The 922746-nt window shown below is 43.9% G+C and carries 776 protein-coding genes, 21 tRNA genes, 3 rRNA genes, 2 other RNA genes, 6 pseudogenes and 1 CRISPR repeat array (2 of these 809 only partly in view); of the genes and pseudogenes, 395 read left to right on the top strand and 413 right to left on the bottom strand.

All coding sequences use genetic code 11. The annotated features are described in order from the left end of the window. Together HRQ91_RS08370 and HRQ91_RS08365 are read right to left on the bottom strand one after the other, a co-directional pair. Positions 1-2048, bottom strand: the 5' portion of a protein-coding gene (locus HRQ91_RS08370) for a hydantoinase/oxoprolinase family protein (protein ID WP_210119120.1). Its footprint begins 109 nt before the window's first position; the window shows 2048 of its 2157 coding nt (coding positions 1-2048); the start codon lies at positions 2046-2048; the stop codon falls past the left edge of the window. 171 nt (positions 2049-2219) lie between these two features. Continuing rightward, positions 2220-3530, bottom strand: coding sequence for a C4-dicarboxylate ABC transporter (locus tag HRQ91_RS08365; RefSeq protein ID WP_210119119.1), 1311 nt, complete (start codon positions 3528-3530; stop codon positions 2220-2222). Between the two features lie 418 nt (positions 3531-3948). Between HRQ91_RS08365 and HRQ91_RS08360 the strand changes: the two genes are divergently transcribed. The 7 genes from HRQ91_RS08360 to HRQ91_RS08330 all read left to right on the top strand — a co-directional run bounded on the left by HRQ91_RS08360 (position 3949) and on the right by HRQ91_RS08330 (position 11766). Continuing rightward, on the top strand, positions 3949-5076 hold the full coding sequence (locus tag HRQ91_RS08360; RefSeq protein WP_210119118.1) for an ROK family transcriptional regulator: 1128 nt from the start codon (positions 3949-3951) through the stop codon (positions 5074-5076). A 231-nt stretch (positions 5077-5307) separates the two neighbouring features. Beyond that, on the top strand, positions 5308-5802 hold the full coding sequence (locus HRQ91_RS08355) for a universal stress protein (RefSeq protein WP_210119117.1): 495 nt from the start codon (positions 5308-5310) through the stop codon (positions 5800-5802). A 25-nt stretch (positions 5803-5827) separates the two neighbouring features. Beyond that, positions 5828-6577 (top strand): J domain-containing protein, encoded by a 750-nt coding sequence (locus tag HRQ91_RS08350; protein ID WP_210119116.1) that lies wholly within the window; start codon positions 5828-5830, stop codon positions 6575-6577. A gap of 127 nt (positions 6578-6704) precedes the next feature. Continuing rightward, on the top strand, positions 6705-7460 hold the full coding sequence (gene map / locus HRQ91_RS08345; RefSeq protein WP_210119115.1) for a type I methionyl aminopeptidase: 756 nt from the start codon (positions 6705-6707) through the stop codon (positions 7458-7460). A 173-nt stretch (positions 7461-7633) separates the two neighbouring features. Further along, positions 7634-8995, top strand: a complete 1362-nt coding sequence (locus tag HRQ91_RS08340) for a citrate/2-methylcitrate synthase (RefSeq protein WP_476718537.1) — start codon at positions 7634-7636, stop codon at positions 8993-8995. 28 nt (positions 8996-9023) lie between these two features. Further along, a complete protein-coding gene (locus HRQ91_RS08335) occupies positions 9024-9860 on the top strand; it encodes a pseudouridine synthase (protein WP_210119113.1) in 837 nt (278 codons plus the stop codon). Positions 9861-9999: 139 nt separating this feature from the next. Then, positions 10000-11766, top strand: coding sequence for a formate--tetrahydrofolate ligase (locus HRQ91_RS08330; RefSeq protein WP_210119112.1), 1767 nt, complete (start codon positions 10000-10002; stop codon positions 11764-11766). Between the two features lie 64 nt (positions 11767-11830). On the opposite strand, the gene thrH is transcribed toward HRQ91_RS08330, so the two are convergent. Continuing rightward, the gene (gene thrH / locus HRQ91_RS08325) at positions 11831-12436 is read right to left on the bottom strand and encodes a bifunctional phosphoserine phosphatase/homoserine phosphotransferase ThrH (protein ID WP_210119111.1); all 606 of its coding nucleotides are present in this window, start codon (positions 12434-12436) and stop codon (positions 11831-11833) included. A 344-nt stretch (positions 12437-12780) separates the two neighbouring features. Here thrH and HRQ91_RS08320 point away from each other — a divergent pair, with 344 nt between their 5' ends. The 25 genes from HRQ91_RS08320 (at position 12781) to HRQ91_RS08210 (ending at position 37866) form a co-directional block, all read left to right on the top strand. Further along, on the top strand, positions 12781-13827 hold the full coding sequence (locus HRQ91_RS08320; RefSeq protein ID WP_210119110.1) for a KamA family radical SAM protein: 1047 nt from the start codon (positions 12781-12783) through the stop codon (positions 13825-13827). Between the two features lie 152 nt (positions 13828-13979). Next, positions 13980-15245, top strand: a complete 1266-nt coding sequence (locus HRQ91_RS08315) for a divergent polysaccharide deacetylase family protein (RefSeq protein WP_210119109.1) — start codon at positions 13980-13982, stop codon at positions 15243-15245. Positions 15246-15427: 182 nt separating this feature from the next. Beyond that, a complete protein-coding gene (locus HRQ91_RS11760; protein WP_246473198.1) occupies positions 15428-15730 on the top strand; it encodes a Fic family protein in 303 nt (100 codons plus the stop codon). Then, complete coding sequence (locus tag HRQ91_RS08310) at positions 15681-16481, top strand: Fic family protein (protein ID WP_246473197.1); 801 nt, start codon at positions 15681-15683, stop codon at positions 16479-16481. The genes HRQ91_RS11760 and HRQ91_RS08310 overlap by 50 nt, the downstream gene beginning before the upstream one ends. A gap of 142 nt (positions 16482-16623) precedes the next feature. After that, positions 16624-16884, top strand: a complete 261-nt coding sequence (locus tag HRQ91_RS08305) for a type II toxin-antitoxin system RelB/DinJ family antitoxin (RefSeq protein WP_210118163.1) — start codon at positions 16624-16626, stop codon at positions 16882-16884. After that, positions 16884-17150, top strand: coding sequence for a Txe/YoeB family addiction module toxin (locus HRQ91_RS08300; RefSeq protein WP_210119108.1), 267 nt, complete (start codon positions 16884-16886; stop codon positions 17148-17150). The genes HRQ91_RS08305 and HRQ91_RS08300 overlap by 1 nt, the downstream gene beginning before the upstream one ends. Before the next feature lie 231 nt (positions 17151-17381). Continuing rightward, a complete protein-coding gene (gene tsaD / locus HRQ91_RS08295; protein ID WP_210119107.1) occupies positions 17382-18398 on the top strand; it encodes a tRNA (adenosine(37)-N6)-threonylcarbamoyltransferase complex transferase subunit TsaD in 1017 nt (338 codons plus the stop codon). A 106-nt stretch (positions 18399-18504) separates the two neighbouring features. Beyond that, positions 18505-18870: a metal-dependent transcriptional regulator gene (locus HRQ91_RS08290; protein ID WP_210119106.1), complete on the top strand. Its 366-nt coding sequence runs from the start codon at positions 18505-18507 to the stop codon at positions 18868-18870. 286 nt (positions 18871-19156) lie between these two features. Further along, positions 19157-19726, top strand: coding sequence for a DUF3793 family protein (locus tag HRQ91_RS08285; RefSeq protein WP_210119105.1), 570 nt, complete (start codon positions 19157-19159; stop codon positions 19724-19726). 31 nt (positions 19727-19757) lie between these two features. After that, positions 19758-20171, top strand: coding sequence for a flavodoxin (locus HRQ91_RS08280; RefSeq protein WP_210119104.1), 414 nt, complete (start codon positions 19758-19760; stop codon positions 20169-20171). A gap of 678 nt (positions 20172-20849) precedes the next feature. Next, positions 20850-22940: a methyl-accepting chemotaxis protein gene (locus tag HRQ91_RS08275; RefSeq protein WP_210119103.1), complete on the top strand. Its 2091-nt coding sequence runs from the start codon at positions 20850-20852 to the stop codon at positions 22938-22940. A 239-nt stretch (positions 22941-23179) separates the two neighbouring features. Beyond that, positions 23180-24175, top strand: a complete 996-nt coding sequence (locus tag HRQ91_RS08270; RefSeq protein WP_210119102.1) for an extracellular solute-binding protein — start codon at positions 23180-23182, stop codon at positions 24173-24175. Positions 24176-24273: 98 nt separating this feature from the next. Next, positions 24274-25386: an ABC transporter ATP-binding protein gene (locus HRQ91_RS08265; RefSeq protein WP_210119101.1), complete on the top strand. Its 1113-nt coding sequence runs from the start codon at positions 24274-24276 to the stop codon at positions 25384-25386. Continuing rightward, entirely contained in the window at positions 25383-27080 is a 1698-nt protein-coding gene (locus tag HRQ91_RS08260; RefSeq protein WP_210119100.1) for an ABC transporter permease, read from the top strand. Before HRQ91_RS08265 ends, HRQ91_RS08260 begins: the two co-directional genes overlap by 4 nt. Before the next feature lie 203 nt (positions 27081-27283). Further along, positions 27284-27496, top strand: a complete 213-nt coding sequence (locus HRQ91_RS08255) for a FeoA family protein (protein ID WP_210118173.1) — start codon at positions 27284-27286, stop codon at positions 27494-27496. 164 nt (positions 27497-27660) lie between these two features. Then, on the top strand, positions 27661-27882 hold the full coding sequence (locus HRQ91_RS08250; RefSeq protein WP_210118174.1) for a FeoA family protein: 222 nt from the start codon (positions 27661-27663) through the stop codon (positions 27880-27882). Positions 27883-27891: 9 nt separating this feature from the next. Further along, positions 27892-30057 carry a ferrous iron transport protein B gene (feoB, locus tag HRQ91_RS08245; protein WP_246473196.1) on the top strand — a complete coding sequence of 722 codons (2166 nt, stop codon included), beginning with the start codon at positions 27892-27894 and terminating at the stop codon, positions 30055-30057. Between the two features lie 8 nt (positions 30058-30065). Further along, on the top strand, positions 30066-30194 hold the full coding sequence (locus HRQ91_RS11795; RefSeq protein ID WP_275946229.1) for a hypothetical protein: 129 nt from the start codon (positions 30066-30068) through the stop codon (positions 30192-30194). 73 nt (positions 30195-30267) lie between these two features. Further along, the gene (locus tag HRQ91_RS08240) at positions 30268-30453 is read left to right on the top strand and encodes a hypothetical protein (protein WP_210119099.1); all 186 of its coding nucleotides are present in this window, start codon (positions 30268-30270) and stop codon (positions 30451-30453) included. Then, complete coding sequence (locus HRQ91_RS08235) at positions 30450-30818, top strand: heavy-metal-associated domain-containing protein (protein WP_210119098.1); 369 nt, start codon at positions 30450-30452, stop codon at positions 30816-30818. Before HRQ91_RS08240 ends, HRQ91_RS08235 begins: the two co-directional genes overlap by 4 nt. A gap of 309 nt (positions 30819-31127) precedes the next feature. Next, the gene (locus tag HRQ91_RS08230; protein WP_210119097.1) at positions 31128-32099 is read left to right on the top strand and encodes a tripartite tricarboxylate transporter substrate binding protein; all 972 of its coding nucleotides are present in this window, start codon (positions 31128-31130) and stop codon (positions 32097-32099) included. Between the two features lie 117 nt (positions 32100-32216). After that, the gene (locus tag HRQ91_RS08225) at positions 32217-32675 is read left to right on the top strand and encodes a tripartite tricarboxylate transporter TctB family protein (protein WP_210119096.1); all 459 of its coding nucleotides are present in this window, start codon (positions 32217-32219) and stop codon (positions 32673-32675) included. Between the two features lie 9 nt (positions 32676-32684). Next, the gene (locus HRQ91_RS08220; protein ID WP_210119095.1) at positions 32685-34190 is read left to right on the top strand and encodes a tripartite tricarboxylate transporter permease; all 1506 of its coding nucleotides are present in this window, start codon (positions 32685-32687) and stop codon (positions 34188-34190) included. A 251-nt stretch (positions 34191-34441) separates the two neighbouring features. Next, positions 34442-37186, top strand: a complete 2745-nt coding sequence (locus tag HRQ91_RS08215; RefSeq protein WP_210119094.1) for a valine--tRNA ligase — start codon at positions 34442-34444, stop codon at positions 37184-37186. A gap of 89 nt (positions 37187-37275) precedes the next feature. Continuing rightward, entirely contained in the window at positions 37276-37866 is a 591-nt protein-coding gene (locus HRQ91_RS08210) for a hypothetical protein (protein ID WP_210120772.1), read from the top strand. A gap of 16 nt (positions 37867-37882) precedes the next feature. Here HRQ91_RS08210 and fumC read toward each other — a convergent pair whose 3' ends face one another. Then, entirely contained in the window at positions 37883-39271 is a 1389-nt protein-coding gene (gene fumC / locus HRQ91_RS08205; protein WP_210119093.1) for a class II fumarate hydratase, read from the bottom strand. 181 nt (positions 39272-39452) lie between these two features. Between fumC and HRQ91_RS08200 the strand changes: the two genes are divergently transcribed. After that, positions 39453-40769, top strand: a complete 1317-nt coding sequence (locus HRQ91_RS08200) for a solute carrier family 23 protein (RefSeq protein ID WP_210119092.1) — start codon at positions 39453-39455, stop codon at positions 40767-40769. 220 nt (positions 40770-40989) lie between these two features. Next, a tRNA-Pro gene (locus HRQ91_RS08195) sits at positions 40990-41062 on the top strand. 111 nt (positions 41063-41173) lie between these two features. Here HRQ91_RS08195 and HRQ91_RS08190 read toward each other — a convergent pair. The 4 genes from HRQ91_RS08190 to HRQ91_RS08175 form a co-directional block, all read right to left on the bottom strand. Further along, positions 41174-41533, bottom strand: coding sequence for a CoA-binding protein (locus HRQ91_RS08190; RefSeq protein WP_210119091.1), 360 nt, complete (start codon positions 41531-41533; stop codon positions 41174-41176). Positions 41534-41580: 47 nt separating this feature from the next. Then, a tRNA-Val gene (locus tag HRQ91_RS08185) sits at positions 41581-41654 on the bottom strand. 91 nt (positions 41655-41745) lie between these two features. Next, complete coding sequence (locus HRQ91_RS08180; RefSeq protein WP_210119090.1) at positions 41746-42456, bottom strand: late competence development ComFB family protein; 711 nt, start codon at positions 42454-42456, stop codon at positions 41746-41748. 373 nt (positions 42457-42829) lie between these two features. Beyond that, positions 42830-44083: an ATP-binding protein gene (locus HRQ91_RS08175; protein ID WP_210119089.1), complete on the bottom strand. Its 1254-nt coding sequence runs from the start codon at positions 44081-44083 to the stop codon at positions 42830-42832. A gap of 176 nt (positions 44084-44259) precedes the next feature. Between HRQ91_RS08175 and HRQ91_RS08170 the strand changes: the two genes are divergently transcribed. Then, the gene (locus HRQ91_RS08170) at positions 44260-44892 is read left to right on the top strand and encodes a hypothetical protein (RefSeq protein WP_210119088.1); all 633 of its coding nucleotides are present in this window, start codon (positions 44260-44262) and stop codon (positions 44890-44892) included. Then, a complete protein-coding gene (locus HRQ91_RS08165) occupies positions 44882-45799 on the top strand; it encodes a hypothetical protein (protein ID WP_210119087.1) in 918 nt (305 codons plus the stop codon). Before HRQ91_RS08170 ends, HRQ91_RS08165 begins: the two co-directional genes overlap by 11 nt. 183 nt (positions 45800-45982) lie before the next feature. On the opposite strand, the gene HRQ91_RS08160 is transcribed toward HRQ91_RS08165, so the two are convergent. From HRQ91_RS08160 to HRQ91_RS08110, 12 genes and pseudogenes are all read right to left on the bottom strand, one after another. Next, positions 45983-47113: an AI-2E family transporter gene (locus tag HRQ91_RS08160; protein WP_210119086.1), complete on the bottom strand. Its 1131-nt coding sequence runs from the start codon at positions 47111-47113 to the stop codon at positions 45983-45985. An 18-nt stretch (positions 47114-47131) separates the two neighbouring features. Continuing rightward, complete coding sequence (gene serS, locus HRQ91_RS08155) at positions 47132-48436, bottom strand: serine--tRNA ligase (protein ID WP_210119085.1); 1305 nt, start codon at positions 48434-48436, stop codon at positions 47132-47134. 27 nt (positions 48437-48463) lie between these two features. Then, on the bottom strand, positions 48464-49186 hold the full coding sequence (locus tag HRQ91_RS08150) for an SIMPL domain-containing protein (protein WP_210119084.1): 723 nt from the start codon (positions 49184-49186) through the stop codon (positions 48464-48466). A 52-nt stretch (positions 49187-49238) separates the two neighbouring features. Further along, positions 49239-51047, bottom strand: a complete 1809-nt coding sequence (locus HRQ91_RS08145; RefSeq protein ID WP_210119083.1) for a hypothetical protein — start codon at positions 51045-51047, stop codon at positions 49239-49241. After that, complete coding sequence (locus HRQ91_RS08140) at positions 51044-51427, bottom strand: hypothetical protein (RefSeq protein WP_210119082.1); 384 nt, start codon at positions 51425-51427, stop codon at positions 51044-51046. Before HRQ91_RS08140 ends, HRQ91_RS08145 begins: the two co-directional genes overlap by 4 nt. Further along, complete coding sequence (locus HRQ91_RS08135; protein WP_210119081.1) at positions 51420-54554, bottom strand: chromosome segregation SMC family protein; 3135 nt, start codon at positions 54552-54554, stop codon at positions 51420-51422. Before HRQ91_RS08135 ends, HRQ91_RS08140 begins: the two co-directional genes overlap by 8 nt. 171 nt (positions 54555-54725) lie before the next feature. After that, positions 54726-56507, bottom strand: a complete 1782-nt coding sequence (locus tag HRQ91_RS08130; protein WP_210119080.1) for a flavocytochrome c — start codon at positions 56505-56507, stop codon at positions 54726-54728. Between the two features lie 122 nt (positions 56508-56629). Then, a complete protein-coding gene (locus HRQ91_RS08125) occupies positions 56630-57151 on the bottom strand; it encodes a DUF1697 domain-containing protein (protein WP_210119079.1) in 522 nt (173 codons plus the stop codon). Positions 57152-57391: 240 nt separating this feature from the next. After that, positions 57392-58270, bottom strand: coding sequence for a GIY-YIG nuclease family protein (locus HRQ91_RS08120; protein ID WP_210119078.1), 879 nt, complete (start codon positions 58268-58270; stop codon positions 57392-57394). A 96-nt stretch (positions 58271-58366) separates the two neighbouring features. Then, positions 58367-58555: pseudogene (locus tag HRQ91_RS11800) on the bottom strand (PIN domain nuclease); the annotation flags it as partial. 19 nt (positions 58556-58574) lie between these two features. Then, positions 58575-58718: pseudogene (locus HRQ91_RS08115) on the bottom strand (AbrB/MazE/SpoVT family DNA-binding domain-containing protein); the annotation flags it as partial. Positions 58719-58749: 31 nt separating this feature from the next. After that, positions 58750-60078 (bottom strand): DEAD/DEAH box helicase, encoded by a 1329-nt coding sequence (locus tag HRQ91_RS08110; protein WP_210119077.1) that lies wholly within the window; start codon positions 60076-60078, stop codon positions 58750-58752. 48 nt (positions 60079-60126) lie between these two features. On the opposite strand from HRQ91_RS08110, the gene HRQ91_RS08105 reads away from it, so the two are divergent. Next, positions 60127-61230: a glycosyltransferase family 4 protein gene (locus HRQ91_RS08105; RefSeq protein WP_210119076.1), complete on the top strand. Its 1104-nt coding sequence runs from the start codon at positions 60127-60129 to the stop codon at positions 61228-61230. Positions 61231-61379: 149 nt separating this feature from the next. On the opposite strand, the gene HRQ91_RS08100 is transcribed toward HRQ91_RS08105, so the two are convergent. Then, on the bottom strand, positions 61380-63698 hold the full coding sequence (locus tag HRQ91_RS08100; protein ID WP_210119075.1) for a hydratase: 2319 nt from the start codon (positions 63696-63698) through the stop codon (positions 61380-61382). A 389-nt stretch (positions 63699-64087) separates the two neighbouring features. Between HRQ91_RS08100 and HRQ91_RS08095 the strand changes: the two genes are divergently transcribed. Further along, positions 64088-65281 carry an NADP-dependent isocitrate dehydrogenase gene (locus HRQ91_RS08095; protein ID WP_210119074.1) on the top strand — a complete coding sequence of 398 codons (1194 nt, stop codon included), beginning with the start codon at positions 64088-64090 and terminating at the stop codon, positions 65279-65281. A 111-nt stretch (positions 65282-65392) separates the two neighbouring features. On the opposite strand, the gene HRQ91_RS08090 is transcribed toward HRQ91_RS08095, so the two are convergent. Then, positions 65393-67462, bottom strand: a complete 2070-nt coding sequence (locus HRQ91_RS08090) for a fructose PTS transporter subunit IIA (RefSeq protein WP_210119073.1) — start codon at positions 67460-67462, stop codon at positions 65393-65395. 186 nt (positions 67463-67648) lie between these two features. Between HRQ91_RS08090 and pyrE the strand changes: the two genes are divergently transcribed. Beyond that, complete coding sequence (pyrE, locus tag HRQ91_RS08085) at positions 67649-68404, top strand: orotate phosphoribosyltransferase (protein WP_246473194.1); 756 nt, start codon at positions 67649-67651, stop codon at positions 68402-68404. An 89-nt stretch (positions 68405-68493) separates the two neighbouring features. On the opposite strand, the gene HRQ91_RS08080 is transcribed toward pyrE, so the two are convergent. Then, a complete protein-coding gene (locus HRQ91_RS08080) occupies positions 68494-69069 on the bottom strand; it encodes a hypothetical protein (protein ID WP_210119072.1) in 576 nt (191 codons plus the stop codon). A gap of 47 nt (positions 69070-69116) precedes the next feature. On the opposite strand from HRQ91_RS08080, the gene HRQ91_RS08075 reads away from it, so the two are divergent. Next, entirely contained in the window at positions 69117-71261 is a 2145-nt protein-coding gene (locus HRQ91_RS08075; RefSeq protein WP_210119071.1) for a hypothetical protein, read from the top strand. Between the two features lie 3 nt (positions 71262-71264). Here HRQ91_RS08075 and HRQ91_RS08070 read toward each other — a convergent pair whose 3' ends face one another. Both HRQ91_RS08070 and HRQ91_RS08065 read right to left on the bottom strand, forming a co-directional pair. Then, positions 71265-71828, bottom strand: coding sequence for an MBL fold metallo-hydrolase (locus tag HRQ91_RS08070; RefSeq protein WP_210119070.1), 564 nt, complete (start codon positions 71826-71828; stop codon positions 71265-71267). 6 nt (positions 71829-71834) lie between these two features. After that, positions 71835-72485 carry a pentapeptide repeat-containing protein gene (locus HRQ91_RS08065; protein WP_210119069.1) on the bottom strand — a complete coding sequence of 217 codons (651 nt, stop codon included), beginning with the start codon at positions 72483-72485 and terminating at the stop codon, positions 71835-71837. Here HRQ91_RS08065 and HRQ91_RS08060 point away from each other — a divergent pair. The 4 genes from HRQ91_RS08060 to HRQ91_RS08045 are packed head-to-tail and all read left to right on the top strand — an operon-like array spanning position 72467 to position 76110. Continuing rightward, entirely contained in the window at positions 72467-72859 is a 393-nt protein-coding gene (locus tag HRQ91_RS08060; RefSeq protein ID WP_246473193.1) for a hypothetical protein, read from the top strand. The genes HRQ91_RS08065 and HRQ91_RS08060 overlap by 19 nt on opposite strands. Further along, positions 72850-73686: a glutamate racemase gene (gene murI / locus HRQ91_RS08055; RefSeq protein ID WP_210119068.1), complete on the top strand. Its 837-nt coding sequence runs from the start codon at positions 72850-72852 to the stop codon at positions 73684-73686. The genes HRQ91_RS08060 and murI overlap by 10 nt, the downstream gene beginning before the upstream one ends. Before the next feature lie 48 nt (positions 73687-73734). Continuing rightward, complete coding sequence (locus HRQ91_RS08050) at positions 73735-74964, top strand: LL-diaminopimelate aminotransferase (protein ID WP_210119067.1); 1230 nt, start codon at positions 73735-73737, stop codon at positions 74962-74964. Between the two features lie 24 nt (positions 74965-74988). Beyond that, positions 74989-76110 (top strand): acyltransferase family protein, encoded by a 1122-nt coding sequence (locus HRQ91_RS08045; RefSeq protein WP_210119066.1) that lies wholly within the window; start codon positions 74989-74991, stop codon positions 76108-76110. Here HRQ91_RS08045 and HRQ91_RS08040 read toward each other — a convergent pair. Continuing rightward, the gene (locus HRQ91_RS08040) at positions 76107-77363 is read right to left on the bottom strand and encodes a hypothetical protein (protein ID WP_210119065.1); all 1257 of its coding nucleotides are present in this window, start codon (positions 77361-77363) and stop codon (positions 76107-76109) included. The genes HRQ91_RS08045 and HRQ91_RS08040 overlap by 4 nt on opposite strands. 179 nt (positions 77364-77542) lie before the next feature. Between HRQ91_RS08040 and HRQ91_RS08035 the strand changes: the two genes are divergently transcribed. From HRQ91_RS08035 to HRQ91_RS08020, 4 genes are read left to right on the top strand one after another with little or no spacing between them, the layout of a single operon-like run. After that, the gene (locus HRQ91_RS08035; protein WP_210119064.1) at positions 77543-80011 is read left to right on the top strand and encodes a chemotaxis protein CheA; all 2469 of its coding nucleotides are present in this window, start codon (positions 77543-77545) and stop codon (positions 80009-80011) included. Positions 80012-80017: 6 nt separating this feature from the next. Further along, positions 80018-81424, top strand: coding sequence for a CheR family methyltransferase (locus HRQ91_RS08030; protein WP_210119063.1), 1407 nt, complete (start codon positions 80018-80020; stop codon positions 81422-81424). Positions 81425-81447: 23 nt separating this feature from the next. Further along, a complete protein-coding gene (locus tag HRQ91_RS08025) occupies positions 81448-81933 on the top strand; it encodes a chemotaxis protein CheX (protein ID WP_210118210.1) in 486 nt (161 codons plus the stop codon). A gap of 18 nt (positions 81934-81951) precedes the next feature. Continuing rightward, positions 81952-82389: a response regulator gene (locus HRQ91_RS08020; RefSeq protein WP_210118211.1), complete on the top strand. Its 438-nt coding sequence runs from the start codon at positions 81952-81954 to the stop codon at positions 82387-82389. Between the two features lie 132 nt (positions 82390-82521). On the opposite strand, the gene HRQ91_RS08015 is transcribed toward HRQ91_RS08020, so the two are convergent. The 3 genes from HRQ91_RS08015 to HRQ91_RS08005 are packed head-to-tail and all read right to left on the bottom strand — an operon-like array spanning position 82522 to position 84903. After that, positions 82522-83250: a hypothetical protein gene (locus HRQ91_RS08015; RefSeq protein WP_210118212.1), complete on the bottom strand. Its 729-nt coding sequence runs from the start codon at positions 83248-83250 to the stop codon at positions 82522-82524. 46 nt (positions 83251-83296) lie between these two features. Beyond that, on the bottom strand, positions 83297-83863 hold the full coding sequence (efp, locus tag HRQ91_RS08010; protein ID WP_210118213.1) for an elongation factor P: 567 nt from the start codon (positions 83861-83863) through the stop codon (positions 83297-83299). Between the two features lie 41 nt (positions 83864-83904). Beyond that, the gene (locus tag HRQ91_RS08005) at positions 83905-84903 is read right to left on the bottom strand and encodes an amino acid--tRNA ligase-related protein (protein ID WP_210119062.1); all 999 of its coding nucleotides are present in this window, start codon (positions 84901-84903) and stop codon (positions 83905-83907) included. A 45-nt stretch (positions 84904-84948) separates the two neighbouring features. Here HRQ91_RS08005 and HRQ91_RS08000 point away from each other — a divergent pair, with 45 nt between their 5' ends. After that, a complete protein-coding gene (locus tag HRQ91_RS08000; RefSeq protein WP_210119061.1) occupies positions 84949-85656 on the top strand; it encodes a tRNA 2-thiocytidine biosynthesis TtcA family protein in 708 nt (235 codons plus the stop codon). A gap of 2 nt (positions 85657-85658) precedes the next feature. On the opposite strand, the gene HRQ91_RS07995 is transcribed toward HRQ91_RS08000, so the two are convergent. Continuing rightward, positions 85659-86489, bottom strand: a complete 831-nt coding sequence (locus HRQ91_RS07995; protein ID WP_210119060.1) for an SDR family NAD(P)-dependent oxidoreductase — start codon at positions 86487-86489, stop codon at positions 85659-85661. A gap of 354 nt (positions 86490-86843) precedes the next feature. Between HRQ91_RS07995 and HRQ91_RS07990 the strand changes: the two genes are divergently transcribed. The 10 genes from HRQ91_RS07990 (at position 86844) to HRQ91_RS07945 (ending at position 100392) form a co-directional block, all read left to right on the top strand. Then, positions 86844-88031, top strand: a complete 1188-nt coding sequence (locus HRQ91_RS07990) for an oxygen-binding di-iron domain-containing protein (protein WP_210119059.1) — start codon at positions 86844-86846, stop codon at positions 88029-88031. A gap of 41 nt (positions 88032-88072) precedes the next feature. Continuing rightward, entirely contained in the window at positions 88073-88231 is a 159-nt protein-coding gene (gene rd, locus HRQ91_RS07985) for a rubredoxin (RefSeq protein WP_210118218.1), read from the top strand. A 6-nt stretch (positions 88232-88237) separates the two neighbouring features. Next, positions 88238-88924, top strand: a complete 687-nt coding sequence (locus HRQ91_RS07980) for a Crp/Fnr family transcriptional regulator (RefSeq protein WP_210118219.1) — start codon at positions 88238-88240, stop codon at positions 88922-88924. Between the two features lie 100 nt (positions 88925-89024). Then, the gene (gene nifJ / locus HRQ91_RS07975; protein WP_210119058.1) at positions 89025-92573 is read left to right on the top strand and encodes a pyruvate:ferredoxin (flavodoxin) oxidoreductase; all 3549 of its coding nucleotides are present in this window, start codon (positions 89025-89027) and stop codon (positions 92571-92573) included. 148 nt (positions 92574-92721) lie between these two features. Further along, the gene (locus HRQ91_RS07970) at positions 92722-93699 is read left to right on the top strand and encodes a TRAP transporter TatT component family protein (protein WP_210119057.1); all 978 of its coding nucleotides are present in this window, start codon (positions 92722-92724) and stop codon (positions 93697-93699) included. Positions 93700-93729: 30 nt separating this feature from the next. After that, entirely contained in the window at positions 93730-94764 is a 1035-nt protein-coding gene (gene dctP / locus HRQ91_RS07965) for a TRAP transporter substrate-binding protein DctP (protein ID WP_210119056.1), read from the top strand. Beyond that, positions 94765-96597 carry a TRAP transporter large permease subunit gene (locus HRQ91_RS07960; protein ID WP_210119055.1) on the top strand — a complete coding sequence of 611 codons (1833 nt, stop codon included), beginning with the start codon at positions 94765-94767 and terminating at the stop codon, positions 96595-96597. A 57-nt stretch (positions 96598-96654) separates the two neighbouring features. Continuing rightward, positions 96655-98067 carry a glycoside hydrolase family 3 N-terminal domain-containing protein gene (locus HRQ91_RS07955; RefSeq protein ID WP_210119054.1) on the top strand — a complete coding sequence of 471 codons (1413 nt, stop codon included), beginning with the start codon at positions 96655-96657 and terminating at the stop codon, positions 98065-98067. Beyond that, entirely contained in the window at positions 98064-98918 is an 855-nt protein-coding gene (locus HRQ91_RS07950) for an RsmB/NOP family class I SAM-dependent RNA methyltransferase (protein ID WP_210119053.1), read from the top strand. Before HRQ91_RS07955 ends, HRQ91_RS07950 begins: the two co-directional genes overlap by 4 nt. Before the next feature lie 238 nt (positions 98919-99156). Then, complete coding sequence (locus HRQ91_RS07945; protein WP_210119052.1) at positions 99157-100392, top strand: HD domain-containing phosphohydrolase; 1236 nt, start codon at positions 99157-99159, stop codon at positions 100390-100392. 63 nt (positions 100393-100455) lie between these two features. Here HRQ91_RS07945 and HRQ91_RS07940 read toward each other — a convergent pair whose 3' ends face one another. The 6 genes from HRQ91_RS07940 to infC are packed head-to-tail and all read right to left on the bottom strand — an operon-like array spanning position 100456 to position 102904. Then, on the bottom strand, positions 100456-100947 hold the full coding sequence (locus HRQ91_RS07940) for a YaiI/YqxD family protein (RefSeq protein WP_210119051.1): 492 nt from the start codon (positions 100945-100947) through the stop codon (positions 100456-100458). Then, positions 100944-101246 (bottom strand): cell division protein ZapA, encoded by a 303-nt coding sequence (locus tag HRQ91_RS07935; RefSeq protein ID WP_210118227.1) that lies wholly within the window; start codon positions 101244-101246, stop codon positions 100944-100946. The genes HRQ91_RS07940 and HRQ91_RS07935 overlap by 4 nt, the downstream gene beginning before the upstream one ends. 21 nt (positions 101247-101267) lie before the next feature. Further along, positions 101268-101789: a cell division protein ZapB gene (locus HRQ91_RS07930; RefSeq protein ID WP_210119050.1), complete on the bottom strand. Its 522-nt coding sequence runs from the start codon at positions 101787-101789 to the stop codon at positions 101268-101270. 5 nt (positions 101790-101794) lie between these two features. Continuing rightward, positions 101795-102154, bottom strand: coding sequence for a 50S ribosomal protein L20 (rplT, locus tag HRQ91_RS07925; RefSeq protein ID WP_210118229.1), 360 nt, complete (start codon positions 102152-102154; stop codon positions 101795-101797). A gap of 13 nt (positions 102155-102167) precedes the next feature. Continuing rightward, entirely contained in the window at positions 102168-102368 is a 201-nt protein-coding gene (rpmI, locus tag HRQ91_RS07920) for a 50S ribosomal protein L35 (protein ID WP_210118230.1), read from the bottom strand. Positions 102369-102382: 14 nt separating this feature from the next. Continuing rightward, entirely contained in the window at positions 102383-102904 is a 522-nt protein-coding gene (gene infC, locus HRQ91_RS07915) for a translation initiation factor IF-3 (RefSeq protein ID WP_210118231.1), read from the bottom strand. Between the two features lie 409 nt (positions 102905-103313). On the opposite strand from infC, the gene HRQ91_RS07910 reads away from it, so the two are divergent. The 6 genes from HRQ91_RS07910 to ilvB all read left to right on the top strand — a co-directional run bounded on the left by HRQ91_RS07910 (position 103314) and on the right by ilvB (position 108763). Beyond that, positions 103314-103508 (top strand): type II toxin-antitoxin system VapB family antitoxin, encoded by a 195-nt coding sequence (locus HRQ91_RS07910; RefSeq protein ID WP_210119049.1) that lies wholly within the window; start codon positions 103314-103316, stop codon positions 103506-103508. After that, entirely contained in the window at positions 103505-103897 is a 393-nt protein-coding gene (vapC, locus tag HRQ91_RS07905) for a type II toxin-antitoxin system VapC family toxin (protein ID WP_210119048.1), read from the top strand. Before HRQ91_RS07910 ends, vapC begins: the two co-directional genes overlap by 4 nt. Positions 103898-104096: 199 nt before the next feature. Then, positions 104097-104345, top strand: a complete 249-nt coding sequence (locus tag HRQ91_RS07900) for a BrnA antitoxin family protein (RefSeq protein WP_210119047.1) — start codon at positions 104097-104099, stop codon at positions 104343-104345. Between the two features lie 146 nt (positions 104346-104491). Continuing rightward, complete coding sequence (locus HRQ91_RS07895) at positions 104492-105205, top strand: hypothetical protein (protein ID WP_210119046.1); 714 nt, start codon at positions 104492-104494, stop codon at positions 105203-105205. A 175-nt stretch (positions 105206-105380) separates the two neighbouring features. Then, on the top strand, positions 105381-107066 hold the full coding sequence (ilvD, locus tag HRQ91_RS07890) for a dihydroxy-acid dehydratase (protein ID WP_210119045.1): 1686 nt from the start codon (positions 105381-105383) through the stop codon (positions 107064-107066). Then, a complete protein-coding gene (ilvB, locus tag HRQ91_RS07885) occupies positions 107066-108763 on the top strand; it encodes a biosynthetic-type acetolactate synthase large subunit (RefSeq protein WP_210119044.1) in 1698 nt (565 codons plus the stop codon). The genes ilvD and ilvB overlap by 1 nt, the downstream gene beginning before the upstream one ends. A 131-nt stretch (positions 108764-108894) precedes the next feature. Here ilvB and HRQ91_RS07880 read toward each other — a convergent pair whose 3' ends face one another. Next, positions 108895-109482: a mobile mystery protein B gene (locus HRQ91_RS07880; protein WP_210119043.1), complete on the bottom strand. Its 588-nt coding sequence runs from the start codon at positions 109480-109482 to the stop codon at positions 108895-108897. A gap of 3 nt (positions 109483-109485) precedes the next feature. Further along, positions 109486-109926 carry a mobile mystery protein A gene (locus HRQ91_RS07875; RefSeq protein ID WP_210119042.1) on the bottom strand — a complete coding sequence of 147 codons (441 nt, stop codon included), beginning with the start codon at positions 109924-109926 and terminating at the stop codon, positions 109486-109488. 228 nt (positions 109927-110154) lie between these two features. Here HRQ91_RS07875 and argH point away from each other — a divergent pair, with 228 nt between their 5' ends. From argH to HRQ91_RS07830, 9 genes are all read left to right on the top strand, one after another. Beyond that, positions 110155-111570, top strand: a complete 1416-nt coding sequence (gene argH / locus HRQ91_RS07870) for an argininosuccinate lyase (protein WP_210119041.1) — start codon at positions 110155-110157, stop codon at positions 111568-111570. A gap of 12 nt (positions 111571-111582) precedes the next feature. Further along, positions 111583-112800, top strand: a complete 1218-nt coding sequence (locus tag HRQ91_RS07865; RefSeq protein ID WP_210119040.1) for an adenylate/guanylate cyclase domain-containing protein — start codon at positions 111583-111585, stop codon at positions 112798-112800. Positions 112801-112875: 75 nt separating this feature from the next. Continuing rightward, a complete protein-coding gene (locus HRQ91_RS07860) occupies positions 112876-113694 on the top strand; it encodes an amino acid ABC transporter substrate-binding protein (RefSeq protein WP_210119039.1) in 819 nt (272 codons plus the stop codon). 143 nt (positions 113695-113837) lie between these two features. After that, positions 113838-115193: an MATE family efflux transporter gene (locus HRQ91_RS07855; protein ID WP_210119038.1), complete on the top strand. Its 1356-nt coding sequence runs from the start codon at positions 113838-113840 to the stop codon at positions 115191-115193. 262 nt (positions 115194-115455) lie between these two features. After that, on the top strand, positions 115456-117360 hold the full coding sequence (locus HRQ91_RS07850) for an adenylate/guanylate cyclase domain-containing protein (RefSeq protein WP_210119037.1): 1905 nt from the start codon (positions 115456-115458) through the stop codon (positions 117358-117360). Further along, positions 117326-120226: a FecR family protein gene (locus HRQ91_RS07845; protein WP_210119036.1), complete on the top strand. Its 2901-nt coding sequence runs from the start codon at positions 117326-117328 to the stop codon at positions 120224-120226. Before HRQ91_RS07850 ends, HRQ91_RS07845 begins: the two co-directional genes overlap by 35 nt. Continuing rightward, entirely contained in the window at positions 120216-121403 is a 1188-nt protein-coding gene (locus HRQ91_RS07840; protein ID WP_210119035.1) for a hypothetical protein, read from the top strand. The genes HRQ91_RS07845 and HRQ91_RS07840 overlap by 11 nt, the downstream gene beginning before the upstream one ends. Before the next feature lie 87 nt (positions 121404-121490). Then, positions 121491-122273: an Rpn family recombination-promoting nuclease/putative transposase gene (locus HRQ91_RS07835; RefSeq protein ID WP_210119034.1), complete on the top strand. Its 783-nt coding sequence runs from the start codon at positions 121491-121493 to the stop codon at positions 122271-122273. Between the two features lie 33 nt (positions 122274-122306). Continuing rightward, positions 122307-126149 (top strand): InlB B-repeat-containing protein, encoded by a 3843-nt coding sequence (locus HRQ91_RS07830; RefSeq protein WP_210119033.1) that lies wholly within the window; start codon positions 122307-122309, stop codon positions 126147-126149. 581 nt (positions 126150-126730) lie between these two features. Here HRQ91_RS07830 and HRQ91_RS07825 read toward each other — a convergent pair. Then, positions 126731-127015: pseudogene (locus HRQ91_RS07825) on the bottom strand (hypothetical protein); the annotation flags it as partial. A gap of 81 nt (positions 127016-127096) precedes the next feature. On the opposite strand from HRQ91_RS07825, the gene HRQ91_RS07820 reads away from it, so the two are divergent. Beyond that, a complete protein-coding gene (locus HRQ91_RS07820; RefSeq protein WP_210119032.1) occupies positions 127097-128023 on the top strand; it encodes an Rpn family recombination-promoting nuclease/putative transposase in 927 nt (308 codons plus the stop codon). A 25-nt stretch (positions 128024-128048) separates the two neighbouring features. Here the strand turns inward: HRQ91_RS07820 and HRQ91_RS07815 are convergent, their stop codons facing one another. Beyond that, positions 128049-128312: a hypothetical protein gene (locus HRQ91_RS07815; RefSeq protein WP_210119031.1), complete on the bottom strand. Its 264-nt coding sequence runs from the start codon at positions 128310-128312 to the stop codon at positions 128049-128051. After that, positions 128281-128592, bottom strand: coding sequence for a BrnT family toxin (locus HRQ91_RS07810; protein WP_210119030.1), 312 nt, complete (start codon positions 128590-128592; stop codon positions 128281-128283). Before HRQ91_RS07810 ends, HRQ91_RS07815 begins: the two co-directional genes overlap by 32 nt. 213 nt (positions 128593-128805) lie before the next feature. Here HRQ91_RS07810 and HRQ91_RS07805 point away from each other — a divergent pair, with 213 nt between their 5' ends. The 14 genes from HRQ91_RS07805 (at position 128806) to HRQ91_RS07740 (ending at position 139636) form a co-directional block, all read left to right on the top strand. Beyond that, positions 128806-131673 (top strand): right-handed parallel beta-helix repeat-containing protein, encoded by a 2868-nt coding sequence (locus tag HRQ91_RS07805; RefSeq protein ID WP_210119029.1) that lies wholly within the window; start codon positions 128806-128808, stop codon positions 131671-131673. Positions 131674-131916: 243 nt separating this feature from the next. After that, entirely contained in the window at positions 131917-133278 is a 1362-nt protein-coding gene (locus tag HRQ91_RS07800; RefSeq protein WP_210119028.1) for a leucine-rich repeat domain-containing protein, read from the top strand. Between the two features lie 188 nt (positions 133279-133466). Further along, the gene (locus HRQ91_RS07795; protein WP_210119027.1) at positions 133467-134291 is read left to right on the top strand and encodes an Rpn family recombination-promoting nuclease/putative transposase; all 825 of its coding nucleotides are present in this window, start codon (positions 133467-133469) and stop codon (positions 134289-134291) included. A 210-nt stretch (positions 134292-134501) separates the two neighbouring features. After that, positions 134502-134741 (top strand): 30S ribosomal protein S16, encoded by a 240-nt coding sequence (gene rpsP / locus HRQ91_RS07790; RefSeq protein WP_210119026.1) that lies wholly within the window; start codon positions 134502-134504, stop codon positions 134739-134741. Between the two features lie 18 nt (positions 134742-134759). Next, complete coding sequence (locus HRQ91_RS07785) at positions 134760-134993, top strand: KH domain-containing protein (protein ID WP_210118253.1); 234 nt, start codon at positions 134760-134762, stop codon at positions 134991-134993. Between the two features lie 9 nt (positions 134994-135002). Continuing rightward, on the top strand, positions 135003-135593 hold the full coding sequence (gene rimM, locus HRQ91_RS07780) for a ribosome maturation factor RimM (protein ID WP_246473191.1): 591 nt from the start codon (positions 135003-135005) through the stop codon (positions 135591-135593). Positions 135594-135597: 4 nt separating this feature from the next. Continuing rightward, entirely contained in the window at positions 135598-136383 is a 786-nt protein-coding gene (gene trmD / locus HRQ91_RS07775; RefSeq protein ID WP_210119025.1) for a tRNA (guanosine(37)-N1)-methyltransferase TrmD, read from the top strand. Positions 136384-136410: 27 nt separating this feature from the next. After that, the gene (gene rplS, locus HRQ91_RS07770) at positions 136411-136857 is read left to right on the top strand and encodes a 50S ribosomal protein L19 (protein WP_420832847.1); all 447 of its coding nucleotides are present in this window, start codon (positions 136411-136413) and stop codon (positions 136855-136857) included. 18 nt (positions 136858-136875) lie between these two features. Beyond that, positions 136876-138000: a hypothetical protein gene (locus HRQ91_RS07765; protein WP_210119024.1), complete on the top strand. Its 1125-nt coding sequence runs from the start codon at positions 136876-136878 to the stop codon at positions 137998-138000. Further along, on the top strand, positions 137997-138257 hold the full coding sequence (locus tag HRQ91_RS07760) for an EscU/YscU/HrcU family type III secretion system export apparatus switch protein (RefSeq protein WP_210119023.1): 261 nt from the start codon (positions 137997-137999) through the stop codon (positions 138255-138257). Before HRQ91_RS07765 ends, HRQ91_RS07760 begins: the two co-directional genes overlap by 4 nt. After that, positions 138250-138543: a phosphohydrolase gene (locus HRQ91_RS07755; protein WP_210119022.1), complete on the top strand. Its 294-nt coding sequence runs from the start codon at positions 138250-138252 to the stop codon at positions 138541-138543. Before HRQ91_RS07760 ends, HRQ91_RS07755 begins: the two co-directional genes overlap by 8 nt. A gap of 26 nt (positions 138544-138569) precedes the next feature. Further along, a complete protein-coding gene (locus tag HRQ91_RS07750; RefSeq protein ID WP_210119021.1) occupies positions 138570-138932 on the top strand; it encodes a YraN family protein in 363 nt (120 codons plus the stop codon). After that, complete coding sequence (locus tag HRQ91_RS07745; RefSeq protein WP_210118261.1) at positions 138929-139117, top strand: hypothetical protein; 189 nt, start codon at positions 138929-138931, stop codon at positions 139115-139117. The genes HRQ91_RS07750 and HRQ91_RS07745 overlap by 4 nt, the downstream gene beginning before the upstream one ends. A gap of 54 nt (positions 139118-139171) precedes the next feature. Then, positions 139172-139636: a hypothetical protein gene (locus HRQ91_RS07740; protein ID WP_210119020.1), complete on the top strand. Its 465-nt coding sequence runs from the start codon at positions 139172-139174 to the stop codon at positions 139634-139636. A 56-nt stretch (positions 139637-139692) separates the two neighbouring features. On the opposite strand, the gene HRQ91_RS07735 is transcribed toward HRQ91_RS07740, so the two are convergent. Then, positions 139693-140523: a pyridoxamine kinase gene (locus HRQ91_RS07735; protein ID WP_210119019.1), complete on the bottom strand. Its 831-nt coding sequence runs from the start codon at positions 140521-140523 to the stop codon at positions 139693-139695. An 89-nt stretch (positions 140524-140612) separates the two neighbouring features. Here HRQ91_RS07735 and yiaK point away from each other — a divergent pair, with 89 nt between their 5' ends. The 3 genes from yiaK (at position 140613) to HRQ91_RS07720 (ending at position 144512) form a co-directional block, all read left to right on the top strand. Further along, positions 140613-141662, top strand: a complete 1050-nt coding sequence (gene yiaK / locus HRQ91_RS07730; protein WP_210119018.1) for a 3-dehydro-L-gulonate 2-dehydrogenase — start codon at positions 140613-140615, stop codon at positions 141660-141662. An 88-nt stretch (positions 141663-141750) separates the two neighbouring features. Then, positions 141751-143445 (top strand): DUF5312 family protein, encoded by a 1695-nt coding sequence (locus tag HRQ91_RS07725; RefSeq protein WP_210119017.1) that lies wholly within the window; start codon positions 141751-141753, stop codon positions 143443-143445. Then, positions 143442-144512: a purine nucleoside phosphorylase YfiH/LACC1 family protein gene (locus HRQ91_RS07720; RefSeq protein ID WP_210119016.1), complete on the top strand. Its 1071-nt coding sequence runs from the start codon at positions 143442-143444 to the stop codon at positions 144510-144512. Before HRQ91_RS07725 ends, HRQ91_RS07720 begins: the two co-directional genes overlap by 4 nt. Here HRQ91_RS07720 and HRQ91_RS07715 read toward each other — a convergent pair. Beyond that, positions 144475-145782, bottom strand: coding sequence for a glycoside hydrolase family 88/105 protein (locus tag HRQ91_RS07715; protein WP_246473190.1), 1308 nt, complete (start codon positions 145780-145782; stop codon positions 144475-144477). The two genes, HRQ91_RS07720 and HRQ91_RS07715, sit on opposite strands and share 38 nt — an antisense overlap. Before the next feature lie 222 nt (positions 145783-146004). On the opposite strand from HRQ91_RS07715, the gene argS reads away from it, so the two are divergent. Continuing rightward, positions 146005-147813, top strand: coding sequence for an arginine--tRNA ligase (argS, locus tag HRQ91_RS07710; protein WP_210119015.1), 1809 nt, complete (start codon positions 146005-146007; stop codon positions 147811-147813). A gap of 101 nt (positions 147814-147914) precedes the next feature. Here argS and HRQ91_RS07705 read toward each other — a convergent pair whose 3' ends face one another. Then, positions 147915-148964 (bottom strand): M15 family metallopeptidase, encoded by a 1050-nt coding sequence (locus HRQ91_RS07705; protein ID WP_210119014.1) that lies wholly within the window; start codon positions 148962-148964, stop codon positions 147915-147917. Positions 148965-149001: 37 nt separating this feature from the next. Further along, positions 149002-150255, bottom strand: a complete 1254-nt coding sequence (locus tag HRQ91_RS07700; RefSeq protein ID WP_210119013.1) for an OmpP1/FadL family transporter — start codon at positions 150253-150255, stop codon at positions 149002-149004. A gap of 296 nt (positions 150256-150551) precedes the next feature. On the opposite strand from HRQ91_RS07700, the gene HRQ91_RS07695 reads away from it, so the two are divergent. The 5 genes from HRQ91_RS07695 to HRQ91_RS07675 are packed head-to-tail and all read left to right on the top strand — an operon-like array spanning position 150552 to position 156875. Further along, the gene (locus HRQ91_RS07695; RefSeq protein WP_210119012.1) at positions 150552-152384 is read left to right on the top strand and encodes an ABC transporter substrate-binding protein; all 1833 of its coding nucleotides are present in this window, start codon (positions 150552-150554) and stop codon (positions 152382-152384) included. A gap of 25 nt (positions 152385-152409) precedes the next feature. After that, positions 152410-153576 carry an ABC transporter permease gene (locus HRQ91_RS07690; protein ID WP_210118271.1) on the top strand — a complete coding sequence of 389 codons (1167 nt, stop codon included), beginning with the start codon at positions 152410-152412 and terminating at the stop codon, positions 153574-153576. After that, a complete protein-coding gene (locus tag HRQ91_RS07685; RefSeq protein WP_210119011.1) occupies positions 153573-155672 on the top strand; it encodes a dipeptide/oligopeptide/nickel ABC transporter permease/ATP-binding protein in 2100 nt (699 codons plus the stop codon). The genes HRQ91_RS07690 and HRQ91_RS07685 overlap by 4 nt, the downstream gene beginning before the upstream one ends. Beyond that, complete coding sequence (locus HRQ91_RS07680) at positions 155665-156510, top strand: ATP-binding cassette domain-containing protein (protein WP_210119010.1); 846 nt, start codon at positions 155665-155667, stop codon at positions 156508-156510. The genes HRQ91_RS07685 and HRQ91_RS07680 overlap by 8 nt, the downstream gene beginning before the upstream one ends. Before the next feature lie 41 nt (positions 156511-156551). Beyond that, complete coding sequence (locus tag HRQ91_RS07675) at positions 156552-156875, top strand: Trp family transcriptional regulator (RefSeq protein ID WP_210119009.1); 324 nt, start codon at positions 156552-156554, stop codon at positions 156873-156875. Between the two features lie 19 nt (positions 156876-156894). On the opposite strand, the gene HRQ91_RS07670 is transcribed toward HRQ91_RS07675, so the two are convergent. From HRQ91_RS07670 to rplU, 6 genes are all read right to left on the bottom strand, one after another. Continuing rightward, positions 156895-159666 (bottom strand): ankyrin repeat domain-containing protein, encoded by a 2772-nt coding sequence (locus HRQ91_RS07670; protein ID WP_210119008.1) that lies wholly within the window; start codon positions 159664-159666, stop codon positions 156895-156897. A gap of 103 nt (positions 159667-159769) precedes the next feature. Further along, complete coding sequence (locus HRQ91_RS07665) at positions 159770-160198, bottom strand: Fur family transcriptional regulator (RefSeq protein ID WP_210119007.1); 429 nt, start codon at positions 160196-160198, stop codon at positions 159770-159772. Between the two features lie 420 nt (positions 160199-160618). After that, positions 160619-161161 (bottom strand): NADH peroxidase, encoded by a 543-nt coding sequence (locus tag HRQ91_RS07660; RefSeq protein WP_210119006.1) that lies wholly within the window; start codon positions 161159-161161, stop codon positions 160619-160621. Between the two features lie 411 nt (positions 161162-161572). Continuing rightward, a complete protein-coding gene (gene rpmA / locus HRQ91_RS07655) occupies positions 161573-161830 on the bottom strand; it encodes a 50S ribosomal protein L27 (RefSeq protein ID WP_210118278.1) in 258 nt (85 codons plus the stop codon). A 280-nt stretch (positions 161831-162110) separates the two neighbouring features. Further along, positions 162111-162440: a ribosomal-processing cysteine protease Prp gene (locus HRQ91_RS07650; RefSeq protein WP_210119005.1), complete on the bottom strand. Its 330-nt coding sequence runs from the start codon at positions 162438-162440 to the stop codon at positions 162111-162113. Positions 162441-162443: 3 nt separating this feature from the next. Further along, the gene (gene rplU / locus HRQ91_RS07645) at positions 162444-162758 is read right to left on the bottom strand and encodes a 50S ribosomal protein L21 (RefSeq protein ID WP_210119004.1); all 315 of its coding nucleotides are present in this window, start codon (positions 162756-162758) and stop codon (positions 162444-162446) included. 304 nt (positions 162759-163062) lie between these two features. Between rplU and HRQ91_RS07640 the strand changes: the two genes are divergently transcribed. Beyond that, positions 163063-164970: a flavocytochrome c gene (locus tag HRQ91_RS07640; protein ID WP_210119003.1), complete on the top strand. Its 1908-nt coding sequence runs from the start codon at positions 163063-163065 to the stop codon at positions 164968-164970. A gap of 204 nt (positions 164971-165174) precedes the next feature. Here HRQ91_RS07640 and HRQ91_RS07635 read toward each other — a convergent pair whose 3' ends face one another. Then, positions 165175-166671, bottom strand: a complete 1497-nt coding sequence (locus HRQ91_RS07635) for a Do family serine endopeptidase (RefSeq protein ID WP_210119002.1) — start codon at positions 166669-166671, stop codon at positions 165175-165177. 251 nt (positions 166672-166922) lie between these two features. Between HRQ91_RS07635 and HRQ91_RS07630 the strand changes: the two genes are divergently transcribed. From HRQ91_RS07630 to rsfS, 6 genes are all read left to right on the top strand, one after another. Next, on the top strand, positions 166923-168110 hold the full coding sequence (locus tag HRQ91_RS07630; RefSeq protein WP_210119001.1) for an iron-containing alcohol dehydrogenase: 1188 nt from the start codon (positions 166923-166925) through the stop codon (positions 168108-168110). 57 nt (positions 168111-168167) lie between these two features. Then, a complete protein-coding gene (gene obgE / locus HRQ91_RS07625) occupies positions 168168-169292 on the top strand; it encodes a GTPase ObgE (RefSeq protein ID WP_210119000.1) in 1125 nt (374 codons plus the stop codon). Then, positions 169289-170005: a nicotinate (nicotinamide) nucleotide adenylyltransferase gene (nadD, locus tag HRQ91_RS07620; protein ID WP_210118999.1), complete on the top strand. Its 717-nt coding sequence runs from the start codon at positions 169289-169291 to the stop codon at positions 170003-170005. The genes obgE and nadD overlap by 4 nt, the downstream gene beginning before the upstream one ends. After that, a complete protein-coding gene (gene yqeK, locus HRQ91_RS07615; RefSeq protein ID WP_210118998.1) occupies positions 169989-170708 on the top strand; it encodes a bis(5'-nucleosyl)-tetraphosphatase (symmetrical) YqeK in 720 nt (239 codons plus the stop codon). The genes nadD and yqeK overlap by 17 nt, the downstream gene beginning before the upstream one ends. Before the next feature lie 27 nt (positions 170709-170735). Continuing rightward, positions 170736-171929, top strand: a complete 1194-nt coding sequence (locus HRQ91_RS07610; protein WP_210118997.1) for an LCP family protein — start codon at positions 170736-170738, stop codon at positions 171927-171929. 128 nt (positions 171930-172057) lie between these two features. Continuing rightward, complete coding sequence (gene rsfS / locus HRQ91_RS07605; RefSeq protein ID WP_210118996.1) at positions 172058-172414, top strand: ribosome silencing factor; 357 nt, start codon at positions 172058-172060, stop codon at positions 172412-172414. Between the two features lie 11 nt (positions 172415-172425). On the opposite strand, the gene HRQ91_RS07600 is transcribed toward rsfS, so the two are convergent. Continuing rightward, the gene (locus HRQ91_RS07600) at positions 172426-172665 is read right to left on the bottom strand and encodes a hypothetical protein (protein WP_210118995.1); all 240 of its coding nucleotides are present in this window, start codon (positions 172663-172665) and stop codon (positions 172426-172428) included. A 292-nt stretch (positions 172666-172957) separates the two neighbouring features. On the opposite strand from HRQ91_RS07600, the gene ispE reads away from it, so the two are divergent. The 8 genes from ispE to lepA all read left to right on the top strand — a co-directional run bounded on the left by ispE (position 172958) and on the right by lepA (position 182492). Then, positions 172958-173815: a 4-(cytidine 5'-diphospho)-2-C-methyl-D-erythritol kinase gene (gene ispE, locus HRQ91_RS07595; RefSeq protein ID WP_210118994.1), complete on the top strand. Its 858-nt coding sequence runs from the start codon at positions 172958-172960 to the stop codon at positions 173813-173815. 55 nt (positions 173816-173870) lie between these two features. After that, positions 173871-174158, top strand: coding sequence for a septation regulator SpoVG (gene spoVG, locus HRQ91_RS07590; RefSeq protein WP_210118993.1), 288 nt, complete (start codon positions 173871-173873; stop codon positions 174156-174158). A gap of 10 nt (positions 174159-174168) precedes the next feature. After that, positions 174169-174241: transfer RNA gene (locus HRQ91_RS07585), tRNA-Gln, on the top strand. Positions 174242-174278: 37 nt separating this feature from the next. Beyond that, positions 174279-174833: a 50S ribosomal protein L25 gene (locus HRQ91_RS07580; protein WP_210118992.1), complete on the top strand. Its 555-nt coding sequence runs from the start codon at positions 174279-174281 to the stop codon at positions 174831-174833. A 105-nt stretch (positions 174834-174938) separates the two neighbouring features. Then, complete coding sequence (gene tilS / locus HRQ91_RS07575) at positions 174939-176501, top strand: tRNA lysidine(34) synthetase TilS (RefSeq protein ID WP_210118991.1); 1563 nt, start codon at positions 174939-174941, stop codon at positions 176499-176501. A 101-nt stretch (positions 176502-176602) separates the two neighbouring features. Continuing rightward, positions 176603-178777 carry a tetratricopeptide repeat protein gene (locus tag HRQ91_RS07570; protein WP_210118990.1) on the top strand — a complete coding sequence of 725 codons (2175 nt, stop codon included), beginning with the start codon at positions 176603-176605 and terminating at the stop codon, positions 178775-178777. A 44-nt stretch (positions 178778-178821) separates the two neighbouring features. Continuing rightward, positions 178822-180495, top strand: coding sequence for a S1C family serine protease (locus HRQ91_RS07565; RefSeq protein WP_210118989.1), 1674 nt, complete (start codon positions 178822-178824; stop codon positions 180493-180495). 194 nt (positions 180496-180689) lie between these two features. Next, positions 180690-182492, top strand: a complete 1803-nt coding sequence (gene lepA, locus HRQ91_RS07560) for a translation elongation factor 4 (protein WP_210118988.1) — start codon at positions 180690-180692, stop codon at positions 182490-182492. Positions 182493-182661: 169 nt separating this feature from the next. Here the strand turns inward: lepA and HRQ91_RS07555 are convergent, their stop codons facing one another. From HRQ91_RS07555 to HRQ91_RS11790, 3 genes are all read right to left on the bottom strand, one after another. Then, positions 182662-184620 (bottom strand): 6-hydroxymethylpterin diphosphokinase MptE-like protein, encoded by a 1959-nt coding sequence (locus HRQ91_RS07555; protein ID WP_210118987.1) that lies wholly within the window; start codon positions 184618-184620, stop codon positions 182662-182664. A gap of 12 nt (positions 184621-184632) precedes the next feature. Beyond that, a complete protein-coding gene (locus tag HRQ91_RS07550) occupies positions 184633-186111 on the bottom strand; it encodes a peptidylprolyl isomerase (RefSeq protein WP_210118986.1) in 1479 nt (492 codons plus the stop codon). Between the two features lie 256 nt (positions 186112-186367). Further along, positions 186368-186496 carry a hypothetical protein gene (locus tag HRQ91_RS11790; RefSeq protein WP_275946227.1) on the bottom strand — a complete coding sequence of 43 codons (129 nt, stop codon included), beginning with the start codon at positions 186494-186496 and terminating at the stop codon, positions 186368-186370. Positions 186497-186676: 180 nt separating this feature from the next. Between HRQ91_RS11790 and HRQ91_RS07545 the strand changes: the two genes are divergently transcribed. Together HRQ91_RS07545 and HRQ91_RS07540 are read left to right on the top strand one after the other, a co-directional pair. After that, positions 186677-187747 carry a PD40 domain-containing protein gene (locus tag HRQ91_RS07545; protein WP_210118985.1) on the top strand — a complete coding sequence of 357 codons (1071 nt, stop codon included), beginning with the start codon at positions 186677-186679 and terminating at the stop codon, positions 187745-187747. A 155-nt stretch (positions 187748-187902) separates the two neighbouring features. Next, positions 187903-188814 (top strand): M23 family metallopeptidase, encoded by a 912-nt coding sequence (locus tag HRQ91_RS07540; protein WP_210118984.1) that lies wholly within the window; start codon positions 187903-187905, stop codon positions 188812-188814. A 137-nt stretch (positions 188815-188951) separates the two neighbouring features. Here the strand turns inward: HRQ91_RS07540 and hisS are convergent, their stop codons facing one another. From hisS to HRQ91_RS07515, 5 genes are all read right to left on the bottom strand, one after another. After that, complete coding sequence (hisS, locus tag HRQ91_RS07535) at positions 188952-190265, bottom strand: histidine--tRNA ligase (RefSeq protein ID WP_210118983.1); 1314 nt, start codon at positions 190263-190265, stop codon at positions 188952-188954. A gap of 54 nt (positions 190266-190319) precedes the next feature. Continuing rightward, complete coding sequence (locus HRQ91_RS07530) at positions 190320-191435, bottom strand: N-acetylneuraminate synthase family protein (protein WP_210120768.1); 1116 nt, start codon at positions 191433-191435, stop codon at positions 190320-190322. Between the two features lie 160 nt (positions 191436-191595). Continuing rightward, positions 191596-193212: an N-acyl-D-amino-acid deacylase family protein gene (locus HRQ91_RS07525; RefSeq protein ID WP_210118982.1), complete on the bottom strand. Its 1617-nt coding sequence runs from the start codon at positions 193210-193212 to the stop codon at positions 191596-191598. Further along, positions 193175-193873 carry a helix-turn-helix transcriptional regulator gene (locus HRQ91_RS07520; RefSeq protein WP_210118981.1) on the bottom strand — a complete coding sequence of 233 codons (699 nt, stop codon included), beginning with the start codon at positions 193871-193873 and terminating at the stop codon, positions 193175-193177. Before HRQ91_RS07520 ends, HRQ91_RS07525 begins: the two co-directional genes overlap by 38 nt. Positions 193874-193934: 61 nt before the next feature. Then, positions 193935-195431, bottom strand: a complete 1497-nt coding sequence (locus HRQ91_RS07515; RefSeq protein ID WP_210118980.1) for a sodium:solute symporter family protein — start codon at positions 195429-195431, stop codon at positions 193935-193937. 748 nt (positions 195432-196179) lie between these two features. On the opposite strand from HRQ91_RS07515, the gene HRQ91_RS07510 reads away from it, so the two are divergent. Next, complete coding sequence (locus HRQ91_RS07510) at positions 196180-196647, top strand: RidA family protein (RefSeq protein ID WP_210118979.1); 468 nt, start codon at positions 196180-196182, stop codon at positions 196645-196647. Positions 196648-196724: 77 nt separating this feature from the next. Here the strand turns inward: HRQ91_RS07510 and HRQ91_RS07505 are convergent, their stop codons facing one another. Continuing rightward, positions 196725-196916: a hypothetical protein gene (locus HRQ91_RS07505; protein ID WP_210118978.1), complete on the bottom strand. Its 192-nt coding sequence runs from the start codon at positions 196914-196916 to the stop codon at positions 196725-196727. Continuing rightward, positions 196903-197238, bottom strand: coding sequence for a hypothetical protein (locus tag HRQ91_RS07500; RefSeq protein ID WP_210118977.1), 336 nt, complete (start codon positions 197236-197238; stop codon positions 196903-196905). The genes HRQ91_RS07505 and HRQ91_RS07500 overlap by 14 nt, the downstream gene beginning before the upstream one ends. Positions 197239-197879: 641 nt before the next feature. On the opposite strand from HRQ91_RS07500, the gene cas9 reads away from it, so the two are divergent. From cas9 to cas2, 3 genes are all read left to right on the top strand, one after another. Continuing rightward, positions 197880-201656: a type II CRISPR RNA-guided endonuclease Cas9 gene (gene cas9, locus HRQ91_RS07495; RefSeq protein ID WP_210118976.1), complete on the top strand. Its 3777-nt coding sequence runs from the start codon at positions 197880-197882 to the stop codon at positions 201654-201656. A 177-nt stretch (positions 201657-201833) separates the two neighbouring features. Continuing rightward, positions 201834-202724, top strand: coding sequence for a type II CRISPR-associated endonuclease Cas1 (gene cas1 / locus HRQ91_RS07490; RefSeq protein WP_210118975.1), 891 nt, complete (start codon positions 201834-201836; stop codon positions 202722-202724). A gap of 2 nt (positions 202725-202726) precedes the next feature. Continuing rightward, positions 202727-203065, top strand: a complete 339-nt coding sequence (gene cas2 / locus HRQ91_RS07485; RefSeq protein WP_210118310.1) for a CRISPR-associated endonuclease Cas2 — start codon at positions 202727-202729, stop codon at positions 203063-203065. Positions 203066-203163: 98 nt separating this feature from the next. Beyond that, a CRISPR array of direct repeats spans positions 203164-205571; the repeat unit is 36 nt; unit sequence GCTATTTTACATCAGAATTTGAAATCAAACCACAAC. 295 nt (positions 205572-205866) lie between these two features. Here cas2 and HRQ91_RS07480 read toward each other — a convergent pair. From HRQ91_RS07480 to HRQ91_RS07450, 7 genes are all read right to left on the bottom strand, one after another. After that, positions 205867-206469: an alpha/beta hydrolase family protein gene (locus tag HRQ91_RS07480; RefSeq protein WP_210118974.1), complete on the bottom strand. Its 603-nt coding sequence runs from the start codon at positions 206467-206469 to the stop codon at positions 205867-205869. Positions 206470-206838: 369 nt separating this feature from the next. Further along, complete coding sequence (locus HRQ91_RS07475; protein ID WP_210118973.1) at positions 206839-207915, bottom strand: ABC transporter ATP-binding protein; 1077 nt, start codon at positions 207913-207915, stop codon at positions 206839-206841. 126 nt (positions 207916-208041) lie between these two features. Beyond that, positions 208042-209778, bottom strand: coding sequence for an ABC transporter permease (locus HRQ91_RS07470; protein ID WP_210118972.1), 1737 nt, complete (start codon positions 209776-209778; stop codon positions 208042-208044). A gap of 70 nt (positions 209779-209848) precedes the next feature. After that, a complete protein-coding gene (locus HRQ91_RS07465; protein WP_210118971.1) occupies positions 209849-210889 on the bottom strand; it encodes an ABC transporter substrate-binding protein in 1041 nt (346 codons plus the stop codon). A 156-nt stretch (positions 210890-211045) separates the two neighbouring features. Then, the gene (locus tag HRQ91_RS07460) at positions 211046-211831 is read right to left on the bottom strand and encodes a response regulator (protein ID WP_210118970.1); all 786 of its coding nucleotides are present in this window, start codon (positions 211829-211831) and stop codon (positions 211046-211048) included. Beyond that, positions 211828-213513, bottom strand: coding sequence for a sensor histidine kinase (locus HRQ91_RS07455; RefSeq protein WP_210118969.1), 1686 nt, complete (start codon positions 213511-213513; stop codon positions 211828-211830). The genes HRQ91_RS07460 and HRQ91_RS07455 overlap by 4 nt, the downstream gene beginning before the upstream one ends. Continuing rightward, positions 213506-214534 (bottom strand): extracellular solute-binding protein, encoded by a 1029-nt coding sequence (locus HRQ91_RS07450; RefSeq protein WP_210118968.1) that lies wholly within the window; start codon positions 214532-214534, stop codon positions 213506-213508. Before HRQ91_RS07450 ends, HRQ91_RS07455 begins: the two co-directional genes overlap by 8 nt. Positions 214535-214902: 368 nt before the next feature. Between HRQ91_RS07450 and HRQ91_RS07445 the strand changes: the two genes are divergently transcribed. The 3 genes from HRQ91_RS07445 to HRQ91_RS07435 are packed head-to-tail and all read left to right on the top strand — an operon-like array spanning position 214903 to position 217917. Then, positions 214903-216408: a DUF1538 domain-containing protein gene (locus HRQ91_RS07445; RefSeq protein ID WP_210118967.1), complete on the top strand. Its 1506-nt coding sequence runs from the start codon at positions 214903-214905 to the stop codon at positions 216406-216408. Further along, positions 216405-217049, top strand: coding sequence for a P-II family nitrogen regulator (locus HRQ91_RS07440; RefSeq protein WP_210118966.1), 645 nt, complete (start codon positions 216405-216407; stop codon positions 217047-217049). The genes HRQ91_RS07445 and HRQ91_RS07440 overlap by 4 nt, the downstream gene beginning before the upstream one ends. Position 217050: 1 nt before the next feature. Next, complete coding sequence (locus HRQ91_RS07435; protein ID WP_210118965.1) at positions 217051-217917, top strand: SIR2 family NAD-dependent protein deacylase; 867 nt, start codon at positions 217051-217053, stop codon at positions 217915-217917. Positions 217918-218014: 97 nt separating this feature from the next. Here the strand turns inward: HRQ91_RS07435 and HRQ91_RS07430 are convergent, their stop codons facing one another. Further along, positions 218015-219055: an AraC family transcriptional regulator gene (locus HRQ91_RS07430; RefSeq protein ID WP_246473189.1), complete on the bottom strand. Its 1041-nt coding sequence runs from the start codon at positions 219053-219055 to the stop codon at positions 218015-218017. 139 nt (positions 219056-219194) lie between these two features. Here HRQ91_RS07430 and HRQ91_RS07425 point away from each other — a divergent pair, with 139 nt between their 5' ends. From HRQ91_RS07425 to HRQ91_RS07405, 5 genes are all read left to right on the top strand, one after another. After that, positions 219195-220241, top strand: a complete 1047-nt coding sequence (locus tag HRQ91_RS07425; RefSeq protein ID WP_210118964.1) for a class I SAM-dependent methyltransferase — start codon at positions 219195-219197, stop codon at positions 220239-220241. Beyond that, positions 220231-220680 carry a MarR family winged helix-turn-helix transcriptional regulator gene (locus HRQ91_RS07420; protein ID WP_246473188.1) on the top strand — a complete coding sequence of 150 codons (450 nt, stop codon included), beginning with the start codon at positions 220231-220233 and terminating at the stop codon, positions 220678-220680. The genes HRQ91_RS07425 and HRQ91_RS07420 overlap by 11 nt, the downstream gene beginning before the upstream one ends. A gap of 101 nt (positions 220681-220781) precedes the next feature. Then, positions 220782-221849 carry an ABC transporter substrate-binding protein gene (locus HRQ91_RS07415; protein ID WP_210118963.1) on the top strand — a complete coding sequence of 356 codons (1068 nt, stop codon included), beginning with the start codon at positions 220782-220784 and terminating at the stop codon, positions 221847-221849. Continuing rightward, a complete protein-coding gene (locus tag HRQ91_RS07410) occupies positions 221850-222866 on the top strand; it encodes a FecCD family ABC transporter permease (protein WP_210118962.1) in 1017 nt (338 codons plus the stop codon). Further along, positions 222859-223617: an ABC transporter ATP-binding protein gene (locus HRQ91_RS07405; protein WP_246473186.1), complete on the top strand. Its 759-nt coding sequence runs from the start codon at positions 222859-222861 to the stop codon at positions 223615-223617. Before HRQ91_RS07410 ends, HRQ91_RS07405 begins: the two co-directional genes overlap by 8 nt. 186 nt (positions 223618-223803) lie before the next feature. On the opposite strand, the gene HRQ91_RS11850 is transcribed toward HRQ91_RS07405, so the two are convergent. From HRQ91_RS11850 to HRQ91_RS07390, 3 genes are all read right to left on the bottom strand, one after another. After that, positions 223804-224079: a DUF4160 domain-containing protein gene (locus tag HRQ91_RS11850; protein ID WP_210118961.1), complete on the bottom strand. Its 276-nt coding sequence runs from the start codon at positions 224077-224079 to the stop codon at positions 223804-223806. Then, on the bottom strand, positions 224079-224309 hold the full coding sequence (locus tag HRQ91_RS07395) for a hypothetical protein (RefSeq protein ID WP_210118332.1): 231 nt from the start codon (positions 224307-224309) through the stop codon (positions 224079-224081). The genes HRQ91_RS11850 and HRQ91_RS07395 overlap by 1 nt, the downstream gene beginning before the upstream one ends. A gap of 425 nt (positions 224310-224734) precedes the next feature. After that, positions 224735-225172, bottom strand: a complete 438-nt coding sequence (locus tag HRQ91_RS07390) for a phospholipase D-like domain-containing protein (RefSeq protein WP_210118960.1) — start codon at positions 225170-225172, stop codon at positions 224735-224737. 72 nt (positions 225173-225244) lie between these two features. Here HRQ91_RS07390 and HRQ91_RS07385 point away from each other — a divergent pair, with 72 nt between their 5' ends. The 9 genes from HRQ91_RS07385 to HRQ91_RS07345 all read left to right on the top strand — a co-directional run bounded on the left by HRQ91_RS07385 (position 225245) and on the right by HRQ91_RS07345 (position 240425). Beyond that, positions 225245-226189, top strand: coding sequence for a ketopantoate reductase family protein (locus HRQ91_RS07385; protein WP_210118959.1), 945 nt, complete (start codon positions 225245-225247; stop codon positions 226187-226189). Beyond that, positions 226168-226854 carry a cyclase family protein gene (locus tag HRQ91_RS07380; protein WP_210118958.1) on the top strand — a complete coding sequence of 229 codons (687 nt, stop codon included), beginning with the start codon at positions 226168-226170 and terminating at the stop codon, positions 226852-226854. Before HRQ91_RS07385 ends, HRQ91_RS07380 begins: the two co-directional genes overlap by 22 nt. Continuing rightward, positions 226854-227309, top strand: coding sequence for a NanQ anomerase/TabA/YiaL family protein (locus tag HRQ91_RS07375; RefSeq protein ID WP_210118957.1), 456 nt, complete (start codon positions 226854-226856; stop codon positions 227307-227309). Before HRQ91_RS07380 ends, HRQ91_RS07375 begins: the two co-directional genes overlap by 1 nt. A 198-nt stretch (positions 227310-227507) precedes the next feature. Next, positions 227508-228518: a TRAP transporter substrate-binding protein gene (locus tag HRQ91_RS07370; RefSeq protein ID WP_210118956.1), complete on the top strand. Its 1011-nt coding sequence runs from the start codon at positions 227508-227510 to the stop codon at positions 228516-228518. A gap of 76 nt (positions 228519-228594) precedes the next feature. Continuing rightward, complete coding sequence (locus HRQ91_RS07365; protein WP_210118955.1) at positions 228595-229224, top strand: TRAP transporter small permease; 630 nt, start codon at positions 228595-228597, stop codon at positions 229222-229224. Then, positions 229215-230639 (top strand): TRAP transporter large permease, encoded by a 1425-nt coding sequence (locus HRQ91_RS07360; RefSeq protein ID WP_210118954.1) that lies wholly within the window; start codon positions 229215-229217, stop codon positions 230637-230639. Before HRQ91_RS07365 ends, HRQ91_RS07360 begins: the two co-directional genes overlap by 10 nt. Before the next feature lie 61 nt (positions 230640-230700). Continuing rightward, entirely contained in the window at positions 230701-231573 is an 873-nt protein-coding gene (locus HRQ91_RS07355) for a dihydrodipicolinate synthase family protein (protein ID WP_210118953.1), read from the top strand. Between the two features lie 459 nt (positions 231574-232032). After that, the gene (locus tag HRQ91_RS07350) at positions 232033-238035 is read left to right on the top strand and encodes an alpha-2-macroglobulin family protein (RefSeq protein WP_210118952.1); all 6003 of its coding nucleotides are present in this window, start codon (positions 232033-232035) and stop codon (positions 238033-238035) included. Continuing rightward, on the top strand, positions 238035-240425 hold the full coding sequence (locus HRQ91_RS07345) for a transglycosylase domain-containing protein (protein ID WP_210118951.1): 2391 nt from the start codon (positions 238035-238037) through the stop codon (positions 240423-240425). The genes HRQ91_RS07350 and HRQ91_RS07345 overlap by 1 nt, the downstream gene beginning before the upstream one ends. Before the next feature lie 124 nt (positions 240426-240549). Here HRQ91_RS07345 and HRQ91_RS07340 read toward each other — a convergent pair whose 3' ends face one another. From HRQ91_RS07340 to HRQ91_RS07330, 3 genes are all read right to left on the bottom strand, one after another. Then, on the bottom strand, positions 240550-242073 hold the full coding sequence (locus HRQ91_RS07340; RefSeq protein ID WP_210118950.1) for an FGGY-family carbohydrate kinase: 1524 nt from the start codon (positions 242071-242073) through the stop codon (positions 240550-240552). Positions 242074-242147: 74 nt separating this feature from the next. After that, a complete protein-coding gene (locus HRQ91_RS07335) occupies positions 242148-242885 on the bottom strand; it encodes a phosphatase (RefSeq protein ID WP_210118949.1) in 738 nt (245 codons plus the stop codon). After that, positions 242854-243762: a sugar phosphate isomerase/epimerase family protein gene (locus HRQ91_RS07330; protein ID WP_210118948.1), complete on the bottom strand. Its 909-nt coding sequence runs from the start codon at positions 243760-243762 to the stop codon at positions 242854-242856. Before HRQ91_RS07330 ends, HRQ91_RS07335 begins: the two co-directional genes overlap by 32 nt. Positions 243763-244095: 333 nt before the next feature. On the opposite strand from HRQ91_RS07330, the gene HRQ91_RS07325 reads away from it, so the two are divergent. Both HRQ91_RS07325 and HRQ91_RS07320 read left to right on the top strand, forming a co-directional pair. Beyond that, positions 244096-244881 (top strand): protein-ADP-ribose hydrolase, encoded by a 786-nt coding sequence (locus HRQ91_RS07325; RefSeq protein WP_210118947.1) that lies wholly within the window; start codon positions 244096-244098, stop codon positions 244879-244881. 81 nt (positions 244882-244962) lie between these two features. Next, positions 244963-246336, top strand: coding sequence for a sodium-dependent transporter (locus tag HRQ91_RS07320; protein WP_210118946.1), 1374 nt, complete (start codon positions 244963-244965; stop codon positions 246334-246336). Between the two features lie 3 nt (positions 246337-246339). Here HRQ91_RS07320 and HRQ91_RS07315 read toward each other — a convergent pair whose 3' ends face one another. The 3 genes from HRQ91_RS07315 to HRQ91_RS07305 are packed head-to-tail and all read right to left on the bottom strand — an operon-like array spanning position 246340 to position 248709. After that, entirely contained in the window at positions 246340-247020 is a 681-nt protein-coding gene (locus HRQ91_RS07315; protein WP_210118945.1) for an ABC transporter ATP-binding protein, read from the bottom strand. 2 nt (positions 247021-247022) lie between these two features. Continuing rightward, positions 247023-247757: an ABC transporter permease gene (locus HRQ91_RS07310; RefSeq protein WP_210118944.1), complete on the bottom strand. Its 735-nt coding sequence runs from the start codon at positions 247755-247757 to the stop codon at positions 247023-247025. Then, on the bottom strand, positions 247732-248709 hold the full coding sequence (locus tag HRQ91_RS07305; RefSeq protein WP_246473185.1) for an ABC transporter substrate-binding protein: 978 nt from the start codon (positions 248707-248709) through the stop codon (positions 247732-247734). The genes HRQ91_RS07310 and HRQ91_RS07305 overlap by 26 nt, the downstream gene beginning before the upstream one ends. A gap of 84 nt (positions 248710-248793) precedes the next feature. Between HRQ91_RS07305 and HRQ91_RS07300 the strand changes: the two genes are divergently transcribed. The 5 genes from HRQ91_RS07300 to gpmA all read left to right on the top strand — a co-directional run bounded on the left by HRQ91_RS07300 (position 248794) and on the right by gpmA (position 253063). Further along, the gene (locus HRQ91_RS07300) at positions 248794-249456 is read left to right on the top strand and encodes a Crp/Fnr family transcriptional regulator (RefSeq protein WP_210118943.1); all 663 of its coding nucleotides are present in this window, start codon (positions 248794-248796) and stop codon (positions 249454-249456) included. A gap of 248 nt (positions 249457-249704) precedes the next feature. Further along, the gene (locus tag HRQ91_RS07295; protein ID WP_210118942.1) at positions 249705-250547 is read left to right on the top strand and encodes a Rossmann-like domain-containing protein; all 843 of its coding nucleotides are present in this window, start codon (positions 249705-249707) and stop codon (positions 250545-250547) included. Between the two features lie 181 nt (positions 250548-250728). Beyond that, positions 250729-251382, top strand: coding sequence for a cupin domain-containing protein (locus tag HRQ91_RS07290; RefSeq protein WP_210118941.1), 654 nt, complete (start codon positions 250729-250731; stop codon positions 251380-251382). A 47-nt stretch (positions 251383-251429) separates the two neighbouring features. Beyond that, positions 251430-252215: a class I SAM-dependent methyltransferase gene (locus HRQ91_RS07285; protein ID WP_210118940.1), complete on the top strand. Its 786-nt coding sequence runs from the start codon at positions 251430-251432 to the stop codon at positions 252213-252215. 101 nt (positions 252216-252316) lie between these two features. Continuing rightward, entirely contained in the window at positions 252317-253063 is a 747-nt protein-coding gene (gene gpmA / locus HRQ91_RS07280; protein ID WP_210118939.1) for a 2,3-diphosphoglycerate-dependent phosphoglycerate mutase, read from the top strand. 263 nt (positions 253064-253326) lie between these two features. Here the strand turns inward: gpmA and HRQ91_RS07275 are convergent, their stop codons facing one another. Further along, on the bottom strand, positions 253327-254289 hold the full coding sequence (locus tag HRQ91_RS07275) for a formylglycine-generating enzyme family protein (RefSeq protein ID WP_210118938.1): 963 nt from the start codon (positions 254287-254289) through the stop codon (positions 253327-253329). 407 nt (positions 254290-254696) lie between these two features. Here HRQ91_RS07275 and HRQ91_RS07270 point away from each other — a divergent pair, with 407 nt between their 5' ends. The 3 genes from HRQ91_RS07270 (at position 254697) to HRQ91_RS07260 (ending at position 259353) form a co-directional block, all read left to right on the top strand. Beyond that, positions 254697-257081 carry an efflux RND transporter permease subunit gene (locus HRQ91_RS07270; protein ID WP_210118937.1) on the top strand — a complete coding sequence of 795 codons (2385 nt, stop codon included), beginning with the start codon at positions 254697-254699 and terminating at the stop codon, positions 257079-257081. Continuing rightward, positions 257078-257866: an outer membrane lipoprotein-sorting protein gene (locus HRQ91_RS07265; protein ID WP_210118936.1), complete on the top strand. Its 789-nt coding sequence runs from the start codon at positions 257078-257080 to the stop codon at positions 257864-257866. The genes HRQ91_RS07270 and HRQ91_RS07265 overlap by 4 nt, the downstream gene beginning before the upstream one ends. Positions 257867-257934: 68 nt before the next feature. Next, a complete protein-coding gene (locus HRQ91_RS07260; RefSeq protein ID WP_210118935.1) occupies positions 257935-259353 on the top strand; it encodes a DUF1302 family protein in 1419 nt (472 codons plus the stop codon). Between the two features lie 242 nt (positions 259354-259595). Here the strand turns inward: HRQ91_RS07260 and HRQ91_RS07255 are convergent, their stop codons facing one another. Continuing rightward, the gene (locus HRQ91_RS07255) at positions 259596-261527 is read right to left on the bottom strand and encodes a ribonuclease catalytic domain-containing protein (protein ID WP_210118934.1); all 1932 of its coding nucleotides are present in this window, start codon (positions 261525-261527) and stop codon (positions 259596-259598) included. A 171-nt stretch (positions 261528-261698) separates the two neighbouring features. Between HRQ91_RS07255 and HRQ91_RS07250 the strand changes: the two genes are divergently transcribed. The 3 genes from HRQ91_RS07250 to HRQ91_RS07240 are packed head-to-tail and all read left to right on the top strand — an operon-like array spanning position 261699 to position 265482. Next, positions 261699-261938: an OadG family protein gene (locus tag HRQ91_RS07250; protein WP_210118353.1), complete on the top strand. Its 240-nt coding sequence runs from the start codon at positions 261699-261701 to the stop codon at positions 261936-261938. A gap of 21 nt (positions 261939-261959) precedes the next feature. Continuing rightward, complete coding sequence (oadA, locus tag HRQ91_RS07245; protein WP_210118933.1) at positions 261960-264044, top strand: sodium-extruding oxaloacetate decarboxylase subunit alpha; 2085 nt, start codon at positions 261960-261962, stop codon at positions 264042-264044. Between the two features lie 13 nt (positions 264045-264057). Further along, positions 264058-265482 (top strand): sodium ion-translocating decarboxylase subunit beta, encoded by a 1425-nt coding sequence (locus HRQ91_RS07240; protein WP_210118932.1) that lies wholly within the window; start codon positions 264058-264060, stop codon positions 265480-265482. 122 nt (positions 265483-265604) lie between these two features. Here the strand turns inward: HRQ91_RS07240 and clpB are convergent, their stop codons facing one another. The 6 genes from clpB to HRQ91_RS07210 all read right to left on the bottom strand — a co-directional run bounded on the left by clpB (position 265605) and on the right by HRQ91_RS07210 (position 274382). Continuing rightward, a complete protein-coding gene (clpB, locus tag HRQ91_RS07235; protein WP_210118931.1) occupies positions 265605-268196 on the bottom strand; it encodes an ATP-dependent chaperone ClpB in 2592 nt (863 codons plus the stop codon). Positions 268197-268304: 108 nt separating this feature from the next. After that, the gene (locus HRQ91_RS07230; RefSeq protein ID WP_210118930.1) at positions 268305-269447 is read right to left on the bottom strand and encodes a hypothetical protein; all 1143 of its coding nucleotides are present in this window, start codon (positions 269445-269447) and stop codon (positions 268305-268307) included. Positions 269448-269474: 27 nt separating this feature from the next. Beyond that, positions 269475-272570, bottom strand: a complete 3096-nt coding sequence (locus tag HRQ91_RS07225) for an insulinase family protein (protein ID WP_210118929.1) — start codon at positions 272568-272570, stop codon at positions 269475-269477. Then, the gene (locus HRQ91_RS07220) at positions 272554-273696 is read right to left on the bottom strand and encodes a flagellar motor switch protein FliG (RefSeq protein ID WP_210118928.1); all 1143 of its coding nucleotides are present in this window, start codon (positions 273694-273696) and stop codon (positions 272554-272556) included. The genes HRQ91_RS07225 and HRQ91_RS07220 overlap by 17 nt, the downstream gene beginning before the upstream one ends. A gap of 132 nt (positions 273697-273828) precedes the next feature. Beyond that, positions 273829-274173 carry a PIN domain-containing protein gene (locus HRQ91_RS07215; RefSeq protein WP_210118927.1) on the bottom strand — a complete coding sequence of 115 codons (345 nt, stop codon included), beginning with the start codon at positions 274171-274173 and terminating at the stop codon, positions 273829-273831. Beyond that, positions 274170-274382 carry a hypothetical protein gene (locus tag HRQ91_RS07210; protein WP_210118926.1) on the bottom strand — a complete coding sequence of 71 codons (213 nt, stop codon included), beginning with the start codon at positions 274380-274382 and terminating at the stop codon, positions 274170-274172. Before HRQ91_RS07210 ends, HRQ91_RS07215 begins: the two co-directional genes overlap by 4 nt. A 156-nt stretch (positions 274383-274538) precedes the next feature. On the opposite strand from HRQ91_RS07210, the gene HRQ91_RS07205 reads away from it, so the two are divergent. Then, positions 274539-275816, top strand: coding sequence for an exonuclease SbcCD subunit D (locus HRQ91_RS07205; RefSeq protein WP_210118925.1), 1278 nt, complete (start codon positions 274539-274541; stop codon positions 275814-275816). Next, positions 275813-278992 carry an AAA family ATPase gene (locus tag HRQ91_RS07200; RefSeq protein WP_210118924.1) on the top strand — a complete coding sequence of 1060 codons (3180 nt, stop codon included), beginning with the start codon at positions 275813-275815 and terminating at the stop codon, positions 278990-278992. The genes HRQ91_RS07205 and HRQ91_RS07200 overlap by 4 nt, the downstream gene beginning before the upstream one ends. Before the next feature lie 26 nt (positions 278993-279018). Here the strand turns inward: HRQ91_RS07200 and HRQ91_RS07195 are convergent, their stop codons facing one another. Both HRQ91_RS07195 and HRQ91_RS07190 read right to left on the bottom strand, forming a co-directional pair. Next, positions 279019-279993, bottom strand: a complete 975-nt coding sequence (locus tag HRQ91_RS07195; RefSeq protein ID WP_210118923.1) for a 23S rRNA (adenine(2030)-N(6))-methyltransferase RlmJ — start codon at positions 279991-279993, stop codon at positions 279019-279021. A gap of 2 nt (positions 279994-279995) precedes the next feature. Next, the gene (locus tag HRQ91_RS07190; RefSeq protein WP_210118922.1) at positions 279996-282032 is read right to left on the bottom strand and encodes an NAD(+) synthase; all 2037 of its coding nucleotides are present in this window, start codon (positions 282030-282032) and stop codon (positions 279996-279998) included. A gap of 538 nt (positions 282033-282570) precedes the next feature. Between HRQ91_RS07190 and HRQ91_RS07185 the strand changes: the two genes are divergently transcribed. The 3 genes from HRQ91_RS07185 (at position 282571) to HRQ91_RS07175 (ending at position 286763) form a co-directional block, all read left to right on the top strand. Beyond that, positions 282571-283140 (top strand): TetR/AcrR family transcriptional regulator, encoded by a 570-nt coding sequence (locus tag HRQ91_RS07185; RefSeq protein ID WP_210118921.1) that lies wholly within the window; start codon positions 282571-282573, stop codon positions 283138-283140. Positions 283141-283233: 93 nt separating this feature from the next. After that, a complete protein-coding gene (locus tag HRQ91_RS07180) occupies positions 283234-285042 on the top strand; it encodes an ABC transporter ATP-binding protein (RefSeq protein ID WP_210120763.1) in 1809 nt (602 codons plus the stop codon). Next, positions 285039-286763, top strand: coding sequence for an ABC transporter ATP-binding protein (locus tag HRQ91_RS07175; RefSeq protein WP_210118920.1), 1725 nt, complete (start codon positions 285039-285041; stop codon positions 286761-286763). Before HRQ91_RS07180 ends, HRQ91_RS07175 begins: the two co-directional genes overlap by 4 nt. 180 nt (positions 286764-286943) lie before the next feature. Here HRQ91_RS07175 and HRQ91_RS07170 read toward each other — a convergent pair whose 3' ends face one another. Next, positions 286944-287720, bottom strand: a complete 777-nt coding sequence (locus HRQ91_RS07170) for a DeoR/GlpR family DNA-binding transcription regulator (protein WP_210118919.1) — start codon at positions 287718-287720, stop codon at positions 286944-286946. A gap of 243 nt (positions 287721-287963) precedes the next feature. Between HRQ91_RS07170 and HRQ91_RS07165 the strand changes: the two genes are divergently transcribed. From HRQ91_RS07165 to tyrS, 7 genes are all read left to right on the top strand, one after another. Continuing rightward, positions 287964-288626, top strand: a complete 663-nt coding sequence (locus HRQ91_RS07165) for a class II aldolase/adducin family protein (RefSeq protein ID WP_210118918.1) — start codon at positions 287964-287966, stop codon at positions 288624-288626. A 48-nt stretch (positions 288627-288674) separates the two neighbouring features. Beyond that, the gene (locus HRQ91_RS07160) at positions 288675-289670 is read left to right on the top strand and encodes an autoinducer 2 ABC transporter substrate-binding protein (protein WP_210118917.1); all 996 of its coding nucleotides are present in this window, start codon (positions 288675-288677) and stop codon (positions 289668-289670) included. Between the two features lie 93 nt (positions 289671-289763). Continuing rightward, positions 289764-291287, top strand: a complete 1524-nt coding sequence (locus HRQ91_RS07155; protein WP_210118916.1) for a sugar ABC transporter ATP-binding protein — start codon at positions 289764-289766, stop codon at positions 291285-291287. Further along, on the top strand, positions 291284-292300 hold the full coding sequence (locus HRQ91_RS07150; protein ID WP_210118915.1) for an ABC transporter permease: 1017 nt from the start codon (positions 291284-291286) through the stop codon (positions 292298-292300). The genes HRQ91_RS07155 and HRQ91_RS07150 overlap by 4 nt, the downstream gene beginning before the upstream one ends. After that, complete coding sequence (locus HRQ91_RS07145) at positions 292297-293259, top strand: ABC transporter permease (protein WP_246473183.1); 963 nt, start codon at positions 292297-292299, stop codon at positions 293257-293259. Before HRQ91_RS07150 ends, HRQ91_RS07145 begins: the two co-directional genes overlap by 4 nt. Before the next feature lie 4 nt (positions 293260-293263). Then, complete coding sequence (locus tag HRQ91_RS07140) at positions 293264-294682, top strand: rhamnulokinase (protein WP_210118914.1); 1419 nt, start codon at positions 293264-293266, stop codon at positions 294680-294682. Positions 294683-294791: 109 nt separating this feature from the next. After that, entirely contained in the window at positions 294792-296036 is a 1245-nt protein-coding gene (tyrS, locus tag HRQ91_RS07135) for a tyrosine--tRNA ligase (RefSeq protein ID WP_210118913.1), read from the top strand. 55 nt (positions 296037-296091) lie between these two features. On the opposite strand, the gene HRQ91_RS07130 is transcribed toward tyrS, so the two are convergent. The 6 genes from HRQ91_RS07130 to HRQ91_RS07105 form a co-directional block, all read right to left on the bottom strand. Continuing rightward, the gene (locus HRQ91_RS07130) at positions 296092-296508 is read right to left on the bottom strand and encodes a ParB N-terminal domain-containing protein (RefSeq protein WP_210118912.1); all 417 of its coding nucleotides are present in this window, start codon (positions 296506-296508) and stop codon (positions 296092-296094) included. 26 nt (positions 296509-296534) lie between these two features. Next, positions 296535-299117 (bottom strand): penicillin-binding protein 1A, encoded by a 2583-nt coding sequence (locus HRQ91_RS07125; RefSeq protein ID WP_210118911.1) that lies wholly within the window; start codon positions 299115-299117, stop codon positions 296535-296537. Between the two features lie 278 nt (positions 299118-299395). Beyond that, positions 299396-300328: a hypothetical protein gene (locus HRQ91_RS07120; RefSeq protein ID WP_210118910.1), complete on the bottom strand. Its 933-nt coding sequence runs from the start codon at positions 300326-300328 to the stop codon at positions 299396-299398. Positions 300329-300437: 109 nt separating this feature from the next. Beyond that, positions 300438-301409, bottom strand: coding sequence for a M23 family metallopeptidase (locus tag HRQ91_RS07115; RefSeq protein WP_210118909.1), 972 nt, complete (start codon positions 301407-301409; stop codon positions 300438-300440). Between the two features lie 4 nt (positions 301410-301413). After that, a complete protein-coding gene (locus tag HRQ91_RS07110; protein ID WP_210118908.1) occupies positions 301414-301794 on the bottom strand; it encodes a hypothetical protein in 381 nt (126 codons plus the stop codon). Between the two features lie 75 nt (positions 301795-301869). After that, complete coding sequence (locus HRQ91_RS07105; protein WP_210118372.1) at positions 301870-302040, bottom strand: DUF362 domain-containing protein; 171 nt, start codon at positions 302038-302040, stop codon at positions 301870-301872. A 179-nt stretch (positions 302041-302219) separates the two neighbouring features. Here HRQ91_RS07105 and HRQ91_RS07100 point away from each other — a divergent pair, with 179 nt between their 5' ends. Beyond that, positions 302220-303188 (top strand): MBL fold metallo-hydrolase, encoded by a 969-nt coding sequence (locus tag HRQ91_RS07100; protein WP_210118907.1) that lies wholly within the window; start codon positions 302220-302222, stop codon positions 303186-303188. Positions 303189-303196: 8 nt separating this feature from the next. Here HRQ91_RS07100 and deoC read toward each other — a convergent pair whose 3' ends face one another. After that, positions 303197-303916, bottom strand: a complete 720-nt coding sequence (deoC, locus tag HRQ91_RS07095; protein ID WP_210118906.1) for a deoxyribose-phosphate aldolase — start codon at positions 303914-303916, stop codon at positions 303197-303199. 63 nt (positions 303917-303979) lie between these two features. Then, on the bottom strand, positions 303980-306595 hold the full coding sequence (locus HRQ91_RS07090; RefSeq protein ID WP_210118905.1) for a hypothetical protein: 2616 nt from the start codon (positions 306593-306595) through the stop codon (positions 303980-303982). A 204-nt stretch (positions 306596-306799) separates the two neighbouring features. On the opposite strand from HRQ91_RS07090, the gene thrA reads away from it, so the two are divergent. From thrA to ilvN, 3 genes are read left to right on the top strand one after another with little or no spacing between them, the layout of a single operon-like run. Continuing rightward, positions 306800-309304 (top strand): bifunctional aspartate kinase/homoserine dehydrogenase I, encoded by a 2505-nt coding sequence (gene thrA / locus HRQ91_RS07085; protein ID WP_210118904.1) that lies wholly within the window; start codon positions 306800-306802, stop codon positions 309302-309304. Between the two features lie 13 nt (positions 309305-309317). Then, positions 309318-311318: a 3-deoxy-7-phosphoheptulonate synthase gene (gene aroF, locus HRQ91_RS07080; protein ID WP_210118903.1), complete on the top strand. Its 2001-nt coding sequence runs from the start codon at positions 309318-309320 to the stop codon at positions 311316-311318. Between the two features lie 11 nt (positions 311319-311329). Further along, positions 311330-311842 carry an acetolactate synthase small subunit gene (ilvN, locus tag HRQ91_RS07075; protein ID WP_210118377.1) on the top strand — a complete coding sequence of 171 codons (513 nt, stop codon included), beginning with the start codon at positions 311330-311332 and terminating at the stop codon, positions 311840-311842. A gap of 119 nt (positions 311843-311961) precedes the next feature. Here the strand turns inward: ilvN and HRQ91_RS07070 are convergent, their stop codons facing one another. The 3 genes from HRQ91_RS07070 to HRQ91_RS07060 form a co-directional block, all read right to left on the bottom strand. Continuing rightward, a complete protein-coding gene (locus HRQ91_RS07070) occupies positions 311962-313323 on the bottom strand; it encodes an MATE family efflux transporter (RefSeq protein ID WP_246473182.1) in 1362 nt (453 codons plus the stop codon). 218 nt (positions 313324-313541) lie between these two features. Then, on the bottom strand, positions 313542-315053 hold the full coding sequence (locus tag HRQ91_RS07065) for a CoA-acylating methylmalonate-semialdehyde dehydrogenase (RefSeq protein ID WP_210118902.1): 1512 nt from the start codon (positions 315051-315053) through the stop codon (positions 313542-313544). A 123-nt stretch (positions 315054-315176) separates the two neighbouring features. Continuing rightward, complete coding sequence (locus HRQ91_RS07060; RefSeq protein ID WP_210118901.1) at positions 315177-315941, bottom strand: DeoR/GlpR family DNA-binding transcription regulator; 765 nt, start codon at positions 315939-315941, stop codon at positions 315177-315179. Positions 315942-316293: 352 nt separating this feature from the next. Between HRQ91_RS07060 and HRQ91_RS07055 the strand changes: the two genes are divergently transcribed. The 4 genes from HRQ91_RS07055 to HRQ91_RS07040 all read left to right on the top strand — a co-directional run bounded on the left by HRQ91_RS07055 (position 316294) and on the right by HRQ91_RS07040 (position 321802). Beyond that, positions 316294-317304, top strand: coding sequence for a TAXI family TRAP transporter solute-binding subunit (locus HRQ91_RS07055; protein WP_210118900.1), 1011 nt, complete (start codon positions 316294-316296; stop codon positions 317302-317304). Positions 317305-317369: 65 nt separating this feature from the next. Then, positions 317370-319274 (top strand): TRAP transporter permease, encoded by a 1905-nt coding sequence (locus HRQ91_RS07050; protein WP_210118899.1) that lies wholly within the window; start codon positions 317370-317372, stop codon positions 319272-319274. A gap of 80 nt (positions 319275-319354) precedes the next feature. Then, positions 319355-320356, top strand: a complete 1002-nt coding sequence (locus tag HRQ91_RS07045; protein ID WP_210118898.1) for a uroporphyrinogen decarboxylase family protein — start codon at positions 319355-319357, stop codon at positions 320354-320356. 150 nt (positions 320357-320506) lie between these two features. Then, entirely contained in the window at positions 320507-321802 is a 1296-nt protein-coding gene (locus HRQ91_RS07040; protein WP_210118897.1) for an L-cysteine desulfidase family protein, read from the top strand. A 455-nt stretch (positions 321803-322257) separates the two neighbouring features. Here the strand turns inward: HRQ91_RS07040 and HRQ91_RS07035 are convergent, their stop codons facing one another. The 8 genes from HRQ91_RS07035 to HRQ91_RS07000 all read right to left on the bottom strand — a co-directional run bounded on the left by HRQ91_RS07035 (position 322258) and on the right by HRQ91_RS07000 (position 329261). Beyond that, a complete protein-coding gene (locus tag HRQ91_RS07035) occupies positions 322258-322515 on the bottom strand; it encodes a type II toxin-antitoxin system VapC family toxin (protein WP_246473181.1) in 258 nt (85 codons plus the stop codon). Positions 322516-322543: 28 nt separating this feature from the next. Further along, a complete protein-coding gene (locus HRQ91_RS07030; RefSeq protein WP_210118896.1) occupies positions 322544-322765 on the bottom strand; it encodes a DUF2281 domain-containing protein in 222 nt (73 codons plus the stop codon). A 419-nt stretch (positions 322766-323184) separates the two neighbouring features. Then, on the bottom strand, positions 323185-323565 hold the full coding sequence (locus HRQ91_RS07025; RefSeq protein WP_210118895.1) for a DUF1667 domain-containing protein: 381 nt from the start codon (positions 323563-323565) through the stop codon (positions 323185-323187). After that, positions 323562-324809 carry an NAD(P)/FAD-dependent oxidoreductase gene (locus tag HRQ91_RS07020; RefSeq protein ID WP_210118894.1) on the bottom strand — a complete coding sequence of 416 codons (1248 nt, stop codon included), beginning with the start codon at positions 324807-324809 and terminating at the stop codon, positions 323562-323564. Before HRQ91_RS07020 ends, HRQ91_RS07025 begins: the two co-directional genes overlap by 4 nt. 6 nt (positions 324810-324815) lie before the next feature. Next, positions 324816-326264, bottom strand: coding sequence for an NAD(P)/FAD-dependent oxidoreductase (locus tag HRQ91_RS07015; protein ID WP_210118893.1), 1449 nt, complete (start codon positions 326262-326264; stop codon positions 324816-324818). 81 nt (positions 326265-326345) lie between these two features. Continuing rightward, positions 326346-327626, bottom strand: a complete 1281-nt coding sequence (locus HRQ91_RS07010) for a TRAP transporter large permease (RefSeq protein WP_210118892.1) — start codon at positions 327624-327626, stop codon at positions 326346-326348. A 2-nt stretch (positions 327627-327628) separates the two neighbouring features. After that, positions 327629-328111 (bottom strand): TRAP transporter small permease, encoded by a 483-nt coding sequence (locus HRQ91_RS07005; protein WP_210118891.1) that lies wholly within the window; start codon positions 328109-328111, stop codon positions 327629-327631. Positions 328112-328253: 142 nt separating this feature from the next. Continuing rightward, positions 328254-329261 (bottom strand): C4-dicarboxylate TRAP transporter substrate-binding protein, encoded by a 1008-nt coding sequence (locus HRQ91_RS07000; RefSeq protein ID WP_210118392.1) that lies wholly within the window; start codon positions 329259-329261, stop codon positions 328254-328256. Positions 329262-329647: 386 nt separating this feature from the next. On the opposite strand from HRQ91_RS07000, the gene HRQ91_RS06995 reads away from it, so the two are divergent. Then, complete coding sequence (locus tag HRQ91_RS06995; RefSeq protein WP_210118393.1) at positions 329648-330307, top strand: GntR family transcriptional regulator; 660 nt, start codon at positions 329648-329650, stop codon at positions 330305-330307. Between the two features lie 314 nt (positions 330308-330621). Further along, positions 330622-331026 carry an HIT family protein gene (locus tag HRQ91_RS06990; protein WP_210118890.1) on the top strand — a complete coding sequence of 135 codons (405 nt, stop codon included), beginning with the start codon at positions 330622-330624 and terminating at the stop codon, positions 331024-331026. 65 nt (positions 331027-331091) lie between these two features. Here HRQ91_RS06990 and cysK read toward each other — a convergent pair whose 3' ends face one another. The 4 genes from cysK to sufC all read right to left on the bottom strand — a co-directional run bounded on the left by cysK (position 331092) and on the right by sufC (position 335639). After that, positions 331092-332024, bottom strand: coding sequence for a cysteine synthase A (gene cysK / locus HRQ91_RS06985; RefSeq protein WP_210118889.1), 933 nt, complete (start codon positions 332022-332024; stop codon positions 331092-331094). A 181-nt stretch (positions 332025-332205) separates the two neighbouring features. Continuing rightward, positions 332206-333414: a SufB/SufD family protein gene (locus tag HRQ91_RS06980; RefSeq protein WP_210118888.1), complete on the bottom strand. Its 1209-nt coding sequence runs from the start codon at positions 333412-333414 to the stop codon at positions 332206-332208. Then, positions 333414-334820 carry a Fe-S cluster assembly protein SufB gene (sufB, locus tag HRQ91_RS06975; protein WP_210118887.1) on the bottom strand — a complete coding sequence of 469 codons (1407 nt, stop codon included), beginning with the start codon at positions 334818-334820 and terminating at the stop codon, positions 333414-333416. The genes HRQ91_RS06980 and sufB overlap by 1 nt, the downstream gene beginning before the upstream one ends. A gap of 15 nt (positions 334821-334835) precedes the next feature. Next, positions 334836-335639 (bottom strand): Fe-S cluster assembly ATPase SufC, encoded by an 804-nt coding sequence (sufC, locus tag HRQ91_RS06970; RefSeq protein WP_210118886.1) that lies wholly within the window; start codon positions 335637-335639, stop codon positions 334836-334838. 320 nt (positions 335640-335959) lie between these two features. Between sufC and pncB the strand changes: the two genes are divergently transcribed. From pncB to rhaD, 4 genes are all read left to right on the top strand, one after another. After that, positions 335960-337177 (top strand): nicotinate phosphoribosyltransferase, encoded by a 1218-nt coding sequence (gene pncB, locus HRQ91_RS06965; protein ID WP_210118885.1) that lies wholly within the window; start codon positions 335960-335962, stop codon positions 337175-337177. A gap of 47 nt (positions 337178-337224) precedes the next feature. After that, positions 337225-338403: a pyridoxal phosphate-dependent aminotransferase gene (locus HRQ91_RS06960; RefSeq protein WP_210118884.1), complete on the top strand. Its 1179-nt coding sequence runs from the start codon at positions 337225-337227 to the stop codon at positions 338401-338403. A 143-nt stretch (positions 338404-338546) separates the two neighbouring features. Then, positions 338547-339794 carry an L-rhamnose isomerase gene (locus HRQ91_RS06955; protein WP_210118883.1) on the top strand — a complete coding sequence of 416 codons (1248 nt, stop codon included), beginning with the start codon at positions 338547-338549 and terminating at the stop codon, positions 339792-339794. 47 nt (positions 339795-339841) lie between these two features. Then, entirely contained in the window at positions 339842-340672 is an 831-nt protein-coding gene (gene rhaD, locus HRQ91_RS06950; protein WP_210118882.1) for a rhamnulose-1-phosphate aldolase, read from the top strand. Positions 340673-340759: 87 nt separating this feature from the next. Here the strand turns inward: rhaD and HRQ91_RS06945 are convergent, their stop codons facing one another. The 4 genes from HRQ91_RS06945 to HRQ91_RS06930 all read right to left on the bottom strand — a co-directional run bounded on the left by HRQ91_RS06945 (position 340760) and on the right by HRQ91_RS06930 (position 346128). After that, positions 340760-342031, bottom strand: coding sequence for a BamA/TamA family outer membrane protein (locus HRQ91_RS06945; protein WP_210118881.1), 1272 nt, complete (start codon positions 342029-342031; stop codon positions 340760-340762). Positions 342032-342206: 175 nt separating this feature from the next. Then, positions 342207-343283: an ABC transporter ATP-binding protein gene (locus tag HRQ91_RS06940; protein WP_210118880.1), complete on the bottom strand. Its 1077-nt coding sequence runs from the start codon at positions 343281-343283 to the stop codon at positions 342207-342209. 30 nt (positions 343284-343313) lie between these two features. After that, positions 343314-345011 carry an ABC transporter permease gene (locus HRQ91_RS06935; RefSeq protein WP_210118879.1) on the bottom strand — a complete coding sequence of 566 codons (1698 nt, stop codon included), beginning with the start codon at positions 345009-345011 and terminating at the stop codon, positions 343314-343316. 70 nt (positions 345012-345081) lie between these two features. Further along, positions 345082-346128, bottom strand: coding sequence for an ABC transporter substrate-binding protein (locus HRQ91_RS06930; protein WP_210118878.1), 1047 nt, complete (start codon positions 346126-346128; stop codon positions 345082-345084). 73 nt (positions 346129-346201) lie between these two features. On the opposite strand from HRQ91_RS06930, the gene HRQ91_RS06925 reads away from it, so the two are divergent. Both HRQ91_RS06925 and HRQ91_RS06920 read left to right on the top strand, forming a co-directional pair. Further along, the gene (locus HRQ91_RS06925; RefSeq protein WP_210118877.1) at positions 346202-347908 is read left to right on the top strand and encodes a sensor histidine kinase; all 1707 of its coding nucleotides are present in this window, start codon (positions 346202-346204) and stop codon (positions 347906-347908) included. Beyond that, positions 347905-348594 (top strand): response regulator, encoded by a 690-nt coding sequence (locus HRQ91_RS06920; RefSeq protein WP_210118407.1) that lies wholly within the window; start codon positions 347905-347907, stop codon positions 348592-348594. Before HRQ91_RS06925 ends, HRQ91_RS06920 begins: the two co-directional genes overlap by 4 nt. A 31-nt stretch (positions 348595-348625) precedes the next feature. Here HRQ91_RS06920 and glpK read toward each other — a convergent pair whose 3' ends face one another. Next, positions 348626-350122, bottom strand: a complete 1497-nt coding sequence (gene glpK, locus HRQ91_RS06915; RefSeq protein WP_210118876.1) for a glycerol kinase GlpK — start codon at positions 350120-350122, stop codon at positions 348626-348628. A gap of 145 nt (positions 350123-350267) precedes the next feature. Here glpK and HRQ91_RS06910 point away from each other — a divergent pair, with 145 nt between their 5' ends. After that, positions 350268-350816, top strand: a complete 549-nt coding sequence (locus tag HRQ91_RS06910; protein WP_210118875.1) for a glycerol-3-phosphate responsive antiterminator — start codon at positions 350268-350270, stop codon at positions 350814-350816. A 4-nt stretch (positions 350817-350820) separates the two neighbouring features. Here HRQ91_RS06910 and clpX read toward each other — a convergent pair whose 3' ends face one another. The 9 genes from clpX to HRQ91_RS06865 form a co-directional block, all read right to left on the bottom strand. Next, entirely contained in the window at positions 350821-352092 is a 1272-nt protein-coding gene (clpX, locus tag HRQ91_RS06905; RefSeq protein ID WP_210118874.1) for an ATP-dependent Clp protease ATP-binding subunit ClpX, read from the bottom strand. Continuing rightward, on the bottom strand, positions 352076-352693 hold the full coding sequence (locus tag HRQ91_RS06900) for an ATP-dependent Clp protease proteolytic subunit (RefSeq protein WP_210120759.1): 618 nt from the start codon (positions 352691-352693) through the stop codon (positions 352076-352078). Before HRQ91_RS06900 ends, clpX begins: the two co-directional genes overlap by 17 nt. A 212-nt stretch (positions 352694-352905) precedes the next feature. Next, the gene (tig, locus tag HRQ91_RS06895; RefSeq protein WP_210118873.1) at positions 352906-354264 is read right to left on the bottom strand and encodes a trigger factor; all 1359 of its coding nucleotides are present in this window, start codon (positions 354262-354264) and stop codon (positions 352906-352908) included. A gap of 80 nt (positions 354265-354344) precedes the next feature. After that, a tRNA-Gly gene (locus tag HRQ91_RS06890) sits at positions 354345-354416 on the bottom strand. 210 nt (positions 354417-354626) lie between these two features. Beyond that, positions 354627-354698, bottom strand: a tRNA-Gly gene (locus HRQ91_RS06885). A 32-nt stretch (positions 354699-354730) separates the two neighbouring features. Further along, positions 354731-354810, bottom strand: a tRNA-Leu gene (locus HRQ91_RS06880). 46 nt (positions 354811-354856) lie between these two features. After that, positions 354857-354929 (bottom strand) — tRNA-Lys (locus tag HRQ91_RS06875). Positions 354930-354955: 26 nt separating this feature from the next. Beyond that, positions 354956-355029: transfer RNA gene (locus HRQ91_RS06870), tRNA-Arg, on the bottom strand. A 38-nt stretch (positions 355030-355067) separates the two neighbouring features. Further along, positions 355068-355141 (bottom strand) — tRNA-His (locus tag HRQ91_RS06865). A gap of 258 nt (positions 355142-355399) precedes the next feature. On the opposite strand from HRQ91_RS06865, the gene HRQ91_RS06860 reads away from it, so the two are divergent. From HRQ91_RS06860 to csrA, 5 genes are all read left to right on the top strand, one after another. After that, complete coding sequence (locus tag HRQ91_RS06860) at positions 355400-355843, top strand: hypothetical protein (RefSeq protein WP_210118424.1); 444 nt, start codon at positions 355400-355402, stop codon at positions 355841-355843. An 11-nt stretch (positions 355844-355854) separates the two neighbouring features. After that, entirely contained in the window at positions 355855-357726 is a 1872-nt protein-coding gene (flgK, locus tag HRQ91_RS06855; RefSeq protein ID WP_210118872.1) for a flagellar hook-associated protein FlgK, read from the top strand. A 97-nt stretch (positions 357727-357823) separates the two neighbouring features. Further along, entirely contained in the window at positions 357824-359068 is a 1245-nt protein-coding gene (locus HRQ91_RS06850; protein WP_210118871.1) for a flagellar hook-associated protein 3, read from the top strand. 34 nt (positions 359069-359102) lie between these two features. Beyond that, positions 359103-359552 carry a flagellar assembly protein FliW gene (fliW, locus tag HRQ91_RS06845; protein ID WP_210118870.1) on the top strand — a complete coding sequence of 150 codons (450 nt, stop codon included), beginning with the start codon at positions 359103-359105 and terminating at the stop codon, positions 359550-359552. Beyond that, the gene (gene csrA / locus HRQ91_RS06840) at positions 359546-359773 is read left to right on the top strand and encodes a carbon storage regulator CsrA (protein WP_210118428.1); all 228 of its coding nucleotides are present in this window, start codon (positions 359546-359548) and stop codon (positions 359771-359773) included. Before fliW ends, csrA begins: the two co-directional genes overlap by 7 nt. Before the next feature lie 137 nt (positions 359774-359910). Here the strand turns inward: csrA and tsaB are convergent, their stop codons facing one another. The 11 genes from tsaB to HRQ91_RS06785 form a co-directional block, all read right to left on the bottom strand. Continuing rightward, complete coding sequence (tsaB, locus tag HRQ91_RS06835; RefSeq protein ID WP_246473180.1) at positions 359911-360633, bottom strand: tRNA (adenosine(37)-N6)-threonylcarbamoyltransferase complex dimerization subunit type 1 TsaB; 723 nt, start codon at positions 360631-360633, stop codon at positions 359911-359913. After that, complete coding sequence (gene tsaE, locus HRQ91_RS06830; protein ID WP_210120757.1) at positions 360596-361027, bottom strand: tRNA (adenosine(37)-N6)-threonylcarbamoyltransferase complex ATPase subunit type 1 TsaE; 432 nt, start codon at positions 361025-361027, stop codon at positions 360596-360598. The genes tsaB and tsaE overlap by 38 nt, the downstream gene beginning before the upstream one ends. Continuing rightward, positions 361027-361287 carry a hypothetical protein gene (locus HRQ91_RS06825; RefSeq protein ID WP_210118869.1) on the bottom strand — a complete coding sequence of 87 codons (261 nt, stop codon included), beginning with the start codon at positions 361285-361287 and terminating at the stop codon, positions 361027-361029. The genes tsaE and HRQ91_RS06825 overlap by 1 nt, the downstream gene beginning before the upstream one ends. A 67-nt stretch (positions 361288-361354) precedes the next feature. Next, positions 361355-362461 (bottom strand): PilZ domain-containing protein, encoded by a 1107-nt coding sequence (locus HRQ91_RS06820; protein WP_210118868.1) that lies wholly within the window; start codon positions 362459-362461, stop codon positions 361355-361357. 7 nt (positions 362462-362468) lie between these two features. Continuing rightward, a complete protein-coding gene (locus HRQ91_RS06815) occupies positions 362469-363062 on the bottom strand; it encodes a hypothetical protein (RefSeq protein ID WP_210118867.1) in 594 nt (197 codons plus the stop codon). Between the two features lie 20 nt (positions 363063-363082). Continuing rightward, the gene (gene fliD, locus HRQ91_RS06810) at positions 363083-365155 is read right to left on the bottom strand and encodes a flagellar filament capping protein FliD (protein ID WP_210118866.1); all 2073 of its coding nucleotides are present in this window, start codon (positions 365153-365155) and stop codon (positions 363083-363085) included. A gap of 31 nt (positions 365156-365186) precedes the next feature. After that, positions 365187-365552: a flagellar protein FlaG gene (locus HRQ91_RS06805; protein ID WP_210118865.1), complete on the bottom strand. Its 366-nt coding sequence runs from the start codon at positions 365550-365552 to the stop codon at positions 365187-365189. A gap of 106 nt (positions 365553-365658) precedes the next feature. Further along, positions 365659-366513 (bottom strand): flagellin N-terminal helical domain-containing protein, encoded by an 855-nt coding sequence (locus tag HRQ91_RS06800; RefSeq protein WP_210118864.1) that lies wholly within the window; start codon positions 366511-366513, stop codon positions 365659-365661. Between the two features lie 308 nt (positions 366514-366821). Then, a complete protein-coding gene (locus HRQ91_RS06795; protein WP_210118436.1) occupies positions 366822-367682 on the bottom strand; it encodes a flagellin N-terminal helical domain-containing protein in 861 nt (286 codons plus the stop codon). 192 nt (positions 367683-367874) lie between these two features. Further along, on the bottom strand, positions 367875-368546 hold the full coding sequence (locus HRQ91_RS06790) for a non-canonical purine NTP pyrophosphatase (protein ID WP_210118863.1): 672 nt from the start codon (positions 368544-368546) through the stop codon (positions 367875-367877). 244 nt (positions 368547-368790) lie between these two features. Next, positions 368791-369852, bottom strand: a complete 1062-nt coding sequence (locus tag HRQ91_RS06785; protein ID WP_210118862.1) for a helix-turn-helix domain-containing protein — start codon at positions 369850-369852, stop codon at positions 368791-368793. 417 nt (positions 369853-370269) lie between these two features. Here HRQ91_RS06785 and HRQ91_RS06780 point away from each other — a divergent pair, with 417 nt between their 5' ends. The 7 genes from HRQ91_RS06780 to HRQ91_RS06750 all read left to right on the top strand — a co-directional run bounded on the left by HRQ91_RS06780 (position 370270) and on the right by HRQ91_RS06750 (position 378140). After that, positions 370270-370686: a hypothetical protein gene (locus HRQ91_RS06780; RefSeq protein WP_210118861.1), complete on the top strand. Its 417-nt coding sequence runs from the start codon at positions 370270-370272 to the stop codon at positions 370684-370686. Between the two features lie 66 nt (positions 370687-370752). Next, positions 370753-371820, top strand: a complete 1068-nt coding sequence (locus HRQ91_RS06775) for a LacI family DNA-binding transcriptional regulator (RefSeq protein ID WP_210118860.1) — start codon at positions 370753-370755, stop codon at positions 371818-371820. Between the two features lie 142 nt (positions 371821-371962). Next, positions 371963-373465, top strand: coding sequence for a sodium:solute symporter family protein (locus tag HRQ91_RS06770; RefSeq protein ID WP_210118859.1), 1503 nt, complete (start codon positions 371963-371965; stop codon positions 373463-373465). Between the two features lie 240 nt (positions 373466-373705). After that, entirely contained in the window at positions 373706-374944 is a 1239-nt protein-coding gene (locus HRQ91_RS06765; protein WP_210118858.1) for an AGE family epimerase/isomerase, read from the top strand. Further along, positions 374941-376194, top strand: a complete 1254-nt coding sequence (locus HRQ91_RS06760; protein WP_210118857.1) for a hypothetical protein — start codon at positions 374941-374943, stop codon at positions 376192-376194. Before HRQ91_RS06765 ends, HRQ91_RS06760 begins: the two co-directional genes overlap by 4 nt. Positions 376195-376214: 20 nt before the next feature. Then, a complete protein-coding gene (locus HRQ91_RS06755; RefSeq protein WP_210118856.1) occupies positions 376215-376976 on the top strand; it encodes a sugar isomerase domain-containing protein in 762 nt (253 codons plus the stop codon). 12 nt (positions 376977-376988) lie between these two features. Beyond that, positions 376989-378140 (top strand): N-acetylglucosamine-6-phosphate deacetylase, encoded by a 1152-nt coding sequence (locus tag HRQ91_RS06750; RefSeq protein WP_210118855.1) that lies wholly within the window; start codon positions 376989-376991, stop codon positions 378138-378140. A gap of 14 nt (positions 378141-378154) precedes the next feature. Here the strand turns inward: HRQ91_RS06750 and HRQ91_RS06745 are convergent, their stop codons facing one another. From HRQ91_RS06745 to nrdR, 8 genes are all read right to left on the bottom strand, one after another. After that, positions 378155-379141 carry a DHH family phosphoesterase gene (locus HRQ91_RS06745; protein WP_210118854.1) on the bottom strand — a complete coding sequence of 329 codons (987 nt, stop codon included), beginning with the start codon at positions 379139-379141 and terminating at the stop codon, positions 378155-378157. 159 nt (positions 379142-379300) lie between these two features. Beyond that, a complete protein-coding gene (locus HRQ91_RS06740) occupies positions 379301-379705 on the bottom strand; it encodes a hypothetical protein (RefSeq protein ID WP_210118853.1) in 405 nt (134 codons plus the stop codon). 105 nt (positions 379706-379810) lie between these two features. Next, the gene (argF, locus tag HRQ91_RS06735; protein ID WP_210118852.1) at positions 379811-380755 is read right to left on the bottom strand and encodes an ornithine carbamoyltransferase; all 945 of its coding nucleotides are present in this window, start codon (positions 380753-380755) and stop codon (positions 379811-379813) included. Between the two features lie 109 nt (positions 380756-380864). Continuing rightward, positions 380865-380937, bottom strand: a tRNA-Met gene (locus tag HRQ91_RS06730). A 338-nt stretch (positions 380938-381275) separates the two neighbouring features. Next, on the bottom strand, positions 381276-382022 hold the full coding sequence (locus tag HRQ91_RS06725; RefSeq protein ID WP_246473179.1) for an anaerobic ribonucleoside-triphosphate reductase activating protein: 747 nt from the start codon (positions 382020-382022) through the stop codon (positions 381276-381278). A gap of 84 nt (positions 382023-382106) precedes the next feature. Next, the gene (gene nrdD, locus HRQ91_RS06720; RefSeq protein ID WP_246473178.1) at positions 382107-382619 is read right to left on the bottom strand and encodes an anaerobic ribonucleoside-triphosphate reductase; all 513 of its coding nucleotides are present in this window, start codon (positions 382617-382619) and stop codon (positions 382107-382109) included. 128 nt (positions 382620-382747) lie between these two features. Beyond that, positions 382748-384889 carry a ribonucleoside triphosphate reductase gene (locus HRQ91_RS06715; RefSeq protein WP_210118850.1) on the bottom strand — a complete coding sequence of 714 codons (2142 nt, stop codon included), beginning with the start codon at positions 384887-384889 and terminating at the stop codon, positions 382748-382750. Then, a complete protein-coding gene (gene nrdR, locus HRQ91_RS06710; protein ID WP_210118849.1) occupies positions 384886-385350 on the bottom strand; it encodes a transcriptional regulator NrdR in 465 nt (154 codons plus the stop codon). Before nrdR ends, HRQ91_RS06715 begins: the two co-directional genes overlap by 4 nt. 353 nt (positions 385351-385703) lie before the next feature. Here nrdR and HRQ91_RS06705 point away from each other — a divergent pair, with 353 nt between their 5' ends. Together HRQ91_RS06705 and HRQ91_RS06700 are read left to right on the top strand one after the other, a co-directional pair. Continuing rightward, positions 385704-386693, top strand: coding sequence for a Gfo/Idh/MocA family protein (locus HRQ91_RS06705; RefSeq protein ID WP_246473177.1), 990 nt, complete (start codon positions 385704-385706; stop codon positions 386691-386693). A 179-nt stretch (positions 386694-386872) separates the two neighbouring features. Next, positions 386873-386946 (top strand) — tRNA-Val (locus HRQ91_RS06700). Between the two features lie 4 nt (positions 386947-386950). Here the strand turns inward: HRQ91_RS06700 and HRQ91_RS06695 are convergent. From HRQ91_RS06695 to lnt, 4 genes are all read right to left on the bottom strand, one after another. Beyond that, the gene (locus HRQ91_RS06695) at positions 386951-387601 is read right to left on the bottom strand and encodes an energy-coupling factor transporter transmembrane component T family protein (RefSeq protein ID WP_210118848.1); all 651 of its coding nucleotides are present in this window, start codon (positions 387599-387601) and stop codon (positions 386951-386953) included. Next, entirely contained in the window at positions 387592-388392 is an 801-nt protein-coding gene (locus tag HRQ91_RS06690; RefSeq protein ID WP_210118847.1) for an energy-coupling factor ABC transporter ATP-binding protein, read from the bottom strand. Before HRQ91_RS06690 ends, HRQ91_RS06695 begins: the two co-directional genes overlap by 10 nt. Before the next feature lie 5 nt (positions 388393-388397). Continuing rightward, positions 388398-388976: a biotin transporter BioY gene (locus HRQ91_RS06685; protein ID WP_210118846.1), complete on the bottom strand. Its 579-nt coding sequence runs from the start codon at positions 388974-388976 to the stop codon at positions 388398-388400. A gap of 167 nt (positions 388977-389143) precedes the next feature. Next, on the bottom strand, positions 389144-390895 hold the full coding sequence (gene lnt / locus HRQ91_RS06680; RefSeq protein ID WP_210118845.1) for an apolipoprotein N-acyltransferase: 1752 nt from the start codon (positions 390893-390895) through the stop codon (positions 389144-389146). A 65-nt stretch (positions 390896-390960) separates the two neighbouring features. Between lnt and HRQ91_RS06675 the strand changes: the two genes are divergently transcribed. From HRQ91_RS06675 to HRQ91_RS06660, 4 genes are read left to right on the top strand one after another with little or no spacing between them, the layout of a single operon-like run. Next, on the top strand, positions 390961-392142 hold the full coding sequence (locus HRQ91_RS06675) for a galactokinase (protein ID WP_210118844.1): 1182 nt from the start codon (positions 390961-390963) through the stop codon (positions 392140-392142). A 19-nt stretch (positions 392143-392161) separates the two neighbouring features. After that, entirely contained in the window at positions 392162-392935 is a 774-nt protein-coding gene (gene surE, locus HRQ91_RS06670; RefSeq protein ID WP_210118843.1) for a 5'/3'-nucleotidase SurE, read from the top strand. A gap of 20 nt (positions 392936-392955) precedes the next feature. Then, on the top strand, positions 392956-393639 hold the full coding sequence (locus tag HRQ91_RS06665) for a tetratricopeptide repeat protein (RefSeq protein ID WP_210118463.1): 684 nt from the start codon (positions 392956-392958) through the stop codon (positions 393637-393639). Then, positions 393632-395734 carry an NHL repeat-containing protein gene (locus tag HRQ91_RS06660; RefSeq protein ID WP_246473176.1) on the top strand — a complete coding sequence of 701 codons (2103 nt, stop codon included), beginning with the start codon at positions 393632-393634 and terminating at the stop codon, positions 395732-395734. The genes HRQ91_RS06665 and HRQ91_RS06660 overlap by 8 nt, the downstream gene beginning before the upstream one ends. Positions 395735-395920: 186 nt before the next feature. Here the strand turns inward: HRQ91_RS06660 and dinB are convergent, their stop codons facing one another. After that, on the bottom strand, positions 395921-402070 hold the full coding sequence (gene dinB, locus HRQ91_RS06655) for a DNA polymerase IV (RefSeq protein WP_210118842.1): 6150 nt from the start codon (positions 402068-402070) through the stop codon (positions 395921-395923). Continuing rightward, positions 402067-404346 carry a hypothetical protein gene (locus HRQ91_RS06650; RefSeq protein ID WP_210118841.1) on the bottom strand — a complete coding sequence of 760 codons (2280 nt, stop codon included), beginning with the start codon at positions 404344-404346 and terminating at the stop codon, positions 402067-402069. Before HRQ91_RS06650 ends, dinB begins: the two co-directional genes overlap by 4 nt. Positions 404347-404430: 84 nt before the next feature. On the opposite strand from HRQ91_RS06650, the gene HRQ91_RS06645 reads away from it, so the two are divergent. From HRQ91_RS06645 to HRQ91_RS06630, 4 genes are all read left to right on the top strand, one after another. Further along, a complete protein-coding gene (locus HRQ91_RS06645; RefSeq protein WP_210118840.1) occupies positions 404431-405087 on the top strand; it encodes a hypothetical protein in 657 nt (218 codons plus the stop codon). A 227-nt stretch (positions 405088-405314) separates the two neighbouring features. Then, positions 405315-406019, top strand: a complete 705-nt coding sequence (gene trmB, locus HRQ91_RS06640; RefSeq protein WP_210118839.1) for a tRNA (guanosine(46)-N7)-methyltransferase TrmB — start codon at positions 405315-405317, stop codon at positions 406017-406019. An 18-nt stretch (positions 406020-406037) separates the two neighbouring features. Further along, the gene (gene ligA, locus HRQ91_RS06635; RefSeq protein ID WP_210118838.1) at positions 406038-407993 is read left to right on the top strand and encodes an NAD-dependent DNA ligase LigA; all 1956 of its coding nucleotides are present in this window, start codon (positions 406038-406040) and stop codon (positions 407991-407993) included. Position 407994: 1 nt separating this feature from the next. After that, positions 407995-408630 (top strand): hypothetical protein, encoded by a 636-nt coding sequence (locus tag HRQ91_RS06630; RefSeq protein WP_210118837.1) that lies wholly within the window; start codon positions 407995-407997, stop codon positions 408628-408630. A 114-nt stretch (positions 408631-408744) separates the two neighbouring features. Here HRQ91_RS06630 and HRQ91_RS06625 read toward each other — a convergent pair whose 3' ends face one another. The 5 genes from HRQ91_RS06625 to HRQ91_RS06605 form a co-directional block, all read right to left on the bottom strand. Further along, on the bottom strand, positions 408745-409758 hold the full coding sequence (locus HRQ91_RS06625) for a M23 family metallopeptidase (RefSeq protein ID WP_246473175.1): 1014 nt from the start codon (positions 409756-409758) through the stop codon (positions 408745-408747). Between the two features lie 61 nt (positions 409759-409819). Then, positions 409820-411964: a single-stranded-DNA-specific exonuclease RecJ gene (gene recJ / locus HRQ91_RS06620; RefSeq protein ID WP_210118836.1), complete on the bottom strand. Its 2145-nt coding sequence runs from the start codon at positions 411962-411964 to the stop codon at positions 409820-409822. Next, on the bottom strand, positions 411964-413322 hold the full coding sequence (locus tag HRQ91_RS06615) for a thymidine phosphorylase (RefSeq protein ID WP_210118835.1): 1359 nt from the start codon (positions 413320-413322) through the stop codon (positions 411964-411966). Before HRQ91_RS06615 ends, recJ begins: the two co-directional genes overlap by 1 nt. Continuing rightward, positions 413319-414170: a DNA repair protein RecO gene (gene recO / locus HRQ91_RS06610; protein WP_210118834.1), complete on the bottom strand. Its 852-nt coding sequence runs from the start codon at positions 414168-414170 to the stop codon at positions 413319-413321. The genes HRQ91_RS06615 and recO overlap by 4 nt, the downstream gene beginning before the upstream one ends. Positions 414171-414526: 356 nt before the next feature. Beyond that, positions 414527-416782: an FAD-dependent oxidoreductase gene (locus HRQ91_RS06605; RefSeq protein ID WP_210118833.1), complete on the bottom strand. Its 2256-nt coding sequence runs from the start codon at positions 416780-416782 to the stop codon at positions 414527-414529. A 160-nt stretch (positions 416783-416942) separates the two neighbouring features. Between HRQ91_RS06605 and HRQ91_RS06600 the strand changes: the two genes are divergently transcribed. From HRQ91_RS06600 to truA, 9 genes are all read left to right on the top strand, one after another. Next, positions 416943-417140 carry a DNA-directed RNA polymerase subunit omega gene (locus HRQ91_RS06600; protein WP_210118832.1) on the top strand — a complete coding sequence of 66 codons (198 nt, stop codon included), beginning with the start codon at positions 416943-416945 and terminating at the stop codon, positions 417138-417140. After that, positions 417124-418134, top strand: a complete 1011-nt coding sequence (gene miaA / locus HRQ91_RS06595; protein WP_210118831.1) for a tRNA (adenosine(37)-N6)-dimethylallyltransferase MiaA — start codon at positions 417124-417126, stop codon at positions 418132-418134. The genes HRQ91_RS06600 and miaA overlap by 17 nt, the downstream gene beginning before the upstream one ends. 286 nt (positions 418135-418420) lie before the next feature. Beyond that, on the top strand, positions 418421-420331 hold the full coding sequence (gene dxs, locus HRQ91_RS06590) for a 1-deoxy-D-xylulose-5-phosphate synthase (RefSeq protein WP_210120752.1): 1911 nt from the start codon (positions 418421-418423) through the stop codon (positions 420329-420331). Further along, positions 420328-421158, top strand: coding sequence for a dihydropteroate synthase (gene folP / locus HRQ91_RS06585; RefSeq protein WP_210118830.1), 831 nt, complete (start codon positions 420328-420330; stop codon positions 421156-421158). The genes dxs and folP overlap by 4 nt, the downstream gene beginning before the upstream one ends. Before the next feature lie 10 nt (positions 421159-421168). Then, positions 421169-421987: a diadenylate cyclase CdaA gene (cdaA, locus tag HRQ91_RS06580; protein WP_210118480.1), complete on the top strand. Its 819-nt coding sequence runs from the start codon at positions 421169-421171 to the stop codon at positions 421985-421987. Then, complete coding sequence (locus tag HRQ91_RS06575; protein ID WP_210118829.1) at positions 421962-422927, top strand: CdaR family protein; 966 nt, start codon at positions 421962-421964, stop codon at positions 422925-422927. The genes cdaA and HRQ91_RS06575 overlap by 26 nt, the downstream gene beginning before the upstream one ends. A gap of 21 nt (positions 422928-422948) precedes the next feature. Further along, on the top strand, positions 422949-423461 hold the full coding sequence (gene acpS, locus HRQ91_RS06570; protein ID WP_210118482.1) for a holo-ACP synthase: 513 nt from the start codon (positions 422949-422951) through the stop codon (positions 423459-423461). Further along, positions 423433-424335: a DUF2225 domain-containing protein gene (locus HRQ91_RS06565; RefSeq protein WP_338064297.1), complete on the top strand. Its 903-nt coding sequence runs from the start codon at positions 423433-423435 to the stop codon at positions 424333-424335. The genes acpS and HRQ91_RS06565 overlap by 29 nt, the downstream gene beginning before the upstream one ends. Positions 424336-424338: 3 nt before the next feature. Further along, the gene (gene truA, locus HRQ91_RS06560; RefSeq protein WP_210118828.1) at positions 424339-425133 is read left to right on the top strand and encodes a tRNA pseudouridine(38-40) synthase TruA; all 795 of its coding nucleotides are present in this window, start codon (positions 424339-424341) and stop codon (positions 425131-425133) included. 55 nt (positions 425134-425188) lie between these two features. Here truA and priA read toward each other — a convergent pair whose 3' ends face one another. Beyond that, on the bottom strand, positions 425189-427165 hold the full coding sequence (gene priA, locus HRQ91_RS06555; protein WP_476718536.1) for a replication restart helicase PriA: 1977 nt from the start codon (positions 427163-427165) through the stop codon (positions 425189-425191). Between the two features lie 172 nt (positions 427166-427337). Beyond that, the gene (locus tag HRQ91_RS06550) at positions 427338-428108 is read right to left on the bottom strand and encodes a uracil-DNA glycosylase (protein WP_210118826.1); all 771 of its coding nucleotides are present in this window, start codon (positions 428106-428108) and stop codon (positions 427338-427340) included. Positions 428109-428172: 64 nt separating this feature from the next. Here HRQ91_RS06550 and HRQ91_RS06545 point away from each other — a divergent pair, with 64 nt between their 5' ends. The 4 genes from HRQ91_RS06545 to HRQ91_RS06530 are packed head-to-tail and all read left to right on the top strand — an operon-like array spanning position 428173 to position 434275. Then, positions 428173-429393: a glycosyltransferase gene (locus HRQ91_RS06545; RefSeq protein WP_210118825.1), complete on the top strand. Its 1221-nt coding sequence runs from the start codon at positions 428173-428175 to the stop codon at positions 429391-429393. Positions 429394-429397: 4 nt separating this feature from the next. After that, on the top strand, positions 429398-431227 hold the full coding sequence (locus HRQ91_RS06540; protein ID WP_210118824.1) for a hypothetical protein: 1830 nt from the start codon (positions 429398-429400) through the stop codon (positions 431225-431227). 29 nt (positions 431228-431256) lie between these two features. Further along, positions 431257-433107, top strand: coding sequence for a hypothetical protein (locus HRQ91_RS06535; protein ID WP_210118823.1), 1851 nt, complete (start codon positions 431257-431259; stop codon positions 433105-433107). 10 nt (positions 433108-433117) lie between these two features. After that, entirely contained in the window at positions 433118-434275 is a 1158-nt protein-coding gene (locus HRQ91_RS06530) for an MGDG synthase family glycosyltransferase (RefSeq protein ID WP_210118822.1), read from the top strand. Here HRQ91_RS06530 and thiI read toward each other — a convergent pair. Beyond that, positions 434272-435447, bottom strand: a complete 1176-nt coding sequence (gene thiI / locus HRQ91_RS06525; RefSeq protein WP_420832837.1) for a tRNA uracil 4-sulfurtransferase ThiI — start codon at positions 435445-435447, stop codon at positions 434272-434274. The genes HRQ91_RS06530 and thiI overlap by 4 nt on opposite strands. A gap of 298 nt (positions 435448-435745) precedes the next feature. On the opposite strand from thiI, the gene HRQ91_RS06520 reads away from it, so the two are divergent. The 13 genes and pseudogenes from HRQ91_RS06520 (at position 435746) to HRQ91_RS06460 (ending at position 447681) form a co-directional block, all read left to right on the top strand. Beyond that, a complete protein-coding gene (locus HRQ91_RS06520; protein WP_246473174.1) occupies positions 435746-437683 on the top strand; it encodes an AMP-dependent synthetase/ligase in 1938 nt (645 codons plus the stop codon). 15 nt (positions 437684-437698) lie between these two features. Beyond that, positions 437699-439660, top strand: a complete 1962-nt coding sequence (locus HRQ91_RS06515; RefSeq protein ID WP_210118820.1) for an AMP-dependent synthetase/ligase — start codon at positions 437699-437701, stop codon at positions 439658-439660. A 129-nt stretch (positions 439661-439789) separates the two neighbouring features. Beyond that, entirely contained in the window at positions 439790-440032 is a 243-nt protein-coding gene (locus HRQ91_RS06510) for a hypothetical protein (protein ID WP_210118819.1), read from the top strand. A 24-nt stretch (positions 440033-440056) separates the two neighbouring features. Further along, entirely contained in the window at positions 440057-440965 is a 909-nt protein-coding gene (locus HRQ91_RS06505) for an RHS repeat-associated core domain-containing protein (RefSeq protein WP_338064296.1), read from the top strand. A 300-nt stretch (positions 440966-441265) separates the two neighbouring features. Further along, a pseudogene (locus tag HRQ91_RS11845) lies at positions 441266-441493 on the top strand (RHS repeat-associated core domain-containing protein); the annotation flags it as partial. A gap of 1574 nt (positions 441494-443067) precedes the next feature. Continuing rightward, positions 443068-443301, top strand: coding sequence for a type II toxin-antitoxin system RelB family antitoxin (gene relB / locus HRQ91_RS06495; RefSeq protein ID WP_210116961.1), 234 nt, complete (start codon positions 443068-443070; stop codon positions 443299-443301). Further along, positions 443298-443558, top strand: a complete 261-nt coding sequence (locus tag HRQ91_RS06490) for a type II toxin-antitoxin system RelE family toxin (protein ID WP_210118817.1) — start codon at positions 443298-443300, stop codon at positions 443556-443558. The genes relB and HRQ91_RS06490 overlap by 4 nt, the downstream gene beginning before the upstream one ends. Before the next feature lie 79 nt (positions 443559-443637). Beyond that, a pseudogene (locus HRQ91_RS11840) lies at positions 443638-444202 on the top strand (RHS repeat domain-containing protein); the annotation flags it as partial. Positions 444203-444776: 574 nt separating this feature from the next. Then, positions 444777-445259 (top strand): hypothetical protein, encoded by a 483-nt coding sequence (locus HRQ91_RS06480; RefSeq protein ID WP_210118816.1) that lies wholly within the window; start codon positions 444777-444779, stop codon positions 445257-445259. 45 nt (positions 445260-445304) lie between these two features. Next, a complete protein-coding gene (locus tag HRQ91_RS06475; RefSeq protein ID WP_210118815.1) occupies positions 445305-445868 on the top strand; it encodes a DUF4474 domain-containing protein in 564 nt (187 codons plus the stop codon). 1 nt (position 445869) lies between these two features. Next, a complete protein-coding gene (locus tag HRQ91_RS06470) occupies positions 445870-446628 on the top strand; it encodes a hypothetical protein (protein WP_210118814.1) in 759 nt (252 codons plus the stop codon). Positions 446629-447079: 451 nt separating this feature from the next. Continuing rightward, entirely contained in the window at positions 447080-447292 is a 213-nt protein-coding gene (locus HRQ91_RS06465; RefSeq protein WP_210118509.1) for a DUF2281 domain-containing protein, read from the top strand. Further along, a complete protein-coding gene (locus tag HRQ91_RS06460; RefSeq protein WP_210118813.1) occupies positions 447292-447681 on the top strand; it encodes a type II toxin-antitoxin system VapC family toxin in 390 nt (129 codons plus the stop codon). Before HRQ91_RS06465 ends, HRQ91_RS06460 begins: the two co-directional genes overlap by 1 nt. Before the next feature lie 153 nt (positions 447682-447834). Here the strand turns inward: HRQ91_RS06460 and HRQ91_RS06455 are convergent, their stop codons facing one another. Next, on the bottom strand, positions 447835-447999 hold the full coding sequence (locus HRQ91_RS06455; RefSeq protein ID WP_246473171.1) for a type II toxin-antitoxin system RelE/ParE family toxin: 165 nt from the start codon (positions 447997-447999) through the stop codon (positions 447835-447837). 179 nt (positions 448000-448178) lie between these two features. Between HRQ91_RS06455 and HRQ91_RS06450 the strand changes: the two genes are divergently transcribed. The 5 genes from HRQ91_RS06450 to HRQ91_RS06430 all read left to right on the top strand — a co-directional run bounded on the left by HRQ91_RS06450 (position 448179) and on the right by HRQ91_RS06430 (position 455369). After that, positions 448179-449402 carry a hypothetical protein gene (locus tag HRQ91_RS06450; protein ID WP_210118812.1) on the top strand — a complete coding sequence of 408 codons (1224 nt, stop codon included), beginning with the start codon at positions 448179-448181 and terminating at the stop codon, positions 449400-449402. Between the two features lie 99 nt (positions 449403-449501). Beyond that, the gene (gene ileS, locus HRQ91_RS06445) at positions 449502-452678 is read left to right on the top strand and encodes an isoleucine--tRNA ligase (protein ID WP_210118811.1); all 3177 of its coding nucleotides are present in this window, start codon (positions 449502-449504) and stop codon (positions 452676-452678) included. Then, a complete protein-coding gene (locus HRQ91_RS06440; RefSeq protein WP_210118810.1) occupies positions 452665-453615 on the top strand; it encodes a hypothetical protein in 951 nt (316 codons plus the stop codon). Before ileS ends, HRQ91_RS06440 begins: the two co-directional genes overlap by 14 nt. A 12-nt stretch (positions 453616-453627) precedes the next feature. Beyond that, a complete protein-coding gene (locus HRQ91_RS06435) occupies positions 453628-454665 on the top strand; it encodes a uracil phosphoribosyltransferase (protein ID WP_210118809.1) in 1038 nt (345 codons plus the stop codon). A gap of 86 nt (positions 454666-454751) precedes the next feature. Further along, on the top strand, positions 454752-455369 hold the full coding sequence (locus tag HRQ91_RS06430) for a tetratricopeptide repeat protein (protein ID WP_210118808.1): 618 nt from the start codon (positions 454752-454754) through the stop codon (positions 455367-455369). Positions 455370-455483: 114 nt separating this feature from the next. Here HRQ91_RS06430 and HRQ91_RS06425 read toward each other — a convergent pair whose 3' ends face one another. From HRQ91_RS06425 to HRQ91_RS06405, 5 genes are read right to left on the bottom strand one after another with little or no spacing between them, the layout of a single operon-like run. Next, entirely contained in the window at positions 455484-456872 is a 1389-nt protein-coding gene (locus HRQ91_RS06425; RefSeq protein WP_210118807.1) for a nucleotidyl cyclase domain-containing protein, read from the bottom strand. Continuing rightward, entirely contained in the window at positions 456869-458368 is a 1500-nt protein-coding gene (locus HRQ91_RS06420; RefSeq protein WP_210118806.1) for a 6-hydroxymethylpterin diphosphokinase MptE-like protein, read from the bottom strand. The genes HRQ91_RS06425 and HRQ91_RS06420 overlap by 4 nt, the downstream gene beginning before the upstream one ends. Then, a complete protein-coding gene (locus HRQ91_RS06415; RefSeq protein WP_210118805.1) occupies positions 458352-459854 on the bottom strand; it encodes a 6-hydroxymethylpterin diphosphokinase MptE-like protein in 1503 nt (500 codons plus the stop codon). The genes HRQ91_RS06420 and HRQ91_RS06415 overlap by 17 nt, the downstream gene beginning before the upstream one ends. 16 nt (positions 459855-459870) lie before the next feature. Continuing rightward, positions 459871-460734, bottom strand: coding sequence for a hypothetical protein (locus tag HRQ91_RS06410; RefSeq protein WP_210118804.1), 864 nt, complete (start codon positions 460732-460734; stop codon positions 459871-459873). After that, positions 460735-462834 (bottom strand): midas domain-containing protein, encoded by a 2100-nt coding sequence (locus tag HRQ91_RS06405; RefSeq protein WP_210118803.1) that lies wholly within the window; start codon positions 462832-462834, stop codon positions 460735-460737. 236 nt (positions 462835-463070) lie between these two features. On the opposite strand from HRQ91_RS06405, the gene HRQ91_RS06400 reads away from it, so the two are divergent. Then, positions 463071-463568: an FtsB family cell division protein gene (locus HRQ91_RS06400; protein ID WP_210118802.1), complete on the top strand. Its 498-nt coding sequence runs from the start codon at positions 463071-463073 to the stop codon at positions 463566-463568. Continuing rightward, entirely contained in the window at positions 463549-464130 is a 582-nt protein-coding gene (locus HRQ91_RS06395; protein ID WP_210118801.1) for an L-threonylcarbamoyladenylate synthase, read from the top strand. The genes HRQ91_RS06400 and HRQ91_RS06395 overlap by 20 nt, the downstream gene beginning before the upstream one ends. A gap of 93 nt (positions 464131-464223) precedes the next feature. On the opposite strand, the gene HRQ91_RS06390 is transcribed toward HRQ91_RS06395, so the two are convergent. Further along, entirely contained in the window at positions 464224-465144 is a 921-nt protein-coding gene (locus HRQ91_RS06390) for a TP0183 family DNA metabolism protein (protein WP_210118800.1), read from the bottom strand. Next, entirely contained in the window at positions 465141-465602 is a 462-nt protein-coding gene (gene smpB, locus HRQ91_RS06385; protein ID WP_210118799.1) for an SsrA-binding protein SmpB, read from the bottom strand. The genes HRQ91_RS06390 and smpB overlap by 4 nt, the downstream gene beginning before the upstream one ends. Before the next feature lie 78 nt (positions 465603-465680). Between smpB and lepB the strand changes: the two genes are divergently transcribed. Then, on the top strand, positions 465681-466379 hold the full coding sequence (gene lepB / locus HRQ91_RS06380; protein ID WP_210118798.1) for a signal peptidase I: 699 nt from the start codon (positions 465681-465683) through the stop codon (positions 466377-466379). A gap of 9 nt (positions 466380-466388) precedes the next feature. Next, positions 466389-467615, top strand: a complete 1227-nt coding sequence (gene hemW / locus HRQ91_RS06375) for a radical SAM family heme chaperone HemW (RefSeq protein ID WP_210118797.1) — start codon at positions 466389-466391, stop codon at positions 467613-467615. Here hemW and HRQ91_RS06370 read toward each other — a convergent pair. Continuing rightward, positions 467563-468951: a HAMP domain-containing sensor histidine kinase gene (locus HRQ91_RS06370; RefSeq protein WP_210118796.1), complete on the bottom strand. Its 1389-nt coding sequence runs from the start codon at positions 468949-468951 to the stop codon at positions 467563-467565. The two genes, hemW and HRQ91_RS06370, sit on opposite strands and share 53 nt — an antisense overlap. Then, positions 468948-469643: a response regulator transcription factor gene (locus HRQ91_RS06365; protein ID WP_210118530.1), complete on the bottom strand. Its 696-nt coding sequence runs from the start codon at positions 469641-469643 to the stop codon at positions 468948-468950. The genes HRQ91_RS06370 and HRQ91_RS06365 overlap by 4 nt, the downstream gene beginning before the upstream one ends. 349 nt (positions 469644-469992) lie before the next feature. Here HRQ91_RS06365 and HRQ91_RS06360 point away from each other — a divergent pair, with 349 nt between their 5' ends. The 29 genes and pseudogenes from HRQ91_RS06360 (at position 469993) to HRQ91_RS06220 (ending at position 498399) form a co-directional block, all read left to right on the top strand. After that, positions 469993-470190, top strand: a complete 198-nt coding sequence (locus HRQ91_RS06360) for a flagellar FlbD family protein (RefSeq protein WP_210118531.1) — start codon at positions 469993-469995, stop codon at positions 470188-470190. 1 nt (position 470191) lies between these two features. Then, positions 470192-470961 (top strand): annotated as a pseudogene (locus HRQ91_RS06355) (motility protein A). A 4-nt stretch (positions 470962-470965) separates the two neighbouring features. Then, positions 470966-471688, top strand: a complete 723-nt coding sequence (gene motB, locus HRQ91_RS06350; protein ID WP_210118533.1) for a flagellar motor protein MotB — start codon at positions 470966-470968, stop codon at positions 471686-471688. 45 nt (positions 471689-471733) lie between these two features. Continuing rightward, positions 471734-472288 (top strand): flagellar basal body-associated FliL family protein, encoded by a 555-nt coding sequence (locus HRQ91_RS06345; RefSeq protein ID WP_338064295.1) that lies wholly within the window; start codon positions 471734-471736, stop codon positions 472286-472288. A gap of 33 nt (positions 472289-472321) precedes the next feature. Then, entirely contained in the window at positions 472322-473356 is a 1035-nt protein-coding gene (gene fliM, locus HRQ91_RS06340) for a flagellar motor switch protein FliM (RefSeq protein ID WP_210118534.1), read from the top strand. Next, on the top strand, positions 473353-474426 hold the full coding sequence (fliN, locus tag HRQ91_RS06335; protein ID WP_210118535.1) for a flagellar motor switch protein FliN: 1074 nt from the start codon (positions 473353-473355) through the stop codon (positions 474424-474426). Before fliM ends, fliN begins: the two co-directional genes overlap by 4 nt. Positions 474427-474490: 64 nt before the next feature. Then, the gene (locus HRQ91_RS06330; protein WP_210118795.1) at positions 474491-475153 is read left to right on the top strand and encodes a FliO/MopB family protein; all 663 of its coding nucleotides are present in this window, start codon (positions 474491-474493) and stop codon (positions 475151-475153) included. Beyond that, a complete protein-coding gene (gene fliP / locus HRQ91_RS06325) occupies positions 475150-476100 on the top strand; it encodes a flagellar type III secretion system pore protein FliP (RefSeq protein ID WP_246473170.1) in 951 nt (316 codons plus the stop codon). The genes HRQ91_RS06330 and fliP overlap by 4 nt, the downstream gene beginning before the upstream one ends. A gap of 45 nt (positions 476101-476145) precedes the next feature. Continuing rightward, positions 476146-476415: a flagellar biosynthesis protein FliQ gene (gene fliQ / locus HRQ91_RS06320; RefSeq protein WP_210118537.1), complete on the top strand. Its 270-nt coding sequence runs from the start codon at positions 476146-476148 to the stop codon at positions 476413-476415. Positions 476416-476434: 19 nt separating this feature from the next. Continuing rightward, positions 476435-477259 (top strand): flagellar biosynthetic protein FliR, encoded by an 825-nt coding sequence (gene fliR / locus HRQ91_RS06315; RefSeq protein ID WP_246473169.1) that lies wholly within the window; start codon positions 476435-476437, stop codon positions 477257-477259. Further along, entirely contained in the window at positions 477256-478428 is a 1173-nt protein-coding gene (locus HRQ91_RS06310; protein ID WP_210118794.1) for an EscU/YscU/HrcU family type III secretion system export apparatus switch protein, read from the top strand. Before fliR ends, HRQ91_RS06310 begins: the two co-directional genes overlap by 4 nt. Before the next feature lie 20 nt (positions 478429-478448). Continuing rightward, on the top strand, positions 478449-480590 hold the full coding sequence (flhA, locus tag HRQ91_RS06305; RefSeq protein ID WP_210118793.1) for a flagellar biosynthesis protein FlhA: 2142 nt from the start codon (positions 478449-478451) through the stop codon (positions 480588-480590). Continuing rightward, positions 480580-481896, top strand: coding sequence for a GTPase (locus HRQ91_RS06300; protein ID WP_210118792.1), 1317 nt, complete (start codon positions 480580-480582; stop codon positions 481894-481896). The genes flhA and HRQ91_RS06300 overlap by 11 nt, the downstream gene beginning before the upstream one ends. 3 nt (positions 481897-481899) lie before the next feature. After that, on the top strand, positions 481900-482784 hold the full coding sequence (locus HRQ91_RS06295; RefSeq protein WP_210118791.1) for a MinD/ParA family protein: 885 nt from the start codon (positions 481900-481902) through the stop codon (positions 482782-482784). Positions 482785-482935: 151 nt separating this feature from the next. Then, positions 482936-483880 carry a hypothetical protein gene (locus tag HRQ91_RS06290; RefSeq protein ID WP_210118790.1) on the top strand — a complete coding sequence of 315 codons (945 nt, stop codon included), beginning with the start codon at positions 482936-482938 and terminating at the stop codon, positions 483878-483880. 13 nt (positions 483881-483893) lie between these two features. Then, positions 483894-484682: an RNA polymerase sigma factor WhiG gene (whiG, locus tag HRQ91_RS06285; RefSeq protein ID WP_210118789.1), complete on the top strand. Its 789-nt coding sequence runs from the start codon at positions 483894-483896 to the stop codon at positions 484680-484682. After that, on the top strand, positions 484682-486649 hold the full coding sequence (locus HRQ91_RS06280; protein WP_210118788.1) for a FapA family protein: 1968 nt from the start codon (positions 484682-484684) through the stop codon (positions 486647-486649). Before whiG ends, HRQ91_RS06280 begins: the two co-directional genes overlap by 1 nt. Then, entirely contained in the window at positions 486630-486959 is a 330-nt protein-coding gene (locus HRQ91_RS06275) for a hypothetical protein (RefSeq protein WP_210118787.1), read from the top strand. Before HRQ91_RS06280 ends, HRQ91_RS06275 begins: the two co-directional genes overlap by 20 nt. A gap of 3 nt (positions 486960-486962) precedes the next feature. Beyond that, entirely contained in the window at positions 486963-487763 is an 801-nt protein-coding gene (locus HRQ91_RS06270) for a hypothetical protein (protein WP_210118786.1), read from the top strand. A 23-nt stretch (positions 487764-487786) separates the two neighbouring features. Continuing rightward, a complete protein-coding gene (locus HRQ91_RS06265) occupies positions 487787-488839 on the top strand; it encodes an aldose epimerase family protein (protein WP_210118785.1) in 1053 nt (350 codons plus the stop codon). 135 nt (positions 488840-488974) lie between these two features. Further along, positions 488975-489595, top strand: coding sequence for a V-type ATP synthase subunit E (locus HRQ91_RS06260; RefSeq protein ID WP_210118784.1), 621 nt, complete (start codon positions 488975-488977; stop codon positions 489593-489595). A gap of 17 nt (positions 489596-489612) precedes the next feature. Continuing rightward, positions 489613-490158: a DUF2764 family protein gene (locus HRQ91_RS06255; protein ID WP_210118548.1), complete on the top strand. Its 546-nt coding sequence runs from the start codon at positions 489613-489615 to the stop codon at positions 490156-490158. Next, complete coding sequence (locus HRQ91_RS06250; RefSeq protein ID WP_210118783.1) at positions 490155-491927, top strand: V-type ATP synthase subunit A; 1773 nt, start codon at positions 490155-490157, stop codon at positions 491925-491927. Before HRQ91_RS06255 ends, HRQ91_RS06250 begins: the two co-directional genes overlap by 4 nt. Further along, the gene (locus tag HRQ91_RS06245; RefSeq protein WP_210118782.1) at positions 491924-493219 is read left to right on the top strand and encodes a V-type ATP synthase subunit B; all 1296 of its coding nucleotides are present in this window, start codon (positions 491924-491926) and stop codon (positions 493217-493219) included. Before HRQ91_RS06250 ends, HRQ91_RS06245 begins: the two co-directional genes overlap by 4 nt. 11 nt (positions 493220-493230) lie before the next feature. Continuing rightward, on the top strand, positions 493231-493842 hold the full coding sequence (locus HRQ91_RS06240; RefSeq protein WP_210118781.1) for a V-type ATP synthase subunit D: 612 nt from the start codon (positions 493231-493233) through the stop codon (positions 493840-493842). Beyond that, on the top strand, positions 493839-495755 hold the full coding sequence (locus HRQ91_RS06235) for a V-type ATP synthase subunit I (protein ID WP_210118780.1): 1917 nt from the start codon (positions 493839-493841) through the stop codon (positions 495753-495755). The genes HRQ91_RS06240 and HRQ91_RS06235 overlap by 4 nt, the downstream gene beginning before the upstream one ends. A gap of 26 nt (positions 495756-495781) precedes the next feature. Further along, entirely contained in the window at positions 495782-496204 is a 423-nt protein-coding gene (locus HRQ91_RS06230; RefSeq protein ID WP_210118779.1) for a V-type ATP synthase subunit K, read from the top strand. 3 nt (positions 496205-496207) lie between these two features. Further along, positions 496208-497302, top strand: coding sequence for a (E)-4-hydroxy-3-methylbut-2-enyl-diphosphate synthase (ispG, locus tag HRQ91_RS06225; RefSeq protein WP_210118778.1), 1095 nt, complete (start codon positions 496208-496210; stop codon positions 497300-497302). Then, entirely contained in the window at positions 497299-498399 is a 1101-nt protein-coding gene (locus HRQ91_RS06220) for a tetratricopeptide repeat protein (protein WP_210118777.1), read from the top strand. The genes ispG and HRQ91_RS06220 overlap by 4 nt, the downstream gene beginning before the upstream one ends. A gap of 93 nt (positions 498400-498492) precedes the next feature. Here HRQ91_RS06220 and HRQ91_RS06215 read toward each other — a convergent pair whose 3' ends face one another. From HRQ91_RS06215 to HRQ91_RS06120, 20 genes are all read right to left on the bottom strand, one after another. After that, the gene (locus HRQ91_RS06215) at positions 498493-500079 is read right to left on the bottom strand and encodes a hypothetical protein (RefSeq protein WP_210118776.1); all 1587 of its coding nucleotides are present in this window, start codon (positions 500077-500079) and stop codon (positions 498493-498495) included. Beyond that, positions 500079-501497 (bottom strand): undecaprenyl-phosphate galactose phosphotransferase WbaP, encoded by a 1419-nt coding sequence (gene wbaP, locus HRQ91_RS06210; RefSeq protein ID WP_210118775.1) that lies wholly within the window; start codon positions 501495-501497, stop codon positions 500079-500081. The genes HRQ91_RS06215 and wbaP overlap by 1 nt, the downstream gene beginning before the upstream one ends. A 316-nt stretch (positions 501498-501813) precedes the next feature. Then, positions 501814-502923 carry a glycosyltransferase family 4 protein gene (locus HRQ91_RS06205; RefSeq protein ID WP_210118774.1) on the bottom strand — a complete coding sequence of 370 codons (1110 nt, stop codon included), beginning with the start codon at positions 502921-502923 and terminating at the stop codon, positions 501814-501816. Continuing rightward, on the bottom strand, positions 502920-504056 hold the full coding sequence (locus tag HRQ91_RS06200; protein WP_210118773.1) for a glycosyltransferase: 1137 nt from the start codon (positions 504054-504056) through the stop codon (positions 502920-502922). Before HRQ91_RS06200 ends, HRQ91_RS06205 begins: the two co-directional genes overlap by 4 nt. 35 nt (positions 504057-504091) lie before the next feature. Further along, positions 504092-505927 (bottom strand): 2-aminoethylphosphonate aminotransferase, encoded by a 1836-nt coding sequence (locus HRQ91_RS06195; protein ID WP_210118772.1) that lies wholly within the window; start codon positions 505925-505927, stop codon positions 504092-504094. Further along, positions 505920-507047, bottom strand: coding sequence for a phosphonopyruvate decarboxylase (aepY, locus tag HRQ91_RS06190; RefSeq protein WP_210120747.1), 1128 nt, complete (start codon positions 507045-507047; stop codon positions 505920-505922). The genes HRQ91_RS06195 and aepY overlap by 8 nt, the downstream gene beginning before the upstream one ends. A 58-nt stretch (positions 507048-507105) precedes the next feature. Beyond that, entirely contained in the window at positions 507106-508407 is a 1302-nt protein-coding gene (gene aepX / locus HRQ91_RS06185; protein WP_210118771.1) for a phosphoenolpyruvate mutase, read from the bottom strand. Between the two features lie 87 nt (positions 508408-508494). Next, positions 508495-509763, bottom strand: coding sequence for a CDP-glycerol glycerophosphotransferase family protein (locus HRQ91_RS06180; RefSeq protein ID WP_210118770.1), 1269 nt, complete (start codon positions 509761-509763; stop codon positions 508495-508497). Beyond that, on the bottom strand, positions 509760-512468 hold the full coding sequence (gene yidC, locus HRQ91_RS06175; protein ID WP_210118769.1) for a membrane protein insertase YidC: 2709 nt from the start codon (positions 512466-512468) through the stop codon (positions 509760-509762). The genes HRQ91_RS06180 and yidC overlap by 4 nt, the downstream gene beginning before the upstream one ends. Positions 512469-512551: 83 nt before the next feature. Beyond that, positions 512552-513610: a glycosyltransferase family 4 protein gene (locus HRQ91_RS06170; protein ID WP_210118768.1), complete on the bottom strand. Its 1059-nt coding sequence runs from the start codon at positions 513608-513610 to the stop codon at positions 512552-512554. 38 nt (positions 513611-513648) lie between these two features. Continuing rightward, positions 513649-515397, bottom strand: coding sequence for a glucosyltransferase domain-containing protein (locus tag HRQ91_RS06165; protein WP_210118767.1), 1749 nt, complete (start codon positions 515395-515397; stop codon positions 513649-513651). 82 nt (positions 515398-515479) lie between these two features. Continuing rightward, a complete protein-coding gene (locus HRQ91_RS06160; protein ID WP_210118766.1) occupies positions 515480-517102 on the bottom strand; it encodes a glucosyltransferase domain-containing protein in 1623 nt (540 codons plus the stop codon). A 126-nt stretch (positions 517103-517228) separates the two neighbouring features. Beyond that, complete coding sequence (locus HRQ91_RS06155; protein WP_210118765.1) at positions 517229-518116, bottom strand: ChbG/HpnK family deacetylase; 888 nt, start codon at positions 518114-518116, stop codon at positions 517229-517231. Beyond that, positions 518109-519026 carry a glycosyltransferase family 2 protein gene (locus tag HRQ91_RS06150; RefSeq protein ID WP_210116482.1) on the bottom strand — a complete coding sequence of 306 codons (918 nt, stop codon included), beginning with the start codon at positions 519024-519026 and terminating at the stop codon, positions 518109-518111. The genes HRQ91_RS06155 and HRQ91_RS06150 overlap by 8 nt, the downstream gene beginning before the upstream one ends. A gap of 33 nt (positions 519027-519059) precedes the next feature. Beyond that, complete coding sequence (locus HRQ91_RS06145; protein WP_210118764.1) at positions 519060-519473, bottom strand: GtrA family protein; 414 nt, start codon at positions 519471-519473, stop codon at positions 519060-519062. After that, entirely contained in the window at positions 519460-520719 is a 1260-nt protein-coding gene (locus HRQ91_RS06140; protein ID WP_210118763.1) for a GumK N-terminal domain-containing glycosyltransferase, read from the bottom strand. Before HRQ91_RS06140 ends, HRQ91_RS06145 begins: the two co-directional genes overlap by 14 nt. Before the next feature lie 22 nt (positions 520720-520741). Next, entirely contained in the window at positions 520742-521926 is a 1185-nt protein-coding gene (locus HRQ91_RS06135; protein ID WP_210118762.1) for a nucleotide sugar dehydrogenase, read from the bottom strand. Positions 521927-522188: 262 nt separating this feature from the next. After that, on the bottom strand, positions 522189-522983 hold the full coding sequence (locus HRQ91_RS06130; protein ID WP_210118761.1) for a glycosyltransferase: 795 nt from the start codon (positions 522981-522983) through the stop codon (positions 522189-522191). A gap of 148 nt (positions 522984-523131) precedes the next feature. After that, a complete protein-coding gene (locus tag HRQ91_RS06125; protein ID WP_210118760.1) occupies positions 523132-524586 on the bottom strand; it encodes a flippase in 1455 nt (484 codons plus the stop codon). Positions 524587-524595: 9 nt separating this feature from the next. Continuing rightward, on the bottom strand, positions 524596-526254 hold the full coding sequence (locus HRQ91_RS06120) for a capsule assembly Wzi family protein (protein ID WP_210118759.1): 1659 nt from the start codon (positions 526252-526254) through the stop codon (positions 524596-524598). Between the two features lie 291 nt (positions 526255-526545). Here HRQ91_RS06120 and HRQ91_RS06115 point away from each other — a divergent pair, with 291 nt between their 5' ends. After that, positions 526546-527688 (top strand): hypothetical protein, encoded by a 1143-nt coding sequence (locus HRQ91_RS06115; protein WP_210118758.1) that lies wholly within the window; start codon positions 526546-526548, stop codon positions 527686-527688. Positions 527689-527771: 83 nt separating this feature from the next. Here HRQ91_RS06115 and HRQ91_RS06110 read toward each other — a convergent pair whose 3' ends face one another. Then, the gene (locus HRQ91_RS06110; RefSeq protein WP_210118757.1) at positions 527772-529010 is read right to left on the bottom strand and encodes an FprA family A-type flavoprotein; all 1239 of its coding nucleotides are present in this window, start codon (positions 529008-529010) and stop codon (positions 527772-527774) included. A gap of 308 nt (positions 529011-529318) precedes the next feature. Here HRQ91_RS06110 and cmk point away from each other — a divergent pair, with 308 nt between their 5' ends. Then, positions 529319-529885: a (d)CMP kinase gene (gene cmk / locus HRQ91_RS06105; protein ID WP_210118756.1), complete on the top strand. Its 567-nt coding sequence runs from the start codon at positions 529319-529321 to the stop codon at positions 529883-529885. Here the strand turns inward: cmk and HRQ91_RS06100 are convergent. The 7 genes from HRQ91_RS06100 to HRQ91_RS06070 all read right to left on the bottom strand — a co-directional run bounded on the left by HRQ91_RS06100 (position 529882) and on the right by HRQ91_RS06070 (position 537008). Next, entirely contained in the window at positions 529882-530415 is a 534-nt protein-coding gene (locus HRQ91_RS06100) for a 3-isopropylmalate dehydratase small subunit (protein WP_210118755.1), read from the bottom strand. The two genes, cmk and HRQ91_RS06100, sit on opposite strands and share 4 nt — an antisense overlap. 22 nt (positions 530416-530437) lie before the next feature. After that, positions 530438-531721 (bottom strand): 3-isopropylmalate dehydratase large subunit, encoded by a 1284-nt coding sequence (locus HRQ91_RS06095; protein WP_210118754.1) that lies wholly within the window; start codon positions 531719-531721, stop codon positions 530438-530440. Positions 531722-532009: 288 nt separating this feature from the next. Then, positions 532010-533044, bottom strand: coding sequence for a dual-specificity RNA methyltransferase RlmN (gene rlmN, locus HRQ91_RS06090; protein ID WP_210118753.1), 1035 nt, complete (start codon positions 533042-533044; stop codon positions 532010-532012). Between the two features lie 15 nt (positions 533045-533059). Then, positions 533060-534211, bottom strand: a complete 1152-nt coding sequence (locus HRQ91_RS06085) for a tetratricopeptide repeat protein (protein ID WP_210118752.1) — start codon at positions 534209-534211, stop codon at positions 533060-533062. 133 nt (positions 534212-534344) lie between these two features. After that, positions 534345-534683 carry a hypothetical protein gene (locus HRQ91_RS06080; RefSeq protein ID WP_210118751.1) on the bottom strand — a complete coding sequence of 113 codons (339 nt, stop codon included), beginning with the start codon at positions 534681-534683 and terminating at the stop codon, positions 534345-534347. Between the two features lie 151 nt (positions 534684-534834). Then, positions 534835-535416: a 16S rRNA (guanine(966)-N(2))-methyltransferase RsmD gene (rsmD, locus tag HRQ91_RS06075; RefSeq protein WP_210118750.1), complete on the bottom strand. Its 582-nt coding sequence runs from the start codon at positions 535414-535416 to the stop codon at positions 534835-534837. Next, entirely contained in the window at positions 535416-537008 is a 1593-nt protein-coding gene (locus HRQ91_RS06070) for an ankyrin repeat domain-containing protein (RefSeq protein ID WP_210118749.1), read from the bottom strand. The genes rsmD and HRQ91_RS06070 overlap by 1 nt, the downstream gene beginning before the upstream one ends. A 247-nt stretch (positions 537009-537255) precedes the next feature. Between HRQ91_RS06070 and rpsF the strand changes: the two genes are divergently transcribed. The 5 genes from rpsF to dnaB all read left to right on the top strand — a co-directional run bounded on the left by rpsF (position 537256) and on the right by dnaB (position 540769). Next, on the top strand, positions 537256-537549 hold the full coding sequence (gene rpsF, locus HRQ91_RS06065; RefSeq protein WP_210116498.1) for a 30S ribosomal protein S6: 294 nt from the start codon (positions 537256-537258) through the stop codon (positions 537547-537549). A 50-nt stretch (positions 537550-537599) separates the two neighbouring features. Then, positions 537600-538067 (top strand): single-stranded DNA-binding protein, encoded by a 468-nt coding sequence (locus tag HRQ91_RS06060; protein ID WP_210116499.1) that lies wholly within the window; start codon positions 537600-537602, stop codon positions 538065-538067. A 41-nt stretch (positions 538068-538108) separates the two neighbouring features. Continuing rightward, entirely contained in the window at positions 538109-538438 is a 330-nt protein-coding gene (gene rpsR, locus HRQ91_RS06055) for a 30S ribosomal protein S18 (RefSeq protein WP_210118748.1), read from the top strand. A 67-nt stretch (positions 538439-538505) separates the two neighbouring features. Continuing rightward, the gene (rplI, locus tag HRQ91_RS06050) at positions 538506-539132 is read left to right on the top strand and encodes a 50S ribosomal protein L9 (RefSeq protein WP_210118747.1); all 627 of its coding nucleotides are present in this window, start codon (positions 538506-538508) and stop codon (positions 539130-539132) included. Between the two features lie 311 nt (positions 539133-539443). Beyond that, entirely contained in the window at positions 539444-540769 is a 1326-nt protein-coding gene (gene dnaB / locus HRQ91_RS06045; RefSeq protein ID WP_210118746.1) for a replicative DNA helicase, read from the top strand. A gap of 12 nt (positions 540770-540781) precedes the next feature. Here dnaB and HRQ91_RS06040 read toward each other — a convergent pair whose 3' ends face one another. Beyond that, positions 540782-542341 carry a P83/100 family protein gene (locus tag HRQ91_RS06040; RefSeq protein WP_210118745.1) on the bottom strand — a complete coding sequence of 520 codons (1560 nt, stop codon included), beginning with the start codon at positions 542339-542341 and terminating at the stop codon, positions 540782-540784. Between the two features lie 381 nt (positions 542342-542722). Here HRQ91_RS06040 and HRQ91_RS06035 point away from each other — a divergent pair, with 381 nt between their 5' ends. From HRQ91_RS06035 to HRQ91_RS05970, 14 genes are all read left to right on the top strand, one after another. Next, positions 542723-542998: a DUF4258 domain-containing protein gene (locus tag HRQ91_RS06035; RefSeq protein WP_210118744.1), complete on the top strand. Its 276-nt coding sequence runs from the start codon at positions 542723-542725 to the stop codon at positions 542996-542998. Between the two features lies 1 nt (position 542999). Next, the gene (locus tag HRQ91_RS06030; RefSeq protein WP_210118743.1) at positions 543000-543236 is read left to right on the top strand and encodes a type II toxin-antitoxin system MqsA family antitoxin; all 237 of its coding nucleotides are present in this window, start codon (positions 543000-543002) and stop codon (positions 543234-543236) included. Positions 543237-543395: 159 nt separating this feature from the next. Beyond that, positions 543396-543809: a hypothetical protein gene (locus tag HRQ91_RS06025; protein WP_210118742.1), complete on the top strand. Its 414-nt coding sequence runs from the start codon at positions 543396-543398 to the stop codon at positions 543807-543809. 61 nt (positions 543810-543870) lie between these two features. Beyond that, positions 543871-544041 carry a hypothetical protein gene (locus HRQ91_RS06020; protein WP_210118741.1) on the top strand — a complete coding sequence of 57 codons (171 nt, stop codon included), beginning with the start codon at positions 543871-543873 and terminating at the stop codon, positions 544039-544041. Between the two features lie 259 nt (positions 544042-544300). Then, positions 544301-544546, top strand: a complete 246-nt coding sequence (locus HRQ91_RS06015; protein WP_210120746.1) for a type II toxin-antitoxin system prevent-host-death family antitoxin — start codon at positions 544301-544303, stop codon at positions 544544-544546. Continuing rightward, complete coding sequence (locus tag HRQ91_RS06010) at positions 544546-544872, top strand: type II toxin-antitoxin system RelE/ParE family toxin (protein WP_210118740.1); 327 nt, start codon at positions 544546-544548, stop codon at positions 544870-544872. Before HRQ91_RS06015 ends, HRQ91_RS06010 begins: the two co-directional genes overlap by 1 nt. Positions 544873-545072: 200 nt before the next feature. After that, entirely contained in the window at positions 545073-546608 is a 1536-nt protein-coding gene (locus HRQ91_RS06005) for a BglG family transcription antiterminator (protein WP_210118739.1), read from the top strand. A gap of 43 nt (positions 546609-546651) precedes the next feature. Next, positions 546652-547116 (top strand): PTS sugar transporter subunit IIA, encoded by a 465-nt coding sequence (locus tag HRQ91_RS06000; RefSeq protein ID WP_210118738.1) that lies wholly within the window; start codon positions 546652-546654, stop codon positions 547114-547116. Further along, positions 547113-547373, top strand: coding sequence for an HPr family phosphocarrier protein (locus HRQ91_RS05995; protein ID WP_210118737.1), 261 nt, complete (start codon positions 547113-547115; stop codon positions 547371-547373). Before HRQ91_RS06000 ends, HRQ91_RS05995 begins: the two co-directional genes overlap by 4 nt. A 6-nt stretch (positions 547374-547379) precedes the next feature. Beyond that, positions 547380-549077, top strand: a complete 1698-nt coding sequence (gene ptsP, locus HRQ91_RS05990; RefSeq protein ID WP_210118736.1) for a phosphoenolpyruvate--protein phosphotransferase — start codon at positions 547380-547382, stop codon at positions 549075-549077. Continuing rightward, positions 549077-549358: a PTS sugar transporter subunit IIB gene (locus tag HRQ91_RS05985; RefSeq protein WP_210118735.1), complete on the top strand. Its 282-nt coding sequence runs from the start codon at positions 549077-549079 to the stop codon at positions 549356-549358. The genes ptsP and HRQ91_RS05985 overlap by 1 nt, the downstream gene beginning before the upstream one ends. 47 nt (positions 549359-549405) lie before the next feature. Continuing rightward, positions 549406-550689 carry a PTS ascorbate transporter subunit IIC gene (locus HRQ91_RS05980; protein WP_210118734.1) on the top strand — a complete coding sequence of 428 codons (1284 nt, stop codon included), beginning with the start codon at positions 549406-549408 and terminating at the stop codon, positions 550687-550689. Positions 550690-550797: 108 nt separating this feature from the next. Beyond that, positions 550798-551604 carry a transketolase gene (locus tag HRQ91_RS05975; protein ID WP_210118733.1) on the top strand — a complete coding sequence of 269 codons (807 nt, stop codon included), beginning with the start codon at positions 550798-550800 and terminating at the stop codon, positions 551602-551604. Further along, a complete protein-coding gene (locus tag HRQ91_RS05970) occupies positions 551601-552563 on the top strand; it encodes a transketolase family protein (RefSeq protein ID WP_210118732.1) in 963 nt (320 codons plus the stop codon). The genes HRQ91_RS05975 and HRQ91_RS05970 overlap by 4 nt, the downstream gene beginning before the upstream one ends. A gap of 125 nt (positions 552564-552688) precedes the next feature. Here the strand turns inward: HRQ91_RS05970 and HRQ91_RS05965 are convergent, their stop codons facing one another. The 11 genes from HRQ91_RS05965 to HRQ91_RS05915 all read right to left on the bottom strand — a co-directional run bounded on the left by HRQ91_RS05965 (position 552689) and on the right by HRQ91_RS05915 (position 562089). Next, the gene (locus HRQ91_RS05965) at positions 552689-553552 is read right to left on the bottom strand and encodes an SMP-30/gluconolactonase/LRE family protein (RefSeq protein WP_210118731.1); all 864 of its coding nucleotides are present in this window, start codon (positions 553550-553552) and stop codon (positions 552689-552691) included. 198 nt (positions 553553-553750) lie between these two features. Next, the gene (locus HRQ91_RS05960; RefSeq protein ID WP_210118730.1) at positions 553751-555394 is read right to left on the bottom strand and encodes a hypothetical protein; all 1644 of its coding nucleotides are present in this window, start codon (positions 555392-555394) and stop codon (positions 553751-553753) included. An 81-nt stretch (positions 555395-555475) separates the two neighbouring features. Then, positions 555476-556237 carry a tetratricopeptide repeat protein gene (locus tag HRQ91_RS05955; RefSeq protein ID WP_210118729.1) on the bottom strand — a complete coding sequence of 254 codons (762 nt, stop codon included), beginning with the start codon at positions 556235-556237 and terminating at the stop codon, positions 555476-555478. 2 nt (positions 556238-556239) lie between these two features. Next, positions 556240-557478, bottom strand: a complete 1239-nt coding sequence (larC, locus tag HRQ91_RS05950) for a nickel pincer cofactor biosynthesis protein LarC (protein WP_210118728.1) — start codon at positions 557476-557478, stop codon at positions 556240-556242. A 1-nt stretch (position 557479) separates the two neighbouring features. Beyond that, complete coding sequence (gene larB, locus HRQ91_RS05945; protein WP_210118727.1) at positions 557480-558232, bottom strand: nickel pincer cofactor biosynthesis protein LarB; 753 nt, start codon at positions 558230-558232, stop codon at positions 557480-557482. Continuing rightward, positions 558229-558975, bottom strand: a complete 747-nt coding sequence (gene larE, locus HRQ91_RS05940; RefSeq protein ID WP_210118726.1) for an ATP-dependent sacrificial sulfur transferase LarE — start codon at positions 558973-558975, stop codon at positions 558229-558231. Before larE ends, larB begins: the two co-directional genes overlap by 4 nt. A gap of 89 nt (positions 558976-559064) precedes the next feature. Next, positions 559065-559376, bottom strand: coding sequence for a hypothetical protein (locus tag HRQ91_RS05935; protein ID WP_210118725.1), 312 nt, complete (start codon positions 559374-559376; stop codon positions 559065-559067). Between the two features lie 3 nt (positions 559377-559379). Further along, positions 559380-559793 carry a hypothetical protein gene (locus tag HRQ91_RS05930; RefSeq protein WP_210118724.1) on the bottom strand — a complete coding sequence of 138 codons (414 nt, stop codon included), beginning with the start codon at positions 559791-559793 and terminating at the stop codon, positions 559380-559382. A 230-nt stretch (positions 559794-560023) separates the two neighbouring features. Further along, complete coding sequence (locus tag HRQ91_RS05925) at positions 560024-560419, bottom strand: DUF3842 family protein (protein ID WP_210118723.1); 396 nt, start codon at positions 560417-560419, stop codon at positions 560024-560026. A gap of 17 nt (positions 560420-560436) precedes the next feature. Continuing rightward, complete coding sequence (locus tag HRQ91_RS11715) at positions 560437-560733, bottom strand: hypothetical protein (RefSeq protein ID WP_215905385.1); 297 nt, start codon at positions 560731-560733, stop codon at positions 560437-560439. A 6-nt stretch (positions 560734-560739) separates the two neighbouring features. After that, entirely contained in the window at positions 560740-562089 is a 1350-nt protein-coding gene (locus HRQ91_RS05915) for a class I SAM-dependent RNA methyltransferase (protein WP_246473167.1), read from the bottom strand. A 37-nt stretch (positions 562090-562126) separates the two neighbouring features. On the opposite strand from HRQ91_RS05915, the gene HRQ91_RS05910 reads away from it, so the two are divergent. Further along, positions 562127-563080, top strand: a complete 954-nt coding sequence (locus HRQ91_RS05910) for an alpha/beta hydrolase (protein ID WP_210118722.1) — start codon at positions 562127-562129, stop codon at positions 563078-563080. Positions 563081-563122: 42 nt separating this feature from the next. Next, positions 563123-564241 carry a polynucleotide adenylyltransferase PcnB gene (gene pcnB, locus HRQ91_RS05905; RefSeq protein ID WP_210118721.1) on the top strand — a complete coding sequence of 373 codons (1119 nt, stop codon included), beginning with the start codon at positions 563123-563125 and terminating at the stop codon, positions 564239-564241. Between the two features lie 31 nt (positions 564242-564272). Here pcnB and HRQ91_RS05900 read toward each other — a convergent pair whose 3' ends face one another. Both HRQ91_RS05900 and HRQ91_RS05895 read right to left on the bottom strand, forming a co-directional pair. Further along, the gene (locus HRQ91_RS05900; protein WP_210118720.1) at positions 564273-565154 is read right to left on the bottom strand and encodes a hypothetical protein; all 882 of its coding nucleotides are present in this window, start codon (positions 565152-565154) and stop codon (positions 564273-564275) included. A 6-nt stretch (positions 565155-565160) separates the two neighbouring features. After that, entirely contained in the window at positions 565161-566159 is a 999-nt protein-coding gene (locus tag HRQ91_RS05895; RefSeq protein ID WP_210118719.1) for an RluA family pseudouridine synthase, read from the bottom strand. A gap of 75 nt (positions 566160-566234) precedes the next feature. On the opposite strand from HRQ91_RS05895, the gene HRQ91_RS05890 reads away from it, so the two are divergent. The 9 genes from HRQ91_RS05890 to HRQ91_RS05850 all read left to right on the top strand — a co-directional run bounded on the left by HRQ91_RS05890 (position 566235) and on the right by HRQ91_RS05850 (position 575799). Next, positions 566235-566708, top strand: coding sequence for a divergent PAP2 family protein (locus HRQ91_RS05890; RefSeq protein ID WP_210118718.1), 474 nt, complete (start codon positions 566235-566237; stop codon positions 566706-566708). Between the two features lie 9 nt (positions 566709-566717). After that, positions 566718-568091: a hypothetical protein gene (locus tag HRQ91_RS05885; RefSeq protein WP_210118717.1), complete on the top strand. Its 1374-nt coding sequence runs from the start codon at positions 566718-566720 to the stop codon at positions 568089-568091. A 42-nt stretch (positions 568092-568133) separates the two neighbouring features. After that, on the top strand, positions 568134-569450 hold the full coding sequence (locus tag HRQ91_RS05880; RefSeq protein ID WP_210118716.1) for a 4Fe-4S dicluster domain-containing protein: 1317 nt from the start codon (positions 568134-568136) through the stop codon (positions 569448-569450). Continuing rightward, on the top strand, positions 569447-570595 hold the full coding sequence (locus HRQ91_RS05875) for an RnfABCDGE type electron transport complex subunit D (protein ID WP_210118715.1): 1149 nt from the start codon (positions 569447-569449) through the stop codon (positions 570593-570595). Before HRQ91_RS05880 ends, HRQ91_RS05875 begins: the two co-directional genes overlap by 4 nt. Beyond that, positions 570573-571046, top strand: coding sequence for a hypothetical protein (locus tag HRQ91_RS05870; protein WP_210118714.1), 474 nt, complete (start codon positions 570573-570575; stop codon positions 571044-571046). The genes HRQ91_RS05875 and HRQ91_RS05870 overlap by 23 nt, the downstream gene beginning before the upstream one ends. Continuing rightward, complete coding sequence (locus HRQ91_RS05865; protein ID WP_210118713.1) at positions 571043-571672, top strand: hypothetical protein; 630 nt, start codon at positions 571043-571045, stop codon at positions 571670-571672. Before HRQ91_RS05870 ends, HRQ91_RS05865 begins: the two co-directional genes overlap by 4 nt. Further along, a complete protein-coding gene (locus HRQ91_RS05860; protein ID WP_210118712.1) occupies positions 571669-572223 on the top strand; it encodes a hypothetical protein in 555 nt (184 codons plus the stop codon). The genes HRQ91_RS05865 and HRQ91_RS05860 overlap by 4 nt, the downstream gene beginning before the upstream one ends. Before the next feature lie 161 nt (positions 572224-572384). Beyond that, complete coding sequence (locus HRQ91_RS05855; RefSeq protein WP_210120683.1) at positions 572385-574367, top strand: alpha-amylase/4-alpha-glucanotransferase domain-containing protein; 1983 nt, start codon at positions 572385-572387, stop codon at positions 574365-574367. Positions 574368-574584: 217 nt separating this feature from the next. Continuing rightward, a complete protein-coding gene (locus tag HRQ91_RS05850; protein WP_210120682.1) occupies positions 574585-575799 on the top strand; it encodes an iron-containing alcohol dehydrogenase in 1215 nt (404 codons plus the stop codon). 71 nt (positions 575800-575870) lie between these two features. Here HRQ91_RS05850 and HRQ91_RS05845 read toward each other — a convergent pair whose 3' ends face one another. Together HRQ91_RS05845 and HRQ91_RS05840 are read right to left on the bottom strand one after the other, a co-directional pair. Then, positions 575871-577109, bottom strand: coding sequence for an MFS transporter (locus HRQ91_RS05845; RefSeq protein ID WP_210120681.1), 1239 nt, complete (start codon positions 577107-577109; stop codon positions 575871-575873). A gap of 68 nt (positions 577110-577177) precedes the next feature. Then, positions 577178-577259, bottom strand: a tRNA-Leu gene (locus tag HRQ91_RS05840). A 141-nt stretch (positions 577260-577400) separates the two neighbouring features. Between HRQ91_RS05840 and HRQ91_RS05835 the strand changes: the two genes are divergently transcribed. Then, on the top strand, positions 577401-578051 hold the full coding sequence (locus tag HRQ91_RS05835) for an HAD family hydrolase (protein WP_210120680.1): 651 nt from the start codon (positions 577401-577403) through the stop codon (positions 578049-578051). A 152-nt stretch (positions 578052-578203) separates the two neighbouring features. Here HRQ91_RS05835 and HRQ91_RS05830 read toward each other — a convergent pair whose 3' ends face one another. The 4 genes from HRQ91_RS05830 to HRQ91_RS05815 form a co-directional block, all read right to left on the bottom strand. Beyond that, the gene (locus HRQ91_RS05830) at positions 578204-579598 is read right to left on the bottom strand and encodes a family 4 glycosyl hydrolase (RefSeq protein ID WP_210120679.1); all 1395 of its coding nucleotides are present in this window, start codon (positions 579596-579598) and stop codon (positions 578204-578206) included. A 54-nt stretch (positions 579599-579652) separates the two neighbouring features. Beyond that, positions 579653-580501, bottom strand: a complete 849-nt coding sequence (locus HRQ91_RS05825; RefSeq protein ID WP_210116523.1) for a carbohydrate ABC transporter permease — start codon at positions 580499-580501, stop codon at positions 579653-579655. After that, positions 580498-581412: a carbohydrate ABC transporter permease gene (locus tag HRQ91_RS05820; protein ID WP_210120678.1), complete on the bottom strand. Its 915-nt coding sequence runs from the start codon at positions 581410-581412 to the stop codon at positions 580498-580500. Before HRQ91_RS05820 ends, HRQ91_RS05825 begins: the two co-directional genes overlap by 4 nt. A 161-nt stretch (positions 581413-581573) precedes the next feature. Next, entirely contained in the window at positions 581574-582875 is a 1302-nt protein-coding gene (locus tag HRQ91_RS05815; RefSeq protein ID WP_210120677.1) for an ABC transporter substrate-binding protein, read from the bottom strand. Positions 582876-583205: 330 nt separating this feature from the next. On the opposite strand from HRQ91_RS05815, the gene HRQ91_RS05810 reads away from it, so the two are divergent. The 5 genes from HRQ91_RS05810 to HRQ91_RS05790 all read left to right on the top strand — a co-directional run bounded on the left by HRQ91_RS05810 (position 583206) and on the right by HRQ91_RS05790 (position 591681). Continuing rightward, entirely contained in the window at positions 583206-584993 is a 1788-nt protein-coding gene (locus tag HRQ91_RS05810) for a sensor histidine kinase (protein ID WP_210120676.1), read from the top strand. Further along, the gene (locus tag HRQ91_RS05805) at positions 584990-586093 is read left to right on the top strand and encodes a response regulator transcription factor (RefSeq protein WP_210120675.1); all 1104 of its coding nucleotides are present in this window, start codon (positions 584990-584992) and stop codon (positions 586091-586093) included. The genes HRQ91_RS05810 and HRQ91_RS05805 overlap by 4 nt, the downstream gene beginning before the upstream one ends. A gap of 268 nt (positions 586094-586361) precedes the next feature. Beyond that, entirely contained in the window at positions 586362-588245 is a 1884-nt protein-coding gene (locus HRQ91_RS05800) for an ADP-ribosylglycohydrolase family protein (RefSeq protein ID WP_210120674.1), read from the top strand. 153 nt (positions 588246-588398) lie between these two features. Further along, a complete protein-coding gene (fusA, locus tag HRQ91_RS05795; RefSeq protein WP_210120673.1) occupies positions 588399-590450 on the top strand; it encodes an elongation factor G in 2052 nt (683 codons plus the stop codon). A 106-nt stretch (positions 590451-590556) separates the two neighbouring features. Beyond that, entirely contained in the window at positions 590557-591681 is a 1125-nt protein-coding gene (locus HRQ91_RS05790) for an ABC transporter ATP-binding protein (RefSeq protein WP_210116529.1), read from the top strand. Between the two features lie 74 nt (positions 591682-591755). Here HRQ91_RS05790 and dapB read toward each other — a convergent pair whose 3' ends face one another. Both dapB and HRQ91_RS05780 read right to left on the bottom strand, forming a co-directional pair. Then, positions 591756-592535: a 4-hydroxy-tetrahydrodipicolinate reductase gene (gene dapB / locus HRQ91_RS05785; RefSeq protein WP_210120672.1), complete on the bottom strand. Its 780-nt coding sequence runs from the start codon at positions 592533-592535 to the stop codon at positions 591756-591758. Next, positions 592532-593866 (bottom strand): aspartate kinase, encoded by a 1335-nt coding sequence (locus HRQ91_RS05780; RefSeq protein WP_210120671.1) that lies wholly within the window; start codon positions 593864-593866, stop codon positions 592532-592534. The genes dapB and HRQ91_RS05780 overlap by 4 nt, the downstream gene beginning before the upstream one ends. Positions 593867-594008: 142 nt before the next feature. On the opposite strand from HRQ91_RS05780, the gene HRQ91_RS05775 reads away from it, so the two are divergent. The 7 genes from HRQ91_RS05775 to HRQ91_RS05745 all read left to right on the top strand — a co-directional run bounded on the left by HRQ91_RS05775 (position 594009) and on the right by HRQ91_RS05745 (position 600479). Further along, positions 594009-594707: a queuosine precursor transporter gene (locus HRQ91_RS05775; RefSeq protein WP_210120670.1), complete on the top strand. Its 699-nt coding sequence runs from the start codon at positions 594009-594011 to the stop codon at positions 594705-594707. Positions 594708-594852: 145 nt separating this feature from the next. Further along, positions 594853-595995, top strand: coding sequence for an enolase C-terminal domain-like protein (locus HRQ91_RS05770; protein WP_210120669.1), 1143 nt, complete (start codon positions 594853-594855; stop codon positions 595993-595995). Between the two features lie 13 nt (positions 595996-596008). Further along, entirely contained in the window at positions 596009-597274 is a 1266-nt protein-coding gene (locus HRQ91_RS05765; RefSeq protein WP_210120668.1) for an ABC transporter substrate-binding protein, read from the top strand. Positions 597275-597328: 54 nt separating this feature from the next. Continuing rightward, entirely contained in the window at positions 597329-598228 is a 900-nt protein-coding gene (locus HRQ91_RS05760; RefSeq protein ID WP_210120667.1) for a carbohydrate ABC transporter permease, read from the top strand. Further along, a complete protein-coding gene (locus HRQ91_RS05755) occupies positions 598229-599062 on the top strand; it encodes a carbohydrate ABC transporter permease (protein ID WP_210120666.1) in 834 nt (277 codons plus the stop codon). Positions 599063-599257: 195 nt separating this feature from the next. Beyond that, positions 599258-599599 (top strand): type II toxin-antitoxin system HicB family antitoxin, encoded by a 342-nt coding sequence (locus HRQ91_RS05750; protein WP_210120665.1) that lies wholly within the window; start codon positions 599258-599260, stop codon positions 599597-599599. A 232-nt stretch (positions 599600-599831) separates the two neighbouring features. After that, entirely contained in the window at positions 599832-600479 is a 648-nt protein-coding gene (locus HRQ91_RS05745; RefSeq protein WP_210120664.1) for a Vat family streptogramin A O-acetyltransferase, read from the top strand. A 259-nt stretch (positions 600480-600738) separates the two neighbouring features. Here HRQ91_RS05745 and hcp read toward each other — a convergent pair whose 3' ends face one another. The 6 genes from hcp to mfd form a co-directional block, all read right to left on the bottom strand. Beyond that, positions 600739-602373 (bottom strand): hydroxylamine reductase, encoded by a 1635-nt coding sequence (hcp, locus tag HRQ91_RS05740; protein WP_210120663.1) that lies wholly within the window; start codon positions 602371-602373, stop codon positions 600739-600741. Positions 602374-602501: 128 nt separating this feature from the next. Continuing rightward, positions 602502-603182, bottom strand: coding sequence for a Crp/Fnr family transcriptional regulator (locus HRQ91_RS05735; protein WP_210120662.1), 681 nt, complete (start codon positions 603180-603182; stop codon positions 602502-602504). Positions 603183-603198: 16 nt separating this feature from the next. Further along, the gene (locus tag HRQ91_RS05730) at positions 603199-604266 is read right to left on the bottom strand and encodes an ATP-binding cassette domain-containing protein (protein WP_210120661.1); all 1068 of its coding nucleotides are present in this window, start codon (positions 604264-604266) and stop codon (positions 603199-603201) included. Then, on the bottom strand, positions 604263-604964 hold the full coding sequence (locus tag HRQ91_RS05725) for a GTP-binding protein (protein ID WP_210120660.1): 702 nt from the start codon (positions 604962-604964) through the stop codon (positions 604263-604265). Before HRQ91_RS05725 ends, HRQ91_RS05730 begins: the two co-directional genes overlap by 4 nt. 2 nt (positions 604965-604966) lie before the next feature. Next, the gene (locus HRQ91_RS05720) at positions 604967-606199 is read right to left on the bottom strand and encodes an ABC transporter substrate-binding protein (protein ID WP_210120659.1); all 1233 of its coding nucleotides are present in this window, start codon (positions 606197-606199) and stop codon (positions 604967-604969) included. A gap of 173 nt (positions 606200-606372) precedes the next feature. Next, the gene (gene mfd, locus HRQ91_RS05715; RefSeq protein WP_210120658.1) at positions 606373-610047 is read right to left on the bottom strand and encodes a transcription-repair coupling factor; all 3675 of its coding nucleotides are present in this window, start codon (positions 610045-610047) and stop codon (positions 606373-606375) included. Positions 610048-610079: 32 nt separating this feature from the next. Between mfd and HRQ91_RS05710 the strand changes: the two genes are divergently transcribed. Genes HRQ91_RS05710 through HRQ91_RS05700 form a run of 3 tightly spaced genes read left to right on the top strand, consistent with a single transcriptional unit; the run spans position 610080 to position 612102 of the window. Then, positions 610080-611081, top strand: coding sequence for a hypothetical protein (locus HRQ91_RS05710; protein ID WP_246473295.1), 1002 nt, complete (start codon positions 610080-610082; stop codon positions 611079-611081). Beyond that, positions 611078-611782: a response regulator gene (locus tag HRQ91_RS05705; protein ID WP_210120657.1), complete on the top strand. Its 705-nt coding sequence runs from the start codon at positions 611078-611080 to the stop codon at positions 611780-611782. Before HRQ91_RS05710 ends, HRQ91_RS05705 begins: the two co-directional genes overlap by 4 nt. Beyond that, entirely contained in the window at positions 611782-612102 is a 321-nt protein-coding gene (locus HRQ91_RS05700; RefSeq protein ID WP_210120656.1) for a zinc ribbon domain-containing protein, read from the top strand. Before HRQ91_RS05705 ends, HRQ91_RS05700 begins: the two co-directional genes overlap by 1 nt. An 8-nt stretch (positions 612103-612110) precedes the next feature. Here HRQ91_RS05700 and HRQ91_RS05695 read toward each other — a convergent pair. The 8 genes from HRQ91_RS05695 to HRQ91_RS05660 form a co-directional block, all read right to left on the bottom strand. Further along, a tRNA-Leu gene (locus HRQ91_RS05695) sits at positions 612111-612194 on the bottom strand. A gap of 207 nt (positions 612195-612401) precedes the next feature. Further along, entirely contained in the window at positions 612402-613049 is a 648-nt protein-coding gene (locus HRQ91_RS05690) for a class II aldolase/adducin family protein (protein WP_210120655.1), read from the bottom strand. Positions 613050-613076: 27 nt separating this feature from the next. Then, positions 613077-614066: a sugar ABC transporter substrate-binding protein gene (locus tag HRQ91_RS05685; protein WP_210120654.1), complete on the bottom strand. Its 990-nt coding sequence runs from the start codon at positions 614064-614066 to the stop codon at positions 613077-613079. Positions 614067-614108: 42 nt separating this feature from the next. Beyond that, positions 614109-615071, bottom strand: coding sequence for an ABC transporter permease (locus HRQ91_RS05680; RefSeq protein WP_210120653.1), 963 nt, complete (start codon positions 615069-615071; stop codon positions 614109-614111). Positions 615072-615085: 14 nt separating this feature from the next. Next, positions 615086-616567, bottom strand: coding sequence for a sugar ABC transporter ATP-binding protein (locus HRQ91_RS05675; protein ID WP_210120652.1), 1482 nt, complete (start codon positions 616565-616567; stop codon positions 615086-615088). Between the two features lie 2 nt (positions 616568-616569). Further along, complete coding sequence (locus HRQ91_RS05670) at positions 616570-618057, bottom strand: rhamnulokinase (RefSeq protein WP_210120651.1); 1488 nt, start codon at positions 618055-618057, stop codon at positions 616570-616572. Between the two features lie 11 nt (positions 618058-618068). Then, complete coding sequence (locus HRQ91_RS05665) at positions 618069-618989, bottom strand: glycyl-radical enzyme activating protein (RefSeq protein WP_210120650.1); 921 nt, start codon at positions 618987-618989, stop codon at positions 618069-618071. A 9-nt stretch (positions 618990-618998) separates the two neighbouring features. Beyond that, positions 618999-621416, bottom strand: coding sequence for a glycyl radical protein (locus HRQ91_RS05660; RefSeq protein ID WP_210120649.1), 2418 nt, complete (start codon positions 621414-621416; stop codon positions 618999-619001). Between the two features lie 354 nt (positions 621417-621770). Here HRQ91_RS05660 and HRQ91_RS05655 point away from each other — a divergent pair, with 354 nt between their 5' ends. Next, complete coding sequence (locus HRQ91_RS05655) at positions 621771-622781, top strand: LacI family DNA-binding transcriptional regulator (protein ID WP_210120648.1); 1011 nt, start codon at positions 621771-621773, stop codon at positions 622779-622781. A 78-nt stretch (positions 622782-622859) separates the two neighbouring features. Here the strand turns inward: HRQ91_RS05655 and HRQ91_RS05650 are convergent, their stop codons facing one another. From HRQ91_RS05650 to HRQ91_RS05615, 8 genes are all read right to left on the bottom strand, one after another. Continuing rightward, positions 622860-623729, bottom strand: coding sequence for a pseudouridine synthase (locus HRQ91_RS05650; protein WP_210120647.1), 870 nt, complete (start codon positions 623727-623729; stop codon positions 622860-622862). Continuing rightward, complete coding sequence (locus HRQ91_RS05645; protein ID WP_246473294.1) at positions 623726-624691, bottom strand: RluA family pseudouridine synthase; 966 nt, start codon at positions 624689-624691, stop codon at positions 623726-623728. Before HRQ91_RS05645 ends, HRQ91_RS05650 begins: the two co-directional genes overlap by 4 nt. Continuing rightward, positions 624663-625166 carry a hypothetical protein gene (locus tag HRQ91_RS05640; protein ID WP_210120646.1) on the bottom strand — a complete coding sequence of 168 codons (504 nt, stop codon included), beginning with the start codon at positions 625164-625166 and terminating at the stop codon, positions 624663-624665. The genes HRQ91_RS05645 and HRQ91_RS05640 overlap by 29 nt, the downstream gene beginning before the upstream one ends. 5 nt (positions 625167-625171) lie before the next feature. Further along, positions 625172-625885, bottom strand: coding sequence for a YggS family pyridoxal phosphate-dependent enzyme (locus tag HRQ91_RS05635; RefSeq protein WP_210120645.1), 714 nt, complete (start codon positions 625883-625885; stop codon positions 625172-625174). Between the two features lie 73 nt (positions 625886-625958). Continuing rightward, positions 625959-626840: a 16S rRNA (adenine(1518)-N(6)/adenine(1519)-N(6))-dimethyltransferase RsmA gene (gene rsmA / locus HRQ91_RS05630; protein WP_210120644.1), complete on the bottom strand. Its 882-nt coding sequence runs from the start codon at positions 626838-626840 to the stop codon at positions 625959-625961. 6 nt (positions 626841-626846) lie between these two features. Then, positions 626847-628130, bottom strand: coding sequence for a ComEC/Rec2 family competence protein (locus tag HRQ91_RS05625; RefSeq protein WP_210120643.1), 1284 nt, complete (start codon positions 628128-628130; stop codon positions 626847-626849). Beyond that, positions 628124-629290, bottom strand: coding sequence for a hypothetical protein (locus tag HRQ91_RS05620; RefSeq protein WP_210120642.1), 1167 nt, complete (start codon positions 629288-629290; stop codon positions 628124-628126). The genes HRQ91_RS05625 and HRQ91_RS05620 overlap by 7 nt, the downstream gene beginning before the upstream one ends. 39 nt (positions 629291-629329) lie before the next feature. Beyond that, positions 629330-630376, bottom strand: coding sequence for a flagellar brake protein (locus tag HRQ91_RS05615; protein WP_210120641.1), 1047 nt, complete (start codon positions 630374-630376; stop codon positions 629330-629332). Between the two features lie 31 nt (positions 630377-630407). Between HRQ91_RS05615 and HRQ91_RS05610 the strand changes: the two genes are divergently transcribed. Next, a complete protein-coding gene (locus HRQ91_RS05610) occupies positions 630408-631130 on the top strand; it encodes a CPBP family intramembrane glutamic endopeptidase (RefSeq protein WP_210120640.1) in 723 nt (240 codons plus the stop codon). A gap of 174 nt (positions 631131-631304) precedes the next feature. On the opposite strand, the gene HRQ91_RS05605 is transcribed toward HRQ91_RS05610, so the two are convergent. Then, entirely contained in the window at positions 631305-633146 is a 1842-nt protein-coding gene (locus HRQ91_RS05605; RefSeq protein ID WP_210120639.1) for an alpha/beta hydrolase, read from the bottom strand. Between the two features lie 310 nt (positions 633147-633456). Beyond that, positions 633457-634383 (bottom strand): ribonuclease Z, encoded by a 927-nt coding sequence (locus HRQ91_RS05600; RefSeq protein WP_210120638.1) that lies wholly within the window; start codon positions 634381-634383, stop codon positions 633457-633459. Between the two features lie 178 nt (positions 634384-634561). On the opposite strand from HRQ91_RS05600, the gene HRQ91_RS05595 reads away from it, so the two are divergent. After that, on the top strand, positions 634562-635557 hold the full coding sequence (locus tag HRQ91_RS05595) for a hypothetical protein (protein ID WP_210120637.1): 996 nt from the start codon (positions 634562-634564) through the stop codon (positions 635555-635557). 150 nt (positions 635558-635707) lie between these two features. Here HRQ91_RS05595 and HRQ91_RS05590 read toward each other — a convergent pair whose 3' ends face one another. The 6 genes from HRQ91_RS05590 to coaD form a co-directional block, all read right to left on the bottom strand. Next, complete coding sequence (locus HRQ91_RS05590; protein ID WP_210120636.1) at positions 635708-636190, bottom strand: YkgJ family cysteine cluster protein; 483 nt, start codon at positions 636188-636190, stop codon at positions 635708-635710. 111 nt (positions 636191-636301) lie between these two features. Continuing rightward, positions 636302-636374 (bottom strand) — tRNA-Gly (locus HRQ91_RS05585). 53 nt (positions 636375-636427) lie between these two features. After that, the gene (gene rnc / locus HRQ91_RS05580; protein WP_210120635.1) at positions 636428-637183 is read right to left on the bottom strand and encodes a ribonuclease III; all 756 of its coding nucleotides are present in this window, start codon (positions 637181-637183) and stop codon (positions 636428-636430) included. Between the two features lie 80 nt (positions 637184-637263). Continuing rightward, positions 637264-637512 carry an acyl carrier protein gene (gene acpP, locus HRQ91_RS05575; RefSeq protein ID WP_210116557.1) on the bottom strand — a complete coding sequence of 83 codons (249 nt, stop codon included), beginning with the start codon at positions 637510-637512 and terminating at the stop codon, positions 637264-637266. A gap of 19 nt (positions 637513-637531) precedes the next feature. Further along, a complete protein-coding gene (rpmF, locus tag HRQ91_RS05570; RefSeq protein ID WP_210120634.1) occupies positions 637532-637720 on the bottom strand; it encodes a 50S ribosomal protein L32 in 189 nt (62 codons plus the stop codon). A 256-nt stretch (positions 637721-637976) separates the two neighbouring features. Next, complete coding sequence (gene coaD, locus HRQ91_RS05565; RefSeq protein ID WP_210120633.1) at positions 637977-638456, bottom strand: pantetheine-phosphate adenylyltransferase; 480 nt, start codon at positions 638454-638456, stop codon at positions 637977-637979. A 54-nt stretch (positions 638457-638510) separates the two neighbouring features. On the opposite strand from coaD, the gene HRQ91_RS05560 reads away from it, so the two are divergent. Together HRQ91_RS05560 and HRQ91_RS05555 are read left to right on the top strand one after the other, a co-directional pair. After that, positions 638511-639095: a hypothetical protein gene (locus tag HRQ91_RS05560; RefSeq protein ID WP_210120632.1), complete on the top strand. Its 585-nt coding sequence runs from the start codon at positions 638511-638513 to the stop codon at positions 639093-639095. Between the two features lie 160 nt (positions 639096-639255). Next, on the top strand, positions 639256-639957 hold the full coding sequence (locus HRQ91_RS05555; RefSeq protein ID WP_210120631.1) for a HEAT repeat domain-containing protein: 702 nt from the start codon (positions 639256-639258) through the stop codon (positions 639955-639957). A 136-nt stretch (positions 639958-640093) separates the two neighbouring features. Here HRQ91_RS05555 and HRQ91_RS05550 read toward each other — a convergent pair. Next, positions 640094-640167: transfer RNA gene (locus HRQ91_RS05550), tRNA-Arg, on the bottom strand. A 52-nt stretch (positions 640168-640219) separates the two neighbouring features. Between HRQ91_RS05550 and HRQ91_RS05545 the strand changes: the two genes are divergently transcribed. The 9 genes from HRQ91_RS05545 (at position 640220) to HRQ91_RS05505 (ending at position 648997) form a co-directional block, all read left to right on the top strand. Further along, positions 640220-640810: a Maf family protein gene (locus tag HRQ91_RS05545; RefSeq protein WP_210120630.1), complete on the top strand. Its 591-nt coding sequence runs from the start codon at positions 640220-640222 to the stop codon at positions 640808-640810. Between the two features lie 126 nt (positions 640811-640936). Then, positions 640937-641809 (top strand): 30S ribosomal protein S2, encoded by an 873-nt coding sequence (gene rpsB, locus HRQ91_RS05540; protein ID WP_210116563.1) that lies wholly within the window; start codon positions 640937-640939, stop codon positions 641807-641809. A gap of 18 nt (positions 641810-641827) precedes the next feature. After that, the gene (tsf, locus tag HRQ91_RS05535; RefSeq protein WP_210120629.1) at positions 641828-642661 is read left to right on the top strand and encodes a translation elongation factor Ts; all 834 of its coding nucleotides are present in this window, start codon (positions 641828-641830) and stop codon (positions 642659-642661) included. Between the two features lie 56 nt (positions 642662-642717). Continuing rightward, a complete protein-coding gene (frr, locus tag HRQ91_RS05530; RefSeq protein WP_210116565.1) occupies positions 642718-643266 on the top strand; it encodes a ribosome recycling factor in 549 nt (182 codons plus the stop codon). Then, positions 643266-643985, top strand: a complete 720-nt coding sequence (uppS, locus tag HRQ91_RS05525) for a polyprenyl diphosphate synthase (protein WP_210120628.1) — start codon at positions 643266-643268, stop codon at positions 643983-643985. Before frr ends, uppS begins: the two co-directional genes overlap by 1 nt. A gap of 8 nt (positions 643986-643993) precedes the next feature. Next, a complete protein-coding gene (locus HRQ91_RS05520) occupies positions 643994-644848 on the top strand; it encodes a phosphatidate cytidylyltransferase (protein ID WP_210120627.1) in 855 nt (284 codons plus the stop codon). An 11-nt stretch (positions 644849-644859) separates the two neighbouring features. Further along, positions 644860-645945 (top strand): 1-deoxy-D-xylulose-5-phosphate reductoisomerase, encoded by a 1086-nt coding sequence (gene dxr / locus HRQ91_RS05515; RefSeq protein ID WP_210120626.1) that lies wholly within the window; start codon positions 644860-644862, stop codon positions 645943-645945. Next, positions 645942-647063, top strand: coding sequence for a M50 family metallopeptidase (locus tag HRQ91_RS05510; RefSeq protein WP_210120625.1), 1122 nt, complete (start codon positions 645942-645944; stop codon positions 647061-647063). The genes dxr and HRQ91_RS05510 overlap by 4 nt, the downstream gene beginning before the upstream one ends. Next, positions 647060-648997: a WD40 repeat domain-containing protein gene (locus tag HRQ91_RS05505; protein ID WP_210120624.1), complete on the top strand. Its 1938-nt coding sequence runs from the start codon at positions 647060-647062 to the stop codon at positions 648995-648997. Before HRQ91_RS05510 ends, HRQ91_RS05505 begins: the two co-directional genes overlap by 4 nt. A 110-nt stretch (positions 648998-649107) precedes the next feature. Here HRQ91_RS05505 and glgA read toward each other — a convergent pair whose 3' ends face one another. After that, positions 649108-650586, bottom strand: coding sequence for a glycogen synthase GlgA (gene glgA, locus HRQ91_RS05500; RefSeq protein WP_210120623.1), 1479 nt, complete (start codon positions 650584-650586; stop codon positions 649108-649110). A 156-nt stretch (positions 650587-650742) separates the two neighbouring features. On the opposite strand from glgA, the gene HRQ91_RS05495 reads away from it, so the two are divergent. The 3 genes from HRQ91_RS05495 to HRQ91_RS05485 all read left to right on the top strand — a co-directional run bounded on the left by HRQ91_RS05495 (position 650743) and on the right by HRQ91_RS05485 (position 653005). Then, positions 650743-651000: a SemiSWEET family transporter gene (locus tag HRQ91_RS05495; RefSeq protein WP_210120622.1), complete on the top strand. Its 258-nt coding sequence runs from the start codon at positions 650743-650745 to the stop codon at positions 650998-651000. 143 nt (positions 651001-651143) lie between these two features. After that, positions 651144-651872 carry a DUF6675 family protein gene (locus tag HRQ91_RS05490; protein WP_210120621.1) on the top strand — a complete coding sequence of 243 codons (729 nt, stop codon included), beginning with the start codon at positions 651144-651146 and terminating at the stop codon, positions 651870-651872. Between the two features lie 20 nt (positions 651873-651892). Further along, positions 651893-653005, top strand: a complete 1113-nt coding sequence (locus tag HRQ91_RS05485) for a mannose-1-phosphate guanylyltransferase (RefSeq protein WP_210120620.1) — start codon at positions 651893-651895, stop codon at positions 653003-653005. Here HRQ91_RS05485 and ruvC read toward each other — a convergent pair. Next, positions 652965-653480 carry a crossover junction endodeoxyribonuclease RuvC gene (gene ruvC / locus HRQ91_RS05480; RefSeq protein WP_210120619.1) on the bottom strand — a complete coding sequence of 172 codons (516 nt, stop codon included), beginning with the start codon at positions 653478-653480 and terminating at the stop codon, positions 652965-652967. The genes HRQ91_RS05485 and ruvC overlap by 41 nt on opposite strands. 47 nt (positions 653481-653527) lie before the next feature. Continuing rightward, a complete protein-coding gene (locus HRQ91_RS05475; protein WP_210120618.1) occupies positions 653528-654271 on the bottom strand; it encodes a YebC/PmpR family DNA-binding transcriptional regulator in 744 nt (247 codons plus the stop codon). Positions 654272-654657: 386 nt separating this feature from the next. Here HRQ91_RS05475 and HRQ91_RS05470 point away from each other — a divergent pair, with 386 nt between their 5' ends. Further along, positions 654658-656751 (top strand): elongation factor G, encoded by a 2094-nt coding sequence (locus HRQ91_RS05470; protein ID WP_210120617.1) that lies wholly within the window; start codon positions 654658-654660, stop codon positions 656749-656751. A gap of 63 nt (positions 656752-656814) precedes the next feature. Here the strand turns inward: HRQ91_RS05470 and HRQ91_RS05465 are convergent, their stop codons facing one another. The 9 genes from HRQ91_RS05465 to HRQ91_RS05425 all read right to left on the bottom strand — a co-directional run bounded on the left by HRQ91_RS05465 (position 656815) and on the right by HRQ91_RS05425 (position 664543). After that, positions 656815-657654, bottom strand: a complete 840-nt coding sequence (locus HRQ91_RS05465; protein ID WP_246473293.1) for a type I phosphomannose isomerase catalytic subunit — start codon at positions 657652-657654, stop codon at positions 656815-656817. Next, on the bottom strand, positions 657639-658550 hold the full coding sequence (locus HRQ91_RS05460; protein WP_210116578.1) for a nucleotidyltransferase family protein: 912 nt from the start codon (positions 658548-658550) through the stop codon (positions 657639-657641). Before HRQ91_RS05460 ends, HRQ91_RS05465 begins: the two co-directional genes overlap by 16 nt. A gap of 116 nt (positions 658551-658666) precedes the next feature. Continuing rightward, positions 658667-659368, bottom strand: coding sequence for a purine-nucleoside phosphorylase (deoD, locus tag HRQ91_RS05455; RefSeq protein ID WP_210120616.1), 702 nt, complete (start codon positions 659366-659368; stop codon positions 658667-658669). An 18-nt stretch (positions 659369-659386) separates the two neighbouring features. Then, on the bottom strand, positions 659387-659968 hold the full coding sequence (locus HRQ91_RS05450; protein ID WP_210120615.1) for a chromate transporter: 582 nt from the start codon (positions 659966-659968) through the stop codon (positions 659387-659389). A gap of 1 nt (position 659969) precedes the next feature. Next, the gene (locus HRQ91_RS05445) at positions 659970-660542 is read right to left on the bottom strand and encodes a chromate transporter (RefSeq protein WP_210120614.1); all 573 of its coding nucleotides are present in this window, start codon (positions 660540-660542) and stop codon (positions 659970-659972) included. An 86-nt stretch (positions 660543-660628) separates the two neighbouring features. Then, entirely contained in the window at positions 660629-661702 is a 1074-nt protein-coding gene (locus tag HRQ91_RS05440) for a YkvI family membrane protein (RefSeq protein WP_210116582.1), read from the bottom strand. A 96-nt stretch (positions 661703-661798) separates the two neighbouring features. Beyond that, positions 661799-662794, bottom strand: coding sequence for an ornithine cyclodeaminase family protein (locus tag HRQ91_RS05435; RefSeq protein ID WP_210120613.1), 996 nt, complete (start codon positions 662792-662794; stop codon positions 661799-661801). A 6-nt stretch (positions 662795-662800) separates the two neighbouring features. After that, entirely contained in the window at positions 662801-663670 is an 870-nt protein-coding gene (locus tag HRQ91_RS05430) for a hypothetical protein (protein WP_210116584.1), read from the bottom strand. 57 nt (positions 663671-663727) lie between these two features. Further along, positions 663728-664543, bottom strand: a complete 816-nt coding sequence (locus HRQ91_RS05425) for a TrmB family transcriptional regulator (protein ID WP_210120612.1) — start codon at positions 664541-664543, stop codon at positions 663728-663730. Between the two features lie 374 nt (positions 664544-664917). On the opposite strand from HRQ91_RS05425, the gene HRQ91_RS05420 reads away from it, so the two are divergent. Together HRQ91_RS05420 and sufU are read left to right on the top strand one after the other, a co-directional pair. After that, entirely contained in the window at positions 664918-666144 is a 1227-nt protein-coding gene (locus HRQ91_RS05420) for an aminotransferase class V-fold PLP-dependent enzyme (protein ID WP_210120611.1), read from the top strand. After that, a complete protein-coding gene (gene sufU, locus HRQ91_RS05415) occupies positions 666134-666604 on the top strand; it encodes a Fe-S cluster assembly sulfur transfer protein SufU (RefSeq protein ID WP_210120610.1) in 471 nt (156 codons plus the stop codon). The genes HRQ91_RS05420 and sufU overlap by 11 nt, the downstream gene beginning before the upstream one ends. Before the next feature lies 1 nt (position 666605). On the opposite strand, the gene rodA is transcribed toward sufU, so the two are convergent. The 16 genes from rodA to HRQ91_RS05335 form a co-directional block, all read right to left on the bottom strand. Continuing rightward, on the bottom strand, positions 666606-667925 hold the full coding sequence (gene rodA / locus HRQ91_RS05410; RefSeq protein ID WP_210120609.1) for a rod shape-determining protein RodA: 1320 nt from the start codon (positions 667923-667925) through the stop codon (positions 666606-666608). Positions 667926-667942: 17 nt separating this feature from the next. Next, the gene (mrdA, locus tag HRQ91_RS05405) at positions 667943-669802 is read right to left on the bottom strand and encodes a penicillin-binding protein 2 (protein ID WP_210120608.1); all 1860 of its coding nucleotides are present in this window, start codon (positions 669800-669802) and stop codon (positions 667943-667945) included. After that, the gene (mreD, locus tag HRQ91_RS05400; protein ID WP_210116590.1) at positions 669799-670305 is read right to left on the bottom strand and encodes a rod shape-determining protein MreD; all 507 of its coding nucleotides are present in this window, start codon (positions 670303-670305) and stop codon (positions 669799-669801) included. The genes mrdA and mreD overlap by 4 nt, the downstream gene beginning before the upstream one ends. Positions 670306-670307: 2 nt before the next feature. After that, positions 670308-671174 (bottom strand): rod shape-determining protein MreC, encoded by an 867-nt coding sequence (gene mreC / locus HRQ91_RS05395; protein ID WP_210120607.1) that lies wholly within the window; start codon positions 671172-671174, stop codon positions 670308-670310. 11 nt (positions 671175-671185) lie between these two features. After that, a complete protein-coding gene (locus tag HRQ91_RS05390; RefSeq protein ID WP_210120606.1) occupies positions 671186-672220 on the bottom strand; it encodes a rod shape-determining protein in 1035 nt (344 codons plus the stop codon). An 11-nt stretch (positions 672221-672231) separates the two neighbouring features. Further along, positions 672232-673191: a tetratricopeptide repeat protein gene (locus HRQ91_RS05385; protein ID WP_210120605.1), complete on the bottom strand. Its 960-nt coding sequence runs from the start codon at positions 673189-673191 to the stop codon at positions 672232-672234. A 23-nt stretch (positions 673192-673214) separates the two neighbouring features. Then, an RNA gene (gene rnpB, locus HRQ91_RS05380) (RNase P RNA component class A) lies at positions 673215-673602 on the bottom strand. Positions 673603-673648: 46 nt separating this feature from the next. After that, the gene (locus HRQ91_RS05375; RefSeq protein WP_210120604.1) at positions 673649-674578 is read right to left on the bottom strand and encodes a zinc ribbon domain-containing protein; all 930 of its coding nucleotides are present in this window, start codon (positions 674576-674578) and stop codon (positions 673649-673651) included. A 131-nt stretch (positions 674579-674709) separates the two neighbouring features. Beyond that, positions 674710-676482: an RNA polymerase sigma factor RpoD gene (gene rpoD / locus HRQ91_RS05370; RefSeq protein ID WP_210120603.1), complete on the bottom strand. Its 1773-nt coding sequence runs from the start codon at positions 676480-676482 to the stop codon at positions 674710-674712. A 13-nt stretch (positions 676483-676495) separates the two neighbouring features. Beyond that, entirely contained in the window at positions 676496-678271 is a 1776-nt protein-coding gene (gene dnaG, locus HRQ91_RS05365; RefSeq protein WP_210120602.1) for a DNA primase, read from the bottom strand. After that, on the bottom strand, positions 678271-679344 hold the full coding sequence (gene mltG, locus HRQ91_RS05360; RefSeq protein WP_210120601.1) for an endolytic transglycosylase MltG: 1074 nt from the start codon (positions 679342-679344) through the stop codon (positions 678271-678273). The genes dnaG and mltG overlap by 1 nt, the downstream gene beginning before the upstream one ends. Positions 679345-679356: 12 nt before the next feature. Then, positions 679357-680295 carry an MBL fold metallo-hydrolase gene (locus HRQ91_RS05355; protein ID WP_210120600.1) on the bottom strand — a complete coding sequence of 313 codons (939 nt, stop codon included), beginning with the start codon at positions 680293-680295 and terminating at the stop codon, positions 679357-679359. A 315-nt stretch (positions 680296-680610) separates the two neighbouring features. Then, positions 680611-680692: transfer RNA gene (locus HRQ91_RS05350), tRNA-Tyr, on the bottom strand. 11 nt (positions 680693-680703) lie between these two features. Further along, positions 680704-680778: transfer RNA gene (locus HRQ91_RS05345), tRNA-Thr, on the bottom strand. A gap of 170 nt (positions 680779-680948) precedes the next feature. Continuing rightward, a complete protein-coding gene (gene aroH / locus HRQ91_RS05340; RefSeq protein ID WP_210120599.1) occupies positions 680949-681332 on the bottom strand; it encodes a chorismate mutase in 384 nt (127 codons plus the stop codon). 23 nt (positions 681333-681355) lie between these two features. Continuing rightward, positions 681356-682177 carry a hypothetical protein gene (locus tag HRQ91_RS05335; RefSeq protein ID WP_210120598.1) on the bottom strand — a complete coding sequence of 274 codons (822 nt, stop codon included), beginning with the start codon at positions 682175-682177 and terminating at the stop codon, positions 681356-681358. 146 nt (positions 682178-682323) lie between these two features. Here HRQ91_RS05335 and HRQ91_RS05330 point away from each other — a divergent pair, with 146 nt between their 5' ends. Then, a complete protein-coding gene (locus tag HRQ91_RS05330) occupies positions 682324-682677 on the top strand; it encodes a hypothetical protein (RefSeq protein WP_210120597.1) in 354 nt (117 codons plus the stop codon). A 76-nt stretch (positions 682678-682753) separates the two neighbouring features. On the opposite strand, the gene HRQ91_RS05325 is transcribed toward HRQ91_RS05330, so the two are convergent. Continuing rightward, positions 682754-683491 (bottom strand): thiamine diphosphokinase, encoded by a 738-nt coding sequence (locus tag HRQ91_RS05325; protein WP_210120596.1) that lies wholly within the window; start codon positions 683489-683491, stop codon positions 682754-682756. 38 nt (positions 683492-683529) lie between these two features. On the opposite strand from HRQ91_RS05325, the gene HRQ91_RS05320 reads away from it, so the two are divergent. Continuing rightward, positions 683530-684945: a CCA tRNA nucleotidyltransferase gene (locus HRQ91_RS05320; RefSeq protein ID WP_210120595.1), complete on the top strand. Its 1416-nt coding sequence runs from the start codon at positions 683530-683532 to the stop codon at positions 684943-684945. A 6-nt stretch (positions 684946-684951) separates the two neighbouring features. On the opposite strand, the gene trpS is transcribed toward HRQ91_RS05320, so the two are convergent. Beyond that, entirely contained in the window at positions 684952-686037 is a 1086-nt protein-coding gene (gene trpS / locus HRQ91_RS05315; RefSeq protein ID WP_210120594.1) for a tryptophan--tRNA ligase, read from the bottom strand. A 160-nt stretch (positions 686038-686197) separates the two neighbouring features. Here trpS and HRQ91_RS05310 point away from each other — a divergent pair, with 160 nt between their 5' ends. Further along, the gene (locus HRQ91_RS05310) at positions 686198-687727 is read left to right on the top strand and encodes a bifunctional folylpolyglutamate synthase/dihydrofolate synthase (RefSeq protein WP_246473292.1); all 1530 of its coding nucleotides are present in this window, start codon (positions 686198-686200) and stop codon (positions 687725-687727) included. A 27-nt stretch (positions 687728-687754) separates the two neighbouring features. Here the strand turns inward: HRQ91_RS05310 and alr are convergent, their stop codons facing one another. Further along, positions 687755-688906, bottom strand: a complete 1152-nt coding sequence (alr, locus tag HRQ91_RS05305) for an alanine racemase (RefSeq protein ID WP_210120592.1) — start codon at positions 688904-688906, stop codon at positions 687755-687757. A 111-nt stretch (positions 688907-689017) separates the two neighbouring features. Here alr and HRQ91_RS05300 point away from each other — a divergent pair, with 111 nt between their 5' ends. Then, positions 689018-689986 carry a hypothetical protein gene (locus tag HRQ91_RS05300; protein ID WP_210120591.1) on the top strand — a complete coding sequence of 323 codons (969 nt, stop codon included), beginning with the start codon at positions 689018-689020 and terminating at the stop codon, positions 689984-689986. Between the two features lie 10 nt (positions 689987-689996). Beyond that, positions 689997-691409, top strand: a complete 1413-nt coding sequence (gene thrC, locus HRQ91_RS05295) for a threonine synthase (RefSeq protein ID WP_210120590.1) — start codon at positions 689997-689999, stop codon at positions 691407-691409. 9 nt (positions 691410-691418) lie between these two features. Here the strand turns inward: thrC and HRQ91_RS05290 are convergent, their stop codons facing one another. From HRQ91_RS05290 to HRQ91_RS05265, 6 genes are all read right to left on the bottom strand, one after another. Further along, on the bottom strand, positions 691419-691919 hold the full coding sequence (locus HRQ91_RS05290) for a deoxycytidylate deaminase (RefSeq protein ID WP_210120589.1): 501 nt from the start codon (positions 691917-691919) through the stop codon (positions 691419-691421). Positions 691920-691988: 69 nt separating this feature from the next. After that, positions 691989-692768 carry an ABC transporter ATP-binding protein gene (locus HRQ91_RS05285; RefSeq protein WP_210120588.1) on the bottom strand — a complete coding sequence of 260 codons (780 nt, stop codon included), beginning with the start codon at positions 692766-692768 and terminating at the stop codon, positions 691989-691991. Beyond that, positions 692765-693775: an ABC transporter ATP-binding protein gene (locus HRQ91_RS05280; protein WP_210120587.1), complete on the bottom strand. Its 1011-nt coding sequence runs from the start codon at positions 693773-693775 to the stop codon at positions 692765-692767. The genes HRQ91_RS05285 and HRQ91_RS05280 overlap by 4 nt, the downstream gene beginning before the upstream one ends. Beyond that, on the bottom strand, positions 693772-694584 hold the full coding sequence (locus tag HRQ91_RS05275; RefSeq protein ID WP_210120586.1) for an ABC transporter permease: 813 nt from the start codon (positions 694582-694584) through the stop codon (positions 693772-693774). The genes HRQ91_RS05280 and HRQ91_RS05275 overlap by 4 nt, the downstream gene beginning before the upstream one ends. Then, on the bottom strand, positions 694581-695534 hold the full coding sequence (locus HRQ91_RS05270) for an ABC transporter permease (RefSeq protein ID WP_210120585.1): 954 nt from the start codon (positions 695532-695534) through the stop codon (positions 694581-694583). Before HRQ91_RS05270 ends, HRQ91_RS05275 begins: the two co-directional genes overlap by 4 nt. A 13-nt stretch (positions 695535-695547) precedes the next feature. Next, on the bottom strand, positions 695548-697068 hold the full coding sequence (locus HRQ91_RS05265) for an ABC transporter substrate-binding protein (protein WP_210120584.1): 1521 nt from the start codon (positions 697066-697068) through the stop codon (positions 695548-695550). Positions 697069-697432: 364 nt separating this feature from the next. Here HRQ91_RS05265 and HRQ91_RS05260 point away from each other — a divergent pair, with 364 nt between their 5' ends. Next, the gene (locus HRQ91_RS05260) at positions 697433-699025 is read left to right on the top strand and encodes a hypothetical protein (RefSeq protein ID WP_210120583.1); all 1593 of its coding nucleotides are present in this window, start codon (positions 697433-697435) and stop codon (positions 699023-699025) included. 191 nt (positions 699026-699216) lie between these two features. On the opposite strand, the gene HRQ91_RS05255 is transcribed toward HRQ91_RS05260, so the two are convergent. Both HRQ91_RS05255 and HRQ91_RS05250 read right to left on the bottom strand, forming a co-directional pair. After that, positions 699217-699474, bottom strand: a complete 258-nt coding sequence (locus HRQ91_RS05255; protein WP_210120582.1) for a BrnA antitoxin family protein — start codon at positions 699472-699474, stop codon at positions 699217-699219. Further along, a complete protein-coding gene (locus tag HRQ91_RS05250; protein ID WP_210120581.1) occupies positions 699446-699751 on the bottom strand; it encodes a BrnT family toxin in 306 nt (101 codons plus the stop codon). The genes HRQ91_RS05255 and HRQ91_RS05250 overlap by 29 nt, the downstream gene beginning before the upstream one ends. 410 nt (positions 699752-700161) lie before the next feature. Between HRQ91_RS05250 and HRQ91_RS05245 the strand changes: the two genes are divergently transcribed. Continuing rightward, positions 700162-701862 carry a hypothetical protein gene (locus HRQ91_RS05245; RefSeq protein WP_210120580.1) on the top strand — a complete coding sequence of 567 codons (1701 nt, stop codon included), beginning with the start codon at positions 700162-700164 and terminating at the stop codon, positions 701860-701862. A 234-nt stretch (positions 701863-702096) separates the two neighbouring features. Here HRQ91_RS05245 and HRQ91_RS05240 read toward each other — a convergent pair whose 3' ends face one another. The 3 genes from HRQ91_RS05240 to HRQ91_RS05230 form a co-directional block, all read right to left on the bottom strand. Then, positions 702097-702357 carry a BrnA antitoxin family protein gene (locus HRQ91_RS05240; RefSeq protein WP_246473291.1) on the bottom strand — a complete coding sequence of 87 codons (261 nt, stop codon included), beginning with the start codon at positions 702355-702357 and terminating at the stop codon, positions 702097-702099. Next, positions 702329-702637, bottom strand: a complete 309-nt coding sequence (locus tag HRQ91_RS05235) for a BrnT family toxin (RefSeq protein WP_210120579.1) — start codon at positions 702635-702637, stop codon at positions 702329-702331. Before HRQ91_RS05235 ends, HRQ91_RS05240 begins: the two co-directional genes overlap by 29 nt. Positions 702638-702980: 343 nt before the next feature. Next, positions 702981-703664, bottom strand: a complete 684-nt coding sequence (locus HRQ91_RS05230; protein ID WP_210120578.1) for a hypothetical protein — start codon at positions 703662-703664, stop codon at positions 702981-702983. A 212-nt stretch (positions 703665-703876) separates the two neighbouring features. Here HRQ91_RS05230 and HRQ91_RS05225 point away from each other — a divergent pair, with 212 nt between their 5' ends. Next, a complete protein-coding gene (locus HRQ91_RS05225; protein WP_210120577.1) occupies positions 703877-704662 on the top strand; it encodes a cysteine hydrolase family protein in 786 nt (261 codons plus the stop codon). 47 nt (positions 704663-704709) lie between these two features. Here HRQ91_RS05225 and HRQ91_RS11750 read toward each other — a convergent pair whose 3' ends face one another. Continuing rightward, the gene (locus HRQ91_RS11750; RefSeq protein WP_246473290.1) at positions 704710-706083 is read right to left on the bottom strand and encodes a lipid II:glycine glycyltransferase FemX; all 1374 of its coding nucleotides are present in this window, start codon (positions 706081-706083) and stop codon (positions 704710-704712) included. A 14-nt stretch (positions 706084-706097) separates the two neighbouring features. Beyond that, entirely contained in the window at positions 706098-708551 is a 2454-nt protein-coding gene (metG, locus tag HRQ91_RS05215; RefSeq protein ID WP_246473289.1) for a methionine--tRNA ligase, read from the bottom strand. A 275-nt stretch (positions 708552-708826) separates the two neighbouring features. On the opposite strand from metG, the gene HRQ91_RS05210 reads away from it, so the two are divergent. Then, entirely contained in the window at positions 708827-709915 is a 1089-nt protein-coding gene (locus HRQ91_RS05210; RefSeq protein ID WP_210120576.1) for a GGDEF domain-containing protein, read from the top strand. 85 nt (positions 709916-710000) lie between these two features. Here HRQ91_RS05210 and HRQ91_RS05205 read toward each other — a convergent pair whose 3' ends face one another. Continuing rightward, the gene (locus HRQ91_RS05205) at positions 710001-710915 is read right to left on the bottom strand and encodes a YicC family protein (protein ID WP_210120575.1); all 915 of its coding nucleotides are present in this window, start codon (positions 710913-710915) and stop codon (positions 710001-710003) included. Positions 710916-710976: 61 nt separating this feature from the next. Beyond that, positions 710977-712599 carry a UDP-N-acetylmuramate--L-alanine ligase gene (locus HRQ91_RS05200; protein WP_210120574.1) on the bottom strand — a complete coding sequence of 541 codons (1623 nt, stop codon included), beginning with the start codon at positions 712597-712599 and terminating at the stop codon, positions 710977-710979. Between the two features lie 48 nt (positions 712600-712647). Between HRQ91_RS05200 and HRQ91_RS05195 the strand changes: the two genes are divergently transcribed. From HRQ91_RS05195 to HRQ91_RS05185, 3 genes are read left to right on the top strand one after another with little or no spacing between them, the layout of a single operon-like run. After that, the gene (locus HRQ91_RS05195; RefSeq protein WP_210120573.1) at positions 712648-715734 is read left to right on the top strand and encodes a PD-(D/E)XK nuclease family protein; all 3087 of its coding nucleotides are present in this window, start codon (positions 712648-712650) and stop codon (positions 715732-715734) included. After that, positions 715734-719402 carry a UvrD-helicase domain-containing protein gene (locus HRQ91_RS05190; protein ID WP_210120572.1) on the top strand — a complete coding sequence of 1223 codons (3669 nt, stop codon included), beginning with the start codon at positions 715734-715736 and terminating at the stop codon, positions 719400-719402. Before HRQ91_RS05195 ends, HRQ91_RS05190 begins: the two co-directional genes overlap by 1 nt. 55 nt (positions 719403-719457) lie before the next feature. Then, positions 719458-719859, top strand: coding sequence for a hypothetical protein (locus HRQ91_RS05185; RefSeq protein WP_210120571.1), 402 nt, complete (start codon positions 719458-719460; stop codon positions 719857-719859). Between the two features lie 86 nt (positions 719860-719945). Here the strand turns inward: HRQ91_RS05185 and HRQ91_RS05180 are convergent, their stop codons facing one another. The 3 genes from HRQ91_RS05180 to flgF are packed head-to-tail and all read right to left on the bottom strand — an operon-like array spanning position 719946 to position 722172. Then, positions 719946-720521, bottom strand: a complete 576-nt coding sequence (locus HRQ91_RS05180; RefSeq protein ID WP_210120570.1) for a rod-binding protein — start codon at positions 720519-720521, stop codon at positions 719946-719948. Positions 720522-720546: 25 nt separating this feature from the next. Continuing rightward, positions 720547-721341 (bottom strand): flagellar basal-body rod protein FlgG, encoded by a 795-nt coding sequence (gene flgG, locus HRQ91_RS05175; RefSeq protein WP_210120569.1) that lies wholly within the window; start codon positions 721339-721341, stop codon positions 720547-720549. Positions 721342-721374: 33 nt separating this feature from the next. Then, positions 721375-722172 carry a flagellar basal-body rod protein FlgF gene (gene flgF, locus HRQ91_RS05170; RefSeq protein ID WP_210120568.1) on the bottom strand — a complete coding sequence of 266 codons (798 nt, stop codon included), beginning with the start codon at positions 722170-722172 and terminating at the stop codon, positions 721375-721377. A gap of 253 nt (positions 722173-722425) precedes the next feature. On the opposite strand from flgF, the gene HRQ91_RS05165 reads away from it, so the two are divergent. Next, on the top strand, positions 722426-723715 hold the full coding sequence (locus HRQ91_RS05165; RefSeq protein WP_210120567.1) for a glucose-1-phosphate adenylyltransferase: 1290 nt from the start codon (positions 722426-722428) through the stop codon (positions 723713-723715). An 83-nt stretch (positions 723716-723798) separates the two neighbouring features. Here HRQ91_RS05165 and HRQ91_RS05160 read toward each other — a convergent pair whose 3' ends face one another. Genes HRQ91_RS05160 through HRQ91_RS05135 form a run of 6 tightly spaced genes read right to left on the bottom strand, consistent with a single transcriptional unit; the run spans position 723799 to position 730451 of the window. Further along, positions 723799-725220 (bottom strand): sigma-54-dependent transcriptional regulator, encoded by a 1422-nt coding sequence (locus HRQ91_RS05160; protein ID WP_210120566.1) that lies wholly within the window; start codon positions 725218-725220, stop codon positions 723799-723801. Then, positions 725217-726473, bottom strand: a complete 1257-nt coding sequence (locus tag HRQ91_RS05155) for a two-component system sensor histidine kinase NtrB (protein WP_210120565.1) — start codon at positions 726471-726473, stop codon at positions 725217-725219. The genes HRQ91_RS05160 and HRQ91_RS05155 overlap by 4 nt, the downstream gene beginning before the upstream one ends. Next, positions 726458-727819, bottom strand: a complete 1362-nt coding sequence (locus HRQ91_RS05150) for a DNA polymerase III (protein ID WP_210120564.1) — start codon at positions 727817-727819, stop codon at positions 726458-726460. The genes HRQ91_RS05155 and HRQ91_RS05150 overlap by 16 nt, the downstream gene beginning before the upstream one ends. After that, entirely contained in the window at positions 727819-728298 is a 480-nt protein-coding gene (locus HRQ91_RS05145; RefSeq protein ID WP_210120563.1) for a CvpA family protein, read from the bottom strand. The genes HRQ91_RS05150 and HRQ91_RS05145 overlap by 1 nt, the downstream gene beginning before the upstream one ends. Continuing rightward, positions 728291-729517, bottom strand: a complete 1227-nt coding sequence (locus HRQ91_RS05140) for a UDP-N-acetylglucosamine--N-acetylmuramyl-(pentapeptide) pyrophosphoryl-undecaprenol N-acetylglucosamine transferase (protein WP_210120562.1) — start codon at positions 729515-729517, stop codon at positions 728291-728293. Before HRQ91_RS05140 ends, HRQ91_RS05145 begins: the two co-directional genes overlap by 8 nt. A gap of 4 nt (positions 729518-729521) precedes the next feature. Continuing rightward, positions 729522-730451 (bottom strand): ankyrin repeat domain-containing protein, encoded by a 930-nt coding sequence (locus HRQ91_RS05135; RefSeq protein ID WP_210120561.1) that lies wholly within the window; start codon positions 730449-730451, stop codon positions 729522-729524. A 224-nt stretch (positions 730452-730675) separates the two neighbouring features. On the opposite strand from HRQ91_RS05135, the gene HRQ91_RS05130 reads away from it, so the two are divergent. Then, positions 730676-730885, top strand: a complete 210-nt coding sequence (locus tag HRQ91_RS05130; RefSeq protein ID WP_210120560.1) for a hypothetical protein — start codon at positions 730676-730678, stop codon at positions 730883-730885. A gap of 364 nt (positions 730886-731249) precedes the next feature. On the opposite strand, the gene HRQ91_RS05125 is transcribed toward HRQ91_RS05130, so the two are convergent. The 4 genes from HRQ91_RS05125 to HRQ91_RS05110 form a co-directional block, all read right to left on the bottom strand. Next, complete coding sequence (locus HRQ91_RS05125; protein ID WP_210120559.1) at positions 731250-733169, bottom strand: FAD-dependent oxidoreductase; 1920 nt, start codon at positions 733167-733169, stop codon at positions 731250-731252. Between the two features lie 155 nt (positions 733170-733324). After that, complete coding sequence (locus HRQ91_RS05120; RefSeq protein ID WP_210120558.1) at positions 733325-734107, bottom strand: sulfite exporter TauE/SafE family protein; 783 nt, start codon at positions 734105-734107, stop codon at positions 733325-733327. Between the two features lie 50 nt (positions 734108-734157). Next, positions 734158-734230: transfer RNA gene (locus HRQ91_RS05115), tRNA-Phe, on the bottom strand. 172 nt (positions 734231-734402) lie between these two features. Next, positions 734403-740612, bottom strand: coding sequence for a FlgD immunoglobulin-like domain containing protein (locus HRQ91_RS05110; RefSeq protein ID WP_210120557.1), 6210 nt, complete (start codon positions 740610-740612; stop codon positions 734403-734405). A 265-nt stretch (positions 740613-740877) separates the two neighbouring features. Here HRQ91_RS05110 and HRQ91_RS05105 point away from each other — a divergent pair, with 265 nt between their 5' ends. Together HRQ91_RS05105 and HRQ91_RS05100 are read left to right on the top strand one after the other, a co-directional pair. Next, positions 740878-741153, top strand: a complete 276-nt coding sequence (locus tag HRQ91_RS05105; protein WP_210120556.1) for an HU family DNA-binding protein — start codon at positions 740878-740880, stop codon at positions 741151-741153. Next, entirely contained in the window at positions 741146-742231 is a 1086-nt protein-coding gene (locus HRQ91_RS05100) for an HU family DNA-binding protein (protein ID WP_210120555.1), read from the top strand. The genes HRQ91_RS05105 and HRQ91_RS05100 overlap by 8 nt, the downstream gene beginning before the upstream one ends. A 112-nt stretch (positions 742232-742343) precedes the next feature. On the opposite strand, the gene HRQ91_RS05095 is transcribed toward HRQ91_RS05100, so the two are convergent. The 5 genes from HRQ91_RS05095 to HRQ91_RS05075 form a co-directional block, all read right to left on the bottom strand. Further along, positions 742344-744080 (bottom strand): metallophosphoesterase family protein, encoded by a 1737-nt coding sequence (locus HRQ91_RS05095; RefSeq protein ID WP_210120554.1) that lies wholly within the window; start codon positions 744078-744080, stop codon positions 742344-742346. Further along, positions 744077-744946, bottom strand: coding sequence for a carbohydrate ABC transporter permease (locus HRQ91_RS05090; protein WP_210120553.1), 870 nt, complete (start codon positions 744944-744946; stop codon positions 744077-744079). The genes HRQ91_RS05095 and HRQ91_RS05090 overlap by 4 nt, the downstream gene beginning before the upstream one ends. Before the next feature lie 9 nt (positions 744947-744955). After that, complete coding sequence (locus HRQ91_RS05085) at positions 744956-745750, bottom strand: ABC transporter permease (protein WP_210120552.1); 795 nt, start codon at positions 745748-745750, stop codon at positions 744956-744958. Positions 745751-745955: 205 nt separating this feature from the next. Then, complete coding sequence (locus HRQ91_RS05080) at positions 745956-747479, bottom strand: extracellular solute-binding protein (protein WP_210120551.1); 1524 nt, start codon at positions 747477-747479, stop codon at positions 745956-745958. 153 nt (positions 747480-747632) lie between these two features. Beyond that, complete coding sequence (locus tag HRQ91_RS05075) at positions 747633-748655, bottom strand: LacI family DNA-binding transcriptional regulator (RefSeq protein WP_210120550.1); 1023 nt, start codon at positions 748653-748655, stop codon at positions 747633-747635. A 153-nt stretch (positions 748656-748808) separates the two neighbouring features. Here HRQ91_RS05075 and HRQ91_RS05070 point away from each other — a divergent pair, with 153 nt between their 5' ends. Further along, the gene (locus HRQ91_RS05070; RefSeq protein WP_210120549.1) at positions 748809-749684 is read left to right on the top strand and encodes a sugar phosphate isomerase/epimerase family protein; all 876 of its coding nucleotides are present in this window, start codon (positions 748809-748811) and stop codon (positions 749682-749684) included. Positions 749685-749862: 178 nt separating this feature from the next. On the opposite strand, the gene HRQ91_RS05065 is transcribed toward HRQ91_RS05070, so the two are convergent. Continuing rightward, positions 749863-751299, bottom strand: a complete 1437-nt coding sequence (locus HRQ91_RS05065; protein ID WP_210120548.1) for a dipeptidase — start codon at positions 751297-751299, stop codon at positions 749863-749865. A gap of 125 nt (positions 751300-751424) precedes the next feature. Then, positions 751425-752813, bottom strand: coding sequence for a purine-cytosine permease family protein (locus HRQ91_RS05060; RefSeq protein ID WP_210120547.1), 1389 nt, complete (start codon positions 752811-752813; stop codon positions 751425-751427). Positions 752814-753731: 918 nt separating this feature from the next. Between HRQ91_RS05060 and HRQ91_RS05055 the strand changes: the two genes are divergently transcribed. Next, positions 753732-755258 carry a sodium:solute symporter family protein gene (locus tag HRQ91_RS05055; RefSeq protein WP_210120546.1) on the top strand — a complete coding sequence of 509 codons (1527 nt, stop codon included), beginning with the start codon at positions 753732-753734 and terminating at the stop codon, positions 755256-755258. 406 nt (positions 755259-755664) lie between these two features. On the opposite strand, the gene rrf is transcribed toward HRQ91_RS05055, so the two are convergent. The 7 genes from rrf to HRQ91_RS05020 form a co-directional block, all read right to left on the bottom strand. After that, positions 755665-755775: ribosomal RNA gene (gene rrf / locus HRQ91_RS05050) — 5S ribosomal RNA — on the bottom strand. Positions 755776-755871: 96 nt separating this feature from the next. Next, positions 755872-758820, bottom strand: a 23S ribosomal RNA gene (locus tag HRQ91_RS05045). 215 nt (positions 758821-759035) lie between these two features. Further along, a tRNA-Ala gene (locus HRQ91_RS05040) sits at positions 759036-759109 on the bottom strand. Positions 759110-759239: 130 nt separating this feature from the next. Next, a 16S ribosomal RNA gene (locus HRQ91_RS05035) occupies positions 759240-760784 on the bottom strand. Together the 16S, 23S and 5S rRNA genes with 1 tRNA gene alongside form the textbook arrangement of a ribosomal RNA operon. A gap of 387 nt (positions 760785-761171) precedes the next feature. After that, positions 761172-761504 (bottom strand): hypothetical protein, encoded by a 333-nt coding sequence (locus tag HRQ91_RS05030; protein ID WP_210120545.1) that lies wholly within the window; start codon positions 761502-761504, stop codon positions 761172-761174. A gap of 57 nt (positions 761505-761561) precedes the next feature. After that, complete coding sequence (locus tag HRQ91_RS05025) at positions 761562-766217, bottom strand: SpoIIE family protein phosphatase (protein ID WP_210120544.1); 4656 nt, start codon at positions 766215-766217, stop codon at positions 761562-761564. Next, positions 766214-769291: a hypothetical protein gene (locus HRQ91_RS05020; RefSeq protein ID WP_210120543.1), complete on the bottom strand. Its 3078-nt coding sequence runs from the start codon at positions 769289-769291 to the stop codon at positions 766214-766216. Before HRQ91_RS05020 ends, HRQ91_RS05025 begins: the two co-directional genes overlap by 4 nt. 95 nt (positions 769292-769386) lie before the next feature. Between HRQ91_RS05020 and HRQ91_RS05015 the strand changes: the two genes are divergently transcribed. Next, positions 769387-770688: a UPF0164 family protein gene (locus HRQ91_RS05015; protein WP_210120542.1), complete on the top strand. Its 1302-nt coding sequence runs from the start codon at positions 769387-769389 to the stop codon at positions 770686-770688. Between the two features lie 79 nt (positions 770689-770767). Here the strand turns inward: HRQ91_RS05015 and HRQ91_RS05010 are convergent, their stop codons facing one another. The 7 genes from HRQ91_RS05010 to HRQ91_RS04980 all read right to left on the bottom strand — a co-directional run bounded on the left by HRQ91_RS05010 (position 770768) and on the right by HRQ91_RS04980 (position 780026). Next, the gene (locus HRQ91_RS05010) at positions 770768-772372 is read right to left on the bottom strand and encodes a 1,4-alpha-glucan branching protein domain-containing protein (protein ID WP_210120541.1); all 1605 of its coding nucleotides are present in this window, start codon (positions 772370-772372) and stop codon (positions 770768-770770) included. A gap of 13 nt (positions 772373-772385) precedes the next feature. Beyond that, on the bottom strand, positions 772386-773060 hold the full coding sequence (locus tag HRQ91_RS05005) for a DUF4912 domain-containing protein (protein WP_210120540.1): 675 nt from the start codon (positions 773058-773060) through the stop codon (positions 772386-772388). Positions 773061-773229: 169 nt separating this feature from the next. Continuing rightward, on the bottom strand, positions 773230-774690 hold the full coding sequence (locus HRQ91_RS05000) for a M81 family metallopeptidase (protein ID WP_210120539.1): 1461 nt from the start codon (positions 774688-774690) through the stop codon (positions 773230-773232). A 21-nt stretch (positions 774691-774711) separates the two neighbouring features. Beyond that, positions 774712-775860: a sugar ABC transporter permease gene (locus HRQ91_RS04995; protein ID WP_210120538.1), complete on the bottom strand. Its 1149-nt coding sequence runs from the start codon at positions 775858-775860 to the stop codon at positions 774712-774714. 1 nt (position 775861) lies between these two features. After that, the gene (locus HRQ91_RS04990) at positions 775862-777388 is read right to left on the bottom strand and encodes a sugar ABC transporter ATP-binding protein (RefSeq protein WP_210120537.1); all 1527 of its coding nucleotides are present in this window, start codon (positions 777386-777388) and stop codon (positions 775862-775864) included. A gap of 56 nt (positions 777389-777444) precedes the next feature. Beyond that, positions 777445-778464: a sugar ABC transporter substrate-binding protein gene (locus HRQ91_RS04985; protein WP_210120536.1), complete on the bottom strand. Its 1020-nt coding sequence runs from the start codon at positions 778462-778464 to the stop codon at positions 777445-777447. Positions 778465-778637: 173 nt separating this feature from the next. Beyond that, positions 778638-780026 carry a hypothetical protein gene (locus HRQ91_RS04980; RefSeq protein ID WP_210120535.1) on the bottom strand — a complete coding sequence of 463 codons (1389 nt, stop codon included), beginning with the start codon at positions 780024-780026 and terminating at the stop codon, positions 778638-778640. Between the two features lie 233 nt (positions 780027-780259). Here HRQ91_RS04980 and HRQ91_RS04975 point away from each other — a divergent pair, with 233 nt between their 5' ends. Next, positions 780260-781459, top strand: coding sequence for an ROK family protein (locus HRQ91_RS04975; RefSeq protein ID WP_210120534.1), 1200 nt, complete (start codon positions 780260-780262; stop codon positions 781457-781459). Between the two features lie 47 nt (positions 781460-781506). On the opposite strand, the gene HRQ91_RS04970 is transcribed toward HRQ91_RS04975, so the two are convergent. Then, positions 781507-782358 (bottom strand): helix-turn-helix domain-containing protein, encoded by an 852-nt coding sequence (locus HRQ91_RS04970; protein ID WP_210120533.1) that lies wholly within the window; start codon positions 782356-782358, stop codon positions 781507-781509. A gap of 84 nt (positions 782359-782442) precedes the next feature. Here HRQ91_RS04970 and HRQ91_RS04965 point away from each other — a divergent pair, with 84 nt between their 5' ends. The 7 genes from HRQ91_RS04965 (at position 782443) to uxaC (HRQ91_RS04935) (ending at position 789654) form a co-directional block, all read left to right on the top strand. After that, on the top strand, positions 782443-783513 hold the full coding sequence (locus tag HRQ91_RS04965) for a mannonate dehydratase (RefSeq protein WP_210120532.1): 1071 nt from the start codon (positions 782443-782445) through the stop codon (positions 783511-783513). A 142-nt stretch (positions 783514-783655) separates the two neighbouring features. Then, positions 783656-784318: an RraA family protein gene (locus HRQ91_RS04960; RefSeq protein WP_210120531.1), complete on the top strand. Its 663-nt coding sequence runs from the start codon at positions 783656-783658 to the stop codon at positions 784316-784318. A gap of 11 nt (positions 784319-784329) precedes the next feature. Continuing rightward, positions 784330-785103, top strand: coding sequence for an SDR family NAD(P)-dependent oxidoreductase (locus HRQ91_RS04955; protein ID WP_210120530.1), 774 nt, complete (start codon positions 784330-784332; stop codon positions 785101-785103). Between the two features lie 22 nt (positions 785104-785125). Beyond that, positions 785126-786112 carry a C4-dicarboxylate TRAP transporter substrate-binding protein gene (locus HRQ91_RS04950; RefSeq protein ID WP_210120529.1) on the top strand — a complete coding sequence of 329 codons (987 nt, stop codon included), beginning with the start codon at positions 785126-785128 and terminating at the stop codon, positions 786110-786112. A gap of 227 nt (positions 786113-786339) precedes the next feature. Continuing rightward, the gene (locus tag HRQ91_RS04945; protein ID WP_210120528.1) at positions 786340-786858 is read left to right on the top strand and encodes a TRAP transporter small permease; all 519 of its coding nucleotides are present in this window, start codon (positions 786340-786342) and stop codon (positions 786856-786858) included. Then, positions 786843-788129, top strand: coding sequence for a TRAP transporter large permease (locus tag HRQ91_RS04940; protein WP_210120527.1), 1287 nt, complete (start codon positions 786843-786845; stop codon positions 788127-788129). Before HRQ91_RS04945 ends, HRQ91_RS04940 begins: the two co-directional genes overlap by 16 nt. A gap of 133 nt (positions 788130-788262) precedes the next feature. Then, positions 788263-789654, top strand: a complete 1392-nt coding sequence (uxaC, locus tag HRQ91_RS04935) for a glucuronate isomerase (protein WP_210120526.1) — start codon at positions 788263-788265, stop codon at positions 789652-789654. A 144-nt stretch (positions 789655-789798) separates the two neighbouring features. On the opposite strand, the gene HRQ91_RS04930 is transcribed toward uxaC (HRQ91_RS04935), so the two are convergent. The 10 genes from HRQ91_RS04930 to HRQ91_RS04885 form a co-directional block, all read right to left on the bottom strand. Continuing rightward, a tRNA-Glu gene (locus tag HRQ91_RS04930) sits at positions 789799-789870 on the bottom strand. A gap of 39 nt (positions 789871-789909) precedes the next feature. Then, positions 789910-789982 (bottom strand) — tRNA-Lys (locus HRQ91_RS04925). 127 nt (positions 789983-790109) lie between these two features. Beyond that, positions 790110-791510, bottom strand: a complete 1401-nt coding sequence (locus tag HRQ91_RS04920; protein WP_246473288.1) for a (p)ppGpp synthetase — start codon at positions 791508-791510, stop codon at positions 790110-790112. 231 nt (positions 791511-791741) lie between these two features. Then, the gene (locus tag HRQ91_RS04915) at positions 791742-792866 is read right to left on the bottom strand and encodes a flagellar filament outer layer protein FlaA (protein WP_210120525.1); all 1125 of its coding nucleotides are present in this window, start codon (positions 792864-792866) and stop codon (positions 791742-791744) included. A 110-nt stretch (positions 792867-792976) separates the two neighbouring features. Then, positions 792977-793417, bottom strand: coding sequence for a GerMN domain-containing protein (locus HRQ91_RS04910; protein WP_210120524.1), 441 nt, complete (start codon positions 793415-793417; stop codon positions 792977-792979). Then, the gene (locus HRQ91_RS04905) at positions 793410-794444 is read right to left on the bottom strand and encodes an N-acetylmuramoyl-L-alanine amidase (RefSeq protein WP_210120523.1); all 1035 of its coding nucleotides are present in this window, start codon (positions 794442-794444) and stop codon (positions 793410-793412) included. The genes HRQ91_RS04910 and HRQ91_RS04905 overlap by 8 nt, the downstream gene beginning before the upstream one ends. Before the next feature lie 4 nt (positions 794445-794448). Then, a complete protein-coding gene (locus tag HRQ91_RS04900; protein ID WP_210120522.1) occupies positions 794449-796065 on the bottom strand; it encodes an ATP-grasp domain-containing protein in 1617 nt (538 codons plus the stop codon). Between the two features lie 13 nt (positions 796066-796078). Further along, complete coding sequence (locus HRQ91_RS04895) at positions 796079-798727, bottom strand: cytidylyltransferase domain-containing protein (RefSeq protein ID WP_246473287.1); 2649 nt, start codon at positions 798725-798727, stop codon at positions 796079-796081. Continuing rightward, positions 798709-799674, bottom strand: a complete 966-nt coding sequence (locus tag HRQ91_RS04890; RefSeq protein WP_246473286.1) for a glycosyltransferase family protein — start codon at positions 799672-799674, stop codon at positions 798709-798711. Before HRQ91_RS04890 ends, HRQ91_RS04895 begins: the two co-directional genes overlap by 19 nt. Further along, positions 799646-801289, bottom strand: a complete 1644-nt coding sequence (locus HRQ91_RS04885; RefSeq protein WP_210120521.1) for a spiro-SPASM protein — start codon at positions 801287-801289, stop codon at positions 799646-799648. Before HRQ91_RS04885 ends, HRQ91_RS04890 begins: the two co-directional genes overlap by 29 nt. Positions 801290-801349: 60 nt before the next feature. Between HRQ91_RS04885 and xseA the strand changes: the two genes are divergently transcribed. The 3 genes from xseA to mutL are packed head-to-tail and all read left to right on the top strand — an operon-like array spanning position 801350 to position 804783. Then, positions 801350-802594 (top strand): exodeoxyribonuclease VII large subunit, encoded by a 1245-nt coding sequence (xseA, locus tag HRQ91_RS04880; RefSeq protein WP_210120520.1) that lies wholly within the window; start codon positions 801350-801352, stop codon positions 802592-802594. A gap of 3 nt (positions 802595-802597) precedes the next feature. Then, positions 802598-802870 carry an exodeoxyribonuclease VII small subunit gene (gene xseB / locus HRQ91_RS04875; RefSeq protein ID WP_210120519.1) on the top strand — a complete coding sequence of 91 codons (273 nt, stop codon included), beginning with the start codon at positions 802598-802600 and terminating at the stop codon, positions 802868-802870. Next, positions 802867-804783, top strand: a complete 1917-nt coding sequence (gene mutL, locus HRQ91_RS04870) for a DNA mismatch repair endonuclease MutL (protein WP_210120518.1) — start codon at positions 802867-802869, stop codon at positions 804781-804783. The genes xseB and mutL overlap by 4 nt, the downstream gene beginning before the upstream one ends. A 259-nt stretch (positions 804784-805042) precedes the next feature. On the opposite strand, the gene HRQ91_RS04865 is transcribed toward mutL, so the two are convergent. The 7 genes from HRQ91_RS04865 to HRQ91_RS04835 all read right to left on the bottom strand — a co-directional run bounded on the left by HRQ91_RS04865 (position 805043) and on the right by HRQ91_RS04835 (position 814595). Beyond that, positions 805043-806653 carry a glycoside hydrolase family 3 protein gene (locus HRQ91_RS04865; protein WP_210120517.1) on the bottom strand — a complete coding sequence of 537 codons (1611 nt, stop codon included), beginning with the start codon at positions 806651-806653 and terminating at the stop codon, positions 805043-805045. 4 nt (positions 806654-806657) lie between these two features. Beyond that, on the bottom strand, positions 806658-807509 hold the full coding sequence (locus HRQ91_RS04860) for a carbohydrate ABC transporter permease (RefSeq protein WP_210116674.1): 852 nt from the start codon (positions 807507-807509) through the stop codon (positions 806658-806660). Positions 807510-807518: 9 nt separating this feature from the next. After that, positions 807519-808445, bottom strand: coding sequence for a carbohydrate ABC transporter permease (locus HRQ91_RS04855; protein ID WP_210120516.1), 927 nt, complete (start codon positions 808443-808445; stop codon positions 807519-807521). A gap of 176 nt (positions 808446-808621) precedes the next feature. Next, the gene (locus HRQ91_RS04850) at positions 808622-809983 is read right to left on the bottom strand and encodes an ABC transporter substrate-binding protein (RefSeq protein WP_210120515.1); all 1362 of its coding nucleotides are present in this window, start codon (positions 809981-809983) and stop codon (positions 808622-808624) included. A gap of 82 nt (positions 809984-810065) precedes the next feature. Then, positions 810066-811253: a response regulator transcription factor gene (locus HRQ91_RS04845; protein WP_210120514.1), complete on the bottom strand. Its 1188-nt coding sequence runs from the start codon at positions 811251-811253 to the stop codon at positions 810066-810068. 5 nt (positions 811254-811258) lie between these two features. Continuing rightward, positions 811259-813037 (bottom strand): sensor histidine kinase, encoded by a 1779-nt coding sequence (locus tag HRQ91_RS04840; protein WP_210120513.1) that lies wholly within the window; start codon positions 813035-813037, stop codon positions 811259-811261. 49 nt (positions 813038-813086) lie between these two features. Further along, on the bottom strand, positions 813087-814595 hold the full coding sequence (locus HRQ91_RS04835) for a tetratricopeptide repeat protein (RefSeq protein WP_210120512.1): 1509 nt from the start codon (positions 814593-814595) through the stop codon (positions 813087-813089). A gap of 131 nt (positions 814596-814726) precedes the next feature. On the opposite strand from HRQ91_RS04835, the gene HRQ91_RS04830 reads away from it, so the two are divergent. The 5 genes from HRQ91_RS04830 to HRQ91_RS04810 are packed head-to-tail and all read left to right on the top strand — an operon-like array spanning position 814727 to position 818647. Continuing rightward, positions 814727-816094, top strand: a complete 1368-nt coding sequence (locus HRQ91_RS04830) for a tetratricopeptide repeat protein (protein ID WP_210120511.1) — start codon at positions 814727-814729, stop codon at positions 816092-816094. An 18-nt stretch (positions 816095-816112) separates the two neighbouring features. Then, the gene (locus HRQ91_RS04825; RefSeq protein ID WP_210120510.1) at positions 816113-816844 is read left to right on the top strand and encodes a metallophosphoesterase; all 732 of its coding nucleotides are present in this window, start codon (positions 816113-816115) and stop codon (positions 816842-816844) included. 15 nt (positions 816845-816859) lie between these two features. Then, positions 816860-817759, top strand: coding sequence for a transcriptional regulator (locus HRQ91_RS04820; protein WP_210120509.1), 900 nt, complete (start codon positions 816860-816862; stop codon positions 817757-817759). A 23-nt stretch (positions 817760-817782) separates the two neighbouring features. Next, positions 817783-818139 (top strand): STAS domain-containing protein, encoded by a 357-nt coding sequence (locus HRQ91_RS04815; RefSeq protein WP_210120508.1) that lies wholly within the window; start codon positions 817783-817785, stop codon positions 818137-818139. Further along, entirely contained in the window at positions 818123-818647 is a 525-nt protein-coding gene (locus HRQ91_RS04810; protein ID WP_210118650.1) for an ATP-binding protein, read from the top strand. Before HRQ91_RS04815 ends, HRQ91_RS04810 begins: the two co-directional genes overlap by 17 nt. A 147-nt stretch (positions 818648-818794) precedes the next feature. Here the strand turns inward: HRQ91_RS04810 and ssrA are convergent. The 3 genes from ssrA to HRQ91_RS04795 all read right to left on the bottom strand — a co-directional run bounded on the left by ssrA (position 818795) and on the right by HRQ91_RS04795 (position 821258). Then, positions 818795-819150, bottom strand: a transfer-messenger RNA (tmRNA) gene (gene ssrA / locus HRQ91_RS04805). 156 nt (positions 819151-819306) lie between these two features. Beyond that, positions 819307-820731, bottom strand: coding sequence for an SPOR domain-containing protein (locus HRQ91_RS04800; RefSeq protein WP_210120507.1), 1425 nt, complete (start codon positions 820729-820731; stop codon positions 819307-819309). 8 nt (positions 820732-820739) lie between these two features. Then, the gene (locus HRQ91_RS04795; protein ID WP_210120506.1) at positions 820740-821258 is read right to left on the bottom strand and encodes a hypothetical protein; all 519 of its coding nucleotides are present in this window, start codon (positions 821256-821258) and stop codon (positions 820740-820742) included. Between the two features lie 166 nt (positions 821259-821424). Between HRQ91_RS04795 and HRQ91_RS04790 the strand changes: the two genes are divergently transcribed. From HRQ91_RS04790 to HRQ91_RS04770, 5 genes are read left to right on the top strand one after another with little or no spacing between them, the layout of a single operon-like run. Continuing rightward, entirely contained in the window at positions 821425-822903 is a 1479-nt protein-coding gene (locus HRQ91_RS04790) for a polysaccharide biosynthesis protein (protein ID WP_210120505.1), read from the top strand. Beyond that, positions 822903-824114 carry a DegT/DnrJ/EryC1/StrS family aminotransferase gene (locus tag HRQ91_RS04785; RefSeq protein WP_210120736.1) on the top strand — a complete coding sequence of 404 codons (1212 nt, stop codon included), beginning with the start codon at positions 822903-822905 and terminating at the stop codon, positions 824112-824114. The genes HRQ91_RS04790 and HRQ91_RS04785 overlap by 1 nt, the downstream gene beginning before the upstream one ends. Further along, positions 824107-826248, top strand: a complete 2142-nt coding sequence (locus HRQ91_RS04780) for a xanthine dehydrogenase family protein (protein WP_210120504.1) — start codon at positions 824107-824109, stop codon at positions 826246-826248. The genes HRQ91_RS04785 and HRQ91_RS04780 overlap by 8 nt, the downstream gene beginning before the upstream one ends. Further along, a complete protein-coding gene (locus tag HRQ91_RS04775) occupies positions 826245-826736 on the top strand; it encodes a (2Fe-2S)-binding protein (RefSeq protein ID WP_210120503.1) in 492 nt (163 codons plus the stop codon). The genes HRQ91_RS04780 and HRQ91_RS04775 overlap by 4 nt, the downstream gene beginning before the upstream one ends. Further along, positions 826723-827529 (top strand): FAD binding domain-containing protein, encoded by an 807-nt coding sequence (locus HRQ91_RS04770; RefSeq protein ID WP_210120502.1) that lies wholly within the window; start codon positions 826723-826725, stop codon positions 827527-827529. Before HRQ91_RS04775 ends, HRQ91_RS04770 begins: the two co-directional genes overlap by 14 nt. A gap of 41 nt (positions 827530-827570) precedes the next feature. Here the strand turns inward: HRQ91_RS04770 and queA are convergent, their stop codons facing one another. From queA to HRQ91_RS04750, 4 genes are read right to left on the bottom strand one after another with little or no spacing between them, the layout of a single operon-like run. Further along, complete coding sequence (queA, locus tag HRQ91_RS04765; protein WP_210120501.1) at positions 827571-828611, bottom strand: tRNA preQ1(34) S-adenosylmethionine ribosyltransferase-isomerase QueA; 1041 nt, start codon at positions 828609-828611, stop codon at positions 827571-827573. Between the two features lies 1 nt (position 828612). Further along, entirely contained in the window at positions 828613-829659 is a 1047-nt protein-coding gene (ruvB, locus tag HRQ91_RS04760) for a Holliday junction branch migration DNA helicase RuvB (protein WP_210120500.1), read from the bottom strand. A gap of 21 nt (positions 829660-829680) precedes the next feature. Next, positions 829681-830295: a Holliday junction branch migration protein RuvA gene (gene ruvA, locus HRQ91_RS04755; RefSeq protein ID WP_210116698.1), complete on the bottom strand. Its 615-nt coding sequence runs from the start codon at positions 830293-830295 to the stop codon at positions 829681-829683. 31 nt (positions 830296-830326) lie between these two features. Beyond that, entirely contained in the window at positions 830327-831199 is an 873-nt protein-coding gene (locus HRQ91_RS04750; protein ID WP_210120499.1) for a phosphodiester glycosidase family protein, read from the bottom strand. Between the two features lie 169 nt (positions 831200-831368). On the opposite strand from HRQ91_RS04750, the gene HRQ91_RS04745 reads away from it, so the two are divergent. Further along, positions 831369-832091 carry an ABC transporter ATP-binding protein gene (locus HRQ91_RS04745; protein WP_210120498.1) on the top strand — a complete coding sequence of 241 codons (723 nt, stop codon included), beginning with the start codon at positions 831369-831371 and terminating at the stop codon, positions 832089-832091. A 7-nt stretch (positions 832092-832098) separates the two neighbouring features. On the opposite strand, the gene HRQ91_RS04740 is transcribed toward HRQ91_RS04745, so the two are convergent. The 11 genes from HRQ91_RS04740 to HRQ91_RS04690 form a co-directional block, all read right to left on the bottom strand. Then, the gene (locus HRQ91_RS04740; protein WP_210120497.1) at positions 832099-833436 is read right to left on the bottom strand and encodes a porin family protein; all 1338 of its coding nucleotides are present in this window, start codon (positions 833434-833436) and stop codon (positions 832099-832101) included. Between the two features lie 79 nt (positions 833437-833515). Further along, a complete protein-coding gene (locus HRQ91_RS04735) occupies positions 833516-834328 on the bottom strand; it encodes an outer membrane lipoprotein-sorting protein (protein ID WP_210120496.1) in 813 nt (270 codons plus the stop codon). Positions 834329-834359: 31 nt separating this feature from the next. After that, a complete protein-coding gene (locus tag HRQ91_RS04730) occupies positions 834360-835646 on the bottom strand; it encodes an FtsX-like permease family protein (RefSeq protein WP_210120495.1) in 1287 nt (428 codons plus the stop codon). After that, positions 835646-837124: an ABC transporter permease gene (locus HRQ91_RS04725; RefSeq protein WP_210120494.1), complete on the bottom strand. Its 1479-nt coding sequence runs from the start codon at positions 837122-837124 to the stop codon at positions 835646-835648. The genes HRQ91_RS04730 and HRQ91_RS04725 overlap by 1 nt, the downstream gene beginning before the upstream one ends. Before the next feature lie 12 nt (positions 837125-837136). After that, positions 837137-838207: an MraY family glycosyltransferase gene (locus HRQ91_RS04720; protein ID WP_210120493.1), complete on the bottom strand. Its 1071-nt coding sequence runs from the start codon at positions 838205-838207 to the stop codon at positions 837137-837139. 120 nt (positions 838208-838327) lie between these two features. Beyond that, the gene (locus HRQ91_RS04715) at positions 838328-838570 is read right to left on the bottom strand and encodes a hypothetical protein (RefSeq protein ID WP_210120492.1); all 243 of its coding nucleotides are present in this window, start codon (positions 838568-838570) and stop codon (positions 838328-838330) included. Positions 838571-838589: 19 nt separating this feature from the next. Then, positions 838590-839348, bottom strand: coding sequence for an MBL fold metallo-hydrolase (locus HRQ91_RS04710; RefSeq protein ID WP_210120491.1), 759 nt, complete (start codon positions 839346-839348; stop codon positions 838590-838592). Further along, entirely contained in the window at positions 839345-840862 is a 1518-nt protein-coding gene (locus HRQ91_RS04705) for a tripartite tricarboxylate transporter permease (protein ID WP_210120490.1), read from the bottom strand. The genes HRQ91_RS04710 and HRQ91_RS04705 overlap by 4 nt, the downstream gene beginning before the upstream one ends. A gap of 16 nt (positions 840863-840878) precedes the next feature. After that, positions 840879-841601 (bottom strand): tripartite tricarboxylate transporter TctB family protein, encoded by a 723-nt coding sequence (locus tag HRQ91_RS04700; RefSeq protein ID WP_210120489.1) that lies wholly within the window; start codon positions 841599-841601, stop codon positions 840879-840881. Positions 841602-841620: 19 nt separating this feature from the next. Further along, entirely contained in the window at positions 841621-842598 is a 978-nt protein-coding gene (locus tag HRQ91_RS04695; protein WP_210120488.1) for a Bug family tripartite tricarboxylate transporter substrate binding protein, read from the bottom strand. A gap of 40 nt (positions 842599-842638) precedes the next feature. Next, positions 842639-843445 carry a hypothetical protein gene (locus HRQ91_RS04690; protein WP_210120487.1) on the bottom strand — a complete coding sequence of 269 codons (807 nt, stop codon included), beginning with the start codon at positions 843443-843445 and terminating at the stop codon, positions 842639-842641. A 165-nt stretch (positions 843446-843610) separates the two neighbouring features. Here HRQ91_RS04690 and dctP (HRQ91_RS04685) point away from each other — a divergent pair, with 165 nt between their 5' ends. From dctP (HRQ91_RS04685) to HRQ91_RS04660, 6 genes are all read left to right on the top strand, one after another. Continuing rightward, positions 843611-844627, top strand: a complete 1017-nt coding sequence (dctP, locus tag HRQ91_RS04685; protein WP_210120486.1) for a TRAP transporter substrate-binding protein DctP — start codon at positions 843611-843613, stop codon at positions 844625-844627. 221 nt (positions 844628-844848) lie between these two features. Further along, on the top strand, positions 844849-845352 hold the full coding sequence (locus HRQ91_RS04680; protein WP_210120485.1) for a TRAP transporter small permease: 504 nt from the start codon (positions 844849-844851) through the stop codon (positions 845350-845352). Continuing rightward, on the top strand, positions 845352-846629 hold the full coding sequence (locus HRQ91_RS04675; RefSeq protein WP_210120484.1) for a TRAP transporter large permease: 1278 nt from the start codon (positions 845352-845354) through the stop codon (positions 846627-846629). The genes HRQ91_RS04680 and HRQ91_RS04675 overlap by 1 nt, the downstream gene beginning before the upstream one ends. Positions 846630-846718: 89 nt before the next feature. Then, complete coding sequence (locus tag HRQ91_RS04670) at positions 846719-847483, top strand: SDR family NAD(P)-dependent oxidoreductase (RefSeq protein ID WP_246473285.1); 765 nt, start codon at positions 846719-846721, stop codon at positions 847481-847483. 359 nt (positions 847484-847842) lie between these two features. After that, positions 847843-848625 carry an outer membrane lipoprotein-sorting protein gene (locus HRQ91_RS04665; RefSeq protein WP_210120483.1) on the top strand — a complete coding sequence of 261 codons (783 nt, stop codon included), beginning with the start codon at positions 847843-847845 and terminating at the stop codon, positions 848623-848625. Between the two features lie 165 nt (positions 848626-848790). Beyond that, positions 848791-850308, top strand: coding sequence for a hypothetical protein (locus HRQ91_RS04660; RefSeq protein WP_210120482.1), 1518 nt, complete (start codon positions 848791-848793; stop codon positions 850306-850308). Between the two features lie 98 nt (positions 850309-850406). Here HRQ91_RS04660 and HRQ91_RS04655 read toward each other — a convergent pair whose 3' ends face one another. From HRQ91_RS04655 to HRQ91_RS04640, 4 genes are all read right to left on the bottom strand, one after another. Continuing rightward, positions 850407-853112, bottom strand: a complete 2706-nt coding sequence (locus HRQ91_RS04655; protein WP_210120481.1) for an efflux RND transporter permease subunit — start codon at positions 853110-853112, stop codon at positions 850407-850409. A gap of 142 nt (positions 853113-853254) precedes the next feature. Beyond that, entirely contained in the window at positions 853255-853629 is a 375-nt protein-coding gene (locus tag HRQ91_RS04650; RefSeq protein ID WP_210116717.1) for an ArsR/SmtB family transcription factor, read from the bottom strand. A gap of 142 nt (positions 853630-853771) precedes the next feature. After that, entirely contained in the window at positions 853772-856474 is a 2703-nt protein-coding gene (gene lon / locus HRQ91_RS04645) for an endopeptidase La (protein ID WP_210120734.1), read from the bottom strand. A 356-nt stretch (positions 856475-856830) separates the two neighbouring features. Continuing rightward, positions 856831-857688, bottom strand: coding sequence for a phosphatase PAP2 family protein (locus HRQ91_RS04640; protein WP_210120480.1), 858 nt, complete (start codon positions 857686-857688; stop codon positions 856831-856833). 440 nt (positions 857689-858128) lie between these two features. On the opposite strand from HRQ91_RS04640, the gene HRQ91_RS04635 reads away from it, so the two are divergent. From HRQ91_RS04635 to HRQ91_RS04625, 3 genes are read left to right on the top strand one after another with little or no spacing between them, the layout of a single operon-like run. After that, a complete protein-coding gene (locus tag HRQ91_RS04635; RefSeq protein WP_210120479.1) occupies positions 858129-858713 on the top strand; it encodes an LPP20 family lipoprotein in 585 nt (194 codons plus the stop codon). 60 nt (positions 858714-858773) lie between these two features. Beyond that, complete coding sequence (locus tag HRQ91_RS04630) at positions 858774-859439, top strand: penicillin-binding protein activator LpoB (protein WP_210120478.1); 666 nt, start codon at positions 858774-858776, stop codon at positions 859437-859439. A 16-nt stretch (positions 859440-859455) separates the two neighbouring features. Next, positions 859456-860517, top strand: a complete 1062-nt coding sequence (locus tag HRQ91_RS04625) for an LPP20 family lipoprotein (protein WP_210120477.1) — start codon at positions 859456-859458, stop codon at positions 860515-860517. 99 nt (positions 860518-860616) lie between these two features. Here the strand turns inward: HRQ91_RS04625 and HRQ91_RS04620 are convergent, their stop codons facing one another. Beyond that, a complete protein-coding gene (locus HRQ91_RS04620; RefSeq protein WP_210120476.1) occupies positions 860617-861189 on the bottom strand; it encodes a nitroreductase family protein in 573 nt (190 codons plus the stop codon). Between the two features lie 220 nt (positions 861190-861409). After that, the gene (locus HRQ91_RS04615) at positions 861410-861802 is read right to left on the bottom strand and encodes a S24 family peptidase (protein WP_210120475.1); all 393 of its coding nucleotides are present in this window, start codon (positions 861800-861802) and stop codon (positions 861410-861412) included. A gap of 303 nt (positions 861803-862105) precedes the next feature. Between HRQ91_RS04615 and HRQ91_RS04610 the strand changes: the two genes are divergently transcribed. Beyond that, positions 862106-862441, top strand: coding sequence for a hypothetical protein (locus HRQ91_RS04610; protein ID WP_210120474.1), 336 nt, complete (start codon positions 862106-862108; stop codon positions 862439-862441). Positions 862442-862992: 551 nt separating this feature from the next. Here the strand turns inward: HRQ91_RS04610 and HRQ91_RS04605 are convergent. From HRQ91_RS04605 to HRQ91_RS04575, 7 genes are all read right to left on the bottom strand, one after another. After that, positions 862993-863655, bottom strand: a complete 663-nt coding sequence (locus tag HRQ91_RS04605; protein WP_210120473.1) for a hypothetical protein — start codon at positions 863653-863655, stop codon at positions 862993-862995. 321 nt (positions 863656-863976) lie between these two features. Then, positions 863977-864951, bottom strand: coding sequence for a calycin-like domain-containing protein (locus HRQ91_RS04600; protein ID WP_210120472.1), 975 nt, complete (start codon positions 864949-864951; stop codon positions 863977-863979). A gap of 49 nt (positions 864952-865000) precedes the next feature. Then, on the bottom strand, positions 865001-867010 hold the full coding sequence (locus HRQ91_RS04595; RefSeq protein WP_246473284.1) for a TonB-dependent receptor plug domain-containing protein: 2010 nt from the start codon (positions 867008-867010) through the stop codon (positions 865001-865003). 150 nt (positions 867011-867160) lie between these two features. Further along, entirely contained in the window at positions 867161-867844 is a 684-nt protein-coding gene (locus tag HRQ91_RS04590) for an energy transducer TonB (protein WP_210120470.1), read from the bottom strand. Further along, positions 867828-868235 carry an ExbD/TolR family protein gene (locus HRQ91_RS04585; protein WP_246473283.1) on the bottom strand — a complete coding sequence of 136 codons (408 nt, stop codon included), beginning with the start codon at positions 868233-868235 and terminating at the stop codon, positions 867828-867830. The genes HRQ91_RS04590 and HRQ91_RS04585 overlap by 17 nt, the downstream gene beginning before the upstream one ends. Positions 868236-868248: 13 nt before the next feature. Continuing rightward, a complete protein-coding gene (locus tag HRQ91_RS04580) occupies positions 868249-868788 on the bottom strand; it encodes a MotA/TolQ/ExbB proton channel family protein (protein WP_210120469.1) in 540 nt (179 codons plus the stop codon). Between the two features lie 44 nt (positions 868789-868832). After that, a complete protein-coding gene (locus tag HRQ91_RS04575) occupies positions 868833-869069 on the bottom strand; it encodes a transcriptional repressor (protein WP_246473304.1) in 237 nt (78 codons plus the stop codon). A gap of 281 nt (positions 869070-869350) precedes the next feature. Between HRQ91_RS04575 and HRQ91_RS04570 the strand changes: the two genes are divergently transcribed. Genes HRQ91_RS04570 through HRQ91_RS04555 form a run of 4 tightly spaced genes read left to right on the top strand, consistent with a single transcriptional unit; the run spans position 869351 to position 873561 of the window. Beyond that, positions 869351-869686, top strand: a complete 336-nt coding sequence (locus HRQ91_RS04570; RefSeq protein WP_210120467.1) for a nitrous oxide-stimulated promoter family protein — start codon at positions 869351-869353, stop codon at positions 869684-869686. Continuing rightward, entirely contained in the window at positions 869679-871415 is a 1737-nt protein-coding gene (locus HRQ91_RS04565; protein ID WP_210120466.1) for an ABC transporter ATP-binding protein/permease, read from the top strand. The genes HRQ91_RS04570 and HRQ91_RS04565 overlap by 8 nt, the downstream gene beginning before the upstream one ends. Beyond that, a complete protein-coding gene (locus HRQ91_RS04560; RefSeq protein WP_210120465.1) occupies positions 871412-873115 on the top strand; it encodes an amino acid ABC transporter ATP-binding/permease protein in 1704 nt (567 codons plus the stop codon). Before HRQ91_RS04565 ends, HRQ91_RS04560 begins: the two co-directional genes overlap by 4 nt. After that, entirely contained in the window at positions 873112-873561 is a 450-nt protein-coding gene (locus HRQ91_RS04555) for a YbaN family protein (RefSeq protein WP_210120464.1), read from the top strand. Before HRQ91_RS04560 ends, HRQ91_RS04555 begins: the two co-directional genes overlap by 4 nt. Before the next feature lie 142 nt (positions 873562-873703). Here HRQ91_RS04555 and HRQ91_RS04550 read toward each other — a convergent pair whose 3' ends face one another. The 6 genes from HRQ91_RS04550 to HRQ91_RS04525 form a co-directional block, all read right to left on the bottom strand. Then, positions 873704-874843, bottom strand: coding sequence for an aminotransferase class I/II-fold pyridoxal phosphate-dependent enzyme (locus HRQ91_RS04550; protein ID WP_210120463.1), 1140 nt, complete (start codon positions 874841-874843; stop codon positions 873704-873706). 146 nt (positions 874844-874989) lie between these two features. Beyond that, positions 874990-875715: a FadR/GntR family transcriptional regulator gene (locus tag HRQ91_RS04545; protein ID WP_210116726.1), complete on the bottom strand. Its 726-nt coding sequence runs from the start codon at positions 875713-875715 to the stop codon at positions 874990-874992. A 63-nt stretch (positions 875716-875778) separates the two neighbouring features. Then, positions 875779-876582, bottom strand: a complete 804-nt coding sequence (locus HRQ91_RS04540) for a PHP-associated domain-containing protein (protein WP_210120462.1) — start codon at positions 876580-876582, stop codon at positions 875779-875781. 101 nt (positions 876583-876683) lie between these two features. Further along, positions 876684-877283 carry a carbohydrate ABC transporter permease gene (locus HRQ91_RS04535; RefSeq protein ID WP_210116728.1) on the bottom strand — a complete coding sequence of 200 codons (600 nt, stop codon included), beginning with the start codon at positions 877281-877283 and terminating at the stop codon, positions 876684-876686. A gap of 224 nt (positions 877284-877507) precedes the next feature. After that, positions 877508-878269, bottom strand: coding sequence for a carbohydrate ABC transporter permease (locus HRQ91_RS04530; RefSeq protein ID WP_210120461.1), 762 nt, complete (start codon positions 878267-878269; stop codon positions 877508-877510). Between the two features lie 161 nt (positions 878270-878430). Then, complete coding sequence (locus HRQ91_RS04525) at positions 878431-879747, bottom strand: ABC transporter substrate-binding protein (protein ID WP_210120460.1); 1317 nt, start codon at positions 879745-879747, stop codon at positions 878431-878433. 317 nt (positions 879748-880064) lie between these two features. On the opposite strand from HRQ91_RS04525, the gene HRQ91_RS04520 reads away from it, so the two are divergent. Together HRQ91_RS04520 and HRQ91_RS04515 are read left to right on the top strand one after the other, a co-directional pair. After that, a complete protein-coding gene (locus HRQ91_RS04520) occupies positions 880065-881264 on the top strand; it encodes an ATP-binding protein (protein WP_210120459.1) in 1200 nt (399 codons plus the stop codon). A gap of 57 nt (positions 881265-881321) precedes the next feature. Next, positions 881322-882257, top strand: a complete 936-nt coding sequence (locus HRQ91_RS04515) for a PfkB family carbohydrate kinase (protein ID WP_210120458.1) — start codon at positions 881322-881324, stop codon at positions 882255-882257. 14 nt (positions 882258-882271) lie between these two features. Here the strand turns inward: HRQ91_RS04515 and HRQ91_RS04510 are convergent, their stop codons facing one another. From HRQ91_RS04510 to HRQ91_RS04500, 3 genes are all read right to left on the bottom strand, one after another. After that, a complete protein-coding gene (locus HRQ91_RS04510; protein WP_210120457.1) occupies positions 882272-883783 on the bottom strand; it encodes a carbon starvation CstA family protein in 1512 nt (503 codons plus the stop codon). A 376-nt stretch (positions 883784-884159) separates the two neighbouring features. Beyond that, positions 884160-885287 (bottom strand): Mbeg1-like protein, encoded by a 1128-nt coding sequence (locus HRQ91_RS04505; protein WP_210120456.1) that lies wholly within the window; start codon positions 885285-885287, stop codon positions 884160-884162. A gap of 89 nt (positions 885288-885376) precedes the next feature. Further along, positions 885377-886468: a M24 family metallopeptidase gene (locus tag HRQ91_RS04500; protein ID WP_210120455.1), complete on the bottom strand. Its 1092-nt coding sequence runs from the start codon at positions 886466-886468 to the stop codon at positions 885377-885379. A 248-nt stretch (positions 886469-886716) separates the two neighbouring features. On the opposite strand from HRQ91_RS04500, the gene HRQ91_RS04495 reads away from it, so the two are divergent. The 3 genes from HRQ91_RS04495 (at position 886717) to HRQ91_RS04485 (ending at position 889531) form a co-directional block, all read left to right on the top strand. Beyond that, complete coding sequence (locus HRQ91_RS04495; RefSeq protein WP_210116737.1) at positions 886717-887409, top strand: Bax inhibitor-1/YccA family protein; 693 nt, start codon at positions 886717-886719, stop codon at positions 887407-887409. A gap of 137 nt (positions 887410-887546) precedes the next feature. Next, entirely contained in the window at positions 887547-888983 is a 1437-nt protein-coding gene (gene uxaC / locus HRQ91_RS04490) for a glucuronate isomerase (protein WP_210120454.1), read from the top strand. 125 nt (positions 888984-889108) lie between these two features. Further along, positions 889109-889531 (top strand): DUF3276 family protein, encoded by a 423-nt coding sequence (locus HRQ91_RS04485; protein WP_210120453.1) that lies wholly within the window; start codon positions 889109-889111, stop codon positions 889529-889531. Between the two features lie 247 nt (positions 889532-889778). Here the strand turns inward: HRQ91_RS04485 and HRQ91_RS04480 are convergent, their stop codons facing one another. The 15 genes from HRQ91_RS04480 to HRQ91_RS04410 all read right to left on the bottom strand — a co-directional run bounded on the left by HRQ91_RS04480 (position 889779) and on the right by HRQ91_RS04410 (position 907390). After that, the gene (locus tag HRQ91_RS04480) at positions 889779-890369 is read right to left on the bottom strand and encodes a ribonuclease HII (protein ID WP_210120452.1); all 591 of its coding nucleotides are present in this window, start codon (positions 890367-890369) and stop codon (positions 889779-889781) included. Next, positions 890369-892489 carry a chitobiase/beta-hexosaminidase C-terminal domain-containing protein gene (locus HRQ91_RS04475; RefSeq protein ID WP_210120451.1) on the bottom strand — a complete coding sequence of 707 codons (2121 nt, stop codon included), beginning with the start codon at positions 892487-892489 and terminating at the stop codon, positions 890369-890371. The genes HRQ91_RS04480 and HRQ91_RS04475 overlap by 1 nt, the downstream gene beginning before the upstream one ends. A 2-nt stretch (positions 892490-892491) precedes the next feature. Next, positions 892492-893094 carry a phosphoribosyltransferase gene (locus HRQ91_RS04470; RefSeq protein WP_210120450.1) on the bottom strand — a complete coding sequence of 201 codons (603 nt, stop codon included), beginning with the start codon at positions 893092-893094 and terminating at the stop codon, positions 892492-892494. Positions 893095-893165: 71 nt separating this feature from the next. Beyond that, positions 893166-894467: a valine--pyruvate transaminase gene (locus HRQ91_RS04465; protein ID WP_210120449.1), complete on the bottom strand. Its 1302-nt coding sequence runs from the start codon at positions 894465-894467 to the stop codon at positions 893166-893168. Between the two features lie 12 nt (positions 894468-894479). Continuing rightward, positions 894480-897068, bottom strand: coding sequence for an ATP-dependent Clp protease ATP-binding subunit (locus HRQ91_RS04460; RefSeq protein ID WP_210120448.1), 2589 nt, complete (start codon positions 897066-897068; stop codon positions 894480-894482). Positions 897069-897183: 115 nt separating this feature from the next. Beyond that, a complete protein-coding gene (locus HRQ91_RS04455) occupies positions 897184-898278 on the bottom strand; it encodes a hypothetical protein (RefSeq protein WP_210120447.1) in 1095 nt (364 codons plus the stop codon). Then, complete coding sequence (locus tag HRQ91_RS04450) at positions 898265-898813, bottom strand: UvrB/UvrC motif-containing protein (RefSeq protein WP_210120446.1); 549 nt, start codon at positions 898811-898813, stop codon at positions 898265-898267. Before HRQ91_RS04450 ends, HRQ91_RS04455 begins: the two co-directional genes overlap by 14 nt. Before the next feature lie 15 nt (positions 898814-898828). Next, positions 898829-900154, bottom strand: a complete 1326-nt coding sequence (locus tag HRQ91_RS04445; protein ID WP_210120445.1) for an ABC transporter permease — start codon at positions 900152-900154, stop codon at positions 898829-898831. Between the two features lie 155 nt (positions 900155-900309). Next, entirely contained in the window at positions 900310-901080 is a 771-nt protein-coding gene (locus HRQ91_RS04440) for an ABC transporter ATP-binding protein (protein WP_210120444.1), read from the bottom strand. Further along, a complete protein-coding gene (locus tag HRQ91_RS04435) occupies positions 901073-902401 on the bottom strand; it encodes an ABC transporter permease (protein ID WP_210120443.1) in 1329 nt (442 codons plus the stop codon). The genes HRQ91_RS04440 and HRQ91_RS04435 overlap by 8 nt, the downstream gene beginning before the upstream one ends. Then, positions 902388-903323 carry a hypothetical protein gene (locus tag HRQ91_RS04430; protein WP_210120442.1) on the bottom strand — a complete coding sequence of 312 codons (936 nt, stop codon included), beginning with the start codon at positions 903321-903323 and terminating at the stop codon, positions 902388-902390. The genes HRQ91_RS04435 and HRQ91_RS04430 overlap by 14 nt, the downstream gene beginning before the upstream one ends. Before the next feature lie 3 nt (positions 903324-903326). Then, positions 903327-904202: a signal recognition particle-docking protein FtsY gene (gene ftsY, locus HRQ91_RS04425; RefSeq protein WP_210120441.1), complete on the bottom strand. Its 876-nt coding sequence runs from the start codon at positions 904200-904202 to the stop codon at positions 903327-903329. Between the two features lie 29 nt (positions 904203-904231). Next, complete coding sequence (locus HRQ91_RS04420; protein ID WP_210120440.1) at positions 904232-905884, bottom strand: hypothetical protein; 1653 nt, start codon at positions 905882-905884, stop codon at positions 904232-904234. 6 nt (positions 905885-905890) lie between these two features. Further along, a protein-coding gene (prfB, locus tag HRQ91_RS04415; protein WP_210120439.1) for a peptide chain release factor 2 occupies positions 905891-907028 on the bottom strand; the annotation gives its coding sequence in 2 pieces (ribosomal slippage) (positions 905891-906958 and positions 906960-907028; 1137 coding nt in all). Positions 907029-907117: 89 nt separating this feature from the next. After that, positions 907118-907390 (bottom strand): CRISPR-associated protein Cas2, encoded by a 273-nt coding sequence (locus tag HRQ91_RS04410; RefSeq protein ID WP_210116753.1) that lies wholly within the window; start codon positions 907388-907390, stop codon positions 907118-907120. A 168-nt stretch (positions 907391-907558) separates the two neighbouring features. On the opposite strand from HRQ91_RS04410, the gene HRQ91_RS04405 reads away from it, so the two are divergent. Next, positions 907559-908476: a tetratricopeptide repeat protein gene (locus HRQ91_RS04405; protein ID WP_210120438.1), complete on the top strand. Its 918-nt coding sequence runs from the start codon at positions 907559-907561 to the stop codon at positions 908474-908476. On the opposite strand, the gene HRQ91_RS04400 is transcribed toward HRQ91_RS04405, so the two are convergent. The 7 genes from HRQ91_RS04400 to uvrA all read right to left on the bottom strand — a co-directional run bounded on the left by HRQ91_RS04400 (position 908438) and on the right by uvrA (position 921256). Next, a complete protein-coding gene (locus tag HRQ91_RS04400) occupies positions 908438-910771 on the bottom strand; it encodes a tetratricopeptide repeat protein (RefSeq protein WP_210120437.1) in 2334 nt (777 codons plus the stop codon). The two genes, HRQ91_RS04405 and HRQ91_RS04400, sit on opposite strands and share 39 nt — an antisense overlap. Then, positions 910755-911561, bottom strand: a complete 807-nt coding sequence (locus tag HRQ91_RS04395; RefSeq protein WP_210120436.1) for a hemolysin family protein — start codon at positions 911559-911561, stop codon at positions 910755-910757. The genes HRQ91_RS04400 and HRQ91_RS04395 overlap by 17 nt, the downstream gene beginning before the upstream one ends. A gap of 10 nt (positions 911562-911571) precedes the next feature. Next, positions 911572-912057, bottom strand: coding sequence for an rRNA maturation RNase YbeY (gene ybeY / locus HRQ91_RS04390; protein ID WP_210120435.1), 486 nt, complete (start codon positions 912055-912057; stop codon positions 911572-911574). Then, positions 912050-913786 (bottom strand): HD family phosphohydrolase, encoded by a 1737-nt coding sequence (locus HRQ91_RS04385; protein WP_210120434.1) that lies wholly within the window; start codon positions 913784-913786, stop codon positions 912050-912052. Before HRQ91_RS04385 ends, ybeY begins: the two co-directional genes overlap by 8 nt. Continuing rightward, positions 913758-914705 (bottom strand): PhoH family protein, encoded by a 948-nt coding sequence (locus HRQ91_RS04380; protein ID WP_210120433.1) that lies wholly within the window; start codon positions 914703-914705, stop codon positions 913758-913760. The genes HRQ91_RS04385 and HRQ91_RS04380 overlap by 29 nt, the downstream gene beginning before the upstream one ends. A gap of 224 nt (positions 914706-914929) precedes the next feature. After that, entirely contained in the window at positions 914930-918304 is a 3375-nt protein-coding gene (locus HRQ91_RS04375) for an LPS-assembly protein LptD (RefSeq protein WP_210120432.1), read from the bottom strand. Between the two features lie 9 nt (positions 918305-918313). Further along, positions 918314-921256 carry an excinuclease ABC subunit UvrA gene (gene uvrA, locus HRQ91_RS04370; protein WP_246473282.1) on the bottom strand — a complete coding sequence of 981 codons (2943 nt, stop codon included), beginning with the start codon at positions 921254-921256 and terminating at the stop codon, positions 918314-918316. Positions 921257-921408: 152 nt separating this feature from the next. Here uvrA and HRQ91_RS04365 point away from each other — a divergent pair, with 152 nt between their 5' ends. After that, positions 921409-922380 (top strand): integrase catalytic domain-containing protein, encoded by a 972-nt coding sequence (locus HRQ91_RS04365; protein ID WP_246473243.1) that lies wholly within the window; start codon positions 921409-921411, stop codon positions 922378-922380. After that, positions 922377-922598, top strand: coding sequence for a hypothetical protein (locus HRQ91_RS11745; protein ID WP_246473242.1), 222 nt, complete (start codon positions 922377-922379; stop codon positions 922596-922598). The genes HRQ91_RS04365 and HRQ91_RS11745 overlap by 4 nt, the downstream gene beginning before the upstream one ends. 144 nt (positions 922599-922742) lie before the next feature. On the opposite strand, the gene HRQ91_RS04360 is transcribed toward HRQ91_RS11745, so the two are convergent. Next, positions 922743-922746 carry the 3' end of a metal ABC transporter substrate-binding protein gene (locus HRQ91_RS04360; RefSeq protein WP_210120430.1) on the bottom strand. The gene runs 1025 nt beyond the window's last position, so 4 of the gene's 1029 nt are visible here — the last part of the coding sequence; its start codon lies off the right edge, out of view; its stop codon occupies positions 922743-922745.

The raw sequence follows: 922746 nt of genomic DNA, 5'->3' as shown, positions 1-922746 counted from the left end.
TGCATACCTGAAAGATCGATTATCCGGCTTTCCGTCGCTATGAATATGTTCGGTGTTTCGTCTCCGCCGTCTCCTGTAATCGTGTATTCGTCGACAATGTTGTTTAAAAACCGAACGGCGTCTTTTGCCTTACATGAATGTATAAAGCCGTCTTTTCTCTGTATGCGAATTATGCCGTCGGTATCTACCAATCGCACCGAATTTATATTTTTTTTGAAAAATATAAAACTTTTTATTTTGCGGCTAAACTGCATTGCATAATATTTGCCGTTATTTGCAACCGTTTTAACGCTTTCCGGTTCGACTTTTGCATTGTCCGCTACTATCGAAATCAGTTGGGCTTCCGTCTTTTTTGTTCCGGAAATATCCTTTGTCCTGAGTTCAGTAGCGCCTATGGCCACAGCTCTCAGTTTATTCTCTCTGGCGTTTATTTCTATTTTAACTTCTACACTGTCCGGAGCGGCTCCCGAACGCACCGCTTTAGTAAACGCTTCTTCCCTTATTGAAATGACGTCCTGTTCCGTCGGTTTTGCTACGGTTCGCTCTACCATATCTCTGACAAGCGCCATCGCAACTCCTATTGGAGAGATAACCTGTGCGTTTTTTGCAATGCGGAATTTACAGCCGAGTTTTTTGCTTAAAAAAGGAACGACGGAAGAAGCGCCTCCTCCTCCGCCTACCAAAACTACGCTTTGCATATCAAGTCCGTAATTTTTTACTAATTCATCTACGATTTTTGCATTTTTTTCCGCTGCAAATTCCAAAACTTTTACTGCGCATTCTTTTACCGTTAAATTCATGTTCTTCGCAAGTGGTTCCCACGCTTTTACGGCTGCCGCAACGTTGCCCCGCGCATAATCGTTTTCTTCCACGTATCCGGCTATGTTTGCCGCTCCCGACAAGGTAAGCGCAAAACTTTTTCCGTCGGCACATTTGATATAGGCGTATTCTGGATCGTCCGGGCGCGGTCTTATTGTCCGTAACTGCGGGTCAATTATTTCATCTTCGGAAGCATAAACTTCATATTTTAAATCGGCGATATGAGCGCTTCTGGGGCCGCATCCTATCGCGACGTCCTTTTTAAGGAGTACCATACTTCCGCCGCCTATGCCGACCGTCCTAACGTCAAGCGAATTGATGTATGTTTTATGCCCCCCGATTTCTGCGTACCGTATCATAACGCTGCCGTCGCGTACGCAGGAAATGTCGGTGCTGGTACCTCCCACTTCCAAAAATATTCCGTCCGTAAGCTTTTCATACATCAGCGCGCCCGCTACTCCCGCGGCAGGCCCCGACAGGATTGTCAAAATAGGCCTTTTGCGGACTTCTTCCATTGACATAACTCCGCCGTCACATCTCATTATCATCAGCGGCGACGAGATATTGGTCTTTGCGATACTTGATTCTGTCATATTGGCGGTAGAAAGCATTTTTGGAAGGATGCTTCCGTTTATTACGGCGGTTCTTGTTCTTGTTTTTAGACCGTAAAGTTTGGAAACGTCGTTCCCGGCCGTGGCGGGGATCCCCAGTGACGAAGCTATCGTTACGGCTAAATTCTCATTTTCCGGATTGTCTACGCTGAATGCTTCCGTTGCTACAATAACCTCCGATTTCTCCGCTACAAGAGAATCGATTCCGTCTTTAACGGTATCGTTCATGTTTTTGGAAGCGTTTGAAATGAATTTATGACTTGTGTTTAGATATTTTCCGTCTGCGAGCTCGATCTTTCCTACCTTTGAATCCGCTCTGACCTTGTATCCTTCTACGCCTGAGCCCATAGCAAGAATTCCTACGCGGGCGACGTCACCTTCAAGCAATGCGTTTGTGGCCTGCGTTGTTCCGTGTGCGATAAACACGACGTCTTCCGGAGAAATGGAATATTTTTCCAATATTTCTTTAAGAACTAAAATAATTCCGGCGGCGACGCCTTCTTTGGCAGTATGTGTCGTCGGCATTTTTACTGCTCCGATGAGTTCATAGGTGGAATTGTCTATTGCAATGGCATCGGTAAAAGTTCCTCCCACATCAATGCCTATTCTGACTTTCATACTTTGTTTTTCCCTTATAAAACGGCATGCGAGGAAATTTTGATTTCCAAGAATGCCGCTTTTGTGCGCTCTTTGGCACAGTTTAAGATTAAATTGAACAGCGCTATCTTAGACGTTCAATTCCTTAAGTTAACGTCGCCGCCGACCGATAAACGGTTTTATGATTCCCGATCACTTACCCGCGTAGAGTAATGCCATCATCACAATGGTGATTGCGGTGAAAATCCAATTCGGCAATTGTATTTTATTTGTCGTAGTTATGGGGTCATATCCTACAAAAGAAGACGACCATACGACTTGAGTGGCCGTAGGACCTGCCTGAGCGGGCCATCTGGAACAGGCATAAAAGACTGTGGCGATGAGTATTGTCGGCAACGTTCCGAGTCCGATAATGGAAGCCGCAAGTCCGGATCCCAAACCGAAAATGTTAAACGGTCCCCTGTAAAGCGAAAGCGGGCAAAGGATTATAGCAAAGATTATAAAGCCTATTACCGTTTTGGGAGTAACTGCAATCATAAAGGGATTAAGGGCCGTCTGTGTTATTGAAGCGGTAACGGCCTTAAGCAGCATACCTATACCTACAAACAGTATGGCTGCGGGGGCGCCGTCTTTAAACCCGTCGTAACAACTGGAAGTAATCATGCTCATATATTTTGACCAATTTTTATCTACGGTAAAAATGATTATCCAAAGAATACCTATAAAGAAACATACGATAGCGTCTATTTTAAATATCAGAGCAAGGACTACTATTATAAGAGGAGTAAGACAGGCCATAACGCCTCTAAATCCTTTTACGGTTTTTTCATTCGGGCTTACTCCCGTTCCGTCCTCAACTGTCGGCGCTGAAAATGCAAATTTTTTTCCTTGCTTTTTCATTACGATGGCGAGCAAGGTAATAAAAAATATGATTTCTCCGCCGGCTACAATGATTGCGCAAGTTGTCAGCTGTGAAGAAGAAATACCTGTAATATTTATCAGCCCGGACATGTTTGCCGGATTTAATATATAGCCGCCCGATACCCCGCATAAAAATATGTTGCTGGCGGTTACCGGCGGAATACCTACCGAAAGTAAGATCGGAAGTACGATTGTGCCGACCATTACTACGGCTCCCGTTCCGAAAAGTACCGTAAATAAGAAGACCGTTACCAAACACATAAGGATTGCGACGACCATGGGTCTGTCTCCGCCCAATTCGGCAGCTTTTTTTATGATCGTATTTGTAACTCCCGTCTTGTATAAAATTTGCGACAGCCAGCAGGCTATGAGAATTGCAATATACGTGCCAGAAAGCCGTGTAGCGCCGCCTGCAATGATGGTACTGAAAATGTTTTCTTTTCCCTTCATTAAAGGCATCCCCGCTATAAGACCTATCAGGATCGCCATGACAGGCAGCGCCAATAAAGTCGGCATTTTTTTTGTGATCATCAAAATTGCCATGATCGCAAAAACGATACAAATTAAAATACCTGCAAACATAGAGTTATACCTCCTACTCTTTATTATTTTGCCGTAAATTCCCCGTGTATTACGACCTTTGCAGCAGATTCTTCCCGCACTGACGGGTTACCGATGTCATAAAAAAGCACGTTTGGGTTTATAATTTAATTTCATTTTTATAAACGGATTTGCAAAACAGTTTTGTATAATTTTATTGTCAGTTATTTTATTTGTCAACTTTAAATTTTAAAAAATGATCGGAGAAGAGAGAAATGCACCGGCTTGCCGTAAGAAACGCGCCTTGTGAGCATATATTGTTGTATTACATGGTTTTGTGTTTACACGGGAATCCGCTTCAAAAATACAAAAATTGATTTTACTTGTCACGGCACGGTAAAACAAGTATCATATACGTAATCGTATATGGATGACGGATCCGTATTAAAAAATATTGATTATGGAACAAAGAAAACCTTTAAATATTGAAATTCAGGAAATAAACAGATCCAGAATATATAAATTGCTGCTGGACGGCGAAAATTTCGCAAAAAAAGACATAGTACAGCAGCTCCGCTTATGTTTACCCACTGTTACGAAAAACATTGAAAGGCTTATAAAGGACGGTCTTATAAGAAAAGCGGGTTCCAAAGGGTATACGGGAGGAAGACGGGCCGTCACATACGCGATCGCAGGCGATGCAAGGATCGCTTTCGGTGTCGATATAACAAGAAATCATGTGACTATAGTTGCGGTAAACTTATACGGAAAGATCATGTCATCGGTGCGGCACAGGATCGCTTTTGAGCCTTCGAAGGCTTATTATAAAAAAATTGCCGATGAAATAAAATCGGAAATTAAAAAGTCGAAATTCAAAACAAATAAAATTTTAGGAGTGGGTATAGGAATACCTGCCCTTGTTGATAAAAATAAAAAAAATATTCTGTACAGTAAGATAATTGATCTTGCGCCCAACACTCATGAATTATTTGCCGGGTATTTGCCTTATGATATTCAGCTTTTCAATGATGCAAATGCCGCCGCCTTTGCCGAAAGCCGCATTTGCAAAAATATGAAAAATGTGCTCTACCTTATGCTGAGCAACAATATAGGCGGGGCGATGATAATAAATGATGAAGTTTATTCAGGAGATACGCAGAAAAGCAGCGAAGTAGGGCATATTCCACTCTTCCCCAAAGGAAAAAAATGTTACTGCGGACAGCGCGGATGTGTGGACGCCTACCTTGCCGCCTCAATACTGTCCGACTTGACCGACGGCAATCTTAAACTTTTTTTTGCGGGGCTTGCGGAAGGAAATAAAGTTTTAGAAAAAAAATGGGACGAATATTTGGACAACCTTGCCTCGACGGTAAATATTATTAATGTCATATTGGACTGCAATGTTATTTTGGGAGGATACATAGGAGAATATCTTGAACCGTATCTGAGCGAATTGAAAAAACGTGCAGCAAAGCTCAGTACGTTTAGGGACGATGCCGATTATCTGCAAATTTGTTCCTATAAAAAAGAATCCATTGCAGCTGGCGCAGCGCTCAGTTTTATTACGGGGTTCATAGGATCCATTTGATAAATGAGGCTTTAACGAGTATGTTTTTACTTGCTTTTACAGCTATTTAGCCATGTTTTCCCCATATTTTTGAATTGCTTTTTCGGCGTTTTTTTCACGTTTTTGCAACGATTATTTTACAATTATTATAAAATCTGTTACAATCAGGGTACTTTGAAAAAGTACGAATGTGAAAACGTTTTGCTTTTAAGTTACTCAAGCGTTGATAAGGAATAGAACGGAAGGTTTCAAATGCTAAACCCGCTTTTAAAAAATGTGCTTGTTGCCGTAAACGGATCTGAAGCTTCCATGCATGCGTCGATGTACGGAATTCTGCTTGCAAAGCAGCTTCATGTAAATTTAAAGGCCGTTTTTGTAGTCGACACGGCGACTTTAAAGCAGCTCACCATGACTAAACTTTTTGTTGCCGATGAAAGCGAAAGCTATGAGACAAACCTTGTTGCCGACGGAGAACATTATCTTCAATATATAATCGATTTGGCAAAACAAAAAGGAGTTCAGATAGAGACCGAATTGCGTAAAGGCGCGGTCTGGTCCGAAATAATAGCCTGCGCCGATGAGTTCAACGCGGATCTCATCCTCATAGGCGGAAGGAAAATAAACGCTTATGATTCCATGCGGCGTAATGTTATCTCCGCTTCCAGAGGCGAAATAATTTCCGGCGCGCACTGTTCGGTTATGGTCGTAAGAAAGTCCGGATTGGAACAGATTTTCAAACAGGCTTAAGCTTTTTCTTTTACGGAATGCGACTTTGGAAAATTTTTACGAAATACTCGGTGTCCGGCCTGATGCTTCTGCTGCCGAAATCAGAAAGGCTTACAGAAAAAAGGCTAAGGCTCTTCATCCGGATATGTCCCGAAAACGCGAGAGCGGCGAATTTCAAAAAGTCGTTCAAGCGTACAGGATTCTTTCCGATGTGCGCGGCAGAAAGATCTTTGACGATACGCTTTTTACGCGGCGGCACAGGACTGAAAAGACAAGGGAATTCGACTATCGGGAATGGCTTTTAGCGCGCGACGACGAAGAAAGCCGTGCAAAGTTGATTTTTTTTGATCTTATGCATGAGCGCGAAGATGAAGCCGTAAAGGAATTCAAATACATGTCCATGACGCACGCGGGTTTTTCGCTGAAAAAGTGGTTTACCCGTGAAGATTTTATGGATTTCGGCTATATTTTATCCGAAGAGTTGGTCTTCAGGTCGGAATATTACGATGCGGCGCTCCTTCTCGAGCAGATAATCCGCATGGAATATTCTTTTCCGTATTTCAGGCTGTTTTTTCCTGAAGTGCTCGACTTAATGCGTTCCATTTTAAGGCGCAACATTGAAGGATATATGAGCGACGAATTGGCTCTGGATATATGGGAGAGAGCTCTCGATCTTCGGCTCGGTAAGGCCGATGATGTGTTTTTTTTAAATAAAATGGCTGAAGCTTATGAGCGCTTGGGCGACCGCAAAACGGCAGAAATTTGCCGCTCGGAAGCTTTAAAACTTTCCGTTTAATGAGGCCGCAGTATTTTGGCTTTGCCAAAATTCGCCATAAGCCGATGCACACGGAGATACGTCGGCTTATATTATTTCATCGGGCGAAATTAAACTTTTTAACGGCGATGCGAATTTCGGAGGTATTGTGATCCGTTTAAAAAATGATAAGGAAATCGAAGGCATACGTAAATCCTGCCGTCTGCTTGCAGACATGTTCAAAGTTGTCATACCTGAAGTTAAAGAAGGAATTTCAACGAAGAGGATCGACGATCTGTGCAAACATTTTATCCTTGACAATGGGGGAAAACCTGCATGGTATCAGGAAAATTTTCCCGGGGCTGCATGTGTAAGCGTAAATGAGGAAGTTATTCACGGAGTGCCGTCGCATAAAAAGATTGTTCGCGACGGCGACATTGTTTCAATAGACGTGGGTATAAATTTAAACGGCTTTATAAGCGATTCGTCGCATACCGTTATGGTGGGAAACGTAAGGCCGCAGGTAAAAAAACTTGTGGAAGTTACGAGAGAATGCCTTGCCGCAGGAATCGCCGCCTGTATCGCAGGCAACAGAATCCATGACATCTCAAAAGCCGTATACGATATTGCGCAGAGACACGGCTACGGAGTAGTTTACGAATACTGCGGTCACGGCGTCGGACTTGACGTTCACGAAGATCCGAACATTCCGAACGTTCCGGGAGGAGGGGCGAACCCGCGCATTCAGCCGGGAATGGTGCTTGCAATTGAACCCATGATAAATCTTGGGACTGCTGACGTTATTCTTGATGAAAAAACCGGCTGGACGGTCGCCACGGCTGACGGCCTTCCGTCTGCGCATGAAGAACATACTGTCGCAGTTTTTTCCGATCACACTGAAATTTTGTCGGACTTGGGATTATAAGCTCAGGCTTTAAAAAAAATCGAGAATTTGTGCGGCCACGCCCGGCGGAATTGTCAGTATACTTGCATTTTCGATATTAAAAATTGTATAATTATAATAGTTTGTTAAAATGTCTGCATAAATATACATAGACTTGTGAATTTTAGACACGGCCTTGGCCTGTGCCGATGGAGTTGCTTTTGAAAAAGAAAAATGCCGAATTGTTGAAAAAATTTTCCGTTCTGTCCGAAAAAAATTCTCCTATAAATCCCGATCTTTATGAAAAATACGACGTAAAAAGGGGCCTCCGTTATGCGAACGGAACCGGCGTGTGCGTAGGTCTTACACGCATAGGAGACGTAGTGGGATATGAGATCGTAAACGGAAAAAAAGTCGCAGTTCCCGGAAAACTCTTATACCGCGGATACGATGTGATCGACATTATTAAAGATGCTGAAAAACATAAACAGTTCGGCTATGCGCAGTGCGTGTATCTTTTACTCTTCGGCGAACTTCCGACTCAAAAGCAGCTTGACGAATTTAGCGGTCTTTTAGGTTCTATAAGAAATCTGCCGTCGAATTTTACCGAAGACATGATAATGAAGGCTCCGTCAAGCGACATAATGAATAAGATGGCGCGCGGAGTGCTCGCAAGCTATTCCTACGATCCCGATCCTGAAAACCGTTCGTTGGAAAACGTTTTACGCCAGTGCCTCGAACTCATATCGCGTTTTTCATCGCTTGCGGCCTATGCTTATCAGGCTAAGAGACGTTTTTATGACGGAAAAAGCATGTACATACATAACACAAAGGCCGGACTTTCCACTGCGGAAAATTTTCTGCGGCTCATAAGAAACGACAAGGAATACACTCCGCTTGAAGCCCATATGCTTGATCTTTCGCTCATAGTCCATGCGGAGCACGGCGGTGGCAATAATTCGAGTTTAACGGTACACGTAGTGTCTTCTACGGACACGGATACATATTCGGCCATTGCCGCCGCCGTGGGTTCTCTAAAAGGAAGACGCCACGGCGGAGCCAACATCCGCGTTATGGAAATGATGGACGATATTAAGGCGAACGTAAAAGATTGGGGCGATGAAAAAGCCGTCCGCGAATATCTTTATAAAATTGCGACAAAAAAAGCCTTTGACATGACCGGCTTGATCTACGGCATGGGGCACGCCGTGTACACAATAAGCGATCCGCGCGCCGTTATAATGCGCGACAAGGCGAAGTTTTTGGCGGAGGAAAAAGGAATGCTCGACGAGTATAATCTTTACCTACTTATCGAAAAGCTTGCGCCCGATATTCTTTATGAAATTCACAGCGACGAAAAACGGATCTGCACTAACGTTGATTTTTTCAGCGGTTTTATATACGAAATGTTGAATATTCCGAGGGAATTATTTACGCCGATTTTCGCCGTTTCCCGCATTGCAGGCTGGTCTGCGCATCGTATTGAAGAGATGATCGCCTGCGGAAGAATTTACCGTCCTGCGTATCAGAGCGTATGCGAAGTTAGAAAATTTATTCCTATGGAAGACCGCAAATAAGGCGATCGATGTAACCGGCGGCAAAATAATGGCGTCAAACGTTGAACGGCTGGACAGGTTTTTAGCTAATAATTTTTTCGGCACCCGTAAAGACGTAAAAAAAATTATCCGTTCCGGCGCAGTCGAAATAAACTGTAAGGTCGTTACGGATTGTTCTTTTCATCTGGATCCTTTAAAAGACAAAGTCTGTGTTGAAAACGAGCCTGTTTTTGCAAGAGAATTCGTTTATCTTATGATGAATAAGACAGCTGGTTACGTAAGCGCTAAAAGCGATAAAAGATACAAGACCGTATTCGATCTGCTTGACGAAAGATTCCGCAGCGCTAAAGAATTTGACGCCCTTCACACCGTCGGGCGGCTGGACCTGGACACGGAAGGTCTTTTACTCTTTACGACCGACGGAAGTCTCACTCATTTTCTTATTTCACCCAAATCGCATATAGACAAAACTTATTTGGTTTTTCTCAAAGAAAAAATGACGACCGCAGAAAAATCGGAGTGTATAAATCGTTTTGCAGACGGCATACACATCGAAGGCGAAGACAATGAAGACGAGGCTGATTGCGCTCCGGCAAAGGCGGAATTTATTGAAAAAGAAAAAGCTCTCATGCTTGCCGACAGCGAAGCGGCTTTAGCTTCGGATGCTCATGAATTTTCTTTGCTTACGATCCACGAAGGAAAATATCACCAGGTAAAACGTATGTTTTGTGCGCTTTCCAACAAGGTTGTCTATCTTAAGCGCCTTTCAATAGGCAATCTTAATCTTGATCCTTTTCTTAAACCGGGCGAATATCGAGAGTTGACCGCGGAAGAAGCGGAGTTCTTAAAGTCTTGCAGCATAAAAAAATCGTGCGGCACGGAATAAAATCTATGAGGCAATGCCGGTGTATACAAGACTTTTCAAAGTTTTTACAATAAGATTTATAATTGTGCGCAAAGAGCGCACGAAATGCGGCGTTTTCGAAAATTGACATTTTCTGCAACGCCGCATTTATGGAGAATGTATGCTGTCGGATATTGAAATTGCGCACAAGGCTAAAATAAAACCTATTACTGAAATTGCAAAAAAGATAGGTATCGATGAGTCTTCTTTGGATTTATACGGCCCTTACAAGGCAAAAATTTCTATGGCGGAACTGATCGCGCTCCAGTCTAAGATTGGCGCGACAGGTTTTGCTTCGTCTTTCGAAGCCGGCGGTAAAGCCTGTAAAACTTCACAAAAAGATCTTGCTTCGCACGCTCCTACGTCTTCTTCCGGATGCGGGAAACTCATTCTTGTGACGGCTATTACGCCTACCCCTGCCGGGGAAGGAAAATCCACGGTCTCTATAGGACTCGGCGACGGGCTTTCCAGAATCGGAAAGCGTTCCGTGATCGCCATTCGCGAACCTTCGCTGGGCCCGTGCTTCGGCGTAAAGGGCGGCGCGTGCGGCGGGGGATACGCTCAGATCGTGCCGATGGAAGATATAAACCTGCATTTTACAGGCGACATCCACGCTATAACTTCGGCGAATAATCTTATAGCCGCCTTGATCGACAATCACATTCATCAGGGAAATGAATTAAGGATAGATCCTGCAACGATTTCTTGGAAACGCTGTATGGACTTGAATGACCGCTCGCTGAGAAACATCGTTATAGGTTTGGGCGGAAAGGTAAACGGGATTCCGCGGGAAGATCATTTTTTAATTTCCGTAGCAAGCGAAATAATGGCAATAATCTGCCTTTCACGCAGCATCTCCGAACTCAAAACGCGGTTGGGCAATATAGTCATAGGACGCAATTATGACGGTAAACCCGTTACGTTCGGGCAGCTTAAGTGCGTAGGCGCCGCGGCGGCCTTGCTTAAAGACGCCGTCAGGCCGAACCTTGTGCAGACCCTTGAAGGAACTCCTGTTTTTGCACACGGCGGACCTTTTGCAAATATCGCGCACGGCTGCAACAGCATAAATGCAACGCTTTGCGCTCTTACTTCAAGCGATTATACGGTTACGGAAGCGGGATTCGGTGCCGACCTTGGCGCCGAAAAATTCTTTGACATAAAATGCAGGATCGCAGGCCTTAAACCCTCCGCCGCCGTAATAGTGGCAACGATACGTGCTCTTAAGATGCACGGCGGCGTCGATAAAAGCGAGCTTTCAAAACCCAATACGGCCGCTCTTTCTTGCGGATTTGAAAATCTTCTTACTCATATAAAAAATGTTGAAAAATACGGAGTTCCTTCCGTGGTCGCCATAAATAAATTTGCCGCCGACACGGAAGAAGAAATTTCTTTGCTTAAAGAACTGTGCGAAAGAAACGGCGTATCCGCAGTCCTGTGCGAAAGCTGGGAAAAAGGCGGCGCCGGAGCCGAAGATCTTGCTCGGGCGGTAGTCAAACTGTGCGACGAAAAATCTGATTTTCATTGTTTATACGAATCCTGCCTCCCCCTTGAGAACAAGATCGAATGCATAGCGACACGGATCTATCGTGCAGGGAAGGTAGACATCGCTCCTTCGGCCGCAAAAAAGTTAAAACAGTTTACGGAAGACGGTTTCGGAAATCTTCCCGTATGCATAGCCAAAACTCAGAATTCCATAAGCCACGACCCGTCTCTCATATGTGCGCCTAAAGGATTTACTTTTCCGATCAGAGACGTTCAGCTTTGCGCCGGCGCGGGGTTTGTAGTTGCTCTTGCGGGCGACATAATGACCATGCCGGGATTGCCTAAAATGCCCGCGGCTTTAAACATCGACGTCGACGACAACGGCGTAATATCCGGTTTATTTTAGCGTGATCTTAGGATGTCTAAAAACGCGACAGGGCAAACTTTAAAAATGTTTTATGCAAAAATCGTCATTCTTTTATCGTATTTTTTATAGCTTTAAGAAGGTCGCCGTATTGCGTAAATGCGGGAATTTCGGGATTTTCGGCAATGATCTTTTCCGTAGAGCGGAATAAAAAGCCCGCCTTGGAGGCCTTGATCATAGCGAGGTCGTTAAAAGAATCCCCTGCGGCGATCGTGTCAAAACCGGCAGTCTGCAGCGCTCTCACTGTTTCATATTTACCGTTCGCTTTTCTAAGTTTATAGCCGGTTATTTCGCCGTCGGGAGCAACCGTAAGAGTGTTGCAGAAGATCGTCGGGTATCCCAGTTTTTTCATCAGCGGCCATGCGAACTGTGTAAAAGTGTCGCTCAATATTATCACTTGTGCGAAACTTCTGAGTTCGTCCATAAATTCAACTGCGCCTTTTAAAGGATCTATTTTTTGAATCGTCGCCTGAATTTCTTTCAGTCCCAAACCTTTTTCTTTTAAAATTGTAAGACGGAACTTCATTAATTTATCGTAATCCGGCTCGTCGCGGGTAGTTCGCTTGAGTTCGGGAATTCCCGTTTCTTCCGAAAAAGCTATCCAAATTTCCGGCACCAAAACGCCTTCGAGGTCAAGACAAGTTACAAACATATTATTCTCCGTAAATGCGGCGTTGCAGAAAATATCAATTTTCGAAAACGCCGCATTCGTGCGCATGCTCCGCAACAAGCGCGTAAGCGCGAAGTTTCGAGCGGCGCACAGTTTAAATAAATGAGTTTTCGAAGAAAACTCAAAGTTAAAAACCGCTGCGCCTGCGCAGCAGTGGCTTTTAAACATTCTCCGTGAAATATTGCTAATTATAACCTGTCGGCGATATTTATTCAATTTGGCGCATTTGGATTCAGATTTTTACATGAGCCAATACGTTTGGCGTTTCGAGCGCCGCGTTTGCCGCTTATTTGCTAAAATGCCGTATTCTTACTATACTCGTTTTAATGACCAACTCCCCGACTGAAAACAAAATGCCTCTTCTTGTTTCATCGCATTATAAACTCATTTTAAAGCGGTTATCCGATGCGGAAGAAGAAGAATACCTTAAGGCTATGCGGCGGCAGATTTTTCCTTCGGATAAAGAAGACTCTGTCTTGCCTTATGAAATTTCAGATCCGCTCGGCGCATGCAAATTTCAAGTGACAAAACGTGCTGTGCATCAATATAAAAATCGAATACTTTTGCTTACCACAGGAAAATGTTTTTCAAATTGCCGTTATTGTTTTCGCAGGGATTCTTCGATAAGGGGCGAAGGTTTTATTCCCACCGAAGAAATCGAAAATGTGTGCGCCTATGTCAAAAATCATCCTGAAGTGCAGGAAATTCTGCTTTCAGGCGGCGATTGTCTTACCGCTAGTGACAATGAACTTTTTGATCTCATCGGTTCGCTGCGCTCGACGAGGGCTTCGCCGACTAATACTTGCTGTCCCGACGAACTTCTTATCCGCATATGCACCCGCGCCCCCGTTTTTGCGCCGGAACGTTTTACTTCTTCTTTGATCTCCATGCTTCAAAGTTTAAGACCTCTGTGGCTCATTCCTCACATAAATCACCCAGCTGAAATAGATCCCAAATACTCGCCTGAAACCGTCCTTGTACTGAAAAGGCTTATAGATTCGGGAATTCCGGTACAGTCTCAAACGGTTTTACTACGCGGTGTAAACGACAGTGTGGAAATTCTTTCAAAACTTTTTCACGGACTTACTCTGCTTGGCGTCCGTCCCGGCTATTTGTTTCAGGGCGACTTGGTTCCCGGAACGGCGCATTTCCGTGTGCCGATAGAAAAAGGAATCTCATTGTATGAAAAACTTCGTAAAGAGTTGTCAGGACTTTCTACTCCCGTCTATGCCGTTGATTTACCGGGCGGCGGCGGCAAGATAAATTTGCTCCGTTTTGCTTCCGATCTTACGCATTTTCAGATTATAAAGGGCAAAAAAGATTATAAAATAAAAGATGAGGACGGCAATGTCTGGTCTTATCCTATAGAATGAAATTTATATTCACCCTAGTGCAGCTGCGGCGAGCTGCAGAGTGCTGCCCGGAGCGTAGTCTTATATTCATCTTAGGGCGGACTGTGCCGAAACTGTTTCATAATGGACATGAAAGTATAAAAATCATAAAATGTTTTACATAAACGCGCCGCATGCTTGACGGCTGCGTCGTTACGGCGCCTCTAAAAACTATGGCAAAAAAAAGATCGTTTTTAAAAAAGACTAAGGTTAAATTGTCCGCTTCAAAGATAATACTCCTTACGGCGATAATAACGGCCGTCTGTGTCGCAATGCTGGTTTTCAGCGTCTTGTTTCCTACTGGGGCCGCAAGATTTTCCAAGTCCGCCGCCGGCAGCCGCTCTGAAGTTTCATCTGCGTTCGAAGGGCCGCCGTCCGACGCCGCGCCGCCTGAAAAAAACAATGGGAAACCCGACATGCCGCCCCAGTCTTCCCGCGGTCCTGCCGCTTCCTTATCCGGCGATTCCAAGTCAGACAGTGTAAAACCTGCATCGAAAGTTTTAAAAAATGAGGCGGATAAACTTTCTCACGGCACGGCGCCCGTACCCGCGACAAATAAGTCGCCCGGTACGCCGCCTGTTTCCGCACCGAACAAGTCTTCCGGCACACAGGCTGATTCTATGTCAAGTAAGTCTCAAAACACCGCCGTGCTCGCTTCCGGCCGTAAAGATCGCGCCGTCGCCGATTCGGTTAAAGAAAAAGAATTTGACATTCCTTCCGCCGTTGGGAATCCCGTTCTGGTTTTTGTATTTGACGACGGCGGACAAAACCTTTCTCAGCTTGAAAAATGTCTTTCGATTCCTTTTCCGATCACTGTTGCGGTTTTGCCTAGCCTCGTTCATTCCGTCGAAAGCGCTCGCCGCGTACGTGACTCAGGTCATGAACTGATCTTACATCAGCCTATGCAGGCCTTGGATCTTTCGGTAAATCCCGGGCCCGGCGCAATTCTTCCTCAAATGGGCACGGACGACGTTATGGACATAATTTTTAAAAACATCGCTCAGATCGGACCTGTGGCCGGTTTTAACAACCACGAAGGTTCTCTCATAATGGAAAATAAGATTTTGGTCGTCGCCGTCCTTGAAGCCGCTGTCCAAGCGGACGTGTTTTTTCTCGATTCCAGGACAACTGCTTCTTCTCAAGCATCTCAGGCTGCGCTTGAATTGGGCGTGAGCATTTACAGCCGTGATATTTTTTTGGATAATATACGCACCAGAGAAAATATTATCGCTGAGCTTTTGAAAGGTCTTGCGATTGCCAATAAAAAGGGTAATTGCATTATGATAGGTCACGTGTGGGCTGCCGAACTTCTTCCCGATATTTTAAAAGAATTATATCCCTTGCTTGTAAAAAAAGGGTACCGTTTTTCGGTTGTGTCGAAGTCCGGCGCCGAACGATGACAGACATATTACGGCGGCGGCAGATTTTCACGCCGTTTTTTTGTCCTAAGGCCGCAGATTCAAGTCCTATTTCTGTTAAACTGTAAATCTTCTATGTCATTAACTTGTTCTCTATGTCATTTTATGCTATTATGACATAAAGAGCGCGTTTTTGGACAGAGATACAAAATAAGTAAATTACTATGCATAATTTTGAATACGAAGAAAATGCTAAAAGATTGCTGACACCTGAAATCGTCCAACTTTTAAGTTCAATTTATGAACACAAAGGCAGGCAACAATTATTTGTGGAAGCTAAAAAGGACGAATTACATACTTTAATGGAAATTGCGAAAATTCAAAGTACGAAATCTTCAAACAGAATTGAAGGTATTTATACAACCGATAAAAGACTTGAAGAATTAATGTCTAAGAAGTCACAACCGCAAAATAGAAATGAACAGGAAATTTCCGGTTATAGAGAATGTGCTTGCTACAATCCATGAAAATTATGATTATATTTTTCCTACATCAAATATTATTCAGCAGCTGCACAGAGATTTATATTCATACAACAAGAACGGAGTTGGAGGAAAATTTAAATCAAGTGACAATATAATTGCCGAAACGGATAATAAAGATATTCAAAAAGTCAGATTTGCACCGGTTCCCGCTTATGAGACGGAGGAAGCTATGCGTCAAATGACAGAAAATTTCTTAAAAGCCTGGAGCGGTAATAAAACGGATAAATTACTTTTAATTCCTCTGTTTATTCTGGATTTTTTATGTATTCATCCTTTTGACGACGGAAACGGACGAATGAGCAGACTGCTTACACTTCTTTTGTTTTATAGAGCGGGATTTATTGCGGGGAAATACATAAGTATCGAAATGCTCATTGAAAATTCTAAAGAAACATATTATGAAGCTTTACAGGATTGTTCTTTGGGCTGGCATGAAAATACCAATTCTTATGAAGCTTTTGTAAGATATTATTTTGGAATTTTAATAAAAGCTTACAATGAATTTGAAAATCGTGTCGAATATCTTTCTTCCTCTAAAATTTCAAAGCAGGAACGAGTAAAAAATCTTATTCAAAATACGGTTGGTAAAATAAATAAGAGGGAAATTCTCGAAAAATGTCCGGACATAAGTAAAAAGACCGTTGAGCGCGCTTTAGCGGATTTGGTAAAGCAGGATTTAATTGAAAAGGTCGGCGCAAGTTCTGCAACAGCTTACGTTTGGATTCAAAAATAGGTTTTGTACAAAAACTTTATTTATTTTGAGAATTAGTTTTTGACTGAAAGCGATATTAAAAATAATAAATTAAATTTTTAACAGGCAGGATAGGTTGTTTTTTAGTAGTTTGTGTAGTATAATGTAGTAAGAGGTATTAAAAATGACTACAATATCAGCAAAAATTACATATGATGATAAAATAAGTTTTGAGCGGATATGTGATTCTATGGGAATCAATATTTCTTCGGCTATAAATTCTTTTGTAAAGGCAACAATTCGGGAAAATGGTCTGCCCTTTGCACTGAAAGCATCCGAAGATCCATATATTTATTCGGAAGAAAATATGAAATATTTGCGTAAAAGTATAAATCAGATTGAAAACGGAATAGGTCAAATTCATGAATTGAAGGAAATTGATTGATGGTAAAAGTTTGGTCTGATATTGCATGGAAAGATTATTGTGAACTTTTTAATAAGCATCAACAAAAATTGATAAAAACTACGCATGATTTAATTAAAGATATTGAAAGAAATGGCATTGATAAAGGGAAAGGCGAACCTGAGCCGTTAAAGCATGAATTATCAGGGTATTGGAGCAGAAGAATGGATACGGCAAACCGGCTTGTATATAAAGTTGAAGATAATAAATTATATATTGTTCAGTGCGGTACCCATTATCATAAATAAGAAAAATAGCCTGACCCCCGCTTCAAACTGACATTCGGTTTGTAAGTTAAATTGAACGGCGCTATTTTAGACGTTGAATTTAAACCTTCATTAAAAACTATACTAAATCTATCCTTTGAAATTGCCGGATAAAAGGTAAGATTTTCACAAACTATCTGTTGACTGCTGAAGTTTAAGTCTTTATGATACAAATACTTATAATTTTGTTAGAATATTAGGAATGGAACATATATGAAAATTTTAGGAATAGAATCGTCCTGTGACGAAACGGCGGCCGCCGTTGTCGAAGACGGGCAAAAAATACTGAGCAATGTGGTAGCTACGCAGATACCCTTCCATGAGGTTTATAACGGCGTTGTGCCCGAAATTGCGAGCCGTAAACACGCCGAGTGGATTCTTCCCGTGGTGCGGCAGGCCTTAAAAGAAGCCGACCTTTGCTTAGCGGATATTGACGCCGTTGCGGCGACGAATCGTCCCGGCCTTATGGGCTCCCTGCTCGTAGGACTTACCTTCGGAAAAACCCTTGCATGGGCGAGCGGCAAACCGTTTATCGCCGTAAATCACATGCTGGGGCACCTGTACGCGGCTCATCTTGTGCAGCAAATAGACTATCCGTATTTGGGACTTTTGGTTTCCGGCGGGCATACGATTATATGTAAGGTTTTAAATTTTGACGAACTTGAAATTCTCGGAACGACGATTGACGATTCCGTGGGCGAAGCATTCGACAAGGTGGCGAAATTTTACGGGCTTGGGTACCCCGGCGGCGTTATCATAGACAAACTTGCAAAAAACGGCTCTCCGGAGGCCGCGCATTTTCCCGTTCCTAAAATCGACAAGGGCGAACACCGCTACGATGTTTCCTTTAGCGGACTCAAGACCGCCGTAATTCACCAGCGCGATATGTTTTGGAACGATTCTTATGAAAAAACGGCGGAAAACATGTGTGCGGCTTTTCAAGAGACGGCCTGCAGAACAATAACGAGCCGCCTTTTCCGCGCTGTCGAAGACACGGGAATTTCTACCGTGGTCGCCGGCGGCGGCGTTGCCGCAAATTCGCGTTTGCGCGCTTTGCTTGCGGAAAAAAAAGAGCTGAACTGTATATTTCCGCCTTTGAAACTTTGCGGCGATAACGGCGCGATGATCGCAGGCGTTGCGTATCACTTTCTTAAACGTGGCGACAGGAGCGGTTGGAATACGACAGCCAGCGCCCGCATTCCTCAGTTTAAACGCGGACTAAAGCGGTAAGCTCGTTTTATCGGTTGTCCCGAGCTTCCCAAATGCGTCTGTAAAATTGCAGTTTTCAAAAATTGTGATATAATTAATGAGAATAAAACGAATATTGGAGTTTTGAATGTATGAATCCCGAGAAGATTATCTTGAGACAGTATTGATGCTTCAGCAGCAGAACGGCTTTGTCCGTTCCGTAGATATCGCAAATCATTTAAAAGTCTCAAAACCCAGCGTGAGCCGTGCGATGGATATACTTTCCGAAGGTGGATACATCACGTTTGGACTCGGAAATATGATAAAGCTTACGGAAGAAGGCGAAAAAAAAGCCCGCTCGGTTTACGGCCGGCATATCATGCTCACGGATTTTTTTGTAAAAATAACGGGCGTATCCCGAGAGCAGGCGGAAGAAAATGCCTGCCGCGTAGAACACGCTATCGACCGTGATATTGAAAACGGCATTCGTAAATGGCTTGAAGAGAATAAGTGACGCGCGGCTGTTCGGCCAAGTGCCGGTTGTTTTTCCGCGTACGGATTGCCGGCTGTTCGGCAATTAATGTCCGATTTTTTAAATTCCATCGGACGATCAAAAGCTGTGCGGCTGAAAATCGGCGAAAACTGAAAATCACAAAAGATTTAATTCAATGCTCAAATTTTATCATCTCAAAATTGAACCGAAATATTAAAAAAATATCAAAAAAGTATTGACATCTAACTAAAGTTTGTGTATGCTAACTCTAGTAGCTTGAATGTTTTTCAGCGCCGATGGGGTTGGGATGTCTTTAGAGCAGGTAGTCATATGTCATTGCGGCCCCGTCTTAACGGGAATAAAGGTTGCAAATCTTATAAGCTGTTCTTTAAAAGATTTTCCCGATTTGGAAAACGACATAGCCGCCCTTAAAAACAGGTGCGCATCCTTCGGTTTGGAATGCAGAATCATATGCAGATATTCGGGTTTTTTCCTTGTATTTGTATACAACCGATGTGAGTTGGAAACCGTTTTTAAAGATACGGATGTTTTTGAGTACATGGAGAGATTGGGATATAAGATGGACGGCGTTGAGTCCCTTATAGATCAATTATCCTTGTGTTTGAAAATACGGAAAACCTTTCCGCATGAGATCGGCGTGTTCTTAGGCTATCCTTTAGAGGATGTCGAAGGTTTTGTTGAAAACTGCGGTAAGAATTTTAAGATTTCAGGCTATTGGAAGGTCTACGGCGATATGGAAAGGGCTATGGCCGTTTTTAAGCAATACGATTGTTGCCGTAAAAAATGCCTGATGATGGCCGTAAAAGGTTTTTGTATAGAAGACGTTATCCGCTCGGCGGATTTAAAATTTGCTTAATAGTTGAATTTGTGGTTTAAGGAGAAATGGAATGAGTAAGGTTGCTATCGTTTATGCAAGTACTACGGGGAATACCGAAGCTATGGCAAACGCCATAAAAGAAGGCGCAGGCGTAGTTGATATTTTTACGGCGGCTGACACGAGCGCCGACGCTCTCGCCGGATACGATGTTTTGATTCTCGGAAGCCCCGCTATGGGCGCCGAAGTGCTTGAAGATTCCATGGAGGCTCTCTTCAGCGACCTTGAAGGAAAGATCGCCGGTAAAAAAGTCGCCTTGTTCGGTTCTTACGATTGGGGCGACGGACAGTGGCTCAGAGACTGGGCGGATCGCGTAAAAGCTGCGGGTGCGGTTTTAATAGGCGAGCCTTTGCAGATCCAACTGACTCCGGACGACAGCGGACTTGAATCTTGCCGTGCTTTCGGCAAGGCTGCCGCATCTGCATGATAATTTTTGGGATAAGTTTCTTGTATACAGTTTTCAGATACGGTCTTCGTTGAAGATCGTGTCGACAGCAAGTGCTCCTACTTGCAAGTCATGTCAAAATGTTTCCCGCGTTTTGAGGGAGATCTGCTATTACCGTCGCAGGTCTCCCTTTTTTTTATGCTTCGCCGCTTTATTTGAAAATTGCCGCAAAAAAAATCCGTGTTGCTGCTGAGGCGAAGAAATCTCTAATTTATGACATAAACGAAAAAAAATCTTTCCATAATCATATATTATGTGGTATACTATTGTGAGATTAGGAGAATACAATTGAAATTTTCCAAATTGCTTGGTAATATATTTACCCCCCCCCCGAAAAAAACGAGTCCGGTAACAGTTCTAAAACTAACTATGATGATTTAATTTACTCTTGCACCCATTTATTAAAAAATTATAAATCCTTAATTTATAAATACAACGATCTTCTAACAAAATATCAAGAGCTTTTATTAAAAAACAAGGATCTTATCAATTCCTGCCTTTCTATCTACAAACGGCAATTTTTTACCGTAAACACCATAAATACAAAAGAAAAACCCATCCAATATCGTCACTTATCAGATGATCAAACTGAAATATGCATATGCAAATTTAAATGATAATTACTTACAAATATAGGAATTTTCGTTTTGGAGGCTTTATATGAAAAAGAGATTTTCCTTGCGTTACAAACTCATCATTATCTTCGGTCTTTTAATCGCTCTGGCATCGGCATTTGAAATTTTGCTTGCAGTCCTTTCGGCTCGAAAAGCGGTCATTGAAAAGGTGGAAACGCACTTGGTAGACAAGTCAACCGATGTTTCTAGAATAATAGACGGTCGCATTATCGCATTTTGGCAATTCCTTGAAGGCATAGCGCGTATGTCTATGTTCACCGACGCTTCCGTTTCGAATGCGGAAAAAATCAGGCTGCTGCAGAACGAGGTTGCATTTAATGCGGCTATACAGGAATTGGATTTCAGCGAGCTTGACGGCACGCTCCATAGTATCGGCGGAAGTGCCCAGGTCGGCGATCGGGAGTGGTTCCAATCGGCGCGGAGCGGAAAACCGTTTCTTTCAGAACCGCTTTTTTCGAAGACGACACAAAAACTTATCCAAGTTATTTCCGTTCCAATATACAACAATAATCATCAAGTTATCGGTGTTCTGAGCGCCGACATTGACGGATTCTGGCTTTCAGAACAGATTAAAGATCTCGTTGTCGGTAAAACGGGCAATTGTTACATAATGGGTAACAGCGGTATCATTATTGCTGACAAAGATGCCGAGCTGATTAAAAATCAAGCGAATATTATCGAACAGGCGAGAACTAACGAAACACTTACTTCAACTGCCGCTTTTTTGGAACACGTTTTGGACACCGATGAAAGCGAAATAGGCTATTACACATACGAAGGCGAGTCTTACATAGCTTCTTTTGCGACTATGCAGACGACCGACTGGTCGATTATTATCCGCGCGCCGGTTGACGAATTTATGGGAACGGTGAACACGCTGCGTCTTTCAATGATAGGAATCGGTGCAATTGTTTTATTTATCGCCCTCGCCGTCATATATTTCGTTGCGCGCGCTATCATCAAACCGATCTCTGTCGCCGTAGGCGCCTTAAAAGATATTGCACAGGGCGAAGGCGATTTAACGGTTCGCCTGGCCGTAACCGGTAATGATGAAATCACCGATATGGCCGAGTATTTTAATCAGACTATATCCAAGATCGCTTCATCAATTAAAGCGGTAGGCCAAAACAGTAGCGTTATGGAAGAGATCGGAAACGAGCTTGCCAGCAACATGACCGAAACTGCAAGCGCAGTTCACCAAATAAACGCTAATATTGACGGCGTAAAACAGCAGGCTCTGACACAGTCCGCAAGCGTTACGGAAACCGCCGCTACGATCGAAGAAATAGTCCACACGATAAATCAATTGAACTCGAGCATAGAAAATCAGTCTGCGAGCGTGACGGAATCTTCTTCGGCAATCGAGCAGATGGTGGGCAACATTGCGTCCATAGGGCAGACGCTTGAAAAAACCGACAGCGTGATTAAAACTCTTGCAGACGCAACGGCCGATGGAAAAAGTACGGTCATTAATTCAAACAGCATAACTCAAAAAATTGCCGAAGAATCGGGCAGCTTAATTGAAGCGAGCACGGTTATTCAGAACATAGCTTCGCAGACAAATTTGCTTGCGATGAACGCCGCGATCGAAGCCGCTCATGCGGGCGAAGCGGGTAAGGGCTTTGCCGTCGTCGCGGACGAAATAAGAAAGCTCGCGGAAGATTCTGCAGAACACGGTAAAACGATAACCAACACTCTTAAAATTCTTTCAAATGAAATAGAAGCTCTGTCCGATTCATCCAAAACTGCAGAAGAAAAGTTCAACACTATTTTCAACTTAGCAGAACAGGTAAAAACAATGAGCGACCGCGTAACGGAAGCCATGCAAGAGCAGGAAAACGGCAGCAAAGAAATACTTGCCGCAATCCGAAACATAAATACCGTAACGATAGAAGTAAAAGAGGGCTCTGAGGAGATGCTTAAAGGAGGGGAAGGGGTTGCTCAAGAGATGAGAAAACTGGAAGAGCTGACAAGGGTTATCACGGAGAGCATGAACGAGATGGCTGCAGGGGCCATTCAGATAAACAACGCTGTACAGGAAGTAAACGAGATCTCTCAAAAAAATAAGACTAGCATTCAAAGTTTGGCGACAGAAGTCGGAAAGTTTAGGGTGTAAACTCTGTATTCATACTAGTTGGGGCGTTTTCGAGTTTTGTTAAACTCGAAATTCGACCTGTCGGTCAAAGATACTCCATATTTTAACTCATTAAAATTCAACAGTCGAACAAAATATCGGTTTCGGAGACTGTTGAATTTGTGCATTGTAAAAAGTATACGGGTATACTAAAATTTGCACTTTGGGAAATTCTGGTTTATAATTACGCTAATATTTTCACAAATTATTTTGGAGGATTTATGAAAAAAATTTTATTTGCGGTACTTGCCTGTACGCTTTTATCGGGCGCAGTATTTTCGAAAGGCGGAAACGACAAAGCTGATGAACCGCCTAAAGAACTTGTAGTGTGGAGCGCCGCTTCCGAAGACGAAGCGCAGGCTCTTGTAGCAGCGTTTACGAAATTGCATCCGGAAATTTCAACAAGCATTATACGGGCAGGTTCCGGGGAATTGCTTACAAGGCTGAACGCCGAACAGCCGCGTCCGAGCGGAGACGTTTTGATGGGTATTGCAAGAGAATCGTTCGATATGGCATATGAATTGTTCCGTCCGTATAAAACGGCAAATCATGCGAATATCGGCGAGAACGTTCGGGATCCGGTCGCTGTGCCGAAGTATTACGGGTTTTCAATGCCGTTGCAAGCTTTAATGGTAAATACCAATTTGTTAAAACCGGAAGACTATCCCAAAACATGGAAAGATCTCATAAATCCGAAATATAAAGGCGAAATAGTACTTGCAAATCCTACGCTTTCCGGTTCGGCATACGCACAGCTTTATATGTGGTACAAGTTCTACGGCGAAGATTTCGTAAGAACAATAGCGCAAACGGTAGTGTTCAATACGAGTTCTACGGCAGGTCCTGAAGCTGTTGCACGCGGCGAATATGCTATCACCGCCACAGGGGAAGCAAATATTGCAAAATATATGGAAAAAGGCAACCCTGTAACTTTCGTATATCCGTCCGACGGAACGGGCGCTCGTTTCGATGCGTCCGGCATCATCGATCACGGTCCGAACCCCAAAGCCGCCGAGCTTTTTATGGATTTTCTCACGTCAAAAGAAGCGTATCAAATCATCTACGATACGCGCGGACGACGAGTTGTTATTGATGGTATTCCCGGTCCGAAACATTTACCGTCGCTGGATAAAATCAAGCTTGTCGAATATAACGCGAAAGAAGCCGCCGACATGCGTGAAGAATTGACAAGTAAATTTTCCGACATGATGAAATAACAGCGTAAAAGAAAATACTTTCCATTTAATAAACTCGCACAGCCGTTATATCTTAGGATTTAAAGGCTGTGCATACACCTTTTTTGGAGAATCCAGATATGAGTCTCAGTCTCAGTTACGATAAAATTAATAAAATATTCGATAAAGGTTCGCCCAATGAAGTTCACGCCTTAAAAGATGTAAGCTTTACTGTAGAACCCGGCGAGCTTTTTTGCCTGCTCGGACCTTCAGGCTGCGGTAAGACAACCCTTCTGCGGAGTACGGCGGGCCTTGAATCCATAACCGGCGGACATATTTTATACGGCGGTAATGATATGACTTCCATTCCTCCGTTCAAGCGGAATATCGGAATGGTGTTTCAAAGCTTTGCGCTGTATCCGCACATGAGCATATTCGAAAATGTTGCGTACGGTTTGCGCGTTCGAAAAATTCCGAACGATGAAATAAAGCGCAAAGTCACCGAAGTTATGGAACTCGTCGGTTTGCAGGATGAATTAAAACGAAACCCCAGTCCGACGGCGCTTTCGGGAGGCCAGCAACAGCGGGTTGCAATCGCGCGCGCTCTCGTATACGATCCCGACTTACTTCTCCTCGATGAACCCTTGGCAAACCTCGATGCGAAACTGCGCCGCTATATGCGCGCTGAGATACGCCGTATCCAAAAAGCGACTAATATAACTACGCTTTTTGTAACTCACGATCAGGAAGAAGCAATGGCCATAGGAGACCGTCTGGCTGTTTTCAAAAAAGGCGTCGTCGAGCAGATAGGTACGTCGGATGAATTATATACAAAGCCGCAAAATGCCTTTGTCGCAAATTTTATAGGAAAAATGAATTTTTTCCACGGCAAACTTACGCCGAACGGAGCGGTTCTGGACTACGGCGGCATAAAGGTTGACGTACAAAAAGCAAGGCGGTATGTTTCTTCATCCGTATCCGACGGAGCCGATGTTGTTGTCGGAGCGCGTCCTGAGCAGCTTTCGGTGTCTTCTAAAAAAACTGCCGACAGTATTCCCGGTGAAGTTAAAATTATTCAGCATCTCGGTCAATTTGTGCGTTATGAAGTCGAACTGCCGAAGGAAATTTCAAAAGTACCCGTTGAAGTCGATATGCCGCACATGGAATCTGCAATCCGTGAACTTGATACGGCATATGTTTCCATAAAATCGGATCTGGCATACCTCTACCTGCATGACGGAGAAGACGAATGAAGCAACAAAAAGATCTGTTTCAAAAAGATTACACACAACTGTTGGTGTTTTTTCTTCCGATGGCATTTTTGTGCGTGTTTTTATTTTGGCCGCTTGCGAATACGTTTTTACGCGCGTTTATGAAAACGGGCAATAAATTTAATCTTGACAGCTTGAGCCTAGCGGGGTTTACGAAATTTTTTACAAGCGCTTTATATAAGCGGAGTTTAAAAAATTCGTTTATTGTCGGTTTTTCGGTAACATTGTTGTCGCTGCTGGTAGGTTTGCCGATGGGGTATTTTGTCGCGCGCGTGAAAATGCCCGCAAAAAAACTCATGCTTTCTTTGGGCGTTCTGCCGATAATCATGCCGTCGTTTGTCGGCGCATTTTCATGGATCATCTTACTTGGGCGTCAAGGCATCGTACGCCATTTTTTTAATTTGATTCTTGCTCCTTTAGGTATAACGCTGCCGCCTGTCTACGGGCTGTTCGGTATGATTTTCTGCATGACGATGACTTACTATCCATTCGTTTTTATGCTGTGTGAAGGGGCTTTCGCATCGGCAAACGCGCTGCTTGAAGATTCCGCAATGCTCATGGGCGCTTCCCGCGCATATATTTTTCGTACGATCACATTTCCGCTCATCCTTCCAAGCTTGGGAGCTGCAGCTCTGCTCGTATTCGTGCGTTCGATCGGAAACTTCGGTATACCAGCCGTCATCGGCGGCGACGAATACGTGCTGCCGACGCTTATCTATTTCCGCGTAAACGGTTTTTGGGATATCAACGGCGCGGCATCCATCGCGGTTGTAAATGTCGTCATTACCGGCATCGTTTTATTCTTGCAAAAGTATGTCGTTTCAAGGCGAAAATATGAAACGATAAGCGCAACTCATGCGAAGATCAAAACTCATACGCATCCGGTTATCCGCGTCATCGCGATGATATATTGTCTTATCATATTGTTGATTTCGCTTGCGCCGCAATTTACGATTATCATAATGTCGTTTTTTGAAAAATGGTCGGGCTTGCTTCCTGAAAAATTTACTTTCACGAATTACACAATCATTCCTCAAAAATCGCATAATGAATTATTTAATTCGTTCTATCTTTCGGTTTGTGCAACGCTGTTCACCGCTATACTGGGAAGCATAATTGCCTATATAACCGAGCGGAAAAAACCGAAAGGCGGCGCAATACTTGATATGGCGATAATGGCCCCATTTATTTTGCCTGGTACGGTAGTTTCGGTTGCGCTCATTTCGGCGTTCAGCGGACGCGCCGTTATTTCACTTGGCGGTACATATACGATTATAATAATTTCATACATGATTCGGCGAACTCCTTATGTGTATCGTTCCGTTTCCGCAAATTTAACGCAGCTAAATCCTGCGCTTGAAGAAGCGTCAACCATTGCCGGCGCGCATTGGATTTACACTTTTTTAAAAGTAAGCGTTCCGCTGATCCTGCCCGGTATTGTAAGCGGCTCGATTTTGACTTTTTCAACGCTGCTGCAGGAATTGAGTACGACAATTTTACTGTATGGCGCAAAGACGCGTACCGTTCCCGTACAGATTTACGGCGCGGTTGCCGACGGCGCGCTCGGTGAAGCAAGCGCATTATCGGTCATCTTGCTTATCATAGTATTTTTAATCGTATACTCTGCAAATAAACTGCAAAAAAGCAATTTGTCATCGGGATTTAAACTCGGTTGATGTCGAAAAAACGGCGGTAAATGTATAAATCTGCAAATTTATAGATCTGCCGCCGAACATCCTTTTGTTCAGACCTCTCTTGCCGCTTTCGTCCTCCACACGCTCTCGCACGGATAGACTCTACATGATTGTTGACAGATAATATAAGTTAGTGTATCCTAATGTCAGATGGATATTGCTTTTTTCTGTCAGTGGAGGGATGTATGCCTTTAACGGTCGTGTCGCAAGGTAGTTTGGTAAAAGTTAAAAGAATCGGCGGCAGTGCGGCCGTAAAGCAGCATCTGAATGAATTGGGATTTAACGTGGGAACGGAAGTTACGGTCGTATCCGTTTTAGACGGAAGTTTGATCGTAAAAGTTAAGGAATCCCGCATTGCGCTGGACTCTAATTTGGCGGGAAAGATATTTTGTGCATAAGAGTATTCCGGCCGTACGTCGACAAATATCCATTTTTTAAAGTTTAAACGCTTATTTTTTTAATCAGATAATCATTCCAGTTTCTCGTGTATGAAGGTACGGATCTTAGAATGACGGTTTTGTGTATAGTTTAATTTGTATTTTTTATTAGGAGATATAAGGGTATGAAAACTTTACGCGACATTCCTGTCGGTTCGACTGCTAAAGTAAAGCAGTTGCATGGCGGCGGCGCTCTGAAGCGGCGTCTTATGGATATGGGGATAACAAACGGCAGCGAGCTGTTTGTCAGAAAAGTGGCTCCACTGGGAGATCCTGTAGAGATCACTATACGCGGGTATGAATTGTCCGTACGAAAAGATGATGCGGACTGTGTTGAAATGGTTTGACGGGGTAAAATGATGAGTATAAGAATTGCATTAGCGGGTAACCCGAACAGCGGAAAAACGACTTTGTTTAACTCTTTGACCGGTGCCAGTCAGTATGTAGGAAACTGGCCGGGAGTTACTGTTGAAAAGAAGGAAGGAAAGATAAAGGGAAGCGATACGATCGTAACGGATCTTCCCGGTATTTATTCTCTTTCTCCGTATACATTGGAAGAAGTGGTGAGCCGTGATTATCTTATTAAAGACGATCCGGATGCGGTTTTGAACATTGTGGATTCGACGAATATAGAACGCAACCTGTATTTGACGACACAGATTCTTGAATTGGGTAAGCCTGTGGTTATAGCGTTGAACATGATCGACGCTTTGAAAAAATCAGGTGGCAAAATCGATACTGCAAAACTTTCATCCGAACTGGGATGTAAAATTGTTGAAACTTCGGCCCTTCACGGAACGGGAGTAAAAGAGGCTGCTAAGGCCGCCGCACAGAAATCTTCCGCACCGTCAGCCTGTTTCAGCGCCGACGTGGAAGCCGCCATTAAAGAGATGACAGCCGTTCTTCCTTCTTCGATCGATGATGTTCTTAAAAGATGGTATGCCATTAAATTGCTTGAACGCGACAAGGTTGTACTCGACCAGTTGAAGCTCGGCAAGAACGAACTTGAAAAAGCGGAAGCCATTTCTAAAAAACTTGAAGACTTAAAAAACGATGATATCGAGTCGATCATTACGAACGAGCGCTATAACTATATCACCGGCATCGTGAGCCGATGTGTAAAAAAATCCGGCAAAAAACTCACGCGATCCGACAGAATCGACCAGATAGTAACGAACCGATGGTTGGGTATTCCCATATTCCTGCTTGTAATGTGGGGCGTTTACTATGTTTCGGTTACTACGATAGGCACATGGCTTACCGACTGGACTAACGATTCTTTCGTGGCGGGGCTGCAGGAAATCGTTCAGGGCTGGATGGAAGGCGCCGGCGTAAATGAAATTCTTATTGACTGTATCGTAAACGGAATTATGGGCGGACTCGGCGCTATCTTAGGCTTTGTGCCTCAAATGGCCATTCTGTTCCTTTTGCTTTCTATAATTGAAGACTGCGGCTACATGGTTCGCATAGCCTTCGTTATGGACCGTATATTCAGAAGATTCGGTCTGTCGGGCAAAAGTTTTATTCCGCTTTTGATCTCTTCAGGCTGCGGCGTTCCGGGCATCATGGCTTCAAAGACCATCGAAAACGACAACGATCGCCGTCTTACCATAATCACTACGACGTGGATTCCCTGCGGTGCAAAATTGCCTGTAATAGCCCTTATGGCGGGAGTTTTGGCCGGCGCTCTTACGGATCTTAACGAAGGAAATGTTGCCGCTCTGATGTACGCAACCGGACTTTGTTCCGTTCTTGTTTCCGCAGTTATCCTTAAAAAGACGAAACCGTTCCATGGCGAAGCCGCTCCGTTTGTAATGGAATTGCCCCAGTATCATCTTCCGCAAGCTAAGACGGTTCTTTTGCACACTTGGGAACGCTTACGCGGCTTTATGATAAAAGCGGGAACCATATTGTTCCTTGCCTGTATCGTAATTTGGTTCTTGTCCAGCTACGGCTTCGGTGAAGAAGGATTCGGGCTTGTTGATTCTCCTGATTCGCTGATGGCGGTTTTGGGCAATGCTATTCGCCGCATCTTCATACCGCTGGGCTTCGGCGGAGCTGACGGCGGTTGGCAGGCTGCCGCTTCTTCTATTGCAGGATTTTCCGCTAAAGAAGCGATAGTAAGCACTATGGGCGTTCTTGCCAACGTGGATGAAGAGCTTGTAGAAGAAGCCGGCGAAGTTGCCGTCGCTATAGCTTCATGGTTCCCGACCGCTGCAGCCGCGATGAGCTTCCTCGTGTTTAACCTTCTTGATTCTCCGTGTGTGGCAGCTATAGGTGTAATGGCGAGCGAACTTAAAGACCGCAAATGGTTCTGGTTTGCCATTTTGTTCCAGAATATTTGGGCTTATGTGATTGCGCTTTGTGTGTACAACTATATGATGCTTGCGGCAGGCGTGTTTACCGCAGGAACTGTAGCGGCGATCATCTTTACGGTTATAATCTTGTACATGCTTTTCCGAAAGGATCCGTATAAGGGAATGTCTTTTGAAGTGAAGCGTTCCGTAGCCGCTGCGGTTTAAAAGCGTCTATGGGAGGAACTGCTTCGGCGCTTTCAATGGGGTATGCCATTGCCCTGTTGATAATTGCGTATTTGACTTTAACGGCAGTTTCCGTTCTTATCAGATTTTTGAAAAAAAAGTTCGGTAAGAAAAAATAACATCGAGCGGTGTTTTGCAAAGGATGTACGCTTTTGTCACCTTGCAAAACACCCGTTTTGTAACGGAGTGTTTATGGTTGTAAATCTTGTTGCAGGCGGACTTTTGCTTTGCTGTATTGCAGGCGCCGTATTTTATATTCTGCGCCAGAGAAAGATCGCTATTGAAAATAACAATCCCATATGCATAGGTTGTCCCGGCGCGGCTTCATGTAGAAATCATTGCCACGGTACAACTTCAAGGGAGAAAAAGAAAAAATGATAAATATTATTATTGTTGCGCTTCTTGCCGTCATTATTTTTGTAGCCGTTAAAGTGAGCGCGAAACATCTTCGCGGAGAAGGTTCTTGTTGCACGGGCGGCGGTTCTTCCGTAATCCGTGAGCACAAAAAACTTGATGATCCCGTTATCGCTAAAAAGACAGTGAAAATAGGCGGCATGAGCTGTGAAAATTGTGCGGCACGCGTAGAACACGCAGTGAATAAGATTGAAGGCGCCGCTTGCGAAGTAAATTTAAATGCAAATACCGCGGAAATATCTCTCAGCCGCAAAATTCCCGACGAAGAATTAAAGGCTGCGATTGAAAAAGCAGGCTATGAAGTAAAGTCTTTTGAAGGTTCAAATTGAAGGCTCGGTATAGCCTGGTATTACCGGGCGTAGGTTGACGCGCGGCAGAAATTTTCCGGCGCGAAAGCCGGAAAGTGCAGCCATCCGTTCGTCGTGTGGTTATGATTTAATTCAAACAAAATTTTTTATTGCTTTCATATTTCCTCACGTAAAAATCTAACCCAACTGCAGCTTTTTGCATTTCCCGCACAAATCATGTATAATATCTTAAAATACTCTAAAACGATCGCCGCCAGCTTAAAAAATTGAATTTTTATCGGCTGATCGGTTTTCGGTAATTTTTTGTAATAGTTTTAGTGGAGGAATAAAATGAAAAAACTAATCGGTGTTGTTCTTGCTTTCGCTCTGGCTTTTTGCGCTTTTGCAGGCGGTGATAAGGATTCGGCAGGCAAAGCAAAGTATCCTGTAAAAGGTATAACGGTTATCTGCCCGTGGGGCGCAGGCGGAGGAACGGATGCGGTTCTTCGCGGTATTTGTGCTGCTGCGGAAAAGCAGCTTGGGGTTACGCTTACTGTTGAAAATAAAACCGGCGGCAGCGGTGCTATTGGGCATGCGGCAATAAAAAATGCCAAACCCGACGGATATACGGTCGGTATGATCACGTTTGAACTAAACTCCTTGCCGCAGCAGGGGCTTATAGATTTTACCTATGCGGATTACGATCCGATTATACGTGTAAATGCGGATGCGGCTACACTGACAGTGAAAGCGGACGCTCCGTACAATACGGTAAAAGAGTTTGTAGAGTATTGTAAAAATAATCCCGGAAAAGTTTCTATCGGCAATTCCGCACCCGGTTCGGTGTGGCACATAGGAGCGGGGCTTTTGGCGGATAAAACGGGCATCAATGTAAAACATATTCCTTTTGAAGGAGCTGCAGGTGCCGTAACCGCTCTTGCAGGCGGACACATCGAAGCGGTTTCAGTTTCTTTGGCTGAAGTAAAATCACAGCTTGATGCCGGAAACTTAAAAGTTCTTGGAATTATGGATGAAAAACGTCCTGTTTCTTATCCCAATATCAAAACATTTAAAGAACAGGGATTTGATATTACTTATTACACTTGGCGAGGCCTTGCGCTTCCGAAGGGAGTTGATCCTGCAATAAAACAGATTCTTGTCGATGCATTTACGAAGGCGGAACAGGATCCTGATTTTGTAAAAATGGCCGGTAATATGAATTTGAATCTTGCATATATGAATTCCGCCGATTTTGGAGCTTTTTTGAAAACAAATTATGAAGCGGTAACCGCTACAATGAAATCATTAGGTCTTATTGACTGACGGGATTTTAAAACTTTATTTTAAAAGAAGGCCGCTTCCGGATAAATTTTCGGTGCGGCCTTGCCGTCATAAAATCTATGCTAATTGGAATTTGCATCAAAAAACATAGGAGGAAATGTGCGGATAGCTAATATCATTGCCGCCGTTATAGGAATGTTTTTATCGGCGACCGCTTTTATTATTACCCTTTCATTTAAACATTTTAAAAACGTTCCTATCGGACCTGAATTTTTCCCGCGCTGGCTTTCTACAGGGCTTTTTATCTGCTGTGCGGTTCTTTTGATACAAAATATTGTCGATAAAAATAATAAAACTCCTGCAATGACCTTAAGCCTAAAAGACAAAGGCATGCGGCGTATGTTAATCGGTCTTGCGATAATTGTTATTGCGGCCGCTTTATGGTATGTTACGGGCTTTATAATTACAACGCCCTTTGTTTTGTTTGCGTTTATGGTTCTTTTGGGAAAACGTGAATGGAAGACGATGGTTGTTTTTTCGATAGTTTCTACCGCCGTTATTTTCCTTGCTTTTAGATTCCTTTTAGGAATAGATATGCCGATGGGGCTGCTGGAATAGGGGGGCGATATGGATTTTGGTCTTTTAGTTTCAAGTTTCGGTTCTGTTTTTGCCCCGCTGAATATGCTTTATATCTTTATCGGTGCGGCAGGCGGGGTTTTGATCGGTTGTATTCCCGGCCTAACGTCTACTATGGGGATTGCGCTTTTGATACCGTTTACTTACGGGCTTGATCTGTTGCCGTCCGTAGGTATGTTGCTTGGAATTTTCTGCGGCGCTATGTACGGCGGTTCTATTTCCGCAATACTTATCCACACTCCAGGAACCCCTGCCGCCGCGGCAACCGTTATGGACGGCTATCCTATGTCAAAACGCGGCGAACCGGGGCGAGCCCTATCGATAGCGCTGTTTTCTTCCTTTATGGGGGGAATGATTGGCGCCCTGTGTATGACTTTTTTGTCCCCGTATATTTCAAAAATGGCACTGAAATTCGGACCTGCCGAATTTTTTTCACTTGCAGCTTTCGGCCTTTCCGTTATAATTTCAATCTCAGGAAAATCTTTGATAAAGGGGCTCATAACGGCGTTTTTCGGTTTATTGATTTCTACTGTGGGTATGGATAAGACTTGTGCCTACCTGCGTTTTTTTAAGTTTCAGGGATTGTATGACGGAATTCCTTTTATTCCGGCTCTGATAGGTTTGTTTGCGATTTCCGAAGTTCTTGCAGGAATAGAATCCAATTTAGATACGCAAAAGAATAAAGTAAAAATTTCAGGCGTGCTTCCCAGTATTTCGGATATTAAAACAATACTGCGTAATATTGTAACCGGCGGATTTATAGGAAGCTTTATAGGCTCCATTCCCGGAGCTGGAGGCGATATTGCAGCGTTTGTTTCTTACAGTGAAGCAAAACGTTCAAGTAAGCATCCGGAAAAATTCGGAACAGGCATTCCCGAAGGTATCGCCGCATCGGAATCCGCTAATAACGGGTGTTCAGGCGGCGCTATGATTCCCATGCTCAGTTTAGGTGTTCCCGGCGATTCAAATACGGCAGTCCTCATGGGAGCCTTCATTATGAAGGGATTTCAACCCGGTCCTATGATGTATGTGGAACACCTTGATATTGTATATGCCGTGTTTGCTTCTTTAATCGTTGCCAATTTGGCCATGCTTGTAGTGGGGATGTGCGGTATAAAAGGTTTTGCAAAAATTATTTCCGTAGAGCGCAAAATGCTTTTACCTGTCATTTTGATGCTTTCCTTAGTCGGCGCCTATGCGATAAACCAGAACATGTTCGACGTGTTTTTTGCGATTATCATGGGCGTAATAGGATATTTGCTGCAAAAATATGAATTTCCTCTGTCGCCGATTCTCCTTGCTTTGATTTTAGGGCCGATGAGCGAGAGCAATCTTCGCAGGTTTATGCAAATTTCTGACGGTCAATTCTTTAAAATCTTTACAAAACCAATTTGCTGCGTGTTTTTAGCGCTCGCCGTTATTTCTATGATAACATCGGTTATCAATCAAAGACGAATAAACAAAAAGCTCTCGGTGGAAGAAGACAAAAATTTTTAGGCCATAAATGCGGTTCTTGCACTTGATCGATTATGTTCGGAGCAAGATGCCGCAGTATGGTTGTCCCTATGTTCGGCGACGCAATGTCGCGGTATGTTTAACCACGTCGCGTTTGAGCCGTTTTCGTGCACATTTTGCGCAATATTGTCAGTGATTTAGCATTTCATTATAATAATACAATCTTTATGTCTCCGGCCGAAGCCTGAGTTTTTATAGGTTTACACATATCGCAGTTTTAAGGAATAGATTTTATGAATGCCATTGAGCTGGAAAAAGCTTACAATCCTAAAGATTTTGAAAATAGAATTTACAAGGAATGGGAGACAAAAGGATATTTTAAACCTCTTTCCGATCCCGATTCTCCGATTCACGATCGGTATGACGAATCGAAAAGATCCGTGTATTCGGTAGTTATTCCTCCGCCGAACGTCACCGGCGTTCTTCACGTGGGACACGGGCTTAACAATGTTTTGCAGGATATAGTAGTCCGTTATCATCGCATGAAAGGCGACGACACGCTCTGGCTTACGGGAACCGATCACGCAGGGATCGCAACCCAAAATGTGGTTGAAAGAGCTCTAAAAAAAGAAGGAATATCCAGAAAGGATATCGGGCGAGAAAAATTTCTTGAGCGCACTTGGGCGGTAAAAGACGATCACCATGCGGCTATTGTGACGCAGCAGAGGAGACTCGGAAATTCTACGGACTGGGCGCGAGAGCGTTTTACGATGGACGACGGACTTTCAAAAGCCGTCCGCGACGTTTTTGTAACGCTGTATGAGCGCGGATTGATATATAAAGGACAGTACCTAGTAAATTGGTGCCCCCGCTGCGGAACCGCGCTTGCCGACGACGAAGTCGAGCATACGGATACAGCGGGTGCGATGTATCACATATGGTATGAATATGCGGACGGGCCCGCCCCTGACGGTTCAAGCCGCATTGAAATCGCTACGACAAGGCCCGAAACTCTTTTAGGCGATACTGCCGTAGCCGTAAATCCTTCGGACGAGCGCTATAGCCGCATAATAGGCAAAAAGCTAAAGCTTCCGCTTACGGACCGCGTTATTCCTGTCATAGCCGATGCATATGTAGATAAGGATTTCGGAACGGGGATGGTAAAAATTACGCCGGCTCATGATCCGAACGACTGGCAGGTCGGCAAAAGAAACGGCCTTGACGTTATAAATATTCTTAATTCCGACGGAACTTTAAATGAAAATTGTCCTCAAAAATACAGGGGAATGACATGCCAAAAGGCGAGAGCGCTCATAATTGAGGATCTTAAGGATCTCGGACTTTTTAAAGGCGAAGAGAAGATAACTCATTCCGTCGGGCATTGTTACCGCTGTTCTACGGTTGTAGAACCTTATTTAAGCGAGCAGTGGTTTGTAAAAATGCAGCCGCTTGCAAAACAGGCTTTAAAAGCATGGGAAAACGGGCAGATCGTATTCTTTCCTCGCAAATGGGAAAATACTTACCGCCGATGGCTTGAAAATATACGCGACTGGTGCATAAGCAGACAACTTTGGTGGGGGCACCGGATACCGGTATGGTATTGTAACAAGTGCTCAAAGATGACCGTTTCGCGCGAAGCGCCTGAAAAATGCTTTGAATGCGGAGCCGACGCTTCCGAACTCGTTCAGGATCCGGACGTGCTTGACACTTGGTTTTCTTCATGGCTTTGGCCGTTCAGCACTTTGGGATGGCCCGAAAAAACGCAGGATCTTAAAAGATTTTATCCTACGACGGCTCTTGTTACGGCTTATGACATTATTTTCTTTTGGGTAAGCCGCATGATTATGGCCGGTTTGGAATTTACCGGCAATGTTCCGTTCCGCGACATTTATATCCACGGGCTTGTGCGCGACAAACAGGGACGTAAGATGAGTAAGTCTTTGGGTAACGGAATCGATCCTATCGAAATAATCGATACTTTCGGTTCGGATGCGCTTAAATTTACGCTGAGTTTTATGTGCGCACAGGGGCAAGACGTTCTTGTGGACAAGGATTCTTTTAAACTCGGAAGCCGTTTTGCAAATAAGATATGGAACGCCGGGCGCTATATACTCGGGAATCTGGAAGGAAGAACCCTTGTTCCCGTAAAGGACGAGGATCTTACGGAATTGGACATATGGATATTTTCATGCCTTGATAAGGCCGCCCGTATTGAGCGAAACTCACTGGACGGTTATCGCTACAACGACGCCGCAAATGCCGTTTTTGAATATTTTTGGAACGAATTTTGCGATTGGTATGTGGAAGCTACCAAACTTTCATTTAAAAACGGCGACGATAAAGAAAAAAACAGGGCGGTTTCCGTATTGTTAAATGTTTTGGAAGAAAATCTTCGTCTCTTACACCCTTTTCTTCCTTTCGTTACGGAAGAAATTTATTCAAAACTGCCGCTTTCCGAAATTACGGAAAACCGCAAAAAGGCCGGGAATAATTTTGTCCTTTCAAATTCCTTTTATAAAGGAATGCTTATAGCCGCTCCGTTTCCTGAAGAAAACGACCGCCGCGTAAACGAAAAAGTTTCAAAGAGGTTTTCGGTTCTACAGGAATTGATCCGGTCGGTGAGGGCTCTCAGAGCGGAATGTTCCCTTGATCCTGCGGCTAAACTTCATTTGGCCTTGCTTATAACCAAGGGAAGCGATGCGGAAGTGTGTAAGGAAAAGACGGACATGATAGAGCTTCTTGCCGGAATTGAAAAGATTGACTTTGTAAACGAAAAACCTTCCATGTCGGTGGGAACGGTAGGGCAGGGCTTTGAAGCTTTTATAATCGTCGACGGTTCCATAAACAAGGATCAGCTTATCGCCAGATTTAAAAAATCGATAGAAACCGAAAGCGGGTACGTAAGAAACTATGAAGCGAAGCTCAGCGGAAAATTTGCCGAACATGCGCCGGCGGAACTTGTCGCCATGGAGCGTGAAAAACTTGAAGAAAGCCGCCGGCGCATAGAAAAGCTTAATTCGTACATTGCCGGCCTTTAAGATTTTATAATAATGCCGCAATTAGGCTTTTAATCGGCTTTTAAAAAAGGCTTTTGGATTTTGGAGGGCTGTATATGGGCAAATATGAAATGCACACGGAAAAACCCGACAGGATGGACAATGAATCCATGCTTCAGCTCAAGGGAATTTATCTTGCTCCGTACATGCAGATTGCGACTGCCCTCATAGGAAAGGAACGCTATGCCGGCGGAAATATGTTCCGTCATCAGATCGATACCATGGGCATCCTTATTGATTACGGGTACATTGACAGCGTGCTTTTAAAGGCGTCGTGCATACACGATGTGATCGAAGATATCCCCGGCTTTGATCAAAAAATTATTACGGATGTTGATGACGAAGGGAAAAAGGTATGCGAGCTTGTGCTTGAAGTTACAAAAAAAAACGGACAGACCAAGCCCGATTATCTGCGCGGTATAATCGAGCACGGCAGCTGGCGGGCAAAGATCTTAAAATGCGCGGATCGCATAAGCAATATGATAAGTTTGGGTTTTGTCACCGATCCGGTCTTTATTGAACGTTACTGCGACGAAACCGAATATTTTATTTTCCCGATAGCGTTGGAAGTCGACTATACCATGTATCACGAATTGATAAGTCTCGTCATCACTCGTCGTAAATACCTGGAAGATTCCGGGTACATATTAAAAAATCGCTGATGAAGATTGTGCCGAATCAGCTTTCCAAAGCCATCCGTTCGGGTTTGAACGCTTCGTCGAATTTTTCAGGCGTTAAAAATCCCAAAGCGACGCAGGCTTCTTTTAAAGAAATATTTTCTTCGTATGCTTTTTTTGCAGTCTTTGCCGAATTCTCATAGCCGATGTACGGATTTAGCGCCGTTACGAGCATTAGGGAATTATGCAGATTAAAGCGCATTTTTTCTTTGTCGGCCTTAATACCTGAAACACAGTTGTCATTAAATGAACTTATGACATCCGAAAGAAGCCGTACGGACTGTAAAAAATTATACGCTATCACGGGCATAAAGACATTCAATTCAAAATTACCTTGACTTGCGCCTATCCCGACGGCACAGTCGTTCCCCATAACTTGTACTGCAACCATTGTTACGGCCTCGCACTGCGTAGGATTTACCTTGCCCGGCATTATGGAGGATCCGGGTTCATTTTCAGGAATTTTGATTTCCCCGAGCCCGCACCTCGGGCCTGAAGAAAGCCATCTTATATCGTTTGCGATTTTCATAAGATCGCATGCCAAGGCTTTTAAAGCTCCGTGTGCAAAAACTATTTCATCTTTGCTGGTAAGAGCGTGGTATTTATTGGCTGCGGTGGAAAAATCCTTCTTCGTCAATTTTGAAATTATTTGGGCGACCTGTACATCGAATCCTTTAGGCGCATTTAAGCCGGTACCTACGGCCGTCCCTCCGAGCGCAAGTTCTTTTAAAACCGGAAGAGAAGAAGATATAATCTGCATGTCACGTTCAAGGCTGGATCTCCAGCCGCTTATTTCCTGACTGAAGGAAATGGGAACGGCATCTTGAAGGTGAGTTCGGCCGCTTTTTACAATTCCTTCATTTTCTTTTTCAAGTTTTTTGAGCGTTTCGATAAGTTTTTTTAGCGAAGGGAATAATTTGTCTTCTATCCGGCATACGGCTGCGATATGCATCGCTGTGGGAAAAGTATCGTTGCTTGACTGGCTCATGTTTACGTCGTCGTTAGGGTGAAGTAAATTTTCACCTATGATTTCATTGCCGCGGTTCGCTATCACTTCGTTTGCGTTCATATTTGACTGCGTTCCGCTTCCCGTTTGCCATACCACCAGCGGAAAATGTTCGTCGAGGCGGCCTGAAATCACCTCGTCGCAGGCTGCGCTTACGGCCCTAAGTTTTTTTTCGGTCATTTTTTTCGGGACGAGAATACCGTTGGCAAGAGCCGCAGCTTTTTTAAGATACCCGAAAGCGCATATTATTTCTTTGGGCATTAGCTCGATTCCTTCTCCGATCTTAAAATTTCTTCGACTTCGCTCCGTCTGAGCCGCCCAATACTTGTCCCTTGGAACTTCTATTTGTCCCATGGAATCATGTTCGATCCTGTATTTTTCCATAATGTTATTACTTGTTTACCCCTGTTGCCGACAAGGCGGCGATATTTCAGCGGTCATTATAACCGCCTTTCGCTCGTAAAAGACTATAACTTTTTTTTAATAAATTGTGAACTCAGATACTTTAAAGAGAATACTGCGTTATGATATACTGCTCATAAATTATAAATCGGAGATAATAAAAATGGCAACACATGAGATTTTAGGTCCTTCCGACCGTCCTCCTCTAATCCGCTGGATTCCGTTGAGTTTTCAGCACGTATTTGCAATGTTCGGAGCGACCATACTCGTTCCCCTTTTGACAGGCTTGAGTTCTTCGACGGCATTGTTTACCGCGGGAACCGGAACGCTGCTTTATATTTTAATCACTAAAGCGAAAGTTCCGGCTTTTTTGGGATCTTCGTTTGCATTTATACCGGCGCTGATTGCGATCGGCGATCAGTACGGGGTTCCTTACGCTATGGGCGGCGCGATATGCGCCGGTCTTTTTTATTGCGTGATCGCTTTTATAATAAAATTTACCGGAAAAAACTGGCTCGATAAGGCTTTGCCGCCCGTCGTCATCGGTTCGGTCATAATAGTTATAGGGCTGAATCTCGCTCCAACGGCGATAAAGGAGGCCATGTACGTGGGATCGTCCGGAGCTCCCAACGATTATTCCCTTGTGTACCTAAGCATAGCTATGGTTACCCTTGCGGTTGCCGTCATCGCTACGATCTTTCTTAAGGGATTTTTCAATACCATTTCAATACTTATCGGTCTCATAGGCGGATATGTATTTACATTCATAATGGGACAGATTTTCCCCGCTTACCATCTCATAAATTTTGATATGGTGTTGGATGCAAGGTGGTTTGCTTTGCCGTTTTTGCAGCTTAACAGCGCGGGTTCATATGTTTGGGTTGCTCCGCGGTTCGCCCTTGTTCCGATCGTAACCTTTGTGATCGTTTCTCTTGCGACTATTTGTGAGCATTTAGGTGATACCCTTGTGACGTCAAAGGTGGTAGGCATTGATTTTTACAAAAACCCGGGACTTCACCGTACGCTTATCGGGGACGGCCTTGCGACGGCATGGGCTGCAGTTTGGGGAGGGCCGCCGAATACGACTTACGGCGAAAATATAGGCGTTATGGCGATCACTAAGGTATACAGCGTTTGGGTCATAGGCGGAGCCGCCGTCATCGCGGTTATCCTTTCGTTTTGCCAAAAATTCGGCGCTTTTATTCAGACGATTCCCGGCCCGGTTCTCGGCGGAATTTCAATGCTTTTGTACGGTCTTATCGCTTCCAGTGGGCTTCGCACCATCGTTGAAAGCGGCGTCGACTATAAAGATAAAAGAAATCTCACGATTTCCTCCGTTATTATGGTGATCGGTATCGGCGGCGGAATTTTGCAATTCCATGTTGGAAAAGAATTCGTGTTCAGTTTGGGAGGAGTCGCTCTTGCAACTGTAATAGGAATATTTCTTAACCTTCTTATTCCGCGGTCGAGGGTTGAATGAAGTTTTGATTTAGTTAAATTTCGATTTTTATTGTGTGCCGGATCCGTCTCGCATTTTAATAGCGGCGAATCTGCGCGCACTTAGGGCAGCGGACTTGTGCGGCATTTGAACTGCCGCTGCCAACTCATGACAGCGCTTCCCACGGTACTGTACTATAATGAGTGCGCGGTTTTTATACGCTTGCCTAAAGTCAAATGATTTTATATATTGTAAACGTGTTCGGAATGTAGCGCAGTTGGTAGCGCGTCTGGTTTGGGACCAGAATGTCGCAGGTTCAAATCCTGTCATTCCGATATATTTTTTAGCTTGGTCGTAATAAAAAATTATCGGCCGAGAGTTTTTTGTAGAATTTCCTGCCCATTTTTATCCCAGAAAAGAATTTTACAGACGCGCGGAAAGCATTGTTATTGCTTGGGATAAAGGCTCATTCCCACCAGAACGCAGCCTTCAATAAAATCGATATTGGAATTTTTTAAATACTGAAGAAGATCTTCGCTTTCGGCTCCGGGCTGAATAACGGCGTATTTAAACTGTTTTTTGCATTCTTTAATGAGTTTGAGTCCTAAAACCGCATTTATACAAAAGACGATGACATCTATGTCGCCGGATATTTCATTTATTGAAGAAAATTCTTTGCTTACTCCGTAAGCGGTATAACCTTTTTCAAGAAGTCCGTGTTTTATTTTATATGCGTATTTTTCAGGGTTGACAGTGTTTCCCAGAACGACGAAATTTTGCTGTTGCATGATCGTTTTTAAGTCCATGGCGGCTCCATATAAAAAAAACTTCTTTCATGAGAAAGAAGTTTTAATGGACGATGACGGGATCGAACCGCCGACATTCTGGGTGTAAACCAGACGCTCGTACCAGCTGAGCTAATCGTCCGTGTGTTAATGTATCTATAATATAGAAATCGGCTAAACGTGTCAATTACGGCGCTTAAGATTTTTGTTGCCGGCGGTTCGGAATGCTGCGTTTATTCCATAGGATTTTCAGTTCCTGTTCTGAACATAAAAAGATCCTGTATCTTATAGGAATACGTCGAATTTAAAGTCTGTTTTTCGGAATCTTCGCTCGTTACCTGTAACGTAAATCCGTAATTGATGCTTTCATATCCGTCTGCGGAAATTTCAAGCGAAAAATCGAATTGCTCCGTTACGCCCGCCGCATCCGTAGGCTCCGGTTTTAACCAAAAAGAAAAAACGCCCTTTGTCGTATGATATGTTTTGCACGGGTTTGCCCATGAAGAATCCTTCATTATTACGGTCGTGCCGTTGCGCATAAGCTTAATGGAAGCTCCGTTTAACGGTTCAAACGTCGTTCCGTCAAGGACGCAGCCTGTAAAAATAGGAAAGTTAAAAAGAGGGCTGTCATGGTGCTTTGCGGTTTTTCTTGTATGAATGTGATCGGGTCTTTGTATGGAATTGACGGTTCTGATTCCCTCTATACCTATTGCGTCTATGTCCGCCAATAGCTGTCCGTCTTTAAATACTTCAGCGGAATGAACTACTCCTCTTCCCGATACGACGTACTTCGGCGGAATCCTGTTCAGAACATAACTGACGGCGTCCATGCGGCAATTTTCACAGCTGCAGCGGAACCAAGGAGGATTTATTTCTTTGATACGATCATTCAGCCGATTGATCCGCTCGATCACAATTTCTTCCATCATGTTGTGTATATGCATCGTCGTACTCCTGCTTTATAGGTATACATTCATAAAAAATCTTAAATAATTCCTACGATATCCTGTTTTGTCGAACACGATAACCGGAACCCGTCTAATATTATACAAGAAGGATTTATAAAATCCAATAAAATTTTATTAATACTTGTTATTTAATTATAAGAGGTTTATTCAATCAAATCAAGATTTCGCATTTAAATCACGGAAATCAATTTTCAAGCACTCTAAATTATTATCCTAAAACTGCAGTTTTTAGAGGTTCCCTGTAATTTTCAAAAGTTGATTTCCGTGCCAGAATGCAAGACTGCATAGATTTTTACACCTTAAACCTGTAAAAATACTGCTTACGCGCCCCTGCAATCCATAACCGAATTTATAACTCCAGCGAATTCTCATCAAGCAAAAAATTCCATAGCCCGATTGTAACAATTCCGTTTTCATCTCGGCGGGGTTTTATATCATCCTTTATGACTATGATTTTTTTGAATGAATCTTTTATTTCCAACAGCGGGCGTTTTTCCTGATTTTCTTTTTCTGATGAAGAAAGCGAAAGGGCAGACTGTATATAGTATTTTCTACTTCCTCGATTTGCTATAAAATCAACTTCATAAATGCTTTTTGTCGTCTTTAAGTTTTTATCTTTTCCGTATTTTTCAACAACCCCGATATCGACTTTGAATCCACGGATTTTCAGCTCGTTGTAAATGATATTTTCCATTATGTGAGTTTCTTCTGTCTGACGAAAATTAAGCCTTGCGTTTCTAAGCCCTGTATCCTCAAAATAGTATTTTACAGGAGTGTTGATGTATTTCTTCCCTTTTATATCGTATCGCTGTGCATCTGAAAGAATATATGCGTCTTTGAGATAACTGATATAAGTGTTGATTGTCTGACGGCTGAATTCTATTTTCTTTTCGCTTTTGAATGTATTTTCAAGCTTTGTCGGATTCGTAAGGGAACCGATGCTTGAAGCAAGAATATTTACAAGCTCGTCAAGTTCATCTTTACTGCGAATTTTCCGCCGCTCGATTATGTCGGAAAGATACGTTTTTTCAAAAAGGCGGATAAGATAATCTTCTTTGTCCTCCGCATTTTTATATGAAATGACCAGTGGAAGTCCGCCATACATAAAATATTCGTCCCATCCTTCTGATTTAGAGCCTTCATACACAGTTATGAATTCGCTGAAAGAAAGAGGGTGCATTCTGATTTCATCACCGCGGTCTTTAAAAATAGTGGAAATCTCCGATGAAAGAAGTGTCGAATTGCTGCCGGTTACATAAACGTCGACATTCGGCATTTTAAGAAATCCGTTTAGAACCCGCTCAAAGCCGTCAACTTCCTGAATCTCGTCAAGAAGAACATAATACATTTTATCGTCTTTGATTTTACCGCGTACATACTCTCCGAGCGCATGCCTGTCCAAAAGTTCCTCATGCTCCTCGTCGTCAAGGGAAGCCTCAATAATGTGATCGGTAGGAATGTTTTCTGATAAAAGATGCTTCTTAAATAGAGTAAAAAGAAGGAATGATTTTCCGCAGCGTCGTGAACCTGTAATCACCTTTATGAGACCGTTGCCCTTCCTTGCTATGAGTTTATCCAGATATTTCTGCCGTTTTATAGTCATTCTATGCCTCTTGTAACTTATTTACATAATATTTGTAAATACAATGTTTTAGTAAATAAAGTATACTAAAATCCCCAAAAAAGGAAATACCTAAAAAGCCTGAATCTGAAGATTTGCTCGCTATGCAATTTAACAGACAGCTTTTTTATTTCAGAAGGCTGTGGTATATTTTTTATATGTGGAAATGTGTTTTAATCTGTATTTCTGCTGTAAGTCCCGTCTTTTTTGCCTGTTCTAATATAGGCTCTCCTGTCGAATCGGGCGGCAAAGATAAAACTCTCATGACTTTGATGTCGGAGCGCAGGATTGACTGGGAAAACGAACTTGAGCCCTTTGCTCTTAAACGCAATACAGAAAAGCTCGGCGGAATGGAAAGCGACGTGGATCTTACCCCGCAGACTTATGCGCTTTCCGCTTTGAAAAGGGGCGACCCCGTATATCCGTTTATTGAAGGATTCGGCAGTTTAGACACTTCATCTCTCACACAGGACGCCAAAGCCGTTCTCGACGGGTTTTGTAACGCTTTTCTGGATGGCAGCAGCGCGGAATCTTATATCGACGCTGAAAAAAAATACGCTCTGGTATTCTTTCTTTCGGATATAAAGCTGTTTTTTAAAGCCGAAAAAAATATCTTTAACGGCAGAATATACGGAACTCCTTTTATAAAAGATGAAACCTTCGGCGTTCCCGTTCGTTTTACCGGTAAAGATGTCTTGCTTGACGTCTTTGTATATTTAAATCGGAATTCCGATTGGAAGATAAATCAAATACAAATAAAAAACATACGGACGGCTGAAAATGCAGAATAAACTTACAGGAATTGAACGTGAATTGGTTCTGAAATATTTGCAGGATGGAAATGTCCCGGTAACGGTAACCTTGCTTGAAGATCTTCCTTTGTCTTCCGTTCATTCGGCGTCCAGTGCGGTTTTCCCCGTTGCTCTCCAGCCTGAAAAAATGACTGTTTTGGATCAGGGAATAATTTTGCTTAAAAATCCTCCGCAGGCGGCGTCTTCCTTTGAGGGGAAGGATGTCCGCGTTGAATTTTATTTTAACAGGCTGGGACTCTGTTTTATTACAAAGATGACGCACGTTTCTTCCGGGCTTGCTCTTGCAATTCCTTCGGAAATAAACAGGATCACGGAAGTGCCCGTAGACAAGATCAGCACGTTTAAAGCCGATATTCACTATCTTACGGACAATAAAAAAGACGTTCACATATTTTGCAGTTCGGCCGACGGCTATAAACTTTTTTCAAAACCGATTTGGAGCGATATTCCTTCCGACCGGAGCGGAGATGCAAAAAAATATCTTGAATCCTTTGTAGGCGATGCAAAAAAACAAAAAGAAGTGGGGAACGGGGTTTATCTGATACCCGTATGCCGCTATCTTGTAGAAAGACGGGAAGGTTTTAAGCCTATCCAGAGCCGGAGAGAAAGTCTTAAAGCCCTGTATGTTGACCATGAGTGCATAGTCATAGGCGGGGATACTAAAGAATTTCCGCTTAAAAAAGATATTGAATATTCTGCGATACTGTCATTCCCTGTGGATATAAGGCCTGCTGCAGCGCGGGAAGTGGAAACGCTTTTTGTTGTCCGCACCGTGTATTCGGCGGATGACGGCGTAAGAAAGTGCGCTGTGTGCCGTTTTACGTCGATGAAGGAAGAAGATATCCGTTTTGTCTATGAAATGACTACGAAAAATCTGTTCGTTTAAATTCAACAGTCGAACAAAATATCAATTTTGGAGACTGTTGAATTTATGCGCTCTTTGCGCACAGTTAATAAACGACGTTTGTCTAAATCAAGTATCGCCATGGATGGCGGCAAAATATGTAAAAGCGATATTTTGGCTTTGCCAAAATTCGCCATAAACCGATGTACATGGAGGTACGCCGGTTTATAACTTATTCTCGCTTTCGGTTTCAGGTGATGTTTGTTCGCTTTCGTCTACGGCGGACAATTGCTTTTTAGTTTCTTCCGGATGATTGCCTAAAAAAATCGCTATGGGATGCAAAAAAGAAATGTTTTCACATATTATTTTTAATATGACCGTTACCGGAACTGCTAGTAAAAAACCCGCAAAACCCCACATTTCTCCCCATATGGAAAGGCTTACCAGAATTATAAACGGCGAAAGGCCCAGATTGGAACCTGTTATTCTGGGCTCAAGAATGGTACCGAGCGAAACGTTTACCACGATCATAATACAGGCGACTATGACTGTAGGCATTACGGCCGGATAAAACTGTATCAGTGCGAAAAATATTGTAAGTACGGATGAAAAAATCGAGCCGAAATTCGGAATAAAATTTAAAATAAAGGCTATAAATCCCCAAACCACCGGAAATTCCAAGCCTACGAAGTACGTACCTGTTCCTACGAGCGCTCCTGTGGCAAATGAAATAATGAATTTTATTGAAATAAAATTAGTGATTTCGCGGATTATATTGTTAAAAACATGTTTGACGCGCCCTTTCAACTTAGGGGTGGGAAAGGCTACGTTTATTTTTTCCCGCATATAATGCAATTCGCTTACCAGAAAAAGGATAAGGAGCATTATCATCATAAAAGTTTTGGAAAAGGAGATAAGGTCGCCTGAAAGCGTAAGAACGGCGCTCTGGATCGCATTTCTTATTCCGAGCTGATCCCAAAGGTTTTCCATGAGACTGTAGGTTTCGTTGAAGGGCAATCGGAATGTCTTTGCAAAAACTTCATATATGGTTTTAAGGCGTATTTCATAGCGCGGATAAAGCGAAAGAATTCGGCGCAGGCTTGAAATAAGCAAGTTTCCCGTTGCCGCTATGAAAACCATGGAAATGAGCAGTATGAGCACGGCGGAAAAGATCCAAGGAATATGAAATTTGGATTGCAACTTGCGTAAGAGCGGCAGCATCACAAGGGACAAAAGTATTGAAAAGACTACGGGCACAACTATTGCCGCTGCAAGTTTTAAAATTACTCCGGATGCTATGATACAGATAAAAAGCAGAAGATAAAAAACGCCTTTTGTATAGTTATTCTGTTGCATAAGCCTTCCGCAGTTGTTTTATGCGTTTTTATTAACGCCCGTTTTTTTAGGTTTGGGTACTATTTTGTCGAAACCGCAGTACGGAACTAAAACTTCGGGGACAGTGACGGAGCCGTCTTCATTCTGATAGTTTTCGAGAATAGCAAGCATGGCGCGACCCGCCGCTATTGCGGTTCCGTTCAGCATATGGACGAATTTATTCTTACCGTCTTCGTCCTTATAGCGGACATTAAGGCGTCGGCTTTGGTAGTCCGTACAGTTTGAGGTTGAAGTAACTTCACCGTATTCGCCGTCGTTGCGTCCCGGCATCCATGCTTCGAGATCCCACTTTCGGTATGCTGGCGCCCCCAGATCGCCGGTACATGTATCTACGACGCGGAACGGAATGCCCAGCGCGCTAAAGATTTCTTCTTCGATAAGGCGCAGCTTTTCGTGAATTTTATCCGAGTCTTCGGGCAGGCAGTATACGAACATTTCGACCTTGTCAAACTGGTGCACGCGGTACAAGCCCTTGCTGAATTGTCCTGCAGCTCCTGCTTCCCGCCTAAAGCAGTGCGAAAGTCCGCAATAAAAGAGCGGCAGTTCTGATTTATCGAGTATCTCGCCCGAATGATAGCCGCCGAGCGTAATTTCCGCCGTGGCTACAAGGCAGGTATTTTCACCTTCAAGAGCATATACGTTCGATTCGTTTCCTCTCGGATTAAATCCTATTCCTTTTAATACCTCTTCGCGGGCTATGTCCGGAGTGATAAAGGGCGTAAAACCGTGTTTTCGTAAGGTGTTCAGCGCATACATTATGAGCGCCTGTTCCAAAAAAACGGCTTCATTTTTTAGGTAATAGAATTTCGGCCCCGACACTTTCGTTCCTCGCTCGAAATCTATGAGATCAAGTTCTTCGCCCAGCGTTATGTGATCCTTCGGTTTAAAAGAAAATCTTCTTGGGCTTCCGACCTTTTTTACTTCAAGATTCTCACTGTCCAACTTTCCTACGGGAGCTTCGGGGCTGCACATGTTGGGAATTTTACGCGCGGCGTCTTCGAGTTTTTCTTCACATTCTTCAAGCGATTTTTCTACCACTGCAATCTTTTCTTTTATTGCCTTGCCTTCCGCGATCAGATTTGCCCGCGTTTCGCCGTCAAGCTTGCCCTTCATCGATTCGGCATTGGCATTGCGTTTTTGCTGCAAATTCTGTTTTTCGGTTACCAAAGCGGTGCGTTTATCATAAAGATCGACTACTGTGTCCGCATCGGCCGTCATATTGCGGTTTTGAATATTTTTCTTTACCGCGTCAAGGTTATCTTTTATAAATTTGTAATCCAACATAGCGATTATTTTATCCGTCCCTTGTTTTTATTGCAAGGCGTAGGTTACGTGTACGGTTACGCTTATGTCGGTATTGCCTGCGTTAATAGGCGTTGGGCCGGCGGCCTTTGCGGACATGAGCATGCCGTCGTTTAGCATCCTTGTGGAATCGTTGTACGGCACATAATCTTCCTGAATGGAAACTATTTTTCCTATGCTTGTTCCTCCCGTGGTTGCAAGAATTTTAGCCGCTTTTTCCGCCTTTTCCATTGCGAGAATTCTGGCTTGTTCTACGGCTCCTGTCGTATCGCTTACGCCGAAGTTCAAAGAAGAAAATTCGTTCGCTCCGGCCTTTACCGCCGTGTCGATTAGAGTTCCGGCTTTTTCTATGTCGCTGACCGTCACAAGAATTTCATTTGAAACCCTATAGTTGCCGAATATCTGGCGGTTGTTTTCCCACGTGTATTCCCGATGGATATTGTAATTTTGCGTGGAAATATCGTCTTTTGAAAGACCTACTGACAAGACAGCCTGTTGAACCGAATTCATCTTTTTTGCATTGTCCTGTACTGCCGTTTGTAAATCCGCATTAGACGTGCGGACGGACATTACGATCGTAGCTTGATCGGGCTTTATCGAGACGACGCCGGTGCCTATGACGGAGACGGTACGCATTTCACGTCCGAACCGTCCGGTTGCGCATGACGACGTAAAGATTGCCGCTATGAGTATCGCAAAGATCACGGCCGAATTTTTTATCTTATTTTTCATTTTATACCTCTTGTACCCCGCGAAAATTTTATTTTATAACAAAAGAGCGAAATTATCTTATGTCTATATAAAATCGTTTTAAATATATGCTGCGTTCTCTTGCGTTTTGCCACAGGGGGCTTTGTCGAAAATTTTTAACGATCGTGTCGTACGAATCTATGGCGTTTTTTATATTCTTAATCGGAGATTCAGCTTCAAAATTTTGTCCTTGAAGATACAGGGCCTTGTCGACGTCCGTCTGGGATTTTTCAAAAAAATCCGTCAAAAGCGAAAGAGATTTTTCGTAGAGTCCTTTGTCATACGCTTCTTGAGCGTTTTTTAGAATATCGGACGAAGTCATGTCGTTAGCTTCCGAAGTTTCGGCGTTCTGATTTTGATTGATGATAACGGCCGTGCTTTCGGATGCTACGGTTTGGTTTCGGCCGGATACGGGAGGCATATTCTCAGACGCCGAATTTTCTTGATTCTGAGCTTCTTGAACCTGATATGAGCGGCCGTCGCTTCCCGTTGCCTGTACGACGGTTCTTCCCGCGTTCGAACCGGAATTTTCCGCGTTTAGCGGCATTTGGGCTGCCTGCGCCGTCGTAGTAGTTGCTTTAAAAGAATCGGATCGAAGTGCGGATTGCGGTTGAGTTTGGTCGGCTTGGGGCTGTGCAAAGCTTGCCTCAGCTGAATTTCCGGTCGGCTTGGCTTTTGCAAAATCAGCTTCTGTCGGATTTCCCGTCTCCTTATCCTTAGGTATCTGCTTTTCTTCCAATAAGGTTCTGTCCGGTTCGGGCGGAACTATGTCGGCGTAGGATGGCGCCTTTACATGCGTTTGAGGCGATCCTGCCGTTTCGTTTTCTATTATTACTTCAAGATAATCGTCTATGTAGTTTCCCGTAAGGAGATCGTTTTTATAAAAATGCAAAAGAGTTGTTCCCGGAACCCTTGAACGGAGAATAAAGACCGTATTTTCCGATGAAATTTTTTTACCGAAAAACGTCATCTTGTTTTCTTTTTCAGCGCCGCCCATGTAGATCCACCCGCTGCCCGGATATTCTACGTCCAAGTATTGATTTTTCTTTATGGAAACGGAACGGGAAGGAACAGGCGGCGCCGCGGACGGGGCGGAGGGCGAGTCCTCTAGGGAGGCCTGGTCGGCGGTAGGAACTGAATCTTGCGCTGCCGCTGACGGCTTTACTTCTTTGCCCTGTACTTCAGGAATATTTTGCGCCGTTATCGCCTCTCGCTGCGAGAGTGCCGTCATCGTCTCCCGCTGAGAGATCGCTGCCGTCGGCGTTTGCGCGGAATCTGGAGCCTGTATTTCGTTTTGCGCCTCCGTGCTCTCGGAAATTATTTTGGGCATAGCCGGAGTTGCCGCATTTCGCTCGCGAAAATCCGCCTCGACCAATTCTTCGGGAACGGGTGTTTCAAGAATCGTCTCTACTTCCGTATCGGAAGGAAATTCTTTTGTTTCATCTATGAGAAGATCGTATATCACAGGTTCCTCTATAGCGCTGCTTCCTTCGGAGATTTGTGATTCGGCTGCTTCCCGAGTTTCTACTGCGTCCTTTTCTTCCGCCGTGTCCTGTGTTTCCGCCGCAGGGGAGGGAGCTTCTGTTGTCAAACCGGCAAAATCGGCTGAGTCCGTCTGATCGGATGCCTGCTCTTTTAACGGCAGCTCTTGTTCGGCCGTGTATTCATCTTCCTGCTTTGCGGGCGGATTGGCTAAGTCTTTCGTCGCGATTGATGCCGCCGTCTGATCCGCACCCGAAGCGCTTGAAGTTGAAACGCATGAGACTGACAAAAGGCCGGCCGACAATACCGATATCGTAAAAAAGAGAAATCTTTTTATGGAGTATTTTACACAGTGTTTCACGGTGCGGCTCCCAAAATATCGTTTATCATGCCGTCGTCGGCTTTTTTTAGATCTTCGAGACTCTCCGCATCGGGAGTCGTAAACCAAAGTTTTTCTTCTTTGTTTGTCCAAAAAGGATTGGGCTGGCGGGAAAGAACATAACTGTTGGAAATTTCAGGTCCTTCGGGCAGCAAAAGCGGCTGATCGCCTTCGAAATCCTGCGTTATCGGAAGCGCTTGCGGTGCGAGACTTTTTGTTCCTGAAGAAAAAAGATATACGACAAAAACGATCAGGGCGCATAGCGACAAAAATATCAAAATTATGATAGAAAGAGCGACGTATTTTTTCGATCCGACAAATTCGGCAAAATCGTTTATTTTTTCGGATATAAAATCAATCATTTGAACCATCTTCGCCAATATTTTTTAAAGAGACATTTTCTTCTGCATCTGTCTCTGCAGAAGCGCCAAGGTTTTTTTCTTTTTCCGGAACTGCTTCGGCATTTTTATCAGCGGTACGAGCCGACGACGGGGCTTTCTCCCGATTCTTTTTTACCGGATCGGTTATAGTGCCGTCGGCATTGTAAATGCGCTTGGGCGGGCGCGGCGGAATATAAACGCCTTCTTCAGGAGCGACGTCTTCTTCCACAAAATTTGCGTCGAATTCTTCTTCCTTTTGTGCTGACTTTATATCTTCATCCAGCCTCAAAGCTATGACCTTGCTTACGCCGGATTCTTCCATCGTAACGCCCAGCATGGTATTTGCGCCTAAAACCGTCTTTTTATTGTGCGTTATGATTATGTATTGACTTACGTTTGCAAAGGCGCGTAAGGAAGTTATAAAGCTTGAAACGTTATTGTCGTCGAGGGCTGCGTCTATTTCGTCAAGGAGACAAAACGGCGACGGGCGCACTTGGTAGGTGGCAAAAAGCAGAGCGACGGCCGTCATGGTTTTTTCTCCGCCGGAAAGCAAAACTATGCTTTCAAGTTTTTTACCCGGCGGCTGCGCAAAAATTTCGATGCCGCTTGTAAGAACGTTTTGAGGATCTTCGAGTCTTAATTCCGCGCGGCCTCCGTTAAACAGCCGTCTGAACATGTTATGAAAATTCTTTTTTATTTTATTGTAGGTGTCCAAAAACATTTCCGTGGATTTTACTTTTATTTCTTCGGAAACGCGTTCAAGATTTTCAAGACTCGTTTTCGTGTCGTCATAGTGAGTTTGCTGGCGCTCGTAACGTTCTTTTACTTCGCCGAACTCTTCGGGAGCCATAAGGTTTACCTGTCCCAGTTCTTTTAAGACTTCTTTCGCTTCGTTGAGTTTTTCGCGCAAAACGGCTGCGGGAGCGGTCAGAGTGTACATTCTCTCTTCAAATTCCATAAGATCGCGCGAATGAGTATCCGAAAAATTTTGCTTTATGTTGCGAATCTCCGTATCGAGGGAACTGAGCGAAACCGACAAATGTTCGTATCGTTCCTGAAACTTATTCTGCTCTTCCTGTTTTTTCTTTAGTTTTTCCTGTTTGCCCGAAACATTGCTGTTGCCCTCGATTATTTTTTTGTCCAGTTCTTTAAGTTCTTCGGCAAGTCTTTTGCCCCTGTTTTCTATTTCTGCAAGTTCCTGCTCTATGCTTAATATTTGTTCGTTGACTTCTTTATCGCGCTTTTGCTCGGTATAAAGTTCTTCTTCGTTGCTGCGAAGAGTATTCTGTTCGGAAACAAGATTTTTTCGTAAAAGTTCTATTTGCTGCTTCGCCGCCGTTATTTCAGCCTGCATTTGCGCTTCATTTATGCGAAGTTTTTGCAGCGTTTCCTTGTATTCGTCTATTTTTTTCGCAAGCCCGGAATTTTCAGATTCAAGAGAAGCTATTCGTTTTTTGTTTTTGTCGGAATCTTCTTCGTTATTCCTGATTTTTTCATCGATTTTACGTTTTTGCGTTATTATACCTTCGGGCGAAAGAAATTCTTCCAGAAATTGCGGCGTAGCCGTTATGTAGCCGTTTACGGCATCTTCAAGCTGTAAAAGCATTCTTTCGGCTTCTGCGAAAGCTTCCGTAGCTTCCTTTGCCGCCGATTTGTTTCCTTCGGAAGATTTTTGTCCCGTTTGGCGTTCCGCCGTCATAGCTGCAGTTTCGGTTTTATGCCCAACCGCGGCGTTTGAAGACGCTATGTCTGCAAAAATATTTTTGCGACCGGACAAAAATATTTTAAGTTTTTCAAGAATATTGCGTAAATCGTCTTTCGCCTTATTTACAGCCGCTGACGAAATTCCCGCTTCTTTTAATCTCAAATCCAGCTGCGTAACGATATTTTCCGTGATCGCTCCCAATTCACCCCGCAGCGCAGAATGTGTTTTTTCAAGCTCTGCGATCTTTTTTTCACATTCGGCGGCCGTCTTGTCGTTTTCCGTTATGAGGCTTGCAGCTTGCGTTATGTTTTGTTCAAAAGATTTAATGTTTTTTGAAATACCGCTTAATTGGCCGTCTTTTTCATGCAAACCGGCGCTTCTTTCGTCTATTTCATCGTTAAGGTCGTCTATTCTGCTCTGCACGGCCCTTCCGTGCGCTTCCAACTGTGCTATTTTTTCTTTAATTTCGCCGGAACGTTCGTTAAACTGCTTCGCAAGGTCAAGTTTTCCGTTCTTTTCTTTTTGAATACCGATCAAGCCCGCCTGTTTTTCATAAACTTCTTCCTGCATGGCTTTAACCTTATCCATGTTTTCCGAAAGAGTATTGTTTATTTCTTCTATTTCCGCCCGCACTGCGTTGCGTTTTTCTTCCGTGGCCTCAAGGTCTCGTTCGCTTCTGCTTTTATCCTGTATAAATCCCTTTAATTTAAGCAGCTGTATGTCAAGTTCGTTGTTAAAAATTTCTTCTTTTATCTTGCGGTAGCGGATTGTTTTTTCGGACTGTGTTTTAAGAGTGTCGTAAGAGCGCTTTATTTCCGCAAGCGAAATTTCCGTCTGTTGGAGATTTATTCTTGTTCGCTCAAGTTCGCGCTCCGCTTCCGCGCATTCGGCCTTGCTGCGGCTTATCCCCGCCGCTTCTTCAAAGAGGTAACGGCGGTCTTCGGGTTTGCTGGACAAGATCTGGTCTATCTTTCCCTGTTCCATTACGGAATAGGCCGCCTTGCCTATTCCCGTGTCCATAAACAATTTTTTTATTTCCGAAGGGCCTACTTGGCTGTTGTTTATGTAGTATTCGTTTTCACCTGATCGGTATATGCGCCGTTTTATCGCTATCTCGGGTACTTCGAGCGGAAGAAGAGAGTTTTCGTTCATTATTGTAAGGGTGACTTCCGCGATGTTAAGGGGAGGGCGGCGTTCCGTGCCGTTAAAAATTACGTCTTCCATCTTTGCCGCGCGAAGGCTTTTTGACTTGTTTTCGGCCAGAACCCACTTTATGGCGTCTACGACATTGCTTTTTCCGCAGCCGTTGGGCCCTAAAAGAGCCGTAATGCCTTCGGCAAAATCAATGTGTATTCTGTCGGCAAAAGATTTAAAACCGAATATTTCAAGATTCTTTAAAAACACTGCGACCTCGTCTTCCTAACTATCGCCGAATTATATCATTTTCGGCACGTATATAAAAGAGGTTTTTGCCCGAGCTTTCCGTGTACAAAAAAGCGGAGCGTCGAACCGTTCATTGTATCATCATATCATCGTACGGTTCGACGCTTTTTCATTTACGCCGTGCTTTTCTTTTTATTGCTGCGCCGTGTTTGCAGCGTTCGTACCGGCGATTCTGCCGAATACGACGATGTCGGAAATCGCGCAGGTTCCGACGCGGTTATTGCCGTGAATGCCGCCGGTCACTTCGCCCGCCGCATATAAACCGGGAATCGGTTTTCCGTTGACGTCGAGCACTTGCGCTTTTTCGTTGATTTCAACGCCGCCCATCGTATGATGCACGGAAACGACACCTTTCAAAATAAACCACGGTCCGCTCTTCATCGTAACCATACTCGTCTTTCTGCCGAATTCGTCGTTGTTATTTTCGATGCCTTTATTGTACGCGTCCATCGTTTTGACGAGATTTGCGGCGTTGATGCCGAAATGATTCGCGATTTCTTCGAGCGTGTCGGCTTTGAAAAAGACGCCGTCCGCCAAAGTTTTTGCGTATTCGTCTTTGAATTTTTCTTCAAGGTGCAGACGGTCGGCGACTTCCTGATTGTAGATCGCGTATGCGACGCCGCCTTGTGCGAGAATGCCTTCCGCGCGCACATCGCGCATGCCGACTTCGTTGACAAAACGCTTACCGTCTTTGTTGACGTAAATCAAACCTTCTCCCGACCAACTCGGCGCTTCGATGCCGTAGAACACGCCGGTAATGGGATTGTTAAACGGATAGAGCTGAATGTATTCCATGCCGATTAAATTCGCGTTGACTTTTTCGGCCATGACAATTCCGTCGCCGACGATGGCGGGGGAGTTGGTTGTCTTAACCGATGCGTCGAGCGTTTCCCAGCGCTTGTTGTATTTTTGACGCATTTCAACATTCGCTCCGAAACCGCCGGTCGCAAGCACAACGGCTCTGTTTGCAGTCAGTACGATCGGGGTATTGTCTTTTTGCACCGCCTGTACGCCGACGATCTTTCCGGACTTGTCTTTTATCAGCTCTTCGCCCTTCGTGTTCAAAAGAATTTCCACTCCGATTTTTTCAGCGTATTCTTTTAAAGGCGTAATCATGCCGGCTCCGAGTTCGATCGGTTCGACCGCACGCGGAACGCTGTGTCCGCCTTCGTGTACCAGATAATCCTGATATTTTACGCCGATAACATCGCGAAGCCACAGCGCTCCCGCCGTCGCGTTGTTTGCAACGATATCGACCAGTTCTTTTTTTGCAAATTTACCGCCGCCTTCATACATTTCCTTTGCAAATTGTTCGGGGCTGTCTTTAATGCCTTTTCCCTGCTGCAACCAATTGTTCGGGCACGCAAGTTCGGCATAGGACAAAAGCGTATTGCCGCCGAGTATGGGCATTTTTTCGATAAGGATAACTTTCGCGCCGTGCGAAGCCGCTTCAACCGCAGCCGACAAACCCGCGCCTCCTCCTCCGATAATGACAACATCGGTCGTCTTTTTTACGGCCTTTCCCGCTTTAGCTTTTGCCTTTTTTGATTGAAGCGCGGCGACATCTCCGCCAGCCTGTTCGACCGTATCTGCAACGGCCGCCAAAATCGCCTTGGACGTAAAAGTCGCGCCGCTTACCATATCGACGGCCAAACTTTGCGTTTTAATAATTTGCGCGGGAATTTCCTTTATCGGCGTATCGGAAATACCGGGCGTTTCATTGTGCGCGCCGATTTCGATCTTTGTAATCGCCGATTTGCTGAACGTAACGGAAACGTTGACGTCTCCGCCCATTCCTTTTGCGCTTGCGGTATACGTACCTGCCGTATACGATCCGCCCTTTGCGCATCCGGCCAAGCATAAGGCTAAAACCGCGCAGAAGTTTAAAAGCATTTTTTTCATCGTAATCTCCATATAATTCTCCGTAAAAATGAAGTCTCCTTAAACGGCTACCATACGATAAAAGAAATGCCGCGTCAATGATGCGGTAGACAGCCCCGCTTGGTTGGATTTTTAAAAGGCCTCATGAGCAAAGCTTACTTTGCAAGATATCGAGCCGTATTAACATTTCGTATTGTCATATCTTTATATACTTTATGCGATATTATTTTATTTAAATGGCTTTTATTATAATCTTCGCGTCGAACATTCCAAATTAACGCACCCTTAACATATATTAATTGTATATATTCCTTTTTTATCGGTAATTCATTTATTATGTTTTCATTATCTATTGATTCAAATAAATACGCTACATCGGTTTTTTGATCATCATTATTTTGCCAATCAACGGGGATACTGTTTGCTATTTTTACCATCTCGCTTTTTGTCTTTACCAATACTTTTACTTCATTCCCGGTCGTTATATGTAATGCTTTTTCAATATTTTCCGTGATACTGTTTTCCTCGTCATTTGATTTAAAAATGACATTTCCGGAATTGATATATGTTGAAACGTTTGAAAAACCGCATTGCTTAAACAATGTTTTCAATTCTTTCATATTAATTTTTACCGAGTTTCCGACATTGATACCCCTGAGCAATGCTATATAATCCATAATAATCCTTGTTAATTATACTTACTAAATACTATAGTTTTATTCGTGCGGAGAGTTAATGCCCACAAGCCGCATCAGAAGGATTTTCATGTGCAACATAATTCCATAAATCATCGTATTTACTCATAGCATTAATCTCTTTCAATATTTTTTTTCTCGCCCGAGGAAGGCGTGTACATAACAACTGGTTGTATCGCAGGCAGCTTGACTGCGTTGTCGGCTACGAACCTTTGTTATACGTTATTTTGAATTCTCTTCTGTAATCTCTTTATATGATTTACCATTTTTTGTTTTCCATTCTGCTGGACCAGACGATTGCCTTCCCATGATTATTGAAGAAGCTGCACTTGTACTCGAAAAAATAGTATCTTTTTCAAAAACATATTTATTCCCTTGATCACTTAGATTTCCAGAATCAATAAGTTTTTCACGCAAATTTAACCAGGTTTTATTAATTGAATTTGACAATTGCTTAGTTGCTGTAGATCCTTTAAAAACTACATAACCTTCTGATGTTTCACACATTTCCGTTTCCGCATCTTTTGATTTTATGTAAAATTTTAAATCATTTTTTAATTGTTCTTCAATTTTATTATATGTTTCTGGAACAATTGAATTGGCAACTAAAGCATTAATTCCATTTATAGGCAATATTAATTTTATTTGTTCTAGAAAGTATTCCATATCAGAAATATCAGCTTCTGATAAAGAAGATTTTGTTGGTGTATTAACATTTTCAATTTCTGCGTTTTTGGCTTGTACTGCAATTTCGACTAGTCTAGATTCCAAATATTTTATATGTGATTTTGTAAGCATTTCATCTTTACTTATAAAAATAATACATTCAGAAAAATCTCTATCAGGATTATTTAAATGTTGTTTAAGTCTATCTCCAACTCGTTCAGCTTCTCCAATATAAATTTTATCATTATATCCGTTTTTCGTTGGATCAGATCTTAAAATATAAATACCAGGTTTATCAAATTCTTCACGTTTTATTAATTCAGAAAGTTTTGCACGAGGTGAATAAATTGCTTTACCAGACCAATTTCCAATTTCAATTGTTCTAGGACCATTTGCGGCACCATCTATCATATAAACTGTAAGTTTTCTTCCCATTTTTAGTTTTCCTTTTCCAGCCTAGTGCGCTGTGTGTCTAACATCCGCTTAACCTGCATTTGCGGCTTGTCCTTGTTGTCAGCGTTTAAGCGGGTGTTATGCTTTTGTTTCAATTAATTTAAAATATTTTGTCGGTGTAAAAATTAACGGTTTATCAATGTGTATATCTTCAAAATCCTTGTCTCCGGTAATCAAAATATCCGGATCAGATAAAATTGCAGATGCAAGAACCGGTAAATCCTTTATATCCCGAATTTTCGGATATTGTTTTTCATCAATTTCTTCTTTGTATCTACGAAAACTCTCAACGTGCTTTCCTTAATTCCTTTATATAAGTAATAACATCATCTTCTGTTTGAAAGTCTGCTTTTTCTGCTTGCCCTTGCATTTGAGCTTGAATATTCGATAAAGTTATTTGAGAAGCGTTTGTAATATAAATTTTTCCTCTATATATTTTCCGGTGCATAGTACTGCTCGCCTCACGGCGATACCAGCTTTCCTTCCCGCAGCTCCTTAGGATACACGGTTATCTTGAGGCGCTTTTCGAGCCGGGAGTACAGATCCATTTCGTATTCGTCGCCTATGACCAAGTTTACGCCGGTTTTGCCGGCTCTCGCCGTGCGGCCGGCCCTGTGAATAAAAAAATCGTCGTTAGCGGGCATGTCCATCTGTATGACGTGGGTTATTCCGCTGATGTCGAGCCCCCTTGCGGCGAGGTCGCTCGTGACAAGAATTTTGCATTTGCCGCTTCTGAACCGGTCAATTGCGGATCTTCGCCGTTTTTTGTCCGCCTTTGAATAGAGCCCCATGCAGTCTATCTTTTTAAAGTTGAGCTTTGCGACGATATTTTCTACCTGATCGGCGCGGGAAGTAAAGATAAGAATTTTTTCAGGCGGCGGATGCGATTGATCCGTTTGGAATGTTCGGACTGTTTGATCCGTTTTTTGGGCTTTTGCCGTTTGTGCCGCTTGCGTCGCTTGGGCATTTAAAAAACGGCGGAGCACGTCGATCTTATTCCTTGATTCCGCAAAGATCGCCAGATGTGTGATCCTGCCGCGCAAAATATCTTCGGAAGGCAAAAAAAAGGTTTTAACTTTTTTATCGTTTTCGCCTCTGTTTTTCAAAGAGCCCATTAATATCTTTTTTGTCTCTTCCGTAATCGTTGCCGAACATGCTATAAACTGAACGTTTTTAGGCATGAGCGATAAAAGACCTGTACTTTCTTCCCGTAATTCTTTTGAAGTCAGGCGATCCGCTTCGTCAAAGACTATCGCCCTTATCCCGTCGGGTTTAAGCTTTTTTAAACGGATAAGCTCTAAGAGGCGCGCCGGGTTTCCTACTACAATGACGGGTTTTTCTTTTAATGTTTCAATTTGGCGGCGTATCGGCGCGCCTCCTATGAATAGAGCTGTCTTTAGGCTGCTTACGCTCTGAACCGCGCATCTTATTTGAGACGCGAGTTCGTAAGTAGGAGCTGCAACTATCATTCTTATCCGTGCGAAAGGTTCAATACCTGTGCTGTAAGCAGTGTCCTGCCGTTTGGAGTTTTGCTTTGAATCTGCGGCGAGGTTGTCTGTCTTTTTTTGACCGTCTTCCGTTTCGTCTTCAAATTTCTGTATCAGCGGCAAAAGATATGAAAAGGTCTTTCCCGTTCCCGTTTCCGACCGGAATATAACGTGGCAGCCTTCCGTAACGGCGGGGATTACCTGTGTCTGCACTGCCGTCGGTTTGCATATTGAAAGAAGTTTAAGCCTTTCGACTAGAGATTCTTTTATGCCGAGCTGTAAAAATCCGGATTCTTTATGCATTTTTTAACTATAGCGCAAATATGCCCGAAATGCTATAATCATAAAACTATGAAGATCGGAATTGATACTTTCGGTTGTGAGCACGGGCGTTCGGGCTTGGGTTCTTATCTTTTGTCGCTTACCGCAGATTTACCTGAAGCTGCGGACATAGAGTATGAACTTTTCGGCGCTCCGATCGACAGATATACGTATTCTTCTTCAAAACAGATAGGTTATAATTCCGTGTCCGTAATGGACAATATCGTAGCTCAGTGGCTGTGGCACTTTTTTATGGCGAATCGATTCTCCGTAAAAAGAGGATACGACGCAGTTTTATATACCGCTGCGGCTCACATGATTCCGCTTTCATTTAAAGTGCCCGGGATAGCGATCGTGAACGACTGTCTTTCCGCTGCTAAAAAGAATTTTTTGTACCGTACGCAAATTCTGGAGGGACTTAAAAATTCCGCGAAAATCATCGCTTCAAGTCAATTTATCAGCAACGATCTTAAAAACTTGGGTATAGACGCTTCAAAGATCGAGGTTATTTACAACGGGATCAATCACAGCAATTTCTATCCGCATCCGCTTGAAGACCGCGACACGGTGACGATAAAGCCTTTTGCAATCAAGCGTCCGTATCTTATTTACGCTACGCGCATGAGCGGCCCTCAAAAAAAGCATATAGAATTGATCCGCGCGTTTACTCTGTTTAAAGAAAAAACACATTCTCCTCACCGTTTGGTATTGACGGGCGGGAACGACGTTTTCACTTCGGAAATTCAAAAGGAAAGCGCAAAATCTTCCGCCGTTTCCGACATATTTTTGACCGGCTATTTCCCTCCGGATGGATTCCCCGATCTTTATTCCGGGGCTGACGCATGCATCTTTCCTTCGGTAAATGAAGGCGTGGGCTTGCCTGTGATAGAAGCTATGGCGACGGGAATTCCCGTAGCCTGCGCCGACAGCGGCGCCCTGCGCGAGGTTACCGGCGGCAACGCCGTGTTTTTCGATCCGGACAATATAGAACAGTTTTCTTCCTCTATAGAATTGATCGTAAGCGACCGCGATTGCCGGGAAAAGCTCATAGCCTGCGGCATAGATTGGACGCGCCGCTTTCAATGGTCTGAAACTGCGCAAAAAACCGTTGAACTTATAAAGAAGGTTCTATAGCTTTTCGCGTTTCTCTTTTATTTTGCGGAGAGTTCAATACGTTGACGCCGCTTTAAGCTTTGCTGCGAATCTGCGGCGAGGTTGTTGATTTTTGCGGCCGGCTTTGTCGCACTAAGCTTCGAGTTAAAGTTTACGCGATTTATGCCGAATCAGCTTATTCTGTTCCTGTTGAAGTTGATCAGACAGCCGTCTTTTATTATCCGTTTTTCGGATTCCGTAAGTTCCGCTATGTGAAATTCTATCTGTTTTATTTTTCCGGAACCTTCATTTTTCTCCAAAGATGGAAGAACGTACGCCTTAATGTGCTGCATGTCGCCGTCAAGGGCTTTTAGAATTTCAGGCACAAATATGTAAGAACCGTTTTCAAAATCAGGCTCGCCTTCCATAAGGAGCGGCAGCATTCCCCAGTTTATGACGTTCGAACGGTATCGTTTTGTAGCATATTCGCGCGCGATGTTTGCCAGTCCTCCTAAGACTCTTTGGCAGCTTGCCGCCTGTTCGCGTGCGGAACCGTCTCCGGGTTTTACGGCGTAAATTACGGAACCGATTTCTATAGTATTAAAATCGATGTCGGCACAGCCCGGAACGGAATTGATCAGTTTTAAAAGTTCTTTCGCAGTCTTTGTTTTGGAAAAAGCCGCCGGATCATCTGAGCGTTCCTTTTCTTCGCTAAACACGGCCTTTGCCCTGCCTACGTACTCAGGATCGCGCCTCGACAGTGTAAATTCCGCAAGGCCGATCGGATTTGAGCGGTACGACGAAGTTTCCCCCGAAGGAATCAGTTCATCCGTAGTAGTGACGGCGTCCATTATCTTTGCACAAACTTTTAAAAGTATATTCGGAAACAGAGCTTTTTGTTCGGGCCACGGTTTTATGTTTGGGCCGTAGACGAGGTTTTCCGAAGGTTCGGCCTTTCCGAATCCCTGATAAACCCTGTTTTTGTATATGTTTTCGTTAAAATGATATTCGGTATACGCATTTGCTTCCGAGAGGTCTGAGATGTCTTCAGCGGAAGTTAAAATTCCTTTGTTGACAGCCGTAGCCGCTATTGAGCGCGCGTCCATCAACGCCACCGAAGAAATTTGTCCGTTACCGGGCTTCGAGCCTTCACGGTTCGGAAAATTCCGTGTCGTGTGACGTATGCTGAAGGCTTCGTTGGCAGGGGTGTCGCCGGCGCCGAAGCAAGGGCCGCAGTAGGCGGTTTTTACGGTGACTCCCGCCTGTATGAGGTCCGATAGAGCTCCGTTTTTTACAAGTTCAAAATAGACCGGCTGCGACGAAGGATAAACGGAAAGAGAGAATTCTCCGTCGCCGCAGTTTTTGTCTTTAAGAATGTGCGCCGCCTGAATGACGTTCGTATAGTTTCCTCCTGCGCAGCCTGCGATTATTCCTTGCTGAACGTGAAATTTGCCGTTTTTAAGTTTGCCGGTAAGATCCGGTTTTACCCTGCCGTCGAATTTTGTTTCGGCATCTTTTTCTATCGTGCGCAGTATATCGCCTGCATTCGCTGTAAAGTCCTTTATTGTGTAAACATTGCTCGGATGGAACGGAAGAGCTATCATGGGTTTTATTTCGGACAGGTTTACGCGGATCATCCCGTCGTAATAGGCGACGGCGGAAGGATTAAGTTCCTTGTACTCATTTTCACGGCCGTGCGTTATAAGGTAATTTTTTATTTCCTCATCGGTTTTCCATATGGACGACCAGCATGTGGTTTCCGTGGTCATAACGTCTATTCCGTTTCTATAATCTGCAGACATCGAAGCGATTCCCGGTCCGACGAATTCCATTACCTTATTCTTTACGTAGCCGTTTTTAAATACCTTTCCTATAATGGCCAGTGCTATGTCTTGCGGTCCCACGGCAGGGCTGGGGCTTCCTTCAAGGTAAACTCCCACAATTTCAGGATAAGCTATGTCGTATGTGTCTTGCAAAAGCTGTTTTACAAGTTCTCCTCCGCCTTCTCCTACCGCCATGGTTCCAAGAGCTCCGTAGCGGGTGTGGCTGTCCGAAGCTAGGATCATTTTTGAGCAGCCGGCCATGGCTTCTCTCATATATTGATGTATAACCGCTATGTGCGGGGGAACAAATATTCCGCCGAATTTTTTGCATGCGGAAAGGCCGAACATATGATCGTCTTCGTTTATAGTTCCGCCTACGGCGCAAAGGGAATTATGGCAGTTTGTCAGTACGTAGGGAACCGGAAATTCCTTCATACCGGAAGCCATCGCCGTCTGTATAATTCCTACGAATGTTATGTCGTGGGAAGCCATAGCGTCAAATCTGAGCCGCAAATCGTTCATGTTGCCGGAATGGTTGTGAGCCTTTAGGATGGAATAAGCGATTGTACCTTTTTTCGCTTCGTCTTTTGTTATGTGCCTTCGGGAAAGTTCTCCCGCAGCTTCCTTTTCCGAAAGTATTTTTATTCCGTCAAAAAGATATGCGCCGCCTTCATACAGTTTTATCATGCCGAACCCCGCGTTTTGTTTAGAAACAAATAATTTACGGATAAAATATACCGTATCCGGCGTTTTTTCAATATCCTTGATTAAAATATGCGGCGAACGGCAGGAGAAGGAAATGGGGCGTTGCTGAGGAAACGGCGGATTTTGTCGTGTGGACGGCAGGACGCTTTCGGGAGCGCAGTCTTTCCTATAACTTTCCCGTAATTTTTCGACATTTGCCGGCGCGGTTTTTATGGGCGAGGCCCCGTCGGTTTCCCTGAGCGATCGGTTCCCGCTTGCGTTTGATTCCCGGTCGCGGTTGGTTTTCGGCTCGGTTTCTGGAGGGCGGTTTTCCGGCTCGGGTTCAAATTCCGCCTTGCACGGTACGCGCCGTCTATGTATAATTTAACGCTATGAGTAAGATTTACATGAAAAACGCTGTCGCCGAACTCGACGGCGACGAAATGACCCGTGTTTTGTGGAAAGTTATAAAAGACAAACTTTTGTATCCCTTTGTCGAATTGAAGACCGAATATTACGACTTGGCTCTTAAAAACCGCGACGAATTCGATGATGAGATCACTTACGAATCCGCAAAAGCTATTCGCCGTCTCGGGATAGGCGTAAAATGCGCTACGATCACGTCGAACGCCGCACGCGTCGAAGAATATAAATTAAAACGTCTGACTCCAAGTCCCAACGGAATAATCCGCGCTGAACTTGACGGAACGGTTTTTAGAAAACCGATTTTGGCTTCAAATCTGCACGGAACGGTTTCCTGCTGGAAAAAACCCATTGTCATAGGGCGGCACGCTTACGGGGACGTATACAAAAATTGCGAAATCAAAACCGACTGTCCGGGCAAGGCCGAACTTGTATTTACGGGAAACGACGGAAAAATCATCCGTAAGACAATTATGGAAATGGATTCTCCCGGGATCATACAGGGAATCCATAACCTGGATTCTTCCATAGGGGCGTTTGCGAGAAGTTGTTTTATGTTCGCTCTTAATGAAAAAATGTCGGCTTGGTTCGGCGCAAAAGACACTATTTCAAAAACTTATGACGGAACTTTTAAAGATATATTTCAGACTGTTTATGACAGAGAGTTTAAAGAAAAATTTGAAAAACTGGGCTTGTCGTACAATTACACTCTCATCGACGATGCCGTCGCGAGGATTATGAAAAGCGAGGGCGGAATTTTATGGATATGCAAAAACTATGACGGAGACGTCATGAGCGACATGCTCGCTTCTGCTAACGGGAGTCTTGCTATGATGACGAGCGTTCTTGTAAACCCTGAAGGCGTTTTTGAATATGAAGCCGCTCACGGAACCGTTCAAAAGCATTATTACCGCTATCTGAAAGGCGAAAAAACTTCTACAAACCCAGTCGCGCTTATTTTTGCGTGGAGCGGGGCGCTTTCAAAACGCGGAGAACTTGACGGCACTCCGGATCTGTGCGGCTTTGCCCGTAAACTCGAAGATGCTACGATAAAAACCATCGAAAGCGGCTATATGACGGGCGATCTGGCCGGAATAGCGCAGGGCAAGACCGAAGTTCTGGATTCTTGGCAGTTTATAGACAAAATCGCGGAGCGCTTGTAGTAAGGGCGATTGTGAGCGTGCGTGAGCGGCGAAGATTTTGTGAAGTCTGTTTGCAGCTTTTCAAGCCGCGTCTCTCGCGGCTTGAAAAGGACGGCGTCTTTTTCAAAAGGCCTATTTTTTATTCACGGATTCTATGACAGATAAAATTTCATCCGCGCCGTTTGCCGCAAGAAGCTTGTCGCGCAATTCGGTTTTTTGCAGGATGCCCGTTACCGACGACATTACCTGCATCTGAGGCGATTCTCCGCTTTTCGGGGAAACTATCATCACAAATATTTTGGCGGGTTTTTTATCCAGCGAATTAAAGTCCAGTCCTTCTTTTTTTATACCGAAGGCTACGCAGATCTCTTTTACGCCGTCCGACTTTGCATGCGGCAGCGCGATGCCGTTTTCAAGCCCCGTGCTCATGATATTTTCACGCGCTTTTATGTCCGCAAGAACGGCTTTGTGATCGATCACCTTGCCCGATTTTTCAAGCAGCCAAACAAGTTCTTCAAGCACATCTTCCTTGTTTGTGCTTTTAAGCTCACTGCTTATAACGTCCTTTGAAATAACTTTTATAATAGCCGGTTCCACGCGGTTTTCGGAATTTATGAGTCCCTGTTTTAGGGCGTTTGTGTTTTTTAGGGCTTCGAGCGAGCAAAGCGAATTATTCAGTCTGAGGACAACTTCATATATTTCACCCTTTACAAAGCCCATGTCTTCCATAGCCGTCTGAATATTGAGCTTCGAACCTTCCGCAGCGACTGCAAGAGAAACGTCGCCTTTTCGCGCCTGCGCGACACCTTCGGCTATATTGAGCATTTGAATGTAAAAACCTTCTTTGCGCAATTCTTCTATGAACATGTCAAGGATAAGAGTAGCGATTTCTTCGTCTTTAAAGTCCCAAATAAACTGCTGACTTTCGGACGATTTTATTTCTTTGCGGGTGCCGCGTCCCTTTATTCCTAAAAGCACATTTAAAAGAGGGGGAGCCGCCAGAGTGGTTACAAGAGTCATCAGTATTATTACGCTGAAAAGTTCCTGATCTATTACCTTGGCCGTAAGTCCTATTCCGGCGATTATGAGAGCTACTTCGCCGCGCGGAATCATGCCTGCGCCGATTCTTATTGCGCCTTTCAAATTGAATCCCAACAGGAAGGCGGGTCCGCCGCAGCCTATTATTTTTGCGATTATAGCAAGGGCAGTATAGACAAAGCCGAATATGAGAACTGCAGGATTTGCGAGTTCCCTTATGTTTACGCTCATACCCATTACGGCAAAGAAAATAGGCACAAAAAACTTATATATTCCGTGGATTTTTTCTTGTATTACCGGAGCTATTTCAGTGCTCGAAAGGGCAAGGCCTGTCGTATATGCTCCTATTATCATCGCAAGTCCGTGCTTTTCGAAAATACCGGCAAGCACCAGCGCAATGCCGAACGAGGCTATGGTAAAGTCCGACGAGCCGCCAAAAAGCCGTACGAAACGCGCGATCTGCTTTGAAAAAATTATACTCAGCGCGGTAAAAACAAGCCATATGGAAAACGCTTTGAATGCGATAAGTCCTATCTTTCCGCCTGAAACCGCAGCTCCGCCAGAGAGGGCGGAAACGATTCCCATGACTACCGCCAGCAATACGATTCCCAAAACGTCGTCAAAGACGGCCGCCGCAAGTATCGTAACGCCTTCGGGCGAATCCATCTTTTTTTTGTCGGAGAGAATGCGCGCCGTGATTCCTACTGAAGTCGCCGTAGACATAATTCCTAAAAAAAGGCTCCGCACATCCATAAAATTTGTTTTAAGCATGATCATCGCGGTTATATTCCCGAGCAAAAAAGAAACGGCCACTCCGCCGAATCCTATTATTCCACCCGTAACGGAATATTTAAGGAACAGTTTAAGATCCGTTTCTATTCCCGACGAAAACAGGAGAATGATCGATGCCAGTATCGAAAACGAATAAAGTTCCGGAGTTACCGCAAGTGAAGCCGAATTGAGCGGGAAAAGTCCGTCTGCAAATCCCGGCAAAGGAATTGTTCCGAGCGCATACGGCCCTATTATTATTCCTGCGACCAGTTCTCCTAAGACGGAAGGAATACCGACTTTTTCCGCCAGATTTCCGAATATCCGCACTGCAAAAATGATCACTGCAATCTGAAAGACCAGATGCGTCATAACTTCGGTAATGTTTTGTTCCATAAATGGCTTCTCCCATAAAAACTTTTGCAGGCTCTCGCAACGAAGTTTCAAGCCTGTTTAACAAAAGTAGCGGCGGTATTTTAGCCGGTGCTTTTTATCATTCTCCATAAAAAATGAAAAACGCGTTATTTTTCTGAAAAACAAAGAAATATTTGCATTTGACGCAAAATTATATCATTTTTTGCGTTGAAAATCAAATTCGGCTGCGTCTTTGCCGCCGCCGAATATCTGTGGACTTTAAAATTATCCTTATGTTACTATCTTGTCATGGAAGACTACAAAAAAGAATTTATAGATTTTATGATATCGTCGCAGGTTTTAAAATTCGGTGAGTTTACGCTTAAGAGTGGCCGGCTCTCTCCGTTTTTTATGAACGCGGGCGCATACGTTACAGGTTCGCAGCTTGTGCGGCTCGGGGAATTTTATGCAAAAGCGATCCGTGAAAATTTCGGAGACGACTTTGACATATTGTTCGGCCCGTCTTACAAGGGAATCCCGCTTGCCGTAGCAACGGTAATCGCTTACAGCCGTCTTTACGGCAAAGAAATTCGCTACTGTTCGAACAGAAAGGAAATAAAAGATCACGGCGACACGGGAATTTTACTCGGAAGCAAGATAATTGACGGCGACAGGATTGTCATGATCGAAGACGTTACGACTTCGGGCAAATCTATAGAAGAAACATTGCCCGTCATAAAATCTCAGTGTTCGTCTCCGGATTCGGTTAAAATAGTCGGTCTCATAGTAAGCCTTGACCGTATGGAAAAGGGCAAGGGCGAAAAATGCGCTCTTGAAGAAATCACAAATTTATACGGATTCCCCGCACGTGCGATAGTTTCCATGAAAGACGTCGTAGAAGCCTTGCATGTTCCCGGCGGAATTATCACAGACAAGATAAAGGAAAAAATCGACGCGTACTATGCAAAATACGGCGCGGTTTAAAATCTTTTTTGTCCGTCGGAGTTCTCTGGCTCCGCCGATTTCCACTGACGTGCGCCTATGTTCGCCGACACCGTGGCAAAATCCGGTATTTAGTTTTGAGTTTTTTTTAACTTTACCCAGAGCGAACCGTCGGCGCTCCAAAAATATCCTTCTTTTTTAACGTGCGCTATCTCGAATACGCGGAAATTCTTAGGAAGAACAACGCGTGTTTCGTCTTTTATTTCACGGGGAACGATATTTTCAAAAAAAGGCGACCTAGGCTCAATATCAAAAGTTCCGAGCGTCATATTTTGAACATAGCTTTTTTTATCGAATTCTACCGTAAACGAAAGTAAAACGCCGTTTTTGTTTACGACGACGTCTTTTGTCTGCACCAGAGAAATCCCGTCCTTTATTTTTTTTAAAGCATCTTTTATTCGTTTTGCGTAAGATTCGCCCGTTTCTTCGCCGCTAAAATCCTGAAAGTTTTCCGTGCAAACATCAGGACGGTTTTTGAAGGTCTCCGCTGCGGCGTCAATAGAGCCAATAGCGTCAAGCTCAAGCCATAACGGAAAATACGGAAAAATCCTGTTTGTTTTACACTTGTTTATGCTGTGCAAAAGCTTTTTCTGCATGTCCGCAAGAAAAATCCTGTCCGAAGGATGCGGGACTATAAAAAACGCCATAACGAAAAAGTATAGCACTTTTTGGCCAAACGGTGTAGTATTCGTTTATGAAATCGCTTTTTCTTTTCTTTTCCAAGAAAATTTCAGTAATAAAATTGCTTATAAAACGTTTTTTTGAACGAGGTAAGAACAAAAACCGCTCGGCCGTGATCGCTTTTGCCGCTTTGTTTATATCGATTTTTGCCTTGTTGTTCACTCTCGTGCGCAATTCAGGGGGAATTTCACATCTTCAAATCGCTTTTGAAGACCAACAAATCGTTCCGTCGTCTTTATACGCCGTAAACCGCAACGCAAAAAAGGCTTTTATTCCACGAGGAAGGCCTACCGTTTCATCACATATGTCTGCCGATCGGTCTTCCGGCCGGTTTTTTCCATCCGGTCCGTTTTATGTCCGGTCGTCTTACGCTTATTTTGCCTTTACCGAAGAACAAAAGTCTCTCATGGAACTTCAGTACGGCAGGAACGGAGGAGCCGCATTTGCGCTTGAAGCTGCGGTTAAAAAACTTTCTCCGAAAAATCTTTCGCTGCTTAAAACTTCAAAACTGCAAAAAACCTTTTCGATGGGATTTTTATACGAAGAAGATTTTGCATCGTTCGGAAAACTTAAAAAAGAAATAGGCGGAAGGCCTCTTTTCAGCGCAGATCTTGCTTCCTTTGCTTCCGAAAAGGACGTGCGTTTTACTTTGGCGCTTTGTTTTTCGCGGGAAAAAGACGATAGAAATTTCCGAATTCCTTCAGGCTTTTTTGTTTACAGCGCCTTGCCCGCCGCATTTGTCAAAGCGAGCCTTATTCGTCCGGTCGTAGGATGGGATCAAAGTAAAATGTTTTTTGCCTTCGCTCCTAACGGCGGAACTGCGGGGAGCGCCCTGCGTTCTTTTGACTTTTCAGGTGCAGAGTCCGTTTTCCCCGTGCAAAATACGGCCGATTCGCTTATGCCGCTTATAAAAGTGGGCTTTGCGCCTGCGGAAGGGGCTTCGGTCGAGGGGACATTCGCAGTGGAGCTTGAAAAAAACGCCGCGATGCCGGGAGGCGCCGGAGTTTCCGACACGGCCTCATCTGCCGAATCCGTCGGAAAAACAGCCGTGCCCGGATCGTCAGCATCCGCCGAACCAGCTGAAATTTTCGCAGCACCCAATGCCAAGATCATTCCCGTGACTGTATCGTTCGGAGGAGAAAAACTTACCTTTTACTATACAGGCATCCAAGGGCAGGGGCTTACCCAGTGCGTCCCTGCGGCGGCTCTGCAGTCTCCCTTCGATACGGTGTCGCTCGGCGATAATTCTTCTTTGGTTTCATCCGTTTTGATGGAAGCAGCGCCCTCGGAACTGCTTAGAAAAAAAGACGGAAATGTGCTTCGCCCCTATGTTTGCGATCCCGGTCTTGTAATATCGTGGAAGCGCCGCACGTGGAGGGGACAGGACTACGAGCTTTTTGAATGGCCGCAGTTTCCGGGGGTTTTGTTCTTTGACGTAAAGTCTTATTCGATACAGAGAGATTTTTTTAGGCGGCTTGCGTTTTATGCGGAAAAAAGCGGTTACCGCGGCAAGCTGCTTACGGACTCAGAGCTCGGCAGCCTGCACGGATACAATGCGTACGATTACGGCGCCGTTTCTTTGGCGAATTTTTTTTCGGATGCATATAAACAAGGCTTCGCTTTAAATCAAAAGGAGTACCTTTTGCGCGACATTCTTTTGGAAAACGGAGTTATCGTAAATAAGAGCGACGGCGCTTATGACGCAGGGTGCGGTGCTGTTATTTCGATTTCGCAGGAATCCCAGGAATGGCTTAGAAGAACCTTTACCGCACACGAAGGCTGGCACGGAATATTTTTTACCGACGCGGATTTTAGAAATACCGTCGCCGCCGTTTACTACACGATGGATCAAAACGCCCTTGCGTTTTTGCATCAGTTCTGGTCTACCCAGCCGGGACTTCAATACGATTTAAACGACACTTATCTTATGCATAACGAGACGATGGCCTATCTCATGCAGCAACCGCTTTCTCAGCTTCAACCGTATTATATGGCCCGTGCGTCATGGGTTTCCGTTCAAAAAAATCAGAAAGCGAGCGCCGATTACATCATAAAAACAAAGGCCGCCGGTCTTGAGGATGCCGCCGCCGTGTTGGATTCGTATGCGTTTGACAGATGGCGTTTTAACGCGGGCAGAGTCTGGCTTACAGTCCGCTGAAAATCACAACACTATATCGCTGTTAAAATGTTTTTCAGTCCCTACCGTCGTTATAGGGCCGTGCCCGGGCAAAAGTATCGTGTCGTCCGGTTGTGAAAATATCTTGGTCTTTATGTTTTCTATGAGCATTTTTTTTCTGTACAAGCTGCCTGTCGAGCTTATTTTTCCGGCGGAAACAGTGTCGCCCGTAAATATTACCTGTCCTATCTTATAGATCATGGAATCGGCTGTGTGTCCCGGCAGCGACATATACTGAATTTTAAGTCCCGCAGCGAGAATATGACCGTCCGCCTTTAAGACCGTCGTCCTTTCTTGGGCTACGTCCAGATCCGCCGCGTAAATTTTAGGATCGTAAATTTTTAAAAGAGTTTGAAGACCTTTTACATGACTTGAATGATTGTGCGTTATAAGCACTGCGCGTAAAGCATAACCGTCGCCTTCCAGTCGGTCGATCATATGACCTGTGATCTTGCCGGGGTCGACGATCAAAGCCTCTTTTGTGTGTTCGTTTACGACAAGATAACAGTTTGAAAACCCCGTGATATTAAGATAAAAATAAATTTTCATTTTACCTCACGAAAGTCCCGCCGTAGAAAATAATTCGCTTCCGCTTCTGTCAAATTCGGCTTCGCGGGTGTTTGACAGTTTAAAAGAAGCGTTTTCCTGCTTTATTTCCCAAAAAACCGTCTTTTTTATGTTGCAGTTCCTAAAGGAAGTATCGATCAGATCCGCCTTTATAAAACGGGAATTGTACAGATCCGTGTCGTCAAAGGAAGACTGAAACGCTTTAAGACCGCAGAAATTGTCTTGAACAAGGTCGCTTCCTGTAAGGAGAGTGTGTGAAAACGTACATCCGCCGAACGAGCAGAACTGTATGTTTGATTTAAGCAGATTGCAGTCCGTAAAGATAGAAAAATCAAAAACGCTCATGCGGCTTCTCATCTCTTCGGCTTTTATGTTGGAAAAAGTACAGTGCTGAAAGTTGCAGCCGTAGAATTTTTTGCCGCTGAAATCAAGATCGCAAAAAGTGATTCCCGAAGCGTTAAGACCTATGATTTTTTCATGTGCGCTTATATAAGCCAAAATATCCTGTTTCGCCTTTTCCGGATCGGGAATGTGATCTAGGCAATAGCCGCCCGTTCCTATTATATTTCCGCTGTCGTCAAAAGAAGACAATTCCGCTTTAAGACAGGAAGAAACATGACATGGAGTTTGCTGAAACATACGATAATCCTACGGTATTGCGCCGCTTTAGTCAAACGTATAAAATATCATCCATGTGTTGGAAATGCGGAAATTCTATTGCTCAAGGAACTTTTATTTCCCGTACTTCCGAGTGTCCGGTCTGCGGCGCGGATCTGCATTCGTGCAAAAACTGCCGCTTTTATTCGCCCGGATCTTATTACGATTGCCGCGAAACCGTCAGCGAGCTTGTGCGCGATAAAGAAAAATCCAATTTTTGCGATAATTTTACGATAAAGCTCGTTTTTTCAGGGATTTCGGAAAAAAACGGAGCTGCGGGTAAAAACGGCGCCGATGCGGGACAAAGCGCCCGCGACGCTTTTAACAGTCTTTTCGGAAGTCTTGTATGTCCTTGAAGTTCGCTTTTTTTGATTCGGGCACCGGCGGTATCCCTTATATGCAGTTTCTCAAGGAAAAATGCCCTGAAGCTTTTTGCGTTTACCTTGCCGATACAAAGCACTTTCCGTACGGAGTTAAGAGCGCCGACGACATAGTCCGATCGTCTTCAAAGTGCGTATCCTTGATCTTAAATAAATGGAACCCCGATGCGATCATCATCGCCTGTAATACTATTTCGGTGACGTCTCTTGATATTCTGCGTTCCCGTTTCCCGCACGTGCCTATAATCGGAACCGTTCCTGCGATAAAACTTGCCGCAGAGGTTTCAAAAAACCGCGTGATAGGGCTTCTTGCAACGGAAGGAACCGTTTCCAACCGGTATACAAAAAAACTCTGTGAAAATTTTGCTTCCGACTGCAGACTCGTGCCTAGAGCCGACACGGATCTCGTATATTTTGTAGAAAACAAATTCTTTACGTCCGACAAAGAGGAAAGGCTTAAGGCTGTGCGCCCCGCCACGGATTTTTTTATTTCTTCCGGCTGCGATACAATCGTTTTGGGCTGTACTCATTTCGTTCATCTTAAAAAAGAGATAGAGGAATGCGCCGGGGCCGGCATTACCGTTGTGGATTCCCGCGAAGGGGTAGTGCGCCAGGCGCTTAAAACGACAGCTCAAATTCCGCCCAAAGAAGACGCCGATATTTTCGGCGCAGTTTCAGATCTATTGCAGGAACATACCGCCGATCAATCGCTTTTCGTTACGGGATTTTCCGGAAACGACGAATCGGAAAAATACGAAAATTTATGTTTGCATTTGAATATTCCCTGGGGCGGAATCGCCTGAGCGCTTAACCTATTGGCTAAACAACGTCGTTTCCTGTAAGATCGCATTATGATAAACAGAAACAAAGGATTTGCCAATTTAACTGCAGGATATCTTTTCCCCGAAGTTGCCAGACGCCGCCGCGAATTTGCTGCTCGTCATCCGGACGCTTCTATAATAAGTCTTGGAATAGGGAACACGACGGAACCTCTTACGCCGCACATTGCAAAGGCCATGTCGGACTATGCGCTCGCTCTTTCAACGCCTGAAGGCTATTCCGGTTACGGAGACGAACAGGGTATGGCCGCTCTCCGAGAAAAGTTGGCTCAAGTTTTTTACCCGAATATGATTTCTCCGGACGAGGTATTCGTTTCCGACGGCGCAAAATGCGACATAGCGCGCGTTCAAGTTCTGTTCGGTAAAGACGTAAAAATTGCCGTACAAGATCCGGCGTATCCGGTTTATGTGGACGGCTCAGTCGTTATAGGCGCGGCGGGAAAAATGAAACAGGACGGAACGGGCTACGAGGGTATCGTTTACATGCCCTGTGTTCCTGAAAATAATTTTTTCCCCGACCTGTCTGTCGTTCCTCCCGATTCCGTCATCTATTTTTGCTCTCCGAACAATCCTACCGGAGCTGCGTCTTCTAAAAAAGAATTAGAGCATCTGGTGGATTATGCGCTTAAGAGAGGGTGTGTCATAATATACGATGCGGCTTATTCGGCTTTTATACGCGATCCGTCTCTGCCTAAAACGATATATGAAATTTCCGGCGCCGAAAATTGCGCGATAGAGATAAATTCTTTTTCAAAACCGGCGGGTTTTACCGGCGTAAGGCTCGGATGGTCGGTCGTACCTAAAAAACTGAAATTTGCCGACGGGAGTCTTGTTCATTCCGATTGGAACCGCGTGATGACGACTCTTTTTAACGGCGCTTCCAACATTGCGCAGGCCGGAGCTCTCGCCGCCCTCGACGAGACGGGACTTTCGGAAATGAAAAGCCTTATCGATTATTATCTTGAAAATGTCAAGACAATGACGGCCGCGTTATCCGCCGAAAATTTCAAAAAATCCGGCGTAAAGGTTTACAGCACGGGTAATTCTCCGTATTTGTGGGTGTTTTTCCCTGGATATAAGAGTTGGGAAATCTTCGATAAAATTCTTGCCGAATGTAACGTCGTCGTAACGCCGGGATCGGGCTTCGGCCCTGCGGGCGAAGGCTTTGTCCGCTTCAGCGCATTCGGGCATCACAAAGACGTAAACGAAGCGTGTAAACGTTTTTCGCGTCTGCATTTTTAAGTAGCGGAAAAAACTGAGGGAAATATGTTGGATGAAATAAATTCAAAACGGATAACAAGTCTGCGATATTTATTGATATGTTTTGTGGTATTTATTCATGCTAATTTGACCCCTGATAATGCAATAAATTATTATCATTATGATTTTGCACAGCCGTATTGGATCGAGGTTTTTAAGAATATTGTTTGCGGAACGCTAGGAGAAGCCGCCGTTCCTCTTTTTTTCTTTTTCGCATCGATTTTACAGTTTTCAAAAGCGGATACGTATCCTGCCTTGCTGAAAAAAAGAAGCAAATCATTGTTTCTTCCTTATGTTTTGTGGACTTTTATAGCAATATTGATGTTTTTTGTCGGACAATCGATTCCACAGACGGCAGATTTTTTTAACAATCCGATAAATGTGATAAAAAATTGGAACTACAAAGATTGGTTTGGAGCTTTTACATATTATGACTCGGACGATAATCTGAGACTTCCTTTTGTATATCAGTTCTGGTTTTTGAGGGATTTGATGATATTCATAATTCTGTCTCCTCTTTTAAAATTATTATGTGAAAAATTGTCCGCTATACTACCCGTATTTGTCTTTATTGCAGCGTTGAGAGAAATCCCGTTGGGATTTACCGTTTCTTCAAGAGCTTTGTTTTTTTACCTTGCAGGATATTACACTGTAAAATATGAAATAGATATCTTTAAAATAGCGGATAAAGTAAAGCTTTATGAATATATTGTGTTGTTTATTCTTGCAGTTGTTTTTGACGTATGTTTTGCAGGAAAATATCGTTTCGGTTTTATCGGTACGCTTATTTCATGTCTGTTTTTTCTAAAAATTTCAGGTTATTTTATTAGGAATCAAAAGCTTTATTCTAAATTGGATTATTTATCCGGTTTTTCTTTTTTTCTGTATGCGGTGCATGCTCCGTTTTTAGGAACAGCAATAAATAAAATCAGCCAAAAAATTATTCCGCTTCATGGAATATTAACTTTAGTCCAGTTTTTAGCCGCAGGTATTCTGACAATTATACTAGGGACTTTGTACGGGATGGTATTGAAAACAATTTGTCCGCCTATATTTGCATTTTTAACCGGAGGGCGAATTGCTCGAGGAAACAAAGAGACTGCGGAACTTAACCGGCAAACTAGTTAAAAGAATTTTTTGCAGCTTACGTTTGCCGTAACCGCTTTTTCCCGTCTGTTTTTTATATTCGTGACGACGATCTGTATCATGGTTTGAAAAATACAGGACGGCGCCGATACGGTTACGAAAGGAGAAACTTTGACGTTTTTTTCTTCTTTCGCGGCTTTTTTTACGTCATCCGCGATGTCTTTTACATAGCTTAAATTCTTTTCAGCCCATGAAACGCTGAGATGCGAGCCCAACTGTACGGTATTCCTTTTTGACCGTATGCTGTCCGTAAAAAGCGCGACGTCGACGCCCAGCGAGTCGTCTATAAAGAAAAGAGAGTCTACCGTTTCTTTTGGAAAACGGAACAGGCTTAAATACAGCTTCGCATAGCGGAAAACTATTCGCGGTTCGATCAAAAGGTAAAGGTCGTCCTCAGAAAAATCTACGTCCATGCTGCCGTTGCGCGTAAGTTTTACGTCTTTAAATCCCGCTTCCGCAAAAATACCGCCGCGGTAGTTATTGCCTATGAACATTTCCATGCCCGCATGCAAATATAGTTCGTCTATGACGAGGAACGTCGTGTCGCCGTTTGAATTTTCCGATTTAAGAGGCGCTCCTATTCCTCCCGCCGCATCCATACAAAAATTATTAAATGCGCAGGCGAACCTGAGATCTCCATTGAATTCGTATTTATCGGTGTTTTGATGATTTACGTATATAAAGGTTCCAGCCGCAAACGGAACTATATCGGTTTGAAGTATATAGGATCCCCCTATTCCGTAAAACGGAAGCACGGAAGACCTTTTCAGCCCGAGCCAGCTTTGCGTGAGCATGGAATCGATCGGTTCTATGCCGAAGTGCCGTCTTAAAAATATGTCCGAACCTATGGGCTCGTATGTTCCCGCAAATAAACTGAAAAAATTAGAAAAATTCCCGAATAAAAATTGTTTTGTAACGGAAAGTTCGTCGATTTTGAATTTTGCGTCAGTATCTTTGAAAATACCGTTTGAGATCATGTCGGCCGTTTCAATTGAAAATTCCGAGCGGACTGTGACGTTCCCGGGAAAATCAAATTGCCCTGAAAAAAAAGACTGCAAATTCATAGTCGGATCAAAATAATCCGAGTTTGCGTCCGACTTAATATCCGTTTTGGCACCGGCTTGGCCGCTGAACGAAGTCATCGCCGTTATGCGCTCCGCGTATAAAAACAGGCTTAATACAAAACACAGTCGCACAGCGCTTTGTAAAATACGGTAAAAATTACGAAATTTCATACTTATAAATCCCCGTTTATCTTATCGGCATGAATATCTTATTTGCACAGACTGATTTAATCAATTCCTTGAAATTTTCCGCTCCGTCCATCTTCGTGTTCAATGATTTTTATATAAATATTCGTCCATTTTGCCGTTTGTTCTTGACATCCTTTTGCTTTCCGATAGAATAGAAAAGTATGAGTGATTATTTGGATGCTAATAATGAAGAACTGTTGAAGGACTTTTTTTCGGAAGCCGAGCAACAGGTTGAAAATCTTGAAAGCAATATTCTTGTTATAGAGAATGATCCTTCAAATCATGAAGCCATTGATGAAATATTCAGAGCCGCCCATACGCTAAAAGGTGGTTCAGCCACCGTAGAGATGAACGAATTGGCTACCTTCACTCATAGCGTCGAGGACGTACTTGACGAGCTGCGTTCCGACCGGTTAAAGGTAGACGAAAATGTCGTAGACATATTGCTGAATTCCATAGACGTAATTAAAAATATGCTTGAGGCGCGTTCGAACGGAACCGTATACGACGGCGACGTCGCGCCGCTTTTGGACAAACTTCATGCGTTTATTCCCGCAAAAGATAAAACCAAGGGTAAAACGGGAGCGCAGTCTTCCTCCAAGCCGTCTATCGCCGTTCAAGCGTCTCCCGCACCTGCGGCAAGTTCTTCTCCTGCCGCCGCGCCGAATCAGGAAGGTCAGGCGGTTTTTGTTACCGAAGCCGAGTACACGGAGCTTAAAAGAGCCTGTACAGGAAAGCAGCGCCTATGGACCGTTACCGTTCAGTTTGACGAAAATAATCCGATGAATTCCGTAGGCGGAATTCAAGTATTTTCAGCACTCAAGGCTTGCGGCACCGTTTTAAAGACAGTTCCGGATTTTGACGCTTTATACGAGGATGAATTTTATCCTACCGTAGTTTATTTTTTAGCTACCGAATCTTCCGCAGAGAAATTGGAAGACATCGCCTTTTTAAGCGACGTTACTTTGAGCACCGACGCAAAGGAATTGACGGAAAATTCGATTAAATCGGACGCTTCCGGCGCGGCGCAGTCTTCAGGTCAGGCGCAACAGCAGCCTTCCGGCGCAGCCCCCTCCAAACCCGCCGAAGCCCAGTCTTCGAGCGCGGCAGCTTCTTCGTCAGCGCAGGCCGCGCCGTCTCAGACGGAAGCGGCGCCCGCGGCTTCTCAAAAATCTTCTACGGATGAAAAAGGCGAAGATAAGCCTAAAACGGCCGCGGCAGCTCCTTCGCATTCGTCCGCCGCAAGTTCGATTCTCCGCGTGGATTCCAGGCGCATAGATTATCTTTTGAATCTGGTAAGCGAAACCGTCATAACTAAGGCTTCATTCAATCAGCAGTCTAATCAGCTTTCCGAACAGCAGATACAGTTCCAGAGCCTGGAACTCGCGTATAAAGAGCGTATCCACCGTCTTTTTGAACAGATTTCCAAATATTTTCAGGAAGTTCAAAACGGCGCTTCCGTAAAGGACATTCAGACGGCAATAACTCAGGAATTCGGAGATATTTATTCCTTCTTCGACGCCTTTGAAACTTCTTTTAAAGGTCTTGCGCTCAAATTCCGTGCTTCCACCCAAAATTTGGGGCGTATTACCGGAGAATTGCAGGAAGGCGTTATGAAGATCCGCATGGTTCCCATAAGCCAGATATTTAACCGCTTCCCGCGCGTAGTGCGCGATTTGCAGAGGGATCTCAATAAAAAGATCGACCTTGTAGTTGAAGGTGAAGAGACTGAATTGGACAAGACTGTCGTTGACGATCTGCTTGATCCTATAATGCACTGTGTCCGCAATTCCGTAGACCACGGAGTTGAGTCGCCTGCCGACCGTGTCGCCGCCGGCAAGAGCGAAACCGGTACCGTTACTTTAAAAGCCGCAAACGAAGGCAATATGATCAATATAGACATAAGCGACGACGGAGCGGGCATTAACATTAAAAAAGTAAAAGAAAAAGCCGTTCAGCGCGGACTTATTCATCCTGATAAGATTCTTACCGAACAGGAAGCCGCACAGCTCATATTCCATCCGGGTTTTTCCACAGCCGACAAGATAACTAACGTTTCTGGCCGCGGAGTAGGGCTTGACGTTGTTAAAACGATGATCGACAAACTTAACGGAACGGTTACCGTTTCTTCGGAATTGGGAAAGGGCACTACGTTCAGCATTCGTCTGCCGCTCACGCTCGCCATCATACAAGGACTTTTGGTGCGCGTCGGAAAAGAAGTGTATTCCATACCCGTTGCGTCCGTAATAGAAAGCCGCCGCGTGCATTTGGATGAAATCAGCACCATTGACAATTACGAAGTTCTGAATGTGCGCAACGAGGTTATCAGCATACTTCGCCTTAACCGGCTGTTTAATATTCCCGTAGACGATTCAGGAGAATATCACTATATAGTTATCGTAGGCGCTCAGAATAAAAAGCTTGGAATAATGGTGGACGCCTTGATAGGTGAAGAAGATGTGGTTATTAAACCGCTTCGCGATCAATTTACGGATTCGCCGGGAATCGCCGGCGCCTCCATTTTGGGGGACGGCTCTGTTTCCTTGATTATCGACGTATCGCAGCTGCTTGATTTGGGCGTGAGTCAGGAAATAGATGCACAAAAAGCTGTCGCTGCCGGAGGAGTGTAGGAAATTATGGATGCTTCTAACGAATTAGCCGTTAAAAATCAGACGGATACTGAATTGCTTGATAAGGACGACGAAAATTCCGAAAAAGAAAAAATTTCTGCCGTTGATTTTAAAATGATAACGTTTTCGTTAGCCGGAAAAGATTACGCTATCGATATAATGAAAATAAAGGAAATAGCGAAGGTTGGACACTTTACCTACGTTCCGAATGTTTTGCCCTTTGTTGTAGGAGTGTATAATCTCCGCGGCGATATTATTCCGATCATAGATTTCAGACTGTTTTTTAATATCGACGTGCCGGCCAAGAAAATCGACGAGCTGGAAAACCTGCTTATCGTAACAGTAGGAGAGCAAACCTTCGGCGCCGTCGTCGATGAAATTCATTCCGTAGTCGGCATTCAAAAAGACACCATTCAGCCGCCTCATCCCTTGTTCGGCGATATAAGCATAAGATATATCTACGGAGTGGTTGAAAGCGGAAGGCAGCTGTATATCTTGCTTGACATAGATCGAATTTTCAGCGGAAAGATCGACGCCGAAATTGCAAAACCAATTAAACCTGTGGTTTTACAGCAGCCGTCCGCAGCGGCGCCGGCAGGCAGAAGTGCCGCAAATGCAGTTCCCTCTTCATCGCCGGCTAATGCCGCTTCAGCAGCGGCTTCTTCCGAAGCAAGCGACAAGGACTATAACTTTATTGTTCATGATTTGCAGGCGATCGAAGAATTTTATGTGTCGCATATAAATGAAAGCTGGGTAAAGCGTCGTTTCGCCGAATGGGTTAAACTTTGCGCCGGAAAGACCACGCAGCTTCAAAATAAAGAAAAGGCCGACGAATTTCTCGGTCCGTTTTGGTCGAAGGGTTCGTCTTCCTGGTGGCCGCGAGCTCTGGCGGATAACATCTATAAACTGTTGCCGGATAACGTTGCAAAACAGATCATCGTATGGAACATAGGATGCGGCAAGGGACATGAAACGTATTCTTTAGCTTGCCTTCTTAAAAAGCGCTATCCGGAAGCCAAGATCAGAATCTACGCTCACGATAAGGATCTTCTAAATGTATCCAACGCGCCTCTTTTGTCCATAGAAGCGTCTTTTGCAAACGATTGGTATGCTCCGTACGTAACCCATAAAGCCAACGGTGAGTATACGTTTACTCAAGAAATAAAAGATTCTATAATGTTTGAATACCATGATTGTTCGAATACCAACGTACTTCCTATGGTTGATATCATTTTTGCGCGCGATGTTGTTTCTCTGCTTCCGCAAAACGTGCAAGACCCGCTTATTGACGACTTTGCCGAAAAGCTGAAAGGAAACGGAATCGTCGTCTTAGGTGAAAATGAATCATTGTCCGCCCGACACGGATGGGAAGAGAAGATGATAGATTCTCTTTTCATTTACAGCAAACAATAATAAACTTATAAGGAGAAATATGTATGCGTGTAGAGTATATTAACCCCTTTGTTGAGATTTCATACAATGTCTTAAAAGAGGTTCTCGACGGATCTGATGTAAAACGCGGAAATTTGTATTTAAAATCCACCGCGATGCCTATGATGGGCGTTGCCGCCTTGGTGGGACTTGCAGGCGATGTAGAAGGCCGTGTTCTTTTTGACATGACATCGGATACCGCTCTTAAGATCGCTTCAAAAATGAACAACGAAACTCTCACAAGTTTTGACGATCTTGCGAAGGCTACGATCAGCGAATTGGCGAACATCATCACGGCGCAGGCCGTAACCAAGCTTCACGAACTGGGTTTTAAATTTGATCTTACGCCTCCGGTTCTTTTTGTAGGCGAAAAAATGGAAATTGCCGCTTTAAGCGGAAATTCTTCCGAAAATATTGAGGCTCTTATAGTACCTCTTATAACGGAATACGGTAAAGTTGAAATAAATGTTTCTATTAGGGAACGCACATAATTTGGGGAGAGTAACGATATGAAAACAAAACAAGATTTTCCGTCAATCAACGAACGTCCGCCCGAGGGTGTAAAGCCGGACGGGTCCAAATACCGTGTCCTTATCGTAGATGATTCATTATTTGTCGCAAAACAACTCGGACAGATCCTTGCGAGCGAAGGTTATGAAGTGATTGCAACCGCCGAAGATGGAAAAGACGGACTTGATAAATACAAGGAATTGTTCCCGAACGTGGATTTGGTTACGATGGATATAACTATGCCCAAGATGGACGGAATTACGGCTCTTGAGCAGATAATGGCTTTTGATAAAAACGCAAAAGTTATCATGGTCAGCGCTCTCGGAAAAGAGGAATTGGTAAAAAAATCTTTGCTTCTCGGAGCAAAAAATTACATCATAAAACCACTTGACCGTAAAAAGGTGCTTGAACGCATTTCCGCTTCATTGAATAAATAGTTTTGCAAAAAAATATTTGCATAAATTAAAAGGCTGCCGCAGCGTTTGTGCTTTTGCGGCAGTTTTTTTGTTTTAAAGGCGGTGTGTGTGGCGATTGCCGCTGCCGGTATGAAGAATTTATCTGTATCCGCCTTAATAGCAGATTAATTTATAGCATTTGTTTGAATATAAAATATCCATTCTGCAGTTTTTGCAGCGATTTAAGCACGCGCGTAGGCGGGAAATATAAGAAGACACGCTTCCCGGGCACGCTGTTCTTCCGTTTAATAGTACGGTGTGCCTCAGTTCGTCAACAGAAACAAAAATCCCCATTCTTTCGTATAAAAATTCAAAAAGATGAAAAACCGAAGGCGGCATTTTCATCTTTTTCCTTAATTCATAAATATTTATACCGTCCGGTTTTTGAGGCGGGCTTTGCATCTTATTGTCGATTTCTTTGTCATGGAAGGGAAGCGGTTTTTGAATTAGAGGAATATACGGCTTTAATTCTTTGGAATCGACCGCCTGCGCGATGATATAAAACGCGTCTTTTAGAGGGCTTATGTCCAAATCTTTGAAATGCGTGCGGCATTGATACATCCAAAAACGCGCGCGGACGGTTTCGTCGGGATACGGGTCATTGTAAAATATCAGAGGCACGATACGATTTTTTTCTTTCATGTAGCGGTATATGTTCAGCACGTCGTGCTGAAACATAGAATAATCCATGACAAACAGCGAAGGCTTTTCGTCGCTTGAATTTAAAAGGTGAAAAAACATTTTTTGATTTTCTAATACGATTGTCTGATATCCGGCAGATTCCAGCTTGTCGGCAATTTTTTCGCAAACTTTGGGTTGGTTTGTAAAAAAATATATCAGCATATATTAATTTTATATTTAAGAGTTAATAAATGCAACTAAATATTATTTATTTGTTTATGCGCTCCAAATATTCATTTGTTTCCGTGTTTATCATTATCTTTTCGTTTTGCTTGATAAAAAGCGGAACGCGTACGGTAAGGCCGGTTTCGGTAGTTACGGGCTTTGTAGCGCCGCTTACGGTGTCACCCTTTACGTAATTTTCGCTTTCGGCTACGGTAAAGACCATTTTTTGCGGAATTTTTACGTCGATCGGGTTTTCTTCCCAGATAACTATCTGGTAATCCACGTCGTCGCGGAGATAATACTTCAAGTCCGGATTAAGTTCTACGGGAACTGAAATTTGATCGAATGTTTGGGTGTTTTGAAAGATATGGTTTTCCGGTTCGGAATACATAAACTGGGCGTTGATTGTCTCTACGGTTGCGTCTTCGACCATGTCAGGAGTTTTAAATACCTGCTGACTTAAAACCGAGCCGTCTTTTAAATTTTTAAGTTTGCAGCGTGCAAATGCGGTTCCTTTTCCCGGATTTACGAATTCTCTTTCCACTACAAGATACGGAGCGTTTTTAATTAAAAGGACTGTGCCTTTGTTTATTTCACCGCCTCTGATCATAATTTCCTCTCAAAATAAAAATATTCTTATATTCTAATGAATTACAGCATGAATGGCAATACGGATGAGATAGCCTTGTGACCCGATATCAGCGCGATAAGCCTGTCCATGCCCATGGCAACTCCCGAGCATTCGGGAAAATTTTTAAATATCTTCCAATATCCGGCGTCGACCATGTGTTTTACTTTTGCGTGCCGCGCTTTTGCTTTGCTTTCATTTTCAAAAAAGAGCCGCACTTTTTCGGGCGACGTTTCTTCGGTATAGCAGTTGGCAATTTCCATTCCGTTTGCATACAGCTCCCATCTTTCCTTCCATAATACTTTTCCTCCCTGTTCTGCAGGAATATCTTTTGCAAGGCAGGGAACTTGCACGGGATAATTCATGACGACAGTGGCCTTGTTTTCCGAAAGTTTTTGTTCGACGCATTGCACGAAAATCAATTCGAAAAGATCTTTCCACGAGCGGTTTTCAAAGGGGTCATCCGCAGGCTCCGCAATTCCCATGTTTCTTGCGTGATATACCAAGTCCGCCTGTTCCTGCGCGTCGGACAGTTTAAATCCTGCAAATTTTTCGAATGCTTCGTCCATCGTCATATAAGCAAACGGCGGGCGGATAAAACTCCAGTTGTCTTTTCCTGATTTTATAGGGGGAATTATGTATTTTATTAGTTCTTCGGTCAATTTCGCTGAAATTTTATAGTCGGCGTTCATAGTGTAATATTCGAGCATTGTGAATTCGGGATTATGAATGCGCCCCATGGATTCTATATTTCTGTAGCATTTTGAAATTTGAAAAACATCCGTCTTGTGCTGGGCTATTACGCGTTTCATATAAATTTCAGGGGAGGGGACAAGGTAAAGCTGACGGCTTATGCCGCTCCAAGGCTCAATGTATTCCGTTTTAAAAATTTCAATACAGCTTTCGGGAATAAGAGTCGCGCTTAAGGCCGGAGTGTCCAGCTCAAGGAATCCTTTTTTTATAAAAAAATCACGGATGCGCTGTATGGTGACGGCGCGCAGTTTGAGCATTTCCAGATCCATACTGAAATTATAGCAAAACGGCGTAAAAAAGTGTATAGTCTCGTTATGCCGCAACCGCTTTTGTTCCGTCTGATCGATAAAGCCGTTTTTGAATACGCTTTGATAGAAAAAGGCGACCGCATCCTTGTAGGAGCTTCGGGCGGAAAGGATTCTACGGCGCTTATCGAATACTTTGCCAATCGCCGCCGCAGACGTTCGGCAGATTTTGATTTTACGGCTCTTCATATTTCGTCGGAGATCACAAAGCCTTTAACCCCTGAGTTATCTTTATTATTCGACTCGTGGCGGGTAAAAACCGAAAATATCTATGTAAATGTTTTAGGAAGGATTAAACAGGGGCAAAAGATGAACTGCTGGTGGTGCTCTACTCAACGCCGCACGGAGCTTTTGCAATATGCGCTTTCAAACGGCTTTAACAAGATTGCGCTCGGTCATCATCTTGACGATATTCTTGAAACTTTGCTTATGAACGCTCTGGAACAGGGCGAGCTTTCCACTATGCCGCCCAGGTTAAAGTATGAAAAATATTCGGTAACGGTAATTCGGCCTCTCTGCTATGTTCCCGAGTCGCTTATAAAAAAACATGCCGAAGACCGCGGATATATGAGCGAGGTTTGCACCTGCGATCATCAAACGAATTCCCTTAGAAAGGAAGCGAGGGCTAAGCTTGAAACGCTGACCGACGGAAGCTGCGCAAAAAAAGAGCGGCTTTTTGCCGCCCTTAAAAATATCAAAAGCGAATATTTGCCGTAATTTTACCGGTTTTTCATAGGATTTGCGGGACGTTTTGCAAACTTGTATGTGAGGCGCGCTATAAAATATCTGCCGAAGAACCGGCTCAAAAAAGCCGTAACAGCCCATTTTGCGGACATTATTGCAGAATGTTTTCCCTTTGTAGATTTTTTTAAGCAGTGGGAGACCACTTTGGGAGCCGAAAGTCCGTGCAGAACTTCTTTTCTTGCGCCGTTGGAAGCCACGTTTGCAAATTCGGTGCTTACGGATCCGGGGCATAGAGCGCAAACCTTTATGCCTTTATCCGAAACTTCTGCGGCGAGCGCTTGTGTAAAGCTTAAGACATAGGATTTTGTCGCCGCGTATACGGCAAAATTTCCGAGCGGCATAAAGGCTGCAAGGCTCGATACGTTTATTATCTGTGATCCTTTTGCCATAAAAGGAAGCGCGTAGCCGCATATGCCTGTAAGAGCCGTGCAGTTAAGGTCTATCATGTCCATTTCGCGCTCCGTGTCCGTGTTCTCAAAAGGCCCGTAAGTTCCGAAGCCGGCGTTGTTTACAAGCATGGCGATCGAAATATCGTTTTTAGACGCTTCCTGTGCTAAAAGCTCTTTAAAATGCGCCGCTCCTTTTTTACCGCCTATGTCGATTTCGACGCTGCGGACGGACATGCCTTTTTTTTCGCCGCTTGTGTTCTTTGTCTGAGAGTGCAGTTCTTTTGCTAACGCGTCAAGTTTTTCCTTTCGGCGCGCCAAAAGCCACATTTCGTCGGCGGGCAGTTTAAAATACAGCTGTTTTGCAAATTCTCTTCCTATCCCGGAACTTGCGCCGGTAATGATAATAAGTTTTTTCATCGTTTTGAGTATATAAAAATATTTAGGGCAGTGTAAATATTGATGCGCAGCGTTGTCTTTGCGGATGCATTAGTTTTCTTCTTCTGAACGGATGCCTGATTAAGAAATTACGTTTTCTCTTCTAGGGTTACTGCATTATATACTGAGCCATACTTTATGATGCTGACTACTATATGTTAAAAAATACTCTCTTCTGTATCTTAAGATACAGATTAACCCACAGGATAGCTTTATAATACAAAAAACAGGCTGAAAAAATAAATGAGGTAAGAATAAACCCCATTTTGAAAGACGGCCAGGTCTTCGACCGCTTCATGATTGCCCGCCTGTTAACCTTTACTAAGGAGACTCGCAATGAAAAAATATGTAAAAGGTAACGTCAACTGGGTCGGCTATATCGACTGGGAGCTGAAGTGGTTCCACGGCGAGGATTACTCCATCAAGAACGGTTCCAGCCAGAACGCCTATCTCATCGAGGAGGAGAAGACCGTTCTTATCGACACAGTCTGGCTGCCACACCGATTCGAGTTCGTGGAGAATCTGGAAAAAGAGATTGACCTCCATAAGATCGATTTCATCGTGGCCAACCACGGCGAGTGCGATCATTCCGGATCTCTTGTGGCGTTGATGGAGAAGATTCCGGGCACGCCTATCTATTGCACTGCCAACGCCGTTAAGAGCATCGAAGGACAGTACGGCAAGCAGAACTGGAATTTCCACGTGGTTAAGACCGGCGACAGTGTGGACATTGGAAACGGAAAACAGCTTGTCTTTGTGGAAATGCGGATGCTCCACTGGCCGGACTCCATGGCAACGTATCTTACAGGTGACAACATCCTCTTCTCCAACGACGCCTTTGGGCAGCACTATGCGGTGGAGGAGTTGTTCAATGACAAGGCGGACCCGTGTCTGCTGAATAAAGAAGCCATGAAGTACTTTGTAAACATTCTCAATCCTTTTACTCCTATACTCATCAAGAAATTGGAGGAAATTGGAAAGCTCAACCTGCCCATCGAGATGATCGCCCCCTCTCATGGTGCCATCTGGAGAGAGAACCCTATGCAGATTGTGAATAAATACGCGGAATGGGCTGCGGCTTATCAGGAGAATCAGGTGACCGTGGTCTACGACACGATGTGGGAAGGCACCGCTAAGCTTGCTCATGCTATCGCTGCGGAACTGCATAAACAGAGTCCGGAAACGGTTGTCAAGGTTTTCAACCTCGCCAAAGCGGACAAAAATGAGATCATGACCGAGATTTTTAAATCCCGTGCCATCGCTGTGGGCAGTCCTACGGTTTCCAACAGCTACTTGTCTTCCGTAGCAGGCTGGCTGGAATTTTTAAAGCAGCTCAAGTTTAAAAATAAGAAGGCTGCAGCCTTTGGATGCTATGGCTGGAGCGGTGAGAGCGTAAAGCTCCTGCAGGAAAAATTACGGGAAGCAGGTTTCACCGTCGTTGAAGAGAATGTGCGCTCCCAGTGGAATCCGGCGGAGGCGGACTTCACTGCTATTCCGGCGTTGGCAATGGCGTTACTTGCATAAGTTGAAAATAAAAAAAACATGAAAAATAGGAGGTATTGGTAATGAAAAAGTATATTTGCGGCCCCTGCGGTTATGTATATGACCCTTCTGTAGGTGATCCGGACAGTGGTATTGCACCGGGAACCCCTTTTGAAGATCTCCCTGACGATTGGGTGTGTCCTGTTTGCGGTGCTGCAAAATCAGACTTTGAAGAAGAATAAATAAAAATGTCCGCCGAAGGCTATTATACAGCTCTCGAAAAAAGTAAACTCTTTCAAGGGCTTTCAGCCAAAGAAATCAAAGATGGCATAGATGATATATCATACGATATCAGGCGCTTTGAGGAAGGTGAAATTATTTATCACCTGATGGCAAAGGCGGACAGGATTGGAATCATCCTCAAAGGACGCGCACAGGCGCAAAAAATATACTCTAATGGAGATCAATTTTACTTTTCCGTCCGTGTGACGGGAGATATTATTGGCCCTGTTGCTGCCTTTTCCAGGTTACAACGTTATCCTTTTGAGGTAAGGGCATTGGAGCCGACAGAAATTCTGGTTTTTGAGTGCACGGGTTTCCTGCGACTCCTTCAAAGCGACGTACGCGTGATGAAAAATTTTCTAATTGAGCTGGCCTCTGCCAACTTCCTTCTCCAACAGCGGCTGGAACTCCTGACCTACAATGCGATTCAGCATAAGATCGCTTTTTATCTTCTCACGGCTTATACGGAATCAGGCAGAGGCAAGATCCTCATTCCGGATTCCATGACACGATGGGCACTAATGATGAATGTATCTCGTCCTTCTCTACATCGGGAGTTAAAAAAGATGGAGGCACTGGGGCTGCTTCGTTATTTGCCGCCAATGATTGAGATTGCGGACTCAGAAGGGCTCAAGAAACTGTTGGAACAATAAAGTGTTAAAAGAATTTGAGATAGAACATGTTTAATTTTTAGTAAATACAGGGTTTTTCTGCCGCCAATTCAGATTGATTATAAGAAAAGGAGACCATTACATGTTGGATTCAGAAAAGAAATACGAATCGATAGATGGAAATACCGCTACAGCTCATGCTGCTTATGCGTTCACCGAAGTGGCAGGGATTTATCCGATCACACCGTCCTCTCCCATGGCGGAGACAGTGGATTCTTGGTCAGCCTGCGGTAGAAAAAATCTGTTCGGCGCTCCCGTTAAGGTTGTGGAGATGCAGTCGGAGGGTGGTGCAGCCGGTACGGTGCACGGTGCTCTACAAGGAGGTGCACTTGCCGCTACTTTTACCGCCTCCCAAGGGCTGCTGCTCATGATTCCAAACCTTTATAAATGGAAGGGTGAGCTGTTGCCGGCTGTAGTTCATGTAGCGGCGCGCTCTCTCGCACTCCATGCCCTCAGTATTTTCGGAGATCATCAGGATGTGTACGCCTGTCGTCAGATTGGGACGGTGATGTTGTGTTCACATTCCGTCCAAGACTGTATGGATCTGGCTGGTTTAGCTCATCTGCTGGCCATAGACGCTTCTGTTCCGGTGATTCATTTCTTTGACGGCTTCCGCACATCCCATGAAATCCAGAAGGTTGAGGTCATGGATTATGAATACCTGCGCTCCCTTCTGCCAGAGGATAAACTTAAGGCGTTTCGGAATCGCGCGTTGAACCCTCACGGCAACTCCGTGGCTCGGGGCGGATCCCAAAACGACGATATTTACTTCCAAGCGATAGAAGCTCAGAATACCCACTTTGCCAGAGTGCCGGAAACCGCGGAACGGTATTTTGAAGAGATCAGCCGTCATACCGGAAGGATCTATGCCCCATTCGTATACTACGGTGCACCGAATGCAGATCGTATCATTGTGGCCATGGGCTCTGTGACGGACACCGTTACGGAAACGGTGGACGCCCTGAATACCAAAGGAGAGGCTGTCGGTCTTATAAAGGTCTACCTCTACAGGCCGTTCTCTATTTCTCATCTGAAGGCCGTTCTTCCAGACACCGTACGAAAGATAGCCGTATTGGATCGCACCAAGGAGACAGGCGCACGCGAGCCACTGTTTTTGGATGTGGATCACGCCCTACGAGATCGGAAAGACCTGACCATCATCGGTGGTCGTTATGGTCTAAGCTCAAAGGATACTAGGCCGTCTCAAATTGCGGCGGTTTTTGAAGAGTTAAAAAAAGATACACCAAAGTCGGAATTTACTATCGGGATTAAAGACGATGTTACCGGGCTGTCTCTTGTTCCTGTTCCTATCAACATTCCCAATCGCTATACTGCCTGTCTTTTCTTCGGTCTCGGTGCCGACGGTACTGTGGGTGCAAATAAGAGTACGGTCAAGATTATCGGCGACAACACATCGTTATATGCTCAGGCATACTTTGCCTATAATTCTCAGAAATCCGGAAATGTAACCCGTTCTCATCTGCGCTTCGGGTCAACCCCCATTCGATCCCCCTATTATGTGGAAGAGGCGGACTTCATTTCCTGTTCCACAGAAAGCTACTGCTTCAAATATGATATGCTAAAGCATTTGAAGGATGGAGGGACCTTCCTGCTGAACACAGTTCACTGCAAGGAGGAACTAGCGGATTATCTGCCTAAAAAGATGCTTGCACAGCTTGCGCACAAGCAAGCATCTTTTTACATCATTGATGCTACCGGTATCGCACAAAAATATGGCTTAGGCAGACATACCAATACCATTTTACAGGCATCTTTTTTCGCGCTTAATGAGCAGATCATGCCCTATTCCGTCGCCGCAGAGTATATGAAAGAAAGCGTGCGGCAAACTTACGCTCGTAAGGGTGCGGACGTGGTGCAGAATAATTTGGATGCTATCGACCAAGGAAAGCTCGGCCTAGTGCATGTTTATATAGCGGAAACATGGCAATCCTTTGATCCGTTCGTTCTGTTATATAAGAAAACCGGTGACGCCTATTTCGACGATAACGTGCTGGAGATGAACGCCTTAGAGGGCGACCGCATGCCGGTCTCAAAATTTACTAAGCATAGCATCCTAGATGGCTCTCTACCCGGAAATATCACTTTTCGGGAAAAGCGGAATATTGCCGCCTTTGTCCCAAAATGGGACGCAGAAAAGTGTATTGAGTGTGGAAAATGTGCTTTTGCTTGTCCGCATGCTACCATTCGCTCTTTCTTACTGAACGAAACGGAATTGGAGAAAGGACAGCAAATTGCGGCAGCGAATGGAATATCTTTTGATCATAAAGACCCAACCACAGTCTATCCGAAAGCAAAGGATGCGGGACTTAAATTCCGTATTCAGGTCTCAACTCAAAACTGTGTAGGCTGCGGCGTATGCTGGACAGTTTGTCCTGCGAATGCACTGCAGCCTGCTGAAAATGCACAGATGCGATCTCAGGAATCTCTGGCTGACTATTTATTTAAAGAGGTCTCCTACAGGGAGGAATATGGACGGCCCGGAACAGAGTCTGGAACGGCACTTAAAAAACCATATTTTGAGATTTCCGGATGCTGTCCCGGCTGCGGCGAAGCACCCTATTATCGGCTGATATCTCAGCTCTTTGGTCGGGATATGCTGGTGGCCAATGCAACCGGCTGCTCTATGATATACAGCTCTGCCACTCCATCTTCTCCGTTTGTGATTGATGAAAACGGTGAAGGTATAGCTTGGGCCAATTCTCTCTTTGAAGATAATGCTGAATATGGCTTCGGTATGGCTATAGCTCAGAATATAAAGAGCGCCAAAATCCTAAGAATCATGGAAGACAATATGAATTCAGTGGAACCAAAGCTTCGGGAACTATTCTACCGTTACGTTGAGGCTAATGGCGAACGAGATATCCAGAGAAGTATAAAAGAGGAACTACTCGTTGCTGTGGAAAGCTCCAATAATAAACATATAAAAGAGCTCTTGGAACTGCGCCAGGATTTAGTGGGGAAATCTGTCTGGATTGTTGGCGGGGATGGTTGGGCCTATGACATCGGATATGGTGGGCTCGATCATGTAGTGGCTAATGACTTGAATGTAAACATTCTGATTCTAGACACAGAGGTTTACTCCAATACCGGAGGACAATCCTCCAAGGCGTCTCAAGCTTCATCCGTCGGATTATTTGCCGCCGGCGGCAAAACGCTTGCCAAGAAGGATTTAGGACAAATTTTTATGGAGTATGGCACGGCATATATAGCTTCTATCTCTTTGGGCGCCAATCAACCTCAGGCTATCAAAGCGCTGCAGGAGGCGGAGAGTTATTCCGGGCCTTCCATTATTATCGCATATTCCCCCTGCATTGAACATGGTATCAAAGGCGGTTTGACCTATTCCTCTAATGTCCAGAAGAATGCGGTGGCTTGCGGCTATGTGCCTCTGTATCGATTTGATCCGAGAAAGGAAAAACCTCTGACAATAGATTCTAAAGCGCCTGATTGGAGTAAATTCCAAGCGTTTTTGATGAATGAAGCACGGTATTTCAATCTGCCGCGGTTGAAAGGGGAAGAAACGGCAAAAATAATGTTTGCAAAGACGCTCTCTGACGCAAAAATTAGATATGAGAAACTAATTCAAAAACAAAAATTGCAAGAAGAATGATTACTGGTTGTTTATAGGGAGTTGTTTAATTTGAACGTCTGAAACGGCGCAGTACAATTTCACAGGTTTCAAACCGAATATTTCCTCGATAGTCTCTCTAAATATTGTTCTTTTTTTTTATCTCTTTTATACTTATTGGTATACGGTTATGATAAAAAAATTATTTGTTTTAAAACTTTTTTTGTTTTTAATTTTCTTTACGTCGTGTTCTTCGCTAAAGAAGATAGGAACGAATGCGGTAGCGGATATGCTTTCAGGCGCCGACAAAAACGGCTGTGAAATTCAAAAAAAGGCGGGGAGCGCGGATCCTCTCACAGCCGTAACGGGAGAATCCGACACCGTTCTTATTGCGAATTTTTTTCCTTCCGCTCTTAAGGTTTATGAGATAATGCAGGCGGGAAATCCTGAACACGGCGGACTTTCGGTCATGTGCGGACAGCTTAACGTTATGTACGCAAACGCCTTTGTGCAAGATCCCGCCGATCTTTTGTCCGTAGAAAATTTCGATAAAAAAGATTCCGAATACAGACGGGCCGAAATGCATTATATGCGGGGAAGCGATTATGTTTTTTCCGCTTTGGACAGGCGATATAAAGGTTTTTCGGATGCGATCCTTTCCGGTGAAGAAAAAATTTTCAAACCTGCGATAGGCAAGTTAAAAAAGAGCGACGTAAACGCCGCTTATTGGGCCGCCGCCGGAAGACTCGGCGCTTTTTCTTTGGATCCTTTAAATCCCGACCTTCTGAAGTGTTTAAGAGGGCTTGTGGCCTTGCTTGAAAAAGCGTCGGAACTTTCACCCGATTATTCGGACGGAGCCGTATGGAGCCTCTTGTTCGTCTTTTATGTTTCCGCCCCTGCCGATTTCGGAGGCGATCTTGAAAGAGGTCTTTATTGCTATAGAGAAGCATTGCGGGTTTCAGGCGGTAAAAACGCCGGACATTATGTGGGATATGCGGAAAGTTATTGCATTCCTCAAAACGACGAAGAAGGATTTGTAAACGCTCTTAAAGCCGCGCTTGCCATTGATCCTGATAAAGATCCTTCTAACCGTCTTATGACGATTATCTATCAGAACAAGGCGCGAAGACTTTTAGCTTCGCAGGAAGATTATTTTCTTCACTGGTAAATTTACCGGTAAAAATTCGGGAGGGATTTTATGAGTATTAAAAAAATCATAAACATAACGCTTTTCTTCGCAGCTGCGGCCTTGCTGTCCGCCCAAACGGCCCGCATAAAGATCGCAACCATAGCGCCGGCAAGGTCTTCGTGGGATATCGAAGAAAACGCCATGGCGCAGGAGTGGGCAAAGATTACGGGCGGAGCTGTAACATTGCAGTTTATGAGCGCTACCGCAATGGGCGGAGAAGGCGGTGTAGTTCAAAAACTAAATTCCGTGCGTCCCGGTCAGCGCGCTCCGATCGGAGGGGCAGTGTTTACGAGCTTGGGCGTAAACGAGCTTGTGCCTGAAGCAAATATTCTTACCATGAGCGTTCCCGGTCTGTTCCGTGATCAAAAAGAAGTCAGTATGGCGCTAGAAGAATTTTCTTCTGAAATGCAAAAGCCTATTTTAGATAGAGGGTACGTAGTTTTAGGGTGGTTTTCTGTCGGCTGGGCATATTTTTTTACAAAGAACGAGGCCAGAACTCCCGAAGCCCTTAAAAAACAGCGCCTCTGCGTGGGAAGTCTTACGGCTCCGGCTTTAACCAACGCGTTTAAGGCTGCCGGTTACACGACGATGGACGTTCCTGCTGATAAACTTCTTCAAAGCTTAAAAACGCCCGGAGGCGTCGAGGGCTTGTATACACTTCCCATGTATGCGTACGCCGCACAGTATTGTAAGAGCGTGCCTTATATTTTGGACGTTCCGCTCTGCCCTGTAATGGCGGCCTTTCTTATTTCCAAAGACGTATGGGATGAAATTCCCGAAAAATATAAGCCTGCCATGATTGAAGCGGTAAAAAATGCGGAAAAGAAATTCATAGTTTCACAGGAAAAGGACAATACTGAATATTTGAGCCGCTGTCGCGATTCCGGGGCAACGCTTGTTTCACTCGATTCGTCCGAGCGCAAAGCTTTTCAGGATTCGTTCATCGCCGATTCAAAAAAAATGTACGAAGCTAAGGAGCCTGTAGTAAACAAAGCCTTGTACGATAAAATTTCGGCTTTTGTAAAAAAGAGCAGAGGTGAATAATTGCTGCATAAGATTGAAGACAAGACTACGCAAATACTGGTTGGACTTCTTGCTGTACTGCCTTTGGTTTTTAAAGTTTTCCAAGACGGATTTCATATTGCCGTTTCTGATGCCGACTCCGTTCTCGTAAATCTTGTTTTTTTGTTTTTTTGTTTTTCAGGGATTATCACATGGCAATCTGGGCGTCATCTTAGTCTTGCTTCTCTTTTAGGAAAAGCACCCGATAAGATACGGGCCGTTTTTTTTCAGGTAAGAGCTTGCGCGATCTCGTTTGTGATAACCGCCTTGTTTTTCGATTCTTTTTGCCAGATGGTAAATCCCGAACAGCTTTCAAACACTGCGTGGGGAATTCCTTTAAAAATCTTTTTTGCTTTTTTGCCTCTCTGTTATTTTGGAATCGAAGTCTTTTGTCTTAAAGAAAAAGAAGGCCGCCTTGCCTCCGTTTTAGGGATTTTTTTTGGATTTTTTGTCGCACTGGGGCCTTTTACAGGAATTTTGTATTACCTTTTCGGCGTCCAAAACGCTCCGGCCTTATATAAGTTAAACGATCTTTGGCTTTCGTTTTCGGAAACGGCCTTTATACCGGCGATCTTGTTTTTTATTTTGCTCGCGTTTATAGGACTTCCGCTTTTTATTGTCATAAGCGGCATAACGTATGTCGCTTTTTCTCAGGCGGGCGGATATGTGGACGTGATTCCGCTTGAAACTTACAGGATCCTTACCGACAAAAGTGTTGCGGCAATTCCCTTGTTTACCATAGCGGGATATATTCTTTCTCAAGGAAGCGCCGGCAAAAGATTTGTCGCCCTTTTTAACGCTGCGTTCGGCTGGTTCCGCGGAGGAACAGTAGTTGCAGCCGTAATAGTCATGGCGTTTTTTACCACTTTTACGGGCGTGTCCGGCGTTACCGTTTTGGCCTTGGGCGCACTTTTGTCGCTCATCCTTACCGAATCGGGTTATACGAAAGAGAGGGCGGAATCCCTGATCACTTCTTGCGGAGCGTTGGGGCTTCTTTTTCCGCCCAGCGTGGCGATAATCATGTACGCAACGGTCAATTATTTTTCGGTTGACGTTATACATTTGTTTGTGGCGTCGCTGTTCCCAGGCTTCCTAATGTCGTTTGCCATGATAGTGCTTGGAATTTTTTTTGACCGCCGCAAAAGCCGTCCCGCGTTCTCCTTTTCAAAGATATTTCAGGCCGTAAAAGAATGTATTTGGGAACTGCTTTTGCCCCTGATCATATGCGTAGGATACTTTTCCGGTTTTTTCGATTTGTTTCAGATCGCCTCATTCAGCGTGCTGTATGCCTTTTGTCTTGCCGCGTTTATCAGAAAAGATTTTACTTTTTCGAGTACATGTTCCATAGTCGGTGACAGCATTCCCGTTTCAGGCGGAGTTCTGTTTATTTTAGGAGCCGCCGCGGGACTTTCATATTTTATGCTTGACGCGGACGTCCCGAACCTTCTTGCGTCGGCCATAACGAAATACGTGGCGAACAAATATGTTTTTCTCATATTGATGAATCTTTTGCTGCTTGCGGTAGGCTGCCTTATGGACATATATTCGGCGATACTCATTGTTTCCCCGCTTTTAATTCCGCTTGCGGAATCTTTCGGCATTACGCCGCTGCAGTCAGGCGTAATATTCTTGATGAATCTTTCAATAGGATTTTTAACGCCCCCCGTCGGCATGGATCTTTTTATAGCCTCCTATACTTTTAAAAAACCCATAGGCAAGGTTGTAAAGGGAATTTTGCCCTTTCTCGCCGTACAGCTTTTTGTCTTAGTCCTTGTGACCTATGTTCCTTGGTTTACCCATGCCTTTGTAAAATAGGTTGCCGCATTGCAAATTAATTGATATTTTGTTCGGCGGCTGAATTTTAAGGATTGTATGAAAAAAACAAAAGTTTTTTTGTCCGTTTTTATTTTTACAGCTTGCTGCGTTTTTTTGTCATGCCGCCAAAATTCGGCTTCATTGTCTAAAAAGGAGCGTTTTGCACGCGCTTCTGCGAATAAAACGCAGGCGGCTCTCATTGAAATTCAAAAAAAACAAGACGAAGCCGTTCGCTCATATATATCGTCCTTGCCGGAAGAGCAAAAAATTTCCCAACTTTTTCTTGTGAATATTGTCGGAAGCGATAAATTTTTTCCGGTCGAGCGTTCCGCTTCCGTTTACGATAAAGGCGGAGAGCGCTATCTTGTTCCCGGAGGCTGCCTGTTTTTTTCTTACAATATCGCGCATTCGCCTGAAAAGATTATCGCATTTAACGACTCTATCCGGGATTTTTGTGTAAAAAACAATATAGTTCCTCCGTTTTCGGCCTTGGATCAGGAAGGCGGCGCGGTAAGCCGTCTTCGCGGTATTGCAGGTCCTCTCCCTTCGAACAAACGCGTCCGTGAACGTCTAAGCGTAGAAAAAGCGTATCGCTTGTATTTTTTGCAAGGCATGCAGATGAAGGAATTGGGATTTCATATGAACCTTGCGCCCGTGGCGGAACCTGAAAACGATGAAAACCGGCTTTTTTTAGGCGACCGCAGTTACGGCGGCGTCGCAGATGTGATCGCCTACGGCACGGCAGCCTTAAACGGCTTTGAAAACGGCGGCGTCGGCTGCATTTTAAAGCATTTTCCGGGGAATACGAGTACGGATCCTCATTCGGGGCTGCCTGAAATTACATGGAACAAGGCAGAGCTTAAAAAAAATGCTCTTATTCCGTTCGGGAGGCTTGTTATGAGACAGCCTTCCGGCGTATTGATGACACATGCAAGATTCGCTTCTTTTGATGCTCATGATGCTGACGCTCATGATGCGAAAAATCCTGCCTGCCTGTCGTCTTATTGGATAAGCGAAGTTTTGCGCGCCGGTCTGGGACATGAAGGAATAGTTGTCTCCGACGATATTTTTATGGACGCTTTGCAGAAAAACGGATTTCCGCCTGAAAAAGCGGCGGTTATGGCTGTAAAAGCCGGCATAGACTGTATTATGATTTCAGAAAAACGCTTTGCGCCTTTTGCAGGCATACTTATAAGGGAAACCCAAAAAGATTCTGAATTCCGCCGCCGCGTAGACGAAGCCGTAAAACGTATGATAAATTGGAAAATCAAAAAGAACATACTGTGCGTTTGCTGTGATGAAGGCGGGAATTATTTTGTGCGTGCACATCTTCCCGAATCCGCGGAAAAACGCTTGAAGCGTTTTTCCGCGGCCCGTTCTGAAAACATTGAAATTTACAGGCAGGAATTTTTACTTTCACAGGACAAGAGTTTTGCTTCCGGAAGTGAAAGCGCGGGGATAAAAATGTGAGCAAAAAAATACGGGAAAAAGAAAAGTTACGCGGAGAATCGGGCTTTGAAGCGTTCTACTCAGGTCTGTTTGCCGAAAGATGGCCGGCTTTAAAAGAAGCTCTTTGCGGATCCCCGCGCTACGCGGAATGGAATGCCGGCGGTGAAAAAACTTATTTTCTTGACGCGGGAAGCGTAGCCGCCGCAGCAGCCCTGCCGCTTAAAGGAGCTAAAAACATACTTGACTTATGCGCCGCTCCGGGCGGAAAAGCCTTGGTGCTTGCTTCTCTCATGGACGGTGACGCAAGGCTTACGGCGAACGACCGTTCCGTTTCAAGAAAACAAAGGCTTCTAAAAGTGTGCCTTGACTCTTTGCCGCAAAGCGTGTATGAAAGGGTGTCGATCGTGTGCAGCGACGGCGCAAAATGGTGCGTAAAACGATCCGAATATTTTGACCGTATTTTGCTTGACGCTCCCTGTTCTTCTGAGCGTCATATCATTTCCGATTCAAAGTATCTTCTCGAGTGGTCGCCTTCGCGTATAAGGACACTGGCGATCGAACAGTGGGCATTGCTTTCTTCGGCATACCGTGTGCTTTCTCCTGGAGGATTTTTGCTTTATTCCACTTGTTCTCTGTCTTCTTATGAAAACGACGATATAATAGACCGCCTTTTGACAAAATTTCCGCAAGCCAAGGCCGTTTTTCAAGGCGAAAAGCAGCCGCCGCCTTTGATAGATGCCATAAAGAAATTTACCCGTGCGGACATGCCTTCGGCGGAGCCTTCAAAATACGGGTTTCATATTCTTCCCGACAGACAAAACGGCGCGGGCCCCTTGTTTTTTGCACTTATTCAAAAGCCGGAACTTATTTAAGTTTCCCAACCCTTTAGTGTGCCTACTGAATGGCGAGTTTTGGAAACGAGATGCGAAGGCGAGGTTCCGGTTGCGTGCCGCTTCGAGCGTTATGCTTACAGAATTCTACTCTAAAAGCTCGACCGCGGCTAAGCAGACGGGTTCTAGCCGAAAGCATAACATTATCAGCTGATATTTCCAAAGCTTGATATTTGAGTGAATTATTGTTTTTATTTTCAAAACGGTATATATTTAAAACATGGTTAAAAATACCAAAGCAAAAAAGTTACAAAGCATTATTGAAGTTGTCAGGCGGTTTTCCCGCATACAGGATTTGGACGTATTGTTCGAACATATTTTGACGGAAGCGCGTAAAATAGTGAATGCGGACGCCGGGTCCGTGTATTTTGTTATAGGAAATCATCTGCACATTAAATATGCGCAAAACGATACCGTTGCAAAGCGTACTGCCGGCGGAAAAATTCCTTACACGTATTTTTCTTTTCCGATAGACGATAAATCAATGTCCGGCTATGTAGCCCTCACCGGAAAAGAATTGAATATTAAAGACGCTTATAGTATTCCTTCCGATCTCCCTTATTCGTTCAACTCCGGTACCGATATGGTGACGGAGTACAGAACTCGTTCCGTCTACACGATTCCTCTGAAGTCTTCGATGGGAAAGGTCATTGGCGTTTTGCAGATGATAAATGCGAAGGATGAAAATTCCAATGTCATACCTTTCGGGAGGGACGCGAAACTTTACCTTTCTCAGTTTGTTTCAAGCGCTGCTCAGGTTTTGGAACACACATCTTTATCGGACGAAATGATCCGCAGAATGCTTTTGATGGCTTCGTTCCGCGATCCTAAAGAGACGTACAGACATGTTGAAAGAGTTTCCCGCTTTTCGGTTGAAATTTATGACTGCTGGGCTCAAAATCATAATGTGCCTCCTACGGAAAGGGTGCATTTCCGCGATAACCTTCGCATTGCGGCGAAATTTCACGATATCGGAAAGATCGGCATTCCCGATATGATCTTAAAAAAGACTTATCCCAGGCTTGAAATCGACGAGCGTTCCATAATAATGGGACATACGTGTTTGGGCGCTAAACTGTTTGAAAAAGGAAATACCGAAACCGATAAGATGTCTTACGAAGTTACTCTGCATCACCATGAAAGGTGGGACGGCGGAGAAAGCGGATACCCAGGGCAGGTAAATCTTGACGATTTTGTCATAGGTAAGCCCATTCCGCCGGCAAAACATTTAAAGGGCAAAAAAATTCCTTTAGCCGCCAGAATAGTCGCAGTCGCCGATGTGTTTGACGCTCTGAGTCACAAAAGATCCTATAAGGAAGCGTGGAGCGTGGAAGACGCCATAGAAGAAATTAAAAAGAGTTCCGGCTCTCACTTTGATCCTGAGGTAGTCGACGCGTTTTTGCAGGTTCAGGATCGCATACTTTCGATCTATCGCTTGCATCCGGACGAGGATTAACGGCAGATATAATCGGATATTGCTTATCGCTCGGTCGATCGGCGGTTGTTCTCGGGTCGGCGGTTATCGCACTGATTGCGTCGGTTTTTCGCTCACGGCGGCTTTTTTAAGCAGTTTTTGAATTTCTTTATCAAAACCGGCCGCGAATTTTGAAAATTCTTCTTTACCGTAATTGTTTTTTTTGTGTTCGATGAGTCCAAACTGTGAAAACTGAAGACTTAAATTCCTTTCCGAAAGCCTTCGGCCTATGTTTTCTTTGCTGTAAACCGTTCCCCTGTCATTTAACACGGTAACGCTTTTTTTTACCAGCCTGTCCGCAAGAAGAATGTCGCGCGTTATTACAATGTCCTGCGCCTCAGCGTTCGATGTTATATAGTTGTCCGCAGAGTCTTTTGCTTCGCCGCATATTATCATTTTAAAAAGCGGGTGAGAACTCGGCTGCGGTATTTGGCGGTTTGCCGCAAAAATTATGGGAATGTTAAATTTTTTTGTGTAACGGATAAGATAATTCCGGACCAAGCGCGGGCATGAATCCGCATCGACCCATACTGTCATTTTTGAAGAGCTTTATCGATTTTTTGTATCATTGCGAGGGTAAGCCTTTCGGCTTCGTCGTCCGAATTCAAGCTGTTTTTGGAAAATCTTGCAATTTTGGATTTTTCTTTGTATAACTCGTCGCAGATCATAATTCCTGTGAGTATGGCCGTCTGCAATTGGTCTTTGAGTCCCGCATTTTCTTCTATTTCGTCCGCTATTCGTTTGTAATACGATAAAAGTTTTTTTAAATATTCATCGTCTTCTTTTGCCTGTATGGTAAAAGAAGATCCAAGGATGTCTATTTTTAACGTTCCCATCGCAAACCTTTCAAATGCGGATTAAAATATGTCAAATTGACCGTTCTCACCTATCGTAGGCATAGACTGATCTTCATCCGTCTCTTGAGACGGAAGGTCGAACAACTTGTCCTGTGGAACTTGGTTTGCGCTCCTGTTTTCCGGAGCGGAGTGTGTTTTTTCCTGTTCTGCGGGGAGCTTTTCGGATGTTTCATGCATTCCGATTTCTTTACCGCCGTCTTGTTGTGCACTCTGCCGTTGAGTTTGCACGGGCGAAACGGCTGCCGCAGGATCTTCGGATATTATTTTGCGCGTCAGAGAGGCCGTCTTTAATACGGAATTTTCTACCGAATTGAGTCTCTCCAACGCTTTTAAAATTCCTTCCTCGATCTTGCTTTGATCTGTAATAAAAGATGAAAGCTGCTCCGTTTTTTCGGAAAGTGCTTTTGTGAGCTCTGTGCACTTTGTACGCAAAGCATCATTTTCCTGATTAAGCTGCGCGATTTTTTGCACAGCGCTTTCAACTTTTTCTTCCAAAAGCAAAACTTGATCGAGGGAGATCATATTCTTTACGCCTGCAGCGCCTTTTTGGCGGATTCTACGACCGATTTAAAAGCCGCGGGATCTTCTATTGCCATATTGGACAAGGCCTTGCGGTTCAATATGATTCCGGCCTTATTCAATCCGTCCATAAAGCGCGAATAGCTCAAGCCTTCGTCTCGGACTGCCGCGTTTATACGCGCTATCCACAAGCGGCGGAAAGAGCCCTTGCGGTCACGGCGATCGACATAAGCGTGAGTCAGCGCCTTTGTAACGGCGTCTTTCGCAGCCTTATAGTTTGTTGCTCTGCGTCCTCTGAATCCCTTTGCAAGTTTTAGGATTTTGACGCGGCGGTTTTTACGTTTTGTTCCGTCTATTGCTCTCGACATAGTTTATACCTCATTAACCGTAGGGCAGCATCTGTTTACGGACTTTCTTTGCATCGGCTTCAGAAAGAATTCCGGCTGCGCGCAGCTGTCTTTTGCGCTTTGGAGAACGCTTTGTCAAAATATGACGAAGGTTCATCTTTTTGTACTTTACCTTACCGGAGCTTGTAAGTGAAAACCGACCGGAGGCGGATTTCTTTGTCTTCATCTTAGGCATTTCTTTTACCTCAATTAGTTTTTGGCTTTTCCTGAAATTGTCATCGACATAAATTTGCCTTCCATTGCGGCAGGTTTTTCGATGGTATACGCCGAAGTAAGCCTTTTCAAAACTTCTTTCAGTACATCAAAGCCGAGTTCCGTGTGGGCGAGTTCGCGCCCGCGAAAGCGGATGGTCACCTTTACCTTATTTCCCTCGTCTAAGAATTCCTGTATATGTTTGACTTTTGTATCAAGGTCACCCGTACCGATTTTGGGTTGCATACGAATTTCCTTGAGTTTTAATACCTTTTGGTTTTTCTTGGAGTCACGGAGCTTTTTCTCCTGTTCAAACCGGTATTTGCCGAAATTAAGTATTTTACATACCGGCGGATTTGCCGTTGGAGCAACTTCAACAAGGTCGAGCTCTCTTTCTTTAGCCATTCTAAGCGCTTCCAGCGTAGGAACGATCCCTTTCTGGTTGCCCTCGTCGTCTATTAATCTGACCTCACGTACACGGATCATTTCGTTGACCCGTAATCCCTTATTGTCTGCCAACTATCCTCCTTAGTGCTTTGTAAAACACCCACATATATAAGCGTAGTTTTCAATATAACATAAAATTAGATATTGTGTAAAGCATAATTGTTGACAGTTTTCGCCGCCTTGTGTTCCACGGTAGATATTTTCCCCTCGCTCACGCATTTTCGCAACGCTTACCCGACATGGCGAGATGCACTTTTGGGACAAAGAACCTTATTTCTTTTAGGTATCACTATGAAAAATAAGCTACCTCTCGTTTCAAAGCGCAAAAGCAGGTTAGGCAAATGTTAGACGTACTCCTAATGGGATGTAACAAGACTCAGTTATTTACAGAATGATTTATCAATACTTAACATTGTTTTTTCATCAAGTCATGTGTATAATTTCCTTGTAATATACACACTGGAGGAGGGGCGGGGCTATTATGAGAACAAATATTGTTATCGATGACACCTTAATGGCCGAGGCTTTGGATGTTTCCGGCTATAAAACAAAAAAAGAAACGGTTGAAGAAGCTTTAAAACTTTTGATAACGTTAAAAAATCAGGCAAAAATAAGAAGTTTTCGAGGGAAACTATTCTGGGACGGTGATTTGGAAAAAATGAGGCTTGATAAATGATTGTCGCAGATACATCAGTCTGGATTGATTATGTAAAAGGGATTGATGCGCCTCATACCGATATTTTAGATCATGAATTAATCTGCAACAGGGTAGTAACCGGTGATATAATAATAACTGAATTTTTACAGGGCTTTAAAAACGACAGAGAATACCTCATAGCAAAGCAAATTATGGACAATCTGGAATACAGAGATTTTCTTGGAAAAGAAATTGCAATACAAGCTGCAAATAATTATAGGAAGTTAAGAAAGCAAGGCGTCACGGTAAGAAAAACAATAGACGTTATAATTGCAACATTTTGTATAGAAAACGGATTTCCGTTAATACACAATGACAAAGATTTTGATCCGATGGAAGAAATTTTAGGATTGATCGTTAAAAAGTGATGATAAGGACAATATCTATGAACATAATCTTGCTATTTCTTGTTGAGGGTATAATAATTCAAAATTGTTTCAGTTGATAAATACATAAAACAGTATGTATAATATATATGTATATGAGATTTGCCGGTGCGTTTTACAATACGCGGTCAGAACATTAGAATTTTCGGCGCAGGATATTGGCGTCAAGGAAAGAAACTCTATGAAAAGCATTTACAGTAACCCCGAGAAATCAGTAATGGAAGCATTGGATTCCGCCGTATTAGTGGCGGATTTTCTTCCTTCTCCATCAGAGCTTGTAAAAAAAACAACAAAAGAAAAAATAACAATTTCAATTGATTCTGATTGCATTAATTTTTTCAAGAAAGAAGCTAAGAAAAATCATACAAAATATCAGACTATGATGAATGAAGTACTTTCTCAATATGCAAAGCATTATGCTGTAAATTGAATTGTGGGACAGAACAATCGCCTAACACAGTTCTGTACTCTTATGAACTCTTACGACTTGTTACCCCTTTTAGCAAAAAATTGATTTCCGTCTTGTGCGTTTTCGCGATATTGAACCTTGCCGCATTTTTGTGATAAATATAGTATATGTTTCTGTTTTTATTGCTTTTCTTTCCGTTTGTGCTGGTCGCGGCTTCGGTAATTAAAGGATCTTTTAAAGAGTATTTTGTTCCTGCCGTATTGGGCGCTTTTGCGGGAATATTTACTTGCCTGATTTATACTTTTTTCATATTTCCGTCGTCGTCTTTTTCGTTCGGTTTTGCTTCGAATTTTGCGCGCATTTTGTTCAAAAACATTTTTTTGCCGATGTTTTTAAGCGGCGCAGCCTTATTTTTGCTGCTTAAAGATCCTTTGGAAACCAGAATAAAAGCGTTATTTCCTTATTGGATAGTCTTTTATGCTTTATTTATTCCGTGTACGACTATTTCAGGCAAAACGGATTTTTCTTTTTTTGAATTGTTTTTGCGTCCCGTATTATACGTAAGCATGCTTGTTATGTTTGACGGCGTTTGGGATTTCTTTCTATTAAAAAGAATAAAAGCGGAAGACAAAACGGCTGCAAGCGATTATGGCGCCCGTGACGAGGTCTTCGGCATTGACCGGCATCGTTCAGGTGACGTAAAAAACATAATAATGTTATGTCTTGCCCTGCTTTCAGTCTTGTCATTTCCTGCCGCCGTCGAAACGCTTCGCTTCATAGGCGCCCCGCGGCCTGTTTGGATCTTAATGTTTGTCGTTTACGCCGCCGCTGCGGTTTATGCAGCGTGCAAAGTTCAAACGCATTTTCGGCGGGAAAAATAATGTCGGGAGAGAGGCAAAGCCGAAAGGCATCCTTTCCGAAAGTACTTTTTGATTGCTTGACCAGAATTACTATGACAGCTATAGTATATCCTTAATAAATACTGATTTAGCTTTAGCAAGGCTTAAGAAACGTCCGCTTTTAAAGCTTTCGATTTCGGTATTTGGGAGACAATCTATGAAAAGCGAAAACGCTACCAAAGGTGTCGCGCGCGCTCCGCACCGCTCCCTTTTTTATGCGATGGGATATACAGATGAAGAACTCAGCCGTCCCTTAGTGGGAGTTTGCTGCGCAAAAAATGAAATAATACCCGGACACTTCGAACTGGACAGAATTGCCGACGCCGTAAAAGCGGGCATAAGAATGGCCGGAGGCACTCCCATAGAATTTCCTGCGATCGGAGTTTGCGACGGTATAGCGATGGGTCACGAAGGAATGAAATATTCTTTAGTCACCCGCGAGCTTATCGCAGATTCCGTGGAATGCGTAGTTAAAGCCCATCAGTTTGACGCCCTTGTGCTTATTCCCAACTGCGACAAGGTTGTGCCCGGAATGCTCATGGCGGCGGCTCGTCTCGATCTTCCTACCGTATTCTGCTCAGGCGGTCCTATGATGCCGGGACGTTTACCCGGTCATGATTCTCATAATCCGTATTCAGGAAAGAACTTAAGCCTAAGCGATATGTTTGAAGCGGTAGGCGCTCTTGCCGCGGGAAAAATAAACGAATGCCAGCTTAAGGAAATGGAAAACGCGGCTTGTCCCGGCTGCGGATCCTGTTCGGGAATGTTTACCGCAAACAGTATGAATTGCCTTACGGAAGTTTTGGGACTAGGTCTTCCGGGCAACGGAACGATTCCCGCCGTACAGGGAAGACGTATTGCGCTTGCAAAGCATGCGGGTATGCAGGTTATGGAGATGTACGAAAAAAAGATCACCGCAAGGCGCATGATGACGGCCGAAAGTTTTGCCAACGCCCTTGCCGCGGACATGGCGCTAGGTTGTTCCAGCAATACGATGCTTCACGTTCCGGCTATCGCCCATGAAGCGGGTATAAGTATCGATCTTCACGATGTAAATAAAATAAGCGAACACACGCCGAATTTGTGCCACTTGGCGCCCGCCGGTCATACGTTTATGAACGAGCTTGACGAGGCGGGAGGCGTTCAGGCGGTTCTTGCGGAATTGGCTAAAAAAGATCTCATAAAGACCGATTTGATAACCGTTACGGGAAAAACCATAGCGGAAAACATAAAGGGCGTTAAAAACCGTGATCCTGAAATTCTTCGTCCGATTGAAAATCCTTATTCCGAAACCGGCGGTATTGCGGTTTTGTTCGGAAACCTTGCGCCCGACGGGACAGTGGTAAAGCGATCCGCATGCGCGCCTGAACTTATGAAGCACACAGGGCCTGCGCGCGTATTTGACGACGAAGCCGAAGCTATGGAAGCGGTTCAAAAACAGCGCATTAATCCCGGAGATGTGGTTGTAATACGCTATGAAGGCCCCAGAGGAGGACCGGGAATGCGCGAAATGCTCGCCGTTACCGCGGCTCTTGCCGGTCAGGGGCTTGATAAACAGGTGGCGCTGATTACCGACGGCCGTTTTAGCGGAGCTACCCGCGGAGCTTCTTTGGGACATTGTTCGCCCGAAGCGGCCGTAGGAGGGCCCATAGCTTTGGTGAAGGAAGGCGATAAAATCACTATAGACATAAACGCTTATAAAATTACGCTTGAAGTAAGCGATGAAGAATTGGCAAAACGCCGCGCGGAATGGAAGGCTCCGCCTCCTAAGGTAAAAGAAGGCTATCTTTCTCGCTATGCTAAATTGGTGTCTTCCGCGGATAAGGGAGCCGTATTGCAATAATGAAAATAACAGGATCTCGTGTAATTATAGAATGTTTAGTTGAACAGGGTGTCGATCTTGTGTTCGGATATCCCGGAGGGGCTATTTTAAATGTATATGACGAACTTTATAAAAACAGCGACAGGATTCGCCATATATTGACCGCTCACGAGCAGGGAGCCGCCCACGCAGCCGACGGATATGCAAGATCCACCGGAAAGGTGGGGGTAGTGCTTGCGACAAGCGGCCCGGGAGCTACGAATCTTGTAACGGGAATAGCAACCGCCTACATGGATTCGGTGCCGATCATCGCGATCACTTGCAACGTAACGATTCCCCAGCTCGGTAAGGACAGCTTTCAGGAAATCGACATTACGGGCGTCACTATGCCGATCACAAAGCACAATTTTATAGTCCGCGACGTTTCAAAACTTGCGGACACAATTCGTAAAGCTTTCGTCATCGCGAAAACGGGGCGTCCGGGGCCAGTGCTGATAGATATTCCCAAAGATATTACGGCGGCGCTTGTCGATTATACCGCTGCGACCGTGCAAAACGGCGGTGAAATATCTTTGACGGCCGATAAAAAAAGACCGGCGACCTCTATGCCCTCGCAGGACGAAATCGAACGTGCGGCTCAGCTCATAAACAAGGCGGAACGTCCCGTGATTTATGCAGGCGGCGGAGTTATAATTTCAAATGCCTGTGAAGAAATCAAAGAACTTTCAGAGCTTGCAAATATTCCCGTCACTATGAGCCTTATGGGAAAATCGGCTTTTCCGAACAGGCATCCGCTCGCTCTGGGGCTTATAGGCATGCACGGAACGAAGGCTTCGAATATGGCCGCGAATAAGAGCGACCTGCTTATAGCGATCGGAACACGTTTCAGCGACCGCGTCATAGGCGATCCTAAAAAGTTCGCGGGAAACGCTAAAGTTCTCCATATAGACATAGACCCTGCCGAAATAAATAAAAATATCCGTGTTTTTACGGCCCTGTTGGGAAACATAAAAGATATACTTGCAGCATTGATTCCCCTTGTAGAGAAAAAACCGGTTTCCGAATGGAACAGGCGGATTGACGAATGGAAAAAAGAAATTCCTTCCAGCTGGAATAAAAAGACGGCTCTTCCACCCAAATTCATTTATGAATACGTAAATAGCAGAGTGGATGAAGATACGATAATAACGACGGAAGTAGGGCAGCATCAGATGTGGGCCGCGCAGTTTTATAACTATACGAAACCGAGAACCTTTTTGACTTCAGGCGGATTGGGAACCATGGGCTTCGGTACGGGAGCCGCCATAGGCGCTCAGCTTGCAAACCCTTCGCGCCGCGTCGTCCATTTTGCAGGCGACGGTTCGTTCAGAATGAACTGCAACGAACTTGCGACGATCGCTCATTACAATCTTCCGATAGTTATAATAGTAGTGGATAACGGCGCTTTGGGAAACGTTCGCATGTGGCAGACTCTTTTTTATGAAAAACGTTACAGCCAGACTACATTGGATTTCGGCCCGGATTTTGTAAAACTTGCCGAGGCGTACGGAATTGGCGGATGCAGGGTAAAAAATCAGGATGAGTTTAAAAAAGCCTTTGACGAAGCTCTGTCCGCCGGAAAACCTGCTGTGATCGACGCTATGATAGACATAGACGAAATGGTTATGCCCATGATACCGCCCGGAAAACCTGTGGAGAATTTGCTTTTAGACGTTTGAATCGCGAAGAATTCCGGTGAGTCTTGCAGCATGCCCTGAATCTCTGCGGCTCCCTGAATCCGGCCGTCTTACACGAGCACCGTGGCTCCGCGCAGCGAGTGCGGCAAGCCTCTGCCGGGCATGCTGAATTTTTATTCCCCGTTTGTAAACTCAAGTAAATCGGAATAATCCCCGGAATCGGCTTTTCGCAGCGCTGCAATATACCGGCTTCTGATATAAGAAACATTTACCAAATCCGTATTTCCCCAATACAATGATTTACCGTCCAGTTTTTGAAGTATTAAATCCGCCATCAATCTGGAAACGCGTCCATTTCCATTTGGAAACGGATGAATTTGAACAAGACGGTGATGAAAGCGCACGGCGATTTCATGATTAACATAAGTTCCGTTTTTAATCCAAAACTTTACATCATCAAAGAGCTGCATCACTTTTATCGGGATTTGATATGGAGCAACTCCGATATTTCTTTCCGTCGTTCTGTATATTCCAGCCCATTTCCAAACTTTACCGAACATCTTTTTATGTAAATTACACAAAAAAACGTCTGAATAAATATATTTGGTTTTGTTTGACAGGAGCCATACCTGAGCCTCTGCAATATTTCGAGCTTCTACCTCATTTAATTCCGAGCGGAGCGTTATCCACTTTAATTTCAAACCGTCTTTTTCATCTTCGGTAAGAGATGTTGAATTATCATCAGCGCCAAAAACATCCATTTGTTAGTCCCATATTTGCTTAGTTTTATTATTAATGAAATCCACAACCATGTCTTCAACGGCTTCTTTTGTTGCAATATCTTGATTTTCCAATGCCATGTTTAGATTTACAGATTTTATTATTTTCTCTGCTTTCTTTCTGGCCTGAACTTCAACAAAACTCTGAAAACTGGTTTTGGGCTTAAAATAATAAACAAAATCACAGTCTATAGCTTTTGCAATTTTTTCCATTGTAGAAATCTTTAAATTTTTCTCATTCTTTTCCATAACCGTAATTCGAGGCTGAGTCACGCCAAGCCGATTGGCAAGTTGTAAAGCTGTCATTCCCAAGGCTTCCCGAATAGACTCGATCCAACTTTTGCCCTTAGGGATAATATTTTTATCAACCTGTAAACCCTCTGTTTTTTTATCCAATGCCCTAATTTCAATTATTCTTGTATTCATGTATAACCTATATATAATAATATTTTAACATTAGTATAATATATATATTGTATATTTACTATAGTTATATTACTTTTTTATTATATTTTGTATAGGTAACTTAGCAGAATTCCGGCGGCTCCCTGAATCCGGCCGCCTTGCACGAGCGGTACGGTGCGATGAGCGCACCGTGCAGCCAGCGCGGTTTACACGTTGAGGCTGTCTTCAGTTTTCTGTATAATCGATAGTATGGAATCACACGGCGCATTGACATCTGACAATCGGGCGGCCTTATGGAAAGGCCGTTTTTCCGAAGGCCCCGACGCTGAGGCGGTAGCCTTTGAAACCTCAATCCATGTGGACGAACGCATGGCGCTTGACGATATTTACGGCAGCAAGGCTCATGCCCGTATGCTGGGCGAGACGGGCATTATTCCTCTGTCCGAAGCCGACAAGATCGTCGCCGGCCTCGATTCGATTAGCAAAGACCTTGAAGAAGGCAGACTTTCAATCGATTACAGCGCGGAAGACATACATTCTTTTATAGAAGGCGTCTTAACCGACCGTATAGGCGAACCGGGCAAAAAAATCCATACCGGCAGGAGCCGGAACGATCAGATCGCCCTTGACGAAAGACTTTATTTGCGTCGCTGTATACCCGACCTTAAAAACAGACTTTTAACCCTGATTGATACCCTCGCTTCCATTGCGGACTTTCATACCGGAGATATTATGCCGGGCTTTACCCACATGCAGCACGCACAGCCCGTAACTCTCGCTCATCATCTTTGCGCATGGGCGTGGATGCTTGTCCGGGACACGGAAAGACTTTCGGACGGACTGAAGCGCATTTCCCTTTCGCCCTTGGGAGCGGGCGCTCTTGCCGGCAGCAGCCTGCCTTTAAACCGTGAAAGCGCTGCAAAAGATATGGGCTTCGACAACGTTGTGCAAAATTCCTTGGATGCCGTTTCCGACAGGGATTACTGCATAGAATTTGCTTCCTGCTTTGCGCTTATTCAAATGCACCTGTCGCGTTTTTGCGAAGAGATCATCATTTGGGCTTCTACGGAATTTTCTTTTATAGAATTGAGCGAAAGATGGTCTACCGGAAGTTCCATCATGCCGCAAAAGAAAAATCCCGACTTTGCGGAATTGATCCGCGGGCGCACGGGCAAGGTTTACGGCAGTTTAGTTGCGCTTCTCACTATGATGAAAGGCTTGCCCCTGTCTTATAACCGCGATATGCAGGAAGACAAAGAAAGCCTCTTTGATTCTTACGACACGGTGATTTCCTGCGTCAACGTTTTTACAAAAATGATTTCAAGCGCCAAATGGAATTGCGATACTATGAGTTCTTCATGCGACGGCGGCTACCTTAACGCGACGGACATTGCCGAATATCTGGTAAAAAAGGGGATGCCGTTTAGAACTGCGCACGGCGTGGCCGCAAAAGCCGTTCGAATTGCGATAGAAAAACAGCGCCGGCTTGAAGATCTTGATATTTCGGATTTTAAGTCATGCTCGGATTTGATTTCAGAAGATATCTATAGTAGAATTACTAAAGACGCTTGCGTAAACGCCAGAAATTTGACGGGCGGTCCTTCTTCTGAAAGAGTAAAAGAGCAGATCCTTTTATTAAAGGAATTTGTACGGCAAAAGAGGTAATATCGACCGGATATGGATGATGATAAAAATTCTTCCGGAAGCGGATTACATTTCGAACAGCTGGATTTTGATCTGCTGGAAAGATCTCTGCAAAATCAGAGTTCCTCAGAGATGGTCTTCCAAACTCTCTCGATATGGTTATGGGGGCGCTTGGACGTTGAATTTGTAGCGTTTTGTTTTTCAAAAAAGGTCGACGCTCAGTATGTAAAAACGTCGGACGACGGAAACATACCTTCAGGCTCTTCCGTCTTTCAAGAACGAAAAGAAAACGCCGTTTCAAAAAACAGAGTCTTTGTTCACAGCGCAGGATATATCTCTTTTCCCTTGGAAGATTTCAGCAATATTTCAGAAAAAGTTCTTTTAGTTATAGGAAAGGATAAAGCTTCCGGCGCGTCGTTCCGCCCTGAAGAGTATAAAAAATTCAATCCTATCATACGAATATTGAATAAATCCTTGCTGCATTTTACGGTAGAGCTTTTAAATGAAGAAAAGAGCCGGCTGCAGTACGCTTTTTCACGCTATGTTTCTCCCGAACTTGTTCAAAACATTATTTCGGACGGAAAGGCGATAGACACAAGCGGCGAAAAGCAGTGTCTTTCAGTGATTTTTACGGATCTGAAGGATTTTACCCCCTTGACGGAAGAGATGAATCCTCCGAACCTTGTCCGCGTGTTGAATATGTATTTGACGGAAATGACTCAAGTCATAATTTCGCTCGGAGGAACCATCGATAAATTTGAAGGAGACGCCATAATGGCGTTTTTCGGAGCCCCGCACAGGTTTCCGGATCACGCCGTACGCTGCTGCCTTTCGGCTTTGCGCATGAAAAAGATGGAAGTTATTCTAAACGAACAGCTTTTACATGAAAAACTCATCCAAAAACCGCTTTTTACCCGAATAGGAATAAATACGGGCGACATGATCGTAGGAAACATAGGTTCTCTGCAGAGGCTTGACTATACTATTATCGGCTCAAACGTTAATATTGCTTCGAGGATTCAGGACGTAAATAAGGTATACGGCACTTCCGTGCTTATAAGCGGCGAAACTTTCCGTTTGGTCGCCCCATATTTTAACTGCGAATACTGCGATACGGCCTTTTTAAAAGGAGTAAAAGACGCCATTCCTCTGTATAAGCTTATTTCGGAAAAGGAAAACATTCCTTTTTACGGGAATTTTGAAAATTCGGAACCGGCTTCTGAAATGGAATTGCTTGAGCCTGATTTATAACCGTGCGCAAAAGCGCACGAAAACGACATGCTGGGAAATCGAAAATTCCTTGAATATCGTTTTTTAAGGGGAAAAATGAAAAAAATTAAAAAAATCGCATTGATCGGAATCGCTTTTTTGTCGCTCGTTTCGTGTGCGAAAAAGACGGAAGCCGCCGCCGGCGCTTTGGATAATTCTCTTGAAAATCTGCAAAAGCGGGGCGTTTTTGTTTTAGGACTTGACGACCCTTTCCCTCCGCTCGGATTCAGAAGTGAAACAAATGAGATTGTAGGATACGACATAGATTTGGCAAAGGAAGTTGCCGCCCGCCTTAAAGTAAAATTCAAAGCTCAGCCCATTCAGTGGGACGCAAAAGAACAGGAACTCAATACGGGAAAAATTGACTGCATTTGGAACGGTTTTACCGTCACGCCTGAGCGGAAAAAAGCCTTGGCTTTTACCAAACCGTATTTAAATAACCGGCAGATCGTTATAGTGAGAAAGGATTCCGGCATTGTATCTCTTTTGGATTTGGCGGGCAAAAAAGCAGGAGTTCAGAGCGGTTCAAACGCTCAGGACGCCATAGATTCTTCAGAACATTTTAAATCGTCGCTTAAAAGCATCGTAATGTTTAAAGACAATATCACGGCTTTGAACGATCTTGAAATAAAGCAGATCGACGCTGTCGTAATGGACGAAGTCGTAGGCAATTACAGCATAACTACGACTAAAAAACCGTTCGTTTCGCTGGACGAAGGTCTTTCCGCCGAAGAATACGGGATTGGATTTAGAAAAAACGACGTAAAACTGCGCGATAAGGTTCAGAAAATCCTTGAAGAGATGCAAAAGGACGGTACCGTTACCGCAATTTCCGTTAAATGGTTCGGAAAAGATATTTCCGTAATAGGCCGTTAGGGCAAGACCTAACCCGATGCTTCAAGGCGGCGTTATAGTGGAGCGGGAACGGCCCGAAGACGTGATAGATAATCCCAAACACGAGCGTTCAAAGGCGTTTTTACGCCGTTTTCAGGCAGGTAAAATGTCTTGAGGCAGGTAGGATGTCCGACAAAAAATACGAAATGGATATGTGCTCCGGCACATTATTCCCCAAGATCATCGCTTTTGCTTTTCCTCTCGCCGTTTCAGGCATACTGCAGCTGTTGTTTAACGCCGCAGACATCGTTGTTGTCGGACGCTTTGTCGGTAAAGAAGCGCTTGCGGCCGTAGGTTCCACCACAGCCTTTATCAATTTTATAATAAATCTTTTTATGGGACTTTCGGTCGGCGCAGGAGTGGTGGTTGCCAACTGCTACGGCGCCGGCGAAAAAGAGGCCTTAAAGGAAAGCGTGCATACCGCCGTCATGCTTTCGTTTGTGGGCGGCATATCGCTCACAGTATTGGGGCTTTTAGTTTCGCGCCCGATACTTTCCGCTATGGGAAATCCTCCCGACGTTCTTGACTTGTCGGTTTTGTACATACGCATCTATTTTTTAAGCATTCCCGGTCTTTTGTTTTACAATTTCGGAAGCGCCATACTGAGAGCCGCCGGCGACACGAAGCGCCCCATGTATTTCCTTTTTGTGTCAGGGGTTCTTAACGTGTTTCTTAACATTTTTTTTGTAGTCGTAATGGGACTCGGCGTTGACGGCGTCGCTTACGCTACGGGAATTTCACAGTATCTTTCGGGATTTTTGATTTTATATACACTTGTACGTTCCGACAGTGACTACAAACTGATTTTAAAAGAAATAAAAATGTATAAGTATCCTACGATCAAGATTTTAAAGATAGGAATACCCGCAGGTTTTCAGGGAATGGTTTTTTCGCTCTCGAACATGCTCATACAATCTTCCGTAAATTCTTTCGGATCCACCGCTATGGCGGGAAATGCCGCAGCTCAAAATGTAGAAGGTTTTGTGTATGTTTCCATGACGGCCGTTTACCAAACCGCCATGAATTTTGTAAGTCAGAATTTTGGCGCTCATAAGTTTGACAGAATAAAGAAGATTCATTTTGAAACGCTTGTGTTGGTGTTTATTACGGGCATCGTAGGCGGATGGGCGGTGTATATTCTTTGCGATAAAATACTTTTACTTTACACCGCTAACGATAAAGTTATTTCCGTGGCTAAGCTCAGATTGTCCGTCATCTTAACCACGTATGCTTTATGCGGCGCGATGGACGTTATGTCCGGAATATTGCGCGGCCTGGGGCATTCTTCTTTGCCCATGGTAGTTTCGTTTTTAGGCGCTTGCGTATTCCGGGTGGTTTGGGTTCTTACGGTATTTACGTTTGTAAAAAGAACTCTTATGGCCTTATATATCTCTTATCCGCTGTCATGGGCGATAACATTTATAATACATACGATATGCTACTATTTTATCATCGATTATTACAAAGATAAAAAATTTTAACGGCCGAAAAAAGATGAGGCCGCGACAGAACAAGGTGAAATGCGAGACGCCGATGCAAAATACGGCGTAACACAGTGAAATGCGAGACGCCGCTTAATCCGCGCTAAAATTTAATATTTTGATTGCCATTTCTATAAATTTATTGTTTAATAGTAGATTGATAGCATTAGTTAACGGCGTCGGCGTGCGATAAAACATGTTAATGCCGGTCAATTACAGTATTAAAAGTCATAAAACTATCGAATGGAGCGGCGAATAAAAGATGGCCGAAGATAAAAAAAACGGTAATAGAAAATATGTAAAATTTTCAATCGGGGCGAAACTCGTTGTCATCATTTCAGTTTTGACAATCGTATCGCTGGGAATTGTAACGCTGTTGGTTACGTGGTTCGGCGGCCAGGATGTCCGTATCAGTGCGGAAGAAAACAATCGCACCGTAAATGCGCAGGCTGCGGGTTTGGCGGAAAAGGACTTGTCGTCGTTGCGCGCAAACGCATTTTTGCTTTTGGACATATTGAACAGAGTGAGCAGTTCCGGTTCTTTTGCAAAAGAAACCGCGGATTTCTATTTTGAACGCAATCCGTCGGTCGCCGCCGTTTTGGTTACGGATTCAAGGCGCATGGGCGGCTTGGAGAGAAAACTTTTAAGCACGCCGTTTTTTTTATCAAACGAATTGGAGCCTTCTCTGGTGGATACGTTTTTAGCGCAGTCGCGAGATATGATTTTGCAGACGGAACGCGGCATAACGCACGTCATAAACGCGTCTCCGATATTCGATATACCTATGCTCGTGCTGTGCTACCCGTATATGGAAAAAGGATTGAACCAAGGTTTGGCCGTATTCTTTTCGGCTGAAAAATTATCCGACAGCTTTGGAGCGGGAACGCTGCAGACTACATATATGGTAAACGGCGACGGCGATATTTTAATTCATCCGGACTTTAATTTGGTAAAAAACGGCGCGAACGTTGGTAACTTTCCGCTTTTTACGCAGATGCGCGAGAACGGAGACACAAACCGGCAGCTTTTAGTCACCGACGATGCCGGAAAAAAGTATTTCGGTTCGTACCGCCGCCTCAACTTGGGCGACCTTGCGGTTTTAACTACGGCGGACGCCGATGTCCTTTTGGAACCGGTCGCCGAAACGACAAAGCGCAACATCTATTTGGGAATAATAGTGCTTTTTCTTTCCGTCATGTTTATTTGGTTCTTTTCCAAATCGATCAGCCGCCCTGTAAAAACGCTTGCGCATGCAGCGGAGAGAATCGAACAGGGAGAATTCGAAATCGATTTGAAACCGAAGACGCGCGACGAACTCGGACTTTTAACATCGAGCTTTGTGAAGATGGGCAAAGGACTTGCGGAGCGCGAGCGGCTTAAAGACTCGTTCGGCAGGTTTGTCAATAAGGAAATCGCGGAACTTGCCATGCGCGGCGAACTTGCGCTTGGCGGCGAAACAAAAGACGTAACAATTTTCTTTTCGGACATCCGCTCGTTTACGGCTATTTCAGAAAAACTTTTGCCGTCGGAAGTTGTTGAATTTTTAAACGAATATATGACATCTATGGTAGAGTGCGTCAACATGACGCACGGAGTCGTCGACAAATTTATAGGAGACGCGATCATGAGCGTGTGGGGTGCGCCCATTTCGGCAGGAAGTCCCAAAGAAGACGCTCTAAACTGCATCCGCGCTGCGCTCCGCATGCGGGCAAACCTTATAGTTTTTAACAGGGGGCGCGGCGGCGACAAAAAACCGATAATCCGTATCGGCTGCGGCATAAACTCAGGGTCCGTAGTCGCAGGTCAGATAGGCTCCACGCAGCGCATGGAATACACTGTTATAGGCGACGCCGTAAACCTGGCGTCCCGTACGGAAGCTCTGAATAAGCCCATGGGCACGGATATCCTCATCACCGAATATACTTACGAGCTTGTGAAAGATCACGTGCTTGTTGAAGAGATGCCGTCGGTTACTGTTAAAGGAAAAGAAAAACCGCTCAGGATGTTTGCGGTTATCAATATGCCCCAAGAGAACGGTATACCAGGCGCAGGAGCGAAAGGGCCGAAATCGCTTGCTCAGATCAGACAGGCGCTGGGAATCCCGACTCCGGATTTTGCAAAGGTAAATCTCAATGAAGACGAAAAGAAATACAAAATACAATCCTGACTCCGCCGCCGGCGTCTGGCAGGATATCATCGTCGTATTGTTTTCTCTTTCTGCCATATGTTACACTGCGTTTTTATTTTATCAAAATTTAAATAGAACCGTAGAGCGAAACGACAAAGTACCGGTAGCCTCCGTTTCTTATAAATACAAAAGCGTTCAGCGCAAATTTATCGACCGCTCCGTGTGGGACAGGCCTGTGCAATATTCGCCCGTGTATAACGGCGACGTAATCAGAACCGCGCCTGCGTCCGAAGCGACGATTTTTTTCCCCGATAAAAACGTGATAAACGTCGGCGCTAACACCATGATACAGATTTTTAAGCAGACGCAAAAAGAAGAAACCGCCGTGCAGGTTTCGGAAGGCAATATTTCCGTGCAGACTAGCGGTTCAAAAGTGGCCGTAAAGGCGGACAACGTTTCCGTCGCCATCGAAAAAGATTCGGTTCTTCATGTTCAAAAATCCGAAAGTTCCGAAAGCAGCGCTTCGGAAGATAAAGACGCCGGCACGGGCGGAAATCTTCGTCTGACGGTAGAAAAAGGTGAAGCCGCCCTTACTACGCTGCCGGGAGTAAACTCTCTTTCCGGAGCCGGGCGAAAGAATGCCGCAGTTCAGACGGACGGAGGTCTGCAGGCTACGGTCTTAACCGAAGGAGAAGTTGTAAATACCGGAAATAAGGCCTTTGTTTCTATGATAAGCCCGGCGTCGGGAGCGAAGATAATCAATCAAAGCGCAGACGGGGGGGCGATTCCCGTGTCGTTTGCGTGGAAAAGTTCGTTTGCCGACAGCACGGAACTGGTTTTGGAAACGTCAAGAAGCCGTGATTTTAAGATAAAACCCTATAGGCTTTCGGTTACGGGGTTAAAAGAAGTTACGCTGAACGAAACGCCCGGTACCGTTTATTGGCGGCTGTATGCGGCGGAAAAGGGCGTGTCCGACGAATCTTCGGATTCGGGAAAGCTTACCGTTTTAGCGGCGCCGCCTCCCAAACTTTTGGAACCGGCTTCGGAAAAGCGTTATTTATACAAAGAGACCCTTCCTGCCGTAAATTTTTTGTGGAAGGGCAACGACCTGTGTTCGTCTTACACGCTTGAAGCCGCCGACAATCCCGATATGAAAAATCCCGCCGTATTCAAACAGGTGGGAGGAGAGTCCGTTTCTTTTTCGAATTTGAGCGAAGGAACGTGGTATTGGAGAGTAATTCCTAATTACATAATCGACGAGAGCGTTCGATCCGAGCCTTCCGTCGTTTCGTCTTTTTTTATTGAAAAGCAAAAAGAGCTTCCGCCTATAGAACTCATCGCTCCCGGAAAAATTGCCGATACGGCCGAAGGGAAAAGCGTTACTTTTTCTTGGAAACCCGTAAAAGAAGTAAAAAAATACAAGCTCCGCATTGCAAAAAATGAATCGATGGATAATCCCGTAGCCGAACGGGCTTGCGACATCAATTATTATGAATTGAAAAATGCTGCAAAAACACTCCCTAACGGCACGTACTATTGGACGGTCGACGGATTGGACAAAAACAACGAGCGTCTGACGGCGAGCGCGTCTTCGGCGTTCAGAAGCCGCGACAGCGAAGTTGTCTTGCGGTCGCTGTTTCCCCCTGAAGGCTACACGCTTGCCGACACGCTTTGCCTTGACACCCGCTTTACATGGAAAACAAATTTGGACGGAGAGCAGCGCTTTCAAGTGTCTTCTTCCGAGGATTTTTCCAATCCGGTACTCGATATAAAAACGCAAGGCTCCGGTATAGACGGTCTTGTTTTAAATAAAGGCGACTACTATTGGCGCATATCTATAAAAAACGAATTTGAAGGGCTTCAGACACAGCCCAAAAAATTAACGATAGCGCCGGCCCTTCCTCCTCCGGAACTTGTCAGCCTTAAAAGAGTCGTTCCCATTCATCCTAAACAAAAAAACACGTTTGCGTGGACTGCCGTTCCTGGCGCAGATTATTATCAAGTTAAAATTACAAAACCGGGTTTGAATTCGGAGCCGTTATACGAAGATCTGTACGTTACCGGCACCGGAATTGAGGCGTCTTTGCAGTCGATACAGGACGGCGATTACATAATAAGCGTGCAGGGTTTTGCTTCAGCGACGCTTATTTCCAGCCGTCGCTACAGCTATGCGGCGGACAGGGCGTTTACCCTTAAGCATTTGCATCCTGTAGAACTTGTAACGCCTGCCGACAATGCAAGAATCAGCGGCGTAGAAGCCGCTCTTAATCCGGGTATTTTAAAGTGGTACTCGGCCGACAAACCTGCAACGAGCCGACTCGTGCTTGAAAGGGTAGGACAACAGGGCAGCGTGCTTTCCGTTTCAAATCCCGATTTTTCCGTGCGTCTTCCGCCTCTTACGGCAGGAAACTATCGATGGCGGGTTAGCGCCGCAACCGAAGATGGGTTCGATGTTTCGTCGCTGCAGGACGGCAGGTTTACCGTTTTGCCTATACCGCCGCTTGAAAAAGTTGAGCTCATATTCCCCGGTGAAAACGAAACGCTCGGGGTCGGATTTTTTAAAACGAACAGGAGCATTTTATTCCGCTGGAAAAAGAACAAAGAGGCTACGCATTATTCTGTCAGGCTTTATGACGAAAAAAAACAAAAGATTTTTGAACGCGAAATAGATGCGCAGGAAGCTGCTTCCGGCGCGACAGGCGCAGGCGACGCTTGTGCGTTTGAATTTACGGATCTTGCGCGCCTGTCGCGCGGAACGTTTTATGCGGAAGCGATCGCCTTGCGTAGGTTAAAAAACGGCCTGCTCTTTCAAAACGGCACAGTTTCCGGCCGCCGTTTTGTCATAGACTTACCAAAGGCAGTAAAAGTTGACACCGACGCTCCCGGAGTGCTCTATGGAAAATAAAAAAATTGCGGCGGCGATCTTGTGTCTGCTTTCGGTACTGCCGCTTGCCGCACAAAGCAAGGACGGCCGCTCGGCTTTAGAAGATAAAAAGCACTATTTTATTCGGGAAGAAGAGACAGGCGAAGTGCTTTATCAGCGCTTGTCGTGGGAAGAGATCGACGATATTTTCGGCTTTGAATTCATTCTAGAACAGAAAGACGACGCCGGCGTATGGAACGAAATCGACAAAAAAATCGTGCACGATAATTTTATCGACGTGTCGCTCGTGCCCGGGAGCTATCGCTATAAGGTAACCGTCATCAATTTGCTTGAACAAAGGGAAGCGTCCAGCGCATATAGAAATTTTGACATACTCATCGCATATCAGCCGGGAATTGAAGCTGTAACGCCGCATTTGATATATCTTGACGAATTTTTTGACGGACGGTTTACCGCCGTCGGCGTGAATTTTTTAGAAGATACCGTCTTTTTCTTTAAGAAAACGGGCGGCGGTACTATAGAGCTTAAACCCGAAGAAATTTCCAAAGACGGAAAAAGGGTCAGGTTTGAATTGAATACGAACAGATTCCAGCCCGGCGCGTACGTTTTTATCGCGCGGGACAGAAGCGGCCTTACCGGTAAAAGCGAAGACGTTACGTTCCGCTTTCAAAAGCCTGTAGACGCCTACGTCTCTCTCGGCTATGCGTTTACAAGTTTTACGGGCGAAAGCGTGTTCAAAGAATTTTATAACCGTACTGCAGCTCCGTTGGGCGGCGTCTTCCGCCTTACCGTACTGCCGATTAAAAGAACCTACGGCAATTTCGGCTTTAATTTAAATTATTCCGCCGCAATGCTGAAAAACGAACACGACGGTTATGTTCTCGACGGTACGCTGATGCTTTCGCATCTAAATGCCGCGTATGTATATCCGATCGTAAAACACCGCTTAAACCTTGGTCTTTATGCCGGCGGAGGGGCGGTGTTTTTGATGAAGAGCAAGTTTTCATTTGACGGCGGAAACGCGCAAAGTCCTGAGTATTGGTATTGGGGTTTCGACGTAGATGCGGGAACTGCGCTGCAAGCCTTTGTTCATAAAAAAATGTACCTTGAGCTTAATGTCGATCATTTTTTTGTTTTCAGAGAAGGGTTTCCTAAGTATATGTTCCAACCGCAGCTTTCCGTCGGCTGGATGTTCTAAGGGGGTATGATAAAAAGTGCCGTCGGAAATATCGCCGTCGCTTTTTAGGAAATTGATATTTACTGCAAAAGTTTTTATGGGGTGTCTATGGCAAAAAGCTTTGATGACCTAACCATAGCTGACGACTTTATGTTTTGCAAGGTTATGCAGGACGAAGAAATCTGCAAAGAGTTTCTTGAAATGGTCTTGGTAAATAAGATCGGGAAAATCATCTATTTGTCGCCACAAAATGCAATAGTTACCGGCTCTGAATCCAAATCGGTGCGCCTCGACCTGCTCGTAAAAGATGATATGGGTAAATCCTATGACATTGAAATGCAGGTGGCGAACGAACGCAATATTCCTAAACGTATGCGTTACTATCAAGCTGCAATCGACGTTTCCTTTTTGGACAAGGGCGCTCACTACAAAACATTAAACGATTGCTATATTATTTTTGTCTGCTTATTCGATGTCATTGGGAAAAGTAAGCCTATTTACACATTTGAGAATATTTGTCTTGAAGACCGGCAAACATCCTTACAGGATGGAACAAGAAAGGTTATAATCAATGCCGAAGCGTTTAGAAAAGCAAAGGACAAAGAGCTCAAAGGTTTTTTAGAATACGTCAAGATCGGAACAGCGAATACGGAATATACCGGGAGGATAGAAACTATGATACAGACAGTGAAGAATAATGAACAGGCGCGGCAGGAATACCGCTTTATGACAGCGTTTGAAATGGATGCATTGGATAAAGGAGAAGCGATAGGAGCACGTCAAGCAAAACTTGAAACGGCAAAGAATTTACTCGGTTTAGGTTTGTCGATTGAAAATATCGCACAAGCTACCGGTCTTCTCGTTGAAGAGATTGAAAATCTTTCAAAATGAGTTTACATAGAAAAGAAAAAGGAAATTTTGAAAATGCGTAAGATTATCACGGTAATTATCGGTGCCGCTTCGATCGCGCTGCTTTTGAGCGTGACGGCCTGCAAAGAACTGTTTGCAGATATAGAAGAAGATTTTTCTTATTGGGCGTCGGAACCTATCATCACAAATTTCAGGGCGGCGTCTCCGGCATCCGTTAGTGCGGCGGGCGTTCAGTGCGTGCCGTCCTCACACAATGCGGTGCTTACGCTTACCGTACACAATCCAAGAAACTTTTCGTTTGTAATGCCGGGCTCTTCCGGAGCGCCTTCAGATATCGTAACGTTTGCAAGCAACGTACACGATGCTTCGGGAATAAATCCGCCTGAGGCAGGCGCCGATTATACGCTTGTGCAAAGCGGGCAAAATACCTTGACGCTCACGTACGAATCGGTGTTTTTAAAAAGGTACGAATGGAGCAGTGCGAACATAGGCGCTTCGATCAGGCTTTACAGCACCGACGGCAGAAAGTTCAATCAAATCTACAAGTTTAATCTGGAAGCGAACACGCCGCCGCCCAAGCCGACCGCCGTTCTTGCAAAGACAACGACCTCGCCTGAAAATTACGTTTTGTGTCTGCAAGTCCCCGATATGGGCATCTCGGTTCCCGGCGGGAAACTCCACGAAGACATTGCAGAGATTGAAATAAACGGGACTTCATACACTCTGACGGTAAGCGGCGGAGATTTTGTAAAACCTGCCGATGCGCACTTTATTACGGCGGTTACACAGCTTGCAGGCTATCCCTCGCCGCCTTCCGGTGCGTGGGTTTTGTACTACGATACCGGCTTAGCGGTCGGTAATGCATACCAACCTTACACAGTCAAACTTAAGGACAGAAAGGGACTGGTTTCCGAAACGCTTGAAACGGGAACCGCGCGTCCGCAGCTGCCTGCCGAAACCGTTACTGTAACGAGAGGTCAGCAAAGTACGGGAAGCGGACTCGGAGGTACCACTGGCGACCCCATAATCATAAACGGGGAAACGAGCGCGCCCGAAGCACAGATTACAATAGCGCACAGTACTCCCGGAACAACCGTTCACTGTGAGGTACAAGAAATAGTCGGAGCCTCGTCAACCGGGGCTGTGTCGCAGTATGACACAAATCCCGTTACGGCTTCGCTCGGCTTAGCCGGTGAAAACGAAAAACTCTACAAGGTGAAATATCACACGGACGGCACGGGATATACACCGACATCGACTACAATTAAGTATTACAAAGTTCTCAAATGTCATAGAGTTACGTTCAATGCAAACGGCGGCACATTTTTGAGCGGCTCGACATTGTCCGTACTCGTGCCGCACAACACGCAGGCGGCGGCACCTTCGACTCCGCCTACAAAGACGGGCTATCATATAGACGGCTGGTACACGGAAGCGGCGTGCACGACGCAATGGAACTTTGCAACACAGATAACCGAAGATAAACAGCTTTACGCAAAGTGGACGCCGAACGGCAACACGCCATACAAAGTCGAGCATTATCAAGAGCTTCCTACGGCGACGGCAGGACAATATCCTCCAAGTCCGGCGGACACCGATAAACTTACCGGTACAACGGGAGATACCATCACCGTAACGCAGAAAAGCTATCAGGGCTTTGAGTTCGATAAACAGGAACCTGCAAGCGCAACAATCGCTGCGGACGGCAATACGGTTGTCAAAGTGTATTACAAACGCAAGACCGTTACTGTAACGTTCAATCCGGGCGGCGGAACCATAAGCGGAAGTCCGGCGAATGTAACAGTCACAGGCAGATTCGGCACAACATTAACTCCGCCCACTCCCGTCAAGCCAAACTATACCTTTAACGCTTGGTCTCCGGCTATACCGTCGCCACCGGTATTCCCTGCATCTGATACAACCTACACGGCGCAGTGGCATAAAAACCCGAAAGTTACATTCAAGGTATACAACGGCACAGGCGGTTCACTCAAAGGCACATACGGCAGTTCTACCCAAACGGCAGGCAACCCGCCCGCCATACTAGAACCGTATTTCATCGTTACATACGGCGGCAGTATAAGCTTTGAGGCGCTTCCCGCTTTAGCATGGGAAGTGGATAGTTGGACAGGACTAACCGCATCACCGGCTAACGCGGCAACTGCAACGCTTTCAAACATAACACTAGATACAACGGTAATTGTAAAGTTCAAGAAAAAAACAACCGTAAACTCAACAGATACCAATCCGTGGGAGATTTTGAGAGAAGCCGTCAGAATCGCCGACAACAATGCCGTTATAACCGTAAACGGCGAAATTATGGCGACAAACGCAACCGGCAACTTTGGAAAAATAGACATCGACAAAAACATCACGATACAGGGTGGAAGCGGAGCAGACTCGGACATTCTGAACGCAAATCGCGACAGCCTCGGCTCGAATGCCCACCACGTCTTTACCGTATCGAACGGCAAAACGCTCATCCTTAAAAACCTGACGCTTAAAGGCGGCAAAGGTATATCCGGAACATTCGGGGGTGCCGTTCTTGTTACCGTCTACGGCAGCAAGGCGCAACTTACGGACTGTGTTATCGACGACTGCATAGCGGACAAAGGCGGGGCTATCGGATGCGGCAAGGACACCACCGTAAACCTTACGCGCACGACCATTAAGAACTGCAAAGCGACGAACAGCAGCGCAGGCAACGGCGGCGGCATTTGTGCATCCGGCGCAACCGTCAACATAACAAACTGTACTATTAAGGGCAACACGGCAAGAGCTGCCGGCGGCAGCGGCGGCGGCGGCGGTGCAATCTACTCAGAAAAAACCGGTTCTACCGCCTCCGCCGTAACCATCAAAGGCGGTACCATCGGCGGCACGGGTACGAATGACGCAAATGTAGCGAAGAACTTAGGAAGTGGCGGCGCAATCTATATAGGCGAAGGCTGCACCCTGACGATGCAGGATAACGCAGAGCTTATCGGTAACGAAGCGGCAAGTTCCGGCGGCGGCATTTGTGCATCCGGCGCAACCGTCAACATAACAAACTGTACTATTAAGGGCAACACGGCAAGAGCTGCCGGCGGCAGCGGCGGCGGCGGTGCAATCTACGCGGGAAAAACCGGTTCTACTGCCTCCGCCGTAACGATCAAAGGCGGCACCATCGGCGGCACGGGTACGAATGACGCAAACAAAGCGGAGAACTTAGGAATAGGCGGCGCAATCTGTATCGGCGAAGGCTGTACCCTGAATCTAGGCGGCAGCCCAGCAGAGGGCGTACAGCTTATCGGTAACAATGCGGATGAGTCCGGCGGAGGTATATTCGCATACAGCGCAACCGTCAACATAACGAACTGCACCCTTAAGAGCAACACGGCAAAGAGAGGCGGAGCCATCCACGTACAAAAAACGGGCAGCACACCGTCCACCGTAACAATCAAAGGCAACACCACTATCGGCGGCACGGGTCCGAATGACGCAAACAACGCGACCGGAGACGGAACATATGAAGGCGGCGGCGGCATCTGGGTCGGCCAAGCTTGTAATTTAACGCTTCAAGACAGCGTAAAGGTTATCGGCAACAAGGCGACGAAAAAAGGCAAAGGCATAAACGCAATCAACACGGTGGTATGTATAAAAGACAGTGTCGAAGTTGACCAAAACAACGACGTGTATTTGGACTACGGCTCAAAGATACGCGCCGACAGCGCCTTGACCCCGCCGAGCAATAAAGCGGCGCGCATTACGGTACCTGACGGCCAATACCAGACGACTACGCAGGTGCTTATTGCCGTCACGAGCGTAAATCTTGCAAACGAAGCGGGCAAATTCTCCGTAACGCCGAAAGGCAGTCAAACGTGGTCGGTCGGCAGCAACGGGTATCTAAAGACGCCGTAACACCTGAAAGCGGCGGCACAGCTTGGTACGTCGGCTCCGACGGGTAAACTGACAACTACTCCGCCTTCCTCTTGGCGGGCAGCTATGGTACGTCGCCGCCGACGGCTATCCGCCAACTACTCAGCCTTCACCTTGACGAGCAGCTATGGGAACAACGGCGGATAAGTTTTCAGGGTTTTGAACGACGAGGCAGTGTCCCCCGTTATGCCGGGGTTCACACCCGCTCGGATCAGACCTACCGATCCGCTCGTATCAGGGGTACCCGCCCGCCCTGTTCGAGCCTTTCGAGCCGCTCTGCTCGAACCCCTCGTACCGCTCGGAACGAGCATCTCGTATCGGGCGATACGAGCTATTCGTACCGCCTTATTGAAGGGTACCCACTCGGGCGAGTGAGCTTGGCTCCCTCCGAGCGAAGGGAACCTTAGCGCTCTTTGTATCTTGGCGAAAAAGTTATACACCGGTTAATACCCCCCCCCTTTTTGCGTCCTTGGCGTGCTTAGCGGTTAAATTAAAAAGCTTGCCCTATGGCAACAGGCCTCAGTCAAGAAAAAGCAGAAGCAAGTAATTAATGGCTAATTAAACTATAATTTTTCAATTTCTGCTTCGAGAAGGCCGATAACCTGCATAATTTTTTGTATCGAATCTTCCAGCTGTTTTAATATTTTAGCCGTTTCTTTCTTGTTGTTATAAGTACCTTCCGAAAAACCTTTATACCTGGCGTCCATTTCAAAAGTAGACATTAATCTGTATTCTTGCCTTGCTTGTTCATTTTCTTTTATTATTTGTATCACTTTTTCTATCCTCCTTGTAAACTCGCTCTTTGCTTGCCCTGTGTTAAGGTATTCTAAAAATTCCTTTGCGCTCTTTGCGCTTGCTGCGGTTGAATAAAAAAGCTACTCTTATAAAACAGCGGCGCGTGTGGTATAATAAAAATGTAAGGAGGTGCCATGGCAAAACACAGCCGCCGGTATAAAGATTCGGTATTTGTCGATTTATTCAGCGAAGACAAAAGTGCAAAAGAAAACTTTTTATCGCTTTATAACGCCTTGCACGGAACGCACCTCGATGCTTCGACGGAACTGAAACCGCTCAAGCTTGAGCAGGCAATGTACACAAAGTTGTCCAATGACGTATCGTGCCTCATTGATAACAAAATCATCGTATTGGCTGAACACCAATCTACGATAAATGAAAACATGCCATTACGCTGCCTGCAATATGTCGCTCGCCTGTATGAGCAAATCCAAGACCCGAAAGCGAAATACTACAGAACCTTGCAAAAGATTCCCACGCCGGAGTTCTACGTTTTTTACAACGGCACGGAAGACTACCCTGAAACTACGGTTCTAAAGTTATCTGATGCTTTTATCATAAAACCTGAACACGCTCCGCTGGAGCTAACGGTGCAGGTTTTAAACATCAACACTGACAAGGCAAATAAAATCTTAACAGCCTGCAAACTGCTTGAAGAATACAGCCTTTTTGTAGAAGCGGTTCGCCGTCACACTGCACTCGACAAAGAGAATGGATTTGAAGCAGCAATCAAAGAGTGCATCCAAAACGACATTTTAAAGGAATATTTACAACGAAAATCACGGGAGGTAATAAATATGCTATTATCGGATTATGACTACGATACGGACATTGCTGTTCGCTGTGAGGAAGCGGGCAGAATAGCTTTTGCCGAAGGCATTGAACAAGGCATACAACAAGGAATTGAACAAGGAATTGAAAAGGGGATTGAACAAGGTTTTGCCGATGGCTCATACCGAAAAGCACTTGAAACGGCAAAGCTGATGAAACAAGCTAATTGCGAAACTGATTTTATTATGCAAATGACCGGTCTTACCCAAGAAGAGGTGGAAAATCTTTGAAAACGGTAACGTAATTCCCGCGTATTTACATTTGTGCTATGGGGCAGCCGTTCTGTCTTGCCCAATGGAGCATACCGTTTATTTTTTTTCGATAGCCTCTAGCGCCTTCGCTCTGCAGCCACTGCAAATTATCGAGGTCGATTCTAAAAGATACGGGTTTTTTTGCCGGTTTCCAGTTTCGAAGATGTCCGCCTGAAAAATCTTTAATTTCGGGAATGTCCGAAAAATCAATATTTTTGCGGAGCTTCGAAACCCGCTCAGCTGTAAAATTGGCTGCACCATTTTTCATATCGCTTTTCCTCTTCTCCGGTTGAGATTCCGGCGGAAATAATCCGTATCCGCTTTCCGTCAGTGTAACCGGATATCACGACCGTAAAATTGTTTATTCTTCCGGTTCCTAAATACCTTGTTTCTTCGGCGCTTGAATGTATCGTATCGTACTGTTCCCAAAAAAGCGGGTCGTCAAATATAGGCAGAATTTCTTCAAAACCGATTCCATGATTTTTGATATTCGCTTCCGCCTTGTCGGCATCCCATTCGAACTTTCCGTGTATAATCGTTTTGCCCATATCATGCGCGCCTATAGTGCTATACATTTTTAGTATACAATTTGTCAATATTTTTTATTGACGCATTTTTATTTATAATACGAAATTCTCGCTCGACAATGCGCACTCTTGCACGAAAATAAGCGGAAAGTGTATAATAATCCTCAATAGCAGCGTCGCTGCGGATAATGCGGCTATACTGAACGATGTATTATGATTTGAAAGAGTTGCTCTGTGCTGAATAAAAAAGAAAACCGAAATCGTGTAATGCGTAGGAACGTCATACGCGCCGCCGTCTGTGCGGCAGGTATCGCGCTGCTTTTCAGTCTAACCGCTTGCAAAGAACTCTTTGCGGACATAGAAGAAGATTTTTCTTATTGGGCGTCGGAACCCATCATCACAAATTTCAGGGCGGCGTCTCCGGGACATACGAACGCGGCAGGCGTTCAATGCGTGCCGTCGGCGGCCGATGCGGTGTTTACGCTCACCGTGCACAATCCGAAAAACTTTTCGTTCATAATGCCCGGTTCTTCCGGGGCGCCGGCGGATATCGTAACTTTCGGAAGCGGCATACACGATATTTTGGGAACAAATCCGCCTGAGACAGGCGCCGATTATACGCTTGTGCAAAACTCGCGCGATACATTGACGCTAACGTACAAACCGGCGTTTTTAAAACGCTACGAGCGCAGCAGCGCGAACATAGGGACTTCGATCAGGCTTTACAGCACCGACGGCAGAAAATTCAGACAAACCTATTCGTTTAATCTGGAAGCGAATACGCCGCCTAAGCTGAGCTATATAACAATCGGCAAAACGGCCGCTGCCGATGCGCACGGCAAGCGCTATTACGTCATTATATTAAAAGCCGAAGATATGGACAAAACGGGGGGTACTCCTTCCGGGCTTTTGCACGGAGATATTTCCATGCTGAAAATAAATGACTATCCAATCTTGATACCCTTTACACCGGGATATGATGCTTTTTACATCGACGCGACTGCTCCCGTCGAAAACCGCAAGCTGCTTACGAAAGATGAAGTTACCCAACTCGCCGCCGGCGAGGGACCGGAGTCGCTTCCCGCTTGGGTTCAATCCGAGGTAGATGACCCGTGGGCGCTGCGTTATAAAACGGATGCGGCAGTACAGACTGCATCACAAACCTATACGTTTAAGCTTGTCGACCGCAAAGGCTTGGCTTCCGCCGCGCACACAGTATCCACCGAAACAAAGGCCCAAGACGCCCAGCTGTTTAACGGCTCAACCGAGATAAGCGGAACCACCGAAACGGCTCCGTATGCAATAAATGCGGGATTAAGCGATACGGGGCTTACCGTAACGGCAAAAACGGCAACAATCGGCGCAATAATAACGGGAAAGGTTGAAAAGAAAAACGGCGGTTCGTGGGATACTGTAAACAACAGCATAAACAGCAGTCCTCAAAACGAAGTTGATATAAGCCTTCCGGCTCCGGCTCCCGGTCTGGAAATCTTATACAAAATAACCGTAACTGCAGGCGGAGACGGCTTTGCTGCCGGCGTCGAAAAAGTCTTTTATGTTAAAGTAGCCAAAATAGCGGAAATAACCGTCAATCCCGCCGACAGCGCTACGTGGGGAGGGCAATCCAGTGCATGGGCAGCGTTAAAAGCTGCGGTAGAAAACGACGACCCCAACACTGCTGCCGCCGTCATCATTATAGACGGCGAAATAAAAGCCCCCAACGGAGCAGAACAAATTAAGGTGAATAGGAGAACCGTTGCGATACGGGGCAAAACGGGCTATCAAACCGATAAATTGAATGCAGATAACCGCACCTTTATTTTTGATATATCGAGCACCGGCGACTTAACCCTTGAAAAACTGACCCTGCAAAACGGAAATAACACCGCTAGTTATGTAAGCGAATCCGGCGGTGCAATTTACTGCGCAGGCGGAAAACTTGAGGCAAAAAATGTCCTTATCGAAAACTGTAAGGCAAAATACGGCGGCGGCATTCATGCAATAAGCAGTGCCAAAGTTACCTTGAAAAATACGCAGATAAAGAGCTGTACCGCAACAGGAACAGCAACAGGAGAAGGAAGAGGCGGCGCAATTTACTGCAAAGAAAGCACTCTTACACTTAATAACTCAACCATCGGCGGCAGTGCGGCAACGGATGGCAACAAAGCAAGGAGAGGCGGCGGCATTTATATTGAAGGAGGGACGAAGGAGTACACTATTCCTTCAGGATGCACCATACAGCACAATAAAGCAACCGGTGAAACCGGAGTAGGTTCCGGCGGCGGAGGCGTGTATGTACAAAGCGGCAAACTTACGTTAGGCGGTACGATTTCCGATAACGAAGCGCTGGACGCTCCCGATACATTTGTGTCGGGCGGCGGCGTGTTTGTAAGAACGGCGGGTACATTCATTATGGAAATCGGTGCAACAATATCCGGTAATAAAGCAAAATGGGGCGGCGGCGTATATATAGATGCAGCTCAATATGTAGGAGCGGGCTCCTTTACAATGAAAGGCGGAACGATTTCCAATTGTCATGCAGGCGGCTCCGGTTATTCCACTGCAAAAGGCGGCGGCGTGTGCATTAAAGCCGACGGCGATAAAAAAGGCAGCTTTACTATGGAAGGCGGCACCATTACCGGCTGCACCGCCGAAGCGAATACAGCGAATGAGGCCGCAGGCGGCGGCGTGTATGCCGATGTCGAAACCGTATTTAAGATGTCCGGCAGTGCTGCTATTACCCCGTCCTCAACGTCAAATACTCTAACAAAGAGCTTTAACGACGTGTATTTGCATGATATTCCTGCTTCTGGTGGTAGTGGAAGCAACCAGAAAGCGGTTATTATCGTTACCGCTCAGCTGGCTAGTACCCCTGTAGCAAGACTCACGATGAGGAATGATTATGCCTTCCCTCAGGTATCCGGCTATCATTGGCGGAATGTTGTCGAAGGCGAGGGCACTCCTGACTCTTATCCACTTAGTAATGCTGATGTGTTGAAGTTTGAAGTAACACCGCAAGTATTCCAGCTATCACCCCTCACCCTGAAGAACTGGAAAATTGTGAAGGTTGGTAATGCAGGCCAACTGCAGCCCGTCCCATAAGTAATGGGTAAATTGTTTAAAAACTGCACCTGTATGAAAACGGAACGACCTGTTCCGTTTTCAACACTCGCATACAGTCGGCTGTTGCAGCATCCTTGCCGCAATATTCAAATTGTCCGGCAGGAGGTCGGAACGGATAAAAGACTTATTTTGGGGCAGAAGAGAAAACCTCCATCTGTGCCGACTGAACGGGGTTGCCTCTCTCTCCCTAGATAAAAAAATCTTTTGAAAGGAGTGAGTACTATGAAAACACGTCATTCAAAAACAAAGACCTTTGCCTTTTGGGGAGCGGCTTTTGTGCTGCTTATCGCAGTGTTTATCGGCTGTAAACAATCGGCGGGCGGCAGCGGTTCGGGTATAGGCGGAACAGTGCATGAAGCCCCCTTTGTCGAAGGCGGCGCCTCGCTCATCTTAAGCCCCGATAAGCTCGACATCACAGTTAAGGTAACAACCTCAGACGGTAACCCCGTTGTGATAGAAGGCTGCAATGAAACAACGCTTGCCAGCGGCACCGAAACCGTGCTGCATGCAAAAGGCACTGTCGTTATCCTTAAAGGCAAAATTATCGAGCTGTATTGTGGTGTTTACAAATATAATGGCAGTTATAATAACATTCAAAATAAACTGACTGCCCTTAACGTTCAAGGTTTAAATGCCTTGCAAGTGCTGTCCTGCAGCGTCAATCAGCTTACCGCTCTTGATGTACAAGGCTTAACGGCTTTGCGAAGGCTGGAGTGCGATGTTAATCAGCTTACCTCTCTTAACGTGCAGGGCCTAACTGCTTTGCAAGTGCTGCACTGCAGCGGCAACCGGCTTACTGCTCTTGACGTGCAGGGCTTAACCGCTTTGAAAGAGCTGTGGTGCGTCGAAAGTTCGCTCACCGAACTTAACGCGCAGAGCTGTACCGCTTTGGAAGGGCTGTGGTGCCGCGACAATCAGCTTACCTCTCTTAACGTGCAGGGCTGCACCTCTTTGAAAACGTTGTGGTGCGGCAACAATCAGCTAACCGAGCTTAATGTGCATGGCTTAACCGCTTTGGAAGCGCTGAGGTGCTACTACAATCAGCTTACCGCTCTTAACGTACAAGGCCTAACTGCTTTGCAATATCTGGACTGCCGCAACAAGCAGCTTACCGCCCTTAACGCACAAGACTGCACGGCTTTGAAAGAGCTGGAGTGCGCCGGCAATCAGCTTACCACCCTTAATGTGCAAGGCTGCACCTCTTTGAAAAAGCTGTGGTGCGGCTACAATCAGCTGACCGAACTTAACGTGCAAGGCTGCACTGCCTTACAACAGTTGCTCTGCTCCAACAGTCAGCTGACAGTCCTTAACGTGCATGGCCTAACCGCTTTGAAAGGGCTGGCCTGCTACGGCAACCGGCTTAACGCAGACGCATTTAAAAAGCTCTTTGACGATTTACCCCAGCGGCAGGATAGTGATGAGGCAAAGTGTGTTCTTTACACCGAAGAACCGGGTGTTACGGAGGGCAATCACACAGATTTTAGCACTCCGTCAGACCTGGCCGCAGCCTTTAATAATGCAAAAACGGTAAAGAAGTGGAAGATGTATAAACGGAAGATGAACGGGCCTGGGGAGGAGATCTAACGCCGCACTCGAGCGTTTCGTACCGCTCTATGCGAGACTCTCGCATGCCGTTATGCGAATGACTCGCATCGCCTTATACGAGCTTCTCGTATCGCTCGGATCAGACCTACCCATTACTCATTGAAAAACATATTCCCTCATAAAATTGCTGCAACTGTGGTATAATACGGACAAGAGAGGGGCGGTCTATGAGCAAACGCTTTGACGATTTAACGATTATCGACGATTATATGTTTTGCGCGGTTATGCAGGATAAATCTATCTGTACAGCGGTATTGAATATGATACTTGCAGACTCAATAGGGCCGATTAGCGATATAACCTATCAAAAAACCTTTGGCCAAGCAGGCTATGCAAAAAGCATACGCCTTGATGTATGGGTTACCGGCAGCAACGGCAGCGTTTATGACGTTGAAATGCAAACAACAAATAAACAAGACCTTGCTAAACGATTGCGCTACTATCAATCGGTTATCGACGTAAGCAGCCTTGAAAAGGGCGGGCATTATACCGACTTACACGATTTGTTCATCATCTTTTTTTGCCCATTCGACTACCTGAATAGAGGCCTCCCGGTATATACCTTCAAAACGATATGCAGCGAAGATAACACAATCGCATTACAGGACGGCGTAACCAAAGTCATTATCAACAGTACTGCAGCAGATAAAGAGCCTGACGCTGAACTCAAAGCTTTTTTGGAATACATGAACGGCGTTGTAAGCGATAAACCGTTTATCCGCAAGATAGACGGGTATATCAAAGAACTAAAAGAAAATGAGGAGAGGAGGAAAGAGTACATGTTAATACAATCATTTGAAATGGATGCGCGAAGGGACGGCATACAACAAGGCATAAAACAAGGTATAAAACAAGGTGTCCAACAAGGCTTTGCCGACGGCGCATACCAGACAAAACTTGAAACGGCAAAACTTATGCGTACACATAATTACCCCATTGCCGAAATTTGTACAATGACCGGCCTCACCAAAGAAGAAGTGGAAAACCTTTGAGACCGGCATAAAACCTGCACTTGATTACACCTCCGTGTATGGGGGTATTCTTTGCTAAGTTGAGCGTAAACTCAATGCTTGGCAGGCTTTTTACGCCCTTTGACTAAATCCTTTGTTTGCGTTAAACTATTTTCTTATATCGCATTGTATTGCGGCATATATTTTAAGACTTGACGTCATTCCGTTTGAGTCTTTTACGGAGGTAAGCAGGTGGTAAAGATCAGACTAAAGAAATTCGGCGCGCAAAAGCAACCGTACTATCGTATTGTCGTTCAGGATGTGCGTAAGCCGCGTGACGGCGTCTGCATTGAAGAACTTGGAACATATCGTCCGATTGCAAAAGAAGGCGATCAAGTTTCTTTTAATGTTGAACGCGTTAAGTACTGGCTCAGCGTCGGCGCACAGCCCACGGAAACTGTCGGTAAATTGATCAAAAAAGCGGCAAAATAAGATATGGGAGCAGCCAGTATGGAAAAAGACCTGATCGAATATATTGCAAAATCATTGGTCGATGATCCCGATGCTGTTTCAGTAACGGAAACGGAAGGCGACAGAGGATCCGTTATTCAGCTTAAAGTTGCTGACAGCGATATTGGAAAAGTTATCGGCAAGTACGGAAGAATAGCCAAAGCTTTGCGTACCGTTTTAAGCGCGTCCGCCGTCAGAGACGGAAAACGTTACAGTCTTGAAATATTGGACTAGGGAACGATCGTGCTTGAACAGGTTACGGTCGGTTTCGTCCGAGGCGCCCACGGCGTTACGGGGGAATTCAGAGTAGAAAGTGCTTCGGGAGAATTTGAACATATTCTTGTTCTTAGAGAAGTCACTTTGAGGGGCTCAGGCGAGCAAAAGATCTTTAAGGTTGAATATGTAAAGCCTGCAGACAGCACCTTGTATATGAAACTTGCGGATATCGATTCACCCGATGAGGTACGAAAGTACAACAGATGGGAAATAGTTGTTCCGCGAAAATATGCCGCTCCTTTAAATAAAAACGAGTGGTATATTGACGATCTAAAACAGTGTTCTCTTGTTTATTTTGATGAGGACAAGGACGGATTGAAAGACAAATCTGCATCCGCCGTAAAGGTGGGTACAGTCACAGACGTATTGGAAGGCGGAGGCGGTTACTTATTTGAAGTTTCTATCTCCGAGAACTGCAGTCTTCTTTCAAAAGACATACGATATACGGCTTCCGGCAAAAGCAGGAGCGTATTTGTTCCTTTTAATTACGAGCACATACGCAATGTCGATGTTAAAAGAAAAGAGATTGAGTTGATGCACCTCTGGATTCTGGAGTAATTCCATGAAATTTACCGTGCTGACCTTATTCCCTGAAATCTTGAGCGCCTATTTTGAAACCTCAATCATGGCGAAAGCGGTTGAAAAGGGAATTATAGCCTACGATCTGGTGAATATCAGGGATTTTGCCATTGATAAACACCGAACCTGTGACGACAGTCCGTATGGCGGAGGAGCCGGACAGCTTATGCTTCCGGGCCCTCTCGGAAGTGCGCTTGACAGCGTACGGTCAGGCCGAAAGTACGTTATTTACGTAACGCCCGGCGGCAGACCGTTTACGCAAAAAAGAGCACAGGAGCTAAGCCTTAAAGACGAGCTTGTGATAATCTGCGGAAGATACGAAGGTATCGACCAAAGAATAATCGATTATTACGTTGACGAGGAAATCTCAATAGGAGATTACGTTATGTCAAGCGGAGAAGTGTCCTCTATCGTCATAATCGATACCGTATACAGGCTTATCGAAGGCGTAATTTCCAGCGGATCGCTTGAAGAAGAAAGCTATTCCGATGGGCTTTTGGAATATCCTCAGTACACCAGACCGCCTGTGTACAAGGGGCTTGAAGTTCCCGACGTTTTAACTTCGGGGAATCATGAAAATATTCGTAAATGGCGTCTGAAAAAACGTTTGGAAAAAACGCTTGCAAACCGTCCCGATTTGATATGGTCTTTGCGTTTGTCCGGGCAGCTTACTTCGGAAGCCGAAAAATTGATTGAGGAAATAACACAGCAGTCTTTTTTAAAAAAGGCTAAAAAGCGCAAAAGATCCGAAAGGAAAAAATCCCTTTGATCGATCGACGCGACTTTTAATGGAGAAATTATGGATCTGATAAGAACAATTGAAGAACAAAATAAACGTCCGGGCGCCCAAAAATTTAATGTCGGCGATACCGTAAAAGTTCACTTTAAAATTGTCGAAGGTAAGACGGAACGTGTACAGATTTACGAAGGAATAGTCCTTTGTATGAAAAACAGCGGAATCGGCCGAACTTTTACCGTTCGTAAAAATTCTTACGGCGTCGGCGTCGAGCGTGTTTTCCCGTTGAATTCTCCGCGTATCATGCAGGTTGAAGTTGTTCATGCCGGAAAAGTGCGCCGTTCGAAACTGTATTATCTGCGTGATAAGGTAGGTAAGGCTGCGAAGGTTAAGGAATTAGTTGGCGGAAAAGTCGCCGCCGCTATGGCAGCCCGCAATGCCGCAGCAGCCGCCGCCGCCGCCGCTAAGGAAGCGACCGTAAAGGCCGAAGCGGAAAGCCAGGCTTAATACCGTTTAATAATTTGTATGAGTACGTCCGGCGTATACATACATTCCGTATCTTCCCTGAACAGTCCCGGCCAAAGGTCGGAACTGCGGGAGGGAAGCCTTGTATTTGTTCGTGTGCTTTCCGCCGATTCCGACGGCCGCTACACGGTTTCCTTCGGCGGTTCGAGGTTTTCGGTTCATGCACGTTCTCCTCTGATTCCCGGCAGCTCTTTTCAGGCAAAAATAACATTACAAAACGGCAACGTAGCCCTCATTCCGCACGGTTCCGTTTTGCCGGACGCATTTGTCCTAAAAAAAATCTTGTCCGACAGTTCTTCATCCGCTCTGCAGTCTATTTCCGATCCTGTTCTCGTTGAGTATTTTTTGTCGTTGGGGCTTGTCCCCGACACATTGTCGCTCCGTCTGTTTCAACAGCTCAGAGAGCTCGGCCTGCGTTTTGATGCGCGCCTTTTATCTAAAGCGCGTTCTGCGGCTCTCCGTTTTTCGGGAGAAGAGACGGCGGCGGCGGAAGCGGCTCTTCTTCTTGAAAAAAACGGAATGGAAAGCTCCGACAAGGTGATAAAAGCCGTTTTGTCGAGCGGCCGGGAATTCGGTGAATCGAGCGGCAGAGAATTCGGCGAATCGGACGGCCGGGGATCGGGTGAAGCGGATGAAGCAGGCGAAACCGCGGCGGATTTTAAATCCTTGTTTTTTGATGATGCCTCTTTTGCATACGGGAACGACCGAAAATGCGCTGAATTGACGCTTTTTAATCACCTTGTCGATAAGGATTCTTCCGGCACCCATTGGATAGTTCTTCCTTTTGATTTTTCTTTTCCGGGAAAAAAAATGCTGGGCAGCGGAAATTTAAGGCTTTGCCTTGATCTTGCAAAAAAGAATGTAAAAAAAATGGTCGTTTCGGCAAATACGGACGGACAGGAGTATACTTTTGTGGTATACTATGATAATAAAGCGGGTTATTTTAAAAAGGTTCTTTTTTCAATCGAACCTCCGCCTTCGTCGGGTTTTGACAGAGTTCGGGACGCTCTTAAGCTTTTTTTGTCGTCAAGCGAAAACTCTGTTGAAGTTGAAAGGATTCGGGGAGAGGCGACTCCTTTTTTTACGGATAATTTGCCTGTGGATTTTGTTAGAGGCTTGGTGTGAACTTTGTCAAAAAAGCGGTTGCGCTGCGTTATCCTGAAAACGCCCAGGCTCCTTTTATTACGGCGTCGGCGAAAGGGCTGCTTGCACAGCGCCTTTTAAAAATAGCCGAAGAAAACGACGTAGCCGTCGTAAGAGACGACGCTCTTGCGGAAGTTTTGTCGTTTCAGGAAGTGGGAAGCTGTATACCAGAGCAAACGTGGGAAATTGTAGCAAAAATATTTGCTTTTATCGGATATATCGGAGATAAAAATGAATAATTTTATCAGGATTGAATCTTCCGACATAAAGGACGGAATGCGTTTTTCCGCCCCGGTTTTTTTTGACGACGGGAAGAACATGTTTTTGGCCGAAGGAAAAACGGTAAAGCCCTACCATATCGCAGCTTTAAAACGCTGGGCGATTCCTTTTTTGCTTACTTACGGGCGGGAAATAAAAGACAGCGCACCTGTCGCTGCGGTTCCTGTTCCTGCTGTGGTTTCTGCAGTTCCCACGGTTCAAGATGCCGAAGACGTCGAAGAATTGGAAGAACTTGAAGAAGTTTAGTTTTTCGGGCGCGATTTTTATTTACAGTGAATAAGATTGTCTTAGGCAAAAATGGAGAAGACCGTGCCGCTTTGTACCTTGAGCAGCACGGTTTTACTATTTTAGACAGAAATTGGAGGACGAGATCAGGAGAAATTGACATAATAGCGCTCAAAGAAGAAACGATCGTCTTTGTCGAAGTAAAGACCTTGCCTAGCGGATCCCTTTCCACTTTGGAACACGAATTAAACCGCAGAAAACAGAAAAGAATTACGGAAACGGCTAAATGTTTTCTTACAATCAATCGAAAATATAATAACAGGTTTATTCGTTTTGATGTGATAGTAGTGGATATGCCGGGGTTCCCGCCCGTCTATCACATAGAAAATGCCTTTTTTGGGGTCTTATGATGACAAAAAATAATATGCGCAAAGATCCTGCGCAAGATCGTAAAGATGCTGTTTCTCCTAGAATTCTTGAGTTAAGGAAGAAAATAAGCGATAATGAGTACGTAGACGGCGCTATTCAGCGGATAGCGCAGGTAATGAGCAACAGGCTTGTAGACAATTATATGCACAGGACGCTGCACGGCTGATTCGCTCTTTTTGTAATTCATTTTACATCGCAGTGAAAATCAAAGGAAATCTTTATGGACAGAAACGGAAGACGGAAAAATCATAACAATCGTCGTAACTGGAACGATAAAAATTATAATCACAAAAATGCCGCCAATATGGCCGTACCCCACGTTGTGCCCAGAGAAACGCGTACGGATGTTTTAAATAAAGAAAAAGCTATCAGAGATTTTAAAGACAAGGAAGTTGTATGCCCCGTTTGCGGAAAAATTATAGAAGATTTGTCTTCCGCTTTGGCCGACAAAAACACAGGCGCTCCAATACATTTTGACTGCGCCTTATCCATAGCTTCTAAAAATGAAACGCTTAAAGAGAACGAGCGTTTTTCGTACATAGGGCAGGGGCGTTTTGCGGTTCTTTCGTTCGCCGATCCCGAGGACACGAAGCATTTTAAAATCGAAAAGATAATAGAATGGGAAGAACCCGGTAAAAAAAATGAATGGCGCTCTGAAATTTCAGGGCTTTACAGTCAGACCTAGAAGCTGATCAAACCGAACGAACTTACAGAGTTGACCTGTCCGAGCGAGCCGGCTCATCAGAGCGAGCCTACCAAAAACGGAATTTCACTTTCAAAATCCACGCCGTACCAGTTGTGATTTTGGTTTTTTACCGTCGCCTTTATCGCCCTTACTACAAAATCGGCTGCAAGGGCTACGGCTTTTTCTTCGGAAAGTCCGCGCAGAAGGGCACCTGCACATACGCTTGCAAAAATATCGCCCGTCCCGTGAAAACTGAAAGGCAGTTTTTCATGAAAATACGAAGAAAAAGCCTTTGTTTCACCGTCGTAGCACATCACTCCGATTTTTTTGCTTTCAAAACTTACGCCTTTTAAAATCACTTTTTTTGCGCCGAGTGCGGCAAGCTCAACCAATATGTTTTCTACATATTTCAGATCGTATCCTGAGTCTTTATACGGAATATTCAGCATAAACGAAGCTTCGGTCATGTTCGGAACGATTATGTCCGCAAGGCAAGCGAGTTTTGCCATCGCCGCCGCAAATTCTTTCGTAAAACCCGGGTATAAATTCCCGTTGTCCGCCATACAGGGATCCACAAAAATAAGCGTTCCGTCGTTTTTAAAATCACCGAACATCTTTTTCATGAGCTCCAATTGGCGAAACGATCCCAGATATCCTGTGTAAATTGCGTCAAAGATTATTTTTTCTTTTTTCCAATGATCTAGTATCGGCGTAATGTCTTCCGTAAGATCGCGGAAAGTAAATCCTTTAAAAGCGGTGTGCGTTGAAAGGACTGCCGTAGGAATTACGGCGGTCTCTATGCCCATCGCGGAAATGATCGGCAGCGCGACGGTTAGCGAACACTTGCCGACGCACGAAATATCTTGAACAGTGACGATTCTTTTCATAAATTCTCCCGTACTTGAAAAAAGAAAGGATTTCGATATAAGATCTATATTAACTTTTAATGTGTAATAGCTCAACAGGGGAGGAGAAGATGAGTAAAAGAGTTCCTTTTGAAACGCTTAAAAAGACGATAAAACAAGCCCTTTTAAACGCAGGGCTTACCGAAGAACAGGCGGAAATCTGTTCTACGATACATTCGGAATCCAGCGCAGACGGAGTAGAAAGCCACGGTTTAAATCGCGTTCCCCGATTCGTAGAATACATAAACAAGGGCTGGGTAAATCTTAAAGGATCGCCTGAACTTTTAGGCGGAAAAGGCGCTGTTGAAAATTACGACGGCCGGCTTGGAATAGGCATAACGAACGCCCTTTTTTGCTCCGACCGCGCAGTCGAGCTTGCAAAGACGCACGGCATAGGCTGCGTAGCTCTTAAAAACACAACTCACTGGATGCGCGGAGGAACCTATGCGTGGCGTATCGCCGAAAAAGGTTTTGTCGGATTTTCATGGATAAATACCGAAAGCTGTATGCCCTTGTGGGGCAGCGACGAAGTCGGAGTCGGAAACAATCCGTTTTGCATTGCCATTCCGCGAAAAAAAGGCCCTGTGATACTCGATATGGCAATGAGTCAGTATGCATACGGAAAATTGGGCGTTTACCGGCTTGCCGGAAAGCAGCTTCCGTTTCCCGGCGGATACGACAAGGACGGAAATTTAACGACGGATCCCGGAGCCATCGAACAGTCCATGCTCGCTCTTCCCATAGGTTACTGGAAGGGAAGCGGATTGTCTTTGGCCTTGGACTTGGCCGCAGCGGTGATGGCCAACGGCCGGTCGGGAATAGACATGGACGCTAAAAACGGCGGAAGCTGCTACGGCTGCTGCCAGATATTCATAGCTTACGATCCTTATCTGTTCGGTGAAGAAAACGAAATACAAGCGATCATGGACAGGCGAATCGCGGCTGTAAACGCCAGTCATCCTGCAAAGGGCGTAGATCGCGTTTGTTATCCCGGTGAAAGAACTCTCGCCGTAAGAGCTAAAAGTATGAAAGAAGGTGTTGCCGTTGATGAAAAAGTTTGGGCGTACGTCGAAGGAATTGCCCGCGGAAACACCGACGCAAAGGACATCGCAAGCTCTTAAACCGCTTGTGCCGCTGCATGGCCGAAGATTTTATTTTTTTTGAAGGATCCTATTGTAGTTCAGGCGCTTTATACTATAAACTCTTATTATGTCTAAAGATAAATCTGAAAACACTTTTACACATCTTGTTTCGGGGATAAGCGTTGAAGAACGCGTTATCCTGCTTGAAAAGATCAAACAGATTTCGGAAAATCTTGCAGGACAGACGCTCGAAAGTCCGTTCAGAAAAGACGCCGATTTGGAAATTCCCTTGTCCGAAGAAATTAAAGAAGAATTTTTTCTTTACAAGGTCTTGCTCTGGCTGCGTTCGGTTTTAAAAAGCGTCCCTGTGGAAAAACTTTACGAAAAGGACAGAATTTCAAGGCTTGCTTCGGAAATTTCTCAGGCGGCTCCTGGATTGATCGATTTTGACCGCCGTAACCTTACGACGATATCTTATAATTATTTGAGACAGCTTAAAGACTGTGCGGATTTTTTTAAGACGTATTTGAACCCTATGCAGGAAAACCTAGGCGCGTTTTATGTTTTTTTAGGTTCGTTCATCCTTCCTGAAATAACGTCGCAGATAAACGAAGAAGCCGATCCTTTTTCAACGCCGCCTACGGCTAAGGTTCCCGAAGGATATCGTTCCGCCCTGATCAGGCGCATCGATGAAATTTTGAAAAACATACCCGCCGTTTCCCGTAATGTAATGTATAGATCGGTTTTATGCATAGAGTGGCTTAGACAATTTTCTTCTTTGCCGTTTGACAAATTTTTAACTGCATTTTCAAATATAGTTTCCGACAATTATATTTGTTCCTTTGAAAAACTGGGAAACAGTTTTTCCGAATTTGTAAGAGTTTTGTCATACGGAAAATCGATCAACGGAGAGACTCTTGAGGCGCTGTTTCTTTTTTCCTCTAAGAACAAGAACGACGCTAAACTTGACGAATTTTTACACGTGGCTGGGAAGCATCTTTCTGTGCTTCATTTTTTTATAGTTTCGGTTCCCGTGATTTCCATAGCTAAGATCGTGTTTTCGGATTATGCCTGGCGCCCCGATCCTTTCGGCGGCGCCGAAGACTGGTTCATAAAGTTCAAAAACGAGTGGAAAAAACGCTTTGACGCGCGCTGGGAAAAATGGCTTTTCGAATGCAAAAAGGAAGAACAGCTTTTCCTATTAAAAACTAAATTCTCTTTGAATTCTTTTCCTCTCATGCCGTCCAGGCCTTGGACTGAAGTGGGGGACGGTATCCGGTTCAGATATGAGATTACCGGAGGCTTTATAAACTGGTATTTGGAAAATTTCTTTTCCGAAAACATACGGATCCTTAAAGTTTTGCAGTTGGAAGGAGATTTTACTCAGAAAAACAGCAAGGAATTGCTTACCGGCGCCATAAGCGATCTTGTGACCGTGGATTCTTCCATGAAGAATTTTAATAGGAATTTAAGAAAGGACGGAGAGATCGGTTTGTTGTTCGACATGTTTGCAAAAGAACACTTGAGAACGATCAAAACCCAAAAAAAGATCGATTTCGTTATGGCAGGTTTCGCCCAAAATATAAAAGACATGAAAATGCATTTGGGCAATGCGATCCGCGCTTTGATTTCCATATTGCAGAGTATTTTAGGCGTGTCGGAAAATAAGGAGCCGTGCCCGATCAGAAATTTGAACACTATCTGCGGACAAAGAAACCAAAGCTATATTGCCGAATTGAAAAAACTGTTTACGACTTTGACGGATCTTCTTGAATTGCTCTGCGGAATTGAGCTTTTGGAATTGGAAAGCGCGGAAGCATGAAAAAATTTTCTCTTTGTGCTTCAGTCGGAGATTATGCGGTGTTCCACTTTATCTGTGGCGGAAAAGAGCTTTCAGGCGGCAGTTATCCCGTGTGCGGGATGAGCTTGCTAAGAGCCGGTTCCATGCGTTTTAGATGGAATGAAAAAAATAAAAACAGAGATTTGTTTTTTTCATCGCTTTGCGGTAAAGAGAACCTTTGCCGCGGGGGAGCGGAGAAAACTGAGGGCGGCACGTCGGAAACGGCGGATATTCCGGAGATGCTATATGTGCCGAAGGGGCGCACCGAAAATTTTTTGCCGATCCCTGTTCCGCTGGAACTCGTCCACTCCCGCGACGTTATCATACTTGGAAGCGGAAAAGAAACTCAGGGCAGACAAGCCGACGGAATGCTCACGAAAAACAAGGCGCTTTTGCCGTCCGTGACCGTCGCCGATTGCGTGCCGGTTTTTTTGTACGACAGGCGAAACGGCGTTTTCGGCGTCTTGCATTCGGGATGGAAGGGCACGGGAATTATAAAAACCGCGCTTCAAAAAGCCGAAGAAGAATTTGGGACTAGGGCGGAAGACGTGTGCGCCGTTTTAGGCCCTCACATACGTTCTTGCTGTTATATCGTAGACGAGGAACGTGCAAATTATTTTGCTGAAAATTTTACGCCCGATTGTGTTGAAGCCGCCGGAACTTTAAATTGCAACGGAACTTTAAATTGCGGCGCGCCGAGCGCGCGCGAAAATTTTAGCGGCAAAAAAATGTTTCGCCTTTCGCTTGAAAAGGCCAATTTAAATATTTTGCAAAAATGCGGAGTTCCGGCCTGCAATATTGCGCTATGCACGGACTGCACGTGTTGTTCCGTATTGACCGAAGAATGCGACAACGGCCGAGTCGATGAACCTAGCGGATTGCGCGAATCGATCGAAGCGCGCGGGCAAAACTGCAATTCGCGCGTGGCTCCTGAATATGTTTTCGGCTCTTTCAGACGCGAAACTTCACGTCTTGATCCTGATCTTCCTATGGACGAACGTTGGAAATATTTTACGGTGCAGGCTGCATTTTGCGGCCACCTTGCTTGACTTTATTAATTGACATGTATTCGCTATAAGCCAGAATAAAAGGGCCCGATCCCTTTGCGTCGTCTTTTACAATCGGCTCTGACATATAGTATTCGAACGAACCGTTCCGCCTTAAATTGTTTTGCGGGCCAAGTCCTGCAGAAAGGCATATGCCGCCCAAACTTATCTTTCCGTCTTCATTTATAAGATAATTATTGCATATTCTCTCGAACGCTTTTTCTCCGGCTCTGCGGCATTGCTCGGCAAAGCCGGAGCCGAAATTGAAATTGCCGCCGAAGTCGTCGTAGCCGTAGAAATCGTCGCCAGGACCGAAGCCGCCGCGGTTGCCGAAGTCATCGATGCCGTCGGATCTACCGCCGTCGCTCACATTGTCTTCCAAAATCTTTGTACGCACTCCCTTTAAAAGCGAATATGCGATTATCGCGCTTCCGCTTGTTTCAAGATAGTTGGGACTTCTGTCGGGCAGGTTTGGAATTTGATACCACATGCCGCTTTTATCCTGATATTTTAGCATTGAAGCCATAAATCGAGAGAAATTCTTTTTCAGTTTTAACCAATCTTTCGTGTTTTTTTTAGCGCTCTTATTCAGCGTGTCCAACATCGCCATCGAATACCAGCCTAGCGAGCGAAGCCAAAAATGTTCGGAAAGCCCGGTTTTTTTATCGGCCCAAAAAGCGGATTTTGAGCTGTCATAAGCGTGGTAATAAAGGCCGGTTTTTTTATCCCGCATTTTTTTATCCGCAGAAAAAAACTGCCCGTAAATATCGCGCACCGCATCTTCGTTATATTCGAATTCCGCTTCGTACTCCATTAAAAAAGGCAAGGCCATATAAAGTCCGTCAAGCCATACCTGGTTCGGATAAATCTTTTTATGCCAAAAATTGCCTTCGGCGGTTCTGGGATGAGAGACGAGTTGATCAAACAATTTTGCGGCGGCCCTTGCGTATTTTTCTTTTCCGGTGAGTTTATAAAGCGTTATGAGATTTTTTCCGCCGTTTATATCGTCGAGGTTGTAATCTTCTTTTTTGTAGCCGTCTATAGTCCCGTCTTCGTGTATGCGGGCGTTTTCATATTTTTCAGCAAATTCAAAGTATTTTTTTTTGCCGGTGACGGCATAAAGCTCGAGGATTGCCATAATCATGCAGCCGTCTATGTAGTCCCACCCGGACATTTTACCGGCGCGTGCCTTTTCGATATTCCATGCGGGAATTTCTATCGTAGAATTATCGATCAGACCGTCGATATATGAATCAATAATTTTAAAATCCATTCTAAACTTTCCCTCGTGTAAGTCTGCCACGAAACTTGTAAATGAGCGCAGCGAACGGTGTGGGCATGCTACGTTTTGCAAATAATCTTCATATTTGCTATACTTTGAAAATCCTGCGGGCGCTTGCGGCTCTTGCCCGCCGCTTTTGCGTTTTCATTATAGTTTGAAACGCTTCGCTTTTTCCGCATAAAACTTGTAAAAAAAAGGATTTGGAGAAAAATCATGTCCAATATAAAAAACGACAGCCGTATTTTAATATGCGCGGCGCTGAATATGTTTAAAACTTCAAAAGGAATTTCCGGGGATGAAATAGACGCCGCTTCTATACAGCTTGAAAATCCTCCCGATCCTGATATGGGCGACCTTGGAAGCCCCATGTTCATTTTTGCAAAAGTCTTGCGGACGGCTCCTCCCGTTATTGCGCAAAATGTGGTAAAAATTATTTCGGAAAATAAAAACTTGGCCGGAATAGACTCTTGTTCAATAGGGGAATTTGTTGCCGAAGGTCCGTACGTAAATATAAAACTGAATAAAGTTTCGGCGATAAAGACAATATTGAACCGCATATATTCCGAAGGAAGCGGTTACGGTTCTTTTGACGAAGAAGGTAAAAAACCTTTGGCGGGACGCCGCGTCATGGTTGAGTATTCAAGCCCGAACACAAACAAACCGCTTCACTTAGGGCACATGCGTAACGATGCTCTGGGAGAAAGCGTAAGCCGTATTCTTAAAAAGGCCGGAGCAGAAGTATTTAAAGTCAACATAATAAACAATCGCGGTATACACATATGCAAATCTATGCTTGCATACAAGCTCTTCCATGAACCCAAGGGAGAAACGCCCGAAACTATGGGTATGAAAAGCGATCACTTTGTCGGGCAGTGCTATGTAGAATTCGATAAATATTCCAAAGAACATCCTGAAGCAAATAAACAGGCCGAGTCCATGCTTTTAGCTTGGGAAAGCGGCGATAAAAACATTCACGGAATTTGGGAAAGGATGAACGATTGGGCTATTGAAGGGATTAAGACCACTTACGATCGTACGGGGGTTTCGTTTGATAAACTTTATTATGAAAGCGAAACTTATCTTAAAGGGAAAAAAGAAATTCTTGAAGGACTTGAAAAGGGCATTTTCTATAAAGAAGAAGACGGTTCCGTTTGGGTCGACCTAAAACCCTTAGGCATGGACAAAAATAAGGTATTACTGAGGAAGGACGGAACGTCTTTATACATGACGCAAGACATAGGAACCGCAATTTTCCGCCACGACGACTGGCCGTTCAATCAGCTTGTTTATGTCGTCGCTTCCGAACAGATTCATCATTTTAAAGTGCTTTTTTATATATTGAAAAAACTCGGTTACGAATGGGCGGATAAATTGTATCATTTAAGTTACGGCTTGGTAAATCTTCCTTCGGGACGCATGAAAAGTCGGGAAGGAACCGTCGTTGACGCCGACGATCTTATAGATCAGCTTCACGCCGACGCTGTTGAAGAGATAAAAACGAAGGGACGTGAAGATGAATTGGACGATGTGGACGATGTTGCCGAAAAAGTTGCGCTTGCCGCTCTTAACTATTATCTTTTGCAGATTACGCCGGTTAAAGATATGCTTTTTAATCCTGAAGAGTCCCTCTCTTTTAACGGTAATACCGGACCTTATCTGCAATACATGGGCGCCCGCATAGCTTCCATACTGCGTAAAGCTCAAGAATCGAATATCTTGCCGTCAGAAACCGAAGCCGCCTCCGAATGTCTTACTTCGAAAGCCGAATGGGATCTTGTAAAGTCCTTGGGCGCCTTTCCTTCGACGGTTTTAAAGGCTGCGAACAATCTGGATCCGAGCCTCATGGCGACATATTTGTACGACATAAGCAAGTTATTCGGGAAATTTTATCAGTCTTGTCCGATACTGGGCGCCGAGACGGAAGTTCTGCAAAGAGCGCGCCTGCTGCTTGCAAAATGTACGCTCACGGTTCTTAAAAACGCTATGGAACTCGTCCTCATCCCGTACCTTGATAAAATGTAAAAACGGATCCGCTAATTATGTGCCGCGTGTCCCGACATAAACCTCTTCGGTTGATTCTTACCTGCGCCGCCCCTAACGCCGTCTAAGGTGATTTAAGGTTTTTATTTTTTTGACCGCTGATACAGTATCAATTCAGGGCGATATTCAAAGTGCATGTTGTCCCAGATAGGCCATTTGCCGCCCCATATAAAGCCGTTGTCTTCAAAAATTTTTATGACACCGTCGGGCGGCATCCAGCGTTCTGAAAGCGGAGTCAACATCCAATTTTGCGGATCATGTTGAGCCTGCCAGTTCCAATATATTATTTTGTGTCCCCACCGCTTGGGAAGCACGTCCACCGCAAGCCCCATCGCGTGAAAGGATTTTCTGTTTGAATCGCGTATGTTCCGCCATAAATACCCGTCCGCCTGATAAAGATCGTCGATAAAGGCCTGTACCGCGTTGTCGGTTTGGGACGCTTCGTTTATCTCGGATTCGATTTTTTTAAGGACAGGGATGATCTTTTCGTGAACGTTTAAAATTTTTCCCAAAAAAGAAGTTTTTTTAATATGCCTTTCGACAGCTCCCCTTGTTTTACAATCGTAGACGGCGTCGAAAAAATACTGCGGAGTGCCGGAACCGTTTTGCCGATTGTCGGCCGAACTGAAAAGTCTGATTCGCTCGATTTCTTCTTGAGTGTAGGTTGAAGGATCTTTTAATTCTTTTGCGTAATTATATAAAAGAGTCCAATGTTTTTGCTTGTCGCCCAAGTGTTCGCGCGGTAGAAAACTTCCGTCTGCCCAATAAAATTCCGCCGTAGACATTGTCTGATTTTCTGGAATTTTAAGCGTTATTTTCCAATCGGAAAGATCGTCGTCATATTCCGCCGTAAATGATATGTCGGGATATGCATCCATGAAGATTTCAAGTCCGTCAGGTAAGGATTGCGTTTTTTTATTATGCGAAGAAAGAGTCGCCTTGTTTTGTCCCGATAATTTTTCTTGTAAAGCCTGTGTTTTTTGTCCGTTTATGTCCGTTTTGTCAAAAACGGGCATTGAATAAAGCCGCGACATAGATGCGACAAGGATGAAAATAAAATATGCGGCAAACGGCTTCATTGTTCCCGGAGGTTTACACATAGTCGATGCTAAAGTATCCGACGCAGTTTTCATTTTTATCGGGCATCGGATACCTAGTTTGTAAGGCGGTTTATAAAGGTCTGTACGTTACGCTGATAGCGGTTAAGAATATGTCTTTATTCAAATCCAGAGAATTTGCGTATTCTTTTTCAAAGTAATTGCTGTACATGAATGATCCCGTGAGCATGAGATTTTTGATCACCTTGTATTCGACGCCGCATCCCATAACTATGCTGTCAAGGACAGGGCTGAAGGCGCTGTTTACGTCGCTTTTGGAACCTTGGTTGCTGTACATGAGCCCTGCGGAAAAGCCGAGTTTTTCATTGAACTGATAATCTGCGCCGAGTCCCACTTCCCATGAATCGTCATAGTCAAGCGATGTTCTTCCGAGAGGATTTTCCAAGTCCGCCTGTTTGTTAAAGTAGTAGTTAAAGCTTAAACTCACGTAGAGATTGTCCAAAACGTTATAGCCTGCGCCCAGTCCCAGCACTGCGGGAAGATCATTGTCAAAGGAATCGCCCTCTTGAGCCTTTAAAATATTCGGCGTTAAGCTTCCCGTTATTGATTTGTATTTGTAATCGAGCTTTGTTACGGTCTGATATTGCAATCCTAAATAAAGATTTTCCATCGGGATTACATTTATACCGATAATCCCGCCAAGCCCGTAACCCGAAGCGTCGTAGGCCAACTCTTTTCCACCGTTAAAGGCGGCGAGGGCGGGAGCCTTTAAAGATATGTTTTGATTTCCGTGTAAAAATCTTGCGGCTAATGACAAACTTACCATGTCGTTGACCACGTAAGACGCGCCCAGTATTTCACCCATTGTGGCGGAATATACTTTTAGACTGTGATTCGTGGCCGCACCTGCGAAAGCGGCTGCCATAGCGGGGACGGCAGAGTAAGCGGCTGCCGTTTTGGCAAATAATCCCGCTATCGCACCGTTGCCGTCGGAATAATCCAAAGAGCCTCCTCCCGCAAAAACTCCGAAACCGAAAAAGGCTGCCCAATTGTCTTTTTTATAGACGATTTCCAAATCGGGAAAAAAGAAAACGTTTTTGTTGTCGCTGTATTCTTTTCCGGTAGCTTTCAGTTCGTTTGTGTATTTTTTAAAGATGAACTGATTGCCTATTCCCATGTATAAACCTTCTTCCATAAAGCCTGTACCTGCTATGTTGTAAAGGACTGCTTCAGGACGCTTTGTCTCCGTAAGGCGGCTGGGGTTACGAAGGTAGCCGGAATTGAGGTTTGTTTTATTGTCTATGCCGCCGGCAAAGAGCGACGCGAAAAAAAACGACGCGCCTATGATCGCAATAAGTTTTTTCATGATTTTCTCCGAAATTATAAGTTTTTATCGTGCTCAAAGCCGTACGTTTGTGGGCCGTGCGCGCGATTTTAAATCTTTCTGATAATAGCATTATTTAAATGAATTGACAACGCGGCGACGACGCGGCTGGCGAAACGCTCGCAGCACACAGCGATTGCGCGGCGGCACTGTACGGGCTGCGGATTAAGTGCTCGCGGGAGAGTCTGCAGCCGAGTCTGTGCCCGAGCCTGAAACAGCGGCGCGTGTGAAAACAAGCGTTATTGACGTTAAAAAGGGCTTATGACACAATAGCGTAAATGAAAGTTTTTTCCGCCGGAGTACCCAAGCTATTCTTGCTTATCGCCGCCTTTGCCGTGTTTTCGGGATGTTCAAAAAAAATACCCGAAATGACGCTTGAAGAAATTGAAAGCGCGCGCGCAGTCGGAAATTCCGCTGTGATATCCAAAACAAAAAGCAAACCCTGGCGCGGTGAAAAATTCGTTCCGGGAAAAATCGGCGGCGACTGGAACGCTTCGATTATTTCGGATCCTAAGAGCTTTAATCAACTGATCGCCGAGCGTGACAATTCCACCGCATCCATTGTGTCAATGATGACGACTTCTCTTGTAGATTACGATTTTGTTTTAAGACAATGGAAGGCGAAGGCCGCCTCTTTTGAAATTATTACGGATGAAGCGGCTCAAACCCTCGACGTAAAATATACTCTGCGCGGCGATCTTTTTTGGTCTTTCCCCGATTCGGACCAAAAAATTCCCGTAACTTCCGACGATATTGTTTTTTGGTATGATAAAATCGAAGGCGATCCTGTTTTTGCCAGTTCCGCATATAATTCGCAGTTTATGACTATGAGCGACGGCGCTTCCAGGCGCATCACTATAGAAAAGATAGACGATAAGTCGTTTGTGTTTCATTTTCCTCGTATCATAGCAGAACCTCTTTTGGCCACGAACAGGGACATTAAGCCTTCGTTTTTGTATGCGGAAGCTTTGAAAAAAGGCGGAGCGCAGGCTGTAAAGGATATGTTTAACGCTTCCGTGGATGTTAAGACTATTCCGTCGTGCGGCATGTGGTTTTTGATCGAATACGTACCGGGACAGCGGCTTGTGTATAAGCGTAATCCTTTTTATTGGGATAAGGATGAAAACGGCACGGCGATCCCGTATAAGGATAAGTGCATAGTCCAAATAGTCGGCGACATAAACACTCAGTCCTTGCTTTTTAAGCAGGGAAAACAGGAATCGCATTCCGTGCGTCCCGAAGAACTTGAAAGCCTTGTCGAAGATCAAAGGGATTATACCGTTTATAATGCGGAAGGATCTTTGGGCGCAGGTTTTTGGAGCTTTAATCAAAATCCTAAAAATAAAAACGAAGCTTTTTATAAATGGTTTACGCTAAAGGAATTCCGCCAGGCTATGAGCTGTACTTTAAACCGGGAACGCATAATAATGCAGACCTACCGCAGCCTCGCGGAGCCTAAGTATACTTTTTTCCCAAAAGGAAATCCTTATTACAATGAAGACATTGTTCTGAAATACAGATACGACCTTGTTAAGGCGTTAAAGCTGTTGGAAGGAGCCGGTTTTAGAAAGGACGGCGGATATTTATATGATCCGGACGGAATAAGGGTTGAATTTGATCTTACCGTGCCTTCCGGCGTAACGACCAATAACGACATTGCCCAGATCATAAGCGACGAATGTTCGAAGATAGGCGTAAAAGTAAATGTGCGGCAGCTTGATTTTCAAAAAATCGTCGAACAGCTTACTTCTACGTACGATTGGCAGTCTTTGATAATAGCGTTGGGGGCAAATTTATGGCCGTCTCAGGGATCGAACGTCTGGCCGTCCGACGGGAACCTTCACCTGTGGTATCCGCTTCAAAAGGAACCCGCCACGGATTGGGAAGCCCGCATAGACTATTTGTATAACGAGGGGCAATACGAGCTCCACCATGAAAAGGCAAAGATAATTTGGGACGAGTATCAGTCCTTAATCCTAGAACAATGTCCTCTTATATATCTTGTCCGCTCCCGCGCTTTTTATGCAATAAGAAACGAATGGGATCAGACTAATTTTTATTTTGATAATTTAAACGGCGCCTTAACGGACAATATTTATGCGGCACGGTAGGCGGTAGATTGCGGAGTATTCGATTATGAAAGCACTGATAACGATAAAGAGGATTTTGTTTTTTGCGTGCGGCGCCGCAATAAGCCCTTGGCGCAAATTTAAAAAGCGCATGCCGCTTTCGGCCTTTATCGTCGGACGTTTTTTTACGATGATAACCATGCTTTTCCTTCTGGGGTTTGCGATGTTCGGCCTGATGGAACTTGCTCCCGGCGATATAGTAGATCAGCTTATGACGCAGCAGCTTATGGCGGCGGCTTCAGGATCTCCGGGAGGATCGGGCGGCTCTGCCGGCCTTGCGGGACAAGGGACTGCTTCCGGCAGCGCTCGGACATCGCTGCCTTCGGCGTTCAAAGAAGATCAGTATTCGGTTACGCGAAGAGAACTCGGCTTGGACAGACCTTTTTACGAACAATATTTTTTATGGCTTGAGCGCGTTATCGTCCGCCATGACCTTGGGATAAGTCTTATATCCAGAGCTCCTGTTTCATTTCTCATAAGAACAAGGATAATAAATTCCGTTATCCTCAATATGATATCCCTTGTCTTTATAACCGCATTTTCATTTTTGCTCGGCGTTTATTTTTCAAGCAAGGCTGGCACTAAGATCGACGTAGCCGCCGCATTTTTTGCGCTTTTTTTTCACGCGTTCCCGGGAATTTTACTGCTCATCCTGCTTCAGCTTTTCGCCTCTATTTCAGGCCTTTTCCCCGTTACGGCCTATCCCGACTTTCCGTTTTCCGAGGCTCCTGGAAAATTTGTGTTTTCATACGGCTATCACGTTTTTTTGCCGCTGCTCGCTTCTTTTTTAGGCGGGATAGGGGGAACTATGCGCATGATCCGTGCGACTATGCTCGACCAGATGGGAATGCCCTACATAATGGCTTTGCGCGCGCGCGGAATAAGCGAGGCAAGGGTATATCTTTGCCACGCGTTCAGAAACACGTTAAACCCGTACATAACGGGCAGCGCAAACCTCATCGCAGGGCTTTTCAGCGGCTCTCTTGTTTTGGAAATAATCTTTGCGTATCCGGGAATCGGACGCCTCATGTACGAAGCGGTTCTTCAGGAAGATATAAATCTTGTGCTTGCAAACAGCATGTTCATATCGTTTTTAGTCCTTGCTGGAATGATAATATCAGACATTCTTTTGGCTCTTGTAGATCCCAGGATAAGATATGCGGGGGCCGCATGAAAAAATTTTTTCAATTTTTAAAGACAAGACCTATTGCCTTCGTTTCCGTGATATTCATAGTCATGATGTATGTCGTTATGATCTTTGCCGAATTTTTTGCGCCTTATCCGGCTGCTCAGTCTTTTGAGGCGGCGACCTTCCATCCGGCGAACGTGGAATTTTCTTTGTTCAATCTTACGGCGCGGGAATGCCGTGTACTTGATCCTGTGACATGGCAGTATGCAAGGGTAAAAGGGGAACAGTTCCATCATAAAATTGATTTTTTTGTACACGGTACGCAGTACAAGCTTTTAGGTTTTATACCATGCGACGTGCATTTGTTCGGAAGCGAAACGGATCCTGCGACGGGAAGTTTTTATCCCGTGTTTTTGTTCGGAGCCGACAATTTGGGGCGAGATCTTTTCAGCCGCATAGTTTACGGAAGCCGAATTTCACTTACCGTAGGTTTTTTGGCGTCGGCCGTTTCGCTTTTTCTTGCAATTCTTTTAGGCGGTTTGGCAGGATATTACGGGGGCGCGGCCGATTGGAGTATTATGCGTTTTGCGGAATTTTTTATGCTGATCCCGGCTCTCTATCTTATTCTGTTTTTGCGGTCGCTTTTAAATACCCGTATGGACAGCGGAACTTCCTATATCGTGATAACCATGATACTTTCCCTTGTGGGCTGGCCCGGAAGCGCACGGACTATAAGAGGCATCGTACATTCCGTAAAACGTGAAGAATTCATAATCAATTCAAAACTTGAAGGCATTCCGTCAGGGAATATAATATTTTTTCAGATAATCCCGCAGATTTCAAGTCTTCTGATAGTAAGCGCAGCCCTAAGCGTTCCGGGTTTTATTATGAGTGAAACGACCCTTTCTTATCTCGGGCTTGGCATAAGCGATCCGGCTGTAAGTTGGGGCTCGCTTATAAACCGCGATATTTCTACGCTGAACAATCTGCAAAATTATCCGTGGCTTTTGACTCCCGTATGGCTCTTGCTCGTCGTTACGCTTGCTTTTAATTTTTTCGGCGACGCTTTGCGCGATTTTTTTGATCCTTACCATGCGGTTTTTCATACGTTTAGAAGACCTGCTAAGAGCAAAAGCAAAAAAGCCGCGCTGCAAAAGGATGAAAGAGGTGAAAACAAAAGCCGCGGTGAAAATGAAAGCCGTAAAAACGAAAGCGCCGACACTTATAGAGACTCTTTGCGCTCCGAGAGAGTCTCTCGTTTGTGTTCGGCGGACGCCCCGCTTCTTTTCGTGCGGGATCTTTTTGTAACTTTTTCCGTTTTGCGCGGAACAAAGAGGGTGGAAGTTAAAGCCGTTAAGGGTATATCCTACGAACTTTACCGCGGCGAAATATTGGGCATAGTGGGCGAATCGGGCAGCGGAAAATCCGTTTCGGTTTCGGCGATCCCGTCCCTGTTGCCTGAAAACGCTTTTATAAGCGGGAACATCTTTTATGACGGAGTCGATCTTGTTACACTCCCTCCGGAAAGTATCCGTTCTTACCGCGGCAAAAAAATAGCTTTTATTTTTCAGGAACCGGGGCGTTCTTTTGATCCGCTCCAGAATATCGGCGGCGTGTTTTTTGAAACGCTCCGCAATGTGGATCCGGCTATCGGTAAAGAAGAAGCGTTTGACAAAGCTTCACAGCTTTTGACCGAAGTGGGAATTTCAGAACCGCGCGAAAGGCTCGTGAATTTTCCGCACCAGTTTTCGGGAGGGCAGCTTCAGCGTATAGGGATCGCGCTCGCGCTTGCCGAAGGCTGTGAACTTCTTATCGCGGACGAACCTACAACAGCCCTCGACGTTACGATACAAGCGCAGATAGTTTCGCTTTTGCTTAAGCTTAGAAAAACGCGCGGACTTTCCATAATATTCATAAGCCACAATATCGAACTTGTCGCTCAAATTTCAGACAGGATTGCGGTGATGTACGGCGGCAAAATAGTTGAAAGCGGAACGGCAGAGCAGATTTATAACCATCCCGAACACGATTATACGAAGGCGCTGCTGTCGTGTTTGCCCCAGTTCGGTATGCATTATACGGCTTCCGATCTTAAAACTTATTCGAGCGCGTCTTTACCTTCGGAGGGGAACAATGGATAGAGCCGACGGTGTGCTTGTTTTTGCCGAACATCTTTCAAAACGTTTTAACCTTGAAGAAGGCGCTTTTTCAAGGCAGGATAAGACGGTTTACGCTGTAAACGACGTGTCTTTTAATATTTTTTGCGGAGAAACTTACGGGCTTGTGGGAGAATCAGGCTCTGGAAAGACGACTTGCGCGCGGCTTTTAATAGGCATGTACAGGCCTTCAAGCGGAAGAATTCTTTATTGCAACGGAAATGATAAGACCGATATAACAAAGCTAAGCCGCCAAGGTCTTAAATCCTACCGTGAAAAAGTAAAATATGTTTTTCAAGATCCGGCGCGCTCTCTCAATCCGAGGATGAGCGTTTACGAAATCCTTGTCAGCGGCTTACGCCATTCTTCCAAGTGGACAGGCGAGGAAGACGCCCTCAAAAAGGCTAGAAAAATAATTTGTGAAGTAGGGCTTACCTGCGACGATTTGGAAAAACGCCCCGCAGAATTTTCAGGCGGACAACGGCAGCGTATTTCGATTGCGCGTGGACTTATCATGGATCCGGAGCTTTTGATTTGCGACGAAGTCGTTTCCGCCTTGGACGTTTCAATACAGGCGCAAATTTTAAATCTGCTCAATAAAATTCGCAGAGAGCGAAAGCTAAGCATGCTGTTTATAACGCACGATCTTAAAGTGGCCTGTTATTTTTGCGACAGGATAGGAGTTATGCACGGCGGTGTTATTGTCGAACAGGCACCCGCAGCTGATCTGTATAAAAACGCCCGGCATCAATATACGAAATTGCTTTTTAAAGGCGGCGCACTCGGGAAGGCTGATATTTTAAACGGCACGCTCGACAAGTAAGATTGTTGGACTTTTACAATGAAAACGGATATTATGGTTATATGAAAGAAGGGGCGTTTTCCGACAAAAAACAGATTGAAGACGGCGCCGACGAACTTTGCTCTTTGCTGGCGGAATGTAGCGAACCGCAGTTTATAAAGGATTTTTTGATCTGCCTTTGCACCCCCGCGGAGATTAAAGATTTGACAAGCCGCTGGCTACTCGTAAAGGAGATAAACAAGGGAGCCACCCAGCGGGAGATCGCTAAAAAATTCGGCATGTCGCTTTGTAAGATAACAAGGGGCTCCCGGGAATTGCGTAAACCCGGCAGCACTTTTTTAAAAATGATCGATCTTCTCGATTCTCGAAAATCTCGAAAACCGTAAAAAATAAATTCCTTAGCAATTATTTTAAAAGTTCCGCAATTTCTTTTCGCTGCCAATTTACGGCGATGTCGTAGGCGGTTTCTCCCGATACGTTTTTTACGGTGCGGTCGAGTCCCTCCGAAAGGATCTTCTTTACGGTTTCGACGTCCGCCGTTTTTGCCGCATAGTGCAGTATGGTGTTGCCCTGCATGTCCGCTCTTTCGCCTGCGTACTTTATGATATTGTTCAGCAATGAAGAATCTTTTTTCTGTAAGGCTACGGAAACCGTGCAATCGTCATTCTTGTTGAACGAAATGAACGGATTAGCGCCTCCTTCGAGCAACAGTCCCGCCGTTGAATTTTGATCCGATATTGCGGCAAGCGCCAACGGCGTATACCCTGCGGCGTTCCTTATGTCTATGGGATAACCTTCGTAGATCATCGTCTGAATTATTATTCCCCTTGCCCTGTTTTGCACAGCTATGTGCATGAGCGTGTTGCCGTCCGAATCCGCAAGGTTCTTGTTTGAACCGGCCACGGCTCTGATCACGTTTTCGTTTTTGCTCAAGGCAAGAGAAAACGGTGTTTCGCCGTTTTTATCGCGCGTTAAAGCGCTTCCGCCTGAATTGCGTATCTTTGTGATTATTTCGACGTTTCCCGTAAGAACCGCTTCGTGACTTGCGTTTCGTCCGTCCATGTCTTGAATGCCGGGATTTGCTCCCGCGCTCAGCATCATATCTATCAATTCGATGTTTTGTCCTCGTACGGCGTTTATAAGTATGCTCCTGCCTGCCGCGTCGGTAGCGTTCGGATCCGCCCCTCTATCGAGTAAAAGCAAGGCCATGTCTTTTTTGCCCGACAGCGCGGCTTCCGCCAAAGGCGTTGTCCCCTGCATGTTCTGGGAGTCTATCATTATTCCTCTTTTTATAAGATCGTCTGCGGAATTAAAGGCATTCCAGCGCACCGCCGTATGCAGCGCCGTGCTTCCCGAATTGTCGCGGGTGTTAAGAAAACTTCCGTACGCTAAAAGAAGATCGATTGCCGCCGTATTGTCGGTTTTTACAGCATTTATAAGCGGTGTTTCGCCGTTCGCATTTTTTACGTTTACGTCCGCTCCTTTTTCAATTAATGTGGATATCGAATCTTCAAGTCCCCATTCGGCCGCATAGTGAAGAGCCGTGTTTTTGCTTCCGTCTACGGCAGTTATCGTCTTTGATGTTATTATCCAATCGGCGCTGTCTTTGCCTTCGGTAAAAGCAAGTCTCAGAGGCGAATAATTTTTTGTGTTTGACGCAAAGATATCGGCATTCATTCCTATAAGAAGTTCGCCAATGTCGCGCCGTCTTTTTTCAATGGCAAGATACAGCGCAGTATTTCCATCGGCGTTGCGTGCGTCTATGTCCATGCAAATCGAAGCGATGTAGGCTACTGCTTCGAGCGGCGCACCTTTTAGAACCGCAGTGTGCAAAGGAGTATTACCCTTTGAATCTAGTGAATTGACGTTTGCGTTTGTTACAAGGCTTTTTATTATCCTTATGTTTTTTGAAAGCGCCATCGTGAGAGGGCTGTTCCCGTTCATGTCATAGGCGTTTATGTCCGCTCCGTTTTTTACGTAAAATTCAATGTGATTTTCTCTGTCCGTTTTTACCGCTGTGGAAAGAGGCGTAAGACCTTCTTTGTTTCTGGCGTTTATGTCCGCCTTATTTTCAACCAAAAGGGACAAAATCGCAGGATCTGCGTTTATTAAGGTTGCCGTGTGCAAAACGGTGTCGCCGTATGTGTCCTTTTTTCTTGTGTCCGCCTTGTTTGAAATCAGTAATGAATATGTTTCAAGCTGTTTTTCCTGCGGAATGATCAAGAGGATGGGCGTTTTTCCGAGCGTGTCGGGCGCGTTTACATCCGCTCCGTTTGAAAGCAATAATGAGGCGATCTGGGTGTTTCCTTTCCTGACTGCGGAATGCAGCGGCGTCGAACCTGAAATATCCTGTGCCTTTACAGAAGCGCCGTTTGCCACAAGGTAGCGCGCTATAGCCATGTGTCCCAGCGAAGCTGCGGCGTGAAGAGGCGTTTGCCCGTCGGAAATTCTTAAACTCATATTCCTTGAAAGCACGGCGTCTTCAAAATATGAATATTTTCCGTTGACGGGTTCTGCGCCTGCTTTTAAAAGTTCGGCCGCGTTGCGGACGGAAATATCGTTATCAAAATCTTCAAGGGCAAGCCTAAGGGGAGTTATGCCGTTTTCGTCTTTTACGTCGATAGGAATGTTTTTTCTTATACAATAAGAGAGCGCTTTTTCGTTATGCGTTTTAATAAAATAATGAACTATAGATTGCCCTGATACGTCGCGTATTTTTCCGCTGTGGGTCGTTATCATTATGTCGTAATACGCGTCGCTTTTTGCAAGAGCCTTTTCAAGCGCCGTAATGTTATTCCCGTCGTGTATGAAGATGTCGTTGCCTATTAACGCCAGAGTGCGCGCCGCTTCGTAGCAGTCGTTATCTATGGCTATATGAAGAGCGGTTTCGCTGTTGTAGTTTTTAAGGGTAGTGTCTGCGCCTTTTAAAATCAAAAACGTGATCAGATTTCCGTCGTTTATTTTGGCTGCGATGTGCAATACCGTATTGCCGTTTTCATCCGCACTGTTGATGTCGGCCTTTGCGTCAAAAAGAGCCTTTGCTTCTTCTATGCGTTTTTCCGCTATCAGTTGCTGCGCCGAAAGTTCTGCCGCGCTCTGTCTGCTTGTTTTTGTAGTATGACACCCCAAAAATATTGCTGAGGATAAGATCAAAAGTGTAACGGAATATTTTTTCATTCTAACTGACTCCCTGTAAATCTTTTCCGCCTTAAGTATTTTTTTTATCACGGAAAGAGATACCCTTATATTAGTTTTCGGAATAAAAACGGGAGGGAGTTAGTTATTTTTTAGATGCACATTTATTGCATCGTCCCCAGATGCATGTTTGAATTTTTCCTGCTACGGAACCTTCGGGGAGAAGTTCCGTGCATTTTGATGTAATCTTGCTTAAGAATTCTTCGTCATAAATGTCTTGTATTTTGCCGCATTCCATGCATTTAAAATGTATGTGCGGTACCGTAGTTGCGTCGTAACGCAGTTTGTCTTCTTCAAGCTGTATTGTCCGGACAAGACCGTGTTCCGTAAGCAGTTTCAGCGTGTTGTAGACCGTCGTTCTTGAAAGAGTCGGATAATCGGGAAAAAGCGCCGTATACACCATATCTACGGTAGGATGATCGGGGTGTTCGCAAAGATATTTGTAGACCGCGATTCTTTGAACCGAAGGTCTAATCCCTTTTTTTGCGATTTTGGAAAAGTAATTGTTTTCCATATAAACTATCTTTCTCCCATAAAAACTTTTGCAGGAAGTTTCAACTTCCGAAAAAGTTTTTTCGGCGCTTTCGCGAACATCAGTTGAGAAAGCGCAATAAATAATCGAGTTTGCAGAATAAGTTGTAGTGTATTCATTTTGTTTTTATCAAAACGATACATATACAACTCCTTTCACAAACATCCGCGCAAACTCGAGATAAAAAACAACGGCGATATTTCAGACGTTGTTTTTTATCTTTCTCCCATAAAAACTTTTGCAGGCTCCTGCAGCGAAGCTTCAAGCCAATTTCAAGCCGGTTTCGGCGAACCTTTTGCAAGTTTCAATTTCTGCCCGGATCCTTTCGGATACGTCAGAGTCTGCGCTTGGACTTTATAAAACCGAACACAGACTCTTGATTACGCCGGCAAAATCCGATTCTTATTTGAAATACCGTGCAAGAAGTCCGTTAAATCCGGCTCCGTGCCGCGCTTCGTCTTTTGCCATTTCGTGTACGGAATCGTGCACGGCGTCGTACCCTAATTCCTTTGCACGCTTTGCAAGCTGGAATTTGCCGTCGCAGGCTCCCGCTTCCGCTTCTGCGCGAAGTTCAAGGTTTTTGTGCGTCGAATTAGTCAAAACTTCTCCGAGCATTTCCGCAAACCTTGACGCATGGTCGGCTTCTTCAAACGCATAGCGTTTAAACGCTTCAGCGACTTCGGGGTAGCCTTCACGCTCCGCCTGACGCGACATCGCAAGGTACATTCCCACTTCGCAGCATTCGGCGTTAAAATTTTCACGCAAACCTTGGACTACCTGTTCGTCCAATCCTTTTGCAACGCCGACGCTGTGTTCGCACGCAAAGCCATTCGTCTTTTTCTGCTCTTCAAATTTGTCCTTTGAAGCTCCGCATTGCGGACATTTTTCAGGGGCGCTGTCGCCCGTGTGCACATATCCGCAAATTTTACAGACCCATTTTTTCATACAAGTCTCCTTTCGGCAGTCATGTCATCTGCCTTTGTTCATGTGGATGCTGAAAACGATCTTTTTCGTATATAAGATCATACCGTGATTTTAGCGGCCGTCTTATTTTGCGCTTTCATATAAGATACCGTCTTATGAAAACGCTTCAGCATTGGAACATATCTGTTTTTAATAATATTCCAATATCAATGATATGTCAATATTAAATTTGTAATAATTATAATTTTATAATCATTGTAAGGCTTTTCGGCTTACAGTCATATAAGGCTTAAAGCGCAAAACTTAAATGAAAAAAATCTATTATCGCGGGTGGCGGGGTAAATACAGTCAGGAAGATGCCGGCAAGTTTTCGTACGTGAAAAAAAAATACCCGGCGCAGCGAATGCCCGGGTAAGCATTTAATTTAAAAATTTACGCTTTTACTGGAGAAACGGAAGCCGTCATTCTGTTTTTATGCTCGGCAAAAACCACTTGTCCGTCAACAGTTGCAAACAGGCTGTCGTCCTTAGCCCTCATCACGTTGTTTCCAGGATGAATTTTAGTTCCTCTCTGTCTTACTATTATTGAACCGGCTTTGACGGTTTCTCCGCCGAATTTTTTAACGCCGAGATGTTTAGGATTCGAGTCGCGGCCATTTTTCGCACCGCTTCCGCCTCTTGATCTTCCCATATTATGCCTCCGTAAAGTCTGATTTCCTAAAATTGCACGAAGAAGAAAATTTCGATTTTCGACTGAGTGCAGTTCATGCGCATTTTGCGCAGCAAACTCGCAATTAAAAGACGTCGCGCTTATTTAGCGACGGCTTTTAAACTTTCCTTAAAATTGTACAGCGAGTAAATTTTCAGATTTATGAGCTGTGCAATTCATGCGCTCTTTGCGCACAATTTATAAACGAGTTTTCAAAGAAAACTCGCAATTAAAAGACGTCGCGCTTATTTAGCGACGGCTTTTAAACTTCATACAAAATATTTTCAGGATAATCCTTTGACAGGGAAGAAAAGCCCTTTTTCAAAAGATTTCCCGCAAATACCAGTTCGGCGTTCGTCTTTTCGTCAAACCGGTTTTGTCTTATGCGAAAAAATACCGTTCCGCGTAAAGACGTATCGCTTTCCAATTGTACACCTTCCGTTTCAGATAAGACTTGCATGACGGTTCGCATCAAAAAACTGATTGCCGCACAAACTATGTCCGAACCTTTGTCGGCATAGCCGGAATGTCCTTTTGCCTCGCAGGAGCGAAGCCTTCCGTCTTTTTCCAGCGCAAGGTGTATTGTCGTCATTATTTATGCTACGACTATATCCTCTACACGGACATTGGTATATTGTTGTCTGTGTCCGATAAGGCGGTGATAGTCTTTTTTGCTCTTGTATTTTAAAACAAGAACTTTTTTGTCCCTGAATGAATCTTCAACGATGATTTTGACCTTTGCGCCTTTTACATACGGTGAACCTACGCTGATCTTATCGCCGTCGCTTACAAGCAAGACGGAATCTATATCGATAGCGGTTCCTTTTTCCGCATCAAGTTTATCGACTTGCAGGATGGCGCCTTTTTCGGCTTTAAACTGTTTACCCATGTATTCGACAAGTGCGTACATATAAATACCTCAATCTAACAAAATGAATATGAAAATTCGCCGCGGTATTTAACGGGACATACCACAAGCTAGTTTAGCATACATGTAGAAGAAATAATATCGTAAAAGTTGTTTTTTAGTCAAGCTGGGTTCAAAAATTCCAAACTGTTGACAGCTGGCGTAAAAATCTGCAAAAAGCCGCCGGTTCCGAAAATCATCCTTGACCGCAACATATAGAGCGATTACACTGTATAAATGTTGATAGTAATCAACATGATTCCGCTTGTAAATTAAGCGGAATAACAAATTTTTTATAGGATTTTTTATGAAAGAGATGAAGAAATTCTTAGCTTTTCTGTTTATGACGACAATTTTTATAATTGCCGGCTGTTCTGCGAAACAAAACGGTGCGGGTAACGTCAGCGGAGTTTTTAACGGCACGGGACAGGGTATTCACGGCGATGTTAAGGTGGCGGTTACCTTAACGAACGGTAAAATTACGGATGTTTCCGTCGTTTCACACAACGAAACGCCGAATATTTCCGATGCCGCAATTCAAAATATACCTAAAAACATTGTCAAATATCAAAGTTTGGCCGTCGATACGGTATCCGGCGCGACCGTTACAAGCAATGCTATATTGAATGCCGCTGAAGCTGCTTTAGCCGAATCCGGTGCAAATGTTGCGTTTTTTAAAAATGCGGTAAAAAAAGCCGCGGCGAAGAAAAAGGCGGTAACAAAAAAAGCCGATGTGGTTATTGTCGGAGCGGGCGGAGCCGGTCTTGCCGCAGCGGTGAGTGCAAAACAAGCGGGCGCTTCGGTTATTATTGTTGAAAAAATGCCCTCGGTCGGCGGTTCAACAATTATTTCGGGCGGTCAATATAACGCCTTCGACCCCGGCCGCCAGCACAAAATCCAGATTAGAAAAGGCAACTTGGACGCCATAAACCGCTATATCAATGCCGAGCCTGCAAACGATTTGCATAAAGAACTTATCGAAAAAGTAAAGGCGCAGCTTAAAGAATATAACGACAGTAAAGCGACTTATACCTTTGATTCTGCCGAATTCCACGCGCTGCAAACCTTTGAAGGCGGCGACCGCGTCGGCAATCTCGAATTGGTTTATCAGCTTACGCAGGGCGCTCAAGAATCCGTGGGTTGGCTTGAAAGCATAGGCGTGGGTGTTCAGGAATTTGTGGGAATGGTAACAGGTTCTATGTGGCCGAGAACTCACCAATTTGAAAAACCGCTTATGACCGGTCCTATTGAAGCTTATATGGCATATTTGAACGGCGCAAAGGACTGTGAGATTTTGTTGAGCACGAAAGCGGACGAACTGATCATAAAAGACGGAAAAGTTACGGGGATAAAAGCGTCTTCGGTTAGCGAAGATTATACCCTTCTTGCCGAAAAAGGAGTTGTGCTTGCAACCGGAGGTTTTGCACGAAATCCCGAATTGATTGCGAAATACGATATTCACTGGGGCGGCTTGGACGGACTGGGCTCGACGAACCACATGGGTGCAACCGGCGACGGCATTATCATGGCTCAAGCTGCCGGAGCAAACCTTGTAGGAATGGAATGGATTCAGCTTTTACCGGTCGGTAATCCGGAAACCGGCGGAATGTCCGGTAACATATCGATTAACGCTGCGAACCAATTGTTTATAAATCTTGAAGGAAAAAGATTTGTAGCCGAAGACGAAAGACGCGACAATCTTACGCGGGCATTGTTGGCTCAGCCTGAAAGAAAGATGTTTATTCTTCACGATGCGCATGAATATACTTCAGGCGATGTTAAAAACGATTTTAACGAAACGATAGACGAGCTTGTTGCCAAAGGACTTGTAGTTAAAGCCGATACGATAAGAGGTTTGGCCGAAAAGATGGGCGTCAATCCCGATAATTTGGTAAAATCGATAGAAGAATATAACGAAGCCGTTGACGGAAAAATAAAAGATCCTCTTAATAAGAAGGTTATGGATAAGCGATTTGATAAAGCGCCGTTTTATGCCGGAATCCGCGTTCCGACAATACATCATACAATGGGCGGCGTCGCAATCGATAAAGATGCGCGAGTGCTCGATGCAAGCGGTAAAGCAATTCCCGGTTTATACGCTGCAGGTGAGGTTACCGGCGGTATACACGGTTCGAACCGTTTAGGCGGCAACGCACTGCCCGACACGGTTGTGTTCGGTAAAATTGCCGGAGCTTCGGCGGCTTCCGCGAAGTAAAAAAAGGCCGAGCGATTAGTGCGCGCTTTGCGCACTGTTGATACATGAGTCTTTGAAAGAAAACTCGGCCGTTTGGCGAGGCGGCGCCACATAGCCGCCGAAGTTAAACCTGTATTTAAAATGGTCGGGGCTGTCCCGGAAGCGATTTAAAACTTCACGAAGGGCAGCCCCTGCATTTAGCCGGTATAAGCGGCTTTTTCCTTTTTATTTTATCTTATATGTACTTGTAGTGATAGTTCCTCCGTTTGTGTAAACGTCAAACGAGATAGATTTTGTCTTTGTAAGGTCCATCGCGCTGTAAAATTCCTGCAGGTTGGTAATGCGTTTACCGTTTACGGCGGTTATGATATCGCCTTCCTGAAGCCTGAGAGACGCGGCCGGCGTTTTATCGTATATGTTGCTTACGACTACGCCCTTTACATTCTTGTCGTCAATTTTTAGCTGCTCGCGAAGTTTGTCCGTCAGCGGAACCGCGAGGAAGCCCGGCCATGTCTTGCCGTCGTTCGCCGCTACGTCCGCCTTGCGCTCTTCGATTTTAACTTTTACGGAGAGGGGCTTTCCTCCGCGGATCAAACCGAATTCGGCGTTTTTTCCGGCTCTAAGATTTCCCACTTCGCGCACAAGCTGGTCTACGGATTTTATCTCATGACCGTCGAGCGAAGTGATATAATCGCCGGATTGAAGCCCTGCCTTATAAGCGGGAGAATCTATAAACACCTGCGCCGCAAAAGCGCCCGTTTTATTGCTTACGCCGAGCGATTCCTTGTATTCGTCCGAAATTTCTATGAGAGAAACTCCGAGCCATCCGTAAGAAATTTTTCCCTCGTTTATAAAAGCGTCGATCGCGTGTTTGAGGTTGTTTATCGGAATTGAAAATCCCAATCCCTGAGAACCGCCTGAAGAAGAAGCGATCCAAGTGTTAAGCCCTATGACTTCTCCGTAGATGTTCACAAGGGGGCCGCCGGAATTTCCTTGGTTAATCGCAGCGTCCGTTTGAATAAAATCTGAAACGTTTCCGATTCCGCTGCCGGAACGGCCGGTCGCGCTTATGATTCCCTGCGTTACCGACTGACTGTAGCCCAGCGGCGCTCCCATCGCAAGACATATGTCGCCCGCCTGAACCTTGTCGGAATCTCCCAAAACGGCTACGGGTATGGTGTTGTCGCTCGATTCAAATGATACCAGAGCCACATCCATCCTCTCGTCGGCGCCTACGAGTTTTCCGCTGAATTGACGGCCGTCGTTCAGTTTTACGGAAATATCGGTAGCTTTTCCGGCTACATGATTATTCGTAAGTACGTAGATTGTCTTGCCCGATCTGCGCACTATCACGCCGGATCCCAATCCTTTTTGTTCGTATTCGCGGGGAGTGCTTTCCTGCCGGTTCCTGTCGTTAGGATTGCCGAAGAAAAAGAAGGGCATGTTTTCAAAAGGCGACGGTGTAACCGTCTTTTTTTCGGTTACGTCGACTTCCACTACGGCAGGGAGCACTTCGCTGCTTATGGAACGGAATGCGTTTTGCAGAGATTCTACAACCTTTAAAGAATCCTGCGGTATTGAAACGGCCGCCGTTTTCGTTTCTGCAAAAGCCGTAGCCGCCGAACCTTTTACGGCGACGCCGCGGTAATAAAGAGAGACCAAGCCGAAAGATAAGACGGCCGCAGAGACGGCTCCTATCAGGTATTTAGTCCATTTTTTCATCTTTTTAAGCCTCCAAAAGCTAATAAATTTTTTATCACGGTTCAATTTGACCTGTATCTATCATTTAAAATAATCAATTCCTAAAAAAAGCGTTACAAAAAAATGCGCCGGACCTGATAATTTTCTGTTAGCAGACGGATTTTAGCCGAAAGCGCGGTTTTATTCAGCTGACAATTTCAAAACTTTGAAATTCGGCATTATTCGACCTACAAAGAATTCTATTTTTCCTTACTATATAGTATAATATTCTTATGCTTAATTTTACATATTACGCCCCTACACAGATTGTGTTCGGCAAAGGAACGGAAAAACAGACGGGTCAGCTTGTAAAGGCGCAGAATTGCAAAAAGGTGCTCGTGCATTTCGGCGGTAAGTCGGCAAAAGAGTCCGGTTTGCTTGACAGTGTTTACGATTCTTTAAAAGAAAACGGCATAGACTTTGTAAGTCTCGGAGGCGTAAAGCCTAATCCTGTTCTTTCTTTAGTGGAAAAAGGAATCGAACTTTGCAAGGCTGAAAAGGTTGATTTTATTTTGGCCGTAGGAGGCGGATCGGTCATAGATTCCGCCAAGGCCATAGGGTACGGAATGACAAATGATTTTCCGGTTTGGGATATCTACAGCCGCAAAAATGCGCCTAAGGCGTGTCTTCCGATCGGGGCTGTTTTGACTATCGCGGCAGCAGGAAGCGAAATGAGCGATTCTTCCGTGATAACGAACGACAAAACGCTTGAAAAAAGAGGGTTTTCAAGCAATTATTGCCGTCTTAAATTTGCAATAATGAATCCGGAACTGACGTTCAGCTTGGGACAATGGCAGACTCAAAGCGGCGCTACCGATATCATCATGCACACTCTTGAAAGGTGGTTTACCGCAAAGGGACAGGAATCTTCCGAAATGGTAGATTATATTGCGGCGGGGCTCGTAAAGACCGTCATGCACAACGCGCCTGTCCTGCTCGGCAATCCTCGCGACTATAATGCGCGTGCGGAGATCATGTGGGCTTCAAGTCTTTCCCATAACGGGCTTACGGGGCCGTTCGGAAACGGAGATTGGGCGGTTCATCAGATCGAACATGAATTGGGCGGAATGTTTGATGTTACGCACGGCGCAGGCTTGGCGGCTGTATGGGCTACGTGGGCGCGCTACGTCTATAAGGAAAACGTCGAACGCTTTGTTAAAATGGGCACCGATATTTTCGATATGAAAAAGCCTTCAAAAGGGGACGAGGAAAAAACCGCCCTCGAAGCTATCGCGAAGATGGAAGCCTTTTTCAAATCCGTCAATATGCCGATTTCAATAAAAGAGCTTGGTCTTGATTTAAGCGACGCTCAATGCGAACAGCTTGCCGTAAACTGTACTTGGCAAGGCACGAGAACCGTCGGCGCCGTAAAAAAACTGGGAAAGGCCGAACTTACGGAAATATATAAAAAGGCTCGCTGAATTATACGCCGTCTTAGCCTGATTTAAGCCGGTAAAGTTTGATTTTGAGGTTTTGTTATGATCCGATTTGCCGACGAGGCTGTAATTGAAGTGCGTTCCGGAAAAGGCGGAAACGGCTGCGTCTCTTTTAGACGGGAAAAATACATTCCTAACGGTGGTCCTTCCGGAGGGGACGGCGGAAAGGGCGGCGATGTAGTTTTTCGCGTAAAACGGAATATGCGTACGCTGGCTTCGCTAAGGTATCGCCGCTTTTTTAAGGCTCAAAACGGTCAGGACGGCATGAGTTGGGGGAAATACGGCAAGGACGGCGAGGACGTCATAGTTTTTGTTCCGCCAGGTACGACCGTTCGGGATTACGAAACCGGAGAGATCATCCGCGATTTTACGGTTGAAAGCGACGACGAAAGTTTTGTGTTTTTGAAAGGCGGAAACGGCGGGTGGGGGAATATTCACTTTAAAACTTCCACCAATCAGGCTCCGCGGCATGCAAATCCGGGGCAGGCGGGACAAGAGCGTAAACTTCGCATAGAACTCAGCATAATGGCCGACGTGGGGCTTGTGGGCTTTCCCAATGCGGGGAAATCTTCGCTTCTTACGGCCTTTACAAACGCCAGACCGAAAATCGCTCCTTATCCTTTTACAACGAAAATTCCAAATCTCGGAGTTTTAAGGGTTGATAACGAAAGAGACATAATAATTGCGGATATTCCGGGAATAATCGAAGGCGCATCGGAAGGAGCCGGATTAGGCTTTCAGTTTTTAAAACATATTTCCCGCACAGCATGCCTTTTATTTATGATAGATTGCAGTGAAGAAAACTGTTTTACCGCCTATGATGTTTTATGCGGTGAAATTTCATCGTATTCGGCGGATATTGCAAAAAAACCGCGAATAGTCTTATGTAATAAAATTGACGTCGAAGGCGCCGCTGAAAGAGCTGAAAAAGTTTCTTCCGACATTAGGAAAAAATACGGCGACATAGCGGTAATTCCCGTTTCAGTTCTTACAAATTCCGGGCTGGGCAGCGCGCGCAACGCGATAATGAGTCTGGTAGACAGCCTTGAAAACAATGAAAAGGTCGGTAAAAACAATGCAGGCAATGCAAGTATTTCTCCGTCTTTTATGGACTTGCGCTCGGTAGACGAAGAAGCCGAAGTTCAATATCCCGGTTCCGAAAGATGAAGATTGCCGTCTTGGGCGGGAGTTTTAATCCCGTTCACGCAGGGCATGTTGCGCTTGCGAAATCCGTATGTGACGAATTGGGTTATGACAGATTGCTGTTCATTCCCACTTTTTATCCTCCGCATAAAATTATAGGCGACGCTCCGTCTGACGAAGACCGCATTAAAATGCTTTCGCTTGTCTGCCTTTCGGACAGCCGTTTCGAAGTTGAATGCTGCGAGCTTGAACGAAAGGGAATTTCATACACATGGGACACGGTTTGTTTTTTGGAACAAAAATATTCGGAATGTCTTTCTGCGAAGATCGGCCTTGTTTTGGGGCAAGACCTTGCGGCCGAGTATTATAAGTGGAAAAACGCCGAGTATCTCGCTCAAAAAACGGACATCATACTTGCGCGGCGCCCGGAAGAAATTTTGCCTTCAAAGATCGACTCTTCAAAAGTTGGCTTTTTAAACGCCGGCGTGGAAAACCGTTCCCCAAAAGAAGAAGCGGCGGTTAACGTGCCCCGCGGCCCGTATACCGGCGTAAGAGCCTCGGATCAAATGCTGGAAGATTTTCCGTATCCCCACAGAATTTTAAAAAATCCGCTTTTACCCGTTTCTTCAACTCAGATAAGGCAAAAAATTTCTTCAGGTCAGGATTGGCGCGATCTTGTCCCGTTCGAAGTTTATTGTTATATTAGAAAAAGAAAATTATATGGATGTAAAGCTTGAAGATGAGGGTCCGTGCAATAAAAAACGGTTGTGCGAAAGATCTTCTATTTTGCAGGTTATAGAACGGGTTCGCAGATACGCATTTAAAGCTCTTTCAAAAAAACGTTACGAACATTCGGTACGAGTAGCCGAAACCGCAAAAAAAATGTGCGTTTTGTACGGAATTGACCCGGATCTCGGATATCTTGCCGGAATCGCCCACGACATATGCAAGGAAATGAAGGATGAAGATATTCTTTCGCTTGCGTTGCGGGACGGAGATCCCGTTACTGAAGTTGAAAAAAGCAAGCTTTCGCTCTTGCACGGACGCGCCGCTGCGGTAATGCTTAGAGACGATTTCGGTATAAACGACAAAGAGCTATTGCAATCCGTCGCTTGCCATACGTTCGGAGATCCTTCTTTGAGTAGACTCGGCAAAATAATATATGCCGCCGACAAGATCGAGCCCGGCAGAGGACATGTGAGTGCGGAATATCTTGACAGACTGTTTTCGCTTGATTTGGATCATTTAGTTAAAACCGTTTTATCCGAGGCGATTTCCTATGTTAAAGAAAAAAAATACGCCGTGTCGCCTCAATCGATTGCTTTTCTTAAAAAGATTGAAGAAGACATAGCGGCTGAAAATAAGTTCGCGGCGAAGAAAAACAATGAATGTGCCTCTGCGTCGAAAGGCAGCGGCAAGCTTACGGCGCATTATGCATAAAAACATAAAATAACACGGACGGTAAGGATGCGTCTCAGACAGGAACAAAAAGGATTTATTTTTTTACTTCTCATTTTATTGATTATAGGTTCCGTTTCTCTTGTTTTATACTTCCTTCTTGAAGAAGATCCCGTAGGCGAAATTTTGGAGCAGGAACAGGTAATAAAACTTCTTATCGTAATGGAAGATGAAGGGGAAGCGCTTTTTACCGATGTGTTTTTATATTATCCGCTTTCTCACGTCGGTGCTATGATCAGCATCCCCGGCAATACTGGATCTATTTATTCTTCGATAGGCCGTGTAGACCGAATAGACAGAATATATTCCGAAAAGGGTATTCAGGTTTACAGGTCGGAAATAGAAAAGCTCATAGGATCTTCGATTCCGTTTTATATCGTGATTAGTCTGAAAGATTTACAACTTATCACCGACAGACTCGGAGGTATGCGTGTTCTGGTTCCTTCACCCGTCGACGCTCTTTCGCCGGAGGGCAAGAGGTGGCTTTTACCGTCAGGTTCAATCTTGCTTGACGGAGATAAGCTTGCGGTTTATCTTGAATACTTTATTGAGGATGAAACGGATTCAAGCGTTGCGGAGCGCCGTCAGAATATAATCATCGCTTTACTTTCGGCGTTAAACAGAAACGCATCCGTAATGTTTGAAAAAAATAATTTTAAATTTTATGAAAAAAAATTTACTTCAAATGTAAATGCAAACGGATTAAGAGATCTTTTGCGTGAAATTTCAAAAGTCGATGCGGAACGGATCGTACCGCAAACCGTTACGGGAATGCGCCGCATTGTTGACGGAAACGAACTTTTGTTTCCTTTTTACGACGGGCAGCTTATAAAAGATGTGGTGATGCAGACGGTAAACTCTCTTGTTTCGGAAACTATGACTTTGAGCGGCCGCGTTTACGTGCTTGAAATTAAAAACGGTACCACAGTACAGGGACTGGCTCATAATACGGCCGCTCTTTTGCGGAGCGCCGGCTATGATATACTTAGGACGCTGAACGCGAGTTCAAACGATATTGAAAAGACCGAAATAATAGATCACATAGGCAACGCCGACGCTGCAAAGAGTTTGGGAAATTTTATACGTTGTAATAATATAAGGGAAGAAGACATTCAACTTTCCGGCGATATGAGTGATGAAAACCGGAATGTCGACTTTACGATCATACTCGGCGGTGATTTTGACGGCCGATATGTTCATTGAGATTTTTAGGAGTTCCATTTTTCTGCGGCGCATAAAATCTTATTTAACTGCGCGCAAAGAGCGCACTAATTCAACAGCCTCCAAAATTGACATTTTGTTCGGCTGTTGAATTTTAACGGAGGTTTAAATTGAACGAAATAGAAACGAAGGCGCTTGAAATTGCTCGGCTGCTGCAGGACGGCAAGGGCAAGGATGTCTGTGTTCTCGATATTTCCGAGCTGAACAGCTGGACCGATTATTTTATAATTGCGACTGTAAACAGTTCTTCGCATCAGCAAGGTTTGTACAAGGATGTAAAAGAATACATCAAAGATCATGCTCTTGAGATTCACACTGTGCACAGAAAAACGTCGGACGGGGACGACTGGAATTTGATAGACTTAGGACCGATAGTCGTTCATCTTATGTCCGAAGCTGCGCGGAATTTTTACGATCTTGAAAAGCTGTGGTTCGCCGGGCGAAAAATTGATTTTAAAACAGCGTAGAAAAAAGGCTTTTACCTGGTAAAGTCGTAGCCGTCTTCTTCTTCGATATCGTCAAAAGGCTCTTGCACGTCTTCGTCTTCAAGATCTTCGAAACTTTCTTCTTCATAGAAGTCGTCGTCAAAGTCATCCAGAGAATCGGATTCCTCGCTGTCTTCAAAGTCGTTTAAGGAATCGTCTTCATCGTAATCGTCGTTGTAAGAAAAACTCACCGTTGCAGATTGATAATCCGACCAATCACCTTCGTCAAGCATGTCACCCTCCCGCAGATGCATAAGCCTGTTTCGTCTTTTCATTAAGTAACAAACGCTATATATAGCGTTTATTGCCGACAACTTGAATGTAATTTAGCATCGCGTTTCTGTCAATATTGTTTTGCAAAAAACATGAATTTATGTGCGCTTTTTTACGGTTGGCGGCAGGGCGCTGCCGGGAGTGCAGTCTTTTTATATTTTTCAGTGCAGCTCATATCGGTGCGGTACACGGCGCAACGGCGCAATCGATTATTTGACATTAATTATCAGAATTTGTATAATACGTAGAAATATGTTTGCTGAAATGCGTGTATCCGCGCCTGCAAAAATAAATTTGAACTTGAAGGTGCTTCCTAAAAGGGCAGACGGATTTCACGTAATTGAAAGTATTTTTCAAACCGTCCGGTTGTTTGATGATCTTTTAATTTGTATTGAGGACGGAAAAAATACTTGCACGGTGGAATGTTACGACATGGAACTTCCCGAGCAAAATACACTGTCGGCTGCATATAAGGCGTTTTGTTTGCATACCGGATTTGACAGGTCTGTCCGCGTAAGGCTGACAAAGAGGATCCCTTCCGGCGGCGGTTTAGGCGGCGGCTCATCGGATGCCGCTTATTTTATTAAAGCGCTGTCACAACTGGCGAACGTTCGTCTTTCTTCCGAATTATCGAACAAGATTGCCGGCGAAGTCGGAAGCGATGTGTTTTTTTTCCTGTGCTGCGCTCATCCAGGGTGCGCGCTGGTCACAGGCCGCGGAGAAATCGTTAAACCGATTAAACCGCGTCAAGACATACATATTCTGCTGGTTTTTCCCGGTGTTCATAGTTCGACAGGAGAAGCTTATTCTTTAGTCGACAAGGCCGCCTCCGAGGGGGAATTTGCAGATTGCCCTTCATTCGAAGAGCTTGAGACTGTATATAACGGTCCCATAGTTAATTGGACCTTTGCCAACAGTTTCACTCCTGTTATTGCGCGACGGTATCCTGAGATAGGAGCAGCGATCGCCGAAGTACGTAAGGCAGGTGCTGTTTTTTCTGATATGTCCGGTTCGGGTTCCGCTGTTTTTGGAATTTTTGCTTCTGCCGGAGAAGCGGACATTGCTTTTCATGCGCTGATTTCTAAAGGACTTAAGTGCGTTGCCGCATGAGTATCGTCGGGTAAGAGAGAGTTACAGACTATTACCAAGCCTTGCGGAGGTTGCTGTGCAGATCACTGAATTACGCATTCGGAAAGTGGAAGCGGAGGGGAAACTTCGTGCTTATGTGACGGTCACATTTGACAATTGTTTTGTTGTTCATAATGTGAAGATAATTGAAGGAAAGACGGGATTGTTCATAGCAATGCCGAGCCGTAAAACGGCAAGCGGTGAATACAAGGATGTAGCTCATCCTATAAGCCCTGAATTCAGAAGTGAGCTTCAGGATAAGATCCTTGCAGAATATAACGCCGGTCATATAGAGCCGGGATTTGCTGTTTCGGAAGAAAATTAATTTGTTATTTTGGGACGTCGGCAAGCGGTAAGCCCCCGGCTTTTGGTGCCGGTATTCCACAGGTTCGAATCCTGTCGTCCCAGTTAATATTTTTTAAAACGGTTTTAAGGAGTTCCTTTTATGGATCAGATGGTAATTAATGCAAAAACCCGTACAACTATGGGAAAAAAAGCAGCGAAGGTTTTGCGGGCGACGGGGCGTATTCCGGCGATAATGTATAATTCTAAGGGACAGTCGACGATGATAGACGTTGATGAAACGGAATTTAATAAGGTTTGGCGTACGGTCACTCCCACAACGCTTGTTACCCTTAAGATCGACGGTAAAGATTCTGCTGAAGCTTTTATTAAGGATACGGAATATAACATACGTACGGATAAGGTTTTGCACGCGGATTTTTTTGAACCTGCGAGCGATAAAGAACTTACCGTAAAGATGAAGCTGCAGTATACGGGTACGCCGGCCGGAGTTCTTAAAGGCGGTTTTATGCGTAAGCATACTCCTTTTGTAACGCTCAAGGCAGTCGCCAAGAATATTCCGGAGCGTTTGGTCGTGGACGTTTCAGGCATCAACGTAGGCGAACACTTTTGCGTAAAGGATCTCTCGTTCGGAAAGGGAGTTACGGTTCTCACTGCGCCGGAAACTTATCTGGTAAGTGTTTCTCCCGCGCGCTAGGTTTTTCATTTTAATGTAAACTGATGCTGACTGACGGACGTAGTGCTGTCGGTCAGCTTTTTTTTTAAGTTTTAAACGTAAAAAAAGCAAAACAGGGAAGGTTATTTGAAAAAATCGTCTGAAAGGTCATTTTCTAAAGAATCATTTTCCGAAAAGTCATTTATTGAAAAATTTGACGGACGTGTCGAAGCTGCGCTTTACAAGCTTGGCGCAAAGTTTTCTCCTCGGCTTCGTTTGGGAGCCGCCGTTTCGGGCGGAGCGGATTCGATTGCGCTCCTGTCGTCTCTCGCCGATATTTGCAGCAAAAACGATGTTCCCGTCTTTGTTATTACAGTAAACCATAGAATCCGCCCGGACGACGAGTCTGAAGGCGATGCGGAGTTCGTCGCCGATTATTGTAAAGAGCTTCGAAACGGCGGATGTGCCGTTGAATGCGTCGTTTATAATTTGCCTTACGGTCGTGTAGACATGTGTGCTGCGGAACGCGGAGGCGGAATAGAAGAAGCCGCTCGGTATCTGCGATATCAAGCGTTTGATTCTTTTATAAAAGATAAAGATCTTTCGTTTTTGTGCCTTGCGCACAACAAAAACGACAACCTCGAAACGATTCTCATGCGTTTTTTACAGGGAAGTTCGGGAACCGCCGCCGCCGGAATAAAAAGCCAAAGGGATAAATACGTAAGACCTCTTTTGGAAATTTCCCGCCGGGAAATTGAAGACTATTTGAACCTTCGTAAAATTCCGTGGAGAACGGACAGCACGAACGGCGACAATTCTTACCTTAGAAACCGGATAAGGAATATCCTTGTGCCGGTTCTGGACGAAACGTTCCCCGGATGGCAGGGGGCGGTTCTTAACGGAGCCGAAAAGACAGAACAAGATTCGTCATTGCTTGATTCCGTTTCGGCTGAACTCAAATGGGAAAGAGCAGGCGATGACCTTTTTATGCCTTTGGCCGAACTTGCCGTTTTGCCTGAGCCCATAAGGAGAAGGCTTATCTTTTCTGCGGTAAACGAAATCGGCTGTAACGATCGCGTCCCGTATTCATTTATACAAAAATGCAGCGATATGATAAATCGGCATAGCAAAGAGCACGATGCGGCTGCCGGAGATGCGAGAAAAATCGGCGAGACGGGAAAGGCCGGAGCGTCGAAAAAAATCGCTTTTGAAGTGCGCCGTACGAAAAAGCTTGAAGAATGTAAAATTTCCAGCGTCAAAGCGTGCATAAGATTAGTAAAAACAAAACCGACTTTTGGCACAAGCTTGTCCGATAAAATGTTGTTTATCGAAAAACAGACGGAACCGAAGACGCATAAAGGTTTTTTTGCTATAATAAAAGAAAAAGGGAAATATGAGCTGCCTTTCGGAACGGTTTTTGCAGCGGACGACGGAACCGTCGCCCTGTGCGGGCATTCCGCAAATTCGCTGGTTTTGAAAAACATTTCGCTTCCGTTTTGCGTAAGGAGCCGGCAGCCGGGCGACGCGGTTTTGTCCGCAGACAAGACGATGAAGGATCTGAACGATGTTTTTTCTTCATGGAAAATTGAAGAGGAAATGCGAGATTTTATTCCGATCGTTCAAAGGTTGGATACGACTGAGCAGGAGATTGTTTGCATCTGCGCTTCGGCATACGGTTTTCCCGACTGGGTAGTAAAATCGGAAAATTAAAGCCTTTCCGACGGCGCCTGTGCGCGTCCGGCCGTTGAGGCGGAACTTTTTGTTACCGGACAGTATTTTGTTTTTTTAATAGAAGAAAAGGTTAAAAAGATATGTGTTTTTATAAAGAGCGTATAGCCGCATTCGTGTGTTCCGTAACGATATTCTTTTTATTTATCGCTTCTTCCGGCGCTCAGGCACAAACCGGGAGAGCGGCGCAAAATTCGTATAAGACGGCAAACCGGCAAACCGCAGTCCGCTGTCTTCAGCTTGCAAAGACGTATATAAATCAGAGAGATTGGGCGGCAGCTTCTTCCAATATAGAAATGGGTTTGGGCTATGACAGCGGCATTTCCGATCTGTGGTATTTTGACGCGGTAGTAAAGACGAATACGGGCAGCCCTCGCGCAGAAGTAAAACCGCTTGTCGAGCGCGCTCTTACGGACGGAGAATGGGTGGATTACGACAGGGACAACGCAAGAATTCTTTATGCGGACATCTTAAGCGATACGGGTCTTTATGAAAAAGCGTTGGAAGTGCTCGACGCACAGCCCTTTTTGTTTTCTGCAGACGCCGAATACATCCGCGTAAAATCATTTTACCGCATGCACACCGAAGAGGGGCTTTATAAGGCGCGCGACAAAGTGGACGCGGCGCGCAGAGTTTATCCTCACGATTACCGTTTCGCAGGACTTTTTTTTAGAAACGAGTATGAGGCGTGGGATCGCGAAAACGCGACTGAGCAGCTTAGGCGCATTGCGGATTTTTTTATCGCTTCAATGCCGTCGTATTCTCGAACCGATCCCGAATTGGAATTATATGCGGCTCTTTTTGCAAAACGAGAAGAAAGCGTAAGACTTCTAAAATCCTATGAAGCGCGAGGGTTGTCGCACCCAATGTTCGCTTCCGCTGCTTTAAAAGTCGGACTTCTTTCGGAAAAAGCCGCGGTCGAATATTTTACGAGTTTTTCGGATACTTCGGTTTCGCTTGAAGATTTGACGGCTCTCGCGACTTTAATAACGGACGAGGAAGTTAAAAGTTTTTTAAGCGAATATCTTATGTCTTACGACGGGCTTTTAACCGTCGATACGGATGAGGACTTGGAAGCCAACCTTTTTGTAGATTATTTTCGCGGAAGGCCTAAAAACGTGCGTTGGGACAAAAACAACGACGGGATAGACGAATGGACTGCCGTCTGCGATTTCGGAGTTCCCGTTTCCGTAGAGCTTCCTGAAAAACAACTTGACGTGGGATACGGCTCCTATCCTTATGTAAACAGAGTTTCGGTAAAGTATTCCGACGGAAGAGAAAAGGACATTTTTATAGCCGACGAAAAGTTTGCTTGGACGCCGTTCGACATTGCGCCGTTCGCCTTTTTTACTCAAATTCTCGGGTGCGAATTTTACGTTCCTCATGTTTACGGCGAAGTTCCCGTTATTGACGAAAAAGAATTGACTGCTGCCGCCATATACTGTGAAACCGACAGCGGCGAATATGACGGGGCTCGCGTACGTTTTTCGATTTTAGACGGAGCGCCTGCGGCAGCCTATTATACGCTTAACGGAAAACAGTACGCGAAGGCTTTTTTTGAAAACGGAATTATAACTTTACGCATTGTGGACAGGGACGGCGACGGGATATTTGAAACGACCGAAACTTACGCCGTCGATGACGAAGGCGATATGGCGCTGAGCGAGGAAGACGGCCGCCGCATTCTAAATAATGTGTACGGTCTTTCGTCCGATATAAGAGGTCTGTATGTAAAGATGATCCGAATAGACTTCAATAAGGATACCGTGCCCGACTTTACCGAAGAGTATCTGCCTCATAACGGAAAAATAACGTCTTGGGATTATGACAACGACGGTCAGTGGGACGTGCGTTACGTGCGTTATCCGCAAAAAGAGGGAGACAACCTTCTTGAAGACGCTATGTTTTATTTGACGCCGGGCAGATTTCTTGCGGTTGTTTCGAGCGTGGACGGGGAGCCTTTTAAAATCGTTTACGATAATATAGAATATGCGGTAAAAAAAGGCGACTTGCCCGGATTTTATTGGGTAGGAGACATGGGAAGTCTTCAGAACGAGAGGGACGTATTTGCCGCGCTGGAAGCCGGCGGTCAGGGAATAAGCGTTCTTGTTGAAAGCGGCGAAAACCGTATACTTTCGGTGAAGATGGCGGAAAAATATTTCGGCCGTATGATACCCGCTGTGCCCGAATTCGAAAACGGCGGATCGCCCGAAACGGCAGGCGCTGCGGATGGCGAAAGTACAGGCGCTGAATTTTAAATAAATCTGAAGATTTACTCGCTGTGCAATTTTAAGGAATTGAGATGTTAAATAAAAAAAATTCATTATTGTTTTTTTTCTTTTCGGCTTTGACAGCTTTTGCGCCGGCTCTGTTTTCGGGCTGCGCAAGCAATCTTAACCGTTCGGGAAACGTGTATGAAGTTCCGGATTATTCTATCGAGGACATAAGAAACATCGAGATAAACGATATAAAAAAAATTCTTGAAACTAAACCGGTCCTTGCCTTGTGGCGGTCCTATCTGATAGACGACAGAGAATTGACCGCGCTGTGTTTTGAACGCATCGCGGAGCTGTATAAGAGCGCCGCCCAAAAAAAAGATCATTTTACCGCGTTAAGACTTTACAGATCGCTCGACGCCGCAGGGTATCCTGAAATTTCTTCGCTCAACACGAGCCTCTCGGAGCTTGAATCTTTGTGCTGCGAAGGGGTTCCCGGAGTGCAAACAGGAGCCGCCGATCGGGCAGATAATTCCGACTCGGGTAAAGGTACGCCTGAAAACGTCGCTCAATATATTTCCGGAACCGTGACGGTTTGGATCGATCAGGGAATAAAGATTGAAAGGGGAGTGGGTTACGCCGACAGAGTGATAGGTTCGGGCTTTTTTATACGCAAAGACGGCTATATCGTTACAAACTACCATGTGATAAAGAACGTCGTGGATACTAAATTCGAAGGGGTGGCAAGATTATATGTACGCCTTGCGGACGATCCTGAAACGCGGGTGCCTGCGAAGGTTGTAGGCTGGGACGCCACCCTTGACCTTGCGCTTTTAAAAACCGAAGTGGACGCTCCCTATGTGTTTAGGCTAGGTTCAAGTTCGGGGCTTTCCGTCGGAGATAGAATTTTCGCTATAGGTTCCCCGGTAGGATTGGACAGAACTCTCACTTCGGGCATAGTTTCGGCGATGAACCGTAAACTGTTTACTACCGGAAGCGTGTTCCAAATAGACGCTGCTGTAAACGGCGGGAATTCGGGCGGGCCGTGTATTGACGTAAACGGCAACGTGCAGGCTATTGTGTTTGCGGGGCTTCCGCAGTACCAGGGATTGAATTTTGCCATTCCCGTGGAATATTTAAAAACGGATCTGCCGATGTTATTTAACGGCGGAAAACGCGAGCACGCATGGATCGGCGCTTACGGCCATACTTTCCGTAACGGGACGGTGTCCGAGGGGCTTGAAATCCAGTACGTAATGTCTTCGGGCAGCGCTCAGCGCTCCTATCTTAAAACAGGCCAGATAATAACCGCTGTCAACGGCAAAAAAGTTTTTGATCTTGACTCCGTACAGGACGAGCTTCGCCGTTTTGTTCCCGACACTCTAGCGCGCTTTTCTTACACTGAAGACGGCAGCGAAAAAGAAACCTTAGTCTATCTTGACGTGCGCCCCGAATATCCGGGAAAAAATGCTTACGAACGTGATCTTATAGAAACGTCTTTTGTGCCGCTTTTCGGAATGGGACTGCAAGCGGTTTCAAGTTTAAACAGCAGAAAATATGCGGTTACAAAGATAATCAAGGGCGGTATCGCCGACGAATCGGGATTTTCGGAAAACGATCCTGTGGACATAGGCCGCATAAAATTTTCCGACGATAATGCGTTTTTGTCTGCTGAAATTTATGCTAGAAAGCGTAAAAAGGGATATCTTGACATAGGCGTTTCGATAACTACACCGTTAGACAGTCCGTATTATTTTTGATACGCGGTTTTAATGATGCGTTATGCGAAGCCGTGCCGATTGTGCGGAGTAGCCGGAAATGAGCCTGCGCCGGGATGGAGCACCGCGGAGCGCCGACCGCAGCGAAGCGAGGACGGTGAGCGTGAGCGAAGTGCGGAATACCGGTTTAGCGAATAAGGGCGCGCCCGAATATATTTGATTTTTTAGGAAATTTTATGGCGGAATTAAAGTATAAGCGTAATTTTTGTATAGTAGCTCACATTGATCACGGAAAATCCACCCTGGCGGACAGACTGATCCAAAAGGCCAAAATCATTGACGAGCGTCAGATGAAAAATCAAATTTTGGACAATATGGACATTGAAAGGGAACGGGGAATAACGATCAAAAGTCAGGCCGTGACGATTCCGTATCACGCAAGGGACGGACACGACTATGCGCTTAACTTTGTAGATACTCCGGGACACGTGGATTTTTCTTACGAAGTTTCGCGTGCTATAGCTTCTTGCGAGGGTGCGCTGCTTTTGATTGACGCTTCTCAAGGCGTTGAGTCGCAGACTATGAGCAATATGTTTATGGCGCTGGAACACGATTTAACGATAGTTCCCGTAATAAACAAGATAGATTTGCCTTCGGCCGACATTCCTTCCATCAAGCATCAGATTGAACACGATTTGGGGCTTGATCCTGCCGATGCGCAGCTTGTTTCGGCAAAGACGGGGGAGGGCATAGACGAGCTGTTTGAAGCCATTGTTTTAAAATTTCCTCCTCCTAAAGGCGATGTGAACGCTCCCGTGCAGGCGCTTATTTTTGATTGCCATTACGACGATTACAGGGGCGTAATTGTTCATCTTCGCATGATGCAGGGGCGCATAAGAGTGGGCGATACCGTTCTTATGATGCACAACGGATCGTCCCACAAGGTGGAACAGGTAGGAATTTTTAAGATCAAGTACGAGGCGACGGGAGCTCTTGAAGCGGGCGACGTAGGTTACATTATTGCCGGAATAAAGACCGTAAGCGACGTGCGCGTAGGCGACACCGTAACTTCTTCGGAAAATCCTGCGGCACAGGCATTGCCGGGGTTCAAAGAAGTTAAACCTGTCGTCTATTCGTCTATTTATCCTATGGACTCAAACGACTATGAAGAACTTAGGTCGAGCATGGAGCGTCTTAAATTGAACGACGCAAGTCTCGTATACGAAAAAGATAATTCGGTTGCGCTGGGGAACGGTTTTCGTTGCGGTTTTTTAGGACTTTTGCACCTTGAAATAATTGAAGAGAGGCTTGAGCACGATTATGATCAGGCTGTGATTTTTACGGCTCCTTCGGTGCGCTATAAAGTGCTGCTTTCAAACGGAGAAGAAACTTTTATAGATAATCCCGCGGAATATCCTGAAGGCCGCGTTCGTGAAGCCGAAGAGCCTTATATAAAGGCTTCGATTATCACTCCGAGTGAATACATAGGTTCTATAATCGCGCTTTGTACGGAAAAACGCGGAACGCAGTCCAATATGACTTATCTGGATGAAAAGCGCGTTGAAATTTTGTACGAGATGCCTCTTGCCGAAGTTTTATTTGACTTTTACGACAGATTGAAAAGTTACAGCCGAGGCTATGCTTCGTTCGACTATGAAGTGATAGGCTACCGGCCTACGCAGCTTGTAAAAATTGATATTTTGATAAACGGAAAACCCGTGGACGCTCTTGCCCAGCTTACATTTAAAGACAATGCGTCAAAACACGCGCATACCGTTTGTGCGAGATTAAAGAATGAAATAAGCAGGCAGCAGTTTAAAATTGCGATTCAGGGGGCGATAGGAAGTCAGATAATTGCGCGCGAAACGGTAAATCCAGTGCGTAAAGACGTTCTTGCCAAGTGCTACGGCGGAGACATAACCCGTAAAAGAAAACTTCTTGAAAAACAAAAAGAAGGCAAAAAACGCATGAAGATGGTGGGGAACGTGGAACTTCCGCAGTCTGCCTTTCTTGCCGTTTTGCGCGAAAAAGAAGAATAGCGGATTTTTTGCGCTCATAAGCGCGATGTGTGATTGGCACGCCTATTCGATGCGGTCACATATGCGGCGATTTTCACGGAACGGCGGTTTTACACAGGGCGGCTCGTCTATGCGATGCTGAGTGCTTGCATTGAGCTGCGGCTTCTTAAGTCCTTATGCTAGACTGCGCCTAAACGGAATTGCCTTGAGTTTCCAAAATTTTTTGTGCGAGAGTTATGTTCTTTAAAAAAAGATCGATTTCGCTTCGTATGCGCTTTAAAAAACTCAATTCCAAAGAAGGCGTATGCCCGTCCGGAAAATGTAAATAAAGATAACTTCGACCGCTGAGCAAAGATATTATTTCTTTGTCCAAATCTTGCGGTGTTTGTCCGGCCACTTTGATTTCGCCTGTTAAAAGGCCTTTTAGTCTTTCCAGCGCCGCTTTTTCCGTTTCAAAAAAAGAGGATATTGCTGAGCGTTCCCGGCAGTTTTTTTGATCGGGGCGGGCGGCTCCACAGGGCGGTGTGCGTGTATCGGACGCCGTTTCGTCTGTGCGGGGCATAATTGCGCGCGAATTCCATTCAGTGTTTGTTTTTATAGAAGCACCCGGAGCTTGCCCGGCTGCAAAGGTGAAATCTTCGTTTACGGTAAGACGCGGAATTCCTATATCAAGCGTACTTTCGCCTATGTTCCAAAGATTTTTTACGCCCGAAAAGCAAAGCGCAAAATTTCTTGCGTAGTTTGAAAGCACTAAAGTCGTTATCCGTTTTTCCCCGTCATTGTCCGTAAACGCTAAGCTCCCGTTGCCGAACGCCGCACCGTAATTTCCTAATGAAGTGATTCTGTTGTGCGAAAAGAGCCGCTCGCTATGCGGCGCCGACCCGTTGGCGTGCGTCTTTCCTACCGAATATGAAAAATCCATTCCCGTGACGAAGACGGGAACTTCTGCTGAGGAGCGCAGCAGAAGCGCTATATGAGCAGCCGTAAGTCCTACCGACCCCAGCGGAGGAATCGCCTTCGGCAAAAGATTTTTTTCGAAAAGCCGCTTTATAAAGTCGTTTTTATCGTATTCCGAAACAAAATAACACACGCTTCCGCTCGTAATGTCCGTTATGTGGGGGCGTGAAGTCATGTCCGCAAAGAGGGTAAAAATCTTAGACTTTTGATCTTTTTTGTCCGAGATTTCTTTTTCTGCGGCGGCTTTTTTATCGCCGCGGCCTTCTTGCCGGCCTGAGGCTGCTGCGGCAGATTCCGCGGCCAGTGCGGCCGAAAGCTTTCCGTTAATCCCCGGAATTCCGATATAGGCTTTTTCTATGGCCAGCTGGGATTCCACGGCTACGACAGCGTCGGCTTCTATGTTGTGGGCGTTCAATACGGGTAAAGACGCGTCAACCGCAATAAGATATATGTTTTTTCGCCGCTTTGTTTTTAAAAACTTTTTTAATGTGCAAAGAGTTTTTTCAAGACTTTCGCCCGTTCCGCAGATCAGAATAGGTTTTGAAACCGTGCGTTCAAGGTTTTGGAAAGGAACGGAATTTTTTCTTGTCAGGCGCGCAAGATTTTGAAATATGTTTTTTGAATACAGCCGCCCGAATTTTACGAGCGTAAGCCTGTTTTTCCAAAACTGGGAAATCACTTTTTGGCACTGCAAATATATGTCGTCATACGATTTTGCTTCGAATTGTATTCCGGCTGAAAAGTCTATGCGCAGGGTTCGCTTAATGCTTCCTATTCGTATCGCAAAGTCGGTTGCGAGACCGCTTGAAGACGAGTTTTCAAGCGCGTAGGGCAGATTTTTAAACTGCTCGGGCGTTAAAAAAATCAGATCGTCATTTTTTACGTGACCGATTAAAGCCGGGTTTTTAGCCAGCTCATTTTTTGCAAATTCGTACAGAAGATCGTCGGCTTCGCAGACAAGGATGCGGCATCCTTTCGGTATTTTTTGAAGAAGTTTCTTCATTCCGTACCACAGGCAGGGTGAAAAACACAGTACCAAAGTTCCCGGAAGAATACTAAGAGAATCTACGGTCTGCAAAATCGATTTTTGCGGATCGTATTTTGAATAGAGCAGTCGATCCTTGTAAGAAACGGAAAAGCCCCGCTCGGTATGTACCTTGCAGGGCTTTTTATCGGACAGAAGACCTGCCAAAGTTGCCGCCTTTCAGTTTTTATTCATAAAATTGTTGAAAAAGACGGACATAACGTTGTTTACGACTTTAGGACTGTTAAACAATGCCGCCTGCGCCGCTTCGCGGTCAAACCCGGCTATTTCCGCCGGAAATGTCTGAGAAGCGGTTGCTTCGTCCGTTCCGCCGTCAACTTCTTCTTTCATCTGAAGAACAACTACATTTTTGCCTAACACGAGCGGGTTTGAAATTTCATTTTGCTTAAGGGAAAATATTTCTTTTAGAAAATTCTCATCGTTCGGCGCGTCTGCAAATTCCTGTGCCGATCTCAAAGGCAGTGTACCGAGTATAGCGAGATTGCCGTAATTGAGAGCGATCGCGGGAATCTCTATTTTTTTAGTGTCGAATGTCTTGCAGGCTTTGTCGAATCCGTTTTGTACCGCGTCGGAAGCAAAGTTTTTTGCAATTTCGGTAAAATAGTCTTCTACTATGCCTTTTTCATAGGCGTTCAGATACTTGTGCACGTCGTTTATTGTTTCGGATTTTGTAAAATCCGGCTGAACCGCGTCAGAATCCGCTTTAAAAATAGAATATCCGGTACCGGTCTTTACGATTGCGCTTGTTTTTCCCGTTTCAAGGGCGCAGACGGCTTTAAAATCTTCGTCTTTCGATATGACGTTCTTGATTTGATAACTGTATTTGTCTCTTAGTTTTCCGTCGTCGCCGCTGTAATTTTTTGACGAATATTCGGTCACCGCATCCGTAAAAATTATCTCGTTGCTGTTAAGTCTGTTAAGAACCGTTTTTGCGGTAGATTCGTCGCTTACAGTGATCACGGAAAGGTCGTAGGTTACAAACAGGTCGCTGTGTTCTTTACCGTACGAAGATGACATTTCGTCGGGATAATTATCCGTGTTAAACAAGGCGGCGTCGAACGAGCGCATTTTTTCTCCCATGCTGCGGATAAACGGAATTTCCTTTGACGACGATTTTAATCCGAACAAGGCCGTTTTACCGACGGTTTCTTCTGAACCGAACGCGTCGTCATAATAACGCTGTGAAATTAAAGATTCCTTTACATTTGCGTAGATTTCACGCTTTCTGTTTTCATCGGCCTGTCTGAAAAGTTTTGATGAATATTTGCCCGTTTCATCGTAAAAATACTGCAGCATATTGCGGCTTATTGCCGTTTCTGGAACGCGCCATCCGCTTTTTTCGACGGCGGAATCGTATGCCATCTTAGTCACCGTAGAGTTAAAAGCATAGTTAAAAATGTAAAAATAAGCGTTTTCGTTGATTTCCTGCCCCTGCATCTTCAGCATTTCGGCATAATTGCTTACGGCCTTTGCAAAAGGCGTTCCCTGCTCGTATAGAATATTTTTTCCGTCGTATGAGCCGAAGGGCGGAAGCTTTTTTCTTGCCGTTTCTCCGACCATAGCCGGAAGGATCACAAAAATGAATGCGGCAAAAAGCAGCACAATGACGGAACCGATCGTATAAAAGTGTCTTTTCATAAAATTTCCCTATAGTATTAATTTTGGAAAGTGGAATAATTTTATCATAGCGCCCTTGTTTTGGGAAGAGCACGAATGTAATACGGCGAAACAATCCGGCCAGAGCGGCTCTGTGTCAGTCCCCGCTGCCTTGCGTTCCGTTTTATCGTAACGGAACATCTTGGGTAAAAACACCGCATGTTCAAAACGCCGGCAAGTGTGGTATCAATGTACAGCTCTCAATTTCCATTATTTTTTATTTGATCTTTACACCAGTCTATAACTGTGTCCATATCGGCAAGGGCTTTTTGCGTAAGTTCCTCATCGATATCTGGATATTGCGGATAGCGGAAAGTCGCGGCAAACGGAGCCACTCGTCCACATCGTGTTCAAGATCGTTTTTCATATATCAACACACCCTCCTTTGCAACGGTTTTTTCAAGCGTGTACCGCCGTTTTCGTGCCTCAAATTTCGACTTATGATTTACGATAACTCAGCACTCAGTACGACTCCGCGCGGCAGCCTATCTGCGGTTTATATGCGGCGGTTGACACTTTATCTGTTGTTACTATACGATTAAACCGTATGAAATTTAAAGTCGGGGTTTTGCCTCTTGCAGCGGCAGTTCTTTTTTCCGTTATATATGTTTTTGCCGCCGTATATCCGCTTTCTAAGGAATTGCAATTTATTCCCGAATGGACGGTTTCGGCGGTGCAAAGTTCCGCCGCTTCGGAAACGACTGAAAAAGACGACGGTCTTATTCCATTTAAAATAGGGCAGACCGTCGGATATTTTACGGAAGACGGAAAGATAACCGTGTCGAAGACATTCCCCGTAAAAGCCGCCGTTTCGGAATATTATTATGCGCCGTACGGCTTGAGCGACACTTCAATTCAATTTTATTCGCCGGACGGAATTTCTAGAGGCGTAATAGAGGCGAGCGGATTTCCTTTTATCGACGAAGACCGCTTATATCTTTTTTTGCCGGGAGGAGCATCGTTCAGTCAATACGGAGCAGACGGGCAAAAGCTGTGGACGTACGAAGGATTCGTACCCGTTACGGCTTTTTCATCGTCCAAAGGCGGCTGTGTTGCTGGATTTGCGGACGGTAAGATTATGACGTTTTATTCCGACGGAACTCTTATGCAGGAATTTGTTCCCGGAGGGAGCAAGTATCCGGTAATTCTCGGCGCCGATATTTCTTACGACGGCAAGCTCTTCGCCTGTCTTTCAGGGCTTGAAAAACAGAGGATAGTTTTGGTTCGCACGGAAAAAAAACATGCGGTGATCACTTTTTTTAAATATATGAAAAAGGACAGAAACGTTCAGTCCTTAGTCCGATTCAGTAAGGACGGAAAGTGGCTTTATTACGCGTCCTCCGAAGGCTTGGGAATAGTAAACTGCGAGGATTCAAAGGCCGGCGAAATTAAAATGGACGGTTGGATTTCCGCCATAAAAGAAACCGATGTACCCGGAACATTTTTTGTACTCACTAAAGATAAACGCTTATGGACGGTTTATACGGTTGAAAATTTTAAAAGTCTTACCGGAAAATTTTCTTTTGAGGCCGATTTTTCGTTCATTCAAACTAGAAAGAACAACTTATTCATAGGAAAGGATTTGAAAATTTCCAAGATCAGACTTGCAAGGGAATAGCGCGGCGGTTTTTATGTTCGCTGTGCAGTAAGAGCGCGTTTAAGCGAAAACAGCCGCTTTTCGCCGTATATATTATCTGTGCGCAAAGAGCGCACGAATGCGGCATTTTCGAAAATTGATATTTTCTGCAATGCCGCATTTTAAAGGACAGCATTATGAAATATTTAAAAGCATGTTTTAAAAGATTAAAATTTTTAACAAAGATGCCGGCGGCCTTTGCTTTTATTTTTCTTATGTCTTCGATTTTGATTTCCTACGCTTTTGACTGGCCGCAGGCCGCCGTTTTATCCGATTCGTTTTATTCGTGTTTCGGGCAGCGTAGAGGAAGCGCCGTCAGTCCCTCGCTGATATTTTCCGAATATTCACAGGTAAAGGCTTCAGGCGACGGCAAAATTGTCGTTGTGATTTTGGAACACGACGGCGACATGGGGTGGTTCGATTCCGCTTTAGGAAACGCCGTCATAATAAATCACGACGATAAGTTGATGACAGTTTACGGCAACCTTGACGGCGAAGAATTTGCTATCGATCCGGGAAATGTAACTGAAGCTTCTGCCGGCATGCCGCTCGGCACAAGCGGAAATTCAGGCTGGCAGCAAGGAAAATCCTGCTTGGAATTTCAAGTCATAGACCTTGAACAGAACGCCGCCGTCAACCCCCGGCTTTTGATGCCGCACATCGGAAAGGAGCTTGAACTTTTTGTCGGCAATATAAGCGCCGTAAATAAAAGCGGAAACAGCTTTGCAATAAGAAGCCAGATGGCTATTCCTGCGGGACAGTATTCTTTTTACCGGACAAAGCAAAAAACTACTATTCCCTACAAAACGAGCGTTTCTATAAACGGCGCCGTAGTCGAAAAAATTTCTTACGATCTTCTTAAACAGGACGATATGCGTCTTTGTGTTTTAGGAAACAGGCCTTATTCTTCGGAAGAAATATATCCCGATGATGACCGACAGCTTTTGTCCGTGTTGACGCTGTCTTCCGGCAGAAATATTTTAACCGTAAGCGTAGCCGATATTCACGGCAATGAAAAAACTGCGGATTATGTGCTCTTTGTAAAATAAGGGGTTTCTCTAACGCTAGCATTGGCGGTAAGCCGTCAACGCTAACGCGTTCCCCGGTCTTTGCCGCCGTCGCTCAGGACATGCGGCTTATATACGGTCAAACCATACACAGACGGATTTCCGGAGCTTTTCGGGCTTTAACGGTGTTTTGCAGAAAGGATTTTTTCTGCGGCCTCTTCTGCTGTAAGATTTTCAAACTGTTCGCGCGTCGAAAGGTCTTTGAGCGTCATTGTGCCGGATTTTGCATCCTTGTCATTTATGAGAATACCCCACGGAATGTCTTTTGCCTGTGTAAGCGCGTATTGTTGCCCCATTTTCTTTTCATCGGGAAAAACTTCAACGTTTATTCCCTTGCTTCTGAAAAATGTTGCAGTTTTTTGGTATTCGATTGCAAGAGCTGCATTGAGGCAGTAAATTTCCGCGTCGACATAACTTTTTCTTGTGTCTGTAAGGCCCAATTGTTCAAGCCCCGCTATAAGACGGTCAAGTCCTATCGAAGCTCCTACTCCGGGTACTCTTTCTTTCATATAAAGGCTTGCAAGATTATCGTAGCGGCCGCCCGAACATACCGAACCTATCTGCGGCAGATCGGTCAAAAACGTTTCATAGACTATGCCCGTATAATAATCAAGCCCGCGCGTTATAGACGTGTCAAGTGCAAAAGTTCCTTCGATACCTTCCGCCTTCATCATTAAATAAATGTCGCGAAGTCTTTTTGTGTCTTCTGCAGGACCTCCGGCAAGGTCTTCAATAAAGGCGAGCGTATTTTGGAAATCCGAAGAAAAAGAAACGTAATTGAGTATCAGTTCCGTTTTTTCTTTTGATAAAGTTATCTCTTCAATCTCTTTTTTTACCTGATCCTTCCCCACCTTTGAAAGTTTATCTACTGTGCGAAGAATATCTTCGCTCCTGTCTACGGCGCCTATTTTAGCAAGGAAGCGGTTGAATATTCCTCTGTGATTTATTTTTATAACGATTTCGGGTACTCCGATTTTTTCAAAGGCCGCTTTCATTACCGAAAGGATTTCAAAATCTGAAGCCGCGCTGTCCGAACCTACGGTATCTATATCGCATTGCACGAATTCTCTGTAACGCCCTGCTTGAGGTTTTTCACCGCGCCAGACCTTTGCTATGTGATAGCGTTTAAATGGAAAGTAAAGCTCCGCCCTGTGTTCCGCCACAAAGCGAGCGAACGGGACTGTTAGATCGAAGCGCATAGCGACGTCGCGTCCGCCGTTGTCTTCAAAGCGAAAAACTTGTTTTTCCGTTTCTCCGTTGCTTTTTCGTAAAAGTATTTCGGTGTATTCCAGAACGGGTGTGTCTATGGGAACAAAGCCGTAAGATCTGTAAACTTCCGTGATCTTTTCTATCAGAGAAGCCCTTTGAATTTCGGAAGCGGGAAGAAAATCGCGGAAGCCTTTTAAGATCCGCGGTTGAATTAAATTTTCCATAGATCTCATACTAGCTTAAACGCAATAAAAAAACAATTCGGTCGAATATCGAGCCTATCGCGTAAGAAGATCTTCCCACTGAACTCCGCTTCCCGCGCTGACGTCTTTTGAAAGTCTTGCGCCTATAACTGTATCCAAAAATTCCGGGCTTATCCCCGGGCTAAGCACTTTTTCCGTTCTCAAAACGCCTATGTCTTTTTGCGATATACGGCTGCCTTTTTTCATTGAATCCATAAAGTGCAGGGATCGGTTCGTCCTGCCGTAATTTTTTTCTTCCGCCGGAGCCAGACGTTTTATTCCGTTGCCGACTATTTCGGCGATCATCTTTGCGTTATATTGTTCGGAAAGTTGGCTTATTATTTTTTGCCGCGCTATTTCCATTCCGTATCTGTTTACCGCCGCCTGACTTTGATGCACTGCGTGTACCATGAGCGCAAATTGTTCGCTTTCCAACGCTACTGGATCGTCAAGGCCGTCGTCTTTTTTGCTTAAGGTTATGTGTTTTTCAGTCATCACTCCGCCCATAGCAGCCGCCAACGACGGAACCAAAATGGGGTCAAGGCTGTGGTCGCTTATCCCTGTGGGCACTCCGAAAATGCGCCGCAAAGACGAAAGAACTTTTACGTTGTATTCCGATTCCGGGGCAGGGTAGCTTGTTATGCAGTGCAGAAGAGTAAGGTTTTCAGCGCCGAGGATGCAGATGGCTTTTTCTATGTCGGCTATTTTTGAAACTCCGCTTGAAAGAATCACTTGAATCGGGGAGCATCCTTCGAGCTTTTGTCGATTACGGAATGCCGCGAGGGCCTTGAGCATGGGAAAATGATTTACTTCGGGAGAAGCGATTTTTACCGCGTCGGGCGCAATTTCTAAAAGTTCTTCAAGACTTTTCAGCCCGAAAGGCGAACATACGAATTTTATGCCGAGAGAATGTGCGAAGTCTTTTGCATCCTTATAAAAAGATGGTGGAACTTCGAGCTGTTTAAAACGGTCGTAAAGCCGTATCTTCCCTCCGGGAAGGTCTACGAAACCCGTATTCGGATGCAGGATTTCATCAGCATAAACCCACTGCAGTTTTACCGCGTCGGCTCCGCTTTGGACGGCGGCTCTTATGAGTTGCTCGCATCTTTGTTTTGACCCCTTGTGAGAAGTCCCTATCTCCGCGACGATCATACGCATATCATACCCGTGATCTTTATGAAACACAAGGTAAGATATAATGTTAAAACGCACCGGCATATGTGCAGGATGACCGCGAGGCGTGCGTGCGCACTCTGCGGCTTGCGCCGATAAGAAGCGAGTGCGCCGGCGCCGGCAATCTTGCAAACACGGATTATCGCTTGTTCCGTATGAGTCTTCCGGCATTTTTTATGATGATCTTATCGTCTTTTAGCGCTATCTTTCCGTTTACTATACAATACGAAAGCCCGGAAGGCATGCGGGTGGGGTTTTGGAACGTCGCATTGTCCTTGAACCTCTTGGGATCGAAGATGTTTATGTCCGCATAATAACCTTCTTTTAAATATCCCCGGTTTTTGATATTCATCCGCTCTGCGGGTAAGCCGGTCATCTTTTTTATTCCTTCTTCAAGCGTAAAAAGACGCCTTTCATTTACATATTCCCGGATGATTTTCGGAAAAGCGCCGTACATGCGGGGATGCGGCGTGTCCGTTTGCGCATAGATTGAGTCCGAAATTACGATTGAATAAGGAAGTTTTGCCACAGTGTCTATATCGTCCTGACACATGCTCATATTGATGATAGCGGTTTTGCCTTTTTCATCGGATAAAAGATAAGCCGCAAGGGAGTAGGCGTCCTTATAGCCGAATTTTTTTGCCGCCGTTACGACATCGAGTCCCAGAAATTTTTTATTGTATTCGTTTACTATACCGGAAATTATAATGCGGTCCCAGCCGAGCGTTATACAAAAATTGTCCCAGTCGGAATATTCTATCGACGCCGCCTTTCTGAAAGCCTCTACCCCTTCTTCCGTCCCGAGCCTTTCAAGCGCGGCGTTCATATTCCCAGCGATAAACGCAGGTGGAATCATGGTAGTAAGCGCGGTGGAACCTCCTTCGTAAGGGTAAAAATCGCACGTAACGTCTCTGCCGTTTTTTCTGGCTTCTTCTATAAGCGCTATGGCGCGGTGAATTTCTTTTTTCCAATTTTTCATTCCGCATGATTTGAAATGCGATATTTCCAGGGCGCAGCCAGCTTTACCGGTTATTTCGATAACCTCTTTGACGCTGTCTACCATGCTGTCGCCCTCTCCTCGTATGTGGCTCGTAAAAAGCCCGTTACGTTTACCGAGCGGCATAAGCAGCTCGACGAATTCTTCTTTAGTGCTGTAGCATTCCGGCATGTACATTATTCCCGAAGAAATAGCCGGAGCGCCTTCCTTCAAAGCGTCTTCGATCAGGTCTTGAGCCTTTTTCATTTCTTCTTTTGTATAAGGGCTGTTTGAAAAACCTTTTACAGCTATTTTTACGTTGCCGGTTCCTATCATCGCCATAAAATTAAGCGGCAATTCGATGTTTTCCAAGGCCGTCATATAATCGCGATACGTTTTTATATCGGGGAAGGCCGGGCCCAGTACGGGCGAATCAAAGTCATAGGTTTCTTGCGCCGTTTTTTCGTCAAAGGATACGGGCGTCATTGAAATTCCGCAGTTACCGACTACTGTCGTAGTAATTCCTTGTGAAAGCATTACCGAGCCGTATAGTTTTTCTTTGTCGTTGAACGGCTTTATGTCGCAGTGACGGTGAATGTCGATAAAGCCCGGCGTAACGGCCATTCCTTTAGCGTCGATGACAGTCTTTGCTTTTAAAAGATCATACCCTGATACGGATATTTTAGAAATTTTATCGTTATCTATGAGAATATCGGCCGTGTAAGGCTTTGCGCCCGTTCCGTCAACGACCAGTGCGTTTTTTATCAATAGATCGTTCATTTTTCTTTTGTTCTCCTTTGTACTTATTGATATAATTGTATATAGTAAAACGAGACAAAGCTAAAAAATCCGCAACCATTCCTGCCGATTTTTTAACAAGAAATGCTCCTTGCTTATCAAGATCGTTGACGAAAATGATCTTTTCTTCTTTTGTCAATTCGGCAACGTTTTTTCCGAATTTTTCCAGTTCTTTTTTCATCATTTCATTTAAAATCAGATGTACGTTGCCTGAAAATATTTCAAAATTTTCATTTTTATCGGATTTATCGGAGTCCTGATGCGTAAAAAATGAAAGTTCGTTTTGCAGCTTAACCAAATCCGTGATATCGAAATTTATGCAGATACTTCCCGCGATATTTTTATTGTCTTTAGAATAAATGTATTTGCTTGTCGAACGCAGTATTTTTCCGTCCTGAGTGGTATTTATATAATTTGTTTGATCTTCAGGAATTTTCATTCCCCGTAAAAGTTCAAGTCCCGCGTTCGTCACTCCGTCTCCCACCTTGCGCCCCGTCACATGGCCGTTGTATATGGCCACGATCGTGTTGTCATACGGACGGGTAAGGTCGTGAAGGACTACTTCGCAGTTTGAACCGAATTGTTTTGCAATGCAGTAGCAAATTTCTGACAGCAGTTTGAAATTCTCTTTTACATAACTCATTTTATTCCTTGATTTTAAAGCAAGAAGGGGCTGAACGGAAAGCCCTCAGCCCCTTCGCTTTTTAAATCTTTTCTCTTGAAGCGATGACAAGTTTCATTCTTTCTTCTTCCGAAAGTTTTTCAAACGGAGTGAGAAGACTTACGATGATCCCGAACACAAGAGCTATGATAGTCGCAGGGATTGCAGGTCCCGTGAACGTACTTGCTATCAGAGCTTTGAACGGCGGTGAAAACAGGTACGTCATGCCGAACAGCATAGCCGATCCTACGGAAGCGATACCGCCCTGCCAAGAAGCTTTTTTCCAAACGGCGCCTAGGAACATTGCTACCGAAACTCCTGGTATTATGGAACCTATGACGTTGGAAATATACGACATAACGTCTTTTGCAAATAGGGTAGCCGCGAATGCCAGGGCCAGAGTAAGCACGGTAATGACGCGGCTCAATTTGGTAATTTTATCTTGATGAACCGGCTTTTTCTTGACAATCGGATAGATGTCGCCGATAAAGATCGCCGTTCCCGCTATTGCGTCGCTGTCGCCTGAAGACATGGTCGCGCTTAATCCTGCGATCATGAACAACAATCCTAGGACGGGACCGAGTACCGTCGTGGCGACATAGGTAAACGCGAAGTCCGGACGTTTAAGGACTTCCGCAGCTCCGTTTTTAGTTGCGATGGTAAAAGCCGCCATACCGATAAGCGCCGGAAGCAGGGAAAATACAAAAAGAAGAACGGCTGAAAGAGAAAATCCGCGTATTGCTGTAGAATCGTCTTTTGCCGTGTACAGCCTTATTCTGTAAGTCGGCGTTCCCAAGCAAGGAACGGCCACGCTCCAGATTATTGAAATAACCCACATCCAGCCCATCGTTTTGTAACCGTAAAGGCTCAAGTTTCCGGCCTTATTTGCGCTTTCCAATGTGTGTGCGATCTCAGACCATCCGCCTGCCATTGGAATCGCAATACATGTTATAGAAATAAATCCGAATACTAAGATGATCAGCTGTATCAGATCCGTCCAGACGACCGCAAGGTATCCGCCAATGATAACATAAAGTCCGAATGCAAGTACGGTTATGAGTTTACATACGACAGGATCAAGGCCTGTGACAAAGCCCAAGTATGTCGCGCCGCCGTTTATGTGATTGCCGAGCCACACAACTTCAATAAGGTACATCATAAAACTCATGACGATTTTTATGTATTTGTTTCCGTTATAGTGGAATTGAGCTTCTTCAGCCATTGTTTGGATTCCTTTTGCCCTAAGGCCTCCCTTTCGGACGACAAGGATCAATATCAGCATACCGAGCGCCGCTCCGAAGCCGTAAGCGGAACCTCCGAAGCCGAATTTAAATCCGTTTGAAGTAGCGCCTATGGAAGATCCCGTACCGATAAGCGTGGCTCCCATAGTTGCAAAAATCAAATACAGAGGAAGCTGCGCACCGCCGGTAAGATAATTAGTTCCCGTATTTTTTCCTCTGCTGCTGAAAGTCCCAATGGCTATCATGATCCCGATATAGATCACAAAACCGATCAGAAAAAAGACCGTAAAATTAGTCATTTTACCCCCCTTTTGTTTTATTATCCCGAATTTCGAGTTTTTATATTTATTTTAGGGCGGCTTTTTGCGATAAAATCGCAAAAAACAGGCTTTTCGGGGCTACGGCTTTCGCCTCCGAACAAACGCATAGCGTTTGTTTTCGCTGCGCTCACCCCTCCAATCCCTGCCGCGTTTGTCGCACACGGATGTGCGACTTACAAGTAATGTCGACAGTTTTTGAAAAAAACTGTCAGTTTAAGAAAAACAAGGATGTTTTTCTTAATACACAATCCCTGCCGCGTAAAACTCGCCATTCAGGCTCTATTAGATAATTCTACGGGGCGATTCAACAATTTGTCAATGTTTATTATCGGATATTTACAATTTTTGTAAGAAAACGCCGGTTTGGGGCGATTTTTGCATAAATTCGGTATTATTTTAAAATATATTTATTATATTTGAAATAAATATTCAACATATTGTTGATAGAAACCTCTAAAAGCTGCAGTTTTTAGAGGTAACTTTGCCCTGATATATCGCCGTTTTTATTTAAATTACCCCGGCGACGCTTGAAGCTTCGCCATTAATCTGCGGCGAAATTGTTGATTGATTTTTTTTTATCGGTGCAATAGTATTATTTACGCATGACGGTACGCTTGCCGCTCAACGAGCAATAAGCGTGAAAAATAGAAATCAAAGAAACTGGCTTAAGTTTTGGACCAGCCTCTTGATACTACATATTAATTTTTATAGGAGATACGATAAAATTATGTCGGATGTTTATGCAAAATTAAAAGAATTGAAAATTACGCTTCCTTCTCCGCCGCCGAAGGGAGGAATCTACACTCCTGTGATGGAATTCGGCAACAAGCTTTTATACTGCTCAGGCTGCGGTCCCGACCTCGGTAACGGCAACACCGTAAAAGGAAAAGTAGGAAAAGAATTGAGTCTCGAAGACGGACAAAAGGCCGCGTATAACTGCATGCTTAACCTGCTTGCCAATCTGGAAGAAAAACTCGGCGACCTTAATAAAATAAAGAGGTTTGTAAAAGTTCTCGCCTTTGTAAATTCTTCGGACGACTTTGATAAGCAACCGCAGGTCGTAAACGGCGGATCCGAATTGATCTTTAAACTTTTCGGAGAAGAGGCCGGACTTCCTGCGAGAAGCGCGATCGGAGTAAATGCGCTCCCCGGCGGAATCGCATGCGAGATCGAAATGCTCGTAGAATACTGCTGATCGATAGAATGTGTGTTCTTACGGAATGTGCAATGTATATTTAAATTTTAAAACAGTTTGAATATACCGCACATTCCTTATTTCAGCTGTTTAAGCTTTTTTAGTTCTCCGTACACATGAAAAAGATCGGTTCCGCTCCATGGATTGTCGTTATAATCCGTGGAATCGCCGTCGTCCGCACAATCTTCTTCATCCTCGGACAGCTTTTCTTGTTCCCATTCTTCCCTCTTATAAGTTCCGCTTGTCAAAAAAACATCAAAAGATTTCATATCCGTAGCAAGACCACAGGTTTAAATTTTCGGGCTTCCCCAACGGATTCTTTGACAGCTCGTAAAGCCATTTACCGAGCAGCATAAACCAGCAGAAGTTCGGTTCATCGTTGTCGTCATCGTAAAAATCAAGTTCCAGCCTGTAAGATTTTGTCTTTAACTGCAGCTTTATAATTCCGTCTTTGCATGAAACAAAGTCGAAATTTAAAACTTGATTTTCCGGCATATCTATTTCCAAGTCTTTTGAATAATCGTAACGCCGATTTTCTTCGTTTCTTTCTTCAATATATTTTTCTTGTTGTTCAGGATTAAGGAAAATCATTTGTTTTTTTACGGGCTGCTTATAGGTTTTCGGAATATAAAATGCCGGATTTTTCGCGGACAAATTTCCATAAAGAGGAAGGATCTTAAAGTATTTAAGCGAATTGCTTTTTTGCCTGAATATTCCGCACTCGGCGCTATAAGGTTTAAGGTTCTAGACGCTATCGGCGTAAAAATGCCCGGCGCAAGAGATACGCGCGCGTGCGTTAAAGCGATGTCAAGACACGAGCTCGTGTGCGTTAAAGCGACGCCGACAGCGTCTTGCCGCGTAAACGCTGACATCGCCGCACGGCAACTTCGCTGCGTTATGTTTTTTTGCCGACGCCGGAAAACGAATCTCGTAACAGGTATTCGCGCCGGCGGAAAGGAATTTGACGGTTTTCAACAAAGCGGGAAAAAAAGGATTTTATAAATTATCATGGAATAATTTTTAAGATGTGCTAAAATAAAAATGTCCCGCACGAGGCGGGACTGTAGTCAAATGACTTCGGCCTTTAGCCTTATTGTGATTTGATTTCATAAACAATTTATCATGTTTTGCATATTTGTGCAAGAAAAATATTATAGGTCATCTTGAAAACTCGCCTTTAGAAATTTTTCGAGGTTTCAGCGCAAAAATATGCAAGATAAACCGAGGAATATATGAAAGTTTTAGGCCTTGATATCGGTACGAATTCCATAGGCTGGGGCATTGTAGATGAGGCGGCAAAGAAAATTGTTAAGTGCGGCGTTTATATATTCCCTGAAGGCGTAAAAAAAGAAAAAGGAAATGAAAGTTCAAAGGCTGCGGAAAGGACGGCCTTTAGATCCGCCAGAAGGCTTAAATTTCGAAGAAGGCTTAGAAAATATGAAACGCTAAAGGTTTTAATAAAAAACGGCATGTGTCCGCTAACTATGGAAGAGCTTGATCTTTGGAAGACTTCAAAGATTTATCCTTCTTCAACAGCGTATCTAAACTGGTACAGAACGGATGAATTAAAAAGCTGGGAGCCTTATTTTCTCAGGAAAAAATGCGTTGAGCAGAAGGCGGATCCTTATGAACAGGGGAGGGCTTTTTATCATCTTGCACAGAGGCGCGGTTTTTTAAGCAACAGAAAAGAAGCGGCAAAGGAAAGCGAGGATAAGGATGTAAAGGGCATTAAAGGCCAGATGAATGAGCTTTCCGAATTAAAAGGCGATAAAACTTTAGGCCAATATTTTTATGAATTAAAACAATCCGGTGAAAGAGTAAGAGGAAAATATACTTCAAGAAAAGATCATTACGAGCAGGAATTTAATAAAATATGTGAAGTGCAAAATATTTCCGATGAGCTAAAGGAATCTTTATATAAAGCTATTTTTTATCAGCGAAAGCTGAAATCGCAGAAATTCCTTGTCGGTAAATGCACTTTGGAGCCTGACAAGCCGCGTTGTCCTGTTTCGCATTTTGAATTTGAAGAATTCCGAATGCTGCAATTTATTAACAGCATTCGAGTCGCCAGAAATTGTAATGAGGATGACAAACAGCCTTTTGAACCTCTTACGGAAGAAGAAAGAGAAATCATAAAACCTCTGTTTTTTAGAATATCGAAACGGAGTTTTCATTTTGCGGACATTTCTAAAAAACTTGCAGGAAAAAAAGAATTCTGGAAATTCAATTATCGAGACGATACGAACGTTTCAGGCTGTCCGGTTTCTACCGGATTAAAAAATATTTTCGGCGATGACTGGAAAAACATACAGATCGGGCGATATGACATAAATGACATTTGGCATGTTCTTTTTGATTTTGACGATGATGAAAAACTTCGTGAATTTGCTGTCGATAAACTGCTTTTGGACGATGAAAAGGCCGGTAAGTATTGCGCCGTTTACTTAGCGCAAGGGTATGCGAGTCTCAGTTTAAAAGCTATCAGAAAAATAATCCCGTTTTTAAAAAAAGGCTATGTTTATTCTACCGCCGTTTTTCTTGCCAATATTCCTTCAATGATCGGTAAAGAAGTTTTTGAAAAAAACGAGGCGGATATTGAAAAAGCCGTGCAAGAAATTTTAAGCACGCTGAAGGATAAAAACAATGTGCGTGTGCTTGTCAACCGCTGCCTTGAAGCGGTTTTTAAAGACGCAAAGCACGATTTTCATACGGAAGAGTGGAATAAATCGATTATCGATATTCAAGCTTGCGATTTGTTCGGAAAGAAATCTTGGGAAGAGCGTTCTGTTGAAAAGCAAAATAACGTCAGGGAAGAAGCCATAAAACTTGTAGAAGAAAGTCTTAAACTTGCAGTGACAAAAAATGCCGACAATTACAAATATCCAATGCTAAGAACGGACGATCTTATTGAAGAATACCTTACATCAAAAGGATTTGAAATTAAAAAAGGCGCGAAACTTTATCATCCTTCCGATCAGGACTTCGGTTTGGAAAAACCTGTTTTAGGCGACGACGGAAAAGAATATCTTTCCTCTCCGAGGACTTCAAGCGTAAAAAATCCCGTGGCGATGAGAGCCTTGTATCAGCTTAAAAAGCTTGTAAATTACCTTATAAAAACCGATGAAATTGACGGTTCCACGCGGATTAACGTTGAGCTTGCAAATGAGGTAAACGACAAAAACTGGCGCAAAGCCATTGGGGAATTCCAGCGGAAAAATGAGTTAAGAAATATAGACTATAAAAAACAGATTTCCGGACTTTGCAAAGAAGCCGGATTTGAAATCAATCCTACCGACTCGGATATTAAAAAATTCCGTCTTTGGAAAGAGCAAAAAGAAAAATGCCCGTACACCGGAAAATCCATAAGTATTGTCGACTTGTTCGGTAAAGTACCTAAATTTGATTTTGAACACACAATTCCGCGAAGTTTGTCTTACGACGATTCTCTTGAAAACCTTACCCTCTGCGACAGTGATTTTAACAGGAACGTTAAAAAGCAACACATTCCGTCCGAATTGCCGAATTTTGAAGAAATATGCGCGCGTTTTAAAGGATTTTACAAGGACGAAATCGACAGGTGCGAAAGCATAATTAGCAGAAATTCAAATCATGTCGGTTATATTGATCCTGCCGCAAAAGATTCCATGATCGTAAGAAGACATGAGGCTCAGTTGGAACTTCGTTATTACAAAGAAAAGCTAAAGCGATTTACTGCGACGGAAATTACTTCCGACTTTAAAAACAGTCAATTAAACGATACCCGCATAATTACAAAACTTGCCTTGAAATATTTAAGACAGGTATTCGATTCTGTTCAGCCGGTCAAGGGAACTATGACAGACATATTTAAGCGGCAATGGGGATTGCTTGACAGAGATGAGGTAAAAGACCGTTCTAATTACATACATCACGCTGTCGACGCTTTGACGGTCGCCTGTGTAAGCAGGGCGAAGTTCAATTTACTCTCTCATGAAATGAAAAACGGTGAAGAGAAAAATCATATTAACTTTGCAAAACCTTGGGAGTCCTTTGATAAGGATGTCGTTTTAGCCGTCCGATATATCATTCCAAAACATTTTGTCGATGATAATTCTTTAAGGCAATCTAAGAAGATTTTAAGACGAAGAGGCGGTTTAAATAGCGGAAAAACGGTTTACATTCAGTGTTCAACGGCAAGGGGTTCTCTGCATAAAGATACTTTTTACGGCTGCATCATGACTGTGCCTGAAAAAGGCCTTGCAAGTAAAAAGATTTTTGTTGAGCGAGTTCCCGCTTTTGGTCTTACGGAAGATATTGCTGAAAAAATCGTCGATAAAAAAATTAAAGATGTTTTTATCAACAATATAAAAACCGGGATCCAAACCGAAAACGACATACAGGAAAAAGGAATTTTGCTTCCCTTCAAGAAAAACGGAAAGGACGTTTATGTTCGTCACATAAGGGTAAAGGCAAAACCCACGGAGCCCGTTAAATTAAAAGCACATCATAATGTCATTAAAAAAAATCCGAAAGAATATAAGCAGCATTATTATGTCGTGAATGAAGAAAATTATTTAGTCGCATTATATAGAGGAATGTCCGCCGACGGAAAAAAGTTAAGCAAGCATTCGGTTTTAAATCTTCTTGACGCCGTTAAAAATAAACGGAGCGGAAAAGAGTTATATCCGAATGAAATCGAAGAAGGGCAAAATAGGCTTCCATTGTATAAGGTGCTGAAAGTGGGAAAAATCGTACTGCTTCAAAATAACTATGGTGAAGACGTATTCGGTCTTCCTAAAGAGCATATATGGAATCGTTTGTACAGAATTGCCGGATTGGCTAAATCCGGAGAACGTGTTTTCATAGGACTGGCGCATATCACAAGTTCAAAGCCTTGGAAATATATTAAAGGCGAATATGATTTGAATACGGGCGTTGAATTCCGCCGTTACCAGAGCAATAATTTTATAGGACTTGTAGAAGGGACGGATTTTACCGTTTCGCCTGCCGGAGAAATTGTAAAGAAATAACAATATGGAGATTTTTTCATATACTGCCGATAATTAGTATATGGACATCTCTGGAAACTCACCTTTAGCGAATTTTCCGAGATATTGATGAGTTACAACTCGCTGTATTATCGCGAGGTGCAACATCGCGTTTTAAAAGTTACCTCTAAAAACTGCAGTTTTTAGAGAGGTTTCCATATGATTAAACGAACACTGTTTTTCTCACATGCTGTTTGTTTAAGTCTGAAAAACAAGCAGCTTGTAATTTTTAACAGAGAAACGCAAGAAGAAATTTTAATTCCTATTGAAGATATAGGTTTTGTTGTTATTGAAAATAATCTTGTTTCAATGACCGTGCCCCTTATAAATGAACTTGTGTATAATAATTCTGCCGTAATCTTTTGTAATGAAAAACACTTGCCCTTTTCAATGACTTTGCCTCTGGACTGCAACAATATCCAATCTCAATTATTTTTTGTTCAGATCGACGCAAAATTGCCGGTAAAAAAGCAGTGCTGGAAACAAATCATAGAAAGTAAAATAAAAAATCAGGGAAGGTTGCTTGAAAAGCACGGATTTGCTTCGGCTAAGGTAAATGAATTTTCAAGACATGTAAAAAGCGACGATGCTTCGAACATGGAGGCTCGTGCCGCAAAGACTTATTGGGATTATCTGTTCGGTCGTGACTGGACCAGAGATCGATACGGAAAATTTCCCAACAATTTTTTGAATTACGGTTATTCTATCCTTCGAGCCGCTACTGCCAGAGCCTTAATCGGTTCCGGGTTATTACCGACTCTGGGTATACATCATCACAATAAATACGATGCCTATTGTCTTGCGGACGACGTCATGGAACCTTACAGACCGTATGTGGACGATGAAGTTATTAATTTTATTAAAGAAAATCCCAATGAAGAAGATCTTAATACGGAATTTAAGAAGAAAATTTTGAATATCCTTACACGGGATGTGAATATCGGTAAGGTTACAAGGCCGCTTATGATCGCATTGTCAATTACAAGCTCTTCATTAGTAAAAGTGCTTACGGAAGAATTCGAAAAAATGGCCTTACCTGTTTTTATATAGCTATGAGTTTTGAACGGATAAACGCTTATAAGATAATGTGGATTTTTTGTTTGTTTGATCTGCCGACGAATACAAAGCCTCAGCGAAAACGCGCATCGGAGTTTAGAAAAAAACTCTTGGAAGACGGATTTGATATGATGCAATTCAGTGTGTATAAAAGATTTTGCGGCAGTAAAGAAGCTTGCGCGGTCCACGAAAACAGAATCAAACAGTGGCTGCCGCGGGAAGGGACGGTGAGTATTTTAAAATTTACCGACAAGCAGTTCGGAGAAATACTGACATATATCGGTTTGTCCCCAAAGCCTAAAGAAAAAGCGCCTAAGCAACTGGAAATGTTTTAAAAACCGAAAAAAATAGGCCAAACTCCGCTCATTTTTCCTGTTTTTTTGGTGTAAAACAAGCATAAACCCTATATTTAGCAAGCAATTATAGAGTTTATGCTATTTTACATCAGAATTTGAAATCAAACCACAACAATTGGTAGCAGTCGATTTTAACGAATAAGCTATTTTACATCAGAATTTGAAATCAAACCACAACTATTCGCTACTTCTATATTTTTCTTTTCATAGCTATTTTACATCAGAATTTGAAATCAAACCACAACTAAAGACTTTTCGTATTTTGCATGTGGCGGCTATTTTACATCAGAATTTGAAATCAAACCACAACGTTTTAATGATCATCAGCTTCTTACTCGTAGCTATTTTACATCAGAATTTGAAATCAAACCACAACCAACGGGAATATCGACAACATCAAACGCAGCTATTTTACATCAGAATTTGAAATCAAACCACAACTGTATCCTAAGTGTCTTGTACCCATTAGGAGCTATTTTACATCAGAATTTGAAATCAAACCACAACTAAAGCAGGGATCGTGTACAGAGTTGTGTAGCTATTTTACATCAGAATTTGAAATCAAACCACAACCATTCTTATTGTCGCCGTCTATGTACCATTGCTATTTTACATCAGAATTTGAAATCAAACCACAACAGAAATACAGCGACATTGACGGTGATATTTGCTATTTTACATCAGAATTTGAAATCAAACCACAACCCTTGCGTGAAAGACCTTTTACGTCTTATTGCTATTTTACATCAGAATTTGAAATCAAACCACAACGAACATTATGATTTTAAAAATCTTAAATTAGCTATTTTACATCAGAATTTGAAATCAAACCACAACTATCGGATAAACTTATCTTTGACTCCTCTACGGCTATTTTACATCAGAATTTGAAATCAAACCACAACGTACCTTGTGTTCAAGTGGTGGTTATCGAGCTATTTTACATCAGAATTTGAAATCAAACCACAACCAGTACAGGTAAAGCCTTGTTCCAGACAGGCTATTTTACATCAGAATTTGAAATCAAACCACAACCAATATTTGCCAAGTAGCTCGGTATAGCGCGCTATTTTACATCAGAATTTGAAATCAAACCACAACAATTCGGGAAAGGTCAAAGCGAGAGCGTTTGCTATTTTACATCAGAATTTGAAATCAAACCACAACCCTGGCTTCAGCGTGGCGAAGGTAAGAGCTGCTATTTTACATCAGAATTTGAAATCAAACCACAACTATGCCAAGCGGGAAAGTGTTAGACCCGTTGCTATTTTACATCAGAATTTGAAATCAAACCACAACTATGCCAAGCGGGAAAGTGTTAGACCCGTTGCTATTTTACATCAGAATTTGAAATCAAACCACAACTGCGTCCGCCCGTTTTTGCGGATGTATGTGCTATTTTACATCAGAATTTGAAATCAAACCACAACACGCTCAACCTGTCGGACTTCAATCTCGATGCTATTTTACATCAGAATTTGAAATCAAACCACAACAAGTCTTGCGGCGCTTCCTGCTGGGGATATGCTATTTTACATCAGAATTTGAAATCAAACCACAACTTCGCCTGCAATCCTTTTAATCGAATTGTCGCTATTTTACATCAGAATTTGAAATCAAACCACAACTATATTAATCTTTGTTCTAATTTTGATTTGCTATTTTACATCAGAATTTGAAATCAAACCACAACTATATTAATCTTTGTTCTAATTTTGATTTTGCTATTTTACATCAGAATTTGAAATCAAACCACAACTATTTCTGTGTGATACGCGGAGTAAATGTTGCTATTTTACATCAGAATTTGAAATCAAACCACAACGAGAACGCATTCATTCCGGCGGTATCCAACGCTATTTTACATCAGAATTTGAAATCAAACCACAACGTAACCGTCGAGGTGGTCGCTAATGTCAATGCTATTTTACATCAGAATTTGAAATCAAACCACAACCAACTACCTGCTACGACGGACAGAATTTTTTGCTATTTTACATCAGAATTTGAAATCAAACCACAACACCTTGCTATTCCTGAAGTTGCTTACGATGGCTATTTTACATCAGAATTTGAAATCAAACCACAACTGGGTTTAGATACTCTTGGCACTTTTTTGAGCTATTTTACATCAGAATTTGAAATCAAACCACAACCCTGCAAGCAAGGATATCTATCTTGATATTGCTATTTTACATCAGAATTTGAAATCAAACCACAACTGCGTCCGCCCGTTTTTGCGGATGTATGTGCTATTTTACATCAGAATTTGAAATCAAACCACAACTATCTTGAGATGAAAGGGCACGACATAGAAGCTATTTTACATCAGAATTTGAAATCAAACCACAACAAATGCAAGACGTAGATACACGGATCATCTGCTATTTTACATCAGAATTTGAAATCAAACCACAACAATCCTATGTGCAAATATACACTTGCTCCCGCTATTTTACATCAGAATTTGAAATCAAACCACAACACTAGCAGAGCTTTTATATTTGATGTTTCCGCAACCTGCCACCGATTGCGCATCAAGTAATGACATAGATAAAATAAAAAGAGCATACTGGCGGGGCAGCGTCGATAGTTAACAACCCGAGTATTCCAGCCCATAGTACGCTCTTTTCATGTATAACAATAACTCTGTTTTTCTTGATTATCAATAGCTTTTTAGTTTCTTTTTAATCACGGCTGCAACAATTTCAAAGTTCATATGAAAAGTAATGATCAAAAAAACAGCGAACCTTGGATAATTTTTGAGACATCCGCATGATTTATCGCCTGTCCAAATTATTTTTTTTGAGCCAATCCGAAAGCAGATCGGCGACCTTAATATTGTTAAGATCCGAAAAGATAAAGTGCGTATTTCCCGTAATACCGATTTCGGGAAGGTGAACCACCGCCGTGTTGCCGCCGTATTTATTGATCGTCGCGGCAAAAGAACGCGCCATGGCAAGTTCGGCGCGCCATTGATCCTGTCCGAAATTCGGAGTGGGCTTCGACGCAATATTGTCGCCGTAGTATATGACGATCGGTATTTTTGTCAATTTTTTAAAATCGTCGAGGGGGATGCTTTTCGCTGCAATCGTGCCGTATGAGGTCGGAACGGGAGCAGGCGTTTTGCCTTCGGGAAATAAAAAAGGACTTCCGCCCGGCTCGTATGCGACGATCGCTTTTACGTTGCCGTTCCGTATCGCCGTTCTCCAGCCGACCGTTCCGCCCTGCGAATGCGTTACGAGAATTCCCTCGCCGATTTTGTTAAAGAGCGCAGACTCCTGATCGGTTATGACGATCGGTTTAAAATCCGTTCGCGTGTCCGCAAAAGACGCCGCTGCGATCGCCAGCAAAGCGCCCAAAACTGCTAATAATTTTTTCATACATGCCTCCTGCATCTCCATACTGTTTCCGCCGGCATATGTCAGGCGGTGCTTGATTTTTAGCAAGCATTTGAACTTTCTGTCGGCATGATAGCGCATTTTCCGCCGCAAGCGATTGGCATTTTTACTCCGAGTGCACAATAAGCGGCATAATCTGTAAAAACGCACAAAATCTTTTGCCGTAATGGATATTTTTTCCACTGTGTTTGCGTTTGGAATCGGGATTTTTTTTTAGGGCGTGTCCCTCGCTGCGCTCGGGTCGGGCTTTTCGGCGTTCCGCGCTAAAGCGCTCCATTCCTCCGCTCGCGCGCTGCTCGCTTCGGAACGGCTTCGCCGCGCCTCCAATCCCTCACGCGGGCGGGGTACTTGTTAGAGAATGTGCAGGTTGAGACTGTCAAAGTTTAAGTAGGCTTTGTCGCCCGCTTCGTAGAGCTTACGGTTTTTCGGGTTGTATTCGGTGATCTTAATCATCATGCCGTTTACGTCGGCCTGATAATATTGATACGAACCCATAAACGTCGAAAGCGTTACGGTGCACGGCAGAACGCCCTTGTCAGCGAGAGTCGCCGATTCGGGGCGCAGCACGATTTTGCACGGGTCGCCCTTTTGAACCTTTTCAAAAGATTCCGCCGTGATATCGACGCCGCCGACGTCGACGTGTATGGCTTTTGAGTCTATCGACGTTACGCTTCCGGTCAGGAAGTTTACTTCGCCGATAAAGTCCGCGACAAATTCGTCTTTCGGCTGATAGTAGATTTCGCGCGGCGTTCCCATTTGAGCGATTTTCCCTTTGTTCATGATGATGATTTGATCGGAGATGCTCATCGCTTCAGACTGGTCGTGTGTAACGTATATCGCCGTGATACCGACCGTCTGCTGGATTTTTCTTATTTCAGTGCGCATCGCTACGCGGAGCTTTGCGTCGAGATTCGAAAGCGGTTCATCGAAAAGCAAAACGCTCGGCTGCACTACAAGAGCTCGCGCAAGGGCGACCCGCTGCTGCTGTCCGCCAGACAGCTGATTCGTCATGCGGCCTTCGAGTCCTTCGAGTTCTACGAGTTTGAGCATGGCCATAACGCGCTCGGCGATTTCGTCTTTAGCCACCTTTCTGATCTTTAAGCCGTAGGCGATATTGTCGAAGACGTTGTAGTGCGGCAGGAGAGCGTAGCTTTGGAACACCATAGCCGTATCTCTCTTGTTGGGCGTGAGTTCGTTGATCGCTTGATCGCCGATGTAGATTTCGCCTTTGTCGGGGCTTTCAAAACCCGCGACCATGCGAAGCGTCGTCGTCTTTCCGCAGCCGGAAGGGCCGAGCAGGGTAACGAAACTGCCCGGTTTAATGTCAAGCGAAATATCGTCCACTGCGGCGAAATCTTTTCCCGTCTTATAGTCTTTGTAAATCTTCGTTATATGATCCAGGCGCACGCCTTTTTGTTCCTTTGTCATGATACTTCCCCTTGTTGTCTTTTGGAACCTATAAAAACTGCAGTTTTTATAGGTCACTCTAAAAATGCGATGTTTTAACTCGCGATAACACAGCGAGTTAGAACTCGTCAACATCTCGAAAAATCACTAAGAGTGAATTTTTCGAGATGTCTTTTGTTTACGGCTCGTGCCGAATCTTCCGGTAAACAGATTCATCAGCGTAATCGCCGTGTACGTGATGACGATCAATATCGTCGCGTATGCGCATGCGATTCCGTAGTTGCCTTTTTCCGCATGTTCGTTGATGCGCACGGTGATGAGCACGAACTGCGGAGTGACAAGCAGAATGATCGCGGAAATCGCCGTGATGGAGCGTACGAAGGTCGTGACGAGCCCGCTGAAAAACGAATCCTTAATGAGCGGAAGCGTCACCGTCGTAAATACCGTCAGGCTGTCCGCACCCAAATCGTAGGCTGATTCTTCGATCGATTTATCGATCTGCCTGAGTGCCGCAATGCCGCTCCGCGTGCCGATCGGAAGCGAGCGCACGATGAACACGATGACGAGGATCGCCCCGGTGCCGTACAGCCCCTGCATAATACCCGAATGAAAGAGGCCGCTGTTGAATCCGCGGATAAAGCCGACGCCGAGAACCGTTCCCGGAACCGCCATCGCGAGCATCGCGATGAATTCCATAAATCCCTTTCCTGCAAACTTCCGCTTTACTACAAGGTAGGCTATTATCATCGATATTAATGCGGTGATGGGAGAGGCGATGAGCGAAAGCCAAATCGAATCGAGAAATACTTTGTATCCGCTGTTTTTAAAAATATACTTATACCATTTGAGCGACAGGCTGTAGTTCCTTCCCCAAATTTTAAAGAGAGAGCCGAATACGACGAGGAAGTAAAGCACGATGACAAAGAGCGAGATAAGAATGCTGATCGTGACGAGCGGAACGCGCACGCTTTTGTCTTTTATGCGCATGCGCTCCCGGGACGCTTTGCCCGTAAGGGTAGCCACCGATTTCCGTTCGAGCCAATATTTTTCGACAATGAATAAACCCATTGAAATAAAGAGAAGCACGACTGCCATTGCCGTGGCTCCGCTTTTATCGTATGCACCGGTGAGCTGCAGGTAAATCGAAGTTGCGAGCGTGTCGAAGTTTCCGCCGATGATCATCGGGTTTGCAAAATCCGCAACCGATTCTATAAATGTTACGAGGAAAGCGTTGCCGAGACCGGGAAGCAAAAGCGGGAGCGTTACAGACGTAAAAACTTTCCACCGGGAAGCGCCGATATTGCGAGCCGCTTCTTCGAGCGAGGGATCTATGTTTTTAAGAAGTCCTTTGAGCATGAGGTAACAGACGGGAAAAAAGGTAAGCGTCTGTACCAGGCAGATGCCCGGAAGGCCGTATAATTTTGTCGTGCTTAAATTGAACAGGCTTCGTGTGATGATGCCCGTGCGGCCGAAAAGCATGATCGCCGAAAGCGACAGGACGAAGGGCGGCGAAACGACTGGCAGCACGGAAACGATTTTAAACAGGCCTTTTACGAATCTGTTTCCGACGTTGACATACATGTCGACGTACGCAAACAAAAAGCCGACAAGAGTGGCGAGTATGCCTGAGATAAAACCTAGGTGCAGAGTATTTGAAATAGCTTTTCGGAAGCCCGACATCCCGAAAATGCGGGCAAACACGGAAAGCGTGATTTGATTTTCTTCGTACACGCTGTCGACGAGCAGAATCGACAGGGGATAGACGATAAATAAAACTAAAAATAAAAATATTGCAAATATTGCGGTGATGAGAATAGGATCGGCAAACAATTTTTTTCTGTCGAGCGTTTTGCTTTGCGTTCCCGCAGTGTATGGTTTTGTCATAATAAAAATCCACAAAAAAAGATGATGTGCTGCGGCACGGACCGCACCGCAGCAGATAAATTAATAATTATTATTTTGTCTTGACGCGGTCGTCGCTTGCGATGACTTTAAAGAAATCCTGCACGTATTGCGACGTGTGATATTTCGCGTCTTCGAAATCGTAGTTGATCGTTTTGATCTTATCGAGACCCGCTTTTACGGCGGCTTTAACCGGCTTTGCGTTGTCGATAACCAAGAACTGATACGAGCCGTTTTCCTGAGCGAGGTTTACACAGTCGGGCGAAAGCGCAAATTCGATGAATTTCTTTGCGTTTTCAACGTTTTTCGCGCCTTTGAAAATAGCCGTCGCTCCGATTTCGTAGCTCGTGCCGGATGCAGGCGCGGTCATGCCCAAATTGTCGTAGCCGTTGTCGACGATCTGATAGACGACGTCGTGCAGAAAGCCGATGCCGATGACGATTTCGCCTGTCGGAACGAGCTTTGACGGGCCGGAGCCGGATTTCGTGTACTGAACGATGTTCTTATCGAGCGCTTTGAAGTAGTCCATCGCTTTGTCGTGTCCCTTCATCTGCACCATCGTATTGACGATGAGTTTTCCCGTTCCCGCCGTATTCGGGTTCGCGAACGAAACCAAGCCCTTGTACTGCTCTTTTGTCAAATCGTCCCAATCTTTCGGCGGCTGTATGCCGATCCGCTTCATTTCTTCCGTATTCCAAAAGAAGCCGAGAATACCGCGGTAGATTCCGAACCAGTTGTTATTCGCATCTTTGAACTGTGGCGCGATGATGTGTTTTGCGTTTTTCGCGTCGTACGGGAGCAAAAGCCCTTTCGCAGCGGCTTCGTTGTACGGATCGGTCGTGCCGCCGAACCATACGTCCGCAGACGGCTTGCCGTTTTCTTCGGCAATTTTCGTGAGCACTTCGCCCGTAGAAAGCCGCTGGTAGCTCGTTTTAATGCCGGTGAGCTTTTCGAATTTTGCACATACGGCGCTGACGTATTCTTCTTCGCAAGAGCCGTAGACGACGAGGGAACCCGCGTTTTTGTTGCTGGCGGCAAAGAGCGTGCTGCCGGCGATCAAAAGAGAGGCGATCACTGAACAAATCTTTTTCATAATGAAAATCCTCCGGATATTTAATATCTTTAAGAAAATTCTAAGGCCGGAATTCCGTATCCGCAATGCCGATTTTATATAAAAATATCCCGAAAAATGAACCGGACTGAGCGCGAAGCGGACAATGTCGGCGAAATACGGACTGCAGCCTATCGTTCAGTCTTTCCGTTTTTCGTCCGGTTTTGCGAGTTCCGTCGGCGGAAAACCCGCATAGGATTTGAACACTTCATAAAATCGCTTGTACGACGAAAAGCCCGTCATCGCTGCGACTTCGTAGACGCGGTATTTTTGATCGGCAAGGAGACTTACGGCTTTTTGAATCCTGTACGTGTTCAAAAAATCGAGAAAGGTCATGGACGTGTGTTTTTTAAATGATCTGCTTAAATAACTTGCGCTCACTTTGAGCGTTCGGGCGAGCGTTTCGATGTTGGGGTGTTCCGCGTAGTTTTGTTCTATCGCGCTCAGGCAGGCTGCGATATACGGATTGTCGGAAACCATCGGCGGAAGGAAAGGAGAGGACGAGGCGCCGGCGCTTTCTGCACGTTCGGCTTTTTGTGCGATGAGGTTTTTTGCAAGCTGCTCTTGTGCGCGCAAGACGACTTCTTTGATCTTTTCTTCATCGACAGGTTTTAAAAGATAATCGAAGACGCGGAGCGCAATAGCGCTTTTCGCATAGTTGAAATCGGAATAGCTCGTAAGAACGATCGGGATAAAATCGATTTTTGCTTTTTGCGCCGCCTCTATCATATCAAGTCCGCTCATGCCAGGCATCTTTATGTCGGTGATCACGATGTCAGGTTGTAGGCTCTTTATCTTTTCGAGTCCTTCCATACCCGTAGCCGCAGAGGCTACGACGACGGCGTTCATGGAAAGCCAGTCGATTGTGTACAAAAGCCCCGAACGGATGATATCTTCGTCTTCGGCGATCACAATGTGTATCATGTTTTGCTCCAAATGACCGGAAGGCTTATGCGCACTGTCGTTCCTTTGCCTGCAGCGCTGTCGATCGTCATGCCGTATGTGCTTCCGTACAAAAGTTCGATGCGCCGCTCGACGTTGTACAATCCGATGTGATTCGTTTTATTGCTTTGTGAACGGATGAGCTTCCGCATCGCTTTCAGTTCTGTTTCGTCCATGCCGGCTCCGTCATCGCTCACGACGATATGCAGTTTTTTCCCGACCGTGTGCGCGCCGATCGAAACTTTCATGCGCTCTTTATCGCCGAAGCCGTGTTTGACGGCATTGTCGATAAGCGGCTGCACGATGAGTTTCGGCACTACACAGTTTTGTACGTCGTCCGGCACGTCGATTTCGTATGCGAATTTTTTGCCGAAGCGGAGTTTCAATATATACAGATAATGTTCGATGCGGCGGATATCTTCGCCGATCCGAGCAGTCGATGCATCGTTGTCGATGCTGTAGCGCAAGAGTTCGGAAAGGCGCAGAATCGTTTTTTGCGCTTTATCGGGATCGAGTTTTATCAGGAATTTAATATTTTCAAGCGTGTTGTATAAAAAGTGCGGATTGAACTGCATTTCCAGCCGTTTGATTTCTGCGACATAGCGTTCGTGCGTTTCTTTTTTATTTTCATCGATGAGACGCTGCACTGTGTCGAGCATATCGTTGTACGCGTTTGCGATCTTTTGGAATTCGACAGTGCCGGAAACCGAAAGGCGCTCTGCGAGATTGCCGCGTTCGACTTCGCCGCACGCTTGTGCGATCTGCGTGAGAGCGCGCGATTCCTTTTCGGCGATTTTAGCGGCGCTGACGAAAAGGCCGCCGATGACAAGCGCGAGAACCGAAAGCGTCGTCAATGCGATTATTAAAAAAGCGCTTTGCATCTGCTGCGTATTTTGAAAGGTATAGACGTCGAAGATGCTCGCCGTCGCATCCCGAAATACCGCTTCGTTTTCCGTAAAATAATATCGCCTGTCGCTTCGATAGCCGTCCGCGAGCTTTCCTGCCGCGTTTCCCGCATGCGGAAGAGAAGCTGCAAAGAGCGTGCCCTTGTCGTCGGTGATCGCAAAGGGGAGCGTCGGATTGAGAGCCGTGCGCACGGCATCTTCATCTATCGTAAAGACCATGTAGCCGTCGATTCCGTTTTTCGATTCGAGCGCACGTCCGATGACGATTTCGCTTTTTCCGGCAGTATTGTACTCCGACGACAGTTCGATCACCGTTCGATCCGGTTTTTCGTGCATTCGTCCGAGCGCGCCCCATGTAAATTGATTTTGCCATTCGGGAACGATAAAGTCGTCGTCCGCGCTTCCCTTGAGCACGACGGCGTACGACGAGGAAAGCAGCGTAAAATCAGCAGCGATCTTTTGCGCATGGATAAATTCCTTCAGCGCGGTATATGCTCCGGAAACGGAAAACGCGTCGTCAAAGATTATTCTTTCGGGCGAAAGACTTTTTTCTTCGATAAAAGCGCCGTATGCGTTTACGGCTGTGCTCAAGGCCGTCGCAGTCTTTTTATTTTCGCGCGCGAGGGTGCGGTAGAGATTGACATTCCACAGCAAAACGGACGTTACGATGACGACGCTTGCAAGTGTGATCGAAGGGATGAGCGAGTGCGCTATAAACGAGCGGCGTATTTCTTCTCTAAAATATACATTGTCATTCATCGTTTTGCCTCGCGCTTTCGAAGATATCGAGAAAGCGCTCGACCCATTCGCTTTGATGTGAAGTTGTATAGGCGTAATCGACGGAGATGCACTTGATGCCGCTCTTTGAGGGAAGCAGGCTTTTTGTTTCGACGTCGCTCCGCACTGAACGCCGGTTCATTTGCTTTGCGATATAGCTTTGCACGTTTTTTCCCGTAACGTAATCGATAAATCTGACGGCATTGTCTTTGTGCCGGATTTTTTTCGGTATGTAGACGCCGTCGGGAGTAAAGACGACGCCTTCGTTCATGTAGACTAAGGCGATATTGCCGTCTTTTTCGGCAAAATTGGCTCCTCCTTCTTCGAATGTCAATCCTACGGCAAAGCGTCCGTCCGCAACTCCGTTGTACACCGCGCTCGAAGATCCCAAGAGATTTCCGTCGAGATTTTTGCACAGCATCTTCACGTAATCCCAGCCGTCGTCGGGATTTCCTTTGCCTGCGGCGTAAAGCATATTTATCAAATGTTCCCATGCCGACGATGAGGTTTCGGGGTTTCCGAACGCGATCGCGCCTTTTAATTTCGGATTGAGGAGATCACCGTAGCCTGAGACCGCAACACCGCCGAGCCGCTTTTTGTTTATCATTAAAACGCTCGGCACGTCGGAAAAGCGGTTCAGCATGCCTTCGACGTTTTTGTATTCGCTTCTGATATACGCTTCATTCGCACTTGTATAGGAATCGAAGAGTGAAGATGCGGGAAGTACGGATGCGTACGAGCCGCCCCATAACACATCGTACGGAGATGAGTCGGGATGCATTTGAAGATTTTTAAGTATTTCTTTTGTGCCGCCCTGAACGAGTTCGACGGCTATCCCCGTTTCGTTTTCGAAATTTTCTATGACGGGAACGATGAGCACGAGCGGGTGGGGGCTTGCGACTATGAGAGTGTTAGAATCGTCTCCGCCTTTAGCCTTTTTAAAACATCCCGTAAAAACGAAAAACGCGGCGAAAAACAAAAGAGTGCGGTAAAGATTACGCATGGCGCCAGTATAGCACGGATCGAGCGCATTTTAAATGCGCTCGCTGATTTGTGTGCGCATAAGTTTGGGAGGCCGATCTGTGTGCACACGGGCTTGTAGAGACCGATCTGTGCGCCGTCCTGTGCAGTTTATCTGATTTGAATATGTCCGTTTTGATATTGATTATGTGTGTCGGTAACTGTTATAACTTAAGATAACCTGAATGTTGAGTTTTACGCGGCAGGGATTGTGTATTAAGAAAAACGTCCTTGTTTTTCTTAAACTGACAGTTTTTTTCAAAAACTGTCGACATTACTTGTAAGTCGCACATCCGTGTGCGACTGCCGCCCTAAAATTATAAAACTCGAAGTTTGGGCTATTAGACAAAAATGAATATTATACAAAAATTTAAAGAAACGGCATCTTCCGTTTTGCCGGTTATGATCATAGTGCTTGTGCTCGGGGTGACGGCGGCGCCTTTGGGCAAAGAGCTTTTATTCAGATTCATCGTCGGCGGAATTCTTCTTATAATAGGACTTACGATATTTTTGCTCGGAGTGGATATCGGTATCCTCCCGCTCGGTACGTACGGCGGTTCCGAACTTACAAAAAAAAGAAACCTTCCCCTTTTACTCGCTGCATCGTTTGCGATAGGTTTTCTTGTAACGGCTTCCGAGCCTGACATACAGGTTCTAAGCGATCAGGTGCGAAGCATTTTTCCTCTTGTAAACAAGAGGGTTTTTATAATGATGATCGCATCCGGAGTGGGATTTTATATAGCCTTAGGGCTTTTGCGCACGGTTATGCGCCTTCCGCTTAAGATATTTTTTGTGTTTTCATATTTTATCGTCTTTACGCTTGCGTTTATAGCTCCTCATAACTTCATAGGCATAGGATTCGATTCCGGAGGGGCTACCACGGGGCCTATGACGGTTCCTTTTATTATGGCGCTTGGAATAGGAGTTTCGTCGGTACGCGTAAATTCGGCAAATTCAAAAGAAGGCGGAAGTTCTCAAAGCGACAATTTCGGGCTTACGGGAATGGCGTCCGTAGGTCCGATTCTGGCGGTTCTTCTTTACGGAGTTTTTCTTTCAAAACATGCGGCCGTTATTGCCGATCAAGAAATTTCTCATGCTGCCGGAGCGGATCTTAAAGGGCTTTATGTGTTTTTAAGCATATTACCCCATGTTGCGCGTGAGGCCGTGTATTCGCTTACGCCTGTGGTTATACTTTTTATTGTTTTTCAAACAACTCTTCTTCACATGCCTCCGCGCCGCTTAGCGCGTATGATCTTGGGCTTTTTTTACAGCTATATTGGACTTACGATCTTTCTTGTTGGAGTGAACGGCGGCTTTATGACCGCCGGCCGCCGGCTCGGAGTTCTTTTAGGAACTCTTGCGCTTAATAACGGCGGATTATGGACTTTTATGCTTGTAGGAACAGGTCTTTTGATCGGGGCGGTGGTAGTTTGTGCGGAACCTGCCGTGTGGGTTCTTACGGATCAGGTTGAATTGATTTCAGGCGGAACTATAAAACGCAAAGTTCTGCTTGTCTTCCTTGCTTCCGGGGCTGCGATAGCGATTGCGCTTGCGATGCTTCGCTCCCTATTCGGTTTTAATATCATGTATGTGCTTATTCCCGGCTATGCGGTAGCTCTCATTCTTATGATCTTTTGTCCGGATCTGTTTACGGCGATCGCATTTGATTCAGGCGGAGTGGCTTCAGGACCTATAAGTTCCACGTTCGTTCTTTCATTTACGCTTGGCGCTTCTCAAGCTTCAGGCGCACACAGCGACGCGTTCGGCGTAATTGCTCTTATCGCTATGACGCCTCTGATCGCCATTCAAATTCTCGGACTTGTATTTAATTATAAAAAGAAAGGAGGGGCAGAATGACATCGTATAACTTAATGGTATGCATTGTCCCCCATGACGGCGGCGAATTTATTATAAAGGCGGCCTGTTCTGCGGGCGCCGGCGGCGGTACCGTAGTTATGGGGCGCGGAATTTCGGAAAACAGATTTCTTCATGTGCTTGCGTTAGGCGAAACGTCAAAAGATATCGTGTACATGCTTGTTCCTTCGGAAGAGCGGTCGAAAATTGCGGATGCGATAGCCAGAGCTTCAGAAAGAAAAAAGAAAAGATTCGGAGTTTTGTTTTCCTTGGATTCGATAAGATTGATTAAAACCGGTAATATATTTGGGGGTGATGATTATATGACTTTTAACGCTGCTCATCATATGGTAAGCATTATCGCAAACAGAGGTTATGCGGATGATATAATGGCTGCCGCTCGTAAAGCAGGCGCCGGCGGCGGTACCGTGATCAAAGCGCGGGGAACGGCAAAACCCGGAGACGCAAAATTTTTCGGCATGGAAATAGTTCCTGAAAAAGAAATGCTTTTGATGATCATAGATTCTGAAAAATTAAATAACGTTCTTGAAGCCGTGCGTACGTTACCTTGCCTTGCTTCTCCGGGAAGCGGTATTGCCTTTTGCTGCCCCATAAGCGACTTTATGCTCTTAGGAAAAAAATAAGATGAAGAGCGACTTTGACGCCGCCGCTTACCGAAAAAAAATCGAACGTTTTAAAGACGCTTTAAAGAACGCGGAAGCCGTTCTTGTGGGAGCAGGGGCGGGGCTTTCGGCTGCCGCAGGTTTTACTTACTCAGGCAAAAGATTTTTGCGGTATTTTAGTGATTTTTATGAACGATACGGTTTTACCGACATGTATTCAGGAGGATTTTATCCTTATAAGACGCTTGAAGAATTCTGGGCGTATTGGAGCCGGTATGTTCATTGTAACCGTTATAGCGATCCTCCAAAACCGCTATATGACGAGCTTTTTTCTCTTGTAAAGGAAAAGAACTATTTTGTTCTTACTACAAACGTGGATCATTGTTTCCAAAGAGCGGGCTTCAGTAAAGAGAGACTTTTGTATACTCAAGGAGACTTCGGCCTTTTTCAGTGTTCAAAACCGTGTCATTCAAAAACATACGACAACGAAAACGCCGTTAAAAGCATGCTTGCAGCCCAAAAAGACATGAAAATTCCTTCGGAATTGATTCCTCTCTGTCCCGTGTGCGGATCTCCCATGTCGATGAATCTGCGTGCGGACGAAACTTTTGTGGAAGACGAAGGATGGCACGCCGCTTCTTCAAGGTACGAAGCCTTTGTTGAAAAATTCAAAGATTCACGGCTGTTATTGATGGAACTGGGAGTAGGGTACAATACTCCCGGAATAATAAAATATCCTTTTTGGCAGATGACGGCGGCAAATCCTAAATCCGTATTGATCAGTGTAAACAGCGAAGAAGATTATATTCCTGAAGAAATTTCAGATCGCGCCGTTTCTTTTAAAGGCGATCTTGCGTCCGTTATCGGCGATATGACGGCTGAGCGGTAGGCGGGCGACAAGTTCCCGTTCTAAAAGTTCGCAGTTCCTTTTTCCGTGTCGTTTTATGCGCTCAGAGTCCTTTAAGCCGCCGAATTCCGTTACATCTTCACTCTTTTACGATCGGTACCCACAGTTCCATTTTGTAGGCGGGCGAGTCCATGTCGCCTTCGGCATAGACTTCAAAGTCGGGGCTGCCCGCATGACGAAATCCGTGTTCGGGAAAAAAGTTTTCCATAACGAATTTCCATCCGGCGTGAATACAGTCGGGGACGGCTCCTTCAAGCGTAACGACCGCATATTCGGCTTGAGGAATTTCGAGCACCGACAAGCCGAGTTCGCCTGCCTTTTCTCTACAAGATGCGCCTCGAAGATCGTAGGCCGCCATATACGTAAAGTCTTTGCAATCGCTTACTTCCGTACATACTCCGAAACTTTGTCCGTTGCCGAGCTTTGCCAATTGAGAATGCGGTATGCGCGAATACAGCTTTTTCCACAGCGAAGGAAAATCGGTCGTTGCCGAAACAGTTTCCTTTAAGCCTGCGACGGTGAATGCCGCTTTTTTTTCGATTTTTACTTTCATCATATTACCTCCCGTAACGGTTAACGACAGGCGAAGCGGCAAAAACGATGTGAATTCTTTTCCTTCTTTTATTTCGCTCGGCGACGCGTCGTGAAATTTTTTAAACGCGGCGGCAAAAGAATCGGGGGACTCGTATCCGTATTTTAAAGCGATATCGATGACTTTTTCGTTTGTGTTTCGCAAGTCGGCGGCCGCCCGGCTCAGTTTTCGAAAACGCACGTATTCGCTGAGCGTATACCCCGTCAGTATCGAAAACAGCCGCGAAAAAAGCGCAAACGAATAGTGTGAAATACGCGTGACTTCTTTTTCGTCGATTTCACCGTCAAGAACGCTTTCAATATAGTCCATCGTCCTGTTAAAAGAATTGAGCATGTTCATTGGGCTTCTCCCGTCTGAAAATTTTTCAAGCTGCCCGAAACAGTTCCGCCGCATTGAAGTGTCAAAGCGTAGCAGTTGTCCGGCCAGTTCCATTATATAAAGCATAGGATGTTTTACCGGCTCCCGCCCGATATTTTTTGTACGGATTTTACCGGCAGTATCGTCCTTTTTTCTTTTATTTGTCAACATTCTTCGTCGTACGAATCGACCGATAGCTTTTCGCTCTGCCGCCGCAAACTTATTTGCACTCCTCCGTTCCGTCGACTGCTTGATAAAATATTTATTTCCGATTATATTTGTATGCCTAGCATACAAAAAGGAATGGCAGATGAAATCTGTTTTAAAATATTACGCAAAGCTCGACGCACTATTGGATGCGCAGATTTTTTTCATAGCGTTGGAGCTCGATATGTTTACCGTATTAGCTAACGGTAAGACGGCTGAGGAGGCGGAAGCGACCTTACGGTTTAATGCCGGTAAATACGGCAGTCTCAATCTTGGCAATGCACAATCTCTAAAGGTATTTTTAGATGTACTCACCGCTCAAGGATTGATAATCCTTGACGGAAACCGCTATTGCAATACCGGCAAAACGCAGCGGTTTTTATCCCGTTCGAGCCTATCGTATATAGGCGATGTACTGCTTTATCGCAAACGATTGTCGGATATATGCAATGAAGCGGAAGTCGTATCCGATAATCCAAGCAGCTGCCCCGTCTTTGATTTTACTGAAATGGCACGGATTACCGCCAAGGAAATAAGCATATTGAGAAAACAGCCCTTACTTACACTGATTAAAGAACTTGGCATTATGCCAAAAAAGGTTCTTGATTTAGGAGGCGGTTCAGGAGCGCTGCTCATTGCAATAGCCGAATCGTATACAAAATGCGAAGGCGTTCTTTTCGAGCAGAAAGACGTTGCAGCTATCGCACGGCGTTTCATCGCCGATTCTCCGGCCAAAAACCGCATTGCAATCATGGAAGGAAATTTCCTTTTAGACGGTATCGGAGAAGATTACGATTTCATTATTGCCTCAGGTATTTTTCCATTTGTGCCGGAGATGATCGAGCCGTTTGTTAAAAAAATAAGCGATGCGCTCCAAGAAGGCGGACTATTATTGGTATATGATACTGCTTTCGCCGCAGAGAAAGACAAGGCGCGATATGCGGCGCGGTGGCTAAAGGGAAATCTCAGACGAAAGAACCAACAACTTCGACGCAGAGCACTGAGGGATGAAAACTTCCGCATAAATAAAGCTCTGTTAAAAGAGATACTGATCTCCGCTTTAAATTCCGTCAGTCTAAAAGCGATAACAAAAGGCACCGACGGCTTATATCCTTTTATTGTATTTAGGAAGGTATGCAGTGACAAATAAAAATATTGTGATTGAACGATACATAGCATTGATAGAGAAAATTGCAAACGGAAAAAATAACACGCTTTCTTTTGCAGGGAAGGATATGACGTTTTACCGCGGTGAAATTCATATCATAAAAAAGATAGGAGATAATCCGGGAATATTCAGCTCGGAAATTGCCCGCGATATGGGAATTACCCGGGCGGTTATTCACAAGACTTTGCTGAAGCTTGAGGAACGAGGTTTTGTAGAAAAAGAGGAGGATACTGAAGATAAAAAAAGAAAGAAATTATTTTTAACAAAGCGAGGACAAGCGGCATATACCGCACATGAAAATTACCATCGAACTTATGACAAATCTTTTTTCGATTTTATCGATTCTCTTAATGAGCAAGAATATGCTCTTATCGAGCGCTTTTTGGAAAAAGCCAATGAGATGATAGAAAATCATTTTTGAAAATTTTATAAGAAGTTTTTATTTGTGCGAAGAATTTAATTCCCCAACGCTCCGCGTCGAGGGTGTTGATTATTTTTTAAGCTATGATCATGGAGGAAAATATGTATAAAAAAATTGGATATGCAGTTTTTATTTCCGTATTGAGTTTCAGCCTTTTTGCTGCGGGGCAAAAAAAATTGCGTGAGAAAGAAAAACCGGATATCGAACAGCAGCAAGTCCGCATCGTCAACTTATCGCCGCCTGTGTATTCAATGCTGCTTACTTTTCCGCAGTTTGCGGATTCAGTTGTCGGTGTAAATCCACGGACCTTTTCAACATCAAACTCGCAAGTGCTGCAAGCCGTAAAACCCAACGCAAAAAATATCGACACTTCGTTTGTCAATAACGATTTTACAATTAATGCCGAAAGTCTTGCAGCGTTACATCCTTCACTCATTATCTATTACGGGGAGTTTGAAAAAAAGAATATGGCGAATCTTAATGCACCGATGCTGAATATGCAGTTAAAGGATATGAATCCCCGGACGCTGACGGAGAAATGGGAAGCGCTGCTTGCAGATACTTTTCACATAAAAAATCCCGAACGGTTTAAAACACAGTGGCAGGAAACAAATACCCTCGCCGAAAAAATTTTGAGTACAGGCGGAAGTAAAAAATTAAAAGCACTTTTTATTTTCAGCTACCTTGGCGGGAAGATAACGGTAAGCGGAAAAAACAGCTATGGAGACGCATTTTTGAAAATGGCAGGTTTTGAAAACAGCGCCGCAGTAGAAGGCTTTGCGGATGGAGCAGGACAGGCGGCGGTTTCTATGGAGCAAATACATGCGTGGAATCCCGATGTGATTTTTATCAATAATATGCGGATCGGAAAAAATGTAACCGCAGCTGCGCATATTTTGCAAAACAAAGTAGACGGTGCCGACTGGTCGTTTATTACCGCGGTAAAAGAAAGACGTGTATTCGATATCCCGCAAGGCACATACAGTTGGGGAATGCCCTGTGCCGATTCTCCTTTGGTGCCGATTTGGATGTTGATGAAAGTATATCCCGACAGATATGCTGAAGCCGAATTTAAAACAAAGATAAAGCGGTATTACAAAGAAATGTATGCTGCCGATTTACCGGATACCGTTATTGACGATATGCTTAAACCGATAGCGGTCCCTTAAATGAACGCGCACGGTTATGCATCATACCGCAAAATATTTATTGCGGGTATGGCGTTGTTGGTAATTACAGCAATTGCCGTTTGTTTTATCGGGCGGTTTTCTATTACGCCGTCCGACATTATAAAGCTCTTTACACGGCAAACAATCGCAGACGGTGATGTAAAGCGGCATATCCTCTTCGATATCCGTCTTCCGCGAGTGATACTATCGATTATGGTAGGCGCTGCACTTGCTCTGGCAGGTACAGCGATGCAGGGTATTTTGCAAAATCCGCTTGCGAGTCCCGATGTGTTGGGAACCGCTTCCGCTTCAGGATTTGGAGCCGCAGCGGGGATTCTTTTTTTCGGCAATAATCTCTTTGCAACACTTATTCTCTCTTTTACCGCAGGACTGCTCAGTATTTTTTTAGTGGTTGCATTATGCAGATTAAAAAAGGACTTTTCGATTTTATCTATTGTGTTAAGCGGTATTATTATTTCATCGTTATTCGTTTCTTTGCTTTCCATTCTAAAATTTGCGGCGGATCCGAATGATACGCTGCCTGCAATCACCTTTTGGCTAATGGGCAGTTTTGCATCCTCCGGTACGGCGCAAATCGTTTTTATTTTGATTCCGTTCTTGCTTGGAACGGGTCTGTTATACCTATTCCGGTGGAAGTTAAATATTTTATCGCTCGGAGATGATGATGCAAAAATCGCCGGTGTGCATCCAAAGCTTGTTAAAAGTATTGTGCTTGGTGCAGCGACTGTATTGATTGCCGCCGCCGTTACGGTAAGCGGTATGATCGGTTGGGTAGGTCTTGTGATTCCTCATGCAACTCGAAAAATTATCGGCTCGAATCACGGATATGTACTGCCGCTTTCAAGCGTATTCGGCGCTTTGTTTATGTTGCTTTCCGACACCTTTGCCAGAACAATCGGCTTTTCGGAAATTCCCATCGGCATTATCACCTCACTAACCGGAGCGCCGCTTTTCGCTTTGCTTTTTTTGTTTAAGGACGCCTTTGTACATGAATAACATAGTCGAAGTGAACTGCGCCTCTTTTGCATACCCCCGTACAAAACCGATTTTACATGATATTTCGTTTACCGTGAACGAAGGTGAAATCCTTGCCGTTATGGGATGTAATGGAATAGGAAAAACAACGTTGTTAAAGTGCATTGCAGGTATATTCGAATGGACGGCAGGATCTTCTTTCATTATGAATCGTCCGTCAAAAGAAGCGCACCGATTTTTAGCATACGTGCCGCAGGCAAATAATCCGTCGTTTGCTTATACCGTTTTTGATTTTGTTTCATTCGGACGATGCGGTGTAAACCGATACTTTGCTGCGCCTTCAAAAAAAGATTATGAAATAAGCGAAAATATTCTTGCGGATTTGCATATCAGTCATTTGAAAAATAAAAACTGCAACCGGCTAAGCGGCGGAGAAATGCAAATGGTGTATATCGCAAAGGCTTTGGTTTCTCAGCCTCGTCTGCTTATTCTCGATGAACCGGAATCAAACTTGGATTTTTATAATCAGGCGCAACTTTTGAAGATATTACAAACGCTCGCAAAATCGAACCATACCGCTATCATCGTTAATTCGCATTATATTCAAAATATTATCCGTATTGCGGATAAGGGCTTATTGCTTGCTGACCAAACCTATCTTTTCGGCAATATCCGCGATATTATTACACAAGAAAACGTGCAATCTTTTTTCAACGCGAATGTGGAAATTGTGCAGGTGAATATGTCAACTGCACTGCTGCTGAAAATATGATGGAAGAGGGCGTGTTGCCTTCAACCTAAACTTCGAGATTTTTTGATTTTTGAGCGGCTTTTTGCAATAAAATCGCAAAAAGCGGGTTTGTCGCACATGGATGTGTGATCTACAAGTAGTGTCAGTTCAAGAAAAACAAGGAGACCGCGATATTTTTAACGGTCGAAGTTAAACCTTCTAATATAATCAATTATAAAATTGCACTTCTGCACTATGATACGTCTTCCAAAAATTTATAAAGTCAAAATAGTAACTTTGCATAGCAGAAAAAATGCGGGATAAATCTTTTGCAGGAACTTTACCCTTGTTATGAGCCAGTTTAAAAGAGCCGTTCGATAAAACCCAAATTTTTGTATCGTTTTTACTTGGATCGCCTTTCGTAACATGAAAATGAATAGCTTCGCCGCGTTCATTTGACCAAAAGTAAATTTTATAACCTGCCGTACGGAGATATATGGGCATCAGGCGCTCTCAAGTGCATCAAGATTGCGGAATGCCGTTATCGCCTGATAAATCTGCTTGAGATAATTTTTAAAATATTCATTCTTTTCTACATTAAAATTAGAATGAATTACTTCTCCTTTATTTGTAAGCAAAATCGCTTCGGCTGTTTGGGAATCTTCAAAACATACATCGTTATCGGTATAAGTAATTAAAATTCCATCTTTTTCACAAAAAACTTTACGACTCATAATAGGCTCCTATATCCTAATTATACAGTACATAGTCGAATAATGCTATGTATGGGCCATTCATTTTATTTTAGAAAGATCCTTTCCTATTAATCGGCCAATCGGATAATAACGGTAAAATAGTCTCATCCCCCTCCCGCTTTCTCTCCCGTCCAAAATATATCGCTTCTGTTTATAGCCACCGCCATCTGTGGATGTCATGAACTGTCGAGTTTCGGGTGAAATCGAAACATCGCAGTATTATATGTGCGCTTATCGCACACGAATGCAACAGTTTCCAAAGTTCATGCTTTGTTCAACTGTTGCATTTTAGGGAACACCGATTCAAACGGCTTTGCAGGAACTTTTGAAAAGCAAAACGGTGATTATGATTATGCATAAACTTTCGACTATACAAAACGCGATCAGATTCTTATGCTTTACACTTATTTTATAATTTCCGCTTCTATAGCTGACGCGATTTCCGAATTGCAGATACGGATGCTGTAATCTTCCGCTTCCGAATATCCGAGAAAATCGATACTGCCGTACCATAAAATTTTTTCATCAAAAACAGCTAACCTTTGTGTAATATTCTCTTTCGCCGAAACCGCAGCTCCCGCCGCTTCAAGCATATCGATATATGGTTGTTGCTTTTTTCGCCGTCCTTCATCTTCATGCAGTTTTGTCGTAATAAAAATTTTGCACCCGTTTGAAATAATTTTAGGTACGAGGGGTAAAAATTTTTGCACTTCCGTTTTGGAAAGGTACGGTGAATAACCGCTTTTGTTTGACTTTGCATTGTACCAGCGCAGCGCGAAGGACAGCGTTTCAAAAAAAATATGTCTTAAAATAATGCTTGCATTCTCTGAGAAAGCGTGCAATACTATTTTAGTTATGTTTGAATTCGATTGCAAGAATGATTGCAACAAGATGCGGAAGCTCCGGGGAAAGACATGAAGATTGCGGTATTGGGTGCCGGCGCGATGGGTTCCCTGTTCAGCGGCTATCTTTCAAAAAACAATGAAGTCTCTGTCATTGACGTAAGTCATGCGGCGGTCGACGCGATCAAAAAACACGGCGTCAGAATCAAAGAGAAGGACGGCTCCGTAACCCTGCGCAATCCCCATGCATTGCTCAAATCCGAAGGGCTGGAAGAGCAGGATCTTGTGATTGTATTTGTGAAGTCAATGTTCACAATTTCAGCGCTTGAGGGAAACAAGAATCTCATCGGCCCTGATACATACCTGATGACGCTTCAGAACGGAGCAGGTCATGAGAGTAAACTTTTGAAGTTTACAGACAGAAAACATGTCATAATCGGATCCACCCAGCACAACAGCTCGGTAATTGAGCCGGGGTTTGTCAACCATGGCGGAAGCGGAGTCACAAGCATCGGACTTTTGGACGGCGGTTCAAAGGCGATTGAGTTTATCGCAGAGAATTTCACAAGCTGCGGTTTTGAGTGCCGCACGGAAGACAACGTTCGGAGACAGGTCTGGAATAAAATGTTCACAAACACGGCGGCATCTTCACTGACCGCTTTGTTTCAGGTTCCGCTCGGATTCATACACACGGATGCAAACGCGAACTTTCTTATGAAGCAGCTGTGCAGAGAGGCCGTTGAGGTTGCAAACTCACTAGGACTCGGATTCGATCTTGAGGAAGTTGTAAAGGATGTTGACACAGTTTGTGCCAACGCACCGGGCGGATACACTTCAATCTATGCTGATATCAGGGACGGCAAAAAAAGCGAAGTTGACACGATCAGCGGCAGCGTAGTGGAGACCGCACATGACCGGAAGATAGAAGTTCCTTATCATGAGTTTGTCGTCAATGCGATTCATGCTTTGGAAAACAAAAACAAGGAGAACAGAGAATGCAGAGCGTTTACGAACTGAACGGGCTTAGGGTCATTGACCTGACAAAGTATATCGATCCGGCCACAGAGACCAGAAGATGCAAGCTTGACAGATTCAATACGGGCGGACCGATCCCTGACTTCCACACAAACGTCGACATAATGACCCACCTTGGAACCCACTGTGAATGCCCGTATCATCACTTTGAGGACGGCGCAAGTGTAGCGGACCTTCCGCTGACGTCATTTATCGGACGAGGACTGTACTACGAATTCAAGGATCTCGCGCCGCTTTCGCACATCGGCGCGGCAGACCTAGACAAGGCGATCGACGGCAAGGTCAAGCCGGGCGACGTCGTTATCATTGATTCAATCTACAAGCTCGCTCCGTTCACACCTGAAACGAACGGACCGAACGACAAGAGACTTCTTGTCAACGGTGAAACGGCCCAGTGGTTTGTTGACAAGAAGGTAAAATGCGTCGGCTTCGGCGACGGCGTCTCGATAGAGAACTGTAACGAAGATGTAAAGCCATTCCACGACATATGCATGGCTAAAAACATCACTTTCCTGGAAGTAGTCAAGAACCTCGACCAACTTAAACAGGAGACATTCTTCATCAGCTTCGCACCTATGTACATAAAAGGGCTTGACAGCTGTCCGGTCAGAGTTTATGCGATTGAAGGCCTAAAGGAGTTCTGCTGATGATTAGTACAAAGATCGGTTTGGAGTATAAGTACGACTTTGCGGCAAGGAAATTCCGGCTTGCCTTTGAGTTTCTGAAAAGGAAGGATCTTGCAGATCTTCCTGAATGTACAATTGAGCTTGAAGAGGGAGTTAAGGCGAGCATTCAGCACTATGATTCTATTAATGCGGAAGACGGCCGATTTGAGACCCATGAGAAATTCTTTGACATCCAGTATGTTATAGAGGGTATGGAGTACTGCGGAGTTTGTGACAGAAGTGAGCTAGGCGCTGTTGCGGTTCCGTACGACGAAGCAAAAGACATCACCTTTTACGAAGAACCTAAACACTATAGCAACGTGTTTCTCAACGCAGGTGACTATGTTATCCTCGGCCCTGATGATGCCCATAAGCCTAGAGTCAAGGTCGATGGTAATGTCCCTGTCAAGAAAGTTGTAGTGAAGGTTCCCATCTAAGGCAGGAAGCTGAGATCCGGCTTAATATGCGACAATTTTTCAATGAAATGTAGTGACGGCATGCTTTGAGTCCCCGAAAGTGAGGTAACAGTCATTTTTCTTGCTTTCAGACTTATCGCATGCAATAATTAACTTGAAACCGTAATCGATATGAGAATAGCGGCTTATGCCGTTTTACATAAAAAAAGGAGGAAAAACATGAAGAAAATTACAGCCGTATTTTTGGTTCTTGCAATTGCTTGCGCAGCTGTTTTAGCAAAGGGAGGCTCGGAAACCTCAAAGTCAGTCACGTTGAAGCTTTCCGAGGTCCACGTTGACGGCTATCCGACAACGATGGCGGATCAGGAATTCGCGCGATTGGTAAAGGAAAAGACAGAGGGAAGAGTCAATATTGAGGTCTATTCAAACGGGACTCTGTACGGTGAAGAGACCGGAGCAATCGAAGCCATGCAGGTTGGAGACTGCGGCTTTGCACGTGTATCAGCATCTCCTGTTGCAAACTACGTACCGGCTCTGAATGCGATACAACTTCCATATCTATACAACAGCGCTGACCATATGTGGGCGGTACTGAACGGGGAGGTTGGACAGAATATGCTTGATGCCGTTCAGAAGAGCGGTTCCGGCCTGATAGGTCTTTGCTGGTATGACAGCGGATCAAGAAACTTCTACACCACAAAGGTAGTTCGTCAGGCAAAAGATATCAAGGGAATGAAGATTAGAATGCAGAACAACACAATGATGTGCCGCATCATTGAGCTGTGCGGAGGAACACCTGTTACCGGCATTGGCCCGAACGACATCTACAGCGCAATTCAGCAGGGCGTTATCGACGGCGCTGAGAACAACTGGGCAACCTACTATTCAAAGGGCGACTACGAGGTTGCAAAATACTTCTGCCTTGACGCTCATACCAGAATCCCCGAAATTCTTCTAGGTTCGGTAGCTGCTCTGAAAAAAGCCGGCATATCAGAGGCTGACATCGCAATCATCAAGGAATGTGCAAAGCAAACACAGGAATATGAGATTGCGCAGTGGAAGGCGATGGAAAAGAAAGCAGAAAGTGCTGTCAGAGCAAACGGGAATATTGTTTATGAGCCGACAGTTGAAGATTTGAAGACCTTCCAGAATGCAGTAGCGGCTATCTACACGGAATATGGCAAGGGCTACGAGAACATCATCGAGAAGATTAGAAACACAAAGTATTGATTTCATTTAAGTCAAAGGCAACCGTTTAGAGATGGTTGCCTTTTTAGACATCTGAATATCAATCCACGAGGTGAAAATGAGCGGTAAGTTCAAAACATGGAAAGAGGATAATAAACTTGTTCGTAGCCAGTCTGGCTTCAAAGAAACAATCATCCTTGTCAACCATTGGTCTCACAAGATAATTCTAACAATCGCACAGACTGCAGAGATTGCTATGCTTGCGATTTTGTTCATGAACGTGGTTCTTCGCTACGTCTTTAACACAGGTGTCGGCTGGGCTGAAGAAGTTCCGCGTCTCATGGTCATTCTGTTTTCGTTCATAGCATGTGCGGTAGGTGTAAGAGACCATATGCATGTTTCGGTAACCGTGATATATTCCCATATCAAGAATAGACATGTGAAAAAGGCCTTGGACATCCTATCCGATGTTGCGACGCTGATTTGCGGTCTGATTTTGGTAATCTATGGATATAAATATGTTCAGAAGCTCACCATGGTCACGGGAAAGCTCCCTATGACCGGTCTGCCGACTTGGGTGCAGTATCTTCCTGCCCCTATGGCAGGCTTTCTAATGACATTTGACTCGATTTTGTTTCTGACAGGTATTCTCAAGGCGGATGACCTTCTCTATTCAACAAAGGAGATTGATTACGTTGAACTCGTCAAGGAACGCGATATTGCAAAGGAGGAAAGCCGATGTCAATGAGCGCTTTGGCCACATTGGTTCTTATCGTAGGTTTTTTCGTTCTCATGTTTCTGAAGATTCCTGTGACGTTCTCTCTTCTGCTTAGCACCTGCTGCGCCGCCTTGATTGAAGGAACAAACCTCACCACAATTATCAGAATGATGATTGACGGTGTTAATAACATATCGCTTCTCTCAATTCCTTTCTTCATTTTGATGGGAGAAATCATGAGTGTGGGAGAAATTTCCGACAAGATTGTCGGTCTTGCAAATCTTGTTGTAGGAAGATTCAGAGGCGGACTTGCTTATGTAAATTGCATGGACTCCATGTTCTTCGGTGGAATCTCAGGCTCCGCCGTAGCGGATGTCAGTTCTCTCGGGGCAATCGTCATTCCGCTTTCAGTGAAACAAGGCTACTCTCCGGAATTCAGCGTTGCGCTTACCGTTACCACTGCCTGTGAAGGAGTCCTGATTCCCCCAAGTCACAACATGGTCATCTATGCCCTTGCAGCCGGTGCCGGAGTTTCCATTGGTTCCATGTTTATGGCTGGAATAGTTCCTGGGATTCTTCTGGGACTTGCTTTGATGGGCTTGTGTTTTGTGATGAGATTCAAGTACGGCTTCCCGAAAGGGGACAAGATCGGTGCAGGTGACAATGTCCGTTGGTTCTCCATCTCAAAGAGCCTAAGTGGAAAGTGGACAAGCTATCTCAATGCCGATTCCTGGCTTGTGCTTGAAAATCCTGTCTTTAGATTCGAGATGGGGAAATGCATGAAAACCATAGTCGGTGCGTTTCTTCCGATGATGACACTTGTTATCATTATGGTCGGTGTCGGTATTGGAATCTTCACCGCTACTGAGAGTTCCGCCATAGCATGTGTATATACGTTCGTTCTGACGTACTTTGTGTATAGAAAGGACAAACTCAGTAACTTCCCTAAGGTTTTGAAAAACTCTCTGAAGACGCTTTCTGTTGTTATGACTCTGCTTGCTACGGCAAAAGCCTTTGCTTACATGATGACTGCTCTTAGAATTCCAACAATGCTCACCAATGCGCTTCTTTCAGCTACTGACAACAAATATATTTTACTGATTATCATCAATCTGATTCTGCTTTTGTTGGGATGTTTTATGGATATGGCTCCGCTGATCCTGATCATGACGCCTATTCTGCTTCCTGTTGTAACAAGCCCTGCGATTGGGATGAGTCCTATCCACTTTGGAATTATGCTGATTCTTAACCTCGCCACGGGATTATGTACGCCTCCTGTCGGAAGTGCGCTGTTCGTCGGGTGCGCTGTCGGAGGTACCACCATAGAGAAGACCACTAAGGCTCTTCTTCCTATGTTTCTGGTTATGTTTGCCACGCTTATGATAGTGACTTTCGTTCCAGCCTTTTCCCTTGCAATTCCAAGAGCTCTGGGAATGCCCGTATGAGTAAACAAGATTACAATGATGAGATTTTTAGATAGACTTTATATGGAGGAGAAAACTGACAATGAACGGAATCTATGTAGCCTCTCTTACTCCGTTTGACCGGAATGACAATTTCAATCCGAAAGCTCTTATCGCTTTGATGGAAAGAAACCTTGCAGAAGGAGCCGCCGGATTCTTTATCGGAGGTTCAAGCGCGGAATGCTTTCTTCTTAGTCATGAAGAGAGGCTGGTAGCCTTTGAATGTGCTGCAGCTTTTAAAGGGAGAACCAATCTTGTCGCCCATTGCGGTGCGATCGGTACCAAAGAGGCGATCGACTTTGCATGCAATGCAAAGAGAATGGGATATCGGCATATAGCGGCCACCCCTCCGCTGTACTACGGCTTTACCCCCGGCGAGATTGCCCGATATTACTACGACATTTCTAAAGCTGTAGATATGCCTGTGATTGTGTACAACTTTCCGGGAAACACAAAGAAGGAATTTGATTTGAACAATCCGATCTACAGAGAGCTTTTCAGCTCCGATGCAATTGAAGGCGTGAAGCACACTAATCAGGTCGTATACCAGCTGGAAAGATTTCTGGAACTGAATCCTAAGCTTTGGGTTCTGAACGGCTTTGATGAAACAATGGTAGCCGGACTTGCATTAGGTTCACAGGGTTCTATCGGCAGCACATTCAACTGCATGCTCCCCCACTATCTTAAGATATACAATGCCTTCAATGAAGGACGAATTGCCGAGGCACGCGCAATGCAGCACAAGGCGAATAATATTATGGAAGCCTTCTGCAGTGTGGGACTAATCCCGGCAGTGAAGTATGTCGTATGTAAGCAGGGCATCGATGTCGGAATTGCAAGAAAACCGTTCGGAGAGCTACCGGAAACCGCCAAGTCTCTGATAGACAGAACATTGGAAGAGAATTTGATAGAATGATCATCGGTTCCTATCATTAATCGACTATGCATGACAATGCGGATAGTTTACGTATTATTTCTGCAAGTAAAGCGACAATGGGGGAAATAAATGGCATGCCGCCCGGAATGCCGCAAAAAGGGAATTGACGGCAACTCCTTAATGTATCCTGCTGCCTTTGCATATGTTAAATGAGTTTTTCGGACTTGATTTTCTTATTTTACGGTGATTTTTTCGACAATGTTTTTTGCCGTTGTCAAATTCGAAACGTCGCCGTAAATTTTTCCGTCATCGCCGTTTTCGGAACCCGTTCCGGCAAGTGAAAGCGTTATTTCTCCGCTTGCGTTCAGCGCAAATTCATCATATTATGATCTGATAAAAGTGCGCTTGAGGAGAGGTTTTGTCCGTGTGCTAGGGGGCTGTGCCCTCGCATACGGAGGAGCTTTGCCGGCTGCGCGGTTGTCTTTCAGAGGTATTCCCGTGAAAAAAAATATGCTTTTGCCGTTTTCTGCGGCGATGTTGGTTTGTGTGCTTTTTTTTGTCAGCAACTGTTCAAAAAAGGATGCCGAAGCGAAGCAAAGCGAACAGGCATGGTCGGATGAAAACGGCGGCGATCTTGCCGATATTCCCGGCTTTGAACAAGCGTTTATTCCCGTATATGAAAAGGCGGTACCGGAACCGGATTTGCCGGCAAAAAAACGGGATTTAAGCGGATTTTCTTCGGTTTCCGCCAAAAAAAATGCATCCGGTGCGGCAAAGTCCGGCGCGGCCTCTTCGACCGTGCGCCCTTTAAAAGAATATAAAACCGCGTATACGACAACGCGCTCTGCAAAAAATGCATTTGTCATTCCCGCAGGCGTTTCGGGAGAAGTCGTTCCCGCGGCGGAAGAAAAGGGCGATTTAACCGTCGTCGATTGGGGGCCGCAAAAAGAGCTGCCTGCGGCAATCCGCCAGCCGTCTTTTTACGTTGTGTTTTCGCTTCCCGTAAAGGCGATAAGCGCGCTCGAAGAACCGTCCTCAAAGTCGGATTATATGAAAGTTGAGCCTGCGATTGAAGGCGTCTTCCGCTGGTACGGTTCGCGCCATTTGTCGTTTGAAGCGAGCGAAAATATCAACCCCTTGCTGGAATACACGATTACCGTAAACGACAGCGTAAAATCCTTGAGCGGAAAGCCGATTACCGGCGAGCGCGTTTTTAAAATCAAAAGCGAAGAGCTGCGCATTACCGGTTCTACGGTCGGCTATTCGTTTGCAAAAAAATCCGGCATGTGGATTGATGAGGACGACGTTGTACCCGAAGCGGCGAACGAAGTGCTGCTTACGTTCAACTATCCGGTTAAAGCGCAAGATTTTTCAACCCGTATTCGCGCCGAAGTTGACGGCGGCGTTTTGCCCTGTACCGTGAGTCAAAAAGACGACAAATCGCTGCTGGTCGCCGTAGAGGGAAACATTCCGTTCGACACCGACGTGTATATTTATGTCGATAAGCTGAGCGTCCGTTACCACACGCTTTTGCCGTTCCGATTGAAGGATACCGACGTAGAGCGTTCGGCAGGGCGCTTTTTAAATCCCGTGTACCTGCGCTTTTCGCACAATGTTGACCCCTCCTCGGTTTCGGCGAATCTTTCGACCGAACCCGCGATGCCCATAAAGAAAGAAAACATCGAAGTAAACGGAAGCACGGTCATCGTCTACGGACTTCCCGTCAACTTTAATTCAAAATATACGCTCACCGTTAAAGACGGCATAAAGGATGTGTACGGCAGAAAATTAAAAGCCGGAAAGTCCGTTTCGGTTCGGGTTCCCGAAGCGGCAAGTTACGTGAGGTTTTTGGACAGCGGTGCAAAAATGCTCGAAGCCGCCTATCCGCACAAATTTTTGTTCGAATACCAAAACTTGTACGAACCCTCGCGTTACAGTATCGTAAAAACCGACGCTCCGCTCAACATAAAGTCGTGGCAAACGTCTATTTCCGATAAAGACGCGGTAGCGCCGAACATAAAAATACGCAATCAAAGGCAGTTTGAAGTTATCGATTTGGAGCCGCTTTTGGATAAGGGCAAGGGCTTTGTGCGCTTCGATGCGGAGATGACCGTTCCGTCCTATTGGGACAAGGGCAAATTTCACACGCAGGAAAACTGCACGAGTATTCAGGTAACCGATTTGGGCATTACGGTTCGGTACGGAGTAAATAAGGCGGTCGTACTGGTAACAAGTCTTGCAAGCGGCAATCCTGTCGAAGGGGCGAATGTGTACATGTACAGCGGTGAGCATCCCGTAAGCACTGCGGCAACAACCGCGCTCGGTTCGGGCACGACGGATAAAAACGGACTTGCCGTTTTGCAGTTTGACCGTTGGAGTGCGGCATTTTTTGACTCATACCGGGAAGCCGTTTATGTGGAAAAAGACGGAGACCGCGCGGTGTTTTATCCGGATACGCACCGCGAATGGCGTTCCGTTTCTTCGGTCGGTGATATTGATACCGGCGTGCAGAATTTTCAGCGTACATTTATGTTTTCCGACCGCGGTTTGTACCAGCCCGGCGAAACGATTACGTTCCGCGGCATCGACCGCACGCAAAGGCTCGGCTCGTTCACTCCGTACACCGGTGATTATACGATAACGTTAAAAGAAAACGTGTGGGGCGATGCCGAAGAAGTTGCACATTTGAACGGCACTTGTTCCGAATCGGGCGGTTTTTGGGGTTCCGTTAAACTTCCTGAAAACGTAGAGCCCGGTCAATACGTGCTTGTATACGAGCGCCCCGGAAGAGAGTGGCGGAACCGCAAAATCAATATTACCGTCGCGTATTTTGAACGCGTAAAATTCCAAGCGGAAGTTGCCTTGAGCGATGCGACCCTCGTCGCGGGCGACACTATAAGCGGCTCGGTTAAAGCTTCGTATTTGTCCGGCGGCTCTTTGGCCGAAGCGACGTACACAGGCGGCTGGGTGCGCAAGGGCTGCGATTTTACAAGCGACGACCCCACACTTAAAAATTATACTTTCGGCCCGCGCGAAATCGAGCGTTCAATGGAACAGCTTTCTTCGTTTGAAGGAAAGCTTTCCGCCGACGGCAGCGCACGCATTTCGTATACGACCGCCGAAGAAGGCATTGTCGGTTCTCCGTACCGCTACTTTGCCGAAGCGGCGGTAACCGACATAAGCAATCAGCTTATTGCCGCGCGCAATGCGGTAACGGTTCATCCCGCGTCGTTTTACATCGGAGTTGCAAAACCCGACGGCATTACCGGCTTTGCAAAAAAAGGGCAGGAATTGAATTTTCCGCTTATGCTCGCTTCCGCCGACGGAAAGGCGCTTGCTTCTTTGGATTTTGTTAAAGGCAATTTGTCCGCCGAACTTATACGCGACGATTGGCATTTGGTGCAGCAGTACGGTTCTTCCGGCAGCGTATACGCGAGCTACGAAAAACAAAGCGTCAGCGAATATACCTCTTCGATAAAACCTTCGCTCAAAGGCTCGGTAAAAGTTATGCCTAAAAACGCCGGCTATTATACGCTCGTGTTAAGCGGAACCGATAGAAACGGTAAAATTGCAAAAACCGAATATTCCTTTTTTGTAACCGGTTCGGGCGCCGTTTTTTGGAACCGCGACTTTGAATCTTCGCTGCGCCTAACTCCCGACCAATCGCAGTACAATCCCGGCGATACGGCGCGCATTTTGCTTGAAAGCCCGCTTCCTGCCGGCAACTATCTTATTACCGTTGAGCGCGAAGGAATTTTTACCGAACAAGTGCGCCGTTTTGAAGAAAGCACCGCCGTGTTGGAAATCCCGATTGCGCTCAATTACGTGCCGGTTATATACGTGAGCGTGTGTTCGTATTCCGTGCGTTCGGGAAAGCCGACTCATCAGTACGGCGAAGCCGACATGGACAAACCCAAGGGCTTTTTCGGTTCGACCGCCGTGTTTGTAAATCCGCGCGTAAAAGCTTTTTCGATCGACGTTGCCGCCGACAAACCCTCGTACCGTCCGGGCGAAAAAGCGGTTATCGTGCTGAATGCGACAAAGGGCGGAAAGCCGCTTGCCGACGCGGAGCTGACCCTTATGGCGGTAGACCGCGGCGTGTTGGATTTAATCAATTACCACGTTCCGAATCCCGTAGACTTTTTTTACAACGAATACAATTTTCCGCTTTGCGTAAAGGGCGGCGATTCGCGCTCGCTGCTTATGGATCCGGTAACTTACGAAATAAAAAACCTGAAAGGCGGAGATGCTGCCGATGAAGAAAAGGAGCAGGAACGCAAAAAATTCGACCCGACAGCCGTCTTTATACCGGTTTTAAAAACCGACAAAAATGGTCAAGCGCGTGCCGAATTCACTTTGCCCGATACGCTTACGACATACCGCATTACGGCCTTCGGCGTTCACGAGGATTTACTCGCTTTGCAGGAAGACGAAATGCTCGTGCAAAATCCCGTAAACGTGCTTGCCGTAAAACCGCGGCGCTTACGCGAGCGCGACACGGCCGAATGCGGCGTGCTGATTTCAAACCTCGATTCGCGTTCTCACAGCATAACGGTAAAAGCCGAAGTACGCTCTCCGCAGGGAGCCGATTCGGCAAACCTCGGAAAATCCGCCAAGAGCGCCGCGGGCAAAGCCGCCGGTAAAGCCTTTTTCGACGGCAGCGCGCAAAAAACGGTGAAGGTCGAAAGCGGCGCACAGTCAACGGTGTATTTTGATCTTGCCGCTCAAAAAGCGGGAGAAGTCGAAGTCGTGTTTTCGGTATCGTCGGATATTTTAAAAGAGCGCTTGGTGCAGCCGCTTGTTATCGAGCACCCCTTTGTGTTCGAAACCTTTACGGCGACGGGAACCGTCGAGCGTTCCGCTTCTTCGGCTTCCGAAATGGTGGCACTCCCGTCTTTTTCCGATTTGAACGCCGGTTCTTTGTCGGTTACGCTGGATGCAACCCGCTTGGCGACGCTTTCGTCGGCGGTCAATTACGTGTTCAATTATCCGTACGGCTGCATGGAACAGCAAAGCGCGCGCTTGTTGCCCCTGGTTGTTTTCGGCGACTACATCGCTACCTTCGGCCTGAAAACCGAAGTGCCCGACGTAAAGAAAACCGTAAGGGAAACCTTTGCCTCATGGAAGCAAATTCAACAGGATGACGGCGGTTTCCCGTATTGGCCCGAGGGTACGGAGTCGAGTTTTTACGTGAGCGTACGCATCGCTCATTTGTGCGCGCTTGCAAAGGAACGCGGCTACAGTGCCAAGGATATTGCGCTCAATACGGAAAGGCTTGCTTCATATGTTTCGTCAAACATCAACAAAAAGTATCTGAGCGATTATCTTCGCGCGTATGCGTGCTATGTACTCGCGCTCAACGGAAAGAGTTTTCCCGCTTCTTTGCTGCCGTCCGTATCCGCTAAAGATACCGATATTTCGACTGCGGCCTTGGCCGGCTTGGCCTGCCTCGAGCGCGGCTCTTCCGGCGATAAGGAAAAGGCGCAGCAGTACGCGGACACCATACGCCGCTATTTGCGGCCCGATACGCGCGGCGTGGACATAACTTCTCCCGACGAATCGAGGTACTATTATTGGTATGCGAACGACAAATCCATGGATTATGCGCTGACGGTTAAACTGTTTACGCTGCTTAATGCCGATGACGATATGATTACAAAGCTTTTGTATACGCTTTTGCAGCGTCAAAAAGCCGGCTATTGGAAAAGCACGGCCGTTACCGCCTTTGTGCTGGATTCGGTATATACGGTCATAAAAACGGCAAAACTCGACAACTTGAATATGAGCGCTTCGGCATCGGTGGACGGAAAGGAATTGGTTTCCGGAAGCTTTAAAGGCGCGGGAGCGCAAGCTCTTACGTTTACCGCGGATTTCGACGCCGAACCCTTGAGTGCCGTAAAGCGCGATACGCTGCTTCCGCTTACAATTACAAAAAAGGGTTCGAATTCGCTGTATTATACGACATCGCTCAGATATGCCATTCCGCAGGAAATGCAAACCTCTCGCGATGAAGGCTTGGGCGTTTCGTATGTTCTCCGCGATGCCGAAACCGATAAAATCGTAAAACCGTCTTCGGCTTCTTCTTCCCTTATCGAGCTTGAAAGCGGCAAAACCTACGAAATGGAAATAAAATTGTCGTCGGGACGCGACCGGACTTTTGTGGCGCTTCGCGCACCGGTGCCGTCGGGGGCCGAAATTATCGACGCGGCCTTTGTTACAACCGCCTCCCTTACCGGAAGCAATCGTGCCGAAGACGAGGATGCCGACGATGAAGACGATTGGTATAGCCGGTTTTACGGAAGGTCGATGAGCAGTCAGCGCATTTACGACAACGAAGTGCAGTATTTTTGGAACGATTGGGAAAAGGGAAGCGATACGGTGCGATTTAAATTCCGCGCCGTCAGAAAAGGAGTGTATCCCTGTCCGCCGCTTACCGCCGAATGTATGTATGAAAACGAAGTGTTCGGCCGCACCGACGGATACCTGTTTGTGATAAAATAATGAAGGCCGTTTCGAAGATACAAAAAAACGTTCGCGCTGCCGGTTTTTGTGCCGCCTGCGCGTTGCTTTTGTTTGCCGTGCTTGACCTCTTCTTTTTGCCGTTTCCGAAGCTCAACGCGTTTAGGAAGCGGGATTGGAGTACGCGCATTTACGACAGGCGCGGCACATTGGTGCAAGTACTTGCGCTCGAAGGCGGCGTGCGCCGAGAGTTTACTCCGCTTTCGGCTATGCCGGAGCAAGCCATTGATATTTTTTTAGCGGCCGAAGACAAACGTTTTTTTTCGCACTGCGGACTTGATTTTTCGGCCGTAGTGCGCGCCGCGCTGCAAAATATACGGAACGCTCAAAGAGTGAGCGGCGCTTCGACCGTTACGATGCAGCTTGCCCGTCTTGTAGTTCCGGCAAAAAAACGCACGCTTGCGGCAAAACTCAACGAAGCATGGAACGCGCTTCGCATAGAGCGACGCTTAAGCAAAAACGAAATACTCGAGCTGTATTTGAATACGCTGCCCTTCGGCTTCCAAACCGAAGGCATTACGTCCGCCGCAAAAACTTTTTTTGCCGCGCCGCTTGAAAAGCTGAGCATAGAACAGCTGTGCTGCCTTGCGGTTATACCGCGCCGCCCTTCGGGCAACAATCCACTCGAGCACCCGCAGGTGTGCGCCGAGCGCGCCTGTGAACTGTACCGTTCGCTCGGCAATTCGTCTGCCGCTTCCGGCAATTCCGCCGCCGATTCCGGTCACGACGCGCCAACAGCTTACGTGCCGCTTGAACACTTTGTGCGCGTTGCCGAAAACGCGCGGCGTGCCGAATATCCGTTTTATTTGCCGCACTGCGTTGATTTTTTGAAAAGGCGGTTTGCGCGCGAGGGCCGCTCCCTTCCCCCGGAAATACGATTGACCGCCGATGCGTTTTTTTCTTTTCACGCCGAAAATCTTTTGGCGGGCGAACTTGCAAACAATTCACATGCGCGCGTGTACAACGGCGCGGTGTTTGCAATCGAAAACGAAACGGGGAACATCATCGTGTGGGTCGGTTCCAACTCGTATTTCGACCGCGACCATCAGGGGCAGATCGACGGCGTTACCGCGATGAACCAAAGCGGTTCGAGCTCAAAACCTTTTTTGTACGCGCTCGCGCTGGACAAAGGCTATAAGCCCTCCGACGTGCTCCCCGACATTCCGCTTCGCTTCGGCTCGGACGAAGTGTACATTCCGCGCAACTTCAACAACCGCTATAACGGCCCCGTGCGCTTCCGTACCGCCCTCGCATCCAGTTTGAATGTACCGGCCGTAAGCCTCTTGGATTCGATCGGCGAAGCTTTTTATGCCGACACGCTCGATAAACTGCATTTCGATTCGATACGCACAAAGGGACTCGACGCGGGGCTTGCGCTCGCGCTCGGAAGTGCTCGGGTATCCTTGTATGAATTGGTGCGGGCATTCAGCGTTTTTCCGCGCGACGGAACGGTTATTCCGCTCCGCTTGCTCGAAGATTCCGGCAGCAGCGGAGAAGCACTTCGCTCGGCTGATTCGCCGCCCAATTCGGTAAACGACGATTTTTCGCCTTCGCGCGTATATTCTCCGGACAGCGCGCGCATTATCTGTTCGATTTTGTCCGACAGCGAAGCGCGCGTAAAAGGCTTCGGTTTTTCGTCCGTGCTCAAAACGGACTTTCCGTCCATGTTCAAAACGGGAACGGCAAATCAATATCAAAGCCTTATCGCTCTGTGTGCGAGTTCCGCCTATACCGTGGGCGTGTGGCTCGGAAACTTTTCCGGCGAAACCGTTATCGGTAAAACGGGCAGTTCGATTCCCGCTTACATCGCAAAAGAAGTGCTTACCCGATTGCAAACCTCTGCGGACGGAAGCGGTAAGATTCTTCCGGCGCGCAACTTTGCCGAACCGGAACATTGGCACCGCGGAACCGTGTGCGCGCTTTCGGGCATGATCGCTTCTCCCGATTGTCCGAACACGATAAGCGAATACCTTCCCGATTCCCTTACCGCCGAAGATAAAAAAAGGCTCCGCTGCACCTGGCATACAAAAGAAAACGGAAGGTTAAAAACCGTGTATCCCGAAGAGTACCGAAACTGGTTTTTGTCGGCCGAACGTTACGGTGCCGTCAATGCAGGCGGCGCTCCGCTTGCTATAGTCCGCCCCGTGTCGGGAAGCCGTTTCCTCTACGACAGTGCGTATAAAAACATCGCCGTCGTTCCGCTTGAAATAAACGGCGGGCACGGCGATACGGTGCGCGTGTTTTTGGACGGCGCGGAGTATGCGGTCTTGGAACGCCCGTTTTTTATAAATCTTAGCGCGGGTAAAGGAAAACACCGTGTGCGCGCCGTGTGCGCGGACGAAGAGAAAACCGTCGTTTTTACGGTAGAGTAGGGGTTAGAGAACTTGTGCTCCTATTGGACATCTCTAAAAGCTCTCCTTTAGCGATTTTTCAAGCCGATAATTTGGGAAATCATAACCACCCGTCAAACGGATTGTCATGCCTTACCGGCCATCCTTATGCGTCTTTACCGAATTCTTCCCATACCGGCTCAAGCGCATCTATGCATTTTTTATACAGTGAATATTTTTTGTCATAATATGAATAATTGTCTTTATTCGGAGTTACTACACGCTTCACACGGCTCATGTTTTGTGCAGCCTGAGAGAGCGACGAGTACGTGCCTGTCGCTGCGGCTCCTATTACGGCGCAGCCTAAAGTGCCCGTTTCGTTCACATCCATAACTTCAATAGGAATTTTCATATTGTCCGCAAAAATCTGCGTCCATGCGACCGAATTATTTGCTCCTCCCGCAAGCCGGATGAGATCGAAAGTTTTTTTTGCCGCTCGTTGTAATTTTTCAAAGTGGTATCTGTGCGAGAACACTATGCCCTCGAATACCGCTTTTAAAAGATGAGCTCTCGTGTGGTATTTGCTCATCCCTATAAAACAGCTTGAGGCCAGAGGATGGACGTTGCTTCCAAGCAAAAACGGCAAAAAAACAGGACAGTTTTCATCGCTTGGAAGGGAACGTATGGAATTTTCAATAAACTCGTATATGCTGCTTTGATTTTTTTTACATTCGTTTTTCAGCTCCGGCATAAGATTTTGTATGAACCATTCCAAATTTCCGGCGCTCGTAGGACTGCATTCCTCTACAAGAAATTTTCCGGGTATACAAAAGAATGAATTCATCAAAATTTCGCCCGTTAATATGGGAAATGAAGAAACGTATTCGTTTATGCTCCACGTGCCTGCGATCATACAGCAGCATTTGTCGTCAAAAACCTTCAGTGCGAGCGCGCACGCATCTATGTCAAAGGCGCCGCCTGCTACTGCGGTTCCTTCTTTAAGACCTGTTTCCTCTGCGGCTTTTTTTGTCACTCTACCGCATATGTCCGCCGAATTTTTTAAAGCGGGAAGTTTGTCGTAACATTCTTCAATTCCGAATAAGCTTAAAAGTTCCTTGTCGTATTCCCCCGTATCTAAATTAACGAAATTTGCTCCGGACGCGTCCGTTCTTTCGTTAAAAGCCTGATCTGTCAATCTGAAGCGGACGTAGTCTTTGCAGCTGAATATGTATTGGGTTTGGGGGATTACATTCGGTTCGTGGTCTTTCAGCCATGCCAGTAGCGACACGGGTTGACACGCAAGTATGTGCTGTTTTGAAATTTCAAATACTTTTTTTTCAGTTCCGTCCTTTGCCCATTTTTTAGGATATTCCCATGCTCTGTTATCTATCGAACATATTCCCGGGTACGAAGGTTTTCCATTTTTTCCCCAAAGGTAAACGCCCTTGCCGTGTCCGGAACACGCGATACAGGCGATGTCGCTGGGATCTATTTTCGCTTTATCTATGCTCTTTTTAATCACAGTGCAATTAGCCTGCCACATTTCTTCCATGTCGCGTTCTGCAAAACCCACCTTTGGAACGATAAGATTTGTGGAAGTTTCCGCTACAGACAGTTCTCTGCCGTTTTCATCGTAAACCGCAGCCTTTGTGCTGGTTCCGCCGTTGTCAATTCCTAAAAAATATTTCATTGTAAAACGCTCCGTTTATAGTTTGAGGCTTGTTAAAATTTTAAAAACTTTTGACTGAGAACCTAGGGAGACATTTAAAAGGCACCGTTGCTTTTTGTCTTTATGAGTTTTTCAAAAGTTTTTAAATCCGCATTCAAAATCAATTCAATCGGAAAATCCGCTTTTTTGATAAGCTCAATGGAATTATCGAATTTCCCTATGCAGTGAACGAAGTGTGCGTCTGAAGACAAAACTACCGGAACTCCGTATTTTTTACAGGCGGAAAGCACTTCAAGCGCAATTGGTTCGGAGCCGGGGCGCACAACCGGCGATTGGTTGTTCACTTCTACGATCTTTTCATATTTTGCAAAAGCCTTTATTACGCTTTGTATGTCAAATGCATACCGCGGATCTGCGCAATGGCCGACTACATCCACGTCAGGATTTTCTGCGACAGACAACCATGCTCTTGTATGTTCCTTTTCAGTGGCAGGAGCTATAGCTCCGGTATGCAGGGAAGCGATCACCCAATCCAGCCATTGAAGTATATCGGAAGGCATATCCAGTTTTCCGTCGTAATCAATGATGTTCGCTTCTACGCCGCGTACTAATTTTATTCCTTCGAATTCCCGCGGCAATGCATGCATACTTTTAAAATATGAAGGTTTAGGCGCATCGGGTAAGACAGAATAAACATGTTCGGTAAGACAAATATATTTTATTTCTCGCTCTTTTGCGGCATGAATGTTTTCCAGAAGGGTACTAAAAGCATCGGAACTGATTATAGTGTGCGTGTGAGTGTCAGCGATTATCTTTATTTGTTTTTTTTGCATTTTTATAACCTTCGATTTTTGCAATTATGTATCTTCCTACATCATGCAGGTAACGTGCGGAAGTTTCAAGGAACGAATCGTCATACGCTCTGTATATGTTTAAAACTTCGAAGGTCACGTCACCTTCATAGTCTATTTCCGCCAAGGTTCTCATCACCTGATCCAAATTCATAAGTCCGTGGCCGGGAATAATATGATCGTCCGTTCTAAAAAGATTGTCATTTAAATGGAGAGCCTTAATGCGTTTACCCATTACGCGGAGCATCCGCTCAGTCGTTTCTCCGACAATGCCGCAATGTCCCGTGTCTACAAGGCATATAAAGTGCGGATCATTAAGCTGATCGTAAAATTCCGCATATTTTTCAGGCACGGCAAATACGTCCGTAGTCAAAACTCCTCTTTTGCCATCGTACTGATACATGTTTTCCAATGCGATCTTTACTCCCGTTTCCTTAGAGAAAGGAAGGAGCATGCGATAAAAATCGTTATTTATCTTCCACAAAAGATCTTCGTTTCCTTTATAAGGGAGATGATGAATCGGATGAACTACCATGTGCGGAATATTCAGAAGCGCGCAGACTTCGAAACATCTTTTAAACAGAGGAATTACCTGTTTTGAATAATCCGGAAACAACGACGTATCAAACACAAACGGCCCGTGCGCCTGATTAAAGTATATTCCGTTATCCTTTGCGATCATGTTTACTTCTTTGGCGTATTCGGCATAACGATCCGTATTCCAGATCATTTCGCCTCTTTCAAGCCATGGAGAAAAACCGTAGTCAATCGCATCAAACCCGACTTTTGAAAGCATTTCGATTGTCTTTCTGTCGCCTAGACGAACTCTTAGTTCTCCGTTTTCAGTTGAAAGTTTCATTTTTCAGCCCTTTTTTTGACTTCGATTTTTGGAAATTTTGCTGCTGACTATAGGCCAAAACATCACGACAAAGACTTCTAAAGTTTGTTGCTGTGCCGCCACGGATTTCCCGTAGTCGATCCAAAAATATACCAACATAGTTTCGGTAATTATAAATGTTTTTCCAATAAAATGATACATTCCGCTCCGCTTTTAATTCTTCCAGTACAAAATATTTGCTTGCGGATTCAAGCAATGAAGAACTCGGTATTCAGCTTTATATCGTGTGATTTTCTTAAATTTCGCTTTGAAAACTCGACACTTATCCCCGATAATCGTATACTTAGATTTATTATGAATCAAAGCGAACGCCGTTTATTTTTGATAAATAAATTGATTTATGAAAATAAAGATTACAGCGATGTGCGGATCCCTTCCGATGAAGACGGACAGAAAAAACTCTTGCGTTCGCTCATGAATGTGCGTGAAGCCGCGCCGCTTGAACGCGACGTTCTTAAGGTTCAGGACGAATATCTTGCCGAAGAACTTTCACATAAAAATGTGGTAAAGCTCTCGGATCTCGATCCGATTCAAAAGGATATTTACGTATGGAGAGGCGATATTACCTTGCTGCAATGCGACGCCATAGTAAATGCGGCGAACAGCGGAATGACGGGGTGCTATGTTCCATGCCACCTTTGCATCGATAACTGTATTCACACGTTTGCAGGGATGCAGCTGCGCCTTTATTGCGGCGACATGATGAAAAAACAGGGGCATGAAGAACCTACGGGGCATGCAAAGATTACGCCGGCCTTTAATCTTCCGAGCAAATACGTAATTCATACCGTCGGCCCCATTATCCGCGGAACGCTCACCCAAAACGATCGAAGGATGTTGTCGTCATGCTATTCGTCCTGCTTAAAAGTTGCGGAAGAAAACAAAGTTTTAAGCATCGCTTTTTGCTGTATTTCTACGGGAGTATTTCATTTTCCTAAAGAAAGCGCGGCTCAGATCGCCGTCGAGACGGTAAATTCTTACAAGGCGAGTTCCAAAAGCGGCATAAAAGTCATATTCAATGTGTTTTCCGAACAGGATGAAATTCTTTACAGGAGAATTTTATCCGAAAAAACTTTATAATCCTTAAATAAACGGTTACCCTTGCACAGCTTGCCGTTATTGCGGTAAATGTGATAAGCATAATAGTTTTGGAGATGTTTTATGAAAGAAAGAGAGACTTTAGGTTCCCGGCTGGGTTTTATTTTGCTTTCTGCGGGATGCGCCGTAGGAATCGGTAACGTATGGAAGTTTCCGTACATAACAGGATTGTACGGCGGCGGAGCCTTTGTTTTGGTTTATTTGTTTTTTCTTGTGATCATGGGAATTCCGCTTATGACAATGGAATTTTCCGTAGGCCGCGCCAGCCGAAAAAGTCCTCTTTTAGGCACAAAGGTTTTGCAGCGTTCGGGACAAAAATGGCATTTGCAAGGATATTTTGCGATGGCGGGCAACTATCTTCTAATGATGTTTTATACGACAGTTACCGGTTGGATGCTGCATTATTTTTATCTTACTGCGACAGGAAGCTTTAAAGGTAAAGATGTAGAACAGGTTGCAAAGGTTTTCGGGGGTATGCTCGGGCAGCCGTCCGTAATGGTGTTGTGGATGGTCGTAGTTATCGTTGCAGGCTTTTTAATATGTTCCATGGGGTTACGCAGCGGCATAGAAAAGGTCACAAAAATCATGATGACGGCTCTCATAGTTTTAATTGTCGCTCTGGCGGTGAACAGCATACTTTTGCCCGGCGGCATGGAAGGATTGAAATTTTATCTTCTTCCCGACTTTAAGCGTATGTATCAGGTTGGAATAGGCGCGACGATCGTCGCAGCGATGAACCAGTCTTTTTTTACTTTAAGCTTGGGAATCGGCGCGATGGCGATCTTCGGAAGCTATGTGGATAAAAAGCACACCCTTTTCGGAGAATCCGTCCGCGTAGCGGCTCTTGATACCTTTGTGGCGGTTTTTGCAGGCCTTGTGATCTTTCCTGCATGTTACTCTTTCGGCGTAAAGGCGGACAGCGGTCCGAATCTTGTTTTTATAACATTGCCCAATATTTTTAATCATATGCCTTTAGGGCGTTTCTGGGGCAGTTTGTTTTTTATCTTTATGGCGTTTGCGGCGTTTTCTACCGTTATCGCAGTGTTCGAAAACATAATTTCCTGCTGTATGGACCTTACGGGATGTTCCAGAAAAAAGGTTTCGTTTACGAATATTGCTCTTTTAACCGTACTTTCCCTTCCGTGCGCGCTGGGATTTAACTTGCTTTCAGGCATTCATCCGCTTGGGGGGAATTCTTCCGTTCTGGACTTTGAAGATTTTTTGGTAAGCAATATAGTTTTGCCGTTAGGATCCTTGATTTATTTACTGTTTTGTATGTACAAGGGCGGATGGGGATGGAAAAATTTTATTGACGAAGCGAATACGGGTGAAGGAATTAAGATGCCGAAGTGGCTCCGTCCGTACATGGCCTATGTTCTTCCGATCATAATAATATGTATTTTCGTTATAGGACTAAAAGACACTTTTAACTTTTAATCCCTAGGCTGCGATCAGTTTTAGAATTTTCTCTTTTAATTGCTGTTTTTTTTCGGCGGACCACGATGATCCTGTTTTCATGTTTATTGTGTCCGCCAGCCTACACGGGTCTTTTTTTAATACGAAGACTGTGTCGGCGACGGTAAGGGCTTCTTCAATATCATGAGTGACGAACAATATCGTGTTTTTTTCTTCTTCGTGTATTTTAAGCAGATCCGAGATCATTTTTTGCCTTATCACATAGTCGAGCGATTTAAACGGTTCGTCCATAAGAAGAATGTCGCTTCCGTAATACAACGCCCGTGCGATGGAACAGCGCTGCCTCATGCCTCCGCTCAGTTCGTCGGGATAATATTTTTCAAACCCGGTAAGACCTGCCGCATCTATAAAATGCTGAACCACGTCGTCTTCTCCCGAAGGATTTACGGATTTTATGTTCTGAAAGACTGTAAGCCACGGCAGCACGCGGTCTTCCTGAAAAACGTAGCCGATCTTTTTTCCCGATGTTTGCAGCTTCCCTTCGTAATTTTGATCAAGGCCTGCAATGATGTTTAGAAGCGTCGATTTTCCGCAGCCCGAAGGCCCTACTATGACCGCAAGATCTCCGGCCTTTACGGAAAGAGAAAGATCTTCGATGACGATTTTGCTATTGTATGTTTTTTTTATGTTTGCTACGGAAACCACTTTTAAGTTCTCCTTGAAGGGAATAAGAGATTGACTGTCGCGTCAAGAAGATAATACATGCACACGGAAATTACCGTCCAAGCTATTATGGTTTCAGGTTCGATATTAAGCCTTGCGGTAACGATCTGCCCTCCAATGCCCGTGGAAGTGGTAAGAACTTCTCCCATGACGACGGTTTTTGAAGCCGTTCCCAATGCGATCCTCAAGCCGGAATAAAAGCGCGGTTTTATGGACGGCCACGTGATCAAAAAAAGCTGCTGTTTTTTAGTATATTTGAACACCTTGCCCATTTCGACAAGTTTTCGGTCTATGTGAAGTATGGCTTCCTGTACCGTAATGGCCGTGATCGGAAATACTGAAACCGCAGCTATAACGACGGCCGGTTTCCCGTTGAAGCCGAACCATATTATGGCAAGCACCAAGAGCGCGACCGGCGGCACAACCTGTAAAACGCCAAGTACCGGTTTAAATAATTCCCTACATGTTTTACATACGCCGCATACGTAACCGGCGGCGCCGCCGGTCGCCATACCGAAAAATAACCCCGCTAAAAGACGGACGAGAGTTCTGCCCGCTTCTTTTGTCGTGTCTTTATCGGATATGATTTGTACAAGCTTTTCGGCAACCGCAGAAATATCCGGTATTATCAGCGGCGGGTACGCCAACGAGAGTACCCACCATACAAATAGCATGAAAAGCGCGGCTATAATTCTATTTCTTATAGAGGAGAGTTTCATCAGGAACCTTGCCGCCTATCGTCGCGGGATCAAAATCGACTAGCAGTTGCCAAAACTGCTCGAGATCGGCTTTTGCGTCATACGCGTTTTTATAGGTGAGTCCCATGCGCGGAATTGCCTTTTGCACTACGGGAGCTTTTAGGCCGAGCTTCTCTTCCGCAAGAGACGCCGCTTTGTCGGGATTCGCGAGCACCCAATTTAAAGCCTTTTCGTATTCCTGTTCGAACTGCTTTGTCAGTTCCGGATTTTCTTTTACAAATTTTGTTTTGGCTCCGAAACCTGCGTTCGGAATGATAGTGCTGTTGTCGGTAAATTTTTTCCATTCGTCTTCAAAAGAAAATGCGACTCGCGCATTTTTGTTTTGCATAAGGACGGAAGTTACCTGCGGCTCTATCATAGTAATATACTGCGCCTTTCCTGCCGCCATCATTTGGCCGACTTCCGCTATTGAAGCGTAAATAATCGTAACGTCTTTTTTGGGAGTGAGACCCGCTTTTTTCATAAAAAACTGCGTAATGACGTCCGGCGGAGACGACTGAAGAGGAACGTACACGGTCTTGTTTTTAAGGTCGGACCAATTCTTAAAATCGGGATCCGTCGTCAAAAAATATGTAACTCCCCAGGTGTTCACGTTCGTGAGCGTTACGGGAACGCCTCTGTTATACAGCTTGGCTACTACCGTCAGAGGAAAGGCGAACATATCGAAGTCGCTGCTTTGCACCATTGCGATAAGTTTTTCGGGTGCGTCCCAGATTGTAAAATTTATTTCTACATTTTTGCCCATCGCTTGAGAATCTATCATGCGAAGAATCGGCAGAGCCGGAGGCGCCTTCGGAATGCCTACGCGAATAGTCGTCTTTGCGCCGCTGTTTTTGTTTTCAGGCGCTGAAAACCCTGTAAAATTCAACGCAATAAAAAGCGTGATTGTCAGTAAAAGTATTTTTTTCATCATAATCCTCCTGATTATTGACATCAATCTAAAGTTAGCATAAGCTAACGATGTGTTCTGTTGCCGCCGCAACAACAGGTGCTGAATATGCTGAATATTTACAATTTGTTTTTGTCTCATACTGAAATATTTAAAGGAATTCCCGTTCAAGATATTGATAAAGCTATCGCATGTCTCAGGGGATTTTATAAGTCTTTTGACGACGGGCAGGAAGTGTACAATTTTGATGATACGGTTTCGTACATGGGAATTCTCATAAGTGGAGAAGTAAACATAGAGCATGTGGGAATAGACGGAAAGGTTGTCCTTTTAAAGCAGGTCGGTAAAGGGGAATTATTCGGCGCGGCTCTGTGTTATTTGCGGGAGCCCAATCGTTTTCTTAGAATGGTAAGTGTGGGAAAAACAAAGGTGCTTTTTATCCGTATGCCCGGCGGACAACAATACGAGCGCTGCACCTGTCCTTATAGAGTTATCGTTTTGGAAAATATTTTAAAGGAAATGGCGCTTGACGCCCAGCAGCTTAACATGAAGATACAACTGCTCATTCAAACTTCGTTGCGCAGTAAAATTTTATTTTATCTGAATGTTACAAGCCGAACGTTGAATAAAAATCCGTTTGTAATTCCATTTACGCGGGAAAAACTTGCTCAATTTATCTGTGCGGATCGAAGCGCCGTTTCAAGGGAATTGGGGCGGATGAATAAAGAAAAGATCATAAAACTTGAAGGTAAAAAAATAACTTTGCTGTAGAATTGCCGTTCGCAGCCGCGGTTTATGCAGTTTATTATGGGCAAATTGCTGCAAATCGCCGAAAATTACTAAAAATCGCTAAAAACATGCCGCTTGTTGCACAGGCAACGGATTCTCTTCGCTAAATCTGATATTAGTTAATTACGGCTAACTTGCGCGTATTTTGCGCACGAAAACGGCATTCTCGGAAATTGAAATTTCTTCGCATGTCGTTTTTTTAAGAACGAACGCAGGGAGTGCGAAAATTTATGGATGATTTAAAGAGAATTCTTGATATAAATCGAAATTATTATAAAAAATTTGCATTGAATGTGCCGGTCTTTGACGAACTCATTGTCGGATTCCGCTGGATTATGACGGCGGATACGTCAGAAAATATGAGCCTTGCGCTTCGCGCCGGGCATGCTCTTGATTTGGAGCAGTACGAAAAAATTGCAAAAAACCTTTACGGAAATCCCGTGGACTTATGCATTGAACGGTTGCTTGAAAAAAAAGATGTTCGCCTTAGAAATCTGATCGTGAGTTTAAGCAGTCTTATGAGCAAGCCGTTAAACAGTGTAAAACTTTTGAAGCGCCGCGGAATTTCCAGAACGGAAGGGCTTAATTTTAATTATCCTACGGAAGGCAAAAAGATAGGACTTATAGGATTCGGCGTTTATATCAACCGTTTTTTAAATAGATGCGGAGAATTTCACGTATTCGACTTACGCTCGCCGGAGCAAATTTTAAGCTACAGGTGCAAAGACGGCTTACGTTGTTATCCGGACAGTATCTTGTGGCATTTGGGACGCAACGCCGTAGAATTTGCGGATCTTTTGGCGGAACTTGATATCGTAATCATGTCGGGCAGCACTATTGTAAACGATTCGTATATGAAATTGCTTAAAGCTTGCAAAAACGCAAATATAATAGGAATTTACGGCCCAAGCTGTGAACTTTGTCCCGATTATCTGTTCGATATTGGTTTTAACTATATTTTCAGCACTACGCTGATCGATAAGGAAAAATATCTTAAAGCGGCGCTCGGCCCGGATCAGTCGTATAAAGAATTTGATTATATGAACATATATGAGCTTGAAAAAAAAGTTTGATTAGTGTGAATGCCGAGATTACTTGTAAGTCGCACGTCCGTGTGCGACCGCGGTTCTGAATAAAATGAATCATTCGGCGGTTTTATGGAACGAATAGTTTTTTTAAGTTTCGCCGTTCCGAGGCGGACGTTTTTGCCGTTTCGGGGCTGAACATTCGTAATTTTTAATTTGAGGAGGAAACATGCTGCACAGCGGACAAGTATTTTCTATAGCTGAAGATAACGAGACCGTGAAAGGCTGCACCGTATCTGAAACCGTTTTGCAGGGAAATTCCTGCTGCATGACGGTGTTTTCTCTTGCGGCTATGACGAACATAAGCCCTGAAAGCTACGGCTATCCTAAAATTTGGAAGATCGAAGAAGGCGGCGCAAAAGTCCTCTATCTTTCGGACGATGGTCAAGGCCTAAAAAAAGGAGACATTTTTGTCGTACCGCAAAATATACCGGTAGGAATAAAGACTGAAAAAGGATGCGTGTATTCTGAAATAATATTTTTTAAGGAGTGTGCTATGAACAGTATTTTAAAAAGCGCGGAAATTTTTAAACTGAAGGATCTTCTTCCCTATAAAGAAGGGAAGGTTGTGAACATGGATCTTGTTGACGATCAAAAGGCTAAATTTGTGATCATGTCCTTTGACGAAGGAACCGGTCTTCCTGAACATTCCGCTCCGGGCGACGCTATCGTGTTCGGGCTCGAAGGCGAAGGTATAATCGGTTCCGGCGGAAAAGAATACCGCATTCACGAAGGGGAAAACTTCAAATTTGATAAAAACGGAAGTCATTATGTAAAGGCCGCAGGTAAATTCAAAATGGCGCTGCTGCTTATCCGCGGTTAAAAATCTGAGCCGTTTACGTCGGTTTACGAGCGCGGGCGGAGTGTTTTATGATAGAAGCGGGTCATGTATTTTTAGCGCGGCTGGGCAAAACCGTATTGCGCCCCGGCGGAACGGCCGCTACCGAATGGCTTATCGATCGGGCAAATATACGGGCGGATACTGAAATTCTTGAAGTTGCGTGTAACGCGGGCAGGACGATGATCCGTCTGAGTAAGAGATTTAACTGCAGCGTTACAGGAGTCGATATTGATAAAGCCGTTCTTTCAAAAGCGGCTGAAAACATCAAAAAAAACGGCCTTCAGAATAAGCTTTCCGCAGTCTATGGCGACGCACAGGATTTGCCGTTTAAGGACGGAAGCTTCGACCTTATTATAAACGAGGCAATGCTTACCATGCTCTCTGACAAAAATAAAGATAAGGCTCTCAAAGAATATTTTCGCATATTGCGCCCCGGAGGAATGCTTTTGACACAAGATGTGGTCCTTACTGTAAAAGATCCGTCGCAGCAAAAGGATCTTCGCTCCGGGCTGAGCAAGGCGATAAATGTGAGCGTCGAACCCCTTGATCTTGACGGCTGGAAAGAAAAATTCCGTTCAAACGGATTTGACGTTACACAAAAATACGGAAAAATGACATTGTTAAGCCCGTCGGGGATGCTGCACGACGAAGGCATTTTGCAGACTTTGCGCATAATAAGAAATGCAATAAAAAAAGAGAACAGATCCGCATTCGGCAGGATGTTTTTGTTTTTCAATAAGAATAAAGATACTTTGGGCTATGTTTGCAATGCGTGCGTAAAACCGGCGCACGTCAGGACGCCGCCGGGAGCGTAGTCTTCCTTTATCGATACACGGCAGTCAGATACACGGCGTGCGATTGACTTTTTTAAATCAAATAGTTAGCATTAAATGATTTTATAACACGGAGAAAGACAATGACAAAGCTGGTTTTAGTACGTCACGGTGAAAGCGAATGGAATAAATTAAATCTTTTTACCGGCTGGACGGATGTGGATTTAAGTGAAAAGGGACATGAAGAGGCAAAGGCTGCTGGAAAGCTTTTGAAAGCGGAAGGATATGATTTTGACGTTTGCTATACGTCGTATTTAAAGCGGGCGATCCATACTCTTAATCATATACTCGACGAGATGGATAGAAACTGGCTTCCTGTCGTTAAAACATGGAAACTTAACGAGCGCCATTACGGTTCTTTGCAGGGACTCAATAAATCCGAAGTTGCGGCCAAATACGGCGAAGAGCAGGTAAAAATCTGGCGAAGATCATTCGATATAAAACCGCCCGCTCTTGAGGACAACGACGAGCGTTCCGCTAAAAAGCAGGCCATGTACAGGGACGTGGATAAATCCCTTCTTCCCGCAAACGAAAGCCTTGAAACGACGATAGAACGTGTAGTTCCTTATTTTGAAGACGTGATTAAAAAAGACATGAAGGCCGGTAAACGCGTCATCATTGCGGCTCACGGAAATTCTTTGCGCGCGCTTGTAAAATATTTTGACGGTTTGGACAAAGATGAAATTATAAATGTCAATATTCCTACAGGCGCTCCTCTTGTATACGAATTTGACGACAAATTTAAAGTATCTAAAAAATACTATCTGGGCAACCAGGAAGCCCTCAAGGCGAAAATGGAAGCCGTCGCCAACCAAGGCAAAAAGAAATAAGATTGTTTCAATCTTTGGGAATATTGCACTGTCTCAAAGGTCTGTTACTTTTCAACAGCCTTCCTTGCAATGTGATTTTTTAATATAAGGGGATGTCTCAAAAGTTTGTTACTTTTTCGCCATCCCCGACGAGTTTAAAATTAAGTCTTTGTATTGTAATGACTTAATTTTAAACATCGCATGCTAGATCAAGGAAACTGGCTGAAGTTTTTAGACAGCCCTTTCCCTTTAATGATTATAAAAACACGCACGGACAGCGCATGTTAAGGTCTGCATACTATGCGTAGGCCGCGATCGTTGGTAGAAATTTTAGGTCTACTTATAGGACGGTGCGCAATCACATAATATTTATCCTCACTTCTATAACTACCGCCATGTCGGATGCGGTCAGTTCTCAAAGAACCCGTAGGATCGTCTTTTTCCGAATCCGTAGAAGTTGAAAAACCGTTCCAACACCATTCTTCTACGTTCCCTGTCATATCATATAATCCGAATGCATTTGCCGTTTTTAATCCGACTTGATGCGTTTTTTTATCGGCATTGCCCGTATGCCATGCATACTCATCGAGTTGTGTCGCATCATCCGTGCCCGCATATTTTTGATGGGAAGAACCGCTCTGCGCCGCCCATTCCCATTCGGCTCCCGTCGGAAGCCGAAACCCTTTTTTATCCATTTTTTGTATAGGTGTTTTTTCGGCTTCGGCGTGCTCCTTCGTATATACTATCGTTTCTTCGCCTGTTAAATAATAGACGCATTCTGAATCTGATCCGCCGTTTACCATTTTGGTAAGTTCATTGCAAAACACAATACAGTCAAACCAGTTAATATTCTCTACAGGTCGTTTTTCCTGTGCTTCATTTATTGCAGGTAATTTGTCGGATCCCTGAAAACGACTCGGGTTTTCCCCCATCACCGCTTGCCATAACTCTTGCGTCACTTCGGTCGTACCTATGTGGAAAGCTGTCAAATTTACTTTATGCACTTTATTATTATTTATGCTGTCATCGCCTACCGTACCGTCTTCCACGCGTTCTATACTCTTCATTGCAAAGGTCACGGTACCGACCTGGCCGCTACAGGTTATCTTATTATAATTTCCGGTAGGGGCGACAATCGGCGGTATGCTTCCGCCTCCGGAATTATCGATACTGGAATTTGAACTATCTGCCGCATTCGAGCAACCGCTTACTAGAAGAGCTATACATACATACATACATACATACATACGATTTTGCCATTGCACAGGCCGGTCACTTTTACGACAGAACCAAACATTACGAATAACATTCATAGAATCCTTCCTTGAAGATTTGCGTAATACCGGTGTGCACTTATAAAGTCCATTGCCGGTAATTTTAAAATCTTTCTTTTTTTTATTGATATTTTTACCAATAGCATGATTTTTTTTGCATGTCAACTTGAATTTTACTTTTTTGATCGGATAGATCCTCCGTTTACCGGCGGGCGTTATTTTTTTGCACGGAATTCCGCGCCTCAGCGGCAAGAATAGCAGGCAGGGTAGTGGAAATTTTTTCTTTTAAGTTATATAATGCTAACATAAAGTAGCATTGGCTTTTCCAATATGTTCCGCACATACAGTAAAGTTTTATTGCCGCTTTGATCGGAGGTTTCATGCAAGTTTTAATTATAAACCGCTTGTTCCGTAAATTCGGAGAAATTCAGATAAAATTCAGATGGCTTTTTTTGATCGTCATGATCGCTATTACCGCTGTCGGATTTTCAGGACTTAAAAAACTTGTTGTAGAAGACCAGCAGGAAAGTTGGTTTGACGATAAAGAAAAAATAACGCAGGCGACGAACCGTTTTGAAGATACTTTCGGCAACGAGGATGTCATCACAGTCCTAGTTCAGGCGGAAGACGTTTTTGATACCGATGTTCTTAACATGATCAAAGAGCTCGGAAACGAAATGATGGAAACAATCCCTTACGCACGGGACGTAACCTCCATAGTTGAAGTTTCCGTTGTAAAAGGAACCGATGACGGAATGCAGGTTGTAACTCCGTTTGAAGACGGAATTCCCGACACCGGTACTGCAGAAGGCAGAGCGCAGATGGAATCGATCAAAAAATTTCTGCTTTCCCGTGAAGCGCTCGCGAACAAACTTGTTTCCCAGGATTCAAAAGAAACGTGGATAATTCTTTACCTTTACGACTACGGTGAAGAAGACGATAACGCGCGTACCGGCATGTATAAGGCTGGGCGGGCGGCGCACAAACTTTTGGACGATCCCAAATGGAAAAATCCTAAGTGGAATTTGCTTTGCGCCGGCATACCTTATACGGAATGCGAAGAAGCGGATACGATGCGCGTGGAGATGTCAAGAAGTCTTTTGGGCGGATTTTTAGCTATGATAATCTGCCTTATCCTGTTCGTTAGATCCCTGAGAGGCCTTATAGTTCCTATTTTTTCAACGATAGGAGGAATAGGTGTTGTGTTCGGTTTTATGTCTCTCTTCGGCATAACGGCCGACCAAAACATGATGACAATTCCAATTTTGCTAGGCATGGCGCTGTCGGTCGGCTATTCGATACACTATATAAATTCGTTTAAGCTGCATTTCAGACAGACGGGGATTAGAAAGGAAGCCGTAGTGATGTCGGTAGAAGAGACGGGGTGGCCTCTGTTTTTTACGGCTCTTACGACTATCGCCTCCCTAGTATCTTTTGCCTTAGTGGATATAGGTCCTCTTAAATGGCTGGGGATAGTATCGTCTTCGACGGTATTTGTCGTGTTTTTGTATGTGATAATCCTTATTCCTGTTTTGCTTTCGTTCGGCAAAGACCGAAAAAAAGACGATAAAGCCGAAATCAAAAAAAATACTAAAGCGGATTTTGCATTTGAATCATTCGGACAAAAGGTTTTAAAATACGGTAAAACGGTTGTCGTTGCAGGGATTTTTGCGGTGGCCGTCTTTGTGCCCGGAATTTTTAAAATATACGTAACCCTTGACTATATTCAAATGGCGGGTTTAAAGATTCCGTATATAGCGCGTCTTGCCGCACTTCAGGACACTCAGCTGGGATCCGTCTATTCCTATAAAATCTTGATAGAGTATCCTGACATAGACGAATTTAAAAAGCCCGAACGCATGTTTGCGCTTGAAAAACTTGAGCAGAAACTTTCGAATTTAAGCCTTACAAGAAAGACGAATGGAATTCCGCGCGTAAAGTCGGTTCTCGACATAGTAAAAGAGACGAACCGAATGCTTAACGGCGACGATCCATCTTATTATACTATTCCGGACGATGAGGATCTGCTTACTCAGGAACTGTTTTTATATGAGATTACGGGGGGCGACAGACTTTATGATTGGCTCAACGCCGATTATAATACAGTCTATGTGACGGTAGATCTTTCAAATTATGATGCTACTAAAATGGTGTCCGACATTGCCGAAGCGGAAAGGACGGCTGAGGAACTGTTCCCCGGCGCTGAAGTTTCTGCGATCGGTTCCGTTGCGGAATTTGCAGAGATGAACGGAAAAATCGTAAACGGCGAAATAAAATCGTTTACGGGTTCTTTTATAATGATCGCGATTATGCTGATCCTTGTGTTCACAAGCTTTAAGACAGGACTTATAGGAATGATTCCGAATATCGTTCCCGTAATCGTTCTTGCAGGAATTATGGGATACCGCCGCTATCAGCTTGATATGATGACTATGACGATAATGCCCATGCTTTTAGGTATAGCCGTCGACGATACGATCCATTTTATAAATCACGTAAAGTATCTTTACGAAAAGAGCGGCAACTATAAAAAGGCAATCCTTCGCACCTACCGTGAAATAGGGAAGACGCTGGGCATGACGACGGTCATAATATGTACCATGTTCTTTGTTTACGTGTTAAGTCCTTTTAACACCATGCACCGTATCGGACTTCTTGCGATAATCGGCCTTTTTACGGCGCTTTTGGCGGATTACCTTATGACGCCTGCGCTGATTTATTTAACAAAACCTTTTGGAAAAGAATTTGACGGAGAAGAAATATGACTTATTTAAAGAAAATTTTACTTGCATGCGCTTTTGCTGCGGTCTTCGCAGTTTTACCGGTCTTTTCTCAGACGGCCTACGATATCATGAAGGCCAGCCGGGACAGGTATGAAGGCGATACTGCGGTCTATGAAATGCAGATGACGCTTATTGCCAAAAACGGCACGAAGCGTTTGCGGGAAGTCTCTTATTTTTCCAAGGATTACGGAGACTATAAACGCACTGTTATGTTTTTTTTAACGCCTAAAGACGTTAGCGGCGTGGGTTATCTTGTCTGGGAATATGACCAAGAAGGCAAAGACGACGACACGTGGCTTTACATGCCTGCCATGAAAAAAGTTCGGCGCATTGCCGGTTCCGGAAAAGACGACTATTTTATGGGAACCGATTTTACCTACAACGATATGGGCAACAGAGAGCTCTCAAAAGACGATTTTTCAATTTTGGCAGAAGAGACAGTTGACGGTTTTGCCTGCTGGAAAATACGGTGCGTTCCTCACGATACGACCGAGCGCAACAGCAGCCGTGTCTATTGGATCAGAAAGGATAACTATATAGCGATAAAAGGCGAGCTTTATAACAGACAAAAAAATCTTGAGAGAGTCCTTTCGGTAAAGGATGTCGAGCAGATCGACGGTATTTGGACGGCAAAAACATTTTCGATGGAAAATCTGGCAAGCGGACACTCTACCTTGATCGAAATTAAAAACATAACGTATAACAAAAGCCTTGACGATTCGATTTTTACGGTGGCGTCGCTTGAAAAAGGTCGGATGGGCAGATGAAATACGCCGTCGAATAAACGCAGTGCCGATGTGTGCCGCTGCAGTTTTTGAATACGGCGGGAGGTTTTATGAAAAAAGTCTGTTCCCTGAAATTCAACAGCCGAACAAAATATCGATTTGGGAGGCTGTTGAATTCTTGCGCGTCGGCGCACAGTTCAATTCAAAAAAATACGATATTTGCGGCGGCCTTGTTTTGCCTTTGCACGCTATGCGCGCCGGTTTTTTCACAGGATACGGGATTTTCCGTAAGCGGTTTTGTCGACACGTTTCATTCCGTCCAGTTGTTCAAGCCCGATAAAATATCTTCGGGAGGCGGCGGACAGCCTGTAAACGACGCCGATAATTGGGACAGACAAATTTTAGACTCAAGGACGAGGGTTCGCATGGAACTTTCCGCCTATGCGGACGACTGCAGCGTGTTTATTTCTGGCAATGCGTCGTATGACGGAACGTGCAAAAGCCGTACTGAAATTGAGCTTAAAGAAGCTTACGCAGATTGGACTTACGGAAGCTTCGGCATAAGAGCCGGACGGCAAATAATTGTCTGGGGAAAAGCCGACGGCGTTCAGATCGTTGACATCGTGTGCCCGCTTGACAACACAAGTCTTACAGGATCGGACATAACCGATCAAAGGCTTCCCGTAAACGCGCTTTCCTTTAATCTGCGCTCAGATATGCTTTCGTTTGACATGACCGCCATCCCGGTTTTTACGCCTGCTAAAATGCCGCAAAAGGATAATCCCTTATACGGAGTGCTTTTTCCTTCATATTCTTCAGGTAACAAAATGACTTGGAACGAGCCGGAAGAAGTCCGTTTTTCACTAAAGAATACCGAATACGCGATAAGACTTTCGGCATGGCTTCCGTTTGCGGATCTCGCTGCAAGTTTTTTTACCGGAAACGACGACATCGCCGTGTACGATATGAAAAGCGACGCTTCCGGCATAACTCTAAGCGGCTCTTATGAGAGAATTTATATGTCGGGGCTTGAGTGTGCGATACCTTTAAGCGATTTTGTTCTTCGCGGAGAATGCGCTTTTATAGGCGGACGACGTTTTTCCGGAAAAAAATGGGAAGTCTTACCCGACGGTTCCATGCTTTGTTCCCCTGTAAAGAAAAATCAGATCCGCGCTCTTTTGGGATTGGACTGGAACCGCGGTGGCTGGACTTTTACGGCGCAATATATAGAAGACATTATTTTAGCCTACGATGAAGATGAAATTTCAAGAAAACAAAGAATTCCCGCCGCGACTTTAAGCATTGAAAAATCGTTCATTCACGACACTCTGACGTTAAATTTTTCTGGGGTCGTCGATATAAACGATTATGACTGTGCCTTGTATCCTTCGGTAAAATATTCCGTAAATGATTCTATAAACGTAAAGTGCGGGGCGTACGTCTATACTTCGGGCCGCGAAGACTCAAGCGCGTACGGCAGGATGAAGGACGCAAGCTGTGCTTGGATAAAGATGGTTTACAGCTATTAACCTGAATGTCGAGTTTTGAAAGTATTTCTAAATATTCTTTCGGCGAGAACGCCGTCTGCTTAGCCGCGGTCGAGCTTTTAGGGCAGAATTCTGTAAGTATAACGCTCGAAGCGTCACGCAGCCGGAACCTCGCCTTGAGCATCATTTTATTTATTTTCTCGCCATTCATTGATACATGAAATGGTTGGGAATTTCGAGTTTTAGAAAACTCGAAATCTAGGCTATTAGTAGGTTTTCGGACGTTATTTAACTTGTCTGTACGTTACCGTAAGATTTACTATGTCGATCTTTGCCGCTTGAACCGTTACGGATTTGTTTAGCGCTACGGGCGACAGAGGCGTTAAAAGCGTTTCCTGCGCGAGGGACGGAATTATAAACACGCCTTGGTTTCCTTTCTGTTCTACGCATACGGCTTCGCCCTTCCAATCGGGATTTTGTAAAAGATATACCAGCGTCCAGTGCAGATTGCTGTTGCGCTCCGCGTTTTTACAGGCAGCGGCAGCTGCATCGCCTGCGCTTATGCGTTCAAGCATAATGTCCTTTGTTAAAAGTTCCTTTTTGTCCAAGAATGCGTGTAATTGTTCGTGCGCCACAAGGTCGCCGTAACGACGGAGCGGGCTTGTAACTTGCGAGTACATGCTTATTCCCAGTCCCGCGTGCGGCGAAGGGGTAACCCCTACGTTACGCTTACGCATACATCGTCTCAGTTTGAATTGTCCGGCAAGGCCTTCAGGAAGATCTTTGGGGATTTCCGGTTTGTCTTGGCTCACATAGGGGAAAGGAATATTGTTTTTAAATGCAAATTTTGCAGCTCCTTCTCCCGCTAAGAGCATGGCTTCCCGCACCACGTCTTCGGATTCGTAGCGCTCGTCCTCTGTGATTTCTACTTTTTTCGTATCTCTGTCTACGCTTATGTGAATTTCAGGCAGCGTTATCGAAACGGCTCCCGCTTTTTTACGGCGTTCTTCGTTCTTTTTTGCGATTTCAAAGAGAGGATGTAATTCTTCGCTGTCTTTCATCTCGTCCGCCTTTGCGTATGAGAGGCGTTTTACTTTTACTTCAGTCTTTAATACCGCGCAGTCTTCGACGGCTCCGTTTTCGTCGAATTTTATGCGGAACGACAAGGCGTAACTCACATTGTTTAATCCCAGCGCATAATCGGAAAGAACGGATTCGCAAAGCATGCGGCTTGCTCCTTCGGGAATGTAAAGGGTCGCTCCTCGCGCGCGTGCGGTTTTGTCTATAGAGCTGTCGGGAATGACTGTGGAAGCGGGATCGGCTATGTGCACCCAAAGGTATGTTCCGTCCCAGCCGACCGCGTCGTCAGGATCGTTCGAATATTCGCTGTCTATTGCGTAGGCAAAGCCTTCGACGGCAATCCGCTCTTCTTTTTGGGGAGAGGGAAGCGATTCCGTAGCCGACTGCATCGAAAGTCCCCAGCGGACAGGGTAGGGGTTCCTCGTTATTTCCCAAATGCCGGTATCCAAAAGAATTTTATGCGCATTTTCCTGTGTCTGTTTTATTTCCGCATCCTGCAGAGTTTTTGACTTGTCGCTTTTGCCCAACGCAAGCGCTTCCACGTCTACCATGAATTTTGCGTCGTCCGGCAATATAAGTTTTTTTTGTTTGAGGCGGCTCAAAAATTCTTCGCGCACAGCGGCGGATTTTTCTTTTTCTTCCATTTTCTTTTGCATGGATTTTATAGAATCTTCGGTTTGAGGAAAAAATTGAAGTTTGCCGTGTTTCATTTCTTCTTCGTCAAGTTTAAACTCAAAAGAGTTTAAAAGGGCGTCGTATAAAAACCATGCGCCGTCGGCGGGAAAGGCGGAACTTACGAGTTCTTTTAACTCTGAAAAAGAAACAGCCTTTGACGCTTCCTCTTCGTCCGAAATTATAAGCTCATAGACTTCTTTTATCTGCTTTAATATATTTTTGTCTTCAAAAGATAAAACGCTCTGAATGGAAGAAACCCCGTCAATCAAAAAAATTATGTCTTTTTCCCGTACTTTTTGAACTGAAAATTGCGGTGTTTTTGCGCTGGCTGCGGAAGATGCAGCTGCGGAAACTCCGGCCGCGGAAACGGCGCGAAATTCTATAGTATATTTGTCGCCGTCGACTTCGGTTACTACGGCCGGTTGTTTTTTATATAAAACCAAAGATTTCTTTTGAATCATGATAATATCATAGCTTAACGGATTATGCGTGGCAATATAAATATTTTAACAATTTTACGGCGAGAATTGAAGATTCCGGCCGATTGATACAAAACATTTATTTCTTTATAATAGCCGTTATCTGTTATTAAATTTTTAAGATTTAAATACGATTTATTTTCAGGGGGAAATATGACAATAACGGAAATGCTGGGACAAAGTCTGATTCTTACCGTCCTCGGTATGGGTGCCGTTTTTGTTTTTCTGATCATCATGATTCAAGCTATGATTTTAGTAAATAAGATCATTCGTGCTTTTAAACTTGATGTAGAAAAACAGGATACGGCAGTTCAAACTCAAGCCGCACCTGCTGCTGCTTCGGATAATTCAATAATTGCCGCGATTGCCGCTGCATTGCGTGCTAAGCGCTAATAATCACAGGAGAGTTTTTTCATGACTAAGAAAGTTCAAATTTCAGAATTGGTTTTGCGCGACGCACACCAGTCTCTTCATGCTACCCGCATGACAACGGCGGATATGCTTCCGATCGCCCCCAAACTGGACAAGATCGGTTACTGGGCGGCGGAAGCTTGGGGCGGGGCTACCTACGACAGCTGTATCCGTTTTTTAAATGAAGACCCTTGGGAACGCCTTCGCAAATTACATGCAGCTATGCCAAATACCAAGCTCATGATGCTTTTACGCGGACAAAACCTTTTAGGCTACCGTCACTATGCGGATGACGTAGTGGATAAATTCGTGGAATATGCGGCAAAAAACGGTATAGACGTATTCCGCATTTTTGACGCCTGCAACGATCCGCGCAACCTTGAACGCGCTACTAAGGCTGCAAAAAAGACGGGCAAACACGTTCAAATGGCAATTTCCTATGCGACTACCCCTTATCACACAAAAGAGATCTACGCCGATCTTGCAAAAACCTACGCGGAATTCGGAGCTGATTCGATCTGTATAAAAGATATGGCGGGTCTTTTAAAACCTTACGAAGTCTACGATCTCGTAAAGGCGATCAAAAAGAAGGTAGACCTTCCCATTGAAATTCACTCGCATTCCACGACGGGACTTTCAGTCGCAACGCTCTTAAAGGCTGCGGAAGCAGGAGCTGAAATCCTTGATACGGCCATCTCTTCGATGTCTATGGGAACTTCCCATTCTCCGACTGAAACCGTCGTTGAAATGTTCAAGGGCACCGAATACGACACGGGTCTCGATATCAGAGCCTTGCTTGAAATCGCAGCTTATTTCCGTGAAGTCCGCTTGCATTACGCTTCTTTGGAATCCAAATTCCTAGGAGCGGACACCCGTATCCTTGTGTCTCAGGTTCCCGGTGGAATGCTTTCAAACCTTGAGTCCCAGCTTAAACAGCAGGGCGCGGCGGATAAAATCGATGAAGTTCTTAAGGAAATCCCCCTTGTACAGAAGGACGTAGGATACGTTCCCCTTGTTACTCCTACTTCCCAAATAGTAGGAACCCAGGCGGTATTCAACATCCTTTTCGGGCGATATAAAAATCTTACTCAGGAATTCAGAGATCTTTTGGTAGGCAAATACGGAAAACTTCCGGCCGCTCCGAATGCGGATCTTGTAAAATTGGCCCTCGAGCAAAACAAGATGGATGAAGTGATTACCTGCCGCCCTGCTGACAAGATTGAACCGGAATGGGACAAAATGGTCGCCGAATCTAAGGCTAACGGAGGAAACGGTTCCGTAGAAGACGTGCTCACATACGCCATGTTCCCGAAAGTTGCGTCCAAATTCTTTGAGACGAGAGCAAACGGGCCTGTCGATGCCGAAAAAATGTTCGGCGAAAAGAAAGTTGCTCCTTCAACCTCTTCGGCAGGCGGAAGCTATACGGTTACGGTAAACGGTTCTTCGTACGACGTTACGACCGGGCCTTCGGGCGATTCGATGAACATAACGGTGAACGGTACGGCTTACAATGTGACGTTCGGCCAGGCGGGAAGCGCTCCGGCTGCGTCCGCCGCCTCAGGAGCCGCTCCTGCGGTTTCGGGCGGACAGGAAATCAAAGCTCCCGTAGCGGGAACTCTGCTCAGGCATGTCGTCTCTCCCGGAACAAACGTCACAAAGGGTCAGACTGTCATAATGCTTGAATCCATGAAGATGGAACTTGAAGTAAAAGCTCCCTGTGACGGAAAGGTTTCGTTCGCGGTACAGCCGGGAACACAGATAAAGGCCGGCGACGTGCTCGGAAATATCGGCGGCGCTCCTGTAGCTGCCAAACCCGCAGTTCAGGCGGCGCCTGCGGCACAGCCTGCTCCGGCGGCAGCGCCCGCATCTTCGACGGGCGGAAAGGCTGTGAAGGCTCCCGTTGCCGGAACCTTGCTTAAGTATGTAGTGGCTGAGGGCGCTGCCGTAAAGGCGGATACGACCGTTATAATGATAGAATCCATGAAGATGGAGCTTGAAGTAAAAGCGGGGGCTGCAGGCGCCGTGCATTTTGTCGCCGCGCCCGGTTCGCAGATCAGTGCAGGACAGCTGCTCGCTGAGATCAAATAGGACGGATCGCAAAATGAATGATTTAACAAATAAAAAAAGCACTCAGGTTATGAAAGCCTGTCTGGTTTTGTTCGGAATTACGCTGGCGCTTTCTTTTGCAAGTACCGTTTTTGCATCCAATTCCCACAGGGAAGTCGCTTCGTTTAGAACGATGTCAACCGCAATAATAAAAGGATCCGAAAATATTCCGAATATTTCAGTATCGAAATTCTTGATGAACCTTTATAAGACCACCGGCATTTATAAAATAACGCATACGGAAACGGCCGAAGAGATGGCTCTGGAGGAAGTTCAAAATGCGGCGCAGCACTCGGCTGCCGCTGTGGATCCGTTTGCAGGCAAGATCGTCCCCGGCTGGCAGAAACTGGCCATGATAGCGATCGGATTTTTGATCGTTTATCTCGGAGCCGCGCGCGGATTCGAGCCGCTTCTTCTCATTCCTATAGGATTCGGGACAATCCTTGTAAATATTCCGGGAGCCGGAATGGGAGACGCTCCTCATGGAATGCTGCACATCATATACTCGTCCGGCGTAGGAAACGAATTTTTCCCGATGCTGATATTTATGGGAATAGGCGCTATGACGGACTTTGGCCCGCTCATTGCGAATCCTAAATTGGCGCTGCTCGGCGGCGCTGCGCAGTTCGGAGTATTTTTTACTTTGTTCGGCGTTGCGCTCATGAACCTTATTCCCGGCATAGATTACAACATGAAGCAAGCCTGCGCTATAGCAATAATAGGCGGTGCGGACGGACCTACTTCGATCTATGTTTCAGGAAAACTTGCTCCTGAGATGATGGCCGTTATCGCCGTTGCCGCATACTCTTATATGGCTCTGGTTCCTATGATCCAGCCTCCTATTATGAAACTTCTTACGACCAAAAAAGAACGCCATATCACTATGGATCAGCTGCGCACCGTTTCTCCGATTGAGAAGACGCTGTTCCCCATGGTTATGCTTATTCTTTCGATATTGCTTCTTCCGCCCGCGGCGCCTCTTATCGGTATGCTGGCTTTCGGAAATTTCGTAAAGGAATGCGGCGTTGTTACGCGTCTTTCAAAGACTATGGAAAACGAATTGATGAATATCGTTTCGATACTGCTTTCTCTTGGAGTAGGTTCTCAGATGACGCCTGAAAAGATCATGAACATGAACTCGATAGGTATTATTTTCTTAGGTCTTTTCGCCTTTGCAGTGGCTACGTCTGCCGGCCTTCTCATGGCCAAATTTATGAATCTGTTCCTTCGCAAAAAAATTAATCCTCTCATAGGATCTGCTGGAGTTTCCGCCGTGCCTATGGCGGCCCGCGTATCGAATAAGGTAGGAATGGAATATGATCCTTCAAACTTCCTTTTGATGCACGCAATGGGACCGAACGTCGCCGGCGTTATCGGTACTGCAATTGCCGCAGGCGTGTTTATAGCGACTTACGGCTGATAAAACATATTTTTGACGGCGTAAGTTAGGAACAGAATAAGACAAAATAAGGGGCGGGATTTCAAAAGCGCGCTTTTGAAATCCCGCCATTCTTTCTTTTGAGCGGCTCTCTTTAATTGATTTTAATTGAATTTCAGTCCTTCTTTTCTGGCGCTCACTTTTATAATGCTGTTTTCGGCAAACTTTCCGGCTAGGAGATCCTTCGCAAGAGGATTTTCAACATAATTTTGGATGGCGCGCTTTACCGGACGCGCTCCGTATGCCGGCTCATAACCTTTTTCCGCAAGGAACGAGAGCGCGCTGTCGTCGAACGTAAGTTTTATCCTTCTGTCTTCCAAGCGTTCGGCCACCTTTTTAAGCTGGTTGCGTATTATTCCCTGAATACAAGACATATCGAGCCGTTTGAACATGACGATTTCATCCAGCCTGTTTAAAAATTCCGGCCTGAAAGTCGATCGTAAAAGCGACATGACGGCGGGTCTCACTGCGGTCATTTTTTCTTCACTGTCCGCGTCGATAATTATATCGCTTCCCAAATTGCTGGTCATTATTATGATCGTATTCTTAAAATCCACAAGGCGGCCTTGTCCGTCGGTCAGACGCCCGTCGTCGAGAACTTGCAGCAATATGTTGAATACGTCCGGATGCGCTTTTTCAATTTCATCGAACAGGACCACGCTGTACGGGCGGCGTCTTACGGCTTCGGTAAGCTGGCCTCCTTCGTCATAACCGACATAGCCGGGCGGCGCGCCTATGAGCCGAGAAACCGAAAATTTTTCCATGTACTCGCTCATGTCGATCCTTGTTAAGGCTTTTTCATCGTTAAATAAAAAGTCTGCAAGGGTTTTGGCGAGTTCTGTTTTTCCTACTCCCGTAGGGCCTATGAATAAAAAACTGCCCTGCGGTCTGTTAGGATCTCCCATTCCGGAGCGGTTTCTTCTGATTGCGTCCGAAACAACTTGAACGGCCTCGTCTTGTCCTATTACGCGCTTGTGCAATACGTCTTCGAGCTGCAAATATTTTTGTTTTTCGGAAGAAAGCATCTTTGCTACGGGAATTCCCGTCCACGTGGAAACTACGCGCGCAATATCCTCTTCGGTAACTTCCTGCCTCAAAAGCGAACTGCGTTCGTTGCTGTCTTCGTCGGCGAGTTTTTTTTCGGCGACCTGAGCTTCTTCGAGCTGTTTTTCAACGGCGGGAATTATGCTGTATTTTAATTCCGCGGCTTTTTCCAAATTGCCTTCGCGCGTATATTTTTCAATGTTAAAACGCTCTTTTTCAAGCTGTTCTTTTAGCGTCCGTATTTTGTCTATGTTGGACTTTTCGTTTTTCCATTGAAGTTTCATAGCGTCGCGCTTTGATACAAGGTCGGCAAGCTCCTTTTCAAGCTTTGCGAGCCTTTCTTTTGACGATACGTCTTCTTCTTTTGAAAGAGACTGTTTTTCGATCAAAAGCTGCAATATTTTTCGCTCGGCCTGATCAAGTTCCGTAGGCTGGCTTTCTATTTCCATTTTTAAGCGGCTCGCCGCTTCGTCTACCAGATCTATCGCCTTGTCCGGCATAAAGCGGTTCGTTATGTAGCGGTTTGAAAGCACTGCCGCTGCGACGAGCGCTTCGTCGTTGATCTTTACTCCGTGGTGAATTTCATATTTTTCGCGTAAACCGCGCAGTATCGCTATGGTATCTTCTACCGAAGGTTCGTTACAGTAAACCTGCTGAAAACGCCTCTCGAGTGCGGCATCTTTTTCTATGTATTTGCGGTATTCGTCAAGAGTAGTAGCTCCGATTGCGCGCAGTTCCCCGCGGGCTAGGGCGGGCTTTAAAAGATTCGAAGCGTCCATAGAACCTTCGCTTGCGCCTGCGCCTACGATAGTGTGTAATTCATCTATAAAGAGAATGATCCTGCCTTCTGACTTTTGAATTTCTGTGATTACGGCCTTAAGTCTCTCTTCAAATTCTCCGCGGAATTTAGCGCCGGCTACGAGAGAACCTAAGTCAAGCGACAGGAGCCTTTTGTTTTTAAGGCTCTCGGGAACGTCTCCCGATGCGATTCTTCTTGCAAGTCCTTCTACTATAGCGGTTTTCCCTACGCCCGGTTCGCCGATTAAGACGGGGTTGTTTTTTGTGCGGCGGCAAAGAACCTGCATCACGCGTCTGATCTCTTCGTCGCGGCCTATCACGGGATCGATCTTATCCTGTCTGGCGAGGGAAGTTAAATCTTTCGTATATTTTTCAAGCGCCTGTATTGTATTTTCAGGGTCTTGGGACGTCACACCTTGGTTTCCGCGTATGTCTTTTAGAGCTTTTAAAACCGCTTCGTGCGTAATTCCCGCAGATCTTAAAACTTCCGCCGTTCGTCCGTCGGATTTTGTAATTGCGAGCAGAATATGTTCCGTCGAGAGGTAGCGGTCGTGAAGGTCTGACATTTCCTTTTCAGCCTTGGCGAGAATTTTCTGAGCTTCGTTTGAAAGGACAGTCTGTGTGTTTCCGCTGATTCTCGGATCGGAATCGAGAAGCTCCTGTGTTTTTTGAATCAATGATTGAACGTTTGCCCCTATGCGTTCGATGAGAGGCGGAACCAAACCGTCTTTTTGCTGCAAGAGCGCCATGAGGATATGTTCAAGTCCTATTTCACTGTGATCGTTTTGTTGCGCAAGGGCGTTTGCGGATTGCAGAGCGTCCTGCGCTTTTAGTGTAAAATGTTCTAAATCCATACTTTTAAATTACAAATGAAATACGAGAAATTCAAATTTTTATTTAGGTTTGCGCGGGCGGCAAGGGGGTGACGTTGCGGCAGTCGTACAGGACGTGAGAACCGGACGCTATGCGTTTATGCTGTCTTCTTCGCCGTATTCGCAGAACGCGTTTGAAATTTTGGCGTATTCGAGCAGTTCTACCGTTTTTTTTATTTTTTTATACAGCCTGAGTTCTCCGCTTGTGTCTCCGCTTTCGAGGATCTTAAAAATTTTTCCGTAAACGGCGGCGGACTCGTAAGTGCGAACGCACATGCTGCTTGTTTTGCAGAATATATCTATGTCGATTATGTATTTTTTGTTATGGAGACTTACCGACCAACGCAGTTGGTCGTCTTCATCGTTTTTGGGCATTTGAGTGCAAGTCCATTCCGACGAATAGGAATTTTTTCCTTGAACGAATACTATGCGGTCCGACAAAATTTTTATGAACGCGCACAGCTTATTTTCATATAATCCCTGTATGGTAAAGCAGGTGTTTTTAAGTTTTTTTCCCGTGATGAGGCTTGTCATTGAAGATGCGGAAATATGGACGAAAGGTCTCGGAAATGCGTCGCCCCAAGTTTTATCGGTGTATCCCGAACATTTTTTAGGATTTACCGTATAAACGTTTCCGTCTACGCTTATCGCACCTGAAAAAACGGTTTCCGCTCCTGTAGGAATCCAATTGTTTCCTTTTTTTATATAGCCTGCGGGAAAATCTATGAGCCGTTCTATGTTAAGATCCCATGTGATACAGCCCGACGCGCTGTAATATTCGGGATGGCGCAGCCTGTCGTCGTTGGAAAGCTCTATTTTTCCTCGCAGTTCCGAATGCGAAAAATAACAGCCCGGAAGACTTATGCTGTGTTTCTTTTTGTTATATGCAAGGTCTTTTGTTTTAAAATAATTGCTTATGTACTTGGCGTTCGTGCCGTACATTCCTGCGCGCACCGCTACATACGACGGAGCTTCTACAGTCTGACCGCTTTCCTGCGAATACAGCATTTCGGAAAGTTGTTCTTGGGAATATTCGGTTTTTAACTTAGTCGAAAAAGTCATTTTGTCTGGTGATATGTGCGGATTTACGACTTGAAGTTCCAAAAAGAAACTTCTTTCTTCGCCTGTTGCATCCGACTGTGCGCACATAAAATAAAGCCAGCGCTCTATGCCTTTCTTTTTTAAAAAACCGCCTAATTTATATGAATCGTTACGGATATTTAATTTTGACACTGCCATATTTTAGGTATCGGTATTTTTTCATATAGGTAAAAGCATTATTTTACCGGAAGAGTCTTTTGCGTCGCCTGTAATGCACGCTTTTGTGCATTTTTCGCTCTGCGCTATGAGCCGATCGAGAGCGTTTTTAACGTCTTTTTCGGTGACGGAAAATAAAAGTTTTATTTTATGCTCGCGGTCTTTTTCCGTTATTCCGTACAGACAGCGTAAAAATCCTGTAAAGCCTCTTCCGCCGGGGGACTGCGGTTGAATTTCTTTGCTGTAGCATCCGACGACGGCTTTTTTAAGCGTTTCTTTGCCGAACGCGCCCGATTTTCCGGAAATTTCAGACGCCGCCTTTTTTAAACATTCTAAAAGCGATTCAGTCGTTTTTATAGGATCGGGGTCCCTGTACGAGGTAAAAGAAAATGTTTTTTCAACAGGGTCGTTTGAAGCGTAAGCTCCGTAGGCTCCTCCTATGGTTCTAAGCTGCTCCCATAGAACGGTCGTCGAAAGCCAATGCGCCAAAACGGTTTCTGCGGCGCTTTCTTTTGTGAGCCACCCGCTTGCGGGAAATGCTTGGGCTGAAAATCCTACTTCGGTCCGAGTTGTAAAAATTTCAATATCCGGTTTTCTTTTACCGCTGTCGGACGTATAATCGACACGACGGGTCGGTTCGTCGTCAATGAGCCGCGCCTGTTCGCCGTTTAAATTTGCACTGAAGTCGGAGAAGGCGGGCGCAATGTCGACTTTTGCAGACTCCGGCGCTCTGCCGATCGCGGTAAGACCTGCGTATTTTGCAAAATCTTTAAGTTTGGGCAGTGCGTATTTTAAACTTTCATCGTCCGCCGTTATGTGTAAAACAGTTCCGCCTTTTTTGATGTTTTCCAGCATGGAATTAAAACGATTCGTAAGCTTTTGCACTTCATTGATTTTATGAATTTCAAAGAGCTGACTTAAGCCGTTCCATACTTCGTCTACAGCCTTGCTTCTGTTTACGCATCGTTCGGCGCGTATGGCGCAAAAGCTGTGCCCCGAAGGAATGACCGATTCGTCAAGATCGTTGCGGTATTCATTTAACAGGTCTTGAAGTCTTTTTACGTCGGAAAAGTCCGTGGAGCAAAGACAGTCCGAAACCAATTTGAGAGCGTCTTCCGTCTTTTCTTTTAGCATTTTTACGCGGAATATGATCATGTCGCGTCCGGTATAAACGGATTTTTTGCATTTCGGAGGAACGGAAGACGTAATAGTTGTCGCTTCAAATCCGCCGCAGTGCATAGCCGTAAGACCGGCCGTTTCGGCCCATGTTTTTCCTTTCCATCCGCAGTTTGTAACGGCGATTGAAAAAAGCGGTATGAGCGGATAATCTTCGTTAGAAATGACGTCTAATGGAAAGGCGATATCCGCGTACACTATTCCGTTAGTTTCTTCTTTATTTATAAAAAGCGGAATGTCGCCGTTTTTTGATTCGACATAGTCTTGTTTTGTAACGATCCTGTCAATTTTGGCCGGCAAATCGGAAGGGGATAAGTGCGGCAAGCATTTTATATCTTTTTCCGTTTCCGCCTTTTGCTGGAACGCATGGAGTTTTTCATTTTCTTGCATTACAGTTTCAGGCATCTTTGATTTTTTTCTTAATTCTATTATGGTCTGTTCAAAAATACTTCGTTCTTTTGCATATTGTTCGTCGGGAATTACCGAAACAAGCGAACGATGCATGTTCGCGATCAAGTATTTTTTTATAAGCTCCGAAACATAGCCGGGAGAAGAAAGGATCTGCTCTTCGAGCTTCGCAAAAGTTTCTCTGACCAAAAGCATGTCGGCCGGTTCTTTGCCGTAATTCCACGCTCGAAGAGCCCTGCGCAGAAGAACAAGCGAATAAGGTCCTCCGGCTCTTCTTACTTCACGGTTTGCAAAGTTAACCGACATCAAAGCTGAATCTATGTCGCTTTTAGGTATCTCTCCTGACGATAATTCGTTGAGCGTTTTAAATATCAGTCTTTCAACTTCGCGGATGTTTGAAGATTCTACGCCTCTGAGCCCTACTGTGAACATAAGATCGTGCATTTCACTGTAAAGCCCGCTGTTGGGAGCGATGTCTTCGCCCAAACCGGACTCAAGAAGAGTGCGAGTGAGAGGAGAGCCGTCATGTCCGCATATGACTTCCGAAAGAAATATGCATTCCATGTAACTTTTTAGATCGCAGGACGGACACAAGAGCCAGTTTTCCATAACCGTTGCACCGTGCGTATTATTTGCCGACGACGGACCTTTTTCTTCCACGAATATGGGTTTGGAAAACGGACTGACCGTTTCACGCGATAATACGGCGTCGAGTGAAAATTTTTCTTGCGCCCTGCTTGAGTGAATCTCCGTTTCGTCGAAGGTTTGTTTTTCTATGCGGTGAAGAAATTCTTTTTCAATAAAGTCAAGCTGTTCTTCCGTAGGAATATTTCCGTATAAGAACACTAAACAATTATCCGTCCGGTAGTATTTTTCGTGGAAATTTTTAAGCTTCGCATGTGTTATGTTCGGAATTATTAGAGGATCGCCGCCTGAGTCAAGCGAATACACCGTGTTTGGGAACAGACTCTTTACTGCGGCGTCGCCTGCAACGGAATCGAAGGAGGAATAATTGCCTTTCATCTCGTTGTAGACTACGCCTTGGATGGAATAGTTTCCGTTTTTATCGATTTCCAGCCGATGGGCTTCCTGCAAAAAAATTTCAGGATCGAGGCGGGGAAAAAACACGGCATCTCCGTATACGCTCATAAGGTTAAAATAGTCCGCCTTTACTTGGGAACTTGCGGGGAACACTGTTTTGTCCGGGAAAGTCATAGCGTTGAGAAACGTCTTTATGCTCTGGTTTATAAGCCTTACGAACGGATCTTTTAAGGGATATTTTTGCGAGCCGCACAGAACGGAGTGTTCGAGTATGTGAGCCTCTCCGGCCGAGTCTTCCGGCGGCGTTCTGAATGAAAATGCGAACAGATTTTCTTCGTCGTCATTTAAAAGATGAAAAACTTCGAGACCCGTGCCGTTATGGCGAAGATAAATTCCGCTTGAAGCGCAGTCGGGAATATCGCGGACGGAAATAACCGTCCAATTTTTATATTTTGAATCAGACGTAAATTTCATCGTTTCTGCCCTTTATCATGAATTTTCCCTCTTCATACGCGCTGCGCATGACGTTCATAAAAGCCGAAGTAATTTTATCGCTGTCTGCGCGCGTGACGGTTTTTTTCAGCTGTTCCGTTTCCAGAATTATATCGCCTCTTGTCTTTGACACGTTATAAAGTATTTTTTTTCTAAAACCGTCGGGTTTCCCTGCGATGAGGACGGCGATTTTATCGTCGTCCATTTTATGCAGCTGCTCTTGTATAAAACGGTCGTCGGCGTTGACTATGTCGTCCAAAGTAAAAAGCTGCTTTCTCAGTTCTTTTTCGAGTTCAGGTTCGCCTTCGGCAAGGTTTTGAAGTATGTCGTTTTCGGCTTTAGGAGACATCTTTTTTAAAATCTGCACCAGGGCTCCTCGTCCGTCGAGCGCATTCGATCTTTCAGTCGCTATGGCGGAAACTTTTTCTCGCATCGTCCTGTCCACGCGCCGCAAAACTTCAGGTGAAATGGATTGCATTTTTGCAAGGCGCATTACTGTTTCTTTTTTATCATCCGCTTCCATAAGGTCGATTATTTTCGCCGCCTTTTTAGGTTTTAAATTTGAAAGAACCAGAGCCTTGACTGCGGGAAGTTCGTCTTTAAGTAAAAGAAGAATGCGGTTTTCTTCCTCGTCTTCAAAGTATTCGAAAGGCTTGCCTTCGGCAGGGTGCACCGTTTTTTCGATCATTTTTGAAGCGCGCTCGCTGCCGAACGCTTTTGACAGAATGTTTTTTGCGGTCTCTATTCCGCCGCCTTCTTTTGAGCGCTGTATGAGTGCCTGAAATTCTGCGAGTATCGCGGCCGCCTCGTCGTCGCCGACGGTACGTATGGAGGCTATTTCCGGAATTATTTTTTCAGTTTGGGTTTCAGAAAGATACGGAAGAATTTTTGCCGCTTCGTCAACGCCTATGAGCAAAAGAAATTTCGCCACTCTGCGGTATACGCTGTCGCTTCCATCCTTGTTTTTTGTTTCGGTAACTTTTAAAAGCCCGCCTGAAGTGAGCGCTGCAGCGGCCGTGCGCACAGCCGCGTCGGAAGCGCGGTCGGTTTCGGCATGTTTTTTTGCCGCGTTTTTGTATGCGTCAAGGCGGTGTTCATTTAAATCCATAAAGAATATAATACTACAGCGACGTTTTTTTGGAAAGTATCGGCTTTTCGTGTGTTTTGAGAGCTGAAAGTGTTGTGTTATTCGACCCAATTAACAAGCCGGATATCTTTTAGATGAGAAAAATGTTTTGTATTATTTGTAACAAGGTATTGCATTTTTTAGGATGGCAAGGCAGCCTATAAGAATATCGCCGTCGTCAATTAGAGTTCCTTGCTTTTTCAAAAACGCATATTGTTTTGCGGATTCCCTGAGACTCTGTAAATCCATATATTCAATGCCGCAGGTTTGGGCAAATAATTCAAATCCGTTTTTTTGTTTTTTAGGATCGGTATATTCAAATCCGCGAAGCACTTCGTAATAAACTAAATTGGGAATTCTTACGGACTCGAAAGTGTATGCGTTTTTGAATGCTGCAAGAACGCTTGAATTACCCTTCAATAAATCAATGATTACATTTGTATCAAGGAAATAGGTCATGCGTGTTCTCTGAATTTGAGTCCGCAGCAGGAACGCAGTTCATCCGCTTCCGAGTCCGACAGAGTACCGAATATATTATCGACAAAGGTAAAATCAACGGATTTTTTAGACTGATAAATGCTGCCGATTTTATTTAGATATACGGAAACTTCTTCCAGCGCCGCTTCCGGCAATGCCCTGATTTGTTTTTCCAAAGTTTCGTAAGACATTTATATCCCCGTCCTTTTATTATTATGCCACTATACCACATTTTCAGGAATTTGACATTAGTTTATCGGCTTTTTTCGTTTTGCAGCTTCGCGCTTTGCGTTGCGGCACAGTTCTTGTCGAATGTATTTTTCGTATCGATATGTTATAATTTTCGCATGAAATTTTTGCAGACGGGCGACTGGCATTTGGGAAAGGTTTTTTACGGGCAATCCCTGACGGAAGACCAGGCGTTTTTTTTAGAGCAGATATTCGGCGAACTTGAAAAAGCCGAAAAAGAGCTTAAACCCTATGACGCCCTCGTCGTTCCCGGCGACATTTACGACAGGGCTGTCCCTCCAGTTGAATCGGTGACGCTTTTAAGTTCTTTTTTGTCTAAGACGCATGAAAAATTTCCTGATTTGGAAATGTTTTTTCTGGCCGGAAATCACGACAGCGCGTCGCGCCTTTCTTTCGCTTCTGAGCTTTTAGGAAAGAGTAACGTTCATATCTGTACGGATACGAAACATTTGGATGAACCTGTTATAGTTGGGAAGGGGGAGGAAGCGGCGGCCGTGTATCAGATACCGTTTTTAACGCCGGGGGCAATAGCGGCCGCCGCCCATTCCGCCGATAGACCTGATGTTTTGCCGGACGCGTTTGGCGCGGATGAAGAAAAAATCCTGCGCTCACAGCAACAGCTTGCCGCCCAAGCGTTCGACCTTATCCGTAAAAGTCACTTAAAAAACCATCCTTTGATGCCGAGCGTCGTGTGCGCCCATATGTTTGCTACGGGAGCTTCGGTATCGGAATCCGAGAGGTCGTGGGTGGGCGCTGCGGAGCAGGTGGACATCCGTGTTTTTAACGGTGTGACATATACGGCGTTAGGCCACATTCACACGGTTCAGCGTTTGGGCAATAACGATGTCTGGTATTCGGGTTCTCCTCTCGCGTATTCCTTTTCAGAAAACCCGGAAAAATGTATGCTTAGCGTTACCGTTTTGCCGCCTCGCACGGATAAGGGCGATCCTTTAACGAATACTCCGAATGTCAAAGTCGAAAAAATAAAGATAAACCCATTACACCCCGTTGTACGCCTCACAGGAACGTTTGAAGAATTTTACAAACAAGTCGTTTCAGGCGTCAAAGACAAAAAACTTAAAGAATCGTATGTTGAAATTCAATGTACCGACAAACTTCCGCATGAAAACGCTATACAGCTTTTGCGCGCCGGATATCCTTATCTTCTGTCGTTTACAAGAGCGTCGGAAATTTCGGATGAAATTCAAAACACGATCGAAGCGCGTAAGGCGATTCTTTCAAACGGCAAAAAAGACGAAGGCGATGTCTTCGACTTGTTTATGAAAGAAACTTCAAATGTCGATCAGGAAGATCCTTCGCTTTATAAAAAAGAAAGGGAACTGTTTATCGCGCTTTCAAAGGAGTCTGAAAAATGAGACCGCTGTATCTGCATCTGGTCAACGTCGGACCGTTTTGCGACGAAAAAATCGATTTTGCCGCTCTGGACGACATGTTTTTAGTCTACGGAAAGACCGGCTCCGGTAAAACCACTATTTTTGATGCGATAACTTATGCGCTTTACGGCGACCTGTGCGGTTCAAGAAAAAAAATGGCGGCGAATTTTGTTTCCGATTTTGCAAAACCCGATGAAAAATCTTTTGTGCAATTTGTTTTTGAACTTTATAACTGTAAATACAGAATAACCCGCTCGCTTCCCGCCGTAAATTCAGGCGGAAAGAGATCTGCGGTCGAGCTTGTTTTTGAAAAGGCGAGGGACATAGGCTCTTCGGGTAAGACGGGACAGGAATTCGAGAGGGTTGAAGGTCTTTTGTCGGAGTTAAATAAAAAAATCGAATCGCTTATAGGACTTTCCATAAACGAATTTACGCGGATAGTGCTCCTGCCGCAGGGCGCATTCGCTCAATTTTTAAAAGAAGGTTCGAATAATCGCCGAGAAACCCTTTCAAGATTGTTTCCCATAGATTCTTATATAAAAATTATGGAAATGGCCAAGGAAAAGGCGGCAGTGTTTCGCGAAAAGCAAAAATACTTGGAAATGCAGTCTGCCGAACTGTATAAAACCTTAGACGCGGAAAAGGCCGCCGCCGAATTTTCGGAACTTTCCGGCGAAATTGAAATTCTTGAAAAGGAAAGAAGTGAAATTTTTTCACGCATCGAAAAAAAGAGCGCTGAAACGGAAAACCTGCGTCAAAAGCTTGAAATATCCGAAAACGCCGCAAAGCTGAAAGAAGAATTTTTAAATCTTGAAGCTAAAAAGGATCGCATCAAAGAATTTGAAAAAAGACTCAGATCAAGCGATAAGGCTGAAAAACTTTTCGTTTTTATAGACCGAACAAGGTCTGCGGAAGAAAAAAAGAGCGCTTCTGAAAATAATTTTTATAAGGCTGAAAAACGTCTTGAAGCCGAAAAGAAAAATTATGAAGCTTTGGAAGCTGAAAAAAACGATATTGCCGCTCTAAAAAAAGATATGGAAAGCGGCGGAAAAAGAAAAAAAGAATTTGAAGACCGCATGGAAATTATTTTAAATCTTGCTGCGGCGAAAAAAAGACGCAACGAGGCCTTGGCCGAAAAAGAAAGTTCGGAAAATTCCGTTTTGAACAAAAAAGACGACATAAGGCGGCTGGAATCAGACTTGATTTTTGCTTTCGGCGACAGCGGGCTGGGGCCTGTTTCGCCTGAAAACTCGGTATCCGAAAATCCTATAAAATTCGATGCCGACGAGGTCGTTATGCAGTTTTTTCATGCGGCGGAAACTGCAAAATCCGAAAGCGCCGCCGCCGGTAAAACTTTGGAAGCCGTAAAAGATCTTGCCCAAATACAAAAAAAGATAGATGACGCGAAAACCGATACGGAGCAAAATCAAAAATCCGTTTCGGAAAATAAGCGACTTTTGGAAAACGCAAAAAAGTGCATGGACGATTTTGTTGCCCAAAAAGAAATTCAGGAAAAAAATAATTACGCCCTCGCCCTTGTTCCGTTTTTGGAAGCAGGAAAACCTTGCCCCGTTTGCGGTTCGATTGAACATCCTAAGCCTGCCGTAGTTCTGCCTGAATCTCTTGACATAGCCGAAAAAATTTTATCGCAGAAAAAATTCATTGAAAAGATCGAAATTGAAAATCTTGAGCTTGAAAAAAAATCTTCATCGCTGAAGGTTCTTTTGAAAGCTCTTACCGAACAGTATGAGCAATCGCGTAAAGAATTGCAGCCTGACTATGAGAATATTCCCTCTTACGATGAGGCTCTGGCCGCTTTTGAAGCTGCAAATAAAAAATCTTCGGATATGATCGCTTTTTATGAAAAGGCTTCGGCGATATGTTCCGATATAAGGCGGAACAAAAAACAGCTCGATGAATTAAAGGCTTCCGCCGCAGAGTTTTCAAAAACGTTTGCCTTATTTGACGGAGAAGTTTCGGCGCTGGAAAGACAGATTTCGGCAGATAAAAACATTTCCGAAGGTGCGGAAGGAAAATCCGGCTTTAGGGGCGAAAAGGACGAGACTGCGCTTCTTCTTGAATCCGAAGATCTTAAATTAAGCATAAAAAACATTGAAGAGAAACTTATAAACGATGAAAAAATTGTGAGCTCTTTTGAAGAAAATTTCAGCAATGCCTTGGAGAATTTTGCTTCTGCAAAGACGTCTTTTGAAGAATTGAAAAAGGTCGTGTGTCAGGCTAAAAAAGAATACGACGAAGCTTTCCTCGCCCAAAATGAAAATATCTTAAAATCGGATTTCGATTCTGCGGAACATGTCGTCTCTTTTATTTTGCCTTTACCGCAAAAAGAAGAAATTCAAAAGGAAGTCGATCGGTGGAAAACCGACATGCACAGCGCAGAAGTTCGGCTCGAAGATCTTAAAAACGCTCCGGATCCTGAAGAATTGAAAAAGAGTTTGGATGCGGCTAAAAAAGATCTGGACGATCTTCGAAATTCTTATAACGCGTTTGACGACGACATTCGTAAAAAGACGGAGCAAAAAACCAATCTTGAATCGGTAATAAAAAAATCCGTCGATTTGGAAGAAGAGCGCGTAAAGCTATTGCAGGAAGGCGCTCATTACATAAGGCTCTCGGACGATCTTGAAGGACACGGTTCAAACATAAAAAAAATTCCGTTCGATGCGTGGGTGTTGGGAATGTATTTCGCTGAAGTAGTGCATAACGCAAATCCTCGTTTCGAGCGTATTTCAGGCGGACGGTATCGTTTTAAGATACAAGAATCTTCTGGGGGAAATGCTTTTAAAGGCTTGGATTTAGCGGTTTTCGACAGCTTTACCGGGCGCGATCGGGACACCGCCACTTTAAGCGGCGGAGAAACATTTATGGCTTCCATCAGTCTCGCTCTCGCTTTGACAGACGTCGTTCAGGAGCAAAGCGGAGGAATTCGGTTAGATTCTCTTTTTATAGACGAAGGATTCGGCTCTCTTGACGGAGAATCGCTCGATATGGCCGTTTCAATCCTTCAAAATATCGGGGAGTCACGCATGGTAGGCATCGTCTCTCATGTGGAGTCTCTTTTGCAGGCAATTCCGTCTCACCTTGAAGTTGTAAAAACTGCAGACGGCTCTCATATTAAAAGCGCTCATCCTTTTTAAAACAGTACCGTGTTCGCCGCGGACAATCATGTTTTCTTTATCGTGAACGAACCCTCTCCGTTTCCTTCGGCGGAAAATTCTTTTACCAAAAACGGAAGAATCGTTTCCAGCTGAGCGTCCAGCATGTACGGCGGATTTATAAAAAAAAGGCCGCTCCCGTATAGGCGTGAAACGGTTGCCTGTGCTGCGGCAGCCGTGCCGTAACGTTCTTTCGACGTATCCGTAATAAATTGGACGTCAAGCGTTGCGCTTGTATTATTGCCGGACTGTGCCGCCGCCGTAATAATGCGTTTCATATCCGAAACGGCCTGCATTTTGTGCGTTAAAAGAGGATACCACAGCATGATCGTTCCGCCGCTCCATTTTTTATGAACTTCGGCAATGCATTGTGCCGTGTCGCTGAAGTCGCTTTGCACTTCATAGCTCGGATCGATCACTGCAAATCCGCGCCTTATATTAGGCGGAGAAAGCGCTTTAAGCGCTTCGTATCCTGATCTGTGGTGTATATGAGGTCTTACCGGTCTTAGTTTCTCCGTTGCGCCGCTTCGGCTGTCGTCTACGTCGCCCTCGTTTTCGTCCTTAGGCCGGATTTGAAGCAGAGGTTCTTTTTTCATATTTTGTTTAAGAATGTCTATTTCCGTATTGTGAAGTTCCGTCAAAATAAGGGCGTCGTTTTGCGTCATAAAACACTTCTCTATTTCGGGTGACCCGGGATAAAGCCCCCTTTTGGCGTATGCCCTGCATATGTCAACGTAAGTATGCATTTCGCCGGGAAGCTCCGAGTAGGGCAGGGAAAGCAATTTTTTAATACCGCTGTCGGCTTCTCCCGTTTTTACAGCTCTTTCGTCACAAAGATCGTATATCCCCGCGCCCGCATGAGTGTCAAAAACGGTAAATGGCTTAGCCTTTGATTTGAATTTTTCAAGCGCCAGCGTTAGAGCGATGTGTTTAAGTATGTCTGCGTGATTTCCCGCATGGAAGGCGTGTCTGTAGCTGAGCATGATTATTTAAGTTTTTCAAGCTCGTCAAGCCATATCTGTGCGTTTGCGTCGCTCGGCATTTTTAAGTCGCCCCTCGGTGAAAGCCCTACGGTTCCGACTTTCGGGCCGTCCGGCATACACGAGCGCTTAAACTGTTGGCTGAAAAATCTTTTGTAAAAAAACTTGAGCCATTTGAGAATAAGCTTATCGGCATAAACTCCGTAAAACGCCTGTTTTGCCAAAAAAAAGATTTTTGCGGGCGAAAAGCCGAAGCGCAGCATGTAATAGATGAAAAAATCATGAAGCTCATAAGGACCCACAAGATCTTCGGTTTTTTGTGCGATATTTCCGTTTTCAGGCGGTAAAAGTTCGGGGCTGACTGGAGTATCGAGAATATCTTTAAGCACTTCCGCCGTGCGTTTTTCATTGTTTTTTAGAGCTTCTTCGGCAAACCATGTTACAAGGTGACGTACCAATGTTTTCGGGATCGAACCGTTTACGTTGTACATGGACATGTGATCACCGTTGTAGGTTGCCCATCCCAACGCGAGTTCCGACAGATCTCCCGTTCCGATAACAAGCCCTCCCGTCATATTTGCAATATCCATGAGAACCTGAGTGCGTTCGCGGGCTTGAGCGTTTTCGTACGTAGAATCGTGTTCGTCTTCGCTGTGGCCGATGTCGTTTAAATGCTTTAGGACGGAGTCTTTGATGTCTATCGTTTTTAGATCCGCTCCCGTTTGTTTTGCTAAAGCGCAGGCGTTTTCGTAAGTTCTGTCAGTCGTCCCGAAGCACGGCATTGTGAGAGCTTTTATTTTGTTTCTGGCTATCCCGCACATATCGAACGATTTGCATGTGACAAGAAGGGCTAGGGTAGAATCAAGTCCGCCTGAAAGTCCTATTACGGCATGTTCCGCTTTCGTATGGCGGATTCGCTTTGCAAGTCCCTCTGCTTGAATATCCGTAACTTCCCGACATCTTGCCGCCCTTTCATCTTTGTCCGCGGGAATAAACGGATGAGGATCGATATTCCGTTCAAGTTTAAGGTCGCTTTTTGAAGGTGTCGGCAGGTTTATCCATACGGTCTTGTATGAATTGCTTTTTGATAAAAATTTCGACGCCTCTTCGCACTGAAGGAAGGCCGACGCCTTCGATCTTTCCTGTGAAAGCCTTTCCAAATCTATGTCCGCAAAGATCAGAGCGCCGTTTTCATCGTTTTTTTCAAACGCTTTTGATTCGGATAATATTGTGCCGTTTTCGCAAATAATATTATCGGATCCGAACACCGCATCCTGTGTGGATTCTCCGTGTCCTGCTTCCGAATACACATAAGCGCCTGCGATTCGTGCCGAATGGGAAGACACTAGGAGTTTTTTGTATTCGCTTCCGCCGATGATTTTGCTTTTTGCCGAAGGGTTTGCGATTACATTCGCTCCTAAAAGCGCGTGACGGGAAGAAGGCGGCGTTAGAGCCCAGAGATCTTCGGAAATTTCCACCGCCATAGCGAAGTCGTCGTTCCCTGAAATTTTAAATATTATGTCGGTCGTAAAAGGAATTTCACAAGTTTTACCTGATTCGTTTTTTTTATCCGATCCGGAAGTTCCGTTTTGCGCTATTTCTGCAAGATTTATAAAAACCGACGTTTCGCCGGCATTTTTTAAGGCGGAAGAAAAATATCGCTCTTCATAAAATTCGCCGCCGCCGGGTATGAATGTTTTGGGAACAAGAGCCAAAAGCTTTCCTCCGCTTACGACAGCCGCGCAGTTGTATAAAAATCCGTTTTCTGCAAAGGGAAGACCGAGCACTGAAATGCAGCCGTCTTTTTCCGTTTTTTTTATTATACGGAAAAGTTCTTCCATCGCGGAATTAAGTAAAGCCTTTTGCCAAAAAAGATCCGCGCATGTGTAAGATGTGATACACAGTTCCGGAAAGACCACAAGTCGAGCGCCTCTTTCGGCGGCCTTGTGTATGCATTTTATAATACAGTCTGCGTTAGCCTTACATTGAGCCACCGTAACATCTGGACTTGCGCTGCACACGCGAAAAAATCCGTATTTCATAAAAACAATATAGCATAAAAATCATAATTTAAGAATACGAACTGAAATATTTCTTGTTTCTGCAGCATTAGGTAGCCGGCTTCCGTCGCACAATAACGTCTCTGTAGTCTGCCGCATAGTTGCCGTTTGCCGCAGTTTTTGTTCCGGCGCCGCGGTTGAGGCGCAAGGTTTTCCCTGCAGAATGACCCTTGCCGCGCGGACAACCCTTGCCGCATTTCCGGCGCCCGTTTTGTCGGCAGCGTGAACTCAAGCGGGTATAATTTTGCTTTTTCGCGCATGCAAAAAGGGCAAAAAATGCTCGGTCTCTGTTTGGACAAGGGCGACACTAAAGCCTTGGAAAAAATCGACGAATGGATAAAAGAGGTAAAATCCGCATTCGTCGAATAACGCTAGACTACGGTATCCGGTGCGCTTGTTGTTTATAAAGTGCACCGGATAGAGGGTATTGACCGTATTTGTAAAACGGTATAATTTAATACTGAATATTTATTCTATTTTGAAAGGCAAAAAAGATTAAAATTAAAAGAGGTTTGCTGCAATGCCGCAAGTTCTAAAAGAAGAAATCTACAACCGCATTTTTCACGCCGGAATTGAAGTTTTCTACGAAAAAGACTTCCGCAGCGCAAAAATGCAGGACATTGCGGAAAAAGCGGACATCCCTGTGGGCCTTATTTACACTTATTTTAAAAATAAAAAAGAGTTGTTTGAAAAAATCGCCGCATCCGTTCCGGTCGATTTTCAGCGGATCATTAAGGAAGAAGAAGCGGCAAAGGGTTTGCCCTCCGAACGATATGAAAATATTGCCGAGGGCTATCTGCTGGAGCTGTTGAAACACCACAAGGTTTTTGTCATCTTGATGGATAAAAGCTGCGGGACAAAATACGAAAACGCAAAAGAGGAAATGATTGCCTCCCTCGGCGCCCATATCAAACGGGAGCTTTCCAAAAAAACGAAGCGTGTTTATCACAATATGCTCATTCATATTCTTGCGTCCAATTTTACCGAAAGCCTTTTGGAAGTTGCGCGCCATTACGAAACGCAGGAAAAAGCAAAAGAACTGCTGCGCCTCGTAACGCAATGCTATTATGAAGGGGTAAACTCGCTGTGAAAAACGGTATTTTTACCGATTTTTTATTTTGTTTAAAACTGAATATATATTCGGTATTTAAAATACAATGACCGAAATTGGAGGATGAATATGTTGGAGCAAAAAAAACTTGTCCGTCAAGTAAAAGCAAAAAACAGGATTACCAATATTGCGCTCTGTTTTAAAATTGCGCTCGATCTTATTCCGCAGGCGCTGATTATTCATTTGATCGCTTCGGCGTTTTCGGAACGGCTTTCGCTTCGGCTTATTGCGTTCGATGCGGGTGCAATGCTGGCATGTTTTGTTTTAAAAGCTGCGTGCGGGTATCTTGCTGTATGGAAGGCGCACGAGGCCGCATACAATGCGCTGACGGATTTGCGGATGCGGATTATCGAGCACTTGAAAAAGCTACACTTGGGATTTTTTCAGGAGCGCAAAACCGGCGACCTTACAAATATCGTTGAACACGATGTAGAGCAGGTGGAGGTATATCTGGCGCACGGCTTACCGGAAATTATGGCGGCGCTGCTGCTGCCTGCACTGATTTTTGCCGTTATGCTTTTTATCGAATGGCGCCTTGCGCTTTTAATGATTGCGGGCATTCCTCTTATGGGATTTGTGCAACTCGTGTCCGCTCCGCAGTGGAAAAAAAACTTTAAAATTTTTGCGCAAAGCACAAAGGAAATGCAGGAAAACCTCATGGAATATGTTGCGAATATTTCTGTGATAAAGGCGTTCGGCAAAGAGGAGCGCAAAACCGAAAAAACAATCCGCTCGGCGAAAGACTATGTGTATTGGGTAAAAAAATCGATGATGGGGATAAGCGTACCGATGGGGTTGATAGATCTTTTTATGGAATCCGGCGTTGTCCTCGTCATGATTTTCGGAATATGGCTGTCGGCTTCAGGTTCACTGTCTGCTGCGCGTTTTATTCTCTGCGTTATTTTGGGGGCAGCCTTTACTTCTTCCGTTGCAAAAACGGCAACCTTCCAGCACTACGGCGTGGTATTTAATCAAGCAATGGCGGGGATCGGCTCTATCCTCAATGTCGTTCCTCTCGAAAAAAAATCCGCATCGGATGCGCACGCAAAGTTTCCGGCAGCAGAGAAAAAAAATCCGGCAGCATCCGGGTCGAATACCGTTTCCGACGCAAGTGTGCCAAACGGCGATATAGAAATAAATGCGGTGGATTTTTCATACAAGGGCACACAAAAAACTTTAAAGCACATCTGTCTGACGTTTAAAAAAGGAAGTAAAAATGCGCTGGTAGGTTCTTCGGGCTGCGGCAAAACGACGCTTGCAAATCTTTTGATGGGCTTTTGGCAGCCGGACAGCGGTAGTATTCGAATCGGCGGGACGGATATGCAAAGCCTTTCGGACAAACAGGTCAATTCGCTTTTTTCTATCGTGCAGCAAGAAACGTTTTTGTTCAATTTGAGCATAGAAGAAAATATCCGCATCGGAAAACCGGGCGCATCGAAAGATGAAATTATCGAAGCTGCAAAAAAAGCGCGCATTCACGATTTTATCATGTCACTGCCGAAAGGCTACGATACGGCTGCAGGGGAAGCGGGCGTAAAGTTTTCCGGCGGAGAAAAACAGCGCATTTCGATTGCCCGGATGATTTTGAAGGATGCACCGATCATCATTTTGGACGAAGCGACAGCTGCCGTTGATGCCGAAAATGAAGCGGCAATACAGGACGCGATTGAAACATTAAGCCGCGATAAAACCGTCATTACAATTGCACATCATTTGAATACGATTCAAAATGCGGATCAAATTATCGTAATGGCCGCGGGCGCGGTCATCGACAGCGGAACGCACAGAGAATTGATGCGGCGCTGCGCGCTCTATCAAAAAATGGTGAGCGATCAAAATAAGGTGGATCACTGGAATATAAAAGAAGAGGTGTCACTATGATTAAAGAAATATGGAATACGCTTACCGGCAAGGGGAAGCGCTCACTTTTGTTCAGCATTGTATGTTTTACCGTGTATGCGCTGTCGGGGGCGGCGATGATGCTTTTAACGCTGCGTGCGATGGAAGCGATTTTTACGGGAAATGCAAGATTGTACCGCTATTGGCCGCTGCTTACGCTGTGTCTTTTCATTAAGGGAGGCAGCAATATGATTGCGGATATGCAAAAACATTTTGCGGGCTTTGATCTTGTGTACGAAATCAGGACGAAAATCATTTACCGCTTAAAAATGTTTTCGCTCGGTTTTTACACGAACGAACGGCTCGGAGAAATCGGTACGATTATCCATAGGGATGTAGACAATATGGAAATGATTGTCGCGCATGTATGGACACGGATGTGCGCCGATTTTATTGTGTCGTTGCTTTTGCTTGTCTTTCTTTTTTCCGTAAATGCGGCTATGACGCTGATTATGCTCGGCATTCTTCCGTTTGCGCTTTTGTTTCTTTCGCATGCATTAAAAAAAGCCGATATGCTTGAAGAAAGAACAGGCAACAGCCTTGCCGATATGGTGAGCCTCTTTGTAGAATATGTAAAGGGTATTCCGCTTTTAAAAGCCTTTTCCGAAAGCAAGCAATTCGATGAAAGACTTGCCGCGGCAACGAAGGACTTCGGCGCGCACAGCAAAAGGGCTTCAAAGAATAAAGCGGCTGTGTTGTCCGTATACGGCTTTTTTATCGATTTTGCTTTTTTGCTCACGGCTTCGGCGGGCATTGTCTTTGTTGCATGCAAATCGTTGTCGATAGCGGAATATTTGATTTTTATCGTTTTAAGCAGAGAATTTTATAAGCCTTTTGTCGCAATGGAAATGCACTGGGCGAATTACTTAAAAGCGGCGGACAGCTTTCGGCGTATCAAAAAAATCACGGAAGCGCCTGCGGTAATCGAAATTGTCGAGCCTGAAAAACCGGACGGATTTTCCGTTACCTTTGATAAGGTCGGCTTTGCATACGAAGCGGACGGCTTTGCACTGAAAGATATTTCTTTTCATACGCCGGAACATACGCTCACCGCGCTGGTAGGAGAATCCGGTTCGGGGAAAACAACGGTAACCAATCTGCTGCTTCGTTTTTGGGATGCAGCTACGGGTACCGTCAAAATCGGAAATACCGATATTCGCAATATGAGCTATGACGAACTGCTTTCTTCCGTCAGTATTGTGATGCAAAACACACAGCTTTTTGCGGACACTATCGAAGGAAATATCCGGCTCGGAAAGGCCGATGCAACGGAAGCGGAGGTTGTTGCGGCGGCAAGAAAAGCGCGCATTCACGATTTTATCATGTCGCTGAGTGACGGCTATCTGACGCGTATCGGAGAAAACGGCGCAGGTCTTTCGGGCGGACAAAAACAGCGAATTTCCATCGCACGCGCTTTTTTAAAGAACAGTCCCATTTTGCTCCTCGATGAAATGACGAGCAATGTCGATCCCGTCAACGAAGCGTTGATACAGGAAGCAATTTCCGAACTTGCCGCACACAGAACGGTGCTCGTTATTGCGCATCATTTAAGCACGATACGCTCCGCCGATCAGATATTGGTATTTAAAAACGGCGAGATCATACAAGCGGGTACACACGATGCGCTGCTTGCCGACACAAACGGCAGTTACTATCGGCTGTGGAGTCAAGGGATAAATCATCATACCGGTTTGATGAAATGACCCTTGCTACATTCGATTTTCATTTGTTTATGTTCGATAGGGCTCCAAAGTTTACGCGTTATGTTTTTCCTGCATTTTTATATTCGCTTGGGGGCGGCCAATGCAGCCCGTAATTCCGGCAACGGCGGTTTTTAAAAGCAATGCGAAAGACTTCTGTAATATAAATTGGCCGCTGTCTTTTTAGACGCAATATAGCGTGATGTTGCCCAGCTTTCTGATAGGGGCGACTTCTTCCTGCTTGATGTTCGAGTCGGTGATGATGATGTCGAAGTCGGTGATGTCCGCATAATGTCCGGATTTTACTACGCCGAATTTCGATGAATCGGCGACAAGTATCCTGGTACTTGCCGATTGAAGCGCAGTCTGTTTGGTCGTACGCTCGAAAAAATTGGAACAGGTTACTCCCAGTTCATAGTTTACGCCGCTGGCGGTGATGAATGTCTTGTTTGCGCGATTTTGTTTGAACAGCGCAAGTCCCTCTACGCTCTCAAGGACTTTCGAGCTCTGATGAAAATACCCTCCCGTTACAATGAGCGAGCAGTTCTTTTTGGTCGATACGATCGTGGCGATGTTCAATGCGTAACAGATGACGGTAAGCGGAACGTCTTCGGGAAGCAGTGAAGCAATGAATTCTCCCGTAGATCCTGCATCTATTATGATGATGTCTTCCTGTTCTATCAATGACACGGCTTTTCGTGCTATGCGCAGTTTCTCTTCACGCATGGTGATTTTAGCGAGTTCCAGATCATAGCGACTGCCATGCGTTTCGATATCATCTTCCTTATAGAGGACTCCTCCGTGGATGACTTTCATATGGTCTGACGATGAAATCGTGCCGAGATCCCTTCGGACAGTCATATGCGATACTCCGAGATAGTCGGCAATTTCTTGAATCGTTGACGAGTTATGGAGTTTGACATACGTTCTCATCCGATCAATCCTTTCTTCTTTCGTCATACTATGTATTTCTCCTGTGGATGCACATGTTAAAAATTTATCGGTTTGATCCGATGCCGTTTCCTGTGATGTTTCACTGAAACCGAAACAGACACCGCTTCACCTATATATTATTACTCATATATTACCAATTGCATTATCGGATTACAATATAAATTGACACCTGAAAATTCATGGTATATTATTAACATAGTTATTAAAAATATAACATTTTAATGTGAATTATACGCGTGTGAGGGCAATATGGAAGAAAGACTTGTAAAGAGGGAATATCGACGGAAGATCGTGGATGCCGGCAACGAGATGGTCGCACTACATCTGACAGTCGGTACTTGGGGGAATGTCAGTGTCAGAGATACTGAAACCGGTCTGATCTACATCAAGCCTAGCGGGATGCCGTATGCGGAAATCCAGGAAGATGACGTAGTTGTAATGAACAGCAGAATGGAAATCGTCTGGGGGCATCGAAAACCATCGATAGAATATCACTTGCATATTGCGATCATGAATGCTCGGCCGGATGTGAATTCGGTAATTCACACTCATCCGATATATTCAAGCGTTTTCGGTGTGACAGGGCAAGATATTCCGGGAATCAGCGAGGATTTTGTTCAAATCGTAGGAGATAAGATCATCAACTGCAAGTATTCGCTTCCGGGAACACTGGAACTGGCGGAGAATGTTGTCGAAGGTCTTGGAGACAGAAACGCCGTTCTGATTCCAAACCATGGTACTGTCTGCGTCGGAGCCGATATCCCGTCTGCGCTGAAAGTTTGCCATGTAGTAGAGAAATCCGCGCAGATTTTCATTTATGCGAAACTTTTGGGGACCCCTCATCTGATCAGTGAAGAAGATATTCGTGCGATGCAGTATTTCGTAAAAAACAGCTACGGACAGGGAAAATAGGTATGCGTTTCGACCGTCGGTCGAAGTTATTAAAAAAGGAGGAATGGTATGCGCAAAATCTCGTGGATTGGTGTTTTTGCAATCTTGCTGCTGCTTATCGCAACGCCGTCCGTATTCGCTAGTGGGCAAAAGGACTCTGCGGATACGTATGAAGTGGTGACGGTAGTCAAGATCACAGGAATTCCATGGTTCAACAGACTGGAGGAAGGCGTAAAAGCCGCCAAAAAAGATCTAGGCTTGAATGCCTATCAAATCGGGCCTTCCGATGCGGATCCTGCGCAGCAGGTGAAGATGGTCGAGGACCTGATCAGCAAGGACGTAGACGCAATCTGTATTACCCCGAATGATGCAAGGGCGCTCGAACCGGTATTCAACAAGGCTAGGGAACACGGCATTTTGATTCTCACCCACGAATCTCCCGACCAGGCCGGGAAGGATGTCGATATCGAACTGATAGATAACGTCGCCTTTGCTCGGCGAACTTGGGATATGCTGGTGGAAGGTATGGGAACTTCCGGAAAGTATGCGATATTTGTAGGAGGCTTGACCGTGCCTTTGCATAATCTCTGGGCGGATGAGGGAATCAAATATGCCAAGGCGAAGTATCCCGGTTTGAAATTAGTGACAGAAAGGATTCCTTGTGGGGAAGATCAGGAATTATCGAAGCAGAAGACCTTGGAATTGCTCAAGACCTACCCTGATCTCGACGGTATAGTCGGATTCGGGAGCCTCGGGCCTCCGGGAGCGGCTCAAGCATTGAAGGAAAAAGGCTTGGCAGGTAAGGTTACCGTCGTCGGTAACGTCATACCGGGACATGGCGCGCCGTATCTGAAGGAAGGGTCTATGACTAAAGGGATCTTGTGGGATCCGAAAGATGCGGGCTATGCTTTGAACTGGGTTGCGAAATACATGCTCGACGGTGGAAAGATCTCAGAACTTAAAGAGATCCCAGGCATCGGGAAGGTGGTGATCGACGGCGATGTGATCAAGGTCGACGCCATAGTGGATATCACGAAGGAAAACGTTGATAGTTTTGGATTCTAGACCTGTATGATTTGGCTCTGGAATATTGCTTTTGCGGTATTCCGGAGCCGTTTCAGCATATAGGATCATTCTCACGAAAAAATTGGTGGGGGTATGGAAAGCGACTTTCTATTCATGCGGCATATCAACAAAAGATATGCAGGCGTGCAAGCGTTGACGGATATAGACTTCAGTATCAGACAAGGGGAGATACATTGTCTTGCAGGAACCAATGGGTCGGGAAAATCGACGCTGATCAAGATCATCTGTGGCGTCGAACAGCCTGATCCCAATCCGGAGACGTTGATTCGTATCGCAGGAGATGATTGTCATCGGCTTTCCCGTATGGATGCCATCCGTTACGGGATACAGGTAATATATCAGGATCTTTCGTTGTTTCCCAATCTCTCCGTCCAGGAGAATATCTCGATGAGTGACATGATGTCTGATTCGAGTAGGTTTGTTTCATGGAAAAAACATCGGGAAATCGCCTTGAAAGCAATGGAAAAGATCGGAATATCCATTCCATTGGATAAGAAAGTTGCAAAACTCTCTATGGCTGACCAGCAGCTTGTTGCAATCAGCAGGGCTTTGACCAAAGATGTCAAGTTGCTGATTATGGATGAGCCTACGACCGCGTTGACAAAAAAAGAAGTCGATGCCCTTCTTAGGGTGATTCGTGATTTGAATGGAGCGGGTGTAGCTACGTTGTTTATCAGCCATAAACTGAATGAACTCATCCAAGTCGCCGATCGCGTAACAGTTTTGCGAGATGGCAAAAAAGTTGGGTGTTTTTCCTGCTCAGAACTGGATGCACAGAACCTTGAACGATATATGACCGGAACCAATACGTCGTATGTTCCCTATCGGTTTACAGGACGGAAGGAGGGAACTCCTATCCTGGAATGTAAAAAATTATGTAGGAAAGACAATTTTAAGGATATCGATCTGACTGTATATCCCGGAGAGATTATCGGTCTAACCGGCTTGCTTGGATCCGGAAGAACGGAACTTGCTTTGTCTCTTTTCGGTTTGAATCCTCCATCGTCGGGAGAATGCAGACTCTGCGGGGAACGAGTCGACTTGCGTTCAGTGACCGAAGCCATGCGGCAAGGGGTGGCCTATGTGCCGGAAAATCGCCTCGTGGAAGGACTGGTTCTCGAACAATCTATAGAAAAAAATATTGTCATGACCGTTCTTGAGCGGAATCTCACTTACTTGGGGTTGCTTGATGGTCTTTCGATCCATAAGCAGGTGGATAGGTATGTCGAAGAACTCCGCATCAAGATTCCCGGTACGTCATTCGCCGCAAGAACCCTTTCAGGAGGAAACCAGCAGCGGGTGGTGCTGGCGAAATGGATTGCGACAAACCCCAAGCTGTTCATTCTGGACAATCCGACGGTAGGGATTGACGTCGCTGCGAAATCCGGCATCCACGAAATCATCAAGAAACTTGCTTCCGAGGGAATGGGTGTGATCATTATCAGCGATGAAATAGCGGAGGTACTATACAACTCCAATCGGGTGCTTGTCATGAACAGGGGAAGGATAATCGGTGAATTCGATTCCGAGAATGCAACGGAGAGCGATATTCAGGCGTTCATAGATTCCCATGCTGTCAGAGAGGTGGATGCATGAAAAAGCTGTTGAAACGGTATGAAACATATGTGCTTGGTCTGATCATTGTGTTCAGCATCGTCATCACCAGTATCAATACGAACTTTCTGACTTTGGAAAATGCGTTCGATTTGTTGAAGAGTAACGCATTTATCGGAATATTCGCGATTGGCGTCCTTCTGGTTCTCATCTCAGGAGGAATAGATATTTCATTTGCCGCTACTGCGACTATTGCGGAATACGTGACAATGCTAGTATGCCTGAAAATAGGCGGATCGATGCTGTTTGCGTTTTTCTTTGCAGTCATGATAGGGATCCTGCTGGGGGCGTTGAACGGCTACCTGATCGATCGATTCTCCATACCACCGATCATAACTACAATCGCTACGATGAATCTGTATTATGGCTTGCTGATCGTATTCTCAAAAGGAAAATGGATATACACGCTTCCGCCATATTTCAGAACGTTTGCCGATATTCGAGTTCTTACATTGCATAATTCGGACGGTATCCCGTACGGAATTTCAATCGTCACGATCATTTGGTTTGGATTGATGATCCTGACAACGCTGTTTCTGGCGTATACAAGGTTAGGTCGATGCCTGTATGCCGTGGGCGGTGACGTGGTGTCTGCAAAACGGATCGGAATTCGCGTTCGGGGAGTCAGAGTGTTCGTCTATGCCTTCATGGGAGCAATGGCGGCTGTCGCCGGTATCGTTCAGGCGCTACTTGTGCAAACAGTCGCTCCTAATTCTATAGTTGGAAAAGAGTTGAATGTCATTGCTGCGGTCGTTCTCGGCGGAGCGAGCCTTGCCGGAGGAGTCGGATCCGTACCGGGAATGTTTCTGGGGGTGATGCTGCTTGCCATTGTCCAAAATGGTCTGACGCTCATGAAGGTTCCTGCTGTTTGGTACGATGTATTCGTCGGACTGGTGATATTGGTCAGTGTCGGCGCCGGTTCCTGGAAAGCAAAGAAAACCAAGGTTTCCTCTTTTATCGATATCAAGAATGAAGAGGAAGGAGTCAGTCGATGACTATAGGCAAGATTAAAAAAAACGAGACGACCGTATTGATAGGAATCATGATACTCGTGATCCTTTCAATGATTATGTTGAATCCACGAACTTTTCTGACAGCTACGAATCTCATAGGAATGGCGTTCCAGCTTCCTGAACTCGGCATCCTGACGTTGGCCATGATGGTGGTTATGATTACCGGCGGAATCAACCTCTCGATCATTGCGACCGCAAACATGGCGGGGATTACCGCTGCATTGATCCTGAAAGCGATGGAACATTCTCCTGCGGCAGGGATTTTGCTCGCCATGGCCGCTTGTTTCTCAGTTGCTTCGGCGATCGGGTTGCTTAACGGAGTATTAGTCGCCTATGTTGGGATTACTCCGATTTTAGCTACATTGGGTACCATGTCTTTGTTTAATGGGGTAGCGATCGTCATTACGGGCGGATATGTGATTTCGGGCTTTTCCCCTGCAGTTTTGTTCATCGGAAACGGAAGTATACTCGGCATTCCGTTCCCGTTGCTGATCTTTGTTATTACCGTACTGTCGATATCCCTGTTTCTTAAGAAAACCCGGACGGGATTCTGCATGTACATGATAGGTTCGAATGCGGTGGCTACAAAGTATTCGGGGATCGATAATGCGGCGGTACTGATCAGGACATATCTGGTTTCGGGTATTTGTTCCGGACTTGCCGCCATGGTTATGATCAGTAGATTCAATTCTGCAAAAGCGGGCTATGGTAATTCGTATCAGCTCGTAACGATTCTTGCCGCGGTTCTCGGTGGAGTGGATAGCGACGGGGGATTCGGCAGCGTTTCAGGAGTCGTGATCGCGTTGATCACGCTGCAAGCTCTTTCCAGCGGGTTCAATCTAATGCGGGTCAGCGCTTTCCTGACGACAGCGTTCTGGGGATTCGTCATGATCGTGGTCATGATAATCAACCATATGATTGATACTAGGCGAAATGGGTAGGAATATGAATAAAATTACGGAACGGTATATAGGATTCGATTGCGGTAATTCTTCTATCCGAACTGTTGTCGGAACATATGATGGGGATCGGATTGCCCTCGAGATTATCAGTCAGGTTCCCAATCGTGAATACAGGGGTATCAAATACGATCATTGGGACATTCTTGCGATATTCCATGAAATGCTTAATGGAATGAAGCTTGCTTGCGCCGCATTCCCTGATATCCGCTCGTTCGGCATATCTACCTGGGGAATCGATTTCGGATTGTTGGGGCGTTCCCGCGAACTATTGGGAAATCCCTTATGCTATAGGAATGTGCTTGGCACATTGGGAATGTCTCGATTGAGTCGAAGAGACCTGGACATGATGTTCGGTGCGACGGGAATCCAGAACCATCCTATGAACAGTTTGTATCAGCTGTTGGGGATCAGGGAGGCGTTGGGTGAATACTACGAACAGGCGAAAGTGTTGCTGCTCATCCCCGATTTGTTAAACTACCTTTTTACCGGCGAAGTGAACAGCGAAACTTCGATTTTCAGTACGACTCAGTTGCTGGATATGAGAACTCGCCGTTTATCGGAGGCCGTCTTATCCGCTACGGGACTCGACAAAAGCCTTTTTGTTCCGATGATTCCGCATGGAAACGTCAGAGGAACCCTGAAACAAAGTCTCGCTGAGATGTACCATATTCCGAAACTGCATGCCGTATCCGTTCCTTCTCATGATACTGCCGCCGCTGTGGTCTGCGTGCCGTCCGAACAGGAACGGTTCGCTTTCATCAGTTCGGGGACATGGTCTCTCATAGGAACAGAGACCTCCTCTCCGATTGTTAACGACACGGTGATGGAGTTGGGCTTCACCAATGAAGGAGGTGTTTTCGATTCCATCACACTGTTGAAGAACTCTTGCGGAATGCATATTCTTCAAAACATCAAACGGGAGATGGAGTCTCTGGATAGTAGATCGTATCGATGGGATGAATTGGTTGCCTTGTCGATGCCGGGATTAGGAAAAAACGATATACCTACCTTTGATCCGAATTCGGATCTCTTGTATCATCCCGATTCGATGATCCGTGCGATCACGAAACTCACCGGATTACAGGATATCGGTCTGGTTCTTGCCTCAGCTTATCGATCCTTGGCGATAAGCTATCGGCGGGCTATCGAAGACCTGCAGACAATCATCGGAGAGACGTTTGACACAATCCACATCATCGGTGGAGGTTCGAAAAACGATCATCTGAATCAGATGACTGCGGATTTGACGGGGAAAACCGTTGTCAGCGGCCCCGAGGAGGCCACCAGCCTCGGTATTATTGCCGTCCAGATACTCCATGAACATCCTGATATGTCTTTGCATGATATTCGAACCATAATCCGCAAATCGGTGCGGCTGGGGCGATTTGTACCTCGCTGTTGATTTGCTGTATGCAGTGCATAAGCCCTGACGAAATTCTCACTCTCCTTGAAGTTCCGGTCATGATTTGTTAAAATGTTGCCGTTAATCTGATTTTGTTGAGGTTTGCGAAATGAATGCGGCGCTTGAAATTTTAAAAGAACGAGGATTTTTTTCCCAGTGTACCGATATTGACGGCCTTTCAGCTGCTATGAATAAGGGTCCTGTAACCTTTTATGTGGGCTGTGATCCTACGGGGCCGAGCCTTCACATAGGACACATGGTTCCGTTTTTTGCGCTGCGTCATTTGCGCAGCGCCGGGCACATAGGTATTGCGCTTATAGGCGGGGGAACGGCGAGAATAGGAGATCCCAGCGGCAAAACCGAAATGCGTAAGATGATTTCGTATGATCAGCTTGCAGAAAATGAAAAACACATTGAAGCTCAGTTAAATAAATTTGTCGGGTTTGACGGTAAGACGGCGTTCAGCGACAATAATAAAAATTGGCTTGCGGATCTTAACTATATTGATTTTTTGCGCGATATAGGCTCGTGTTTTAGCGTAAACAAAATGCTTTCTTTTGAGGCGTATAAACAACGCCTTGAGCGCGGGCTTTCGTTTATCGAATTTAACTATCAGCTTTTGCAGAGTTATGATTTTCTTATGCTGCATCAAAGACACAACTGTACGCTGCAAATCGGCGGCGACGACCAGTGGGGAAACATAACTGCAGGGGTGGATCTTATTCGCAGAAAGCTCGGCGGAACGGTAGAATTAAACAAAGAACACGAAGTTTTCGGCCTTACCTTTCCTCTTGTAACGCGTTCGGACGGAAATAAGATGGGAAAAACCGAAAAGGGCGCCGTCTTTTTGGATTCAAAAATGACAAGTGTTTTTGACTTTTTCCAGTATTGGCGCAATGTTTCCGACGAAGACGTAAGAAAATTTATGCTTTTATTTACTTTTTTGTCCGTCGCTGAAATTGACGCTTTGTGCAGCGGAAATATCAATAAAGCTAAAGAACGTCTTGCCTATGAAGTCACTAATATCATTCACGGTAAAGAAGAAGCCGACAACGCCGTTGCAGGCGCAAGAGCCGCTTTCGGCGGCGCAGGCGATAAGGAACATATGCCGTCGGCGGAAATTTCAAAGGCGGAACTTGAAAAAGGAATGGGCGTAATAGATCTGTTTTTTGCGGCAAATATGGGTTCTACAAAGAGCGATGTGCGCCGTCTTGTTCAGCAGGGTGGGGCTGCCGTAAACGGTAAAACCGTAGACGATATAAAGGCCGTGATTTCAATTGCCGACCGCGATGAAAACGGAGACCTTATCCTTCGTTCCGGAAAAAAGAAATTTGTAAGAATAGTGTTAAAATAAAATCCTTAAAATGCGGCATTGCAGAAAACATCAATTTGCAGGATATTTTTAAAGCTTATTTTATGCTCTTAGGAAACACTCTCTTTATTCCGTTTATGATCGAAGTGATTACGGATATGATGAAATTCCATATTCTTTTAAAAAATCCCGGATTGCGAAGTTTTTCGAGCCTTTTGTAGCCTGCAAGCAGTTCCGCGTTCGAAAATTCTTTTCTCTGGTTATTTTCTTCGATTTCAATTTCAAGTTCGGAAACAGGATCTACGCCGTCTAAAATTACGGCGTCTATGCTTGCCCAGCCGATAGCCTTTGCCGCTTCGAGGCGGCGCTCTCCGGCAATGAGCTCGCGCTTTTCATTGAGAGTTATGGGGTTCAAAAGTCCGTATCGGCGAAGGCTGTCTTTTAAATTTTCAAGATCGCCGAGATCCTTTCTTACTCTTTTTTTTACCTTTATGCTATCTATATTGACAAGCATTGTTTCTCCTGCTTACATTATAACACCTAATTCAGCAAAAAGTTATAGTCAGGGCCTTTTTTATAGTCGTCTCGGTCTTCAAATTCGTCTTCATCATCTTCTTCCCGTACGGAACCTTTTCCTTCCAAAAAGCTCAAGTCGACTTTAAGAGGACTTGTGTCTAAAATTTCCGTGCGTTTGGCTCCCGACTGATACATTTCCCGTTTTATGCGCCACAGGGCGAGCGATCTGCTGTCGGAATTTCCGCCGTGTACGCTGCATAATTGCGTAGGCTGGGTTCCTTCAAGAAACCACTGCCTTGTAGTGTTTTTGCCGCACTCGGGGGTTACGAGTCCTCCGCTTTCGGAACAGATCGTCACTTCGATTACGCCGTTAAGCGGTTTTGTAAAATCCTTAAACGGAAGGCCGTTATGTATCGCCCCAAAATAGTCGCCCCATGCCACCCCGGCTAAGGTTGAACCAGTGATACTGAGTCCCAATGACTGACCGGGTTTGTCGAATCCGAACCAAAAGGCCGCAGTATAATAAGGCGTGTATCCTACCGTCCATGCGTCGGCCCAGTTTTGCGTTGTTCCCGTTTTACCTGCTGCGGGGATTCTATAGGTTTTTCCTTTTTCATCCTTATAGGAAAGTTTCGATCCGGAAGGTTCCTTCCAATTTGTCGATTGGCGGTTCAATCCCCACGCGAGAGTGCCGGAGTCGACGGTGTTTTCAAGAAGTTTAGTCATGACAAAGGCCGTTTGAGGGGAGATTATTTGGGCCGCTTCTCCTTTGTTTTTTTGTTTTTCAAGGATGTCCCGTTCCGGATTTAAGATCACGTTTCCGTTTTTATCTTCGACGGAGCGTATTGCGATCGGAGTAATTTCTCTTCCTCCGTTTGCAAAAATCGCAAATGCGCGCGCCATTTCTATAGGCCGCACGGCGCAAACCCCAAGCCCTAAAGGATATCCGGGTATAAATGCGCGGGAAGGCAATTCTTCCTTCGGAATGCCTAAGAGGGCGACGGAACGTTTTATCGCCGCATCAAAACCTATTCCGTCAAGAACTTTTAAAGAAGGAACGTTCATGGAATGGGCTAGGGCGTACCAGAGCTGCACGTTTCCCATCCATGCGCCTTTAAAGTTTTGCGGAATGTAAGGCTTTCCGTCGGCGGTATAAAAAACGACGGGAGTGTCGGAAATTTCCGTCGCTGCGGTAAATTTCTTGGAATCTATGGCGGCGGAATAATACAAGGGCTTAAACGTCGAACCGGGCTGGAGCCTTGCCTGCACTGCGCGGATAAACTGATTTTCCTGATCGAATTTACTTCCGCCTACGAGGGCTGTTATGTATCCCGTTTCGTTATCGATCGAGATCATCGTTCCTTCTATTGTCGTCTTTTTCTCCGCCTGTTTTGCCAGTGAATTTGTTCTGTTTACGATGCCGATTTTAACGCCTTCCATTCCGAACATGAGCGACATAACATCTATTACGGGATTTATTTCATTTATGTACTTTGAACGTGAAACCGCCTCCGTCCTCTGTTCCGAAACCTTTATTGCCGGTAAGTCGAACGTAAGCGATAAAAGTTCGGTTATGGGGATATATTTACTGAATGAAGTCGACATGCGGCCGCTGCTTGACTGCTGATAAAGCCTGTTTGCGCGGGCAATGTATGCGTCCATTATTTCCTGAGCCGCTCTTTGGTGCCTTAGATCGAGCGTCGTATTTACGGTAAAACCGCTTGTGTAGATGTCTCCCGCGCCGTAGATCATGTTTCCGAGCTCGCGTCTCACGTATTCGCTGAACCACGGAGCCTTATCGTCCCTCATAAAATAGGCCGACGTGCTGGTTCTCGTATAGTCAAAGTCAAGCCAGTAATTGTTAAAAGATTCGTCCGCTTCCGCGCGGGTTAAATATCCCGCTTCCACCATGGAGTTAAGAACGTCCTGCTGGCGGTTCATCGCCCTGTTGGGATGATCGAAAGGATTGTAAAACGCGGGATTCGACAGCTGTATGACAAGTATTGCGGCTTCCGCAGGAGTTATTTGAGTCGCGTCATGCCCGAAATAATATTTTGAAGCGGCATTGACGCCGTATGTTCCTCCGCCGAAATATATGCGATTCAAATACAGCTCAAGTATTTCATTTTTTGAATATCGCCTTTCCATCTGAATCGCCCACCACAATTCTTTTATCTTTCTCATAAGCGATATTTCGGTACGGTCGCAGTAAAGAGTACCCGCGATCTGCTGCGTAAGAGTGGAACCTCCCCCTAAGGACCGACCCGTAAGCTTTCCGGCTACGGCTCTCAAAACGGCTTTTACGCTGAACCCTCGGTGCTCAAAAAATATTTTATCTTCTCTTGTGATCAAAGCGTCTATCATATGCTGCGGGAGCCGCTGCAAGCTGATTATTTCACGCTTTTCATCGGAAGCGAATTCGGTTATAAGCTCTCCGTTTATGTCTAAAAGTTTCGTTGACAGCGCGGTTGTAAATTCAGTAAAATTTTCATTATTTTTTATATTTAAAGTCGCCGCAATGCCGGCTCCGAGCGCAGCTCCTATGCAAATAGCGCTGAAAAGCAAAAGCGCAGCCAAAACAAAGGCGACCCTACGTATTTTTACCATGATAAAAGAATAGGAAAATTATATCTCTTTGTCAATTAAGCGCATTGAACCGCGTTAAAGATGCGTCGTTTAGGGGCGCGAGCACAAAAGGTTAAAAAGCTGTGCATTGAATCGCTCCAAGAGGCTTCATTGGCGTGCAATCCTAAATGGCCGCATAAAAAAAATGGCCGGTGTGAACCGGCCAATGCCCCATCAGGCAACCGGAAACATGGGTGGGAGGGGAAATGTTTCCGGCATTTAAATTATCGTCTTTAGGATTGTAAAACTTTAAACAAATATCAGTTTTCCTCTGAAATTACGGCTTCGATATTGAGCGAAATGGAATACGATTGCCCTTTTATTGCGGTAAATTTTTTTACAACTTCATAATTTCCTAAAACAAAATTAACGGTGTGTTCCCCTTCGGAAATAACGAATTCTTTTACGCCGGATTCCATTCTGTCTCCGTCAAAAAATACGGCCGCATTGCCAGGCGCATTCAAAATCGCAGTCGGTTCAATGCTCCGCAGCCGAATCTGCATTTGTGTCGTCTTTGCCTGTTCAACATGAACTGTCCTAACTTCGTTGCGGTAGAATTCCGAAATCAAAGAAAGCGTATGATTGCCCGGATCCAAAAAATTCTCCCCTATGGTAAATTCAAACGGTTTTTCATCGAGGAACAGGGAATAAGCGGAAATTTCTTTTCCTCCGTTAGGATTAACGATTTCCAGCTCAAGCTTTCCTTTATTGATAAGAATGGGTTTTACGGTTATTTCAAAGATCAAGTTGTCGAATTCGTCGGGAGTGCCTTTCATAACTTGCTGCAAGCGCAAAAAAATAAATCCGCTTTTTGTGTCGGGAATAAAACCCATCTTAGCGGAATAGGGATTGTCTTTTATTGTGTTCTTTTCCGTAAGCGGGATTGAAACCGACCACGAAAGTCTTTGCGGCAAAAGTCCCGAGGCTATCGATTTCCCCGAATAGTCGATGCCGTTTTCCGAAGGGGAGGGGCTTAATTTGTCAAACAACGACCAGGCCATTGAATCCTGCCATACGGCCGCCATAGAAGGAATTTTTATGTCTATGTAAAGCCCCTGTAAATATGTCATGTCTTTCGGAAAAAAAACGGCCAGAGCGTCGTTTATTCCGAGCTTTAAGGACGGATTTTTACCCGTTACGCTTAGATCCGTGACGACGGTTTTATGCACCCGGAACATTTGCGCCTTAAGCATAATTCCCGAGGATAAAAAAAAGAAACAGAGAATAAAAAACTTTTTAGAAAAAAAAGGCTTTTTCATATTTTTAAGGAAATTTACCTTTTGTCCCCCAATGTCAACGGTCTCATTTTTTTATCATTTTTTGCGGGTCCGAGGGAACGTTGTTTACGCGGATCTCAAAATGAAGATGAGCGCCGGTCGCCATTCCCGTGTGCCCGACCTTTCCTATTACCTGTCCACTGTAAACCGTTTCTCCTTTCTTTGCAATTATCTGAGACAGGTGCGCATAGATACTTGTTATTTTGCCGCCGTGATCTAAAATTATATAGTTGCCGTAAATTCTGTCTCCGTATTCGCAGACGGCGACAGTCGCATTCTTGCACGCCATGACGTCCGTTCCTTCCGGAACTACAAGGTCTATCCCCTGATGAAAGTGCCACTGCCCCGATATCGGACTGATCCTTTTTCCGAACACGGAAGAAATTTGGGCGTGAGCGACGGGAATTCTCATCAATGAATCCAGAAAAAAGGCGCGCTCGGTAGGACTGAATCTTTCCTGTGCAAAAAAATAGTACCTTTTCTTGCCTATATTATAGCATATTACATCGTTTTTTCCCAACAGCCGTCCGTCATTTTTTGCGTAGAGAAGTTTTTCAAAGGGATATTCGGGAGGATCGCAAACAAAAATTCCCGCTACCGTAGGCAGTAAAAGTTCTTTGTCCTCCAATGAAACGTTTTGATCTTCTATCGAATTTACGGTAGCAAGCGTTTCGTACGGAATGGAGCAGCGGGAAGCTACGGCAAACAGAGTGTCGTTTTTTAATCCTTTATAAATATAAAATGATTGCAAAGGCTTTTTGTTTTTTGCAAAGTCCATGTACGCCTGTTCCGTGTCGCTGTTGTATTGTTTGAAAAGTTCGTCTTTTGCCGACAAACTGCGTATGCGCGGCATGCGTTCTTTATCAATCGTTACGGATCTTACTGCGGAGATCGGCGTTTGAGCGGGATAGGCTTGTTCGGCCTGTGCATTGACCGCGTGTACGGATAAAATAAAAAACAATGTGAAAATGCATCCGGCTTTTTTTGTCATAAACATAAATTCATTTTTGATGCAGGCCGAATTTTACGATTCCGAAACTTATAAAAAAAACGACTGATGAAAACAGTGAGAGAATCCTCTGTCCTTTAAATACGAAATATATGAAAAAAAACAATCCTGCAAAGACCAGCAGAACCTGAATAAGGGTGAAAAGCACGGATTTCGCGGAACTTTTTTTTATCGACCGGATAATTAAAACGCAGATAAAGATAAGAGCCAGAGCGAGAGTGCACAAGGTGTAAATGTGCGGGGCTTTGCTTGCAAAATACCACAAAGGCCAAACCGCAGCAAGAGCGGCGACTGTACAGAACGCGACAAGCGACAGGATTTTTATTATGGAAAAAAAGAAAAGCTTGTAGCCTTTTAAAACATTTTTTATCATATTCTGAAAAAAAAGAATGGGGTTGTCAAAAAATAACCGAATTCTGAAGACAACCCCATTCTAAACTATTTGCACTTAGCCTGCTTCAATCGCATTTACAGGACATTCCGGTGCACAAGTACCGCAGCTGACGCAGCTTGCTTCGTCAATCACGCGTGCCGTTCCCGTCTCGCTGATCGCTCCAACCGGGCAAACAGGTTCGCATGATCCGCAGTTTACGCAAGCGTCCGTAATCTTGTAAGCCATATACGACCTCCTGATCGTCAAAATTTGTTTCCCTATGGATAACTATACTCTAAAACAATGACGCTTGCAAGCGTAAATAGGTTGGTATAAAATTATTGTGCACATTAAAAACGCGCGCCGCCGCTTGAAGTTTTGCTGCGGTTCTGCGGCGAGTTTGTTGACTTTTATGGATAAGAATTATGGATAAAAATCTGAATCGCATATGTGAAAACGTGTATTTTATTTCCGACAGCACCAACATAGGCGTAATAAGCGAAAAAACTCCAGACGCCTTAAATATTTACCTTGTAGACGCCGGATGCGCTCCCGACAGAGGCAAAATCATACTTGACATTCTTGAAGAGCATTTTTGTAAAACAGATAAGATAAAATGCAAGATCAAGGCGGTTATTTGTACACATTCCCACCAGGATCACGTACACGCCGCTTTTTATTTTAAAGAAAAGACGGGATGTGAAATATGGTGTACGCGAAAAGAACGAGGAAACCTTGAAAACCCTGAATATGAACAGGCGATCATCTGTGGCGGCTTCCCCTTGCCGGAACTTGAGGCGCCTCTTTACAAGGCAAAACCCGTTTACGACGTTAAGATCGTAGAACCCGACAGCGCTTTTACTCTTTCGGACGGAACTGAAATAAACCTGATTGGACTGCCGGGCCATCATTTTGAAATGATCGGAGTGCTTGTAAAGACAAAGACAGAAAAGACCGTGCTTTTTGCAGCCGATGCGATATTCGGCCGCGCCCATATGAAAAAGTATTGGATTCCGTTTTTGCTTGACGAAGGAAGATTTAAAACATCGCTTAGAAAGATAACGGATCTGCATTCGGACTATCTTTTGCCCAGTCACGGAGAGCTTTTAAATAGCGCAGAGGCCGAAGCGCTTGCCGAATTGAATCGCTACGCCTTGGTTTCGACGGAAAAAACCGTACTTGAAATTCTTAAAAAACCGCACACTGCTGAAGATCTTTTAAAAGCGATAGCGGACATAAATCATATCAATTTGGGTTTGGCGCAATTTATCCTTATAGGCTGTACGATAAGGTCTTATCTATCGTATTTATACAGGTCGGGTAAGATAAGCTTTTTTATAAAAGACAACCGCATGCTTTGGCGTGCGGTCAAGTTAAAGAAAGGCGGTCAATAACCGGCCGCTCAATTTAAACTTTTTAATTCCTGTAAGATCTTTACTCCGCTTGAAGTTCCGATACGGCTTGCGCCCGCCCTTATCATTTCCAAAGCTTTTTCGGCGTCTCTTATGCCTCCGCTCGCCTTTACGCCCATTGAGTCTCCCACGGTCTTACGCATGAGGCGGACATGATCAGCCGAAGCGCCGTTCGGCAGATCATGTCCGCCGGAATCTTTTGGCGTTCCGAATCCAGTAGAAGTCTTTACGAAGTCCGCTCCTGCCTCTTTCGCCGCAGAACAGCAAAAGACTATTTCATCGTCGGTTAAGTAGCAGGTTTCGATTATGACCTTAACACGAACCTCTCTTTTAAGCGCTTTTCCGTTTTTACGCGCGATGTCAACAACAGTGCGGATGTCCTTTTTTACGTCGTCAAATCTGCCTTCTTTAGCGGCTCCTATGTCAATCACCATGTCGACTTCACAGGCTCCTTTGTTTATAGCATCTTCCGCTTCAAAAGCTTTTACTTTTGAGGGTAAGGCGCCGAGCGGAAATCCTATTACGGTGCAGATTCCTACGCTGGATCCTTTTAGCAGTTCCGCCGCATAAGAAACGTGTATGGGGTTTACGCATACGCAGGCAAATCCGAATGATATTGCTTCGCGGCACAAGGCTTCGATGTCGGATCTTTTTGCAAATGCGGATAAGAGAGTGTGGTCTATCAATCCTGCGATTTCTTTTTCAGTCATAAACTTTAACAACTCCTTAAAATTTCAGCTGCCGGCACCGCCCAGAAAACTAAGCCGCGGCTCCTATCTTTCGTGCGCGCTTAAGCCTTCAAATAAGACGGTTTTTTTATCGGACGCATAGATTGTAATTGCCGAGCCGTCCCACAGAAAATATCCGTCGTTTTTTATAAATTCTTTTAGACGTTTTTCCATTTTAGTCTTATCTTTATTTTCCGTCATAAAGCGCAAAGTAGCATAGCATCTTATGTTGTTTTTTTGCTGTGTAAAAATTGCGTTTATGAGGTCGGGGATTTCTATGAGGATGATAAGAGAATCGTTTTTCGTATTTATGGAAAGCTGCATTCCAGCGTACAGCGGAATGTCGGGATAGCGCTCAATAGTCGCCTTTGCCGACATCAACGGCGAATATCCTTCTTGTTTTGGAGGAAGTCCCGCTTCTTCAAAGTATTCAAAATAAGAATTTTTGAGGCGCGGATCTACGCTACGGGAGCTGCCTTGTAGGATATCTTTGAGCAGTTTATCGTAAACTTCGATCCGCTTTTGTATAAGTCTTGTAATAAAAGGATATATGAACGAACGGTATTCGGCCAGCGATTGCATGGAAGCGGCGTTTGTAGTCATTATCGTGTTACCGTAAGAGGTCAGGGTCTTTATTTTGGGAAAATCTATCTTGTTCAGCAGCGTTATCGTCGTAAGAAAATCGACTAGACTGTATCCCCAGCGGGATCTTGTAGCGTTTCTGCTGTAAGCTTGAAAAATTTCTTCATCGCTTGAAAGTTTTTGTATTTGCTCTTTATTATTTTGTATCTTTTTATAAATTTCCGGTGCGTCAAAGACCGTGTAGGTCTTGTTCAGGGGCAAAAGCAATTCCGATTCTTTTACGCTGTTTTCAACCAGCGGATGCTTGAAATAAATGTTTGTCTTATACTCCGCAGGCGAAAGGTCGGTTTCTTCTTTTGTAAGAAATATATTGTAATCCATGGAATTTTTGCAGTCTATTTCAATGTAATCCGTCGTAGCGTGGGCGGTAAAGGCGTACAATTTTTTATTAGTGCCGTCAAAGATTTCTCTAAAAATATCGGTCAACGAAGGATTTTGGCCGGTGTTTGCAGATGCACCGGGGAGCAAAGGAGAAGATGCGTCCGACATTATGACCGAAGGTATGCCGAAGTCCGCCGGAGACGCGCCAAGGCCGGAAGGCTCAGAAACGGGAGGCAGCGGCATCATATCTTTTTGTTCCTCAAATCGTTTTTCTTCATCCTCCGGCAGATCCGGAGAAAATTCGGGCGTTATAAAAAAATTACGGGTAGTACCGTCGAACCCGGGATCGTCTTGAGTGATATAGGTCCAAATTTCAAGCGGATAAAACAGCGCCCTCTTTTTTTTCTGCGTTTTTTTATCATATATTATAAAAGAACAAGAGCCTTCGGTGGTAAGCGTAAAATCCGGAATACGGCATGTAAAACCGTCGATCTTTTTATCGCCTTTGTAAATATGGCCTACGTATGAAAATTCGTGCTTGTTTCCTCTAAGCGACGCTCTTATCGATTTGTCCGTTGAGTTTTTTTGATCCGCATACGGTAAAAACGAAGTTTGCTCGAGATGCAGGGCGGCGCTCGTAAATTTCCAGTCGCTTTCATCTATCTGTTTGTGATAAAAACCCGTCTTTCCTTCCGGCGAAAGCCCCGCAACCCTGAGTTCCCTTGCGGAATTTCCTCTTCCGTTTTGTATTATGCTTATGTATTTTGAAAGGCGCGCATGGCCTTTAAGCGGAATGTCTGGCTGTTTTTTCCAGTCTTCGTTGGGAAGTCCCCAAGGCGTATAGTTTGAACGGTAATCGGTACCGGAATATTTATATTTTTCGTCATTATAAGTGTATTTGAAAAACATCGGGTCGCAGCCCATTGTGTCGTAATCTATGAGTCGGGTGTACATTTCGCCAGCGCCGTTTATCAAAAACAGCGTAGAACCGCTCACGCTCATGTTTTCGGAAATAAAACTGCCGCGTTCCGGGCCTAAGATCGTTTTGCTGAACGCTGCAGGAAGTCCCGAATCCGTAAAACGTATTTCCTGTCCGTTTTCGCTTAAAAAATAGATCGTTTCAAGCCCCATCGTGCCGTAGTGATGTTCATTGCCGTAGCGGTCGGTATACCATAAAACGTCTTTTCGCCTTACGCCTATTCCCCAGCTTCTTGCCTTTAAAAAACGAGCATCTTTTTTTAAGATCTGTTTTTGCGGCCAGCCGAAGTTGTTAAGCCATTCAAAAGGTTTGTCTGCGGTATAATCTTGCGTATAGCAGCGGTACATTAAGTCTTTATCGTCAAAGGCGAATACGGCGTCTCCGTCTGCGGCTATCTGTTTTATTGACGCTGCCGGAGCAAACCAGTCTTTGCCTGCGAGCTGCGGCGTCTTCGGATTGTAGGGAACGCCGGTGCCCAAAAAGAGCGACCATTCCTTTTGTTCCGGTTTTTTTGTCCAAATTTTTCCGTCGTAGACTGAAAATTCAAATCCTTTGCAGAATGCTTGCGTAAGGGTAGAGATATACAGGGTCGGCGGCATAAAACCGTTTATGTTCGAGTTCTCGCTTTTATGCGCGTTTTCGTGTGTATTTCCCCTGACAAATGAGACGCTGAAAAACAGAATAAAAATAAAATAATATTTTTTGACCTCGGTCATCATAGTATACTATATAAAAAAAATGTTTAAATTTCCACAGGCTGCAAAGACATAGCACGACATGGCGCGCCGCAACACCTAGCCGCCGTACTAGGCAGCAGCAGCGCATTGCAACGGCACTTAGCCGCCGTCCGCGCTATTTCCCTTAATTGATACAAATACGCGTTTTCGGTATCATGTATGTGATTTCGGATCAAGGAGAGGTCTATGATAACACTTAAATTCGGCGGAACTTCTATGGCAAGCGCAAGTCGGATCATGAATTCGTCGGATATTATTATAGGCAGGGCGAAAAAAACTCGGGTGAGCGTAATTGTTTCTGCGGTCGCAGGAATTTCAAACAGCCTTCAGGAAAGCATTGACAGCTGCATAAAAGGAGACCTTTCGGAAAAATTCGTTACGCATGTGCGATCGGTGCATGAAAGCATATGCAGTGAACTTGAATCCGAACTTCCGGGATTTGATGCCGCTCCGGTTATGCAAAAAATCGACCCCTTGCTTGCGGAATATAAAAAGCTTTTGCAGGGAATAACCGTCTTCGGCGAATGTCCCGAAACGGTTCATTGCCGCATAATGGGAATGGGAGAACTCATGAGTTCCCCCGTCATGGAAGCCGTGCTGCGCGCAAAAAAACAGAGCGTAGTGCTTTTGGATTCCAGAAAATTTATCATAACAAACGGGGATCAAAAAGAAGGAGATCCCGATTATGTTTCTACGGGAAACCTCTTGCAGCCTTACCGCGACGGAGAAGACAAATCGCAGACGCAGATACTGCTTTTTCCCGGATTTATATGTTCGTGGATAGGGGGAACGGGCAAAGAACCCGTCCCCGGCCTTTTAGGCAGAAACGGATCGGATTTTTCCGCTTCCATAATAGGATCGTCCTTAGGCGTCGAAAAAGTGGAATTTTGGACTGATGTCGACGGCATTTACACTGCCGATCCCCGCATAGTCAAAGACGCCCTTGTCGTTGACGATATGAGTTATGAAGAAGCGATGGAGCTTTCGTTTTTCGGTTCCAAGATACTTCACCCCAAGACTCTGGCTCCTTTGGCGGCCAAAAATATTGAAGCGTGGAGCCTTAACAGCTTAAAACCTTCCGTCCGTGGAACAAGGATAGGTAGAGGTCCTTTTGAAAAGTCCGGGGCTGTAGAAAAAAACGCCGTGAGAGGTATTTCATGTCTTAAAAACGCTTCCATGATCAGCGTGAGCGGTACGGGCATGAAGGGCAGGGCAGGCATGGCAAGCCGCGTTTTTGCAGCCGTTTCAAGAGTCGGCGTTTCCATTCTCCTTATAACCCAGTCGTCTTCCGAATATACTATTTCTTTTTGCGTTCATAGCGCACAGGCAAATGAGGCCTGTGATTCGCTTGCAAAGGAATTTGAACTTGAGATACAGGAAGGCATTATAGATCCTGTGGAAATTCAAAAAGATTGCGCTATTGTTTCCGTCGTCGGCGACGGGATGATCGAAAAGCGCGGAACGGCCGGCAAATTCTTTGATTCGCTTGCCACATACGGTATCAATATAATCGCTATAGCCCAAGGGTCGTCTGAAAGATGTATTTCCTGCGTCATAAAAGGAGATTCCGGCGATTTGGCCGTTAGAGCTGCGCACGTGTTTTTCTTCCATTCTTCTCAATCCATACAGCTGTTCGTTTTCGGAGCGGGCGGGATAGGAGGCGTTCTTCTTGACCAAATATGCGCGCAGCAAAAAAAACTGCTTGCCGATCAAAATATAGAAATAAAGGTTATGGTGATCGCGCGATCAAAATTTATGGCGATGGATCCGTACGGAATAAAACTTAAGACGTGGAAAGAGACTCTCGCCGCTTCCGAAAAAAAGACCGGCATTGAAGATGTTCTCAAATTTGTAAACGAGACAAAACCTCTCAATCCAGTCTTTGTGGACTGCACAGCGAGCTATGAAATTGCAGAGCGGTACGTCGATCTTCTCAATATGGGGATGCACATAGTGACGCCCAACAAACGCGCAAATTCGATGTCGATGGATTATTATCGAAGTATCCGTTCTGCGGCAAATACCATGCACCGCCGGTTTTTGTACGAAACCAATGTGGGCGCGGGGCTGCCTATAATCGACAACCTGCAAAATCTTTTTAAAAGCGGCGATCGCCTTACGGAATTTAAAGGAATAATGTCGGGTTCGCTTTCTTATATTTTCGGACGGTTGGATGAAGACGTTCCGTTCAGTCGGGCTGTGATCGAAGCCAAAGAAAAGAAATTTACCGAACCCGATCCACGCGACGATCTTAGCGGTATGGACGTGGCCAGAAAGGCTCTCATAATCGCCCGCGAGGCCGGTCTTGAGATTGAACTTCCGGACATAGTTATAAACCGTGTTTTCCCTGAAAATTTTAACACCGAAGGCAGCGTCGACGAATTTTTGCACAGACTGCCCGAAATAGATTCTTATTTTACAAAAAAGATGAGCAATCTTAAAAAACAAGGCAAAGTTTTGCGCATGGGCGCTTCGATCACGGGCGGAAAGTGTTTTGTCGGCATGCTCGAAGTTACGGCGGACGATCCTCTGTACGGCGTAAAAGGCGGAGAAAACGCTTTTGTATTCCATACGGAACGCTATAACCCGATTCCTCTTACGGTTCGCGGGTACGGCGCCGGCGCTGCGGTAACTGCGGCGGGCGTATTCGGAGACATACTGCGTACTGTAAATTTCAATTCCGAATTTTAGACTTGGAGAAATTATGGTAATCGTATTAAAAAAGAGCATCACGCCTGCAGAAAAAGAAAAACTCGCTTCGTTTTTAGGATCCCAGAATTTTAAAACAAATGAGATAGTCGGAGAAGAAACTACCATTTTAGCCGCCGTAGGTAAGCTTAAAATGGATCCGCGCGAGGTTGAAATATTGCCCGGCGTCGAGCGGGTTATTCCGATAAGCAAGCCGTACAAAATGGCGAGCCGAGAATTCGATCCTCACGACACGATAGTTGAAATTCCGAACAACAGGGGGCAAATCGTACGTGTGGGCGGGCAGCGCATAGTTGCGATTGCAGGGCCGTGCGCCGTGGAAAGCAGGGAGCAGATGATGAGCGTCGCGGCAAAGGTTGCCGAAAGCGGGGCGGTAATGCTTCGCGGCGGCGCATATAAGCCGCGCACGTCTCCTTATTCTTTTCAGGGACTCGGAGAAGAAGGAATAAAAATTCTAAAAGAGGCGGGAGACGCTTTCGGTCTTCCCGTAGTTACCGAAGTCGTTGCGTCCGAATACTTACCCGTTATGGAATCGTACGGAATCGACGTTTACCAAGTGGGCGCGCGCAACATGCAAAATTTCGAACTGCTTAAGCGTCTTGGAAAATTGAACAAACCCGTCATCCTAAAGCGCGGATTGAGCGCAACTATAGAGGAATGGCTTATGTCGGCCGAATACCTTCTTTCGTCCGGAACCGACCGTATTATTTTATGCGAGCGCGGAATCCGTACGTATGAACAGGCTACGCGCAATACCCTTGATTTAAGCGCCATTCCTATACTGAGAGGCCTCACCCATCTGCCTGTAATAGTGGATCCGAGCCACGCTGTGGGAATCCGTGATAAGGTAAGCCCCATGGGACTTGCAGCGATAGCTTCGGGCGCTGACGGAATAATCGTCGAAGTTCACTGTGATCCTGACAAAGCGCTCTCTGACGGCGCTCAATCTCTGTATCCGGAACAGTTTGACAAACTTATGCGCGACATAGAAGCTATGTCTCCCGTGCTCGGAAAGCAAGTGGCTCACATCCGGCAGGAAAGCCGCGCGATAAAGGTTTTGGGGCGGGCGGATAAACGCAACGGTAAAACCCTTACCTGTTCGTTTTGCGGAAAACGCGGCGCGTATGCGGAACAAGCTATAGAAAGCTATTTCGGAAAAGAAGCCGAAGCCGTTTCGGTAAATTCTTTCCGTGAAATTTTTAAAAGCGTCGTTTCAGGAGAATCGGATTACGGCATGGTTCCCATTGAAAACAGCCTTGCCGGTTCCGTTTATGACAATTATGACAATCTCGTTCAATTTGCCGACATAAGTATCGTAGGTTCCGTGACTTTAAGAATTCAGCATTCGCTTTTGGGCGTAAAAAGCTCGTCGATCGATAAGATAAAGACGGTCTATTCACATCCTCAAGCGTTTTCGCAGTGTTCCGATTTTCTTTCGTCCCACGGCGACTGGACAAAAATCGATTCGGTTTCTACGGCTTCAGCCGCCGAATACGTCGCGAAACTAGGCTCGAAAGATACCGCGGCCGTCGCCAGCCCGTTAAACGCAAAGTATTACGGACTTGAAATTCTGCAGGAAAATATCGAAAACGATCCCAGAAATTATACGCGCTTTGTGCTGATAGCGTCCGATGCGGCGACGTCAAACACGGCGGCGCCAAATAAGCCGGCGACGGCTAAAAACATCACCGAAGCCGCATTCATAAGTCAGCGCGTAGCGGGAGTGCGGCCTAATATGGCGTCGTTTGTTTTCAGTGTAAAAAACGAACCCGGCGCTTTGCACACATGTCTCGGAATTTTTAATAAACATAACTTAAATTTGACAAGGCTTGAATCGCGGCCCATTTTGGGTAAACCCTGGCGCTACTGGTTTTACGCCGATGCGGAACTTAAGAATGAAGGCGAACAATCCGAAGAATATGTGAGCAGGGTTCTTGACGAACTTAAAAATACCGCAGAAGACGTTCGCCTTCTCGGAGTTTATGCAGGCGTATAACGGGGGAAAAAATGACCGATCAAAAAAAAGAAAATAAACAGTATGTCCTTTCGGTATTGGTTGAAAACCATGCCGGAGTTCTCAGCCGAGTTTCAGGGCTTTTCAGTCGTCGCGGATACAACATCGATTCTCTTACAGTCTGTGAAACTCATAATTCTGGGCAGTCGAGAATGACGATCGTCGTCCGCGGGGACGAATACATCCTGGAACAGATAGAAAAACAGTTGTCAAAGCTTGTAGAAGTCATTTCCATAGAGAACTGTAATTCCGACAACTTTTGCCAAAGACAGACGGCTCTCATAAAGGTAAAAGCCGTAGGCAATAACCGTGCGGTGATCATAGAAACCTGCAATATTTTTAGAGCTCATATAGTAGACGTGAGCGTAGAATCCGTCATTGTAGAAGCGACGGGAAGTGAAAATAAGATAGAAAGCCTCATACGCCTTTTGGAACCGTTCGGCATCCTTGAATTCGCAAAGAGCGGACTCACGGCTATGTCGCGCGGCAAAGAAGTGATGAAATAGATTTTATTTTCGGATCGTGTGCGGATCGTGCCGCACGCCGCTGCATTGCGCTTCTCGCCCCAGCGTTGCGATTTTCCTGCGGTGCTGCGCTTCTTAGCGCGCCTTACGGTGCAACCCCGTCACATATTCCGCAATTTTTTGTCGTAGATTCGACGCAGGAACAAAAAACAGCATAAAAGCGAAAATACTTCCGCTATGATAAAGCAAAACCAAACGTTATCGATCTTTCCCGTAAGCGAAAGAATATAGGCGACGGGGAGCAAAACTATCAGCTGCCTTGTGAACGAAATTAGCATGCTGTATACGGCGTTCCCCAGAGCTTGAAAAACGCTTATGAGTATTATTGCGAAGGCGGCTCCGAAAAAACTCGGCGCTATGGTGCGAAGCGCCGGTATTCCGATTTCAAGCATTGCATTGGAAGCGTTAAACAGCTTCAGAAGCGCAGCCGGCGCCGTTTCAAACAGTATAACTCCTATTGTCATTATCAGCAAAGACAGAGAAAGAGCGCTTTTGATTGTTTTTATGATCCGGCTGCGCTGTTTCGCGCCGTAGTTAAACGCAATTATAGGAATCATTCCGTTGTTTAGTCCGAAGACGGGCATAAATATAAAACTGTTAAGTTTAAAGTAAACACCGTAGACGGCGATGGCGGTTGAAGAGAAAATCCCCAAAACCAAATTCATTCCGTATGTGGTTATTGAATTTATGGACTGCATCAAAATGGTCGGAACTGCGATCTTGTAGATGTGCAATATTATCGTTCCGTCCGGACGGAATTTTTTGAATTTGAATTTAATGTCGTTGTTAAAACGCATGTTAAAAATGAATGAAAGAATTCCGCCTAAGATCTGTCCGATAACGGTCGCAAGGGCCGCGCCCTGCATTCCCATTTTAGGAAACGGCCCGATCCCGAAAATAAGGATAGGATCAAGAATGATATTTGTCAGGGCTCCCGTTATCTGCGTTATCATAGTATAAAAAGTGCGCCCCGTCGATTGAAGAAGCCTGTCAAACATTGTTCCCAAAAATGTTCCGAGTCCCAAAACCACAATGATCTGCATGTATTCCACGCCGTAATCGATTATCCTTTGATCGCTTGTCTGAGTTGAAAAATACGCCCTCAAAAGCGGGAATACTATTACGGCAAATCCTATATAATTGCATATTCCGAGGAATATACCGTTTACGGCCGTTTTATTTACGGCTTCTTGATTTTTTTCTCCGAGCCTCATGGACAAAACCGCCCCTACGCCGACGGAAGTGCCTATCCCGAAGGCCATCGCCAAGGTCTGTAAAGGAAAGGCAATGGAAACGGCGGTAAGAGCTTCTTCGCTTATCATCGATACGAAAATGCTGTCTACGATATTGTACAAGGCCATTACGAACATTGATATCATTATGGGAAGCGACATGCTCACGAGAAGCCTTGCGACGGGCATATTGCCCATCCGGTTTTCTTTAGATAAATTGCTTGTACTCATAAGCGATAATGATATACAAATAATTAATAATGTCAAAGAAAAATGCTGCTATTTGTTTACAAGCATAGCAAATAAAATTGTTAAACCGCTTTATGTAATGGTATAGAAGCGCTGTGAATCCGTATTCTAGCAGCAAAAAACCGGACGCATTCTGTATCATCGGCATTTTTTTGATAGTACAGAATTATGTCCGGTACGCTCGCTTTTCATTACAACGGTCAGATTGTACCGTCCCATGTACTTACTGTCGTCGACTTACCTTCTTCTTCATCGAACCAGCGTGTTGTTACCGTTTTGCTGTCGGTAAAGAAACGGTAACCGTCTTTTCCAAGTACATGCAGATCTCCGAAGAATGATTTTTTGTGGCCGGAAAAGGTAAAATATCCAACAGGAACAGGAATACCAACGTTTATACCAACCATTCCTCCATCAGTGTGGCGGACAAATTCCCGTGCATAATGACCGCTTTGTGTAAAGATAACTGAACCGTTTGCAAAGGGATTTGCGTTCATGATAGCCAGACCTTCCTCAAAGGTTTTAACACGTTTTACGCAAAGAACAGGCCCGAATATTTCCCTGTCACCAACGGTCATCCCCGGTTTTACGTGATCAAAAATTGTCGGACCGAGATAGAAACCGTCATCGTGCCCGTCCACTTTTACATTCCGACCATCAAGAATCAGTTCTGCACCTTCTGCTATACCTTTTTCTATCCAGTCAAGAATGGATTTTTTGTGCGCTGCATTTACTACCGGACCTAGTTCCGTTGTTTTGTCGTAAGCAGGACCTACTTTAATATTTTTTGCCTGTTTGACAATTTCATCAACCAGTTTATCTGCGATTGCTTCTTCAACGACAATGACAGGTAACGCCATGCAGCGTTCACCGGCACAGCCGAAAGATGCATTGATAATACCTGCTGCAGTTCTTTCTATAGGCGCATCTCTCATGATCAATGCGTGATTTTTTGCTTCGCAGAGGGCTTGTACCCGTTTTCCGTTTGCTGCCGCAGTAGCATAGATGTATTGCCCGATTTCTGTTGAGCCGACAAAAGTTATGGCTTTTACATCAGGATGTGTTAAAAGAATTTCTGCTTCATGGCGTGAACAGGTAACGACATTTACGACACCGTCGGGTAATCCAGCTTCCTTATAGAGTTCTGCAAAACGTAGCGCCGACTGAGGGGTAAACGTTGCGGCCTTAAGAACAATCGTATTTCCGCAGGCAATGCAGATTGGCGTCATCCAGCCCATCGGTATCATGGATGGGAAGTTGAACGGAATAATACCGGCACAGACTCCGAGAGGTACACGATACAGGGTCGTATCATACCCTTTGGAGGCATCCATAAGACTTTCGCCCATCATAAGCGACGTTGCTGCGAGAGCTTGTTCCGTTCCTTCCTTTGCTTTCAGAACATCCCCTTCAGCTTCTTTCCAGTTTTTCCCATTTTCCTGTGCAACCAGATACGTCAGTTCTTCCATATGCTCTATAATAAGTTCCCGTACCCGGTAAAGAATCTGTACCCGTTTGGAAACCGGTACGGCAGACCATTCAGTGAAAGCCGCTTTTGCACTTGCTATGGCTTTTTCAACTTCATCAGGAGTACAGCGCGGTACTTTTGCAATAACTTTTCCTGTGCTGGGGTCATATGCGTCATTATATACATCTGTTGACGATTCCACAAATTCACCGTTGATAAATGGTTTCAGCTTTTTAACGTTATCCATTCTTCCTCCATAAATAGTGAGTGTAAATTGATTATATGATGATTATATTGTGGTTTTTAAAAGATGTAAAGTAAAAAAAATGTAAAAATACAGTCAAAATACTGTCAAAATATTTCCCTCAGTCTATTCGGCAATAATAATACGGACTCCATGCGCGTTCATAAAATCACAGATGCCGTTTGACGGCTGTGCATCGGTAACAAGTGCGTCGATTTTATCCAGAGAACAGTATGTCATGAGCGAGATGACACCGCTTTTCGAACTGTCCGCCAGAAGATATGTCTGCTGGCTTCTCTGTACGGCAGTCTGTTTTATTTCTGTTTCCGGCGGAGACGAATTTGTTATTCCGTTTTCAACTGAAAAACCCGTCGCAGCCATAAAAGCTTTTCCTATATTATAGTTTTGCAGAACTTGTGCCGCCATCATACCGGTGAAAGACAGTGTTTTTCTGCTGAGCATCCCTGACAGCGAAATAATTTTGATGTCTGGGTATGGTACTGCCTGCACAATGATTTCAAGATTGTTGGTAATTACGGTTATATCTTTTTTTTCTTTCAACGCTTCTATCATATGAAACGTTGTCGTACCGGAATCGATGAAAATAATATCGCCGTTTTCGACAAGCGAAGCTGCCTTAATTGCAATCCGCTCTTTTATTTCTTGGTTTGTTATGTTCCTTTCATCGAAGGGAACCAGCTCTTTTCGTTTTGTCGTTGTTACGCCACCGTATATTTTTTTTATGTCTTTTTCCTGCAGAATTTCTTCAAGATCTCTGCGGAGCGTGCTCATTGACACTTTAAATTCCCTACAGAGTTGTTCAAGAGTTACTGTTTTGTTTTGATAGATATAACTTTTTATTTCCTCAATTCTTTTTGGTCGTATCGACATACTGCTTATCTCCTGATAATTATTTTTCCCTTCTTTTATTTATAATGAATCTGACCATATGTTGCAATTCATTTTTTATTTCTGAAATAATTTCTCCTGTTTCGACTTTTATTTTTTTTCTTGCTATCCATCATTTTATGTCATAATAGTATTGTTTTGAATAATGTATGATAATGTTGTTGCTCCAAAACTCATTTTATGAATTTATTTTGATAATTATTTAAATAAAAAAGTTGACAAATGATAAAAACATGATAAACTTTTTATAAAGTTGGTCAGTTTCTGAGCAGTAAGGTTATTACTGCTGATCGGAAGAATTGAAAGTGCTGATTAGTAATATAAGGAGGAAAGTATGAACATCAGAAGACGCAAGACAGCAATTGCCCGGACATTCATCCTGTTGCTGGTGATGGCAGTGCTCATTTCACAAGGAGCGTTGTTCGCCGCCGGATCAAAAGAATCATCGACTGGCGAAAAACGGTATGACTTGGTGTTTTTCAGCGGACCGCTCGGCGGTTCCTGGTATCCGCTGGCAGGGGCTGCTGCTGAAATCATCCAGAATGCGATTCCGGGAGTGACCGTGGAAGTCCTGCCCGGTGCCGGACTGGTGAACATCGAGGCGATCCAAGCGGGCAAGGCTGCTCTCGGCATGGGGAATTCCCCCTCGACTGCCGATGCATATCAAGGCAAGCCTCCATTCTCCGGACCTGCGGACAAAGTGCGAAACCTGATGAGCCTCTACAATCTGACGATGCATATGGTCGCTCCGGCTGAATCCGATATCTACACAGTCAGGGACTTCAAAGGAAAGCGCGTTAGTGCGCAGACTGCAGGCAACACGGGCGAGGTCATGTTCCGTGGCATCCTGTCCGCATATGGCCTGAGCTATGATGATTTCGCGATGATTCATCACCTGTCTCATGGGGACTCAGCGAATCTGGTGCGCGACCGGCACGCAGATGTCATGGCCGCTACGATGAATGTTCCCGGACCGGCCATCATGGAGCTGATGATGTCTCGGAGTATGCGCCTCATCCCTGTCGAGATGGAGATGTTTGACGCAATCCAGCAGATTAACGCTGGGTATGTTCCGTTCACGATCAAGGCTGGCAGCTATCCTAAGCAGGACAAGGATGTTCTCAGTGTCGGTATGATCAGCCATTTCGCCGTTAGTGCCGACCTGCCTGACGATTTGGTCTACAAGATAGCTGAAGCCCTGTACAACAAAATTGACAAGCTGCGTGCTGTGGTGAACACCATTCAGACCGATACTGATTTCATGACCACTGATATCGGTGCGCCGATGCATCCCGGGGCAAATAAGTTCTACGACACAGTCAAAAAGAATAGATCAGCCCGGTAGCTTTAGCGGAACCAGTCTCTTTGCTGCTCGCCAGCTAAAATGATTTATAAAAAGTAGGAAGTCATATGAAAACAAGAAACTTGGACAACACTTGGTCCCTTATCATCAAGATCATTGCCTTGGCTATGGGATTCTATCATCTGCTCACCGCGATGTTCGGAATCCCGGAGGCCACATTGCATCGCAGCGCCCATCTGATGTTCGGGTTGGTGTTGGTGTTTCTCCAGTATCCGATTCGAAAAAAAGAGAGCAATATCTCCGGAGGGGTTCCCTTCTATGATATCATCATCACAGTGATCAGCATCGCCTCCATGGCATACCTGATGGTGAACCATAAATATATGCTGACACGGTTTCGGTATGTGCATCCGTTGAAGCCATTGGACATGATCTTCGGGATTCTCGCCGTCATTTTGGTTCTGGAAGCCGCGCGCCGTGCGGTCGGCATCGCATTGCCAATCATCTCGGTTATTTTCTTGCTTTATGCCCTGCTCGGACCGGTGATGCCGGGGATTCTCCGGCATCGGGGAGCCACGCTCGAGACCATCATAGACCATCTGTATATGGTTAACGAAGGTCTGTTCGGGATTCCCATTGGCGTTTCGGCTACCTACATCATTCTTTTCATAATCTTCGGAGCCTTTCTGGAGGTCTCCGGAGGGGGAGACTTCTTCATCAAGCTCTCCCAGGCGATTGCCGGTGGAAGCAGCGGAGGAACAGCGAAGGTCGCCGTCGTTTCCAGCGCCCTGCTTGGCACAATATCCGGAAGCGCTGTAGCAAACGTCGTCACAACCGGCACCTTCACCATCCCGATGATGAAAAAGGCGGGCTACAAGCCTCATTTCGCGGGAGCGGTGGAGGCAGCCGCTTCCTCAGGGGGGCAGTTCATGCCTCCGGTCATGGGGGCCGCGGCATTTGTGCTTGCCGAGTTCTCGGGCATTCCCTACCTCCATGTGATCAAATATGCATTCATTCCTGGTACGCTTTATTTCCTAGCCATTTTCTTTGCCGTCCATTTTCAGGCTATCAAAAGCGGCATCAAGGGATTGCCGAAGGATCAGGTTCCGAACCTCTGGAAAACCCTGCTAACGGGAGGGTATCTGCTGCTTCCCGTGGTCGCAATCGTTGTTCTGCTTGTGTCAGGCTTCACGCCCATGTACGCAGCACTCGGTGCCATAGCCGTTACCATTGCCTTGAGCTGGATTAACAAAGAAACTAGGCTGGGGCCGAAGAAGATACTCCTTGCCCTTGAGAAGGGCGTGAAGGCTTCGGTAATGGTCATCAGCGCATGTGCATGCGCGGGCATCGTCATCGGCGTGGTCAGTCTGACCGGACTTGGGCTCAAGTTCACCAGCATGGTTGTCCAGTTGTCTGGCGGCATGCTCGTTCCCGCGCTTCTGCTTACAATGGTTGCCGCATTGATACTTGGAATGGGGTTGCCTACGACTCCTGCGTATATCGTGCAGGCATCGCTGCTGATTCCAGCGATCATTCAAATGGGTGTGCTGCCGATTTCGGCGCATCTGTTTGCTCTTTATTTTTCCGTGATATCCAATATCACGCCGCCGGTGGCAATCTCGTCCTACGCTGCTGCGGGCATTGCGGGCGCGGATGCGATGAAGACAAGCGTTGAGTCAGTCAAGCTTGGCTTGGTGGCCTATATCGTGCCGTTCATGTTTGTGTTCAACCCGGCGCTCCTGCTGATTGGCAAAATCGGTGTCATCTTGCTGGCGATTGTCACCAGCCTGATTGGCATTGTGTGCTTGGCAGCCGGACTGCAGAGTTATTACTTCATGAAACTGCTGTGGTTTGAGAGGATCATCCTGATTGTGGCTTCCATCAGCCTGATCTTTCCCGGATATAGAACTGATCTCGTGGGGCTTGGATTGCTCGCATTTGTTACCTCTGTGCAGCTATTCAGGAAGCGGCGTTCGCAAGGACCGGCGGTCAACGCACCGTCAGACAAATGAAAACAAAGATACACAACGAACCGGTTGCCAGCGATGAAAAATCATCGAAGGCGGATTGTCATGATTCAGGAGGAATGTAGATGAGTACCGAAAGATTATCCCACTGTGAAAGATTGCGAGCAGTGTTGAACGGTGAGATACCGGATAGAGTCCCTGTAGCATTCTGGCGGCATTGGCCGATAGACGATCAGGATGACGAGATGCTTGCATTCGTGACATTGCAATACCAGGCGAAGTTCGACATGGATTGGATCAAACTGACTCCCTCCAGTTCCTACACGGTGTCCGACTGGGGAGCGCAGCACGAGTATCGAGGTAAACCACTTGGCGAGCGCGAGTATAAGGAACGTCTAATCAAAACAACTGAAGATTGGGATCGAATCGAGCCGCTCGATGTGACAAAGGGCACCTACGGAAAAATCCTTCGGGCTCTAGAGAAGGTCATTGCACGGCGGGATAAGGAGACCCCGGTGGTCATGACTGTCTTTACCGCAAGCCGCATCGCTGGTTATATGGCGGGAGACGACAAGGTTCCCGTCTATCTGCGCCAGGATCCCAAGCGGATGAAACGGGCGTTGGATGCTATCAGTCAGACCACTGAGCGCTTTGTCAGAGAAGCATTTGCACGTGGAGTCGACGGCATTTTCCTCTCGACCTATGCCGCAAGCTATGAAGTATTGACCGAAGCAGAGCATGACGAGTTCTCTCGTCCTTATGACCTGCGGGTTCTCAATCAGGCTAAGGAAGGCTGGCTCAACACCATCCACCTCCACGGACAGTATCCGATGTTCTCCAAAATCTGCGATTATCCTGTGCACATCGTCAACTGGCATGACCGGGCGGCAGGACCGAGCATTGCAGAGGCAGCAAAGCTGTTTCCCGGTATGATGGCTTCGGGCATTGAGCAATTCGAGGTTCTTCACTGCAGAACTCCCGCCGATGTCGAACGTCAGGTAGCCGACGCCATCAAGCAGGCTGGTGGAAAACGTCTGATGATTTCTCCCGGATGCACCTTCCCCCTGACCGTTCCGGAGGGCAACCTTTATACGATGCGCAGGGCAGTTGAGAAGTATCTCCCCTGAGAGGGAATCGCGCTGCGCAAAAAACACACTATGCACAGAATCGCATCGAACATTAAGCTGATTTGGTGCGTGAAAAAGCTTTCCACCGGGAACCCGTCGCCTGTTCAGGCGACGGGTTCCCGGTGGATGGCAATGTGAGGAATCGACATTATGGAAAGAAATGAGCGTTACACGAGGTTGTTACAGCGGGAAACCATGCTTGCCGTAGGCTGCACTGAGCCGATTGCGATTGCGCTAGCCTGTTCGAAGGCGAGGGAGACTTTGCCCTTCCTAGGAGGTGATCCCGATCAGATTGAACTGGTCTTGAGCAGGAATATCATCAAGAATGCGCTCGGTGTCGGAATACCCGGAACAACGATGACCGGTATTCCAATCGCAGCGGCTCTCGGCTATTCTGGCGGAGACTCGACCTTAGGGCTGGAAGTGATCGCCTCGGTCTCCAAAGAGGATATCGCCCGGGCGACCGGATATGTGCAACGCAACCTTATTACCATCGCTCAGTCTGATAGCCCGGAGAATCTGTACATCGAAGCGACCATCCATCAGGGCGGACACCGCAGTACTGTCGTGATCAAGCATACCCATACTAAAGTGGAGCGGATTGAGTTGGATGGGAAGGTGCTCTTTGAGAATTGTGTGGAAGAACAGGTCAAAGATGAAGATGACCTGACAACCGCCTCCTTGCTGGATATCTACCAATTCGCGCTGGAGACCGATCTTGTACCTCTTAAGTTTCTCTTGGAAGGTGCGCGGATAAACAAGCAGGTGGCGCTCGAAGGACTTTCCGGCACCTATGGCCTGCAAGTCGGGAAATCCATGCAACGAAACGTTGACAACCACATTCTGACGGACAATATCATCATTTACGGCGTGAAGTTGGCGGCGGCCGCGGCTGACGCAAGGATGGGCGGATGCATGCTCCCTGTGTTCACCAACAGCGGCAGCGGCAACCAAGGCATCACCGTTTCGTTGCCGGTTCTGGCTACGGCTGAGAAGGTCGGAGCAGATGAGCAGACCATTCACCGGGCGTTGGTCATGAGCAATCTTGTGGCAATCCATGCAAGAAAAGGCATGAACCGTCTCACCGCCATGTGCGGAGCCTTCACTGCAGGCATCGGGGCTGCATCCGCCATCACGTTCCTTCTCGGTGGATCTATCCTGCATATCTACCGGGCGGTGCAGAACATGGTGGCCAGTCTGACCGGCATGGTGTGCGACGGAGCGAAGGATGGGTGCGCATTGAAAATCGCATCAGCTGTGGATGCCGCTTTCAGGTCTGCGCTACTGGCAATCGGCGATCTCTCCATCTCTGGAGACAAGGGAATCAACGAGGAAGATGTGGAGAAGAGCCTTAGAAATCTTGTACGCATCGGCAACAGCGGCATGCTTGACACCGACAGGATTATTCTGGATATCATGACGTCGAAAGTCGGATCAAGGGCATAGTATTGCGTGACACGCTCCTTCCATATCGTCAGCGGCTACCTGATCGTGACTATTTGATTTTCTGGTCAGATCATTCGGATCAAACATGACTGTTTCTCTTATTCCAGATCAGATTCAATGGAATCGCATGATGCCATGCTACCAATGGCATGCGATACGAAAAATTCAACATCCACCAGTCTTTAGTGCTTAACTCCTGATAAAAAATCAGCTGTATTTTATATTCAAAAAAGAAACAGTAGCTGTCAGCTGCTTGCGGGACATTCCCGCATTAAAACCTTTTTACCGCAGCCTACTGAATTTACAGAAAGGACTTCACAGTCGGGCGCAATACGAACGTTAAAACTGCCTTTATATGATTTCTCTATTTTTTTATAAACCAAAAGCTTTTCGGCTTTGAAAACAACCGCCGATAGGCACACGCTTACCGGCGGAGGAAACGGTGCTAGACGATTTTACCAAATAGTCTTTATTTCGTATAACGGAATATTTTCATCTCTTGTTATCATAGTAAGCTCATTTTCTTTAGCTTGTGCAATGAGCAGTCTGTCAAACGGGTCTTTATGAATATCGGGTAAATTCTTTATTCTTTCTGCATCATATTCCGTTGGGAAAAGATAAATAAATTCTTCATTTTCCAAAACAGTTTTTAGTCTCGGAATATCAATTTTGAAATCAAGCATTCCTTTTGCCTGTTTTATTGCAATTTCCAAATTATTGCATGAGTATCGAGCAAATACATCACATATACTCCGCAAATTCTTCAATAGGTTTGTCAAATTCAAGAGACATTTTGCAAGGAATATCTTTTAGGCAACCGAAACCTTTTTTTTGGCTTTTTGACGCAATATCTTTTTCTGATACAGCAAATTTAAAGAAGATATAGTCCACGTAAGAAGACACTTCTTCAAGGGCTGCTTGTGGAAGCGACTTTAATTTTTTTTCAAGAGTACTGTAGGACATAAGCTATCTCCTCTGCATTTTACACAACCGCGGTATACTATATCACAAATTTCAGATTTTTTCTACGTAAAGACGGATTATCTTGATACGCTACACTTATCTCCGATTTGTTTTTTTGCCGAAAACATATTTTTGATTGATTTATTTCTTTGCTTGAATCGCGATTAATCAGTTAACGATTCACGTAATACTTCTTGTTCGACCGCTTTTTGAATGAATTGATTTAATGATTATACATAAAATGAAGAATACTATATGATTACCGATGCTTTTCAACTTAAATATCCGCAAATTCAAATAGAAACCGTCCAAGGCGGTGAAAGCGGAAGCAACCATAATTTTGCCGCACTCCAAAAAAGCTGAGGTTTTTGTGATTTTATCGCAAAAGCCGCCTAAAAAAATTCGCCGCCGTTGGACTGTTATTTTTCTTCGGAAATCTTTCCGACGGATTTGGTTGCGATCAGATCGCTGTCAAAGCCTAACACGGATTTTTTGACTACGGTTCCTACAGCCACAGGCGCCTGCACTGTAATTTTCTTTATTTCGTCCATAACGTCAAAAATCCGTTTTTGAGGAACAGGTTTTGTCAGGCGGACGGAAACGAGGGGAAGTTCTCCTCCCTGTATGCGGACGCTCGAAGTAACCGTCCTTAAAGGCTCCGTAAATTCCTGCCGTGCATACTGTTCGCCTTTAGGGCAGGCATACCCTTCTATGGAGATAATATCGTTTGTCTTTTCATCCGTTTCAACCGTAACCGTACAGCCGTTCGGACAGATTATGCATGTAAGTTCCTTTTTCATCTTATGCAGACCTCCAGATTACAGTCGGAATTCAGTTTGTCGCACATTACAGGAATGCGGATCATTTCAGCCGGGGTCATTTTCTTTATTTTTTTCACCAGGACTTCCGAACCGCCTTGCATAATTGCCACCGATTTTCCGTAAAGCTCACGTGTAACTCTAAATGACAGAATTATGTCTTTTTTTCCGCTGATTCTCTGAGGCACAACATGGTTTATATTCCTGTCATAAGAAATATTTATGCCGCTTTCAGGCAAGAACTGAGTTTCCAGATATTCCGCCACGGAATCGGCAAGAGATTCAGCTTCGAGGGAAACATTGTCAACAAGATCATGCACATGAAGAACGTTTCCCGCCGCAAAGATACCTTTTACCGATGTCTGGAAAAATTCATCTACTACGGCGCCCTTTGTATGCGGATCAAGCTTTATTCCGCAGTCCAACGAAAGCTCGTTTTCAGGAATCAAGCCTACGCTTAAGATCAGCGTATCGCACGGAATTTCCTCTTCGGTTTCGGGAATCGGCTTCATATCCGAATCAACCTTTGAAACAACAACAGACGTTATCCTTGAACCGCCCTTTATGTCCGTTACCGTATGACTTAGGTACAGAGGAATATTGAAATCTTCAAGACACTGACGGATGTTCCGCGGAAGGCCTGAAGGAGTACTCTGAATTTCATACACGGCATGGACATGCGCGCCTTCAAGGCTCAAGCGTCGTGCCATTATCAGCCCTATGTCGCCTGAACCGAGAACGACAATTTCCCTGCCGATTTTTCTGTTAAAAAGATTTATGTATGCCTGAGCAACACCGGCGGTCAGCACTCCCGACGGCCGCTCTCCGGGAATCTGAAGCGCGCCTCTTGTTCTTTCGCGGCATCCCATCCCCAAAATTACAGCCTTGGCCTTGATTGTGATAAGACCGTCGGGAGATACGGCCGTTACAATATGCTCCGGAGAAATATTTGTAACGCTCGTATTTGTCATATACGGGATTTTCCTGCTTACGACTTCCTTTATAAAGCGGTCGGCATATTCAGGCCCCGAAAGAAGTTCCCTAAAACGTGTAAGTCCGAAACCGTCGTGTATGCACTGCCTTAAAATTCCCCCGAGACTTTTTTCACGTTCCAGAATAATGATGTTTTCGATTCCTTTATTATACAGCTCTACAGCAGCGGCAAGGCCTGCCGGGCCGCCGCCCACAATTACCACATCTCTTGTTTCAAACGTTTCAGCCGCCATATCAAACTACCTCATCTGCCCAATAAAAGGATTCGAGCCTTTGCGCTCATACACAATCTCTTCGGGTTTCAATCCCAGCTCCTGTTCCAGAAGCTGAGCCAAACGCATCCTGCAGTATCCGCCCTGACATCTGCCCATCATAGCACGGGTTCGGTATTTTATTCCCGTCATCGTATGGACTCCAAGCGGATTATGAATTGCCCTTACAAATTCAGCCTTTGACACTTTTTCACATCGGCAGACCAATTCACCGTAATCAGGCTCCTTTTTTATCAGGGCAGAAAGTTCTTCCTCATCCAGTTCTGCGAAACGCATTACTTTCGGCAGTCTGGGATTATAGCCTTCTTTTTTTTCTAGATTTACGTACTCTTTCATCATGCCGATGACATGGCGGGCGATTGGAACTGCAGCCGTTAAGCCCGGAGACTCAATACCGATAAGGTTTACGGCATTCGGCGCAATGTCGTTTTTTATCTCTATCTTAAAATCCTGAATACTGCCGCTGTCGTCAACGAGCTTCGGCAATATGCCCGAATAGTTTCTTATGCAGTCCCCGCGGTTGATACAAGGCCAAATTCTTGATGCGCTTTCAACAAGATAGTCAAGATTTTTCTGAAGAACGCCATAATATGCAAAATCGTTCACATTATCCGCATTAGGCCCTATGATGACATTTCCGTCGGTAGTATTGGTCACATGAATTCCCATGTAGGTATTTGACGGAACAGGGTACACGGGCATAGGAAGAAGAGGTCCTGTCCTTTTGTCAAGTATTATATAGTCGCCCTTAGAACCGATTATCTTGTAGCCTTTTATTCCGAGCATATCTGAAACGGCGCCGCAGCCAAGCCCTGCGGCATTTACGACCCATTTGGAGGCGAATTGTCCCCTGGAAGTTTCCAGCATCCACAGACCGTCGCCGCGCCTTATTGCACCGACCTTAGTGTCAAAAAAATACTTAGCCCCATTCAAAACTGCGTTTTCCGCCAGTGCGATCGTATAATTAAAAGGATCTACAACTCCGGAATTTTTAGAAAACATTGCGAATTTTCCTACGGCCTTGGGAACAAGGCGGTGGAGCTCATCCTCGGAAATAATGGACAATTCCGTCGCTCCGTTTTTTCTTCCTTGGGCAACGGTTTTTTCAAGAGACTTCCTCTCTTCCAAAGTATTGCCGACAAGAACCTTACCGCACCTGTCGAATCTGAAACCAAGCTCGTCGGAAAGCTGATCCATCATCCTGTTGCCTTCTACACAGAGCTTTGCCTTCAGTGTCCCTGTGTCATAAGCAAAACCGCCGTGAACCACTCCTGAATTTCTTCCGCTGGTTTCATTGCAGACATCAAAATTCTTTTCCAGCACACCTATTGACAGTTTATATGCGGACAGTTCCCTAGCAACGGCGCTGCCTACAACTCCGCCGCCAATGATAAGCACATCATATACAGTTTTCATCTGTTTTCCTCGAATATAATCAGATTGTCGGCTCATGAGCCGCGCTTACCTCTAAAAACCGCAGTTTTTAGAGCCTTCCTGTCAGTAAATCAGATTGACAAGCCCTGTTGATATCCATGGGCAAAAAGCTATAAGCAGCATGCAGATAAACAACATAATGTAAAAAGGAATGGACTCCATTATAAAATCCTTTATGGTACATTTTGTTATTCCGCACGTCACAAATATAAGCGTTCCCACAGGAGGCGTTACGCCGCCGCAGGCCATCGTAAATATATAGACCATCGCAAAATGAATTGGATCGATCCCATAAGCGTTCGCTACAGGGGCGAGAAGCGGAACAAGTACGATAAGAGCCGCATTCCCTTCTATGAACATTCCGACCACAATGAGAAATAAGATTACAACTATCAGGAATACATATTTGCTGTGAATAGTTCCAATCACAAGCTGTGTGAATTTCTGTGGAATCTGCCCTCTGGTTAAGACCCACGCGAAAGCAGACGCGGCTCCTACAATTACCATAATCGAAGCGGTGGTTGCAACGGTCTCTTTAAGTCCTGTCTTGATGTTTTCAATCTTAAGCTCCTTATAGATAAGTCCGAGCACAAGAGCATACACTATGGCGACAGAACCTGCTTCAGTGGCGGTAAAAATTCCGAGTCTTATTCCTCCAAGAATTATGACAGGAAGGCACAACGGAAGAATCGCTCCTTGTATAGCTTGCGAAGGCTTAACCTCAAGTTTTTCAACCGATTTATAGCCTCTTTTTTTTGAAATAACGGCAACAAGAATCATCATTGCGACACAGAGCAACAATCCGTTTCCTATTCCGGCAATAAAGATTTTTCCTATGGAAATATTTGCCACAGACCCGTACAGGATCATTGCAATTCCGGGCGGAATCAAGGGCGTGATCATAGAGGACATTGCCGTAACTACCGTAGAAAATTCTTTTGAGAAGCCTTTTTTTTCCATCTCAGGAACAAGCATCTTGGATTCCATCGCCGCATCGGCAAGATTACTCCCTGAAAGTCCGCCCATGAGAGTTGAAAGAAGGACATTTACCTGCGCAAGCCCGCCTGTCCGCTGTCCGATCAAAAGGTTGCAGAAGTTCATTATCCTTCTTGTAACTCCGGAATAATTCATGAAGACCCCTGCCGCAACAAAGAAAGGAATCGCAAGAAGAGGTATGCTTTCCACGCCGGACAGAATTCTCTGGCCGAGCAGCGTTGTAAGAGAGCCGCCGGAAAGGAAAAAGTATGTTACGGAACCTGCCAAAATGGAAATAAAAACAGGCACGTTCAGAAAAAGAGATGCAAGAAGAACTGCAGCGGCAAGTCCTATAAGCGTTGTCTGCATAGTTACTCCTCCCCGGTTTTTTTACAAAAATTGTTTATTACAATCTGCGCCGACATCAGGACACAGCCGATCGGCAGTGGTGCGTAAATCAATGCAAATGGAATACGCAGTATGTTTGTGACACGAGAGTTATTCAACATCTGCAGCGTGTATCTAAAACCCTGCAGTCCGGCATACAGCAGAACCGTGATCGAAAAAAGAATGACAGCGCACATGAACGGTTTTCTGATCTTTTTTGGGAATACGTTTACGATCATATCAATAGCCGGATGGCTGCCGGTCACAAAGGCATATCTGCCGCCAAAAAACACTACCCATACAATAAGCGCCAGCTGAACTTCCTCCTCCCATGCAAACGGACTTGAAAAGACATAGCGCATAACAACACCGACAAATGTTACTGCGACAAGTAAAACCAAAGCCAACGCGGCAATCACAGTGTCAAGGTTCTTCAAGGCATTTATGAGCAAGGGCTTTTTATACATTTTCCACTCCCGGACGTACGGGCATTAACAGAGATACGCACATACGTCTAATTGATAAAAAACTGTTTTTTCAAATTGATTGCAAGAAATTTAGCTTTCCGGAGTTATGCTGCCGCTATGAACGGCAGCATAACCTGAGATGTTATTTTATGATTTTGCGTATCGTGTCAACTATATCGGGAGACCACATTTTCTTGATTTCAGGATCGCTGTAGAACGATTCGGACGCTTTTCTGAAGGCCTCAAGGTCAATATTTGTCACAACAACGCCCGCATCCTTCAGCTTGTTCAAGGCATCCTGCGTAAGAGAATCAAGCTGCTGATTATTGTATACTCCGGCTTTGTTTCCACAGTCAACAAGGATCTTCTGCTGTTCCGGAGACAGTTTTTCATAAAATTTAGTCCCTGTGATCCAGCATGTTTCGTCATAGATATGTCCGTCAAGAATTAGGTATTTTGCAACTTCCTGAAAAGCTCCGTTCAGAATTACCGGAAGAGGATTTTCAAGACCGTCGATTACACCCTGTTGAAGCGCCGTATAGACATCACCCAAGGACATAGGCGTCGGAGTTGCGCCGAGGGCGGCGGTTCCTCTAACCTGAATAACATTGTTCGGTACACGGATTTTTTTTCCTTTCAGGTCTTCAGGGGTCTTTACGGGAGCCTTTGTGATAGTATGGCGAACACCGTAGTTCCATGACGTCAATATCTTGAGATTGCACTGTTTTTCCAGCTCATCGCATTTTTGCTTCCACCAGTCGCTGGCCATAAGCTTTTTGAAATCATCCCAAGAGCCGAACAGGTACGGCGCAAACACTATTCCGAAATCCTTTACCCCCCTGTCCTGAAAAAAGGCGCCGTTTGCCAAAGTGATTACAGGTTCGCCGTTCACAGCTTGGTCGATTATATTGTCCTTTGTTCCAAGCTGACTTGACGGATAAAGCGTAACCGTCATGGAGCCTTTGCTTTCCTGCTCTACGTATTCCTTCCATTTCTGACAGGCAAGGTCAATCGGTTCTCCGGGATTGTTCTCATAACCAATCATAACATTTACGGCCTTCTTTTGCGCGCTTTGATGAGAGGACTTGCTGCAGCCCACTAAAAAAATCCCAAGAACAACGGCAAACACCAGAATCAATGTTTTTTTCATATAGACCTCCTAATCAAAAACCGAGAAGAATATTTTCAGCATTCAATCGGTTTTTTACCCACGTCCGCAAATGTATGAGAACGTGATATTAAATAATCAAGTTTTCAAAAGAAAACTCGGTAAACAAAAGCTGTTCTGTTCCGGCAGTTTTTGTTTTACATTCCTTGATAAATTAAGGTATGCCGCTGATATATTTGTGATATATCACAGCCATAATTAGATTATAGGTCTACTTTATTAAGCCGTCAAGTTTAAAAATTAAAACCTATAAAAATCGACAATCCCGCCGCCCGACGACAAGAAATAAAACCTTGTTTTTTCATTTTTTTTTGTTTATAGTTTTTATAGTGTTTTAAGGAGATGTTATGTTATTTTAAGGATGAGCCATGATTGAAAATGAAAACAAAAGCCTGAAAGAGCAAGCCTACTCACACATCAAAAAGCAGATTATCAATAATATTATCAAACCGGGCGAGCCTATTGATGAAAAAAAATATGTTTCCGAACTGGGCATAAGCCGAACGCCCGTTCACGAAGCTATAACAACATTATCTACGGAAGGCCTTGTTTCCATAATCCCCAGAAAAGGGATAACCGCCTCGTTTTTACGGATCAGGGATATTCTTGGCATTTACGAGGTACGGCTTATGCTCGAGCCTCCAATCATACGGAAAATAGCCGACTCCGTATCCGCAGAAAAGCTTTCCGCCTTCAAAAGGGAATTCAATAATACGAAAATGATTTCCGCTACGGCCAGCGGCAGAGATCTGGACAGCGAATTCCACCTTTATCTTGCAGAATGCACGCGTAATCAAATTCTGATCGACACTGAAGAGCGGCTGCTGTCTCAAAGCCAGCGCATAAGGATCCTGTCGTCATTTGCGGACAGCAAAAGCGATGACGATGCACGCCATGAGCACATTGAAATGATTGATTCCATCCTCTCGGATGACATAAGCCGTGCGGAAGAAGTCTGCCGCAGCCACCTTGAAAAATCCGTAGAACGGTACAATACCATTTACGCCGCAAGCAACTTCATCATTTAGTTTTTAGCAAATCCCGAACAGCTTCTGCCGCGGATAAAGAAAAATACATTGTCAAACCTAATTCGTTGGTGTTATCATAAATAAACGCTGTGTCCGTTGCGGTCAATGTTTTTTCATGACGCATTGTTGCCGTATTCGTTTTATGCTGATAAGATATGTTTTAAAAGCGCGCATTTACGATAGCGATGAATAAAACGCCGAAAGACTTTTCGAAAGTTGATTCTGAATCCGCGAAAGCGGACGTTTAGGATCGGTTCTTTGCAGAACGAGAGCAAGCTTCAACTTTCTGCAAAAGTTTTTACAGGAGACTTATTATGAGCGACGATGTCTTTTGCAGGATAATTTCGGGAGAACTTCCCTGCCGTAAAATTTATGAAGACGAACACACTTTGGTCTTTTTGGATGCGGCCGACGATGTTGACGGTCACACTCTTGTGATTCCTAAAAAGCATGTGAAAAATATTCTCGATTGCGACAAAGAAACCTTAGCCCATGTTATTGAAACCGTGCAAAAGGTTGCAAAGCACTATGTGGACGACTGCGGATGGGGAGGCGTCGACGTTATGAACGCCAACGAACCGTGCGCAGGGCAGACGGTTTTTCACTTGCATTTTCATTTGGTGCCGCGGAAAGCGGACGACGGGCTTCCGTCTTTTCCGAAATATACGGGAACGAAGCTGTCAAAAGATGAATTATGGCAGAGCCTTAAAATGGTCTGACGTTTATCGCGATTTTACCGGCGGCCGGCAGTTGCCGCCGGCCGCTTTTTCGCAAATTTACATCGTCATTCTGAAAACATGGGCGTAGAAAGATATCTTTCACCTGTGTCGGGAAGAATCACGACGATAGTCTTTCCTTTATTTTCAGGCCGTTTGGCAAGACTGATAGCAGCCCATACCGCAGCTCCTGAAGAAATTCCTACAAGAATTCCTTCTTTTCTGCATAATTTTCTTCCCGTTTCAAACGCGTCTTCGTTTTCTACGGTTACGATCTCGTCGTAGATCTTTGTGTCAAGGGTTTCGGGAACAAATCCCGCTCCGATTCCTTGAATTTTATGCGCCCCTGAGCGTCCTTCGGACAAAACGGGCGAATCTTTGGGTTCTACGGCGACGATTTTTATTTTTGGATTTTTTGATTTAAGGTATTCTCCTGTGCCGCTTATAGTACCGCCGGTGCCGATTCCTGCAACAAAAATATCCGTTTTTCCTTCCGTATCGTTCCAGATTTCGGGTCCCGTAGTCTTTTTATGCGCTTCGGGATTTGCGGGATTTTTAAATTGCCCGGGAATGAAACTGCCGGGTATTGACCTTGACAGCTCTTCGGCTTTTTCTATTGCGCCTTTCATTCCCTTTACTCCGTCCGTCAAAACAAGTTCCGCTCCGTAGGCCTTCATGAGATTCCTTCGTTCGACGCTCATCGTTTCGGGCATTGTAATTATTACCCTGTAGCCGCGCGTGCAAGCTATTGCCGAAAGTCCCACTCCCGTGTTTCCGCTTGTCGGTTCGATTATCACGGAACCCTTTTTTAAAAGTCCCTTCGCTTCCGCGTCGTCGAGCATTGATTTTGCCGCTCTGTCTTTTATACTTCCTGCGGGATTAAAATACTCAAGTTTTGCAAGAACTCTTGCTTGTAAGTTTTCGTCCCTTTGGATATTTGAAAGTTCCAGCAGAGGTGTGTTTCCTATAAGTTCGTCTATTGATTTATATATAGGTTTCATATAATTATCCTAATAAAAAATTTTGCAGGCTCTCGCAGTTAAGCTTCAAGCCGGTTTAATTTCCGAAAAAGTTTTAGCCGTGCGCAAAAGCGCACATGCCAAATTAATTTATGCGCTGTCCGTAAAATCCGCCTGAGCGATCCTGTCTTTACGGTATATGCGTTTCCCTTATCGCCCTCAATCAAAACGCCGTGTCTATATGCGATACGGTTTTTTCTATTAGTTCCTTACTGGGAATGCGGTTTATTATGTTATATAGCTTTCCGTTTGCGATCAACCGCTTTGCGCTTTGCCCGTCAAGTCCCCTGCTGCCCATATAAAACAAAAGGTTTTCGTCTATCTTTCCGAGCGTCGCGCCGTGGTTACCCGTTACGTCTTCTTCGTCGCACAGTATTACAGGCGTAGATTTATTTATTATATCGTCGCTTAAAAGAAGAACGTCTTCTTTTTCTTCTCCGGAAGAAGATGAACAGCCTTTTATAAAATCTATAGTTCCCTTATAGTTTTTATATGATTTTCCGAGCATGACTCCTTGAGAATTAAAGCCGCTTACAGTCCGCTTTCCGTAATGAATGCCTATGTCGTTTATGTCTAAAGTCTGGCTGTCGTCCGTCATATAGGCCAGTTTGCTTTCAATTTCAGCTCCGTCGCCTTTAAGAGAGGTTTTTGAGCCCAGCCAGGATTTTTCGGCGCCGAAATTTCCGCGTATCAGAGTGAGCTTTGAGTCCCGCTTTGCAAGAGCGCCTATGTCCGAAAGATAAGCGGTTTTTTGTCCCAAAAACTGAATTTTTGAAATTTCCAAGGCGGAATTTTCTTCAAGGCAGCATAGGACGAACACGGCCAAAAATCCTTCGCCCGTGTTTGAAAAATTCGTATTCTGCCGGCATTCGAAGATGAAGCGCGAATTTGTCCCTTTTTTTGCGTGGATGACGAAAAGAGACGCGTGTTTCTCCTCGGCCTTCAGTTCAATTGTGATATGAGCCGGAAGAATATCTTTGCCGCCAGGACGTGCAGGGGCTGCACCAGCCGCGTTTAGTCCCGTAAGGCCGTTTGCTTTGCCGCCGCGTTTTTCAGCATCGGAATTTTCCAAGTCCCGGCCGGACTTTGAGGCTTCTACGGTAAAAAACATGCATTTCAGGTTTTGCTCTGAAAGCCATTTTTCGACATTTTCACCTAGTGCGCCCGAAATCTTTTCGCCTTTGAAAATTTTAAGCGCTTCGTTCGCATCTGTTCGTAAAAGTTTTATGTTTTCAGGAAGACATTTTACGCTGCATTCGTTTTCGCTTTTTATTTTTTTCGGTACGGGAATATCGGTATCGTTTATTTTAAGAAAATTCCATGTTTTTGAGGGAAGAGGGCTTGCTTTCAGTATGAGTTCATCGTTTTTCATCAACCTATCGCTCCTTCCATTTCAAGTTTTATAAGATTGTTCATTTCTACCGCATATTCAAGCGGCAGTTCCTTAGCTATGGGATTTGCAAAGCCCGTCACGATCATAGCTCTTGCTTCTTCTTCATCAATGCCGCGGCTCATAAGATAAAAAATCACTTCTTCGCTTATCTTGCCTATTTTTGCCTCGTGCCCTATGTCCGCGTCGCAGGTTCTTACGTCCATCGAAGGAATAGTATCGGATCGCGATTTGTCGTCCAGCATGAGAGATGTACACGAAACCGAAGATTTTGCGTTTTTGGCGCTCTTTCTTATCTCTACCGAACTGCGGAAAGTGTTGCGGCCGCCGCTTTTTGATATGGACTTTGCATTTACGAACGAAGTGGTGTCCTTTCCTATGTGGACTATTTTCGTTCCCGTGTCCAGATCCTGCCCGTTGCCTGAAAACGTTATTCCCGTGTATTCGCTTTTTGCCCTGTCGCCTTTTAAAATACTGTTGGGATAAAGATATGAAGTGTGGGATCCGAAAGAGCCGGATATCCATTCTATAGCGCCGTCTTCTTCTACGAGCGCTCGTTTTGAATTAAGATTGTACATGTTTTTTGACCAGTTTTCGATCGTCGAATAGCGTACAGTGGAATTTTTTCCTACATATATTTCTACGCAGCCTGCGTGAAGGTTTGCGACGTTGTATTTGGGCGCGGAACAGCCTTCGATAAAGTGCAGATACGCGTCGTCGTCGACTATTATTAGGGTGTGCTCGTATTGTCCTGCGCCCGGCGCGTTAAGGCGGAAATACGATTGCAGAGGAATATCCAAGTGAATCCCCTTGGGAACATATACGAACGATCCGCCCGACCAAACCGCTCCGTGCAGGGCCATAAACTTGTGTTCCTGCGGCGGAAGCAGGCGCATGAACTTTGATTTTACAAGATCGGCGTAAGGGCCTGTAAGGGCGCTTTCCATGTCGGTATATACGACGCCTTTTTTTGTCACTTCCTCTTTTACGTTGTGATAGACAAGTTCGGAATCGTATTGGGCTCCGACTCCGGCTAGAGCTTCCCGCTCCGCCTGCGGAATTCCAAGCCGCTCGAAGGTGTTTTTTATGTCGGCGGGAACTTCTTCCCATTTGCCTTTCATGCTCGTGTTTGCGCGCACGTATGAGGAAATATCTTCCATATTGAGTTCATCAAGCGGCGGGCCCCAGTCGGGAAGAGGAATTTTATTGTAAAGTTTTAGAGATCTTAGCCGAAATTCTCTCATCCACTCAGGATCGTTTTTTTCTTTGGAAATGGTTTCTACTGTCTCGCGGGTAAGTCCGCCGCTCAGACGGTAAAAATCGCTTTCGTCGTCTTTAAAATCGTAAAGATTGCGATTTATGTCATCTATTTTTGTTTTCTTTGTCATGATTTAAACCTTGCGTCAGAGATTTGCCGTCATTTGACTTTGAATAGGTTTGCCGCCTGCAAGACTTTGAGATGCCCCGCCGCCGAATTTTTCAAAACCGTTTTTGTTTATCTCTTCGATCAAGGAAATATTGCCGGTTTTTACTAGACACCCTTTTACGATAACGTGCACGTAATCCACCTTGATGCTTTCAAGGATTTTTGCGCTGTGCGTTATTATTAAAAGCGAGCCGTCTCCCGCTTTTTGAAACTCTTTTATGCCCTTTGAAACCGTGCGCACTGCGTCCACGTCGAGTCCCGAATCTGTTTCGTCAAGGATTGCGAATTTGGGCTCCAGCATGAGCATCTGAAGTATTTCCGTCTTTTTTCTTTCTCCGCCCGAAAAGCCTACGTTGAGGTCGCGGTCGGCATAGGAAAGATCCATATTAAGCAGATTCATTTTTTCTTCGATCTTTTTTCTTACCGTAAAGAGATTTTGGCGTTTTCCCGAGCACTGTTCCATAGCGCTTCGAATGAATTTTGCGACGCTTATGCCGGGAATTTCGACCGGGGTTTGAAAGGTCATAAACATACCCATTTTGGCTCTTTTGTCGGGTGGAAGACTTGTGATGTCTTCGGAATTGAAGTAGATGTTGCCGCCGCTGATATGATATGCAGGATGCCCCATTATAGCGTTGCCGAGAGTGGATTTGCCCGCTCCGTTGGGTCCCAGCAGGACGTGCGTTTCTCCGGGCATTATATTAAGATTTATGTCAGAGAGAATCTCTTTGTTTTTGATTCCCACCGACAAATTTTTTGCGGATAACAATATATTATTCATACGGAACTCCGTGAATTTAAAATTTAAGCATTGCTGTATGAGTTTAAATAAAATAATAAAAATATACAATGTCAAGTTTTTTCGCGCCTTTTGGGCCGGCGGCTTTTGTGTGGGCGCCGCAGCTACCGATTTGCCGCAGCCGATTTGGCGGCGTTTTTGTGGCAGCGCCGTTTTGCCGTGCGCCATAGCCGCCAGTTTGTCGCAGTCGTCAATCCGCCCCGGTCGCTTAGAGCGTTTTTTCGCCGTGCCGCTTCACAGCCTTGCTAGTCTGCCGATTTACTGATATTCTTAAATCACATGTTTCTTTAGCGAGGCAAAGCATGGAACAGATAATAACAAGTCTTTTGGATACCGATTTGTATAAGTTCAGCATGGGGCAGTTTGCCATGCGCAGATACGGCGACGCAAACGTGGAATGGAAATTCGTGTGCCGGACTAAAGACGTTCATTTTACCGCGCCGATGATCCGTGAAATAAAGCGCCAGCTGGAATTATACTGTAAATTGAATTTTACGGTGGAAGAAATAAATTATCTTTCGTCAATAAAATGGCTTGACAAGGGATATATTTCGTTTTTATCCGTATGGCATCCGATGATGGAACATTTTATTATTTCCGACGACGCCGACTGCGGTTTGAATATCAGAACGGTAGGGCCGTGGTTTTTAACCATATATTACGAAACTCCGGTTCTTTCCATCGTAAACGAAGTTTATTACAGTTTTAAATATAAAAACGAATACGATAAAATAGCGCAGTCAGCCATCGAACGCACAAAGCAAAAAATCGCCGATCTCGGCAGCAAAAAATATGTCATAGGTTCTTTTTCCGAATTCGGAACGCGCCGCCGTCTTAATTTCCATATTCAGCTTGAAGTGATACGCATGTTCAAGCAGGCGGATCAAGAAGGGCGTTTGGGCTCTTCTCAGTTCAACGGAACTTCAAACGTTATGATCGCGATGCGTGAAAACATAAGACCCATAGGTACTATGGCTCATGAAGTTTTTATGGTGACGGGGCAGGGGTATCCTGAACGCAATCCCGCTTATTCTAATAAATTTGTTATGGACGAATGGCACGACTTGTACGGCATACAGCTGGGCATCGCTCTTACGGATTGCATAACTACCGACTGTTTTTTGCTCGATTTTGACATTAAAAACGCAATGCTTTTTGCCGGCGTAAGAAACGATTCCGGCGATCCTTTTGAATGGGCGCGTAAAATGATAGCGCATTATAAAAAACTCGGCATTGATCCCAAAACCAAAACCCTGCTTTTCAGCGACAATCTTGACTTTGACATGGCCGATAAAATTTATAGAGAATTCGGCGATCAGGCGCGGGTTTCTTTCGGTATAGGAACGTTTCTTGTAAACGACACCTATGTTCCTCCTTTGAACATTGTGATGAAAACGGTTCAAGCGAACGGAATTCCCGTTGTAAAAATTTCGGATTCGCCCGGAAAGGGCATAGGTGAAGATAAGGCTTATGAAGATTATTTGCAGCGCGCTATAGATTGGCGCATAAGCAACCGATAAAAGTTCTTTTACGCATTTTCGTTTATGTACGGACAGAGGACAAAATTATGGAATTATCTGAAACAGCAAAGGCCTTATTGACGGGAAATTCCGCTATAAGAAAATCTTTTGAAGAAGGCGCCGAAATGGCAAAAAAGATCGGAGCTGAAAACGTTTTTGATTTCAGTCTCGGAAACCCTTGCGCACGAGCGCCTTCTAAGGTCAAAGAAAGCATTATCCGCCTTGTAAACGAATGCGACGGTCAATATCTTCACGGATACATGAAAAACGCAGGCTACGACGAAGTGAGAGAAGCCGTAGCGGAATCTTTGAACCGTCGTTACGGTATGAGATACGATGCAAAAAATATAGTCATGACGTCCGGAGCCGCAGGCGGACTTAACTGCATTTTTCGTGCGTTTTTAAATCCCGGCGAAGAAGTTGTGTGCTTTGCGCCTTTTTTCGGCGAGTATAAAAATTATGCCTCGAGCGCAGGCGGAAGGCTTGTAGCCGTTCCTCCTGACACAAACACGTTTCAGCCTAATCTTGACCTGCTTGATTCTTACATAAGCGAAAAAACAAAGATCATACTTTTGAACAATCCGAATAATCCAACAGGAGTGATCTATTCGTCTGAAATTTTTAAAAAACTTCAAGGAAAAATCAATGAAGCGCAAAAGAGGATCGGACACGAAATATGTGTAGTCTCCGACGAACCTTACAGAGAGCTTGCCTATGACGGAAATACCGTTCCGTACGTTCCGCTTTACATAAAAAACTGTATAGTAGTATATTCGTTCAGTAAATCCTTGTCCCTGCCCGGGGAAAGAATAGGTTACATCGCCGTTCCGCCTGAAACGCCTTTGGAAGTTATTTCGGCGCTTATCGCCGTTATGCGGGTAGGGTATGTAAACGCGCCTTCGCTGTTTCAGCTTGTGGTCAAAGACTGTCTTGAAGAAAAGGCAGATCTGGAATTTTACGACGTTAACAGAAGATGTCTTTACGAAGGACTCACCCGGTTGGGATTTACCTGCCTTAAACCGCAGGGAGCGTTTTATCTGTTTTTAAAATCTCCGGTTTCGGACGAGGCCGATTTTGTTGCGGAAGGCAAAAAACACAACATATTGATGATCCCGGGTTCCGCCTTCGGCTGCTCAGGTTATGTACGCCTTGCCTACTGTATTCCACAGGATAAGATAAAAAGATCGTTGGACGCATTTGCAGAATTGGCCAAAAAGTACTTTTAGACGAATACTGCTGTACTATCTGCCATTTTGGACGTATAGTTTGCCCCCTCTTGGTTTTGCCGAAAATGCCGCTGCGGCAGTCTGGCGTGCATTTGCTTCTTACATAGCTCCTTTGATATAATGCTTTCAACGGAGCGTATATTATGGATTTTAAAAGTGCGAAAAGCGAATATTCGGATTTCGGCGTAGATGTAGATAAAGTTCTTTCCGAACTGGAAAAGATTGCAATATCCGTACATTGCTGGCAGGGCGACGATGTGGGCGGTTTCGAGCGTCCCGGCGCCGTTTTAAGCGGCGGCGGGATTCAGACGACGGGCAATTATCCCGGCAAGGCAAGAAACATTGACGAGTTGAGAAGCGATTTTGAAAAGATTCTTACGCTCGACGGAGGTGCGCACCGCATAAATCTTCATGCAAGTTACGGAGACTTCAGCGGCGGCTTTGTAGATCGCGATAAAATCGAAGAAAAACATTTTTATTCCTGGATAGACTGGGCCAAAGAGAAAAAAATAGGAATAGATTTTAACGGAACGTTTTTCAGTCATCCCATGGCGGAAAGCGGTTTTACCCTTTCGAGCAAGGACAAGACCGTTCGTGAATTTTGGATAGAGCATGAAAAACGATGCCGCAGGATTGCGGCATATATCGGCAAAAATATGGGAACGCCGTGCATCCTTGATACGTGGATTCCTGACGGTGCAAAAAACATTACGGCCGACAAAATCGGTTACCGTGCTGTCTTAAAAGATTCCCTCGATAAAATTTTTAAAGAAAAATACGATAAGCGTCTCATGCGCGACGCGCTTGAAACAAAGCTTTTCGGTATAGGTTCCGAATCGTTTGTAGTCGGTTCTCACGAATTCTACATGAATTATGCGGCAAGAAATTCCCTTATGCTTTGCATAGACATGGGACATTTCAATATAGGAGAAGACGTTTCGGATAAACTTTCTTCGATTCTTCTTTTTGACGATGAAGTTCTCATGCACATAAGCCGGCCGCTGCATTGGGACAGCGATCACGTCGTTTTGTTTAACGACGCCGTAAAATCGGTGGCGGAAGAGCTTGTAAGAAGCGGAAAACTTACGAATGTTCACATAGGTCTTGATTTTTTTGATGCTTCCATAAACCGCATAGGAGCGTGGGCGGTAGGCACGCGTTCAACTCGCAAAGCTCTGCTTTTCGCTATGCTTGAACCGCTGGACACTCTTATAGAACTTGAACAAGCCGGGAGAGAGTTTGAAAAAATGGCTCTGCTGGAGCGGCAAGCGACGCTTCCTTTCGGTTCCGTCTGGAAAGAATACTGCCGCAGAACAGGCGTCCCTGACGACGATGAAATGGTAAAAATTGTATGTGATTATGAAAAGAAGGTTCTGTCCGGTCGGAAATGATTTGCGGCAAAGGTTAAAGAGTCGGCGCTTTTTTATTAGGAGATGTTATGGAATCCATTTTAGATATTGAAGTTATACAAGGGTATATAAGGATGTGTAACGACGGCTGGCTTTTAGGCTGGCACGAAAGAAACGGCGGAAATTTGACATACAGGATGAAAGGCGAAGAAGTAGAAGCCTGTCGCAAGTTTTTTAAAAAGGCCCCCGGCGATTGGGTTTTAATGGACGTTCGGGCCGAAAATCTTAAAAACGAATATTTTATAAGCACAGGAAGCGGTAAATTTTTTAGAAACGTCGTTTTAGCGCCTCAAGATAATATATGTATTGTTGAAATAAACGGCAGCGGCGACGGTTATCGTATCGTTTGGGGGCTTGAAAAAGGCGGGCGCCCTACGAGCGAATTTTCGTCTCATTTTTTAAATCACAGCGTAAAGAAGGAAATAACGAACGGAGAATACCGCGTCATCTATCACGCTCATCCTGCAAATTTAATTGCAATGACTTACGTTCTGCCCTTGACGGCTAAGGCGTTCAGTCGTGCGCTGTGGCAAAGCGCCACCGAATGTCCCGTCGTGTTTCCGGGAGGGGTGGGAGTCGTGGAATGGATGGTTCCCGGCGGAGCGGACATTGCGCGGGCGACAAGTTCCCTTATGAGAGAATTTGACGCGGCCGTGTGGGCTCATCACGGGCTTTTTTGTGCGGGGCCCGACTTTGACATAACGTTCGGTCTCATGCATACGATAGAAAAGTCCGCTGAAATATACGTAAAAGTCCTTTCGACGGGCAAAAAGGTTTTGCAGACAATCACCGACAAAGACCTTCGTGCCGTAGCCCGCGATTTTAAGGTAAATTTAAACGAAAAATTTTTGGATAAGTGACACTCGGCGATCCGCTCCGACCGCCTTAAAACGTTCCCGCGACAATTACAAGCTGGCTTGCGAAGCAAGCCGTTTGCCGCAAACTCGCTAAAAGCTCATGCCAAGCGAAAAGGTGTATTGAAAAAAATCTTTCGGAACATTATACGCCAGAACAAAGCTGAGCGCGGGAATCATGATCTTTGAAAGATACATTTTTATTCCGCCCAAAGGGCCGTGACAAATTAAGGAAGTTTCGTCCCAGTCTTCTGCGGCGCAAAATTCGTACATACCGTATACTGAAAAATTACCTATCTCCGTTTTAACGGCGATTGCTTCAAATCCTGCCGATGCGCCTGCGATCTTTTCCGTAATAAAGTCGTTGGGCAAAGTAAATATTCCTACGGAAGAGTTTGAATTATATTCCGTGCGCAAAAGGTCTATACCGTATGACATGGCTGCATGAGAGACAAATCGCGTACGGGGGAACAAAAGTTTTTGAAAATGAAAATTTATTTCCGTATTTTGTGAAAATCCGTTAAGGTCGGAAAAATAAACGGTTCCCTGCAAAACGGCGGAACGTTCGGAAATATACCAACCGTCCCAATCCGCTTTACTGAATGTAAGGTTCGGTATGACGCAAAAATTGCGGCTTGATTTGAATATGTCGGTAGGATCGTCTATCTTATGTTGCAAATATGCAAAGCCAAGGCCGCCTGAAAATTCTTTCGTAAATTTTTCAAGCAGGGAAACCGTAATGTTCCAGCTGAAAGCGTCATATTTCAACAAAAGTTCATCGGAGGAATTTGTTATTTCATTTGTCCTGTTTGACAGCATTCCGAAAACCGCAAATCCCGGATGTGAAATATCCGTGGCTCCCTTGGTAAATGACGCCATTCCTAACGCGGCTTCTTTTGAAAATATACCGCCTACGACGAATGAATCCTTTCGGCCGAAGGCGTTAGTGTCCATAACAAAGCCTCCTCCCGAAAAAGATCCGTTTGAATATGAGGCAATCGGGAGGGGTATAAAACTTATTTTTTCTTTTACCGTAATATGAAGAATCGGCGCATCGCTTTCCGTCTCTTCAAGCGCAATTTGAATGTCCGAAAAAAGCCCTTCTTCTATGAGATCGCTTTCAACGTCTTTAAGATTAATTTCGCCGCTGTCCATAAGAGTGTATTTTTTCAGCACGTTTTGAATGTAAGAATTACGCGTTTTCTTTAGGCCGTCCACTTTGATCTGTGAAACGGGCTCCGCATAAATACAGCCTGCCGCCGATAGATAAAGAGCCGCCGTAAAGACGGTAAAGGCGGTTACAAATGCGGCTGCACGGACATGGTTATGCAATAAGATTTTTATATTTTTTATAATACAGGTCATTTTTTCCTCTTTTCAAAGCTCAAGATTCAAGCCGTTTAGGAAACTATTCTATACCATATGCATAAAAAATAAAATACGGCGCATAAGCGCAGTAAGCGGCGCATAAGTGTGCATTGTGTCGGACATGCAAAAAAAACGCCCTGACCTAAGATCAGGGCGGAATGAGGAGATTTTTTCAAGTCAAAATTTTATTATATGAATCATTCGTACCGTCATCGGCATAGACAAGGCTGTCCATCAATTTGAGGTTAACTTTTTGATCGATGCCGATATTGTCAAATGCATGGGGATCGGAAATGACACGAACCGAAATTCCGCCGCCAATATCAATCTGGCAATCATTTTCATTTCCAAGGTAATAGATTGTCTTGAGAGTTCCGGTCAAATCGCCGCCGTCAGAAACGATTTTCACATTTTCAGGTCGAAGTGTAAGGACCACATCGCCGGTCTTATCGCCGCCATAGGCAATACTCTGTTCCGTACCTTTCAGAAACAGGCGGCCGTCTTTTACCGTGCCTTTTAGGAAGTTTGCCTTGCCGACAAAGTTTGCAACAAACTGGTTTACCGGATGACAATAAATTTCAAGAGGAGAGCCGACCTGTTGAACCACGCCATTGTTCATAAGAAACACACGGTCGGACATTGTCATTGCTTCAACCTGATCGTGGGTTACATATACAACCGTAATTCCAAGTCTTTTCTGAATTTCTTTTATTTCAAAACGCATGCTTTCACGCAGTTTTGCGTCAAGGTTCGAAAGCGGCTCATCGAGCAGCAGAAGTTTCGGCTTTGCAACCAATGCACGGCCGAGAGCCACACGCTGCTGCTGTCCGCCTGAAAGCTGAGACGGCATACGGTCTTTATACTGCCCCAGATGAACAACTTCAAGTATGCTTTCAACATCCTTCCTTATCTGCTCTCTGCTCATCTTCAGTATCTTCAACGGATAAGCAACATTGTCGAACACATTCATATGCGGCCAGACCGCATAGGTCTGAAAGACCATTCCAATTCCACGTCTTTCAGGCGGAAGAAATACCTTGTCGTCTGAAACGACATTTCCGTCAATCAAGATGGCGCCGCTTGTCTGCTTGTGAAAACCTGCAATCATCCTAAGGAGAGTGGTTTTCCCGCATCCTGAAGGACCAAGAAGAGTTATGAACTCCCCGTCTTTTATCTCCGCATTGAATTTTTTTATTACCACTTCCGAACCGAACGCTTTTACAACGTCTTTTATAGTTACTGTAGACATTTTTTTCCTCCTAATCGGCTAACCTTCAGGTTAGATTGAGAACTTACCCTTTGTCATTTTATTCAAAACCGTGTTCAATATGATGACGATGATCAAAATCCCTACCGCCAGGGCCGAAGCCGTCTGCTGGCTTGTAAATGTCTGATATTCGAACAACTGCACGCCTAAAGTCATAGTATCTTTTGAATACAACAAGGTAGACATGGTAAGTTCATAGAAACATGGCATGAAAATCAGGAACCAGCCTGCAACGGCAGACGGGCTTATAAGCGGAAGGACAACATCCTTCAGACGGCGAAGCCATCCGGCTCCCGCAATCTGAGCCGCTTCTTCCAGCGAAGGGCTGATCTGAGTAAAAGCGGAAACTACTGTCCGCATACCCATCATCATGTATTTGATCATGTAAGCAATAACCATGATGCTAACCGTGTTATATATGTTTATTCCAAACTTTCCGGTCATCGTCATGATCAAAGCCAATGCGATTACAACACTCGGTGTTCCGGATCCCACGGTGATAAGGAAGTCGGGAATTCCACGGCCTTTTGTCGTCGTACGCTTTAAAAGCCATGCCATTGTGATGCTGACCACCATCCCGAAGGTCGCTGCCAGAATTGCCATGTAGACACTGTTCTTGAATGCCGTTATGATCGCCTTTCTGGAAAGGACAATCTTCCAATATTTCCATGTTATGTTCTTAGCGGCAAAGAAGGGTTTTCCCATATTCTGCGTGATTGAAGTCGCAATCACCGTCCAGAACGGTATGACCACAACAACAACGGCAAACAAAGACACAAGGGCTGTAATCGGGATTCTCCAACGGCCAAGGTCAACAATAGCCGGATGTGTGGACTTACCTGAGACAGTAATATACTCTTTCTTACCGACAACAAAGTTTGAAACATATAGAATTATCAAAGCAACGACCATAAGAAACACCGCAAGACAAATCGCATGCGTAAGGCCTTCCGAGTTGCCGATCTGAACATAATCGACGATTCGAGTAGTCACGGTATAGATCTGACCCGGAGCGCCGATGATCGAAGGAATTCCATAGGCCGAAGCCGATGCCACAAACATGAGCAATGACGCTGCAATGAGGCTGGGCAAAGTTAACGGAATTGTAACCGAAAGCAATGTCTTCAGTGGCGACGCCCCTGAAATTCTCGAGGCCTCTTCCAAAGAAGGATCCATTTTCTCCATTGCTCTTGAAATAGTGATGAAAGCATAGGGATAATAGAAGGTTGTAAGTACCCATACCACACCGCCGGTCGTATATATGTTAAACGGACAGGAAGGCAGATGGAATATTTTCATCAAAACAACGTTCATCGTTCCTACCGTAGGGTTTAAAAGGCGGAGCCATGCCATAGCTCCAACATACGGCGGAACCATATATGTCATAACAAATATCGTCCTGAATAATTTCTTTCCATAAAGGTTTGTGCGTCCGACAAGCCATGCCAAAGGGAAAGCCAGCAAAACGCCGAAAACCATTGTAAGCGTTGCCGTAACAAGAGTTGTCTTTAAACAAGTCCAGTTAAGCGCATAAGAATAGATGTTCTTAAAACCGGATAATGAAAAGCTGCCGTCTATATAAACGGAGCGGACAATAAGATAAAAAATCGGGAACACTTGAAAAACAAGCATGAATCCGACAATTACAGATATGATTATACACTTGAAATCAAAATAGAATTTCTGATCCAGTGTTTCTTGCTGATTCATATTCCAGCTCCTGAAAAGGGAATGCAGCCGTCTGCGGAAACTACAGGCGGCTTTAAAAAATTATATGAAACTACTTCTTGATTGTGATTTTTTCTTCAAACATTGTGCGGATTGTGTCGCGTTCCTTGTAACACTTCTCCCAGTCAATATCAATTGTCTTGGCAAACATCTTATCGTTTGGAAGAGAATCATACGGCGTGTAATCAACGTCTTTTCTGACAGAGTGCATCCAGCCTTTGACGATAGCTTTCTGTCCTTCTTTTGAAAGGAACCAGTCTGTAAGAACTTCACAGGCGGGAATGTTATTATTTGCACTGTATTTCGCTTCAACTGTCATGATCGCAGACGGGCATGACAGGACACCGTCTTCAGGATAGATGCATTCGATCTTTGAACCTTCTTCTTCACGTTTCTTTAGAACAGACTCCTCAAGAATCATGATCTGTTTGCATTCACCTGTCTCAAGTTTTGTAAGAGCTACGGAACCTGATTCTACAGCCACTTTCTGCTTATTAAGAGCCTTGAAATAGTCTTCGCCATAAGCGCCTAGAAGACCGACAATCGAAGCCATTGCCGTTCCCGATGTAAGCGGATTGGACATGGAGATATATCCTGAAAGCCTTGGATCTGTAGCAAATTCCTTAAATGTTACGGGAATATCCTTGCCTTTAGTATATTTTTCAGGGTTATAGGCTAATACCATAGTGCAGATACGTACAGGATACCATGAACCGTCAGCGTCATAGGCAAATGCGAGATTTGCGGCTTCCGGTGTCTTGTATTTGTGGAGAAGCCCAGCTTCCTTCAACTCAAGTGCATAGGCAGGTTCTGCAACCATTAGGATGTCGCATCCTAATTTTCCGCTTTCTTTTTCTGCAGCAATCTTTGCCTGAAGTTTTCCTGTTCCGCCATAGAAGAATTCCACATCGCAGTTTGGGAAAAGGGTTTCAAGTTCCGTATCAATAGCATCGATAATGTCCTGATACATTGAAGTGTAGATAACAACCTTGCCGCTAACATTAGCATTTGCTCCGGCCGAAACGGTTTCTTTTTGACCGGCCGCAAAAACCATTGAGCATACGGCAATCATAGCCGCAGGAACAATAAACTTTTTCATCATATCCTCCTATAATAAACGGTAATGTACTTTTACCTTTTATCCAGTATAATTTAGAAAGGCAGGATTCATAGTGTTTGTAAATTTTTTTAAGTTTTGTAACTTATGTAAATCACAGATACATAAATTAGCTTCTCCACTAAAAAAACGTCCCATTTTCTTTCAGATATTCTTCGTCAACACCGCCATTTCAATTTTTGCAATCAGCTTCGTTTCCATTACAATTCTTTCGACAAATCTGGAAAGAACAAAACAGCTTCTCATTTCAAACTGTGAAAACATGGCTACAAGCCTTGCGGAAAACTACATAATATATGATGCGCTGGTTTCAAAAATGGCTACTACAAGACTTATCACATACCTTGACAACATCGTAAAAAACTCCACAACAATCGACAGCATCACTATAATCGACACAAAACGGATATGCATCTATCACTACGACGGAATGCCGGTCGGTACGGAAATTCCGATTCTTCCGCTGAACAACAAGAAAATCCAGACCCAGATGATAGAGATTGGGACCGACAACAAGGGACGGCCTATCAAGCAACTTTGCGCCTTTGTTTCAATCAAAACCGAAAGCGGAGTTATATACGGGTACGCAATCGTCGGAATTTATATGAACACATTGAGAAATCTGAATCGCTCGTATATACTGCGCTATTTTCTGATAGTTCTGGCGACTCTTGCCACAACAGTTTCAACCTCTTATTTTATCATTTCACGTATCAGGAAAAGCCTTATGGGGTACGAACCGGAATCTTTCGCAAACCTGCTTATCCGCCGCAACAAAGTTCTTGACAATCTTGAGGAAGGTCTGATTGCAATCGACACGAACGGAAACATCAGCGTATGCACAGAAAGCGCATGCAGACTTTTTAATCTTCCAAAAGGAAATTATGAAGGCAGAAACCTCAAAGAACTGAAAATCTGCACGGAGTTGCTGCCGGTCATTGAATCCGGTAAGGCGGAATACAACGTTCCGCAGACCCACGAAACGAATTCTTTGATCACAAATTTCATGCCTATGAAAGAAGGAGATCACATAATCGGTGCGGTTGCAATCATCAGAGATCACACGACATTCAAAAACATGGCCGAAGAGCTTACAGGATTCCGTTTCATAGTTGAAGCCTTGCGCTCAAATATGCACAACTTCAAGAATGAACTGCACATCCTGCTTGGAATGCTTCAGCTCAAGGAATACGACCTTGCAATGGATTACATAACACATTTCAATTCATTGCAGACATCCCAGAACACCGTAATAAAAAACATACAGAACAAGACGATTGCCGCTCTTATCCTGGGAAAAACGAATGAGGCGAAGGAACAGGGCATTGACCTCCTTCTGGAAAACACAAGCACATTGCCGCGGCACGATCCGTATCTAAGCACATCTCAACTTACAATCATACTTGGAAACATCCTTGAAAATGCGATTGAAGCCACAAAATCAATAGAAAAGGGCGGACAAATCAAACTTTTCATTTCCTCTGATGTTTCCTGTCTGCGCATAAATGTGGACGACAACGGATCCGGAATTCCAACGGAATTCCAGGATAAAATATTCAATCGGGGTTTTTCAACCAAAAAGGAAAAGAAGGAGAACCACGGAATCGGCCTTTATTCCGTAAATAAGATAATTCAGGACTGCAAGGGCATGATCCAGATTGACAGCGCTCCCGGCGAAGGCACTTCCATTTCCATTCATATAAACAAAAAACGAGGGGCAATAATTTCACCCGAATACACTGAAAAGGATACCGATATATGATCACAGCAGCTATTATTGAAGATGACCCTATGGTCTGCGAAATAAACAAACGCTATCTGGAAAAAGACGGAAGGATGGATGTAATTACTACATTCAACAACGGAGTTGAAGCCCTGAACTACCTTACGTCAAATGAAGTTTCCCTGATACTCCTTGATGTCTACATGCCAAAACTCAACGGCTTTGAATTCCTGAAGACGATCCGCAGCAAAAACATCTGTTCGGACGTCATCCTTGTAACCGCAGCGAACGATTTTGCCAGCATGGAAAAAGCATTGCAGCTAGGCGCCTTGGATTATCTTGTAAAACCTTTTGAATACAAGCGCTTTACTCAAGCCTTGGACAAATTCTTCTTCAAGCAGAAGATGCATGGAAAACTCCATGTTCCACTTTCCCAGAAAGAAGCCGACGAGCTGTTCAGCAACCAGGAAAATTTGAACACAGAGCCTTTTGTGAAAGGGATCCAAAGCCGTACACTTAAAGTGATAAAAGATCACTTTACTAAACACAAAGGCAAAAAGTTTTCCGGCACGGAACTTGCAAAAGAGATCGGACTTTCCCGAGTGACAGTCCATAAATATCTGAATTACCTTGAAACACAGAAATTCCTAAACACCGAAATAGACTATGAAACCGATGGCCGCCCGCGGCTTTTGTACTTTACGGCTGAAAACCGGAATGCATAGTCGTCCGCTTCAGATCCTTTGCGACAAGTTTTTATTCGTCTTTTGCCCAGTCAAAGGCATATTTTACGGCCTTTTGCCAACCCTTTAATATTTTAAGGCGCTCTTCGGACGGCATTTCAGGTTTGAAAAGTTTATCGACGGCGCGGTTTTTAATCACGTCGTCTTTGTCTTTCCAATATCCTGTGGCAAGACCTGCAAGATAGGCCGCTCCCGTGGCCGTGCTTTCGACGCAGCGCGGACGCTGGATAGGCGCATTTATTATATCGGCCTGTGTCTGCATAAGAAAATTATTTTTACACGCTCCTCCGTCTACTTTCAATACCGAAAGATCTATTCCCGAATCTTTTTTCATGGCGGAAAGAACGTCGTTTGTTAAGAACGCTATGGATTGCAGCGTTGCCCTTATGATGTGATACTTATTGACTCCGCGCGTTATTCCCACGATGATACCGCGCGCATATTGATCCCAGTACGGCGCTCCCAGTCCTGTAAAGGCGGGGACTACATAGCAGCCGTGCGTGTCTTTTACGCGCGTCGCCATATATTCCGAGTCCGCAGACGTGTCGATTATGCGAAGCTCGTCGCGAAGCCATTGGACGGCGGCCCCTGCGACGAAGATGGAACCTTCGAGCGCATAGTTGATTTTTCCGTCGATTCCCCATGCGATCGTCGTGATAAGCCCGTTTTTTGACGAAACGGGTTTTTCGCCGGTATTCATAAGCATAAAACAACCGGTGCCGTATGTGTTTTTTGCTTCTCCCGCATTAAAACACGTCTGTCCGAATAAGGCCGCCTGTTGATCGCCTGCGGCTCCCGCTATTTTTACGGATTTTCCGAAATAAGAAGAATCGGCTTCGCCGTAAACGCAGCTTGAAGGCTTTACTTCAGGCAGCATACTTTTAGGAATGTTTAAAATCTTTAAAATCTCGTCGTCCCACTGTAACGTGTGGATGTTGAAAAGCATTGTCCTGGAAGCGTTCGAATAGTCCGTTACATGGGTTTTCCCCTGTGAAAGTTTCCAAATCAGCCATGTGTCTATAGTGCCGAACAGAAGTTCGCCGTTTTCAGCCTTTTCTCTTGCTCCGCGAACGTTCTCAAGTATCCAGCGCAGTTTTGTTCCTGAAAAATACGCGTCAAGGATAAGTCCCGTCTTATCCCTAAACAGATCCGAAAGCCCCTGCCGTTTAAGAGAATCGACAAATTCCGCCGTTCTGCGGCATTGCCACACTATCGCATTGTATACAGGTTCGCCTGTGTTTTTGTCCCAAACTACGGTAGTTTCCCTTTGGTTTGCGATTCCTATAGCTTCGATGTTTTCCGCCTTGGCTCCTATTTTTTCCATAGCTTCAACGGCGACTGCGTACTGCGTTGCCCAAATTTCATTTGCGTCGTGTTCCACCCATCCGGGTTTAGGATAGATCTGCCGGAATTCTTTTTGCGCCGTACCGCATATGCGGCCTTTTTTATTAAAGAGGATACAGCGATTGCTGGTGGTTCCCGAATCCAAAGACATAATATATTTAGACATTTTATCCCTCCGTAATAAATTCGGCAATTTTTTGTAAAGCTGTGATCTATCCGGTTGTACTTACGATAATTTTAACAGTATTTGACAGTCCCGACAATCCTATGATAGCCTGTTTGTATAAGGGAAACTTAAGCGGGGCATGGCGATGGATTTTTTTTCGGATTCAAAGATAATTACGGCTGTAAGAAACGAGGATACTTTTAATAAATGTTTGAAAAGCGATTGTAAGGTTGTTTTTCTTTTATTCGGCACTATTCTTACCGTTTCCGACTATGTGCGAAAGTTGAAGGAACATAATAAAACCGTCTTCGTTCATCTTGATTTGATCGAAGGGCTTTCAAGCAGCAGGTCGTCGGTCGACTATATCGATAAGATGACCGAAGCCGACGGAATAATTTCCATAAAGCAAAGTCTTTTGAAATACGCCAAAACGCTCGGTTTTATAACAGTCCTTCGCGTTTTTATGCTGGATTCAAAATCGATAGAATCTCTTGAAAAAATCGATTCGGATCCGTCCGTTGATATAATAGAAATGATGCCCGGCGTAACGCTTACCATTTTATGCAATGAAATCGCAGGCAGCAAAAAGACGATTATAGCAGGCGGCCTTATAAGAAGCGGGGACGATGTTACGAGGATTCTCCGCTCGGGCGCGAGCGCCATCTCCACGTCCGACAGCCGCCTTTGGGAATAAGCGCTTACGCGGTTTGGGCGGTTTTTTGTTCGGTCAGCAAAGAGGCTATGTCGTCAATCTTTTGCTGCCGCACGATCGCCTTTGTAACTTCAAGCTTCTTTTTGCCTTTTATGCTCGGAACTTCAAACATAAAATCCATGAGGATTTTTTCGACGATTGTGCGCAGTCCTCTGGCTCCCGTCTTTTGTTTTATCGCTATATCCGCTATTTCTTCAATCGCCTCATCCGTAAAAGACAGGTTAACGTCGTCAATGGCGAATGACGCCTTAAACTGCTTCGTAATGGCATTTTTAGGCTGGGTTAGAATTGCGACCAAGTCGTCTTTCGTGAGTTCTTTTAAAGCGACCATTATAGGCATGCGTCCGATCAATTCCGGAATTAGACCGAATTTTACCAGATCGTCGGGACAGACTTGATTTAGCAGCGCCATGCGCTGTTCTCCGCTCATCGTGTTTATATTTGAACCGAATCCCATAGAATGTTCGGAAATGCGCTGTTCAATGATTTTGTCGAGCCCCACAAATGCTCCCCCGAGTATAAAAAGAATGTTAGTGGTGTCTATTTCAATCATTTCCTGATTGGGATGTTTCCGCCCGCCTTGGGGAGGGACGCTTGCCTTTGTGCCTTCTATTATTTTAAGCAAGGCTTGCTGAACGCCTTCGCCTGAAACATCCCGCGTTATGGATGTGTTTTCACTTTTACGTGAAATTTTATCGATTTCGTCGATAAAGACGATTCCGCGCTCCGCTGAAGCTATGTTACCGTCTGCAGCGTTTATAAGTTTTAAAAGCACGTTTTCGACGTCTTCGCCTACATAACCCGCCTCGGTTAGCGTCGTAGCGTCGGCTATGGCAAAAGGAACCTTTAGCCTTTGGGCGAGAGTCTTCGCAAGCAAAGTTTTACCGCTGCCGGTAGGGCCTATTAAAAGAACGTTAGATTTTTCGATCTGTATGTCGTTTTCCTGCTTTTTATTTGCGGACTTGGACATTCGTTTGTAATGATTATATACGGCCACCGAAAGAATCTTTTTTGCATCGTCCTGACCGACCACATATTGGTCCAAATAGTTTTTAAACTCTTTGGGAGAAGGAACCTCGCTCATCTCTATGGGAGAAACTGAACGCTCTTCCTGATCGAGGACGCTCTGACATACGGCCGTACATTGATCGCATATAAAGATATTTCCTGCAGGTGCCGCCACTAATCTCCGTTTTTCGTCTGCGGGTTTGCCGCAAAAAGAACAATATTGGGACGATGAATTACCGAATCTTATCATCTTTTTTTCTTCCCTCCATAATGTGGTCGATAATGCCGTATTCGAGCGCTTCTTTTGCCGGCATGTAAAAGTCTCTTTCCATATCGGCTGCAACTTTCTTTTCCGGTTTTTTTGTTTTTTCAGCAAAGTACTGTATCGTAAGCTTTTTTAACCTTATGATCTCTTTAGCCTGAATTGCGATGTCGCTTTCCTGTCCTTGAACTCCGCCCCAAGGTTGGTGGATCATCACACGTGAAGAGGGTAGTGCGAACCTTTTTCCCTCGGAACCGCCTGCAAGCAGGATTGCCGCCATGCTTGCCGCCTGTCCCATGCATATCGTCTGAATATCGCATCTTACGTATTGCATGGTATCGTATATTGCAAGTCCGGCCGTGACCGAGCCTCCCGGAGAATTTATATACATGCTTATGTCTTTTTCGGGATTTTCGGATTCGAGAAACAGTATTTGCGCTACAATCAGATCGGCCATGGCGTCGTTAATATCACCGTCTACAAATATGATTCTGTCCTTTAAGAGTCGTGAAAAAATGTCATATGTGCGCTCTCCGTTTCCGCTGCGTTCCACGACATACGGAACAAGAGAATTCATCCGTTCATTCATCATCCACCTTCCTTAAAAAACGGCATCCTCGGAAATTGAAATTTCCTCGTATGCCGTTTTCGTGCGCACTTTGCGCACAATTAAATCGGCAATATAAAATTATATCCTATAATATACAAATAAATAAGAGATTAGGCAAAAAAAAAATAGGGCTGCCGAAAAAGTAACCGACTTTTGAGACAGCCCCATTTTCCCGCGTTTGCAGAAATCCGTCAGCGTTTGAACAGATCCGCAAATGCTACCTTATCGCCTTTGACAACTTTTACTTCGCCGTAAAGCTGTTTATAAAGTTTTTGCTCCTTTGCTTCGTCGATAAGATATTCTTTGGCTCTGGGATCCGCATAGCGTTTTTTTATTTCATCTACCGTCGCGCCGCTTTCTTCGGCTATGCGCTTGTATTCTTCGTCAATCTCTTCGGGCGTTATTGAAATATTTCGGTCACGCAAAAGCGATTCCACTATAATTCTTGATTTAAGCATCTTTTCACTGTCGCCTGTCCATTCTTTAAGCATTCCTTCTTTTGACTGTCCGGCCGAACTTATCATTTTATCGAGCTGTTCGGTTGTCGTTTGGAATTGCTGTGCCATCATCTTCCAGCGGCTCTGAAGTTCCGCGTCAAGCATCGAAGACGGAATGTCGAATTTGTTTTTTTCTATAAGCTGAGAAAGCAAGTCGTTGTTCTTCATTTCCGATATACGGCGATTTTTTGCAAGTTCAAGGTTCTTCGTGATATCTTTTTTTAGGTCGTCAAGGGTTTTATATTTTTCATTTACGTCCTGCGCCAACTCGTCGTCAAGCTTGGGCAAATTCCTTATTTTTATTGCCGTAACCGTCACGCTGATTTTTTTTGTTTTTCCGGCGAGCTCTTTGTTGTCGTCGTCTTTTTTATATTTTTTAACGATGTCCTTTGTTTCGCCTTTTTTCATTCCTATTATATCATCGTCGATCTTATAGATATTTTCTCCGCTGCCTACGGTAAAGACAAACCCTTCCCGTTTTGACGATTCTATCACATTGCCGTCGTCGTCCGTTTCGCTGTAGTTGATCGTAACTATATCGTCCTTTTGAACTTTTTCATCGTCTTTTTTGTCCATCACTGTGGCGTTACGATCCTGAACGGCCTTAAGCTCTTCTTCGACTTCTTTTTCCGTTATAGTTACCTGCGGTTCTTTTACAGTGACGCCTTTGACATCGATGTTTTTTACTCTCGGAAATACGTCATAGGTTACCGAAAAAGTCAAATCTTTGGCCGCGTCGAATTCCGGAAGAGTGTCCATAGCCGGTTGCGCATACGGTAGCGGGCGAAGTTCTTTTTCATTTTCGTCGGAAAAAATTTCGTTTAACGCTTTGTCTATTAAGTCGGTCATAACGTCGGCTTTAAGGGCGTTCCCGTATTTTCTTTCCAAAATGGAAACAGGTACGTGGCCTTTTCTGAATCCGGGGACTTGGGCATTTTTAGCATATTTTAAGACGATCTGTTTGTAGTTTTCAGCTACATCGTCTTTATCAACGGTAACCGTCAATTTAACGGCGGATTTTTCCAGTTCTTCAATTTTTTTCGAGAGTTTCATGCGTACGTCCCCTTAAAATAAAATAGGTGAATATAAAGTAAAAAAGCGATCCGGATCGCTCCGCATCGCCGTTTTATAAGAGCGGGAAACGGGAGTCGGACCCGCGACATCCACCTTGGCAAGGTGGCGCTCTACCACTGAGCTATTCCCGCAAAAATTATGGTAAAAACCGTTCCTTAAAATTGCGTCGCCGCAGAAATCGTCAGATTTCGAGGGTGGCGCATACGTTAATTCGCGACGTTTCGGCTTTGCCTGAAACTCGCAGTTTAACGAGACGGCGTCATATAGCCGTCGAAGTTAAACGTTCGGTTTTTGTGCTCAAATATTGAACGGCAGCTTTTGCACCGCTTTATCTTTATAAGAGCGGGAAACGGGAGTCGGACCCGCGACATCCACCTTGGCAAGGTGGCGCTCTACCACTGAGCTATTCCCGCAAGTATTTTGCGCATACTTTAAAACTAAAATATGCGAGAGGAGGGACTTGAACCCTCAAGCCTAAGCACTAGATCCTAAGTCTAGCGTGTCTGCCAATTCCACCACTCTCGCGTTCGGACCGTGAGCCTGTTCGCTTGGATCGATAAAGGCATTTTAATGAGCCATGCCGGCTTCGAACCGACGACCCGCAGATTAAGAGTCTGCTGCTCTACCAACTGAGCTAATGGCCCTTGTTTGTTACTTATGATATGGATATTGCGTCCGACACGGCTCGAACGTGCGACCTACGGATTCGAAGTCCGTTGCTCTATCCAGCTGAGCTACGAACGCATATCAACAGGTTACAGCCGCGCTGTATCTTGTAGCAAGGGTGCCGGGTGGGATTTGAACCCACGACAACCAGATCCACAATCTGGCGCTCTACCCCTGAACTACTGGCACCAAGTAACTGATAAAACCTAATATAACAAAAAAAACTTTACTTAGTCAAGCCGGCGGGGCGGCGAAAAAGACGGAGGCAAAAACAGCGGATGGCGCACTGGCGGTGTTGTTCGCAACGGTGGCGGCGCCGTGCGTAACAGCGTAAGAAGTTTGCCGGAAAATTTAGTGTGCAGGCATAAATATCGGAAAGCGTATTTATATTAATATTTTTTATAAAGCCGTTTTTTTTTATGCCGATAATGAAAACGGAGAAGTGCAAATGACAGAAATGGAAAAAACGCTTGAAATTACCGATATACTTAAAAGTCAGAATCTTATCCTTGATTCCATTATTTCAGCTCAAGTAAAAATACGCGAAGCCGTAAAAGTAAAAGACTGGAAGGTTCTTCAGGACAATATCGAATTGATTCAAAAAAAATCTGCGGTTTTTGTAGCTTTGGATAAGCAAAGAGAATTCCTTTCGTCTTCGCTTTCACCGGAAGAATTGAAAAGTCAAATTCCCGCCGTAACTCAGATACGCGGAAAACTTATAAAATCCAAGATTGAAAACAATACTCTCGGAAACTACGTAAATTCCGTACGAGGTTTTATACGCGGTGTGCTTGATACGGTAGTCCCGCAAAGGCGCAACACTCTTTATTCACGCAAGGGAAATATAATACATCCGAGTCCCGAAAGCGTTGTCGTAAATAAGTTATTTTAAGGCGGTAGACTATGGCATCATCATTCGCAGGAATTGAAATAGGAAAAAGGAGCCTTAACGCTCATAATCAGTCGATCACTACTGCAGGACACAATATCACCAACGCGGGCACTGAAGGATATTCCAGGCAGCGGGTTGAAATAAAGGCGTTTGATCCGATTTACAGACCGGATCTAAGCCGTGCGGAAGTTCCCGGACAGATAGGACAGGGGGCGGCGGCACAGAGCATAAATCGTCTGCGTGACGAAATGCTTGATCAGCGTATTACCGCACAGGCAAATCAGGAATCCTATTGGGCTACGCGCGAAAAATATTACATGATGCTTGAACAGATCTATAACGAACCTGCCGATGTTTCAATACGCAGTAATATGGATAAGTTTTGGCAAGGCTGGCAGGAACTTTCCGTTCATCCTGAAAGCCAAGCCGCCAGGCAAGCCGTCGTAACGCGCGGAGAAACCCTTACGGAATCCATTCATCAAAGATGGGCTTCGCTCGCCGGAATCGGGAATCTTTTAAACGGCGATATCGAAGCTACCGTAAAACAAGTAAATAATTTTGCAAATCAAATTGCAAATTTGAACGGTGAAATAGTACGTTCGCGAGCCATGGGAGACAACCCGAACGATCTGCTCGACCGCCGCGATCTTTTAGTTGAAAAATTGTCCGCCCTTGTAAATATTACAAGCGATCAACGCGATAAAGACGAATTTATGATCCACGTCGACGGGCAAATCCTTGTACAAGGATCTGTCGCAAGAAATTTTGACGTTCAATCCGTTACCGACAACAACGGTTATTCTAAAGTAGTGTGGAAAGACACGGGAAACAACGCCTTCTTTACGGGAGGAACGCTGGGCGCTCTTATCGAATTGCGTGACGTTGACGTAAGAAATGAAATTCAAAGTCTTAATACGATGACGCTGAATTTTGCAGACCTTGTGAACGACATCCATAGAAACGCGATAGGCGCTAACGGGGTTACGGGTCAGGACTTTTTTGTACAGCAGCCCTTTGTCACGAACGTAAACGGGAACTACGACTCTACGGGCGACGGTAACTTTGACAGCACTTACGTATTTCGCTTTACGGGAACGAACGCTCTGAACGCCCAGGACAATATAGGTCTTGAAGGCGTTATAACTCTTTCCGGTCAGGACGGGAACGTACAAGTTCCGTACTATGCGACGGACACGGTTGAAAAATTAATAAACCGCATAAACGACAGTACGGGAGAAGTGAAGGCTTATTTGGATAGAAATAACGCCCTCGTTTTAAAAGCCACGCCCGCGCAGGATGTCGAACTTCCTGATTTTGTCATTCGCCGCGTTGAAGATTCCGGTTTTTTTCTGTCGGGCTACGCGGGAATTTTAAATGGAAGCGGAGAAGAGAACGCATATGACTTTGCTCAAGCGGATGCAGTAAACGCTCTTAACGGCGCACAGATTGCGGTGTCGCCTGTTTTAAATCCCGCGGCATATATTGAAATAAATAAAGTCTTACGCAACGACGTCATGGGCGTCGCCGCAGCTTATCCCGACGCCGCCGGAATGATGAATCTCGGCGACGGAAAGGCCGCTGTGGATATTGCCGCGATAAGAAACACTCCGATTATGATCGGGCGGCTCAGAACGCTTGACGATTACTTTGCGGACTCCGTCACGAACGTAGGTTTAAAAGGCGAACAGGCGGAAACAAATCTTTTAAGTCAAAACGCTCTTATGGCCGATTTGAGAAATCTCAGGGATTCCATAAGCGGAGTGAATATTGACGAAGAGCTGGCAGATATAATGAAATTCCAGCACGGTTACAATGCGGCTGCAAAGTATGTAACCGTAGTGGATGAAATGCTTGATACGATCATAAACAGGCTCGGCGTATAGGATTCGTGCAAATTTTATCGAATTGCGCGTAAAGCGCGCACAAAAACGGCGTTAGGAAACCGGAATTTCCTTGTATGCCGTTCTATGAGGTGAATAAATGAGTAGAATCAGTTCAAATATGGCAAACACTTCGGTGCAGTTTAATCTAAGAAACCAGGAGGCTCGCGTAAATAAGGCGAATAATCAAATGGGAAGCCAGCAGCGCATACAGCAGCTGCGCGACGATCCCATTGCGGCCGGTCATCTGGTACGTTATCAGTCATATTGGACGCGTATAAATAACTTTGAAAAAAATGCGCAAACGTTAAGCGACGCCTATGTCGTACGCGAAGGGTACATGTCGAGTTCCCTTGATATGATGCAAAGAATAAGAGAACTTGCCGTCACCGGTGCAAACGGCGTCTATCAAAAAGACGATCTTAAAAACATGGCGTCGGAAGTCGACGAATTGCTTCAACAGCTTGTCCAAAATGCAAACGCCATAAGTTCCGACGGTAACTCGCTTTTCGCAGGAACAAATCTGAAGACAACCCCGTTTGATATTGAAATGGGCAGTATTCAAGGCTATCCGGATCCTGTTATTTCAAACGTACGATATAACGGTAATATCGATACGAATAAGATCGAAATCGATGAAAATAAGTACATAGTTTCGGACAGCGCGGGTAACCGTGTATTTTGGGCGGAACAACAGCAGCTTTACGGCGGGCGGGATCTTTCAAGCTGGCAGGCCGATGCGGACAGCGTTATTTCCGTAGACGGGACACAAGTTAAAATTTCCGCAGGAGATAACGTATACGCTCTTATTTCAAAGATAAACGACAGCGGAGCTCCCGTAAAAGCTTCCATCGATCCTGTGACGAACGGTTTAAACCTTGTAACCACAGATCCTCATCAGCTTTGGCTTGAAGACGTGCAGGGCGAGGTTTTGAGCGGACTCGGCATAATAAAGGATTCAAGTCAGAGACCGCCGTATAATATCGGCAATAACGTGCGCGTAGCAGGCGGTTCCATGTTTGACGCCGTTATCGCTTTGCGCGACGCGATGCTTTCAGGCGATACTGAAACAATAGGCGGACGCGCTCTAGGCTTGATCGACGGCGGCATTTCAAACCTTGTTACGCGGCTTGCAAAGTCCGGCTCCGAATATGAGCGCTTGCAGCAAAACGTTATGCGCAATTCACAGACAGCTCTCAATGTCGATCAGCAAATATCCCGTGAAGGCGATCTTGATTTTACAAAGGCCGTTACGGATATGAAGATGTTGGAATATGTTTACCAAGCGACTCTTCATACGGCGGGGCAATTATACAGAAATTCGCTTTTAAATTATATGAGATGAGTCTTGTAGCAAAATAATTTGGAGTTAAGCTTACATGGATGTTAAAACGAAGAGCATGGGGATCATTTCCGTCGACGAAGATCACGTGATCACTTTACCGGACGGACTGTTCGGTTTTGAAGATTTTAAAAAATATGCCTTGGTAGATTCGCAATACGAACCTCTGCTATTGATGCAGTCGCTTGACGAACAAGGGCTTTGTTTCTTTCTCATAGATCCGTTTCTTATCTGCAACGATTATGAAGTCGACGCGGACGATAAAATTCTTGAAAAAATAGATTTAAAAGAACCTTCGGACGTCTGCGTTATGGCCATAGTGACGGTTCCCGCGCACGGTTCTCACGTTACGGCAAATCTTCAAGGGCCGCTTATCATTAACCGTAAAAACCGCAAAGGTATGCAGATCGTGCTTCCGAATGATAAATATACTACAAAGTATGATATTTTAAAGGCTCTTAAGTCGGGAGGAAAGGCCCAATGCTGATCCTTGCCCGAAAAATCGACGAAAAGATCAAAATAGGCGAAGATATCACGTTGACGATTATTGAAGTACGCGGCGATCAAGTAAAGATAGGAGTAGAAGCTCCTAAAAACATAAGAGTTTTCCGCCAAGAGGTTTTTGACGCCATTCAGAGTGAAAATAAGGCGGCCGTCGCTCCCGAAAACGAGTCCTTGGACGAAATTTCAAAACTGTTCAAAAAGTGACGAATCCGTACGGTGAATACGATTTTCCGATTCTTTCGGTGTTCAAGAGAATAGCGCGTTTTGAAAGCGAGATACTAAAGGCGAGGTTCCGTAGCCCTCGTTCGGACACAATACGGCTGGAAAAGCCGGGTACGGGTTTATTCCGAAAGATTTTTTTCAGCTTCGCTTAATCGCAAATATTCAGGTCCCTCGTAGTCCGCAAGCGGGGCTTGTTTTTTTTCTATCATTTCTTCGGCAATGGCAAATAAACTGTCCGTTGAAGGAATATTTCCTTTTATATGATTTATCGAACCTTTAAAATCCGGCAAAAGGTTTTTTAGAACAAAAATAAACGCCTCATAGTCCGGACCGCAAATGAGCAAATTTTTAAAATTTTTAAGACTTTCTGCAAGATCCTTTGCTTCATAATCTTCTGCTTCAAGGATCGTTTTTTCACCCTCGTATGCGGCTGCATAAAACCTGTCCCGTTTTGCGTCTATAACGGGGACTATGACCTTTGAAAGATCTCTGAACGGGTACGCATAGGTTTCAAGAGATGAAATTCCGTAAACCGGAATGTCGTGCGCCAATTCAATAGCCTTTAACGCCGAAATCCCGAGCCTCAGTCCCGTAAAAGAGCCAGGCCCCTTGCACAAAACCGTATAATCAAGATACTTGCTCTCAAGATCGGTCTGTTTAAGCACGTAGTCTATCGCAGGAAGGAGATTTTCGGATTGCTTCATCGCTATATCGAATACGGCGGTTACCGTTTTATCTTCATTTTTTGCAGCTATAAAAATTTTTCTGTTTGCAGAGTCAACGGCTAAGGCTTTCATCTTTATTTTATTCCAAAGTTCCGTAAGGCCAGTTGTCGATTTCAACGGTTCTTGTTCCGTCGTCCTCAGGTTTAAGGCGGATCACTATGGTCTTTTTAGGGAGTTCTTCCATTATTTTTTCACTCCATTCGATAATGCTCACTCCGTTTCCGTAAAGCATATCGTCGATGCCCAAGTTTATAAAATCCTGCGCCCCGTCTAAGCGGTATACATCCATGTGGTACAGCGGCATGCTTCCTTCGTATTCGGAAATAATGCAAAATGTGGGGCTGGTTATGGTATCCTTTACTTTTAAACCTTCCGCTATGCCCTTCGTTAACGTTGTCTTTCCTGCGGCGAGCGGCCCCTGCAATGCAATGATATCGCCTTTTTTTAAATATGAGGCGATTTTTTTACCGAACTCCACCGTTTTTTCGCTTGAGCTTGTTTTTAACGTAATCAGGGCAGTTTTCCTTCCAAATCCATCGTAAGGATCATCTGTGACAAGGCGTTTTTTATCGGGATGAGAGGATAATCCGGAGCCTTTAAAAAAGTGATCTCCACTTCCTTGTTGCCGAGAGGTCCGGTTTCGATCGTAAAAAGTATGGGCAGCTCAAGCGTCGAGGTGGGGACTGAAACAGCCGCTTCTGCGCTGAATTTACGCCTGTAATACAATTCTTCTTGCGTGCGTTTTATTTGCCGTAATTCAAGAATTTCCATCTTTGCTAAAACATCCTGATCTTTAATTTATGGGGGTCGCGGAAAACTTCGGCCTTTAGAGATGCCCTCATGTATTAAAATTATAAATATATGCGCTGATCCTGTTTTGATCTTTGAGCGCAATTTTAATAAATTTTATATGGAGTGTAAATACAGCTCTGTCGGGAGCTTTTTCGACGTCGCGAACCAAACCTATCACTCCTTCGATTTTAAAGGAATTTATCTCTCCGATTTCAAGCCCTATGTATTGATCTTTTTTTACGGAGACGGACGTGGTCATCGCGCATCCCTCGGACGAAATATTCGTTAAAAAGCCCTGAAAGCGTTTTTCATCGGGCACATACAGGATTTCACCCGATTTCCCGTTGTTTTTCGCTTCCACCTTTACGGACGAAAAATAACAGTCCCTGTTAAATGACAGCCGCTTTGTTCCCCTGCGGGTGAGCCGCGTCAAATCGCTGGAATGTGTGAGCAGCATTTGGAATGTTCCGTCGGTTGTAGTCTGATAACGTATGATGCGCGCGTGCATTTCATACTGTGCGTTTCCCTGCAGCATAAACATTATCTTTATCTTTTGAAGCTCTTTGGGCCTTAGTTTTTGATCTTTAAAAAGCAGCGGAACCTGAATGTAAAGCGCATCTTTGTCATGATTTATGAGCTTTAAAAGAAATTTTCGTTTGTAATCGTCGATATAGACAAAATCCACTCCGTCCGGAATGTTTTTTGAAGATTTTATTTCTCGTGAAATAACGTATGCTTGTTCAAGTTTGTATATGAGAATGTACAGCAGCGCTATTTCTTTTTCTCCGGCTTTTTTTTCTTTAAGATATGAATAGTGTTTTTTGAATAAGTCCGTGAGTTTTTCAGGAGAGTGTATGAGGTATTCGATGTTCGGTGCGGATTGTACGCGGCATATGTCCCACAATAAATTTTTTTCATCTTTTGAGAGGCCGTATTTAAGAACGACGGCGTTTACATTTTTGAGCTTTGTGGGCGTGTTTTGCTGTTTTGAAGCCCATTCGGGCGATGAATGACTTTTTAAAATCCGTAATAACACGGCGAGCAAAAGCAAAAGGCCGATAACAGCCAGACCGAGAAAAATAACACCTGCCCATTGCGTAACGTTCTGGCGCGCGAGCAAAGGCGAGCCAGGTACTGCAGCCCAATTATTCATGTGGCTCCTATTGAATTGCGCTCAAGGCTTCCGCCATATCTGCGATCCTTGGACAAATTTCATATTCCGCAATATCCCCTATCGTGACGGTGTCTTTCGCTTCAAGTGCATTTTTAAAATCGCCTAAAATTTTAGAGAAATCTTCAAAAAAATCTTGCAGAGTTTTCGTACCGATCTTAAACACCTTAAATCTCTCCGGAAAAAGGGCGGAAAAACTTGCCGCGTGGCAAAATTGATCTATTAGGTCTGCAAGCGCGGTTATTATCTTATGCGCTTTAGGATCTTCTCCCTTTTGCAAGAGCACAGGAATTTCCATTATGTCCTTTTGCATGTCTGTGAACGGCTTTTTTAAAGACGATAAAGATTCTATAACATCATATTCTGAAATTACGGTTAATTCAAGTCTCGTATCGGGTTTTAAAGGCTGCACGGCGATTTCGTCAAAATTTTCCGCCGGAATATTTTTGCCGTCAAGGTTTATCGCTACCGTGGCGGCCTTGTTTTCTTCGCAGGTTTTTGCAAAGGAGCGTAAAACGTCTCCCACCGTCTTTTCGTCTTCAAGAGTCACGTCGATCAATTTGCCGTTTATATAAAAATCCATTTTACCTGCCTTTATTTACTCTATTGAGATCTGTTTTTGTTCATACTATTCGAAAAATTTGATATGCTCCGCTGCTGATTTTCAAGGCTGTTTAGAGAGCTTTCCATCTGTCCGTATTTTTGCTTTAACTCCGATTCCTTTGCGTTTAATTGAGTTTCAAGGCGGGCGATCTTTGTTTCGGAGGATTTTATTTGTCTGTCGAGCGAACTTGTTTTATTTGCGAGTATGCCGCCGGATTGTACGTAAGCGGTAAGTTGACGGTCTAAAGCGTAGCCTATGCCCGAGTCGACTATGAGGTCGCCGTCCGTATCGTAGCCGAAAATGCTTTTTATCGATTCAAGATTGTTTTCGATATTGTTGTCCAATTTTTTTTCGTCGATTTCAAGGTAACCGCGGAGCCTTCCCGGAGAATAACCGGTAGCGCCGCCCGCTGCGTTTGTTGAAATGCCGATCTGATCCAGCATAGTGATTTCCGCCGTTTCGGAGTACCTGTACTGAGAAGAAATTATAGTCTGCAGTTGGTTTTTAACGTTTGCAAGCGAAAAATCGCTGAAAAATAGGCCGAGCCGTTTTTGTTTTTCTTCTTTTTCGCTGTCCGTCAGATATTCCAACTCGTCGATTATTTCAGGCTTGTTTTGTGAAAGTATGTTTATGTCGGCTATAGTCTTATTGTATTTGCCTACGAACTCTATGAGCGCGTTTTTTGCAGCATCTTTGTCGGGTTTTACGGTGATAATCGCAGTTTCCTTTGTCGGATTTTTTATGTTGAGGGTGACGTTGGGAACTACGTCGTCAATGGAATTTTCCGCTCTGCGGATGGTTATTCCCTCATATTTTATTTCCGCATCCCCTGCAGTAGAAACCGCGTTTAAAGGCGCAAAACCGGATGCGGTTTTGCGCTCATAGACTGAAAACGGCGAAACGATAAGTTCCTGTCCCGTATTTCTGTTTCGTATCACGATGGCTTCTACGCCCTGATAATCTGCAGAATTTAACGAAACGGACAACAAACCGGTGTTTTCATCGGTGGATAAGGATATTTTGTCGGCAAGCCGCTCGGTTCCGTCTGCAAGACGAACATATACGAAATTTCGGTTTTCCACGGGCTCTATAGGGCCCTTAAACTCCGGAGAGGGCAGGGCGGTCTCTGACGGTTCATTTTGCACCGTAATACCTTGAAATTCCGCTTCGCCTGCGTCGGGCAGTGAAGGTCTGCTTAAATTTTCATTTATTTCGATTGTAACATCGACTACGGGCGTCGTTTCCACTGTAAAAGCGATGACTGAATCGGCTTTAAATTTTTGAGGAAGCTCTACGGAAAATCCGCTTCGGGGAGGAACCGTAGTTCCTTTTTCGCCCGCGTAAACTTTTTTGTTTGAAATATCGGGCAAACCTTCCTGCTCTTCGAGCGGCACGTTCAATGTTCCCACATCTTTCAGTTCGTTGTTTTGCTTTCCGAACAGCGTAGCTTCGGGTTTTACAGGTCCTATTATGTTTACGGATTTTGCAAATTTTAAGGCGTCGTCGTTAAATTCCAAATGATTTACCGCGCCTGTTTTTAGGGACTCTATTAAAAGCGAAATTTTGCCGTTGTTCATGCCTACCGTATCGGCCTTTATAACGGAGTTTCCTCTTTTGTTCAGTGAAGAAACAAAGTCCGAAATTTTTCCTCCGTTCCATTTAAAAGAAATTTTTTTATCGTTTACCGTAAACGTGTATTTTCCGCCGGGAACTATGTAGTCTTTAGCGATTTCGGAAGACATAAACCTGTCGGCCGTAGCGGGAGCGATCACATCGATTTTAAACGATTCGTATTCCGCGTCGCGATTCGCAGTTGCCGTTACTGCATATTCATCGGTGGAGGACGTGAGTTTATTGTTAAAGGGATTATCGAAGGAATACAGCGATTTTACGCTGCTGCGCAGAGAAGACATGTCGGAATTAACGCTCCGCCATGCGCTTTGCTGTTCCTTATAATTGTCGAGATTCTCCTTCTCTCTTGTAAGAGGGATCCTCTCGACTTTCATAAGGCTTTCTACAAGATCGTTTGTCTTATACTGATCCGATATACCAGGTATGTTTATTCCGGCCATAGTTTAGTCTTTTTCTGCAGCCAGAACGCACTTAAATCATTTCATCAAATAAAAGCCCTATGGCTTTTCTGATTCTGATTTTAAGTTTTTGTATATCTGCAGACGGTATCTCCTTAATAACTTGCTCCGTATTAGGATCTACTATCTTAATAATGACGCTGCCCAATTCATTGTTTACGTTGAATTGCAGCTTGCGTCCCATAACCATATCCGACAGCCTTTGAAGCTGCTGGACGTCTTTTTCTATGTTGGCATTGTTTTCGACAATATTGTCGATAACTTTTGAAGCTCCGACCGTAATGTTTTCTATAGGCATTGCCTTTGCGATCGATGCAGGATTATAGTTTATACGGCCTTCCTTTGCCAAACTTTGCCCTATGTTACTTATTGTATTCATGGGCTCTTTCCTCCTGAAAGAAGAACCGGATGGGGGCGCACCCATCTGGTCCACGTATTGCTGTCAAAAAAACGACATCCAGAAGTTTCTTTAACCGCTTTACGATTTATCTCAGCAAAGCCAGTACACTCTGTGACTGGGAATTTGCCTGTGCGAGCATTGCAGTACCGGATTGTGTGAGAATCTGGTTTTTTGCAAAATTTACCATTTCAGAAGCCATGTCAGTGTCACGGATAAGCGATTCGGCCGCCTGAAGATTTTCGGCAGCTACGTTTACGCCGTTTGCAGCCATTTCAAAGCGATTCTGATATGCACCGAGGTCGGCTCGCTGTTTTGAAACTATCAGCAAAGCCTGGTCTACGGAATTGATCGCCATATTGGCCATATCCGGTGTCGAAATGCTTATTCCGCCGTCAGCACCCTGAACGCCTTTAAGCCCTAAAGCCTGTGCCGTCATAGTACCGATGAAAACACGCGCATTCTGATCCACATTTGCTCCGATTTGGAACTGCATGATCCGGCCGGAAGCCGAATCGGAAGCAAAACTTCCCGTAAGAATATTCATTCCGTTAAATTGAGCCTGACTTGCTATGCGGTCTACTTCAGATACAAGCTGTGATACTTCCACCTGAATTTGCATGCGGTCTTCATCGGAATAAATACCGTTTGCAGATTGAACGGCAAGCTCTCGTATTCTCTGAAGAATATCTGTAGTTTCCTGCAAATATCCTTCCGTTGCCTGAATAAAAGAAACACCGTTGGAGATGTTCCGACTTGCCTGGTTCAAACCGCGGATCTGGCTGCGCATCTTTTCGGATACTGCAAGCCCAGAAGCGTCGTCGCCGGCTCTATTAATTTTCTCACCGGAGCTGAGTTTTTCTATGTTGCCCGAAATCTCGTTGTATGAAACGCCTAAGGTGCGGTTAGCATACATAGCACTCATATTGTGATTAATAACCATGTTATACCCTCCATGTTAAAAAACCGAAGCATCTTGTTTCGGTTTCTGCGTGTGCGGGCTGCTCCGGTTATCGCGCCCCCGGAACAGTTTCAGACCCTTACCGCAGAGATCGTAAACCGTTAAAACAGATTACGATCTCTGCGGCCACAAGCACATAAAGGATAAAATTTCAAAGAACAAAACGTGTCTGAAAACACGTTAAAAAATCAATAGTTACGGTGATAAGTTTAAGAAAAGCTTTTGAAGAAACACCGCGCTCTCTTGGGTATTTGCAATTCCTGCCAAATACCCAAGAAGATTATAGTACACTATCTCAGCAATGACAAGACATTCTGTGACTGTGTGTTTGCCTGTGCCAGCATGGCAGTGCCTGCCTGCTGCAATACGGAATTCTTTGTGAATTCGACCATCTGGCGAGCCATGTCCGTATCGCGTATGCGGGATTCGGAAGCCTGCAGGTTTTCTGCAGAAACATTCAAGCCTTTGACGGTCATTTCCATACGGTTCTGGTATGCGCCCAGATCTGCACGCTGTTTATTGATGCGCTTGAGAGCTTCATCAATAGTTCCTATTACGCGGTTGGCCTCATCCGGCTCCTGCAGAGAGATTTTTCTTTCAGTACCTATTTCACGGATTCCCAGTGCGTCTGCTGTCATTGTACCGATGAACATTTGCATGCGCTGATCCATATTGGATCCTATGTGGAACCACATTGATGCGGTAACTGCGTTCTCTCCCGTAGGCCGTGCAAAACGTCCTGTCAGCATATTCATTCCGTTAAACTGCGCGGAACTTGCTATGCGGTCAACTTCAGAAACGAGAGCGGATACTTCGACCTGAATCTGCATGCGGTCTTCGTCGGAATAAATACCGTTTGAAGCTTGTACTGCAAGTTCACGGATACGCTGCATTATGTCCGTTGTTTCCTGAAGATAGCCTTCCGTCGTCTGAATAAAACTGATCCCGTTTTGAGCATTCTGTGCAGCTTGATTTAAACCGCGGATTTGACTGCGCATTTTTTCCGAAACTGCAAGACCTGAAGCATCGTCGCCGGCGCGGTTTATCCTTTCGCCTGAAGACAATTTTTCCATGTCTTTTGCAAGACCAAGACCTGTAATTCCTAACTGACGGTTAGCATACAGCGCTGACATGTTGTGATTGATGACCATAGATATTCCTCCTTGGAATATGTTTATAAAACGGCGTCCATGCCGTCTTTGTGAAAGTGTTTTACGATTGTTTAATCGACGCATTTTCACGTGAATAATTGCTGAAAATTATCTAAAATTTTACCGCATAGTTATTCTTGTTTATTGTCGGAAAGAAGGAGGAAAAACTTTAACATTAAATTTTTATTTTTTCTAAAATAAGGGGAATATTTTTTTTACGGCTTGCACGGCCTTACCGCGATGCGAAATTGCGTTTTTTTGTTCTGCCGTAAGTTCCGCCGCAGTACAGCCGTATTGGGGTAGAAAGAATATGGGATCGTAGCCGAAGCCGCCGGTTCCTGCCGATTCGGATATGTCTTTTACAAGGCTGCCTTCCATGGTTTCTTGCGCTACGAAAAATCGGTCTTTTGACAAAAACAGAACCATCGAGCAAACGTAACGGCATGAACGCTCGTCGTACGACTTGTCGAAATGCCCGTTCTCGCCGTGCAGTTTGCCGTTTGGAATTTTTAGAGCCTCGTTTGTCTGTTCTATTAGAAGCCTGTTCTGTTCCGCTTGAGGTATTTTTGTCTTGTCGGGCCTTCCGCACGGAAAATCCGGGCCGGCGTACCTGGAAGAATATACTCCCGGTATCCCGTTTAAAGCGTCTACGCATATGCCCGAATCGTCCGCAATCACAGGACAGCGAACTATTTCCCACAGCGCGCGCGCCTTTATCAGGCTGTTTTCATAAAAAGTCGTGCCCGTTTCTTCAGGATCGAAATTAATGCCTTCGTCGGAAGGGATGACAACCGTAAAGTCCGTAAGGATTTCGGACATTTCTTTTTTTTTGTTCAGGTTTCCCGTGGCAAGATAAATTTTCATTTTTTTCCAAATCTTTTGTTGTTCAATAAAACGGCAAAATGACGTGTTTTGAAAACTAGATATTCAAGGCGAGGTTCCGGCCGCGTGACGCTTCGAGCGTTATGCTTACAGAATTCTACCCTAAAAGCTCGACCGCGGCTAAGCGGACGGTGTTCTCGCCGAAAGTTATTATGTCTTACTTTCAAAACTCGACATTCATATTATAGAAAAATTTTTTTTATGTCCAGTTTTAGCTTGAAACCTTTTATCCGCGCCCTCTCCGTTTTACTATGTCGGTAAGCGAATCACATCCGTATTTTGCCGCGGCTATGTAATAGCTTACCTGCCTTTCCGAAATGCCTATCATGTCGGCGATCATCTTATTGCTCGGGCATACTTTGTAGCGGTTGTTTCGAAGCATACGGTTTTTGAGTTTCCAGCAGGCTGTGTGGTGCAGATATTTTTTATACGCTTCTTTTTGCAAGGGACTGCCGTTTTCAAGTTTTTGAATTTCAATGGCGTATTTTTTATGAAAAAAATATGCGTTATCGCGCCTGCGGATAAAGTTCTCCCTGATTTCCGCTTTTTTATATAGAGAATCCCTCAGCAAGCTGAGTTTTTCTTCTAAAAAATCCTGCGTGCAGCCGCATACGGCGCTCAGTTCCGGAAGTTGAGTGTCGTGTATATAGTAACAGGCTTTTAAGGCGATTATCATCATCTTTTTTTGATTAAAAGACTTTTGAGGCCATTTCAATAAAAGTTTATTTCCTCCGGCCGCATACTTCGTTGACGACAAGTCCCCCGACGGCGGCAAATCCCGAAGCGGCATATTGATTTTTTTTAACTGAAAAGCTTCGTCGATTTTATTCGGATTATATTTGCCTTGCGAAATCTTCGTGAGTTTTGCGGGCTTTTCTGCAGAATATGTTTGCGCAGGCGAAGCCGCTTCGTATAATCCTGAATATTCCTGTTCGGCATATTTTATGCAGGAGTCTTCATATAACTGTATTGAGCTTGAATCCAAAACTTCCATGCCGTAGCTTTCTTTTATCCGGCTTCTCTGCCACGAATAAAACGCATTGGACACGTAATTTGTAAAGTATGCGGAAAAAGGGCATGTGTCCGGATTGTAACGAGCGATGAGCTTTTTTATTTTAGGCTGAATGTTAATTACAAAATCGCTTTTCGTATCCTCGCCAAGGTAGCGTCCTGTAAAGCGGTGAGGATTTTTATAAACGTCCGTAAGCAGTTTCCACACCGCATCTTCATAACTTAAAAGGCCTCCGTTGATCTTACAGGGAAGGCTGTCAATCTCGTTCCAATCCATATTTTCCTCCCATAAAAACTTTTGCAGGAAATTTCAATTTCCGAAAAAGTTTTTTCGGCGCTTTCGCAAACATCAGTTGAGAAAGCGCAATAAATAATCGAGTTTGTGAAATAAGGTGTATCGTATTCATTCGATTTTCATCAAAACAATACGTATACATATCTTCCGCAAACATCCGCTCAAACTCGAGATAAGAACGCTGCGATTTCGAGCAATGCGCGACTTGCAACGAGCGCAAAGCGCGAAGTTCCCCGCGCAGAAATCGCAAGTGTCTCCCATAAAAGAAAAACGCGTCGGCGTTTTTCGTCTCCGGACTTCAGCGACGGCGATATTTCAGACGAAGCTTTTTATCATTCCTCCATGATAAATAAAAATTCCGCTTGTGCGGCAAGCGGTGTTTAGCAAAAAGCGTGCCATGTGGAAAACCGTAAAAGAGAGATAGAAGATGGCCGGGGCATGCAGCATAAGGCTGCTTGTAAGCAAATTATTTCACATTCCTGCATTTTGCAGGAATGTGAAGTTTTTCGACGGGATTTTCAGGCGGAATTCCGCGGAATCTTATGGCGGCACAGAACCGCAAGGGTAAACGCTCAGAACATAAAACTGCGCGACGCGGAACCGCTGGGAACAAACTCTTGCGACAACAATGCGGTTCCCCTGCGCGACGCAAAACTGTGTGATGGCGTTGCGGCGATCCTGTGCTGCGGCGGCATAGAAATATTATTCTATGCTTTGGGGATAAAAATCGAATTTTTTACATACTTTTTAAACTTTATTTCGCTGCCGTTTTGTTTTTTTTGTTCTAATTCATTGCAGAGTAATAAATTAAAATAAAAATAATCGTTGACAAATCGAAAAAACGGAATTAACATATAGTAAACGTTTGCTATGGTGTAAGATATGCAGGATAAATCGAAAAAGAAAACGACTATTTCCGATATCGCAAAAAGAGCGGGCGTCTCTTCTGCTACGGTGTCGCGCGTTTTAAGCGGTTCCGATTATCCTGTAAACCGTGAAGTCCGCAAAGAAATAGAGAGGATCGCCGTCGGCATGCGCTACAAGCCGAATGTTTTCGGGCAACTGCTCAGAGGCGGAACCAGCAGAGAAATCGGCGTTATCATTCCGTCGCTTTCCAACCCTTTTTACGCCGAACTGGTGTCTGCGGTGGAACGCGAATGCTTCGATCGCGGCTACATGCCGATCATCTGTTCATCGCAAAATCAATTTCAGCTGGAAACGAAGCATTTGGATATATTCCAACGAAAACAGGTTGCAGGCCTTCTTTTGTCGAGCATACATCTTGCCGGCGCTTTTCTCAGAACTCTGCGAGCTCTCCCCGTGCCCTTTGTGCTGTTCGATCAGCCGTATGCCTATGCAGCAATCGACAGCGTCAGTTTCGATTTTCTTGACGCAGGATATAAGGCCGCACAGTTTTTGTTCGATGAAGGGCATAAGGATATAGTTTTCGTATCCGGTCCGCTCGACAGGTTCAGCCGAAAGCGGCTTTTTGAAGGATATAAAAAGGCTTTTAAAGAAAGGAGAAGACGCTTTTCGTCGCAGAATGCCCTGATCGCCGTTTTGGATCGGCAAAAAGACTGCTTCGACGACGGCTTTTATCGCGGACAATACGCCGCCGAATTGCTCATGAATAGGCGTTATCTGCCGGATGCCGTTTTTGCCGTAAACGATATGACGGCGATAGGATTGATAAAAAGATTCGAAAAAGACGGCGTTCGCGTACCGTCCGATATTTCGGTCGTCGGCTGCGACAATATTCCGTTCGGTGAAATGTTCGTGCCTTCTCTTACGACGATCGATCAATCGGCTGAGGAAACGGGACGGCTGGCGGCGGATATTTTGCTTAACCGCATTGAAAATAAACCGGTCGCCGTAAATCGGATAATGCTCGAGCCTAAATTAATCATACGGGAATCGGTACGTAAAATTCATCACAAAGTGAGGCGGTAAGGATGAAAAGACAGATACCTGTGTCGGATGCTTAATAAATAAACGATTTATTAAGTTTAATAAAAAAGTCATGTGCGAAAGCGCACGAATCGAATCGTTTTCAAGATAGGAACTTGTTTACGATAAGATTCAAGGAGGAACAATGAGTTGGGTCGATTACGGTATGGTCGTCGCATTTCTTGTCGGAATGGTTTTGATCGGTTTGCATTCCAAAAAGAACGTCAAAAATGCGGAAGACTTTTATGTCGCAGGCGGTAAGGTTCCTTGGTGGCTGGCTGGAGTTTCTCATCATGTAACCGGATATTCCGGTGTCGTGTTTGTAGGGTACGCGGGAATCGCGTATGCTACGGGAACGCAGATTTATTTTTGGTGGGGCATGAGCATCGCGATCGCCGTTGCCCTCGGTTCTATAATTATCGTACCGCGCTGGCCTCGCCTGAGAAAATTCCTCGGTATTCAGTCTCCTACGGAATATCTCAAAAAACGCTATGACACGGCCTCTCAAGTGGTTGTCGCTGTTGCGGGTATCGTGAGCAAGCTTATCGATGTAGGAGCAAAGTGGGCTTCGATCGGAATTCTCGTACAAGGTTTTACCGGCATTCCGTTTTGGGTCGGCGTATTGAGTTCCGCACTCGTTTCAATTTACTATATGTCCGTAGGCGGTTTAATTGCCGACTTGTGGACGGATTTTGCCCAGTGGGTAATTCAAACCGTCGGAGGTATTGTGCTCTTTGTCGGTACGCTTATTTTCCTGAAGAATGAAATGAATCTCGGTTTATTCCAAGCGTTTCAATCGCTCCCGGCAGGGCATGTTTCTATCTTTAATCCGGGACGCGGACAAGGATCCGTCACGTGGTCGCTGTTTTATTTCTTCGTCATTTTATTGAGCTATAACGGCGGTACATGGAGTTTGGCTACGCGCTTTATTTCCAGCAAAGACGACAAAAACGCCCACAAAGGCGCGCTGCTTTCCGCACTGTTGTATTTGGTATGGCCTCTCGTAGTCTTTACGCCTATGTGGCTTGGACCTCTCGTGTTTTCAGGATGGACTCAGGCTGAAGCCGCGAAAAATTTATTCGCTGCTTTAAGCAAGAAATTTTTGCCGACGGGATTAATAGGTCTGTCCCTCGCCGCGATGTATGCGAATACGCTTTCCATGTGTACGTCGGACTGCAATACGATTTCAGCGGTTATCACGCGCGACATACTTCCGATTTTCAAAAAGAATATCGATCAGGAAGGCAAAGAAGGGCTTCACCTTGCGCGTGTTACAACCTTTGTCTTTATGGCGCTTACCGTCATCATCGGTTTAATCAATCAAAAATTCGGCGGCGTCGCCGGAATGATCCTTTCATGGTTTGCCGCTCTGCTCGGGCCGACGGCTATTCCGCTTTTGCTTGGACTCTTTCCCGCATTTAAACACTGTGACGGAAAGGCTGCAATCCTTTCGACTCTCGGCGGATTTTTGGTATTTGTGCTCACAAAGGCCGGAGCTTTAAAACTGCCTCCGGATTTAGGGCTCGTCATGCCGACTCTCGTCGCCTTTATTGTGTACTGCGTTGTCGGATTTGCTAATAAGGCGAGCGGCAAAAAAGTACCCGATGAAGTGGAAACCATGCTGCAGCATCTCGGAGAAAAAGCGTAAGGACGCCTGGCTCTTCTGCCGGGGCTGTTTCAAAAGTAGCCTGTTTTTAAGCAGCCCGATTTTAGATTGAAAAAAGCTGAAGTTTTGGACAGCCCCGAGTTTTTGATGTATAGTGGTTAAAATTGAAAAACTGAATCGGCAGGGTGAGCTGAAACCTGCCGGTTCGCCCTGCGTATCCGAAAAGACGGATACCCTTTAAGCGAAAATCGATTGAAAGTCTCGTTACAGGGGGAGACATAAATGAATTATTCCGCCGAAAAAAAAATATATGTAGATCAAATTCAAGATAATTTTTTGCCTTATTGGAGCAAATTCGTAGATATCGAAAACGGAGGAATACTCAACTGTATTAACAATTACGGCGATAAAAAAATAAGCGATAATAAATTTACGTGGTCCGAGGGAAGATGGCTGTGGATTTTGTGCCGCTTGTGCGATTCTGCAAAAAAAAAGATCTTGCCGAACGTCGACGCTTCGTTGCTTGAAACGTGGGCGGACGGTACTTGGAATTTCATTAATTCCCATTCCGTCATGGAAGATAAAACGTGCTGTTATCTTCTCACACGCGACGGAAAAAGAATAAGAGACGAACGCACCGGACGCTTCGACGCGAGTATTTATGCCGACTGTTTTGCGCTCATAGGTTCATCTCAGTACGCCATGCTGTCGAAAAAACAGGAAGCGATCGATACGTCAAAAGCGCTTTATGAAAGCATCAAACGGCGAGTAGAAACGAATAATTTTTTAACGGAACCGTATCCGATTCCCGAAGGCTATCGCCCGCACGGAATTCCTATGATACTTACGAATACGGTGTACGAATACATACGTATGCTTGAAGCGTTCGGGCTTTCCTCCGACGATGCGGTCGAATTCGGAAAAAAGAACGTAAAGTTTGTGCTCGACCGCCTTATGAACGAAGATGGCTACATAAATGAATTCATATCCGATTTTTCCGACAAAGAAGAGCGGCTGCTCGATCGACATATTAATCCCGGTCACACGATCGAAGATATCTGGTTCCAAATAGAATTTCTTCAGGCCTTCGGTTCGCTTGAAAAATATCTTCCTCGTATCTGTAAAACAGCAAAACAAACGTGGCGACTCGGCTGGGATTCGGAATACGGCGGACTGTTCCGTTTTGTGGATTTTGAAGGAGGAAAACCGCACGGCACGTCGACGGGCTCTCAGTATGAAAAGCTCATAACCGATACTTGGGATATGAAACTTTGGTGGCCGCATTCCGAGATTCTGTATACGTATATTTTGCTGTATAAGCTTACCGGCGACGAGGAATTTAATAAAATATACAAGCAGAGCTTCGACTATATTTTTAAAACCTTTCCGAATGCCGAAATTGGAGAATGGATTCAGATACGCACGCGTGACGGAAAACCTGTGGATAAACTTGTCGCGCTTCCGGTAAAAGATCCGTTTCACATCTTACGCAATTTTATAAAAATCACGGAGCTCATATGATACGGCTCGGCATTGCAAAATTAATGATTTCTCCGGACATACCGCTCAGATTATGCGGCTATGCGAGCAGAACGGAGAATTTCACCTGTGTCACGGAAGATATTTTTTTACGCGTTCACTATTGGCAGACGCCCGCCCGCCGCGTCGTCATCGTATATGCGGATCTGTTGTGGTGGAATCCCGATTTTATCGACGTCGCGCGGCCTATGCTCGAGCGAAAGCTCGGCATAACCGAAGACGAAGTGCTGTTTACGGCGTCACACAATCACTCAGGGCCCGGAACGGGATGCGCATTCACTCCGCTGCTTGAAACAGCGTCCGAAAGCTATGTAGAGTTTTTATTGCAAAAAGTGCTGGACGGAATCGCCGAAGCGGAGCGTGATTTGGAAGAAGTTTCGATACGGCGGTTTAACGGCGAATGCGCTATGAACGTGTACCGCAGAAAAAAAACGGAAGAGGGCATCAGTATGCTCCCGAACTACGAAGTACCCGCCGATACGAACTTAACGATTTTTGAGTTTGCAAAAAAAAGCGACGGTAAGCCTAAAGGTTTTGCCGTTCACTACGCGTGTCACAATAATCTTTCCGCCGGAAACAGCGTGCATCCCGATTACGCGGGAGTCGTTTTGCGGCGTTTCGACGAGGCGTATCCTAAAAGCATTTCGATTTTTTTGCAGGGTTGTACGGCCGATTTGCGCCCTAACAGCGTGCTCGGGAACCGCTTTACTTCCATAGATTTTGAAAAAGTTATGGTCTTTGCGGATGATTTTTTTAAGGTGTGTAAAGATATTTTGAAAAAGCAAAGCTCTCCGGTTGAAGAATATCTTAAGCTGCGTAAAACGCGCATCAAACTTCCGCTTGTGCAGGATTTTTCAAAAGACGAAGTCGCATCCCTTGCACTTAAGGCGGAGGACGAAGCTAGACGCGAATGGGCGAAAAAAGCTATAGAAAAAAACTTCCGCGATTATGAAACGCTTGAAATAACGCGCGTCGACTTCGGTTCCTCACCTGTGTATTTTTTTAACGCCGAAATGTCGCAGCAGTATGCATCGGCCGTACGGCAAAGAGATAAAAACGGTTTATGCGTCTGTTACACGAACGGTATGATCGGTTATCTGTGCACCGAAAGACAGATTGCCGAAGGAGGTTACGAGCCGCAGGGGTCGGCTCTCTATTTTGCGTTGTGCGGAACGTACAGCCTTAAAACGGAGAATCTTATAAACAAAGCATTGGACAATTTTAATAATTAATATTTTTTGGAGGTAAAAAAATGATGGAAGGTGATGTTTTAAAATTGTATCGTAAAGAAGTATTCGATATTATCGATGAAATATACGATACCGAAGAAAAAAATATTCTAAAAGCGGCGCGGATGGTAGCCGACCACGTAAAAAAAGATAAAATCGTGTATGTGTTCGGCCCCGGCGGACATTCTAATCTCGCCGCTATGGAAGTGTTTTTCCGCGCCGGCGGCTTAATGCATGTAAGCGCTATTTTAAATCAAGAAACCATGCTTTCGAACGGCGCTTTAAAATCTATGGCTGCGGAACGGCTTCCCGGTTACGGTAAGATCGTAATCGAAGATTACGGGATCGTAAAAGACGATCTTCTTATAATCGTCAATGCATACGGAATCAATTCGGCGACGATCGATGCGTGTTTAACCGCACAGTCGCGCGGCGCGAAAGTGATAGGCGTCAGTTCTCATGCCCATGCGAACGCCTGCCCCAAAGATCATCCTGCGCGCCATCCGTCGAAGAAAAATTTACATGAAATCGCCGACTGCTCGGTCGACTGCAAAATCAAACTCGGAGATGCGACGATCGAGATTCCCGGCTTTGAACAAAAGATCGGCGCGCTCAGCACTTATGCGAACGCATTTGTGATGAACGGCATTATGATCGAAGCTATCAATATGCTCGTAAACGAGGGAATCAATCCCCCCGTATGGCGCAGCGGCAACTGTCCCGGCGGCGACGAATGGAACAATCGTTTTATCGATAAATTCAGAAAATCCATACGGAGTTTGTAAGGAGAAGTTTTTATGATTTTTACCGGATGGATGTACGGAACCGACACGCTTGTGAAACTGGAAATTAAAGACGGTGTTTTTATTTCGGTGGAAAAAGCGGAGCCGGAGAATTCCGTAACGTATCCGAATATTGCGCCCGTACTGTTCGATACTCAAATTAACGGCTTTAGCGGTGTCGACTTTAATATAACCGACGAACTGACGGAAGAAGCGTATCGAAAGTCTTTATACGCCTTGCTGAAAGAAGGGTGCGGACTTTTTTGTCCGACTGTGATAACCGCAAGTCCCGAACAAATTCTAAAACGCTGCAAAGAAATCGCTTCTTTTTTGCAGCGTGCCCCGTTGGCAAGAAAAATGACGCACGGCATTCATATCGAAGGACCATTCATTTCTCCCAAAGACGGAGCCTGCGGCGCGCACGACAAGCGTTATATTCGAGCGCCGGATTTCGACATGTTTAAAAGTTGGTATGATGCCGCAGAAGGAAAAATATCCGCCGTTACCGTTTCACCTGAGTGGGGCGAGGAGGCATATTCTTTTATTTCAAAAGTCAGTGCGCTCGGCGTCGTAGTATCCGTCGGTCACACTATGGCAAGCGAAGAACAGGTAGCCGAAGCCGTTGCAAGCGGAGCGAGCCTTGTTACCCATTTCGGAAACGGAGTTCCGGTTACGGTGCCCCGCCATCCGAATTTTTTGTGGGAAGAATTAAGCAATGAGGGTTTGACGCTTTCCTGCATAGCCGACGGATTTCATCTACCGGAATCTGTGCTGAAGACGGTCTTTGCAATAAAAAGACGCCGTTCTTTTATCATAAGCGACAGCACTCAGTTCGGCGGGTTGGAGCCGGGAACGTACGAAACGCCGATCGGCGGCAATGTTCTGCTAGAGCCTAACGGACGTCTTTGCATGACGAGCGATCCCCGCCTTCTTGCCGGTTCTGCGCAGAGCATTCTGCACGGTGTGGAGCACCTTTTTAAAAGCGGAATTTGTTCCTTAAAGGACGCGTGGATGAAAGGATCGGAAATTCCGGCGGCGTTTTATCGCTGCGAGCGGAAAGTCAAAATAGCGCGCGGATGCAGGGCAAGTTTTGTGTGCTTTGAGAAAGAAGAAAAGAAAGGCTTGACAGTTTCCTGCGTTTATCTTGACGGCGAAAAAGTGCTGTAGGGGCTTGCTCGGAATTAAAGTATCCGTGCGAATTTTTTGCAAATTTCAGGAATGAGTGTGTTGAGTTTGCCTTCTACGCTCATTCCCGAAGCGTTTTTGTGGCCGCCGCCGCCGAAAGATGCGGCGACTGCGCTTACGTCAATTTTGTCCTTCGACCGGAAGCCTGCCGTACAGGTGTTATCAGTCTCTTGCCTTACGAAAACCACTGCTTCGACGCCTTCCGTTGACAAAAGCAGCTGATAAAGCATGTCCGAATCGCGGCCTTCCGAGCCGTATTTTCTTGTATCCTCCATAGTCTCATAGGTTACTATCAGCTTGCCGCCGCAAAAGACTTCCGTCTGTTCCAAGAGCTTCCCTAGAAGCTTTCTTGTAAGGTAGGGTTTGCCGCCTGTGATTTCTTCGTAAGTGCTGCGGGGATTTGCTCCGGCTTCTACGAGCCGCGCCGACGCACGGAATACTTCCGCCGAATCCTCAGTCAAAAATCTGAAAAAGCCCGTATCCGTTGACATTCCGAAGAATAATTCCTTTGCAACGGCCTTATCAAGCTTGCCTATGATACCTTCGTAGAGCATCTGTATTATGCATGACGTAGCAGGAGAACTCGGGTCTATTATGGATTTACAGCCGTCCGGTTGACCGGATGTCTTATGGTGGTCGATTATGAACGTATCGAGTCCTTTTAAGTCTCCTTCTATTTCGCCTAATCTTGAAAATTCCGAACAGTCGGCGATGATAAGGCCGGTTTTATTCCTTTCGTCCTGAGATAAAAAGCGCATGGTTTGAGAAAATAGAGGTTCTTTGTTGCGGATTTCCTGACGTTTAAACGGCCCTGCGGAAAGCAATTGATACGGCTTTCCTGATTTTTCCATAATAGCCGCGATGCCAAGGCAGCTTGAGATCACGTCTCCGTCGGGATCCTTGTGTCCTGTGATTAAAAAAAAATCGTGCTCTTGAATAAAAGTTTTAAATAAAAGGATCTGTTCTTCCGTGAGTATCTTCATGTTTGCCCTGATATGAGTAAATATAGGACAGGTCTTAAAGCATTATGCTTTTAACCTGCCCTTGCCGTTAAAATTATGCGCGAATTCAACAGCCTCCAAAATTGATATTTTGGTCAGCTTTTGAATTTATGGGAAAGATCGTAGTGTTTTTAAGCGCGCTTACATTTCCAATGTGTCTTTACCGTCGTCCGGAAATTTGCTGCTGTCGGTGACTTGTCCCCAAGGCAATTGCCTGTGATCCGTAGGAGCGGTAATCATAACTTTGTAAAACGCCTTGTCTTTTGTAATCACGGTCATATATGATTTCATTCCTGCGGGAAGACCTCTGAACGATAATTTGGCAGGATTTTTCCCGTCGCGTTTTATCCAGCGTTTAGGAATGGTAACAGTACCGACGCTCAAGCCGTCTTTCGCATACGAAACCACATATACGTCGCTTGCGTCCAGTATGCGATAAACGGGAGTGTTTGTATATGAAAGAGACGATTCCTGCCATTCTACAGCGGAAGCGTAAAACGCTGCAAAAAGCAATACGAAAAGTGCGAAGATAATATTTTTTTTCATCCAAGGCCTCCTTAAGCAAACCGTTTTAATTCAGCCCGAAAACGGGCTTTGTTATTTATATCTATCAAGTATACATTATATCCATATTTGAAGAAAATACAAATTTTACATGATCGAAAGCATTATCGCCTTTATAGTGTGTTTTCTGTTTTCAGCTTCATCCCACACTTTGCTCGCTTCGCTTTCAAAAACTTCTTCGGTAACTTCCTGTCCCTTTACCGCCGGAAGACAATGCATGAATATCGTGTTTTTATTTTCCGTAGCGGCCATGAGTTTTGAGTTTACTTGAAACGAATGCAAAAGTTTTATCCGCTGGTCTTTTAGAGCTTCTTCACCCATAGAAACCCATACGTCAGTGTAAATGCAATCCGCTCCTTTTAAAACCGATATATCATCGCTTACGGAAATTTTCGCTCCGGAAGAAGTGGCGAACGGCTCTGAAATTTTTAAAATCTCTTTGTCCGGAAACAATTCTTTAGGGCTGAAAACCGCAAAATTTATGCCGAGTTTTGCGCATATCAGCATGAGACTTCTTGCGACGTTGCTTCTTCCGTCGCCGCAGAAGGCCAGATTAAGTCCTTTTACTGTTTTAAAATTTTCTTTTAGAGTTAAAACGTCCGCCAACACCTGCGTAGGATGAAAGCTGTCTGTGAGCCCGTTTATTACGGGAATTCCGGAATATTTTGCAAGCTGTTTTGCGAACTCCTGTTTAAAGCCTCTGAATTCGATCGCGCTGAACATCCTTCCGAGCACGCGGGCTGTGTCCTCTATGCTCTCTTTTCCGCCGAGCTGTATGTCCTGCGTAGATAAAAATACCGGATGTCCGCCTTCTTCCCCGAACGCGGTTTCAAAAGAACATCTGGTACGCGTGGAGCGCTTTTCAAAAATAAGGGCTAGAGTTTTGCCTAAAAAGCGTTGATGAATTTCGCCTCTGTGCGCTTCCGCTTTGACCTGCGCGGATAAATCAAGAAGCGTGCTGATTTCCGCCGGAGTCCAATCCGTCCAATTCAGCAGCGACCGTCCTTTAAACGGCGCTTTAAAGACTTCCATTTTTTGCTCCCGTTCCAAGAAAAAAGGGCTGACCAAAAACTTCCGTGTTTGATCGGTTTCCTTTATTTATGTGCCAAATAAAAAAACCTGCGGTACTCCGCAGGCATTTTAGCGACAATAGGGATTGAACCTATGACACTACGGATATGAGCCGTATGCTCTACCAACTGAGCTATGTCGCCATATTAATTTGGAATATATCAAACAAAAACGATTTGTGTCAAGAGCTCGAAAATCCGTGTAGGATTTTCGAGCGTGTTGTATAAAAGAAAAACGCATCCGGCGTTTTTCGCCTTTAGACCTAAAAAAGAAAATCCGTGTAGGATTTTCGAGCGTGTTGTATAAAAGAAAAACGCATCCGGCGTTTTTCGTCTTCAGACCTAAAAAAGAAAATCCGAGCAGTGACCGTTCGCTCTACATCCGTGTACCGCTCACTACCGTATTTTTGCATAGCAAAAATACGCGACCAAATTCCGACACGGCATCCATGCCGTGCAGAGGACGGAGGGTTTTCGAGCGTTCAGCGCAAGGCAGCCCCTGCGATAAGCTCTTTCGCCTGTCCTACAAGGTCTTCGATTTCCTTGTCGGAATAAGGCGTAATTTCATTGTACGAAGGATTTATGCAATTCTCATTTCTAAATTGCGCAAATTGCCAGGAAGCGTCTTTGGGAAGCAATGCGCCCATGTTTTTTATGTCTTCAGCTGAAACAAGAGGCGGAACCAGAACTGTTCTGAATTCTCTAAGGGTAGGGGGGTAGGACGCTATAATATTTACGCTTTGTTTCAGCCGATCTTCCATCGTCTCTGCGAGCGCTCGGCTGCATGGCGACAAGAGTTCGGCGTATTTATTCGGAGAAGTCTTTATGTCCATGGCTATAAAATCAGGTTTTAGAGCCGGATCCGAAACCAGTTTTTCCAGCAGATCGGGAAGAGTTCCGTTCGTGTCAAGTTTTATCTTGTAACCTTTTTTTCTTGCTTCACCGATTAAAAAAGGCGTAAGCGGATTTAAAAGCGGTTCTCCACCGCTTAAAACAAAGCCTGTCAAAACGTTTTTTCGTTTTTCAAGATGTGCTATCACTGTTTCTGCGGAAACAAGAGAACCGTCCGTTTCGTCTTCCAAAACCAAAGCTCTGTTATAGCAATACGGGCAGCGGATATTGCAGCCCTTAAGAAAAAAAGAACACGCCACACGCCCCGGATAATCCACCAGCGTTGTTTTTATGAGAGCTCCTGCGGGCATGTTCAGCTGTTTTTCGGAAATCCGCATTTTCTGCTCGGTAGGTCGAGCGGCCGCCCTGCCGAGCGGTGAGCCATGCAGGGCTATCGGCTCGATTTGCCGACTATCAAAAAATCAGACGGCAAGGGCGACCGGTTCGAAGATGGCGGAAAGCTCTTGAACATTGTGCGCCCGCGCAACTTCTTCGTTGTTTTCGTTATAGACTATGACTGTGGGTGCCGCAAATACGCCCTTAGCCGCAGCTTGTGCCAAACCTTCTTTCGTATCTACATTGATGCTTTTTCCGGAAACACTGAGTTCCGCCACGTATGCTTTAACCGGCGGACAGTTAGGACATGTCTGACGGAAAAAGAAATCGTAATGCAAATCGCCTGCGACCGCTTTAACAGGCGCGGAAACCTTTTCTTTTTCTGCTGCGTCCTGCGTTATCGCTTCCGGCACATTGTCTACCGAAAACATCTTTCGGTGTTTGAATTCTTCGGTCTTTCCCTTATTCCAGTTGCGTACAGCCCTGTAATAACCTACTATTCTTGCATAAACTTCCGTTTCTTTGCCGTGGACATCTTTAAGAGCTTCTTTTGCAGCCTTTATTTCAGCGTCCACTTCAGCTAAATCGCGTGTTTTCATTGTATTCTCCATATTTCCCTCCCACAGAAAATAATGTTTTTTTTAGCTGCCGCTAAATATAGTGTTATCTTTTGATTTGGTCAAGCAGATAACACTATATTTATGGTCGGCAGGATTCGCGGATTTCTTTAATCGTTTTTGGCGTTTTTTGAATTTCCGCCGGAAACGATCATCCTGCGTTCTTCCTCAAGCTGTTCGATCTTAAGTTTGAGCGCTTTTTCGGCTTCCGCTTTGCACTTCGGGCATTCAAACTGTTCACCCGGCAAATAGCCGTGTACGGAACAGACTGAATACGTCGGTGATATTGTAACATAGGGCAAGCGGTAATTGGTCATGATAGTGCGTACAAAGTCTCGGCAGCTTTTCCAATCTTTAACCTGTTCCCCCATGAATGTGTGGAATACCGTCCCCCCGGTATACCGCGTCTGTAAGGATTCCTGATGGTCAAGGGCTTCAAACACATCCGTTGTATAATCAACCTGTAATTGCGTCGAATTTGTATAATACGGATCCGTTTCTCCGCTTGTTATTATGTCCGGAAATTGCTCTTTATCGTGCCGTGCGAGGCGATAGGAAGTACTTTCGGCAGGGGTAGCTTCAAGGTTGAACAGTTCTCCCGTCTGCTCCTGATACTGCTGCAGTCTTTCTCTCATGTAATCGAGAACCTTTTCGGCGAACGCCTTACCTTTAGGATCCACTATAGTGCAGTTTAAAAAATTCATGCAGCACTCGTTCATTCCGCACAAGCCTATCGTGTTAAAATGATTGTCAAAGGTCTTAAGATAGCGCCTGGTATACGGAAAGAGTCCTCCGTCCAGCAGTTTTTGTATAACTTTGCGTTTTATGCAAAGGCTTTCTTTTGCAAGATCCATAAGATAGTCCAAACGGGCGAAAAACTGTTCTTCGGTTTTTGCCAAGTATCCTATTTGCGGAAGGTTGATCGTAACTACGCCCAAAGAGCCTGTAAATTCGTCCGAACCGAACAATCCGCCGCCGCGCTTCCGCAATTCTCTTTTGTCCAGCCTTAGACGGCAGCACATGGAACGCACGTCACTCGGATCCAGATCGGAATTGACAAAATTCTGGAAATAGGGAGTACCGTACTGTGCAGTCATTTCGAACAGAAGTTTTGTATTTTCGCTGTCCCAGTTGAAATTTTTGGTTATATTATACGTGGGAATAGGATAGCCGAACCCGCGTCCTGCGGCGTCGCCTTCAAGCATGAGAAGGATAAACTGTTTGTTTATGACGTCCATTTCTTTTTGACAGTCGCCGTAAGTAAAATCCATTTCTTTGCCGCCGACTATTGCCTTTTGATCTTTTAAGTCGTCGGGACATACCCAGTCAAGCGTAATGTTCGTAAAAGGCGCCTGCGAGCCCCAGCGTCCGGGAGTGTTTACTCCGTAAATATAGCTCTGTATGCACTGCCGCACTTCTTTTTCAGAAAGATTGTCCGCCTTGACAAAGGGCGCCAGATAGGTGTCGAACGAACTGAAAGCCTGCGCTCCCGCCCATTCGTTTTGCAGAATTCCCAAGAAATTTACGATCTGGTTTACAAGAGTTGAAAGATGAGAAGCCGGCGTCGAAGTTATCTTATCGGGGACGCCGCCCAGCCCTTCTTTTATTAGCTGTCTGAGCGACCATCCTGCGCAATAGCCTGAAAACATGGAAAGGTCATGTATGTGGAACGCTGCCGTTTTGTGGGCTTCCGCTATCTCTTTGGAATATATGTTTTTAAGCCAGTAATTGGCGGTTATGGTTCCCGAATTGTGAAGAATAAGTCCGCCCAATGAAAAGTTTACGTTTGCATTTTCATTTACCCGCCAATCGGATTGAGAAAGGTAGCCGTCCATTGTGCCGTTTATGTCAAGCATCAGTTTTTTAGAATCGCGGAAGGCTTCGTGCCTCGAACGATACAAAATGTAAGCTTTTGCAATCTCGACTTCTTTGTTTTCTATTAAGACGGTTTCGACAATATCTTGAATTTCTTCGATCGCCGGAATCGAATGAGCGCGGCGGCCGGCCATAAGCAGACGAAGATGTTCTTCCACGGAATTTGTGAGAGATTGAGCTTTTTCGGGATCGGGATGTTTTTCAACGGCTTCTATTGCCTTACCGATCGCTTTTTCTATCTTAGATCTGTCGTAAGCGGCTATTTCGCCGGAGCGCTTTACGACTGATTTTATAAAACCGGCAGTTTCCTTATCGCCGCCGTTTCCTAAAAAATTTCTCCACTCCGGAAAAACCGACTGTTTTGCAGCTTCGCTCATTCCTTTCCCCCCCCGAGCTTATTTACTTCCGTTATAAATTCATTTAAATCTTCAAAATGCTTATATACGGACGCAAAGCGTATATAAGCTACCTTGTCGAATTTGTGCAATTTATTGAGCACAAGTTCTCCAAGCTCCGCAGTGCTGATCTCGCGCGTGGTCTTTCCGCGCATGATCGCCTCGTCTTCAATCTCGTTGACAAGGTTTTCGATACTCGGCGCCGAAACGGGCCTTTTTTCAAGAGCCCTTTCAATACCCTTTGAAAGTTTCGAAAGATCGAAAGGCTGCCTTCGGCCGTCCCGCTTTACTACCATAAACGGTTTTTCTTCAATGCGCTCATAACTTGTAAAGCGGTAACTGCACGACAAACATTCTCTTCTTCGCCGGATAGTTCCTCCGTTTGCCATTGTTCGAGACTCAATTACCTTGTCGTCCAGACTTCCGCAATAAGGACAGCGCACTTTTATTCACCTTGAATCGACGTATCTTTATAATAAATATGGAGTTAAATTCATATGAAAATTTAACCCCGTATATAGCGTTTTTTTTAATGTTCTTTGCATTATACACCGCTATATATGATATTACAAGTAGGAGAAGGAAATTTATTTTTAAATTTTTACCGAACGGGCGAAAGTGCTGCGGGAAGACAGTGGAAGTGCAGTGGGAAAAAGTGAAATTGCTACGAAAAGGCGGCTCCTGCGGCGCAGTGCCCGCCTAGCATAACTTTATACGGCTTAACCGCATCAAAAACTTTCGATGGCGGGAAAAATCTTTATGTGCTAAGCTTATTGTATACGATCGGAGGATTTTTATGATATCTATGGGAATTATAGGCGCCGGGAGAATAGCTGAAACCATGGCGACAACCGTACGAAGGATGAATGAAACGGGGGACGAAAGCGTTCGGCTGTACGGCATCGCTTCCAGAGATTTTAATAAAGCAAAGGAATTTGCAGAGCGGCACGGCATAGAAAAAGCTTTCGGCTCGTATGAACAGATGCTCCGCGATCCTAAGCCGGATTTGATTTATATCGCGACGCCGCATTCTCATCATTTCGAACATGCGCTTTTGTGTCTTGAAAACGGTAAACATGTGCTTTGCGAAAAAGCCTTTACAGCCAATGCGGATCAGGCGAAAAATCTTATCGATATTGCGGAAAAAAAAGGCCTCCTTATTACTGAAGCGATTTGGACGCGCTATGAGCCCAGCCGCAAGATTATCGACGATGTGATCGCTTCGAATATCGTGGGGGAAGCGCGGATGCTCACCGCGAATCTCGGGTATCCGATCATGCATAAGGAAAGGATCGTAAGGCCTGAGCTTGCAGGCGGCGCTCTTTTGGACGTCGGCGTATACGCTCTGAATTTTGCCGTAATGGCGTTCGGTCATCCCGATGAAATTCATGCCGTCTGCCAAAAAAGCGATACGGGCGTAGACATAAACGACAGTTATACTCTGGTTTACAAGGAAAAAGGACGTATGGCGATTCTTTGCGCCGGAGCGTCCGCCGTTTCGGACAGGTACGGAATGATACACTGTACGAAAGGTTTTATTCAGGTTGAAAATATAAATAATCCGCAAAAAGTTTTCGTATTCGATAAAAAATATGAATTGATAAAAGAAATTGAAGTTCCGCCTCAGCTTACAGGTTTTGAATACGAAGTTGCGGAGACGGTAGAAGCGATAGAAAGCGGAAAGACAGAGTGTCCGTCCATGCCGCATAAAGAAACCGTCTACATGATGGAAATGATGGACGACATAAGAAAAAAAACCGGAATCGTCTATCCGTTTGAAAATTGATTTTGCAAGCTTTTTTACGGCGGCGCGGTACAAACTTTTCCGCGCAAACGGCTGGAGGATCCTTGTTGCGAGCGGCAAGACGCTGCCGGGAGTGTAGTTTAATACCGCGAATCTGCGGCGTGATATGTTGATTGACTAAAATCTTATTTTTTTATAAGCTGTTTCTATCATATCGATAAGCGCGATTAGCTCAGTTGGTTAGAGTACAAGCATGACACGCTTGGGGTCACTAGTTCGATTCTAGTATCGCGCAATTTTTACCGGCTTCTTGCCTCTGCCGCAAGGGCCGTGTTCCATGCCTTATGAATGCTTAGCGAGATGAGAATAGGGAACAAAACAAAGATTTTTTTGATGTCGTTTTTTCCTCCGCGGGCTTTGTAAGCGCGGCTTATGTCGTTCCATATAGCAAATATCCGCGGCAAAAAAAGCAAAAAATACGAAAACATGACGGCGATTTCCGCCTTCGGTTTAAGACGAAGCTTTTTTCTTATGGAAATTTCAATTTCTTCCAGCGCGGACTTTAATTCCAAGGGCGTCGTGGTTCTGAATAAAATCGACGACATCATAAGCATTGTCAAAAGTCTAAAACAAAATATCACGTCACTAAGGGAAGGCATAAAGTTTTTTTTAGATAAGGCTGAAGTTACGTACAGCAAAATTCCGTAATAAAATATTGGGGTAAGATCGGCCGTTAAGAGGCTGAAAGGAATTTCGGCTTTTAGAGCGAACAATATTAATATTAAAAAAAATGCGGCGCATGCGGCGGCAGGAGCATATAAAATGCATACGCTCAAAACGAGTATTGCAAGGAGCTTTATTCCGGCAGGAATTTTGTGCAGAAAACTGTTTCCGATCCGGTAACCGTAAAGGATGAAGTCTGTCGTCGCTCTTTGCCTTTTTATTTCCATATGAGATCCTCAACCCTTGTGCCGGGCGTCGGCGGTTTTATGCCCCACGCTGCAAGGTCTTTTTGAATGCCTTCTTTAGGCGAGCCGTCAAAAACTTTTTTTCCTTTGAATAAGACTATAAAACGGTCGGCGAGGGCGAGGCATTTTTCAATTTCATGCATTAAAATTATGAGAGTTTTGCCTTGACCTTTAAGAAATTCTATAAGAGAATTTACCTGCTTTACGCCGTCATAGTCTAAATTTGCATAGGGTTCGTCAAAAATTATCAGAGGGCGGTCCATCACAAGAATTCCGGCGACCGCTAGGCGTCGTTTTTCCCCGCCTGATAAAAATCTGGCAGGGTGCTCGGCTTTGTCTCTAAGTCCTACTTTTCCCAACGCTTCCAACGCGGCCTTTTTTGCTTCCGGCTTGGAAAGACCGCAGTTTACGGCTCCGTACATGACGTCTTCCAAGGGGGTTTCGCCCAAAATTTGCGAATCCGCGTCCTGAAAGACGATCCCTGCGAATTTTTTTTTACCGTCGCTTTTTTTGCCGTCGGAAAATGAAATTGTTACTTCGCCCGAGCTTTGTTTTAAAAGGCCTGCAATGATCGACATAAGGACTGTCTTTCCGGAACCGTTTGCGCCTCCTATTACCGTGCAGCTGCTCTGTTCGAGCGTAAACGAAATATCGTCGAGGACGGTCTTTACATCGTTACCTTCCGACGATATGTAAAAATATTTGCTCAGCTTGCAGACTTCAAGCTTGGCGCCGGACGGCTTGGGTGCAGACGAAGCGTTAGAAAATTGCATACTTTTTAAGGACGTTCATCCGAGTTTAAGTATCGGGCGATTACCGGACGAAATTTTAAAGAAAACAAGACGGTTAGTATGCACTTTATTACATCTCCTAAAATGAACGGAAGCACGCAGGCGGCCATAGTGGAAGCGAAGCTTGCGTTTCGGGTGTGCATAAACCATAGGACGCCGGGTACGTAAAGCACGACAAAGCCAGATACGGCTGCGGCGGCCAAGCGTAAAACGTATTTGACCTTGGAGGTCTTTTGCAGGACTTTAGGTTTTCCCGCTATCAGGCCCGATACTGCGGCTGCCAAAATATAGCCTATAAGAAAACCTCCCGTAGGGCCTAGTATGTGGGCGACGCCTCCTCGCCCTCCTGAAAACACAGGAAGTCCCATAGTTCCCGCAAGGACAAAGAGCAGCGCGGCCGCTCCGCCGTTAAGCCCTCCGAGCAGACAGCCTGAAAGAACGGCGAACATGTTTTGCATTACGATAGGAACTACCGTAGCCCCGGCAGGAATTGCTATAAAAGCGCCTGCGCCGATAAGAGCGGCAAATGCCGCAATAAAAACCGGAATTACAAAATTCTTTTTCATATGTGACGGTAGTTTACAATTGGCATTAAAAAAGTTAAATAGGTTGACAATTAACAGCGCTGATCCGCAGCGCAATTTTGCCGTGCTGACATGCGGCGTCAAGTACGGCCGTTCGTGCTGCGTCGGATCACCGCGCCGATCCGGCGGCCGTCAAAAAATCTGCCTAGTTAATGCGCCGTTCCGTTGTTTTCCGTTCCGTCTTTTGCGGCAAAACAAAGGCTTAAAAATACGAATATCATGCAGCAATATGCGAGCCAGTTGCCGAATCGTTCGTATATAGTTACCGTTTTTTCATATACGGGTACGGCACAGGAAGCGGCTGCGGGAGTAAAAAGCGGTAAGTCCTGAAGCACTCTGCCTGCCGGATCTATGACGGTTGAATAGCCGGAATTCGTAGAGCGCACCATCGGGGTACGAAATTCGACGGAGCGCAGGGCTGCGATAACAAAGTGCTGATATTCGGCGGAAGCGGTGCGCGACCACGAATCGTCGGTAAGATTTATGAAAAGCTCGCATCCGGCTTTGGAAAAATTCCCGCATATTTTAGGAAATGCGTCTTCAAAGCATATAGGAGTTCCGATTCTCACTACGGGGACTTTTGATTCCTCCGTAAGCGAGATGACGGACACAGGAGCCTCATATTCAGGATTTACATGTGCCGGAATGTCGAAAAGCACGTATTGATTTCCCGCTTTCCAGCTGCTTGAGAACCCTACCAAACTGTCCATCAAAAAGGCCACCCATTTAAATTCGACCCACGGAATTATTTCCGCAAATGGAACTAGGTGAATTTTGCTGTATGCACCGCGAAAAATTCCGTCGGCGTCTATGAGAACCGCCGCGTTACCGTATGAATTTGTTTTTTTGTCCAACAGATAAGGCGCGCCCACTAAAAACGGTACGTTCATGCGATCGATAAAATTTATCAAAGGTTCGTCGGCGGGAGCTTTTTTGTAATAATTTTGTCCTTGCGGAAATGGGCAGCGCAGCACCGCTTCGCTCCATACGACAAGATCGGGCGAAATCCTGTTTTCACGCATCTGTTCTATGTATTGTTCCGAAAGATTTTTTGACAGAGTTACGGATAAAGAATCGTCTGTATCGCCCCAAGGATCTATGTTTTGTTGGACGATCACGGTGTTCAAAAACTTTACGGGGGTGCGCTTTTTCGAATACTGAAAAACCCCGTAAGCGAAGCTCAGTACAAAAAAAGAAACGCACAGAGAGGCGGTCATTTTATAATCCGAGAGAATTTCTTTAGGATTTTGGAAATTTTTTATTGAACCGATGAGATTAATGCCTTCAGCGCATACCGAAGAAAAGAGAACTGCAAGAAAAGTTATTCCGTACGCGCCTGAAATATCTGCGATCTGTATAAAACATTTAGCATTATAAAAACACATTGAAAGAGTTCCCCACGGATAGCCTAAAAATCCGTTGGATTTTACCCATTCCCACGCTACCCAGACCGCAGAAAAATAAAGAATTCTAAAAGACGGGTAAAAGATTTTTTTTATATCGCGTCTTAATAAAACACTTTCCGCCGCGTGCGTTTTTACATAAAGGCCGCGCGGTTTTGCATAAACACGGCTCGGTTTTGCGTACGGAAAAAATAAAATCCAACCGAAAAATGCTCCTATACAGGCCGTCCCCGCCGCCGAAGCGCCCAAAGTAAATATTGCGAAATCTCTAAAATTTGCAAGCCAAAAACTTGAAATCAAGTGTACAGCCATAACCTGTAAGGCATTTAAAAATACGGCGTTTTTGAACGAAGTGCTTTTTGAAACGGCAAGATAATGGGGAATGAGAGCGATAAGACCTAAAAAAGGCGAACCGAAAGTTAAAAATTCATTTGGAACGGCAAGAGCGCACAGCAGCGCGGAAAAAAGCGAGCAAAAAACTTGTAAAAAAAGATTCATTACGGTATATTCTATCCTATAACGTTGTAAAAACGCAATAATGATATTATAGTGGAAAATTTATTATGGAGTTTGTAAACGGCGCACACAAAACCGAATACGGGGTCTTGCCCGATATAACGGTTTGTGCTCCCGGACGTTTTCATCTTATAGGCGAACATTCTTGGTTTTTTAGAGATAAAACTCTTTCGATGGCCGTAAATCTGCCCGTCTATGTAGCCGTTTCACGCCGAGAAGACTCATCGCTTCATTTTTATTTTCCGCAGCTCAACGAACGAAAAAAAACAAGCCTTACATCGCTGAAATTCAAAAAAGAAGACCGCTGGGCCAACGCCGTAAAAGCGATAATATACGGATTCGTTTCTGGGGGCGCAACCCTTCAGGGCCTTAGTTTTACGATATACAGCGATATTCTCCCTTCCGCAGGATTCGGCATCACCACTGCGATAAAAATCGGAACGGCGCTGGCGGTAAATGCGGTTCTTTCGCTTAGTTTTTCCGAACCGCAGCTTCTTCAGGTTATCGAAAGAGGCAATAAGTTATTCCTTAACACGGGAAATTTTCTTGCGGACAATTTTTCAGCCCTGTATTCGAAAAAAGGAACGCTTCTTTTGACAGATCATTCAAAGGGACGCTGCGAGAATATTCCCGTCGATTTTAACGAGCATGTCGTGATGCTCACGGACGCAAGGGTTCCGCGAATTTCCACTTGGGATAAAGACGTGATGATCGAAGCCGGAAACGCTTTGATTTTAGGGGAACTTAAAGAAAAAAAAATCAACGCACACGGCGGCTGGTCTTACAGCGCGGACACTACGGAAATAAACGAAACTCTTTCAGTGGTGTCCGAAGATATGAGACGCAGGCTTTTGTGCATCATGTATGAACATAATAACGTTCTACTTGCGCTTGACGGAATTGCCAAAAAGAATTTCGGAATGTTTGCCCGCGCCGTAAACCGCAGCCATGAAAGCATGAGAGACCTTTATGAGATATCCTGCCCTGAAATAGATTGGATATTAAAGCGCGTGGGGGAACTTGAACCGAACCTTGAAGATGTAAGAAATCCCGTAACCTGCGGACGCATAACGGGAAAGGGGTTCGGACGCTGTCTTTACACTATAATCCGCAAAGACGATGTAGAGACTTTTAAAAAGTATTTGAAAGACTACGAAAGGATATTCGGGTTTCATCCGCTCACATATCCGGTACTTCCGGCGGACGGAGCTCATATTATAAAAAATTAAAGGATAAAAGATTTAAAATATGCTGCTTCTTTTGACTAATGACGACGGTATATCGGGCGACGGCCTCAGCGTTCTGGCAAAGCGATTGTCTTTTGAACATGAGGTTTGGGTAGTTGCTCCCGACAGAAACCGTTCGGGAGTTTCTCAGTGCGTATCCATGGATCGTTCTTTAAAGCTTACAAAGATAAAAGACCGCGTGTACTGCTATGAGGGAACTCCTGCCGACTGCGTGATACTTTCGGCAGGATCGGGAGGAAGGCTTCTTTCGCGTGTGCCCGACGCCGTAATTTCGGGAATAAATCAAGGCGCGAACATAGGAACCGACATAGTTTATTCGGGAACAGCCGCCGCAGCCAGGCAGGCCGCGCTCGCAGGAATTCCCGGCATAGCGCTCAGTTTGGAAACTCATGACGAAAATTACTATTATGACGGCCTTGCGGATTTTGCCGCGAAAAATCTCGAACTTCTTATTTCTCTTTGCCGTCCGGTTTCATATGCGGAAGAACACGACGGGAACAGCGTCTTTGTAAACGTAAACGCCTTAAGCTCGTCCGCAGCGTATCTAGGAGTCAAGATGACGGATATTTCTTTCAGACGGTATAACGACAGCATAAAGATTGACGAGATTGACGATGAAACGAAGATTTGTTCTGCTCAGGGCGGCAAAATACATACGAGCGGAAGAACATATCACGATTATGAAGCCGTTGAAAAAGGATTTATTTCCGTAACTCGCGTTTATGCCGAACCTAAAAGCGCAGGAATAGTGGACGATATTTCATTTTCACTGTAAAATAAATACGGTGGGTTGTAATGTCTGATGATAAAATTCTATCCGAAGGAATAAGTCTATACAACAGAAATTCCTTTAAAGAAGCGCTTGCTTTTTTTCTCTCTCTTCCCGACGATTCCGGCGCCGACAGCATGGAGCTTATGTATTACATAGGTCTGTGCTATGCCAAGGTAGGCCGTTATGACGACGCTCTTTTGTATTTGGAGCAGGTGGTTACGGCAGGAAAAAACAACAACCGCATACTTCAATGCCGCTACATCCTTGCAGTGATCTACGCTCTTTCGGGTCGCAAGCGGCTTGCGCAATTTGAATTGAACAAATTGCTCGAACTCGGCTACCGCCCGGCTTCAGTCTACGCTTCTTTGGCCTATATCTCATGGCAGCAGGATGAAATCGATGATTGTATAGACTATTATCGAAAAGCGCTTGCCGAAGATTCCAAAAATCTTACGGCGCTAAACGGTTTGGGTTACGTGCTCGCGTGCGAAAATCGGGATCTTACGGAAGCTCTCGCTTTCTGTAAAAAGGCCGTAGACGGCGAGCCCAATTCGGCTGCCTGTCTTGATTCTTTGGGCTGGGTATATTTTAAGCTCGGTCTTATGAAAGAAGCCGATAAATATGTGCGGCAGGCTTCGCTCCTTAACAAGGGGAACCATGAAATTGCCGAGCATCTCAGGATCATAACGGAAACCCGTTATGCGTGATTGGTACTTTATGAAAAAAAAATTTGACGGTCTCGGTTTTTGTAGAGATTCTTTAATTATAAAAATAACTTTTTTTACGGCTTTGCTGTTTTTTGCGGGAAGTAAAGGCGTTTTTTCACAGACCGATTTCGGCAGGAATTCGAGCGCAAACACTTACGCTGAAACGGAATTCAGGCGGGGCGTACAGGCTTATTATCGCAACGCGTTCAACGACGCCATTTTGCAGTTTGAAAAGGCTCTGTCTTATTTGCCGGAAGAAAACCTTATTTTGGACTGGCTGGGAAAAGCCTACTATCGTTCAGGCATTGAAGGAGCCGCATTGCAGCAGTGGCAGTTTGCAGCAGAGGCGGGTTACGGCGGTCTTCTTTTGCAAAACCGTATAGAAATTGTCCGCGAGCGCCGCATAACAGGGGCCAATCAGGAATCCTCGCTGAAGTATACGGAGGCGGGCGGCTTTCCCGGCGTAAACGGAAAAGAAACGGTTTTCAGCCAGCCCGTTTCAGTTTTGCCTAATCCCGACGGTTCAATATGGGTTTTATCATACGGTTCCAACGATCTTTTACGCATCGACGTAAACGGAAACGTGATAAACCGCGTAACCGGTCCCATTAACGGCTTTGACCGTCCTACGGATATTATAAGACTTTTGGACGGAAAACTTTTGATAAGCGAAAGCGCAGGGGGAAGGCTCAGCCTTTTTACCGGCAACGGGCGATTTGAAAAATATATAGGTTCCAAGGGGCGCTCTTTAGGCCAGATGGTAGGGCCTCAATATTTGGCACAGGACGGATACGGTAATATTTACGTTACAGATTTCGGAAACTGCAGGGTAAATGTTTTTGACCGCGACGGCGAACCTTTGTTTTTTTTCGGCTCGAAGACGGCCTCGTTTCCGGGTTTTTCGGGGCCGACAGGAATTGCCGTAGACGACGGCAGGGTCTTTGTCGCCGACTGTGTCAGCGGAGCGATTTACGAGTTTGATCGCTTCGGAAACTATGTCGATATTCTTGTTGAAGAAAAAAAGTTTTCAAAGCCCGAATCTATGAAAAAATGGGGCAGTTACTTGGTCGTTTGCGATAAAAATCGTATTATTTCCGTAGATACAAGAAACGGTTCCGTGTTTGAAAACGCAAATACCGGCAATGCGCCTTCGCGCATTACGAGCGCCGTTCCCGACGTAAACGGCAACATTCTTGTTACGGATATTACCGCCAACGAAGTTTACCTTATGTCCAAAATGACGGAAGTCTTAGGCGGGCTTTTCGTTCAGATCGAACACGTGAACGCGGAAGAATTTCCGAAAGTTACGATGGATGTGCGTGTGGAAAACCGCCGCCGCCAGAGCGTAGTCGGCCTTAGAGACGTGAATTTTTACGTGAGCGAAAACAAAAGACCCGTAACCGATCTGCGGCTGGAGGGCGCCGTGTCTGCAAATACCGTTGCCGATATAACATTTGTGATTGACAGGAATCCCGCCATGGCGGCAAGCAGCGGCGAGCTTCAAACTGCCGTCAGAGAGATTGTTTCCGCTATGGAAGGGAAGGGAACAGTGCGGGTTGTTTCGGCAGGAAAAATTCCCGTCCTTGAATACAGGGGAAATACGCGGGGACTGCTTAATTTTTCGCCTGCGGCGTTAAAAGCGCCCTTGGAAAGCGAAGGCAGACTTGATCTGGCTTTGCGGCTTGCCGCGAACGATCTTATGTCCGGCGAAAAAAAGCGTGCGATAATTTATATAACCTGCGGAAACGTATCTTCGTCCGCTTTCGGAAATTACGGGCTTTCGAATTTGACGGCCTATCTCAATAATAATTCCATAGCGTTTTCCGTAATAAATTTGAAAGAGGGTTCTCTTGACGGCGAAATACAGTACCTTTGCGATAATACGGCGGGGGAGCCGTATTATGTTTACCGCCCGGAAGGCCTTTTATCGGTTGTGACCGACATAATAAATCTTCCGTCCGGACTATATCAACTTTCTTTCAGGTCTTCTTTGCCTACGAATTTCGGCCGGGCGTTTCTTCCCGTAGAAGCTGAAATTTATCTTATGAACCGCAGCGGCCGTGACGAAAGCGGTTACTTTGCTCCGCTGCAGTGAGAGTCTAAGAACATCGCGCCCGCATGTTGCCTGCGCCGCCGTCCGTATGCCAGGCGTCGCCGCGACGAGTCATTATGCTGCGTCGCCGAACTTGGGCGCCGCGAAATGCAGTCGCACGCTGACACACTTTCGCCGCGAAACGGCGTACCACGGCGCGGTTCGCCGCTTGCATGCCGCGCTTGACCCTTAAAATTCCATCCTCATTCCCAATCCCGCTTTTATTGTTAGCAGAATAATTTTATCCCATGTGCAGTTATACGTTTCCGCTAAAAAAGAAAATACGGTGAGATTCCCGTTTAATTTCATATCCGCCGAATGATTCAGTTCGAAAGCCTGTCTTTTTATCACCTTGGAATTTGTAGTGGAATATGTTTCGCTTTCGGAAAAAGAGATATTTACGCTGTCCGAGCGCGTTAAAACTACGCCCGACATGTCGTAAGCAGGCTTAAAAAGCGTCACTGCCGCCAGCAAGGGACTTGTCTTACCGCGTCGCTTCCAGATCACGGTAGCCCTGGTTGCCCATATGTCGGACGTTTCAAAACTTATTTCACCGCCCAGCCGTACCGTATCCGTATCATTGTAGTAAAAATTGGCTTGAACGTAACTGTCGTAAACATATCGTCTTTCGCCGCTGTCGCGCGGAATTTTTGCCGCCGCCGATACCGAAGCCGTATATTCATCCTGCTTAAATAAGGATGTTTTCATCAGCGTTCCGTTTTGCCCGAATATGTTGAACGCGGTATAATTCAGCGCCGCCTTGTATTGATAAATGTCGCTTATTCTTGCGGACGTCCTTATGTCGCGCGAGGCCGAAAGCGAAACGGAAGTAGGCAGCAATAAGTCGCGGATACTTCCCCATACAGGACGCCGCCACGACAGGTCGTATATTGTGCTGTAGTATAAGGATCCTTCGTTACCTGAAACGTCGGAAAGGGCTGAAGTGTTTTTAAACACCTTTTGAGGAAGAGAAGCGCTTACCATGTCGTGAAAAGGCAGGGCTTTGAAAAAATATTCGCGCCTGCCGAGGGAGTCTGAAATTTCTTTTACGTCTTCGCCGTAATCTCCTCCCGCCGTCACGTTCTTCGTTCCTCCTGCTTCTCTTGCCCATTGAAAAATGATATTGTTCGAACCGATCGAAAACGGGAACTTGAGTTTTATCTTGGCGGAATCCGCAAAAAGGACGGATTTTGATGAAGAATACCTGCCTTCGCACGAAATGTCCGCCTGCGGCGAAAATCCCATGTAGGGGAATTTTAAGACGTTTGAAATACCCGCCGCGACGTTTCGTCCGGAAGCGTTTTCTTTTCCGGTCGAAAAGGCGAGGGCAGAACTGTCCTTCCAGCCTTGAAAATAGGAATTTGAGTCTATCCTCTTTACGCCGCAATGCGACGGCAAAAGCCTTTGATCCGCGCTGAATTTTGCGGTTAAAAAATATGAAAGATTTTGAGAAGCTAAAGACAGATCCGATTGTACGGAACTTTTTTGCGTCGAATGCCACGCGTTTGAAACGGCTTCCGTGTTTACGTAAACATCGAGAGGAACGCCGACAGTTTTAAGATCCGCTCCCGCTCCGTTTTGTTTATGAAGACTTTTTTCGACAGGATCGTATCTATACTCTTCTGCGGCCGAAAAAATACCGAAAAGCGGAGCTGTGGTTTCAATTTTGTGACCCGCGTTTGAGAGTTTAGTATCGTCTGATGTGGAACCGCTGATTTCGCCTGAAAAAGCTATTGTCGCAAGGGTTACGCCTGCAGAGGCGCTGCCCGCAAGAGAAGAATCCGCCTTGTTCGATTCTTCCTGACGTATGCTTGCCGCAGAATTTGTCCGGGCTTTAAATGAAAAATTTTCAAGCAGAGGAAATTTTCCCGCCGCCAATATGATACCGTCTTTTTTATAAGAAGTTTTTACATTGTCTTCGAGAATGTAATATTCTTTTGTGTCCGAAAGATAAAGTTCGTCAAAACTGAAACGGCCGGATTTAAAAAGTTTACCGTCCATCGCCGTTGCAATCGTCATCTTGAGCCGCGACGGAACCGTTTTTGTGTCGACTAAAAGGTCTTTTACAGCGACAGCCTTGCCGTCGATAGTCACTTTTTTTTCGGATCTGTCGACAGTAAGTTTGTGCCATAGGGAGTCGGCATAGTTTTTAAATTCCGAACGGGGAATTTCCAAGCGAAGGGCTGTCTTGTCGTAAGAACTTATTCCTTTTGAATTGCGGTCGAGCGTGAGGGCGAAAGCGCAGGCCGAGTCGTCTGTTGCCAGCGGCGTTTCTTCCTTCGGCGCAAAGCGAAAATAAAGATTTATTTTTTTATAAGGAGATATGTCAACTTCGCTGAAGTACCGAGTTATTGTTATGTCCGTTTTGTCAACGGTGGAATCATCCGAGTTTTTCCAGTCGACGTTTTGCACATAGTTTGCGGACGAGTTAAAATCTCCGGAGCCTGAAAAATCGGATTTTGTTTGGGAACTTGTGACCTTTAATTTGTCCGCTTGAAAAGTAAAGACTCCCTGCGTTTGAATTTCATAGGGACCGACCCACAAGGTTCCGGTTTTGTTTGAATTTGCGTCCGAAATTGAATTGCCGTGTCCGCTTCCCGTCGAAGTTGCGTTTACAACTATTATTATTCTGGCGCCGCGATTGGAAGAAAGGCGGCTTACGTCTTCCTGGGTAAGGCGGATCTTCACTATGTTTTGTGAAAACGTTCCGTTGGCCGGATTGAATGGATTTCTCACATCGGGAGTCGAGACGTCGGAAATTTTCCACGTAGGAACGGAACCGGAATCTTCTACTGTAAAATCATCGTCGGCTGAAACGCCCAACTGCAAGTATACGTCGTAGTTTGTTACCGAAGTGTTTTGGGGTTTTATGGCGATGGAAAATTCCGTGCCTGCGGCAAGCAGTGAAGCGCTCGGTCCTAAGTCTATCGTCGTAGCCGCCCATGCGCATACGCTCTGTCCTTCCCATGATGAAAAATCCCATGAAACGGGAATTTTATAGCCTGAAATTTCAGGATCCGTAGAACCGTTTTCCGCACTTTGGGAGCCGTTATATTGGTATGACAATCGAGGCGGCTCGTTGCCCGGCGCGGTTCCCTTCCGCGCATTTAAAGACGGAGTAAAGCCTTCAGGCAGATCCGTGCCGGAATTTTCTGAAAGATTTACAGTGTCGGGTGATCTGTCGTCCATCGCGAGTACGCGGTATTTTCCGCTCACGTTGGGAGATTCAAGCGTAGCTGCGGCCGTATTTGAAAATGTAAAATTTTCTGTAGCGTACTCAAGCCCCGCGGCGACCGTCGCAAAACCCGATTGAGAATTTGATGCGTCGGCATAGTTTATTTTTGGGTTATAAGGCCATCTTGTTGAAAAAGACAGGTCGCCGCTCCATTCTCTCGTAAACTGTCTGGAATATCCGGCCGCCGCAGCGACGGCTCCGCTGCCGTCTGCCGCGCTTTGCTCATACCAAGTGATGTAGATCCTGTCGCTCCCCGATATGCTTGAAGAGGGCGTTATTATTCCCGATTCCGCATCATATTTTGCCGCTCCGTCTATCACGCCGTTTTTATAAAGTCTGACGGTTCCTGGAACTGCCTCCGTCCCTATGTCGAATCTGGAAACTGCCGAATATGAGCGAAGCCGCAGATAAAGGTCAGATGAGGTCTCATAGCCTAAATAGCAGCCGGGCGCAATGTCCGCAAGAGGGTATCGCACTTGGGGCTTTACGAGAGAATTGGCGCTTGCGGAAACGTCGGATCTGAAAACGTCTACGTAGTTATGTTTCTGCGAAGTGTAGTCTTGCGACGTAAACGTAAGGTCGTCGGCTGCCGTAGCTAAAAAAAGTTCGGATTCTGTCTGTGTGGAAGACGACGCGATGACCGCGCTGTCTACGGGGTTTACTCCGCCGTCGTAGCGGAAGGCGGCGGTGAAAGGCGAAAATCCTGCCGGATGCTGAATAAATAAAACTTCGATGCCTGATGTTCCGCCTATTTTTGAAAAAAAACCGTCCGTCATAGTTCCCGTATGATCGGGAATTGGGTAACTTCCAGGCTGCATGGGACCGTGTGCGGAAACTCCCCCGTATGAAAACGATGCTACGTTGGGACGTGATGAACCGTCTGAGACTGCGGCGCTCCCGAAAAATTTTTGTATTTCGCCTAAAAAGCCGCTTGCTCCGCTTAAAGTGCCGTCGCTTTGGACGCTGCCGAAGGCGCCGAGGGCGCTGCGTAAGGCAGTGTATGTCGAGCCGTTAAAAAAAGAAACCGCGACGGCGGGAACTATGCCGTTTTTTATTGTCGCCCCGGCGCTTTGCGACAAAATTATCTGCCTTCTTACCGGCAAAAGAATGTATTCGGATTCTGAGAGTTTTTTGTATTTTCTTCCTTGAAGATCGGTATACGTTCCGTTGGAATTTTCCACATAGACGTCTCTGATGTCCGAAATAAAAGCCGGAGAGTCAGGAAGCACGTATATCCGTCCTGAGAGCCATTTCGACAAGGGGATTGAACTGTCGTTAACGCTGTTTTTTCCGTAATATGTTTTGCTCCGCGATTCAAGCATATCGTAGCGAAAAGCGAAGTCTCCCTTCCATTTGTTTTGCTCGTCGTCTTCAAAGTGAAGAGAAACGCCCGGCGCCTCGTTGTTGCCTCCTCCTATTCCCCTGTTCACATTGTCTATGGAATATTTTTTGGGAAATGTAATTCCTCTGTTTGCGACGCGTATTTCTTTTAGCGCGCCTTCTCCGTAATATCCTGCGGCGACGGTGTTTTTGTCGAAACCGTCCGCAAAGGCGGCTTCAAAATACCATTTTTTGTCGAGCATAAACCATAAAGTTAAATCCACTTTTTGAGTAAAAACGGGAGGAGCCGTCGAAATCATGAACGGATTTCCGAAACCGAAATTTGCCTGAGCCGTGCCGGCTATGGCGGATTCCCAATAGCCGTCCGCTAAAAATTCTATCTGCCGGTCATCTATAGAATAATTGAATATTGACGAGGTGCCGTCGGAAACTGCTTTTACACCGCTCTGAGGAGGCAGCGCCGATTCGTCAAAGACTATCGCTCCCGCACCCGCGGCGTCTGTTTTGTTCATTGTTTCCGCAAATACCGGGCGTCGGAAAAACATTGCCGACAAGAGCAAAGGGAACAGTATTAAAGGGATTTTTTTGTTTTTATTTAAAAGTCTTGCCTTTTTTATTTTTATTTCGGGTTTTTTATTCTGCAATTCAAGTATGCTTTTTTCTATCGCACGTTTTTTTTCACCTTTTTCTTCAAACATTTCCTGCTGGAGTGCGGATTTTCCTATGTTTTGTACGGCAAGACCCAAAAGCCTTACTCCGCCTAGGTTTTTATCATATTTTTTATCGAACAGGGCTTCGGCGCGTTCAAAAAGTTCTTCCGCCGAAAAGATTTCACTGTCCAAGGTTTCCTGTATCGAAACCGTCGTAAAATCTCCGTAGCGGATCTTTACGGACACGGTCTTACTGCTTTTGTTTTCTTTTATTAGGCGGAACATCACCGTATACGAGAGTTCCATAAGTGCCGTCCCTATCGCATAACGATCGGTAAGGTCAAACGAAAAGGTGGTTTCCGCACTTAAAGAATGCGATTTTGATTCGCTGAAAGTTTCCACCTCTTTGCCCCGCACCGCATTATATAGGAAGGATCCGGCAGCTGTTCCGAAAATGCTTTGGAGAAGCGAAAGGGATTTTGAGTGAATATCTTTTGTTGTTTTAAATCCCGAATCGTATAAACGTTTTTGCGTTTTCGTGCCTATTCCCCATACTTTTTCAATGGGAAGGCTTAACATAAAGTCTTCTTCCGTTCCGGGCGGCACTTCATAAAACCCGTCGGGTTTTGAAAGACCTGACGCGATCTTTGCTATGTAGCGGTTTTGGGCGAGACCTGCGGAAACCGTAAGTCCCGTCTTTTCTTTTACTGCTGTCTTTATTTTCCGCGCCGTATCCGAAGGGTTTCCGAACAATCTTTGCGTCCCGGAAAGGTTTATAAAGGCTTCGTCTACCGAAATCTGGCGGATTTCGGGCGAAAAATCGGCGAATATTTCCATGACTTCCTGAGATTTTTCATGATAACGTTCCATGCGCGGGCTTATGTATACGCCTTGCGGACAAAGAGAGTATGCTTTGGTTATCGGCATGGCCGAATGTACTCCGAACTTGCGAGCTTCATACGAGGCCGTACAAACTACCGCCCTGCGGTCGGACGGTTTTCCGCCGACTATGACGGGTTTTCCTTTCAGATCGGGATTATCGATCTTTTCTACGGAAGCGAAAAAAGCGTCCAGATCAATGTGGAGGATACATATATCGTTCCATTCGATCATGTCCTGTTACCTAGGCCTGTTTTTTTGCCGTATCGATTCTCTGGCGAATCCGCTGTGCGTGCTTCATTGTCCGCCTTGGAAATTACCGCCGTGCAAGTCTCGCATTCAAACGTTCCCGCTCTGTCAGTTGCATAATAAGAAGTGACGCTTACGGCGGTTTCTTCGATGGCAGCCGCCGTGTAAGTTATCCTGCACAGTTCGGGCGGAAAATCCGGAAGATGAAAAGCCGCGCTAAGATCCTTTGTGTTTTCCGTGTAAGGAACGGTCGCCTCGTACACGGGCTGCACCGTTTTTCCTGATATGCTTATTTCGTAACGTTCGGCAGGCTTTGACGATCTTATTTCCACATTGCAGACGGAATTTCCGAATTCAAACGAATCGAAGGCCGTTACTTGAAGACGGTTGTTTTTCGACCGTATCAGCGTTACTCCGTCCGTTATGTCTACGACAGACGGAATGAACCTGTATTTTTCCAGAATGTGCGATATTCCGTAAAAGCACAGGAAAATCATAAAACTTGCAGCTGCCGCCGTAAAAACAATGCCTCGGTTTTGAAAGGTCTTTTTATTTTTCAGGTTTCGGTTTAGAATCTGTGACAGTATAAGAAGCCATACAAGGCTGAACGGCTGAACGGCGAAGGCCAAAAGTATGTTTTGCAAAATATTACCTGAAATCAGGTTTGAAATTTTTTGTATTTCTATGTATTGCCATAAAATAATTCCATAGGGAATAAAAGGAATAAACAATAACAGTCCGATTATCGAAAACGGGATCGCCCTTTTTGAAAGACGCAGCAGTAAGGACAATATGTACTCGAATACAAACAAGAAAAAAAGCGATAGATCCGCTGCGCTGAAAACGAATATGTTTACGATAGTTGAAAGCGTAATATAAAATTTATACGTGTATCCGGAGCAGCGGTTTTTCAAAATGATTACAAATACCGCTGAAAGCGCTAAAAACAAAAGCTGTATGCGGATATAAAGCTGCATTACTGGCGATAAATGAAGCTTTGACGCTGCAAGTTTTGTCAACGGCAGTCCGAATACCAAGACCGCTATGGAAATAATAACCGTAAGAGGAAGCAGATACCACAATTTTCTTATTTCGCTCCTATGGATCAATGATTTTTTTCCTGCAAAAAATGAAAGAGCGCATAGAAAAAAAAGCGTTACAAAGGCCGCCGCAAGGTAGCACCTCACCAAAAATGCTTCGTTTAAAACAAAATTTTGCCCGTTAAATGTGAAAAAAAGATAATGCCTGTCCCATTCGGCGGTTTTTTCAGGCTTGAAGTTGTCAAGAAATGACAGGAGCACGGGACAGAGCTTTAAATCGTCCGCAAATGTTACCGAAACGGAAGGAATCCCCTCTCTGAAAAACGAATCGGAAATTGGGTCCCCTTTCAGAAATCCGAATCTGAACACTGTAAGAAAGGTTCCCGCCGGAACGGTATATTCGGCCTTGTTTTTCAAAAAGGAATTTGAGATAGCCTTGACAAGCCACAGAGGGCTTACTTCATTTTTACTTCCGGGCATTATGACGGAAACTTCGTCGCCGTAAGTTTCAGCGGTTTTGCTTGAGGGCGAAGAATTATTTCGTTTACCGTCTTTGAATGCGTCGATCTCATATTCATCTTTTGAAAATTTTACTGAAACGGCGAATGTGTTGTCGGGAAGGTCAATCGAATCTACAAAAATATCCGTACCCGTAATTAAATTTCCTTTTCCCAGAAAATCGCTTGAATTCGGAGGGAACAAGATCGAAACTTCGAAAGGGTATTTTTTTTGGGAAATACTTTTTAAAAGTGTGATTATTTGCCCTTGGTTTACTAAAAAATCGCTTTGCTCAAAGACAAATATCACATTTGTTTTAAAATCTTTGGAATATGAAGAAGTTTCGGATGAGGCGGAAGCGCCGACAGAATAGGAGGACTCCTCTTGGCCTCCTTTTGTCTCAAGTCCGTCCTTATTTATTTTTTTTTCAAAGGTGAGTAAGATATTATAAGGAAAATCTCCTGCACCGGGAGATATGAGGTTGATTGTTTTAGGGTTAAATCCTTCGAGCTTCAGTTTTTTTTGTATTTCGGCGCTGACGCTTGCGCCGGTTCTGTCGGCTCCGACAGTTTGGCTTGCTTTTGAACCGCTTCTGCCGGAACTTAGACTGAATGTATCTGAGGCGGCAAAAATTGGCGCTGTAAAATTCCGGCTTATGCACGCTGAAATAAAAAAAAAGAGTCGCACAAAAAACAGCAGTGCAGGCCGGACATTTTTTTTCATATGTAAAGAATATACTATTGTATGTTTACAATGCAATAGATATATTTATATGCGATAGGTTCAATTTCGGGATGTAAAAGGTCTGTGTTAAAATCGAAAAAAAACGTTCTTTTTTTTATTGTCTCTTTGATCCTTGCAGGATGTTCTAACGAAATTTTGCAGATTGACACTGTCGATACGGTCGTCATTTTCGACTATGAAACTGAAAATTCAAAGCCGATCATGAGACTTTCGCTGTGTGCGAATATGGGGTCGGATATTCGCCGTGTGGATCGCATAAAGCTCGTTCATATGGAAACATTGTACCAATGGTTAATCTTTACACCGGACACTTATGAAAATTCGGATTTGCGGACAGTAGGATACGCATGGATTTCACCTGAAAACGGTATGCCGCTGCCGAAGGGAGAATATATGCTGACCGTATACGACTATGCCGGAAACGGAAAAGATATTTCTTTTAATATTTCATACGATGATTTGATATATGAAAAACGTCCCGGAGATTTTCCGGACGCTTTGGGACAGGGTGCAAAAAAATATAACGCCTTATATGCTGAAGACGGCGCTTTATTGTATTATGAGGCTGATAAAACCGCAGGTCAGACGGCGGCAGAAGTGACAGCGTTTACGGATATTGCCGCTCAAGTCGCTCCGGCGGATGAAACCGTTATGATAAGGACTTGTTGGACGACGGTCGACGAGAGCGTTTTATGTATTATGCCGCCTGTTTATAAATAACTGTGCGCAAAGAGCGCACTAATTGCACTCGGTCGAAAATTGAAATTTTCTCCCTCGTGCAATTATAAGGAAATGTTTAATTTCGACCGCTGAAATATCGCGGTCTCGTTAAACGGCGAGTTTGCCCTGTGGCAAACATCGCAAATTATATGTGCGCAAAGAGCGCACGAATTGCACTCGGTCGAAAATTGAAATTTTCTCCCTCGTGCAATTATAAGGAAACTGATATGGATGATGCCGAGCCTGAAATTCCTTGTGAAACGCCTTTACATAGAGCGATACGCACCTATGTGCTGCGTAAGGGACGGATGACCTTTGCGCAAAAACGTGACTATAAAGAGCTTTCCAGGGTGTGGTGTATCCCGTTTGACAATAAAAAACTTAATTTTGTTGAAATTTTCGGGAATACAAACCCTGTCGTAGTTGAAATAGGATTCGGCATGGGCACTGCTACTGCGGAAATAGCTCAAGCGAACCCTGAAATAAATTACATAGGAATAGAAGTGCATATTCCGGGCGTAGGCAGCCTTCTGGGCGAGATAAGGCGAAGAGATCTTCATAACCTTTATATAATTCAATATGACGCGCTTGATGTCGTTGAAAACATGATAACCGACGCAAGCGTCGCGGCCTTTCACATTTTTTTTCCTGATCCGTGGCCTAAAAAAAAGCATCATAAGCGCCGTCTTGTAAAACGGCCGTATACGGAACTTTTTGTGAAAAAGCTTATCGAAGGAGGCTACGTGTACATGGTTACCGACTGGCTTGAATACGCGGAATTTGCTTTAAAGGAACTCAACGAGACGCCTCTTTTAAAAAACAAGTATGACGGCTTTGCCGAAATGCAGCCATGGAGGCCTAAAACCAAGTTTGAAAACAAGGGAATAAAAGCCGAGCGAATTATATCCGAATTGTATTTCGTAAAACGCTAAAAAGACGGAGCAATACAGATGGCCGATTTATTTGATATTGAAGATGCCCAAAATGCAAGCAAAAAATTTATGCGTATAAAGGAACTTTCCTCACTAATAAAAAAATACCAAAGATCATATTACAACGGCGAAGGAGAAATTTCAGACGCCGAATTTGACCGTCTGTGGGACGAACTTAAAATTTTAGACCCTAAAAATCCGATTCTCACAAAAGTCGGGCAGGATTCGGGTGACTTTGCTAAGGCGCGTCACATAATGCCTATGGGGAGCCAGGAAAAAGCTGCGGATCCTGAACAGTTTCTTCTATGGGCCGAAAAGCATGTCTATCCTGAGTACCTTGTGGAATATAAGCTGGACGGAGCTTCTCTTGAGCTCCAATATGAAAACGGCGTTTTGATCCGTGCGGTTACGCGGGGAGACGGCGTCGTAGGAGACGACATAAGCGCGAACGCCCGTAAGATGCAGGGGGTAAAAGCCCTGCTTCGGGATAAGGATGAGAATCCGATTCCTTTTACAGGAGGAGTCCGGGGAGAAGTCATAATGACTCATGAGATTCATAAAACGTTTTTCTCCGATAAGGCAAACTGCCGCAATGCGGCAAACGGACTCATGCGGCGGAAAGACGGCGCAGGAAGCGAAAACCTTAAACTCATAACCTACGATGCGTTTGCAACGGGAACTTACGAGCCGTTTTTCGATGAAAAGGGAAAAATCGCATGGCTTACCCTGTGCGGATTTAACGTAGTTCCTCTTAAAATATGCCGCAGCCCTGAAGAAGTTATAGCCTACCGTTCGCAGGTTATGGAAATGCGGAAAAACTTGGAATACGATATAGACGGTCTTGTAATAAAGGATAATGTTATAAACCTTGAAGACGCCGGCCGCGCCCGTCCAGACAGACAGATCGCTTTTAAATTCAGCCTTGAAGAAGCCGTGAGCGTCCTCCGTGCCGTCGAATGGAGCGAATCCGGCGCGACATATACGCCTGTAGCTGTTTTTGATCCTGTGGAAATCGCAGGGACCACCGTGCAAAGAGCGAGCCTTTCAAACCCTGATACGATTCGCGCTCTGAATATTTTTATAGGAAGCCATGTTACCGTAGTCAAGCGGGGTGAAATAATTCCGAAGATAGAAACCGCCTTTTCCGGTAAAGATCCGCTTTCCCCGATCGAATACCCTAAAATGTGCTCTTCCTGCCGAACCTCTCTTGTCGATGAAGGAAGCCGGCTTTACTGCCCGAACAAGGATTGCCCCAAGCGGGTATTGCATCGTCTTATGAAATGGATAAGCGTCGCGGACATTCGGGATTTGGGTGAAACTCTTATCTCCGCCTTATTTGACAAAGGAATAGTAGGTTCCATAAGCGACATATATAAACTTACGCCTGAAATTCTTACGCCGTTTTTTCTAAACGAGGAGAGCATAGCTTCAAATAAAACGTCGCTCGGAGCGCAAAAGGTCTGGCGGTCTATAAATTCGCATAAAACGCTTACGCTTCCTCAGTTTATAGCGGGATTTGACATAGAAGGAATAGGCGAGGCGAACGCCGAAAAACTTGTTTCGGCGGGCATAAACACTCTTGAAAAAATGCTTGACGCTACGCAGGAGCAAATGGCGGAGGTGTACGGATTTGCGGACATCATGGCACGTACGGCCGCAAAAGGACTTGCGGAAAATAAAGAAGAAATGCTTTTTTTGGTAAATTCCAAAACGATTGAACTCGTTCTGCCTTCAGGCGGAAAGCTTGCCGGAAAATCTTTTTGTTTTACGGGCGAACTTGTCACTATAAAAAGAGCCGACGCGCAAAATCTTGTAAAACAGGCGGGCGGTTCGATAAAATCGTCGGTTACAAAGGACTTATCGTATTTGGTCACAAACGATACGTCAAGCGGTTCTTCCAAAAACATAAAGGCCGCTTCTTTGGGAATTCCCGTGATTTCTGAAAAAGAGTTTTTTGAGATCGTAAGAAGATAGAATGAAAACCGGTAAAAACTTACGTGCCGAAAAATTGATCGGCAGTCTTGCCGCTTCTCTTACAGCGATCTTCGCTATTACCGCCTTATTCTTCTTTATTCAGTTTATGTTTTGCTTTGTTTCGGCAAAGAACATCCCCGGCATCAATAATTACCCCTTGGTACGCGTCATGGTGTACGGTTCGAGTTACGAGCAGGACAGATATACCGTGAGCGCCCGCATAAGCCTTCTTGATTCGGACAGCACGGAGTTTGCAGTGATAGAACGTTCATGGAAGGGAACTTCGCTTTCTATATTGTTTTTGGGAGCTTCTTTTAGCGAAAAAACCGTTTGGTTTCCGTTTTGCGTTTCAGGGCATGATAATCCTTCCGAAGACGTTTTTAACATAGGACGGAAAGGAACAAAACTTTCTCCGTATTACAACGAGAACGGACTTTGTCTGTTGTTCGGAAGCCGGAATCCTGAAAAACTTCAAAGAAGTCTGATGCATCTTTTTGCTTACGCGGCGATAAGCCGCTTTCGTCCGTCTTCAAAACATTCCGTTCAAAAGGAAATAAATCTTGCCGAATGTGAAAACGGCGCAAACTACACGATTTACACCGATTTTACCGGAGCTCTTTTTATGTCAAAAGATTAAAAGGATTTCATGTTTTAGTATGTAAACTGAATTCTGTAAGCATAACGCTCGAAGCGGCACGCGACCTGAACCTTGCCTTGAGCATCTTGTTTTCAAAACTCTAGATTCGACCTTTTAATTTTTCCCCTCTAAGGAAAAATTCTGCAAAAAAATATCGGGATTAACCGCTATGGAATTAAGCCTTATTTCCCAGTGCAGATGAGGCCCTGTGACCATTCCCGTAGCCCCTGAAAGGCCGATTCTTTCGCCTTTTTTTACGATTTGATTTTCTTTTACGTTTAAAGCGCTTAAGTGATAGTATACGCTGTAAAGACCTGGAAGATGCTCTATTACTACGCTGAATCCTGTGGTTATCCTGTTCTCCGCAAGGACTATTTTCCCTTCCGCACAGGCCAGAACTTCCGTCCCCTCGCGCACGCCGAAGTCTATCCCGTTATGAAGCGTTTCTGACGTCTTACCGGTAGAATACTCATAAATGCGCCTGTCGGCGAAGCCTGCCGTCCTTCGCTCGGAACTTACAGGCAAAATAAATTTTTCAAGGGAGTATACGGAATTTTCGTCAATAGTATCGAAGATCTTATTGAGTTTTGCTATCTGTTCCATTCTCTCAGGCGAAGTGTTCTGCCTAAGCTGTGTGTTTTTTCCCGACAGAGGAATCGCTTCTTCCGTAAATTTTTTTGGTTCCACCGTTACCGGCAGGGAAAACTCCTGTATTTCCATGCCGAACGGAGAATAAGTTACGGTAAGCGTGTATTCTCCCGCTTCCGCCTTTGATGAAAGCGGAAGTCCTACAAAAAATTCCGCGCTGGCGGCGCTTTTTTTTGAGGGAGCTATATTGAAAAAATCCGCCTGTACGGATCTTTTTTTGCCCGATAAAGCCGCTTTTGCCTTTGATCTTCCGTCCTTCGATTTTTTAATTCCTTTTGCGGCTGTAAATTTCATGCGGATAAAAACGGCGTCTCCCGGTTTTACCTTATCCGTGTACGACAGGTTTATGCCGTAGTTTTCTCCTTCATATATCGCCTTGCGCGCTACGTCGTTGCTAGTCGTAATGCTTTCGGCCGCCGCATTTTTTATCGAAAATACAAGAATCAGTAAAAATGTAAATAAGATCTTAGTCGTTTTCATTTTTTCCTCCGCCTTTTGTATCAAAGCACGTACGGCGCGCAGTGCGGCGCTTGTGTACGGGCTATGCTTTTGAAACCGAATTTTTTAAATCTTCCAAGATAAGCTGCGGGGTTTCCATTCCGTTAAATAAATTCCTTGTGATGTGAAAAAGCACGTCAAGGCGGTCTTCTTTTTCAAAATCTCTGTGGTACCTTTGCGCTTCTCCCCAAAACATTGCCGGCCACTTGTTTTTCCCGCAGTCGAAAGTGATTTTTAAGTGCTGCTTTTCGGTCTTTCCCATGATCTGAACGTCGGCGATTTTGAGATCCTTGGACATAAACAAAAGCGGTTCGTTTTCCATTCCGAACGGTTCAAAGTTATCGACGATATTCATTACGTCCGCAGTCATGTACTGTGCCGGAAGTTCCGCGTCGACTTCAAAGACCTTTGAGTTTTCTTTTTCAAGTTCTATTGTCTGCGACAGTCTTTCAAGTTTTTGTAAAAACTCTTCAAGTTTGGATCTTTCAAAGTTAAACCCCGCTGAAGCGTCGTGGCCGCCGTAGTCAAGAAAAAAATCGTCGAATTGGCTTAAAAACACAGGAGCGTTAAATCCTCTTGCGCTCCTCACGGAACCTACGCAGGTACCCGTTTCCAAAAAAGCGACCGTAAAGGCCGGAACGTCCAATTCCTTTGCCAGACGCTGCGCCACGAGACCCGTAACTCCTCTCGGAATCCTTTCGTCGATCACTATACAGAGTTTGTTGTCATATTTTGAAAGGCTGTCCCGCGCCGCTTTTTCCGCAAACAACATGACTTCCGCCATAATCCTCTTTCGTTCGTTGTTTAAAGCGATGATCTTTTCTGCGATTACCGACCTCTCTTTTACGGTTTCGGCTAAAAAAAGCTTTATGGCTAAAGCGGGCTGTCCGAGCCTTCCCGCTGCGTTAAGAACGGGCGTCACATTCCAAGAAATATCCGTTGCCGTGAGTTTTTTACCCGTCATATTTAAAAGAGCAAGCAGTTCGTTCAGCCCGGGGCGGGTTTGCCCCTCGTTTATGGCGGAAAGGCCTTTTTTTATGAAGATACGGTTTTCGTTTTTAAGAGGCATAATGTCTGCGAGCGCCGCAAGCATAACCAGCTGAAGATCTTTCTGTTCGGCTTTGACGTCTTCCGGAAAAATTTTTGCGTTTTTCTTCTGGACAAAGCTCACGAACAGGTTGTAAAACCCTTCGATCTCCGTCGAAGGCTGTTCCGAATAGAATGCTATTTTTGACAGATCCTTCAGAGCTAAAAGGCTTTTGCCCGACACAGAGGGGATGAGATTGGAAATTTCTTGCTGAAGATCCATAAGGTTGAATTCTATTCCGTTCCCGAAAATTCTAGAAAGCTGTTTTTTTACGACTCTTTCATCCCATACGAAAATCTGCTGGCCGTTTAAAAAGGGAAGCAATTTTGTGCGGGAAATATCTACGGTTCCGGGAATTATCGTTTCAAACAATCTGTCTTTTACGGCAAGATTCCTGAGTTTTATACATTCTATCGTGTAGGCTTCGTTTACGGGCAGAACGTTCATCAGACATATGTCTTCTTTATATAGTTCGCTTTTTGTAAAGCGCAGCGCTTGCGTCAGCTTGTAAGCCACTGCCGCGCCGGAAATGTCGCGGAACGGATAACCCGAATCTTTTATTTTAGGATCAAGAATTATGGCTTCGGGCAGATTTTCTCCGGGATTGTGATGATCGGTTATGATCACGTCGATATATTTTTCTGCTGCATAGGCGACTTCTTCTTGCGATGTGATTCCGCAATCGACGGTTATGATCAATGTTCCGTTCTTGGCTGCGAATGCGTCGATCACTTGATTGCTCAGACTGTATGCCTCGTCACCCGTAGGAATGCTCCATTGAACGTCCATTTCCATCTCTTTAAGGCATTCGTACAGAATAGTGGTGCTTGAAATTCCGTCTACGTCTCTGTCTCCGAAGATCAGAACTTTTTCGCCTTCTTCTTTTGCGGCGAGGATTCTGTCCACGGCGTCTTCCATGTCTTTAAACATGAACGGGCTGTGCTGAAAGCGCAGATCGTTTTCAAGGAAATACATTATGTCTTTTCCTTCCGTAATACCGCGCCGTGCAAATATCGAAGCGCTCACCGGATCTATTCTAAATCGGGAACATAGGTCTTTTATAACTTCTTTTGAAACGGGTTTTTTATTCCAGAGTGCCACTAGCGAATTTCCTTGTATATCAGTTTTGCTTTTTCAACTTTTTTTTCGGAATAAGAAACGGATTTTTCGATAAGCTCCATAGCGGGAGAAAGGCATTGCTCGTCTTTGCCGTAAACGCTCATAATTGTTTCGCCTTTTTTTACATGATCGCATTCGCGTTTGTGAAGAATGATTCCCGCTTCGGCACATACCTTATCTGTGGTTTTATTTCGTCCCACGCCGAGATACACGCCTGCGAGTCCCGTCATATATGCGTCGATTTTCAAATAGCCGTCTTTTTGCGCCTTAAATTCGGCACGATGAACGGAACGCCGCTTACCGTTGTCCTCAAGAAGGCGGGAAACGTCTCCGCCCTGGTCTTCTATGTTTTCAAGGAATTTTTTAAGAGCCTTGCCTGACGCTACCGCGTCTTTGCACATTTCAAGAGCTTCTTTTTTTGTTTTCGCCTTTTCGGCAAATAAAACCATTTCGGAAGCGAACGCATATGTAAGTTCCATTACGTCTTCAGGCCCGAACCCGTTAAGGCAGTCAAGAGTTTCTTCTATTTCAAGGAAATTTCCGATTTTGTTTCCGAGCGGAGTATTCATGTTTGTCATAAAAGCCGCAGCCTTTTTACCCATCGCCTGCGCCGTTTTTACCAGATACGAGGCAAGAAGTTCCGCATCGGCGACGGACTTCATGAACGCTCCGGAACCGTATTTTACGTCGAAGACGAGAGCGTCGGATCCTTCCGCAACTTTTTTTGACAGAATGCTCGATGTGATAAGGGGAACGGATTCTACGGTCGCGGTTACGTCGCGAAGCGCATATAAGAGCTTATCGGCCGGAACTATACGTTCGTTTTGCCCTGTCATGGCAAAACCCGTTTTGGCGATCAGTTCTTTGAATTTTTTTGGCGAAAGGGAAGTCGTATAGCCTGTGATGGATTCGAGCTTGTCAAGCGTTCCGCCCGTGTGTCCAAGAGCTCTTCCGCTCATCATCGGAATTTGAACACCGCAGCAGGCTGCGATCGGGGCGAGAGGAAGTGAAATTTTATCTCCTACGCCGCCGGTAGAGTGCTTGTCGACAAAGGGACCTGTAAGACCCTTAACTTCCCGGTCGTGTAAATCTATAACTTCTCCTGAATGAAGCATACATTCGGTTAAAGCTCCTGTTTCTTCGAAAGTCATTCCGTTAAAATAAACCGCCATAAGCCACGAGGCGATCTGATATTCGGGAATTTTGGAGCTTACATAACCGTCGATAAGAAATTTTATTTCTTCTTTTGTAAGCTGAGTATTTCCAGCAGTTTTTTGCGTCCCGTCGGAGCCTCGCACGAAGGTTCCGCGTTTTTTCATGATAATGTCCGTAACTCTCATAGTATCCCCAATCCCGATTCTATGGACTTAAGCCTAAGTCCCGCCGCCGCTTCTATCATATAAAAGGTAAGATCGCGCATTTCATTTACGGCCTTAGCCGTGCATCGCAGAGATCTTACTTCCTTAGGTTCAAGCTCCGATACCGCCGTAAGATAATGCAGCGCCTGTTTGCAAAGACGAAAACCTCCCTTGTCGGGCGCGGAACATGACGTGCATAAAAAGCCGTTTTCCGAAGGCATATATATCGCTGCGGTTTGTATTAGCTCCGCCGGTTCCGTCCGGCTGTATTCCACCCGGCTGCTGCCGTACTCCGCCGAATTGCTTTTACCGTGTTCTGCGGCAGAAGTTTCGCGCTCAGAAAAAAAAGCCTTGCCGCATCGGGCGCAAAAAGAAGTGTCCGGTCTTATCCCCAAAAGTTCAAGATATCTCCACAAAAATCTTATAAGGCCCAGTCTTCCGTTATCTTCATCGGATAATTCGATCCCGTCCAAAAAACCGTTGAATATTTTCCAGCACTCGGCGGGGGAACCTCCGCATTTTGTCTTTATGACTATTTCAGACGCAAGAGACGCCGCCCATGATTTAAATAGACTTTCTCTAAACGTCTGATGAAAATTTGTCACGTCAAAATCGGTGATTTTTATCGAATTTTTTACCGTATCGCGATACAAATACATCTTTCCCCTGTTAAAAGGAGAAACAAGACCCTTAAGCTTGCTTTTAGGACCTCCGTACAAGATCGCATATATTATGCCGAGTTCCATGGAAAAGACGCAGACGCTTCTGTTGTTCTCTCCTGAAGGCGATACAAAAAGTACGACCGCATCTGTGATCGAATTCCGGAGCATATTTTATTATATAATAAATATTATCTTATGCAAAGGAGGGAATTTTCGTTTTTTCGTTGCTATCGATTTGAGCTTTATTCGTCTTAGCAGCAACACGGAATTTTTTATTGTCGCTATCTGAAAATTCATGATACAACCGAAATTATCACTGTCAATCTTTGTATGAATGTCCGTTTGGGGTATTTTCAACGCCGGTATGTAATAAAAACCGCCGTACACCGCTTTACCGCCGCCGAAGCAGCGGCAAAGCAAACTTTAAAAATGCGATGTTGTAACTCGCGACGATACAGCGAGTTACAACTCGTCGGCATCTCGAAAAAGTTGCTCAAGGTCGGTTTTTCGAGATGCCCGTTTCCTTATTTTGCTAAACCGGCTTTTTTCATAGCCGTTGCGAGCGCTTCTTTGAACGCCGTAGACGTCATGGTTGCGCCGGAAACCGTGTCGAGCTCTGCACTCTGTTTCTGCAGCGCCTGCTCGGTCAGCTTCGCGATCGCTTCGGGGCCGATGCCGGGGGTTTCGGAGTGTTTGATCACTTTGATGTCCGTCATCTTGCCGCCTTTAACGGTAATCTGTACGCGAACGGTTCCGCCCATACCCTTGTCGGATGCGCCCGTAAAGGTGTTGTTCGCGGCTCCCGACATACTCGTATAGTTGAAGATGGAACCGGATGCGGCGGTCGTTTTTTGACCGGCTGCGATTGCCGCCAATTCGGCTTCTTTTTCGGAATGCGTTTTCGTTGCACGCGTTGAACCGCGGAGCGCAAAGTACGAAGCTTTGTCGGTCTTTGTCTTGTAGTTCGTTTCGGCTCCGGCAAATGCGGGATCGAGCGCCGTGCTTGCCGTTGCAAATCCGTCTTTATCTACGGACGCGGCCGAACGTCCTGCGATATAACCTGCCGTGATGACGCGGCCAAGTCCGTGCACTCTCATACCGCCGGCGGATTCGCCCGCACAGAAGAGGTTCGGAATGAGTTTTCCGTGCAAGTCGACAACCTGCATTTTGTCGTCGACGCGCAAACCGGCGAGCGTATCGTGAATGTTCGACACCGCCCACAGCGCGTAGAACGGACCTGTTTTGATTTGGTTTTGAAGCGTGGTTTTTCCCCAATCGCTGTCTTTGCCCGCCGCGACAAACGAATTGTAGCGGCTGACCGTGTCGGCGAGGATTTTGGGATCCATTTTGATGTTTTCGTAGTATTTGTTGACGACTTTTTGTGCGAGTTCTTCAATCGTGTCCGCTTTGAACGCATAGCCGCCTTCAAAATCGAGAACGCCCTGTTCCATAACCCAGTCGTTGCGTTTTGCAGCTGCGTCGTCGACGATCGCCCATACCGGGCCGCCGTAGCATTCGGCGTTTCCGTCACCGTCCGCGTCGATAAACACGCTCGTTGCGGCGCTGTTCAAAAAGCGCTGATATTCTGGACCAGGGAATACGCCGCGGTAATCGTCTTCGTTGGCAAAGCGCTGACCGAGCATGTTGACCACAATCATGCTGTTGAGATCCATTTCAATGCCGGTAGCTCTCGAGAGTTTCCAGAGTTTGCTGTCTTTCATAAAGCCGCGGCCGTAGCCGTACTGACAGCCGATGCGGTTCGGCGCTTTCATCTGCGCGCCGCCTTCGGACATCTGATAGGACGAAAGCGACATAAGAGCCGCGCCGATTTCCATTGCGGCGATTTCACCCGATGCATCCTGATCGGAGAAGGGCATACCGCCCAAGCCGTCGTATTCGGGGCCGAGGCGCGGATCGAACATCGTGCGGAACTGCACGTTGCCGGTCGAACCGCCGGTCGCTATGATAACGGCTTTGTTGGCTTTGATGTTCAGCGTTTCTTTGGTGCTGTCGATATTGCCGTCGGACATAAGACTCTTAAGCGGTGTGTTTTCGCCCGGAAGTACGTGGGGCGTATAGTGCGCCTGCACGCCGAGCACTTTTCCCGACTGACCGTTTTCACGGTAGATTTTGTCCATGTGATAGTTCAAAAGGAATTTTGCGCCCTTTTCGCGGACGGATTTTTCAAGCGGGCGGGTAACCGCAACGCCTGCGGCCGTCGTGCCTGTGTATTCGTTTTTCCATTCGCCGCTGTCGGAGTACGTCATGCGTCCGACGCTGTCCGGATCCGATCCGCCGTCGCGGTAGTAGTTGCGAACCATCGGTTCGATTTCCAAAATTTTAACGCCGTTCTTTAAGATAAAGTCGTAAGCTTTTGCCATGCTGTTCGCGACGGAGCGTACTTGAGACGTTTCGTTATAGCGCGAATCTACCGCTTGGCCTCTGGTATGATCGTAGTAATACAGGTCGGCCGAATCTTCGATACCCCATTCCTTTTGCGAAACCGTGCTGGCGCCGGAGTGAAGCTGACCTTCGCTGACCGCCGCGTGCCCGCCGACATCCCAGTTTGTTTCTACAAACAAAACCGATGCGCCGTCTTCGATAGCTTTGAGACCGGCGGGCAAACCCGCGCCGCCGGCACCGACGATGACGACGTCTGCCTGATAATCCCATTTAACTTTCGAGCCGCTGCTGCAGCCCACAGCCAATGAGAGCATCATGGCTGAGCACACAGATAAAACCGCAATTTTCGACAAAACGCGATTGTCCGATAATTTCATATATGCCTCCTAATAATACCTCTGCCAAAATCATGCGTCGAAGCGCATTTCCATGCACAAATATTGTATGTCTTTCGAATATTTTTGTCCAGAATATTTTCGCCACTCGTTTGACATGTCCTTTGCGATTTTGTATATTGATACAGGCTGGAGGTGCTTTATGCTTTTTCCTTTAAAAGAACTTGTAAAATTCAGCGGAAATATATATGAAATGACAGTTGCTACGAACCGCCGCGCATATCAGATGCTCCGCATAAAAGATCCTCTGATAGAAGAAAATGACGGTAAGGTTGTTTCTTTAGCGGCTCAGCAGCTGTTTTCAAAAAAGGTCAGCTATAGAATTGACCAGCAGTACTGATAATATCTGTATTCCCGTTCTTGTAATATTCGGTCCTACGGGGGCCGGAAAGACTGCCTTGCTGCGTTCATTATTCGCCGTAGGCAGTCCTTATTTTTTTAAAGGAAGATGCGAAGTCGTAAGCGCCGATTCCATGCAAGTTTATAAGGGAATGGACATAGGCACTGCAAAACCCGACAAGGCTTTGCAAAAAGAACTTCTGCATCACTTGATAGATATTTGTCCGCCTTCGGAGCAATTTTCCGCTTCCGAATTCGTAAAAGCCGCCGATCTTTGCTGCCGAGATATTTATAGACGATCGAAAATTCCCGTTGTCGCAGGAGGAAGCGGCTTTTATATAAAGAGTTTTTTATTCGGGCTTCCTGCAACTCCCGAAGGAAATCCCTGTGTCAAAAAAATGCTCCGTGAAAGAGCGCTAAAAGAAGGTCTTGCCTCTCTTTATAGGGAACTTGAAACCTGCGATCCTATTACGGCCGCAAAGATACATAAAAATGACGCTTACCGCATCGAAAGAGCTCTGGAGGTTTTTTTGTGTACGGGGAAACCTCTTTCATCCTTTGCCGTGTCCGATGAATTGAGAGCCGGCTTTGACTTTTGTATCATAATACTCGGACGGAGCCGGCGCGAATTATATGAGCGGATCGACAAACGCGTTGATGAAATGTTTGAACAGGGGCTCGTCCGTGAATTTAACGCTCTTGTAGACAAAGGTTATACTGAAGACGATCCCGGAATGGCGGCGATAGGCTACAGGGAACTCATCCGCGAATTTCCCGAAGGCGTGCCAAACTTATCCGATCCTTCGGATGAAACGCTTAAAAGATTGGAAAGCATCAAACAACTGATAAAACTGAACAGCCGCCATTATGCAAAAAAACAGTATACCATGATGAAAAACATTCCCGGAGCCGTATTTTGTCCTCTTACCGAAGGATCTGAAATTTCCGTTTCCGTTTTGCAAAAAATGGAAGATTTTATGAAAACGCATACTTGACGTAAGAACGTAAAATTTGCATAATAAATAAAGTTTATCAAAGAACGAAGGAGTTCCATTGTGCCCTGTGGGAAGAAGAGGAAGCGCCAAAAGATGGCGACACATAAGCGAAAGAAGATGCTTAGAAAAAATCGGCATAAGAACAAGTAGTGTAAACTGCCGTTTTACGAAAGACCGCGAAGTTGAAAAACTAACGCGGTCTTTTTTTTAAAAGCCGGAAACTTCGAAGCAAAGTTTTTCAGAGTGAGGTTCCCGATCCCGTTGTTTTTATAGGAGTAACAGTACGATACTTTCCAGTATACATTCGCCGGATGACGTTAAACATCTTTCTAAAAAAGAACTTCCGATTCTAGCTTCCGAAATACGCAAAGCGATCATTGACGTTGTGGGCAATAACGGAGGCCATCTTGCGAGCAATTTAGGTGTTGTTGAACTGACGATAGCCCTTCATCGTTCTTTTAAAAGTCCGTCCGATGCCATCGTATGGGATGTAAGCCATCAGTGTTATGCGCACAAATTACTCACCGGCCGCTATGAGCAGTTTCATACGCTGCGCCGTCATGGAGGTCTTTCGGGTTTTACAAAGAAAAAAGAAAGTCCGCATGATTTTTTTGATAGCGGTCACGCTTCCACGTCCATCTCATGCGCGCTCGGACTTCTTACGGCATGGCAGCATGAAGGGCGCGACGGAAAGGTGGTTGCCGTCATAGGCGACGGGGCTTTGACGGGCGGCATGGCGTTTGAAGCGCTTTCTCACGCCGGACTCATATCAAAGAATCTTATCGTCATCCTTAATGACAACCAGATGTCTATAAACCCGAACACGGGTTCCCTGTCGCGCTATCTCAGCCGTCTTACAGTAACTTCGTCTTATCAAAATTTCAGGCATACGGTCGATCACATTGTAGATAAAATTCCTTATTTTAACAAATACTTGAGCAGAATGATCTTCCGCCTTAAACGCGGAATAAAAGGTATGTTTTTAATGAACAACCTTTTTGTAGACCTAGGTTTTGAATACGTCGGCCCTTTAAACGGGCATGACATAAACGAACTTGAAAAAGTTTTCGACCATGTTAAAAAACTTCCGCGTCCGGTCGTAATTCACGTAGTGACAAAAAAGGGTAAGGGCTTCAGTCCTGCAGAAAACGATCCTGCGCGTTTTCATGGGATAGGTCCGTTGTGCCTTGACGAGGGAAAAGTTGAAAAAATCGACACTACAAGTTTTACCGAAGCTTTCGGCACCGCGATAGTAAACCTTGCCGAAACGCATCCGAATATCGCCGCCGTTACCGCGGCTATGACAAAGGGAACAGGGCTTGAAACCTTTGCGCGCAATTTTAAAAACCGTTTTTTTGATGTGGGAATTGCCGAACAGCATGCGGTGACGTTCGGCGCGGGGCTTGCAGCGGGCGGAATGATACCCGTCATATGCATTTACTCTACATTCATACAGCGTTCCGTCGATCAGATTATTCATGACGCGGCATTGCAAAAACTGCATATGATATTTGTGTTTGACAGGGCGGGCGTCGTTCCGGACGACGGTGAAACGCATCAGGGGCTTTTTGATTTGGCCTTGTTACGCCCGATCCCGAATATTTCGATTATGACGCCCGCCGGAGCTTTCGACCTTGAACTGTGCCTTACATGGGCCGTCGACAAGGCTAAAACTCCTGTAGTCATCCGTTACCCTAAACTTTCTTGTCCGTCCGACACGGATGAATTTTCCAACCCGATAGAAGAAGGCAAGGGAATTTTTATTCCGTGCACAAGTTTCGCTCCGACTCTTGCGCCGGCTGAAAACGCGAAGGTTGAAAAAAAAGTCCTTTTAATATGTACCGGAGGATTTTATTCCGAAACTCTTTCGGCCGCCCGTTTGCTTTTGATGAAAGACGTCGTAACTGACATATATGTGCTTCGCTTTATAAAGCCGATCGACACCTACGACATTTGGAGAGTTTGTAAAAACTATGGAGCCGCGGTTATTGCGGAAGACGGGGTAAAAACAGGCGGCGTCGGCGAATACGTTGAAAATTTCCTTTTAAAACAGGGAATGAAGACGGTCAAGATAAAGGCCTTTCCTGATTGCTTTTTGTCGCAGGGAACGCGTTCTGAAATTTGCAGCGATTCGGGTATGTCGCCCGAAGATATAGCGGCGGCGGCACTTGACTGTCTTTTGGAAGGTAAAAAATGACGGATGATGTAAAAAAACTTTGTCTCTCGGACCGCAGCGTAAGTACCGAAAACGCCGCGTTTGTAATGGGAATTGTAAACGCTACGAGCGATTCTTTTTGGGAAGGAAGCCGCGGAGGAATAGACAGGGCTCTTAGCTTGATTGACGAGGGCGCGGACATACTTGACATAGGCGGAGAATCGACGCGGCCGGGATCGGAATATGTTGACGCGGATGAAGAGATAAAACGCATAGTCCCGCTGATCGAACACATAAGGCGCTTTTCCGATATTCCTATTTCTGTGGATACGAGAAAGTCCGAAGTGATGAAGGCGGCGTTTTCCGCCGGAGCGGACATGTTGAACGACGTTTCCGCATTGGAAGACGATGAAGAACTGGCGGGTTTTGTCGCTTCCGTTAAAATTCCTTTGATACTGATGCAAAAAAAAGGCGATCCTGCTATAATGCAAAAAGGGTCGATACACTATGACGACGTTACCGCCGAAGTTAGCGCATACTTGACTTCGCGCGCCGAATATGCGATGCAGGCGGGAATATCTTCAAAAAAAATCATAATAGATCCCGGCATAGGTTTCGGAAAGGATCTTGAAGCTAACATTGCGCTCATAAAAAATTGCGGAAAACTTTGCGACGGCAGATATCCCGTCCTTATGGCGCTTTCGCGAAAGACCTGTATAGGTCAAATTACGGGAAGATCCGTAGAAGATCGCCTTTTCGGAACGATTGCCGCCGACGTTATCGCCGTGCTTGCAGGCGCTTTTATGATTCGTGTGCACGACGTCGCCGCTGCGGTCGACTCAATGAAAATACTGAAAACTCTTGAATAGGGAAAAAAAAGTGAATATATTTGACGATCTTTCCAAGTTGTATGATTTTATTCGCCCGTTTTTTGATATAGGGATCATCGCTTTCCTTTTGTATAAGGCTTATGCCGTTATGCGTAAGACTAACAGCGTTCAGATCATCCGTTCCGCCGTTATTATTGCCTTCGCTTATGCGGCGGCCTTGCTTTTTAAGCTCTCCACGCTGCAATGGATTTTAAATATACTTGCTCAAGGAATTCTGATCTGTTTTGCCATTGTCTTTCAGCCCGAGCTTCGTAAAATCTTTCTTAAAATAGGGCAGGTAAACTGGTTTGCATTCCGTAACCGCACAAAACATTCGTATGTGGATGCCGTTCTCATAGCCGCCGATCAGCTTTCAAAACTGAAGCGCGGTATGCTCGTCGTGTTTACCAGGCGCACAAAACTTGACGATATCATTGAAACAGGAACGAAACTTAACGCCGACCTTTCGTCAAGTCTGCTTCTTACGATATTTGCGTTCAACACCACAATGCACGACGGAGCGTGTGTGATTCAGGGAGGCAAGGTTATAGCCGCAGGATGTTTTTTGCCTTTGAGCGAACAATATGACATTAAAAAAACGTTCGGAACGCGGCACCGCGCGGCGTTAGGCATTTCAGAGGCCACGGACGCCGTAGTTCTGGTTGTTTCAGAAGAATCCGGCGCGATAAGTTTGGCGTATGAATCCCGTCTTCATTACGATCTTAATTCGGACGAACTTATGCAGAGACTTGAGACGCTTCTCGAACTTAAAACCGAAGATTATACGATAGAGGATACGATAGATGAAAATACAACCGATAATCGATAAGCTCTTTGAAAACTGGCCTGTAAAAGTTTTTTGTGTTGTGATCGCTCTGCTGCTGTATTTCTTTTTTAATGTTTCACGCCTAGACAGCAAAGCATTTCCAATAGAACTTGACGTGGTTTCCGACGGGCAAATGATGCCCGTAAGCTCGTATCAAAAACATGTACGCGTAGTCGTTCGTGCGAATGCCGAAGATATTGCGTCCGTTACCGCTAAAGATATTTCAGCCGTCGTAAATCTGGAACAATATACCAAATCCGGCGATTACGATATTCCCGTAGTTCTTAATCTTTCAAAGGAAATTCTTTTGATCGATCCGCTTGAAGTCCGCGTTGTACCGGACGTCATTCACATGCGCATTGAAGATAAGATACTGGAATATAAAGATGTTCAAATTTCCTTTGCCGAAGAAATTCCTCACGGTTATGAGATAGTTTCATATTCTGTAAATCCGAGTTCGCTGCGCGTTACCGGTTCCCGTTCCGCCGTAGAGCAGACGACAAAACTTTTTACGGATAAAATTCCTTTGGCCGACCGCACGGAAAGTTTTTCTTCACAAGTTTCCATAGCGACAGTTAATTCTCTTATTTCCGTTGAAAATAACGCAAAGGTTGTCGTGTCAGTTACGATACAGCCTATAATGACGACGGCCGAATACAAGGATAAAGCCGTCTCTTTTGTGTATTTGAATCCGGATTTAAAAATCGCTTCCGGAGGCGATCCTGTTTCTTTTAGCGTGTCGGGAGATCTTTTGCATGTGGAAAAGCTTACGGAAAATTCGTTCGTAGTTCAAGCCGATTGCAGCAGCATAAAATCTCCTGGAGAATATGAAATCAGTCTGAATTATATTCTTCCTGAAAACGTTACGCTTTTGCAAAATTCCGCCGAGAGCGTTAAGATAACGGTGGTAAATGCTTCATCGCGTGCCGATTCAGAAAATTAACAAAAATTTGAAAATTGTGTTATGATTTACGGGATAGGCGTTGACATAGTTAAAATCGACCGCATGAAAAACTGGCTAAAAGATCCTCACTTGATTTCAAGGTTTTTTTGCGATGAAGAAATGCATAGCGGGGATAAAGAATTTCACGGTGTAAAAAATTTTTCTTCAGACGGGAATTCTTCCGGCGGTGAAAAATCACATAGAAGCGGGGAGGGCTGCGCGAGTAAAGACGGCGATCTGCGCAGTGAAAATTATTTATGCCGGTATTATGCGGTGCGCTTTGCGGCAAAGGAAGCTTTTTCAAAGGCTTTGGGAACAGGTATAACGGGGTTCGCTCTCAAAGACGTATTTATTAAAAAAAATGAAGAAGGCAAACCTTTTCTTTGTGTGCGGGGCAAGGCCTTGGATTTGTTAAAAAAAAGATGCAAAAACGCCGAGATTTTTGTAACGCTGAGTCACGAAGCGGATTATGCCGTCGCATTTGTTGTGATTGAAAAACGGAGGAATGATGATTCGGTCCAAAAGCAAGCCTAAGGTTCAAAAAAAAGCCGTCATATCTTATTGGACAAAACAAAAATGCCTGTGTCCCGTCTGTACTAGAGAATTTGCTCATGAAGAAATGTTTACCGGCAACGGCAGAATGATCGCAGGAGCACTTACCGATGAGCTGCACCGTATTTTTGAACCGTCCGCTCGATTCGGCAAAGTGTATCCGCTTATTTACGCCGTGGGTGCGTGCCCGCACTGCCACACTGCGATGTTTTGGGACGATTTTACAAAGCTCACTGACAAAGAGACTATAAACCGCATTTACGACGACGAAGAAACACGCGTGGAACAGGTAAATAAGGTGTTCCCGTATTTTAATTTGGAACACGAACGCAGTTTGTACGACGGCGCCGCCATGTATTATCTTGCTCTTCTCACTTATGAAAAGATGAATGTGGCCTATGTTCCTACGATAAAACAGGCGATAATTTCTCTTAGGCTTTCGTGGCTTTGCAGGGATCTCGAGCTTGCCGTTCCGGGGCATAATTTTGAAGTTATGGCTGAAGTGTTCGTGAGAAAGGCGGTCTTCTTTTACCAGCAGGCCGTTATAAACGAGTCTGCGCGGGTTGAACAGAGTTCTTCGATTTCGAATTTCGGTCCGGACATAGACAAAAATTACGGCTGGGACGGCGTTATTTATCTGTGCGGCCAGCTTGAATACAAATACGGTCAAAAAGAAGATCACGAATTACGCTTAAAAAAACTCAACGAATACAAGATTGCCATAGCGAGAATTTTCGGACTGGGAAAATCGTCAAAAAACAAACCCGGGCCGCTGCTTGAAAATTCGCGTACGCTTTACGACAATATGACAAAGGAACTTGAAGACAGTACGAATATTTCGGTCGGAGATTTATAAGATTTGAGAAACATCCTTCTTACGATCTCTTACGACGGGACGAACTTTTGCGGATGGCAGCGGCAGGATCACTCGGCAAATCTGAAGCCCGTCCGCACCGTTCAATCTGAAATTGAAGCCGCGCTTGAAAAACTTCACACAAGCCGCCGTATCATACTTCACGGTTCGGGACGTACGGACAGCGGGGTGCACGCCGCCGCACAGGCTGCAAATTTTTTTTCACCCATCGATTCAATTCCGGTAAACAATTATATTCCCGCATTAAATGCAATGCTTCCGTACGATATACGGATTATCGGAGCGCGGGAAGTCTCCGAGAAGTTCGACGCCCGCTTTAGCGCGACAAGCCGGGTTTATCGCTATTATATTGCGGAAGATGAAACTCCTCTTGCAAATCAAATGCCTTATGTGTGGTTCATTCACAGAAAGCCCGATATTTCAGCTTTAAATGGAATGGCCGCCTGTCTTTTAGGGGAAACCGATTATGCCGCCTTCGCCGCATCCGGCGATAAAAGCGTTTCCACAAAGCGTTATGTGGAAAGAGCGGCGTTTTCTTATTCTTCGGCTTTCCCGTCCGGAAATTTTCTTATGTTTGAGATCGAAGCTAACGCTTTTTTGTGGAAGATGGTTCGTTCGATAGTCGGTACATTGATCGAATTTGAACGTGACGGAAAAGACGCTTTGTTTTTAAAAAAAGTTCTTGAATCCGGGGACAGAAGCATGGCCGGCGTAACCGCTCCTGCGCAGGGACTCTTCCTTTGGCAGATAAAATTTGACGGCGTTCGGCGCCATGTGTGACTCTGTGTTAGGCGGCGACGCGCTCGTATGGTCTTTCGGTCTCTAAAGAAATAGTCTAAAGAAGGTTTACGGGATCCACGTCCGCTTCGATGTAGACTTCCTGAGGACGTTTAAAATCGTTTAACAGATGAAAAGCGAGCTTTTGAAGGAAGGATATGTTTTTACCTTTAAGCAATATCTGATACCGGTAGTTCATCGCGATCTTTTCAATGGGACACTCCGACGGGCCGAGTATTTGCGCCTGATCGCCGTGTCTTCCGGAAAGATCTGCGATCGAATTTTCAAGTATGGAAAACGCCTCTTCGGAAGCGTTTTCCGCGCTTGTTTTTGAAGGCGATCTGAACACAAGTCTTATCAATCTTGAATAAGGAGGAAAGCCCAAGGCCTTGCGGATTTCCAGCTCTTCAAGGTAGAATTTTTCGATATTCCCGTTTACCGCGTGATATATCGGAGCGCGGTCGGGATTATAGGTTTGCACAATCACCTTGCCGTCGGGCGAAAAACGGCCTGCGCGTCCGGCTACCTGCGTTATCAATGAAAAAACTCTTTCCGACGCGCGGAAATCCGGCAGGTGAAGTCCCGTATCGGCTAAAACAATGCCCACAAGCTGAAGGTTCAAAAAATTTAGTCCCTTTGCGACCATCTGAGTGCCGAGCATAATGTCGAAATCGCCGTTTTTAAAAGCCGTAAGTTTTTCCTGTAATTCTCCCTTTTTTGTAAGGCTGTCGGTGTCTACGCGGACAATACGCGCAGCCGGAAATTTTGCCCTCACTTCGGCTTCGATAAATTCGGTTCCGAAGCCCGAATAACCTACGTCAAACGAAGAACATCTGGGGCATTCCCCGGGAACTTCCGTAGACCACCCGCAGTAATGGCACATGAGACGGTTTTCATTTTTGTGATAAGTGAGAGGAACCGAACAGTTTTTGCATATCATTTCATAGCCGCAGCTCTGGCAGCGGAAAAAATGTGTAAAGCCGCGTCTGTTAAGAAAGAGTATTACTTGACGCTTGTTTTCTATTGTGGAACGTATTTCTTCTGCGAGTTTATTTGAAATGCAGCCGCTTATCTTTTGTTTGCTTAAATCCACGCAGCGGATGTCCGGCATGTCGCCTCCGGCGAGCCGCTTAGTAAGAACGTGCCGCCTTATGGCGCCGGTCTGCATAAGGTGCCACGCTTCCACGGACGGCGTTGCGCTTCCCATAACCAAAGGGATAGATAATCTTGTCGATCGGAACATTGCCGCCTGTCGCGCGTGATAGCGCGGCGTCGTTCCCGATTTATAAGAAGCGTCGTGTTCTTCATCGATTATTATGATCCCGAGATCCGGAACAGGCGCAAAGACCGCGCTTCTGGCTCCTATGACGATTCGCGCTTGCTTATTCAGTATGCGGCGCCATTCGCTGAGTTTTTGACTCGGAGTAAGCCCTGAATGCAAAACCGCAACCGTGCCGCCGAAACGCTGAGATACGGCTTCTATCACTTGATGTGTCAAGCCTATTTCCGGAACCAAATATATTACGCCCTTTTTTTGATTTAGAATTTTTTCGGCCGCTTGAAGAAAAACTTCCGTTTTTCCCGAGCCGGTTTTTCCGTATAAATAGTGAAATTTGTCCGGAACTCCGTATGTTTTGTCCTTTTTTTCCGTAAAAATACCTTCGACGGCGGCGCTTTGCTCTTCGGACAGTTTCCTCGGGCTTGTGTCGGGAATTTCTTCGGCGTATGAAAAGCCTCCTGCATCGCTTTCCCGTTTTCCGGTAGGGAGCATTGCGGCTATGGCTTCTCCCAGCGAGCAAAGATAATATTTCGACATCCAAAGAGCGAGCGACAAAAGTTCTTCGCCGAAAAGCGCCTGATCGTCAAGTATTCTTATGACGGGTTTTATCTTATCTTCTTCGACCGGACAATTTTGCGGAAGTTTTTCGTGGACGGCGACGATGAACCCCGTGGTCTTTCTGCTGCCGAATCGAATTTCGGCTCTTTTTCCGACTTCAGGGATTCCTTTGGCGGATTTTTTTTTTGCGGAAGGCATATTTGCTGCAGAAAGAGCCGCCGCAACAGAAGGCGAACTGGCTGCGGAAGCCGAGTCGGAAGACTCTCTCTTTGCGGAAGAATCGTCGGCGCCTTCTTGAAACGAGTATGTGAATGTCTGATTGATAGGCACATTTACGGCAATATCAAGATAAAGCATTTACATTGCCTCTTTACTGTACGGACGGTGAAAAAAACGTGTCCGTATAATTTTCATAGCCGGGAACGAGAGATTGAAGCTTGTCTCTGAACATTTTTAGGTCTTCCCACGCAGGGCGCTTGAGATCCTCGTTTCTTAAGAGGGCGCTGGGGTGATATGTGCACAATACGGGAATTCCGTTGAGGTCGTGGAACGTATTTCTGAGGCGCCCTATGCCGGTTTCCGTTCTAAGCAAATTTTGAGAAGCTATGCGCCCGACGGCGAGGATCATCGCAGGTTTTAGGAGGGTGATCTGGGCTTCCAAAAACGCCCGGCATGCTTCCGCTTCTTCAGGCTTAGGATCGCGGTTATTAGGCGGTCTGCATTTTACGATGTTCGCGATAAAACAGTTTTTTTTGCGGTCGAGCGAAATCGATAAAAGCATTTTGTCCAAAAGCCTTCCCGCAGGGCCTACAAACGGCCTTCCCGTAGCGTCTTCGTCTGCGCCCGGTCCTTCTCCTACTACAAGCACGACGGGATGTAAGACTCCCTCGCCCGGAACCGTGTTTTTTCTGGTAGAATTTAAAGCGCAGCGGGAGCATTCGGAAATTTTCTTTGAAACGGATTCTACGGATACTGCGGCAAACTGCCCTGACTGTGCGTTTTTTTCTTCTATGGCGCAATTTTCAAGATCGTCATAAAAAACCGGAGGTTCGTCCGGAAAATCGGGGGATCCGTATCCGTAAATATGATCGGAGGCTGTTTTTAGAAGCGTGTAAATAATATTTTTGTCGGAGGAATTCATCTGTGTTTTTAAGGATAGCATATTGCTTGCCGTTCGTGCAACAATGCTGTAGTATTTAGAAAATATGAATATTGCGATGTTTACCGACGCTTATCTTCCGAGGATTAATGGTGTCGCGATTTCCGTTCATTCTTATGCGCTTGAATTGACGAATCTTGGTCACAATGTATGCGTAGTATGTCTTGAATATTCGGAAGAACAGCAAAAAAGCGCGCTGTTTGACGAAAAGGTGGAGGATTTAAAAACCCCGTTTAAGATAGTTCGAATTCCTTCTACGAGTTTGATCTGGTCAAAAGAAGACCGCGTCGCAAGATTCGACAAATGGATCTTTTTAAAAAAGGCAATGGATAAATTCCGCCCCGACATAATCCATATAAATTCCGAATGGGTCGTGGGATATTTCGGAGCGATATACGCTCTTCACAGGCACATTCCTTATGTTTTCACTTTTCACACTTTGTGGGAGGATTATCTTTATAACTATGTTTCTTTTTTGCCCGAAGCTTCCACGAGAAAAATCGGAAGGGAAATAGTCAAATTCTATCTTAAACGGGCTACCGTCATAATCGCGCCGACGCAGCGGATCGCCGATGTCGTAAAAGAATACGGCGTTGACAGAAAAGTCGAGCTTTTACCCACGGGAATCCCCGACTGGATATTTAAATACAGTTTTGAAAGAGATCTTAAAATACATTCTCAGATTTTTTCCTCTTATCCGTCGATCGCGGATAAAAAAATCCTTTTGTATGTAGGAAGGGTAGTAAAAGAAAAAAATCTTGCATTTTTGTTGAACGTGTTTGAACTTGTAAAACAAAAGGAATACAAAACGGCTTTAATGTTTGTGGGCGACGGTCCTTACCTTGAAGAATTAAAAGAACTTGCAGCGGAACGGGGGTTCGGAGACGATGTGATCTTTACAGGTTATGCGGCTCGCACGGATCTGCTTTATTATTACAAGCACGCTTCGGTTTTCGTATTTCCGAGTCTTACCGATACCCAAGGCCTTGTTACCGTCGAAGCTATGATGAACGGGTTGCCCGTAGTAGCTATTGGAGAGATGGGAACGCTCGACGTGATGCAGGGAGACAACGGCGGGTTTATGGTCAAAAACGACGTAGGAGAATTTGCCGAGCGGGTCTGCGATCTTATCGAAAATCCCTATTTGCACAGAAAAAAATCGGCGGAAGCGTTGGAATGGGCTAAAAAGTGGTCTATGGGCGCTCTCGTAAAGGATTTGGTTTTGTGCTATGAAAAGGCCATAAAGTTAAAAAAAGAGGAAAGATAAAAACATGTGCGGTAAGGATTACGGCATAAGAGGTTTCCACAAATTTTTATTCTGTGCGCTCTCGCTTTGTTTTTTTGCTTTCGGTCTCGTAGCCGAAGAGATAGCGGAATGCATGATCCCCTCCGAACTGTCAGCGCCGCGCCGCTCTGTGTCCCGCCGCGGAGAAAACGAGCTTGTCGCGCCGAATTCGTGGGTTTACGACGCCCTTACCGCCGTTGCGCTTGAAAGCGGTATAGTTCAATTTACGGACAATACGCCTCTTACGATCGGCGAAATAAAATCATATCTGTATGAAATCGATCCTGATTCTTTGAGTCTCTCCGGGCGAAATCAATACGCTCGAATCCGAGAGTATTTTTCAAAAAAATATCTTTCGTTCGATTCGGATGTTTTATCGCTCGGGATCGATCCTTCGATAAATCCCCAATCGTATTACAAATCAAACGATGATATCGATTGGGTATACGATCGTTACAAAAGAAGGCCTTTCATAGACGTTCCTGTCATACTTTCGGTAAGCGATTATGCGACCATGTTTATGGATCTTTATCTGGGACAAAATCAATGCGCTATGGAACATTCGGACAATTATTTTAACGCGCCCTTATCCGCCGATGATTTTGACATAAATTTTCCGCATGCGGCGTACGGTTCTACCGGATTTAAATTTACGGATCTTTCAGGATTGAGTTTTCAGCTTGGGATGGGCGAAACTTCGATCGGCCGCACGCAGACGGGCAGCGTAATATATTCCGACTTCATGACGCAGGCTTCTTACGGGCAGCTTTCGTTTTACTCGCCGAATTTTAAGTACACGATGCTTGTAACTCAGCTTAACGTTGACAAATACATGTATTCTCATCGCCTGGAGTTCAGATTTTTTAAAAAACTTACCGTTTCGGTTATGGAATCCACTTTGACAAACGCCGAACTGGAATTGCGATATTTTAATCCTCTTACGGTCTTTCACGGAGCCGCCCCTTGGCGCGACTATAAGGCGACAAGCGCGGATGCCGAAGATTCCCATAACTGTGAATTTTTAGGGATTTCAATCCAATACGCGCCGATGAAAAATGTCCGCTTTTACGGACTTTTTGCAATGAACCAGTTTCAGACCGCATATGAAACTTCCAACTATCCGGACGATAACACCCCCAATTCGATGGGAGGTCAGTTGGGCTTTGAATCTTTTATTCCGTCGGGCGGCGGGAGCTTTCATTTCGGCGTCGAAGGATATTACGCCAATCCGTACCTGTACATAAAGCAAAGCCCGGACTGGTCGCTGTGCCGGACTTACGAGGAAAACATAGGCGATAAAAAGCCGTTTTACGAGTGGGTGGGTTCTCCTTTCGGCCCGGACGCTATCGCGTGCAGTATAACGTTAGGATATGAAAACTCAGGTTTCAAACGGAACGCCGATGTGCGGTCAGCCGATTCGCTTGAGGCTGCAGATTTCGGCAGAAAAAGAATAAACGGCTGGTCGGTCAACTTGACATATCTTTATCTGTGCCAAGGTGAAAATTCCGGAACGAGAGTTTTTCATAACGACGGCTTTAAATGGGGCGGAACCGACGTCTACTTTGACATGGCCAACAAGGATAAATGGGCTTATCCCACCGACGGCAACGGACGCAATAAGTACGCTGTCGCTCCTACGGGAACGCCCCAATATACCAACCGCCTGAGTTTGCGCGGAACGTGGAAAGTTTGGGACAATTTTTCTTTTACTCTTGTACCGTCCTATGTTATAATTTTCAATAACGGTAATAAGACAGGTAAAACCGACAAGGGTGTTGAAATAGCCTTTGCCGTCAAATGGTCGATTATAAAATAGATAAGTTTAAAACCGGAGTTTACATACAGATGAATAAAAAAGTATTCGCTTCGCTTTTTTTTATGTTTACGGCGTTAGTCGCCTTTGCTCACTTAAGCGTAGATCCGCAGGACGAGTTTTATACTCATGCGCAGAGTTGGGAACTTAAAGGATATGTAGAAAAACTTCCGCAACTGCGCCCGTATCCTCTTACTGTCATAAAAAACATATTGTCACAGGTGATCGAAAAGGGAAACGAGCGAGATGCCGAAATAGCAAAGGAATACTACGAGCGTGTAACGGGGCGCCCGTGGCACATCGTAATTGCCGGCGGAGTACGAAACGAGATCGAATATGACAATTATTCGGGAAAGACCGTAACCCGCCAGTATAACGGCGGCCCATGCGTCATCGGCGATCTTATGATTTCCCCAATCGTTTCCGTAGGATACGACTTAGGCATTTATTCCGTAAACGAAGACGACATCGACGTAATGCCCGTTTTTTCCCGTTCGGAAAACGACACCGTCGCGGATTCCACTGAAATCGGGCCGTTCAGATTGAACATAGACATGAACTCGAATGTCGCCGTGGGAACTGAAAAAATTTATGTTCAGGCGGGAATAAACAGGAGCGGTTTCGGACCGTTTTTAAACGACGACCTTGCCTTAAGCGACAACGCTTTTCACGCTCCGTCATTCGCGTTTTACTACGACGGCGGCGCATGGTCTTATTCCCATATAATTCAATCCGTCGGCGCTTCTTTAAATAACGGGGAAGATCTTATGGCGTCTTCTCAAGTAAACAAATTTTTTGCTCTTCATTCCATAAGAGTAAATCCGCTAAAAACGCTTTCAATTTCGTATTATGAATCTACCGTGTTCGGCAAACGCTTTGACATCGCTTACATGGTTCCCGCTCCGTTTATGGCGATCCAAGGCATAGGCGATTCGAATGACAACAGTCAGATGGGACTTCTCATAGAATATTCTCCCGTTCGGGGACTGAAATGGTCTTCCAATTTTTTTGCGGACGACCTTCCCCTTAACGATATTATGAAATTGAAGTTCGACACAAAGATAAGGGTCGGAATAGAAAGCGGTATTCAATACTCTCCGACAGACACTGCGCTCGAACTTATGAATTTGAACTATACGATTGTTGCGCCGTACACATACGCTCATTGGAGTTACGACGAGGACGGGAAGAGTTTTACCGATACGAGCTATAATTATTTTAACTATATGAACCGCGGAATTGCGATCGGCATATCTTTACCGCCGAATTCCGACAGGATAGGTTTTTCGGCTAAGTTTAGGCCTGTAAAGAATTTTAACGTTACCGTGCGCTCGAATTTTATGCGTCATGCTAACGCCTATGAATCTTTAGACTCGGAAGAAGCGAAAAAAATTTATTTGGCTAACTATTATTCCCACAGAGACGGTGTTTTTTATGTCAAAAAGAGCGACGGAACGCCTATAACCCAAGCGGCTTATGAGGCGCCAGTTCCCAACAAAAACGACTATATCAGGATCGATACTGAAAGAGGGGACGTCTATTCCACAAATTCTTCCGCCTTTTCTCAGCAGAAACTGATCGGCGACGACGTACATGTGGACACCGCGTGGGATCACCTTAATCTTTTAAACCAGGGACACGTGATGACCGTGATACAGGCGGGTCTTGACATGTCTTATACGCTTTCGCGTATGAAGTTGGGAGTTTTTACGTTTAACTTTGGCTGGACGTGGGAATACATAATAAATAACGGCGTGCAGAACGCCATTTACAGCGGCCGTTCGGGCGGCGGAGACTACAGGACTGCTAAAAAAGCGTGGGAAGATCAGCTTTACGATTCCATTAACAATTATCTGTCTTTTTCGGTAAAATTAGTTTATTAAAAAGAAAGCCGTGCAAAGAAAATTCGTTTTTTTGTATTTGAATACCGGAAGCGGACACATAAGCGCCGCAAAAACCCTAAAAAATGCGCTTGAAAACGAATATCCCGGCACGGAAGTGCATTTGCTGCACGGCTTCGGCGAAGGGCGCAATCTGGGCAAACTTATCTTTGAAAAAATATACGCTTTGGCCTGTAACTATATTCCAGGTCTTTATCCTTTAATCTACGATACCGCGCAGCATCGTTTTGTACAATCCTTGTATGTGGCGGGGCTTTCCGTGCGCGTTCCCAAAAGGCTACGCCGGTTTATACTTAAAAGCCGCATTACAGACGTTATTTCTTTTCACTTTGCGCTTACGCCTCCGCTTGTCAAAGTTTTAAAATATATTCCGTGGAAAGTAAACGTTTCCGAGGTCGTTACCGATCCTTTTAACGGAACGCACGCATGGTTTTACGAACGGGAAAGCCGTTTTTTAGTCTATTCCGAACGGATGAAGGAAGAAGCCGTAACGGAGTGCGGCGTAAAACCTTCTCACATAAAGCTTATACCCTTTTTGTCGGATCCTAAATTTCAAAAAAAGCTTTCGGAAGCGGAATTGACTGAACTTTTCATAAAGCACGGATTTACTCCCGGTAAAAAAATTGTCCTGTTCGCCGGCGGAGGAGAAGGGCTTGCAGGCATATTAAAGATAATAAATCGCTGTATTTCGCATTCCGCGAACTTTGCGATTGCCGTGGTTTGCGGACGCGACGCTGCGGGCAAAAAAAAGCTTGAAGCTATTTCGAAAAAGAACCCTTCGCTCGGTCTTCACGTTTTCGGTTTTGTGGATTTTATGGACGAACTTGTAAAAATTTGCAGCTGTGCGGTTATAAAGGCCGGTCCTGCCACATTGATGGAAGTTCTGCAATGCAAAAAACCTGTGATAATATGCCGCTACATACACAATCAGGAGCTTGAAAACGTGCGTTACGTGGTAAAAAACAAACTCGGGTGGTTCATAAGCGACCCGGATAAAATTTTCGATAAGATAAACGAAATACTTACGGACGAAAGCCTTGCGCGAAAGACGTCCCGGCGCTTTGATGATGTAAAGATCGACACGGACGTTTTAAAAGCCGCCGGAATTGTTTACGAAAATGAGTGGGCCGACGAAACGAGCGCCTTTTAGAAATTCTTTTCGACTATATTCCTTACGTGATATTTTTTTATTACGCGGTTTTCTACGGCTTTTTTTATTAAGTCGTCTACTTCAAGCGAATCGTAAATTTTTTTTGCGTCTTCGACACTTCCTCGTAGCACAGGGTGGCGCGGAGAAAAAAGCACGCAGCAGTCTTCATATGGTAGAATTGAGGTTTCATAAGTTCCTATGAAATTTGCGTCCTCGATTATTTCTTCTTTGTCCATTCCGACTAGCGGTCGTAAAAGCTGAATGGAGCAGGCGTCTTCCGTCACGCTCATGTTTTCTATAGTCTGGCTTGCCACCTGCCCCAGGCTTTCGCCGGTTATAACGCACTGAGCTTTTATAAGGCCGGATATTATATTTACCGCCTTCATCATACAGACGCGAAGCATCAGCGTCGTCCATTCTTCGGGCGCTTTTTCTTTTATTTTCATCTGAACTTCGGTAAAAGGGATTATATGAAGGTGGTTTACAATGCCGTATTGTGCAATTTTTTCCGCAAGAACCTCTACCTTGTTCTGAGCCTCTTCGGACGTATAGGGGTAAGAATGAAAGTAAGCGGAATCTACGAACATTCCGCGGCGGATCATGCGGTATCCGGCTACGGGAGAATCCAAGCCGCCTGAGAGCAAAAGAAGTCCGTGGCCGCTTGAACCCACGGGAAGTCCGCGGCAGCCCTTTTTTTGATCCGCATAAACGAAGCATCTCTCACGGATTTCAATGTTTATGACGACGTCGGGTTTATGAACGTTTACTTTAAGAAGCTTTCCGTCAATGTCGGCGGCGGCCCGGCAATTTACTTCATATGAAGTTAAGGGAAAATTTTTATCGGCGCGCCTTGTTTCAAGTTTAAATGTTTCGGCTCCGTTTTGTTTTGCCGATACGGCTTGTTCAAGGACGGCTTTCTTTATTGATTCCATGTCTTTTTCACATACGCTTGCCTTTGCCCAGCCGGTAATCCCTATAAGGCGGCTGAGCGTGAACTCTACGGCTTTTTCGCCGTATTCGTCGGTTTCAATATAAAGCCGTCCCGCGATGAGTGAAACTTTTGCACTTACCGTTTCAAGATAAAGGCGCGCGTTATTTACCAGACGCCGCTCGAATTCTTTTAAATTCGATTTTTTCAGAGTCAGTTCGCCCAGCTTTGCCAGATACGTCATGTACGGCAGTATAACCTAAAGTTTTTTTTACGGCAAGCAAAGTTTGGCATGATTGGCGGCGGCCGGCGGGGTACTTAGCTTTTGTCCGCGACCGGCGATTGCAGCGAGCAAGCGTCCCGCGTGAATGCCCGTTGCGGGCGGCAATGCGTTAGGCTCTGCGTCAAACGTCCTGCGCGGATACCGGCGCAAGCTGAACTGCTTTTTTTTCTTGCATAAAGACAAAAAGTGTGATAATGTCACGAACATGGTTAGTTTTAGACAGATATCCCAATTATTATTTGATAAAAGTAAATATGACATGACTTTGGGAAAAAGCATACCCGATATGCTCAGAAAGCGCGTCGCACAGTGTCCCAATGTTACTCTTCAAGCCGTCAAAAACGAAGTAGACAAATTCGACTGTTATACATATGAACGTGTCTATCGCAGGGCGCTTGACATGGCCTGCCAGTTAAAAAAAATGGGCATAAAACACGGCGATCGTGTAGGCCTTATCGCCGACAACCGCCGAGAATGGATGACAACCGATTATGCGCTTTTGTCGCTCGGGGCGATCGACGTGCCGAGAGGCTGCGATTCCACGGGACAGGAAATACGTTTTATATTAAATTTTACCGAATGTAAATTTTCATTTTTTGAAAACGCCAAACAGTTCGAAAAGATTCTTGAAAAACCTGACGAAGTTCCTTGTCTCAAGCATGCGATCTTATTCGATTCCGCGGATCCCGCCCTTGTAACGCGCGCCGCAGCGGCCGGTATTATAATTCATAACTATATAAATCTTGAAGAGATCGCGCGCCGTTCCACAAGCGAAGAGGACAGAAAAGAGATAAATGACATAATCGACAACGTAAAGTCTGACGACATAGCTACGATAATTTTTACGTCGGGAACTACCGGAATCCCGAAAGGCGTTATGCTCACGCACGACAATTTTCTTGTTCAATGCCAGGTGATAAAGTACGTCCTGCCGGATTCAAAAGAAGGCGATCTTTGGCTTTCGGTTCTTCCAGTATGGCATGTTTTTGAACGCGCCTTCCAGTACTTCATTCCGGTTCTGAAAAACGGCTGCGTATATTCGAAGCCCGTGGCGGCAAGAATTTTGGCTGACATGGCGGCTATGCATCCTCAGTGGATGTGCTCCGTTCCGCGCCTTTGGGATGCGATCGCCAAGCGTTTTTTTTCCGAAATACGTAAAAAAGGCTCTCTTTCTTATGCGTTTTTTAACGTAGCCGTATCTATAGGAAAGACATATTGGTGGGCTAAGGATCGCGTGTTCGGCCTAATATGCCGCTACCGTAAGACGATCCGCATCTTTGATACGATTTACGCCTTTATTCCTTTTTTACTTATGATAATTCCAAACGCCGTATGCGATCTTTTGGTGTTTAGAAAGATCCGCGCACAACTCGGCGGAAAAATGTCGGGCGCTATTTCAGGCGGTGGAAGCCTTCAAGCCGAAACGGACGCTTTTTACCACGCGATAGGTTTTAAATTGCTGGAAGGTTACGGTCTTACGGAAACCGCGCCCGTCCTTTCTCTTCGCAATTCCAAAAAACCGCGTTCTGGTTGCGTAGGCGAAGTCATGCCCTGCGCGGAAATAAAGGTAGTAGCCGAAAAGGACGGCCGTATCGCCGGGAGCGAACCGCTTCCTCCCGGAAAGCGAGGGCTCATACTTGCGCGCGGCCGTCAGGTTATGAAGGGATATTACAAACGTCCGGATTTGACCGAAGCCGTAATAGACAAAGACGGCTGGTTCAACACCGGAGACCTCGGTATGCTCACTCAGGATAATGAAATAAAGATTACCGGACGCGCCAAAGACACTATCGTCTTGTTGGGAGGCGAAAATGTCGAGCCGCAGGTGATTGAAAACGCCGTATGTTCAAGCAAATACATAGAAACCGCAGTGGTGGTGGGGCAAGATCAAAAATACATTGCGGCTCTGATAGTTCCTATAAAGGATTCCGTCCTTGCCTATGCCGAAGAAAATCGTGTAGTATATGAAAGTTACGAAGGTCTTTTGCAATCGAACGAAATAATAAGCCTTATCCGTAACGAAATAGATTCAAGAGTAAATGCTGAAAAAGGCTTTAGAGCTTGCGAACGTATTTTTAAGTTTACGCTTTTGGAAAAAAGCTTTACCGTCGGCGAAGAAATAAATTCGAAGATGGAAAAAATGCGGCATAAGATCGTAAAAATTTATGCCCGTCAAATGAAAAAACTTTACGAATAAAATTAAGGAATTAAAATGGCTCTGATTTTGGAAAACGACAAAACTTTGGGTAAAAATGTTCCTCTCATGCTGCGCTCCCGGATGCAGGAGTGTCCGGACGTGGTTCTTCAATATGTGAAAAACGACGACAAAAAATATGATACGTATACGTACCGCCGCGTTTATACTCGCGTAGTTGAGTTGGCGGCCGTGCTTAAGAAATTCGGCATAAAGAGGGGCGACAGGGTGGGACTTATTTCGGACAATCGCCGCGAATGGCTGGTTACCGATTTGGCCCTTCTTTCGCTGGGAGCGGCCGACGTCCCCCGCGGATGCGACTCTATGGGATCCGAAATCCGTTTTATTTTAAGTTACGTGGAATGCGCCGTTTGCTTTTTTGAAAACGCCCGCCAGCTTCAAAAAGTTCTTGAAAAGATCGAAGAAGTTCCCTTGTTAAAAGACGCCGTCTTATTTGATTCCGCCGACGCCGAAATAAAGTCTTTGGCGGAAGAAAAGGGCATACGAGTACACAAATTCATCGATCTTGAGGACGAAGGCCGTAAAAGCACTGAAGACGAACGAAAAAGCGTTGAAGAAGAGATGGATAAAACATCCCCCGATGAAATTGCGACGATCATCTTTACGTCCGGCACTACGGGAAATCCCAAAGGCGTCATGCTGTCGCATGACAGCTATATAGCCCAGTGCGAAGTTATACACGAAGCCTTGCCTTTTCTAAAGCAGGGCGATATTTGGCTTTCCATCCTGCCCGTATGGCATTCGTTTGAAAGAGCCGTTAATTATCTTATCATCGCTTTAAAAAACGGAATGATTTATTCCCGCCCGGCTGCGTCCGTAATGCTTGCCGACATGGAAGCGCTGCATCCTAACACGATGTGCGGCGTTCCCCGCTTGTGGGAATCGGTCGCACAGGGATTTTTCAGCGCCATGAAAAAGAAGGGCGGAATAACGCTCGCTCTTTTTGACACCGCCGTTTCAGTCGGTAAAGTTTACAACTGGGCGAAGGATCGCGTGTTCGGACTTATATGCCGCTACCGAAAAACTATGCGATTGGTCGATACTGTTGTCTGCATAGTTCCGTTTTTATTGCTTGCGCCTATTAACGCCTTATTCGATCTTATAATTTTTAAAAAGATCAGAGCGAAATTCGGCGGAAATATGCATTATGCGATATCCGGCGGCGGAAGCCTTCAGCCGGACACCGACGCTTTTTATCACGCGATAAATTTTAAATTGCTTGAAGGCTACGGAATTACCGAAGCGGGTCCCATCCTTTCGGTAAGGAGACCGTACAAACCTCGTTCCGGCTGCGTAGGACAGGTATATGCTTCCGCTCAGGTAAAGATCGTCGCTATGGAAGATGGCAAAATACTTTCTCAAGAACCTCTGCCGCCGGGTAAAACAGGGCTTGTGCTTGCGAAAGGCAGGCAAATAATGAAAGGCTATTACAAAAATCCTGAGCTTACGGAAAAGACAATCGACAAAGACGGATGGCTTAACACCGGCGACATAGGAATGATGACCTATGACAATGAAATAAAAATAATAGGGCGGGCTAAGGATACGATAGTATTATTGGGCGGAGAAAACATCGAACCTTTGCCGATCGAACAAGCCGCGTGCACTTCGAGTTATATTGAAACGGTCGTGCTTGAAGGACAGGATCAAAAATACATTGCAGCGCTGGTCGTCCCTTCAAAAGACGCCGTTATTGCGTACGCCGAAGAAAACCGTATTGTGTTTGAAACATATGAAGCTCTGCTTGAATCAAACGAAATTCAATCGCTTATAAGAGGCGAGCTTGACAAACGTATTTGTGCGGAAGAAGGTTTCAGACCCTGTGAATACATATATAAATTTGTGCTTTTGCCGGAAAGCTTTGAGCAAGGCAAGGAAATAAACGCAAAGATGGAGGTCATGCGCCACAAGGTCGTAAAGATCTACGAAAAGCAGATAAAGTCGCTGTTTTCAAAGTAAGTTTTAAATGGCGTTTGCCAGAGGAGCGTAAACTCTGTCTATGATACGCGCTATGCATATAGTGCGGACGGAAACAGAGCTGCCAAATGGACTCTTTCTAACTCAAGTGAGACATTATACTTTAACACAATGTGGACATGGCATACTGATACGGGACTTCCTGAAGGGCAGTATTCAAAACACATATACTTAGGTGAGACAAGGATCGTAACCAAGCAGACAAGTAAACTTGATATAAGCTATGGGCAAAGCGATGAATATCACCACAGGTACTACTACCATCCTGATCACTTAGGTTCTGCACAGCTTGTAACAGACTATGAAGGAAACGAGTACCAACGTATTGAATACACGCCGTATGGAGAGCTGTGAGTAGAAAAGAAGTCAGAAAATGGAGTGGAGCTCAGATCGAAGCCTTTTTCTACGAGTTTTGCATTGCAAAACTCGGGAAGCAACCGTAAGGTTGCGGCGTTCACAGCTAAAGAACAAGATGAAGCACGCACGATAGCCGGCGTCTCGTGCGTGGGCTTGTATTACTACGGAGCACGCTACTTGGATGCGAAGTACTCAAGGTGGCTGTCAACGGATCCGGCGGTCGGGGAGTATGTTCCGGTGGCAGGGGCAGATCACTCCAAATTACCTGGGGGAGGAATATATAATACTTTATCTTCACATCTATATAATTACGCAAATAATAATCCGGTAAAATATGAAGACCCTGACGGTCGTATGCCACAAGCAGTAGTCGGTGCTATTGTAGGTGGTATTACCGGTACTGCTACCAATTTTGTGGTACAAACTGCGTCTAATATGACCAGCGGACAAAATTTTACAGATGCCGTTAAAAATGTTGATGTAAAATCTGTAGGTGCTGCATTTTTAGGTGGAGCCGTCACTGGTGCCATAACAGGCGGTGTAAGTTCAATAAAAGCTATAGGAGATGCTGTAAAAGTTTATAAAGCGGCAAATATGATTTTGAATGCATCAGCTAATATGGCAGGTGCCGCTGTTGGCACAGTCGCAGATAATGCAATACATGGTAATGAATTGACCGAAAATGTAGGCGTTAATACTGCTATTGCAGGTGTTGCAGGCATTATAACAGGAGCAACAGCAAATACTGGAGCAAAAGGAACATATAAGAATTCTTTAACTGGTGAGTCAGTCTCGAAGATTATGTATATGTCAAAAAATGGATTAACGGATACTGCCAAAAATGAAGCGACAAAAGATGTATTTATTGGATTATGGCAGGAAATATTATCACATTTAGTGATGCAAAACGAAGATGGAAATAATGATTAAAATTATAAAAGAAATAGGGTTCTACTTGTTAATTCTTGGTTATGGAATTTTTATTTTATATGTGACAAAAAAGTATGAATTTATTTTTGATTTATATAATATTATTTTACAGATAGTAAAAAATATTCAGCTTTCAAGATTTGTATTGTTTTTATTTATTTTAGCATTACCAGAGGGTTTATTAATATGGATATACAGAAAGGTGTTTAATTGTTAATCAATAAAGCAATTAATAATATTCAAATTAAGGTTACTAAAGGAGAGCAGGACGAAGCACGCACGATAGCCGGCGTCTCGCGCGTGGGCTTGTATTACTATGGGGCTAGGTACTTAGATGCGAAATACTCCCGCTGGTTATCCACGGATCCTGCGGTAGGAGAGTATATACCGCAGGCGCCTGTGAACGATGAGGCAAAGAAGCACAACCAGAGCCTACCGGGACAAGGCGGGATATTCAACATCGTAAACTTGCAGCTATATCATTATGCAGGAAATAATCCGGTGAAATATACCGATCCGGATGGAAGATTTGTAAATGTTCCTATTGGTGCTGCAGTCGGTTTCGTATCTTCAGCAGCAACAGAGATTGGTGGAAGAATGATTAATGGTCAAAGTTTTGGAGATGCTGTAAAAAATACCTTTACAGATAAAACTTCTTTGGCAATTATTGGAACATCAACATTGATTGGTGCTGCTACATCTGGTGTATCAGGTTTGGCCGTAAATGCTACTACAAAAGCTGTAACTACGGCAGCGTCAGCTGGATTGAAAACCGGAGCTCAAGCTATAGGTGAAATTGCAGTAAAGACGGTGGCAATTAATACCGTGGCAGGTGCGGTTGATGCTGGTGCTAAAGATATTGTGACTCATGCAATAAAAGGGGAATCAGAATCTTTTGGAGAAATAGCTTCTACTATGGGAAAAGGTGTTTTATCTGCAGCTTTATTTAGTGGCGTAACACAAGGTGTGATTGCTGCAGGAACAACAACTTCTGGACAGATTGGTAATGTCCTCACCGGCACTATGAAAGAGTTTAATATCAATCAACCAAAATGGGCAGGCGCAACTGGTGTTGTTGGAGAAAGTGTTGTTCCAACTATAATTGATATAAAAAATAGTATTGCAGGAGACAACTAACATGAAAAGGATATCTTCTGCATTAATATACTTATTTCTTGTTTTGATATCAGCAGGACTATCTATTTTAATAAGCATAAAACTTACAAAGTTTTTTTCTATTGGAAAAAAAGTAAGTGATAATATATTAGTAATTCTCTTTTTTGTAATTTATGCATTGTTATTATTTATTTGGATAAAAATAGATAAGAATTGGAATCGTTAAATATGATCTTTTTATTAAACGAATTGAAAAATTGTTAATTCTAAACTCCGTAGTTTTTGAAGAAACTACGGTGTCACTGACGCAGTCTCCCGAATAAAGGCTTTCACCGGATAAATAATCTAAAGTTCCGGTGGAAAACTTTTTCATAACAAAAGTATCTATTGCAAAATGAAAGACACATGCCCATTGCGCTGCCGTCTGTGGACATTACATTTTCCTTACTCTTGCCAAACAAGTTCCAGTAGAGGTGTGAAATAATTCCATAACAACAGGGAAGAAAGTGTTTTTACAATTCACCATTGATGAATTATAATAAAGCAGTTTGAAAGAAATTTTCTGCAAGATATTCCCATGAAATATTTTGCAGTTTCGTTCTTTGACAATTCGGCAGCGGCTCAAAATCATGGCGTTTGAGCTGTAGAAAAAACATATTCGCCAAGAGTGTACTTTTTCTACAGAAGCTGCAAGATATTTTTAGAAAATTTTAATATATTAGTTTTACCTAGCCCATTCAATTTTACGAAGATGAACATAAAAGAATGCGTACAAAACATGCTTTGTTAATATTGTTTGTTTAAGATTTTTCAGGGACGTAAAAAGCTGTGTCTGAACGACAAGTGGAAAAGAACGGAATTCTTTTGTAATATTGTCCTGCGAGAGCGATTTTGTATTTACTTCGTGATTACGAACATTTTAAGAAAATATTATTGATTATAAAACAGATTTGTGATACAATGTAATACAAAAAAGGAAGCTAAATATGACTAATACTGCAACAGTAAATTTTAGGGTAAATCCCGTATGTAAATCACGAATAGAAAAACTTGCAAAACTTACAAAACGACCTGCCTCATTTTTCTATAACTATCTGCTTAATGAGTATCTGGATGATCTGGAGGATATATTTCTTGCAGAAGAAATTGTAAAAAACGTAAGAAGCGGAAAGGAAGCCGTATATTCACTCTCTGAAGTAGAAAGTGAGCTTGGGATATGAGAGTAGAATTCTCTGAAACTGCGTTTAAAACATTAAAGAAACTGGATGGCAGCATTCAAAAGCAGATACTAAAATATATCCATGAGCTTAAAGGCCTTAAGGATCCAAGAACAAGGGGAAAAAGGCTTAAAAGTAATCTTGCAGGTTTGTGGCGTTACCGCATAGGAGACTACAGAATGATTTGCGAAATAAAAGATGATAAGCTTTTGATAACTGTTGTAAGAATAGGGCATCGTCGAGAAGTATATGATGAATAAATAACAATTGGGATAATTGATCCAAACCAGTTTTGAAATTCGGAATGGAACGGTAGGATAAAAATTCTTTACCTGCAGCTTGCAGTATTCAAAGCACATATATCTAGGTGAGACAAGGATCGTAACCAAGCAGACAAGTAAACTTGATATAAGCTATGGGCAAAGCGATGAATATCATCACAGGTACTACTATCATCCTGACCACCTAGGCTCGGCACAACTAATTACCGACTATGAAGGAAACGAATACCAACGTATTGAATACACGCCGTATGGAGAGCTGTGGGTAGAGAAGAAGTCAGAAAATGAAATGGAGCTCAGATCGAAGCCTCTTTTCTACGAGTTTTGCAGCGCAAAACTCGGGAAGCAACCGTAAGGTTGCGGCGTTCACAGCAAAAGAGCAGGATGAAGAGACAGGACTATACTATTACGGTGCAAGGTACTTGGATGCGAAGTACTCCCGCTGTTTATCCACGGATCCTGCGGTAGGGGAGTACATTCCGCAAGCGCCTGTGAACGATGAGGCGAAGAGATACAATCAAAGCCTACCGGGACAAGGAGGCATATTCAACATCGTTAACTTACAGCTATATCACTATGCAGGAAATAATCCTGTGAAATATATAGATCCGGATGGAAAAAGTGAACGTGATTACAGAGTTGTTGAATGTGTTATGACCATGCAAGGGATAGCGCAAGGAATATCTATAGGCGGATTGTCAGGAGGTATAGTAGGTGCCTTGATGGGCTATGTAGCAGCAAAAGATTTACAAAACTATAATGGTCCTTTAAGAGATATGGAAAATGAGAAAGCGTTGAAAGAAGCTTTTGGGGATGAAGGGGGTCGCAATCCTGCAGATTTGAAAACATTTAAAATAGATAAAGCCGACGATTTCCATCAAGTTGAAGGTATAAGTATTACAAAATACAAAACAATTAAGGATGGTAAAGAGACGGGAGGTGAGATTATTTGGGATAATACAAACAACAAACCTGTTACAGATCCTAAAGCACGAGGAACATTTAATCGCGGAAGAAATAATAATCCAATTACACATGGAGAAGATGTTTTACTTTGGGGTTTATTAGGAACCGGTGAAGATGATCCTTCAAATATGGAAGATAGAGCAGGTCAACTAATAGACTCCGGTATAAAAAGGGTTGGTGCTTTTTTTAACGATCTTTTCAAAAAGAAAACCAATACGGAGGATTAAAAAAATGAAAAAGTGCTTTTATATTTTATTTCTCCCATTCTTATTGGCCTCATGTTTGGTTTACCCTGCAAAAACTAAAACGTATTTTCGTAATAATCATTCTGATTTTATGTATGGTGTTAAAATATACGCTAATGTTTTTGGCCACATTGGAAATGGAGGTGATGTACCTCCTTATAAACTAATACTAACTTGTGATATTAAGAATGCATTATGTAAAACCGTTACTTTTGAAGAAGTTATTGTCAATAAAAATACATTTGAGTATAGAAGCAATGAATTATTTTCAACTACAGATTCCGAAGGTGAACGATATGATTTGCCGAAAGAATTTAATTTGGATGATATGGAAGACGATGCACCGATATATATAAGTTTAAAAGTGAAGTTTGAATTATCCGATGGAAGTATCAAGGAAGAATGGTTGGGGTTTATATTATATCCTAAGTTTAAAACGCAATGGCTAAATTCTATGTTTTCGGTTTAAAAGAAAGGAGAATACTAAAGTGTCTCGTAAAATCTTGCCGCTAACATGGGAGAGTACCATTTCATTTTTTCACCTTTATCATGGAGCCATCATGCACCTCAGCGATTGGCAGGATATTTTGACGGATATGATGTAGCATCAGTTATGTTAGGGTTTAATATTAATGCTACAAAATTAGAAGGGCAAGACTTTACGGTAAGAATGTGGAAAGGTAATTATGGACTTGTAGGTGCAGGAGGAGAAATAGGCCTTTATAGTCCGAAAGGTTGTTCGCTAAACAGAAATGATTTAAAGAAACTGGGAATAGAGACATCCTCATTCAAACTTATTGACAATAAGAATGGTCAGATATTGTTAAATAATAAGGAAAAGAAGCCAAGTTTTTGGACAACAGGATTTACTCCAACAAATCATCGACATAAAGATGATCTTACAGCAGAATTTACTCTAAACTTTAAGGGTGAAGAAAGTGCTAAGAATTTTTTTGATCAAATAAAGGATGAAAAAGAAAATGCAGAAAAATATTATTGGAATGGAAAAGGGGCTGTCAGTATAAGTATTAATAGGAATTCGGTAAATTTCAGATATGGAACTAAACAAGAAGAATAGTATGAAAAAAGTAATTATAACAATTAGCTTACTTTTATTGACTGTTATTTTAGGAGCACAAGAAATGCCGCTGAGTAGCTATTATTTTTATGTAGCTGTCTATAGGGAAGATGTAAAATGGGTGCAAAAGCATCTTGAAGCAGGATATAATCCCAATAAATGTAGGGGAGAAGCTGGTTGGGTTGATAGTATTCCATTGAAAGTTTTGATTGAGGGGTTTACTAATAATTATTATAACAAGATTGAAGAAAAACCGCTGAATTATAGCGATTTAATAATTTTAAGATTGCTGGTTGAAAATGGAGCTCATGTAAATCAATTACCCTATATATGGGATAGAGTATATTCTTTTAATAATAAGAATCTAAAGAGCTGGGAGAGAGAAAGGGAGTTTCGAGGAGAGTCTTCTTCCGATATCAAATTCCAAAAAAATTGTTTTGTTGAAGATGCCAATAGACTTTTACAAGCTTACTTAGAGGCAGGGGCAGATCCGAATATGAAAGGACATCCTTTCCCATTTGGAAAAAGTAAGAAATTACTTTTTTTTACGGATAAAAAAGCATTTAAATATTTTAATAGTGCTGAGGCGACTACACCGTTGTATGAAGCTATAAAGAAAGGAATACAATGGGAAAGTCAAGTAGATTTATTACTGAAATACGGAGCAGCTGTAGACGAAAGCTGTCTTGAAGCGGCAAAATTGAGCGGGGAAGAAGCGATGGTTGAAAAAATACAAAAACTTTTTGATGGTGTGAAATAATTCTATAACAACCGAAAGTAAGAATTTTACAATTATGACTGGTGCATTATAATAAAACGGTTTGAAAGATTTTCTGCAAGATATCCCATGAAATATTTTGCAGTTTCGTTCTTTGACAATTCAGCAGCGGCTCAAAATCATGGTGTTTGAGCTGTAGAAAAAATGTATTCAATACGAGTACGCTTTTTCTACAGAAGCTGCAAAGTAGTTTCTCGCACATAAAAAATCTTCCTAAAATAATTTAAAGTACTTTAGAAACGTTTATATAAGCACGTGATGGATTGCAGCGATATGACCGTGTGTAAAGTGCCTGCGTTCAACGCTACACGGCCATACCATAGCACGAAGGCTGTTAAGATCTTGCAACTATGAAGAACGCCCGTAAACACAACTTTGTATCTGTTTTTTTCCCAAAAATGTAATATAATAAAGGTCGATTAGGAGGTCAATTATGTCCTACTCAAGTGTGGAAAAAGAGATTAAAACACTTCCCCGAGCAGCTTTAAGTGAGGTTATTGATTTTATTCGCTTGGTAAAACTGAAATTTCCGGAGGACGATACCGCTTCTACGCAAAAATCAATGTATGGAATTTGGAAAGATGATCATTTTTACATGTCTTCCGATTTTGATGAGCCGCTTGAAGACTTTGCGGAGTACATGTAATGAAATATCTGCTTGATACTCATACAATTCTTTGGTATTTATTCGGAGACTCCCGTTTGTCACAAAGCGCAAGAAGAATAATTGAGTCACATATTTGTTTTTACAGTTATGCTTCATTTTGGGAAATTTCTATAAAGCAAAGCAAAAAGAAACTTGAGATTGAGCACACCGTTTTTGAAATAGATGAAATGTGCAGAACGGCGGGATTTAGAAAACTTCCGATTACGCTTGACGATTTTAATAAAGTTAAAAATTTACCGTTTCAAGAAAATATAAAACACAATGACCCGTTTGACAGAATTCTAATTGCACAAGCAATCGAAAATGACTTAACTATTGTAACAACCGATGCAAACATTTCGCTTTATGATGTAAAAACTATTTGGTAGACCAACGGAAACCCCTGACAGGTACTTCAAGTTGGCGAAAATATGACTAAAAAGACAGTAAAAGGTCCTGAATCTTTTTTTTGAAGAGGTTTCTTCTCTAATGATATCGCCGATTTTCGGCAATTCAAATTTTTCATCCATAATAAACCTCTCTTAGTGATAATCCACAATCTTTACTTCATAAGCTTCGTTGCTCTGAAATTTAAACCGTATTCTCCATTGGTCATTTATTCGTATCGAACAATAATCTTTCAAATCACCGAGCAGATGTTCAAATTTATTCCCCGGAGGAATTTTCAAATCATCTTCACATTTCAAAGAAGATATAGTTTTTTTACTGTTAAAATCAGCCGAGATTTCCGAACTTCGGCATTAGCCTACAAAATAATTTAAAATAAAAACACAAGTTTTTTATTCCGAACAGGCAAGCCGCTCGAACGAAATTCCCGCCGAAAGCATAGCTTTATTAACCGATACTTTGTGCCGATATTTTTAAAGTGAAGATTTTTAAAATATCGGTATTTTTTTTGACGGCGCTTTATAACCTTCATTGTTTTGCAGCTGATCGGCAATCGGGGGAACGTTTTTCAGATACGGCGCATGCCGTGCAAAAAGAATTTACGCCCCAAATCCCCGCCTTGCTTTCCGGAATATGGGAAGGAAAAGACAGATTTGTTTATTTTGCCTCGATTGAAGACTCAAAAAATTCTTCTTATGCGGCCGTAATTCTGAAAACTCTTTACGGCTGGTATTACGACAGGGCTGCCGAGCCTGAAAAATTTTCGGAAAATAAACGCGATTTAAACAGCGTGACGGCTTTAGATGCAGAAAGCGTTTTGGCAGAGTTTTCGGACACTGGCCGTGCGGAAGCGGAATTTAGAACCGTTTCGGAAGATAAAAACAGCGGTGTCTGGGAAGTGCGCCTTACATACGCCGACAGAAGTTTTGCAGACGTTCCCGTAGCGGTGATCGACGGAAAATTGTATTTGAATTTTTGGATCCGAGATAAAAGCGTGAATTTATCCGAAGACAATTTATTTTACGGATATTGGAAAGGAGCGGGGAGGGCAAGCGGAATTACAGCTTCCGAGCCTTTTATTTCAAGAGAGCTCACGTCTTTTTACATCGTCGACGACTCCGTGTATCACATACGCTATTGGCAGACCGATATGGAATATTCTCCGCTGGCGGCAAGTTTTTCCGACGGAGAAAAGACATTTTATGTTGCAAAACACATCGCGTCCGCTTCAAAGATATACACGTGCGTTTCCGGCCGCAGCGTAAGAATCCGTAACGTTGAAAGATCTCCTTTCGACGTTTCATCTTATACGTTCGATTCTTCATATTCCATCTGCGCGCTGGGAGAACCCTACATGGCGCTCCGCAAAGGATCTTCCGAAGCCGTCTCGGAAATTGAAATGACCAACGCTTATGCGGAACTTGCCGTTTCCGCCAATTCCAGAAGAAAACCCGATCCTCCTCCATTATTTCCCCCTTCCGATTTAAATTGGCATTGGGACGATATTTTCCGGCTCGAAAAAGACAATCCACTTATAAAATCGTTTCGTGAACGCCAAAAGCGCTTTTTAACCGAGCGTCAAAAGTTGTTTTTGCGCGAGCGAACGTCGTCTAAAACCCCTGCGGCTGAAAATTCTGCCTCTGAAAATTCTGCGGTTACAATCCCTGCGTCCGAAAATCCTATAAATACTCCTATAGAATAATTTGTTTATTTGTGCGATAATAACTAATTATGACGGATTCCGGCAGGAAGTCGCCGTTCGGAATCTTTTAATTTTCAAGTCATAGTAAAGAGGAGCATTTTGTACAACCCTGTAAATCCTAAGGCAGATTTTCCCGCACAGGAAAACATCGTATTGAAATTCTGGAAAGACAAAGATATTTTTAAAAAATCAGTTTTGCAGCGCGAAGGCTCTGATGAGTTTGTGTTTTACGACGGTCCGCCGTTTGCTACGGGACTGCCGCATTTCGGTCATTTTATTCCTTCTACAATAAAGGATATAATACCACGCTATCAGACCATGAAAGGAAAAAAGGTCGAGCGCCGTTTCGGTTGGGACTGTCACGGCCTTCCCGTAGAAAATCTCATTGAAAAAGAGCTGGGGCTTAACAGTAAAACCGATATTGAAAAATACGGAATTGAAAAATTTAACGACGCTTGCCGCGCGAGCGTTCTACGCTATACTTCACAGTGGCGGCAGATAATAACCCGTATGGGGCGCTGGGTTGACTTCGATAACGATTATAAGACTATGGAAGCCGATTACATGGAATCCATATGGTGGGTAGTGAAAACACTTTGGGATAAAAAGATGATCTACGAAGGTCATTACATCCTTCCGTATTGCCCGCGCTGTTCTACGGTTCTGTCAAACCATGAACTGAGCCTCGGAGGATACAAGGACGTCTACGATCCCGCCGTAACGCTGCGTTTTAAAATTACCCGAGCGCCTGAAAGCATAAACGATTCTGAATTGACTAACGGACGTACGTATTTTCTTGCGTGGACTACTACGCCGTGGACATTGCCGTCGAACCTTGGACTTGCGGTGGGGCCTGATATTGATTACGTAAAAGTAAAAGACGGAGATGATTTTTATATTTTAGCCGAATCAAGGCTTTCCGCATATTACAAAAGCGAAAGCGAGTATAAGATTATAAGAAAATATAAGGGACTCGAACTTGCCGGCGCAAAATACGAGCCTCTTTTTCCGTACTTTTCGGAACTCACAAAGAACAAGGACGGTTCCGACGGGGCTTTCCGTGTTTTTACTGCGGATTTTGTTTCAACGGAAGACGGCACCGGTATTGTACACACAGCTCCCGGTTTCGGCGAAGAGGACAACAAGGTATTTAAAGGCACTGGAATACCTACTGTTTGCCCGATAGACGGAGAATGCAAGTTTACTTCCGAAGTACCCGACTATGAAGGCCGGTTTGTAAAAGACTGTGATAAAGACATAATCGAACGCTTAAAAAGAGAAAAAAAACTTGTAAAGCGCGATCAGATTCTTCACTCTTATCCGCATTGCTGGAGATGTTCTCATCCTCTCATTTATCGCGCGGTAGGTTCTTGGTTTGTAAAAGTTGAAGAAGAAAGAGAAAACCTTCTTAAAGCTAACAGCCGTATCAATTGGCAGCCCGCGCACATAAAGGAAGGACGCTTCGGCAAGTGGCTCGAGGGCGCCCGTGACTGGGCGGTAAGCCGTAACCGCTACTGGGGTAACCCCATACCGATTTGGAAGTGCGAAGAATGCGGCAAAACCCTCTGTGTGGGAAGCCGTGACGAGTTAAAAGAACTTTCCGGCGTTTATCCTGAAGATCTGCATAAACAATTTGTCGATAAAATCAATATCCCTTGCAGCTGCGGCAAGACGATGCGCCGCATTCCGGAAGTTCTTGACTGCTGGTTTGAATCGGGGGCGATGCCGTACGCTCAAAATCACTATCCGTTTGAAAATAAAGAATATTTCGAGCGGCATTTTCCCGCCGATTTTATTTCGGAAGGTTTGGATCAAACCCGCGGATGGTTCTATACCCTCACCGTGCTTGCGTCGAATCTTCTCGATCGTCCGGCATTTAAAAATTGCATAGTGAGCGGGCTCGTCCTCGCTTCGGATGGAAAGAAGATGTCAAAAAGTCTTCGCAATTATACCGACCCCGTAGAAGCTATAAATCAATTCGGCGCGGATGCGATTCGCCTTTTTTTAATGCACTCGGCCGTTGTAAAAGCCGATGATCTAAGATATTCGGACGACGGCGTACGCGACGTGCTTAAAAGCATAATAATTCCTCTTTGGAACAGCTACAGCTTTTTTGTAACTTATGCGAACATAGATAAGATTTTACCGACGGGGCGCGCTTTTGATCTTAAGCTGCCTGAAAATCCGCTCGACCGCTGGATGCTTTCCGTGACGCAGCAGCTCGTAAAAAAAGTTACGGACGCGCTGGATTCTTACGATCTTTCGGGCGCGATAGATCCTATAGTTCTGTTTATCGACCTTATGAATAACTGGTACATACGCCGTTCGCGCAGACGTTTTTGGAAGAGCGAAAACGACGCCGATAAATCCGAAGCGTATGAAACTCTTTACATAGCGTTAAAGACTTTTACGAAGGTTGCCTCTCCCGTAATTCCGTTTATCACGGAACAGATTTGGCAAAACCTTAAACTTGACGGAGATAAGGAATCGGTTCATCTTGAAGATTATCCGGAATACAACGGCGCATGGCGCGACGAAGCTCTGGAATTTAAAATGTCCACCGTTCAAAAAGCCGTTTCTATGGGACGGTCGTTAAGGAATGAATTCAACCTTAAAAACCGCCAGCCGCTTGCGAGCGTCGCCCTTATCACAAAGAACCCAGAAGAAAAGGCCGTGCTTTCAGAAATGGAAGATTCCATAAAAGAAGAGCTGAACGTTAAAAAGGTCGTGTTCCATGAACGTGAGGACGAGCTTGTAGAATACAAGGCCAAGGCTAACTTCCGCGTGCTCGGAAAAGAGCTGGGACCTCTTATGAAGCAGGCGTCGCAAAAAATCGAACAGCTCGGGCAGGACGCCGTTCAGTCCATAATGGAAGGCGCGAATTTGTCTATCGAAATAGAAGGAAAAATCGTTGAACTTACGGCGGAAAAAATCATCGTCGATCGCATCGAAAAAGAAGGAATGAAGGTCATAAACGACGGAACTCTCACCGTAGGGCTCGACGCTAAAATTTCCGACGAATTGCGTAAAGAAGGCTATGTGCGCGACTTGGTGCGCGGTATTCAGAATTTGCGAAAGGAATCGGGGCTTGAAGTTACCGATCGTATAATACTTTGTGTTTCCGGTTCCGAAGATCTGAAGGCCGCTTATGAAATGTTCGGCGGATTCATTGCCGGCGAGACGCTCGCCGTAAAAACCCTATGGAAGGATTCATTGGATTGGGTAGAAATTGAAGCCGACGATAAAATTTGGAGAGTTAGCCTTGAAAAAGCATGATTTACCTTTTGTAAAAAAACGTTACACCCTCTGTATTAACGCAGCCGTTTTATTTTTTATCTTTGTTTTTGTTTTTATAATGTCTTCGTGTAAATCGGTTGAAAAAGCCCTTCCCGCCGTAGACGCGCTTTCGGTTCTCGAAGAAGACAGCGCAGTCTATTTTAGAATACCGGTAGCGCAGCATTCGGATTTTGTAAAAAAAATGCTGTGCAGCGCGATCAGCGGGCTTACGGAAGAAAACGCTTCTTTGATCGTTCCGAAGATAGACAATATTTGTGCGGGCATAGGAAGTGCAAAAGACGCAGGACGCATACAATTTTCGGCGGACGGCTATATTCCTCCTTTGGCGATTAAAGCCGCCCTTACGTCTAAAAACGGTTGGAATATGAAAAAGTCGTCGGTAAACGCCTCTGTCGGAGGTATTCCGATTCCGTATATTTATTATTCCCGTGAAGACACTTCTTATTTGCTCGGACTCGCCTCTCTTAAAAACATCGTTCTTGCAAAGGATGTTGATCCTCTTTTTAAGAGGTATAACGCTCAGCTTAAATCCGTTTCCGAAAGCGGCTCGATCATGCGTCCGCAAGATACGTGGACTTCAAACACTTATGAATGGATGAGCGAAAAGACTTCCGATATCCGTTTTTGTGTTTTGCGGCCTCAGGCCTTTTTGGCCTCGCTTTTAGGAACCGATATGCGCTTCGCCATAGTCTGCGCGCGCGGGGCTTTGGCAAAAGGCGCCGACGGATCGTTTAAACTCACTCTTGAACTTGAATTTCCCAATTCTCTGGTTGCAAAGGCGGCTAGGGCTGCGCTGACTTTGGTGTTCGGAAAAAATATCGCTTTGGGCGAGTCCGCAACGGTGTTAAAACTTACGGATATGAGATTTACGCAAGAGCAAATTCTTGAAATTTTCGTACATAATATTTTGCCTTAAAAGGAGTTTTTCGTGGTTGATGACAGAGTTATTTTAAAAGCAGAAGACCTTGACGGATATCTTACAAGACAGGATAAACTTAATCTCAATCGGCTTGAAGAGATGTACAGCGAGACCATGCGGTTTTTTCAGCCAGAAAATAAAGAAAAAATAATTTCCCAATACGATAAGATGGGACATGCGATGCAGGAAATTTGCGCCGCACATCCGGACATACAGGTTTATTCGTTTGTGACTGAAGAAGGGGCTCATGCCGAAGCTTCTCGGGTCATTTCAAAACTGCGGGACGTCAATACGAATCATCAGGAATTTATGTATTACAGTCAGCGTGCGTATGAAATGCTTTTTAGAATGGCCTATACCGACCAGCACAGCGATAAAAAAAATTATATAACGGTGAAAACTCCCGTAACTTCGCCGGTGCAGAATTTCGCCGTACATAAAATACCGAACATCGATGCAAAAATAGAAAATTCCGTAATGTGCGTAATGCTTCGAGGAGCCTTGCTGCCCAGCATGATCATGTCAAAGGAAATAGAAGAGTATTCGTCTCATAACTATGTTACTCCTTTTGCGCTTTTTAAGATTAACAGGGACGACACAAAGACGGAATCCAATATGGAATATGTTCTCAATTTAAAAAATTCTTTTTTTAATCTTGAAGAACTTGACGGCAAGGATCTCATATTTGCCGATCCCATGAACGCCACAGGCGGTTCCTTGGTTACCGTAATAAGATACTTGCAGTCGCAGGGCGTAAAACCTAAGTCCATAAAATTCTTTAACGTGATATCCGCATTAAAGGGAAGCATCCGCGTTACGCGCGCACTTGAAAACTGCACGTGCTATACCCTGTGGCTTGATCCGGTCTTGAACGTAAAAGCTTATATTATGCCCGGTTTGGGCGATGCCGGCGACCGCCTTAACGGGTGCGACAACTATGATTCTCCGCGCAATATTATCCAGCTAATTGCGGATTACGGAAGCAATATTTCAGGCTTGTACCGCTCACAGCTGTTTAAGATCGAACAGACTGTGCTGGGAAAGTGATGGTTTCCCGACTCTTTCGTTGTTCAGCGCGGCGAGCATCTGGCGGCGCGACGCTTCGATTGTTGCGCTTACAAAATTCGGCATACATGCTTTTGCTTTTATCTGCGGCGTCGTTTTTTTGCTGTTCCTGCCGTTCCGGAGAAGTTTTAGACATTCCCGTCCCGAACGAACAAAAAGTCTTAAAGGATAACATAGCTTCAGAATATTATTCCATTGCGGAAGCGTACTTCGATTTAAAAAATTATACGAAGGCCGAAACTTATTATAAGCTTGCCATGAGAGAAAAAAGCTTAAGGAGCGCATCCTATTATCAGCTGGGACGCGTGTACGCGCTTTCAAAAAGATGGGACGAAGCGAAAAAAGTTTTTACCGATTTGATAAAAAAAGATCCTGAAAACCTTTCTTTTGCGGAATCCTTGGCTTACATCACAGCGATGAGCGGCAAAACGGCTTCGGCTCTTGAAATGTATTTAGACTTGACAAAAAAAAATCCCGATAATTCCGAGATTCTTTGCAATTATATTTCCCTGCTTATCCATACTGAAAAGACCGAACTCGCGGAAAAAGAGCTGCTTAATCTCAAAAATAAATTTCCGGACAACGCGAACATAGAAAATTTTCAAAAAAGAATAGCCGAAGGATCCGAGAAAGCGGAAGAGGCCCAAGAAAAAGAAAAAGCGGGGGAAACAGCTTCGAGCGAATAAGGCGGCTAAAACCGTGTCAATTAAAAGAATTTGCGCCAAGCAAGAAAGCCGCTTCAACCGAATAAATGCGCCCGACGCGTCGATTACTACCGGTCGGCCCCACGTGTGTCCAAGTTAATTTTGAGCTAGAAATTTGCGGTATTTTTCCGGGTCTACGCGGAAGGCGACGATCGGAGAATTTGCGTCGTTTAGAGCGTGTTCCGCAGCCTGCTCCGATTCTGCAATCAACCTGTCGCATGAAATCAGGCGAAGCGAACGCGCTGAAATACCGATCGCAGGCATCATATTTAATCCTTCGCTGCGTAAGACAGTGATAAGCTCGCCATGAAAATTTTCGGCTATACCCAAAGCGGTGTCGAGGTTTATCGCAGGTCTTATTACGGCAAAGCCGTCCTTGCCGAATTCAAAAATCATATCTACAAAACTGAAATATTCTTTAATTACAGGAACGACTTTTTTTATGCGTTCGTCGGAAATTTCAAGTCCCGGAATCCGTATTATTAAAAACGAAAGATCCTGTTCGACGGACGCCGCTCTTACCAATTCATTTTCAAGCCGTATTTTTAAATATGCCTCTCTGCAAAATCCCGTCAACGGAGAAAAAAGCTCTTCGTCCTTGTGCGGCTCAATATTTGAGGACTGCTCTTGATCCGACTGGGGTGTATTTACGGGAATGTCGTCGATCCATTCGGATTCGATTATTTTTTCGCCGTCTTTTTCTTCACCGGTTTTTTCACTCATTTCCGCTGCGGTTGAGAGTTCGCCGGCACCCATGTCTTCAGCGCCCGTGTTTTCATCACATGCTTTTTCAGCGTCGCAATTTTCATTCGCCTTGCTTTCTTCCAAGTCTTCCTCCGCCGAGGCTTCGCTGTTTTCAATGCCTTCGGCATCTTCGCTTTCCGGCGAATAATCTTCTCCGATCGTAAAATCTTCCATGCCTAAATCAAAAGCGCCGCCGGCCGTGTCGCCCGTAACGTTTAAATTGTTTCCTGCCGTACCGGCGGCTTCAGGCGTTTTTTCAGAAAGATATACGTATAAAAGCATTATAGCGGTAATAAGCGTCCCCAGCAGTATTATAAAAAAGGCGATGCGGGTGTTGTCAAATATCGAATAGGGCGTAAGAAGATACAAAGTTTCGGTAAGGACGATAGTCCCTTCGGGTGCTTCTATATGCGTAGTAAAAGTTTTTACAAGAGGGGAATCGGCGCCCGTTTGATTCGGAGGAAACTCGTACAGCGTTTTGCCGTTATATTCCAGCCGGACGGAAAAAAGGTTTGCAGCTTTTGAAACTTCGTTTACAAAATACGGTATGAATTTTTCCGAAAGAACGGGAGTCTCTGAAATAATATCCGATGTCTTTTTCGATAGATATAAAAAATTCTCGGAAGAATCTTTTATGCCTTTTCGATAATCTTTTACAGTGCTTACGATAAGATTTGCGACAGTCAGCAAAAACATGACTGAAATAATGCCTGAAACGATACCGATCTTTTTGGATTTCATATCTTATAATTATAACGTAAGAGAGAGGTCTGTGCAAGTTTTAGCAGTTCGTCGAATTCTTTGTCTTTTAATTCAGGATTTTTTCGCAAAAAGGCGATAAATGGCAAAAAAGCGAAGAAATTCGATCGGTCGCTTAAGTGCTTCATAAAAACCGAAAAATCAAAATTTTGAGGATTTTCAATCATTTGCGCCCTGTCGCCTTTTGCGCCGCTTGCGTTACTTGTGCCGCAGTGACACGTGCCGCCGCTCTTTTTCAACTTTTCCTTCCATACCTCGAACGTGTTTTTATATGAATTTAGTATTTGAGTCGTGCGGCTTTCAGGGTCCTTTGCATTTTCCAAGAGCGGAGTGCGGAACATCAATGCGCAGTATCTTTGTTCGGCGGGGCAAAGCCTGTATGACTGGGAATAAAACTGGCTTTCAAGATAAGTACCCTTGGCGTAAGGCTTTCCCGAAATGTATGCGAAATCCGCTCCGAACATTTTAATGTTTGAAAAACCCGCTTTTGCGGCGAAATCCGCCGCAGCTATCGTTACCGTTCCCGCTCCAGTTTCCAAGCTCATAAAATCTTTTTCGACCGACAGCATGGGATGTCCCGTCCTGACAAACAGGATTTTGTTTTTTAGAGCGTGAACGCGGCGAACGGCGCACGGAGATGCGCAAACGTCAAAGATAAACAGGATGTCTTCGGGTATTTCAAGCATAAAATGCGTGTGCGAAATAAATTGGCCGTCTATGGAAACGACAGCGTCGGGTTTTATCTTATGTTTTAAAAGCGTCCCCAAGGCGGTGTCGGTTGAAATTATATAATAGCTTTCTCTTTCGTTTTTTAATTTTTTTACTGAATCGTCAAGACTCGGACCTGCGGCAATGACGGCGGCGGTCTTTTCTACGGGAAAAACCATTTTTTTATTTATGCGACCGTCTTTGTTTTTTAAAGCCTTACTTAAAAATATCAGGTTCCGCACAATATTATATTGCCATATTTTACCGAAGTGGCTTTGTACCGAATAATCCGCAGATATTGCGGAAAGTTCTTTTTTCAACTCCGATATTATGGTTTTTTCTTTTTTTTCGGCGGCGGAAGCCCACGCTCTGTGTACCAGAATATTAAGATCCTTGTGCAAAGCGGGAACATACAGAGTCTTTAGAAGTTGAGCGGCTTCGTTTCCGTTTTCCGCAGCACAAAATATTACGTTCTTGTTTTTCATCAGATCCCGAACGCATGGAATTTTTGATATGAATGAAATGTCTTTTTCGGAATTTTCCACCGCTATTATCTTTATGTCAGGAAAACGTTCTAGCGTTGCCCGTATGTGATACCCTCCGCCTATCCCTAGGATGACGGCGAAGGAGGATTTTTCGGGAAGCTGCGCGGCAAAAGAAAGCGCTTCAGCTTCGGGATCGTATTTTGAATGCATAGGTCTTCCGCCAAAAAATACGGGTACGGGCGAGGAATTTTTTGACTCTATTATTTTTTCATACAACATGTTCATTTAAAATCCGCCGTAAAGAAGCCGTTAAGTCTTTATTTTGGGTTACGAGGATCCGTCTGAAGCGTTCCTTGTCTTCTTGTAAAATGCTTCGTTTAAAGCATATGTAGTCCGCCGGAAAAGCGTTTTTAAGCCATTCATCGGTTTTATCGATTGAAAGTATAAGATCTTCGATTTTCTTTATTCGCGTTTGTTTTTTTTCATGAACGGAAGTTTCTGAAAAAGACGGAAGAGATACGTTTTTATCGGGAGAAAAATCGGCCCAATCCGAATCTTCCATATTTCCGAGTTTGTTTGAATATTTGAAATTGCAGCTTATCCGTCTTACGCGTTTGTAAAATTCTTTTTTTTGATTTGAAAACCAGTTGCGGTATATTTCCATCACAGGCGAATAAAATTCCGTTTTTGTGATTCGGCTTAAAAGAGGGCCGAGACGATCGCATGTATTTTTATATTCGTTCTCAAGTGCATTCGGTTGAATGTGCTGAAATCCTTTCGTCTGAGCCATGTCCAATCCGCAAAAATAAACGTTCCCGGACGTTATCGAAAGCGCAAATTGCACCGCCGTACCGCTGACTGTTCCGTTTCTGGCGGCAGGCGACGCTTTTATGCCGAACGCGTCAAAAAAAAGTTTTTCAGGAAAATCACCGTAACTTAAAGGAATTACGGGAAATGTTGTCAAAATTTTTGAGGGGCAGCAGGATTCGCAGCTTAAAGCCAGAGGAATATTATTTTTTTCGCAGCGCTCTAGAATTTCAAGGTGTTTTTTTGCGTAGTATCCTCCGTCGGTCGAAATGCACATATCGGGAATTAAGCCGTGGTAGAGCAGGGCTTCTATCGACGAAGAAAGCGCAATAATAAAGATACGGTTTCTGTATTTTTTTAAATACGGGATTGAATTTTTAAGGCTGGGTCCCGACGCCGTGATAAATACCTGAGAATTCCCTGTGCGGATATTTTGCGCTTCGACGATCTTATTGATTTCAAGGAAAAAACGGCACGAGTTTCTAAGCCATCTTTTTGCAAAATAGGAGCGTGTAGCAAGAACCGCCCTGCTTTTTTCTACGGCGGCCTTTATTTCAAGCCATGCGAGGGTGTTTTGCTTTTCGAAAGCTTTTGAAGACGGCTGCCATGCAGCGAAAAAACAGTTTAAAACTCCTTCTTCGCCCAAAAAATCGAAAATTTCATTTTCAAGCGATTTTGCAGGATCGAAGTAAAAAACCTTGTCCCAGTTTTTATCCTTGTTTTTAAAATAGCTGCAGTAGCGGACGGCAAGAAATTTTGTAAGCGGGAATCTTAAGCGGAGTTTTTCAAGACAGTAAGAAAGAGCCGGTTCCGTTATAAGTATGTGAGAAGGAGAGAAGGGAATTTCCAAGTTTTCTGCAAAGCGGTCGGCTTCCTTTTGCGGATCATAGGACGAATGTATGTTTATTCCGCCTACGGAACAGGTTTCGTTGCCGTTTTTTGCACGGAAAAAAGAAATCTCCATAAAGAGCTTCCTCTTTTCAGCCTGTGAGTAAAAAATTGTGAGTTTCTGCCGGGTTTTTAGAGATTCCTACGGAAAGCAAAAGAACTTTGGACGCCGCTTTTTCACCTAGTATGACTTTAAAAGCCTTTGAAATGTGCGTTTGCAAAAGCAATGGATCAGGCTCCTCGTCAAAAAACATCGCAGCCTTTATTTCATCGTTTTGTCCTTTAAAACACATGTGGTCGCTTGAAAACGAATCCCTTAGTATCTGGAAAAGCTCCTTATATACGGTTTTTTCAAGTATTGTGTTTACATCGTCATCGTAAAGGCCGGGGGCGGCAAGGCTTTCTTTTATAGCCGCTTTTAAAGAAATAAGGAAAAGATGAGCGGGTTTTGAAGGAGTATTTACCGGCGACGCGGCCGTCGGCCCGACATCGCCGTCTTCCGTGTTAATGGAAACGGGAAAAGGCAGGACGGTTTCTTTTGAATCGAAAGAAAAGATCATGATCACGGGAGACTCGTCGTCGTTTTTAAGTTTCAAAAAATCTATGCGCTTTACGGATTCTTTATAATCCTCCGAAAGAAGCTGATAAAACGGTTCGGCCGGCTTTGTTCCTGTAATGACGGACTGCCAGCCGTCTTTTTGCAAAAAAGTTCCGTAAAAAAAATCGCGGCTTGAAACCGACGAACAGACAGTCTTCGCGTCGATTCCTGCGGCGTCCGTCATCACGTATTTTTTTTCATGAGGTTTAAAAATCGCCGCATGCTCAAAATTATTTTGCTTCGCCCATCGATAAAAATCGGAAGGAGAAGCGGATTTTTCAATCTTGGAAAGCAGCCCGTCGCTTTGTCCTGTCTCTGCCGTCCGAAAAGAAAGCAGCGCTTCCTTTAACAATCCCATTTAGGCTAATCCGAGCTCTGTAAACAGCTTTTTATAAGTGACGAATTGTTCCGACCGCGCGAATTCCGAAATTTTTTCGTCCGGAAGGTTTTCCAAAAGCTGATCCATGTATGAAAGAACGGCCTTAATGTCTTTTGTAAGGTCTTTGGGCATCCCCGTAGAAGATTCTGCATCCGCGTCGTTTGAAAACGGAATCTGTTTTGCAGCCTCTTCAAGGGTTTCGATTTCCTGTTCGGAATCTTTATTAAGATAATTTAAAGTATCTTCCGTGAGCGCGTCTGCGATAGGAGGATCTTTAGGATATAATTCGTCCAAAGTATTTAAATCCGCATCCTCTTGTCCGCCGCTTTCCTGAGCAGTCTGTACGTCTTCAAAAAAATCTTCCATCGGCGGCAGTTCCTCCGAAGCCTCGTCTTTTTCAGCTTGAGGCGGCTCGGAATTATCGGTGTTATCAAGCGCCGTCATGGACGAAGGTTCTCCATTATCGTCGAGTGTCGCAGATAGATCTTCCGCACTCTCGTCGAGTTCCGCGGCAGATAAATCCTCCGCGCTATCAAGTTCCGCGGATGAATCTTCCACCGTATCGTCAATTTCCGCGTCTGAGTCCGACGAGCCCGCCGAATCGATAAGATCTACGGACGAAGACTCGACCAATACGTCTTCTATTTTGGGCACGGACATCTCTTCAGGGATAATTTCCGAGTCTTCTTCGCCTTCGCCAGGTTTTAAGTCTTCTGTGGAAGGCTCTTCCAAATGTTCGCCGTCGAAATCTACTGAACTATCGTCGTCCATGGGAACGGGAATCGGGGCAATATCGTCCGCACTTTCCGTTGCGGGAACAGCGTCAAAGGCCGCAACGTCTTCATTCGGAGTCTGCGCCGCATTCTGTTCTTCCGTAAAATCGGCGTTGTTCATTATGTTTTTAAGTTCGTCCCCCGACAGCGATATGGTTTCGTCTTCGTCGATGTCGCTGAAAAATCCGCCTTTTTTATCGTCCGGAGCGGATGCGTTTTCAGTTTTTACATTGCCGCTTTTAAATTCGGCAAAATCGCTTTTAAGCGAGGAAATTTCATTTTGAAGCGATAAAAGTTCTTTTTGAATCTGTTCGAGTATCGCGTTGCTGCGGTTTATTATTTCATCTTTTGCGTCGACCGAAAATTTTGGATCATCGGACAGCGGGGCAGCGTAAGACTGATCTTCTTTTACATCCTGGTCAAGCACTTCGTCGGTAAAAGATGCCGTCTCTTCATCGAATATGTCGGGAACGAAGGTATTCCGTTCCGCCGAAATATCTTCGCCTTCTTCATCCGGTTTTTCGGATTCGTTTTTTGCCTCACCGTGAATTTCAGGATTTTCAGCCGAATCTGTGCTAATCGTAGAAACCGTATCTTCATCTGATTCCAGTATGTCATTTCCCCATGAAATTTCATCCGTCGTATCGGCATTTTCGGCTATGTTTTCGTCTATATCGATCGTTTCGGGTTTGTCGGACGCATTGTCGTCTTTTTCGTCGAAATCCATATCTGCAAAGAAATCCTCGTCGGCCGACGGTTCGTTCTTTGCTTCTTCTTTTACTTCGTCTGTCAGCTCTATGTCGTCAAAGGTGGGAAGAGGATTTGCGGCGGAATTTTCCTGAATCATGTCGTCTATGTCGGGTAATTCGTATTCGTTCTGAGTTTCGCCTTTTTGTTTATCTTCTTGAGCGCCCTCATCGTCAAATGAAATATCGAATGGATCGCCGTCTGAAATATCTTTAGTGTCCTCTAAAGACTGATCGAAAATATCATCGGCATCGGCGTCTTTGTTTGCGTCGTCTAGGGGTTTACCGCTTTCAATAGAATCCGTTTCTGTTATATTGTCCGTTATGTTGAGCAGTTCTTCGCTTGTGAGAGAAGTTTCTCCTGCGGCAAAGTTGTCTTTTGAAGCGGAATTATCGGCTTTGTCGTCAATCGAGGAAAAGTCCGGCAAGTCTGCGGTTATGTCAAAAGAATCTTCCGCCGTCATGTCCGACGTACTGTCTTCCGATGGAATGTCTTTTGGGCTCTTTTTTACCCATACTCCGTAGTTGTCAAGAGCATTTTTGTTATCGGAATCTATCATGCAATCCCCTCTTTATACTTTCCTTGTTACCGCAAGGCAATAGATTTTGCGTAAACATATGAGAGAGCGTATCTTGCAGCTGATTTTACGATCTACTCAAATGCCGTTACCTTATGAATATCGGTACATTTTAATCAAAACTGAAATATTTTATCACAGTATACCATATAATATAGCACATAACTTTAAAATAATAATCCAGAAAAATAGAATTTGTGTCGATATGAATACATATAATGAAATGTTTTTCTTTTTTGATCGCCGCTTTTTTCGGAGTTCTCTCCTATGTAGTTCTTTCTCTCACCGTTGGACAAAACGGGCTGTGGTCTGAAAAACAGTTAAACGAACAAAAACGCCTTTTAAGCCTTCACACTGCAGGAATTCAAAAAATAAACGACGAATTGACGCTCGAATATACCGCCCTTCAAAAGGATCCCGATGTGATCGCCGCTTATGCAAAAAAACTTGGCTATGTGGGTGAAAATGAAAAACTTGTAAAAATAACGGGACTTCACGCCGCTCCCGTAACATTGTATAATACGGGAACCGTTTTAAAAAGGCAGCCGGTTCTTTATATTTCGGAATGGGTATGTAAAGCGTTCGCTCTGACGGTGTTTTTTATCGCTTTGAGCATTCTGTTTTTAACCGATTACAGCCGTAAGCTCGATACAAGACACGGAAACAACGGTAAAAAAATAAGGGGAATTCCCATATATGATCTGCCGCAAGTCTGATGAGGATTCTGCGTTAAAGGCATCTTCTCTGTTACGTAAAGGAAAAATAGTGATATTGCCTACGGACACTGTTTACGGTTTTTCAGGGATTGCGGACGGACATGGAGATGGAACCGCGTTTAAAACAGCCGATCTTATCCGCCGTATAAAGGGCCGCGGCGAAGCTAAGCCGATGATAGAGCTTATCGCTCGTCCCCAAGACATATACAAGTACACGGATACCGAGATTCCTTTAAAACTTTTGGAAAAATGGCCCGGCGCGCTGACCTTGATCGTAAAAAACAAAAATTCCGATAAAACTACCGCTTTCCGCTGTCCCGGAGACGCATGGCTTCGTAAGGTCATAGAGTCTTGCGGTTTTCCGATATATTCGACAAGCGTAAACAGAAGCGGCCGCCCCGTGCTGCATAAGATAAGTGAGATATGTGAAGAATTTGAAAAATATTGCGATTTGATTGTCGATGCGGGCGATACCGAAGATTCTATTCCGTCGACTATAGTGAGTTTGGTTCAGCCGCACATAAAGATCGTAAGGCAGGGCGAAGTTAAGGTAGAGCTTTAGCGCCGTGCCGGACGGTATGTAATGACGCGATCACAGAATTCAATACCCGACGCCGCTTGAAGCTTCACTTTGCATCTGCGGAAAGGTTCTTGATTATTTTCTTGTCCACGTAACTTCCGCCGTTCCCTGTGCGGCCCCTGTCGGCGCGTTTTTATCTTCGACAAGAGTCTTTTTGCTTCCCTGCATGGTGTTTAAGTCCGTAAGAGTAAGCAGCCATTCGAGAGGCGCCGCCGTAGGAGCGTTTTCAAGGGCGGTTTTTCTCGGAAGCTCGGGAAAAAACGAGGCGTTTGATTTTCCTGCCTGAGTGATGCTCACTACCGAAGATCCGTCGGCATTTTCCTGTACGGAAACCAGTATATTCATAGTGGCGCCGTTTTTGTAAATTATAAAGCCGCGGCCGCCGCGCAATATGACGATTTTATCTATGAAATTTTCTCCCTGCCACGTTCCTGCAATGGATTCCGTAGTCGCCTGAAGCGCGGCGGCCGATTTTTGCGGCTTGGATTGCTGTTGTTCCGGAAAATCGGACGGCTGTTCTGTGTGATCCATGTGATCCATGTAGTCGCGGAGCGTTTCTTCTATTGCGCTTTTCGCTTCGGTGAGTATTTTGTAGTACGATGTGTATTCTTTTTTTAACACGGACTTTCTGGACGAATCTTGCGATTGCGCGTGCAGTATGCTTTTCCAGTTGCCGTTCCCCGACGTTTCTATCTCTACAAAAAAAATAACGGAATCCGTGCTTGTCGCCGACGGTTCTTTTAAAACGATAAAGGCCTCGCTTCCCTCCGTGGTAAAAAATGCGTCCGCGCTTTTGTCTTTGACGGTGACGAAATTCATCTCTTTTAGCTGAGCAAAATATAAATTCCGCGTCATGTCTATCATGTTTTTATCGCCCGAAGACGAATACACTCCGTAAAAATCGACGTTTAGCTGTTGGAATTCCGCCTGCGCGTTTACGAAGTTTACGCATAAAAGAGAAAAGCATAAAACAAAAAAACTAAAAAAACGCTTCATCTCTGATTTTGCCTTAATTCCCTTTGCAAGTCGCGCTTGACATCGCGCGCTTTTATATCAGCCCTTTTGTCAAACAGTTTTTTGCCCTTGCAAAGACCGAGCGTTATCTTTACTCGTCCTTTTTTAAGATAAAAATCCAGAGGAACGAGAGTATATCCTTTTTCGTCCGTTTTGCGGAGCAGTCGCTTTATCTCTTCCCTGTGCAAAAGGAGTTTTTTCGGTCTGTCCGGGTTATGGTTGAACACGGATGAAAACGAATATTCTGAAATATGCAAACCTTTTACCCAAACTTCCATGTTTATAATTTCGGCAAAAGCGTCGGGAAATGAAATATTTCCCGCTTTTACGGACTTTACTTCGGTTCCTTCCAAAACTATACCGCATTCAATTGATTCTTCAATACTGTAGTTAAATCGGGCTTTTTTATTTACAGCTATAAGTTTTCGTTCTTCGCTCATCACATATAATATACGTTATAGCCGATCTGTTTTCAACTTGTGATTGCTTCAGTATTTGCATTGTGATATTCTGATTTTATGAAGAAAAACGATCTTTATGAACTTTCATATGAATTAAAGCGGCAGCTTCACCTGCGCATTATCGTAAGCGTCTCATCTTTTGTATTCCTTTGCGTTTTTATAACGCTCATATTGAACTTTTTCGTTTTTCCCGTAAGACAAAAATCCGTCTCTATGGAACCGTCCGTTTCTCCAGGCGCGTGTATAATGATAAGCCGGTTATATAATGAAATTAAACGCGGGGAGCTTATTCTTGTTCAGCCGAAAAGAGCGGTAAAGATACCGTTTGCATTGAGAGCGCTGGATTATGTAGCCGCTTTTTTTACCGGTCAGCAGGTTTTTCCGTTTTCAAAGGCGAGGGGTGCGGAAACGCCTCTTTTGCGGCGCGCGGTCGGGCTTCCCGGCGATACGATATACATGAAGGATTATGTGCTTTACATAAAGCCCGCAGGGCAGCAATATTTTCTTACGGAATTCGAATATATGAAAACTCCGTATCAGGTTTCCATCGATCCTTTAAATTCCGAGTGGGATTCAACTCTGGGCTCCATAGGTAACTTTGATCCTGTTTTTTTGGACAAAGACGAATACTTTGTCTTAGGCGACAACAGAACCTGCTCTTTGGATTCGAGACTTTGGGAAAGTTTAAGCCGCCGTTCGATCGTCGGCAAGGGATTGTTTCAATATTTCCCGTTGAGCGGTATGCGAATATTCTGATCCGCCCTTATGTCCGGTTCCGTTTCGCTTTACATACATATCCCGTTTTGTAAAAAAAAATGCGGTTATTGTGATTTTTTCAGCGTAGAATGCGCTTTAAATAAAATTCCCGACGAGTATATAAGAGCTGTAATTTTTGAAGCGGAGTTTTATGCAAAAAAATACGGCGTGGACAGTTGGCGTACGGTCTACATAGGCGGCGGAACTCCTAGTCTCATGACTTCGTCGCAGATTTTGTCGCTTTTAAAAGGAATTTCGCGTACGACGCCTTTTTCCGCCGGATGTGAGATAACCGTTGAGATGAATCCCGACGATGTTTCACCCGATCTTCTTTTTGCGGCCGAAGACGCCGGTGTGAACAGGCTTTCAGTAGGAATACAGACCTTTGACGATGAAATTCTTAAAGGCTTGGGGCGCCGCTGTACGAAAGATATAAACCTTGCCGCCTTGAACCTCATACAAAGAAAATGGAAACGCCGTTTTTCTGCGGATCTGATCGCGGGTTTTCCGCAGGAAAGCAAAAAGCAGCTTAAACAAAATATTTCGACTTTGATGTCTTTTTGTCCCGATCATATTTCCCTTTATGCGCTGAGCGTAGAAAAAAAAACTCCCTTGGGTAAAGAAATTCTTTCGGGACGTATGCCGTACGATTACGGCGCCGCGGATTCATGCTGGATATGCGGCAGAAATTTTCTTGAAAAAAACGGATACCCGCAGTATGAGGTTTCAAATTTTTCAAAGCCGGAATTTGAAAGCGCTCACAATAAGGTTTATTGGCGTCTTGAAAATTACGTAGGCGTGGGGGCGGGGGCGAGCGGCGCCGTGTATTCCTGCCGGAATTCATCAGAAGAGGGCGTGCGCTGGACAAATACGGCCGATATCGGTCGGTATATTTCTTTTTGGAACGAGGCTGGCGTTTCAAATTTTTTTCGCTGTGAAAACTTATTAAAATCCGCACGGAATACGGAAATTCTTGACCTGAAAACGCAGGAATTTGAGTTTTTGATGATGGGGCTGAGGCTTAGAGAGGGAATTAATTCTTCAGTATACAAAAAACGCTTCGGCGGCGACTTGGGTATAAGGCTTGGCGATTTTGACGGCGGATGTTTTTACCGTTGGGAAAAGAAAAAACTCGCCTTACGCCGTACGGGCGACTACTTTAATCCCGGAATAAATTACGCGCTTAGCTCTGAAGGTCTTTTGTTTCTAAATTCGTTTTTGGAATCACTATTGTAAAGATTGTTCCGCCGCCCTTGTTTTCTTCGACATTGATCTTCCAGCCGTGTGCGTCCGCGATATTTTTGACTACGGAAAGCCCTATGCCCATGCCTTCTTCACGTCTGGAATTGCTCGCTTTGTAAAACAGGTCGAATATGCGTTCCCTCTCCGATTTGTCGATACCGATTCCCGTGTCGGAAATGGAAATTCTTACGTCATTTTTATCTTCTTCGGCCGCTATTGATATGAGGTCTCCGTCTCGGCTATAGCGCAAAGCGTTAGAGTATATGTTTTCAAGAGCGCGCAATAAAAGCTGTTTGTTGAACGGAAGCGACAATGTCTTAGATACGTTTATTGAAGACGATATGCTGCGTTTGAAAACCTTACCGGTCATAACCGCGCTTTCTGTAAATTCTTTTAAAACCGGCTCTATGAGCTGATTGGAAAGCGTTTCTTTCAGATCGCTGTTATTCAGTTTTACGTAATTTATAAGCGTTTCGATCATGGTTTCAAGCTGATCGGTTTTCGCTCCTATTATATCGAGCGCATTTTTTATCATTTCAGGATCGTCGGCTATGCCGTCGGCTATCGCTTCCGTATACCCCTTTATTACCGCTACAGGAGTGCGCAAGTCGTGGCTTATGCCCATGATAAACCTTGTGCGGCGTTCCTGACTTTCTTTTAAAATCCTTCGCATCTTGTCGAGGTTTTCTGTGAGCGACGTTATCTCGTTGCTGTACTTCGCGTTTACGTCGACGTGCAGTTCTACGTCAAGTTCTCCGTCCGCGATCCGCCTTGTGTTTTCGCCTAAAATGCTGATAGAACGCGAAATTGTGTTTGAAATTTTTACGATAAAGACGACGGTAAACAATTCGGTTACGAGCAGCGTAAAGAGCATACCCATCATTATCTGAATATGCGGGATTTTTTTAGGCGCGTCTTTACGGGGAATTCTTCTTATGATCAGAATATCCGCCGAATCCTCTTCAAGAGCAGCCGCTACAAACTGATAAAAATATTTTTTACTGTTGATTTCAAGCGTCGTAAAAAGAACACTGTCGTCGATTTCTCCGCCTGTTTTTAATTCGGGAATATTCGAAAGCAATACGTACCTGTGATTCATAATTATGGCGGATTCGATATTGGGCGGCATCTGCTTTATTATTTCCCTAAGAGTATTCCAATCATTTTTTGAAATAAAAGAATCCCATATTTTATGCGTTTTACCGTAATCCCTGAGCAAAGCGTGCTTGGGATCCGTAAAATAATAATAAACCGGCAGAGCGACGGCGCACAAAAGAGGAATTATTATGCTTCCCGCAATAAAAAGCTTAAATTGATTTTTTAACTTCATTTGTCCGGATCTTCAAATCTGTATCCCTGTCCGAATACCGTCTTAATATAGACAGGATCGGCGGGATTTTTTTCTATTTTTTTGCGAAGCCTTTGTACGTATACGGCCACGGCGGTAAGGTCTCCGTACCGGTTTTTCCAAACGTCCTTATAGATCGTCTCGGGCGAAAGGGTTTGCCCTTTGTGTTTGAGTATGTACTCGAGCATTTCATATTCCTTTGTTGAAAGAGGAATCTTTACGGCGCCCTGCTTAAGCACGCAGCTGTTTAAAAGAACCGTGAAATTTCCGAATTTTATACATTCTTCCGCCGCAGCCGCGGTTTCGGCTTTGCGTCTAAGACTGCTTTCCACTCTGGCTACCAAAACCCGCGGAGAAAAAGGTTTGGTCACAAATTCGTCCGCTCCTATACCAAGTCCGTTTATGATGTCTTCGTCCGAATCCCGCGCCGAAACTATTATGACGGGCACGGATGCTCCGTATTTTTTTCTGAACCTTTCAAGAAAGTCGAATCCGCTCATCCCCGGCAAATTCAAATCCAAAAGCAGAAGGTCGGGGTGAATCGTATCTAAAATTTCAAGCGCCTTTTCCGCAGTTCCCGCAGACGTAACCTTCATATTGGATTTTTTCAAATACATCGAAATAAGATCTGCCATTTCGGGAACGTCTTCTATGACAAGGATATGCGGATCCATATTAACACCTCTTTTAAGGGAACACTGATTAAATGCGCTCCTCGCTTTAATCGGCGCTTCCTTAATACGATACAAAAGCTGTTTGAAAAAGACAATAGGGAACATTGCTGCAATAACGTTGTTTTTACAGCCGTCTTTTCGGGTTTTTATATATTGCGGCGGTATCACATATATTCTTTTGCTAAACAGACGTTCGGGTTTTTCCGATACTCATAATGGGTAGTTTAAAATCGGCGAGAGCCGTATTTAATACTTTAGGAGATCGGTTTTTGCATCTGTAATTGCAGGCTGTGAATAACTTTCCGGCTTTCTACTTGACGCTTGAGGTGTAAGCGTAGAAAATAACATTATGATCAAGGTCACGCGGCTGGACGGCAAGACTTACTGGATAAATCCTCATCTGATTGAAAGTATGGAACAGACCCCTGATCTTACGCTTGTCATGCTTTCGGGAAGAAAGATAATTCTTAGGGACGCGCCTGAAAAAGTTATTTCAAGTATAATAGATTACCGTAAAAAAATCGGTATAAATACACAAGAGGAATAAGATGGATGTAGCAACCATAATAGGTATTGTCGGCGGCGGCGCCATGATAATCATGTCGGTCATGACGTCCGGAGGAACGCTCGGAGGGATAATCGATATTCCGTCGGTGTTTATGACAATCGGAGGATCGTACTTTGCACTGTACATAGGATTCCCTCTGAGTAAGACGCTGGGGCTTTTTAAGATCATGGGAAGGGCTTTTAAAGTTCCCGATTTCGGCGAAAAACAAATAGTCCAAAACCTTGTAGCCCTTTCCGAAAAGGCAAGGCGGGAAGGAATTCTTGCGCTTGAAGACGGGCTTGACGACATTGAAGACGCGTTTATGCGTACGGGACTGCGTCTTGTAGTAGACGGCACGGACGGAGCTATAATTCGTTCGATACTTGAAAATGAAATGAATCAGGTAGAAGGCCGCCATATGGCGTGGATAACCGTAATAAACCAATGGGCGGGTTTCGCTCCCGGTTTCGGTATGATGGGTACCGTCGTAGGTCTTATAGGCTTGAAGACAAATCTTCCTTAGGTCCCAATATGGCTGTCGCCCTTATAACAACCTTGTACGGTTCCATGTTGGCTAACTGGCTTATAACTCCGTTTTCGCAAAAACTTCTTACGCACAACGCAGCTGAAATAAAAACAAAAGAGATGATCATAGAAGGAGTGCTTGCGATTCAGGCGGGCGAAAATCCGCGCATCATGGCGCAAAAACTGCTCACATATCTAGATCCGATTACGCGGAAATCCATAGAAGCCGAAGTGTTAAAGGATTAGTGTTATGGCTAAAAAGTCCAAAGCGCCTGAAAAACCGTCTACCGCGTGGATGGGAACTTACGGTGACATGATCACCTTGATGCTCTGCTTTTTCGTAATGTTGTATAATCCTTCCGAAGTAGACACCACGTCTTTGGCGCAGATGGCGGCTTCGCTGCAGATTACGTCAAGCACTACGGGAGGTATATCGCTTTCCGCCGGTCGGCTTTCGGATCTGGGAAACAATATAAATTCTCTGCCGTCTCTTGAAAAAGGCGTTTCTTTAGGGCTTGCAAAAAAGAAGGCTGTAAGCCTTTTCGCTCCGGACGTAAAATCGAACAGAATAACCATAACGAGCGATGAGAGAGGTCTTGTGATAACGCTCGCTTCCGACGCCTTCTTTAGAGAAGGAAGCGCAGATCTGAATATCGACGAAACGAGAGACACCTTGCTGCGTCTTTCTTCATTCTTTAACGAGCCCGAACTTTCCGGCAGATATTTCCGTATAGAAGGTCACACCGATAATACTCCCGTTCAAAACACAGCCATGTTTCCCAGCAACTGGGAACTTTCTACGGCTCGCGCGGCGAACGTACTCCATTATCTGGCCGATTTCGGCGTAAACGAAAATGCGTTTTCTATCGCCGGCTATGCGGATACGCGGCCGAAATTTTCAAACGACACGCCGGAAGGCCGCGCGTACAATCGCAGGGTGGATATTATTATTCTGGACGAAGGACATTTTTAATGGTAATATATTTCCAAATTGATAAAATAAAAAAAGCGGAGGAAGATGATGGCAGATAACGACGATATTAATTTTGAGGAAGAATCCGGTGCCGCATCGTCCGCTTCCGCTAAAAAAGGCGGCGTAGGGGCTCTTTTACCGTCGCTGCTTAAATGGGTAGCGATCACAATCGGCGCAATACTGATGATAGTCACCGTAGTTATCATTACTATGAAGGTAATGGGGGCTAATACTTCGCCTGTCGCGGCATACCCTGTCAGTGAAGAATACAGCGGACGCAGAGAAATCTACGACTGGTACACTTCGCTCGGAGCTATCAGAACCAAGACCAGCGACGACACTCCTGCGACGGTCACGGTAGATGTTGTTTTAGGCTATAAAAAAGACGATAAGGCCGTTTCTACCGAAATAACTTCACGCAGCATTGAACTTGTGGACTTTTTACGCCGATATTTTACACAGAAGACGGTTGCGGAACTAAAACCTGAAAATGAAGAAAATCTTAGAAGTGAAATCATAAGAGCTGTAAACGAAACCATACTGACGTCTACTAAGATAAGGGACGTTCGTTTTAAGCAGCTCGATGTCATTGAACAGTAGGGCCAGCAGGCAGTTTAAAAAAGGTGGAAGTGCATGAACGAAGTTCTGTCACAGGATGAGATAGACCAACTTTTAACGGCTATAAGCTCCGGTGAAACCGATACGGATGATTTTAAACCCGTAAGCGATACCCGTAAAATAAAATTATACGATTTCAAGAGGCCGGACAAATTCTCAAAAGAGCAGATAAGAACGGTATCTATCATGCACGAAACGTTCGCCCGTCTTACCACGACGAGCCTTTCGGCGCAGCTGAGAAGCCTCGTTCACGTTCACGTAGCATCCGTAGATCAGCTCACCTACGAGGAATTCATACGCTCCATTCCTACGCCTACCACTCTTGCCGTAATAAACATGGATCCTCTCAAAGGTAACGCCGTGCTTGAAATTGACCCTACGATCACATTTTCCATGATAGATCGCCTTTTCGGAGGCAAGGGAGTAACTGCAGGAAATAAAAACCGCGATCTGACGGACATAGAGCAGTCGGTAATGGAAGGCATTATAGTGCGTATTTTGGCCAATATGCGCGAAGCTTGGACACAGGTAATAGACCTAAGGCCAAGACTCGGGCAGATTGAGACTAATCCCCAGTTTGCGCAGATCGTTCCTCCGTCCGAAATGGTCGTTCTCGTCACCCTAGAAACCAAGGTCGGCGAAGAAGAGGGAATGATAAATTTCTGTATTCCGTATTTGACTATTGAACCGATAATTTCAAAACTGTCTTCTCAGTTCTGGTTTTCTTCGGTTAGAAGAAGTTCTACAACTCAATATTTGGGAACGTTAAAAGAAAAACTTTCCGGCGTGGATATGGATATAGTTGCGGAAATAGGTTCCATACAGCTTCCCATACGGGACGTTCTTACGCTGCAAACAGGAGACATTGTCAGACTTGCTAACGTAAGGATAGGCGATCCCATCACGCTTAGCGTTGGAAGCAGACAAAAATTTTACTGCCAGCCCGGAGTGGTCGGCAAAAAGATGGCGGTTCAGATCACCGGAAAAATTGAAGAGACGGATACAGAAGAATTTGAAGAACTTTCCGCAGAAGGAGATGAAACACTATGAGTGATGGCGCTATATCACAGGATGAGATTGATGCCTTGTTATCGGGCGTAAATGTTGGCGGAGGCGGCGGCGCAGTCGACACGGGTGTTTCGGCAGATACGGCTGTGTTAAGCGGTTTCGCGTCCGGTCTTAAGGACAAACTTGCCGCCGATTTGAATACGATGACGGGAGCAAGTTTTTCTGCAGGAAATCCCGTAATTGAATCCGTCGGCAAAGATCAGTTTTTAGCAAAGCTTCCGGAAATGGTAATTGCGGTAACGAACGACTTTTCAAACGCTCTCGTAGGAGAACATTTGTATGTGCTTTCCCATGAATTTGCAAAAAAACTGACAGGTCTTATAAATCATGAACAAAACGTCGAGATTGACGACATGGCTCTCTCGGTAGTTTCGGAGATAGTGTCAAAACACACGGGAAACGAAATAACGGAGCTCGAAAAAACCGGCAGGCTTAAAGGAATAGCGTGCAGCCCCGCCGAAGCTCTTAACGTTCCTAAGGCCGTGGCTCGCATTCCGCAGAATACGTTTACTTTGTTCAGCTATCCGCTTATGCTCGAAGGCCAGGCTTATACCTTGTGGGAAGCCGTAGGTTCCGACGTAGCTTCGGGAATCGCCAACGCGCTTGGAGCCGGAGCGATGTCCGGTATGGGCGGCGTGCTTTCTGCAGCGGATATGGCCGCGATGGGATCGCTCGCGGGAGGAGGCGCAATGCCGCAGATGGGAGGCGGAGTTATTTCTCCCGGTATGAATATTCCTAACGTTCAATCTTTGCAGTTCCCGAGCCTTCAAGGCGGCGCGGGCGCAGTCCAGCAGGGGAATATCGGTCTTATCATGGACGTTTTCATGGAAATGACCGTAGAGCTTGGACGTACGAAAAAACAGATAAAAGATATACTTGTGATGGGCGAAGGTACTATAATCGAATTGGATAAGCTTGCAGGCGAACCTGTAGACATCCTTGTAAATCATAAACCTATAGCAAAGGGCGAAGTCGTAGTTATCGACGAAAACTTCGGCGTTCGTGTAACCGAGATTTTGTCGCCTATGGAGCGCGTGTCTACGCTCAGCTGATATATTTTTACAGACGGAAGATTGCAATGTAAATTTGTTTTCTTCCGTTCGGGTGGGGTAAAAATTGTATTTCTCAAAAAAACTGAGGGCGGTTTTGTTCTTTTATGCGTGTGCCTTTGTTTTGGCGCACGCTCAAAACGCTTCTTCAAATTTGCCGGCGGCGGCTCAGAGTAGCCCTGAAAGCGAAATCGTAATAAGCGGTCAGCCTGAATCTTCATCTTCGTTGGAGGCTTCGCTTCCGATCGAATCCGAACAAGAATCCCGAAGATCCGAAGCGTATTCCACGTTTTCGGTCTTTATACGCATGATTTTGGTGCTCATCTTTGTTGTAGCCTTAATGTATGTGATCGTGCGCTTTATGCGAAACGGACTTCGCCGTCCTGAAAACAAAGATCCCTTTTTGCGTCTTGTGTCCTCCGTTTCGCTTTCGCCGGGAAAATCCGTACAGGTGTTTACATTGTTGGACCGCGCTTACATTGTAGGCGTAAGCGATTCTTCGGTTAATTTAATAGACAAAATAGACGACAAAGATCTCATAGATTCGATGAATCTTTATGCAGATAAAAACGAAAATTCTACAAGACCTAAGAATTTTAACGATATTCTGGCCTTGTTTATGCCTAATTCCGCGGAAAATAAAAATGTGTTTAAAAGATCCGCAGAGACCGCCGCCGATCTGCTGAAAAAACAGCGAGAACGTCTTAATAAAGACGGCGGTGAATTATGAAGACTGTTCTTTGCTTTTTTTTAGCGGTGATATTTGGAATCTTGCCGGTTTTTTCACAATCACAGGGGGCATCCGCAGGACAAACGGTGCGTCAGGGACAGTCGGTGCAGTCGGCTACGGCGCAGAGCGGGCGAACGGCGCCGGTTCAAAATCAGTCCGGAGCGCAAAATCCCGCCGCAGCGTCCGGAGCAGGGCAAAATTCAAGGTTCCCTGCGGGATCGACCGACGGCAGAACCGTAATGGGAACGAACGTTTCTCCGGTCGTTCTTCCGAACATAGATATAAATATAACGCAGCCGGAAACCGGAACGGAAGTGGCTTTTTCCGTGCGGCTTTTGCTTTTATTGACGATATTGACGCTCGCGCCGAGCCTGCTCATCCTTCTTACGTGCTTTTTGCGTTTTTCAATAGTTTTAGACTTTATAAAACGCGCCCTTTCTTTGCAGCAAGTGCCGCCTACGATGGTTTTACAGGGAATAGCTTTTTTTATGACGGTTTTTGTCATGTGGCCTACGTTTACGCAGATTTACAATAACGCGTACAGGCCTCTTTCCGACGGTGAGATAACGATCGAACAGGCCTACAGGGAAGCAGAATCGCCGGTAAGGCTTTTTATGTACAGTCAGATGGCGGGCGACACGTCTTACATTTCAATGTTTATGGCGATGTCGCGTCTCGAGCGCCCTCAAACCCTTGCCGACGTGCCGACGTACGTGCTTATTCCGTCTTACATTCTTCACGAACTCACCGTGGCGTTTAAGATAGGCGTTTTGCTCTACATTCCGTTCATTGTCATCGACATGGTTGTGGCAAGCATACTTATGTCCATGGGAATGATGATGCTGCCGCCCGTTCAGATTTCCATGCCGTTTAAGCTTATGCTTTTTGTGCTCATAGACGGATGGGGACTGCTTACGCAGCAGCTGTTCAATTCGGTGATCAAGTAGTTTTTCCTTAGTTTGTGGAAATTTTTATCGGAGGCATGATAAAAGATGACTTTGGGACAGATAGTTTCTTTGATGAGAGGGGGCATTTTTCGCGTGTTTATGCTGTCGGTTCCCGTTTTGGGAGCCGCTCTCATAATCGGTTTGATCGTCGCAATATTTCAGGCTACGACGTCAATACAAGAGCAGACCCTTACATTTTTGCCTAAGATGCTTGTGATTTTAGGTGTTATAGCTCTGATGGCAGGCTGGATGTTCTCTTCTACGGCCGAATACGCCGTTCACCTGTTTAACATGATCCCGCAGCTTGCGCGTTAAGGCGCGGTTTTAAGATTTTATGCCGTCGCCGTTGCTCGATTGGATCTTAAACCAAGCTCCTTTTTTTTTGCTTGCGGCTGCCCGCTGTTTTGCGCTCCTTTCAACGCTGCCTCTTTTTTCGATGAGGACTATCCCCAGGGCGGCAAAAGTCGCTCTGGCAGGATACATGGCGTATTTTATTCTGCCACAGGTAAATTTCAGCTCGTATGAGGTTTTTATCGGAGAAGACGGTGTTTCGGCTTTGAATTATATTCTTGTGCTCGCAGGTGAAATTCTTATAGGTGTCATAAACGGATTTTATGTGACAATCATCTTTGCCGCTTTCAGCACTGCCGGGCAGTTTTTTGCGTTTCAGATGGGATTCAGCGCTTCCGAAGTATACGATTCCATGTCGCAGGTTGAAAATCCACTCATGGGGCAATATTTCAATCTCATCGCCATGCTTATCTTTCTTCAAGGGCAGTGGGCGCAGAGATTGTTTTTAGGCGCGCTTGTGTCGAGTTTTAAGTCGCTCAACTGTTTTTTGATCGTCAATGAAATTTCCCGCCGAAATCTTGTTTTATTTATGGTCTCGGGACTTACGGATTTGTTCACCGACGCGCTCATAATCGCTTTGCCGCTTATGGGAACTCTCTTGTTGGTTTCGGTAAGCGTAGGCCTTTTGTCCAAGGCCGCGCCTCAGATGAACCTTTTGTCGGAAGGTTTCCCTGTTATGATGCTGCTTTCGTTTTTTATCATCACGGCCGTCATGCCTTCGCTCTGTGATTTTTTCGATCGCTCGTTTGTTACGGGATTTATAAAGTTGGAGCGCCTTTTTGTAAGTCTTTCAGGGGGACTATTATGAAATTTTATAATTTGCCCTTTTTTATTCGGCAGCCGTATTTGCACAATCGAAACGCTGCGTGCCCGCTTACAGACTTTAATGAAATAGATCTGCAGTGGTTTGCCGCCGAAGACGAAGGCCGCACGGAAGAGCCTTCGGAGATAAAGCTTCAAAAAGCGAGGAGGGAAGGCCGCGTAGCCAAGAGCAACGAACTTAACGGCGCTCTTGTGCTTTTATTTGTCGTCTTAACGCTCATTCTGCTGGGGTCGTGGATTTTTGTAAAATTACGTGAAGTGATGATTTTCTTTTTTACGCGATGTACTGAAAATCAGGTTAACGATCCTGTTTTTGCCGCAGCCGGCTACCGTTTTCTTTTGATGACCGTGTTGCCGATAGCCTTGCTTGGAACCGCCGCGGGCGTTGCAGCCAACATAATTCAAAACAGAGGATTTTTATACAGCACAAAGCCTATAGAACCCAAATTTTCAAGGATTCTTCCGCATTTCGGCGAGTATCTTAGAAAGACGGTTTTTTCGTTTGAAGGCGGGTTTAACGTTGCAAAGTCTTTAGGCAAAGTAGCCGTAATAACCGCAATAGCGTATCTGCTTATAAGAAACGATCTTCCCGAACTGCTGTTCATGCTTCAAGCCGGCAACGTTGAAGGTTCCGTAGGGCGCATAGCGCAGATGGCGGCAGGGCTTCTCGCCTATGTAGCAGTCTTTTTTCTTGCCATAGCCGTTCCCGATTATTTTGTGCAGAGGCGCCAGTTTATGGAATCGATGAAGATGACTAAGCAGGAAGTCAAACAGGAATACAAGGAAATGGAAGGCGATCCCGAAGTAAAAAATCGCCTTACAAGGGCGCAGCGGGAACTTCTTTCAAGGAATATGCCGCGCGCCGTAGCAGAGGCCGACGTAATCGTTACAAACCCTACGCATTTTGCCGTTTCGCTCAGTTACCGGCCCGATATTGCGGATGCGCCTCAGGTTACCGCCAAGGGAGCGGACGAAGTGGCTCAGGCGATGAAGCGCATCGCACGAGAAAACGACGTGCCGATCGTAGAAAACAGACCGCTTGCGCGCGGGCTCTATGCAGAAAGCCGCATAGGTGATATAATTCCTGCTGTCTATATTAATGCTATTGCTTTAGTATATAGGCAGATAGATTATATCTCCAAGCACAAACGGTAGCTTGCTTTTGGGTGGGACTGATGGCAAATACGAGAGTCGTAAATTTAATTGATCTTATGCAGAAGAACATAATCGCCGTGGCGGCGATCGTAGTCGTTCTAATGCTGATCATTCCTTTGCCTGCGGTTTTGCTTGATTTTTTTATGGCCGTGAACCTCGGCGTTTCCATAATAATTCTTCTTAATGTTTTATACATTTCCAAATCATCGAATTTTTCGTCTTTTCCGCGAGTGATATTGTTCGTAACGCTTTTCGGTCTCGGAATAAACGTTTCTTCCACGAGACTCATCCTTACCCAAGGAATGAAATTTAACGGCCGCATGGTTAGAGCCTTTTCTTCCTTCGTCGTAGGCGGTTCGGGAGGCAATGAGGGAATCGTTGTCGGCATGGTTATCTTTATAATACTCATCGTAATACAAGCGATAGTCATAACAAAGGGAGCCACACGCGTTTCAGAAGTAGCCGCACGATTTGCGCTCGATTCCATGAACGGAAAGATGTTTGACGTAGAAAACGAAGTCAACTCCGGCGCGATCACGTCCGAAGAAGCTGCCAAAAGAAAGGCCGAAATCAGGCGTGAAAGCGATTTTTATTCGGCTATGGACGGATCTTCAAAATTCGTTTCAGGGAACGTAAAGGCCGGCATATTTATTACGGTAATAAACCTTTTTGCGGGCGTCATTACGGGAATGGTTTTGCGGCGAGAACCGTTTCAAAACGCAGTTACGACATATTGCCGTCTTACCATAGGCGACGGACTTTTGAGCCAGCTTCCGTCGTTGCTTCTCTCTTTTGCTACCGGCCTCATAGTTACCGGAAGCAATACGGACGAAGTTCTTTCCGCTCAAGTTAAACGGGAATTTTCAATTTCAGGCCAGGTGTACTGCATCGGAGGCGGCGCGATGGCGCTGCTCGGCTTTGTTCCGGGAATGCCGTGGTACATTCTGATCCCGCTGGGAGTCGCCTGCGCCTTAAGCGGATACCGTTTGATAAGGTTTGACAGGCAGACGCGTGAAAAGAAACTCGCCGCCGAAGCCGCTGCAAAGAGCGGTTCTCAAACCGGCGGAAGCCCTGAAGACGTAAGCCCCGTAGTTCCGCTGGATCCTCTGTCGCTTGAATTGGGTTATGCGCTCATTCCCCTTGTAGACAAGGAAAAGGGCGCCGAACTTTTAGAGCGCGTAGTCCGTATACGGCGTGAGGCCGCTCTGGATCTGGGGCTTGTCGTTCCGAGCATAAGAATTATCGACAACATGACGCTTGAACCCAGCGAGTACAGCTTTAAGATACGGGGAATAGAAGCCGGCCGAAGCAAGATACGTTTGGGTTATTATATGTGCATGAATACGGGCGGCGTAACCGAAGAAATTCAGGGAGAAAAAACGACGGATCCCGCTTTCGGTATGCCTGCCGTGTGGGTTCCTGAAGAAAGACGCGTAGAAGCCGAGCGCGCAGGATACGCCGTAGTGGATCCTCCTACGATAATTGCGACGCATTTAACTGAAATAATCAAAAACCACGCAGCCGAAATTCTCGGCCGTCAGGAAGTCGCCGCCATTATCAATAAAATCAAAGAAAGAAATCCCGTCGTCGTGGAAGAGGTTATACTTAAGGGCGACAGAAAGGACGACAATAAATTTTCTTACGGTGAAATCGAAAAGATCCTTCAAGGTCTCTTGCGCGAACAGGTTTCCATACGCAACATGGTCGTAATACTTGAAACCATCGCCAACTATGTTTCCATCACGCATAATCCGTGGATCCTCATTGAAAAGGTAAGGGAAGCTCTGGGACTCCAGATCTGTATGCAGTATGCGGACAGCAAACGGACTTTAAGCGTTATGAATCTTTCACAAAAACTGTCCGAAAAACTTTTGGAACACAAGGTGGAACCGCCGGATCTGTCGCGTCCGTTCGTGGCCTTCGATCCTGTTGACGGCAGAAAGTGGATAAGGTCGATCAGCGACGCCTTTGTCGCTATGCAGAACAGAAATCTGATGCCCATAGTTTTGTGCGCGTCCGAAGTCAGGCAACTGGTAAAAACGTCCACGGAGCGTGAAATTCCCGGTTTGATAGTTCTTTCGATAAACGAGGTTATGGCGGCCGGCAACAGCATAAATCTGGAAGTTTTGGGCGAAATAAACGAGGTTGAAGATGTACGCTGAAGATAAGGACGCGCCGGTATTTACGGAACGCGGGGCCAATTATGAAGAGTGTAGAATAAAGCTTAACAAACAGTACGGCGACGACTATCAAATAATAGGAAAGCGTCAAGTCCTTGAAGGAGGCTTTTTAGGTTTTTTTCAAAAAGAGGCTATCGAAGTGACTTATATATTGCGTCCGCACGGCATGGTAAGGCGTGCTCGTCAAAACGGAGTTCAGGGGCAGCCGTCTTCTACTTTTTCATCTTCCGCCTTCCGGCCAGACGCGCCTTATTCGATCTCCGCCGGCTTTCCGGCTTCGGAGTCGGCAAATGATTTTCAGCGCGCAAGAGATGATGTTTTGCGTGCTGCTGGAGCGAACTTAGATTCCGTAAAACAGATTGCCTCGATAAAGCAGTCCGTAGACGAACTTAAGACTATGTTGAATGAAAAAGTCGAGATGGCAATTTCAGGCGCTCCTTCAAAGCATCCCACAATTCAAAAAATAGAAGAACTCCTTGAAAAAAACGAATTTACTTTTTCATATATTTCTTCAATATCAAAACGGCTCGGTTCCGATTTTTCCTTGGAACAGCTGGATGACTTTGACTTAGTTGAAAAAACCGTCGTAGACTGGATAGGAGAATCCATTTCCGTTCATGAAATAAAGGTGTTCAGGCCTCCTCATGTGATTATCCTTGTCGGGCCTACGGGGGTGGGCAAAACCACGACTATCGCAAAACTTGCCGCAAATCTTATTTTAGACGCTAAAGAAAACAACCGCACCAGACCGGAAATGCGCTTTATTTCGATAGATAAAACGCGCGTGGGCGCATTGGAGCAGCTGGTCAATTACGGTGAAATAATGAACGTCCCGGTTGACAAGGCCGAAACGCCTGCGGACGTAAGAACCATCTATAACGAATACCGCGACCGCACGGACGCAATTCTCATAGATACCAGCGGCTACAGCCCCAACGACTCTAAAAACATAGGGCAAATGCGTTCCATATTGGACTTGGAAGATCTTCATGCCGACGTTTATCTGGCGGTCTCCGCTACTACGAAGGCTAGGGATCTCAATACGATAATTCAGAACTACGAACCATTTGCGTTTCAGTCCGTGATTATTACAAAATGCGATGAAACGCGGCAATACGGCAACGTGATCAGCGCATTGCACGAAAAAAGAAAATCCGTTTCATATATCACCGACGGTCAGCGAGTGCCTAGGAATATTCACCGCGCCGACGTGGTAAATTTCTTAACGGGATTGAACGATTTTAAAATCGATAGAGTTCACATAGATGATAAATTTGGAGTTAAATAAGTTATGGAAGAACAGGCTTCTGAATTACGTGCGTTGATGGGCGGTGGAAATTCGTCAAAAAGCAAGGCGGCTGGAGGAAAAGGACACAATACTCGCATTATCGCTATTACTAGCGGCAAAGGCGGCGTGGGCAAAACGAACCTTTCTGTAAATCTCGCCATTGCTTATGCGCAGACGGGTAAAAAAGTTATCCTCGTAGATGCGGATCTCGGTATGGCGAATGTAAACGTTCTTTTGAACATAGTTCCTCAATATAATCTTATGCAGGTTATAAACAGGCAAAAGAAGATGGAGGAAATAATACTTGATACCGAATTCGGAATAAAATTCATAGCCAGCGCAAACGGATTTTCAAAAATAGCGAATTTGAATCTGGAAGAACTTGATTATTTTGCCAAGCAATTTTGCTCGTTAGGCAACGCGGACATAATAATAATCGACACCGGCGCGGGGATCGCTAACAACGTTCTGCAATTCGTGTCCGCTGCGGATGAAGTTTATGTAGTCACTACGCCCGAACCTACCGCGATAACGGACGCTTACGGAATGATAAAGATAATAACGACTGAAATAATCGACCGGGAATTAAATCTGAAACTTCTTGTGAACCGCGTGCATTCGGCCGACGAGGGAAGGCGTATTTCCGACCGTATCATAAACATAGTAGGGCAGTTTTTGAATTATAAAATAGATTATTTGGGCTTCGTTTATGACGATCCTGTGGTTTCAGCTTCGGTGATCCGCCAAAAGCCGTTTATCGTTATGAGTCCGGGCTCGAGACCTTCGATATGTATTAAACACATCGTAGGAAAAGTCGAAAAAACCGAATTGCCGGTAAATGACGGCGTTTCAAGTTTCTTAAAAAAATTTTTAGGTAAACGCAAATGACTATTTTGCTGCGGCTCCGTTACACATGTCCGTGCAAATCGAAGCGGCAAAAGTGATAAGAAACGGCTTTATTATTGAATGGTGACTTTTATATGGTGTTTTTGAGCGTTTTAGTGTATACTAAAATGATTGATACTGAATGGGAGGAATAATGATAAATCCTAAAGTCATTGTTGGTTCGGCAATGGTTGGATTTTTTTTATCCTGTTTTGTCGGTTTTTTGTGCCGCGCAGGTATTCCTGTCATTTTACTGAGGGCTTTTATATTTGCGCTTGTTTTTGGCGCATTGGGATTCGGGGCGAATTTTGTCGCCGGCAAATTCTTATTCGCACCGGACGCGGATGTTTCCATGTCCGATGTTTCCGAAAAATTCGCTTCGGCGCAAAGAGCTTCAGGCGGTACGATCGACATCACGATCGCGGACGAGGAACTTCCCTCCGAAGAAAACAGCACGGATTTTACCGTAACCAAGGCCGTAAGAGCGTATCATGACACTAATAACGGCCGTAAAAACAGTTTGAGCCAAGCGCAGACTTCGGAAGCTGCCGCCGTCGTAAATTCTGCCGCAGAAAGATCTCCGGAGACGTCTTCAGGTAAGGCTCCGAACAAGTCTTCTTCTGCCGCTCCTGATGCAAGCGAAATCGTGCCGTTCCATGAAGAAAACGCGCCTGTGAATGATAAAGACGACAAGGACGAGTCGAAATCCGGTTCTTTACAAGGTTTTTTGTTCGGGATGGAAGGCAAAAAAGACGGCTATTCCAAGCCGGAAGGCGAAGTTAAAGAATCTTCAGGACTTGATAAAGCGGAGGATAAGAGCGCTTCTCAGCCGGCGGAAAATCAAAGCGTGTCCGAAAGATCCGAAGAAAACTCGGGCGGGATTGACGATTTGCCGGATCTGGGAAATTTCGTTGCGGATGAACAGGGCGAAGGAACTTATACCGTGACGGACAACTCGGATTTTTCTTCTCCCGTTTCGGCAGGATCCGTCGGTTCAAGCGGTTCGTCAAAACAGTCGCGTTCGTCTTCAATCACGGATATGAATGATTCTGAAGTAATTGCAAAAGCGATCAGAACTGTGATCGCAAACGATAATTGAAAGGTGTGGGAATATGTCGGAAGAGCTTGATGCCCAAAAAGTCGAGGATGAACTTTGGCTGGAATACAAAAAAACAAAATCGCCGGCTTTGCGGGATAAATTTATTCGTCAGTACATGCCGCTGGTAAAATATGTCGCCGGAAAGATGTCCGTGGGAATGCCAAGCAGCGTAGAATTTGACGATCTCGTGGGATTCGGTCAATTCGGACTGCTTGACGCAATTAGCAAATTCGATCCTGAAAAAAACGTAAAATTTAAAACTTACGCCGTAACGAGAATACGCGGCGCAATCTTTGACGAATTGCGTCAGCTTGACTGGATACCGCGCTCCATACGCCAAAAAGCTCGCGAAATTGAAGACACTATCGTAGAACTTGAAGCCAGATTGGGACGGACCGTTTCCGACGCCGAAGTGGCAAGTCAGATGGGGCTCACGGAAGAAGAGTATCAGCGCGAAGTCATGAAGGTTTCGGGAACCAGCATGTTGTCTTTAAACGACGTGTGGTACTCGTCCGACGACAGCGACAATTTGTCGATAGGCGACAGCATAGAATCCCCCGCCAGTTTGAACCCCGACGTACAAGTTGAGCGCGAAGAGATCCGAAAAGTCATAATCCAAGCCATAAACGAGCTTCCCGAAAAAGAAAAAATGCTTATCGTTTTGTATTATCACGAAGATCTTACATTTAAAGAAATAGGAGAAGTTCTTGAAGTGAGTGAATCGCGTATTTCGCAGCTTCACGCAAAGGCTAATTTACGTCTTCGCGCCAAACTTACCAATTTTAGAAAGGGAATTTTTTGATGATAACATTGGATGCGATACGCAGGGATATGAAGACACAGCTCAAGGTTGACAAGGAACTTCAATCCGTTGATGTAAACGCCGACACCCTTGAAGACGCTCTTGCCGACGCGGCAATACAGCTGGATCTTACGGCTTCCAATCTTGAATATGAAGTTGTAGAAAAGGGCTCACAGGGAGTATGGGGAATATCCAAACGCCCGTGGAAAATCAGAGTCTATCAATCTGCAAAGTCCGTGTCAAATAAAAAAGATCAGACGAGCGGCGCGATCAATATCAGCGACGAGCTCTCTCAGGAACATAAAAGCGTCAATAAGGACGGCATGTTCTATGTGCGCCGTTTTACGAACGGTCTGAATTTAAAAGTTACGCTTCCCGAAGGCGAGGGAACTCCCGCAGCTCTAAAGGACATTCTTGCTTCTCTAAAGCGTTCGGATACTACGTCGATTGATGAAAATTTGATACGAACTCTCGTCAAGGACGGAACCGGCGGCGAATATGTGAAGGTAGGAACCTTTGCTCACACCCGCGTAGGCGATGCTTTGGTTGTAATTGAAATTTCAAACGATGAAATGCATGCAAATCTTACCGCGACGGCGCCTGCCGTAGGCGGCTGCGACATTTCCGCCGATCAGATTGAAAACGCGCTGGTAACGCAGGGCGTCGTGATAGAGCTTGACGTAGACCGCATAAACGATTTTGTCGATAACCCGATTTATAATACGGAATATGAGATAATGTCAGGAATATTTCCTGTGGACGGAAGGGACGCCTATATCGCCTATCAGTTTGAAACCGATCCTACGAAACTGCGCGCAAAGGAAGACGCCGCCGGCCAGATGAATTTTAAGGAGCTCAACAAAATCCAAAACGTAGTCGCCGGCCAACCTCTGGCGCAAAAAATGCTCGCAGAAAAAGGAAAGGCGGGCAAGACCCTGTACGGGCGTTATCTTGAAGCGAAAAACGGTAAAGATATTTCCCTTCCGTTGGGAAAAAACGTATCGGTCGATTCCGACGGATGCACGATTCTGTCGAACATAAACGGTCAGGTACTGTTGGTCAACGATAAAATAAATGTGGAACCTGTTCTTGAATTGGACGGCATTAACATAAAAACAGGAAACATAACCTTTTTGGGCTCCGTCATCGTTAAAGGAAGCGTCGACGACGGATTTTCCGTTAAGGCTTCGGGGAATATCGAAATCAGCGGAACCGTCGGCAAAAGCAACATCGAAGCGGACGGAAACATCATTGTTTCGCAGGGCGTATTCGGGCACGACGAAGGCTCCATCGTCACCGGCGGCTCGTTGTGGGCTAAATTCATACAGGCTACAAAGGTCGAAGCCGCCGAATACGTTATGGTATCCGACAGCATCATGAATTCAAACGTAACGGCGATGAAGCGCATCATACTTAGGGGTAAAAAGGCTCAGATAACCGGAGGGCATTTATTCGCTACGGAAGAGATATGCGCAAGGAACATAGGTTCTCCCGGCGGAACTGAAACCATACTTGAAGTGGGCTTTGACCCCAAGGCTAAGCAGCGCCTAAAAGATCTTCAGGGTATGCAGGCTCTTTTGATGAAGGAACTTGAAGAAAACGAACTGGATCTTTCTACGCTTGAAAACCAAAAAAAGATTCGCCGTACATTGCCCAAGGATAAAGAAGAAAATCTTGCAAAACTCAAGGATCGGCATACGGAAATAACCGAAGAATCCGCAAAGATATCCGAAGAAATCCAAGACATTCAAAACAGGCTCAGAGAACTCAAGGTTATGGGCAAGGTCAAGGCGGAAGGAACCGTTTATTCGGGCGTAAAGATATATGTCCGCGACGTTCTTGATGAAGTACGGGCGAATATCAAAAACGTTACTTTCTACTTTGAAAACAATTTCGTGAGGCGCGGCAAATACGAACCTCCCAACATCGATGATATAAAAGGACCCGATGGCTATTCAACCTATTGATCTGCAGATAATGTATTCTCAGATGTCAAACGTTGCAAAGATCGCCTCTCAGCAGCAAAAAGGCGGCGAATTGACGGACGCAATGCAGCAGAATAAGATCGTTCAGCAAACCGCCGAACAGATCGCTACGGTTCAAAAATCGGCTTCAGACGAAGCGAAGACGCTGGAAGTAAAACCCGACGGAAGTCAAGGCTCGCAAACTCCTTCGGATCGAAGCAAAAAAAACAAAGAAGAGGACAAGCCCGTCCAAAAAAAAGAAACCGAAATTCGGGAATCGTATTTAGGACAACACATAGATATTATGAGGTGATTTGTGGCCGCTATAATAATTTTCACTCTCTGCATAATAAATCTTTTTCTTTGGTTTTTGTTTTTTAAAAAATTCACGCGTCTCTTTTCTACGGACAGCATCATAGAAAACACCCGTGCCGAACTGAACAGTATGATCCTTGATGTGAACCGCAATGCGGAACGCAACATAACTCTTATCGAATCGAGAATAAGCGATTTGAAGGCCGCCGTATCCGAAGCCGATACGCATCTTTCTCTTATAAAAGCCGAAGAGCAAAAGCGAAAATTGGGATCAGTCTATAAAGAAAAACTCGATAGCGCCGTTCACGGAAGCGGAAGTTCTGCGTCGCGCGCCGCCGCATATAAAAAAAATTCGCTCCCGCCGAAGTCTTCTCCTTTAAAAGACGGTTCTTCTTTATCGTTTGCGGCCGGCTCCGAGTCTTCGGGCGGTAAAGAAAAAAATCCTGAAAACGACGCACAAAAAAAACTTTTTGAATTTGAAAGACAAAGGGACTCATCCGGTCAAGGCGGTTCCGCCGGCGAAAATGTTTTCGGCGATAAAAATTTCAATGTAACGGACGGCGGCTCGGCGGCTTTTGGGGATTCAGATGCCTCGGTGTCCGCTACGGATTCGGCAGCTGCGGCAAAAGGATTGGACGGCATAAGCAACATTTACATGTCCGACGATCCTATCGTCATAAAAAAAAGTTTTAACGCACAGGTAAACGAGCTTTACCGCCGCGGCGAAACGGTCGAAGATATTGCGGCTGCTCTGTCGCGTTCCGTTACGGAAGTTCAATTTGCGCTTGATATGAACGAATAACAGCATCTTTGAGGAGGGTTTGCATGGAAGTAAAAAAAGAAGTGTTCGGAACGCTTTCGGACGGGAACGTAGCATCGCTGTACACGGTTTCAAACGGAAAAATGTCCTTTTCGGCTACGGATTACGGCTGTATCATAACAAGCATTCTGCTGCCGGATCCGCGATCGGGAAAGGTAGACGTCTCGCTCGGTTATTCTACGCTCACCGGCTACGCATGCGGCACTTCATCGTTCGGCGCCATAGTAGGCCGTTTTGCAAACCGCATAGGAAACGCAAAATTTTCGCTCGACGGTAAAGACTACGCTCTTGACGTCAATTCCTGCGGCGCCGACTGCCTTCACGGAGGATACACACGGTATGATAAAATGCTCTGGAAATCCTCAGTCTTTTCAAATAAAAACGGCATCGGCGTCAAATTTACGAGAACTTCACGCGATATGGAGCAGGGGTTTCCCGGCAATGTAAAGCTCGAAGTGGTTTATACTCTGGACAAATTTAACCGCATAACTCTTAAATACAAGGCTTCTTCCGACGCAGCAACTCCTATCAATATCACAAATCACACATATTTTAATTTGGCAGGCCGCGGTTCCGTTGAAGACCATGTTTTACAGATGAATTGCCCTTCATATCTTGAAGTTGATAAAAACCTTATTCCTACGGGAAAGTTGATCCGCGTAAACGGAAGCGCCTTTGATTTTCTTAAATCCAAAAAGTTGGGTAAGGATATAAAAAAGACGGGGAACGGATACGATCATTGCTTTGTGACGGAAGTTTACGATCCCGATATGAAGAGCGCCTTTGACGGCGAAGTAAAATACGCGGCCACAATAGAAGATCCTGTCTCGGGACGTGCGATGAAAGTGTATACCGATCAGATCGGAATACAGCTTTACACCGGTAATTTTTTGAACGGCGAAACCGGCCGGAACGGAATGAAATATGGCAAACACGAGGCGTTTTGCCTTGAAACCCAGTGTTTCCCCGATACGCCCAATAAGAAAGACTTTCCGTCTTGCATACTTTATCCGGGTAAAAAATACAAAGCCTTGACAGTCTATGAATTTTTGTTTTAAATAAAAAAACACAAAACGCGAATTTTTCGAAATTCTCTACTGTCTTTCAATTTAAATTAGGTGTATAATAAAAAATCGATATTAGAAGCCGGTCTTTGTTTTAAAATTCCGGCCTATTATTTAAGAGAGGTTTTAATGGACGTTCAATTACAGGAATTGATCGACAAGATCAAAAAGGACGGCGTCGCTGCGGCAAAGACTTCTGCGGAAAATATCATTTCCGAAGCGGAAGTAAATGCAAAAAAAATAATTGCGGACGCCGAACAGCAGGTTGAAAGAATTTTAAAAAACGCAAAGACGGAGACCGACCGGATGGAAAAGGCCGCCGAAGACGCGGTTAAACAGGCGGGACGTAACCTGATTATTTCTTTTAGAGAAAGCATAGTTTCCGAATTGAATGCACTCGTTCAAGCGGAGGCGGCAAAGGCCTATTCACCGGCGCTTATGGAAAAGTTGATTCCTGAAACCGTAAAGGCGTGGGTTTCCAAAGAGGACGCCAAGGACGTTTCCGTTATTTTAAACGAAAAATCGCTTAAAGAGCTGGAAAAAGGCCTTCACGCTGCTCTGAAGACGCAGATAGCCAAAGGGCTTGAGTTAAAGGCCGACAAAACGATCTCCGCCGGCTTTAGAATAGGTATAAACAACGGGGAAGCGTATTACGATTATTCTGCCGAGGCCGTAGCGGATCTGTTTTCGGCTTATCTTAATCCGCGGGTGTCAGCGCTTATGAAAGCGGCTGTAACCGAAGGAAAATAAAACATAAGGAAAAAATAGTGGGAAATCAGTATTATCTGGTAGCACAGCTTCCCGATGTTGTTTCTGCGGTCGATAAACAATCATTGCCGATCACGGAAGAATATTTTAGAGAGCTTTGTTCTCGTTTTCTTGATGAAAAAAGTTTGAATATTTTAAAAGCCCTCTCTCTTGTTCCGCCTCGGGATGAAATAAAAACGGGTTCCGCTTTTGTGGACGCATGGTATGATAAAGAGCGCGCTCTTCGGTTGGCTTTGGCTCAAGTGCGTGCGCTTAACATGAAAAAGGAAAGCGTTCCGCTCAACGGTTCCTGTACCGGCGACGTTTTGCAGGCGGCGCGCACGGCGGCCGGAATGGACAGCCCTCTGTCCGCAGAACAATATCTGTATCAGTATAGGATGGACGTAATCAATCAGCTGTCTCCGCTCGACACATTTTCGACGGACGCCGTTTTTGCTTACGGACTTAAGCTGATGCTCATACGACGTATAAAACTGTTTAATGAGGAAAGGGGCAAGGCTTCCTACCACACTATATACGATAGAATTCTTGGAGAAAATAAATGACGGAAACAAAAGGTAAGGTCGTCGCAGTTAACGGCAATATGATCTCGGTTCAATTTGACGGGGTTGTTTCGTTAAATGAAGTCGGCTATGTGAAAGTTGAAGACAAAAATCTAAAAAGTGAAGTAATCCGCATTCGCGGAAACACCGCACAGATGCAAGTCTATGAAATGACAAAGGGAATAAAGTCCGGATCCAAGGTGGAATTTACCGGAAACCTTCTTACGGCGGAACTCGGACCGGGACTGCTCGGACAAGTTTACGACGGTCTGCAGAATCCTCTGCCGATCCTTGCGGAAAAAGCGGGATATTTTTTGGAGCGCGGTATTTACGTGGAACCGCTTCCTTATGAAAAAAAATGGGAATTCACTCCTACCGTAAAAGCCGGCGATACGGTTTACCGCGGAGATCCGATAGGAACTGTTCCCGAAGGTCCCTTTAAGCACAAGATTTTAGTTCCTTTCGATTTTTTCGGGACGTACAAAGTCAAATCCGTAACCAAGCAGGGTTCCTATACCGTAAAAGACACGATGGCCGTCCTTGTCGATGAAAAAGGCAACGAGAAAAAGATGAGCATGAGCTTTTCATGGCCGGTAAAACGCGCCGTAGATTGTTACGAAGAGCGGCTGGAACCGACTGAGACCATGGTCACGAAGACCAGGTCTATAGACACCTTCTTCCCCGTCGCCCGCGGGGGAACGTACTGTATTCCCGGTCCTTTCGGAGCCGGAAAAACGGTTATTCAACACACTACCAGCCGAAACGCCGACGTCGACATAGTCATAATTGCGGCTTGCGGCGAACGCGCGGGCGAAGTGGTCGAGACGATCAAAGAATTCCCGGAGCTTACCGATCCGCGCACGGGAAGATCTTTGATGGAGCGTACTATCATTATTTGCAATACTTCTTCGATGCCGGTTGCGTCGCGCGAAGCTTCCGTTTATACGAGCGTCACGTTAGCCGAATATTACCGTCAAATGGGACTTAACGTCCTGTTGCTCGCAGACTCTACGTCCCGATGGGCTCAGGCCTTGCGCGAAATGAGCGGCCGCTTGGAAGAAATTCCCGGAGAAGAAGCTTTCCCGGCTTATCTTGAATCCTATATCGCGGCGTTTTACGAAAGAGCGGGGCAGGTTCGGCTTCGCGACGGTTCCAAGGGCTCCGTAACGATCGGAGGAACGGTTTCTCCTGCCGGAGGAAATTTTGAAGAACCCGTAACGCAGGCGACCCTTAAAGTTGTAGGCGCATTCCACGGATTGAGCCGAGAGCGCTCCGATGCGCGTAAATATCCGGCTATAGATCCTCTGGATTCATGGTCAAAGTATAATTCCGTAATCAAAAAAGATCTGGTCGACTACAGCCGCAGAGTGCTCAGACGCGGCGTCGAAGTGGGACAGATGATGAAGGTTGTAGGCGAGGAAGGAACGAGCCTGGAAGACTTTGTTACATACTTGAAATCGGAATTCCTTGATTCCGTATATTTGCAGCAGGATTCGTTCGACGCCGTAGATATGGCCTGTTCCGTAGAGCGTCAAAATTATGATTTTAGAAAAGTTCTTTTGATACTCGGCTCCGACTTTGTTTTTGAAAGCAAAGATGACGCCAGAAAATTCTTTAATCAGCTCAGGCAGAATTTTATCGACTGGAATGTTGCCGAATGGCAGGGCACGGCATTTAAAGGCAAGGAAAAAGACATTGATTCTTTGTATGCAACAAAGAGCGGCAAATTGACTGCGGAAGCTAAGGCTTTATTGAAGGACGGTGAAAAATGAATAAGGTATACAGCAGGATCGAGTCGATCAACGGCAGCGTTATTACCGTAAAAGCTACCGACGTAAAATATAACGAACTTGCCGAAATAGAAACGCGTTTCGGAAAATCGCTTGCCGAAGTAAACCGCATTGACGGAGATATGGTGTCTTTGCAGGTATTTGCGGGCGGACGCGGCGTTTCAACCGGCGATCACATACGCTTTTTGGGGCACGACATGCAGATCAGTTTCAGCGACGATCTGTTGGGGCGAATTTTTAACGGTTCGGCCGAACCGCGCGACAACGGGCCTTCCCTTGCGGAAAACCTCGTCGAAATAGGAGGCCCTTCGGTAAATCCGTCCAAGCGTATTATGGCCAGACGCATGATTCGTACGGGTATTCCGATGATCGACGTTTTTAACACGCTAGTAGTTTCCCAAAAACTTCCGATATTCAGTTCTTCGGGAGAACCGTACAACCAGCTTCTTGCCCGTATTGCGATGCAGGCTGAAGTCGACGTGATCGTGCTGGGCGGCATGGGGTTAAAATACGACGATTATCTTTTCTTTAGAAACACACTGGAAGAAGGCGGCGCCTTAAGCCGTACCGTCATGTTTATCCATACAGCTTCGGACCCGACCGTAGAATGTGAAAAAATTCCCGATTTAAGCTTGGCCGTTGCGGAGCAGTTCGCCCTGAAAGGAAAGAACGTTCTTGTTCTTCTTACGGACATGACAAACTTCGCCGACGCGATGAAAGAAGTTGCCATAACTCAGGAACAGGTTCCCTCCAACCGAGGTTATCCGGGCGATCTGTACAGCCAACTTGCGTCCCGTTACGAAAAGGCCGTCGACTTTGACGACGCCGGTTCCGTTACCATTTTGGCCGTTACGACTATGCCCGGCGACGACGTTACTCACCCCGTTCCGGACAATACTGGCTACATTACCGAAGGCCAGTATTATCTTAAAGGCGGACGCATAGAACCCTTCGGTTCTCTTTCCAGGCTTAAGCAGAACGTAAACGGCAAAACTCGCGACGATCATCGCGCTTTGATGGACGGTATGATACGTTTGTATTCTTCTTACAAGGATACTTTGGAAAAGAAATCCATGGGCTTTATGATGTCGTCATGGGATGAAAAGCTCTTAAAATACGGCGACATGTTTGAAAAAAAGATGATGGATCTTTCGGTAAACCTTCCGCTTGAGCAGGCTCTTGACCTGGGATGGGAAATATTAGCCGATTGTTTTAATAAGGATGAAACCGGTATTAAAACAAGTTTAATCGAAAAACATTGGCCGTCAAAATAAGAGGATAATCCATGGCTAAAATAAAGCTGACAAAAAACGAGCAAAAAGCCCAAAAAGATGCGCTTAAAATGTACGAGCGGTATCTTCCGACTTTAACTCTAAAAAAACAACAGCTTCAGACCGAAATAAGAACGATCGACGCTCGCGCCAGACAAGTGCGCGAAAAGCGAGAAGCCCTCGAAAGGGAATTTAATGAATGGATCGCCGTATTCGGTGAAGCGGACGTTTTTAGGCCTGAAACGGTAACCGTAAAGAATATTCGTAAAGGATACGGCAATATAGCCGGAGTTTCCATCCCGATCTATGAAGGGGCGGACTTCGGACGGGGTGACTACGATCTGTTTGAAACTCCTTTGTGGATAGACCTCGCCGCAGACCGCATGGAAAAAGTGCTCTCTCTCGACTTGGAAGCCGACGTGCTTGACGAGCAGGTACGACTGCTTTCCAAGGAGCTGAGAACAACAACTCAAAGAGTAAATCTTTTTGAAAAGGTTATGATTCCGGAAACGAAGGCCAACATAAAAAAGATAAGCGTTTACCTAGGTGACCAGCAAGTTGCTGCCGTAGTCCGAAGTAAAATTTCAAAGAAAAAACTGCAAGCTGTCGGAGGAGAGACAAAATGATAGTTGAAATGAAAAAAGTCTCTCTTGTAATGCTGAAAAAAGAACAGGAAAAAGCTTTAAAAAAACTTCGCTCTGTCGGAGTTTTGCATCTTGAAGAGCTTGAAGGAAGCGGAGAAAGGTTTACGCAGTTAAGAACTTCGTTTGAACTGTGCAGAAATGCCGTTGGAATTTTATCCGAAGTAAAACTGCCAAAAAAAGCGGGGTCGGTAGAACATACTCTTTCCGATGAAAAACTCAAGCTTCTAAGCGCTGAAATTACCGAAGGCGCCGAAAAGAAAAAGTCTCTTTCCGAGCTTGTAAGCCAAAGCGAAGCCGAACTTGACAGGCTTGCATCGTGGGGAGAGGTGGATCCTTCGGATTTTGATTATCTTTCGGAAAAAGGAATTTATCTTTCGCCTTATGAAATTCCTCAGGACAAATGGAATTTAATAGACAAGGATGTAAAAACTTTAACCGTAAACCGTGATAAAAACAGGATAAGGTTTTTATTTGTCGGCGACGAAAAGAGTGACGAGCGTCCTTCAGGCCTTCCGCCTGAAGCTTATGCCGTTCCCATGCCTTCGATGTCGACTAAAAACTTAAAAATGCAGATCGAGTCGTCAAAAAAACAGATAGCGGCCATTGAAGCTGAAGAAGTCAAAAAAGCGGTGTATGTTTTTGCACTAAAAAAATACGGCGCGCGATTGCAGCAGGAAATGGAATTCGAAACCGTAGTTTCCGGCATGGGTAAAGAGGACGACAATACCAACGGTGTTCCTTTGGCATGGGTTTCGGGCTTTGCGCCCGTTGACAGCATCGATACGCTTAAAAAGACCGCCGCAAAGGAAAATTGGGCGCTTTCCGTTACGGAGCCGGAATCTGACGACATGGTTCCTACGAAGCTTAAAAACAATAAATTGGTAAGTTTAATTTATCCTTTGACCGACTTTTTGGGAACCGTGCCCGGATATTACGAATATGATATTTCAGGCTGGTTTTTGCTGTTTTTTACCGTCTTTTTCGGAATGATTTTCGGAGACGCAGGCTACGGTCTTTTGCTTACCGCTTCCGCATTGATAGGAATATTTATTTCGCTTGCGAAGAAAAAAAGAGTGGATCCGTTTTTAGGACTTTTGCTCTTGGTAAGCCTTGCGACCGTCGCTTGGGGAACGGTAACGTGTACGTGGTTCGGTCTGCGTATGGATCAAATTCCCGATGTGCTTAAGAATTTGTCTGTAAAACCGCTTTCGAACGCTTTCGTTTCCGATTATTCGGGAAAAAAGGGCGTAACTACGGTTACTCAAAACCTTCAGATATTCTGCTTTTCCATAGCCGTCCTGCAGCTTTCGTTAGCGCACGTAAAGTCGATGATAAAAAACATCCGGTCTCTGAAGTTTTTTGGAGACTTGGGCTCCATGCTCATGATATGGGGAATGTTTTATGTCGTCCTTTCGATGGTTGTGGACGCAAAGATATTCGGTTTCGACAGGGAATTCTACGGTATTCCTTTGGGGCTTTCATCGGTATGTGCCGTGGGCGTAGGATTTGCCTTGAGCTTTGTATTTTCCAACTATGCCGGAAATATTTTGGAGTCGGTATTGGAGAGCGTAAAAAACATTATCTCCGTATTGCTCGGCGTCGTAAACGTCTTTTCGGATATAGTTTCTTACATACGCTTGTGGGCAGTAGCTCTTGCAGGTTCTGCCATATCCGCGACTGTAAATCAGATGGCGGGCCCCATGTGGGGAAAACTCAGCATGGTCGTCTTTTTTCTGATACTTTTAGTGTTCGGACACGGCCTCAATATGGTCTTAAATGTACTTTCGGTAATCGTTCACGGCGTGCGCTTAAATACGTTGGAGTTTTCAACACATTTGGGCATGTCGTGGTCGGGATTTAAATATGCGCCGTTCAGTGAGACGGCAATCAAATAACCGCTTTTGCGGACAGGAGAAAATTTATGAATTTTGGAATGCTTGGAGCTGCTGTTTGTATGGGAATTGCCGCTTTCGGTTCGGCGATGGGTATTGGAATTTCAGGCCGTTCGGCCATCGGTGCGTGGAAACGCTGCTATTTGAATAATAAACCGGCTCCCTTTATTTTAACCGTCTTTGCGGGCGCACCGCTTACGCAGACGATCTACGGTTTTTTGCTCATGCAGACTATGATGTCTTCGCAAAAAGATCCCTGGTTTTTGCTGGGGCTCGGTTTTGCTTCAGGCCTTGCGATGAGCGCTTCCGCAATCGCACAGGGACAGGCCGGAGCCGCGGGTTCCGACGCTCTCGGTGAAACCGGAAAGGGCTTTGCACAGTACATTATGGTAGTCGGTCTTTGCGAAACCGTCGCTTTGTTCGCAATGGTGTTCTCAATGATCGTCTGTTAAAATATGTTTAAATCTCCCCGCCGTGTTGTCATAGGCGGCATGGGAATTACAAAGTCGATGGAAATAGGGGGAACCGCTCCCGTTTCCGTCCAAACGATGTGGAAAGAGGGCATCGCCGATATAAACGAAGACGGCGGCGCCCTTGATTCGTTGATACGACGTATAGAAATTTTACAATCCCTCGGCTGCGATATTTTGCGTTTTGCTGTTCCCGACATAAAAAGCGCCGAAGCCTTATGCCTTATCGCTTCAAAAACTTCAATGCCGCTTGTGGCGGATATTCATTTTGACTACCGCTTGGCGCTGGAGTGCCTTAAAGGAAACGTTGCGGCGATCCGCATAAATCCCGGAAATATAGGCAGCCGCAGCAATGTGGAAAAAGTCGTCGAAGGCTGCAGATGTAAGGGAGTTGCAATCCGCATAGGTGTCAACAGCGGAAGCATCCCCAAAGATTTGGAAGAAAAGGTTGAAAAAGGCGCTGTGAGCCGTGCCGAAGCGCTTTCGGAAGCGGCTGCGCGCGAAGCGGCCGTATTTGACGAGCTTAATTTTTACAATGTTGTCGTAAGCATGAAGGCTTCTTCCGTAAAAGAAACCGTTCAATCAAACGAAATATTCGCGTCAAAGTACGACATTCCGCTGCACATAGGAGTTACGGAAGCCGGCCCTCTCATCGTGGGAATTGTAAAAAGCACGATGGCGTTTTCCGCTCTTTTAAACGAAGGAATAGGAAGTACGATCAGAGTGAGCCTTTCTTCATCTCCGGAAAATGAAATTATCGCGGGAAAGCAGATCTTAAAGGAATGCGGTAAGCGGCCAGGCGGAGTGGAACTTGTTTCTTGCCCGCGCTGCGGACGCGTAGGCTTTGACGTTCACGCCTTTGTGGCGCGCTGGCAAAACGAACTTCTTTCGATGCAAAAGGACGTTACTGTCGCCGTCATGGGATGCATAGTAAACGGTCCCGGAGAGGGCAAACATGCCGACCTAGGTATCGCGGGAGCTGGAAACAAGGTTATAATTTTCAAACACGGAAAAATAGTGCGAACGATCGACGCAAAAGATGCCGATAAGGTATTCAGAGAGGAATTGGAATCCCTGTGAAAAATGCAAAAATAATATGGTTCGTCTTTTTTTCTTTACCGGTCTGTTTCGTTTATTCTCAAAATTTAAAAAAGCCTGAAAAAAAAGATTATCTTTTTCTCATGGAAGCCCAAAGCAAGTACGACGCGCTTGATTACGGAGGAGCTTTAAAGGACACCGTTGAAGCGAAAAAAATTAGAAAAGAGCTTTCCGACTGGCGGATTTTTACGTTAAAAAAAGCTCTGTCGCCTGCCGCCGTAAGAAAAGCGGGAGACCTCATAAGCGACGTGCTCCCGGTGTTGGAATCAAGAAATGAAAAGAACGCCGTAGATATCATAAATTCTCTTATCGAAATAAAGTCCTTGAATTTTTTTAATAATTCCGTAAACCGTCTTATAGAATACGTTTCCGAATCTAAGGCTTATCCTGAAGCGGACTATCTTTGCGGCAGAATATATCAAATTGAAGGCGAATATAGGATAGCTATGCAGTTTTACGATTCCGCCGTAAAAAATGCGTCTTTTCTTGATATTTATTCGGTAAAATACGATATCCTATACAATATGGCCGATATTGCCTTTCAACAGGGGAACGCCGACGAATACGAAACTTATCTTTTAGCGATTCTTGCGGACGATAACGAGCACTACAAAAATAAGACGTTTAAGACGGCCGTCCTCAGGACGATAGGACTGAAGACGGAAAAAGAACCGCTTAAAAAATTTTTTGAACTCTACCGTGCCGAAAGCCGCTATTTTTACCGAGCGTATTATCTGCTTTCGGAATTTTATGATAAAAATGGGGATTCGGAAAACGCGCTTTTTATTTCCGCGTTGGGAAGTTTAAGCGTTTTTACGCGCTTATATGAAATAATAAAACAGCGCGATCCTCAATACACTTACGCAGGCCCGGCGGACCTTTTTTCAAGAATGCCGCTCTGGGACGACGTCGACGTTTGGGCAAAAGACAATAATATTTGGGACATGTTTTTTAATTTTATTCAGCTGGCAAAAAAAAGAGGCAGCGACCTGTTTGCGGTTCAGTTTTTAAATGTCATAAAAGAATCCGCGCCTGAAAAGTATTGGCGGGACAGGGCGGCGACGCTCCTAGCTGAATGAATTTTGACAGCATTCTGCAGGGCGCAAAACTGACCGTTCGGCGTTATGGCTGCGGCGTTCGGCGGGTTTGCAAAACACCGCGCCACTTGCCCGTCAATAGTGAAGGCCTACGCCTATTTCGATTTCGTATTTTGAAACTTCCTTTCGCCAATCCTTGTTTATGTAACTTGACGGAACTATAATCCGGCCGAGGTCGATTCCCGCGCTTGCACGCACGACAAGACTTCTCCATTTTTGGGGGAATACTAAAAATTCCAAACCGCCGGCATAGAATCCGTCCTTAAACCAAAGATGCGTGTTCGTGGCCTTGTTTCTGAGCAATGCGAAATCAAAGAAAGGCGCTATCTGCAATTCACAGTCGAATACGCGCAAGAAATGCAGATGCTTTGAATCGCTGAAGTTAAACGTAAGTATATGAAACGGCATATCCATGTTTACTACGATGGCGCTGTCCGGACGCGTCGCATAGTGAGAGTCGATTTCAGGATCTCCGGTAGAATATTTTTGATCGTCCTTTATTCCTCTTAGCCTTCCGCCTATCTTAGTTGTGCTGTTTTTGCTGGCAAAGGCATATGCATCCATGTTCATTCCGAGATATTTAAAGGCTAAAAATATTTTGGCCTCGCCTGAAACGAACGGAACTATGTCGTAACGCTGGGTATTGTAACCGATATATTGGTCGAATTTTAGTGAAAGCCCGTGGCGGAAATTTCCGTACCAGTTCACGCGCTCCGTCGAAAGTCCGTGACCGATTTTGTAAAATGGACTTGATAGATCGTCGTTGTCCTTGTCGATTCCGTCAGTGTCCCAGTTGTATGTTGCGGATATCAGGGGCGTATAGTAGACCTTGCCCCAGTTGTCTATTTCATGCAAGGTTATGGGAATGGCAAATTCCGCATATTCAGTATAGTAAAACTCGTCGCCATATTTTATATAATCAAAATCGTGCGCCGTAGATTGTTTGAACGTCCAATCGAGAGAAAACTTGTCGAAGGGCAGGCTTAAGACTATTCCCGTGGAAACATTCCATTCGGGCATATCTTCGCCCACCGTAAACGATACTGCCCACGAATTTATCCATTTTGCTTTAAATACTCCTGCCGGGAAGGGAATGCCGAAATCCGCAGAAAGTCCAAAAACATAGTCTTTGCCTCTGTCTTCGTTATCGGTTTCAATGGCGAACGATATGTCGCCGGACAATTCTTCCATGGAGCCTAAAAAATTCGTATCTTTTACTTTGAGCTTTATAGTCGTTCCGCTGTTGGAATTGTATTTGGGATAAGGGACTAATAAGAAGTGATGGGAATCAACCGTAGTAACCGTTATGTGCACCAAATAAAGACCTTCTTGTTCCGGCATCGTGTTTTGCATTCCAGCATCATCGCCATTCGCTTCTTTATCGTTCGGCAGACTTTTAGCTGGCGCCGTAATAGTAAAATCCAGCGTTGCAGATTCGAAAATTCGTTCGTTGTAAAATCTTTGCTGCAAATCGCGAAAATAACTCATAAATTCCTGTTCGGAAGTGAAAACGCGTTTTTTATCTATTTTTATATTCTCTTCGATGGAATATTTCCATGTTGCTCCTGTGATATTGTATGTTACCGTTTCGATTTTATACTGCTGTGCAAAAACGCCCGAAAAAGTCAGCAAGGCCGAGAAAACAAGGAATTTAAGTTTCATCAATAAGCACCTTTACCTCTGAGCACTACCCAAATTGTTTTTATAATTATCCAGATGTCAAGCCATACTGACCAGTTTTGTATATAGTAGGTGTCGAGTGTTATGCGCTCTTCATAGCCCGTGTCGGACCTTCCCGAAATTTGCCACATACCGGAAAGTCCCGGTTTTACCGAGAGAATAAAATCTGAAAATTTTCCGTATTTACCGAGTTCGGATTCCGTTACGGGACGCGGGCCGACAAAGCTCATTTCTCCGAATAATATATTCCACAGTTGAGGAATTTCATCAAGGCTTGACCGTCTTAAAAATTTACCCAGTTTTGTTACACGCGGATCGTTTGTGAATTTTCTGTCTTTTTCCCATTCAAGGCGCATTTCAGGACTTTCGGCAAGGATCTTGTCAAGCATCTTGTCGGCGTTCATAACCATCGAACGGAATTTCCAGCATTTGATTTCCTTTCCGTCTTTTCCGACTCTCTTGTGCCCGTAAAAAACAGGTCCTTTGGACGTAAATTTCACCGCCAGGCCTATTATCAGCGTAAGCGGGATCACCAGCGGCGACGACACTATCAGCAAAAAAATGTCTATGGCGCGTTTAGCGAGCAGACATTCGGGCTTTGTCAGATTATGTGTGATCGAAAAACCCAAAATGCCGCCGAGTTCCCGTGCGTGCATATTTCCGATGATGGGTTGGACTTTAGGTAGATATATGGTGTAACGGTAGTTTGTCCTTATGTCGGGCGTTTCATCGGTATAATCGCACAGTATGGCTACTTTTATTCCGAGTTCTCGGATCATCTGCTTTACTTCATCGGAATTTGAAAAGATAGGGACGCCTTTAAAACTCTGTCCTTGTCTTGCTTCACTGTTTATTATTACAGCCGGTTTATAGCCGAAATTCGGACATTTTAAAAGCCTGGATACCACAAAATCGCCGCTGTCTCCGGAAGCGTAAATCACGGCGGGAACTCCCCACCAAGCCCTCTTTGCAAACATGTGACGCGACAATTCGCGCATGGCGGGAAGCAAAAAAGCCGCCACAGGAGCTGCTAAGATCAACGCGATGATGATTGCGGTTCTCTCGTCGGATTCTACCGAAATCGACAAGGCGATGCCTATAAAGCTGAAAGTAGAGCATATGGCAAGATGACGCACTTCGTCGGCAGGATTGAGCATTATACCCGGATACAGGTTTGCAAAATAAAAGACAATAAGTATGAACGGAAGATAAATAGAATATGTGACGAACGAGCGGAAATTTATCAGGGAATGATTTACGGCGTTTATTATAAAAAAAGTAGTGCATATGCAAAGCATGATCGTGATGCAGTCAACGATCATGAGCGCTATTCCTGAGGAAAATGAACTTGTCCATCTGTATTTTTGATGAAATATTGCCTTGTATTCGTCCGTTGTCATAAAATCCTATTGGTTACCTCTAAAAACTGCAGTTTTTAGAGGTAACTGCCGCTCATGAGCCGGTAAAACACGATGTTGTAACTCGCGATAATACAGTAAGTTACAACTCGTCGAAATCTCGAAAAAAAAATCGCTAAAGGCGAGTTTTTCGAGATGCTCTATTATATCTATTATACAAAAAAATAGATAAGTGTCTAGTTTTTTATAGACCGGCCGTAGTTGATGACGACCGTAAACCGGTATTAGAAAATGCAGAGATTAATAAAGCTATTTGTCACGTTGCCCTAATCCGCAAGCGGATTTTGAGCGCAGCGACTTATAAGTTTTTGCAGATCGTGTTTAAGATTATATCGGCGGTGTTTTTATATGAATATATGTTTTCAGGGAGCTTTGGAACTTCGTCGTTTAAGTGAAGAACGATCTGTTTTGAAAGATCTTCTGCGTCCCCGCATTTAAAAAATATCACGGGAAAATCTTTATATATTTCTTTAAACACGGGAATATCCGAAATTACGGCGTTCGTCCCGCAGCACAGGGCTTCGAGCGGCGGAATGCCGAATCCTTCGTAAAAAGAAGGCTGAACGAGCAGTTTAGCTTTCTTATACTGTTTTTTTAACTTTGAATTATTGATTTTTCCGGTAAACGTGACTGAACCGTCGGTAATATCCTGAAATCTTTCGATGATTTCTTTATCGCCGGTTCTGAAATTCTCCGCGTTTCCCACGATCATCAGATTCAAATCCTTTATTTGCTTTTTCGCCTGTGAATATGCTTCAAGCAAAACCGAAAGGCCCTTGTGTTTTTTTATATTGCCCACAAATAAGATCGTATTTTCGTCTTTGAGGGACTTTGACGTTTGACTTTGATCTTCGGTCTGCTTTTGATCCTCTTCCGGCAGTTCGGGCACATCTTCATCGTCTTTTAAAACCCACGCAGGAAGGCCGTTATAACCGACTATTATGTTTTTTTTGCAATGCAATCGGTATAAGATTCTGTCTTTTGAAAATTCCGATACGGTAAAAACAGCTTTTGACAGCCTTATCGCGCGCTTGTAGATAAATTTGCGCATAAGATTTCCAAGAGGAGAAGAAAGGCCTTTTACGTCCAAAAAAACCACGTCGTGAATGGTGGAATAGATCGGAATTTTTATTCCCGAAGGAATATTGCAGTATGGCGTATAGTAGGCGTCGCACGAATTTATTTTGTCAAGGACATCTTTAGGAAATGAAAAGAATTCCGCAAATGAAAACGGTCTTACGTCGCAAAAGCAAAATTCTACGTTCTGTTTACGCAAAAACGCCGTGCATTGCTCGTGAGTTCCCAAAAGCAGGCATTGGTCTTTTTTAAGAAAATAGGGAATAAGTTCGCTTACATAAGTGCCGATTCCACCGGAATCGATCATACGGCAATCTATTGCAAGCCTCATTTAAAAACTCCGTTTTTGCATTCGCCTGCCGGATAAAATTCCGATAGAATTTCATTTAAAGTCTGTTCCATCTGTTTTCTAAAGCGTTCTTCGGAAAACGACGCCGCATGTTCGTAAACGGATTTTTGATCGTAAAACGCGCCCAGTTTTTCAAAGCGCCCTATTGCGTCGACAAGGCTTTTTTCTTCTTGCCGGTCGAAAAAAATTCCGGTTTTTCCGTCTATCACGGTTTCCAGCGCGCCGCCCTTGCCGTACGCGATTACCGGACGTCCGCAGGCCTGCGCTTCAACGGGAATTATCCCGAAATCTTCTTCCGCACAAAAGATGAGCGCCTTGCACCTTTGCAGATAATTTTTAACTTCTTCGTCGCTTATCCTGCCGGTAAATATTATGTCGGCGTTTCCGTTTGCCAGAGTTTTAAGACTTTTTTCGCCGCTTCCGCTTCCTATGACGACAAGTTTTCGCTTAAGGCGTATACATGCGGATATAGCAAGATCTACGCGCTTATACGGAACGAAGCGCGAAAAAACTACGTAAAAATCTTCGCTTTCTTTGTAATTAGGCGACAGCCGCTGCGTGTCCACCGGAGGATAGATTACTTTAGCGTCTCGTCCCCAAAATTTTTTTATTCTTCGCGCTATATAATTTGAATTTGCAATTACGCTGTCTATTCTTTGAGCGGAAATAAAATCCCACATGCGGATATCGGGCATCCATCTGTCCATAAAAAAACGCGTAACGCGGCCGCTTCGCTTTTTGTAATCGAAAAACAAATCCCAGGCATAGCGCATGGGAGTGTGCACGTAAGCCACGTGAGGAACCGAAGGAGGCGTTATCACTCCTTTGGCACAAGAAGAAGAACTGCACAAGACTAGGTCATAGGATGAAAGATCGAACGATTCGAATGCCTTGGGCATGAGAGAAAGGAGTTTTGTATAAATTTTTGTCGCCATCGGAAATTTCTGTATAAACGATGTGTGGACTTTTTCAGGAGGAAAAATCTTTGCCATCTTTTTTTTGTCATAAACAAGGGTGTAGATGTCCGCTTGTGGATAGATTTTCAAGAATGACTCTACGACGCGTTCGGCTCCGCCGTAATTTACAAGCCAGTCATGTACTATGGCGACTTTCATATCCTATTAAACCTCGATCTCTCCTAAAACTCAGATCAGCAAACGCCTATGCCGTGCATGTAATCGCGCAGTATTCCCGTAAAATGCTGCATCTCTTGGGGCCTTATGTCGCCCATATTTGCAATGCGGAACGTCGTAATATTTCCTAATTTTCCCGGATAGATCGTAAAGCCGAAACTCTTTGCATAATCGTGAAGTGCGTCAAAACTGTATTCCTTTTTATCGGGAATCAGTATCGCCGTGATGAAATGCGATTGAAATTCTTCTTTTACGAGCATTTTCAATCCGATTTCTTTGAGCGCTTTTACAAGGATTTTCCAACATTCCGTATAGCGTTTAAATCGGTTTTCTATGGTTTCTATCTTCGTTTCTATAATCGCTTGGCGCAGCGCATAGAAGGTCTGTACCGGAGGAGTAAATCTCGTCTGTTTTGTCTCTTCAAAATACTTATACTGATCGTAGAGATTAAAATAGTAGTTTCTCATCGGATAGTCTTTTTGTTTTTCCAATTCCGTTTTTTTGCAGATTACAAATCCTATCCCGGCCATGCCCTGTATGTGTTTGTTTGACGTTGAAGCCATAAAATCTATGCCCAATTTTTCCAAATCCATAGGCATGCCGCCGTAAGCGCTTACAGCGTCGACAATGGTTATCATATTGTATTTTTTTGCAAGCGGGCAGATAAGGTCAACCCTGTTTAAAAGCCCCGTCGTAGTTTCGTGATATACCATTGCGAACGCCGCGTATTTACCGGTCTTAAACTCGTTTTCGAGCTTAGGAATATCGATCGGTTCGTATGTGGAACTTTTAAATACCGTAGTGTCGATACCGTAGATTTTTGCGATCTTCGCCATCCGCTCGCCGTAAGAACCGTTGTCCACTATGAGTAATTTTTTTCCGGGAGGAACGCAGGAAGATATCATAGCCTCGTCAGCCCCAGTACCCGAACAGCCGAACATAATAGTCGCGTATTCGTCGGGAGAAGCGACAAAGCTTGTCAGATCGAATGCCGTCTGTTCCATAAGGTTCCCGAATTCCATTTCTCTCGGGCAAATGTCAGGAACAACCTGAGCGTATTTTACGCTGTCTGTCGTCGTAGACGGACCGGGATTAAGAAGGACTTCCCGTCGGACACGCGTGACGGATTCGTTTTCTTTTATTCGAGGATAAACTAGATTTAAGGCGCGGGAAAGCATTTCTTCGTCGTCGATTTCTATCCACGCATAGTATTCAAGTTTTTTTACATAGATATCGCATTCTTTTGCAACGGCGTTCATGACGTTTTCATAGTCGATTTTAGGCATGTCGGCATGATGCGCTTTCGCATAGTTTACCATAGCGTCAAGCGCCTGTTTTGAAAGCTTTGTAATTCCTACAAGCTCGGCTCCCGCGTCGGGCATTGAATTCTTATCCTTGCTTACATTTGTGAGAATACGGTTCTCGTCATATGAAAGATACACTTCGTCGCCGCTGCCTGTCTTTCCAGAAGCCAGAACGACGTTTTTGCGCTCGTCGTTTATCAGGGCAAAAAGGCCTGCAGCGTCGTACACGAGATCGCTTTCCAACAGCAAAAAATCCCCTTTAACATACGGAGCGCATACTTCGAGCGTTCCCATGCTGCTTGTGTTTGCATAATTTTCATTTCGGAAAGTTTTTATGCAAGAGTATTTTTTTGCAAGTTCGTCATACCACTGATTGCAGTGTCCCGTTCCTATGATTATCTCTTCGACTCCCGCTCTTATGAGTTTCTGCACGGAGCGTTCCACCATAGGGACGCCTTCTATTTCTATAAATCCCTTAGGCATTTCTTTTGTGCGTCCGCCGAAGCGTTCGCCTAAACCGCCCGCGACTATTACAGCCTGTTTAATCATATAAAAACTCCATAAATGCTTTTTTATTTTCTTCTGGTGTAGAAGTAGGGCGTCCCAGATTTGAACGGGCTCCCTTGTGTACTTTTATTTCGATAAACGAAAGTTTGTTTTTTATCTCAGGATTTAAAAGGATCTTTTTTAATTCTTCAGGTGTAGAAATCGACGCCGTATATTCATATCCTGCAGCTTTTGCGATCCGACATAAGTCGATTTTTAACGCGACGGTCGGCTGTCCGCCTACCGAATCATGAGCGCCGTTGTTCAATACTATGTGCGTAAAATTTTTCACCCCTATAGTGCCGATCGTTGTCATTCCTCCCATATGCATGAGGCTCGCGCCGTCTCCGTCAAGACAATAGATTTTTCGATTAGGTTTTTGCATTGCGATTGAAAGGGCGATCTGTGAAGCGTGCCCCATACTGCCTACCGTTAAAAAATCGGTTTTATGGCTCATGCCGTGTTTTTCCCTAAGCTCAAACAACTCCCGGCTTGCCATCCCTGTAGTGGAAACGAAGGCGGATCCCGGCTCGCAATTGAGCATGATAAGTTCTATCGCTTCTTCTCTGCTAAGTTCGGCTTGTACCGGGGCGTCGTTTTTAAGTTTATACGCATCGAAAGTGTTTTTTTTGACCACAAAGGCGAAGGGGGCGTTATGCGATCTTACGTAATTGTAACATTCGGAAATTTGGGATTTAAGCTCGCCTTCGTCGGCGGTTAAAATGACGTAAGGAATCTTCATCGCTTCAAGAAGCGGAATGGTAACCTTTCCCTGTTTTATATGCTGGGGTTCGTCGTGTACGCCGGGCTCGCCTCTCCAGCCGACGACAAGGACGACAGGAACGGAATAAACTTCAGGATCCATCAAGGATAAAAGAGGATTGACCGTGTTCCCCAATCCGGAATTTTGCATATAGATGAGAGGAATTTTTCCGGTTGCAAAATGGTAACCTGCGGCAAGTCCTGTTGCGCACCCTTCGTTTGCAGCGATTATGTGGTTGTTTTTCTGAGTATTATCCGTCACGTAAGCGCAAAAATTTTTTAAAAGCGAATCGGGAACTCCCGTAAAAAAATCGGTTCCGTTAGCTTTAAGTTCATTATAAAATAATTCCGGTCTTATCATCTTATCACCCAAATCAATGTTTTATTCGCGAGGACGTTTAACTGACGCCCTGCACGGTTTATTTTGTTCCCGGTATGAGCTCCAAAATGCTTTTTATCGACATACACATCTGATCGACTTCAAGGGAACGTTCCGCTTTAAGGATGGTTTCGGCGCAGTTTTTCATTGCAGGATAGGCGGCTCGTAACATGTGGTTTGCGTAGATGACCACATTTGCACCCCACGATGCAAGCTCGTTTTCAGTAAACTGATTATATGACGTAGGCACCAAAACTATGGGAACATTTTTATACTCCGCTCTGAATTTTTCACAGAAAGTTTTTATGTCCTGTCCGGATTTGTCGCGGCTGTGTATCATTATTCCGTCCGCACCCGCACGGACGCTGGCGAAGGCTCTTTTAAGGGCTTCTTCAATGCTGCGTCCTGCTATAAGCTCTTCGACTCTTGCGATTATCATAAAATCTTTTGTTATCTGCGCTTTTTTACCCTCTGAAATTTTGCGGCAGAATTCCTGCTCGTCTTCAAGCTCCTGCTTTACTTCGGTACCGAAAAGGGAATTCTTTTTTAAACCGGCCTTGTCTTCGATTATCACCGCGGAAATACCGTTTCTTTCCAGTGTTCGTACCGTAAACACAAAGTGTTCGGTAATACCGCCTGTATCTCCGTCATAGATTATGGGCTTCGTCGTACACTCAAGTATGTCGGTAAGATCTTGAAGGCGAGTCGTAAGATCCACAGCTTCGATGTCAGGTTTGCCCTTGTTTGTCGAATCGGTAAGGCTCGAAGACCACATTCCGTCAAAGCGGTGAATGCCGTCTTCTTTTTCTACGGCCGCATTTTCAATTATAAGCCCGCTCAAACCCGAATGCGCTTCCATTATGCGCACTGTTTTTTTTGCCGCTATGAGACGCCGTAGCGACTTTAATCTTATTTCAGGCGTAGTTCCTATCGTATTTGCGTTTTCTACAAGGGCGGAAGAATTTATTCCTTTAGTGTAAGGAATTTCAATTACTTGCCCGTTCCATTCCTTCATAACGTCAAAAACATCGTCTCGGATTTTGCTTAAATAGTTCGATTTCCAGTCGTCTCCGTGGATTATGAAATCCGGCTTTAGTTTTTTAAGATTCGGAACGTAACTCCAGTCCTCTTGCGGAACAACTTTTGAAACGCCTTTTAAATTTTCGACAACCTGTTTTCGCTGCTCGTATGTGAGGTAGGGTAAACGTTTGTGTGAAACTATTGCCGAATCGGTCAGAAGTCCTACTATGAGATCCCCGTGTTTGGCTCCTTCGTTTATTATATTGATTATTCCGGGGTGAATTATATCGCCTGTCATTCCAAGATATACTGTTTTGCTCATTTGCACTCTCCTGTTCAAAATTCATGGCCGTAGAAAATTATAGCATAGAATCGTAAGATTTATCCTTATGACAGGCACATGCGGCCTTCATTTAGGGCCTTTATTTTTGTCATCGGATGATAGATTTTCGGTTACCGTATTTATCATAAAATCCACGATGTTTTTGCCCGCTTCGCCCGTATGCATCCACGCAGCCGCCTTCGCTTCTTTTCTCGCTGCCGAAAGCTCAGGGCTGTCGCATACTTGTTTTATGATCCGCTCGATATTGTCCAAATCTTTTTCTTCAAGCTTTATTCCCATCTTTTCAAGCATTCGGAATTGCCACAGCGGTTTGTGCAAGTCCCATGCGTCGTAAGGACGTAAGTCGATATCCGAAGACGCATAGATGACCGGTTTATTGCATAAAAAAGTATAGTCGAATATGATCCCCGAAAAATCGGAAATCATTATGTCGGCCTTTTTCAAAGAATATATGTTGTCGCCGTTATAGTCCCATTCAAGATTTTTGCTGTTCTTGTAGCGGTCTTCAAGATCTTTAAGCATTTTAGCCTCGGATTTTTTTGACTGCGGGTGCGGACGCACTATTATTCTCCAGCCGGTTTTTACAAGCGGATCCAAAAGCCTTTGTCCGTATCTGGATAAAACGCCTACGCTCCCCCATGACGGAGAAACAAGCACCGTAAACCTGTGATCTTTTTCTTCTTCGATAGAAGCCATCTTTGAAGAAAGCACGTCAAGATAAGAGCATCCAACCGTTACGAGTTCTTTTGGCGGCAAGCCTCGCTGCTTTTCAAGGCTTCTTATGTCGTCTTTTTGATAATTCCCCGTGAGAAGGACGGAATCAAAGTAATCCAGCCCGAATAAACGGTAAGTAGTCGCATCGTTAGGCATGTGCAGAACATGCGAATAATGTCTTACTTTTTTGCTGCGCTTTAATTGATATACCTGCAGTCCGGGCGTGGTCATGAGAACAATTCCGGCTGAAAGCATATTCAGTTTTACAAAAGCTAAATTTCCTTCCCCAATAAATTCAGGCCTTATAAATTTATAACTTTGTTCAAAACAAGGATCTTTTTCTGCAGAAGTGTAATAAGTAAGTTCAATTTCACGTCTTTCAAATTCATCACAGACAGGCTTAAAGACATTCCAATACTGAATTCCTTCATTGTATATGACATATTTTTTTAATTTTGAATCTATATTTGTAGAAAGTCCCTTTTTCCCTGCTGAAAAAACAAGCTTAAATTTTAACCAAATAGCCTTCCCTAAAAAAAATAACGTTGCAGCTGCACCTACCAATATAGAAAATAGCATTGACCCCGTACCTGGGTCTATATAAAGCAATAAATATATCATTTTGATGGAGTCTCCTTTAGCCAATTTTCATCTCTAAATATATCGTCTTTAACTCTATACCAAGAATCTTTATCTACAGTAAAAATATATTTGCTTTTGCTGTGATGAGGCATAAACATGTCATCTGTCGTAACAAGAACTCCGTCTTTTTTTGCATCTGATGATATTTTATTATGAGTAAAAGGATTTATCGGATTTTCTACGACATCTTTTAAAAGAAACTCGATTGTGTCTGCATTTGTCATAAATGTCATATCGGTTTTTAACTTTCCTGTAGCATTAAAATCTTTTACAAGGAAGAGCGGATTTAGATGATCTTTTGGATAGCCGTTTACATCTGGGATGTCATAATCTTTTGTACGTCTTGCTCCATAGCCAATTCCGTGATCTGCAACTATTACAATCTTGGTATTGTCGTAAACACCGTTTTCTTTTAATGCAGAAAACCATCTTCCCAATGCTTCAAGGGAAACAACATCTATAGCGTAACAATCATCATCTTTTGTTTTTACAGAAAGAGTTTTTTCGTCAGTTAAGTTCATATACGAAATGTCTTGACCTGTATGTGTTGTTTCATTTGTCATAACGATTAAATTATCTTTTTCGTTTGAAAAATCCGTAAGCTGAGGCAAGTAATGAAGAATCGCATACCAATCGACAAACAAATCTACGTCGCTGGTAGCCTCATTTGCCCACCATGAACCTTTGTAATATACGACAGGCCTAATAATTGCAGGCGAAGTTCTAAATAGACTCACCCAAAAAAGATTTCGTTTTAATCCGTTCGAAAGAGATCCTGTTTTTGCAGAACCCAAAAATTGTTTTTTAAAATTTCCTGTATATCTTCCGCGTAATTTATAGCCTTGGATATTTTCTTTTCCTTCAAATATTCTCATATCGGAATAGTAACTGTAATTTGACCAAGATAAATCCGTTAGAGTTGCATTGAAATTTGCTTGTTTTGTCAGAATCCTCGGCAATACTTGCAACGCTTCGTTGTGTTTTTCTTTTAATGGTACATCTGAGCGTTTATTCATCTCATACGGTGTATATTCATAACCGCCGTAGACTGAAGGAGCGCCCATAAAAGTGTGTCCATTGCACGATAAAGCGTTTCTATAGAAAGTAAATCCACTGTAAATATCATACAATTCTGGTCTGTCATGCAAAATATCTTCAAAATAAGAACTTTCCGCTCTGTCCAGCATTACAAGCACTAGATTTTTACCGGTTTTTGAAAAATGAAATTTTGTAGATAAATCACTTTCTTCTTTGCCGTTTTTTGATGCAACGATTTTTGAATATTCGGCATACGCTTTTTTTATTTTTGTGATATTTATTGTTGAAAGTGCAACGAAAGAAAAGAGCGCAATTAAAGTCAAAGAATTTACAATTTTTATTTTTTTAAATTTGAATAAACCAATGATTATCATAGCAGTAAAAAGGATAACTACCGTATTTGCAATCATAAATAGTTTTGATGGGTTATTCATGCCGCCTATAAATTTTAAGGTTATGTCCATTGAGCCATAATTTCCATTAAAAGCAAAGGCGTTTAGAATCGCACAAGAAAGTGCAATCGCAAAAAAACAGGCTATAATCGACTGCAATTTTTTCCCAAAAAGAAAATAAATACAAGCTGGCCAAAATATGAAAAGTCCCGCAGCCTGCCAAAATGACCAATTAAAATAAATCGTAGGCGAAGCCAATTTTCCTACATTTGAAAATTCCTGAGTTGAAGAAGATACCAAAGAAGAAGGTAAAACAAGACCTGCTAAAACCGTAAGCGCAAGAGACGAAAATAAAAATAGATTCAATCTAAGTTTTTTATTTTCTACGAGAGTTGAAAGAGGGTAAGACAAAAACCATTTTACAGCCTTTAGATACAAAGGTATTGGCAAAAGCATGAGCATAGGAATTACCGCTTTTAAACGCTTTTGCATATTTGCTCCGCCGTCGTAAATAAAAAGAACATAAACAGCAATAAGAAGAATTCCCGCTACAGCGCAATAATAAAGAACTTTTAAAGGATTTTTTAACTTATAGAAGATATTTTTAACAAGAGAAAACACATTATTCATAGTCCAATAAAGAACTAATCCGGCAGGACTTGAATACAAGATTACAAGAAAAACCAATGCCATGCCATAAATTTGGATTTTCTCTTTTATAGGAAAGCCCTTTGTATAGATTGCACCGGCGATTATGTTTATAACAGTCATCGCTATAGGAAGTATATTTACTGGAAAGTTTCCAATATGAAAAATTGCATCTTGGCTTCCCATATTCGCGATGAATAAAAAAGATTTTCCTTGCAAGGCTGGCATCTTAGAAAGACAGGAATACGCTGCCATAAAAAAAGGAATCTGGATTAAAAGCCCAAAACTTGAACGCAAAGCCATAAGCGGATGGTAGTGATTTTGACGGTAAAATGTGCTCAAAATCATATATTGCTCATCGCCTTTGAAAGTCTTTTTTATGCGGTCTATGCCGGGTTTTAATTTTTTTTGAACATCACGCTCAATTTGCTGCCAGTGTTCTGCAACTATATACAATGGAAGACACAAGAGGGTTACCGTAAAGCTTACACCGATAACAGCGATTCCGGTATTATCAAAAAGTTTGTCAAAAATGCGGAAAGCGATTCCAATTACTTGAACCAATGGATACAAAACAAGAGTATACAAAATATTTGAGAAAGACATATATGTTTAAATCTCCAGAAAATATTGACCGTTATAACACAATAATTTTTTTTGTTCAACATCGATAAAACCAGCATTTTATCTCACTGGTTACATTCCTTAAGTATCCCATACAATTTTTTAGCAGAGTTTTTATAAGTGTAATGTTCTAAAATCGTTTTTGGAGAAGAAACTGGCTGTGCTAAAATCTCTTCCAGCGAAATATCGCAATTTTGAGGATTTATATAGTGCGCTGTTTTCCCGTAAATTTCTGGCAGGCAAGAGGCTTTTGAAACTACAATTTGTGCGCCAACAGAAAGCGCTTCAAGTGGGGGAATCCCAAAACCTTCATAATAACTTGGAAAGATAAACGCCTTGCATTTTTTCATCAGAGCTTTTACTTCTCCGTCCGAAACATAACCGAGCAGCACTACGTTTGGCAATGTTTGCAAGTCTTTTATATCGTTGCTCTGCATTCCGGAAACGATTTTTCCAGAAACGGCAAATAACTCGTTTGGATGATTTTTTGCATATTTAGCAATCCACTTTAAATTTTTTCGTTTTTGAAGGCTTCCCAAGGTAAAATAAAATTCTTTTTCGCTTAATTTTGGGAATTTTTCGAGGACGGATTTATCTTCATCTATATTTTTAAAATGATCCCATCCGTTTGGAACTACAGAAATTTCATCTTTATCGACATTGTAAACTTCTGCAATTTGATTTTTGCTGAATTCGCTTACTGTCATAAGTTTTTTTGCGTGTTTTATGGCGTGTCTGTACATAAGGCACATATATGTTTTTATTAGTTTTTCTTTAAAAGAAGTAAAATCCTTAGGAAAAACTTTTGCGTAAATATCGTGAATAAAAACAAGCCCTGGAGTAAAAAACGGAGTTACATTTGCAAAATCAAGCGGAATAAAACCATTTTTTTTAAGAAAAACAGAAAAAGTGATATGATCCCAAATCGGAAAACTTTTGCAATTTTTTTTGGAATAAATGCATTTTATGTTTTTATATTCAACTTTTGTTTTTGCATTCTTTGGAATGCAGATTGCAATTTCATCTTTTAAGGCAAGCTCATCGAGATTTTTACATATTTCAAAAGCAAAGCGCTCTATGCCGGTTAAACTTCGGCACAGAAAAGAACCGTTAATCAGTATCATTTTTATTCCTAGGTTATTTTTTTATGGAAACAAACACATCATCCTTCTATGTTTCTTGTTCTTATAACTTTAAAATGAGGATTTTTAAATGTGATAAGGTACTTGTTGTTTTTCCCTTGAATTTTATTGTATTGATTATCAACCAAAACTGGTAAATCATCTTTTCTAAAATCGGTATTTGTTCCGGCCTTTAATTCGCAAAAATTGTAAGACTGTAATACGAATTCTGAAGGTCTATGAGGAGTTAAACCGATGTCAATTAATTCTTTTGCAACTGGATAAACTTCAATAAGATTTTGAACTGTCCTTGAATGACCTATATCTGATACAAATAAAAGTTCAACATCTTTGTCTGTGTCTTCAATAACTTCAGAAAGGTCTTTCAATAAAAGCGTTGTCCTAAAATGTATATAGTCTTTTTGATCTGCTTGTGCATTTCCATATGCAAATGAAAAAGCAAACAAGCACCATGAAAGACAAAAAGTTAGTATTTTTGAAAGGTTTAAAAATTTATTTGAAGTTGAATTTTTATTAGATAATACTATTACAGATAGACAGCCAATAAAGACTCCAATTCCTATAAATGCTCTTGCTGAATATAGAGGTTTTTCTAAAGCAAGATACGAGCCAAAGGTAAAAGGTATCGCGATAATCAGTATGAGGACAGAAAGAAAACTTGAAAATAAGCGATTGATATTTGTATTAATAAAAGAGTGAACAATAAAAAGAACAAAAACTGCCATTGAAAAGTAGAGAATTGGAGTTCCAGCCAACTGCGATAAAAGATTTTTTATATAAGTTATTGTATTTGGAATAAGGCAAGAGATATTTATCGCTTCATCTGCGTAGACTTCGTAATCCGGTTTTGGAATGAAAATTTTTGAAAAAACAAAAAGCGTTAATCCATAGCACAATATGCATATAAGTGTTGTTTTTAGAATTTCCTGCACTGGCTTTTTATCTTGTGTCCACATCGTAAAAACACAAAGCATCGACATAAAAATATATATTCCAGAAGCGGATTGGTATGAAGTACACATAAAAAATAAACACAAAACAGAAATCGTGATGAAAGTCGTTTTATCCTCAATAAATAAGAAAGGTACTATGCTGACTAAAACTGCAAAAGCCATGTAAGGAGAATCGTATCTGTAGGATAGATTTGAAAGAAAGTATGGAAACAATCCCACAGGCAAAGACGCTATACACGAAAAATAAGTGAATTTTTTATTGAATATGTGGATTATGAAGAATGAGGCTAGGGCAACAAAAAAAGATGCAATCACTTGGGTTAGAGGTGCTATATCAATCAATTGCTTTGATGTGTGAATGAATATAGAGCCGATTTCAGAAATATATCTGTACCAATTCATCCAGTCTCGTGAACCTTCGATTTGTCTTGCAAGGTCATCAATCGCCTTGTTCCAAAAATTTGCCCTAAATATTGTTATATAACCAAACAGATATAAAAGAAAAATTGTAAAAAGATACTTTTTATCATCTTTAATCAAATCTAATATTTTTTTGAATGATTCTATATTGTGTTCAAAGATTTTTCTGCCTTTTTGCGTAAACAGAACTGCATTTATAGCCAATATCGTAAATATTATGCATATCGCAAACGCAAACATCTGTTTCATCCAAAAAGAATCGTGTATATCATCATGTTTTAGTTTTTCTACAAACAAAACCGCCAAATGCTGAATTTGAGGAAAAAGACAAGGAATAAGCGCTAATATTATGAGGCTAGAAAAAATTAAGGTGATGATTTTATTTTGTTTTTTCATATTTTCTCCAATTTTCGATTGTTTAATTTTTTATAAACTAATTTTTAGGCCTGCTTTTAATATTATAATGAGTTCTCCAATACTATTTTTTTAGATTTACAACAAAGTGATTATCTTTTCCATATAAATCGTGATAATAAGATTCTTTTAATAAGGGGAGTTTTTCTTTTGAATTTTCTTGCTCCGAAACTAAATTGAATTTATATAGATATTCATCATTCCAAGATGAATTTGGCGAAGGTTGATTTTCTAAAAGCAGATTTATTATTGGGTATTGCTTTACGGCGACGTCTAATGCTTGGCAGTAATCTGTGGATTTTCCTTTGAACGATATGTAAACATCGCCTTCTTTTATATATTCATTCATATCGTTGATGATAAGCTGAAACCTAAAGTCAGAATACTCTTTTTGATGCGAAAGACAATTTCCATAAGCATATAAAAAGGTTATGCAACCGTATATTACAAAATGAGTTGGAATTGAAAATATATATTTATTCTTTACTGAAAGATTTGAACAGAGTATGTTTTCCACACAAAAATATAAAATTAAGGCGATAAACATGTTAAAACCCATAAAAACTCTCGGGGCGAGCAAAGGTTTTTTTAATATCATATATGGGCCAAGCGAAAGTATAAATGCAGTTGCAATAAACACAATGGAAACCGCTGCAAAAATAAATTTATTTATTTTTGAGTTTTTTATTGAAAATACATAGTAGATTATTGCAGAACAAATTATAAATACCTTTAACCAAATACCGCCCACATTATTTGCAACAATCAAAACATAATTTTTAATATTTTGAGGAATCACCTGTATTGAAATCGAAGTTGAAAAATAATTTTCTTCTGTAGCGGGTACAAAATATTTTGGATCAGAAGAACAATCGAATAGCAATTTATAGATTAGAAGAGCAATCGTAAACGAAATTACAGAACTAAGAATGAATTTTATCACTTCTTTTATGTTTTCATTTTTCTTTATTTTGTTCAAACTTATAAAGATTACAAGCATTATATAAACAGATGTTGCCGCTTGATAGCTCATGCATGAAAGCACTAAAAATACAATTGATAAATATATGAATGAGATTTTATCATCTTTAAATAAAAATGGTATTAAGGTAAAAAATACTGCAAGAGTCATGTATATGTTATCAAATCTGTAAGAAAAACATTGTGAAAAAAAAGGTGATATAAAAAGGAATGTCAGTGGAAATGATTTTGCAATTTTTATCTTATTATCTAAGATTAAGATTAAAATCATCAATGAAAAACTCATTATGAGTATTGAAAAGAATTGAGTTAGGGGTGCTACATCTACCAAAGGAAAAGATGTGTGAATAAAAACTGAAAAAAACTGGGACACATATCTGCCAAAGGAAATCCATGAGGTTTTGTCGTCACCAATCAGCCTTGCTTTGTCGTCTGCATAATAAAAGTCAGAATCTATAATTTTATAATAAGCGATAAAAAAGAAAACTGTAAAAAAAAGAATAAAGGCGATAAGATCTGATTTTTTTAACTTTGAAAAAATGTTGAAAAATATTTGCTTTATTTTTTCTGCAGTTTTAAGACCTAAGGTAAAAAAGTTATTAAAAATAAAAATTGCACAGGAAAAAACAGGTATGTGCAATATACCTTTTAAAATTCTTGACCATTTTTGGGGGTCTCGTAAATTTCTGCCAATAACCTTATCCATCGACTCTATTATAAGACTGCTTGTATAATTAAAGGATAAGGCAGCAAAAAATAGGAGAGTTATTACAGATAAAATAAATAGTACTATATTATTTTTTTTTATTTGAATAATGTTATCAGTCACAAATCAATTCCTTTTCATATTTTTACACATGGAATATTCAATATTTCGGTTTTTTGACAGATGAAATTCTACAAAACCTTCTTTTGTAAATTCTTGTGTGAGTTCTTCTTTTAGCATTGTGCCAGGATGAAATAAAAGTTCAAATTGGCGATTGTGTTTTTTTGCTTCGCCATTAAAAATTGGAAGTGCGTTTTCAATTCTTTCGTCCATTTTGCCGCTATAATAAACTCCACAAAGATAACTGTCCGGAAGATTGTTTTTTTTTAGTATCTTAGAAAACCTTTTTGAGTAGTGGTTTAAAATCAAACACTTTAGAATATTGCTAAAATTTGTTTTTCCTGATTTTGATTTTTTATAGAAATTTATCGGGTCGTTTGTATTTCTTATATATTCTATTTTGTAATTTTTATCTTTTAGCGCGTCAAAAATCGCTTGTCTGAAAAGTGGTATCATGTGTGGATGTTGATGGCTATCTATTCTTAAACAATCAATATGAAAAACTTCCGCTTTTATGCATTTTTCTATTTGTGCAGATATTTCTCGTGCAAGTTGTTCTTTTATCTTTTTTCTTTTGAATAGGTTGTAGTTCCATATCAAAAGTTTCCCCCAACTAACGCAGAAAAAACCTTTTTTATCAACCAAATCTCGAATCAGGTCGCAATCGGATACAGGTTTTCCTTCCATAAAATTTAAGTGAACAGAAATCTTTATTTTTTTCGGAAAATGTTTTTTTGCTTCGTTTAACTTTAATACACTGCTTTCAAAAACTTGTAAATTTGGAATAATACTTATGCTGTCGAGTTTTCCTTCCTTGCAAAGATTTATGATGTCATCGTCGGAATTCTGTGATAAAGCATAATCGTCTGCATGAAAATCTATAAGACTATTCAATTTTTTCACCTATTACATATTGAGGACGCATTTTTACTTCATCATAAATTTGGGCAATGTAAACTCCAATTATTCCTAGCGAAATAAGAATTGCACCAAATCCTAAAAGCAAAACAAGGATAATCGTAGGGAATCCTTGTGCAGCATTGCCTCTTATAAAACTTATTAACGCATCTATGCTTACGCCAATTGCAATAAAAATAAATATAAAACCAACAACTGCAATTATGTGTAAAGGTGCATAACTAAAGCATATAACATTATTTATTGCATAGCGAGTTAGGGCTTTTGTAGACCATTTTGAAACTCCAGACATGCGTTCTTGAACTTCATAATAAACTGTGGTCTTTTTAAAACCAACCCAAAACGAAAGCGCTCTAAAAAAAGTATTGCGCTCTTTTAATGCTGCAAGTTGAGCGATGACTTTTTTGTCGAGAAGTTTGTAGTCGCTGGAATTTTTCATGTCCATCTTTACTGCTTTGCTCATAAGTCCGTAAAAAATTTGACTAAAGGCTTTGTGCAAAATGCTTTCTTTACCTCTGGAAGTTTTTATTCCTTCAACAACTTCAAAACCTTCTTTCCACTTTTGGAACATTTCTTTGATGACGCAAGGAGGATGTTGCAAATCCGCATCCAAAATAACAGCACAATCACCTGTAACATTTCTAATGCCGGCAAAAAGAGCGGCTTCTTTGCCAAAATTTCTAGCAAATGAAACGCATTTTACTCGCTTATCATCGTTATGCAAATTTTTAATCTTTTCTAAAGTTTTATCTTTAGAGCCATCATCGATAAAAAGTAATTCAAAGTCAGCGTCTATATCTTTAAAAGTTTTCAATATTTCTTCATAAAAAGGTATGATATTCGATTCTTCATTATAACAAGGAACTATAAGAGATACTTTAGACATACAAAATCCTTATATAAAAATTATTTTTGTATTTTACTCCTTATTTTTAAACACAACAAGCCTTTGACCAAGGTAATTCATTGCTAGGTATAAAAATTCTCCTGTGAGCATTGCAATATTATCTTTGATTTTTACGCTTTGTGATGAAAAAATAAGATAGATGAAATATTTTGCAAGAACGTATGCGATTAAATAGCAGATAACAAGCAATACAACAAACTTAATAATTTGACCAAAGCTTTTTTTGTGATTTTTGAATGTAAAATATTTGTTTAAAAAGTAACTGCAAATTCCGCCTACTATATAATTGCATGATGAAGAAAGCCAATAATTACAATGAGCAAGATTGTAAAGCAAAAACATAGTTCCTGCACCAACAATCGTATTTATTACGCCTACGATTAAAAATTTGAGCAATTTTAAATCAAAAAGTTCAGTGATTTTCATGATTTTTCTCGCATGCTTTTATGAATCGCTTGCAGATTTCATTCCAATTGCGCCCTTGCAAATCAAATTTATAAGTGCAAGAACCTTTTGTCATAGCAGATTGAATTTCACTTATAAAATCTTCATAAGAATAATTTACGCTTATGCCTGCATCCTTCAGTTTTGGTGTATCGCAGTAGGCAACAATCGGTTTTTTTGCTGCCATCGCTTGATAGTATTTTGCGGTAATGCCCAAAGGTCTGTCTTTATAAAAATCCGTTTGGTAAGGAACCATTACCACATTACAGTTTGTAATCCATGCAGGAACTTCTTGAGGTTTTATTCCTGGAACATAAAAAAGATTTTTGAATTGGCAAACTTTTTTTTGAATTGCAGACGAAGGATAATTTGGACAGACGACAATGTAATTGAAATCGGGATTTGTTTCGGCTGCGAAAAAAAGCAGCTTCCATTCAACTTCCCAAGCACCAACGTATAAAACAGTATTTGGTTTTTGAAGAATTTGAGGTACAGGATATTTTTTCGTATATGATGCAATATCTATTCCGTTTGATAAAATTTCGTAGTGAACCTTGTTTTCAAAATCTGTAATAGTTTTTTTGTAACAATTTACACCTTCTTCGTTGACGATTAAGCTTAAATCCGCTTTGTATAAGATGTTTTTTTCCAATTTTTTTACACGCTGTGGCACTGTTGCATAGACCATAGGATCGCTTGGACGGTATATCATTTTTGCGTCTGGAAAATACTTTTTCAATTTGTCGATGAATGCAATTCCTTCGCAGGATTCAAAAACGAAACAGTCTGTGCCTGAAAAATATTTTTTACAAAATTTCTTAAAACTTTTAAAAGAATGCATCAAAAGCCAGTTCATAAGTTTGTCGTTTAAAAATCGTCCTGCACTGTCTGGAACCCTAAAAGTAGGGTATGTGATGTTTAGCAATTTTTTACTTTTTTCTTTGCCACCTTGAACATAAAAATCGCTTGCTTTTTCGTCAAAAATATAAGTTTGTTCTTCATTTATTTTTGGAAGTTGAACATCGTAGTATTTACCCTTAGAGAGAGTTTTAATAACATCCTTATTTAACTGTTCCCTGTTCATAAAAAGACCATAATAAGGACGAGGAAAACTAAAAAAAACGCTCTCTATGCCAGAAAGGCAGGTTGCTTCTGCAAATTTATGAAAGCCTCCCTGTCGTTTTGAGTTCCAATTGTGTGTCGTTATAAAAACAATCTTTTTAATCATAAAGCAAAATCAATTTATAAAATCAATCTCGTGAATAAAGGTCGCGAGTATAAACTTTTTCTGGCACCTTAGACAGTTCTTCTGACATACGGTTTGCAAGAATTACATCGCAATTTTTTGCAAATTCGTCGAAGTTATGAATCACACGGAATTTTTCAAATTCATCACAGGTAAGAGTTGGCTCATAGATTAAAACTTCAACACCTTCGCCTCTAAGGATTTTCATTATATCTTGAATGGAACTTTGTCGGAAATTGTCGCTATTTGCTTTCATAGTTAAGCGATAAATTCCAACAGCTTTCGGATTTTTCGATAAAATTTGCGAAGCGATAAACTCTTTTCTCGTTTTGTTAGATTGTACAATCGCTTGGATGAGATTTTGTGGAACAGAATTGAAATTTGCAAGCAATTGTTTTGTGTCCTTTGGGAGACAGTAGCCACCATAGCCAAACGAAGGATTGTTATAAAAATCTCCAATGCGAGGATCTAAACTTATTCCTTCGATAATTTGTCGAGTGTTTAATCCACGCACTTCTGAATACGTGTCCAATTCATTAAAGTAAGCAACGCGAAGCGCAAGATAAGTGTTTGCAAAAAGCTTAATCGCCTCCGCTTCTGTGCAATTTGGAGTTAGCACCGCGATGTCTTTTTTTATAGCACCTTGTTTTAAAAGTTCAGCAAATTGCAAAGCCTTTGCCTTTAGTTCTGGCTGTTCAAGGGGATAACTTACAACAATACGGCTAGGGTAGAGGTTATCGTAAAGAGCATGACCTTCGCGCAAAAACTCTGGGCTAAAAAGAAGATTTTTTATATTAAAACGAGAATAGATTTTTTCTGTGTAACCAACAGGAACTGTGGATTTTATTACAACGGTGGTATTAGGACATCGTCTTTCGATAATTTTTAACACAGACTCGATAGAAGAAGTGTCAAAAAAGTTTTTTTCAGTATCATAATTTGTAGGAGTTGCAATGACGACGATGTCTGGGGAGTCGTATGCGGTTTTTTCATCAGTAGTTGCAACTAAATCAAGTTTTTTCTGTGAAAGATATTCTTCGATTTCTTTATCGACGATAGGAGATTTTTTGTTATTTATTAAATCAACCTTAGATTTTACAAGGTCAACAGCCGTAACCGTGCTATTTTGCGCCAAAAGAATTGCGTTTGAAAGGCCAACATAGCCAGTTCCTGCGATTGTTATATTCATAACCTACCTCATTTTTTTATAACGCTAGTTATAAAAGATGTTAACCTCATAACTATACAAATTATTATTGAAAAAATAAACTATTAATATATCATTCCATTTTCGGAAATTTCGAGATTTATTATGTAATTTTAAAAAATCCGCAGGTAAACGAATACAGAATAAAATAGCTTTGAGCTTTGATCGAACAGAGTTGTCGTCTTGTTGCAGACTGCATATATTCGGTCAATCACATTTGTGTCGGCATGAACATTCGACTGGCCTATACGGATTTCCAGTCGTCTAAGTGGATTCCCGTAAAATTTTCCATATCTTTTATGTATTTATCGTTTTGATTTTTATTTACATTTTCAAGATTAAGTCCCGTGTCTCTGTGCAGCGCAATTTCAACTGGGTGAACATGTCTTGTCTTTTTCCATACGACGGGGACGGCGCTTTTAAGTTCCATGAATTTAAGCCATATGTCGTCGGCCTTGTAACAGTGCTTTTTTATCGCTTCCGTGTCAAAGGTGTCTTTCGGTAAAATATGCGGCGGATAAAGTACTCCGCCTACGCCCGTTGCACAAAGCAAAAAAGAAGGGGAGGTGATTTTTCTGTATTCTTTTTTCCATTTTTCATAGGGTTCCGCTGCACCGTTTTTTGAATACGTTATTTTATGAACGCGCATAGCGGATATGCATTTTGGGTATTTGAAATATGAGTTAAGCAGATGTTTTACTGTGTTTTTCCTGTAAATGACATCGTCGTCAAAGGTTATAATGATTGAATCGGTATATTCATGCATTGCAAAAAAATATTTTTTATGTGAGCGAAGGTTATGAGGGATTTTTTTTATTGTAAGTCCGTTTTTACAAAGTTCTTTAATTTTACTCGGTATTTCACTGTCTAAAACAAAATCGTCAAGGTATAAGACTATTTTATCCGCCTTTACCGACTGGTTAAATATACTTTTTATACAAAGGTCAAGGGTATTGAATCTTGCCGGATAACTTGTAAGGGAAATGACTATATTTTCTCTTCGTTCGGAGGTGTTCAGACAGTTATCGTTAGGATTCATTCTTTTATAATAAGCTTCATAAAACGGAGAAATTATATGATTATATTTTGTTTTAATATAATTTTTTACTTTAAAAAAAAATGGAATAAACATTCGCCATACTCCTTTTACATTATTTTAAATTTTAACATACGGCCAATCGTCTGCTTTAAGATATAATTTTAGCGACGGAAGATTGAAAAAAGATAATAAATAGTTTCATTATGGGATTTCGTATAACAATCATAAAAGCTATGTAAGAAAAAAAACCAAAAACGATCGAGGCTGATAAATATATAAAATTATTTTGTATTGCTTTTGCAAGAAAATTTATTATTATCCCCATTAAAAAAGAACATATGAGAGGATCTAGAATACTTCTGAGTTTAAAAGTGTTTTTTATTGTCGGAAAGCAGATATAGAGTCTTGCAACCGTTAATATGTACTCGATGATCACGGTGGATAGGGCAGCCCCCAATACATTGAGCTTTTTTATCAATATGTAGTTGAGAAATACGTTCAGCGCAACCCCTGAAAATTGTATATAAAATGATTTTTTTTCCATCTTCAGTGGATTTATGATTGCATCATTTAAAAATGAATTAAAAGCCGATGCGATTATCATAGGAGATATTACGATCATCGGGCTGACTGCCGGTAAATAATTTTCTCCGCAAAATAACAATATGAAAGGTCTGCAAATGCAGATCATTCCGACTGTACAGGGAAAAGAAAGAAACAAAGAAATTCCCAATCCTTTTTGTATAAGTTCGTCGTATTTTTTGGAATTATTGTTGCTTACGTAAAAAGAAGCTCTAGGGAGCAAAGTTCCCGTTATTGTGGCGATAAGAGGCGTTACAAGACTTTTTATTTTTATTGCCGCTGCATAAAGGCCGACAGCCGTGTCGTTCATAATAAATCCTAGCATTACGGAATCTATCCCATTAAGAATTTGCTGCGAGCATGAAATGCCGAAAAAATAAAACACCGGTTTTATGTGTTTTTTCAATTGAAGTTTTGTTTTTACCAGTATATTTATAAATTTTCTTGAATAAAAAATATTACATATATTTGAACCCGCATTGGAAAAAATGCCTATGAATGCGTATGTTAGATAATCGTCGCTTTTATGTACAAATAAGAATAACGATGCTAAACTTACGATTTGAAAAATTGCGGTTCTCAGCGTAATATATGAATATTCTTCCTGGGCTATAAAAAGCCAATTTATTCCTGCCGAAACGAAAAGAATTTTAGTTGAGCACACGATCATAAGCATTCGGTATTCATGGAATTTCGGAACTGCAAATAAAGAGATAATCAGCAGTATGTATGCGAATAGCGTAGCAAAAAGTGTTATCAGTAGAATTTCTTTTAAAAATTTGCTTAGTTTATTAAAGTCTTCTCTTAGTATTGCGGCTTCCCGCGTTGCATACTGTGCAATTCCTAAAGAAGCGATTAAGACAAAGTAATCTACGACGGAATTTGCAAAATTGACTTTTCCGATACCTTCCGGCATGAGTATACGGGAAGCGTACGGAAATGATACTATCGGAAACGCAATATTCAAAAACGAACGTATGAAGTTAAAAAAAGCATTGTTTTTTAAAGACTTCTGCGACATAAATTTTGTTTAAAAATTATATTTAACAGAGAATTGCGCATGCAATCCGTTTCTGTTTGCCGGATTGCCGTTATTCAACGGACTTTTTTCACGTATGACTGTAAGTCCGGCTGTAAAATAAATATCTTTTGACAAATAATAAAGTGTTTCCATCCCTCCGATTAATAGAACACGGATATTTGTTTCCGCTCCCCAACCGGAATGGGCTACGTCATAATGCCATGTATAGTCAAGATCAGGGTTTCTTCGCTGGAAAAAGATTTTCCAAAAACCGTTCGGATGATAGAGCTTAAAACCCATGTATTGGCTGTTCCCGCCTGTTCCTATACCGGCTCCCAGCCATTGCCCTCCGTTTGTATAGCCCTGTGTGATAATGTGGTGTGCATAAAAAGTAGAAGGATATGGTATGTAGCTGTTGTAATCTCTGGAGCATTCAAGGTTCGTTATTTCCAATGATAATTCGCCTGAGTATTTGTCTGAAAAATTTATGTTTTTTCTGCCACCCAATGTATATCCTTGTGTGTGGAACGGATAACGGCTGATATAGTTCAAATTAGGACTGAAGTCATTTCTTGCCCATTCAAAATAAATTTCAAAACCGACAGAGGGTAAAAGATAGTCGGCTGTAAAAGATATCCTTTGATCGCTGTTGTCACTGCCTTCTTTGGAACCGCTCATAAGCGGATTATATATTCTAAAAAGGGAATAACCGGTAATTTCATTCCATCTGCTCAGCATCGTCCTGTTTACACCCAGTGTGAGCCCTGTCAAATGAGGCGGCGCCCAAGCTAAAGCCAAACCGGAAATCAGGTTGTGATCGTTCGAGTCAATATTGTCAAAGTAATCGCTTTCGGTTAATCTTCCGAACCAGCCTCGGATTTCGATATCGCCCAAATATCGGTCGCTCCAAGGCCAATACACTGAAGTCTTTTTGACTCCAAAATCGACTTTGGGATAGTTCGGCGCGTTGTTTGAATGAATGATCGGATTTAATTGCGCCGGTCCCAGCCACACGGCCTGCGTGCCCAATCCGAGCGTTAAAGCCTTCCACGTATAGCGGATTTCACTGTCGCCGAAATTGAAGACGGCAAAAGACTTGTCGCCGAAACGCTGCGGCGCATCAAGACTGTAGGTGACTCCGTAGTATCCGTATGTATCGGCTTTATCTTTATAGTCGTTTCCGGAATAAACGGACGGACTTATAAAGTCAAATTCTTTATTTTGACTGAAACTTAGCTGAGGGAGAAAAACGGCTTGAAATCCGTAAGCTCCGATTCCCGCTCCGCCGGAAAGACTTGTGTTATAACCCTTACCTTGCCACAGTGCTCCGTCGTTTTGCCCGTAGGGGGCTGCGGTGTTAAAACTGTTATACCATTCGGGGCCGTGGATTTTCCACGAAAGGTTTTTATTGCCGTCGATAAAACGAGTTGTTCCGAGATTTTTGTCTTTCCATATATTGCGCGAATCGTTTTGAGTTTCCTCGGAAAGTTCCCATACCGAATCGCTTAAAGTTCTGTAGTTTAGGGTAGGGCGTTCGACGAGCCCCTGCAGTGAAAGAAAGTCGTAATATTCTTCTTCATAGGATTTTAACGCTTCTTGAGAGTATGCGATCAAAGCCGATAAAAAAAATAAAACTGCAAGACCGAATCTTTTTAAATATTTATACATATATAGTAACCTCACTGATCAAATCATTTTATCTTACTATACTTACTATAATAGTAAATATAGTAAATAATGAAAAAAATCAACAATCATAATCAAAATTTACAAATAAACCGTACATGTTGTACTAAAGTCCTGTTTTGTGTTATCATTTATCAGGAGACGTTCGCGATTTCTGCGCATTGTTCGAAATAGCAGCGTTTTTTCGGAAGTTACCCTTTGCGAAAGCTTCACTGCAGGTAGCCGGAAGCCTTGCTGCGGGTAGCTGGAAAAGTTTTTATAGGAGGTGAATTTATGAAAACGATAAAAAAAATTTTATGTTCGGCGCTGACAGGCTTTGTTTTTTCTTCAGGCGTTTTTGCAGGCTCGGTTACTCTTGACTGGGGATTAGGTTCTCAATCCATACCCGTTCCCGACGAGGTTGCGGATATTATAAACGCCAATAAGGCTGCTATTGAGCAAGCTCTCGCGGCTAATGGAGCGACGGTAGGCGACGTAAATAATGCCGCGGCAGAGATCATAGCTGCCTACAACAGCCTTTCTTCTTACGGTATAAACGTCACGAATCCTATAAAAACAGCGAAGTCCGGACTTAACGACTTTTGCGACGACATAGGAGACTCCCTTCCGAATTCGCAGACGCAGCAGAATGTTTGGGCTGAAGCATGGATAGGAAAGATTCTTCCGCTTCCGCATTTCGGCTTCGGAATAAATACAGGCGTATCGCGCCTTGACGTATCAAGCCTCAAGGACACCGCAAACGCCTTAGGAATTGGTGTGGACGGGTTAAATGACGGCGTCGTTTTTCCCACCGTTACGGCGGATTTTCGCGTAGGCGGCTTTGTGTTCCCGTTCGACGTAGGATTTACATTTTGTTCGATAGATACGTCGAAAATGGGTGCTTTTGACCGAATTTTTGATCCCGCTTCGATTGATTTTTTTACGATCGGAGGAGATGTGCGCTATGCTCTTTTAGAGGGCGGCGGGATCACTCCTAAGGTTTCGGTGGGCGGCGGCTTTTACTACACAAATGGCGGGGTAAGCGTAAAAGACAGTCGCGCCGCCGCGGATCTTGATTTTAACTCCACAACGCTGTTCGTTTCATCACAGGTGTCCTCAAAGGTTCTTTTTCTTGTTCCGTTTGCAGGCGCCAGAGTTTTGTTTTCAAAGACAAATGTCGATTGGAGCATAGACGCTGATTGGAGCAAAATATATACCGGACAAAATGCCGCCCTATTACAAAAAGCTCAGAATTGGGGATTACTTCCTACGAAATTCAGCGGAAGCGGAGACACTAGCTTTGTCGAAGGAATTAGGCCTCAGCTTTACGGCGGCGTAGGTTTCAATATTTTCGTTGTCGATCTTACCTTCAGCCTAAGCTACGATTTCGCTGCAAAGATTCCGGCCGGAGCTCTCAGCCTTAGGTTCTCGTTATAAAAAACTGACCCATTGTGCCGTTTTGCATCTCAAGAGCCGCGCAACGTATGCAGCGCGGCTTCAAACAAAACGGCACAAAATTTTTATGAATTCTTTATCTTCAGCGCAAGATCTTTTCCCTGTTCTTTTAGAATTTTTAAAGTTTCCTCACTCGGAATTCCCTGCCATTCTATCTGTGCGCCTTGCTCCCAATTCAGCGCGGCGGTAGAAGTTTCATATTCTTTTTTTGCACCGCCTACCCATCCCCAGCTGCCGATACGAAGAACTTTTTTCCCCGTAATGTGTTTTCTTCCGCAAAGGTCAATAAAATGCGCCATAGGCGGGAACATCTTGTATTCATAGGTCGGCATTGCGATAACAAGTCCCGCCGATTTTAGCGCATCCGCCAAAACAAAGGAAAAATTTGTCTGCGGAAGCTGATGGATTGAAAACGGAACGCCGATCTCTTTTATCCCTTCGATAACGGCGTCAAGTCCTTTTTTCGTGTATCCGTACATCGAACTCCAGACGATGCAAATCTCTTTTTCAAGAGAGCTCCCTTGGTCTTGTCCCGAACCGGGCGTGTTGTAGCCCGCGTAGCGCAAATAACGTTCGATTACTTTTTTAGGTTCAGATCTCCATATTATTCCGTGGCTTGGAGCGACAACCTTGATTTTAAGATCGGCTAATTTTTCTACGGCTTTTTTTACAAAGGGGCTGAAACTTGCGACTATGTTTGAATAATAGCGAAGGCATTCTTTTTCGAATTTCAAGTGTTCTTCCGCCGAAAACTCGTCGTCGAAAACTTTTTCGCCTAGCGATCCGTAAGAGCCGAAGCCGTCGCAGCTGAAAAGAATTTCGCTTTCGTTGTCAAAGGTCATCATCGTCTCAGGCCAGTGAACATTCGGTGTTTCATAGAAAGTAAGCGTCCTTCCGCCGAGGTCGAGAGTGTCGCCGGTCTTTACCGACCTTAGGTTTTCGCTTATTCCGAAGAATTTTTGCAGCATCGCCACGCCTTTTTCGGTAGATATGATTTGCACTTTCGGGTTTCGCCTTCTAAGTTCGCGTAAATAGTCCGTATGATCGGGTTCAAGGTGATTCAACACCACACAGTCGATGTCTTCAAGTTTTACGCCTATGGAAATAAGCTGCTCTTCGTATTGGGCAAGAGAATCGCTCCATTCTTTAAAAAGATCGATGAGGCACGTTTTTTCACCCTGTACTATGTAGGAATTCAGCGTAACTCCATAAGGCAGAGGCCAGAAACCTTCAAAAAGGGCGTTTTTATCGTCGATATCCGCATGAATACTGTATATTCCGGATGAAATTTGTATCGCTTTCATAAAATAATGACCTCCAAAATCGTTATTTTGTGAGTTAAACAGCTCAAACTCTGAGTTTTTATATTTTAGACTGCAGCCGCGCACGGATGCGCGGCTTACAATTAAGGCCAACATTCAGGCGAATTATCATATCAAATTTTGACCTATGGTTCCAGATATCATGGCCGTTTGTAAAAAACGATTTTTTACGTTCCGCCGCGTCGCTTGCGACCGGATGCGCTTCAACCGGGCACAAGCTTGAAGCAAGCACGGAGTGCGAAGTTTTCCGATATGTGCTATACTCCATTCCGTAAAACAGGGGAGCGTGCATGACAACTTATAAAATAGCCTCGGGCAGAGAACTTAGGATCGCAATTTCAGGTAAGTCAGGATGCGGAAATACGACCGTAAGCAAGCTTTTGGCGGAAGGACTTGGAATAAAACTGATCAATTTTACATTCAGACAGCTTGCAGCTGAAAAAGGCATAAGTTTGGCTCAAGTTATGGAAAATGCAAAGACGGACGATTCATACGACATTGAAATTGACACTAGACAGCTGGAGCTTGCACGAAAGGAGTCCTGCGTTTTAGCTTCCCGTCTTGCGATTTGGATGCTTAAAGAAGCCGACTTAAAAATATATCTTATAGCTTCTCCCGATGAGCGGGTAAAACGCATATTAAAGCGCGAAGGAGGGGAGTTTGAAGAAGTAAAGTCCTTTACGCTTATGCGCGACTCTCAGGACTCCGCCAGGTATTTACGGCTCTATAAGATCGACAACGACGATTATGAATTTGCGGATCTTAAGATAGACACTTTAAAGTATGCGCCCGATCGGATAGTCGACATAATATTGAAGGAGCTTTTGAAGCGGGGACTTGTTGAAAGAGAAGGTTAATACTTTTTGTCTGCGTAACCGACCCATCCTTCGTTTTCTACAAGAGCCTTTTCAAAATTGTCCAGTTTGAACGCGTAGCTTTTTGAAAGACTTCCCGCGATAAGTTTTACCTTTGCGTCTCCGCTGTCATTTAATACGATTTTGCATTCGGTTTCTTTTGCGGCGAATGTTTTAAACATGTCGTCAATGGATTTTTTATCAAGTTCGACGGCGAGCATTCCGCAGTTATACATATTCTGCCTGAAAATACGCGCAAAGTTGACCGCCACTACGGCATAGATACCGTTTACTTCCAGAGCCCACGGCGCGTGTTCTCTGGAAGAACCGCAGCCGAAATTTTCGCGCGTGATAATAACTTTTTTACCCGCGATGTCCGTCTTAGGATTAAAGTTTTCAAGTTTAAGATCTTCCAACAGATAGGGTTTTAGCGCCTCTTTAGTATTTTCGGTAAGATATTTTGCCGGAATAATTTCATCAGTGTTGATGTCGGCACGGTCTAAAAAAAGCACTTCTCCGCCAAATTGTTTCATAGGATCACTCCTGTAAGATGTATTATTTATACAAAGAAGAATTGGTAATCACGCCTGAAATCGCCGTAGCGGCAGCCGTCGCGGGACTCATCAAGTGCACCATTCCTCCCTTTCCCATTCTACCGTTAAAATTACGGTTCGTGGTAGAGGCGCACACTTCTCCTTCCGCAAGAACTCCATTACTCATTCCCAAGCAGGCTCCGCACGTAGGATTGGTTACGCAAAATCCGGCGTCAAGAAAGACCGATATGATTCCTTCGTCAAGAGCCGTTTTATATACCTTTGGAGTCGCAGGACTTACTATTCCGCGGACTCCTGCTGCAAGTTTTTTCCCCTTAAGTATTTTTGCGGCAATGCGCAGGTCTGAAATGCGGCCGTTGGTGCAGCTTCCTATGTATATTTGGTCTACCTTTGTACCCGACATTTCTTTTACGGTTTTTATTTGATCCGGCTTATAGCCGACGGTCACTACAGGCTCAAGGTTCGAAAGATCAAAATCGTACGTTTTTTCATATTTTGCGTCTTCATCGGAAGTCCATTTTGAAAAGCTTTTAAATGCGCTGTCTTTTGAATCGTATTCGTCTTTTATGAATTCCCAAAGATAATCTACCGTTTTCATGTCGGGTGCGCATATTCCCGATGTTCCGCCGGCTTCTACGGCCATGTTGCAGAGCGTCATTCTCTCTTCCATTTCAAAATTGTCTACGATTGGCCCTGAAAATTCCATTACGCAGTTCGTGGCTCCGTTTACGCCGATCTGTCCTATTATGTATAATATGACGTCTTTGGCATAAACTCCGTTGCGAAGTTTTCCTTTTAGATTGAATTTTATGGATTTGGGCTCCCGGAATGTGCAGACGCCTTTCAGTATTCCTACTTCAAGATCCGTAGTTCCTACTCCTGCGGCAAAACTTCCGAAAGCTCCGTGCGTGCATGTGTGGCTGTCGCCCATTATGACTGTAAAACCCGGCCGAACATAGCCTTTTTCAGGAAAAAGGGCATGGCAAACTCCGTTACAGCCTATGTCAAAAAAATCCTTTATGTTATTGCGCCTTGCCCAGTCTCGAAGAATTTTTTCCTGCATGGCAGTATTGCTGTCTTTTGCAGGACTTACATGGTCTATGACAGCCTTTATCTTTTCAGGATCGAAGACTCTGTCTTTTTTGCGCGATACCAGATCGTTTATTGCGATCGGCGTGGTTATTTCATGACAAAAAACTCGATCAAGTTTTAACACATAGGTTCCCTCAAAGGGTCTGTCGACGAGATGATCGTCAAAAATTTTTTGTGCGATGGTTTTTCCCATATATTCTCCTAAAAAGCGTCAGCCGTTCAGCCGCCACTTTTTATTTCTCCCGTAAAAACTGCGTTAAAAAACTTTAATTATAATTAAGAATATTAATTATTCATTAAGTCTGTGTCAATATTATTCTTTGTATTCCGTCCGTATTCGCGGTTGCCGCCTGTAATCGGCCGCTTGGGCGGACTCTTGGGACTTGCCCGCCTGTACTGTATTGTAATCGGACAGATTTGAGCCCGATTTTTGCGGCGTTCTGTTCTGCCTCGAATTGCCGCGCCTCAAACTTATCGCGTCTCATTGCCGCGCGCGCGTTATACCCAGCTGTCCGCAAGCTCCTCCTATTTTTCTTCCGCGCTTGGTGCGAAGCGTCACGTTAAGACCGGCTTCCTGTAAAAGATTTGCAAAGCGTTTACACTCATTGCCGGTCGGCTCTGTAAACGGAAGACCTTCTACGGGATTCCACGGGATGAGGTTTATATTTGCGTTCATGCCGGAAGCGAATTCGATCATGTTTTTTGCGCTGTCGTCTCCCGTGTTTACATTGCCCATAAGAGCCGCTTCAAGAGTTACTCTTTTGCCTGTTTTCAGTGCGTAGTAATCTATGGCTTTTTTTAGTTCGTTAAGGCCGTAGGTTTTGCTTATCGGCATAAGATTTTCCCTTAGCTTAGGATCCGCCGTGGTAAGCGAAACGGCCAGGCGAAGGTGCGGCCCGTTATCCGCAAGATCGTAGATTCCCGGAACAAGCCCCGACGTTGAAATTGTTATTCTTTTTGAAGAAAGGGCTCTTCCTTCTTTGTGGGTTAGGATCGCTACGGCTTTTCTTACGGCTTCAAGGTTTTGCATAGGCTCCCCCATGCCCATAAATACGATATTCGACAGTTTTCCCGCTTCTTTTTCTAAAAAAAGAAACTGTTCGACTATCTCTCCGGCCGAAAGATTTCTTGCAAGTCCCAAGCGGCCTGTCTGACAAAATCCGCATTTCATAGCGCATCCTACCTGGCAGGAAACACAGGCTGTTTTTCTGTTTTCGCTGTCGGTAAGCAGCACTGTCTCTACGGCAAGGCCGTCGTGCAATTCAAGCTGCAATTTTATCGTACCGTCAGGATCTTTTAACACCTTTGATACGAAAGACGATCTTAGCAGAGCTTTGTTTTTAAGAATGACGCGCAGATCCTTACTCAGGTCTGTCATCCTGTCAAAGGAAGTTACGCCTGAACCGATCCATTTGAATATCTGTTTTCCGCGGAAAGCGGGAGATAATTCCAATTTTTTGCAGATTTCTTCCGGCAAAAGTTCGGTCAAAAAAATTTTAGAAACACCGGGGAGCATATGATCGTTCGTCCCTTAGCGGTTTTGCATGGAATTTTCCAAATTACCCAGCATATCGTTTACCGCAGGATTATGTATGCCGAACGCTTGAAAACTTTTCAATACGTCTGCAGCGTCCTGCATTCTGTTGATCTTTACGTAACAATCCGCAAGGTCTATATACGGTCTGTAATTTTTAGGATCGTTTCGTATTAGGCTTTTAAGACGCTCGATAGCTTCCTCGTATCTGCCTTCGCCCTTGTATATGAGGGCAAGGCCCAGAACCGCGTATATGTCGAAGTCTATGTCCATAGCCTTTGTGTAATATTCTTCCGCTTTGCGATAATCTCCGGTATTGCGGTATGCGTCTCCGGCGCGGGTGAGGATAACTTTGTTTTCAGGATCCATTTCAAGGATCTTATTCCAATATTCAACGGAACGGAATTGTTGGTTCATTCCTCTGTAACAATCCGCCAAGCCGAACAGAGCGTAAAAATTTTTAGGATCGAGTTTTAGGGCGCGTTCAAAAAAGTATACACCTTCAGAAAAAGTCTTAAGTTTGCGGTGGCAGTTTCCTATCGAAGTTAAAATTCTTATGTCTGCCGACTTTGGGTTCAACTCGAACATCTTAGTCCAATAATATAGGGCGTCGCGATATTCCTTAAAATCGTAATGGAGATGTCCCAAGCCTATAAGCGCATATGCGTTGTTGCTTTCCATGTTAAGAACATTTAAATAAAGCTGCTTTGATTTTTTAAAATCTTTTATTTTACGGTAAGCGTCCGCCACTCTGGTAAGAACTGTTATGTTTTTGTCGTCATGGATAAGGTATTGTTCCCAAATTTCAATCGCACGGTGATATTGATTTAAAGCCTTGTAACAGTCCGCTAGTCCGAACAGCGCATAATTATTGCCCGGATGCGACGACAGACACTGCGAATAGTATTTTACGGCGTCTTTAAAATGATTGCGTTTCCGCTCCGTATCCCCAAGACCTACCAGAGCGTAATTGTTGTTTTCATCAAGTTCGAGAATGCTTTTGAATTCATTTTCGGCTTCGTTCAGTTTATCTTCTTTGATAAACTGATAGCCTGATTTTGAAAGCTCGGATATTTTTACAAGCTTAGGATCCGCTTCGGCGTTTTGGTTTTCCTGCTCGGTTTTATGATCAGGGGATTGATCGGTCATTTTAACTCCATTGAAATTCAACAGACTTTCAAAATTGATATTTTGTTCGGCTGTTGAATTGGTGCGCTTATTGCGCACATATAATCAGCGACGTTTCGGCTTTGCCCGAATCGCGCAATATCTGCGGCTAAAATCATTCTTTTATCATTACTGATATTATTGAAGCTATTTTTTCCAGAATAGGTTCCGTTCTTTTTTTATTATGTGCGAGCAAAAACAATTTAAGGGCGTCTATGCTCTTGTTCTTTTTAAGATAAACATCGCCGATTCTTGTAAGTCCGTCCGAATATCCCGTGGTTATAAAAATTCTTTTAGCTTCTTCGATCTTCCCCTCGTTGAGGAGTGTGTTGCCTTTTCTGTTTAATATAACCTTTTGGGCCGAAGTTAAGCCGTCAACGGGAGTATCCGTAACTTTTATAAAACCGCCCGAACTCGAAAGCGAGCTTATCTTATTTTTTAAATCTTCCGTCATTAAATTTCTCTGCCAATAAAATACTTTTATCTTTGCTTCAATGGTATCACAAACAAATTTAATGTCAAGAATTTGTAAAACATATTGTAGAACATATGTAAAAAAATGTTTTATTCGTGCAAAGAATTCAATTCTTCGTCGCTGTAAACAATTACTTTACGCCGTTTGCAGTTTCGCCCTGAATCTCCGGCGTTGATTTTTGATAAAAGTCGACTATTGACCGGCCGTAAACGCGGCGGTCGGTAAGTTTAAATGCCGCTATAGTGTCGGGCATATGGTGTTCTTCCGGCCTGTGAACCAAAACCGTGCCGCCTTCAAGCAAAAGATCCCGTTTATATATCTGTTCGATAAGGTCGGCGTGAAATTTGTACGGGAAGGGCGGATCTAAAAAGATATAATCGAATTTATCTTTGCAGCGTTTTACAAAAAGTTCCACGGACGTAAAATGACATTGAATTTTAACGCCCATCTCTTTTTCCGTTATAAACACGTTATCCAAAACCGTACGGATCTTTAATCTGTCCCTCTCGCAGAGTTCGACTTTTTTAGCTCCGCGTGAAACAGCTTCTATTGCAATCGTTCCCGATCCTGAAAACAAGTCGAGAAAAGACTTTCCGTCCAAATTTCCGAGCACTGCAAAGACGGATTCCCTCATGCGGTCCATCGCCGGGCGTATTATGCCGTCAGGACACTTTATTATGCGCCCTTTTAAAACTCCTCCTGTGATCCGCATTAAAATCCGCCGTTCAGACTTAAAGCCCAGTATGTTTTATCTCTGTCAAGTTTTTTATTTTTATTTGCATAGTCAAAAGCGGTTTTGCCTTCCCTCGATCTCAGACTTTTTTCGGCGCCTCTTTGGAGTAAAAAAGCGATGGTTTCATTTTTGGAGCAGTTTTCAGCTGCAAGCATGAGAGGTGTTTTTCCGTCTGCGTAAAATTGATTTATGGAAAGTTTGTTTTTTAAAAAAGCGTCTATTACCGCGTGAGGCCTGTCAGAGCATATAGCCGAAATAAAAGAATCCTTTACTTCCTGTTCGTCCGGAGATCTGCCTTCAAGCAAGAGATAAACTATCTTTTCATTGTTTGAAAAACATGAAGCCAATTGAAGAGCTGAAATGCCGTATTTGTTTTTAAGCTTAAGATCGGCGCCGTTTTCAGATAAAAGTTTTAACGACGAATAGTCGCCGCCGTATCGCGCGCACCACATCGCCGCAGTCCATCCGTCGCTGTCCGAAGCGTTTACATTTGCGCCGGAAAATATGAGGTTTTGCATTAGATCGGTGTCGCCGTCGGCTGCGGCCTTCATAAGCTGTGTACGGCCGTGTTTATCGGCTTTGTTTGCGTCGGCTTTACTCGTAATTTTTGCGTTTACAATTCTGTCGGCCGTTTTTGTATCGTATTCTTTTTCTTCAGGAAAATCGTCAAACAAATAAACGGGAAAAGAACGGGCGGACACGGACACATTATTTAAAGAAAATCCGCTTGAGATGCTATCTTGAAGATCATCAAACCCTGATTCCTCATCGGCAAAATCTTTTTCACTGAAATCTGCCGTTTCATTGTCGTCGACAACTATGGCGTCCGCCGCTGCAATAGGTTCCTCCTCCGGTAAAATATGTTCGATATTGTTTTCGGCATTGTCTTCGACGGTTAAAATATCTTCCGTTTCGGAATTTTTTGAAGCCGTTTCTTGCTCAGACGGATCGGCAGCTGATATTACGGCGAGCGCAGCCGCTCCTGCGTCCATGACGGCTTTTTCATCCGAGATCGCGGGCTCGACTTCTTCTAAAGGCATAATGGAATAAGATTTGCTTTCCGCCGGCTTGGGGTAAATATATTTTGTCTTTTTTTCCAACAGGGAAAGAATTTCAGTATTGTCCGCAGAATAATCAAATGCGGTAAGACCGTTTTTATCTTTTTTCAAAGCGAAGTGCCGTTTTTGCCATGAAAAGTATCTGTCAAAATCCAATATCGATTCTACAATTTCAGGATCGTTGTGTTTGCACGCGTACATGAGAGGCGTAACGCCTTCTGCATTTTTGTATGATGAAGAAACTCCGAATTTCAAAAGCAGCGCGACAATATCTTTTTCACGACCGGCTTCCAAAGCGATGTGCAAGAGATTGTTTTTCGTGCCGGGCGCCTTGTAATAAACAAGATCGATATTCTTCATCAATGATTTTTTTATTTCTCTTTGAGTGCCGGACTTTACCGTATCAGCGATATTGTTTCTTTTTCCTGATGAAAACAGAGGCCGGCACGAATACAGCGCGATTAAAAAAAACAGAGCGAATGACAAATTTTTTTTCAACGGCCGTATTTTCATCAGCTAATATTATAGTAGATAAAGTGTTGTGGTCAATCGGGGATAGAATGTTTGAGTCCCATATCCGCAACTCGCATGGAAAAATCCTTGTTTTTGAAAAAGTAGGGCGGCGGAATCGGGAGGCGACTTATTGAAATTCCTGAAAGTTCGCCTTGACTGTCGCTCTTAAAATCAATATCATTAGGTTATCTTAAAAATCCCCCTTGGAGCTGCGTACGCGGCTTCCATATGTCCATAAGGAGTTAATATGAGAAAGTATGAGCTTATGGCTGTCTTCCCGGTAGACGAGGAGAAGTCAAAAAACGGTGCGGAATTGCTTCGCTCCGATTTGGCGCAATTCGGTGCGGAAATCGAAAAAGAAGAACCGTACGGTGATCGTGATTTGGCCTATGAAGTAAAAAAACAAAACCGAGGCCGTTATATTCTGTTTTCATTAAATATAAATCCCGGAAAACTAGAGGAAATTGACAGGAAATTTCATTTGAATGCCAATTTGCTCAAGTATCTTTTTGTTAGGATTGACGAAAAAAAAGCGCGCTGATTTGATACGCGCGAGTCAATAAATAATTTATATCATGCACAGAGGTAAAAATGACAGATCTTAATCATGTAACCATTATCGGCAGGCTTACGCGTGACGTCGGTACTGATGAGCGTTCTTTCGGATACCTTCCCAGCGGTCAGGCGCGTGCTAACGTCAGCCTTGCCGTAAACCGCAGCCGTAAAAACGGCGATCAATGGGTGGATGAAGTAAGTTATTTTGACGTGACTATATGGGGAAAACAAGCTGAAAGCCTTAAGCCGTATTTGACAAAGGGCAAACAGATTGCCGTTGAAGGTTATCTGCGGCAGGATCGATGGGAAAAAGACGGACAAAAAAACAGCAGAGTAACGATTACTGCTACAAATGTTCAGCTTTTAGGCGGAAAAACGGAATCCAATCAGCAGAGCGGGGGATATGTTCCGAAATTCCAACCCAAACAGGATACTATGCAGGATAACAATATGGATTCATTCGGCACGGATGCAAGTGCTTTTCCCGAGGATATTCCGTTTTAAAGAATATCCGTATATTTTTTTAAGTTTTAGGGGAGAAAATTATGTCTGACGAAATACAGAATATCGCTATGGAAGATGTAGTAAATGAAGATATGAACGCCGCTGTGGCTCAGGATTCCGGACGTGAAAACGAAGGACGTGGCCACGGTAAGGGCGGAAAGACTTTTTTTCATAAAAAGGTCTGCCGTTTTTGTGCAAATAAAACAAAGATCGACTACAAAGAATCGGATGCGTTGCGTCGTTATACGACAGAACGAGGCAAGATTCTTCCGCGCCGCATCACAGGCACATGTGCGAAACACCAAAGAGAGCTCGCCGTTGCGATTAAGAGAGCAAGGTCGATTTGTCTTTTGCCGTTTGTAGCCGACTAAATAAAATTAAGGCAAAGCGATCCGACTCCTGGTGACGCGGCCTTTAAAAAAAAGAGGAGCTTGTAAAATGAAAGTTATTCTTAATAAAGACGTAAAATATCTTGGTGAAGAAGGCGATGTAAAATCGGTAGCTAACGGATATGCCCGTAACTATCTTTTACCTCGTATGCTTGCGGTTCCGTACAATGAAGCGACTGTAGCTATTTTTGAAGGACGCAAGGCTGAAATCGAAGCGCGCAAAGAACAAAAGAGAAAGGATTCCGCAAGTCTCAAAGAAAGACTTGAACAGACCGCTTTGATAGCCGAAATGCCTGCCGGAGCTAACGGAAAACTTTACGGCGCTGTAAGCGCTTTGACCGTCGCAGAGCTTTTGCATAAAAGCGGTTTTGAAATCGAACGCAAGCGCATCGAAATTCCCGGCGTTACGATCAAATCTACCGGCAAGTATCATGTTACGATCAAACTGTATGAAGCGCAGACTGCGACGGTTGAACTGACCGTAAAAGCTCAGGAAACGGCACAAGAAGCGTCTCCGTCCGATAAAAAGAAAGAAAAAGGACGCCGCTTCTCCGAGGATGCCCGCGCAGAGACAGAGACCGAGGAAGCCTCATCTGAGCCCAAGCCTGAAGAGGCAAAGACCGAGCCAGTAGAGGAAGAAACTTCCGAAAGCGGAAGCGAAGCTGTCTCTTCATAATAAAAAATTATTTTGCCGCGAGTTTTTCGTAAAGAACTTGGGCTTGATTTTCCGTTTTAATTATCGAAGGCCGGCAACGCATAAATGTGAGTCCGGCCTTTATTATTGTGCACAAAGAGCGCACAAATGCGTCATTTTCTAAAATTGATATTTTCTGTAATGTCGCATTTTAGGGGAGGGGGGGGGCAACACCTTCGGCACTGTAAACAGTAACCGGCGCCGCTTGAAGCTTTGCTGGAATCTGCGGCAAGGTTGTTGATTGGGAAGTCTTTAATCATTTTACCGCGCAGTAGGTTTTGGGATAATTTATCATGGATAAGGTTTTAAAAGATAAAATTCCTCCTCACAATCTTGAAGCCGAGCAAGCCACATTGGGCGCTCTACTTTTGGATTGGGGCGCAATATCCGATGTTGCGGTATATTTAAAACCTGATAATTTTTATTCCGTTCAAAATAAAACGATTTACCGAGCGATGATTTCCATGGCGCTGCAAAACATCCACGGCGATACGCTGACGTTAATAAATGAACTGACTAAAACCGGCGAACTTGAACAGGCCGGAGGAACGGCTTATATTGCAGCGCTTACCGATACGGTGCCGACAAGCGCAAATATAGATTATTATGCCGGCATAGTGATGGACGCGGCGATCCGCAGAGAACTTATCCTTATAGCGGGGGAATTAAAGGCGTCTTCTTTTGATGAGACAAAAAACAGCAAGCACATTCTTGAAGAGGCTGAAAAGAAGATTTTTAATATCACAGAAAGAAATCAAACTACCGAAATCAACGGTATGAAGCAGGTGGTCAACGATACCATAGCCTTGATTGAAAAACGCATAGAAAATAAAAGCGGCTATACGGGAATCCCCTCAGGATTTTTGCATTTGGACAGCATGACAAGCGGTTTTCAGAATCAGGAGCTTATCATAATAGGCGCGCGCCCTTCGATGGGAAAGACCGCTATGGCTCTTTCAATGATACAGTACATAGCCGTAGATAAAAAAATCCCCTGCGGTTTTTTTACGCTTGAAATGTCCTACGCGCAAATCGGGCAGCGCCTTTTATCTCAAGTATCGCGCGTTCCAGGCGGAAAAATCAGATCAGGAATGCTGACATTGCAGGATCTTCAGAAGATACAGGATGCGGCGGGGCTTTGCTATCAGGCGCCGCTGTACATCGTCGATACGCCGAATATGCAACTTTTAGATCTTCGCGCGATGGCGCGCCGTATGGTTATAAATCAGCAGGTAAAAATAATTTTTGTGGATTATATAGGCCTTATTACTACTGAAAACTCAGCGGCTCCGGTTTACGAGCAGGTTTCGGAAATTTCAAAGTCACTGAAAGCCTTGGCGCGTGAATTGAACATTCCCATAGTTGTCTTGTGTCAGCTTGCCAGGGACGCTGAAGGCAACGAGCCCAATCTTGCCCAGCTAAGAGGTTCGGGGTCTATCGAGCAAGACGCCGACGTCGTAATGTTCATTCACAGAGAACGAAAAAAAGCCGATGAGGCGGAGCAGCAGCAAGTTTTAAATGTGAAGCTGATCATCGCAAAGCAACGAAACGGTCCTATCGGAGATGTAGAACTTTTGTTTTTGCCTTCGGTTACGCGCTTTGAAAACATTGCAAAATAGTAAACCTTTTTGCTATTTTACGGGCTTCAGATCGGAAGCGGATAAAAGCGCTATCTTTCCGCTTTCGTCGGTAACATAAAGAGTTTTTTCGTCGACTGTGATAGGCGTTCCGCTCTTTACGGCCGTGCTTGATTTTGCAAGAAGTTTTAGTTCCTTGTTGTACCTTGCAACGTAAAATTTATTTCTTTCCGAAAGAACACAGTAAAGTTCATTGTTGTGTTCTACAAGAACCGAATCTTCCGCTACGGTTTCCTGACTTTCGGCGGTTATTTCCATTTTTTCTTTATCAAGCAGGACCAATTTTACAATTCCGTTTCCGGTATTTTCGCCGGCTATCGCCGTAAAATTTTCTCCTGCAGGATAGATCGCTCTGTTTCGAATAACGGTCACAGGAGACTCGTTTATTATTTCGCCCGTCTTTTTATTGACTTTCACAAGCACGGAAAGCCGTTTTGCTTCATTGTAAAGGCGCAGAGCGTAAGCGGACGGAACGTTTTCATTTGCCGCCATGGCATTTATAAGCTGTTGCTGGTCTTTTGCAATGGTTTCTCTCTCCGTTACGGCTTCAGAATTCTTCGTATCGGCTTTTTTTTGTTCCGTTTCCGCTTTTTGTACATTCTCTTCGATTTTCTGTTTTTGCTCTTCAATTTTTCGTTCGGTTTGCGCCACTTTTTGTTCTGCAGCTTGAGCTTCTTTGCGCAAATTTTTATTGTCGGGCGCAGCTTCGGCTTTTTTCTGCGCTTTTTCGGCTTCTTTTTTTTGTTCGGCCAATTTTTCCTGATCGGCTTTAAGCTGTTTTTGACCTTCGACGGCCTGTTTTTGCGCAGCTTGAGCTTTTTCTTCGGCCACGGCGGCTTCTTTTTCTTTTATTTCAACCATGTTTTTACGCACATCGATTCCCTTGTCGCTTTCTTCGCGCATGGAAGAAACTACGTTTGAGTCGCTTATAGCGGACGTATCAACCGTGCTGAGCCCGCCCGACACAGGATCCGAAAGAGGAATTACGATTTGCGTCATCCCCGGCCATTGCGTATAGCTCAACGCAAGACCGGCTTTTTCAGGCGTTAATTCTTTTGTTACGACATCTTTGTATTTGCTTTTGAAAAAATCGATTTTACCGCGGTAAACTGCGTTATAAACGGTAATAAAAACGGATAAGGTATCGGCGTCGCTTTCGGAATAATTATATGCGGAGGATAAATAGGAAGAAATTATCCTTCTCAGGTTTGCAATATGATCGACTGACGCCGACGGCTCTAGAACAAAAATATCGGCGTCGAATTTTTCTTTTACGTTGGAATCTACCGCATGGATAACGTAATATCTTCCGCCGCTGCCTATTCTTGCAGAAACAGCCGGATTGGACAGTGAATTTCCAAGTTTTCTTCCTATATTTTTTATCGCTTGTACCGATTCGATTACGGAATGAGGTCCCGTATAGTTTTCAAAAATGACCGTTTCCGCTCTTGTGCTTGTGATTTCATCCCTGTTGACTTCCAATGCAAAAAGCATTGAAAAATTTATTAATACTACGGCACATAAAAAAACAATTTTTAGAAATGCATTTTTCATTTAAGACCTCTTTGATGGATTATACTATGAGAAAGATTTTTATTCCAGTTTCTTTATGAAATCGACGAAAAAAATAGGGGATAGTGAATATTTAATGAAGCAAATTAAGAAATTCCATTTTTTTTGTAAATTTATATTAAATAATCTTTTTTACCATTAATTGATGTGTCGGTTAAGTAATAACACAAACCGTCCGCTTCTTCGATTTTTTTTAGGTTGCTGAATGCCGATGTTATAAACAATGTGTCCATGTTTTTACCGCCGATAGAAACCGATGAGATGTTCGAACGACATATCATATTGCCGACGTATTCATAAAAAGTATATCGAAAGGCAAAGATATTATGCTATAATGTTTTAAGTAAAATAGGTGGTTATTTTGTGAAATATTTCTTTTCAGAACACGTTTTTAAGCGTATGGCAGAACGTGGTTTTTCGCCGAATATGATAAAAGATGTCATAAAAAATGGTGTGGTAATAAAAGAATATCCTGATGATACTCCATACCCAAGCAGGCTTATGCTTGGGTATGATGGTGATAGACCGATTCATGTTGTTTCATCTTATGATCAAAATGATGATATGGAATATATTATCACAGTTTATGAACCTGATACACAACTGTGGACTTCTGATTTCACACAGAGGAGGGATTGATATGAAATGTCCGATTTGCAAGTTTGGAAAAATGAAAGAAGGTTTTACACAAGTTGTACTTACCCGCGGAAGTGCGACGGTTATTTTCCGTAATGTCCCTGCAAAAATCTGTGACGACTGCGGAGAATATTACCTTGACGAACAGACAGCTCAAAATATTTATAATCGTGCAGATAATTGTTTTGCATCGGGGCAGGAAGTTGCAATTATGGAATATAAGCAGTTAATCTCTGCATAATTTTGTTCAACATGATTATTGCATTTATCGTGGGGACAATGAAAACTACAAAAAGTAAGCACTGAATATTGATAAGATGCATATAAATTAGGAAAAGCCAAACATCCATAGGAAATCAATTTTCACATACACTGTTTAAAAAAGTGATAAAACGAATGCATGAGATGGGAAGAATTTGAAGCGCTTGAGACAGAAAGGGAATATGACGGATATTTTTGCAGCATAAAAAACGTCGTTGTAATTGTGATTTTGGGAAGCTTGAGTGATTTAAAAAGCGTAAAGAAAATACACGAGTGGACAATAACCGAACATGTCAGAAAATTTCTGGAAAAAGAGTTTAATATCAAACGCCTTCCGTGTTATCGGTGGCTGTTGAATCTTCTTGCAATGATAAAGAGCGAATTGTTGAATCGAGGTATGAAAAACTGGGTTAATACTCTTGTCCCGCATCTTTCATCAAAAATAGCGACGGAAGAGGAAGGTCATAATAAGAAAAAGAATAAACCCTTTACAGTTGCAATAGACAGAAAAGAAATCCACTCTACAAGGAATATGACAGTCCTCTTAACATAGTCAGAGCACAAATAGGGGAATTAGGACTTACCCTAGCATTGGAAACGGTACAATCAAAGCATTGGACAGTGTTACCAAAACAGAAAGAGGACATGGACGAATAGAAACACGAAGTGCATATACGACTTATGATGTTTCATGGCAGGTGGGTGGTAAGGCATGGCCTTCTCTCAAATGCATAGGAGCCGTCCGTACTCAATTTAAGACGAATAAAGGCATAACCGAAGAATAGCATTATTATATTTCAAGTAAGGCTCTAAGCGCTGAGGAACTCCTTCATCATTCCAGAGAGGAATGGTCTACGGCATTATGTTCCGTGCTCTTATGAATCCTTTCGGCTTATTACACATTTTAGCCAAAAGTTGATTTCCGTGATAAAATTTATAAAAGCAGAATATAACTTGCAAATAAGCGCATTTTATTTATTGAGATCATGGATAAAATAAACTATAATTATTACATAAAATATTACGAATTTTAATGAGGTGAATATTATGATAATAAAACCTGTTTCCGATTTGCGTAATTACAATGTGGTGTTACAAGATGTTGCAGATGAATCACCTGTATTCCTTACAAAAAACGGAAGAGGCTGTTATGCAGTAATCTCAATAAGCGATTATGAAAAATTAACTGCAGCGAAAACCCTTGCCTCGGAATTGAAAAAAGGAGAAGATTCTGTGGTGGAAAAAGGCTGGTTGGATACTGGGACTGTTAGGACGCTGGTTGGACTGTAATGTTTGAGGTAAAAGTTTCTCCCCAAGCGGCAGAAGATTTACTTGGAATAAAGAATTATATAGAAAATGAACTTCAAAATCCAATTGCGGCACAAAATACTGTTTTAAAAATTATTGAAACATATGAAAATTTGTCAAATTTTCCTAATTCCGGAATTTCAGTAACAAAATATATTTCATTTCCTACAGATTATAGATTTGTACTTGCAAACAATTATTCAATTTTTTATAGAATCGAAAAAGAAGTAGTACGAGTTGTAAGAATACTATATTCAAGGAAAGATTTTGTTCATATTCTTTTTGATGGACAAGATAAAAACACATAACACGGTTTTAAAAGCCGAAAAAACATTGGTGCAGAAATTGTTATGCAGACGCGCTACATAGAAGCAAGCCTAGTTGAAAGTTTAGCGAACATGGCCAGCTTATTTACCTTACTCAATAAACAAAATGACAACAACTCTTAGTGTCAATAAAAATTTACTTTTTATTTACAGCTTCGTAAAAGTCGATACATAATAAAAATATGAATATCGGCGACTCAAGGATAATAAGTATTCTGAACGTACTTCTTGATGCACACGATTATATTTCTTCCGTAGTAATCGCCGAAAAAATCGATGCAAGCGAAAGCACTTTTTTCCGTCTACTGCCGCAAATTGAAAAATATATTCAACCGTATGACCTGTCCCTTGTAAAATTACGCGGCAAGGGATTTATGCTCACGGGAAGTAAGAACGCAAAAGAAACCCTTATCAATGATTTTGAGAGCAAAAACTATTCTCGGGAATTTTCTTTGGAAGAAAAAAGTTTTTTGGTGCTGCTTTATCTTTTGAATGAGAAAGACACGGTTAAAATTGCGTCACTTGCCCGCTGTCTTAATATTTCGGAAACGGGTGTGTCAAAAATACTTACCGAGCTTGAACAAAATCTTAAAAAATCCGGCTGCGTAATTTTACGTAAAAGAGGAGTCGGAACATATATCAGCGGAAATGAAATCGCCGCGCGGCAAGCGGCTTTGAATACGGCTTGTCTTTATCTGAATTTTAATGAATTTATGAGTTTGTTGTACACCTATATTCATGAACCGGCAATCCCCGAAAACAGACTTAAAATCTATACTTTTACGTGCGCCGTGTTTGAATATTTAAACGAAAAAACACATATAAGGCGAAATTTTGATTTTGTGGAAAAAATCGAAACGCTCTCATCAACTTCTTTTTCGGATATAGACTTTGTACTTTTATTTTTATGTGTCAGTATTATGGAGTTTCGTTGCGCCAACGGCTTTTTTGTGGCGCCTCGTAAAAACGATAAAGCCCATGAAGACGATCAGATAAGTGCCGAGATAAAACAAAGCTGCCGTTCTTTACATTTTCTAAAAGACAAAAATGATTATGCCGAAAGCGAAACGCTGTTTTTTACGGAAATTTTACAAAGTACCGAAGCTGCGGCAAGTATGTTTGAAAACCAGAAACACTACGGACAAATTGCCGGAAATTTTGTGTCATTTATAGAAGCGTCTTTGGACGGATACGTTACCGAACATAAAAAGGTAGCCTATATCGTATATTTACAAATAATGCATCTATTAAAAAATCGCCGGCAGCTTTTTTCGATGCAGAAATATACGGCGTCGTTTGCCGAAAATATTTTAAATAAAGACAACCGCATACAAAAAATCGTAAAACCGGCTGCGGATTTTTTACAATCGCGCCTCCGTGTTGATGTTTCCGAAGAAGAAGCAGGAGTTTTGCTGAGTTTTATAGCTCCTTTTTTTAGATCGAACATAAAAAAAATATCGGCCGTTCTGGTATGTGCGTCAGGTATCGTCGTGAGCAGCATTCTTAAAGAACGTATATGCAAGGAATTTCCCGAACTCGACCTTATCGAAACGGTGTCCGTGCGAAAGCTCACCGATTCATATATAAAGGAAAAAGGCATTGATTTTATTATTTCCGTTATAGATACCGTGCCCTTATCGGTGCCCGCCGTTTACATATCCGTTCAGTTGGACGGTTCGGACATACAAAAAATAAAAAATATTCTAAAAAATCGCTAAAGGCGAGTTTTTAGAATGCCCTTAGTATAAAGAGGAGAATGATATGCTTTCCGATTTTATTTTGGAACATAAAACCTTTTTGCTGCAAGCCGATGCGGTGACATGGCAAGAGGCGGTAAAAAAATCCGCGGATTTACTGATAAATGTCGGATGTGCTTTGCCTTCATATTACGAAGCGATTCTTGACGCTGTTAAAGAATACGGACCTTATTTTGTTATTGCACCCGGAATAGCTATGCCGCATGCGCGTCCCGAACAGGGGGCGCTCAAACTGGGATACAGCTTGGTGTGCTTGAAAAAACCCGTTTTTTTCGGTCATAAGGTAAACGATCCTGTTGACGTCATCTTATGCATTGCGGCTCCCGATAAAAAAGCTCTGAATGAACAGGCAATTATCGAAGTAATGACGCTCTTCGACAGCGACAAAGCTTTGTCCGGTTTGCGGAATGCGAAAACCGAAAACGATTTACGCCAAATTTTCCGCATAAGTAAGGGGGAGAACGCATGATTTCACGAGAAATAACCATACAAAATCCGACGGGTTTGCATACGCGTCCGGCAAACGATTTTGTAACGCTTGCAAATACTTTTCAATCGGACATCAGTATTCGGAAAAACGAAAAAACGGCAAATGCAAAAAGTATAATCAAATTGCTGCGTATAGGAATTTCTCAAAACGATACGGTTGTTTTGGAAGCCGACGGCGCCGATGAAGAAAAGGCCGTACAAGCGCTTGCGGAATTTATTGATCGATTAGAAGAGTAGAGCGGTATGGAAAAGCGGATAACGGGAAACGTGCTGTCCGACGGTGTGTGTGTCGGCTGCATAGTTAAGTGGACGGACGATTCGATTACTTTAGATTACACGGAATCGAAAGCAGCGGAGGTGCGCCAAACGCTCTTAAACGAAGATGCCGAATGCGACCGCTTCCGCAAAGTAAAAAACGCTGTTGCTGCTAAGTTGACTTCTCTTTTGACTTGTGCCGAAAACGATTCCGCCGCTGCAGGCAGCGCGGAAAAAGCTGAAATTATCCGCAGTTATATTGCCATATTAAACGATCCGGAACTCGAAAAAGACGTATTGCAATGCATACGGGAACAAAAAGTTTTTTTAACCGAAGCTTTAACGCTTACTGCACAAGAATATACCTACGATATGAGCGTACTCGAAGACGATTATTTAAAACAGCGGGCGCAGGATTTTGAACAGCTGTTCGCCATGCTTTTGTCGTACGCTTCGGGAAATGTTCAAAAAAGGCCGCACATAGAAAAACCGTGCATACTTGCGGCAAAGGTGCTCAGTCCAATAGATATGTCCGAAGTCGACAAAAATTTGCTGCTCGGTATTATCAGCGAAGAAGGGGGTAAAACCTCTCATACCGCTATTATCGCACGCTCCTACGCCATACCGATGATTTCCGGTATTCCGTATACTGAAATTAAGGAAAACGATAAAGCCGTCATCGACACGGAAAAAAAACTGTGCGTGCTTAATCCTGATGCCGCAACAGCTTCTTTTTATGCTGAAAGAACCGCCGAGCTGCAAAAAGAAAAAGAATATTTTAACGCTTTGGTTGAAAAGCGCGCCTTAACCGAAGACGGCGTACGCATAGAACTTATGGCAAATATCGGCTCGGTTCAAGAAGTCTCTCAAGCTGTCGCACAAAGGGCGGACGGGGTAGGTTTGTTCCGCACCGAATTTTTATTAAGCGAAGCCGGAACGGATTTTCCTTCAGAGAAAAATCAATTTAAAACCTATCGCGCCGTACTGCAAGGGATGAACGGAAAAAGCGTAACGATCAGAACTTTCGATATCGGCGGCGACAAAGTGTATCCGTGCGTGCATTTACCCAAAGAAGAAAACCCTTTTTTGGGATGGCGCGGCGTTCGGTACATGCTGGACAATACGGAGCTTTTGCATACGCAGCTGCGCGCCCTCTTGCGTGCAAGCGTGTACGGCACACTGCACATTATGTTTCCGATGATTACAACGGAAGAAGAAGTAAAAAGCCTGCTTTCTTCAATTGAGCGTATAAAAAAAGATTTGCACAAAGAAAAAATTCCCTATGGTCGCAATGTAAAAGTCGGGGTTATGATTGAAACGCCTGCCGCAGCATTAATTGCGGATAAGCTTGCTCAAATCGTCGATTTTTTCAGTATAGGTACCAATGATTTAACCCAGTACACACTGGCGTCCGACCGTAATAATACAAAGATTGCTCATTTGTATCGTGAAAATCATCCTGCAGTCTTACAGTTGATTAGGATGACAATAGATGCGGGGAAAAAATATAAAAAACATGTGTGTGTATGCGGTGAAATGGCGGGTAATCCGCTCTTTACACAGGAACTTTTGAATTTGGGATTACGCTGCTTCAGTATGACACCGGCAAATATTCAAAAGATAAAAAAAGAGATTCTTTCGGCAAAAATTACGGGTGCCGATAAAAAACAAAAAAAGGAGGTGTAATGAAAAGGGGCTTAATTGTGTGCCGAACCGGCATGGGAAGCAGTATGATGCTGAGAATTAAGGTGGATCAGGTTATTCGTGAAAACGGCTATCAACTGGAATTAGTTCATGATGCTTTAAGCGGTATTGAGCAATACCATGATGTAGATGTTGTTATTACAATGAATGATCTGGTACCGGAAATTAAGGGGAAGTTTAAATACTGTATCGGCATCGAAAATATTTTGGATAAAAAGGCAATAAAAAACGAGCTTGACAAATTTTTTGCCGAACAGTCTTAAAAACAACTTTTAGAGTAAAAGAAAATTAAATACAGGAGGAAAGTATTATGGGAACTATTTGGAATCTTGCACGCTTTGTCGTGTTCCAGTTGCTTGGGCAAGCATCATTACTTGTCGGCCTTATGGCCTTGATCGGTTTGTTGTTGCAAAAAAAGTCACCGAGCGCAGTTATTACCGGAACGGTCAAAACAATTGTCGGATTTCTTATTTTCGGTATCGGTGGCGGCGCCGCAGTTGGAGCTCTGGCTAATTTCCAGCAGCTTTTTGCAACAGGGTTTAATCTTCAAGGCGTCCTGCCGCTTGCCGAAGCTATTACCGGTATGGCTCAAAAAAATTTAGGCACTATCATAACTCTTATTATGGTGCTGGGATTTTGCGCCAACTTGCTGATTGCGCGCGTAACAAAATTTAAATTTATATTTCTTACCGGCCAACATAATTTGTTCTTAGCTGCACTTCTATCCGTATCGTTAAAAGCGGTAGGTTTAAGCGATATACTCACTGTAATAATAGGCTCCGTCATACTTGGGTTTGCCGCAGCTATATATCCCGCAATTGCCCATCCTTTTATGAAAAAAGTTACAGGAAGCGATGAACTTGCTATTGGACATTATTGCACCTTAACATACGCGCTTTCCGGCTGGATAGGATCAAAAGTGGGTAACCCTGAAGATAGCACGGAAAAATTAAAATTACCCGGTTGGCTTTCTATTTTTAAAGATTATATCGTATCTATCGCTCTTTCTATCATTATTTTTTACTATATATCCGCCTTTTCAGCCGGTAGAGAAGCTGTGCAAAAAATCGCAGGTGATACTCATTGGTTGTTGTTCCCTCTAATGCAAGGTCTTATGTTTACCGGCGCCGTATATGTAATTATTACCGGTGTGCGCCTAATGTTATCGGAACTCGTGCCGGCATTTGTAGGTATTTCTGAAAAGTTCATTCCCAATGCAAAACCGGCGTTGGATTGCCCTGTGGTTTTTCCTTATGCTCCGACCGCAACAGTTATCGGTTTTATTTCCGCTTATGTTGCCGGATTAATCTGCATGGGTATCTTTTCTCTGTTGGGGACGGCGGTTATCATTCCCGTTGCAATACCTTATTTCTTTATCGGTGCAACTGCAGGAGTTTTCGGTAATGCAACCGGAGGTTGGAAGGGAGCTATTGCCGGCGGTTTTGTAACCGGTATTCTCATTGCCGTAGGCCCTGCTCTTATGTATCCTGTTTTTGCAAAGATGGGTCTTGCCGGATCAGCGTTCCCTGAAACGGACTTTGTCGTAATCGGATTGGTTATTTACTATCTCGGTAAACTTTTCGGAAAGATCTAGGAAATACTGATGAGATATTCCCTTTACGCGAAGGGAAACTGTATCAGTTTATGAAAAATGTGAGGATGCTTAAAAGCAAAGCATCCTCACTTATTTAGAGGTCGATTCATGGATGAGAAAAAAGATTTGCAAGCCGTTGCCGCCAGATGCCGAAGGCGCATTATATCAATGATATACAAAGCAAACGCGGGACACCCCGGCGGTTCTTTATCTATAATGGATATTATTACCGTCATTTTTCAAAAATATATGACAAAAGATAAAAGCGGCAAAGATAAATTTATCTTGTCGAAAGGGCATGCCGTGCCGGCCTTATATGCGATACTTTGTGAAAAAGGTTTGCTCGACGAAGGTCTTTTATCGCAATATAGAGCCGTTGATTCTCCTCTAGAAGGACATCCTTGGACAGTTAAATTGCCGAACGCAATCGATGCTACAACAGGATTACTTGGACAGGGCTTATCCATTGGGATGGGCATGGCGTTGGCAAAAAAACGCAACAAAGATCCTCATCGTGTTTTTGTTGCAGTAGGCGACGGAGAAATTGAAGTCGGTCAATTTTGGGAAGCTGCTATGTTTGCGCCGTCTTTTGAGCTTGAAAATCTTGTGTGCATCATAGATCGCAACGGATTTTCGTCCCATGGAAAGGTTACAGTACCTGAACCCTTGGCAGATAAAATGCAGAGTTTCGGCTGGAATTGCATTAGTATTGACGGGCATGATTTTGACGCTATTATCGAAGCGCTGGATCCTACGCAAACGAAAAAACATCCTAAAAAACCTTTATGTATAATTGCAAAAACGGTCAAAGGCAAGGGAGTTCCCTATATGGAAAACAATCCCGCATGGCATAGCAAAGGTCTGTCCGATGATGAATACAAAAGCGCAATGGCGGCATTGGGAGAAGTAGTATGAACTCGCTGTATACTGAAACGGTTTCACCCAGATCTTTTCTCGGTGATATATGGGTTGAAATCGGTAAAAAAGATCCTCGCATAGTTGTACTGGACTGCGATTTGGCTGCCGCAACAAAAACGGATGCTTTTGCTAAGGCTTATCCCGACAGATTTTTTGAAATGGGAATCGGCGAACAGAACGCCATGAGTGTTTCTGCCGGCCTTGCAGCCGAAGGACTGATTCCTTTTTATGCTAACTTTGCACTCTTTTCCAGCGGAACCTGTTGGACACAGTTGCGTCAAAACTGTTTTTCAAACTTAAATGTAAAGATCGTGGCAACGCACCCGGGCATGGATAACGGGCCTGACGGCGGAACACATCATGCAAATGAAGAAATAGCGCTCACGCGGACAATACCGTGCTTAACAGTGCTGTCGCCTGCCGATCATTTTCAAGTACGCGCCGCCATGCTTCATGCCTTGCAGATACAAGGACCTGTTTACATCAGAGTGCCGCGTGATGAAACACCGGTGCTTCACTCCTCAAACACGCAATTCTCATTCGATAAACTGGAAATGATATGTGACAAAGGTGATGATTTTGCAATCATATATGAAGGCAGTGCCGCCTTACAAGCCTGTGACGGATTTATGCGCTTGGAAGACAAGAAGCTAAAAGGAAAACTTTTGGCTGTTCCGTCATTAAAACCGTTTGACAATATAGGCATCTTAGATATCGCAAAAAAAGTTAAGGCCATCGTTACGGTAGAAAATCATTCAATTTACGGAGGGCTTGGCGGTATTGTTGCGGAAACACTCTGCACTTCGTCAATCCGTTGTCCTGTTGAATATGTCGGCGTCAACGATGTTTTTACCGAATCCGGAAAATCACAGGCAGTGAAATCTAAATTCGGCCTTTCGGCAGAGGCTGTTGAAAAAAAAGTCTTAAGTATTTTGAGGTGCGTTTCAGGCGAATAAAACCTGACATTGGAAACCGGAACAGTAAATAAAACGAATAGTTTTCGGATTAAAAGTCGGAATTCCTGATGAACGCTTGATCGGTGATTTGGCAGAAGCCGCCCTAAAATTATAAAACTCGAAGTTTAGGCTAAATAATCCCTTTTACCTTTAATTGATGTGTCGGTTAAGTAATAACACAAACCGTCTGCTTCTTCGATTTTTTTTAGGTTGCTGAATGCCGATGTTATAAACAATGTGTCCATGTTTTTACCGCCGATAGAAACCGATGAGATGTTCGTAGCCGGCAATTCTATTTTTTCCAGTATTTCACCGGTTTTTGAAATTCGTAAAACGGAGGACCCGCCCCAGCAGGCGCTTATTATGTCGCCGTTATTGTCCAAGCACATACCGTCCGGAACTTGTCCTTCAGGATAATCCGAAATCACTACCTTAGGGTTTGAAATATCACCGGTATCAGGATTATAATTCCACCGTGTGATTGTTGCCGTTGTAGAATCGGTGTGATAAAAAATTTTACAATTATCATCGAATCCCATTCCGTTGCTTATTCCGAGACCGGTAAGAAGCGTTTTTATATTTCCGTCTTTATCGATGGAAATAAGGCGGCCGTTGCTGTTCGATTCTTTTTTTATTCCGGCAAGAATTCTTCCTTTGGAATCGACGATTGCGTCATTGAATCTTTCCCCCGGTTCAAAAGAAAAACTGATGTATGTTTTATCCGACAGAGCATAGTTTTTTCCGTTTTTATATGCATAGATAAGACCCTTTTCCGTCAGAAGTACGATGTTGCTTTTGGAATCGAAAAGGAACGCTCCTATTTGATAATTTGTTTTTAGCACGCATTCCGCCATTTCGCTTTTCAAATCCGTTCTATAAACGGCGCCGTTTACAATATCCGTGTAATAGAACATCTGATCGAATTCATTCCATCTGGAATTTTCTCCCAATTCGCACTGAGGAAATATTTTATTATATTTTTTTACCATTTCGTTATACTCCCGTTTTCAAGTGTTGATTTTTCCACGAGTAACATTTTTTTGCCGTCATTCTCATGGATTTTTTATTCACTTCGATAATAATCGTTTCTCGTCAAAATAGGAAGCGCTCTGACGGCGATGTGTGTGTGTGCGTTTACTGCACGTGGACAGCCTAGTAAATTGGAGAATTTTCCCCGCACACTTTATTTAAGGCTTTAAGTCTGAAATCTTTATAAGAGCTTCCTTTGCCGCTTTATTTATGTTTTTTCCGTAGTGAGGATGCAATAATCCCGAAATAAGATTGCACGATTCGTCCGCGTACTTTTTTCCCATAAAAAGGCTGAGTTTGTATAAGGATTGACAACACGCAACGATTATTGCCTCGTTATTTTCAAACTGACCTGAAGATTCCGTAATTTTTTTTCTTATGGCAAAAAAAAGCTGTCTGTTATTGTCAAAGCCTATATTGCCTGCCGCGTTTATAAGAATTATAAGAAGAGGGCCGGAACGTTCCATGGATATGAGTTCGGCAGTGAGCGACGTAAACGTATCCGTTCCGTATAAACCGAGATTTGAAAATACTGCCGCCAAATACTGAATATCTTTTGTGTATTCCGGCGGTTCGGCGCGAACATTCGTGACTTTTTGTCTTAAAAAAGCCAGATAATTTTCTATAAAACCTTGCAATTCGGATATGTATGTTTCTTCATTTGCACCGTAATATCCTTCGGAAAGTTTTTTTTCGGTTTCAGCCGCAGCAAGGCGTTCGTATTCTTCATATTTTGTGCTCGGGATTTTGTATTTTTTTTCGATTTTTATCGGTTTCTTTTTAGACATTTGGGAAAATCTGTAAAAGACAGTTTCCCATGAATCGGTGCAGTACAGCAAAAAACTTCCGTCCGAAACAAACCTCTCGTCTTTTATGTCCTTTATATCCAAATTTACTTTTTTCATTACCGAATTCGATGAAAATAAAAAAGAAAACAATACGTTGGAATCGGAAAGCACGAGAGAGTCTTTTGTTTGGCCGTCATATGCAAAAAACAAAGAAGACCTCAAAATATCGATGTTGATCAATGGTGGAAGAATACGAGACTCTGTTTCAATGCTTTCATTATCTTCATGAGGGCAAGAAAAGCGCGTAACCGTCCTGTCCGAAAAAAGAACGTAAACGCCGTCTTCGGAATTGCAACTTTTTAAAGGTTTCGCATCAAAAACGAATTTTTCTTTTTCTTTACCGAACCGGCCGATTTTGGTAGCAAAGGCTTTTGTATTCCTATCTCCTTCAAAAAAAATAAGAATGCTTCCGTCCTGCAGCATTTGCGCCGGACACGAACTCTGTTTTGGCGTAAGTATGTACCACTTGCATATTCCGTTTAATCCGTAACAGCCGACATACTGTTCCCCGAATATGAAGAGGCATCCGTCGAAGCCTTCGATTACCGTATTTACGGGAATAAAAGGCAGACCGATCTTTAAAACCGTGTATCCGGATCGGTTTATTATGTGAAGCACGTTGTTTTTATCCGAAAAATATAAAAAGTCGTCCCTTGTGGCGCCGAATAGGGTTTTTGAATTTATTCCTGAAATTTTCTTCTGCCACAGTTCGATTCCGTCTTCGGATACGGCGCAAATTTTGTTTCCGTCGTGTAAAAGCGCAGCTCCGTCGGAAAACAGCACGGGCCTTTTAACCGTCTTTCCGCCGAAGACCTTTGTCCAGGACGGTTTTCTTTTGCAGAGCTCAATCTCCTGCGGCTCGATTTCTTCCGGTGCGGCGCTTTCAAAGCCGGCGGCTGACAAAGCGCTCAAAGCGAAAAAAAACGTAAAAACAAAAAAAACTTTAATTTTCATTTTAACCTAATACGGATTCGAATAGTCGAAGAAGGCTAAACTGCTGTAGTTTAAGCCGTTTATTTTTGCAGATGAACAATATCAAATATTTGTTATCGTCATATCGTTCCATGCTGCAAGGTACGATATGCATGGCCAGGCAGATTCCCGCCGGAACAGTGATTTTATTACTTCTTCCGCTTCTGTCTTTTTGCCGCCGTGTTCCAGATAAACCGCAATACCGTACATTGAAACAACGGCATTTAGATCATTTTTATCCTGTTCTGCCTGCCGTAGCGCTTCTTCGGCAGGTCTTTTCCCGAGAAAAACCTCTACCGCTGATCGATAAGCCGTATGGTGTCCAACCTGCATATCATCACGGTATGTTGCGAGCAGTTTGTCCGGCAGATTTTCGCGCATACAGCAGAGGGCGTTCCAGTAAAGGATTGCGATCTTCATCTCATCCCCACAGGGCAGTACCTTTGCAAAATAGTCTGCCGCTTCCCTGTAATTTCCCTGCAGATAATGCCATACACCAATCGGATATGCGGCAAACTTTTCGTTTCCGCCGAGAGAACGGCTTTTTCCGTAGGCTTTTTTTGCTTCGTCAAAATGCCGCAGAGTCAGATAAGCTCCGCCTAAACTGATATACAGCATTGGATCGTCGGCACGGATTTTCTTCGCCGCACGGTAAGCGTCTATGGCCTCGCGAAAACGGTATTGCCCCGCGAGCAGATTTCCCAGTTTTACCCGGCTCTCATAATCGTCCGATTCCCGCAGCCAGAACATTTCTTCCGTATCTTCGCACAGGCAGGGCGCGTTTCCAAGCTGACTTTCAAGAGAAGCGTACTTCACTTCGCCCATACTTACTTCTCCTGCTTTTTGATATAAGCCGTTACTTCGGCAAGACTCATGTCCTGTTCTCTTGCTATTCGTGCCATGTCTTCATATTCGTATTTTTCTCTTTTTACGCCATAACCGGAAGATATTTTTTTCCGTACTTCTCCCAAATTTGTCCGTACCGTTTCCGTGGTGCGGGAAAGGGTATAGCGGCGGCTGGCGTTTTCACGCACGCCGAGCGTTGTGGTGTGTCGGAAGATCAGTTTCAGCATCTGTTCCTTATCCTTTTCGCGGCACATAACGGAAAGAAGTATACCCGGGCGCGATTTTTTCATTTGTGCAGGAACCGTATACGCTTCCAAAGCTCCCGCTGTAAAAAACTGTTCTTCCGCAAACCCGATCGCTTCCGCCGTCATATCATCCAGATTGCAGCACAGCTCCGTGACCGTATCGCTGGTATCCTCTGTTTCCCCGATCAGAGAGCGCACACAGTTGACAGCGGTAAAATCCTTTTTGCCCATACCGTAACCGATGGCCGTCGTTCTCATTACCGGCATATCACCGAATCTTGTGGCAAAGTATTTCAGCAGTGACGCTCCAGTGGGCGTACACAATTCGCTTTTGATCCCGCCGCCGTATATCGGCACATCCCGCAGGATATATGCGGTTGCCGGCGCAGGAACGGGAAGGATACCGTGCGCGCATTTTACATGACCGCCGCCGACATGAATCGGGGAGACCACAACCTGATCGGGCGACAGACGATCCATTAACATACAAACCGCCGTAACATCCGCAACGGCATCCATCGTTCCGACTTCATGGAAATGGATCTCCGTTACGGGAACGCCGTGGGCATGGCTTTCCGCTTCTGCGATCATGGAATAGACTGCCAGAATATCCGCTTTTACCTTTTCGGATACCGGTAGATCTTCAATGATATGCCCGATCTCATGCATACCGCTGTGATGATGGTGGCGCCCGCCGTCGTGGGAATGCTCGTGGTCATGTTCATGTTCGTGCGAATGACTATGCTTATGGGTGCGCATACCCTCAGATTCTTCCTCGTCGTTGACCTTTACCGTGATGTGCGTGCCCTGGATTCCGCATTTGACGGATGCCTCACTAGTCACCGTGACACCGGGTATCCCAAGGCTGTTCAGAACGGCAAGAAATTCTTCTTTGTCCGGAAGAAGCTCTAGCAAAGCCGCTGTCAGCATATCGCCCGCCGCGCCCATCCCACAGTCCAGATATAATGTTTTCATATTATTTTGTCTCCATGTGGTTGATCATACTTGCCAGATATCCAGCTCCGAAACCGTTGTCGATATTTACGACCGACACCCCGCTGGCACAGGAATTGAGCATAGACAAAAGCGCGGACAGGCCACCAAACGCCGCCCCGTATCCAACGCTTGTGGGAACAGCGATCACGGGGCAATCTGCAAGCCCACCGATCACGCTGGCAAGCGCACCTTCCATACCGGCTATGGCAATAATAACGCTTGCGCTCATGATTTCATCCAGATGGGCAAACAGACGGTGCAGCCCTGCCACACCCACATCGTACAGGCGGACGACCTCGTTGCCGTGCACTTCGGCGGTCAGCGCCGCTTCTTCCGCAACGGGAATATCGCTGGTTCCGCCTGTGGCGACTACGATTTTTCCGATGCCGTCTGCCAGAGGCATCGGCCCGATGATCCCGACACTGGCTTCCGCATGGTAGTCCATTTCATGCATCGCCCCGACCTGCGCCGCCGCTTCCGGGGAAAGTCTTGTGATCAGAATCGTATTCTGCCCACGCTGCTTCATTTTCTCTGCGATTCCGCTAATCTGCTCCGCTGTTTTTCCGGCGCCGTATATAACTTCCGGCATACCCTGGCGGATACCGCGATGCAGATCGATCTTCGCATAACCAATATCCTCAAACGGCTCCTTTTTAATGGCTAAAAGAGCATTGTCCACGGACATTTTGCCATTTTTCACAGCTTCCAGAACGGTTTTGATTTCCGTTTTCATCCCCGCACCTCCAAATCCAGCAGAACAGCAGAATAATACTTTCTCAGCTCCGCAAGGATAATTTCTCTATTTCCAATTACCTTTTCAAGCTGAGTATCGGGAACTTGTATTTTTGCAGCTTCTCCAAACCGCCGTACCCGGAAATCTTTTAGGCCGAGAGAAAATAGAAAATCCTCAGCTATCTCTGTTGCTCTCAATTTTTCTTCGGTAACCATTTCTCCGACGGGAATCCGTGTGGCAAGGCAGGCGTACGCAGGTTTATCCCATGTAAACAGTTTCACTTCTTTGGAAAGCTGTCGAATTGCCGCTTTTGTCAATCCAAATTCTTTAAGCGGAGATAATACGGATAATTCACAAATTGCCCGCATCCCCGGTCGATCTCCCGCATCATCGGAAGCGCTTGTTCCGTCCAGCAGTACCGAAAAACCGTCCTCTGATGCCGCTTTAGCGATTGTTTCAAAAATCATGCGTTTACAGTAATAGCAGCGATCCAACGGATTATCCACAATCTTTTTCGAGGACAAAACATCGGCGGCTAATACCCGCATTGGAATATTCAATTCATTGGCAACTCGCTGGGCATCATTCAGCTCAAACTGCGGCTGAAAAGCAGATTTCACATAGTATGCCCGCACCTCAGCACCGTTCTGCTTTGCAGAATACAGCAGGTATGCGGAATCAACACCGCCGGAAAATGCGATTGCGACTTTCGGGTGCTCTATAAAGAAATCATTCAGTTTCATATTTTAATCCCAGTATAACAAAAGCGGTTCTGTGTTGCATACAGAACCGCTCAGCCATGTCACTTACTTTTTCTTGAATAATGCTGCCTTTACAACTCATGCTCTTGTCGTGTGGCAACACCCTTTGGATCTTTCACCAGCAGAATGACCAGCCAGATGATCAAACCAAGGGCTACAACAGACAAGCCAAGATAAAAATCGTTGAGCATATCCACAGGAGCAGGGGCGAAGTATTCAGCGCCAAGTTCCGCATACTCAAATATCGCATCAACAAGCCACATCAGGGACGCACCCCAGTACAGCCAGCAAAGAGTGCCAACCTTCATTTCACTTTTCGGTGCACCCTTATACCAAATGACCGTAGCAATAATAGCTGCAAAAACCGTTGTCAGTAAAGTCATACTTTATACGCCCTCCTGTGCAAGCTTGGGAGCACGAAGCGCTCTCTTTTCCACAACAGAAGAAACGGCAAGCATACCAACCCATACGGCCGTAACAAGAACAGCCATCATGACGCCTGCACTGCCCATTTCTGCGAGCATTTCAGCGGTTTCTCCGTTTTCGACCGCCGTCAGGAACGGGAAGAACGGAACCACCTCGCCGTGCCACAGATGTTCAAACGCCAGAAGCGCGGAACCGCCCCAGAGCAGCTTATTCAGCCAACCGAGCTTGGTGGAAAATTTGATTTTGGTTGCTTCCTGAACAGAACCGTCAGAAAGAGAGAGTTTTACAGATTCTTCTTTTTCCTTGGACTTGATTACATTTGCAGCGACCGTAGTGACGATAGCTTCCGCAGCCGGAACGAGAAAACATGCCATAATTATGTACCTCCTAAATTTCACAGATGTTTTTACGCCAAAAAAAAAGAAGGCATACCGCTCCTCTGCAGAGGAATCGTATACCTTCTTGTGTATACATAATCTTCATCTGTTTGCTTTGATTATTCTACCACTTGATGCTTCGGCATCATTTCTCAGCTTCCTGCATGAGTATATATATTATATCACTGCATGATCAAAAAAACAAGAGAGAGCATGCGGCTATAATGTCATTTTATTTCTTTCAGTACTTCTTCTATTAGGTTTCCTACAGACAGGTCTGAGATACCGATAACGATATTATCGCAATGATTCACGGGAATCAGAAGCCGCTTTGCCGTACTTTGCCCAATAGCTACCGCCATAGATGGAGTCACTTCTCCAAACATTGCGTCTGCAATAACTATACCAATAGGTCCAATAATTACATCGGCTGTCCGGCATCCAACAATGACTGCATTTTCTCCAGTTGCAGCATGATCAGCGCCTGCTTTCAGCATGGCTGTTGTAGCTGTACTGTTCGTTCCCACCGCCGTAATTTCTATCTGTGGCCGTTCACGTTTAATTGCAGCGACTACTTGTTTTCCGATCCCGCCGCCTTGAGCATCTATTACTAATATTTTCATGTAGTATGTCCTCCAAATTATCGATCAATTACCATTCCAAAATGTTTCAACGCTTCCACGATTGCTGCTTCTTTTTCCGGCGGACACTGCGGCTGTTTGGCATTTTCCTTCTTTGACAATTTATAATTCTGCCCCACATCCAGCCCGTATTTCCGCTTAACCTGCGAGATATACAGAGAAGATACCTTTAATCCAGTCTGCTTCAACACCCGTTCTTTGATCTGCCCGTAGGTAGCTCCCTGCTGGAAGCCGGCGGCTGACAAAGCGCTCAAAGCGAAAAAAAACGTAAAAACAAAAAAAACTTTAATTTTCATTTTAACCTAATACGGATTCAAATAGTCGAAAAAGGCTAAACTCTCGATATGAGACGTTTGAGGATAAAAATCCAGAAGATACAATTTGGAAAGTTTGTATCCTGCCTTCACAAAAAAAGACGCGTCGCGGGCGTGCGTCGCAGGATCGCACGAAAGCGATCGTATACGCAAAGGATGTGTTTTGCAAAGCCATGAAAGAACTTCTCTTTCTATCCCGCTTCTGGGCGGATCTATTACCACAGCGTCAAAGTTCCCTTCGTTTTTTACTATCGCAGAAGCGTGTTCTGACACCCATTTTACGCCGCTTAAACCGTAGGCGGCATGGGGTCTTCCTTTCATGTTTATTTCTGCAAATACCATCGCGTCGCGGTTATGCTCTACCATAGTGACTTTTTTAAACCTGTCGGCAAGGAACACCGAAAAAGTTCCCGCTCCGCTGTACATGTCGAGAACATTTTTTCCCGAAAGATCCGAACATAAAATATCTATCGTCTTTTCTAAAACGCTGACGTTGGATTGGAAAAAGCCCCGTATATCGAAGACTATTTTTTTTCCTGAAATGACGACGGTCGCAATATTGGAATGATTTAATATCGTCCCTGAAAAAAAATTATTTACGGCCTTTTTTTTCTTTTTTGACGTCTTGGGCGCCGCCCCGCAAAAATTATTTGCAGCGCCGCCTGCGCCGCCGGAAGAAGGAATAAGTTCCGGAGATTCGATCAGCAAGCGGGGAAATCTTCGAGCGAATGCGTTTAACCCAGTTTTTGAAAGACATGGGGAGGAGGGAGAGACCGTAGCCGCTTTAGGCGATGAATCAGGCTTATCGACTACGCAACTTCCGCCGAATACGTGAATCCTTCCTTTAGGTCTTTGCTCTTGGGGTACGGCGTTAAGCCATTCGTTTATCTCGTCGCTCGCTATAAGACAGCTGTCGATCGGGACTACCGTATTCGATTGACGCATGGAAAGTCCTCCGTCGTGAAATTGGAAGCGGCAGCGATACCCGCCGTCTTTATCGTATAAGGCAATTATTTCGGGTGTTTCAATTTTTTCGCGCTTAAAGCAGGATTTAAGCATATCCGACCGCAGTTGACGCTGAAAGGAGCTTTCTATGTGCATCATATTGCAGCCGCCGCAAATTTCATAAAATTTGCAGGGAGGTTTTATTCTGTGCGCGGAGCTTTCAAGAATATCTACTATTTTTGCAGTTTCATAGTCGCGTTTACAAGACACTGTCTCTATTTTCAGTTTTTCACCGGGAACGGCAAAAGGGACGAATATCGTTTTTCCGTCGATTTGCCCTATACAGTCTCCGCCTAAAACCATTTCTCGGGTTATAATATTATGTGACGACATCGCTATATATTACCAAATAATCGGACAAAGAGGGAGTATGCAAAAAGAAACTTTTTTTCAAACCATGCGCGACGGCGCCAAAGTTTCGGTCATAAGGTGGATACCCGAGTGTGAACCTAAAGACATACGCGGGCTTTTTCAGATAAGCCACGGTATGGTGGACCACGCTCTTCGATATGAAGTTCTCGCTCAATTTATGACGGAAAACGGTTATGTTTGCTCTGCCCACGATCACAGAGGGCACGGTAAAACAGGCGAAAAAGCTCAAAACGAAAACAGAGGAAAATTAGGCTTTGTTGCGGAAAAGGACGGCTTTACGGCAGTAGTTGAAGACCTTCGCGAAGTGATCGAAAAATTTAAGAGAGACTACCCGGAAAAAGAAATAATTTTGTTCGCACATTCGTTCGGTTCCTTTGTAGGTCAGGCATTCATTGAAAAATACGGAAGCATCATACAAAAATGCGTTTTATGCGGAACGGCTTTCCCTTCTGCAAAACTTATTTACACGGGACTTTTTTTTGTGGGAACGGCGAAAAATTTGTTCGGCGCAAAAGAATGCGTCCCGTTCGTGAATATGCTGTTTTTTAAAATGAACAATAAAAAAATAAAAAGACCTTTGAGTCCGCATTCTTGGATATCGAGAGATGAAAATGAAGTTGAAAAATACGATCGCGATCCGTTTTGTAATTTCATGCCGACTCTCGGTTTTTTTTACGATCTGCTTTGGGGATTAAATTTCGTCCGAAAACAAAAAAACATAAACTCTATTCCTTGTACTATGCCGATACTTTTTATTTCAGGGGAAGAAGATCCTGTAGGTTCATACTCTTCGGCGGTAAAAAAACTTTATAAAATTTACAAAGCAAGCGGTAAAAGGAATGTTTCCATAAAGATTTATAAAGGATGCAGACACGAGCTTATAAATGAAATAAACCGCAGAGACGTTTTCAGAGATCTTCTTTTTTGGATAAAAGCCGGCGAGGTTAAATAAGCCTATTGACTATGTCTTTAAAGAGTAGGTAAATTAATAAGCGTGTTAATCCGATATTCTGCAGACGAAAACGGCCGGCCTGTAAAAAAAGCCGTAATCTACACAAAAAACGAACATAAAATACAGCTTTCAAAAATAGATCCGGATGCGCTGTATATCCTTGAGCGTTTAAAAGACTCGGGCTTTTCAAGTTATATAGTCGGCGGCGCCGTGCGTGATCTCATATTGGATCGCACTCCGAAAGACTTCGACATAGTCACCGACGCAACTCCTTCGCGCATAAAAAAAATCTTCCGTAATTCAAGGATAATCGGCCGACGTTTCAGATTAGTGCATGTTTTTTTTGAAGATAAGATTTTTGAAGTAAGCACATTCCGTTCAATAATAGACGGTTCTGTCGGAAACAGTTTCGGAACTATGGACGAAGACGTAAAACGGCGGGATTTTTCACTGAACGCTTTGTATTACGATCCTTTTACGGAACACGTCATAGATTATGTGAACGGCGTTCGGGACATAAAAAAACATATCATTAGACCCGTAATAAAAATCGACAGAATCTTTGTCGAAGATCCCGTCAGAATGATTCGCGCGATAAAGTATTCCGCCGCTACCGGCTGCCGCCTTCCTTTTTCCCTTAAACGAAAAATTCTAAAATCGGCACATCTTCTTTCGTCGGTGTCGCCATCAAGGCTTACGGAAGAGCTTCAAAAAATAATAGGCAGCGGACATTCGTTTGAAATTGTCTCAAAAGCTCTTCAAACCGACTTGTACATGTATTTACAGCCGTCCGCAACGGCAATAATGTACGCAAGGCCTGATTTTGAAAAAAAGTATCTTCAAAGTCTTAAAAAACTTGACGAAACCATTGCCCGCGACGCGGACATAAGGCTCGGGCGCAAATTGTTTTATTTGATCTACGATTTTATTTACGAGCTTACCGACTGGAAAAAAGAGGCTGATCTTCATCCCTCCGCGAGCGAATTATACGCCTTAACATGGACGGAATGCAGAAATTTTGTTCTGCCGATGAATCCTCAGAGAACCGAACTCGAATTTGCGATAAAGGAAGTTTTAAAAACACTCGGAATTTCAATGCAGCCGCCTAAAAAGAGGAAACAGAAAAAAACTTCGGCGCAGATAACGCCAAATCGGCGATAAGACCTGAAGAATTTTTCGGAGCTTTCGTTGCTTATATGTTTTCCGTTCCCGTGATTTTATCGATAATTATGCTTACTTCTTCTACCAAGATGCCTGTGTAGCGCTCTATATTGTCTATAACGTATTGCTGCAGAGCGTGGATCTTTCCTGTAAGCTGATTACCGAACGGAACGTCTATCGTTATTATAAATCTGTAACCGCGGCTGTCGGTTTTTATCGTAAATTTTTTTACACGGATCTTAGGATCGCATTCGGAAACGCAATGCATTGCCATCTGCGTCAACGCCGCTTCGGATATGCTTATCCTGCCTTTTTTTGAAAATTCCGGACGGACGACGGATTTTTCAAAAGGCTGCAAGGCGGAATCTTCTTTTTTATGAAATATATTTTTACGGTTAAAAAACACCTTGATAGAGTTATAAAATATCTGCGGATAATTGCGTTTTATTTCTATGGCGGGAACGGGGATAATGTGTTTGCCTTCTATCTGCCTTGAACGGATCGCCTTTTCAATCTCTTCGCGCGATGCGATGTCCTCGATCTTTATGATCTTTGAAGGAGGGGGAAGCTGCAGTCTCGTCGCTATTTTGATGACCATCTTTTCGGAGGTTCCCAAAAGCAGAATCTTTTTTATGCGCAGTTTGTGCAGCATTTTAGCTATTTCATCGCGGTGCTCTTTGTCGTCAAACAAGGCGACCCGCACGGCGCCCATATAAGTCTTTTCTCTTTTAGCCGAATGTCCCGCCAAGATTTTGTCGTCTTGAATTAGAAGTCCGTCGTCAATGATGGCAGTAAGCCCGTATTTTTGGGCAAGCAATTTGGCGCGAAAACTTTTTCCGGTTCCGCTTTCTCCCACAAGGGCGTATACCGTTATTCCTGTAAATTTTTGAAAAAAATCACTGAGCGACTTCATAGTTAGTTAGATTATATTAATACGGAGAGGACTTATCAAGGTTTTACTTAACATTTTTTCAAATTTTGTCGGAATAAATGCGATTAGTTTTTTGGGAACGGATAATGGATTGTTTTCAGGAATTAGCAGGGCGTAGGAATGCAGATAAAAATCCCTGTCGGCCGTTATTTTTTTTCCTCCGTAAGCCGTATCGCCTAAAAGCGGAAATCCGTGAAAGGCGGCCTGGCTCCTTATTTGATGTGTCCTTCCGGTTTCTATCGTTATCTTTGCAAGCGTTATGTCAAGATTTTCATAAATCCCGTAATATAGCGGCTCCGCTTTTGTGACGGCCGCCTTGCCGGCTTCGGTTTTATCGCTCACGATGTTTACGGTGTGAAAGTTTTTGTCGTTATCCGTTTTTTTTACAATGCTGTCATGCCAAAACACCGGCTCATCAAGTCTGCCCTGTAAAAGCGCCAAATATATCTTTTTGATCGCGTTATGCTTAAACGCGCTTGAAAACCACTGAGCTCCTTTAAGATTTTGGGAAAAAATTAGTACTCCCGTCGTTTTTCTGTCAAGCCTGTGTAGGGGACCGGGAATAAACGAGAGAGAAGAACTGCCGTCTTTTGTTTTTTCTTCCCCTTTCCAAATACTGACGATTTGATCGGAAAGAGAATTTTTGCCTTGCACGGAAACGTCGTAGGGTTTGTTTATCACAATTATAGCTTCATTTTTAAAAATAGTATTCTCTTTTGAAAATGCAGGGTAGCGCTCTTTAGGCGGGAAACGTCCGGCGCTCTCGTCAAAGCTTACGGCAGGAGCCAACGAGGATGCGATAAAAAGCGCGTCGTTTTCCCGCACACGGTAGGAAGGACTTACCGTCTTTTTATTTACTTTTATAAATCCGTTTCTTATAGACTTATAAAGAATGGAAAGAGATTCTTCGCTTAAAAACTTTCTTACTATTCTATCAAGGCGTCTGCCTTCGTCGTCTTTGCCGCAATAAAAAGTTTTAAAGTCCATATTTTTATTATAGTGATAAAAATAAATACCCGCTACTAGACAAAACTTTCCCTGTCGGTAAAATAAATAGTTGCTATGTATACCGGTGAAAAACTATATTTTCTTTTTTCCAACCCGATCGTGATAGCCTGTGTTTTCAGCTGGTTTTGTGCTCAATTCATAAAAACCGTCATAAAATTGTTTTACGGCCAGATACATTCGTTTAAGCAGCTTTTTGAACTTTTGCTTTGGCGCACGGGCGGTATGCCGTCGAGCCATTCGGCGCTGGTAGCATGCCTTTCCACAGCTATAGCGTACAGATCCGGCGTCGATTCCGATATATTTATTCTTTCGCTTTGTTTTTTTCTTGTAACGATACGGGATGCCGTAGGGGTAAGGCGGGCTAACGGAATTCAGGCGAAACGGTTAAACGAGATCATTAAGATAATGAATGAAAAAAAATTGTCGAATTTTAAACCGATAAAAGAAGTTCAGGGACATTCGCCTATGGAAGTCTTTGTAGGTTGCCTTTTGGGTTTTTTTATCGGCACCGCCTTCAGTGTACTGTGATCCTAAAATATGCGGATAAAAAAGAATATCGTAATTTCATTTACAATTGTTTTTCTAAGCCTTGTCGCCTTGTTCGCTTTTCGCCGCGTGAGTCATAAAAAATTATGGACGGGTTATCAAACGCTTGCAGTTGCAAAAACCGTGGCCGAAGAAGACGTCCTTCAAGTTTTAAATAATTCAGGTTGCAGCTCCGTCGTGTCGCTGTCGTCGCAGTCACAAATGCAATCTTCACCTTACAGTCCCGTACAAAAAAAAGCGCAAACTCCGTCGTATTCGGAAAGACAAAAAGAATTTTTCTTCGATAAAAAAGGTGATTTTCAGCTTTATTATATACCCGAACGATATTCCTCTTCGACAGAAAAAGCGTTCAGAACGCTGAATCGGGATTACAATGCGGATTTGTATCTTGACTCGAAGGCTGACTTCCCGAAAATTCCGCTCGTTGTGTGCTTTATTTTTGCTTCGGTTTTGTGTTTTTTTTCAAAATCGCGGCTGTTTTTTTTTGTAACGGCCATTTTCCCGATTTTGTTTGCTCTGAGCAGGCCTTCGCTCTCGCGTATCGGAGCCGTATGTCTTTTGCTTTACGGGCTCTACGTATTACAGGATCTTCGCCGAAGAAATGAAAGTCTTTACGTGTTTTTGCACAGCCGATATGCTGTTTTATTTATGATCTTGCCGATCGTTTTGTGCTTTTTTTCTTCTTTTTCAAGCGGAATCATATTTATTGTAGCTTTATCGGCTTCGTTTGCCGCAGAAAATTTGTTACACGATTATGAAAATTATCGCGCAAAAAAGTCGGCATTCAGCATGGTGTTGATATTGCCGTCTCAGTTTATAAGATTGACAACCCGTAAAACCGTATTATTTATGTATTTTTGTGCGCTGAGCACGGGACTTTTTCTAGTTCTGTCCATCTTTTCATCTAGGTTTTTGTCCTCAAAAGGTTCAAAAGACTTGTTGCTTCCCGCTCCGGCGCGGTATAATAACAAAACTTCGATTATTTCGTTGACGGACTATGTTGTGTCCGATTGGTACGCCCAGACATATCCGTATCGATCTTTGCACGACGAGGTTTCTGCATCAGGAACTGTCAGGTTAGGAGACGCTGTAATTATTCCTCGTTATGAAAGAGACGGAAACGTCATAAGAGAGAGAAACGAAGTTGTTTTCCGCTTTGATAAGGCATTTATAGATTCGACGGTTAAAAATATTGACGGCTTGCCGGATACGGCATTGGAAAAAATTTTGAAAAAACAAGGAAAGGCAGATGCGGCCGTGTATTCTTTATCGGGCGGAAACGGCTTTAGTGATTTTATTATTCTGTTGATAGAATTCATGATTTCTCCGGCCGTGTTGATTTTTTTTATATTAAGGAAACACTGATTAATTCGCATTCGAATTAATCAGTGCTAAGTACATAAAAAAATGATAAAACTGCAAAAAATAAATGAAGAAATTTCTTACCAAGCCATAGACTCTTTTTTACCGCGCGTAGTGACCGTTCCGATCGATACGGAAAGATCGGGCAATTATAAATTGCTTGTTTCGGAAGGAGACCGCGTAAGGGAAGGGCAGGTTATCGCGCGCAGCCAGGATCCGCTTGAACCTTTGGCTGCACAAATTCATTCGCCCATACCCGGTATTGTAACGGGATTTTCTTCCGTACCGCTTTTCGACGGCAAAAAAAGCGACGCCGTGCTTATTATGCTCGAAGGGAAATTTTCTTACCGCGGTAAAAAATCAAGACCGAATAAGTGGTCGGATATTTCTCCTTCCGAAATAGTTGAAATGATCTCCTATTACGGCGTGATAAACACTTTTTTCATAAACAAACCTTTTTCGCTTGCAACCCAGATAAAAACGAAAAAAAAAGAAGCTTCAAATGTTCTTGTAGTAAGACTTTTTGACGAAGATCCGTACCGCTGTACCGATTCCTTTCTCACCAACACCGGCTTTGACAGAATAAAAAAAGGAGCCGCTATCCTTGCCTATGCTATGAACGCTTCGGGCATTGTCTTTGCGTATAACGACGCCTTACCCAGCCCCGAAAACACCGCCGAAGAAACCGAAAATCACGATATTTTTAATTCAATTCCCGTAAAATATGTCGGCGTCGATTGTACGGATTATCCGGCGGGCTTTCAGCGCATACTTATTGAAACCGTACTAAAAAAACTTCAAGCCGATGAAATTTTTTCAAAAATAAATATTTACGATCTGCTCGTCGACAGCGTTACGCTGATTCATCTGTATGAGGCGATAGAGCTTCACAGACCCGTCATAAATCAATACGTATACGTTTACGGCGACTGTCTCAAAGTTTCGGGAATATTGAGGCTCCCGTTAGGGTCGACGATAGATTTTTTATCGGCGCAATGCGGAGGATTTTTAAAGAAGCCTTCAAAAATAATCATAAACGGGCAGCTCACCGGTTATCTTGCGCCAGAAAGATCCGTGCCCATAACAAAAAATGTAAAGTCCGTCGCATTCTCGTCATCCTACAAATTTCCGTTTTTTACTCCGAACGAATGCGTGCGCTGCGGAAAATGCCGCTCCGTTTGCCCTTCAGGGCTGAGCCCCGATCTTTTGTTCAATCAAATGCTTAACGACATTCATAAAATGGAAGCGGGCTTATTGAAAGCCTCAAGTTTATGCATGGGCTGTACCTTGTGTAATGCCGTGTGTTCTTCCAGATTGCCTTTGAGTCAGGCGATAGAGACCCTTAAGGAGTCGCAGTCATGAAAAAAGATTTATTAAATGATCTGAACATACCTTCTTTGATAAAAGACAATTTTAAGTTAAGATCTTTCGTTCATTTTTCATGTTCTTCAAGCGATACCGTATCCGCGTTTTTATTGTTTTTGATCCCGCAAATTGTAATGCTGTGGTTATCAGGAACCGTGTCGTCGCTGTATGTTATACTTTCTTCTGTCATCGGAAGTCTGTCTGCCGAAAGCATAAATTCCATGCTGTCAAAGAAAAAAATCTTTGTAGTTTTGTCGCTCGTTCAGGGGATCATCATAGGCTTGCTTTTGCCGTCCGGATATCCTGTGATTTCGGTTTTTTTTCTTACATTATTTTCTCTTTTGATTTTTAAATATGCCTTCGGAGGCTTTTCGCATCCGTGGATAAATCCTGCTGCAGTGACGGTTGCATTGGCATGGATTTTTAACATTTCGGCATTTCCTTCTTTTCTAGTCACGGGTGAAAATCTTTTTTCGCACAATCCGTCTCTTATCTTGATTCAAAACGGTCAAATTCCCGTTTTACCGTTTGATACGAAGATTACTCTGTTTCTTAATGAAAAAATTTTCAACGTCTTCGGGCTTTCGATTCCCGAAGGATATATATCTTTACTTTGGGATTCAAATTCCGTAATACCGGCGTTCAGATTTAATCTTATCACATTGATAACTTCCGCAGTGTTTTTTGCCTTCGATTTTGTTTCCGGTATCATTCCCGCATGTCACATCGTCGTATATGGGCTTTTGGTTTATTTTGTTTCTTCCGTCGCATACGGCGGTATGCCCGGTTCAGGCGATGTAATACTGGCGCTTATGTCAAGCGGAACTCTGTTCACGTCGATATTCCTTTTAAGCTGGTTCGGAACCGCCCCTGCTTCCCGTACCGGAAAAATTTTTTACGGAATTTCAGCCGGTATGATAGCCTTTTTTATCGTAGGCTGCGGAACGTCCCCTGCGGGATCCGTTTTTACTGTGATTTTGGCAAACACGGTTTCTCTTTTTTATCAGCAGGCTGAAGATTTTTTTGCAAAAAGAAAAATGGAGCTCCTTTCAGAAAAAGAAATTATTGTTTTCACCGGTAACGACAGATTTCGAAAGACGATTTTAAAAAAGGATTTGAATGATGGATCAAATAAAACATAAAAACATAAAAAAGATCGGCTTAGGCTTCGGAATTTTATTTTTTTTATTTTCGGTAATGATTCTTCTAATGTCGCTGGCAAAAAATCCTTGGAACAAGGGACTGCAAAAAGCCGTAAGTCAAGTTTTAGAAACTCATTATCCCAATACTTATAAAATTCAAAGACAATACGCTATACGGTCGGGTTTTTATGCAGGCGGCGCAGCTTTTAAATTGACAGATAAGAACAACGCGGATGCAGGTTACGCCGTGATTATGGGTATCACGACTATGTACGGACAATATCCTGCGGTTTTTATGCGTTCTTCGGACGGAAAAACGTCTTTTGTTGATTTTTTGTGCCTTCCGCCCGATCTTTCAAAGAGACTTGCCGCTATTTCAAAAAACTCTTCGATTTCCTATTGGCTGGAAAAAAATCCTGAAATACTGGGCATTACAGGACGGCAAAGATGACAGATAAAAAACTTTTGATTTGCACGGCAGCCTTGCTTGCGATTTTGATTCCCGCGCCCGGCCGGTTAGCCTACGGTATCATATTCATAATTACATTTAATTTTATTTTTTTATTTTATATTTTGCTTAATTTTTTACTTAAAAAACTTGATATCTGTTCGTATTCACATATTATAATGCCTTTGGCTCTCGTATCATTTGTAACATGCGAAAGATTCGTATTGATGATGCTTGTACCCGTAATAGCTTTGCAACTCGGTCTCCTTCCTTATATACAGGCATTTTCGGCGTATATGCTTTATGTGCTGCACAGGCCTGAAGGGCTTTCGATCAAGGCGGATTTAAAATCAAATCTGCGCGTCGCCGGTTATTTTTCTGCAGTAACATTTTGCTTTTCTTTTATCCGCGACGTTTTGGGCTTCGGAACTTTGAGCTTACCGTCCTCGCTGGGCGTACATTCGTTTCAGCTTATCCCTGCAGTTTCCGTATTACCTGTCATGAATTTCTTTGCGTCGATCCCCGGCGCCGCAATACTTTCTTCCGTCATTCTGAGTTTTATACCTTATCTTAGAAAAAATAAAGAAAAAACGATATTTGCGGACGACGAATCCTCGGAGGGAAAATGAACGGTTTTTTCTATTATCTTTTGATTTCTTCCGCTGTATTGGTCTACGGAATAGGTTTTGACCGGCTGCTTTTCATAAATAAAAGGATCAAGCCGCTTGCATATGATTTTCTTAAAATATTTGTAAGCGTCGAGCTTACGACAATTTTATCGAAAATTTTTACGGACACTGTGCTTTTCCGCCTGTCCATGTGTGAATTATTTCCGTTTTTCACGCTTTTAATTTACTTTATCATGCTTACGGGTTTTAATCTTTTATTCTACAAAAAGCTTTACGTATCCTGCAAGGAATTTCCTCTCGTTTTTCTTTTTTCATTACTTTCAATCTATGAAAGCTCAAGCGTATTAGGTTCCGCCGTAATAGGCGCGGCTTGCGTTTTTTCATTTTCCATCATACATTTGCTGATCGTATCTTTAAAAAAACGTTTCTCTTTTTTTAAGCCTCCGGTAAATATCGATACGATAAGCCTTTTTTACATAAACATGGCGATTATTCTCATCGCCGTTTCCGCTTGGAATATTTCGTGGTTAAATCCTGAAGTGTTTTTATAGAAAGGGGTAGGGCGGTTGAAAAAAGCGCTTATCCCTCGCTCGGATCCGTACGGCGGTGGCCGCTCTGCCATATTGACTTGCTCTATTTTTGCGCTTGCCGTCTTGCAGATTATATAATAGAATAAAGGCTATCGCAGGATTTACGACTTTTTTAAATTTTTATGGATAAAATAAGTATATGTTTTGTATTATCTTCAGATCATTCTCAGGCGGAAGTTTCAGATAATTTTCTAAAAAACTATAAGCTCATATACAAACCCCTCGTATCCTTTTTATACACGCATCCGGAATGTAAAATTACATTTTCATTTACGGGCGAACAAATTTCCTGGTACAAAAAAAATTATCCCGAATTTTTAAAACTGGTCGGAGAATTGAGCGGACGCAAACAGGTTGAAGTTTTAGGCGGCGGATATTACGATCCTGTTTTTCCATTGCTGTATCCCGTAGACAGGGCGGGGCAGATAGAGCTTTTGTCTTCCGAAATAAGAAAGACCATAGGCAAACGGCCTAGAGGATTACAGGTTTGTGCGAGCAGTTGGGATCCTTCGCTCGTTTCAGGTTTTCAAGTTTGCGGAATGGAATATGTGATTCTCGACAGCTCTCTCATTCCGTCTTCAAAACAGTATTATTTGCCTATCATAGCTGCGGACAAGGGAAAAACCCTGTGTATTCTTTCGAATTTTAAAGATTTTATTCCCGATGCGGATCTTTCTCCGGCCTTATACATAAAAAACATGGTGGCGACGATAAAAAAAAATACCAAAGACGAACTTTTCAGCGAAGACGAAGCGGATGAAAAGGACAGAATTGTTCCTGTAGTCCTGAGAAAGCGTTTACTGGCGGAACTTTTAAAAAACGACTGGTTTGAAAATTTTCTCGATGAAATAAAAAACACCGAATCAGTGCAGTTGTCGCTTCCGCTGAACTGCCGCAGAAACGCCAAAACTTTTATTCCCGCATACATACCGGCTGGCATAAGCGAAGAATTCTCCCTGTTGTCTTCAATTCCTTTTTTAACCGTAAACAATAAAAAAAAGACCGCCGCTACTATTTATGATTTTTTACGCACATATCCAAGACAGCAGGCGCTTTATAACAGAATGCTTTACGTAAGCATGCTTTTAAATCAGTCTCACGGCGACAAAATGCGAAAAAAACTTGCACGCGAAAAACTGTGGGAGTCCCAGAACGGCAAAACCTTCATATGTTGTCCTGAAAGCATAAGTAACAATGCCAGACGGCGCCTTGTTGCGTATAAAAATCTCGCCGAAGCGGAAAAACTTCTGCGCGACTCTTCCGATTTTCGCGAATCGATTACGAATTTCGATTATAACTGCGACGGAATTAACGAATATCTTTGCCAGATGAAGCAGTATAACGCCTGCATAGGGTTGTATGGCGGCTCCGTTTTCGAATTCAATATTATGAAAAACACCGGCAACTATGCGGACAATTTGAGCCGCATAGAAAGGTTTGACGGATATTCCGACAAATACGAACGGGGATTTTTTATAGACAGCCTCTTTGACGGCGATGAATTCGACCTTTACAAAAAACACCGCCCGACAGGGGGAGGACTCTTTCCCTCAAAAAAATACGACCAGCTGAGCTTCGGCAGCAAAAGGAATGAGATCCGTCTTAAAGCTTCAGGACTGTTTTCCGCCATGAAACAGCCGGTCAGCCTTTTAAAAAACTATTTTATGACAAGCAGCGGCATGATGGTTCAATACATATTGAAAAATGAAAGCCAAAGCCCTCTTTTTGCAAAATTCGTAGTCGAGTCAAATTTCGCCCGCCCGGACGAAACCTTCAGATACAGCCTTAAAGTTGTTTCAAAGGCGGTTAGCAAAGATCTTGACGCCTCGGCGGAAGACACTCGGCTTATAAACAATGTGTCCGTAGTTCAGACTACGGATTTGACAAACGACATCTCTTTTATATTCGAGCCGAACGAAAACGCTACCTTGTCGTATTCTCAAATATCCTTTATGCGCCCCGATGCGAGCGGAGACAATGTGAAAGCGGGAATGACGCTGACTGAGGCTTTTTGCTGGGACATAAAACTTGATGCGGGAATGGAAACTGAAAAGACGATAAATTTCAGCATTGTTCCCAGAAAGAAAAAAGGTGAAAATTCTTAGGATCGAGATTTAGGCTATCGAAGCGGCGGCATCTTAATACGCGAGGTCGCGCTGTCGACAGACTCGGCAGCTCACAATAATCCGGCGCGGCGATTGCGGTTGCCCGGCGACAAAATGAACTGTTTTGAACCGAATTGATTATTTTTGAATATTTATTTTGCAATACGCTTCGATTGGTGTTATAATTAATACAGAATGTATAGTAGGAGGCATTGTTATGAGATTTACATTACCGAGGGACATTTATCACGGTAAAGGTTCTATCGAAGTTCTTAAAACCTTTACGGGGAAAAAGGCAATGGTTTGTGTTGGCGGCGGAAGCATGAAACGCTTCGGCTTTCTTGACAAGGTAGTCGGATATCTTAAAGAAGCGGGAATGAAAGTCGAAGTGTTTGAGGGTATCGAATCCGATCCTTCTGTAGATACGGTTATGAAAGGCGCCGATGCCATGCTTAAGTTCGAACCTGATTGGATAGTCGCCATGGGCGGCGGTTCTCCCATCGACGCGGCAAAGGCTATGTGGATAAAATATGAATATCCCGACACAACCTTTGAAGACATGTGTAAGGTTTTCGGACTTCCGAAACTGCGCAGAAAGGCGCATTTTTGCGCAATATCTTCAACTTCCGGTACGGCGACTGAAGTAACCGCATTTTCCATAATCACCGATTATAAAAAAGGAATTAAATTCCCCATTGCAGACTTTGAAATTACGCCTGATGTCGCCATAGTAGATCCTGCTCTGGCCGAAACCATGCCCAAAAAACTTGTGGCTCACACAGGTATGGACGCCATAACCCATGCAATAGAAGCCTATGTTTCTACGGCGCACTGCGATTACACGGATCCGCTTGCGATCTTTGCGATCAATATGATACAAAACGATCTCGTAGGTTCCTATAATGGCGATATGGCTAAGAGGGACAGCATGCACAACGCGCAGTGTCTGGCGGGAATGGCATTCTCCAACGCTTTGTTGGGTATAGTCCACTCTATGGCGCACAAGACGGGAGCTGTCTTCGGCGATTACGGCGCTCATATTATTCACGGAGCCGCAAACGCCATGTACTTGCCGAAGGTAATCGCGTTTAACGCAAAAAATCCTGAAGCAAAAAAACGCTACGGTGTCATCGCGGATCACATGAAACTCGGCGGCAAAAATGACGATGAAAAAGTTTCTTTGCTCATTAAAACGCTGCGCAAGATGAACGACGACTTAAATATTCCGCACGGCATTAAAAACTACGGAGCCGACAGCTATCCGACGGAAAAAGGCTTTGTTCCCGAAGACGTTTTCTTAAAGCGGCTTCCCGACATTGCAAAAAATGCGATCAGCGACGCATGTACCGGATCGAACCCGCGGCAGCCGACTCAAAAAGAAATGGAAGAATTGCTTAAGTGCTGCTACTATGACACTGAAGTTAATTTCTAGTCTTTGATAAGCTAAAATCTCAGCTTAAAAGATCTCCGGATTTTTCCGGGGATCTTTTAAATTTTTAACAATTAACAATTACCGTCAAAACAGCTTCCTTTTTTCTTCAGATACATAAATAAGACTACGGCGAGCGGCGGCAAAAACGACGCCCACAAAAACAAGGTCGGAAAACCGAATTTTTCGATTATTATTCCGCCTGTCAAACTTCCAAGTATATTCCCTATACCGTTTGCGCCTATCGCATAGAGAGCGAGTCCCGTAACCTGCTTTTTAGGCGGTACGTGCTCGGCAATAAACGAAATCGCTGCAGGATGAAAAAGTCCGAAAGTAAAATAATTTAGAAACTGTCCGGCTAAGGCGCCTGCAAAAGATTTAAACAATATATAAGTCCAAAGGCGAAGCGATATGACGATCGCGCACAGACACAGTATCTTTTCATTGCCGAAACGTCTTATAAACCGCCCGGAAAAGATCATTGCAGGTATTTCTACTGCGGCGTGAACAGCCCAAAATGCCGGAGCCGAATTCAACTTTAAAAATTCGGTAACATACAGGGAAAAAAACTTATTTATAGGCGACATGGCAAGAAAAGCAAAGATCAGCAGTACCATTGCGGCCCAAAACGACGCTGAAAATCCTGATACCAGCGATGACAGCGAAAAAGGATGTTTTTTTACCACAAGAACGCCGATCGCATGCCTGATTTTTTTTATACCTTTGTCGGTTTTATCTTGTATATTGTTTTTTTCCGCAATTTTTTTTACAAAAAGCGGCGGCATTAGCCCCGGCACAAAAAAAAGCGATGCCGCGGTTAAAATGGCGGGAATCGTCATCCACAAAGTCATTTCAAGACTGTTAGCATGCCTTCTGCTTAAAAAAATCTGCATGACAATATTCATCAATACGAAACTTAAAGATCCTATAGCTCGTACCTTTCCGTAATCGCTGTACCGTCCTATGAGTATGTTGTTTATCACGGTATCAGAAACAGGAAATAGACATTTGTATCCTACGGAATAAATACCCATAAAGAGAGCCGAAAACAAAAAATTATGGACGGTGACTATGGGGATCGGCAGCAATATGCAAGGCAGAAGAAGAAAAAAAAGATCTATTCCGTATTTATTCCTTTTTTCGATTAAATAAATACAGGGCAGGGCTAAAAACGTTCCCGTAAAGTCAAAGATTGACAACAATACGCCTATCTTAGCTATGTCGTACCCCACCGAAGCAAGTATGATGGGAAGATAAGTGTTTACGACCGCGTTAACCGTAAAAATAAAAAAAACGGGAATTATAATTTGCATAGTTTCGTACAAAAAACGTGTTCATAAAAAAAACCTTGCAATTCACTGAATCACAAGGTTTTATGCGATGCGGAGAACCTGACTTGAACAGGCACAGCTTTCGCCACCAGCACCTCAAGCTGGCGTGTCTACCAATTCCACCATCCCCGCGTTTTTATTTAATATATCGAAACAACCGATCAATGTCAAGCGTGAGATAAGGCAGTGTGAGATAAGGCTTGTTATGCGGTTTTAGATAAACGTACAGCCGATATCTTGATTTGAAGCGGGTTTAATACTACCATGTCGTCTATGAAAAAAATAGAAGCGATAATTTTTGACATGGACGGGGTAATACTCGATACGGAATCTATTTCAAAACGAGCGTGGTATGCGGCAGGCAAGGATTTTGGAATAGATACCGCTGAAATAGAAAAGATATTTCGTCTAAGCATGGGCTGCAACAAGAACGACACGAAAATTGCGTTAGAGAATTTATACGGTTCGGTATTTTCCGTAGACGAATTTCTAAAAAAAACATCCGTGTATTTTGATAAGATTGCAGGCGAGCATGGAATTCCTCTTATGAACGGGGCGAAGCAAGTGTTGGAGTATCTCAGCTCCCGTTATTGCGTGGCTCTCGCATCTTCTACGAGAAGATCGCGCGTCATACCGCAACTTACGGATGCGGGAGTAATAGATTTTTTTAAAACCGTAACTACGGGAGATTCGGTAACGCACAGTAAACCTGCTCCTGACATATATCTTTCAGCCTGCGAATCCATAGGATATTCTGCGGGCGTATGTGCGGCCGTTGAAGACAGCCCTAACGGAATAAAAAGCGCTTATGCCGCAGGCCTTTTTTGCATTATGATTCCGGATCAAATAGAGCCGGACGAGGAAATAAAAAAACTGCTTTGGAAGCTGTGCGAAAGCCTTGATGACTTAAAAAGTATTTTTTGAATTTGCGGCCCCCCGATAGAACTATTGCCGAGCGTTTCAGCTGTGAGATGTAAAAAGCGGAACGCAAGGCAGCAGTAACCGGCGCCGAGCCGCACGAAAAGTACTGCACCGACGTTCAGTAAAATTCAACTCGCAGTGCGGCTCCATGCGTTTTATGCCCAATGCCTTAATTTTTCGGGCAGATAAGACGCGGTATTGTCTATCATAGTTTTAAACAGCTCTCTTGCGTCGGAAATATTTAATTTTGAGCACAAGGGCTGGTTTATAAACGATTCGAAGATCATATCAAGATCGCGATTTTTTACGCCTTCATAAAGAACTTCGTTATTTATGAGGTTCCTCATCACAAGGGCTTTAGGACCGTCCGGCAGCGGTTTCGCAGTTACAGGCGCAACATAGTTGTTTGAAAAAACGCAGTTCGTTTCAACTACGGCGCCCATGGGGTAGTCGGGCATCTGTCCTTTATTCGGCATATTTACGTTTGATACCCGCGTTTCAAGCCCCAAAAGCGCCTTTATCAATTCTACGGCTTCTTCGCTCGATTTTTTTACAGTTACGGGCTTTTTACCTTCCGCCATAGCTATAGTCTCTTCGATCCGTTCTTTTTGCTGTTTTACACGGAAATCTACGGTCGTAAGGCGGAATTTCCAAAATTCCACGGCTTTAGGATTTTCCAAATACCATCCGTTATTCATAAACTCTACAAGGTGTCGGTCGCCTGCGGCTCCCAAAACATTGTATCTGTTAAACATGTCCATCTTTACCCTGTTCGCATAAGCGAACATATCCGTCTTGTATTTGTCCGCAGCGCCTTCTTCGTAATACCCCGAATCGAAATATTTTTTAATGAATTGGGGAAGAAGCGACATAAGGTTTATGTCTTTGTAATAGGCTTCGGTGATCCATGTAAAGTGATTTATCCCTGAAACATCGGTATAAATTTCATTTCTTTGAGGTTGGGGGATGCCTAAAATTTCGTGCGCTACACAGCAAAGGAATTTTTGGGTATGAAAAACTTCGTGGCAGCAGCCGAAGGCCTTTATTTTCGGAAACACGTCGTACAAGGTTTTTACACACAAACTCATCGGATTTGTAAAGTTTATAACCCATGCGTCCGGACAATAGGTCATTATTTTTTTTGCAAATTCTTCATAAACGGGAATGGTACGCATATTGCGTAAGACGGCGCCGGGACCGCAGGTGTCGCCAACAGGCTGATATATGCCGTATTTTTCAGGCGCGTGCACGTCGGAACGCATTTCTTCAAAGGTTCCCGGAAGTATCGAAATGACGACAAAGTCCGCATTCTTTAAAGCTCCGTCAATTCTTTTATAGACCGAATACTTCCATTTTGAAACGGCTTTTTCGGACTGATTGATTCGCTCTCCGATTTTTTTATTCCTTTCCGCCGATTCTACGTCGATATCGAAAAGCGCGATCTCTCCGGAAATATCCTTTGCAAGGGCAAGGTCGTTCATAAAAACGCGCGCCCACTGTTTGGATCCTCCGCCGATATAAGCGATCTTAATACTGTGTAAATCTCTCATATATAACTCCTGATATTTATTGTGATTTATAAACGTTAAAACTTCTTTAAACTTTTAACCTTTCAAACCGCTGGTGCTTATTCCTTCTACAAGATATTTTTGTAAAAAGATAAAGATAAGCATTACCGGCAATAAAGAAAGCGTAGACATGGCGAACATCGCCCCGTAATCGGACGAAGATCCCGGATCGCAGAAAAGCTTTAGCGCCAAGCTCACAGGATACTGCGTCGTCTGCTTTACATAAAGCAGCGCCGAAAGAAAATCGTCCCAGCGCCAGATAAAAGAAAATATACATGACGTAACTATAGCCGGCACAAGGAGCGGCAGAATTATGACGACAAACGTTCTGTAATAAGAACATCCGTCTATCTTAGCCGCTTCGTCAAGCTCTCTGGGAATTCCGTCTATAAAATTCATCATCAGATATATAAAAAATCCATGTGTGGCAAACCAAGAAGGCACTATGAGAGGAAGATAGGTGCCTACCCATCCCAGATGCAGATACCACAGGTACTGCGGTATCATAAGAATCTGCGCCGGAAGCATCATAGAAACGAGAATCATAGCTTTTAGGAATTTTTTTCCGAAAAAGTGAAGGCGGGACATAGCAAAGGCAACGACGGCGGAAGATAAAGCTGCTCCGAACGTCGCCGTAAGCGAAATAAACAAGGAATTTCTAAAATAAATCGCGAACGTCTGTCCCGGAGTGAATCCCTTCCATCCCGTCCGATAATTGCTTAAAACAAATTCTTTCGGGATAAGCTTAGAAGCCGTAGTAAAAATAGTATTGGTGGGCTTGAATGAACTCATAACCATCCACAAAAGCGGATAGATCATTGAAAATCCTATGATACACACCAATATGTGATAAATGATTTTTTCTTTTGCCTGTCCTTTCATCATACACCTCCTTCATAAACCCAAAATCTTTTTGTCGCAAACAAAAGCCATGTAAACAGCGCTACCACAAAAAGCATTATCCACGCGAGGGCGGAAGCGTAACCTGTGTTATAAAATTCGAAGGCCTGCCTGTAAACATAAACAGTGTACAAAAGGGTTGAATCCATGGGGCGTCCCTGAGTGATTATGTAGCACTGTGTAAAAGCCAAAAATCCCTGAATAGTCTGCATTATCAAATTAAAATGTATAGTCGGCGTAAGCAAAGGAAACGTAATTTTCCAAAACTGATCCCATCTGTTGGCTCCGTCAACACGGGCAGCCTCGTACAGCGTGGAAGGAATTTGTTTTAAAGAGGCTAAAAAGATCAACATGGAAGAGCCGAATTGCCATACCGTAAGTAAGATAAGAATCCAAAGAGCGGTCGATTTTTCGCCGACCCACGAAAACTGGGTGTTTATTCCTATTAGCCCCAAAAGAGCGTTGATCGTTCCGTTGCTTGAAAACATCCTGCGCCACAGTATTGAAACCGCTACGGAACCTCCTAAAATGGACGGAAGATAATATACTCCTCTGTATAAGCCCGACATCTTCGTCGTATTAAACAAGATCAAGGCGACAACAAGGGCAAAAGCCAGTTTTAACGGAACTGCTGCAAAGGAATATCTGAACGTTACAAACAGTGAACGCCAGAACGTTTCATCATCCGTAAATATTTCTTTAAAATTTTTAAGTCCATTCCAGACCGGCGGAGAAAGAATATCGTAATTACAAAAAGAATAATAAAACGAAATTAAGATCGGAATAATTAAAAAAACAAAAAAACCGAAAATAAACGGAGAAGCAAAAATTAGGCCGGCGCCGCCTTCCGTATTAGCTATTTGTTTCAGTCTGTTCAATCGGGAATTTTTCATCATTTTTATCCTATAAAATTGCGCTCGGTAGAAAATTTCGATTTTCTACCGAATGCGATTAATGCGCTCTTTGCGCACTTTAAATAAAAGCGCGTATTTGAAACAGCCGTAACCGTTATTAGGCTGATCAAACTGCCTCAAATACCGCGTTGAATTTTAAGGAACTATCTGGCGAGAATTTTATTTCCTTCGTCAAAAAACTCCGCAGCGGCTTTTTCCGCCGTGAGAATTCCGAAACATATCTTGTCTACGTATGTGGTCATAGTCTTGAAGACTTGAGGAGCCCCTTGCGGATCTGCGGGAGAGATTGCCGAACAGTTCGGAGAAACTACTGTGTTGATATATTTAATCACCATCTGCTGGGTCTCGTCAAACTTAGGTGCGATCGCATCCGCAACTACTGAAGAAGCGGGGATTCCGCGTTCACCTAAAAGAACGTTGTTGCAGTCCACCGAATTTGTTATATAGTTTATAAGCTGTGCGGCGATCTTCGGTTCTTTGCTGTCCACGGATACACAGAAGAACTGACTGGGTTTAAGATAATTTGCTTTTACCGGATCTTTTGCCGGCCACGTGGTAATGCCGAGTTTCATCCCTTCAGGAGCGGCCTTTGTAAATGCGCTAAGCTGATTGGACCAACCAAAATAACACCATGACATGTTGGAACCCGAGCTGCCGTATATCAAAGACGACTGTTCTACAGAACCTAACGTGCGCTCGGCAAATACTGTAGGAGAAATCATCCATCCTTCCTTTGTGCCTCTCTCGTAGATATCGAAAAAGGCTTTTAAGTTTTCAACCGTCGCATTGAATTTTTTATCGCCGAAAAGCTCTACGCCTTCGCCTCTCATGAAATATGTAAGGAATATATTTCCGCCGTATGAGGGATTCGTCTTATAACCCGTCTTTTTGTAAATTTCTGCGGAAAGCTGCATAAATTCTTCCATGGTCATATTGTCTTTTACCGTGATCCCGTTAGCGTCGAGAAGTGTCTTGTTGTAGAACAATGACGGTGCGTTTACTCCGTTGCATATAGCGTATACTTTTCCGTCCACGGAACCGGAAGCCAAGATTCCCTTGTTTATGTTGCTTACGTCCAAGACCTTGTCGTTGATATAGGGCTTTAAATCAACAAGAAGATTTTTGCTCACATACTGAGTAATATATTGATAGTCCATCTGGATTACGTCCGGCATCTGCTTCCCGGCGGACGACGCGGCCAGCTTGCTCCAATAGTCCGCCCATTCTGCAAACTGCGGGTCAAATTTAACGCCCGGGTTTTCAGCTTCAAACATAGAAAGGATTTTCTGTGTTCTTTCATTTCTCGTCTGGTTTCCCCACCAGAACATCGTAAGTTTTGCTTCTTTGGAAGCCCCTGACTTTTTGTTTTCCGCCTTTTTGCACCCGGTTACAAGTAACGCCGCAACAAGACAAAGGCCTGCTGCGATCTTTAATACTTTTTTCATTAAAACCTCCTGTTCTAAACCTAGATAACTTGGCTTTTTATAAAAGTATCATACCGTTTTTTTACTCTGTAAATCCTATAAATCGGCTTCATAGTATAAAAAACCGATTTTTATGCAAAAAATAGCAGCGGTGCCTTGCGGCGAACGCAAAGTTTCCCGTGCAAAAGGCAAGTAAAAAGCGAAGCGTCCGGAGAGGTTGTCGTGGTTTAGGGCTTTATGTATCGCATATTTGGATGATATAATTATATTTACAGTTTAACAAATTTGCCTTTCGGCAAACATCGCAAATTATATATGTGCAAAGTGTGCACATATGCAAAATTAAATTTTATGTTCGTATTAAAAAAACTTATCAAAAGAATCGAAGACGTTTTGAACAATTTTTCTTTGCTAAAAAAAATCCTATTTATAATTATTTTTTCAGGAACCGTGTTTTTCTGCGGATTTTCAATCATCGCCTTATATTACGTAACGAAAGCGAACACTAAAATGCTGTATTTGGAAATAGCTAAGAATCTCGTCTATTCGGGAAATAAAATATCTTCCACGCTGCGCTTGGCCGAAAACATGAGCAACCTTATGCTTTCCGACGGCACTATACAGCAGCAGCTCTTTATATCAAGTCAAAACAACGACCATAATACAAGAAGCACTGCATACAAATTACTGTACGATTCTCTTATCGCATATTCGTTCGAACTTCGTCCGCTCTGCATATCCGCCGCGCTTCTTGCAAACAATAAGTACCATATTTCTTCCGACATAAGCCTTGAGAGAACTCTGCCCGAAGATTTAAAAAATAAAATTATAACCGAGTCGGATCGGCTGTCGGGCGCACCAGTATGGATAACCGAATACGGCGAAACGCATGGAGTCTTTATGGGCAGAGCCGTCCGCCGCATAGAAAATTTGAGCCTTGAAATTTTGGGCGAAATAATATTTCAGCTCGACATGAACAGGCTGGTCAAAGAGTCGTCTTCAGCTTATGGCGAATACGAACCGTCTTTTATCTTTTTTAAAAACGGAAAGGTGTTTTATAAATACGGCATAAACACCGGCGAAAAATTTTCCGACATTCTGCATAAAATTCCTCAAAAATTATCCGGCAGAGAATACGGAGTTATAAAGATAAACAGGGACGATTTTTTCGCCGTAAAAAGCGCCGTTCCCGGATACGATTGGGAATACGTGTGCCTCGTCCCTTACGGCGAAACGGCAAAAATCCTTAAATATACGGCCATAATATATTTTACAGTCATCGGTTCGGGAATTCTGTTTTCGATTCTTTTCTCTTCGGTAACTATAGGCGCTGTTTCAAAACACATAAATTATCTTGTATCAAAGATCACAACCTTCAGGGGAGACAGCAAACAGATAATTCCCGTACGCTATGATTATTCAAAGCGGAGCGACGAAATAGGAATACTTCACCAACAGTTTGACCTTATGGTGCAGGAAATAAATAATCTGATACAGATGAATTATAAAAATGAACTTTTAATGAAGGAAGCCCAGCTTACGGCGCTCGAAAATCAAATAAATCCACATTTTCTTTATAATACGCTGGAATCGGTAAATTGGCGCGCAAAGATGATCGGTGCAAAAATAATTTCGACCATGGTGGAATCTTTGGGTAAACTTTTGCGCATAACGCTTAACAACTCTTTGACCGAACACACAATAAAAACGGAACTGGAGCTTGTAGACTGCTATCTTACAATCCAAAAAATTCGCTTTGAAGAGAGGCTCAACGCTTCGATTGTTTCCGATCCTCAATTAAACAACTGCAGAATTCCCAAGTTAAGCATTCAGCCGCTTGTTGAAAACGCGATACATTATTCCGTTGAAAATTCTACCGAAGCGTGTGACATTATTATTGAGATAGAGGAATCCGGAGAAAATATAAAGATAAGCGTAAGCAACAGCGGTTCACGATTTGTTAAAGACACTCTTGAAAAGCTTAAAAGCGGCGTCATGAAAAAACACAGAACCGGACTTGGACTTTTGAACATCGACAAAAGAATAAAATTAACTTTCGGCACGGAATACGGACTTTCTCTGTATAATAAACATGAGATGGCCGTCGCTGAAATATTGATCCCGAAGGAATACGTATGAAAACCGCGCTGAGGATGATAATCGTTGACGATGAAAGGATCATCCGAGAAACAATACGATCACTGATAAACTGGAAAGCTCTCGACGTCGAAATCGTAGGCACCTGCAAGGACGGAATAGAAGCCTACAATGCAATACTTGACGAATATCCGGACATCGTTCTCACGGATATCAAAATGCCCGGCTTTTCAGGACTCGAACTCATCGAAAACATAAAAAAGATCGACGGCGACATAGAATTTATCATCCTAACCGGCTACGAAGAATTCGCTTTTGCAAAGACTGCGATGCGCTTCGGAATACGGCATTATCTTTTAAAACCTTGCAACGAAAAACAAATAGTCGAAGCCGTTAAAGAAATACAAAAAAGTATATCTAAAAGAAATTCCGATTGGAAACTTCGTTCCGACGAAATTTATGACATTTATAAAAACGATATGACTGGCGACAGTACCGTGTCGTCTATGGAAAAGCTTTTAAACCGCATACCGGAGGCGGATCTTCAATCACGCAAAAAGATTTTCATCGACATGGGGAAAATCCTTGAGACCGTAACAGATAAAGAATTTTTGGTATTTTTGCTTTCTGGACTTTTGATCAAATACGCGGACAGAAGAGACATGGCTTACAGTCCCATGCAGATTATGGACTATGTTATGGAACTAAAGCGCATGAATACGACGGATGAAATACTTTCTTCATTTCTTAAAACGCTGCCAGTCATCTTTCCGCCTATGCTTACAGGAACCAGAAGCGTGGCGGATTTCATATCGAAGCTTATAGCCTTTGTTGAAACTCATATAGACGAGCAAAGTCTTTCGTTGAAATATATTTCCGAACATTATCTTTTTATGAACGTGGACTATGTTAGCAAACAATTTGTAAAACAGACAGGTTATCGTTTTTCGGATTTTTTAAACCGTAAACGAGTCGAAAAAGCCAAACAGCTTTTAACAGTACAGGCGGACGTTCAAATTTCAGATGTCGCGGAAAAGATCGGCTTCGGAAATAATCCTCAATATTTTTACCTTATATTTAAAAAATACACGGGGATGACGCCTATGGCCTATATAAACTCATGGAAAAACAAAATGGCCTAGCCGTCGGCTTCAGGTGCGTGTTTTTGCCCGGGAAACATGCCGATGCAACAGTGTTTTTTTATTAAGTAAGATAGCAATTGTCCGAGTTTTGTGTTACACTCGTTTTATGTCTGTAATTCCTCTTGCGGTATGTTTTCTAGCCCAACTATACCACAAATTCCAGACTTTAAATTAAAAAGTACTTGTTTTATATTAGACAGTAGTGAAAACTTGTAATGTTTTCTGGAAATGCCATAAAAACCATTCAAATGGAAATTCGGAGATAAAGATGAATGATTCTAATTATTTTGATCATGTATACGGCGGTTGGCTGGGAAAATGTCTGGGTGGCGCGGCCGGCACTCCGGTTGAAGGGATAAAAAAACTTATCGACCGCGACTTCAGAGAAGTGATTCGGCCGGATTTACCCAATGACGATCTGGATATGCAGTTGCTTTGGCTGGAAGTTTTGGAAGAGAAAGGCCTTTTACTGACGGCAAATGATTTGGCAAAAGCGTGGGATGAGCACTGCTGGTATCCCTTCAGCGAATACGGCATTTTTCTAAAAAATTATGAAAGAGGCATTATGCCGCCTTACAGCGGAAGCTTTAACAATCCGTTTTTTTGTGAAGGCGAAGGGTGCCCGATTCGTTCGGAGATATGGGCGATGGTATTTCCGAACAATCCGGACAAAGCCGCTTATTACGCCGGGCTTGACGGCAGTCTTGATCATGCAGGTGAATCAGTTTGGATCGAACAATATTACGCGGCGGTCGAATCCTGCGCCTTTACGCAAACGGATATGATCGACCTGCTAAAAAGTCAATTACGCTTTTTGCCGGAAGGCTCACGCGCGCTCGGATGCGCTTCGCTGGTGTTCTCGTTGGCGGAACAAGGTATCACAGATTGGCGAAAAGTCAGAACCGCGGTTTTGCAAAAATACGGCCATAATGATTTTACCAACTCCATCACAAATCTGGGGCTCATGCTTATCGCCCTTTTATACGGCAAAGACAATTTACAGACGGTAATAGATATAGCTTTCCGCAGCGGCTTCGATACGGATTGTACATGCGCAACCGCCGCGGCAATTTGGGGCATACTGTACGGTGCAAAAAAAATTCCCGAAGAGTTGAAAGCTCTGGTTAACGACGGCTATGTGGTAGGAATCGATATCAAAAGCGATTGCCGTTCCATATATCGCTTGTCAGAGCAAACCTGCCGGCTGGGCGAAACGCTGAAAAACGTAAGTCTGTTAACGCCGCCCCGCTGTGAGCAAAAATTCGATGAAGCAATTCATCAGGAAATTTGCTATTCGGATCAGCCGGCTATCGGATTCCAAGACAGCTGCCGCATCAAGCTTGTAACGCAAAACCGCTCGAACCAAACATACAGCCTTCATAGCCGAATTAAAAATTTGCCGGCAGGCTGGATAGTAGAACCGCAGTATCGGGATTTTTTGCTTCCTGCAGGACAAACCGCTGAAACAGAATTTTGTATCCGAACCTCCGACCAAATCAAATCAATTGCAAATATCAACAAATTAAAAGTCGTTACGGCCGAGAGAGAAAGACCTGAACAAATAGCTGAATTGAGTTTCGGTATTGCAGGAGCAATGGACTGGCTCGGAGTCGGCCCGTTTTTTGAAAATTTAGAAAAAAAAGATTTACCGAACATTCCGGCCGCCCATGACGAAGACAGTGGACGGCCAACCATGGAATGCAAGGTCAATAATGCGGTTTATCTTGATAAAGCGTATATTGACGAAAATAATTTTACGACAGCTTTTTCAGCTCAAGAAAAATGCATCATCCGCGGCTATGAAGATTTATTGCCGCTTGATCAAACGTTCGGATGTCGGGGACAAATTTGCGTTTATTTGCAACAGGAAATTATATCTCCGAAAGATCAAGACCTTTGGGTTATAATTGGTAACAACGACGGTTTTGTGCTTTGGGTAAATGACGAGAAGAAATTATGCTATGACGAGATGCGATTGTGGACTCCGTATAATCATTACGAGCTCGTACATCTTAAAGAAGGGAAAAACAGGATTGTTTTAAAGCTCCTACGTCGGGGCGAACAGTTTCGCTTCAGTCTCGGCTTTCGGAAATATGACGGCGAACATTTCCATAGAAAGCGGTGGTGCACGGATTTATCGGTAACACGCTGAAAGCCGGCTGCGAATAAAGAGACTAGGAGCGCTCTGGAAAACGCGCTGCGCAGCCTCTCCGATAAGTCATTGCAGAGCAAGTTTTAATCGGATGAACAGGCGCGTTAAGAAATTTTTAAGTTGGCGGATTTTTGTCCGCACTAGGATTTACCCATGCTTGATAAAATGCGAAATATAGGGATTATGGCTCACATCGATGCGGGAAAGACGACTACAACCGAGCGCATCCTTTATTACACAAAAAAAATTCATAAGATAGGCGAAATCGACGACGGTCAGGCGACTATGGACTGGATGACCCAGGAACAGGAAAGAGGCATAACCATTCAGAGTGCCGCTACGACGACTTACTGGAAAGGCTTTCAGATCAACATAATCGATACCCCCGGCCATGTCGATTTTACGGCGGAAGTGGAGCGTTCTCTTCGCGTTCTTGACGGCGCCGTCGCAGTTATCTGTGCGGTTGACGGAGTTCAGCCGCAGACGGAAACCGTATGGCACCAGGCCGACAAATTTAAAGTTCCCAGAATTTGTTTTATGAACAAAATGGACAGAATCGGGGCGGATTTTTTTAATTCGATGGACGACGTCGCTCAAAAATTCGCGGTTCAGTGTCTTGCGTTACAAATTCCGATAGGGCAGGGGCAGGAATTTGAAGGTGTCATCGATCTGATTAAAATGAAAGAGATTCGATGGAACGCCGACGACGAAGGAGAAACCCTTAGCGAATGCGACATTTCTTCCGAGCGCATAGAAAGTGCAAAAAAATGGCGGGAAAAACTTGTAGATACGGTTGCGTCTTCAGACGACAAACTCGGAGAACTCTATCTTGAAGGAAAAGAAATATCCGCCGAACTTTTAAAAGACGCAATCCGTAAAGGTACCGTTAATAGAATATTTGTGCCGTTTGTTATGGGATCCGCCCGCCACAATCAAGGCGTGCAGCCGCTCATCGACGCGGTTGTGGATTATCTTCCTGCGCCCGACGAAGTTCCTCCTGCGGAAGGAATACACATAAAACGCGACAAAGAAGAAAAAGTACTTGTTCCGTGCAAGACTGACGGAATGCCGCTCGGTCTTGTATTTAAAATTCAGTATGACAAAGAGATGGGATCGCTGTGCTATGTTAGAATGTATTCGGGCAAAATTACAAGCGGAAGTCAGATTTACAACGTAGGAAAGAAAAAAAGAGAGCGCGTAAACCGTATACTGCGTATGCACGCGGATAAAAACGAGCCGATCGACAGCGTATCCGCAGGCGACATTGCAGTTTTTATCGGGTTGAAATTTGCGCAGACGGGAGACACGCTCGGAAGCGAAGGAATGCCTGTTTCTCTTGAAAACATGAAATTTCCCGAGCCTGTAATCTCCATTGCGATAGAACCGGAAACTCTTTCCGATCGCGATAAATTGAACGAAACGCTTGGTATCCTTTCAAAAGAGGATCCGACCTTTACCTTTCACGAAGATACGGAAACAGGCCAGCTCATCATAAGCGGTATGGGAGAACTCCATCTGGACGTTCTTGTTACAAGGATGAAAGACGATTTTAAAGTCAACGCGCGCGTCGGAGCTCCTCAGGTTACATACCGTGAAGCGGTAACGGTTGCCGCCGAACACACCGAAAATTTCAGTAAGGTGCTTGCAGGTAAAGAAAATACGGCGGGAATTTCAGTCCGAGTGGAGCCAAGGTCTCAGGGACAAGGAAATTCCTACGCTTGTACCGCCAAAACTAAAGACATTCCTGAAGAAATCGTCGCCGCCGTTAAAAACGCATTTGAAGCGGCGCTCGCTTCGGGTATAAAATACGGCTACCCATGCACGGATACTGCCGTTACCGTTACCGATCTTGCGTGGAATGAACTTACCGGCACTCCGTTCGCTTTTGAAGCCTGTGCCGCGCAGGCCTTCGATCACGCTTGCAACGCCGCCTCTCCCGAACTCTTGGAGCCGGTCATGAACGTTGACATAACCTGCCCCAAGGAATTTGTAGGAGAAGCTATGAGTCAAGTGACTCAACGCGGCGGAATTATCTTGGGGCAGGATTCAAGACCCTCAGGAGAATTGATCCATGCGCAAGCTCCGATGGCAAAGATGTTCGGCTTTTCCACTAATCTAAGATCCGCAACACAGGGCAGGGCTTCGTTCAGCATCGAATTCAGCCATTTTCAGATAAAGCCGGGCGGCCTTAATTCGGCGTACTAGGTTACAATAAAATCGGATTTTTCATTAAATCAGCGTAATTTGCCTTGACGGCGATCTCATGTAGTTATATCATTAAAACAATAATATAACCCCAAGGGAGGCCAAAATGGCTAAGGTAGAATTAAAACATATCGGCAAGATATATCCCGACAGCAACATGCACGCTGTAAAGGATGCCAACATTACGATTGAAGACCGCGAATTCTGCGTATTCGTAGGACCTTCAGGCTGTGGAAAATCCACGACGCTCCGCATGGTCGCGGGACTTGAAGACATTACGGAAGGAGATCTTTTTATCGACGGTGAAAAGATGAATGACGTTCCGCCAAAAGATCGCGACATAGCTATGGTTTTCCAAAACTATGCCTTGTATCCTCATATGAGCGTATACGACAACATGGCCTTTGGTCTTAAAATTCGTAAAATGGACAAGGCTGAAATCGATCGTCGCGTTCACGAAGCCGCAAAGCAGCTCGATCTAGAACAATATCTGAACCGCAAACCTAAGGCTCTGTCCGGCGGTCAACGCCAGAGAGTCGCCGTAGGACGCGCTATAGTACGCAATCCTAAGGTATTCTTGTTCGACGAACCTCTTTCAAACCTCGACGCCAAACTTCGCGTAACCATGAGAGCTGAAATTTCAGCCTTGCACAACCGTTTGCAGGCTACGATGATCTATGTTACACACGATCAGATAGAAGCTATGACCTTAGGAACGAAGATCGTCGTCATGAAAGACGGACAGATACAGCAGATCGGAGCACCGCTCTATCTTTACAACAATCCCATAAATAAATTCGTCGCCGGCTTTATAGGAACGCCGCCGATGAATTTCCTTAGCGTTACGATAAAAGAAGAAGGCGGAAAGATCATTGCCGACGAAGGCTCGTTCTCGTTTGTTCCGACGGCAGCTCAGCAGGCAAAACTTAAGTCCTATGTAGGTAAGTCGATTTCCTTCGGTATTCGCCCTGAAGACGTTACTTTTGTTGAAAAACCGGCAAGCGAAAACAACATGTCCCTTAAGATTATGAACCAGGAACCGCTGGGAGCCGAAACTCATCTTTTCCTCACGTCGGAAAAAGGTCAAAACATGATCGTACGCACAAGCCCGAAAAATATTTATCACCTCGGCGACACGGTCAACTTTGTTCCGAACATGGAAAAAGCGAAATTCTTTGATAATACGGAAGCAGAGTTGAATATTTGCGATCAGATCGAGAAGAACTGGTAATATTCGACATTAAGCAGCGACAGGCCGCCGACATTTATCCGTCGACGGCCTTTTTATTTTTAAGGCGGGATCGATTAAAACACATCTTTCATTGTATACAGTTTTCCCGTAGGAATCGTATGATTTTTTATACATGTTAACAACTTTTCTGCAGCAATAACCGCCCCTAGGGCAAAGCCTTCACGGCTACGGGCACGGTGAGTAAGTTCTATTGTGTCGGCGCTGCTGTCAAACCAAACGGTATGAGTTCCGGGCGTATATCCGCATCGGGTGCTTGACACGTGCAGCTGTTCCGTTTTGGGCTTTTCATGAAAAGCGTCGGTTACAATTTCCTTTTTTACAGGATCGTTTGATAATATGCGTTTTGCGATTTCCAATGCGGTTCCGGACGGACTGTCAGCTTTTTGATTATGGTGCATTTCCCAAGTCGCAATATCGTACTCGGGAAATTCCTTTACGAGTTTTACAGCTTCCTCTATTATTTTGTAAAAAAGATTTACGCCGATTGAAAAATTCGACGAAGCCATTATAGTGCCGCCGCACGAAGCTGCAAATTTTTCGATTTCGGTCATTTCATTGTTCCATCCCGTCGTTCCCACGATCATTGGGATTTTAGTCGGTAAAACGGCCTTTATGTTTTCGATTATCGCAGAAGGGTGACTGAAATCTATAACACATTCCGCACCGCTTTTTTCAACCGCTTCGGCTACGGCCTTGCCGCTTCCCACAGGAACACGGACGCTCGCGTCTTCCGAAAAAACATCGATAGTCGCGACTATGTCGTGCTTGCGTTTTTTTGCAACGTCGGCAATCAAGTGTCCCATCTTGCCGTAACCGATAAGAGTCATTTTCATCTTGTTTCTCCGAAAAATGCTTTATGCAGGATTTTTACTACGTCCGACGATTGATCTTCGTTACAAATAAAACTTATGTTTACTTTTGAAGCTCCCTGACTGATCATCTGTACGTTTATATTGTTTCGGGCAAGGGCTGTAAAGCCTTGAGCTAAAATTTCGCTCGTAGATGCAACGTCGCATATTATGGCTATTATAGCCTTTCCTTTTTTTACATTGACGTCGGCAACTTTCTTAAGATCGGCCACGAGCCCGTCCAAATTTGTTTGCGTATTTATAGTAAGCGACACGGAAACTTCACTGGTCGCAATCACGTCGATGCTTATGTTCCATTTTAAAAACTGATTGAATATGTGCGCAAGGAAGCCTGCGGCTCCGATCATACGAGTAGAAACGATGTCTATGAGGGTTATGTTTTTTATAGACGTAATCGCACATACAGGATTGGTTTTTTGAGTGTGTTTTGCAACTATGATAGACCCCGGACTTTCAATATTATAAGAATTCTTTACGCGAACCGGCGTTCCTGTACGCAAACACGGAACCATCGACCTGGGATGCAGAATTTGAGATCCGAAAACGGCCAGTTCCTGAGCTTCTTCATAAGTCACTTCAGGAACGGGGCGTGCGTCCGGACATATACGCGGATCCGCCGTTAAAATGCCGTCTACATCCTTCCACGTTTGGATTTCTTCGGCACACATTGCAGAACCCAGCATCGTAGCGCTTAAATCGCTTCCTCCGCGCCCCAATGTTGTGATATGACCTTCTTTGTCTTTTGCAATAAAACCGGTAACTATCGGAATAGCGTCGTTTTTTCCGTTTTTGTAATCGTCAAGATGCGACGGAATAAGGCGCCATACGGATTCGTCAAGTTCCGCAGCCATGTAATTGCTGTCGCTTATAAAGCCTATGTCCCACGCATCATAAAACTGCGCAGGCAGCCCTTCTTTTTGCAGATAAGCGGCCATTATTCTTACGGACATCCTCTCACCGAACGAAACAAGGTAATCGCGTGTGCGCTTGGTAAGCTCTTTTAACATGCAAATTCCCGTCAAAAGCTGTTGAAGTTCCGCTTGCAGATCGACGATGGGAGAGGGTAAAATACCCAATTCTTTTTGTGTCTTTTCGTGCAATTCCATAACCTTTCGTATGTCAACGGTACCTTTCACTGCGGTTTCCGCAGCTTCAAGCAAGTGATCCGTCGTATCCCCCATTGCGGAAAGCACTACGACAGGCCTTTTTCCCTTGTATGCTTTGATAATCTCTGCAACATGGCGTATACGCTCCGCATTTGCGACGGACGAACCGCCGAATTTCATGACGATCATGATTCACTCCTAAATCACGCGAATATTCACCGAACACTATACTGAAAACCGAATAAACATGCAAACATTCGTCTCATCAATTTGCTTGCAAGATCTTAAAAAGAAATGTATGTTAAATAAAACCGCCTGATAAGGAGATAAAATGCCTAATGAAATTCTTTTGTGTTTGTCGCTGCTTTTTTCTTACGGCGGGCTTCTTGTCTTCTTTAAATTATTCGGAAAGGCCGGCTTATATACATGGATGACCTTTACGGCGATAACCGCAAATATTGAAGTATTGATCTTGGTAAACGCCTTCGGTCTTGAACAGACGCTGGGCAACACGCTTTTTGCCGCAAGTTTTCTCGCTACGGATATCTTAAGTGAAATTTACGGTAAAAAATCGGCGAACAAAGCTGTGTTCATAGGAATAGCCGTTTCCGCTTCCTTTATCGTAATCACAAATCTGTGGCTCTTATATACTCCATCCACAAACGATTGGGTGTTTCCTTCAATTAAAACAGTTTTTTCAAACACTCCCAGAATAATGACGGCAAGCCTTATAGGCTATGCTGTTTCGGAAATATTCGACGTATGGGCTTATCACGCATGGTGGAATTTTACTCAAAAAAAGACGGGTTCAAAAGAAAAATTTTTATGGCTCAGAAATAACGGTTCCACCCTCGTTTCACAGTTCATAAACATAGTGATATTTAATTTTTTAGCTTTTTGGAAAATTTACGATCTGAAAACGCTCATAAACATAACCGCTTCCTGTTATATAATTTACATTTTTACAAGCCTTTTGGACACGCCTTTTATCTATCTGGCAAAGACGATGATTTCGACACAGGATAAATAAGCAAAATAGAATCGTACTCTCGACATTCATGCTGTTAATTTATAAAAAAATTATAAAAATATCAAAAAATATAAAATATCTTTACAAAAACCAAAATATACTCTATGATAAATTATAAAATGTTTATAATTTATGGCAGGCTTATATGAAAATAATTAAAGCTGAAGCTTTCAAAATTCATTTCAAATCGGTTATGGTCCGCGATGCGGAAGGGCATTCACATCCAGGAAAGGAACACGACGCAACTGCCGGATTTTTGAGGATTACCTGTGACGACGGGACGGAAGGCTGCGCCGTCGGCGGAAATATGAACGTAGATATTCTGCAAAATGTCGTCTGTCCTGCGATAATCGGCGAAGATCCGTTCTTTCACGAGCGGATTTGGCAGAGAATGCGCACGTGGCAAAGACTGCATTCCACTTTTACCGACCGTTCGTTGTGCGCCCTCGATCTTGCGCTGTGGGATATATGCGGTAAAAAATGTTCTAAGCCGATTTACAAGTTGCTCGGCGGCTTTAGAGAAAAGGTTCCCGCCTACGCTTCCATCATGGTAGGGGATAACTTTGAAGGCGGGCTGAATACGCCTCAATCCTATGCAGATTTTTCTTTAAAATTGCTGAAAAAAGGATATAAGGCCATAAAACTTCACACGTGGATGCCGCCCATAATACCGGAACCGGATCCCAAACTCGACGTGGCGGCGTGCCGCGCAGTCCGCGAAGCGGTAGGGCCGGATATCGAACTTATGCTTGACCCTTATCACGATTATACGCGTCAGGAAGCGTATTATATTGCAAAGGAATTGGAAAAACTTAATTTTTTGTGGATGGAAGAACCTATGGACGAACACTCCATGTCTTCATATAGGTGGCTCACCAAAGAAGTCGATCTTCCCATTTGTGGTCCCGAAACCGTAGAAGGCAAAAACCGCTCAAGAGCGGAATGGGTAATTTCCGGAGCTTCGGACATAGGCCGCGCAGGGGCGGAAGTTACGGGCGGTATCACAAGTTTGATGAAATCCGTTCACCTTTACGAATCGTTCGGCATGAGCATTGAACTTCACGGCAACACAATAGGAAATTTACACGTGCTCGGAGCCATGCCCATAGCGGGTAAATATTATGAACGGGGGCTTTTACATCCGTTCCTCGACTACGACAAGCCGAAACCGTGGTTCAAATCAATCTACGATCCTTTAAATGCGGACGGTACTGTTACGATTCCGTCAAAACCGGGATTGGGTTGGGATCTCGATTATGATTACATATTAAATAATAGGATTAAATAAAGGGGGATTTTATATGAAACGCTTTATGTTACTGGGCGCTCTGGCAGCTCTCAGCATTATGCCTGTATGTGCGAAGGGAGAATCGGAGGCAAAGACCGGAAACGGGCCGGTGACAATACATCACTGGTATTGGGTCCCGAACGCCGATAACGAAAATTATTCCAAGCTTATCGCGGAATTTAACGCTACTCATCCGAATATAAAAGTAGAATGGGAAAATGTTCCGCAAAAGGATGTACGCACGAAATTCATCACGGCGTACCAAGTAGGCGAGGGGCCTGACACTTTTGGCATGAGTGAAAACTGGGTAGCAGAATTTGCCGCCATGAATATGCTTGAGCCGCTCGACAGCTACATTTCAAAATGGCCGGGGAAAAACGACATCTTCGATAAGGTATGGCCGAGCAGTAAAATTCAAAACGTACAATACGGTATGCCGTGGAAACTGCTTGTAACTTACATGTATTACCGAAAAGACTGGTTCAAAGAAGAAGGACTTTCCGTTCCGCAGAACATGGATGAATTCGTAAAAGTCGCAAAGGCTCTTACCGGTAAATACAAGGATGAAAGCGGACAGATTCTGGACCGTTACGGATTCGGCTTGAGGGGCGGAAGGGGAAACGCTCAGTGTTACTATATTTGGGTTCAAAGCTACGGCGCAAAACTTTATGACGATAAAGGAAATGTAGCTTTTAATACTCCGCTTGCCGTAGAAGCGACGCAAAAGTATTTAGATCTTTATCAAAAAGAAAAAGTTACTCCGCCTTCAGCCGTCGGCGACGGTTTTTCGGAAGTGGTAGGCGCTTTTAAAAGCGGACGGACTGCAATGCTGCATCACCACATAGGTACTTATGTAGAAATCACTCAGGCGCTGGGCGATAAGGTCGGCGTCATGCTGTTTCCCGCAGGCCCGACGGGTTATCGCTGGTCCGAAGGTTCTGTTATAAACCACGGTATCAGCTCTATTTCAAAAAATAAGGAAGCAGCGTTTACGTTTATAAGCTGGATGAGTGAAAAATGGGCGGTAGAATTTCAAAGCCGCTATTTAGGTTCGGTTCCGATCACAAAAAGCGTAGCGGATCTGCCGTATTTCAGAGACAATCCGTTCTACGCAAAGTCCAATGAATCCGTAAAATATGTAGGACCTTGGCCTAAGACGATCAACTGGGCTTCCGTCATAGATTCCACCACCGTAAAACTGCTGCAGCAGGCTCTTATGGGACAGATAACCGCTCAGCAAATGGTAGAATCAATTTCCGCAGAACTGGCAAAAAAATAACTATCTTCACAGTCCGAGTCTTCGCTCGGACTGTTTTTTTAGGAGACCGCATTTATGGTGGAATTGAAAAAAAGTCAAAAATGGTATCCGTACGTTTTGATTTTGCCTACTTTTCTGGCTATAGGAATCATTCTTCTTTATCCCATGTTCAAGGGACTCATGTTAAGCTTTCAAAACTATATACTGAGTAAACCCGTTCCGAAAAACGAACGCTTTATAGGATTGGGAAACTACATAGAGATGTTTAAAGATCCTATCTTTTTGATTTCACTTAAAAAGACGGCTTATTGGATTGTTTTTTCAGTGGGTCTTCAAGCCTTAATGGGGCTTCTCGTAGCTTTGGTTTTGGATCAAAAATTTCCTTTGAGGGCGCTTGTGCGCGGTTTGGTACTGATTCCGTGGGTCTTGCCGAGCGTAGTTTCAGCGCTGCTCTGGTCGTGGATCCTTGACGGAACATACGGTCTGTTTAACGATTGGCTTATGAGGCTGCACATTATAAACCAAAATATTCCTTGGCTGGCAAACCCCAAGACGGCGTTCGGTTCGGTCATCGCCACAAACGTATGGAAAGGGTTTCCTTTTTTTGCGATAAGTTTTTTAGCCGGCTTGCAAGCCATCCCTAAAAATCTTTATGAAGCGGCCGAAATCGACGGCGCGAACATGTGGCAGCGTTTTTGGGCTGTTACAATGCCGCATTTAAAGCCCATATTGATAACTTCTACCGTGCTGCGAATAATATGGACTGCAAATACGACCGACCTTATCTTTACGATGACGCAGGGCGGCCCGGGATATACTACGAATGTGCTTGCTTTGTATACTTATCTTAAAGCATGGAGCGAACTTAACTTCGGATATTCGTCGGCTATGGCTATAATCCTTATGGGCATAATAATAGTGTTTATCAGCATCTATATCAGATTAATAAATAAAAGTAGGGAAGGTGGAATTTAAATGAAAAAGAATGTCGCAAAGCGTTTGCTTTTAGTATGGATTCCTGCATTGCTGATCAGCTTATATTCCCTAATTCCGCTTGCATGGGCGTTTATTACATCCGTAAAACCTGAAAACGAAATACACACACCTGTGGTAAAGTATTGGCCTTCCAGCCCGACTTTAAAAAACTATGCTTCGGTAATAAAAACGACCGATTTTCCGAGACAATTCAAAAACAGTGCGATAGTTTCGGGGTGTACTACGCTGTTGTGCGTGTTTATTTCAATTACCGCAAGCTATGCTTTCAGCCGCTTTCGTTTTAAAGGTGAAACCACCTTAAGAAAATTTTTACTTTCGAGTCAGATGTTTCCCAAGGTTCTCATAATCATACCTCTTTTTGTTATCATGAGAGGACTGCATTTGCTAAACACAAAAGGAAGTCTCATATTCGCATATACTTCTTTTTCTCTTCCGTATGTTATATACATGCTGATCGGTTATTTTGCGGGCATTCCGCAAGACCTAGACGAAGCCGCAACGATCGACGGTTGTTCCAGAACGGGCGTTCTTTTTAAAATAGTGCTTCCGCTGGCTTTGCCCGGAATTATAGCGACTGCGATCTACGCCTTTATACACGCATGGGACGAGCTCATGTTTGCCGTAATGTTTACTTCAACCGCAGCTCAAAGAACCTTGCCTGTAGGTCTTAACATGTACATAGGCGAATACGGAATCGAATGGGGAAGTTTGTGCGCCGCTTCAATTCTTACTTCGTTGCCTGTAGTTTTGCTGTTTATGTTCTTACAGCGATACTTGATTGCAGGAATGACGAGCGGCGGCGTAAAAGAATAATTCTTGCCGGTTCGCCGTGCCGCATTGCAGTGCGCTGCGGCCTGACGACCGGTCACAGTGCGGAAACCGTCACAGTATCAATTTATAATAAAAATGCATTATAGTTTAATAAAAATATGTATGAAGACTTGTTCGTAGTACTGAAAGGTGCTGTAAAATCTATGCGTAGATTTTTAGAAAACGCAGGGGTGAAGAATGATGACTTATAAGGGATTTATTGCAACTGTTGAATATGATGATGAAGCTCATGTATTTACTGGAGAGGTAATCAATACTCGTACTGTAATTACTTTTCAGGGAACGACTGTTGATGAGATGGAAAATGAATTTCGTGCTTCTGTTGATGATTATCTTGAGTGGTGTAAGGAAGATGGAATTGAACCAGGAAAACCTTATTCAGGAAAATTCAATGTTCGTCTTTCTCCATTATTTCATAGCCAGGTTGCTCTTGCTGCAAAAAAATTGGATATGTCTTTGAATAGCTTTGTAGAAAAATCATTAAAAGATGAAATATCGAATATGCAGTTGGTTTATTAGAAATAAAACCTAACACAGTTTTCAAAGCCGACAAAATAGGACGACGCCCATTTGCGGTTTAAACCCCTGTTAGGTGCACGCCTTCGGCGGGCAAGAAAAAAGAAGATTATTTACACATTAAAGATAAATGTGGTAAATATATATCTGTAATAATCGAGAGGAGAAAAGGCCAGAAATGAACATATAAAATTTATATAAATTATCTTCACCATAATAATTATAGGAGTTTTATATGTACGGTCCTCAACCCAATGAAATACACCCCATGAAGGGGTTTGATCAAGTATGTTTTATTAAGAATACAATTACTAATCCAAATATAATCGTTGGTGATTATTCGTATTATGATGATCCAGTAAATTCAGAAAACTTTGAAAATAATGTTCTGTATCATTATCCATTCATTGGAGACAAATTAATTATTGGAAAGTTTTGTGCCATTGCCCGAGATGTTAAGTTCATAATGAATGGTGCAAATCATAAAATGAATTGTTTCACAACATATCCATTTTCAATATTTAGAAATGGATGGGAAAAAACAACACCAGAAATGGAAGAGTTACCAATTAAAGGTGATACGGTAATTCAGAATGATGTGTGGATTGGTTATAATTCTTTAATAATGCCCGGAATAAAGATAGGTAATGGTTCAATAATTGCATCAAATTCTGTTGTAGTAAAAGATGTAGAACCATATTCAATCGTTGGAGGAAATCCTGCAAAATTAATACGAAAAAGATTTGATAATGAAATTATTGATCTTTTAGAAAGTATAAAATGGTGGGATTGGCCAATAGAAAAAATAACGACAAATCTCGAGATACTTACCTCAGATGATGTAAGTAAATTACGAGAAATTAGTGATATTAAGATCACCTAACACCCGTTTCAACCTGATATTGCCTTTACGACAATACCTGGATTCGAAGGCTGCCTACAACGCAATTTTTTTAATACATCGAATCCTGGTATAACCGCACCGATTATTTGATTTTTCCATAACACCCACAACTATCAATAATGTATATTCTGTCTACTAATATAAAAATAAAAATACTGAAAAACAAAAAACGCCCATCCTCCTCTTACACTAAGAATGGGCGTTTAAAAACTGTTTGTACTTTTTGCCGATATATTTCTTAGAAAAAAAGTTTCATATCGTCATCGACTGTGCCTATGCCGCTGATTTTAAACTTTTCGACCAAAACTTTTGCAACATTTGCGGAAAAGAAAGCAGGCAAAGTCGGTCCCAAATGAATATTTTTTATTCCCAAATACAAAAGCGCAAGCAATACTATAACGGCTTTTTGCTCATACCATGCAATATTATAAATGATCGGCAAATCATTTATATTTTCGAGACCGAAAACTTCCTTTAATTTTAGAGCAATAAGGGCAAGTGAATAAGAATCGTTACACTGCCCTGCATCCAAAACTCTCGGAATTCCTTCTATATCGCCTAGGTCTAATTTATTGTATTTATATTTTGCGCATCCGGCGGTTAAGATAACGGCATCTTTGGGAAGAGCCTTTGCAAAATCGGTATAATAATTTCTAGCCTTTGCTCTTCCGTCGCAGCCGCCCATCACCACAAATTTTTTAATGGCGCCGCTTTTGACTGCCGATACGATCGTATCGGCAAGAGCGATCACCTGGTTATGTGCAAATCCGCCTATAATTTGTCCGCTTTCAATTTCTACAGGAGGCGGACAAGTCTTAGCCTGTTCTATTATCTGTGAAAAATCTTTTGTCTCGCCGATATCTCCTGAAATATGCTTACATCCCGGAAATCCCGCAGATCCCGTTGTATAAAGCCTGTCCTTATAACTCGGCTTGGGCGGAACTATACAGTTTGTAGTCATTAAAATAGGACCGTTAAAACTCTCGAATTCTTCCTTTTGTTTCCACCATGCGTTTCCGTAATTGCCTACAAAGTGAGAATATTTTTTAAATGTGGGATAATAATGTGCCGGAAGCATTTCAGAATGTGTGTACACATCAATTCCCGTTCCCTTTGTCTGTTCTAGCAACATTTCCATATCTTTAAGATCATGGCCGGATATGAGGATACCAGGATTTTTACCCACTCCTATGTTTACCTTTGTGATTTCAGGATTTCCGTAAGCGGAAGTATTTGCATCGTCCAACAGCGCCATGCCTGCGACGCCGTATTTGCCGGTTTCCAATGTGAGAGCAACAAGTTCGTCAATACCGAGACTGTCATCAAGCGTTTTTGCAAGGGCTCTTTGCAAGAAAGCATCCGTTTCTTCATCATCTTTTAAAAGCGCATTTGCATGTTTACTGTATGCGGAAAGCCCTTTAAGGCCGTAAATTATAAGTTCCCGCAAACTTCGTATGTCTTCATTTTCAGTAGCAAGAACCCCTACACTTTTTGCTTTTGCAGCATACGCGCTTTTGTCCATTACGTCCCAAGTCGCCGCATCGGAAAGACCGTTCTTGTTTTTTAATAAAGTTAAAAGCTCTTGTTTTTTATTCAATGTTAAAACAATTTTATCTGTTATCGTATCTTCATCGAAATTGGCGTTTGTTATGGTTATAAAAAGATTCAATGTAACCAAGTGATTTATTTCTTTGGGAATCTTTACCCCTTCATCTCTAAGTCTTGTAGTAATTTCCGAAATTCCCTTGCTAACATATATCAGTAAATCCTGCATAGCGGCTACCGAAGGGGATTTCCCGCACACCCCCATTTGCGTACATCCGGTGCAGCCGGCTGTTTCCTGACATTGATAACAAAACATTTTATTTTCCATAATAGGCCTCCTATTGCAAATCCTCACACGGCGTTGTTTTGACCATTCCCAAGGCCAACCGTATGAGCGAGTCTGTCAATAAGATATTCCGTAGTTATAAAATTTTCCGTAACTTGTGTTACAAATTGTCACATATCGCAGATATCTTTCATTTTTTTAATGTCAAAGATGCGGATAGCTTTTTTGTCAATGACGATGAGGCCGTCTTCTTGCATTTTCATAAGTTCGCGGGACAAAGAAGGCCTTGTGACATTTAAAAAATCCGCAAGTTCTTCTCTGTTCATGTTGATTTCGACCGTATTGTCTTCTCTTTTATTTTTTAAAAAGAGCTTTGCGATTTTTTGTCTTAATCCCGAACATGAAAGTATTGAAAGCCGTCGGTTAAGGTAATAAGTTTTGGAAGCGAAAATATAAAGCATGTTCAAAACAATCTTTTGGTGAATTGTTTCGGTAATTCCATTAGATTGAAAAAGATTGGGCTTTGCAATTTCTAAAATTTTTGAATCGCAAAGAACCTGTGTATAATGATCGTAAGTTTTTCGGTTTAAAAACAGAAAAATTTCACCGAAAATTTCTCCGGGTTTATCGAACAATGCGATTATACTTCTTTTTCCGCTGCCGGTGTCGTTACAGACTGCGACGCATCCTTCTACAAGCAAATACATACTCTTTGGAATATCGCCCTGCAAAAAAATAAATTCGTCTTTGCTGTATTCGTTGATTTTTGCGCGAGTTTTTACAATAAATTCCTCTATTTCTTCATTTGTCATTCCCGCAAATAAAGGGCTTTTTTTCAAATTTTCGATCATTTATTCTGCCTCTTGACTATTGTTTTTGAATCGACGGCAAAGCTTCCGATTTTAAAATTTCTCCAGAACGAAGAATTCTTCTTGATTCCTGCATAACGGAATCTATACTGTTTAAATATGCCAACAGTTCTTTTTCCTGTTTACTTGTCTCGATCACTGCATGAATGCCGCCGTTTTTAATTACGATCCTTCTGTCTGCCATGAGAGCCAAAAGCGGATCATGGGTCGCCATAAGCACTATCTTATCCTGAGATACCAACAGGTCAAGCGCTTTTTTTCTGTCTATTCCGGCATTTTCTATTTCATCTATGAGAACGATGGGAGAAGCGCTGAGCACCGCGGTATCTGCTATCATGAGAGCTCTTGACTGGCCGCCGCTTAAACTTGTTACGGGCGTTTCCGCTAAAAAACTCTCTCCTGCAAGTTTATTGGCTTCAAGTAAAATTTTTTCAGCTACTTTTTCAGGATTCTCTACCATCCGGCTTGCCGCGTGCATCCTGATAAATTCTCCGGCGCTTAAGTCTATGACAAAATTCATGTTCTGAGAAAGCTGCGCCACTAATTTTTTGTTAGCGGAATATCGCCATTTAAAATCGGGTTTTTCTTCGTTTATCATGATGCTTCTTCCCGTAGGAGTGTCGCCCCATGCCGCCCATTCAATGTCCGCAAGCAACCTGCTCTTGCCGGAGCCCGTAGGTCCTACTATGGCTACGACCTGAGAAGGCAATATGGTAATGGCTCCGAAGGTTTCTTTTTCTTTATTTTTATTATGTCCTGCAAGAATAGTGAGAGATTTTACGGTATTTTCTTTTTTTATCCCAAGAAAATCAATCATCTGATAAATATAAGACTTAAGGTCGTCCAAAACACGATCGGTGTCCATAGCCTTGTCTTCGGATGCATGTTCTTTCTGATCTTCTAAAAAAGTTTTTAACGTTTTACCTTCACAGCCTTTTATGTCAAGCGTATTCTGTTCAAAAAAATCCGCGACAAACGGATATTCCTGCAAAAGGCTTTCAATCTTTTTTTCTGTGATGTTTTCAGTTCCATCCTTTTTGTCCGCCGTCATTTTTGTCTGTGTCATTTTTGCCCGTCCTCCCAAACCATCTTTCTTGTATTTCCAAGCTGATAGTTTTCTCCTATCCTTGTTTCACCCAGACAATAAGAGCACATTGCCGAAGGCATAGGAAAACGGAGCTTCATTCCGCGTACAGTCTGTATGTCAACCGTATTGCTCTCCAAGACGGCGCTCAATTCAAAAGCCCCCTGCCCGCTCAAACCGTTTACATGCATTACCGTCGCCTTGGGATTTACCGTGCTTACCCTTGAAGCGAATACTTCCCTTTCAGCCTGAGACACTATGTCGCCCTTAGTGATCACTACCACATCCGCCGATTTAAGCATGGGGCCGATCTTTTTAGGCGTATTTATTCCTGAAAGATTGTCAATGACGCAAACGCCCGTGATTTCCGCAAGGTACGGAGAACAACGGTTGCAAAGTCCCGCCGATTCCGTAATCAGAATGTCAAGTTTTTCTTTGTTTCCCCATAAAACGACATCTTCGATATTGGAAGCAAAAAAATGATCGGGGCACAATCCGCCTGAAAGTCCTTTTTTTACCGGTACGGCAGCTTTTTCATATAAGAGATCGTCGTCCGTATACAAACAGTCAAATTTTACAACGCCGATTTTTTTACCCTTGTTTTTAAAAGCGTCGATGATTTTTAATATAACGGACGTCTTTCCCGACGAAGGCGGCCCTGAAAATATTATCAAATTCATATTTACATGCCTCCCATGCCGCTATTAAAAATTCCTTCCGCTTCTTTTAATACTTTTGCGATGTCGTTTGAATGGATAAAATCCCAGCCGGGCCACATGAATTTTTTGTCTTTTGAAAGGTGGTTATCCATCGTTGGATGCGTAGAAGGAAATTTTCCGTCCGCCGAAAGTACGGATCCCATAGAAGGCGAAAAAAGAAAGTCGACTACGGGTTTTACCCTGTCTTTTGACGACTTCTTTGACAAAAAGAAGATAGGACTTATTATAGCTCCGTCTTCAGGCCATACGGTTTTCATCGGGCCTTCTTCCTTTGCCATCCATGTAAAAAAATACGGCATAACGGTAACTATCGGCGTGTCCGAAGTTTTTCTTCCGCCGTTTTTTACCATCTGCGCAGGATGCATGGATGAAACAACTCCCCTGCCAAGGGCGGCAAGCCCTTCTTTACCGTATTTTGTATATATTCCTAGCAATATGGCGTTAAAAAGATCCAAATCTTTCATCGGAACGGCTATCGTATTTTCAAATTCGGGTTTTAAAAGATCCGCCCAGCTTTTAGGCATTGGCCTGTCGCCCAAGAGAGCCGTGTTTACCATAAAAATAGCCGGAACGACTCCGATTATCTTGTATTGCCGGCGAGGATCCTTCAGGTCGATATAATCGTTGTCAAAATCGGAATTAAGTTTTTCTATACCTGTTATGTCTTCAAAAACGCCTTCGTCCTTATAATGCCCCATGAGTTCTTTATCGAAAAAGAAACCGTAACCGGCTGAAAGATATATGTCTGCGAGTTCGCTTGCGTCCTTGCTTTTTACCACATGTTCTTTAAGCCAGTCGATTCCCATGCTGGCGGCCTGCAATTCGTAATTTATACCGACTTTTTGTGTTTCAAGCCAATTATCCAACTTTTCAAGCATTTGCATCCTTATCGGGCAAGGAAGCACTCCCATAAGTTTAACGTCGCATTCAGAGGCGTTTTTTTTACTGTCGGCAGGACCGCTCTGCACGGTACTTTTTCCCGATTCTATCGTCTCTATCATACGTTTTTCAAACGCATCGGTATCGATATGTTTGCTTTTTAGAGCCGTTTCCACCGATATTGACCTTGCCACAAGGTTCCGTAAGACTTTGTTTTTTAGATTTTCAAAGCCGTTGGCTGCAAAAAGCTCAATGAGTTCGGGGTATTTTTCCGTAACCTCATATACGGTATCTTTTAATGAAAAATAGTTATTCATATGTTTCTCCCATGAATCGTTAGGTTAATCATTGCGGTTAATTCAAGCTTGGCGACCGGTACGACAATCGACAGCCCAATCAATCGACAGCCATTTTATAACACGGATAAAAATAAAAAACCGTAACAAAAGTTACGGTTTTAAATAGGTTTTAGTCTAAACTGTATAAAAAATCATACAATCTGATTAAGTTTCTCACATAAAAATTCGCTTTTTTCTTTTAATCCTATCTTTCCTGTAGACAATAAAATTATGTTCGGCCTGGCAGGATCCAATTTTACCCTGCCGGCGCTGGAATTTATAAGCCTTAAAACCTTATCTACGGAAATTTTTGAAACTTGGTCAAGAGTTATTTGAACTACGCCTCTTTGTTCCTTTATTGAGCTTATGGCAAGTTTTTTGCATATTATCCTTATTTCAGCTAAGGACAACAGACTGTTCACTTCTTCCGGCACCGGACCGAAACGGTCGTTAAGTTCGTAATAGGTATTGTCGAGTTCGCTTTTTTCCTGTACGGACGCGATTTTTTTATAAATTTCCATCTTTATTTGAGGATTCTGCACGTATGAATCGGGAATAAATCCCGTATATTCAAGCTCCATAAGAACTTCAGGCTGTTCGTCGTAATTTTGTGCAGTAAGACGCTGTACCGCTTCATTTAAAAGTCTTAAATACAGATCGAAACCTACGGAATACACATTTCCCGATTGATCCTGCCCTAAGAGATTTCCCGCTCCGCGTATTTCCATGTCTTTCATGGCAATCTTAAAGCCGCTTCCGAGTTCGGTAAAATCACTTATAACTTGAAGTCTCTTCATCGCAATTTCCGACAGAGCCTTGTTTTGCGGATAAAAAAGATATGCATAGGCTTTTCTTCCGCTTCGGCCGACTCTTCCTCTAAGCTGATAAAGCTGTGAAACTCCGTACATATCCGCCCTGTCTATTATGATGGTATTTACGTTAGGAATATCTATTCCGTTTTCGATGATCGTAGTAGAGATCAACACATGAAACCCGCCCATCTTAAATCGACGGAAAATATCGTCAAGGATTTCACCGGGCATCTGTCCGTGCGCCGTATCGATGATCATTTCGGGAACAAGATGCTCAAGCTTATGCTTTATATCCGCAAGGTCTTCGACACGGTTATGAAGATAAAACACTTGCCCGCCTCTTTCAACTTCACGCCGTATCGCTTCGGCGACATTTTCATCGGCGTACTCGGCGATCACAGTCTCTATGGGCTGACGGTTTTGAGGAGGCGTCGTCAAAAGGCTCATGTCTCGAATTTTCAGAAGGCTCATATGCAAGGTTCTCGGAATCGGAGTTGCGGACATGGAAAGCGAATCCACATTGTTTTTTAACAATTTAAGTCTTTCCTTATCCTTGACGCCGAACCGCTGCTCTTCGTCGACTATCATAAGCCCCAGGTTTTTAAAAACAATATCTTTTTGAATTATACGGTGCGTTCCTATGAGAATATCTATTTCGCCATTAGCAAGTTTTTCAAGTATTTTTTTCTGCTCGGAATGCGCTACAAAACGCGACAGATGTGAAATTTTTACGGGAAAGTTATCGAAACGTTCCGTGCAAGTTTCGTAATGTTGTTCCGCAAGAATAGTGGTCGGGGCTAAAAAGGCCACCTGTTTTCCGCCCATGACGGCTTTAAACGCCGCGCGCATAGCTATTTCCGTTTTTCCGTAGCCCACGTCGCCGCATATTAGGCGGTCCATCGGAACGGGACGCTCCATATCGGCCTTAACTTCGCTTGTAACGGTAATTTGATCGGGCGTATCTTCATAGGGAAAAGCCGCTTCAAAGGCGGTTTGCCATTCCGTATCTTTGGGAAACGGAAAGCCCTTTGCAATCTTTCGCCTTGAATACAGATCTATAAGCCTTTGCGCCAAATCTTCTACCGCTTTTTTTACGCGGTTCTTGCGGTTTTCCCAGTTTTTACTTCCTATGGTATCGATCTTAGGCGGACTTCCTTCATTCCCTATGTAGCGTTGCACAAGATTTACCTGTTCGATCGGAACAAATGCAAATTCTTCTCCCGCATACTCTATTTTTATATAGTCGCGTTCATTTCCGAACGAGCGTACGCGTTCTATACCTTTAAAGATACCTATGCCGTAATTTACGTGGACTATATAATCTCCGGGATTTAATTCAACAAACGAATCGATTACTGCGCTTTTCGCTTTGTGCAGGGATTTAGGAGCGTGTTTTCGCCGTCCGAATATTTCATTTTCCTGAATGACTTTAAGTTTTATTTCAGGAACTGAAAATCCTTCAGAAATGGCATGAGGGATCAATACGACGGGAAAAAAATCTTCCGCGCTACATAAATTTCCGCCTTTGTCGTTGACATCGACGTCTTTTGTAAATTCTTTTAAAATTTCATTTATTCTAAGCAGCTGGTTTTTATTGTCCGTATAAATAAAAATACGCCAGCCGTCTTTTTGCGCCGCCCCTATCTGTTCTTTCAAATAGTTGATATTTCCGAAATACGTCTGAGACGGTTCGCATTCCACACGTATAAAAGTATCATTATCGATCGAATGCGCCGTAAGCAGAGTTCTGTAAAAAATATTTTTTTTATGAAAACAAACCGCATCCGAAAATTTGAACATTATTTGATCCGGCAGAAGAACGGGAAAATTCAGTCTCGCCTTTTTGTACATTCCCATATATTCGCGGTCAATGCTTTCCTGAGAATTGCTGAGTCTGTCGTAATCGTAAAAAAACACTTCGGAAGTTTCGGACAGATAATCGGTAATGCAGTATTTTTTATCCCATAAAACAGGATAAAAAAGCTCTTCACCTTCGCTTTCGTGACAGGCGTAAAGTTCTTCAAGCAGTTTTTCTCCGGCTTTCTTCGCTTCATCCGTAAAAGGAAGGTCTATTTCGCATACTGTTTCACTGTCTGTTTCAGGATCGTTTTCAAGGCTTGCTTTAAGTTCTTTTTTATCGTTCAATTTTTCCGAAAGGATATTTACAAGCTCATCCGTCCATAAAACTTCTTTCATAGGATAAATAATCAAATCTTCAACCGATCCGACTGTCGCTTGCGTGTCGGAATCGAAGATCTTTATTTTTTCTATTTTGTCAAAATCAAAAAGAATGCGATAAGGATTTTCTTCTCCGGGAAGAAAGATATCCAAAACCTCTCCTCTAAGCGTAAATTCTCCGTGAACGGTAACCTTAGGCACGCGTATATATCCGGAAGCGATAAGTTTTTCAGACAAACTTATTGTATCGATTTGTTGTTTTACGCGTATATGCTGCAAGAGAGACCTTATGTATTCAGGCGGAGGAACGGGAGTTAAAAATGAACGCAAAGAAGCGACAAATATGCGAGGAGCGCACGAAATATTCGTATACGGCTTAGAGCATGAGAGCTTACAAAGTACGCCGGCTCTTTCTCCGAAAACTATCGAACCTCTTGCAGTAGGCCTGTAAGCGGCGTTGCCCCACCACGGAAGCTTAAGTATTTGCGCGTTCGTAAATGCCGCTGAAAGATCGACGCACACGTCTTCAACGTCTTTTTCATTCGGTACAATGATTAACGTATCCAGCGAAGCTCTTTTCAGTGAAAAGCTTTGAGCGCCTTTCAGTGCGGAACCTTGAGAATAGCGGCCCGTTGTAGTATACTGTAAGCCGTTGAGCAGTTTTTTTTGTTTTTCGGCTATATATTCGGCCGTAAAAAAAGTGTTTGCCGCTCCGTGAAGGCCTTCTATTTCTACCGGAAAAATTTGATCGTCCGCTTGCGATCTAGTTATAGCGTCTTTAAGGCATGTCCATTTTTCAAGTTGGGGAAACACGTAACTGGATAATAATGTATTCATAAAATATAACCGATATTTTTAAAAAGAAGTAAATGGGAGATATAACGTTGAAACGAACATTATTAGTCATTATATCAGTTTGTATTTTTTTTGCACAGGCGGTGTTTTCACAAGATTCGACCCCAGCCGCAACAAATCTTTCACATGCCGGCATTTCCATAAGATTTTATGACAGAACCATGTACTATCCCAACGAGGCAAAAACAAATCCTATCTATGTGCATATAACCATAGCGAACCGCGGGCCTGAAACGCTGCGTTTTAAACTTGCCGACAACCGTCTGTTCAGCCTTAGCTTTAGGGCATTCGATGTAAAAAACAACCAATTACCATTGTCGGAATCTTTGATTGTTGCGCGGACTACGAGCCAAACCGTATTTTACAGAGACATAGCGTTGGAAGCGGGCGAAGAATACTCTTTTGTGGAAAATGTAAAAGATTATCTGCAGATAAAGGAACCTGCGATATACTATCTTGAAATGGAGTTTTTTCCGGAATTGTATAAACCCGTTTCGGCTGCAAAGCTTTTGTCAAACAGGCTCACTATGGAAATCAGGCCGTCGCCTTCCGCTTCGGCGTCAATAGTTTTACCCATACAAGATAAAACCACTTCCATTCTCAAACCGGAATCAATCTCTCCGGATCAAGTGGTAGAACAAACGATTACCGCCTGTCAAAAAGCGCTTTGGGATCAGTTCTTTTTATACATGGATCTTGAAGAACTGCTTAAAAACTCGTCCAGAGCCGCAAAAACTAAGTACCAGTCGGTTTCCGCAAACGAAAGAGCGCGCATGATTGAAAACTATAAGGCGGACCTCATGCAGAGCAGAATTGACACCAATATCGTAGCGGTTCCATCCGAATTCCAAATTGAAAATACGATATATTCTCCTGTAGAAGGCAGCGTGTCCGTCATAGAATGGTTTCAGAATACGGGATTTAAAGAGAAAAAACGATACACCTACCACCTGCGCCGCCGCGACGGAATTTGGCAGATATATAAATACAATGTAGACAATCTGGGTAGAGAATGAAAGCGCTTATTATTGCCGACGATCCTATAGCTGTAGAACGTTTTTCGGCTGTTTTTAAAACGGCAGGATATGATGCCATTGTTTACAGGTGGCTTGTAAAGGCAATAGACAATATCGAAGAAATTTCTCCTCATATAATCCTCGTAAGCGCCGTGGAATATCCTCGTCATTGGAAAACGGTTACTCAATATGCCAAAAGCGGAATAAGCGCGACAGTGCCGCAAGTGATCTTATATACGGGTAAGAATTTTTCGGAGGAAGAACAGGAAAAAGCAAGTCGGCTGGGTGTGAGAGGATTTTTTTCGTCATACGATGTAGACGGCCTTGATAAGCTGCGTGAGATATTAAAAAAAGAAAATGATATTTACGAAGGTTCCTTGAGCTCTCCCGCTGTTCCTTCCGCTATCGACGCAGCTAAAAGCAGCGCAACCGGCGGTGGCGCCGATATTGCAGAAACTTTTGACAGCAGCAAAACAAATTTTATTTTTACGGATCCTGCGACAAAGGCCTTTGTTACGGGTAAAGTCATATCTTTCGACGGAGAGATCATGTCATTCCAACCTGACAATCACGACAGAAAATTCGATAAAGATCAAAAAATCTCGGATGCGACTCTGAAATTCAACAATCAAATATCTTCGGTTTCTGCTTTTATTCTTGAAAATGATAAAATTCTGAAGTTAAAACTTATGGCGGTGTGATGAAAGGAAAAGAAGCTAAATTTTTTTGTGAAAATTGCGGGGCGGAAGTTCCGCAGGAAGCAAAGTTTTGCAGAACATGCGGCAGATTTTTTACGTCGGTAAGGTGTCCCGCGTGCGGTTTTATCGGCATGGCAAACGTGTTTACAAACGGATGTCCCAAATGCGGATATGCGGATTCTAGGCTGCGGTTCAAAGAAGTTAATTTTCGATCAAAAGACAAAAAAAGAGGGGACAGTCCCCTGCCCGTCTGGATCTACTTATTTGTCATAGCCGGATTGATAGGGATTATCGGCACGGTCGTATATCTGTATACTACATAAAATGATTTTGCCCGGAACAAGACTTGAACTTGCACACCCGTGAAGGCTCTAGTACCTGAAACTAGCGTGTCTACCAATTCCACCATCCGGGCAAAGATCCGATCATAAAAATCAGAGTAATTTACTATATGAAATTTTATCCGCCGTGTCAAGGATCGGTTTAAGACAAGATTAACTTAAGGCAGGAGCGGAAAACATTTTTGAAAGTCAATTTTTTTACATTTTAAAGCGAAATTTTAGTCTATTGAAGGTCGGTACCGAAAATTCTTACATAAGTTATCGGCACCGACTTTTAATAGCTATTTATTTTGTCCGTAATGATTTTTAACAAAATCTTGCATGGCAAGTATTTTTTCGCGAGAAATCAACTTCGGTTTACCGCCGGTTGCTTCAATCATATAGTATATGTTAGCAGTAACTTCAAGTACCGTACACACTCTGAATGCGGCATCAAGGGTTTCCCCTACACAAACCGCACCGTGAGAATGCAATAAACATGAATTAGCCTTTTCACCGAGGGCTTTAGCACACGCCTGTGCCAAAGCATCGGTACCCGGCAATTCATATGTTGCACATGTACATTCGTCTCCAAGACTTTGCGCTGCTTCATCCGTAAACAATGGAATAGTTTTTCCTTGACAGGCGTAGATCATGGAATAGAGAGGATGTGTATGGATAATGGCATTCACTTCCTGACGGGCACGATACACAGCCAAGTGTAGCTCTTTTTCAATAGTCGGTTTACGATGCCCTTCAATTATTTGACCCGTAATATCACAGACCACAACATCTTCAGGTTTTATAGTATCATAGGGCATTGCACTTGGCGTTAAATATACTAAACCAGTATCAGGCGCTCGTATACTGATATTTCCCCAAGTTTCAATTGTAAGTCCCGAATGAAGCATTTTTAATCCTGCCGCAACGATAATATCCTTATATTCCATGATTCTACTCCTAGCAATAAAATCTTATTATTTAAACTGCGCTAAATATTCTTTAAAAGCGGCAACATCTTTCTGAAGAATTAATTTAGTACCGGTATCGATATACTGCTCGGCTTTTTCGCCATCAAATATCTTGCACATATTAATAACGCCGTATCGTCCCATTTCTGCAGGTAATTGTGCAACTGTGGAAACGAAATCTCCGCTATCAACAAGATTTAAAGCTTCACTTACTGCATCAAAGCCCATAATTTTTATCTTTCCCTGCATGCCGGCGTCTTTTATCGCACGTAAAGCCCCTATTCCCATATTGTCATTTTCACAGAAAAAAAGTTTTACATCAGGATTGGCGCTGATAATATTTTGAGCGGCAACATATCCTTGGTCGACTTCCCAGTTTGCATTTTGTTCGGCAACGATCTTTATAGTGCCTTTTGCACCGTCAACAAAACCGTTATAACGATCCGCATTATTTGTCTGCCCTTCTATACCTTTAAGAATAGCCGTTTTTGTATCCCGTGGGAAATTTGCGGCTACATATTCGCCCGCTAACTTAGCGCCTTCGTAGTTATTCGTACCATAAAACGGAACGTTAATACCTACTTTTTTTACAACTTCAGTCGTAAGTTTAGTATCCAAATTGATTATTGGAATATTCTTTTCTTTGCATTGACGCAGAGCCGCTTCAAGCCCCTCAGATGAACTGGGCACAAGCAAGATGCCGTTTACGCCATTGGCAATCATGTTTTCTATAATCGCCAACTGCTCATCTGCGCTGGAATGCTGCTTTCCGGCCTGTACATCAACTTTGATACCCAACTTTTTACTTTCAGCTATAGCTCCTTTAGCTAATGTAATATGATACTCGTTATTCATCGTCATACCGACAAACCCTATGGTTTTACCGGCATATTTTCCCGTCGACTTGTTGCTACGACTATCCGATGAACCTGACGCGAAAATTCCAAACATTGACACCGAGAGCATCAATCCTACAATGAAAAAAACTTTCTTCATATCTTACCTCCTTTTATGAAGAATAAAACGCTTAAATAAAAACTATTCGCTTTTCCGTTCTTTTTGCTTATCCGCAAATACGGCAGCGACGATAACGACACCTACAACAATCGATTGATAATACGTTGCAACGTTTAATATCTGTAATCCGCTTGTCAACGTACTTAATAAGATTGCGCCGATTAGAGTATTAATAAGTTTTCCTCTTCCCCCCGATAAAGATATTCCGCCTATAACCGTTGCTGCAATCGCATTCATTTCATATCCGGAACCGGCATTAGGATCCGCATACGTCAAACGCGAAAGCAACATAACCCCGCCGATAGCGGCAAAAATACCGCACAATATATAAACAAAAAGTTCTATCCGTTTTGTAGCAACTCCTGAAAGTCTTGCGGCGTTCTTATTACCTCCGAACGCATACACATATCTACCGAAACGCGTTGATCCCATTACAAAAACCATCAACGCATAAGAAATCAATACGTAAACTATCGCGATAGGAATAGCGGAAAATAATTTTGTACACATTATTTTTTCCAGCCCGGGAGGAAATGCCGAAACCGGTTGTCCTCCGTTTATCAGAAGCGCAAGCCCCCGTACAGCCTGCATCGTTCCCAAAGTAACAATAAATGACGGTACTTTTCCGTAACTAACAAGGATTCCGTTAGCTAATCCTAAAAGAGCACCGGCTATGATACATAATAATACCGAAGCAAAAAGAGGAGTTTGATTTTTGATCAACAATCCTCCAAGGATACCGACAAAACCAACAATGGAACCGACGCTTAAATCTATGCCGCCTGTTATAATTACTAACGAAGCGCCTATTGCAATGATCGATGTAATACTCGACTGCGTAATAATATTGAATATATTATTTATAGTTATAAATTTTTTACCGCAGAGAATACAAACCATTTCAAAAACAACAAAAACCAACACAATACCTAAATATAAAGAGATAGAAGCAATATTCACTTTCTTTTTCTCAACATATTCCATAATTAAACTCCTTCTTATAGCGCACACTTTATAATCTCTTCTTGAGTGAGAGTATCTTTATTAACTAATACTTGGGTAATACAACCTTCACGCATGACTACAATACGGTCACACATTTTTTTTATCTCGACGAGATCGGAAGAAATAAGAATAATCGACGCTCCTATATCAAGCAGGGAATACATTATGCGGTAAATTTCATCACGCGCGCCCACATCGATTCCTCTTGTAGGTTCATCAAATATGTAAACGTTTGCTTGAGAATATAACCATTTTGCTATAACGGCTTTTTGTTGATTACCGCCTGAAAGCGTGCATGTTTCTTGATAACAGGATGTGGATTTTATATTTAATTCTTTTATATAGTCCTTTGCATTGTGTACCATCAACTGTTTATTAATAAAAGGATTCGCTATCTGTCTTAGATTGGGCAAAGAGATATTATTAACCAAATCATGTATTAATATTAGTCCTTCGTCTTTTCTATCCTCACTAAGATAAACAAGCCCCTCTCTGATATTTATTCCAAGATTGTTACTCACCGGTTTTCCCTTAAATAAAACAGTACCGCTATCTTTTCTATAGGCGCCGATAAGGCTTTTAGCTACTTCCGTTCTCCCTGCTCCGACCAATCCTGAAAACCCAAGGATTTCGCCTTTATATAAATCAAAAGAAACGTTTTTTACCGTTTTCTTATAGTTTAAATTCTTTACCTGAAGTATGGGCGGTGATTTGTATTCAACCCTATTGTTCGGCTCATGAATAAAATCAACATCTCTACCCACCATCATTTTCGTAATATCTTGTTCAGTAGTATCTTTTAAGAAAACCGTTTTTATACTTTTACCGTCCCGCATAATAGTACATCGATCCCCTATTTCGTAAAATTCGGACATTCTATGCGAGATATATATAATACCTATATGTTTCTTTTTCAGTTCTCTAATAATAGAAAATAATAGCTGCGTTTCTTTATCCGATATGGAAGCCGTCGGTTCGTCCAACACAAGTATTTTTACATCATTAGAAAGCGCTTTTGCAATTTCAATTAATTGTTTTTGTGCAACACTTATATCATTGACTATGGTTCGTGGATCAAGATTGCATCCGACCTTTTCCAGATATTTTGCGGCCTGCGTTATTTCATCTTTTTTATTTATTCGCATTCCCTGTACAAGTTCTTTTCCCAAAAAAATATTCTCGTAAATCGGTAAAAAAGGAATCAAATTGAATTCCTGATAAATAACGCTTATTCCCATCTGTAAAGCTTCACGAGGGGTCATTTCATGTACTAATTTACCGTCCACTTTAATATTTCCGCTTTCGCAGCGACAAGCACCTGAAAGCACCCTCATCAATGTCGATTTTCCGGCTCCGTTTTCACCGGCAAGCACATGTACTTCACCGGCAAGGACATCAAGAGAAACATCATAAAGTACTTGTACGCCGAAGAAACTTTTATTTATATTTTTCATTTCAAGAATAAATTCGCTCATTTTCAGTTCATCCCCCCGCTTGCTAATTTTTGATAGACCGCCAAATCCGATTTATCGGGGTTCTGTGCCGTGTAGCGAATACTTTGCATATTTTTTGCAACGATATTCCTTAGATCTTTTCGACTCAGTTCCGGATAAAAGTATTTTATTTGTGTCAGCAAATTCCCCAGCGATGTGCTTTCTTTAGCTCCTGTCAATACTTCTTTGCCGGTATAATTTGCCGTTAATTGATCGATAGTTTTATTTCTACTTCCACCGCCGACAATATAAACGGAGTTAAAATTATTTTTACAAATCTTTTCGATTTCGGCGAGCGTAAGTGCATAGCTACAAGCAAGTGATTTTTCTACACAACGGAAAAGCATTGCCCAAGATTTATTTCCTGTAACTTGCCGTGTTTGCAACAAGTATTTCCAAATAGTTTCGCTCATCGAAGCGGGATTAAAAAATCTCACATCGTTTACTAAAATTATCGGGATCGTTCCTTTATACGCGGCCGTCAATAAATCAACTTCCTTCCATTCTATCTCACGGCCTAATTCCGTTTCGTATTCTTTTTTTAACCGCTGCAAAATAAACATTCCGGCGCTGTTTTTTAGAAGTGTAATGCTGTCAAAGGCACCCACCTCGTTTGTCAATCCCGCTGTTAAAACATCATCGGAAATAAGCGGCTCTGCAAGTTCCGTTCCAATAAGCGACCATGTCCCCGCACTGATAAACATAAAGGCATCGTTGCCGGTTGCCGGGACAGCCATTACAGCTGCCGCAGTATCATGCGAAGGTACACAGATTACAGGAATATCGTATTCAATACCGATTTCTTTTTTTATTTCGGATTTTAAATTTCCAAGAACAGTTCCGTGTGTTCCGATAGGGGCAAATAAATTATGCCGTATTGAAAACATATCACAAATTTTTTTACTTACTTTTTTTGTTTTTACATTCATAAGCTGAGTCGTGGAAAATTCGCTCGGCTCGTTAATCATACATCCGGTAAAAAAATAATTTAATATATCAGGGATCATCAACAATGTATTAGCCGAATCGGTTATAGTCGGCATTTTTTTATTTAATGCGTTCAATAAAAAAAGGGAATTTATCTTATCGCATAAAATACCGGTTTCGTAAAATATGCTTCGTTTATCATCCGCTGAAATCTCATTGAAAATTTCACTGCCGTATGGGTTACGATAAGAACAAGGGTTATTAAGCATAACGCCTTCTTTGCTAAAAAGAGCAAAATCAACTCCCCATGTACAGATCCCGATGGAATCTATTTTTTTTACCATTGCGGTAGTCTTTTTTAATCCGTCAATTAATCCTTTATAAATATATAAAATATCCCAATAGAAATATCCGTTTACTTCAATCATATAATTGGGAACTTGATCAACAACTTCCGTAACAAGTTTTTTTCCATCATATCTGCCTAAAATCGTACGAAATGAAGAATTCCCGCAATCGAATGCTACCATGTTTTTTTCAGTCATAACCGTTCCTTCTATTGTATTCTTATTTTTACGTCCAAAGTATCTGCAAGGGCATTCAAATGATCCATTTGCTCTTTTGAAAGCGATTTCATATTTTTCATTTTATAGTTTCTCCCCAATCCCAAATATTTGGGCAACCCTAGTCTGTGGTAAGGTAAGAACACTATCTCCGAAATATTCGGTAAGTTTTTTATATAATTTAAAAAACCGATAATATCTTCATCCGCAGAATTACAAGAAGGAATATACGGATACCTTACCGAAAGCTGTCCTTGAAAATTTTTACAAAGCCAATCTAAATTTTCAAAAATTCTATGATTATCACGACCTGTCAATTTTTTATGTTTTGCAGGGTCAACAGATTTAAAATCAAAATATATATAATCTACAACGTCCGCCACTTCCTGAATATTTTTTATCGGGACTTCTCCGCACGTTTCTATTAACGTCGTATAGCCCAGTTGTTTTGTTTTTATAGCAATATCTTTAATCAGATGCGAATACAAAAGAGGTTCTCCTCCGGAATAAGTAACGCCTCCTCCGGAGGATAAAAAATACTCCTCATCTAAGGAAAGCACTTTTAATAATTCTTCTTTAGTATAAGATTTACCTACAATACTGCGAGCATTAGCATAGCAATTTTCTATGCACAGCCCGCATAATGTACACTTTTTACTATCGGTTATATAGCCAAACCCCTTTTTTAATACAATTGCATGGGAAGGACAATTGATCATACACTTTCCACAAGATGTACAGAGATTTCTTTCTAACATTACTTGTGGAAAAAATTCTTGCGACTCAGGATTTGCGCACCATATACACCGCAACAAGCATCCTTTAAGGAAGACAACCGTTCTGATACCGGGACCGTCTTCAATTCCATAGCGTTCAATATTGAATACATTGAATTCTCGTACAGTCTCCCCCATCTTGTCACCCTAAAGGGCCAGTTCCGTCCTATTAATAATGTCCATCTGGCAGTCTTTGGATAACGATACGAACAATGCGCTATACCCCGAAACCCGAACCATCAAATCCTTATAAGCGTCAGGTGTTTTCATTGCCTTTTTTAACAGCGTATTATCTACTACATTAAATTGAATCTGCTCTCCATAATTTTTAAACAAAACCTTTATCGTCGCAATTAACTTTTTCTTGTTAGCTTCAGTTGACAAAACCGACTTCGCCAATCTGACATTAAATATTGCTCCTTTTTGGAACCAAATGCTGGGAAGCTTCATTACAGAATTACATGCAGCCGTGATACCGTTTTTTTCTGCGCCGTTAGCAGGCGATATACCGTTATTGACGGGATCCCCTGCTTTTCTGCCGTCAGGAGTCGCTCCGATAGATTTACCAAAAGCAATATTTCCGGAAACGGGACTTTGGCTATAGGAATAACAACAGGGTATGGGACCTTTACCGTGTTTAGAACTTTTACACTCATATCGATACGTTGAACCGATAAAGTCTTCTATTGCGACAACCCACTTGTCGGCTTTTTCATTATCATTTCCAAATTTCGGCGCTTTATTAAGGAGCATTGCTCTAATATCCGCACCCGTAGGCACAGTCGTATCATCTGCATAGTCCGTACGCAGCGCATGAATCAACTGCTCCATGGTGATCAACTTTTTCATAAAGACAATATCATTTACTGCCGCTAATGCATCGCCGGCGCTGATGGTCCCTGCCGTCGGCCCTCCGTCGACAGAATAAATCGACCCTCCTTCAACCAAATCCAAACCTCGTTCAATACAATCGTGTATCAAAGAGGAACGGAACGCATTTATATCTTTTTCTATATGAAGTTCATCATTGATTTTTTCAGTTTCAACCTGCAGATCTATAAAATACCGTAAAGCTTTTTTATACGTTATGAACAACTCTTCGGCGCTTGTATAGTCTTCTATCTTTTTTTCCATATCGAAAAAGTGATATCCGGTTCTAGGATCCGTACCGTTATTCAATACAATGTCCAGAACTTTTTCTACATTCAGCCAAGGTCCTTTTGCGGCAAAATCCCACTTGCCGGGAATAGAGGCTTCGATACAGCCTGTAGGTACCCAGTTATAACGATCCTCTTTAGCTATGCCAAGATTTTCCAACACACGCTCAAAACAATTATCGTTATAAAAAGCAGGTTGACCGCCCTGATGTTTTTCCATAGCATTTAACGCTTTTAACATAAAATCATCATTTGTTCCGTCAAACCATTTAACAGAAACCGAAGGAGTAAACAATTTCAAATCTTCACATGCTTCAACACATAATTCGGAAACCGTATTTACCGCATCAGCTCCTTCAGCGGTCGATCCGCCGACTGCAATATTGATAAACATTTGATAACCGAGAAAAAATTCCGAATCCGGCCAACTTCTCAGCTTATTCAGCTCATTACACTTTATAAAAAAGGCCTCTACCAATTCCAAAGCAAATTCGCGAGTGAGAAGACCGGAATCAATATCTTGTTTATATAAAGGATAGGTATATTGATCAAAACGACCTAAGGAAAAAGCGTGACCGTTTGACTCAAGATGAACGGCTACTAAAACTATAAATGTCGCTTGAATAGCTTCATAAAAATTACGTGCAGGATTTTCCGGAACATTCCTACAAACATCGGCAAGATTTTGTAATTCACGTTTCCGATCAGACGATATATCATCGAGTTTTGATTGCCGTTCGCATTCGTCGGCATATCTATGTGCAAAATTAATGACAGCTTTATTACCAATAAGGATTGATTGTAAAAAGGCTAGACGTTTTTCATCACGACATCCTTGAGAATTTAATCGCTCTATCTCAGCTTCCGTTCTTTTGATTACATCACGCAGCCCCAGTCTGATGATTTCACCGTAATCCGGAACTATATTGCCTAATCCGGCAGCAGAAACCCAAGTATCATCAATAACATTTGCGTCCCATGCCTGATTTATTCTATCCGGTAATTTTTTGCGCAATGTTTCGTAAAGAGATTTGCCCTCCCAATAACAAAGCGAATCAAGTATTTGTTTTTTTACTTCATCACTACAATAAAAACGGTCTCCCGGACGCTTATCCAAAGGAAACGGAACACCGTTTAATTCATTTTTCAACCATTCAGTAGAATATTCGGGAAAAATAGGAGAAGCTTTCGGGCGCTTAGCCATATTACCGACAATCAATTCTTCGGGATTGACATAAATACTTATTTTATTCAAAACTTCAAAAAAAGCCTTCGCTCGTCTTAAAGATATATGGTCTCCTTCCGTTTTTTTCATAACATCTGTAAAAATAACACATCGTTCTGAACAAATTTCCGGTTGAATATCAAATAATCGCTTTCGTAACTGTTCTATCCTTTTACTCTGCATAATTTTTTCTCCTTACAAATGTACCTTGTTACAATTATTCTAAGGCCGGAATTTAAATCTGTCAACAAAATTAAATAGAAATTTACACACTATCTGTATCTTACTGTAATACAATGAGATAACATGGGTAAATACTAATAATTTCACTCAATTGCACTTAAAAACACATGTATCAAGTTACAAATAATAATAAAAACTTGTATTCTTTAGAAAAAATATGTTATATAATATTAATATGATCGTTTAAATTGAACGTCTGAAATCGAACCGTCCGATTTAAACGATCCGCTTTTATATAACTTTAAAAAGTAAAGTTTAATTTTAAAATTTGTGTAAACAGGAATTAAAATTTTTATGGAGAAAAAATATTTCGGAATTCGTGATATTGCACGATTTGCAAATGTTTCAACGGCTACGGTATCAAGGGTCATAAATAACCCTGAGACAACATCAAAACAAATTAGAAAAAAAGTTGAAGAGGTTATAAAAGAATATAATTATATACCTAATCAAAATATAAAAAAAATCTTTTCAAAGAATTATAATCTTATTGCTATTTTCATTCACGATATACAAAACCCTTTTTATACATTACTAATTCGCTATATAAATCAGGTATGCATTGCGCATAAATATACGCTGTTGATTTGCGATACGGAAGATGATTCCAACAGAGAAGAAGATTATTTAAACTATTGCTTAGCAAGTAGATGTACGGGAATTATTCTTACAGAGGGCGTCAATTATTCTCTTTTTTCCGATAAATCGTTATCATTGCCGATTGTAACTCTTGACAGAAAAATTGACAAACTGTTTCCGTGCGTAACTTCCAATAATATTGAAGCCACAAAAAACGTTGTCGATTATTTATATAATCTTAATCATAAAAAGATAGCGTTTATCGGTTGTAAAGAAACATATATAAGTGTCCAAAAAAGAAAAGAAGGCTATATTGAAGGACTAAAAGAAAAAAAGCTTGCAATTACGCCAAGCTATATTTATGAGCGAAACCCAGGATTGAACCTGGAAAACGGAAAGGAAGCTTTACGATATTTCCTTACTTTGCCGGATCCTCCCAGTGCTATTATTTGCTCTAATGATCTCATAGCCCTCGGTGTAATCAACGAAGCTCATATGCTAAACCTCAGTATACCTGCCGATTTTTCAGTAGTCGGTTTTGATGACGTTATTGAGACTATTCATTATCCGAGAATTACAACGGTAAAACAGGATATTATAAAAATTGTCCAGACTTTATTTGAGCAAGTAACATCTCCCCTTCCTAATAATAATGAAATTATTATTGATACAAAGCTGATTCAAGGTTATACCACAACAAGAGCACGAAAAAGATATTCTTATTAAATTTTAAATAATGATTGGATAATAAAAAATTCAACAGCCAAACAAAATATCAATTTTTTCGACTGTTGAATTTTCGCTCTATTTGCGCAAAAAATCCGAAATATCGAAAACAATCATTTTTCCAGTTACAGGATGCGGAAATGAAATCTTATATGCTTCAAATTTAAACATTGTTTTGCTTTTTGTAAAATCGTACAAAGGATCACCGGCGACCGGAAATCCCACCCATGCCAAATGCGAGCGTACTTGATGACGGAACCCATTTGTTATCTCGGCTTCAACAAAACATAAGCGGCTTGTATTTTCACCTGTTGCAACCGTTCCTCTCATATCGTCCGCATCGAAAATGTCGGCCGAATCGCCTTCATAGAAAATTCCGGCCATGTCATTTTTTATGTCGATTTTTTTTAAATAGACCGTAGTGGAATAAATTTTCTTTCCGCTCTTTTTCAACGCGGCCGTTCCGCTCAAAGCCGTGACGGGTCGCACCTGCTTACGATCCGGTCCGAACGGACGGAAACTGCTGGTTATTTCCAATCTGTGTTTTTCGATCAATAATTTGTGCATTATTTCACCGGAAGGAGGGAAATTTCCAAGCAGATTCGGATTTTCCAGGATGTTTTTACACACTGCGCGATAATACTTTACAAAACGCCCCGACGCCTGAGATGTTTGCAGAGCTTCGTATGCGCTCTGTGTGGCTGCAATTAAAATAAGCCCCGACGTTTCGGTATCGAGGCGGTGTAAAAGTCCTCTTTCACAGCTTTTTTTGCCGTTTACTTTAAGAATTTCAGGGAATCGTTTTGCGGCTTCAAAAAACGCATTGTCCGCACTTCCTTCTTTAAGAGGCGCGGACGCAAGTCCCGAAGGTTTGTATAAGACCAAAAACGGATCGGAGTCGCTCGGTTCGTTTAAAAATTCTATTTGAGTGAAGCGTTTGAAATTCATGTCGTCACGATCTCTTTAGCATATTTACAATGCAGAACCTTTAAAATCCGCTTAAAACGATCAGGGATTTTTGCATAAAATTCGGAATATTTTTTTTCGCCCGGCAAAAGAAGTCTCAAAAATCTTGAATGCAGCATAAGAGAGGCGGACGGAAAAAGATCTTCTTTTTTTGAATTGTATATGGGATCTCCGAGAATTGGACATCCTATGTATTTTGAATGAACTCTTATCTGATGAGTTCTTCCGGTCTTTAACCTGAAGCGCATTAAAGAATATTCGCCGTAGCAGGCTATGCAAAAATAAATCGTTTTTGCATACTTACCCTCATTTGTGCCGATTACGGCTTTAAAACGCTTTCTGTCGCCCGGATCACGGATTATCCGAGTGCTGATGCACCCTCCTCTGCGCGGCGGCCGGCCTTTAACCAAGGCTATGTATTCCTTTAATACAAGATGCTTTTGAAACTGCTTTTGAATAAAATCTTCCGCAGCCCTGGTTTTTGCGGTTATGATTACGCCGGAAGTGTCTTTATCGAGACGATGAATTATTCCCGTTCTCCGTGAATAAGCATCGTTTAAAACATTATCTTTATTCCAATGATAAAGGAGAGCGTTTACAAGCGTTCCCGACCAGTTGCCAGCCGCCGGGTGCGTTACAAGACCTTGAGATTTGTTTATGACTGTAACTTGGTCATTTTCAAAGATAATATCCAGGGGAATATTTTCAGGAGCGATATTTTCAGGTACGGGATCTTGCCATTTTATGCTTATGACGTCTCCCGCTCTTACCGACGAAGAGAGCTTTGCCTGTTTTCCGTTAACCGATATTTCCAAAATACCGTTTTTTAACTTTGAACGGTTCATGTCCGGTATGTTGTCGGCAGCGTATTGGTCAAGTCTTTGTCCGCCGCCGAATTCTTTCGGTACGGTTAAATTAAAAAACGACACTTTCCATTCCGCCATACAGATATGCGTTTTGCATATCCGTGTCTGTCTTATCATGCTCAGGCTCGCCGTCAAAGCTTATGCTTATCGGATTTGACGCCGCAACAGTTTTTTGACCTTTTTTTTTGGAATTATTTAACGCCATGTTATAAAAAAGATCCGTCAAGCCTATGCTAAGGCTTATGACGCCCGAAGCGGCTATGATCAGTTTTTGCTCATCAGTATCAAGATTTGCAGCTTTCGAAGTTTTCGCAAAAGGATTCGGGGCGTATTCCGAAGAAAAACCGTGATCGTAATATCTGAAAAGCGAATAGCCGAGCGTCGTCGCCAGAGTTACGAAAGGAAACGAACCCAATGTGATGATCTCCGTTCTTCGAAGATTTACGCTCCACGGAGGAAATTCGTCCTTACCGTAGGGCACGGCCTCGGAAGATTCGGAATACAAAGCGAAGGTTAAAAATAAAACAAACGCAAAGCCTACGGCCTTTTTCATTTTGCCTAATACTCCCTTTCGCCGAAGATCGCAGTGCCTAATCTCACGAGAGTGGAACCTTCTTCAATCGCAATTTGAAAATCATTCGACATTCCCATAGAAAGTTCTTTAAGAGGAAAATCAGGATAATGTCTTTGCATTTTTTCAGCCGCATTTCGAAGATCGCAAAAAGACTTGCGGATTAGAGATTCGTCTTTCGTAAAGGGCGCCATAGTCATAAAACCTTTAGGGCAAACATGAGGCGCATTCCCTTCCGCACAGTACAAAAGGACTTTTTCAAGTTCGTCCGTCGTTCTAAAACCCGATTTTGATTCTTCTCCAGTGTGAACTTCAAACAAAACATCTATCTTTTTTTCAACTTTTGAACACTGCTTTTCTATTTCAGCGATCAATTCAATTCTGTCGACCGATTCGATGCATGAAGCTATTGCAATTGAATTTTTTACCTTATTACGCTGAAGTGCGCCTATGATATGCAATTCTATTTTTTTTTCCGTATGAACCAGTTTTTCAAATTTTTGCACGGCTTCTTGAACGCGGTTTTCACCGAACAAAAACTGTCCGGAATTTACGGCTGCAAGCACGGCGTCAAGAGGATGAAATTTGCTTACGGCTTGTAGCTTCACACAGCCTGAAGGTCTTCCGGATCGTCTTTCGGCGTCTGAAATCTTTTCACGAAGAAACTTGAGATTTTCTGTAATTCTGTTTTCCAAATCCATAAAAGTAAACCGACCGTAATAAAATCATATTTTGCTGCACGTTTAAAAGGCCCGCTTAACAGGCGTAGCTTCTTTAGCGCGTCGCCTTCTGCCTTTCACTCCAAATCGCATCGGACAAGGCCAGTAATTTTTCTACGCCGAGCCTTTCCGCACGGATATTGTCGTCAATTCCTACGCTCGAAAGCACGCGGGAAGCGTCCTTTGCGTCCGAAAAAAAACCGCTTAAATTGTTTTTTACCGTCTTTCTTCTTAAAGAAAACAACGCACGCTGCAACTTTACAAAAAATTCAGGCGCCTCGCACCTAGGAAATTCGGCTTTAGGCGTCATAATAACCGCCATAGAATCAACGTTCGGGCGCGGCCAAAAATTTCCTCCGGCAAGAGTTATCACCGGCTTAACGTCATACGCCCATTGGCACAATACGGAAAGCGACGAATAATCTTTTTCGCCCGGAAAAGCAAGAATTCTTTTTGCGACCTCTTTTTGTACGGTTACAAGCATTTTGTCAAAACGCACGCCTTCTTCGATAGTATCTCCTATAAGCGTTGCGGCAATATTATACGGCAAATTTCCGAAAAAACAATCGGGCTTTCCACTGTTTTTTAATTCCGCCTTCCATGTTTTTAAAACATCCCCTCTGACTAAAGAAAAAGTTCCTTTGCGCTCATAGTCAAAAAATAATTGTTCCAAGACCGACGAAAACCCTCTGTCGATTTCAAAAACCGTTAAATTTGCACCTCTAAGTAAAATTTCCTCCGTCATGGCGCCAAGTCCAGGGCCTATTTCCCAAACCCGAGTACCCTTTTCCATTTCTAAGGCATCGACAAGCGTTTTTCTTGCGTTGGCGTTCACCAAAAAATTCTGTCCGAATTTTTTCCGCATCGCCATGTCGTTTTTTTCTAAAAATTCTTTTAAAGCGGAAGGCGAATTATAATCAAGACGTAATACATTCATTTTAATTTACACATAAAAAGCGGGCATTTTTGAAAAAAAGATTACGGGAATCTTTACCGCATAATACAACAATTGCATAATAACACCAAAAGCGGACGAAAGAAAAGGCAAAAAGAACGATAAAACTATGAACAATAGTCCGAAGTACATAAAAGCCGTAACCGCAGGCGAAACGATGATCGTCGCGACGGTGCAAACCGGCATAAAGGATTTAAACACGAAAAGCGAATAAGGAGCCGTAAAAATTTGGGCGCCCAGCGACGATGAAAAATTGGATGAAATAAGCTCGGGAACATTATGCATGATCGCCGGTTTTATTACCTCGCCGAAAGTCAGTATACCTGCGAGCGCTCCGTATGAAAGTATAAACGCCTGAAAAAAAACATGTTCGGGAAATATGAATACGTGCAGCAAAAACGCCCAAGAAAGTATGTGAAGCGGCCGCGGCCTTGATCCTGCAAGCGATGAAAAAAGCATTAAAGAACTGCATAAAAGCGCCCTAAAAAGAGACGGTGAAATTCCTGCAAACCACACGAAAAAAAGAATAAATGAGCTTTGCAATAAAAACTCGATTTTTTTATTCTTTGCCTTTTTGCCCAAAAAGACGGCTATGCCGGAAAATAAAGACAAATGCATCCCCGACAGGGCCATTATATGCGACAAGCCCGCCGCTTTAAAAGCTTTTGAAAGGTTGTCATCTACATATTCTCTGGAGCCGGACAGGAGCGCAAGCAAAAGCCCTCCCGCTTCGCCCCATGCAAACATGAGTCTTTTAAATTGCAATCTGCACATAGCTCGAAAATACAAAAGCCGCCCGTAAACTCCGGCTGAAAAAGGTTTTGTAACAATATTTTGAACGTAAAAAACATCGGAAGAAAAATATCCTGATAGAATAAGGTTTGTGCCGTCTTCAACAGGAATTCCGACATCATTGCCGTTTGCAGTATCGCTTTCGGTATACAGTTTACCGGGATACCATTTTTCAACAAATTTTTCAGGAATATACGCTTCGACTCTTCCTTTGCCGCTGCAGCGCACCCCGTCTTTGTTTTCGACCGAAAAAACATCCAAAGTTACTTTATAAAATTGCCTTTGCTTAAAAGGATTTCCTTTTACTTTTCCGTAAAGCACACAGATCGAATCTTTTTTTATTCCCGACGTAAAAAAAATTCTTTTCGCAGAAAAAACGCCGGAATTGGAATAAATTACTAGGGAACACAAGAGCGCCGATAAGACGATCGGGTTAAGCAAAAATCGTAATTCGGATTTTTCAGTAAAATCGTTTACCATTTAAGTTTTGTAAGGGCGCTCCTAGCTTCCGCTATGACACTTTCAGGGTAATCAAGATAAGTTACGAATAAAAGCTGATCGAACGCCGTCTTGCTTCCGAGTTTGCCCAACGTCCTTACTACGGCAAGCATAAGATCCTCGGACGGTACGCTGCCTTCTTCGGTTTTCTTATTCAATTCACCCAAATATTCGGTTAAGGCCTTTGACGATTCCGCCGTAGAAATGTTTGAAAATCCGTTTATGATCTTTATAAACTGGGCTTCGCTGATTTTGGACGCTTCATAATTCTTTTTTGACTGCAAAAAAAACTTCACTATGAGAGACGAAGCTCTAGTCCAATTGTTTTCGACCATAAAACTAAACGCTTCCATTTCCAAATCAAGCAGGGCTTTATCGTCTCGGCCTTTCAATATATCTAATGTTTCAAGTAGGATATTTTCTGCAATTTCAGATTTAAATGACGAAGATATTTTAGGACTGTTTTTTATAAGGTTAAACAGGCCGGACATCTGATCGACGTCCGCATTATTTATTATCTGAAGTATTTCGGTAAGCGATCTGTCAGCAGAGTTTTCTATGGAAGTTTTTATATCAACCGCTAACTGTGAAAAAACGGGAGACTGCAGGCACTTATATAAAACGTTAAACGACGAACCGCCGCCTATTTTCCCTAAAGATATTATTGCAGCCTTTTGTACGTCGGAAACTTTCTTTTCTTTTAGACTGCCGGCAAGGAATTCGGAAATGAACCGTACGGAATCTTCAGACGGCACAATTTCATAAAACTGAACGATCTTTTCAATGACGGAAATTCTTATGGTGGTATCGTCAAAAAGTGAAAACAGTTTGTAAAGCTTTGAAAGTGTCGAAGACTGCGTTTGCGCTTCGTTGGCGGGCAATGCAAGAATACCCGTAACTGCAAGAGCGTTAAATTCCCTGTCTTTTGTGCCTATTTCGGACACATTTTCCAGCACAAAATCTACGGTTTTTAGAGAAATATATGCAGCCTCTTTTCCGGAAGATTTTTTTACGGCTGAAATTTTATCTTCAATATTTCCCTTAATAAAATTCTTTATATTGCCAGTTTCCTGTGCAAAAAACGGCACAGCCGACACAAACATCATGATAAAAAATATGTTTTTAATTTTTTCACTTTTCATATAAATTCCTGTAATTCTCTGCTTCGTTTTCAACTAAATTTAACCATCGCTTTCATCAGTTCCCGTCTGCGAAAGAGCTTCCATAACATATTGTTGTTCCTGCGGCATAGTATTATACACGAAAGCCATGATTTTGTTACGCATTTTAGGCGAAATACTTATGCATTCAAAGTGTAGATGCGACTGATTTAAAGCCTCGTTAAATTCGGCAAAACGGATCACGCCGGACATGACTATTTCCTCGGAGTTAATAAAAAACACAAGCCTCATCTTTACGTTCGAAAGTCCTTTTCCGCCTATTCTTATCAAAGCTCCCGCAGTAGAAATGTCTTCCACCATACAGCGGTAACCTTTTTCTTTAATTTCAGACTGACGAGAATCTTTTTTAGGAAGCAAAAAAAGGGTGGCCGGAATGTCGCACGCGGCTCTCAAAGTTTTTCGCTTTTGTATTCTAAAAAGATTATTGCTGTGAGGAATGTATAATACAGGCTCATCCCTAAAAGTTCCCGAAGCCAAAACTTTAGTATCGAACACATAGTTGGCGTCGTTTTTCCGCCACAGATATACTGTAATATCTTTTTTTATCCAGAGAACCCTATTTACATTGCCCAGATCCTTATTCTGGCGCACAGGCATCTCTATTGTAAGTTCGTGCAGATTATTGACGATCCTTGAAACAAATACGCCTTTATGAGGCAGAATGATGACAATTTTCTGCCCTATGCTGAGTTCTCTGGTAGAATAAATGCCCTTCTTTTTACCGGACGAATCAATATCCTTGCTTATCTGAAGCTCATACAGTTTTGCAAGAAGATCCTGCATAGAAGCGGAATTTTCCGTTCCGTCAGCCGCAGCCTTATCGGTAAGGTGTAAAACACATCTTGCGATCGCTTCCGCAGATTCAAACAGGGATTCTGGTTTCCCAATTTTGATGTCTAAAGAATACCGCCATAGGATCAGCAGCTGCGACAGCGAAAATCCTCTGTCAAAACCGGCTGCAAAAAATTTCAGTTTCTTTCCCGAAAGGAAATACAAAAAAGAAAGGGATGCGGCGGCAGAAATTAAAACGACGGCGGTAATATACAAAACGACTCCGAATTTATATTATCTTATCATAATGTATATTAAAAAACACTACCTTGCCATTGAATTCGCCTTTATAGCCGCCCTTTGTCTTTTACCCCCGCTTTTTAAAGGCCCGGAACAATACGCTTTTCCGGGCATATTGTCATATCTGTGTTCTTTTTGCATTTCAATATTTTTATATTTTCAATGCAGTCTTTACGGGAAATATAAAAAGGCGAAATCGGATAAAAAAAAGACAGTTTTAAACGCGTCGGAAATTTTAAAATTTGCTCTTAATTCCTCTTATTTTTTTTTAACGTTCGGAACGCTGATTGTCACGGCGGTATGCATAAATATTTTTACCGTCTGCTTATCAAACAGGGCGTTTTCTGCAGATCTTGTGCCCGGAGAAAACGCGGCAAATGCGGCCTCCATGATACCGGCGTTTTTTGTAAGCGCGTTTTATGAAGAAGTCATGTACAGGATGGTTTTGCCCGGATTTTTGTATTATTTTTTTATGAAAAATCCGCGCTCCGCGTGCCGCAGTAAGCGCGATATCATCTGTTTTTATGCAACGGAACTTGTTTCAGTACTTGTATTCGCGTTTTCACACAGGTACGCCGGATGGGCTTCGGTTCTCAATTCCTTTATAGCGGGAATAGCGCTCAGGAAGTGCTATTTGAAAAGCAAAAATATTTTTACGGGTTTTGCAGCGCATTTTTTATATAATGTTTTTATGCTTTGCCTCTTGTCGATAGCACATGGGCGAAGTTAAGCTGAAGCCGGCGCCCAGAACTTCCGGCAACAACCGCTACGAAAGGCGGATCCCGGCGCTACCTACCGTCCCGAGCAACGGTTTCACTTCACCGGAACCACGCAAGCACACGCATCGGTCGTTCACCCGCCTTATCTTCTCAATCTTTCACCGCAAGGCCATCAGGATGTTTAATCAGTAGCTTGCCGCCACATATGCGCCGCCGCCGAGCATGGTCGTGGTGTTGGCGACGGACATCATCGTAATGATTATTGCAATTACAATAGCTGCCAGGTAAGGATTCTTTGTTTTTTTATACACCGCTCTGGAAATAAACGGCGTTATGAAAAGGAAAAATATCGGACCGTAAAGCCATATTCCGCTTATCATTTCTCCTTCGTTTGCATACCACTTGGGCAGCCCTGTGACAAAATAGGTCAGATACTGGATAAGCACATATGCTATCGCGCCGCCCGCGTTGAAAAGGCCGAAAATCGCAGTGTTGAACCTGCCTCCAACCTGATTGAAGTTAAAGCAGTTGCAGGAAATCGAGTTGACGACATAGAAAAACAGGAAGAAAGGCAGGAATCGCAGTCCTATATTCACCTTGTCTGCGTCAAAAGCTTTAAGCGTCAGCACCCAGAACCTGAAATCCGTCTTGCAGAAGTAGTCGGCGGCAAAGAGAATAAGAAAAGCAAGCGTTACCGTGAGGAGCGAAAGCTGAACAGTCTTCCGGATCTTTGTCCATGGCATCTTTATGCCCTCATCTTTTACAGAAAAGCCGGATTTCTTTCCTACGGAGAAGTACCATACCGTGAGCATCACGATGCAGAATAGTCCGCTCAGCGCCGACCAAATGCCGATTGTAAGGGGACCTGTTTGATTGAAGAATGAAGTTGTTTTTGAATAAATGTGATCTATGCTCCATTTATAGCTCAAGCCGGAGAACAGAGCACCTATGCACAGAGGTATCCAATACCAGATAAGCGCCTTTTTTTCTATTGTTTTAGGCTTCACTTCTTCATCTGCCTTCAATACGGCAAAATATTTTGTTTCTACCATAAGATTGATAAACGCTACAATGAACAAGCCTATTCCTATGAGCCCTAAAAGGTTAAATGCCGCCTTTGTCTGCCACACCTGATTATTTTCAGGAATGGGATTAGGCGCGGGAAATACCTTTTCAAAGAATTTGATCGCAAAAGCTACCGCGGTCGTTGAAAAATGGACGCGAGGATGCGTCGTATTATTCTGATATATCGAGCGGTAGTTTGTCTCCCCGTTCGTTGTAAGCTCATACATTTTTCCGCTTTCCACCTCTGCCGTATTTAGCGGGCCATGGCCGAAGTTGACGAAGTTTTTTGCTCCTCCTGTTTTCAAGAATTCCGCCGGATAGATCTCGTTCCCTTTATCGTCGGCATAGTAATAGAATTCGTCATATTTAGACTGGATGATGCCTACGGAACGCTTATCTCCGTATTCGCTTATACAGTCGTGTCCGGCGTCGTCTACCCACAGGGAAGCCTGCAAAAGCGCGGCTTTTACCAACGGATTCTCTTTCTCGTTATCCACCTGGATTTCCATGTTGATACCGGCGGACGCTCCGGAAGAATGACCGGTCATACCTATCCTTGAACGGTCGACATACGGCAAGGTCGCGGCAAGTTCAACGGCGGCATCCGTGCCGACGCCCGCGGTAAACAAGCCGTTATTCGTCGTCGCCTCCGAATCGCCGTGGCCGTGCATATCGGCTGCGATAACTACATATCCTCGGCGGGCAAATTCTACGGAATAGAGGTCCTGCATTTCCTTATTGTTATACCAGCCTTCTATTGTGATTATACACGGTGCGGGATTTTTGGGCGTAGCCGTGTTCGGTTTGTAAAGCTGTACGCTCACTTCATATCCCGCAGTGTCTGCCAGCCTTAATTCCGATACTTTAACCTTGCCCATCGATGTCTGTATGGCAGACGTTACAATAACGCTTATAAAGCACATCGCCAACGCGATAACCAGCCATATTTTTGCTTTTTTCATAGTTTTTTACCTCTCCATTTGATTTTTCATTTAGCGGCGGCAACAAACCTTTCGAGCTGCTTTAAGCCATTTTGAAAAATTCGCCTTTATGTGACTTTATCAATAATTGTACCACGCTATTGAGGCTCTTTCAAACTGTTTTTAGGCTGCTTCTTTGTCTCGCGACTGTATAAAATTTCATACATTTTAAGACAATTTATAACATACCGTATAAAATATTATACTACCTAAGATTTTTTTTCTGGCTGATGTTTTCAGTTTTTTCGTCTACGAATGTGCCGGCCTATGCTAAAATATCGCGGTCGCTGTTTCAATCGACGTAAGGAATCTCAAACCTCATGCGGTCTTTTGTAAGTTCCGCTCCGGGGAAAATCTGTCTGGCTTCGGTCAAAAGACTGTCAAGGTCTTTGTCAGTATATCTGGGACTGTAGTGAATCATCGCCATGCGCCTTACCTTAGCGTCGCGCGCAACCGTAGCGGCCTGTTTCGCCGTCATGTGTTTTTTTTCACGCGCCTGATCCGAAACGTCTTCCATAAACATACCTTCGCAGATCAAAAGGTCGGAACCCGTCACTTCTTTAGCTATAGAGGGTATGTACAGCGTATCCGTAACATAGCTGAATTTTCTTCCGCTGCGTTTGGCTCCCATCACCTGTTCGGGAAGTACCGTAGAACCGTCTTCCGCAGTAACCGCTTGGCCCGCTTGCAGCTTTGACCATAAGGGGCCGCGGGCAACTTTTAATTCTTTTGCCATTTCAGGGTTAAATTCCCCGGGACGATCAAGTTCTTCAAGGGTGTAGCCTACGCAAGTTTTTGTGTGCTGAAGAGGGAAAGCTCTTATATAAAACCCGTCGCCTTCATGAACGACGCACGGAGCTGAAATTTCTTTTACTATGATCGTGTAATTTATGTACATGTCCAAAACTTTTCGGCTCGTTTCGATGTATTCTGCAATTTTTGGCGGGCCGTAAATATACAAGGGTTCTTTGCGGTCTACCTGAGACGAAAGCATCAGAATTCCCGGAAGTCCCGTAACGTGATCGGCATGCGTATGAGATACGAATATGGCGCTTATCTTTTTCCATTTAAGATTAAGACGCCGTAAAGAAACCTGAGTTCCTTCTCCGCCGTCAAATAAAAAAAGATCGCCTTCCCGTCTGAGCAAAACGGACGTCAAATGCCGGTAAGGAAGCGGCATCATTCCTCCGCAGCCTAAAACAAACGCTTCCATGTTCATACTTCTACTTTACATGAAATAAAATGTTTTTACAATTATCGGCTCGGCGCATGACCGCGCGCAAACGTGTCTCTGCCGGCGGCATAAAAAAACTTGCATATTTCAAATAGTGAATTATACTGAAACCGGGTTTTTACAGATCGATTTGTAAAAACATTTGCAATACTTAGGAGGAAAAATGACAAAAATCACTAAAAAAACGCTTGCGACTTTAACAGCCGCTTGTTTGTTTACCGCCGGTATAGCAGCTCAGCACATCGGCACGGAATACAGGTTAAAGAAAGTGGTGGAAGTTCCGGGACGACAAGGAATCGCGGCGGATAAAGATTTCTTTTACGTATCCGACACGCGAGGTCTTTACAAATTCGACCATAATTGGAAGCTTGTAAAAAAACGCGTTCAAACTAAAACAGACGGTCTATTCCCCAATCCCGAACAGGCAAATCACTTCGGCGACATAGATGTTTTTGACGGAAAAATCTACACGGGAAATGAAAAATTCGAATACGGCCGCGGATACAACATTGCAGTTTCAATATACAGCGCAGACACGCTAGAATGGATCGAAGACATACCGTGGAGTTCCGAGTCGGGACAGGTTGAAGTTTCGGGAGTCGCCGTCGATCGTGAAAAAAACCTCGTATGGCTTTCGGACTGGGTAGACAGCCGCTATGTATACGCGTACAGTCTTGAAACAAAAAAATATTACACAAAAATGCAGTGCCGGCCCGAACCGTACTGGTGTCAAGGAATCTACATTGCAGACGGAACGATGCTGTTTTCCGCCGACGACGGAGAATCCACATATCACATTGCAGACTGCATCTATAAGGCTGACGTTTCGGAAGTTCCGTACACAGGACTCGTTTGGGGAACGGAAGTCGTAAAGGAAAATCCGTGGAGTGTAAAACTTGAAAACGGCAAGTGTGTAACGCGTAGCGGATATATAGCCGGCGGCGCATTTGCAAAACCCTTAACCCTATTCAGGGAAATGAAAGATTTCCGTCGCGCCGGCGAAATCGAGGGCTTGACGATAGATCCTGTAACGGACGATCTGCTCGTTCTGAACAACCGAGGCACACAGATAATACTCGGCATGAGCCAAGGGCCGTTTAAAAACGAAGGATACACAAAAGAAATTCACGAAGTCTATATCTATGAAAAGATAAAATAAGGCTTTACCCATTCAGGCATCACATGGGGCTGCAAAAGTTTATTACTTTTGGGCAGCCCCTTTTGCCTAAAATCATTCAATTCAAGCGCACAAACATTATAGGCTGTCGGCACAAAACGGATAAGACGACGGTATCGTTTTTGCTTTCACTTATGTTCCGTTTTGTTCTTTACGGATCAGTTTTTCGACTTCTTCTTTTTTCAGCGGAGTATTATCGTCATAGGCTTTTTTATTTCTTTCTATTTCTTCAATAGTCCGAAGCGCTCCCTTATTCATTCCGGGGCAATCCTTTGCGCATTCATCCCATGTTTTCCTGTCATGTATCATCCATGACCAAAACGGGTAAGTGGAACACTGAACGGGTCTCGCTTCATATGCGGTACACCCTTTGTCCCACAGCACGCAGTCATAGTTTTCCTTTTCAAGCAGAGAAAGAACTTTGTCGCCGTGATAATAATCCGCCCACCGGCATTTTTGTTTTACGAAATCCGTAACCGACAGCTTAAAAAAATTACAGAGAGACATTAAATCCTTATAAGAAAGATATACGAAACCGGGCGAATGACCGCAGCAAAACGAACAGCGCTGACAGCTGAACTGTAACCCGTCACAATAAAATTTTTTATTTTCCATAAAGTGCGACAAACATAAAATGCGATAAAACAATCAACAGCACCGCGCCGAAGGCGCTGAACCGTCCGCATGAATAAAAAAAGCCGCCCTTTAGATCGGACAGCTTTTAAAAGCGGATGAAGGGAGTCGAACCCTCGTCTTCAGCTTGGAAGGCTGAGATAATAAGCCGTTATATGACATCCGCAATAAAACAAGCATTATGCTTAATAAGTAGAGTATCTGAAATAAAAAAAAAAGTCAATATTTTATTTTTTCATTAGCGATGATCTTTTCGTATGCTATTTTTGCGGCGTTCTGTTCCGCCTGTTTTTTGCTCTTTGCGGAAACGGGCCCGTATGTGACGTTTTTAAGGCTTACGCTTACGTTAAAAGTTTGGTCGTGATCCGGTCCTGTCTTGCTTAAAAGCTTATATTCGGGATAAGAGCGGTACTTTTTCTGGCAGAATTCCTGCAAAAGCGATTTATAATCCTTTACTCCCTGATCTTGCTGTATCTTTCGCACTTCAGGGACTATGAACGAAAGGACGTATTTCTCTGCGGAAGCGTATCCTGAATCCAGATAATATGCGCCTATTATCGCTTCCATACAGTCCGCCAGAATCGAAGGACTTTCAAATTCCTTGTTTATTTCGGCGCCCTTTCCCATTATCAGCATTTTATCAATACCGAATTTAAGCGCTATGGGAGCCAAGTTTTTTTCGGAAACGGCGGCCGCTTTTATTTTAGACAGATCCCCTTCGCTCTTTTCAGGCATGTCTTTGTATAAAAAAGACGCCGTTACCGCCCCTAGAACGGAATCCCCTAAAAATTCAAGGCGCTCGTTATTGTAATGTCTGTGAGGTTTTATTTCATTGGAATATGAACGGTGATGAAACGCCAGATCCAAAAGTTTGTAATCGTTGAATTTCAAACCGGTTATCCGGCAAAAAAATTTGAGCTTTTTTAATCGTTCGGGCGCAATCTCAGGAGCGATTCTAAAAAAATCTATTATCATTTTCATTTTACAAAAAAAAACACAGGCCTGACCGAATATGACGGAGCCTGTGTCCTAAATTTGCGAAAGATTATAAGACTTTATTTACCTTGCTTTGCAAGTTCAGCTTTGATGAAATCATAAGCGTCTTTTACGGTCTCAAAATCATTTGCCTTTTCATCCGGAATAGTGACCTTGAGCTCCTCTTCGATCGCATAAACAAGTTCATACGTGTCAAGGCTGTCTGCTCCCAAATCACCGCGGAATGTTGATTCCAAGGTTACCTTACTTTCATCGACTTCCAGCTTTTCTGCAATAAGCTTCTGGATCTTGCCAAACAATTCGTCCATACTTTATCTCCTGATAGTTTTAACCGTTCGTCTCAGGCGTAATCACCTGTCGTCCTCTATAGAAACCGCATTTAGGACATACGTGATGCTGCAATACAAGATTCCCGCAATTGCTGCATTCGACAAGCTGCGGGGCATCCAAATGCATATTCACTCCTCTGCGTCTCCGGGAAACGGCCTTAGAAGTTTTCGCTCTAGGTACTGCCATATTTAAACCTCGCTATAAGTTTATAATTCACAAATATAACAGGAAAAATATTACAACAGATTTAACCTGAGTGTCAATGCATTATACCTTATTCTTTAATTTTGTCAAACACTTTTTAAAAAAATGTCATAAAAAAATCCAATGTTTAAGCGGCACAAACGGCGCCGCTTAAAAACACTAAAGAACGTTTTATTCGGCGGAGAGTCACTACCCCGCCGTCGCTTGAAGTCCAGCTGTAAATTTACGGCAAGTATGTTTATTTTGAAAATTTTTTATACAGAGCGTTTGCAACAATCGGAGGAACCATCCCTGAAATATCGCCGCCGAATTGAGCGAGTTCCTTGATCGAGCTGGACTTTACTATGGCGTACCGCTGTTCGGACGGAACAAATAACGTATCGATTTCAGGATTGAGGGTATGATTCATCATTGAAAGGTCGAATTCGTATGCAAAATCGTTGATGTTTCTTATTCCTCGTAAAAGCACCTTCGCGCCGATCTTTTTTGCATAATCTACTATAAGGCACTTGCATATGTGAACCGAAATATTTTTATAATCTTTAAGAAGGTATTCCATCATCGAGACCCTCTCTTCGGCCGTAAAAAGATAATGCTTATCGGGATTGACTGCGACGACGACGTCGATGGAATCGAACAGTCTGCTTGCCCGTTCTATAATGCTTAAGTGTCCGTAAGTTGGAGGATCGAACGATCCGGGAAGTACTGCCGCCGTCATTTTTAATATGATATCAGATTTGACGAAAACGCTCAAGCATAGTATCATTTACGCATGAAAAACTTTTTACTCTGTCTGATAACCGGATTTTCGGTTTTATTTTTTTCCTGCGTGTCAACCCAAACGGCCGATTCCGTGCCGGCTGCAGAGAAAAACACAACTAAACAAAGTTCTGCTGCGGAGAGCGCACGAACGATAACAAAAGAAGACGAAGAATACAATAAGGCCATAAGCGAAATGAGCCCTTCGTCTTCAGTTTCAAAAGACACTTTTGAAGCGGATCGAAAGGATATTTTATCGCTCATAGAAAGTCTTGACGCTGTCATGGCGAGAAAGGACTTCAACCGATGGAAAACCTTCGTCGAACCTTCGTCATTGGCTTACTGGCAAAACCCAAGAAATTTGGCAAAGGCGTCAAGCCGGCTCCCCGTAAAGGGTATAACGATCAGAACCCTTGAGGATTATTTTAACTATGTTTTTATTCCGTCAAGAAAGGGCCGCGTCGTAGACCAAATCCGATACATCAATTCAGAATCCGTAAAAGCGATACAAGTCACTAAAGAAAATTCCGTCATCGTGTATTATAATTTTATAAAGACCGGCGGTCGGTGGCTCATTCATTTGCCTGAAATAGAATGACGATCTTTACAGCGCGTCATCGCTTATTGCATATTGTGCGGCCGCGTTGTTTACTTGAATGCGATTGTTTGGTATATTAATTTGATCGTGTTTTGATGTGCAATTTGTTTTAATTGCCGATAATGTTTTATAGAAAACGGCTTATTGTTTTGGAGGATTTATGACATTGATAAAAAGAATTGCAGTCGGCTTCGCCGTGTGTTTTTTCGTATGCGCGGGACTTTCCGCCCAAAAACAGGAACAATCCGTTGAAAGCGAATATTTAAGCAGTATGGAAGATGTTATCATTACAGAGTTGGCAAATTCAGACCAGCGCGACAATAAATTTGTGGCGCTGCAATATCTTGAAGACGCAATAAATGAAGGAAGAGCTACTCCCGATATGGCCGCGGCTCTCGATCAGCTTGCGGGAGAAGGCATTACCACTCAAAGCAAGACTAACGGCCGCCTGATGAACAACTATCCTGACGTGCGCAAAAAGGCTTGCGATCTTCTTGCAAAGGTTCCTACAAAAGAATCAAAAAACACTTTGGTAAAAATCGCTCTTGCGGATAACGAACCTATGGTCATTACGGCGGCTATCCGTTCCTTGGGCGAAATCGGAATGAACGATAACGACGAAGTTGTAAATGTCATCGCGTTTGCAAACCGCCACAACCAGACGATGAACCCTGCCAGCAGCATGGCTCTTGAAGTTCTAAACGCATATGAAAAACTTGCTCCGTCGGTATCCGACCGGTCGGTTATGCTGGAATCGATCGGAAAAATTGCGGCGGACTACCGCTACGTTACGCCCGTAAGAAAAAGAGCTATAGAGCTGTTGACTAAGATGAAGGGAGGCGCAGGCAATAAAAAGCAGTGATCGGCTTATAAATTCATAAGAACTGTCCGAAAACTCAAATTTTGGACAGCCGTATTTAAATTACAAAAGGCTGCCGTTACGTTAAAAGCGCACTTCGATCTTTTTTAAGTGTGCTTTGATCAGGGCAGCCTTTTTTTGAGAGATACGCGATTCGAACGCGCTACCTTCAGCTCCGGAGGCTGACGCTCTATCCAGATGAGCTAATCTCTCAAGGTAAAATGACCATATAAATATTCAATAAAAAAGTCAAGCGAGGATTCTTATGGAGTCTATAATATTAGCTTCGTCGTCTCCCAGACGGCAAAGCATTTTGAAAATGTTAAACATCCCGTTTCAGGTAATTATTCCCGATATAGACGAAAACATAGATAAAAGCGGCAATGTTTTTAAAGTCCCTGAAAAACTTGCGGTAAGAAAGGTGGAAGGTTGTATAAATATGCTGCCTCGGCAAAGAAGCATTCCTTGGATACTAGGCGCAGACACTATGGTCTGTATGGACGGTGAATTATACGGAAAGCCGTCCAGTGCGGAAGAAGCGGCAAAATATTTAAATGCCCTGCAAGGGCGGCAGCACTTTGTCATAACGTCGATAGCTCTTTACAACGGGAGGCAAAAAAAGATCGTAACATCGACAAACATTACAAAAGTTACGTTCAGCAAGATGGACGATAAGGAAATAGAGTGGTATGTAAAAACCGGAGAATGGCACGGAGCCGCCGGAGGTTACAGAATACAGGAACTCGCTTCCTGCTTTATAAAAGAAATCGAAGGATCTATGAGCTCTGTCGCAGGCTTGCCTATTTCCAATCTTTATGATATTTTAAAATCTCAAGGCTATTCCATTCTTGAATAGCTTTGCTGAATCATGCAGGAACCGTGTGTTTTATGTGTGATCCGAATCTTCCGAAAAAAACATAGTTTTTTTACGAGAAACAGAGTAAGGTGGCGTATTTAAAATACGCCGGTGAAGGAGTTAATCATGGCAGTTGTAACCATGAAAAGTCTGCTTGAATCTGGTGTTCATTTCGGTCATCAGGTAAAGCGTTGGGATCCCCGTATGAAAAAATATATTTTTGCTCAGCGCAACGGGATCCATATTATCGATCTGCAAAAAACCATAGCTGCGATAAAAGACAGCTATGACGCAGTTCACAAGGTTGCCTCTTCAGGTAAAACCGTCTTATTTGTAGGGACAAAAAAACAGGCCCAGCAAGCCATTCAAAAAGAAGCGGAACGCTGCGGAATGTTTTATGTAAACAACCGCTGGCTCGGCGGAATGCTTACCAATTTCAGCACGATAAAAAAATCGCTTCAGCGCCTCAAAAAAATCGAAAAGATGGAAATTGACGGCACTTTTGAAAATCTTACAAAAAAAGAAGTTTCCGCACTGCAAAAAGAAAAGGCGAAACTTGAAAAAAACCTCGGCGGCATAAAGGAAATGCGGGAATTGCCGGGGGCAGTGTTCATCATAGACACGCATAAAGAGCAGATAGCCGTTGCCGAAGCCCGCCGCATGGGAATTCCCATAATAGCCGTAGTAGATACTAACTGTAATCCGGAAGGAATCGATTACCCTATTCCCGGTAACGACGACGCTATCCGCGCAATATCCCTATTTACGTCAATCATAGCAAACGCGGTTATCGAAGCCGACAACGACGCCGGACTTAAGATCATCGAAAACTTAAACGAAGATGAAGACGGCGTACAGACCGACGCCGCCGTAAAAAGCGAAGACGTAGAGATCGACGATTATTCCAATTATCAGCCGACGGAAACAAAAGAAGAAGACGCCGAAGCTGATGAAAAAGAAGACGATCTTGCCGCCGACGAAGACAAATTTTATAAATAACTTACCGGAGTTCAATATATGGATATAAAAGCATCGGATGTAAAAGCTCTGCGCGAAAAGACGGGCGCAGGCATGATGGAATGTAAAAAAGCTCTCACTGAAGCCAACAGCGACATGGCGGAAGCCGAAAAAATTCTAAAAGAAAAGGGCTTGGCCGCCGTTGCAAAGCGTGCCGAACGCGCGACTGCTGAAGGGCGAATCTTTGCGCGCATACAGGACAACAAAGTTGCAATGATCGAAGTAACTTGCGAGACTGACTTTGTGGCAAAAAACGAAGACTTTATTGCGCTCGGTGAAAAACTTTTGGATCTTACTTTTGCCAAAGGTTACAGAAAAGTCGAAAAAGAACATGAAGACATGCTCCTTGAACTTGCGGCAAAGATAAGAGAAAACATGAGCGTACGCCGCCTGACGTTGCTTGACATTCCTTCAGGAGCAGTTGCAAAAACCTATATTCACAGCGATCATAAAACCGGCGCAGTCACGATAATAAAAGGCTCCACTGCGCCTGAGGTTGAAACATTCGCATATGACTGCTGTCTTCATCTTGCGGCGTTTACGCCGTCTTATATCACACAAAAAGACGTTCCCGAAAGCTACATAGAGGAGCAAAAGGAAATATTTAAAGTGCAGATGGACAACGACGAAAAAACGGCTTCCAAGCCGCAGAACGTCAAAGACGGAATCTTGCAAGGAAAGATTAAAAAACACCTGGCAGAAATATGTTTTGTTGATCAGATGTTCGTAAAAGACGACAAAAAGACCGTTTGTGAAAAACTTGCGGAAATAGGAAAATCGGTCGGCGCAACATTATCGTTCGGTGATATTGTGCTGTACATTCTTGGAAAATAGTTTAATCCGGGTATTCCAGACATCGGGATACCCTACAATTTTTTGAGGAAAAACAAATGTCAAACGAAACTTATTCGGCTAGGATGGAAAAGACCATTTCAGCTTTTAAAGAATCCTTGAGTGCCATACGTACGGGCCGCGCTTCCGCCGCAATATTCGACAGGGTGCGGGTTTCGGCCTACGGAGCGAAATCTCCTCTCAATCAAGTAGCGACGATTTCAATTCCCGAAGCAAGGACGATCGTCATTCAACCGTTTGACAAGTCTCTGATTACCGAAATTGAAAAAGGAATAGGACTTGCCGACCTCGGATTGAATCCTTCCAACGACGGAAAGGTTATAAGAATTTCTATTCCGCCCCTTACGGCCGACAGAAGAAAAGAACTTGTCAAGCAAATTAAAGGCATTGCCGAAAACAGCCGCACTGCGATCAGAAACATACGCCGCGACGGAAATGAAGAGTTAAAAAAACAGCAAAAAGCCGGCGAACTGACCGAAGATGCACTGAAAACTGCGGAAAACGACATGCAAAAAGAGACCGACAAGTTTATTGCCGAAATAAACAAGATTTACGACGCAAAAGAAAAAGAAATAATGGAAGGCTGATGCCCGATACTGTAATTAAAAACGACTGTCTTCCCGTCCATATAGGCATAATTATGGACGGCAATGGACGCTGGGCTAAAAACCGAAAACTTCCGCGTACGTTCGGTCACAAAGAAGGGTTGACGGCGGCAAAAAAAATCGTAGCGGAGGCGGCAAAGCTCGGCATACGGTATGTGACTTTGTATACATTTTCCACTGAAAACTGGAAGAGAACACAGGAAGAAGTCGGCTACCTTATGAATTTGATCAAAGGGCATCTCCGCGCCGAATTTGAATTTTACAAACAAAACGGAATACGAATAAAGCACATAGGCGATCTTTCGGGGCTTAGCGAAGATATTCAGACCGAGATCGTAAAGGCGATGGAAGAAACTTCGGCTTTTACCGGAATGACCGTGGTTTTAGCTGTAAACTACGGCGGCCGAAACGAAATAATAAGAGGAATAAAAAAACTTTCCGCCGAGGATGAGGATTTTGAAGCCTTGACGGAAGAGAGGCTTTCAAGAGCTTTTGACATTCCCGAACTACCGGACGTAGATCTTCTTATACGTACGGGAGGCGAGTACCGTTTAAGTAATTTTTTGTTATGGCATGCGGCCTATGCGGAATTACTATTTACAGATACACTGTGGCCCGATTATAATGAAGATGAGTTTAAAAAAAATATTATTGAATACCAAAAACGCAACAGGCGTTTTGGGGCAGTTTTAAGCAAATGAGGTTCGTAATGAACAAACTTGTTCAGCGGCTTTTGGTTTTTTTTATAGGAATGCCTCTCGTAATAGGCGTTGTAACGCTCTCCTCGTATAACCATCTTGTCTTACACTTTGTCATTATGGCCTGCGTTTTTTTATCGACAAAAGAAATGTACGCCCTCCTCGCAAAAAAACAAAAACAGTTTCCCCTGCCCTTTATAGTATTTCTTAGCCTGATTCCTTCCGCTGTTGGGTTAATATGTACACGCACGGAACTTCCGCTTCATTACATAGACCTTTCGCTTTTGTTCTGTTTTTTACTCATTTTATCATACGAAGTATTTACGGCTTCCGATTTTGATCATTCCGTAGAACACATGACGACGGCTGTTTTCAATGTTTTTTATTCCGGGTACCTGTTGACCTTCGTATCAAGACTTACCGTATTAAAAGGCTCTACCGAACTTATAATTTCCTTTCTTTTTATGATATTCATGTGCGATTCATTTGCATGGTTATTCGGTATGACATTAGGAAAAAATAACAGAGGCGTAATAAAAGCAAGTTCTAATAAAAGCGTCGCCGGTTTTATAGGCGGATACATAGGAGCCGTTCTTGCGGCTGTCCTTGCACAAATTTTGTGGCCGGACGTTTTTTTCGGCTCTATTATGAAAGCCGTATCGACAGGGATTATCATTGCAAGCGCGGGCATAATCGGAGACCTTGCGGAATCGGTTATAAAGCGAGACGCTGGATTTAAAGACAGTGGGAATATAATGCCGGGGCGCGGAGGGCTTTTGGATTCCATAGATTCCATACTTTTTGCATGCCCGATCTTTTATCTGATAGTGAATTTTATGTTCGGCGGGTCGAAACCTTCTTTTTAAGATTGTAAACTATGAAAAAAATTCTTGTCTTAGGCTGTACCGGATCTATCGGCAAAAACACACTCGACGTCATTCGAAACATGAGCGGTGAATTTTCCGCGGTAGGATTAAGCGCCCACACAAATATCAAACTGCTGTCTCAACTTGCAAAAGAATTTAACTGCGAATATTCGCTGACTTCCCGTGACGGAAGTGAGGGCATAAAAAAACTTATAGATAAATGCCGTCCGGATATTGTCGTAAACGGTATCGCAGGCTCTGCGGGACTTGAACCGTCCAAACTCGTACTTGAACAGGGCATAGACCTAGCTCTCGCAAACAAAGAGACCATAGTCATGGCGGCACACCTTGTTCAATCTCTTGCAAAGAAAAACAAATGCTCGATAATTCCCGTGGACTCTGAACATTCCGCCGTATTTAATCTTGCGGAACGCTACGGAAGCGAAAATATTGCAAATATTATAATAACCGCAAGCGGAGGACCTTTCAGAACATTGCCCAAAGAAAAACTTGCGCATATAAAGCTTGAAGACGCTTTAAAACACCCTACGTGGAACATGGGACGTAAAATAACCGTAGATTCCGCGTCGCTGGCAAACAAGGGACTTGAAGTGATAGAAGCTTGTCGCCTGTTTCATTTTCCGGTGCAAAAAATTCAAGTGGTAGTGCACCCGCAAAGCCTGGTGCACTCTATCATACGCACAAAAGACGGAGTAATGTACGCGCAGATTTCCGAACCCGACATGAAGCATCCCATAATCTCAGCCCTCACATGGCCGTCCATAATACCCAACTATATGAAAAAATTCGATCTGTTCGATATTGAAATGACCTTTTATAAACCGCGCAGCGAAGATTTTCCTATGCTGAAATTGGCTTTTGACGCAGCTGAAAAAAAAGGCGGATACGCGATAGCCTATAACGCGGCGAACGAAGTAGCGGTAGACGCTTTTATTGCAGGAAAAACAGGTTTTACCGATATTCCGCGCGTCACAAGACGTGTTTTAGAGCGCGACTGGACAAAAGAAGCTAAAGATTTTAACGACGTCTTTGCCTTTGACAGAGCGGCAAGAAGATACGCAGAGGAAGCGCTTTGACTATAATCTACGGTCTTTTTCTTCTTTGTTTTTTGGTTTTTTTTCATGAATTGGGGCATTTCTTTGTAGCGCGCTTATTTAAAGTCCAAGTGGAGGCTTTTTCCATAGGAATGGGACCGGTTCTTTTTCATAAAAAAATAAAAAATACGGATTACAGGCTTTCGCTCTTACCCTTAGGCGGATATTGCGGCATGAAAGGAGAAAAAGACTTTTCACAGGCGGTGGAACAAGGTCTTTCAAAGATAGAGGCTCCTAAAGATTCTTTATACGGCGTATGCCCTCTAAAACGCGCTCTGATAGCCTTTGCAGGCCCTTTTTTTAACCTTTTTTTTGCATTTATTGCGTTTACCATTATTGCGATGATGGGAACCTTTTATTACGCTCCTTCTGCAAAGATAATACTTGCGGACGAAATTTATCCTGAAACCGATTCCGCTGCAAGAAAGGCGGGCATACTTACCGGGGATATAATCAAAGAGATAGACGGAAATAAAGTAAACGATTTTTCAGATATTGTGGAACTTGTTTCAGTCAGACCCGACGAAGACATTAAAATCCGCGTAGAGCGGGACGGAGAACTTTTGGATTTTACTGTCCGTTCCGACATAAACAGATCGGAGGGAACGGGCAAAATCGGAGTTGCAAGTTCAGGCGATTCCGAAAAAAGAGAAATAAAGCCCCTTCCCTTTTTTCCTGCAATTCTAAAGGGGCTGCGTTCGACGACGGATTTGATCATAATTACCGTAAAAAGTATTTTTGTGCTATTTAAGGGCGTAGAGATAACGAACGCCGTTTCAGGTCCGGCGAGGATTACGACTATGCTAGGAGACACCGTAAAAGACGGATTTTCCGCAGGAATCAGAGCCGGTACGGTAAACACGCTGCAGTTTTTAGCTATGATAAGCGTGTCCTTATTCATACTCAACCTTTTGCCGATTCCCGTTTTGGACGGCGGCCTGATCTTTTTTTCTTTGGTCGAACTTGTTTTCCGCCGTCAGATTCCGCCAAAAATCCAATATTATGTACAATATGTCGGACTCGCTATTATAGCTTTTATTTTTATTATAGGAATTTCAGGAGATATCCGTTATTTTATTTTATCGGCAGGAAAAAAATGAAAAACAAACTTGTATACGTTATCGCATTTACTTCATTTATGTTTTTGTTAAATGCACAGTTTAAGCTGAACGCACAATCGCATATTTCCATGCAATCTCATCAAAACTCGGTTACCGCCCTCGCTTCGCTTGAAATAGGAAATTCGGCTGATGAAAATTCCTTTTTTTCCGCCGGTCAAGACGGATTTTTAATAAAATGGACTGAAGACGGCTCCGGAGAACATTATCAAATTTCCGACCTTGAAATTCGTCTTATAGCGAGATCTCCGAACGGAACGGACATAGCGGTATACGAAACCGACGGAGGGCTTGTAAACCGCGTGAGCGTTTGGAATTGGAAGACATTGACAAGAAAGTATGCAAAAAGATTTTCCAACGCCGTAACCGCTCTTTCCTACAGCGAAAAAGGAACATATCTGATCGTCGGAACCGCAACCGTAAACGGAATTGTGTTTTTAAATGCGTCGTCAGGATCTCAAATTTCAGGAAAAATACAAGAGCAATCGGGTATTATTTCTATGGCGCGTTCGAGCGCTACCGAAAACAGCATGGTATTGTATTCCCCTGCGGGATCGCTCACCTACATAAACATGCGTACCGGCCGACAAAAGGCCCGCTTTAATGTCGCACAAGGTCTCAAGCAGCCCGTCTTATTCAATAACAACGTTTTTTTTGCGGGAGTTAACGACGCCGGCATAAGCGTTGTTCAGGCGACAACGGGAACTGAAGCAAAATTTGTCAAGGCCTCAAATCCGCTGCTTTTATGTTCGCGCTTTGACAGAGACCTGTATTACCTTGAATCTGACGGCAAGGCTTACGCTTTAAAAGTTCTTGAAAACCTTGACAATAACACAGTAGGAAATCCGAAAACCGTAAAAACGATAAGCAAACTTCCGGGAGGCGAAGCTATAGTATGCGGTGTAAAATCAGGGAACGACATTCTGTTAGGTTCTCAAAAAGGGCATATCTATAAAACAGATTCGGACTATGCTTCGAGTCCGAGTCAAATTCCTTTATATCCTTTAACCGACGATATATATGACAGGATATACGATATTTCGCAGGCAGGAGAATCGTTTTACTTTCTTACTAAAAATGCCGTGTTTAAATCCTCGTATGACAACAGTTTTGTAGATAAAGCGGCGGAAAATTCAAATCAGACGAATATCATAACATATAACGATAATCTTATTTTATGGACGCGCAATTCTGTCAGGCCTGTTCAGCTCATAAATTTGAATCGTCAAGCAACGACAAATCTGTTTATGCCTTCCAAAAATTTGCAGTCATTAAGGCTTTTCGGCGACACTCTCATCGCTCTGGAAGGAAATACGACCGTCAATAAATACGATCTTAAAAACAATAATTTTGAGCGGCTATACGAGGGTTCGGCTCTTCAAGATGCGGCGCTGTACGGCGAAAACATACTCTATGTAGCAAAATCGTCGGCGACAAATCCGCCGTCGTCCCTCATATTTATCGATGTAAAAACAAAGGAAACCGTTCCCGTGTCCATGTCTTCGAATGTAACATATTCTCTTAATTATACGGAAAATACGGCATTATACGGCATAAGCGTTTATGAAAACAGTTCGGGAAATTCAAGAACGGAGCTTTTTTCATTAACACCGGAAACAAGAGCGATAACTTCGATAATGCAGCTGAACGATGAAGATCCTAACGCGTTTATCAAACTGTATTCGTCTTTTATCTATACGAATCTCGGTAAATCCAAGATAATTTCATACAATACCGCTACGAAAAGGCAATTTAATTATAAACGATCTGCATCTCTTCCGCTCAAAATAGAGCGAAATTCAAGCCGTCTCGTAGTGTTGAACCGCGACGGAAGCATATCCTGGTATAATCCTGAACTGGGAACGGTGCTGGCCGACTGGTACATGACGACGGAAGGCCAATGGTTCGAATTTTAATATTCGAAAAACATTCTGTTGCCTCTGTGCGGAAAATTCGATGAGAATCCTTCAGCCTTGGCTTATGCCGTTCGCACGTTTCATCGATCGGTTTGCATCGCAAACTCGCGCTATCTTATTCCACAGCCGCGAAAAAGGGCTTCTTTATAGACTTCGAGGTATTTCTCCGCTGAAATATTCCATCCGAATGAAGATTTCATAGCCCTTTTTTGCATAGCCTTTATATGGTCTTTTTTATTGTAATATGCAAACACCGCCCAGCCGGTCGTGTCGAATATCGAACCGGGTGAAAGGTTGTCGAACATAAAACCTGTCCCTTCTCCGGTGTGTTCATTATAGTTTGAAACCGTATCCGCAAGACCGCCGACTTTGTGCACGATAGGAAGGGTTCCGTACAAAAGCGAATACATCTGATTTAATCCGCACGGCTCGTATTTTGACGGCATAAGAAAAAAATCACTTCCCGCTTCGATAAGGTGGCTTAATTCTTCCTTATAGCCTATGGTAGCCTTAAAGTTGGGCAACTTGCTCTGCAAAGAAAGAATTTCGTCTTCACACCATTTTTCACCGCTGCCGAGCAAAACAACCTGCACTTCCATCTTTTTGCAGATATCATACATGCAGCCGTATGTGGGGCCGAAAAGCGCTCCGATCCCTTTTTGGTCGGCAAGCCTTGTGATCATTCCTATCACGGGAATATTCGGGTTCACATCCAGTCCCATAGTTTTTTGCAGATGAGCCTTGCATACGGCCTTATTTTTAAGCGATTCTACCGAATAATTTGCAGGAAGATATTTATCGATTTTCGGGTTCCACGTTTCATTATCCACACCGTTTAGGATCCCCCGTACGACGTCGGATCTTACTCGTAAAAGCCCGTCAAGGCCGAAGCCGCCTTCGCTGGTTTGAATTTCATGCGCATAGGTAGGAGAAACCGTAGTTATCATGTCCGACGATGCGATTGCCGCCTGCATTATGTTTATGGCGCCGTGATTTTCGTAGTTCGCACCGTAATACAAATCCCAAGGAAGACCGAGATCGGGAAACTTTTCCTTGGAATATACACCTTGGTATCCCATATTGTGAATCGTAAAGACGCTTGCGGTTTTAGGAAATCCGTCGTTTCGGCAAAGATGTTTTAATATAACGGGCGCAATACCCGCGGACCAGTCATGGGCGTGTATGATGTCAGGATACCAGTTTAATTTGCGGCAAAGCTGAAAAGCACCGTGACATAAAAGCGAAAATCTGTACGTGTTGTCGTGAAAATCAGGTTCCGCCTTTGAACCGTAAACGGCGTCGCGTCCGAAACATTGCTCGTGATCTATAAAATATACGGGTAATGTTTTACAACCCGGCATAGGTGCGGCATAAACTGCCGTCCACGTTTCAGCAGTACCGGCCTTTACCGCCATAGGGCCTTCGATCTTCGTCATCTTAGAACGATCTATCGCATAATAACGGGGGATTACTATTTTTACATCATGTCCCAAAGAAGAAAGCGTTATTGAAAGTGCGGAAACGGCATCGGCAAGTCCCCCTGTCTTTGCAAAGGGAACAGCTTCGGCAGATACCATAAGAATTTTCATTTTCTCCTCCAAAATAAAAAGACAGTTGATTATATCACTTATATTGTATCGTATAAAGCACAGTGGCAAAAATTGATTTCCGTGAGCTTTATTGCGTCTTTCTTGCAATTGCGATATAGTGGCGCATACGGACATAAGACCCGTTTGGAGAACGAAATGAGCGAAAAAAATCTGAAAATTTTGGGCTGGATCGGAACAGTGCTTTCGGTAATCATGTACGTATCATATATTCCGCAAATATGGGGCGATATGCACGGACACAAAACGCCGTTTATACAGCCATTAGCCGCCGCAGTCAACTGCAGTATATGGACGGCCTACGGACTTTTAAAAGAAAAACGCGATTATCCTTTGTCTGCGGCAAATTTGCCCGGCGTCATCTTCGGCTTGATTGCAACAATAGCAGCGTTTTAACAGATTTCAGAATACGAAGCGTACGCATCACAGCATATAATGTAAAATTCAAATTGTTACCTCTTTTAGCCAAAAATTGATTTCCGTGGCTTTTCATTATTTTCCTTGAATACAATTTAGTAACAAGCTATACTGGTAAAAATATGAAAATACTAACAAAGAAAAATTATTTTTGCTTAGCGTTCCTTTTATTTGCCGCACAGAATTTCTTCACGCTTCCTTTTAACGATAAACTTTCGACCGAGGAGCTTTCAAAGATTCAAGAAGGTCAAGTTCTCATAAGAAAAACCGGATCGATCAAAAAAATATGTCTTGAAACCGAAAATCAGGCGGTCATCGAAGCGCTTAAATCGATCATAGACTTGGATCCGGCTTATTTGGCGGAAGTCATACAGGTTAGACCGGTTGAAAACAACGACGACATCATACAAAAAACACACGGTATTCTCGTAGATATTCCCTCTTATGTAGGTATTCCGTATTGGTCGGAGCGACATGAACGTTATTTTGATCTGTACGCAAGCGCGAAGGTTGTTTCACAGGAAAAAAAAGGAGATTCGGAGCACATATCCGCAATTTTGGAAATGTCGCCTATCGGTAACATAGACACCGATATTTTGATTTACCGCAGCGAAGATCTTTTGCTGTATACAAATACGAATCTTAATGATCTGGAATACGGTAAAATAAAATGTATATCGAAAAAAAACATGAAATCCGTGATCATCGTCTTCAAAGAAGACGGAAAATGGATATTATACGGAATAGGAGGCGTAGAAGCTCCTAAAATTTTATTCTTTAAGAACAGGATCGAAGTTTCGTTTATGAACAGAATAAAAACATTCTGCAACTTCGTCTTTGAAAAACTTTAAATCAAATTACGGACGAACTTATGTTTACAGATGTCGTAATACTGGCAGGCGGATTCGGAGAGCGTTTGTGGCCGGCTTCCAGTTCCGAAAATCCCAAACAATTTATGACCGTTTCGGATAACGTCTCTTTTTTACAGCTTGCAGTCATCAGAGCCTTGTCTTTAAAGCCTGAGGGAAAAATTCTGATAGTTACGCGACGCGACATTTACAAGACCGTATCGCTGCATTGCAAAAATCTTTTGCCGGATATGTCCGAAGATGACAAGAAAAAAATAAAAGACGATTTATATATATTGCCGGAAACCGAGCCCAAGCATACGACGGCTCCGATCATTCTTGCATGTAATTTTCTAAATTTGACGGATTACACGGACGACAATAGGGAACATTCGGTCCTAGTGCTTACAAGCGATCATATAATCAAACCCATAGAAAATTTTATCCTAGACTGCAAAAAGGCTTGTGCCGCTGCGGCTAACGGCAAATTCGTCTGTTTTGCGATACCGCCGCTCGAGCCGGCTACAGGCTACGGCTATATAAAAATCGGAAAGGCAGAAGGCGATTCCGTTTTTGCAATAGAAAAATTCGTCGAAAAACCCGACTTAAAAACCGCGACGGAATATGTAAAATCCGGTAAATACAGATGGAACAGCGGAATGTTCGGTTTTACCTGTAAAACACTTTTAAAAGAAATAAAAGAACATCAAAACGACGCTTATGCAGCGTTTGAAAATCTTCTTTCTGGAAATAAACCGAAAATCGGCGTTGTAAACGGAATCAAATATGTCTCTTCGTGGCCTGAAATGGACGCGGCATATTCGAAGGTACCCGCCGTTGCGATTGATAAATCCGTAGCCGAAAAGACGAAAAACGCCTGCGCAGTGTCTTCTTCTTTTAATTGGGACGACATAGGAAGCTGGGACGCCTTTGAAAAACTTTTTGATAAAAACCCCGGCGAAACGATAGAAATCGAAAGCAAGGATAACTTCGTGTATTCGGATATTCCGGTAGCCTTATGCGGTGTAGAAGACCTTGTAGTAGTTATAAAAAACGGCAAGGCTCTTATAGTAAAAAAAGGAAAAAGTTCGCTCGTCAGAGACGCCGTAAAACAGATGAAAAATTCAAATGTGTGATAGCGCCTGCGAGAGCGTCTGAAGCGTGATCCGGCTTTGGTTCTTTTTCAAGCCCGAGTAAAATTTTCACACACTTTTCAACCAGTTTTTTGTCGGCAGCAGCCGTTCCGGTAACGGATTGTTTTATCTGGTTAGGCGTATATTCTCCGCATAAAATACCGTGTTTTGCCAAACAAAGAGTAACCACTCCCCTCGCTTCTGCAACGCCCATAGCGCTTACGGCGTTCTTTGCAAAAAAAAGGGTTTCCATCCCTGCCTCGTTCGGCTTAAATTTATCTATAATCGCAGAAAGATCATCGTAAATCTTTGTAAGCCGGTTTGAATGGGAATCTTTAGAGCTTGTTTCGATAACTCCGTATGTCACCAGCTTTATCCGATTATCCACACTGTCGACAATACCGAACCCCGTAAAAGCAAGCCCGGGATCTATTCCCAAAATTCTATGGACATTCTTTATGCGCTGTTGATCTTTCATCGATTAAACGGAACGTGCCGATCGCCGCTCCGCCTTAAAAATTCGGTTTATTCTTCCGGGTTAAAATCTTCGGGATATTCGGCCGTGTGATACACATTCTGAACATCGTCGTTTTCTTCAAGTTTATCAATCAATTTTTGAACCTTCGAAGCCGTATCCTTGTCTACAGGTTGATATGATTCCGGAACCATTCCCACTTCGCCCGACATGGACTCAAATCCCTTCGCCTGCAGGGCTTCCATTACAGTATTGAAATTCTCAGCGGAAGTAGTTACCGTGATGATTCCGTCTTCGTTTGTAATATCGTCGGCTCCCGCGTCAAGCGCAGGTTCCATAATCTCATCTTCTTTTACCTTTTCGGCATCGTAAGCGATTGTACCCTTTCTTGTAAACATGCGGCTTACGGATCCGGAGACACCGAGATTTCCGCCGTGTTTTGTGAATATGTTTCGAACGTCGGCTGCCGCACGGTTTTTATTGTCCGTAAGAACTTCAACCATGACGGCGACTCCTCCTGCAGCGTATCCTTCGTACACGAGCTCTTCAAAAACCTTTCCGCCGAGTTCTCCCGTACCTTTTTTGATCGCACGTTCAATGTTGTCTTTGGGCATGTTCGAAGCCCTGGCCTTTAAAATGGCCGTGCGCAGCCGGGGATTGGAATTGGGATCACCGCCGCCCATGCGCGCCGCGATGGAAATTTCCTTAATGAATTTTGTAAATATCTGGCCGCGTTTTGCATCTGCAAGGCCTTTTGCATGTTTAATGGTCGCCCATTTACTGTGTCCTGACATGGGAACTCCTTGAAATATAACAGATTGTAGATAAAATAATATCACTTATACGTCGGCAATGTCAACGACCGTTTTGGTACGCCGAGTTTACGTGCGTGCGGCACGTCCGCATCTACATTCATACGACAGGTCCCGCGTCAACGCCTTCCGTGCGCGCATTCGATACATCGACGCATTCTGACACAACTCATTTTAACGGCGGAACGCAAATCGGCGGCAACCGGCACAGAGCCGCTCTGACCGTCGGCGGCGATATTTTTTTTAAAGCAAGGCATATAATGATTTACAATTCCATAATCTCAGTTTATCATAAAAGAAACAGATATTTCTTTTAAGTTTTCGCTTAAAAATAAATGTTGATTTATTAAAATTTAAGGGGTTAAAATATGGATTTTGAAACAAAAAACGTACGTAACGCTGCCATCTCAGGTCATGGGCAAACGGGAAAAACCACTTTGTTTGAACATCTTATGTTTGTCGGAAAGGCGATTGCTCAAACCGCCGACGTAGAATCCGGTAAGACCGTAAGCGATAATTCACCTGAAGAAATATCACGTAAAATTTCAATATATACGACTCTTTCGCATCTGACATGGAATAATAAAATTCTGAATATCTGGGACACTCCCGGTTCTTCCGATTTTGTAGGAGAAGTTATTTCAGCTTTTCGTTCGTGCGAATATGCGCTTATGCTTGTGGATTCAAGAAGCGGAGCGCAAATAGAAACGGTAAAACTTTGGCGTGATCTTGACAGGCGCAATAAACCGCGCATGGTGTTTATGAACCGCGTAGACGACGACAGAGGCAATGTGGCCGCCGCAAACAAGGATATTCACGATAAATTCAACGTAGAGATCACTCCTATCACAATTCCGGTAGGAAACGGCTCGGCATACAAAGGCGTGATCGACGTTCTTAAAGGTAAAATGTATAAAAAGCCGGCTCCGGGTGAAATCGAAAAAGCCGAAGAAATACCTGCCGATTATATGGAAATGTATAAAAACGCCCGCGACGTGATTGCAGGATCCGCAGCCGAAGGCGACGACGATTTGCTTGTAAAATTTATAGACGAAGGACAACTGTCGGACGAAGAGATAAGTTTGGGACTCAAGAGCGCTTTTGCGGCAAACAAAATAGTGCCTGTTTTCGCAGGCGATCCGATAAACAATTCGGGCCTTGTATCTTTGCTTGATTTTATGGCAGACATAGCGCCCTCTCCTTTAGAACGGCTTGAAACCGCAGTTACGGCCGAAAACGGAACGGCTTCCGTAAAAATTCTGCCGGACAAACCTTTTTCAGCGCTTGTGGTAAAGACGGCGGGAGATCAATTCAGCGGAAAACTTTCTTACATAAAGGTGCTTTCAGGAAGTTTAACTCCCGATGTAGAAGTGAACAATATAACACGGCATAAAAAAGAAAAGATCGGCAAAATTTACCGCTGTATCGGTAAAAAACTTGAAGAAGTTAAAGCCGTCGCCGCAGGCGATATATGCATAGCGTCAAAACTCGCCGCAACGGAAACGAGCGACACGCTCGCGGCCGACCCTGAGGCCATGTGTTTTAAACCGCTGCGTCATCCGGATCCTGTATATTCGATAGCCGTCGCCGCAGCCGACAAAAAAGCGGAAGATAAAATGAGCACCCAGCTTTCAAAAGCGGCGGAAACGGATCGAACGCTAACGTTCCAGTACAATGCGGAAACACGTCAAAATGTTTTAAGCGGAATGGGCGAACTGCAGCTAAGCATAATTCTTGAAAGAATAAAAGCCGACACCGGCATAACCGTCGAAACTTCCATACCGCGGATAGCCTACCGTGAAACGGTTCAAAAGAAAGCGGAAGCGGAATATACGCATAAAAAGCAATCTGGCGGACACGGTCAATACGCGCGCGTAGTCCTGTCGGTACAGCCTTTAAAACGCGGAGAGGAATACAAGTTTACAAACGCGGTATTCGGAGGCGCAATTCCTAAAAACTATATTCCGGGAGTTGAAAAAGGCGTAAAACAGGCAATGGAACACGGCGTTTTGGCGGGCTATCCTGTAACGGACATAGACGTTACGGTTCTTGACGGTAAAGATCACCCTGTAGATTCTTCGGATCTTGCCTTCCAGCTTGCGGCGCGGAACGCTTTGAGCGACGCGATGGTAAAGGCAAGCCCCATACTTTTGGAACCCATATTGAATCTTTCTGTCTGGGTGGACACAAAGTACGTAGGCGACATTATGTCGGATCTATCGTCAAGGCGCGGACGGATATTGGGACAAAACACAATAGGAAGCGGCATCGAAGAGATAAAGGCCCAAGTGCCTCATGCGGAGCTTTTGCGTTATGCGATAGATTTGCGCGCGATAACGAGCGCGACAGGCAGTTTTGAAACTTCTTTCGACCACTACGACCCGATAAGCGGAAAAACGGCCGACAACGTAATTGCCGAAGCAAAGGCCTTTAACGCCAAACTTTCCGAAGAAAAAGAGTAATCGATCCGGTAAAACTCCTGCATTTACGGGCAAACAGCCTGTAAATGTTTAGGGAAATGTCGATCATTTTTTACAAGCGATCCTCATAAGCTTTGCGTTCCCGTTAAGACTGATTTTTTCTCCGGGCGCAAGGGCGAAAATATCTTCAGCCGTAAAATTCTCCTGCTTCGGCTTTCCACCCGCATCTCTTTCTTGAAAAGTTCTTATAATTCCGCTTCCGCTAAGGGCAAAAACGAGCTGCCAATCATAAATATTTTTTCCCGAAGGAACACAAAAATCATAGACGCCTGAAATATCGATTTCTTCGAGTGAAAAATATTCACAGTCGAATTTTCCGGGAAATTTTATTACCTTTTGAAGGCCGTTATTCTTAATCGATTTTATTCCCTTGTCAACGTGAAGTTCTCGGTCCCGCCCCCAATCATAAAGCCTGTAAGTGATGTTCGACGACTGCTGAACTTCAAGCAGCCTGAGCCCTCCGCCTATAGCATGAACGGTTCCTGCAGGAATAAAAATAAAATCCCCCGCGTGAACCTCAACCGTGTTCAAAAACTGCTCGAGTTTTTTTTCTTTTATTGCATTTTCAAGTTCTTTTGCCGAATACTTACCGTTGAGTCCGTAGACAAGCTTTGAATCAGGCTTTGCAGATAAAACATACCAGCACTCGGTTTTTCCGCGCGGCAAATTTTCAAATTTCAGCGCAAGCTCGTCGTCCGGATGAACCTGAATCGAAAGAGTGTCGTCAGCCTGTATAAGTTTTACCAATAGCGGGTAATCGCCGCCGAGAGCTGCCGAAAACTCTTTTTGTTCGCCGTCAAAATGCGTAGAAGCTATCCAGAGCTCGTAACCCCAAATTTTTTCGGACAAGACGGGCTTAAGTTTTAGCATCAGTTTTTTTCCCACAGACGCTCGGGATAATAGCCGCTGTCGATCTTTTCGGCTATTGCGGATTTAACCGTTTCCTTATCTTCAGGATAAGTCATTCCAAACCAATTTTCCGTCGACGTAAACACCTTTACGGATCCTTTTTTATTTGCGATCATTTCTCCCGCGGCGACGGGAAGTAAGGCTTCGGCTTTTTCCGATGCGGCGTTCTTATCGATAAAATTTTTCCAATATTCTTCGAATTCAACAAAGGCCGTCGGCGTAAATCCGAACAAATTCATACTCACCCACTCTTTTCCGGTCATCTCGACTTTTTTGTCGCCGACCAAGCTTATGATTTTATTGCCTTCATAAAAAATTTTAAGATTTTCGACGATCGAATCCAAATATCCGTCTTTTACCGTGCATACGCCGCGCGAAACGGAACCGCTTTTGCTCATCGTATTTCCGAGAACGTAGCCCACCATCGCATGTTCGGTGCTGTCGTTCTTGACGGAGGCAAGGTAATCTCCAAGCGTGGCTATCGCCTTTCTTCCGTAGTAATCGTCGGCGTTTATGACGGCGAACGGAGCTTTGACGGCTTCTTTAGCGCACAACACCGCGTGTATCGTGCCCCAAGGTTTTTTTCTGTCACGGGAAACGGCGATTTGTTCCTGTGACAAAAGCGATTCTCTGGTCTGAAATACGTATGAAGCGTCAAAATTTTTTGCCACACGGTCGAACAGCCGTTCGCGGAAATCTTTTTCAATATCTTTACGTATGATGTAGACTACGTTTCCGAAGCCGCTTTTTTTTGCGTCATAAGTTGCATAGTCAAGCAGACATTCATTGTTGCGTCCTACGGCGTCTATCTGCTTTACGCCGCCGTAGCGGGAACCCATTCCCGCCGCTAAAACAAGCAATGTAGGTTTCATTTCTTCTCTTCCTCCCAGTTAAAGCCGATCGTTCCATAAAAATCAATCGGCCGCTTCATTCGGCTGTTTCCTTCTGCCGTTTTCTTAGATTTTCTATGTACAGTAACATTAAAGGTTTAAGCGGTAATGGCGTTCAGAGCAATGTTTATCATATTGGAAAATGTGGTTTCACGCTCTTTTGCAGAAGTTTCACCGCCTTTCAATATGTGATCGCTTATAGTGAGGATCGCGAGCGCCTTGCGGCCGAATTTCGCCGCAAGCGTATATAATTCCGCAGCTTCCATCTCTACGGCAAGAACTCCGTATTTTGCCCAAATTTTCCAATTATCGTTGTCGTCGTAAAAAAGGTCGCTCGAAGCGCAGGCGCCCACTTGGTAGCGTATATTCATTTCTTTTGCAAAGGCGGCAGCCTTGGAAAGAAGGTCAAAGTCTGCAGAGGGTGCAAAATGAAGGTTCCCGAAACGCTGCGTGATCAGCGAGGAATCAGAACATGCGGCGCTCGCCAAAACGGTATCTCTTATCTGTGTATCTTCTTGGATCGCGCCTGCCGTTCCCACCCTTATCGCTTTTTGCACATCGTAAAATTTAAACAATTCGGTTGCATAAATGGATAAGGACGGCTGCCCCATGCCTGTTCCTTGAACCGAAACTCTTTTGCCTTTAAATGTTCCGGTAAAGCCGTACATTCCGCGAACTTCGTTGTAACAGACCACATTTTCAAGAAAATTTTCCGCAATAAATTTTGCACGAAGCGGATCTCCCGGTAAAAGAACTGCGGGAGCTATATCTCCCTCTTTTGCATTGATATGTGTACTCATTTTTAAAGTATATCATTTTTACAAAAAAAGTACACCGAAAACGGCGCCCGCAAGCACAATGGTTACGGGGTGAAGCTTTGTCTTGAACAGAAGGATGAGCGCAAAAACGTAAAAGATCAACGCGTCCCAGCGAAAAAGCGTTACCCAAGTCGCAGGAAAAGTAAGCGCCGACAAATCTGCGGGAAGTTTCATCAAGGCTAAAACAAAAACGTTTACAGCCGCCACAAAGATCATTCCGCAGGTTGCCGGACGGAGCGTCTTAAATACGTTTTTTATTACGGGTTTTTCGTGAAATTTTCCTGAAAGGAAATATGCTATCAACAGAATGCATATGACGGACGGCATCGCCTGCCCTATGGTAGTGATTATGGAACCCGGAATTCCGTAAAACTCATAGCCTATGTAGGTTGCCATGTTCATGCCTATAGGGCCGGGCGTAGACTCCGAAATAGCGACCATATTATAAAATTTTTCAGGTGAAATATATCCTTTAGCGACAATGGTCTGCTGCATAAGCGTTATGGCCACAAGCCCTCCGCCGATAGTAAAAAGACCTATATAAAAAAATATAAAAAACAGTTCAAATTGAGAAGGTATCATATTATTCCTTGCGGTGCCGCATAATCGAGCGGAAATTTATAAAAAAATGCTGAGCGAGTCCCAATCCCGCCGCCGAAAAAATTACCCAGATCGTTGAAATATTTAAAACAAATATTGCCAAAAAACATATCAAAAACAAAAAAATCCCCGCCGCGTCCTTTACGGATTTTTTTGCGATATTGAACGTCCCGTACGTAAGATTTGCCGCGACGGCCACATTTATGCCGGAAAGAGCCTTTTTTACCCATTGAATTTTATCTATGGAACCTATAAAAGCCGCCAACAGGGTTATTACCACAATACAAGGAGTTATTATTCCGAGCGTTGCGATAACGCCGCCTGCAAATTTCGCCCGCTTATAGCCCACAAAGGTCGCAACGTTTACGGCGATTATCCCTGGCGTCGATTGCCCTATTGCGTAATAGTCAAGCAATTCGTCACTGTCGATCCAGTGTCTTTTATCCACCAGTTCCCGCTCGAGTATGGGAAGCATGGCGATTCCCCCGCCGAACGTAACGCTTCCTATTTTGCAAAAAAGCCAAAACAGTTCCAAAAGTGTTTTAAAATAATTCATAAAAGCGATTATATTGAATATTCGAAATTTATTCCATGAAATTTTAAGATCCGTGCAGCACTTATGTTAAAGCAGTCAGTAAAATATCAGAATTCTCGTTGCTTCAACATAGTAATTATCAAACATGCGAACACAAAAATACCCACATATCCTATATACGGATAAATAAAATTAATCAGCACGCTAAAAGGTAGCCCGCCGATAAAATACGCGCTGACGGCTAAAACCACCGCGCAGAATTTAAATTGTAAGCTTTTATCGTCGACAGCGATTCTATTGCAAGTCGTCCACAGCATGGGAACGGCGGTCGTGTATATGCTCGAATATAAAATAACGGAATAACCTATGCCGCCTATACGCGGAAAAAGCAGGTTCGCAATAAATACGGCAGGCATCTCTTTACCCGCCAATGCGGAAATATTGCCCAAAAGGCTGAAGTTAATCAGCATTGCAATCGTAAAGAATACAAAGCTGCTGAACAACCCTGTCGCTACCGCTTCTTTTTTGCTGTTCATTTTATTGCCCAATTCGGCAAGAAATGGATAAAGCGTCAGCGCGCAAAAAGAGGCATAGTTGATCCCCGACAAAAGCCAAGATGGTGAAGCCCGTTTAAAACCGTATTCGGCTATGGCTGCGGAAGAAGCGCCAGACCAATCGGTAATTTTTACGATGCTGCATATGGAAAGCACAATGATAATCAATATTATAACATGACCTATTTTTGCTATTACGCTTACAAGTTTTTCAAAACCCGACAAAACGGTACCTAAAGAAAGAATAAGCATAATCAAACGGCCGATTCTGTTCGGCACAGAAAAGTATTCAGCAGACAAAGTTCCTGCTCCGGAAATCATTACCGCATAAATCGAAAAAAGGATGAGCGGAGTCAGCCACGCAAAAAAGGTTCCGAGATATTTACCGCAATACACCTTATATATATTATTCGCCTCGCTGATTCGTTTTTTCCGGCCGGTTTCAATAGTTGCAACCGTAACGCAGCAAAATATCAAAAGCATAATAAGAGCCGCCAAACAGCTTTTAACCAAACCGTAGGACGAAAAAAACTGTACTATCTCTTGACCGCTTGCAAGGCCGGAGCCTATCAAGTACGCAATAGTAGCGGCGGTATAATCAAATACTTTAAAAGTTTCTTTTTTCATAGCAAAACAATGTGCTCCTGAAGCAAAACCGTTGTACCGAATGTACCGGGCGGATTTTTCCGCCCGGTACGGTTAAGTTAAAACAGCGCGCTCTTTTTATATTTCGATAACGCTGCCGATTTTTGCCTGAACGGCTTTTTCGTATATGCGCTGTCCGGTTACAAGGTCGAGCACTGCGCTTCCTGTCGTCTCAAAAAAGGTTATTTCATCTTCTGAAGTTCTTCCCGGAATTTTTCCAGACAGCACCGAGCCGAGTTCACCGGTAATCTTGTCGGCACTGAAAACACCTTTTTTTATCGGCTTTATCAAATCGCCCGACTCTTTTACAGCGTCGTTCGTGTCGACATATACCTTGGAGGCGCCGACGATGATTTTTTCATCGATTTCGGACATCGACGGAGTATAGGAGCCGACTCCGTTTATATGAACGCCTTTTTTTACCAAGGAACCGTCAAAAACAGGCTCGTTCGCAGTTGTTACCGCCGTGATTACATCGGCGTCTTGAACCGCTTCGGTCGCAGAAGAAGCCGATACGATCTTAACGGAGAATTTCGCGCCGAATTTTTGCGTCATTTTTTCGGCAAAGGTTTTGGCGCGCTCTTTGTTTATGTCGAACACTTTTACCAGCTTAATATGTCGAACGTTTAACACAGCTTCCAATTGACTTTCGGCTTGACCGCCGGTTCCGAAAAGGGCGAACACTTTGCTGTCCTTGCGGGCAAGAATATCCGTTGCAGCTCCGGCGACCGCTCCCGTTCTGATTCTGGTTAAATGTGTACCGTCCATCATGCAGTTTACTTCACCGGTTTCGCAGTTGACTAAAATCATTGTCGCAGGAACGCTCGTCAATCCTTTTTCGATATTGTCTGGATACACGGAAACTATTTTAACGCCTGAAGCCTTCGCGTTCTCTGCATAACCGTACATATACAAGGTTTGCCCGTTGTACTTTTTTATGTCCAAATTTGCACGGAGCGGAATATTGCTTTTCCCTTCGGAATACAATTGCAGCGCGTCTTTATCGGCTTGAATCGCATCCTTCATGGTAAAGACTTCGCTCATTTGCTTCGCATTAAGAATCGTAATTTTCATATCGGATTACCCTTGCGTTTTGCGTGAACTTAAAAGCATGGTGATCGCGCTGTAAATGATAACGGCCGCGACAACCCACTGCAAAGCCGACGTGTTAAGGCTCTTTACGACAAAGACAGCGACAAGTACGCCGAGTACGCCGAGCGTGGAAGTAAAGAACGTAATTTTTCTGCTGTACGAATCGAGTTTAATAAACTGTATCGAACCGACGGGAACGGAAAAAGTACAAGCGCCCATCATGATCGGGAACGTTACTCCAGGGTTTAATCCGAGCGCATATACGGTTGCCATTGTCAAAGCATAAGAGCCGATACCGATATTGTTCAGCGCGCCGTAAATTAAACACAATACGGCAAAAAGAATCAATTTCCAACCGACAAGAGCAGTCGCATCTCCTCCCGAAGGATAAATGTTGAATTTGTTTGCGAGAATAAGAGCTGCCGCAATTAAAAGTCCTACGGAAATAAAGCGTTTTATAATGTTTGCCGGAAGTTTTACGACAAAGCGCGGGCTTACATAAGCGCCGATTACCTGACAGACGATTGCGATAATCAATGTTGCCATTCCGACATTGATGGTTGAAATATAACAGAGCGCCATAACTGCGACGGGAACGACGCATTCGGTATTCAGCGTACCGGGAAGTTTTTTCGCATCGACCCACTTAATTTTCGGATATAGGGCGGAACCGATCGCAAAATCGGAAATTCCGAAGGTAGACAAAAGAAAAATAACGAAAGAAGAAATCGCCATGGCAATCGGATTGCCCGGTTCTTTCATAAATTCGCCTTTGTGCGCAATCAAATCACGCACAAAATACACCACGAAAATTCCGTTTACAACGGCAACCAACGCAAGAATAATCGTAACAAGCATATAATGCCTCCTGAAGAATCGGCGGAATCATGTGCTTATACTTAATTGCGTTCCGCCTTAATTTGAAAAAGAGAACACATTGCGAAGCGCTTTCATATCTTCTCCGAATTCCGTCGTAATCTGTCGTTTTAAGTGATTGATCATTTTAAGACTGTAGGCATCATGGAGCGTATACTCTTTTGCAAAAAACACCATACGGCTGTTTTTCGTATAAGTAGCGTCAACTTTTCCGTTGTCTTTAATACTCGCGGATAAAGTTTCTTTTCCGTCAACCGTTACGACAAGCCAACGGTTCCCCAGTTCGTCGAGTTTTTCCTGCTCGAAACCGTGCTTGTACACATTCTTTATTTTTGTTTCATACTTTCCCGACAGATCGTATAATACGACAAGTACCTTGCCCAACTCTTTTTGCTTTTTAACAAGACAATTTTCAATGCATGCATCCAACTCGTCGGCCCAAATCTGAATGCAAATTTCCTGAGCCGCATCGTTCAGCATTTTATGCATTTTAATTTTTACCGCATCCATCGAATATAAATTCCAAATATCTTCATTCGACTCGGGTTCTCCGATTTTTTCCGCAGCTTTTTGTAGCTTGTTCAGATTTTCCGTCACTTTCTTTTTAATGACATCGGACACTTCGGAAACCGGCTGCGCATTGTAAAAAAGCTTCTTATTACGTCTTGCTAAAACAACAGCTCCCTTTTGCACTAAAGATTCAAGAACTCCGTATACTTTAGACCGCGGCACCGCAGAAATTTTGCTTGCCTCGTATCCTGTACACGAACCGCTCTCCAATAATGCAACATAGACTCTGCTTTCTGATTCGGTAAATCCGAAATTTTTAAGCAAAAAAACCATTTCATCCGTCATTCGTAAAACTTTCCTGCGATTTGAATTTCGCGAAAAATACTATGAACGGTTTTTAGAAGTTATGCAATACCTGTTATAAAAACAGATTTCGGCGCCACGCCACGCAAAGGCATAGCTACCTTTAGTAACTACTATCCTCCTTTCATAATATTATATGTCAATCACATTCAGTTGTAAAGTGTTACTTTCAAGTCAGATTTTTACTTGAATAAATATGTGCGACCGTCGCCGTAAGTTGTCGCAACATAAACTGCGCCATATGTTGTCGCAACGTAAGTTGTCATGCCGTAAACCGTTCGCCGTAAACTCTCGCCTTAGCTGTTGCGCCATAAGTTGCTTTTTTACGGCAAAAAATGTATCTTTAATAGCGAAATATGAATAACATTTACCGAAAGGATTTTCCTTTTTTTTCAAATAAACAAAACGAAGGATTGATTTACTTCGACAATGCGGCGACTGCGCAGCGCCCCGTTCAAGTTATTGAAGCCTTGAAAAATTTCTACGAAATAAACAATGCAAATCCTTTAAGAGGCCTTTACGCTCTTAGCGTAAGAGCGACAGAGGCGTATGAAAACGCCAGGCACACAATTGCGGAATTTATAAATGCAAAAGGCGACGAGGAAATAATTTTTACCCGTAACGCCACGGAATCACTAAATCTTGTCGCCTACAGCTACGGCATGGCCAACGTAAACGCCGGTGATGAAATTGTCGTTTCCGTGATGGAACACCACAGCAATATTCTTCCGTGGCAAATGGTTTGCAAAGCGAAGGGCGCAAAACTCGTCTACATAGAATGCAATAAAGAAAACGGTATAATCGATCCTGATGAAATAGAATCTAAGATCTGCCGTAAAACAAAGATAGTTGCTATAACTCAGGTAAGCAACGTATTGGGAATCACGAATCCTGTAAAACAGATCGCCCGGATCGCTCACAAAAACGGGGCTGTAATAGTTGTAGACGGTGCACAGTCCGTACCGCATATAAAGGTTGATGTTCGAGACTTGGACGCCGACTTTTTTGCTTTCAGCGGGCATAAAATAACAGGGCCTATGGGAACCGGCGTCTTATACGGAAAAAAGGAACTTCTTGAAAACATGACGCCTTTTTTACGCGGCGGCGAAATGATCGAATATGTTACGCGGCAGGAAGCCACGTTCGCAGAAATCCCCCAAAAATTTGAAGCCGGAACCGTAAACGCTGCAGGCGCCGTAGGACTCGCCGCCGCAATAGACTATGTCCGCAATATCGGGATTGAAAAAATCGCGGAACACGATAACTACCTTTCAGCCATCATGCTTGAAGGCATAAAAAATATCCCTCATGTGCGCATAATAGGACACCCTGACGCAGACAAGCACTGCGGAATAATCACATTCACAGTTGAAGGCGTTCATCCGCACGACATCGCAACCGTGCTTGATACCGAAAAAATCGCCGTAAGGGCCGGTCATCATTGCGCACAGCCGCTCGGAGAATATTTGGGAATTCCTTCAAGCGCAAGGGCCAGTCTGTATTTTTACAATACGGAAGACGAAGTCACCGTCTTTATAGAAAAACTAAAAAATGTGCGAAAATGGATGGGTTATGGAAACTAAAGAATTATACAGAGAAATACTGAACGAACATAATCTTAATCCTACCCACAAAGCTCAAATGGATCTTCCCACATTAACGCTGCACGGAGTAAATCCCAGCTGCGGCGACAATATAACGCTAAGTCTTAAAATCGAAAACGATATTATAACAGACGGAAGTTTTTCAGGATCCGGCTGCGCAATATCGCAGGCTTCGGTAGACATAATGCTCGATCTTGTGATAGGAAAAACAAAAGAAGAAGCTCTTCATCTTGTAGACATATTCATGCGCATGATAAAAGGCTCCGTAACGCAACAGGAAATTGAAGAACTCCAGGAAGCGGCGTCACTTCAGGACATAGCAAAGATGCCTGCCCGCGTAAAGTGCGCAATGCTTGGCTGGAGAACTATGAAAGAGATGTTCGGCTGCGAAGGTTGCTGTAATTCGGCGGCGAACCCCTCTTGCTGCGCCAAACAGTAATTTACGTTTCCATAAGATCAAGTTTTCTCAAGTTTACGCTTATAAGTAAGCCCACGCAGATCATTGCCGTCAAAAGAGAAGACCCGCCGTAAGACAAAAACAGCAGAGGAATTCCGGTTATAGGCATTATTCCCATAACCATGCCCACGTTTACAACAAAATGGAAAAAAAACATCCCTAAAATTCCCGAGGCAATATAGTAGCCGAAGGTGTTTTTTGTGTTTATCATTATGAACATTATTCTTACGAGAATTGTAAGATATAAGATAAAAACAAACGATCCGCCTATAAAACCGAATTCTTCGGATAAGATGCTGAAAATAAAGTCCGTGCTCTGCTGAGGCAAAAACCTGTAATGGCTCTGCGTTCCATTTAAAAATCCCCTGCCGCGGGGGCCGCCAGAACCTATCGCTATCTTGGACTGAATAATATTCCAGCCTGATCCCAACGGATCGCTCGACGGATCGATATAAACTATAAGCCTTTTCAGTTGATAAGTCTTTAATACCTTCCCCAATCCGTAAGAAGTGATGAGCGACACGGTAAGTATTCCGAAAAAAAACGCTATCCAATAATAGTATTTATTATTTTTAAAAATTATCTTTCCGATAGCTCCGATCAGCGCGATCGCCGCCGAAGCCGCGATCACTAAGATTCTGTACTTTCTAAAAGTCAAAATGGAAACAATTTTATACGAGCGATGCGCAATTTCACTCTGCCATACGGGAATAATCGTAAACAGTATCGTCAGGCCGCCGGTCAGCACAACCAGTAAAATATATTTTAAAGGCACGCCCGCAACAAAACACATTACTATAAATATCGGTATGAACACGGAGGCCGTTCCCAGATCCGGCTGCAAGAGGATCAACGTCATTGGCAAAAGCATTATGCATAAAGCCGTTATAAATCTTTTTCCGGGACTTTCACGGACGCTTTTTTCAAAATACTCTGCAAGAAACAGGATGTAAACTATTTTGCAAAATTCCGACGGCTGAACGCCGAGATTGGCTATTCCTATCCAACTGCGCGCTCCGTTTACATATCTTCCGAAAAATTTGGTATACACAAGGATTATGATCATTGCGCCGGATATCCAATTCAAAAAACGCCGGATCTTTCTGAAATCGTATATTGAAAACAACAGGAGCAATACGACGCCGATCGAAACCCATACAATCTGCCTTATGTACTCGGTAGAAACGGATATTCCTTCCGAATTTACTCCGGAAGAATATATAAACGATATTCCCAAACAGCTGAGAACAAGCACGCAGAAAAAAAGAATGTAATCGAAAAAAACAAAAAAATTTATTTTCATATAAGCGCTTTCATTTTTTATTTGATCAAATACCTGAATCCCAAAGCGTCGACGGCTTCGTCATAGCTTTGATTTGCAAAAATCCCCTGAAATATTATATTTGTAGCATAGGGCGCCCACCATTCCCAAGCGTTAACCGCTTCGACAAGCACAACAACGACGATGCGCTCCTCTGCGGGTTTGTCATAAGGCGCGTAAGCTACAAGCCAAGAGTGCCAGTTTTCCTTTTTAACGTCCGAAACTTCGGCCGTACCGGTTTTGCCGGCTATTTGCACAACCTTATTTGCCATGGGATATTTTCCGGAACCGTCCGTGATCGTGTACCGCAGATCGTCCTGAACTTTTTTCCACACTTCTTCGGGTATGGAATCCGAGTGAAAAAGGACTTTAGGATTGACTTCCGAAATGACTTCTCCGTTTACGGGATTTCGTATTTCTTTTAAAAGATGCGGCTGATATATTGTTCCTTTGTTTGCTACCATAGCCATCATGTTTGCAAGCTGAAGCGGCGTCACAAGTGTATAGCCCTGACCTATCGAAATAGCCATAGTATCTCCGCCCACCCATTTTTCATGATAGCGCCTTTCTTTCCATTGCGCGGAAGGAATAAAACCGTTCGCTCTGCTGGGCAGATCGATCTTAGTGTCCTGCCCTAAACCGAATTCCTTTGCATAATAAGAAATACTGTCCACTCCTAAAAAATCCCGCCCCACAGTCCAATAATAAATATCGCAAGACTGGGCAAGAGCTTCGCGCAGATCTAGATGACCGTGTCCGGGTTCGTGCTGCCAACAGTGAAAAACGCGCCCGCCGTAAGACATCTTTCCTTTACATTCTATCTTTTTATCTTCAGGAAAAGTTCCTTCCGAAAGCAAGGCCGCAGACATTATGACTTTAAAAGTAGAGGCAGGCGGATATGTCGCGTTCACGGCCCTGTTCAGCAGGGGGTTATTATCGTTTTGCATGAGCTTTACATATTCCGCGTTGGAATTTTCAGTGTTAAAAATATTGGAATCAAAATATGGATAGGAAACCATCGCTAAAACTTCGCCCGTATCGGCTTTTAACACAATGGCGGCTCCCACACGGTTACCCAAGGCCTTTTCCGCAAGCGTCTGTATCGTTCTGTTTATAGTAAGAACAAGATTCTTACCCATTTGCGGAGGTTCGATCACAGGCTCGTCGGAAAGGATCCTTCCGCGCACATCTACGGTTTTCATTTCACGCCCCGGAACGCCTTGAAGAAGATCGTCGTACTGTCTTTCAATTCCGGTCTTGCCGACTATGCTGTTCGGTTTATAGCCCTTGTTGTACATGACGGTCATTTCTTCCTTTGTTATGTTTCCTACGTAGCCTATGACATGAGAAAGAGAGCCCGTGTAGATATAGTTGCGCATAGGTTTTGAAACCCACGAAACGCCGGGTAAGTCCATAATGTTTTCCGCTATGTTCGTAATTATATTAAACGATACGTTGGAGCGTATTTCAACGGAAGTAAAAGAGCGCCTCATATTTGAAGGTATGCGGCGGTCTATTTCGCTTTTAGGAATGCTAAGATAGTGAGAAAGCCTCGCCGTCACAGTATCGTAAAGGTCTATAGGAATTTCCGCCGGCGTAATATTTACGGCAAATGAATCCGTATTCGTTACAAACGGGGATGTAAAATTCCTGTCGAAAATTTCACCGCGATGCGCCGACAAAGTATTTACCTGGCTTGAAATGGTTCTTGACCTGGTCCGGTAGGTTTCGCCCTCGATTACCTGTAAAGAAAACAAACGCGAAAAATATATTATAAAAGTTAAGACGATGATGCTCAAAAGCACAAAAACGTGAAGCTTTTTTTCCTGCGTTTGCCGTCCTATAGCACCTTCGGTCATAACGGCAGCCTCTGTTCTTTAGAATACAATGGATCAAATACGGACATAAATTTAAAAACTATCGGAGCAAAAAAAACATTCAGGGCTAATTCGGTCAAAAATAAAAAAGAAAACGGATTGTACGTGCTTACACTGCGGTAAAAAAGCGAGATAAACCACAGTAAAAACATTTTATAAACCGTACCGCAGGCTGCAATCAGAGCGGGCATCAGAACGCCTGCCGTACTGAAAGTTTTTGAAAAAAAGCCGCTCGTATATCCGAGCATTGTCCTAAGAAGCGCGTTCAGACCGAACGGGCAGCCACTCAAAAAATCTGTTATAATTCCCGAAAAAAAACCAGCGATTTCTCCCAATCTGCGCCCGTAAGAAAAAGAACAGTACAAGACGCAAAGCAAAAGAAAATCGGGAATCGCAGGTAAAAATAAGATATTGGACAGTATCGCAGATTCAAAAACGGCGAAGCCCAGCAATATCGACAATAAAATGCAAATATACTTAACCATTTTCAGTCCTTTTTATCTTTCGCCATCGTCAGGTCTATTACGAGAACGTCTTCAAGCCTCATAAAATCGATTGCGGGATTAAGATCTATATTCAGCGAAGAATCATAATCTATCACCGTAATCTTTGATATGGTTCCTATGGGAATATTTCCGATATAGTTATCGTTTTCTCCTGAAGTGACTACTATGTCCCCGTAATGAAGATCTTCCAAAACTCTTTTTCGTATGTATTGTAATTTGAGAGGACTCGAAAATGTTCCCTGCCCCGTAGCAAGACCTATGTCCCGCGTATTTTGAATGCGCGCGGATACGGCGCATTTTACGTCATAAACGGGCATAAGCTGGCTTGTGTACCGCCCCACGCTTGTTATCTTTCCTACGATGCCCGGATTACCGTTTTGTATTGCAATAACGGGAAGATTCTTTCTTATTCCGTGAACGCTGCCCTTGTTTATTGTCATCGATGCGTACAGACCGTCTATATCGCGGCCTATGATGTGGGCTGGAATATTTTTTTGTTCCAGAGATTCGGAAAAGTCAAGCAGAGCGCGAAGGCGCTCGTTTTCTTTGCGTATCTCTGCATTTGAACGCTGCATAGCTTCAAAATCTTTAAGTTTTTCCGTGAGAACATTATAATCCGCTTTCAACCTTGAAACTTCTTTTACGGCATTTACACTGTTTTCTATTCCCGAAACAACGCTGTAAACGCCTTTTTGAATCGTAGACAAAACGGTAAAACCTATTCTGTTGAAATTTAAAACAAAACTCTGGGAACTGAACGCAAGCATTACTCCTGAAAAAAGAAAAAAAACGATAAATAAAAATTCCGAAAAATCTATGTTGAATAAAAAATTCTTTTTTTTAGACATCGGCGAACGCCCTATTCGTTCAGATTGTCGTAGGCGGAGCTTCCTCCGATCATATCTTTAAAAAGCTCAAACGATTCTCCCGCGCCCATTGCCACGCAGTCGAGGGGTTTTTCAACCAATATTACGGGAACTCCGGTAACTCGCGAAATAAGTTTTGGAAGCCCTTTTAACATGGAACCGCCGCCCGTCATAACTATACCGCGTTCAACGATGTCCGCAGCCAACTCAGGAGGCGTATGTCCCAAAGAGTTCTTTATCTCTTCGATTATCCTGTCCACAGGTTCTTTAAGAGCTTCTCTCACTTCAACGCTGTCTATTTCGAGGGGCCTCGGAAGCCCGGTAACCGCATCCGTGCCTTTGATTTCCATTTTTTCATTGTTGGTATCGGGAGAAGCGTTTCCTATTTCTATTTTAAGGCGCTCCGACGTGTGCTGTCCTATGATAAGGTTATGGACGTTTCTTATGTGCTTAACGATAGCTTCGTCAAATTTATCCCCGCCGACGCGTATGGAAGAAGTTATAACCATTCCCCCTAATGATATTACGCTTACTTCCGTAGTGCCTCCGCCTATGTCGCAGACCATATGTCCTGCAGGTTCGTAGATGGGGATTTTAGCGCCTATTGCGGCCGCAAGCGATTCTTCAATTACGCCGACTTCCTTTGCGCCCGCTTTAAAAGCCGCTTCGATTACGGCGCGTCTTTCTACTTCGGTAATGCAAGAAGGTATTCCTATCTTCATACGCATGGATTTGATAAATTTGTGACGCGGCATGATCTTGTTGATAAAATACTTTATCATCTTTTCCGTGCTGTCTATGTCGGCGATAACGCCGTCCGCCAATGGCCGTATGGCTGTAATGTTGCTGGGCGTTTTCCACAACATACGCTTCGCTTCCGCACCTACCGCGACAACGCGTTTTGTCCCTTTTTCCACCGCGATTACCGACGGCTCATCGATAACGATTCCGCGGCCTTTGACATATATGAGCGTGTTGCAAGTTCCCAAATCTATACCAATGTCAGTCGAAAATCGGTCAAAAAACATTCTCCACCACCTTATTTATAATCCGATATTTTTTTTAAAGCTTCAGGGTGATTTATCTGGGCGCGCAGAGCCTTGCGCCATTCCGCCCTTGCCTTTATCAAATCGCCTTGTTTCTCATATATTACACCAAGACCGTAATATGCGTCAGCTGAATTTATGTTTTTTTCTAAAATTGTTTGAAATTCATTTTGGGCCGCCTCAAGATCGCCTTCTTCGGTGAGTATTTGCCCCAACAATATGCGGCCTTTGACAACAAGGTTTTCATCGTCGTCTTCTTTGATAACTCTGTACAAATACTGTTTGGCTGCGGAATTTTGTCCCGCCTTACGGTATTGTTCGGCAATCGAAAGCAACAGGGAGCCGGACTCTCTTACAAGCAGAGCTTCCGTAAAAGAAGAAATACTTTCGGACGTCATTCCCAAAGAAGCATAGCTTAGCCCCAAATACTCGTGAATGTCGTCGGCTCTGTAGCCGAGTTCCTTTGCCTGAGAAAGATAATTTATGACAAGGTCCGAATAATAATAATATGACGAAAGCGTATTTTTATAAAAATACGTTTTACCGAGCATATAGTCTAACTGAGGAATTAAAGATTTTTTTGCGGACTGAAGAGCCGTCCTCATGTCAAAAATGGCTGCATCCAAGTAGTCGCGGGCGTCGGCCGAGTCGGTTTGACTTACCGCCAAATAAAATCCCGCATAGCCTTTAAATGTTAAAGCCGCATTATTATAAGGCTGTTTTTGTAAAAGCTGCTCGCAAGTTTCATATACGGTCTTGTAATCGTGTTCCGCCCACTTTTGATAAATATACGAAACCGAAAATTTATTGTGTTCGGAGGAATTAAAATAGCGGATAAGGGCAAAAGCGCTTATGAATAGGAACGATAAAACGACCGCCAGAATAACAAAATACAGAAGAAATTTGCTTTTTCTTTTAACAACGCCGTTTTTAACATTTGTATTCGAAAACATACCCAAATAGTACCATAAAAAATAAAAACAGAAAGGATATAAGCCGGGTTCTGTACCGGCCGTAATTACGGCCGGTATGATCATCTATCTGAAACACGGATCGCTCCGTGTTTTTAGCAGCCTACCCGCAGCGTAACTGTCCGGAAAACATAACTGCCTATTCGGCCTTGCTCCAAATGAGGTTTCCCTGTCGTTTCCGTTACCGGAAACACGGTGAGCTCTTACCTCGCCTTTTCACCCTTACGTACGAAAACTCATACGCGGTATGTTTTCTGTGGTACTTTCTGTCAGCCGGCGAAAAAATCGTCGGCTGCCCGGTCATTACCCGGCATTTTTTCCGGCGGAGCCCGGACTTTCCTTTTGACCGAAAAATATCATAAAATTCCGGTCAAACGATCATATCCTTTCTGTCAATAAACACTTTCAAAACGCGGTTCACAAGAGAATTTCTTGAATCTCAGTCGTTTTCATCCTCTTCGAGATCTTCGTCGTCTTCATCGTCAAGCTGTTCGTCGTCGGCTTCTTCGTCTTCGAGCATTTCATCGTCGTTTTCGATGTCGTCGGAATCGGAAATAAGATCTTCGTCGTCCTCGTTTTCGTCTTCGTCAAGAACGTCATCCAAATCGGCAAGGCTTCCCGCTTCGCTCATTACAAAGTAGTTGTCCATTCCTTCGTCTTCCGATTCCTGATAGTACAAGATCCTGCTGCAGTAGGGGCAAAATAGGATCTTTTCTCCTTCACGGACTTCATTAGCAAACTGCGCAGGCAAAATCATGTGACAGCCTTCGCAAACTCCGTTTTTTACGGCGACAATTCCCTTATTATCACGCTGAATTATGCGTTGGAATTTATAGACAATCTCTTGATCTATGCCGGGCGTTATTTCACCTTCCTGTTTTTTAAGCACCGACAGTTCGTCTTTAAATGACGCAAGCTCGTTATCAAGAGCGGCCTTGCTGGTGTTCAGATCGTTTTCAGACGAAGAGATCATTTCTTCATCGGATTTCAGATTTTCCTGCAAAACGGAAAGCTCTTTTTCCTGAACGGACAATTCTTTTCTTATTTCCTGTTCCTTCGCATTGGCTTCCGTAATCTGTTTGTCCAAAGCTTCGTATTCTCGGTGAGTGGTAATATTGTCCATTCCCGCTTCGCCGGCTTCTCGTTGCCTTTCGGCGTCTTCAAGTTCGGTTTTAAGACCTAAGACTTTACTGCGAACTTCTTCATATTTTGTGTTTTTTTCAATGTATTCTTTTTTCAGGCGAGAGAGCAATTCTTCCTGCGCCCCAAGTTGTTTCGGCGCTTCTTCGATCTTTTTTTCAATTTCATATCTTTTAACTAAAATATCCTGCAAGGATTTTAATTTTTCAAAAACTTCTGTCATTACCATTGAACAAAACCTCTGGCCTAAAATATTCTAATGCCGCAATATATACCAAATCGGCATTTCTGTCTAGGAGCTAAGACGGCCGGGGAAAATCCGGCCGCGGCACACACTGCAGCGAACGGCGGCGAATCCCGTCACATTTCCATAAAATCACGCAAACCGCTTGCTCTTCTGGGATGGCGCAGCCTGCGCAGCGCCTTAGCTTCTATTTGGCGAATCCTTTCACGCGTAACATTAAAACACAAGCCCACTTCTTCAAGCGTCAAAGAATAACCGTCGTCAAGGCCGAAACGCATCTTTAAAACTTCGTGTTCGCGGGACGGAAGGGTTCCTAAAACGTTGTGAAGCTGTTCACGCAGTAAAGTATAAGCCGTTTGAACGGACGGGTTTTCAACTTCTTTGTCTTCGATGAAATCTCCCAAAAGGGAATCTTCTTCTTCTCCGATAGGGGTTTCAAGAGAAATAGGTTCACGGGCGACGTTTTTAACTTGCTTTACTTTTGAAACATGCCATCCCAACTGCTGTGCGATCTCTTCATCCGAAGGTTCTCTCCCGAGTTTCTGCATAAGCTGGCGCGATTCGCGAACAACCTTGTTTATCTGTTCAATCATATGAACCGGAACCCGTATGGTACGCGCCTGATCGGAAATACTCCTTGTTATGGCCTGTCGTATCCACCATGTAGCGTATGTCGAAAATTTAAATCCTTTGCTGTATTCAAATTTTTCTACGGCTTTTATAAGTCCTATGTTGCCTTCCTGCACCAGATCGAAAAACTGTAAACCGCGATTAGTATATTTTTTTGCTATCGAAACCACCAATCGAAGATTAGCGTTTATAAGACGGTTTTTAGCCTTTTCCATCATTATGCGTCCGCGCTCTATTTCTTTTGACATGGCAAGGATTTCAGTAACATTATTTTCAAACTCGTACTCAAGACGGCTCAGTTTGCGGTCGATCTTTTGGATCTGTGTATAAATTTCACGTATTTCGTCGGCTGTCATACCGAGCTCTTCTTCGATTTTAGCCGCTTCAAATTTTATTGCGATCTTGCGTCCCAAACTGCGCAGTTCCGCCGTGCTGGAAATACGCAATTCCCGCATCTTTTTTTCCTGCTTATGCCTGAAATCCGAAATTTTCATAGTCGCGTCTATGAATTTTCCGCTTATAAGTTCGATTTCTTCGGACTGAATGTCGATCTTTTTCAGCTCGGGAAAAATCTTTTCGCGGAGCGCCTTAAGCCGCTCGTCGTCAAAAATCCTGCCGGACTGCTCGCTTTCAAAAAGCTGCCGTTTAAGCTGAATGTATTGCTTCATGTCCGGAAAAAGCGGTTCCAAATATACGCTGTAAAAACTCTTCAGACGGCGTTTTTCGGCCATTATCTCGTTTATCTCTTTTCTGGGGCGGCCTGGTTCCTGGGGATCTATGCGCGTAAAAGCCTTTTGCGCGATGGTAAAAAATTCGGGTATGAGAGCGCCGGAATTCTTTATAACGTCTTTTATTATATTTTCGCCGGCTTCCATCTGTTTTGAAAGCATCACTTCCTGTTCGGCCGTCAAAAGATTTTCTTTTCCGATTTCGCGCAGATAAAGCCTTATGGGATCGTCGACGCTCGTATCCTTATCGCTGTTGACAAGGCGGCGCTTTTCGGAAGTTTCGTTGAGTTTTTCAGCCTCTTCGTCAACCGCAACGTCCTCGTCGTCATCTTCTTCATCGAGTTCGGCGTCTTCTTCAAATACTCTTACGTTGTTTTCAGTTAAAATCCTTAAAACCGTTTCCATTTTAGGAGAATCAACATACTCTCGTCCAAGAATTTCAGTGATCTCGTCCCATGAAATAAGTTTTTTTTCTTTTGTATAATCCAATAATTTTACTATTTCCGGTTCCAACTCTAGTTCTTGATCCATCTGCCTTCCTTAACTACTTGCTTTTTAATTTTTGATCGATAATCATTTTTTCAGAAAGAAGTTCCTGTAAAAGCTCTTTGTCTTGTACGGTTACAGGGCTAAATTGCCTTATGCGGTTCATCAATTTGTCCCGCTGTTTTTCAAGTTTTTTACGTTTGATAAAACGTATTCCGTCCTGTACTATTTTATTTTCATTATTGGAAAATTCTTTAGCTTCGATCACTTCGGTGACCAGCTTCTGCAATTCCTTGTCGTCACAGTGACTCAATACATTTAAAAAACTCAAGTCTTCGGCTCTGTAGCATTCTTCCAAAGCAATGAATATTTTCTTTGCCGACTGATCTTCAAAATCGTCAACGGACAACTCGTTTCTGAGCGATTCGTACTGCTTCAAATCCGCGATGACAGCCATGAGGACTCGTAATTCAAAATTAAGTTTGATTTTCCGGTCTGAATCCTGCATGTCAGGCTGCCGTCTGTCTACACGCTCACGCGCCTGTTCACGATCGTTAAAATCTCTCCTGACCGCCTCCGGATTTAGATTGAACGTCTGGGAAAGTTGTTCCAGACAAGATTCTTTTTGTATATCGGACTGCAAGGCATCGACATACGGAAAAAAGGCCAATGCGGCGCGAAGTTTTCCGTCGGCTGTATCAACAGGATAATCCTTGCCCAGTTTAGATAACAGAAAAGTACTATCTAATATAGCATTATTTACGTCCTGAGTCAATGTTTCTTTTCCGTAGTTAAGCATGATTTCTGCAGGATCTTTACCGCCTGAAAGCCGTATTATCTTTGTCTGAAGCCCCGCTTTACGGCACATAAGAACAGCTTTTACCGTCGCCGCTTGTCCCGCATCGTCCGAATCGAACGAAAGCAAAACCGTATCCACAAACCCGCCGATCATACGGATCTGGCCTTCGGTCAAAGCCGTTCCCAAGGGAGCTACGGCGTTGTCTATGCCGCACTGATGATAGGCGATCACGTCCATGTAGCCTTCGCAAAATATCACAGCCTTTTTTTCGCGAATGGAATTTTTTGCAAAATTGAAGGCGTACAGCGTATCGCCCTTTTTGTACTGTATGAGATCGCCTGAATTAAGATACTTAGGACCTTCGCCCGAAAGCAGTCTGCCGCCGAAGGCTACCGCCTGTCCCTGCCGGTTAAAGATGGGAAACATCAACCTGTCGCTGAAAAAAGCGATGTCCGGATATTTTTTACTGAACAAACCCGAATCGCCGAGAAACTCGTCGCTGAAGTTTTTTTTGCGAAGAAAATTTTTTAGCCATTGACGGTCGGAAGGCGCATAACCTAATTTGAATTTTTCGATAGTGTCTTTCGTAAGACCTCGCTCCGTGATATAAGAGAGCGCCTGTTTGCCGTACTCGGTTTCAGTCAGCAAATAATGGAACGTGGAAGCGATCCGTTCATACAGCTCGATATACTGGGCGCGTTTTTCTTCGGTCTTATCATGTTCGGAATTTCCGGCGGAATATACGATTTCGACGCCCGCTTTTTTTGCAAGGATTTTTACGGCTTCGACATACGAAACTTTTTCCATCTCTTTGATGAAATTGATCGCGTCGCCACTGGCATGGCAGCCGAAGCAATAGTAAAAATTCTTTTCAGGCTCGACATGAAAAGAAGGCGTTTTTTCATTATGGAACGGGCAGCATCCCCACCAATCGTTTCCCCGCCTTTCAAGGTGCGTATATTCGCCTACTACGGCGACAATATCCGACGAGTTACGAATCGCATCAATCGTTTCCTTTGAGATCAAACCCGGCATCAGTTTTCAGAAGTTTTTTTGGTATAAAGCAGCTGCCCTTCTTCAATATGAGTTCTAAAGTCGGAACTGAACGAGTGCGAACCTCTTTGAAGATCCGTAAGGCGGAAAAAATAATAGTTTGTCTTAGGCGTATCGGCTACGGCCTTTAAAGCTATCATTCCGGGATTGCAAATCGCTCCCGGAGGAAGTCCCGCCCATTTGTATGTGTTATAGGGGCTTGATATCTGAAGATTTTCATAAGTTATAACATCGGGATGCGGCAGTCCCTCTATCTCAGTTAAAATATATTCGATCGTAGCGCAAGAATACAAACCTATGTTTTTATCAAGCCGGTTTTTAAACACACTTGCGATAAGTGGAGCTTCGGAAGCAATCCTGTACTCCTTTTCTACGATCGAGGCAAGTATGACACTGTCGTTGAGCTTTTTCGGTGAAATTCCGGTAAAAGAAGGAATTTCCGCTATCTTTGAAAAAAAATTGTTGGCCATAAATTTTACAACCTGTTTTCCGCTCATAAAGGGAGTAAAAAAATACGTATCGGGGAATAAATATCCTTCAAAACTGTCGGCGTCGATATTGTATTCCGCCAAAAGCGGCTTTGAATTTGCAGCTTCAATAAAGTCTTTTTCAGAACAAACATTCCTGTCCGCAAGTTTTTTTGCAATCTTTTTAACACTGAAACCTTCCGGAATTGAAATTTTTATGTATTCCTGCGTGCCTGACGACAAAAGATTGAATATTTCACTCAACCCCATTTCGCTGCTTACTTCATAAACTCCGCTTTTAAGATTGAAATTGGAATCCTGCAATCCGTTCATTTCTGACTTATCCAAAAACGGATAACGCGCCGCCAGATAAAATACGGTTTCGTTATGAATAAGTTTTTTTTCTTTTAATACGGCGGCGATTTCTTTTATCGTCATTCCGTAGGGTACTTCGATGCGTTCCGTACGGCCTGTTCCGTACGAATTTACGGCACCGCATGCGTAAACCCAGTAAAAATAAAGGCATGCCGCAAGACTTACGAAAACCGCAAAAAACACCTTAAACATTTTAGCAATTTTTTTATTCATAGAACTCTTTAACTACAATTTAACGACGAGACCTTCGACAGCCAAAAAAACCTGAAGCTTTCCCCGCACTATATAATTTACGTACCAACGGGCGGACTGCAGTATAGAATCCAACTTTTGATCGTCATAGATAGGTTCGTGATGAAACAAGTACAGCTGTTTGACATTCCAGCCTATGGCAAAATCAATTGCAGTGCAAAAAGCCGAATGTCCCCAATTCTCTTTGAGCAGGGCTTCTTCAAGCGTGTATTGTGCGTCGAACACAAGTACGTCGGCGTCGCTGAACACGGCTTTAAGATCGTCGGAATATTCAAAAGATTTTCCCGTCAACTCAACGTCCGTCGCATACACGAATTTTTTACCGTCTTCCACAAAAGCGTAGGAATATGAATTACCCGGATGCGACATCTTACAGCAAACTATGGAAACGCCGTCGACAGCAAACGGAATTCCCGCCCTTATGCGGTGAAATTTAATCTTTTTGGAACAACTTTCCCATTTTACGGGGAAATAAGGGCTTTGCATTTGAAACGCTAAAATACGTTCGGCGGCTGGAAATATAGAATAAATATCAAACGAAACTTCCGGATTGTATATCGGATCGAAAAAAGGCAGTCCTTGAATGTGATCCCAATGAAAATGAGAAAAAAACATGTTGTAATGTTTATCTTCAGGAATCGGAGAATTCTTGCTCATCACCCTAAGCCCGGAACCGGCGTCAAGTATGAAATTCTTTCCTTTTCCGCTGACCAGCTGTACGCACGGAGTATCGCCGCCCGTAGTTCCGTAAAGCCAATCGGGTAAGCTCGCAATAAAACGCTCCCTCGAATCTTCGGAAATTATATCGTTCGGAGTAATGCGCTGAACTACAGCCGATATTTTTTTTTGTATCTGTTGGGATGTCAAACACGTAGGAATCGAACCTCTTACACCCCAAAAATAAATTAACAATTTTCACCCTCGCGATCTTAAGAACGTATCAAACATTGCACGGGACGAGTTTCATGCGCACAGTTTAAGATTAAATCGAACGGCGCTCTTTTGCAACATGTTGAGATAAATTGTTCCTTCTCATTATTCAGATTAAAACATAGACATGGGTTTGTCAAACCCGTTTTTGACAAATAAGCGAATCCCGCTTTCTTTTTGCGACAAGAAAAACATTTTCTGCTGACCGTGATGTGAAAAGAGCACACTAATTACACTGTGCAATTTTAATCCGAAACCGTCCGAAAACATTTATGAACGGTTTCAAACAGCGTATTTTGGGGAGTGAAGGATTCGAACCTACGAAGGCTGAGCCAGCAGATTTACAGTCTGTCCCCTTTGACCACTCGGGAAACTCCCCATTATTCGAAAAGCCAACTCAGGGATTCGAACCCTGGACCCCGAGATTACAAATCACGTGCTCTGGACCAGCTGAGCTAAATTGGCACAACGAACGAATGCTATACTATAAAAAAAAAAGAAATGTGTCAACGCCTGCCCCGATGTCGCTATGTCCGCGCAGTGTCGATGTGCAACTATGATGCGCACTACGTCGGGCACGGTGCCTGTGATGCCGCGTGGTATCGGTGCGGCATTCCGGCAACGAGCGCGGCTATTTAGCACGTCTTAAAAATATCAGGACGCAATGCGGCAGCCTTTCCCATAAAAACATGCTTTACGTCGGATCCTTCGCTCATGTAGGCCGTAACTAGAACGCGGATCATAAGAGGCATGGAATTTTTTACCTTGGGTTCTTCAGCGCAAAACAAAGCGCATTTTGACACGTCAGTGCCGCAATCAGATTTTCGTAAGGCAGTAGCCGCGTTCAAAGCGCTTATATCGTCGGTCATGGTAAACTGGATCGAAACAATATCTTCGGAAGATATTTTATTTTCTTCAAATACGGCCTTGCACATATCGCCTACACATTTTTTAATCGAATCTTCCGTATCTTCCACGTTTACGGCTCCGCGAATTCCGTATAATCTTTTTTCGCTCATAAGCCGGCTCCCTTCCTAAAGTCCTAAAGCTGCGGCAGAGATTCCAAAGAAGCGCCGTTTTTAACTATGTCCAACAGTTCAGGGTATTTACGGAACAGTTCTCCCAGCCGCTCAAGACGGCGTATGTTGCGGTCGTCCTTGGAAATTTCTTCGGCTTCTTTTTTTGCGGACAATACCAGTTCCTTATCCACCGACTTTCGGTATTCATAAAAAGATTCCCGCGCTAAAGAGTACATATTCATATCGGGTATTTTAGAGTTTTCAAGCACAAAGGCCGATATTTCGACTTGATTTTTAAGGGCGAGGTCTTCGAGCATACCTTTAAAATCGAAATTTCCGGCTTCAAGTGACGTAAACCCTTCTTTTTTTTCGGCCGCCTCCATGAGTGCTCGAGCAGCCGTTTCTGCCATTTCAGAGGCGATCGAGTCGAGCATGGCCGACAGATCTCCGTCCGACATAGCGTTGTTACTTTTTACCGCAGAGACAACACCGTCGGGCAAAAAACGCAGCGATATTTTAAAATTAAAAGAATATGAAAAATCGGGATCCTGCTTGATCTGCATCGAATATATCTCGGCGGAAGGCAATTCGCCTTCGATCGGCTTTGAAACCGTATAAGGCGAAAGCGAAAAGATACGAATTTCGGTATTGGTGGGCAGCAGCGTTTCCCAAGTCCATGAAAAAACACCCGGTTTTATAGGTTTTTCACGTATTCCGCCCGTTTTTGAAATTAAAACTCCGCAAGTGTCGGGGCGCACCCTGTATTGAACCCAGCCGAAATAAAACACGGTTCCCGCAAGAGCCAAAACAAACACAAATATGAATATCCTTGAAAATGTTTTCATTTTTTCCTCAAATAAAAACGGTAAGGCAGCTTGTGCGATAAAACTTATTTTGCACTGCGCCTTGACCTGTCTGAATGCTGTCTTGTAGTATATATTTAACCTAAATTATCCGCAAGGCGCAAAAAGACTTAAAGATTATGGATAATATGAAAAATAACGAACAGCGGCTTCCTCTTCTTTTCAGACTGACAAGACGATGTGTTCTTTTTTTTCTTTTGCTTCTGACTGCAATCTTATTGTTTTATATTACGGGAAATTATCAATTTTTTTTGGATTCAAGCCAGCTCCTTCTTCTGCGTTTAAGCGCATTTACGGCCGTTGCTTTGTTTTTCTTTTCAATCTGCGGCGCAGCCGAATCTTTTTTTTATATTTTTAAACATACCGGCAAAAAAAAGATCCTGTTTATCGTTTACGCAGCTGTCATGATCTTATTTTCATTTGCGGCTCTGTTTACGGCTTTTTGGACGAGAACAATAAATTTTATTTCGGGGGGAATGTAGTATCAAGGACTTGTCAAAAAACTTAGCTAAAGCGGGGTCTTTCGTACGCGTGAGAGCATACGTTAATCGGCTGCTTTTAGGCAGTTCCACTAATTACCGCAGAAACAAGCGCCGTAACGGGAAATATCAAAAGAAAAATTCCTTCGATCACGCTGAGTTTTACAGGCATGCCTTCTTTATAATTTTTTTTTGAAATCCTGTTGCTTATGCTCGGCATCCCTTTATTTCTAAAACACCCGCTCTCCCATTCAAGGCCTGAAGAATTTATTTTGCCTCCGCTTCCGGAACTTCCGTTTACCCTGGCTATGGAAATAGGATCTTTGGGAGATACGCCTGAAACGTCAAATCGGCTTCCCTCCGGCGAAAACCATACCGCTTGGGATCCGCAAAGCCAAACCGAAGGGCGCAATTCGGTTGCAAACAAATCTAAAATTCCGAGAAGGTGATCCAAACGTCCGCCGTTTCCTCCCACAAGGGTGATAAATTTATGTTCTTTTGATCGTTTTGCATACGAATGCGCATGTTCAAGGGCCAGTTCAGTGTCCGTATAATCTTTATACGGATCATGCAAAATAATTTTTTCCGAAGGATACTTTTTTAGCCTTTTTTCAGCCGAAGGAAGACTGTCCATGTCTCCGAGTATGACATCGGGTGAAAAATCGTATTCTTCCTTCCAAAATTCGGCGTAGGCTTCACAAGCGCATAAGCCGGAATCGGCCGCGACGACATAATCGGGACAGGATGTGCTTTTCCAGTAATTTTCGGTCGTTTCAGGCAAAGGAAAGCCGCCCCCTGTAAAAACAACTATATGCATAGACGCCCCCTCAAAGTTTTCAGTATAATTTGGCACATATGAGGCCTATCATCAAGCACATAAAAATTCCGCATAAATTAAAAAAAATGAACGAGCTTTTTACGAAATCGGGGTTCGAAGCTTATCTCGTGGGCGGAGCTGTGCGCGACACCTTGCTGCATAAAAATGCTACGGATTGGGATATAGCCACAAACGCAACGCCAGAACAAGTCATGGCGATTTTTCACAGAGTAATACCCACGGGGATAGAACACGGAACCGTCACGGTTTTTTTTATGGGCAGCAGGATAGAAGTTACTACATACAGAACCGACGCAGGTTATTCGGATGGGCGTCATCCGGACAAAGTTATTTACACTTCGGACATAAATGAAGACCTTTCCCGCAGGGATTTTACAATGAACGCCGTAGCGGTAAATCTTTCGACTCAGGAAATAACAGACCCGTTTAAAGGCCGGCAGGATATAAAACGAAAGATTATAAGGACTGTAGGCGATCCTGTAGCGCGATTTACGGAAGACGGTCTTCGCCCCGTAAGAGCGCTTCGCTTTTCGGCTCAGCTGGGGTTTGTCATTGAAAACGAAACGTTTAAAGCGATATCCTTGCCTGAAGTAAAAAAAAAGACTGCAGGCGTTTCAATCGAACGCTTTCGCGATGAATTTATAAAGATGCTCGGCGCTCCGCGTCCTTCCATAGGCCTTGTTTTTATGGAAATCACGCAGATGCTGGAACAGTTTTTTCCCGAGCTTGCGCTGTGCAGGGGCTGCAAACAGAGCGACATACGGGGCTTTCATGACTTCGACGTGCTCGATCATCTTTTTTACGCGTGCGACGGAGCGCCGCAGGACGACCTTACAGTGCGGCTTGCAGCCTTGTTTCACGACGTAGGGAAACCCCTTGCCAAAAAGACCGAAAAAACGGAAAAAGGTGAAATTTTTACTTTTTACAACCATGAATCGATTTCAGCCGACATAACAAAAAACATTCTTACGAGACTTCGCTTTCCGAACGCAACCGTAGACAGCGTGTGTCATCTCATAAGGCAGCACATGTTTCACTATGAAAGCAGCTGGACCGACGCCGCAGTGCGAAGGTTCATAGTCCGCGTAAAGCCCGAATACGTTGAAAGGCTTTTTGAATTGAGGCTCGCAGATATTTACGGGATGCACAACATGCCGGTAAGGCTTCACGACAGCGTAGTCGGAGAAAACCTTTCGGAATTAAAAGAGCGCATTTCGGACGAGATAAAAAAAAGCACGGCTTTGGGAATAAAGGATCTTGCCGTAAACGGTCAGGATCTTATGAGCGAGGGAATTCCTTCCGGAAAAGACATGGGCAAAATCCTGAATTCACTTCTGGAAAGCGTTCTTGACGATCCTGCTCAAAACAATAAAGAAACTCTTTTGAACATCGCAAAGCGCTATTATCAGAACATTCACCGGAACGACAACTAGATCAGCTTAAATTCTCATATTCATGACCGTTCTTACTTCATCAAGGGTCTTTATCGCAATTTCTCTGGCGCGTCTTATCCCGTCTTCAAGGACGCTTTTTATATAGGCAGGATCGGCTTCAAGTCTTTTTCGTTCCGCCCTGAGAGGACGAAGTTCTTCGTTCAAAACTTCGGAGAGCATATTCTTAAGCGCGCCGCCCCCTCCCGTTCCTATCCTTGAAGCAATTTCGGAAGGATCTTCTTTTGTGCACAAAGAAATAAGCATTAGAAGATTCGCAACCTCAGGGCGGTTTACGGGATCATAGGTTATGTTTCTTTCTGCGTCCGTCTTTGCCTTTTTTATCAAAGCGGCCGTTTCGTCTTCGGACGCGGACAACATGATTGCGTTCCCCCTGCTCTTGCTCATTTTTTGACTGCCGTCAAGTCCCAAAATACTCGGCGTTTTGCTGAGCAAGGCTTGAGGTTCGGGAAAAACGGGATTTTTAGGACTGTATTTTTCGTTGAAGCGCCTGGCTATAGTCCTTGTCAATTCCAAGTGAGGAAGCTGATCCTTTCCTACGGGAACTACGTTTCCTTTGCAAAACAATATGTCGCACGCTTGATGCACGGGATACGTATACATTCCCTCGTTCACGGTCTTTAACCCTGCCGACGAAATTTCTTCTTTTACGGTAGGGTTTCGGCTTAATTCGGCGTTGGACACAAGCGTCAAAAAGGGTAAAAGGAGCTGATTGCATTCGGGAACATAGCTGTGCGGGTAAATTATCACATCTTCGCCGGGAACAATTCCCGCCGCAAGATAATCGATCACAAGTTGTTTCGTATTTTGCTCTATTTCCTGAAAAGCGTCGTGATCCGTGAGAACCTGATAATCGGCTATGAGAATCATCGTAGGAATACCGAGTTTGGAAAGGCGAACCCTGTTTTGCAGCGAACCGAAATAATGCCCTATGTGCAGCCGTCCTGTAGGACGGTCTCCCGTCAAAACACGGTATCTTTTAGGATTCGCGGAAATATCAGCCTCAAGCTTTTTGCTTCTTTCAACTGCCGCTTCATAGCTGCCGTTCGCGCCGTAATCTATTTCTTTTGCCATTTAAGCCTCCCGCCTCTTACCTTATTTTAATTTTTGATCGCATTTTTCTGAAAATATAACACATACGGCTTATTTACTCTATAAGTTCAAATTCCTATAATTAATCTCTAAAACCGCAGTTTTAGAAGCAGCTCTGAAAATGCGATACGGAGAGATATTTGTGTCAGATGCGTCAAATTCAAATATGGATAAAATTGAAAAATGGTTCGATTCGTTCCTGAATTTTGAAAAACTGCCTCAAAAAAATATGTTTTGGCTGGATACCGTCAAGTTTATGTGTCGAAAGCTCGGCGATCCGCAAGACGAAAGCCCCTGCGTTCACATTGCGGGCTCTAAGGGAAAAGGCTCCGTTTCCGCAATGATAAGCTCCATACTGGAAGAAGCGGGATACCGAACAGGGTTATACACTTCCCCTCACATACTCGAATTTACGGAGCGCATAGGAAGCGCACATGGAAAATTTGAAAACGAAGTCTACGAAGCTGCCTTTGACGAGCTTAAAAACTTAATGAGCACAATTACAGGCGGCAACGTAAGCGGCTCCGGCGGACATATCGCCCGTTCCGGCAATTCCGTAAACTTACGCGATTCACTTGAAACTGTGACAAAACGGCCCGTAACATGGTTTGAGCTTGTAACGGTCTACGCTTTTTTATGCTTTAAACATGCGCATACGAATTTCAACGTATTTGAAGTGGGAATGGGAGGACGCCTTGACGCGACCAACGTCATAGTTCCCGATATCTGCGTTTTGACGCCCATTGAGCTTGAACACACACAATTTTTAGGCGATACAATCGAAAAAATTGCCGGGGAAAAGGCGGGAATAATAAAAGACAAAATTCCCGTTATATCCGCCGATCAAAATATCGAAGCGGAAAACGTTTTTAGAAAAAAAGCTTCGGAAAACTGCGCCCCCCTGAAATTCGTTTCGGAGATGATGGACAAGAGCAAATGCGGTTTTTCTTATTTGACCGGCGAAAACTGCGTCTCGGCGCCAAAGCTTGAACCTGAGCGTATAAAAAAGTATACAAGTTCACAACTTTTCTACAATACCGCGTCCGCCGCCCCCGCGCCTTCTCCTGCAAAAACCGTAAGGATGAATATCCGCATGGATTCCACGCTTTTCAGCCGCCCGATATCCGCCGACTTGCAACTTTTAGGACGGGTACAGCTTGAAAACGCAAAGGTCGCGGTCTGCACAATAAAAACCCTGTTCCCGCTCATAGATGAAAGTATTATTGAAAGAGGACTTGAAAAAGCGAGGCTTCCCGGCCGCTTTGAAATAGCGAACGAAGATCTTGTTCTAGACGGAGCCCATACCGTTAACAGCATACGCTTTACAATCGACACTTTTAATTCGGTCTTCGAACAAAGAAGAGCCCACCTCCTCTTTGCATGCGCGGCTGACAAAAACGTTTTCGACATAGCCCTTGTTTTTAAAAACCGCTTTGAAAAAATAACGCTTACCAAGCCGGGAAACGCCAAGCAATCCGATCTTTCAAGCATGCGCGAAGCGTTTAAAAAAGCCGGTCTTAAATTTACCGAAAACGAAGACCATATTTCAGCGATAAAAAACGCTTTAGACGATGCAAAAAAAGACGGCTCCGTCCTGCTTGCGACAGGTTCGTTTTATCTTGTGGCGGAAGTAAAAAAGATAATCGACGACCTCGCCTCAGGGAGGCATTGAAATCTCCGTGCGAATAAAACCGACGTTTTAGCGGTAAACTCTCGGGACGCGCTTTGATATTCCCGTCATGACTTCATAAGAAATAGTGCCGGAAATCTTTGCGACGTCTTCCGCAGACAAAATAGCGCCTTCTTCCCTGCTCCCGAAGATAACCGCCCTGTCCCAGCGCTTGACGCCGCCATTATTCATACCGATTTCAATCATACACTGATCCATGCATATTCTCCCGCGCACGGGATAGAGTTTTCCCCCGACGGCGACTTCCAGTCCCGGAGAAAAACAGCGCAAAAGCCCGTCCGCATAACCCACGGGAAGTATGGCGATGCGGGTTTCGGAACTTGCAGTCCAAGTATAACCGTATGAAACGGAACTTCCGCTTTTAAAATGTCTTAACGCGGCGATCTGCGTTTCAAATGTCATAACAGGGCGCAAGTCGGTATGAATTTCTTTTTTGTCAAGATATTCTTTAGTTATTTGCCCCGGATAATATCCGTACAAAACTATCCCCGGTCGGACCATATCAAGATGCGTTTCAGGTAAAGAAAAAATCGCTGCGGAATTGGCGCAATGCCTTATTCCCGGGTCTGTTCCCGAATCGGCTACCGCCTTCCATGCTTTTGTGAACGCTTTTATCTGGTTTTCGGTATATATAACGTCATCCTTGCCTATCCCGTCCGACGAGGCAAAATGTGTGCACATCCCTTCCAATTTTAAATTGAGACACTTATTTTTAATAAAACCCGCTACAAAAGCGGCTTCTTCAGGCGCACAGCCTATCCTGCCCATACCGGTATCTACGGCCAGATGGACCGGAAAACCGTGTTTTTTCAATTTGCCGGCGGCTCGTTCAAAAAGATTTACGTACTCGCAGTCGAAAACGAGAGGCGTAAGATTATTTTTCACCAAAAGCTCGATTTCTCCGGGCGCGCACAGGCTTAAGACAAGGATAGGAGTATTTATTCCCTCAGATCTGAGTTCGAGACCTTCGTCTGCGGCGGCTACCGCAAGAAAGTCGACACCTTCTTCGAGCAATTTTTGCGCCACACGTACTGCGCCGTGTCCGTAAGCGTCCGCTTTTACAGCTGCACATATCTTTACGTTTCTTTTTACTAAAGAACGTACCGTCCTGAAATTATGACTGAGATTTTTAAGATCGACTATGAGTTTTGTGCTCCGCATGTTTTCAAGTTTAAAAAAAACAAAGAATTTATACAATAGGCTTGAGATTTTTGATAAATCGGCATACAATGATTTTTAATAAAAATTCCAAACTGCTTTCCGGAATAAAATATGAAAAAAAATATTCTTATTGCAGCCGGTATCATACTTATGGCCGGTAGTTCCTGTAAAACCTCAAAAACGGCCGTAGAATCTTACGACGCCGTTCCAGACACGCCTACGGAAACGATTTCCGTCCCGGTTGAAGCGGTAGTCTACATTAAATCCGAAAAAGAACTTTTTGAAGAAAAAACAAAAGACATCGCCTTATCGATCAATTCGTCTCCGGCGCAAACGATAAACGGTGCGGATTTTAAAACTCCTTTTTCAGTAAAAGTTAAAAAGACCGACGGGAGTCCCGTTGAAAATTTTCCTATTCTGGTAAGATATCCTTCAAAAAATGAAAACGGAAATATTTCTTTTTCCGAAGAGGAACTAAACACCGACGCCGAAGGGATCGCAGTTTATATTCCTGAAACTCCGTCTTTTTCATGCAATACACGATTGGACTTTTTACCGTACGTTCAAACTTCGGATGAAGAAGTGATAAAAGCGGCAGCTTCTCTGGGGGTTTCGGCTCCGTGGAAGGTCAGAACAAATTTGGCAAGAAAAGGAGGTCTCATAGGGCTTGTGGACTACAACGCCAAAGGCTCCGCTCTTGCGGACACGCTTTCTTCGTCATTGCTTTTAAAAGAGCTTATGAACAAAGGCTTTTCCAACATAGGGAATTTCGATATCCCTAAAAGCATGCTCAACGATAAGCAGGCAGTCTACAAGCACGTCAACAACATAGTCGGTAATTCCGTTTCATATCTCATATACGGTACGATAAAGTATTTGTCGCCGATTGAAAAAAACGATGAGACTTATTCCTGTACGCTTGAAGCCGATATTTCCTGCATGGATACCAAAACCGGAAACATTCTGTATTCTACCGTAAAGTCGGTAACCGCGACGGACACTACCGAGTGGAAGGTCATAAGCAGCGCAAGAGCCGCTCTTGCAAAAGAACTCGGTCAGGCGATTATTTTCAATATGTGAGGAAAAAAAATTGATTTATACCGATACCAGAGACAGGGCTGTAAAAGCGGATTTTAAGACGGCGGTCATAAACGGAATGAATTCCGCGACGGGCGGGCTGTATATTCCAGTTTCGTATCCCAAGATGGACAAGGATCTTTTAAATAAGACATCCGAGCCTTCGTTTTGCGACATAGCGTTCAATATGGCTAAACCCTATGTGGACAAAGAAATTCCCGACAGCGAATTGAGCGCAATAATACAGGACTCGTATCCGTTTATTTCAAAACTGGTTCCCATAGATCAAGTAACCTATGTGCTGGAGCTGTCTCACGGGCCTACGTGCGCGTTTAAGGACTTCGGCGCGCGCTTTATGGCGCGGGTAATGGCATACTTCAACAGAAACGAAGATAAGAACCTTCACATATTGGTGGCGACTTCAGGAGACACGGGAAGCGCCGTCGGCAGCGCTTTTCAGGGCGTGGAAGGCATAGACGTCACGATTTTATATCCTGAAGGAAAGATAAGCCCGCTTCAGGACAAACAGCTTTCGACGTTCACGGGGAATGTAAGAGCCATAAGGATAAAAGGCACGTTTGACGACTGCCAAAAGCTTGTAAAGACGGCCTTTACGGATGAAGACCTACGCAAAAAGCTCCGCCTTTCTTCTGCAAATTCGATAAATATATCAAGGCTTTTGCCGCAAGCCTTTTATTACATGTACGCCGCTCTCGCCGTTAAGAACAGATCCAGACATGACAATACGATCGAAAACCCTTCGATAATAACCTGTGTTCCGTCCGGAAACTTCGGTAACCTTACGTCGGGTCTTATCGCCAGAGAAATGGGCGCTCCCATCGAGGGCTTTACGGCGGCTACTAACGAGAACCATACCGTGCCCGATTGGATTGCGATGGGTAAATACAATGCGCGCCCTTCCGTAGAAACATACGCAAACGCAATGGACGTAGGAGCTCCGAGCAACTACGAACGCATCGTTTCCATGTATACGCTCGATCAGATAAGACACATGTTCGCCTCATACTGGCTTGACAACGAGGGAATAATAAGCGCGATAAGAGAATGTAACCGTAAAACAGGCTACATAATAGATCCGCACGGAGCCGTCGCATGGAAAGCTTGGGACGATATACGAAACGGAGCGATGAAAAGGCTTTGCGAAGGCCTGAAAGGCGATTACAAGTCTCCGGGACTTACGCCGAACGTTCCCGACTGGGCGAATTCGGTGACGGGGAAAAAAGCCGTGGGAATAGTTCTGGAGACCGCTCACCCTGCAAAATTCGGCGAAACGGTGCAAAAGGCTATAGGAAGAGAGCCCCCCATGCCTTCGAGACTGGAAGCGGTTCTGCGGCTGCCCGACAACGCCGTTTCAATGGAAAACGACTATGAGCAATTCAAGTCGTGGCTGATCGAAAACCTATAGAACTTTGAACTACATATTTTTATAAGTCTGCACGGTGTCGTTCACGTGCTCAACCGCTATTCCGGCTTGTTTAAACATCTCAAGCGAATCCGCTTCGTCGTGGTAATGATTTTCGCATACGACGCGTTTTATTCCGCAGTTTATGATAAGCATGGCGCAGGTGCGGCAGGGAGTCATCTTGCAATACAGCGTGGCGCCTTCGATGGCGATTCCGCACTTGGCGGCCTGACATATTGCGTTCTGTTCCGCATGCACCGTTCTTACGCAATGCTGCGAAATCGTTCCGTCCGAGCGGAGCACTTTGCGCATGAGATGTCCTACTTCGTCGCAATGAGGAAGCCCCGCCGGCGATCCCACATAACCGGTAACTAAAAGGCGGTTTTCTTTTGCGATGACGCAGCCGGAACGACCTCTGTCGCAGGTGGCTCTTTTGGCCACGGCACGGCAAACTTCCATAAAGTATTCATCCCACGTAGGGCGCACATACTTTTCATTTGAATTCTCACTCATTTTATCCTTCCCCGCCTATTTAGCGGCGTCTTTTAAACTTTCTCTAAAACTCAACAAAACACCGCCGCATCAGCCTATAAGTTTTGCACAGTTAAAAAGCTCTTTCGTGTACGGATGACACGGAGCTTTTAGTATCTGTTCGACGGAACCAGTTTCTACGATTTCCCCCTTATACATGACGGCGATACGGTCGGCCATATAACAGACGACGTTCAGATTATGCGAAATAAACAGATATGTCAAAGAAAACTGTTTTTGAAGTTTTTTTAGAAGATCCAAAACCTGAGCCTGTATCAACACATCCAGCGACGAAACGATTTCGTCACAGACGACGAACTTAGGACTCAAGACCAAGGCCTGCGCGATCGCTACCCTTTGCCTCTGCCCGCCGGAAAGGGTTTCGGGGCGTCTGTCTTTCATAAAAGGATCGAGCCCTACGTTCTCCATTATCCTTGCTACAAGTTCTTCGCGTTTTTCTTTCGTATTATTTACTCCGTGAATATCAAGGCCTTCCCGGATAAGAAACGAAAGCTTTTTTTTGCCGTCGATCGCAGAATACGGATCCTGAAAAACAATCTGGCAATTTCTTCTGAAATTTTTGCGCTCCTTTCGGTCAAACTTTGCGGTGTCTTTTCCGTAAAAGAAAACGCGTCCGTCTGAGGGTTTTAAAAGATCCAGAAGCATGTAGCCCAATGTCGTCTTTCCGCAGCCCGATTCCCCCACAAGGCCGAAAGTTTCTCCTTCATTTATGGACAGCGAAACGTCTTTTACGGCCGTATTTTTTTTACCGAACCGGCTTACATAGGTCTTATGGAGGTGTTCGCAGCGTATAACCGTATTATTTTTCATACATCCTCAAGAACATTGTGAAGATGACAGTACGCCTTGTGAACGCCCATACCCGCCCCTGTTCCAGACTTAGAAGTACAAGCGCCCGCCGCCACGGAACCTCTGCGATAGCACACATACTTTGCAGACGGCCACCTTTCATACAGATACGAATAATCTTCCGGCCTGAAATCTATGGGAGGCACACAACCCTGTATCAGCGACAATTCGGTATTTCTTTTTTCGGCAGAAGGCAGAGCTTTTAAAAGAGCCTTTGTGTAAGGGTGTACGGGATTTTCAAGCACATCTTTTGTGCCGCCGCATTCGAGAATAGAGCCTGCGTACATTATGTAAACCCGCGTACAGAATTTTTTTACAAGAGCAATGTCATGGGATATAAATAAGATGGAAGTTTTAAATTCTTCGTTTATCTTGCAAAGCGCCTTCATTATCTGCAGCTGAGTAGTCGCATCAAGCGCGGAAGTCGGTTCGTCGGCAATGAGAAGCTCGGGTTCGTTCATCAAGGCAGAGGCTATCATAATACGTTGACGCTGTCCACCGGAAAGCATGAACGGATAATCGTCGTACATGTTTTTTGCGCCAGACAGGTTTACTTCTTCCATGAGTTGAAGCGCCTTTTTTTTTGCAGACGCTTTGTCAAAACCGTGAACGATTCCCGCTTCTGCGATCTGCCGCCCTACCTTTACCAAGGGGTTGAGAGACGTCATAGGCTCTTGAAAAATCATTGAAACATTTTTTCCGCGAAAAGAATTCCACTGTTTTCGTGAAAACGAAAGCACGTCCCTGCCCGCAAGTTCTATTTTCCCGCTTATCACCGCGTCTTCGGGCTGCAGCCCCATACAGCTTAAAGCCGTCACGGTTTTTCCGCAGCCGGACTCCCCTACGAGAGCTGCTATTTCTCCCTTAAAGACTTCAAGAGAAATGTTTTTTACGGCGTAAGCCTTGCGGCCTCTCATCATAAATGAAAGCGAAAAATCTTTTACATCGAGGATCTTTTCAAAACTCATCTGTGCGCTTCCCGCACGGAAGTTATTCCGTCGCTTATAAGAGTAAAACCCGTCACGAGAAGGACTAAAAAAACGGCAGGGATTATTATCAACCAAGGAGCTGAAAAAATAAAATTCTGTGCGTCGCTTAGCATCTTTCCGAAGCTCGCGTACGGCGGCTCAACTCCAAGCCCCAGATAACTTAATCCCGCTTCGTTCATGATCGAAACGGCAAAACTCAAAGAATATGTGATAAGCAATTCGGCGTAAATATTCGGCAATATGTGCATAAAAATTATGCGAAAAGGTGAAGCTCCCCGCGCTCTTTCCGCAAGAACTAAGGCGGAATCGCGATATTTTATAAAACCGCTTCTCGAAATGCGTGCAAAACGAGGAAGGTTCATTATGCTGAGGGCCAAAACGGTGTTGCAAAGCCCATTGCCCAAAACCGCGACAAGCATGAGCGCAAGCAAAATTCCGGGAAAGGCCATGAGCAAGTCTATGAATTTGCTCGTCACGGCGTCGGCCTTTCCTCCGAAAAATCCTCCGGCGGCGCCTATCGCCGTTCCAAAAACAAGTCCCGCGCCGGAAGCCGTAAATCCTATAAAAAAAGAAATTCTAAGCGAAACTGATATTCTGCATGCAATGTCGCGTCCAAGACCGTCCGTTCCCAAAATGTGTTTTGCCGAAAAAAAACTCAGTTTTTTTGCTATGTCTACGCCGTTAGGATCGTAAGGAAGATAAAACAAACCTATGATCATAAAGGTAAAAAGAAAAGCGACTATGAATGCGCCTGCTATGATTTTTATGTCGGAAAAAATCGCCTTCATTCTTTAAAACCCCTCAATCGTATGCGCGGATCGATAATCGAGTACAGTATGTCAATAAAAAAATTACATAAAACTACGACGATCGAAAGGTACAGCACCAATCCCTGTATTAGAGGAAAGTCTCTGGAATATATGGACGAAGCGAGCATCCGCCCTATTCCCGGAAGAGAAAAAATATTTTCGACTATAATGCTTCCGCCTAAAATTTCCGAAACGAGCATTCCCAAAACGGTTATAACGGGAATAAGCGAATTGCGTAGAACATGATTGACAAGGACGGCTCTTTCTCCCATGCCCTTGCTGCGCGCAGTGCGCACATAGTCTTTGCCGAGCTGGGCAAGCACGCTTGAGCGCATGTAACGTACCAATATCGAAGCGCTCCCGAATGCAAGCGAAATCGAAGGCAAAAAAAGCGATTTAAGACAGGCGACGGGATTTTCAGAAAAAGGCACGTATCCCATGGAAGGAAAAATCTTTAACTTTACTGAAAATACGACAATAAAAAAGACTGCGGCGCAAAATGCAGGAACGGAAACTCCCAACTGCGCCAAAACGCTTACGGGAAAAGAAAATTTCTTTTTGTCGTGAGCGGCAAGCCATATCCCCGCCGGTATTCCCACGGCTGCAGTGATTATCAATACTAAAAGAGAAAGCTGGAATGTAACGGTAAAAGCGCCGAAAACTATCGCATTTACGCTTTTTTGATACCTAAAAGACTGCCCCATATCTCCTTTAAGCAAATTTTTTATCCATAGAAAATAACGAACGGGCGCGGAATACTCCAAGTTCATTGAAGCGCGCAAATTTTCAAGCTGAACGGGATCGGCGTCCACTCCTAAAATGGCCGCTGCGGGATCGCCCGGCAACACTTGAAACACGGCAAAGGTAATCACTGAAATAAGAAAGACCGTCGTCAAAAAACCGGCCGCTTTTCTAAAGTAGTAAAGCAATTACGTTCCTCGCCTATTCATAATACCAGACGGAAAAATCAATAAACGTAAAGGGGTAAAACGTGTATCCGTGAAGATCTTTTCGTGAAGCTACGATCAAACTCGGATCGCAGATAAAAACGGAAGCGGCGTTTTCAGTCATGATCTTTTGGCATTCCTTATACATGGAAATACGTTTTTCAAGATCGGTTTCAATAAGAGCGGAAGCCAGAGTTTTATCGAAATCGAGATTCTTAAACCTTATAAAATTGCGCTTGTTTTCAGACTCGTAGCGTGCAAGAATATCGTTAGGTTCGATCTTGCCTTGAAAGGCGATGACGGTAGCCTCATACAGGGCTTTGCCGTAAACCCTGTCAAGCCATGAAGCCCATTCCGTCATCCGTATATTCGCGCGTATATTAACTCTCGCAAGCTGGCTTACGATTATTTCAGCGGCGCGCACATGAGGTTCGTAATTTGACGGAACGGTTATAGTCAAATCAAAACCGTCGGCATATCCCGCTTCTTTTAAAAGCGCTTTGGCTTTTTCAACGTCAAAATTATAGCAGGACGAAAGAGCGTCGTTGTAGTAAATTTTAAAAGCCGGGCTGAAATTCGTGTAAAGCTCGTCCGCAAAGCCCGCCCATACTCCGTCTATAATATCCTTTTTGTTAATCGCATAATTCAACGCCTGTCTTACGCGAAGATCTTTAAACGGGCCGTATTCATTATTTAAAGCCAAAAGCTGAACCATGTTTTGAGCGCAAGAAAAAATATTGTAATCGGAACTAAAAAGTTTTGCATCGTCGCCGTTGATAAAATACGCAATGTCGAGTTGACCTGAGCGAAGGGCAGAAATCACGGAAGCGGGGTTTGTCATTATGTAGACTTCCACCCTGTCTACCTTAGGTTTTCTTTCATCGTAATACAAATCGTTCTTTTCAAAAACGATTTTTTGACCCGGAACGTACGAAACAAATCTGAAAGGTCCCGTTCCTACAGGTTTTTCCGCTTGAGCCGTATACCCTTCGGGCAATATTGCACTCCTGCACAGGGCTAAAAACGACGCGTCAGGCCTGAAAAGCTCGACCTTAAACGTGTAGTCGTCGGATGCGGAAACGGCGCGCACAGAAGTAAATTTATTTGAAACAGGTTTTTTACCGTCAAGCCCCGAAAAACGATTGTAGCTGTATAAGACGTCGCGGGCCGTCAGTTTTTGCCCGTTATGAAACACTACGTTTTTTTTAAGGTTGAACGTATACGTAAGTTTATCTTCGGAAATATTGAAATCGCTTGCGATGCAGGGAAGCAGTTCGCCTGAAGGCGACGAGCGCAAAAGTCCTTCAAAAACATTTGAAAACACAGACACGGTATCGGCGGCGGCGGACTGCCACGGATCAAGGCTGTCCGGTTCCGAACTTATATTTATCCGCACGACGGACGGCGTATTTTTTTTGTTTTCCGTATCTTTTGCATTTTTTGCGCCTTTTTCGTTTTTTGCGCAGGAATAAAACAAAAGCGACAGAATTCCGAACAAAAAAATAAACTTTTTCATAACCGAATGATAGCGAAAAAACGGCATAAACTCAAGTTTTGCAACATGGCTGTGCAACATGAGTTTGCGCGGGCGGCAGCGCAGACAACCGCGCCGGAACCGTACGGGCGCGAAAAAACGGCGGAACACAAGGCGGCGACAGCTGACGATGAGCCGCGCTCTGCCGCAAGATGTTTCGTATACCTGAATTGTATTTCTTTATCGCTTGTTGTCGATAATAAAAAATTGAAAAAAAATTGAATCCGGTTTATAATTTATTAGCATACCGATAAAAAGCCTTTGTCCGCGCCTTGGTTTGGCGGTGGGCGCTGTTTTAATGTTCTTTGCAAGGCGTAAAGGCGTAAAACATTGTTTGGAGGTTTTTATGAAAAAGCTCGCTCTTGTTACGGTTTTTGTATCGGCCGTTTTTTTGCTTTTTACATCGTGCAGCAATTTGTTTCAGGCCCTCGGAATTGAAAACAGCTCGGGAAAAGGGTCTTTAAGAGTTGTTTTGCCCCAATCTTCGCCCCAAGCGGAAAGGAGCGCCGACGGAGCTTCAAGGCTTGCGGTAAATGTGAATGTTATTAACACATATGTCATAACATTAAGCAAAGACAACTTTGTAGAGGAGAAAATCGCCTTTGGAGGATCGTCAGTGACGTTTTCGGATCTCGAAGAAGGAACCTATACAATAAGCGGATACGGCTACGCCTACAACGACTATGATCATGTGAACCCGCTTGCTTCCGGCAGAACTGAAATCAAAGTTTCAGCGGGAAAAACCACGAATGCGGCCTTTCCCATGTATACGCCTCCACCGCCGATTGTTCTGTGGGATTGTACAATCCCTGGCAACAATATGAGTGTATACATCGCAGACACAGCGTCTTTGCCGCAGTACAGTCCGTTGAGCCCTGTTTCTAAATCGCCGAATGTAATGGAATTTGACGCGTCAAGAAATTTATATACCCGTGACAGCTTTTTGTCCGCCGCGTCAGGATACAATCCCGTTGGATTGGGGAATAAAATAGACAACTTACCGTCAGGATCTATAAGTTATATTTACTGTTCCGAGGATAATATCTTATTTATGGTCAACAGCGGCAGACTGTATTTTTGTGATTCTCCTGATCCAAATAATCACGGAAAATTGGTAGCAAGATTAATTAACGGAAAGCTAGATTTATCAGGCAACGTATTTATTGCAGTTTCAAGGTTAAAACTTACCACGGAAACGGAAGGTTCAAGGTTTTTGTATACGGTAGAATATGATGATAAAACTAACCTAATTTTCATCAACACTTATAAAATTACTCGGAAACATCATGGCGAGTTAGAGGTAAAAGCTGAGCAGCAGTCGCCACCAATCCCGCTCGGAACCGGCGGCTACGGGCTTGAGGTTGTCTCAGAAATTGAAATACAGGATGATCCGGACGATCCCGCATCTCTTATGCCAATTCCTCTTGATGATACTATAGGATCACCTAAGGTTACGGACGTGCGCATACATGAAAACGATATGTACATACTGTTTTCTTATACCTCCGAATCCAATAAATATAAACCCACGGATGAGAGTAATTATGTATCCTCAGGCGCGCTTTTAAAAGTTAAATTGGATCCCATTAACGGTACGCCCTCCCGCGACAAAGATTTCGGCAAAGCAGGCGCCTTGGGATGGGCGGATGAATTGATCGGTCCCCTTGTTTTTGAATCTCTCCATGACTTTTACGGGCAGTGGCCTAGAGATGAAAACAAGGGCTTTTTCGGGCCGCAGAAAATACTCGCTTTAAAATCAAAGAAGATATGGATAGCGGACGACGGCTCAATTTACGAAAACAAAAAAGATTCGGGCAAAGGCACTATGGTGCAAAAAGACCGCGTAGTCGTAGTGGATCTTGAAAGAGAAAGCTTCGAAAACGTTTACTCGTTTGACGGGATAGGTTTTTCAAGCACTGTAGAGGGAAGCGGTTTTTAATAATTAAAATAGACTGCGGCGCGTAGGCATAGCATTCCCGCCTGCCCGCACCGCCCTTTTTGCGCGCCGGTTAAAACGCGCTTTTGACGGATTGTTAAAAGCGCCGGCGAGCGAAAATTTGTTTACATTCCGGTATGAACCTTAGCGGACAAACGTACAAAAACGCACGATGTTTTTAAAGGGGCAAATTTTCATATCAGACCTTTGTTTACCGCTTCCATCAAAAAATCATTTAACTTGGTTTGCCAGCCTTTACCCATTGCCTTAAAGTGGTCAACAAGATATTTGCTTAATCTAATTGAGACTTGCTCTCTTTTAGGCTTAAAGTACTGCGGGTATCTAGGTTTAAAGCCTGTAAAATCCGTAATTTCGGGAATGTCTGAAAAATCAATTCCCCTTGCTCTGATTTCCGCAACTCTTTCAGCTGTCAAAGTTTTTTCGTTGTTCATAATAAAAAGCCTCTTCTTTTTTTGTTGCAAGACGTGAAGAAATAATTCTTATTCGGTCTCGTTCTGTAAAAATTGTTGCAACTATTACTAATCCGTTTATATTGCCAAACCCGATAAATCTTTCTTCCTCGACAGTTGAATGCTCTAAATCCACTCTTTCGATAAACTGAGGATCATCGAACATACTGAGAATTTCTTCAAAAGAGAATCCGTGCTTTTTAATGTTTATTTCATCCTTTTCGCTATCCCATTCAAAATGTCCTTGAACGATTGTCATTAAAAGCGCCTCTTTCGCATGTCTAAATTGTATTTCTTTTATGTATTTTTGTCAAATTCATAGCATCGGATATCTTACACAGGGCAACGTTCCGCGCAACATGAGTTTGCGCGGGATGCAGCGCAGACAACCGCGCCGGAACCGTACGGGTGCGAAAAAACTGCGGAACACAAGGCGGCGGCAGCTGACGATGAGCCGCGCTCTGCCGCAAGATGTTTCGTATACTTAAATTGTATTTCTTTATCGCTTGTTGTCGATAATAAAAATTGAAAAAAAATTACATTTAGGGTATAATTCATTATCATACCGATAGTATGCCTTTGTCTGCGTCGTGGTTTGGCGATTGGCGCCGTTTTTTTAATATATTTTCTGCAGGCGTAAAGGCGTAAAATATTGTTTGGGGGTATTTTATGAAAAAGCCAGCTCTTGTTACGATTTTCGTGTTGGCCGCTTTTTTGCTTTTTACATCGTGCAGCAATTTATTTCAAGCTCTGGGAATTGAAAACAATTCGGGTAACGGATCTCTGAGGATCGTTTTGCCCGAGTTTTCGTCCCAGGCCGAAAGGAGCGCCGCAGGAATTGGAGCTTCAAGGCTCGCGGTAAACATAAGCGATATTAAAACCTATACCGTAACCTTAAGCAAAGACGGCGTTGTGATAGCGGAAGAAACCGCATCTGCAGGATCTTCGTTGACGTTTTCAGATATAGAAGAAGGAACCTATACCATAAGAGGCTCCGCATACGACGGCATAACCCGCCTTGCGTACGGCAGCATTACAGCCCGAGTTTCAGCGGGTAAAACTACGAACGCAGCCTTTCCCATGTATACCACCCCGCCGATCGTTCTGTGGGATTATAAAAACCCTGACAACAATATGAGTGTATACATCGCAGATACGGCGGTAAGGACGCTGTACGGTTCGCCGCGCACTGTCCCTAAATCGCTTGATATAATGGAATTTGATGCGGCAAGAAATTTATACACTGCTAGAGAATTTTTGTCCGCCGCGTCAGGGTACAATCCGGTTGAATTGGGGAATAAGATAAAATTAGGCTCCCCTCCGCCTATAAATTTAACTCTGGACTATATTTACTGTTCCGAGGATAATATTTTATTTACGGTCAACAGCGGCAGTCTATATTTCTGTGACCCATCTTCCGAAGACAGTTCCGGAAAATCGGAAGCAATAGGAATTTTAGACGGCGGCGGTATAATAGCTTCCGGCGAATTTATGGCGGTTTCAAAGGCAGGTACTGACAATTCAAGGTTTTTGTATACGATAAAATATCCTGTTTCACACTCTTTTGTTCCAAGCTCACCCGGCGTTCCGAGTCTTGCGATCAAAAAGTATAAGATCCATCAGAACTATGGCCCGGACGGAAAGATTATCTCTATGATGAATGAGCCTGGGTCCCCCAATCCCGACTACATAGCGGTGTCCGGTGACGTGGACGGCAGCGGGTACATAGACGTAAACGACGACGCCTACGGGCTTAATGTTATTAACAAAAAACCTGACGATCCTTCTATTAATTTTACACTCTTAAAGGAATCTAAGGTTAAGGACGTGCGCATACACGAAAACGAAATGTACATTCTGTTTTCTTATTTTCCCGAAGGATCTTCGAGCTTGACAGTTACTCCATCCCAGTCAGCTCCTTACCCAAGTTATAATTATTTGTCATGCGGCGCGCTGCTAAAAGTTAAATTGGGCGCAAACGGAACTCCCTCGCGCGATGAAGATTTCGGTGAAAAAGGAGCTTTAGGCTGGACGGATGATTTGATAAGGCCATCGCCTTTCGCTCTTGAAGATGCCGGCTACTCTCCTCCTAGATATATAAACTTATACGGACAGTGGCCCAGCGATGAAAACAAGGGCTTTTTCGGACCGCAGAAAATACTAGCGCTAAAGTCAAAGAAGATATGGATAGCGGACGACGGTGCCGCTTACGACGAAAATAAAAAAAGCGATCATAACCACAATAACGGCACAATGTCGCAAAAGGACCGCGTAGTCGTAGTAGACCTTGAAAGAGAAAGCTTTGAAAGCGTTTACTCGTTTGACAGGATAGGTTTTTCAAATACTATAGAAACGGGAAGCAGTTTTTAATAATTAAAATAGACTGCGGCGCGCAGGCCACCGCCTGCGCGCCGCAGCAATAACAGTAACATCGCGCCGGCATAACATTCCCGCCTGCCCGCACCGCCCTTTTTGCGCGCCGGTTAAAACGCGCTTTTGACGGATTGTTAAAAGCGCCGGCGAGCGAAAATTTGTTTACATTCCGGTATGAACCTTAGCGGACAAACGTACAAAAACGCACGATGTTTTTAAAGGGGCAAATCTTCATATCAGACCTTTGTTTACCGCTTCCATCAAAAAATCATTTAACTTGGTTTGCCAGCCTTTACCCATTGCCTTAAAGTGGTCAACAAGATATTTGCTTAATCTAATTGAGACTTGCTCTCTTTTAGGCTTAAAGTACTGCGGGTATCTAGGTTTAAAGCCTGTAAAATCTGTAATTTCGGGAATGTCTGAAAAATCAATTTGATTATCGGGTATAGAATTCTTTTCGCATTCAGCAATAATTTTTTCTAAGTTCATCATAATAAAATCTCCTTTCTTTTGAGTTAGCATGACGGGCACTTATAATTCTTTGACGGCCATTCTTTGGAGTATATATAATAAACAAAATAATCTGTGTTTTTATTCTCCCAATAATTTTATATCGAGTTTCTTCAAGGCTTGAATTTTCTTTGTCGACAGATTCTACTGCAAAACGGTCATTAAAAACATCTTTCGCTTGTTCAAAAGAGAGTCCGTGCTTTTTAATGTTTATTTCATCCTTTTCGCTATCCCATTCAAAATGCCCTTGAACGACTGTCATTAAAAGCGCCTCTTTCGCATGTCTAAATTGTATTTCTTTTATGTATTCTTGTCAAATTCATAGCATCGGATATCTTATACAGGGCAATATTCCGTGCAACATGAGTTTGCGCGGGATGCAGCGCAGACAACCGCGCCGGAACCGTACGGGTGCGAAAAAACTGCGGAACACAAGGCGGCGGCAGCTGACGATGAGCCGCTATGACAGGCTGAACCTGAGCGGGGAAAATGCTCGGCAAAAAAAATCGGCCGTCTTAAAAACCGGCAAAGTTTTAAAAGACGGCCGAAAACTTATAGAACATCCCGAAAACTCGCTAAAGACAAGTTTTTCGGGATTTCGATATTTATTTAGTGCGCGAGAGCGTTCCGACGATACCCAAGACATTATTTTTAAAAGTGAATTGCACATTTCCGTCGTAGTGATACGCAGCTTCGGGACTGAAAGCGTCGGCTTCAAAGGGGAGTTTGCTCCAATCCAAGTCGGCCATATTGCTTGCGTCTCCGCCCTTTTTAAGATATTCGGGTTTGATCACAAAGCCATTGTCTTTTTTATCGGTAACGTTTTTTGCGATCTTCGATCCGGTAAGTAAATTGAAGTTTCCCTTTTTATCGGTTTTCAATTCGAACGCGTTTGTTTTACGGATAAAGCGCACGGTAATTACGCCCGCATCGTCCGTAACTTTAAGAGCGTGGCTCTTTACAAACGAACCGTCCGCAATCGCAAACAAAAACACGCTGCGCAGACCGGAAGGCATCGAAGCTTTTCTGGCGTCCGCAGGTTCTGCAAAACGGACGGCGTTAAAAGCCTTTGTAGACCCCTTTAAGCTCGCTCCGGACGCTGCGTCGAATTTGTCCTGAACGGTTTGAGTTCCTACCGTCCACTTAAAATAATCGGCGTCGTGATTTTTTAAGGCGAGATCCATTCTGTAATCAATCTTTACGTCCGTCGCCGGATCGGCGGCGGCAAATGAAAGCGCCGCTATTAAAAACACAGCCGAAAAGACACAAGCAATTGTGAATTTTTTCATAAACATCTCCTGTAAAATAAAGATTTTGCTATTTCCACCCTATCCTATTATGCAAAAAGGAACGGCTTGAAATATGCGATTACGTTATAGCGAATTTTGTAAATGTTAGCAATAGGTAACTTTTGTAAAACGCGACTTCCGCCTGCCGCAAAAACTGTCGACGCAATGCGAAAAACTTGCATTATATGAATATCTTTTCTATACTTTAAGAAATGAAAGTTCAATTACTTATAATAGACACACAGTTTGACTTTTGCGATCCTAAAGGCGCATTATATGTACCCGGAGCGGAAAAGGACTGCCGTTGCCTTGCCGATTTTATAGACAAAAACGGCAGAGCCTTGGATAAAATTCATGTGACCATGGACGCGCATCTTCCGTATCACATAGCGCATCCGCTTTTTTGGAAAACAAGGGACGGTAAACATCCCGATCCTTTTACGGCCATCACGTCGGAAGATATTGCAAACAAGAAATTCTTACCGTCCGAGACGGCATACGCCGAATACGCGTCATACTATGTTTCGGAACTGGAAAGAAAAGGCAAGTATAAACTCTGTATATGGCCGCCGCACTGTCTCATAGGCTCTATAGGACAGACGTTGGAAAAAAGTGTCTTTTACGCGCTAAAGCGATGGCAGGAAGACAACATAGGAAAAACGATCGATTATGTTGCAAAGGCCACGTCTCCCTTCACCGAACAGTACAGTGCGATTCAGGCGGAAATTCCGATAAAAAACGATCCGTCGACCGGGACGAATAAAAAACTGATAGAAGATCTGGGATCCGCAGACCGGATTATTGTTGCAGGAGAAGCGCTTTCTCACTGCGTGGCAAACACCGTCCGCGATCTTTTAAAATACATAGAACCGTCCCGGTTTACGCTTTTGACGGATTGCTCTTCAAGCGTCGGCGGTTTTGAAGACGAAGGCGGCGCCTTTGTCGAAGAAATAAAAAAATCCGGCGCAGAGACGGCGACATCGGACATACGTTTGTAGCAGCGCGCGCGATCATGCAACAGAGGGCGATAATACGATCATGCGATTCACCGTCGCACGAAAATTTTCTTTATTTTTTTATGATAAAACGATCTGAGCGCTTCCAAAAAAACGTAAGGAAAATACAAAAAACTTAACGGCACGTCCATCGAACCGGGTCTGTGTATTATTTTTCCGCCGAAGCCGGTCTTAAATCTGTAAAGCCCGTGCATGGGGTGACGTTCGTCGTCGGACGGCGGCATGCCGTAAAGATCGTAAAAAGCACTGCCGTATTTTTTTGCGTCGTTTATAGCCCTCCATTGTAAAAGATAAGAGGGCATAAAATTTCTTTTTTTATTACCGGAAGCGCCGTATAAATAAACCGCCTCTCTTTTACAGAAAAGCACGATTATCGCCGCAAGAGGTTCGCCCGTACCGTATTTGCCGCTCTCTCCTAATCTGGCATCGCCGCAGTTACAACCGCCCGGAGAACGGCCGTCTTCACGGCTTTCACGGTCGGTATCACCGCGGCCCGAGCCGTCGGCGGCGCAGTTACCCTCGCCGTCGACCACACTCGCTATATAAAGGCGAACGTCAGGCGCATTCGATTCCGACGCTGAAAGCGACAATAGATCTTTGTAATAAGACTTTAAATGAATTTCAATGCCGTCGCGCGACGCAGTAGTTTTATAAAGGTCGTAAAAAATATCCAAGGCCTCGTCGAAACCCGCGTCTTTTGCGGAAAAAACTTTTACTCTTACGCCTTTTTTTTCCGCAAGGCGAATATTGTAACGCCACTTGGAATGCATTTCGGAAAGGATGCTTTCGACGGATTTTGAAAGGTCAAGTATAACGGTGTCTGGCGGCTGAACGTCTATCCTTGATTTTTTCAGTTTAAGGCGTTCGGCAAAAGCAAGATTCTTTAATGACCTAACATAAAGATCTCTCTCGCCTATCGCATAAAAGTCTACAGGAATATCGTAGCGCACGCAAAGAGTGTTTTTGGGTAAATACCGTTTTAAGGCTAAGGCAAGTTCTACTAAAAAATAAGCATATCCGACCGTTTTATTTGCGTCCGCCGATGACGATACCGCCGCCAATGATGATGCCGTTACCGCAGGCGAAGATGATGACGATAAACCAATATTTTGCGTAAATTCGGGAATTTCAGGCGCAAGAGGTATATAAACGAGCGTAAAGCGTAAAAATAAAAGCCTGAATTCCCTAAAAAGCAGTGAAACCCTGCAGCCAACTTCCATTGCGTTTGCGCTTTTTCCGGGGAGCATGCCGTTTGACGCCGCGCCGTTTACCGTCGCAGTCACCGCAAGTTTCTTGTTTTTCCACCCGTGCCGGCTTTTAAAACACGCCCAAAACGGCGATTGCAAAAAACGGAGATTCAAACAGTCGCTTGTATCCTCGTTTTCATTTATTTCATTTATCATAAACGAGTACACGCCTAGTGCACCCCGCCGTTACAGGTCATCTGCGTCAAAAGAGGCTTGCCGTCCGCAAGGAGTTTTACGCCGTTTATTCCGACTACATGATCCTCTACGTTTATTTCAATTTTAAAGAATTCCTCGGCGTCGATCTGTTCAGGTTTTACGAAATCAGGATCGGCTCCTTCAAGTATTACGGACGTTCCGGGTTTAGCCCACGAAGCGGTTACGAGTTCTACAGCTTCTTTACCGTCGGAAGTTTTGTAATCCGCCGCAAGGAGCATTCCTCGGCTTTCAACCCCGCGCATTTTACGCGGTTTAAGATTATCCACAAGGATTATATGCTGACCGAGAATCTGATCGGGTTTAAGATAAGGAACCAGTCCGCTTTGAATTACGCGGTCGTTTCCGCTTCCGTCATCCAAATGTTCTATGTACAATTTGTCGGAATCGGGATTGGGCTCTACAGAAACAACTTTTGCAACTTTTAACGAAATATTTTTGTTAAAATGCAAGGGCTGATCTTTCGCAGGCAAAACTTCATCGTCCTTTTGAACCGGCGCCTTCGCTTGAGTTTTTGACTGCTGAGTGGCGTTAGGGTTCTGAACGTCTTTTCTTACGCCGGAATAGCGTTCGCGGTAAGAATCTACAGCCTTATTGTCAAGAGGAGAAAAATAAACTTCCGTCGCAAAAACATTATTTAAGCCCGAAGTCTTTCCCAGATCCGTCCACGACAACAGATCGTCGTTCGATAAGGCGCCATTGTCGCAGCCTTCCTTTAAGTCTCCGCCGCAGTGTGCCCGGCCGCCGCAGCGCAAGGCCGTTCCGCCCGACTGAGAAGCCGACTCAGGGCGCACGCCGGATCCGCTAAAGTTCACATCGCCTGACACCGTCCGGTCGTATATCCGCTTACCCAAAAATGAAGCAACTTTTTGGGCGTACTGAGGCAAATACGGGTGCAGCATTATGATCAGATCTTTAATCACATAACAAAGATTATGAATAAGCTTGGCGGCTTTTTCGGGATCGCTGTTGCGGGTTTTCCACGGTTCTCCGGCCTGAAAAGCCTTGTTCGCAATATCGCTTATGGCAAATATTTCATGGAAAGCGTCTTTTAATTCCGCCCATTCCAAAAGCTCGGTTATTTTATTTTCTTTTTCTCTTACCGAAGTCCACAGATCTTCGTCGACAGGTGCGTCGGGAATTTTTCCTTCGTAATACTTGTTTACAAACAGCAAAGTACGGTTTACAAGGTTTCCCAAATTACCTATCAGTTCGCCGTTGTATTTTTCCTGAAAATCTTTCCACGTAAACTGAGTGTCGGCTTTTTCGGGTCTATTGTAAAAGATATAAAAACGCCACGCGTCCGCCGGAATTTCCGACTCTTTGGCATCGCTTCCGAAAACACCTACGCCCTTCGATTTACTGAATTTTCCGCTCTCATAGTTTAAGTATTCGGTAGAACTCATGTGATAAAGTTTTGTCCACGAGCGGCCGCTGCCTATGAGGCTTGACGGAAAGATAACCGTATGAAACGGAATATTGTCTTTTCCTATGAACTGAAACAAGTCTACGCTCGACTTTTCTTCGGCATCTTCAGATTCTTCGGGAAGCCACCACGATTTCCAGTCAAAACTTTTTTTACCTTCGCTTTTAAGACAGTCGGCAAGAGATTTTGTTATAGATATATAGCCTATCGGAGCGTCGAACCAAACATAAAAGACCTTGTTTTCAAATCCTTTTTTAGGAACGGGGATGCCCCACTTAAGATCACGGGTAATAGCTCTTTCTTTTAGTCCGTCGCGAAGCCACGCCCTCGTCATCTGTACGGCGTTGGAAGCCCAAGAGCCTTTAACTGCGGCTTCTTCCATCCATTTTTGGTATTTAGGCTGAATTTTCGGGAGATCTATGTACAGGTGCTTGGTTTCGCGGATTTCCGGAGCGGAAGCGCACGTAGAACATTTGGGAGCTTTCAAATCCGATGGATCGAGCAAACTTCCGCAATGCTCGCATTGATCCCCTCTGGCGTCTTCATATCCGCATTTAGGGCAGGTTCCTCTGACGTACCTGTCGGCTAAAAAACGATCGCATTTGGGGCAATAAAGCTGTTTTGAAACATGTTCGGTTATGTAACCGTTTCTATCAAGATCTTTGAAAATCGATTGAGTTATTTCCGTTTGCTGAGGGGTCGAAGTGCGCCCGAAGTGATCGAAGGCAATTCCGAACCAGCCGTAGATATCCTTGTGTATGGCGTGATAATAGTCGCACAGTTGTTGAGGCGATTTTTTTTCTTCAAGAGCACGAGTCTCAGTCGCCGTACCGTATTCGTCTGTGCCGCATACGTAAAGAGTTTTATATCCTCTGCTGCGGCAAAACCGCGCAAAAACATCTGCTGAAAGCACTTGGATCAAGTTGCCCAGATGAGGAACATTGTTCACGTACGGCAAGGCGGAAGTGATTAATCGTTTATTCATATTTTACGATTATAAATTTTATGCATTGCTTGGTCAATGAACGCAAGGCGGCGTCAGGACAGCGGAAATCGCCGTTTGAGCGGGACAGGACATGCCGTTTGCACGGGGAACTTTGCACTTGTTGCAAGTCAGCCGCGACTGCAGGTTATCCGCCAACGACGATGAGCCGCCCCGCTCCTATGTGCACCGTATTTGAAAAGATAAAAAGATTTTGAAGGAAAATAGTAATTTTTTACAGTGCAAATACGTCAGATATGGAATATACTTCCTTCTTAATGATACTGAAAATTTCTTTAATACATTTGGTACTTCAATGCAATATTCCGGGTATCATTATGGCCTTTTCGCTCATCGTATTTATGCTGACAGCTAGGACAATGCAATCCCGAACGCTCATTAAATTTTTGCTTTTAACCTTGAGTGCCATCTTTCTTGTTTTTTCTGACATACTGGAATACACACTGAATTTAGGGAAAAATCCTACGGTTTGGGAATATATCGCTACGGCCACGGGATATTCCGTGCGCGTCGCAATTCCGTTCCTTCTCGCCACTATAATTTACGAAAAAAAGTCGAAACTTTTAAAGTTGATGTCCGTTCCGCTGTTTATAAATTCTTTTTTGGCATATGCAAGCGTACGCACGCACTGGATGTTTTATTACACCGATCAGAATATTTTTCACGGGGGGCCTTTAAGGCTTACCCCTTTCATAGTAAGTCTTTTCTACATCGTAGTGCTGCTGTATCTATCGGTCAGACATCTTGTCTACAACATAAGCGAATCGGTGATCAATTTTTCAATACTAACTTGCAACATTTTCTCAGTGCTTTTGGAAGCACTTTATGAATATAAATTCATACTTCCCGCAACGATGATCGTTTCCATTACGATATATTTTTTGCAGTATAACATAAACATGTACAAACAGGACGCTCTTACGGGTCTTCTAAACAGACGATGTTTTTATCTGGCATTAAACCGCATACAAAACGAAAGAATCATAATAGTTTCCATGGACTTAAACGATCTTAAAAAAATAAACGACACGTACGGCCATGCGGCTGGAGACGTAGCCATAAAATTTACCGTCGAATGCATGAGAAAGGCGTTTAGAAAATGCGGAATTTTATACAGGACGGGCGGCGACGAATTTATTCTGTTGTGTAAAAACAAGGATAAATATACGGTCGAAAGAGCGATAAAGACGCTCGGTGATCTTATGGAAAAATCCGGCTACAAAGTCGCGTGCGGTCTTCAAGAATATCTTCCCGGCACGAATATCGAAGAAGCGATTTCTTTGGCCGACGCCGAAATGTATAAAAACAAGGCGTTACTGAAAGCTCAGAGCAAAATTGACGCATAAAAAGGGTCGGAAAATTTCTCGAAATTGAATAATCTGATTGAATAATCCGATTGATCACTTAAGATCATTGGAACAGCCCAAACCTTTACTCTACGTTGCGCGCCTGTTCGCGTATATTTTCAAGAGCCTCTTTTGCCGAAACTACCATAGCGCTCACCTTTGCAAACTGGTTTTTACTTCCGATAGTGTTTATCTCCCTGTTTATCTCCTGGCATATGAAGTCTATCCTTTTTCCGGGAAAGTCCTCGTTTTCTATCTCGTTGTGAAGCGATAAAAGATGACTGCAAAAACGCACTACTTCTTCGTTTATCGTATACTTAACGATCATAGCCGCAACTTCGGCCATAATGCGCTGCTCGCTCAAGTCCGCTTCTTCACGGCCGGCTCCCGCATAAGGCCCAAAATCGACCGGACTGGGTATAAGCTCTTTGAACTTCGAAGTGAGAAGATCTTTAAAATAAAGTTCCATTTTAGGCTGCCAGTCTTTAAAGAAAGAAGCGGCCGAATCAAGTTTTTTAAGCTGCACGGATAAATCTTTAAGAAGTTCGCTTCCTTCGCGTTTTTTATCGGCGGAAAACGCATCTAAAGCTTGGGTAAAAACAGGCAAAATCAAATTCCAGTATTTTTCAACGTCGTATTCCTGATTCATGCTCAGGATTCCGGGCTGCGACATCAAAACGTCCAAGGACACGTCTTTTTCATTTCTTCCTACGGCACGGGCTATATCCCGTATAGCCTTGTAATACGCCGTTGCCGTTTCAATATCGGCAAAAACAGTGCCGTTCGAACTGAAATTTTTTATGCGGACGGATACGTCCACCTTGCCGCGCCGCACGAATTGTAAAATCATAGAGCGAAAACGGCTTTCAAGACTGCCGAGATACGGAGGCAGATTTACGGACAGATCCAAAAATCTGGAATTAACCGATCGTATTTCAACACAGACATTCACTTCGTTTGTGGAAAGCTCTTTGTACGCATAACCTGTCATACTTGTCATATGATTCCCCTTAAATTCCACATGAGGGACGCAACCTCAAACATCGGATTTTCCGGCGTCGCTAATACTTAGGCGACATGCTGTCAGCGGCGTCGCCGCGCAGATCTTCAAGTAATTTTTTTCCGATTTTCCAATTATCACCGGCTCCCATAGTAACAAAAAGATAACCTGAGGGATATTCTTTTCCGGAATCGGAGCGTAATTCTTCCAAAAGAAACGGCGCTGCGTCAAGAATTTCTCTAAAGTAGTATACTTTTTTATACTTTTTTGCAGCAAGTGTATATAAATTCATACCATCTAAGATAAAATCTTTGCTGTTTTCACGGGCTGACGCGTAAATTTTGTGCAAGACTATCTCGTCCGCGCTGTCGAACGACGAAGCGAAGTCGTCCAAAAGCGCCGCCGTCCTGGAATACGTGTGCGACATAAAATCGACGATAATCTTCCGACCCTTATAGAATTCTCTGTAACCGGCGAGGGTCGTTTTAATCGCGGTGGGATGATGGCCGTAGTCGTCGATAAATATGACGGAATTGCCCGCCTTGTTTTTTACGCTTCCGACTATCTCGCTTCTGCGCCTGCCGCCTGTAAAGTTTGAAACACCCTTTGCTATTGAAAGAAAAAGATTTTCAGGCAGCGGGCGCGAAAAAAGCCCTGCATCTTTTAAAAGCTCACAACAAAGCGCAATAGCGGCAGAGGCGTTAAGAACCAAGTGCTTCCCAGGCACATACAATTTAAAATCCCCTATCCCCTCCACCGTAAAATTTCTGTACCCGTCGCCGAGATCTCCGAAAGAAAGCCTGTAGCCGCCTACGGCTTTTTCGCCGTAAGGAATAAATTCTATGTCAGGCCGGCGTTCTTTAGCAATCAAAGCGGCGGAAGCGGCGCCCTTGTCGTCCGCGCAATATATCAGTTGTCCGCCTGCAGGCAGTTTACAGATAAAATCCACAAAAGCGTTTAAAATGTCTTCGTAAGTCGGGTAAAAATCCTGATGATCGCTTTCAACGCTGGTTAAAATAATTTTTTTTGGTGAAAAATCCATAAAATGTCTTTGATATTCGCAGGTTTCGGCGACAAAATATTTTTTTTCAGCCTGAGAGACGTCCTGAGGGAAACCGTTTGTCGTGCCGCCCGCGGCGCCATCCGTGGAGGCAGCCGCTGCCGGCAAGCATTCCTTCGTCGAGCTCCTTGTCCGCTGGCTCGTAAACGTACACTTTCCTCCGAAAGAAGTTATTTCGGAGCCTGCAAGAACTTGAGACGCAAGCGGAAGCTGCATGAGTATCGTTCCCGCAAGGCCTGTCGTAGTGGTTTTTCCGTGTACACCGCATACGGCGCAGCCGTATGCGTTTTCCGATAGGCAGCCGAGCACCTGTGAATAAAGCATTAGCGGCAATTTTCTTTTTACGGCTTCTTTAAGATCGGGATTTTTTAGCGGGTCGTAAGCGGAAGAATAGATCACAAAGCTGACGTCGTCCGTTATGTTTTTATCGGAAAAAGGAACAGGCTTTATGTGCAGCCGGTCTAAAATATCGTCGGTATAAAAGCGTTCGCTTACGTCGCTTCCCGTAATGACGGCTCCCGATCCGTGAATTATTTCCGCCAAAGCGGTCATTCCTGTTCCTTTTATTCCCACAAAATGTATGTGAACCCCGTTCAGATCGGGAGGTAAATTTACTTTAGACATAAAAGCATAATACTCTATCGAATGTATTTGTGCTATACTGATTTTTGTATGAGTGAAAGCGAAAGCACTGGAATTTCAGACCTGATAGAATCTACAATCAAAGAAAATTTAAAAAACGAAAATGTTTTTTTTATTTTTCCCACCGACACGGACGCGTCTTCTTGGGCGAACTGGGTTATAACGCATACTCAAAAGCGGGCCGTCCCAGCGGAACGTTTTATCGCATGGGATAAATTTAAAGGAGAATCTATACGAGTCGTACGCAAAGGGAAAAATTCAATTCCGTCTCTTTTGCGTAAACTTTTTGCCGTACACATCCTTGAAAAAAACCAGGAAGCGGTGCGCTCTCATCTTCCGCCGGTCTTTGAAAGCCTCATTTCCACGGATTTTGTCGATAATTCAGTTTCATTCAGCAGTTGGATTTCAGGAATTTTGCCTTCGCTTGCCGTGTGGAAAAGATATTTTGACGCCGCCGATAAATCGAACGAAAAAAACACGCTTTCGGACAAAGAAAACGCGGATCTTTTTAAGCTATACACGGAATACGGATCTTTTCTTGAAACGAACGGGCTTTTTGAGCCTTCGTGGGAAGAAGCAGACTTTATTTCCGACAATAAAATTTACGTGATATTTTTTCCGGACATTTTGGAAGATTTTTACGAGTACCGGGCCGCTTTTGAAAAGGCAAAGGAGAACGTAAAACTGATATTCATGGACGATATCGACATTAAAAGTCCGGACGGCACGTTGCCTTTGACGCTGTACACGAATTCCCGCACGGAATTGAGAGAAACCGCTTTAAAGATCAGACGGCTCCATGAAAAAGACGGCGTAGAGTGGACGGACATTGCAATAAACGTTCCCGACATGGAAACGTACAGGCCGTATGTGGAGCGCGAGCTTGAGCTTTATTGTATTCCATTTGTGGTACGATCCGGCTCTCCTTATACGCGAAATTGTGCGGGACAAATTTTTTGCGAAATCAGAGCATGCAGGCAAAACGATTATTCGTATGACAGCGTACGCGCTCTTTTAACTGACGGATACGTTCCGTGGAAAGAAAAACAATGCAACGAAAATCTTGTGCGCGAAGGCTGCAACAGAAAATGCATATGCTCCTACAAGGACGAGTCCGGCAGGACGGTAGACGTGTGGGAAAAAGCTCTTTCGTCGGCTGTGACGAAAAATACTGCACAGCGTGAACTTGAAATGTACCGCAAACTGAAAAAATCGATAGACAGATTTTGCGGCGCAAAGACCTTTGCCGAAATACAAAATTCATGGTTTGCATTCAAAGACCTTTTTCTTGCCGAAGAAGAGTTTTCCGAAGAATCTGACCTCATCTTGGGGCAATGTCTTTCAATCCTAGCCTCTCTTTCGGATATCGAAAACACATACGATATTCACATAAAGGATCCGTATTCATTTTTCATCTCGGAATTAGAAGAAAAAACTTATCAGCTGCAGCCTAAGACGGACGGAGTTTCGGTGTTCGCATACAAGGTTTCGGCGGCTTCGGCCGTACCGCACCAGTTTGTAATAGACGCCAATCAAAAAGATCTGTCTATAAGACACAAACCTCTTTCCTTTTTAACAAAGGAAAAACGGAAAGCACTGGGCTTGGAAGAAGGCGTTCCCGCAGATCGTGCTTTTATAAGGCTTTATGCAAAAAAATCGTCTTATTTTTCATGTGCGGAAAACAGTTTTTCGGGTTTTAAGATTCCGCACAGTTTTTTTAACGTAGGGAGCGGCTTGGATAGCGACAAAGCGCCGTATGAAGAAGATTTTATAAAATACGAAGAGGCTTTTTTTAAATCCGACTTTACAGGACTTGGTTCAAAATCCGGCATCCCAACCCCAGCTGTAAAACCCGTTTCACAATCGGACTTTTCAAAACCCGGCGGAAATTTTCCCTGCCGCATCACCGAAGGGCAAAAAGAATGCTTTGAACGCTGGAAACAAGTGCAAGTTTCCGCAGATAACGATTCAAAATATTTTGCATCCGAAACGCTTGCCTTTAAAATAAACTATATGCTTTGCGAAGATCGCGGTAAACACACGGAGCCTTCTTCATGCGACAAAATTCATGTAACGGAAAGCGACATGAAGCAATTTTTTCCGTGTCCGCGCAAGTGGATTTTTTCGCGCGTGCTTAAGCTTGAAGAAGACTCTTTGGACACGGACTTAATGAATCCGAGCGACGACGGAAACATATGTCATAAAGTGCTCGAACTTTTTATGAACAGACACAAAGGAAAACAGCTTCCCCAAACGCTCGAAGATGGAACTTTTTTGAACGAAGAGGCAACCGTAAGACCGCTGGTGCTGGAATGCGTTGAAGACGCCATAAACTCCCCTGAAATGTCGTTTAGCGGAAGCCCTCTGGTAAGTTTAGTCCTCGAATCGCAAAAAAAATCCTATGCCGATCAGACACTTGAGCTTTTAAAAGAATTTTGCAAACCGCCTCCTCACGGTTTTGGAGGGCACGTTGTGTACGCTGCCGAAGAATGGTTTAACGAGGCGTCTTTGGACGGCGGTGAACATTATCTTATGGGAAAGATCGACTGTATACTGTGCGATGACGCAGGCGGCGTTAGCATTGTCGATTACAAGCTGAAAAACTCGCCGCCGCTTAAAGACTGCATAGTCGCGGAGGGCAAAGATACGGCTACGGCAGAGCTTTCGGACTTTCAAATCCCCATGTACATTTCTCTGTGGAATTTAAAACATAAAGGTAAAAAATCCTCCGTGCGCAACGCGCTTTTTTTTACGATCAGGGACAAAAAAAAGCATTTTATAGTAAAAGAAGGCGAAGATACGGCAAGCAAGGCGCAAGCGGCGACGGAAACGGCTCATGCAGATACGGCGCAAGCCACGGCGGGCATTGCGGGCACAACACATATTGCATCGGGGACTGCAAGAGCGGCAAAAACGAAAATAAAAGAAGTCGACATCGACGGCTTCAATCCTACGCTGGAATGTTTTAACCGCTATGTGAAACAGTTTACCGAAGACGTACAAAGCAATAATTTTTCGCCGAAAAATAAAAAAGTAAGACCATTTAAAGACTGTTTAGGCTGCGTATTTTCAAATATCTGCAGAACGAATTTCGAAATATCGGGAGAAAAAATTTAATGTACGAATATCTTTCTTTGCTTCCGAAAAACCTTGACGATCAACAATACGCGGCTTGTTGCGCCGAAGGCAATACGATTGTCGCGGCAGGCGCAGGATCGGGAAAAACTCAGGTTCTTGCTACAAGGTTCGTATGGCTTGTCATGAGCAAAAAGATTCCCGTAGAAAAAATTCTTACGCTCACATTTACAAACAAAGCGGCGGCGGAAATGTATGTGCGCATATACCAGACGCTTGTGTTTTTTGCCCAAAATCCGGACGTTCCTCTCGAAGAAAGAGAGCGTGCCAGGCGAGCCGTAGACGATTTTTTGAATTCTCACATACAGACCCTTGACTCGTACTGCGCAAGCATAGTACGTCAGGCGGCCAACCGTTACGGCATACGGCCCAATTTTACGATAGGATCTTCGGACAGCCTTAGAATCATAAAGGATCTCGCTCTGCCGTTCATTCTTAAATATAGAAACGACCAAGCCCTCGTATCCTTTACAAAGCCCGGAAAATTTCAAGATACGGTGGAAAAGCTGTTTGCGCAGACGATTTCAAAATATACTTCTGTCGCGGACAAAAACGGTTTTTTTTCAGATAAAATCGCCGTGCAAAAAGAACTGATAATATCCGAATGGAATAAAGTATTTCAGCCGACTGAATCTTTTTACCAATGCGTTAACGAAATTATCGAAGAATATGAAAACGCCGCTCCTGAAAAAAAAGCATCGCCGTACTTTGAAAACTTATATAAGGTATTTCCTCTCAACAAATTCTCTTCCGAAGAACTTTTAAAAAACATTCCCTCTGCGCCGCGCATGGACGATAAGAGTTTTGAAAATGAAAATACCGTAAAAAGCGTGGAAAATTTTTACAAATGGCTTTCGAAAATAGATTTTAACCAAAGAACAAAAGGATATACTAAGCCGCTGCAGTCAACGATAAAGCGCCTCAGAGAAATTCTAAACGATAAAATAAGACCGCTTGCATCATACATAACCCAGTATGAAAACATCAAGCAGCTCTACGAACTTTTGGACGTATTTTTGTGCGAGGTAAATAATTCCAAGAGAGGCAGCGGAAAACTTTCGTTCCGCGACGTAGGCGAGCTTGCGCTTAAAATCTTAAACGAACAAGAAGACATAAGAAGCGCCGAGCAAAATTCCTACGACATGATAATGATCGATGAATTTCAGGATAACAATGGAAAAAACCGTGATCTTCTTTTTTTGCTCGCAGACGGCAAAGATAAACTTTTTTTCGTAGGGGACGAAAAACAATCCATCTATAAATTCCGCGGAGCGGACGTTTCGGTTTTTAACGAACTGGAGCGCGATCTGTCTTTGGAACCTTTGCAGATGGTGTATAATTACAGGTCGAGCAGTGCGTTGCTAAAAGCCTTTAATCAAATTTTTGGCGGATACGTTGAAGACGATAAAACCGGAAATTTTACAAAAATTTCTGAAATTTCTAATGCGTTGAGCGCGCCTTTAAGCGATGCGGCCGGAAAATCCGAAATATGGGTATTTCCAGAAGTTCCGGAACACACATTCGAAGCCTCTTTTACAAAGAAAAACATAGCTTTAAAAAATTATAAAGCGGATAGTTCTCGTGCCGGTTATGCGGGCTCCGAATCTGACGGACAGGGAAAGCTCCAAGCGCCGGTGCATTTTTGCATGTATAACACGAATACGGAAAAATATTTTGACAGCCTCAAAGCGTCAAATCTTATTTCCGATACGGAAACGGCCGAAGAAGCCTTTCTAACAGCCAAAGACCAATGCGCGTATTATATAGCACAAAAAATATGGGAATTAACTTCAAAAAAAGGAGCGGACGGCAAGCCTGTGAAATTCGGCGACATAGCCGTGCTTGACAGGACAAGAAAAGACAGATCGTATCTTACGCGCTACTTAAACCGCAGAGGAATCCCTTATACGCTGGATTTTCACAATTCATTATTTTCGGAAGCGCCGGTAAACGACATATACAATTTTTTGCGTTTATGCATATATCCTTCGGACATGCGATCCTTTGCGGCTTTTTTGCGCTCTCCTTTCGCAGGGCTCTCGGAAACATCCGTAGAAACAGTCCTTTCATGCTTAATCGAAGACAAAGATGAAAAGATCGCATCCCTTTTATCAGAAGCGGAATTTGAAAAATACTGTAAAGCGAAAGACATTCAAAGCGAATTTTCAAAATTCGCCGTAAGCCATCCGATTGCGCAAACCGTTTCAAAACTGTGGTACGGATACGGCTATAGGTTTGAAACGCTGTGGAATAAAACCGTTGCGACGTATTCCGGCCAATATGATCTTTTATTCGAACTTGCGCGCCGGACAGACAAAGACGGTAAAAGTTTGGCGTGGTTTGTGGATAATCTTGCCTTAAAGAAATTCCAAGAAATTTCTTTTTTGGGAGACGATTCCGACCTTGACAGCGGAGAAATAGATTTTCCTACGGAAGACATCGACGCGGTAAAAATAATGACAATCCACAAAAGCAAAGGCCTTCAATTTCCGTTCGTCTTTATATACGGCTGTACCGAAGATCCCGTGACGCGCGGCAGTACCGAAAAAGTTTTTTACAGTGAAAAATACGGAGTTACTCCCAACGTAAACGGAAGCTCGGAAAATTATTTTTATAAGATACAAAGCGAACAGGCCGCCTTGCAGGACATCGCGGAATTCAAACGACTTCTTTACGTAGGATTCACCCGTGCAAAAGAAGAAGTATATGTTACAGGTTCGTGGCAGCGTCCCAAAACCGCCCGCAGCGTTTCAAAAGATTCGATACTCGAAAAGATAATATCATATTACTATCCTGACATTGCGGAGGATGCTGAAAGCGTATTGGGGAAAACGGTCTATAACGAAAAAAGTATTGTAAAACCGACGTTCGACTTTACGTCGATCAAGCCCGTCCATCGTCTTACGCTGCTAAGGTCATCGGACGCGGGTAGAAAAAATACCGCAGCAGCCAAACAAAATTTCATAAATGAAGCCGAAGCCTTTTATGCAAATGCAGAGCTCGTCAAAAAAGAAGACGTGCCTTTAAGATACCTTTCGCCGAGTTCGCTTGAAATATCGGAAGAAGAGCTTATAAAAACTCATCTCAAAGCTTCGGTAATTCAGCCTGAAAAAATATTTTACGAAGAACTGAACGATCTTATAAATAAATTACAGGATAAGGGATTCGGCTTTAATGATTTCGGAACACTGGCGCATGCCTATCTTGAAGCGTACGCAAACGGAATTGCGCCTGAAAATTTCACGCCTCAGGCGGTGCCGGCTTTTCATGAAGCTCGGGGAATTTCAAAGTCGAACATACGAAAAATCCGCGACATTTGCATTCAAATGACAAAGCAATTTGAAATTTCAAACGCCGGAAAGCTCCTTAAACAATCGATCATGCGAAAAGCGGAATTTAAATTTCTTCACAACAACGGCGGTAAAATTGTACGTGGAACGATCGACCTTATTTTAAAGGATCCCAACGGAAATATTTACATAATCGACTATAAGACCGACGAGCGGATCATATGCGAAAAATATTTAGCGCAGCAGGAATGCTATAGAAAGGCGGCCGCAGAGATATTCGATACTGAAGAAAATAAAATACGATGCATTTTATTCTACTTGCGGTACGGCAAAGAAATTGATATAACTGAGATGTTGTAAGTCTAAAAAACTCGCCGTCAGCGATTTTCAATATTTCGACTTATAAACGAATAAAATGAAAAAGATGTTATTTTTTTTATCACTGTTTCTTACGCATTTTGCCTACTCCGCACCGGCTCCAAAAACAATAGATCTTACAAAGCTGGGAGCAAACATGCAGTATGCTCAAGTTTACAATATGCTCATGGAAGCCGAAAACTTTAAAGGCGCCCGCGTAAAAATGCGAGGCATATATTATGAAAACACGGACATGTCTCAAGGGCCGGAATTTCACTGCATTTTGGTGAGCGACAACATGGGATGCTGTTCCGCAGGATTTGACATATTAAAGGCGGAAGACAGCATCAGCTATCCTAAAAATCTTACAAACGTCGAAGCTACCGGAACCTTCGTCGTAAAGGAAGAAGACGGAATTTTACGTTCATATTTGATCGTCGACAGTCTTAAGATCCTTTGAAATTGAACGAAAGAGAAGATTTTTATTTTCGGCTGAGTGCAATTCGTGCGCAAAAGAAATAATACGTACTTCCGTATTTTTCTCAGCTAAACCAATTCCATATAGATCTGATCGGCAAGTCCGAAATGAGCGTGTTTAGTGAGGCTTGTAGTATACTCGTCGTACATCATATCTTCATACATCGACTGCGCATAGCTTGATTCCCCGCCGGATTTTAAAACGGTCTTCCGCATTGAAGAAACAAGAATTTTTACAAAATAAGATTCAAGCTCAAGCGATTTTTCATAAAGTTTGCTTGTTCTGTCGATCTTTTTGTCTGCGGAATATGATGAAGAATTTGCGGCCGCTCCGACGGGAAGCGAGTTTTTATCGCTTTCGGACGTGTATAAACCTGAAAATCCGCTACGCCAATCGCCGTTAATGCGCCCGTTTTCCGCTATCATGTTTGACGAAATACCGGTTTTCGCATAGGAAGATTCCGTTTTTACAGAAGGATGTTCGGCTTTTGCAGGAGAAGATTCGCTTTCCGCAGGATCCGTCCGCCCCAAACGACGCGTTTCGGATATAAGGTTTAAAAACGTCTTGTTTTCATTTTTAAATTTTGCGGACTGAACGGATTCAGTTCCCTGCATTACGGAAGACGCAATTTGGCCTACGGTCATCGTTTTATCCCCTTATGTAAAATTTTTATCTTTTAAGATTTACGGCAGTGCTCAGCATGGTATCGGAAGTCTGTATCGCCTTGCTGTTGAATTCATAAGCTCTTTGAGCGACAATCATCTGTACCATTTCGTTCACTACCGAAACATTGGACATTTCTACAAATTTGTGTTTTGTAACTCCCATTCCTTCATAACCGGGACGACCGGGAATAGCTTCTCCGCTTGCGTTCGTTACCTTATAAAGATTGTCGCCCGAAGCCTTTAATCCTACCGCATTCGGGAACCGGTAAAGTTCCATCTGTCCTACCGTAGTGGGAACGTCGTCGCCGTTTAGCTTTACGGAAACTCGGCCGTCGTCGCTTATGCTGAGCGTGTGAAGATCGTATCCTTCAGGCAGAATGATTTCAGGCATGACGCGAAGTCCGTTTGAATTTACAAGTTGCCCCGTCATGTCGACTTTAAACGAACCGTCGCGCGTATAGGCATAGCTTCCGTCATATTGCTGCACGCGAAAAAATCCGTCTCCTACTATCGCAAGATCCGTGTCCACGCCCGTATTTTGAAGAGATCCTTGGGTGAAAACGCGCTGCGTAGCGGCGACCTTCGTACCTGCTCCCTGCTGAACACCTACGGGAGTGACGGTGTCTTCCGTCGCGGGAGTTCCCGCCAACTTCAGATTCTGATATATCAAGTCTTCAAATTCCACACGCTGCTGTTTAAAACCTGTCGTGTTCACGTTCGCAAGATTATTGGAAATAGCGTCGATATTCGACTGCTGACCGTTCATTCCAGTTGCGGCTGTCCAAAGGCTTCTTACCATTTATTTTCTCCTGTCTCTTTTAATTCTTGCCAGCTACCTGCGAACCGCTATGCGCGACCAGAGAGTGCTCATCATTGAATCTTCACTTTGAATCGTCTTTTGATTTGCCTCATAGGCTCTGTTCACTTCAATCATCTGAACCATTTCGTTTACTACGTTTACATTGGAAGTCTCTATAAATCCCTGTAAAAATTTCGGCCGATCGTCGCCTTCGGCGATAAAAGCTTCTCCCGTAATATCATTAGAATTGTACAAATTATTACCCATTTTTTTTAGGTAACGTTCGTTATCAAAACGTACTACGCGAAGACGGTCGATCACAGTATTATCGTCAAGGTCGTATATCATTCCGTCCTCATTTACTTTAAATTTATCGTCAACAACTGTGATAATTCCGCTTTCGCCCAGCACAGGATAGCCGTCCTTCGTTTCAAGAATCCCTTCCTTGCCTACAAAAAAATTGCCGTTTCTGGTATACCGCTCACCTAGGGGAGTCATTACGGCAAAAAATCCTTTACCGCCCAAGGCAATGTCGGCATTCGACGAAGTCGCTTTAAACGAACCCTGTTCAAAATCCGTGTAGTTTTCATTGGTTTCAACGCCGAGTCCCAATTTGCCTATGATTGGAGCCGCGTCGGCAGAACCGAAGACCGTCGGATATACGCCGTCCGCATCGGTTCTCCTGAGCAATAATTCCGAAAAAGATTTGCTGGCTGTTATGTCGCGCTTGTAAGCAGTCGTATCAACATTCGCAAGATTATTGGAAATAGCATCCAACCTGTTTTGCTGAGCGTTCATTCCGCTTGCGCCGATATACCATCCGCGTATCATTTACACCTTCCTATAAAATTGCACGAAGGAGAAAATCTCAATTTTCGACTGAGTGCAATTCGTGCGCGATAGCGCACAATTTAATAAAATCGCAAAGTTATTCTTTATTAATTATCGGGATTCCGAAAATATTATTTAAGTATTTATTTGTAATTTCAGATGTTAGGCCTTATAATTTATATGGAAGATACACGGTAGACAAAGCTTTACCGGCGGCGTAAAATCATTAAGGGCCATAAAACAGGAGGGGCAGATGTCAAACGGCGAAAAAGAAATTCGCGTACTTGCAATTATCCTTGGAGGCGGAAAAGGCACAAGATTATATCCTTTGACAAAAGAAAGATCAAAACCGGCTGTTCCCTTCGCCGGAAAATACCGAATAGTAGACATTCCCATATCAAACTGCATTAATTCAGGTTACAGAAAAATATATCTTGTAACCCAATTCAATTCCGCTTCACTGCATCTTCATATTTCCAATTCTTTTAACTTCGACCGCTTTTCAAACGGCTTTGTTGAAATACTTGCCGCGGAACAGACTCTGGAACATTCAGGATGGTACGAAGGAACAGCAGACGCGGTGCGTAAAAATTTCATACATTTTAAATCGCAAAAGCCCACGCATTATATAATACTTTCAGGCGACCAGCTTTACCGAATGGACTTAAAAAAATTCATGGAACAGCATCTGGAATCGAACGCGGATATTTCCATAGCAACTACGTCCGTAAACAGAAAAGACGCTTCCGGGTTCGGCATAATGAAGATAAATGAAAAAAAGACCATCATCGAATTTATGGAAAAACCGGGCAGCGACATGAATATCGACGACTGGAAAATCCCCGAAAATGCGCGGGGAGATCTTCCGCCGGAAAAAGAATATCTGGCTTCGATGGGCATATACATCTTTAACGCGCCGGTTATGGAAGAAGTTCTTGACAACATATATCCCGACTTCGGTAAAGAAATAATACCGATGTCTATAAAAACAAAGCACATAAACTCTTATATTTTTAACGGATATTGGGAAGACATAGGAACGATAGAAAGTTTTTATAACGCGACTTTGGCCCTAACCGACATAGATCCGCCGTTTAACTTTTATGACGAAGAAGAGCCGATCTACACGAAGATGAGAAACCTTCCTCCGTCAAAGCATAACGAAGCGATAATCAAAAATTCAATGACGTCCGAAGGCTGTGTGGTCACAAGGGCAAGCATAAATCGATCGGTAATAGGAATACGATCCGTCATCGAGTCGGGAACGGAACTTGACGGCGTGATTACAATGGGAAGCGATTTTTACGAAACGACTGCCGAAAAAGAGGAAAAATTGAAAAAAGGCATTCCGTTTATGGGCATAGGAAAAAATTGTAAGATCGCAAAAACCATAATAGACAAGAATTCTTGTATAGGTGATAACTGCCGCATAAATGTAGACGGAAACAAATATGAAAACGGCGATCACGGACTGTTTTACAGTTCGGACGGTATTATAGTCATACGAAAAGGCGTGATCCTGCCGGCAGGAACTATAATTTAGTATCAAGGCTCCGTCTCGAAAGTCGGTTACTTTTCGGACAGACCCGTTTCCGAAAGCTTGAAAATCTTAATTAGATTGTCGCGTCAGGCGCCGCTTTCCGCAGATTTTGACGCGGCGGCATCGTTTTTTGCCGTGCCGTCCTCAGGCAAGATTTCGCTGCCTTCTATGCCGTATTCGGAAAGCTTACGATGCAAAGTCTTACGTCCTATGCCCAAAACTTCCGCCGTCTTCGACTTGTTTCCTTTTAAAACTGCCAAATTCTGCAAGATTATTATCTTTTCCGCTTCGGACAAGGTTATGCCTGCAGGAACCGAAATTTGAGCGTCGGAAGAAACGTGGCTCACGGACGGAGGCAGGTCTTCCAAGGTAAGCTCGTTTCCGCTGCACATTACGGCGGCGCTTTCAATACAGTTTTGCAATTGCCGAATATTGCCCGGCCAGTCATATTTGTATAAGGCCGCCCTTGCGCGAGGATCGATGCCTTTTATATCCTTGTGATTTTCTTTTGCGAATCTGTTTAAAAATCCGCTTGCCAAAAGGGGGATATCGTCTTTCCGTTCGCGCAAGGGCGGCACGTGTATGTGTATGACATTCAGCCTGTAATACAAATCTTCACGAAAACGCCCTGCCCTTACCTCTTCTTCAAGATTCTTATTGGTAGCAGTTATAATGCGCACGTCAACTTCGATAGTCTGCGTTCCGCCCACGCGTTCGAATTTCTTTTCCTGTAAGACGCGCAAAATTTTTATTTGAATGTTTTGATTTATTTCTCCAATCTCGTCAAGAAATATCGTGCCGCCATGAGCAAGCTCAAACCTCCCCTTAACAAGGCTGTCGGCTCCTGTATACGCTCCTTTTTCATGCCCGAACAGTTCCGATTCCAGCAGCGTTTCGGACAGTGCGGCGCAATGTACTTTTATAAAGGAATTTTCTTTTCTCGGCGAAAGATTGTGTATCGCATCCGCTACAAGTTCCTTACCTACTCCGCTCTCTCCTGTAATAAGCACCGATGCCTTGGACGGAGCGACCTTCCGTATCAGTTCAAAAACTTTTTGCATTTCGGCGCTTTTGCCGATCATGTTGTCAAATGAATGGCGGCCTTCAAGTTCTTCCTGAAGCTGCCTGTGCCTGAGAGAAAGTTCCCGGTTTTTAAGAGCGCGTTTTACGATAAGTCCCAGACGATCAAGATTTAAAGGCTTGGTCAAAAAATCATAGGCGCCGTTATGCATGGCTTCTACGGCGGCGTCTATGCTGCCGTGCCCTGTAAGCACTATAACAGGTATTCCCGGAGATTCAGTCGTAACGCGGCGAAGAAGATCTTCTCCCCTTATTCCGGGCATACGCAGATCGGTTATCACAAGGTCTATTCCGCCTTTTTCTATATAAGAAAGCCCCTCTTGCCCGTCTGCGGCCACGCACACATCGTATCCGTCCATTTCAAACGAAGCTGCAAGCCCTTCTCTTATGTTTTTTTCATCATCTATTATTAAAATCGTAAATTTCATATTTCATCCTCGATTTTAACCGCAGGAGGATTTTTTATTTCCTCGTCGTGCGGTAAAAGGCGCATGCCCGTCTGCGGAATCGGCAATGAGATTGTAAAAACGGATCCTTTTCCCCTTGCGGAAGTAACGTCGATTTCGCCGGAAAATTCTTTAACAATCTTGTAGACCATCGTCATACCGAGCCCCGTACCGTTAGGTTTAGTCGTATAATAAGGCTCGAAAATATGAGAAAGAGTTTTTTCGCTCATGCCTATGCCGTTATCGGATAAGATGAGAACGTATCTATCGTTATCCGTGCGGGAGACTATTGAAAAACGCCCTTTAAAAGATTCGTCCCCTAAAGAACGCTCTTTTATCGCGGCGATAGAATTTTGAACTATATTGCTTATGACCTGATGGAAAAGCTTTTCATCAATCAAAAGGCGCGGAGACGCATCGCATAATTCAATGTCCGTTTCTATGTTGTTTTGTGCGAATTCCGGCTTAAAAAGTTCGGAAAGCCGTTCGATAAGAGCGTTAGGATCGCTCAGTTCGAGGTTGGCGCTTATAGGCCTCACCGCAAACAAAAAGTCGACTACGATTTTATTAAGGTTATCTATTTCCTCATTTATCACATTCAAATAATTTTCAATAAATTTTTTATCCGGCAAAAGCCCTCCACCTTCCCGCGCTTTTTTAAGAGCCTTTTGAATAAGCTGAATGTGTATGCCGATCGCCCCTAAAGGATTTTTTATTTCGTGCGCTACGCTTGCCGCAAGATTCGTAAGGCTCGCAAGGCTTTCCATGCGGCGCAAAAGCACATCCTGGTTCCGCTTTTCGGTATTGTCGGCGACGGAAATAATGGTTCCTGCGGAATTATATCTTCGCACAAGCGGGATGAGCGTAAGCGTTATAAATCTTGCAGAACCGCCCGAAGTCGTAACCGTAAATTCCGAACACAAATTAGTCTTGTCCTGCTTATAACAGGTTTCTATAAACGACGCGATTTCAGCATCGTCTATTAGATTCCAAAGCGGAGTGTTTTCAGCCTTAGGATCTTCAGGATGAATCTTAAAAGGAATATAACGGCCTACGGCCTTATTGGCCTTTTGGACTATAAAAGACTTGTTTACAACCAAAATACCTATGGGAATGGATTCGAACACGCTGTTTAAGGTTTCGTTTTCGTCGCTTACACTGTTAAAAAGCTGTTCGATCTGTACGGGAGAGAGTTTTGAAACTTTTTGAGAAACGCGTTTTACAAATCCATGCACGGCAAAATTCCCGGACGAACCGCAGTTATCTTTAAGAGTTCTCTCACAAGCTGCTCAAGAGCTCCTTGAGGAGATTGATTGTACGATAAAACATTATTCATGCATTTATGAAGCGATTCTGAAATTTCTTTTGCAGCTTCACTTCCGGCGGCGCTTTTAAAAAGAGGCCGCGTAAAATTCAGACATTGCTGTAAAAACATCTTTAAAACGGTCTTAAGCGAAAAATTACCGCAGGCCTTGCAAACAGCCTGAACGTCAGGAATTTTTGAACGTGAAACGGCTTTCATAAAAGTTTTTGCGCTCTCTTTTATCGAAGCCGGAGGAACAGGAAGAAATTCATAAAGGAATTGTTCTATACTGACACCACCGATGCCGCAAACACTACCAATACCGGCACCGCCGGCAGAGTAAGAAGGAGAGGCACAGGGACGAACGGAAGATGACAAGCCGGAGGAAGCGGAAGAAAGACGATCGGAATGAACGGGATCGGCGTTTAGTGTCTGAGGACTGTGAAATATGCGGGAAATAACTTCAGCCTGCTGTTCTACAGTGCGGTCGTTAAAAGAATATGTTCGCACACGGGAAAGTATTGTGGGCATGACGGCGCTTCGTCTGGTCGTTGTAAGAATAAAAACCGTGTCTGCCGGAGGTTCTTCAAGTATTTTTAAAAGAGCGTTGCGCACTCCTTCGAGCATGCGGTCGGCGTTTTCAATTATTATGATCTTTTTACCGGAATTGGAAGGCAAGTGCGCCCACGATGAAGCGTTCCTCACGTGCAGCACAGGGATAGAATCATACATAAACTCATCTTCAAGTTTTGCACACTGCTTTTCAAGATCATTGCAAATTTTTACGAGTTCTTTTTCAGGCGGAAGTGTACGGGAAACGTCTATTTCTTCAAGTCCTTCGTTTATGGAAGACGTTAGAACCGCGATTTTTGAAATTTTATCGTCGCCGTCCCATAACACTGGATCAAACCTGAGAGTAAGTTTTTTTATGCTGCGTATAAAAAGGTAATGCGCAGCCCTTATGAATTTGGCGTTTGAATTTACCGCGTCGAGGAAAGTTTTTTTTGCTGCGGAAATTTCAAGGCAGCAATCTCTGGGGCCTGTCAGTAAAATATCGGAGGCTGTCAAAGACCTGTGCCTCACGCAGGAAGCGCAAGTGCAGTTCCACTCGCCTCTTTTTTCACTTCTACATGAAAGAACGCGCGCGGTTTCAAGCGCACAGGTGAGCTTTCCCGAAGACGAGGGGCCTGAAAACAGATTAGCACCCGGAAGATTATTATCCAAGACGGCGCATTTAAGTTCCGAAACGACATTTTGGAACAAAATATTGTCGAACATCAGGCAAAAAATCCCTGCATGTACTTTGACGGTCCCGATATAATATCTGCAAGCATATTATAAAAAAAACTGCCCGACAGGATTTTACGAAAATCAATCCAAGGCTGACCTCGCATAAGAACAATCAAAAACGCAATAACCGCAAGCCCTTCCGCGCATCCGAACAAAAAACCCAAAGCGTGATCAAGGCCGCCCATGATTTCACTTGAAAAAATTTTCGCGCTAAGATGCTGTATTATCTTTATTAAAAGATATACGACAATGAATATTACAAGGAACGAAAGTATCCGTGAAATAATTTCATTTTTGATATAATTGCTTGCATAAAATGCGAGCCGGCCGTAAAAAACTACGGCTGCGGCAATACCGCAAATAACGGAAGCCTTGCCGAAAAATTCTTTAATAAGTCCCTTTGCGGCCGCCATGAGCGCAAATATCAAAAGCACAAACACAAAAAAAACATCGATAGCATTAAACATTTTTTTTTCCTTTTATATCGTTATTTATTAATTTATTATACAACAAAGAGGCAATAAATGCTGCAGGTCTTTCCTGCGCGATTCTTTTTTCGCACGCAGCGGAAAAAGAATTTCTTTTTTCTTTGTCTTCCATAATCGTCAAGGCCTTTTTTAAATGATCGGAATCGGCTTTGTCGCCGACCAAAGTCAGCGCGGCGCCGTTTTTTTCAAAATACGAAGCGTTTTCGACTTGATCGCCGCGGGTGGCCTTTCCGCACAAGGGAATAAGAACCATGGGCTTTTTAAGAACGGCGCATTCCCACAAGGAATTCGAACCTGCGCGGCACAGCACTATGTCTGAACAGGCGATAACGTCAGGCATTTGAGTATAAATAAACTCGTAAGGTTTGTAACATTTTCCATGCATTTCGGCTAAATCCGTTCTATTCGAAGGACATTCGTCAACGGACGGTTCAAAAACGGATCTTATCTGACGCTCAAGTTGACGTCCCGTCTGATGGATAACAATAAAACGCTCGGTAAGCCACAAAAGATTTTCCGCAACAAGATCGTTAATCTGTTTGGAACCGGAACTTCCGCCCAAAACCAAAAGCAGAGGTCTGTCAAGATCCTTTTGAGCCAGTCCTAAAAAATCCAAGCCTCTGTTTTTATCCGCCTGAAAAAATGACGGTCTGACGGGATTTCCGGTAACTATAAGCTTATTTTGTGCTTTAACGGAGAAAAAGCGTTTTGTTTCGGTATAAGACAACAAAACGCGAAAAGCGCTCTTACTGTTTATGCGGGTAGCAAGGCCGGGCGTAAAATCGCACTCGTGCGTATAAACCGGGATTTTCTGTATTCCGGCACATATGCACGGAGGAACGGAAACGAAACCTCCTTTTGAAAAAAGCAGATCCGGTTTTAATTTCAACAAAATAAAAAAAGAAGCTAGAAGTCCGCCTAGAATTTTAAATACGTCGATAAAGTTTTTAAATGAAAAATTTCTGCGGAATTTTCCCGACGGAATGCCGTAAAACCCTGTAATAGAGCATTTCCCGTCAGGCCCCATGCTTTTTTCAACGATCATACGGTCCATACCCGAACGGTTGCCTATCCAATAAATTTCAAGATCTTCGGAAGGCGTTTTTTTTTCAAAAAGCAGCTTTAACTCGTCGGCGACGGCAATTCCCGGATATATGTGTCCGCCCGTTCCGCCTCCCGTAAAGACGACTCTATACATAATTTCAGTCGCTTTCCTTGTGAAAAGGCGCAAGAACCTTTACGATCTTTTCATTTTTGAATAATACGGCATATTCATAGGCGGACATACCCATAGAATCTTTTATGTCAGGATCCGCTCCGCCTTCGGCAAGTATGCGGCAGATGTTTTCTTTTCCTATGCCCACTGCAAGAACAAGGATGGATTGCCCGTCCTTGCTTAAACAGTTAAGGTCGGCGCCCTGTGCGACAAGAAGCTTTATTATCGCTTCGTTCGATTTCCATACTGCGTCCATTACAGCCGAGTATCCGCGGTCTTGAGAGCACAAATTAATGTCCGCATTTTCGGATATCAGCCATGAAACGATTTTTTTGTTTTCACTTCTAACTGCGACGTTAAGCATAGGCGTTCCGGTGGGATCGCGGGAATTTACATCTACTCCCGCCTTAATAAAGAGGCGGCAAACGGGAAGTTTGTCTTTTACGATAAAGCTTGCAAAACATTCGGGAGTAACGGGAATTCCCTTTGACAAAAGTTCTTCGGTCGCAACGCGGCGTATGTCTGCCTTTTCAATCTGCGCATATTCTCTGTCAAGAAAATCGACTGTTTCTTTTACGGAAGTAAAATTCAAGATAGAATCGTCAAGCTTAGTGAGGAAAGGCAGATTTACGCAATATAAAGGCAGATTCCGCCCGGCTATTTCTCCGAGCAGAAAAAACTGCATTCCGGAGAGCAAAGAATCGGAAGCAGGAAGTCTGCAAAAGTCTTCATCTGTAATTACCACATGCGTGAATTTTTTAAAGACCGTTTTTAATCTCTTTCCGGAGTGAAGAGCCTTTACGTCTTCCCGGCACAAGGCTGAAAATTTCTGTTCACGCTTTAACAGAAACTCTTCAACAGGCGAAACATAATCAGGCTTTATTCGCTCATCCGATTTTATTATCAACCATTCCATATCCCAGTATTATATGTTAAAACCCTCAGACTCTCAAGATGATTTTTCAACAGCTTTTTGTGCATCCGACCTGAAACGTGCCTGCCATACCGCGCGGCTTACGCCGTCGGCTGCCGACGTTAAACATTTTCTCAAATCAAGACCTATCTATTTTTCATAAAAAATAGAAAAAAACAAAAACTTGAAGTATAATAAGATGAATTGCGTTAATACTGGAGATATACATGGCGTACGAAACACTTTTTGAACAGATAAAAACGGTACCGCAGGAATATCTTGCGGATATTGAAAATTACGTCGAATACATTTTATACCGTTACAAAAAAAACACCGAACAAACATCCGGACATGATTTATCAAAATATTTCGGCAGCGTAAAAATATGGCGCGACGGCCTTGCGCTACAAAAGGAAATGCGGAATGAATGGAATTGACTGTATAGCCGATACAAATGCGCTTATTTATCTTCTTTCCGGAGATCCTTGTATGAAGCCCTATTTATTAAAACGCATTGGCCTTTCCGTTATATCTGAAATGGAATTGCTTTCCTTTCCCGGAATAACGACTTCTGAAGTCGATAAATTAAAGCAATATATCCCGCTCTTCTTCACGGAGAAGACGGCGGTTTTTGGGTTGAGTTTCCCGACTTGCCCGGCTGTACGACACAAGGCGACAGCCAGACGCTGCAAGAGGCTCTTTGCAAAAAATTGCACGTTGTAATGTAGCAGGTTTTACAAGCCGATTTCATGATAAAAAACGGCACCCTTAAAAACAGGATGCCGTCCTCTATGCTTTTTATTACAATCCTTTGGCTGCGTTAGCGCCCGCTTTACGGCCGTTCACGCAAAAGTCTACGATAGCGTTGCCGCCGAGCCGGTTCGCACCGTGATAATTTCCGGTAATTTCTCCAGCGCAATAAAGACCTTTTATAATCGTACCGTCGGAACGAAGCGCATGAGCATCGTTATCGACGTTTACGCCGCCCATAGTGTGATGCGTCGCAGGCTTTCTCGGATATGCATACCACGGACCGGTTAGCAATTTTTTCGTCCACGTAATGCGTCCGAGCGGATCTTTTGCCGAACCGTCAACATAGGTATTAAAATCATCGACCGTTTTTTGCAAAACGGCGGCATCCATATTGAGCGTTTTTGCCAGATCCGCAAGCGTCGCGCCCGATACGTATCCTGCCAGATGATTGTCGAGAAAGTACGCTACGCTTTTGCCGCCGAGCGTCTTGCCTTTCGCAGGATCGGGTACGGTGTCCGCGCTGAACAGTTGATACATAAGACCGTCGGGCTGCGCAATAATTGCAAGAGACATTTCGTCGCGGCGGCCGTCTTCACGGACAAAGCGCTTTCCTTCTTTATTTATATACATGCTTGCGCTGTACGTGAGCGTAATATCGCTTGTCGCGCCCGTCCATGGATTTGCATACGGGAGCAGCTGTATCTGTTCCATGTTGATGAGTTCGGCGCCCGCGTTCTGTGCCATAAAAATGCCATCGCCGGTAACGCTTGCCACATTCGTCGTAATGACTTTTTCGCTTAAATCGGGCCACTTACCGGTTTGACAATACTTTTGCCGCATCTGAACGTTTCCTGCAAAACCGCCGGTCGCAAGGATAACGCCTTTTTTTGCGTGCAGCGTCACTTTATTCCCCGCTTTGCCTACCGCATTTACGCCTACAACGTCGTTGCCGTCCATTATCAAACTTTTCGCTTCGGTGTCCATGAGTGCGGTAAATTTGTCGCTCCGTTTTGCAAGCGTGTCTTCAAACGCTTTGAAATAACCGGTACCGTTCGGCATGACCGACGTATGCGTACGCATGTAGAGAGAACCGCTTGCGGAATTGATTTTATTTGCAAATTCCATGCCCATGGATTTAAGCCATTCGAGCGCGGGATAAGCTTGTGATGCGAACACAAGCAAGTGATCCAAGTCGCCGACTTTGTCGCCGCCGTTCCACGTTTGAAGAGCGAACCATTCCGGGCTGTCAAAAACTTTTTTATCGGTTTTCTTAAATGCGTCGAATTGCTTTCTAACGGTTGCCTGTACCTGTGCGTGAAGTGGACTTACCGGTTTTTCAGCAAGAGCGGCTTCGACGAGCGGGTTAAGGCTGCTTTTAATATCGGCGTGATCTTGAAGAGCGGGATCCGGGCAGTTATAAATACCGCCTGAAACGATCGAGTTGCCGCCGAAAATCCCCGTCTTTTCTACAACGATGACGTTGGCGCCTTCATCCGTCGCCGCAATCGCAGCGGCAAGCCCCGCGCCTCCGCCTCCTACGATAATGACATCCGCCGTCATATCAACGTCTTCGGCCTTTGCAACATTTCTCGGCGTATTCTTTGCGTTAAGCTTTTCTACGTTAACACCCGCGCTTTTCAAAGCGGCGTCCGTCGCCTGCATAATCGCGCGGCTCGTGATCGAACTTCCGCTTACGACGTCTACATTCGTGCGTTGTTCGGCAACGATCGCCGACGGAATAGCCGTTCTGGCCGCATCGCTCAATCCGGGCGTTTCATTATGCGAAGTGATTTCAACGGACTCGATCGCTTTATCTGAAAGCGTCACTGAGACGGCAAGTTTGCCTCCCATTCCGGTGCCTTCGCCGGTATAGGTTCCCGCTTTGAATTTGCCTCCGCAAGAAACAAAAAACAGCGAAGATGCAAGCATCATCGCTGTCGCACGCTTTAAAAAAGCGATTTTTTTCATATTTTCCTCCCATAAATGATGTACGTGCGCTGTTATAATATCACATCGCCTCATAAATGTGAACATCTGTGCCTCTTGCCGTCAACAGCCTCTAAAAATCGGCGACCTTCTGCGTCTAAGTTATGTAATTTATCGCATTCACAGCGACGTTTCATTCAATATTTTAAGAAACGGAATACATTATAGACCGATATGAATATGATAACAAGCATGATACCCATAAACAGCCGGTCGACGGCTCGGTTGTCCATTTTTTTGGACACCTGCCGTCCTGCGGAAGCGCCCGCAACGCCGCAGACAATCATGCAAATCAATAGCGGCCATGAAAAATCGGGAACGCTGCCGGTGATAACGCTGAAAATGAGATTCATTATCTGTGAAAAAAATATGATATAGAGTGAATTAAGCGCGGCGTTCCTGCTGTCCAAAGAAAAAAATAGAGAAAGAGCCATAATATTAATCGGGCCGCCGCCGATTCCTAAAAACGAACTTAAGATTCCCAAAAACAGTCCCGCCGACACGCAAAAAAAAGCATTTTTTATGTCGTAGGTTTTGATTTTGTCCTTGTATAACACATAAAAAAACACGGAGCCGGTAAGAATTATCATTAAGATGTTTTGCGTTATGCCTACGGCAGAATCATTGCCGGCGCGGAGTTTTACCGCTGAAAAAAGCATTTTGCCGAAAATGCCTCCGATACCTCCGCCCAAGGCAAGAAAGGTTCCTCTGGGACGATCCAAGCGGACGTTTTTATTTTTAAAAAAAATACTGACGACGGTCATTGCCAAAACGGTTGTACCTGAAAGAAAACTGATCGATGAGACGGGAATGTCAAGGACGGCGTCCATAACCGGTTTTATGATCACTCCCCCGCCTATTCCGCTGATTGAACCGACCAGAGTAGCGATAAGAGTGACTGCGATTATAACAACTTCCATAATTCCGACACGGCTGTTGCGGGAGCCTTATTACGGGTAATAGAAAAGAATGCCACCGGTCAGAATCGAACTGACGACACAAGGATTTTCAGTCCTTTGCTCTACCAACTGAGCTACAGCGGCGTAACAGATAAGAATATATAGGCAAAAAAAAAAATTGTCAATAAGTGAATTCGCCGTAAAAATTCCGCGATGCCGAAAATCCGCTATGCACCGTAAATCCCGGCAGCGTCGGCCGCCGGCCATCCGTGCTGCTGCGAATCAGCCGAAAATCCGGTGTATAAAGCCCCGAACGTCACTCTTTTACTACCATTACCTTTCTGGTCTCGTCAAAGCCCGAGCCTGAAACGCGTATAAAATACATGCCGCGCGCAACCTTAGTTCCCGCATTGTTTTTTCCGTCCCACCTGTAATTGTGAACGCCCTGAGATGCTCTTCCGTGCTGTAAATAAGTTACGATATTGCCGTCTAACGTCATAACGGCAACATTCAATTCGCCGTTTTGGGGCATATCGACTTGAATTACGACTTTTTCACCTGCATTCACATTTATGACGTTATTAAATATGCTTACGCCGCCGCGCTGCAGCGACAAGTCTTTGAGCTTAAACGACCACAGGTCTATAGACGCTATGTCGTTAGGATCTTTTAGCCGAAGTGCGTATAACGGAGCTTTTGCAGTGTCATTTACGCCTGAATAGTTCAATATATTCGGATATACGGGAGTATGGCAAATCTTTATTTCGCTATTCGAACTATCTACAAGGCCGAACATAAATGTAATCTGATCGCCGGCTTTCCAATCGCTATAATGGCTGTCCGTAGTTACCGGAAGTAAAAATCCCGCCGCCGTAGACAAAGGCGGATTTATAAAATATCCGTCCTCAAACTTTATAAATCCGGAATTATTTGCAGATGAAAGACTTGGGAACACATCTGAAGGAGACGTAGAAGGAAGCCACACGCGCAAATCGCTTCCGGTATTATAATTGTATTGAACCGAAACGGAAGCGGCGTCAGGATCCTTATCGGCAAATAAGACGGGCGTTTTCGTATGAGAAAGACTCGTAGACAGGCCGCCAGAATTATCCGCCGTTCCGTCATACAAAACCGCGTTTATAAAGATGTCGTGTCCGGCCAAAAGAGTTCCGTAGTTCCCCTGCTCCGCATCCCAACTGCGGACAGCCCAACTTGAGTTTTCATAAAGACCGGAACCGACGTTAACGCCGGAGGCGGTATTACGATTGTCGTACGCATACTGAACTTGAACGGCGCCTACGGCAAAATCGCTCAAAGCGTGAGCCGTATGAACCGACGCATAATTTCCGACAACATCTTGAATGTATGAAACGTAGGAATTATTAACACGCGTAACAGGATCGGTTGCAAATCCCGTATTTTTGACGCACACATGAAGATCTTTAACATCGTCAAGAGTAACATTTTTTGTCAAAGTTAAAATCAAACCCGTAGAGCGCTCGTTTACCGAATAAAGTTTTGCGGGGGCAGTCGCGTCTATCCGAAGCTCAGTAGAGCCGGTGATCGCTCCCGCTTTAACAAGTTCAAGGCTCTTAGGAATTTCTGCAAGGGCATTCGGCATTGGTATTAACGGATTCCCGGAATTATCTATCCAGTTGAGTGACGACGTATTCAGCTTTTTATTAAAAAGTATGTATAATTTGTTTCCGCCGAGCGGAGCAAGCGTTATGCTGAATTCGGGCGGAGTGCGGTCTATGGTCCTTATTACGGCACTTCTCATTCTGTTGCCGGCTAGGTCGGTTATATAACTTCCGGAATTATCATAAGCGATTTTAAATATCTGGCTCAAGGGCAAGGTAAGATCCGCCAAGGGAATTGAAAAATAAAGGCTGTCCACGCCCATCGAAGTTACGCTTCTGGATTGTGCTCCGGAGGCGTTAAAAAACGGGCTTTTGACCGCGCAAATTATAGCGTTTGAGACGTCAAAGGATTGGGACGGAACTTGGCTTAGGTCGGTAGTATATTTAAATTTATCAGTCTGATTGTATAACGAGCAATAACGGATGCCGCCCGTAGCGAAATTCCGCAAGGAAGGATCGGATGCAAAGGCAAAAGGCTTTGCTCCCCCGAAAATATCCGCCGCATATGTATATGTGTCTTTAAGAGCAGTATCATCTGCGCCGTGTCCCAGGCACCACCCCGCCTTGGAACGCCATGCGGCAGGATCGAGATTTAGCGGATCGGCATCGTATGAAGGAGTATTGTCGAACAGATGAATTTCTACGCGGTTCAGCACGGACGTGCCTGAATTTCCGGTACCGAGCGCTTCATACTCGTCAATACTGCCCGCACTGCTCCAAGGCGACGCAAAGCGTGAAGGTGCAAAACAGGGAGGAGAAACATCCCAAGATCCGTAAAGTTCACTGTTCGCATCGCTTGCGCCGTTTACGGTTAAGACGGACAAGGCGTGATTTCCCGTCGAAGTACTCGAATCAAGCGCGTTGGGAATTATTACGGAGGCAGGCTTATATGCGGCTGAAATGTCCGTTATTCCGGCGTTAATGGTTCTGGTTATTTCTCCTGAGGGCGGCGTGGTCTGATCCGAATTTATATATCCTTTCCAATTTCGGTAAGTATAGCCCCCCTGTGATATTTGCCCGTTTGAATACCCTGCAACAGAAATTCTCACCCTCGTAGGCTGTTCATTAGAATAAGACGACGTATAACTTCGGGCATCTAAGGCCGTTAGAGCAAAATTTCTATACATACTGTAAACAGGATCGCCGGATCCGTCGGAATTTCCGCAGCTTACCCTGCCTTTCTCAATCTTGACAAATCCGCTAAGTTCAAGTCCGTCGCCCGTCAAATTTGCAACATTGCCGTAAACTGCGCTTGCAGGTATGTTAACGGCGTTTTTAGGCACTACTTCAGTACCGCCGTGGCTTATTTTAACTTCTTCCGAATACTTAAGTTCAATAAAATTATGAGCGTCATAGGGCGGCTGACTGTCATATGTCGCAGAATACGGAATATGCAGTTCCTGTCCGGTATAGACTGCGGCTAAGACGGGATCGGCGCGATCCGCTACGGCGGTAAAACGCGCGCCCGGACGCGAATTTGAATCATTAATTCCGTCCCCGTCAATATCGTAATCAAGAGGATTGGAATTACCTACATAGTGCGCGATACGGTTTTTACGGCTGTCGCGCAAAGTCTGATAAACGCCTGAAAGCGCCTTAGGTAGATTTATATAGGGAATACAAGTTCTGTGTGCGGGAAGCGCGGCAGAACTTCCGTCGGGAGTACCCCCTTTCCTGCCGCGGTCGGTGCTGTCGGAGTTCCCTGCGCTTATTCCCGTAGCGTCAGTATTCCATCTGTGAGCGGCATTCAAAGGATCCGTCTTTAGATAAAAAACAGAAAGATCACCCTTTCCGTCCGTCGATATCGTACAATCGGCGTCGACAAAAGAACCTGCAAAACGGTACATTGTAGAGCCGGAACCGGAGTAATATTCTATCTTGGAAACCGCAGCGCTTATTTCGTTATTGGTATTTTCAATAAAACTGCGCGGGTTTCCAGTAGACGAATCTACAAATTCAATGCGGATCACATCGTCGTAAACGGTATAAGTTCCTGAACGATTCGGCGTCCAAGACGGATCGGTAACGTTGCCCATATCGCGACTTTTTAAAACATCGTTTGCAAGAATTAAAGGACGGGAAACAGCCCATCCGGTGCAAGCTGGTACCGTGCAATTTTCTGCGGCGGCGACATACATAGGAGACAAAGTTCCCGTCTTATACACATTACATTTTGACACTGTTGTGTTGTATGCTTCGGCAAATGCGTTTGCCGCGTTATCATTGTCGGGGAGTTCCAAAGTCCATGCGCCGCTTACGGGGCCGTTGATAGTCACGCCGTTGGCATAAAAGTTTTTTTCTACAGTTATTTTCTTGTTCGCCGAGACTTCCACGGAGCCAACATAAGACGTCGGTATCGGCGTTGTACCGTCGGGACAAAGTGTTTTAAATCCTTCAGTGTAAGACGCAGCTTTTCCGAACAAATACCGCGAAACATGATTATAAGCAAAAAGCCCTGTAACGCCCGAAGATTCAGAGGACGCAGTGTCGTCAATATTATACGCCGACCCCAAGAGGATAAGATCCCCTTTTGTCGTAACAGCTCCGTTCGTTCCGCCTAAAAAAAATCTTCCGCCGTATAAAACAATATTATTTGCAACAAGAGGAGAATTTATATTGATTTTTTTAGCCGAGCTTGCGGCGATATGCAAGTTTTTAGCGCCTGAAACGCCGATCGTAAAAGCTCCGCTTGAACCGCCCAGCTTCATTTCACCGTCGATTCCTCCCGAACCGTACAGATAAACGTCAGTCGCAAACGAAACAGTACTTGATCCGCTTGTAATTATTCCTCCCGCAAGCTGATTGAGTCCCGTACCGTTTTGAGTAAAGTTACCCGACAAAAGCGTTATGTCGGCGTCTTCCTCAGTAAGAAAAAGTCCGCTGTTCGTGACGGTAATCGGCCCAAATGTCGCATTAAACTTACCGTAAAATGTATATGAAGTTCCCTTAAGATCCGCAGATCCGACGGAAGTTGAAGCCTTTGCCGTTTCTCCGCCGAAAATCGTCGCGCCTGTCGCGACATTAGTCTGCTTAAAAATTCCTGTAACCTTAAGGGCGTCATTAAAAGTAAGGCTTCCGGAATTTACAACAGTAAATGAAGCAAGAGGTTTCGTTCCTCCCACCGCTTTTTTGAATTCCACATGTTTGCCGGGCGCGTTAATCGTAAGCGATTTTTCGTTTGTACCGGAATTTACGGTTTTTTCAAAGGTTATATCTCCTTTTGAAGAAACGGAAGCGTTTTGTTCCAAAACAACGGGAGAATTGAATTTTACGGTTTTTCCTGAAGCCGTATTTGATACGACATCGGTCGCAGAGGAATTTAAAATTATCTTTCCGCTTGATGTAGTAGAGTTAAAAGAAATGTTGCCGCCCGACGACGAAACGGAAGAAGAAGAATTTAAAACTATATCCCCGCTCGTTGAATTAAAAGAAATGTTTCCTCCCGCCGATGAAACGGAATGAGAAATTGTTATGTCCGCGCTTCCCGAAGACACCGATATGTCGCCTCCTGCCGAAACGTTCCCGTTAAACGAGGCGGAAGTACCGGCATCAACCTTAAAAAATCCGGCGGTCGAATTAAAAGAAGCAAGCGTTACGCTTCCTGATACGGCTTTTAAAGTTACGTCGGAAGCGGCAGTCGTTTGCGAATTTCCGAGATCGATATTTCCGGACGAAGCGGTGATCGTTCCCGCAAGTTTTTTTAGAGCGGGAGACACAGCTGTCATACCGGCGCCGAAAACAAAATTGTCGGCCGCACCGTCGCCCAAAACAAGGTTTCCCGTAGTCGAAAAAGTTACGGCGTTCGTAACTTCGGCGCCGCCCTTAAAGGTTATATTTCCTGCGGACGAAAAGTCCGTTATCGTATTTGCCGTAACCTTTTCATTAAAAGTTATTCCGCCGCTTGCAGTTAGCGTAAGGGCGTTTGTAACGGTCAAATCCTTATCAAAAGAAACGGCTCCGGCATTTGTTACGGTTATATCCGAAGCTTTTAATACTCTACCTATGACTTTAAAATCGCCGCCGCTTGTCTTATTGACAGTAACACTGCCATACGTAGTTCCCGCATGAGGAACAAAGGTCTGTGTCAACGATGAAGTTTCCGTAAATAACAGCGACACTGAAGTGACAGAGCCGTTGTTTGTAAGATTTACATCTTCAAGCGTAAGGATGACGGATGGAACAGAGCTTCCAAGAGAATCTGAAAAAGTCAGCATGCGGTTTGTGCCGTTGCCGGAAATTATCAAATTTCCGGCTAGAGCAACGGAATTTTCAAAAACAGTGTTTGCAGAGAGAGTCGCGTCCTTTGCCAAGTTTATTCCGCCGGGAGCTGTGATACTGCCTGCTAAAGACAGCGAAGCCAAAGTTGACGGAAGAGTAAGAGTTCCGGAACCTAGCACAAGAGAATCTGCCGCATCGTTCCCGATCGCAACAGCGGTACCCGCTCCCAGCGTCATGCCGCCTATAGACGAAGCGGTTCCGCCTGTCCCGTAATTCAAGCTGACGCTTCCTCCGTTTACAATTAAATCACCCGCTCCGGTCAAAGCACCGTTCACAGTCAAATCACCGCCGGATGCTACGGTAACGGAAGCGCCGGCTTGCACTTCAAGTTCCGCAATACTAACGCTCGAAGAAATCTCCGGATAATGAGGCAAACTTGCCGTATCAATAATAGCCTTGTCGCCGGGCCCGGGGACTGCCGACGCAGAGGTTCCACCAGACGTTAAAGACCAGTTTGATCCGTCAGTCCAGTCGTGGAGCGCCCCGCCTGCCACCCAATAATAATCTATTCCCCAAAGTTTATTTAAAAATGAAAGCACGAAAAGGCAAACAAAAAAAAACGCAGGTGTAAATTTTTTGTATTTTTTGGAAAAAAGAAAATCCAGCATATCGAACAGTATAGGTCAAATATCGGGTTTTGAAAACTCATTTATAACTGTGCCAAAGAGCGCACGAATTAAACAGCTTCAAAAATTGATACTTTGTTCGAGTATTGAATTTATAGGAACTAACAGCGTTATGCTTTCGGCGTGAACTTCGTTTGCTTTTGGCAGTTTTCGACCGCCGTCCGATTTAATGAGTGCATTTATGAGAAAATGGCAGAAAATAACAGTACACTTTAAAAAAGTATAATACTGTGTTATAATTTTTTTAATGACAAAGCAGGATCTATGCTCCGAGATTGCACAATCACTCGGAATAACAAAAAAAGACTCAAAGCTCACGATGGACGCCTTTTTGGAAGAAATTTTATGCGTTCTCGCAGAAGGCAAAACTTATTCGCAAACGGGGTTCGGTTCTTTTAAGACTTCGCACGTCGCGGAGCGGATCGGATTTAATCCGGCCTCAAATCAAAAAATGAAATATCCTAAAAAAATAAAGATAAAATTCAAGCTATCATCCGTATTCAAGAAGGAAATAAATGAATGATTTTATTACGCCCGCAGCCCTAGCCTTACGCATACAAAAAAAGACGGGGATTGAAGCGGAACTTGCCAAACGCTTTTCTTATGAATTTTTTGCGATCGCGCGGCGTTGTTTAAAAGAAAATACGGCATTTATAGTTCATAAATTCGGAACATTTAAAAAACTTTGGGTGGAAGCTTCAATAAAAAGAAACCCCAGAACAAATGAAGAAATTGAAGTTCCTGCACATTGGCGCGTAAAGTTTATTCCTTCCAAGAGTGCGGCCGACCGTATAAATGCAAGATATGCACATCTGAAAGCAAGAGCGCTGGGCGGCTATGATTTTTCAAAAAAGCAAAAGGTTCAAGCCGAAAGCGTTTTTTTTAAGAACGAAGTTCCGCCGGCCGCTCTTTGGGGAAATTCACAAAGCGACGTCGAATCTTTTCAGGAACAGGACGACGATTTTGATGATGACGAAGAAAACAAAAAATCCCGCACTCCCTGGATAGTCGGAATAATTTTTCTTTTATTGGCCGTACTTCTTTTTATTTTCTTTAAATTGCTCGGCTCCTTCGGTTCCGGAGTAAAGAAAAGGACGGAAGTCAAACCCGTTAAAACAAAACAGGAGCAGACTTCCGTTATTTCTGAAAAAACGGCGCCCGTCACGGAAATTTCTCAAAATTCATATCCTTTGACCGACTCAAAATACACGGTCCCGGCAGGAAGTTGCTACTACAAGATCGCCGAAGAGCAGTTTGAAAACCGCCATGCGTGGCCGCTAATATATGCAAAAAACGCACAGTTGAATCCAGATCCCGATCTAATCCGCGCCAATGCGATGATCTTTATTCCTGATGAACAAATGATAGTGTCGGAACAGGAAAAAGCCAAAGCATGCTACATGCAAACCTACAAGGCCTATTACACGATAATGCAGAGCCAACCGGAAAATCCTAAAAACGCTATAAGACAGTTCAGAGCCGTGCGCGTCCTAGTTTCAGGTGAAATAATGTTTCCAGGATTCATTGAAGAAAATAAAGCGCAAGTTTCTTTAGAGGACTATAACGACGCGCTCGCTATAAAAAGAAACTACGTCCCGTGAATTTTGCATAATCGAAAAATCCGAGACGGATTTTGCAGGCTGGATTTTTTGTGCCGGACTTCCTTTGCGCAGGATTTTCTTCATATTGCGAAAGTCGAATTAAACTATAATTTTAAAATTTATCGGTTTCATAATAGCTGAACCCGGATTCTAAGGAATTCATAACTTTGTCGACTCTCCAGCCGTCTTTAAGTCTGATCGCTTTATCATATTCGGTAAGCCATTGTCCGTTCAGATAATCGCGGGCTCTAAAAATTAAAAGATTTTCATAGACAAAAAGTATGTAACCGGTTCCGGGCATACAAAAATTCTTAGGAGTGTAGTCCAGTCCCGGTATTTGCAAAGACGGAAATTTATCGTCAACCATAAAAATAGGCGCTATATTAAAAGCCTGGTGCATGTGACCGCATATATAAAGAAAATTATCGTATTTCGATAATATTGTTCTGAGAGCGCCGTCTTCATTCCCTACATCCCAATCGCCGTATTCCCGTCCCGTAAGATGATAGGTGTTTCTAAACGGCTGATGCAACATTACAAAAACGAATTCTTTATTTTTATACGATTCTTCCATTTTACAGTTAAGCCAATCCAACTGCATTTTAGAAAGGTGGGTTTGATGGCGGGTCAGCCTATTATCGGAAGGCGGGTCGCAATTTAAAACAAAAAATTTAAAACCTGCCATTTGATTTTCATAATAAACAGGAGACAAAGAATCATCGTCGCGATAGGGTTTGATGTTTTTCAGCCAAGAAGGCATTCCGGTTTTATAGCAACCTTTATTACCCATCCATAGTTCATGGTTTCCTATGCATATGGTCGCTTTCGGTATTGAAGTTTTGGAAAACTCTTCTCTGAAAATATTCCATCCGTAATCGATCGCCTCGGAAGTTGAATCATGTGTAAAATCTCCGCCGCAGATCAGACCGTCCAATCTAAATGGAAAACTGCGAAGATCGGCCATAGCGCTTCGAAAAATTTTAACGGCCGCAGGTTTTGTATCAAGTATGTGCACATCGCTGAGCAGCGCAAAGACGACCCGCGGAGTTCCCGAAGAAATCATACTCTCATGTGCGTCTTTAATCTTTTTATAAGTCGCCCTGTTTTTATAAAGCATGGAATTAAGAAGCCGCTTCGCTTTTTCCGTGCTTCCATATTCTGCACATAACCCCATACGGTCATTAATCGCCGTCTTTTCAAGTTCAATCGCTTCGGGGAAATAAAGCGCCTGTCTCTCTTTTTGAGTTAAAACATGTCCCGTAATCAATACTTTCTTCAAAAACCCGTTTTGAAATCCCCAGTCTCCGGCGGCATCACAACCTATGCCTACGCCGTCGCTATCCACATCCGTATCCCGGCTATTTTTTATATCAAACTTACAAAGAAGCTCTTCATCGCAATACAAGGAACAAGCATCGTCGCGATCAAAAGTGGCTGCAATAAAATGCCATCGATCGTCAAGAGGTTTCATAAAACCGCCCCTTCCTTGCCCGCAAAACCTTGCAACAAAGCAACCTTCGTAAGGAAGCGCGAGAAATGAAAACCCGTTTTCGTTCGCAAAAGTACAGGAAGTATTAGACATTATCACGCCGCCAAGTTCGGGTATTTCGTCGAAGCCTGAAAACGAATCCTTTTCCGTCTTATTAAAATGTAAAAGCATCGTCGAAAGCGAAAAAAAACTGCGGGGATGATGAGACAGGCCGCAAAGCTGCGTTTTAATCCAAAAAGCAACCGAAAAATCGGATTTTCCGATTTTCAAGCCTTCGTTTTTTAATAACTTGCAATCCTTCGCGTTACGGCCGAATCGGTTATGAAAACAAAATTCTTCATCCAAATAAAAGTCTTTCATCCCTTTACCGCTCCGGCAACCGCTCCTTTTATAAAATACTTCTGCATAAACGGATATACGGCCAAAATCGGGATAACAGTTAAAAAGACAGTTGCCGCATTGAACACGTCCTGACTCAAATTTGTCATACTGCCGTAAGCTCCGGAAAAGTCTATGATATTGGTATGTTTTACCATATCATACAAAAACATTGTAATGGGCTTTAAATTATTATCCGTTATATAGACCATCGCGTCAAAATACTTATTCCAATAATGCACGCTGTAAAAAACCACAATAGTGGCCACCTGTGCCTTAGTTACGGGCAGAACTACAAGTCTTAAAATAGTGAACCACGAAGCTCCGTCGATCATCGCCGCCTCTTCAAGAGCGGAAGGAACTGATTCAAACCCGCGCTTTAGAACAAATGTATAATAAGGGCTCACGACGGAAGGCAAAATCAAACACCATAAGGTATTCAACAGATGAAGATTTTTTATCAGAAAATAGTGAGGCACAATGCCCGCATTAAATATCATGGAAAAAACATATATGTATATAATTACGTTTCGCCCTTTCAATTTCTCATGCGCGAGAGCAAAGGCCGTTAATATTGTACACAGCAGAGCAAAAACAGTCCCGATTATCGTAATTATAACGCTATTTAAAAGGGAACGTAAAAACCCCGTATATTCCAGAATATAGGTAATACCTTTAACATGAAACTGCACCGGCCAAAATATAACTTTTCCGGTTCCGATTGCGGAAGCGCCGGAAAAAGCTCGTGCGAATATATGAACAACCGGCAGCAGACAGATCAAAGCCGTCAAAATCATAATAAAATCGTTTACAAAATGAAATATTTTTTCACCGTTGGATTCTTTCATAAATTCCGCCTACCAAACATTTTTTCCGGTAACTTTTTTGCTGAGAACATTTGAAATAAGTACCATAATAAAACCTACGAGAGACTCAAACAGTCCCACCGCAGTTGCATAGCTGAAATTGGCTCTGCCTAGTCCGATACGATACACGTATGTTCCGATAATATCGGCGGAATCATAAACTGCCGGATTGTAAAAAACCAATATTTGTCCGATTCCGTCCGTCATAATAGAACCCAATTTTATTGTAACCATCAAAACGAATACGGGTAAAAGAGCCGGCAATGAAATATGAACTATCTGACGGAATTTTCCGGCCCCGTCCACTATTGCGGCGTCAAACAGATTTTGATCAATCTGAGTCAGGGCGGCAAGATAAACAATGGTTCCCCATCCGACGCGGCTCCACATTCCCGACACAACAAGAACAAAGCGGAACCAGTTTCCGTTTATAAAGAATAAAATATTGTTGCCTCCCAATGCCTTAACTATGTGGTTAACAAGGCCGTCCGATGCAAACACAATATAGAATACGGAAAAAATAACTACCCAAGTAAAAAAATGGGGAATATATATTATGGTTTGAACCGTTCGCTGAAGCCATTTTTTTGTAATTTCATTGATCAAGAGCGCCAGCAACATTGAAGTCGGCGTGACAAACAAAAGCATTAAAAAATTTATTTCAAGCGTATTCAAGATAACTCTTAAAACTTCCGGATCCGAAAAAAGAGTTTTAAAGTGTTTTAATCCCACATTCGGACTGGCGGCAATTCCAAGCAGCGGTTTAAATTGCTTAAAAGCAATCATGATATTTCTAAACGGCAGAATTTTAAAAACAAATAGAAACAAAAGTCCGGGAATTAAAAAGACGTATAACTGCCAATATTCTCTTATATAACTTCCGGCAACGGATCGCTTCCGTACAGGACTTAAAGAATGGTTCATCTAAAATTATCCTCTCTCCAACTTGCAACACGCAAGGCGACCTCAACCGCCTTGCGTAGAAAAAAAATTAATGCTTTTTTCCTCGGTAAAAGTCCGAATAGAATTTTTCGACTTTTTCACCGCCGTTTGAATTCCAGTACCCGATAAGATTATCAAGATATTTTAACGGGCGTTTTCCCGTAATAATCTGAATCACGCCGTCTTTCATATAAGACTGTAAAGCGACATAATTATCTATCACCGTAACTGCAGGCGCCATTGCCGTAGGATTATACGCTTCATCCTCACAAGCCTTAGTGAGAGCTCTCGTGTGAGTAGCTATTCTGTACATATCGGCGCTCTTATAAAGCCTTGCCTGCCAGATTAAATTATAGTCAACTTCGCTGCGCAAAGACGTAAAGAAAAGATGCGCGTTCAATTTGTCGTCATTAAATTTAGGCTGAATGGGCGTATACCCGCCGTTTTCCGTATTGCGTTTCCAATGAACCCCTTCTTCGCCGGCAGCCAGGAAAATCTGATTTTCCTTTTTCAGAATTTCATTAATCGCTTTTATGGTTTCAACAGGATGTTCGGATGTAACGGGAATTACTGCAAAGTAATCCGCACCGGTCGGGATTTCTGCGTGAGCTATGCCATTTTTATCTTTTAACCACGCAATAGGTTCTACAAGAGAATCAGGCACGGCTTCTCTCAAAGTCTGCACATAGGTTCTGCAACCGTCCCATGAATCATTTAGCATAAAGGTTTTTCCTGCAGAGAATTTCGTAAATTTATCTCTTCGGGTTAACGCCGGAAAATCCTGGTCTATCAATCCTTCGCTATACAGTTTAGCCATAAACTCTACATAATCTCTGAATCCCGAAGCCTTAAAATACGGAACAAGCGCCGTTTTGGAAGCATTTTCCATCCACTCTCCGCGAAATCCGAAACCGCTTGTGATATTTGCTACGAGATGACTTTCCATGGGCTCGTTATCCATTCCAAGCGGAATCATGTCGGGATAATCCTTTTGAATTCTTTTTAAAAGTCCGTAAAACTCGTCTATATTCTTAGGCTCCGATACTCCCATCTTGTTCATAAGATCCATACGAGAAAGAATATTATACCTTGAAAAGCCCTGAGCGGCTTTTACGCTGGGAATGGCGTATATTCTGCCGTTCACAGTCGTAGAAGTAAATAAAGTAGGAATGGCTTTCTTTATATCAGGACCGTATTTATTTATCAGATCGGTTATATCCATGGCGGCGCCTTCGGCAATAACGCGTGAAAGCTGATCATCCGTTACGGTAATCATATCCTTTTTTTCACCGGCGGCGATCAGTAACATAAGCTGTTCCGAACTTGCCAAGGACTCCCACTTTATATCATAGCCTGTTACTTGTTTATAAAGCTTATAAGGCTGTTCTTTCGACATATCAACCGTTGTCTTGGTCGTCATAAAGGTTAAAACAGGGCTTTTCTCTTCTTTTGCCTGTGTTCCCGATTGAATGGCAGTATTTTCCACATTGCCTTGCGCTTCTTTGCCGCCGGATGCAAACACATAATTACCGAACGACAACAGAACCAACAGTAAAACCGTCAACTTTTTCATACTTTCGCTCCTCCTTACATACATTAAAACGTTTGTTTAATTATATTGAATAAAAACCGTCCCGACTTATTCAGATTGATGCAATCGTCATAATTAAAACGTTTTAAATTTTATAATTATATTATTACACGGTATGAACATGCTGTCAAATTTTTATTTTAACGATGATACCGATCCCCTTACACACAATACTCCCGCCCCAAGTACCCCGACATGTCTTGCTTTAGGATTGATTATGCGGTTCATGAGAATGGAAACAGCTTTCTGTCCCAAATAAGATTTACCGATATCCATAGTTGTTAATGCGGGAATTGCATATTCGGCCAAGGGGCCGTTTTCATAGCCGATAATCGAAACATCATCGGGACATCGGATTTTATTGTCGTAGAAATAACGAGCCGCGCCGATTGCAATCGAATCGGAAGCACAGACAAAAGCCGTCGGTCTAGGATTTTTAGAGCAAATTTTTTCACACCCCATATATCCCGACTCGCCGCTGAAGCTTTTGCAAAAAAGCGAAGTTTTACCGCTCACTCCAAACTCTTGTACAGCCCTCAGATATCCTCGGAGTTTGCGTCCGGAAGACTGTGAAAACTTAGGACCGTTTAAAAAAGCTATTTTCCTATGTCCGCAGGATATAATGTATTTGGTAGCCTGATACACAGCTTCGTCCGAATCAACATCTATATAATCCAAGCTCCGATCTCTGGCTCCCACAAGCACGACGGGAAGCCCCGTTTCCTTGAGTTCCTCCAAAAACGCTTCCTTTAAAATTCCGCCGACACAGATCAAACCGTCAACATAGTTCCTATTCGCTATAGGAGGAAGCATTGAAGCGTCATACTTGTACCAGTCTACAAGCATCGTATAACCTGCTTTTGAAACTTCCTGCTCGATTCCCCACATAACTCCGGAAAAAAACGAACCTGAAGTCCCCTTAAAACTGCCTTCCCATATTTCACCGTCACTGCCCGCTCTGATCACCCCTATAGCTTTATTAACCTTCGTTATAAGTATCCTTGCCGATTTATTCGGAACATAATTTAACCGTTTTATCGATTGTTGGACTTTCAATCTGGTTTCAAGTTTCACCAGAGGACTCTCATTAAGAACGAGAGAAACAGTGCTTATGGAAACCTTGGAATCATTGGCCACGTCTTTAATCGTAATGCTCATATTATTTAAAACCTTCTAAAAAATTCTATCACGCTTATTCCTTACAGTCAATACAAATAGCTCATGTATTAAAATAAATCTAATACCAAAAATACAGAATTCTGTTGTCGTTATTCAAAAAAGGTGTTATCGTTTTGTAAAGGAGTTTATAAAATGAAAATAGGAACGATGACTTCACAGTTCAGGCAGGGAAGGCATGACGACCCGCCCACAAGCTACATAGAGCAGCTTAGGTTCTGTAAAGAGGCGGGATATTCGGTAATAGACCTTAACATGTGCGCCATGAGTGACGGAAGCACGGAACTTAATAAAGACGACTGGGAACGCAGCGCAAATGAAATAAGGATGACTGCAGAAAAACTCTCCCTTGTTTTTTCTCAGTCGCATCCTCCTTACAGAAAAACAAAGGGCGGAGCGGCATATGAAGGTGAAGAAGAAGAACACTATCGAATGCTTACGGAGCGTTCACTGAAAATAAGTGCAATAGCAGGAGTAAAATGGGCGGTTCTTCATCCCGGAACGGAACTAGGGGATGATATGTTGGATATTGACGCAAATATAGAGCTAAATCATCAACTGAACGATTCCTTCGTTGAGCTTGCCGAAAAGCTGGGTATTGGGATCGCTTTTGAAAATATGCGGGACACTGCAAATTTCAGACGGTTCGGATCATCGGCCGAAGAACTTACATCTCTTGTAGATTCTTACAAGTCGACGCGAGTCGGAGCATGCTGGGATTTCGGGCATGCCAATCGCAATATGCACGATCAAAAACGAGCCATAAAATTACTGGGAAAACGATTGAAAGCAACGCACGTAAACGATAACAGCGGAAATATTCTGGACGAACACACCATTCCGTTTATGGGAAACATTGATTGGAAATCTGCCGTATCCGCACTTCGTGAAATAAACTATGAAGGCGATCTGATATATGAGTTGTCGGTAACAAAAAATATGCCCATGGAATTAAAGGTAGAGACTATGAAGTTTGCGAAAAAAATCGGAGAGTATCTGCTTTTGCTTTAAAAACACGCGGTCCTGTGATCTGAGGCAAGGAAGAGCATTGCGATGATTTCACTAAAAAAATCGGATGCGCTTTATGTTGCAGAAAAACACGCTTGGACATTTTGAGATGTATAGGCTGTACGGAATAGAGAACATACAGTTTTCCATTCCATACAGTCTAGTTTATATTTTCTTTGACTTATTCAATAATTGTGTTTGCCAAGAAACGCCCTTTTATTTCTTTGGATAGCTGTTGAGCAAGCTCCATAGCCGTGTTCGCTTGAGAATGTGTATATGTTCGCATCAAACGTTTTGCGGCCTCAGGATTTTTTTCATACAACTTAATTAAGAAAGCTTCCAAATCAGGTTGAACTTCAAATTGTTCCGTTTCAAACTGTCTGAAAACAGGAATGATCCATTCCTTAGCAATCTTTTGATAATTACGGTAGCAAAGCTGACCGACATCTTGGAAAGTCCACCACGCAGATTTCGGATCGAATTCATTTATTTCACCAATTGAGTACGCATGGGGCATGCCTTCACTACCGAGATAACAAGGAAGGAAAGGTGAAATGAGAGTATTGCCATAAGAAAACCATGCAAGTGTGCCAATTTCCTTGGGCATGTCTCGACGAAATTCTACGACCATACTGACAACAGTACCGGCCCATCCTACGCTCGTACTAGTTTCCATCCAGAACGGATTTTTGAACTGACCTGCCTCTGGAGCTTTGGACAAGTCGTATTTGCTGCCTTCTGACGAATCGCTAATCAAATCTGCTATATCACGAACGGACAACTTGCGATTAACTTTAGCGCCGTAAACCATGTCTTCCAAAGCAAAATCTTTACCTGAAACAAGATTGACGGCACGCCATCTTCTGTAAGCATTTACAGGGTCACTTGCTTTGCCAAACTCGTTAATCGAATCATTATCAGAGTAGATTTCATAGAAATTGAAAGGTTTACCGGATTTATCATCATACCAACCTTGTTCGACAGCGTGTGAAACAATATTTTTTGACCAAAGGAAGTTAACCGGATCATCAAAATCAATTACTTGTGTGCCAAAACAGTTTGGACGGCACTCCGCCTCATCATCAGCGACTCGCTTTGCACACCAGATACCACCGGGAGCAACTTCGAGGAAGAAACCTTCATTGGGGTCAGCAACAGAAATATTACAGCAACCAGCAGCCCCTTCAATCGCAGAAACACCAAAACCATATTTTTCAATCAATTCACCAAGCATTTCAATACTCTGACGAGCAGTTTTGCCTCGTTCCAAGACTAAAATTGTCAAGTCATCAGCTTCAAGACCGGGTTTTGATGTAAAAGATTTGAAAGAATACACACCTTGCATACCTACAGACACTTGGTGCTCATTCACACCGCCCCACCAAGACTCACTGTAATGTCCTGTTTCATACGCTGTCGTAGTATGTGTATAAGCATTTGTTGTTTCAACCTGTGGAATCTTTATACCATTGGAAAGCGTGTAGACCGCATCTCTTGCATGTTGTTTCCTCGGAACAAAATGAATATGCCCCGGATAACCGGGCCAGTCATTGTTAACACCAACAAGAACATTTCCTGTTGTCGTCGCATTTTTACCAGCAATAATTGAAAAACACATAGAAATCCTCCTAAATATCTTTTTCAAAAATATTCCTCTTTTCCGCCAAACTGTGGCTCCTTGACGGTATCAAATGTCTTCCTTATATTACCACGGGGTGAGGAATTCAATCAGACCGTACTGTTCTACGCGTTCTTTTCTTTACCAACTAAGACATACACAACAAAAGTAAAGATAAAACACGTAAAGACTGCACCAATTGTGTCCATTATGAACGGAATGCGCAGGCTAATAAAATAACAGATAGCGCCAAGCAACCAAACAACAATAGCCCTCCAGTTAACGCCGTTGTTGTACCAATAGAGACCGCCTTTTTTATTAAAGTCATCAGCAACATAGTTTTTTTTGCGGATGACAACATAGTCAGCAATCATGATAGCAATACATGGAGGAAATACTGCACCGAGATAACCCAAGAATGCTTGGAATGTATCTAAGAAACTACCGAGGAAGAACGGCACCAAAGCCAAAATAGTAGCCAAAATTGCAATAATTGTCATCGAAGCTCTCGGTTTGAGCTTTGTACTGAAGTTTGAAGTTGAATAACCACCAGAGTAAACATTAATCATATTTACCGCAATAGTTGAAACGACGATCATTATATTAGCAATTTGCCCCATACCGAGCATACTGGCAACACTACCTGGATCCGACATGTTAGGATCAAAAACACCATTTTGAATAGCAACAGCGATGGCACTGACACTACCAATAAGACAGAACCACACCATGCCGAAGGTAGCGCCGAGCATTGGAGCAATGGTCGCTGCTTGTTTCGTTTTGGTATAACGAGTATAGTCTGCAACAGCCATAATCCAAGCAAAACCAAGTGCCGCGAGTGCATCAATACCGGAGCCAAAAGTCATACCGCTATCAGCCGGCGGTACCCAGTCCATAATTTCTTTAAAAGCAAAGTTTTGGAAAATACGAATAGTAAGCCATACACTTAAAATAATTAGACAAATTACAGCAACACTCTGCGCAATTGCCATTGTGCGGGATCCTCCTAAGAGCGAAATCAACGCAGTGATAGCCATGATAATCAATACAGAAAACATCAAAGTTACGTTGGTTGCCGGTAAACCAAGCATTCCACTAAGCATGTTGCTGAGCGGAATGGCAGCAATATACGTATTGACACCACACCAGCCGACAAATTGCAGTGCATTGACAACCGACGGTGCTTTACTGCCGACAATGCCAAAGGGAACACGGGCGAGTCCCATGTTTGACGTACCTACAACAAATCCCATTGCACCAACAATTGCAAGTATTAAATAGGTAGCAATGTTACCGAGCATCGTAACAGCCATAGCTGCACCGAAACCCAAGATACCGAGCGTACTACCTACATACCATGATGTTGGATTGGCATTTGCAACAGTCCAAGTTGACGCCATGTCACGAAAGGAAGAGTAACGATGTTGACTGGATACGGGTTCATAAACGTCGTATTCAACATAAGAATCGTTCACATCATTCGCTGTTTGAGTTGTTTTTGATTCGTTAGACATAATATTCCTCCTCTATTATGAATGAATTCAATAGACAAGATAACAGTCAATCATGATTGTTTAAATTGAATAAACATAAACAGTATTTATCCTAATACAGCTTTAACCTCATGTCAAGAAAATTAAAAAATCGTTTTGCACCCCATTCTAATATTGATTAAGAAATCTTTACACTTGGATTATATTTTTACTTGACATGACAGGACAAGAGCATAAAAGGGAATATAAAGCCAGCAAGATAAACGACCGATAAAATAAAATGCATAATTTTATTGAACGTCTTAGTGTTATCGAAGAGTTGACCGACACCAATCAGCTCTGTTCATCATCCTTGTGGCAACTATAGCAAATATAGACGAATGGTTTGAAATAGATAAGACGGCCGCTATGAATCAAAATATCATACGAAAGTGAGTGTTGGCTATCTTAAAACGGGCGGATACTATTTCGGAAAGAAATATTCACTTAAAGTTAAACGCTATGTGGTGAGTTTAGAATCCTTCTGCATATTGGTTGAAACTTTGCAGATATAAAAATTATAAAATTCTCCCCCAAAAACGATATCTTCTTCTTTACTTCCCTAAGGAAAGCTTCGTGTTCTTGGCGTGTTGACATAGTACCTTAAGTCGATATAATCGGAAATAAAAGTGAAAACTATACAGAAAGTAATCATTTAGCTTATCACTGTTTTAAAAATGAGGTATTCGTCTATGAAAGTGACAAAAATTGAAAAAATCTGGATCGTTCTCGTAGTACTGTTCTACATTGCGTACAATTTTCCAGGGATTCCAGCATTAAGAGACAGTACCGGTATGTTCATACATGCTGTGCTAACCGTCGTGCCCATTTGGATTCTGGTTTACTGGGGAATGATAAAAGTATACAAGCAATACAAATTGAAACAAGGAGAATAGAATTATGCTTAATATATCAACAGTTTGGGTTATGATTACCATCTATTTTCTCTTCCTACTTGCTGTCGCATTTTATGTTACGCAACAAGAAAAAAAAGTCGCAACAGGAACATCGGTACTGAAGACTTCTGTCTCCTGGCCGGTTCTTGTCATGACTTATATTGCTTCGCTGATGAGTACATGGGTCTTTTTTGCCGGACCGGGCGGATACTATCGAGGTGGTCTAGGCTACTGGATTTCTGAAATGAGTTATATCTCACTTTTTCCGATTATTGCACATTTTACCATGAACAAGGTTTGGATTATTAACAAAAGCTTTGATTTTGCGACACCGGCTGATTTCTATTACCAACGCTGGAAAAGCCCTGTTCTGCGTCTCGTACTTGGAATAGTTTTCTTAGCATCTTCCTTTCCATACATTGCTTCTGTGCTTATTGCCATTGCCCGTGCTGCAGACATTGCTACAAATGCAAGCATGAATTACACCACAACAGTTGTTATTGTTGGTGTGTTGATGACTGTCTTTGTTATGGTTGGCGGTGTCAAGTCGGCGGCTACGGTCGACACCATACAGGGGCTCGCCTTTATTTCAGCATTGTGGGCTATTGCAATTGCTGTATTGATCGTCGGTTTTGACGGTTCATTACTGACTGCTGTAAAGAGTATTTGGAAAAATACACCGGAATTTTTCTCCTATCCCGGACCGGCCAACTGGGTCGGTTATGCCTCGCGTTTCGGTTATCCCTTTAGCTGTGCGATCGGCTGGACAATCATGTTACCACATGTTTTCGTGCGTTCCGGTTATTTTGGTGACAGTCTTCAAGCCCAACGTCGTCTGTCATTCTTTACACCGGCCTTACAAGCATTCGTCTGGACAGGCACGATGTTAATTGGTTTAATCGGAATTGCATTGGCACCCGGTTTACCAACAACAACGACAGAATTAATTATTCCTCACATGATTAATGGTATCGTAAATGAGTTCAATCATACACTTTCTGTCGTTTTAATGATCGCTTTTTTTACCGGTGCTGTTGCAGTCGGCCTGTCGACTGCAAATGCTTTCTTAGCCGTTGCCTCATCAATTGTGCTCAGTGACTTTATGAAAAACACCTTTAAAGTAAAAATTACAGAAAAGAATGTCAATACTATCTCTCGCGTAGTAATTCTGGCTTTAGGCATCGGCAGTCTATTGCTTGCTATCAGACCGCCGGATCTTATCTTTACCCTGATCATGTTCTCGATTGCTTTAGTTATGCCGTTGTTTCCTACTTTGATTTTCGCTATCTATTGGAAGCGCGGAACAACTCCTGCTGCAATAAGTTCATCCATTCTCGGCGTTATTACCATTTTACTAACCTACTACTTCGGTTATGGTAACACGTGGTATGGTGCTTTTGGTATGCTCGTTTCAATAGTTGTATTCGTTGTTGTATCACTGTTAACTAAAGATGATTCCGCAGAAGGATCTGATTTCTATAAAGCACTCGAGACGGGGTTGAACAAATATTACAATCTTCAGACTGATTAAAAAAATAGACCACCAAGATTTTGCAATGTGTAATAGCTAATTAACCGATATGAACTATTATTGACTTTTTTATTCTCTTTCAAAAAAAGCTCTGGCAGAGCTACCGTATAAACCGCTAGGCGCTTTAACAACAGTTTGCCCGTAAAGCAGCGCCGGGTGCTTCGAAATAACACGTGTGCAAACTGCTAGTTTTCTTTGGACAATTTTTTATTTAGTCTGCCAAAAGCCATTTTTAATAAAAAAAAGCCCGGCAGGCTACCGTCGTTCGCAGCATAGCTGCTCACTTACCAAGTTTGCAGGGTAAACATTCTATAGCGCTAAGAACCGCCCGTGCAAACTTGCTATGTCCCCTAGAACTCGTTTTATTTAAAAAGGCTGCCTTAAGGCAGCCTTTTTAAATAAAAAAGCCCGGCAGCTACCTACTTTCCCGTCAAAAGACAGTATCATCGGCGTAAGAGAGCTTGACTTCCGTGTTCGGGATGGGAACGGGTATTGCCTCTCCACAATGGCTACCGGGCATATTAACATAATTAAAGATGCGGAAAAAAAGTCAATAAAACTCTCTCAAACCGCTAAGGGAAGATCAGTGAAGAAAAATAACGGGAACAATAATATGGTCAAGCCTCACGACTTATTAGTACTGCTTGGCTGAACGCCTCACGACGCTTACACCTGCAGCCTATCAACCGGATAGTGTCTCCGGAGTCTTTAGGAGGGTTAAACCCTCAGGGATGTCTTATCTTGGGGTGGGCTTCCCGCTTAGATGCTTTCAGCGGTTATCCCTTCCGAACTTAGATACCCAGCACTTACCCTTGGCAGGATAACTGGTAAACCAGAGGTTCGTCCACTTCGGTCCTCTCGTACTAAAAGCAGCTCCTCTCAAACATCCATCGCCCGTAACAGATAGGGACCGAACTGTCTCGCGACGTTCTGAACCCAGCTCACGTACCGCTTTAATTGGCGAACAGCCAAACCCTTGGGACCTGCTCCAGCCCCAGGATGCGATGAGCCGACATCGAGGTGCCAAACTTTCCCGTCGATGTGAACTCTTGGGGAAAATCAGCCTGTTATCCCCGGAGTACCTTTTATCCGTTAAGTGATGGCCCTTCCACACGGAACCACCAGATCATTAAGACCTACTTTCGTACCTGCTCGAAATGTCTTTCTCGCAGTCAAGCCTCCTTGTGCCTTTACACTCGTACGATGATTTCCAACCACCGCGAGGAGACCTTCGCGCACCTCCGTTACTCTTTAGGAGGCGACCGCCCCAGTCAAACCGCCTGCCTACCATTGTCCCTATACCGGCTTCACGGCACAGGTTAGAAATTCCATTCATCAAGGTTGGTATTTCACTTTTCGGCTCTTCGCAACCTAACGGCCACGCATCACTGCCTCCCAACTATTCTACACATGATGAATAGAATCCCAATAGTAAGTTACGGTGAAGGTTCACGGGGTCTTTCCGTCTAGTTACGGGTATCCGGCTTCTTTACCGGAATATAAATTTCACCGAGTCTCGCGTTGAGACAGTGCCCAGAATCGTTACACCATTCGTGCGGGTCGGAACTTACCCGACAAGGAATTTCGCTACCTTAGGACCGTTATAGTTACGGCCGCCGTTTGCTGGGGCTTCGATTCACAGCTTCTCCTTACGGATAACCGCTCCTCTTAACCTTCCAGTACCGGGCAGGTGTCACCACCTATACGTCCCATTGCTGGTTCGCAGATGGCTGTGTTTTTGATAAACAGTCGCCTGGGCCTGCTTTGTGTCGCTCACAATCTTTGATTAAAGTGAGCCGCACTTCTTCCGAAGTTACGTGCGCATTTTGCCGAGTTCCTTAACGCGAGGTCGCTCGTGCGCCTTAGATTTCTCATCCTACCTACCTGTGTCGGTTTCCGGTACGGTCTTTTAAGCCTAACTTAGACATTATTTCCCGGCACCTTGATTACGTCCGCTTCACTTCGACTTTCTCTCCGCTCGCTGTCACGGCTCATCTCAGAGTGTCTTTTAACCCACTCTTCACTAACTTACCGCTTTGACCGGAACTACCGTTCTCCGGCCGGATTTCACCTCATGCGTCATGCCTTCAATACTTAAAAGGTATTGGATTATAAACCAATTTCCCATCGACTACGACTTTCGTCCTTGCCTTAGGGGCCGACTTACCCTGGGCAGATTGCCTTTACCCAGGAAACCTTAGGTTTTCGGCGGACGGGGATCTCACCCGTCTTTTCGTTACTTATACCTGCATTCTCTCTTCCATCTCCTCCAGCATCCCTCACAGGTTTGCCTTCTCAGGTTAATGCAATGCTCCCCTACCAATCATAACTTTCGTTATGAGTCCGTGACTTCGGTATCATGCTTAGCCCCGTTACATTGTCTGCGCACAGGTGCTCGACCAGTGAGCTGTTACGCACTCTTTTAAGGAATGGCTGCTTCTAAGCCAACCTCCTGGCTGTATTTGCATCCGCACTTCATTTCACACTCAGCATGATTTTGGGACCTTAGTCGCCGGTCTGGGCTGTTTCCCTTTCGACTATGAACCTTAGAGCACACAGTCTCACTCCCATACGATGACTGTCGGTATTCAGAGTTTGATTGGTTTCGGTAGGTTTTGACACCCCCTAGTCCATCCAGTGCTTTACCTCCGACAGTTTTGTATGAGGCTGTCCCTAAAGGCATTTCGGGGAGAGCCAGCTATTTCCAGGTTTGTTTAGCCTTTCACTCCTAGTCACAGGTCATCACTACCTTTTTTAACAGATTACTGTTCGGTCCTCCACAAGGTTTTACCCTTGCTTCAACCTGCCCATAACTAGATCACCTTGGCTTCGGGTCTACGACATGCAACTTTTCGCCCTTTTCAGACTCGCTTTCGCTCCGGCTCCGGAACTTCTATCCCTTAACCTCGCTGCATACCGTAACTCGCAGGTTTATTCTACAAAAGACACGCCACTACCCTTTCGGGCTGTGACATCTTGTCAGTCTATGGTTTCAGGTTCTATTTCACTCCCCTTACCGGGGTTCTTTTCGCCTTTCCCTCACGGTACTTCTTCGCTATCGGTAGCTGATTAGTATTTAGCCTTGGATCGTGGTCGACCCGGATTCCGACAGGGTTCCTCGTGCCCCGCCGTACTCAGGTACCGCATCAAAAAGTCATACTTATTTCGCTTACGCGGCTTTCACGCTCTCTGACAGGCTTTTCCAAAACCTTTCTGCTATAAGTATGTTTTCTCCTAACTTTTCGGGTCATCCCCATGCGGCCCTTCAACCCCACTTTGCGTGGTTTGGGCTCCTCCGCTTTCGCTCGCCGCTACTTACGGAATCTCTTTTGTTTTCTTTTCCTCGGGTTACTTAGATGGTTCACTTCACCCGGTTTCGCTCTGCCGCCCTATTTTATTCAGACGTCGCAGTGACAACCTTTTAAGTTGTCGGGTTACCCCATTCGGCTATCCGCGGATCTCTGAATATGTGCTTCTCCCCGCGGCTTTTCGCAGCTTATCACGGCCTTCTTCGCCTTCCAGCTCCTCTAGGCATCCGCCATAGACCTATTTTCGCTTGACCATATTATTCTTCCCGTATCTCAACTTTCGCACTATTAAAAGTTATCAAGCTTACATCTTCTAACGTGCTCGCCTCAATCGGGCATTCTTCACCTAGAAGCAAGTTCCTCTCATGCTTATCACACTCAAGTCTCTCGCTCCTTCTTCCCTTCTCTTGTCTTGTCAAAGATCGTGTAAACATTGATCCGTCCGGCATGAACGAATTTTATGCTTTTATGGAGATAAGGGGATTTGAACCCCTGACCCTCGGCTTGCAAAGCCGATGCTCTAGCCAGCTGAGCTATATCCCCAGAAATAAAATCAAATAAAAACAAAAGGGGAAAGGAAGAAAAAAGATGAAAATAACCTTAACTCCGTCTTACGAAGCTTGTGCCGTACACCGACACTCGTCCTACCTTACAGGACTTACCTTTCTCTTAGAAAGGAGGTGATCCAGCCGCACTTTCCAGTACGGCTACCTTGTTACGACTTCACCCCCCTTACAAAGCATACCTTCGACAGCGCCCTCCTTGCGGTTGAACCACTGGCTTCGGGTATCCTCTACTCGGATGGTGTGACGGGCGGTGTGTACAAGGCCCGGGAACGTATTCACCGCACCGTGCTGATGTGCGATTACTAGCGATTCCAACTTCATGGAGTCGGGTTTCAGACTCCAATCCGGACTACGATCGCTTTTATGCGTTTTGCTTCGCCTCTCGACTTCGCTTCACTCTGTCGCGACCATTGTAGCACGTGTGTTGCCCTGGACATAAGGGCCATGATGACTTGACGTCATCCCCACCTTCCTCCGGTTTGTCACCGGCAGTTCCGCCAGAGTCCCCATCTTTACATGCTGGTAACTGGCAGTAGGGGTTGCGCTCGTTGCGGGACTTAACCCAACACCTCACGGCACGAGCTGACGACAGCCATGCAGCACCTGTTCACAGCCGTATTGCTACGCTCACATATCTCTATATGATCGCTGTGTATGTCAAACCCAGGTAAGGTTCCTCGCGTACCATCGAATTAAACCACATGCTCCACCGCTTGTGCGGGCCCCCGTCAATTCCTTTGAGTTTCACCCTTGCGGGCATACTCCCCAGGCGGTACACTTATCGCGTTTGCTTTGGCACCCAGCCTCTTGGCCGGACACCGAGTGTACATTGTTGACTGTGCGGACTACCAGGGTATCTAATCCTGTTTGCTCCCCGCACCTTCGCACTTCAGCGTCAGTCATCTGCCGGTAACCTGCCTTCGCCATTGGTATTCTTCCAGATATCTACAGATTTCACCCCTACACCTGGAATTCTGGTTGCCCTTCAGTGACTCCAGTCATCCAGTTCTCAATGCAGCCCCGGAGTTAAGCCCCGGTATTTCACACCAAGCTTGAATGACCGCCTAGATGCCCTTTACGCCCAATAATTCCGAACAACGCTCGCAACTTACGTGTTACCGCGGCTGCTGGCACGTAATTAGCCGTTGCTTATTCAAACCTTTCTGTCACCGCTTAAGCATTCCCTCTTAAACTTATTCTTCAGGTTCAAAAGGACTTTACAACCTTTCGGCCTTCATCGTCCACGCGGCGTCGCTCCGTCAGGCTTTCGCCCATTGCGGAATATTCTTAGCTGCTGCCTCCCGTAGGAGTCTGGGCCGTATCTCAGTCCCAATGTGTCCGTCCACCCTCTCAGGCCGGATACCCGTCGTCGCCTTGGCAGGCCTTTACCCTGCCAACTAGCTGATAGGCCGCGAGCCGATCCCCCTGCGGTGCCAAAGCACCTTTCCTCTCTATACTCTAACTATAGAGTTCGTATCCGGTATTATCTGATATTTCTACCAGCTATCCCTGTCAGGAGGGTTCGTCACCCACGTGTTACTCACCAGTCCGCCACTCTAGGAGAAAAGCAAGCTTTCCTCTTGCCGTTCGACTTGCATGCTTAAGACGCGCCGCCAGCGTTCGTTCTGAGCCAGGATCAAACTCTCCATGATTATTTCATAAGCCTTTCGGCTTGTGATTCCTTAACCATTTATGTCCGGTCCTCTCCCTCTCTTTCAAGGGATTTGCCCTTCCTTCATTTCATTTACCTGATCTCTCAGGCTCCTTTGGCTCTCTTCACCTTTTCCTGGCCGACAATGCTTTATCATTGCCTTCCGTCTTTTCTTCCCTTCCCTCTTGTCTTTCAAAGATCTTAGCCTTCGCAGGCTGTCCCACGCTTTTATTATTGCGGGTGATTGTTAATATATACCTTTTCACTTTTTCTTGTCAAGCCTTATTGTCGCTTTTTTTTAACTTTTTTTGTCTAAAATCCTGTAAAAACAAAAAGCTTTTAACGAATGTTAAAACTATAGCAAGTCCCCTATTATTCCGTCTCTTACCTACCGCTTTTCGTCCTTTTCCATCGCCTTTATCTTTTTTTCTCTCTTGTTTATCTCTTTGTCGAGCGTTTTTAGCTCTTTGATTATGCCGGATATTTTTTCATCTTCAAACGAGATTTGCTCAACGCCTTTTGCAGATGATAAAGAATATACTTCAGAACCGAGTCTTTGCAAAGTCTTTTTTTTATCCGAATTAAGTTTTTTATGTTCGAATTTTAAGACACCCAGTTCGCCCAATCCTTGCACTACAGTGCCCGCCTTATCCAACGCGATTTTTGAAGCGGCGACGCCTTTGTCAAGATAACCTTTTACCTGGTCGGTAAATTTTCCCATATTTTCCTCCTTCTTTAAAATAAACATAAACCGTTTCAAAAGCAAGAATTAAATATTTCAAAGCCTCCGAATGGCTACCAATGTAAGATCGTCGAGCTGTTCGTCTTCCATAACGTTCGTATAATATACATATGTTACATCTTCCGCGCTTTCATTTTTTTTGGAACAATATGTATCATACAAATTAAAATGCAGGCGTAGGAATTCGTCTATATTGCGGTCTACTTTGACGACGTCGTCTTCCGTAGCTTCGTGCGGTTTATACATACGGAATATCTTTTCTACCGAAATAAGAGCGATGATCGCCTCTTCCACGCTTCCCTTACACGTTGTAAAATCAAAGCTCAAAACTTCCCCGGGAACGGGGTTTTTGTTCTTTTCAAGAATAAAAACTTTTTTACTCATAACAGCTTCAATGACTTGCCTTACTCTTTCGGCTTCCAGCAATTCGGTTACGGTGGAGACTTTATCATTCCCGCTTTCATCCTTTTCGGTAATTTGAAGCGGCAAAAAAGAATTATTGCGGCATATTCTTGTGGATTCTTCTATACCGTCAGTGTACAAAAATAGAATGTCTCCTTTTTCGAGGACTGTTTTATCAACCTTGAATCCGCCTTTCATATCAACCATAAACGAAGGCATGGGGCCCGCTGCAGGAGCGGCGGATAATGTAAACGTTTTTAATTTTTGAATTTTTTGGTCGTAAATATGAACAATATTGTCGCCCGCATTGGACATATATACGGTGCCGGTCTGAGTGTCGACCAAACACAATATTATCGCTGCAAATTTTCCTTTGAGTCCCAAAGATTCGATAAAATCATTTATCTGTGAAATCAATTCGTTCAATCTGCCGCCGTTAGCGTTGAAATTCCAGTTTGCAAAATAACGGCGGAAGAACGTAGCGACTACAGTCATGATAAGAGCGGCAGGAACTCCGTGACCTGAAGCATCGCATTTTATAAACACGTACCACCTGTCGTCGAGCTTTTTATAGTCGAAGTAGTCGCCCGAAACGCCGGAAGCTCCTTCGTAATAACCGAATGTTTCAAGCGCATTGTCCTTTAATACGGAGGTAGTAGTTTTGCCGCCTTCGGAATTTATATTCAACGGTAAAAACGCCTGCTGAACGGCGCGTCCGTCCAAGGTAAGCTGTTCTTCCAGAGCGGCTCTGGCCAGTTCGGAAGTCATATTGTTTACGGCGTCGCGCAGATTGCCTATTTCATCGTCAGATTTGAATTCTATTTTTTCAGATGCAAGTTTTGACTTGTCGCGTGTTGAGCCGATAACGGCGACGTGCCTTTCAAGTATCCTGATAGGTCTGACTATAACAGTGGCTAAGATAAAGGCGCCTACGGAACCTGCGAATACCGCAAAAATCCCAACCAGTATTGCGGATAATATGATGGAACGGCGCGCCGTATTTACGGTCGTAAGCAGATTTTCCGTAGAAACTTTTAAAAACACTATACCGTGGACATATGTTCTTTCGTTTCCCTGCCTGTATAAAACCGGCCTGTAAAACAGATATTCGGTATTAAGCGGATCAAGATGATTGTTGTCAAAAAGCGGGAACGACGAGCTTGCGCTATTTGAAAGCTCGTCGAGCATCTGAGTGATGCGGCTGTTAAGCTGAGTTGTAATAGTAGAAATTTCTTCCCGGCGGGCTACGGATACGCGGTCCGTGCGGAGCGCCAAGGAAACTCCTTCGGAAGTTAGCGATGCAATCTGAGAAGCAATACTTCCGATTCTCTGTTCGGCAAGGTCGTTTAAACGCATACAGGAATCGGCTATTGCCTTGATGTCCGCATCGGATAGCTTAGAAACTCCGTAATTCAGCACATCGGTGTTTATCTTTGAAGAAATATCGGGGTCATTCGTAGCCCATACGAAATCAAGATTTTTTTCAATACCGTTTGCAGGCATTCCCGTAATTGTGGCAAATTCGGCTTCAGGCAGTGCTCGCGACTGCGCCGGAAGGTAACTCAATTCGAGAATATTGCCCGACGGAAGATAGGCGCGCGCTCCGGTGTTTATGCTGTTCAAAAGCACTCCTATACGGCTTTCAAGGCCCTCGGCAAGAAGCCGTCCTTGGGAACGAATCATCCTTGTTCCAAGGGAAGCGGCGACAAGCAGTACAATCATTAAAACAAGCAGTATGGTAAAGGCCATAAGCTTTATGCGAAGGCTTCCGCTGCGTTTTTTTGCGGACGTCAATTTCTTTCTCTTTTCAAGCGTCATAAGATCTCCTGTAAGAAGAGCGTTCACTTCATAGCGTATTGTAACGGTTTCACGTGCGGTTTGAACGATTCCGCGCACTGCAATCAAACTTCCGAGTACGGCAAAGGCGCATATGAGGTAAAGCAATATTCTTTCAAAACGAATTTGTACAAGGGCTTTCTTTAGCAGCGGCCCCCATTCAGGCTCGTAAACATATTCATTTTCAATTTTTACCGTACCGCCCTGTTCCACATTCAATATAGCGCGCGAAAAATACAATCCTCGATCCGAATGCACAAGGCCTATTCGATAAATTCCTTCACCCACTTCGCCGCCGAGGTCAAGGCCTTCTATTAGCGTGTCCGATCTTACGCGGAAAGAGTTTTCGGATTTTAAATAAACATAATCATACGGCGCTTGTCCGTCCTTGTCGACGTAGATCTGCGTTATGTCTCCGTCATAAACAAATCCTTTGCCATAAATTTCCAAAAAGCTGTTCCCGAGAAGAGTTTTTTTCAATTTTACAGAAGAAATAAGCGTAAACGGAATAAATTTATTGGAAGCGACAAGGATGACGGAGGGTTTCCCTATGTTGCCCACACTGTCCACGGCAGCAACCGAAAAAGCGTAAAGCCCGTTCTCAATATTTTTATATGTGACCGAAGTATTTACTCCGAGTGTTCTTTGAGGAATTTTATAAACCTTCATAGGATCGGAATATCTTTTAATTAAAGAAGAAAGATACGACGAAGCTTCTTCTTCGCCCGCTGCCATCGGATGCCCGGCATAACCTGAAAAACGCTTTTCAACGGCGCTTAGCCGCTCGAGGGACCACGTATAGCCTGAAACATCGTCGTCGCCTTGATCCGCCTGCCATGAAAATACAAGGTTTTCCGACGAAGCAAACCCTTGTAAGTCTTTGCTCACAGGCAATATCTTAGGAGGTTTGGGAGGCGTCGTGTCTTTAAAATAAGTTATTTCCGCCGGAGCCGACCAGTTTCCGGCATAGTCGAGGGCGCGGGATCGAAAATACCATACGCCGTCCTCAGAAGCTTTTACGCTTACGGTTGTTTGAGAAGGCAATCTCATAATACGTTTGGGAGGCATTTCTTCTTTGTCCTGCGTCCATATCCATGAAAACCCTGCGACGCCCGAAGAATCCGACGGAAGCCTTACCGCAACTCTTTCATCTTCAAAGCGGCCCCTTTCTCCGTTTTTAAATGTGACGCCTGATAAAGACGGAGCGCTTACGCTTCTGTCGGGAGAAAGACGAGAAATGTAAGGGACGGATTTTTTTGAAGAGGGATTCACCTGCCAAATAAAAGAAAGAGTGCTTTTGTCGTCGGTTATTACAGGAAAAGCGAATATACAAGAATTTCCGGAAGAGGATTTTTCATTGGACAGAGGAATTTCATCCCATATCGCGCCTTGCTTTTGCGCAAAAAAAACCGATTCCCGGCCGCTTCTTGTGTCGAACCAAACGACGAAAAGGGCGCCTTCATAAAAAAAGAACACAGGCCTGTTTGCGTTACCTCTAACCGTCAACTCTGTCAAATCGCCCAAAGGCTCTCCTTCCGTATCTAGACTTCGAACCCAAATATGAGAATTTTCAGACGAATAATAGGTTCTTTCCCATGCGACAAAAATCTTTCCCTCGTGAAAAAAAAGCACGGGGCGCTGGTTATTATAATTAAAATAAGTTCCTTGCGAACCGACAAGAAGAGAACCTTCGCCGGTTATGATGCGCGGCACAGACCAAGAGCCGTCTTTAAATACTGTAGAATATAATTGATATGAAAGACGCGCCCCCGTTCTGTGCTGGGCCTGAAACACAACCATGTCTCCGCCGGGAATATTTACAAGAACGGGGATAAAAGGGTTCGTAAAATCCTCTGCAGGCGGAAAAGCTTCAAAAGGCTGCCAGCTAAAACCGTCACGAGACCTTGAATAGAGCATTGAAAAAGATTCGTTTTGGCCGAGTGCGGTAAATAAGACAAATTCTCCTTCCGAATTTGAATAAATACGCGGCGCGACAAGAGGCTGTTTTTGTCTGGGAAGCGTCGTGCTTTTAAAGTTGTAACCCCCGTCCTCGCTTACAAATATTGAAATAGTGTGTACGTCCGACAAGACGGCCAGAGCAATTTTACCTGAAGGCTGTATGACGGCGGAATAAAGATCGGGAACTTCGCCGGAATATGAAAAAGGCCCGGCAAAACGTTCGATTTTATGCCACAGATCATTCCCTTCATACACTTGCCCCGAAAGCCAGATACTTTTATTTGCCGCGTCGATTTCCTGCCAAAAAACGGCCGTATATTTGCCGCTGGAAACCGAAGACGGAAATCTTGAATCGTATGAAGTTATGCGTTCGGTGTTTTCCCAATAAAAATCGCGGGCAAAAAGCGACGGCGGAGAAAAAGATAAAAAAAACGCCGCAAGGAATAAGAGAAAGAATAAAGACGAGGATCTTTGCGGAAGTTTTTTTTCTGTCATAGCAATGCCTGTACTTTTTTCTGAAGGTCGAGAACCTTTGCCGACCTGCCGTTTACCGGCGACTGTAAAAGACGCTGAACGAGCGCGTATGCGCCAATAATATTATTATTTTGAAGCTCTTGTATAGCCTGCTGATAAAGCATTTCATCTTCAGCCGAAAGAACTACCGTAGCCTTTCCTCCGATCGACACCTGAATACGGTCCTTTAACGTTATGGCGGCCGAATTTTGCGGATTCAAAGAGATTGCTTCGTCTACAAGCGAAAGCGCCCTTCTCAAGTCCATTTCATTACGCGACGTGTCGACTATCTTTCTGGCGTCAGACGTCAAAGCTGAGGAGCGTGCCAAAACCGCGCGGTCTACAGGTCTTTGTCTTATGCCTATTTCAACCTCAACGTTATAAATCAACTGCTTAAGGCCCGGATAGCCGGGATTTATCGTATAAAGATCGAGCAGATCCGCATAGGCTCTCTGCCGCAACGAAGGATTTTTATAGTCGGAACGGGCGGAATCCACCCGCCTTCTAAACATATCGTTAAAGGCAGTTTCGTCTATAAGTTTATTTATTCTTAAAGTCAAAAGACTTGCTTCCTGATTCAAAGGATATACCAGCTGAAGCTCGTGCAGCTTGTCTTTTGACTGTTGCAAGACAGCTTCCGCTTCCGTTTTTCGTCCTGAAGCCATGAGCTCTCTTCCCTGATCATAATATTGATTTGCAATGCTCAATATCTGCGACATTTCAGGATACAGAGGCGCCGTAGGTAAAATAGTGCGGCCGGTCTGCATGGAAAGAGCCGTAATAACCATTGAGTACAGGTTACTTATTTCGATGTCTTCATCAATATTCGTAGTGGCCCAGCGGGTTCTTGCCCTGACAAGCAGATTTTCAGCCTCTTCAAAATTGCCCGCATAGTATTCGTTTCTGGCCTTACTTTTTAATTGACGAACTTCGGCAACCACGACTTCGTTTTCTTTAGATGCGATCCGTTCGCCGAGTTTCAGCAATTTTTCGTTGCTTGAGACGCGTAAAGATTTCGACTCCTGATAAGATAATGATTCGTTATATTTTAAACGCGATCTCTGAAGATATTCGCGGGCGCCGTTAAAATCGCTTCGGCTTAAAGCGCGAACGGACTGTTCGTATCGCAGATCTCCTTCGTTTGAAGCGCTTTCCGCAAGCAATATTCTTTCTTGGGCGCGCTCTGAAATTTCCGTACCCCTTAAGTTAAGCCTGTCAAGCCGTTCAATGGAATCGGATAAGATTTTTTTTGTATCCACAAAATAATTTTGATATTCCGTCTTTGTTTCAAGAATCTTTTGAGAATCCGACAGGAGCGCACGATCGGAAAGTACGGAAGGCTTAAGATTTGTCACAAGAGCAAGGGCTTCCGACGGATACGAGCCTGCCTCTATAACCTTTCCGTCGGGAGCAGTCCTGCTTTCCGCTCTTGCGGTCATAAGTTCTTCCGCCCAAGCATATTGCGTTTCATATCGGTCTGCAATGAGGTCTCCGGCGGTTGCAAAATATAAAGCGGCGTCTTTACAGCCTTTGACGGCTTCAGCGTCCGCTAAGGACGCCGTTTTTGTACAGAGGGAAAAAAGAACGTTTTCCGCCGTCTGCCAGCTAAGAGCCTCGTCGGCTATAAACACACCGGCAGTCGTGCGTGACGTTTCCTCCGGCGGCGCTTCGGATGTTTTTTCAGGCAATACTCCCTTCGATGCAAACCATTGTGAGTTTATGATATTTCCGGAATCGGTTTTTATTTTTTCAAAAGTAGGTATGATCGAAAATTTTAAATTGCCGTAATTCATTTTTTCGGAACGAAAAGACGAAACGATGTCTTCGGGTAAGACTATGCTTTCCGAGCGCGTTTTTTCCAGCCGCTGCAAGGCTACAAGATCAAGCTGCTCTAATATTTTTTCGCTTAACGATGTAACAAACTTCATAGAATAGTCGTATTGAGGGTAAATATTTTCACCTTTGTGCCTGCTGTTTTTAAGCGTGTAAAGACCGTTTACATCCGTCGCCAAGACGGCAAAGTTTTTTATGGAAAATAAAATATCTTTTCTTACTCCGTCTTCGGATTTAAATACATTCTCTCCTCCCAACGATCTTTCGAACGCTTCGGACTGAACGACTATCTGCTCGTAAACGGAATTTTTCATCCGTTCCGCAAGAGTATTCCACAGTGCGTCCATTGCCCCTACTATTCCGGAATCAGGGTTGGATGTTCGTCCTAAAGTAAGGCGGGACACAAAAGGTAAAAACGAAGAATCCGTCAGTTTAGGATCAAGTTTTTTCATATCCGAAAAAGCGCTTTCGAATATAAGCCCCGAATCGAAAACCGTGTTGCGGACTGTAGCGAACCGCCCGAATTCATGTCGCACCGAAGCAAAAGCGTTCATCGACCGGTTATAGTCGTCGCTCTTTACGGCTTCAATAAAATTTTTGCACGCATTGTTAAGATCGTCTTGAACGGCCGGAAGACTTGAAATTGCGGTATCGACGGAAAAAAGAGATTTTTTTACAAGATCCGTAATTTCCGTATCCGATGTAGAGGCAAAAAATTCATCTTGGTAAAGATAAAATCCTTCCCTGATCTTATTTACAGCTTCGACATATTTTTCTTCGGCTACAAGGGCGCTGCCTATTTCCATAAGGTTATTGAACACGGAGCGGTAATACGTAAACTGAGCGGCAATCTTTGCCTGACTTATAAAGGCGAGAGCTTCCGCAGTAGGACTCTTTTCAAGCGCCTCAAGCCTGGCGATAATATCCAGTTTTTTTTGATTATTTTCAGGTTCGTTACGAATAACATCTATGAGTTCCTTCGACAAAGACGCATATTCTTCCCGAGCTTTCATTATCTTTCTGATTCTTTTTTGAGCGGCATCAAATTTATCCGGAAAACGTTTTATATAAGCTTCAAGCATCAAAAGCGCCTGATTATAATCCGTCTCTTTGATCTTTGCGTCTATCGCCTTCAAATCAACAACTTCGGTATCATCGGCGCCGACGCCAAACGAAGAAAAAAGAGAAAATAAAACTGTAAAAACAAGACAGATTTTCTTCATTATTATGTTATCATTTTCGGTTATATTTAAATGTTTTTTTATGTTTGCAGATAAAAAACCGAAAATATAGTATAATCGTTAACATAAATTGTACCATGAATAAAATATCCATAAAGTCCATTTTGTTACATTTGATAATTCTCTGTACAATCCCAGTATATGCGCTTGATCTGTCCAATGCAAATACTTCACTCTCCGATATTTTTTTCAATTATATAGATAAAAACGAAGGAACTACTTCATTCAGATCGCTCAACATACCTTCCGGCGGAAGAGCCGAAAGCATGGGAACCGCATATACTGGGTTGGCGAGCGACATCGCTTTTTTCGACTACAATCCGGCTGCAAGCTGCGTACTTGAAAACACGGAAATTTCGGTAGCCCACAATGCGTGGATAAGCGATTCGGCGGTTGAAACCGTCGCAGGAACCGCTCGTATAGGCAATCTGGGATTCGGAGCGCAAATAAAATGCTTTTACGTTCCGTTTACGGAATACAATATTTTCGGCGAACGCGTAGCCGGAAGTTATTACAGCGAAACCACGGCGGCTGTCAATGCGTCGTATAATTTTCTTGCAGGATATTATTTTAAAGGAATTGCGACGGGCGTAAATATTAAAGGAGCTTGGAGAAGCATTCCCGATTATACCGATAACGACACGAATAAAATCATAAAAGGGTCGGGACTTTCTCAATCGGGAGCCGCATTGATGGCGGACTTCGGCGTGCTCTTACGCTTTAATTTAGCAAAATTTTATTCTTCGCGGGAACCGAACCTTAGGCTGGGATTGAGTCTTATGAATTTAGGAACGGCTTTTACGGGATTCGGGCCTAAGGGTAAAATCACAAGGGACGATCCTTTGCCGTCCAAAATATCGGTGGGAATTTCATACCAATTTATGGATCCCGTCATAATTACGGCCGATTTCAGACAGCCGATAAACTTGGAAGATCCGCTTAAATCCGAAAAATGGTCGGCCGGCACGGGCGCAAGCATAAGGTTTACAAATTTCTTTTCATTTATGACGGGCTTTTTGATTCAAGGCGCAAATCCGCGCATAAGCGCGGGAAGCGAATTTAAAACCGGAAAGGTCATCATGAACGTGAACTATACTTTCGACCTTACGACGTCTCTCAATCCAGTAAACCACATAAGTTTATCGGCCAAACTTGATCTGGGCGACCGCGGAAGGGGAAAGATAAGAAGCGAAGTGGACGCATTGTACTCCCAAGGGCTTATATATTATGCTCAAGGAAATATGCAGGGGGCTTTCGAAGCATGGCATAAAGCTTTGGATCTTGACAAGGGCTTCGACCCAGCACGGGAAGGCCTCAAAGCGGTTCAAACGTCACAGAATCTATCCGATTACATAATCAATATACAGTCTTTGGATTAAGACTCATCAAAAGCCCGGCAGATTGTTCGACAGACAGATCCGATCGATTTACGATCGGCCGATTCGCCCGTCCGTACTGTTATTTTTTTCTGCTGAATATACGGTAATTCATCCACGGGAAAATAGAATGTTTTCTTTCAAGGTTTGTCAACCATTCGGTACTTACAGTATTTGACCCCAACGAATCGAATACGGTAGTAAAAGAGGCGATGCATTTTTTAAAAAACTCTTCAGCGTAATCAGGCTCGTTTTCTTCCTGAATCATATTTGCCCATTCGCTCGACTGTGCCAAAAGCACTTCGCGGGCGCCTAAATTGAGAAGCCGCGCTTTTAGTCCCGTATCGCTGGGGAACCTTCCGGCAAGATCTATCATGCGCTCGGTTGCCTTTCGTACGTAGCGCATCATCCAGCTGTTCGAGCTGTCCAAAAGGTTTTCTCCGTACCCGTATCCGTAAGCCGCGCTGGGATACGGAACAATCTTTTGGAGTTTTAAATCCGACGGTAAAAGATCCGATAAATTTGAAATCACCACCCCTATATCGGCAGCCGAACGTATTATCGTTTCAAGCCAATACGCGCCTTCAAGCCAATTCGTGCCTATGTCGTCCGCTTTATATGCACAGACAAGGGACAGTTGTGGAACGGAAATTTCCTTTTCCGCCGCCTCCAAACGGCTTTTCTTTTTTTGTAAAAATTGCAGAGCGTCGGCTTCCGCACGGCTGTAAGCCGCTTGAGGGTCATACACGCCGCGACTATTATTGCCGTTTTCTTTTGATTTCAGGTCTGATCCTGCAGTGTTATTCCAATAGCAAAATCCTGTAGCCTGACGAGCCGTTTCCGGCAATCCGAACGCTTTAAGCTCGTCGATAGAAAGTTCAAAACCGGCGTCTTTTTGAGTATTGCAGTAAACTCCCGCACTTCTAAACGAGCCTTCGCCTGCAATATGATTTTCGGTGTCTCGACCGAAAACGGACAAAGAATTATTACAACGCACCGGAGTAAATAAACCGTTTAAGGGTTCCGTCTCGGAAAATAACAATCCCTGAGAATCCAATACCGTATATTGAAAACCGTACGAACGAAGATTATTTTCAAGTCCCTTTGTATAACCCAAATAAGGCAGCCAGAATCCCTGCGCGGATTGGCCGAAAAAATATTTTTGAGCATAAAGGCCAGTCTCTATCTGCGCGCTTACCGCTTCGGGAAGATCGACGTAATACGGTAAAAAAATCGGGGTAGCCGTAGTAGCAAGAATTTCCAAAAAACCTTTTGCGGCATATGCGGAAAAATGCTTAATTAAATTTTGCTCGTATTTTTCGGTAAAATCAAATCTGTCCTGCTTTGCCTTCGCAAGAAAAAACTTTGCGGCCGCAAGAAGAGATTCGCTGTATTCGCAGCGTTTCATCTCTTGCATACCGAACGCAATGCGCCGATCCAACCATTCGATGTATTTTTCCTGTATTACAGGATCAGACAGCATCGTACACAACGAAGGCGAAAAGACCATCGAGATCTTAAACTTTACACAATCCCGCTCCAGAGATTCGAACATGTTTAAAAGAGGGATATATGTGCCCGATATCGACTGAAAAAGACCTACAAAATGCGATTCGCTGTTTTTATGATCCAACGGGATATATATATGTTGCGCATTAAGGACTATAGAGATATTCTTTTGTGCCATCAAATTCTCCCGTTTATTCCATAAACGACTGTCTGTGCTTTGCGTAGTGAATGCGCAACAAGTCATTGACGCCCGAAAGTTCCATAACCGGTGAAAACTTCATAATTCTTCCCGGTCTGGATTCGGAAAGAGCCTTACAGCCGTGAATAAGTTCTATTTTTTTAGAAGACGCAAGAATATTTATATTGTGACCGTCGGATAAATAAATAAAATCGACGCGCATTACGTTTTTTCCGGAAGGAATCAAAATATACTGTTCCCGATCGGAGAGTGAAATTTGTATGTCAAAAGAATCGGAAGGCTTCTTATCGTTAAAATTTTCATAAAAAGAAACATGAAGGTGACAGGGGCCTATCTTTGATTGCCGTAGCATGGCAAGGTCTTCATCGCTTATATCCCAATAAACGAACGCCCATACGGGATTTCTAAGTATTACGGTAAGAACGGTTTCATTATAACCGTCAGGCAAAGTATAGAATTCTTCACCGGATAAAATATCCAATGAAATTATCATTTCATTCTTTTCTTTGCTATTGTTTATCTCTTCGGCAACTTCAAGAAGTTCGCCTATAATAAAACGCCTGTTTAAACCTTCGGGAATATCAATATCATAATCGTAGGCCAATGCAACAAGATCGGATGAAGATAAAGTTTCAAGATAGTGTCTTGTCAAAAAGGGCGTTTCCATATTTATGCTATTAATCCATAAAAACATAAATTTAGTCAAGCGGCCGGACATGTGTGTCAGCAGAGATGTAACAGCAACGGGACATGAAAACACGAAAGACACATAAACACCATCCGCAATCTTGCACTGCAAAAACGAATTGCGAAACAAGGCTTCTTATATTTTCAATTTAATTTTTTACAATAAGATCCGATCCAACCTTATCAAACGGGAAAATAGGATGTATGAGATTTTTATAATCAAGTTCCTCCAAATATTGATATGTTGCCCCCTGAGATACCGCCATTAGAGCAAATTTCGAATACGGCCGCAGTTGAGAAAATAAATAACCTTGCTTTAAAACGATAACATCGTAATCACATAGCGGAGTCTTTGCATAATCAAAATGTTTGGCAGTGATAAAAGAAGTTGCAGTATTTGAAATTTGAACGTCCAATTTATCATCTATTTGTATAGTAAAACACTTTCCGCACACATCGTCAAAACAGTTTAAATATCCCAACAAATCTCCTTCGCTTTTCAATATACCGTTAATTGTCACAGGAGTTGATGTGACATCGCGGCCGGTTCCTACTGTAAGAGAAACATGAGTCCCAATTTTTTGACTTTTACAATATTCAAAAGCTTTTAAATCGTAAATTGGTGTTATCAATATCCTTTTAGAGTGACGTTCTTTAGACGACAGCGCCAACCTAAGGATCTCCGTTCCTTCGCCGATTGCTCCGCCCGTAGTATTATCGCCCGAATCAGCCAAAAAAACGGGAAATTCCTTTTGCTCCAATGCAAGCTTTAAAGCTTTTTCGGGCTTTAAGGCCGGCACTTCAAAATTAAATTCGGAAACATAAGAAAACACAAGATTGGCAAGATCATCACAATAGTCTCGTGCTTTTTGCGTATCAGCAGCCGTTTTAGGATTGACTATAACGGACATTCTACTATTTGGAACATCGCACCACGGCTCTCCCATAAAGACGCTTGCGGAAAAAACACCGTCTTTGCTGCTTATCTCTTGTACTCGCTTCATAATTAAATTTAAAGGATACTTTTCTGTAAGACCTTTTTCTCCCGATATTATGGCGGGAATTAAGCTTATCTGAGGCACCACTTTTTCTTTGCTTTTAATTAATTCTACGAGCTGACAGGCAACTTCGCGTTCCGATTCCGGCTGATCATGGTGAGGAATAGTATGATACCCGCGAATGATATTAACGTAATCACATATTTCCGCATAATTATTAGCATGTGCGTCTAAAACCAGACCGATCGGTATTTCTTTACCTAAAAGATCTCTGATTTTTTTTAAAAGCACCAACTCTCCGGATCCGATATTTTCAACTTCCATAGAACCGTGCAAATGTAATAAGATTCCGTCAAGATGATCGGCCGTTTTTAACGAAGCCAACAATTTATTGGCATAATACCAATAGCTTTCCTCTTCCAAGACACCATTAGGAATGGTAGAAGCCATAATAGTAGGCCATGTCTCAACGTCGACGCTGTCAAAATAGTCCTTAACATGCATATATTTATGAACTTCAGCGCCTTCCGCAAAGTTAAATTGCTCCTTCTTTACCAGATCGCGATTAAAAGTATTGCATTCCAAATAAAACAATCCTACGGCTATCTTCATATTAATAAATCTCCCGTAATTTTATGATTTTTTCTTTTTCAATTTAAACCGCGATTGGTTGGCATAAACATCCATACATACGGCAAGCAATAGGATGAAACCTTTGACAAACATTTGCAAATATGAAGATACGTTCATAAGGCTCATCACATTATCGATACATGCTAAAATGAATACTCCCATCACCACGCCGGAAATACGCCCTACACCGCCAGACATACTGGTACCGCCGATACATGCGGCCGCTACCGCATCAAGTTCAATCAGATTTCCGCTCGTTGCAGTAGAACCTCCAAGCCGTGCGGAAATAATTACTCCGGCCACGCCGTATATGCATCCCATATACAGGTATGATTGAAAAACTCGTTTTTTTAATTTTATTCCCGAAACGGCGGCAGCTTCAGGATTCCCGCCGATAATATAAATGTGCCTTCCGAAAACAGTTTTATTACTGATGAAAGCCGTAACGCCTACCATTAACATTGCAAAAAACACACACATCGGTATGCCGTAATATCCTAAAAACACCCATAGCATCACGCCGCCCAAAACAATAATGGCTGCCAAGTTTGCCGCAAGCTTTCTAACACCGCCGTACCATAATTTCATCTTATTATACGAATATAAAGTATAAAGAATGCCTATAAGCATAACGGCACCGATTATCAAAGCGCTTATTGCAGGAGGAATATATCCTTCGCTTAACCAAGCGAAATTTTCAGGGATCGGACCTATTGTCGCCGCATCCGTCCATGTATAACCTATACCTTTGAACATCAATTGAGAAGCAAGCGTTCCGATAAACGCAGGAACTCCGATCAATCCCACAAATATGCCGTTAAACGCCCCCATCAATAAGCCGATAAGCATTGCCAAAAATATCGATAAGTAAAGGTTCCATTTAAAATTAACAACGAACATCGATACGCAAACACTTACAAAGTATACGGCAGCTCCACCGCTAAGATCAAAATTTCTTTCAATGAGCAGGATCATCAATCCGCAAGCAACTATCATTAATACGGATCCCTGCTTCATTAACAATGTCAAATTTCGAACAGATGAAAATACATTATTTGTCCAACTGTTAAACAATAATAACATCGCAATAATTCCGATAAACATTCCAATAGGTTTAATTAATTTTCGATATTCCAAAAATTTGCTCATACTACACCTCGTTTAAGCCCACTGTTGCGTACCATAATACTTTTTCTTTATCCAAATTTTTATTTTCCAAAATTTTTACAATCTTCCCCTGCCTGACGATCATAATTCTGTCGGCGATCCCCATAACCTCCGCGATGTCAGAAGAAATAAACAAAATAGATTTACCTTCACTTGCAAGTTTATCCAATATTGAATAGATTTGACTTTTAGCTTCTACATCGATTCCCTGAGTAGCCTCGTCAAGAATAAGTAAAGGAGTTTCGGCGGATATCAATCGCGACAAAACAACCTTTTGCTGATTACCTCCGCTTAACGTATTGACCAGCGCGCGCATGGAATTCGTCTTAATTGAAATGGCATTGATTTTATCTATAGAATTTTTAATTTCTTTTTGCGAATCAATAACTCCGTATAAAGAAAAGCGATCCAAGGAAGATGCGGATATATTATGAGTAACCGATTGACATCCTATTATTCCTTCTCTTTTTCTATCTTCGGGCAAAAGGCTTAGACCGTTTTTTAATGCGGCTGCAGGACTGTGATTTTCAATAATTTTACCGTTCATTCTTAATTCATATTCGACATTACCTTTCCATGAACCTATGATCCCTTGTGCCATTTCGGTGCGTCCTGATCCAACAAGCCCGTAAACCGCAAGTATTTCACTTTTTTTTATGTCAAAAGAAACATTATCTACAATCTTTAATCCCGGTATTTTTTTGCTGTATACGTTTAGATTCTGTGCTTCAAATAATATATCACCCGGAGTATGCGTCTTTTCAGGATAATAATCTTTTACGTCACGCCCAACCATCAATGAAACTATTTCCTTTTCGGTTATTTCTTTTGTCGGTCTGGTTTCAATAATCCGCCCGTCTCGCATTACCGTTATCATATCCGAAATAGAAGCAACCTCTTCCAATCTATGCGAAATATAAATACAAGCGACTCCTCTCTCCCTTAACTCTCGAACTTTTCTAAAAAGAAGTTCGCTTTCATCGTTAGACAAAGTTGCCGTAGGTTCATCGAGTATCAAAACTTTTACTCTGTTAAACATCGCTCTTGCAATTACGATCAGCTGTTTTTGAGCGATTCCTATCTCTTTAACAAGCGTTGCAGGGCTCAATTTAAGTTCAAAATCATCCAATATTTTTTGCGCATCGCTCATCATTTTATATTGGTCGACCAAAGCAAATTTTGTAGGTTGATTTGAAATGAACAAATTATCCGCAACGGTCATTTCATTAACCATATTGAGATCTTGAGGAACCAAGGCGATGCCTTTTGCTTCCGCATCTAAAAGTGATTTAAACTGACAAATTTCTCCATTTAAATAAAAATCACCTTCATAAGTACCGTATGGATACACGCCTGAAATCATTTTTATAAGAGTCGACTTTCCGGCTCCGTTGCCGCCTACAATTGCGTGAATTTTTCCGTCTTCAATATCAAGACCAGCCTTATCGACAGCCAATACACCCGGAAACCGTTTTGACAGTTCTTTAAGCGAAATTATCTTGGAACACAATTCAAACCTCCACAAAGCGGATGTCTGCTTTTATGCAGACATCCATAGCTCATTTGTTAATTTCCAAAAATTTCAGCTTCGGTAGCCCATCCTTCAGGAGCAATCTCTTTAAGCCACTTGCGAAGATTGGTCTTAGTAATCGGAACGACATCGACAAGCAATACGGGAATATCAAAACCGCCTATTTTCTGAATTTCATCGGGAACAAGTTTTTCACCTTTTGCAAGTTTTACGGCAGCCTCGACCGTTCTCTGATCGCCGGAAATAATATCAGTCCATATGCTCATTGTCATAACACCCTGATTTATCAACTTAGCGGCAGATACTTCAACGTCCATACCGCACAGGAAGGTTTTTCCGTCAAGTTTTGCGGCTTTAATTGCAGGTACAATTCCCATAGCAACACTGTCTGCGGAACAGACAAAGGCTTGGATATTGTCGTGATTGGCGCTCAAAGCATTTTCAACCGTTTTTAAAGCTTTTTCCGGCGACCACGCTTCGTGAAACTGATTTGCAACTATCTTAATATTAGCGTTCTTTGCTGCTACCATATCGTATCCCTTACTGATTCGCTGCGCTACGGCGCTGCCCGGATCGCCTTTGACAAGCACAACATTTCCGCCTTTGGGGCCGATAAAATCGATAGCGGATTGTAATTGCAGTTGACCGACTTTTACATTATCCCTATCAACATTAAGTTCTACTTGAGCGCCTTCTACAGTATTATCAAATGTTATAACCGGTATACCTTCTTTCCGTACCTTTTCAACAAGATTAACCATGTTTCCGCTTACAACATTAAGAATAAGAACATCTATTCCCTGAGAAATCAAATTTTCTACCTGATTAGCTTGCTTAGTTGCATCATAATTCGCATATTGAAAAATAATGTCTGCGCCCAACTCCGCCGCTTTATTCTCCATTATCTTTTGATCAAATTTAAAGCGATATTGCGCCTGAGACGCCAGAGCCACACCGATTTTAACTCGTTTTGAACCGGATTCCTTACCGCCGCCGGCAAAAACAAAACCTCCGACAAGTGCAATTGCAAGTACGCATGTCAAAAATTTCTTCATAAAAAATCCTCCTATAAAAACGGCATACGAGGAAATTTCGATTTCCGAGAATGCCGTTTTCGTGCGCTCTTTGCGCACAGTTATAATACGAGTTTTCGAAAGAAAACTCGAAATTAAATTGAACGACGCTATTTCAGGCGTTCAATTTAAACCTCCTTAATTATCATGAATAACTAATTAGTTTTTTTGAACATTACTTTGGGATTTAAAACAAACGGAAAATAAACGCCTGTAAAATTACACATAGGCAATAAACTGTCATCTACATTTATCCCGAGCAGTTCTCTCATTTTCGTTTGCCGACGTAAAATTCTCGCATACATTTCAGGATATTCTTTATTGATTTCACTCCGCAAATTTTCATCCGCAACGATTATCGTATCTTCACATATAGCGCTCATTACGGGATCGCTGCTGCTTGCAATCATATCGCTTTGGAAATACGATCCCGAACATATTTTATATTTTGAATTTTTATAAAATGGAGAATTAACCCATTCATCCGTAGCAGTATTATGGCCCGGGTTCAATGCAACATTAAACCTTGCGTCTCCTATGATCCTCATTACCTTATCATAAACAATTCCGGCAGACTCATTAACTTTTACGCTCTCAAGCCAAGTCGCCACGGCTTTCCAATATTCCATGTAGAAATCTTCTACCTGCTCTTTCAGTTTGGGATTGCAAGACTCGATGTCATAAGCGGCAATCGCATTTCTTGAACACAAGCTGCCTCTTATTGCATAACAGATGCCGCAGACTTCTCCTACACGCAGTTTTGTGTCATCACCACTTCTAAGACCGATAGAAACATTTTTCGGCCCGAAATTTACCAAACCGAACATTGATATCGGAGAAAAATCAGCCCTGCCGTATTGCGCAGCCTCGCATTCGGTAATTCCTTCCCTAAGGTTACATATAATTCTTTTTACAACTCCACAGCATTTTATTGCTTGATATTCGACCCATGCAACTTCTTTTGCAGTTGTAATTTTAAGTCTTATACCCCTATCGAGTCCCGTTAAAACATTGGTATAGTTTATGATATTGTCTTTATCGCAGACATTATACAGGGTCTTCATAATATACTCGGGAAGATCAAAAATATGCTTTTCGTCTTCATAAAAATACTTATAACCGACAACACCTATTTTAGACTTTTTATTTAACCCGACGGACTTCAGCACGGAGTCCAAATCATTGCTCTTATTTCTCGGTTGGCCTTGCAGGCTAAAATTTTGATATAGATACCTTTTAATTTCATACGGAATTTGAAAACTGTAAGCATATCCTTCATTACCTGTAACGATGCTTTTTTCACCATCACGAGAAATAATTAGCAAACCTTCTTCAAATCTGCAATCATAGCTCGAAAAGTACTCAATATTTGCAAAATGTTCTCTGTCTCCATAAATAACAACAAAATCAAGTTCATCATATTTAATTTCTTTCAATAAGCGGCCAATTCTTACTTTATAATCTTTTTCTTCAAAAACTGGCCGTACCACATTCTGCTCTTCAAAAAAGAAAGAATCGGTGTCGACGATTTTAACGCAAGACATAAAAACTCCCTTCAACTGTCAATTATTTTCTTCCACGATGAAATTAATTATAAAAAAACTTTATGTAATTATATTAAAATGAAAAATTTGATCTGTCAACTAAAAAAAATCGTTAATGTGGTAATGCAAACGGAAAATAAATTACTTTTCATTCCGCAACTTTTTGATTAGAAATTTTTATTATTTTTATATATACTATATGGCAGAAAGTTGTACCGAAAAAGGAATTTTAATTGAAAACTTTACTAAAAGCGCAAGATCAATCAAACATAAAATATAATAATATCGCTATTGTCATGGAAGCGTTAAGATCACCCTTAAACTTATCTAGAAGTGAAATTGCACGATTTTTTAAAATCAGCCCTTCAAGCGCGACAAGAATCGTCGGAGATTTGATTAATAATAAAATGATCATAGAAACCGATCTTAGCATATCTAATGGATTAGGACGAAAGGCAACACAGTTAACCATAAATAAGGCTTTTGCAAATTACGTAGGGTTTGAAATAACCGATAAAATAATAAATGCATGTGTTATAGATTTCTGCGGAAAAATAATCTCAAAATCTGAAAACTATTATGCAAAAGAAAGTAATAACATAACTATTCTGCTCAATGCTTTAAAAGAAACTTACCATAAATTATTAAAAACCGGCAAAATTAGAAAATCAAAAATCAAGGGGATCGGCATCGGAATAGTAGGAGTAGTCAATCCGATTACAGGCGACAGCATATACAGCGACTTGCTCAAGTGGGATAATGTACCGATACGAAAAATCGTTGAAGACGCATTTCATCGTCCCGTAGTCGTCGACAATGATATAAAGTGCGCCATAAACGGGGAAGTCTTCGAATATTCATCTTTAAAGCTTCAAAATGTTTCTTTAATAAGTTTTGGACGCGGCGTCGCCGCCGCAACAATATACAACGGAAAATTATTGAGAGGGAATACCAACGGGGCCGGAGAAATCGGACACACAATAGTCGACTATTCAAATACACAGATTTGCCATTGCGGAAGGAAAGGATGCGCCTCCGCCTATCTTACGGAAGAAGCGACAATCGATTTTGCAAAAAAATTTGATCCTTCAATTTCTTCCTTAGACGACATACAGACTGCGGTACTGGCAGACAAACCTTGGACACATGAACTGATCGACAGGATCAGCACGTATATGTCGGTTCTAATTTGTAACCTTATCTGCTACCAAAACCCGGAAAATATAATTTTAAGAGGAATGCTGTTGGAGAAAATACCGTCGCTGAGAACTATTGCATTAGACAAATGTGCAAAACAACATTTTCCTCCGCTCCGTGATACCGCAAATTTTCTTCCGGATAAATTAAAACAAAACGCCGTATGCGTTGGCGCTGCGATAAACGCGTTAAAAGAGCACACAACCAGAGAGATAAAAATAATTGCCGATATGTAAAATCCGGCTACCGTCTTATCAGACGGCCGTTTAATCCTTTTAAAGATTCATATTTTGATCATTCCGCAGTTTAAACGATATGATCTGGGAGTTGTGCCGTACGCTTCTTTGAATTTCTTATAGAAATATGCGGCGGAACAAAATCCCAGATTTTCGCTTATTACAGCGATCGGAACATCGGTATGCGACAGCATATGCGCTGCAATCCGCAAACGCTTCATATTATAGTACTGCAGCGGAGTATAATTTAAGTATTTTTTAAAAGTCCTAATTATATGTTCGCTGCTCAAACCTACTTTGGCAACTATATTACAAAACCCCTTCCCTATCCTATTCGGATCGTCAAATTCAACGATCAGTTTTGAAAGCCAAACAGGCAGGTTGGTATAGCTCGGAGCAGAATTGTTTTTTAAATTTATTACATTGTGCAAAAGTTCCACCAAAAGCCATCTCAGATGGCTTTTTTCAAAATCAGGATTATCGGATATGATGGGGGAAAGTTTGGACATTTCATTATTTAAAAATTCCAAATAATTGGGAGACAGATGATAAACACTGTCTTTGTCTTTAAAAAATTCTTCATCGCTCATGGAATAAAGATATTCTGAAACTTCATTCATGGTAGATTTTAAAAAGGCAAGATTTATATGTTCGGACTCTACGTCGGCGATCGCAATCTTGCTGTGTATGATTCCGGGCCGCGTAAGGATGAGATCTCCGGCATTTAATTTATACCGCTTCCCTTCATGAGTCATTATAAACGAACCTCTAATGAGCAGTGAAAATTCATAAAAATTGTGGACTTGCGGATATTCTTTACTGTTGATTGCGAATCTCAGCGAATAATTAGCTTCTCTTTTTAAATCAATCGCTTTTTCGTCGTCTATCCTGCTGATCATAATATCAATATAGAGTAATAAATTCTCATTGTAAATCCTTTTTTATGTATAAAACTGCAATATTATATAAACAGAGGTTAATAAATGAAATTAGGAATAGGTTTATATCGACACATGCTGGACAGCGAACATTTCCGATTTGCGCGGCAATTGGGCTGCACGGACGTAATAGTTCATCTTGCCTCCTATTATTCTAAAGAAAAAGGCGTTGTGACGGCGACTGATGAAAAAAACAACTATGGAAATTGCGATACAAACGATCCCGTATGGACGCTCGACGGCCTGCAAGACCTTAAAGCCGCGGCAGAAAAAGAAGGAATCAATATCTACGGAATAGAAAATTTCAATCCGTCAGACTGGTACGACGTACTTCTAGACGGCCCTGAAAGAAAAACACAGATGGAAAAACTAAAGACCATCATCCGTAACGCAGGCAAAGCCGGTATTCATAACTTCGGATACAATTTCAGTTTTGCCGGCGTATGGGGACATCAGAGGCTGCCTGTGGCCAGAGGAGGCGCCGTAAGCGCGTGTTTTCATGCGTCCGATTTGGATATCGATTCTCCTATTCCGGACGGCGAAATCTGGAACATGACATACAAGCAGGGAGAAAAAGGAAAGTTTGTAGCTCCCATCACCCGCGACATGCTATGGGATAGGGTTAAAAGATTCATTGACGAGCTTCTACCGGTCGCCGAAGAAGCGAAGGTTGCGCTTGCGCTTCATCCCGACGATCCGCCGATGCCGGAATTAAGACAAACCGCTCGTTTGGTATTTCAACCCAAGTATTATGAAAAACTCATAGGCTTGAATAAAAGCCCCATGAATCAGCTGGAATTTTGTCTGGGGTCCATTCAAGAAATGAGCGAAGGCAACGTCTACGACTGTACGGACAAATTTTCAGCGGAAAACAGGATAAGCTACGTTCATTTCAGAAACGTAAAGGGACATGTTCCCGACTACGACGAGGTTTTTCTTGATGAAGGCGATATAGATATGTTTAGAATTCTTAAAATTCTAAAGAAAAACGGATTTAAAGGACTTCTCATTCCCGACCACACGCCGGAAATGTCTTGCCCCGGAGCATGGTATGCGGGCATGGCCTATGCCATAGGTTATATGACCGCAGCTCTCAAAACGGTAAACGAGGAATAAAAGTTTACATGGACTTCTGAAATAGTATAAGCCGACGTACTTCCGTGTACATCGGCTTATGGCGAATTTTGGCAAAGCCAAAATATCGCTTTTACATATTTTTCCGCCATCCATGGCGGTACTTAAACGAGGACGGTCACTTATGGATAAAAAACATCTTACATCTTTATTCGATACTATTAAAAGTGAACTCTACACCCCTGTAGTGGGCGATATCCTAGATGAAGTGGGATACGAACATCAATTTCTTCCGCAAAGCATAGGGCCTGCGAGAGATGATTTTAAGATCGTAGGCTTTGCGATGCCCGTTCTGATGATCGACGTATACGGCAAACAAAAAAAGCCGTTCGGGTATCTCACTGAAGCTCTTGACCAACTGGAAAACGACGATGTATATATAGCTTCAGGCGGAGCTATGAGATGCGCCTATTGGGGAGAACTTCTTACTGCGACAGCCCGCACACGAAAAGCCGCAGGCGCCGTCATAAACGGGTTTCACCGTGATACGCCGCAGATGTTAGCTCAAAACTGGCCCGTATTTTCCAGAGGCAGATATGCGCAGGACTCTTCCGTAAGAACCCAAGTGGCGGATTACAGATGTCATATCGAATGCGGACAGGTTTCCGTAGATCCGGGCGACTTGGTGTTCGGCGACATCGACGGAGTTTTAATTATCCCGCAAAAAGTTGCGGAAGAAGTTATAGAAAAAGCCTTGGAAAAAGCCCGCGGAGAAAAGATCGTTCGCAAAGCTATCGAAGGGGGAATGACGGCTACCGCCGCATTTGCAAAATTCGGAATTTTATAAGGAGAAAGGAGGTGGAATTCGATTATAAGAAAAAATTTTCCCTCTCAGGAAAAGTCGCTGTAGTTACGGGCGCCGTTACCGGCCTTGGGTATGCAATGGCAAAATGCTTTGCCGAAGCAGGTGCGAAGGTTTTTATTACCGGCGTAAGCGATCTTACAAGAGTCCAAAAGGCTGCGGAGGAGATCGGACACGGATGCGAAGGCCTTTTATACGATATTACAGACGAATCTCTTCATTCCGAGATGGTAAAAAAAATTACCGATAAAGGAGGGAGAATTGATATTGTTGTTTGCAATGCGGGCGTACATTGCAAAAAGGAAGTCGAGGACATAACAAAAGCTGATTTTGAGAGGGTCCTCGGCGTACATGTTGTCGGGGCATTCGGGCTTATCAGGGCTGCGGTTCCGTATATGAAAAAGCAACATAGCGGAAGCATTATTATGATATCTTCCATGTCCGCTTATCTTGCGCTTACAAAAGTAGCCGCATACGGGTCCGCAAAAGGAGCGGTGCTCGGAATGGTTAAGTGCCTTTCAGGCGATCTTGCGCCTTTCGGTATAAGAGTAAATGCTATCGCGCCCGGCTTTATAGACACTCCGATGTTTCATAAAGCGGTTGACGATGATTTACCCCGCCAGAAAAAAATTCTAGGACATACTCCGATGGGAATTTACGGCAAACCTGAAGACGTAGCATGGGCGGGATTGTATCTTGCTTCCGACGCTTCCGGCTTTGTCACAGGCGTATCCATCCCTGTAGACGGGGGATGCTCCATAGGTTTTTAATTTAGAAAAGGGAGATAGTAAAATGAAAAAAATTATAGGTCTTCTGACCATTCTGTTTATGGCAGGAATGATATTCGCAAACGGTTCAAAAGAAAGCTCTTCCAAGGGACCGTACAAGATGAAATTCGGCAACACGGCCGGAGAAAAAGATACCCAGACTATGGGACTTTATGAAGTTGCAAAACGTCTCAATGCATCGGGACTGTTTGCAGTTGAAGTATTTCCTTCTTCCGCACTCGGCGACACGGACGATATAGTGGAACAGGGACTTCAGGGTGCGCCCGTTCTTACGGTTACCGACCCCGGCCGTATCATGAGCTATATCAGCGACTTCGGCGTCATCCAGATGCCTTACATGTTCGAAGACGCTTCAGGTCTCAACGACCTCATCCAAACGCCTCTTTATAAAGAATGGGAAAAAGAATTTGAAAAGAAATTCGGTCTTAAACTGATCACCTCCAACTGGTACTCCGGAGCCAGAAATTTTGTCTGTGACAAAGAAATCAACAAGCCTTCTGATCTGAAGGGCTTAAAAATCAGAACGATCGGTTCTCCGCTTTATACCGAAAGCATTAAGGCGATGGGAGCAGTTCCCACACCTATGGCTTGGTCCGAAGTATATTCGGCAATTCAGCAGAAAGCTATAGACGGCGCCGAAGTTCAGACACCTTCGTCTTATGCGACAAGGCTTTATGAAATATCAAAAGTTACAAACAGAACGGGACATTTCCAGCTTATCGGATGCGTAGTTATGGGTGCGGACGTGTTCAATTCATGGAGCAAAGAAGCTCAGGATCTCTTTGTAAAAACATTCAGAGAAGTAGGAACGGAAAATCAAGCCCTCGTAAAAAAGCTTACCGTCGAATATGAAAAAGAAATGGCGGCTAAGGGCATGATCATTCGAGATCTCGACAAAACTCCGTTTATTGAAGCAGTCCAGCCTGTTTATGCTACTCTCGGCTATACGAAGCTGAGAGACGAGCTCTTTAAACAGCTTGGAAAAAAATAAAGGCACTTTCTGAAAAACTCTGATAAATTTTTAAAAGTGTTCTACGTGTTTTTAGGTTAAGCTTTTAGCACGATAATCTAAAAACGCCGCAACTTATGATATAGGGAACAGACTGTCGAAAAAGCAACCGTCTTTTGAGACAGCCCCGTTCCCATAAGTTGTTTTATCATCGCGCCTGTTTTAAAATTACGGCAGTGATGATCCTAAAATAATTTGGAGATTCCCTAATGGAAAGGTTCATAACTAGATTATCAAAAGCTTACGACAAGCTTTGCAAGGCGGAGATGGTATTTTGCTGTATCTTATTTTTTACCATCGTCTCACTTGTTTTCGTATCCGCCATCCTGAGAAAATTCAATACTCCGGTCTCTTGGACAGTTGACATATCTCAACTGTGTTTTGCATGGACAGCTTTTTTCGGCGCCGACATAGCTCTTAGAAAGGGATCTTTGGTAGGCGTGGACATCGTCACCATGCGTATGACGCCTAAAATTAAAAAGATTTGTAAAATCTTAACTTATATTTTCATGTTTTTCTTTGTAATCATTCTACTTAGATACGGTTTTCCGCTGGCTATAAAAAACTGGAACAGAAGCTTTCAGACACTTTCGGTCAGTTACAGCTTTGTAACGCTAAGTCTTCCGTGTGCGTCGATCTTTATGATCATGAGCATAATACACAATCTTTCAACGGTTATATCATCATCGGATGAAGATAAGGGGGAAGAAAAATGTGGCTGTTACTGATTTTATTTGTATTGCTTCTCGTTATCGGTATGCCTATCGCCTTTGTGATAGGAATTTCAGGCGGCGGATATTTTCTGATCAACGATGAAATTCCGTGGACAGTTCTTGTTCAGCGCGTCGTCGCTCAAACTCAATCTTTTGCATTTTTAGCCGTGCCTTTTTTTCTTTTCGCAGGAAATTTAATGAATGAGACCGGCATAACGAAGCACCTGTTATCCCTTGCCCGTCTTCTTACAAGAAAGATGTACGGAGGGACGGCTCAAGTAAACGTAGTCCTTTCAACTCTAATGGGCGGCGTTTCCGGTTCTGCATGCGCAGACGCAGGCATGGAAATCAGGATTCTGGGACCGGACATGGACAGGCTTGGGTACCCCAAAGGATACACATGCTCCCTTACCTGTCTTACAAGTTTGATTACGGCTACAATTCCGCCCAGTTTAGGTCTCATCCTATACGGTTTTGTCGGCGAGGTTTCCATAGGACAGCTGTTTGCCGCCGGTCTTTTGCCCGGTATGCTAATGTGTTTTGCACTCATGGGAACTGTCACGCTGACATGCAGAAAGAACGGCTACGACGTGCCGAAAAGCGACGTAAAATGGTTTACTTTAAAAGAATTGGGAGAAAATCTTAAATCTTCCATATGGGCGCTGATGTTTCCCATAATCCTCATCGTAGGTATAAGGTTCGGAGTTTTTACACCGAGCGAAGCGGGAGCTTTTGCAGTTGTCTATTCCATAGCCGTCGGCGTTTTTGTGTACAAGGAGCTCACACTTAAGAGTTTTATTCAAAGTCTAAAAAACGCCGTCATAGACACCGGCGCTATAATATTCATCATCGCTCTATCGGGTATATTCAGTTACGCTCTGACTTATGGAAATGTTCCCAAAATTATGTCTTCGTTCCTTATCGGAATTACGGATAATCCTCAGATCATGGTATTAATAATGTTGGGCTTTCTATTTATCACAGGCATGCTGGTAGATTCCAACGTAAACATTCTTCTGCTTACGCCGATTTTTCTTCCGGTAGTAACCGAACTGGGAATAAATCCCGTACATTTCGGAGTGTGTATGATGACTATCGTTACGATGGGATGTATGACACCTCCTGTGGGAACGGCAATCTACATCGTATGCGGTATCCATAAAACTTCGATCCAAGATTATATAAAGTACTCGTTACCGTTCTTCGGGGCCGTTCTGCTCGAAGTGATTATTCTGGTATTTATTCCGCAGATTACAATGTTCATACCGAACCTGTTGTATCGGTAACGCAAAAAAACATCCGTAATCGTTACGCCCGAACTGCGACCGCAGTTCGGGCTTTAGCTCAGTCAAAGACGACCGTATCGTAATTCATAATACGGTTCATATCTTATTTTAAATAAACATAAGGATACATAAGATGAAAGATTTTTTTTCAGAGACTTTTATGCTTGAAAGCCCTTTAGCCGTAGAATTATACGAAAAGCACGCAAAAAACATGCCTATATTCGATTATCACTGTCATCTTTCCGCCAAAGAAATATACGAAGACAAAATCTTTTCATCCCTGGGCGGACTGTGGTTCGATCATGATCATTATAAATGGAGACTCATAAGAGCCTTCGGCACGGATGAAAAAAACGTTACAGGAAACGGTGACGTCTATGACAAGTACCTCGCCTTTGTAGATACGCTGCCCTACGCCGTCGGAAATCCCGTGCTTCATTGGACATACTGCGAGCTTAAAGACGTATTCGGCATAACGGAGCCTCTAACGCGCGAAAGCGCAAAACGCATATGGGACAAAGCGAACGCCGATATTTCCCAAAAACGGCTGTCTCCGAGGAAGATGCTTTCTTTATACAACGTAAAAGGACTATGTACCACGGAAGATGCGTCCGCCGACCTGTCCTACCACAAGAAACTCAAGAGCGAATGGCCTGAATGCAAAGTCATTCCCGCTTGGCGGCCGGATAAAATTCTAGGCGTAAACAGTTACAAGTTTATTCCCGAACTTAAAGCTCTGTCCTTAATTTGCGGACCGATAAATTCCTATGAAGACTTAAAAAAATCCTTAGTGAAGAGGATGAACGATTTTTTGGAACACGGCTGCGTCGCAAGCGATCACGATCTTAACGCTTTTAAATTTTCTCTCTTAAACGACAAAGGAATGGACGAAATATTTAAAAAGGCCGTTGCATCAAAAACCGTAACCGAAGAAGAAGCATCTTCATGGAAATGCACTTTGCTAGTATTTTTATATTCCGAATATCATAAAAGAAATTGGGCGGTAGAATTGCACGCGGGATGCAACAGAGACCAAAATATGAAAATGGTAAAAGAGGTAGGAGAAGCCTGCGGATATGACAGCGCCGGAGACAACGAAATGGCGCTCCCTCTGGGTAAACTCTTTAACTTTCTCGAGGAAAACGGCATCCTATCAAAGTCTATTCTATTTTCTTTAAATCCGAAAGATCTTTGGACGCTGGCGTCTCTTTGCTATACGTTTCATGAAGAAGGAATAAGAGGAAAAATGCAGCTCGGAGCCGCATGGTGGATGCAGGATCACAAAAAAGGCATGATTGAGCACATGGATGCCCTTGCAAACACAGGTCTTCTGGGAACTTTTATCGGAATGCTTACCGACTCCAGATCCTTTCTGTCCTATTCAAGGCATGATTATTTTAGAAGAATATTATGCACATATCTGGCTTCTTATGTCGAAAAAGGAGAATATCCTTACGCCGGGAATATAAAAAAACTTACGGAAGATATCTGTTACAACAACGTCATAAAATATTTATTCGGATAATTTTAATACGGGGAACCGGCCACGCCGGTGACACAAACCGTAAAAAGGGCTTGATAAGAGCGTTCGGTGTCCGCTAAAAGCCGCTAAAAGATCGTAAAATTCACACAAAAAAGGCTTGAATTTATTATAATTCAAGCCTTTTAACATCTCCTAGCAGAATTGAACTGCTGTTGTCGGGATGAAAACCCGATGTCCTAACCACTAGACGAAGGAGACCGGTAAAAAAAAGCAGAGGTCAAAAACTTCTGCTTTTTATGAGCTACTCGTGATTCGAACACGAGACCCACGCCTTAAAAGGGCGTTGCTCTACCTACTGAGCTAGTAGCCCACGCGTCACAAAGCAATTTGCCGTGATATTTAGTAAATATATATTTTTTATGAAAAAGTGTCAAGTACCGATTCTGTCGCAACACACGCATATCTTTAAAAATGCAGACACCGGCGGCAAACTACCGTCACATTCCCATATCCAATTTATCCATGAGCTTTTTATGCAGGGTCTTACAATCGTCGTTATCAAGTCCGAGCCTTTCGGCATTTGTAAGATCGAGCAAGGATTTTCCGTACTCGTGCATCTTATAATAAGCCCAAGCCCTTCTATAAAAAGCGTGAGACTGATATTCGTTGATCGCAAGCGAAGCAGAAAAACATTCCACCGCTTCCTTATAATCGTCCTTGATCATATGAACAATGCCCTGGTAGTACAGAGCTCTGTAATTTTTGCAGTCATGATCAAAACTGCTTTTAAAATCATTTAATGCCTTCTCAAAGTCATTTTTTGAAAAATACGCCATGCCGCGGTGCTTGTATATGACGGTTAGAACGGCAGGCGGAGGCTTGGGATCGGAGGTAAGAATCGCCGTATAGATCTCTACAGCTCTGTCAAGATCGCCAGTATTGTGCGCGTGCAGCGCTTCGAGTATCAGATCGTCTATAGTTCCTCGCACAAACGGGGAAATCCGTTCAATATTCTTATTAAGATAAGTTTCCCTATCCCCCTCTTCGTGAGTGAGCTTATCGGCTTTAAAATAAAAAGTCTGCCGTCTCTGATCCATTTCTCTTTGCAGTTTGTTTTGATAGTCTCGTATTTCCTGAAAAATTATGTCGGCAAGACTTAAGGACGCATTCATGGACGCAAGTTTTCTGCGCAGGGGAATATCGGTAGGAGAAAATTCGCTTTTATATATAAGTTCATGTTCAACTTCGGCCCATGCATCCTGCAAGATTGTCCTGACCTGAATTTCACATACAAGATCTTTAGGAATTTCCAACGGTGCAATTTCTTTAGCATCATCAAAAGCTTTACCGGACGGGTTATGAAACGATTTGTCGGACAGTTGATCTGACGAGGTCGCCTTATCCGAGGCAATAAGGCCGCCCGGATCGGAAATCTGCTCGGCACAGCCAAACAGATTTTCAGGCACGCATGAAGGCGGGATTTCAATCAAAATGTGCACGGATTCATATCCGAATTCTTTAAAATTATTCGGATTTCCCTTGTGTTCCACTTCTTTTACGACATAATTTTCTTTTATCTGCCGTTCAACTACGGAAAGGTCTTCCAAAAAAGCGCATATAACCCTGATTCCCAGAATATCGCTTACACAGATCAAGACATCGTCGTTTGCGAATTCTTGTCTTTTTTTTACGCGGAGAATTTTACGATAATAGCTTGCAAAAGTCTTTATGCGCGATTTATACGTAGGATTTGAACGCAACAAAAGCGTGTCTTTTAAACTTTGTTCTATGTTTTTTACAATGGCGGAAAGGAGGGGCGTATATTTTTCATAAATATTTTTTATAGTATTTTTTTCAGGTAATACGTAATTTTCGCCGTTCGCATTTTGCATATCCATAGTCAACCCACTTTACAAACCGATACGGGAAATCAACAAACTCGACGCAAATTCCCAACAAAGCTTCAATCGGCGCCGGAATATTGATCCTCCGCACGAATAAAAAAAAGCCGGCTCAAAAGTTTTCTGCTTTTAAACCGACTTTCATAGCGCAAAGAGCGCACAAATACAACAGTCGCAAAAATCGATATTTTGTTCGACTGTTGTATTTCAATGGACATTTAATTCAACTTACTGCTGTGTTTTTGCGTATTCATCACTTGTAAAGGCTTCATCAGTGGCCATATTGATCTTTTCAAGATAGCGGTCAACTTGTTTGTCGCCGAAGCGAAGCATTTCAGCCTGCTGCTTCAAAGTTTCTTTATAGCCGATGATTCCCCACACGTCTTCGTCGCGGATATCGCGTTCTGAAGAAAGAAGAGCGCGGTCATAGATAAGCTGAACGTCTTTGAAATATCCGATAAAATCGCCGCCCACATGAGCCGCATCGCGTGTAACTTGGAAACCTGTGAATTTTACAAACGGAAGTCCGCGCGGATAAATAGGAACTACACGGATCTCGCGGTTACGAATTTCCGTGATATAGGCGGGATTGTTCCACTGAAGACTTCTCCAGCCGTCAAAACCCAAATATCCCATAAAATAGCGGCGTTCAACATCATCCGTATCTTTGAGCATTACGTACAGACCGTGGGGGAAATTCATACCCATGGTAGTTACTGAAATGGATTTGATAGCTCCTACGTTCTTTAAAAGGCCGTATCCGCCTTCAAAAAGCGTATTGTTATCGTTTCTATAAAGCTTGTTTTCGGAATCTGGAGCGGCTACGGGATCTCCGGTGCGCGCGCCGTCATCGCCGGCTTCTCTGTACGGTTCGTAAGCCGGAATTTCAAACGGAGGAACTATCTTCGCATTTGCATTATTTGCAGTTACGGGGAAAACTACGCGAACGCCCATTACGGTCTTGTCCGCCAAAGCGGCCGTAACGCCTTCTTCTTTTTGCGGGTTTTGAACTTTAACCGCAACGACTTTCGAAAGATTCATGCTGGAAACGTTTTTCGCGGAAGAATTTAAAACAACTTCCCATTCCGGCATCGCAAGAGACGTTTTCATAAGCGCTTTCTGATCGTCGGTAAATGTTGCGCCGGCAGCGACCGAATAATCCATTGTCGTCCGTTTATTTTGTGTGTAGACCGGATTACCGTCTTTATCGCTTACAGGCTGACCCTGCAGATCAAGTTTTTGAATGATATCAGCATTGAGCAATGAAAAATCAATGAGCATTGCTTTTTCAGCAAAAACAAAAACTCCCGCCAATAACAGCATAACTGTTAAAAAATAAGACTTTCTCTTCATTCTGAAGCTCCTTTTAAACCTAATTGATGTAGCCTTGTTCTATAAGTATCCATTAATGCAATGATTTTGTCAACGGTTTCTTACAAAAGTCGTTTCCATTTTAAACGTTTTCAAAAAACCTCTTTATTATCGGCAAATATTTCAATTTTCTTTACATATTTAAAATTATGTAAAATATTTTTTCTTAAAAGATCGAATCCCGCATTTATTTCGGACGCGGCGTCGTCGCTTTTTACTATGTCGCCTGAAAAATTAACAAACAGTGTTCCGCCGTCAAAAAAACAAAAAAGCATATGCGTCCCTTTTGGGAAAAGCAGCTTACAGCGGGGATTTTGCGGCCCGAGCAGAAGTTCGTTTACAAAAAACTGCAGCCGCCTTTCTTTTTCAATATGCGGGAAATAACGTTCTTCGAGACATTGCCTTCCTTTATCGAAGGACTCGAAAAACAGTACATATCTTGTTTTGGGCCTGTTTACGATCCAAAAGAAAAGAGATATTACGAAAACCGCCGCGGGAAATATTATAAGTATTTTACGTTGTTTTTCAGTCATTTATCTTCGTAAATCCTCTGGAACGTTCGAAATGCGTCATAAAGGCGCTCAATCCATTATATATTCCGTTTGCGGTCTTTTTCAAGTATGAACTGTCGTTCAAAAGCTTTGCCTCGTTTTCATTTGTTACAAATCCCATTTCAACCAAAACGCTGGGCATCTTTGCATTGCGCACGACAAACCATTCTTCCGCCTTTATCCCTCTCGCAACCGTTCGATTTCCGATCTGCGCCTGAAGACCGTCCATGATAAATTTTGCGATAAGGATACTTTCCGTAGTGTATTCCTCTTCCATCATTGAATTAAGGATAGGAAAAAGAGAATCGTCGTGTCCGCTGTTTTGGGAAATGACCGTCCTTCTATAATCCGGAGTGAGATACCACACTTCATAGCCCGAAGCTTTTTTGTCCAAAGAAGCGTTTGCATGGATCGATATATAGATTACCGCTTCGTTGTCCTTCAGTTTTACCGAATTGGCTATTTCCGTGCGTTCGCTTAAAGAAAGAAATTTGTCGGAATCGCGGGTGAGAAGGATATTTTTATCGGGATAACCGCTTTTAAGATGCGCGTAAAGGATCTTGCCTACTGTAAGAGTGAGATCTTTTTCTTTAAGCGTTACTTTTTTGCCGTTGATCGTGTGCACAGCCATGGCGCCGGGGTCTTTTCCGCCGTGTCCGGGATCTACTATTACGGCCCCTATGCGAAAAGAATTTCCGTCCGTTTCAGAACGGAAAAATTGCTCGCTTCTATCGAGAAAGTCTTTACCGGCCGTCAGAGCGCCGTCGGAAAAAACAAGAGGTTCTATCATCAAAAGTTTGCGGTTGTCTAACAAAACAAGATTGTCTCCCGCACGGAAAGAGATCTGATGCCCGTTTTTTTCAAGTAAGCCCGACTGCGAAAGCGGATCCCAATACACGGTGATTCCCTTGCTTGCGGCTTCGGACAAAAGATCCGCTGAAAATGCGGGAAGGATGCAAAACATAAACAATACGGTAAAGTAAAACGGCCTGAAAATAAATTTTAACATAAGATCACTCGCTGTCCGCTTCATATAAAACTCCCTGTATTCCGCCGCGAAGGAGCCTTGTCCAAAACCTAAACGCATCGAATTTTCTGTGTTTGGGACATAAAAGGTCGAATCTTTCCAATGTCTGTTCAATAGTGAGATAGTTCCAATCCTTGTCGCCTTTTTTTGCAAATTCCCGAAGAAAATCCGGCAGCGCGGATTTAAGCGGGGTGTCGGAGGGGATCGATCCCATGCGGTCTTTATGTTTTTTAAGCTCGGCCGAAGTTTTTTCGTCAGGCTCATACGATGAAGGCGGAAATCCTTTTTCCGAAATTTCTGAAATTCCCGAAAGGAAAGAGTCGGTAACAGGGTTATTCGGCCTTAACCGTACAGTGATGAGACTAACGGCGCTCTCCGCAGCGGCGACGGCGTCTTCTCTCGAAGGAGCCGCGCTTATTATATTTCCGCATTTTTCGACATTGTTGCGGGGAAAAGACACAACGCTTCCCGCCTTCGCGCGAGGCAGCACATCTTTTACGAACGGAACTTCCGAAGCCTTGTCAAGCCCGATAATATCGCTTACGGTTCCCGGAATTGAAATCCACGCGCGTTCGGCCGAAGTGCGCACGCAAGGAACGTCAAAAAGCTCAAACGGTTTAGGCGCATTTTTTTGCGATTCGGGCGGGATATAGTCCAACGGCCTTTTATGAGACTCAAGATATTCGGGGGTAAGCCCGCAGGAAAGGATCAGAGCCTCTTTCGTAAGATCGCAATCGGACGCATACGGATATGTCCATCCCGACATATAACCGCCGGAAAGTCGTGCGGCTATTTCTCCGATCATTGGTCCGTCTTTCGTGTACTTTATGTCCGCTTTTGCAGCTCCGTGCGTAAGCCCTAAAGAACGTACGCCGAGCGCAAAAGCGGACACAAGAGCGCAATACTGCTCGTAAGAACAGGCGGTGGGCATAGTGTGTCCCACTTCTATAAAATACGGAGGATATTTTATGTGCCGATCGGCAAAGCCTGTTATCACGAGCTTTCCGTCATAAACAAGGGAATCGATCGAAAATTCAGGACCTTCCATATAGGTTTCGAGAATGGCGCTCGAAGTCCTTGAATTTTGTACGGCGTTTTTAATCGCAGGAGAAAATTCTTTTAGGCTTCTCACCATGCGGCAGCCCCGCCCGCCCATATTATCCACGGGCTTTACTACCAGAGGAAGGTCGTCTTCTGAAACTGCGGCGTCAAAATTTTTTGTCGTAAGTTTTTTAAATTTCGGCGACGGAACTCCCGCTTTTTCAAAACAGGAGCGCATAATTGTTTTATCGCTCGCATTCACAGCTGCTTTTAAAGAATGCCCGTAAAGCGAACACTTTTCCGCAACGGCGGCGACCGAAGACGAAAAATCCGTTCCGGCCGTAAAAACGGCCTTCAGTCCTCCCCCTTTTTTAAGTTCCAAAGCGAATTTTATAAGACCTTCGGAATCTTTCAGATCGATCGGTCTGAATTCGTCCGCAAGAGGAACACAGACGGCGTCGGGATTCCCGTCGGCAAGCGCGACGCGGAAACCCATTTTTTTTGCCGCAAGAATTGCAGGCCTTTGCATAAGGCCGGCGCCTAAAATCAATATATTTTCCATAAAGTTCTACCTGTTATAGTTTATTCGTGCCGGGGCTCAACAATTCCACGCCGCTTGAAGTTTTGCCGCAACTCTGAGGCGAAGTTTTCGATTTTATCTTTTTACAATAAATTTCAAATGTATCGCCCAAGCTGAAAAGTCGGCTTACAAACAAAAGAAATTTATACATCGCCTTATACATACTTGAATTGAAAATGCAGTTTTTTTTATTTTCCATATTCCTTAAAATCGGGAAACGCTCCGGATGATGCCCCGTAGAAACGATCTTTACAACTTTAAAACCTTCTTTTTTCATTATATTCTTAACTTTTTCAAGTTCCCATAGGGTGTAGTGATCGGACGGACTTTGTTCAAAAAAACTTTTTGAATTAAAACGCCTGGAAACTCCCGATGCGGACGGCGTGGAAAACGCAAAAATTCCGCCCGGTTCTAAAATTGAGTATACGGTTTTAAAGACGGTTTTCAATTCTTTAAAATGTTCTATGACGTACCACATAGTAACGGCGTTAAAAGAATTTACACCGAATTCCGCCGCAGGATCAAAATCCGGAAATGGAGCGCAGGATACGGGAAACTTAAGTTTTTGCCGTACATGATTTACCGCATCCAATGAGATGTCGGTACCGAAGACATTCCAATTTTTATCCGCCGCTGCGGATAAAAACGGCCCGAAGGCGCAGCCCACGTCGAGCAGCAAGGGACGACCGTCGCGTAGGTTTTGGCTTTCGTTGCAAAGATCTCGGCGATAACCCTTGTGACGGCCGTGTCTAAAGACCGAATCTATTACGCCTATTCTCCGCATTCCCTGCATTTTGATCGAAGTGAAATCTTCAAGATAAGTCTTTCCGTACTGAGCTTTATATTGGTCAAAAAAATAATCTTTTGTATAGTCTTTGTCGGAAGCGACGGTATACGACATATAGATAATCTCGCACCTCTTGCAACGTCTGAAAGTCTTATCGCTTGCACGAGCGACGACGGGATCGACATCCCGATCGGATTCGAAAGACGCGCATACGGGACAAAAGAGGCGTTTTCCCACGCGAAGATCCGATATGAAATCGACAAATTTTTCGGGCGGCGCGGCGCGATGTCCTACGTCCAATGAAGGATAAAGACGAGAAGTATCTTTTAAAGCCGCAAGAACCGTTTTCCTGCAAACACGGTGATTTTTTAAACAGACAAAGCCGTGTTTTTTAGCGAGCGCGGCATGAAGAGAAGAAGTCGGAAGCAAAAGAACGGCGCAGCCTGCGGCCGCCGCCTCATACGCCGTAAGGCCGTAATGGGTTACGACAAGATCGTATTCGTAAAGTTTTTCGCGCAAAGACCTTACAGGCTCCGATAAGGTTATATAAGGCAAAAGTTCCTTAGGTATGCGTTCGGCCTGTGTAAATATATTGGCGTGTATCGCCGTAACCTTTTTGCCTGTCGCCGCGAATGCGATCACAGCGGGGATAAAAAGGTCTGCAGGATCTTCACCTCCCATTGAAATCAATACTGTCTTTATTTGAGACTGATCCGCACAGCGTTTTCCGGTACGTTTGTTTTTAGGCAAATTGATAAAACCGTGTTCGATGCGGTTTGCAGACGATGTTTTTTTTATTCCCGGAATAATGTCCAAAAGATAATCGCAGTATTCCGTATTTGAAGAACCTTCGTCTAAAGAAACCACAGGGGCAAGAGGATACAGTTTTTGCGCGAGTTCTTTTTCAAGCAAAAAGGAGTCGGTAATGATAAGGCTGAACTCGCCTTTTCCCGGAAGCTCGGAAATTATCTGATAAGGAGAAAGTCCGTTTGAAATTGCATTTTCAATCAAAACTTCTTTTTCTTTAAGGCTTGCATCCTTAGCGACGTAAATGCAGGCTCCGGTTTTTACTGCAATTTCAAGGCACCTGCTAAGGTGTCCCGTCCCCCTGCCCTTTTTAAGACAGGGAACACATAAGATCATATTTTTTACGAAAGGATTGTTCGAAGCCTCTATTATACTTTCTGCGGTATAAGGCTCTAAAGGAGATCCGCCGCCTGAAATTTTGCGAACAAGCAAGAGGCTTCGAACATAATCGGCTGCAGTATCTATCGTAGTGCGCAGGTGCGGAAACGTCCAGCACTTGGGGGCGGGTTTGAAAACACAGTTAAATTTATCTTTATGATTATATAAAGCCGGTCCTACGTGTTCTCTGTCGTAAGGTTCGCAGGTTAGGGCTTCCGCTTTTAGAAGCGAGTGAGCGTTGAACACTTCTACGCCGGAACCGTGCGGAAGCCCCGTCCAAGTTATGTAGTCGCACGGGCAGGACGCGGCACAGGTTTCATATTCTTGTAAAAGCGACTGCGCGGCTTCGTAAAACAAAAACGGATTGTCCGCCGTAGCGCGAAGAACGACATCCGCTTTGACTTTTTTTATAAGCAGGCAAAAACGCTTAAGCACGTCTTCAAGAGGCCCTGAAAAAATTTCCCAGCCGCATCTTTTTACCGTGTCGCTCAATTTTGAAGCGGAGTCCTCGTCGGTCGCCACGTAATAAGCGTCGGCCCTTACTTTTTTCATCGCAGCTAAAACCCATTCGAGTACGGTTTTATTTCCAAGCTCTTTTAACGCTTTGCCCGGCAGGCGAGAAGAAGACAGGCGGCACTGGACTATCACTACCGTCATTTTATCGTATTCCAATTTTTAATAAGTTCAAGCGCGTCGGTTTTAAATCTATACCGGTTTTTAAATACCCAGCGTTTGGCTTCGGCAAACTGTCGCCGCGATTCAAAAAAACCGCAACAGGAGTTGACAAGGTATGCCGGAAAAGATGAAAAAGGAACATATCCGTGATCGAATTTAAACCTTGGAACAAGGTTTTTAAGATAAAAACGCAGTTGAGACATATCCGGCGTTCTGTCTTCTATAGGAATTTCATGCGCATATTCAATTTGAAAAGCGGTCGAAACGCAAATTTTTTCACCCCAAAGCCAAGATCGAAAAGACATGTCGAGGTTTTGCCAATACGAAGAATTTATAGTGTAATCAAATCCGCCCAGCTGCATAAATTTTCGCCTGTTATACAAGCCTATGTAGTTAAAAGGATACAAGGTAGGAATTCCGTCGCTGACGGCGGCTTCGGTTTCGACACGGAATTTGCCGTGTTCCGCAAACGGTATAAAGCGAACGGGAAGTCCCTGCCTGTCGGACGAAACAAGACGCGGAACTATGCAGCAAGCTCCGGACGACGCGATGATGTTTTCAGCAAGGTTTGAAGTTAAAATGGAAGGAGTTATTTTAAGGCTATCACGTATGACAAGCACGTAGTCCCCAACGCTTTCGCCTATTCCTATATTTATTAAATCCCCGTCGGTCACCTTATCCAACGGAACGATAAAACGCACATAGGGAAAAGCCGAAACAAATTCTTCAATGTTATAGCTGTCGGGATCCGGTTCAAACGAAATAACGGACGCAAAACCGCATTTCATGAGATCTTCAAGCATCTGCAAGCGAAAATGACTGCCCAAGGAATTTATCAGCACAACGGAAACATTCATTTTTACGCCGGACATGGATTCCGTTCCGCCCAGGACGGTCATATTTATCTGCCGTTCGTTAAAAATTGAAGGTATAGTATTCATCATAGGTTCCGGATATCTTATCGTATTTTTTATTTATTTGATCTTCCATAAGGCGGTCGCTCTTATGCCAGATAACTTCCAGAGGTTCTTCAAAAACGTTTCCGATTATATCGTCAAACATGCATTCTTTATACAGCGGAACGGAACCGTCGGATAAGATCACCATGTCGCGGCGGAGATGCCAATCGGGATAACGTTCCACGGGCGAAAGATCGCACGGTTTTCTTTCAGGCAAAAGCCCGATATAGGAATTGTATTTTTGAATTATGAAGTTTCCGTGCGAGGGGCTGTCTTCAGCGCTCCAAAATCGGTAAAAAGTTTCAAGCTGCTCCTCGTTCATGTCCATGCGCACGAATTGCGGATACACTGATTTGGGGAAATATTTTGAAAGAAGATTTATGCTGTTCAATGCCAGTTCAAATCCGTCGACAAAGTGAATTTCCTTATATTTTTCTTTTGTGACGCTGTCTAAAAGGACAACCCACATCACAGGCGCATAGCCGTTTGTGCGCGGAGCGCAACGATCACAAATTTCGGCTATCTGAGATGCAAGCGCTTCGGAAAGGCCGTCTCCAGTAGTTTCAATAAAGACGGATAACCCTGGATATTTTAAAACTTCGCTTACAATATCCTTAATATGTTCATGATAAAGAGGCTCTCCCCAAAGAGAGAGTGACAAAACCGCATTTTCCGAAAAATCCGCTATCCTGTTTACAAGGGTTTTAAACTTTTCAAGCGGCATCTTGTCGAATTTCTTTTTTGTTTTTTCAAGAACATCGTCATAAGGGCTGTAAACGCAGCGACTTCTGGATTCTGTTTCGATTTGTATGTTGTAAAACCCCGGAACAGTGCGCAGTATTCCGGCGCATTTGCACGCCATACCGGAAAGTTCCTCTGCGGACACAGCGTCGGGAACACGGGAATCACCGTCAGCCGTGTTGCCTTCGTTGCCGCCCTTGCCGCAGGAAATTTCGGCTAACTTCAAACACGCCAAAAGTCCTTCCTTGGAAGCGCAGTGAAAACCGAGCCTATACATGCGCCAATCTACGGGAGAGATAACCGTCTCTATTTCAAAAGCGTTTATGTCCGCCTTCATTGCAGAAAAAATGCAGTCTCTTGAAACCGGATTATCGCCTGCGGCGCCGGGGACGTCTTTTCTTAAAGAAAGCTTTTCTATGATCGCAGCCGTGTCGCAGTTTATAAGTTCAGGCGCGAATCCGTAAGGATAGCCGTCGGCAAATGTGTATTCGGCGATATATTCCGAATGTGTTTTGATCACTTCCAAGGTAAGGGCCGTGTTTAAAAAAGGACAATCCGCCCAAGCGTAAACTATATTCCGCGCATTCGAACTGAGGCAGGCTTCGTGCATAGAGTGCAACAGGGACGAAACCGTCCACGAAGGTTTTTCAACCACTGAAACTTGACTCATTTCGTTTTTTTCATTCAGTTCGGCGCAGGCGGCGCTTGTTTTACCGTCGGCAAAGATAAAAACTCCCGCAAGATCGGGAATGTTTTTCGTCCAAAAGAGGGTTTTTTCATAGGCAGAAAGACCGTCGAATTTTTTATCGAACATATGCAGAGAAACGGACGGCGCAAACAATACAACTATATTTTTCATCTCTTCCAATATCGGCATTACGGTTGAACAAGATTATTTGAATGTATAAAATTAACCATCATGAATTTTCCGCCGTTTGATTCAGACATAATATTTACCGTTACGACTCTTACAAGCATCATAAAAGCCGCAATTGAAAATATCTCTCCGGATACGATTAAACTTGAGGGTGAAATTTCAAACTACAGGCCAAGCAGTTCCGGTCACGTGTATTTTACATTAAAGGACTCATCTTCGCAAATAAGCGCGGTAATGTTTAGATCCGCAGCTATGAAACTTTCATTTATACCCAAAGACGGAATGAAAGTCTGCTGCAAGGGAAAACTGACGGTTTATGCGGCAAGAGGAAATTATCAAATAGTAATATCGTCCATGGAGCCGTCCGGTACGGGCGACATTCTGCAAATGCTTGAAGAACGCAAAAAAAAGCTCGCTGCGGAAGGACTTTTCGACACATCAAAAAAACGTCCGCTGCCGCTTTTTCCCCAAAGAATCGGGATCGTAACGAGCCCTACAGGCGCCGCCCTCCGCGATATTCTTCAAATAGCCAAACGTAGAAACGATTCCATATCCATAGTAATACTTCCCGCCCTCGTACAGGGAGAAGGAGCTTCCAAATCGATAGTAAAGCAGATTCTGGCGGCCAACGAATATAAAATGTGCGACACTCTCATAGTCGGACGCGGAGGAGGATCCCTTGAAGACTTACTGCCCTTCAGCGACGAGGAAGTCGTCCGCGCGGTCGCCGCATCCGAAATTCCGATAGTGTCGGCCGTAGGACATGAAATAGACTGGGCGCTGTGCGATTACGCCGCGTCCATGAGAGCTCCAACGCCTTCAGCCGCGGCGGAACTTGTTATCCCGCAAAAAAGCGATATTTTAAATGACATACGAAGCTTTAAAGAAGAACTTAAAACCGCCGTCCAAACCAAAATCGAACACATAAGGCTTATCCTGCGTTCGTACAGCTTGGACGGCATGGAACTTCAATTGCGAAATATCGAGCAACCGCTTCTCGCGCGCTTTGATGCGGCAAAGGCCGCTCTCATCTCCAACATGGAGCAAAAAATAAAAGACGTAAAGATCTTTATTGAAAATTGCGTGAACACTATGGAAGGAGCCAGTCCGCAAACCATATTCGCGCGGGGATACGCGATGGTCCGAAACAAACAAACTCAAAAGATCATACGCAGCGGTAATGATACGGTTTTAGGACAGGAAATCGAAATAGTTCCGGCACAAGGATATATTACTGCGGAAGTTACGGCCATAGAAAACGGAAGAACTTCCGTCATATTGGAGTAAAACATGGATAATTTTGAAGAAAAATTACGCAAACTTGAAAAATTGACTGCGGATATTAAACAGACTGATATATCGCTTGAAGACGCTTTAAAAAATTTTGAAGAGGGAATAAAACTTGCACGCGGTATGGAAAAAGAGCTTGAAAAGATCGAAGGAAAGATACAAATCCTTATGAACGAACCTTCCCCCCAAGTCAAACCTGAACTGGATCTTTTTTCGGATACCGACAATACGGCGGGAACTTCCGGTGCGCCTGAAACAGGGACGCGCCGATGAGCGAAACAAAAGACAAATCTTTGCAAACGGCAAAACGCCGCCCCATAAGGGTATTAAATGCGGAAGTTGCCAGAAAGATCGCTGCGGGAGAAGTTATAGACCGCCCTAACGCGATAGTGAGAGAGCTTATGGATAACGCCGTAGACTCCGGGGCAAATTCCATAACCGTAGAACTCTCAGGCGGAGGTATAGACAAGATCCGAGTGATAGACAACGGATCCGGAATAACAAGAGAAGACCTTTTACACTGCGCCAGACCGCACGCCACAAGCAAAATTCAAACGGAGACGGATTTATTGCATCTTTCAACGCTCGGATTCAGAGGCGAAGCTTTAGCTTCGATCGCAGCCGTAAGCCGTTTAAGCATTATGTCGGGCAAAAGCAGGTTGAGAGCTTCGGTTACGGAAGATCACATAATAGAAGATATTCAGCCCGTTTCAGGCACAATAGTCCAGTCGGAAGCGCTTTTTGAAAATTTTCCGGCGCGAAGGGTGTTTTTAAAGCGCCCTGCTTCGGAAACTACTATGTGTAAAAACACCTTTATTGAAAAATCGCTGCCCAAACCGGAAATTGCATTCAGGCTTACCATAGACGGACAGACAAAACTTGATCTGCCGTCGGGGCAAAGTCTTACCGAACGTTTTATTCAGGCAAATTCTATCCGTGAAAACGAAAAACTTTTTTATGAAATTCAAGGAAGCGGAAGCGACTTTATTTTTAAACTGATCATAGGAGAACCGGCGGTTTCGCGCCCGGATAAAAAATTTATCTTTATCTATGTAAACGGAAGAAAAATATCGGAATTTTCCCTTGTTCAAGCAATTGAATACGGCTGCCAAGGATATTTTCCAAACGGGACACATCCCGCCGCTTCGCTTTTCGTGCAGATAGCCCCGGAATCTGTGGATTTTAACATTCACCCTGCAAAAAAAGAAGCGAGATTTCACGACATATCGGAACTTCACCACGCCGTAAGCTCCTGTGTAAAAAATTTTTTCCGCCAATATACGCTTAAAGCCGTAACATTAAGTTCCGAGCCGATACAAAAAGAACTTTCCGAAGAATTTTCGGAAAAATTTGAGGCCGCAAAAGATATAAGATCCCGCTTTTTTTCTCCTTCCTATAGAAGCTCGAGAGCTACAAAAGAACATCCTTTTGAAAAGACCCCGGATTTCTACAGCGTCGATAAAATACCTGTACAACCGGACGATCTAAAAACATACGCCGCGCTCTCGGACACGAAAAACACGGACTTCGGCGAATCGAAATATAAAATTTCAAGTCAGAGCCCGAAACAGCTAGCTCTTGCGGCCATAGCGGCTGCAGACGGGGGCACCGCTGGCGACGGTTCTCCAAACAGCAGTTCTTCGGACGGCCTTAGGTACCTGGGCACGGCGCTCGGAGTGTTTTTACTTGCTGAAAAAAACGATATTCTTTACATAATCGACCAGCACGCCGCTCACGAACGCATATTATACGACAAAATCATAGCTTCACAGGGAAGATCTCAAGCGCTCCTCGTTCCGTACGTGGTAAAAACCCAATCGGTTCAGGAAGACGCATATATGGAGCGCATAAGGGAAAAATTGAACGCCGCGGGATTTTCCTCAAAAAACTGCGGCGACGGACGCTGGGAAATTTCTTCGGTTCCGGAACGCTGGCGAGGTACGGAAGAAGAACTCGCTCGTATGCTTTTGGAAAAAAGAATCGACGCAAGCGAACTCATTTCCAAATTGGCTGCAATGACGGCGTGCAAGGCGGCTGTAAAAGACGGATATGTTCTTGACGACTCCAGCGCAAAGGCTCTGGCAATTTCCGCTCTGGAACTCAAAGATCCTCACTGCCCGCACGGAAGACCTGTATACACGGCTATTACGAGAGCGGAGCTTTTCAAACTGGTAAAACGAACGTAAAAACGCACATGAAAACAGACGTATCCTTGCATCTATATATCCGTAATCGTCCCGAAAGAGCATTACGTATTCTCCGTTGAATTTTACAACGCCCGCATTAAAAACCAATTGCGCTTCGTACGGAACCATGGATGCGTCCAATACGGGCTTCCCATTCAAATATCGATTTATACGTGAAAAACTGTGATAATCGGTCATAGCAGACATGTCTTACCCCTTTTATTAAACCCGGTAATTTATCGTAAATTATTATGACACATCATTCTTCACTCATTATCTTTCTCTCGACGAGGTTGATAGGAAGGATTCCTCTCGCCTTCTTTTTGCCCGAGAGCACGTCGACCGCAGTTTTTTGGCATAATTGGCCGTCATAAGCATAAATTATTCTGGGAACATACATAAATTCACGAGACGCATAAGGACAGCCTGAAAGAATAACGCACACCAGTTTGGCTTCAAGGCCTTCCATCATCGAAAGCATTCTTCTGGGGATATCGCTTGTTCCCCTATACGATTCGTTTTTGGTGGCGAGAACCATAACTATTCTAGAATAGTTCATCGTAGTTGCCATAAATCTTTCCTGCTGATTTCTAGCAGGAAATTCAGGAAGATAAACGATAGACGCTTTGGGATAGTTTTTCTTTATTTCTTTTTCAAAGGTCGTAAAATCATAGCTTTCCTTTTTTAACTCTCCCGTGTCGAAATCCTCATATAAGTTACCTTTTTGAAATACGAAAAGCAAATCCTCGCCGTCTAAAAGTTTTGAAGAAACGCCTTCCTTTTTTACGTCGGTAACGGCGTCAACGCTCATTTGAAGAACGGCTGCTCTATCTTCTTCCGATATTTCGGGCGCCTCCGGTTTTTTTAATGTGCGATTTTGCGCCGCTATGACTCGCCTTGCGGCTTCATTGATCTGTTCTTCGCTTACAATTCCTTTTTTATATGCGTCCAGCATATATGTGTACGCTTCTTTGCAGCCGATTCTATAACTTGTAAGAACCATATCTATTCCGGCAGCCATCGCAAGCTGATGACATGTTTCAAGCCCGAATGTATTAGTCAGCCCGATCATGGCGAAGCTGTCCGTTATCATAAGACCGTCGTATCCCTGATTGCGTATTACGTCGACTATTTTTTTAGAAAGAGTTGCAGGGTATTTTGGATCGATCTTGGGAACCATTATATGACCGACCATTATTCCGGATAAATCCGCGCTTTTTATCGCTTCAAGATAAGGAAAAAGCTCGCGGTCTATCAAAGTTTTTTCATCGGCATCCAAGTAAACCATTCCTATGTGAGAATCTACTGGGGAATATCCGAATCCCGGATAGTGCTTGCCCGTAACCACCATTCCCTGATCTTGATAACCTTTTATTGTTGCGGCAGCGAACTTTGAAACTTTTTCTTTAGTGTCAGCATACGCCCTGCTTCCTACGCAGCTGCTTAGCGGTAAGGCGGCAATATCCATTATGGGGCCGAAAACGGTATTATAAAATCCTTTTTTTGCTTCCACCCCAGTTATGCGTCCGTATTCATACGCAATTTTTAAGCTATCGGTTGAAGCGACCGCCATCTGATACGGAAGTTCAATATTTCCGTAATTGAATCCGTATTCCATGTCGTCGCCGATCAAAATCGGGTAATCCGCATTTTCTAAAACTTTTTCAAGAAGGTATTTCTCTCCCGGGCAATAATAATTTTCGTGAACATATCTAAAGGAAAGATGTATTCCGCCGAGGCTATGATTGCGTATCATATCCAAAGTAAAATCCAAATCTTCAGCGTCTATCGGGTTTCTCATAAAAAGCATTAAACCGATTTTTTGATCAATGCTCAGATCTTCGATATTCAGCGATACAAGCTTTTTCATACAATCACTCCTTGATTGCGCCCTGTGTTATACCTTCTATAAAGTATCTGTTAAAAAACAAGTAAACGATTAAAATAGGCAGTATGCTCATTATTGTGCCGGCCAACATTGTATTCCAAGCTGCTACGCCGTCTCCCTGATCTTTCAATAAGACAACGCCCACGGTAAGAGTGCGCAACTTCGGCTGTGCGATGGTAAAGGCAAGAGGCATCATGTAATTATTCCATGAATCCCTGAATGAAAGAATTGCGGCCGTCGCCAATATGGGTTTTATTATCGGAAGTATTATTCGTGTATATATATGAAAGGTGCTTGCACCGTCTATTCTTGCGCTTTCGTCGATCTGCCTCGGTATTCCGTCGCAGTAGCCCATAATGAGAATAGAATAAAACGGCTGGAGCGTGGCGACTTCCGCAATCACCATTCCCCAAATTGAATTTAAAAGTCTCATCTTATTGCAAAGCAAAAAAATAGGATAAAGCGTTACGGCGCCTATTAAAAAAAGCATGACGATAAATGTAAAAGTGAGGGCTTTTTTTCCTGGAAAATTAAAACGGCTCATAACGTATCCTGTCATACTGGTCGTAATAACCGTTCCGATTACCGAAAACAACGAAAAAGATATGCTGTTCAACGTGTACCTGGCAAAATTTGCATGTTTCCATGCGTTAGTATAGTTTTTCCATTGGAACACATCGGGAAAAATCTTTGTTCCGCCGACAAGAAATTCATTGATGGTTTTAAATGAGCCTCCGAACGCATATACGAGAGGAAATCCTATAAATATTATGACAATCGTAAGGATAAAATAGATCAATATCTTTGAAACGATACGTTTCGCTCTGCTTTCTATCATATCGAACTCCTACTCGCTATCTTTCATTTTTCTTGTAAAATAGCTGTATACGCCCGTAACAATCAGTATTATAAATGTGGTCACTATGCTTACGGCAGATGCGTACCCGTGCTGCGGAGTACCGGGGTTTTCGAAAAAATATCTAAAAATGTACATCGTCATCACGTCGGTAGCGTTTCCGGGGCCGCCGTTCGTAAGCGCTTTTACGGAATCAAAAAGCTTTAACGTGTTTAAAATGGAGAGCATTGAAATAATTTGAAACATTTTGCCCATCATCGGAATTGTTATCTTAAAAAAAATCTGTCTGGAATTTGCACCGTCAATCGTTGCGCTTTCAATCACATCATGAGGAATTCTCTGAAGCGCGGCGAGAAATAAAACCATATAAAACCCCACCCCGCTCCACGTACAAAAAACAACCACTACCAATTTCGCAAGAATTCCTTTTCCCAGCCACTCTATGGGTTTTAGAATAATATGAGACGCCTGTAAAAGGCCGTTGACAATACCGTTATATGAAGCGAACATTAAAAAAAACACGATCCCCATTATCGCGGTGCTTGTGATGTTGGGAACAAATATGACAGCCCTTGCAATTCCGCTCCCTTTGAATTTTTTATTGAGTAAAGCGGCAAGAAAAAGCGCAAACGGAATCTGCACCAGCGGAATAAATATGCCGAATTCCAATGTGTTTTTTACCGAAATCCAAAACGATGTGTCAAAAAAAACCCGCAAATAATTATACAAGCCTATAAATATCGGATCCGAAAACCCGTTATACTGCATAAAACTGTAATACAATATATAAATTACCGGATAAATTCCAAACAAAACTACCAAAATAACCGTCGGCGTAATCATAAGGTACTGAGCGGCATGCTTTTTGAGCGATTTTATGATAGCGTTTTTTTGTTCCGAAGAATTAAGCTGTCTCATAGTTTCCTTTTTTATTGAATGGAGCATGGAGCTGTGTCAAAAGCATTTGTTTTCCCGCAGCCCGCCGAGTTTAAAAATAAATCTTTGTATTATAATGACTTATCTTTAAACTTCGCCTATAAAGAACGAAACTGCCCAAAAGTTTAAGTTTTCGGACAGCTCCATTCTTTATATTTTTATTTTTTTATCCACGAAGGATCTATTGCGCCACTTTTTAAGGCTTTATTAAACGCATCGCTATAGCGTTTATTCAGATCGTCTATAGCGGCATCGAGTTTCTTTGAAATATCTCCGCCCTGCGTAGCTTCGGCAAACAGGTTCGTGAATACCCTGTTTCTGTTTTCTCCCTCGAGAACTATAAAATAGTGCGGTTCAAAGTAAGGAATCGTAAGATCGTCCGTTTTAAAACCGTATTTTATTCCTTTTATATCGAATTTATCCGTGGGAAGATTTTCAGGTCTGTTTGCAGCCATATATGTCCTGGGTACCGGCATAAACCGATTTGCAAGTTCCTGGTGCGAAAGCCAAAAAGCATAAAACTTTTTTGCAGCTTCTTTGTTAGGCCCGTTGGTAATGCACCATGCAAGACCAGACTCCGCCCAGTACTTATCGGCGACTTCGCCTGCAAAGACAGGGAGCGGCGCTATGTCATAGTTACAGCTTCCCTTGAACTGCGTGGGAAATTGTCCTACCATCCAGTTTCCGTCAATATACATGCCGACCTTTCCCGCATAAAAATTTGCTCTGAGCGGATCGATGCCCATAGTCAAATATCCGGGGAAAAGAGATCCGTCTTTCATAAGATCGATATAGAAGTTGAAAAAACGCTTATTGGTTTCGAACATATATTTGTTCTTGTCCACATTGTATCCGTATCTTCCGCATTCGTTTTGAGCAATGAGTATTGGGTCTATAACCCTTTCCCAAATCTGATTAACTCCGAGGGGAAGTCCGAAGCCGTAAAAATCCCCTTTGCCTTCCTTTGTAATTATCTTTGCATATTCCTTTAACTCTTCCAATGTCTTGGGCGGATTGTCCGGATCGAGACCGCACTTTTTAAAAATGTCCCGGTTATAATAAAATCTGTATCCGCTGATTCTGACGGGAACGGAATAAGGTTCTCCTTTATATTGCAAAGAAAGAGATGAAAACGCATTGGGATGTAGACCTGAAACAAGATCGGGCGTCAAAACATCCGTAAGAGGAATAATATTACCTGCCTTTGCAAGATCATTGACGGTTATGCCGGCGCTGGCTTCTACTATATCGGGCGCGTTGCCGCTGGCAAAAGCCATTTGAACTACCGACGGATAGTTCTCACCGTAATACTCATAACTTACGTGAGTGTCGGGATTTGCCTCGTTGAATGCGTTTATAATCGCATCAAATCCTGCGTCAGGGCCGCTTTGTCTTACCCAAATCTTCACTTCCGCTGTTTTGGATCCTTTTGCAGACTCACTGCTTCCTGCGGCAAACAACATTGAACAAGCCGACAGAAAAGCCGCAAGGCTGAGAATAAATTTTGAATATCTGTTCATATTCGCCTCCTTGTTATGATATTACTATATCATGCAAAAAGAACTCCTGTGATGATATTGTTAGAATGAAACAATGTTTTTGTTAGATTTGAAACAGATTATCTCTAAACGCGCTGGGCATTATTCCCGTCGATTTTTTAAACACCTTCGCAAAGTGCTGTGAACTGCAGTATCCTACTTCTTCGGCGATAACTTGAATTTTCATATCGGTCGTTTGTAAAAGCCGCTTCGCATTTTTAATTCTTACTTCCGTAACGAAGTCGATAAAAGACATACCTTTGTATTTTTGAAAACTTTGAGAAAGATAGGAAGGATTTATATTAAAATATTCCGCGACAAAATTTCTCGTAACGGTACAATAATTTTTTTCCACATAGCTTGATATGTCTTCGATCATCGATTCCGTTACGCTATGCTTTTTTAATTCGGTTCGCATGTTTTTTATGCATAATTTGACTATATCTCTGAGTTTTTCATTCACTTCATCCGACGGCACCGCGTTTGAACAAAACGCTTTTATCTCAATGGAAAAATTTACAAAGCAAAAATTCTTTATTTCATTTATAAGATCGTTAATCGCTCTTCGATCATCATCGAGATAATTTTTATTGTAAATCAATAAAACTATGTGAGAGTTTGAATACGGAATAAAAATTCCCGCGCCCGTTCTTTCTATAAAATTCTCAATATATGACGCAGCAGCCCTCTTTTTATCGCCGTCTTCGCTTAAGACTGACAGAGGTTCGATGACGACAAGGACAAAGAACGACGGCATTTTCTCTATCTCAAAAAAACTGAATATGTCTTTTAAAGTTTTTCCCGGAAGATTTCCGTCCAAGTATTCCCGCATCATGTCATTTAGAGCAATGGAACGAAAGGCGCTTTGCTTTTCTTCAAGCTCGATCATATTTTTTATGCGCTCTAAAAAACCTGTCAACTCTTTGCTGTTGATCGGTTTAAGAAGGTATCCCGTTATGCCGTACGACAAGGCGGTTTTTGCATATTCGAACGTAGCGTATCCGCTTAAAATCAATATCTTCGTTTTAGGATTGATATTCCGAATCTTAGAGATACATTCAAGTCCCGTATATACGGGCATTTGAATATCGGTAACAACAACGGAAGGACGATACTTATCGACAAGCTTTATAAGTTCTTCTCCGTCATAGGCCTTTCCCCTTATCTCAAAACCGAGTTCTTCCCAAGGAATTATACATTCGAGCCCGTCAAGAACTAAAGGTTCGTCGTCTGCCAATATTACGCTGTACATATTATTCAAACCTTCCAAGGCAAAGCGATTCGTATTACAGTCCCGTTTTTTTCACCGCTGCTTACGGAAAGTCCGTACGATTTTCCGTAATATAAGCGAATTCTGCTATTTAAATTTCTTAGTCCGATATGGTTTAAATCCTTATCGGGAGGCGTTTTTAATTTCTCGTTCAATTCCTTCAATTTTTCAGGTGAAATACCATTGCCGTTGTCCGAAAAAGTCAATATAAACGTCTTAGCGTCATCGATTACGGCGTTGATGGATATGTTTCTGTTATCCTTTTTGTTTCCCAATCCGTGCCGTATGGAATTTTCTGCGAGGGTCAGCAGCATGAGCCTTGGAACTTCCATGCTCATAAAAATCGGCGACACCGCGACGGACAGAACAATAGGAACTTTAAATCTTATATTTTGTAAAGCTATGTAATTTTCCACATAGCCGATTTCTTCCGTGAGCGAAATGAACGGTTCGCTGCCGTTCACGGCACGATACAAAATTCCAAGTTTTTCTATCATCGAAGCGGTATCTTGATCTCCGGCTATAACGGCTTTCATTCGGATGCATTCCAGAGTATTGAAAAGAAAATGAGGATCCAGTTGTCCCTGAAGGATTTTTAATTGAGCTTCCCGGTTCCTGAGAGTTATTTCACTGTTGCGTTTAATTAATTCTATTATTTTAATCAGCATGTGATTGGCGCTGTCCGCAATAAGTTTAAGTTCATCGTTGGACTGAACCGCCAAAAGTTCCCGCTTTCCGGTTTCGATCTGTTTCATCTGCATCAACAATTCTCGAATCGGGCGCGTCATCACTTTTGAATTCACAATTATCAATACGAGGGAAATCGCAAAGACAAAGAATGTGATCCAATTAAACATTTTATTCCCTTTCTTTATCTTATAAAAAAGCGACGCTTCAGGAATTATTCCGCAAACATATAAATTTGAATAATCCGAATATTCCGTAGTCACGATGGCGTTATTCGTACCGTCGCTCAGAGTAAGACTGAATTGCTGAAATCCTTTTTTAAGCTTCGGGCGAATAAGGTCAAGGGTACCGGATTCGAGCGTAGCGCCTTGAGAGTAGATGGCATTACCGTCAGCGTCAAGTATCGTAAGCGTCGATTCACCGAATTCTATTCCGGAAAAAATTTCATCTATCGCGTTAAGCCTCATATCAATAGCTATCAGCCCGATGATCTTGGGATTATCATAGTGTCGGATCTTTCTTATAAAAGAAAACACGCTTTGATTATAAAAACGAACGGACGGCGGTATTATCGTGTATAACTCATCCGATTCAAAAAAACCGTATTTATCGGCAAGTTCGTATAATTCCATGGGGTCGCCCAGATAATTATAAGGTCCCGCCGCGTAAGAATTGAAACCGTTAGATACTAAAATTCTCGCTATATCGGTTCTTATAAGCAAAACATGCTTCATTGCGTTTTGAATGGAAACGTCCACACCGAGATATTCCGAGGAATTTTTTTCAAGATTGTAATCCAATGCATTGAGAATTTCAGAATCGATAAGAACGATACGCGACAACCTGTCAATTTCATTAAATAAAACGTCAAGTCTTTCCGAAAATTGTTTTATAAGGATGCTGCTTTGAGAAAGGGCGTCTTCTTTGATTATTTCGGAAGCGACTCTAAAACCGAATACTTTTACAAAAAACACCGCAATTAAAAGAACCGCTGAAAAAGCCAAAGATATTTTTATGTTATACTTAATGACAAAGGGACGCAATTTTTTATCCGTCTGATTTTTTACTTTGAATCCCATAGCCTAATTCTATAACAATCAATATCGTATGTCAGCCTTTACATGCAGCTCATCTGTTCATAACCCCTGTGTAAAGTTCCTTTGAGTCGCTTACGCTCTTTATGCCAAAACGCTGCGTATCCGCAGGATCGGGAATTATATTCAAAAAAACGTCGTACTTTTCGGAAGATCGTATAACCCTTTTTCCGTCGTCACCCGAACCGTCCCATAAAATTTTTTCAGGGACGGCGCCGCCTGATCCGAACGTCTTGAGCGTTTTTCCGGCCTTGTCTTTTATCGTTAATTCCCACGTACCGACTTTTTCGGATGCATTGTTATAAGAAAGAGCGAATTCGGCAATATCGTCGACGCCGTCGCCGTCGGGCGTAAACTTTTTTGTAAGAACTTCCACAGAACAGCTTATCGCTTGGGGATCCGCATTCATATTCGAAGACAAAACCATGCCGGATTTTTCCGCAAAAGTCCGGCTTTGTAAAGAATTTTCCTGTTCCGCTACATCGCCGTCCGGTTTTGTCGGATAGCCGGGCAAGAGGATGTCTTCGTCCTGCAAAGGTCCTTCCTCTGCCGCGCCGTCAGGCGGCATAGAATTTTCCGGCTGAGACGATCCATCCGCATTTTTTTGATCCGGCCCTCCCGACAGCTCAGGCAGCAATATTCCGTCCTGTGCTCCTATAATTTCCGCATCCGCCGATTTTTTTTCCGCTTCCGGCCGAGAATGATCCCCGGCGGTTTCAGATACATCCGTTTTTACCAAACTGAGCAGGATCTTTTCCATGTCCGCAGTGAGCTGTTCCGTTTCTACCGGCTCGGAAATTACGGAAGATGAAGGATTTTGGGATATTCCCGAAGTTTCGTTGACTTCAGGAGACACGGGTTCATACAGCCGCGGCGTTACCGGCTCCGCATTCAATCCCTCATTCACCGGCTCAAATTCCACATTTTGTCCGCTGTCGGCGAGAAGCGTCGCCAGATCCCCCGGCAGCATTTCCGTTTGGGCTGCGAGAGCTTCTTGGGCAAGGCGATCTTTTTCGATCTGTTGTTCCAAAAGCTCTATGAGCTCTTTTATCTTTGGGGTTTGCTCGTTACCGCTTTCGAGCTTTATAAAATTCTCATAAGAAAGTTTTGCGTCTCCCCAGCGCTTAAGTTTAAGCAGAGTATTGGCCTTATTAAGTACGGGAGCGGCGCTTTCAGGCTGCAGCGTGCAGGCGGCGTTAAAATATTGAAGGGCGCCCTCGTAGTCTTTTAGAGCAAAAGCCGTATTGCCCGCATTCAAATTCAAAGTGTACTGATCGGAGCCCGGCAACAGGAGCGCTCTTTGAAAAACCGCAAGAGCTTGAGAGTATTTTTCAGTCTGATAATAACATATGCCAAGGTAATTGTACAAAACAGGATCGCTGCCTGGTTTTTCAATTTCTTTTTCAAGGACCAGGATGGCAGCTTCAGGCTTATTAAGGCGGAATAATTTTTCGCCTTCGCTTTTTGCAGCTCCGTCCTGCGCGCACATCGCGCCGGCCGCCGCAAAAAAAAGCCCAGCAAAAATTACATACTTACACTTCAAAATCTTATACCTCGTATTAAAAAGGCCTGCACACCCGGCAGGATGGCGTCGTCGCGCAAAAAAATCCGGTCGCCAATCCGTCATTTGACATATTCGTATAAATTTACTACTCTATTATATTCGGAGGAATTATGGCTTTTGTACAGATAATTGTTTTAATAGTTCTTGCCTTCGGCGTAGGAACCCTGATCTTATTCGTAGTAAAATCGGTTGCGGCTCCAAAACGCATAGAAGGAATTCAAAAGCTTATAAAACAGGGAAAAAACGTTCAAGCCATAAAATTGGCAAAATCGCTTCTCGCAAAGTCTCCGAACGATTATATGGCGCATTATTTTTTAGGTAAAGCCTATCTTGCGGATAACCGAACCGAATTGGCTCTCATGGAATACAAGACTGTAAACCAAACGGCAGTCTTTGGCGAAGGGCTTTCCGAGCTCGACTTCAGAAAGGAAATTTCAGCCCTTTATTCAAAATACAATCTTTTGAACGAGGCTTTAAAAGAATATCTTCTATTAACTAAACTGGAACCCAAAAATCCTGAAAATTTTTATAACGCAGGTTTTATATACGATAACCAGGGACATCCGGAAGTGGCTCTGGGTTTTTATCAAAAAGCGATCTCGCTTAACAAACGTCATCAAAAGGCGCACGCAGCGTTGGGGCTTATATTGTACAACATGAAGCAGCTCGCCGAAGCCAAGCGGGAAATTGATCTTGCCATTCAAATAAATCCCGACATGGCCTCCAACTACTATTATCTTGGAAAAATCTTAAAAGGGAACAAGGATTACGGAGCTGCGGTAAAGGCCTTTGAAAAATCTTTCCGCGACCCCGTCTTTAGGCAAAAATCTCTTATCGAGCGCGGAACATGCTTTATGCTGGCCGACAGCCTAGACAATGCGGCGGCGGATTTTGAACGGGCCGTCAATGCGGGAAAGAACGGAAATTCCCGCGACACGTTATATGCACGCTATTTTCTTGCCTCGTGTTTTGAAAAACAGCGCAAAATTGAAAAAGCCATAGAACAATGGAAGGCCATATTTGAAAAAGATAAAAATTTCCGTGACGTAGGTGCAAAACTTAACGAATATCAGGATATTCAAACAAACGATTCTATAAAAGAATATTTAACCTGTAACGATGCGGATTTTTTTGAAATATGCAAAAAAATAGCCGTTTCCGCGCTCAACGTAAGTCCTCAGCAGGTAAGCGCCATAAAAGACGGATGCCAAATAATAGCTACCGACAAAAGTTCTGAAGATTGGCGCAACGTGCGCAAACAGCTGTTTATGCTCTGGTTTAACCGCTCGTCGGCGACTCTTGAAGACAACATAATAAGAGAGGCGCTTGACAAGGCAAAGGAGCTTTCGTGTTCCAAAGCGGTTATCATTTCAAGCTCGGGTTACTCGCGGCCGGCAAAAAATTTTGCGGAAAACAGGCCGATAGAATTAATAGACCGAGCGAAGCTCGATTCTCTTATGACAAAGGTAAGCATTTAACCTGAAGGGAACGATAAAATGAAATTTCTTTGCGTGTCAGATCAGATCGATCCCCTCGTCTACAGCTCCAACGCTAAAGAACGCTTTAAAGACGTAGACGCAGTATTGTGCGCAGGAGATCTTCCGCTAGATTATGTCGATTTTATTGTTTCGACGCTTAATAAGCCTACGTTTTTTATCTTCGGCAATCACAATCTCAACGAATTCCATCTGTATCACGGCAGATCCGCCGATATTCTCGTTCCAAATTTACCTACCCGCAAAAACATTGCTCAAACCGTTTTCAAATCGTTCGGCCACGGAGCCGATTATGTAGGATTTAAAATGTTGAGGGTAAAAGAAATTCCCGTAACCGTAGCGAAAACAAATAAAAAAACGCCGCTGCTGATGGCGGGAGTTTCCGGCTCCATAAGATACAACAACGGAATGAATCAATACACAGAGTTTCAAATGCTTTTAAAATTGCTGAAACTCATTCCCGGCATGATCATAAATAAAATACTGTACGGACGATACGTCGACATATTTTTAACGCATGCTCCGCCGCGTCACATACATGATCTTGAAGACGACTGCCATAAAGGGTTTAAATGTTATAACTGGTTTATAAAAAAATTCAGTCCCCAATTTATGGTGCACGGTCACATACATCTTTACGACAGCCGTGCGGAGCGAGAGACTTTGTGCGGCAGAACGAACATCGTAAACGCATTCGGCTGCATAATAATTGAAATGCCTGAAAATATTTAAAGGAAATTTAAATATATGAACGATATGAACTCGGACCATGATTTTTCAAAAGCCTATAACAAAGCTCTTGTACATGAAATTCAAAGTCTCTTAAATCCGGGCGAAGCTTCTTTAATATCCTTTGCGGACGTAAAAGAACTGTTAAAACCGCAAAATGAAAGCTACGAGGGCATAAAAACCGTTCCGGTAGCGTCGATAGTCGGCAGCGAAGACCGTTACAGAGATTTTGACAAAGAATTTTTCCCAAAAAACTTACATTTAAAATCCAGGTGGGAAAGTATTGACAACGCGATCAACAGCGGAATAACTCTGCCGCCCATAAATCTGTACGAGGTCGGAGGATTGTATTTTGTAAGGGACGGGAATCACCGTGTGTCCGTGGCAAAAGCTCAGGGAATAGAATTTATCGACGCGGAAGTGGTCAGCCTTAAAACCGAAATAAAGTTAAAGCCGGGACAATCTTATAAAAAAATAAAGAAACAAGTCATAAACTATGAAAAACGGGTGTTTTATTCGGAAACCGCCTTCGGCGACATAACCGACTACTGGTGCCTGGATTTTTCCGCGCCGGGTCAATACGACGTTATTTACAATCACATACTTGCGCATAAAAATTACATGAACCAAAACCATGCCCAAGAAACAGGCATGCCGGATGTGATCATGTCTTGGTACACAAGCGTTTACACGCCGATCATCCAGCTCATAAGTAAAAAACACATACTCAAGCGCTTTCCCGGAAGAACGCAAAGCGATTTATATGTGTGGTTTATAAAATATTGGGACGAACTTAAGAAAAAATTCGGCGAAGACTATGCTTTGGATAAAACCGTAACGGAATTTTCGAAAAAATACGGGATGGGCTTTTTTCAACGTTTAAAAAACATAATGGAACATCTAAGTTTGAAAAAGTAGCGGTACCGTGCTATAATTTAAGCATGGAAATGACTATCCGTAAAAGCGGCGAAGTATATATTGTTGACGTACTCGGCGAAATGGATCTGTACAATTCATATAAATTAAAAGATCTCATATCCAAAATGATCGAAAAAGACATAAAAGCTTTTGTGATCAATTTGGACAAGGTCGATTATATAGACTCTTCGGGGATCGGAGTTCTTATCTACATATGCACTACCGTAAAAAAAGCCGATCTTCAGCTTGCGATAACCAACGTGCACGGTTCCGTTCAAAAAGTTATAAGCCTTACTAAATTAAACGTATTTTTTCCCATAGTCGATACCGTAGATAATGCGGTTGAAAAATTAAGCGATCCGGATAAAAAAGATGACTGAAATCCGTTGTAACTCAAACGATCCCTTGTTTGACAAAACAAACATGCTGAAAAAGGAATTTCCGTCCGATTGGCGACGAATCAGATATTTTACGCTTTTAATAGTTCAGTCGGCGCCGTTTCAGGGCGAAGAAATGGCCATACTTGAGCAGCAAGTCTGCGAGATAATAAAAAATGCAATAAAACACGGCAATAAATGTGATCTTACAAAAAAAATAACCGTCTATTATTCTTTCAGCAGCTCTCACGCCCATCTGATCGTAGAAGACGAAGGCGAAGGATTTAAAGAACTTGAAAAATGGAACGAGTTTAACAAAAACCGCCGCCGCGCCCTTGAAGCAAACGATCTTAAGGTGCTCGCAGACTATGTTTCTTTTAAGACAGAAGAAAGTGCCTCCGATGACGGAGGTAACGCCCTTTTTGCCGCATTGGAATTTTGGAACGAAGGAATAGCGTTTAACGAAAAAAGAAACTCTATTGCTATGTACAAAACCTATCCCCAAAAATGATAATCGGTAGCTGATGATTTTAGGGGGAAGCGATATTTTCAGTATGAGGCGGATTATACACGCATCGTGTCGGCCGCATTTATAGCAGACACTTTTATTTCGCAAGGAACTCAGCCGGACAAACAAAAAAAGCCGCAAAAAGCGGCTTTGGAGATGGGGGGAATTGAACCCCCGTCCGAATACGTAAAACAAGTACCTCTACAAGTTTAGCGGTGCGAGGTGATTGTCGGGAAACGGTGGCAGCACCGCAAGCGTCGTTTCCGTATTTCGATTGTAAGTCCCGCATAAAGACCGAACACATTATGCGGCAAGCCCCGATTTGTGACAGAAATCCCGAATGCTCGGAACAGCGCAAACAGGTTTCCGGCTCAAACGCAGCTTACGCGGCGAGAGCTAACTGAGAATTGTCTTCTGCAGTTAATTTTTTTCGTCTGTTTAAAGGACAGGCGTAACCTTACTTGCAGCACAGGCTCTCCCGTACCCGTCGAAACCGGTGCATCCCCGATTCTATATACGTATAATATAGTAAAAAAGCGGCAAAAAATCAAGTTTTAACTTCGACGGCCATATGACGCCCTGTGCACTCACTGTCCCCGCCTTTTGTGCACACACTCCGTCTTCTAGCGGCATTTTCCCGCCTATCAAATTATCATAAAATTTCAGCGTATCTTACGAAGAAAGGCGTCCTTAAATCCGTTAGCCTTGAATTTAGCCAATACCGTATTGTACTCGTCACGCTCAAGGGGCCCTACAAGCATTTGATTTGCCCCCCCGCTTGCCAAAGGAACCATTACAAGCGGATAATTTCCCTTATAAGTGTTTATAAGTTTTCTGATATTCTCCGGCTCTTTCAGTACCGAAATCTGCACATAGTATTTTCCGCTTTTAAGATCATTGAGGCTTGCCACCGTGTAAGAAGCAAATTCTTCGGTGGAAACGGGAGCGGTCGCCGTTTTGGAATCCGTATCTTTGAAAGGTGCTTCCTCCTGAGGCGTTTTTGCAAAAGCATTCTCCGCATAATCGTCTTTTTCAACGGGTTTAGGGGCTTTGCCGTCGGGAGGATTTTCCGTCGAAGGAACTAAAACTATGGGAGCGTAGACTTCTCCCTGATCTTCTTCAGGGACGATAACGCTCACTTCGGGTTCTTCAAAAACCGCAGATCCGGGAGTTTCATCAGGATTGACGGGCTCCTCGGCGGCAATAACGGAAGGAGGGATCTCTTCGGCGATAAAAGGCTCTTCGAGCACAGGTTCAACGGAAGATTCGGCCGTTTCAGGAACGGGTTCAGCCGTTTCGGCGGCAAGCATATCGTTTTTTGCAGTGTCGGGCATTTCTGCGTCGCTTACGGCTTCTTCAACGGGAACTATGTTATTTTCACCGTCCACAGTAACCGCATCGGCTTTGACAGCAGAATCGCTTATGTCCGAGGGGGGCATAATATCGTTTACAACTTCATCATCCACTTTTTCAGATTCAACATTCGTATCTGAACTTGCAAGCAACACGTCTTCCGTAAGAACTTTTTCTACAGGAGGAATTTCTTCCGTGGAGATTTCTTCTACTTCAATATCTTCATTATCTTCTTCGGCGATATTTACATCTTCAACTGTTTCGAGAGGCGCAAAAATCGTCTCCCCCTCGCCTACTGTTTCGGCGTCCACCGTTTCGGAAACGAAAGGTTCCGCTTCGGCTGTTTCCGCAATCTTTTCACCTTCTCCGCGCGCGATAGTCGCTGTTCCGAAAACCTGCTCGTCCATTCCTCCCGTACGCTTGGTGAGTTTTACAAGGTTGTTTGCATTTTTTTCGATTCCGAGTTCAGTCGCGGCTTCCGGCGACAAAAGAATCGCGACGCCTTCCGAAGGATCAAGGGAACCCAAAACAAGAATATCCGCAGATCTTCCGTTTACGGGATTAATCACGTTCACGCTGTCGCCGGGCAAGTATCCTATCGTCTTACAAAAAAGTCCTGCAGGCAAAACATCTTTATCCGCAACCACTGCGCGTCCGTCTACGGAAGGACTAAAACCCATAAAAAACATTCCTGCCAAGAGTACGGTAATTATATGTATGAATATTTTTTTCATATGGCTCCTCACTTTTCAGATCCTATTTTAATCTGCTTTGCAACATCAACTGCAAAATTTTGTATTTCCGTCTCATCAAGCCGTTTCGCCCGGACGGATCCTATCGGTTTTACTCCGGAAGCGCTCCGCCTGTTTTGTGCAACTGAAATCAGTTCCCAGCCGATTTTTTTTAAAACCGGATAGTTGTCAGGAAGTCCGTCCTTAACGAATCCGTCTTTTTCGTATTCGAGCGTAACCTTTGCAAGGAACTCCATATACCCTTGTGCTGCTTCGATAAACACGCGATTTAACGCGTCTTCATCTGCATGGCTATCCGCACAAAGAATTACGGGGGCATCCGTCACTATATCGCCGTATTCAAAAAAACAATCTATAAGATCCTGAGCAAAAATACTTGTCGACTCAAGGGTCTCATTCACGTCCTCATATTGCTGTATCACTTGTATTACGACGGACAAGGCTGCAGCGCGTGCGTGGAGTAAAAAGATGAGAACCGTAAAAGTTACTGTGATACGCTTTATATTCATATTTAAGTGCGAGGCCGGTCCATGAAATTTTGTCTTTAGCAAAACCGAACTCTTAATATATTTTCGGAAAAATAAAGAAAACTGTTTAGCGCATATTTCAATTTATTGCAGTTAAAATATCACTATGGTATATTTAATGCATAAAAAATTATAAAGCAGGCACAGCATGACAGATCGTTCAAACGGCAATTCGCGGCTGTACATAATAGGCGCGGGTTTTGCCGGTCAGATGATTGCAAACGATATAAAACGCAAAAAGATTTTCGGCCGCGTGGCGGCGTTTCTGGATGACGACAAGTCGCTCATAGGGACAGAGATAGACGGAATTCCTGTTTTAGGGCCGATAAACAATATGGCTTCTCTATTGCGCTGCAGCCGCGACGACAAGGCGATTATAGCCATTCCAGCCGCTACCGTTGAGAGAATAAAAAACATCTATGAAATTCTCATAAAAAACGGATTCGGGAATATAAAAATCCTTCCGTCCGTAAGTCAGATCGTAGACGGATCCGCCCACTTGGTTCAGGCAAGAGAAATCGATCCTCTAGATATTCTCGGAAGGACTCCCATAACGATTCCGCTTTCAAAAAGCCTTTCCTACCTTCGCGGTAAAAGGGTTCTCATCACCGGCGCAGGAGGTTCCATAGGCTCCGAACTTTCACGGCAGCTATTGTCGGGCGGAGCTGAAAGGCTTTATCTGTTCGGCCACGGTGAAAATTCCATATATCAGATAGACAGGGAATTGCGCCTTTTACAATCCGAAGGCGTAGGAGAAAAAGCGACGATCGTGCCTATAATCGGCGACATGAAAGACAGAGAATACATAAGATACATAATAGCGCAAACGCGATGCGACGTTATTTTTCACTGCGCGGCGTATAAACATGTTCCGATGATGGAAGAAAATCCTGTTGCGGCGATAGAAAATAACGTGTTCGGAACGAAGAACTTGCTTGATTCGGCCATTGAAAACAAGGTTAATCGATTTGTGCTGATTTCCACGGACAAGGCCGTAAGCCCGGTTTCGGTTTACGGCTGTTCCAAGATGATTTGCGAAAAACTCGTATTCGAAGCGTCAAAAAAAGCCGCAAACAAGAGCGCGTTCATGTTCGTAAGATTCGGGAACGTCTTGGGATCCAGAGGATCGATTCTTCCGCTTTTTATGGAACAGATAAAAAACGGAGGGCCTGTAACCGTTACGGATCAGGCGATGGAACGTTTTTTTATGACCATTCCGGAAGCGTGTTCGTTAGTTTTGCAGACAGGCGGAGTCGGAGAAAACGGAGCGGCCTATCTGTTGGACATGGGCGAACCGGTAAAAATTCTCACGCTCGCACAACAGATCGTAAAATTCAGCGGTCTTGAGCCTTATAAAGATATAGACATAAAGATCATCTGCCCGCGGAAAGGCGAAAGAAACGTAGAACCTCTCTGGCTGGAAGAAGAAAGTCCGGTTCCCACAAAATACAAAAAGATCCTTGAACTTAAAAACATAAACGGATTGACCGTTCCCGTTGAAAAATTACTGGAAGATCTTTTGCCGATATGCGTGTACGACAAAAAAAATGCGAAATTCTATCGCAGCAAAGAAAAACTTACAGAAATTCTTTGCAATGCGATTCCGTCTTTAAAAGGAAAACTATGATGGCCGATCAAAACAATCAAGTGGCATTTTCGCGCCCCTCGCTGGGCAAAGAAGAAGAAAACGCGGTTCTGAGCGTTATGAGATCGGGATGGCTCACTACGGGAAAATACGCGCTTCAATTTGAAAACGACTTTTCATCATTTTTAATGCAAAACGACAAAAAAAACGATAAAGGCAAGGACAGTATTATTTCTCTTGCGGTAAACAGCAATACAAGCGGAATGATCCTAGCGATGGAAGCATGCGGAGTCGGACAGGGAACGGCGATAATAACCACGCCTTACACCTTCGTGTCCACGGCAATGTGCGCCAGGCATTTGGGCGCGGACGTATATTTTGCAGACATTGAAAAAGATTCTTACAGCATAGATCCTGAAAAAGTCGAAGAAATTCTTTTAAAAGACAAAGAACGTCGTATCCGCGCAATCGTTCCGGTGCACATAGCCGGCAATGTCTGCAACATGAAAAAGATCATACATCTTGCAAAAAAACACAACGTAAAAGTCATAGAAGATGCGGCGCATGCTTTTCCGTCATGTACAAAAGAAGGATATGCCGGAACCATAGGCGACATAGGAGTGTTTTCTTTTTACGTGACAAAGACCATGACCACCGCCGAAGGCGGCATGGTAACAACGCGCGATGCCGAACTTGCAAAGCGAATGACCGTCATGAGGATGCACGGAATGGACAGGAGCGCATGGGACCGCTATACGTCGCCTAAGGCGTCTTGGGAATACGACATAGTAGCCCAAGGATATAAATTCAATCTTCCGGACATTCTTGCCGCGATCGGCATAGAACAGCTTAAAAAAGCTCAAAAATTTTATGAAAAACGAAAAGAGATCGCGGAATTTTACAATGAAGCTTTTTCAAACCTTGACTTTATAAAGCTCCCTCCGACAGGAGAAGGCAACGCATGGCATTTGTATCTTTTAAGGATCTCGGATCAAAATCTTAAAATCGGACGGAACGCATTCGCCAAAGAATTGCAGAACAGGGGAATCGGAATCTCAGTGCATTTTATTCCCCTGTTTCATTTTACATACTGGAAAAACCTTTACGCCGATTTTACGGCGGATAATTTTCCGAATGCGGAAAAACAGTATTCACAGACGATATCCATTCCGTTGTGGCCGAAAATGAGCGGAAGCGACGTGCAAAAAGTTATAAATGCCGTAAAATCAATCGGAGAAAACTCACATGCTTAAAAAAAAGACGGATAAAACAAAGGCGCCTCATACGTCTATTTCGGATGAATTTTACAGCGACATTGACCTGCCCGGCACGCTTTATGCGGCCGTCATCCGAAGCCCGAGCGATTCGGGGCTCTTCGCAGGGCTTGAAACACCTGTGCTGCCGGAAGGATACGGCATATTTACTGCAGAAGACATACCGGGTGAAAAAAAAGTTAAAATCATGAATACACAAATACCCGTCTTTTCTGACGCTAGAATCCAATATTTCGGAGAACCTGTGGGCATAATAACAGGGCCGGACGAAAGAATTCTGTCGAAACTCAAAAAACAAGTGCATGTGATCATTCACGATGCGGACGAGGGAAAGGTTGAAGCAAAACTTTTAAAAGAAAAAGAGATAAAAACGGGAATCGCATTAAAAAATCTTAAAGCCTTTGACGAACTCTTTAGCAGAGCGGATAAGAGCGTGAGCGGCAGTTGGAATTCCTCTCTTCAAATGCCTTCGTATTCCGAACCGGAAGGTGTTTTTTGCCATATAAATAACGGTATCCTAAGCGTATGCACCCCCACGAAGTGGATAAAAAACCTGAGAAACACCCTTGCATCGGTACTGAATTTCAGCTCTGAAAAAATTTCAATCACAAAAACCGTAACTCAGCAATACACAAAAAACGGCAGCTGGAAAAATGCAATTATTTCAGCGCAGGCGGCTTTGGCGGCCTTTAAGACCGGCAAGCCTATAAAATTGTGTTTTTCCGAAGAAGAGCAGAGAAAATTCATAGATCAGGGCTTACCGATCGAAATATCATATAAAACGGCTATAGACAAGGAAGGCAGAATAAGCGCGATGGACATTGCGATAAAAATAAACGCAAGCGCGCAATGCATTTTTATCGATGAAATGATCGATATGCTTATGATCGCTTCGTGCGGTGTTTACAACATAAAGAATTTACGCATAAAGGCAAAAGTCTACGATTCAAAGTTACCGCCTTCGCCTCAAAATATAAACGATACGGCGGCACAGGCTTTTTTTGCGCTGGAAAATCAAATGAACAATATAGCGGCCGTGATGGATATTCAGCCGCACGAGCTTCGCACAAAAAACATGTGTCCGGTCGGCAAAAAAAGCTTTATGCCGTTCAAACTCGCGCTGCCGGAGACTGAAAAAATTCTCGAATCCGTTATAAACGTTTCCGATTTTAAAAGAAAATTCGTCACTTACCGTATCGACTGCGAAGAAAGAATAAAATCTCCGGAATTTCAAAGATTCGCCCTGCGCGGGATAGGACTTGCCTCCGCTTTCAACGGATCGGGATCTTTCGCAATTGGAGGTTTTTCAAACGACTACAAGATAGACGTAACGTTGGAGAGCGACAGCACCCTAACGATACACGCGCTTCCTCCCTCTCAGACCGTAACGGAAATATGGAAAAAAACTGCGGCTGAAATTCTCGGACTGGACGTTTCAAATATCCGCATAGACAGCATATTTGAAAACGATCGGGAACCTTCGTTACCTGAAAATGTTTACAGCAACTTAAGCGAAATTACTCAGCTCTTAAAAAAATGTTGCACAGCCATACAAAGCAAACGGTTCAGGAATCCTTTACCCATATCGGTTTCAAGATCCGCTTCTTCCTCGCAAAAAAAACAATGGTATCCTGAAACCCTTACCGGACAGCCGTTCACCGGCAGCGCATTCGCTTCGACGGCGGTGGAACTTGAATTGGACCCGTGTACTTTCCAATGTAAGCTTAAAGGAATATGGATAACGATAGACGCAGGAGAAATATTGGTTACGGAAGCGGCGCAAAATAACGTGTATCTTGAAATAGACCGCGTTCTTTGTATGCTTTTTGAAAACGAAAAACTCGACTGCCCTAAAATATCGGTAAATTTTATCGATTCTCAGGACGATCCCAAGCAAGTGCAAGGCTTGGTTCTAAATACGCTGCCGGCGGCATTTATGTCGGCGCTTTCGCAGGCGATGGCTCAGCAGATAAACGTTTTGCCGATAGCGACAAATTATTTGTCTTTAAAAGAAAATTTTAAAATACGGGAAAATTTTGAAAAAGACGAAAACGCCCATAAAAATAATAAAACGGAACAAAAAATTCCTGAAACAGCGGAAGGGAAACAATGAAATTACAGATAAAATTAAACGGACAAAACCAAGCGCTTGACGCTTCTCCAGATGCGTCGCTTGCGGAAGTTTTAAGAAGTCTTCACTTATTTTCAATAAAAAAATCGGGACAAAACGGAAGCGGAAGTTCCTGCACGATACTTTTAAACGGCAAGCCCGTTCCCGGCGACATAATACCCATAGCCGTACTGAAAAACGCAAATATAGTTACGCTTGAGCATTTTATGCAGACGGAAGATTACAAGGACATAAAAGAAGGTTTTGAGCAAGAAGGAATAAACTTGTGCGGTTATTGCAACGCGGGAAAAATTTTTACGGCGTGGGACATAATTCAAACTTACAAAAGGCCTACCGCCGAAGAAATTGAAGCTGCCGTATCGGGAATGAGTTTTTGCTGCACAAACAAAAAAGCATACATAACAGGCATAAGGCGATCAATATCGCTGAGAACAAAGCGAATAGGAAATATGAGAAATGGACGAAGATAAAATTCAGGTTTTTTCAGCGGAAACTTTAAATGACGTATTTTATCACATAAAAACCGTGGCCGGGCTTAAAATAACGGGAAGCTGCACAAAAACCTCGCCTCTGCCTGAAAAGCTGCTTTCAACGTGCTCGATTAAAGAATTGACGGAAATAACAAGAAAAGAAAACTACATTGAAACAGGGGCAGCAGTTACATTAGGAAAATTGACGGCATTAGGAAATTCAAAACTGCCTAAGGTTTTGTATGAAGCGATCACAAGCATTGCAACTCCGCACATAAGAAACATCGCTACGATCGGCGGGAATGTGTGCCTTTTTCCTGTGCGTGGAACATTATTCGCGCCGCTTCTTGCGTTGGACGCAGGGTTTGTTTTACAGAACGAAGAAGAAACTCTAACCGTTCCCGCAGTTAAATTTTTATCCGTTCCGAATTCACACGTGCTCACAAAAATAAGGATACCTACCGAAGACTGGGATATTTCCGAATTCCACAGAGCGGGAGCTTCTCACCACCTTTTGGAGACATCGAGCTCTTACGCATTTTTGGCAAACGCGGAAAACGACATTTTAACAAAAATAAGATTCGCCTTTTCAGGTCTTCACACTTTTAGAAGCATAAGCCTTGAAAACAAGATCGAAGGTTCGCGTCTTCCGCTTGAAGAAAAATCCGTCTCGGATTTTATAAAAGATGCAGGCGATGAATTCGATAAAATCTTTGAAGAAGGCAGAGATCCTTCCCCTGTAAAAAAAGAATTTTTAAGGTTCGTCGCTTATTCTTTAAAAAAATTAAGTTAGCGTAAAGACGATGACCAAAGTTACAGCTTAAGTCCTTAAACTTAGCGGATAAGCATAGCGTCTCCGTAAGAAAAAAATCGGTATTTGTTTTCTACCGCAGTTCGATAAGCGGACAAAACATTTTTTGTATCGGCAAAAGCGCAAACCAGCATTAAAAGTGTAGATTCGGGAGTATGAAAATTAGTAAAAAGAATATCCGTTACTTTAAATTTAAATCCCGGATAAATAAATATATCGGTTTTTCGGGTTCCTGAAAGCACAAGACCGTTTTCGTCGCAGGCCGACTCAAGAGTACGCACGGACGTCGTTCCTACCGCAACGATAGGGCGTAAATCTTTTTTTGCCTTATTGATTTTTTCGGCAACGTCTTCCGAGATGGAAAATACTTCCTCATGCATCTTGTGGTCTTCGATATTATGCTCGCGCACGGGAAGAAACGTTCCGAGCCCCACGTGCAACGTAATAAATTCCCGCTCTATTCCCTTATCGTAAAGTTTTTTAAGCGTGGCTTGAGTAAAGTGCAAGCCTGCCGTCGGACAGGCGGCGCTGCCCACCGTTTTGGCATAAACATTTTGATAGCGCTCGCCGTCACTCTCGTCGTCGCTTCGGCGAATATAAGGCGGCAAGGGGATATGTCCGTTTTTTTCAAACCAAGCTTCATCGATCGCGGAATCAAGTTTTATGGAACGAAATTCGCTTCCGGAAAATTTTTCGTTTTCAATTATCGTTCCGCAAAGCCCGTCCGGAAAAACATAGGTCATTCCCGGCCTTTGCTTTTTAGCGTTCCGAACCATTACCTTCCAGATCAGTCCTTCGCTGTCCGATTGATTTAAAAACATAAATTCCTGCCGGCGGCCGGTAGACTGCTTTACGGCGTAAAGGCGCGCCCTTCTCACACGAGAATCGTTAAAGATCATGAGGGCGTCGCGAGGAATCAAGTCGCAAAGGTCTTCCATACTATGATGAAAAACTCTCCCCGTTTTGCGTTCCAATTCCATAAGCTTATCCTGCCCGCGGATCTTCGACGGATATTGAGCGACAAGTTCTTGCGGCAGTTCAAAATTAAAATCCGATAATATCATTTTAAAAAAGAAGTCTGTTTTGAGCGTTGCCGGCCAATGAGTCGGCAGGATTAAACGGCAAATTCAAGTGTTTGAAAGCTTTTTCCGTAACTACGCGCCCGCGGGGCGTGCGCTGTAAAAGACCGCACTGTATCAAGTACGGTTCATAATAGTCCTCAAGGGTATCTATTGACTCGCCGATCGAAATCGCAAGGGTTTCGGCGCCTACAGGCCCTCCTCCGTAATTTTTGATTATCGAAAGAAGAATTTCCCTGTCATAGTTTTCCAATCCCAAAGAATCTATTCCAAGCCGCTTAAGGCCTTCGGAAACAACGCGCTTTGTAATTTTTCCGGAATTAAAGACCTGCGCAAAGTCACGCATGCGGCGAAGTATGCGGTTTGCGACACGAGGCGTTCCGCGGGAACATTCGGCCATGAGAGAGGCGGCGTCATCGTCAACTTTTACAGAAAGAATTTTTGACGAGCGGTTTATTATAAGCGCAAGTTCTTCGCAAGGATAATAACTGAACCGCTGTATTATCCCGAAGCGGCTTATGAGAGGACTTGAAACCATTCCGGCCTTTGTGGTTGCGCCTACTAGGGTAAAATCTGGAATTGGAATCCGCACCGTGCGTGCTGCGGCTCCCTGACCTATTATCCAGTCAAGTTCAAAGTCTTCCATCGCGATATACAGCATTTCTTCGATGGCAGGCTTAAGTCTGTGAATTTCATCAATAAAAAAAACCGTGCGCGGCGTAATGGTGGAAAGTATTCCGGCCAGATCTTTGGGTTTTTCCAGCGCAGGCGCGCTCGTAACTTTAAAATCCGCTCCCAATTCATGAGCGGTAATCTGAGCGAGCGTGGTCTTTCCGAGTCCCGGCGGCCCGATCAAAAACAAGTGGTCGAGGCTTTCCTTACGGTCACGCGCCGCTTCGATAAAAACGGAAAGATTTTCTTTGACGGCGGTTTGACCTAAAAATTCATCCAAAAGCTGAGGACGTAAACCGGCGTCGTGAACATCGTCCGGCGACGGAATATCCGCGCGCACTATATCGGAAAAATTATTCATAACCTTTTACCTTAAATTGCCTTACCGCACAAGTTCTACAAGGGCGCGCCTGAAAAGTATCTGTTCCTTTTCGGCATGAGAAGCAGCTTTAAAACTTGAGTCTTCGGAAAGTTTTACAAGCAGCAGATCGATTACCTCGGCACAGTCGCGCCTGTCATAGCCCATATTCGAAAGAGAATCGGCGACATCGGAATACGCATCCGTTTTTTGCGGCCGCACAAGGCCTTCGCCGTCAAGGGTCAGCTTTCCCTTTAGCGCAAGCAGCATTTTGGCAGCGGTCTTTTTGCCCACTCCCGGAATTTTTTCAAGGACGGCGACGTTTCCCTCGTCCAGCGCCGAAACCAGCTGAGAACCGGAAATATTTGAAAGAATTTTTACGGCTCCTTTTGCTCCAACGCCGTCAACTTTGAGAAGATCCAAAAACAAAGCTCTTTCTTTTACGGAAGCGAAGCCGAACAGCTTCATGGTATCGTCCCGGTGCAAAAGCCATGTATAGACCTTTGCCACCTGTCCTACTGGGGGAACGGCGTCAAGAGTGCTGTCTGGAACAAGAAGATCCCATTCTATACCGTGAGTTTCTATATACAATGCGCCCGGAAATTTTGCCGTCACCGTACCAGTAAGACTGTTGAACATATTTACAGTATAACAAAAAAAAACGTCCGTGTCATTGAGACGCATTGCCTTTTTGCACGGCATAAGTTCCGTCCGGCATATCGCGCTCGGCAACGTATCCGCTTTTAGCCATACGCAAGAATCCAAGGTTCAAGCCGACCTTTCTTGAAGACTTGTATGACAGCATATTCTTTCCGTTTATATACAAGGAGGCGGATCTTCCTCCGTCCATTTCAAGGGCTTCCCATGCGCCGTATTTCAGCAATACGTCGGCACATTCATCATAGCTCAGGCCTCGGCTCTTGCTTTTCTTTTCACCTTCCGCACAAAGAACATACAGCGTGCTTCCGTCGCGTGAAACGCCCAATGCGGTTCTTGAATCTTTTTTGTCTATATAGCTGCCGTATTTTTTTCCGTCTTTTAGGATAGTAAAAAAGCCGCCCAAAGTCAAAGCAGGCGATTCGGAAAAAGACGCGGCTTCTTTTTGCGAAACGGAAATTTCAGCCTTGTTTCTAAAAAAACTTATCGACGAATATTTTGCGACGGGAAGAAAAAAATCCGAGCCGCCTTCACTATAGACGCCCCTAGGGATTCGCATGTCTTTATATGAAAAAAAAGCCTTTATAGAAGGAATCGCAAAAGGCGTTGCGTTCAGCGCTATAAAAGCGCCCGTTCTAAACGCAAAATCCGAAGTTTTTTCTCCTTTTACGCCTTGCCCTTCATAAATTTTAGGAGGGAACGCCGTCAATGCAATCGAACCGTTCAAATCAATTTTTAAAAGATGATATATAAGCGGTATGTAGAAGTCTTCACTTCTAAGGTAAACGCAGTCGGGCGCAATTTGTGTAAAAACGCTTTTATCGGTTGCGTCTCCGCCGTAAATTCCGCTTTCATTTACTTTGGCAGCGTCAATGTCCGAAGGCACAGACGAGCACCGCAAAAAAGAGGTCATTACGATTAAGAGAAAAAGAATATTAAAAACTTTTTTTTTGATACCGGTTTTTTTTCTACAGGCTTTTTCCCCGCCGCAACTTTTTGAAATGTTTTTCACACAGTTAATATACAAAAGTTTTTCTTTTGAGTATACTCATTTTATGTCCGTAATCGAGCTTAACGAAATATGCAAAATATATCCTATGGGAAGGATAAAATTAAAAGCCGTCGACGCAGCTTCGTTTTCGATTCGAAAAGGCGAATTTGCCGCGATATCAGGGCCTTCGGGGTCGGGCAAATCTACGCTTCTCAATATAATAGGACTCATCGATACCCCCACGTCGGGTACGCTTTTGATCAACGGAATCGATGTTTACAAGAATACGGACTTACAGAATTTAACCAATGTACCTGCAAAACTGGATTCTAACCTTACCGACCTCCGACGTCAAAACATAGGTTTTATTTTTCAGACATTCAATCTCATTCCCGTTTTGAACGTGTGGGAAAACATCGAACTGCCGCTCAAACTGGGCAAACTTCCTGAAGAACGGAGCATGAACAAACGCGAAACTAAAGAATGGATAGAGTTTTTGATAGAAACCGTAGGGCTCACAGGTTGGAAAAAACACAAACCTGCGGAACTTTCAGGCGGACAAAGGCAGCGCGTTGCGATCGCTCGCGCTCTTGCAACAAAGGCGCCGATAATATTGGCCGACGAACCTACAGCAAATCTCGATTCGAAAAACGGCGATCAAATCCTTGAGCTTATGAAAAAACTGAACAGAGAACTCCGCACTACTTTTGTCTTTTCGACTCACGACGCAAAAATAGTTTCTATGGCCGATCACGTAATTGGAATAAAAGACGGGCAAATTCAATAGAAAACAATCAATAATGCAATTGCAACAAAATAGATGTTCCTACCGTAAATTTCAGAGGATCGTCATATTTTCCGCCGTATTCGATCTTAACGCCGTTTTTCCACACTGCGTGAGGAAAAATACCGGAAATAGCGATGCCCGGCTCCAATTCGCCTTGAGTTCGCTTAAACAAATGCTTACCTGAAAGTCCGAGAGCCATATTTTTGCTTTTTCCAAGCCGTGAAATACCGCCGTAATAGGCGATCTTTCTCGTATGAGTCTGTTTTTCTGGTATGTAAACGTCTTGAAATTCTACGTTAAATCCCAGCGCGGGGCCCGCCGTATCCCAAAATCTGTATATACCGCCGGTAAAAATTGTTTTTGAAAAACCTGAAAGATCAGAAGACCGAATTTGCCGACCTGAAAAAACATTTTTTCCCAGATCCTTTAAAAGCGGATAATCGCCCAAAAAGACAATCTGCTGAGCGTAAATATCAAATCCGAGTATAGTGCGTTTGGCTTCGACGCCGGTAAGAAAATCCTTATGCTTGTCTTTACCTGAAAGCACTATCGGGGAATTTTGTGAAGGGAATTTACGCGCAAATAATGTAAACGAAGTATGGCCGAAGACCATCTCCAAAGAAGCCGCCAATGACATATCTTTGTAACTTGTGTCATCAGAAGACCCTTTATACAAGGCAAATCCGTTCAGCAGCCAATTCCCCACGGGCACGCGGATCTGTGCAGACGCTCCGTCCCTGCTGTCGGCTAAAATATTCGTATAAAGAGCGTCTTCGTCGTTTTCATAATTATCGCTGTTGCTGAAAAGTCTTACAGCTCCCCAAAAGGTGTTTTTCTTACCCGCCGTCACATAAATATTATTAAAGAGGACATAATCGAAATACATTTCGTAAAGGCTGAAATTGCACTGTGAAGGCGATTGATCATAGGGAAGTTCCGTACGCAATGTCGCTTTAAGAAAAAGTGCGTTGTCGGGACGCACTGAAAATGACAGATCATTTAAAAAATCGACTCCCGCGCTCATATCATTTTTTTTATTTTCATTCACATAGCCAAGCCCGACTTCGGCTTTCATGTATCCTGAAAAATTCAATGGAAGAGCAAATTGATTTAACTCCGTCTTCCGGCTATCTTCTTCGGACACGACGGCACCGGAAACATCGTTTGCGTCTTCAAACATCGAATCAAGATCGTCAAACGCTGAATCGAAGTCAGTATGTTCGTCCGATACCGTATCGGCTGTAGAACTGTCGGCAATGGACGAAGCCTCTGTAGCCGCATAAGCAGACGACCGGAGAAAAAAAATAGTAAAGAAAATCGAAAACAAAAAAATATTTTTTTTCACTGTTTTATCCGATCCGTCCCGCCGTATATGCGGTTTACCGACACAGCTGCAAATTCGCGTAAGCGCGTTAAGCATAATTTCACTGAGAACCTGCCGTCTCTAAAAACGGCTTTGTGTATACAAAATCTTCAACTTTAGAAAAAGTCGCGTTGGAAATGCTTACCAATGTTCTCTCATACTGCATTTTTTCATTTATTTTTTTTCCGCGCAAATTATCCAAGATAATCATGTTTACCGGAACAAAATAATTTTTCCCGTTGGATTTTATAATCTGATAAGAAGGTATCGCGGTCGTTCTTAAAAGCTGGCCGGACAAACTGTAGTCTTCTTTTTTGCGGACCAGTCCGTCGTCTTTCGTAACCCACAATTTAAGCTCAGGATAATCAGTACCGTCTACCCTCGCTTTAAGATTAAACACGACACATTCAAATTTTCCAAGCGTTACGTATTCGGATTTTTCAATTGAATAATCTTTATGATAACGCTGCGGCATAAAATCGGAAGTATTTGCATTTGTATTTTGAAATTTGTCCCGCGCATTTGTAAACGTAAAGCGTCGGTCGGCGGGATCGTAAAACCATATATTGCCTTCCACTTGAAGATAGCCTTTTCCCTTTTCTTTTGCAGGTCCTGTCATCAAAACCGTCCATTTAGAATCGCTGTCGCGGCGGTACATTTTAGCTTCAAGGAGATTTTTGCCTTCGCCCGGTTTTTCCCGAACGATAGTATAAAAAGCTGAAAAATCCGTATCAAAAAAAGCTGTATTTTCTTCGGCTTTTTTTAAAAGCGAATCGGATTGATCTTTCGGAACTGAAATACTCTGAGAAAACACAAAAGCTGTGCAAACGGCACATGCTAAAATAAAAAAAACTTTCTTGTTCATAAAAACCATAAATAACTCCGATCGAAATTTTAAAATAACCCTATTCGGTTACGGCGAGAGCCTGTACGGGTGTCATAGAGACGGCCTTACGAGTAGCAAACAAAACCGCAAACGCCGTCGTTACAATAACAAAAAAAATCACTTTAAAAACAGAAAACATATCTATACTCGGCACTATAACTCCGTCGGTCAAAAAAATGTCAAACGCGGGTATAAATGACAGATTCCATGCCCTAAGACCTAACGATAGAACAATCGAAAGTAAAAATCCAGCCAAACAGCCTGAAAGCAGCAGCACAAACGCTTCGGAAAGCAGAACAAAGCTTATTCCCCGCCTTTTCATTCCTATGGCCATATAAATTCCTATTTCATTGCAGCGTTTCATAACCAAAACGCGGTATGAACTGCTTACGCCCGCCACGATGATAAGAACCAGTGAAACTATGATAAAGACGGCGATCGCACGCATAGCGTCTATAAGCCCTCCGAGATCTTTAAGATTGGCGGAAATAGCGATCAGAGCGTAAGTAGGAAACGGAAGTCTTGCAGATAAAAGATCCTCGTAAAAAACATATTTATCGTTTACAAGAGGATACATAGGAAATTTTTTTTCCAACTCCGCTTGATAGTAGGCTATGTCCGCGCCGGACGGTTCTTTATCAGGAAAAAACACACCGATGCGATTGGCGGCGCTTTCAGGCAGTCCGAAAGCGGAACGAAGAACGTCAAAGTCCATATACGAAGTATACATGCCGAACAGGCTCGAATCGCGGAATATCCCTTTTACTATGAGCGTCACAGTATTTGTATACGAATTTTGCATCTTCAGCATGAGCGTTATTGAATCGCCCGTATCAGCGCCGAGCATATCCGCAATGGGTTTTGAAAGCAAAATTCCGTTGGTACCGGCCATACCGTCCACCGAACCTGAAACATAATTAAAATAAGTAAAAAGCTTTTTTTCTTTAGTAAAATCCACGCCCTTGATCACTCTCTGTCTTACACCCATTCCCTCAAAATATAGAGCCGCATAAGAAGCTTCAAAATCAAAGCGCGGCGCAATTATTGCATTTTCGGGAAAGACAGTATTCAATTTTTCTATTAATGGATCATAATCGTCAAAATAGAGATTTCCGTTTCCGCCTATAAACTGCAAATCCCCGCCGTAATATATTCTCGCCTTCATGGAAAGCGCTTTAAGCATTCCGTTCATAACATAAATACTGAACAATGAAATTCCCACGCCCAAGCAGCATACGATAAAAAGCGAAACATACTGTTTTTTTCTAAAAAGAAGGGATCTGAGTCCGAGTTTTAATGCAAACATCACCGCGCTCCCTGTATCGCCTGAACTGGACTTATAGAAAGCGCCGTCCGCACAGGATATATCCAGCCTATAACGCCAAGAATCAGTGACATTCCCAGAGAATTTCTTAAATTTGCAAAAGTTATTTTAGTAACAAGGGTGTTCCCGCCGAAAAGTTGAATTAAAAATGAATTTGAAAAAGCAATGTGAATACGGGTAAGCAGAAAAGATGCCAAACTGCCGGTCAAACATCCCAAGATACCGGCGACAAACGTGATAATAAAAGTTTCAAGCATAAACAACAAAGAAACATACTTTCCCGAAGCGCCTACCGCACGCATGGTTCCTATTTCGCGTATTCTGTCCAAAACATTTATCACCAAAGTGTTGTTGACGACAATAAAACCCGACGAAAGGATTATCAAAATGCCGATATTAAAGATAATGCGCATCCAGTACAAGTACATTGCGGAATTTCCGGCCGCATGGCGCCAACCTACGGCTTCGACAGGCCAGCCGTTTTTATGAAATATTCTGTTGACGTCTCTTATAACCTTTCCTGCATTTTTACTTGAATCAAGCCTGACTATAATGAAATTCCATGAACCGCTTTTTGAACCGTTTCCTTCAAATTCCGCCTTAGCGCTAAACGCCGCTCTATCCGAAAGAGAGCCTTCAAGGCTGTCGGCGGAAAGACTGTTTTCAGCGGCACCCTCTCTCTCTTCACGAATAACGGCATCCACATCATTTGCGCCGTCAAATAATGAATCAAGTTCTGTAGCGTTTTTAAGAATTTCCGATGCGGAATCGTCAATTTCAATATCGGATGCAACCTCGTCCATATCCGTTAAAGAACGAAAAGTCGAAGGATCCAACAGCATATAGCGCTCAAGCGTCGTGTTCAAAACCGTATAATCATAAATCGCACTTACGGGAACCGCCCTTATTCTGACTGAAAGGCCGTCAATTACTGAAAATTGAATCATATCGCCGACCGACACGTCCAAAGAAGCCGCAGCCGTTTTTAAAAGCATCGCTCCTTTGCTTCCCGAAACATACGGATTTCCGTCGACGATCCTAAGAGACGGCATATACTTGGCGAATTCCGCGCCGTCAACGCCGAAAAGGTAAACGAACAAGCGCTTTTCTCCGTTTTCGGCAACGGCAAGCCCCGAAACTTGGGGAATAAAAGACTTTACATGAGGATTCGAAGAAAGCACGTCGCATACGGCGTCATAAGGAACAAGATTTTCAAGTTTTGTAAGAGTTCCCGTCACAGGGGTTTCATCTCCGAAAAGGCTTAAAGGAATTTTCGACTTAGGTCTTATTATAAAATCCCCTGTAAAACTGTTTATAAAAACTTCTTCTACACCGTGTTCCGTTCTGTCAAAGACGGAATTTATAACGACCAATAACGCTACGGACATGGCTATAAATAAAATTATAACAAAAGAGCTTTTACGTGAAACAATATTTTTAACTGCAAGTTCAAATAACATAGGCTGCTGTATCTATTTTATGGTATCCTCGTCGCCTGATTGCTTTCCGAAAAGCGTCCCCTTATTCTGCCTGTTAACGGCTCTGTTAATGTAATGCAATACGGAAAAAAACAGCAGAACAAACGCATAAGTTACAACAATAAGAATAGTTCCATTGAATACTTGCAAGTACATCGCAAGCCCTACGGAAATACAGATCAAAGCCTGCATGCTGAGCAAAAAAAGGAGCGCAGCCTGTTTGGTAAAGCCTATGTTCACAAGCTTGTGATGAATATGGCCCATGTCCGGAGAAAAAACGGAACGGTGCTCTCTTGTCCTCCGCCATACGGCCGCAAGGGTATCGGTCATGGGAATGGCGCAGAGCGTGAGCATGATGAGAACCTTATTGTACTCGTAATTTACGGTCGATGAAAACAGAGGGCAAACGGCAACGAAAAAACCTAAAAATTGGCTTCCGCCGTCGCCCAAAAATATTTTGGCAGGAGGCTTATTATACAGTAAAAATCCCGCTATCGAACCGCACAGAACAAGACAAAGCGCCGCCGCGGAGGACGCGGAACGGGCAAAAATTATATAAAGAGCGCCAAGCGTTAAAAAAGAAAGCCCGCCGCAAAGCCCGTCAAGTCCGTCTATGAGATTATACGAATTTATCACAAAGACGATCCAAAGGAATGTAAAAACGTTTCCGATAAACGGAGGAACGTAAAATCCTAAGATACTGTCAAAACTGTATCCGCACACGATAGTTATAAGAGCGGCAACGCACTGTATAATAAGCTTTATACCTGCACGCAGTGGATGAAAATCATCCGTCAAGCCCATAAAAAAAATAAGAATTCCTGCAAAAATCAAAGAAACATTGTAAATCCTATCGGCCACAGGCGTACTGTAAAATAAGCCGAATATGATCTCGGTCACAATAAAAGAAAAAACGACGGCAAGTCCGCCGAGCCTTGGAATATTCCCGCTGTGAATTTTTCTCGAATTCACCTTGTCATAAAAACCGTATTTTCGAGAAAATCTTATAATAAAAGGTATGAGAAGGGCGGAAATAAAAAAAGAAATAAAAAAAAATAAGATCATTATATCCCCTCCCCGTATTTCCGGATAAAAATTCATAATTATCCCGAGATAGGGGAACATATGAACTAAATAGTATAATAATGCATTTTTCCGTTATGCGCAATTGTTAGGATTTTCGGATTATTCCGACTCGAGTTTTATGACTATCACTCTCCTGCCGCGTTCATATTCGGCTATACTACGGTCGTCGCCGACGGTCGTCTTTGCGTGCTGAATCGCTTCGTTTCGGGCAAATCCCGTACAAGGAATTGATGTCCGGCGCACACGTGTTTTATTTTGCGCCGCAGCCCACATGCTTCCGTGCCGCGCGTTGCCTGCCGCAGTCAGTTGTCGCTGCCTCGCATTCCGCCTTGTCTGTGTCATGAGCTTTGTATGCGCCTGCCTATATCTCGTACGGGATAAACAACTCCGGAATAGAGGTATTCGAGAAAACGGCGGACGCTTCCGCTGCCATATCGTTTTGCACCGTCTGCGACAGGGGCAGATGGCAGAGTATCAGCCGTTTTGCCTGCGCTTTTTTTGCAGTCTTCGCAGCCTGACGGGCGCTTGAGTGCCCCGCCTTTTCGAGCGCAGCTTCATCGGCTGCGGTGCCGCCCGCTTCGTGAACAAGCAGATCTGCATTGTACATCTGTAGAGGAACTTCTTTCAGCATGCGCGTATCCGCCGAATACGCAAAGCGCGACAAGCCGTCCGTCAAGAGGACGCCGCAAGTCTGAATAGAATGATCGACATCAAAGAGCTCTATACGAAGCGTTTCATCTAGGTCGACGGGCTTTCCGTCGTAAACCGTCCACCGTATCGGAATCATATTTTCTTTTTCAAAAAGAGAAAATACGCCGCATAGCGCTTTTGCACACTCAAGAGCAGACGCACTTCCTATAATATGCAAAGGCTTCGAACGTTTTAAAATCCAAAGATTATGAATTAAAGAAGGCAGAGCGTACAGATGATCGATATGCGCATGCGTCAGAATCACCGCATCGAGATCCACAGGATCGTATCCCGCCTGCCGAATCAGCTGCGCCGGAGAGCCGCTCGTATCGATTAGAACAAATATTTTTCCACTGTCTACTAGCAAAGACGTATTTCCTGAACTTGCGCTTTGCAGACTTCCTTGACTGCCGAGAAAAATCAGCTTCATGCCGTTTTCCGCTTACGTGTTATTATGGGAAAAATGATCGAAAAAAGAGCTCCGGCGATAAACAGAAGACAGATAGGTTTTGTAAAAAATGTAAAATAGTTTCCGCCTGCAAGTTTTACAGCGCGCCTGAAATTCTCCTCGAACATGCCGCCTAAAATCAGCCCCAACACGATCGGCGCGATCGGAAAATCGTTGCGTTTCAATACGTAGCCGATCAACCCCATCGCAAGCGCGATTCCCATATTGTAAATGCCCACAGCCGTAGCTTGACCGGCGATCGCATAGGAGCCGATAAACGACAAAATGAGCACTAACGGCAGCAAAAGCTGTTGGGGAATGTTCAGCACTTTCGGATACAGTCGGATGCCTCCCAGCTGAAAGACCGCCATAAAGATATTCGATATAAATAAGGTCACAAAGATTGCGTATACGAGAGCCATGTTTTGCTGGAACAACTGAAAGCCGGGCGTTATCCCTTTTATCATCAAAGCGCCGATAAGTACAGCCGTAGCGGCGTCGCCCGGAATTCCCAACGCAAGGGCCGGGATCAGAGCTCCCCCTGTTACCGCATTGTTCGCAACTTCGGGCGCAAATACGCCTTCGATACACCCGCTTCCGATCGGCTCGAGTTTTCCTTTTGACGATGCGCAAATATCCTTTGCCGTATTTCTTGCCAAAAAGACGGCGATCGACGCTCCCGTACCGGGGATCGCCCCCACAACAGTACCGATGCCGGTAGAGCTTAAAATTATTTTCCACATCTGCCCTATCTTTTTTAAAGGCGGAAAGACATGATCGATTTTAACTTTTTCGGTTTTCGACGCGGGGCGGTTCATTCTGTGCATTTCAAAAAACACCTGCGAGATTCCGTACAGGCCTATGAGCGTGGAAGTCAAATCCAATCCCTTTGCCAAAGGGGTCGTAGCCAGATACGAAGAAAACGGTATTCGCAATTGCCCGCTGAAAGGATCCGTTCCTAAAAAAGCGAGCGACATACCGAACGCGCCCATGAGCAAACCTTTCATAACATTGTTTGCCGAAACGGAAGCGATTATTACAAGTCCGACCAGGGCAAGAGTTGTCTTTTCCGCAGGTCCGAAGGCAAGCGTCAAGCGTGCAATCAAAGGAGCAAACAGAACAAGGCAGAGTAAACTGCCCATCCCTCCTATAAACGATGCGACAATCGCACTGCCCAAAGCCTGATCCGCTTTGCCTTTTTTCGTCATAAGGATGCCGTCTTCGACGGTCGCTATGGCGTTGGGGTTTCCGGGTATGCCTAACAATATCGCAGGAATGGAAGCGCCGCTGACCGCTCCGCAGTATACGGCAAGCAAAAGCCCTATTCCCGTCGCGCTTGGCAAATGAAAACTGATCGGCATAATCAGCGCTATGCCCATCGTAGCCGTCAGCCCGGGAAGCGCTCCGAGTATTATGCCTAAGATCGACCCGAACGCCATCCACAGCAATGTCGATATATTCGCAACCTGAAGCAGCCCCTGAAAAAAAGTATCCATAAAGATGCCCGCCCCCTCACCAAAAAATAAATCCTTTGACCAATTCGACAAGGAACAATTGTTTAAAAACAAGATAGATTATTTCGGTAGATGCCGTCGCAATTACAACCGAAAGCCACGTATGGTACGCGCTCTTATCGCCGTTTGCAGGCCATTTTTTTCGGCAAAACTTCACGGCGGCGACAATCCAGACTGTCGTAATGACTAAAGTTAAAGAGGCCGTAAAAGCGGGAGAGCCTATCCACAACGGAACTATTCCCTTCCTTCCTGCAGACAATAGATTGCGGGTAACAAATCGGCCGAGCGTATATAGCAGCAAAACGTTAACGAGGGAAGCGACGCAGCCGGATGTTAAAAATTTCCAATCCTTTTTGTCGATGTTTCCCTGCTGATTTACAAAACACAAACAAAACAGAAGAAGTACCGTGCACGGAATAAAACCCGCCCTCCGTATACAAAGTATGTAAGCGATTGAAAGCGCAAGCGTAAGGACAAACAGACGCTTTTCGGACTTGGACATCGCCTCTCGTTCTTTTTCGGTACGCTTATCGGTTATCAGCAAATACACCGATGCGATAAACATAAAAATCGAAAAGACGAGCGGTAAAATCATGCCGCCCGGATCGCCGCCAACTTCGTCGCCGATCATCCTTGAACTGCCGGATGCGATCACATAAACAAAATACAATCCCGATAAGATAAAGAAAGCTATCGGAACCGGTTTTTTATCTTTAAGCATGCCGTTTGTCCTCATCGATTTATTTCATTTTATATAAACCGGCTTCTTTCAATATCGGCTCGTAATCGGCGATAATGGTCGCATCGTATGCGGCAAAGTCGTCGAGCTTATGAAACGATTGAATAAAACCGTTCGTCTTCATAAATTTTTGAAATCCGTCGGAATAAAAAGCCTTTTCAACCGCGTCGGCAAGCCATTTTTTAGCCGCTTCAGGCGTACCTTTTTTTACCGTTAAAGACCGGAAAGATCCGCTCGGTATGGAAAGTCCCGGATAGCCCGCTTCCGCGATTGTCGGTACGTCCGCCAAGTCGGGAATAGAACTGTGTTTTTCACCGAGAATCGCCAACGGACGAAGCGAGGCCTTATTCGCTTTGACTTCGGATTGACTGAAAATTCCTACATCGCAATGACCGCCCAAAACGGAAGCTATAAGATCCGCTCCTCCCTTAAAAGGCGTTACGTTGAATATTTTATTTAAAGCGAGATTTATGCCAACGCTTGCGACTCCCGTCGCTCCTCCCATACCTGCGTTTCCGAACGTGATTTTTCCGGGATTCGACTTTGCAGCCGTTTCAAGTTCTTTTAAGCTTTTCCACGGTTTGTCGTTCCTAACGGCAATGATAAACGGATCCCAGTTCAAAGCCGCAATATAATCGAGCGCTTTATAGCCTTCGGTTAACCCCTGCATCGTAGCAGCGGTCGTATGCGTACCGGAACCCAAGAGAGTATACCCGTCGGCGCTTCCGTTGATCACCTCATTCGTACCCGTCGCGCTTCCGGCTCCGGGTATGTTCGTCACGATAAAATTCTGCCCCGTCGCCTTTTTCAAATCTTCGACCAAAGCGCGGAAGATCAAATCCGTACTGCCTCCGGCCGCATGAGGAACGACGATCGTTATCGTCTTTTCGGGATCGGGAAAGGCGCTTTCGTTAGACCCCGCCGCAAACAGCGGAACGACAAAAAGCGCCGCTAACAACATTAAACCAATTTTTTTCATACATACCTCCGAAATATTTATATATATTACGCGTATGCGCTCATGCTGTAAAGCGCACGTACGTTCTGTCGTCGAAACTTATATTTCCGTTTTCTATTCCCTTCGTAGACGCATAGAACCTAAAACAATACGGATCTTCGTGCAAAAGCCGCGTAAGTTCGTCTTCGCTTTGCTGCAGCGTCGGAAACAATATGGGATATCCGTCGCTTGCCAAAACAACTTCCGAACTTTTTTCCGGCAACCGAATCCTTTTTATCAAAGACTCTGGTATTTTATCGCCGTTGATAAGAGCATATCCGTAAGGCGTATCGTTGCGATTCGCAAAAGCCGTAGATTGAACAATCCACGGAAGGATCGCTTTTCTGCCTTCATCGACAAAACTTCCGCCGTCAAAAGCCTTATCTTTCTCCAAATGGAGTATCATGCTGCGCAGGCCGGCAAGAATGACGTCGCTTTTTTTTATATTAGTATACGGTACGCCGTCAACCATCGCCTGACAGTCGCCTATAAGCCATATCTCCCGCTTCGCGACGGAATAGATAGCTCCGACCGCCTGCAAACCGTATTCTTTTTTATTATACGGAAAATCGGTTTGTTTATAAAAATCCTCAAATGCGGCATTGCAGTTTTTGATTATATCGCCGCAATCTGCATCGGGTGCGCTTTTCTTGACGGCTTTTTCGATCAATTCCGCCGCAATTCGTCCGGTTTTCTTTTTGCCGCAGGTAAAATCGCTTTTAGGTGTAACGCCGTCTATTACAGCAATAAAATGATCGGTAATCGTCAAAATATCTTCACAATAACCGTCGTTCCGTTTGCCTTTTACTATGGACTCTACTATTTTCATATCAAAATCATACTTTATCGAATATGCTTATTGTATGCTAGCCCTGATTTCCGTGTATCGCGATTTTTTAATTGGACAATCCGTAAAACCGCTACTATAATTAATGATAAATAGGTACTAAAAAACAGGTTTTTAGAGGTGCCATAAATAATCAAAGGGGGAAATATGAAGTTAAAGAAATTTTTTTTATCAGCAGCAGTAATAGTTACTATGGTAGTATTTACAAGTTGTGGCAGAGAGAAGAAAGGAGTATCAAATACTTCAGAGGGACCTATAACATTCAAATTATCATTGGTAGATCCTGAAAATTCAAATTTTGCAAAAGGAGCTAATAAAATAGCTGAAGAAGTTGAAAAAGCAACAAACGGGAAAATAAAAATAGATGTTTATGCAGGAGGTTCTCTTGGAGGAGAACGAGATACTGTAGAGCTTGCAATGAGCGATAACCTTGATATTGCAACAGCAGCTAACTCTGTTTTAACAAATTTTATACCTGAAATGGGAATACTGGATCAACCTTATTTATGGAGTAATTCAGATCAAGCTCATACAGCAATTGACGGAGCTGTAGGAGATTTAGTTAAAAGAGAAGCTTTAAAACACGGTTTACATGTAATAGGTTTTATGGAATCCGGATACAGAAATACTTTTTCAACAAAACCCATAAAAATTATGGCAGATTTTAAAGGAATAACTATTCGTACAATGGAAAATAAATATCATCAAGCAGCCTTTGAATCATTTGGGGCAATGCCGGTGGCAATGGCATACAATGATGTATTTACAGCATTACAACAAAAAACTATAGATGCAGCTGAAAATGCAACAGCAAATTGTCTAGCTTCAGGATATTATGAAGTTACAAAATTTATTACAAATACAAAACACGCTTATGTATATATTGTTCTTTGCATGTCTGATGCTGCTTGGAAAAAAATACCAGAAGATTTACTAAAACCTTTCTTAGATGCAGTTCAAAGAGGGGTAGAAGCTCAAAGACAATATTTGTTGGAAGCTAACGAAGAAGCAACCAAAGAATTGAAAGAAAAGGGAGTGCAATTTTTTGAAACAGATACAGAAGTCTTAAAGAATGCTTATAAAACAAAAGCAGCTGAAAAAAAATTTACATTTGATAAAGAATGGGAAGAAGCAGTTCAAAAAGCTATTAGTGGTGCAAAATAAAAAAAACACAAGCAGATTTACGGAATCGAGCCCCCTGCGTGGATTCATTAGTGAAAAAGGTAGGCATTACTCGACAGTGCAGGCGGCTCCGGATTTCCAGAAGTCAGTATTATTATGAACCGAATTCGATTAAACAAACGCGGAAGAGAGACTAATCTTCGCAGGCTTGTTGTAAATTTACAAACAACCCTTCATAAAAAAATATTATATAAGGGGATAAAATGAAGATATTGAGAAAATTTCAAAAAATAGAAGATATTATAATGGTTATACCTTTTATAATTATGGTCATATCAAGTTTTGCTCAAGTAATTAATAGAAATATTTTTAAAATTCCAATATCCGGTTTTGAAGAAGCTGCAAAGTATTCTATGGTATATATGGTACTTCTGGGAACAGAGATGGGGCTTAGAGATGGAACTCAAATATCAGTTACAATTATAGTAGATATGTTAAAAGGAAAAACAAAAAAAATTGTGATGATTATTTCCAAATTAATAGTGGTTCTAGCTGCAGCTTCTCTTTTTTACCATTCTATGGGGCTTGTCCAAAAACAAATTATATCAGGGCAAGTTTCTCCAGGATTACAAATCCCAATGTCAATCCCTTATTTTTCATTAGCTTTAAGTTTTGGGATAATTACTTTGGTTCAAGGAATTACATTGATAATGATGATAATAGGAAAAACAGGAATAAATAATAAAAAAGAAAAAGGTGAAAAATAATGACAGGTTTGATTTTATTTGGTTCATTTGCAATTCTTTTAATTTTAGGTGTTCCAATAGCAATGTCTTTAGGCGCGGCAGGAATGGCAACAATTCTTTTCAGTCCTAATATTCATCTTTCTATAAATGTTATTGCGCAAAGAATTTTTGGAGGGCTGGACTCCACATCAATAATGGCAATTGCATTTTTCGTTTTGGCAGGCAATATTATGACCAAAGGGGGAATATCAAGAAGACTTGTTGAGTTTGCCAATTCAATAGTAGGAGGTTTTAGGGGAGGACTTGGATTGGCATTAGTTCTGGCATGTGCGTTTTTTGCTGCTTTATCGGGGTCAGCTCCTGCGACAGTTGTAGCTATCGGAGTGATGCTTTATCCCGACATGGTTAAGCTTGGCTATCCCAAGGAAAGGACAGCAGGTCTTTTAGTTGTGTCTGGTGGTCTTGGACCTATAATACCTCCAAGTATAATTATGGTTGTATATGCAACAATAACAGGTGCATCAGTTGGAGATATGTTCAAGTCTGGAATGGCAATAGGAATTTTTATAATGTTTGTTTTAATGAGTGTTGTTATTTTTTATGCTAATAAAGAAAAATGGCCTCAAAAACGGGTAAAAATGTCATTTAATGAATTTTTTATAAGTTTTTTTAAAGCAATTCCGGCACTCTTTCTTCCAATAATAATTTTGGGAGGAATTTATTCAGGAATGTTAACTCCGACTGAATCTTCAGCAATAGCAGTTGTCTGGTCTTTAATAACGGGAATGTTTATTTATAGAGAAGTTTCAATAAAAGATTTATATCAAATTTTTTTAGATTCGGCAAAAGGTTCAGCAATGATTTTATTTATTATTGCTACTTCAACATCTTTTGCTTGGTTATTTGCTTTTGGAGGGATATCAGCACAACTTGTAAACTTTGTTGTAGGATTGAACTTATCAGCAACAATGTTTTGCTTTGTGGTAGCAATTATTTTTCTTATATTTGGAGTATTTTTAGAGGGGATAGCAACTTGCGTATTAATGGTTCCGGTATTATGGCCTATTGCTAAGGCAGTGGGAATAGATGTTATTCATTTTGGTATGATAGTTTCTATTTCAAATGTAATAGGAACAATGACACCTCCTGTAGCTGTGAATATATTTTCAGCGGCAAGTGTTACAAAGTTAAAAATGGGAGATATAGCAAAAGGACAGCTTCCATTTTTTATAGGATATGTTGTAGTGTTTTTTCTTGTGGTCTTTCTACCTAAACTTAGTACATTTTTATTAAATTAAAAAGAAGTTATGATCTAGCAATTTTAGATCCATTGTATTCAAAAAAATAGTATCAAAATTTTACTGAAAAGGAAATCAAGGAGATAAAAATGAACTTATGGGATTTAACAGGGAAAAAGGCAATAGTAACAGGGGCTGCTCAAGGGCTAAGTAAAGGAATGGCGGAAGGGCTTATGGAAGCAGGAGCAGAAGTTTGTATATTAGATATTAATCCGAAGGTAATAGATGTAGCAAAAGAATTTAACGATAAAGGATTTAAATGTCATGGAATTATAGCAAATATAGCTAAAGAAGGAGAAAGAGAAGAAGCATTTAGGGATGCCGTAGAAAAATTAGGAGGACATTTAGATATTATTGTGAATAGTGCGGGAGTACAAAGGCGTCATAAAAGTGAGGAATTTCCTTTAAATGATTGGAATTTCGTTATTGATGTAAATTTAACAGCTGTATTTGTCCTATGTCAATTAGCTGCAAAGCAATTTATAAAGCAAAATTCTAAAGGAAAAATTATCAATATAGCTTCAATGTTGTCTTTTTTCGGTGGATATACAGTACCAGCATATGCAGCTTCCAAAGGGGGAATAGCACAGCTTACTAAGGCTTTCTGTAATGAATGGGCAGAAAAGGGAATCAATGTTAATGCTTTGGCACCCGGATATATGGATACAGAAATGAATGTAGCTTTGACAGATCCTAATAATCCAAGATTTTTAGAAATTACAAATCGTATTCCTTCTAAGAGATGGGGAACTCCTGAAGATATGAAAGGACCAGTAATATTTTTAGCATCTAATGCTTCAGATTATCTAAATGGAGCAATAATCCCTGTGGATGGAGGATATTTAGTTAGATAAAATTTGATTATTTGCCCCTACATAAATTCGCTCTCAACATAGCATAATACGCATAAACAAATGTGAGACAAATCAAAGTTGTTGTTGAACGGTATTACGTTCCATGCTCTTATTAATGACTTATTATCCTTAATTTAGACAAAAAATCATTTCCGCCCTCCTTTCTCTTTTGTTGACACACCGATAAAAGTTTAATATACTTCAATCGGTTTAATTACTTAAACCGATTGAAAAAGCGAAGTTACAATTTTATCGGAGCGTCGTCTAAAATTATTTCGGCTGCATGCCGGTAAATTTTGCATGACGCCGAGCCTGAAAAATCGTACACGCTTAATACTACTTATATTCAGAGGTTTGTCATGAAATTAAAAAAAATATTTACGGCAATGGTAACGGCACTGGCGCTGTGTTCGTATGTGGCCGCTGCCGACGCTACGGACATCATGAGGCAGGTATATGATCGCAAAAAACCGAATTTTACAAAAGCCGCTCTTCAAATGACATTGACCGACAAGAACGGTACTAAGGAAACCAGAAACGTAGGGGAATACGGCCGTTGCCGGGAGAACTTAACGGACATGGTCATGATCTTTTTTTCTCCCGCAGCCGTAAAAGACACCCGCTTTTTGCAAAAAGAAAATAAAAATGCGGACGACGATAAGTGGATATATCTTCCCGCCCTGCGCTCTACGCGTCGCGTCGCTTCTTCCGAAGGAGACAAGTCGTTCGTAGGAACGGACTTTACCTATGACGATATGAGCACACGAGAAGTCGAAGAAGATACGCACGAACTTTTAAAAGAAAGCGAAACAAAAAACGGTTTTGACTGTTACGTGGTAAAATCCGTTCCGCTGGATAAAAACAACCAGTATTTATACAGAATTTCATGGGTCGATAAAAAAACTATGATTCCGGTCTATATTGAAATGTATGACAAAAAGGAAAAACTTCAAAAAATAAACACGATCAAATCTATCGAAGAGCGAACCGGAAACAAAACTTATAATATTCCCATGGAAATGCAAATGGATAACGTTCAAACGGGACATTCCACAACGCTTAAAATTTTGAACATAGAAGTCGACAAACCTCTTGCCGAAGGGTATTTTTCACCGAATTTCTTAAATACGGGGCGTCTGTAATTTTTACCGACGTGCTTGCGGCAAAAGGCGATAATCTGTGGCGGCGATTTACGGCGTTGCCAGAGGCTCTTACGGTAAAAAGACGGTAATCCGTGGCGGCGGTTCAGACTGATGTCGGCGGCGCTTAATCAGGCCGCTGCGGTATCGTTTAAAGGGGATGATAACATGAAGATTGTACAAAGAGTGTTTCTTTTCTTATTTATTGTATCGGGATTCGAAATGGCATTCGCAGACGACGGCTTTGATTTCAGCGGAACTCCATCCGACATATCTTCCGGTACCAACGCGGAAACGCAGGATACGGGCGGCTTTGACTTTTCATCAAATTCGCAGGATTATGTTACGCAATCTCTGTCTGCCGTAACGCTGGGGGGAAAATTAAAGTTCGACGCCCGCGCATATTTGGACGATCCTGAAAACAAGGACAATAAAGGATCTGAAAGATTCCCTTTAAAAGCCGTCCCCGACTTAACGATCAATATAGATCATCGCGGAGAGGCGGCGGACGCAGAGATAAAGCTGAATTTCAGCAAAGATTCAATAAGAACCTACAATGAAGACGTGATTGAAGAAGCGGTCGCCCGCGTCTACCTTGGAAATTTTATTCTCGAAGGCGGAAAAGAAAAGCTCGTATGGGGAAAGGGAGATAAACTTCACGTATTGGATAATTTTCTCGCTTCCGATTATACGGACTTTATTTATCCTGATTATATCGACAGACGGCTGGCGGTTCCTATGTTCCGCGCAATCTACAACGCGCCTTCAGGCATGTTCAGAGCTGAAGCCGTATATTCTCCCGTAACGGCGGCCGACCGTTTTTCCGACGACGGTCTTTGGGTTCCGGCTGCAAAAAAAGAACTTTCGGCGACGGTATCCTCTACGGCCGTAAATACATTAAGCTCCATTGGTTCGCCCTCTGTAAAACAGATGTCCGCCGCAAATAAACTTTCGTCAGATCTTCTTATGCCAGATCTTTACAACCTTAAATACAGTCAATACGGACTAAGAGTTACGGGGCTTTTGGGATCTTTCGATTGGGGACTTTCGTATTATTACGGACGATACAAGCGCCCCAGCGTGGATCCTTTAAAACTCTCCTCATATGTTAGAGACTATATAACAAACGGCGGAGCTTCGAATCTCGAAACAGGGATCGACTACGACAGGCTTCAGGTTTTCGGCATAGAGGGCGCAAAAGTATTCGGAAAACTCAATACTCGCTTTGAATTTGCATACAATCTTACCGACGACATTGCCGGCGATAACAGCGCGGTGCATAACAACAGCGTCGCATGGGTAGCGGGCTTTGACATGGATCTTCCGATACATAATTTGAACGTAAACGTTCAGGAAACGGGCGCTTTTATCCTGCACGGAGAGAGCATAAAAAACAACGGTAATTACGACGTTGACAGAGACAGCGAGGACTGCTATTCGAATAATAAACTTTCCGTCAACATAAGCGATAATTTTTTGCACGAAAACCTAAAAACGGAAATTCTCGTCGTATGGGGAATCGAACGCGGCGATCTGAGCGTCCGTCCGCAGATATCTTATACCGTAAGAACAGGCATAGATCTGATCGCTTCTGGCATGTATATATACTGCAGGGATAAAGACAGCGAATTCTACGCATGGAAAGACAACAGTTTCGTGCAGGCGGGCATAAAATACACGTTCTAGTTCAGTTTCAAATCGGTGCAGGCCTTAGGCCTGCACTGTTATCGCGCGGTTCGATCGCAGGTACATGTGCGTTCGATCGGCCGTTTACCTATTCGTCTTTAGCTTTTCGAATGCATGAATTTAGGATCAATCAGATTAAGGAATCCCGGAATTATCGTAAGCGCCAAAGTCGAACTTGAAAACATAACGATCGTAACCAATATTCCCACATAGCGAAGGATTATAAAATTCGAAAGAACAAGAACGGCAAATCCCAAGCCTACAGCGAGCGCGTTCGTCATTATTCCCTGCCCTGAAATGCGAAACGTATTTCTTGTAACTTCTTCAAGATTGTCGGTCTTTGCGCGTTCGGCTCGATAAGTTTCCATAAAATGGATAGTGTAATCTATGCCTATTCCGATCGCTACAGAAGCGATAATGCTTGTCAAAAGATCAAGGTGAATATTCGCAAAGCCCATAACCATAAAATTCAGCAAAATGGTAAAAACAAGCGGTACGGCGCCTATAAATCCCGCTATAGGCGACTTAAATGAAATGCTCAGTATTATAAACACTAAAATGATCGAAAATATAATGCTTGTCATCTGGCTGTTGATTACCATTTTTGCCATATTGTATTGCATTTCGGCGTTGCCAGTCGCCTCGATGGAATATCCCTCGGGGAAATACTTCGCCGCATAAGATTTAGCGCCTTCGATTATCTTTTTTGTTTCAATAGTGCTCTGTTCCCGTATCTGAACCTGTATGCGGATGACTTTCGGGGAGAGCTGATCGTCCGCAAAATTGTCAAGCGAGCCGCTGTACAATAAAAGATACTGCGAAACAAGATCCGCAAGCTGTTCCCGTCGCTCTACGGGGTAACGCTTTTCATCATACGGAATTTCATAATAGTCCGTTCCGTTATAATTAAGAGCCTGCTCTATTTTTCTTACCAAGTCCGCTACGCTTGCTTTGTCTCCGCCCGCTTCGGCACACGCTTTTTGAATGATGTCAAAAAACTCCCTTGCGGTCAGTTGAGCGTCCAATCGTTTAGCGTATTCCGGATTCGGATCGACAAAATTTGAAGCTGCGCCGGCGGAAGAATTCGCATTGGCGGCAGAATCCGCACCTGTAACATTGCCGTCACCGAAGTCAAAGCCGAAATCAGCGTCGTCATAAGACAAATTTTCCGCTTTCGAGGTTTTTGCGGCGCCGTCTTCTACAGGAAATTCCTGAACGAACGGAACGTGCATTACCTGATTCATTCTTTTTATAAAGGTCGTAAAAGAAACGATCTTCCCGATTTCGGGCATGGTCTTTAAAAGATGATTTTGCATATTATCTACGGCTTTAAGGATTTCAGGTTTAGTCATGTCGCCTTTTTCCCGACCGCTAACAACAAAAAACAGAGTGTTCGATCCTGTAAGATTTTTGTCGACAAAATCTATGTCTTTTCTGAATTGCACTTCTTTAGGAAAATAGTTTATCATCGCCGTATCTATTATCATCTTGTGGATTCCCACTCCGGAAGCGATGAGTATTAACAAAATCAGCAGCGTTACGCGCGGCCTGGTTCCTGCAAAAAACTTATAAAAACTGAACATAGTGCTGTCGCCCGACATATGACTCAGGCGGTTCTTATATTTTACGGACTTTTCCGCAACCTTTTTCAAGTGTGTAGAACGCTTGCTTACTTGTTTTAGCGGAGTAATGTAAAGCATCGCCGGAATCAGCGTTACCGAAAGCAATAAGGCAAATCCCACGCCGAGAGCTGTGAACACGGCAAAGGATTGCAGAGGAATAAGAGGGCTCGTAATCAAAGATATAAAACCCGCTATTGTCGTTACACCTGCAAGAAAAATGGGCAGACTAACATTTTTCAATCCTGATATTATAGCGTTTAAATGTTTTTCTTTTGTAATTTCGCCGCTTACGACAGAAATTTCTTCGTAATAGTGGCTTATGACGTGAATGCCGTAGGCGGAACCGCACGCAATGAGCGCAATGGGAATGACGCTTGCTATGAGCGTAAAAGTCACGCCGAATATTGCCATAAGTCCGCATGCCCAAACGGTACTCATTAAGACCGTAAGGAGCGGCAGCATAGTGCCGATAAACGATCGGAAAGAAAAATACAGGGTTAATATTACTACAAGTATGACAAGCGGGATAAGACGCGTAAGGTCTACCATCATCAATTTGCGTATTTCGTCGCTTTGCACAGGTTCTCCGTAGTATCGCACCGTAAGATCGGTTCCCTTTACCTGCTCGCTTACGATAGTCTTTATCTGCGACAGCATCGCAATTTGCTGTGAAGAATTCGTATCCGGATCTACTTTTATGATGATCTGAGTAATCTTTCCGTCATTGGACAAAATTACATTTTGATACATATCCTGCCAATCCGCTATGCTCTGCTTTATCTGCGCAATCTGCGCATCAGTTACAGGATCGTCTTTTCCGACAAGCTTTTCGGTTACAAGAGCTCCGTCCTCGCCGTATATAAAATCGACATTAGTCAATGAATCTATGTCCGTAACATAGTCGACCAGCGAACATTTTTCCGTAATATTGCGTATGATTTGAATGTTTCGGGGAGTAATTACGGAAGTATCGTTTTCCGCTTCGATCGAAATTCCGATCAGCAGCATACTTCCGAACTGTTCTTCGGTATTGAGCATACGTGTATAAGATTCGCCTTTTTGCGGCATAAACATACGTATGGTATTTTGAATTTCAATTCCCCGCAATCGCAAAGCAAAAAAAACCGTGACGGCGACGGATAAAACTATTATCAGATACGAGTTTTTTAAAAGTTTCCGCATAATACTATCCTTAAAAAATCCTTAAAAATGAGAAAATACGCTTTTAAAAAAGCACTTTAAGCGTTCATTTTTTTGAACGTATGTAAAGAATATAACAAAAATATTCATAAAGATCAATAAATTCCGCCGCGACTTAAAGGTGTTATTTATCGGAACCCAATATTTCTTTTATTTCATCGGAAGAAGCGATCTCTTCCAAATCCGTATCTTGAATTCCCTGTGACAATATTGAAAGGTTTTTTTTTAATTTTGAAAACTTATCCTTACAGGAAACATAATAGTATATTTTCGTTCCGGATTTTCTAAAATCGATAAGACCGCAGGTTTTTAGAATTTTTAAATGATGAGAAACGGCCGGACGCGACAGATGTGACAAAGCCTTAACGGCATTTACATGTATACCGGTTTCACCCGCCTGCAGTATCCTCAAAAAAAGTTTAAAACGCTCGTCATCGGAAAAAGCCGTAAAAACAGGAATCTCTTCGCGGAACGCATTATAAATCTTCTCTATGTCCATAACGAGGTGCATTTTAAATAATATAGATGCATAACGGAATTTTGTCAAACAGAGCCGCACGTATTAAACGCGCGGCTTTGCGTCGGTTGTCGCGGCTTTGCGTCGGCCGCTGCGCGTTGCGTTCCGCCTTTTTTGCTTTCCGTCAATTCTTTTTAGTCCTGCCTTTTTCCGGCGGGAAAACGAGATCCATAACTTCTTCAACTCTAGTTACCGGAAGAAATTTTATTCCGGATTTTACGTGCACAGGAATTTCATCCAAATCGCGCACGTTTCCCTTGGGGATTATTATCGTCTTTATTCCGTTCCTACGCGCGGCGACGGTTTTTTCACGCAATCCTCCGATAGGCAAAACTTGACCTGTAAGAGACAATTCCCCCGTCATGGCAAGATTTGACTTTATCACCCTGCCCGTCAAAAGCGACATGAATGTAGTAGCCATCGTAATTCCCGCGCTCGGGCCGTCTTTGGGCGTCGCGCCTTCGGGAATATGCAAGTGAATTACGTTTTTTTCAAACCAGTCCGATTCCTTTATCTTTTGTTCGAGAATGCTTCTTTTTACCCAGTTAAGAGCTATTTCCGCAGACTCTTTCATCACGTCGCCCATCTGCCCGGTAAGCTCGACGCTTCCCTTTCCGGGGAACGCAATGGACTCTATCAAAAGCGTATCGCCGCCCATGCTTGTCCATGCAAGACCTATGGCAGTACCCGGCACTACGGCTTTTTTTATTTCACTTTCGTCAAAAGAGGGCTTTCCCAAATACTTATTTAAGTCGGCGCTGTCAATCGTATATGTCTTTTCCCTGTCGATAAAAGAAAGAGCGTCGGGGATTTCATTCACAGGAGCGTCAGAGTTGTGCCCTAAAGCATCTTTCGCAACGGGCTCGCGTACGGCAGTACCCGTCGCGGCATTTTCGGTTTTGCCCGACGCATCTTTTTCAACTGCGGCTTCGACGGAATCTGCGGCCATGGCACCGGTGGAGGCGGCAGTGGAGTTTGTAGCGGTGGCGTCGGAAGCGGCCGCGGCAAAATTTGCAGCGTCTGCGGCATTTGCAGCGGAGGCTTCTATCCGAGCGTTTTCGGCAGGGCTTTTTACCTTTCCGCTCCTGCTCTTACCGGAAGCCTTTGCTTGTGCTTGAGCTTCTTTTCGCGCTTTTTCAGCCTTTTCTTCCGCAGCGTTAAGAAGTTCGGTAACTATTTTACGGTCAATTTTATCCAAACATTTTTCAAAATTACGAACGCCCGCCTCGCGTGCGTATTCTTCGGCTATCGTTACAAGAGCGTCCTTCGTATAAACGACCTGATTTTTTGACAAACCGTTTTTAGCGAGATTTTTCGGGATCAAATATTTTTTTGCAATTTCAATCTTTTCCTGGTCTATATAACCGGGCAGTTGAATAATTTCGGCGCGATCAAGCAATGGAGCTGGAACCGTGTCAAGCGTATTTGCAGTCAAAATAAAAAACACATCCGAAATATCGAACGGCAGATCCAAATAATTGTCGCGGAATGAAACGTTCTGTTCAGGATCCAGAACTTCAAGCAATGCGCTTGCAGGATCTCCCTGGAAGCTTGATCCCATCTTATCGATTTCGTCAATCATAAATACGGGAGCCTTTGTTTTCGATATCTTCATTCCCTGAAGAATTTTTCCGGGCATTGCGCCTATATAAGTTCTGCGGTGCCCTTTTATCTCCGCTTCGTCCCGCATTCCTCCCACGGAAAACCTGTAAAACGGTTTATTCATAGCATGCGCAATGGAATGGCCGATGCTTGTCTTTCCTACTCCGGGCGGTCCGACTAAAAGAAGTATCGAGCCCTTATTGTCTTTTTTAAGTTTGCGCACTGAAAGATATTCCATAATGCGTTTTTTTACGTCCTCAAGGCCGTAATGATCCTTTTCAAGAATTTTCTTTGCTTCGTTCAAACTATAAGATTCGTGATTTATGCTCTGCCAAGGAAGGGCGCAGACCAATTCAAGATAGTTACGTGTTCCTATAAATTCCGCGGAATTCGGATCCATAAGATGGAATTTTTCAAGTTCGTCTTCCACGGCTTCTTTTATTTCGCCTTCAAAGTTAAATTTTGCGATTTTATCTTTAAATTTCTGGTAATCGGTTCCATTGCCGTCCGCATCCGTTCCCAATTCTTCCTGAATGGAACGCAACTCTTCTCTTAAAAAATATTCCCGCTGATTTTTTTCAACCCTTTCATTCAATTCGTTTTGAATTTTTTTCTGAATCCTGAGCAGCTCCTGTTCTTTTTTGATATACACTAAAACCTGCTCCATCCTGCGGCGCACGTTCAAAAGTTCAAGAACTTTTTGCTGTTCGGTTTTATCTATGTTCAAAATAGAAGCTATAAAATCGGCGATTTTTCCGGGATGATCGATGTTGACCATATTAAGGCGCATTTCTTCCGAAAAAAGAGGATTATTTTCGGACACTTCTTTCATTTCACTTATAAGGGCCCGCGTCAAAGCCTTTACTTCAAAAGTGTCGTCTTCTTCGTCATTGAGATAATCGACGGCCGCAATAATGGGCGACGAAGATTTTAGCGCTTTGCGGATCTTAAAACGCTTTACCGTAGAAATAAAAACATTCAAGCCGCCGTCAGGCAAATTTATCTTTTTGATTATCCTTGCGGCGGTTCCTACTTCGTACAGATCCGTGATCGAAGGATTGTTGTTGTCGTTTTTGAGCATAACGATTCCGATAAAACCGTTGGAATTATACGACTCTTCTATAATTTTTGCGTCTTCGGCAGAATTAATCATAAGGGGAGTGAATATTCCGGGAAAAATCGGACGTCCCTGCAGCGGAATTAAAAAAAGCTTATTGGGAAGCATCTGCTCGACGGACACTATTGAATTTCCGTCATTTGACGACGAAGATTCTTTGCCGGCGGAATCCAAAGGTGAAGCGGCAGCCGTAAATTCCTGATCCGCCGCGGACACAATCTGCCCGGCATTTTCCGTTTCCACTCCGGCGCCGGAAGATCCGGCGGTATTTTCATCTTCAAAGTATTTTTTTATCGCATCGTTTGAATTTTCAGCGCCGTCAAGCATCGCCATCTCGTCAAGCGAAAGAAGATTATCGTCATCAGTAAATTCATTTTCCGTGTATTTTTTATTCATATCAATAATATATATACAAAAAACACAAATGACAAATAAAATGCTCAAGACCGCTTTGGCTGCAAATTCTAAAAATGCACGGAAAGCATTATACCCGACGGGATAAGGGCTAATTGAACGGTTTCCCCTGTCTTTGACCTCGCCCCCAAGAAGCGATTGGTGTGTAAAAAAGGAACAAGAAAGCCTATCGCGCTTCCCAAAGCGGCCCCGCCTAAAGTGTCCGAAATAAAGTGGCAGCCCGCAAAAATGCGGCTTACCGCCGTAGCTGCGGCAATACCGAAAGCGCCGCCCGTCACAGCCCATCTCCACGGAGAATCAGGATAATACTGACTGAACACATAACTTGAAAAAGAAGCCAGCGCAAAACCGTTCATAGAATGTCCGCTGGGCCATGAAGCGGCGGCGTCGCTGTCCGACGGAGGGTCTTCGAAATACGTGTACGGGCGCATTCTGGCGACCGATTTTTTTAATATGCGCTTTGTTCCGTCGGTTATAAGGACTGTCTCGGCGGCCATAACCAAAACGGGAAACCATTCCTGTCTTTCAGCCGTAAATGTGAGCGCCAATTGACTGGCGGCAAGAGTTCCGAACAAAACATCGCCGGAAACGTCGAGAGCTTTGTTATATTTATACATAAAGCTTGAGTCAAAGGAATTTACGTCGCCCTTGGAATTTCTTACGCCGTCCCACTCGGGATTATTCATAAAAAGGTTTACGGTTTCGAGTGCAAGACCCGAGCAAACGGCGGCGGCGTCTCCTACGGGCGAAAGCGAAAAAACGGCTTCTTTCGCAAAAGCAAAAATTCCTGAAACTGAAAACAATGCGCAAATAAATAAAAACCTGATCTTTTTAAGGATAAGGCAAAAAACTGAGTCTGCAAAATTATTATGAACGCAAATACAAATATCAATATCGCCTAAGGTCATATCACTATTTATAAACGAATGTTTAATTTCGACCGCTGAAATATCGCGGCCTCATTAAACGACGAGTTTGCTGCGCAAACATCGCTAATTAACATATCGCCGCTCGAAACTTCGCGCTTACGCGCTCGTTGCGGGGATCGCGCATCAATGCAACAGTTTTCGAGAATTGATATTCTCTCAACTGTTGCATTTTATAGGAAGATATTTAAAAAGTCAAAGTTTTGCGACACTATCGAGCACTGACGCGGCGTTTTCAAAATTGATATTTTACGCAATTATTTGTAACCTACAGAGCGTAACTGACTTTAAAAATATATTATGATATACTGCAACCGTACTTACTAGGCAATAAAAGCAATAAAATATCCGCGCATATCAGATACCGATGCTCCGCACGTGTCCGATACGGGTTATAGGATATTATAATTTTCGGAGGATTTATGAAAAAACAAGCTATTATCGTTGCATTCAGCGCAATAGCCGCAATTCTTATGAGCTGCGGTTCTACAAAAGAAGCCGCTAAAGCAAAAGAAGAGCCTACGGCAGCGTCGCAGGTAAAAAAAGTAGTCGGCGCCGAAGGCGTGGAGCGTCCGGCATGGGTTATGGAAGGCAAACAGTCCCTTGACGGAATTTATGCGGTAGGCTCCGCAAAAATGAGCAATATGCAAAATTCACTCAAAGCGGCGCGCGTAAACGGACGGGCGGAACTTGCAAACACCGTTCAAGTATCCCTTAAAGGCGCAACCACGACTTATGCTGAAGACACCGGAATACCCGAAGACGCTCTCAATTACATGGAAGAAGCCATCGTCGCAAGAACCGATGCATTGCTGCAGGGTTCCACGCAGGCAGATTATTGGGTAGGCCCCGATAATACCGTTTACGTTCTCATGTTTTTGCCGTACGAAGCCGTGTTGCCTACGGTAAACGACATTGTAAAAGATTATGCCGCAAATCAAAAATCGGAGATCACAGTAGAAAAAGTTTCGGACGCCGTAAAAAAATACAAGCTGCTCGGCAACTGATTCCGCGGCCGGCATAATCCGATTATGCCGGCATAATTAAATTAACAGGGAGTCATATTTATGGAAAAGAATAAACAAAAGTTACCTCTAAAAACTGCAGTTTTTAGAGGTTCCCCCAAAAAGCTTTTCACAAAGTTTTTCATATTGCTTTCGGTGTTTTATATTTTTGCAGGATGCTCGTCGACAAAGGTCACAAGGGTTTCATCCGACACTCAGCTAGATTTAAGCGGATATTGGAACGATACCGACGTAAGGATAGTCGCCGAGGCGATCATATCCGAATGTTTGGGATCGCAGCGAATAAAAAATTTTTCATCGTCGCATAAGGGGCGGCTTCCGGTCGTAATACTCGGTTCATTCAGAAACCAAAGCGACGAACACATTGACACGTCTATCCTTACCGCAAAACTTGAAACGGCTCTCGTAAACAGCGGTCTCGTCGACTTTGTCGCAAGTTCTTCTCAACGCAAAGAACTGGATGCGGAACTTGAATACCAGCAGACGCACGCAAGCGAAGAAAGCGCAAAAAATCTTGCAAACGCTACGGGCGCGGATTTTATGATGCAGGGTTCGGTAAAAACGATCGTCGATTCAAATGCAAAAACTCTTACGAGAACGTATTATGTTTCTACGGAACTTATAGACATTGAATCGCATCGTAAGATCTGGATAAACGAAAACGACAGCATCAAAAAAGTCATCGGAAAATCGTCCGTGCGAAAGTAGAAAGTCAGGAAAAGGTATGAGATACGCAAGCGCCGCGTGCGCCATATTGCTTTGCTTATCGGCAGCCGCATATGCCGGAGGAGCAAAGAAAAAATCCGCCGATAGCGGTCAAAAACAACCGGAATGGCTGAATAATCCCGAGACGCTGTTTCCGTCGGACGCATATATTACGGGAATAGGCAGCGCGAAATCGAGGGGCGACGCGGAAAATGATGCGGCAGCCGCAATAGGCAGAGTGCTCAACCAGAATATCGAAGCCGAAGAAAATACGCAGATGTCGTTTTCAAGTGCAAGCGAAGGAGTGTCCTCATATCTTTCACGGATAAAAACGTCGACTTCATTAAATGATCTTGCGGGTATTTCCGTTAAAAGATCGTACTCCGCTCCCGACGGCACGGAATACGCGTTGGCGGTTTTAAACAGAAACGAAAGCGGACAATATTACCGCAGCAAAATAGAAGAAAACAATGCCGCCGTAAAAGAACTGCTTTTACTTGCCGAAAAAACGGAAGGCACTTTCGAAAGCTGCGCTTACGCCGTAAACGCATACGAGCTTGCGAAAACAAACGACTATTATTTTTCACTCCTCGCGATCATTAAGCCCGTGTATAAAAAGACCGTTTCCGTAGATTACGGCTCGACAAATGCCGTCGCCCAAAGGACGGCGGAACTCTTGTCCAAAATAAACGTTAGTATTTCCGTAGACGGAGATACCGACGGCAGAGTTGCTGCAGCCTTTGCATCGGCGCTTTCGTCGTTCGGAATAAAAGCCCTTGCGAAACAAGCGGATAAAAAGGTTTCAGATACGACGAATGTCCTTTATGAACTTACCGCAAGCGTCTCTTATGAAAACATACAGATGCCGGATTCCCAATATGCCTTTGTCCGTTATAACGTAACTTCTACGACGACGGACACGTCAAGCGGAAAAAATATATTTCCGTGGACAAAGAACGCTCGCGTAGGAAAACTGACAGAACAGGACGCCCTTAACGCGGCGACAAGAGCGCTTGAAGCGGCAATAATAAACGAATATCCTCAAGAATTTGCCGCCGCCGTTTTTTCAAAGGCAAAGTAACGCCGCTGCAAATTGAACGGCGCACTTTAAGAAAAATTTTCCGCTGGACAGAAAATTTCCTTCGGATAAAAACCTTGGGGCGTTTTGCCGAATAAAAACTTATTTTACTATTATATCGTCCAAATTCCTTTTGGGAACATAGTGGATTTGCTTTTCGTCGCGAAAGTATTTAACGCTTCCGCCTTCGTCAAGCGGTACAATCTTTACGGTTTCTTTAGGTTTGCCTAAGGCAAGCACCAGTTCGATTTCGTATTTTTCTTTATCAAGGCCGAATAATTCAAAAAGTTTTTCGCGGTCGATCGCGCCGAGCATACAGCCGCCCAGTCCCCGCTCCGAAGCGGCGAGCATTATCGATTGCGCGGCAATGCCGACGTCCGTTTGCCTATTCTTTGCTATTCGTAAATCGTCAAGAATAATTATATAAGCGGACGGTCTTTCACCTTCCGCCGGCCCGCCCCACTCAGGCAACGCCATAGCCCAATGAAGGCATGAAAATAATTTTTTATTCTCTTCGGCATCATTTACCAAGCGATATTTTAAAGGCTGCTGATTTGCGGCCGACGGACAAAGACGGGCAACGTCGATTAAAGAGACGAGAGTACCTTCAGAAATTTTTTCATTTTCATAAAAGCGGCGATAAGAGCGGCTTTGCAATACAAGATCTTTTATCATATCCTTCCTAGTAAGCGACGTTTGCGCAGCAAACTCCTCGTTTAAGTACCGCCGTGGATGGCGGAAAAATAGACGAGCGAGCCATAAAAATAAGCCTTTGTTCTGTTATTTGAAAACCGATCTCGTCTGAAATTCTTGTTGTTAAATGATACTTCCCGTTGATTAAAACGTCAATAAGCCGTGTGCCATTTACCAATAAACAACGCTACGCCACAGGACGTTACATCGCCCGATGCAGCACGACAATCACCCGCCCGCTTACCGTCAGTATATCGCCGCCGTTTTCTTTTATGACGATCGGCGCGTATTTTTCATTTTCGCTCAACACTCGGACGCAATGTTCGGCAGGGTTGAATTCAAGGCGTTTTACCAGCACGTTGTTATTTATTGATATGACAAAAATGCCGTTACATCCCTTTTCTTCCGGCACAAATAGCACTATATCGTTATGGCAGATATGCATACCGTTCATACTGTCGCCTTTAACGATAACGGCTTTTACCTGATTGGCTTTATACGGGTAAATAAATCGCTCCAGTATGGGGATCTGGGTAACGTCATAGTATTCAGCAACTTCCCGCCCCTTCCCTGCCGCAGCTTCAACAAGGAACATTTCGATTAATGCTATGTCGTTATTCCCGTTCGATGGAATTTTATCGAAGCCGTCAATGCGCTGCGCATTTTTGGGGTAGAAGGCGAGATTTGACTACCGTGATCCACTGCGACAAGCCTAGCCGCAACGAATCGCACCCGACAATGAAGCCTGTTAAATTATTTGAGACGTTTATTGAGAACTCGATCCCGTTTATTGCGATGTTATCCGTCGCCGTTATACCAAATGGGCAAGAGAAACCGGTAGACCGATAACAAGCGGATGTCTTGAGTAGGATAAAAACTCCGATACGTCCGAGAGAGTATGAGTAGACGAAAAAACTACAAAAAGAACAGGCGTATATCCAGCGAGGAAACAGTCCTTGACTTTGTCGAGGGAAAAGCAATCGAGCGCGTAAAAGAAGGCGACGGCTCGATGATACGGTTATACTTGCGACAAAAGGACGCAAGCGCGGGTATGTTAGACGCAGAAACAGACACCGTTTCAATGCCGCTATGGTATTGGCGAAAAATAAACGGCGGTTGGGATGTCGATAAAGACAGCCAAAAGGAAATACAAGGGCTATATCATCACACAGGGGGTAAAACCTTAAAGGATTCGAACGGGAACCTTGTTAAATCTTCGATCGTAGAGCTTTAAACGCAATCGCAAGGGCTTTCCGGAATGTTTACAAAAATTAACGGAGTTTTGTTCAGACTAAAGTCTGATAACGACTGGAACAATGAAGGCGGTTTTATCCTCTATACGCTTGAAAAGGTGATCGGGAATGGAGCTGAATCAGAAGTCACTGCGTGGAATTTTGGAAAAGATAACTTTAGTTAATAAAGATTTTATCGTTCCGAAACAAGGTAATTGGTGGAACCCTCAAGAAAGCTAAAAAGCCAATACGTGGTGTGCCTACATAATAAGAAGTAATACGCCTAGAACGGTGCCTTTTTATACATCTTGCGAGGACGACGGGAGAATAAATTCCGCAACAGTTAATTCATTTGACGAATTCAAAGCGGCGATGACGGATTAATGTATCAATTAAGAACTACTAAAAGTTTCAAATATACCCAAGGCTCTTATATCCGTAAAGGTGCGATGACTTTTATTAAATATAAGCGGCTTCTTGCCGCTAGAAAAAATACCGGCGAAAAAAAAGCAATCGCTTTTTCCGCCGGTACAGCAAACGTATTCAGTATATGCTATTCTTTCGTAAGAGTAGTCCAATCGACGGTAAATTTACCGGCATATTTTGAGTGCTGGTTCGGTTGACTGTGTCCCGCCGTCCCTTTTCCGTCGCTGAACTGCGCGCCCATAAAGCCGGAATTGATGTAAATCCACAAAAAATATTCAGATTTTCCTTTGCTTGCAGGAAAGGTCATTGAAGTAAGATAGTAAACATCCTGATTGGTAGGATCTTTCGCAGTGTCATCGGTACTTACGGTGGTAGACAGCGCATTCTGTTTAACTCCGGCCATATCGTAATAGCCGGGCGGTGAATTGCGCGGATCGATAAAGGTGTTTATTGCCGCAGCGGAAGCGTTAAAATGTATGCGTGCCTTTCTAAATTTCAGGGTGAGTGTTATGTTCCCGTCGCTGTCAACGGTAGCGCGAGTACTTTCCAGTAAAGGTTTATATCCGCTTACCGGAACCCCTTTAGCTAAGTCGGCATTGTTCATTCCGGGGGCAACGCAGCTCAAGTCCGATTCGACGGTATAGTTTCCTGGCAACAGGGGCACTTCGGGAGTACCGGAGCCCCCCCCCGGTATCGTCGGCGTATTGTTGTCCGACGAACCGTTGCTGCATGCGCTGAAACCGACAAGAACGGCCGCTAAAGCCGCTGCAATAAACATATATTTTTTCATAAAAACCTCCTATAAAAACTTTTGCAGGAAATATCAATTTCCGAAAAAGTTTTTAGCCGTGCGCACTGGCGCACATATTTAATAATCAAGTTTGCAACGCAAACTCGAGATAAGAACGCTGCAATTTCGAGCAATGCGCGACTTGCAACGAGCGCAAAGCGCGAAGTTCCCCGCGCAGAAATCGCGAATGTCTCCGATAAAAGAAAAACGCTTCAGCGTTTTTCGGCTCCGGACTTTAGCGACGGCGATATCAGACGGCGCTTTTTATCATACCTCCTTCAGCTTCTTTCGAAGCAGTATATTTTCAAACGGAAAATCCGTTTAATTGCTTGTGAATATTTCAATAATCGGAAGCGGCATCGCGCCCGGCTTAAATTCGACGCGCAGCGTCAGTTTGCCGCCTTCAAGTTTTCCGCAAACCGTCAGATCGTTTAATGTTTTAGATACACCACCCATATTTGCAGGAACACCGGCCGGATCACGCTTCAAATAATATACGCCGTCTTTTTCAGACACACGCACACCGGGAATATCGTAACCTTCAATGGTCATCATAGGCGTATAGGCAAAGCGGTGCATACCGAGCTTTACCGTGTGCGTTCCGTCCGACGCAAAGGTAATTTTCGGTTCGATTCCGGCGCCGCAGCTTCCGTGTCCTCTCGCTGTGTTTCCGCCTGGTCCGATCAAATAGTCAAATGTTCCCGTATACGAAGCACTCCCTCCCCAATCGGCCGCCGCGGCGTCGCTCGGAATTTCAATCGTTACGTCCTGAATGCTCGGATCAAACGCTATTGAGGGTGCATTTGTGTTTTTCGGAATTGCCGTTTGCTTATACATGGGAACGCGCGTGTTTTGCATCGCTTCGATGCCGGTAAGACCGTCGCCGGTAAGCAAAATGACCACTTCATCCAAAGAGTTTATGCCGAGCTGAACGGTCATCGCAGCTTTTGACTTGTCGTGAGATTCCGCCGCCGCCAGATCCGAGCCGCCGAACCAATACATCGTGTAGTTGCTTTTGGAATTCTTAACGGTATAATAATAAAACGGAACGACATTCATTCCGTTGATGCTCATATTCCAATCGGCCCGCTTATCGTTATATAAAATAAGCAACGGTATTAAAGTATTGCCGCCTGAAGCGGTAATGGTTCCGTGGTACGTATAACCGTACAGCTCGCTGATGTCGTGATCTTTAAGCTCGTCCGCGCTTTGCGAGCAGGAAACCGACAGCAAAATCAGCGCCGCCGAAATCGCCGCAGCTCCTCCCTTAAAAAAATATCGCATGTTTTTTTTCATAAAACCTCCTATAAAAACTTTTTCAGGAAATCGACAAGCGACGCTTGCCTCACTTCCCGAAATTATATTTACCGCCGATACGCACACCGATACCGTCGGCAAGCCCGTAATATTTTTTTTGCGTTTCTCCGTTCGTCCCTTTTACAAAGTGAATATTGTTCAGCATATTGTCCACACCGACATATACTTCGAGTTTTTCATCCAAAAACTTTTTCGAAACGTCAAAGCCGACCATACAGTAATCGGGCGTGTAGTAACCGCTTTTCGCCGTCAAAAGCTGCGGCGAATTCCACTGCACGTTCAAAGCGGCCGTCGTTTCGATGACGGGAATGCGGTAGGCGACGTGTGCGGTGAGGCGGTGCGGAACGCGCAGCGCGAGGTTTTCCCATCCGGCGGTGTCTTTATCAAAAAACTTCGCTCCGGTGTATGCGTAGCCGACTTTTACGTTGAGCCTGTCCATATCCGAGCTTATTGAAATATCGCCTCCGTAAGTCATCGCCTTATCCACGTTTCGATATTCGCGTTTCTGCGGAGACGAAGACGCATCGGTGACGACGCTGTCGATGAGGTCGAGTATGTAGTTGAAATAGCCGCCGGCGGAAACTTTAAAAAGATTTTTTACGTTTTGCTCGACGCCGATATTGAAGCTGTGCGATTTTTCCGGAACGAGATTCGGATTTCCGTAGAGGATAAAGTTTCCGGCGCCGGGTGCGTAGCTGTGTCTGAAAATCCAGTGTTTTTCTTTCAGCGAAGGAATTTTATACCCCATGCCGTAGCTGAAACGGAGCGCCGTCTTTTCGGTCGGATTGTATTTTATGCCGAACTTCGGCGTCGCCATAAAAAGCGCGCTGCTTCCCTGAACGCTCGGTGAAACGTCGAAGCGGACGCCGGGAACGAGCGTCAGCTTTGCGTCGAAAAGTGCAATGCTGTCCTGTGCGAAGAGCGCGGTTTCCAAAGCATATTTTCGCTTTTCGAACGACGTACCGCTCATCGATTCGAGGTCTGCGTTTGCACCCAACGTGATATCGTTTATCGTATTCGGCGTCCAGTGCACCCTTGTATCGCTTTCCACGTCGGAAGAATTGGAATGTGTTCCCGTCGACGAAGAGTGCAGCCCGGCCTTTACGTTGTAAACCGTCTCCATAAAATACAGTTTCCCCGCCAAAAAGCTGTCAACGTACAGCTTTTCGTCGAAGATATATTTTCCCGTAAGCCCGAACTCTCCGCGGTGAGTGGTATACGTCATATCCGCGCCTTTATCGAGCCCCGTTTTCGTATAATTGCTTATTTGGTGAGAACCCGTATACACTGTGTATGCGCCGACGGAACCCCACACGTCGTTCCACGTAAGCGTATCCCGCACAAAACCGAGTATTTTTTTTGTATCTTCATAATAGGTAATTTTTCCGGCGAGGGCGTCTTCGGTCTTCTTTTCCCTTCCCGGATTAAAATCGAAACTGCCTATCAGGGTATTCGAAATATGCTTTCCCGAAACGGTGAGATTTCCCGCCGCATAGTTTTTCCATCCCAGTATCAGCGGCATAAATCCGACTTCTTCGGTAATGCCACCGGCAATTTTCAACTTTGTTTTTTCGGCATCCTGCGAATCTTGTTTTTCGGAATCCGATCTTCCACGCTTCGTTATGATGTTGATGGCGCCTCCCATCGCGTCGCTTCCGTACAAAACGGAATCCGCACCCTTGATAACTTCGATGCGTTCGATGTTTTCAATAGGGATCTGAAAAATCGGCGTGGATCCCGATATATCGGTTGAAACGCTCACGCCGTCTATCATGATTTTAACGTAGCCGTTGCCGAGCCCCTGCATTGTGACGGATTCGTTGGCGTTGCCTGCTGTGGCGGCGTTCACCGCAACATCGGGAAGCGTTTTTAAAGCGTCACCGACAGTCTTGGAACCAGACTTTCGTATGTCGTCGGTTGTGATAACTTTTTTTTGTTCGACGGCATCGTCGATAGTCTGTTCGATCTTTTCCGCATCGACGGTGATAACATCGTCTTCAGTTTCCTGTGAAAATAAAAACGATGCTGAAAAAATCACAATGCAGAAAAAAATATATCGTTTCAAAAATATACCCATTTTAGTTAGCCTACGCTAACTTCTATATTATAGTTTTTTTTGTTTTTTGTAATAAAATTCCGCCTTATTGAGAAAAAACATCAATAACGCCGCGCAGGGCTCCAAGCGCATTCAGTGCAGTGAAAAATCCATGATAAATGAAAGCGTCATCGCTCCGGCGCCGCCGGTCATTTTTCTGAAAGGGGCGGATTTTTTAATCGCGGAAAGACATGCACTGTTTAAAAGCTCGTATTCCGACGGCTCTATTATGACGGCTTCCGCAAGCGTTCCGTCAGGATTGATGACGATACGCGCGCGAACTTTGCCTTCCTGCCCGTTCGAACGGGCGGAATATGGATATGTCTTTTTTGACGCTATGCGCCCGAGCACATAGGACTTATACGTTGCAGCCGCTTTCGCATCCTGCGTATGAGAAAATGAATCTTCAGCGCCGAGCGCACTCCCCGCCTCGCTTGACGTACTTTCGCTCGCATCTGCCGACGGGCTTTCATCGACCGCTTCGGCGGACGGTTCTTTCGACTCTTCGGTTTGCTCAAGTCTTTCTGTAGGCACTTCCTGTTCCGGAGAAGGAATTGTTTCGGCCGGCGTTGCCGGAACTGCGGGAACGCTTTTATTCTGCACGACTGCCGGCGCTTTTTTTGCCGCACGCTGTACAATGCGAACGTTCGACACCGTCGTATCCGACACTATCGACGCCTGAGACGACGAAGATCTCCGTATACCCCAAATGGGCAGGCAAAACAAAAATGCAACGATTGCGAGCGTACACAGGGCGGAGCTAATCCAACGGCTCATGCACGATACCTATGCGGCTGATCCCCGCGGCCTGTACTTTTGTCAATATCTGCACAATCCGTTCAAACTCGACCGTCCGCTCGCATTCAAGCGAAAGCGCAAGTTCCGGTTCACGCGCATACATGGACGAAAGCGTGCCTTCGAGCACTTCAAGCGTTACTTCATCGCCGTCCAATTCCATTCTGTCGGCGGTGACGGCAAGAACCTTTGTCGTATTGCGTTCCTGCGTCGTATCTTCGCTTCTCGGCAAGTCAAGCGGAAGTGAGCTTCTTTTAAATTGCGTCGATACCATAAAAAAGATAAGCAGAATAAAGATAACGTCGATAAGCGACGTTATGTTTACGACAAGTTCTTCATCATAACGGGATAAAAAGTCGGGTTTAATCATCATTTATCTCCTGTGTTTATCCCTTTATTTGCCCCGCCGTTTCCCCCTCTTCGCCGTACAACTGCATAAACATCATACGCTTTTCGATAATGCGTTTGAACGTACGGTAGCACAGGAGCGCGGGTATCGAAATGATCATGCCGAACGCCGTCGTGAGCATAGCTTCCCAAATGCCGCCGGACAGATCCTGAATGTTAACCGCGGCGCCAACTTCCGCCATCTTCGAAAATGCGCCGATAAGACCGGTAACCGTACCGAGCAGTCCTATCGACGGAGAGACAGCGCTGATAAAATTGAGCAGCCACAACCCGCGGTTCATTTCGTAATACAAAAGCGTGCTTTCTTTGGTAAACTCGCTGCTGCGCCGCTCTTCCGGCAGCCCCGCAATCTCCGCAGCCTTCTCCTGCAAGCGTTTGAGCACATCCTTTTTCGAACCTTTGCGCGTTTGAAAAAAATATATGCCACGCTCAAGGCATTGACAAAAACAAAAACACAATATTACGGCAAGCACCCAGTTGAGCGGTCCGCCCAAGTTAATAAATTCAACCAATCTCATAATGATACCTGATTTTCCTTGATCATTGCATTTATTTACAAAACTTAAGAATAACCTGTAGCGGAAACAGGAACAGACGGAACGCTGCGTTTCGGTACGATTTTAATATAGTGGCGCCGAATATACCCTAGTTTCTGAAGCGAACGAACCAGCCGGTATACGGTTGCCCGCCCGATCGAATTATCTTTTTTATGTGCGATGTAAAATATCTCTTTCGGCGATAAATCGGGATTTTGCAATATAATCGCGAGCAGCTTCCTGCGCTGACTTGTCACGCGCATCCCGTTTTCTCTGAAAGATGCAAGTATTTCTTTAAACAGATATTTCATACATAATACTAAGCACAAAAATATATCGGAAACCTCCGAAAACCGATCCGTAAAATGCGGCATTGCAGGAAATATCAATTTTCGAAAATGCGGCATTGGTGCGCTTGTTACGCGCAATCGGTTTTTAAAAAGTTACCTATTACTAACTATCATTAGCCTATGCTATTATTTAAATCACTGTATGTCAATAGATTTATTGACGCGAAAAAGTTTATCCGCTACATTAGTTAGCAATGGGTAACTCCGTCGAAGCGAAAACGGCGAATGAAAAAAAAATCATCGGCGAAATGATACGGCTGTACTGCAGAAAAAAACACGGCACTAAAAAATCGCTGTGTTCCGAGTGCGGAGAACTGTATGAGTACGCGCTCGGAAAAATCGACAAGTGCCCGTTTATGAAAGAAAAGACATTTTGTTCTGCGTGTAAAATACACTGTTATTCGCAGGAGATGAGAAATAAAATCAAAACGGTTATGCGGTTTTCGGGACCACGGATATTTTTATATCATCCGATTCTCGTCATAAAGCACATGATCATCGGTATGCAAACAGGGAAAAAGCATGATTAAAATTCGTTTGATACGGTTGCTGTCGCACGCAAAAAAATTCGTTTTTTTGCAAGTGCTCTGCCAATGGATTTCGCTGCTGTGTCAAACGGCGATTGTCTTTTTTATAGCCGACATAGTGCAGAGACTCTTCGTTCATGAACCTATCGCCCCGTTCGTTCCGCTGTACGCGGGGGCGGCTTTCTGCTGCGTTGCTGCCCGCTTCGCATTCGACCGCTTCTACGTCGCCGCATCTCACAAAGCGAGCGCCGATGTAAAAATAACGCTCCGAAAGCACATGTACGAAAAACTTTTGCACTTGGGCGCTTCATATCGAAACTCCGCGCCGACAGCCGAAGTCGTGCAGCTTGCCTCCGACGGCGTCGAACAGCTCGAAATCTATTTCGGAAAATACCTTTCGCAGTTCGGCTACAGTTTGCTCGCGCCTTTAACGCTCTTTGCGTTTTTATCGTTTGTCAGCGTAAAGGCAAGCGTCGTCCTGTTTTTGTGCGTGCCGCTTATTCCGCTTTCGATCGCCGTCATCATGAAAATCGCAAAATACCTTTTGCGTAAATACTGGGCGCTCTATGCAAAGCTCGGCGACGGCTTTTTGGAAAATCTGCAGGGGCTGACGACGCTGAAAATCTATCGCGCCGATGAACAAAAGGCGGCCGAAATGGACAGGGAAGCCGAAAACTTCCGGCGGATCACGATGAAAGTGCTTTCCATGCAGCTGAACAGTACGAGCGTTATGGACATCATGGCCTACGGAGGAGCTGCGGTCGGCATGATCATCGCGCTCGCCGAATTCGCTCGAGGAGAAGTCACGCTCGGCGGCTGCCTCATGATCGTGCTGCTCGCCGCGGAATTCTTTATCCCGCTCCGCCTTCTTGGATCTTTTTTTCACGTTGCGATGAACGGCATGGCGGCGTCCGATAAAATATTCGCGCTGCTCGATTTGCCGGAAGAAAACGAGCGTTCGGCCGTGATTGAGGGCGCTTCCGTCGCCGTAGAGTTTTCCGACGTTTCGTTTTCGTATTCGCCCGAGAGGACTATATTGAAAAACATTTCGCTTTTGTGTACACCGAAGTCGCTCACGGCGATCGTCGGAAAATCGGGCTCGGGTAAAAGCACGATAGCATCTCTTATCATGACGCGCAACAAAGGTTATTCGGGAAGCATCTGTTTCAATAAAACGGAACTCGCTTCGATACGCGAAGACGCCGTTATGAGCGCGGCGACGCTCGTCACGCATGAAAGCTATATTTTCAAAGGAACGGTCGAATATAACCTCCGCATGGGAAATGCAAGTGCATCGGAAAAGGATATGCAGCGTGCGCTGCAAAAAGTCAATTTGTGGGATTTTTTGCAAACGCAAAACGGGCTTAAAACGGAGCTTTCGGAAAAAGGCGGCAATCTGTCGGGCGGACAGTGCCAGCGCCTCGCGCTCGCCCGCGCGCTGCTTCACGACAGCGCCGTCTACGTATTCGATGAAGCCACTTCGAACGTCGATGCCGAAAGCGAAGCGATGATCATGGACGTGGTCAAAGCTTTGGCAAAAACGAAAACCGTCATCGTGATTTCGCACAAGCTGTCGAACGTTTCCGACGCGGCGCGCATATACATGCTCGAAAACGCCCGCGTCATCGAATCTGGTACGCACGACGAATTGATAAAATTGAAAGAGAACTATGCTGCAATGTACGGTGAACAGCGCAAACTTGAAACCTATGCGACGGAGGCAAAACGATGAATACCGATATGCGGCAAAAAACCGAAAAGAAAAACGCATTTTTGATTATGGCGCGCCTCATCGTCCTCATACGGACGCTGCTTCCCGTCATGCTGCTTGCGATCTTTTTCGGCAGCACAGGACATTTGTGTGCCATAGCCGTAACGGTGTCGGCCGCTTCCGGAATCGCGAGTATCGCAGCTCAAAGTGCACCCTTAGTTCCGCTTCGGATGCTGCCGTATCTTTTGATCGCGTTTGCAGTGTGCCGCGGCGTCTTTCATTACGCGGAACAGTATTGCAACCACTTTATCGCATTCAAATTACTCGCGGTCATCAGACACCGCATCTTTGCAAAACTCCGCGAACTCTGTCCTGCAAAGCTCGAAGGCAGAGACAAGGGCAACCTCATTTCCATACTGACGTCGGATATCGAACTGCTCGAAGTTTTTTACGCGCACACGATTTCGCCGGTAGCGATCGCGCTCATCGTGTCGACGTGCATGACCGTCTTTATTTGGCACGGAAACGCCGCGGCAGGCATCGTCGCCTTATGTGCGTATATAACCGTCGGCGCCGTCATTCCGCTTGTAAATGCAAAACTCGGAGGCGCGGACGGTCTCAAGTTCAGGAACGCCTTCGGAGAACTCGGGAGTTTCGTGCTCGATTCGCTTCGCGGACTAGACGAAACGATACAATACGGCTGCGGCAAAAAGCGCCTGTCGAAATTGGAAAAGCGTTCGCAGGAACTGACGCGTATGCAAAAAAAACTTTCGACGCTCGAATCGTATCAGAGAGCCATTACCAATGTCGTCATCCTCGCATTCGATGCCGCGGTTTTTTGTCTCATGCTCCGCTCTTTTTTTGCCGGCAGCGTTTCGCTCGGAAGCGTCGTCATAACGACAACAGCTTTGATGAGTTCGTTTGGGCATGTAGTCGCACTGTCAAACCTTTCGAACAATTTGATGCAGACGCTTGCAAGCGGAGAAAGAGTTCTCTCGCTGCTCGATGAAAAACCGATCGTCGAAGAAGTGACAAGCGGATCTGCAAATGGAGATACCGCAGAAACATTTTCCACAAATGGCATCGCCGTTTCAAACGCCGATTTTTCTTACGGCGCGGAAAACATATTGACGAATTTTTCGCTCGCGATTCCCGAACAAAAGATTTTCGGCATCCACGGACCGTCCGGCTGCGGCAAATCGACGCTTTTAAAACTTCTCATGCGCTTTTGGGACGTACAGTCGGGAAGCGTTTCGCTTTCGAACAAAGACATACGCACGATAGATACGGCATCCCTCCGCCAAGCCGAATCCTACGTAACACAGGAAACATCGCTATTCCGCGACACGATTGCAAACAACATCGCTATCGGTAAAATCGGCGCAACGCGAAACGAGATAATCGATGCGGCGAAAAAAGCGTCGCTCGACGAATTCGTTTCTTCGCTGCCCAACGGGTACGACACTGAAGTCGGCGAACTCGGCAGCACGCTTTCCGGCGGAGAGCGGCAGCGCATAGGGCTTGCCCGCGCGTTTTTGCACGACGCGCCGATTATGCTTTTGGACGAACCGACGAGCAATCTCGATTCGCTGAACGAAGGAATTATTTTAAAATCGCTCAACGAAAAATCGAAACGCAAAACGGTCGTCATCGTATCACATCGAATGTCTACGCTGAATATCGCACACAGCATCTTTGAAATGCAAAAGGAGTTGAAATGAAAAACCCGCTTCGCATCTTGTGGATACTTCTCGGTTTTATATCTTTGGGATTAGGCACGCTCGGCATCGTACTGCCTCTGCTTCCGACTGTGCCGTTTTATTTGGCAACCGTTTTTTGTTTTGCCAAGAGTTCAAAGCGGCTGCATGACTGGTTTATAGGCACATCGCTGTATAAAAAGCACTTGGAAAGTTTCGTCGAACGAAAAGCGATGACGCTGAAAACGAAGGTTTCAATTCTTACGACGTCGAGCGCGGTGATGCTCGCAGGCTTTATTATGATGAAGCGAATACCCGTCGGAAGAATTTGTCTTACAATCGTATGGGGCGCCCATATAATCTATTTCATCTTCGGCGTTAAAACGCTGCATAGCGAAGAGCAAAGTCAATGCGGCAATGCCGGCGACGAAGAGGATTTACAACTGCACGATAAAACCGCTTCAAATTGACATGCGTGAGGGATTGGAGAGGCGGCAAAGCCGTTCCGGAGCGAGCGATGAGCGCAAGCGGAGGAATGGAGCGCGTGAGCGCGGAACCTCGAAAAGCCCGACCCGAGCGGAGCAAGGGGCACGCCCAGCGCACACTGCCCGCCTATTTAAGCAAAAACAAGCCTTTATCCAAATCCTCTATGAGCGAGTCCGTATTTTCAAGACCGATATGCAGCCGTATTACGCGAGGATCTCCCTTTGTTGCCAACAGAGGAAGAATAAGACTTTCGTATCCGCCCCAGCTGACGCCGATTCTGAATATGTTCAAAGCGTCAACCGCTTTTTTAATTTTTGTTTCGTCGTTGGTTTTTAATTTTACAGACAACAAACCGCAGCCGCCTTTCATTTGCGACGATGCAAGCGCATAGTCGGGACTTTTAGGGTGCATGGGATAAAATACTTCGTCCACCGCATTGTGCGCATATAAAAAATCGCACACCTTCAGGGCGGCTTTATAGTGATAGTCCAAGCGGACTTTCAGCGTCCGCATTCCGCGCTGGATGAGCCATGCTTGAAAAGGATCGGGAACGGCTCCCGTAGGCAGGAATTCGGTTTTAAAAATATGTTCGATATTTTTATTGCTCGATATAACGCAGCCGCCGATAACATCGCTGTGTCCGCCGAGATACTTTGATGCGGAATGCACTACGGCGTCTATTCCGAAAGTCAAAGGGTTTTGAAACACGGGGGTCGCCCATGTATTGTCTATTATCGAAAAGATGGAATTGTTTTTGCAAATTTCAACCAAAGCTTTTAAATCGGAAACTCTCATAACCGAGGAGCCGGGCGATTCAAGATACAGTACCTTTGTGTTTTTGCGCACGGCTTGCTTGACGGCTTCTATATCTTTTGTGTTGACAAAGGTAGCCGAAACATTAAAGCGTTTAAGATACGTCGAACAAAGATATTTTGCCCATGAATATGCGCAATCCGAACAGATTATATGGTCGCCGCTTTGCACTTGCGATGAAACGACTGCATAGATTGCGGCCACCCCCGATGCAAAAAGTTTTGCACGCTCTCCTTTTTCCGCCTCGGCTATGCGGCGTTCAACCAGCTCTACGGTAGGATTGTTTCCTCTGGAATAAAGATGAGAATAAAATTCGTCGCCGATCGCCTTTTTTAAATCGTCTACGCAATTAAAGCAAAACAATGAATTTTGAAAAAGCGGCATAGAAACCGGCATTTCAATATTCGTAAACGAAAACGTATCGTCGGTAATAATATCTTCAATCTTTTCCATAATTCTATCTCCTAGTCGGTTCGAATTCCGGTTTGTCGCCTTCAACTTCAGCACAGACAACGCGGTCTATTCTTTGCCGCTGTATTCGCCTGCAGAAACGGCATACGGCTTCCGGCAAACAAACATGCAGAAAAAGGCATCCTCCGCTATTTTTGTATCACAGCCTTATCCTTTACTTTGGAACTGAGCACTTTTAAATCACAATTATAAATATACGCATGAGCTGCGAGCGCAAGTACAAGGTTTCTTTCCTTACAAGCACACGCAATATCAAGATGATACGGAACCGTCAGTATCCACTGGGCATGCGGGTTTGCATATATGCATTGATAGTAATCCAAAGCGTCTATGAGATTTAACAATAGCTGTTTTAATGTTTTTGAACCCGCGCAATCGTATAATTTTGAATGAAAATCTCTATCCGCCTCTATTGAATATTCGCCCTTTTCAGCCAAGGCCGACATATACTTTGCTTTTTGTATCAACTCGTTAAACATTTCGTCGCTGCCGTTGTCGACGGCTTTTTTTATTGCCAGTTTTTCCAAATCCGTTTTAATTTCAAGTATGTCGGTAAAATTAACTTCAAAAAGACGCACGTCAACATTCGCTTTGGTGTTTTCAAAATGTATTGTTTTTAAAAACGAACCTTTTCCGATATGGCGATCGATTATATTTTTATTTTCCAAAGATAAAAACGCATTGCGAACGGAATTTCGTCCTACTTTAAGTTTTACTGAAAGTTCACGCTCGGACGGAATTTTATCTCCGGCTTTTAAATGATTTTTTACAATATAAGTTAAAATTTCGTCTTCAACCTTATCGGGCAGTAAATTTTTCTCAATAGGGTGGATTTTAACCGATGATTGCCGCACTCGATTCCTCTTACTCTTTTACCGCGCAGGCCGTTAAGCCTTCGACAACGAATTTTTGCATTTCTAAAATTCTCCGTTACGTAAAAAACGCTTAATATCGCCCTGTATTATGCTATCGTTTTCACCGTGAATTTTTACCGGTGTGTGAATTTCGGCGTCTTCACGCCAGATCATATTTTCCGGTTGGGCGTGTACTTTAAACGGTTTACGATTTAATATGGCGCTTACATAATCGTGAATATCACGCAGGGGCGTTTCAAATACGACACCCGAAAGTTTTTCAAATCGCATGGTGTCCGCACAGTGATTGTCGGAGCCGCCCGTAATAGGAAGCCCCAGCATTTTTGCATATCTTACGGCAAGACCGTTGCATTCCGGGCTGTTATCGGAATTCACGCCTTCAACGGCATCTACACAGAGGGTAGACAGATGGATTGTCTTAATATAATCACGTTCACGGAAAGGATGAGCTTGAACGACGCATCCTCCTGCTATGTGAACCTGTTGATATTGTTCAAAGCGGGTCCAGTTTTCCATTTCCGGATGTTTCAGCATCCATTTCTCATCTATGCCGTAAACCAGGAACTCGTCACCGTCATAATATTCTTCCCATCCAAAGAAAACGGGAAAATTTGCTTTATAACCGGCTTCTTTTGCATCTTCATAGCCTTGGCAAAATAAGTGAACGCGCTGCTCCCATGGCAGATTTCTATTGATTCCGCAATTTCCGCGAAAAAAATGATCGGTAATTATAATTCCGGAGTATCCGGCGTCTATATATTTTTGAATATAATCTTTTCCCGGTGATTTTCCGCACGCGCTTGCCTGAGATGTATGCATATGAGTTTCATAAATAAATGACGCCATTTTATTCTACCTTCTTCAGAAGTATTTAGACCTACTTCTATGGTCTTAATATTCAGCGGGCTACATACAAATATCGTTTATTAATAAAAATTTTAATATTTTTATCCCTTTATAGCTCCCGATAGCGAGCCGGAAAGAATTTGCCTTTGTCCAACGATAAAAACTATTATTGAAGGAATAAGTACAATAACGATACCTGCCATAATCATATTATATGACGCGGCTTCTCTGTCGTAAAGCATTCCCACGCCTATCTGTACTGTCCTCATATTGGTTTTATTTGTCACCAAAAGCGGCCATAGGTAAGCATTCCACGCTTTTATAAATGTGTAAATACAGATTGCTCCGATAGAGCCTTTAGACATAGGCAGAAGCATTGTAAATAAATATCTGAAATTGCTGCATCCTTCAATTCTGGCCGCTTCATACAATGCCGTAGGTATTTGCATAAAGGCTTGCCGCATAAAGAAGATTGACATTGCCGAAGCAAGATTAGGCAATATCATGGCCAGATATGTGTCATACAGTCTCATATCGCCGATTGTTAAATAATTGCTGATAACTAATGATTCCGCCGGGATCATCATGGTTGCCAGAAATGCCATAAAGATGATTTGTTTGGTTTTAAATTTAAAATGAGAGAAAGAAAAAGCGGCCATACTCGCCAGAATAATCTGTCCGATCATTACCGAAGAAGCCATAACGAAACTGTTAAATAAATATCGGAATAAAGGCGCCGTTTTAAGCGCTTGCCGATAGCTTGTTAATAAAAAACTGGAGGGAATCAACGTCGGAGGTCTTTTAAAAATTTCCGGTGTGGTCATAAAACTTACATTCATTGCATAAAGAATAGGGCATAAAATAATAAGTATCATAAAAGTCTTTAGTGCAAGCACAACCAACCGTTCCAATCGAAAAACAGATTTCATTGGTAAAACACTCCTTTTTTCTCTGTACGAAATTGAATAATGGAAATTATTAATAGAATAATCAGAAAAACAATGGATTGTGCCGAAGCATATCCCCAGCGGTTGTTTAAAAATGCTTCTTTGTAGATAGAATACGACAAGACGGAGGTTTTGTTTGCAGGGCCGCCCAGTGTCATCAGTTTTACCTGTGTAAATGTTTGGAAGGCTCCGATCGTGTTAACTATTAACAAGAAAAACAACGTAGGGGACATACTGGGCAATGTGATATACCAAAGGGTCTGAAAGTAATTTGCGCCTTCGACGCATGAATATTCATATAGGCTGGCTGGAATAGCTTGAAGACCTGAATAAGCGTAAATGAAATTCATTCCCATTGTCAGCCACCAAGTCGCAACTGTTACCATAAGCAATGCTAAGTTTCCGTTAGCGAGCCAATCTATGCTTTTTCCCAAAACCCAATTGACCAGCCCTGTGGTAGGATTAAAGAGCAATAACCAAATAATCGATGCGCAGGCGGATGAAACCGCCATCGGGAAAGCGAATATGGTGCGTACCATATCGGTTTTTCTTTTGGGGTCTGTTGCCAGTAAGCCTAAAAATACTCCCGTAATTATCTGTGCAGGAACAATCATCACAGTAAATCTTATTGTTAAAAAAAGGCTGTTCCAAAACGCACCTGCGGAAAATAAATTTATGAAATTCTTTAATCCGCAGAACGACACAACCTTTCCCATAGAATTTACAACAGAAACGCTCATTCTGATTGTTCGTATCAAGGGGTAATATATAAATATGCCGAAGATTATCGATACAGGCAAAAGATATGTATAAGGCTCCAGCCTTTGCAATATTTGCCCCCGATAACGCTTTTTGTTACGCTCCATACAGCTTTCCCTTCTTTATAGAATAAACTTTTTACCTATTTGTTTGACGCGTTATATTCGGATATAAGTATATCAATATCGTGTGCGGATTTATCGATACATTCTTTCGGGGTAATTTCACCTAATAACATTTCTTCAAAATAGTTTTTATATGTTGATCGCCCCTCCGTGAAAACACCGTAAATTGCACCCTTTCCCATGCTTTTAGATTCTCTCATTATATCTCGCACCGTCACATATTGAGGATATTTTTGCAAATTCTTTTTAACGGAATCCAAGTCATACACGGTTTTAGTTACCGAATAATAACCGGTATTTAAACATAATATTGATTGTGCGTCGGCGGAAATCAAGTATTTAATAAATTCGGCAATTGAGTCCAGTTTTTTATCCGTATATTTATTATTATCGATTACGTATAAAGAAGCGCCTCCCAGCGTCACTCCTCCGTTTGCAGCTCCTTTGTTCAATGTAGGCAAAGCGCATACGGCCAGTTCAAACTTACCGCTTGTTACATCGATATAATCCCGCAATGAACTGGAAGAATCCAGAATAATCGGAGCCATTCCGGAAAAGAATACGGTACGACAATCCGAAGATGAAAATCCGGTGTTCGAAGCGTAGTTGTTTTTATACAAATACAGCCACTTTTCCGCGATTTGATAAGATAAATTATCTTTTGCAAACACAGTACGGGTTGCAGCTCCGCTTCGCCCGTTATTTTGGTCTACTAAATTTACACCTTGCTGGAGTAACATTAATTCAAACCACCACATATTCGTTGAGAGTGCAATTCCCCATTTCGACATATTTTTTTGCTGTACCATTTGTGAAATTGTGATGATATCATCCCAAGATTTCGGACCGTCTTCATATCCTAATTTTGATAGGATTGTTTTATTATAGTAACAGATAGGAACGGATGTATTCATGGGTATCGAATACAGCTTATTATTTATCGTATAATACGCCAGAATATTTTCTTCCAAATTTGATATATCAATTTTATATTTGCTGATGATATTCTGCATGGGCAGAACAAATCCGCTGTCTACCATAAATCGCGTGCCGGCTTCATAAATTTGTACCATATCCGGGCCGGAATTTGTGCGCATGGACGCTTTTAATTTGTTAAGAGATTCTTCATACGACCCTTGGTATTGTGCGTCCACATGGATGCGATCTTGAGATGTATTAAATTGGTCTACGATCATCTGTAACGCTTTTGCCGCGTTGCCGCTAAAACTGTGCCAAAGCGTAAGTTCCGTCTTGCCTGTCTCTTTTCCTCCGGCAGCAAAAGCCATACCAAGAACTAAAGTAAGGCAGAGCACCGATAAGAGTCTCTTTTTCATAAAATCCTCCTGAAAATCAGCTTTTACAAAATGGTTCTTTTTAAGAACCTCATACAAAGTATAAATTCGTTTTTATCACCTGTCAATGTTTTTTAAGAAAAAAAATGGTTCTAAAAAGGGAACTGTCCACTTAAAAAGCCGCTGTTTTTGCACAGGCCGCCCTATCGGTTCTTTGGTGGAAGTTGCTCGGCGTCATCTGATAAATACAAGCAGTATGCGCGAAAATTTCGATTTCCGGAAACGCCGTTTCTATATGCTTTTAGTACGTTTCAACCTTATAAGTTGCATTATTTTAATTTTAAGTCTATTATATCATTATGATAATAAGGGAAAATTGGTTAAAAAAAATAAGACCTTTTTATGAAAATGAACTCGTCAAAGCGCTTATCGGTATTCGCCGATGCGGTAAATCTGTAATCCTAAGGCAGATCGTAAACGAAATTGATGCCGACGAGGCTCATAAAATTTTTATCAACTTTGAAGATTTACAATTTAATGCGTTAAAAGATGAACTGGATCTTTATAAATACGTAAAAAATCTTATTAATGATGATCAAAAATATTATTTGTTTTTTGATGAGATACAGAATGTCGCAAATTTTGAAAAAGCGATTAACTCTTTCAGGCTTCTAAATACAAGTATTTTTATCACCGGCTCTAACACAAAACTTTTATCAGGAGAACTGGCGACATTGCTTTCCGGTCGCTATGTTTCTTTTAAAATTCTTCCATTCAGTTTTGCCGAAGCGCTTGAAATTCAAGGAATTCACGAAGCAAATGACGAAGCGCTTATGGACTATATTCGTTGGGGAGGAATGCCGCAGCGTTTTTCAATAAAGAATGACGAGGATATAAGAGTTTTTCTTTCCGATTTGTATGATTCCATTGTATTAAAAGATGTAGTTTCCCGTTATAAAATCCAAAACGTAGCCTTGTTGAATAAGATCATCGATTATCTTTCCATAAATATGTCTCAGATTTTTTCGGGAACATCAATTGTGAATTTTCTTAAAGCAGAAAAAAGAGATTGCTCTAAAGAATCGCTGTATAATTATCTTTCGTTCATTACCAATTCGTGTATTGTGAATAAAGTTTCACGCTATGATATTCATGGCAAAAGGATTTTATCCACTTTTGAAAAATATTATCTCGCAGATGTCAGCTTAGCCAGAATTCATTCCACTAAAATAGATGTCGGCGCCAGCTTAGAAAACATAGTTTATAACGAACTGTTAAATCGCGGGTATGAAGTTCATGTCGGCATTCTAAAAAATACTGAAATTGATTTTATAGCACAAAAAGGGAATGAAAAAAAATATTTCCAAGTTTGTTACCTGCTTGCCAACGATAAAACAATCGAACGCGAATTCGGAGCTTACGACAGTGTTAAGGATAATTATCCAAAATATGTTCTGTCGCTGGATAAGTTCGATTTTTCGCAAAACGGAATTATCCATAAAAATTTGATTAAGTGGCTTTCTGAAAACAGCGAGAACTCAAAAACCGGCGGCTTTTAATCTTAACCGATGCGCATAAGTTGACAGGCGCAGGCACGATTCCTTATACTTTCTTGCATGAAGCAAACGCTTTTTATAGGTTCAACCTGTGCCGACATTATATTGAACATAAACAACTTGCCGGCTCCGGGACAGGATGAAAACATAATCGAACAGAGCATGTCCGTAGGAGGTTGTGCCTTTAACGCTTCCACGGTTTTGCGCCAATTCAAGCTGCCTTACAAGCTGTGTTCGCCCGTAGGAAGCGGAATATACGGAAACTTTATTGAACAAAAGCTTAAAGAGCTTGAAATCCCGGTCTTTGTCCGTACGCCGGAAATAGAAAACGGCTGCTGCTACTGCATAATTGAAAAAAACGGCCGGCGAACATTTTTAAGCAAGCATGGGGCAGAATACAGATTTGACCCGTCATGGTTTTTAAACGTCGATTTTGTAAACGTAGACGGAATATATTTTTGCGGACTTGAAATAGAAGACGTAGACGGAAAAAAAATAGTTTCGTTTCTTGAAAAAACATTAAAAGATCAAAACAAAACACATTCAAACATAAACTTGTTCTTCGCTCCGGGGCCGCGCATAAACAGTATAGATAAAAGACTGCTTTCAAATATTTTTAACTTGGAGCCCGTTCTTCATTTGAATGACGAAGAAGCCCTGTCTTTTACCAAAACAAAATCCGTTCATACAGCCGCCGAGACGCTCTTTTCTTTTACGCATAACTCCATTGTGATCACCCAAGGAAAAGAGGGAGCCTTTTGTTACGACAAAGCGCTGAAGAAGGCCGTACAAATTCCATGCCGGAATAAGGTAAACGCAGTCGACACGACAGGTGCCGGAGACTGTCATTGCGGCGCAATGATCGCAGGACTTAAACAGGGACTGTCGCTCTTTGATTCCGTAGAAAGGGCGAACGTGTTTGCGTCGGCCATAGTTACGCAATCAGGTTCAACCCTTTCGGATACGCATTTCAATCGGATAGCCGAAACTTTATGAGCCTTATCACAATACTATTCTTTCCGGCCCAGCTTTACGGACTTTTGGTATTCAACGCATTTTTCAGGCGACAGGTATGCGCGGACGATAAATATTACAAGGAAAGCGAGCGCTACGATTATACCCACCGCATAGGAAATTACGATTCCCGTATGTCCCTGCTTGATCAGATTAAAGCACTCCGGAGCATACATAAGATATGTGACGCTTACGGAAGACATAAAGGTCGCAGGAATTGCACAGATCCAGCACAAATTTTTGTTAGGATAGTTCGTAGCAAAGTATGTAGCGCCGCACCACAGGACTATCATAGCCAAAGTTTGGTTCGACCATGAAAAATATCTCCAGACAACGCCGTAATTTATTTTGGAAATTACATAACCGACAAGAAGCAAGGGCACTGCGACGCTTAAGCGAATCTTTAATCTTTTTTCATCGAGCTTGAACCAGTCAAAGACTATCATTCGCGCGCTTCTGAACGCCGTGTCGCCGGAAGTAATGGGACAGGCTATAACGCCCAGCATGGCGATGACCGTTCCCACTCCTGGAAGAAGAGCTTTGCACATTTCATAGACAGAAGTTGAATTTCCGCCCTTTACTTTAAGTAGAGCTTCAAGTCCCATTCCGCTGGCGGCTTTGGAAGGATCGTAATAAAAAGCGATAGCGGCAGCGGCCCATATCATAGCTATAATGCCTTCGGCTACCATAGCGCCGTAAAATATTTTACGTCCGTCTTTTTCATTTTTTATAGTACGAGCAATTACCGGCGACTGTGTAGCATGGAAGCCGGATATTGCACCGCAGGCGACTGTTATAAACATGAGCGGCCAAATGGGTCGTTTGCCGGTCGCAGGATAAAGGTTTACAAGCGTCAATTCCATCATAGGGCGCTCGGCAGAATGTATCATCGTAGAGACGGCAATTCCTATGGCCATGAGAATAAGACATATTCCGAATATAGGATAAAAACGCCCTATGATTTTATCGATGGGAAGCAGCGTAGCGAGGAAGTAATATACGAGAATTATAAGCGTCCATGTCTGAATATTTAAGAAAGAAACATTTGCGGTAAGTTTTGCAAGCAAGCCGGCAGGCCCTACCATAAATACAACGCCTACTAAAACCAAAAGAACAAGGCCGAAAACGCGCATGATCGATTGCATTATCTTACCCATGTACTTACCGGTTACTTCGGTAATACTTGCTCCGTCGTTACGGACGGACAGCATGCCTGACATATAGTCGTGAACGCCTCCTGCAAGAATAGTACCGAATACAATCCACAAGTAAACGCTTGGCCCCCACAGTGCGCCTGAAATAGCACCGAAAATAGGCCCCAGCCCCGCAATATTTAAAAGCTGCACAAGAAACGCCTTCGCATTTGACATAGGAACATAATCAATACCGTCAGGATTGGCGATTGCAGGCGTCGGGTTATTCGACGGGGCAAAGAATTTTTCAACTGCTCTGCCATAGATGACGTACCCCACTACCAACATAGCGATGCACAGTAAAAAAGTTACCATAAAACAACTCCTTACAAAACGGCATACGAGGAAATTTCGATTTCTGAGAATGCCGTTTTGGTGCGCTCTTTGCGCACAGTTAAATAAAAGAGTTTTCCGAAAGGAAACTCTAAGTTCAAGTACCGCCATGGATGGCGGCAAAATATGTAAAAGCGATATTTTGGCTTTGCCAAAATTCGCCATAAACCGATGTACATGGAGGTGCGTCGGTTTATAATTATTTCAGACGTTCAATTTAAACACCCTACTTTATATAAAGAATATCACCTGTATGTCATGTTGTAAACAAGTTTTCGACGGCAACGAATTTAACTAACCAGAATGTCGGGAGTTCGGCACATACGTGTGCGACAAATGCGGTAACCCCGTGCGCCGCTTATTTTTTCAGCGGTTTTAATATATCCGGCATTTCAGAGGCAGCGGTTTTAAACAAAAGCCGGATTATCTTTACGGTTTCTTTACGGGATTCAGCATCCAATCCGGCGAGAGCTTTTATAATTAGTGCGGAATTTTTAAGCCAATTCTCATAAAATTCCGTATTCGTGCGAGCTTCAGCCGCACGCAAAACTTTAAATATCGTTTCCACAAATTTTTCACGGCGTTCGAGCGAAAGTCCTAAAAACCACGTGTTCAAAGTTTTTTGCACATACTTGCTGAAATTTTCAAAATCGGGCGCTTTTATAAAATTATTCCGCTCTATGTGCCATGAAAAAGGATCGTGCTGCATTATTCCCGCCTGGCCGCTTTCCACTATAGTATAATCTTCAGGATGGTTGAACAGCATTCCTATGATCGAAAATTGAGGGTAAAAAGACTGCAAAATATCTTTTATCGAAAAAAATTCACCGCTTGCCGCAAGTTTTTCATTTAAACCCGGAGCGTCGAATATGTAAACATTTTTTATCTTATTTTTAATCTTTTGCGGTACGAAGGACGCCGCATACATTGCCAGATTTCCGCCCTTGGAATGCCCGGAAAGGTAAAGTTTGCCGCAAGACCTGATTCCGCCTTTTTTAAAAATTTTTTCTATGTAAACGGCGGCGTCCAGCTGCGACGGTATCACGTCCTTAAATCCCATATTAAAGTCTTCTTTCCAGCCTACGATGGTGTCGTCTGTCCCTCTAAAAACTACAAAAGCGGTTTTTCTATTTAGGAGCACCGTAAAAGCTGAAAACTGTTCTTCGTTTTCCAAATCGATCTTATTTATAAACCCGCAGACTTCCATATTTCCGAAACGAACCGAAGCCCCGCAGGCCTCAAGCAATGAAGCCGTTTTCGGGTTTATAAAATGGCCGGTATTCGAGCGCAGATTATAGTCGGGCGCACCTTTGAAATTTTCGGCAAGACGGGAAACGGAAATTTTCTTGGAAAATTCGGAGGGGACTATTCCCGTATAATCAAGGTAGACAAGCTGACTTAATACGAGTGCGTCAACTTCATTAAACGGAGAAACGGAAATCGTCAAATCGCCGCGCCAGCGAACGTAATCTATCAGATCAGCCATATTTTAGCGTTTTTACCTCTCGCACAACCTTCACGGCCGCTTTCAAATACAGCCTCGTACAAAACTGTCTCCGCGCCCGATAAAGCATTTTATTTGCAAAGGATCTTCCATTTTTTATCGACTTTGTTTAGAACTTCACAGCCCGTATCGGTGACGAGCACTAAATCTTCAATGCGCACTCCGAATTCTCCAGGAAGATAAACGCCGGGTTCTATCGAAAATATCATGCCGGGTTTTACGGGGTTATTATTGGAAGAACTGACGTCGCCCTGTTCGTGATCCGTCTGCCCTATGAAATGTCCCAGACGGTGCGTAAAATAATTTGCATATCCGGCTTTCGCAATATGATCGCGCGCAGCAGCGTCAATATCGCAAAGCAAAACTCCGGGACGTATGATAGCTTCGGCTTTTTCGTTGGCTTCGCGTACCAGATCGTGTATTTTAGTAAACTTATCCGGCGCAGTTTTATAAAAGAATGTGCGCGTCATATCCGAGCAATAACCGTCCTTTACGCATCCCATGTCGATGAGGACGCAGTCTCCTTCCTTTACAACGGTATCGTCGGGTTCGTGGTGAGGATCCGCGGCATTTTTGCCGAAAGAAACTATCGTTGAAAATGAAGTTCCGGAAGCCCCTTCGGCCTTAAACTGGGCTTCTATATATTCGGCGACTTCCTTTTCGGTAACTCCTTCTCTCACGAAGGCTGCTCCTCTTTCGATGCATACGTCGTTGATACGGGAAGCCTCTTTCATAATCCTCTGCTCTTCGGCGTCTTTGCAAGCGCGCGCGTCGTCAACGCAATCCGAGCCTAGTAAGAATTTTGCATCGGGAGTAAGTTCACAAAGAGGAATTAAAAAACGCGCAGGCCAAACCTTATCTACCCCTATAAGGCCGTTTTTTGCGATATTCGAAGCCATGATTTTCATTACATCGTCGGTGTCGCATGTCCAAACTTCCCTGATCTTTTTTTGATCTACGTTAAAAAGTTTATTCAAGAAAAAAATGTGATTTTTATCCGCTGAAAGATATAAGACGAACAACCTTTCATACGGCTCGTTATATATTCCTGTCAAGTACCGTATACTTTTGGGGTCGCTTACAATAAGACCGTCAAGCTTCATTTTTTTCATTCCTTCAAGAACCTTGTCTATTCTTGATTGATATAAATCATCTTTATTCACACTCTCATCTCCTTCCGGCGGCATAGGCCGCGCATCAAAAATTCCGCAGAGCAAGCGTTTATCGCGGCGCAGACATCAATAAAATTAATTTATAACACACTTACCGTTTTTATGTTTATATTGTATATTAAAAGGAGGATTTGCAAAAGATTGCAGTTCTTTATTCCATATCGGAAGGCGTATCTTTTTGGCAAATTCGTGTTTTATTTTATAAAATGTCATATTTTATGATCACGGAGGTTTGATCTATGGAAGAAACGAGAGTTTCAGTTGAAAGGGTGAATGCCCAGGCTAAACAAAAATTTTTAACCGGCGTATACGGTTGGATGTTCTTGGCGCTCGTCGTAAGCGCGGCGACGGCTTTTTTTACGGCCTCAAACACGTCCATGGTAAAACTGCTTTTTTCAAACGGTTTTATTATGATTCTTGCGTTGGGTGAAATCGCGCTTGTGTGGTGGCTCAGCGCATCTATAAGAAAGATCAGCATGCAATCCGCCGTTATAGGATTTATAACATACTCGGTTTTAAATGGAATAACGCTTTCAAGCATTCTCTTATATTATACCGGCGCGTCGGTAGCGTCCGTTTTTATCACGTGCGCGGCTATGTTCGGCATAATGAGCCTTTACGGTCTTACAACAAAGTCCAATCTCATGTCCGCAGGCCGTTACCTCATGATGGGCGTTATAGGAATAATAATCGCTTCCCTTTTGAATATCTTTATCAGATCGAATACGCTTGATTGGCTTGTGTCCGTAGTAACGGTCGTAGTGTTTACCGGGCTTACCGCCTACGATTCACAGAAGATGCTCGCCGTTTCACGAAGAGCCGACGGAAGCGAAATGTTCAAAAAAGCGGCCATAATCGGAGCTTTGGAACTTTATCTTGACTTTATAAATATGTTCCTAGCATTGCTGAGGCTGTTCGGACGCAGAAAGTAGATTAAAATTACATATTGGTTTAATTTCGACCGTATTTTCAATTCCATAAACTCTCCGTTATGCGGTATAATGGGCTTGGGTCTTAAATTGAAGGCCTAAGTCCGTTAAGCAATATGATCAAATATCAGGAGCGTGTTATGAAAAAATTCATGGATAAAAATTTTCTGCTTGAAACTAAAACTGCGCAGAAATTGTACAAGGCGGCTGAAAACGCCCCCATATGGGATTTTCACTGTCATCTTCCGCCTAAAGAAATTGCAGAAAATAAAAAGTTTCCCAATTTGAGTGAAATATGGCTTGGAAGCCACGGATACGGGGATCACTATAAATGGCGCCAGATGCGCACCTACGGCGTTCCCGAATCGATCATAACAGGAGATAATGCCGATCCTTTTGAAAAATTTATCAAGTGGACTCAAACTATAGAAAACCTCGCCGGCAATCCCTTGTACCATTGGACGCACCTTGAGCTGCAGCGCTATTTTAATATCTATGAACCGCTCACTACAAAGACGGCGCCGGCAATATGGGAAAAGGCGAACGCCTTACTCCAAAGCGACGAGATGTCCGTAAAAGGGATTCTAAAGAAATTCAACGTATATGCCGTAGGAACCACGGACGATCCCGCAGACACATTGGAATATCATAAAGCGATCGCGGCGGGAACGGCTCCCATAGGCAAGATAGAAACAAAGGTAAGGCCGTCCTTCAGGCCCGACAAAGCCTTGAATATAGACAAACCGACGTTCGCGGAATATATTCCCAAACTTGCAAAGGCTGCCGGAATAAACATAAAAAATACCGACGATGTGATAAAAGCTTTGGAATTGCGGCTGGACTTTTTTGTCGAAGCGGGTTGCAAAGCGAGCGACCACGGACTGGAATTTGCTCCGTTCCGCCTTGAAGACGATGCGGAAATAAACAAGGCATTTAAAGCCGCTATGGCCGGAAAACCCGTAAGCCCTGAAATGGCGGAAGCCTATCGCACAAAGGTACTGCTCGCTTTAGGCCTGGCGTATGCAAAGCGGAACGTAGTAATGCAGCTTCACATGAACGCTATCCGCGATTTGAATAAAAAAATGTTTAAACTTCTCGGCCCCGACACGGGATTTGACGCGGTTCACGATAACAGAATGGCGGAAAAATTGAGCGGGCTTCTTAACCTCATAGAAGAAAACGGCGGGCTGCCCAAAACGGTGCTTTATACGCTCAATCCTAAAGATTATTATGTGCTCGGAACTGCAATGGGATGTTTCCAAGGAACCGTAAACGGAGAATCCGTCAGAGGAAAAGTACAGCTCGGATGCGCATGGTGGTTCTGCGATCATTACGACGGTATGACCGAGCATCTTAAAGTTCTGGGAAACTTAGGTATGCTCTCTTCGTTCGTGGGAATGCTTACCGACAGCCGGAGCTTTTTAAGCTATCCGCGCCACGAATATTTCAGAAGAATTCTTTGCAACATCCTTGGCCGTTGGGTTGAAAACGGAGAATTCCCGAACGACGAAGAGATTCTTACAAGAATGGTAAAGGATATTTCGTTTAAAAACGCTCTGAATTATTTCGGAAAATAAAAGATAAAGGGCTAGTCTCCGCAAAGTTTGCAACCTTACAGCATCGCGGCTTTGCGGAGATTTTGCATATTCTTAGAATCATTTGCGATAAAAATCCCGGTAAAATTATTAGGGAAGGAAAAATCATGGGTATACGCGGAGAACTTTTTACGACGCAGGTAATATTGGAAAATCGCTCTTATTTTTTTAATGTAAAAGAAAACAGAACCGGCGACGTTTTTATGCAAATAGTGGAAAGCAAAAGCCGTGACGGTGCGGATTTTGACCGGCACCAGATAGCGGTCTTTGCGGAAGATCTGCAAAAATTTTTACAAGGTCTTGACAGATCGCTTTCGTTTATAGAAAAGGACCGCAAAGAAAGAACGAAAGCGCGAGCTCAGAAAAAAGCCGCCAACGATAAAAAATACGATCAAGGTACAGAAACGGTAAAAAAGAAAGTATACCGCAGAAAGGGCGAAGAAATTCCGGAAATAAAAAAAGACGACGGGATCAAACGTACGGGAAGAGTGATCCACGTAGTTTCTAAAATAAAACCTGAAAACGGCTAATACTTGAACGTTGCGTTTTGAAACTAAGACATAATAAAAAATACACTTCCGGCGAGAACCCGTCCGCTTAGCCGCGGTCGAGCTTTTAGGGTATAATTCTGTGAGCGTAACGCTCGAAGCGGCACGCTGCCGGAACCTCGCCTCCGTACAGTTTTATTAGCTTTCAAAACGCGCCATTTAATTGAACAACGAAAGCGACGGAAGGGGGCTGCCCCAAAACTGAAGTTTTTGGGCAGCCCCCTTAATATTAATACTTGAACGTGAGCCGCTGGATGGGCGACGGGCCCAGTTCGCGGCATATTTTTCGATGTTCCAAAGTGGGATACCCCTTGTGCTTCGAATACATGTACTTCGGAAACTGTTTATCGTATTCTATCATCAGACGGTCTCTTGCAGTTTTAGCAATTATGCTCGCCGCCATGACGGCAGGATATTTTCCGTCAGCCTTGGCTTCGGCGCGGCACGGGCATGAAATCTTGGGACAAAATGTTCCGTCTGCAAGAGCAAAAATATCTTCCTGCGCAATTTTACAGCCGGAAACTTCACTCCAAACAGGAAGCCGGATCAAAAGCATTTCAAAAGCAAGGCTCATAGCGTAAAGACTCGCCTGTAAAATATTTATTTTATCGATGGTCTCATGATCTACAATTCCCAAGCCCCATACGCATTTTTCTTTTATGAGTTTTTCAGCCTCAAAACGCTTTTTTTCGGAGAGTTTTTTTGAATCGTCCAGCGTTTGAACGGGAAAATCAGGCGACAATATGACGGCTCCTGCACACACGGGGCCGGCGATGGGTCCCCTGCCCGCTTCGTCAAGTCCGCACATAATCTGCGTCATTAAAAACCCTGTGTTTTATTGTTTGAGTTTTCGAAGATCTTGACGGAAGGATCAGTCCATACGGCTTGAGACGCGCGCGACAAAGAAATTTCCCCGACAAAGGAATTATCCGTCATGCGGCAGCCGCAGCCGAACAATTCGGCTATGCGCCCCATAGAGCCTACGGTTTTACAAGATGACGAGCGAAGTTCAAAATGTCCGCCGTGCAATGAAAAGGCAACTGCGGTTTTAGCTACAGCGGAAACGCGGCAATTAAAAACGCTTATGCGGGTATCCGACGCGGAAATTAATGACGAATATGATCTTGCCTGACTTACAAGGTCAGTGTTTTTAAAAAGCACAATCGACGACGCCGACTGGATGACGGAACCGGAGTCTTCAAAAAGCGCCACAATTTCACAGTTATCTAAAGACAAAATTGCGTTTTCAAGCGAGAACAGCGATTTAGCTTCTTTACGGTCGGTAGAAGTTTTGGTTATGGCGCAGTTTTCAATTTCAAGGCTTGAAACGCGGAGGTCAAAGGATGTTTCAGGCGCGAACACCAAACAAGCTCCGTCAGAGCCTGAAATTTTGCAGTTGGCCGGTAAAACGATACGTTTGGGCGGCATTACAAGCTTTCCGCGGACATGAAGATTTATAAAACGCGGTAAAAATCGTGTAAATTCAAACTGTTCAAAAGAAGTAAAGGGACGTTCTTTGGTTCCGTCCGCGAGAGTCGGATTCGAACCTGAATCGAAATAATAATTACATACGTCTATAACTGCGCTGTACTCCGAAGGAATGCTCTTGTTTCCGGCCGCATCCTGAGCGTAAACGGAAATTTTATTATACACGGGCCGTTCGGGATTCGCGGCGATCCGCAAAATATTTCCTTTAAATTCCGTGTATTTTTCAAGAGCGACGGAATCAAAAAAATCCTTCGAAGGAACCGGAGCTGAAAAATCGCTTTCAAGTTCTAAAGGAGAACTTACTGCGCAATAAATGCGCGATTTTTTTTCGCTCACGATGTTTATATCGAGAGGCGCGCGGATCCAAAAACCGGAAACGGACGGGATAAGCACGGGCGGCGCAGGCGGACGGCGGTCTATTCTATACCGAACGGACAAGTCGCCCTGATAAACGTTATCCGCATATAAGGAAAAAGTGAGTTTTTCCGAAACAGAATCTCCTTCAAAAACGTCTATGCACATCTCGGAAAAAAGTCCCGGTGAAAGCGTATTTTTTACTCCGAGATTGTCTTTATTTCGGCTGGAAACTGAAATTTTATATATGCCGCTTTGAGTTGCCGAATAAACTACGGAACCGTCCGCGCGCCGATCTTCAACAAGAACCGCTCTCGGCGGAAGTTCAAAAGAATAAATCGGATTTCCCGACTCAAAAGCCGCCGACTGCCACCGTATGGTATGGCTTTCATAGCGGTCTATTTCAACAGGATCTCCCGCAGGGCGCCACCACCCGTCGTCAATGCTGTAGATAAGCGTTTTGTCGTTAAAAGAAATCGTCGTCCAGTTTTCAACGGAAAAAGGAACGCTGCGCTCATTGATTATACCGTATGCAGAGGACACATGTATTATGCCGCGCCAAAACGAATTTCCGTCGGTAAGCGTCAAAGGAACGTAACGCGACACGGAACAATCGGAAGAAAGGGAAAGTGTTTTTGCAGGCAGATAAATCACAGCACCTTCGCCGTCTTCTTCTCCTATTGCATAATTAAAAGACGAGGGAATCGCGATCTTAGAACCGGGAACGTATTCGTAAACCGGAGAGTTCAAAAACGTGTAAAAAAAAGACTTGGCATCTTCTTCTTCACGGCTGTGTTCCGTAACGGTATATGAAACGCTCTTTTGAGTGCGCCTTCCGTTTTCATCTATGGAAACGATACGGATTTCAACGTCGCCGGCAACGTCGATAACAACAGGATCGTCATAGGCAAAACCTGAAACAAGAGGATCCGATCCGTTTACGGAATAATATGCGATTTCACCTTCCGGCAAAACAAGCAAAAGCGTCTGTTTGTTCGCCCACGTACCGGGCACGGGGTTTACTATTGAAAATTCGGCAAAGGCCGCAAAGCAAAATAAAAAAAGAGAAAAAAGAACTGTAATTCTTTTTAGTTTCATACTCACCCTAGAATAGGTTCAAGAATATTACGGAGATCCGGATCGTCTTTATAATAATACTCTTCAAGCTCTTCCTTTGACAATCCTACAAGCTCATGGCTTAAATAGTGAATCCAAAGATCTTGTTCAGGTTTTTGGATATCGAAGCGTCTGCACCAATAGTCCGGCTGAATAGGCTGCTTTTCTTTATAAGTAAAATGTTTATAATCGTGAACCACAACTTTTATATCGCAGCGCGGAATACCCTTTTGCAATAGAATTTCCACAAGGGCGTTTATCGTTCTGCCCGTGTCAAAAATATCGTCCACAAGCATGATTTTGTCGCCGTGCCTAAGATAATTGGGCTCGTACGTCCAACCGTCGATCATAACCTTGTCGTTTTGACGAATGTCGGAATAAGAGCGCGCCACCACGGCTGAATACAATACGGGATGAAAATCCTTTCGGACGATTTTAAAATATTCGCTGATCACGTTTGCCATGTACGCTCCGCCGCGAAGCGAACTGTATATTACATCGGGAATAAACCCTTCGTGATATATACGGTGCGCAATTTTAAGAGCATTATTACGTACAACATTATACGGCAGAAATTCCTTATTCATACTGAACCTCATTATCGCAATTTTACCCTATTACGGCATCAGCAGGCAAGCAGGCACATTCGTTTTCCGCTTCAGCAGTATTTTCTGTATACTTCGGAAATTATTCTTATTCCTTCTTCCGTTTCTTCTGCAGGGCGCGAATAGTTAAGTCTGAGACACTTGTCATAGTGAGGATGATCTTTTACCGGCGGAAAGGAACCGTCACTCGCATCGCCGAAGAAAAAATATTCGCCGGGAACGACTATAACTCCGCATTTTTTAAGTTGACAGTATAATTCCTTTGTAGGAATTTTAAGATCGAAGAGCAATAGCCACAAAAATATCGATCCTTCACTTTTGTGAACGGCATAATTCGTTCCTGCAAAATACTTATGGATCCACGTTTGAGCGTCTTTGGATCTCTTTTCATAAAACGGGCGGACTATGTTTTTTGCGCAGTCAAGAAGTTTTCCGCTTCTTATGAGGCTTGAAGCGATTGCCTGTCCCGCGCTTGCGGTTGTCAAAGAGATGATGGCGTTGATGTTTGATACGGCCTTTGCGATCTCTTTTTGCGCGATGATAATTCCGGTTCTCATCGACGGCAGTCCTATTTTTGACATGCTCATGGACAAGATGACATTTTCCGAAAAAAACGGGCCGGCGCTGTCCGTAAAAATAATGTCGGGCCACGGAAGCCCGTAGGCGTTGTCTATTATCAAAGGAATGTCGTAGCGCACGGCAAGTTTTGAAAGATGAAGAATTTCATCGTCGGTTAGGACGTTTCCCGTAGGGTTTGTAGGGCGGGTTACGCATAGGGCGCCGACGTTGTCGTGTTCTGCAAGATATTTTTCAAGTACGAGAAAATCAACTGAATATTTAAAAGTATGGTCGTCGAAAATTTCAAATAAAGCCGGAATCCCGACGAACATATCTTTTTCTATTCCCTGATCGGCGTAACCTATATATTCGGGAACAAGGGGAAACACTACGGTCTTTTTTTCGGCAACGCCGTTTTCAGTGCTTGTGCCGCCGAACAGATTAAAAAGATAAAACATTGCGGTTTGACTGCCGTTCGTTACGGCGATATTTTCCGAAGTGATATTCCAGCCGTATTTTCCGGAAAGACAACTGGCTATATCGTCTAAAAAAGAAACTCTCCCGCCGGGAGCGTCGTAACGTCCGATCAATTGACCGAACGAATCGTCCGCAGCCATTATCTTTGCCATTTCGCTCTGATACATTTCGTCAAGTTCGGGGATGCGGGCCGGATTTCCTCCGCCCAGCTGAAAGGAATGCCCCGGGGGTAAGGGTTGTCCAAGATCGTCCATAAGCTGCAATATGCCCGAATTTTCGGTCAACTTTTTACCGAAATCTGAAAAATTTAACCTTTGCATCGTAAATCCTTATCACCGTGCGGCTTCAATAAGGGGTTTTTCGGCCGTTGCCGGATGATTCGCCTTTCTTTTTTTGCGGAATTTTACCGTCAAGGAATTCTTGCCTTTATCCACAAAGACAGTATCACCCGTTTCGCCTTCGCCTGAAAGGATGATTATCGAAAGAGCGTCTTCTATTTCTCTTTGTATGAGACGGCGCATAGGACGAGCCCCCATAGAAGGATCATAGCCGTTGTCTACAAGATAAGATCTGGCCTTTGAGCTGAGAGCTAACGAAAATCCTTTTTCTTCAAGGCGCTCTTCAAGTTCCAAAAGCTGTATGTTCAGTATCGATGAAACCTGTTCTCGATTTAAAGCGTTAAAAACCACAACGTCGTCTATGCGGTTTAAAAGTTCGGGACTCATGATTTTTTTCAATTCGGCGATTGCTCCCGCGCGAATTTCATTATACGGCATAAATTTTTCTTTGCTTGCGGAAAAACCTACATGGCTTTCTCCCGTAATTTCGCGCGCGCCTGCGTTGCTTGTCATTATGATAACGGTGTTCCTGAAATTCACCGTATGGCCCAGATTATCGCTTAACTCCCCTTCTTCCAGAAGTTGAAGCAAAAGATTGAAAATGTCCGGATGAGCTTTTTCGATTTCATCAAGCAAAATAACCGAGTAAGGCCGGCGGCGAACCTGTTCGGTTAAAATTCCGCCTTCGTCATATCCGATGTAACCCGGAGGCGCGCCCACAAGACGACTGGCGTTATGTTTTTCCATGTAGTCGGACATATCAATCCGTATGAGAGAATCGTCGGTTCCGAACAGAAATTTCGCAAGCGTCTTTGCTAGCTGTGTTTTTCCTACGCCCGTAGGCCCTAAAAATATAAACGAGCCTATGGGACGCTTTACGGAAGACACGCCCGCACGGTTTCTTCGGACCGCGCTCGAAATAAGATTGATGGCTTCGTCTTGACCTATCACTTCCTTGTGAATTTCTTTTTCCATAGTCAAAAGACGCCTGGCTTCGCTGTTATCCAATTGAGCGGCGGGAATACCGGTCATATTGCTTATTATTTTACACACATCCTGTTCGGTTATGTGTTTTAAAGTTTGTCCGTTTTCCCGCCAGTAACGGCTGAAAATTTCCAGTCTTTCTTTAAGAGCCTTTACCTTGTCGCGAATGAGGGCAGCCTTTTCATAATCCTGTTCCCTTACGAGGCGTCTTTTTTCTTCGCCCAACTCTTCTATATTTTTTTCAAGCTCCACAAGTTCGGAAGGCCTGTCGTCTTCCTGAATTTTTTTTGCCGCGCCGGCTTCGTCCAAAATATCAATGGCCTTGTCGGGCAAAAACCTTTCAGGTATATAACGGTGGGCGAATTTTACAATGGCGGGAATCACGCCTTCGTCGTAAACTACGCCGTGAAAATCTTCATATTTTTTACGTATTCCTTCAAGAATTTTTGCCGTATCGGTGTCGGACGGCTCTTCGATTCTTACGATCTGAAATCTTCTTTCAAGAGCGGAATCTTTTTCAACATATTTGCGATATTCTTTTATAGTTGTCGCTCCGATTATCTGAAGTTCTCCGCGGCTCAAGGCAGGTTTTATCATATTGGAAGCGTCCAGCGTGCCTTCCGGCCCGCCCGCCCCGATTATAGTATGAAGTTCGTCCACAAAAAGTATGATGTTTTTAGAATCGTTTATTTCTTTCATCATGCGCTTCATGCGCTCTTCAAATTCGCCCCTGTACTTTGTTCCGGCGATCATCGCAGCAAGATCCAGCGACAATATCCGTTTTTTTAAAAGGTTCTTGGGGACGCTCCCTTCCGCAATACGCTGCGCAAGACCTTCTATGATCGCGGTTTTACCTACGCCCGGCTCTCCGATCAAAACGGGATTATTTTTCGTACGGCGCGAAAGAATCTGTATGACGCGGAGAATTTCAATGTCGCGGCCTACGACAGGATCGGTTTTTCCTTCTACGGCGTTTGCGGTAAGATCGCGGCTGAATTCGGCCAAAAACGATTTTTGAGCGTTTTGTGCAGACTGAGATCTGCCCTGCGGCGGCGGAGAAGAAGAAATCACTTCAGGCCGTTTGGCGTTTCCTTCTCCCATAAGACTCTGAAAAACTGAAGCGGCAAGACTTTTTGCAGACTTCGGAGAACCCGAAGAGGGAATTCTGGCTTGAATGTCGCGAAGAGTATTTATAACGTCATCCAGATTTACGCCCGCCTTTTGAAAAAAATGGGACGTAATGCTGAGATCCTCACGGATAGCGGCGATGACAATGTGTTCCGTGCCTATATACTCATTACGAAGAGAACCCGATTCGGCCGAAGCGACGTCGAGCATATTATTGAACCTGCGCGACAGGGGAAGATCGCCGAAAGAATTGACAGGAGTGCGCACGGTTAGACTTTGCTCAAGGGTAAGCTGATATGTTAAAATATTTATGTGAAGCGTCTGTAAAAGAATAAATCCCAAACCGTCACCGCTTTTAAGCAGCGCCAAAAGCACATGTTCGGGATAAAGGTAATCGCTTCCGCTCTTTCGCCCTTCGTCTTGCGCAAGAGAAGCTATAAGACGGTGAGCTCTTGGAGAAAATTGTTTCATAAAATTCCATCCTGTTATGTGACAGCTTGAACAAATTATACACTCAATACGGCCGGCAAGTCAAAACTGCGCGCTGACCGTCGCGATTGCAGTTGCGACAGGTCAATACCCTTGCTCAGGAGTCCGCAAAGAGTATGTTTTCAAACGATCCCTGTAAGATAATAGCCCTTAAACGGTCCGTCTTTAACTTAATATCGCTTTCGATGTCTTTTTCAAACTTAAAATTTCCGTTTTTGAGAACGAACTGAACGTGCCCGTCCCTTGTACGATACAAAAGCGCGCACAGTTCTCTGTTTTCAATTCCCGTTAAAAGCTTTAAATTTACGGCCCACTTTATATTGGATATGATCTCTACGGCTTCGCGGTTTGTTATAAGCCGTGAAAATTTGACTGTAGCATAAGAGCGGGAAATAATATCGCGCACGGCCGTCGGTATATTTTCGGCATATTCCCTTGTAAACTTTCGTTCTGTTTCAACGAGGTTGACTATTGAAGAAGCCAGTGAAAATATCTGATCGAATTCATTGCCGGTAAAAGATGAAGACGTGGAAACCTCATAATAAGCGCCCAAAGCCGATGAAAAGGATGAAGACGAACCGAAGCAAGCGCTGAAAACACAGCCGTTTTTTTGAAGGGAAGATGAAATTTCAGGAATTTTTCCGACATAGGACAGCGACGGAAGATGAAGCCGCACGGATATTTTCATTCCGCTGCCTACGTCGCTCACCGACGAAGTTAAAAAACCGAATTCGTAGGAAGCTGCAAATTGCAGTGATTTTTGAAGCTGATCGTCAAGAGATCTGCAAATTTCATAACAAGCCTTACAGTCGAAACCGGTTACAAAAGACGCGATGCGAAGATGATCCTTGCTGTTTACAAGACAAAAAAGATCGTCTTCAGCTCCCATTACAATACCGCTGCCGGGCTGATCGTCGATAAGTCCCCGTTCCGTAAGAATTTTAATTCCGCTGTCATCTATGCTTTTTAAGGCGACGGTTTGATACGAATCGGGATCTTCAACCTTTGAAAACGAATCGAACACAAGCGTTTGCACACGAGAAGCGTCGTCGCCGCGAAAATGCGAAGGAAAAGGAAAATTCGCAAGGTTCCGCGCCAAGCGCACCCTTGTCGAAAGCACCACATCGTTGTCTTTTCCGTCTTTAGAATACCAGGAACCTGCGGACGACGAGTCAATGTTATTTTTTTTCATTTCCATCTTCCTCAGGAAAAAGTTCGCCCGAGCCGTCTGAAACCGAAGATCTCTCCAACGCCTTTAGATAATCGCGATACATGGCGGCTTTTTCATAGTTTTCGCTTTTTAACGAAGCGTTAAGTTTTGCCTGAATGTCCATGCGGTCGGTAATACGGGAGCGAAAAGAAGTAAGTCTTGCAGGCATAGATCCTGTATACGGCCCCAAAATATTTTTCGCTTTGAGCATTTCTTTTATTTCAGAAGAAAAAACCGAATAGCATTCCGGGCATCCTGTATAACCCGTGCGTTTTATGCCGGAAAGACTCTGTCCGCATACCGGGCAAAGGCGGGATTTTTCTTCATAAGAAGTTCTTGTTTTTTGGGCAAAATCCGAAAACAAAGAACCTATCGAGCTTTCGATGGATTTAGGATCGGGGGATATTCCGTATTTTACGGCGCATTCCATGCACAAATTTATCTTTTTTTTACCGGCGACGCTTAATTGCTCTATAAATAAAACGGCTTCATTTTTACGGCAAAAGTCACACACCATAAACCGCTCCTTGCGCTAAGTTTTTCTAAAAGTCTCAATTGGCTTTTCACTTCCGGCGCGCACGGCGGGGAGCACCGACGCAGCCAGAGACAAAAGCAAGGTTCCTATCGCTACAACCGACAATTCAAAAAGCGGAATCCTTATGGGTATTGTCTGAAGATAATAGGCGGGATCCAGCAATTCCAATTTTGTAAAGTCGTTCCCGCCTCCCTTCATTAAAAGATACACAAATTTTGCGCCGAAGTTTAGTATTTTTTCAATAAATAATAAAATTTTATTTATATTTACGGCACACAAAATCCCTGCGGGAAGTCCGATCAAAAGTCCGCCAAGTCCTGTAACCGTTCCCGTTATCAAAAATGAAAGCGTTATGCCCCGCTTCGTCGCGCCGAAACTTTTTAAAACCGCGATTTCACGACGGCGTTCCATAGAGAGCATGATTAGGGCGGAAAATATATTTACCGAAGCTACAAGGACGATTAAAAGCATTATAAAAAAGAGCAGCGCCTTCGTAGAAGCGAAATTTTCATATTCGGAAACATTAAGTTCATCCCAGCGGTAAACGCGGATATTTTTACCCGCAGCTCTTTGAACTTCATAGGAGAGGCGAACCAAGTCGGAAGAAAAAGCGTCCTCCGTTTCAAGTTTTATGCTTACATCCGAAGATTCCGGATCAAGGACGGACAGTCCTTTTTCAATCGGAATAAAAACCCAAAGAGAATCGAGTTCCTGATATCCGCATGAAACTATGCCCGCCACGGTAAAAACCGTTACGCGCGGAACAAGTCTTCCTGCAATAAATTTTGAGGTTACGAGCCTAAACGAACTTCCCTCCGAAAGTCCGAGATCCGACGCTATTTTTTTTCCTATAACCGCCGAATTTTGCGAAAGAGTAAGCTCCGCCCTTCCTTCCGCAACCGAAAACAAGGACATGTACGAGCGATTTTTTTGAAAAATATCGCTCGGAACGGCGCGAACCGCAGCCCCCGTTCTTCCTGCAGAAGATAACGCAAGGGCGGCTCCTTCAATTTCAGGGTAAGAAGAAACTATGCCGTTTATTGACAAAAGTTTTTTTGCCGCACTGTCCAAATATTCCAAAGACAGGCCGTTTTTTCCGGGTGCTAAAAAATCCGCCTGCAAATGCGAAGACGAAAGCCCTATGATACGCTGAGTTATCCCTTCGATCATCCCTTCGGCGACGCTTAAGACTACGATCAAAGGAACAAGGCTTATGCTTATGCACAACAAGGCGCCGAGCAAACTTCTGTGAGCGGAAGATTTTTTTTCTATGCGCGGAAATATCAGGCGGCGCGCAAAAAGTAAAGAAGAATTCAAAGTCATATATGATCCTATAAAAAACGGCATGCGAGGAAATTTCGATTTCCGAGAGTGCCGTTTTCGTGCGCTCTTTGCGCACAGTTCAATAGCGAGTTTCCTGAAAGGAAACTCGAAGTTTACGAGACCGCGATATCTCAGCGGTCGAAGTTAAACACTTCCTATTCTGATCGAATCTCTTGCCCGCCGCTCCCTGTCAGCCTTACCAAGGTTCCGTCTTTTATAGTATAATGAATGTTACCCATCGAAGCCAAATTAAGATCGTGAGTGACAAGAACCAAGGTCTTTTTATATTGTTCCGTCATTGAAAAAAGCAGTTCACCGATCACAGCGGCGTTGGCGGGATCAAGGTTTCCCGTAGGCTCGTCGGCAAGCAAAAGCTCAGGATCGTTTACAAGCGCACGGGCGACGGCGACTCTCTGTCTTTCTCCCCCTGAAAGTTCCGACGGCAAATGTGTTTCACGGTTTGAAAGCCCTACGTCATTTAAAAGCCGCCTCGCCCTTTCTTCGGCTTCTTTTTTAGAAAGCCCCGCCATATATGCAGGCATAAAAACATTTTCAAGAGCCGTAAAATCCTTAAGCAGATAATGAAATTGAAATATCATTCCCAAAAATGAAGAACGGTATTCCGCAAGGGAATCTTCATCCAAAGAAGTTATACAATAAGGACCTATGTTTACGATTCCCGCAGTTACGCTGTCAATACCCGATAAGATATTTAAGAAAGTACTTTTGCCGCAGCCGCTTTCTCCGGTTATTACGGCCTTTGCACCGTACGGAATATTGCAGTCAAGATTTTTTAAAACCGTAAGTTTTTCACCGGTACCGGTATACGTCTTTTCCAATCCCGAAATCCTAATAATATGGTTTAAATTTTGATTTTTTATCTCTGTCTGTTTTTCAAAATCAATGAAGTTTATAGTATCACTCATCCCGCAGAACCTCCGCAGCCTTTAATTTTAAAATTCCCATGCTTGCAAGCCATGATGCGGCGAGGGACGAAAATATGCCGAAAACCGTTATGATGAGAACTTCATGCATAAATATCCGTGCGGGAAGTCCCGCATAGACAAGATACATGGGATTTTCATGTAAGTATGCGGCGTTTTCCGGAGAAAAAAGCATGGTAAAAAAATACTGTATCCCGTAGGTAAAAAAAGAAAGAATCTTAAATATCCTACCGGTTTGAACGCTGAGCAAAAGCCCGAGCGCCAGCCCGCAAAAGGCGCCAGTCACGCCTGTAAGGAATCCGCGGAAGATAAATACGGCCTGTATCATCCTATTTTTACCGCCTAAGGCCGATAAGATTGAAATTTCGTTGCGCCGCTCATATACCATCCGCTTCATACTGTTAAAAATGTTTATGCATACGACGACGAATATTAAAAAAACGAACAGCATGAGCATGTTTTTTTCCACGCGAAGGGCTCCGAAAAAAGAACGGTTGTAGCTTTTCCAGCTTTCAGCCTTAACCTGTAGGAAACGGCTTTTTATTTCGTTTATGAACGATTCCGACTGAAATTGATCAAAAAGTTTTATACCGTAGATTTTTTTCGGCTGCGAGCCGAAGTATTTTTCGCCGGCATTAAGACCTATAAAAGCGTAGCCGGAATTTATTCCCGCGTAACCTGTATGAAATATGCCGGCGACGGTAAAAATTCGTTTGGAAGAAAGCATTTCCACGTCGTTCCCGCCGGAAAGGGCAAGAAGGTTCACGGTGTTTCCGATCCGTACGCCGAGTTTGGAAGCAAGAGAAGATCCCAGCACTATTAAATCTTTATCGCCGGAAGAAGAAAGATCAAATTCGCCGCGTATCACGTTTACTTCGCGTTCAAATCCTTCGTCAAGCTCAAAAACGTTTTCAGGCAGGGCGCGTATCAAAGCGGCCGCTCCGCCGGAGGCGTTTCCTACGATAAAGCTCTGCGACTCATAAAACGGAATAAGCGTTTTAACGCGGAATCCGCTTTTATGCTTGGAAGATTTTAAAAAATTTCCGCAATAATTCTCAAATTCTTCCGTTAAATCGGAACGTACGTTTTCAATGCGCACGTGATATGAACTTACTTCCATTATTGCATCTATAAAACTCATCTGAAAACCGTTCATAACACTTAACACGGCTATCAAGGTCATGACGCCGAAACATATCCCGAGAGAAGCTAATCGAGAAGCGAGAGCGGACCTTCCGGACATATCTACATTTGCAAAACGGCGCGAAACAAAATATACCCACAAAAATTTATTCAATTTCATATTCTATCCTGTTTTGTAGGCGTCCGTTCAAAAAAAAATTTTCTTCTTTTTTTACTCCGTGCTTGTACAGAGCTTCGACGGTAAAACCGCCGTCAAAATATGAAGTCTCCGTATATGCGTCGATATCCGAAAAAATGCGTTTAAATCTCATGACGCCGTTATCGTAAAACACGTAATCGGGCTCTCCTCCCGGCGCGTCATAGGAATACACGCTTTTTTGCGAATTTTTTTTTCCGCCTGCGTACCCGTGTTTTTCATATTCGAGAATCCTGTTTTCATCGTCGTACTTCCACAAAAGCGATTCCGATAAAATCAAGTTTTGTTTTTGCGCGGCGGCGTCAGGTTTTAGATCTCGCGAAATATCGGACGAACCGCCGGCCATCGCCGAGTTGTCGGCGGCTGAAATAGCCGAGCCGGTGGCTGCCGCCGAATCGTCTGCGCTTTCGGCCTTTCCGGATATTTTTAAATACGTATTCTGTTCGGCTTTAAGGCCTCGTTCGTTAAAGATGACTTCCGTAATTTTTTTTTCGGCAAAATTTTCAATAACACATTTAAACGGAACGGCGGAGCCGGCGACATAAAAAAAAGTTTCAGCCAGTAAAACCGAAGATTTTTCCGCCGGAAAAACGATATTCCAGTGTTCCTTCGATACTAAGCGCATGTTTTCATCGTATTTACGGCGGACGGTAAGGTCTTCGTAAGAATCGGTTAAAAAGACCGAAAGATTAAAGGCGTCTACGGAAAAGGTACCGTATTCGCCCGCATAAAGGCTTCGAAGTTTGCCCGCGGCGTCAAAATGTGCTTTTGTCTCGCGTGTTTCTGCAGCGGCAGGTTCCGCCGCATGCGCTTTTATAGAACCGAATAAAAAGCACGAAAAAATAGCGTACAAAAAAAATATACGCCGCCCCGAACTTGTTTTCACCGTTCATTCTCCGATAAAACCGTAAACGTAACTTTGCACGTCAAAAAGCGAAATGTCATCGTACTTTTCTCCTGTGCATACAAAGGCAACGGGAATTCCCAGCTCTTTACATATAGAAACGGCAATTCCTCCTTTTGCTGTAGAATCGTATTTTGTAAGGATGATCGCATCCAAGCCTACCGCTTCGTTGAATACTTCCGCCTGACGCAAGGCATTCTGCCCGGTTGTCGCATCGACTACAAGCAGTTTTTTATAACAGCCGGGTGAAGCCTTCTGAAAAGAAATTTTATCGATCTTTTGAAGTTCGCGCACGAGGTTTTCTTTATTGTGGAGCCGCCCGGCGGTATCGGCGATCACAAGGCCGCCGCCGGAAGCGTTGACGGATTCTGCGGCGTCAAAAACCACGGCCGACGGATCCGAGCCGCTTTGGTGATGTATCACGCGCACGTTAAGTTTTTTTCCGTGCATGATAAGCTGTTCTATTGCGGCGGCGCGGAAAGTATCGGCGGCGGCAAGAATCACATTATTAAAACCGCTTTCGGTAAAATACGAAGCCATCTTTGCCGCAGTAGTGGTCTTTCCCACTCCGTTCACGCCTAAAACCATCCAAATATTGGTTTTCCCTTCTTCGGGCTTCAGCACTGCGGATTTTACATCGGATGACAAAAGCTCTGCAAGTTTTTGCATTATCGCGCTTTTATCCGAAAGATTTTCCGAGCGGCAGATTTGTTCAAGTTTTTCTACTATCTCAAACGAAGTCTTCGCTCCTACGTCGCCTTCTATAAGGGCGTCCGTAAGATCTTCGAAAAAAACATCGTCTTTTTTGTCATGAGATGAAAAAAGCGATTTTATTTTCGATGCAAATGATATTTTAGCCATGATATTTCCTTAAAAATTCCGTATCGGTTTTATTTTTGTTCCGTACCGTTTCTTTTATCTCGGGCATCCGCAGTCTTTGCGTCGTTCTTTATCTTTGCCGTCTTGGGCAACACCGCGTTTGCCGAATAAAGATAGCGCACAAGTTGATAACCGAAAACGGCGCCGAGAGAAACGGATACGCCTACGCATGCAAGAGATCGCGATCTCCACCTTTCAATCTCGTAAGCGTCGATAACGTCCTGCCTGTTTAATTTGTTTATATACGTTCCGTAATTGTAAAACGTAAAAGGAAGCGACACAATAAACGCGCTGTAAGCAGTATACATTCTGCGCCGACGTTTTTCAATGTTGGCGCTCACATCGTAATCTATGACAGGAACCGTTATGTTTTTGTCTTTTTCCCGATCTTCACGCAAAATATCTTCCGGAATATAAAAAAAAGATGAAATTCCGTTTTCGCCGGTAAAATGTCCTATAACCGCGCCGTCGTCAATTTCGATCCGGGCGTGCGCGACGGGGCTTTCAACGACAAGCTCTCTCACCGCCTCCGTCGACAAAACGCCTGCGACGGGATTTAAAAGATCTATTTCAACAACTTTCGGATCCACTCTCGCCATATTTACGCTGATATTATAAGAGCTCTTCTCCGAAAAAGAATAAGTTACGCTTGCGTTACGAAAACCTTCCGCCTCAAAAGAAAGCATATGTATTCCCCGCTCCGCGACAATGCTTTTAGGCAGTTTCGGAAAAACTATTCCGTCAAGGCTTACGGAAACTTTGGAAGCCGCTTGTTCAGGTTCCACCGAAATATTAAGGATCACGGGAGGATTATTGGCTATGAACGGCATAAGGGCGCGCGAAAGATTTCTTGCAATCTGCAGAGGGGAAGAAAGCAGCCCTACTTCGGTAACCGTTCCTCCGGACACTCCGCCGGGATACAAGTGCAGCTCCGCCGTTACTGCGGCGTAGCCTCCGTATGAAGAAATCGTGCCGCTTATAAGCCCTCTTATGTTCGCCGAATTAACGGCGCTTTCAAATTTATAATCCGTAAAATCGTTTGGAACAGCTTCTTTGGGCGCGCTAAAGAGTTTGGAAGCGTCGTTTTCATATAGCTCTATTTTTTCAGACGGCGCGGTAAAAAATTCTCTCCGGCCGGCAGGTAATGCCCAAAAGAAATCTTCACTAAGCATGTCGGAATAATATCTTTCACTTATTCGATCCGATTTTACAAGGTTTTCGGTAATCTTTACGTGAAGTTCGTCTATTTCTTTTTCTTTTTTAACGACCTCTTTTTTAAACTTGTAGTCGCTTAAATCCCGCAAGATAAGGGCATCGCGATCCTTTTCGGCCTTTGACAGTTGAAGAAACAAAGAAAGCCGTTCCGTGCGAAGAGAATCTGCGTCGCGACTTAACATTTCACGGGCGGAAGGAGTTCTTGACGCTCCGGCATAAACCTGCTCAAGGATAAGTTTCGGAATATTTTCGGCAACGGCGGCGGAAGCTTCGTCCGTCATAATTTCGTTTGTAAATTTAAAAGGAACTGCGGCCAGCGTCCAAGTTTTTTCTTCTTTTTTCCTTGAGTCCGAAAGACCGTCGGTACTTTCGGCATAAAATGTATTTTCGACATAAAAACACAGAAAACACAGAAAACAATGGATCAACAGCTTTTTTGACCGGCACATACTTTTTTATTTCAAATCATCGTCGTCTTCACCCGTACCCATAGGCAACCCCTTCCACTGGGCGTTCAGAAACGAATCTATGAATTGGGTTATATCGCCGTCCATTACAGCTTGAATGTTTCCAGTTTCATATTTCGTACGGTGATCTTTTACAAGCGTATACGGTTGAAACACATAAGAACGGATTTGGTTACCCCATGAAATGTCTTTTTTTTCGGCGCCGTATTTTGAATTCTCTTTTTCCTTTTGCTCTTTATAGTATGCGTAGAGTTTTGATTTTAAAATACTCATGGCAGTCTGACGATTCATTATCTGACTGCGTTCGCTCTGACAGGCAACCACAATACCCGTAGGCAGGTGAGTAAAACGAACTGCGGAGTCCGTTTTGTTGACATGCTGTCCGCCCTTTCCTCCGGCGCGGTAAGTATCGATCCTGAGATCTTCGGGTTTTATTTCAACATTTATGGAATCGTCCAAAACAGGAAATACGAATACCGACGAAAAAGAAGTGTGGCGGCGGGCGTTTGCGTCAAAGGGACTTATGCGGACAAGCCTGTGTATTCCGGCTTCTCCCTTAAGATAGCCGTAAACGTAATCTCCGTTTATCTGAATGGTGATCGATTTTATTCCGCCTTCCGCTTCAAGCATATCCACGGTTTCCATCTTAAAACCCTGCCTCTCGGCCCAGCGTATGTACATTCTGCTGAGCATATAGGCCCAGTCTTCGGCCTCCGTTCCGCCGGCGCCGGAATGTATCGTAAGAAAAGCGCTGCTCTTATCCACTTCTCCCGAAAGCAAATTCAATATGCTCTGATGTTCGAATTCCGCCTTTGCGGTATTTAACATAAGCTTAAGCTCTTCTTCAACGGATTCGTCTTTGCTTTCTTCTCCAAGTTCATAGAGAGCTTCAATATCGTTTATATCGGACACGAGTTTTTTCCACGGTTCCACGCGCCCTTTTAGAAGCTTTATCTCATTCATCACATGTTGAGCTTTTTGCTGATCTTCCCAAAAATTTTCAGCCGTCGTCTGAGCTTCTTTTTCCGCTATTTTTTTTTCGATGGAAGCGGGGTCAAAGACGCCCCCAAACATTCATAATATCTTCTTTTAATTCCGTAATCGGCGTTTTCAATTCTTCAAGCATGTATTATTCCTCACGGTTTTGCAGTATTTTTTTCGGCGGTTTTGCACGCGGATACCCGATTTGCATTTTACAAGGGGAACCCGCATATTTTACGCTTTGATAAGGCATCTGCGCCATTTCTTTTTATTCAATTCCGTAACGGCGAACATTCCGTTTAAAGGGAATTGGTAAAAACGCAAAGTATCGTAATAATCCGTCACCCTGTCGATATCCTGTTTCAGACGCATAAACTGAGTCTCGTCCAACACGGTGCTTTCCCAGCATGCTCTCTGAATTTTTTTAAAGCCGTATTGCTTAACGACCGAAGCCAATGCTTTTGCGGAATCTGCGCTGCCCGGATCAAGAACGACGGAAACAAACATACTATAAGAATAAAATAAATGGGTATTAATGTCAAATTATGGACTAATGGCAACCGCGCTAACCTGTACAAACATGAAATAGTATCGGTATAAAAAGACGGAACGATAGGCAGCGCTATGTCTTGCGCACATCTTGCAATTAGGCCGTTTCAAATATATTATTATAATATGAAAAAAAAGCTTTGGCTTTTATCGTTTTTTAATCCATTTTTTCCGATCTTTATTTTTTTAACGCTAAAAATTTACTCTCAGCCGACGCGTTCGACAATATACGACATCACTGCCGCTCCCGAATCCGTAAATTCCATAAAAATAAGCTGGAAATTTACGGGAAATTCGTCCGATACATCGTTTGAAATATACAGGGCCTTAAGACCGTTTTCCGCAGCATACGAACTGTCCGAAAATCTGAAAATAGCCGAAATTCCCCAGAAGGAGAGATCTTATTCCGATAAGGTAGCAGATTACAAGGAATATTATTACGCCGTAATTGTAAAAGCGCCGGACGGAAGCGGCGGTATAATACTGCCGTCCATAAACGCAACGGTAAACGGGACAAGGCGAAAAGCGGCGTTTTCAAAAAACTCAAAAATATCTCAAAATCACGCACAGGAAAAAACATATCCTGAAGGCGTCCTGAGAGAAATCCCCCTTCCGGTCATCGCCGTGTCGGGATACGGCAAAAACGACGAATACCCTTTAAAAAGCAAAATGGTAGAAGCAGGCGAAAATCTTTCAGAAAAAATCACTGAAAAACCTTTGCTCGCCCCTTATGCTTTTGAGCAGGACCTCGTTTCACCCGAAGGCGGCGACGATTATCTTTTATTCGACACGCTGCACAAAACTTTCGCAAAAAGGAAATACGAAGAAGGAATCATAAAGCTGACTGAGTTTTTATCCGTAAAACACAAAAAAAATACGGAAGACCGCGCATATTTTTATCTGGGACAGTGTCAGTATTTTTCCGGAAATTTTAAAGATGCGGTTATGTCATTCCTTAAAATTCAAGACGAATATCCGAATCTGACGCGAAAATGGATCGATTCGTCACTTGACCTGATCAGTGTTTCTAATATTGCGGATTAGCTCAATAAGAGCCGGCCTTCTTTCAAGATTCATAGATTCGTATGTAAGTTCGTTTTCTCCTTCGGAAGCGTCGCTTGCGTCTCCGGCCGAAGAGGCTCTGCCGTCCGCGGCGGCGGCAGGGGCGGTTTCGGAAGCGGCAACAGCGCCATTTCTATTGGCAGAGCCTCTTGCAGCGCCGCCGCCGGAGCCGGACGAAACGCCGCCTTGCCCGGAAGCAGGCGCAGCGCCTGAATTTCCGCCGCTTTCGGCACCCGGATCCGCTTGAGGCATTCTTATGAGCGCAACTTCGTCGCCGATATTCAAATTGTCAAAAAAACCTTTTTGTTTAAAAGCGGCCTCGGAAACTTCTTCACCTGCCGCGAAAACAGTTGCGCTGCCTATGACTGAAGCAGGCTTATAACTTAAGCCCGCGCTTGAATTTGCAGTGCGTATTTCACCTTTTTTTACTACGTCGAATTCGGCGCCCGATACGATTCCTTCAGTCTTGCCTAAGTCTATGAGAAGCGTATCTCCTTCGCGCGCAAGAACCCTGCCCTTTATGGGGAGCGTTTCAAGAATTTTACGGCGCAAAAATCTGAGGCTGATCGAATATCTGTCGTTACCCGTGCGGAAAACGGAAAAAGATCTGATTTCATTTCCGCTTAAAGCCGAATACATAACCGCGTCCGCTGAAAGTTCCCGTTCGGTCTCGTTAAGTTTTAGAATTAAAAAATAATCCAAGCCCGACCGCCGCGCTTTGCCGAAAGCGTCCGCATAGCCGGACACGGGAATAGGTTTTACATCGACAGACGCGGCGGAAATTCCTGAGAACATATCGCATAACAATTCCGAAACGATTCTTATCGATTCCGGATACTGCAGTTCCGCAGGAGGGGACTCGTAGCAAATCCCCAAATGCCAGCGGATTTTATCGAGATAGAGCGGATCTATATTCCACTTTGCAGCGAGCGTATTTTGCAAAAGCGATTCATACGCTTCGATCGTATCCGTAAGTTCGGAGGTAGGAATTTCACCGGCGTTTTCTTTGCCGGTTTTTATAAATTTAAGCTGCTCCAAATACAATTCATATAATCCGTCGCGGACAAGCTGTTTAGCGTAGGACGTACGCGCCTCTGTATCGTACGGATAGAGTTTTAAAGCTCTCTGATACTCAAAGCGCATAGCGTTTCCTTGAAATTTCTTTTCATATGCCTTCGCTTTTCCGACGTGGTATTCGGCCCAAACGGCGCGGCGCTTGTCTTCAAGAGGAATAGTTTCGTTGGCAAGAAGTTCAAACGCGGCTCTGAGAATTTCATCCTGAGGATCCGCATAAAGAGCGTTTTCCCAAACGGAAAGAGCCTGTGCAGTTTTTCCTTGTCTGTAAAGCGACAGACCTTTGATATACCAGAATTTACCGTTTGTGCGGTCGCGGTCTATGCAAAAATCGCAGACGTCTATGGCTTCGATATATTTGCCCCGCATAAACAAGATGTTTGCCAGCAGTTCGTACGCGGCGTAATAGCTGCCGTCGATCTGAAGGCTTGAGCGGACTCTGTATTCCGCGCTTTCAAAATTTCCGGCTTTAGCGTCAAGATACGCCGCAAGAAAATGCACTTCCGCGTTTCCCGAATGATATTGAAGCGCCTGACTTACATAATTTCTGGTAAGTTCGGTCTTGCCCTGCTCGGCCGAAATAAGCGCAAGGCTTAAAAGAGCTTTTCTGTTGGATCCTTGCCGTTTCAGCGCATCCTTATAAAGGTTTTCCGCATCGCCTACCCTGCCTGAAAACAAATCAAGTTCCGCAAGTCCGAACCGGGCTTCGATATTGTTGGGATAGGCGGATAAGACCTTTTCAAAAATCGAACGAGCCTGTGCAAAATTCCCTAGGGAAATATAAGTCATTCCGCGCAGGTTTTGAATTTCCGAATCGTTTTTTGCGTATTTGGCGGCCGTGTCGGCGTATTGCAAGGCAAGATCAAATTCATCAAGATAATAAGCGCACTGAGAAAGATGAAGCCAAGCGTCTCCGTAAGTGGGATTTAGCATGGTCGCCTGTTTAAACGCTTCAATAGCGGAATAATAATTTCCGGACTGCTGCCGGCTTACCCCGAGCCTGTAAAAATCCGAAGCCGATTGAGATGTCCGACCGGATCGATCAGCCTGGGCAAGAAGCGGAGCATTTGCAGCCGGAGCAGTCGGCAAAAAAACGTCCGCAGTCCGTTCCGGCTGAGCATTGAGTCCTTTTACCGGTAAAAGCGATACGGCAAAAGAGAAAACAAAAGTAAACAACAAACGCATATTATTCGCTTTTTTCATCTGCGATTTTTTCTCCCGTGCGGCGTATGACTTTTATGACATTTATGCGGTGCCCTTCCATGTCCTGAACGATAAGATCAAAATTATTCCAGCTTGTCTTTTCAAATTTGACAGGAATTTTTCCGAACAGGTCGAAGACAAAGCCTCCGAGCGTGTCAAATTCCTGGGTCGGAAATTCCGCTCCTATAGTTTCATTAAGGTCGTCAAGACTGATCCTTGCGTCGCAAAGCCAGATATCGCCGCTTAAAGAGATAATATCTTCTCTTTCATTATCAAATTCGTCCTGGATGTCTCCGACGATTTCTTCTATTATATCTTCCATCGTGACGATGCCGGATATTCCGCCGTATTCGTCTACCGCCATAGCTATGTGCAGATGGCGCCTTTTAAATTCGCGTAAAAGGCTGTCTATGTGCTTGGACTCGGGAATAAAATACGCTTTTCGGATAATCTTTTTTAAATCGATCGATTCTTTTCGCGCAAAGGCATAAATGAGATCTTTTACATACATAACCCCGATGACATTATCGATCGATTCGTCGTAAACGGGAAAACGAGAATGCCCGCTTGCAAGGATCTTTTCCAAAAGTTCGTCTTGCGGAATATCTATGGAAATAAAGTCGACATCGATCCGCGGAATCATAACTTCCTTTACAGTGGTATTGGGCATATCCTCGATGCCCTTGATCATGTCCTGTTTCTCTTCATTGAGGATTTGTCTTTGCTCGTCGCCTAAAAGATCCGCGTTTTGCGCATCTTTTTGTTTTTTTCCTAAACCGAATAATCCCATAATCTAAAATCTATCCCGTAATTATTTTCTCATCGTGAAGCTCAAAAAGCAATTTTTCCTGCAACACGAGCATATCGCAAAAAGGCTTATGATCCTTTTCGATGTGCTCGTCGCCATGATCCATCCCCGTCAAATGCAGTAAAGCGTGTACTAAAAGACGTTTCAATTCTTCGTCTTCTGTACAGTCAAAGTATTGCGCATTTTTAACAAGCATATCAAGACTGATCGCAATATCTCCCGCATTTATCCATTCAACGCCGTCTTCATCAGTATACGGCGAATTGTCTTCAAAAGAAAGGACATCTGTCGAACTGTCAACGTGCCGGTATTCTCTGTTAAGGCGTCGCATCGTTTCATCGCCGCAAAACATAACGGAAACAGCTTTACCGTCATAGTTAAGTTTTTCCATAACCGTAAGAATAAATTTTTCTGCATTATCCGCCCATGAAGGCTCTTCCATCCCGTCCTGAAATGAAATAAAAACGCAATTAGCCATTTTTTTTAGTCTCGTCCTGGTCCTTTTCGGCGGGAATTTCATCGTTTGAAGGCGCGGTTTCCGCTTCGTCCGGGTCTTTTTGATCCGGATATTCCACGCGGGTATGATGATAGGCCGTCAGAAGTTGTACAAACGATTCTCTTATCTTGGCTATGTCGCTGAAAGTGATGGGACAATTGTCAAGTTGATGATGTTCAATCTTGGCCGCGATAAGCTGCTTTACAAATTTATCTATTCTGGAAGCCGACGGGTTTTCAAGCGTGCGGCAGGCGGCTTCTACGGTGTCGGCAAGCATCACAACTGCGGATTCCCGAGTGGAAGGCGGCGTACCGTTATAAGAAAAATCTTCGGGAGATACGTTGGGATCCTTTTTTTTCGCCTCGTTGTAAAAATACGCTATCACGCTGTTTCCGTGATGTTCCGCAATTATGTCGATAATCGGCTGAGGCAAATGCATCTGCCTGGCTTTTTCGACCCCTTTTTTTACGTGGCTTCTTATGATTGAAACTGAAAGCGAAGGATTTATTTCATTGTGCTTGTTTTCCATAGAGCCCTGATTTTCGGTAAAATATTCAGGCTGATCGAGCTTGCCTATGTCGTGATAGTATGCGCCGACTCTGGCGAGAAGCGCGTTGGCTCCGATTGCGTGAGCGGCGTTTTCAGCTAGGGAAGAAACCATCATGGAATGGCTGTAGGTTCCGCTTGCGACAAGGAGCATGCGGCGCATTATCGGTTGATTGTTCACGTCGCTCAGGTCCATTAGGCGGAATACCGAAGCGGTGTTTAAGAGCATTTCGAGCGGAGTAAGAAATCCCAGCGCGAGTATGCCTGAAATAAAACCGCTCAAAGCCACGCCGGCGAATATCTGCACTCCGTCTGAAAAATTATCGTTAAAGATAACTTTTAACAGTATTACAAACACCGCATTTAACACCGAAATCAAAATCGAAGCCAGCACCATGTCTATGCGGCGCGTTATCCTTCGCACGATTATGGCGGCGGAAATCGACGAACAAAGCGTGTATAGAGCTGGAATGAGCCTGAAACCCGTGGCGCATAAAACTCCGAGCGAAAGCATACAGACAAAAAAATACGTCGAAATATGGTTGAATAATACCGTTATTAAAAAAATCGCGAAGGCGCACGGAATTATTATAAGTATGGAATAATCGCTTGCAAACAGGGGCGACTTACGCCCCAACGAAGCAATGGCGAACACAAGCACAAAAAAAATCACTTCGACGAGCGATTCTTTAAAATTCACTCGTATGCCCAAAATTTCAGAAGAGCATAAAAAACACCATAATATAGCTATCAAAAGCAAATACAGCGTATAGTTTGCAAACGCCCTGAAATCCATGTATATGGGCGATTCCGCGATCTTTCTCAATTTTTCGTACGCTTCCGCTGAAATAGGAAAGCCTTTACGGATGATTTTTTCGCCCTCTTCAACCGCGACCGGATTTTCAATATCGGGGGAGAGAGACTTTGCGGCGATTATAGTCCTGTCGGCTATTTGCCCGATTTCAAAATCGTTCAGCGTAAAACTGGCGACCGTTTCCGTCGTGGAAATATTAAAGTAATTTATCACGGACAGCGCGGCAAACGCACATAAAAGCAGGATAATATTTGCAATGTTGCGCTTAAAAAAAGCTAAGACCGCGTCGTTCAAGTAATTTTTATCTTCCGAAGAAGAATTCTTATCTTTCATCTTTTTTGTCATTTTCATACGCCTGTACTATTTTTTGGACTAACGGATTTCTAACTACATCTTCACAGCTCATTTCAATTTTAGCTATGTCGGAAACTCCTGAAAGAATTTCTATCGCATTTACGAGCCCGGATCGCGTTCGGGCGGGAAGGTCTGTTTGGGTTGTGTCGCCGGTGACAAACACCTTTGAATTTTCCCCCATACGGGTAAGGAACATCTTCATTTGAGCGCAGGAAGCGTTTTGAGCTTCGTCAAGTATTATGACGCTGTCGCTTAAAGTGCGTCCGCGCATATAAGCCAGCGGAGCCATCTCTATAACGCCCGACTCCGTGAGCCGTCTTACGGTTTCGCGCGGCAGTACAAAAGTCATCGCATCAAATAGGGGGCGCAAATACGGATTTATTTTTTGTTCGAGATCTCCGGGCAAAAACCCTAGGTTTTCGCCCGCCTCTACTATCGGGCGCGTGAGTATAATCGACGATTTTTTATGCGACATTAAAAGCCTGAGCGCTTCGGCAACGGCAAGGAAGGTCTTTCCGCTTCCTGCAGGACCCGTGCAAAACACCATGTCATACTTTCGCATAGCCTGCACGTAATCGGCTTGCCCTACGCTCCTTGGATACACTTTTCGAATTCCGCCGGGAACCGTTATGGAACTGGTTTCAAAGGCGGCGTGGGTTCCCGCATGAAGGATCGAAGCGATCATATCTTCACTTCCGTCAGAGCCGTCGCCGATCTCGTCTATGATCCTGTCTATAATAAATCTGAATTTTTGCTGTACGACGGGATCATCCTTTTCGACGGAGAGTTCGTTTCCACGGGTGAATACAGGCACGCCGAGATGCTCTTCAATAAGTCTTAAGTTGCTGTCATTAGTACCGCATACACGCGCAAGGACGTCCGCGTCAGGCACTACTATGGTATATGTAGAATCCACTGAACCTCTGTCTTACCAATAGATTATCATTCAAAACGGGCAATAGTCGACGGACAGTCTAAAAAGTAACGGACTTTTAAGACAGCCCCATGTCCAGATATTAATCTTACGGCAGCGTTTGGTCAAGGCAGTGTTCAGCGGCGGAAGCGGTGCGGCGGCGTATGTATCGGCGATCCGCACCGGGGAATATGGCGCACGGCAGCACCCTGCCGTGCGCCGCCGCGTCACGGATTGAGCTCCCAATCGCCGTATTCGTCGACAATCTTAGTTTTCATTCCGGTCATAGGCCGCCATACTACGGAAATCGTAAAATACGGTCTGTAATCATAATACTTTTCACTCGAAGCCTTTGTAACAAGACGAGGTTCGATTTTAAATGACGAAGCAAAATCCCAGTCATGAAGATCGTGCTTTACGGAAACCTTGAAATTTTCAAGTTTAAAGCCCGAAGACCTGCGTTTGCTTTCGTCGTCAAAGCGGAAAGAATCTATCGCATCTTTAAGCCAGTTTGTTTCCCCCGAAATTTTTGCCTCGGGACCCAAATACTGCTGAACATAGCGGTATATGACGTCATTTCTGGAACTGGAAGAAAATTCTATATCCAAAAATTCATTGATTTTAAATGTGATCGCCGGAGTAAATTTAAAATAACTGTTCGTAGGGCGCAAAAAATCGTACACAAGGCTTGAAGAAAGAGATGGAGCCCAGCTGATCCTGTTCTTCCAATATCGGAACGTCTTTTTTGAACGAACGTAAGACAAACTGAGCGAATACGGCAAAAATTCCTTTTTGCTCCTGGCAACCCAGCCGGAAGTTTCATTGAAATCATAGCCGGTAGTATAACTTGCCGTGTACGTCGCATGAAAATCGTAGGCGGAAAAAGACAACCGCAGAGAATCTTTGTATTTTTCTTCAAGTTCATAAGTATAAGACTGCGTAAATTTAAAATTCCCGCTTCCTAAATTTAAAGACAACGATTCTTTAAACGGTTCCTTTTTCCAGCCGGTATCGGTTTTGCTTTTCTGCTTTATGCCGGTTTCAAAGGAAAGGCTCGTATAAGGGAATGTAAACGTCAATGTTCCGTAGTATCTGTCAACCTGGGGAGGAAGGGTCGTCGAAAGCACTAATTTTTGCCCGAATGAATCGTCAAACTGTTTTGCTCCGAGCGTCATATTCAAGGTGTGTACGGTAACGCATTCTTCGTCGAACAAGTCGGCGGTTATATAGTCCCATTCGGGATTGTCGGCGTCGCCTACAAACTTTGTGCGTACCATCTTTACGGTCGTATTCCACGTTATTCCCGTTTCTTTAAAATGCTCGGTATAATAAAATGGTCTGACGGAAATTTCATTGGTATTGGTAAGGTCGAGCTTTCGCGCCGCGTAGTCCGTTTTGCGGATTGAATCCACACCGCTTTGCGTATAGCCGCCGTATGAAGTATCCGTAGAAATATAAGGGTGAGATTGATACACCGGTTCGAATAAAAACGTGTCCGTCAATCCTAAAAAATTTCCCTTATATCCGAAATTGCTAGTCAAATTTATCGGCGATTTGAACAAAACCATGGTAGATTTCGTACGGCTCCAGTCGAAATCGCTAGGCCCGGCGATTCCCGTAGACGAATACGAAAATTCCGATACATATGAAGGGGAAATCAAATACGAAAGCGAATACGAAATCAGTTCCGTATTTTTTACAGCCGGCGGACTAAACGCTATCTTCGGCAAAGCGCTTTCAGGCAGGGCTAAATCCGGCTGAGTTGTCGGCGGCAGCTGCGGTTGTGCGGCGTCTTCTTTAAAAGATTCGGCCGAAGACGTTTCAGAATCTTCGGAGTTCTGCCTAACACCGTTCTGCAAGGCGGGGTCCGCAAGTTCTTCGGGGGCGATAAGAGGAAGATCTTTATCCGAAACCTCATTATTTTTTGAAGAAGATCTGCCGCCCGACGCATTTGAAGCGCTTGATCCGAACGAAAGCAATGTGCCGGCTATTTTTCCGCTTATTTTAAACGGATTTATCTGTGACGGATAAAAAAACTTTCTTTCGGGCGTATAAACCTTCCATTGAGCGGGATTTGACGAAGAAGCTACGACGGAATTATTCAGACTCGAAAAAAGAACCGAGGATGAAAAATCCGATACGGAAATCGAAGAAACGTACGGTTTTATAGACTTAGGAACGGGAATATTATACGTCCCTGAAAGATTCCATGAAAACGAAGTCATTTCAGCCTTTTTTTTATCGTCTTTTTGGGACGCAAGGCTGGGATTTGAAATCAGATAGTCTATCCAATCCATAGTTTCCATGCGGTCGTCAAAATCGCTTGTAAAATAAGGATCGGAATATAACGGCATCGAAAGCTTAATCGACAGGGGTTTATCTACGTTGAGTTTCAGATCGGCCTTGTATCTGTAGGGAAGCTCGATTCCTAAAAAATTGGAAGAATCGCTGTAAATTTTTTCCGACGAAGGCTCGTAAGGGCTGTAGACCCCGTTTTTTTGAAAGACGGTATTGCTGAAACCCAATTCGGCGTTAAATTTTAAATTCGAAACGTATTCGTTTTTGGGTTTTACAGTTCCGTCTATCCCGATCATATAACCCAACGAGGCATACCAATCCGCCATGATTTTTACATAATTTACCGTATCTCCTTTAAAATCGCCGTCAAGATTATGCAGCATGAGTCCCTGCCGTTCCTGCTCTTTAAGCTTTGACGGTTTTACAAAACTGTAATAGCTTTCGTCGCTTTCATCGTCATCGTCGGAATATTGATCCGAAACATCGTAGGCGCTTAAAGGCTTGCGTCCCAATATATATGTCGTCGTCTGGAAAAAATATCCTTCCCTCTGTCTGAAGCCGAAAACGGGATTAAAGACAAGCTCGTCTTTAGGATACCAAAAAGCCGGCAGGTAAAAAACGGGCACTTGCCCCACATACAAAAGAGCGTTAAAAAAGGCAAATTCCCCGCCGGGTAAAAGCCATATGCGCGACGCCTTTATTTTCCAGTGCGGCGGATCTTCGTCGCAAAAAGTGAGGGCGCCGTTTTTAAAAGTTACGGTTCCCGAATCATCTCGCCCGAAGATATCCGAAGCCACTATCAATGTGGAACCCGACGGAATATTAAGAGAATCCGTCTCTGCCTGCACTATGCGCCCCTCGTCAAAAATTCCTTCGAGGGTCGCCGTATTAAAAAGAAGGGAATTTGCGGTGACGGTCTCATTATCTGCGTCTTTACCCGTCTGCAAAAGTTTTACGGCGCCTTCCGCATAGAGCATATCTTTTGCACGGTTATAGTTGATCGTGTCTGCGCTTATGGTGGTAACGGTTCCGTCTTTTTCTACAGAAACGACGACGCCGCCTTCAAGCGCTATGATATCGGTACCGTCAATTTCATTTTTTTTGTTGCCGGTTCTGTCCGCTCTTTTAATGGTAATTACGGTAACGTCGTCTTTTTTTTTAAGAGATTCCGCAGCTTCAGGCTCATGCGTGCGGGCATTATCTTTAGCATCGGAAAAAGCGTTTTCATCCGCAAATACGGCTTTTCCTAAGATGATAAAAAGGCAGAGATATAAAAAGCGTATTCCGAACGGCAATTTTTTCATAGATATTATCTATTGTTTTATTTTCATCTTACATTTATTTTCAAACATCTGCTTAATGTAAAACCCCGTGTACGATCCTTCAACCATAGCTACCTGCTCCGGCGTTCCTTCAGCTATTATCCGCCCTCCTCTAAAACCTCCTTCGGGACCAAGGTCAATGATGCGGTCAGCCTGACATATGACGTCAAGGTTATGTTCGATCATAACGACCGTATTGCCCTGATCCGCAAGCCTTTGAATAACCGTCATGAGCTGTTTTACGTCGGCAAAGTGAAGTCCCGTCGTAGGTTCGTCAAGGATGTACAAGGTCTTGCCGGTTGAAACGCGCGCAAGCTCGTTTGCAAGTTTTACGCGCTGTGCTTCTCCGCCGGAAAGAGTGAGAGCCGACTGCCCCAGCTGAATGTATCCCAAGCCTACCGATCTGAGAGTCTCAAGTTTGCGGGCTATATGCGGAATCTGAGGAAAAAAATCGCAGGCTTCTTCAATCGTCATATCCAGAACGTCCGCAATATTCTTACCCTTATATGTAACTTCCAACGTCTCTTTGTTAAACCTTTTACCGTGACACACGTCGCACGTTATATAAACATCAGGCAAAAAATTCATTTCGATGGTTATAGTGCCGTTTCCCTGACAGTGCTCGCAGCGTCCGCCTTTTACGTTAAAGCTGAACCTGCCGGGCAAATATCCTCTGGCCTTCGCTTCGGGCAGCGATGAAAAAAGATCGCGTATGCCGTTAAACACGCCTACGTAAGTTGCGGGATTTGAACGCGGAGAGCGGCCGATAGGACTTTGGTCAATATTTATGACCTTATCTATATGTTCAAGTCCGGAAATTTCATCGTAACGGCCCACAGAATATTTTGTGCGCATGAGTTTATTGCTCACAGCCGGATATAATACGTCGGAAAGCAGCGTAGATTTTCCGGAACCCGAAACGCCGGTTATGCAGGTAAAAGTTCCCAGCGGTATCGAAAGGTCTACGTTTTTAAGGTTGTGCTCACACGCGTTTTTTAATACGAGCATATGGCCGTTACCCTGCCGCCGCTGTGAAGGAATATCCATACTGAGTTTTCCCGATAAAAACTGACCGGTAAAACTCTCATGTACTCCTTCAACTTGTTCCGGCGTTCCCGACGCAACTACTCTTCCTCCGTGTATGCCCGCTCCCGGACCTATATCTACGATCCAATCGGCGGTGCGAAGAGTTTGCTCATCGTGTTCTACGACAATCACGGAATTCCCGAGATCTCGAAGATAGGTAAGAGTGTCTATGAGGCGCTGATTGTCGCGCTGGTGAAGGCCGATCGAAGGTTCGTCAAGAATGTACATAACTCCCGTAAGAGCGGAACCTATCTGGGTGGCAAGCCTGATCCGCTGCGCTTCGCCTCCTGAAAGAGTTCCGGCCGAACGGTCAAGGGTAAGATAATCGAGCCCGACGTTTTTTAAAAATGAAAGCCTTGAGCGGATCTCTTTTAAAACCTGCGCGGCAATACGGTTTTCGGTTTCGGTAAGTTCAATATTCTCAAAAAAATCAATCGTTTCAAGAACGGAAAGAGCGCTTAACTCTATGATATTTTTTCCACCTACGGTAACGGCTAAGGCTTCAGGGCGAAGTCTGTTTCCCGAACACGAAGAACATATGCGGTGCGCCATAAATTTTTCAAGGCTCTCTTTCATCGCGTCGCCCCACGCTTCAATATAACGCCTTTTCATGTCGACAAAAATTCCGGGCCAAGGCTGATTGTATTCGGATTGTCCCGTACCGCTTTGCTTGTAGTATACCCAGTGCAGCGGTTTGTCGGAACCGTTTACTATCATGTTTTTTTGTTTTTCAGTGAGCTCGTTAAAAGGAGTATCAAGCGAAAATCCGTAAGCGTCCGCCACAGCCTTAAACCTGCACGTATTCCATACTGAAGAAGGATTATAAGGAAGTATTCCGTGCTCATTATAAGATTTATGCTTGTCGGGAATCATAAGGTCCAGATCAAATTCCATTTTTTCGCCGAGTCCTGTGCATTCGGGACAGGCGCCGAAAGGATTGTTAAATGAAAAAAGACGCGGCTGAAGTTCCGGAATCGAAATACCGCAGTCGGGACAGGCGTTTTTTTGGCTGAAAAACACTTCCTGCTCAAGGTAATCCTTGCTCAAATCTACGGCGGAACCGCTTGCGGCGACGGCCTTCATAACTTCCGCGAAAGCCGCATCTTCCTTATTCACTCGGCGGGAAACCGTTATGATGCCGTTAGCGCTTTTAAGAGCCGTTTCAATAGAATCCGCAAGTCTTTTTCTCACATCGGCTTTTAAAACGATGCGGTCGATAACAAGCTCGACGGTATGTTTTTTTTGCTTATCGAGTTTTATCGATTCGGTAAGATCGGCAAGCACTCCGTCAATTCTGGCGCGCACGAACCCTGCGGCGCGCGCGTCGTCAAGAATTTTTTGATGTTCTCCCTTTTTTCCGCGCACGACAGGCGCAAGAATTTGAAGTTTCGTTCCCTCTTCCCAGCTCATCACGGTATTTATTATCTGATCGACGGATTGCTCTTGAATGACGCGGCCGCAATTCGGACAGTGGGCGACCCCTATACGGGCATAGAGCAGTCTGTAATAATCATAAATTTCAGTAACCGTTCCCACTGTCGAGCGCGGATTGTTATTAGTGCTTTTTTGCTCTATCGATATGGCCGGTGAAAGACCTTCTATCAAATCTACGTCGGGTTTATCCATACGTCCCAAAAACTGCCTAGCGTAAGAAGAAAGACTTTCCATATAGCGCCGCTGTCCTTCGGCAAAAAGCGTGTCAAAGGCAAGGGAGCTTTTTCCGGAACCCGACAACCCCGAAACCACTACCAATTTATTGCGAGGAATTTCTATATCTATATTTTTAAGATTGTGTTCGCGGGCGCCCTTAATAACGATCTTTTTGCCCTGCACAGGAAAAACATTCATTACATAAGTATAGTAAAATTCAAACGCTTTCTCAAGGACTCGCATTGCCTCACGTAAAATCTAACCGAAAAAAAAGCGGTGAATCACGTAAAAATCTAACCCAAATCTGAGTCACAATAGAAGCCCGAAGGAAGGGCAAAATGGGGTTAGACATGAAAACGAAACAGAAATTAACCGAAGAAACGGCAAAACGCTACTGTACGGCAAGCAAAAAGCACAAGACGAAAATCATCGATGAGTTCATTGCAACCACCGGCTACAACCGAAAGTATGCCATCCACATTTTGAAAAACACGGCGTACATAAAAATAACACACTTTAACAACGTTGAAAAAAAGAGCGTGCAGGTCATTACGAAAGTACGCAAAAAGCGGCGCTATGAAAAATACTACTGTCAAAACGTACAACAGGAAGTTATTCGCCTGTGGATTTTATCGATGTATCTGTGTGCAAAACGCCTTGTTCCGTTCATCCGCGACAACATCGACTACTTTGCTCAAAAGGCAGGCTATGATGAACAACTCAAGCTTAAACTAAGCGCCATATCAAGCGCAACGGTCGCAAGGATTCTCAAGCCGGAAATCCCAAAACATTCAATCTGCGGTATTTCAACCACACGTCCTGCAAAAAATCTGAATAAGCTTATTCCCATACGCACCTATTTCAATTGGGACGAGAAAAAACCGGGTTTTTTTGAAGCCGACACGGTCGCTCATTGTGGTATGAGGAGCGAAGGTCAGTATGTTTGTACGCTCACACTCACCGACGTGCATTCAGGATGGACGGAAAACAGGGCTCTGTTGAACAAAGCCCAACGCTGGACAAAAGAAGCGGTCGCTGATGTAAAAGAAAAATTACCGTTTAAGATGAAAGGCATCGACAGTGATAACGGAGGTGAGTTCAAAAATACTCAGCTGTTGCAATGGTGCCAAGAGCATAAGGTTGTATTTACCAGAGGTAGAGAATACAAAAAGAATGACAATTGCTTTGTCGAGCAGAAAAATGACAGTGTGGTACGAAGAATTGTCGGCTATTACCGCTTTGAAGGAGAAGAAACTCGAGAAGTCATGGCAGAGCTGTATGAATACTATAACAAGCTCGTCAACTTTTTTTCCCCTCGATGAAGATTATCGCTAAGGCACGAATAGACGCAAAGGTTATAAAAAAATATGATACTGCTAAGACTCCTTACCGAAGGCTTATGGAAAGCAAGGAACTGAGCCCTGCTGAAAAAGAGGAACTGAGACGGAGAATGGTCAACTTGGATTTGCAACTGTTGCTTGAGAAAACACAACAGCTCCAAAGTACGCTTATCTCTATGGCTGTCCCTTGGTCAAAATAGCTACGGTTAGATTTTTACTTGAGGAACCTAAATCCTTTGGGTTAGATTTTTATTTGAGGAAATACGGGACTCGCATTGAATCCGCCATTACCACACGCGGCGCGCTGGCGAAATCTCGCCTTGTGCGCCGCGTGTAAGTTCAAACTAA

The sequence above is a fragment of the Treponema parvum genome, from assembly GCF_017893965.1.
GTDB lineage: Bacteria > Spirochaetota > Spirochaetia > Treponematales > Treponemataceae > Treponema_D > Treponema_D parvum.
Note: the sequence above shows the minus strand (reverse complement) of the source record. Positions and strands in the feature narration are given on the sequence as shown.

Bases quoted from the DNA above. Each gene is read 5' to 3' on its own strand.
- HRQ91_RS07990 (WP_210119059.1), top strand. From the start codon at position 86,844: ATGAAAAAATATGTAAAAGGTAACGTCAACTGGGTCGGCTATATCGAC.
- HRQ91_RS06995 (WP_210118393.1), top strand. From the start codon at position 329,648: ATGATTGAAAATGAAAACAAAAGCCTGAAAGAGCAAGCCTACTCACAC.
- HRQ91_RS04910 (WP_210120524.1), bottom strand. From the start codon at position 793,417: ATGACTGAAAAACAACGTAAAATACTTATAATATTTCCCGCGGCGGTT.
- HRQ91_RS05780 (WP_210120671.1), bottom strand. From the start codon at position 593,866: ATGATCGTCATGAAATTCGGCGGTTCGTCCGTCGCAAATGCGGAGCGT.
- HRQ91_RS06135 (WP_210118762.1), bottom strand. From the start codon at position 521,926: ATGAATATAACAATCGCAGGAACTGGCTATGTTGGCCTTTCAAACGCA.
- HRQ91_RS04475 (WP_210120451.1), bottom strand. From the start codon at position 892,489: ATGAAACTAAAAAGAATTACAGTTCTTTTTTCTCTTTTTTTATTTTGC.
- HRQ91_RS08140 (WP_210119082.1), bottom strand. From the start codon at position 51,427: ATGATTGATTTTATATCCGAAAAAATAAACGATTTTGCCGAATTTGTC.
- HRQ91_RS05065 (WP_210120548.1), bottom strand. From the start codon at position 751,299: ATGTGTTTTTCAATTATTGCTGGTAAAAATGCGACGACAACAGGAAAT.
- HRQ91_RS07240 (WP_210118932.1), top strand. From the start codon at position 264,058: ATGAATGATTTAACAAATAAAAAAAGCACTCAGGTTATGAAAGCCTGT.
- HRQ91_RS05870 (WP_210118714.1), top strand. From the start codon at position 570,573: ATGATGGATCAAATAAAACATAAAAACATAAAAAAGATCGGCTTAGGC.
- HRQ91_RS04640 (WP_210120480.1), bottom strand. From the start codon at position 857,688: ATGACCTTAGGCGATATTGATATTTGTATTTGCGTTCATAATAATTTT.
- HRQ91_RS07140 (WP_210118914.1), top strand. From the start codon at position 293,264: ATGAATAAAATTACGGAACGGTATATAGGATTCGATTGCGGTAATTCT.
- HRQ91_RS07000 (WP_210118392.1), bottom strand. From the start codon at position 329,261: ATGAAAAAAACATTGATTCTGGTGTTTGCCGTTGTTCTTGGGATTTTT.
- HRQ91_RS06405 (WP_210118803.1), bottom strand. From the start codon at position 462,834: ATGATAGATTCCGATAACAAAAATGCTCTTGACAACTACGGAGTATGG.
- HRQ91_RS04720 (WP_210120493.1), bottom strand. From the start codon at position 838,207: ATGATCTTATTTTTTTTTATTTCTTTTTTTATTTCCGCCCTTCTCATA.
- HRQ91_RS06940 (WP_210118880.1), bottom strand. From the start codon at position 343,283: ATGTCTACAGTAACTATAAAAGACGTTGTAAAAGCGTTCGGTTCGGAA.
- HRQ91_RS05390 (WP_210120606.1), bottom strand. From the start codon at position 672,220: ATGTTTTTTGACCGATTTTCGACTGACATTGGTATAGATTTGGGAACT.
- HRQ91_RS07565 (WP_210118989.1), top strand. From the start codon at position 178,822: ATGTTAAATAAAAAAAATTCATTATTGTTTTTTTTCTTTTCGGCTTTG.
- HRQ91_RS08315 (WP_210119109.1), top strand. From the start codon at position 13,980: ATGCTTGACGGCTGCGTCGTTACGGCGCCTCTAAAAACTATGGCAAAA.
- HRQ91_RS04565 (WP_210120466.1), top strand. From the start codon at position 869,679: ATGATTAAAATTCGTTTGATACGGTTGCTGTCGCACGCAAAAAAATTC.
- HRQ91_RS07740 (WP_210119020.1), top strand. From the start codon at position 139,172: ATGGACAGAAACGGAAGACGGAAAAATCATAACAATCGTCGTAACTGG.
- HRQ91_RS07150 (WP_210118915.1), top strand. From the start codon at position 291,284: ATGAAAAAGCTGTTGAAACGGTATGAAACATATGTGCTTGGTCTGATC.
- HRQ91_RS05290 (WP_210120589.1), bottom strand. From the start codon at position 691,919: ATGAGTGAGAATTCAAATGAAAAGTATGTGCGCCCTACGTGGGATGAA.
- hisS (WP_210118983.1), bottom strand. From the start codon at position 190,265: ATGGAAAATTTAATTCAACCGCGGATCTTAAAAGGCTTCCGCGATTTT.
- HRQ91_RS05160 (WP_210120566.1), bottom strand. From the start codon at position 725,220: ATGAAATTTACGATTTTAATAATAGATGATGAAAAAAACATAAGAGAA.
- HRQ91_RS07160 (WP_210118917.1), top strand. From the start codon at position 288,675: ATGCGCAAAATCTCGTGGATTGGTGTTTTTGCAATCTTGCTGCTGCTT.
- HRQ91_RS04665 (WP_210120483.1), top strand. From the start codon at position 847,843: ATGAAATTAAAAAAAATATTTACGGCAATGGTAACGGCACTGGCGCTG.
- HRQ91_RS04400 (WP_210120437.1), bottom strand. From the start codon at position 910,771: ATGAAAAAAGCGAATAATATGCGTTTGTTGTTTACTTTTGTTTTCTCT.
- HRQ91_RS11795 (WP_275946229.1), top strand. From the start codon at position 30,066: ATGGGAGGAACTGCTTCGGCGCTTTCAATGGGGTATGCCATTGCCCTG.
- HRQ91_RS06575 (WP_210118829.1), top strand. From the start codon at position 421,962: ATGAAAATACAACCGATAATCGATAAGCTCTTTGAAAACTGGCCTGTA.
- HRQ91_RS05660 (WP_210120649.1), bottom strand. From the start codon at position 621,416: ATGCAGAGTAAAAGGATAGAACAGTTACGAAAGCGATTATTTGATATT.
- sufB (WP_210118887.1), bottom strand. From the start codon at position 334,820: ATGACAAAGAAAACAAAAATAGATGACATAAATCGCAATCTTTACGAT.
- HRQ91_RS08230 (WP_210119097.1), top strand. From the start codon at position 31,128: ATGAAAAAACTAATCGGTGTTGTTCTTGCTTTCGCTCTGGCTTTTTGC.
- trmD (WP_210119025.1), top strand. From the start codon at position 135,598: ATGAAATTTACCGTGCTGACCTTATTCCCTGAAATCTTGAGCGCCTAT.
- HRQ91_RS05180 (WP_210120570.1), bottom strand. From the start codon at position 720,521: ATGACCGTAGGCCAAATTGCGTCTTCCGTAATGCAGGGAACTGAATCC.
- HRQ91_RS06630 (WP_210118837.1), top strand. From the start codon at position 407,995: ATGAAAACCGGTAAAAACTTACGTGCCGAAAAATTGATCGGCAGTCTT.
- HRQ91_RS05975 (WP_210118733.1), top strand. From the start codon at position 550,798: ATGGATGAGAAAAAAGATTTGCAAGCCGTTGCCGCCAGATGCCGAAGG.
- HRQ91_RS06295 (WP_210118791.1), top strand. From the start codon at position 481,900: ATGGAAGAACAGGCTTCTGAATTACGTGCGTTGATGGGCGGTGGAAAT.
- deoC (WP_210118906.1), bottom strand. From the start codon at position 303,916: ATGACTGAAAAAGAAATCGCAGGATTGATAGACCACACTCTCTTATCC.
- efp (WP_210118213.1), bottom strand. From the start codon at position 83,863: ATGATCAGAGGCGGTGAAATAAACAAAGGCACAGTCCTTTTAATTAAA.
- HRQ91_RS05925 (WP_210118723.1), bottom strand. From the start codon at position 560,419: ATGAAAATATTAGTAATAGATGCTCAAGGCGGCGGGATCGGAAAACAA.
- HRQ91_RS05075 (WP_210120550.1), bottom strand. From the start codon at position 748,655: ATGAGCATTACGATTAAAGACGTGGCCAATGATTCCAAGGTTTCCATA.
- HRQ91_RS06180 (WP_210118770.1), bottom strand. From the start codon at position 509,763: ATGATATATTTATTGCTTTATATAGACCCAGGTACGGGGTCAATGCTA.
- HRQ91_RS07725 (WP_210119017.1), top strand. From the start codon at position 141,751: ATGTCTAAAGATAAATCTGAAAACACTTTTACACATCTTGTTTCGGGG.
- HRQ91_RS05710 (WP_246473295.1), top strand. From the start codon at position 610,080: ATGGGAGATATAACGTTGAAACGAACATTATTAGTCATTATATCAGTT.
- HRQ91_RS04680 (WP_210120485.1), top strand. From the start codon at position 844,849: ATGAAGATATTGAGAAAATTTCAAAAAATAGAAGATATTATAATGGTT.
- HRQ91_RS05330 (WP_210120597.1), top strand. From the start codon at position 682,324: ATGAAAAATAACGAACAGCGGCTTCCTCTTCTTTTCAGACTGACAAGA.
- HRQ91_RS08100 (WP_210119075.1), bottom strand. From the start codon at position 63,698: ATGATAAAACTGTATGAAGGCGGCGCATATCTTTTTGACGGAATAAAA.
- HRQ91_RS07340 (WP_210118950.1), bottom strand. From the start codon at position 242,073: ATGAAATATTTTTTAGGAATTGACAACGGCGGAACCAGCACAAAGGCT.
- HRQ91_RS04455 (WP_210120447.1), bottom strand. From the start codon at position 898,278: ATGAAAAAAAATAACATTGACTCGTCGTCCGCAGGTTCCTGGTATTCT.
- clpX (WP_210118874.1), bottom strand. From the start codon at position 352,092: ATGATAAGATTCGGTAATTCATCGTCCCAATATTGTTCTTTTTGCGGC.
- lon (WP_210120734.1), bottom strand. From the start codon at position 856,474: ATGCTTCCCAATAAGCTTTTTTTAATTCCGCTGCAGGGACGTCCGATT.
- HRQ91_RS05275 (WP_210120586.1), bottom strand. From the start codon at position 694,584: ATGAAGGCGATTTTTTCCGACATAAAAATCATAGCAGGCGCATTCATA.
- HRQ91_RS05120 (WP_210120558.1), bottom strand. From the start codon at position 734,107: ATGGAAGTTGTTATAATCGCAGTCACTCTTATCGCTACTCTGGTCGGT.
- HRQ91_RS07010 (WP_210118892.1), bottom strand. From the start codon at position 327,626: ATGCAGACAACGCTTATAGGACTTGCCGCTGCAGTTCTTCTTGCATCT.
- HRQ91_RS05190 (WP_210120572.1), top strand. From the start codon at position 715,734: ATGTACGAATATCTTTCTTTGCTTCCGAAAAACCTTGACGATCAACAA.
- HRQ91_RS04695 (WP_210120488.1), bottom strand. From the start codon at position 842,598: ATGAAAAAAATTGGTTTAATGTTGTTAGCGGCGCTTTTTGTCGTTCCG.
- HRQ91_RS07440 (WP_210118966.1), top strand. From the start codon at position 216,405: ATGACATCGTATAACTTAATGGTATGCATTGTCCCCCATGACGGCGGC.
- HRQ91_RS07660 (WP_210119006.1), bottom strand. From the start codon at position 161,161: ATGAAAAAATGGGTCTGTAAAATTTGCGGATATGTGCACACGGGCGAC.
- HRQ91_RS07445 (WP_210118967.1), top strand. From the start codon at position 214,903: ATGAATATTATACAAAAATTTAAAGAAACGGCATCTTCCGTTTTGCCG.
- HRQ91_RS07820 (WP_210119032.1), top strand. From the start codon at position 127,097: ATGGCAAAACACAGCCGCCGGTATAAAGATTCGGTATTTGTCGATTTA.
- HRQ91_RS04900 (WP_210120522.1), bottom strand. From the start codon at position 796,065: ATGGAAAATATATTGATTTTAGGCGCCGGCCTTATGCAAAGGCCTGCA.
- HRQ91_RS06140 (WP_210118763.1), bottom strand. From the start codon at position 520,719: ATGATTAAAAAGATTGTTTTTATAACGACACACAATTGGAACTCAAAA.
- HRQ91_RS08160 (WP_210119086.1), bottom strand. From the start codon at position 47,113: ATGCAACAGAATAACTATACAAAAGGCGTTTTTTATCTTCTGCTTTTT.
- lepA (WP_210118988.1), top strand. From the start codon at position 180,690: ATGGCGGAATTAAAGTATAAGCGTAATTTTTGTATAGTAGCTCACATT.
- HRQ91_RS07955 (WP_210119054.1), top strand. From the start codon at position 96,655: ATGAAAAAAACAAAAGTTTTTTTGTCCGTTTTTATTTTTACAGCTTGC.
- HRQ91_RS05700 (WP_210120656.1), top strand. From the start codon at position 611,782: ATGAAAGGAAAAGAAGCTAAATTTTTTTGTGAAAATTGCGGGGCGGAA.
- HRQ91_RS04495 (WP_210116737.1), top strand. From the start codon at position 886,717: ATGGAAGAAACGAGAGTTTCAGTTGAAAGGGTGAATGCCCAGGCTAAA.
- HRQ91_RS07335 (WP_210118949.1), bottom strand. From the start codon at position 242,885: ATGCAAAAAAAACAAATAAAGATAATCGCTGACACTCACACGCACACT.
- HRQ91_RS05015 (WP_210120542.1), top strand. From the start codon at position 769,387: ATGAATAAAATATCCATAAAGTCCATTTTGTTACATTTGATAATTCTC.
- HRQ91_RS07425 (WP_210118964.1), top strand. From the start codon at position 219,195: ATGAAATCTGTTTTAAAATATTACGCAAAGCTCGACGCACTATTGGAT.
- HRQ91_RS08050 (WP_210119067.1), top strand. From the start codon at position 73,735: ATGATAAACAGAAACAAAGGATTTGCCAATTTAACTGCAGGATATCTT.
- HRQ91_RS05210 (WP_210120576.1), top strand. From the start codon at position 708,827: ATGATACTGAAAATTTCTTTAATACATTTGGTACTTCAATGCAATATT.
- HRQ91_RS04510 (WP_210120457.1), bottom strand. From the start codon at position 883,783: ATGGTAACTTTTTTACTGTGCATCGCTATGTTGGTAGTGGGGTACGTC.
- HRQ91_RS07255 (WP_210118934.1), bottom strand. From the start codon at position 261,527: ATGATTCAAAAGAAATCTTTGGTTTTATATAAAAAACAACCGGCCGTA.
- HRQ91_RS04950 (WP_210120529.1), top strand. From the start codon at position 785,126: ATGAAAAAAATTATAGGTCTTCTGACCATTCTGTTTATGGCAGGAATG.
- HRQ91_RS05285 (WP_210120588.1), bottom strand. From the start codon at position 692,768: ATGAAAAATAATACGGTTATACGCTGCGAACACCTCCATAAGACCTAT.
- HRQ91_RS04505 (WP_210120456.1), bottom strand. From the start codon at position 885,287: ATGGCTGATCTGATAGATTACGTTCGCTGGCGCGGCGATTTGACGATT.
- HRQ91_RS06100 (WP_210118755.1), bottom strand. From the start codon at position 530,415: ATGAAACAATTTGGCGGAGAAGTGCTTTTTTTAGACCGTGCCGACATC.
- ftsY (WP_210120441.1), bottom strand. From the start codon at position 904,202: ATGGCTAAAATATCATTTGCATCGAAAATAAAATCGCTTTTTTCATCT.
- HRQ91_RS05690 (WP_210120655.1), bottom strand. From the start codon at position 613,049: ATGGAATATAAGGATATTATCGTTGCGGCAGGATTAAAAATGCTTCAT.
- HRQ91_RS07265 (WP_210118936.1), top strand. From the start codon at position 257,078: ATGACTTATTTAAAGAAAATTTTACTTGCATGCGCTTTTGCTGCGGTC.
- HRQ91_RS07345 (WP_210118951.1), top strand. From the start codon at position 238,035: ATGAAGGCCGTTTCGAAGATACAAAAAAACGTTCGCGCTGCCGGTTTT.
- HRQ91_RS06715 (WP_210118850.1), bottom strand. From the start codon at position 384,889: ATGAGCGAAGCTGCAAAACAGTCGGTTTTTCCGGAGTGGAGAAATTTT.
- HRQ91_RS07415 (WP_210118963.1), top strand. From the start codon at position 220,782: ATGTATAAAAAAATTGGATATGCAGTTTTTATTTCCGTATTGAGTTTC.
- HRQ91_RS06275 (WP_210118787.1), top strand. From the start codon at position 486,630: ATGGCTATTCAACCTATTGATCTGCAGATAATGTATTCTCAGATGTCA.
- hcp (WP_210120663.1), bottom strand. From the start codon at position 602,373: ATGGAAAATAAAATGTTTTGTTATCAATGTCAGGAAACAGCCGGCTGC.
- HRQ91_RS05750 (WP_210120665.1), top strand. From the start codon at position 599,258: ATGATGACTTATAAGGGATTTATTGCAACTGTTGAATATGATGATGAA.
- HRQ91_RS05010 (WP_210120541.1), bottom strand. From the start codon at position 772,372: ATGGCACAAAAGAATATCTCTATAGTCCTTAATGCGCAACATATATAT.
- HRQ91_RS08180 (WP_210119090.1), bottom strand. From the start codon at position 42,456: ATGCATATACACAACATGATGGAAGAAATTGTGATCGAGCGGATCAAT.
- dxr (WP_210120626.1), top strand. From the start codon at position 644,860: ATGAAAAAAATTCTTGTCTTAGGCTGTACCGGATCTATCGGCAAAAAC.
- fliD (WP_210118866.1), bottom strand. From the start codon at position 365,155: ATGGCCGGAATAAACATACCTGGTATATCGGATCAGTATAAGACAAAC.
- HRQ91_RS05735 (WP_210120662.1), bottom strand. From the start codon at position 603,182: ATGATCGAAAATTTGAAAAAAAGCCCTTTATTTGCGGGAATGACAAAT.
- HRQ91_RS06800 (WP_210118864.1), bottom strand. From the start codon at position 366,513: ATGGTTATTAATCACAATATGAGTGCTATGTATGCTAACCGCACCTTA.
- HRQ91_RS08240 (WP_210119099.1), top strand. From the start codon at position 30,268: ATGGTTGTAAATCTTGTTGCAGGCGGACTTTTGCTTTGCTGTATTGCA.
- HRQ91_RS05185 (WP_210120571.1), top strand. From the start codon at position 719,458: ATGAAAAAGATGTTATTTTTTTTATCACTGTTTCTTACGCATTTTGCC.
- ispE (WP_210118994.1), top strand. From the start codon at position 172,958: ATGTTTGCTGAAATGCGTGTATCCGCGCCTGCAAAAATAAATTTGAAC.
- HRQ91_RS11715 (WP_215905385.1), bottom strand. From the start codon at position 560,733: ATGAAAATTAAAGTTTTTTTTGTTTTTACGTTTTTTTTCGCTTTGAGC.
- HRQ91_RS06470 (WP_210118814.1), top strand. From the start codon at position 445,870: ATGAAAAAAGTAATTATAACAATTAGCTTACTTTTATTGACTGTTATT.
- HRQ91_RS08025 (WP_210118210.1), top strand. From the start codon at position 81,448: ATGCGTGTAGAGTATATTAACCCCTTTGTTGAGATTTCATACAATGTC.
- HRQ91_RS08255 (WP_210118173.1), top strand. From the start codon at position 27,284: ATGCCTTTAACGGTCGTGTCGCAAGGTAGTTTGGTAAAAGTTAAAAGA.
- HRQ91_RS04620 (WP_210120476.1), bottom strand. From the start codon at position 861,189: ATGATAAAAGATCTTGTATTGCAAAGCCGCTCTTATCGCCGCTTTTAT.
- HRQ91_RS06740 (WP_210118853.1), bottom strand. From the start codon at position 379,705: ATGAAAAAAAATATTATCTTCGCACTTTTCGTATTGCTTTTTGCAGCG.
- HRQ91_RS06820 (WP_210118868.1), bottom strand. From the start codon at position 362,461: ATGAATAATTGGGCTGCAGTACCTGGCTCGCCTTTGCTCGCGCGCCAG.
- HRQ91_RS06040 (WP_210118745.1), bottom strand. From the start codon at position 542,341: ATGAAAAATGCATTTCTAAAAATTGTTTTTTTATGTGCCGTAGTATTA.
- HRQ91_RS08330 (WP_210119112.1), top strand. From the start codon at position 10,000: ATGCTGTCGGATATTGAAATTGCGCACAAGGCTAAAATAAAACCTATT.
- HRQ91_RS06755 (WP_210118856.1), top strand. From the start codon at position 376,215: ATGATGGAAGGTGATGTTTTAAAATTGTATCGTAAAGAAGTATTCGAT.
- HRQ91_RS06115 (WP_210118758.1), top strand. From the start codon at position 526,546: ATGAAAACGATAAAAAAAATTTTATGTTCGGCGCTGACAGGCTTTGTT.
- HRQ91_RS07970 (WP_210119057.1), top strand. From the start codon at position 92,722: ATGATAAAAAAATTATTTGTTTTAAAACTTTTTTTGTTTTTAATTTTC.
- HRQ91_RS07015 (WP_210118893.1), bottom strand. From the start codon at position 326,264: ATGAAAACTGTATATGATGTGCTTATCATTGGCGGCGGAGTTGTAGGC.
- HRQ91_RS06805 (WP_210118865.1), bottom strand. From the start codon at position 365,552: ATGAATACAATAAGTAACATAGGGCAAAGTTTGGCAAAGGAAGGCCGT.
- HRQ91_RS05130 (WP_210120560.1), top strand. From the start codon at position 730,676: ATGGCGTACGAAACACTTTTTGAACAGATAAAAACGGTACCGCAGGAA.
- HRQ91_RS07735 (WP_210119019.1), bottom strand. From the start codon at position 140,523: ATGAAAAGAATCGTCACTGTTCAAGATATTTCGTGCGTCGGCAAGTGT.
- HRQ91_RS05490 (WP_210120621.1), top strand. From the start codon at position 651,144: ATGAAAATACTAACAAAGAAAAATTATTTTTGCTTAGCGTTCCTTTTA.
- HRQ91_RS05635 (WP_210120645.1), bottom strand. From the start codon at position 625,885: ATGGATTTGGAAAACAGAATTACAGAAAATCTCAAGTTTCTTCGTGAA.
- HRQ91_RS06615 (WP_210118835.1), bottom strand. From the start codon at position 413,322: ATGAGAGTTACGGACATTATCATGAAAAAACGCGGAACCTTCGTGCGA.
- xseA (WP_210120520.1), top strand. From the start codon at position 801,350: ATGAATTTTCCGCCGTTTGATTCAGACATAATATTTACCGTTACGACT.
- rplT (WP_210118229.1), bottom strand. From the start codon at position 102,154: ATGTCGAGAGCAATAGACGGAACAAAACGTAAAAACCGCCGCGTCAAA.
- HRQ91_RS07845 (WP_210119036.1), top strand. From the start codon at position 117,326: ATGAAGACGAAAAGAAATACAAAATACAATCCTGACTCCGCCGCCGGC.
- HRQ91_RS05060 (WP_210120547.1), bottom strand. From the start codon at position 752,813: ATGTCTAACGAATCAAAAACAACTCAAACAGCGAATGATGTGAACGAT.
- aepY (WP_210120747.1), bottom strand. From the start codon at position 507,047: ATGATAAGACCGGAATTATTTTATAATGAACTTAAAGCTAACGGAACC.
- HRQ91_RS06290 (WP_210118790.1), top strand. From the start codon at position 482,936: ATGATAAATCCTAAAGTCATTGTTGGTTCGGCAATGGTTGGATTTTTT.
- HRQ91_RS08070 (WP_210119070.1), bottom strand. From the start codon at position 71,828: ATGAAAATTTATTTTTATCTTAATATCACGGGGTTTTCAAACTGTTAT.
- mltG (WP_210120601.1), bottom strand. From the start codon at position 679,344: ATGAATAAAAAAATTGCTAAAATGTTTAAGGTGTTTTTTGCGGTTTTC.
- HRQ91_RS06515 (WP_210118820.1), top strand. From the start codon at position 437,699: ATGGCTCTGATTTTGGAAAACGACAAAACTTTGGGTAAAAATGTTCCT.
- HRQ91_RS08310 (WP_246473197.1), top strand. From the start codon at position 15,681: ATGAACAGGAAATTTCCGGTTATAGAGAATGTGCTTGCTACAATCCAT.
- HRQ91_RS04970 (WP_210120533.1), bottom strand. From the start codon at position 782,358: ATGATCAGCAGGATAGACGACGAAAAAGCGATTGATTTAAAAAGAGAA.
- HRQ91_RS07300 (WP_210118943.1), top strand. From the start codon at position 248,794: ATGCTGAATATTTACAATTTGTTTTTGTCTCATACTGAAATATTTAAA.
- HRQ91_RS06095 (WP_210118754.1), bottom strand. From the start codon at position 531,721: ATGGGAAAAACCATCGCACAAAAAATTTTTGACGATCATCTCGTCGAC.
- rlmN (WP_210118753.1), bottom strand. From the start codon at position 533,044: ATGCTCCCCGGTGTTTCTAAAATTTTTTTGACCGAACTTTTGCCGGAA.
- xseB (WP_210120519.1), top strand. From the start codon at position 802,598: ATGGATAATTTTGAAGAAAAATTACGCAAACTTGAAAAATTGACTGCG.
- HRQ91_RS05685 (WP_210120654.1), bottom strand. From the start codon at position 614,066: ATGAAGAAAGTTTTTTTCATTGTAGGATTGATGCTCTCGGTGTCAATG.
- HRQ91_RS07145 (WP_246473183.1), top strand. From the start codon at position 292,297: ATGACTATAGGCAAGATTAAAAAAAACGAGACGACCGTATTGATAGGA.
- HRQ91_RS05600 (WP_210120638.1), bottom strand. From the start codon at position 634,383: ATGAACATGGAAGCGTTTGTTTTAGGCTGCGGAGGAATGATGCCGCTT.
- HRQ91_RS05640 (WP_210120646.1), bottom strand. From the start codon at position 625,166: ATGAAAAAGGCCGTAGGCTTTGCGTTTGTTTTATTTTTAACCTTCGCT.
- mreC (WP_210120607.1), bottom strand. From the start codon at position 671,174: ATGTCTAAAAAAAAGAATTTTTTATTCAACATAGATTTTTCGGAATTT.
- HRQ91_RS05835 (WP_210120680.1), top strand. From the start codon at position 577,401: ATGAAAAAAATAGAAGCGATAATTTTTGACATGGACGGGGTAATACTC.
- HRQ91_RS07865 (WP_210119040.1), top strand. From the start codon at position 111,583: ATGGATGATGATAAAAATTCTTCCGGAAGCGGATTACATTTCGAACAG.
- HRQ91_RS05145 (WP_210120563.1), bottom strand. From the start codon at position 728,298: ATGTTTAATGCTATCGATGTTTTTTTTGTGTTTGTGCTTTTGATATTT.
- fliW (WP_210118870.1), top strand. From the start codon at position 359,103: ATGGATGTTAAAACGAAGAGCATGGGGATCATTTCCGTCGACGAAGAT.
- HRQ91_RS07520 (WP_210118981.1), bottom strand. From the start codon at position 193,873: ATGAGTTATGTAAAAGAGAATTTCAAACTGCTGTCAGAAATTTGCTAC.
- HRQ91_RS05980 (WP_210118734.1), top strand. From the start codon at position 549,406: ATGGGAACTATTTGGAATCTTGCACGCTTTGTCGTGTTCCAGTTGCTT.
- HRQ91_RS05005 (WP_210120540.1), bottom strand. From the start codon at position 773,060: ATGGAAACGCCCTTTTTGACAAGACACTATCTTGAAACTTTATCTTCA.
- HRQ91_RS05125 (WP_210120559.1), bottom strand. From the start codon at position 733,169: ATGAAAAAAATCGCTTTTTTAAAGCGTGCGACAGCGATGATGCTTGCA.
- HRQ91_RS05935 (WP_210118725.1), bottom strand. From the start codon at position 559,376: ATGACTTTACTGACAACGGTTTTTGCAGCTATTATTGCTACGGTCATT.
- HRQ91_RS05880 (WP_210118716.1), top strand. From the start codon at position 568,134: ATGATAAAACTGCAAAAAATAAATGAAGAAATTTCTTACCAAGCCATA.
- HRQ91_RS04770 (WP_210120502.1), top strand. From the start codon at position 826,723: ATGGACGAAGATAAAATTCAGGTTTTTTCAGCGGAAACTTTAAATGAC.
- HRQ91_RS05855 (WP_210120683.1), top strand. From the start codon at position 572,385: ATGGATAAAATAAGTATATGTTTTGTATTATCTTCAGATCATTCTCAG.
- HRQ91_RS06920 (WP_210118407.1), top strand. From the start codon at position 347,905: ATGATCACAGCAGCTATTATTGAAGATGACCCTATGGTCTGCGAAATA.
- HRQ91_RS06030 (WP_210118743.1), top strand. From the start codon at position 543,000: ATGAAATGTCCGATTTGCAAGTTTGGAAAAATGAAAGAAGGTTTTACA.
- HRQ91_RS07060 (WP_210118901.1), bottom strand. From the start codon at position 315,941: ATGTCGATACGACCAAAAAGAATTGAGGAAATAAAAAGTTATATCTAT.
- HRQ91_RS04705 (WP_210120490.1), bottom strand. From the start codon at position 840,862: ATGGATACTTTTTTTCAGGGGCTGCTTCAGGTTGCGAATATATCGACA.
- HRQ91_RS06745 (WP_210118854.1), bottom strand. From the start codon at position 379,141: ATGAAGATACTCACGGAAGAACAGATCCTTTTATTTAAAACTTTTATT.
- smpB (WP_210118799.1), bottom strand. From the start codon at position 465,602: ATGAGCGAAGAACGAAAACTTATAGCTGTAAATAAAAAAGCCCGATTT.
- HRQ91_RS08260 (WP_210119100.1), top strand. From the start codon at position 25,383: ATGAAGCAACAAAAAGATCTGTTTCAAAAAGATTACACACAACTGTTG.
- rd (WP_210118218.1), top strand. From the start codon at position 88,073: ATGAAAAAGTATATTTGCGGCCCCTGCGGTTATGTATATGACCCTTCT.
- mrdA (WP_210120608.1), bottom strand. From the start codon at position 669,802: ATGACCGAAGGTGCTATAGGACGGCAAACGCAGGAAAAAAAGCTTCAC.
- HRQ91_RS04570 (WP_210120467.1), top strand. From the start codon at position 869,351: ATGGGTAACTCCGTCGAAGCGAAAACGGCGAATGAAAAAAAAATCATC.
- ruvB (WP_210120500.1), bottom strand. From the start codon at position 829,659: ATGAATAATTTTTCCGATATAGTGCGCGCGGATATTCCGTCGCCGGAC.
- HRQ91_RS07090 (WP_210118905.1), bottom strand. From the start codon at position 306,595: ATGATGACCGAGGTCAAAAAATATTATTTTATTTTTATTCTGTTTTTC.
- HRQ91_RS06205 (WP_210118774.1), bottom strand. From the start codon at position 502,923: ATGAGGCTTGCAATAGATTGCCGTATGATCGATTCCGGTGGAATCGGC.
- HRQ91_RS05955 (WP_210118729.1), bottom strand. From the start codon at position 556,237: ATGGGCGAAGTGAAGTACGCTTCTCTTGAAAGTCAGCTTGGAAACGCG.
- fliP (WP_246473170.1), top strand. From the start codon at position 475,150: ATGAAGACTGTTCTTTGCTTTTTTTTAGCGGTGATATTTGGAATCTTG.
- HRQ91_RS06785 (WP_210118862.1), bottom strand. From the start codon at position 369,852: ATGGATTGGAACGAGATTGACAGCCTTCCCTGTAAGATCAACGGAGGC.
- HRQ91_RS08065 (WP_210119069.1), bottom strand. From the start codon at position 72,485: ATGTTTCAGCAAACTCCATGTCATGTTTCTTCCTGTCTTAAAGCGGAA.
- HRQ91_RS06370 (WP_210118796.1), bottom strand. From the start codon at position 468,951: ATGAAGTTAAAAAATCAATTTAAGCTTTTTATTGCGGGAAGCATAATA.
- HRQ91_RS04600 (WP_210120472.1), bottom strand. From the start codon at position 864,951: ATGAAAAAAAACATGCGATATTTTTTTAAGGGAGGAGCTGCGGCGATT.
- fusA (WP_210120673.1), top strand. From the start codon at position 588,399: ATGCTTGATAAAATGCGAAATATAGGGATTATGGCTCACATCGATGCG.
- HRQ91_RS05435 (WP_210120613.1), bottom strand. From the start codon at position 662,794: ATGAAAATTACGATTCTTAATGCGAAGCAAATGAGCGAAGTCTTTACC.
- HRQ91_RS05625 (WP_210120643.1), bottom strand. From the start codon at position 628,130: ATGGTAAACGATTTTACTGAAAAATCCGAATTACGATTTTTGCTTAAC.
- HRQ91_RS06815 (WP_210118867.1), bottom strand. From the start codon at position 363,062: ATGGATTTTTATATAAACGGCAAATTGATCGACGTGACTCTTGAAGAC.
- flgK (WP_210118872.1), top strand. From the start codon at position 355,855: ATGGCATCATCATTCGCAGGAATTGAAATAGGAAAAAGGAGCCTTAAC.
- HRQ91_RS04795 (WP_210120506.1), bottom strand. From the start codon at position 821,258: ATGAATATAAAGCGTATCACAGTAACTTTTACGGTTCTCATCTTTTTA.
- HRQ91_RS06850 (WP_210118871.1), top strand. From the start codon at position 357,824: ATGAGTAGAATCAGTTCAAATATGGCAAACACTTCGGTGCAGTTTAAT.
- thrA (WP_210118904.1), top strand. From the start codon at position 306,800: ATGATAACACTTAAATTCGGCGGAACTTCTATGGCAAGCGCAAGTCGG.
- HRQ91_RS05230 (WP_210120578.1), bottom strand. From the start codon at position 703,664: ATGAAAAAATTCACAATTGCTTGTGTCTTTTCGGCTGTGTTTTTAATA.
- dnaB (WP_210118746.1), top strand. From the start codon at position 539,444: ATGGATAAGGTTTTAAAAGATAAAATTCCTCCTCACAATCTTGAAGCC.
- sufU (WP_210120610.1), top strand. From the start codon at position 666,134: ATGGAAACTAAAGAATTATACAGAGAAATACTGAACGAACATAATCTT.
- nifJ (WP_210119058.1), top strand. From the start codon at position 89,025: ATGTTGGATTCAGAAAAGAAATACGAATCGATAGATGGAAATACCGCT.
- HRQ91_RS04465 (WP_210120449.1), bottom strand. From the start codon at position 894,467: ATGCAAAGGTTAAATTTTTCAGATTTCGGTAAAAAGTTGACCGAAAAT.
- HRQ91_RS08105 (WP_210119076.1), top strand. From the start codon at position 60,127: ATGAAGATCGGAATTGATACTTTCGGTTGTGAGCACGGGCGTTCGGGC.
- HRQ91_RS06300 (WP_210118792.1), top strand. From the start codon at position 480,580: ATGTACGCTGAAGATAAGGACGCGCCGGTATTTACGGAACGCGGGGCC.
- gpmA (WP_210118939.1), top strand. From the start codon at position 252,317: ATGACAAAGCTGGTTTTAGTACGTCACGGTGAAAGCGAATGGAATAAA.
- HRQ91_RS05555 (WP_210120631.1), top strand. From the start codon at position 639,256: ATGACATTGATAAAAAGAATTGCAGTCGGCTTCGCCGTGTGTTTTTTC.
- HRQ91_RS06170 (WP_210118768.1), bottom strand. From the start codon at position 513,610: ATGATACTGATTAACGGTTCTTTTCTGTGCCGAAGTTTAACCGGCATA.
- HRQ91_RS08150 (WP_210119084.1), bottom strand. From the start codon at position 49,186: ATGAAAAATAAGATAAAAAATTCGGCCGTGATCTTTGCGATACTCATA.
- HRQ91_RS07110 (WP_210118908.1), bottom strand. From the start codon at position 301,794: ATGATAAAAAATGTTTTAAAAGGCTACAAGCTTTTCTTTTTTTCCATA.
- rpmF (WP_210120634.1), bottom strand. From the start codon at position 637,720: ATGGCAGTACCTAGAGCGAAAACTTCTAAGGCCGTTTCCCGGAGACGC.
- HRQ91_RS06690 (WP_210118847.1), bottom strand. From the start codon at position 388,392: ATGCAATTTTCTAACGCTTCGTCTGCACCCAAGCCGTCCGGCGCCAAG.
- HRQ91_RS06540 (WP_210118824.1), top strand. From the start codon at position 429,398: ATGTGCGGTAAGGATTACGGCATAAGAGGTTTCCACAAATTTTTATTC.
- wbaP (WP_210118775.1), bottom strand. From the start codon at position 501,497: ATGACAACGGACGAATACAAGGCAATATTTCATCAAAAATACAGATGG.
- HRQ91_RS06600 (WP_210118832.1), top strand. From the start codon at position 416,943: ATGCTTTTTCCTTTAAAAGAACTTGTAAAATTCAGCGGAAATATATAT.
- HRQ91_RS05815 (WP_210120677.1), bottom strand. From the start codon at position 582,875: ATGAAAAAAGTATTAAAGATCGCAGCAGGCCTTTGTCTTGTTGCGGCG.
- cmk (WP_210118756.1), top strand. From the start codon at position 529,319: ATGACAACTTATAAAATAGCCTCGGGCAGAGAACTTAGGATCGCAATT.
- HRQ91_RS05265 (WP_210120584.1), bottom strand. From the start codon at position 697,068: ATGAAAAAGTTTATTTTTTTGTTCGGAATTCTGTCGCTTTTGTTTTAT.
- rplU (WP_210119004.1), bottom strand. From the start codon at position 162,758: ATGTACGCACTTGTCGAATACATGGGTAAACAGTTTAAAGCCGAAAAA.
- HRQ91_RS07505 (WP_210118978.1), bottom strand. From the start codon at position 196,916: ATGAAATCTTTTGATGTTTTTTTGACAAGCGGAACTTATAAGAGGGAA.
- HRQ91_RS05250 (WP_210120581.1), bottom strand. From the start codon at position 699,751: ATGACAATCGTTCAAGGACATTTTGAATGGGATAGCGAAAAGGATGAA.
- HRQ91_RS05885 (WP_210118717.1), top strand. From the start codon at position 566,718: ATGCGGATAAAAAAGAATATCGTAATTTCATTTACAATTGTTTTTCTA.
- HRQ91_RS07005 (WP_210118891.1), bottom strand. From the start codon at position 328,111: ATGTATAAAAAGCCCTTGCTCATAAATGCCTTGAAGAACCTTGACACT.
- dctP (WP_210119056.1), top strand. From the start codon at position 93,730: ATGAGTATTAAAAAAATCATAAACATAACGCTTTTCTTCGCAGCTGCG.
- HRQ91_RS04550 (WP_210120463.1), bottom strand. From the start codon at position 874,843: ATGGAAAAGATTGAAGATATTATTACCGACGATACGTTTTCGTTTACG.
- HRQ91_RS04730 (WP_210120495.1), bottom strand. From the start codon at position 835,646: ATGTTTGCATTAAAACTCGGACTCAGATCCCTTCTTTTTAGAAAAAAA.
- HRQ91_RS05445 (WP_210120614.1), bottom strand. From the start codon at position 660,542: ATGAATTATTTTAAAACACTTTTGGAACTGTTTTGGCTTTTTTGCAAA.
- HRQ91_RS07290 (WP_210118941.1), top strand. From the start codon at position 250,729: ATGCTGCACAGCGGACAAGTATTTTCTATAGCTGAAGATAACGAGACC.
- HRQ91_RS07030 (WP_210118896.1), bottom strand. From the start codon at position 322,765: ATGTCCTACAGTACTCTTGAAAAAAAATTAAAGTCGCTTCCACAAGCA.
- uvrA (WP_246473282.1), bottom strand. From the start codon at position 921,256: ATGAATGTTTTTCCTGTGCAGGGCAAAAAGATCGTTATTAAGGGCGCC.
- HRQ91_RS07815 (WP_210119031.1), bottom strand. From the start codon at position 128,312: ATGAAAAATGGTGCAGCCAATTTTACAGCTGAGCGGGTTTCGAAGCTC.
- rsmD (WP_210118750.1), bottom strand. From the start codon at position 535,416: ATGCGGATCACAGGAGGAGTTTTAAAAGGGCGCATAATAAAGTGTCCT.
- fliQ (WP_210118537.1), top strand. From the start codon at position 476,146: ATGACTTTGGGACAGATAGTTTCTTTGATGAGAGGGGGCATTTTTCGC.
- HRQ91_RS04625 (WP_210120477.1), top strand. From the start codon at position 859,456: ATGAGATACGCAAGCGCCGCGTGCGCCATATTGCTTTGCTTATCGGCA.
- HRQ91_RS06750 (WP_210118855.1), top strand. From the start codon at position 376,989: ATGATTTTTACCGGATGGATGTACGGAACCGACACGCTTGTGAAACTG.
- HRQ91_RS08045 (WP_210119066.1), top strand. From the start codon at position 74,989: ATGTTGGATGAAATAAATTCAAAACGGATAACAAGTCTGCGATATTTA.
- HRQ91_RS06085 (WP_210118752.1), bottom strand. From the start codon at position 534,211: ATGACCGATCAATCCCCTGATCATAAAACCGAGCAGGAAAACCAAAAC.
- HRQ91_RS06010 (WP_210118740.1), top strand. From the start codon at position 544,546: ATGTTTGAGGTAAAAGTTTCTCCCCAAGCGGCAGAAGATTTACTTGGA.
- HRQ91_RS05385 (WP_210120605.1), bottom strand. From the start codon at position 673,191: ATGTTTTCGAATACAAATGTTAAAAACGGCGTTGTTAAAAGAAAAAGC.
- HRQ91_RS06695 (WP_210118848.1), bottom strand. From the start codon at position 387,601: ATGGAAATAAAAAGGCAAAGAGCGACGACAGACTTCATCCTTTACGGT.
- HRQ91_RS06660 (WP_246473176.1), top strand. From the start codon at position 393,632: ATGCGTGATTGGTACTTTATGAAAAAAAAATTTGACGGTCTCGGTTTT.
- HRQ91_RS04405 (WP_210120438.1), top strand. From the start codon at position 907,559: ATGAAAAAAAAGCTTTGGCTTTTATCGTTTTTTAATCCATTTTTTCCG.
- HRQ91_RS04885 (WP_210120521.1), bottom strand. From the start codon at position 801,289: ATGAAAAATATAGTTGTATTGTTTGCGCCGTCCGTTTCTCTGCATATG.
- HRQ91_RS06410 (WP_210118804.1), bottom strand. From the start codon at position 460,734: ATGGGATTGTTAAAGGAAGCGCTGCTTTCTTTTCGGACGGCAGAGACA.
- tsaD (WP_210119107.1), top strand. From the start codon at position 17,382: ATGAAAATTTTAGGAATAGAATCGTCCTGTGACGAAACGGCGGCCGCC.
- HRQ91_RS05725 (WP_210120660.1), bottom strand. From the start codon at position 604,964: ATGAATTTGATAATATTTTCAGGGCCGCCTTCGTCGGGAAAGACGTCC.
- sufC (WP_210118886.1), bottom strand. From the start codon at position 335,639: ATGAATAATATATTGTTATCCGCAAAAAATTTGTCGGTGGGAATCAAA.
- HRQ91_RS08110 (WP_210119077.1), bottom strand. From the start codon at position 60,078: ATGCATAAAGAATCCGGATTTTTACAGCTCGGCATAAAAGAATCTCTA.
- HRQ91_RS06120 (WP_210118759.1), bottom strand. From the start codon at position 526,254: ATGTATAAATATTTAAAAAGATTCGGTCTTGCAGTTTTATTTTTTTTA.
- HRQ91_RS04725 (WP_210120494.1), bottom strand. From the start codon at position 837,124: ATGTTATTTGAACTTGCAGTTAAAAATATTGTTTCACGTAAAAGCTCT.
- HRQ91_RS04605 (WP_210120473.1), bottom strand. From the start codon at position 863,655: ATGAAAAAATATATGTTTATTGCAGCGGCTTTAGCGGCCGTTCTTGTC.
- HRQ91_RS11745 (WP_246473242.1), top strand. From the start codon at position 922,377: ATGAAGATTATCGCTAAGGCACGAATAGACGCAAAGGTTATAAAAAAA.
- HRQ91_RS07930 (WP_210119050.1), bottom strand. From the start codon at position 101,789: ATGATCTCCCTCGATCAAGTTTTGCTTTTGGAAGAAAAAGTTGAAAGC.
- flgF (WP_210120568.1), bottom strand. From the start codon at position 722,172: ATGATACGCGGATGGTATATCGGCGCAAGCGGAATGAACGCTCAGCAA.
- ruvA (WP_210116698.1), bottom strand. From the start codon at position 830,295: ATGTTCAACAGTCTTACTGGTACGGTGACGGCAAAATTTCCGGGCGCA.
- HRQ91_RS07170 (WP_210118919.1), bottom strand. From the start codon at position 287,720: ATGACGAAAGAAGAAAGGATTGATCGGATGAGAACGTATGTCAAACTC.
- HRQ91_RS04965 (WP_210120532.1), top strand. From the start codon at position 782,443: ATGAAATTAGGAATAGGTTTATATCGACACATGCTGGACAGCGAACAT.
- HRQ91_RS07650 (WP_210119005.1), bottom strand. From the start codon at position 162,440: ATGACGACAATACACCTTGCGCTGGAAAAAGACGGAAGGCTTCGCTCC.
- HRQ91_RS06775 (WP_210118860.1), top strand. From the start codon at position 370,753: ATGCAGGATAAATCGAAAAAGAAAACGACTATTTCCGATATCGCAAAA.
- HRQ91_RS06395 (WP_210118801.1), top strand. From the start codon at position 463,549: ATGATCTGCCGCAAGTCTGATGAGGATTCTGCGTTAAAGGCATCTTCT.
- HRQ91_RS07700 (WP_210119013.1), bottom strand. From the start codon at position 150,255: ATGAAAAAACTTATTGCGATCATAGGCGCGTCGTTTTTTTTCGCGTCG.
- HRQ91_RS07500 (WP_210118977.1), bottom strand. From the start codon at position 197,238: ATGATTTTCCTTAATCCTGAACAACAAGAAAAATATATTGAAGAAAGA.
- HRQ91_RS05475 (WP_210120618.1), bottom strand. From the start codon at position 654,271: ATGTCAGGACACAGTAAATGGGCGACCATTAAACATGCAAAAGGCCTT.
- HRQ91_RS04555 (WP_210120464.1), top strand. From the start codon at position 873,112: ATGAAAAACCCGCTTCGCATCTTGTGGATACTTCTCGGTTTTATATCT.
- HRQ91_RS06250 (WP_210118783.1), top strand. From the start codon at position 490,155: ATGACGGAAACAAAAGGTAAGGTCGTCGCAGTTAACGGCAATATGATC.
- HRQ91_RS07295 (WP_210118942.1), top strand. From the start codon at position 249,705: ATGGATGATTTAAAGAGAATTCTTGATATAAATCGAAATTATTATAAA.
- coaD (WP_210120633.1), bottom strand. From the start codon at position 638,456: ATGACGGCGGCAGTACTTCCCGGATCGTTCGATCCTCCAACTTACGGA.
- HRQ91_RS06060 (WP_210116499.1), top strand. From the start codon at position 537,600: ATGACAGATCTTAATCATGTAACCATTATCGGCAGGCTTACGCGTGAC.
- HRQ91_RS07690 (WP_210118271.1), top strand. From the start codon at position 152,410: ATGAAAGCACTGATAACGATAAAGAGGATTTTGTTTTTTGCGTGCGGC.
- HRQ91_RS08265 (WP_210119101.1), top strand. From the start codon at position 24,274: ATGAGTCTCAGTCTCAGTTACGATAAAATTAATAAAATATTCGATAAA.
- HRQ91_RS04980 (WP_210120535.1), bottom strand. From the start codon at position 780,026: ATGTCTTGCGTTAAAATCGTCGACACCGATTCTTTCTTTTTTGAAGAG.
- HRQ91_RS06860 (WP_210118424.1), top strand. From the start codon at position 355,400: ATGACAGAAATGGAAAAAACGCTTGAAATTACCGATATACTTAAAAGT.
- HRQ91_RS06955 (WP_210118883.1), top strand. From the start codon at position 338,547: ATGGATTTTAAAAGTGCGAAAAGCGAATATTCGGATTTCGGCGTAGAT.
- HRQ91_RS07100 (WP_210118907.1), top strand. From the start codon at position 302,220: ATGGATAAAAATCTGAATCGCATATGTGAAAACGTGTATTTTATTTCC.
- nrdD (WP_246473178.1), bottom strand. From the start codon at position 382,619: ATGAAAACACGCGATTTAGCTGAAGTGGACGCTGAAATAAAGGCTGCA.
- HRQ91_RS05770 (WP_210120669.1), top strand. From the start codon at position 594,853: ATGAAAATAATTAAAGCTGAAGCTTTCAAAATTCATTTCAAATCGGTT.
- HRQ91_RS05865 (WP_210118713.1), top strand. From the start codon at position 571,043: ATGACAGATAAAAAACTTTTGATTTGCACGGCAGCCTTGCTTGCGATT.
- HRQ91_RS07755 (WP_210119022.1), top strand. From the start codon at position 138,250: ATGAATAATTTTATCAGGATTGAATCTTCCGACATAAAGGACGGAATG.
- HRQ91_RS06415 (WP_210118805.1), bottom strand. From the start codon at position 459,854: ATGGAGATTTCTTTTTTCCGTGCAAAAAACGGCAACGAAACCTGTTCC.
- HRQ91_RS08220 (WP_210119095.1), top strand. From the start codon at position 32,685: ATGGATTTTGGTCTTTTAGTTTCAAGTTTCGGTTCTGTTTTTGCCCCG.
- HRQ91_RS05375 (WP_210120604.1), bottom strand. From the start codon at position 674,578: ATGGTAATGACAGAAGTTTTTGAAAAATTAAAATCCTTGCAGGATATT.
- HRQ91_RS06510 (WP_210118819.1), top strand. From the start codon at position 439,790: ATGTGGACATGGCATACTGATACGGGACTTCCTGAAGGGCAGTATTCA.
- HRQ91_RS04710 (WP_210120491.1), bottom strand. From the start codon at position 839,348: ATGAAGCTGATTTTTCTCGGCAGTCAAGGAAGTCTGCAAAGCGCAAGT.
- trmB (WP_210118839.1), top strand. From the start codon at position 405,315: ATGGATGATGCCGAGCCTGAAATTCCTTGTGAAACGCCTTTACATAGA.
- HRQ91_RS06550 (WP_210118826.1), bottom strand. From the start codon at position 428,108: ATGAATTCCTCCGACAAAAATATTATTTACACGCTTCTAAAAACAGCC.
- HRQ91_RS04535 (WP_210116728.1), bottom strand. From the start codon at position 877,283: ATGGCTTCTTCGGTAATGATCGGACAGATTATTCTGGCGAGTATGGCC.
- HRQ91_RS04830 (WP_210120511.1), top strand. From the start codon at position 814,727: ATGGCTTTTGTACAGATAATTGTTTTAATAGTTCTTGCCTTCGGCGTA.
- HRQ91_RS08355 (WP_210119117.1), top strand. From the start codon at position 5,308: ATGCTAAACCCGCTTTTAAAAAATGTGCTTGTTGCCGTAAACGGATCT.
- alr (WP_210120592.1), bottom strand. From the start codon at position 688,906: ATGCGGAGCACAAAACTCATAGTCGATCTTAAAAATCTCAGTCATAAT.
- HRQ91_RS07665 (WP_210119007.1), bottom strand. From the start codon at position 160,198: ATGGAAAACAATTACTTTTCCAAAATCGCAAAAAAAGGGATTAGACCT.
- HRQ91_RS06625 (WP_246473175.1), bottom strand. From the start codon at position 409,758: ATGAAAACGACTAAGATCTTATTTACATTTTTACTGATTCTTGTATTT.
- HRQ91_RS06425 (WP_210118807.1), bottom strand. From the start codon at position 456,872: ATGAAATCCAAAAAGATCGGTATCGTTTCAGGCATTATTTCAGTCATG.
- acpS (WP_210118482.1), top strand. From the start codon at position 422,949: ATGATTTACGGGATAGGCGTTGACATAGTTAAAATCGACCGCATGAAA.
- HRQ91_RS07185 (WP_210118921.1), top strand. From the start codon at position 282,571: ATGCCGCAAGTTCTAAAAGAAGAAATCTACAACCGCATTTTTCACGCC.
- HRQ91_RS04940 (WP_210120527.1), top strand. From the start codon at position 786,843: ATGTGGCTGTTACTGATTTTATTTGTATTGCTTCTCGTTATCGGTATG.
- HRQ91_RS07850 (WP_210119037.1), top strand. From the start codon at position 115,456: ATGGCCGAAGATAAAAAAAACGGTAATAGAAAATATGTAAAATTTTCA.
- HRQ91_RS07040 (WP_210118897.1), top strand. From the start codon at position 320,507: ATGGAAAGAAATGAGCGTTACACGAGGTTGTTACAGCGGGAAACCATG.
- HRQ91_RS04420 (WP_210120440.1), bottom strand. From the start codon at position 905,884: ATGTGCCGGTCAAAAAAGCTGTTGATCCATTGTTTTCTGTGTTTTCTG.
- HRQ91_RS07675 (WP_210119009.1), top strand. From the start codon at position 156,552: ATGAAAGAAGGGGCGTTTTCCGACAAAAAACAGATTGAAGACGGCGCC.
- cas2 (WP_210118310.1), top strand. From the start codon at position 202,727: ATGAGTTTTGAACGGATAAACGCTTATAAGATAATGTGGATTTTTTGT.
- HRQ91_RS07610 (WP_210118997.1), top strand. From the start codon at position 170,736: ATGCGTCTCAGACAGGAACAAAAAGGATTTATTTTTTTACTTCTCATT.
- HRQ91_RS07070 (WP_246473182.1), bottom strand. From the start codon at position 313,323: ATGAGTACAAGCAATTTATCTAAAGAAAACCGGATGGGCAATATGCCC.
- HRQ91_RS05675 (WP_210120652.1), bottom strand. From the start codon at position 616,567: ATGAGCGAATTTATTCTTGAAATGAAAAATATAAATAAAAGTTTCTTC.
- HRQ91_RS04840 (WP_210120513.1), bottom strand. From the start codon at position 813,037: ATGGGATTCAAAGTAAAAAATCAGACGGATAAAAAATTGCGTCCCTTT.
- HRQ91_RS08090 (WP_210119073.1), bottom strand. From the start codon at position 67,462: ATGGAACAAAACATTACCGAAGTTATGACGCATCTGGTCTTTCAGATT.
- aepX (WP_210118771.1), bottom strand. From the start codon at position 508,407: ATGAGCAAAACAGTATATCTTGGAATGACAGGCGATATAATTCACCCC.
- HRQ91_RS07450 (WP_210118968.1), bottom strand. From the start codon at position 214,534: ATGCGTAATCTTTACCGCACTCTTTTGTTTTTCGCCGCGTTTTTCGTT.
- HRQ91_RS05755 (WP_210120666.1), top strand. From the start codon at position 598,229: ATGAAAAAGAATGTCGCAAAGCGTTTGCTTTTAGTATGGATTCCTGCA.
- deoD (WP_210120616.1), bottom strand. From the start codon at position 659,368: ATGAGTACACATATCAATGCAAAAGAGGGAGATATAGCTCCCGCAGTT.
- HRQ91_RS07375 (WP_210118957.1), top strand. From the start codon at position 226,854: ATGATTAGTACAAAGATCGGTTTGGAGTATAAGTACGACTTTGCGGCA.
- HRQ91_RS05000 (WP_210120539.1), bottom strand. From the start codon at position 774,690: ATGAAGATAGCCGTAGGATTGTTTTATTTGGAATGCAATACTTTTAAT.
- HRQ91_RS05910 (WP_210118722.1), top strand. From the start codon at position 562,127: ATGCAAAAAGAAACTTTTTTTCAAACCATGCGCGACGGCGCCAAAGTT.
- tsf (WP_210120629.1), top strand. From the start codon at position 641,828: ATGGATATAAAAGCATCGGATGTAAAAGCTCTGCGCGAAAAGACGGGC.
- HRQ91_RS05595 (WP_210120637.1), top strand. From the start codon at position 634,562: ATGACAAAAATCACTAAAAAAACGCTTGCGACTTTAACAGCCGCTTGT.
- ilvB (WP_210119044.1), top strand. From the start codon at position 107,066: ATGAAAATAACAGGATCTCGTGTAATTATAGAATGTTTAGTTGAACAG.
- HRQ91_RS07105 (WP_210118372.1), bottom strand. From the start codon at position 302,040: ATGGCTTACAAGATTACGGACGCTTGCGTAAACTGCGGATCATGCGAA.
- HRQ91_RS05030 (WP_210120545.1), bottom strand. From the start codon at position 761,504: ATGGGAAAATTTACCGACCAGGTAAAAGGTTATCTTGACAAAGGCGTC.
- HRQ91_RS04615 (WP_210120475.1), bottom strand. From the start codon at position 861,802: ATGTTCCTTGTTGAAGCTGCGGCAGGGAAGGGGCGGGAAGTTGCTGAA.
- HRQ91_RS07880 (WP_210119043.1), bottom strand. From the start codon at position 109,482: ATGGATGTTTTTGGCGCTGATGATAATTCAACATCTCTTACCGAAGAT.
- HRQ91_RS08170 (WP_210119088.1), top strand. From the start codon at position 44,260: ATGTGGAAATGTGTTTTAATCTGTATTTCTGCTGTAAGTCCCGTCTTT.
- HRQ91_RS05110 (WP_210120557.1), bottom strand. From the start codon at position 740,612: ATGCTGGATTTTCTTTTTTCCAAAAAATACAAAAAATTTACACCTGCG.
- queA (WP_210120501.1), bottom strand. From the start codon at position 828,611: ATGATATTATCGGATTTTAATTTTGAACTGCCGCAAGAACTTGTCGCT.
- HRQ91_RS07685 (WP_210119011.1), top strand. From the start codon at position 153,573: ATGAAAAAATTTTTTCAATTTTTAAAGACAAGACCTATTGCCTTCGTT.
- dnaG (WP_210120602.1), bottom strand. From the start codon at position 678,271: ATGCCGGGTTTGATCTCAAAGGAAACGATTGATGCGATTCGTAACTCG.
- HRQ91_RS04845 (WP_210120514.1), bottom strand. From the start codon at position 811,253: ATGTACAGCGTAATATTGGCAGACGACGAACCTTTAGTTCTTGACGGG.
- HRQ91_RS08120 (WP_210119078.1), bottom strand. From the start codon at position 58,270: ATGGGAAGAAAACTTACAGTTTATATGATAGATGGTGCCGCAAATGGT.
- dctP (WP_210120486.1), top strand. From the start codon at position 843,611: ATGAAGTTAAAGAAATTTTTTTTATCAGCAGCAGTAATAGTTACTATG.
- dinB (WP_210118842.1), bottom strand. From the start codon at position 402,070: ATGATCGAATGGAACGATATATGTATCCTCCACATTGATCTGGACGCT.
- HRQ91_RS04890 (WP_246473286.1), bottom strand. From the start codon at position 799,674: ATGATGAATACTATACCTTCAATTTTTAACGAACGGCAGATAAATATG.
- HRQ91_RS07065 (WP_210118902.1), bottom strand. From the start codon at position 315,053: ATGGATAACGTTAAAAAGCTGAAACCATTTATCAACGGTGAATTTGTG.
- HRQ91_RS07355 (WP_210118953.1), top strand. From the start codon at position 230,701: ATGAACGGAATCTATGTAGCCTCTCTTACTCCGTTTGACCGGAATGAC.
- HRQ91_RS05825 (WP_210116523.1), bottom strand. From the start codon at position 580,501: ATGATGAAAGGACAGGCAAAAGAAAAAATCATTTATCACATATTGGTG.
- HRQ91_RS05150 (WP_210120564.1), bottom strand. From the start codon at position 727,819: ATGTTCGACAATATTTTGTTCCAAAATGTCGTTTCGGAACTTAAATGC.
- HRQ91_RS06675 (WP_210118844.1), top strand. From the start codon at position 390,961: ATGGAGTTTGTAAACGGCGCACACAAAACCGAATACGGGGTCTTGCCC.
- aroF (WP_210118903.1), top strand. From the start codon at position 309,318: ATGGTAATCGTATTAAAAAAGAGCATCACGCCTGCAGAAAAAGAAAAA.
- HRQ91_RS07330 (WP_210118948.1), bottom strand. From the start codon at position 243,762: ATGAAACTTTCAACTGAAAACGGAGAACTAAGAGTTCGTCTAGGCGAC.
- HRQ91_RS06910 (WP_210118875.1), top strand. From the start codon at position 350,268: ATGGATTTTTTTTCGGATTCAAAGATAATTACGGCTGTAAGAAACGAG.
- cas1 (WP_210118975.1), top strand. From the start codon at position 201,834: ATGATTAAACGAACACTGTTTTTCTCACATGCTGTTTGTTTAAGTCTG.
- HRQ91_RS05680 (WP_210120653.1), bottom strand. From the start codon at position 615,071: ATGGAATATGTTGAGAAAAAGAAAGTGAATATTGCTTCTATCTCTTTA.
- HRQ91_RS05300 (WP_210120591.1), top strand. From the start codon at position 689,018: ATGAAAAAAAATATTCTTATTGCAGCCGGTATCATACTTATGGCCGGT.
- HRQ91_RS06650 (WP_210118841.1), bottom strand. From the start codon at position 404,346: ATGAAAAAAAATGTCCGGCCTGCACTGCTGTTTTTTGTGCGACTCTTT.
- HRQ91_RS07380 (WP_210118958.1), top strand. From the start codon at position 226,168: ATGCAGAGCGTTTACGAACTGAACGGGCTTAGGGTCATTGACCTGACA.
- HRQ91_RS06000 (WP_210118738.1), top strand. From the start codon at position 546,652: ATGCTTTCCGATTTTATTTTGGAACATAAAACCTTTTTGCTGCAAGCC.
- HRQ91_RS05900 (WP_210118720.1), bottom strand. From the start codon at position 565,154: ATGAAGTCGCTCAGTGATTTTTTTCAAAAATTTACAGGAATAACGGTA.
- HRQ91_RS06360 (WP_210118531.1), top strand. From the start codon at position 469,993: ATGATCAAGGTCACGCGGCTGGACGGCAAGACTTACTGGATAAATCCT.
- oadA (WP_210118933.1), top strand. From the start codon at position 261,960: ATGACTAAGAAAGTTCAAATTTCAGAATTGGTTTTGCGCGACGCACAC.
- HRQ91_RS06110 (WP_210118757.1), bottom strand. From the start codon at position 529,010: ATGAAAGCGATACAAATTTCATCCGGAATATACAGTATTCATGCGGAT.
- HRQ91_RS05320 (WP_210120595.1), top strand. From the start codon at position 683,530: ATGAGGCCTATCATCAAGCACATAAAAATTCCGCATAAATTAAAAAAA.
- HRQ91_RS05670 (WP_210120651.1), bottom strand. From the start codon at position 618,057: ATGACTGAAAAAAACATGGTAGCATTCGATTGCGGGAATTCTTCATTT.
- HRQ91_RS04790 (WP_210120505.1), top strand. From the start codon at position 821,425: ATGACAGATCGTTCAAACGGCAATTCGCGGCTGTACATAATAGGCGCG.
- HRQ91_RS07165 (WP_210118918.1), top strand. From the start codon at position 287,964: ATGGAAGAAAGACTTGTAAAGAGGGAATATCGACGGAAGATCGTGGAT.
- ruvC (WP_210120619.1), bottom strand. From the start codon at position 653,480: ATGAAAGATCAACAGCGCATAAAGAATGTCCATAGAATTTTGGGAATA.
- ptsP (WP_210118736.1), top strand. From the start codon at position 547,380: ATGGAAAAGCGGATAACGGGAAACGTGCTGTCCGACGGTGTGTGTGTC.
- HRQ91_RS08080 (WP_210119072.1), bottom strand. From the start codon at position 69,069: ATGGCGTTTTTTATAGTCCCGCATCCTTCGGACAGGATTTTTCTTGCG.
- HRQ91_RS08095 (WP_210119074.1), top strand. From the start codon at position 64,088: ATGAGTAAGATTTACATGAAAAACGCTGTCGCCGAACTCGACGGCGAC.
- glgA (WP_210120623.1), bottom strand. From the start codon at position 650,586: ATGAAAATTCTTATGGTATCTGCCGAAGCTGTTCCCTTTGCAAAGACA.
- HRQ91_RS06825 (WP_210118869.1), bottom strand. From the start codon at position 361,287: ATGGAAATTCTTGAATTACGGCAAATAAAACGCACGCAAGAAGAATTG.
- HRQ91_RS04860 (WP_210116674.1), bottom strand. From the start codon at position 807,509: ATGATAGAAAGCAGAGCGAAACGTATCGTTTCAAAGATATTGATCTAT.
- HRQ91_RS06420 (WP_210118806.1), bottom strand. From the start codon at position 458,368: ATGAACATGTTGTATGAAAAAATAATAGAGTCAAAAAATTCCTCGCCC.
- HRQ91_RS07320 (WP_210118946.1), top strand. From the start codon at position 244,963: ATGAAAGAAAGAGAGACTTTAGGTTCCCGGCTGGGTTTTATTTTGCTT.
- HRQ91_RS07200 (WP_210118924.1), top strand. From the start codon at position 275,813: ATGAGACCGCTGTATCTGCATCTGGTCAACGTCGGACCGTTTTGCGAC.
- HRQ91_RS08250 (WP_210118174.1), top strand. From the start codon at position 27,661: ATGAAAACTTTACGCGACATTCCTGTCGGTTCGACTGCTAAAGTAAAG.
- HRQ91_RS08270 (WP_210119102.1), top strand. From the start codon at position 23,180: ATGAAAAAAATTTTATTTGCGGTACTTGCCTGTACGCTTTTATCGGGC.
- fliM (WP_210118534.1), top strand. From the start codon at position 472,322: ATGAACGAAGTTCTGTCACAGGATGAGATAGACCAACTTTTAACGGCT.
- rhaD (WP_210118882.1), top strand. From the start codon at position 339,842: ATGGAATCCATTTTAGATATTGAAGTTATACAAGGGTATATAAGGATG.
- HRQ91_RS07995 (WP_210119060.1), bottom strand. From the start codon at position 86,489: ATGAAAAAACTTATTATCATTACCGGCGCAAGTTCCGGGATAGGAAGA.
- HRQ91_RS04800 (WP_210120507.1), bottom strand. From the start codon at position 820,731: ATGAAAAAAATATTCATACATATAATTACCGTACTCTTGGCAGGAATG.
- HRQ91_RS04610 (WP_210120474.1), top strand. From the start codon at position 862,106: ATGAGTAGACGAAAAAACTACAAAAAGAACAGGCGTATATCCAGCGAG.
- HRQ91_RS04435 (WP_210120443.1), bottom strand. From the start codon at position 902,401: ATGAAATTGAATAAATTTTTGTGGGTATATTTTGTTTCGCGCCGTTTT.
- HRQ91_RS06565 (WP_338064297.1), top strand. From the start codon at position 423,433: ATGATGATTCGGTCCAAAAGCAAGCCTAAGGTTCAAAAAAAAGCCGTC.
- HRQ91_RS08320 (WP_210119110.1), top strand. From the start codon at position 12,781: ATGACCAACTCCCCGACTGAAAACAAAATGCCTCTTCTTGTTTCATCG.
- HRQ91_RS05020 (WP_210120543.1), bottom strand. From the start codon at position 769,291: ATGAAGAAAATCTGTCTTGTTTTTACAGTTTTATTTTCTCTTTTTTCT.
- HRQ91_RS05135 (WP_210120561.1), bottom strand. From the start codon at position 730,451: ATGGAATGGTTGATAATAAAATCGGATGAGCGAATAAAGCCTGATTAT.
- HRQ91_RS05280 (WP_210120587.1), bottom strand. From the start codon at position 693,775: ATGAGTTTTGAAAAGATCCTCGATGTAAAAGATTTTTCGCTTTCATTT.
- HRQ91_RS07835 (WP_210119034.1), top strand. From the start codon at position 121,491: ATGGCAAAAAGCTTTGATGACCTAACCATAGCTGACGACTTTATGTTT.
- HRQ91_RS05205 (WP_210120575.1), bottom strand. From the start codon at position 710,915: ATGACAAGTATGACAGGTTATGCGTACAAAGAGCTTTCCACAAACGAA.
- HRQ91_RS05895 (WP_210118719.1), bottom strand. From the start codon at position 566,159: ATGGACTTTAAAACTTTTTATTGCGGCAAAGACGACGAAGGCAGACGC.
- HRQ91_RS04675 (WP_210120484.1), top strand. From the start codon at position 845,352: ATGACAGGTTTGATTTTATTTGGTTCATTTGCAATTCTTTTAATTTTA.
- HRQ91_RS05800 (WP_210120674.1), top strand. From the start codon at position 586,362: ATGAATGATTCTAATTATTTTGATCATGTATACGGCGGTTGGCTGGGA.
- HRQ91_RS05505 (WP_210120624.1), top strand. From the start codon at position 647,060: ATGAAAAACAAACTTGTATACGTTATCGCATTTACTTCATTTATGTTT.
- HRQ91_RS05810 (WP_210120676.1), top strand. From the start codon at position 583,206: ATGTTCGTATTAAAAAAACTTATCAAAAGAATCGAAGACGTTTTGAAC.
- HRQ91_RS04530 (WP_210120461.1), bottom strand. From the start codon at position 878,269: ATGAGCGTTTCTGTTGTAAATTCTATGGGAAAGGTTGTGTCGTTCTGC.
- larB (WP_210118727.1), bottom strand. From the start codon at position 558,232: ATGAAAACGGAAATCAAAACCGTTCTGGAAGCTGTGAAAAATGGCAAA.
- HRQ91_RS07810 (WP_210119030.1), bottom strand. From the start codon at position 128,592: ATGGGCAAAACGATTATACACGGAAAGTTCGAATGGGATGCCGACAAG.
- HRQ91_RS05200 (WP_210120574.1), bottom strand. From the start codon at position 712,599: ATGTCTAAAGTAAATTTACCTCCCGATCTGAACGGGGTTCACATACAT.
- HRQ91_RS04985 (WP_210120536.1), bottom strand. From the start codon at position 778,464: ATGAAGAAATTTTTGACATGCGTACTTGCAATTGCACTTGTCGGAGGT.
- HRQ91_RS05450 (WP_210120615.1), bottom strand. From the start codon at position 659,968: ATGATACCTTCTCAATTTGAACTGTTTTTTATATTTTTTTATATAGGT.
- HRQ91_RS05620 (WP_210120642.1), bottom strand. From the start codon at position 629,290: ATGAAAAGTGAAAAAATTAAAAACATATTTTTTATCATGATGTTTGTG.
- mutL (WP_210120518.1), top strand. From the start codon at position 802,867: ATGAGCGAAACAAAAGACAAATCTTTGCAAACGGCAAAACGCCGCCCC.
- HRQ91_RS04650 (WP_210116717.1), bottom strand. From the start codon at position 853,629: ATGGACATAGAGAAGATTTATAATGCGTTCCGCGAAGAGATTCCTGTT.
- HRQ91_RS06765 (WP_210118858.1), top strand. From the start codon at position 373,706: ATGAATTATTCCGCCGAAAAAAAAATATATGTAGATCAAATTCAAGAT.
- HRQ91_RS06390 (WP_210118800.1), bottom strand. From the start codon at position 465,144: ATGAAGCGTTTTTTTAGTTTTTTTGTTTTATGCTTTTCTCTTTTATGC.
- HRQ91_RS04520 (WP_210120459.1), top strand. From the start codon at position 880,065: ATGATAATAAGGGAAAATTGGTTAAAAAAAATAAGACCTTTTTATGAA.
- HRQ91_RS05080 (WP_210120551.1), bottom strand. From the start codon at position 747,479: ATGAAAAAGTTGACGGTTTTACTGTTGGTTCTGTTGTCGTTCGGTAAT.
- HRQ91_RS08290 (WP_210119106.1), top strand. From the start codon at position 18,505: ATGTATGAATCCCGAGAAGATTATCTTGAGACAGTATTGATGCTTCAG.
- HRQ91_RS08215 (WP_210119094.1), top strand. From the start codon at position 34,442: ATGAATGCCATTGAGCTGGAAAAAGCTTACAATCCTAAAGATTTTGAA.
- HRQ91_RS04850 (WP_210120515.1), bottom strand. From the start codon at position 809,983: ATGAACAGATATTCAAAATTTATTCTCAGCCTTGCGGCTTTTCTGTCG.
- HRQ91_RS05850 (WP_210120682.1), top strand. From the start codon at position 574,585: ATGAGATTTACATTACCGAGGGACATTTATCACGGTAAAGGTTCTATC.
- HRQ91_RS05830 (WP_210120679.1), bottom strand. From the start codon at position 579,598: ATGAGAGATTTACACAGTATTAAGATCGCTTATATCGGCGGAGGATCC.
- HRQ91_RS05775 (WP_210120670.1), top strand. From the start codon at position 594,009: ATGCCTAATGAAATTCTTTTGTGTTTGTCGCTGCTTTTTTCTTACGGC.
- HRQ91_RS05915 (WP_246473167.1), bottom strand. From the start codon at position 562,089: ATGTCGTCACATAATATTATAACCCGAGAAATGGTTTTAGGCGGAGAC.
- HRQ91_RS07715 (WP_246473190.1), bottom strand. From the start codon at position 145,782: ATGGATTTTAAAATTATTGATTCATATATCGACGGTCTGATCGATAAT.
- HRQ91_RS04410 (WP_210116753.1), bottom strand. From the start codon at position 907,390: ATGTTTGTTTCCGTCGTTCTTGATCCGGGCAGCGCAGATTCCGCAAAA.
- HRQ91_RS05720 (WP_210120659.1), bottom strand. From the start codon at position 606,199: ATGAATAACTATTTTTCATTAAAAGATACCGTATATGAGGTTACGGAA.
- HRQ91_RS05335 (WP_210120598.1), bottom strand. From the start codon at position 682,177: ATGAAAACATTTTCAAGGATATTCATATTTGTGTTTGTTTTGGCTCTT.
- HRQ91_RS05805 (WP_210120675.1), top strand. From the start codon at position 584,990: ATGAAAACCGCGCTGAGGATGATAATCGTTGACGATGAAAGGATCATC.
- HRQ91_RS08060 (WP_246473193.1), top strand. From the start codon at position 72,467: ATGGAGTTTGCTGAAACATACGATAATCCTACGGTATTGCGCCGCTTT.
- HRQ91_RS05095 (WP_210120554.1), bottom strand. From the start codon at position 744,080: ATGAAAGACTTTTATTTGGATGAAGAATTTTGTTTTCATAACCGATTC.
- HRQ91_RS07405 (WP_246473186.1), top strand. From the start codon at position 222,859: ATGAATAACATAGTCGAAGTGAACTGCGCCTCTTTTGCATACCCCCGT.
- HRQ91_RS05650 (WP_210120647.1), bottom strand. From the start codon at position 623,729: ATGAATTTCAAACGCTTCACTCAAATAGAATTTTTAAACGAACCGAGC.
- tyrS (WP_210118913.1), top strand. From the start codon at position 294,792: ATGAATGCGGCGCTTGAAATTTTAAAAGAACGAGGATTTTTTTCCCAG.
- lepB (WP_210118798.1), top strand. From the start codon at position 465,681: ATGAAGAAAAACGATCTTTATGAACTTTCATATGAATTAAAGCGGCAG.
- aroH (WP_210120599.1), bottom strand. From the start codon at position 681,332: ATGAGCGAAAAAAGATTATACGGAATTCGCGGAGCCGTAAACGTGGAA.
- HRQ91_RS04715 (WP_210120492.1), bottom strand. From the start codon at position 838,570: ATGACACAGACAAGGCGGAATGCGAGGCAGCGACAACTGACTGCGGCA.
- HRQ91_RS06705 (WP_246473177.1), top strand. From the start codon at position 385,704: ATGATATCTATGGGAATTATAGGCGCCGGGAGAATAGCTGAAACCATG.
- tig (WP_210118873.1), bottom strand. From the start codon at position 354,264: ATGAAACTCTCGAAAAAAATTGAAGAACTGGAAAAATCCGCCGTTAAA.
- HRQ91_RS07745 (WP_210118261.1), top strand. From the start codon at position 138,929: ATGATGACAAAAAATAATATGCGCAAAGATCCTGCGCAAGATCGTAAA.
- HRQ91_RS07680 (WP_210119010.1), top strand. From the start codon at position 155,665: ATGGATAGAGCCGACGGTGTGCTTGTTTTTGCCGAACATCTTTCAAAA.
- HRQ91_RS05260 (WP_210120583.1), top strand. From the start codon at position 697,433: ATGAAAAAGCTCGCTCTTGTTACGGTTTTTGTATCGGCCGTTTTTTTG.
- HRQ91_RS05560 (WP_210120632.1), top strand. From the start codon at position 638,511: ATGAAAAACTTTTTACTCTGTCTGATAACCGGATTTTCGGTTTTATTT.
- HRQ91_RS07195 (WP_210118923.1), bottom strand. From the start codon at position 279,993: ATGCTCAGCTACAGACACGCCTTCCATGCGGGAAATCACGCAGACATA.
- HRQ91_RS08020 (WP_210118211.1), top strand. From the start codon at position 81,952: ATGAAAACAAAACAAGATTTTCCGTCAATCAACGAACGTCCGCCCGAG.
- HRQ91_RS04945 (WP_210120528.1), top strand. From the start codon at position 786,340: ATGGAAAGGTTCATAACTAGATTATCAAAAGCTTACGACAAGCTTTGC.
- mreD (WP_210116590.1), bottom strand. From the start codon at position 670,305: ATGGTTAAGTATATTTGCATTTTATTGTCGATATTGCTGGGCTTCGCC.
- argH (WP_210119041.1), top strand. From the start codon at position 110,155: ATGGAATCACACGGCGCATTGACATCTGACAATCGGGCGGCCTTATGG.
- HRQ91_RS07935 (WP_210118227.1), bottom strand. From the start codon at position 101,246: ATGGGAACGTTAAAAATAGACATCCTTGGATCTTCTTTTACCATACAG.
- HRQ91_RS07465 (WP_210118971.1), bottom strand. From the start codon at position 210,889: ATGAAAAAGATTTGTTCAGTGATCGCCTCTCTTTTGATCGCCGGCAGC.
- cas9 (WP_210118976.1), top strand. From the start codon at position 197,880: ATGAAAGTTTTAGGCCTTGATATCGGTACGAATTCCATAGGCTGGGGC.
- HRQ91_RS04735 (WP_210120496.1), bottom strand. From the start codon at position 834,328: ATGGTTTTTATGAACAAGAAAGTTTTTTTTATTTTAGCATGTGCCGTT.
- HRQ91_RS04825 (WP_210120510.1), top strand. From the start codon at position 816,113: ATGAAATTTCTTTGCGTGTCAGATCAGATCGATCCCCTCGTCTACAGC.
- HRQ91_RS05245 (WP_210120580.1), top strand. From the start codon at position 700,162: ATGAAAAAGCCAGCTCTTGTTACGATTTTCGTGTTGGCCGCTTTTTTG.
- HRQ91_RS08285 (WP_210119105.1), top strand. From the start codon at position 19,157: ATGTCTTTAGAGCAGGTAGTCATATGTCATTGCGGCCCCGTCTTAACG.
- rpmI (WP_210118230.1), bottom strand. From the start codon at position 102,368: ATGCCTAAGATGAAGACAAAGAAATCCGCCTCCGGTCGGTTTTCACTT.
- HRQ91_RS06005 (WP_210118739.1), top strand. From the start codon at position 545,073: ATGAATATCGGCGACTCAAGGATAATAAGTATTCTGAACGTACTTCTT.
- HRQ91_RS05105 (WP_210120556.1), top strand. From the start codon at position 740,878: ATGACAAAGCAGGATCTATGCTCCGAGATTGCACAATCACTCGGAATA.
- HRQ91_RS04690 (WP_210120487.1), bottom strand. From the start codon at position 843,445: ATGAAAATAGTAGAGTCCATAGTAAAAGGCAAACGGAACGACGGTTAT.
- HRQ91_RS07470 (WP_210118972.1), bottom strand. From the start codon at position 209,778: ATGACAAAACCATACACTGCGGGAACGCAAAGCAAAACGCTCGACAGA.
- HRQ91_RS04865 (WP_210120517.1), bottom strand. From the start codon at position 806,653: ATGAAAAAGCTTGTATCGCTGAATATCGAAGATCTGAGCATTGATCAA.
- HRQ91_RS04445 (WP_210120445.1), bottom strand. From the start codon at position 900,154: ATGACTTTGAATTCTTCTTTACTTTTTGCGCGCCGCCTGATATTTCCG.
- HRQ91_RS06535 (WP_210118823.1), top strand. From the start codon at position 431,257: ATGAATAAAAAAGTATTCGCTTCGCTTTTTTTTATGTTTACGGCGTTA.
- HRQ91_RS07830 (WP_210119033.1), top strand. From the start codon at position 122,307: ATGCGTAAGATTATCACGGTAATTATCGGTGCCGCTTCGATCGCGCTG.
- HRQ91_RS05195 (WP_210120573.1), top strand. From the start codon at position 712,648: ATGAGTGAAAGCGAAAGCACTGGAATTTCAGACCTGATAGAATCTACA.
- HRQ91_RS04995 (WP_210120538.1), bottom strand. From the start codon at position 775,860: ATGAGCAAATTTTTGGAATATCGAAAATTAATTAAACCTATTGGAATG.
- HRQ91_RS05970 (WP_210118732.1), top strand. From the start codon at position 551,601: ATGAACTCGCTGTATACTGAAACGGTTTCACCCAGATCTTTTCTCGGT.
- rpsB (WP_210116563.1), top strand. From the start codon at position 640,937: ATGGCAGTTGTAACCATGAAAAGTCTGCTTGAATCTGGTGTTCATTTC.
- HRQ91_RS04775 (WP_210120503.1), top strand. From the start codon at position 826,245: ATGAAATTACAGATAAAATTAAACGGACAAAACCAAGCGCTTGACGCT.
- HRQ91_RS06480 (WP_210118816.1), top strand. From the start codon at position 444,777: ATGAAAAAGTGCTTTTATATTTTATTTCTCCCATTCTTATTGGCCTCA.
- HRQ91_RS05645 (WP_246473294.1), bottom strand. From the start codon at position 624,691: ATGGCGGAATGGAAAGTGTCGTTTTTTAATTTAACCGTACCGAAAGAA.
- HRQ91_RS07395 (WP_210118332.1), bottom strand. From the start codon at position 224,309: ATGAGTCGTAAAGTTTTTTGTGAAAAAGATGGAATTTTAATTACTTAT.
- HRQ91_RS07020 (WP_210118894.1), bottom strand. From the start codon at position 324,809: ATGGCGGCTGAAACGTTTGAAACAAGAGATGTGGTAATTGTGGGCGGC.
- HRQ91_RS05545 (WP_210120630.1), top strand. From the start codon at position 640,220: ATGGAGTCTATAATATTAGCTTCGTCGTCTCCCAGACGGCAAAGCATT.
- HRQ91_RS07720 (WP_210119016.1), top strand. From the start codon at position 143,442: ATGAAAAAATTTTCTCTTTGTGCTTCAGTCGGAGATTATGCGGTGTTC.
- HRQ91_RS05605 (WP_210120639.1), bottom strand. From the start codon at position 633,146: ATGAAAAAAGCAAAAATATGGCTGGTTATCGCGTTGGCGATGTGCTTT.
- argF (WP_210118852.1), bottom strand. From the start codon at position 380,755: ATGGAAGTCTTTAAAGCGCCGTTTAAAGGACGGTCGCTGCTGAATTGG.
- HRQ91_RS07120 (WP_210118910.1), bottom strand. From the start codon at position 300,328: ATGCTTAAGGCGCAAATGTTCCGGGTGCATAAAACCGTCGTCACGGAT.
- HRQ91_RS07945 (WP_210119052.1), top strand. From the start codon at position 99,157: ATGGTTAAAAATACCAAAGCAAAAAAGTTACAAAGCATTATTGAAGTT.
- HRQ91_RS06265 (WP_210118785.1), top strand. From the start codon at position 487,787: ATGGAAGTAAAAAAAGAAGTGTTCGGAACGCTTTCGGACGGGAACGTA.
- ilvN (WP_210118377.1), top strand. From the start codon at position 311,330: ATGACCGATCAAAAAAAAGAAAATAAACAGTATGTCCTTTCGGTATTG.
- HRQ91_RS06215 (WP_210118776.1), bottom strand. From the start codon at position 500,079: ATGAAACTTAAATTCCTTGTTTTCTCGGCCTTGCTGACTTTTTCGGGC.
- HRQ91_RS06240 (WP_210118781.1), top strand. From the start codon at position 493,231: ATGGCTAAAATAAAGCTGACAAAAAACGAGCAAAAAGCCCAAAAAGAT.
- HRQ91_RS05485 (WP_210120620.1), top strand. From the start codon at position 651,893: ATGTTTACAGATGTCGTAATACTGGCAGGCGGATTCGGAGAGCGTTTG.
- HRQ91_RS07980 (WP_210118219.1), top strand. From the start codon at position 88,238: ATGTCCGCCGAAGGCTATTATACAGCTCTCGAAAAAAGTAAACTCTTT.
- HRQ91_RS07475 (WP_210118973.1), bottom strand. From the start codon at position 207,915: ATGACAAAGGAACAAAAAGGCGTGCGCCTGGATCATATAACGAAGATT.
- murI (WP_210119068.1), top strand. From the start codon at position 72,850: ATGTCCTTGAAGTTCGCTTTTTTTGATTCGGGCACCGGCGGTATCCCT.
- HRQ91_RS08235 (WP_210119098.1), top strand. From the start codon at position 30,450: ATGATAAATATTATTATTGTTGCGCTTCTTGCCGTCATTATTTTTGTA.
- HRQ91_RS07370 (WP_210118956.1), top strand. From the start codon at position 227,508: ATGAAGAAAATTACAGCCGTATTTTTGGTTCTTGCAATTGCTTGCGCA.
- HRQ91_RS07205 (WP_210118925.1), top strand. From the start codon at position 274,539: ATGAAATTTTTGCAGACGGGCGACTGGCATTTGGGAAAGGTTTTTTAC.
- HRQ91_RS06245 (WP_210118782.1), top strand. From the start codon at position 491,924: ATGAATAAGGTATACAGCAGGATCGAGTCGATCAACGGCAGCGTTATT.
- uxaC (WP_210120454.1), top strand. From the start codon at position 887,547: ATGAAAAAATTCATGGATAAAAATTTTCTGCTTGAAACTAAAACTGCG.
- HRQ91_RS04585 (WP_246473283.1), bottom strand. From the start codon at position 868,235: ATGATGATTAAACCCGACTTTTTATCCCGTTATGATGAAGAACTTGTC.
- HRQ91_RS05965 (WP_210118731.1), bottom strand. From the start codon at position 553,552: ATGGTAAAAAAATATAATAAAATATTTCCTCAGTGCGAATTGGGAGAA.
- HRQ91_RS06790 (WP_210118863.1), bottom strand. From the start codon at position 368,546: ATGAAAATTTATCTTGCCACGGGAAACCTGAACAAAAAAAAAGAAATG.
- HRQ91_RS04630 (WP_210120478.1), top strand. From the start codon at position 858,774: ATGGAAAAGAATAAACAAAAGTTACCTCTAAAAACTGCAGTTTTTAGA.
- HRQ91_RS08365 (WP_210119119.1), bottom strand. From the start codon at position 3,530: ATGTTTGCAGGTATTTTAATTTGTATCGTTTTTGCGATCATGGCAATT.
- HRQ91_RS04485 (WP_210120453.1), top strand. From the start codon at position 889,109: ATGGGTATACGCGGAGAACTTTTTACGACGCAGGTAATATTGGAAAAT.
- HRQ91_RS05610 (WP_210120640.1), top strand. From the start codon at position 630,408: ATGTATATTAAAAAACACTACCTTGCCATTGAATTCGCCTTTATAGCC.
- obgE (WP_210119000.1), top strand. From the start codon at position 168,168: ATGATCCGATTTGCCGACGAGGCTGTAATTGAAGTGCGTTCCGGAAAA.
- HRQ91_RS06365 (WP_210118530.1), bottom strand. From the start codon at position 469,643: ATGGATCCGCATATCCTTGTCATAGAAGACGTTCCCGAAATGGCAGAT.
- HRQ91_RS07545 (WP_210118985.1), top strand. From the start codon at position 186,677: ATGAAATTTAAAGTCGGGGTTTTGCCTCTTGCAGCGGCAGTTCTTTTT.
- uxaC (WP_210120526.1), top strand. From the start codon at position 788,263: ATGAAAGATTTTTTTTCAGAGACTTTTATGCTTGAAAGCCCTTTAGCC.
- HRQ91_RS04745 (WP_210120498.1), top strand. From the start codon at position 831,369: ATGTCCGTAATCGAGCTTAACGAAATATGCAAAATATATCCTATGGGA.
- HRQ91_RS07600 (WP_210118995.1), bottom strand. From the start codon at position 172,665: ATGCTTGACGAAGGTGATTGGTCGGATTATCAATCTGCAACGGTGAGT.
- HRQ91_RS06900 (WP_210120759.1), bottom strand. From the start codon at position 352,693: ATGAATGAACGGATGAATTCTCTTGTTCCGTATGTCGTGGAACGCAGC.
- HRQ91_RS04440 (WP_210120444.1), bottom strand. From the start codon at position 901,080: ATGAGTGATACTATAAACTTCATTGATTTTGAAAAACAGACAGAGATA.
- HRQ91_RS05325 (WP_210120596.1), bottom strand. From the start codon at position 683,491: ATGCATATAGTTGTTTTTACAGGGGGCGGCTTTCCTTTGCCTGAAACG.
- trpS (WP_210120594.1), bottom strand. From the start codon at position 686,037: ATGGCAAAAGAAATAGATTACGGCGCGAACGGCAGCTATGAAGCGGCA.
- HRQ91_RS07860 (WP_210119039.1), top strand. From the start codon at position 112,876: ATGAAAAAAATTAAAAAAATCGCATTGATCGGAATCGCTTTTTTGTCG.
- HRQ91_RS05790 (WP_210116529.1), top strand. From the start codon at position 590,557: ATGGCTAAGGTAGAATTAAAACATATCGGCAAGATATATCCCGACAGC.
- HRQ91_RS08130 (WP_210119080.1), bottom strand. From the start codon at position 56,507: ATGGAGATTACGATGAAAAAAATGCTTTTAAACTTCTGCGCGGTTTTA.
- HRQ91_RS04700 (WP_210120489.1), bottom strand. From the start codon at position 841,601: ATGCTTAAAGATAAAAAACCGGTTCCGATAGCTTTCTTTATCTTATCG.
- feoB (WP_246473196.1), top strand. From the start codon at position 27,892: ATGATGAGTATAAGAATTGCATTAGCGGGTAACCCGAACAGCGGAAAA.
- HRQ91_RS06930 (WP_210118878.1), bottom strand. From the start codon at position 346,128: ATGAAAAAGTTTATTGTTCCTGCGGCTATGATTGCCGTATGCTCAATG.
- HRQ91_RS08335 (WP_210119113.1), top strand. From the start codon at position 9,024: ATGGCGTCAAACGTTGAACGGCTGGACAGGTTTTTAGCTAATAATTTT.
- HRQ91_RS06150 (WP_210116482.1), bottom strand. From the start codon at position 519,026: ATGTCTAAAGTATCTCTTATAGTTCCTTGTTATAATGAAGAATCGAAT.
- HRQ91_RS07895 (WP_210119046.1), top strand. From the start codon at position 104,492: ATGTTTCTGTTTTTATTGCTTTTCTTTCCGTTTGTGCTGGTCGCGGCT.
- HRQ91_RS06770 (WP_210118859.1), top strand. From the start codon at position 371,963: ATGAGTTGGGTCGATTACGGTATGGTCGTCGCATTTCTTGTCGGAATG.
- HRQ91_RS06430 (WP_210118808.1), top strand. From the start codon at position 454,752: ATGCTTTTGCTTTTATCTGCGGCGTCGTTTTTTTGCTGTTCCTGCCGT.
- HRQ91_RS05875 (WP_210118715.1), top strand. From the start codon at position 569,447: ATGAAAAAAGATTTATTAAATGATCTGAACATACCTTCTTTGATAAAA.
- HRQ91_RS07045 (WP_210118898.1), top strand. From the start codon at position 319,355: ATGAGTACCGAAAGATTATCCCACTGTGAAAGATTGCGAGCAGTGTTG.
- HRQ91_RS05820 (WP_210120678.1), bottom strand. From the start codon at position 581,412: ATGATGAAAAATTCCCGATTGAACAGACTGAAACAAATAGCTAATACG.
- HRQ91_RS04590 (WP_210120470.1), bottom strand. From the start codon at position 867,844: ATGAGCCGTTGGATTAGCTCCGCCCTGTGTACGCTCGCAATCGTTGCA.
- HRQ91_RS08005 (WP_210119062.1), bottom strand. From the start codon at position 84,903: ATGGATCTGGAAATGCTCAAACTGCGCGCCGTCACCATACAGCGCATC.
- HRQ91_RS05085 (WP_210120552.1), bottom strand. From the start codon at position 745,750: ATGATTGCTTTTAAGCAATTTAAACCGCTGCTTGGAATTGCCGCCAGT.
- HRQ91_RS04905 (WP_210120523.1), bottom strand. From the start codon at position 794,444: ATGTTAAAATTTATTTTCAGGCCGTTTTACTTTACCGTATTGTTTATG.
- HRQ91_RS05070 (WP_210120549.1), top strand. From the start codon at position 748,809: ATGAAAATAGGAACGATGACTTCACAGTTCAGGCAGGGAAGGCATGAC.
- HRQ91_RS07765 (WP_210119024.1), top strand. From the start codon at position 136,876: ATGAGTACGTCCGGCGTATACATACATTCCGTATCTTCCCTGAACAGT.
- clpB (WP_210118931.1), bottom strand. From the start codon at position 268,196: ATGGATTTAGAACATTTTACACTAAAAGCGCAGGACGCTCTGCAATCC.
- HRQ91_RS05165 (WP_210120567.1), top strand. From the start codon at position 722,426: ATGTCAAACGGCGAAAAAGAAATTCGCGTACTTGCAATTATCCTTGGA.
- thiI (WP_420832837.1), bottom strand. From the start codon at position 435,447: ATGACGTATCTGGCAAAGCTGGGCGAACTGACTCTGAAAAAATCGAAT.
- HRQ91_RS11750 (WP_246473290.1), bottom strand. From the start codon at position 706,083: ATGATAAATGAAATAAATGAAAACGAGGATACAAGCGACTGTTTGAAT.
- HRQ91_RS07270 (WP_210118937.1), top strand. From the start codon at position 254,697: ATGCAAGTTTTAATTATAAACCGCTTGTTCCGTAAATTCGGAGAAATT.
- HRQ91_RS05470 (WP_210120617.1), top strand. From the start codon at position 654,658: ATGGATTTTGAAACAAAAAACGTACGTAACGCTGCCATCTCAGGTCAT.
- acpP (WP_210116557.1), bottom strand. From the start codon at position 637,512: ATGGACGAATTGTTTGGCAAGATCCAGAAGCTTATTGCAGAAAAGCTG.
- mfd (WP_210120658.1), bottom strand. From the start codon at position 610,047: ATGAATACATTATTATCCAGTTACGTGTTTCCCCAACTTGAAAAATGG.
- nadD (WP_210118999.1), top strand. From the start codon at position 169,289: ATGAAGATTGCCGTCTTGGGCGGGAGTTTTAATCCCGTTCACGCAGGG.
- HRQ91_RS07155 (WP_210118916.1), top strand. From the start codon at position 289,764: ATGGAAAGCGACTTTCTATTCATGCGGCATATCAACAAAAGATATGCA.
- fliR (WP_246473169.1), top strand. From the start codon at position 476,435: ATGCCGTCGCCGTTGCTCGATTGGATCTTAAACCAAGCTCCTTTTTTT.
- HRQ91_RS07510 (WP_210118979.1), top strand. From the start codon at position 196,180: ATGTCGGATGTTTATGCAAAATTAAAAGAATTGAAAATTACGCTTCCT.
- HRQ91_RS05705 (WP_210120657.1), top strand. From the start codon at position 611,078: ATGAAAGCGCTTATTATTGCCGACGATCCTATAGCTGTAGAACGTTTT.
- HRQ91_RS07385 (WP_210118959.1), top strand. From the start codon at position 225,245: ATGAAGATTGCGGTATTGGGTGCCGGCGCGATGGGTTCCCTGTTCAGC.
- HRQ91_RS04480 (WP_210120452.1), bottom strand. From the start codon at position 890,369: ATGACGCAGATTATGTGCGGACTTGACGAAGCGGGCAGGGGACCCATC.
- priA (WP_476718536.1), bottom strand. From the start codon at position 427,165: ATGCCTTCCGCAAAAAAAAAATCCGCCAAAGGAATCCCTGAAGTCGGA.
- HRQ91_RS11790 (WP_275946227.1), bottom strand. From the start codon at position 186,496: ATGAAAAACGATCTTGAACACGATGTGGACGAGTGGCTCCGTTTGCCG.
- HRQ91_RS07940 (WP_210119051.1), bottom strand. From the start codon at position 100,947: ATGACAGTATGGGTCGATGCGGATTCATGCCCGCGCTTGGTCCGGAAT.
- HRQ91_RS07130 (WP_210118912.1), bottom strand. From the start codon at position 296,508: ATGCTTGTCAATATAGATAGCATAAAGGTAAAAAAAAGAGTAAGAAAG.
- rpoD (WP_210120603.1), bottom strand. From the start codon at position 676,482: ATGGATCAAGAACTAGAGTTGGAACCGGAAATAGTAAAATTATTGGAT.
- HRQ91_RS05960 (WP_210118730.1), bottom strand. From the start codon at position 555,394: ATGAAAATTAAAGTTTTTTTTGTTTTTACGTTTTTTTTCGCTTTGAGC.
- HRQ91_RS08040 (WP_210119065.1), bottom strand. From the start codon at position 77,363: ATGAAATTTCGTAATTTTTACCGTATTTTACAAAGCGCTGTGCGACTG.
- HRQ91_RS08030 (WP_210119063.1), top strand. From the start codon at position 80,018: ATGGATGCTTCTAACGAATTAGCCGTTAAAAATCAGACGGATACTGAA.
- HRQ91_RS07530 (WP_210120768.1), bottom strand. From the start codon at position 191,435: ATGATCGTCGCGGAGATAGGGACTTCTCACAAGGGGTCAAAACAAAGA.
- HRQ91_RS05430 (WP_210116584.1), bottom strand. From the start codon at position 663,670: ATGCTTGTTACGATTATTCTTGCGTTGGTTGCCGTTGTAAACGGAATT.
- vapC (WP_210119048.1), top strand. From the start codon at position 103,505: ATGATTGTCGCAGATACATCAGTCTGGATTGATTATGTAAAAGGGATT.
- HRQ91_RS07460 (WP_210118970.1), bottom strand. From the start codon at position 211,831: ATGATACACATTGTGATCGCCGAAGACGAAGATATCATCCGTTCGGGG.
- HRQ91_RS11850 (WP_210118961.1), bottom strand. From the start codon at position 224,079: ATGCCCATATATCTCCGTACGGCAGGTTATAAAATTTACTTTTGGTCA.
- HRQ91_RS05590 (WP_210120636.1), bottom strand. From the start codon at position 636,190: ATGGAAAATAAAAAATTTTATTGTGACGGGTTACAGTTCAGCTGTCAG.
- HRQ91_RS04515 (WP_210120458.1), top strand. From the start codon at position 881,322: ATGAAGCAAACGCTTTTTATAGGTTCAACCTGTGCCGACATTATATTG.
- HRQ91_RS08015 (WP_210118212.1), bottom strand. From the start codon at position 83,250: ATGCTGATATATTTTTTTACAAACCAACCCAAAGTTTGCGAAAAAATT.
- HRQ91_RS04660 (WP_210120482.1), top strand. From the start codon at position 848,791: ATGAAGATTGTACAAAGAGTGTTTCTTTTCTTATTTATTGTATCGGGA.
- HRQ91_RS04785 (WP_210120736.1), top strand. From the start codon at position 822,903: ATGGCCGATCAAAACAATCAAGTGGCATTTTCGCGCCCCTCGCTGGGC.
- HRQ91_RS04655 (WP_210120481.1), bottom strand. From the start codon at position 853,112: ATGCGGAAACTTTTAAAAAACTCGTATCTGATAATAGTTTTATCCGTC.
- larC (WP_210118728.1), bottom strand. From the start codon at position 557,478: ATGAAAACATTATATCTGGACTGTGGGATGGGCGCGGCGGGCGATATG.
- HRQ91_RS07305 (WP_246473185.1), bottom strand. From the start codon at position 248,709: ATGATGAAAAAAATACTTTTACTGACAATCACGCTTTTTATTGCGTTG.
- HRQ91_RS07480 (WP_210118974.1), bottom strand. From the start codon at position 206,469: ATGAAAAAATTATTAGCAGTTTTGGGCGCTTTGCTGGCGATCGCAGCG.
- rpsF (WP_210116498.1), top strand. From the start codon at position 537,256: ATGAGAAAGTATGAGCTTATGGCTGTCTTCCCGGTAGACGAGGAGAAG.
- HRQ91_RS06400 (WP_210118802.1), top strand. From the start codon at position 463,071: ATGAAATGTTTTTCTTTTTTGATCGCCGCTTTTTTCGGAGTTCTCTCC.
- HRQ91_RS04365 (WP_246473243.1), top strand. From the start codon at position 921,409: ATGAAAACGAAACAGAAATTAACCGAAGAAACGGCAAAACGCTACTGT.
- HRQ91_RS08210 (WP_210120772.1), top strand. From the start codon at position 37,276: ATGCACACGGAAAAACCCGACAGGATGGACAATGAATCCATGCTTCAG.
- HRQ91_RS05225 (WP_210120577.1), top strand. From the start codon at position 703,877: ATGAAAGTTCAATTACTTATAATAGACACACAGTTTGACTTTTGCGAT.
- HRQ91_RS04780 (WP_210120504.1), top strand. From the start codon at position 824,107: ATGCTTAAAAAAAAGACGGATAAAACAAAGGCGCCTCATACGTCTATT.
- HRQ91_RS07515 (WP_210118980.1), bottom strand. From the start codon at position 195,431: ATGACTAATTTTACGGTCTTTTTTCTGATCGGTTTTGTGATCTATATC.
- HRQ91_RS04450 (WP_210120446.1), bottom strand. From the start codon at position 898,813: ATGGTGTGTGACTTTTGCCGTAAAAATGAAGCCGTTTTATTTATAGAG.
- HRQ91_RS04560 (WP_210120465.1), top strand. From the start codon at position 871,412: ATGAATACCGATATGCGGCAAAAAACCGAAAAGAAAAACGCATTTTTG.
- HRQ91_RS07695 (WP_210119012.1), top strand. From the start codon at position 150,552: ATGAAAGTTTTTTCCGCCGGAGTACCCAAGCTATTCTTGCTTATCGCC.
- flhA (WP_210118793.1), top strand. From the start codon at position 478,449: ATGGCAAATACGAGAGTCGTAAATTTAATTGATCTTATGCAGAAGAAC.
- HRQ91_RS07285 (WP_210118940.1), top strand. From the start codon at position 251,430: ATGATAGAAGCGGGTCATGTATTTTTAGCGCGGCTGGGCAAAACCGTA.
- HRQ91_RS06665 (WP_210118463.1), top strand. From the start codon at position 392,956: ATGTCTGATGATAAAATTCTATCCGAAGGAATAAGTCTATACAACAGA.
- HRQ91_RS06195 (WP_210118772.1), bottom strand. From the start codon at position 505,927: ATGATTAAACAGGCTGTAATAGTCGCGGGCGGTTTAGGCGAACGCTTC.
- HRQ91_RS05985 (WP_210118735.1), top strand. From the start codon at position 549,077: ATGAAAAGGGGCTTAATTGTGTGCCGAACCGGCATGGGAAGCAGTATG.
- HRQ91_RS06230 (WP_210118779.1), top strand. From the start codon at position 495,782: ATGAATTTTGGAATGCTTGGAGCTGCTGTTTGTATGGGAATTGCCGCT.
- uppS (WP_210120628.1), top strand. From the start codon at position 643,266: ATGCCCGATACTGTAATTAAAAACGACTGTCTTCCCGTCCATATAGGC.
- HRQ91_RS06960 (WP_210118884.1), top strand. From the start codon at position 337,225: ATGGAATTATCTGAAACAGCAAAGGCCTTATTGACGGGAAATTCCGCT.
- HRQ91_RS06145 (WP_210118764.1), bottom strand. From the start codon at position 519,473: ATGAAAATCACTGAACTTTTTGATTTAAAATTGCTCAAATTTTTAATC.
- HRQ91_RS07275 (WP_210118938.1), bottom strand. From the start codon at position 254,289: ATGTATGTATGTATGTATGTATGTATAGCTCTTCTAGTAAGCGGTTGC.
- HRQ91_RS06545 (WP_210118825.1), top strand. From the start codon at position 428,173: ATGAATATTGCGATGTTTACCGACGCTTATCTTCCGAGGATTAATGGT.
- HRQ91_RS07785 (WP_210118253.1), top strand. From the start codon at position 134,760: ATGGAAAAAGACCTGATCGAATATATTGCAAAATCATTGGTCGATGAT.
- HRQ91_RS06725 (WP_246473179.1), bottom strand. From the start codon at position 382,022: ATGCGGATTTCCGAAAAACAGCTGAACATGCCCGCAGGAGCTCTCATA.
- HRQ91_RS07840 (WP_210119035.1), top strand. From the start codon at position 120,216: ATGGAAAATAAAAAAATTGCGGCGGCGATCTTGTGTCTGCTTTCGGTA.
- HRQ91_RS06235 (WP_210118780.1), top strand. From the start codon at position 493,839: ATGATAGTTGAAATGAAAAAAGTCTCTCTTGTAATGCTGAAAAAAGAA.
- HRQ91_RS05460 (WP_210116578.1), bottom strand. From the start codon at position 658,550: ATGAAACCTACATTGCTTGTTTTAGCGGCGGGAATGGGTTCCCGCTAC.
- HRQ91_RS07210 (WP_210118926.1), bottom strand. From the start codon at position 274,382: ATGTCTTACGAAACTTTGGAAAAACAAATCAGGGCATTGCCGGAAGCG.
- HRQ91_RS06070 (WP_210118749.1), bottom strand. From the start codon at position 537,008: ATGAAAATACGGCCGTTGAAAAAAAATTTGTCATTCGCTCTGTTTTTT.
- HRQ91_RS04395 (WP_210120436.1), bottom strand. From the start codon at position 911,561: ATGGGATTATTCGGTTTAGGAAAAAAACAAAAAGATGCGCAAAACGCG.
- ligA (WP_210118838.1), top strand. From the start codon at position 406,038: ATGGCCGATTTATTTGATATTGAAGATGCCCAAAATGCAAGCAAAAAA.
- HRQ91_RS07550 (WP_210118986.1), bottom strand. From the start codon at position 186,111: ATGAAAAGACACTTTTATACGATCGGTTCCGTCATTGTGCTGCTTTTT.
- HRQ91_RS05140 (WP_210120562.1), bottom strand. From the start codon at position 729,517: ATGTATAGAGTCGTCTTTACGGGAGGCGGAACGGGCGGACACATATAT.
- glpK (WP_210118876.1), bottom strand. From the start codon at position 350,122: ATGTCTAAATATATTATGTCTTTGGATTCGGGAACCACCAGCAATCGC.
- HRQ91_RS06520 (WP_246473174.1), top strand. From the start codon at position 435,746: ATGACTTTGGGAAAAAGCATACCCGATATGCTCAGAAAGCGCGTCGCA.
- HRQ91_RS04815 (WP_210120508.1), top strand. From the start codon at position 817,783: ATGGAAATGACTATCCGTAAAAGCGGCGAAGTATATATTGTTGACGTA.
- ispG (WP_210118778.1), top strand. From the start codon at position 496,208: ATGTTTAAATCTCCCCGCCGTGTTGTCATAGGCGGCATGGGAATTACA.
- HRQ91_RS08280 (WP_210119104.1), top strand. From the start codon at position 19,758: ATGAGTAAGGTTGCTATCGTTTATGCAAGTACTACGGGGAATACCGAA.
- lnt (WP_210118845.1), bottom strand. From the start codon at position 390,895: ATGAATCTTTTTTTACAAGTTTTTTGCTCGCTTTTTTCCGCGCTGCTG.
- HRQ91_RS06080 (WP_210118751.1), bottom strand. From the start codon at position 534,683: ATGACGGAAGATTTAAAAAATAAGATAAGCTCGCTTTCGAGTTCGGGC.
- HRQ91_RS04575 (WP_246473304.1), bottom strand. From the start codon at position 869,069: ATGCGCGTGACAAGTCAGCGCAGGAAGCTGCTCGCGATTATATTGCAA.
- HRQ91_RS07215 (WP_210118927.1), bottom strand. From the start codon at position 274,173: ATGACCTATTTCCTTGATACAAATGTAATCATTGATTTATTGAAGGGT.
- rpsR (WP_210118748.1), top strand. From the start codon at position 538,109: ATGTCTGACGAAATACAGAATATCGCTATGGAAGATGTAGTAAATGAA.
- larE (WP_210118726.1), bottom strand. From the start codon at position 558,975: ATGAAACTGAATGATTTCTTTATAGAGCACCCGAAAGTCGCAATCGCA.
- HRQ91_RS07225 (WP_210118929.1), bottom strand. From the start codon at position 272,570: ATGAAATTTACGTCTGATTCAAAATATAAAAATTGGACGGTTATTTCC.
- HRQ91_RS08360 (WP_210119118.1), top strand. From the start codon at position 3,949: ATGGAACAAAGAAAACCTTTAAATATTGAAATTCAGGAAATAAACAGA.
- HRQ91_RS06980 (WP_210118888.1), bottom strand. From the start codon at position 333,414: ATGAAAAACGATGAACTCATACTGAAAGCAAGCCCTCTTCCCTCAAAA.
- HRQ91_RS04385 (WP_210120434.1), bottom strand. From the start codon at position 913,786: ATGAAAATGACAAAAAAGATGAAAGATAAGAATTCTTCTTCGGAAGAT.
- recO (WP_210118834.1), bottom strand. From the start codon at position 414,170: ATGCTCCGGAATTCGATCACAGATGCGGTCGTACTTTTTGTATCGCCT.
- HRQ91_RS06795 (WP_210118436.1), bottom strand. From the start codon at position 367,682: ATGGTCATCAATCACAACATGTCAGCGCTGTATGCTAACCGTCAGTTA.
- hemW (WP_210118797.1), top strand. From the start codon at position 466,389: ATGTCCGGTTCCGTTTCGCTTTACATACATATCCCGTTTTGTAAAAAA.
- HRQ91_RS07220 (WP_210118928.1), bottom strand. From the start codon at position 273,696: ATGGATTTAAATGAACACCGCCTTGACGCATACAAAAACGCGGCAAAA.
- frr (WP_210116565.1), top strand. From the start codon at position 642,718: ATGTCAAACGAAACTTATTCGGCTAGGATGGAAAAGACCATTTCAGCT.
- HRQ91_RS04855 (WP_210120516.1), bottom strand. From the start codon at position 808,445: ATGAGACAGCTTAATTCTTCGGAACAAAAAAACGCTATCATAAAATCG.
- HRQ91_RS05860 (WP_210118712.1), top strand. From the start codon at position 571,669: ATGAACGGTTTTTTCTATTATCTTTTGATTTCTTCCGCTGTATTGGTC.
- HRQ91_RS06935 (WP_210118879.1), bottom strand. From the start codon at position 345,011: ATGAATCAGCAAGAAACACTGGATCAGAAATTCTATTTTGATTTCAAG.
- HRQ91_RS07635 (WP_210119002.1), bottom strand. From the start codon at position 166,671: ATGAAAAAATGGACTAAATACCTGATAGGAGCCGTCTCTGCGGCCGTC.
- HRQ91_RS06165 (WP_210118767.1), bottom strand. From the start codon at position 515,397: ATGAAAAAACAAAATAAAATCATCACCTTAATTTTTTCTAGCCTCATA.
- relB (WP_210116961.1), top strand. From the start codon at position 443,068: ATGACTAATACTGCAACAGTAAATTTTAGGGTAAATCCCGTATGTAAA.
- HRQ91_RS04470 (WP_210120450.1), bottom strand. From the start codon at position 893,094: ATGAATAAGGAATTTCTGCCGTATAATGTTGTACGTAATAATGCTCTT.
- HRQ91_RS07190 (WP_210118922.1), bottom strand. From the start codon at position 282,032: ATGAAATACGGATTTTTTCGCGTGTGCAGCGCAAGTCCAGATGTTACG.
- HRQ91_RS05730 (WP_210120661.1), bottom strand. From the start codon at position 604,266: ATGACACAGACAAAAATGACGGCGGACAAAAAGGATGGAACTGAAAAC.
- HRQ91_RS07795 (WP_210119027.1), top strand. From the start codon at position 133,467: ATGAGCAAACGCTTTGACGATTTAACGATTATCGACGATTATATGTTT.
- HRQ91_RS08125 (WP_210119079.1), bottom strand. From the start codon at position 57,151: ATGGATTATATAGCATTGCTCAGGGGTATCAATGTCGGAAACTCGGTA.
- HRQ91_RS05235 (WP_210120579.1), bottom strand. From the start codon at position 702,637: ATGACAGTCGTTCAAGGGCATTTTGAATGGGATAGCGAAAAGGATGAA.
- csrA (WP_210118428.1), top strand. From the start codon at position 359,546: ATGCTGATCCTTGCCCGAAAAATCGACGAAAAGATCAAAATAGGCGAA.
- HRQ91_RS04670 (WP_246473285.1), top strand. From the start codon at position 846,719: ATGAACTTATGGGATTTAACAGGGAAAAAGGCAATAGTAACAGGGGCT.
- thrH (WP_210119111.1), bottom strand. From the start codon at position 12,436: ATGTTTGTAACTTGTCTTGACCTCGAAGGCGTTTTGGTGCCGGAAATT.
- HRQ91_RS06200 (WP_210118773.1), bottom strand. From the start codon at position 504,056: ATGAAAGTCGCCATAGTACATGACTGGCTTGTAAATTACGGCGGAGCC.
- HRQ91_RS07455 (WP_210118969.1), bottom strand. From the start codon at position 213,513: ATGAATGACAATGTATATTTTAGAGAAGAAATACGCCGCTCGTTTATA.
- metG (WP_246473289.1), bottom strand. From the start codon at position 708,551: ATGAATAAACGATTAATCACTTCCGCCTTGCCGTACGTGAACAATGTT.
- motB (WP_210118533.1), top strand. From the start codon at position 470,966: ATGGCTAAAAAGTCCAAAGCGCCTGAAAAACCGTCTACCGCGTGGATG.
- HRQ91_RS05765 (WP_210120668.1), top strand. From the start codon at position 596,009: ATGAAACGCTTTATGTTACTGGGCGCTCTGGCAGCTCTCAGCATTATG.
- HRQ91_RS07705 (WP_210119014.1), bottom strand. From the start codon at position 148,964: ATGAAAACTGCGTCGGATACTTTAGCATCGACTATGTGTAAACCTCCG.
- whiG (WP_210118789.1), top strand. From the start codon at position 483,894: ATGTCGGAAGAGCTTGATGCCCAAAAAGTCGAGGATGAACTTTGGCTG.
- pncB (WP_210118885.1), top strand. From the start codon at position 335,960: ATGGAACAGATAATAACAAGTCTTTTGGATACCGATTTGTATAAGTTC.
- fliN (WP_210118535.1), top strand. From the start codon at position 473,353: ATGAGTGATGGCGCTATATCACAGGATGAGATTGATGCCTTGTTATCG.
- HRQ91_RS07800 (WP_210119028.1), top strand. From the start codon at position 131,917: ATGAAAACACGTCATTCAAAAACAAAGACCTTTGCCTTTTGGGGAGCG.
- HRQ91_RS05420 (WP_210120611.1), top strand. From the start codon at position 664,918: ATGAATAACATTTACCGAAAGGATTTTCCTTTTTTTTCAAATAAACAA.
- HRQ91_RS06025 (WP_210118742.1), top strand. From the start codon at position 543,396: ATGAGATGGGAAGAATTTGAAGCGCTTGAGACAGAAAGGGAATATGAC.
- HRQ91_RS08000 (WP_210119061.1), top strand. From the start codon at position 84,949: ATGCCGCAACCGCTTTTGTTCCGTCTGATCGATAAAGCCGTTTTTGAA.
- rplI (WP_210118747.1), top strand. From the start codon at position 538,506: ATGAAAGTTATTCTTAATAAAGACGTAAAATATCTTGGTGAAGAAGGC.
- HRQ91_RS06130 (WP_210118761.1), bottom strand. From the start codon at position 522,983: ATGAATCCTAACGATAACTGTCTGAACACCTCCGAACGAAGAGAAAAT.
- fumC (WP_210119093.1), bottom strand. From the start codon at position 39,271: ATGGAAAAATACAGGATCGAACATGATTCCATGGGACAAATAGAAGTT.
- HRQ91_RS06125 (WP_210118760.1), bottom strand. From the start codon at position 524,586: ATGTCGCAGAAGTCTTTAAAAAACAATGCTTTTTTTAACTTCATACGT.
- HRQ91_RS04920 (WP_246473288.1), bottom strand. From the start codon at position 791,510: ATGGATATGCAAAATGCGAACGGCGAAAATTACGTATTACCTGAAAAA.
- rpmA (WP_210118278.1), bottom strand. From the start codon at position 161,830: ATGGGAAGATCAAGAGGCGGAAGCGGTGCGAAAAATGGCCGCGACTCG.
- HRQ91_RS06760 (WP_210118857.1), top strand. From the start codon at position 374,941: ATGATACGGCTCGGCATTGCAAAATTAATGATTTCTCCGGACATACCG.
- HRQ91_RS07910 (WP_210119049.1), top strand. From the start codon at position 103,314: ATGAGAACAAATATTGTTATCGATGACACCTTAATGGCCGAGGCTTTG.
- HRQ91_RS07025 (WP_210118895.1), bottom strand. From the start codon at position 323,565: ATGAAAAAGGAACTTACATGCATAATCTGTCCGAACGGCTGTACGGTT.
- HRQ91_RS05240 (WP_246473291.1), bottom strand. From the start codon at position 702,357: ATGATGAACTTAGAAAAAATTATTGCTGAATGCGAAAAGAATTCTATA.
- HRQ91_RS05655 (WP_210120648.1), top strand. From the start codon at position 621,771: ATGGAGAAAAAATATTTCGGAATTCGTGATATTGCACGATTTGCAAAT.
- yiaK (WP_210119018.1), top strand. From the start codon at position 140,613: ATGAGTAAAAGAGTTCCTTTTGAAACGCTTAAAAAGACGATAAAACAA.
- HRQ91_RS04375 (WP_210120432.1), bottom strand. From the start codon at position 918,304: ATGAAAAAATTGCCGTTCGGAATACGCTTTTTATATCTCTGCCTTTTT.
- HRQ91_RS05930 (WP_210118724.1), bottom strand. From the start codon at position 559,793: ATGGCATGTTTTCTCGTTCCGGCTGCGGAAGCTATCGTCACTACGGTC.
- HRQ91_RS05090 (WP_210120553.1), bottom strand. From the start codon at position 744,946: ATGAAAGAATCCAACGGTGAAAAAATATTTCATTTTGTAAACGATTTT.
- HRQ91_RS05760 (WP_210120667.1), top strand. From the start codon at position 597,329: ATGGTGGAATTGAAAAAAAGTCAAAAATGGTATCCGTACGTTTTGATT.
- HRQ91_RS08035 (WP_210119064.1), top strand. From the start codon at position 77,543: ATGAGTGATTATTTGGATGCTAATAATGAAGAACTGTTGAAGGACTTT.
- HRQ91_RS04915 (WP_210120525.1), bottom strand. From the start codon at position 792,866: ATGAAGAGAAAGTCTTATTTTTTAACAGTTATGCTGTTATTGGCGGGA.
- HRQ91_RS07900 (WP_210119047.1), top strand. From the start codon at position 104,097: ATGAAAAGCATTTACAGTAACCCCGAGAAATCAGTAATGGAAGCATTG.
- yidC (WP_210118769.1), bottom strand. From the start codon at position 512,468: ATGTCTTTCTCAAATATTTTGTATACTCTTGTTTTGTATCCATTGGTT.
- HRQ91_RS07670 (WP_210119008.1), bottom strand. From the start codon at position 159,666: ATGAAAAAATATTCCGTTACACTTTTGATCTTATCCTCAGCAATATTT.
- HRQ91_RS11760 (WP_246473198.1), top strand. From the start codon at position 15,428: ATGCATAATTTTGAATACGAAGAAAATGCTAAAAGATTGCTGACACCT.
- HRQ91_RS04460 (WP_210120448.1), bottom strand. From the start codon at position 897,068: ATGAAACAATTTTCTCCAAGAGCTCACCGTCTTATAGCTTCTCTTGCG.
- HRQ91_RS08300 (WP_210119108.1), top strand. From the start codon at position 16,884: ATGGTAAAAGTTTGGTCTGATATTGCATGGAAAGATTATTGTGAACTT.
- HRQ91_RS04960 (WP_210120531.1), top strand. From the start codon at position 783,656: ATGGATAAAAAACATCTTACATCTTTATTCGATACTATTAAAAGTGAA.
- rsmA (WP_210120644.1), bottom strand. From the start codon at position 626,840: ATGAATGTATTACGTCTTGATTATAATTCGCCTTCCGCTTTAAAAGAA.
- HRQ91_RS07875 (WP_210119042.1), bottom strand. From the start codon at position 109,926: ATGAATACAAGAATAATTGAAATTAGGGCATTGGATAAAAAAACAGAG.
- HRQ91_RS07365 (WP_210118955.1), top strand. From the start codon at position 228,595: ATGAGCGGTAAGTTCAAAACATGGAAAGAGGATAATAAACTTGTTCGT.
- HRQ91_RS06945 (WP_210118881.1), bottom strand. From the start codon at position 342,031: ATGACCTGTATTATAAAAAATATAAAAATCTTATTGCATAACCATGTC.
- dapB (WP_210120672.1), bottom strand. From the start codon at position 592,535: ATGAAAATGACTCTTATCGGTTACGGCAAGATGGGACACTTGATTGCC.
- HRQ91_RS07640 (WP_210119003.1), top strand. From the start codon at position 163,063: ATGAAAGAGATGAAGAAATTCTTAGCTTTTCTGTTTATGACGACAATT.
- HRQ91_RS06280 (WP_210118788.1), top strand. From the start codon at position 484,682: ATGATAACATTGGATGCGATACGCAGGGATATGAAGACACAGCTCAAG.
- HRQ91_RS06160 (WP_210118766.1), bottom strand. From the start codon at position 517,102: ATGGATAAGGTTATTGGCAGAAATTTACGAGACCCCCAAAAATGGTCA.
- HRQ91_RS08190 (WP_210119091.1), bottom strand. From the start codon at position 41,533: ATGGACTTAAAAACGATCATGCAACAGCAAAATTTCGTCGTTCTGGGA.
- HRQ91_RS07540 (WP_210118984.1), top strand. From the start codon at position 187,903: ATGAAATATTTAAAAGCATGTTTTAAAAGATTAAAATTTTTAACAAAG.
- HRQ91_RS07360 (WP_210118954.1), top strand. From the start codon at position 229,215: ATGTCAATGAGCGCTTTGGCCACATTGGTTCTTATCGTAGGTTTTTTC.
- HRQ91_RS05100 (WP_210120555.1), top strand. From the start codon at position 741,146: ATGAATGATTTTATTACGCCCGCAGCCCTAGCCTTACGCATACAAAAA.
- HRQ91_RS04580 (WP_210120469.1), bottom strand. From the start codon at position 868,788: ATGAGATTGGTTGAATTTATTAACTTGGGCGGACCGCTCAACTGGGTG.
- HRQ91_RS05890 (WP_210118718.1), top strand. From the start codon at position 566,235: ATGTATACCGGTGAAAAACTATATTTTCTTTTTTCCAACCCGATCGTG.
- HRQ91_RS05025 (WP_210120544.1), bottom strand. From the start codon at position 766,217: ATGACAGAAAAAAAACTTCCGCAAAGATCCTCGTCTTTATTCTTTCTC.
- ybeY (WP_210120435.1), bottom strand. From the start codon at position 912,057: ATGGCTAATTGCGTTTTTATTTCATTTCAGGACGGGATGGAAGAGCCT.
- HRQ91_RS08200 (WP_210119092.1), top strand. From the start codon at position 39,453: ATGGCAACACATGAGATTTTAGGTCCTTCCGACCGTCCTCCTCTAATC.
- HRQ91_RS06605 (WP_210118833.1), bottom strand. From the start codon at position 416,782: ATGAAATTATCGGACAATCGCGTTTTGTCGAAAATTGCGGTTTTATCT.
- folP (WP_210118830.1), top strand. From the start codon at position 420,328: ATGACGGATGATGTAAAAAAACTTTGTCTCTCGGACCGCAGCGTAAGT.
- HRQ91_RS05425 (WP_210120612.1), bottom strand. From the start codon at position 664,543: ATGACGGATGAAATGGTTTTTTTGCTTAAAAATTTCGGATTTACCGAA.
- HRQ91_RS05520 (WP_210120627.1), top strand. From the start codon at position 643,994: ATGAACAAACTTGTTCAGCGGCTTTTGGTTTTTTTTATAGGAATGCCT.
- HRQ91_RS06685 (WP_210118846.1), bottom strand. From the start codon at position 388,976: ATGAAAAAGAATTTTGTAATTCCGGTTTTTATTGCGGCATTTGCCGCT.
- HRQ91_RS07855 (WP_210119038.1), top strand. From the start codon at position 113,838: ATGTCCGACAAAAAATACGAAATGGATATGTGCTCCGGCACATTATTC.
- HRQ91_RS07125 (WP_210118911.1), bottom strand. From the start codon at position 299,117: ATGGTAAAAATACGTAGGGTCGCCTTTGTTTTGGCTGCGCTTTTGCTT.
- HRQ91_RS07525 (WP_210118982.1), bottom strand. From the start codon at position 193,212: ATGAACGATCTATTGATAAAAAACGCACTGGTCGTTGACGGAACGGGC.
- HRQ91_RS04525 (WP_210120460.1), bottom strand. From the start codon at position 879,747: ATGAAAAAGAGACTCTTATCGGTGCTCTGCCTTACTTTAGTTCTTGGT.
- HRQ91_RS07115 (WP_210118909.1), bottom strand. From the start codon at position 301,409: ATGTTTATGACAAAAAAAGCCGGATGCATTTTCACATTGTTTTTTATT.
- HRQ91_RS07250 (WP_210118353.1), top strand. From the start codon at position 261,699: ATGACAATAACGGAAATGCTGGGACAAAGTCTGATTCTTACCGTCCTC.
- HRQ91_RS04635 (WP_210120479.1), top strand. From the start codon at position 858,129: ATGAAAAAACAAGCTATTATCGTTGCATTCAGCGCAATAGCCGCAATT.
- HRQ91_RS06465 (WP_210118509.1), top strand. From the start codon at position 447,080: ATGTCCTACTCAAGTGTGGAAAAAGAGATTAAAACACTTCCCCGAGCA.
- HRQ91_RS05665 (WP_210120650.1), bottom strand. From the start codon at position 618,989: ATGGGGGAGACTGTACGAGAATTCAATGTATTCAATATTGAACGCTAT.
- HRQ91_RS07175 (WP_210118920.1), top strand. From the start codon at position 285,039: ATGATTAAAGAAATATGGAATACGCTTACCGGCAAGGGGAAGCGCTCA.
- serS (WP_210119085.1), bottom strand. From the start codon at position 48,436: ATGTTGGATTACAAATTTATAAAAGATAACCTTGACGCGGTAAAGAAA.
- HRQ91_RS06490 (WP_210118817.1), top strand. From the start codon at position 443,298: ATGAGAGTAGAATTCTCTGAAACTGCGTTTAAAACATTAAAGAAACTG.
- HRQ91_RS07580 (WP_210118992.1), top strand. From the start codon at position 174,279: ATGGATCAGATGGTAATTAATGCAAAAACCCGTACAACTATGGGAAAA.
- HRQ91_RS07055 (WP_210118900.1), top strand. From the start codon at position 316,294: ATGAACATCAGAAGACGCAAGACAGCAATTGCCCGGACATTCATCCTG.
- HRQ91_RS07050 (WP_210118899.1), top strand. From the start codon at position 317,370: ATGAAAACAAGAAACTTGGACAACACTTGGTCCCTTATCATCAAGATC.
- HRQ91_RS07260 (WP_210118935.1), top strand. From the start codon at position 257,935: ATGAAAAAAGTCTGTTCCCTGAAATTCAACAGCCGAACAAAATATCGA.
- HRQ91_RS06345 (WP_338064295.1), top strand. From the start codon at position 471,734: ATGATGGCAGATAACGACGATATTAATTTTGAGGAAGAATCCGGTGCC.
- HRQ91_RS06310 (WP_210118794.1), top strand. From the start codon at position 477,256: ATGAAATTTTATAATTTGCCCTTTTTTATTCGGCAGCCGTATTTGCAC.
- HRQ91_RS06460 (WP_210118813.1), top strand. From the start codon at position 447,292: ATGAAATATCTGCTTGATACTCATACAATTCTTTGGTATTTATTCGGA.
- HRQ91_RS07630 (WP_210119001.1), top strand. From the start codon at position 166,923: ATGCTTAATTTTACATATTACGCCCCTACACAGATTGTGTTCGGCAAA.
- HRQ91_RS05995 (WP_210118737.1), top strand. From the start codon at position 547,113: ATGATTTCACGAGAAATAACCATACAAAATCCGACGGGTTTGCATACG.
- flgG (WP_210120569.1), bottom strand. From the start codon at position 721,341: ATGGTAAGAAGCCTTTGGACAGCCGCAACTGGAATGAACGGTCAGCAG.
- HRQ91_RS07410 (WP_210118962.1), top strand. From the start codon at position 221,850: ATGAACGCGCACGGTTATGCATCATACCGCAAAATATTTATTGCGGGT.
- HRQ91_RS08165 (WP_210119087.1), top strand. From the start codon at position 44,882: ATGCAGAATAAACTTACAGGAATTGAACGTGAATTGGTTCTGAAATAT.
- HRQ91_RS06260 (WP_210118784.1), top strand. From the start codon at position 488,975: ATGGACGTTCAATTACAGGAATTGATCGACAAGATCAAAAAGGACGGC.
- HRQ91_RS07430 (WP_246473189.1), bottom strand. From the start codon at position 219,055: ATGTTGACAAATAAAAGAAAAAAGGACGATACTGCCGGTAAAATCCGT.
- HRQ91_RS05845 (WP_210120681.1), bottom strand. From the start codon at position 577,109: ATGCAAATTATAATTCCCGTTTTTTTTATTTTTACGGTTAACGCGGTC.
- HRQ91_RS05745 (WP_210120664.1), top strand. From the start codon at position 599,832: ATGTACGGTCCTCAACCCAATGAAATACACCCCATGAAGGGGTTTGAT.
- HRQ91_RS06990 (WP_210118890.1), top strand. From the start codon at position 330,622: ATGAGCGACGATGTCTTTTGCAGGATAATTTCGGGAGAACTTCCCTGC.
- HRQ91_RS05440 (WP_210116582.1), bottom strand. From the start codon at position 661,702: ATGAAAAAAGAAACTTTTAAAGTATTTGATTATACCGCCGCTACTATT.
- HRQ91_RS06475 (WP_210118815.1), top strand. From the start codon at position 445,305: ATGGGAGAGTACCATTTCATTTTTTCACCTTTATCATGGAGCCATCAT.
- HRQ91_RS07310 (WP_210118944.1), bottom strand. From the start codon at position 247,757: ATGAAACTCTCCTCTATAAGAAATAGAATTATAGCCGCGCTTTTCATG.
- ilvD (WP_210119045.1), top strand. From the start codon at position 105,381: ATGAAAAGCGAAAACGCTACCAAAGGTGTCGCGCGCGCTCCGCACCGC.
- HRQ91_RS07570 (WP_210118990.1), top strand. From the start codon at position 176,603: ATGTGTTTTTATAAAGAGCGTATAGCCGCATTCGTGTGTTCCGTAACG.
- HRQ91_RS08275 (WP_210119103.1), top strand. From the start codon at position 20,850: ATGAAAAAGAGATTTTCCTTGCGTTACAAACTCATCATTATCTTCGGT.
- HRQ91_RS08075 (WP_210119071.1), top strand. From the start codon at position 69,117: ATGAAATCGCTTTTTCTTTTCTTTTCCAAGAAAATTTCAGTAATAAAA.
- HRQ91_RS07325 (WP_210118947.1), top strand. From the start codon at position 244,096: ATGAATCAAAGCGAACGCCGTTTATTTTTGATAAATAAATTGATTTAT.
- argS (WP_210119015.1), top strand. From the start codon at position 146,005: ATGTCCAATATAAAAAACGACAGCCGTATTTTAATATGCGCGGCGCTG.
- HRQ91_RS05495 (WP_210120622.1), top strand. From the start codon at position 650,743: ATGAGCGAAAAAAATCTGAAAATTTTGGGCTGGATCGGAACAGTGCTT.
- HRQ91_RS05255 (WP_210120582.1), bottom strand. From the start codon at position 699,474: ATGAACAACGAAAAAACTTTGACAGCTGAAAGAGTTGCGGAAATCAGA.
- HRQ91_RS04820 (WP_210120509.1), top strand. From the start codon at position 816,860: ATGAACGATATGAACTCGGACCATGATTTTTCAAAAGCCTATAACAAA.
- HRQ91_RS05055 (WP_210120546.1), top strand. From the start codon at position 753,732: ATGCTTAATATATCAACAGTTTGGGTTATGATTACCATCTATTTTCTC.
- HRQ91_RS04540 (WP_210120462.1), bottom strand. From the start codon at position 876,582: ATGGCGTCATTTATTTATGAAACTCATATGCATACATCTCAGGCAAGC.
- surE (WP_210118843.1), top strand. From the start codon at position 392,162: ATGCTGCTTCTTTTGACTAATGACGACGGTATATCGGGCGACGGCCTC.
- rodA (WP_210120609.1), bottom strand. From the start codon at position 667,925: ATGAAAATAAATTTTTTTGTTTTTTTCGATTACATTCTTTTTTTCTGC.
- yqeK (WP_210118998.1), top strand. From the start codon at position 169,989: ATGGATGTAAAGCTTGAAGATGAGGGTCCGTGCAATAAAAAACGGTTG.
- HRQ91_RS07435 (WP_210118965.1), top strand. From the start codon at position 217,051: ATGAAGAGCGACTTTGACGCCGCCGCTTACCGAAAAAAAATCGAACGT.
- HRQ91_RS08305 (WP_210118163.1), top strand. From the start codon at position 16,624: ATGACTACAATATCAGCAAAAATTACATATGATGATAAAATAAGTTTT.
- HRQ91_RS08175 (WP_210119089.1), bottom strand. From the start codon at position 44,083: ATGACTATAAAACGGCAGAAATATCTGGATAAACTCATAGCAAGGAAG.
- rnc (WP_210120635.1), bottom strand. From the start codon at position 637,183: ATGATAATAGATTTTTTTAGAATCGCTCCTGAGATTGCGCCCGAACGA.
- cysK (WP_210118889.1), bottom strand. From the start codon at position 332,024: ATGAAACCTATATATAAATCAATAGACGAACTTATAGGAAACACACCT.